This is a genomic window from Candidatus Brocadia sinica JPN1 (assembly GCF_000949635.1).
Lineage (GTDB): Bacteria > Planctomycetota > Brocadiia > Brocadiales > Brocadiaceae > Brocadia > Brocadia sinica.
The window spans coordinates 3,171,274-4,034,580 of record NZ_BAFN01000001.1; the positions used below are offsets into that span (position 1 = coordinate 3,171,274).

At 42.2% G+C, this 863,307-nt stretch carries 814 protein-coding genes, 11 tRNA genes, 3 rRNA genes, 21 pseudogenes and 17 riboswitches (1 of these 866 only partly in view); of the genes and pseudogenes, 476 read left to right on the plus strand and 373 right to left on the minus strand.

Annotated features, from left to right (window positions below; all coding sequences use genetic code 11):
* The 5 genes from BROSI_RS14400 to BROSI_RS14420 all read right to left on the minus strand — a co-directional run.
* On the minus strand, positions 1 to 51 hold the beginning of the coding sequence (locus BROSI_RS14400; protein ID WP_052564492.1) for a hypothetical protein. Its footprint begins 492 nt before the window's first position; only the first 51 of its 543 coding nucleotides appear in the window; the start codon lies at positions 49 to 51; its stop codon lies off the left edge, out of view.
* A 25-nt stretch (positions 52 to 76) separates the two neighbouring features.
* Complete coding sequence (gene ispF / locus BROSI_RS14405; RefSeq protein ID WP_052564493.1) at positions 77 to 553, minus strand: 2-C-methyl-D-erythritol 2,4-cyclodiphosphate synthase; 477 nt, start codon at positions 551 to 553, stop codon at positions 77 to 79.
* An 11-nt stretch (positions 554 to 564) separates the two neighbouring features.
* The gene (locus BROSI_RS14410) at positions 565 to 753 is read right to left on the minus strand and encodes a hypothetical protein (RefSeq protein ID WP_052564494.1); all 189 of its coding nucleotides are present in this window, start codon (positions 751 to 753) and stop codon (positions 565 to 567) included.
* A 10-nt stretch (positions 754 to 763) separates the two neighbouring features.
* On the minus strand, positions 764 to 2,509 hold the full coding sequence (locus BROSI_RS14415) for a dynamin family protein (protein WP_052564495.1): 1,746 nt from the start codon (positions 2,507 to 2,509) through the stop codon (positions 764 to 766).
* A gap of 115 nt (positions 2,510 to 2,624) precedes the next feature.
* On the minus strand, positions 2,625 to 3,008 hold the full coding sequence (locus tag BROSI_RS14420) for a RidA family protein (RefSeq protein WP_052564496.1): 384 nt from the start codon (positions 3,006 to 3,008) through the stop codon (positions 2,625 to 2,627).
* A gap of 352 nt (positions 3,009 to 3,360) precedes the next feature.
* Here BROSI_RS14420 and truA point away from each other — a divergent pair, with 352 nt between their 5' ends.
* The 6 genes from truA to thiC all read left to right on the plus strand — a co-directional run bounded on the left by truA (position 3,361) and on the right by thiC (position 9,357).
* On the plus strand, positions 3,361 to 4,107 hold the full coding sequence (gene truA, locus BROSI_RS14425; protein ID WP_052564497.1) for a tRNA pseudouridine(38-40) synthase TruA: 747 nt from the start codon (positions 3,361 to 3,363) through the stop codon (positions 4,105 to 4,107).
* A 159-nt stretch (positions 4,108 to 4,266) separates the two neighbouring features.
* Positions 4,267 to 4,605: a PilZ domain-containing protein gene (locus BROSI_RS14430; protein WP_052564498.1), complete on the plus strand. Its 339-nt coding sequence runs from the start codon at positions 4,267 to 4,269 to the stop codon at positions 4,603 to 4,605.
* 309 nt (positions 4,606 to 4,914) lie between these two features.
* Positions 4,915 to 5,241, plus strand: a complete 327-nt coding sequence (gene metG / locus BROSI_RS14435) for a methionine--tRNA ligase subunit beta (RefSeq protein WP_052565865.1) — start codon at positions 4,915 to 4,917, stop codon at positions 5,239 to 5,241.
* A gap of 28 nt (positions 5,242 to 5,269) precedes the next feature.
* Positions 5,270 to 6,985 carry a DNA repair protein RecN gene (gene recN / locus BROSI_RS14440; protein WP_052564499.1) on the plus strand — a complete coding sequence of 572 codons (1,716 nt, stop codon included), beginning with the start codon at positions 5,270 to 5,272 and terminating at the stop codon, positions 6,983 to 6,985.
* Between the two features lie 186 nt (positions 6,986 to 7,171).
* On the plus strand, positions 7,172 to 7,978 hold the full coding sequence (locus tag BROSI_RS14445; protein ID WP_052564500.1) for a pseudouridine synthase: 807 nt from the start codon (positions 7,172 to 7,174) through the stop codon (positions 7,976 to 7,978).
* A 104-nt stretch (positions 7,979 to 8,082) separates the two neighbouring features.
* Positions 8,083 to 9,357, plus strand: a complete 1,275-nt coding sequence (gene thiC, locus BROSI_RS14450; protein ID WP_052564501.1) for a phosphomethylpyrimidine synthase ThiC — start codon at positions 8,083 to 8,085, stop codon at positions 9,355 to 9,357.
* 342 nt (positions 9,358 to 9,699) lie between these two features.
* Here thiC and BROSI_RS14455 read toward each other — a convergent pair whose 3' ends face one another.
* Together BROSI_RS14455 and BROSI_RS14460 are read right to left on the minus strand one after the other, a co-directional pair.
* The gene (locus tag BROSI_RS14455; protein ID WP_052564502.1) at positions 9,700 to 9,921 is read right to left on the minus strand and encodes a hypothetical protein; all 222 of its coding nucleotides are present in this window, start codon (positions 9,919 to 9,921) and stop codon (positions 9,700 to 9,702) included.
* 154 nt (positions 9,922 to 10,075) lie between these two features.
* Complete coding sequence (locus tag BROSI_RS14460; RefSeq protein ID WP_052564503.1) at positions 10,076 to 10,753, minus strand: DUF1326 domain-containing protein; 678 nt, start codon at positions 10,751 to 10,753, stop codon at positions 10,076 to 10,078.
* 354 nt (positions 10,754 to 11,107) lie between these two features.
* Here BROSI_RS14460 and BROSI_RS14465 point away from each other — a divergent pair, with 354 nt between their 5' ends.
* The 9 genes from BROSI_RS14465 (at position 11,108) to tatC (ending at position 22,733) form a co-directional block, all read left to right on the plus strand.
* The gene (locus tag BROSI_RS14465) at positions 11,108 to 11,425 is read left to right on the plus strand and encodes a DUF2325 domain-containing protein (RefSeq protein ID WP_052564504.1); all 318 of its coding nucleotides are present in this window, start codon (positions 11,108 to 11,110) and stop codon (positions 11,423 to 11,425) included.
* 247 nt (positions 11,426 to 11,672) lie between these two features.
* Complete coding sequence (locus BROSI_RS14470) at positions 11,673 to 13,976, plus strand: hypothetical protein (RefSeq protein ID WP_052564505.1); 2,304 nt, start codon at positions 11,673 to 11,675, stop codon at positions 13,974 to 13,976.
* A 295-nt stretch (positions 13,977 to 14,271) separates the two neighbouring features.
* Positions 14,272 to 15,405, plus strand: a complete 1,134-nt coding sequence (locus BROSI_RS14475; RefSeq protein WP_052564506.1) for a family 1 encapsulin nanocompartment shell protein — start codon at positions 14,272 to 14,274, stop codon at positions 15,403 to 15,405.
* A gap of 3 nt (positions 15,406 to 15,408) precedes the next feature.
* Positions 15,409 to 18,036 carry a multiheme c-type cytochrome gene (locus BROSI_RS14480; protein WP_052564507.1) on the plus strand — a complete coding sequence of 876 codons (2,628 nt, stop codon included), beginning with the start codon at positions 15,409 to 15,411 and terminating at the stop codon, positions 18,034 to 18,036.
* Between the two features lie 328 nt (positions 18,037 to 18,364).
* Positions 18,365 to 18,595, plus strand: a complete 231-nt coding sequence (locus tag BROSI_RS20225; protein WP_162183246.1) for a hypothetical protein — start codon at positions 18,365 to 18,367, stop codon at positions 18,593 to 18,595.
* 247 nt (positions 18,596 to 18,842) lie between these two features.
* Entirely contained in the window at positions 18,843 to 19,364 is a 522-nt protein-coding gene (locus tag BROSI_RS14490; RefSeq protein WP_052564509.1) for a TonB-dependent receptor plug domain-containing protein, read from the plus strand.
* Positions 19,365 to 19,542: 178 nt separating this feature from the next.
* The gene (locus BROSI_RS21050) at positions 19,543 to 20,331 is read left to right on the plus strand and encodes a TonB-dependent receptor domain-containing protein (protein WP_052564510.1); all 789 of its coding nucleotides are present in this window, start codon (positions 19,543 to 19,545) and stop codon (positions 20,329 to 20,331) included.
* Complete coding sequence (locus BROSI_RS21055; protein WP_261338903.1) at positions 20,297 to 21,082, plus strand: TonB-dependent receptor plug domain-containing protein; 786 nt, start codon at positions 20,297 to 20,299, stop codon at positions 21,080 to 21,082. The genes BROSI_RS21050 and BROSI_RS21055 overlap by 35 nt, the downstream gene beginning before the upstream one ends.
* Positions 21,083 to 21,386: 304 nt before the next feature.
* A complete protein-coding gene (tatC, locus tag BROSI_RS14505; RefSeq protein WP_052564512.1) occupies positions 21,387 to 22,733 on the plus strand; it encodes a twin-arginine translocase subunit TatC in 1,347 nt (448 codons plus the stop codon).
* A gap of 89 nt (positions 22,734 to 22,822) precedes the next feature.
* On the opposite strand, the gene BROSI_RS21060 is transcribed toward tatC, so the two are convergent.
* Entirely contained in the window at positions 22,823 to 22,945 is a 123-nt protein-coding gene (locus BROSI_RS21060; protein ID WP_261338856.1) for a hypothetical protein, read from the minus strand.
* 279 nt (positions 22,946 to 23,224) lie between these two features.
* On the opposite strand from BROSI_RS21060, the gene BROSI_RS14515 reads away from it, so the two are divergent.
* From BROSI_RS14515 to BROSI_RS20855, 3 genes are all read left to right on the plus strand, one after another.
* Positions 23,225 to 23,473: a hypothetical protein gene (locus BROSI_RS14515; protein ID WP_052564514.1), complete on the plus strand. Its 249-nt coding sequence runs from the start codon at positions 23,225 to 23,227 to the stop codon at positions 23,471 to 23,473.
* Positions 23,474 to 23,606: 133 nt separating this feature from the next.
* Positions 23,607 to 24,554 carry a DUF11 domain-containing protein gene (locus BROSI_RS14520; RefSeq protein ID WP_052564515.1) on the plus strand — a complete coding sequence of 316 codons (948 nt, stop codon included), beginning with the start codon at positions 23,607 to 23,609 and terminating at the stop codon, positions 24,552 to 24,554.
* Positions 24,449 to 24,829, plus strand: coding sequence for a DUF11 domain-containing protein (locus tag BROSI_RS20855; protein ID WP_230400696.1), 381 nt, complete (start codon positions 24,449 to 24,451; stop codon positions 24,827 to 24,829). The genes BROSI_RS14520 and BROSI_RS20855 overlap by 106 nt, the downstream gene beginning before the upstream one ends.
* Positions 24,830 to 25,176: 347 nt before the next feature.
* On the opposite strand, the gene BROSI_RS14530 is transcribed toward BROSI_RS20855, so the two are convergent.
* A complete protein-coding gene (locus tag BROSI_RS14530; RefSeq protein WP_052564517.1) occupies positions 25,177 to 26,130 on the minus strand; it encodes a carbohydrate kinase family protein in 954 nt (317 codons plus the stop codon).
* A gap of 511 nt (positions 26,131 to 26,641) precedes the next feature.
* On the opposite strand from BROSI_RS14530, the pseudogene BROSI_RS14540 reads away from it, so the two are divergent.
* A pseudogene (locus tag BROSI_RS14540) lies at positions 26,642 to 27,999 on the plus strand (IS3 family transposase); the annotation flags it as partial.
* Positions 28,000 to 28,247: 248 nt separating this feature from the next.
* Here BROSI_RS14540 and BROSI_RS14545 read toward each other — a convergent pair.
* A tRNA-Leu gene (locus BROSI_RS14545) sits at positions 28,248 to 28,331 on the minus strand.
* A gap of 149 nt (positions 28,332 to 28,480) precedes the next feature.
* Between BROSI_RS14545 and smpB the strand changes: the two genes are divergently transcribed.
* The 4 genes from smpB to BROSI_RS14565 all read left to right on the plus strand — a co-directional run bounded on the left by smpB (position 28,481) and on the right by BROSI_RS14565 (position 31,537).
* Positions 28,481 to 28,918, plus strand: a complete 438-nt coding sequence (gene smpB / locus BROSI_RS14550) for an SsrA-binding protein SmpB (RefSeq protein ID WP_052564518.1) — start codon at positions 28,481 to 28,483, stop codon at positions 28,916 to 28,918.
* A gap of 49 nt (positions 28,919 to 28,967) precedes the next feature.
* Positions 28,968 to 29,387, plus strand: coding sequence for a response regulator (locus BROSI_RS14555; protein ID WP_052564519.1), 420 nt, complete (start codon positions 28,968 to 28,970; stop codon positions 29,385 to 29,387).
* A gap of 82 nt (positions 29,388 to 29,469) precedes the next feature.
* Positions 29,470 to 30,906 carry a D-alanyl-D-alanine carboxypeptidase/D-alanyl-D-alanine endopeptidase gene (dacB, locus tag BROSI_RS14560; RefSeq protein WP_157842550.1) on the plus strand — a complete coding sequence of 479 codons (1,437 nt, stop codon included), beginning with the start codon at positions 29,470 to 29,472 and terminating at the stop codon, positions 30,904 to 30,906.
* 7 nt (positions 30,907 to 30,913) lie between these two features.
* The gene (locus tag BROSI_RS14565; RefSeq protein WP_052564521.1) at positions 30,914 to 31,537 is read left to right on the plus strand and encodes a class I SAM-dependent methyltransferase; all 624 of its coding nucleotides are present in this window, start codon (positions 30,914 to 30,916) and stop codon (positions 31,535 to 31,537) included.
* A gap of 4 nt (positions 31,538 to 31,541) precedes the next feature.
* On the opposite strand, the gene BROSI_RS14570 is transcribed toward BROSI_RS14565, so the two are convergent.
* On the minus strand, positions 31,542 to 32,846 hold the full coding sequence (locus BROSI_RS14570; RefSeq protein WP_052565867.1) for a UDP-glucose dehydrogenase family protein: 1,305 nt from the start codon (positions 32,844 to 32,846) through the stop codon (positions 31,542 to 31,544).
* 110 nt (positions 32,847 to 32,956) lie between these two features.
* Positions 32,957 to 33,685, minus strand: coding sequence for a hypothetical protein (locus BROSI_RS14575; RefSeq protein WP_052564522.1), 729 nt, complete (start codon positions 33,683 to 33,685; stop codon positions 32,957 to 32,959).
* Between the two features lie 281 nt (positions 33,686 to 33,966).
* On the opposite strand from BROSI_RS14575, the gene BROSI_RS14580 reads away from it, so the two are divergent.
* Complete coding sequence (locus BROSI_RS14580) at positions 33,967 to 34,692, plus strand: carboxypeptidase-like regulatory domain-containing protein (protein WP_052564523.1); 726 nt, start codon at positions 33,967 to 33,969, stop codon at positions 34,690 to 34,692.
* Here BROSI_RS14580 and ftsH (BROSI_RS14585) read toward each other — a convergent pair.
* Positions 34,689 to 36,521, minus strand: coding sequence for an ATP-dependent zinc metalloprotease FtsH (ftsH, locus tag BROSI_RS14585; protein WP_052565869.1), 1,833 nt, complete (start codon positions 36,519 to 36,521; stop codon positions 34,689 to 34,691). The two genes, BROSI_RS14580 and ftsH (BROSI_RS14585), sit on opposite strands and share 4 nt — an antisense overlap.
* 295 nt (positions 36,522 to 36,816) lie before the next feature.
* On the opposite strand from ftsH (BROSI_RS14585), the gene BROSI_RS14590 reads away from it, so the two are divergent.
* The 14 genes from BROSI_RS14590 to BROSI_RS14655 all read left to right on the plus strand — a co-directional run bounded on the left by BROSI_RS14590 (position 36,817) and on the right by BROSI_RS14655 (position 49,028).
* Complete coding sequence (locus BROSI_RS14590) at positions 36,817 to 37,722, plus strand: radical SAM protein (protein ID WP_052564524.1); 906 nt, start codon at positions 36,817 to 36,819, stop codon at positions 37,720 to 37,722.
* Between the two features lie 75 nt (positions 37,723 to 37,797).
* Positions 37,798 to 39,033: a BaiN/RdsA family NAD(P)/FAD-dependent oxidoreductase gene (locus BROSI_RS14595; protein WP_052564525.1), complete on the plus strand. Its 1,236-nt coding sequence runs from the start codon at positions 37,798 to 37,800 to the stop codon at positions 39,031 to 39,033.
* 36 nt (positions 39,034 to 39,069) lie between these two features.
* Entirely contained in the window at positions 39,070 to 39,252 is a 183-nt protein-coding gene (locus tag BROSI_RS14600; RefSeq protein ID WP_052564526.1) for a hypothetical protein, read from the plus strand.
* Positions 39,253 to 39,460: 208 nt separating this feature from the next.
* Positions 39,461 to 39,916, plus strand: coding sequence for a YkgJ family cysteine cluster protein (locus tag BROSI_RS14605; RefSeq protein WP_052564527.1), 456 nt, complete (start codon positions 39,461 to 39,463; stop codon positions 39,914 to 39,916).
* A 155-nt stretch (positions 39,917 to 40,071) separates the two neighbouring features.
* Positions 40,072 to 40,533: a hypothetical protein gene (locus tag BROSI_RS14610; RefSeq protein ID WP_157842551.1), complete on the plus strand. Its 462-nt coding sequence runs from the start codon at positions 40,072 to 40,074 to the stop codon at positions 40,531 to 40,533.
* A 239-nt stretch (positions 40,534 to 40,772) separates the two neighbouring features.
* Positions 40,773 to 43,040, plus strand: coding sequence for a ferrous iron transporter B (locus BROSI_RS14615; RefSeq protein ID WP_052564529.1), 2,268 nt, complete (start codon positions 40,773 to 40,775; stop codon positions 43,038 to 43,040).
* Positions 43,041 to 43,043: 3 nt separating this feature from the next.
* The gene (locus BROSI_RS14620; RefSeq protein ID WP_052564530.1) at positions 43,044 to 43,457 is read left to right on the plus strand and encodes a SoxR reducing system RseC family protein; all 414 of its coding nucleotides are present in this window, start codon (positions 43,044 to 43,046) and stop codon (positions 43,455 to 43,457) included.
* Positions 43,454 to 44,104, plus strand: a complete 651-nt coding sequence (locus BROSI_RS14625) for a metal-dependent transcriptional regulator (RefSeq protein WP_052564531.1) — start codon at positions 43,454 to 43,456, stop codon at positions 44,102 to 44,104. Before BROSI_RS14620 ends, BROSI_RS14625 begins: the two co-directional genes overlap by 4 nt.
* A gap of 484 nt (positions 44,105 to 44,588) precedes the next feature.
* A complete protein-coding gene (locus BROSI_RS14630; protein ID WP_052564532.1) occupies positions 44,589 to 45,389 on the plus strand; it encodes a motility protein A in 801 nt (266 codons plus the stop codon).
* Positions 45,389 to 46,075: a flagellar motor protein MotB gene (locus BROSI_RS14635; RefSeq protein ID WP_052564533.1), complete on the plus strand. Its 687-nt coding sequence runs from the start codon at positions 45,389 to 45,391 to the stop codon at positions 46,073 to 46,075. The genes BROSI_RS14630 and BROSI_RS14635 overlap by 1 nt, the downstream gene beginning before the upstream one ends.
* 36 nt (positions 46,076 to 46,111) lie before the next feature.
* Entirely contained in the window at positions 46,112 to 46,798 is a 687-nt protein-coding gene (locus tag BROSI_RS14640) for an OmpA/MotB family protein (protein WP_052564534.1), read from the plus strand.
* Between the two features lie 54 nt (positions 46,799 to 46,852).
* Positions 46,853 to 47,851, plus strand: coding sequence for a L,D-transpeptidase family protein (locus tag BROSI_RS14645; RefSeq protein ID WP_052564535.1), 999 nt, complete (start codon positions 46,853 to 46,855; stop codon positions 47,849 to 47,851).
* Between the two features lie 6 nt (positions 47,852 to 47,857).
* Complete coding sequence (locus tag BROSI_RS14650) at positions 47,858 to 48,487, plus strand: cyclodeaminase/cyclohydrolase family protein (RefSeq protein WP_052564536.1); 630 nt, start codon at positions 47,858 to 47,860, stop codon at positions 48,485 to 48,487.
* Positions 48,488 to 48,509: 22 nt separating this feature from the next.
* On the plus strand, positions 48,510 to 49,028 hold the full coding sequence (locus BROSI_RS14655) for a hypothetical protein (protein ID WP_052564537.1): 519 nt from the start codon (positions 48,510 to 48,512) through the stop codon (positions 49,026 to 49,028).
* Between the two features lie 23 nt (positions 49,029 to 49,051).
* On the opposite strand, the gene BROSI_RS14660 is transcribed toward BROSI_RS14655, so the two are convergent.
* The 5 genes and pseudogenes from BROSI_RS14660 to BROSI_RS14680 form a co-directional block, all read right to left on the minus strand.
* Positions 49,052 to 49,906: a hypothetical protein gene (locus tag BROSI_RS14660; protein ID WP_052564538.1), complete on the minus strand. Its 855-nt coding sequence runs from the start codon at positions 49,904 to 49,906 to the stop codon at positions 49,052 to 49,054.
* 208 nt (positions 49,907 to 50,114) lie between these two features.
* Positions 50,115 to 50,792 (minus strand): annotated as a pseudogene (locus BROSI_RS14665) (transposase); the annotation flags it as partial.
* A gap of 174 nt (positions 50,793 to 50,966) precedes the next feature.
* Positions 50,967 to 51,227, minus strand: coding sequence for a hypothetical protein (locus tag BROSI_RS14670; protein WP_052564540.1), 261 nt, complete (start codon positions 51,225 to 51,227; stop codon positions 50,967 to 50,969).
* Positions 51,228 to 51,249: 22 nt separating this feature from the next.
* On the minus strand, positions 51,250 to 51,990 hold the full coding sequence (gene rnc, locus BROSI_RS14675; protein WP_082059227.1) for a ribonuclease III: 741 nt from the start codon (positions 51,988 to 51,990) through the stop codon (positions 51,250 to 51,252).
* Complete coding sequence (locus BROSI_RS14680) at positions 51,971 to 52,507, minus strand: LabA-like NYN domain-containing protein (RefSeq protein ID WP_052564541.1); 537 nt, start codon at positions 52,505 to 52,507, stop codon at positions 51,971 to 51,973. Before BROSI_RS14680 ends, rnc begins: the two co-directional genes overlap by 20 nt.
* 393 nt (positions 52,508 to 52,900) lie before the next feature.
* On the opposite strand from BROSI_RS14680, the gene pheA reads away from it, so the two are divergent.
* The 10 genes from pheA (at position 52,901) to pgsA (ending at position 62,445) form a co-directional block, all read left to right on the plus strand.
* Positions 52,901 to 53,983 (plus strand): prephenate dehydratase, encoded by a 1,083-nt coding sequence (pheA, locus tag BROSI_RS14685; protein WP_052564542.1) that lies wholly within the window; start codon positions 52,901 to 52,903, stop codon positions 53,981 to 53,983.
* A 24-nt stretch (positions 53,984 to 54,007) separates the two neighbouring features.
* Complete coding sequence (gene tpiA, locus BROSI_RS14690) at positions 54,008 to 54,769, plus strand: triose-phosphate isomerase (RefSeq protein ID WP_052565871.1); 762 nt, start codon at positions 54,008 to 54,010, stop codon at positions 54,767 to 54,769.
* 33 nt (positions 54,770 to 54,802) lie between these two features.
* Complete coding sequence (secG, locus tag BROSI_RS14695; RefSeq protein WP_052564543.1) at positions 54,803 to 55,435, plus strand: preprotein translocase subunit SecG; 633 nt, start codon at positions 54,803 to 54,805, stop codon at positions 55,433 to 55,435.
* A gap of 29 nt (positions 55,436 to 55,464) precedes the next feature.
* The gene (locus BROSI_RS14700; RefSeq protein WP_052564544.1) at positions 55,465 to 56,349 is read left to right on the plus strand and encodes a YicC/YloC family endoribonuclease; all 885 of its coding nucleotides are present in this window, start codon (positions 55,465 to 55,467) and stop codon (positions 56,347 to 56,349) included.
* Positions 56,350 to 56,387: 38 nt separating this feature from the next.
* Complete coding sequence (gene gmk / locus BROSI_RS14705) at positions 56,388 to 56,933, plus strand: guanylate kinase (protein ID WP_052564545.1); 546 nt, start codon at positions 56,388 to 56,390, stop codon at positions 56,931 to 56,933.
* Positions 56,934 to 56,935: 2 nt separating this feature from the next.
* Positions 56,936 to 57,487, plus strand: coding sequence for a flavoprotein (locus BROSI_RS14710; protein WP_052564546.1), 552 nt, complete (start codon positions 56,936 to 56,938; stop codon positions 57,485 to 57,487).
* Positions 57,484 to 57,933, plus strand: a complete 450-nt coding sequence (gene dut / locus BROSI_RS14715; RefSeq protein ID WP_052564547.1) for a dUTP diphosphatase — start codon at positions 57,484 to 57,486, stop codon at positions 57,931 to 57,933. Before BROSI_RS14710 ends, dut begins: the two co-directional genes overlap by 4 nt.
* Before the next feature lie 112 nt (positions 57,934 to 58,045).
* Positions 58,046 to 60,340, plus strand: coding sequence for a DNA translocase FtsK (locus BROSI_RS14720; RefSeq protein WP_052564548.1), 2,295 nt, complete (start codon positions 58,046 to 58,048; stop codon positions 60,338 to 60,340).
* Between the two features lies 1 nt (position 60,341).
* Positions 60,342 to 61,691 (plus strand): 30S ribosomal protein S12 methylthiotransferase RimO, encoded by a 1,350-nt coding sequence (gene rimO, locus BROSI_RS14725; protein WP_052564549.1) that lies wholly within the window; start codon positions 60,342 to 60,344, stop codon positions 61,689 to 61,691.
* A gap of 178 nt (positions 61,692 to 61,869) precedes the next feature.
* A complete protein-coding gene (pgsA, locus tag BROSI_RS14730; protein WP_052564550.1) occupies positions 61,870 to 62,445 on the plus strand; it encodes a CDP-diacylglycerol--glycerol-3-phosphate 3-phosphatidyltransferase in 576 nt (191 codons plus the stop codon).
* Between the two features lie 86 nt (positions 62,446 to 62,531).
* On the opposite strand, the gene lpoB is transcribed toward pgsA, so the two are convergent.
* The 4 genes from lpoB to BROSI_RS14750 all read right to left on the minus strand — a co-directional run bounded on the left by lpoB (position 62,532) and on the right by BROSI_RS14750 (position 66,223).
* Positions 62,532 to 63,125, minus strand: coding sequence for a penicillin-binding protein activator LpoB (gene lpoB / locus BROSI_RS14735; protein ID WP_052564551.1), 594 nt, complete (start codon positions 63,123 to 63,125; stop codon positions 62,532 to 62,534).
* A gap of 82 nt (positions 63,126 to 63,207) precedes the next feature.
* Positions 63,208 to 63,672 (minus strand): YcfL family putative periplasmic lipoprotein, encoded by a 465-nt coding sequence (locus BROSI_RS14740; RefSeq protein WP_052564552.1) that lies wholly within the window; start codon positions 63,670 to 63,672, stop codon positions 63,208 to 63,210.
* A 35-nt stretch (positions 63,673 to 63,707) separates the two neighbouring features.
* The gene (locus tag BROSI_RS14745) at positions 63,708 to 65,045 is read right to left on the minus strand and encodes a COG3014 family protein (protein ID WP_200891759.1); all 1,338 of its coding nucleotides are present in this window, start codon (positions 65,043 to 65,045) and stop codon (positions 63,708 to 63,710) included.
* Between the two features lie 218 nt (positions 65,046 to 65,263).
* Positions 65,264 to 66,223, minus strand: a complete 960-nt coding sequence (locus tag BROSI_RS14750; protein WP_052564554.1) for a CsgG/HfaB family protein — start codon at positions 66,221 to 66,223, stop codon at positions 65,264 to 65,266.
* Between the two features lie 218 nt (positions 66,224 to 66,441).
* Here BROSI_RS14750 and BROSI_RS14755 point away from each other — a divergent pair, with 218 nt between their 5' ends.
* From BROSI_RS14755 to queC, 7 genes are all read left to right on the plus strand, one after another.
* Positions 66,442 to 67,632 carry an efflux RND transporter periplasmic adaptor subunit gene (locus BROSI_RS14755; protein WP_162183248.1) on the plus strand — a complete coding sequence of 397 codons (1,191 nt, stop codon included), beginning with the start codon at positions 66,442 to 66,444 and terminating at the stop codon, positions 67,630 to 67,632.
* A gap of 2 nt (positions 67,633 to 67,634) precedes the next feature.
* Positions 67,635 to 68,354 carry an ABC transporter ATP-binding protein gene (locus BROSI_RS14760; protein ID WP_052564556.1) on the plus strand — a complete coding sequence of 240 codons (720 nt, stop codon included), beginning with the start codon at positions 67,635 to 67,637 and terminating at the stop codon, positions 68,352 to 68,354.
* Positions 68,355 to 68,396: 42 nt separating this feature from the next.
* Entirely contained in the window at positions 68,397 to 69,605 is a 1,209-nt protein-coding gene (locus BROSI_RS14765) for an ABC transporter permease (protein WP_052564557.1), read from the plus strand.
* 150 nt (positions 69,606 to 69,755) lie between these two features.
* Complete coding sequence (locus tag BROSI_RS14770; RefSeq protein WP_052564558.1) at positions 69,756 to 69,944, plus strand: hypothetical protein; 189 nt, start codon at positions 69,756 to 69,758, stop codon at positions 69,942 to 69,944.
* Positions 69,945 to 70,565: 621 nt separating this feature from the next.
* Positions 70,566 to 72,575: an ABC transporter ATP-binding protein gene (locus BROSI_RS14775; RefSeq protein ID WP_052564559.1), complete on the plus strand. Its 2,010-nt coding sequence runs from the start codon at positions 70,566 to 70,568 to the stop codon at positions 72,573 to 72,575.
* Between the two features lie 76 nt (positions 72,576 to 72,651).
* The gene (locus BROSI_RS14780) at positions 72,652 to 73,287 is read left to right on the plus strand and encodes a radical SAM protein (RefSeq protein ID WP_052564560.1); all 636 of its coding nucleotides are present in this window, start codon (positions 72,652 to 72,654) and stop codon (positions 73,285 to 73,287) included.
* 6 nt (positions 73,288 to 73,293) lie between these two features.
* The gene (gene queC, locus BROSI_RS14785; RefSeq protein WP_052564561.1) at positions 73,294 to 73,965 is read left to right on the plus strand and encodes a 7-cyano-7-deazaguanine synthase QueC; all 672 of its coding nucleotides are present in this window, start codon (positions 73,294 to 73,296) and stop codon (positions 73,963 to 73,965) included.
* A gap of 52 nt (positions 73,966 to 74,017) precedes the next feature.
* Here the strand turns inward: queC and BROSI_RS14790 are convergent, their stop codons facing one another.
* The 5 genes from BROSI_RS14790 to BROSI_RS14810 form a co-directional block, all read right to left on the minus strand.
* Entirely contained in the window at positions 74,018 to 75,799 is a 1,782-nt protein-coding gene (locus BROSI_RS14790) for an SLC13 family permease (RefSeq protein ID WP_052564562.1), read from the minus strand.
* A gap of 9 nt (positions 75,800 to 75,808) precedes the next feature.
* Positions 75,809 to 77,821, minus strand: a complete 2,013-nt coding sequence (gene tkt, locus BROSI_RS14795) for a transketolase (RefSeq protein WP_052564563.1) — start codon at positions 77,819 to 77,821, stop codon at positions 75,809 to 75,811.
* A gap of 15 nt (positions 77,822 to 77,836) precedes the next feature.
* On the minus strand, positions 77,837 to 78,652 hold the full coding sequence (gene proC, locus BROSI_RS14800) for a pyrroline-5-carboxylate reductase (RefSeq protein WP_200891760.1): 816 nt from the start codon (positions 78,650 to 78,652) through the stop codon (positions 77,837 to 77,839).
* 543 nt (positions 78,653 to 79,195) lie between these two features.
* Positions 79,196 to 79,411 (minus strand): dodecin, encoded by a 216-nt coding sequence (locus BROSI_RS14805; RefSeq protein ID WP_052564565.1) that lies wholly within the window; start codon positions 79,409 to 79,411, stop codon positions 79,196 to 79,198.
* A gap of 166 nt (positions 79,412 to 79,577) precedes the next feature.
* Positions 79,578 to 82,469, minus strand: a complete 2,892-nt coding sequence (locus tag BROSI_RS14810) for a hypothetical protein (protein WP_052564566.1) — start codon at positions 82,467 to 82,469, stop codon at positions 79,578 to 79,580.
* A gap of 134 nt (positions 82,470 to 82,603) precedes the next feature.
* Positions 82,604 to 82,715: riboswitch (cyclic di-GMP riboswitch) on the minus strand.
* Positions 82,716 to 83,159: 444 nt separating this feature from the next.
* Between BROSI_RS14810 and BROSI_RS14815 the strand changes: the two genes are divergently transcribed.
* Together BROSI_RS14815 and BROSI_RS14820 are read left to right on the plus strand one after the other, a co-directional pair.
* Positions 83,160 to 83,603: an NfeD family protein gene (locus tag BROSI_RS14815; RefSeq protein ID WP_157842552.1), complete on the plus strand. Its 444-nt coding sequence runs from the start codon at positions 83,160 to 83,162 to the stop codon at positions 83,601 to 83,603.
* 1 nt (position 83,604) lies between these two features.
* Positions 83,605 to 84,522: an SPFH domain-containing protein gene (locus tag BROSI_RS14820; RefSeq protein WP_230400697.1), complete on the plus strand. Its 918-nt coding sequence runs from the start codon at positions 83,605 to 83,607 to the stop codon at positions 84,520 to 84,522.
* A 275-nt stretch (positions 84,523 to 84,797) separates the two neighbouring features.
* On the opposite strand, the gene nth is transcribed toward BROSI_RS14820, so the two are convergent.
* From nth to aroF, 15 genes and pseudogenes are all read right to left on the minus strand, one after another.
* A complete protein-coding gene (gene nth, locus BROSI_RS14825; protein WP_052564568.1) occupies positions 84,798 to 85,439 on the minus strand; it encodes an endonuclease III in 642 nt (213 codons plus the stop codon).
* 31 nt (positions 85,440 to 85,470) lie between these two features.
* A complete protein-coding gene (locus BROSI_RS14830; protein WP_200891761.1) occupies positions 85,471 to 85,752 on the minus strand; it encodes a hypothetical protein in 282 nt (93 codons plus the stop codon).
* 87 nt (positions 85,753 to 85,839) lie between these two features.
* Positions 85,840 to 86,061, minus strand: coding sequence for an addiction module protein (locus tag BROSI_RS14835; protein WP_052564569.1), 222 nt, complete (start codon positions 86,059 to 86,061; stop codon positions 85,840 to 85,842).
* A 114-nt stretch (positions 86,062 to 86,175) separates the two neighbouring features.
* Positions 86,176 to 86,799, minus strand: coding sequence for a class I SAM-dependent methyltransferase (locus tag BROSI_RS14840; protein ID WP_200891762.1), 624 nt, complete (start codon positions 86,797 to 86,799; stop codon positions 86,176 to 86,178).
* A gap of 68 nt (positions 86,800 to 86,867) precedes the next feature.
* A complete protein-coding gene (locus BROSI_RS14845) occupies positions 86,868 to 87,164 on the minus strand; it encodes a type II toxin-antitoxin system RelE/ParE family toxin (RefSeq protein WP_052564571.1) in 297 nt (98 codons plus the stop codon).
* Positions 87,149 to 87,337, minus strand: coding sequence for a hypothetical protein (locus tag BROSI_RS14850; RefSeq protein WP_052564572.1), 189 nt, complete (start codon positions 87,335 to 87,337; stop codon positions 87,149 to 87,151). The genes BROSI_RS14845 and BROSI_RS14850 overlap by 16 nt, the downstream gene beginning before the upstream one ends.
* A gap of 111 nt (positions 87,338 to 87,448) precedes the next feature.
* Positions 87,449 to 87,661, minus strand: a complete 213-nt coding sequence (locus BROSI_RS14855; RefSeq protein ID WP_052564573.1) for a hypothetical protein — start codon at positions 87,659 to 87,661, stop codon at positions 87,449 to 87,451.
* A complete protein-coding gene (locus tag BROSI_RS14860) occupies positions 87,658 to 87,948 on the minus strand; it encodes a PIN domain-containing protein (RefSeq protein ID WP_200891763.1) in 291 nt (96 codons plus the stop codon). The genes BROSI_RS14855 and BROSI_RS14860 overlap by 4 nt, the downstream gene beginning before the upstream one ends.
* 371 nt (positions 87,949 to 88,319) lie before the next feature.
* Complete coding sequence (locus BROSI_RS14865) at positions 88,320 to 88,901, minus strand: DUF3786 domain-containing protein (protein ID WP_052564574.1); 582 nt, start codon at positions 88,899 to 88,901, stop codon at positions 88,320 to 88,322.
* Positions 88,902 to 89,156: 255 nt separating this feature from the next.
* Positions 89,157 to 89,614, minus strand: a pseudogene (locus BROSI_RS20860) (tyrosine-type recombinase/integrase); the annotation flags it as partial.
* Positions 89,615 to 89,910: 296 nt separating this feature from the next.
* Positions 89,911 to 91,608: an arginine--tRNA ligase gene (gene argS / locus BROSI_RS14875; RefSeq protein WP_052564576.1), complete on the minus strand. Its 1,698-nt coding sequence runs from the start codon at positions 91,606 to 91,608 to the stop codon at positions 89,911 to 89,913.
* A 105-nt stretch (positions 91,609 to 91,713) separates the two neighbouring features.
* Positions 91,714 to 92,691, minus strand: coding sequence for a tryptophan--tRNA ligase (gene trpS / locus BROSI_RS14880; protein ID WP_052564577.1), 978 nt, complete (start codon positions 92,689 to 92,691; stop codon positions 91,714 to 91,716).
* Positions 92,692 to 92,703: 12 nt separating this feature from the next.
* The gene (locus BROSI_RS14885) at positions 92,704 to 93,891 is read right to left on the minus strand and encodes an aminotransferase class I/II-fold pyridoxal phosphate-dependent enzyme (RefSeq protein WP_052564578.1); all 1,188 of its coding nucleotides are present in this window, start codon (positions 93,889 to 93,891) and stop codon (positions 92,704 to 92,706) included.
* Between the two features lie 42 nt (positions 93,892 to 93,933).
* The gene (locus tag BROSI_RS14890; protein WP_052564579.1) at positions 93,934 to 94,434 is read right to left on the minus strand and encodes a pyridoxamine 5'-phosphate oxidase family protein; all 501 of its coding nucleotides are present in this window, start codon (positions 94,432 to 94,434) and stop codon (positions 93,934 to 93,936) included.
* A gap of 3 nt (positions 94,435 to 94,437) precedes the next feature.
* On the minus strand, positions 94,438 to 95,454 hold the full coding sequence (gene aroF, locus BROSI_RS14895) for a 3-deoxy-7-phosphoheptulonate synthase (RefSeq protein WP_052564580.1): 1,017 nt from the start codon (positions 95,452 to 95,454) through the stop codon (positions 94,438 to 94,440).
* A gap of 384 nt (positions 95,455 to 95,838) precedes the next feature.
* Between aroF and BROSI_RS14900 the strand changes: the two genes are divergently transcribed.
* From BROSI_RS14900 to BROSI_RS14985, 18 genes and pseudogenes are all read left to right on the plus strand, one after another.
* A complete protein-coding gene (locus tag BROSI_RS14900) occupies positions 95,839 to 98,115 on the plus strand; it encodes a tetratricopeptide repeat protein (RefSeq protein WP_052564581.1) in 2,277 nt (758 codons plus the stop codon).
* Between the two features lie 218 nt (positions 98,116 to 98,333).
* Positions 98,334 to 98,603 (plus strand): AbrB/MazE/SpoVT family DNA-binding domain-containing protein, encoded by a 270-nt coding sequence (locus BROSI_RS14905; RefSeq protein WP_052564582.1) that lies wholly within the window; start codon positions 98,334 to 98,336, stop codon positions 98,601 to 98,603.
* Positions 98,600 to 98,863: a hypothetical protein gene (locus tag BROSI_RS14910; protein WP_052564583.1), complete on the plus strand. Its 264-nt coding sequence runs from the start codon at positions 98,600 to 98,602 to the stop codon at positions 98,861 to 98,863. The genes BROSI_RS14905 and BROSI_RS14910 overlap by 4 nt, the downstream gene beginning before the upstream one ends.
* Positions 98,864 to 98,918: 55 nt before the next feature.
* A complete protein-coding gene (locus BROSI_RS14915; RefSeq protein WP_052564584.1) occupies positions 98,919 to 99,122 on the plus strand; it encodes an addiction module protein in 204 nt (67 codons plus the stop codon).
* A complete protein-coding gene (locus tag BROSI_RS14920) occupies positions 99,119 to 99,430 on the plus strand; it encodes a hypothetical protein (protein ID WP_052564585.1) in 312 nt (103 codons plus the stop codon). Before BROSI_RS14915 ends, BROSI_RS14920 begins: the two co-directional genes overlap by 4 nt.
* A 276-nt stretch (positions 99,431 to 99,706) precedes the next feature.
* Positions 99,707 to 100,159, plus strand: a complete 453-nt coding sequence (locus BROSI_RS14925) for a hypothetical protein (protein WP_052564586.1) — start codon at positions 99,707 to 99,709, stop codon at positions 100,157 to 100,159.
* A 105-nt stretch (positions 100,160 to 100,264) separates the two neighbouring features.
* Positions 100,265 to 100,933, plus strand: coding sequence for a hypothetical protein (locus BROSI_RS14930; protein ID WP_052564587.1), 669 nt, complete (start codon positions 100,265 to 100,267; stop codon positions 100,931 to 100,933).
* 50 nt (positions 100,934 to 100,983) lie between these two features.
* Positions 100,984 to 102,757, plus strand: a pseudogene (locus BROSI_RS14935) (IS1634 family transposase).
* A gap of 57 nt (positions 102,758 to 102,814) precedes the next feature.
* Positions 102,815 to 103,120: a hypothetical protein gene (locus BROSI_RS14940; protein WP_052564588.1), complete on the plus strand. Its 306-nt coding sequence runs from the start codon at positions 102,815 to 102,817 to the stop codon at positions 103,118 to 103,120.
* A 103-nt stretch (positions 103,121 to 103,223) separates the two neighbouring features.
* A complete protein-coding gene (locus BROSI_RS14945; RefSeq protein ID WP_157842553.1) occupies positions 103,224 to 103,700 on the plus strand; it encodes a DUF5677 domain-containing protein in 477 nt (158 codons plus the stop codon).
* Between the two features lie 551 nt (positions 103,701 to 104,251).
* Complete coding sequence (locus BROSI_RS14950) at positions 104,252 to 106,699, plus strand: 4Fe-4S binding protein (protein WP_052564590.1); 2,448 nt, start codon at positions 104,252 to 104,254, stop codon at positions 106,697 to 106,699.
* A gap of 269 nt (positions 106,700 to 106,968) precedes the next feature.
* Positions 106,969 to 107,235 carry a 30S ribosomal protein S15 gene (rpsO, locus tag BROSI_RS14955; protein ID WP_052564591.1) on the plus strand — a complete coding sequence of 89 codons (267 nt, stop codon included), beginning with the start codon at positions 106,969 to 106,971 and terminating at the stop codon, positions 107,233 to 107,235.
* 117 nt (positions 107,236 to 107,352) lie between these two features.
* Positions 107,353 to 109,467 carry a polyribonucleotide nucleotidyltransferase gene (pnp, locus tag BROSI_RS14960; RefSeq protein WP_052564592.1) on the plus strand — a complete coding sequence of 705 codons (2,115 nt, stop codon included), beginning with the start codon at positions 107,353 to 107,355 and terminating at the stop codon, positions 109,465 to 109,467.
* Positions 109,468 to 109,697: 230 nt separating this feature from the next.
* Positions 109,698 to 109,904, plus strand: coding sequence for a cold-shock protein (locus BROSI_RS14965; RefSeq protein WP_052564593.1), 207 nt, complete (start codon positions 109,698 to 109,700; stop codon positions 109,902 to 109,904).
* An 81-nt stretch (positions 109,905 to 109,985) separates the two neighbouring features.
* Positions 109,986 to 110,789: a two-component system sensor histidine kinase NtrB gene (locus BROSI_RS14970; protein ID WP_052564594.1), complete on the plus strand. Its 804-nt coding sequence runs from the start codon at positions 109,986 to 109,988 to the stop codon at positions 110,787 to 110,789.
* 3 nt (positions 110,790 to 110,792) lie between these two features.
* Positions 110,793 to 112,151, plus strand: a complete 1,359-nt coding sequence (locus BROSI_RS14975; RefSeq protein ID WP_052564595.1) for a sigma-54-dependent transcriptional regulator — start codon at positions 110,793 to 110,795, stop codon at positions 112,149 to 112,151.
* A 63-nt stretch (positions 112,152 to 112,214) separates the two neighbouring features.
* Positions 112,215 to 112,592 (plus strand): hypothetical protein, encoded by a 378-nt coding sequence (locus BROSI_RS14980; protein ID WP_052564596.1) that lies wholly within the window; start codon positions 112,215 to 112,217, stop codon positions 112,590 to 112,592.
* 104 nt (positions 112,593 to 112,696) lie between these two features.
* Positions 112,697 to 113,218, plus strand: a complete 522-nt coding sequence (locus tag BROSI_RS14985; protein WP_052564597.1) for a peroxiredoxin — start codon at positions 112,697 to 112,699, stop codon at positions 113,216 to 113,218.
* A gap of 228 nt (positions 113,219 to 113,446) precedes the next feature.
* Here BROSI_RS14985 and BROSI_RS14990 read toward each other — a convergent pair whose 3' ends face one another.
* A complete protein-coding gene (locus tag BROSI_RS14990) occupies positions 113,447 to 113,800 on the minus strand; it encodes a hypothetical protein (RefSeq protein WP_052564598.1) in 354 nt (117 codons plus the stop codon).
* Positions 113,801 to 113,974: 174 nt separating this feature from the next.
* Here BROSI_RS14990 and BROSI_RS14995 point away from each other — a divergent pair.
* A pseudogene (locus tag BROSI_RS14995) lies at positions 113,975 to 115,170 on the plus strand (MFS transporter).
* A gap of 73 nt (positions 115,171 to 115,243) precedes the next feature.
* On the opposite strand, the gene BROSI_RS15000 reads toward BROSI_RS14995, so the two are convergent.
* From BROSI_RS15000 to BROSI_RS15015, 4 genes are all read right to left on the minus strand, one after another.
* Positions 115,244 to 116,212 carry a BsuBI/PstI family type II restriction endonuclease gene (locus BROSI_RS15000; protein WP_052564599.1) on the minus strand — a complete coding sequence of 323 codons (969 nt, stop codon included), beginning with the start codon at positions 116,210 to 116,212 and terminating at the stop codon, positions 115,244 to 115,246.
* Complete coding sequence (locus BROSI_RS15005; protein ID WP_082059230.1) at positions 116,205 to 117,725, minus strand: Eco57I restriction-modification methylase domain-containing protein; 1,521 nt, start codon at positions 117,723 to 117,725, stop codon at positions 116,205 to 116,207. Before BROSI_RS15005 ends, BROSI_RS15000 begins: the two co-directional genes overlap by 8 nt.
* An 85-nt stretch (positions 117,726 to 117,810) precedes the next feature.
* Entirely contained in the window at positions 117,811 to 118,677 is an 867-nt protein-coding gene (locus tag BROSI_RS15010; RefSeq protein ID WP_052564601.1) for an SEC-C metal-binding domain-containing protein, read from the minus strand.
* Entirely contained in the window at positions 118,678 to 119,169 is a 492-nt protein-coding gene (locus BROSI_RS15015) for a hypothetical protein (RefSeq protein ID WP_052564602.1), read from the minus strand.
* A 226-nt stretch (positions 119,170 to 119,395) separates the two neighbouring features.
* On the opposite strand from BROSI_RS15015, the gene BROSI_RS15020 reads away from it, so the two are divergent.
* Together BROSI_RS15020 and BROSI_RS15025 are read left to right on the plus strand one after the other, a co-directional pair.
* A complete protein-coding gene (locus BROSI_RS15020) occupies positions 119,396 to 120,445 on the plus strand; it encodes a uroporphyrinogen decarboxylase/cobalamine-independent methonine synthase family protein (RefSeq protein WP_052564603.1) in 1,050 nt (349 codons plus the stop codon).
* 360 nt (positions 120,446 to 120,805) lie between these two features.
* Complete coding sequence (locus BROSI_RS15025) at positions 120,806 to 121,363, plus strand: GNAT family N-acetyltransferase (RefSeq protein WP_052564604.1); 558 nt, start codon at positions 120,806 to 120,808, stop codon at positions 121,361 to 121,363.
* 45 nt (positions 121,364 to 121,408) lie between these two features.
* Here BROSI_RS15025 and BROSI_RS15030 read toward each other — a convergent pair whose 3' ends face one another.
* The 8 genes from BROSI_RS15030 to BROSI_RS15065 form a co-directional block, all read right to left on the minus strand.
* Positions 121,409 to 121,891: a GNAT family N-acetyltransferase gene (locus BROSI_RS15030; RefSeq protein WP_052565877.1), complete on the minus strand. Its 483-nt coding sequence runs from the start codon at positions 121,889 to 121,891 to the stop codon at positions 121,409 to 121,411.
* Positions 121,887 to 123,509 carry a sensor histidine kinase gene (locus BROSI_RS20580; RefSeq protein WP_200891767.1) on the minus strand — a complete coding sequence of 541 codons (1,623 nt, stop codon included), beginning with the start codon at positions 123,507 to 123,509 and terminating at the stop codon, positions 121,887 to 121,889. Before BROSI_RS20580 ends, BROSI_RS15030 begins: the two co-directional genes overlap by 5 nt.
* A 132-nt stretch (positions 123,510 to 123,641) precedes the next feature.
* Positions 123,642 to 124,619, minus strand: coding sequence for a 2-hydroxyacid dehydrogenase (locus tag BROSI_RS15040; protein ID WP_052564605.1), 978 nt, complete (start codon positions 124,617 to 124,619; stop codon positions 123,642 to 123,644).
* A 56-nt stretch (positions 124,620 to 124,675) separates the two neighbouring features.
* Positions 124,676 to 125,296, minus strand: coding sequence for a hypothetical protein (locus tag BROSI_RS15045; RefSeq protein ID WP_052564606.1), 621 nt, complete (start codon positions 125,294 to 125,296; stop codon positions 124,676 to 124,678).
* A 105-nt stretch (positions 125,297 to 125,401) separates the two neighbouring features.
* On the minus strand, positions 125,402 to 125,848 hold the full coding sequence (locus BROSI_RS15050; protein ID WP_157842554.1) for a transposase: 447 nt from the start codon (positions 125,846 to 125,848) through the stop codon (positions 125,402 to 125,404).
* A gap of 37 nt (positions 125,849 to 125,885) precedes the next feature.
* Positions 125,886 to 126,356 carry a hypothetical protein gene (locus BROSI_RS15055; protein WP_052564607.1) on the minus strand — a complete coding sequence of 157 codons (471 nt, stop codon included), beginning with the start codon at positions 126,354 to 126,356 and terminating at the stop codon, positions 125,886 to 125,888.
* 30 nt (positions 126,357 to 126,386) lie between these two features.
* Positions 126,387 to 128,132, minus strand: a complete 1,746-nt coding sequence (locus tag BROSI_RS15060) for an FAD:protein FMN transferase (RefSeq protein WP_082059231.1) — start codon at positions 128,130 to 128,132, stop codon at positions 126,387 to 126,389.
* A 140-nt stretch (positions 128,133 to 128,272) separates the two neighbouring features.
* Positions 128,273 to 128,641: an outer membrane protein assembly factor BamC gene (locus BROSI_RS15065; protein WP_052564609.1), complete on the minus strand. Its 369-nt coding sequence runs from the start codon at positions 128,639 to 128,641 to the stop codon at positions 128,273 to 128,275.
* Positions 128,642 to 128,954: 313 nt separating this feature from the next.
* On the opposite strand from BROSI_RS15065, the gene BROSI_RS15070 reads away from it, so the two are divergent.
* From BROSI_RS15070 to BROSI_RS15125, 12 genes are all read left to right on the plus strand, one after another.
* Positions 128,955 to 129,917, plus strand: coding sequence for an acetyl-CoA carboxylase carboxyltransferase subunit alpha (locus tag BROSI_RS15070; RefSeq protein ID WP_082059232.1), 963 nt, complete (start codon positions 128,955 to 128,957; stop codon positions 129,915 to 129,917).
* 404 nt (positions 129,918 to 130,321) lie between these two features.
* Positions 130,322 to 131,913 (plus strand): 16S ribosomal RNA (locus BROSI_RS15075).
* A gap of 147 nt (positions 131,914 to 132,060) precedes the next feature.
* Positions 132,061 to 132,138, plus strand: a tRNA-Ile gene (locus BROSI_RS15080).
* Between the two features lie 21 nt (positions 132,139 to 132,159).
* Positions 132,160 to 132,235: transfer RNA gene (locus tag BROSI_RS15085), tRNA-Ala, on the plus strand.
* Between the two features lie 122 nt (positions 132,236 to 132,357).
* A 23S ribosomal RNA gene (locus BROSI_RS15090) occupies positions 132,358 to 135,362 on the plus strand.
* A gap of 64 nt (positions 135,363 to 135,426) precedes the next feature.
* Positions 135,427 to 135,536 (plus strand): 5S ribosomal RNA (gene rrf / locus BROSI_RS15095).
* Together the 16S, 23S and 5S rRNA genes with 2 tRNA genes alongside form the textbook arrangement of a ribosomal RNA operon.
* Before the next feature lie 93 nt (positions 135,537 to 135,629).
* Entirely contained in the window at positions 135,630 to 136,085 is a 456-nt protein-coding gene (locus BROSI_RS15100; RefSeq protein ID WP_052564610.1) for a Fur family transcriptional regulator, read from the plus strand.
* Between the two features lie 21 nt (positions 136,086 to 136,106).
* Positions 136,107 to 136,337 carry a 50S ribosomal protein L28 gene (gene rpmB / locus BROSI_RS15105; protein WP_052565883.1) on the plus strand — a complete coding sequence of 77 codons (231 nt, stop codon included), beginning with the start codon at positions 136,107 to 136,109 and terminating at the stop codon, positions 136,335 to 136,337.
* 33 nt (positions 136,338 to 136,370) lie between these two features.
* On the plus strand, positions 136,371 to 136,658 hold the full coding sequence (gene gatC / locus BROSI_RS15110; RefSeq protein ID WP_052564611.1) for an Asp-tRNA(Asn)/Glu-tRNA(Gln) amidotransferase subunit GatC: 288 nt from the start codon (positions 136,371 to 136,373) through the stop codon (positions 136,656 to 136,658).
* 27 nt (positions 136,659 to 136,685) lie between these two features.
* On the plus strand, positions 136,686 to 138,161 hold the full coding sequence (gene gatA, locus BROSI_RS15115) for an Asp-tRNA(Asn)/Glu-tRNA(Gln) amidotransferase subunit GatA (RefSeq protein WP_052564612.1): 1,476 nt from the start codon (positions 136,686 to 136,688) through the stop codon (positions 138,159 to 138,161).
* Positions 138,162 to 138,187: 26 nt separating this feature from the next.
* Positions 138,188 to 139,624, plus strand: a complete 1,437-nt coding sequence (gene gatB, locus BROSI_RS15120; RefSeq protein WP_052564613.1) for an Asp-tRNA(Asn)/Glu-tRNA(Gln) amidotransferase subunit GatB — start codon at positions 138,188 to 138,190, stop codon at positions 139,622 to 139,624.
* Between the two features lie 75 nt (positions 139,625 to 139,699).
* Positions 139,700 to 140,269 (plus strand): Uma2 family endonuclease, encoded by a 570-nt coding sequence (locus tag BROSI_RS15125; RefSeq protein ID WP_052564614.1) that lies wholly within the window; start codon positions 139,700 to 139,702, stop codon positions 140,267 to 140,269.
* A gap of 35 nt (positions 140,270 to 140,304) precedes the next feature.
* On the opposite strand, the gene BROSI_RS15130 is transcribed toward BROSI_RS15125, so the two are convergent.
* Positions 140,305 to 140,841 (minus strand): flavin reductase family protein, encoded by a 537-nt coding sequence (locus BROSI_RS15130; protein WP_052565885.1) that lies wholly within the window; start codon positions 140,839 to 140,841, stop codon positions 140,305 to 140,307.
* A gap of 28 nt (positions 140,842 to 140,869) precedes the next feature.
* Between BROSI_RS15130 and BROSI_RS19985 the strand changes: the two genes are divergently transcribed.
* From BROSI_RS19985 to BROSI_RS15150, 6 genes are all read left to right on the plus strand, one after another.
* Positions 140,870 to 141,058, plus strand: a complete 189-nt coding sequence (locus BROSI_RS19985) for a hypothetical protein (protein ID WP_157842555.1) — start codon at positions 140,870 to 140,872, stop codon at positions 141,056 to 141,058.
* Between the two features lie 9 nt (positions 141,059 to 141,067).
* Positions 141,068 to 141,313, plus strand: coding sequence for a chromate resistance protein ChrB domain-containing protein (locus tag BROSI_RS15135; RefSeq protein WP_052564615.1), 246 nt, complete (start codon positions 141,068 to 141,070; stop codon positions 141,311 to 141,313).
* Between the two features lie 115 nt (positions 141,314 to 141,428).
* The gene (locus BROSI_RS19990) at positions 141,429 to 141,593 is read left to right on the plus strand and encodes a hypothetical protein (RefSeq protein WP_157842556.1); all 165 of its coding nucleotides are present in this window, start codon (positions 141,429 to 141,431) and stop codon (positions 141,591 to 141,593) included.
* Between the two features lie 129 nt (positions 141,594 to 141,722).
* Positions 141,723 to 142,412, plus strand: coding sequence for a 3-keto-alpha-glucoside-1,2-lyase-like domain-containing protein (locus tag BROSI_RS15140; RefSeq protein WP_052564616.1), 690 nt, complete (start codon positions 141,723 to 141,725; stop codon positions 142,410 to 142,412).
* A gap of 286 nt (positions 142,413 to 142,698) precedes the next feature.
* Entirely contained in the window at positions 142,699 to 143,508 is an 810-nt protein-coding gene (locus BROSI_RS15145; RefSeq protein ID WP_157842557.1) for an ABC transporter permease, read from the plus strand.
* A complete protein-coding gene (locus BROSI_RS15150) occupies positions 143,487 to 144,518 on the plus strand; it encodes an ABC transporter ATP-binding protein (protein WP_052564618.1) in 1,032 nt (343 codons plus the stop codon). Before BROSI_RS15145 ends, BROSI_RS15150 begins: the two co-directional genes overlap by 22 nt.
* A gap of 4 nt (positions 144,519 to 144,522) precedes the next feature.
* On the opposite strand, the gene BROSI_RS15155 is transcribed toward BROSI_RS15150, so the two are convergent.
* Positions 144,523 to 145,155: an MBL fold metallo-hydrolase gene (locus BROSI_RS15155; protein WP_082059234.1), complete on the minus strand. Its 633-nt coding sequence runs from the start codon at positions 145,153 to 145,155 to the stop codon at positions 144,523 to 144,525.
* A 928-nt stretch (positions 145,156 to 146,083) separates the two neighbouring features.
* Here BROSI_RS15155 and BROSI_RS15170 point away from each other — a divergent pair.
* The gene (locus tag BROSI_RS15170; RefSeq protein ID WP_052564621.1) at positions 146,084 to 146,995 is read left to right on the plus strand and encodes a hypothetical protein; all 912 of its coding nucleotides are present in this window, start codon (positions 146,084 to 146,086) and stop codon (positions 146,993 to 146,995) included.
* Positions 146,996 to 147,106: 111 nt separating this feature from the next.
* A complete protein-coding gene (locus BROSI_RS15175) occupies positions 147,107 to 147,562 on the plus strand; it encodes a hypothetical protein (RefSeq protein WP_052564622.1) in 456 nt (151 codons plus the stop codon).
* A gap of 161 nt (positions 147,563 to 147,723) precedes the next feature.
* Here BROSI_RS15175 and BROSI_RS20230 read toward each other — a convergent pair whose 3' ends face one another.
* The 4 genes from BROSI_RS20230 to BROSI_RS15190 form a co-directional block, all read right to left on the minus strand.
* Positions 147,724 to 147,927: a hypothetical protein gene (locus BROSI_RS20230; protein WP_052564623.1), complete on the minus strand. Its 204-nt coding sequence runs from the start codon at positions 147,925 to 147,927 to the stop codon at positions 147,724 to 147,726.
* Positions 147,928 to 148,040: 113 nt separating this feature from the next.
* Positions 148,041 to 149,522: an aldehyde dehydrogenase family protein gene (locus tag BROSI_RS15185; RefSeq protein WP_052564624.1), complete on the minus strand. Its 1,482-nt coding sequence runs from the start codon at positions 149,520 to 149,522 to the stop codon at positions 148,041 to 148,043.
* Between the two features lie 96 nt (positions 149,523 to 149,618).
* A complete protein-coding gene (locus BROSI_RS21465; RefSeq protein WP_082059235.1) occupies positions 149,619 to 149,834 on the minus strand; it encodes a type II toxin-antitoxin system RelE family toxin in 216 nt (71 codons plus the stop codon).
* A 3-nt stretch (positions 149,835 to 149,837) separates the two neighbouring features.
* A complete protein-coding gene (locus BROSI_RS15190) occupies positions 149,838 to 150,011 on the minus strand; it encodes a type II toxin-antitoxin system Phd/YefM family antitoxin (protein ID WP_082059236.1) in 174 nt (57 codons plus the stop codon).
* A 661-nt stretch (positions 150,012 to 150,672) separates the two neighbouring features.
* Between BROSI_RS15190 and BROSI_RS15200 the strand changes: the two genes are divergently transcribed.
* Positions 150,673 to 151,044, plus strand: coding sequence for a putative toxin-antitoxin system toxin component, PIN family (locus tag BROSI_RS15200; RefSeq protein ID WP_052564626.1), 372 nt, complete (start codon positions 150,673 to 150,675; stop codon positions 151,042 to 151,044).
* Between the two features lie 244 nt (positions 151,045 to 151,288).
* Here BROSI_RS15200 and BROSI_RS19995 read toward each other — a convergent pair whose 3' ends face one another.
* Entirely contained in the window at positions 151,289 to 151,510 is a 222-nt protein-coding gene (locus tag BROSI_RS19995) for a hypothetical protein (protein WP_157842558.1), read from the minus strand.
* A 305-nt stretch (positions 151,511 to 151,815) separates the two neighbouring features.
* On the minus strand, positions 151,816 to 151,977 hold the full coding sequence (locus BROSI_RS20000; protein WP_157842559.1) for a hypothetical protein: 162 nt from the start codon (positions 151,975 to 151,977) through the stop codon (positions 151,816 to 151,818).
* Positions 151,978 to 152,233: 256 nt separating this feature from the next.
* On the opposite strand from BROSI_RS20000, the gene BROSI_RS19250 reads away from it, so the two are divergent.
* Both BROSI_RS19250 and BROSI_RS15220 read left to right on the plus strand, forming a co-directional pair.
* Positions 152,234 to 153,386, plus strand: a protein-coding gene (locus BROSI_RS19250) for an IS3 family transposase (RefSeq protein WP_420886059.1) whose coding sequence is annotated in 2 segments (ribosomal slippage) — positions 152,234 to 152,502 and positions 152,501 to 153,386 — 1,155 coding nt in all. Because the reading frame shifts where the segments join, the coding sequence is not laid out codon by codon here.
* Positions 153,387 to 153,899: 513 nt separating this feature from the next.
* Positions 153,900 to 154,262, plus strand: coding sequence for a PilZ domain-containing protein (locus tag BROSI_RS15220; protein ID WP_157842560.1), 363 nt, complete (start codon positions 153,900 to 153,902; stop codon positions 154,260 to 154,262).
* Between the two features lie 91 nt (positions 154,263 to 154,353).
* Here the strand turns inward: BROSI_RS15220 and BROSI_RS15225 are convergent, their stop codons facing one another.
* Complete coding sequence (locus BROSI_RS15225) at positions 154,354 to 155,595, minus strand: aspartate kinase (RefSeq protein ID WP_052564629.1); 1,242 nt, start codon at positions 155,593 to 155,595, stop codon at positions 154,354 to 154,356.
* A 440-nt stretch (positions 155,596 to 156,035) separates the two neighbouring features.
* On the opposite strand from BROSI_RS15225, the gene tnpC (BROSI_RS15230) reads away from it, so the two are divergent.
* Together tnpC (BROSI_RS15230) and bfr are read left to right on the plus strand one after the other, a co-directional pair.
* Entirely contained in the window at positions 156,036 to 157,454 is a 1,419-nt protein-coding gene (gene tnpC / locus BROSI_RS15230; protein ID WP_052561421.1) for an IS66 family transposase, read from the plus strand.
* Positions 157,455 to 157,548: 94 nt separating this feature from the next.
* Entirely contained in the window at positions 157,549 to 158,031 is a 483-nt protein-coding gene (bfr, locus tag BROSI_RS15235; protein WP_052564630.1) for a bacterioferritin, read from the plus strand.
* A 298-nt stretch (positions 158,032 to 158,329) separates the two neighbouring features.
* Here the strand turns inward: bfr and BROSI_RS15240 are convergent, their stop codons facing one another.
* From BROSI_RS15240 to rpiB, 5 genes are all read right to left on the minus strand, one after another.
* Positions 158,330 to 160,348, minus strand: coding sequence for a glycoside hydrolase family 15 protein (locus BROSI_RS15240; protein ID WP_052564631.1), 2,019 nt, complete (start codon positions 160,346 to 160,348; stop codon positions 158,330 to 158,332).
* The gene (locus BROSI_RS15245) at positions 160,327 to 160,776 is read right to left on the minus strand and encodes an aldehyde dehydrogenase family protein (protein ID WP_052564632.1); all 450 of its coding nucleotides are present in this window, start codon (positions 160,774 to 160,776) and stop codon (positions 160,327 to 160,329) included. Before BROSI_RS15245 ends, BROSI_RS15240 begins: the two co-directional genes overlap by 22 nt.
* A 107-nt stretch (positions 160,777 to 160,883) precedes the next feature.
* On the minus strand, positions 160,884 to 161,645 hold the full coding sequence (pgl, locus tag BROSI_RS15250) for a 6-phosphogluconolactonase (protein WP_052564633.1): 762 nt from the start codon (positions 161,643 to 161,645) through the stop codon (positions 160,884 to 160,886).
* A gap of 295 nt (positions 161,646 to 161,940) precedes the next feature.
* Positions 161,941 to 163,479, minus strand: coding sequence for a glucose-6-phosphate dehydrogenase (gene zwf / locus BROSI_RS15260; protein ID WP_052564635.1), 1,539 nt, complete (start codon positions 163,477 to 163,479; stop codon positions 161,941 to 161,943).
* Positions 163,480 to 163,526: 47 nt separating this feature from the next.
* Positions 163,527 to 164,006, minus strand: coding sequence for a ribose 5-phosphate isomerase B (gene rpiB, locus BROSI_RS15265; protein WP_052564636.1), 480 nt, complete (start codon positions 164,004 to 164,006; stop codon positions 163,527 to 163,529).
* A gap of 394 nt (positions 164,007 to 164,400) precedes the next feature.
* Positions 164,401 to 164,528, plus strand: a riboswitch (cyclic di-GMP riboswitch).
* Positions 164,529 to 164,690: 162 nt separating this feature from the next.
* Between rpiB and BROSI_RS19255 the strand changes: the two genes are divergently transcribed.
* Positions 164,691 to 167,327, plus strand: a complete 2,637-nt coding sequence (locus BROSI_RS19255) for an RCC1 domain-containing protein (protein ID WP_082059239.1) — start codon at positions 164,691 to 164,693, stop codon at positions 167,325 to 167,327.
* A gap of 98 nt (positions 167,328 to 167,425) precedes the next feature.
* Here the strand turns inward: BROSI_RS19255 and BROSI_RS15275 are convergent, their stop codons facing one another.
* On the minus strand, positions 167,426 to 167,869 hold the full coding sequence (locus tag BROSI_RS15275; RefSeq protein ID WP_052564637.1) for a hypothetical protein: 444 nt from the start codon (positions 167,867 to 167,869) through the stop codon (positions 167,426 to 167,428).
* A gap of 1,292 nt (positions 167,870 to 169,161) precedes the next feature.
* Here BROSI_RS15275 and BROSI_RS15285 point away from each other — a divergent pair.
* On the plus strand, positions 169,162 to 169,566 hold the full coding sequence (locus BROSI_RS15285; protein ID WP_082059240.1) for a HEPN domain-containing protein: 405 nt from the start codon (positions 169,162 to 169,164) through the stop codon (positions 169,564 to 169,566).
* 111 nt (positions 169,567 to 169,677) lie between these two features.
* Here BROSI_RS15285 and BROSI_RS15290 read toward each other — a convergent pair whose 3' ends face one another.
* From BROSI_RS15290 to BROSI_RS15305, 4 genes are all read right to left on the minus strand, one after another.
* Complete coding sequence (locus BROSI_RS15290) at positions 169,678 to 171,768, minus strand: amylo-alpha-1,6-glucosidase (protein ID WP_052564640.1); 2,091 nt, start codon at positions 171,766 to 171,768, stop codon at positions 169,678 to 169,680.
* A 1-nt stretch (position 171,769) separates the two neighbouring features.
* On the minus strand, positions 171,770 to 172,576 hold the full coding sequence (locus BROSI_RS15295) for an enoyl-CoA hydratase/isomerase family protein (RefSeq protein ID WP_052564641.1): 807 nt from the start codon (positions 172,574 to 172,576) through the stop codon (positions 171,770 to 171,772).
* A gap of 47 nt (positions 172,577 to 172,623) precedes the next feature.
* Positions 172,624 to 174,648 carry an oxidoreductase gene (locus BROSI_RS15300; RefSeq protein WP_052564642.1) on the minus strand — a complete coding sequence of 675 codons (2,025 nt, stop codon included), beginning with the start codon at positions 174,646 to 174,648 and terminating at the stop codon, positions 172,624 to 172,626.
* Positions 174,649 to 175,236: 588 nt separating this feature from the next.
* Positions 175,237 to 175,419: a putative motility protein gene (locus BROSI_RS15305; RefSeq protein ID WP_052564643.1), complete on the minus strand. Its 183-nt coding sequence runs from the start codon at positions 175,417 to 175,419 to the stop codon at positions 175,237 to 175,239.
* 231 nt (positions 175,420 to 175,650) lie between these two features.
* Between BROSI_RS15305 and BROSI_RS15310 the strand changes: the two genes are divergently transcribed.
* Complete coding sequence (locus tag BROSI_RS15310) at positions 175,651 to 176,967, plus strand: SPL family radical SAM protein (protein ID WP_052564644.1); 1,317 nt, start codon at positions 175,651 to 175,653, stop codon at positions 176,965 to 176,967.
* 169 nt (positions 176,968 to 177,136) lie between these two features.
* Complete coding sequence (locus BROSI_RS15315; protein ID WP_157842561.1) at positions 177,137 to 178,699, plus strand: cache domain-containing protein; 1,563 nt, start codon at positions 177,137 to 177,139, stop codon at positions 178,697 to 178,699.
* A 67-nt stretch (positions 178,700 to 178,766) separates the two neighbouring features.
* On the opposite strand, the gene BROSI_RS15320 is transcribed toward BROSI_RS15315, so the two are convergent.
* The 4 genes and pseudogenes from BROSI_RS15320 to BROSI_RS19265 form a co-directional block, all read right to left on the minus strand.
* Positions 178,767 to 179,993 (minus strand): multicopper oxidase domain-containing protein, encoded by a 1,227-nt coding sequence (locus BROSI_RS15320; protein WP_052564646.1) that lies wholly within the window; start codon positions 179,991 to 179,993, stop codon positions 178,767 to 178,769.
* Between the two features lie 407 nt (positions 179,994 to 180,400).
* Positions 180,401 to 180,694 (minus strand): group II intron maturase-specific domain-containing protein, encoded by a 294-nt coding sequence (locus BROSI_RS21470; RefSeq protein WP_082059241.1) that lies wholly within the window; start codon positions 180,692 to 180,694, stop codon positions 180,401 to 180,403.
* Entirely contained in the window at positions 180,694 to 181,680 is a 987-nt protein-coding gene (gene ltrA / locus BROSI_RS15325; RefSeq protein ID WP_052564647.1) for a group II intron reverse transcriptase/maturase, read from the minus strand. Before ltrA (BROSI_RS15325) ends, BROSI_RS21470 begins: the two co-directional genes overlap by 1 nt.
* Before the next feature lie 1,216 nt (positions 181,681 to 182,896).
* Positions 182,897 to 183,716, minus strand: a pseudogene (locus BROSI_RS19265) (transposase); the annotation flags it as partial.
* Positions 183,717 to 184,009: 293 nt separating this feature from the next.
* Positions 184,010 to 184,107: riboswitch (cyclic di-GMP riboswitch) on the plus strand.
* A gap of 65 nt (positions 184,108 to 184,172) precedes the next feature.
* On the opposite strand from BROSI_RS19265, the gene BROSI_RS15340 reads away from it, so the two are divergent.
* Positions 184,173 to 187,277 (plus strand): LamG-like jellyroll fold domain-containing protein, encoded by a 3,105-nt coding sequence (locus BROSI_RS15340; RefSeq protein WP_052564650.1) that lies wholly within the window; start codon positions 184,173 to 184,175, stop codon positions 187,275 to 187,277.
* 142 nt (positions 187,278 to 187,419) lie between these two features.
* Positions 187,420 to 187,617, plus strand: a complete 198-nt coding sequence (locus tag BROSI_RS15345) for a hypothetical protein (RefSeq protein WP_052564651.1) — start codon at positions 187,420 to 187,422, stop codon at positions 187,615 to 187,617.
* 193 nt (positions 187,618 to 187,810) lie between these two features.
* On the opposite strand, the gene BROSI_RS15350 is transcribed toward BROSI_RS15345, so the two are convergent.
* The 5 genes and pseudogenes from BROSI_RS15350 to BROSI_RS15370 form a co-directional block, all read right to left on the minus strand.
* A complete protein-coding gene (locus BROSI_RS15350; RefSeq protein ID WP_261338904.1) occupies positions 187,811 to 188,113 on the minus strand; it encodes a transposase in 303 nt (100 codons plus the stop codon).
* Between the two features lie 39 nt (positions 188,114 to 188,152).
* Positions 188,153 to 189,928 (minus strand): annotated as a pseudogene (locus tag BROSI_RS15355) (IS1634 family transposase).
* 150 nt (positions 189,929 to 190,078) lie between these two features.
* On the minus strand, positions 190,079 to 190,954 hold the full coding sequence (locus tag BROSI_RS15360; protein WP_052564653.1) for a DEAD/DEAH box helicase: 876 nt from the start codon (positions 190,952 to 190,954) through the stop codon (positions 190,079 to 190,081).
* Between the two features lie 150 nt (positions 190,955 to 191,104).
* A complete protein-coding gene (locus tag BROSI_RS15365) occupies positions 191,105 to 192,556 on the minus strand; it encodes an Nramp family divalent metal transporter (protein WP_052564654.1) in 1,452 nt (483 codons plus the stop codon).
* Positions 192,557 to 193,717, minus strand: a complete 1,161-nt coding sequence (locus tag BROSI_RS15370; protein ID WP_082059242.1) for a M48 family metallopeptidase — start codon at positions 193,715 to 193,717, stop codon at positions 192,557 to 192,559.
* A 337-nt stretch (positions 193,718 to 194,054) separates the two neighbouring features.
* A riboswitch (cyclic di-GMP riboswitch) is annotated at positions 194,055 to 194,178 on the plus strand.
* Positions 194,179 to 194,383: 205 nt separating this feature from the next.
* On the opposite strand from BROSI_RS15370, the gene BROSI_RS15375 reads away from it, so the two are divergent.
* The 8 genes and pseudogenes from BROSI_RS15375 (at position 194,384) to BROSI_RS15405 (ending at position 199,801) form a co-directional block, all read left to right on the plus strand.
* The gene (locus BROSI_RS15375; RefSeq protein WP_052565889.1) at positions 194,384 to 194,581 is read left to right on the plus strand and encodes a rhodanese-like domain-containing protein; all 198 of its coding nucleotides are present in this window, start codon (positions 194,384 to 194,386) and stop codon (positions 194,579 to 194,581) included.
* 360 nt (positions 194,582 to 194,941) lie between these two features.
* The gene (locus BROSI_RS20865; protein ID WP_230400699.1) at positions 194,942 to 195,043 is read left to right on the plus strand and encodes a thioredoxin family protein; all 102 of its coding nucleotides are present in this window, start codon (positions 194,942 to 194,944) and stop codon (positions 195,041 to 195,043) included.
* A 15-nt stretch (positions 195,044 to 195,058) separates the two neighbouring features.
* Positions 195,059 to 195,511 carry a tetratricopeptide repeat protein gene (locus BROSI_RS15380; protein ID WP_052564656.1) on the plus strand — a complete coding sequence of 151 codons (453 nt, stop codon included), beginning with the start codon at positions 195,059 to 195,061 and terminating at the stop codon, positions 195,509 to 195,511.
* Between the two features lie 88 nt (positions 195,512 to 195,599).
* Entirely contained in the window at positions 195,600 to 196,232 is a 633-nt protein-coding gene (ycaC, locus tag BROSI_RS15385) for an isochorismate family cysteine hydrolase YcaC (RefSeq protein ID WP_052564657.1), read from the plus strand.
* Between the two features lie 349 nt (positions 196,233 to 196,581).
* A pseudogene (locus tag BROSI_RS21475) lies at positions 196,582 to 197,496 on the plus strand (pirin family protein).
* Between the two features lie 75 nt (positions 197,497 to 197,571).
* Positions 197,572 to 198,195 carry an NAD(P)H:quinone oxidoreductase gene (gene wrbA, locus BROSI_RS15395; protein ID WP_052564658.1) on the plus strand — a complete coding sequence of 208 codons (624 nt, stop codon included), beginning with the start codon at positions 197,572 to 197,574 and terminating at the stop codon, positions 198,193 to 198,195.
* A 114-nt stretch (positions 198,196 to 198,309) separates the two neighbouring features.
* The gene (locus BROSI_RS15400; protein ID WP_082059243.1) at positions 198,310 to 199,365 is read left to right on the plus strand and encodes a S1C family serine protease; all 1,056 of its coding nucleotides are present in this window, start codon (positions 198,310 to 198,312) and stop codon (positions 199,363 to 199,365) included.
* A gap of 64 nt (positions 199,366 to 199,429) precedes the next feature.
* Positions 199,430 to 199,801: a cupredoxin domain-containing protein gene (locus BROSI_RS15405; protein WP_157842562.1), complete on the plus strand. Its 372-nt coding sequence runs from the start codon at positions 199,430 to 199,432 to the stop codon at positions 199,799 to 199,801.
* Positions 199,802 to 199,824: 23 nt separating this feature from the next.
* Here BROSI_RS15405 and greA read toward each other — a convergent pair whose 3' ends face one another.
* Positions 199,825 to 202,050 carry a transcription elongation factor GreA gene (gene greA, locus BROSI_RS15410; protein WP_052564660.1) on the minus strand — a complete coding sequence of 742 codons (2,226 nt, stop codon included), beginning with the start codon at positions 202,048 to 202,050 and terminating at the stop codon, positions 199,825 to 199,827.
* Positions 202,051 to 202,310: 260 nt separating this feature from the next.
* Between greA and ppcA the strand changes: the two genes are divergently transcribed.
* The 7 genes from ppcA to BROSI_RS15445 all read left to right on the plus strand — a co-directional run bounded on the left by ppcA (position 202,311) and on the right by BROSI_RS15445 (position 211,198).
* Positions 202,311 to 203,783, plus strand: a complete 1,473-nt coding sequence (gene ppcA / locus BROSI_RS15415; RefSeq protein WP_052564661.1) for a phosphoenolpyruvate carboxylase — start codon at positions 202,311 to 202,313, stop codon at positions 203,781 to 203,783.
* Positions 203,784 to 203,851: 68 nt separating this feature from the next.
* Positions 203,852 to 205,447 carry an LptF/LptG family permease gene (locus BROSI_RS15420; protein ID WP_082059244.1) on the plus strand — a complete coding sequence of 532 codons (1,596 nt, stop codon included), beginning with the start codon at positions 203,852 to 203,854 and terminating at the stop codon, positions 205,445 to 205,447.
* Between the two features lie 95 nt (positions 205,448 to 205,542).
* Complete coding sequence (locus BROSI_RS15425; protein WP_052564663.1) at positions 205,543 to 206,424, plus strand: rhomboid family intramembrane serine protease; 882 nt, start codon at positions 205,543 to 205,545, stop codon at positions 206,422 to 206,424.
* Between the two features lie 27 nt (positions 206,425 to 206,451).
* Positions 206,452 to 207,249 (plus strand): 4-hydroxy-tetrahydrodipicolinate reductase, encoded by a 798-nt coding sequence (dapB, locus tag BROSI_RS15430; protein ID WP_052564664.1) that lies wholly within the window; start codon positions 206,452 to 206,454, stop codon positions 207,247 to 207,249.
* A gap of 116 nt (positions 207,250 to 207,365) precedes the next feature.
* Entirely contained in the window at positions 207,366 to 209,975 is a 2,610-nt protein-coding gene (gene clpB, locus BROSI_RS15435) for an ATP-dependent chaperone ClpB (RefSeq protein WP_052564665.1), read from the plus strand.
* 123 nt (positions 209,976 to 210,098) lie between these two features.
* Positions 210,099 to 210,584 carry a TlpA family protein disulfide reductase gene (locus BROSI_RS15440; protein ID WP_052564666.1) on the plus strand — a complete coding sequence of 162 codons (486 nt, stop codon included), beginning with the start codon at positions 210,099 to 210,101 and terminating at the stop codon, positions 210,582 to 210,584.
* Positions 210,585 to 210,934: 350 nt separating this feature from the next.
* Entirely contained in the window at positions 210,935 to 211,198 is a 264-nt protein-coding gene (locus BROSI_RS15445; RefSeq protein WP_052564667.1) for a hypothetical protein, read from the plus strand.
* A gap of 26 nt (positions 211,199 to 211,224) precedes the next feature.
* Here the strand turns inward: BROSI_RS15445 and BROSI_RS15450 are convergent, their stop codons facing one another.
* From BROSI_RS15450 to BROSI_RS15460, 3 genes are read right to left on the minus strand one after another with little or no spacing between them, the layout of a single operon-like run.
* Positions 211,225 to 212,322 carry a pyridoxal phosphate-dependent aminotransferase gene (locus BROSI_RS15450; protein WP_052564668.1) on the minus strand — a complete coding sequence of 366 codons (1,098 nt, stop codon included), beginning with the start codon at positions 212,320 to 212,322 and terminating at the stop codon, positions 211,225 to 211,227.
* Positions 212,322 to 212,600: a small basic protein gene (locus BROSI_RS15455; RefSeq protein ID WP_052564669.1), complete on the minus strand. Its 279-nt coding sequence runs from the start codon at positions 212,598 to 212,600 to the stop codon at positions 212,322 to 212,324. Before BROSI_RS15455 ends, BROSI_RS15450 begins: the two co-directional genes overlap by 1 nt.
* Positions 212,601 to 212,616: 16 nt before the next feature.
* Entirely contained in the window at positions 212,617 to 213,441 is an 825-nt protein-coding gene (locus tag BROSI_RS15460) for a hypothetical protein (protein ID WP_052564670.1), read from the minus strand.
* Between the two features lie 250 nt (positions 213,442 to 213,691).
* Between BROSI_RS15460 and ligA the strand changes: the two genes are divergently transcribed.
* The 8 genes from ligA to BROSI_RS15505 all read left to right on the plus strand — a co-directional run bounded on the left by ligA (position 213,692) and on the right by BROSI_RS15505 (position 226,304).
* Positions 213,692 to 215,710: an NAD-dependent DNA ligase LigA gene (gene ligA, locus BROSI_RS15465; RefSeq protein WP_052564671.1), complete on the plus strand. Its 2,019-nt coding sequence runs from the start codon at positions 213,692 to 213,694 to the stop codon at positions 215,708 to 215,710.
* A gap of 59 nt (positions 215,711 to 215,769) precedes the next feature.
* A complete protein-coding gene (locus tag BROSI_RS15470; protein ID WP_052564672.1) occupies positions 215,770 to 217,131 on the plus strand; it encodes a TldD/PmbA family protein in 1,362 nt (453 codons plus the stop codon).
* A 775-nt stretch (positions 217,132 to 217,906) separates the two neighbouring features.
* The gene (locus BROSI_RS15480) at positions 217,907 to 218,956 is read left to right on the plus strand and encodes a type IV pilus twitching motility protein PilT (protein WP_052564674.1); all 1,050 of its coding nucleotides are present in this window, start codon (positions 217,907 to 217,909) and stop codon (positions 218,954 to 218,956) included.
* A gap of 191 nt (positions 218,957 to 219,147) precedes the next feature.
* Positions 219,148 to 220,248: a PilT/PilU family type 4a pilus ATPase gene (locus BROSI_RS15485; protein WP_230400700.1), complete on the plus strand. Its 1,101-nt coding sequence runs from the start codon at positions 219,148 to 219,150 to the stop codon at positions 220,246 to 220,248.
* A 140-nt stretch (positions 220,249 to 220,388) separates the two neighbouring features.
* Positions 220,389 to 221,702: a TldD/PmbA family protein gene (locus BROSI_RS15490; RefSeq protein ID WP_052564676.1), complete on the plus strand. Its 1,314-nt coding sequence runs from the start codon at positions 220,389 to 220,391 to the stop codon at positions 221,700 to 221,702.
* A 72-nt stretch (positions 221,703 to 221,774) separates the two neighbouring features.
* Entirely contained in the window at positions 221,775 to 223,610 is a 1,836-nt protein-coding gene (locus tag BROSI_RS15495; protein ID WP_052564677.1) for a hypothetical protein, read from the plus strand.
* A 77-nt stretch (positions 223,611 to 223,687) separates the two neighbouring features.
* Positions 223,688 to 224,566 (plus strand): decaprenyl-phosphate phosphoribosyltransferase, encoded by an 879-nt coding sequence (locus BROSI_RS15500; protein ID WP_157842563.1) that lies wholly within the window; start codon positions 223,688 to 223,690, stop codon positions 224,564 to 224,566.
* A gap of 292 nt (positions 224,567 to 224,858) precedes the next feature.
* Positions 224,859 to 226,304 (plus strand): B12-binding domain-containing radical SAM protein, encoded by a 1,446-nt coding sequence (locus BROSI_RS15505; RefSeq protein ID WP_052564679.1) that lies wholly within the window; start codon positions 224,859 to 224,861, stop codon positions 226,302 to 226,304.
* Between the two features lie 388 nt (positions 226,305 to 226,692).
* Here BROSI_RS15505 and BROSI_RS15510 read toward each other — a convergent pair whose 3' ends face one another.
* Entirely contained in the window at positions 226,693 to 227,667 is a 975-nt protein-coding gene (locus BROSI_RS15510) for a transposase (RefSeq protein ID WP_082059247.1), read from the minus strand.
* Between the two features lie 180 nt (positions 227,668 to 227,847).
* Between BROSI_RS15510 and BROSI_RS15520 the strand changes: the two genes are divergently transcribed.
* The 3 genes from BROSI_RS15520 to BROSI_RS15530 all read left to right on the plus strand — a co-directional run bounded on the left by BROSI_RS15520 (position 227,848) and on the right by BROSI_RS15530 (position 228,832).
* Positions 227,848 to 228,147, plus strand: coding sequence for a PIN domain-containing protein (locus BROSI_RS15520; protein ID WP_082059248.1), 300 nt, complete (start codon positions 227,848 to 227,850; stop codon positions 228,145 to 228,147).
* A gap of 75 nt (positions 228,148 to 228,222) precedes the next feature.
* Positions 228,223 to 228,441, plus strand: a complete 219-nt coding sequence (locus BROSI_RS15525; RefSeq protein WP_052564683.1) for a type II toxin-antitoxin system VapB family antitoxin — start codon at positions 228,223 to 228,225, stop codon at positions 228,439 to 228,441.
* The gene (locus BROSI_RS15530; RefSeq protein ID WP_052564684.1) at positions 228,425 to 228,832 is read left to right on the plus strand and encodes a PIN domain-containing protein; all 408 of its coding nucleotides are present in this window, start codon (positions 228,425 to 228,427) and stop codon (positions 228,830 to 228,832) included. Before BROSI_RS15525 ends, BROSI_RS15530 begins: the two co-directional genes overlap by 17 nt.
* A 380-nt stretch (positions 228,833 to 229,212) precedes the next feature.
* On the opposite strand, the gene BROSI_RS20005 is transcribed toward BROSI_RS15530, so the two are convergent.
* The gene (locus BROSI_RS20005) at positions 229,213 to 229,386 is read right to left on the minus strand and encodes a hypothetical protein (RefSeq protein ID WP_157842564.1); all 174 of its coding nucleotides are present in this window, start codon (positions 229,384 to 229,386) and stop codon (positions 229,213 to 229,215) included.
* On the opposite strand from BROSI_RS20005, the gene tnpC (BROSI_RS15535) reads away from it, so the two are divergent.
* Positions 229,385 to 230,755 (plus strand): IS66 family transposase, encoded by a 1,371-nt coding sequence (tnpC, locus tag BROSI_RS15535; protein WP_052564685.1) that lies wholly within the window; start codon positions 229,385 to 229,387, stop codon positions 230,753 to 230,755. The two genes, BROSI_RS20005 and tnpC (BROSI_RS15535), sit on opposite strands and share 2 nt — an antisense overlap.
* 239 nt (positions 230,756 to 230,994) lie before the next feature.
* Here tnpC (BROSI_RS15535) and BROSI_RS21065 read toward each other — a convergent pair whose 3' ends face one another.
* Positions 230,995 to 231,117 carry a hypothetical protein gene (locus tag BROSI_RS21065; protein WP_261338857.1) on the minus strand — a complete coding sequence of 41 codons (123 nt, stop codon included), beginning with the start codon at positions 231,115 to 231,117 and terminating at the stop codon, positions 230,995 to 230,997.
* 126 nt (positions 231,118 to 231,243) lie between these two features.
* Positions 231,244 to 232,821: a sialidase family protein gene (locus BROSI_RS15540; protein WP_052564686.1), complete on the minus strand. Its 1,578-nt coding sequence runs from the start codon at positions 232,819 to 232,821 to the stop codon at positions 231,244 to 231,246.
* A gap of 905 nt (positions 232,822 to 233,726) precedes the next feature.
* Positions 233,727 to 233,839: riboswitch (cyclic di-GMP riboswitch) on the minus strand.
* A 671-nt stretch (positions 233,840 to 234,510) separates the two neighbouring features.
* Here BROSI_RS15540 and BROSI_RS21565 point away from each other — a divergent pair.
* On the plus strand, positions 234,511 to 234,795 hold the full coding sequence (locus BROSI_RS21565; protein WP_052564689.1) for a hypothetical protein: 285 nt from the start codon (positions 234,511 to 234,513) through the stop codon (positions 234,793 to 234,795).
* A 28-nt stretch (positions 234,796 to 234,823) separates the two neighbouring features.
* Here the strand turns inward: BROSI_RS21565 and BROSI_RS20260 are convergent, their stop codons facing one another.
* Positions 234,824 to 235,204, minus strand: coding sequence for a hypothetical protein (locus BROSI_RS20260; RefSeq protein WP_157842565.1), 381 nt, complete (start codon positions 235,202 to 235,204; stop codon positions 234,824 to 234,826).
* Between the two features lie 141 nt (positions 235,205 to 235,345).
* Positions 235,346 to 235,469: riboswitch (cyclic di-GMP riboswitch) on the minus strand.
* A 405-nt stretch (positions 235,470 to 235,874) separates the two neighbouring features.
* Between BROSI_RS20260 and BROSI_RS15565 the strand changes: the two genes are divergently transcribed.
* The 8 genes from BROSI_RS15565 to BROSI_RS15595 all read left to right on the plus strand — a co-directional run bounded on the left by BROSI_RS15565 (position 235,875) and on the right by BROSI_RS15595 (position 242,907).
* The gene (locus BROSI_RS15565; protein WP_052564691.1) at positions 235,875 to 236,687 is read left to right on the plus strand and encodes a cobalt-precorrin 5A hydrolase; all 813 of its coding nucleotides are present in this window, start codon (positions 235,875 to 235,877) and stop codon (positions 236,685 to 236,687) included.
* The gene (gene cobJ, locus BROSI_RS15570; protein ID WP_052564692.1) at positions 236,681 to 237,397 is read left to right on the plus strand and encodes a precorrin-3B C(17)-methyltransferase; all 717 of its coding nucleotides are present in this window, start codon (positions 236,681 to 236,683) and stop codon (positions 237,395 to 237,397) included. Before BROSI_RS15565 ends, cobJ begins: the two co-directional genes overlap by 7 nt.
* Positions 237,398 to 237,421: 24 nt before the next feature.
* Positions 237,422 to 237,802, plus strand: coding sequence for a carboxymuconolactone decarboxylase family protein (locus tag BROSI_RS15575; RefSeq protein ID WP_052564693.1), 381 nt, complete (start codon positions 237,422 to 237,424; stop codon positions 237,800 to 237,802).
* 25 nt (positions 237,803 to 237,827) lie between these two features.
* Entirely contained in the window at positions 237,828 to 237,929 is a 102-nt protein-coding gene (locus BROSI_RS21485; RefSeq protein WP_082059250.1) for a 2'-5' RNA ligase family protein, read from the plus strand.
* Position 237,930: 1 nt separating this feature from the next.
* Entirely contained in the window at positions 237,931 to 238,278 is a 348-nt protein-coding gene (locus BROSI_RS15580) for a 2'-5' RNA ligase family protein (protein ID WP_082059251.1), read from the plus strand.
* 135 nt (positions 238,279 to 238,413) lie between these two features.
* On the plus strand, positions 238,414 to 240,531 hold the full coding sequence (locus BROSI_RS15585; RefSeq protein ID WP_082059394.1) for a thioredoxin domain-containing protein: 2,118 nt from the start codon (positions 238,414 to 238,416) through the stop codon (positions 240,529 to 240,531).
* A gap of 20 nt (positions 240,532 to 240,551) precedes the next feature.
* Positions 240,552 to 241,706 (plus strand): glycosyltransferase, encoded by a 1,155-nt coding sequence (locus BROSI_RS15590; RefSeq protein ID WP_052564695.1) that lies wholly within the window; start codon positions 240,552 to 240,554, stop codon positions 241,704 to 241,706.
* Positions 241,707 to 241,719: 13 nt separating this feature from the next.
* Positions 241,720 to 242,907: an HD-GYP domain-containing protein gene (locus BROSI_RS15595; protein ID WP_052564696.1), complete on the plus strand. Its 1,188-nt coding sequence runs from the start codon at positions 241,720 to 241,722 to the stop codon at positions 242,905 to 242,907.
* Here the strand turns inward: BROSI_RS15595 and BROSI_RS15600 are convergent.
* Positions 242,904 to 244,316: an NAD-dependent malic enzyme gene (locus BROSI_RS15600; protein WP_052564697.1), complete on the minus strand. Its 1,413-nt coding sequence runs from the start codon at positions 244,314 to 244,316 to the stop codon at positions 242,904 to 242,906. The genes BROSI_RS15595 and BROSI_RS15600 overlap by 4 nt on opposite strands.
* Positions 244,317 to 244,490: 174 nt before the next feature.
* Between BROSI_RS15600 and BROSI_RS15605 the strand changes: the two genes are divergently transcribed.
* The 9 genes from BROSI_RS15605 to BROSI_RS15645 all read left to right on the plus strand — a co-directional run bounded on the left by BROSI_RS15605 (position 244,491) and on the right by BROSI_RS15645 (position 255,162).
* Positions 244,491 to 245,186, plus strand: a complete 696-nt coding sequence (locus BROSI_RS15605) for a metallophosphoesterase family protein (protein ID WP_052564698.1) — start codon at positions 244,491 to 244,493, stop codon at positions 245,184 to 245,186.
* 169 nt (positions 245,187 to 245,355) lie between these two features.
* A complete protein-coding gene (locus tag BROSI_RS15610; protein WP_052564699.1) occupies positions 245,356 to 245,964 on the plus strand; it encodes a nucleotide exchange factor GrpE in 609 nt (202 codons plus the stop codon).
* Positions 245,965 to 245,967: 3 nt separating this feature from the next.
* A complete protein-coding gene (dnaK, locus tag BROSI_RS15615; RefSeq protein ID WP_052564700.1) occupies positions 245,968 to 247,836 on the plus strand; it encodes a molecular chaperone DnaK in 1,869 nt (622 codons plus the stop codon).
* 214 nt (positions 247,837 to 248,050) lie between these two features.
* Positions 248,051 to 249,028 carry a cobalamin biosynthesis protein gene (locus BROSI_RS15620; protein WP_052564701.1) on the plus strand — a complete coding sequence of 326 codons (978 nt, stop codon included), beginning with the start codon at positions 248,051 to 248,053 and terminating at the stop codon, positions 249,026 to 249,028.
* The gene (gene cbiQ / locus BROSI_RS15625; RefSeq protein ID WP_052564702.1) at positions 249,012 to 249,809 is read left to right on the plus strand and encodes a cobalt ECF transporter T component CbiQ; all 798 of its coding nucleotides are present in this window, start codon (positions 249,012 to 249,014) and stop codon (positions 249,807 to 249,809) included. Before BROSI_RS15620 ends, cbiQ begins: the two co-directional genes overlap by 17 nt.
* A complete protein-coding gene (locus BROSI_RS15630; RefSeq protein ID WP_052564703.1) occupies positions 249,794 to 250,582 on the plus strand; it encodes an energy-coupling factor ABC transporter ATP-binding protein in 789 nt (262 codons plus the stop codon). The genes cbiQ and BROSI_RS15630 overlap by 16 nt, the downstream gene beginning before the upstream one ends.
* Complete coding sequence (locus tag BROSI_RS15635) at positions 250,542 to 251,369, plus strand: hypothetical protein (RefSeq protein ID WP_157842566.1); 828 nt, start codon at positions 250,542 to 250,544, stop codon at positions 251,367 to 251,369. Before BROSI_RS15630 ends, BROSI_RS15635 begins: the two co-directional genes overlap by 41 nt.
* A gap of 1,204 nt (positions 251,370 to 252,573) precedes the next feature.
* Positions 252,574 to 253,527 carry a transporter gene (locus tag BROSI_RS15640; protein WP_157842567.1) on the plus strand — a complete coding sequence of 318 codons (954 nt, stop codon included), beginning with the start codon at positions 252,574 to 252,576 and terminating at the stop codon, positions 253,525 to 253,527.
* Between the two features lie 246 nt (positions 253,528 to 253,773).
* Complete coding sequence (locus BROSI_RS15645; RefSeq protein ID WP_082059253.1) at positions 253,774 to 255,162, plus strand: cobyrinic acid a,c-diamide synthase CobB; 1,389 nt, start codon at positions 253,774 to 253,776, stop codon at positions 255,160 to 255,162.
* Positions 255,163 to 255,184: 22 nt separating this feature from the next.
* Here BROSI_RS15645 and BROSI_RS15650 read toward each other — a convergent pair whose 3' ends face one another.
* From BROSI_RS15650 to BROSI_RS15740, 18 genes are all read right to left on the minus strand, one after another.
* Positions 255,185 to 256,246 carry a protein-glutamate methylesterase/protein-glutamine glutaminase gene (locus tag BROSI_RS15650; protein WP_052564707.1) on the minus strand — a complete coding sequence of 354 codons (1,062 nt, stop codon included), beginning with the start codon at positions 256,244 to 256,246 and terminating at the stop codon, positions 255,185 to 255,187.
* 134 nt (positions 256,247 to 256,380) lie between these two features.
* Positions 256,381 to 257,214: a CheR family methyltransferase gene (locus tag BROSI_RS15655; RefSeq protein ID WP_052564708.1), complete on the minus strand. Its 834-nt coding sequence runs from the start codon at positions 257,212 to 257,214 to the stop codon at positions 256,381 to 256,383.
* 140 nt (positions 257,215 to 257,354) lie between these two features.
* The gene (locus BROSI_RS15660) at positions 257,355 to 257,711 is read right to left on the minus strand and encodes a four helix bundle protein (protein ID WP_052564709.1); all 357 of its coding nucleotides are present in this window, start codon (positions 257,709 to 257,711) and stop codon (positions 257,355 to 257,357) included.
* Positions 257,712 to 257,816: 105 nt separating this feature from the next.
* Positions 257,817 to 258,215, minus strand: coding sequence for a response regulator (locus BROSI_RS15665; protein ID WP_052564710.1), 399 nt, complete (start codon positions 258,213 to 258,215; stop codon positions 257,817 to 257,819).
* The gene (locus BROSI_RS15670) at positions 258,212 to 258,817 is read right to left on the minus strand and encodes a hypothetical protein (protein WP_052564711.1); all 606 of its coding nucleotides are present in this window, start codon (positions 258,815 to 258,817) and stop codon (positions 258,212 to 258,214) included. The genes BROSI_RS15665 and BROSI_RS15670 overlap by 4 nt, the downstream gene beginning before the upstream one ends.
* A 61-nt stretch (positions 258,818 to 258,878) precedes the next feature.
* Positions 258,879 to 259,358, minus strand: a complete 480-nt coding sequence (locus BROSI_RS15675) for a chemotaxis protein CheD (protein WP_157842568.1) — start codon at positions 259,356 to 259,358, stop codon at positions 258,879 to 258,881.
* A 157-nt stretch (positions 259,359 to 259,515) separates the two neighbouring features.
* Entirely contained in the window at positions 259,516 to 261,258 is a 1,743-nt protein-coding gene (locus BROSI_RS15680) for a methyl-accepting chemotaxis protein (RefSeq protein ID WP_052564713.1), read from the minus strand.
* 107 nt (positions 261,259 to 261,365) lie between these two features.
* The gene (locus BROSI_RS15685) at positions 261,366 to 261,692 is read right to left on the minus strand and encodes a four helix bundle protein (RefSeq protein WP_052564714.1); all 327 of its coding nucleotides are present in this window, start codon (positions 261,690 to 261,692) and stop codon (positions 261,366 to 261,368) included.
* 88 nt (positions 261,693 to 261,780) lie between these two features.
* Positions 261,781 to 262,293, minus strand: a complete 513-nt coding sequence (locus BROSI_RS15690) for a chemotaxis protein CheW (protein ID WP_052564715.1) — start codon at positions 262,291 to 262,293, stop codon at positions 261,781 to 261,783.
* Positions 262,294 to 262,586: 293 nt separating this feature from the next.
* Positions 262,587 to 262,991, minus strand: a complete 405-nt coding sequence (locus tag BROSI_RS15695; RefSeq protein ID WP_052564716.1) for a bacteriohemerythrin — start codon at positions 262,989 to 262,991, stop codon at positions 262,587 to 262,589.
* 107 nt (positions 262,992 to 263,098) lie between these two features.
* The gene (locus tag BROSI_RS20240) at positions 263,099 to 265,258 is read right to left on the minus strand and encodes a methyl-accepting chemotaxis protein (RefSeq protein WP_052564717.1); all 2,160 of its coding nucleotides are present in this window, start codon (positions 265,256 to 265,258) and stop codon (positions 263,099 to 263,101) included.
* Positions 265,259 to 265,639: 381 nt separating this feature from the next.
* The gene (locus BROSI_RS15705; RefSeq protein ID WP_052564718.1) at positions 265,640 to 267,439 is read right to left on the minus strand and encodes a chemotaxis protein CheA; all 1,800 of its coding nucleotides are present in this window, start codon (positions 267,437 to 267,439) and stop codon (positions 265,640 to 265,642) included.
* A gap of 140 nt (positions 267,440 to 267,579) precedes the next feature.
* Positions 267,580 to 268,584, minus strand: a complete 1,005-nt coding sequence (locus tag BROSI_RS15710; protein ID WP_052564719.1) for a response regulator — start codon at positions 268,582 to 268,584, stop codon at positions 267,580 to 267,582.
* 23 nt (positions 268,585 to 268,607) lie between these two features.
* Positions 268,608 to 269,135 carry a chemotaxis protein CheX gene (locus BROSI_RS15715; RefSeq protein WP_052564720.1) on the minus strand — a complete coding sequence of 176 codons (528 nt, stop codon included), beginning with the start codon at positions 269,133 to 269,135 and terminating at the stop codon, positions 268,608 to 268,610.
* Positions 269,136 to 269,245: 110 nt separating this feature from the next.
* Positions 269,246 to 269,623: a response regulator gene (locus tag BROSI_RS15720; protein WP_052564721.1), complete on the minus strand. Its 378-nt coding sequence runs from the start codon at positions 269,621 to 269,623 to the stop codon at positions 269,246 to 269,248.
* Complete coding sequence (locus BROSI_RS15725; protein ID WP_052564722.1) at positions 269,601 to 269,828, minus strand: helix-turn-helix domain-containing protein; 228 nt, start codon at positions 269,826 to 269,828, stop codon at positions 269,601 to 269,603. The genes BROSI_RS15720 and BROSI_RS15725 overlap by 23 nt, the downstream gene beginning before the upstream one ends.
* 398 nt (positions 269,829 to 270,226) lie before the next feature.
* Positions 270,227 to 271,126, minus strand: a complete 900-nt coding sequence (locus BROSI_RS15735) for an NAD-dependent epimerase/dehydratase family protein (protein ID WP_157842569.1) — start codon at positions 271,124 to 271,126, stop codon at positions 270,227 to 270,229.
* A gap of 46 nt (positions 271,127 to 271,172) precedes the next feature.
* Positions 271,173 to 272,039: a sterol desaturase family protein gene (locus BROSI_RS15740; RefSeq protein WP_052564725.1), complete on the minus strand. Its 867-nt coding sequence runs from the start codon at positions 272,037 to 272,039 to the stop codon at positions 271,173 to 271,175.
* Positions 272,040 to 272,094: 55 nt separating this feature from the next.
* On the opposite strand from BROSI_RS15740, the gene BROSI_RS15745 reads away from it, so the two are divergent.
* Positions 272,095 to 272,478 (plus strand): hypothetical protein, encoded by a 384-nt coding sequence (locus BROSI_RS15745; RefSeq protein WP_052564726.1) that lies wholly within the window; start codon positions 272,095 to 272,097, stop codon positions 272,476 to 272,478.
* Between the two features lie 260 nt (positions 272,479 to 272,738).
* Here BROSI_RS15745 and BROSI_RS15750 read toward each other — a convergent pair whose 3' ends face one another.
* Together BROSI_RS15750 and BROSI_RS15755 are read right to left on the minus strand one after the other, a co-directional pair.
* A complete protein-coding gene (locus tag BROSI_RS15750; protein ID WP_052564727.1) occupies positions 272,739 to 272,939 on the minus strand; it encodes a hypothetical protein in 201 nt (66 codons plus the stop codon).
* A 216-nt stretch (positions 272,940 to 273,155) separates the two neighbouring features.
* On the minus strand, positions 273,156 to 274,487 hold the full coding sequence (locus tag BROSI_RS15755; RefSeq protein ID WP_052564728.1) for an ArsB/NhaD family transporter: 1,332 nt from the start codon (positions 274,485 to 274,487) through the stop codon (positions 273,156 to 273,158).
* 195 nt (positions 274,488 to 274,682) lie between these two features.
* Between BROSI_RS15755 and BROSI_RS15760 the strand changes: the two genes are divergently transcribed.
* Complete coding sequence (locus tag BROSI_RS15760) at positions 274,683 to 275,138, plus strand: CBS domain-containing protein (protein ID WP_052564729.1); 456 nt, start codon at positions 274,683 to 274,685, stop codon at positions 275,136 to 275,138.
* Positions 275,139 to 275,155: 17 nt separating this feature from the next.
* On the opposite strand, the gene BROSI_RS19285 is transcribed toward BROSI_RS15760, so the two are convergent.
* Together BROSI_RS19285 and BROSI_RS20015 are read right to left on the minus strand one after the other, a co-directional pair.
* Complete coding sequence (locus tag BROSI_RS19285) at positions 275,156 to 275,320, minus strand: TrmO family methyltransferase domain-containing protein (protein ID WP_230400702.1); 165 nt, start codon at positions 275,318 to 275,320, stop codon at positions 275,156 to 275,158.
* Positions 275,298 to 275,615, minus strand: a complete 318-nt coding sequence (locus BROSI_RS20015; protein WP_157842570.1) for a hypothetical protein — start codon at positions 275,613 to 275,615, stop codon at positions 275,298 to 275,300. The genes BROSI_RS19285 and BROSI_RS20015 overlap by 23 nt, the downstream gene beginning before the upstream one ends.
* A gap of 314 nt (positions 275,616 to 275,929) precedes the next feature.
* On the opposite strand from BROSI_RS20015, the gene ltrA (BROSI_RS15765) reads away from it, so the two are divergent.
* A complete protein-coding gene (ltrA, locus tag BROSI_RS15765) occupies positions 275,930 to 277,231 on the plus strand; it encodes a group II intron reverse transcriptase/maturase (protein WP_052564730.1) in 1,302 nt (433 codons plus the stop codon).
* A gap of 113 nt (positions 277,232 to 277,344) precedes the next feature.
* On the opposite strand, the gene BROSI_RS15770 is transcribed toward ltrA (BROSI_RS15765), so the two are convergent.
* On the minus strand, positions 277,345 to 277,590 hold the full coding sequence (locus BROSI_RS15770) for an SAM-dependent methyltransferase (protein WP_052564731.1): 246 nt from the start codon (positions 277,588 to 277,590) through the stop codon (positions 277,345 to 277,347).
* Between the two features lie 302 nt (positions 277,591 to 277,892).
* On the opposite strand from BROSI_RS15770, the gene BROSI_RS15775 reads away from it, so the two are divergent.
* The 16 genes from BROSI_RS15775 to BROSI_RS15845 all read left to right on the plus strand — a co-directional run bounded on the left by BROSI_RS15775 (position 277,893) and on the right by BROSI_RS15845 (position 295,207).
* Positions 277,893 to 278,216, plus strand: a complete 324-nt coding sequence (locus BROSI_RS15775) for a PadR family transcriptional regulator (protein WP_200891771.1) — start codon at positions 277,893 to 277,895, stop codon at positions 278,214 to 278,216.
* Positions 278,213 to 279,631 (plus strand): 4Fe-4S binding protein, encoded by a 1,419-nt coding sequence (locus BROSI_RS15780; protein WP_052564733.1) that lies wholly within the window; start codon positions 278,213 to 278,215, stop codon positions 279,629 to 279,631. The genes BROSI_RS15775 and BROSI_RS15780 overlap by 4 nt, the downstream gene beginning before the upstream one ends.
* A 107-nt stretch (positions 279,632 to 279,738) precedes the next feature.
* Complete coding sequence (locus tag BROSI_RS15785) at positions 279,739 to 280,527, plus strand: sulfite exporter TauE/SafE family protein (protein ID WP_052564734.1); 789 nt, start codon at positions 279,739 to 279,741, stop codon at positions 280,525 to 280,527.
* Positions 280,524 to 280,670 (plus strand): hypothetical protein, encoded by a 147-nt coding sequence (locus BROSI_RS20020; protein ID WP_157842571.1) that lies wholly within the window; start codon positions 280,524 to 280,526, stop codon positions 280,668 to 280,670. Before BROSI_RS15785 ends, BROSI_RS20020 begins: the two co-directional genes overlap by 4 nt.
* Positions 280,671 to 280,703: 33 nt before the next feature.
* Positions 280,704 to 283,256: a cation-translocating P-type ATPase gene (locus BROSI_RS15790; protein WP_052564735.1), complete on the plus strand. Its 2,553-nt coding sequence runs from the start codon at positions 280,704 to 280,706 to the stop codon at positions 283,254 to 283,256.
* 162 nt (positions 283,257 to 283,418) lie between these two features.
* The gene (gene macA, locus BROSI_RS15795; protein WP_082059256.1) at positions 283,419 to 284,576 is read left to right on the plus strand and encodes a macrolide transporter subunit MacA; all 1,158 of its coding nucleotides are present in this window, start codon (positions 283,419 to 283,421) and stop codon (positions 284,574 to 284,576) included.
* Complete coding sequence (locus tag BROSI_RS15800; RefSeq protein WP_052564736.1) at positions 284,576 to 286,513, plus strand: MacB family efflux pump subunit; 1,938 nt, start codon at positions 284,576 to 284,578, stop codon at positions 286,511 to 286,513. The genes macA and BROSI_RS15800 overlap by 1 nt, the downstream gene beginning before the upstream one ends.
* 18 nt (positions 286,514 to 286,531) lie before the next feature.
* Positions 286,532 to 287,938, plus strand: coding sequence for an efflux transporter outer membrane subunit (locus tag BROSI_RS15805; protein ID WP_052564737.1), 1,407 nt, complete (start codon positions 286,532 to 286,534; stop codon positions 287,936 to 287,938).
* 125 nt (positions 287,939 to 288,063) lie between these two features.
* Positions 288,064 to 288,372: a PadR family transcriptional regulator gene (locus BROSI_RS15810; protein ID WP_052564738.1), complete on the plus strand. Its 309-nt coding sequence runs from the start codon at positions 288,064 to 288,066 to the stop codon at positions 288,370 to 288,372.
* Positions 288,373 to 288,461: 89 nt separating this feature from the next.
* Positions 288,462 to 288,884 (plus strand): hypothetical protein, encoded by a 423-nt coding sequence (locus tag BROSI_RS15815; protein ID WP_052564739.1) that lies wholly within the window; start codon positions 288,462 to 288,464, stop codon positions 288,882 to 288,884.
* Between the two features lie 167 nt (positions 288,885 to 289,051).
* On the plus strand, positions 289,052 to 290,008 hold the full coding sequence (locus tag BROSI_RS15820) for a transporter (protein WP_052564740.1): 957 nt from the start codon (positions 289,052 to 289,054) through the stop codon (positions 290,006 to 290,008).
* Positions 290,009 to 290,075: 67 nt separating this feature from the next.
* On the plus strand, positions 290,076 to 291,266 hold the full coding sequence (chrA, locus tag BROSI_RS15825; protein ID WP_052564741.1) for a chromate efflux transporter: 1,191 nt from the start codon (positions 290,076 to 290,078) through the stop codon (positions 291,264 to 291,266).
* 267 nt (positions 291,267 to 291,533) lie between these two features.
* Positions 291,534 to 291,653, plus strand: a riboswitch (cyclic di-GMP riboswitch).
* 48 nt (positions 291,654 to 291,701) lie between these two features.
* The gene (locus BROSI_RS15830; protein ID WP_052564742.1) at positions 291,702 to 293,189 is read left to right on the plus strand and encodes a sigma-54 dependent transcriptional regulator; all 1,488 of its coding nucleotides are present in this window, start codon (positions 291,702 to 291,704) and stop codon (positions 293,187 to 293,189) included.
* 560 nt (positions 293,190 to 293,749) lie between these two features.
* Entirely contained in the window at positions 293,750 to 294,094 is a 345-nt protein-coding gene (locus BROSI_RS15835) for a hypothetical protein (RefSeq protein ID WP_052564743.1), read from the plus strand.
* A gap of 180 nt (positions 294,095 to 294,274) precedes the next feature.
* The gene (locus BROSI_RS15840; protein WP_052564744.1) at positions 294,275 to 294,457 is read left to right on the plus strand and encodes a hypothetical protein; all 183 of its coding nucleotides are present in this window, start codon (positions 294,275 to 294,277) and stop codon (positions 294,455 to 294,457) included.
* A gap of 378 nt (positions 294,458 to 294,835) precedes the next feature.
* A complete protein-coding gene (locus BROSI_RS15845; RefSeq protein WP_052564745.1) occupies positions 294,836 to 295,207 on the plus strand; it encodes a response regulator in 372 nt (123 codons plus the stop codon).
* A 56-nt stretch (positions 295,208 to 295,263) separates the two neighbouring features.
* Here the strand turns inward: BROSI_RS15845 and BROSI_RS15850 are convergent, their stop codons facing one another.
* On the minus strand, positions 295,264 to 296,040 hold the full coding sequence (locus BROSI_RS15850) for a hypothetical protein (RefSeq protein ID WP_052564746.1): 777 nt from the start codon (positions 296,038 to 296,040) through the stop codon (positions 295,264 to 295,266).
* Positions 296,041 to 296,102: 62 nt separating this feature from the next.
* Positions 296,103 to 296,195: riboswitch (cyclic di-GMP riboswitch) on the minus strand.
* A 313-nt stretch (positions 296,196 to 296,508) separates the two neighbouring features.
* Between BROSI_RS15850 and BROSI_RS15855 the strand changes: the two genes are divergently transcribed.
* The 6 genes from BROSI_RS15855 to BROSI_RS15880 all read left to right on the plus strand — a co-directional run bounded on the left by BROSI_RS15855 (position 296,509) and on the right by BROSI_RS15880 (position 302,375).
* Positions 296,509 to 298,218: a protein-disulfide reductase DsbD family protein gene (locus BROSI_RS15855; protein WP_261338905.1), complete on the plus strand. Its 1,710-nt coding sequence runs from the start codon at positions 296,509 to 296,511 to the stop codon at positions 298,216 to 298,218.
* A 606-nt stretch (positions 298,219 to 298,824) separates the two neighbouring features.
* Positions 298,825 to 299,607 carry an MlaE family ABC transporter permease gene (locus tag BROSI_RS15860; protein WP_052564748.1) on the plus strand — a complete coding sequence of 261 codons (783 nt, stop codon included), beginning with the start codon at positions 298,825 to 298,827 and terminating at the stop codon, positions 299,605 to 299,607.
* Positions 299,608 to 299,613: 6 nt separating this feature from the next.
* Complete coding sequence (locus tag BROSI_RS15865) at positions 299,614 to 300,360, plus strand: ABC transporter ATP-binding protein (protein ID WP_052564749.1); 747 nt, start codon at positions 299,614 to 299,616, stop codon at positions 300,358 to 300,360.
* 31 nt (positions 300,361 to 300,391) lie between these two features.
* Positions 300,392 to 300,838 carry an outer membrane lipid asymmetry maintenance protein MlaD gene (gene mlaD / locus BROSI_RS15870; protein WP_052564750.1) on the plus strand — a complete coding sequence of 149 codons (447 nt, stop codon included), beginning with the start codon at positions 300,392 to 300,394 and terminating at the stop codon, positions 300,836 to 300,838.
* A gap of 4 nt (positions 300,839 to 300,842) precedes the next feature.
* Positions 300,843 to 301,445, plus strand: a complete 603-nt coding sequence (locus BROSI_RS15875; protein WP_052564751.1) for a Tgt2/MlaC family protein — start codon at positions 300,843 to 300,845, stop codon at positions 301,443 to 301,445.
* 69 nt (positions 301,446 to 301,514) lie between these two features.
* Positions 301,515 to 302,375, plus strand: coding sequence for an MlaA family lipoprotein (locus BROSI_RS15880; protein ID WP_052564752.1), 861 nt, complete (start codon positions 301,515 to 301,517; stop codon positions 302,373 to 302,375).
* A gap of 11 nt (positions 302,376 to 302,386) precedes the next feature.
* Here the strand turns inward: BROSI_RS15880 and plsY are convergent, their stop codons facing one another.
* Positions 302,387 to 303,034 carry a glycerol-3-phosphate 1-O-acyltransferase PlsY gene (plsY, locus tag BROSI_RS15885; RefSeq protein ID WP_052564753.1) on the minus strand — a complete coding sequence of 216 codons (648 nt, stop codon included), beginning with the start codon at positions 303,032 to 303,034 and terminating at the stop codon, positions 302,387 to 302,389.
* 139 nt (positions 303,035 to 303,173) lie between these two features.
* Positions 303,174 to 304,223, minus strand: a complete 1,050-nt coding sequence (locus tag BROSI_RS15890) for a lipopolysaccharide kinase InaA family protein (RefSeq protein WP_052564754.1) — start codon at positions 304,221 to 304,223, stop codon at positions 303,174 to 303,176.
* A 196-nt stretch (positions 304,224 to 304,419) separates the two neighbouring features.
* On the opposite strand from BROSI_RS15890, the gene BROSI_RS15895 reads away from it, so the two are divergent.
* From BROSI_RS15895 to BROSI_RS15905, 3 genes are all read left to right on the plus strand, one after another.
* Positions 304,420 to 305,565 (plus strand): glycosyltransferase family 9 protein, encoded by a 1,146-nt coding sequence (locus BROSI_RS15895; protein WP_157842572.1) that lies wholly within the window; start codon positions 304,420 to 304,422, stop codon positions 305,563 to 305,565.
* An 85-nt stretch (positions 305,566 to 305,650) separates the two neighbouring features.
* Complete coding sequence (locus tag BROSI_RS15900; protein WP_052564756.1) at positions 305,651 to 306,622, plus strand: polyprenyl synthetase family protein; 972 nt, start codon at positions 305,651 to 305,653, stop codon at positions 306,620 to 306,622.
* A gap of 17 nt (positions 306,623 to 306,639) precedes the next feature.
* The gene (locus tag BROSI_RS15905) at positions 306,640 to 306,849 is read left to right on the plus strand and encodes a twin-arginine translocase TatA/TatE family subunit (RefSeq protein WP_082059258.1); all 210 of its coding nucleotides are present in this window, start codon (positions 306,640 to 306,642) and stop codon (positions 306,847 to 306,849) included.
* A 16-nt stretch (positions 306,850 to 306,865) separates the two neighbouring features.
* Here the strand turns inward: BROSI_RS15905 and BROSI_RS15910 are convergent, their stop codons facing one another.
* The 7 genes from BROSI_RS15910 to BROSI_RS15940 form a co-directional block, all read right to left on the minus strand.
* Positions 306,866 to 307,705, minus strand: a complete 840-nt coding sequence (locus BROSI_RS15910) for an MBL fold metallo-hydrolase (RefSeq protein WP_052564758.1) — start codon at positions 307,703 to 307,705, stop codon at positions 306,866 to 306,868.
* Positions 307,706 to 307,732: 27 nt separating this feature from the next.
* Complete coding sequence (locus BROSI_RS15915; protein WP_157842573.1) at positions 307,733 to 308,647, minus strand: hypothetical protein; 915 nt, start codon at positions 308,645 to 308,647, stop codon at positions 307,733 to 307,735.
* 48 nt (positions 308,648 to 308,695) lie between these two features.
* Entirely contained in the window at positions 308,696 to 309,676 is a 981-nt protein-coding gene (locus tag BROSI_RS15920; RefSeq protein ID WP_052564760.1) for a magnesium transporter, read from the minus strand.
* A 65-nt stretch (positions 309,677 to 309,741) separates the two neighbouring features.
* Positions 309,742 to 310,860: a site-2 protease family protein gene (locus BROSI_RS15925; protein ID WP_052564761.1), complete on the minus strand. Its 1,119-nt coding sequence runs from the start codon at positions 310,858 to 310,860 to the stop codon at positions 309,742 to 309,744.
* 315 nt (positions 310,861 to 311,175) lie between these two features.
* Positions 311,176 to 311,625 carry a DUF2141 domain-containing protein gene (locus tag BROSI_RS15930; RefSeq protein ID WP_157842574.1) on the minus strand — a complete coding sequence of 150 codons (450 nt, stop codon included), beginning with the start codon at positions 311,623 to 311,625 and terminating at the stop codon, positions 311,176 to 311,178.
* 295 nt (positions 311,626 to 311,920) lie between these two features.
* Positions 311,921 to 313,141 carry a glycosyltransferase gene (locus BROSI_RS15935; RefSeq protein ID WP_052564763.1) on the minus strand — a complete coding sequence of 407 codons (1,221 nt, stop codon included), beginning with the start codon at positions 313,139 to 313,141 and terminating at the stop codon, positions 311,921 to 311,923.
* Positions 313,142 to 313,168: 27 nt separating this feature from the next.
* A complete protein-coding gene (locus BROSI_RS15940; RefSeq protein ID WP_052564764.1) occupies positions 313,169 to 313,909 on the minus strand; it encodes a PRC-barrel domain-containing protein in 741 nt (246 codons plus the stop codon).
* Between the two features lie 57 nt (positions 313,910 to 313,966).
* Positions 313,967 to 314,087, minus strand: a riboswitch (cyclic di-GMP riboswitch).
* A gap of 421 nt (positions 314,088 to 314,508) precedes the next feature.
* On the opposite strand from BROSI_RS15940, the gene BROSI_RS15945 reads away from it, so the two are divergent.
* The 12 genes from BROSI_RS15945 to BROSI_RS15995 all read left to right on the plus strand — a co-directional run bounded on the left by BROSI_RS15945 (position 314,509) and on the right by BROSI_RS15995 (position 324,855).
* Positions 314,509 to 315,708: an MFS transporter gene (locus BROSI_RS15945; RefSeq protein WP_157842575.1), complete on the plus strand. Its 1,200-nt coding sequence runs from the start codon at positions 314,509 to 314,511 to the stop codon at positions 315,706 to 315,708.
* A 210-nt stretch (positions 315,709 to 315,918) separates the two neighbouring features.
* Complete coding sequence (locus tag BROSI_RS15950; RefSeq protein WP_052565897.1) at positions 315,919 to 316,140, plus strand: addiction module protein; 222 nt, start codon at positions 315,919 to 315,921, stop codon at positions 316,138 to 316,140.
* Positions 316,137 to 316,460, plus strand: coding sequence for a hypothetical protein (locus BROSI_RS15955; protein ID WP_052564766.1), 324 nt, complete (start codon positions 316,137 to 316,139; stop codon positions 316,458 to 316,460). Before BROSI_RS15950 ends, BROSI_RS15955 begins: the two co-directional genes overlap by 4 nt.
* A 295-nt stretch (positions 316,461 to 316,755) precedes the next feature.
* Positions 316,756 to 317,373 carry a DUF3786 domain-containing protein gene (locus BROSI_RS15960; RefSeq protein ID WP_052564767.1) on the plus strand — a complete coding sequence of 206 codons (618 nt, stop codon included), beginning with the start codon at positions 316,756 to 316,758 and terminating at the stop codon, positions 317,371 to 317,373.
* Between the two features lie 107 nt (positions 317,374 to 317,480).
* Complete coding sequence (locus tag BROSI_RS19290; RefSeq protein ID WP_082059260.1) at positions 317,481 to 317,657, plus strand: hypothetical protein; 177 nt, start codon at positions 317,481 to 317,483, stop codon at positions 317,655 to 317,657.
* A 440-nt stretch (positions 317,658 to 318,097) separates the two neighbouring features.
* Positions 318,098 to 318,412, plus strand: a complete 315-nt coding sequence (locus BROSI_RS15965) for a DUF433 domain-containing protein (protein WP_052564768.1) — start codon at positions 318,098 to 318,100, stop codon at positions 318,410 to 318,412.
* Complete coding sequence (locus BROSI_RS15970; RefSeq protein ID WP_052564769.1) at positions 318,412 to 318,759, plus strand: DUF5615 family PIN-like protein; 348 nt, start codon at positions 318,412 to 318,414, stop codon at positions 318,757 to 318,759. Before BROSI_RS15965 ends, BROSI_RS15970 begins: the two co-directional genes overlap by 1 nt.
* Positions 318,760 to 318,931: 172 nt before the next feature.
* Complete coding sequence (locus BROSI_RS19295) at positions 318,932 to 319,189, plus strand: helix-turn-helix domain-containing protein (RefSeq protein WP_261338906.1); 258 nt, start codon at positions 318,932 to 318,934, stop codon at positions 319,187 to 319,189.
* A 359-nt stretch (positions 319,190 to 319,548) separates the two neighbouring features.
* Positions 319,549 to 320,613 carry an HlyD family secretion protein gene (locus tag BROSI_RS15980; protein ID WP_052564771.1) on the plus strand — a complete coding sequence of 355 codons (1,065 nt, stop codon included), beginning with the start codon at positions 319,549 to 319,551 and terminating at the stop codon, positions 320,611 to 320,613.
* Positions 320,614 to 320,672: 59 nt separating this feature from the next.
* Entirely contained in the window at positions 320,673 to 323,468 is a 2,796-nt protein-coding gene (gene rbbA, locus BROSI_RS15985; RefSeq protein WP_052565899.1) for a ribosome-associated ATPase/putative transporter RbbA, read from the plus strand.
* A 3-nt stretch (positions 323,469 to 323,471) separates the two neighbouring features.
* Entirely contained in the window at positions 323,472 to 324,593 is a 1,122-nt protein-coding gene (locus BROSI_RS15990) for an ABC transporter permease (RefSeq protein WP_052564772.1), read from the plus strand.
* A gap of 73 nt (positions 324,594 to 324,666) precedes the next feature.
* The gene (locus BROSI_RS15995; protein ID WP_052564773.1) at positions 324,667 to 324,855 is read left to right on the plus strand and encodes a hypothetical protein; all 189 of its coding nucleotides are present in this window, start codon (positions 324,667 to 324,669) and stop codon (positions 324,853 to 324,855) included.
* A gap of 69 nt (positions 324,856 to 324,924) precedes the next feature.
* Here the strand turns inward: BROSI_RS15995 and BROSI_RS21070 are convergent, their stop codons facing one another.
* The 3 genes from BROSI_RS21070 to BROSI_RS16005 all read right to left on the minus strand — a co-directional run bounded on the left by BROSI_RS21070 (position 324,925) and on the right by BROSI_RS16005 (position 329,820).
* The gene (locus BROSI_RS21070) at positions 324,925 to 325,053 is read right to left on the minus strand and encodes a hypothetical protein (RefSeq protein WP_261338858.1); all 129 of its coding nucleotides are present in this window, start codon (positions 325,051 to 325,053) and stop codon (positions 324,925 to 324,927) included.
* Between the two features lie 144 nt (positions 325,054 to 325,197).
* Positions 325,198 to 327,312: a glycogen debranching protein GlgX gene (gene glgX / locus BROSI_RS16000; RefSeq protein WP_052564774.1), complete on the minus strand. Its 2,115-nt coding sequence runs from the start codon at positions 327,310 to 327,312 to the stop codon at positions 325,198 to 325,200.
* 6 nt (positions 327,313 to 327,318) lie between these two features.
* Positions 327,319 to 329,820 (minus strand): glycogen/starch/alpha-glucan phosphorylase, encoded by a 2,502-nt coding sequence (locus BROSI_RS16005; RefSeq protein WP_052564775.1) that lies wholly within the window; start codon positions 329,818 to 329,820, stop codon positions 327,319 to 327,321.
* A 202-nt stretch (positions 329,821 to 330,022) separates the two neighbouring features.
* Positions 330,023 to 330,128: riboswitch (cyclic di-GMP riboswitch) on the plus strand.
* Positions 330,129 to 330,295: 167 nt separating this feature from the next.
* On the opposite strand from BROSI_RS16005, the gene BROSI_RS16010 reads away from it, so the two are divergent.
* The 11 genes from BROSI_RS16010 (at position 330,296) to BROSI_RS16055 (ending at position 339,118) form a co-directional block, all read left to right on the plus strand.
* Positions 330,296 to 330,628 (plus strand): c-type cytochrome, encoded by a 333-nt coding sequence (locus tag BROSI_RS16010; RefSeq protein WP_052564776.1) that lies wholly within the window; start codon positions 330,296 to 330,298, stop codon positions 330,626 to 330,628.
* A gap of 195 nt (positions 330,629 to 330,823) precedes the next feature.
* Entirely contained in the window at positions 330,824 to 331,516 is a 693-nt protein-coding gene (locus tag BROSI_RS16015; protein WP_157842576.1) for a hypothetical protein, read from the plus strand.
* 32 nt (positions 331,517 to 331,548) lie between these two features.
* Positions 331,549 to 333,093: an FAD-binding oxidoreductase gene (locus BROSI_RS16020; RefSeq protein ID WP_052564778.1), complete on the plus strand. Its 1,545-nt coding sequence runs from the start codon at positions 331,549 to 331,551 to the stop codon at positions 333,091 to 333,093.
* 381 nt (positions 333,094 to 333,474) lie between these two features.
* A complete protein-coding gene (locus BROSI_RS16025; RefSeq protein ID WP_052564779.1) occupies positions 333,475 to 334,524 on the plus strand; it encodes a zinc-dependent alcohol dehydrogenase family protein in 1,050 nt (349 codons plus the stop codon).
* A 62-nt stretch (positions 334,525 to 334,586) separates the two neighbouring features.
* Complete coding sequence (locus tag BROSI_RS16030) at positions 334,587 to 335,159, plus strand: HdeD family acid-resistance protein (RefSeq protein ID WP_052564780.1); 573 nt, start codon at positions 334,587 to 334,589, stop codon at positions 335,157 to 335,159.
* A 405-nt stretch (positions 335,160 to 335,564) separates the two neighbouring features.
* Positions 335,565 to 336,176, plus strand: a complete 612-nt coding sequence (gene wrbA / locus BROSI_RS16035; protein ID WP_052564781.1) for an NAD(P)H:quinone oxidoreductase — start codon at positions 335,565 to 335,567, stop codon at positions 336,174 to 336,176.
* Between the two features lie 24 nt (positions 336,177 to 336,200).
* On the plus strand, positions 336,201 to 337,667 hold the full coding sequence (locus BROSI_RS16040) for a phospholipase D-like domain-containing protein (RefSeq protein ID WP_102046806.1): 1,467 nt from the start codon (positions 336,201 to 336,203) through the stop codon (positions 337,665 to 337,667).
* A complete protein-coding gene (locus tag BROSI_RS20025; protein ID WP_157842577.1) occupies positions 337,639 to 337,797 on the plus strand; it encodes a hypothetical protein in 159 nt (52 codons plus the stop codon). The genes BROSI_RS16040 and BROSI_RS20025 overlap by 29 nt, the downstream gene beginning before the upstream one ends.
* Positions 337,798 to 337,875: 78 nt before the next feature.
* Entirely contained in the window at positions 337,876 to 338,139 is a 264-nt protein-coding gene (locus BROSI_RS16045) for a hypothetical protein (RefSeq protein WP_157842578.1), read from the plus strand.
* A gap of 18 nt (positions 338,140 to 338,157) precedes the next feature.
* Positions 338,158 to 338,586, plus strand: a complete 429-nt coding sequence (locus BROSI_RS16050; RefSeq protein ID WP_052564783.1) for a helix-turn-helix domain-containing protein — start codon at positions 338,158 to 338,160, stop codon at positions 338,584 to 338,586.
* A 64-nt stretch (positions 338,587 to 338,650) separates the two neighbouring features.
* Positions 338,651 to 339,118, plus strand: coding sequence for a CBS domain-containing protein (locus tag BROSI_RS16055; RefSeq protein WP_052564784.1), 468 nt, complete (start codon positions 338,651 to 338,653; stop codon positions 339,116 to 339,118).
* 117 nt (positions 339,119 to 339,235) lie between these two features.
* Here BROSI_RS16055 and BROSI_RS20030 read toward each other — a convergent pair whose 3' ends face one another.
* Both BROSI_RS20030 and BROSI_RS21490 read right to left on the minus strand, forming a co-directional pair.
* The gene (locus BROSI_RS20030) at positions 339,236 to 339,454 is read right to left on the minus strand and encodes a hypothetical protein (RefSeq protein ID WP_157842579.1); all 219 of its coding nucleotides are present in this window, start codon (positions 339,452 to 339,454) and stop codon (positions 339,236 to 339,238) included.
* A gap of 123 nt (positions 339,455 to 339,577) precedes the next feature.
* Positions 339,578 to 339,790 carry a transposase gene (locus BROSI_RS21490; RefSeq protein ID WP_082059262.1) on the minus strand — a complete coding sequence of 71 codons (213 nt, stop codon included), beginning with the start codon at positions 339,788 to 339,790 and terminating at the stop codon, positions 339,578 to 339,580.
* 135 nt (positions 339,791 to 339,925) lie between these two features.
* On the opposite strand from BROSI_RS21490, the gene BROSI_RS16060 reads away from it, so the two are divergent.
* Together BROSI_RS16060 and BROSI_RS16065 are read left to right on the plus strand one after the other, a co-directional pair.
* Positions 339,926 to 340,228, plus strand: coding sequence for a nucleotidyltransferase family protein (locus BROSI_RS16060; protein ID WP_052564785.1), 303 nt, complete (start codon positions 339,926 to 339,928; stop codon positions 340,226 to 340,228).
* On the plus strand, positions 340,218 to 340,556 hold the full coding sequence (locus BROSI_RS16065) for a HepT-like ribonuclease domain-containing protein (protein WP_052564786.1): 339 nt from the start codon (positions 340,218 to 340,220) through the stop codon (positions 340,554 to 340,556). Before BROSI_RS16060 ends, BROSI_RS16065 begins: the two co-directional genes overlap by 11 nt.
* A gap of 38 nt (positions 340,557 to 340,594) precedes the next feature.
* Here BROSI_RS16065 and BROSI_RS16070 read toward each other — a convergent pair whose 3' ends face one another.
* From BROSI_RS16070 to larC, 4 genes are all read right to left on the minus strand, one after another.
* Positions 340,595 to 340,828, minus strand: a complete 234-nt coding sequence (locus tag BROSI_RS16070; RefSeq protein WP_052564787.1) for a DUF433 domain-containing protein — start codon at positions 340,826 to 340,828, stop codon at positions 340,595 to 340,597.
* 337 nt (positions 340,829 to 341,165) lie between these two features.
* Positions 341,166 to 343,769 carry a cation-translocating P-type ATPase gene (locus BROSI_RS16075; protein ID WP_082059263.1) on the minus strand — a complete coding sequence of 868 codons (2,604 nt, stop codon included), beginning with the start codon at positions 343,767 to 343,769 and terminating at the stop codon, positions 341,166 to 341,168.
* Complete coding sequence (locus BROSI_RS16080) at positions 343,756 to 345,690, minus strand: tetratricopeptide repeat protein (protein WP_052564788.1); 1,935 nt, start codon at positions 345,688 to 345,690, stop codon at positions 343,756 to 343,758. The genes BROSI_RS16075 and BROSI_RS16080 overlap by 14 nt, the downstream gene beginning before the upstream one ends.
* Positions 345,691 to 345,784: 94 nt before the next feature.
* Positions 345,785 to 346,990 (minus strand): nickel pincer cofactor biosynthesis protein LarC, encoded by a 1,206-nt coding sequence (gene larC / locus BROSI_RS16085; RefSeq protein WP_052564789.1) that lies wholly within the window; start codon positions 346,988 to 346,990, stop codon positions 345,785 to 345,787.
* A gap of 204 nt (positions 346,991 to 347,194) precedes the next feature.
* Between larC and nadD the strand changes: the two genes are divergently transcribed.
* From nadD to BROSI_RS16100, 3 genes are all read left to right on the plus strand, one after another.
* Complete coding sequence (gene nadD, locus BROSI_RS16090; protein ID WP_052564790.1) at positions 347,195 to 347,836, plus strand: nicotinate-nucleotide adenylyltransferase; 642 nt, start codon at positions 347,195 to 347,197, stop codon at positions 347,834 to 347,836.
* 4 nt (positions 347,837 to 347,840) lie between these two features.
* On the plus strand, positions 347,841 to 348,356 hold the full coding sequence (locus BROSI_RS16095) for a hypothetical protein (protein WP_052564791.1): 516 nt from the start codon (positions 347,841 to 347,843) through the stop codon (positions 348,354 to 348,356).
* A 246-nt stretch (positions 348,357 to 348,602) separates the two neighbouring features.
* Positions 348,603 to 348,977 carry a thiol-disulfide oxidoreductase DCC family protein gene (locus tag BROSI_RS16100; RefSeq protein WP_052564792.1) on the plus strand — a complete coding sequence of 125 codons (375 nt, stop codon included), beginning with the start codon at positions 348,603 to 348,605 and terminating at the stop codon, positions 348,975 to 348,977.
* A 130-nt stretch (positions 348,978 to 349,107) separates the two neighbouring features.
* Here the strand turns inward: BROSI_RS16100 and BROSI_RS16105 are convergent, their stop codons facing one another.
* The 5 genes and pseudogenes from BROSI_RS16105 to BROSI_RS16125 all read right to left on the minus strand — a co-directional run bounded on the left by BROSI_RS16105 (position 349,108) and on the right by BROSI_RS16125 (position 353,441).
* Entirely contained in the window at positions 349,108 to 349,737 is a 630-nt protein-coding gene (locus tag BROSI_RS16105) for a hypothetical protein (RefSeq protein WP_052564793.1), read from the minus strand.
* A gap of 11 nt (positions 349,738 to 349,748) precedes the next feature.
* Positions 349,749 to 350,119, minus strand: a pseudogene (locus BROSI_RS16110) (type I restriction-modification system subunit M N-terminal domain-containing protein); the annotation flags it as partial.
* A 90-nt stretch (positions 350,120 to 350,209) separates the two neighbouring features.
* On the minus strand, positions 350,210 to 351,874 hold the full coding sequence (locus BROSI_RS16115) for an alkaline phosphatase family protein (protein ID WP_052564795.1): 1,665 nt from the start codon (positions 351,872 to 351,874) through the stop codon (positions 350,210 to 350,212).
* Positions 351,875 to 351,877: 3 nt separating this feature from the next.
* A complete protein-coding gene (gene pyrF, locus BROSI_RS16120) occupies positions 351,878 to 352,834 on the minus strand; it encodes an orotidine-5'-phosphate decarboxylase (RefSeq protein ID WP_230400703.1) in 957 nt (318 codons plus the stop codon).
* A gap of 43 nt (positions 352,835 to 352,877) precedes the next feature.
* On the minus strand, positions 352,878 to 353,441 hold the full coding sequence (locus BROSI_RS16125; RefSeq protein WP_052564796.1) for an anthranilate synthase component II: 564 nt from the start codon (positions 353,439 to 353,441) through the stop codon (positions 352,878 to 352,880).
* Positions 353,442 to 353,803: 362 nt separating this feature from the next.
* On the opposite strand from BROSI_RS16125, the gene nusA reads away from it, so the two are divergent.
* The 7 genes from nusA (at position 353,804) to BROSI_RS16160 (ending at position 361,332) form a co-directional block, all read left to right on the plus strand.
* Complete coding sequence (gene nusA / locus BROSI_RS16130; RefSeq protein ID WP_052564797.1) at positions 353,804 to 354,880, plus strand: transcription termination factor NusA; 1,077 nt, start codon at positions 353,804 to 353,806, stop codon at positions 354,878 to 354,880.
* Positions 354,881 to 354,923: 43 nt separating this feature from the next.
* Positions 354,924 to 357,161: a translation initiation factor IF-2 gene (gene infB / locus BROSI_RS16135; protein WP_052564798.1), complete on the plus strand. Its 2,238-nt coding sequence runs from the start codon at positions 354,924 to 354,926 to the stop codon at positions 357,159 to 357,161.
* Positions 357,162 to 357,267: 106 nt separating this feature from the next.
* A complete protein-coding gene (locus BROSI_RS16140; protein ID WP_052564799.1) occupies positions 357,268 to 357,579 on the plus strand; it encodes a DUF503 domain-containing protein in 312 nt (103 codons plus the stop codon).
* Positions 357,580 to 357,668: 89 nt separating this feature from the next.
* Complete coding sequence (rbfA, locus tag BROSI_RS16145) at positions 357,669 to 358,046, plus strand: 30S ribosome-binding factor RbfA (protein WP_052564800.1); 378 nt, start codon at positions 357,669 to 357,671, stop codon at positions 358,044 to 358,046.
* Positions 358,043 to 358,915: an ATP phosphoribosyltransferase gene (hisG, locus tag BROSI_RS16150; RefSeq protein WP_052564801.1), complete on the plus strand. Its 873-nt coding sequence runs from the start codon at positions 358,043 to 358,045 to the stop codon at positions 358,913 to 358,915. Before rbfA ends, hisG begins: the two co-directional genes overlap by 4 nt.
* Before the next feature lie 45 nt (positions 358,916 to 358,960).
* Entirely contained in the window at positions 358,961 to 360,538 is a 1,578-nt protein-coding gene (locus tag BROSI_RS16155) for a tetratricopeptide repeat protein (protein ID WP_052564802.1), read from the plus strand.
* A gap of 38 nt (positions 360,539 to 360,576) precedes the next feature.
* Positions 360,577 to 361,332 carry a YebC/PmpR family DNA-binding transcriptional regulator gene (locus BROSI_RS16160; RefSeq protein WP_052564803.1) on the plus strand — a complete coding sequence of 252 codons (756 nt, stop codon included), beginning with the start codon at positions 360,577 to 360,579 and terminating at the stop codon, positions 361,330 to 361,332.
* A gap of 115 nt (positions 361,333 to 361,447) precedes the next feature.
* Here BROSI_RS16160 and ftsH (BROSI_RS16165) read toward each other — a convergent pair whose 3' ends face one another.
* Positions 361,448 to 363,373 carry an ATP-dependent zinc metalloprotease FtsH gene (gene ftsH / locus BROSI_RS16165; RefSeq protein WP_052564804.1) on the minus strand — a complete coding sequence of 642 codons (1,926 nt, stop codon included), beginning with the start codon at positions 363,371 to 363,373 and terminating at the stop codon, positions 361,448 to 361,450.
* 175 nt (positions 363,374 to 363,548) lie between these two features.
* Here ftsH (BROSI_RS16165) and BROSI_RS16170 point away from each other — a divergent pair.
* Positions 363,549 to 363,626: transfer RNA gene (locus tag BROSI_RS16170), tRNA-Pro, on the plus strand.
* 15 nt (positions 363,627 to 363,641) lie between these two features.
* Here the strand turns inward: BROSI_RS16170 and BROSI_RS16175 are convergent.
* The 12 genes from BROSI_RS16175 to BROSI_RS16230 form a co-directional block, all read right to left on the minus strand.
* The gene (locus BROSI_RS16175) at positions 363,642 to 364,694 is read right to left on the minus strand and encodes a tyrosine-type recombinase/integrase (RefSeq protein WP_052564805.1); all 1,053 of its coding nucleotides are present in this window, start codon (positions 364,692 to 364,694) and stop codon (positions 363,642 to 363,644) included.
* Between the two features lie 44 nt (positions 364,695 to 364,738).
* Positions 364,739 to 364,978, minus strand: coding sequence for a helix-turn-helix transcriptional regulator (locus tag BROSI_RS16180; RefSeq protein WP_052564806.1), 240 nt, complete (start codon positions 364,976 to 364,978; stop codon positions 364,739 to 364,741).
* A 102-nt stretch (positions 364,979 to 365,080) separates the two neighbouring features.
* Positions 365,081 to 365,389: a Mor transcription activator family protein gene (locus tag BROSI_RS16185; protein ID WP_052564807.1), complete on the minus strand. Its 309-nt coding sequence runs from the start codon at positions 365,387 to 365,389 to the stop codon at positions 365,081 to 365,083.
* Complete coding sequence (locus BROSI_RS16190) at positions 365,379 to 365,867, minus strand: hypothetical protein (protein ID WP_052564808.1); 489 nt, start codon at positions 365,865 to 365,867, stop codon at positions 365,379 to 365,381. Before BROSI_RS16190 ends, BROSI_RS16185 begins: the two co-directional genes overlap by 11 nt.
* A 538-nt stretch (positions 365,868 to 366,405) precedes the next feature.
* Entirely contained in the window at positions 366,406 to 367,254 is an 849-nt protein-coding gene (locus BROSI_RS16200) for a sigma-70 family RNA polymerase sigma factor (RefSeq protein WP_052564810.1), read from the minus strand.
* 92 nt (positions 367,255 to 367,346) lie between these two features.
* Entirely contained in the window at positions 367,347 to 368,624 is a 1,278-nt protein-coding gene (locus BROSI_RS16205) for a tyrosine-type recombinase/integrase (RefSeq protein ID WP_052564811.1), read from the minus strand.
* A gap of 1 nt (position 368,625) precedes the next feature.
* Positions 368,626 to 369,090: a phage protein GemA/Gp16 family protein gene (locus BROSI_RS16210; RefSeq protein WP_052564812.1), complete on the minus strand. Its 465-nt coding sequence runs from the start codon at positions 369,088 to 369,090 to the stop codon at positions 368,626 to 368,628.
* A 256-nt stretch (positions 369,091 to 369,346) separates the two neighbouring features.
* Entirely contained in the window at positions 369,347 to 371,977 is a 2,631-nt protein-coding gene (locus tag BROSI_RS16215) for a DUF927 domain-containing protein (protein WP_052564813.1), read from the minus strand.
* A 426-nt stretch (positions 371,978 to 372,403) separates the two neighbouring features.
* Positions 372,404 to 372,577 (minus strand): hypothetical protein, encoded by a 174-nt coding sequence (locus BROSI_RS20035; protein WP_157842580.1) that lies wholly within the window; start codon positions 372,575 to 372,577, stop codon positions 372,404 to 372,406.
* Positions 372,578 to 372,581: 4 nt separating this feature from the next.
* Positions 372,582 to 373,613, minus strand: a complete 1,032-nt coding sequence (locus BROSI_RS16220) for a helix-turn-helix transcriptional regulator (RefSeq protein WP_052564814.1) — start codon at positions 373,611 to 373,613, stop codon at positions 372,582 to 372,584.
* A 120-nt stretch (positions 373,614 to 373,733) separates the two neighbouring features.
* Positions 373,734 to 374,003 carry a hypothetical protein gene (locus tag BROSI_RS16225; protein ID WP_052564815.1) on the minus strand — a complete coding sequence of 90 codons (270 nt, stop codon included), beginning with the start codon at positions 374,001 to 374,003 and terminating at the stop codon, positions 373,734 to 373,736.
* Positions 374,004 to 374,114: 111 nt separating this feature from the next.
* Complete coding sequence (locus BROSI_RS16230) at positions 374,115 to 374,792, minus strand: tyrosine-type recombinase/integrase (protein WP_052564816.1); 678 nt, start codon at positions 374,790 to 374,792, stop codon at positions 374,115 to 374,117.
* 121 nt (positions 374,793 to 374,913) lie between these two features.
* Here BROSI_RS16230 and BROSI_RS16235 point away from each other — a divergent pair, with 121 nt between their 5' ends.
* The 7 genes from BROSI_RS16235 (at position 374,914) to BROSI_RS16260 (ending at position 376,912) form a co-directional block, all read left to right on the plus strand.
* Positions 374,914 to 375,126, plus strand: coding sequence for a hypothetical protein (locus tag BROSI_RS16235; RefSeq protein WP_052564817.1), 213 nt, complete (start codon positions 374,914 to 374,916; stop codon positions 375,124 to 375,126).
* Between the two features lie 188 nt (positions 375,127 to 375,314).
* Entirely contained in the window at positions 375,315 to 375,593 is a 279-nt protein-coding gene (locus BROSI_RS16240) for a hypothetical protein (protein ID WP_052564818.1), read from the plus strand.
* A gap of 11 nt (positions 375,594 to 375,604) precedes the next feature.
* A complete protein-coding gene (locus BROSI_RS19305) occupies positions 375,605 to 375,775 on the plus strand; it encodes a type II toxin-antitoxin system HicB family antitoxin (RefSeq protein ID WP_082059266.1) in 171 nt (56 codons plus the stop codon).
* Positions 375,776 to 375,779: 4 nt separating this feature from the next.
* A complete protein-coding gene (locus BROSI_RS16245; protein ID WP_052564819.1) occupies positions 375,780 to 376,028 on the plus strand; it encodes a hypothetical protein in 249 nt (82 codons plus the stop codon).
* Positions 376,029 to 376,037: 9 nt separating this feature from the next.
* Positions 376,038 to 376,331, plus strand: coding sequence for a hypothetical protein (locus BROSI_RS16250; protein ID WP_052564820.1), 294 nt, complete (start codon positions 376,038 to 376,040; stop codon positions 376,329 to 376,331).
* A 124-nt stretch (positions 376,332 to 376,455) separates the two neighbouring features.
* Positions 376,456 to 376,659 carry a hypothetical protein gene (locus BROSI_RS16255; protein WP_052564821.1) on the plus strand — a complete coding sequence of 68 codons (204 nt, stop codon included), beginning with the start codon at positions 376,456 to 376,458 and terminating at the stop codon, positions 376,657 to 376,659.
* Positions 376,646 to 376,912 carry a type II toxin-antitoxin system RelE family toxin gene (locus tag BROSI_RS16260; RefSeq protein ID WP_052564822.1) on the plus strand — a complete coding sequence of 89 codons (267 nt, stop codon included), beginning with the start codon at positions 376,646 to 376,648 and terminating at the stop codon, positions 376,910 to 376,912. The genes BROSI_RS16255 and BROSI_RS16260 overlap by 14 nt, the downstream gene beginning before the upstream one ends.
* Positions 376,913 to 376,974: 62 nt before the next feature.
* Here BROSI_RS16260 and BROSI_RS20040 read toward each other — a convergent pair whose 3' ends face one another.
* From BROSI_RS20040 to BROSI_RS20045, 3 genes are all read right to left on the minus strand, one after another.
* A complete protein-coding gene (locus BROSI_RS20040; protein WP_157842581.1) occupies positions 376,975 to 377,151 on the minus strand; it encodes a hypothetical protein in 177 nt (58 codons plus the stop codon).
* A 54-nt stretch (positions 377,152 to 377,205) separates the two neighbouring features.
* The gene (locus BROSI_RS16265; RefSeq protein WP_052564823.1) at positions 377,206 to 379,107 is read right to left on the minus strand and encodes a phage tail tape measure protein; all 1,902 of its coding nucleotides are present in this window, start codon (positions 379,105 to 379,107) and stop codon (positions 377,206 to 377,208) included.
* A 259-nt stretch (positions 379,108 to 379,366) separates the two neighbouring features.
* Positions 379,367 to 379,516, minus strand: a complete 150-nt coding sequence (locus BROSI_RS20045) for a hypothetical protein (protein WP_157842582.1) — start codon at positions 379,514 to 379,516, stop codon at positions 379,367 to 379,369.
* 419 nt (positions 379,517 to 379,935) lie between these two features.
* Here BROSI_RS20045 and BROSI_RS16275 point away from each other — a divergent pair, with 419 nt between their 5' ends.
* The 5 genes from BROSI_RS16275 to BROSI_RS16295 all read left to right on the plus strand — a co-directional run bounded on the left by BROSI_RS16275 (position 379,936) and on the right by BROSI_RS16295 (position 386,180).
* The gene (locus tag BROSI_RS16275) at positions 379,936 to 381,846 is read left to right on the plus strand and encodes a TonB-dependent receptor plug domain-containing protein (protein ID WP_052564825.1); all 1,911 of its coding nucleotides are present in this window, start codon (positions 379,936 to 379,938) and stop codon (positions 381,844 to 381,846) included.
* Between the two features lie 20 nt (positions 381,847 to 381,866).
* Positions 381,867 to 382,409, plus strand: a complete 543-nt coding sequence (locus BROSI_RS20050; protein WP_052564826.1) for a type 1 periplasmic-binding domain-containing protein — start codon at positions 381,867 to 381,869, stop codon at positions 382,407 to 382,409.
* Complete coding sequence (locus BROSI_RS16285; protein ID WP_082059268.1) at positions 382,339 to 382,818, plus strand: ABC transporter substrate-binding protein; 480 nt, start codon at positions 382,339 to 382,341, stop codon at positions 382,816 to 382,818. The genes BROSI_RS20050 and BROSI_RS16285 overlap by 71 nt, the downstream gene beginning before the upstream one ends.
* 3 nt (positions 382,819 to 382,821) lie before the next feature.
* On the plus strand, positions 382,822 to 384,990 hold the full coding sequence (locus BROSI_RS16290) for a bifunctional diguanylate cyclase/phosphodiesterase (RefSeq protein WP_052564828.1): 2,169 nt from the start codon (positions 382,822 to 382,824) through the stop codon (positions 384,988 to 384,990).
* Positions 384,991 to 385,061: 71 nt separating this feature from the next.
* The gene (locus BROSI_RS16295) at positions 385,062 to 386,180 is read left to right on the plus strand and encodes a C39 family peptidase (protein ID WP_052564829.1); all 1,119 of its coding nucleotides are present in this window, start codon (positions 385,062 to 385,064) and stop codon (positions 386,178 to 386,180) included.
* A gap of 10 nt (positions 386,181 to 386,190) precedes the next feature.
* Here the strand turns inward: BROSI_RS16295 and BROSI_RS16300 are convergent, their stop codons facing one another.
* Both BROSI_RS16300 and BROSI_RS16305 read right to left on the minus strand, forming a co-directional pair.
* Positions 386,191 to 386,991, minus strand: a complete 801-nt coding sequence (locus BROSI_RS16300) for an ABC transporter permease (RefSeq protein WP_052564830.1) — start codon at positions 386,989 to 386,991, stop codon at positions 386,191 to 386,193.
* Between the two features lie 259 nt (positions 386,992 to 387,250).
* Positions 387,251 to 387,740 (minus strand): annotated as a pseudogene (locus BROSI_RS16305) (ATP-binding cassette domain-containing protein); the annotation flags it as partial.
* A 405-nt stretch (positions 387,741 to 388,145) separates the two neighbouring features.
* Between BROSI_RS16305 and msrA the strand changes: the two are divergent.
* Genes msrA through BROSI_RS16315 form a run of 3 tightly spaced genes read left to right on the plus strand, consistent with a single transcriptional unit; the run spans position 388,146 to position 390,166 of the window.
* A complete protein-coding gene (msrA, locus tag BROSI_RS16310) occupies positions 388,146 to 388,721 on the plus strand; it encodes a peptide-methionine (S)-S-oxide reductase MsrA (protein ID WP_052565906.1) in 576 nt (191 codons plus the stop codon).
* 44 nt (positions 388,722 to 388,765) lie between these two features.
* Complete coding sequence (locus BROSI_RS21495; protein WP_082059270.1) at positions 388,766 to 388,972, plus strand: glycosyltransferase family 39 protein; 207 nt, start codon at positions 388,766 to 388,768, stop codon at positions 388,970 to 388,972.
* A 60-nt stretch (positions 388,973 to 389,032) separates the two neighbouring features.
* Positions 389,033 to 390,166 (plus strand): hypothetical protein, encoded by a 1,134-nt coding sequence (locus BROSI_RS16315; RefSeq protein ID WP_157842584.1) that lies wholly within the window; start codon positions 389,033 to 389,035, stop codon positions 390,164 to 390,166.
* 16 nt (positions 390,167 to 390,182) lie between these two features.
* Here BROSI_RS16315 and BROSI_RS16320 read toward each other — a convergent pair whose 3' ends face one another.
* A complete protein-coding gene (locus BROSI_RS16320; RefSeq protein ID WP_052564833.1) occupies positions 390,183 to 391,082 on the minus strand; it encodes a DUF364 domain-containing protein in 900 nt (299 codons plus the stop codon).
* A 269-nt stretch (positions 391,083 to 391,351) separates the two neighbouring features.
* On the opposite strand from BROSI_RS16320, the gene BROSI_RS16325 reads away from it, so the two are divergent.
* The 4 genes from BROSI_RS16325 (at position 391,352) to BROSI_RS16340 (ending at position 395,676) form a co-directional block, all read left to right on the plus strand.
* On the plus strand, positions 391,352 to 392,527 hold the full coding sequence (locus BROSI_RS16325) for an FprA family A-type flavoprotein (protein WP_052564834.1): 1,176 nt from the start codon (positions 391,352 to 391,354) through the stop codon (positions 392,525 to 392,527).
* A gap of 142 nt (positions 392,528 to 392,669) precedes the next feature.
* Positions 392,670 to 393,440 carry an exodeoxyribonuclease III gene (gene xth / locus BROSI_RS16330; protein ID WP_052565908.1) on the plus strand — a complete coding sequence of 257 codons (771 nt, stop codon included), beginning with the start codon at positions 392,670 to 392,672 and terminating at the stop codon, positions 393,438 to 393,440.
* A 193-nt stretch (positions 393,441 to 393,633) separates the two neighbouring features.
* Positions 393,634 to 394,356 (plus strand): PP2C family protein-serine/threonine phosphatase, encoded by a 723-nt coding sequence (locus BROSI_RS16335; protein ID WP_052564835.1) that lies wholly within the window; start codon positions 393,634 to 393,636, stop codon positions 394,354 to 394,356.
* Positions 394,357 to 394,410: 54 nt separating this feature from the next.
* On the plus strand, positions 394,411 to 395,676 hold the full coding sequence (locus BROSI_RS16340; protein ID WP_052564836.1) for a carboxylesterase family protein: 1,266 nt from the start codon (positions 394,411 to 394,413) through the stop codon (positions 395,674 to 395,676).
* 39 nt (positions 395,677 to 395,715) lie between these two features.
* On the opposite strand, the gene BROSI_RS16345 is transcribed toward BROSI_RS16340, so the two are convergent.
* The 4 genes from BROSI_RS16345 to BROSI_RS16360 form a co-directional block, all read right to left on the minus strand.
* Positions 395,716 to 396,363, minus strand: a complete 648-nt coding sequence (locus BROSI_RS16345) for an aldo/keto reductase (RefSeq protein WP_052564837.1) — start codon at positions 396,361 to 396,363, stop codon at positions 395,716 to 395,718.
* Between the two features lie 54 nt (positions 396,364 to 396,417).
* Positions 396,418 to 397,182 carry a sulfite exporter TauE/SafE family protein gene (locus BROSI_RS16350; protein ID WP_052564838.1) on the minus strand — a complete coding sequence of 255 codons (765 nt, stop codon included), beginning with the start codon at positions 397,180 to 397,182 and terminating at the stop codon, positions 396,418 to 396,420.
* Between the two features lie 78 nt (positions 397,183 to 397,260).
* Complete coding sequence (locus BROSI_RS16355) at positions 397,261 to 398,067, minus strand: serine/threonine protein kinase (protein ID WP_052564839.1); 807 nt, start codon at positions 398,065 to 398,067, stop codon at positions 397,261 to 397,263.
* A 138-nt stretch (positions 398,068 to 398,205) separates the two neighbouring features.
* Positions 398,206 to 400,113, minus strand: coding sequence for a PAS domain S-box protein (locus BROSI_RS16360; protein WP_052564841.1), 1,908 nt, complete (start codon positions 400,111 to 400,113; stop codon positions 398,206 to 398,208).
* Between the two features lie 932 nt (positions 400,114 to 401,045).
* On the opposite strand from BROSI_RS16360, the gene BROSI_RS16370 reads away from it, so the two are divergent.
* The 9 genes from BROSI_RS16370 to BROSI_RS20245 all read left to right on the plus strand — a co-directional run bounded on the left by BROSI_RS16370 (position 401,046) and on the right by BROSI_RS20245 (position 416,545).
* Positions 401,046 to 402,380 (plus strand): TolC family protein, encoded by a 1,335-nt coding sequence (locus tag BROSI_RS16370; protein WP_052564844.1) that lies wholly within the window; start codon positions 401,046 to 401,048, stop codon positions 402,378 to 402,380.
* A gap of 128 nt (positions 402,381 to 402,508) precedes the next feature.
* Positions 402,509 to 403,840, plus strand: coding sequence for an efflux RND transporter periplasmic adaptor subunit (locus tag BROSI_RS16375; RefSeq protein WP_082059271.1), 1,332 nt, complete (start codon positions 402,509 to 402,511; stop codon positions 403,838 to 403,840).
* Positions 403,841 to 403,925: 85 nt separating this feature from the next.
* A complete protein-coding gene (locus BROSI_RS16380) occupies positions 403,926 to 407,018 on the plus strand; it encodes an efflux RND transporter permease subunit (RefSeq protein WP_052564848.1) in 3,093 nt (1,030 codons plus the stop codon).
* Positions 407,019 to 407,174: 156 nt separating this feature from the next.
* Entirely contained in the window at positions 407,175 to 407,513 is a 339-nt protein-coding gene (locus BROSI_RS16385) for a YnfA family protein (RefSeq protein WP_200891773.1), read from the plus strand.
* Positions 407,514 to 407,639: 126 nt separating this feature from the next.
* Positions 407,640 to 408,248, plus strand: coding sequence for a hypothetical protein (locus BROSI_RS16390; RefSeq protein WP_052564850.1), 609 nt, complete (start codon positions 407,640 to 407,642; stop codon positions 408,246 to 408,248).
* Between the two features lie 66 nt (positions 408,249 to 408,314).
* On the plus strand, positions 408,315 to 409,835 hold the full coding sequence (locus BROSI_RS16395) for an efflux RND transporter periplasmic adaptor subunit (RefSeq protein WP_102046836.1): 1,521 nt from the start codon (positions 408,315 to 408,317) through the stop codon (positions 409,833 to 409,835).
* 380 nt (positions 409,836 to 410,215) lie between these two features.
* Positions 410,216 to 413,446 (plus strand): efflux RND transporter permease subunit, encoded by a 3,231-nt coding sequence (locus BROSI_RS16400; protein WP_052564854.1) that lies wholly within the window; start codon positions 410,216 to 410,218, stop codon positions 413,444 to 413,446.
* Positions 413,447 to 414,080: 634 nt separating this feature from the next.
* Positions 414,081 to 414,202, plus strand: a riboswitch (cyclic di-GMP riboswitch).
* A gap of 428 nt (positions 414,203 to 414,630) precedes the next feature.
* Positions 414,631 to 414,981, plus strand: a complete 351-nt coding sequence (locus BROSI_RS20590; RefSeq protein ID WP_052564857.1) for a hypothetical protein — start codon at positions 414,631 to 414,633, stop codon at positions 414,979 to 414,981.
* A gap of 310 nt (positions 414,982 to 415,291) precedes the next feature.
* Positions 415,292 to 416,545, plus strand: coding sequence for a hypothetical protein (locus BROSI_RS20245; RefSeq protein ID WP_162183205.1), 1,254 nt, complete (start codon positions 415,292 to 415,294; stop codon positions 416,543 to 416,545).
* Positions 416,546 to 416,713: 168 nt separating this feature from the next.
* On the opposite strand, the gene BROSI_RS16420 is transcribed toward BROSI_RS20245, so the two are convergent.
* Positions 416,714 to 417,958, minus strand: a complete 1,245-nt coding sequence (locus tag BROSI_RS16420; RefSeq protein ID WP_052564860.1) for an IS1380 family transposase — start codon at positions 417,956 to 417,958, stop codon at positions 416,714 to 416,716.
* A gap of 512 nt (positions 417,959 to 418,470) precedes the next feature.
* Here BROSI_RS16420 and BROSI_RS16425 point away from each other — a divergent pair.
* Positions 418,471 to 419,256, plus strand: a complete 786-nt coding sequence (locus tag BROSI_RS16425) for a DNA adenine methylase (RefSeq protein WP_082059273.1) — start codon at positions 418,471 to 418,473, stop codon at positions 419,254 to 419,256.
* 195 nt (positions 419,257 to 419,451) lie between these two features.
* Here the strand turns inward: BROSI_RS16425 and BROSI_RS21500 are convergent, their stop codons facing one another.
* The gene (locus tag BROSI_RS21500) at positions 419,452 to 419,574 is read right to left on the minus strand and encodes a hypothetical protein (protein WP_420886061.1); all 123 of its coding nucleotides are present in this window, start codon (positions 419,572 to 419,574) and stop codon (positions 419,452 to 419,454) included.
* A 291-nt stretch (positions 419,575 to 419,865) separates the two neighbouring features.
* Between BROSI_RS21500 and BROSI_RS16435 the strand changes: the two genes are divergently transcribed.
* Positions 419,866 to 420,099: a hypothetical protein gene (locus tag BROSI_RS16435; protein WP_052564864.1), complete on the plus strand. Its 234-nt coding sequence runs from the start codon at positions 419,866 to 419,868 to the stop codon at positions 420,097 to 420,099.
* A 50-nt stretch (positions 420,100 to 420,149) separates the two neighbouring features.
* Positions 420,150 to 420,935 carry a tyrosine-type recombinase/integrase gene (locus BROSI_RS16440; RefSeq protein WP_052564866.1) on the plus strand — a complete coding sequence of 262 codons (786 nt, stop codon included), beginning with the start codon at positions 420,150 to 420,152 and terminating at the stop codon, positions 420,933 to 420,935.
* Positions 420,936 to 421,195: 260 nt separating this feature from the next.
* On the opposite strand, the gene BROSI_RS16445 is transcribed toward BROSI_RS16440, so the two are convergent.
* A complete protein-coding gene (locus tag BROSI_RS16445; protein ID WP_052564868.1) occupies positions 421,196 to 421,801 on the minus strand; it encodes a ribonuclease HI family protein in 606 nt (201 codons plus the stop codon).
* A gap of 290 nt (positions 421,802 to 422,091) precedes the next feature.
* On the opposite strand from BROSI_RS16445, the gene BROSI_RS16450 reads away from it, so the two are divergent.
* The 15 genes from BROSI_RS16450 (at position 422,092) to BROSI_RS16520 (ending at position 435,879) form a co-directional block, all read left to right on the plus strand.
* A complete protein-coding gene (locus BROSI_RS16450) occupies positions 422,092 to 422,406 on the plus strand; it encodes a hypothetical protein (protein WP_052564869.1) in 315 nt (104 codons plus the stop codon).
* A gap of 1 nt (position 422,407) precedes the next feature.
* Complete coding sequence (locus BROSI_RS16455) at positions 422,408 to 424,429, plus strand: V-type ATP synthase subunit I (RefSeq protein WP_052564871.1); 2,022 nt, start codon at positions 422,408 to 422,410, stop codon at positions 424,427 to 424,429.
* 18 nt (positions 424,430 to 424,447) lie between these two features.
* Positions 424,448 to 424,975: a V-type ATP synthase subunit K gene (locus tag BROSI_RS16460; RefSeq protein WP_052564874.1), complete on the plus strand. Its 528-nt coding sequence runs from the start codon at positions 424,448 to 424,450 to the stop codon at positions 424,973 to 424,975.
* Positions 424,976 to 425,063: 88 nt separating this feature from the next.
* The gene (locus BROSI_RS16465; protein WP_052564875.1) at positions 425,064 to 425,660 is read left to right on the plus strand and encodes a V-type ATP synthase subunit E; all 597 of its coding nucleotides are present in this window, start codon (positions 425,064 to 425,066) and stop codon (positions 425,658 to 425,660) included.
* Between the two features lie 13 nt (positions 425,661 to 425,673).
* Positions 425,674 to 426,711, plus strand: coding sequence for a V0D/AC39 family V-type ATPase subunit (locus tag BROSI_RS16470; protein WP_052564876.1), 1,038 nt, complete (start codon positions 425,674 to 425,676; stop codon positions 426,709 to 426,711).
* A complete protein-coding gene (locus BROSI_RS16475; RefSeq protein ID WP_052564877.1) occupies positions 426,704 to 427,024 on the plus strand; it encodes a V-type ATP synthase subunit F in 321 nt (106 codons plus the stop codon). The genes BROSI_RS16470 and BROSI_RS16475 overlap by 8 nt, the downstream gene beginning before the upstream one ends.
* A 492-nt stretch (positions 427,025 to 427,516) precedes the next feature.
* The gene (locus BROSI_RS16480) at positions 427,517 to 427,825 is read left to right on the plus strand and encodes a nucleotidyltransferase family protein (protein WP_052564878.1); all 309 of its coding nucleotides are present in this window, start codon (positions 427,517 to 427,519) and stop codon (positions 427,823 to 427,825) included.
* 166 nt (positions 427,826 to 427,991) lie between these two features.
* Positions 427,992 to 428,465, plus strand: coding sequence for an REP-associated tyrosine transposase (locus tag BROSI_RS16485; RefSeq protein WP_052564879.1), 474 nt, complete (start codon positions 427,992 to 427,994; stop codon positions 428,463 to 428,465).
* A gap of 140 nt (positions 428,466 to 428,605) precedes the next feature.
* Complete coding sequence (locus tag BROSI_RS16490) at positions 428,606 to 429,628, plus strand: ParA family protein (RefSeq protein WP_052564880.1); 1,023 nt, start codon at positions 428,606 to 428,608, stop codon at positions 429,626 to 429,628.
* Between the two features lies 1 nt (position 429,629).
* Positions 429,630 to 430,154 carry a hypothetical protein gene (locus BROSI_RS16495; protein ID WP_052564881.1) on the plus strand — a complete coding sequence of 175 codons (525 nt, stop codon included), beginning with the start codon at positions 429,630 to 429,632 and terminating at the stop codon, positions 430,152 to 430,154.
* A 78-nt stretch (positions 430,155 to 430,232) separates the two neighbouring features.
* The gene (locus tag BROSI_RS16500; protein ID WP_052564882.1) at positions 430,233 to 431,993 is read left to right on the plus strand and encodes a V-type ATP synthase subunit A; all 1,761 of its coding nucleotides are present in this window, start codon (positions 430,233 to 430,235) and stop codon (positions 431,991 to 431,993) included.
* A gap of 65 nt (positions 431,994 to 432,058) precedes the next feature.
* The gene (locus BROSI_RS16505) at positions 432,059 to 432,430 is read left to right on the plus strand and encodes a four helix bundle protein (protein ID WP_052564883.1); all 372 of its coding nucleotides are present in this window, start codon (positions 432,059 to 432,061) and stop codon (positions 432,428 to 432,430) included.
* A 145-nt stretch (positions 432,431 to 432,575) separates the two neighbouring features.
* Entirely contained in the window at positions 432,576 to 433,976 is a 1,401-nt protein-coding gene (locus tag BROSI_RS16510; RefSeq protein ID WP_052564884.1) for a V-type ATP synthase subunit B, read from the plus strand.
* A gap of 148 nt (positions 433,977 to 434,124) precedes the next feature.
* Positions 434,125 to 434,748 (plus strand): V-type ATP synthase subunit D, encoded by a 624-nt coding sequence (locus BROSI_RS16515; RefSeq protein ID WP_052564885.1) that lies wholly within the window; start codon positions 434,125 to 434,127, stop codon positions 434,746 to 434,748.
* Between the two features lie 183 nt (positions 434,749 to 434,931).
* A complete protein-coding gene (locus BROSI_RS16520) occupies positions 434,932 to 435,879 on the plus strand; it encodes a YbgA family protein (RefSeq protein ID WP_052564886.1) in 948 nt (315 codons plus the stop codon).
* A 5-nt stretch (positions 435,880 to 435,884) separates the two neighbouring features.
* Here BROSI_RS16520 and BROSI_RS16525 read toward each other — a convergent pair whose 3' ends face one another.
* A complete protein-coding gene (locus BROSI_RS16525) occupies positions 435,885 to 437,027 on the minus strand; it encodes a deoxyribodipyrimidine photo-lyase (protein ID WP_052564887.1) in 1,143 nt (380 codons plus the stop codon).
* A gap of 85 nt (positions 437,028 to 437,112) precedes the next feature.
* On the opposite strand from BROSI_RS16525, the gene BROSI_RS16530 reads away from it, so the two are divergent.
* Positions 437,113 to 438,573, plus strand: coding sequence for a catalase (locus BROSI_RS16530; RefSeq protein WP_052564888.1), 1,461 nt, complete (start codon positions 437,113 to 437,115; stop codon positions 438,571 to 438,573).
* A gap of 279 nt (positions 438,574 to 438,852) precedes the next feature.
* Here BROSI_RS16530 and BROSI_RS16535 read toward each other — a convergent pair whose 3' ends face one another.
* From BROSI_RS16535 to BROSI_RS16545, 3 genes are all read right to left on the minus strand, one after another.
* Complete coding sequence (locus tag BROSI_RS16535) at positions 438,853 to 439,275, minus strand: c-type cytochrome (protein WP_052564889.1); 423 nt, start codon at positions 439,273 to 439,275, stop codon at positions 438,853 to 438,855.
* A 173-nt stretch (positions 439,276 to 439,448) separates the two neighbouring features.
* Complete coding sequence (locus BROSI_RS16540; RefSeq protein WP_052564890.1) at positions 439,449 to 440,744, minus strand: molybdopterin-dependent oxidoreductase; 1,296 nt, start codon at positions 440,742 to 440,744, stop codon at positions 439,449 to 439,451.
* Between the two features lie 108 nt (positions 440,745 to 440,852).
* Entirely contained in the window at positions 440,853 to 441,650 is a 798-nt protein-coding gene (locus BROSI_RS16545; protein WP_230400705.1) for a DUF445 domain-containing protein, read from the minus strand.
* 409 nt (positions 441,651 to 442,059) lie between these two features.
* Between BROSI_RS16545 and BROSI_RS16550 the strand changes: the two genes are divergently transcribed.
* The 10 genes and pseudogenes from BROSI_RS16550 to BROSI_RS16600 all read left to right on the plus strand — a co-directional run bounded on the left by BROSI_RS16550 (position 442,060) and on the right by BROSI_RS16600 (position 456,672).
* The gene (locus tag BROSI_RS16550) at positions 442,060 to 443,916 is read left to right on the plus strand and encodes a serine protease (RefSeq protein WP_052564891.1); all 1,857 of its coding nucleotides are present in this window, start codon (positions 442,060 to 442,062) and stop codon (positions 443,914 to 443,916) included.
* A gap of 290 nt (positions 443,917 to 444,206) precedes the next feature.
* A pseudogene (locus tag BROSI_RS21505) lies at positions 444,207 to 445,391 on the plus strand (IS1634 family transposase); the annotation flags it as partial.
* Between the two features lie 47 nt (positions 445,392 to 445,438).
* Positions 445,439 to 445,864, plus strand: coding sequence for a response regulator (locus BROSI_RS16565; RefSeq protein ID WP_230400743.1), 426 nt, complete (start codon positions 445,439 to 445,441; stop codon positions 445,862 to 445,864).
* A gap of 448 nt (positions 445,865 to 446,312) precedes the next feature.
* A pseudogene (locus tag BROSI_RS20880) lies at positions 446,313 to 449,044 on the plus strand (site-specific DNA-methyltransferase).
* 128 nt (positions 449,045 to 449,172) lie between these two features.
* Positions 449,173 to 449,607 (plus strand): endonuclease domain-containing protein, encoded by a 435-nt coding sequence (locus BROSI_RS16575; RefSeq protein ID WP_082059274.1) that lies wholly within the window; start codon positions 449,173 to 449,175, stop codon positions 449,605 to 449,607.
* The gene (locus tag BROSI_RS16580) at positions 449,604 to 449,828 is read left to right on the plus strand and encodes a hypothetical protein (protein WP_052564895.1); all 225 of its coding nucleotides are present in this window, start codon (positions 449,604 to 449,606) and stop codon (positions 449,826 to 449,828) included. The genes BROSI_RS16575 and BROSI_RS16580 overlap by 4 nt, the downstream gene beginning before the upstream one ends.
* On the plus strand, positions 449,776 to 452,907 hold the full coding sequence (locus tag BROSI_RS16585) for an SIR2 family protein (RefSeq protein WP_052564896.1): 3,132 nt from the start codon (positions 449,776 to 449,778) through the stop codon (positions 452,905 to 452,907). The genes BROSI_RS16580 and BROSI_RS16585 overlap by 53 nt, the downstream gene beginning before the upstream one ends.
* Positions 452,908 to 453,074: 167 nt before the next feature.
* Positions 453,075 to 453,254 carry a hypothetical protein gene (locus BROSI_RS16590; protein WP_157842587.1) on the plus strand — a complete coding sequence of 60 codons (180 nt, stop codon included), beginning with the start codon at positions 453,075 to 453,077 and terminating at the stop codon, positions 453,252 to 453,254.
* A gap of 119 nt (positions 453,255 to 453,373) precedes the next feature.
* Positions 453,374 to 453,832 (plus strand): endonuclease domain-containing protein, encoded by a 459-nt coding sequence (locus BROSI_RS16595; RefSeq protein ID WP_082059275.1) that lies wholly within the window; start codon positions 453,374 to 453,376, stop codon positions 453,830 to 453,832.
* Between the two features lie 2 nt (positions 453,833 to 453,834).
* On the plus strand, positions 453,835 to 456,672 hold the full coding sequence (locus tag BROSI_RS16600) for a BPTD_3080 family restriction endonuclease (RefSeq protein ID WP_052564898.1): 2,838 nt from the start codon (positions 453,835 to 453,837) through the stop codon (positions 456,670 to 456,672).
* A gap of 103 nt (positions 456,673 to 456,775) precedes the next feature.
* On the opposite strand, the gene queA is transcribed toward BROSI_RS16600, so the two are convergent.
* Positions 456,776 to 457,855: a tRNA preQ1(34) S-adenosylmethionine ribosyltransferase-isomerase QueA gene (queA, locus tag BROSI_RS16605; RefSeq protein WP_052564899.1), complete on the minus strand. Its 1,080-nt coding sequence runs from the start codon at positions 457,853 to 457,855 to the stop codon at positions 456,776 to 456,778.
* Positions 457,856 to 458,147: 292 nt separating this feature from the next.
* On the opposite strand from queA, the gene mraZ reads away from it, so the two are divergent.
* The 13 genes from mraZ to BROSI_RS16670 all read left to right on the plus strand — a co-directional run bounded on the left by mraZ (position 458,148) and on the right by BROSI_RS16670 (position 472,538).
* Entirely contained in the window at positions 458,148 to 458,636 is a 489-nt protein-coding gene (gene mraZ, locus BROSI_RS16610; RefSeq protein ID WP_052564900.1) for a division/cell wall cluster transcriptional repressor MraZ, read from the plus strand.
* Positions 458,637 to 458,649: 13 nt separating this feature from the next.
* Positions 458,650 to 459,549 carry a 16S rRNA (cytosine(1402)-N(4))-methyltransferase RsmH gene (gene rsmH, locus BROSI_RS16615; protein ID WP_052564901.1) on the plus strand — a complete coding sequence of 300 codons (900 nt, stop codon included), beginning with the start codon at positions 458,650 to 458,652 and terminating at the stop codon, positions 459,547 to 459,549.
* Position 459,550: 1 nt separating this feature from the next.
* Complete coding sequence (locus BROSI_RS16620) at positions 459,551 to 459,913, plus strand: hypothetical protein (protein ID WP_052564902.1); 363 nt, start codon at positions 459,551 to 459,553, stop codon at positions 459,911 to 459,913.
* Positions 459,914 to 460,161: 248 nt separating this feature from the next.
* Positions 460,162 to 461,877: a peptidoglycan D,D-transpeptidase FtsI family protein gene (locus BROSI_RS16625; RefSeq protein WP_052564903.1), complete on the plus strand. Its 1,716-nt coding sequence runs from the start codon at positions 460,162 to 460,164 to the stop codon at positions 461,875 to 461,877.
* A gap of 298 nt (positions 461,878 to 462,175) precedes the next feature.
* Positions 462,176 to 462,421: a hypothetical protein gene (locus BROSI_RS16630; RefSeq protein ID WP_052564904.1), complete on the plus strand. Its 246-nt coding sequence runs from the start codon at positions 462,176 to 462,178 to the stop codon at positions 462,419 to 462,421.
* A 39-nt stretch (positions 462,422 to 462,460) separates the two neighbouring features.
* Positions 462,461 to 463,930, plus strand: a complete 1,470-nt coding sequence (locus BROSI_RS16635; RefSeq protein ID WP_052564905.1) for a UDP-N-acetylmuramoyl-L-alanyl-D-glutamate--2,6-diaminopimelate ligase — start codon at positions 462,461 to 462,463, stop codon at positions 463,928 to 463,930.
* Positions 463,931 to 463,947: 17 nt separating this feature from the next.
* Positions 463,948 to 465,324, plus strand: a complete 1,377-nt coding sequence (locus tag BROSI_RS16640; RefSeq protein WP_052564906.1) for a UDP-N-acetylmuramoyl-tripeptide--D-alanyl-D-alanine ligase — start codon at positions 463,948 to 463,950, stop codon at positions 465,322 to 465,324.
* 151 nt (positions 465,325 to 465,475) lie between these two features.
* Positions 465,476 to 466,552: a phospho-N-acetylmuramoyl-pentapeptide-transferase gene (mraY, locus tag BROSI_RS16645; RefSeq protein ID WP_052564907.1), complete on the plus strand. Its 1,077-nt coding sequence runs from the start codon at positions 465,476 to 465,478 to the stop codon at positions 466,550 to 466,552.
* Positions 466,553 to 466,564: 12 nt separating this feature from the next.
* Positions 466,565 to 467,767 (plus strand): putative lipid II flippase FtsW, encoded by a 1,203-nt coding sequence (gene ftsW, locus BROSI_RS16650; protein ID WP_052564908.1) that lies wholly within the window; start codon positions 466,565 to 466,567, stop codon positions 467,765 to 467,767.
* Positions 467,768 to 467,889: 122 nt separating this feature from the next.
* Positions 467,890 to 469,014, plus strand: a complete 1,125-nt coding sequence (murG, locus tag BROSI_RS16655; protein ID WP_052564909.1) for an undecaprenyldiphospho-muramoylpentapeptide beta-N-acetylglucosaminyltransferase — start codon at positions 467,890 to 467,892, stop codon at positions 469,012 to 469,014.
* A 142-nt stretch (positions 469,015 to 469,156) separates the two neighbouring features.
* Positions 469,157 to 470,599 (plus strand): UDP-N-acetylmuramate--L-alanine ligase, encoded by a 1,443-nt coding sequence (murC, locus tag BROSI_RS16660; RefSeq protein WP_052564910.1) that lies wholly within the window; start codon positions 469,157 to 469,159, stop codon positions 470,597 to 470,599.
* A 15-nt stretch (positions 470,600 to 470,614) separates the two neighbouring features.
* Positions 470,615 to 471,619 (plus strand): D-alanine--D-alanine ligase, encoded by a 1,005-nt coding sequence (locus BROSI_RS16665; protein ID WP_052564911.1) that lies wholly within the window; start codon positions 470,615 to 470,617, stop codon positions 471,617 to 471,619.
* Positions 471,600 to 472,538, plus strand: coding sequence for a cell division protein FtsQ/DivIB (locus tag BROSI_RS16670; protein WP_052564912.1), 939 nt, complete (start codon positions 471,600 to 471,602; stop codon positions 472,536 to 472,538). Before BROSI_RS16665 ends, BROSI_RS16670 begins: the two co-directional genes overlap by 20 nt.
* A 6-nt stretch (positions 472,539 to 472,544) precedes the next feature.
* Here the strand turns inward: BROSI_RS16670 and BROSI_RS16675 are convergent, their stop codons facing one another.
* Positions 472,545 to 472,775 (minus strand): prepilin-type processing-associated H-X9-DG domain-containing protein, encoded by a 231-nt coding sequence (locus BROSI_RS16675; RefSeq protein ID WP_052564913.1) that lies wholly within the window; start codon positions 472,773 to 472,775, stop codon positions 472,545 to 472,547.
* Positions 472,776 to 473,009: 234 nt separating this feature from the next.
* On the opposite strand from BROSI_RS16675, the gene BROSI_RS16680 reads away from it, so the two are divergent.
* The 10 genes from BROSI_RS16680 (at position 473,010) to BROSI_RS16720 (ending at position 482,014) form a co-directional block, all read left to right on the plus strand.
* Positions 473,010 to 473,099: transfer RNA gene (locus BROSI_RS16680), tRNA-Leu, on the plus strand.
* Positions 473,100 to 473,260: 161 nt separating this feature from the next.
* The gene (gene gspD, locus BROSI_RS16685; protein ID WP_157842590.1) at positions 473,261 to 475,282 is read left to right on the plus strand and encodes a type II secretion system secretin GspD; all 2,022 of its coding nucleotides are present in this window, start codon (positions 473,261 to 473,263) and stop codon (positions 475,280 to 475,282) included.
* Positions 475,269 to 475,766 carry a pilus assembly FimT family protein gene (locus tag BROSI_RS16690; protein WP_052564915.1) on the plus strand — a complete coding sequence of 166 codons (498 nt, stop codon included), beginning with the start codon at positions 475,269 to 475,271 and terminating at the stop codon, positions 475,764 to 475,766. Before gspD ends, BROSI_RS16690 begins: the two co-directional genes overlap by 14 nt.
* Before the next feature lie 18 nt (positions 475,767 to 475,784).
* Positions 475,785 to 476,576 (plus strand): PulJ/GspJ family protein, encoded by a 792-nt coding sequence (locus BROSI_RS20885; RefSeq protein WP_082059278.1) that lies wholly within the window; start codon positions 475,785 to 475,787, stop codon positions 476,574 to 476,576.
* A gap of 242 nt (positions 476,577 to 476,818) precedes the next feature.
* Positions 476,819 to 477,511: a type II secretion system minor pseudopilin gene (locus BROSI_RS16695; RefSeq protein WP_230400744.1), complete on the plus strand. Its 693-nt coding sequence runs from the start codon at positions 476,819 to 476,821 to the stop codon at positions 477,509 to 477,511.
* A 20-nt stretch (positions 477,512 to 477,531) separates the two neighbouring features.
* A complete protein-coding gene (locus BROSI_RS16700) occupies positions 477,532 to 478,797 on the plus strand; it encodes a PilN domain-containing protein (protein ID WP_052564917.1) in 1,266 nt (421 codons plus the stop codon).
* Positions 478,798 to 478,811: 14 nt separating this feature from the next.
* Positions 478,812 to 479,414, plus strand: a complete 603-nt coding sequence (gene gspM / locus BROSI_RS16705; RefSeq protein WP_052564918.1) for a type II secretion system protein GspM — start codon at positions 478,812 to 478,814, stop codon at positions 479,412 to 479,414.
* A gap of 5 nt (positions 479,415 to 479,419) precedes the next feature.
* The gene (locus BROSI_RS16710) at positions 479,420 to 480,043 is read left to right on the plus strand and encodes a hypothetical protein (RefSeq protein WP_052564919.1); all 624 of its coding nucleotides are present in this window, start codon (positions 479,420 to 479,422) and stop codon (positions 480,041 to 480,043) included.
* A gap of 6 nt (positions 480,044 to 480,049) precedes the next feature.
* Positions 480,050 to 481,252 carry a type II secretion system F family protein gene (locus tag BROSI_RS16715; RefSeq protein WP_052564920.1) on the plus strand — a complete coding sequence of 401 codons (1,203 nt, stop codon included), beginning with the start codon at positions 480,050 to 480,052 and terminating at the stop codon, positions 481,250 to 481,252.
* A gap of 33 nt (positions 481,253 to 481,285) precedes the next feature.
* On the plus strand, positions 481,286 to 482,014 hold the full coding sequence (locus tag BROSI_RS16720; RefSeq protein ID WP_052564921.1) for a dolichyl-phosphate beta-glucosyltransferase: 729 nt from the start codon (positions 481,286 to 481,288) through the stop codon (positions 482,012 to 482,014).
* Between the two features lie 2 nt (positions 482,015 to 482,016).
* On the opposite strand, the gene BROSI_RS16725 is transcribed toward BROSI_RS16720, so the two are convergent.
* The 5 genes from BROSI_RS16725 to BROSI_RS21510 form a co-directional block, all read right to left on the minus strand.
* Entirely contained in the window at positions 482,017 to 484,011 is a 1,995-nt protein-coding gene (locus BROSI_RS16725) for a flippase activity-associated protein Agl23 (RefSeq protein WP_082059279.1), read from the minus strand.
* Between the two features lie 95 nt (positions 484,012 to 484,106).
* Positions 484,107 to 484,250: a hypothetical protein gene (locus BROSI_RS20250; RefSeq protein WP_162183206.1), complete on the minus strand. Its 144-nt coding sequence runs from the start codon at positions 484,248 to 484,250 to the stop codon at positions 484,107 to 484,109.
* The gene (locus BROSI_RS16730; RefSeq protein ID WP_052564923.1) at positions 484,247 to 486,667 is read right to left on the minus strand and encodes a PA14 domain-containing protein; all 2,421 of its coding nucleotides are present in this window, start codon (positions 486,665 to 486,667) and stop codon (positions 484,247 to 484,249) included. The genes BROSI_RS20250 and BROSI_RS16730 overlap by 4 nt, the downstream gene beginning before the upstream one ends.
* Positions 486,668 to 486,750: 83 nt before the next feature.
* Positions 486,751 to 488,892 (minus strand): PA14 domain-containing protein, encoded by a 2,142-nt coding sequence (locus BROSI_RS16735; protein ID WP_052564924.1) that lies wholly within the window; start codon positions 488,890 to 488,892, stop codon positions 486,751 to 486,753.
* A 29-nt stretch (positions 488,893 to 488,921) separates the two neighbouring features.
* Positions 488,922 to 489,077 carry a PA14 domain-containing protein gene (locus BROSI_RS21510; protein ID WP_420886062.1) on the minus strand — a complete coding sequence of 52 codons (156 nt, stop codon included), beginning with the start codon at positions 489,075 to 489,077 and terminating at the stop codon, positions 488,922 to 488,924.
* Positions 489,078 to 489,622: 545 nt separating this feature from the next.
* Here BROSI_RS21510 and BROSI_RS16745 point away from each other — a divergent pair.
* Entirely contained in the window at positions 489,623 to 492,091 is a 2,469-nt protein-coding gene (locus BROSI_RS16745) for a PA14 domain-containing protein (protein ID WP_157842591.1), read from the plus strand.
* A 47-nt stretch (positions 492,092 to 492,138) separates the two neighbouring features.
* On the opposite strand, the gene BROSI_RS20060 is transcribed toward BROSI_RS16745, so the two are convergent.
* Positions 492,139 to 492,867: a PA14 domain-containing protein gene (locus tag BROSI_RS20060; protein WP_157842592.1), complete on the minus strand. Its 729-nt coding sequence runs from the start codon at positions 492,865 to 492,867 to the stop codon at positions 492,139 to 492,141.
* A 157-nt stretch (positions 492,868 to 493,024) separates the two neighbouring features.
* Between BROSI_RS20060 and BROSI_RS20065 the strand changes: the two genes are divergently transcribed.
* Positions 493,025 to 493,183: a hypothetical protein gene (locus BROSI_RS20065; RefSeq protein ID WP_157842593.1), complete on the plus strand. Its 159-nt coding sequence runs from the start codon at positions 493,025 to 493,027 to the stop codon at positions 493,181 to 493,183.
* Between the two features lie 1,183 nt (positions 493,184 to 494,366).
* Here the strand turns inward: BROSI_RS20065 and BROSI_RS16755 are convergent.
* From BROSI_RS16755 to BROSI_RS16765, 3 genes are read right to left on the minus strand one after another with little or no spacing between them, the layout of a single operon-like run.
* A complete protein-coding gene (locus BROSI_RS16755; protein ID WP_052564928.1) occupies positions 494,367 to 495,029 on the minus strand; it encodes a class I SAM-dependent methyltransferase in 663 nt (220 codons plus the stop codon).
* Positions 495,026 to 496,444, minus strand: a complete 1,419-nt coding sequence (locus BROSI_RS16760) for a B12-binding domain-containing radical SAM protein (RefSeq protein ID WP_052564929.1) — start codon at positions 496,442 to 496,444, stop codon at positions 495,026 to 495,028. The genes BROSI_RS16755 and BROSI_RS16760 overlap by 4 nt, the downstream gene beginning before the upstream one ends.
* A complete protein-coding gene (locus tag BROSI_RS16765; RefSeq protein WP_200891777.1) occupies positions 496,441 to 497,307 on the minus strand; it encodes a glycosyltransferase family 2 protein in 867 nt (288 codons plus the stop codon). Before BROSI_RS16765 ends, BROSI_RS16760 begins: the two co-directional genes overlap by 4 nt.
* Positions 497,308 to 497,646: 339 nt before the next feature.
* Between BROSI_RS16765 and BROSI_RS16770 the strand changes: the two genes are divergently transcribed.
* Positions 497,647 to 498,135 carry a hypothetical protein gene (locus BROSI_RS16770; protein WP_052564930.1) on the plus strand — a complete coding sequence of 163 codons (489 nt, stop codon included), beginning with the start codon at positions 497,647 to 497,649 and terminating at the stop codon, positions 498,133 to 498,135.
* Between the two features lie 53 nt (positions 498,136 to 498,188).
* Positions 498,189 to 498,485 carry a hypothetical protein gene (locus tag BROSI_RS16775; protein WP_052564931.1) on the plus strand — a complete coding sequence of 99 codons (297 nt, stop codon included), beginning with the start codon at positions 498,189 to 498,191 and terminating at the stop codon, positions 498,483 to 498,485.
* Here BROSI_RS16775 and BROSI_RS16780 read toward each other — a convergent pair.
* Positions 498,466 to 499,017, minus strand: coding sequence for a shikimate kinase (locus BROSI_RS16780; RefSeq protein WP_052564932.1), 552 nt, complete (start codon positions 499,015 to 499,017; stop codon positions 498,466 to 498,468). The two genes, BROSI_RS16775 and BROSI_RS16780, sit on opposite strands and share 20 nt — an antisense overlap.
* A 21-nt stretch (positions 499,018 to 499,038) precedes the next feature.
* Complete coding sequence (locus BROSI_RS16785) at positions 499,039 to 500,535, minus strand: shikimate dehydrogenase (protein WP_052564933.1); 1,497 nt, start codon at positions 500,533 to 500,535, stop codon at positions 499,039 to 499,041.
* A 360-nt stretch (positions 500,536 to 500,895) separates the two neighbouring features.
* Positions 500,896 to 501,003: riboswitch (cyclic di-GMP riboswitch) on the plus strand.
* A 143-nt stretch (positions 501,004 to 501,146) separates the two neighbouring features.
* Here BROSI_RS16785 and BROSI_RS16790 point away from each other — a divergent pair.
* Positions 501,147 to 503,237 carry an alkaline phosphatase family protein gene (locus BROSI_RS16790; RefSeq protein ID WP_052564934.1) on the plus strand — a complete coding sequence of 697 codons (2,091 nt, stop codon included), beginning with the start codon at positions 501,147 to 501,149 and terminating at the stop codon, positions 503,235 to 503,237.
* Between the two features lie 45 nt (positions 503,238 to 503,282).
* On the opposite strand, the gene BROSI_RS16795 is transcribed toward BROSI_RS16790, so the two are convergent.
* A complete protein-coding gene (locus BROSI_RS16795) occupies positions 503,283 to 504,803 on the minus strand; it encodes a 2-isopropylmalate synthase (RefSeq protein ID WP_052564935.1) in 1,521 nt (506 codons plus the stop codon).
* Between the two features lie 345 nt (positions 504,804 to 505,148).
* Between BROSI_RS16795 and BROSI_RS16800 the strand changes: the two genes are divergently transcribed.
* From BROSI_RS16800 to BROSI_RS20070, 3 genes are all read left to right on the plus strand, one after another.
* Positions 505,149 to 506,510 carry a multiheme c-type cytochrome gene (locus tag BROSI_RS16800; RefSeq protein ID WP_052564936.1) on the plus strand — a complete coding sequence of 454 codons (1,362 nt, stop codon included), beginning with the start codon at positions 505,149 to 505,151 and terminating at the stop codon, positions 506,508 to 506,510.
* 191 nt (positions 506,511 to 506,701) lie between these two features.
* Positions 506,702 to 506,971, plus strand: a complete 270-nt coding sequence (locus BROSI_RS16805) for a hypothetical protein (RefSeq protein ID WP_052564937.1) — start codon at positions 506,702 to 506,704, stop codon at positions 506,969 to 506,971.
* Between the two features lie 423 nt (positions 506,972 to 507,394).
* A complete protein-coding gene (locus BROSI_RS20070; RefSeq protein ID WP_157842594.1) occupies positions 507,395 to 507,559 on the plus strand; it encodes a hypothetical protein in 165 nt (54 codons plus the stop codon).
* Between the two features lie 168 nt (positions 507,560 to 507,727).
* Here the strand turns inward: BROSI_RS20070 and BROSI_RS16810 are convergent, their stop codons facing one another.
* On the minus strand, positions 507,728 to 508,828 hold the full coding sequence (locus tag BROSI_RS16810; protein WP_052564938.1) for an IS1380 family transposase: 1,101 nt from the start codon (positions 508,826 to 508,828) through the stop codon (positions 507,728 to 507,730).
* Between the two features lie 155 nt (positions 508,829 to 508,983).
* On the opposite strand from BROSI_RS16810, the gene BROSI_RS16815 reads away from it, so the two are divergent.
* From BROSI_RS16815 to typA, 4 genes are all read left to right on the plus strand, one after another.
* Positions 508,984 to 509,367, plus strand: a complete 384-nt coding sequence (locus BROSI_RS16815; RefSeq protein ID WP_052564939.1) for a tail fiber domain-containing protein — start codon at positions 508,984 to 508,986, stop codon at positions 509,365 to 509,367.
* Between the two features lie 295 nt (positions 509,368 to 509,662).
* Positions 509,663 to 510,337 carry a PKD domain-containing protein gene (locus BROSI_RS16820; RefSeq protein WP_052564940.1) on the plus strand — a complete coding sequence of 225 codons (675 nt, stop codon included), beginning with the start codon at positions 509,663 to 509,665 and terminating at the stop codon, positions 510,335 to 510,337.
* Complete coding sequence (locus BROSI_RS16825; RefSeq protein ID WP_052564941.1) at positions 510,331 to 511,440, plus strand: hypothetical protein; 1,110 nt, start codon at positions 510,331 to 510,333, stop codon at positions 511,438 to 511,440. The genes BROSI_RS16820 and BROSI_RS16825 overlap by 7 nt, the downstream gene beginning before the upstream one ends.
* 462 nt (positions 511,441 to 511,902) lie before the next feature.
* Positions 511,903 to 513,765, plus strand: a complete 1,863-nt coding sequence (gene typA / locus BROSI_RS16830) for a translational GTPase TypA (RefSeq protein WP_052564942.1) — start codon at positions 511,903 to 511,905, stop codon at positions 513,763 to 513,765.
* 134 nt (positions 513,766 to 513,899) lie between these two features.
* Here typA and BROSI_RS16835 read toward each other — a convergent pair whose 3' ends face one another.
* The 3 genes from BROSI_RS16835 to BROSI_RS20610 all read right to left on the minus strand — a co-directional run bounded on the left by BROSI_RS16835 (position 513,900) and on the right by BROSI_RS20610 (position 514,978).
* On the minus strand, positions 513,900 to 514,175 hold the full coding sequence (locus BROSI_RS16835; protein ID WP_052564943.1) for an HU family DNA-binding protein: 276 nt from the start codon (positions 514,173 to 514,175) through the stop codon (positions 513,900 to 513,902).
* Between the two features lie 229 nt (positions 514,176 to 514,404).
* Positions 514,405 to 514,743: a lipid-binding SYLF domain-containing protein gene (locus tag BROSI_RS20605; RefSeq protein ID WP_200891778.1), complete on the minus strand. Its 339-nt coding sequence runs from the start codon at positions 514,741 to 514,743 to the stop codon at positions 514,405 to 514,407.
* A complete protein-coding gene (locus BROSI_RS20610; protein ID WP_200891779.1) occupies positions 514,706 to 514,978 on the minus strand; it encodes a lipid-binding SYLF domain-containing protein in 273 nt (90 codons plus the stop codon). Before BROSI_RS20610 ends, BROSI_RS20605 begins: the two co-directional genes overlap by 38 nt.
* Positions 514,979 to 515,761: 783 nt before the next feature.
* Between BROSI_RS20610 and BROSI_RS16850 the strand changes: the two genes are divergently transcribed.
* From BROSI_RS16850 to BROSI_RS16860, 3 genes are read left to right on the plus strand one after another with little or no spacing between them, the layout of a single operon-like run.
* Positions 515,762 to 516,094: a phage portal protein family protein gene (locus tag BROSI_RS16850; protein WP_157842595.1), complete on the plus strand. Its 333-nt coding sequence runs from the start codon at positions 515,762 to 515,764 to the stop codon at positions 516,092 to 516,094.
* A 50-nt stretch (positions 516,095 to 516,144) separates the two neighbouring features.
* Entirely contained in the window at positions 516,145 to 516,858 is a 714-nt protein-coding gene (locus BROSI_RS16855; protein WP_261338907.1) for a phage head morphogenesis protein, read from the plus strand.
* Positions 516,855 to 517,085, plus strand: coding sequence for a PBECR2 nuclease fold domain-containing protein (locus tag BROSI_RS16860; RefSeq protein WP_052564947.1), 231 nt, complete (start codon positions 516,855 to 516,857; stop codon positions 517,083 to 517,085). Before BROSI_RS16855 ends, BROSI_RS16860 begins: the two co-directional genes overlap by 4 nt.
* Before the next feature lie 172 nt (positions 517,086 to 517,257).
* On the opposite strand, the gene BROSI_RS16865 is transcribed toward BROSI_RS16860, so the two are convergent.
* A tRNA-Ala gene (locus BROSI_RS16865) sits at positions 517,258 to 517,331 on the minus strand.
* Positions 517,332 to 517,635: 304 nt separating this feature from the next.
* Between BROSI_RS16865 and BROSI_RS20075 the strand changes: the two genes are divergently transcribed.
* From BROSI_RS20075 to BROSI_RS16935, 14 genes are all read left to right on the plus strand, one after another.
* Positions 517,636 to 518,397, plus strand: a complete 762-nt coding sequence (locus tag BROSI_RS20075; RefSeq protein ID WP_052564948.1) for a M50 family metallopeptidase — start codon at positions 517,636 to 517,638, stop codon at positions 518,395 to 518,397.
* Positions 518,372 to 518,929, plus strand: coding sequence for a methylated-DNA--[protein]-cysteine S-methyltransferase (locus BROSI_RS16875; RefSeq protein WP_200891780.1), 558 nt, complete (start codon positions 518,372 to 518,374; stop codon positions 518,927 to 518,929). The genes BROSI_RS20075 and BROSI_RS16875 overlap by 26 nt, the downstream gene beginning before the upstream one ends.
* 271 nt (positions 518,930 to 519,200) lie before the next feature.
* On the plus strand, positions 519,201 to 519,473 hold the full coding sequence (locus tag BROSI_RS16880; RefSeq protein WP_052564950.1) for a hypothetical protein: 273 nt from the start codon (positions 519,201 to 519,203) through the stop codon (positions 519,471 to 519,473).
* 495 nt (positions 519,474 to 519,968) lie between these two features.
* Positions 519,969 to 520,160 (plus strand): hypothetical protein, encoded by a 192-nt coding sequence (locus tag BROSI_RS16885; protein ID WP_052564951.1) that lies wholly within the window; start codon positions 519,969 to 519,971, stop codon positions 520,158 to 520,160.
* A gap of 16 nt (positions 520,161 to 520,176) precedes the next feature.
* The gene (locus BROSI_RS16890; protein WP_052564952.1) at positions 520,177 to 521,880 is read left to right on the plus strand and encodes a DNA primase family protein; all 1,704 of its coding nucleotides are present in this window, start codon (positions 520,177 to 520,179) and stop codon (positions 521,878 to 521,880) included.
* Positions 521,881 to 522,015: 135 nt separating this feature from the next.
* A complete protein-coding gene (locus BROSI_RS16895; protein ID WP_052564953.1) occupies positions 522,016 to 522,483 on the plus strand; it encodes an ERCC4 domain-containing protein in 468 nt (155 codons plus the stop codon).
* Positions 522,484 to 522,589: 106 nt separating this feature from the next.
* A complete protein-coding gene (locus tag BROSI_RS16900; protein ID WP_052564170.1) occupies positions 522,590 to 523,147 on the plus strand; it encodes a hypothetical protein in 558 nt (185 codons plus the stop codon).
* Positions 523,148 to 523,237: 90 nt separating this feature from the next.
* On the plus strand, positions 523,238 to 523,744 hold the full coding sequence (locus BROSI_RS16905) for a hypothetical protein (protein WP_052564954.1): 507 nt from the start codon (positions 523,238 to 523,240) through the stop codon (positions 523,742 to 523,744).
* A gap of 211 nt (positions 523,745 to 523,955) precedes the next feature.
* Positions 523,956 to 524,438, plus strand: a complete 483-nt coding sequence (locus BROSI_RS16910; protein WP_052564955.1) for a hypothetical protein — start codon at positions 523,956 to 523,958, stop codon at positions 524,436 to 524,438.
* A gap of 170 nt (positions 524,439 to 524,608) precedes the next feature.
* Positions 524,609 to 524,764, plus strand: coding sequence for a hypothetical protein (locus BROSI_RS20080; protein WP_157842596.1), 156 nt, complete (start codon positions 524,609 to 524,611; stop codon positions 524,762 to 524,764).
* Entirely contained in the window at positions 524,752 to 524,934 is a 183-nt protein-coding gene (locus BROSI_RS16920) for a helix-turn-helix domain-containing protein (protein WP_052564957.1), read from the plus strand. The genes BROSI_RS20080 and BROSI_RS16920 overlap by 13 nt, the downstream gene beginning before the upstream one ends.
* Before the next feature lie 165 nt (positions 524,935 to 525,099).
* The gene (locus BROSI_RS16925; RefSeq protein ID WP_052564958.1) at positions 525,100 to 525,417 is read left to right on the plus strand and encodes a hypothetical protein; all 318 of its coding nucleotides are present in this window, start codon (positions 525,100 to 525,102) and stop codon (positions 525,415 to 525,417) included.
* Positions 525,418 to 525,439: 22 nt separating this feature from the next.
* Positions 525,440 to 525,670, plus strand: coding sequence for a hypothetical protein (locus tag BROSI_RS16930; protein ID WP_052564959.1), 231 nt, complete (start codon positions 525,440 to 525,442; stop codon positions 525,668 to 525,670).
* Complete coding sequence (locus tag BROSI_RS16935; RefSeq protein WP_052564960.1) at positions 525,652 to 526,476, plus strand: DNA adenine methylase; 825 nt, start codon at positions 525,652 to 525,654, stop codon at positions 526,474 to 526,476. The genes BROSI_RS16930 and BROSI_RS16935 overlap by 19 nt, the downstream gene beginning before the upstream one ends.
* 182 nt (positions 526,477 to 526,658) lie before the next feature.
* Here the strand turns inward: BROSI_RS16935 and BROSI_RS16940 are convergent, their stop codons facing one another.
* Positions 526,659 to 526,850, minus strand: a complete 192-nt coding sequence (locus BROSI_RS16940) for a hypothetical protein (protein ID WP_052564961.1) — start codon at positions 526,848 to 526,850, stop codon at positions 526,659 to 526,661.
* A gap of 274 nt (positions 526,851 to 527,124) precedes the next feature.
* Between BROSI_RS16940 and BROSI_RS19335 the strand changes: the two genes are divergently transcribed.
* A complete protein-coding gene (locus tag BROSI_RS19335) occupies positions 527,125 to 528,300 on the plus strand; it encodes a tyrosine-type recombinase/integrase (protein WP_052564962.1) in 1,176 nt (391 codons plus the stop codon).
* A gap of 58 nt (positions 528,301 to 528,358) precedes the next feature.
* Here BROSI_RS19335 and speE read toward each other — a convergent pair whose 3' ends face one another.
* Both speE and speD read right to left on the minus strand, forming a co-directional pair.
* Complete coding sequence (gene speE / locus BROSI_RS16950) at positions 528,359 to 529,306, minus strand: polyamine aminopropyltransferase (protein WP_052564963.1); 948 nt, start codon at positions 529,304 to 529,306, stop codon at positions 528,359 to 528,361.
* Positions 529,307 to 529,323: 17 nt separating this feature from the next.
* On the minus strand, positions 529,324 to 529,752 hold the full coding sequence (gene speD, locus BROSI_RS16955; protein WP_082059283.1) for an adenosylmethionine decarboxylase: 429 nt from the start codon (positions 529,750 to 529,752) through the stop codon (positions 529,324 to 529,326).
* A 366-nt stretch (positions 529,753 to 530,118) separates the two neighbouring features.
* Here speD and murC (BROSI_RS16960) point away from each other — a divergent pair, with 366 nt between their 5' ends.
* A complete protein-coding gene (murC, locus tag BROSI_RS16960; protein ID WP_052564964.1) occupies positions 530,119 to 531,522 on the plus strand; it encodes a UDP-N-acetylmuramate--L-alanine ligase in 1,404 nt (467 codons plus the stop codon).
* A gap of 30 nt (positions 531,523 to 531,552) precedes the next feature.
* Here the strand turns inward: murC (BROSI_RS16960) and BROSI_RS16965 are convergent, their stop codons facing one another.
* The 3 genes from BROSI_RS16965 to BROSI_RS16975 all read right to left on the minus strand — a co-directional run bounded on the left by BROSI_RS16965 (position 531,553) and on the right by BROSI_RS16975 (position 534,193).
* Positions 531,553 to 531,996, minus strand: a complete 444-nt coding sequence (locus BROSI_RS16965; RefSeq protein ID WP_082059284.1) for a rhodanese-like domain-containing protein — start codon at positions 531,994 to 531,996, stop codon at positions 531,553 to 531,555.
* 73 nt (positions 531,997 to 532,069) lie between these two features.
* Positions 532,070 to 532,885 (minus strand): molybdopterin-synthase adenylyltransferase MoeB, encoded by an 816-nt coding sequence (moeB, locus tag BROSI_RS16970; RefSeq protein WP_052564965.1) that lies wholly within the window; start codon positions 532,883 to 532,885, stop codon positions 532,070 to 532,072.
* Positions 532,886 to 533,164: 279 nt separating this feature from the next.
* Positions 533,165 to 534,193: a DUF362 domain-containing protein gene (locus tag BROSI_RS16975; protein ID WP_052564966.1), complete on the minus strand. Its 1,029-nt coding sequence runs from the start codon at positions 534,191 to 534,193 to the stop codon at positions 533,165 to 533,167.
* A 306-nt stretch (positions 534,194 to 534,499) separates the two neighbouring features.
* On the opposite strand from BROSI_RS16975, the gene BROSI_RS16980 reads away from it, so the two are divergent.
* The 5 genes from BROSI_RS16980 to trpC all read left to right on the plus strand — a co-directional run bounded on the left by BROSI_RS16980 (position 534,500) and on the right by trpC (position 539,741).
* Entirely contained in the window at positions 534,500 to 536,146 is a 1,647-nt protein-coding gene (locus BROSI_RS16980; RefSeq protein ID WP_052564967.1) for a cupin domain-containing protein, read from the plus strand.
* 480 nt (positions 536,147 to 536,626) lie between these two features.
* Positions 536,627 to 538,036, plus strand: coding sequence for an ammonium transporter family protein (locus BROSI_RS16985; protein ID WP_102046807.1), 1,410 nt, complete (start codon positions 536,627 to 536,629; stop codon positions 538,034 to 538,036).
* A 214-nt stretch (positions 538,037 to 538,250) separates the two neighbouring features.
* Positions 538,251 to 538,523, plus strand: a complete 273-nt coding sequence (locus BROSI_RS16990) for a TMEM165/GDT1 family protein (RefSeq protein ID WP_052564968.1) — start codon at positions 538,251 to 538,253, stop codon at positions 538,521 to 538,523.
* Position 538,524: 1 nt separating this feature from the next.
* Complete coding sequence (locus BROSI_RS16995) at positions 538,525 to 538,962, plus strand: hypothetical protein (protein ID WP_052564969.1); 438 nt, start codon at positions 538,525 to 538,527, stop codon at positions 538,960 to 538,962.
* Positions 538,959 to 539,741, plus strand: coding sequence for an indole-3-glycerol phosphate synthase TrpC (trpC, locus tag BROSI_RS17000; protein WP_052564971.1), 783 nt, complete (start codon positions 538,959 to 538,961; stop codon positions 539,739 to 539,741). Before BROSI_RS16995 ends, trpC begins: the two co-directional genes overlap by 4 nt.
* Before the next feature lie 3 nt (positions 539,742 to 539,744).
* On the opposite strand, the gene trxA is transcribed toward trpC, so the two are convergent.
* Positions 539,745 to 540,071, minus strand: a complete 327-nt coding sequence (gene trxA / locus BROSI_RS17005; RefSeq protein ID WP_052564973.1) for a thioredoxin — start codon at positions 540,069 to 540,071, stop codon at positions 539,745 to 539,747.
* Positions 540,064 to 540,384, minus strand: a complete 321-nt coding sequence (locus tag BROSI_RS17010) for a ferredoxin-thioredoxin reductase catalytic domain-containing protein (RefSeq protein ID WP_052564975.1) — start codon at positions 540,382 to 540,384, stop codon at positions 540,064 to 540,066. Before BROSI_RS17010 ends, trxA begins: the two co-directional genes overlap by 8 nt.
* A 290-nt stretch (positions 540,385 to 540,674) precedes the next feature.
* On the opposite strand from BROSI_RS17010, the gene nikR reads away from it, so the two are divergent.
* The 14 genes and pseudogenes from nikR (at position 540,675) to BROSI_RS20085 (ending at position 552,689) form a co-directional block, all read left to right on the plus strand.
* Entirely contained in the window at positions 540,675 to 541,091 is a 417-nt protein-coding gene (nikR, locus tag BROSI_RS17015) for a nickel-responsive transcriptional regulator NikR (protein ID WP_052564977.1), read from the plus strand.
* A gap of 88 nt (positions 541,092 to 541,179) precedes the next feature.
* A complete protein-coding gene (gene cbiM, locus BROSI_RS17020; protein WP_052564979.1) occupies positions 541,180 to 541,785 on the plus strand; it encodes a cobalt transporter CbiM in 606 nt (201 codons plus the stop codon).
* Positions 541,782 to 542,192, plus strand: coding sequence for a hypothetical protein (locus BROSI_RS17025; RefSeq protein ID WP_052564980.1), 411 nt, complete (start codon positions 541,782 to 541,784; stop codon positions 542,190 to 542,192). Before cbiM ends, BROSI_RS17025 begins: the two co-directional genes overlap by 4 nt.
* A gap of 100 nt (positions 542,193 to 542,292) precedes the next feature.
* Positions 542,293 to 543,078, plus strand: coding sequence for an energy-coupling factor transporter transmembrane component T family protein (locus tag BROSI_RS17030; protein ID WP_052564981.1), 786 nt, complete (start codon positions 542,293 to 542,295; stop codon positions 543,076 to 543,078).
* Positions 543,075 to 543,692: an energy-coupling factor ABC transporter ATP-binding protein gene (locus BROSI_RS17035; protein WP_052564984.1), complete on the plus strand. Its 618-nt coding sequence runs from the start codon at positions 543,075 to 543,077 to the stop codon at positions 543,690 to 543,692. Before BROSI_RS17030 ends, BROSI_RS17035 begins: the two co-directional genes overlap by 4 nt.
* A gap of 281 nt (positions 543,693 to 543,973) precedes the next feature.
* A complete protein-coding gene (locus tag BROSI_RS17040) occupies positions 543,974 to 544,993 on the plus strand; it encodes a transporter family protein (protein WP_052564986.1) in 1,020 nt (339 codons plus the stop codon).
* Positions 544,994 to 545,164: 171 nt separating this feature from the next.
* Positions 545,165 to 545,710, plus strand: a complete 546-nt coding sequence (locus BROSI_RS17045; RefSeq protein ID WP_052564989.1) for a hypothetical protein — start codon at positions 545,165 to 545,167, stop codon at positions 545,708 to 545,710.
* A gap of 495 nt (positions 545,711 to 546,205) precedes the next feature.
* A pseudogene (locus tag BROSI_RS17050) lies at positions 546,206 to 546,712 on the plus strand (deoxyhypusine synthase family protein); the annotation flags it as partial.
* Between the two features lie 398 nt (positions 546,713 to 547,110).
* Positions 547,111 to 547,545, plus strand: coding sequence for a hypothetical protein (locus BROSI_RS17060; protein WP_052564993.1), 435 nt, complete (start codon positions 547,111 to 547,113; stop codon positions 547,543 to 547,545).
* A gap of 408 nt (positions 547,546 to 547,953) precedes the next feature.
* Positions 547,954 to 548,814, plus strand: coding sequence for a hypothetical protein (locus BROSI_RS17065; RefSeq protein WP_052564995.1), 861 nt, complete (start codon positions 547,954 to 547,956; stop codon positions 548,812 to 548,814).
* A 328-nt stretch (positions 548,815 to 549,142) separates the two neighbouring features.
* Positions 549,143 to 550,189 (plus strand): transporter family protein, encoded by a 1,047-nt coding sequence (locus BROSI_RS17070; RefSeq protein WP_052564997.1) that lies wholly within the window; start codon positions 549,143 to 549,145, stop codon positions 550,187 to 550,189.
* Between the two features lie 14 nt (positions 550,190 to 550,203).
* The gene (locus BROSI_RS17075) at positions 550,204 to 550,938 is read left to right on the plus strand and encodes a carboxypeptidase-like regulatory domain-containing protein (protein ID WP_052564999.1); all 735 of its coding nucleotides are present in this window, start codon (positions 550,204 to 550,206) and stop codon (positions 550,936 to 550,938) included.
* Between the two features lie 247 nt (positions 550,939 to 551,185).
* Positions 551,186 to 552,259 (plus strand): IS630 family transposase, encoded by a 1,074-nt coding sequence (locus tag BROSI_RS17080; RefSeq protein WP_052565001.1) that lies wholly within the window; start codon positions 551,186 to 551,188, stop codon positions 552,257 to 552,259.
* Between the two features lie 136 nt (positions 552,260 to 552,395).
* A complete protein-coding gene (locus BROSI_RS20085; RefSeq protein ID WP_157842598.1) occupies positions 552,396 to 552,689 on the plus strand; it encodes a hypothetical protein in 294 nt (97 codons plus the stop codon).
* 98 nt (positions 552,690 to 552,787) lie between these two features.
* On the opposite strand, the gene argC is transcribed toward BROSI_RS20085, so the two are convergent.
* The 50 genes from argC to thiE form a co-directional block, all read right to left on the minus strand.
* Positions 552,788 to 553,843 (minus strand): N-acetyl-gamma-glutamyl-phosphate reductase, encoded by a 1,056-nt coding sequence (argC, locus tag BROSI_RS17090; protein WP_230400706.1) that lies wholly within the window; start codon positions 553,841 to 553,843, stop codon positions 552,788 to 552,790.
* Positions 553,844 to 553,935: 92 nt separating this feature from the next.
* Positions 553,936 to 556,377 carry an endopeptidase La gene (gene lon, locus BROSI_RS17095; protein ID WP_082059288.1) on the minus strand — a complete coding sequence of 814 codons (2,442 nt, stop codon included), beginning with the start codon at positions 556,375 to 556,377 and terminating at the stop codon, positions 553,936 to 553,938.
* A 38-nt stretch (positions 556,378 to 556,415) separates the two neighbouring features.
* Entirely contained in the window at positions 556,416 to 556,871 is a 456-nt protein-coding gene (locus tag BROSI_RS17100) for an Hsp20/alpha crystallin family protein (protein WP_052565006.1), read from the minus strand.
* A gap of 346 nt (positions 556,872 to 557,217) precedes the next feature.
* Positions 557,218 to 558,855 (minus strand): chaperonin GroEL, encoded by a 1,638-nt coding sequence (gene groL / locus BROSI_RS17105; protein ID WP_052565008.1) that lies wholly within the window; start codon positions 558,853 to 558,855, stop codon positions 557,218 to 557,220.
* Between the two features lie 345 nt (positions 558,856 to 559,200).
* Entirely contained in the window at positions 559,201 to 559,422 is a 222-nt protein-coding gene (locus BROSI_RS20090) for a hypothetical protein (RefSeq protein ID WP_157842599.1), read from the minus strand.
* A gap of 307 nt (positions 559,423 to 559,729) precedes the next feature.
* A complete protein-coding gene (locus BROSI_RS17115; RefSeq protein WP_052565013.1) occupies positions 559,730 to 560,101 on the minus strand; it encodes a flagellar protein FlaG in 372 nt (123 codons plus the stop codon).
* Between the two features lie 152 nt (positions 560,102 to 560,253).
* Entirely contained in the window at positions 560,254 to 560,595 is a 342-nt protein-coding gene (locus tag BROSI_RS17120; protein WP_157842600.1) for a flagellar export chaperone FliS, read from the minus strand.
* A 58-nt stretch (positions 560,596 to 560,653) separates the two neighbouring features.
* A complete protein-coding gene (locus BROSI_RS17125; protein ID WP_052565017.1) occupies positions 560,654 to 561,127 on the minus strand; it encodes a hypothetical protein in 474 nt (157 codons plus the stop codon).
* An 18-nt stretch (positions 561,128 to 561,145) separates the two neighbouring features.
* Positions 561,146 to 562,924 (minus strand): flagellar filament capping protein FliD, encoded by a 1,779-nt coding sequence (fliD, locus tag BROSI_RS17130; RefSeq protein ID WP_052565019.1) that lies wholly within the window; start codon positions 562,922 to 562,924, stop codon positions 561,146 to 561,148.
* A gap of 104 nt (positions 562,925 to 563,028) precedes the next feature.
* A complete protein-coding gene (locus BROSI_RS17135; RefSeq protein ID WP_052565021.1) occupies positions 563,029 to 563,955 on the minus strand; it encodes a flagellin in 927 nt (308 codons plus the stop codon).
* Between the two features lie 164 nt (positions 563,956 to 564,119).
* Positions 564,120 to 565,898: a TPR domain-containing glycosyltransferase gene (locus tag BROSI_RS17140; protein WP_052565023.1), complete on the minus strand. Its 1,779-nt coding sequence runs from the start codon at positions 565,896 to 565,898 to the stop codon at positions 564,120 to 564,122.
* Positions 565,899 to 565,912: 14 nt separating this feature from the next.
* Complete coding sequence (locus tag BROSI_RS17145; protein ID WP_052565025.1) at positions 565,913 to 567,685, minus strand: TPR domain-containing glycosyltransferase; 1,773 nt, start codon at positions 567,683 to 567,685, stop codon at positions 565,913 to 565,915.
* A 294-nt stretch (positions 567,686 to 567,979) separates the two neighbouring features.
* On the minus strand, positions 567,980 to 569,380 hold the full coding sequence (locus BROSI_RS17150; RefSeq protein ID WP_052565027.1) for a tetratricopeptide repeat-containing glycosyltransferase family 2 protein: 1,401 nt from the start codon (positions 569,378 to 569,380) through the stop codon (positions 567,980 to 567,982).
* 376 nt (positions 569,381 to 569,756) lie between these two features.
* Positions 569,757 to 570,920 carry a non-hydrolyzing UDP-N-acetylglucosamine 2-epimerase gene (wecB, locus tag BROSI_RS17155; RefSeq protein ID WP_052565029.1) on the minus strand — a complete coding sequence of 388 codons (1,164 nt, stop codon included), beginning with the start codon at positions 570,918 to 570,920 and terminating at the stop codon, positions 569,757 to 569,759.
* Positions 570,908 to 572,011, minus strand: a complete 1,104-nt coding sequence (locus tag BROSI_RS17160) for a CgeB family protein (RefSeq protein WP_052565031.1) — start codon at positions 572,009 to 572,011, stop codon at positions 570,908 to 570,910. Before BROSI_RS17160 ends, wecB begins: the two co-directional genes overlap by 13 nt.
* A 37-nt stretch (positions 572,012 to 572,048) precedes the next feature.
* Positions 572,049 to 572,960, minus strand: coding sequence for a CgeB family protein (locus BROSI_RS17165; RefSeq protein WP_052565032.1), 912 nt, complete (start codon positions 572,958 to 572,960; stop codon positions 572,049 to 572,051).
* A 215-nt stretch (positions 572,961 to 573,175) separates the two neighbouring features.
* A complete protein-coding gene (locus BROSI_RS17170) occupies positions 573,176 to 574,108 on the minus strand; it encodes a glycosyltransferase (protein ID WP_052565035.1) in 933 nt (310 codons plus the stop codon).
* Between the two features lie 128 nt (positions 574,109 to 574,236).
* Positions 574,237 to 574,671 carry a tetratricopeptide repeat protein gene (locus tag BROSI_RS17175; protein WP_082059292.1) on the minus strand — a complete coding sequence of 145 codons (435 nt, stop codon included), beginning with the start codon at positions 574,669 to 574,671 and terminating at the stop codon, positions 574,237 to 574,239.
* Positions 574,672 to 575,010: 339 nt separating this feature from the next.
* Complete coding sequence (locus BROSI_RS17180) at positions 575,011 to 575,904, minus strand: hypothetical protein (protein WP_052565039.1); 894 nt, start codon at positions 575,902 to 575,904, stop codon at positions 575,011 to 575,013.
* Positions 575,905 to 575,969: 65 nt separating this feature from the next.
* Entirely contained in the window at positions 575,970 to 580,550 is a 4,581-nt protein-coding gene (locus tag BROSI_RS17185) for a glycosyltransferase (protein WP_082059293.1), read from the minus strand.
* A gap of 3 nt (positions 580,551 to 580,553) precedes the next feature.
* On the minus strand, positions 580,554 to 584,171 hold the full coding sequence (locus BROSI_RS17190; RefSeq protein ID WP_162183249.1) for an FkbM family methyltransferase: 3,618 nt from the start codon (positions 584,169 to 584,171) through the stop codon (positions 580,554 to 580,556).
* A gap of 46 nt (positions 584,172 to 584,217) precedes the next feature.
* Positions 584,218 to 584,727 (minus strand): dTDP-4-dehydrorhamnose 3,5-epimerase family protein, encoded by a 510-nt coding sequence (locus BROSI_RS17195; RefSeq protein WP_052565046.1) that lies wholly within the window; start codon positions 584,725 to 584,727, stop codon positions 584,218 to 584,220.
* A gap of 433 nt (positions 584,728 to 585,160) precedes the next feature.
* The gene (locus BROSI_RS17200; protein WP_157842601.1) at positions 585,161 to 586,150 is read right to left on the minus strand and encodes a class I SAM-dependent methyltransferase; all 990 of its coding nucleotides are present in this window, start codon (positions 586,148 to 586,150) and stop codon (positions 585,161 to 585,163) included.
* Positions 586,104 to 587,528, minus strand: a complete 1,425-nt coding sequence (locus BROSI_RS17205) for a B12-binding domain-containing radical SAM protein (protein ID WP_052565050.1) — start codon at positions 587,526 to 587,528, stop codon at positions 586,104 to 586,106. Before BROSI_RS17205 ends, BROSI_RS17200 begins: the two co-directional genes overlap by 47 nt.
* Positions 587,529 to 587,592: 64 nt before the next feature.
* Positions 587,593 to 588,285: a TylF/MycF/NovP-related O-methyltransferase gene (locus BROSI_RS17210; RefSeq protein ID WP_200891781.1), complete on the minus strand. Its 693-nt coding sequence runs from the start codon at positions 588,283 to 588,285 to the stop codon at positions 587,593 to 587,595.
* 78 nt (positions 588,286 to 588,363) lie between these two features.
* A complete protein-coding gene (locus BROSI_RS17215) occupies positions 588,364 to 589,335 on the minus strand; it encodes an aldo/keto reductase (RefSeq protein ID WP_052565053.1) in 972 nt (323 codons plus the stop codon).
* Between the two features lie 27 nt (positions 589,336 to 589,362).
* Positions 589,363 to 590,331, minus strand: coding sequence for an NAD-dependent epimerase/dehydratase family protein (locus BROSI_RS17220; RefSeq protein ID WP_052565054.1), 969 nt, complete (start codon positions 590,329 to 590,331; stop codon positions 589,363 to 589,365).
* Between the two features lie 19 nt (positions 590,332 to 590,350).
* Positions 590,351 to 591,271, minus strand: a complete 921-nt coding sequence (locus tag BROSI_RS17225) for a transketolase family protein (RefSeq protein ID WP_052565056.1) — start codon at positions 591,269 to 591,271, stop codon at positions 590,351 to 590,353.
* Entirely contained in the window at positions 591,268 to 592,143 is an 876-nt protein-coding gene (locus BROSI_RS17230) for a transketolase (RefSeq protein ID WP_052565058.1), read from the minus strand. Before BROSI_RS17230 ends, BROSI_RS17225 begins: the two co-directional genes overlap by 4 nt.
* Positions 592,144 to 592,163: 20 nt before the next feature.
* Positions 592,164 to 593,246 carry a GHMP family kinase ATP-binding protein gene (locus tag BROSI_RS17235; RefSeq protein ID WP_052565060.1) on the minus strand — a complete coding sequence of 361 codons (1,083 nt, stop codon included), beginning with the start codon at positions 593,244 to 593,246 and terminating at the stop codon, positions 592,164 to 592,166.
* A gap of 10 nt (positions 593,247 to 593,256) precedes the next feature.
* Positions 593,257 to 593,988: a nucleotidyltransferase family protein gene (locus BROSI_RS17240; protein WP_200891782.1), complete on the minus strand. Its 732-nt coding sequence runs from the start codon at positions 593,986 to 593,988 to the stop codon at positions 593,257 to 593,259.
* A gap of 50 nt (positions 593,989 to 594,038) precedes the next feature.
* Complete coding sequence (locus tag BROSI_RS17245; RefSeq protein ID WP_052565064.1) at positions 594,039 to 594,977, minus strand: NAD-dependent epimerase/dehydratase family protein; 939 nt, start codon at positions 594,975 to 594,977, stop codon at positions 594,039 to 594,041.
* A 529-nt stretch (positions 594,978 to 595,506) separates the two neighbouring features.
* A complete protein-coding gene (locus tag BROSI_RS17250; RefSeq protein ID WP_052565066.1) occupies positions 595,507 to 596,625 on the minus strand; it encodes a tetratricopeptide repeat protein in 1,119 nt (372 codons plus the stop codon).
* Between the two features lie 23 nt (positions 596,626 to 596,648).
* Complete coding sequence (csrA, locus tag BROSI_RS21075; RefSeq protein ID WP_052565067.1) at positions 596,649 to 596,924, minus strand: carbon storage regulator CsrA; 276 nt, start codon at positions 596,922 to 596,924, stop codon at positions 596,649 to 596,651.
* A 29-nt stretch (positions 596,925 to 596,953) separates the two neighbouring features.
* Positions 596,954 to 597,421, minus strand: a complete 468-nt coding sequence (fliW, locus tag BROSI_RS17260) for a flagellar assembly protein FliW (protein WP_052565069.1) — start codon at positions 597,419 to 597,421, stop codon at positions 596,954 to 596,956.
* 273 nt (positions 597,422 to 597,694) lie between these two features.
* On the minus strand, positions 597,695 to 598,606 hold the full coding sequence (flgL, locus tag BROSI_RS17265) for a flagellar hook-associated protein FlgL (protein WP_052565071.1): 912 nt from the start codon (positions 598,604 to 598,606) through the stop codon (positions 597,695 to 597,697).
* A gap of 21 nt (positions 598,607 to 598,627) precedes the next feature.
* On the minus strand, positions 598,628 to 600,589 hold the full coding sequence (gene flgK / locus BROSI_RS17270) for a flagellar hook-associated protein FlgK (protein ID WP_052565072.1): 1,962 nt from the start codon (positions 600,587 to 600,589) through the stop codon (positions 598,628 to 598,630).
* Between the two features lie 13 nt (positions 600,590 to 600,602).
* Positions 600,603 to 601,103, minus strand: coding sequence for a flagellar export chaperone FlgN (gene flgN, locus BROSI_RS17275; protein WP_052565074.1), 501 nt, complete (start codon positions 601,101 to 601,103; stop codon positions 600,603 to 600,605).
* The gene (locus BROSI_RS17280) at positions 601,100 to 601,501 is read right to left on the minus strand and encodes a rod-binding protein (RefSeq protein ID WP_162183250.1); all 402 of its coding nucleotides are present in this window, start codon (positions 601,499 to 601,501) and stop codon (positions 601,100 to 601,102) included. Before BROSI_RS17280 ends, flgN begins: the two co-directional genes overlap by 4 nt.
* A 118-nt stretch (positions 601,502 to 601,619) precedes the next feature.
* On the minus strand, positions 601,620 to 602,744 hold the full coding sequence (locus BROSI_RS17285; RefSeq protein WP_052565078.1) for a flagellar basal body P-ring protein FlgI: 1,125 nt from the start codon (positions 602,742 to 602,744) through the stop codon (positions 601,620 to 601,622).
* Positions 602,745 to 602,907: 163 nt separating this feature from the next.
* Entirely contained in the window at positions 602,908 to 603,636 is a 729-nt protein-coding gene (locus tag BROSI_RS17290) for a flagellar basal body L-ring protein FlgH (RefSeq protein ID WP_052565080.1), read from the minus strand.
* Positions 603,637 to 603,645: 9 nt separating this feature from the next.
* Positions 603,646 to 604,617: a flagellar basal body P-ring formation chaperone FlgA gene (flgA, locus tag BROSI_RS17295; RefSeq protein WP_157842602.1), complete on the minus strand. Its 972-nt coding sequence runs from the start codon at positions 604,615 to 604,617 to the stop codon at positions 603,646 to 603,648.
* Between the two features lie 109 nt (positions 604,618 to 604,726).
* The gene (gene flgG, locus BROSI_RS17300) at positions 604,727 to 605,506 is read right to left on the minus strand and encodes a flagellar basal-body rod protein FlgG (RefSeq protein ID WP_052565084.1); all 780 of its coding nucleotides are present in this window, start codon (positions 605,504 to 605,506) and stop codon (positions 604,727 to 604,729) included.
* Between the two features lie 144 nt (positions 605,507 to 605,650).
* Complete coding sequence (gene flgF, locus BROSI_RS19525) at positions 605,651 to 606,379, minus strand: flagellar basal-body rod protein FlgF (RefSeq protein WP_052565086.1); 729 nt, start codon at positions 606,377 to 606,379, stop codon at positions 605,651 to 605,653.
* 422 nt (positions 606,380 to 606,801) lie between these two features.
* Positions 606,802 to 608,376, minus strand: a complete 1,575-nt coding sequence (locus BROSI_RS17310; protein WP_052565088.1) for a flagellar hook protein FlgE — start codon at positions 608,374 to 608,376, stop codon at positions 606,802 to 606,804.
* A gap of 17 nt (positions 608,377 to 608,393) precedes the next feature.
* The gene (locus BROSI_RS17315; protein WP_052565090.1) at positions 608,394 to 608,861 is read right to left on the minus strand and encodes a flagellar hook assembly protein FlgD; all 468 of its coding nucleotides are present in this window, start codon (positions 608,859 to 608,861) and stop codon (positions 608,394 to 608,396) included.
* Positions 608,862 to 608,872: 11 nt separating this feature from the next.
* Complete coding sequence (locus tag BROSI_RS17320; RefSeq protein WP_052565092.1) at positions 608,873 to 610,639, minus strand: flagellar hook-length control protein FliK; 1,767 nt, start codon at positions 610,637 to 610,639, stop codon at positions 608,873 to 608,875.
* 364 nt (positions 610,640 to 611,003) lie between these two features.
* Positions 611,004 to 611,627, minus strand: a complete 624-nt coding sequence (locus tag BROSI_RS17325) for a hypothetical protein (RefSeq protein WP_052565095.1) — start codon at positions 611,625 to 611,627, stop codon at positions 611,004 to 611,006.
* A 30-nt stretch (positions 611,628 to 611,657) separates the two neighbouring features.
* Entirely contained in the window at positions 611,658 to 612,215 is a 558-nt protein-coding gene (locus tag BROSI_RS17330; protein WP_052565097.1) for a hypothetical protein, read from the minus strand.
* A gap of 193 nt (positions 612,216 to 612,408) precedes the next feature.
* Positions 612,409 to 613,095, minus strand: coding sequence for a thiamine phosphate synthase (thiE, locus tag BROSI_RS17335; RefSeq protein ID WP_082059410.1), 687 nt, complete (start codon positions 613,093 to 613,095; stop codon positions 612,409 to 612,411).
* Between the two features lie 392 nt (positions 613,096 to 613,487).
* On the opposite strand from thiE, the gene purF reads away from it, so the two are divergent.
* The 9 genes from purF (at position 613,488) to BROSI_RS20095 (ending at position 622,475) form a co-directional block, all read left to right on the plus strand.
* A complete protein-coding gene (gene purF, locus BROSI_RS17340; protein ID WP_200891783.1) occupies positions 613,488 to 614,732 on the plus strand; it encodes an amidophosphoribosyltransferase in 1,245 nt (414 codons plus the stop codon).
* Positions 614,733 to 614,936: 204 nt separating this feature from the next.
* Entirely contained in the window at positions 614,937 to 615,923 is a 987-nt protein-coding gene (locus BROSI_RS17345) for a radical SAM/SPASM domain-containing protein (protein WP_052565100.1), read from the plus strand.
* 46 nt (positions 615,924 to 615,969) lie between these two features.
* Positions 615,970 to 616,167, plus strand: a complete 198-nt coding sequence (locus BROSI_RS17350) for a hypothetical protein (protein ID WP_052565102.1) — start codon at positions 615,970 to 615,972, stop codon at positions 616,165 to 616,167.
* Positions 616,160 to 616,711, plus strand: a complete 552-nt coding sequence (locus BROSI_RS17355; RefSeq protein WP_052565104.1) for a nucleotidyl transferase AbiEii/AbiGii toxin family protein — start codon at positions 616,160 to 616,162, stop codon at positions 616,709 to 616,711. The genes BROSI_RS17350 and BROSI_RS17355 overlap by 8 nt, the downstream gene beginning before the upstream one ends.
* Positions 616,712 to 616,977: 266 nt before the next feature.
* Positions 616,978 to 617,115, plus strand: a riboswitch (cyclic di-GMP riboswitch).
* 266 nt (positions 617,116 to 617,381) lie between these two features.
* Entirely contained in the window at positions 617,382 to 617,882 is a 501-nt protein-coding gene (locus BROSI_RS17360) for a response regulator transcription factor (protein ID WP_052565107.1), read from the plus strand.
* Between the two features lie 421 nt (positions 617,883 to 618,303).
* A riboswitch (cyclic di-GMP riboswitch) is annotated at positions 618,304 to 618,442 on the plus strand.
* Positions 618,443 to 618,511: 69 nt separating this feature from the next.
* Complete coding sequence (locus BROSI_RS17365) at positions 618,512 to 620,125, plus strand: DUF7948 domain-containing protein (protein WP_052565109.1); 1,614 nt, start codon at positions 618,512 to 618,514, stop codon at positions 620,123 to 620,125.
* A 59-nt stretch (positions 620,126 to 620,184) separates the two neighbouring features.
* On the plus strand, positions 620,185 to 621,453 hold the full coding sequence (locus tag BROSI_RS20255) for a PKD domain-containing protein (protein ID WP_162183251.1): 1,269 nt from the start codon (positions 620,185 to 620,187) through the stop codon (positions 621,451 to 621,453).
* Positions 621,446 to 621,889: a hypothetical protein gene (locus tag BROSI_RS17375; RefSeq protein WP_052565113.1), complete on the plus strand. Its 444-nt coding sequence runs from the start codon at positions 621,446 to 621,448 to the stop codon at positions 621,887 to 621,889. The genes BROSI_RS20255 and BROSI_RS17375 overlap by 8 nt, the downstream gene beginning before the upstream one ends.
* A 415-nt stretch (positions 621,890 to 622,304) precedes the next feature.
* Positions 622,305 to 622,475 (plus strand): hypothetical protein, encoded by a 171-nt coding sequence (locus BROSI_RS20095; RefSeq protein ID WP_157842604.1) that lies wholly within the window; start codon positions 622,305 to 622,307, stop codon positions 622,473 to 622,475.
* 264 nt (positions 622,476 to 622,739) lie between these two features.
* Here the strand turns inward: BROSI_RS20095 and BROSI_RS19350 are convergent, their stop codons facing one another.
* Positions 622,740 to 622,910: a DUF433 domain-containing protein gene (locus BROSI_RS19350; RefSeq protein WP_157842605.1), complete on the minus strand. Its 171-nt coding sequence runs from the start codon at positions 622,908 to 622,910 to the stop codon at positions 622,740 to 622,742.
* Here BROSI_RS19350 and BROSI_RS17380 point away from each other — a divergent pair.
* Positions 622,897 to 623,451, plus strand: a complete 555-nt coding sequence (locus BROSI_RS17380) for an SPASM domain-containing protein (protein WP_052565115.1) — start codon at positions 622,897 to 622,899, stop codon at positions 623,449 to 623,451. The two genes, BROSI_RS19350 and BROSI_RS17380, sit on opposite strands and share 14 nt — an antisense overlap.
* 223 nt (positions 623,452 to 623,674) lie before the next feature.
* On the opposite strand, the gene BROSI_RS17385 is transcribed toward BROSI_RS17380, so the two are convergent.
* Complete coding sequence (locus tag BROSI_RS17385; RefSeq protein ID WP_102046808.1) at positions 623,675 to 625,306, minus strand: potassium/proton antiporter; 1,632 nt, start codon at positions 625,304 to 625,306, stop codon at positions 623,675 to 623,677.
* Positions 625,300 to 625,773: a crossover junction endodeoxyribonuclease RuvC gene (ruvC, locus tag BROSI_RS17390; protein ID WP_052565928.1), complete on the minus strand. Its 474-nt coding sequence runs from the start codon at positions 625,771 to 625,773 to the stop codon at positions 625,300 to 625,302. The genes BROSI_RS17385 and ruvC overlap by 7 nt, the downstream gene beginning before the upstream one ends.
* Before the next feature lie 224 nt (positions 625,774 to 625,997).
* Between ruvC and BROSI_RS17395 the strand changes: the two genes are divergently transcribed.
* The 11 genes from BROSI_RS17395 to BROSI_RS17445 all read left to right on the plus strand — a co-directional run bounded on the left by BROSI_RS17395 (position 625,998) and on the right by BROSI_RS17445 (position 636,418).
* Positions 625,998 to 626,918 (plus strand): dihydroorotate dehydrogenase, encoded by a 921-nt coding sequence (locus BROSI_RS17395; RefSeq protein ID WP_052565117.1) that lies wholly within the window; start codon positions 625,998 to 626,000, stop codon positions 626,916 to 626,918.
* Complete coding sequence (locus tag BROSI_RS17400; RefSeq protein ID WP_052565119.1) at positions 626,911 to 627,684, plus strand: dihydroorotate dehydrogenase electron transfer subunit; 774 nt, start codon at positions 626,911 to 626,913, stop codon at positions 627,682 to 627,684. The genes BROSI_RS17395 and BROSI_RS17400 overlap by 8 nt, the downstream gene beginning before the upstream one ends.
* A 208-nt stretch (positions 627,685 to 627,892) precedes the next feature.
* Positions 627,893 to 629,143 (plus strand): class I SAM-dependent methyltransferase, encoded by a 1,251-nt coding sequence (locus BROSI_RS17405; protein WP_052565121.1) that lies wholly within the window; start codon positions 627,893 to 627,895, stop codon positions 629,141 to 629,143.
* A 119-nt stretch (positions 629,144 to 629,262) separates the two neighbouring features.
* Entirely contained in the window at positions 629,263 to 629,508 is a 246-nt protein-coding gene (locus BROSI_RS17410; protein WP_052565123.1) for a ferritin family protein, read from the plus strand.
* Between the two features lie 84 nt (positions 629,509 to 629,592).
* Positions 629,593 to 630,570: a thiamine pyrophosphate-dependent dehydrogenase E1 component subunit alpha gene (locus BROSI_RS17415; protein ID WP_052565125.1), complete on the plus strand. Its 978-nt coding sequence runs from the start codon at positions 629,593 to 629,595 to the stop codon at positions 630,568 to 630,570.
* Positions 630,571 to 630,575: 5 nt separating this feature from the next.
* Positions 630,576 to 631,550 carry an alpha-ketoacid dehydrogenase subunit beta gene (locus BROSI_RS17420; RefSeq protein ID WP_052565127.1) on the plus strand — a complete coding sequence of 325 codons (975 nt, stop codon included), beginning with the start codon at positions 630,576 to 630,578 and terminating at the stop codon, positions 631,548 to 631,550.
* Positions 631,551 to 631,662: 112 nt separating this feature from the next.
* A complete protein-coding gene (locus tag BROSI_RS17425; RefSeq protein ID WP_052565129.1) occupies positions 631,663 to 632,910 on the plus strand; it encodes a dihydrolipoamide acetyltransferase family protein in 1,248 nt (415 codons plus the stop codon).
* A complete protein-coding gene (lipB, locus tag BROSI_RS17430) occupies positions 632,861 to 633,595 on the plus strand; it encodes a lipoyl(octanoyl) transferase LipB (RefSeq protein WP_082059297.1) in 735 nt (244 codons plus the stop codon). Before BROSI_RS17425 ends, lipB begins: the two co-directional genes overlap by 50 nt.
* Positions 633,596 to 633,610: 15 nt before the next feature.
* Positions 633,611 to 634,450: a protein kinase family protein gene (locus BROSI_RS17435; RefSeq protein WP_052565133.1), complete on the plus strand. Its 840-nt coding sequence runs from the start codon at positions 633,611 to 633,613 to the stop codon at positions 634,448 to 634,450.
* Positions 634,451 to 634,531: 81 nt separating this feature from the next.
* Positions 634,532 to 635,383, plus strand: coding sequence for a lipoyl synthase (lipA, locus tag BROSI_RS17440; RefSeq protein ID WP_200891784.1), 852 nt, complete (start codon positions 634,532 to 634,534; stop codon positions 635,381 to 635,383).
* A 138-nt stretch (positions 635,384 to 635,521) separates the two neighbouring features.
* Positions 635,522 to 636,418: a sensor domain-containing diguanylate cyclase gene (locus tag BROSI_RS17445; protein ID WP_052565137.1), complete on the plus strand. Its 897-nt coding sequence runs from the start codon at positions 635,522 to 635,524 to the stop codon at positions 636,416 to 636,418.
* A 44-nt stretch (positions 636,419 to 636,462) separates the two neighbouring features.
* Here the strand turns inward: BROSI_RS17445 and BROSI_RS17450 are convergent, their stop codons facing one another.
* Positions 636,463 to 637,137 carry an NAD(P)H-hydrate epimerase gene (locus BROSI_RS17450; protein WP_052565139.1) on the minus strand — a complete coding sequence of 225 codons (675 nt, stop codon included), beginning with the start codon at positions 637,135 to 637,137 and terminating at the stop codon, positions 636,463 to 636,465.
* 325 nt (positions 637,138 to 637,462) lie between these two features.
* Between BROSI_RS17450 and BROSI_RS17460 the strand changes: the two genes are divergently transcribed.
* The 5 genes from BROSI_RS17460 to BROSI_RS17480 all read left to right on the plus strand — a co-directional run bounded on the left by BROSI_RS17460 (position 637,463) and on the right by BROSI_RS17480 (position 640,764).
* A complete protein-coding gene (locus tag BROSI_RS17460) occupies positions 637,463 to 637,867 on the plus strand; it encodes a surface-adhesin E family protein (RefSeq protein ID WP_052565143.1) in 405 nt (134 codons plus the stop codon).
* A 135-nt stretch (positions 637,868 to 638,002) separates the two neighbouring features.
* Complete coding sequence (locus tag BROSI_RS17465; RefSeq protein WP_052565145.1) at positions 638,003 to 638,188, plus strand: hypothetical protein; 186 nt, start codon at positions 638,003 to 638,005, stop codon at positions 638,186 to 638,188.
* Positions 638,163 to 638,399 carry a hypothetical protein gene (locus BROSI_RS17470; protein WP_157842606.1) on the plus strand — a complete coding sequence of 79 codons (237 nt, stop codon included), beginning with the start codon at positions 638,163 to 638,165 and terminating at the stop codon, positions 638,397 to 638,399. The genes BROSI_RS17465 and BROSI_RS17470 overlap by 26 nt, the downstream gene beginning before the upstream one ends.
* 41 nt (positions 638,400 to 638,440) lie before the next feature.
* Positions 638,441 to 639,970 carry a histidine ammonia-lyase gene (hutH, locus tag BROSI_RS17475; protein ID WP_052565148.1) on the plus strand — a complete coding sequence of 510 codons (1,530 nt, stop codon included), beginning with the start codon at positions 638,441 to 638,443 and terminating at the stop codon, positions 639,968 to 639,970.
* Between the two features lie 131 nt (positions 639,971 to 640,101).
* The gene (locus BROSI_RS17480) at positions 640,102 to 640,764 is read left to right on the plus strand and encodes a metallophosphoesterase (RefSeq protein ID WP_157842607.1); all 663 of its coding nucleotides are present in this window, start codon (positions 640,102 to 640,104) and stop codon (positions 640,762 to 640,764) included.
* Positions 640,765 to 640,829: 65 nt separating this feature from the next.
* On the opposite strand, the gene mqnC is transcribed toward BROSI_RS17480, so the two are convergent.
* Entirely contained in the window at positions 640,830 to 641,906 is a 1,077-nt protein-coding gene (gene mqnC / locus BROSI_RS17485; RefSeq protein ID WP_052565152.1) for a cyclic dehypoxanthinyl futalosine synthase, read from the minus strand.
* Positions 641,907 to 641,948: 42 nt separating this feature from the next.
* Positions 641,949 to 642,743: a menaquinone biosynthetic enzyme MqnA/MqnD family protein gene (locus BROSI_RS17490; RefSeq protein WP_052565154.1), complete on the minus strand. Its 795-nt coding sequence runs from the start codon at positions 642,741 to 642,743 to the stop codon at positions 641,949 to 641,951.
* Between the two features lie 155 nt (positions 642,744 to 642,898).
* Between BROSI_RS17490 and BROSI_RS17495 the strand changes: the two genes are divergently transcribed.
* The 3 genes and pseudogenes from BROSI_RS17495 to BROSI_RS20100 form a co-directional block, all read left to right on the plus strand.
* Positions 642,899 to 643,657 carry a hypothetical protein gene (locus BROSI_RS17495; RefSeq protein WP_052565156.1) on the plus strand — a complete coding sequence of 253 codons (759 nt, stop codon included), beginning with the start codon at positions 642,899 to 642,901 and terminating at the stop codon, positions 643,655 to 643,657.
* A 56-nt stretch (positions 643,658 to 643,713) separates the two neighbouring features.
* A complete protein-coding gene (locus BROSI_RS17500; protein ID WP_052565158.1) occupies positions 643,714 to 643,896 on the plus strand; it encodes a hypothetical protein in 183 nt (60 codons plus the stop codon).
* Positions 643,877 to 644,125 (plus strand): annotated as a pseudogene (locus tag BROSI_RS20100) (hypothetical protein); the annotation flags it as partial. The gene BROSI_RS17500 and the pseudogene BROSI_RS20100, both read left to right, overlap by 20 nt.
* Before the next feature lie 15 nt (positions 644,126 to 644,140).
* On the opposite strand, the gene pyk reads toward BROSI_RS20100, so the two are convergent.
* Together pyk and BROSI_RS17510 are read right to left on the minus strand one after the other, a co-directional pair.
* Complete coding sequence (gene pyk, locus BROSI_RS17505; protein WP_052565160.1) at positions 644,141 to 645,559, minus strand: pyruvate kinase; 1,419 nt, start codon at positions 645,557 to 645,559, stop codon at positions 644,141 to 644,143.
* A gap of 359 nt (positions 645,560 to 645,918) precedes the next feature.
* A complete protein-coding gene (locus BROSI_RS17510; RefSeq protein ID WP_052565162.1) occupies positions 645,919 to 647,082 on the minus strand; it encodes a tyrosine-type recombinase/integrase in 1,164 nt (387 codons plus the stop codon).
* 227 nt (positions 647,083 to 647,309) lie between these two features.
* Here BROSI_RS17510 and BROSI_RS17515 point away from each other — a divergent pair, with 227 nt between their 5' ends.
* Positions 647,310 to 647,513, plus strand: a complete 204-nt coding sequence (locus BROSI_RS17515) for a DUF6722 family protein (RefSeq protein WP_052565164.1) — start codon at positions 647,310 to 647,312, stop codon at positions 647,511 to 647,513.
* Between the two features lie 176 nt (positions 647,514 to 647,689).
* Here the strand turns inward: BROSI_RS17515 and BROSI_RS17520 are convergent, their stop codons facing one another.
* From BROSI_RS17520 to BROSI_RS17575, 11 genes are all read right to left on the minus strand, one after another.
* Positions 647,690 to 648,523: a DNA adenine methylase gene (locus tag BROSI_RS17520; RefSeq protein ID WP_052565165.1), complete on the minus strand. Its 834-nt coding sequence runs from the start codon at positions 648,521 to 648,523 to the stop codon at positions 647,690 to 647,692.
* A 16-nt stretch (positions 648,524 to 648,539) separates the two neighbouring features.
* The gene (locus tag BROSI_RS17525; RefSeq protein WP_052565168.1) at positions 648,540 to 649,442 is read right to left on the minus strand and encodes a hypothetical protein; all 903 of its coding nucleotides are present in this window, start codon (positions 649,440 to 649,442) and stop codon (positions 648,540 to 648,542) included.
* 413 nt (positions 649,443 to 649,855) lie between these two features.
* Positions 649,856 to 650,068, minus strand: coding sequence for a helix-turn-helix domain-containing protein (locus tag BROSI_RS17535; RefSeq protein ID WP_052565171.1), 213 nt, complete (start codon positions 650,066 to 650,068; stop codon positions 649,856 to 649,858).
* Between the two features lie 238 nt (positions 650,069 to 650,306).
* A complete protein-coding gene (locus tag BROSI_RS17545) occupies positions 650,307 to 650,789 on the minus strand; it encodes a phage terminase small subunit P27 family (protein WP_052565175.1) in 483 nt (160 codons plus the stop codon).
* A gap of 221 nt (positions 650,790 to 651,010) precedes the next feature.
* Positions 651,011 to 651,232 carry a transcriptional coactivator p15/PC4 family protein gene (locus tag BROSI_RS17550; RefSeq protein WP_157842609.1) on the minus strand — a complete coding sequence of 74 codons (222 nt, stop codon included), beginning with the start codon at positions 651,230 to 651,232 and terminating at the stop codon, positions 651,011 to 651,013.
* Positions 651,233 to 651,252: 20 nt separating this feature from the next.
* Positions 651,253 to 651,726 carry an ERCC4 domain-containing protein gene (locus tag BROSI_RS17555; RefSeq protein WP_052565179.1) on the minus strand — a complete coding sequence of 158 codons (474 nt, stop codon included), beginning with the start codon at positions 651,724 to 651,726 and terminating at the stop codon, positions 651,253 to 651,255.
* Between the two features lie 29 nt (positions 651,727 to 651,755).
* Positions 651,756 to 652,145 carry a hypothetical protein gene (locus BROSI_RS20895; protein WP_052565181.1) on the minus strand — a complete coding sequence of 130 codons (390 nt, stop codon included), beginning with the start codon at positions 652,143 to 652,145 and terminating at the stop codon, positions 651,756 to 651,758.
* A 211-nt stretch (positions 652,146 to 652,356) separates the two neighbouring features.
* A complete protein-coding gene (locus tag BROSI_RS17565) occupies positions 652,357 to 654,567 on the minus strand; it encodes a phage/plasmid primase, P4 family (RefSeq protein WP_052565183.1) in 2,211 nt (736 codons plus the stop codon).
* Positions 654,568 to 654,695: 128 nt separating this feature from the next.
* On the minus strand, positions 654,696 to 654,860 hold the full coding sequence (locus BROSI_RS20105; RefSeq protein WP_157842610.1) for a hypothetical protein: 165 nt from the start codon (positions 654,858 to 654,860) through the stop codon (positions 654,696 to 654,698).
* A gap of 143 nt (positions 654,861 to 655,003) precedes the next feature.
* Complete coding sequence (locus BROSI_RS17570; protein ID WP_052565185.1) at positions 655,004 to 655,693, minus strand: hypothetical protein; 690 nt, start codon at positions 655,691 to 655,693, stop codon at positions 655,004 to 655,006.
* 213 nt (positions 655,694 to 655,906) lie between these two features.
* On the minus strand, positions 655,907 to 656,104 hold the full coding sequence (locus BROSI_RS17575) for a hypothetical protein (protein ID WP_052565186.1): 198 nt from the start codon (positions 656,102 to 656,104) through the stop codon (positions 655,907 to 655,909).
* A 282-nt stretch (positions 656,105 to 656,386) separates the two neighbouring features.
* Here BROSI_RS17575 and BROSI_RS17580 point away from each other — a divergent pair.
* From BROSI_RS17580 to BROSI_RS17595, 4 genes are all read left to right on the plus strand, one after another.
* Positions 656,387 to 656,459, plus strand: a tRNA-Glu gene (locus tag BROSI_RS17580).
* Between the two features lie 128 nt (positions 656,460 to 656,587).
* Positions 656,588 to 657,121 (plus strand): hypothetical protein, encoded by a 534-nt coding sequence (locus BROSI_RS17585; protein WP_052565188.1) that lies wholly within the window; start codon positions 656,588 to 656,590, stop codon positions 657,119 to 657,121.
* A gap of 50 nt (positions 657,122 to 657,171) precedes the next feature.
* Positions 657,172 to 658,692 carry a tetratricopeptide repeat protein gene (locus BROSI_RS17590; protein ID WP_082059302.1) on the plus strand — a complete coding sequence of 507 codons (1,521 nt, stop codon included), beginning with the start codon at positions 657,172 to 657,174 and terminating at the stop codon, positions 658,690 to 658,692.
* A gap of 15 nt (positions 658,693 to 658,707) precedes the next feature.
* Complete coding sequence (locus BROSI_RS17595) at positions 658,708 to 659,004, plus strand: hypothetical protein (RefSeq protein ID WP_052565191.1); 297 nt, start codon at positions 658,708 to 658,710, stop codon at positions 659,002 to 659,004.
* 142 nt (positions 659,005 to 659,146) lie between these two features.
* Here BROSI_RS17595 and BROSI_RS17600 read toward each other — a convergent pair.
* A tRNA-Pro gene (locus tag BROSI_RS17600) sits at positions 659,147 to 659,224 on the minus strand.
* A 289-nt stretch (positions 659,225 to 659,513) separates the two neighbouring features.
* A riboswitch (cyclic di-GMP riboswitch) is annotated at positions 659,514 to 659,619 on the plus strand.
* Between the two features lie 145 nt (positions 659,620 to 659,764).
* On the opposite strand from BROSI_RS17600, the gene BROSI_RS17605 reads away from it, so the two are divergent.
* The 5 genes and pseudogenes from BROSI_RS17605 (at position 659,765) to BROSI_RS17615 (ending at position 663,083) form a co-directional block, all read left to right on the plus strand.
* A complete protein-coding gene (locus BROSI_RS17605; RefSeq protein WP_157842611.1) occupies positions 659,765 to 660,034 on the plus strand; it encodes a hypothetical protein in 270 nt (89 codons plus the stop codon).
* A gap of 187 nt (positions 660,035 to 660,221) precedes the next feature.
* A pseudogene (locus BROSI_RS17610) lies at positions 660,222 to 660,790 on the plus strand (DUF4147 domain-containing protein).
* 4 nt (positions 660,791 to 660,794) lie between these two features.
* Positions 660,795 to 660,923, plus strand: coding sequence for an MOFRL family protein (locus BROSI_RS19360; RefSeq protein ID WP_157842613.1), 129 nt, complete (start codon positions 660,795 to 660,797; stop codon positions 660,921 to 660,923).
* A gap of 203 nt (positions 660,924 to 661,126) precedes the next feature.
* Positions 661,127 to 661,597: a cytochrome c nitrite reductase small subunit gene (gene nrfH / locus BROSI_RS19365; protein ID WP_082059306.1), complete on the plus strand. Its 471-nt coding sequence runs from the start codon at positions 661,127 to 661,129 to the stop codon at positions 661,595 to 661,597.
* Between the two features lie 19 nt (positions 661,598 to 661,616).
* The gene (locus tag BROSI_RS17615) at positions 661,617 to 663,083 is read left to right on the plus strand and encodes an ammonia-forming cytochrome c nitrite reductase subunit c552 (protein WP_052565197.1); all 1,467 of its coding nucleotides are present in this window, start codon (positions 661,617 to 661,619) and stop codon (positions 663,081 to 663,083) included.
* Positions 663,084 to 663,197: 114 nt separating this feature from the next.
* Here the strand turns inward: BROSI_RS17615 and BROSI_RS17620 are convergent, their stop codons facing one another.
* The 5 genes from BROSI_RS17620 to BROSI_RS17640 form a co-directional block, all read right to left on the minus strand.
* The gene (locus tag BROSI_RS17620; RefSeq protein ID WP_052565198.1) at positions 663,198 to 663,557 is read right to left on the minus strand and encodes a DUF309 domain-containing protein; all 360 of its coding nucleotides are present in this window, start codon (positions 663,555 to 663,557) and stop codon (positions 663,198 to 663,200) included.
* A gap of 74 nt (positions 663,558 to 663,631) precedes the next feature.
* Positions 663,632 to 664,711, minus strand: coding sequence for a phosphoribosylformylglycinamidine cyclo-ligase (gene purM / locus BROSI_RS17625; RefSeq protein ID WP_052565199.1), 1,080 nt, complete (start codon positions 664,709 to 664,711; stop codon positions 663,632 to 663,634).
* 49 nt (positions 664,712 to 664,760) lie between these two features.
* Positions 664,761 to 665,816, minus strand: a complete 1,056-nt coding sequence (locus BROSI_RS17630) for a glycosyltransferase family 2 protein (protein ID WP_052565201.1) — start codon at positions 665,814 to 665,816, stop codon at positions 664,761 to 664,763.
* A gap of 169 nt (positions 665,817 to 665,985) precedes the next feature.
* Positions 665,986 to 667,407, minus strand: coding sequence for a B12-binding domain-containing radical SAM protein (locus tag BROSI_RS17635; RefSeq protein WP_052565202.1), 1,422 nt, complete (start codon positions 667,405 to 667,407; stop codon positions 665,986 to 665,988).
* A 661-nt stretch (positions 667,408 to 668,068) separates the two neighbouring features.
* Entirely contained in the window at positions 668,069 to 668,785 is a 717-nt protein-coding gene (locus BROSI_RS17640) for a hypothetical protein (protein ID WP_082059307.1), read from the minus strand.
* A 371-nt stretch (positions 668,786 to 669,156) separates the two neighbouring features.
* Between BROSI_RS17640 and BROSI_RS17645 the strand changes: the two genes are divergently transcribed.
* Positions 669,157 to 669,750: a CsgG/HfaB family protein gene (locus BROSI_RS17645; protein ID WP_157842614.1), complete on the plus strand. Its 594-nt coding sequence runs from the start codon at positions 669,157 to 669,159 to the stop codon at positions 669,748 to 669,750.
* Between the two features lie 39 nt (positions 669,751 to 669,789).
* On the opposite strand, the gene BROSI_RS20110 is transcribed toward BROSI_RS17645, so the two are convergent.
* From BROSI_RS20110 to BROSI_RS17660, 4 genes are all read right to left on the minus strand, one after another.
* Entirely contained in the window at positions 669,790 to 669,951 is a 162-nt protein-coding gene (locus BROSI_RS20110; protein WP_157842615.1) for a hypothetical protein, read from the minus strand.
* Positions 669,952 to 669,969: 18 nt separating this feature from the next.
* Positions 669,970 to 670,338 (minus strand): response regulator, encoded by a 369-nt coding sequence (locus BROSI_RS17650; RefSeq protein ID WP_052565208.1) that lies wholly within the window; start codon positions 670,336 to 670,338, stop codon positions 669,970 to 669,972.
* A 137-nt stretch (positions 670,339 to 670,475) separates the two neighbouring features.
* On the minus strand, positions 670,476 to 672,086 hold the full coding sequence (locus BROSI_RS17655) for a GAF domain-containing sensor histidine kinase (protein WP_052565211.1): 1,611 nt from the start codon (positions 672,084 to 672,086) through the stop codon (positions 670,476 to 670,478).
* A 5-nt stretch (positions 672,087 to 672,091) separates the two neighbouring features.
* Positions 672,092 to 672,628, minus strand: coding sequence for an O-acetyl-ADP-ribose deacetylase (locus BROSI_RS17660; protein WP_052565212.1), 537 nt, complete (start codon positions 672,626 to 672,628; stop codon positions 672,092 to 672,094).
* A gap of 441 nt (positions 672,629 to 673,069) precedes the next feature.
* Between BROSI_RS17660 and BROSI_RS17665 the strand changes: the two genes are divergently transcribed.
* Complete coding sequence (locus BROSI_RS17665) at positions 673,070 to 673,696, plus strand: nitroreductase family protein (protein WP_052565214.1); 627 nt, start codon at positions 673,070 to 673,072, stop codon at positions 673,694 to 673,696.
* A gap of 960 nt (positions 673,697 to 674,656) precedes the next feature.
* On the opposite strand, the gene amt is transcribed toward BROSI_RS17665, so the two are convergent.
* The 8 genes from amt to BROSI_RS17710 all read right to left on the minus strand — a co-directional run bounded on the left by amt (position 674,657) and on the right by BROSI_RS17710 (position 683,805).
* On the minus strand, positions 674,657 to 676,720 hold the full coding sequence (gene amt / locus BROSI_RS17675) for an ammonium transporter (RefSeq protein WP_052565218.1): 2,064 nt from the start codon (positions 676,718 to 676,720) through the stop codon (positions 674,657 to 674,659).
* Positions 676,721 to 676,752: 32 nt separating this feature from the next.
* The gene (locus BROSI_RS17680) at positions 676,753 to 678,162 is read right to left on the minus strand and encodes a hypothetical protein (protein ID WP_052565221.1); all 1,410 of its coding nucleotides are present in this window, start codon (positions 678,160 to 678,162) and stop codon (positions 676,753 to 676,755) included.
* 769 nt (positions 678,163 to 678,931) lie between these two features.
* Positions 678,932 to 679,603, minus strand: coding sequence for a hypothetical protein (locus BROSI_RS17685; protein WP_157842616.1), 672 nt, complete (start codon positions 679,601 to 679,603; stop codon positions 678,932 to 678,934).
* Between the two features lie 48 nt (positions 679,604 to 679,651).
* Positions 679,652 to 680,680: a tetratricopeptide repeat protein gene (locus BROSI_RS17690; protein ID WP_052565225.1), complete on the minus strand. Its 1,029-nt coding sequence runs from the start codon at positions 680,678 to 680,680 to the stop codon at positions 679,652 to 679,654.
* A 6-nt stretch (positions 680,681 to 680,686) separates the two neighbouring features.
* Entirely contained in the window at positions 680,687 to 680,929 is a 243-nt protein-coding gene (locus BROSI_RS17695; RefSeq protein ID WP_052565227.1) for a PGPGW domain-containing protein, read from the minus strand.
* A complete protein-coding gene (locus tag BROSI_RS17700; protein ID WP_052565229.1) occupies positions 680,926 to 682,164 on the minus strand; it encodes a peptidase U32 family protein in 1,239 nt (412 codons plus the stop codon). The genes BROSI_RS17695 and BROSI_RS17700 overlap by 4 nt, the downstream gene beginning before the upstream one ends.
* Positions 682,165 to 682,200: 36 nt before the next feature.
* Positions 682,201 to 683,538 (minus strand): haloacid dehalogenase-like hydrolase, encoded by a 1,338-nt coding sequence (locus BROSI_RS17705; RefSeq protein ID WP_082059309.1) that lies wholly within the window; start codon positions 683,536 to 683,538, stop codon positions 682,201 to 682,203.
* Positions 683,539 to 683,562: 24 nt separating this feature from the next.
* The gene (locus BROSI_RS17710) at positions 683,563 to 683,805 is read right to left on the minus strand and encodes a YggT family protein (RefSeq protein WP_052565233.1); all 243 of its coding nucleotides are present in this window, start codon (positions 683,803 to 683,805) and stop codon (positions 683,563 to 683,565) included.
* On the opposite strand from BROSI_RS17710, the gene BROSI_RS17715 reads away from it, so the two are divergent.
* The 3 genes from BROSI_RS17715 (at position 683,804) to BROSI_RS17725 (ending at position 685,131) form a co-directional block, all read left to right on the plus strand.
* Complete coding sequence (locus BROSI_RS17715; protein WP_052565235.1) at positions 683,804 to 683,998, plus strand: hypothetical protein; 195 nt, start codon at positions 683,804 to 683,806, stop codon at positions 683,996 to 683,998. The genes BROSI_RS17710 and BROSI_RS17715 overlap by 2 nt on opposite strands.
* Before the next feature lie 178 nt (positions 683,999 to 684,176).
* On the plus strand, positions 684,177 to 684,755 hold the full coding sequence (gene hxlB, locus BROSI_RS17720; RefSeq protein ID WP_052565237.1) for a 6-phospho-3-hexuloisomerase: 579 nt from the start codon (positions 684,177 to 684,179) through the stop codon (positions 684,753 to 684,755).
* 124 nt (positions 684,756 to 684,879) lie between these two features.
* The gene (locus tag BROSI_RS17725; RefSeq protein ID WP_052565239.1) at positions 684,880 to 685,131 is read left to right on the plus strand and encodes a hypothetical protein; all 252 of its coding nucleotides are present in this window, start codon (positions 684,880 to 684,882) and stop codon (positions 685,129 to 685,131) included.
* A gap of 31 nt (positions 685,132 to 685,162) precedes the next feature.
* Here BROSI_RS17725 and BROSI_RS17730 read toward each other — a convergent pair whose 3' ends face one another.
* The 11 genes from BROSI_RS17730 to BROSI_RS17780 all read right to left on the minus strand — a co-directional run bounded on the left by BROSI_RS17730 (position 685,163) and on the right by BROSI_RS17780 (position 696,373).
* The gene (locus tag BROSI_RS17730) at positions 685,163 to 687,862 is read right to left on the minus strand and encodes an NAD(P)/FAD-dependent oxidoreductase (protein WP_052565241.1); all 2,700 of its coding nucleotides are present in this window, start codon (positions 687,860 to 687,862) and stop codon (positions 685,163 to 685,165) included.
* A gap of 81 nt (positions 687,863 to 687,943) precedes the next feature.
* Positions 687,944 to 688,282 (minus strand): P-II family nitrogen regulator, encoded by a 339-nt coding sequence (locus BROSI_RS17735; RefSeq protein WP_052565243.1) that lies wholly within the window; start codon positions 688,280 to 688,282, stop codon positions 687,944 to 687,946.
* A 14-nt stretch (positions 688,283 to 688,296) separates the two neighbouring features.
* Positions 688,297 to 689,331: a phospholipase D-like domain-containing protein gene (locus tag BROSI_RS17740; protein ID WP_052565245.1), complete on the minus strand. Its 1,035-nt coding sequence runs from the start codon at positions 689,329 to 689,331 to the stop codon at positions 688,297 to 688,299.
* Entirely contained in the window at positions 689,328 to 690,206 is an 879-nt protein-coding gene (locus tag BROSI_RS17745; RefSeq protein WP_052565246.1) for an NAD(P)H-hydrate dehydratase, read from the minus strand. Before BROSI_RS17745 ends, BROSI_RS17740 begins: the two co-directional genes overlap by 4 nt.
* Positions 690,207 to 690,370: 164 nt before the next feature.
* The gene (larB, locus tag BROSI_RS17750; protein ID WP_052565248.1) at positions 690,371 to 691,123 is read right to left on the minus strand and encodes a nickel pincer cofactor biosynthesis protein LarB; all 753 of its coding nucleotides are present in this window, start codon (positions 691,121 to 691,123) and stop codon (positions 690,371 to 690,373) included.
* A 216-nt stretch (positions 691,124 to 691,339) separates the two neighbouring features.
* Positions 691,340 to 691,828, minus strand: coding sequence for a hypothetical protein (locus tag BROSI_RS17755; protein WP_052565250.1), 489 nt, complete (start codon positions 691,826 to 691,828; stop codon positions 691,340 to 691,342).
* A 49-nt stretch (positions 691,829 to 691,877) separates the two neighbouring features.
* Positions 691,878 to 692,885: a tRNA (adenosine(37)-N6)-threonylcarbamoyltransferase complex transferase subunit TsaD gene (gene tsaD / locus BROSI_RS17760; protein WP_052565252.1), complete on the minus strand. Its 1,008-nt coding sequence runs from the start codon at positions 692,883 to 692,885 to the stop codon at positions 691,878 to 691,880.
* Positions 692,886 to 692,956: 71 nt separating this feature from the next.
* Positions 692,957 to 694,291, minus strand: a complete 1,335-nt coding sequence (locus tag BROSI_RS17765) for a S41 family peptidase (RefSeq protein WP_052565254.1) — start codon at positions 694,289 to 694,291, stop codon at positions 692,957 to 692,959.
* Positions 694,288 to 695,232 (minus strand): transketolase family protein, encoded by a 945-nt coding sequence (locus tag BROSI_RS17770; protein ID WP_052565257.1) that lies wholly within the window; start codon positions 695,230 to 695,232, stop codon positions 694,288 to 694,290. The genes BROSI_RS17765 and BROSI_RS17770 overlap by 4 nt, the downstream gene beginning before the upstream one ends.
* 18 nt (positions 695,233 to 695,250) lie before the next feature.
* Entirely contained in the window at positions 695,251 to 696,078 is an 828-nt protein-coding gene (locus BROSI_RS17775) for a transketolase (RefSeq protein ID WP_052565259.1), read from the minus strand.
* A 219-nt stretch (positions 696,079 to 696,297) separates the two neighbouring features.
* Positions 696,298 to 696,373, minus strand: a tRNA-Phe gene (locus BROSI_RS17780).
* Positions 696,374 to 696,576: 203 nt separating this feature from the next.
* Between BROSI_RS17780 and BROSI_RS17785 the strand changes: the two genes are divergently transcribed.
* Positions 696,577 to 696,996 carry a carboxypeptidase-like regulatory domain-containing protein gene (locus BROSI_RS17785; protein WP_052565261.1) on the plus strand — a complete coding sequence of 140 codons (420 nt, stop codon included), beginning with the start codon at positions 696,577 to 696,579 and terminating at the stop codon, positions 696,994 to 696,996.
* A 248-nt stretch (positions 696,997 to 697,244) separates the two neighbouring features.
* Here BROSI_RS17785 and BROSI_RS21515 read toward each other — a convergent pair whose 3' ends face one another.
* From BROSI_RS21515 to BROSI_RS17800, 3 genes are read right to left on the minus strand one after another with little or no spacing between them, the layout of a single operon-like run.
* Complete coding sequence (locus BROSI_RS21515; RefSeq protein ID WP_082059310.1) at positions 697,245 to 697,796, minus strand: transposase; 552 nt, start codon at positions 697,794 to 697,796, stop codon at positions 697,245 to 697,247.
* Entirely contained in the window at positions 697,741 to 698,511 is a 771-nt protein-coding gene (gene surE / locus BROSI_RS17795; protein ID WP_052565265.1) for a 5'/3'-nucleotidase SurE, read from the minus strand. The genes BROSI_RS21515 and surE overlap by 56 nt, the downstream gene beginning before the upstream one ends.
* 5 nt (positions 698,512 to 698,516) lie before the next feature.
* A complete protein-coding gene (locus BROSI_RS17800) occupies positions 698,517 to 699,188 on the minus strand; it encodes a TIGR04283 family arsenosugar biosynthesis glycosyltransferase (protein WP_157842617.1) in 672 nt (223 codons plus the stop codon).
* A 417-nt stretch (positions 699,189 to 699,605) separates the two neighbouring features.
* Here BROSI_RS17800 and BROSI_RS17810 point away from each other — a divergent pair, with 417 nt between their 5' ends.
* The 32 genes and pseudogenes from BROSI_RS17810 to BROSI_RS17965 all read left to right on the plus strand — a co-directional run bounded on the left by BROSI_RS17810 (position 699,606) and on the right by BROSI_RS17965 (position 723,545).
* On the plus strand, positions 699,606 to 699,815 hold the full coding sequence (locus BROSI_RS17810; RefSeq protein ID WP_052565271.1) for a DUF4160 domain-containing protein: 210 nt from the start codon (positions 699,606 to 699,608) through the stop codon (positions 699,813 to 699,815).
* A 56-nt stretch (positions 699,816 to 699,871) separates the two neighbouring features.
* Positions 699,872 to 700,156: a DUF2442 domain-containing protein gene (locus BROSI_RS17815; protein ID WP_052565273.1), complete on the plus strand. Its 285-nt coding sequence runs from the start codon at positions 699,872 to 699,874 to the stop codon at positions 700,154 to 700,156.
* A gap of 299 nt (positions 700,157 to 700,455) precedes the next feature.
* Positions 700,456 to 701,453 (plus strand): annotated as a pseudogene (locus tag BROSI_RS20900) (DDE-type integrase/transposase/recombinase); the annotation flags it as partial.
* A 768-nt stretch (positions 701,454 to 702,221) separates the two neighbouring features.
* Complete coding sequence (gene leuB, locus BROSI_RS17835; RefSeq protein ID WP_052565279.1) at positions 702,222 to 703,340, plus strand: 3-isopropylmalate dehydrogenase; 1,119 nt, start codon at positions 702,222 to 702,224, stop codon at positions 703,338 to 703,340.
* Positions 703,341 to 703,486: 146 nt separating this feature from the next.
* On the plus strand, positions 703,487 to 703,762 hold the full coding sequence (locus BROSI_RS17840; protein ID WP_052565281.1) for a hypothetical protein: 276 nt from the start codon (positions 703,487 to 703,489) through the stop codon (positions 703,760 to 703,762).
* 242 nt (positions 703,763 to 704,004) lie between these two features.
* A pseudogene (locus BROSI_RS21520) lies at positions 704,005 to 704,179 on the plus strand (peptide-methionine (R)-S-oxide reductase); the annotation flags it as partial.
* A gap of 156 nt (positions 704,180 to 704,335) precedes the next feature.
* Positions 704,336 to 705,709: an MmgE/PrpD family protein gene (locus BROSI_RS17845; RefSeq protein WP_052565283.1), complete on the plus strand. Its 1,374-nt coding sequence runs from the start codon at positions 704,336 to 704,338 to the stop codon at positions 705,707 to 705,709.
* Positions 705,710 to 706,014: 305 nt separating this feature from the next.
* Complete coding sequence (locus tag BROSI_RS17850; protein WP_052565285.1) at positions 706,015 to 706,857, plus strand: phosphosulfolactate synthase; 843 nt, start codon at positions 706,015 to 706,017, stop codon at positions 706,855 to 706,857.
* Between the two features lie 189 nt (positions 706,858 to 707,046).
* A complete protein-coding gene (locus tag BROSI_RS17855; protein ID WP_157842618.1) occupies positions 707,047 to 707,469 on the plus strand; it encodes a DUF3303 domain-containing protein in 423 nt (140 codons plus the stop codon).
* A gap of 115 nt (positions 707,470 to 707,584) precedes the next feature.
* Complete coding sequence (locus BROSI_RS17860) at positions 707,585 to 707,845, plus strand: DUF2024 family protein (protein ID WP_052565288.1); 261 nt, start codon at positions 707,585 to 707,587, stop codon at positions 707,843 to 707,845.
* 34 nt (positions 707,846 to 707,879) lie between these two features.
* Positions 707,880 to 708,725: an aldo/keto reductase gene (locus BROSI_RS17865; protein WP_052565290.1), complete on the plus strand. Its 846-nt coding sequence runs from the start codon at positions 707,880 to 707,882 to the stop codon at positions 708,723 to 708,725.
* A 45-nt stretch (positions 708,726 to 708,770) separates the two neighbouring features.
* Positions 708,771 to 709,220: a protein tyrosine phosphatase family protein gene (locus tag BROSI_RS17870; RefSeq protein WP_052565292.1), complete on the plus strand. Its 450-nt coding sequence runs from the start codon at positions 708,771 to 708,773 to the stop codon at positions 709,218 to 709,220.
* A 34-nt stretch (positions 709,221 to 709,254) separates the two neighbouring features.
* The gene (locus tag BROSI_RS21080; protein WP_200891786.1) at positions 709,255 to 709,521 is read left to right on the plus strand and encodes a ferritin-like domain-containing protein; all 267 of its coding nucleotides are present in this window, start codon (positions 709,255 to 709,257) and stop codon (positions 709,519 to 709,521) included.
* Complete coding sequence (locus BROSI_RS21085; RefSeq protein ID WP_200891787.1) at positions 709,514 to 709,747, plus strand: ferritin-like domain-containing protein; 234 nt, start codon at positions 709,514 to 709,516, stop codon at positions 709,745 to 709,747. Before BROSI_RS21080 ends, BROSI_RS21085 begins: the two co-directional genes overlap by 8 nt.
* Positions 709,748 to 709,804: 57 nt before the next feature.
* Complete coding sequence (locus BROSI_RS17880) at positions 709,805 to 709,993, plus strand: ferredoxin (protein ID WP_052565294.1); 189 nt, start codon at positions 709,805 to 709,807, stop codon at positions 709,991 to 709,993.
* Positions 709,994 to 710,010: 17 nt separating this feature from the next.
* Complete coding sequence (locus BROSI_RS17885) at positions 710,011 to 710,355, plus strand: DUF488 domain-containing protein (RefSeq protein ID WP_052565296.1); 345 nt, start codon at positions 710,011 to 710,013, stop codon at positions 710,353 to 710,355.
* A gap of 156 nt (positions 710,356 to 710,511) precedes the next feature.
* Positions 710,512 to 710,997 (plus strand): hemerythrin domain-containing protein, encoded by a 486-nt coding sequence (locus BROSI_RS17890; RefSeq protein WP_052565298.1) that lies wholly within the window; start codon positions 710,512 to 710,514, stop codon positions 710,995 to 710,997.
* A gap of 8 nt (positions 710,998 to 711,005) precedes the next feature.
* Positions 711,006 to 711,419, plus strand: coding sequence for a DsrE/DsrF/DrsH-like family protein (locus BROSI_RS17895; RefSeq protein WP_052565300.1), 414 nt, complete (start codon positions 711,006 to 711,008; stop codon positions 711,417 to 711,419).
* Between the two features lie 14 nt (positions 711,420 to 711,433).
* Positions 711,434 to 711,997 carry a hemerythrin domain-containing protein gene (locus tag BROSI_RS17900; RefSeq protein ID WP_052565302.1) on the plus strand — a complete coding sequence of 188 codons (564 nt, stop codon included), beginning with the start codon at positions 711,434 to 711,436 and terminating at the stop codon, positions 711,995 to 711,997.
* Between the two features lie 18 nt (positions 711,998 to 712,015).
* Positions 712,016 to 713,887, plus strand: coding sequence for a chloride channel protein (locus tag BROSI_RS17905; RefSeq protein WP_052565305.1), 1,872 nt, complete (start codon positions 712,016 to 712,018; stop codon positions 713,885 to 713,887).
* Between the two features lie 172 nt (positions 713,888 to 714,059).
* Complete coding sequence (locus tag BROSI_RS17910; RefSeq protein WP_052565307.1) at positions 714,060 to 715,268, plus strand: NAD(P)/FAD-dependent oxidoreductase; 1,209 nt, start codon at positions 714,060 to 714,062, stop codon at positions 715,266 to 715,268.
* A gap of 124 nt (positions 715,269 to 715,392) precedes the next feature.
* Complete coding sequence (locus tag BROSI_RS17915; protein ID WP_052565309.1) at positions 715,393 to 715,776, plus strand: VOC family protein; 384 nt, start codon at positions 715,393 to 715,395, stop codon at positions 715,774 to 715,776.
* A 123-nt stretch (positions 715,777 to 715,899) separates the two neighbouring features.
* Complete coding sequence (locus BROSI_RS17920) at positions 715,900 to 716,271, plus strand: pyridoxamine 5'-phosphate oxidase family protein (RefSeq protein WP_052565311.1); 372 nt, start codon at positions 715,900 to 715,902, stop codon at positions 716,269 to 716,271.
* Between the two features lie 222 nt (positions 716,272 to 716,493).
* Positions 716,494 to 716,652 (plus strand): rubredoxin, encoded by a 159-nt coding sequence (gene rd, locus BROSI_RS17925; protein ID WP_052565933.1) that lies wholly within the window; start codon positions 716,494 to 716,496, stop codon positions 716,650 to 716,652.
* 37 nt (positions 716,653 to 716,689) lie between these two features.
* Entirely contained in the window at positions 716,690 to 717,112 is a 423-nt protein-coding gene (locus tag BROSI_RS17930; RefSeq protein WP_157842619.1) for a DUF3303 domain-containing protein, read from the plus strand.
* A 48-nt stretch (positions 717,113 to 717,160) separates the two neighbouring features.
* Positions 717,161 to 718,351 carry a 4Fe-4S dicluster domain-containing protein gene (locus BROSI_RS17935; protein WP_052565314.1) on the plus strand — a complete coding sequence of 397 codons (1,191 nt, stop codon included), beginning with the start codon at positions 717,161 to 717,163 and terminating at the stop codon, positions 718,349 to 718,351.
* Positions 718,352 to 718,495: 144 nt separating this feature from the next.
* Positions 718,496 to 718,963: a cyclic nucleotide-binding domain-containing protein gene (locus BROSI_RS17940; protein ID WP_052565316.1), complete on the plus strand. Its 468-nt coding sequence runs from the start codon at positions 718,496 to 718,498 to the stop codon at positions 718,961 to 718,963.
* Positions 718,964 to 719,038: 75 nt separating this feature from the next.
* Entirely contained in the window at positions 719,039 to 719,872 is an 834-nt protein-coding gene (locus tag BROSI_RS17945; protein WP_052565318.1) for an FAD/NAD(P)-binding protein, read from the plus strand.
* Between the two features lie 323 nt (positions 719,873 to 720,195).
* A complete protein-coding gene (locus BROSI_RS17950) occupies positions 720,196 to 720,978 on the plus strand; it encodes an NADH-quinone oxidoreductase subunit B family protein (protein WP_052565320.1) in 783 nt (260 codons plus the stop codon).
* Positions 720,975 to 722,264 carry a Ni/Fe hydrogenase subunit alpha gene (locus tag BROSI_RS17955; protein ID WP_052565322.1) on the plus strand — a complete coding sequence of 430 codons (1,290 nt, stop codon included), beginning with the start codon at positions 720,975 to 720,977 and terminating at the stop codon, positions 722,262 to 722,264. The genes BROSI_RS17950 and BROSI_RS17955 overlap by 4 nt, the downstream gene beginning before the upstream one ends.
* Positions 722,265 to 722,787: 523 nt before the next feature.
* A complete protein-coding gene (locus BROSI_RS17960) occupies positions 722,788 to 723,276 on the plus strand; it encodes a hydrogenase maturation protease (protein ID WP_082059313.1) in 489 nt (162 codons plus the stop codon).
* Positions 723,277 to 723,281: 5 nt separating this feature from the next.
* Complete coding sequence (locus tag BROSI_RS17965) at positions 723,282 to 723,545, plus strand: hydrogenase maturation nickel metallochaperone HypA/HybF (RefSeq protein WP_052565937.1); 264 nt, start codon at positions 723,282 to 723,284, stop codon at positions 723,543 to 723,545.
* Between the two features lie 173 nt (positions 723,546 to 723,718).
* On the opposite strand, the gene BROSI_RS17970 is transcribed toward BROSI_RS17965, so the two are convergent.
* The 8 genes from BROSI_RS17970 to BROSI_RS18005 all read right to left on the minus strand — a co-directional run bounded on the left by BROSI_RS17970 (position 723,719) and on the right by BROSI_RS18005 (position 729,837).
* Positions 723,719 to 724,516 (minus strand): hypothetical protein, encoded by a 798-nt coding sequence (locus tag BROSI_RS17970; protein WP_052565324.1) that lies wholly within the window; start codon positions 724,514 to 724,516, stop codon positions 723,719 to 723,721.
* Complete coding sequence (locus tag BROSI_RS17975; RefSeq protein WP_052565327.1) at positions 724,497 to 725,036, minus strand: YqhA family protein; 540 nt, start codon at positions 725,034 to 725,036, stop codon at positions 724,497 to 724,499. The genes BROSI_RS17970 and BROSI_RS17975 overlap by 20 nt, the downstream gene beginning before the upstream one ends.
* Before the next feature lie 12 nt (positions 725,037 to 725,048).
* Positions 725,049 to 726,158, minus strand: coding sequence for a molecular chaperone DnaJ (gene dnaJ, locus BROSI_RS17980; protein WP_052565330.1), 1,110 nt, complete (start codon positions 726,156 to 726,158; stop codon positions 725,049 to 725,051).
* A 150-nt stretch (positions 726,159 to 726,308) separates the two neighbouring features.
* On the minus strand, positions 726,309 to 727,457 hold the full coding sequence (locus BROSI_RS17985; RefSeq protein WP_052565332.1) for an aminotransferase class V-fold PLP-dependent enzyme: 1,149 nt from the start codon (positions 727,455 to 727,457) through the stop codon (positions 726,309 to 726,311).
* A gap of 2 nt (positions 727,458 to 727,459) precedes the next feature.
* Positions 727,460 to 728,485, minus strand: a complete 1,026-nt coding sequence (locus tag BROSI_RS17990) for a ThiF family adenylyltransferase (RefSeq protein WP_052565335.1) — start codon at positions 728,483 to 728,485, stop codon at positions 727,460 to 727,462.
* Position 728,486: 1 nt separating this feature from the next.
* Positions 728,487 to 729,164, minus strand: a complete 678-nt coding sequence (locus BROSI_RS17995; RefSeq protein ID WP_052565338.1) for a hypothetical protein — start codon at positions 729,162 to 729,164, stop codon at positions 728,487 to 728,489.
* Between the two features lie 208 nt (positions 729,165 to 729,372).
* Positions 729,373 to 729,591, minus strand: a complete 219-nt coding sequence (locus tag BROSI_RS18000; RefSeq protein WP_052565340.1) for a NifU family protein — start codon at positions 729,589 to 729,591, stop codon at positions 729,373 to 729,375.
* 18 nt (positions 729,592 to 729,609) lie between these two features.
* Complete coding sequence (locus BROSI_RS18005) at positions 729,610 to 729,837, minus strand: DUF1858 domain-containing protein (RefSeq protein WP_052565341.1); 228 nt, start codon at positions 729,835 to 729,837, stop codon at positions 729,610 to 729,612.
* 413 nt (positions 729,838 to 730,250) lie between these two features.
* Between BROSI_RS18005 and BROSI_RS18010 the strand changes: the two genes are divergently transcribed.
* Positions 730,251 to 730,991 (plus strand): cytochrome C assembly family protein, encoded by a 741-nt coding sequence (locus BROSI_RS18010; protein WP_162183253.1) that lies wholly within the window; start codon positions 730,251 to 730,253, stop codon positions 730,989 to 730,991.
* Between the two features lie 164 nt (positions 730,992 to 731,155).
* A complete protein-coding gene (gene hemA, locus BROSI_RS18015; protein ID WP_052565345.1) occupies positions 731,156 to 732,442 on the plus strand; it encodes a glutamyl-tRNA reductase in 1,287 nt (428 codons plus the stop codon).
* 56 nt (positions 732,443 to 732,498) lie between these two features.
* On the opposite strand, the gene BROSI_RS18020 is transcribed toward hemA, so the two are convergent.
* Positions 732,499 to 734,196, minus strand: coding sequence for a sensor domain-containing diguanylate cyclase (locus BROSI_RS18020; RefSeq protein WP_052565348.1), 1,698 nt, complete (start codon positions 734,194 to 734,196; stop codon positions 732,499 to 732,501).
* Between the two features lie 228 nt (positions 734,197 to 734,424).
* Between BROSI_RS18020 and BROSI_RS21525 the strand changes: the two genes are divergently transcribed.
* Entirely contained in the window at positions 734,425 to 734,559 is a 135-nt protein-coding gene (locus BROSI_RS21525) for a hypothetical protein (RefSeq protein WP_420886086.1), read from the plus strand.
* 17 nt (positions 734,560 to 734,576) lie between these two features.
* Here the strand turns inward: BROSI_RS21525 and cobI are convergent, their stop codons facing one another.
* The 5 genes from cobI to dusB all read right to left on the minus strand — a co-directional run bounded on the left by cobI (position 734,577) and on the right by dusB (position 739,441).
* Entirely contained in the window at positions 734,577 to 735,287 is a 711-nt protein-coding gene (cobI, locus tag BROSI_RS18025) for a precorrin-2 C(20)-methyltransferase (RefSeq protein ID WP_052565350.1), read from the minus strand.
* Between the two features lie 2 nt (positions 735,288 to 735,289).
* The gene (gene cbiE / locus BROSI_RS18030; protein ID WP_052565352.1) at positions 735,290 to 735,934 is read right to left on the minus strand and encodes a precorrin-6y C5,15-methyltransferase (decarboxylating) subunit CbiE; all 645 of its coding nucleotides are present in this window, start codon (positions 735,932 to 735,934) and stop codon (positions 735,290 to 735,292) included.
* Complete coding sequence (gene cbiD, locus BROSI_RS18035; protein WP_157842621.1) at positions 735,898 to 737,136, minus strand: cobalt-precorrin-5B (C(1))-methyltransferase CbiD; 1,239 nt, start codon at positions 737,134 to 737,136, stop codon at positions 735,898 to 735,900. The genes cbiE and cbiD overlap by 37 nt, the downstream gene beginning before the upstream one ends.
* 126 nt (positions 737,137 to 737,262) lie before the next feature.
* Positions 737,263 to 738,273 (minus strand): precorrin-8X methylmutase, encoded by a 1,011-nt coding sequence (locus BROSI_RS18040; protein ID WP_200891788.1) that lies wholly within the window; start codon positions 738,271 to 738,273, stop codon positions 737,263 to 737,265.
* A gap of 199 nt (positions 738,274 to 738,472) precedes the next feature.
* Positions 738,473 to 739,441, minus strand: a complete 969-nt coding sequence (dusB, locus tag BROSI_RS18045) for a tRNA dihydrouridine synthase DusB (RefSeq protein ID WP_052565357.1) — start codon at positions 739,439 to 739,441, stop codon at positions 738,473 to 738,475.
* 160 nt (positions 739,442 to 739,601) lie between these two features.
* Here dusB and BROSI_RS18050 point away from each other — a divergent pair, with 160 nt between their 5' ends.
* The 6 genes from BROSI_RS18050 (at position 739,602) to BROSI_RS18075 (ending at position 747,949) form a co-directional block, all read left to right on the plus strand.
* Entirely contained in the window at positions 739,602 to 741,098 is a 1,497-nt protein-coding gene (locus BROSI_RS18050) for a hypothetical protein (RefSeq protein WP_157842622.1), read from the plus strand.
* 85 nt (positions 741,099 to 741,183) lie between these two features.
* A complete protein-coding gene (locus tag BROSI_RS18055) occupies positions 741,184 to 742,287 on the plus strand; it encodes an ABC transporter substrate-binding protein (protein ID WP_052565361.1) in 1,104 nt (367 codons plus the stop codon).
* Positions 742,288 to 742,329: 42 nt separating this feature from the next.
* Positions 742,330 to 745,044 (plus strand): hybrid sensor histidine kinase/response regulator, encoded by a 2,715-nt coding sequence (locus BROSI_RS18060; protein ID WP_052565363.1) that lies wholly within the window; start codon positions 742,330 to 742,332, stop codon positions 745,042 to 745,044.
* Positions 745,045 to 745,347: 303 nt separating this feature from the next.
* Positions 745,348 to 745,701, plus strand: coding sequence for an Hpt domain-containing protein (locus BROSI_RS18065; RefSeq protein WP_052565366.1), 354 nt, complete (start codon positions 745,348 to 745,350; stop codon positions 745,699 to 745,701).
* The gene (locus BROSI_RS18070; protein ID WP_052565368.1) at positions 745,698 to 747,233 is read left to right on the plus strand and encodes a sensor domain-containing diguanylate cyclase; all 1,536 of its coding nucleotides are present in this window, start codon (positions 745,698 to 745,700) and stop codon (positions 747,231 to 747,233) included. Before BROSI_RS18065 ends, BROSI_RS18070 begins: the two co-directional genes overlap by 4 nt.
* Before the next feature lie 320 nt (positions 747,234 to 747,553).
* Positions 747,554 to 747,949 carry a response regulator gene (locus tag BROSI_RS18075; RefSeq protein WP_052565370.1) on the plus strand — a complete coding sequence of 132 codons (396 nt, stop codon included), beginning with the start codon at positions 747,554 to 747,556 and terminating at the stop codon, positions 747,947 to 747,949.
* Positions 747,950 to 748,069: 120 nt separating this feature from the next.
* On the opposite strand, the gene BROSI_RS18080 is transcribed toward BROSI_RS18075, so the two are convergent.
* Positions 748,070 to 748,408 carry a P-II family nitrogen regulator gene (locus BROSI_RS18080; protein ID WP_052565372.1) on the minus strand — a complete coding sequence of 113 codons (339 nt, stop codon included), beginning with the start codon at positions 748,406 to 748,408 and terminating at the stop codon, positions 748,070 to 748,072.
* Between the two features lie 370 nt (positions 748,409 to 748,778).
* Between BROSI_RS18080 and BROSI_RS18085 the strand changes: the two genes are divergently transcribed.
* The 12 genes from BROSI_RS18085 to BROSI_RS18145 all read left to right on the plus strand — a co-directional run bounded on the left by BROSI_RS18085 (position 748,779) and on the right by BROSI_RS18145 (position 764,493).
* Positions 748,779 to 750,191, plus strand: coding sequence for a cache domain-containing protein (locus BROSI_RS18085; RefSeq protein ID WP_052565373.1), 1,413 nt, complete (start codon positions 748,779 to 748,781; stop codon positions 750,189 to 750,191).
* A gap of 25 nt (positions 750,192 to 750,216) precedes the next feature.
* Positions 750,217 to 750,609 carry a PAS domain-containing protein gene (locus BROSI_RS18090; RefSeq protein WP_052565375.1) on the plus strand — a complete coding sequence of 131 codons (393 nt, stop codon included), beginning with the start codon at positions 750,217 to 750,219 and terminating at the stop codon, positions 750,607 to 750,609.
* Between the two features lie 90 nt (positions 750,610 to 750,699).
* Complete coding sequence (locus BROSI_RS18095) at positions 750,700 to 751,914, plus strand: MFS transporter (RefSeq protein ID WP_052565377.1); 1,215 nt, start codon at positions 750,700 to 750,702, stop codon at positions 751,912 to 751,914.
* A gap of 681 nt (positions 751,915 to 752,595) precedes the next feature.
* A complete protein-coding gene (locus tag BROSI_RS18100; protein WP_082059315.1) occupies positions 752,596 to 753,297 on the plus strand; it encodes an HPP family protein in 702 nt (233 codons plus the stop codon).
* Between the two features lie 56 nt (positions 753,298 to 753,353).
* Entirely contained in the window at positions 753,354 to 755,642 is a 2,289-nt protein-coding gene (locus BROSI_RS18105) for a PAS domain S-box protein (RefSeq protein ID WP_052565381.1), read from the plus strand.
* Between the two features lie 45 nt (positions 755,643 to 755,687).
* Positions 755,688 to 756,221, plus strand: a complete 534-nt coding sequence (locus tag BROSI_RS18110) for a coiled-coil domain-containing protein (RefSeq protein ID WP_052565382.1) — start codon at positions 755,688 to 755,690, stop codon at positions 756,219 to 756,221.
* Between the two features lie 209 nt (positions 756,222 to 756,430).
* A complete protein-coding gene (locus tag BROSI_RS18115) occupies positions 756,431 to 757,318 on the plus strand; it encodes a formate/nitrite transporter family protein (protein ID WP_052565384.1) in 888 nt (295 codons plus the stop codon).
* A 281-nt stretch (positions 757,319 to 757,599) separates the two neighbouring features.
* Complete coding sequence (locus BROSI_RS18125; protein WP_052565387.1) at positions 757,600 to 758,190, plus strand: TetR/AcrR family transcriptional regulator; 591 nt, start codon at positions 757,600 to 757,602, stop codon at positions 758,188 to 758,190.
* Between the two features lie 66 nt (positions 758,191 to 758,256).
* Entirely contained in the window at positions 758,257 to 761,985 is a 3,729-nt protein-coding gene (locus tag BROSI_RS18130) for a mechanosensitive ion channel domain-containing protein (protein WP_052565390.1), read from the plus strand.
* 40 nt (positions 761,986 to 762,025) lie between these two features.
* A complete protein-coding gene (locus BROSI_RS18135; protein ID WP_157842623.1) occupies positions 762,026 to 763,153 on the plus strand; it encodes a DUF481 domain-containing protein in 1,128 nt (375 codons plus the stop codon).
* 17 nt (positions 763,154 to 763,170) lie between these two features.
* Positions 763,171 to 763,902: a metallopeptidase family protein gene (locus tag BROSI_RS18140; protein ID WP_052565394.1), complete on the plus strand. Its 732-nt coding sequence runs from the start codon at positions 763,171 to 763,173 to the stop codon at positions 763,900 to 763,902.
* A 105-nt stretch (positions 763,903 to 764,007) separates the two neighbouring features.
* Complete coding sequence (locus tag BROSI_RS18145; protein ID WP_082059415.1) at positions 764,008 to 764,493, plus strand: YajQ family cyclic di-GMP-binding protein; 486 nt, start codon at positions 764,008 to 764,010, stop codon at positions 764,491 to 764,493.
* Positions 764,494 to 764,639: 146 nt separating this feature from the next.
* Here the strand turns inward: BROSI_RS18145 and BROSI_RS18150 are convergent, their stop codons facing one another.
* The 4 genes from BROSI_RS18150 to galE form a co-directional block, all read right to left on the minus strand.
* Positions 764,640 to 764,936 carry a hypothetical protein gene (locus BROSI_RS18150; RefSeq protein WP_052565398.1) on the minus strand — a complete coding sequence of 99 codons (297 nt, stop codon included), beginning with the start codon at positions 764,934 to 764,936 and terminating at the stop codon, positions 764,640 to 764,642.
* A 72-nt stretch (positions 764,937 to 765,008) separates the two neighbouring features.
* Complete coding sequence (tnpC, locus tag BROSI_RS18155; protein WP_052565400.1) at positions 765,009 to 766,379, minus strand: IS66 family transposase; 1,371 nt, start codon at positions 766,377 to 766,379, stop codon at positions 765,009 to 765,011.
* On the minus strand, positions 766,366 to 767,247 hold the full coding sequence (locus BROSI_RS18160; RefSeq protein ID WP_052565402.1) for a Druantia anti-phage system protein DruA: 882 nt from the start codon (positions 767,245 to 767,247) through the stop codon (positions 766,366 to 766,368). The genes tnpC (BROSI_RS18155) and BROSI_RS18160 overlap by 14 nt, the downstream gene beginning before the upstream one ends.
* 355 nt (positions 767,248 to 767,602) lie before the next feature.
* Positions 767,603 to 768,652: a UDP-glucose 4-epimerase GalE gene (gene galE / locus BROSI_RS18165; protein WP_052565404.1), complete on the minus strand. Its 1,050-nt coding sequence runs from the start codon at positions 768,650 to 768,652 to the stop codon at positions 767,603 to 767,605.
* A 277-nt stretch (positions 768,653 to 768,929) separates the two neighbouring features.
* On the opposite strand from galE, the pseudogene BROSI_RS19385 reads away from it, so the two are divergent.
* Positions 768,930 to 770,029 (plus strand): annotated as a pseudogene (locus BROSI_RS19385) (IS1380 family transposase).
* Between the two features lie 765 nt (positions 770,030 to 770,794).
* Here BROSI_RS19385 and BROSI_RS20115 read toward each other — a convergent pair.
* Positions 770,795 to 770,938: a hypothetical protein gene (locus tag BROSI_RS20115; RefSeq protein ID WP_157842624.1), complete on the minus strand. Its 144-nt coding sequence runs from the start codon at positions 770,936 to 770,938 to the stop codon at positions 770,795 to 770,797.
* A 468-nt stretch (positions 770,939 to 771,406) separates the two neighbouring features.
* Here BROSI_RS20115 and BROSI_RS21530 point away from each other — a divergent pair.
* A pseudogene (locus BROSI_RS21530) lies at positions 771,407 to 771,602 on the plus strand (type I restriction-modification system subunit M N-terminal domain-containing protein); the annotation flags it as partial.
* Positions 771,601 to 772,049 (plus strand): annotated as a pseudogene (locus BROSI_RS18180) (YgjP-like metallopeptidase domain-containing protein). The pseudogenes BROSI_RS21530 and BROSI_RS18180, both read left to right, overlap by 2 nt.
* Before the next feature lie 283 nt (positions 772,050 to 772,332).
* Here the strand turns inward: BROSI_RS18180 and rpsI are convergent.
* The 4 genes from rpsI to BROSI_RS20125 all read right to left on the minus strand — a co-directional run bounded on the left by rpsI (position 772,333) and on the right by BROSI_RS20125 (position 773,662).
* Entirely contained in the window at positions 772,333 to 772,728 is a 396-nt protein-coding gene (gene rpsI / locus BROSI_RS18185; RefSeq protein ID WP_052565411.1) for a 30S ribosomal protein S9, read from the minus strand.
* A 15-nt stretch (positions 772,729 to 772,743) separates the two neighbouring features.
* Positions 772,744 to 773,178, minus strand: a complete 435-nt coding sequence (gene rplM, locus BROSI_RS18190; protein ID WP_052565413.1) for a 50S ribosomal protein L13 — start codon at positions 773,176 to 773,178, stop codon at positions 772,744 to 772,746.
* 97 nt (positions 773,179 to 773,275) lie between these two features.
* Positions 773,276 to 773,437, minus strand: coding sequence for a hypothetical protein (locus BROSI_RS20120; protein WP_157842627.1), 162 nt, complete (start codon positions 773,435 to 773,437; stop codon positions 773,276 to 773,278).
* Between the two features lie 54 nt (positions 773,438 to 773,491).
* On the minus strand, positions 773,492 to 773,662 hold the full coding sequence (locus tag BROSI_RS20125; protein WP_157842628.1) for a hypothetical protein: 171 nt from the start codon (positions 773,660 to 773,662) through the stop codon (positions 773,492 to 773,494).
* Between the two features lie 264 nt (positions 773,663 to 773,926).
* Here BROSI_RS20125 and BROSI_RS18195 point away from each other — a divergent pair, with 264 nt between their 5' ends.
* The gene (locus BROSI_RS18195) at positions 773,927 to 774,400 is read left to right on the plus strand and encodes a 3-hydroxyacyl-ACP dehydratase FabZ family protein (protein WP_052565941.1); all 474 of its coding nucleotides are present in this window, start codon (positions 773,927 to 773,929) and stop codon (positions 774,398 to 774,400) included.
* Between the two features lie 15 nt (positions 774,401 to 774,415).
* Here the strand turns inward: BROSI_RS18195 and BROSI_RS18200 are convergent, their stop codons facing one another.
* From BROSI_RS18200 to BROSI_RS18255, 13 genes are all read right to left on the minus strand, one after another.
* Positions 774,416 to 775,138: an HAD family hydrolase gene (locus BROSI_RS18200; RefSeq protein WP_052565415.1), complete on the minus strand. Its 723-nt coding sequence runs from the start codon at positions 775,136 to 775,138 to the stop codon at positions 774,416 to 774,418.
* Between the two features lie 4 nt (positions 775,139 to 775,142).
* Positions 775,143 to 776,840, minus strand: coding sequence for an alpha-glucan family phosphorylase (gene glgP / locus BROSI_RS18205; RefSeq protein WP_052565417.1), 1,698 nt, complete (start codon positions 776,838 to 776,840; stop codon positions 775,143 to 775,145).
* 29 nt (positions 776,841 to 776,869) lie between these two features.
* On the minus strand, positions 776,870 to 778,303 hold the full coding sequence (gene lpdA, locus BROSI_RS18210; RefSeq protein ID WP_052565419.1) for a dihydrolipoyl dehydrogenase: 1,434 nt from the start codon (positions 778,301 to 778,303) through the stop codon (positions 776,870 to 776,872).
* Positions 778,304 to 778,432 carry a hypothetical protein gene (locus BROSI_RS21090; RefSeq protein ID WP_261338876.1) on the minus strand — a complete coding sequence of 43 codons (129 nt, stop codon included), beginning with the start codon at positions 778,430 to 778,432 and terminating at the stop codon, positions 778,304 to 778,306.
* A 42-nt stretch (positions 778,433 to 778,474) separates the two neighbouring features.
* Complete coding sequence (locus tag BROSI_RS18215; protein WP_052565421.1) at positions 778,475 to 778,900, minus strand: pyridoxamine 5'-phosphate oxidase family protein; 426 nt, start codon at positions 778,898 to 778,900, stop codon at positions 778,475 to 778,477.
* A 95-nt stretch (positions 778,901 to 778,995) separates the two neighbouring features.
* The gene (locus tag BROSI_RS18220; protein ID WP_052565423.1) at positions 778,996 to 780,456 is read right to left on the minus strand and encodes a B12-binding domain-containing radical SAM protein; all 1,461 of its coding nucleotides are present in this window, start codon (positions 780,454 to 780,456) and stop codon (positions 778,996 to 778,998) included.
* Positions 780,457 to 780,460: 4 nt separating this feature from the next.
* Entirely contained in the window at positions 780,461 to 781,921 is a 1,461-nt protein-coding gene (locus BROSI_RS18225; protein ID WP_052565425.1) for a phytoene desaturase family protein, read from the minus strand.
* 3 nt (positions 781,922 to 781,924) lie between these two features.
* Positions 781,925 to 783,166 (minus strand): beta-ketoacyl-[acyl-carrier-protein] synthase family protein, encoded by a 1,242-nt coding sequence (locus BROSI_RS18230; RefSeq protein ID WP_052565428.1) that lies wholly within the window; start codon positions 783,164 to 783,166, stop codon positions 781,925 to 781,927.
* A gap of 54 nt (positions 783,167 to 783,220) precedes the next feature.
* A complete protein-coding gene (locus BROSI_RS18235; protein ID WP_082059317.1) occupies positions 783,221 to 784,447 on the minus strand; it encodes a beta-ketoacyl-[acyl-carrier-protein] synthase family protein in 1,227 nt (408 codons plus the stop codon).
* 12 nt (positions 784,448 to 784,459) lie between these two features.
* Positions 784,460 to 784,864: a 3-hydroxyacyl-ACP dehydratase FabZ gene (gene fabZ / locus BROSI_RS18240; RefSeq protein ID WP_200891789.1), complete on the minus strand. Its 405-nt coding sequence runs from the start codon at positions 784,862 to 784,864 to the stop codon at positions 784,460 to 784,462.
* 128 nt (positions 784,865 to 784,992) lie between these two features.
* Positions 784,993 to 785,262 carry an acyl carrier protein gene (locus BROSI_RS18245; protein WP_200891790.1) on the minus strand — a complete coding sequence of 90 codons (270 nt, stop codon included), beginning with the start codon at positions 785,260 to 785,262 and terminating at the stop codon, positions 784,993 to 784,995.
* 179 nt (positions 785,263 to 785,441) lie between these two features.
* Positions 785,442 to 786,059: a hypothetical protein gene (locus tag BROSI_RS18250; protein WP_052565436.1), complete on the minus strand. Its 618-nt coding sequence runs from the start codon at positions 786,057 to 786,059 to the stop codon at positions 785,442 to 785,444.
* Positions 786,060 to 786,168: 109 nt separating this feature from the next.
* Positions 786,169 to 787,680 (minus strand): hypothetical protein, encoded by a 1,512-nt coding sequence (locus tag BROSI_RS18255; protein WP_052565438.1) that lies wholly within the window; start codon positions 787,678 to 787,680, stop codon positions 786,169 to 786,171.
* A gap of 351 nt (positions 787,681 to 788,031) precedes the next feature.
* Between BROSI_RS18255 and BROSI_RS20130 the strand changes: the two genes are divergently transcribed.
* From BROSI_RS20130 to BROSI_RS18280, 5 genes are all read left to right on the plus strand, one after another.
* Entirely contained in the window at positions 788,032 to 788,325 is a 294-nt protein-coding gene (locus BROSI_RS20130; RefSeq protein ID WP_082059417.1) for a YkgJ family cysteine cluster protein, read from the plus strand.
* A 119-nt stretch (positions 788,326 to 788,444) separates the two neighbouring features.
* Complete coding sequence (locus BROSI_RS18265; RefSeq protein WP_082059318.1) at positions 788,445 to 789,224, plus strand: carbonic anhydrase; 780 nt, start codon at positions 788,445 to 788,447, stop codon at positions 789,222 to 789,224.
* A 220-nt stretch (positions 789,225 to 789,444) separates the two neighbouring features.
* Complete coding sequence (locus BROSI_RS18270; RefSeq protein ID WP_052565442.1) at positions 789,445 to 789,699, plus strand: Smr/MutS family protein; 255 nt, start codon at positions 789,445 to 789,447, stop codon at positions 789,697 to 789,699.
* A 38-nt stretch (positions 789,700 to 789,737) separates the two neighbouring features.
* Positions 789,738 to 790,217, plus strand: a complete 480-nt coding sequence (locus tag BROSI_RS18275; RefSeq protein WP_052565443.1) for a bactofilin family protein — start codon at positions 789,738 to 789,740, stop codon at positions 790,215 to 790,217.
* A gap of 36 nt (positions 790,218 to 790,253) precedes the next feature.
* A complete protein-coding gene (locus BROSI_RS18280; protein WP_052565445.1) occupies positions 790,254 to 790,808 on the plus strand; it encodes a bactofilin family protein in 555 nt (184 codons plus the stop codon).
* Positions 790,809 to 790,879: 71 nt separating this feature from the next.
* Here BROSI_RS18280 and cas1 read toward each other — a convergent pair whose 3' ends face one another.
* The 8 genes from cas1 to BROSI_RS21100 form a co-directional block, all read right to left on the minus strand.
* Entirely contained in the window at positions 790,880 to 791,620 is a 741-nt protein-coding gene (gene cas1 / locus BROSI_RS18285) for a CRISPR-associated endonuclease Cas1 (RefSeq protein WP_082059319.1), read from the minus strand.
* Complete coding sequence (locus BROSI_RS21095; protein ID WP_052565451.1) at positions 791,601 to 792,593, minus strand: reverse transcriptase/maturase family protein; 993 nt, start codon at positions 792,591 to 792,593, stop codon at positions 791,601 to 791,603. The genes cas1 and BROSI_RS21095 overlap by 20 nt, the downstream gene beginning before the upstream one ends.
* A gap of 23 nt (positions 792,594 to 792,616) precedes the next feature.
* A complete protein-coding gene (gene cas6 / locus BROSI_RS18295) occupies positions 792,617 to 793,639 on the minus strand; it encodes a CRISPR system precrRNA processing endoribonuclease RAMP protein Cas6 (protein WP_052565453.1) in 1,023 nt (340 codons plus the stop codon).
* Between the two features lie 509 nt (positions 793,640 to 794,148).
* Positions 794,149 to 794,334 (minus strand): hypothetical protein, encoded by a 186-nt coding sequence (locus tag BROSI_RS18305; RefSeq protein ID WP_052565458.1) that lies wholly within the window; start codon positions 794,332 to 794,334, stop codon positions 794,149 to 794,151.
* 837 nt (positions 794,335 to 795,171) lie between these two features.
* Positions 795,172 to 795,555: a four helix bundle protein gene (locus BROSI_RS18310; RefSeq protein WP_052565459.1), complete on the minus strand. Its 384-nt coding sequence runs from the start codon at positions 795,553 to 795,555 to the stop codon at positions 795,172 to 795,174.
* Between the two features lie 307 nt (positions 795,556 to 795,862).
* The gene (gene cas2 / locus BROSI_RS18315; RefSeq protein WP_052565460.1) at positions 795,863 to 796,147 is read right to left on the minus strand and encodes a CRISPR-associated endonuclease Cas2; all 285 of its coding nucleotides are present in this window, start codon (positions 796,145 to 796,147) and stop codon (positions 795,863 to 795,865) included.
* 259 nt (positions 796,148 to 796,406) lie between these two features.
* Positions 796,407 to 797,069, minus strand: coding sequence for a type III-B CRISPR module RAMP protein Cmr1 (gene cmr1 / locus BROSI_RS18320; RefSeq protein WP_157842629.1), 663 nt, complete (start codon positions 797,067 to 797,069; stop codon positions 796,407 to 796,409).
* Positions 797,070 to 797,187: 118 nt separating this feature from the next.
* A complete protein-coding gene (locus tag BROSI_RS21100) occupies positions 797,188 to 797,319 on the minus strand; it encodes a hypothetical protein (protein WP_261338878.1) in 132 nt (43 codons plus the stop codon).
* Between the two features lie 573 nt (positions 797,320 to 797,892).
* Here BROSI_RS21100 and BROSI_RS18325 point away from each other — a divergent pair.
* From BROSI_RS18325 to BROSI_RS18345, 5 genes are all read left to right on the plus strand, one after another.
* Positions 797,893 to 798,441 carry a DUF5666 domain-containing protein gene (locus BROSI_RS18325; RefSeq protein ID WP_052565462.1) on the plus strand — a complete coding sequence of 183 codons (549 nt, stop codon included), beginning with the start codon at positions 797,893 to 797,895 and terminating at the stop codon, positions 798,439 to 798,441.
* Between the two features lie 23 nt (positions 798,442 to 798,464).
* Positions 798,465 to 798,773, plus strand: coding sequence for a YHS domain-containing protein (locus tag BROSI_RS18330; protein WP_052565464.1), 309 nt, complete (start codon positions 798,465 to 798,467; stop codon positions 798,771 to 798,773).
* Between the two features lie 56 nt (positions 798,774 to 798,829).
* Positions 798,830 to 801,592 (plus strand): cation-translocating P-type ATPase, encoded by a 2,763-nt coding sequence (locus BROSI_RS18335; protein WP_082059320.1) that lies wholly within the window; start codon positions 798,830 to 798,832, stop codon positions 801,590 to 801,592.
* 96 nt (positions 801,593 to 801,688) lie between these two features.
* Entirely contained in the window at positions 801,689 to 803,179 is a 1,491-nt protein-coding gene (locus tag BROSI_RS18340) for a multiheme c-type cytochrome (protein WP_082059321.1), read from the plus strand.
* 178 nt (positions 803,180 to 803,357) lie between these two features.
* Positions 803,358 to 803,894 carry a hypothetical protein gene (locus tag BROSI_RS18345; RefSeq protein WP_052565466.1) on the plus strand — a complete coding sequence of 179 codons (537 nt, stop codon included), beginning with the start codon at positions 803,358 to 803,360 and terminating at the stop codon, positions 803,892 to 803,894.
* A gap of 155 nt (positions 803,895 to 804,049) precedes the next feature.
* Here the strand turns inward: BROSI_RS18345 and BROSI_RS18350 are convergent, their stop codons facing one another.
* The 5 genes from BROSI_RS18350 to BROSI_RS18370 form a co-directional block, all read right to left on the minus strand.
* A complete protein-coding gene (locus tag BROSI_RS18350; protein ID WP_052565468.1) occupies positions 804,050 to 804,787 on the minus strand; it encodes a tetratricopeptide repeat protein in 738 nt (245 codons plus the stop codon).
* A 96-nt stretch (positions 804,788 to 804,883) separates the two neighbouring features.
* Positions 804,884 to 805,867, minus strand: a complete 984-nt coding sequence (locus BROSI_RS18355) for a polyprenyl synthetase family protein (RefSeq protein WP_052565470.1) — start codon at positions 805,865 to 805,867, stop codon at positions 804,884 to 804,886.
* Between the two features lie 89 nt (positions 805,868 to 805,956).
* Entirely contained in the window at positions 805,957 to 806,520 is a 564-nt protein-coding gene (gene efp, locus BROSI_RS18360) for an elongation factor P (protein ID WP_230400709.1), read from the minus strand.
* A gap of 30 nt (positions 806,521 to 806,550) precedes the next feature.
* Positions 806,551 to 807,693, minus strand: coding sequence for a radical SAM family heme chaperone HemW (gene hemW, locus BROSI_RS18365; protein ID WP_052565472.1), 1,143 nt, complete (start codon positions 807,691 to 807,693; stop codon positions 806,551 to 806,553).
* Between the two features lie 18 nt (positions 807,694 to 807,711).
* Positions 807,712 to 808,461, minus strand: a complete 750-nt coding sequence (locus BROSI_RS18370) for a glycosyltransferase family 2 protein (RefSeq protein ID WP_082059322.1) — start codon at positions 808,459 to 808,461, stop codon at positions 807,712 to 807,714.
* 529 nt (positions 808,462 to 808,990) lie between these two features.
* Here BROSI_RS18370 and ispH point away from each other — a divergent pair.
* The 6 genes from ispH to BROSI_RS18400 all read left to right on the plus strand — a co-directional run bounded on the left by ispH (position 808,991) and on the right by BROSI_RS18400 (position 814,285).
* Positions 808,991 to 810,733: a 4-hydroxy-3-methylbut-2-enyl diphosphate reductase gene (ispH, locus tag BROSI_RS18375; RefSeq protein WP_157842630.1), complete on the plus strand. Its 1,743-nt coding sequence runs from the start codon at positions 808,991 to 808,993 to the stop codon at positions 810,731 to 810,733.
* A gap of 20 nt (positions 810,734 to 810,753) precedes the next feature.
* On the plus strand, positions 810,754 to 811,449 hold the full coding sequence (locus BROSI_RS18380) for a DUF502 domain-containing protein (RefSeq protein ID WP_082059323.1): 696 nt from the start codon (positions 810,754 to 810,756) through the stop codon (positions 811,447 to 811,449).
* Between the two features lie 50 nt (positions 811,450 to 811,499).
* Positions 811,500 to 811,596, plus strand: a tRNA-Sec gene (locus BROSI_RS18385).
* Between the two features lie 232 nt (positions 811,597 to 811,828).
* Positions 811,829 to 813,274, plus strand: coding sequence for a menaquinone biosynthesis decarboxylase (locus tag BROSI_RS18390; protein WP_052565482.1), 1,446 nt, complete (start codon positions 811,829 to 811,831; stop codon positions 813,272 to 813,274).
* 4 nt (positions 813,275 to 813,278) lie between these two features.
* Positions 813,279 to 814,013 carry a bifunctional demethylmenaquinone methyltransferase/2-methoxy-6-polyprenyl-1,4-benzoquinol methylase UbiE gene (ubiE, locus tag BROSI_RS18395; RefSeq protein WP_052565485.1) on the plus strand — a complete coding sequence of 245 codons (735 nt, stop codon included), beginning with the start codon at positions 813,279 to 813,281 and terminating at the stop codon, positions 814,011 to 814,013.
* A 198-nt stretch (positions 814,014 to 814,211) separates the two neighbouring features.
* Positions 814,212 to 814,285, plus strand: a tRNA-Gln gene (locus tag BROSI_RS18400).
* A gap of 120 nt (positions 814,286 to 814,405) precedes the next feature.
* On the opposite strand, the gene BROSI_RS18405 is transcribed toward BROSI_RS18400, so the two are convergent.
* Positions 814,406 to 815,695 carry a LamG domain-containing protein gene (locus tag BROSI_RS18405; protein ID WP_162183254.1) on the minus strand — a complete coding sequence of 430 codons (1,290 nt, stop codon included), beginning with the start codon at positions 815,693 to 815,695 and terminating at the stop codon, positions 814,406 to 814,408.
* Positions 815,640 to 816,791, minus strand: coding sequence for an IS4 family transposase (locus tag BROSI_RS18410; protein ID WP_420886087.1), 1,152 nt, complete (start codon positions 816,789 to 816,791; stop codon positions 815,640 to 815,642). The genes BROSI_RS18405 and BROSI_RS18410 overlap by 56 nt, the downstream gene beginning before the upstream one ends.
* Positions 816,792 to 817,245: 454 nt before the next feature.
* On the opposite strand from BROSI_RS18410, the gene BROSI_RS18415 reads away from it, so the two are divergent.
* A complete protein-coding gene (locus BROSI_RS18415) occupies positions 817,246 to 820,695 on the plus strand; it encodes a pyruvate carboxylase (RefSeq protein WP_200891791.1) in 3,450 nt (1,149 codons plus the stop codon).
* 392 nt (positions 820,696 to 821,087) lie between these two features.
* On the opposite strand, the gene BROSI_RS18420 is transcribed toward BROSI_RS18415, so the two are convergent.
* From BROSI_RS18420 to BROSI_RS18430, 3 genes are all read right to left on the minus strand, one after another.
* Entirely contained in the window at positions 821,088 to 821,804 is a 717-nt protein-coding gene (locus BROSI_RS18420; RefSeq protein WP_052565489.1) for an Lcl C-terminal domain-containing protein, read from the minus strand.
* A 28-nt stretch (positions 821,805 to 821,832) separates the two neighbouring features.
* On the minus strand, positions 821,833 to 823,518 hold the full coding sequence (ettA, locus tag BROSI_RS18425) for an energy-dependent translational throttle protein EttA (protein WP_052565492.1): 1,686 nt from the start codon (positions 823,516 to 823,518) through the stop codon (positions 821,833 to 821,835).
* 432 nt (positions 823,519 to 823,950) lie between these two features.
* Positions 823,951 to 825,204, minus strand: coding sequence for an integron integrase (locus BROSI_RS18430; RefSeq protein ID WP_200891792.1), 1,254 nt, complete (start codon positions 825,202 to 825,204; stop codon positions 823,951 to 823,953).
* Between the two features lie 190 nt (positions 825,205 to 825,394).
* Between BROSI_RS18430 and BROSI_RS18435 the strand changes: the two genes are divergently transcribed.
* From BROSI_RS18435 to BROSI_RS18455, 4 genes are all read left to right on the plus strand, one after another.
* Positions 825,395 to 826,126 carry a PaeR7I family type II restriction endonuclease gene (locus BROSI_RS18435; RefSeq protein ID WP_052565494.1) on the plus strand — a complete coding sequence of 244 codons (732 nt, stop codon included), beginning with the start codon at positions 825,395 to 825,397 and terminating at the stop codon, positions 826,124 to 826,126.
* 4 nt (positions 826,127 to 826,130) lie between these two features.
* Entirely contained in the window at positions 826,131 to 827,039 is a 909-nt protein-coding gene (locus tag BROSI_RS18440; RefSeq protein ID WP_052565496.1) for a DNA-methyltransferase, read from the plus strand.
* A gap of 396 nt (positions 827,040 to 827,435) precedes the next feature.
* Entirely contained in the window at positions 827,436 to 828,593 is a 1,158-nt protein-coding gene (dgt, locus tag BROSI_RS18450) for a dGTP triphosphohydrolase (RefSeq protein ID WP_200891793.1), read from the plus strand.
* Between the two features lie 199 nt (positions 828,594 to 828,792).
* Positions 828,793 to 829,344 (plus strand): REP-associated tyrosine transposase, encoded by a 552-nt coding sequence (locus tag BROSI_RS18455; protein ID WP_052565502.1) that lies wholly within the window; start codon positions 828,793 to 828,795, stop codon positions 829,342 to 829,344.
* A 147-nt stretch (positions 829,345 to 829,491) separates the two neighbouring features.
* Here BROSI_RS18455 and BROSI_RS18460 read toward each other — a convergent pair whose 3' ends face one another.
* A complete protein-coding gene (locus tag BROSI_RS18460) occupies positions 829,492 to 831,024 on the minus strand; it encodes a sodium-dependent transporter (RefSeq protein ID WP_052565504.1) in 1,533 nt (510 codons plus the stop codon).
* A 375-nt stretch (positions 831,025 to 831,399) separates the two neighbouring features.
* Complete coding sequence (locus tag BROSI_RS18465; RefSeq protein WP_052565506.1) at positions 831,400 to 834,411, minus strand: M28 family peptidase; 3,012 nt, start codon at positions 834,409 to 834,411, stop codon at positions 831,400 to 831,402.
* Positions 834,412 to 834,792: 381 nt separating this feature from the next.
* Between BROSI_RS18465 and BROSI_RS20135 the strand changes: the two genes are divergently transcribed.
* Positions 834,793 to 834,954: a hypothetical protein gene (locus BROSI_RS20135; protein ID WP_157842633.1), complete on the plus strand. Its 162-nt coding sequence runs from the start codon at positions 834,793 to 834,795 to the stop codon at positions 834,952 to 834,954.
* 94 nt (positions 834,955 to 835,048) lie between these two features.
* Here BROSI_RS20135 and BROSI_RS18470 read toward each other — a convergent pair whose 3' ends face one another.
* The 4 genes from BROSI_RS18470 to BROSI_RS18485 all read right to left on the minus strand — a co-directional run bounded on the left by BROSI_RS18470 (position 835,049) and on the right by BROSI_RS18485 (position 837,542).
* Positions 835,049 to 835,717 carry an exosortase C-terminal domain/associated protein EpsI gene (locus tag BROSI_RS18470; RefSeq protein WP_052561956.1) on the minus strand — a complete coding sequence of 223 codons (669 nt, stop codon included), beginning with the start codon at positions 835,715 to 835,717 and terminating at the stop codon, positions 835,049 to 835,051.
* Complete coding sequence (locus BROSI_RS18475; RefSeq protein ID WP_052561954.1) at positions 835,714 to 836,535, minus strand: exosortase/archaeosortase family protein; 822 nt, start codon at positions 836,533 to 836,535, stop codon at positions 835,714 to 835,716. Before BROSI_RS18475 ends, BROSI_RS18470 begins: the two co-directional genes overlap by 4 nt.
* 164 nt (positions 836,536 to 836,699) lie before the next feature.
* Positions 836,700 to 836,930: a PEP-CTERM sorting domain-containing protein gene (locus BROSI_RS18480; protein ID WP_052561952.1), complete on the minus strand. Its 231-nt coding sequence runs from the start codon at positions 836,928 to 836,930 to the stop codon at positions 836,700 to 836,702.
* A gap of 42 nt (positions 836,931 to 836,972) precedes the next feature.
* Positions 836,973 to 837,542 carry a hypothetical protein gene (locus BROSI_RS18485; RefSeq protein WP_157842326.1) on the minus strand — a complete coding sequence of 190 codons (570 nt, stop codon included), beginning with the start codon at positions 837,540 to 837,542 and terminating at the stop codon, positions 836,973 to 836,975.
* A gap of 182 nt (positions 837,543 to 837,724) precedes the next feature.
* Positions 837,725 to 837,820, minus strand: a riboswitch (cyclic di-GMP riboswitch).
* 716 nt (positions 837,821 to 838,536) lie between these two features.
* On the opposite strand from BROSI_RS18485, the gene BROSI_RS18490 reads away from it, so the two are divergent.
* Complete coding sequence (locus tag BROSI_RS18490) at positions 838,537 to 839,841, plus strand: outer membrane beta-barrel protein (protein WP_052565511.1); 1,305 nt, start codon at positions 838,537 to 838,539, stop codon at positions 839,839 to 839,841.
* A gap of 1 nt (position 839,842) precedes the next feature.
* On the plus strand, positions 839,843 to 841,252 hold the full coding sequence (locus tag BROSI_RS18495) for a sugar transferase (protein ID WP_052565513.1): 1,410 nt from the start codon (positions 839,843 to 839,845) through the stop codon (positions 841,250 to 841,252).
* 98 nt (positions 841,253 to 841,350) lie between these two features.
* Here BROSI_RS18495 and BROSI_RS18500 read toward each other — a convergent pair whose 3' ends face one another.
* From BROSI_RS18500 to BROSI_RS18530, 7 genes are all read right to left on the minus strand, one after another.
* Positions 841,351 to 842,544: a class I SAM-dependent methyltransferase gene (locus tag BROSI_RS18500; protein ID WP_052565515.1), complete on the minus strand. Its 1,194-nt coding sequence runs from the start codon at positions 842,542 to 842,544 to the stop codon at positions 841,351 to 841,353.
* Between the two features lie 34 nt (positions 842,545 to 842,578).
* On the minus strand, positions 842,579 to 843,805 hold the full coding sequence (locus BROSI_RS18505; protein WP_082059324.1) for a class I SAM-dependent methyltransferase: 1,227 nt from the start codon (positions 843,803 to 843,805) through the stop codon (positions 842,579 to 842,581).
* Positions 843,806 to 843,808: 3 nt separating this feature from the next.
* The gene (locus BROSI_RS18510) at positions 843,809 to 845,071 is read right to left on the minus strand and encodes a glycosyltransferase family 4 protein (RefSeq protein ID WP_052565518.1); all 1,263 of its coding nucleotides are present in this window, start codon (positions 845,069 to 845,071) and stop codon (positions 843,809 to 843,811) included.
* Between the two features lie 46 nt (positions 845,072 to 845,117).
* Positions 845,118 to 846,401: a glycosyltransferase family 4 protein gene (locus tag BROSI_RS18515; protein WP_230400711.1), complete on the minus strand. Its 1,284-nt coding sequence runs from the start codon at positions 846,399 to 846,401 to the stop codon at positions 845,118 to 845,120.
* Positions 846,402 to 846,459: 58 nt separating this feature from the next.
* Positions 846,460 to 848,493, minus strand: coding sequence for an HAD family hydrolase (locus BROSI_RS18520; protein WP_157842634.1), 2,034 nt, complete (start codon positions 848,491 to 848,493; stop codon positions 846,460 to 846,462).
* A gap of 46 nt (positions 848,494 to 848,539) precedes the next feature.
* On the minus strand, positions 848,540 to 849,844 hold the full coding sequence (locus BROSI_RS18525; RefSeq protein WP_052565523.1) for an ABC transporter ATP-binding protein: 1,305 nt from the start codon (positions 849,842 to 849,844) through the stop codon (positions 848,540 to 848,542).
* 87 nt (positions 849,845 to 849,931) lie between these two features.
* On the minus strand, positions 849,932 to 850,798 hold the full coding sequence (locus tag BROSI_RS18530; protein WP_052565525.1) for an ABC transporter permease: 867 nt from the start codon (positions 850,796 to 850,798) through the stop codon (positions 849,932 to 849,934).
* Between the two features lie 314 nt (positions 850,799 to 851,112).
* Here BROSI_RS18530 and BROSI_RS18535 point away from each other — a divergent pair, with 314 nt between their 5' ends.
* On the plus strand, positions 851,113 to 852,513 hold the full coding sequence (locus BROSI_RS18535; RefSeq protein ID WP_052565528.1) for a hypothetical protein: 1,401 nt from the start codon (positions 851,113 to 851,115) through the stop codon (positions 852,511 to 852,513).
* Between the two features lie 65 nt (positions 852,514 to 852,578).
* On the opposite strand, the gene BROSI_RS18540 is transcribed toward BROSI_RS18535, so the two are convergent.
* The 7 genes from BROSI_RS18540 to BROSI_RS18570 form a co-directional block, all read right to left on the minus strand.
* Positions 852,579 to 853,808 (minus strand): class I SAM-dependent methyltransferase, encoded by a 1,230-nt coding sequence (locus tag BROSI_RS18540; RefSeq protein WP_052565530.1) that lies wholly within the window; start codon positions 853,806 to 853,808, stop codon positions 852,579 to 852,581.
* On the minus strand, positions 853,805 to 854,875 hold the full coding sequence (locus BROSI_RS18545) for an NAD-dependent epimerase/dehydratase family protein (RefSeq protein WP_052565532.1): 1,071 nt from the start codon (positions 854,873 to 854,875) through the stop codon (positions 853,805 to 853,807). Before BROSI_RS18545 ends, BROSI_RS18540 begins: the two co-directional genes overlap by 4 nt.
* Before the next feature lies 1 nt (position 854,876).
* Positions 854,877 to 855,650: a glucose-1-phosphate cytidylyltransferase gene (gene rfbF / locus BROSI_RS18550; protein WP_052561157.1), complete on the minus strand. Its 774-nt coding sequence runs from the start codon at positions 855,648 to 855,650 to the stop codon at positions 854,877 to 854,879.
* Positions 855,651 to 855,757: 107 nt separating this feature from the next.
* The gene (locus BROSI_RS18555) at positions 855,758 to 856,732 is read right to left on the minus strand and encodes a glycosyltransferase family 2 protein (protein ID WP_200891794.1); all 975 of its coding nucleotides are present in this window, start codon (positions 856,730 to 856,732) and stop codon (positions 855,758 to 855,760) included.
* Positions 856,733 to 856,783: 51 nt separating this feature from the next.
* Complete coding sequence (locus BROSI_RS18560; RefSeq protein WP_052565534.1) at positions 856,784 to 860,470, minus strand: LamG domain-containing protein; 3,687 nt, start codon at positions 860,468 to 860,470, stop codon at positions 856,784 to 856,786.
* A gap of 36 nt (positions 860,471 to 860,506) precedes the next feature.
* A riboswitch (cyclic di-GMP riboswitch) is annotated at positions 860,507 to 860,583 on the minus strand.
* 611 nt (positions 860,584 to 861,194) lie between these two features.
* Positions 861,195 to 861,614, minus strand: a complete 420-nt coding sequence (locus BROSI_RS18565; RefSeq protein ID WP_052565536.1) for a carboxypeptidase-like regulatory domain-containing protein — start codon at positions 861,612 to 861,614, stop codon at positions 861,195 to 861,197.
* A 176-nt stretch (positions 861,615 to 861,790) separates the two neighbouring features.
* The gene (locus BROSI_RS18570) at positions 861,791 to 862,546 is read right to left on the minus strand and encodes a hypothetical protein (RefSeq protein WP_052565538.1); all 756 of its coding nucleotides are present in this window, start codon (positions 862,544 to 862,546) and stop codon (positions 861,791 to 861,793) included.
* Between the two features lie 73 nt (positions 862,547 to 862,619).
* On the opposite strand from BROSI_RS18570, the pseudogene BROSI_RS18575 reads away from it, so the two are divergent.
* Positions 862,620 to 863,307 (plus strand): annotated as a pseudogene (locus tag BROSI_RS18575) (hypothetical protein); the annotation flags it as partial.

An 863,307-nucleotide genomic window follows, 5' to 3' on the forward strand; every position in this document is an offset into this window, starting at 1 on the left:
GAGATTTTCTTCAGATTCCTTTATCTTCTTTTTTCTTTTCCATATCGCCATAGTGAAATTGTTTCATCCTTTACAATTACAGGTACTCACATAAACTTGCAATGGCCTGAGCTGCAATAGCCTCACCACGACCAATGGCATCTACGCCTTCCATCGTTGTTGCCTTGATGTTGACCCTGCTTGCATCCATATGGAGCCATTCCGCAATATTTTTCTTCATCTCTAGTTTTTTGGAACCGATTTTTGGTTTTTGGGCAAGGATCATTACGTCCACATTGTTTACCTTGCATCGTCTCTCTTTCACAAGATCGGCAACCTTAAAAAGGAGAAGCTTGCTGGAAACTCCTCTCCACTTTGGATCGGTATCCGGGAAGTGTTCTCCAATATCACCAAGGGCTGCTGCTCCAAGTAATGCATCACATACGGCATGGAGCACGACATCGGCATCCGAATGACCAAGCAAGCCTAAATGGTAATCAAACTCGACGCCGCCCAGTACCAGTTTGCGATTTTCAACAAACTTATGAATATCATATCCGATTCCAAACAGCATGAATCCTCTTTTCAGTATCCCTCCAGTTTTCTTAGTTCTAATTCTTTCAGCCTTCTTTCGGCACTTTTGCGTATCTTTTCATCATAGCTATATAAAGATGTTTGTTTATAAATTGCCTTAGCCTTATTCACATCAGCCAACATTTTTTCGTAAACTTTTGCAAACAAACCATCATGGAAAGAAATTTTTATTGTTCCCATGATCTTTCTCCTATGTTAAACCACTTTTTCTCATAAGGCTCTTCACATTTTCCAGTAACAAGTTTACTTCAGATACCTGTCGCACCATTTCTTCCCTCTCCGTCCATCGAAGGTCGCGGTATGACGAAATGTTGTTACTAATATCTTCGATCACGCGATCAATGGCTTTGTCGATTTCAAATTTCATGAACTCGACAAATCGTTCACAAATTGCATCCGTACGTTTTATAAATTCATTTCGGAACGACTTCCTTCTCTGAGGGAAAATTGCAAATCCTATAGATGCCAATGTCACGGCAATTCCTATAACGACGGGGGGAGGCACAATCCATGAGAACATCATTGTAACACCAACGCCAATGCCAACGGCAAACGCTTCGGTCAATAGAAAGCCAATAAATCCGCCCTGCACCAAACTGTTCAGTCTCTCCGATTCTCGTTCAATATCTAATTCTCTGAATTCCTTAGAACGTGACTTTAAAGCAACCTCAATTTCGTGCTTTCGGTCGTCGTAGCGCCGCTCTGCGTGTCCATCAAGGATACTTCCCGCCCTGCGGTCATATCCCACTTCTTTTTCTATATGGTCTCTTGCCAAATCCCATAATGACCGGTTATTTCTTGCGACATAATCCACCACATCATCGACAATACGATCTAGATCAGTTTGAGGATTTAAAAGCCCGTAAACTTCCCTCTTAAACCGCTCATCAATCTTTTCCCTTCCCACCTTGGAAAGAATTACGGACTTCATAGTAACATACGAATTCAGGAAATTATCTAATTTTTCTTTTAATCGAGAAAATACAAGCTTAATCTCGTCTCTGTATTTTAATGTATACTCCTGCATGTCCTGCTTTTTATTCTTAAGCCGTGTCTCAAATCGTTCAATACTTTTGATATCGGTATTGCACTTATTAACCCTCTCGCTGAGATCCTGTTGGAGTTCAGTAAATACACTGAACAAATATTTTAAGGGGCTGACCAATTTAAAATCGATCTTTGTATCGAGGTCCATTTTTTCAAATACAAAAGTTTCAACCTCTTTAATCTTGCTTTTTTCAAGGAGAATCGCGTCTCCTTCAACTTTCGCTTTATAAGCCTCCTTCGCGGACATCAATAATATCTTGGGTTCAAAACCAAGCAACCGGTAACAATTCTTTTCCAGAAAACTCAGGATCTCATTGAGTTCTTCAGGAGTTTTCAGGTCTATCTTGTTCAGAATAAATAGCACTTTTCGGCCCCATTTACCCTTCAAAAATTGCAGGAATTGTCGCTCACTCTCCGTAAATGGGTGGTCCGCAGAGGTTACAAAAAGGACAAGTTCTGCTCTATGGACAAAGCTTTCCGTTAGCGCTGCATGTTCTATAATAATTGAATTGGTACCTGGTGTATCAACCAGAGTAACGTCTTTCAATGCTTCCATAGGGTAAGTTGCCTGACACAAATGATCACCCACCTCTTTGACCTCAACTTTATCTCCGTATGTCAACAGGGTGATTCGATTCGTAGTAGGAGTCGGGCCATCCTGTAAGACATGCTCACCGCACATGGCATTAATGAAACTGGATTTACCAGAGTTGTACTCGCCGGCTATCACGAGATAAAAAGGTTCTTCTAACTGGGTGCGCATTTCAACTACTCTTTTCTCCATCTCTGAGATGCCAACCCGTTCAAAAAACTTCTTTGAGTTATCAAGGAGATTCACAACCTCAGGATAAATATCTCTATGTTTTGCTTTTGTGGTTATATTTAACATAAAACTAACTAATATAGAAAATTGATTAATATCTGTTAACGAAAATAGCGCCAGGGATGGTGTTGCGATAAATTAGTATCTTAGCAGTTTTTCAGTGCAAGTCAAACTTTTCTTTTTAACCGCAAAAGGCGATAGCCTCGATCTCCACGCCTGCGTCCCTGGGCAACCTTGCTGCCTGAACTGCCGCTCTGGCTGGCGGTTTATGTGAGAAAAATTCTTTATACACATCATTAATTACCGTGTAATCATTCAAATCTTTTATAAAGATGGTCGTCTTTGCTACCTTATCTATGGAAGAACCTGCAGCCTCCAGGATGTGTTTTATGTTTTCCAGGACCTGTCGTGTCTGAACCTTGATATCTCCTTGTACAATTTCCCCCGTTGCAGGAAGTAAAGGAATCTGTCCTGACACAAAAACAAGATTTCCAATCTTAATTGCCTGGGAATACGGTCCAATTGCCGCAGGGGCTTTATTTGTTGATATAACCAATTTTTCCATCACAGCCTCCCTTCATAATTTAGAAATCTAAAATATTTAAAATAGGGTACAATAACTTCATTGAGAATATTAATTTGGCCAACAAGCACTGGAAAATAACACTGTGCTTGCTGGTATTCGGACAAATCTAATTTGTTCCGCATAAATTTTGTACCATACTAACAAAATTACCTCTTTCCTTTCAACCTTCGAACGGATATTTCAGGTTTTTTATTGATTGTTTCAGTCTTTTTTGCTTCTATTTTTTACCAGGGACAAAGCAGCGCCTGACTTAATTTATGCATTACAAATCTTAAATAAGTTCAAAAATAAAAGATAAAAATTTGGAAATATCTATAAAATCGCAAAGCTTATGCGTAATATACGGCTTTTAATAGAATACGATGGTACTGATTATGCGGGCTGGCAATGGCAAAAGAACGATAAAACCATTCAGGAAACCATCTCGAAGGCAATAGAACAAGTCGTTCATGAACCGATCAAAATTTATGGCGCCAGTCGCACCGATGCAGGTGTTCATGCCCTTGGTCAGGTGGCTAATTTTCACACCGCTTCAGATATTCCATCCGAAAGGCTTCTCCACGCAATAAATTTTCACCTACCTCACGACATCACGATAAAAGACGCAAGAGACGTAGCGGGGTCCTTTCATGCCCAATATGACGCCCAATCGAAGGTGTATCAATACACACTTCTCAATAATTGGATACGCAGTTCACTGAATCGTGATTTTTGTTATGTATCCGGATTCCAATTAGACATGGATAGAATGATTGCTGCAGCGAGACACCTCATAGGCACCCGGGATTTTACCTCTTTTACAACAAAGGCCTGGTGCGAAAAGAACAGGATACGTACTGTAAAGGAGTTGGATATTGAAAAAGAAGGGCAGTATGTCTATTTTACGGTTGAGGCGAATGGGTTTTTATACAATATGGTGAGGACCATTGTAGGCACATTGATAGAAATAGGGAGAGGGAAGATAGCCGTGGAGCATATGAAAGATATTTTAGATGCAAGAAATAGGAATCTGGCAGGTCCTACGGCGCCAGCCATGGGGCTATGCCTCATGAAGGTTCGATACGAAAACGACTATTAACAACTACTCTTTCTAATCTGATGTGAGATACTTTTTTATATTTTTCTAAAAATCCCGGTTATTTCTTGACTCTGAACAGCAACAAGAATAAACTGATATCCAAAAGGCTTTTGTTTCCGGGTTTAGGAAACGCTATACCAGTTAAATCGGAGTAAAATCATGACAGAACGCGAAGCCGGTCAAAATAGAAGGCAGTACCCCCGTCTTAATGCACCTATTTATTGCAGGCCAGCACGCCTCACTTCGCCTCGCAGCCCGCTGATCAACATCGGACTTGGCGGCATCCGGGTATACAGTGACAGGACATTCAAGGTCGGTGAGCGTCTAGAGGTAGAATTGTTTTTGCCAGACAACACAAGCATGACGTGTAACGTAAAAGTCGTGTGGCTGAATCCTTTGGATGGATCAACTGCCAAATACGATGTGGGTCTTCAATTTCTAGAAGTGGAAAGTAACGACTTACGACGCCTGGCGGGTATTCTGAAACAGAACGCATAGTTTCCTTTTTAGAAAATGACAAGATCGCCTGTTTAAAAATTGTTTTGCCAGAGGAAAGTGCCTGCTGGCACTGAAAACGAATTTTTCTGGATACCATAAAGCCGACTATTCTTTCTCCATAATTTTTGGATATTCAATCTTACAATTCCTCGTCACGATTTAATCTCATTTCCCAGGTATTATATACTCCCCCGTATCCCATAGTTCTCTACCAATGGTCTATTATGTTTAATTCATTGACACAATTTTTAAAAATCGTTATATTTATTAAAAAATAAATGAGCCCTGTATTTTATGAAAGGTTTTTCTATGATCTCAATTGAGGACTTTTTGAAGGTAGATCTGCGTGTGGCAGAGATAAAGCACGCAGAGCCGCATCCAAACGCTGATAAGTTGTTAATATTGAAGATTGATGCGGGTGACGGTTTAGAAAATAGGCAGATTGTTGCTGGAATTAGAAACTATTACAAACCAGAAGACCTGATTGGGAAACGGATCGTTATTGTAAACAACCTTGCTCCTGCAACCCTTCGGGGTGTTGAAAGCCAGGGAATGCTGCTGGCCGCAAAGGATGGAAATCAGGTGGTAATCCTCACACCGGAAAAGGATATAAAGCCGGGCTCAAAAATACAATAAAAAATTTGCAGAAAATGGCAAATTAACCATGCTGCAGGAGCTATATATAACGAATTTTGTATTAATTGATAGAGTCACCATTAAACTCTGTGAACGGTTAAATGTATTTAGCGGGGCAACGGGTGTAGGAAAGTCATTAGTGATCGGTGCACTTAATTTTATCCTTGGCGGGCGTGCTACTTCGGATGTTGTACGAAGTGGCAAAGATGAGGCCACAGTAATAGGCAAATTCTCTATCACAGATAGAAATTTTTTACAACAGATTAAAAAAATATCGGATAATAATACTATCGAAGAAGAACTCTTAATTCAAAGAAGTATCGATACGAACGGGCGGAGCAGATGCCGCTTGAACGATGTTCCTATCACGGTATCCATGCTCAAGGAAATTGGAGAGACGTTAGTCAGCATTCATGGTCAGCACGAGCATGAGACCTTGTTACATGGCGCCAACCAACTATATATCCTGGACGATTTTGGAGGAATTTCCCCGTTACGGGAAGATTTTGCCGGGGTCTATCAACAGATTACAGAAAAAACAAGATTGCGGGAGACACTGAAAAACAATCAGCAGGAACGAAGGCAAAAGGTGGATTTATATGCCTTCCAGATCGATGAGATTGATAAGGCACAACTCAAGGCAGGTGAGGGAGAAGAGCTTGAAAAAGAAAGGGGTATCTTAAGTAACGCTGAAAAAATATATAGTACCGTTACCTCATGTTATTCACAGATCTATGAATCTTCCGACGCTGTTGTTGAGAGGTTGAAGTCAGTTATTCGTGAATTACAATCGGTTGTAAAACTTGACGACACCCTGCAAAAGATATCCAACGACTGCAGTCAATCATTGTATCAAATCGAGGATACGGCCTTTTCATTAGGAAAGTATAGAGATGCATTTAATTATGATCCTCAAAGGTTAGAATATATTGAAGAACGTTTAAACATAATCCGAAAATTGAGATCAAAATACGGAAACACTGTAGAAGAAATTCTATCCTATCGTGACGAGATAGCATCAAAATTGAAGCAGCTTTCGGAGGAAGGAAGTACGGTTGAGCATGCAGATGAAGAATTGCGGATATTGTCTGATCTGTTGAAACAGAAAGGCGAAAAGTTAACCCAGAAACGTCTTTCAACCGCTGACAAATTAACTCCCCTGATAAATAAAGAGCTTCACGAGCTGGGTATTCCTCACGGTCGGTTTTGTGTCCAAATCACGTCTCCATTTTTGCATGAGAGCGGGAACACGGATGATTTCCATGCGAATAGTTATGGATTTGATCAGGTTGATTTTTTGATTTCTCCGAATCCTGGTGAGGACTTGAAACCGCTGAGGAAGATTGCCTCAGGCGGTGAGATATCGCGGGTTATGCTGGCCTTGAAGCACCAACTGGCTAAAGTCGATAAGACACCAGTATTGGTTTTTGATGAGATCGACGCCAATATTGGTGGCAGAATGGGAGAGGTTATTGGAGAAAAGCTGAGTAGTATTGCAAGGTCACACCAGGTGATCTGCATCACCCATCTTCCCCAGATCGCCAGCTATGCAGATGAACAGTGGAAGGTAAATAAGCAGGTGAAAAATGGCAAAACGTTTTCGACAATCGAAAACTTATCAGGAGAATCCCGCCTTGAAGAAATTGCCGACATGATCAGAGGAAGTGAAAAAACGGATATTACCAGAAAACAGGCACAGGAGATGTTGCGAGATGCGAAAAGAAAGGCAAAAAGTAAGGACTAGCAAAGCGAAGCCCCGGATTTATAAAATATCTGGAACCACAGATTTCTCAAATTACACAGATTTTAGATTGTTAAATTCCACTAAGTATTGAGATTTTTATCTGTGAAATCTGCGCAATTTGGGTTCCATCAATTCTTTTTAAAACCTGACTCATTTATAAAGATAAACAGCAGATAAAGATTTTTCATGTTAGAACGTTTGCAGAAAATATTGGCAGAGGCAGGAGTCGGTTCACGCCGCGAATGTGAAAAAATCATTACGGCGGGGAGGGTGACTGTTGATGGGAAACGCATTGCATCCCTGGGTACAACTGTTGATGCAGAGAAAAGTGAAATACGTTGTGATGGGTCGTTAATACAAAAACAACGCAAGATTTATTTTTTGCTCAATAAACCAAGAGGCTACGTGTGCACAAACCGTGATGAACTGGATCGGTTAAAGGCAGTTGATATCATAAAAAATGTGACTCAAAGGATATATACCATCGGAAGGCTGGACAAGGAAAGCGAAGGTCTGATTATCCTAACCAACGATGGTGACCTTGCAAACACGTTGTCTCATCCAAAGCATGAAGTAAGGAAAACCTATTTTGTAGAGGTAGATGGATACCTGACAGATGCGGCAATTAAGGCACTGGAGTCCGGGGTTTGGCTTTCCTTCGGCAAAACACGGCCTGTAAGGGTTCAGAATGTACGAAGAGGCAGGCAAAGGAGCAGATTTGAGATGGTGTTGAAGGAAGGCAGAAACAGAGAAATCCGTCGTATGCTTGTTGACTGTAACTATAAGGTACGCATCCTGCGGCGGATAAAAATTGGTAATTTGCATGATCCCGCCTTGAAAATCGGCAAATATCGGAAATTGGCAGATCACGAAGTGGCGCGGCTTTATGCAATAGCGAAAAGAGTTGATGCAAAGGATACAGGTAATAGTTCACCACCAGACGTACAGAGAACGCAAAGAGGGCACCGTGTCGAAACTGGTAAAGATTTATAAGGAAATACCCTTATGAAAAAATCACCTTTTCTCCGCGAGAACATCTGCGACCTCCGTGTTTTCTGTGGTGGGCTAAACTTTTCAGAATAGAAATCGAGGAAAATATGACGCAGCTACAGCTGGCCAGACAAAACATCACCACACAAGAGATGAAACAGGTTGCGAAAGATGAAGGTCTGGATCCTGAATATATCCGGCTACGTATCGCTGAGGGTAAGATTGTCATCCCCGTGAACCGCAAACGCAAGGCATCAAAGGTTTGTGGTATTGGTGTCGGGCTTAAAACCAAGGTTAATGCCAATATAGGAACGTCAGCCGATTATGCTGACGTTGCTAACGAGATGGAAAAGTTACGGACAGTGGAAGAAGCGGGCGCTGATGCTGTAATGGATCTTAGCACCGGCGGCGATTTACGAGCAATACGGAAAAAGATTATCGGATCGGCCTCTATTGCAGTAGGAAGCGTGCCCATTTATGAGGCGGCCGTCAAGACCGTTCAGCACAAGCGCGCGATTGTCGATATGACCGCAACAGACATGCTTGAGGCAGTACGGTTGCATTGTGAGGACGGTGTGGATTTTATTACCGTGCATTGTGGCGCCACAAAAGGGGTGCTCAGGCATCTGAAAGAAAACAAACGCATTTGCGGCGTGGTAAGCCGTGGCGGAACATTTTTGGTAGAATGGATGATCCATAACGGCAGGGAAAATCCACTGTATGAAGAATATGATGAGATATTGGCCATAGCAAAAGAATATGACGTGACCCTGAGTCTGGGCGATGCCATGCGGCCGGGGGCTTTGGCAGATGCGTTTGATCGTGCACAAGTGTACGAGCTAAACGTACTTGCGGAACTTGCGCAAAGGGCGCTGGATGCCGGTGTGCAGGTTATGGTGGAAGGACCCGGACACGTACCGTTAAATCAGGTGATTGCACAGGTTCAACTACAAAAGGAACTCTGTAAAGGGGTACCCTTTTATGTGCTCGGACCAATTGTCACAGACGTTGCTCCCGGATATGACCATATTACATCTGCCATTGGCGGGGCTATCGCCGCTGCTGCTGGGGCAGACTTCCTATGCTATGTAACCCCGACAGAACACCTGAGCCTCCCTAGCCCTTCTGACGTAAGAAGCGGTGTGATGGCCGCGCGGATTGCCGCCCATGCTGCTGATATTGCTAAGGGGATTCAATCGGCGTGGGAATGGGATAAGAAGATGTCGCAATTCAGACGAAAGAGGAATTGGGAAGGACAGTTTAGCACGTGTATTGATCCCACGGTAGCGAGAAATATCCGTGAAAAGGGACGACCCCAAAACGACGAGGTCTGTTCCATGTGCGCTGAATATTGTGTATTTAAACTCAGCGATAAGGTATAAAGTTATAGAATTTACCTCAAAGGAATTGTGTCGACTAATCAATCGAAGTCAGGAACAGAACTCAAGGACGATTCATGAACCTGCCAGGAACAGGTTTCAAAGAAAACACCACACCCTGAAACAATTTCAGGGTTATTGTTGATACTCTATCGCTCTCTTTTATTCTTCCAGCACCGGATAGGAGCGGGTGGTACAAAGCCAGGGTTCAAGAGTCCATGCTGAGGCAGTTGTGCAATCCATTCGCAGTCCTTCATGTCAGTTTTCCGTCCAGGAATCTGTTTGATGTGTCTTGCATTGCCAACGGTACTGTAAATCTCTCTCTCAGGATGTTCCAGATAGGTTTCAATATGCCCCGGTGGACTCCATCGCCACGTGCGTTGTACCTTCCCTAGCCATCCAATCAGACAACGCAGGCAACTCCTTCGTCATGGTCGAAGGAGTCCGTTTTTCATTAAAGACACCATAGGGTTTTTTCTTTTGAATCCCTTTTGTAGTTTTTTTAATCTTTAGTCTCTTCGTGAGATCCTTTATCTCCTGCAAGGCCATGACTGGCAGGGTTTTCATCTCTTTTTCAATTTACGATTTGGAATTTTAGTTTAAAAAAATAAAAAGAGCGTCCGGACAATCTGCGTTGTTTCCAACTACCGCTAAGCAGTTTCTCTGATTTCTTCTGGGTTTTGGCTAACAGTGGCGCATGAAAAATCTTTGATAAAGATTTTTAATTACCGGCAAAGTGGAATGCAGTAGCAAATCCGCTTCGTCCATCGTAATTCCACTCCTGGTTGCCTTCCTGGAATCGATGGGTAACAGCCTTTCCCATATCCAATGTCAGATCAAATTCCTTTGCCCAGATTGAAAAATTCTTGTTCACAATTTGAGTGGGTTTACCAGGATCTCCTGCGCCATGGAGTAACTCAATGTCTAAGGTAAGGTTATTGGCTACAATCGCCTTCTTGCGCCATTGGGAAGACTCCACATGCATAGGCACATATCTTACCGTAATCCTTTCCGGGGGAACTTTTGCAAAGCCGAATACATTGTTTTGAAAAATGTCCAGTAATGCGTTTTTCTGGACGGCTGCGGCCTTTTCATCAAGGTAAAAAACAATCCAATTCTTGTCCGCTCTCGCTGTCAAATCTGTTATGCCGATAACGGTCTGACCATCTAATGTATATTGCCCGTAATTCCCCTTTTTAATATGAAAGACACCGCTAATCTTACACGTTTTATTATGGGTCGGTTCACTTCCAAACAAACACGGACAACCAGGATTACAGGTACATCCCTCAAAATACTCACCTTCGATTGACCAGGCAGGACTGGCAAAAACGGCATTGGAGACACCCAATAACAGAAAAATAGCTACGAATCCTGCCAACACATAACTGATCTTCATCGTCCGTTTCCTCCTCTGAAAATGAAATACAAGATTATTACGTTATGAAACAAAGTCAATGAGATACCTTCTTCCTCCGCAATGCTAATAGCATAATCATGTCATAGGCCTTTGTCAAGATAGAAGGGACGGGAAACATTGAAGTCCGAATCAGACAACAACATGATTCTCAAAAAATGTTTTGATAAGAATTAAAGAAATTTTTTTATTGACATCTCATAATTTTTGTTTATATTAGCTGAGACTGAGTCTCACAATCAAAATATTCTGCAAATTTAAATGTTGAGGTTTTCTGTCACACTTCGACTCCGCTCCAGGCAGAGCCGAGAAACCTTTTTCAAGAGGAGGTAGAAAATGTCTGTACTTATTGTCGGGGGAGACCATTTAGGAAGTATCCCAAAGGAGCTTGATAAAATCGGGGTTACGGAGATTCGACACGTAACGGGCAGAAGCGGGCAGAAGATTCGGGATGGAATTCCGGAAACCATGGATTTTATTATTGTGCTGTACGATTTTGTGAATCATAACCTTGCCCACAAAATAAAGAATCTTGCCGAGAACAGAAGAATTCCCGTTGTTTATGCAAAAAGGTCATGGTCATCTATTTATCAAAAAATGAAGGAGTGTCAGCAACAATTGAGAAAAGTTGGATTGCAAGCTCTCTTGAATTAGGCCTTCGGCGACTTACACGTACACCTTTTTACGGCAAAATTCCACCCCCCTTCCCCCCGCCAGCGGGGGACAGTTGTCTGTCCCCCTCAGTGAAGGGGATTAAGGGGGGGCGAAAAGTTTGAAATTCCTATACTATTGAATTAAGCCGCTTTTGGCAGCGGCTTTTTTATTGCTTGTCTCAAACTCAGTTAGGAAACAAGCAATAAAACCGTTTAAATAAAATGAAATTCCTATGCAAGGAAAACTTATGAAATACTATAAAAAAATACTTATCCTCATTCTTTTTATAATAACCATATCCTTATTCTGTAAAAACTCCTTTGCAGGCGTGTCACACGTCCTCAGCAGAAATGCAGATTACTCAACAGATGATCATGCCTTTCTTACGACTGATACCCTTTACGTCCAGGTAACGCAGAATATTCTTGATTACCGGGAAATAAAAAAATCGTTCTTTACCTTAAAATCTCATCAGACAAAAAATAAAACCAAATATCCATTGATTTGGAACTCTGACCTGACAGCCTTTACCGGCCTTGCACCCCTCGAAAATTACCCCATCGGTGACAAGATAACCATTCACATAACCTTGCGCGGGAAAAACGCAAAGGATGAAATTAAAAGGAAAGACCGCTTTGTTATTGGCAACACTGGAAAGTGGACTTTAACAGGAACCATTTATGAAAAAATATCGGATAAAGGTACAGGAACCCTCACCAACGCACGTGTGCGGATTCAAGGCGTTGCGGATATTAACACAGATGATATCAGTTATTACCCACAAGAAGACGACAAATTTATCCTTTCCGGTGAGAATGGAAATTTTGCCATAGATTATGAAGGTATTTCCGGTCAGGTTATTGTGATCACCGCAGGTAAGGAAGGTTATAAAAATGCAGGCAAAGAAATAACCCTGGGGCACAACAACAGTGTTACCATTACCCTTTCCCTCGTTTCGGCGGAAGATCATCCATCATACGAATACCGATCCTCCAAATCATGCGAAAAGTGTCACAGTACTATTTACAATGACTGGCAAGACAGTGATATGGCATATGCGGCTGTTAATCCCATTAACCAGCTTGTCTTTCTCCTCTACACGGCATGGTATGTCACCGGTGACCGTGCCAATTTTACGGACCCTTCCATCTTTAATGACCCAAACCCTGCATTTGTGGGCGATAAGGGAAAGATATTTGAAGATGCTACAGGGCGATACATGATTCTGGGAGATGCGGGACATATCCACGATTGCGCTGACTGTCATTCGCCATCCTACGCATCGAAGGTACAGGGCGATGGTGTCACTCCGTTATGGGATATGCGGGCAGGGATACTGACTGACGTAGATAAACTCTCCTTTGTAGACAAACAGGGTGTTCACTGCGATTTTTGTCATAAAATGCATTCGGTTCGTGATGAGGAAGAGTATTGGACAGAACCGGGGGTAAATTATAAGGTAAATCTCTTGCGCCCTGACCCATTACTTGAATCATCTCGGGAGGGCAAGGTCATGTTTGGGCCATTTGACGATGTCATCTATAAGAGCATGCAGGCATCCTATGCCGCTCAGTTTAAAAAAAGTGAAATATGCTCACCCTGCCATCAGGATGCCAGGAAACTCTATCTGCAACCCTTAGACGGGAATAACCAGCCGAAGGGCGATGCAATTGAACGCATCCTCTGGAGTGAGGACACTTACCGGGAATGGCGTTTTAGCGGATACAGCGGACTGGAAGAAGATTATCCCGTAAACAATTACGTGGGAAAGGTACTGCAATGCCAGGATTGCCACATGAAGGATCCGCCGCCGGATCCAACCATTGGTAAGTCAATTGCAGATTATAGAGAAATTACCGACCCCTTTTTCATGATTTCGGAAGAGAAAAGAAAGTACGCTACTAAACGTGATCCCAGAACAATCTATCCCCACCGTTTTGAAGGAACCAACCAGAATCTGACAGCGGGGAAGAGGAAAAGGTATCTGGATTGGGCAGTAGATCTTACGGTTACCGACACAAAGGTAGAGGATGGTATCCTGAGTTTTGATGTAAACCTCATAAACTCCCATACAGGGCACACCTATCCTTCGGGAGTGACCCAGAGAAATGTTGTTCTGCTTGTGGAGGCAACTCAATCGGGAACCGTTCTTTCTCAAAGCAACGATCAGGTCATAGACACACCGGGTGGAAATTTTCCTGACGGTTACTATGAAGGTAAAGGGGATTATGCGGGAAAACCAGGGAAGATCTTTATGAAACACAATAGAATGATAGTAGACAACGACGAACTCAGCCCCTTTTTCTATGACATCTTGTATGCCCATGCTGTGGAAGAGTTGTACGATACACGAATTAAGGCAAACCAAACAGACACTACACATTATGAGTTTCAAACAATTGATACCAGCAAAATTACCATAACAGCCAGACTTATCTATCGTTTCCTCCCAAAGGGCACCCTGGAATTTGCAGCAAGAAACGGATATGTGATTCCCCTGGAAGAAAATGATTATGAATCACACAAGGTAGGGGTATCTTTAAACCCGTAAAGAAGTCTTAAAAAGGATGTTGACCTTCAAAGGCTATTCATTTTCGTGTTGGTTTGTAGTTTCTATCCATTGGCATTTCTATTGCAAGTTGGATCAACTTATTAGTGATTATTCTTAACTCGAATGTAAACAAATTATGAATTGATTATCATAAATTGATGTAATTATAGGCAAATCATTCAGTTACACGTCTTAAATAGTGTAAAGTTTGCGATTCAATAAAATTAAAACTAACCTGGGAGCATAACAACTTGTCTAATATCCTGGATAAAAATTCTAAAAAGGAGGAAAGATTATGGGTGCGGCAAATAAATTTAAAACATTTCATGGTTTGACAGGGGTTGTTGCCCTGCTCGCGATGTTTTGCCTTCCACAATTGGATTCGTCTGTTTTTGCAGCGTGTGCGAAAGAAGACGATTGCCTTTCGTGTCACACTTCACAGGAATTGAGAAAGGAACATAAGAATTGTGAATATTTGAAGCAGGGCTGTCTTGTGTGCCATACAACGCCAGTGGCCCCGCCTGATTACAGAAAGATGGGAGAAGCACCTGGTGCGTGTCCGCAAGGAGATATACGCTCCGGGATGAAGGAGCCAGGGTTTGCGGGAATTACTTCAGAAGTGCATCTTGGACATGAAGATTGGGAGAAGATGCAACGTGCGGTCCATGAGACAATTGAGAGTCATCTTGTGGGAAGGAAGTTTCTTGGAGTTTACGGCCCCCTCGGGACAGGTGCCCAATGTGTTCCTCTGGATACCTACGGTATTCCTTCCTGGGCCAGTGTTGATATGCTCGGTGAGGGCAATGAAGCCATTCACTCTTTAAAGAGAGATATTGCCCATATACCTCTTATTTACAAAGACTTTTGGCTCTTCTGGCGGGATATAGAGGCCAGCAAAAAATGCGAGATACCGTTGGATGTAAGTGCGGCGATTGGTGCGGCTGTTGCTGCCGCTGTCAGGGAGGACGATCTTATATTTAATGGTTGCCCAGAGATGAATATGGCAGGACTTTTGAATGCTCCTGGGAGGAATATCCTGAAGCTCGGTGACTGGTCGGTGATAGGAAATGGTTTTCAGGATGTCGTATCGGCTGTGGAGAAACTGAGAAGCGCCGGTTTTCTTCCCCCTTATGCCCTTGTAGTAAACCCAAGGCTTTATGCCCTCCTCCATAAGGTTTATGAGCGTACAGGAAAATTAGAAATAGACGGTGTAAAAGAGCTGGTGAAAGGTGGTGTATATCAAAGTCCTGTACTGAAAAAGGACGTTGCGCTCGTAGTAGCAACGGGGAGGCAGAACCTGGATCTGGCCGTAGGAACAAATTATACAGTAGAGTATTGGGGTCCCCAGGATTTGAATCACCGATTCAGAGTTGTAGGGAGTTCGGCGCTCAGAATTAAATGCCCTCAAGCCATCTGCACAGTGGAGTAAGTCATGTTTGTTAAGTTAGGGACTTACTTAATAGTAGTGTTTGCACTCCTTTCCCTCTGGTTTCGATATGGATACGCTGAGATTCCCTGCCTTGCTGGAAAGGATGGAATCGTTGACCTGGAGATGGAGGCCAGGCCTGTAGCGATAGAACTCAGACCCGGGATATTCTTTGATGGCTGGGGGTATTGTCTGAAGGGAGAAAAACCCACCGTACCGGGTCCCACCATCAAGGTGAGAGAAGGGACAAAGATCAGAATCCATCTCACCAATAAGCTAACCGTTCCTGCCTCCGTGCATCCACATGGAGTAAAATATACCGTAGCCAATGATGGCGCCCATATTGCAGGAAATCCCACGAGTATCGTGGAGCCAGGGAATTCAAGAACCTTTGAATGGGACACCACAGGTACACCGGGTACGTGGTTTTATCATACCCACGCATTTGAAAAAGGAGGAGAAGAGGGATTATATAGGGGATTATGGGGCGCACTCATTGTAGAACCGAAAGGGGGTGACGCTAACCCTCCAGACAAAGAGTTTGTCGTCTTCATGCATACATTTCATGTCAATGGGCAGGAATATGAAACCTTTAATGACAAATCAGGGGATATGGAGTTTATGAAAGGGGACAGTTCCGCCTTCCCTGGTCTGCTCTGGAAGGCAAAGATGGGAGAGAAGGTACGGTTTCATCTCATAAATTCTGCAGAGGAGGAGCATACCTTTCACACCCACGGCCACCGCTGGGTAGATCGGGCCAGTGGGCAGCTTATCGATAACATCGGTCTGGTACCGTTTACTTCCTATGTCCTAGATTTTATTGCCGGTGAAGATGTCGGACCAGGCAACTGGGCGTTTCACTGTCACTTCCATGAGCACATGATGAATGGCATGTTTGGGATTTTCGTGGTGGAAAAGGGAGAGCCAAAAATAACGATGAAGGGAACGTCTTCCCCTTCTGGGGGGGGCAGGAATATCCCCCGGGCTCAAGCGCTCCCTGAGTTCCCCATTCCGCCAGTCGAGGCGGGGAGTGGAATCGCATTTCAAGCGCCTCCTTCTGAAAGTCCCCCTCCTACCCTTGAAACGTTACCGGGGTCTTTGACATACCAGGATCCATTATTGAAAAGCCTGTATGAAGAGTTTGTCGGACTAAGCCAGGGTGACGGCCCCTGGGGCGAATTTTATAAACCGATCCCTTTGTACACCTATTTTAATCCAGCCAGACATTATCTTCCGCCTGATAGCCAGGATTATAAAAGGCTCCTGGAAAAGTACAGACCTGACCAGTGTGTTGAATGCCACGAGGAATCCTCGCCTGGCATTGTGAATGAGTGGAAGGTGTCCAATCATGCCAATCCCAGGAAGAACCCGGAAGTCGCCGCAGAGACCCGGGAAATCGAGGAACTGATCGGTAAGGAACTGAACAACTGGAAGCCGGGGACAAAGGATGGTGTTTACTGCTCCTATTGTCATGGTGATGATCATGAGAATCTTTTTATGCCAACAGTCGATAATTCATGTGGCGCATGCCATCCGAAACAGGCACAGGAGTTTGCAAAAGGGAGGGAGTATGGAAAACCGAGCCATCCTCACAGCTGGGAGGGAAGTGTATCCGTTCCGTGGTATGTTGAACTTTATAGACGTGGTGAAGGGTACTCTATGGTGGGATGTGACCAGTGTCATCAGAATATGTCATCATGCGACGACTGCCACAGCCGGCATCGCTTTTCGGCTGCTGAGGCACGCCGTCCCGAGGCATGTTCAGGCTGTCATATGGGGCCAGACCACCCTGACTGGGAGAGTTACGAACATTCCAAATGGGGTGTGATATATCATACGACCGGAGAACTGTGGGATTGGGAAAAGAATCTCTCTGATGTGATCCCCGGTAAAGATTACCTTGCCCCGACCTGCCAGTACTGCCATATGTATGTGGGTGATGGGCGGTGGGAGATGAATGTAGAAACCAAGGGCATATGGCGCATGGGTGTCATTCCTCCCAAAGAAGTAGAGTTTAAATCCGGACTGAAGGATTTTCCGTATGGCATAAAAATACCACCCATGGATAAGAAACTTGAAATATACTCAGCAGAAAGCAAGGAGAAACGCCGCCAGTGGATAGAAATGTGTGCAAGGTGTCATAGCATCAGGTTTTCTGATATGTGGCTTGATTCTCTGGATCAATACATGTTTGAATCATGGCGGAGGATTGATGAGGCACAGCTCATTGTGGAAGAGCTCTTTGCCAAAGATATGGTTAAACCGTCTCCGGAGGAAAGACCACCGTTTCCCTTAAGTGATTTAATCGTCAAGGTGCTTGGTCCAGAGAAATTAGGTACCGAAGTTTATAGCCTTTTTAAAAAGACCAGTGGCCACTTGCCGGTTCTTGGTCCGGTTCTTGGCGCCTATGCCATATTTACCCGGAACGACGGGAATCCAAGTGGTGTAGAACGGGAGTATGTGGAAATGTGGTTCTGGAACCACCTGCAGGGATACAAGGGCACCGCCCATGCCCAGCAGGACATCAGCTGGTGGTGGGGCACTGCCAAAACGATGGGCAATGTGACCCGTATCCGGGACGAAGCGTTGAAATTACAGCGTTTAAAGAACATTGAAGATGCAGTAAAAAAATAAACCACAGGATCACCCGGTACAGCATAGCTACAACCAAATCCCCCTTGAAAAGGGTAACAACCCCCTGAATTCCCCTTTGCTAAGGGGGACTAACTTGATAGTATAGGAATTTTCATTTTTTTAATGCGGGTTTGTGGAAAGGCGGCCTGTCTGCCCTGCCGGCACAAACAGGGAATGGGAGGGTTGAGCTTTGCTTTCTCTTCGAGTTGTACCTCAACCCAATTTACCAATGTTGAAATTATCCGATGAAGAACCCACCCCTTACCCCTCCCGAGAGGGGATTTCATTTATTCCCCTCTTGGGAGGGGCAGGGGTGGGTAAATAATAAATGAACACAGAGGTACAAATTGTGTCATATCTTGTGGGAGAAAAGAGTCCGCAGCAGGCGATAAGTTCACGTACAAGAAATTTCAAAGTTATACAGGTAGGAGCCGTCTCCTGTTGGCGACTTGTGGCGCTTGCAAGCCGTTGTGAATTACCAATCGCCGTCAGGAGACGGCTCCTACCTTTTTCTCCCAAAAAGTCGCCGAAGATAAGGAATTCAAAGTCGCGATTGTAGTGCGAACTTCAGTTCGCTTATCGATGCGAACTAATTTATTGGGGTTTTTCAAAAACTAAATTGTTACCAAAAGTAAATGCAGTAATTCCTGGTAGCTGCAGAAATTCTGAAATGACAAGGTTTTTCATTGGCAGCATTTTTCATAAAGGATATGATGCGAAAAAAGCGAATTAGCTAACTGGTTTTTTTGTTCATCGTTGGATTAAGCGGAGCGAACCTATCAATAATGTCTTAGGGAGCATGCCCCATGACCAAATGGACAACAAATGGTCTGTTTCCGTTCTTCTTGTCATCAGGCATTTTACTCCTAAGCGTCGTTCCTTTTATTTCACCCAAAATTCTCGCCGAAGGCACAGACACGTCCTCAACTTTGATATTGGGAACAACCCGGTCAGTTGAAACCACCTCCAGCAAAAAGGAGAAACATACACGTGATGTGGAGGCTGCCGTTGCGGAAGAACTCGTAACCGAAGCCATCTGGTTTGGATTTGGGGAGGAAGTAGCAATTGCTACAAGACACGAAAGCCCCATCGGCAAGGCTCCCAGCATTGTTACCGTAATTACCGTCCGGGACATTAAGAATTTGGGGTATCGCACCTTTGTAGAAATTTTAAGGACGGTACCGGGATTTGAAATTTTAAAGGATGATTCCTTTGGGGCTGTAGTCCCCAACGTGCGGGGACTAATAGGTTCAGAGAAAATACGGGTGATGCTTAATGGACATCTCGTAAATAATCCTTTCAGCGGCGGGGGCATTTACTTTATTTGACGATTTCCCCCTGGAAAATATAAAAAAGATAGAAATCATCCGTGGCCCGGGTTCCGCTGTTTATGGTGAAAATGCGTTTTTAGCGGTCGTAAATATTATTACGATAGATGCGAAGGATATTGACGGCGTAAAGCTGAGTAGTGGTTACGGGAGTTTCGATACGTACGAGGAAAATGTTGTGTTTGGTAAGACATGCGGCAAGGTCGAGTTCTCCGGGATGGCCCGTTACAGGCAGACCACCGGTTTTGATGGTATTGTCGAGAGGGATAGACAAACAATAAATGATAACATCAGTTCTTCTTTACCTCCTCCTTTCAATTTCCCGGCAGCCTCCCAGGCTCCGGGAAGGGTGCATGACGGGAGGCAGGAATACGACCTGAACCTAAGAGTTACATACAAAGATTTCTACGTTGAGGGGTTATACATTAATAAAAATAAGGGACCTTTTATCGGTCCTCAATTTGCTCTGAATGACGAGTCTGATGTGGAAACTAACTATGTCTTTGTTGATGCCGGGTACAGGAAAACCTTTGAGGAAAGATTTACCGTAAAACCCAGGGTCTATTATGATCAATTTGATGACAATATTTACATTGAATCATTACCGGAGGGTGGAACTCTGGATAGGAACGGTGACGGATTCCCCGATACTCGTTATCCCGATGGACTTATTGGAAACGGCAAGGTGATTGAGAAGATTGTCGGTACAGAGATTCCCTTTGATTATAAATTGTTCGATGGAAATATCATTACCCTGGGACTGGAATATCGTTTGATCAATCAAACCAATGTCCATTTTTTGAGCAATTTTCATCCAGTAACACTGGAGCCTCTGGATTCTATCCAGAATTTTTCGGATTCTTATCCCTTTTTGGAAGAAGCTACACGAAGGATATGGTTGGTTTATCTGCAGGATACCTGGGACATTACTGATACCTTACACCTCACCCTGGGGGGCAAGGCATGATCAATACAGTGATTTTGGCGGTGCGACCAGTCCACGTTCGGGTTTAACATGGGCATTTATGAAGAACGCATCACTAAAACTGCTTTACGGAGAGGCCTTTCGCCCACCTAATTTTCAAGAGATGTTTACCACCAACCAGCCTGCTATTGAGGGAAATAAGGATTTAGATCCTGAAACGATTCGAACATACGAGGTTGGATTAAGTTACCAGTTTAACAAACATGTTACCAGCAGTGTTAATTATTTCTATAATGACATCGAGGACCTCATTGTCTTACGTACTGCTGAATCTGCTAATGAACCCGCACGTTTTGAAAATTTTGGGGATGCCCATGTCCAGGGTGTTGAGATGGAGACCAGGGTGGATATAACAAAAGATAATTATGTCTTTATGAATTATACCTTCCAAAATCCGGAAGATAATCACGGAAACGATCTGCCATCCGTTGCTCAGCACAAGGGCAATTTTGGTATGAACGTGCATTATTGGAAGTATATCAATACCAACCTGAGCACCTTCGTCAGCGGGACCCGTTCCCGGAAAGATGATAACCCCAGGGACGACTTGCCGGCTTATGCACTGCTTAATCTTTCGATCATTGCAAAAGAGTTCTTTAAGACCATGGAGGTGCAGGGGACGGTGTTTAACCTGCTCGACAAGGACTATAGCGACCCGGGGCCCATGGCTATACCGGACGATCTCCCCAGACCCGGACGAACATTTTTTGTTGGATTGAGCTATCAGTTTTAACACACACGAAAAATCCTCTTTCAATTCTTTATCGAACGTCCTGTATATACCCTGCTTAACTCTCTCATACCTTTGGCTATATTTCCCCTAAAAATTTCAATAATTGCGTGATAGTAATATTTGTAAGGTAGTACAGTTTCTTCATTTTCCTCCGCTGGTTCAATCGTCCCCGATTGAACCGAAACAGCCCGATGAATTGTTTCTTGTAATTTCAAGGAGAGGGCTGTATTATAAAATCTTTATTTTTGTCGCGATTATCAAAGATAATAAGTGTGAAATCGACAAAATCCAATGAGGATCTGGTGTGGAAAAGACAGAGACAGACGAAGTAACAAGTGAAATTGAAAATATCCGGATGTCATTAGGTGCACATCTGGAAGAGTTGCGGCGGCGGGTTGTCTATTCCATTATCGCCATTGTTTTTTGTTTCATATTGTGCTGGTTTTTCAAGGTACAGATACTGGATATGGCGAAAAGACCCCATAAGTTTGCCATGGAAAAGGTCGGTTTGTCAACTGAGTTGCAGGTACTCAGTTACCAGGAGGGTTTCTATGCCTACATGAAGCTGTGTTTTATAACATCAGTTTTCCTGGCCTATCCGTTTGTCATTTATCAGATATGGAAATTTGTGAGCGTAGGACTCTATAAAAGAGAGCAGAGGTATGTGCTTTTATTTCTCCCAGTCTCGTATGTGGCATTTGTGGTGGGGGGGCTTTTCGGGTATTTTTTGCTCATCCCTTTTGGTCTGCAATTCCTGATCGGTATCCTTGGTCCGGGTATTCAACCCATCATCACCATGAAGGATTACGTCTCATTTGTTTTCCTGCTGACCGTGGCGTTGGGATTGGTATTCCAGTTACCGCTCGTTATGCTGCTCCTTTCCAGGATCGGATTTGTTACACCGGATAAGTTTATAAAGTGGCGAAAGTATGCCATTCTGGTAATATTCATTATTGCCGCCATTGTCACGCCACCGGACCCTTTTACGCAGACCATGACAGCCGTTCCCATGATCGTCCTCTATGAGTTGGGAATACTTATTGCCAGACCCACACGAAAGGGATTTGTCTACTTAGGTTCGATTGTTGGGTGTGGATCGTTACTCGTAGTTGCAGTATTTTTTTATTTGACGCATAAGGGCGGAGAAATCAATCTGGTACAAACACATGGTGAAATTCATTTTTTGTATCCGGAAGGTAAGGAATGGAATAAAGTATCAAACCATACCAGTTTCCAGAGTGGTATTACCCTAAAAACCGGTAGCGAGGGAAGGACTGCCTTATCCACAAAGAAAGGTATCGATCTGGGTATGGACTCAAATACCGAAGTGCATTTTATCGACCCGTTGAAAATACAGCTGAAATCCGGGCAAGTCCTCATTTCTGTAAAGGAATCAGAAGTGCCATTAGAAATTGATACCCCGAACGGACGGATTAAAACAAATAAGGGCACTTTGAATATCCAGGCAAGGGATTTTGTTACCATCGTGACGGCTGTAAAGGGTGAGGCTACATTATTATTAGAGGGCGAAGAGAAAAAGTTACTGGAAGGACGGCAACACAAAATGACCATTGGCGGCGAACCCGTTGACATCGGGTCTGTCATTAATTGGTCTGAAGGTGTATTGATCGAACCGAAAGAAATGAAGTAGTGCTTGCCAGCTTTAAAGAAGTACGATTTACGAACTATGATGTGAGATTTCGCCGTGAACGTTCAGCCGAACGATTTTAAAAATCAACATTAAAGTGTCATAAGTATGGTTTTTAGATACTCAATTTTTATTATTCCTTCTTTAATACCGACATTTACTTTTTTATTTTCCTCAATGGGGCAGATACATACCTCTTTACCCTTGACACTCATAACGGAAGACACCTTCGAATAGTCGCTGTATAGTATTGAAAAATCGCAGGAAATCGACCTCCAGGAAATAACCTTTATTGATCCCTATGGTATGGTTGGCCTTCTCGGGTTGGGAGAACTTCTTAAAAAAGGTAATGTTCAAAAAACCCTGCGTCTTCCAAAATCAGAAGAAGTCATCAAATACCTTGAACGGGCGGATTTCTTCAGATTTGCTGGTGATTATTTCGCGCTTAAGCCGTCGAAACCGCAGATAACAGAAAAATATCTGAGGGGTTTTCATTGAAATATGACCTTGGTGCCATTGAAAAGGCCTTGCGTCACGGCGTGTTACGACATGCTGAAAAAGGAAGAGGTCACGGCCTTACCGCCGTAAGGCGTTTTGTCAATCAATGGAACGGCAAACGCTCCATCCGCTCGGGAACTGCAAAACTCTCCATAATTCCTCAATGGGCTTGGGGGAAAGAGAGAGAACTCAATCTCACCCATTTCCCTGGTGTTCAGATCAGCATCCTTCTGCCGGAAATGTAACTGATGATTGACTTTTAGATAAGTAAAACTATAATTCAGGTAATATTAACTATAGAGGCAAGATTATGGCAACGATAACGAAAAAGGAACAAATAACAATACCCAAACCATTCAGATAAAATTGCTCTAAATTATGATTTGCAAAAAATTGGGAAGACATCCAAGTCAACTGCAGATTTTTCTGTTCAAGAAGCTGTTCACATACATTTTATCATTGATAGTGCTGATAATAGTGTTGTCCTCGTCACTTTATGCTCAACACATTGCACGCCGATTGGGTCATCCCACCACACGTTTTGCCGACCCAATCCACACACCGGAGGATCTGCGTAATCGGTTTTCCTCGGAAGAGCTCAGGGCCGATATTGCTGTTATTGTAAGCCTATGCGACGGCTGGCAGGGCGACATTGAGGATTTTTACCTCGCTGCAGCAACCGCGCCGATTACACCATTGCAGATACCCATCGGTGCCCGTTTGCCGGCTATGTCCGCACGCAAGAACGGCGAATTAATTCTGCACCGTGATGTACTTTGGATGGGCAATGAGCCGATCGACGCATATGAATTCTCTTTTTATTCAAAAGGCCGTCGTTACCGTTGTGTAACGCCTAAGCTCTGTTGCAATTTCTGGGTCGAAGACCTTGGCCCGGACCAGCGCGCTCCTGTCCTGATAATCGAGTGCAACGCGCCGGACGCTGTTACTGTTAACCGTCCGGTGAAAGTTTGTCTGACGGTAAAGAATATCGGTGATGCACCGGACGAGTTGGTCACCGTAAAGCTACCGGTCCCCAGAGGTGCGATATTTGTCAGATCAACCGGCGAAACCAACGCAGCTGCGCGTCGCGTGGTCTGGCGCATCTCCAATCTTGTACCCGGGTCAAGCAAACAACTCTGCGCAAACTTCAATGTGCAGCAATCCGGTTCCCTGACGTTTGAATCCTCCGCACGTGGAGTTGTCGCCCAGCCGGTGGAAACATGGTGCGCACCCGCGTCTCAGGCATACCGGCGGTTCTTTTTGAAGTTATTGACCTTGAGGACCCCATTGAAGTTGGCCATCAAGACACCTACGAACTTCGTGTGATCAATCAAGGTTCGACCACGCTCACCAACGTAAAAATCGTTTGCACACTCGAACCCAGCCAGCAGTTCGTGTCGTGCGTCGGCGCAACGAATGGCCAAGCGCAAGGAAATACCATTGTAACGGATCCTCTGGCCACGCTATCCCCGAAGGATACGGCCAAATGGCAAATTGTTGTCAAGTCCATTGCATCCGGAGATGTGCGCTTTACTGCTGAACTTGGGAGCGATCAATTCCAACGCCCCATAAAAGAAACCGAAGCAACCCGGCAATACTAAACTGCTACCGGTTTGCAGGGGGATACGGGTAAATTTGCGTTCATTTTGAAGAAATAGATAAGATATTAAAAGAATTAAAAAAGAATAGAAGTGAAGTTGTCTGGGATGCAATAACGAAAATGGACAATACTTACAGGAGGCAGTAAGCTATAGAAAAGGGCAGAAAAGATTAAAAAGATTCGGCGTGATTTCTGGATAGAAGCCGGGGAGACCGAAGCTCTCTGGTTGGCGAGAAGACTTGATTGTGCAATGGCAGTAGATGACGGACCAACAATAAAGGCGTGTAAGGTTATTGACCAGAGATTCACGACCGCGATTCATTTTTTGTTTTACTGTTTGCTGTCCGTTTAGAAAGCCCTTTCCCCAAAAACGGATCCAAAACGTTTATTAAATGATTCGGGGGTAAAATGAAAATTTTGGGGCCCATATACTTCTACGCAATAGGCAGCACAAACGGCCCCTATTTTCGCGGCATGAACGACATTATTTTTTGATACCATGAGCCCCTTGATTAACCCAGCCCTGTAAGCATCACCGGCCCCGGTAGGGTCATTTATCTGTTCCGCCTTGGCAACGGGAATATCAATGCTTCTGATTTTGTTATTTTCTTTAACCATGATAACGGAACCAAATTCTCCTTTTGTTACGATGAGTGTTTTGGTCTTTTCTAAAATATCGTCGATCGACATGGAGGTTTTTTCCTGAATTAACTGCTGCTCATAGTCATTACAGATCAGGATTTTTGAACCATGTATCATCTCCGTCAAAAGCTCTTGTGTCCAGGCAGGAAGGGATTGCCCGGGATCAAATATGTAATCAATCCCTTTCTTTTTATAGAGAGTTGAAAAATTAACCATGTCGCCCAGATTTCCCGGTGCAACTATCGCAAGGGTCTTTTCGGGTATCACGAAATCAAAATTAACTTCGGAATTGAATTTCATCGCGCCGGGATTAAATGCGGTTATCTGATTGTCTGATTGATCAGTCGTTATATATGCACCGGCAGTGAGTTCCGTATTGATAATTTTAATGTGCTCTGTGGAAATTTTATTCTTTTTTAGCCAGTTTCTGTAAGGTTCAAAGTCGCGTCCTCCGGTGGCTATTATGGTTGGATCTTCACCAAGCAGCGAAAGTGCGTAAGCAATATTGCCGGCTGTGCCTCCAAAATTCTCCATTAAACCGTTTATCATAAAACATACGTTGAGCATGTGAATCTTGTCTGGAAGTATGTGGTCAGAAAATTTTCCCGGAAAGTCCATAATCCTGTCGTAAGCCAATGAGCCGGAAACAAGAATGTTCATTTAGTCCCTCCTTCTTAGACTAATAAATCTTTGATATTAAATTAGGTTTTGTTTTGCTCTGCAAAACAAAACGACATTACCTTTTTCTGTTATTCCTGTGTAAACGGGAATCCAGATAAAAAGCGTCGGGATTCCCACTTTCGTGGGAATGACATGATAAGAACAATCTACTTTAAAATTCCTTAGCATCAAGTCAGTACTACCAGCGTAGCTAGTGGCTCACTAGCCCTAAAAGGGCATTGTTACTGGTGTCCCTTAAGGGATACTCTCCGCTTTATTTTTTAATCTGGAATGCTCTCCATTTGCACGGTTATTAATGTACAATATACCTCTGTGCCAATAATAGTTGGACACTTTCCCATATATAGTTTAGTGTAGGGTGGGAAGGAGAAGATCTATGAAAAATAGTAGTCCAATAAGTCTAAAAACAGATAACCTGTCTGTGGAAACGGGAGGAGCCCGCAGGGCGACTGGAGTTTCCACAGACAGTGCAACCCAACCTGGTCATTTTCCTGATCCTGAGGTAACAGAGAAGGCTGTTCGCCGGAAATTCACCGCAGCATATAAACTCCGCATTCTTCAAGAGGCGGAGACATGTGCTACACAGGGTCAAATTGGGGCGCTTTTACGCCGTGAAGGACTCTACTCGTCCAATCTCACCACATGGCGTTGTCAACAGGAGAAAGGCGCCCTGGAATCGCTTTCCCCAAAACATCGCGGCTCAAAGGCGAAAAATATCGACCCCTCCGATCGTCGTATTGCTGAACTGGAAAAAGAAAACCGTCAACTTAAAGAGAAACTCAAACAGGCAGAAACTATTATTGACGTCCAAAAAAAACTCTCGGAAATACTTCGGAGACCACTGGGTACAACAGGAGAGAAGATATGATGCGCGCCGCCGAATCTCTTGCTCAACATGTGTGCATCAAAAAGGCCTGCAAGGCACTGGGTATCCCAAGAGCGAGTTATTATTACTACCAAAAGTGCAAAAAAGACCTTTCTTGCAAAAGGGTATCTTCGACGCCTCCACTGGCATTGTCAGAGCAGGAACAGCAATCGGTTCTTGATATCTTCCATAGCGAACGCTTTCTTGATAAGGCCCCGCATGAGATGTATGCAACTTTGCTTGATGAAGGAACCTACCTGTGTTCCACGAGAACCATGTACCGTATCCTGAAAAAACATGGTGAAGTACGTGAAAGAAGAAACCAGGCGCTCAGACCCAATTACCAGAAGCCGGAGCTTCTGGCAACGGCTTCTAATCAGGTATGGTCATGGGATATAACAAAACTCAGAGGACCTGCAAAGCGGACATATTTCTATCTCTATGTCATTCTCGACATCTTCAGCCGTTATGTGGTCGGATAGATGGTTGCGCACCGTGAACAGGCCATATTGGCACAACGGCTTATCGCTGATACCTGTAAAAAACAGGCTATCAAGCCTGAACAACTGGTGATCCACGCTGATCGCGGCCCAAGCATGACATCCAAGCCTGTGGCGTTTCTTCTGTCTGATCTGGGAATAACAAAAAGCCATTCTCGTCCTTACGTCAGTAACGACAACCCCCTACTCGGAGTCACATTTAAAACCCTCAATTACGGGCCGGATTTTCCGGATAATTTCGGCTCAATTGAGGATGCCAGGGTCTTTTGTAAGAACTTCTTTACCTGGTACAATAGAGGACATCATCATTCCGGCATCGGACTTTTGAAACCGGAAGACGTCCACTATGGACGTACGGACCAAATTATGAAAGAATGGAGTCTTGTCTTAAAAACCGCCTTTGAAAATCACCCTGAACGATTCAGAGGTATACCGCCATGTATGCCTATGGCTGCCTGGATTAATCAACCAAAACAAGATTAGACTCTGCCTTTAGAGTCTAAATTATTTAAAAAAGTGTCTAATTTTCATTGACATATTCCAAATTGGTTCCATTTTAATGTCTCCTTTCTCTAGAAAGTCTCCAATAAAAAATCGCACAATATTCCACAGAGAATTAAAAAGGAAAATTTAACAGGAAAAGACTATTTACAGAAATTGGTGACACATTGGCGACGGTATTTTCGAATGTTGAAAAGTTGTAAGTATCTGTAAATTAAAATGTTAAAAAATGCCGAAGCAGGGAGTTGAACCCTGACCCCGTTGCCGGGACTAGACCCTGAATCTAGCGCGTCTGCCAATTCCGCCACTTCGGCTGATAAGAAATCGAGAGCAATGATTTTAAAGAATAAAAATAGTCAAGTCAATGGAATTTTAATAAATTGACCTTGCATTACTGTTGACAATCTGTTACGATTCCCCATTATTTTTGGTTATTTGACAATTATTTATTTGGTAGTATAAAATGGAAATTATTGCCAAGAACAGAAAAGCGTATTTCCAATATGAAATTCTGGAAAAGTTTGAGGCGGGCATTGTGCTTACAGGAACAGAAGTCAAATCGATCCGGAATAAGGATGTAAGTATCAATGAAAGCTTTGCTCACATTGATAATGGAGAAGTTTTTATTCACGAAATGCATATTGGACAATATAAACAGGGGAATAGACAAAATCACGAGCCGAAAAGGGTTAGAAAACTGCTTTTACACAAAAGAGAAATCAGTAAGATAATCGGGAAGGTTACACAAAAGGGATATACGATGGTTCCACTATCTTTATATTTTAAGGAAGGTATAGTAAAGGTGGAACTTGCCCTTGTGAGAGGCAAGACGACTATTGATAAACGTGAGGATATTAAAAAACGCACCATAGAGAGGGAAATCCAGAGAGCCATGAGATAATTTTGGAATTCTTTATGGCAGACCCGCAAGAGAAAGTGAAAGGGGGAATATGCCTCCTGTAAGGATATTGATTGTAGAAGATGAACGTCAGACAGTTGATGCGTTAAGGGATTTGTTTGAACAGAATGGCTACGAAACTGAAGTTGCCCTTAATAAACAAGTGGCATTAGCCATACTCCAGGAAAGGAAAATGGATCTTGCAATCATAAGCACCAAGGTCCAGGAGATTTCTGGTTTAGAAATACTGTACGAAATAAAAAAGATAATTCCAAACATACCTATTATTGTGGTCAGTGACCAAAAATCAAAACGAATTGAATCTTCTTTCATGAAAGCAGGCGCAAATGTTTTTCTTGCAAAACCTTTAGAATCATTGTTCGTCTTGCAAACGATAGAAAATTTATTAATAGCTCGATTTGCCATTGCCACACCAAAAAAAACAAAGTCGTACTCAAAAAGCAAGAAATAATTTCTTTCTCGTTCCTGTAAGATTTATGCATTGTTTCAAGTTAAATGTAAGAGTATGTTTTCAGACCTTTGCATTTTTCTTCATGTTTGGCGCAATTTTTACCGCCATTCTCGAAGCAAAAGTAATAAATCCCGGCAATCTCAACAATCGCCTCCAACTTCTTCTGTTAAAAAATCCATCTCTTAAAAATGTGTCGTACGGTATTAGCATTGTTTCCTTAAAAAAGAACTCTTCCCTCTTCAATTACCGAAGCAATGATTTATTCAGTGTTGCTTCCAATATGAAACTTCTTACCACTTCAGCAGCCCTGGACTATCTGGGACCAGATTTTGAGTATAAAACAATTATTAAAACCAATGGTAGAATAGCGACCTCAGGGGAACTGAACGGAGATATTATTATAAAAGGAAGTGGCGATCCGAATATTTCAGGGAGATTTTACGGAGGGAATATCTTAGCCATTCCGGAATCCTGGGCACAGGCTGTCAGAAACCGGGGTATTTGTGCAATTACGGGAGACATCATAGCGGACGACACTATATTCGATCGTATGTATGTTAATCATGATTGGCCGCAAAACCAGTTGTCGGCGTGGTATTGCGCCCCAAGCTGTGGGTTATCTTTTAATGATAATTGTGTCGATATCACGGTCATTCCGGACAAAAAACCGGGGAGAGTTGTAACACTTTTAATAGAACCGGGCACTTCGTATTTTACCATCTTTAATAGCTGTGTTTCTACAACCAACAAAAAGGAACACACGTATTCTATCCATCGGAAACCTGATACGAACCATCTGTTTGTCAAGGGAAAGTTCTGGGTCAATGCATCTCCTGAAAAGACGTGGGTGACGGTACATAATCCGGCGCTTTATCTCGCAACTGTCTTTAAGGAAATTCTCGAAAAGAACGGTATTGCAGTGCATGGGAATGTTCGATTGATTGATGAGAGTGATTCGGTTAAACCCGATTGGGAAATAATTACACAAACCACATCTACAATGGAACAGACCGTTTTCGTAACGAATAAACAGAGCCAAAACTTTTATGCCGAACAGATAATAAAAACCCTGGGAGCACAAATAAAGGGCAGAGGGACTTTAGAGGCTGGGACAGAGGTTATCCAGGAATTTATGACCAAATTAGGTTTTCAGCCTGAGGAATATCAGATTGATGATGGATGCGGTTTGTCGAAAAATAACCGGCTTTCACCCAAAATGATAACTACTCTTCTTGCATATATGAGTAAGCATCCGCACGCAAAGGTGCTGTGGGATTCTTTGCCCGCTTCAGGTACAGACGGAGGGTTACGGAGGCGAATGATTTCTCCGCGATACAAAAATAAAATACATGCAAAAACCGGCTATATTGCAAAGACATCAGCGCTTTCCGGATATATCGATGCCTCGCAGGGAGATATACTTGTCTTTTCAATTCTTGTGAACAATTTCAAAAATCTCAGTAAGGTCATGAAACTACAGGATGATATTTGCCAAACTTTAATAGATTGTTACAATTAAAAATTATATGAGTGAACATATTAAAAAAGTCTATTCTTTCTATTCATGGATTTATGATGCCTTTTTTGGAAAAATTTTCGAGCATGGAAGATACTCCGCTTTTCATATGATGAACGTAAGGCCGGACGAAACCATACTTGAAGTTGGCGTGGGAACCGGATTATCATTGCCTTTGTATCCAAAGGATACCAGGGTGGTTGGAATAGATATCAGTCAGGAGATGCTGGATAAAGCAGAGCGTAAGAAACAGTATTATAATTTATCCCATGTAAATCTCTCTACCATGGATGCGTCGTCCATGTCCTTTGCGGATAATACCTTTGATAAAGTCATTGCCTCTCATGTAATAACGGTAGTGCCTGACCCTTTGCGTACGTTAAAAGAGATAAAAAGGGTGTGCAAAAAGGAGGGGGAGATTTTTATACTGAATTATACAGGTTGCAATAACAAATTTATCTCCCGTTTTGAAAAATTCATTTCTCCATTCCGGGATAAGGTAGGTTTAGGAAAGCACATCAATCTCGATGAATTGTTACGGGATACGCATCTCAGCATACTCTGCGAGCAGCAAGTCAATTTCCTGGGGATGTGCCGGTTGATAAAATGTAAAAGCAGTCCTTTCCTGGCCTAAGTAGCTAATATTTCCTGCCCACACATATATAGTTAAATCCCAGTTTCTCCATTTCGTACGGCTCGTATATATTTCTGCCATCGATTATATTCGGATGCTTTATCAGGCGTTTGACTTTTTTTAAGTCAAGGTCTCTGAATTCATTCCATTCAGTTACGATAACCAAGGCATCGCATCCTTTCACCGCGAAATACGGATCGTCGCAGTATGTTACATCTTGTAAAATCTTTTTCGCAGTTTCCTGCGCCTCAGGATCGAATGCCTTTATCTTCGCGCCCAGCTCTTGCAGTTGTTGGATGATTAAGATGGAGGGCGCTTCCCTCATATCATCTGTCTTTGGCTTAAAAGCGAGTCCCCAAATAGCTATATTTTTGCCCTTCAACACTGGTACGAGTTTCTTGATTTTTTCGATAAGGGACCTCTTTTGCAGTTCGTTTACTTCATCCACAGCAGTTAATATTTTCGCCTCTATGCCGTTTGCTTTCATGATTTCGGCAAGGGCCTTGACATCTTTGGGAAAACACGAGCCGCCATATCCAGCGCCTGCTTGCAGGAATCTGGGGCCGATTCTGGAGTCCAATCCGATTCCTTTTGCAATGGCTTTGATGTCACCTCCCACCTTTTCGCAGAGTTGTGCCATCTCGTTCATAAAGGAAATTCTTGTTGCGAGCATTGCATTACTGGCATATTTGATGAGTTCCGCGCTACGAATGTCAGTAAACATAATGGGTTTGTCTGTCCTCGCAAGACCGCTATAGATGGACGTCATAATACGCTTTGCTTTTTCACTCTGCAACCCGATCACAATCCGGTCGGGATTCGTGAAATCCTTGATGGCTTCTCCCTCTCTCATAAATTCAGGATTAGAAACCAGATCATACTTTATCCGTTTATTCTGGAATGATTTTATCACCTTTCCAATTTTTTCTAACGTTCCTACAGGCGCCGTACTCTTGTTTACAATGACCTTGTATCCGTTCATATACTGTCCAATATTCTCGGCTACGGAAATGATAGCAGAGATGTCAGCACAATTATTAACGTCAGGAGGTGTTCCCACGGCAATAAAAATAACTTCTGAATTTTGAATCCCTTCTTTGATCTTCGTTGAAAAGGCAATCCTTTTTTCTCTGGTATTCCTATCCAGCATATCTTTTAACCCGGGTTCGTAGATAGGTATAATACCCTTTTTCAGATTGTTTATTTTGTTTTTGTCCACATCAATGCAAATTACATCATTACCCATATCTGAAAGGCATGTAGCTGCAACAAGTCCCACGTAACCACAGCCGATGCAACAAATTTTCACACAATCCTCCACAGAGAAAGTTTTCCTGGAAAATAAAAAAGCAGTAAGAAAAATGGATTAACATTAATCATTACTGCTTTTTAAAGACTTACAAAAAAACACTTTTTTGTTTACTGCAAAGGATTTTTCACGAGCTTTGTACCAAAAGCGTGTGCTGTTTTCCCGATACGATATTCACCATCCACTGCGACGGTAACTTCTTTAACCATACTATTGGTTGATACATTTTCAGGTTCACCATCACTAAGTATTACCTTGTAGGATAAAGACCAATCTTTTATGTCCTTGTCCGGATCGACAAACAAGGATCCAATTTTTTTCGACAGATCATTGACCTTTTCCGTTACAAAGATGAGCCTGATGTTATTAAGATTAACCAAACGTTCCTGATAAACCTTGGGACTTTGGTAAGCGGGCTTAAATTCGGGAATAAATTCAGCAACTCTTCCTAAAGGAATGGGAGTATCCAAAAACTTTATTGAATATTCCTTTGCACGGTACGTCTTTTTCCCTTCGGACATATCCTCGCCATAATAGAACCGATACTCGAGGTTGTGGTCGTTTCTTGTGAGATAATAGAAATCATGGATTATAACGTCGTACAAAAAGGTTGCTCTGAGCATACTTTCCTCTTCTGGCTTTACTATCATATACCGCCTGAAGGGTTCTTCTTCGCAATACAAATAGGTTGGTTTACCAAACTTTTCATTGATCTCCGCTTTCGTTGACCAGAGAAGACCGTCATCTAACGTTTCTTTTGCATGTAAAATGCTTGCAGAGAAAAGACCAGCGCTAAACAGACCTAAAAAAGACAGAACAATACTTAATTTCCTCTTCATAAATTCTCGTTCCTTCCCATTATTGCTTAATAGCCGCAAGGTTGTACCTGAATCATTACAAAACAATAAAAATAAAAAAGAAGTATATAAACAAGTAGGGTGTTTGTCAATTAATAAATTGGTGAATGATATTTTGCGTAAACATTATTCCCGAAGTATATCAGTGGTATTTACAATTTTTTAAAGTGTTTGACAATTCTGCCTATAATTGTTACAGATATAAACTACAGCGTTTTTACAAATGTATTTGTTAAACCTTATAGATAACGGGAATTTAAAAAATGTTTAGAAAATTTTGTATTTCAGTAATTGTCATGCTTCTTACCTTAAAAACCTTACACGCTTTTGAATCCGGAACTATCCGCGGAAGGGTCATTGATGGCTTTGGTAAACCTGTCCCATTCGCAAATATCGAGGCACTGTCTGATGGGTCAAAATCGAAAACCAGTTCTGAGCCAACAGGCGCCTTTTCTGTCAGTTATAATCCCGGGAATATTAAGCTTACCTTTAGCAAGGAAGGATATGTTCCGTCATATATACCATTATCGTTTGAAGAAAAAACTGATCTTTCAATAGATGATATTACTTTGTGGAAGATTCCTTCTAAAGGAGGGCTCTTTGTTGTGGGTGATAGTGACTATATAGAAATTAACAACGCTGAATATTATTATGAAAGCAGTAGCAAGGAAAGACGCTTTTATGTAAAAGGTTCACCGGCAATGATTAAAGGCCAAAATCTGAGGATTATTGATTTCCAAATAGACAATCCCCTGGTGATAGGGAAGACGCTGTATCGTGTGGATTCAAACGGTTCGGTTGGAAGTATAGTCTTTTATCCTTCACAAAAATATATACTGAATAAAGAAGAAGATTCCTATACGAAGATTGCTGATAATGTAGGTTTGAGAAAAGTGAATTTACCGCCGGGCCGGTATTTTTACTGTACGGGAGAGATTACTATACGGTCAAAGACCGGATTTGGGTTCTTTTTCGAGATATCCTCTTAAACAGAAGATGTCTTTTTAGGACTAGGGGCGGTTTCCGAAATAATCTTCCTGAGTTCTTCTCCCTCGATAACCTCTTTTTCCAAGAGGAGCTTTGCGAGAATTTCTAAACGGTCTTTATTTTCTTCAAGGATACCCTTTACCCTTTCATGTGTGTCGAAGATGAGCTTCTTAACCTCATTGTCAATATCCTTTGAAACTTCTTCACTCAGTTCCCGGCCCGCGCGAAATCCCAGATCAAGGAATTGTGGCCTTCTGCCGTTTTGAAATGTCATGGGACCCAATTTCTCACTCATACCATATTCCCTGACCATGCTCATGGCTATGTCCGTTGCCCGTTCAAGGTCATTCTGTGCACCCGTAGAGATCTCATTAAAGGTAATTTCTTCTGCTACCCTACCACCCAAAAGAACGGCAAGTCGATCCATTAATTCCGACCTCGTCAATAAATAACGATCCTCTGTGGGCAACTGTAAGGTGTATCCAAGGGCAGAGATTCCACGCGGAATGATGGAAATTCTGTGGACCTTATCGGCGCCCGGAACAGACTCTGCCACCAAGGCGTGACCAGATTCGTGGTAGGCAATAATCTCTTGTTCCCTTTTGCTCATGACCCTTTTTTTCTTCTCTAGTCCGGCAATTACCCTGTTGATGGCTTCTTCAAAACTGTCCATTCCTACAGCCTCCTTACCTACCCGTGCGGCAAGGAGCGCTGCCTCGTTGACTACGTTGGCCAGATCTGCGCCAACAAATCCCGGGGTTCTTGCTGCAATGATTTTGATGTCTACGTCCTTACCAAGCTTTACATTTTTGCAGTGCACCTTTAATATTTCTTCCCGCCCCTTGATATCTGGTCTATCCACCAGAATATGCCTGTCGAACCTTCCGGGCCGCAGCAATGCCGGGTCCAGAATTTCTGGCCTGTTGGTCGCTGCCATGAGGATAACACCTTTTCTTGTGTCAAATCCATCCATCTCGAGGAGAAGTTGATTCAGGGTGTTTTCACGTTCCTCGTGACCACCCGATATAGGCGCTGCTGCCCGTACTTTTCCCAGGGCATCAATTTCATCTATGAATATAATGCATGGGGCTTTTTCTTGTGCCTGTGCAAATAAATCACGTACACGTGCAGCACCGACTCCTACGAACATCTCGACAAATCCCGATCCGCCAATGGAAAAAAAAGGCACCTTTGCTTCTCCTGCAACTGCCTTAGCAAGCAACGTCTTGCCTGTACCAGTGGGACCAACCAGTAATACCCCCTTGGGGATTTTCCCACCTAATCTTTGGTATTTTTGCGGGTTTTGAAGATAGTCGATAACCTCTTTCAATTCTTCCTTGGCCTCGTCCACTCCGGCCACATCATCAAAAGTAACACCTGTATCCTTATCGATGTAAAGATTCGCCCTGCTTTTGCCAATGGACATGAGTCCTGCCCCCGTTGCCCCACGTCTCATGCGCGTCATCAGTATTAAAAATATTATCATGGGAATAAACCAAAGTAAAAAAAGGCTCTGACCCCATCCGCCATTCGTTGTTGCAGAAAATTTTACGTTATGCGCTATCAATTCCTTGATCAGGTCAGGGTCTTCAATCTTAACCGTCGTTACAATTTTTTTCGCCTTTTCTCCTTCTTCAGGTTTTAAAATCCCTTTCATGGTAGCGGAATCTATAATCACTTCTTCCAGCTTATTTGCCTGAATCAGTTTCTTAAAATCACTGTAAGGAATCTTTTCTGTCACTGTGAATGCAGAGAATGCAATACGGGGAACTGTTACTACAGACAGGAGGAGGAAAATTACAAAGAGGCTAGGAAAAAATCTTTTCGTCATTTTACCGGTTTGCATAATTGCACTTTTTGAAAAGTAAGATGTATTCTATCGAACAAACACAGATACTAAACGAAAATATATCAAATTATATACTTTTTTAGCAACTTATAATTTTATCTGATTTAATCCTGCAGGTGTTATCTTGCGATATGCCATTTGTTGTTGACGCACATAATGATAAGCCATACAATAAACTTTTATTATACATAATATTGGAGACAGAAGTTTGAAATGAAAAAGCAAGATTGTAATTTAGGAAAATAAATATTTATAAATTATAAAAATATTAACGTTTATGTTCAAACCAAATTATATAAATTTGTACTGGGCTGGCAAACTTAACGAGAGGATTGAAAAGGCCCGGGAATTATTAAAAGAGTGCCAGATATGTCCAAGGCGATGCAAGGTCAACCGACTTGAAAATAAAATGGGTGTTTGTAAGGTAGGTAAATTGCCGAAGGTTTCAAGTTATAACCCGCATTTTGGCGAAGAATCACCATTAGTTGGCACTCATGGTTCCGGGACGATCTTTATTACATCGTGTAATTTGGGCTGCGTATTCTGTCAAAATTACGATATCAGCCATCTAGGAGAGGGATACGAAGTTTCTTTTGAGCGATTTGCACAAATGATGATCGAATTGCAAAACATGGGCTGTCACAATATTAATTTTGTTACACCCACACATGTTGTACCTCAAATACTCGAAGCGCTTCCCATTGCTATCAGAGATGGATTAAAAATTCCGTTAGTCTATAACACCGGAGGCTATGATTTTGTGGAAACCCTGCAGCTACTGGAGGGAGTTTTTGATATTTACATGCCTGATTTCAAGTTTTTCGATAATGATGTTGCCGCAAAATTGTGCAAGGCCAGGGACTATCCCCAGGTGGTCATGAAAGCTATTAAAGAGATGCATAGGCAGGTAGGTGACCTTGTCTTAAACGAGCATGGTATTGCAGAGAGGGGACTAATCGTCCGGCATCTTATTATGCCCGACGGATTGGCCGGTACACGCAAGGTTGTGGAATTTTTGGCTCGAAAAATCTCACGAAATACTTATGTAAATATCATGGATCAATATCATCCCTGTGGCCTTGCCCACAAATATCCTGAGATCAACCGGCGGATCACCGCTGAAGAATTCGAGATTGCCATCCAAATAGCACATGAAGAAGGTATCGGCAGGTTAGCCAATTAAGCAGGTTAAACGATTTCACTGGCTTACACGGTTTAAACCGTTTTCGATAGTTGAATTTGGAATTTTCAATTTACTATGACTGACAATTATGACTTCATTATTGTCGGCGGAGGCCCTGCGGGCATGATGGCCGCTGGTCGTGCCGGGGAGAGGGGGAAAAAAGTCATCCTTCTTGAAAAGAAGGACCATATAGGCAAAAAACTTCTCATGTGCGCTTCCGGGAGATGCAATGTAACCAACATAGCCCCATTAGAGGTATTCATAACGGTATACGGAAGGGGAGGGTATTTCCTCCGCACGGCATTGGAAACATTTGATAATGAAAAATTACGTTCATTCCTTCTGTTGTATGGAGTGGAAACAATTGTGGAAAATAAGGGGAGGGTCTTTCCAAAGAGCCAGAAGGCAGATTCCATTCTGAAGGCGCTTGAGGACTATATGCATGACCATCAGATAAAAATACAAACCAATGTGCATGTCTTGCGTCTCAATACAGAAAACAATCATGTAATCGGGGTTGAAACCAATCACGGAAATGTTTTGGGGAGAAACGTGCTCATCGCAACAGGGGGGCTTAGTTATCCCGCCACAGGCAGTACAGGAGAGGGTTATAAGCTAGCCTCATCCGCAGGCCACACAATTTGTCCAACATATCCCGCAATCATTGCCTTCGAGACGGCAGAAAACTGGGTAAAATCCCTGCAGGGAACCCCTGTCAAAAATGTAAACATCGTAGCCTATCAGCGAGGTAAAAAAATCACGGGACAGTTTGGGGAGGCCCTTTTTACTCATTACGGTATCTCAGGACCGTGTATCCTGGATATGAGCAAACGACTTGTCGAGTGTTTTCCGGTTGGACCGGTGGAAATACGTATAGACTTTAAACCAGGTTATACGTCTGAAGAACTTGACGACATCCTCCTGGATCAGATTAAGCGGCACGGCAGTAAGGCTATTAAATCTTGTCTTACTTTTTTTGTTCCGGAAAAATTAACCCCGGTTTTATTAAACCTTTGTAATATGGATCATCAAAAAAAGGCGTCTCAAATCACAGCGCCTGAAAGAAAGAAGATACTCAAACAACTCAAAGGGCTTCGTCTCACATTATTATGTCATCGGCCTGTCGAGGAGGCTATTGTTACGGCAGGAGGTGTAAGTCTGGACGAAGTTGATGCGAAGACGATGAAATCAAAACTCCTGGGAGGGCTGTATTTTGCTGGTGAAGTGCTGGATGTAGACGGTCCCACCGGAGGATTTAACCTCCAGGCGGCATTTTCTACAGGATATCTTGCAGGGAATTCCGTTGAATAAAATGGCATTTTGCTTTTTTCTCAGTAAGGCAGAAATATGCTTGACATCTTCAAAGGAAGTGCTATATTCCAACTGGGGTGGATGATCACTGATCCAAATACCAGGAAAGAGGTTAAGAAATTCTGGGGTGTCAGGACAATGGCCACTGATAACCTAGATTATAAGAGGAGGTTGCTCAAAATGATTAAAAAGCAGGATAAGGATGATGCTAAAAGGTAGAAAATCCAATGGGATCTGCCAAGAATTACTGGTCGTTCGAATACCAATATTGTGCCGATCACGAGCAAGAAGTGGTGTCGTTGAAAGAAAGAAGTGCCAAAAAGAGATCAGCAAAACTTCTTGGCCTGGACGATTGGCTAGAGGTTTTGATAAGAATTTGATAAATTTTACCGCTAAACACAGGAGAGAAAGGTAACGAAAAGAGCATATGAATAGCTTTAAAACGAATAAAAATAAGGATATTCAAGAAGACATTCAACCCTGGTATAAAGAAGGGTTGAGATTTGAATGTCAGCGATGCGGCAGATGCTGCCGCGGTGAACCAGGTGTGGTATGGGTGAATAAAAGGGAGATCGGGAAAATATCGGCATTTCTGGGTATTACACAAAATGCATTTGCCAAAAACTATTTGAGGAGCATTAATGACCGATTCAGCCTCCTGGAATATGGCAACGGTGATTGTATTATGTACGATAATGGTTGTAAGATTTATGATGTTAGACCCTGCCAGTGCAGGTCATTTCCATTTTGGACATCAAATTTAGAAAACAGGTCTGAGTGGGAAAAATTAAGGAAGACGTGTCCCGGTATAGGTAAAGGAAAATTACATACTATAAAAGACATTGAGGACAATGTAATAATATACGAAGGGCGTTTTGGCTAATATACGATCATAACAAGTATTTGTCCTTTCATCATGGTTCGACAAGCATTCGATTTGCTGACGCAGAAGGCTCGCCACGAATGGTTTGATGATTATAAAACTTCATTCCGGTCATGCCGAAGGATAATGACATAAAAATTTACAGGAATAAACCTTTGTCAACTCAGTATCTGATAATGGAAAGTCCATCAGAATCAAATCTCTCTTCAGAATTAGAAATAATCTATCACCAGTTAGAAAAAGAGTTAACTCGATTGAATCCAGGTTGTAACAGGTGTGGAACGTGCTGTGATTTCAGCGCCTTTGACCATATTCTTTATGCGAGCAGCATAGAGATCAATTTTATTACCTGGAATGTGGAAGTGCCGGATTTCAACGTTTCAGACAACATTTGCCCTTTTCTCAAGAATAATCAATGCAGTATCAGAGACTTTCGAACGCTTGGATGCCGAGTTTTTTATTGCAATCCTCATTACAAAGAAGTTTTAAATGAGGTATACGAAAAGTATTATCAAATGATCAAAGATTTGAGTAGAAAATATGATACTCAATGGGAATACCTGCCCTTTCTTCATAAACTTGCTGAATTCAAATTAAAAACAGCGGTTGCCGGTTGATAATTTTAACCCATCGTGTTTTTATCCTTCGAATCCCCGGAGAAAAAGTTTGACTTGTTCTGCAAAAGTATTATACTTGCGATAGAGAGACTCAGTATCAACTGCTTTTGCGGTAATCATTTCGTATCATACGAGAATTGAGAAAAGGTTTGTAATTTGTGTAGCTGCCGAAGGTCTGGTTTTATGCATAATTTGAGTTAATACTATTATTTGTTACCTTAAGAATAGGATTGAGCAAAATGTCTGTAGTTGATATGAATACCTATAAGGTTGCCCTTGTGGGAAACCCAAATGTCGGGAAAAGTGTGATATTTGGTTTGTTAACAGGAAAATACGTGACTGTTTCAAACTATCCCGGAACAACGGTGGAGGTTTCCCGCGGTATTTGCAAAGGGTTGGACGGTGGAATTGAGATTGTAGATACGCCGGGGGCAAATAGTCTTATTCCCCTTTCTGAGGATGAGAGTGTCGCAAGGGATATGCTTTTGGAAGAGTACAAAAAGCATATCGTCCAGGTGGCGGACGCAAAGAATCTTCGGCGTGGTCTACTGATTACCTCCCAACTAGCAGAGATGGGACTCCCTGTTGTACTGGTATTAAATATGTGGGATGAACTCTTAGATAGGGGTATGAATGTTGATGTAGACGTACTGCAGGGAATTTTGGGTGTACCGGTCGTGAAAACTATTGCCACACATAGAGTAGGAATAACCGCACTGTTTAATGCTATACCCGTTGCAAAAGTCCCCAATCTTCATATTGATTACGGGAGCTTAATCGAAGAAGGCATTTCAAGGATACACAAAATATTGCAGGGTAACACGACAGTGAATGAACGAGCACTGGCGATAATGCTTTTATCAGGTGATGAAGCCCTTGAAGAAAAGTTACGACATAAACTCGCAGACGGTTCACTTGCTGAAATCAAGCGCATTCGGGATGGTATTCAAAGCCATTTTAGCAACCCGTTGAGTTACGTGATTAACATCAGACGGGCAAATTTTGTGGATACGTTAGTTGACAAGGTGACCCTTACCCTCAGGAAGGAAAAAGAAACTCATCCGGTTGTGAGGGATATATTTTTTTATTTTCTTGTGCCATTGGTCTCTTTTTTCATGGGATATAAGCTTACGGCATTATTGATGTATCTCATTTCATCTCGACTTCCTTCCGGCAGTATTTTGACTTTTATCACGCCTCTTGCCGTCGGCGGTATATCATCTCTATGGTTCTCACTGTATCTCTATTTGAGAGAATTCAAGGCAAAGAGCACGATTGCAGAGGTATTGGGGCGTATTACCATGCATCCGATAGCAGCCTTTCCTCTCTTGATTATTATTTTATGGATTGTTTATAAACTCGTGGGGGAGTTTGGGGCTGGAACGTGCGTTGATTTCTTTGAAGAGAAGGTATTTGGTCGTTCTTTAATACCTTCGGGTGGTTTTGATCTGAGCGTATATATTCCATTTATTAAAAAAACCTATGTATTTACCCATGTAAATTTCCAGGGGTTTAATTATTATTTTGGACTGCTTGCACAGAAAGTGATAAGCAAGGACAACATTATATTTGACTTGTTTTTAAATGAACAATCCGGATTAGTACGAGTGGGGCTTACCTATGCAATTGCTATTGTTTTTCCTATTGTGGGGTTTTTCTTCCTGGCGTTTGGCATTATGGAAGATAGTGGTTATCTCCCGCGTCTTGCCGTTATGGTTGATAAGATATTTAAACGGATAGGGTTGAATGGAAAAGCGGTTCTTCCGATGGTGCTGGGTCTGGGTTGTGATACCATGGCGACCCTAACAACCCGCATCCTGAATACGAAAAAAGAGAGGATTATTGCCACCTTGCTGTTGGCATTAGCCATTCCGTGTTCTGCACAGTTGGGGGTTATTTCGAGTGTGCTGGGTAGGGTGTCGGGTATATATTTTGCTGTATACGTTTTTGTCATTTGCACACAGCTTCTCTTTGTAGGTTATTTGTCTTCCAAGGTCTTGCCAGGGACCCCTTCTGATTTCTTGATGGAGATACCTCCATTTCGGATGCCTAAGTTATCGAATATCTTTATTAAGACGTTTTATAGAGTCCACTGGTTTTTAAAGGAGGCCGTGCCTTTGTTTATGCTCGGTACCCTTGCATTATTTGTGGCAACAAAATTAGGAGCGCTTTCCTTTGCGGAGAGAATAAGTGCGCCAATTGTCAGGAATTTTTTAGGACTACCGGAAGAAACAGCGCAAGGGTTCATCCTGGGATTCTTGAGAAGGGATTATGGCGCCGTGAGTATCTTTAAGACGTTAGAAGAAAAAGGCGGGAGCGCCGGTATCGACCCAAAACAATTACTGGTTTCTTTGGTCGTAATTACATTATTTATTCCCTGCCTTGCCAATTTTTTTGTGATGATTAAAGAACAGGGAGCAAAAAATGCATTTTTCATGTTTGCATTTATCTTGCCATATTCTATACTTATTGGTGGTATTTTACGGTTCATTTTACAACAATTTTAGTGGATGCAAATACGAGGGAAGATACTATCTATTTCAGGCAATATTGCAGAGGTTTGTATTATCAAAGAAAATGTAACATGCGGAAGTTGCTCTGCCTGTCCTAAGAAATTGGGTGTACGTGATATTCTAAAAGTGGCTGCGATAGACGGAATCCAGATTGGGCAGGAGGTTGTGCTCCACGATACAAAAAATTGGCTTATGAAGAATAAAATTGTATTTTCATTGCTTGCCTTTGTGTCAGGAATTATATTGACAGAATTCATATCGAAGATTATATCATTCGGCGCTTACCACAAACAGATTGACCTGCTTGGAGCTGGTATGGCAACGGTGATAGCGTTGGTCGTATTATGGGTCAAGAGACCGAGATATCTTTTTAGAATAGAGTTGATAGGAAGGGGAAAGACTAAATTATGACCGAGCCCAGTCAGGAAGAAATTCTGGAGTTGATATGGACAATGGAAGAGGAAACGAAAAGGGTCGAAAAAGGTCTGTTAATAAAAAAGATACCTCTTCCCGCAGCAGAAGAGAAATTGAATACCCTTGTTAACGAGGACTATATAAAGATAGTGGACAATAGTGTAGAGTTTACCAAAAAAGGCAGGGCAGACGCGCGATTAGTTATCAGAAGACACCGGCTTGCAGAAAGACTGTTGAACGATGTCTTAGACGTAAAAGAAGATGCCATGGATTCCAGTGCATGTAAATTTGAACATATCCTCGATGAGGAAGTCACCACAAGTATATGCACTTTATTGGGACATCCAATAAGTTGTCCTCATGGAAAAACTATACCGCCTGGAGAGTGTTGTGAAAAGGCGAATAAAGAGATAAGACCTGTTGTGATGCCGTTATCAGACCTGAGGTCAGGGGATAAGGCGAAAGTGTCCTACATTGTGACAAAATACCATGGTCGGCTTGATAGGTTATCTTCCATGGGTTTATTGCCCGGCGTTCAAATCCGCCTTCATCAAAGACAACCGACGTATGTTATCCAGATGGGTGAGACTCAAATTGCCCTTGACAGCGCTATTGCACGGGATATATACGTGCGTCTTGTGTGATCCTTGCTACGGTAACGCTTTATAATGTTATAGTTACACACTCTATAACTTTTAATACGTAAATTACCTCCTTGTTACTCATTGATGCCTCTGTATACTTGCCTTGTTGATGGTTATTTCATAACTGTTTGTTGACTAAGACTTATGGAATATTTATATCCCCACCCCATACCTTTGGTAATTTTAGAGACAGATCAGGTTTGTTTAAAATTTCTACAATAGTACAAAAAACACACAATAAATGTGCGCCTTCTTAAGGATGAAAAAAACTGAATAACTCATAAACAGGTAATTGGTATTCAATATATTTTAACTGTATATTTCATAAATTATAGATATTTGTCTTCTGAGTACTATTAAGTTTAACTTTCCTTGAAGGTAACAGGTTCATACGAGGCATATTATTTGCTCATGCTACATTATAAATTTGATGCTAAAATCTTAATCATAAACTCATTTCTCTTTTGTAAGGAGTCTTAAAGTTATGGATCCCGGTGCACTGATTGGTCTGATAATTGGCGGTGGATTGATCATGGTGGGTATTGTTATGAGCGGCGGGGTAACTGCTGTAATGGGATATATCGATATTCCATCGATTATGATTGTAGTGGGGGGTACGGTAGCAGCAACAATTGTCAGATATCCTATTCCCACTGTGATGGGTGCGATTGGAGTAGCCAAAAAAACTGTCTTTGTAAAGATGGGATCGGCAGAGGAAGAGATTAAACGGTTGGTGGAATATTGCAAGGTTAGCCGTCGTGAAGGTCTTCTGGGACTGGAGAAAGAAATCGAAAAAATCAATGATGAGTTTCTGATCAAGGCGGTGAGATTGTTAGTTGACGGTTCAGACTCCGATACACTGAGAGGTATTTTAGGAACGGAAATTGATAATGTCCGCCAAAGACATTCAGCCGGTAAAGGGATTCTTGAGTTTGCAGGGTTGATGGCCCCTGCCTTTGGTATGATAGGAACATTGATCGGGCTTGTTGATATGTTGAAAAAGCTTGATGATCCGTCAAAGATCGGGGCAGGTATGGCCGTGGCGCTTATTACCACATTTTATGGAGTTATCATGGCAAATCTGATGCTGTTGCCACTTGCCGGCAGGCTGGATACCTTAAGCAAAAAGGAGGTTTCATTGAAAGAAATTATCATGGAGGGGGTAGTCTCTATCCAAAAAGGGGATGCCCCCATGATAACGGAAGATAAACTAAAATCATTTCTGCAACCGAAGGCAGCCAGTAAAATATCCTCCGGTCCTGCAAAAGAAGGAAAACAGGCATAATGAGTGATGAAGAAAAGGGGTACGAACCTCCCGGCTGGCTTCTCACCTATGGGGATATGGTAACGTTGCTTGTTACTTTTTTTGTTATGTTGATCAGCCTTTCCACAATTAACATAGACAAGTATAAGAAGACTATGTTGAAGGTTCAAAAAACTTTTGATGCAAGTGGCGGGGAATCTTTATTGGAAGACGGTACAAGTCCTATAGAAAACCTCTTTGAAAGAGACCTGGATCCATTGGAAGGTTCCGAAATGGAAGAACCACTTGAAAATTTCATTGATGATGAAGAGACATACGATTATTTATCAAATTTTCTTAAGGAAAGCAAACTAGCCAAATACATAAGCATTGAAGATATAAAGATAGGATGCAAGATGGAAATTTCCCTGGATTCGTGTTTTGAAAAAGGTGAATCCATGCTAAAAAGGGAGGCACATACCATTCTTGAGGAATTAGGTGTGGCATTACGAAGCATAAGAGGTAAGATTATCATTGATGCCAATATAGGAATGGCCGTAAAGCCAGGTACAGAGGCAACAGATGTATCTATTGATAGAGCGGCCAACATATCTGATTTTCTCATTATCAAAGAAAATATCGAACCGCAAAGGGTTGCTATATCGGGATATTCTGGCGTTTATACAAATGAGAACGATACTATTGGGATTGTTATATTAAAAAAATGACCATGGCGATGCAGCTTATCGGAGGCTTTTAGGAAGATGTCTGCTGGGAATCAAAAGAAAAAAAGGATTTTTGAGACAAAGCCTCCCGATATGTTCATGCTATCATATGCATCGCTTGCTACGTTATTACTGGCTTTTTTTATCGTCCTGAATACCTTTACCGAGGAAAAGAAAAAGGAGTTTATTGAGGGATTTCAAAGATCGATGAAAAGAAGGGAAATAACTTTTGGTATGGGCGGGATACTGTCTGGCTGGGGTGATGATAAAGAAAAAGAGGCTATTCGTAAAATGAAGTATATTTATCCTGACGAGAAAAAGGAGTCAAGAGAAAGCAGTGATAAAGGTGTAAACGAAATCAACCGGGAGGAAGAGCACATACCGGCGGCAGTTGTAGTTTCTTTTGATGAGCATGATGCTGCTATTCCTCTGGAGGGAAGACGTTCTCTGAATAATTTAATCGATTTAATTGGGGAAAGACCCTGCTCCCTTATTATTGAGGGACATACGAGAAGAAATTTCATACCTTCAGGAGAATACCATAACTGCTGGAAACTTTCTCTGGATCGCGCGAAGGTGGTGGCTGATTATCTTCACGAAAAAGGTAATATTTCTTTTAAGCGATTGATTCCTGTAGGATACGGGAATAACAAACCCTTGACAAAAGACATCAGGAGCGACAGACATAACGATCGGGTATCGATAATTATCAATATATTGAAATAGATTGTTTTCTTTTGGCTTGACAATACCATGCAGGTGTGATATTAATTCCCATCCATGAAGACAATTCAAAATTCTTTCATAACGATCTTTGGAGTATGGGTCCTTTCTGTTTTATCCAGCATAGATATTGCCACATATGCCGAAACACCTGGTTTTGAAATAGCTAAAGAAAATAACCAGAAGTCACCCCTCTTATTAGCAAAAAAAGAGGAAGATATAGTTATTTATAAAAAAGATATTATTATTCGTTCTGACGAGCTTAAGGCGGATTCGAAAAAAGATGCAGAAGAGTTCAAACCCATCGAAAAACCGGTATCAAAAAGACAAGAACCGCAAAAGCAAGAAACACCTGCCCTGGATATTGTTGACAAGTATTTAAAAGAGGGGAAAAAATACGAGGCAAGAAATGTGCTGTCTGATTTTTTTATCAATAAAAAAATACCGGAAAAACAAAAAGAGATAAAGGATCTGTTGGATAAATTGAATGAAGAACTGATCTTCTCGCCCCTACCTTCTCCAGATGCCACAATGTATACAGTTCAGGCCGGTGACGCCCTTGCCAGAATTGCAAAACAATTTAACACAACCTACGAGCTGATTATGAGAATTAACGGCAAGACGTCCACACGATTGAACGTTGGCGAGCAATTAAAAATACTGACTGGAAAGACAAAGATACTCATTAGCAAGACTGACTTTACGCTGACATTGATGTTGAATGATCATTACGTAAAGCAATATCGCATTGCAACAGGGAAAAACGATAAAACACCGGTGGGTACGTTTGAAGTAAAAAATAAGATGAAAGAGCCTGTATGGTATTCACCGGAGGGGGGTGTATTCCCCTACGGACACAAAGAAAATATTCTTGGTACCCGGTGGATAGGTTTCAAAGATAAACCAAACCTGGCTGGATACGGAATTCATGGTACGACACAACCCGAAACAATCGGTACGGCTTCGTCAAATGGTTGTATTAGAATGTTAAATAGCGATGTAGAAGAACTCTATGATTTTGTGACGTCGGATACCGAGATTATTATTCAAGGGTGATGGGTTGTGTATAGAAACGAACCGCTCGAAAAGTATTTAAAAGATGCGGCTGCTGGAACACCGGTGCCCGGTGGTGGAAGTGTAGCAGCATTAGTAGGTGCATTAGCAACGTCAATGGCTTCAATGTCGGCAAATCTTACTATTGGCAGGGGAAAATTTAAGCAATACGATTCGCAACTGAAGAAGATACTAGAAGAGTCTGGAAAGAGCAGAGAAACATTATTATCCTTGATGGAGGAGGATATTAAAGTTTATAGCGGGGTCAATAATGCGTATGGATTGCCGAAGTTAACCGAAGCGGAAAAGAATAAACGGTCTGAAGAAATACAAAAAGCAACCATCTTTGCAATGGAAGTTCCTTTAAAAACGATGATGTGTTGCCTTTATGTATTGGAACAGACGCGAGAATTAGTGGACATTGCGAATCCCAATCTCATTTCCGATGTGGGTGTAGCCTGTTTTTTGGCGGAAGCGGCATTTCAATGCGCAAAATTAAATGTGGAAATAAACCTTGCCACTATCAAGAACCAAAGCCTTTTTGAAAAGGTGCAGAATGAAATAAGCCACGCCGAAAAGAAGGCAAAGCTATTTTTCAAAGAGATAAAAGCGTGCATTCAGGAAAAAATGATGAGATAATTTTTCATATTGAGCATTTTCTATGGAATGGGAAATAAAAAAGAGTTCTAACGGATGTCTGTTCTGTAATAAGGAGTTTTCTGAAGACGAAGAATATTATTCTGCCCTTTTTGATGAAAATAACACCTTCCTTCGTAAAGATTTTTGCACACCATGTTGGAACAAAGGCAAGGAAGGAGGGCCTTTTTCATTTTGGAAAACGAAGGTGCCAAAGAAGGATAAGCCCGTTCAAACGTTTATAAACACCGAAGTCTTGCTCGATATGTTTATGAGATTGGAAGGAAACAACGAAACTCACCAAAGAAATCTCCGGTATGTACTTGCACTTTATCTGATCAGAAAAAAGGTGTTTAAATTAAAATCTTTTAAAAGAGAAAACGGAGAAGAGATTATTACACTCTATTATCCGAAAGAAGACCGAGAATTCGATGTATTTAATTCAAATTTAAAAGAAGAAGAAATTGAAGCCATCACATCCGAAATGATCCAACTCCTCAACTATCCATATCTGGAACGTGAAGTCCTAGGCACCGCAGATTAAACACTTGATAAGAAAAAGCTGGTTTATGAAATTGCTGTGCTCCCTGTCGAAAGTCTTATTTTATAAGAATAATATTTGTGATTTCCAATTATTTTGGAAAGGCGTGTTGACCTATATCTGGTTGTAATGCAACCGATGGAGTAAAAGGTAATCAACGGTGTTAAGATATCCAAAAAGGGAACCAGCACGTGTAAATCATACTCGGTCATTAATCCAATGAAATTCATGGCAAAAAAGTTTCTTATAAAAAGGAACAGATAAAGCGAAATGCTGATGCCCTTGCTTGTAGATAGATAATTGCAATAAATGTAAGCAAAAACAAGACAGGAACATAATTTTATTACGTCATTGAAGCTATTTAAAAAGAAGGATATATAATTGTTTTCAATAGATAATATCTCCAACCCTATGGATAATATGTATTTCGAAAAAAGATACAAACCGAATCCCACGAGAATACCCAAGAAGAATACACCTTTTGTCCATCGGATAGAATTTATTATCTGTTTGGAGGATTCCAGATGTACTAATGGAAGAATAGCGACAACACCTGTTTTTTTCATATAATTTTTTAGTTGTCTGATAAGTTGTAGATACCCTTCGCCTGGCTCTTCCTGGAGATTAAAGGACTTACCGGTTGTTGTCCTTTTTGAATCAGCAGAGATAAAGAACAGATATGCTATAGCAAATACAATAACTGTTATCATGTCACCATACATGTCAGGTATGCTGGGTGTATGAATATCATACCGCAGATACGAACTTCCTGACTGCAGGATACGAAAAAAGATGAGTGCATTAATAATATTTTCTGTGGCAAACCTTAGATTAATGCCAATAAATATTAATAATGAGCATATTTTGATTGAATTTGGCATATAGCCTGTATTGTTTGGTGTAAAGAACTATCACAGAAAAATAGTCAAGAAAAACAATTTTCGAAATATCTTATATATCGGAAAATTTTGAGAAAACTTTAAAGAAAAATGCGGAAGTTATGCGAGATGAGTGATGGGTGAATGTGGACGGAATATATCAATGGAAGTTAGATACTTTTTTAAATAATTTAGACTCTAAAGGCAGAGTCTAATCTTGTTTTGGTTGATTAATCCAGGCAGCCACAGGCATACATGGCGGTTTAGGTGAAATACCTCTGAATCGTTCAGGGTGATTTTCAAAGACGGTTTTTAAGACAAAACTTCATTCTTTCATAATTTGGTCCGTACGTCCATAGTGGACGTCTTCCGGTTTCAAAAGTCCGATGCCGGAATGTCGATGTCCTCTATTGTACCAGGTAAAGAAGTTCTTACAAAAGACCCTGGCATCCTCAATTGAGCCGAAATTATCCGGAAAATCCGGCCCGTAATTGAGGGTTTTAAATGTGACTCCGAGTAGGGGGTTGTCGTTACTGACGTAAGGACGAGAATGGCTTTTTGTTATTCCCAGATCAGACAGAAGAAACGCCACAGGCTTAGATGTCATGCTTGAGCCGCGATCAGCGTGGGTCACCAGTTGTTCAGGCTTGATAGCCTGTTTTTTACAGGTATCAGCGATAAGCCGTTGTGCCAATATGGCCTGTTCGTGGTGCGCAACCATCTATCCGACCACATAACGGCTGAAGATGTCGAGAATGACATAGAGATAGAAATATGTCCGCTTTGCAGGTCCTCTGAGTTTTGTTATATCCCATGACCATACCTGATTAGAAGCCGTTGCCAGAAGCTCCGGCTTCTGGTAATTGGGTCTGAGCGCCTGGTTTCTTCTCTAATGCTTATTGAATTGTCTCAGTATCTGGCTATGGTAATGTTACCTAAAGGTTCTCTCTATTACATTTACATTGCCGGAAGCTGAGTTAACTCAATAAGCATGAAAAAATGAGCTATAATGTCCCGTGTAACAAGTACTATTCTTTTTTCATCAGTTAGGTCATTCTCCTAATTATTCGGTAACTGGAGTAGCTGCGTCTTTCGTTGTGTTAAAGCTACAGGTTTCGCAATCTCCGGCAATGCCCCTCTTTTTCTTTTCTTTTAATGCAGACCGAAGCTTTATTACCCGATCGGTGTCAACCTTTTTTTCTCTTTGTAACGTTAATAACCTGACGCGAATTTGCCTTGTCCTCCTGATACTGGGACACTTCGTTTTTATCATGCCTACAGGGCAGATACCTACTATTTTCTTTTTGTTTATTTTTTTTGCCATTAATGAAACTCCTTTCATAACATTAAATGCAGGGTTTATTATCGTTTTCGTGAATTACATCAGGGACAATAATTTTCAATGTTTCTTTTGCAGCGGATTGCTCTGCTTCCTTTTTGCTTTTGCCCCATCCTCTACCATATTCAATACCTTTTATAAGTACGCTTACTTCAAACGACTTTCCATGGTCTGGTCCGATTTGTTGCAGGATCCGATAACTCGGTGTAACGCCGTATTCCTTTTGGCTATACTGTTGAAGGATGGATTTGTAATTTTTCTCATGCTGATCCTTGCAGACTATATCTACCTCTTTTTTTAAATACTTTACCGTAAAATTATAGGCGGGCTCAAGGCCTCCGTCGAGATATATTGCAGCAACAACGGCTTCAAATACATTAGCAAGTAAGGATTTCGGAAGAAAATTCCGATCATTTAAACCCCTTCCCACAGAAAGAAAATCTTTTAGATGCGCCTCCATACTAACTTTGGCAAGCGTCGTTTGACTTACCACTACGGATTTTATCTTTGTTAACTCACCCTCGCTACATTCGGGTAGTGCCTTGTAAAGATAGTCAGAAATGACCATACCCAATATGGCGTCTCCCAGAAATTCCAAACGTTCATTAGAAAAGTTATTTTCTAGTTTACAGGAGGTATGGGTCAATGCCCTTTCAAGCACAATGGTATTGTTAAAGTAATATCCTATTGCCAATTGACACTCGCTGAGCTTTTCCGGGTCTATGTGACTATTCGTTCGGAGTATCATTTTTTTGGAACTTTTTCTCCTTGAACAGCATCGATTCTTCTATAGCCGTGTATTTTGTGGCAGCATCAATAAGCTCGATGGCCGTGCTGCGCCTGAACGAGACAACTTCTACCCGGCAGCCATGTGCCTTCAACATTTCCACAAGTGGAGCAAAATCCCCATCTCCACTTACGAGTACCACCGTATCTAATTTTGGCGCAATTGCGATGGAATCGATAGCAATACCCATGTCCCAGTCCCCCTTTGCCGTCCCGTCAGGTCTCAATCGAAGTTCCTTCGATTTAATTTCATATCCTAAGCGACTTAATGCATCTGTAAAACTGGATTGATCTACATCGGGTTTTTGCACGACATATGCAATTGCACGAATGAGATTTCTATCGCCTACAATTTCTAATAAAAGTTTACTGTAATCGATTTTTGATTGGTGTAGCGCCTTCGCCGAATAGAACATATTTTGGACATCAACGAATATTCCGATCCTTTGTTGTGATCCTTTGATTCGTCCACCTACCATGTATATCTTCCTTTCTAATAAAGACTTAATACAATGAAGATTACATAATAAATATAGATACCTAACTTAAAAAAGTTTGAATATAAAACTACAATTGAGAAAAATTAGGTAGGTTAATTAAAAATACGATATAAGTTCAAAGAACATTCGGGTAGCCATGACAAATTCGTCATAACATACCTTTTTACAAAATATTAGAGCAAATGGAAAAACTCCGCCCAATTATTTTAACAACCTTTTATTGACAGTCAATTAAAAAATGAAATAAGTTAATTTTATTGACTCTTATAGTAAATTCTGATAAATTTGTCGGTGACTATATAAATCTAAATGCTTTGTAGTCAATAACTAAACATAAAATTAATAGAGATCGGGAATTACCTAAAATTTGTCATGGATATAGCCCTTTTAAGAAAGGAAATCGATAGGTTGGATTCAAAGATTGTAGAATTACTGAATGAAAGGGCCAAAATAGTATTGAAAATTGGTGAAATAAAAAAACAAAATGGTGCGCAAGTCTATGCACCGAATAGGGAGCAAGAAGTGTATTCGCGCATTATATCTCAAAATAAAGGTCCCCTGACGAACGATTGTTTAATGGCAATATATCGTGAGTTAATGGCCGGCTCATTAATATTAGAAAAGGCCATAAAGGTGTCATATCTTGGCCCGGAAGGAACCTTTAGTTATTTTGCCGCGAAGCAAAAATTTGGTTCGTCTGTTGAGTACGTTCCGGTGCGGGGTATTGATGATGTTTTTAGGGATGTAGCGGCCGGTAGAAGTGATTACGGAATAGTACCGGCTGAAAATTCCACGGAGGGTGGAATCAGAGAGACGTTAAATATGTTCGTGGAATTCGATGTCAAAGTGTGTGCCGAGATTATTTTGCCGATTCACCATGCTTTAATAGCAAGCTGTATGAAAGAGGAGATTAAAAAGGTATACTCGAAACCCCAGATTTTGTCTCAATGCAAAAATTGGTTGGCAAATAATCTTCCTCGTGTCGAGTTAATCGAAGTCAGCAGCAGCGCTGAGGCTGCTTGCATCGTTGCCGATGCTGCAAAAGCAGGGAAAGAAGGGCGATATTCTGCGGTAATTGCCAATGCGGAAATAGCGCAGCAGCACGGATTGAATATTCTTTGTAAAAACATTGAAGACAACCCAAATAATATAACGAGGTTCTTTATTTTAAGCAAAGAATACGGCGCGCCAAGTGAGAAGGACAGAACGGCAGTTATGTGCTACATAAAAAATCGTGCCGGGGCGTTATTGGAAATGCTGGAACCTTTCAAGACCTTTAATATCAATCTCACAAATATTGAGGCATTACCTACCAGAAAAAAGGCGTGGGAATATTGTTTTTACCTGGATTTCGAAGGGCATGTATCAAATGAAACAATAAAAAATGCCCTCAATGAAGTGTCTAAAAGATGTTCTGACATGAAGATTTTGGGATCATTTCCAAAGTGTGATTGAGGGGATGTAATTCTGCAACTGATGATAAAAAAGCCTTTTATTGTGGGAAATTGGAAGATGAATCTTACACTCAGGGAAGGAGTGGAATTTGCAAAATCGCTCAGAAATAGTTTAAACGACAGAAATGAGGTTATTTGTGGAATTTGTCCATCCTTTGTTTTCCTGAACGATATTTGCAAGGTATTAAAGGGTAGTGGTATCTGCGTAGCAGCGCAGAATATTCATAGTGAAAAAAACGGTGCTTATACCGGTGAGATTTCTGCTATTATGGTTAAGGAGGTCGGCTGTACTCACGTGCTTATAGGACATTCCGAACGCAGACATATTTTTAACGAGGCCGATGCTTTTATCAATGCCAAGATAAAGGTGGCACTGTCCGTTAATTTAAAACCGATTTTTTGTGTTGGAGAAACGTTACATGAAAGAGAGGATGAAAAAACAAGATATGTGATCGAAAATCAGTTAACAGGGGGTTTGCGGGGAATTAGCGCGGATCACATAAGAGATATTGTTATTGCTTATGAGCCTGTATGGGCTATCGGTACGGGAAAAACGGCTTTACCTCAGGATGCAAATGAGGTTCATTCATTTATCAGAAGCTTTATAACGGTTGAATACGGTATCGACACCGCAAACAGCTTATATATCCAATATGGGGGAAGTGTAAAACCGGAGAATGCGGGAGATCTGATGGCGCAGCCAGAGATCGATGGCCTGCTAGTAGGTGGTGCAAGTATTCAATTGGAGTCCTTTTTGGAAATTGTTGAGGTTGCATCAACGCATTAATGTTTTTTGGTATTTTTTTATTGGGAGAGTTACATGGTAAGGGCTGAAAAGGCATTTAAATGGGGAGTTGCGATCGTTGTTATCTTTGGAATATTAAATGCGTTCTACTTTTTAAATTTGGTTATTGCATTAAAGATTACGTTGCCTGTATTATGCGTCTTCTTGATTGGGTCTATCTTATTGCAATCGGGCAAAGGCGGAGGATTGGCAGCTATCGGCGGGTTAGGAGACCAGGCTGCCTTTGGTACAAGAACAAGTACCTTTTTAACCAAAGTTACCTATCTCATAGGCGCTGCGTTTATTGTTGCTACGGTCTTTTTGTTTAAGTTATCCATCCCTACAAGGGGGATAAGTACGATGATTACGCAGGAAGCCCCTGAGTCACAACATACGCATAACCACACTCCGCATGAACACGGTGATGTTCCCCATACGGCGGGAAATGCTGGTGATACCTCTGCGGTTGGCATGCAAAATGTTGCAGAAGAAGCGCCAAACAAATCGTTGCGGGAAGGCCAGCCTCATCAGACAGGAATGAATGGTGGGGTATCAGAGAATCAATCAATGGGTATGAAACCTGTTCAGGAGAAAGAACAACCTTTAGGCCTTTCAGAGAAGGCCATGCCCGAAGGTCAGAAAAAAGCAGATGAAAATTCCAATAAATAACCAGCAAATACAAAGTTTTGGTGACAGTGATGCTCAAAAGTATGACGGGGTTTGGTATAGCTGAGTATAAAGATGATGAACGTACGGTACGGGTGGAATTGCGTTCGATCAATAATCGATACTTGAAGGTAGACCTGCGGTTACCAGACGTATTGCAGTCCTTTGAAAGCGAGATCGAACGCTCAATCAGGGAAAAAATTAATCGTGGTACAGTTCTTTTAAATGTAAACTATCAATCGCTTCGGCAAGAATCTGAGTACGTCTTGAATAGTGAGAGATTAAAAGAATATTATCAATTGTTAAGCGGTATTAAAAAAGAAATAGGTTCCAGGGAGAGGATATCCGTTAATTCTTTGATACAGCTTCCAGGTGTGCTGCAAAAGGGGAAAAACCGCGAGGAGCATGCAGATGCCCTGTTATCTCTATGTGTCTCTCTTGTTGACGAGGCTTTGAAAAAGATGCTGGAAATGCGGGCTGTTGAGGGGAGGCATCTTGGGAAAGATATTGAACGCCGAAAAGAACTTATCCTTTCGATACTCGATAAAATTGAAACAAGGGCGCCTGACGTTGTTAAGGAATATAGCAAGCGTTTGCAGGGCAGGCTCGCCTCATTGTTGACGGGGATTGCTATAGAATTAACCGATAGTAACCTCTGCCGTGAAATTGCCATCTTCGCGGAACGATGTGATATTACCGAGGAAATCAGTCGTCTTAAAAGCCATTTATACCAACTGCAAGAGGCAATGCATTCGGATGAGCCAATAGGGAGGAAGCTTGATTTTATTGTACAAGAAATGTTCCGTGAAACCAATACCATGTGTGCAAAGGCAAACGATAGTGTGATGCTGAAGGATTTGGTGGATATAAAGACAGAAATTGAGAAAATTCGGGAGCAGATCTTTAATATTGAATAGAGTTTGTAACTCTCTCAGTCTTTAATGCAGCGCGCGCGATGGGTAAGATTGTGATTATTTCAGGGCCTTCTGGATCGGGGAAAACAACGGTATGCAAACTACTTGAGAAAGATCCCCGTGTGAAGAAATCAGTATCAGTGACCACACGCCTGCCCCGGCAAAATGAAAAAAATGGCGAGGCCTATCATTTCGCATCGACAGCGAAATTCGAGGAAATGATTCGGAGGGGTGAGCTGGCAGAATATGCGGAGTATTGCGGGTATTATTATGGAACTCTCCTGAGTGCTTTGAAAGAAGCCCTTACAAAAGACATGGTTTATTTACTTGAAATAGAGGTGCAGGGGGCGCTCCAGATTATGGAGAAATTTCCAGAGACGATATCGATATTTTTGATGCCGCCGGATAAAAAAACTCTGGGTCAGCGGTTGGTGCAAAGAAATGCAAATAAAGAGCAGGATATGGCGCTTCGTTTGAAAATTGCTGATAAAGAATTAGAATGTAAGAATAGATATAACTATTGTGTCGTGAATGATGATCTGGAAGTAACGGTAAGTACCATCCGCAAAATACTCAATTTGGCGTGATCATGCCTTATCATATTGTTTTGGGAGTCACAGGAAGTATTGCTGCATACAAAGCCGTTGAGGTTGTATCCAGCTTGGTTAAACAGGGGAACGGTGTTACCGTGATCATGACGTCTACTGCCCAGCGCTTTGTGAATCCCGTGACCTTTCGTTCGATATCACACAATCGGGTCGTAACTGACCTTTTTATTGAGAACGAGAATTACGACCCTAATCACGTATCCTTGGCTGATCATGCGGATTTGCTGGTGGTTGCTCCAGCCACAGCGAATTTCATTGGAAAGGTTGTATCAGGTATAGCTGATGATGCGCTAACGTGTACCATTATGGCAGCGCGCGTTCCTGTGATTATTGCGCCTGCAATGAATGACAGTATGTATTTGAATCCCATTGTGCAGGAAAATATAAAGAGATTAACGAAGCTTGGATATAGAATTATTGAACCTGAAGAAGGCCGGTTATGTACGGGTCGCGTTGGGGTAGGAAGATTGGCCTCCGTTGAGAAGATTGTTGGTGTAATCGAAGAAGAACTCAACAAGAAGAGAAACAAATGAATAAGATAAAAGTAAAGGTGATGAAAAAGCAGGGATGCGCGGATATTCCTTTGCCCCAATACATGAGTGAAGCCGCAAGTGGTATGGATTTGTATGCGGCGGTGGATGGATCTGTCCGGCTTGAGTGCAATGAAATTAGATTGATTCCAACGGGTATCCACATTGAATTACCGCTGGGATATGAGGCACAAGTAAGACCGAGAAGCGGTTTGGCTTTAAAGTACGGGTTGACGCTTGTGAATACGCCAGGCACAATTGACAGCGATTATCGTGGAGAAATTGGAATTATTTTATGCAATCTTGGGAAAGGCATGTTTACCGTAGAACGGGGGATGCGGATTGCACAACTGGTAGTCCAGCCGGTGACCAGGGCGGAATTGATCGAGGTTGAGCGTTTGGAAGAATCTTCGCGTGGCGCGGGTGGTTTTGGCCACACGGGGCATTAAGGGTGCATGGTTATTTGAAAATTCACCGTACCCGACACGGTCCACTGCAAGATATACGGGAATGGAAAGGGTAATTGAAAGTGAATTCTTTTAAATTCTCAGAAGGAATATTATGGGGATTAAACGTTTTGTCCGTTGTATTATTGCGATTATCCTTATTGCCTTCGCATTATTTACCTTCTTAAGTTTTCTCAGCTATTCCTCCAACGATCCTCCTTTCGCAGATTATCCCATCAATAATCCTATAAAAAATTTTTGCGGAATTGCCGGAGCGAAAGTTGCCGGATATGCCATAGCGGGCATGGGAAGAACTTCCTACCTGATTGTTATCATGATAGGCTGGCTGGGAGTACAATATCTTTGTAAGGAGAGAATCGAATATCTCTGGGTAAGAGCGATAGGGGCAGTTTTATTGCTATTTTCGGTTGCTTCCTTACTGACCTTCGGGTGTTATCTGTTTAAAAAGGACTTCCTATCCGCCAATGTTGGTGGGATTTTCGGAATTGTAATTGTTTCAAGGCTGTATGAATATTTTAATTTAACAGGTACTTTTATTATTCTGGGATTAGGATTTGTTATATCAGTTATGCTTTTGTTAAACTCCACCCCCATCTCGCCATTTCTCAAAATACCAAAAGGGAAAAAGGTCAACTCAACTCCGGTACGTGAATCTGTTGCGAAAGGCGCCAATACCCTTCCTCATTCAAAGGTAAATACGCCTGATGATTCAGACATTTTGGTTGATGACCCTATAGAAGACCATGCAAATGCGTATCCTGCGAGTGACATTATGGAAACGGAGGACGAACCTTGCGAATCCGCTGATAAGCTTGAAAAAGTCCGGGAGGAGTACGGTGGTGAACAATATCCGGAAGATGTGGGTAGTTATGACACAGATCCCGGCAAGAAAAACGATGATGCTTATAGGCTACCGCCATCGGATTTACTGGAAAAGCCTGTCTTCAAAGAATATGCAGATGATTGGGATCAGATCACACAGCGTGCCCAGGTTTTGAAAAACACCCTTGAACAGTTTAATGTAAAATCAGAGGTTGTGGAAATCGAACGGGGGCCTGTCATTACTATGTACGAATTAGAATTAGCGCCGGGGACAAAGGTTGGCAAGGTGGTGGGTCTTTCAGACGATCTGGCTATTGCCCTGAAGGCGCCAAGTGTAAGGGTTGTTGCCCCATTGATGGGTAAGTCGTCGATTGGTCTTGAAGTTCCCAATATCCAGAGAAAAATGGTGATGCTGAGGGAATTGCTGGATGCTTCTGAAGAAGTGCGGAAAAAGATGGCCATTCCCCTTTTGATCGGTAAAGATGTGGCGGGAAATCCCGTCATATCGGATTTGGCGTCTATGCCGCATCTGCTCATTGCGGGAACAACGGGTTCCGGGAAATCGGTTTGCCTGAATTCGGTTATTTTGAGCATCCTCTTCCTGCGGCATCCCAGTGATGTTCAGCTCTTGTTAGTAGATCCTAAAATGGTTGAATTTTCGTTATTTCGGGAAATTCCCCACCTGATAAGCCCTGTAGTAACGGACATGAAAAAGGCGGCAGCCGTGCTGGAGTGGGCGGTAAACAAGATGGAGGAACGATACGCCTTGCTGGCCAGCGTGGGTGTAAAACACATCAACGGCTATAACAGGCTGGGAATGTCCGAGATTAAAAGACGCCTGAATCCTGACGGTGACGCTAACCTCGAAGATGTATCCTTTTATCTTCCTCACATTGTTATTGTCGTGGATGAATTAGCCGACTTGATGATGGTGGCATCAAAAGAGGTTGAGGCGTCGGTAATCCGTCTTTCACAAAAGTCGCGTGCTGTAGGTATTCATCTCATCCTGGCAACACAGCGACCCTCGGTCGACGTGATTACGGGATTAATAAAATCAAATTTACCTTCCCGGATATCATTTTACGTCGCTTCAAAAGTGGATTCGAGAACAATTCTGGATCAAAATGGAGCGGAGAAATTACTGGGAAGCGGGGATATGTTGTTCTTGCCGCCGGGAACCTCAAAGCTGGTGCGTGTCCAGGGGGCTTATGTAAGCGATGAGGAGGTGAAGAATGCGGTTGAATATCTGAGAAAATGCGCAGCGCCGAAATTCAGCCCGGAATTAAAGTGCTGGAAAGGGGCTTCGGATAGGGAGAACAACGCCAAGGATAATCTTTACAATGAGGCGGTGAGGATCATACTTGAAACGCAAAGGGGGTCTGTTTCACTTTTACAGAGACGTTTGGAGATCGGATATTCACGCGCTGCTAAATTAATTGACCTGATGGCTGAAGATGGGATTGTGGGAGAATATAAGGGCAGTCAGGCAAGAGAGGTATTCCTGACGCTGGAAGACTGGGATGCACAAATGGCACGAATGAATCAGGAAGAAATGGATAATGCGTAGTATGAAATCTAAAAAAGTTGCTTTAATCAATTTGGGGTGTCCGAAGAACCTGGTAGATGCTGAGGAGATCCTTGGGAGGGTGGCTGACAGTGGAAGTACGATATGTCAATATCCTGAGGATGCAGAGATACTGATTGTAAATACCTGCGGTTTCATCGATGATTCCAAGAAGGAGTCTATCGATGCGATCTTCAAGATGGCAAAACTGAAAGAGGATGCACAATGTAAAAAACTCATTGTGACTGGCTGTCTGGCCCAACGGTATCCAAAAGAATTACAAAAAGAAATTCCTGAAATCGATCACGTGGTGGGGCTGAAGGATTTCGAAAAACTAACCGATCTGTCAGGCTCTGATCGCAAAAGGGAAAAGTCCTCTTCCATACAGTGTAGTGACGATTGGCGCAATCGAATTAGATTGACCCCTAGACATTATGCGTATCTCAGAATTTCTGATGGATGTGATAATCGTTGTAGTTATTGTGCCATTCCCGGCATACGGGGGAAATTCTACAGCCGGACGATAGAAAATATCCTTGAAGAGGCGCGACAGATGGCCCGTGAGGGCGTAAAGGAAATTAATATTATTTCTCAGGATACAACCTCTTACGGTGTAGACTTGTATGGCAAACGGCAATTGCATGTATTATTAGAAAAACTTTCAAACATAGAAGGTATTGAATGGATACGGATCCTCTATACCCATCCACGGCATTTTTATCCGGAGCTTGTTCATACAATAGCCCGCTATGATAAAATCTGCAAATATATCGATCTGCCTATCCAACACATTCATGATTTTATTTTAAAGAAGATGGGACGCGGTGTAACGCACACTTCTGTAAAGAGTTTGATCGATGATTTGCGAGCTCGCATTCCTGAATTATTTTTGAGGACTTCTGTTATTGTGGGATTTCCTGGAGAAACAGAGGAACATTTTACTGAGCTTTTAGAATTTGTAAAAGATATCAAATTTGAAAGATTGGGGGTATTTACGTACTCCAAAGAAGAAGGCACACCTGCCGCGTCCTTCAAAAAACAGGTGCCCAAAGAGGTGAGGGAACAGCGATACAAGGAAGTTATGCTTGCCCAACAAAAAATTATTTTAAAAAAACACAAAAACCTGGTGGGAAATACAATCCCTGTTATTGTCGATGAAAAGGATGAGACGAAGGGAAGATGGTTTGGCAGAACATATGGAGATGCGCCAGACGTGGATAGCAAGGTAATTATCCAGGAAAATCATTTGAAAGTTGGCGATATTACAAATATGATGATTACAGGTATAGCAGGATATGACCTGACAGGAACGCCTGTTCATTTACTACAAAGACACAAAGGCGCAAAGGGGTAAAAGAATATCTAAAATGACAAAGAACAGAATAAAGGAAATTACTAAGAGGGGCATGAGCCAAGCGTGGGACAGACATGCAATACCCTTAGTTCTCTTTCCTCCCTTAGTTTTTAAAGCTTTGCGCTCTTTACGACTCTATGGCGGAATACACTGTTCCAAAAGCAGAGAAGGGGACTAAATGGGATCGTTCGAGTTTTCAAAATGCACGGCATTCAATCTGCCCAACCGGTTAACCTTATTGAGACTCTTGCTTGCTATTGTGTTTTTTATATTCCTGTCGTACCGGTATTATAATAGCGCCCTTGCGGCATTTTTATTAGCCTGGTTAACCGACTGGCTGGATGGATATTTGGCTCGCAAAAAAGGGCTTCTCACAGATTTTGGGCGTATTGCAGACCCATTTGTGGATAAGATCATTGTCTGTGGCGGATTTATTTTACTCATACAACATGCCCATGATATCATATCACCATGGATGGTTGTTGTAATTGTAGCGAGAGAATTTTTGGTCAATAGTCTCAGAAGCTATTCGGAATCAAAGGGGATTGAATTCGGGGCAACCATATGGGGGAAGGCAAAGATGTTTGTTCAGTCGTTTACCATTAGCCTCATCTTGCTGTTCTTCGCGCAACTCAATCATTTTGTAGCCATCAAACAGGGGATTATTATTATGCTCTGGCTTACCGTAATTATTACGTTAGTTTCGGGGATTAAATATATGGTTAAAGCCGGTCCTGCAATCCTGGAAAAATAGTAGACGTAAATGAAAACACGAATTTTTTACCAGACTGTTTTCAAAAAGCGTGTTTTCGTTCAGACACTAAATAGTTACCATTCCTGTCATTTGCCAAATAAGCTACGCTCCGAAATTTTTCGTATTTCTTTTTCGTCTGCCCATTCAATAATACCTGTTTCCAGATGCATCAGATTAAGAGTGAATTTATAATAAATATCGCGAACATCTTCAGCTTTTTTTACGATGCTTGAAAAATTACCATAGAGCATATATTCAGCCCCAATCTGCTGGCCAAAGGTTGCTGCCGTGGCTTTATTAACCATACCACTTTCAGTTTGGAACTCAAACTGTTTCTCGACAGCATCTACCTTTGTCATGTCAACAAACCGGAACTTGCCAGAATGCACAATCTTCGTCCTTATGGAATCAGTAATTGACTCTGTATCGATATGTTCTAACGTTTTATTTTTTATGGTATTTACAAATATGACGGGGCGTCGTTCGTTGGTCACCTGGACAATGGGAGGGAAGGTAAGGAGCGAGTCAACCATTTTGTTAACAATCTGCTGTAAATCGGTTGACCCAAAATCGGTTGTTGTTGTTTCGACCTTTGTGGCATCTTCATACTTGACGCTTGTAGCGCACCCTGTGACAATTACTATACTTAATCCGCATACAAATTGCTTTAAACCGGACATTCTCTGTATCCTCCTTGTTTTAAAATTCTAATACGTTTATCTTAAATGTGAAAAGGGAAAGTCTCGTGCCTTTTTCATCCACCTACTCGTCCTGTAACTCCCGTATTTTTATCTTAAATTCTTTGGCATTGGGATTAGGAGCAACACCTTGCAATGACTTGGATTCGTTTCCATAGAGTATTACCGGAGTCCATGCATCTGTGTCAGGATCAATCTCGCGTCCGTTTTCGTCAAACCAGGAGAACTTGAACTGCAAATTCATGGTATCATTGTCTTTGTTAAGCAAAGAGACATGAGCCCTGAGCAGGTTTCCAACAAAATCAGACTTCATATCCGCTATTTGAATATTCCGGGCTAAACTGGCGTTATTAATGATCACATTTTTTCTGTATACCGTTTGCCCGTTTTGTCCGGTAGCTGCAGACATTGACCCTTCAATACCTGCTGTGGTGGAACAACCAATGAAGGATACTGCCATCAAAATGATTATAAACCCATAATAGTTTAATTTCGTATGCTTCGAGATTATTTTTGTATAGTCAGACATGGTATGTATGCCTACCCTTTCCTAATATCTTCTATTTAAAAAGTTGTTGATGTAATGTAAAGTTCTGATCTTATCTGTATCACCCTTAGTATAGTTTTTTTGTTTTGATTTATTGAAATATCAATATCTGAGGATGCTCCCGATGCTTCATGTGCCAGATGCAAACGATGTGTTCCTTCCGGAAGATGAATACGCATGATCTGAACATCTCGTGGTAAAGTTAACCAGCTTCTCACGTCTGCCCTCTCCGAAACTACATTGTAGATCGAGGAAAATATCTGTCCTAAACTTCCTGCTGAATCTTTTGCCTTTTGTTGAATAGCAGCCTTGGCTGCTGCCCTGAGGATGTGTCTGATGACCATGGCTGGCACCTTTTCCTTTAATGATTTCACAGCCAGTGCCTGTACGTGGCAAATAGACTCCGTCATGCCGAAAGAACTGCCACCCCCTGATTCAGATAGGGAAAGCGGTTCCACTGCAGACCATTTTGTATGATAAATAGGAAATGCAATTGCCAATAAACCATTTGGAGTAGGAATCGGGATTTGAATTTCCCTTTTTTGCGGAACCAAACCATTCTCAAAGAAGACCACCAGATCTCCGGTTTTTCCACCGCCCGTACCCTCCTCACCTTTAACGGAGTACTTGCCAAACCGGGAAGCATAATATTCATATTCCTGGTTCATTTCAAGATCTTTTGCCAGGCGCATTACGTCCCGTTGTAAGTAAGCATTATCAGGAAATATTTGAAGGGCTTTTTTATAGTCAATGTACGCATCGTTCGGTTGATTCAGCAATTCATATACTATTCCGGACATATAAAATGCATAAGCATTTTGAAAAGAGTTCTTTACCTTGCCGGCAACATCATCCATACCCTGATAGGCTGAATTGAGATTGTTGTAGGCCTGTTGTGTATCAATTTGTTTGTCCCTTGCCTTTTCTTCCGCCCTGGCAAGTTCCTTTTCATGCATTTCTAGTGCTAATTTCTGTTCAAGATTTGCACGTCTGACTTCAACACCAGCACCTTCAAGATCTTTTTTTACCAGATAGTTGAATGCCTGGAATTGGTACATAAATACTTTTTCATACCCATCTCCCTTATAAGGAATGGTATTATCATTTGCTAATAAAGATGCGGTCTGTGCTCCAATATCAGAGGCGCTTACGACTGCCTTTTCCTCCATCTGACGAACAGCTGCTATGGCTGCCTCAAAATCTTTCATGCTTGAATCTGTATCATTCTTTATCTGTGCAATACGACCGCGCTCCAGGAGATAGAGAATTTTGTCATTGCTTTTCCGGTACTTATTAAGAATTTTAAGGGATTTGTCGAACTGGCGGGTTGCGAGATCGTCAATCAGCAAATTCATTTTAGATGTATAAGAAGTGAAAACGCTTGTAGTGGAACAACCAATGACAGGTATCACGAAAAAGACTGAAGCGCAAAAAAACAGTCGTCTCAATCGACACGACATAAATCTGTATCTACCGGCCACCTTCTCGTCTCTTTTTAACCATAGGCTGTCTTAAATTATAAAGCATGCTCTCTAAAGCATCAACGTGTGGCATAAACAAAACTACAGCGTGATTACCATGAAATTGGCTTTGAACTGGAACCAGGAGTCTTTGGTTCACTTAATCTGTTTTCAGACGGCTTCTCGCTCAAACGACAAACCGCACCCGCCAATATATGCGCAGCGTCCCCCTCAATTATTTGTGCTATGATATATTTGGGTTGGATTTCGGTAATTTTAATGCGTCCTACCTGAATTTCTTCCATACCAAGGGACTCCAGGGTATCAGGGTCTACCAGTTCATCACCTGCATTGTATACATTCATGATATCGCTGACGTTGACCCGACCCTCAAGTCCGTTGGTTAGAAACACCTTATTATCCGAGACTTTCACGATCCTTGTGGGAAAGATTCCGTCTATTATGCCGCCAACTAATTGTTGAACCGTTTTTTCCTTCAACATGTCGATAAATGCTAATAGCGTTGTATGGCCATGTGCCGGTTCTCTATAAACTTCTCGCGTGTTGACCTTCTTTGCAGCCACGATCTTACCATTTCGGGTATCTATGATCTCCATATTTACCACCATGCGTCCCTGAAACGTGGGTTTTTTAGATTTAGAGTAGAGAGTCTTGGCTTTTTTCTGGCTGACCTCAAATACTTCTATTTTTCCCGTGACAAAATATTCTGCACGAAGTATTTGTCCCATTTTTATGATCTTTTCAGATGGTATTTCTTTTGAACTGTCAAATGCATGTTCTTTGACAAGAGTGGGCAAACGATCGCGTTCAACAACAGTAAATTTGTTTGTGTTCACAAGGGCGGTGATAAGTTCGGCGGTAAACAAATTCGTCTCTTTGTCATCCCGCGTAATGGCAGTCACCTCTTTACTCTTATGTATCTGTTTTATGAGAGGTTTGTTGCCTGTTTTAAAATCAAGCACTGCAATTGTCGGCTTATCTGAAAATGTGTTGGCAAATAAGATTCCCTGATACAAAAGAATCACCGCAATAACGTACCCGGCAATCTTCACTGAGTATCCTCCTCATTCTCTGCTTAAGGTATAACAACGCTAAGAATTTTAAAAATAAAACTGTCCGTCTGATTTTCATGAATTTTCTTTTTCTACAATTGGAATTATATAGTTGAATTATAAGGTGTCAAGGTCATTTACACGAAAGAAGGCGTTTAAAATTGTAATTGCTATCCCTGGTAAATTGTATTATCTTAATTTAACTTATGAAAAAATACGTGATTATTGGTATTCCATGTCTTGTTGCCATTATCGTAGCGTCAATCTATTTCCTTGGCAATTCGGAATCTATTCAATACAAGACAGAGAAAATCGACAGAGGTAGTATTAGCAAATATGTCACCGCAACAGGCACTATAAACCCTGTAAGAACCGTAATAATTGGCAGTCAGGTTACCGGACTTATCTCAAGACTGTACGCAGATTTTAATTCTGCCGTCAAGGTAGGACAAGTCGTGGCTCAGATTGACCCGGTTCCTTTCGAACATCGGGTTAAACAGGCGGAAGCCACCCTTGCCACTGCCATAGCTTCCCTTGAAAAAGCAAAGGTGAATTCTAAAAATAACAGGAGAAATTACCATCGTTCAAAAAAATTGTTTGCTAAAAAAGTAGTCTCCATTGAAGAACTTGATGCTGCCCGGACAACATATGAAGCGGGTTTAGCCGATGTAAAATTGGCAGAGGCACAGGTATTGCAAGCCAAAGCTGCTTTGGGAATTGCGAAAACAGATTTAGAACATACGGTAATTATCTCCCCGTTAAACGGCATTGTGATCTCCAGAAATGTGGATGTAGGACAAACCGTTGTGTCCAGCTTTCAAACCCCCATTCTCTTTAACATTGCCGAAGATCTGGTTCATATGCAGGTCAATACGAATGTCGATGAAGCCGATATCGGTATGGTTCAAGTAGGGCAGGATGCAAAGTTTACGGTAGATGCTTTTCCTGAGGACTTATTTGAGGGTAAGGTCTCCGAGATCCGTATGGCACCTATTATTTTTCAAAATGTTGTGACATACGATACGATAATTAATGTCGATAATACATCCCTGAAACTCAAGCCCGGAATGACGGCAAATACTTCCATTTTAGTGGCCAGAGTAGAGAACGTTTTAAGGGTTCCCAATGTGGCATTACGATATACCCCTTCTGAAATTTTAAAAGGAGAAGGAGATAAAAAGGCGCTTGTTGACAGGAAATTTGCAAGAAAAACCAGCTTGCATATTTGGGTGTTAGAGAGAGGAAAATTGAAACAAGTGGCTGTAAAACCGGGAATAGGCGATGATGGCTTTACCGAAATCCTGGAGGGTGATGTAAAAGAAGGCCAGGAGGTTGTGATTGGTGAGACTCTTCCTAAGACGGCTGAAAAAGGTCAGCAAAGAGTTCCCTGGGGCAGAGCCCGTTATTAAACATGCATGATATCGTATTGTTGAATGACATTTATAAGATATATACGATGGGAGAGTTTAAGGTCACGGCCTTAAAAGGGGTATCTTTATCTATAAAGAAAGGGGAATTTGTGGCTATTATGGGGGCATCAGGGTCAGGCAAGTCCACCTTGATGAATATCCTCGGATGTCTCGATAGTCCCACGCGGGGGAAATATTATTTGGAAGGTGTCGAAGTTTCCCGGTTTTCAAAAAATGAATTGGCCGAAATTCGCAATAAAAAACTAGGATTTGTGTTTCAGAGTTTTAACCTGCTCAGTCGAACTACGGTAGTAGAGAATATTGAACTCCCCTTTATTTATAGTAAGAAAATATCCAAAAACGACATCGATAAGATTCATCAGATAATGCGTATTCTGGGTCTTGATGGGTTTCAAAAACACTATCCCAATCAACTATCCGGTGGACAACAGCAACGAGTTGCTATTGCACGTGCCATCGTCAATGACCCCACCTTGCTCCTTGCCGACGAACCAACGGGAAACCTGGATAGCGCTACCAGCAAAGATGTCATGAAAGTACTCACCGACCTCAACCATAACCTGGGTATTACCATTGTGCTCGTTACCCATGAAACAGATATTGCCGGATATGCCCGCAGGGTTGTTGTTCTCAAAGACGGTACGGTGTTAAGCGACACTCCTTCTCCATCCGCCGCTACGCCTGTGGTTCAGGCACCTTGAGAAGCAACCTTATGGTTTTATAACGAACGAACTTTTTCGCTTATGACGGCGCTTTTTAAAATAGCTTTACGTGCAATTATGAGGAACAAGTTACGTTCCTCCCTGACGATCCTCGGCATCGTTATTGGTGTTGGCGCTGTAATTGTTATGGTAAGTATCGGGCAAGGAGCCAAAGCCTTTGTCGAAAAACAACTGGAGAGTTTGGGTACAAACGTCCTCATTATTATTCCCATCAGTACCACACATGCCGCTGCCAGGGGTACCACAGGAACCATTACCTTAACCGCAGAAGACGCCTTTGCTATGGCAAAGGAATGTAGCGCCGTCAGTTATGTTTCACCCGGTATCAGGACAACCACGCAGGTAGTTTACGGAAATATGAACTGGACAACCGGGGTGTCGGGGGCAGGGCCTGATTATCAGATTATACGGAACTGGCCGTTAAAAGACGGGAGATTTATCACTCAGCAGGACGTAAATATCATGGCAAAGGTTTGCGTCCTGGGGCAGACCGTTGTAACCAACCTTTTTGGAACGTTAGATCCTGTTGACAGGTGGGTTCGTGTAAACAATATACCATTTAAGGTAATCGGTGTACTGAGCGCCAAAGGACAATCACCTACAGGCCAGGATCAGGACGATATGGTTCTCATGCCGTACACGACCGTACAGAGAAAGATTATGGGAGTTACACATATTGGTTATGCCCTTGCTTCATCGACTACCGCAGAGTCACGGTTCGAGGCAATCGATCAAATTACTTCTCTCCTAAGGCAACGCCATCGGCTGAGACCCGATGAAGAGAATGATTTTACGGTTATCAGTCAGGTAGAATTTGCTTCAACAGTAATGGAAACAAGCCATACGATGACCGTTCTCCTTGGTAGTATTGCATTAGTGTCCTTGTTTGTAGGTGGCATTGGCATCATGAATATCATGCTGGTTTCTACGACCGAAAGGACCAGAGAGATTGGCATCAGGATGGCAGTTGGCGCAAAGGAAAAGGATATTCTTTTTCAGTTTCTAATAGAATCTACTGTTCTTAGCTCGATTGGTGGGATAGTTGGAATAATTTTTGGCATTTTCACGTCAAAATTAGTTTCTCACTATGGGGGATGGCCATCGTTACTATCTTCACCATCTATCGCCGTTGCATTTCTCTTTTCAAACATGGTTGGTATCTTCTTTGGCTATTATCCGGCAAGAAAGGCATCGAGGCTTAACCCGATTGAGGCGCTCCGGTATGAATAAAAAAGAGATTTAAGTTAAAAAGAAGATTGAATATGTGACGATTTTCATTTACATTAATGTCTTCTGAAAGATCACGTGTTACGTGTTACTAATATCTATGGTTTACAGAGAATTGTAATGTACCAGACAAAAGTCGAAAGGAGCCATGCCATGAGAATTTCAATTGAAAGCAAAACAAGGATTAAAATGATTCCGGAAACCGAACACGAGAAAGAGAACCTTGAATCACTGTGGAAAATTCTTATCCGCTGCGAAGCGGACAGTAAGGTACTTTGTCCTATCGGCTCATACATGGCTTCCCAGGATGACGGCGCCAACTTTGTGATACAGGATCAGTAATTCCCTTGAACATTGTGACAAAGTCAGACTTAAAAACCAAACGCACCGTATGCCTTATGGTATCTTAAAAAGTATTGTAACATTATTTAGCAAAAATTGTAGCGCCGGTCGTTTGACTGGCACTTATGGTAAAGTCCCTTGAGGTCAGCTTTTGGTTGGGGATAAACCGATAACGCTACACGTTCCGGTTCGTTGGTTTGGGTATTTGGAAAAATCAAACCGACCTGCCTGTGGCGGACAGGTATTTTTAAAGCCCGTGAGGGCAAAATGTTCATAGAAAATGTGACATGTAAAATCGTAGCTCCACAGAAATGATACCCGAAACACAGGAACAACATCTCGCTCCGATGGAGTTTGATTGTGGCATAATGGTTTGTCTATAGATATATCGTTTCTCACGGAACTACTTATGGCATCTTCCAAAATCCTGTCACTTCACGAGGCTAAATAGTTACCTTCCTCTCTGGGAATAACAGCCGCGCCACGTGCGTTTGTCCTGGCAATTTTAGGTAACAAGTCCTTTGGAAGCGTAATATTTTTACTTTGTCCTCCAAATAATACACAACCCTCAGCACATGCTAAAGTTTGTAAAAAGATAATTTTCACTTATTATAGTTACCTATGAAAAAAGACATTTCTTCAAAAAATACCTATATCAGACTGTTAGGTTATCTAAAGCCTTATTGGCATAAATCAGCAATTATTCTCATCCTCTCGGCTGTGAGCGCTTATGTTGCTGTCTTACCGACCCAGATATTGGGTATCGCGGTGGATGAAATCAAGATGGCTGATAAATTTATAAAAACGATGCCCAGCAATCCATCTGAGGAAAAATCATCCGATAAAACTTACCTTCACGAACAAAAGAGCCCTATCCCACTCTCAAAACCGTTACTAGCTGCCTCACACTCTATTCATAAGCATTGGTTTGAAAGTTACAATTCTACCATCGTTACGCTGGCCTTTCTTGCCGTGAGTTTTATCTTTATGCATACCTTTCATAGCGGTATTACGCTGATTCACGGCTTCATTACCTCCGAGTTAGGGCAGAGGCTTATTTATGATATACGGAATCAGCTTTATGACCATATTCAGCGATTCCCCTTGCAATATTTTGAAAATACGAAGACCGGCGATATCATGAGCCGTCTCATGAATGATGTTAATTCCCTGGAACAGGCAGTTGTAGGCCCTGTTATTACCTTTATTACGGATATGTTTAAATTTGGCTGGATACTGTATTTTTGCTTAAAACTCGACTGGCAACTCACCAGTATTGCCTTATTTGTTTGTCCATTTATCTCACTCTGTACTTACAATTTTGGGAAAAGGATCAGAAAGGTCTTTCGCTCCCTGAGGGACAAAACGGCTGAACTGAACTCCCTCATTCAGGACAATATCTCCGGTATCAGGGTCATTGCGGGATTCGCGAAAGAGACCGAAGAAATGGAACGCTTCCGGAATAAAAATTACGAGAACTACAACCTCTACGTCCGGATATTAAAACTCGTTTCAGCATTAAGACCCATTGTAGACCTGATAACCGAGACAGGCGCCGTGGTCGTCATCTGTCTCGGTGGATATAAGGTACTTCAAGGACAACTCTCCGCAGGTACTTTCGTCATATTCTTTCCCTATCTCCAGATGATGTACAGTCCCATTACCGGTCTGACACGTTTTTACAATCAGGTGCAGCGTGCCATTGCATCCACCGAGCGCATCTTCGAGATATTGGATACGCCGTGCGAATTGAAAGATGCCCCCCATGCTATTGATTTGCCACCCGTGCGTGGTGTTGTAGAATTCAAACAAGTTCACTTCACGTATAATCAAGATGGAGAAGTCCTGATAGGCATCAATCTCAGTGCACGTCCGGGCCAGATGATTGCCTTTGTAGGCCCCAGCGGTAGCGGAAAGACCACCCTTACACAACTCATCCCCCGATTCTATGACCCAACAAAGGGAGGGATTTTCATTGACGGTTACAATATCAGGGAAGTCAAACTCCACTCCCTGCGTAAGCAAATGGCCATGGTGCTCCAGGAACCTTTTCTGTTTAATGACACAGTAAAGGCGAATATTGCTTATGCACGATCCGATGTATTAGATAAGGAAATTGAGGAAGCAGCCCGTGCTGCCAATGCACATGATTTTATTGTTGAGTTGCCGAAGGGATATGCTTCCGTAATTGGTGAGCGTGGGGTGAAACTCTCCGGTGGCCAGAAACAACGCATCGCCATTGCCCGTGCCATTCTTGCCAATCCCCGGATACTCATCCTGGATGAAGCTACATCTTCCGTTGATACAGAGACCGAACAACTTATCCAGAATGCCATTTATCGTTTGGTAAAAAATCGCACCACATTCGTTATAGCACACCGGTTATCGACCATATTACATGCCGATTTGATTGTGGTCCTGGAGAAGGGGCGGATTGTGGAAACAGGACTCCACCATGAACTTCTTGCTCATGGAGGACTCTATAAAAAACTCTTCGAGATGCAATTCAATATGCAGGAAAAGGTAAAATTAGAAGAGGCTGAAACAGGGGCAGTAAAGGCAGAAGTAGTTGCAACGCAAGAACCCACGATTGATTTACATGAGACATTCCAACACCCAAAGTGGTCTTAAGAATAAGGTCGAATTTTATGAAAAAAAACGGTAATGCACTTGAGATGCATGAAAAATCCAATAAAATTAGTAATATATGAAAATAAATGAGATATTTAAGAGTATTCAGGGGGAGACGTCCTATGCCGGCTTGCCGTGTACCTTCATACGCATAACAGGATGTAACTTACGGTGTAGTTACTGCGATACCACCTATGCATATGAAGAAGGGATGGAGATGTCGATTGGTTCAATCCTTGAGCGTGTTGCAGGATTCAAAACCAAATTGGTCTGCATAACCGGCGGTGAACCTCTATCGGATAAAGATACACCATTATTGATAGATGAATTGCTCGATAAAAATTATACGGTTTTAGTGGAAACAAACGGTAGTTACGATATTCGTACCATTCCGCAAAAATCCATAAAAATTATGGATATTAAGTGTCCTGATAGCCATATGAGCCATTTGATGTACTGGCAGAATATTCATTATCTGATGAAATCAGACGAGGTGAAATTTGTCTTACATTCCCGGAAAGATTATGATTGGTCAAAAGAAGTAATAGAGAAATATCGTTTATCTGATATTACCAACGTATTGATGGGAACTGTCTTTGATGCCATTGCTCCGAGAATGATCGTTCAGTGGATTTTAGAAGACAATCTTAATGTCCGATTCCAGCTGCAACTCCACAAATATATCTGGGAACCACAAACAAGGGGTGTTTAACGTTACATGAAGGACTTAGCTATTGTACTGGTCAGCGGTGGTATGGACAGCTGCGTAACTGCTGCCATTGCGCACGCGCAATATCAGCTTGCACTCTTACACGTTAATTACGGTCAGCGCACAGAGTCGAGGGAGCTTAAAGCCTTTCACGACATCGCTTCATACTACAACATCCCCAAAGACAGAATTCTTATAGCAAATATCGACTATCTCAGAAAGATCGGGGGATCGAGTCTGACAGACCCGCGTATGAACGTACAGGACGCACAGTCAGATATCAAAGAAATTCCTACCTCGTATGTTCCCTTCAGAAATACACACTTGTTGGCAATTGCCGTCTCCTGGGGTGAAGTTATTGGGGCACGGAAGGTATTTATCGGCGCCGTAGAACAGGACAGCCCCGGCTATCCTGATTGCAGACCCATCTATTATGAGGCCTTCAATAAACTCATCAGGGTTGGTACAAGGCCAACGACCTGTATCGAGGTAGAAACGCCCCTGATACACAAGGGTAAATCAGAGATTGTAAAAACAGGCATTTCTTTAGGGGCGCCCCTTCACCTCAGCTGGTCATGTTACAAAAATACCGACAAGGCATGCGGACAGTGCCATAGTTGTTTCTTACGTTTAAAAGCCTTTAAAGAAGCCGGAGTCAAAGATCCGATCCCTTATGTTTAAGGTGTGATGTGGAGGACTTTTTCAATACCAAATGAAAACGGGAAAAGGGTCATCAAAAATAAAAGTAATAGACTAAAACCATAGTGATTATACCAATGAGGCATTGCAATGGGACGCCGATTTTCAGATAATCTTTAAACCTGTAACCACCCGGTCCGTACACCATTAAATTTGTTTGATAACTGATCGGCGTTGCGAAACTGGCTGAAGCGGCAAAAAGAACAACGAAGGCAAAGGCACGCGTGTCGGCATGAATTGTTGAAGCTGACGAAATAGCTATGGGAAACAGCATTGCCGCGGCTGCATTGTTGGTGATGAAGAGAGTATAAAAACTTGTCATGATATAAATACTTGTTAAAACGCCTATTACCCCAAAATGACAGCCAATTCCGGCTATTCCACTGGCCAATAACTCTGCAAGCCCGGATTCTTTAATTGCCGCTGCAACGCCCAGGGACATAGCGATAATAATGAGTGCCCGCCAGTCTATTGCCTTTCGTGCTTCCGCCATTCGTACCGTTCGGGTTGCCATCAGGATAATTACCCCTAAACCTGCTGCGGATAGTAACGGAAGTACTTCAAGGATGGTCAACAGGATCGTTAAGAAAAATACGCCAAGAGACAAATATCCCCGCCACTGTGGCTTGGAAGGTAACGTTTCGGCTTCTGCAATAAGATAAAAATCGTTTGAATGGTACCATCTTTTGCGGAAATTCTTTCCTGCCAATAGCAACAAGGTATCGCCAGGCCATAAGCTAATGTCGCCAATTTTTTTTTGTATCCGCTCTCCATGACGATGGATGGCAATGATAACCGCTTCGTATTTGGCCCGAAAATCACTTTCCCGAACCGTTTTTCCGACTAAGGGAGAGCCGGGAGATACAACAGCTTCAAAGGTATTTATCACAGCAGAATCATATTGTTTTAAATCAAAATGAGAATCCTGTATCAATTGCAAACCAGGTAACTTTTGTAATTCCAATATCATTTTCGGTATACCTGTAAAAAACAGTCGGTCACCCAACAATATTCTCTCATTTGGTTCTGCCGGGGCAATAATCTGACCTCTTCGTTCTATTTGGAAAAGGAATAAACCCTGTAAATGCCGCAATCCTGCACTTTCAATTGTTTTCCCGATATTTTCATATTCCGGAGTAACTTTCAGTTCGATAACAAATTCTCTGGTATGTTCTCCCAGTTCAACTAAGGGGTCTTTCCGGTTGGGAAGCAATCGGTGACCTAGAAGACTAATGAATAAAATACCCAGAAGAGCAAGCGGTACGCCGACCTTGGAAATTTCAAAAAAAGATATTCCTTTCATTCCTGAATCGATCATTAGTCCGTGAACGATCAAATTGGTGCTTGTGCCAATCAGGGTACACGTCCCCCCCAGGATCGCAGCGTATGAAAGAGGAATCAGGTACTTAGAAGATGCATAATGGTGTTTTTCTGCCCAGGAACGTATAACCGGAATAAACATTGCAACAACCGGAGTATTGTTAATAAATGCGGAAACAAAGGATACGGGAAATAAAAGCCTCAGGAGTTTGCGGGAATCGCCGGTATTTTTTTTACCAAAAATGACGTGAGTAACCTGATTGAGCATGCCGGTATTGCTGAAAGCCCCAACTACCACGTACATCAGCGCAATCGTTAACATCCCTTCGTTGGAGAATCCGACGAACGCCTCTTTCAGGGTAATAACTTTTCCGGTAATAAGGAGCAGTAAAGTCGAAAAAATGACCACTTCTATTTCCAGCACCTCCATGAAAAGGAGAATGCTCATAATGAGCAGTAAGGCAGCTGTATACCAGATTCCAAATCCAATTTCCATATTGGTATTTTAAATGCCCCATTTTTTGTTAATTTCATTCGAGATATTTTTTGCCGTGAAGCCGAAGTGCTCGGCTAATGTTTTTGCCGGCGCAGAGGTGCCGTATCGGTCGAGTCCGATGATAAGGCCATCCAATCCAACAAATTCATACCAATCGCTTGTTGCTGCGGCTTCAATGGCTACCCGTTTTTTACATGCCGGGGGAAGTAAATTGTGCTTGTATTTATCAGGGTTTGATCTGAACAACTCAAAGCAAGGCACACTGATCAGCCTTGCCTGGATACCTTTTCCCTGTAACTGCATGGTGGCCTCAAGGGCAATGGGGATTTCTGATCCTGTTGCCATAAGGATGATCTCGGGGGATTTTGCCGAATCCTTCAGTATATAAGCGCCATGTGCTAATAGATTTTGTGACGGATAGACTGAGCGGTTGATTACCGGAAGATCCTGACGGGTCAGGATCAGCGCCGTGGGGCCATCTTTATGATTGAGCGCCGCTATCCAGGCGGAAGCAGTTTCGGTGGCGTCTGCCGGTCTTATCACGTGCAGGTTAGGGATTGCGCGCAGTGACGGCAGGTGTTCAATGGGTTGGTGGGTGGGTCCGTCTTCTCCGACAAAGATACTATCGTGGGTAAACACATAGACCACCCGGATCTTCATCATGGCGGCGAGTCGGATGGAAGGTCGCATGTAATCCGAGAACATCAGAAAGGTAGAGCCAAAGGGAATAATGCCTCCGTACAGCGCCAATCCGTTTAAAACACCGCCCATGGCGTGTTCCCTGATACCAAAATGAATATTTCTCCCGGCGAATTTACCTTTATCCAGAGAAGGGGCGTTTTTGATGTAGGTCTTGGTGGATGGACAAAGGTCAGCAGAACCACCGATAAAAGAGGGCATCTGTTGTGCAATTACCTGTATCATCTCACCGGAGGCTGAGCGGGTGGCTATCGAATCCTTCCTGATAGTTTTGAGTAATTCAGATTCCAGATTTTCAGGGATTCCTTTTTTAAAGTAGGCATCCCATAATTGGGATAGATTCGGGTCTTCTTTGACAGAGGTATTAAACAGGGATTGCCAGTTTTCATACTCTCCTTTTAGTTCGGCTACACGAGCCTGGCAAAGTTGTTTTACTTCGTTCGGGATATAGAATGCCGGGCTTTTCTGCCAGCCGAGTTTTTCCTTTGTCAATTCGAGTTCTTTAGCGCCCAGTGGTTCGCCATGCACGGAGGCAGTATCCTGTTTGTTGGGGCTTCCCTTGCCAATGTGGGTACTGGCGATGATCAGCGAAGGTTTCTCTTTTTCATTCCGTGCCGCCTCTATGGCCGCAGCAATTTCGTTATGATTATGCCCGTCAATCTTAAAAATCCGCCAGTTATACGCCTCAAACCGTTTTGCAACGTCTTCAGTGAAGGTAATGGACGTGTTTCCCTCAATTGAGATTTGGTTGCTATCGTAAATATAGATAATATTGGAAAGGCCAAGGTGTCCTGCGAACGACGCGGCCTCAGAGGTAATTCCTTCCATCAGGTCACCATCACTTACCACCCCGTAAATGTGGTGATCGAAAACAGGGCTGCCGTCTCTGTTAAATCGTTCTGCCAGTATTTTTTCAGCCAGTGCCATGCCTACTCCGTTTGCAAATCCCTGTCCTAAAGGTCCTGTGGTAACTTCTACTCCCGGAGTATGCCCATACTCAGGATGGCCAGGCGTCTTACTCCCAAATTGCCGGAATTGCTTTATGTCATCTAATGACAAATCATATCCGAAGAGATGGAGTAATGCATATAACAACATGGAGCCGTGACCTGCAGAAAGGATAAACCGGTCCCGATTGGGCCATTGCGGGTCTTTCGGATTAAAATGCAGAAATTGCATCCAGAGGACAAAGGCGATGTCGGCAAATCCCATGGGGAGACCAGGATGGCCTGATTGTGCCTTTTCAATGGCGTCTGCGGCAAGCATTCTTACGGTGTTTACGGCAAGATCAATTTTGTGTTTATCAAGTTTGTGTATCAACATCTATCGCTCCTCTGTTTATAATAATTCACCTAATTTCCTCGATTTTACGGTGGCAGACTCAACGGCGTTTATCATGGCCGATCTGAGGCCGCCATCTTCCAGTTTGCTTATCCCTTCAATGGTTGTCCCGCCTGGTGAGGTCACGGCATCTTTGAGTTGAGCGGGATGTTGTCCTGTTTCTAACACCATCTTTGCCGCCCCCAGTACGGTTTGTGCTGCAAGGATGGTGGCCACATCCCGTGGTAAACCCATCTTGACGCCACCATCAGACAATGCCTCAATAATCATGTAGACGTATGCAGGGCCACTTCCACTCAGCCCTGTTACGGCATCCAGATACTTTTCATCCAGTTGGAATACCCTTCCAACGGCGTTAAACAGATGAAACACCAACTGTCCGTCTGCATTTGTAGCGTATTTTCCTGAAGCGAAGGCTGTAGCCGAGGCGCCTATGAGACATGGGGTGTTGGGCATCACCCGGATGATTCGAATACCCTCCGGTAATCTGGATTCAATAAACCGGATAGGGATACCTGCCGCAATAGACACCACTAAATGCCGGTGGGTGATATCATTCTTTAAATTGCTGAGTACCTCATTCATCATTTGTGGTTTAACGGCTAATATAATAACATCGGCGAAGGAAGCAATATCCTTGTTATTTTGCGTCGTCTTTATGCCAATTTCTTTGGTTAAAAGTTTGCATCGTTCTGTAATCACATCGCTTACCATAATTTTGTCAGGGGTGTTCAATTTGGCATTAATAATGCCCTTGCTTAGCGCCTCGCCCATCTTTCCGCCACCAATAAACCCAATCTTTTCTTTTACCATGATGGATGTTTCCTTATTTACAGAATTTTGTAATTATTGAAACCAATAATTCAATGTTCAAGGAATTTCATGTTGCCACCTTTCCCTGCGCCCCCTCTTCATTGAGGGGTCACAGAGGGAGGAGACAAGATGTTTTTCCGTGACTATGTATCTGGCATAAAAAACTGCCCGAATATCTTAGCATTTTCGTTCCCAGTAATTCTATATTTTTTTACCCGATGCTTCATTTTTTGAATTTTTATACGAGCATATTCGATAATTACTTACTTTATCTGTAAATAATCTTCCCTTAACCGTTAAAGAAATATTTTCATGCAAAGGATACGATAACCTTGACTTCATCCGGAGTGCGGACGGCATGGTCGCACTCTTACACTGACATCCGAAAGAGTATGAGTTACGCCAGAGAGCACAGAAACGGCTCAAGGAAGACCTGAACGAATTAGACGTAGAGATGAATCTTGAGAAGGCGAAAGAGGCAGACCCCCAAAAGGGGGGGGCTGTTTCAGCTTTCAGGGGACCTTTCATTATGATGTTCTTTAACTAAAGGGTATCTTCCAGTACAAATCCTATCTTTAATATAACCTCCCACCGGGCAATCTTCTCATTTTCAATACGTCCCCGGGTCTCAATTACCTGAAACCACCGCATATTGTGCAAGGTCTTCGATGCCCTTGAAATCGCATTTTGAATAGCATCTTCCATCGTTGTTGAAGAAGTACCGGCCAATTCAACCACTTTATATATGTGATTATCCATACAACACCTCCTTGATTTAAATTGACATACCACCGAATAGAATCATACTGCTTAAAACGCTTGTAAAATTAACATCCATCATACTATATTGAGTTTCCAATATTCCCCGAAAACGGAGATTCTTGCCACGAACGTTCCAAACCGAAATTTGGGAGCGAGCCGGCAATTAATTTTGCTGTTTACACTCTGTGCAGCACACGAATGGGACTTCTGTTAATGGAGAGGTTCTTAAGATACGATAATGGCCTAAGTTATTACTTAAAGGTTTAGATTCGCTGAGGTTGACAGATTGCATAGCCTTCTTTCTTATTGCCATTTCTTCTTTTATTATGCCCTCGGAGAGGAAGTTCTCGCTGGTAACAGTGCTTTTCAGGTTCCTTTGTACTTCTTCGCTGTCCAGGCTGTTCACATGGTCATACAGGTTCGTGATCTGGGGTAACATTTCTACGCACAATACACTCAGCGGTGAATCCGGCGGCAGGCCGTACAAGGCCAGCAGTTGATTGATTCCGTTATTGCTCCAGATTACCGTCCCATATTTTGTGGCGTCCTTGTTGACCGTGGTAATATCAGCTAATTGATACACATGCCGGAAATTGCCATAATCAAGTTCGTCTTTCCAGTTCCTGATAGCAACCCGTTTCAGGGTCATACGCTGCTCATCGGTGTAAACAGCAGCCCAGTCCACTCTTTTATCGTGCTCTACCCGCACGTTCCAATCCAGCATTTTATCATCCAGTAAGATATTGCGGAAATCCTGGTTGTCTGCCTGTTTGACCTGAGCATATAACAGACACCAGAGTTCTGTCCTTGGTGGATCGGAGATGATGTTTTTACCTTTGTGTACTGCTACGGCATAAGGAGCAGATACGTATAATTTTTCCTCGTCCCGGTTTACCGTACAGGTGAGTGTGGGCGCCGGGTGCTGGATGCCGGTTGCCCTCAAGACCCTTCCAAACCGTCCCTGTGCCGTTGACCATACATTTTCATCCTTCTTATGATGAGCAGTTGTGTCATTGTACCGGTAATGTCCCACCCTGAATTCATATGTGAAAAAACCGAACATTTCCGGCGATTCGGAATGCAGACCGGGTGGTAACGGCAACAGGTAATGTCTGTCCGAATCGGTTGCCTTTTCCATCGGCTGCATGGCGTCTAGTCCGGCATTATCGTTGGATTGATTAGGAGTAATAACGCGGATGTATTCAGGGTCTACCGGGAAAGCCGGTTCTTCCGATGCAATGAGTAACTCAGGGTGATTGTTACTGATTAATTGATCCGGCGCATACGCCAAAATTCTGGCAAAATACGTGTCTTTCGTGTCTTTCACCGGCTCTTCAAATTCAATCCACAAGAATCTTCTCCGTAGTTCGGTAGCAGAATATTTTTCATTTCGCACGTAGGGGGATAGCGCAATACCTGCAGAAGCATTTTTTGGTATCTGTGCTGGTGGTATGGTAATAGGTAATTCCAGTGGCAGCGCCAAATCAGCGTCTTTTTGTGCAGCATGTTTGGTTTTAAATGTAGCCTGAACAGTGTACTCCAATGCAATCAAATCAGGGAAGCGGGGTTCCTTATCCAGTAAAACAGAGTTTTTGGAATGAATGTCCAATGCCTGACCGGACACCGTGACCGGTCTGTCTAATAATGGGTTGGTGTTTGCAAATGCCAGCAACGCTTCGGTACCATTAGCCAATGCATTGTACAGAAAAGGGAAGGCATTCGTGTATTGCAGCTTCACGGAAGAAGCAAAGGGATTCAGGTCATCTTTCCATAATGCATATTCCTGATTACAGTACAGATTGCCTGCCTGCAAGTCAGTAATGCTAATTCTTCCTGCATCGCACAACACATATGGATTTGAAAGATTGACTTCACCACCCTGCAATCCGTTCCATTTCGCAGTCAGCCCTTTGTTGCATTGAATTGCTATACCGCCAATACCAGCTGCCGGTGGTGGTTTGGTAACATCAACTTGTGCTGCTGGTAATGCCCATGCGCTCCGCTGAATACTGGCAGTTTCTGAAACCGTATTGAAGGGAGACTGGCAATTGTTAACAGCGAGGGAATTTTCAGAACAGATGTATGGAATTAACACCCGGTTCAGTACGGGACCATATGTGGGAGCAAATTGCCTGTTCCAGGTAAAATGGGCAGTGTGTCCGTATACACTCCACTGCAGATTGTCAGCAATTTCATCTATGGCGCCGCCGTTGCCTGAAAAATGAAACGATAATTGTTTCGGTAACTCCAGCGTCGCTTTACGCGCATCGATACCATACGGACTGGCGGGGTCGGCATCCGTTACGGCTGGCTGGTCCAGTTCCAGTTTTACCGTTACGATAGTATTGGGGGAAATGGTCAGCTTGCTGTTGATGATATGGGGGTGAGCACTCAGGGCAATTTCACCGTGTTTTATTTTCAAACCCGTATAAAATCCTGCGGGGGCATTTGGGGCAAATATTTCTGAATTTACCCACACACTGTCTGGTAGCAGTTTGTATTTTGTCAATGGTTCGATAACCGGGGGTAATGTGTGGATGATAAATTTTCTCAGCAATGATACATTGAAGAGAATTGCCGGGTCAGGCCTCCCTTCAAGATAGAGCGCTATCAGCCTTTCAATTCTGAAAAAGTCAAACCATATCTTTCTGCCATCCTTGCTGTGGAATGGCCCGATAGTTTTTTCGAGAGCGGCGCCACCTGCCCATAGGGGGACAGAACCTTTCATTTGGGTACTGCGTACCGGCACTTCCCGGACAAATACCCGAAGGTCTGCACCACCGGCTTCTTTCAGTCCCCTTCCGGCCAGTTCCTGTAGTCGTGTCAATTGATGAGGTGCAATCGTATCGGTAAAGAACAAATCAGAATTTTCAACAGAAAAGAAACTGGTTTTTATTGTGGTGATATCTTCCCCGGGAAGTACCCTGGCTAAAGTTTCCTGGAGTGATTGGATGGAACGCTCATCTTGGGGAGAAGTTACTTCGAAATGACCGGACACGCCGGCCAGCAAGGCAAGCAGGTCTTGTTGATGATGAGAAATGGTATTTTTAGTCATAGGATATTCCTGGCATGAAATGAGAGATTATCAGGATTTTCGGTGAATTGAAAATAGCTAGAGGCTTCACCATAGCACTTTTTTACCCGTAAAAACAAAAAAGCCTTACTGGAAAGATATTCATCAGGAACATCTTCGGCAGTAAGGCTGTCTCATGAGCAGTTTAAATTGTTTAAACCGCTTAAACGGCTAGCAAGACCCTTTCCTTTGCGTCCCCTGATTACTCAGGGTTTGCCTTTATCGCGATGCTTTTGTTTGTTTTGATTGCCAATAATATTTGGCACATATTAAACAGGAACAATCAATTGTGTCAAGAACAAAAAGGCTGGATACTTGTAAAAACGGTATCTCTTTCGTTCCGGCACAAAATGATACTTGCACTCACACACGGTATGTGATAGACTTTTTTTATCTTCGGCTCTTTCACTCTTTATTGCGAATCTCAGGCATTTCCCACAGCAATATTGTGAAAGAGGCTTTTTGTTCTGATACTACACCATAGATTTACTATTCACACCCGGTCAGCGGGTTGTTTACCTCAGGAATTGGCGCGAAAAAAGGGTCAGGTTGGAAGCAACGTTCTGACCTTCATAATTCAATATTAAATACTTGTCTCTCACAATTGGCCTTGAAAAGGTGAATGTCTGACCCTCTATACCCTCTCATTCAGAAAAAACGAGGAAATAAAAAGTGACTCAGATCTGGTGGATATGGATGTCCATTGCTGCTGCTTTCATTATTGGTGAGATATTTACCGCCGGATTTTTTCTTTTATGGTTTGGTGTTGGAGCGGCAGTGGCGGGTATTTTAGCGATCCTGGGATTCGGCATGGCATGGCAATGGGGAGCCTTTCTCCTTATGGCAAGTGTGCTCTTTGCGGTTTCCAGAAGATTTGCGGAACGATTTACCAAAAAGCAACCGCTGGGTATTGGAGCTGACCGGTATATTGGTGAAAAAGGTGTTGTACTGGAAGAGATCGATACTATAAAAAATACCGGTCTTGTACAAATAAGAAATGAGAACTGGAGAGCTGACAGCGATACGGGAGACATAATACCTGCCGGAAAAAAGGTTGAAGTGATAAAGGTGGTTGGAACACACCTTGTCGTCAGAATTTTGAGTGAAGGAGGGTGATATGCCAGAAATGATATCTGCCGAAATATTAGTATTTGCTATTTTAGCCATTGTAGTGTTTGTGGTCGCTGCTACCGGAATTAAAATCGTCAGGCCATGGCAAAAAGGGCTGATAGAAAGAATGGGAAAATATCAACGTACAGCTGATAGCGGGCTCACCGTTATCATACCTTTTCTGGAGAGAATGCTGAAGGTAGATATGCGGGAACAGGTGGTTGATGTCCCTCCACAGGCAGTAATTACCAAGGATAATGTCGTTGTCGAGGTAGATGCAGTAATCTATTATATGGTTACCGACCCGGTACAGGTTACGTATAATGTCGCCAATTATTACATGGCGGCCACCAAACTTGCACAGACGAATTTGAGGAATCTCATCGGTGATTTAGCCTTGGACGAATCGCTTACTTCACGGGAGATAATAAACACGAAATTGCGGGAAATTCTTGATACTGCAACCGACAAATGGGGGACTAAGGTAACGAGGGTCGAACTCCAGAGAATAGAACCCCCCAAGGACGTCACGGAGGCCATGCATCGACAGATGAAGGCAGAACGGGAGAGGCGTGCAATGATTCTTGAGGCGGAGGGACACAAACAATCGGCAATCCTTAAGGCCGAAGGACAAGCGGAGGCAATAAAAAAAGTCGCCGAAGCTGATAAATATCAGAAGCTCACGGTAGCCAAAGGAGAGGCCGAGGCAATCCAGACCGTCTTCGAATCCATTCATAAAGGAAGGCCGACAAATGATTTAATCGCAATAAAATACCTTGAATCCCTCCAAAAAATCGCTGATGGCAAAGCAACGAAGGTCTTTTTGCCTTATGAGTCCACGGCCATTCTGGGAAGCATCGCTGGAATTAGTGAACTCTTGAAAGAAAAGCACGTTTTGGAAAAAGACGAGAATAAAAATACATAGAATTGAAAAGTTCCCGAAGCAGACACCAGATCACCCGCCTTACTGCAACGAAGATCGGGCAAAGTCTTTTTGTGTTTATAGACAAACCATTATTCCACAATCAATCTCCATCGGAGCGGCATGTTGTTTCTGTGTTTCACGTGCCCCTCTGTGGCTATTTTTTAAAAAACTAAAGTGTTGCTGTTTTGTAGGATATTCAGATTGTCTCGCAGAGTTTACACTGAGCAAAGCGAATGTGCCCGCAATGGCGCTCATGATTGGATGATGTGTATGCACTATTTGCTGCTATACGTTTTGTCGGGCGAGTTGCACAGGTTTTCCACTACGCATACATTGCAGAGCGGTTTTCGGGCAATGCAGGTGCGCCTGCCATGGGTGCCCAGGACTAGGCATGACCGTGTCCATTTTTCCTGGGGAATAATCTTACAGAGTTCCTGTTCGACCTTGTCGGGATCGCTGGCTTTGGCAAGTTCTAAACGGTGGGAGACGCGAAAGACATGGGTATCCACGGCTACGGCCTGTTTCCCGAAGACATTGCCGAGAAGCACGCTGGCCGTCTTTCTGCCCACCCCCGGTAAGGCCACGAGGTCTTCCATGGTATCGGGTATCTTCCCATCAAATCTTTCAACGAGTTCTTTCGCACATGCGATGATGTTTTTTGCCTTGTTTTTGTAAAAACCCGTGGAACGGATCTCTTGCTCAAAGACCTCTTGTTCTGCGTCTGCGTAATCCCTTGCTGCCTTGTATTTTTTGAAGAGTGTTTCCGTTACTTTGTTGACCCGTTCATCGGTGCACTGTGCGGCAAGGATAGTGGCAACGAGTAATTCCAGAGGATTTTTGTAATGGAGTACAAGCCTTGCATCTGGGTATGCCTTTTCCAGGAGTGATAATATCTTTTTAACACGGTCTTCTGACATGGTATTATATTGAATTTATGCAGATTGGACATCAAGCGATCTGTATTAACCTGTTTGCATAGTCCTTACCCGCTGTTGGGGGAGGCAGCGGTTTCCCATCTTTTTTGTAAAGCTCAATTGTTTCTTCAACTATTTTACAGAGTTCTGCGAATACCTTTTTTTCATCGTTGCCATGACAACCTCCATAAAACAGGCCAGGACAACTGCCAACATAGCATTGATCCTCGGTGAAAATCTTTATACAATTTCGGGCAGGTATTAGGATTCCTACTAATAAATTCCAATTTGGCGTCAACGCAACGAATAAATTCATCACCTAAACCAGAAGATTGTTCATCATAAAACTTGAAAGCCTCCAATAAATCCGATTCCGATCGAGGCTTGATGAAAATTTCAAGGTTCATTTTTTCTTCAATATCCTAGTCTTTACTTCTTTCCATGCAGAGATCTGTTCTGGATTCGTTTCATGCTCTCTAAGACGTTCGTCCAATATTTTTTTGTGAGAGTCCGGAACTGGTAAAGCATCTTCTTGTAAAGATAAAGACTCCCACAGCTCATTGATAAGCAAAAGCTTCTCGGAATTGGATAATTTTTTTAATTGTGGAATTGTATCTATAATCATAAAAAAATTTTAAATTATTTTAGAAATTTATTCAATATCCTATTTACAGGCTAACGACCAAGCTCACCTGCCGCTATAAAGCACAGCGGAATAGCGGTCAGGTGCAGCGCTTTGTTATGTGGCTATAACCCTCAACATTTCGTTTCCGCCTTTTTGAAACTCATAAGGTACCTTCACTACATTGACCACAAAACCGCATCTTTCAAGTCTATCTACCACTGTCTCGAGATGTCTTGACTTTTTTGCTCCCAGTTCCAACAGTGGGAATATCCTTGCTTCAGATGCAACCCGACAAAGTTCTTCTATTGACCGAACGTGAAAATCTTCTGAAAGGTGCTCGCTGTAAAGAAAGAGAAAATGAGAACATAAGGCAATGTCAAATTCTCCATCTTCGAATGGGAGGGTGGGTAAACTCGCGTCTACATAACGACCTTCCCTTAAGCCTGCTGCGTAATCGGATAAGAAATCGTTCATAGCAGCCATACGAACTTTGCCGAGTTCCTCAACTGATAAAATACGTCCCCACACAAACTCATTTTTGTTCTTTCTGGTCTGTTCCATAACCTCTTCATATGTTTCATCTATTCGGTTTCTTATTTCATCTGCACTGAAACGGTAAATCGGGTCAACAGAAACCACATGGCCTCCACGACGTGTCATCATGCAATTAAAGCTTGCAGGACCATCGCCACATCCCAGTAACCGCCCCCTAAGTTCTTCTTCCGACAAGGCGAACATTGCCAAATATTCGTCGCAGGATCGCCCCCAAGGAACTACTTTCTCCAAAGTGAAAGTCAATTTTCTTTTTAGATTTTTTCTTTATCGAATATACGTTTTCCATGTATTACGGTAAGAATATGAATCTCATTTGCTTTGATTTCATAAACGATACGATATTGGAAAACAAATAATTCTCGAATAGATTCATTGCTAACTTCTGGTACGACTCTGCCTATTTTGGGGTGTTGGATTAGCGACTGAGGGGCTTCAAATATTTTTTGAATTGTAGATTCAGCATAAAATTCAGAATCTCTTGCGATAAACTCACCAATAGCCTCTATATCTTCTAAGACGTCAGGGGACCAAATTATTTTGTAATCCATTTTGAAAGGCGAACTTTGGCTTCTTCGTTGGAAATACCTTTACCGTCTTTTATAGATTTTTGGCCTTTTCTGATCTTTTCTAGCACATAAAGATGGTATTGTATGTCTTCCAGTGTGGAGTCTTCCGGCAAGTTATGAATCATTTTTGCAATGTTGTCTTTTAAAGTGCTCATGTTAGTATTATAGGAAATTTCTCCTATAGGATGAAGTAAAATCTAACGCACAAACTCACCGGCGGCAATGGAGAGCAGCGGAATTGCCGTCCGGTGCAGCACCTTGTTAGGCTATTCTTTTTGTATTTTCGATTTTTTTCTAAGTTTCATAGCTGCCGTACTTAGCTCTGCAACCGACTTATCAATCCAAAGAGTCCTTTGCCATTTAGTATAATCAAATGGTTCTCTCATCACTAACGAAATGAACCTCTCAGCCTCAACCTCACCTAAGGTATTAATAAGGGCTTCAATGCCTTTAATTTTTATTTCTGCATCAGTAATCATTCAGTTACATCCTTTATAAAAGAGATTGGATCAGTTACTTTAATTTCCTCAATACCTGATGCTTTTTTGATCAATTCGTCATCAGTTGTTAGAAAGTATTCGCATTGCATAGAGATAGCACAAGCCAAATGAAGTGAGTCTTTGCTTTTAATTCCCAGTTGATGAAATTTTTCAGCCCTTTCAACGATTTCCTTCGTCTCATCTGTATCACCTAATGCATAGTTTTTCCAGCCTCTGATAGCGAACCTCCTTTGTTCAAATGGGTTTGCTTCATTTTCAAAATCCAATTATGTAAGACCATGCAAGTTCAATTTCTTTTTGAAAAATCCGTTCTTGGATATCTAACTTGGCTTCAGTTTCGAGTTTAATTCGAAGTTGCTTTTGGTCATCAAAAGGGCGATTGAAACAATTGTTGTCGAGATATATCCTCACTTATTATAACCTGAATATCAAAGTTTATTTAAATAGAGCGATATGTTTTGTGTAATAATAGTATAACGCTGTGCGTCACTGACGAGAGGCACTGAATGATAAAAATAAAACAAGAAGACGATTTGCTGACATAAAACTCAAACAAGCTCAAAAAGCGACCTGTGCCTCTCGTTCAAGTGCACGCAGTTGTTATGCCTTTCTTATTGCAGTTAATGTCTTTATACCATTAGTCATACATCCCATAGTTATTCTTACAAGATACGGCCCGCGCAACAACTTCCGCCAATACTACTATGTCCTCAACACAGAATATCTTCGTTATGGTTTTATCAAAAAGTATATTTGCTTCAGGGCCAAACTCTTCATCCGCATCCCAGAGTTCAATTAATATCGGGACACCTTCAAATGCCTCAACCACAATTGCTACGTCTGCGCGGTTTATTTTTTGGGCAGGCAAATTATGCAATACTGATAATATATTGAATATATTATTTCCGTACCTTTTCATTATCACATCAGTAGATCGTTTCTTAAACACTTCGGCAAAGCCGTTTATAACAGAGAGCCCATTAAAACTAAGATATTCTCCACTGACTACTGGTAAGCCTGCTATCTTTTGAGAAAGATAATGAAGGATTAAGACAGTTAGATGGTCCTCTATTGGTGTATTATGGGGTAATGATAATACTTTTCGAAACTTAACATTAACTATGTACTCATTACCAAGAAATTTCACTTTTGTATTATTTGATATACTCGAACCTAAGAGGTTATCCCAAGACCTTGTTATTGCTAACTCTAAACTCATGTCGAACTTATTTTGCCATTTCTATTTGATAACAAATAATATTAAAAAACTACTCAATAATTGCTCTTACAGCTTGTATTTCTTAGGCATAACAATGATTATACAGTCTGTATAAAACGGCAAACACAGACTATTTCAACATGTATAAGAAGTTGCCGTGCCTTCTTATAACGCATTGTAACTTGTTTCTTATAAAGCTTTTGTGTATTTTTCTCCAATCACCTATTCCGGTTTATACAGACTGTATAAACCGACCTACAACCTGTCGACAGGACTCCGGACACCGTGACCGCCTTTGTTCAAGACATGGGTGTAGACCACGTTGTGCTAACGTCTTTGTGTCCAAGAAGTTCCTGTATGGTGCGAATATCATAACCGGCCTCAAGCAAGTGCGTAGCAAAGGAGTGACGGAATGTGTGGCAACCAGCGTGCTTGACAACACCCGCTTTGCGGATTGCTTCCTTGACGGCCCGCTGAAGAATCGTCTCGTGGGTATGATGTCGCCCTTCTTCACCGGCCTTTGTGTTCTTCCATCGGGTTTCCTGTGGGAAGGCCCATTGCCAGCGCCATTCCTTCGGTGCATTGGGATATTTGCGATCGAGCGCGCCAGGCATTTGAACACGCCCCCATCCTTCGGACAGGTCTTTCTCATGGATCGCCTTGACTTTTTCTAGGTGTTCCAGAAGCGGTGCCTTGAGTGACTCCGGCAACATCCGACTTGTCTGATGGACATTTGATGGTTCTGTTCGAACTTGTTGTTGCGGAGCAAGCTTCCTGCATGGTCTTCACTCCTTGGCGAAGTCAAGATGATAGGAAATGCTTTTCCTTTGAAAAGGATGATAATACAAAAATGAAGAAGAATGCAAGCTTTTTTTGGTTTTTCTGAAGAATGAACGGGAGGGAATCTCTCCTTGTTGGCCGATAATAGGTGTTTTAGTAAATTCTTGTATCATAATTTGTGCCCATTTTGAACTACAATCAATCCAAAAGGGATAGAATTAACAGGTAGTTACATCCGTTCCGGTGCTTGCATTCCAAGGACATGAAGACCGTTCTTTATGACCTGACGAGTCGCATCTACCAGTAATATTCTAGCCTTGGTCAGTTCCGCATCATCCGATAAGACACGATGGGCATTATAAAACCTGTTCAGGCTGCCACACACATCAATAAGATAATTGCAGATCAGAGAGGGTTCATAAAACTCGGCTGCTTTCAGGATAACGGAGGGAAATTGCCACAAATTTTTGATCAGGATAAAGGTCTCGTCTTCTTTCAATAATGCAAATTGTATGTCTGTTGTCACAGACTTTCCGTATTTCCTCAGGATGCTGCAGAGCCGGGCGTGGGTGTACTGGACATACGGGCCTGTTTCACCCTCAAAATTCAACACCTCATCCCAGTCAAAGACCACATCCTTGTTGCGTTTCGTGCACAGATCTGCGAAGATGACGGCTCCAATGCCCACATCCCTTGCCACGGCCTCTTTATTTTCTAACGAAGGATTCTTGTCTTCAATAATTTTTCTGATACGTTCAACGGCCTCGATTAACAGGTTTTCCAGGAGAACGACCTTTCCCTTGCGGGTAGACATCTTGCCGTCTTTGAATTTCATGAGACCGAAATCCACATGTACACAACGGTTTGCCCAGTCGTATCCCATCAACTCCAAAACCTTGAAAAACTGATGAAAATGCAGCTTTTGCTCAGAGCCGACCACGTAAATCATCCTGTCAAAGTCGTAAGTCTTCTTCCTGTATTCTGCGGCTGCGATATCGCGGGTGGCGTAGAGTGTGGTATCGTCCTTTTTCCGGAGGAGGCATGGAGGCATATTGTAAGACTCTAAGTCGACAATCAATGCCTGTTCGCTGACTTTGGCTAGCCCCTTATCTTTGATTCTTGTTATGGTATCTTCAACCATCGTATTGTAAAAACTCTCACCGATGAAGGCATCGAAGTGTATCCCAAGCATATCGTAAATCTTCTGAAATTCTTTTAAGCTGATATCCTTAAAGTGTTGCCAGAGTTCTTTTGCCCCAGAGTCTCCGGATTCGAGCTTTTTGAACCATGCCCTTGCTTCGTCTTCCAGGCCCGGATTTTTTTCTGTCTCCTGGTGAAACCTTACGTAAAGGTTATTCAGGTCGGTAACGGTGTAAGACGTATGGGCATTTTCACTTCCCCACTTTTTATAAGCAACGATCAATTGCCCGAATTGCGTACCCCAGTCGCCAAGGTGATTGATACCAACACAGGTATAACCAAGGGTTTTATAGATATTGCAGAGGGCATTTCCGATCAGTGCGGAACGGAGATGGTGAACGGCGAGGTGTTTGGCAATGTTTGGGGAAGAGAAATCGACAACTACCGTCTTTCCTTTGCCTAAGACCTCACAGCCATACCCGTCGCGTTCTTTGGAAATAGCTCTTAACGCTAGCTCTGATAATGTTACTTTGTCCACAAAAAAGTTTATATAAGGGCCAACGGCCTTTATCTCTGCGATGGGGCGAATGACAGGTAATGTGTTCGATAGTTCTGCGGCGATGATGACCGGGGACTTTTTCAAAATTTTTGAGAGGGTGTAGCAGGGGAATGCGTAATCACCCATCCTGAAGTCGGGTGGTATTTCGATAAGTCTTTCTATTTCATCTTCCGGAAGGTTTATTTTTTCTTCCAATAAAGATGCGATGTTTTTGATAAAGTGATCCATAATTCACAGCGCTGGATAGCTGCAACCAGATGTAGAATAACTGAAAAATAACTTAATTCTGGATTTTAACCTTTTCTCTAAGGCCATTGTGGTTAATCTTTTTTATCACATCAACCCCATTTTCTTTTTCACCTCAGCCATGGTGACTTCTGCCATCTCTTTACATTTCTTTGCACCAGCATGTAAGAGGCTTAATAGATATTCCGGGTCATGAATCAATTGCTCGTACCTCATACGGATGGGAGCAAGGGCTTCGATAATATTATCAGACAAGATCTTTTTGCATTCAATACAGCCGATTTCTGCCGAACGGCACACCACGTTGATACGGTCAATCTGGTCTTTTCTGGAAAAATGTTTATGCAGGGTGAAGAGGTTGCAGATGTCAGGGTTGCCGGGGTCGGTGCGTCTCTTTCTGTTCTCGTCGGTTACCGCCGTGGAGAGTTTCTTCCAGATCGATTCAGGGGTTTCCACCAGTGAGATATAATTTCCCAGGCTCTTACTCATCTTGGTTTTGCCATCGAGTCCCATAATCCGCGGGGCTTCTGAGAGGATTTCATTCGGTTCGGGAAATGTTTCTCCGTATCGCATATTAAACTTTCGGGCAATCTCCCTGGCCAGTTCAATGTGCTGTACCTGGTCCTCGCCCACGGGTACGGCTTCACCTTTATAAATCATGATGTCAGCAGCTTGTAAAACAGGGTAGGTAAATAACCCTGCATTGATGTTTTCCCTGTGCTGCTTCGACTTGTCTTTGAATTGGGTCATGCGTTCCAGATGACCCATGGGGGTTACCGTGTTGAGTATCCATGCGAGTTCCGTGTGTTCTGGTACGCAGGACTGGACAAAGATGATGCATCGTTCGGGATCAAGGCCTGCGGCGATGTTGACTGCAGCCGCATTGAGAATGCGCTTTTGCATGTCTTCCGGATTGTATTCAATCGTAATTGCATGATAGTCCACGATGCAGAAGATACAGTCGTACTGGTCAATCATCCGCACCCAGTTCCTGATAGCACCCAGGTAGTTGCCGATGTGGACATCTCCGCTGGGCTGAATCCCGCTAAAGAGCCGCTTTTTCATGAAATCTTCCCTTTATAAAACCTTCGGCAATATCTTTTTAATCCGTCGCGCAGCTTCTCTTGTATCTTTGATACTGGGTACGAGGGCAAACCGTACATAACCTTCGCCTGGGTTTAGTCCGGTTTCTGTCTTGTCGCTAATCCATGCCCCGGGAGTTGTTACAATGGCAATATCGGGAGAAAGGAGTTTCCGGGCAAAATCGACAGATGTCATGCCAGCCGGTACCTTTTGCCAGAGATAAATTGTTGCCTCCGGGGTGCAATCAGGAAGGTTGATATTCCTAAATGCGTCCACTAATAAATCCCTCTTGATCTTGTATTCAGCCCTCATCTTTTCGACATGAGTCTCATCGCTGAGGGCAGCAATTGCTCCATCTTGTATAAAGGTGGCCGTACCCGAATCAATGTTTGTTTTTACCTTTTTAAATATATCAATAATTTGCTTATCGCCCGCAACCCATCCGACCCGGTAGCACGTCATGGCGCTTCTCTTGGAGAAGGAATTGAAGACAATGACCCCTTCTTTTGTAATCTCCAGGATACTATGAGGTGGTTCGTTAAAGTAAATCTCACTATAAGCCTCGTCCGAGGCGATGATGATATTATATTTTTTTCCGAATTCTACGATTTCTTTCAGGTATGATAAGGGCGCTACGGCTCCCGTGGGACTGTTAGGATAGTTAATCCACATAATTTTTGTCTTCTTGCGAACTTCATCCGGGATGGGTATTGGGTCCATCAGGAATTTATTTTCTGCCAAGAGGGGTACATAATACGGAATCCCCTCGGCGAATAACGTACCCCGCGTGTAGGGGGGGTATCCTGGTGAGGGGATGATGACATAATCACCGGGGTTGACGATTCCTTCCGGAAAATTGAATACTGCCTCTTTTGAGCCAATGGTGGACGAAATCTCCGTAGCCGGATCCAATTGTATGCCAAACCTTTGCTGAATCCACCGGGCGATTGACTGCCGGAATTCCGGAGCGCCAATGTAGCTCGGGTAGCCTGAAGACTTTCTGAGTGTTATTCCCTTTTGTGTTGCCTTACGCACAATATCAGGGGTTGGCACTGTAGGGTCACCAACACCAAAATCAATCGGGGTAATCCCCAGTGTTTTTAATTTTTCGACTTCTTTATCTACTTCTGCAAAGGCATATGCGCCAATAGACTGTAATCTCTTTGATGCCGTGATCTCCATAAATTCTATCCAATTCCTTTCGTGTTGTGGTAATGTGCTCCTTCATTTTTTTGACGGGTCTGTAACAGCAGGTTTGACAGGGCTCCTTTTGGCGGTCATTTCTTTAATTTCTATTTCGAGTACATTTGTTTTATTCAGCATTGCATCAGTGAAAGGGGTTCTGGGGTTTTGCGGCGCATACTTTTCAGCTAGTTTCTGAAGGGCGTAGTTCTTTGTATTGAGGTTAGAAAGTATTTTTATACTGCCAAACACAATAACAGAGCGGTAAGCAACTGAAGATGCACAGCTTGGTTGTTTCACAATAACATTTTTGACTTCCTCCACCTCAAAGCATACCGTTGGATTTATTCTGATATTATCAAGTTTTCTTCCTTCATTTGCACAATGGAGAAATATTTTCGATGTCTCCTTGTCATACGTAAAATTCATAGGTGTGATGTAGGGAATCCCATTGGCACAGGTACCCAATCTTCCCACGGTAGAACTTGCAAGGAGGTCTTCGATTTCATTTTTATCTGATATCTCTTTGTCTTTTCGTCTCACGGGTTATATTTTTCTTCCAACCGCTTCTGCTACAGGTTTTAGTTCTTCCATGAGTTCTTCAAATGCCTCAAGGGTAATCGTTTGTGGTCCGTCCACAAAGGACTTCTCAGGATCCGGGTGGGTCTCAATTAACAAGCCGTCTGCACCCACAGCCACAGAACCCTTGGACATTGGATTAACAAGGCTTCTCTTCCCTGTTCCATGGCTGGGGTCTACAATGATGGGCAGATGCGTCATTTCCTTGAGTTGTGGCACAATGCTCAGCGACAACGTAAACCGTGTATAAGTCTCAAAGGTTCGGATACCCCTTTCGCACAGAATGACATTGGGATTATTTTGTGCCAGGATATATTCTGCAGCCAGGAGAAATTCGTCAATAGTGGCAGACATTCCGCGTTTTAAAATTACGGGTTTACCCGATTCGCCCACTGCCCGCAGGAGTAAAAAATTCTGCATATTGCGGGTTCCGACTTGTAATATATCAGAATATTTGCTCACTAATTTTACGTGTTCTGGTGTAAGTACCTCAGTGACGATTGGCAGACCCGATGCCTCACGGGCATGAGCCAGATGAACGAGACCCTCTTCCATAAGACCCTGAAAGGTATATGGGTTACTTCGGGGTTTGAATGCGCCACCCCTTAATGCGGTTGCGCCCGCATCTCTGACCCGTTTAGCGATTTCAATTATCTGTTCTTTACTTTCAATAGCGCATGGCCCTGCAATAACGGCGATTTCTTCACCACCAATTTTTTTCCCGTTGTTCAGATGGATGACCGTTCTGAAATCTTTTCCTTCTTTACTTGCCAGTTTATATGGCGCAAGAATTGGGACTGATTTTTCCACCCCTGGCATCACATCCCAAAAATCAGCGGGTAATACCCGTTCATCCCCAATAACCGCAATTACGTTTCGGTTCGTTCCTTGTAATAGAACCCCCTTTAAGCCGGCCTTTTCTATGCTTCCAAGGACATGATCTATATCCTTTTTTGCCGATCCGGCCTTCATTACAATAATCATTAGCTACAACCTCCACCAAAATTTGTGGGCAAAAAAAAGCCCCAAAACCAGCGGTTTTAGGGCATTATATCAACATCTTCATAATGTAATGTCGAACCCTAAGACCCCCCTTGTTTATAACAATACCTGAAGTAATAAATTACCCAATAAAACCTGCAATGTTTTGGATTATTACTGAAGATATTCATAATTGAATCTTATAAATAAGGAATTAATATAGCTCAAATTTTACATAACACAGTTTTATTGTCAAGTGTAATTTTATTAATGTCTTATCCTTATAAGTTTTACGTTGAAAATACACATACTTTGGTATATTGTTTGATTCGATTCTTTCATACATTCTGCATTGTTTATCCAGGTTCAAAAAAGGATTGAGAAAATTTGAAAAGAAGACTTCGTATTTTTTGCTTATTGTTGCCCTTTTTTATTTCAATTTTTGTTTACCTGAACTGTTTGCAACACTCCTTTGTTTACGATGACGAATCTACGGTCATCAATAATTACTTCATACGGCATTGGGGTAACTTCCCGAATCTTTTTACCAGTAAATACTTCATCCTTTCAGCCGAATTAACGTATCGCCCTGTGGTGACTTTATCGTATTTTATTGATTATACCTTCTGGCATTTGAATCCACTGGGGTATCATCTTACCAATATTCTCCTTCATGCTGTGAATAGCACGCTTTTCTTTGTCTTTGTCTTTCGTGTATTGAAAAAAAGAACGACGGCTTTGATTGCCGCTCTCTTTTTTTCATCCTTTCCTCTTTTTTCTGAGGTGGTCAATGCCGTAGGCTTTCGGGAAGACCTCCTGGCGTTTCTGTTTCTGATCCTGGCATTCATTTTTTATTTGAAGGCAGTGTCTACCCATTTTCGAGGTAGACACAACGTCTTTTTATTTGTTTACAGAGAAGCTAATTCGCAAGGTATTTGTATCACCACCCCTTTGCCCCCTCCTTCTAAAGGAGGGGAAAGAGGGGAGATTATAAAATTCCAAAATGTACAGCGTGATACTGAACAATTGCCGAAAGCAAGACAAACCGGATATGTCTTTTATTATCCTCTATCGCTGCTTTGTTATTTTTTGAGTCTCTTTTCCAAGGAAATGGCAATTACTTTGCCCGTATTAATTGTCTTATACGACTTGATTTTCCAGAGACTTTTATCAAAAAATGATGCTCTCACGGTATCCCCTTTAGGGAAAGGGAGAAACGGGGGGATTCGGTTTACATATCTCAAGGCAAAAATTATCCATTATTACGTGGGATATTTCCTCGTTACCATGTTTTACATCTTGACTCGTTTCTTCTTCCTCCATAATCCTCAGGAATTACATGTCCCATACCCCCGGGACAGTATTTTTATTAATTTTTTGACCATGACCCATGTGCTGGCTTATTACGTAAAACTCCTCTTCCTGCCGTTTAAACTGAATGCCGATTACGTAGTCCCTTTTTCTACATCATTTTTAAAAATCTCATTTTGGTTGTCCAGCTTGCTTTTTATTGCAATAGGGATATGTACATTCCGGCTACGGTCTCAGCACAAGTATATTTTCTTTTTTATTCTCTGGTTATTTGTCACGCTCATCCCGGTAATGAATATTATCCCATTGGGAAATATTATGGCAGAACGTTATTTATATCTACCGGGTGCGGGGTTTTGCATGATTGTTGCTAGTTTACTGTCAAAGAGGAGAAGTAACTATAGCGCTACAAACCTTAAAGAAATTGGTTCTCATCCTTTGCCAGACTTGCTAAGAGGAGGGAAATTGTTAAGTTCCCTTTATCCTTCTCCTCTCCCCGCAGGTGGGGGAGGAATAAGGCGGGGGGGATTTTCGCCTTTTTTTAACGGAACAGGTTCATTATTCGTCTTCATAGTATTTTTTATTTTAATGGGAAATGCCTACCTAACTTTTAAGAGAAACAATGACTGGAAGGACGGCCTGCAGTTATGGTCGAAGGCGGTCTTAACCTCACCAAATAGTTTCAGGGCACACATTAACTTAGGGAACGCTTATGAAAAAAGAGGATTTAATGCCTCTGCCCTGGAAGAATACAATAAGGCATTAATAATTGATCCAAATGATGCAGATGTTTACAATAACATTGGCATTTATTATGACAAGATGAATCTGTTTGAAGGTGCGATTCAATACTACAAAAAATGTCTTAACATAGGCACCAAGCATGCAAAGGCATATAATAATCTTGGCGTTGTTCTGACAAAGCAGAAAAAGTTGGATGATGCCGTTCAGTCATTCAAGCAGGCAATATCCGTTAATCCTCTCTATCCCGATGCGCACAACAACCTGGGGATCGCTTATTACAGAAAAGGCCTTATGGACGAGGCCGAGCGTGAGTTCAAATTAACTATCAGTATAGAACCATACCATGCGGAGGCGCACAACGACCTCGGCATTCTGTACAACGACAAACACCTATATGACGATGCCATTCACGAATTTGAGACAGCTATACGGATAAGGCCTGACTATGCAAATGCCCACATGAATCTGGGGGCTGTTGTTTTAAAATACAGGAAGAACAGGGATACGGCCCTGTTTCACCTGAAAGAAAGCCTGAAACTAGACCCACAGCAGGAACAGGCTGATGGGATAAAGAAGCTCATACAGCAACTGGAAGATACTACCGAGTGAAATTGTCTATAACAAAAAATTTTACAACATGTCAAAATTCCGGCAATTCCATTTCATTCCTTTTACTTCCGCAGGAATCAATCACAATTTGGTCACAGTTATTATAAAATACAAATATGTTGAAATACATGAATGGAGATGATAGTATTTGTAAAATAATTTTACAATTTTACTATTAATAAAAGTTTTTATAATATGAAATGTAGGAATCTAATAAAATGAAGACATTAACAATATCTCAAAAAGGACAGGTTGCCATACCGAAAGAGGTCAGGGAAACATTGCATATAAAGGCAGGAGACCAGTTGGCTTTTAGGGTGGAGAAGGGAAAGATTATATTAGAGCCGGCAGTGAATATTCCACGTTCACAGACATGGTTTTGGACTTCTGAAGTACAAAAAAAGGTGAAAAAGGCTGATAAAAACTTCAAGGAAGGCAATTTTAAAACATATGAGATAGATACATTTGTTAAGGAATTAAAAGATTGAGCAAATATCTTATTGCCGTTGAGCCAGAATTTTTCCTCCAATATGACAACCTGCCAAAACAAATTAAGAAGAAGTTTAAAAAACAATTAATCTATCTGAAAGAGAATCCTAAACACAATTCATTGCAAATACACCGGCTCGAATGGTCTGACTTCTGGGAGTTTTACGTAGATAAAGGGTATCGGTGTGTATTTAAACAAGAAGGAAATGTGTATAAGCTTTATTATGTAGGCACACACGATATAATTGATAAGTTTTGAATGTTATACTGAAACTGTATAATAATTCGTTACCTCAATAAATAAGGGGGTGAGTATGTTTTTAACTGAAATAGAGAAAATGTCTATCATTGAACGCTTACAAGCAATGGAAGAGTTGTGGGACTCATTATGCAAAGAAGAAGAAATTGAATCTCCGGAGTGGCATAAAGACATTCTCAAAGAAAGAAAAAAGAAAATTGAAAAAGGCGATGCTGAATATATTTCTTTGGAGGATTTAAAAGGCATCCGTCATCGATGAAAGTAAGGGAAGTATTTCTTTTAAAAGAAGCTGTCTCGGATATCGAAGAAGGACGAATTTTTTATGATAAAAAAGAAAATGGCGTTGGTGATTATTTTTTTTACAGTCTAATTTCTGACCTTGAATCTCTGAAACTTTATGCTGGAATGCACAATAAGAAATCTGGATTTTATCGAGCATTTTCAAAGAGATTTCCATTCGCCATTTACTATGAAGTAGAAAATGATATCGTAAAAGTAATTGCAGTCTTGGACATGAGACGAAATCCCTCTTGGATTAGAGAAAAATTAAAAAATAGAAAAAGCTAACCATTTAATTCAGGTGCGTGGCTGGTAAAAATTGATTTGAGATGTTGAGCTGTCAAGGTGAAGGTTCGACTCTGACCAGCTTATTTTGAGAATTGGTTAATAGGTTTTAAAAGAAAAGAATTTTAAGATTGCAATCTTAAAGGTTTTTGTTAGAAGTATTGTGATATGAGGAGTAGTCGGTTTATAGAGATTATACAAAATGGCAGAATCTTTCGGGGTAATATTCGAAAAGTAACGTTATCCAGATGCTGTTCAATTACTTGTTAAACATAAAAAATGAATGATGAGGAAATCATAGGAAAACTGCCGGATCCTGATGAAGTAATAGAGAGTTATCGTAAACAATATGCTTCTTATTCCCGTGCCCAGCTTATCAGAGAAATGAACCGATGGCTTCCTCATGCTCATCAACATATTGCAGCCAAGCAATTATTGGATGAAATGGATACGGCATATACTGATAAACAACATAAACAAAATCTTGAACAGTCACGTAAAGCAACCTTTTATGCAAAATGGGCTTTTATCATCGGGTTATTGTCTCTACTGGCTTTCTTGGCTGAAATCGCATATAGGACAATTCTTTCTGTAACAAATACAAATCCAAAGACCGAAAAATTAAAATCAAAATCAGAACAACCACCGTCAGCCACCGAAATCGTTCAGAAGACCACCAATTCCAACCATACCAAGCAAGGCCAAGACCAATTAGGGTTAATAGGAAAATGATTATAGAAATAAAAAAATCATATGTGTGACCATCCAATCCAGCCGACTCGTTACACTCAAGGCTGATTTTTGTGGTAGGCATCGTAATCATCGGATATCAATAACATGGTTGACCAAGAAGTTGCACGGATTGCACGGGATCGCGTGCAGATTGAGATAGCAGAGCAGACTGCAAGGATTAAAGGAGAGATTGAGCGTATTAAATCAGAAATGAGTGCGCGGGGAGGTTTTCGCTCAGGATGGACGCTGAAGCGAATAACGGACATCTGCGCAGACGCTGTAAAAAGCAGAGTACAGCTAGTGTGGCAAACATACTTCCGGTTCCTGACAACATCTGGTATTTCGTACTCCGATACCCTAGCTAATGAGTTAAAAGAACTGGTTTCATACCATCTACCGGAAAAGCTTAGTGACTTGAAGGGATATGTAAAGCAAAATGCTGATCTCATAGGATCGCCAAACCTGTTTGACAAGTTGGCATCCGAACTCGACTCGGCTCGATCCGCGGCTTTGACGAAAGTAGGCACCGAGATTGATCTTTTTGTTCACGCGCTACGGAAGAAACAAGAAATGAAGATTGAGGGAGAAACTTCTACAGTCGTTAACATTTACTCGCCTGTAGGGTCTATCCAGACAGGGGATTATGCGATTTCCAACGTTACCCAGAACCTAGCCCGACTTTCGCAATTCGCACCCCAAAAAAGGTCATTTTTGGGTATTTGTCTCCTGGAAACCATTGATTTTACTGGGGTCGATTTCAAAAACGGCTTGTAGTGCCGACCTACCCTCTTGACGACTTCACGGTGGCGTGAGAAAATGTCCGCATGTTTTTACGAGAAAAGACACGGACAAAAGACGGGAAAACCCACCGGTATTGGAGCGTAGTAGAGAACCGTCGGATCAGCGGAGGCAGAGTGGTACAGCGACAAGTGCTCTACCTGGGAGAACTCAATGACAACCAGCGAGCGGGGTGGGTTCGGACGATAGAGGCGGTCGCGGGTGAAAAGCCCACAGCAAGACAAGTGGCATTATTTCCGGACGACCGGAAAGCCTTGCCCATACCGGATTGTGAGACCGTCCAGGTGAGGTTGGACAAAATAGAATTGCGCTGTCCCCGGCAATGGGGAGCAAGTTGGTTGGGATTATATTTGTGGGATATGTTGGAACTGGACATCTTTTGGAGGAGTCGTCTGCCATCAAGCCGGAAGGGGACAAGCTGGCTGAATATGCTCAAGGCGCTTGTCTGTTACCGGCTGATCGATCCGGGAAGCGAATTTCGTTTTCACCGTGAGTGGTATGTGCGTAGCGCAATGGGAGATTTGTTGGGGGAAGATGATTCGCTGGCACAGAAGGACAAGCCGTATCGTTGTTTGGATTTGCTGCTTGAGCACCGCGACGAGCTGTTTGGTTTTTTAAAAGGGCAATGGGGCAAGCTGTTTGGCGCGAAGGAAGTATGATGTGCTGCTGTATGATTTGACGAGTACGTATTTCGAGAGTGAACCGCCGGCGGCGGATGCTGTGAGTAAAAAACGTTTTGGGTACAGTCGTGACAAACGTTCGGATTGTGTGCAGGTGGTAGTGGCGTTGGTATTGACGCCGGAAGGGTTTCCCGTCGCCTACGAAGTATATCCCGGTAATACAAGAGACACTGCGACATTAGAGGAGTTTCTGGATCGGATAGAAAAGCGGTATGGGAAATTTCGGCGCACCTGGCTCATGGATAGAGGTATTCCAACGGAGGAGGTGTTGGAAAAGATGCGTGAGCGGGGGATTGATTATTTGGTTGGTACTCCGAAGGGGCATTTGACGCGGGTAGAAAAACCGTTGCTTGAACAGACGTGGATGCAGGCGCGGGAAAGCGTCCGTGTGAAAATTCTTCAGCAAGAGTCGGAGTTTTACGTTTACGTGGAAAGCCAGGACCGGGTGGCCAAGGAACGTTCCATGCGTTGGCGCAGACTCAGACGTTTGTGGGCGGGTTTGCGCGAACTTCGCAATCGAAAGGTCCTCACGCGCGATGATCTGCTCATGCATATTGGCGCGTTAAAGAAAGAAGCCGGACGAGACTTCAGATTGGTCAATATTTCCATTCCCAAACCGCAGGAGCCGGTCAATGAAAATACGTTCCGGTTCAGTTTGGATCGGGAACGCCTGAGGCAGGCGTATCGGCGCGAGGGGCGTTATTTGTTTCGTTCCAACATGCAAGCCACCGCACCAGAAACCGTGTGGGAAAATTATTTGCTGTTGACGCGGATTGAACAGGCATTCAAGGATTTAAAGGGATCGCTTTCCATCCGCCCCATATGGCACCAATTGGAAAGGAGGATTGAAGCCCATATTTTTGTCTCCTTTTTGGCATTCTGTCTCCACACGACGCTGCGAAATCTTGCGCGGGGACGAGCCGCAGGGTTGACGTCTGAAGCAATTTTGGAAAAACTATCGAGCATTCAAATGATTGACGTTCATTTACCGACAACGGATGGTCGCCACATTGTCATGAGCCGCTATACACAGCCGGAAAAGGATGTTGTTCTCCTTTTGGCACAATTGGGATTGACGCTTCCTGAACAACCTCTGCCCAAGATTTATGCATCAGGATAGGTCGGTCTGTAGTGCCGACCTTTTTACATGACCCCTTGATTTTCATGGCTTAGCGGTTTGCCTACCCCTCGAATTGCGAAGGTCGGGTTAGACGCGGATGTCAGGACGGCGCTAACAGAAGCACTTAATCAAATTGCCGCGATATTGGTTAATTCGAACATAGCGCTACCTCAACCGAAGGCCGAGATTGTCGAATTGGTCGGCGAGGGACAGCAGGAGTTAAAGAAAAAAAGTCCGAATCTCACAAAGCTGCGTAGCCTCCTTTCCGCGGTCGGCGGTTCGATTCAAACAGTGGCGAGTATGAAGCCAGCTTACGAGACGCTAAAGGAGGCACTGACGTTTCTAGGTATCTCTTTGCCGTGAAAATGATGCCTAACATTCATTTCGGGACAGACAGACCTCAGGGACGCTGTGCGTCCCTCGTCGCTCAAGCGGGGCGTTAGCGGCCAAAAAAGTACGAAATGAAATGGATAATATGAACACGCTCAATTTCTTGGAAAAGGTTCTCGATAAGAGCACAAAATATTCCCGCAAACTAATTTTTGATAAAAAATATCAACTGCATCTTTACTTAATATCCTTGTATTACAGGATCATTGAGCTTACTCATAGTTGCACCATCCTAATGAGAGAGAAAATTATTTCAGGCGTACCAATTATCCTCAGAACGATGCTGGAAACCTTTGCTGATTTAAAAAATCTTAGTGCTGATGAGAACTATATCAACTTTATGCAAGCGAGCTATTTGGAAGAGTGGCTTCGTCTCTTTAAAGAAGCTAAAGACGGCGATAATCCGTATCTCAGAAAAATATCGCAAATAGGAAATCTCAAGCAGATTTACACTGAATTGAAAAAATTAAAAGAAAACCATTATACCCCCTTGAGCCATTATAAGCGCTTCGAGAAAGCCGAAATGGTAGACGAATATCGTTCCATAATATAATTCCTTGTGTTCTCATAGTCATAGCAATGTCCGCTCTCTTTACGATAGATACACGCATATAACTGGCGATGATTTTACGATCATATGCTACAAAGAACCAAAACCACATGATATCACCCTTTATTCAACTACACTATGTGACATACTTATTGATGCAGCTTTTATCATTCATAAGTTTTTTAATAGTGGTTTAATTTCAGAGGTGGTGTCCATCAACGCGGAATGGGAAGAATTAAAATCAAGAGGCATGGGGTCGGCACTTTAATCTTGCTGTTGAGGATGTTTTATATCAATCTACAAGCACCGATAGACTGTAATGAGATGGTTATTTTGAACCGGTAGTTAAAGGTCATTTAAGGAACACATAAATTCCCAACTCTCTCATTTCGCGAAGGATTTTTTGGTGGCAGGTTTACTGAATAATTATGGATAAAAGGATGGATTGTTACTATAATATTTACAAGAATTGATTTGTTTTAAAGGAATGAAATTGTTCCAAATTTTCATGTAATTTATATTAATATCTCATTTCTGATTTCGTTCAATATTTTATGCAAGGCAAACAGAACAAGGGTGAGTGGCCTTACTATGCACGTAAGATTGTTCAATACCTCTCCTTTTCCATTTTTCTTTATCTACTCCTCTTTTTAGACCCCCTTACAGAAAGAGACCTTTCGGCCAATATATTTCTCCGGATGAGTCCCCTTTCTGCCATCGGGGCTATGATGGCCGCAAAGGCATTTATCCTGAAGTATTGGCCTGCCATGGTCGTGCTACTGCTAACGATTCTTTTTGGGCGTTTCTTTTGTGCATGGATTTGTCCCCTTGGAACAACCATAGATATTACCGACCGCCTCTTTACTGGCTTCAGGAGGAGATCTCAGAAGCATATTTATGATGGTCGTAAATTAAAGTACTATCTCCTCGCCTTTCTTCTGATTAGCTTGCTGTTTAGTCAGCAGTATGTTGGATGGTTTGATCCATTATCCATTGCGACCAGTGTATACTCCATAAGTATCCACCCCTACATTATAGATCTTATCGACGGCCTTTTTGGCTATTTTAGCGCTGTTCCTCTTGTCGGGTATCTTTTCGCCTTTATCCATAAATTTATCCAGACCATGCTTTTTGCCCACCATGCGCCTTTTTTCAGGGCACATGGCATTCTTCTCGCTGTATTTGTTTTGTTAATCTCTTTTGGGATGATATTTCGACGCTATTGGTGCAGGAATATATGTCCTATGGGGGGCATTCTTGCACTCTTTTCTGACTGGTCATTTTTCAGGAGGAACGTTTCATCCTCATGCACAAGCTGCGGTCTCTGTGTTGAGAAGTGCGGAATGGGTGCAATCAGCAGTGATGGACATGGAACGAAGGAAGGCGAGTGTATCTTGTGTATGACCTGCCAGAAGGTATGTCCGGAAAACAGCATTACCTTTGGCATGAAACAACCTGCAGAGCAAAGATATGCCATAGATCTTTCGAAGAGGGCATTTCTCGTTACCGGTTTAACCGGCGGTGTGATGGCTCCTTTACTAAAATTAAACTATACAAAGAGTGTTAACAAGGGAAAGGCTTCTATCATCCGTCCGCCGGGTGCTGTAGATGAAGAAGAATTTCTTGCGCTCTGTATACGTTGTGGTGAGTGTATGAAGGTTTGTAAGACCAATGGATTACACCCCACATTATTGGAGTCTGGTATTGAAGGTTTATGGACTCCAAAACTCATTCCCAGGATCGGCTACTGCGATTATGGTTGTGTGCTCTGCACGCGTGTTTGTCCGTCAGGCGCAATCAGGCGTTTAGACTTAGAGGAAAAACGAGAAATCGCGCTGGGGAAGGCACGGATAGATCATAACCGGTGTATTCCATGGGTGGGATACGCACGGCTACCTGAATTGGAAAAAAGATGGCAGGACTTTAATTGTGGAGTATGTGAGGAGGTATGTCCTGTACCGACAAAGGCCATTCATTTTAACACCTATGTGGATGCGCAACAACGGGAGATCCGCAGACCCTTTGTACGGGAGGATATTTGTACCGGCTGTGGTTTTTGTGAGAAGGTCTGTCCTGTCCTGGGCATTTCGGCAATTGTTGTAGAAGGAATACAGCCTCAAACGAAAATAAGGAGTCCGAAGGAAAATTTGATTAGTAATAATTTTCTGTCTGAGGTTATTGGAGAGTGGAAAAGGGTGTCTGGACCAAATACCTATGAAGGGAAGGAGAAACTTTATGAATATATTGATGGAGGCGCGGAGCCCTATCTATCGTATTCTTTTATCCGCGTCTCGAATGCCGAGTATCTAAAAGAAGCAGATAAGAAGGTGCTTGTCGATATCTGGGAGTTTGATTCATCAGACGATGCCTTTGGAGTTTTCACGAAAGATCGGGCTGGTGCTGATATAAATCTGGGCAATGGGAGCGCTCTGTTTCAAAACTATCTCTGTCTCTGGAGCGGAACGTTCTTTATAAAGATTGAGCCAAGAGAGGGCGACATTTTGCCTGAGGAAGTTATTTTTATCGGTAAATCCATTGTTGATTTGATGCCTTATAAAAAGGTATCTTTGCCCACGATAATGAATTATCTTCCTGGTCAATATCTTCTTCGGGAAAGTCCAAGATTCTTCCATAAAAAAATTATCCTTGATAATATATATATTTCTGACAACTTTATTGAGGAGAATGTGTTTTGTTTCAGTGAAAAAACTGATGCTGTTGTTGCTGAATATAGACCAAACATCAATTCAGAGCCCCTGAAGCTCATGATTGTACGGTATCCTGACGGAGATACTGCTAGGCGTGCCTTCGACGGTGTGGTGAAACTATGGAGGTTGTGGGGTGAAAAGGAATTGTCGGAAGGAATGATTCATACCTTTCAGGACAAAGCGTTACGCTATACATCATGTATGCAAAAAACAAATATTCTTGGCATGACATTCCTTTCTCCAGGTAAGGACGATGCAGAAACTCTGCTTAAACTTATAGCAGAAAAATTATAATGAACTCTGCGAATAAAGATAGTGTTCATTAATGATAGGTAACTTCGAGCCAGAATGGGTATGGCGAAGAGAAATTTCAATCGGTTGCCATAATAATTGTAAAGTTACGGAAAGATTTGATAAATTTTTTTGTTGCAAAGAATAGTGAAGCTTTGCTATATTTATTAGCTGATAAAAAATGAGAATGTTAACTATAGATAAAGATAGTTGCGCATGTGTAATTAGTCAGTGTCTTTTTGAATGGCCTATTTTTGTAAGGGATTGGTGTAATGATAAGTAAAGAGGTAAAACAGAAGATTATTCAAGATATCAGAGTTCATGAAAATGATACGGGGTCTCCGGAGGTACAAGTGGCATTACTTACAGAGCGAATCAATCATTTAAGTGACCACTTAAAGGAACACAAAAAAGACCATACTTCCCGCAGGGGACTGTTTCAAATGGTTGGGCATAGGTCTGCATTACTGAAATATTTATCAAACAATGATAACGAAAGATATAAGAATCTCATCAGTAAACTTGGCATAAGGAAGTAAAACAAAATTTTAGGAGGAATCTATAGACCTATCAAAAATGTATAAAAATTTCAAAATGTTCATATCTTTTGCTGGTCAAAAACGAGATATGAGAAACAAACGAGCATGAGGTGTTAAATGGCATATTGTAAAGTAGAAAAGTTGATCGGCAAAAGAATACTCAGTATTGAAACGGGTAAAATTGCAAAGCAGGCCGATGGTGCAGCGTTAGTCAGGTATGGAGATACAATGGTTTTGGCTACCGCAGTATCAGCGCCGGAAGAAAAGGAAGAAGCCGATTTTTTCCCTCTTACGGTTGATTATAGAGAAAAGACGTATGCGGCCGGTAAGTTCCCAGGTGGTTTCTTTAAAAGAGAAGGCAGGCCTACCTTAAAGGAAATATTAACCATGCGGTTAATAGATCGTCCTCTCAGACCCCTCTTTCCTGAAACATATCTTCGAGAAGTTCAGATCATGTCAATGGTTCTTTCGGCAGATAGGGAAAATGATCCCGATATTTTTGCCATGATAGGCGCTTCCACAGCTTTATCTTTGTCGAGCATTCCTTTCTGCGGACCTACAGGTTCTGTAAGAGTTGGTCAGATCGATGGAGAATTTGTTATCAACCCCACCCATTCTGAACTCGTTATGAGTAATATAGATCTTGTCGTCTCAGGAACAGAAGAAGCTGTTACGATGGTTGAGTCATCCAGCAAGGAGGTTCCGGAAGAGCGGATGGTGGATGCTATCATGTTTGGGCACGCCTTTATCAAAGAAATCATTCAACTCCAAAAAGAATTGTTGGCTAAGTGCGGAAAAGAAAAACAATCAATTCCTCCTTTAAAATTAGATAAGGTTCTTTTGGAAGAAATTAAAGAAAAATACTACTCCCAAATATTAGAAAAGAATCAGACGCCAGGGAAGGAAGCAAGAAAACTGGCCTTAAACGAAATACTTAGTCAGATTATCAGTGAATATTGTACAGACAAAGAAGGTGCTCCTGCAAAAAAAACGATCAAGGCGATCTTTGAAAGGATTGAAACAATTGTAGTTCGTGATCAAGTGGTACAAGAGGGCAGGAGACCTGATGGGCGAGGATTAAAAGATATCAGGGCTATTTCCTGCGAAGTGGGAATATTGCCAAGAACCCATGGTTCGGCTTTATTTACCAGGGGTGAAACGCAGGCTATTGTGGTAACAACTCTGGGAACTACCATGGATGAACAAAAAGTAGATACCCTTGAGGAAGAATACTCAAAGAAATTTATGCTGGACTATAACTTTCCGCCTTTCTGTGTTGGTGAGGTGAAACCTTTGCGTGGGCCTGGCAGGCGGGAGATCGGGCATGGAGCTTTGGCAGAACGGGCACTGGAGGCAGTAATCCCACCCTCAGATAAGTTTCCCTATACCATTCGGGTGGTATCTGATATTACGGAATCCAACGGGTCATCCTCGATGGCCACGGTTTGTGGTGGAACCCTTTCCATGATGGATGCCGGTATACCTATAACTGCATCAGTTGCTGGTATTGCTATGGGTTTAGTGAAAGAAGGGGAACATGTGTGCATCCTGTCGGATATCTTAGGGACAGAAGACCACCTGGGGGATATGGATTTTAAAGTTGCAGGGACATCAAAGGGTGTTACCGCACTGCAAATGGACATCAAAATTGCCGGGATTACAGAGAAAATTATGCGCGATGCCTTAGCGCAAGCTAAAGAAGGCAGGTTTCATATACTTCAGGAACTTGCAAAAGTTATCGAAAAACCAAAAACAGAAATTTCTGTATACGCGCCAAAATTGGTTCACATTAAGATTAACCCTGAAAAGATTGGTATGGTTATTGGCCCCGGAGGTAAAAATATTAAAAAAATACAGGAAGAGACTGGCGCAAAGATAGAGATTCAAGATGATGGTACTGTTATTATTTCTTCTATACTTGCCGAATCAGCACAGAAGGCTAGAGAATGGATTGAGCGTATGACAGAAGAAGTCCTGGTAGGTAAAATCTACAAGGGAAAAGTTCTTTCTATAAAAGAATATGGAGCTTTTGTGGAAATTATTCCTGGGCATGATGGCTTAGTGCACATTTCTGAGTTATCTGATGGTTATGTTGAAAAAGTGGAAGATGTTGTGCAGATAGGCCAGGAGATTATGATTAAAGTAATCGGAATAGATGATCAAAAAAGGGTTAAGTTGAGCAGAAAAGCCGCCCTTAAGGAAAAAGGACAACCCCAACCTTCGGGCGTGTAAAGGACTGAAACTTTACAGAACTGTGGAAAACCTTATTTCGTTGATTTGAGATGTAATTTGAAAATATTTATAAAAAGGAGGGGTTGAAGGGAAAAATTATAAAACTTTTGTCACTTATCTTTCGGTTCTTTTGAGGGAGGATAAAGAAGGCATAAAGGATAAAAAACAAGTTCGGTATTCATGTTTTAACTGTTTTAAGTTGTATTTATTCACATAGGAGAGCAATATATATGGCAATAGGTAAAGTGAAGTGGTTTGATGCGAAAAAAGGGTTTGGTTTTATTGAACAAGAAGGTGGGGGGGATGTTTTTGTTCACTATTCAAATATCACAAGTGAAGGATTTAAAACGCTGGAAGATGGAGAAAAGGTGGAGTTTGATATCGTTGAAGGGGCAAAAGGCTTACAAGCTCAGAAAGTAACTCGCGTCAATTCCTAAAACATATATAAAAACATCATTGAGCCAGGGAGAAAGTGAACTAAACCGTCTTCCTGGCTTATTTTTTTGGTCAAGAGAATTGTGATTCAGTATTTGGTTGGTGCGATAACAACGGTTATCGTCCTTGTTCCAATGGTTTTTTTCTCAATACGAAGGGCTATAGATAAGACGAGAGAATTAGAGAAAAGAGCGATGCTCTCTGAAAGGTTAGCTTTTGTCGGGACACTGGCAGGAGGGCTTGCCCATGAAATTAAAAATCCGTTAAGCACACTCAATATCAATCTCCAGCTCCTGATGGAGGATGTTCAGAGTATGACAGGAGAAAACAGTAAAAAGGTGCATGTAAAGATAGAGGCATTGCAAAAAGAAGTACAACGGCTGGATGAGATATTAAATGACTTTCTCAGATTTGCCAGGGGACAAAAGCTGGAGCTGGAAGACCGCAATATCAACGAGGTTGTAGATGAGGTAGTTGATTTTGTTACGCCAGAAATAAAACAGAAGAATATTGTAATACTAAAAAGTTATGATGCCCATCTTCCTCCCTGTCGTATAGACAGTAACCTCATAAAACAGGCGATTTTGAATGTTATCATCAATGCAGAGCAGGCAATGCAGAATGGCGGGGAACTCATGATTCGCACATCCGGAAATAAAAAATATATACAAATAGATATAACAGACACTGGGGCAGGTATTCCAAAAGGTATTATCGATAAGATATTTCAAGTCTATTTTTCTACTAAAAAGACGGGTACCGGTCTCGGACTCCCGACAACAAAACGGATTGTCGAGGAACATAAAGGGATCATTGCTGTTCAGAGCGAAGAGGGTAAAGGTACTAATTTCTCTATAAAATTACCTTTAAATTTAAATATTTATTAAAATATGACAAACCATACCGTTATTCTGGTTATTGACGATAAGGAAGAACATGCAATCGCAACAGCAGAGGCATTACAGAAGGTGGGATATAAGTGTCTTGTTGCTACCAGTGGAAGAGAGGGATTAAAGGCCATAGAAACAGGCGGGGTGGATATTGTTGTAACTGATTTAGTTATGCATGGCATCGATGGACTGCAAATACTCAAAACAACAAAGGAAAGATTGCCTGAAGCCGAGGTCATTTTAATCACAGGGTATGGTACGGTTGAAACGGCGGTAGATGCCATGCAGAAGGGAGCTGCCACGTACCTTTTGAAACCTATTAATATTAATCATTTGCGTGCAGAAGTGGGTAAACTCGTTGAGAAACAAGGGCTTGTAAGAAGCAACAGGGAACTTCATAAACAACTTGACGAGAGGTTCGGACTCTCTGGTATTATTGGCAATAGCCCAAAGATGCAAAAGGTATTAAACATCGTCAAACAAATCTCCGCTACCACTGCTACGGTACTGATAACCGGCGAAAGCGGTACCGGTAAAGAACTTATTGCGAAAACCATTCATAACAACAGCTCCCGGAAGAATCATCCAATGGTTGTTTTAAATTCTGCCGCCATTCCGGAAAATCTTCTTGAAAGCGAACTCTTCGGGCACGAAAAAGGCGCTTTTACAGGAGCCCTGTACCAACGGAAAGGAAAATTCGAATGTGCTCATCAAAGCACGTTATTTTTAGATGAAATTGGCGATATGCCACTCTCTACACAGGTTAAATTGTTACGGGTAATCGAAGACGGTGTGATTACCCGTATTGGTAGCAATGAATCAATCGGGGTTGATGTTCGTTTGATTGCTGCTACGAATCAAGACCTGGAAAAACTTATCAAGGAAGGGAAATTTAGGGAAGACCTGTACTTCAGACTGAATGTCGTTTCTATCAAATTACCACCCCTTCGGGAGAGGCTTGAGGATACCACCTTGCTCATTGATGCATTTCTCCGGGATTATTCACAGATGCACAATAAAAAAATCTTGTATCTCTCACCCGAGGCAAGAAAGATTTTGTATAAATATTCCTGGCCAGGAAATGTACGGGAACTAAAAAATTGCATCGAAAGTATGGTAGTGGTAAGCACGAAAGATATTCTGGGCGTTGAAGACATACCAGACCACATACTCCAGCGAAGTAATGAAGTATCTCATTCTCCAACTTTAGTGGCGGGAATGACTGTGGAAGAGGCAGAAAGGGAGCTTATCAAAAATACCCTTGTTACGGTTGGCGGGAATAGGGAGGAAGCGGCAAAGTTACTTGGTATTGGTGAACGCACCCTCTACCGAAAACTAGACCGGTATGGGCTCAAATAAAAGTTTGTGCTGCATGTGATGTTGCCATTTAGCATTATAAAAATATTCTAGACTTTTATTACTATGTTAGAAATTAAACTCTGCGCCAATTGCAAAAGAAGTCTATCGAAGAATGATATAGACTCCGGACATGCATTATATCAGGAAGATGGAAAGCTTTTTTGCAGAGAATGCTTAACCATAAAAACTAGGAAAGAAAAGGGGTACGAGGAAAAAGATTTTGTTCTGGAGGCTCTGTTAAACGAGGTAAAAAACATAAACCGTACTTTAACCTATGAACCTGCTTCATGGTTAACTATTTTGGCAGCTGTTATTCAGTGTTTTGTTTTCGGCTCACTCGTTTTTGCTTACCTTAATCGCAATAGCGATGTTCATGCGTATCTATTACTCGCTTTAGTTTTTCAGGTAATGGCGTTAACTTTTTTTGTAATAAAAAAATAGACAGAAAAGCAAGCAAAAATAGCTTGACAATAATTATCTTGTAATTATAATGAGCATTGATATTTATTTAACAATCATTACATTTTGAATGAAAGGAGTGTGGCATGAGTGTAAAAGTAGGACAAACAGCGCCAGATTTTACTATGCAAGGTCTTGTAGATGAAAAGTTTCAGGATATAAGTTTAGAGGATTATAGAGGCAAATGGGTTGTTCTTTTCTTCTATCCGCTGGATTTTACGTTTATCTGCCCTACAGAAATCACCGAATTTTCCAAGCGAGATAGTGAATTCAAGGCGCTGAATGCACAAGTAATTGGGGTAAGTGTTGACAGTGTATTTTCGCACAAGGCATGGTTAAAGGAACTTGGAAAGATTAATTTTCCCTGGCTCAGTGATATGACAAAAGAGGTTTCGAGAAAGTATGGTGTTCTCATCGAAGAGAAGGGGATTGCCTTGAGAGGCACCTTCATTATTGACACGGAAGGAAAAGTAAAATACCAATTAGTTCACGATTTAGGCGTTGGTCGAAGTATTGAAGAGGTTCTCAGGGTTTTAAAGGCATTACAGACAGGGGAGCTTTGCCCCGTTGAATGGAAGCCTGGCAAAAAGACCTTAGGCAAGGCATAATGCTATAATTGTTATCCAGGTTCTAACAGTAACCACAGACCCAAGAATTCCCGCAAGTTTTTCATGAAGTCTGCGGTGCAATGTTTTTATGGTTTGAGAACTGCTTCTTTAGAGGTACTTTATCATCTAACTAAATAATTGCTAAAAAAGAGTAGAAGTGACTTACTCTGGAGCTAGTGCTTAATTGCATAAGTTTTCGATAATACCTTTGTGCTGGAAGGCCTATATTCATCGTAAACGTCTTAAATAAGTTGACACAGAGGGTGTCAGTGCGAGTGATAGTGAAGCATCTTTCTCGTTTTTATTTTTTATCCCGCTTGTCTGGTCGCGCAAATTCCGTTGTAGCGCTCTTACAGAGCGCCACGGGACTGGTACTTGCATCGCCGTAAATCTTCCGTCTTTTCCCACTTCTTCTAGAGACGGTGTCGTAATTACAAAAGAAAGGAGGAAGGTATTCTTTTCTCTTATCCAAGAGAAAACGAATGCATCATATGCCCATACCGGGCCATCAGCTCCAACGTAATCCTCGATACCCTTGGGTAACAGTGCCATTTGATAACGATTGCCATATCGATATGCCATTGCCATGCCTCCTTTTCTAAGGTATATTATATCACATCTCTTTTCCCTTGCATTATGACTTTGATATTTTTTTAAAACAAATACCTCTCAATTACGACACAGTCTCCAAAGGGAGTGAAGGGGGGTTGTAAGGAAATTTGCTAAAAAGAGAAGATTTTACAAGATACTACTATAATGAGTAACTATTCACTTTCAGACATAAGCAACAGTACCAGTACAAAAAAAACAGCTGCCCTAAAATTTATCGTTTTACTTGGGGTGGTGAGCCTCTTTGCCGATGTGACTTACGAAGGTGCCAGGAGTATAAATGGCCCGTATCTTGCCTTGCTTGGGGCAAACGCAACGACGGTTGGATTTGTGGCGGGACTTGGGGAGTTGATTGGACATGGCCTGCGGCTTGTCTCAGGCTATGTGAGTGACAAAATAGGAAGATACTGGGCAATCACATTGTTTGGCTATGCCCTGAATATGCTGGCGGTACCGGCCCTGGCTCTGGCAGGGCGCTGGGAGTTTGCCGCTATGCTCATGATCACAGAACGCCTAGGCAAGGCAATCCGGACACCGGCACGTGATGCAATGCTTTCGCACGCAACCAGGGAGATTGGAAGGGGGAAGGGCTTTGGATTACACGAGGCATTAGACCAAATTGGAGCCGTGCTTGGCCCTCTCACCGTTGCGGGAGTCCTTTACTTCAAGAAGGGTTATGAGATAGGCTACGTTGTCCTGCTTGTACCTGCTATCATGGCTATAAGCGTGCTTTTAACGGCCCGGTGGTTATATCCTCAACCCCGTAATCTGGAAGTAGCTCAACCAGAATTAGAGACGAAGGGGTTCCCCAAAAAATTCTGGCTCTATCTCGTTGCAGTTGCGTTGATTGCCGCTGGCTATGCGGACTTCCCGCTGATTGCATATCATTTCAAAAAAGTATCAACCGTTCCCGATACCTGGATACCTCTCTTTTACGCGATTGCAATGGGTGTCGACGCCATTGCGGCGCTTTTCTTTGGATATCTGTTTGACCGCAATGGTATTTCTATACTGATTGTTGCCGCTCTATTCTCAATGCTTTTTGCCCCATTGGTTTTTTTGGGGAACTTCTCTGTAGCCATCATTGGAGTGACGCTCTGGGGATGGGTATGGGGGCACAGGAATCCATAATGAGGGCTGCTATTGCAGAAATGGTTCCCATAACCAGGCGTGGCACGGGATATGGTATCTTCAATACCGGTTATGGCATATTCTGGTTTCTCGGCAGCGCATTGATGGGGGTTCTCTACGACTTCTCCCTCATGTTTCTCATTGCATTCTCAGTTGTGACACAGCTTGCCTCGGTTCCATTGCTCCTGTTGGTCAGAAAAAAACCCGGATAATTATCTATTAATTTATCAAGTCTATGTTCCTGATGGAATATACAGCTAAACTTCCCCCTACCCTGACAGCAGCTTACTCCTCATATGGTCCGAGGAATCGTTCGCCGTTAAAATGGATCAAATGTGTGGGGGTTTCAGCAATCCAGACTTCCGTTTCCCAAGAAATTTCGTCGAGGTATTTTATCATGGCTTTTCGATCAAGAAAAGCCGTCACATACACTATACCAACTTTTGATCCAGCAAACAGCGTCTTTAATTCTTGCCTACGCTTCGGGTTTACGGGACCGTGGCTGGTAACTGCTTCGATCAGAACAAGCCAGTTCTTCTCAACGTGATGCACCACGACGTCCGGCATCTTTCCATGTTCTTCTATCTCAATAGCTAACTCCTTAAGCGCATTGGAATCGAAATATGCCCATTTCGTCTCCGTGTCGCCTACGTATATTATACGTCCCCCTGGGGTAAAAAGCGGACAAAAATCGTCTATGATCTTTTTAATCAATATATTCTGGCCACCCGGCGAAAGACTGACCTCTCGGCCATTTGATAGTTTAACAGGAATCCGCCGCATATCTCGCTCTCGCGCATAGAGATTCTTCAAAGTCTTGACCGCATGCAGATACGAGCGCAAATGGCTACCCCAAGCTGGCCTCCCAAACTCCCGAAACAGCTTCAATACGGAAGGCTCTATCTGGTAGACCGCTTGGGGGCTATTTGTCGGTCTCAAAGGCTTATCAGGATTAGGCACAATCATTCCCGCCTGCATAAATTGATGAACCGTCTGTCGGCGTACCGTCTCCCTGGTATTTGGTGCGTATCGCTTGCCATAATGCACAGCAAAGAACTCCATCATGGGTGTAATGCCAATTAATGGGTCGCTTGCGCTCTCCCACGCATCGTTAGGCTTGAGGTTCAACAGCGAAAGAAGTGTCAATGCTGAACGCTCATTCTGCTGCTGTCGAGGAAAACCAAGCATTTTTAATATCTCCAGTGCTTCCTTGATTTTTCGTTCGGCCTTCTTTGTGTCGATTTTTTTAGCCATTGATACCGCATTCCTTTTCCAATATCTCGTCTACCATTGCCTGATCTGGCATTTGATGTTTTATGTGAGCACCGAGCCTCAGCAGTTGTTCGTGAGAAGGATAACGCATCTTTCTCAGGTCAGTGGCGTTGACCTGTGTATGTCCACTGAAAAGGCGAAAGTACTGATCGAAGAGCGAAGAATTTAGATATAAAGCCAGCCCTCTCGCTAAATTTGCCGATAAGCCTTTACCTTTCGCATGAAAATAATTAAGATGGTTCTCAAAACCGATAAGCGCAGCTTCAACCCTGTTGGGGTCGTATATCGCAGCCACGACACGGCGTGGCTCCTCCTTTGTCGAGAAACGCTTTGTGAGAACATAGTATCCTGCCGGTAACAGTAAATCCATTGTCTGTGGCGAAACTGCAATAGCATTTGGCTTTTTTCCTGATTCATCGGGCCAACTTACGAAGCCAGACACAAAGTGGCAAGGATATATAAGCGGAGATGTCCCCTCTTTCGGTAAATAGCGGAGGTATTCCTGAGCGCGAAAGTCCACAACTCTCCCTGTTGAGACATCCACCCCAAGTATGACGAGCGAAGTCGTAAATGCCTCCATCTTCTCCATCAGGCGGTCGTCGGTATCGTTCAATACAAGATGAATGAAGGCATCGCGGTCGCCTGGTAAAATAACGTGATCGTATGGAACAGAGCGACTCCTTGATTTGTCAAAGTCCGCACCTTCGGACGACGAGACTATTAATCGCTCCGGTTTTCGTCCACCCCGAATCATATGATAGATCACATTTTCCTGAAGCACATCGTCATCCCTGAATGCCTTATTGCGTGACCCAAACACATGAATACGATGTAAGCTCATCATATTCAGCAGATTAATCCTAAACCGGCGGAAGTACGGCCCATTACAGAAACTTCGGGGCGTAATCGCTACCAATTCGCCTCCAGGCTCAAGCAACTTAGCGGATAGCCATACAAACGCAGCATAAAGATTTGACACCCCAAACCCTGCCGCATCGAGCAATTGGCGCGTTGCCGATTCCCCGATGATCTTCTTGTAAGGTGGATTGAGTATTACATGAGTGAAACGCTCCCTATGAACAGCAAACAGGCGTCCTTCTGCCTGCGCTATGGCCGCCGCAATAAAGTCCTCCACCCGTATTTCCCCCTGAAAGGGAATGCCAGCTCTCTGGCAGGTCGATTTGCACCATTCCATTGTTTCTTTCAGGTACGGCAATATCTTCTGATCGTTCTCGTATGCAACCACATGAATCGAAAGCGGACGATAATTCCTCGAAACCATTGTCTCTACACACGCCGCAAACAGAGCCCCCAACCCTGCACCTGCATCCAGGATTCGCACGTGTTCTCTCTCACGCTCAAACAATGATGCCATAAACCGCGCAATCCTGGCAGGTGTCAGGAACTGGCCAATCCTTGAGCGTTCTAGTCGGCAGCTACTGCCGTTCACTGAGTTGCGAACACTATCGAGAATGCTTGTTAATTCAACAGTCATAATAAATGGTTTTATCGTCTATCTTTTTCCTCTGGCCTAATACCCAAAAACAGGGATGCTGTATAGTGTTTGCTGGGTTTTCTTGTTAGTCAATAATTTCCTCTATGTTTGTTAGTTTTGCCACTATGTCCACATGATCACCGTTAACATATTCTTTAGAGATACAACATTTTTTAAATTTCTTTCCACTTCCACAATAACATGGGCTGTTCCTTTCCTTCTTTTGAAACTCATGGTTTTTGACTTTCTTCTTACTAAATTGCAATTCTCCAAAGTCAAATGGTTGTAAATTGTTTGTCGTAATTAATTCTGATAAAAAACGTATCAGCTTAAATTGTTTCCCGTTGTCATCGTATACCACTACACAGCGCTTATCTGCTGGATGTTTAACCATAGCGACATGATCTGTCTCGATAATATTGTGAGCAATTCCATACGCCATCTGACCTTGATATAACTCTCCTCTGGTGTGAGGACAATCGAAAGTGTCTATGTCCCTTCCACAGATGCTACACTCGAACCTCTCCACAGTAATCCCGACACTACAGAAAACATTGTATGGATATAATTTCTCCAATTCTAGTAGTTGGTTCTCAAAAAAACTTATGGTTTGGTTTGTATTTCGACTCGAGAACTTTTTTACCTGCCTTAGTTGATCGAGGGCGTCCTGAAGGAAATTCCAGGAGGAAGAAAATTCCATCTTAATGATTTTCATCCACAGATCGCAGTACGAAGACAGCATATCAACGAATCTGCTCAACACGTAAAATTCATTGAGTACTTCCTCGTGACTCGATTTATATTCCTTTTTTGCGATCGTTAAATTGTTTTTCAGTTGATCAATTTGTTCTCTACACTCTTGAAAACTCAAGTGGTTCAAGAAATACAAGAACTTCTTAATGGATGGTTTTGATTTTCTATACAGAGATTCTACTTCAGATGTGATGAACATTTACTTGTCCATGAACTTGTTCAAATCGAATTGTTTGATGGCTTTTTGCAATCCATCGACATCACCTTCAAAATGGAACTTTTTAACAACGCCTTCTTGTTTATCTTCATACATGGCTTCCAAATGAATCCGTCCTTTCTCTCCTCGTAATGCCCCTTTCATTCGGTCATAAACGTAATTTGTAACGAGATTAAGATAAAAGGGGAGAGCAACGTCTTGGGCAAGAAAAACAAACGGTAGCCAAAAATCGTTAGACTTCAACACTAACCGCTTATCAGCTTTACGCACTTCGACATTTAGTTCTGGTTTGTTTTTCCGCAACCATTTTGAAAAATCGCCAGCATCAGGCTTTAATACCAGACCTTCGCATCCTTGATATTTTTCAGGAACAATCATAATTCCGGACAGGGATGAATTTAGAAAGTCCCTGAATTCTTTGTCGCCATCAATAATGACAATTTCACATGATTCTTTGTCGTCAAAGATGTCCATATTCGTAATACCTATCTGGACTATACTACCTCTATCTAGTCTTTTATTGCGGCAATAATGGAAATTTCTGTTGTAAATGTATAATAAAATAGGCTATTCTGTCAACAAGGTTTTAACGTCCGGGAATTTCAAACTAGCCGGTCAATAAGTTTTTTAATTTGTGTCTTGGGGTCTTTGTGGCGTAAGAAAATTACTGAAGGTCTAATTTAAGGGTAGGTATTAATCTATGTCAATTAATTTTAAAGGTAATTTCTCTGCTACTGCCATTGGCAGTCTTCCGCATACCGATATCGAAGCGGCATGTGAGCTCATGTTTAAATCACTTCCGGAGATTCCCTGTTGGCCTCAGCTACCAAAGCTAAGTGTCAGGGAGGATATGTGCATCCAATACACAGAAGGACTGCCCTGCGCTGTAATAAATGCAGATGGAAAGACGGTCAGTATTGACGTCTCTCAAGATACATCCGGCGCACTGGCAGGCTTCTATGAGGTGTATTTGAAAAATGACCCGGATTTGTTCAAGATAAGCCTTGAATGTGCTGCAGGATTTTATGCAATGCTGGATCGACTCAACAAATCATCCCAAACATCCTTCCGTGCACTCAAAGGGCAGGTGGTTGGCCCAATCACCCTGGCAGGTTCTTTAAAACTTTCAACGGGCATTACGGCCCTGTACAGCGAGGAATTTTTTGACGTGATCATCAAGTTGATGTCGATGAAGGCATACTGGCAGTATACTAAGTTATCCCCGTATGGTCTTCCGGTCATTATCTTTGCAGACGAACCGTATCTTACCAGCTTTGGTTCGGCATTTATGAACATCAGCCGCGAAAGGGCAATCAGTGCCCTCAACGAGGTCTACGAAACAGTTCAAGCCCATGGCGGTTTAACAGGCACTCATTGTTGCGGCAATACGGACTGGACCATGCTTATGGAATCTAAGGTGGACATCGTCAGTTTTGACGCCTATGAATTTATGGATAAGTACCTCATGTACTGGCGAGAAATACGGGCATTTCTTGACAGGGGAGGTTATCTGGCGTGGGGTATTGTCCCAACTTCTCCTAAGGTAATGAACGTCTCGCTCAATGATCTGATAAAAAAACTGGATGAAGGTATCAAATTTCTCGTTAGTAAAGAAATATCAAGAACATTAATTCAAGAAAGATCACTCGTTACTCCCAGTTGTGGGGTAGGGACATTGACTATGGAAGAGGCAGAAAGGGTAATGACATTGACACACGATATTTCCTTAGCCATGAAAAATTCATTATAAAAAATCCTCAAGGATTTCTCAATCGCTCAGATCCTTCGAGATGGCAAGCTTTGGCGCTTATGAATTTCGACAAAGTATCTTATATAATGCCGTGAAATGCAGCATTGTTTAATAGGGGGAGAGTCATCTCCTTCGAAATGACACCTTTCTTTTTAGAAAGCCAAAGACATAACAAAATCAGATAATTATAATAATTCAGTATAACAATAAATTCTCAAATTTTGTAAAGAAGTATAATTGTGTTTTCAACATATTTCTATTCATTCTTGGTTGACATCATACATTTTACATAATAATCTGCTGACAATTGTAGAATAAAGATAAAAATAAATGTTGGCAAGAAGGAGGAATGAGACTTCCATGAACCCTGCCATCATAATCAGAAACGAGACGGACGCCGACGTCAGCACCATAACCGAGGTGACCGTTGCGGCGTTCAGAACTCTAGAGACCAGCAACCACACGGAGCAATTCATCATTGAGGCACTACGTGCCGCGAAAGCTCTGACCCTATCGCTGGTCGCAGAAGTTGATGGTCGTATGGTCGGGCATATTGCATTCTCCCCCGTGACCATATCGGACGGCACCATGCACTGGTACGGACTCGGACCCGTTTCAGTGTTACCGGAGTACCAGCGGAAGGGTATTGGCAAAGCCTTGATACAGGAAGGGCTATCACGGTTAAAAAAACTAAATGCCAAAGGCTGCTGTCTGGTGGGACATCCGCAATACTACAGGAGATTTGGATTTGAGAATGTTACCGGACTTGTCCACGAGGGCGTTCCGCAAGAGGTATTCTTCGCTCTTTCATTTGACGGGCACTTTCCGCAAGGCGATGTCATGTTTCATGAAGGATTCAAAGCAAATGGCCAACACACATTCACCGGACACGGCAGCGCCGGCGGTGCGCACCGTTAGAAATAGACTTACAATCCAAAAATTATTTAAAACAACAAATCGTCTTTACACAAATCTGTGCATCACATAAACGTCAACCAGGCCAAGTTTCTTGTGATTAAATGCCTTTGGCACGGTACCGACGATCTTAAATCCAAGTTTTAACCATAACTGTATTGCAACAATATTTGCACTCACAACAAAATTAAATTGTATTGCTGAAAAACCAAGTTTCCTTGCCTGTCTTATGGAATGATTTCCCATGGCCTTGCCTATTCCCTGGCCACGTGCATCAGGATGCACCATATAAGCCGCATTTGCCACATGGGCACCCAGACCCGGCTGATTCTGTCTCAGAATATATGTCCCGAGAATTCTATTCTGCAATTCAGCAACATACGTATGAACGGAAGGCGACATCCATAAGGTTCTGCAATCCTCTTTACTTGCCTTTGGGTCAAAGGCAAAGGTATCTCCCCTTTTCACTATCTGATGGAAAATATCCCAAACATCTTTAAAATCTGCATCCTTTGTCTTCCGTATCTTAATCATAGTTCTTTCGAGGTTTTATTGGTAACGTAAAGGTAAAGGTACTCCCTTTTTCATATTCACTTTCTACCCATATTTTTCCTCCATGTAATTCCACCAGATGTTTTGTAAGAACCAAACCAAGTCCTGTTCCTTCGTACCGGCGTGAATATGAACTGTCTAATTGAAGAAATGGTTTAAATAATTTGTCAATCTCTTCAGATTTGATACCAATTCCCGTATCGCTTACCCCAATTTGAACAGATTGTTCCGCCAGTTCTGCATCGATAGTAACCCTACCATTTTCAGGCGTAAACTTAACGGCATTGGATAAGAGATTAAACATGATTTGCTTAAATTTTACTTTATCAGCAACTATGGGGGGTATGTCAGCATGAAAATGTGTGTGTATACTGATGCCTTTCTTGCCGGAAAATTCGGAAATCGCATTTAATACCTCATCAATAACCTCTTCTAAAGAAAACTCTTCATATTTGAGCTCAAATTTCCCGGCCTCAATTTTTGAGAAGTCAAGGATGTTATTAATCATGCTGAGCAAGTGTTGTCCGCTACTATGGATATCATCTAAACACTCTTTTTGTTCTTTACTGAGATGACCGATAACTTCATCCCTTAAGACTTCAGCAAAACCAATAATTGCATTCAGTGGAGTGCGTAGCTCGTGTGACATGGTTGCTAAAAATTCTGATTTCAGTTTGTTAGCCTTTTCAAGTTCAATATTTGCCTGACGAAGTTCTTTTGTTCTTTCTTCCACTTTTTTTTCAAGATTCAAATACAAACTTTCCAAATGCTTCGATTGTTCAATCGCAGTTTTTTTGTATACGTCCAATAAATTTGTTTGAGTAGCTATCAATGACCTGAGCCTTTCCTCCTCCTTCATCTCGATTTTATCGCTGACAAAGATCTTTTCTGTTACAAAAGGCAATACCGCCATCCTTACATTTAAGGCGATGTTTTTGAACATATTTGCTGTCTCACGAGGAATTTTCGTTTTAGAAAATATAATCAACGAGAATAAATTTCCCGTAGGCAATATGCTCCCAAATCCTAAAACGGACTTGATTCCGTAAGGAACTACGAATCTATCCTGAGCAGGAATATAAGGACTTCCAAGGGCATTGGGTACGTGGAATACGTTGAAAACCTTGCTCCCTAACTCTATAATTAGTTCTGGGTTTGGATTTAGAACATTGGCGATATCTATTCCTAATTGGTAAATCATTTGGGAAATCATGGGGATTTGTTCCACGGTATGTTCACTCAACAAAGGAATAACCCGGTGTTCTTTGGAAAGCTTTGTCGAATTCCACTCCGGTCGTATTCCTACCGTAGCTAATTGAATTAAACATTTTATTCCTTGCCGGACAGGCTGCCCGTCTAATATTTCGTTGGCCAATTGACGTAATTCCGGGTCAAGACTTGCATAAGGATACGTCATGAAAAAACGGACCAGGACACAAGATTTTTCCCCGGTTTGTTTCTCAGTAAGATTGTCATAAAAATAGTGAACCATCAAATTAGCCAACTCTTCCAGGTTTCTTGCCTTAAGCCCAAATTGCTGTAAGGCATCTCCGCAGCGAGTCATGTCTTCTAAAATAAATTTTGTTAAATCATACATTGTTTTGCAAATCTACCCTATTTAAGGAAGGGAACGGAAGACACTTTTTCCAAGTCGTAAACAGGAAAAAGGTATCTAAAATCATATTCCGGCTGTACCTTTCATGCACATGTTCATAATACTTATCCAAAACTAGGTGAGTACTTCCGGATTTACACAGTTTGGTGGTTTCTGCCTGTTTAACACGGCGATGATATTCTCTGCGGCCATGAGAGACATTTTCGTCCTCGTTTCCACAGTAGCGCTGCCCAGGTGAGGCGCGAGGACGACATTATCCAGTTCTGCAAGTCCCGGCTTTAATTTAGGCTCCGCCTCATAGACGTCTAATCCTGCACCTGCAATCTGTTTATTCCTTAAGGCATTTACCAAAGCTACTTCATCAATTACAGCACCCCGTCCAGTGTTAATAAGATAAGCCGTTCTCTTCATCAGTGAGAATTCGTGAGGTCCAATCAAGTGTCTGGTCTTTTCAGAAAGCGGGGCATGAATAGAGATAAAATCCGACTCCTTTAGTAACGTTTCTAAGTCTACCCTTTTGGCGCCGAACATCTCTTCCAACACGGCATTTCTGCTACTTTGTGTCGTATAAAGAATCCTCATATTCCATCCCCGTGACCGCATGGCCATAGCCGTTCCAATCCTGCCGGCACCAATAATGCCCAGGGTTTTTCCCACGAGGTCACCCCCAAGCAGCATCATAGGTGCCCAACCGGTAAATTTACCGGCACGGGTGAGCCTATCGCCCTCAATAATTCTCCGGGTTATGGAAAAAAGCAGTGCCCAGGCCATATCAGCTGTACTGTCTGTTAACACGCCAGGGGTGTTAGTTACCACAATGACCCTTGCAGTGGCGGCCTTGACATCGATATTGTCATATCCCACGGCATAATTGGCAATAACCTTTAGATTTTTTGCTTCATTTAGTAAACGTACATCGATCCTGTCTGAAAGCATAGTGAGTATGGCATCCCTGCCCTTCACCCGTTCCAGAAGCTCGTTGTAGGTCAATGATCTGTCATGTGGATTCACCTCCACCGTTTGGCAAAATTTCTTTAATAAAGTAATGCCTTCCTCAGGAATTTGTCGTGTAATAAATACGTTCAATGACATCTACTCTCCCTTTTAAATGTAAAACACAAATCTTACAAATCTCATTTGCACACGAATCATTCACAATAATCCTTGTATAAAATCATATAATCTACAATTATTTTTATCGCCTCCGGGCGTAAATCCTGTTTAAGCGCCCTGTTTTCCAGGACTCTTTCAGTAAGTTTCCACACCGCACACCAATCTTCAGTAAGAACTATTTGCGCCTTTGCAAGGGCTAAAATAATTGAAACGGTAAAACTGTTTTCCATTGCCTTCTGAGCTTCTTCAAGTAATGGTATAGCATGCTCCGGATGAAAATAATTGTCCATAACCATGAGATAACCCAGGCAAAATGTTTCATCTGCACTGAGGAAATCAGTGTCTAATTCCAGAATTGATACATGATACAATAACCCCAGGTAGTACATGTACAATTCTGCATTATTCTTACCCTCAAATCTCCATGAAAGGGCATTAATTACCGCCGCCTTAGTATCTATAGGGTTCTTCGGGGAGGATAAAAATTCGGCAATTTCTAGACCCATTACGCCTTCCAGATATGCCCTTTGAACCATTTTTACATCCAGATACGCCTCATAAAATTTGGTAGAAGTAATCGGCGAATCTGCATAGATGACTGCAGGAAATATAAACAGCGATTTTAATAAAATGACCAAAACCAATATCTTTTTCATCTTAATCCTTTTCTCTTATAAGACTGTGTCGTAATTGGGGGTATTTGTTTAAAAAAAGGTCTTCTCTCTAGCGAGTGGGTAAAAATGAGCCATTTTTGTACTGAATTAGATATCAGGCAGCATACAGGTCAATATTTTGAGACGAAGATACTCTTCGTCTCGTAGGCCATAAGACCGGCGTTGAATGACTCTGATTTTGTTATTTAGTCCTTCGACAAATCCGAGCAAAACCTTATTTTCTAGTTTGCAGAAGGCGGCAATGCCATCCCAGTGGCGTTCGACCAGTTTTGCAAACTTCTCATAGGGTTTAAGCCGTTGCCATTTTAACGAGGTCTTCCAGTTATCAAAAAACTTTCTAGCCCAGGCCTCTGAGGTATAGTCCCATAACTGTTTGAGAACGTATGCTGTGTTCAGTCGTTTGTTAACAGTCAGAAGCGTCTTTAATACCTTTCTCCCGTCTATCGTAAGGTTCTCACGATGAGAGATATCCCTTGTATCCGGTTTTGATCGTAGGCTATATTCAATGACATGCAACAGGTGATAGTCAGGCACTGAAACAAGTTGTAAAAAAATATTTCAATCCTTATGACTATGTTGCGCTGTGGTCTATTCTAATCCACATTTCGTAAAGGGGGATAAAGATGTACGCCCCAAAACTCAGAATGAGGAGTATATTGGAGATGGTAAAGGTAATTACAAAGTGAGGGGATGCGTATCTAATAAGCCATGGGGCTGCAAGATTCAATATAATTCCCATAAATGAAACTCCATAGACCGTAATCTTTAATCCTTCGCGTGTATGCGTCATGGCCATAATACGGGAGAGAACAAATATGACGATGGGGATTGAAAAAATATGTGTGTGGGTAACCTCTAATAACTCCCGATAGGATTTTGGGAAAAACAATCCTTCCTCAAGTTTTAATCTGTTTTCTTCAGCCGATGGGGGGGTATCGAGTTCTTCCTCTTTATCACCACAATAGTAACGTATCGTTTTTTGCGAGGAAAAGCCTGTCCTCTCATAATAATTCAGAAAGCCAAGTCCGGTGGCAATGGCCATGATAGAGAGGAAAAAGTAAAAAAAATCTTGTTACTGATTGGAAGCGACCACATGCCACCCGACATTGTCTTCTCCTTCAACATGGGTTTTTTTGAATTTATCTGAGAAACCCCTTGTCATATCAATCATGAGTTTTCCATCCTTTCCCTCATATGCAATCATGGCATTAGCATCAGGCATATTCTTGATAAGCTTCAAGCCTTTTTCGGGACCTAAGACGAAGATACTGGTTGATAGTGCATCAACTTTCGTACCTGTAGGGGCTACTATTGTTACTGCAATTGTACCACTTATCGGTCTTCCTGTCCTAGGATCTATGATGTGGGAGTACCGTTTTCCGTTTATTTCAAAGAAACGTTCGTAATCTCCCGATGTGGCCGTTGCTTCATCTTTCAGTTCCAGATAACCCAGGATCTCATTTTTGTCCCGCGGGTGTTGTATGCCAATCTTCCATGCAGTTTTATCCGCAGGTGTACCGAGTACATAAATATTTCCACCAAGATTAATACAGGCATTGCTTACGCCAAATTTTTTTATGATTTCCAATGCCTTGTCTACGGCATACCCTTTTCCAATTGCTCCTAAATCAATTTGAGTCTTCGTGTTTTTTAAAAAGACAGTGCTTGGTTTTTTAGGGTCGTTATTCTTTTGTATTACAATATTCTTGTAAGAGATTGCCGGTAAAAGCCTTTCTATTTCTTTGTCGGAGGGGATATGCCCTTTTTCGTTAAAAAATCCCCATAAAGCAACGATCGGCGCGATAGTAATATCAAAGGCGCCATCACTTAGTTCGCTGTAATATTGTGATTGTTCAATCACGTCGAGAAGTTCTCTTTGGCAGGGAAAAGGCGATTTTGCCGCCTTTCTGTTTAATTGGGAAAGCTCAGTATTATTTTTATAGTTACTCATAATGCGGTCCATGCGTTCCATTTCATCCAACGCTTCTTCAATGGCCTTACCGGCAGTTTTCTCATCACGTGAATATACTGATACCTCGGCAAAGGTGCCCATGATCATGCGAGTTTGTTTCAATAGTTTTATGTCAGACGATAACTCTTCGGAACTACTGTTCGTTTTTTTATTTTGCTCCTGGTTTTGGCGTGCTTTTTGGGCATTGACCTCTTCGGGTGTCACCGTATATCCGGTTGCTAGTTTAATATTATTTACACTTCTTTTCTCGCTGAGGTAATATTCATTAATGACGGCAAGAACCTTTTTTACTCCGGCGCACATATACTGCACGGACATGGTGGCCCCTGTGACATTGATTATATCCTTATTTATACGGATCGGATTTTTGAGAGATTTGCCGATAAATTGATAAAGAAAACGTTTTCTGGCAATCTCTCCACCACGACTTTCACGGTAAACAAGGACGGCTACATTATTAATTTTTCCATTCGAGGTTACACCAACAATGAAAGTAAATGGGTGAAACTTTCCAATCTCCTCCGTAATAATTGCATATCCCTGGATAACATCTTTCTTTTTTCCAATATAAACCTTGAATCCATCTTCATAAAGTCTTCTGGCAAGAAGTTTTTCTAGGTTGCCTTTTTCTTCTGAAGTCATTACAAATTCATCAGTTACAATTTCATCACATTCAGGAAAGACAAGGGCAATTGCTTGTTCTTCTGTGAGATAAGTCTGTATTTGGAAATTTTCAGACGGTTCTATCTCTGCTTGAGACTTTGCCGTTCTCGGAATGAATGTGACTAGGATAACTGATACAGAAGAAAGTATTGTGAGTATGAAAAATAAACGTTTTGTCATCATAAAAATTTGATTGATTAAGGGGGTTCGTTTTTTATAAATCTAACTTTGATATTTTAGTAAATTTCTGTGATACACATTTGTCACTTATTGGGAAACCGGAAGATAATTCAATTGGAGCTTGCCGCGCTATTGTGCAATTTTCATTGGTTATTGAGGATGTTTTCCAGTTTTTTCAAAAATTCCTGTTCTATAGTACCATCCGATACAATACGATTCCACCGGTACGCCTGACTACCCCCAGGTGCCTTTTCTTCGATCTGGGTATTTATGGAAACATAGGTTTTATGCTGTCCTTCGGTTACTTTCACTAATAGACGATAACGTTCTTGCCATCTCCCCTCCAGGACTAACCCCGAAGCCTTTTTTGTCGACCAACCTTTAACCCATTGGGTCTTTAAAAAACCGTTTTCCTTATCTTTGATCTCAATCGGAATTCCTTCAGCCGACAGGAGTACTGCATCCCATACAGCATTCTTATCGCTATCGAAATATTCGGAAACAGATGCCATATTCCTATGGCTCCAACTTCTCGTAGCACATCCCGTGAAGGAGGCAGTGACTAGAACAATCGATAATAGCAGTATTATAATATTATATCCTGCATTTGATAATCCTTTGTAGTTCATAAAGATAAAAATACTAACAAAAATAACGATCTTTTACAAACACTTTGTTGAACTTCTTTGTAATTTACTTGCAATAGGTTGAAAAATAAATAAAATTTAAAACAAAAAGCCAATGTCTTGAAAAAAGCGACATTTTTTTATTATAAAATAAGATCGCTGAAACATTTTGGAATTATATTATTAGGGGGAATGTTTTTTGTCTGAAAAAACTGTAACAGAGCTAGAAAATTTGATATTAGAGATTGAGCATCGTATCGAAGATTTGGAAAATGCCTCCCTAAAGGATAACTTTGATAGGAGTGCGGAGGTAAAATATCTGAGAGAAAAACGAGAGAGGCTTCAAACGCGGTTGTGCTCTAAATTAACTCCATATGATATTGTCAAAATAGCACGGCATCCCTTGCGCCCCCTCGCGGCTGATTATGTGAATATGATGATGGATGATTTTGTTGAACTTCATGGAGATAAGCGTTTTGGGGATGATAAAGCGATTATTTGTGGATTAGGAAGCATTGGGCGAGAAAGGATCTTGTTTGTTGGACAACAGAAGGGAAAGAGTACAAAAGAGCGTATTGCATGTAATTTTGGGATGCCGAATCCTGAAGGATACAGAAAGGCATTGCAAAAAATGAAACTTGCAGAGAAGTTCCATTTGCCCATTGTAACGTTGATAGATACTCCAGGCGCTAATCCAGACATAGGAGCTGAAGAAAGGGGACAGGCACATGCAATTGCAGAGAATATTTATGAGATGTGTCGATTGAAAACACCAATTATTAACGTGGTCATAGGGGAAGGTGGCAGTGGTGGCGCATTGGGTATAGGTATAGGTGATAAATTTGCAATTTTGGAATATGCATATTACTCAGTCATTTCGCCCGAGGGTTGTGCCGCGATATTGTGGAAAAATGCTGAAAATGCACCAGAGTCTGCCAGGTCTTTGCAGTTAACAGCAAAAGATTTGTTAAATTTTGGAATAGCGGATGAAATTGTTCCAGAACCTCTTGGTGCTGCGCATAAGGGTCCTAAAGAAATGGCTGGCATACTTAAAGCGCGTTTACTTAGTTATTTAGAAGAACTAAAAGGTATTCCTGTTATCAGTCTTGTAGAAAGTAGATATGAAAGATATAGGAAAATGGGCGAATATTTAGAAGAGTAAAGCATGACGGTTTATATATTAATTTTGAATGTGTATAATTTCGGATATTTGAACGCTCTCGTTTTAAACTTAAGGATTTATAATTTTGATAATAATATAGAATAAGTATTTATATTTGCTGTAGTTATAGTCCTAGATTTAAAGAAAAAAGATTTTATGCTTGCATTTGTGGTTTTTGGAAGTATAATCTCTTTAGAAATGTGGGAGTTGATGAAAAAAATAATTTTTTTCTTGACTCTTTTTAAAATGTGTGTAGAATAACGTGTCTGTAGTAAGTAAGAGATGTTCTTTTAAAACTTAGAAGTCAAATGCGTGCGAGTAGTGAGGCTGATGTAAACAATTGGCCTTTGAGTTGAAAAAAGAAGTTGAGATTGCCAGGCATTGCTTGGCGCCTTTATAATATACTTATGAAGGGTATGATCTTGGCTCAGAACGAACGCTGGCGGCGTGGATTAGGCATGCAAGTCGCACGAGGGAGCGTCCCGAAAGGGGCGCAAACCGAGTGGCGTAAGGGTGAGTAATGCATTGATAACCTACCTTTGAGATGGGAACAACAACGTTCCAAGTAATTGGGGCTACCGAAAGGGTTGCTAATTCTCAATAAAAATGCTGACACTTTGGTGTCGGCAGTCAAAGAAATGGATCTGAAAAGGTCCATTTGCTCAGAGAGGGGTCAATGTCCTATCAGCTAGTTGGTAGGGTAATGGCCTACCAAGGCGAAGACGGGTAGCCGGCCTGAGAGGGTGGTCGGCCACACTGGGACTGAGACACTGCCCAGACTCCTACGGGAGGCTGCAGTCGAGAATCTTTCGCAATGCCCGAAAGGGTGACGAAGCGACGCCGCGTGTGGGATGAAGGCCTTCGGGTTGTAAACCACTGTCGGGAGTTAAGAATTGTAGGAATGCTAATAGTATTTCTACTTGACTAAGGCTCCGGAGGAAGCCACGGCTAACTCTGTGCCAGCAGCCGCGGTAATACAGAGGCGGCAAGCGTTGTTCGGAATTATTGGGCGTAAAGAGCATGTAGGCGGCTATGTAAGTCGGTTGTGAAAGCCTTCCGCTTAACGGAAGAATGGCGGTCGAAACTGCATGGCTTGAGTGCGGGAGGGGAGAGTGGAACTTCTGGTGGAGCGGTGAAATGCGTAGATATCAGAAGGAACGTCGGCGGCGAAAGCGACTCTCTAGACCGTAACTGACGCTGAGTGTGCGAAAGCTAGGGGAGCAAACGGGATTAGATACCCCGGTAGTCCTAGCCGTAAACGATGGGCACTAAGTAGAGGGGTTTTGATTATCTCTCTGCCGGAGCTAACGCATTAAGTGCCCCGCCTGGGGAGTACGGCCGCAAGGCTAAAACTCAAAAGAATTGACGGGGGCTCGCACAAGCGGTGGAGCATGTGGCTTAATTCGATGCAACGCGAAGAACCTTACCGGGGCTTGACATGATAGAAGTAGGAACCCGAAAGGGCGACGAACGGTATCCAGCCCGAAACTATCACAGGTGTTGCATGGCTGTCGTCAGCTCGTGTCGTGAGACGTTGGGTTAAGTCCCCTAACGAGCGAAACCCTTGTCTTTAGTTGCCATCAGGTTATGCTGGGCACTCTAAAGAGACTGCTGTCGTCAAGACGGAGGAAGGTGGGGATGACGTCAAGTCATCATGGCCCTTATGTCCCGGGCTGCACACGTGCTACAATGGTTGGTACAAAGGGATGCTAAACTGTAAAGCGGAGCGAAACCCATAAAACCGATCTCAGTTCAGATTGGAGGCTGAAACCCGCCTCCATGAAGTAGGAATCGCTAGTAATCGCGGATCAGCTACGCCGCGGTGAATATGTTCCCGAGCCTTGTACACACCGCCCGTCAAGCCACCCAAGCAAGATGCACCCAAAATCGCTGGCCAAACCCGTAAGGGATGGAAGTGCTTAAGGTGTGTTTTGTGAGGAGGACTAAGTCGTAACAAGGTAGTCGTAGGAGAACCTGCGGCTGGATCACCTCCTTTCTAAGGAATAAAAAAGTTGTGCTACTTTGCACGCAAAGACTTCTATGTTTTTAAAAATGTTGTAGTCTCTTTACGAGGTTCGTGGTAGGGAGAATAGGTGTTGTGCAAGTGAGATTGCGGGCCCAAAAAGGTACGAGCATGAGTTTTGGGCCTATAGCTCAGTTGGTTTAGAGCATTCCCCTGATAAGGGAAAGGTCAGTGGTTCGAATCCACTTAGGCCCACCACCCTCAAAAGATTCTAAAGCAGGGGATGTAGCTCAATTGGGAGAGCGCTGCCCTTGCAAGGCAGAGGTTGGCGGTTCGATCCCGCTCATCTCCACCACTTTAGGTCATAAGATATGATTTAAGGTGCGTTTAGTGAAGAAATTGATCTTTGAAAAGTGAATACTTAACGGGTAGCAATTTGATCCTCTTTGTTTAAAAGAGTAATAAGATAACGTAGAATGTCAAGCTACAAAGGGTACATGGTGGATGTCTAGGCGCTGAGAGACGACGAAGGACGTGGAAGACTGCGATAAGCTTCGGGGAGCTGTCAAACAAGCTGTGAGCCGGAGATTTCCGAATGGGGAAACCTACTATGGGTTAATACCATAGTATTGGTATCTGAATATATAGGGTATCAAAGGAAACGGAGAGAAGTGAAACATCTCAGTAACTCCAGGAAAAGAAAGAAATTTTGATTTCCTAAGTAGCGGCGAGCGAACGGGAAAAAGCCCAAACTGGCTGTGTGTCAAACCCTTGTGTGTTGCACAGTCGGGGTCGTGGGGATTGCATAAGATAGGACAAGGACTGTCTGGGAAGTTATAAATGTAATTTTTAGCTGAATAGTGCAGGAAAGCCTAACCATAGAAGGTGATAGTCCTGTAGGCAAAAAGAATTACACTTCCTTTGCAATTACCCAAGTAACATCCGTCTCGTGAAAGCGGATGTGAATTAGGGGAGTCCACTCTCTAAGGCTAAATACTACTCAGCGACCGATAGCGCACTAGTAGCGCGAGCGAAAGATGAAAAGCACCCCTGTTAGGGGGATGAAATAGAACCTGAAATCGTGTACTTACGAGCGGTGGGAGCACAATGATTCTATATAACATAGAATGGTGTGTGACCGCGTGCCTTTTGCATAATGAACCGGCGACTTACTGTGCATTGCTTGGTTAAGTCTTTATTGGACGGAGCCGCAGCGAAAGCGAGTGTGAAATGCGCGATTATGTAGTGCATAGTAGACCCGAAACCAGGTGATCTACCCTTGGTCAGGATGAAACGAATGTAAAAGTTCGTGGAGGTCCGAACGCACTTGCGTTGAAAAGCGAGGCGATGAACTGAGGGGAGGAGTAAAAGTCTAATCAAACTTGGTGATAGCTGGTTCTCCTCGAAATAGCTTTAGGGCTAGCCTTATGGAATTAAGCAGTGGGGGTAGAGATACTGAATGAGTATTGGGGTCCACCAGACTACCAAATTCAATCAAACTCCGAATACTACTGTTGTCTACCATAAGAGTCAGACTGTGGGGGATAAACTTCATTGTCAAGAGGGAAACAACCCAGACCGACAGCTAAGGTCCCTAAAATAGACTAAGTGATAAAGGAAGTGAGAGTGCTAAGACAGTTAGGATGTTGGCTTAGAAGCAGCAATCATTTAAAAAGTGCGTAATAGCTTACTAACCGAGCATTTTTGCGCCGAAAATATTACGGGACTAAGTCTATTACCGAAGCTTCGGATTTTTGCAATTATTCGTAATTGCAAAAGTGGTAGGGGAGCGTTCTATAAAAGGTTGAAGAGAGACTGAAAAGACTCTTGGACGAAATAGAAGTGATAATGCCGGTATAAGTAGCGATAATATAAGTGAGAATCTTATTCGCCGCAAGCCTAAGGTTTCCTGGGGAAGGTAAATCCGCCCAGGGTTAGCCGGAGCCTAAGTCAAGGCTGAAAGGCGTAGACGATGGACAACAGGTTAATAATCCTGTGCCACCGTAACAGCGTTGAGCATGGGGGGACAGAGGTGTGAAGGTTATCAAGTCCAATAGACACGGCTTGTTCAAGCCGGAGATGTTGTCTCAGGCAAATCCGAGACGTATGGCATCGAAGGTGAGTACGTGGGCGTATGCCCTTAAGTAACTGGAGCATCTTTCAAGAAAAGCCTCGTTTGCGAGCTGTTATGGTGTCCGTACTAAAACTGACACAGGTAGGCGGGGAGAGGATCCTAAGGCGCTCGAGAGAACCCTCGTTAAGGAACTCGGCAAAATCACTCCGTAACTTCGGGAGAAGGAGTGCCTCGAATAAAATCGAGGCCGCAGTGAAAAGGCCCGGGCGACTGTTTACTAAAAACACAAGTCTCTGCCAAGATTTAAAATCAACGTATAGAGACTGACGCGTGCTCGATGCCAGAACGTTAAGGGGATGGGTTAGTGTTCGAAAGAATACGAAGCTCAGAACTGAAGCGCTGGTGAATGGCGGCTCTAACTATGAGAGTCCTAAGGTAGCGAAGTTCCTTGTCAGATAATTACTGACGTGCATGAATCGCGTAACGACTTGGGTACTGTCTCAACGAGGGACTCGGCGAAATTGTAGTCGTGGTGAAGATGCCACGTACCCGCGGCAAGACGGAAAGACCCCGTGAACCTTTACTGTAGCCTATTATTGGGTTTTGGCACAGTATGCGTAGGATAGGTGGGAGACTGAGAAGTTCTGGCCCTGGCCAGGATGGAGTCGACGTTGAAATACCACTCTTACTATGTTAAAATTCTAACCAAATACCGTGAATCCGGTTTTGGGACAGTGATAGGTGGGCAGTTTGACTGGGGCGGTCTCCTCCTAAAGAGTAACGGAGGAGTCCAAAGGCTTTCTCAGTGCGCTTGGCAACCGCACGTAGAGTGTAAGGGCAGAAGAAAGCTTGACTGCGAGACCTATAAGTCGAGCAGATGTGAAAGCAGGGCCTAGTGATCCGGTGGTTGTGTGTGGAAACGCCATCGCTCAACAGATAAAAGGTACTCCGGGGATAACAGGCTGATCGCCCCCGAGCGTCCATAGCGGCGGGGCGGTTTGGCACCTCGATGTCGGCTCATCGCATCCTGGGGCTGGAGAAGGTCCCAAGGGTTCTGGAGTTCACAGATTAAAGCGGTACGCGAGCTGGGTTTAGACCGTCGTGAGACAGGTCGGTCCCTATCTGCCGTGGGTGTATGATATTTGAGGAGATCTGTCCTTAGTACGAGAGGACCGGGATGGACGTACCTCTGGTGCACCAGTTGTCGTGCTAACGGCATAGCTGGGTAGCTACGTACGGAAAGGATAAATGCTGAAAGCATATAAGCATGAAGCCTACTCCAAAACTATATATCATTTTCCTTTATGGATGAGAGACACCTTGAAGACTACGAGGTTGATAGGCCAGAGGTATAAGTATAGTAATATACTAAGCTGACTGGTACTAATTAGTCGAAAAGCTTGACTTTTTGTTATCTTGTTAGTCTGTAATGAAAGTATCGGTTGTTACCGTTAAGTTATTCCTGATTTTTTTCCGGTGGGCATAGTAAGAAGGAAACACCCGTTCCCATTCCGAACACGGTAGTTAAGCTTCTTACGCCGATGGTACTGACGAAAGTTGGGAGAGTAGGTTACTGCCGGGAATTATTTACATGAAACCCGTCCCGTTTTTAGGGATGGGTTTTTTGTTTGATAAACATAGTTTAGCAGACGATTAATGTTGCTTCTCATTTGTTATGCTCTCAGAAGAGGATAAATTTAAAGAATATCTTGAATCAAAAAATTTGAAATTTACACCTGAAAGGCAAGCAATACTTAGCAGGGTGTTTGCAAATCCTAAGCATTTTGAAGCAGATGAATTACTGGTTGATCTCAGGCTAAATAAGTTGCGAATTTCTAAGGCTACGATTTATCGCACGCTATCGTTGCTTGTGAAAAGTGGTTTGTTAAGAGAAGTTATCTTTGGTGAAAGACATGCACACTATGAACAGGTATATGGAAATGAGCATCACGATCATTTGGTTTGTAACAACTGTGGAAAAATCATTGAATTTATTGAATATAGAATAGAAAAACTTCAAGATGAAGTTTGTAGAAAGAACAAATTTGAACCGGAATCTCATCGTTTACAGATACAAGGGCTATGTGAAGATTGTACTAAAAAAGACGATAATAAAATAAAAAAGAAATAACCAATTGTGGGAGCGCTATTTATGTCGCAGGTATGTCTAATATGTGGTAAAAGAACACAGGTTGGAAATCAGATTGAACGAAGAGGGTTGGCTAAGTGGAAGGGTGGAGTTGGGAGAAAGATTACTGGTAAAACCAAAAGAAAATTTAAAATAAATTTGCAACGGGTAAGAGCGAAAATAGGTGGTACCATCAAAAAGATTAGAGTTTGCACCCGATGTATCGGTGCCGGTAAAGTGACAAAAGCCCTTTAAATTAAAACAGGAGTTTGAGATATATCCGCCTTCATGAAAATAGATAAAAAAGACATTGAATATATAGCCTCACTTTCCAGAATAGAACTTTCTGACCTTGAAAAGGGCGTGTTCGTTCACCAACTCAACAATATTCTGTCGTATATAGAAAAGCTTAACGAGTTAAATACTGAAAACGTTAAACCGATGGCCCACCCGATGAATGCTTCTAATGTGTTTAGAGAGGACAGATTAGAGCCCTCAATTCCTTCATCAAACGCATTACTCAATGCCCCTGCAGTAAAAGGTGTTTTTTTTAAAGTACCTAAGGTAATTGAATAAGAATATTAGTATAAAAGAGCCGTGTCATTGAGACTATTTGAACCCACCGCACTTCAAATAAAAACAAAAATCTTATCAAAAGAAGTACGAGCATCTGAGTTTATCGACCAGCTTTTTGGACGGATCAAAAATGTTGAACCAAGCATTCAGGCTTACATAACGATAAACGAAGAAGAAGCCTTTAAAAAAGCAATAGAAATTGATAAAAAAATTGAAAATGCCGAAAAGGTTGGCCTGCTTGCAGGTATCCCGGTAGCCGTTAAAGATAACATCTGCACCAGGAATTTATATACCACCTGTGCCTCAGAAATACTTAAGAAGTTCATTCCACCTTATGACGCCTTTGTTGTTAACCGTCTAAAAAAAGAAGATGCCATAATAATTGGTAAGACAAATTTAGACGAATTTGCAATGGGGTCATCTACAGAAAATTCTCGTTACAAAGTAACACGTAATCCCTGGAATCTTGAATATGTCCCTGGTGGCTCTAGCGGGGGTTCAGCCGCTGCCGTAGCTGCTGACCTTTCATTAATTGCCTTGGGATCTGAAACAGGCGGTTCTGTCAGACAGCCTGCGGCACTTTGTGGTGTCGTTGGTGTAAAGCCAACATATGGCCGGGTATCGCGGTATGGTCTTGTGGCCTTTGGATCTTCTCTCGATCAGGTCGGTACAGTAACAAAAGATGTGGGCGATGCGGCTCTTATATTGCAAGTAATCGCAGGTTATGATTTGCACGACTCTACATCCGCAAATGTACCCGTTCCTGATTATTTAAATGGAATTGATTCTGGTATTAATGGTTTACGCATCGGCATTCCAAAAGAATACTTTGCTGCTGGTTTAAACGCAGACGTCCTTAAAGCACTTAAGGATGCTTTGAAAGTATATGAACATCTTGGTGCAAAAATTATTGATATATCTTTGCCGCATACAGAATATGCCGTTGCAGTTTATTATATTGTCGCAAACGCTGAGGCAAGCTCAAATTTAGCACGTTACGATGGTGTTCGATATGGATACAGAGCGTCCAGATCAAATGGAATTATTGACATGTATTGCCGTACCAGGTCTGAAGGATTTGGCAATGAAGTCAAACGACGTATCATGCTAGGAAACTATGCATTGAGTTCCGGCTATTATGATGCTTATTATTTAAAAGCATCTAAGGTCAGGAATTTAATAAAACAGGATTTCGATGTTGCCTTTGAAAAGGTTGATTGCATCATTTGTCCTACCTCTCCTGCGCCTGCCTTCAAAATAGGGGAGCGTGCTAATAATCCATTAGAAATGTATCTTTCCGATATCTATACCATTCCGGCAAATCTTGCCGGCATTCCAGGTATCTCTATCCCTTGTGGGTTTTCAAAAGAAGTTTTACCTATTGGAATGCAAATTCTTGCAAAACATTTTGAAGAGAAAAAATTATTACAAATCGCATATGCTTTTGAGCAGGAGACTGATTTCCATTTAAAGAAACCCGTATTGAAGGTTTCTTCAGTGTAAGGATAATATTCAAAAGGCTTTGGTGTATGGAATACGAAGTTGTTGTCGGTTTAGAAACTCATGCAGAATTGGCGACCGTAACGAAATTATTTTGTGGATGTAGCACAAAATTTGGTGCTGAGCCAAATACGCAAGTCTGTCCTGTATGCCTTGGCATGCCAGGAGTTTTACCTGTAATGAACAAAAAGGCTTTTGAATATGCATTGAAGGCTGCCATTGCTCTCAATTGTAGGATTGATGAGTTCACGAATTTCGACCGAAAAAGTTATTACTACCCCGATCTACCCAAGAACTACCAGATTTCCCAAAATTATTATAATTTAGGCGTTGAAGGGTATATGGATATCAACGTAAATAGCGTCATAAGCAGGGTTCGTATCCACAACGTTCATCTGGAAGAAGAGGCAGGGAAACTCATCCATCCCGAAGAAGTTGATGCAGATTACAGTCTCGTTGATTTTAACAGGGCGGGTGTCCCACTCCTTGAGATCGTATCGTATCCGGACATGAGAAATGTGGACGAGGTGGAAAGCTACATGCAAACCTTGCGAAAGATACTTTTATATACAGGAATTTCAGATTGTAAGATGCAGGAGGGGTCTCTTCGGTTTGAAGCAAGTATTTCGCTCAGGAAGAAAGGCTCTGATAAACTGGGCAACAGGGTAGAAATAAAGAATCTTAATTCGATGAAGTCTGTTTTGAAGGCTATTGAATATGAGGCAAAGAGACAGTCTGAGGTATTAGACCGGGGAGAGACAGTTGACAGGGAAACGAGGTTGTGGGATGAAGTAAGCGAAAAGAGTGCCCGTATGCGCTCAAAAGAAGAGGCGCAGGATTATCGATATTTTCCTGAACCTGACCTTTTGCCCGTTTTGATTGATGAAAAATGGCTGTCTGCGATAAAGGTCTCAATACCTGAGCTTCCTCTGGAAAGAAAACAACGGTTTATGGAGGTGTTTAAACTTTCTGATTACGATGCCAGTGTCCTTACCGAAGATAAGGTGCTTGCAGATTTTTTTGATGAATGCGTAAAGATAATGGATCGTCCAAAGGCCTTCTGTAATTGGATAATCAATGATCTTTTGAGGGAAGTAAAGGACAGAAAATTAGATATCGATAATTTACCGATCAAAGCCAAACAATTAGCTGGCCTGGTTGAAATAATTGAAAAAGGTGCCATCAGCAGTACCATTGCAAAAGAAGTATTTTCTGAGATGATTCAAACAGGAAAAGGACCTCAAACAATTATTGAAGAGAAAAAATTGGCACAGATCAGTGATGAAGGGTTGATTGAAGCAGTAATAACGAAGGTTATATCAGGCAACCCGGATGCGATAGAGGATTACAAAAAAGGGAAAAAGAATGCCCTCACCTTTTTAGTAGGGCAGGTCATGAAAGAGACGAAAGGCAAGGCCAATCCAAAAATAGTGAATGAGATGTTAGTGAAAAAAGTTGGTATATAAAAAATTAGTTTTGGTATAATCCCATTTTGAACACGATTACTGTAACGATAAACCGTATGTTTGAGGGAAAAGCAAATGGGACTTCCTTCAGTAAAAAAGAGTGATCAGAAATATACATGGGATGACTATCTTACGTGGCCAGAGCATGAAAGATGGGAGATTATTGATGGTGTAGCTTACAATATGACTCCGGCTCCATCGGTAAGGCATCAGATTGTAGCTGGTAAATTTTTCAGCCGACTGGAACAAAAGCTAGCGAACAAAACATGCAAACCATTTATAGTCCCAGTTGATGTAATTCTTTCCGAATATAATATCGTCCAGCCTGATGTATTTGTTGTTTGTGATAAGAATAAGATTGCTGAAGCCAATATAAAGGGATCTCCTGATCTTGTTGTGGAAGTCCTTTCACCTGCAACTGCTCTCATGGATTTGAGAGAAAAGAAACGTCTTTATGAAAAATTTGCTGTAAAGGAATATATTGTCATCGATCCCCTTGAGGAATATGTGGAGAGGTTTTGTTTAGGTGCAGATGGGACTTATAATAAGGGAGAGGTGTTTGGTTCTCAGGAGGTCTTACAGTTCAAGTCGGTTGAGGGAACTGAAGTAAATCTCTGGGAAATTTTCGAAGTTAAGAAAGTGTGAAGGATTATCTTATTGTCAACGCTGAGCAAGGAAAGCTATTTCATTAAGGAAGGCAACTTGATCGTTTCTCCGGCTACCATGAAAGCGCCTCTCCCGCGATGATGGATCGTACGTGGGTCTTTGTTCGCGGGGTCGATCCACGCTTTGAGTACCTCGAGGATGAAGATGTTGTATTTGGCTACCATCTTCCCATCGAAGACCTTGCATTCGAGATTCGCATAGCATTCGTCGATGAGCGGTGCCTTGATGCACGAGGCTGACGTCTGCGTGAGCTCAAAGGTTTTGAACTTGTCGACCTTACGTCCGGAGGTATTCCCGCAGCCCACCACCTTTTCAGCCAACTCCACCGTCGGGATGTTGATTACGCATTCCCTGGTTGCTTTCAGGATGTCGAACGTGTAATTTCGATTGCTAATCACGCAACCTACGATCGGCGGCTCGAAATCTATCATCATGTGCCACGACATGGTCATAATGTTTGCCCGCTCCTTGCTGGTGGTTGTGACCATCACCACTGGTCCAGGTTCGAGCAGACCATAGACCTTGAGTAAGGGAAACGATTTTTTCACTATTTTGGAACCCTTATTTTGGGCGGTTTTCATGATTACCTTTGTCTTTCCGTATGAATGTCGAGGTAAGTTTGATGTTGCTGACGAAGCAATTGACAGGCTCAGAGCTGGTGCCGACTCTACAAACTGGCCATTAGCCATTCCCATGTTTCGCAGATTCTTCAGGTCAGTCCACTGCAACCGTGCCAGGATTCTGTACGAACCAGACGATAACTTTTAGGGTCTCAGCATGTCTTACTCCTTACGACAAAACTCATTGGCGGGCATAGCCCGTCCACAGGAGCGCTTTGAGCGGTACACGCCTGAAATTGTACATGATATCGATTTAAAGGACAGTAAATATGGAAGGAAAGAGATGGAAGGAATAGAGCAAATTATCAGGGGATTGAAACAACGACAAAAAGACGACAACAAATTACTCGAAAAAGGGATGGAAATATTTGACGCACTGTATCAGTATTATACATCTATATAGCCTTACATAAATAAAGTGACATTACAAAGCTCTGGAATGGCTCTGTTAGCTGATTTCGAGAATGTTTCACATCTCGAACTAAAGCAATGCTATATTATGAGAGGGGAAAACGAACATGCCACCTCTTGACATTCATTTTCAAAATAGTAAAGAAAGAACAGGGAAGACGTATGAGGAACTTCATCACTGGATTGATGATAATAAGGCAAAGGCACCGGAAATCCACGACCTTGGGAAAATTCACGAGAACATAGCAAAATTTATTTGTAATTATAAGTAGTTTCTTATTATGCTTTTATTCAAAATGATTAGGTAGTGTTTCGAATCCACTCCTAATATCCGGGGAGTCTTCATATACAAAGACTTTGCCAGCTTTTGTATTCGAATGAACTTTTTTAAGGAGGTTACCATGAAAAAATTATTTGTGACGTTAGTCGTTTGTCTGTCGAGTTCATTAATTTCCGGTTATGCCCATGCGCAGCAGGGGCAAAAGCTTACAACATCTGAAATCCTCGGGGAAAGAAGGGAATATTATTTTGATGATAATAAAGTCGATGAATTGCCCGTAGGGTTTCAAAGCGCCTTTACAGGGAAAGGAGAATCAGAACGCTGGATAGTTAAGAAGATTGAACATGCTCCTTCGGCAGACAATGTGGTTGTACAGACAAAACTGAATGATACGGACTATCGTTTTCCACTCCTGATACTGGACGGGGTGTCGTATAAAGATTTCATGGTATTTGTAAAATTTAGGGCTGTCAGCGGGAAGACCGACCAGGCCGGCGGGCTGGTCTTCAGATATAAAGATAATAATAACTATTACGTGCTCAGGGCCAATGCCTTAGAAAATAATGTTCGGTTATATACCGTAATTAATGGAAACCGGAGACAGATTGCAGAGAAAAATACAAAGGTAACATCAAATGAGTGGCACTTACTCAAGGTCATTTGCAAGGCAGACAAGATTCAATGTTTTTTTAATAATACAAAGGTGTTTGAAGTGTCGGACGATACTTTTGATAGCGGGAGTGTAGGACTTTGGACAAAATCGGATTCTTACACCTTTTTTGATGACATGGTGATGCAGGAAATGAAATAGTGCGTTGCTTAGAGGCGTCTCTATTCGTAAATGGTTTTGAGACTAAAGCACGGATAAATAAGTTTGTCCATGCCACCCAATTATTAAGTTGGCGCTATGATGTTGAATAATTTATTTACCTGTTGTTGCGTTACTGTATATGTGGAAAAACCAATTACACATGGCGTTATTTGTCCTAGCAGGCCTTATTATGCCCAAAGAGGTGCTGGCATTACGACCATTTGTCGCGACAGATGCGGCGTGGTCGAACCAAAAATAATCGAAATAGAATTGGGGGGTGTTTGGATTGCATGAGCAAAAACATCCGGGCCCCGATGAAATAACCCTGGAGGCGCCAAGCATCCGCTTTAATTACGGACTACTGTGGGACAGTGAGATTGTACTGGTGACTGTAGGTGAATTCATTGATAACAAATATACAGGTACGTTGGGCATAAAGGAGAAACAATTTGCCAATACGGCAGGCTTTTATAAGAAAGTCTGGTGGCGCGGAAGTGACTGGATACCCAACCTCGCCACTGAAACGGGTATTGTATTTCCCACAGAAAAAGGTACCTCTGGATTGGACTTTGAAGGTACTGGCATCCTTTCCTGGTACCTGGAAAAGTTCATCCGCCGTCTGACACTGGGTGGAGGCACAGAAAAAGAAGCCTTTGAACACAACACGCGCGGTCTCTTTATTTATGGAGTCATTATCCTGGGATACGGAGTGCGGTTTTTACCGTTATCCAGCCGTATCATGGCGAATTATTTTAAACAGATCCCCAATTCCATGGAGGAGTCAGGTGCAGTAATTGGCGCATCATGGTTTACTGTTTTCAGGAGGATTTTGATACCTTTGCAGGGTTACGGAATAATTGCCACATGGCTGATTTCCTTTATGTTCTGCGTTGGAGAGTTGGGTACGACAATATTGGTCTATCCGCCAGGGCACGAGACCCTTCCCATAGCCCTATTTACTATCATGGTAAATAGCCCGATAAATATTGTTTCAGCACTTTCTGTTGTAATAGTAGCGATGACTTTGTTACCTGTGGGGATATTTCTTGTTATATCAAAATATTTAGTGAAATCATGGCGAATACTCTTGATGTAAAAAATTTAAGAAAGAGTTTTGATAAAAGAGAAATTGTAAAAGGTATTTCTTTTGAGGTTGAGAAAGGGCGGCTCCTGGCATTATTAGGACCCTCAGGATGTGGGAAGACAACGACATTAAGGATGATTGCAGGTCTTGAGGTGCCAGATGACGGAGAAATCAGGATAGAAGGCACACTTGCAAATCAAGGGCGGAAAACCTTAATCCCTCAAAAACAAAGGCACATCGGAATGGTATTTCAGGACCTTGCACTCTGGCCACACATGACGGTATATGAAAATATTGAATTTGGATTAAAGGCAAAGGGATTTGCAAAAGTTGAGCGGCGGACAAAAATTGATACTGTTTTGAGCAAAGTCAACATGCAAAAATATACTAAAGTGTACCCTGCAAGGCTCTCTGGCGGACAGCAGCAATTGATTGCTATCGCACGGGCAATTGTTACTGAACCCAGGCTGCTCCTTATGGACGAACCCTTATCGAATATCGATATAAAATTACGTGAGGATATCAGGCAGGAAATCAGGCGTATTCAGCAAGAGACGCAAATTACAACCGTCTATGTCACTCATGACCAGGAAGAAGCCTTTCTTTTAGCTAATAAGGTAGCAGTGATGAATGCAGGAATACTGGAACAAGTAGGCAGCCCGGAAGAAATTTATTCTTCTCCGGCATCGCTTTTTGTGGCTGGTTTTGTGGGAGAATCAAATGTTATACAGGTAAAAATAGTTGGTAAAGATAAGATATTAACTCCATGGGACGAATTTGTTTGCAATACAAAAGGACAAAACCAAGGAAATGCCTTCCTCTTCTTCAGACCGCATCATGTGAAGATTGAGAAGAGCGGTCATATTGACGGTGTAATTATAAACCGGAACTTTTTAGGGGAAGGGTACAAGTATTATGTTTTAACTTCGGGTAAAGAAATTAAATTGCAAATTCAGGAAATTTATGAGGTAGGCCAATCTATAAGGTTCTCCATTACAAAAATGAAGGTTTTCTTTTTCTGAGGTATTAAAAAAACGGATTGTGTTGTTTCTCCTCTCCAATGGTGGTAAATATCCCATGTCCTGGGTATACAATTACATGGTCTTTTAAGATAAACAGACGGGTTCTTATTGAACTTATTATCTTTTCATAAGAACCGCCATAGAGATCTGTCCTTCCAATCGACCCCGCAAAGAGAGTATCTCCCACAAATACTGCATCATCAATGAGGAAGCATGTGCTGCCCGGAGAATGTCCTGGGGTGTGTATGACCCGTATCGTTTCATTCCCAATAAAAATTTCCTCATTGTCGGTAAGTGGTCTGTCTATCTTTGGAATAGGAATGGACGGCAATCCAAAGGCATCCGTTTGATCATTGAGATAATTCAAAAGTGGAATATCTTCCTGATGAAGCAGGAACTTTGCGCCAGTCAAATCTTGCAAAGGCCTTACTCCGCCCACGTGATCAAAATGGGCATGCGTGTTTATCATGAGTCGTAAGGTGAGATCATGTTTTTTTACTATATTCAGGATTTCTTCATGGTCACCACCGGCATCAATAACTATTGCTGCGTTGTCTTTTTTGGAACCGATAATATAACAGTTCACTGCTAGGGGACCTACTGCTAATGTCTCAAAGATTATGTTGGGTAATTTCATGAGTTGGCAAATCTGATTTTGCAATAGTATTGGAGCGCTCTTTTATTAAACGTCTCATTTTCCATTGATTTTTTTACATCTATAGTTTCTCTCGCAAATGTACTGTGACAATTCTTGCAGCGCCACAACTCATGATTTTCGAATAATCCTTTTTGTTTTTGCAGACCAATAAATATGAAAGTACTGCCGTTACAATGGGGACATACAAACTCATCCTGAATAGTATTTTTGTTTTCTTTAATAACCATAATTACACCTGCCTTCTATGAATGCGTAGTTATTAAAATTCTTACGTTGTCCTATAATATGTATGATTTTATAGAAAAGTCAACAATAGCCGGCCGAAAAAGGTGAGGAGTCGCACAATACATCCTAATTATAGATATTAGAAGGGCTTTTGTGCATTAAGGGACATTCCTGTCTCTACTTAATCAATTATTGTAAATAACATTGCTATTCTTACTGCTGTCCCGTTTCTTATTACGACGGGCTTTTAGATTCATAGATGCCTTTGCATCACTATAACAATCATCACAGCCATAAGGATATTCGTGGCAATGTGAACAATCATTCTTAAAATGCTTTTTCATGACGAATTTTCTCCTTCTTCTCTCCTATCTAACTGTTTCTGTTTGTAATATTCATTTGAATGAGTGTGTTCCAGAAACAGTTTATAATTCGTATATTTTATCCATATCTCAAATTCCTGAAATTCTTTATCCAGACTATGGACATAAATGTGAGTTTGATGTTTAGTAACAGTAATACTTTTCATAACAATAAACAGGAAATAATTGTTTCTTTCATGCTGTTTTACAATAAAATATATTTTAATTTGTGACTTTTATCATAAACTTTTATACTATTAATTCGCTGTTCAGAGTAGTGTTATTATCGGCTCTTTACCTTGGAAATTTAGGATATTTTTATGAACTTTATCCCGAAACAACACCTGGAAATTGGCAACTACCTAAAATACATCGAAGAAATCCTCAACAAGTGCGATAAGGGAATTGAATACTGCAAGATTTGTCCCAATGAGTTCGTATGTTCAGAACTGGAAAAGGACGATTTCGGTTTAGCTGGTTCAACCATATCAGATGTATTAACTGCCATCCAATATGCCCTCAGTAAGGTTCCTGGATATCTAAACCCCAAGAAAAGGAATGAACTCAAGGATCATATAAGAAACTACATTAATGAATCCCCTACTCATGAAAGAGGCATTTGGGAAAACAGCATCATGGATATCTTACTCGATGACAAGCTTGCCAATCAGGCATATAAACCCAGAGTAAAAACAGGTGAGATCAGGACACTTCTCACCTATAACTCCAGGATTAGCTTTTCTACTAGTTTGAAATGTTCATACTCAGAAAACGAAACATCGTTCCGGGATATTTCAGTGACTTTACCTGGGGAAATTTTTTCAAATAGTATTTCGGGTGTGAATCATTTTGTCCAGTCCAAACACATCAACAATATAATTATTCCCCTTACAACTCATATAAAATACGGCATGGAAAAGGGTATGACTGAAATCGTCCAAAGGTGTAGTTTAAACGAAGCGGAGCTTGCAGCCGCTTTATGCTATTACGCCTTACTTACAAATGCCCCTATTCCAGAAAATATTGCAGTGACAGGTGGGTTGGATAGTCAGGGAAAAACGCTTAGTACGGAATCACCGGATGGCAAAATAGAAACGGTTTTGAGGGAATTGCATTTCGTGGACACAATCATCATTGCAAAAGGTGCATCATTGAACATCCCTGTCCCTCAGAATATAAGCATAATCGAGGTCAGCGATCTTGAACAGGCATTTGATAGCGTATTCAAATAACGACGTGGCAATTTACCTTCGAAAACTTTACCCGGAAATCAGAAACGAGGTTTTGAACATTTGAATTTGTAATTTTGAAATTGTGTTGAGTTTTGGCAGGAAGGAGGATGCATGAAGGTTAAAACAGTTTTCACTACTGTACTAATTTTCCTGTTGATCACAAAGCTGGGAGTTGATAGAGTCCGTGCGGATAGAGTAAATACTTCAATCCAAAAAATTCAATACCCGTCAGACTGGGCAATTAACCTGGATCGTCGCACTGATACAGAGGATATAGTAAGAGCTCCATTTGGTAAAATCGAATATTTAACAAGTCAGGTAACCGGTATAGGGCATGGACGTCCAGGCACTGAGGAGTTTCTCAACGCTGAGATTCTGGTTAAACTCAAGGAAGATAGCAATATATACGGATTTAGTTTGGTATATTCCGACGGACGCGGACACGGAACTACTGGAGCAATGTTTGATACGCTTCTAGCAGCGCTTGTTAACGATCTGAGGGTAGAAATCCTCTATTATAAGAAGGACGGAGCAAAACAGATTGTACGAGTTACAGTTAAAAAATAGGCGATGGCATATCAAAACCGGGATCAACAAAATTGTGTTTCAGAGCCAAATAAGGAATTCCAATATAAAAGGATGGCACGAACTTCGCCGTAAGCGTTCAGTTGAACGACGAACTTGTTTGTCCATGCTTTTCTAATTTTGTGACCTGATATCTTAGTGGTTTAGACAGTCAGATTCGGTCTTAATACAAAGGCAATAAAGAGTTCGCCCATCCCGCTGGAAAGCAAATTCATAAAAATATCCCTTACATCAAAAACCCACAAGGGTAAAAAGGCGTAGATTGCCGAAACATACGAAATAACGATCCCCCATTGCCATTCCCGGGAGATTTTTTTCAAAAAGCTGTAATTAATGTTTAGGGACACAATTCACTTATTGTTAAGCTGTTTTACGGAAGGATTCATAGTACATGATAGAAGTAACCAAAAGAGTTAAAATGAAAAATCAAAATGCAAAATGTCACACTAAAATTGCCATACTAAAACTTCACCGTCAATCCCTGGGCCATCTTGATTTCTCTGGCGTGGTTGACCGTCCATGCCGTACGGTGCGTCACCACATCAATCAGTGTACTGGCCGATGGCAATCCCGTCCCGCTCTTTTTTACGCCACCAAAGGGCAAATGCACCTCAGCCCCAATCGTGGGCAAGTTCACATACCCGAGGCCATATTCACAATCATCTCGTATCCTCTTCGCATTCCGAAAGTCTTCAGTAATTACTGCACAAGTGAGACCGTAGTCCGTATCGTTATGCACCTCTATAGCTTCGTCAATATCTTTTACCGGGATAATAGCGACATGGGGGCCAAAGACCTCTTCACGAAGCACCCGGCTCTTTGGATTGTTCTGCATACGATACACGAATGGAGACATAAAATAGCCCTTTTTGTATTCATTACCCGTGAGTCTTCCACCATCCAGCAGCATCTTTGCACCCTCCTTTTTTGCCAGATCATTATATCGTGTAATCTTTTCAGTTGCCGCCTGGTTAATCACAGGACCCATAAACACATTTTCGTCAAGGGGATCACCGATTCTCATCCTTTTGGTTGTCTCAACAAATCTCCTTTCAAATTCAGCCAATACCTTTTCGTGAATAATTAACCGGCTTGCAGAGGTACATCTCTGTCCCGATGTCTTAAAGGCGCTGATAATGGCTGCATTTACCGCGACGTCCAGGTTGGCATCGTCGAGAACGATTAAGGCATTTTTGCCGCCCATCTCGCAGGCGCACATCTTATCGTAAAATCCGGCAACAATTTGCTTTATTTCTGAACCTACGTCATTGGAACCCACAAACAACACTACATGGGTATCCGGATGTTTCACCAGAAAATCCCCACATCCTCCCTGTACCACGTTAATAACACCCGGCGGGAACCCTGCCTTATGTGCATACTCGGCAATCTTATTTGCCGTACATGCCGTCTCCCTCGAAGGTTTGAGAACAACCGTGTTTCCTTCCACTACCGAGGGACAGATGAGCCATAAGGGAATGGCAAAAGGAAAATTCCACGGTGTAATTGCCGCTACAACCCCCTTGGGTTTCCGGCGCAGAAAAGCATCTTTTTCCGGAATTTCAGAATCAATCACATCACCGTGAGGCATCCTCACGGTACCGAATACATACTGGCACATATGAATTCCTTCAGTAACATCGGCGCGTCCTTCGATAATTCCCTTTCCACATTCTTTTGTTACCAGTCGTGATAGTTCTTCACGATCTTTTTTCAGGAGTTGGGTAAATTCGTCCAGATACTCACCGCGTTTAATGCGGGACAAGCGCCTCCACCCATAATAGGCCGCTTTTGCAGCGCTGACGGCATTATTCACATCCTGTTCCGAAGAAAGGGGAAACGTCCCCAATACCTCATTGAAATTAGCAGGATTTCTGCTTTCAAACCGATCGCCGGAAGTGCCATCTACAAATGCCCCATTGACATAATTTTTCCCTTCCATAGTTCTTCTTCCTCCCTCATAGATTTATAGAGGTTTTACCTTGCGAATTGGCAGATACTAAAAGTATACATACTTTCAGTTTGTTTGATATAGTATTTAGCAAATTCCTTCTTTTCCTTTAAGCAACCGGAAAGTATCCTCATATGTGCATTCGCGGGAACCTATTGCAACAATCTTAATTAGCTTTTGGCCTGAAATCCTGCATATTATTCTAAATCTGCTGACTCGAAAACTTCTCAAATCCGCAAGTTTGTTTTTTAGTGCTTTTCCTAAATAAGGATTAGTGATTATCGGTTGTAGGGATGCCTTGATTCTTTAGATGAGGATGCAAGTTATAGTTTCTTTCCAGCGTTCAAATTCATCCGGACTCGCCAAAACAGCGGCAGGTGAACCATTTTTTGTAATTATCACCTCTTCGTCGGTGGTACTAACAGTTTCAACGAGGCTGCTTAGCTTCATCTTTGCTTCTGACAGAGATAAGGTTTTCATAATAAAAAGACCTCCATTAAAATTGACTAGAATTATGGTCATAATAGTGCAGATGGGCAAAATTGTCAATCTCTTTGTTCCCGTTTTCCTTGGGGACTTCGTGAAGTTGGTTAAAGTTGTGCTTGTGATATTCCTTTAGGGCGGTCTTGTTTGTAAGGGTATCGTCCTCTGCACCAATTTTACGCTCAAGTCATTTCAGAAAGCCTTTATTTCCTCGTTCTTCTTTAAACTATTTACATCAATCACTTGCATGACAGGATGGGCAGGAAGCCGTAAATAATGTCAGACTTTCCAAGAAAATATGTTTCAATTTTTATAATAATTATCAGCGTTGTCCGGTTAAGTAATTGCGGATGAGCGGCATTGTTGCTCTTTGAGATTATCGAGACCTGTCTGCTGACAGGTGGGATTTGGTAGATCATTTTTAAGATTGCGGGCTTCATTTTGTATTTTGATACGCAACTCTGTGGACAATGCTGAATAAATTCAAATATAAAGATAAAAAATCCTATAAGTATAACTCTTAAGACAAAAGGGAATGCCGATTTTATAGGTAACCTGAAGTAAACGAGAAAATAGCAATCACTTATTTCATCAAAGTAGGAATGATTGGCCTATGTAGAAGGGATTGAAACAGACAGACAATTAAGGATAATAGTCGTTGATTCGCTTAGGCTTCTGCTTTTGCCATCCCTGTAGCAAGGCAGAGGCGGTAATCTTAAGAATAATTAGAGGCGATGATACCCTCTTAATTTCCGGGGAAATCATCAAAGAGGTCTTAGAAGTGCTATCCACAAAATTCCATCGTGACAGAGAGGCAATCAGTGATGCAGCAGTTTACCTTTCGGGTATTGCTCAGGTGATAAATCCAACAAAAAAATTCGAGTCTTTAAAGACGATCCTGATAACAGAATCCTTGAATGTGTTTTATTTTGGTAAAGCAAATGCGATTGTAACGGGCGATAAAGAAATGTTAAAATTGAGAAAATACAAAGGGATTAAGATTATAAGCTTAAAGGAATATTTGGGCTAGCGTGAGTTTATTATGGCTGAAGGCCAAAAGCAATATAACGTTAATCCAGTCAATGTGTTAGAGAGGGTGTTAGTTGTATACACTAACACCCTGAAATTTCAGACGATTCTTGTGGAAATCCTTAATTCCTAACGCATTCATTAAAAATAATGTGTCGCTTTGAAAGATTGAAAGATTGTATATTTTAAACGTTTTTTTAACTAATTCGCGCTCTATTTTTGCAATGGATTCTACGGGCCGTATCTTAGCCATGAGTGAAAGTATAGCAATACCGATGATGTCCCAAATAGGTATGGCATAAGTACGACATGGATAAATAGAGGTTTTTGTATGTTTTTGCTATGGCAAGGCTTACAAAATACGGGCAAATAATCAAGTGGTTATTTCCAGGCATTTTCAGGCTTTTCTCTGTCTTTTTCCATTTTCTGATTTCTTTTGATCCTATCAATATTTTCAACTCGTTCATGGGAATTGATTTCTTGGTAATTCCAAAGATCTATCTGCTTCTTGCGATCTTCGTAACACAAAAAGACAATTCATACGAATTGCCTTTTTGTGTTGTCTTCAAGAATTTGCCAAATATCTGCATTTGGCTTATTGTTTTAGTGCGTTGATTTATGGCATCAGCAGTTCAATCTTTTTCAGCCTTTGAGAGTAAGTATTCGCATTTATAGCACTTCTTTTTCTCTGCCATAGCTAAGCCTATCTACAGAATATTTTCGCTTATGTAACCGCTTTTACATAAGCATTCATAGTTTTTCAGTCAGGTGCTTATTTCTTTTCTTCTATTTTCTCCTTTACCTCTTCTTTCTTTTCCCCTACCTTCTTCTTTACCTCTTCCTTCTTCTCCTCTGCACTTACAGAAATGACATTACTGCCAGCAAACATCAATGCTCCGATAAAGGCAAGACCAATACTAAACTTCTTAAACATTTTTTTCTCCTCCTCATAATTATTGAAAACTCAAACCAAACCTCCGAGAACGTTCTCGAAATACCCAATTGGCTTTTCTCTAGCACAAGTATGCTATAAATACGCTATATTTGCAATATAATCATCCTTATACAATGAAAAATAGTGTATATAATGTACCCCAAAAACTGGACAGTATGTTAAGATAGAAAATCATGCCTGGCTAAAGGCAGGCATGGAAGAGAAAAAGGTTTGGAAAGGGGGTATAAAATAAGAGGTGGAGAGGAAGCAATATAATGGGGAATTTAAGGCGAGAGTAGCGATAGAAGCGATAAAGGGGGAGAAGACTGCAAACGAGCTAGCAGGGCAATATGGGGTACACCCAACGCAGATAGCACAGTGGAAGAAGCAGGTAATAGAAGAGATACCGAGGATATTTTCGCTGAAGAAGGTGCAAGATGCCAGAAAGGAGGATGAATTGCGTGCGTCGTTGTACCAGCAGATAGGGCAATTGAAGGTTGAACTGGATTGGCTGAAAAAAAAAGTTGGGATCAACGGTTGAGGAAAGGAAGAGGTTAATAGAGCCAGAAAATGAGGAGATAAGTGTAAGTCGGCAGTGTGAGTTACTGGGGATATCCCGTTCAGTCTTTTATTATAAGGCGATTGGTGAGAGTGCATATAATCTTCAATTGATGAACCTGATAGATGAGTATTATACGGGGTATCCGTTTTATGGGGTAAGGCGGTTGACGGCATGGTTAAGAAAGGAAGGGCATGAGGTAAACCCTAAGAGGGTAAAACGGTTAATGAGGAAGATGGGATTATATGCGATCTATCCGAAGCCTTGGCTAAGTAAAGGAGGTGAAGGACACAAGAAATACCCATATTTACTCAGAGGATTGAGTATAGAGTATCCAGATCACGTGTGGTGTGCGGATATAACGTACATACGGCTCAATCAGGGGTATGTATATCTCATGGCAATAATGGACTGGTATAGTCGGTATGTGCTGTCGTGGGAGACATCAATAACCCTGGATGTGGGATTTTGTCTGGAAGCATTAGACAGGGCAATAAGGAAGGGATGCCCTGAGATATTTAACACGGACCAGGGATCGCAGTTTACGAGCAATGCGTTTACTGGGAAATTAGAGGGAGCCGGGGTAAAGATCAGCATGGATGGAAGGGGACGAGTGTTTGATAACATTTTTATAGAGCGTTTGTGGAGGTCGATAAAATACGAGGAGGTGTATTTAAAAGACTATAAGACGGTAAGAGAGGCAGTGGATGGTTTAAGGAGGTATTTTGATTTTTATAACAACGAGAGATTACATCAGTCGCTTGAATACAGAGCGCCAGCAACGCTGTATTGTAGTAACAAAAAGGCACGGAAAGGAGAGATGGTAAATACTCTTGAACTGACCGGGTAAAAATGGCAAGAAAGCAAGAACGGAGAAATGCACAGCGGATGAGCAGAAAAACTCCATTCCGCTCCGCTCCATTCCGTTTTCCTGCTCATCAAATAATTAAAAGATACTTCGCATAAACAATACTAAAATTCTATCTTATTTTTATTAAATAATTGTCTAGACAATGGGGTACACCTTAGTATGTATTTGCATACACTTCAGGTCGCATCTGATAATTGGGATCACTAAATAACGATATTCTATAAACTTTAATAACGAATTTAGCAGAAAAACAGATAGGGTAAGATACGGTGAATTACGTTGAACGAAGAGTGAGATTATGAAATTAATTGACCTGAATAAATGCAACTGCTATTATAATGCCCTGTAGCCGAAAGGAATTTTCTCAGCTTTGGCTTAAATGATTGCCACCCTGTCAAAAGTATATTTTGCAATGGATATGATACTATGCGTGTGGTGTTTGACCCATTGGTAAGAAAAGGCCTATGAAAAATAACTACTTGCGAGGTAGCTGTGTGCGGTAATCGATACTTTAGCCGTATCAAATTTGCGGCTCACGCTCAAATTGAATGTAATAAGGCGATCCATAAATTGGAATTGCTGGATATATCTTTACGAGGTGCATTGTTGCATTCCCCAACGTCTCTTCCTGTAAAAATAGGCACGAGTTGTTTATTAAAAATATACCTTCATGCGTCACATATTACATTGACGTTTCATGCGGAGCTCGTCCATCTCAATAAAAAGAATCTGGGATTGAAATTTCTAGATGCAGACATAGATACCATGACGCATCTGAGAAACCTGCTTGGCTATAATACAGGTAATCCTGACCAAATCACCCATGAACTTCATTTCTGGCTGGATTCTGTATGACAAAAGGGACAAAGTTTTCCTCTTCTCTATAACACAGCTAAGGCATCGTCCGAGACTGAAAAAATATTTAGAACTACAGACTGATGTGTGTTTAAACTTTTACGACTTCTTCCTTTTCTACCTTGTCCAATCCAAAGGCCGTATGAACTGTTCGTAATGCCCGATCAGCGTGGGCCTCGTCAATCACACAAGAAATCTTGATTTCCGAGGTGCTGATCATCTGTATGTTGATCTTCTCATCGGCCAGTACACTAAACATTTTTTCTGCCACACCGCAATGACTCCGCATACCGATGCCAACCACAGAAAGTTTTGCTATCTTGCTGTCATGTAAGACCTCCTTCGCCCCGAGGTCTTTTTTAATCTTTTCCGCGACATTCAATGCCTCTCTCAGATCGCTCCGGGGTACCGTAAACGTTACATCCGCCCGGCCCTCAATACTGGCATTCTGTATAATCATATCTACATTGATGTTTCTCTTTGCAATCTCATGAAAAATCTTGGCCGCCTGCCCCGGAACATCAGGAACAGCCCTGATGGTAATCTTTGCATCATCCTTGCTTACTGCAACACCGCTTACGACAATATTTTCCATCTCTTTAGCCTCCTTACAAATCAACGTCCCCTCTTTGTCATTGAAACTTGACCGGACATAAAGCGGAACGTTATATTTCTTCGCAAATTCAATTGAACGGGAATGCATCACCTGTGCACCTAAACTTGCCAGTTCAAGGATCTCATCGTAAGATATCGTGTTAAGTTTCCGCGCGTGTGGAACTTTCCTTGGATCGGCTGTATAGATACCATCCACATCGGTGAAAATGTCACACCGGTCAGCCTTCATAATTGCAGCCAGGGCAACAGCAGTCGTATCCGAACCCCCACGGCCTAATGTGGTAATGTTTTCATTTGCATCAATACCCTGAAATCCGGCAACAATTACTATCGTGCCATTGTCTAATTCTTTTTTTATACGCTGGGCATTGATATTTCGGATGCGTGCCTTGGTGTGATAGCTGTCAGTAACGATACCGACCTGGCCGCCGGTGAAGGAGACGGCCGGATACCCAAGGGCATGGATAGCCATGGCCACAAGGGCAATGGAGATCTGCTCTCCGGTTGACATGAGCATATCCATTTCACGTGTAGAAGGCTTGTCCGTAATTTCGTAAGCAAGCTCAATCAGCTCGTCAGTCGTCTGGCCCCTTGCCGATACTACCACAATGACCTGATTCCCTGCCTTGTATGTCTCAACAATCCGTTTCGCAGCCGCCCTGATACGCTCTGCATTGGCAACAGAAGTGCCTCCAAATTTCTGTACAATAAGTCCCATATTCCGTCCTTACCTATAGTTTCCATAGTATCGAAATTCAAACAAGTTTATTTAGAGTATTACATATTTTGTTTAAAGTCAATCCTTTTTATGGATCAAAAAGGAAATTATGCTTTACAATTTGCAAGGTATCAAATTATAATGGGAAAATTAAAATAAATTGGAAGAAATTCGTAACTATTCAGTGAAAATATTTTAAAATATGTTTGACAGGATATCCGGGACAGAGAGTCGTTTGGATTAGTTTGTGGCATATATGGCCTGTAGAGGTGGTTAGTACAGCCTACATGAGGAGAGAGCACAGACATGGACAGACTTGGTGTTGGTAAGAGGAATTCGTGCTTTTGTCGTGTCTTATAGCGCCAATAAAAAGGATGAAAAAGCCTGTGATATAATAGCCGCAGTAAATAAATGGGTGGCTCATCATACAGGCGGATTCATTGACGATAGACAATATAGACATAGAGGTAACGCTCCAAAAAGTAGAGAAGCTTCTTTCTGAAGAGAAAGTGCTGTCGCCAGCCATGAGGTCCATGGTAGAGTTATTGGTAGTAGTAATAACGCTGCTGGTTGGTCGTTTAAACCGTAACAGTCGCAACAGCAGTAAGCCTCCCTCAAGTGATCCGAATCGCAAGAGAGAAAGCAAGGCGAAGGGCGAGAGGAAGGCGGGTGGACAAAAGGGTCGTGAGGGGGTGACGCTGAAAAGGGTTGAGAACCCTGATAAGGTGGAAGTGATAAAAGTAGACCAAAGGAAGTTGCCGCGTGGGGAATATACGGTGGTGGGTTACGAAGCGCGCCAGGTGTTTGATATGAAGATTTCACGGGAGGTAACAGAGTATCGTGCAGAGATAGTAGAGGACGCGGAGGGGAACCGATTTATCGCGCCCTTTCCTGAAGGAATAACAAAGGCGGCGCAGTATGGGGCGGATTTGAAGGCGCATGCAGTATATATGTCACAGTATCAACTGATACCCTACAAGAGGATTCAGGAGTATTTTGAAGAGCAGATGTCGATGCCGGTGAGTGAAGGTTCCTTGTACAATTTTAATCAGGAAGCCTACGAATATCTGGAAATCTTTGAGGAGAAAAGCAAAGCAGAACTCACCAAGTCAGAGGTGTTGCATGTGGATGAAACGAGTATTAACAAGAACGGGGATAGATATTGGTTGCATAGCGCATCCAATAGGCAGTGGACATGTTTTTATCCTCACGAAGGGAGAGGGACAGAGGCAATAGATAGCATAGGAATATTGCCCCAATTTCGTGGGATTCTTTGTCACGACCATTTGAAGGCGTATTACACCTATCCCTGTACGCACGCGCTCTGTAATGCGCACCACCTGAGAGAATTAGAGGGTGTGTGGGAAGAGGACAATAAGCAGCAGTGGGCGAAAGAGATGAAGGCCTTGCTTGAAGAGATAAATCGTGCAACATGCGATGCCGGAGGAATGTTGGGCGCCGATGAGTCTGAAAAATATCGGCACAGGTACCGGGTGATATTGCAAAACGCAGAAGCCGAAAGCCCTCCCCCTGATGAAACAAACCGTAAGGGGAAAAGGGGGCGAGTGAAAAGGACAAAAGCCAGAAATCTTCTGGAACGATTACGAAAGTATGAGGATGATGTCCTGAGGTTTATGGACAATAAAAACGTCCCTTTTACGAATAATTTGGCTGAAAACGACATCAGGATGACAAAGGTTCAGCAGAAAATATCGGGCTGCTTTCGTTCTTTGGAGGGAGCCAGGATTTTTTGCCGCATTCGCAGCTACCTCTCAACTTGTCGAAAACAAGGGGTAAATTTGAGACAGGCATTAAAGATGCTATTTCATGGCGAATTGCCTGATTTTGTTCGCTCATAGCAATTATGAGCGAATATACGCTGAATAGTTACAGAAATTCATTAATTTTATTAGATACGCAAAAACTATTTCTTAAATATAGAGGAGACTTTTCATGAAGGGAAGCGCAAAAGTTATTGAAGTGCTGAACGATGTCCTTACAGCTGAGATAACAGCTATTAATCAGTATTTTGTACATGCCAAGATGTGCGAAAATTGGGGGTACATACTCTTATACGATGATACTGAAAAAAGGGCAATGGAAGAGATGAAACATGCGGAAAAACTGATAGAACGCATTTTATATCTGGAAGGCATTCCAATCATTACCAAAATCGAAAAAATCAACGTAGGAAACGCAGTAAAAGAGCAAGCCGAGAACGATTATGGGCTGGAAAAGGTTGCAATTCAAAGACTTCAAAAGGCCATTAAACTCTGCATTGATGAAAGCGATGCAGGTTCACGTGAATTGCTCGAACACATCCTCCTTGATGAAGAAAATCATGCCAATGACTTAGAAGCATACCTGCAAATGATCAAAGACATGGGAATTGAGAATTTTTTAACAACACAGGTTCATAAAAAAGAAAATTCGTAATACTTCACCAGAGGGCATGGAGAACGCTGAGAAATTTAAAGAAAAGGTTGAATTCGCATAATTCTGCCTGTTTATCCTCTAGCAATCTCTGTGACGTTTGACTGATCTCACGCCGAAGACTCACGACGAAGTCTCGGCGTTTTCTGGTTCGAAAATTTCTTATTAAACGACGCTGTGGTGTTTCAGTGTATCCTCTCACCGAAACATCTAAGATATTTTCGCGGTTTCCAGGCGCAAGAACGGCATGATGACAGTGGTGGAATGAACTGTTACAAAATTTGATTCCCCTCTCTAGGCATTACAGGGGTTTTTGAACATGTCGATGCATATAAAACTCCGAGTTACCGCATTCACCGCACAGAGAAATTTTTTCACGTTTCTTCATATATTTTATCAATGTTGTAACGAAGGTTGCATGGCTCCAGGTGAGAGGTGATACGGATAATGGCGCGTTGGTGTAAGGATCGACTTGTTCCGCAAGAACACCCGACGGTAAGGCTCTATCCACTACCCAGTCCAGAATTGGCAGTGCATCGTTCAGTTCTGTCAAATTTTTTGCCCGCATAATGCCATACTCTGCCAGCCACATGGTACAAATAAACCAGGGATTCCCGGGGATACGTCCTGAATCGGTACCGACACGGTGATAGTAATCATTCGTGTACCTTGCAATCCCTCCTACTGAAGTCTTCACCTGCAACTTTTCCTTCACAGCATTCATCGTTGACACGATCATGGATTCTTCCGGGCTAAAAACATCAAACGCTGCTAACCCGAAAAGGCTTGCATCCACTGTCATATCGAGTTCATATCCATTTGCAGTCCTTTTCCCCATTCTCGCAAATCGCCCTTGCTCTTTATGAAAGAAATGCGTTACTAATGCATTTTTCATTTTGTCCGCAATTTCATAATAGTTATTGCCGTACTCATGCTCTCCAAAAGCACGGGCAAAGTTGCCTGCCGCTCGCAACCCTGCGATGACAGCCGATGCCGTAAAGGTATGCACTCCATAGCGCTCTTCCCATAAATCATATGAATTCAGTGGTAAGCCGGTTTCCTCGTCTCTGAATTTAACCATAAATTCCGCTGCGTTGATGATAAAACTCCTATACAGTGGTTTTACAAACTCGATGTCCCTGAATTCATCGTAATGATTCCACAGCGCCCAAATAACCAGGGCAATTCCATCTTCCTGGATGGGAAGACTCTTTTTGTCATCCTTCAACCAGGGATGCCACGAACTGGCGAAAGACCTGTCTGGATTATATTTATGGAGTAAATAACCTTCTTTGGAAATAACATCAGCACAAAATTGAAAGAATCGTTTTGTCGTGTCCATATATCCCGATTTAATGAGGGCATTGGCAACCAGGGCGCCATCCCGTGGCCACATATAAGAATATGTATCCCTGCCTACCTGGACAATATCAGAATCATTTGCCGCAATGATGGCGCCATTGTTGTCAATCTGTGTCCGGATGATCAACAGGCTTCTTTTGAAAAATGAAACAAGCCTCTGAGGGAGATCGTGGAAATTAAATACCTCTTTATTGACCCACAGTTTCCAGTAGTTTTCAGTACGGCGAATCAATTCTTCCGGTGTTTTTTCCCAGATATCCTTATTGAGCTTTGCGACTTCACTGTACTTCATCCCTGCCGCAATCCAATAATGGGCGACGTTCTCACCATGTGCTCTTATCTGAAGATTAATGCCAAGGGTTGAATCAACGGAACCCTGGGCAATGGGATTGCCACTTAACATACCGTCCTCTGCATCCTTCCACGTCCCTTCAGCGCCATGTACTTCCTTGATTCCCGTGGCAAAATGGTCTATACCGCATTTGGCAGGATCACAACAATTAATCAGAAAATACCGCTGGGACTTATAATGAATAATAGACCTTGTATCCGGGTCGTAATACGCTGTATCCCCAACTTCATTTTCATAAATGTGAAAATCATGATTGAAAAACAATCGTACTTCTCGGTCCCTTCCCTCTAAATTTCTTACGACAATTTCCTTCACAAAAATATTTAAATGAAAATCCACGGTATCATACATCTGAAGCTCTATCTTCAACCGATCGTTTCTTGCCTTTACATTCGTTACCAGCGTATCTTCTTTGTATCGTAATGTCTTTTGCCATTCTCCTTCTATCCAGCTAAATTGACCATCAACCCACACCCCCATGCGGCAGGGATGCCCTATCGTATGATTCTCCTTTCCTACATAAGGATAATAGAGGTCACGGATCTGATATTCCCGATCAAAGGTAACCAGCATCGAACCATTTCCTACAGGTATGTCTCTGGGCATATATTTTCCTTCCTTAAATTTTCTGGAATTTTGGGATTTATATGGAAATTGTTATTTGTAATTTGAGATCTCTCACTCTCTATTGAGCAGGTAACAAAAAACGTACCCTTCTTTATGACAGATTCAAAACCAGGAGTTTTGGTTCTGTCATCTCTTCCATGGCATAGCCGACCCTTCACATTCTCTACCTGACTCCTTAACACTCCCGTAGGGTATATTATCGGCTTGGAACGAGGTACATCATTAACAATCACACCACCAACCTCCAGATGCTCATAGGCGTAGGAAACATGTCTTATGTTATTGGTGAACACACTCGCCCGTAATCCATAGATAGAATCATTGATCTGCATCACTGCCTCTTCGAAGGTATCGTGTCCTGAAATCGTTAAAGCTGGTGCAAATAATTCGTTTCTGCTCACTTTCATCTGGGGAGTAGTGCTGGTAATTACTGCCGGCTCATAGAAAGTACCTTTCCGTCACAAAATTGTTTTTGATTTCACCACTATCATTATCGAAGCCGTGCAAACGGATTTTATCTCCGGGCCAGTTTACCAGCAGCCATGCGGTCCACGATGAACAAAAGCCTGCCATTTACTGGCCGTATGATCTGTGACGGAAATCGTTGCGGCTGGTATTCACCCTCTAGCACATCCCTCAACACAGAGGCCTTTGACTCACCAGAAATCAAAAAAATAACATTGGTAGCCTGGTTAATTACAGGAACCGTTAAGGTAAGACGATATGCATTGAGCTTCTCGACATAGTTGGCAGAGACTAAACGATCCGTTTCTTCAAGTGCAGATGTCCATGGAAAGAGTGAAGCGGTATGTCCATCCTCTCCCATGCCGAGTACAATCAGGTCAAAACGAGGCAACTCTCCCTCATTTGGGTGAAAAAATGCCCATATCGTTTGTTCGTATTCCATAGCTGCGTGAACAGGATCTTCTTGTTCTGCGGGCATACGATGAATGTTCTTTTTCGGAATCGGAACCTTGTTAAGCAGCAATTCACGAATCATGCGGTAATTACTATCAGGATGATCCGGTGGAACACAGCGCTCGTCACTCCAGAACAAATGCACCTTTGACCAGGGTACCCGTTCGCGATATTGATCACCGGCCAACACCGTGTAAAGTCCTCTGGGAGTAGAGCCACCGGATAGCGCAACAGTAAAAATCCCCTTTGCCTGCATTTTTTGTCCGGCCTGGCGAACAAACTCATCTGCTGCAAAGCGGCTTAACTCATCGGGGTTAGCTACAACCAGGATTTTGCGATTGACAGATACCTTGGTCATATTTCCTCGTAGCGCTGTATAGTTACAATCATTTTAACACCATCCAAAAAGTCTGCAAACAATACAAAATTTAAGCTTAGGAATTTCAAACTTTTCGCCTCCCCCTTAGTCGCCTTCACGAGGGAAACAATAACTGTCCCCCGCTGGCGGGAGCGAAGGGGGTGGACTGTCATTGCGAAAATAGACATTTTCAGTAGCTGAAGGCCTAGAATGTAAATCCCCCAGGGTTATCAGGTGTCTGTATCACAAATAGAGTAAAAATTGTGTCCGTTGCTGCCGGTGTCTCTCATCAAAGTTATCTATCACATTTCCTCCATTCCCGGCCGTCCCTCGCCATCAAATCATCTGCCTCCTGTGGACCCCAGGTGCCTGCAGCGTAGTTGGGAAACTTTCGATGCGGCAATGCCTTCCATACATCCTGTATTGTCGACACCACGCTCCAGGCGGCTTCGACCATATCGGCGCGCTGAAATAAGGTTGCATCTCCCAGCATGCAATCGTACAATAACCTCTCATGTCCGGTGCTAGGTGTCCTTCCAAAATAATCCTCGTACTTAAACTCCATATCAACCGTTCCCAGGCGCACAAGTGGTCCAGGGATTTTAGCGCCAAAGTTGAGTGAAATGCCTTCATCAGGCTGAATATGGAGCACCAGTAGGTTTGGTTTCAGATGCTCCACACTGGTTTTACGGAATAGCACAAAGGGGGCGCGTTTGAATTGAATGGCGATTTCGGTAACACGACAGGGAAGCCGTTTGCCGGTACGCAGGTAAAATGGCACGTTCGCCCATCGCCAGTTATCGATATACAGCTTCAGCGCTACAAAGGTCTCGATAAAAGAGTCGGGTGGAACACTGGGTTCTGCCCGGTAAGCGGGTACTCTCTGGCCCTTAACAGTCCCTTCTCCATATTGCCCCCTTACGGTATACCTGAGAACTTCTTCAGGGGACATGGACTGGATGGCACGCAAAATCTTTACCTGCTCGTCACGTACAGCATCTGCTTCAAAAGAGATCGGTGGTTCCATTGCTGTGAGGGTAACCAGTTGAAAGATATGATTTGGCACCATGTCTCTCAGCGCTCCCGCTTTGTCATAGTAATCACCACGCTGTCCCACACCAATATCCTCGGCAACCGTTATTTGCACGTAGTCAATGTAGCGGTGATTCCAAATAGGTTCAAAGATGCCGTTGGCAAAACGGAAGACCATAATATTTTGCACAGTTTCCTTACCAAGGTAGTGGTCAATGCGATAAGTCTGACTCTCGCTCAGCACCTTTCTGATTTCATGGTTGAGGGCGCGGGCGGACTCGATATCCCGCCCGAACGGCTTTTCAATGATAACGCGACGCCAGCGGCCATTTTCTTCATGTGCAAGTCCGGCAGCGCCGATTTGTTGAATAATTTGCGAAAACAAATCAGGGGCTGTTGCAAGGTAATAAAGATAGTTCCCCCCGGTGCCATGCTCTTGGTCCAGTTCCGACAGTAGGCCCTGAAGCCGTTGGTAGGCGTTTGGGTCCTGAATATCCCCCGACAAATAATAGAGCCGTTGGATGAACCAATTCCACAGATCAGGATCAACCGAACCCGTAGCGAACTCTTTTATGTCTTTGCTGATCTTCTCCCGGAACTCTTCGTGGCTCATTTCGCTACGGGAAAATCCAACGACAGCAAATTCTCTGGACAATAAACGCTCACTTGCCAGATTGTAAAGCGCTGGAATGAGCTTACGTTTTGCCAGGTCCCCGGAAGCACCAAAGATTACCATGACGCAAGGGTCGCTGGCTTTTCCCAGCGGTTCACTGACAATACTCTTTTCATCTGTGCGATCCATTCTATCCTCTTTTCATTGAAACCTGCGATTATTAAAAAAACTTTTTCCTATTCTCTCTTCTCACATTGTGCTGTCAGGTGGCTGTAACGAGTTTCTAACGCTTTGATCTTTTCCAGCCTTCGGCGGTGGCGCTCTTCTCCGGTAAATTCAGCTCCCACGAACACCCGAACGAGTTCTTTTGCCAGCTCAAGCCCAGCAACACATGAGCCCAGTACCAGAATATTCATATCGTCATGTTCCACACCCTGGTGAGCTGAATACGTATCATGACAAAGCCCTGCACGGATGCCAGGTATCTTGGTCGCTGCCACTGAAGCGCCGACACCGCTGCAGCAAATCAGGACACCTCGATCTGCCTGGCCATTGTGAATCGCTAACCCAACGGCCTCGGCAAAATCGGGATAGTCTACCGGGTCCCTGTTGTATGTGCCCAAATCTACAACGTGATATCCCTGCCGGCGAAGAAAAGCAGTCAGGTACTCCTTCAATTCGAATCCAGCATGATCAGACCCAATAGCAATTCGCATATTCTACCTCCATTTCACCAATAAACATCAAGATAGTTACCAAACAGCGATCTGTCAAGAAAATATAAGGCTAAGTCTGTTGCAAAAGTATATGAGCATATTGTGCGCTTAAAAAAGGAATGTTCATCTACCCCCTTATTTTCTATTGATTTCTTGAAAGTTAATAGCTATATTGAACCGATGTAATTATTCAGCCAAAATGAAACTTTGCAATAAGAATGCACCCTTTAATTGTTTGACTGAGCGTTCACGATGAAGTTGTCTCCCGTAAGAATGGGTGGATGTAATTATATTCTCTTCGGCTAACAAAACTATAATTCCTCAAACTTTTTTAGTTTTGCCTTCATTCAGGCTATATAGTATTATTTTTAAAAAAATAGAGTCACAGAATACATCGCGATAAAGGTAAACCCTGAGCAATCAGGGGACGCAAAGTAAAGGGTCTTAGCTAAAAAATGGTTTAAACGGTCGAACGGTTTAAACCGTTTAAGCGGCTAAAAATAAGACAGCCTTACTGCCGAAGATGTTTTATATGGTATCTTTGCAGTAAGGCTTTATTGTTCTAAAGATATTTATGAAAAAGCATTCGCATACTGTAGCCATATCTTTTATGGAAAACGTGAAGTCGACTAATCATTATTACAAAAACCACCCCCTTAACGTCAGAAAGGAGGCAGAAAGGTTATGAAAAACATATCTTTTGTCCCTATCCAGGTCAAGTTTAGCATTCTTTCGTGCATAGCGATTTTCTTTTCACTGGTATTGACCGCTAGCAATACTTCATTGGCATCTGTAGTCCCCCAACTAGCAGGGGGAGGACATCATAGTCTTGTATTGAAACCAGACGGTACAGTCTGGGCATGGGGACGCAATGATTTTGGCCAATTAGGTAACGGTACCACCAGCGACAGTACAATTCCCATACAGGTAAATACCGTCCCGGGAAAGACAGGTAATTTTAACGGTATCACCGCTATAGCTGGTGGTTGGTCTTACAGTGTAGCCCTAAAATTCGATGGTACGGTCTGGGGATGGGGAAGGAATGATTTTGGCCAATTGGGTAACGGAACTACCAATGATAGCGCTGTTCCCGTACAGGTAAACAATCTTAGCGATGCTGCTGCCCTTGCTGGCGGAGGATTTCACGGTCTTGCCCTGAGGTCGGATGGCACAGTCTGGGGATGGGGAAGGAATGATTTTGGCCAATTGGGTAACGGAACTACCAATGATAGCGCTGCCCCCGTACAGGTAAGCAATCTTAGCGATGTTGCTGCCCTTGCTGGCGGAGGATTTCACAGCCTTGCCCTAAAGTCGGATGGCACAGTCTGGGGATGGGGAAGGAATGATTTTGGCCAATTGGGTAACGGAACTACCAATGATAGCGCTACCCCCGTACAGGTAAGCAATCTTAGCGATGTTGCTGCCCTTGCTGGCGGAAGATTTCACAGCCTTGCCCTAAAGTCGGATGGTACGGTCTGGGCATGGGGACAAAATGATTCCGGTCAATTGGGTAATGGAACCGCCGGTAATAGTACAGTACCTGGACAAGTGAAGAATCTTAGTAATGTCATTGCCATTGAACGTGGGCGTTCTCACAGTCTGGCTGCAAAATCAGACGGTACGGTTTGGGGATGGGGAGATAACTCTTATGGACAACTCGGGAACGGAGCGACTAGTAATAGTACAGTCCCTGTTCAGGTAAAGAATCTGAGTGATGTTGCCGTTATTGGAGGCGGAGGATTTCATAGTCTTGGATTAAAATCTGAAGGTACGGTATGGGCTTGGGGACGAAATAACTCTGGTCAACTGGGAGACGGGACTACCAAAGACAGCGCTATCCCTGTACAAGTTTTTATTGACCTGTCGATTGAAACGGGTAATATTGCTGGTGTTGTGAAAGATGCAACAATTGGGGCAGGCATTAATAATGCGACAGTTACACTTGATGATCAAAGTAATACAACCACTACGAGCAGGATTCGGGGGCAAGATGGAGTGTATAAATTCCGTGATGTATCTGCCGGAAACCATACTCTATCAGTGCAGGCAACTGGTTTTGAGACGGGTACACAATCCATTACGGTAGAGAAAGGGCAGCCAAATCCAAAAACAGGAAGAAATATTTTTAACTTTGCCCTAATCTCCACGGCGTTCCCAACACCTACACCCACACCCGGAACAGGCAATCTCGGAGGGCAGGTAACGGACGTAGGGACAGGGGGAGGCATTGTTGGCGCGACGGTATCGACCGATACGGGGCTTACAACCACTACAGTCAAAAACGGCGCCTACGCATTCCGCAACATTGCCGCCGGAGATTACACACTTACTGCGTCTGCAACAGGCTATACATCTGCATCCCAGTCTGCTACGGTAACAACAGGCAAGAACACCAGGGCTGATTTCGCATTGACATCTGGAGGGACGCCCACACCAACGCCTGGGACAGGTAACCTTGGCGGTCAGGTAACGGACGTGGGAACAGGAGGAGGCATTGTTGGCGCGACGGTATCGACCGATACGGGGCTTACAACCACTACAGTCAAAAACGGCGCCTACGCATTCCGCAACATTGCCACCGGAGATTACACACTTACTGCGTCTGCAACAGGCTATACATCTGCATCCCAGTCTGCTACGGTAACAACAGGCAAGAACACCAGGGCTGATTTTGCATTGATATCTGGAGGGACGCCCACACCTACACCAACGCCTGCACAGACCCCAACACCAGGAACAGGCAATCTCGCGGGACAGGTGACAGACACCGGGACAGGGGCAGGTATTGTTGGCGCAACGGTATCGACCGATACAGGACTCACAACCACAACGGTTAAAAATGGTATTTATACATTTCGTGACATAACCGCAGGTGACTACATTCTTACGGTATTTGCAACGGGTTATGGGCTGGCTTCTCAGTCTGCAACCGTTGTTGCAGGTAAAAACACACGGGCTGATTTTGCTTTGATACCAGAAATACCCACGCCAACACCAGAAGCAACCCCAACACCAACATGCGAAGCTGACCTGTTAGTGGCGTCTTCAAAAAGACTAAGATTACAAACAGAGGAAAGCGCCGAAGAAACAATAACGGTGTTCTGTGAGAACGATATCCCTCTTGCAGGCGAAACGATAACGTGGAAGATTAAGTCTGGTAGAAAACGGATAACGATTACACCTGACAGTGCCGTAACAAACGCTAACGGCGAGGCCAGATTCACGATTACAGCTACAGACAGGATCGGTGATGCAAAGATCAAATTCGAAGGTGAATCAGCCGATCTAAAGACAACAGTAACCGTAAAGGTTATAGAGTAAATCGTCTCCCTGTCACATAACACAGATAACAGTTCACCCTTTCCTCTGTCAAGGGGAAAGGGTGCTAATCTATCAACAATACAGGGAAGGTGAATATATCATAACACAGCACCGCCGCATCCAAATACTATGTAACTTGAAAGCTGCAAACCACAGAGGTCACAGAGATTTTTATTCTCTAAAAAATTTTTTGAAATTGCCTTTCCTACCCACCGATCATCTGTTTTTCCCTTTTCAATCTCCAAAAGCCTTTCCAAAATTTCTTCAATACCTTCTGTCTCCCAATGTGAAAACTTATCGATCATTAGCAGAATTGGACCAAATGCCGGATTGGAAGTATTTAATGCATATTTCCAGCATTCAATTACCTTATTAGGACGAACGTGCATCCATTTTTCCAGAGCAAATAAAAGCGTTACTTTTACTGAATCATTTTCTTTCTTGGTTAGTATAGCCTCCGTCAATGCTGAATGTAAGGTATCGAACCATTCTGGTGAAGTAACCATTTGTAAAAATCGATTAAAGAGATTGGGATAGCTCACATGAATCTTCTTAACAAGATTAAACTCAACATTGGTAATTGGTGATAACTCTGCAAGTCAACAAGCAACCTTTTTAAATGATAAGCTACTTTGTCATTTCCTAAAATCTGTATCATTTTTCTGGAAAAATTCTTGTTATCCATCGAGTGGAGGTAAAATAAAAATGTCCTGATAGAGGGGCGGATAAAAGGCAACTGCGGGTGTTCCATAATAAACACTTGCAGGGTTTTGCCTTCATTAAGGTACGATCAGATCATCAGATAATCCAGCAGCGTCTGATGTGCAAATGAGAGTCTATCACTGAATGAATCTACTATTAAAACACCTTCTGAAGACAAGATTCGTATTGTTTCTTCAGTTTCGTTGAACTGTGATCTTGGCATGAAAAGTCGGCGTTTTTGCACAAGATTATTTGACATAGACTGCAATGATTCTATAGCTTCATGTCCTAACTTTGAATTCTTTTCAACGGACCCCTCAAAGAAGAGTTTTATAATATGAAACTCTGTAGGGATTGATGAAATTGGAGTTTTACTGTAAATTTTCTCATAAAGTTTTAAGTTCTGCGGATGAGGGAGCAACCGTTGCTGATGCGCGCCAATATTCCTGACATTAATCCTCCATGATTTAAGTATTGGTTTGGCGTCTCTTTCAAAACAAAGCGGTGGTAGTGGTATTTTGACCTCCCATGAACGATTCCACAACTGCGGGTCGTATTCAAGATCAAAGTCTCTACAGGCTAGAACGACAGTAACATTTTCTATTGAAATAACTTTATCAATAAAACATCTTTTGTAAATTTATGGGAAACGTTTAAGCGAGCACTTTGTTTCGTAACTAAGTTTTTTACGAAAGAATATGCGTGATTATGTTTGAGAAAGGGTCGTTTTAAATCATTTCTAATAACCTCTTCCCAGTCTTCAAAGGTATGATGATGACCTATTATGATCTGATTCAGGATGTTGAAAGCTTCTTCGCATGAGATATCAAGAATGCGTTTGAAATCATCAAAAATCTCTTTAACAATACCAGAGGCATTTGAATTAAACGTGGAGAAGTTTTCGTATAAATGTACGGCCTCTTTTAGCTTCTGAAGGACTCAAAAAGGGGTTCTTGAATAAAGATGGATATATCCAGTGGGGTCTTTTTTAATTGATTTTTAGCCTTGGAAAGCATATCTTTAAGGTCGGACAATCTCCACGCTTTATGGTCAGTTTGGTTTTCTTTGCCTGGATATAAACCTTATGTTCATTTTTATAATCAACTACAATATCTTCAATTAATATTCGTTCATGAGTTTTTGGAGATGCAATGGCTTCCATTTGCACCACTCAGCAGAGAAATACTTTAAGGCATTTATCGTTGCCCACGATCTCGAGTTTGAGAAGATACACAACTTAATCAGCTTGCTGAAGATTTGCAGTAAAAAAGAACCTGTGCTTTCATCCCTCCTTTCTGGATGTGAGTTTCTTAATACATCATACATTGATACTCGCTATCCTGTTCACTGGCCAACGAACTATACAAAAGAAAAGTCGTTAAAAGCCAGAGAAGTTGCTGTAAAAATCGGAGAAACGATAAAAGAATTACTAAAAAGGCTGGTTATGTTTAACCAACTCTTTTTGAGCGGTATTACCGCGGGTAGTATTTATGCTCTTATCGCCCTCGGTTTCACCATTATTTATAAAACTGTCTGATTCTTCCATTTTGCGCACGGCGTTGTTTACGTGGCTGGCGCTTATTGTGCCTACCGCCTTTCCATATCCCTTGGGATAAATTCGGTCATTTCTTCTTTCCTGTTTTTTACGTCACTTGTTCTCAAACCCATATACGTGTTCAAAATAAACCCGTAATATCTCCGCTACGCTCCATGCCTGTGAGATACACCCCCGGGGTGTATGCGGAGGATCTCCATCAAATATCTCAGAAATAGTCCCCAGCCCCGCTTCAAATAAGTGTGCATAAAATGGCTCGAGTAATCCCTTGATATATTTTGGGGTATCTTTACTGCCTGCGTACACCATGGCGTAGGCTGAAATGTAAGGGCCTATCAGCCATGTCCATACCGTACCCTGATGATATGCCCTGTCCCTCTCATACTGATTTCCATGATATTGATTGATGTAGTCTTTATCTTCCGGTGACAGGCTTCGCAAGCCATACGGTGTTAATAAATGTGTTTTTACTATTTCTATCACGCTCCTCTGCCTTTGTACGGATAGCATCGAATATGGCAGGCTCACGGCAAATATCTGATTCGGACGAATGGCCTTATCCTTCATTTCACCATTGATACAGTCATAGAGATATTGTCCCTTATCAAACCAAAATATGTCATGAAATGATCTACTTACCTTTTGGGCCAACGAATGATACTCATTACCTTCCTCGTTCAAATTCATCTCACGAGCAAAGAAGTCCATGATTTTCAAGGCATTATACCATAAGGCATTGATTTCCACTGCCTTTCCCCTGCGGGGAGTCACAACCCAATCCCCCACCTTTGCATCCATCCACGTTAGTTGTACTCCCTCGGCGCCTGCATGGATTAACCCATCTGAATCCATATGAATGTTATATCGAGTCCCTTTCCTGTAATACTCAATGATCTCCTTTAACACACTATAGAGATCCTTACGAATAGTCTTTAAATCCTTTGCAAAGCGCAGGTACTGGTATACAGCATGAATGTACCACAGCGATGCATCAACGGTATTGTATTCAGGCGTCTCGTCATAATCGGGGAATCGGTTGGGTATCATCCCCTTGTCAACAAACCGGGCATAGGAAAGTAATATCTCTTTGGCTTCTTCAAATCTGCCCCGTATGAGGGTAAGACCGGGTAATGAGATCATCGTATCACGTCCCCAATCTCCAAACCAGTGATATCCGGCAATGATGCTCTTTTTATTATTTCCCCGTTTCACAAGAAAACTGTCGGAGACAGCCAACAATGATTCAACCAATTTGGCAAGGTTATCTAAAGGGGGGTGCTGTCCGGTGTCAGGTCTCCGGTATGTATGTCCCGTCACCCGATTCCTGATCCCTGATCCCTGATCCCTATTTTTTATTCGGCAGCTAACGGGCTCAACTTTGTTTCGACTTCTCCTTCGTTTGATTTCTTTGTTTACTAACTCCGGAACATCTAATGTATCATATTCCTTTGTAGAGGCCACAACATAGCAATCCGTCCCTTTATTCAAATCGAAGTGCAGTGCAAAGGGACTGAAGTGGTCTTCGTGGGCATCCATGCCGCGTTCGATTTCCTTTGGATATTCCATATTTTTATACCAAAATGAAAAATTATCCATTGATTGTGCATTAAAAAAGAGATACAGGGGTGGAAGCGTATTGTAAGGTTGTAAACATATTCCATTTGCCAGAATTTTGTAGTCTGTCTTAAATGACGGATTTTCCTTGGTGAGCCAGTGATAGTCCCGAAACGCTACCATAACTCTCACCTTCAGAGTAAGGGCGGACAACAGTTTGTCTTTGCTGTCCACCTGATAGAGGATTACGGTAGTGTTTTCTCCATGAACCATAAACACGATTTTTTTAACATGTATTCCGTTAAGAAAATAATGGAATGTAGGAAATGGTGTTAAGCTAAACTGGATAAGATTTTTATGTCCAGACGGATAGACTGCATTAGGATAGAGGTTTGTTGACAGTGGAAACTCTTTGTCTTCTATGGAAACAAATTCTTCTACTTTGGAGAGCATTAGGGTACGTCCGAGCGGAGGTCTCGTTGCGGCCATGAGCAGGCCATGATAACGTCTTGTATTGGCACCGATTATCGTAGAGGATGCATAACCGCCAATTCCATTGGTCTCAAGCCATTCCTTTTCAATAGCCGTAGAGACATTATGGCAGTCATCTTCGTTGAATACCATCGTCATTTTATTTATTTTTGTTCACGAGCTTCAGACGCATCATCTCTGCAAAGAGCCCTACCTCATATTCGATGCCTTTGAGAATATCGTTCTCCACAGCAAAGTTAATACACTTCTTCATCTCTTTGAGTGCCCTCGCATCCCTTTCCAGTAAAGTCTTTGCCAGTGCAATGGCATGATCTAAAATTTCTTTGTGAGGTGATATTTGGTTGACAAGACCCCACTCCAGGGCTGTTTCGGCACGAATCATCTTTCCCAGAAACAACATCTCCTTGGCGCGGGCTGCACCTATGTAACGAGGCAAACGCTGTGTACCACCCAGGCCCGGGATAATACTCAATTCAGGCTTTGCCTCCGGTAAACTGAAAAAGGAAAGTTCTGATGCAACGCGCAGGTCACAGAGCATGGCAAGTTCCAGGCCTGCCCCAATTGTAACACCGTTAATAGCGGCGATAACGGGTTTTTTGCAATTTTCAATTTCTACGAACATCTCATGTGCGCGTTTGAATCGTTCATAGTTTTTTTCGGCAACAAGGCCAGAGATCCATGAACCAAAGAGCTCGTCACGATCGGCGCCATCGCTAAAGACCCCCCTGAGTTTACTGGCAATGATAACAGCGCCAATCTTGTCATCTCCCTCGTATTGATCCATTTTGTCGTAAATCGCGTCCACAAGCCATGAACCTATGGAGTTGCGTGGGGGTTTTTTCATGGAGATAATGCCAATGGACTTGCCATTATCTCCGGAAATTTCTTCAAACTCGATGTGGTTATAACCAGAGTTGTCACCCCGGTTCATGCGGATGTCTTTCATCAGTTAAAAACCTTTATTTTAACAATCTATCCGTTATAAAACTCATTTTATATCTTTAATGCCACTTCAAAACCTTCGTGGATGGCCTCCAGGGCAGTACGTACCTTAACGCAGTCACCAATAAAGTATGTTTCTGAAAATTTTCCTTCTATTTGCTTCCGGAGTTCATTATTGGAGCTGTATCCCACAGCAATGATAACGGTATCGGCCTTGATAAAATGTTCTTCCCCGTTCTTCTCATATAGTATTCTGCTCGTACCATGTCCATTTTCACCGGGGTTGGTTACAATTTCTTTTACTTGTACTTCGGTTATTTCTTTGACTCCAGCCTCTTTTAATTCTTTGAGAATAATCCATCGTGTGGAGATGCCAAATCCGCCTCCTATTTTTTTCCTCATTTCCAGAATGGCGACATTTTTGTTTCCCCTTGTTGTGTACTCAATTACATCTTTGGCATCAATCACCTTTTGCCTGAGGAGAAAGCAGGCCACATCTGGCCTCATTGCTCCCTGTTTGGCCACATGCAAAGCTACTTCGCACCCAACCGTTCCGCCACCAATAATGACTACATCCTTTCCCGCAGATACCTTATTGTCCAATACATCGCTGGCAATATATACATTTTCCCCTTTTATTCCAGGGAGATTGAGGGTTATGGGATTCCCGCCTGTAGCCACAATTATCGCATCAGGGCGCTCTTCTTTTATAATCTGGAAATCTGCCTCCGCTCCGGTTTTTATCTTTACCTTAAGCTTTGAAATCTGTCTTTCCAGATACGTTTTAATATTTTGTATTTCTTCACGTCCGGGGGGAATAAAGGCGTATCGTAATTGACCACCCAGCTGGTTATTTCTTTCATAGAGTGTAACTTCATGTCCCCGTAATGCCAGAACGCGGGCTGCCTCCATTCCAGCAGGTCCACCACCCACGACTACAACTTTTTTGGGTTTGTTCGTTTTGGTAATTTTATATTCACCCTCGTGTCCTACCATTGCATTATACATGCAGGAAACGGGCTTAAAATTGAGCAGGGAATCGAAACACCCTTGATTACATGCGATACATGTCCTGATGTCATCAAGTTGCCCATGTTCATATTTATTTGGTAATTCAGGGTCTGCGATGAGCGGTCTTCCAAGAGACACCATATCGGCCTGTTCATTATCTAAAATCTCTTCAGCCAGTTTAAGATCATTTATCCTTACCGAGGCAATAACAGGGACTTTTACACGCGATTTAATCTTCTCTGAAAGAAATGCATAAGCCATCCGCGGAATAACCATCAGCATGATCGGCGTCTTGCTCTCATGCCAGCCAGGAGATACGTTAAAGACGTCTACACCTGCCTGCTCTAATATCCTGGCAATTTCTAAACTCTCGTCTATCTTGAGCCCTTCTTCTACAAAGTCATCCCCTGACATCCTAAAAATGATGGGATAATCCTTCCCGACAGTCTCCCTTATCGCAAGAACCATTTCTCTGGCAAAACGAGCCCTGTTTTCAAGGCTTCCACCGTATTCATCGTCACGTTTGTTGGTAGCTTTTGAGAGGAACTGATTAATGAGGTATCCCATTCCGCCGTGAAGTTCCACAGCATCGAAACCTGCTTTTTTTGCCCTCACGGTAGCGCTGACATAGTTATCAATAATAATTTTGATCTCTGGGACCGTTAAGGCATGAGGTTCCTGCTTAATACTTCTATGTGTTAGCGAGGAGGGTGCAACAGGTTGCATCTTTGTAAAAAAAGACGAGGCGCTTCGGCCACCATGGAGTAATTGTGCTGCCACGCGGACGTTATACACATGAATGGCATCGGTTAGTTTTTTTAAACCCGGGATGAGTTCATCCTTGTCCAGTCCAATAATACTCTTCCAGACCTTACCATTCATTTCCGGATAACAACCACCCACGACAATAAAACCTACACCTCCCTTTGCCCGTTCAACGTAAAAATCGATGATCTGGTCGTTAATGGTACCGTCTGAGGTAAATCCCAGATCCATGGCAGACATGATTAGCCGGTTTTTTAAAGTCATTTGACCAATATTGATTTTGTTAAACAGTTTGCTCATAATTCATTTCTTGGATAAATCAGGACGCTGATTTTCATAAATGGACACAATACGTATTTTGTAAATCACTCTTTAAAATCCTTACTTTATCAATAGCTATACATTTTTGAAAACATTACTCTATTTACTAATGAAAGCTACCTGCGGTATGTAATGAAGTGACCCTTTAATCGTTGAGATAGTCAATGACCACTATTTTACAAAGGGCAAGGGAATAAGCTGAAGGTTTTTTGTAGCAATATATATTATCCTTCTTTGAGAATTTTTATAGAAAGTGTAGCAATAGTTGTAAGTGATAACGTACTCTCATTTTGAAACGCCAAGCACCTTGGGATTATAAGGCTCACATCCACTTTTGTCAAGTGTATCCTTGCAGGAACGCAATATCACATTTCCAATTAAGAAATTTTTATTGTGCCGGTAAGGTGTGGAATACGAGTGAAAAGGGGTAGAAAATAAAGAAGGGGGTAAAATCTATAAACACAGCTACAAACTCAAAGGTATGATTTGCATTCACCTTTCAATGGTGAAACGCCAAAGATAAATTTCCGGATAGTTTTATCACAACAATTTCGGATTTAAACTCATTTATGCGTAAACATCTACATTTTTACCAACCCCTTCGGGATTGATAAAACTCTCATTTGCCTGTTTTTGTTCTTCGATAAGCTTTAATACCGTTTCCCCCTGCATCTTCATTAAGTCCATAGCTTTTTTAACCATCTCTATATTATTATCAATGGACATTTTTGACGTAATGTTGCCGACCATAATGGTTGCCTCCTTAATTTGTGTTGTTGACTATGGTTTATAACAAAAATATCGTATAGTATCTTAAAATATCGGAACATTTCAGAAATTGTTTAGTACTTTTCATAAAAATATTTTGACATTTTGAGGGCACTTCTATCACAATGATAAAAATAAGTAGAGGCAAAAAATGTTTTTGTATAATATTCAAGTACAAGTACGCTGTGCATAATTTTTAAAGTAAAAATTACAGTGATTATCAATCCTGAACAAATCAAGACTTTTGTTAATACAATCTACCCTTACCTTGGTGTAAATAAACAGCAAGAGGTCTCCCGGCTTCTGTTTGAGATTGCCAAGCGTGAACGCATCGATTATACAGAGGTTGTTGGGTGCTTGCCAAAACCACCAAGTCGATTTTCCCTGCTGAAAGATTATCTCTTGAAACGGCGTTACCCATCTCTTGCCGTTAAGGGCAACAAAATCAGGCCATCTTTTTCCGATATTAGCATTAATCCGGCATTGCAAGTGGATGTTACTTTGAAACCACAGATCAAACCCAGAAATCTGTTCATAGAAGAATCTGTTTTGCATACTGAAATGGTTAAAAGGGTAGTGGCTCAATTTCCAACAAGCGATATTGAAATAATCAAGACTTACAAAGAGCATACAGAGAAGAAACAGTTTAGAATCGAAGACTATAACCGAAGGTCAGAGAATTTTTACCTTGTGCGCGAGAACTATGATTTCTATAAACGGTGTCCGTGTTCCAGCAAATCCGCATCGTGTGGTTATTTTATTGTTAATCTGGGAAGTGGATGTGTGTATGAATGCTCCTATTGTGTTTTGCAGGATTATATCAATTCACCCGGCATTATCCTGCCTGTCAATATTGAGGACTTTTTTTTGGCTTTTCAGAATTTGAAGCATGACATCCGTTGCGGCTCGTGCGAGTTAACCGATTCTCTGGTCTTCGACCACATTACAGGATACTCACCGCAGATCGTCGAATTCTTTCGGCGCTATCCCAAAAGCACGTTCGAGTTTAAAACAAAGAGCGATAATATTGGTCTTTTGACTTCGGTGCCAGGGGCAAATAATATAGTCGTCTCCTGGTCGATGAACCCCCAGCATATTGTGGAAACCGTTGAATATTTTACCGCTACGTTACCCCAACGTTTAGCAGCTGCGCAGAAATGCGTTGATTGCGAATACCGGGTCGCCTTCCATTTTGACCCGATTATTTACTACCCAGGATGGGAAGCCGATTATGAAACATTGATTCATGACATCTTTAATGCCATCGATGGAGGAGATATCGCCTGGATAAGTCTTGGAACACTGCGCATGACACCACGACTGAAAAAGATCATTGAAAATCGTTTTCCGGATAATACGATACTCGATGAGGAATTTTTCGTTGGCCACGATGGCAAACTCAGATATCCACGGGATATTAGGGCTTTCATATACAAAAATATGACATCCTGGATTCGCAGGCGCTGTAAAGACGTTCCTGTTTATCTGTGTATGGAAGAAAAGTCAATGCGCTTAGACCAAGGAACTTAGCTAATGAACTTGATTGTATAGAAAGTTTCATTTTATTTCTGCGGATTTGCGGTAGGGTAGATGAAACGAGAGCGAATCCATCAATACTATTTCACGGGAAGGTGAATTCGGCGTATAAACCAACATCAGCACTATGGTTAAGTCTGATATTTTAAATCCGGCATTATACTTGAAATCAATCAATAGTGGAGATACTTTGAAAACCCTGTCGTTGAATATTCTCAGAATAACAAAAAACATTGTTTGTTTTATGGCATGCACTATTCTACTTCTCGTCCTTTTCGGTTGTGCGCAATCACCGCAGCATGATGAGATAGAAGCATATTTCAGAGTGCTTGACAAAATTAAAGTAACAAAGAAAAGACAAATGATCGACTATTTTAGCAAAATAAAACAAACGGTTCATGAGGTGGACAGGGACGAGAAGATATTACATTGTTTCACTGTAATGAGAAACTATTGTAATTCAAATCCAATGAGGACAGATGCCCCATCTCTCTACAAGTTAGAGTACGAAATGGATGTGCATTATGTAGAGAAATACGGAGATTTTTATGATATTCTTTTTATAGACAATAAGGGTTTTGTTTTTCACAGCATCAAACATGAGGCTGATTACCACACAAATCTTTTTACCGGACAATTCTCTGATACGCAACTGGCAAAACACATGAAAAATAATCCGGATAGCGAATTCGTGGATTATGAATTTTATTCTCCGTCAGACGAGCCAGCTGCCTTTTTTCTGAAACCAGTACAGGAAAACAATGAAATGCTTGGGTGGTTGGCGCTCCAATTCCCTATCAATAAAATCAACGCCATACTTTCTGACCATAAAGGTTTGGGAAGGACTGGTGAAGTTTATCTGGTAAACAAAAATAAACTCATGCTGACTGATTCGAGGTTTATTGAAGACAGTACTATTCTAAAACTGAAAATCGATACAGATGCTATCAGATTAGCCCTTACCAGAGAATCCGGGAAAATGATAATAAATGATTACCGGGATGTAAGGGTTCTCAGTTCTTTCGAACAATTTGATATCTTCGGGCATTCATGGATAATCATAGCTGAGATTGACGAAGATGAAGCTGTTTCAAATCATTATCAAAAATATAAAAAATTCTACCTTCCCAGGATAGTAGAGTATTATACCAACATAGCTTCCAAAATGAACACATCTGGAAAAGAAATGAGCAGGAGCATAAAAGGGAAAAGGGTTGATATGAATGAGTTCTGTATGACAAGATCAGGGGAAGTACTTGAAACGCAAGGAGTCGGGCCGTGTACTTCAATAATCATTTATTATCCCAAAAAATTTGGATATCTTGCCCATATTAGTCCAAAAGATGAAATTTATCAAAAATCTTTACTGCTAAAATATTTGCCATGGGGGGAAAAAACGTGCTTTCTGGAAGAGTTAGTAAAGAGAATACAATACTACGATATATATCCATATCAACTGAAAGATCTTCAATTTGTCGTAATTGCTACCCATGATAAGAGCCTTGAAACTATTATTGATCAATTATTTAATATGGGAGTAAATCTTGCTCAAATAAAGTTTTTATATAATCCATTGGCAAATTATGCAAATGTCGCGTTCAATCAGTCAGATGATTCTGTTTATGTTGAATGGCTGGCCGAAAATCGGAAAAATGCCTCCTTTTTTGAAAATACCTCCACTATTGATTCAATTGGAACCATGGTAAAAAAGATAACAGTTCAATGATTCAGGAGTAAATCAGGCATCCAGCAGCCTTTCTGAATCACCAAGACACCTTGTTGCAGGGAAAAAATTATTTATCATTCGATCTCATATTTTTCGGTCTCACATCAAAAATAGTTTGTGGCCCGTGCGGATACATTCCCTGACTTACCATCCCCATCATATTGTGGTCATGGGCTATGCTGATACCAGGTCCGTAATTGCATGACGAGCATCCTCTCATCGAAGAGGAATCAGGAATTTTATAGAAAATGTCATATCGCTCACCCGATCCGATAAGTAAAGTATCTTTTTCATAGGGATAGCTTAACTTTCTCCCATCTGTCCCGATTACCAAGCCATGAAACCCGTGCGGATGCCATGCAAATATATGGTTATACCCCACGGCCATTAATCGAATCAAAACCGTCTCACCTTCGTATGCGACAATCCTTGTCTTAGGGTCATTAATCGTGGACAAAGGATTGGTCAAATTATCCGTGAATATCCTGCCATTGAGCATAAAATAATTTGACTTCCAATCCAATCCACGCCGTATGTTTCCTTCTGTCCTGAGCATCTCCATATATTCACTATCAACTTCGCTCATAATAAGCGTATATTCTCTGTCAAATTTATATCCGTAGATTTCATTTGGCTTTTTTTCCAGTATCAAAGGGAAATACATCCCTGCCATGAGATGATTGGTGGTATCCACATGGCAGTGTCCCAGGTACGACCCTTCAATATCTTCCGGTATTGTTAACAAATACCGGTACTTTTCTCCTGGAAATACAGGAGTATATGGCAGGTTTGGCACACCATCATAAGCTGGGATTAAATCCAATCCATGGAAATGGATGGTGTGAGGAACGCCATGAATCCCGGAATGTTCCTCAATTTCATAAAATCCAGCATTGTGCAACACGACGACGTAGTTCTTACCTGACGTGAGACGTATCTCGTCACCAGGCACTTTTAGTGGCAGTAATTTTCCATCCCTTTCTTCTTTTGTTTTAATTTCTCCGGCATCGGCAAAATCCTTTGCATGTGCAAACCCCCAGAAATAGATAAATTCTCCGTCGGCCATTTCCTGATAACCATCTGTTGCATACAGATGAAATTCCCTTTCTACCTGTCCCTTTTTACTCAATTCCGAGAAAGCCTCTTCCAAATTCTGGTCACCAGGTATGAGTATCTCTTCCGGAGAAGCCGTTACGGTAAAACAAAATACCGTTGCAATGAAGAGATACCACAGTGAGTGCTTTCTCTGCATACACTTTGTAATAAACTCGAAATATTTCCTTTTATGAGACATTGCGCCTTCCTTTGGCAATAATATATAGAAAAAGCCTCTTATCTAAGTGAATTTTCCATTATTATTAAGACAAATACCTGGCGTGGCCGCAACCAAATTAACCTCTCTTTACGCCCTTGTGAATAGGGGATGAAGCAAGGCGAACTTAAGTTCGCTCTACTGCATAGAGTAAAAACTTGCTAAAATTTGTCCTCATGAAAATGGGGAAAAGAAGTTTTTTACCTCCCCTTGCTAAGGAGAAAATCGGAAAAGTTTCAATTCTATAAGCTGGTAGACTGGAGGACTAGCCTCCAGCCCCAATCGTCGCCGGAAGCACTGGACAACGTGCAGTGCTTCCTTTTAACCATACGTCTTTCTCGTAGTTAGCGACCCCACAGCGTTGCTCTCGAATAGAGAAAAGTACCCTATCATGATTTAGCACATACCTTAAGAAATTCTCGTTCAAATGAGAGTAACCCCAATTTGAAGAAACGGTGAGTAGGGAAACGTTTATTGTCTGTTCTCCACTTTCTTGAGAACTTGAAGCATCGAAGCCTCATCCGTACCCAACAGTCTAATGAGCGATAAAGTTTCTTCACATCGCCCAGCCGAAAGTAATTGACATGTCCCCGTATCACAGGGTTTAATCTATCAATGACGGCTGTAAGGTTGACGCCTTGTGTGCGTCTGGTGATGTCTCTGATGGTGTTCCTGATTTTCATCAGGACAGGCTCTTGAGTTTGTCCAGTGATTTCGTGCTTATCCCTTTGTAATTGCCAGAGAAATTGTATCCGAGAAACCTGAAGCCTCGTTTGAAGTTGGTGAGTTTGGTTTTATCCTTGCTCAACTCCAATCCAAGCTTCTCTTCAATGATTTCTTTGACGTAACTCAGGGCGGCAGGGAGTTCTTCTTTGGTTTTTGCCATGACAACGAAATCATTGGCATAACGGACAAACTTATATCCAGCCTTTTCAAGCTCCTTGTCAATGATGTCACCGACAAGGTTGGCAAGTAAGGGGAAAATGACGCCTCTTTGCGGAGTGCCTTCGGTTGTCTTATGCACGATGCCATCTTCCATGACACCTGCCTTAAGCATATTTTCAATACTGTTCAAAACCCATCCATCAGCGATCTTTTCACGCAGCCTATCCATGATAAGCTTATGTGGTATAGTGTCATAGAATGCCTTTATGTCGGCATCAAGGACACTGGTATACCCCTCTTGCTTATACATTTCAAGCCGTTTGATAGCGTCATGACAGCATCGGTTTTGACGGAATCCAAAGCTATTATCCGAGAACTCTTTCTCGAAAATAGGTTCTATGATTTGTCTGAACGCCTGCTGTATTACCCTGTCTTTAACAATAGGTATGCCAAGAGGTCTCTTGTCATGCTTGCCTTTGGGAATATATACCCGCAGTACAGGCGAGGGTTTGTATACGGTGGTTTTTAGCTCCTTGTGAATATTCATGATATTATTTTCAAGGTCACTTTCAAACTGCTTAATACTTACCCTGTCGAGACCGGCTTTCCCTTTGTTCTTCTTTACGTGCCGAAAAGCAGCATAAAGGTTCTTAAGACCGAACACCTTATCTCGTAATGAATGATACTTAAGCATCTCTCGATAGTTTCCTTTTGATTGATTTCCGAAACCATACTTCTCAACCGTGTTTCCTGATTGTTTGGATATCCTTGTCTTACACCCCAAGAGAGGCTCCTGGCGCTATCCATGTATGATTAAAGAATATCCTCATATCATTGAACGTATTCAATCTGTCACGTACATCAACTCCACTATGGTTATGCCCCTTCATCCTGAAACCAGTTCATGACTATTATGAGCAATGCTGACGGCTTTAAAGATAGTCGTTTGAGAGAAACGGTCTATCACCATCTCATACAGATTGGATTTCGGATTGCCCTTATACCGCACTGTTAGGGACTCATGTCCCAAGATGTAAGCGCTCTCCCTCGGTCATATGGATTACCCATCCCCGTTTTCACGAGGACATGTTTTCCCTTCGTGATGTATGTTCTAATGCATTATCCAGAGATGTATTCGCCTAATCTCTTTCGACATCTTCCGCAAGGACATTGCTTGTGCTTCACCAGGGAAGGGAGGTTGGCGCGAATAATACGCCATACTCATACACCCCAAAAGGTCATCTGTACCTCGTAACTCCGTCATATCACCTCACGGTGGGTACGCTATCTTTCTACGCATACGGATTGCTCCATTGTATGTGCATAGGTACAAACTTCTCTACGAGGAATTAGGCTCGCAGAGGTGGTATTTTCAACCACTCAGGTATTCCATACTTCAAGGCACGCCAACCCTATACCGGTTTACTGTCCCATTCTTTAATTTCTTTACATACCTCTGCTTCCCTATTCCTTCATCTCTTTGATCTTGTCCTCCTCTCTTGCAATTTTTCCTTTGCCTTTGCTCCTCACATTACTCCCTCTTTAAACATATCTTTTTTTCGGGTGTTGAATAATCCATGAATGGCTTTTTCAATCTGCTTTTAACCGATTCCTTTAACAGGAAAATCTTTTACCACCTCCCATTACTGATTACTGATAAAAGTATCCTTGCTCCCTTTTCCCTTACTCCTTTCTCTGGTGAGTGGAACAGTTTCCATGTTGTTTTTGGTTTTTATAAACCACTTTGTGTCTCTTTGGTTCCCTGCTCCACCCACCGTTTTATTGAAACCTAAATTCTGCAAATGATTTTCGCGCCGCGAAAATCGCCCTTCAGCAATAGCCTTTCCGGACAAAAATCAATAATAAACCTCAATGTTTAGCGATTTTCTGAGCTACTCAGTTTCATTATGAACAAAAAGAACTGGGAAATAGTCCTGATTTAACCATTCGGAGCGACAAAACCGGCACGGAGGTATACCATCCCCTTTTGCAGTATTCTCAGCACACTGAAATAACGCTGCATTGGTCAAAAATTCACCCGTACGTAAATGACCCGCATTCATCTGACTCTTACACTCTTCTATCCACGTCTCACACGTAGCCCTCTCTCCATACGAACCATGCGCCTCTATCGGACTTAACCGCTCTGTCGTAACGTAACAGAAATACTCGTACAGGGGCAGAGGAAACAACCCCCTCTCGATTTTGACCAACTTCCTTACTGCTTTTGTTTCTCCAACAAATGCCATTAAATACTGATACGCCTTCTGGCCCTTTTTCTTAGGATTGTATCCAACCTCTGCTCCTTCCTGATTCCCATATACTCCATCCACGGTTGAATCAACGTCTATCCACATATCGCTCAGCGCACTTCTCAATCTGTGACCTGAACGCACCGCCCGTTTCCACACCTGTCCCCTGAATCGATGGATTATCCCTGTCAGCTCCACAATATCCCTCTGCGTTACCAGCTTCATCATACGTCCTATTGTCGTATCTACAGGATTCTTTTCCATCCCGCCATCTTCATCAGTACCTCATCTGCCCATACCTTCGTTATCTGCACCATCGAGGTCGCTCCGGCTATCAAACCGATTACTGCCATTTGCATGGCATCAACAATCTGATACTGGGCATTTGCCCCCCCGCTCCTTACGGATTGCCTCTTGTACTCTCTGCCTGAATAACAACTTCCCCATATTCCCCATACATAAAGGTTAGGACTGGTAAGAGTGCTGCGTGTACTGTTAATCCCTTCCCACTCATCTCCGTCTTGATTTTCGGTTGTCTTCTTTCCCCGTTTTGTGCTATAGTCTTCATTGAAAAGGTGAACCTCCTTTTAGGTGTTTTTATTCTTAAAATACCTTCAATTCCCTTGGAGATTCTACCTTTTCTCGTCTAATCCTGCAACAAGGCTTTGCCTTGTTGCAGGATTTAGGTTATTAATAATTATTTTTATTTTTTGTTTGACACAGATGTGATTATGCTGTATTTTACACTAACACACTAACACACTAACACACTAACACACTAACACACTAACACACTAACACACTAACACACTAACACACTAACACACTAACACACTAACACACTAATTATATAGAAATACATTTCGATAAGGGCAAACCCTGAGTAATCAGGGGACGCAAAGTAAAGGGTCTTTAAACATACAGGGAAGTAGTTTAAACAAGATAGCCTTACTGCCGAAGATGTTTTTATGAATATCTTTGCAGTAAGGCTTTTTTATTTGAATGTTAATTGGGGAGTAAGAAAATGGCTATTCGACATAAATTAATATTAGGGGCGATTTCTTTCACCGGCATATTAGGATTTTTATTCATTCTGTCTTTTCCCTCTTTTGCGCAAGAATGGGGAAGTATTAGCATTGGGGCAGATACAGATGGAGCATTGGAAGTATCTCTAGAGAATAGTAAGATAAGACTGAAATATGGACGTTTTTTCGGCGGACACCATTATGAACATGCGATCAAGGATCTGGTGATCAAGAGTGTCAATGAGGATCAGGCAGGGTTTTACCTTGATGCATGCGCTAATCGTGGAACACTTACAACAGCGGTTGTTGTGCAGGATGATGCAAATGTCAAGACCGTTCGACTCGAGTGGGATAATGGAGCCAAGGTGTCAGAGGTATCAATCTATCCAGACAGTCATTATATAAAAACGAAATACCTAAAGTATGGCACAAATATTGTGGACCAGGGATCTCCTGGAGGCGGTGGTAGTAGTAGTGGGGTGTACGAAATATATGGCGCGAGTGAGTGGAAAAGGGGTTACGTAATTTATCCCAATATTTATTTTGATCGGTATCCGGGTGATGTGGGTTACCAAAATATTACCGAAATAGACCAACCTGGGCCTCTGGATTATCACGGGTGGTTTATCATGGGTGTATACAACGAGGCAAATGGGAGAGGATTTGGTAGGGTAGCGCCTGTATCGCAGATAGACATTATAAAGCTTTTGTGGAACAAAGGCTTTGAACTTTGCCCTACTTTTAACAGGACACATTCACCCTACACCGCATATTTATTTGTCGTGACGGGAGGAGGCGCCAATGAAATACTCTCGAGAGGGAAAAATCTTGCTGATGGTTTGGGAGATAATGCATCGCCCACTGTGGCTATTACCAACCCGACTGAGGGGGCGACATTTACAACACCAACGGACATAACGATAACGGCAACGGCCTCGGATATTGATGGTGTCGTGAGCAAGGTTGAGTATTACGCGGGGAGCACAAAACTTGGTGAAACAACTTCCGAACCTCACATTCTCACATGGAACAATGTAACCGCTGGCAGTTATATACTCTCAGCAAAAGCAACAGATAACGATGGAGCAACGACGACTTCTAGCGCAGTGAATATTACCGTTTTTAAAGCCGGTATGGTAGGGTACTATAAATTTGATGAAGGGAACGGTACTATCGCTATTGATTCTTCAATCTACGGAAATAATGGTACCATCAATGGGGCCACATGGACAACCGGCAAGAATGGTGGGGCGTTGAGTTTTGATGGGATTGATGATTTTGTGTCGGTTCCACGTATGAATCATGACGAGATTTCCATTGCTGCATGGTTCTATAAAAATGCAAATGATACAACAAATATTGATGCCATATTCGGTGGATATAAATGGAATTCAGACGTACAACTGCGGGAGGGGTTTGATTTGAGATTTAACAAAACTATTCCCAATAAGCTTCAATTTATTCTCGTGACGCAGGATGGAAATGGGAATAGGATACAGAAAACCGCGATAAAGGATTTAGTCAATTCAGTTGGTAGTTGGTATCATGTAGTTGGCACTTACAACAAGGCTACAGGGGAACAGAAGCTTTATGTAAATGGGCAGCTGGTTAATACCCAATACCATCCGGCGGGAAATACGGTCGTGCCATTGACATATTATTCTGACATGAAAATAGGAAATTCTGGCAATAACGGTTACTTTAATGGCGAGATTGACGACGTCCGCCTTTACAATCAAGCCTTGGCCAACCAGGAAGTACAAGATTTGTATAACACCTTTAGCACGGGTTTGCATGCCCGCTATACATTCGATGAAGGAAGTGGGGTGACTGCAACCGATACATCAGGTAACGGCAACGATGGCGCTATCAATGGGGCCACATGGACAACCGGCAAGAATGGTGGGGCGTTGAGTTTTGATGGGATTGATGATTTCGTGTCGATTCCTCTGATGAATCATGACGAGGTTTCCATTGCTGCATGGTTCTATAAAAATGCAAAGGATACAACGAATATTGATTCAATATTCGGTGGCTACAAATGGAATTCAGATGTGCAACAACAGGAGGGTTTTGATCTGCGATTTTATAAAACCACACCCGATAGGCTTGAATTTGTCCTTGTGACACAGGATGGAAGTGGGAATAGGACGCAGAAGGCTGCTGTGAAGGATTTGGTCAATTCGGTGGGTAGCTGGTATCATGTAGTTGGCACTTACAACAAGGCTACAGGGGAGCAGAAGCTCTATGTAAATGGCCAGTTGGTTAATACACGAAACCATCCCGCAGGAAATACGGTTGTGCCATTGACATTATATTCTGACATGAAAATAGGGCAATCAATGATTAGTAACGGTTACTTTAATGGCAAGATTGACGACTTCCGCCTTTACAATCAAGCCATGACCGACCAGGAAGTACAAGATTTGTATAATGCCTTTAGCACTGGTTTGCAGGCCAGCTATCCGTTCGACGAAGGGAGTGGGACGGTTGCTACTGATGCGTCTGGCAACGGCAACGATGGCGCCATCAGTGGGGCCACATGGACAGAGGGGAAGAGTGGAAATGGGTTAAGCTTTAATGGCGCCAGCGATTATGTATCAATTCCCCGCATGAATAATGAAGAGCTTTCTATTGCCGCATGGTTCTATAAGTATGCAAATGATACAACCGCTGTTGATGCCATATTGGGCGCATGGAAATGGAATTCTGATGTGCAATTTAGGGAAGGTTTTATTGTGCAATTTTCCAAAACAGCGCCTGATAAGCTTCAATTTATCGCCGTGACACAAGATGGAAACGGGAATAAGACGCAAAAGACCGCTGTAAAAGATTTGGTCAATTCGGTGGGTAGCTGGTATCATGTAGCAGGCACTTACAACAAGGCTACAGGGGAGCAGAAGCTCTATGTAAATGGCCAGTTGGTTAATACACGAATCCATCCCGCGGGGAATACGGTTGTGCCATTGACATGGTATTCCGATATGAGAATAGGGCACTCAATGAATGGTAATGGTTACTTTAATGGCAAGATTGATGGCGTTAAAATCTATAATCGTGTCTTGACCGACCAGGAAGTGCAGGATTTGTATAATGCCTTGTGAGGCATTTGGTTTGCAAATGCGACCAAAATGAATCGTCCTTTAGCCCCTCCTTGCTAAGGAAGGGGCTAAAGGATGGTAAAAAAGTGTTTCCCATTGAAATTATTTTGAGAGGAGAATTTGTCTCTATAAGGAGAAAATGGCAATGAAAAAATTCACTTTATTGGCTGTTACATTAATGCTGTCGTTAATTTTTAATTTTATTGTAGAATCGAAGGTCAATGGCGAGGCGCCAGGAACTCCTGCTGACCTTGAGGCGACGGCTGGAAGCGGCATGGTTAACCTCTCATGGGACAGTGTTGCTGGAGCAACCGATTATAATATACCTAAATTCTGCAAATGATTTTCGCTATGCGAAAATCGACCTTCTATAATACCCTTGCTAGACAAAAATCAATACTACACTTCAGTTTATTTGGGTTTTCTGAGTTACCCAGCGCCATTTTGGACAAAAAGAATCGGAAAATAGCCCCGATTCAGCCATTCGGAGCGACAAAAACCGGGATGGAAACATACCATCTCCCGGCACGGTGTTTTCAGCGCTCAAAATACCCCGGCTCAAAGACAACAATCATTTTCTGCCCGAACGCAACACTCAGCGATATGCCTTCCCACGCCCGCCATTCCTCCTGATGGAGAAACTTCTCGGGCAACTTTAAGGTCAACTGTCTGCCTCCCTTTATCAATTTCCCTGCAACACGGATTAACCACAGTCTCATCGTCTTTACTTCCCACTGTTGTATCACCCCTCCCGTGAGCAACGCCATCCACTTCAAGAGATTATATGCTAGCCCGACCTTCGCAATTCGAGGGGTAGGCAAACCGCTAAGCCAGTAAATTCAAGGGGTCATGGAAAAAGGTCGGCACTACAGACCGACCTATCCTGATGCATAAATCTTGGGCGGAGGTTGTTCAGGAAGCGTCAATCCCAATTGTGCCAAAAGGAGAACAACATCCTTTTCCGGCTGTGTATAGCGGCTCATGACAATGTGGCGACCATCCGTTGTCGGTAAATGAACGTCAATCATTTGAATGCTCGATAGTTTTTCCAAAATTGCTTCAGACGTCAACCCTGCGGCTCGTCCCCGCGCAAGATTTCGCAGCGTCGTGTGGAGACAAAAAGCCAAAAAGGAGACAAAAATATGGGCTTCAATCCTCCTTTCCAATTGGTGCCATATGGGGCGGATGGAAAGCGATCCCTTCAAATCCTTAAATGCCTGTTCTATACGGGTCAACAGCAGATACGATTCCCAGACGGTTTCAGGCGAGGCTGCCTGCATATTTGAACGAAGCAGATAGCGCGTCCCTCACGCCGCAACGTTCTCCGCAGGCGTTCACGATCCAGACTGAAATGGAACGTGTGTTCATTTACCGGTTCTTGCGGATTTGGCAGAGAGATGCGAACCAGCCCAAAGTCTCGTCCGGCCTCTTTCTTTAATGCCCCGATATGCATCAGCAGGTCGTCACGAGTGATGCTCTTTCGATTGCGAAGTTCGTGCAGGCTTCTCCACAGACGCTTGAGTCTGCGGCGACGCATGGAACGTGCCTTGGCTACCCGGTCATGGCTTTCCACAGAGACGTAAAACTCCGATTCTTGCAGAAGTATTTTCACGCTGACACTCTCACGCGCCTGCATCCAGGGGCTGTTCGAGCAACGGTTTTTCAACACGGGTCAAATGTCTCTTCGGGGTGCCAACCAAATAATCAATCCCTCGGGAACGCATCTTTTCCAACATATCCTCCGTTGGAATACCGCGATCCATGAGCCAGGTGCGCCGAAATTTCTCACACTGCTTTTCGATCCTATCCAGAAACTCCTCCTCCAGTGTCGCAGTGTCTCTTGTATTGCCGGGATATACTTCGTAGGCCACGGGAAATCCTTCCGGCGTCAATACCAATGCCACTACCACTTGAACACAATCCGAACGTTTGTCCCGGCTGTACCCAAACCGTTTTTTACCCCCAGATCCCGTCGGTGGCGGATCACTTTCAAAATACGCACTCGTCAAATCATACAGCAGCACATCATACTTCGCGCCAAGCAGCTTGCCCCATTGCCCTTTTAAAAAACCAAACAGCTCGTCGCGATGCTCAAGCAGCAAATCCAAACAACGATACGGCTTGTCCTTCTGTGCCAGCGAATCATCTTCCCCCAACAGCTCTCCCATTGCGCTCCGCAAATACCACTCACGGTGAAAACGAAATTCGCTTCCCGGATCTATCAATCGGTAACAGACGAGCGCCTTCAGCATATTCAGCCAGATTGTCCCTTTACGGCTTGACGGCAAACGTCCTCTCCAAAAGGTGTCCAGTTCCAAAAGATCCCACACATACAATCCCAACCAGCTCGCACCCCATTCACACGGACGGCGCAATTCTATTTTGTCCAACCTCACCCGGATGGTTTCACAGCCCAGTATGGGCAATTCTTCCTAGTCATCCGGAAATAACGCCAGTTGTTTTGCTTTGGGTTTTGCACCCCACAGTGCCTCTATTGTCCGAACCCATCCCGCCCGTTGGTTATCATTGAGTTCTCCCAAATAGAGAACTTGCCGCTGCACCACTCTTCTTCCGCTGACCCGGCGGTTCTCTACAACGCTCCAATACCGGTGGGTTTTTCTATCCTTCGTCCGTGATTTTTCTCGGAGAAACATGCAAGCATTTTCGCAGTTTCCCTTGCATGCGTCAATAGGCTAGGTCGGCACTACAAGCCGTTTTGAAAATTCACCCCTTTAATATCAAGGGTTTCCCAGCTATACATGCCCAAAAATAACCGTTTTTAGGTGCGAATTGCGAAAGTCGGGCTAATCCTGCAACAAGGCTTCGCCTTGTTTGCAGGATTTAGGTATTAATTTTGTAACATCAGATGCTACCTCGTGTGCAACTGTCTCTGTTGATTTCCTTGTATTTGCAAAAATGAGGGCTTGTCCGCCATCTTTTATGGTTTCAAGGCTGAGGTTCACGACATCCAGGGCACTTTCCTTTTTTACCTGAATAATACTGCCGTCACGAAAGGTTATGGCATCGTTAAAATAGACCCCCTCCTTTAAAGGAACCGGCCTCCAGTCTGATTCGATGAGGTGTGCGCCGAGCCATTGAGCAATTTCTGGCGCATTCGGTATGGTAGCGCTCAATGCAATAAACCGGAGTCCAGGGTTCATCCACCTCAATCGGGTAAGGACGACCTCAAGGGTTGGTCCCCGGTAGGGATCTCCGAGGAGGTGTATCTCATCGGCCACCACAAGACTTATATCCCTCAACCACGAGGCGCGATGTCTGATGAGGGAGTCCATCTTCTCATTTGTCGTAACGATAAGATCCGCTTTATAAAGCCATGGGTCTGCGGTGTCATAATCTCCCGTGCTCTGTACAACCTTCATTCCTGTGTCTTTGTATTTCTTCAAAAAATCATCATATTTCTCCCTTGCAAGGGTCCGTAAGGGGACAAGGTATGCGACTTTCCCGCGTAGCTCAAGGAATACCCTGAGTGCTGCCATCTCGGCTATGAGGGTCTTCCCTGAGGCAGTAGGCGCTGCCACTACAAAAGAATCCTGACTTTGTAAGAGGCCCTCCTTTATTGCCAGGATCTGAGGCGGATAAAGTTCCTTAGTACCTGCAGCAACCAGGGTCTCTGTTAACCGCTTTGATCCACCGTAAGCATGTAAATCATCCACTATCATAGAAAGATATCGGAAAACTGGCAGTAAAAATTTATGCTCAGTAAACGCTGATACGAAAATTTTTTATTACGCGATTTTCAAATTAACTGCTTCTTGTCGGTCACTCGCCAAAAGATATCATGAAAACCTGTCAAAATAGTAATAGTCTTTTTAGAATATCACCACCCAGAGATAGGCCAGTGCAAGGAATAGGTACGCGAGAAATGAAATGGCAAGGAGCCACTGAGATATCCTTCCTGGGCGTGCCCAAGGCGGAAGATGTGGCGCCAGGATTTTGTAATTCAGGAGATAGAGAGCAACGGGGAATATCACAGTGCCGATAAAACCGATAACCGCACTGGTCATAATCAGAGGGCCTGGTGCATTGAGCAGCATGGTAAGAGAGGTAATCATAGTTAAAATTCCCAGGAAGAAATAATACCAATGACGCAACTCAAAGCGGCGGCTCCGGGGAAAAAGGATATGCACAATGTCTGCCTGCATCCTACTTACTGCGTCTGCGGTGGCCAGCCAGGTGTCTGTCAGAAAGGCCGCGGCCACGATAAGAAATAAGAATCGTCCCACAGAACCCCAGCTTACCTCGAAAAAACTGCTTTGCACAACGGCCAATTCGTATTCCCGGGGCAGGAGTCCTTTGGGAAAGAGCAGGGCATAAGCAAGCAGACAGGTCATAAGGGTAGTAAACAGATTTCCGCAAATGCCGACCATGGTATCAACAGAAAGGTAACGCCGCCAGCGTTTCCATCTTCCAGGATTATCCGGGGAGTCGTCGGGCAGGTTCCCGTCGCTCGTAACTGTTTCAGGTTTTCCTGTGACAGGTCCGGTAATACGGCCCATATGATCCGTCATGGCATTGCCCTTATCACGCATCCAATAAGAATAGAAAAGGATCCAGAAACCACCAAGACCGGCAAAGGTAATTGCGGTTAGCAGCTTGGTAGCATCACTGTTATCCCATGTACGCGGTATTGGACCACAGGGACCGAACAAGCCTTTCATGAACCCCGGTGCCGAGTGTAATACCTGCGGTTGAAGGCATGCCCAGAGCAAGCCGCTGACGGTGATCAATGCCACTACCTTCATGAGTCGTTCAATCAGTGAATATACCACACCGCTCATCAAGATGGCGGCAAGAAAGACCATGATAGAAGTGTAACCCCAGAATAACGTTTGACCTCGCTGGCTCCAGCCTGCAGGAAAATGGGTAAGCGCTGCCATTGCCGTTCCTCCCGCAGAGGCAAATGCGCCGAACCAGAGGAATGAGACTGTCATGAGCAGCCAGAGAAATATCCCAAACCAGCGGTTTAGCCGGATAAAGCCGTGGAAAATACTCTCGCCCGTGAGAAGTGTGTATCGACCAATTTCAACAGTAACAGGGTATTGGAGGAGGCAGGCAGGAATAAGCAGGAATAAAAAAGTCAGGCCGTATTTGGCAATGATGTACGGCCACCAGATCAGTTCTCCACTCCCCTGGGCAAGTGCCATCCAGACGATTCCGGGACCCAGCGCTACCCACCAGCCAGGAAAGCGTGGTACCGGTTTGCGTCCAAGAGAAGCGAATTTATTTTTCACTGTTTTGTTTTGTTCCTGTAGCGAATTCATTCAGTGTGAAAATCCCTTGAGATATCGAATTCTCTCCAGAATAGGTGGGTGCGAATAGTACAAGGTAACATAAAGGGGATGGGGATAAAGATTGGTGAGATTCTCTTTTGAAAGCTTTATGAGGGCACTTGCCATACTTTCAGGATCCTTCGTGAGCTCATAAGAAGCCCTGTCTGCCAGTCTCTCGTGTCTTCTCATAAAATAGCTCACACATGGAGTAAACAGTAATGAGAGAATATCCGTAAGGAATGCAAGGATTATAAATTTTGCATAAAGGGTATTTGAACTGACATGAAAAAGCGTTACAAGAAAGTCGCTTTGTATAATTTTGAACGATAGATAAAGGGCAATGAATGAAAATACTTCAAATGCAATGATCATTTTCAACATATGCTTTTTCTTCCAGTGCCCTATCTCATGCGCCAGCACTGAAAGGATTTCCGTCTGGCTCATGCTTGCAAGCAGGGTGTCATAAAGGACAATCCTTTTTGTTTTCCCAATACCGGTAAAATAGGCGTTGGTGTGTTTGCTTCTCTTTGATGCGTCTATTCTGAGAATCCTGCTTGCATGAATGCCAGCCTTATTTGTTAATTTAAGAATCCTTTCTTTTAGTGATTCATCTTCAATTGGGGTGAATTTATTAAAGAGAGGCTCAATGATGTAGGGAGATATATACAGAATAAAGATGCTGAAAATAAAAAGAAAACCCCATACCCAGAACCACCAGTAATGGGGACTCCACTGAATGAGCCAGAATCCTGCAAATGTCACCAGCGACAACATGACGGTTGAAATCAGGAGCGTTTTTATGAAATCGGATACCCATAGTCGTGAGGTCATGGCGTTGAATCCGTATTTATTTTCTATCTTAAAGGTATGGTAAAGGCTGAAAGGTATGGATAGGAATTCGGAGCCATAGGCTAAAAGTAAGAAGAACAGCCATCCCGATACGATAAATGACAGGTTCAGCGAAGCAATCCATGAATTATAGATATTCAGCAGACCGCCAAAGATGAATATGATGGTAATTATATTACTGAATATTGACGATATAAAGCTGAAACGGGTTTTTTCTGTTTCGTAGTCAATTGTTTTTTTTAGTACCGATTCGTCTATCTTTCCCGCAAATTCAGATGGAACAGTTGCGCCAGCCCTTCTCATGTGTCTGAGATTGAGATACTGAACCCAGTATTCAAAGGTCTCTTTGAAGATGTAAAGGCAAAGGATGAGAACAAGATATGCGTTCAGGATAAGACCTCCTTTTCGTTCACCTGGATTGTGTTCGTATTGTTAGCATAGACATATAAGTAATGATACTATCAAGAGGGATAGTTATGATAAATCAAAATTTTAACTTCTTATTTGACCATACAAAAGTGGAATAGTGCAATAGGAATTTTATTTCTTTTATTTTTTTGCTTGAGATAAGTTACTATGCATGTTATATAAGTATGAAGTTTCAATAATGGTTTTTACGAAGTAGTGCGGTAAAAGAACATTACGATAAAGGCAAATCCTGAGTAATCAGGGGACGCAAAGTAAAGGGTCTTATCAGTTGTTTAAACAGTTTAAGCCGTTTAAACTGTTTAAACGGCTTACGAAGAGACAGCCTTACTGCCGAAGATGTTTAATAAATATCTTTGCAGTAAGGCTTTTTTGTTTGGTTTTTCAGTAATTGAGTTTGATGACTATAGTCTTTTAACCAGGAATATTTACGATTTAGGAGATATATATTTTACAAAGAGAAGTAGGGGCGTATTGCAATACGCCCTAAGAAGCCTTTTTATTCTTACCCCGGCAACTTTTAGAAAGAATGGGAGGTGTATTATGGCAGAACCCGTACGTATTACTCCGAAAGAAGTTTACCAGAAGTTGAAATCCGGCACAACGCTCCTCGTCTGCGCATATGACGACGAGACAACATTCAGGCAAATGAAACTGCAGGGTGCGATTTCGCTGCACGAATTTAAATCAAGGTTACCGTCATTATCAAAAGATCAGGAGATTATCTTTTACTGCGGCTGACCCAAAGAAGCGAGCGCTGCCGGTCAGGCAGCGGAATTCATAAAGAAGGGATATAAGAATACAAAGGCCCTTGATGGAGGCGTTAATAGTTGGAAAAAGGCGGGCTATCCTATCGAACCGTAATAACGTATAAGGTTGGGTGAAGCTGACAGACTAGGTCAAATGAACTTTTTTGCTTCAAAAGTGAGTAAGAACTGCTATAAATTGCCATTTTTTGCGCTTGTTTTGTCGCTTTTTAACCCATAAAGCGGGGAATAAATCTCACGAAATAGGGTGAAATTGCCCATTTGACCCAGTCTGGAAGCGCATCTCGGTCATTACGGATGCCGATCATTAACTTTACTATAAGGAGGGAAGGGTATGGAAAACAAAATTATATGGGAAACAGGAATGGACAATGCCCTATCAAGGGCACGATTGGAGAAAAAGCCAGTGTTACTTGATTTCTTTAACCCAGGCTGAATCGGATGCCAACAGATGGATACAGTTTCGTATCCAAATAAAGACGTTACCGAATTTATCAGAGATTCTGTAATTCCACTGCGCGTGCGCTATGATACGCAGCCCCTTGCTACGGATTTTAGTATAAACTGGACTCCAACCCTTATAATTCTTGATATGGAAGGCAAAGAACATCACAGGGCAGTCGGTTTTCTTTCTCCCGAAGAATTGATGCCTTTGTTATTGCTGGGTATTGCAAAAGTTCATTTTGACCACAATGCATTCAAAGAGGCGTTTTCAAACCTGGAGAAGATTTTATCTGATTTTCCTAAAAGTGACTCAGCACCGGAGGCAATTTATCTGAAAGGTGTATGCTTATACAAAGATACGAAAAATCCAAAAGGACTTAAAGAGGCATACGAACAACTTCAGGCCAGGTATCCTGAGAACGAGTGGACAAAGCGGGCATATCCCTATCGGCTTTTATAGCTGTGTACCTTGCGATCGTGAGTTAGGCCACTCCGGACTGCGCTGAAGAAACTCCAACAACTCTAAACCAAACGTAAAGGAGTTACCTATGAATACAAAATACACTTACCGCCGTCTCTCCAAAGATAACGCCGCAGTCCTTCTCATTGACCATCAATCCGGCCTTGTTAATCTTGTGCGGGACTACTCGCCGGATGAATTCAGGAATAACGTCCTCGCACTAGCCGACCTCGCCAAATACTTTAAGCTGCCGACCATCCTGACGACCAGCTTTGAAGATGGTCCCAATGGTCCAATCGTACCAGAACTTAAGGAAATCCACCCAGAAGCCGTTTACATTCCGCGTCCTGGCCAGATCAATGCCTGGGACAACGAGGACTTTGTGAAGGCGGTCAAGGCCACCGGCCGCAAACAGTTGCTCATCGCTGGTGTTCTGACAGAAGTTTGCGTGGCCTTCCCCGCGCTCTCAGCACTGGAGGAAGGCTTCGAGGTCTTCGTCGTCACCGACGCTTCCGGTACCTTCAACGAGGTCACGCGCCACGCTGCGTGGGCGCGCATGGTGGCTGCAGGCGTGCAATTGATGAACTGGATGGCCGTTGCCAGCGAACTGCATCGTGACTGGCGCAACGACATCAAGGGATTGGGCAAACTGCTATCCAGCCACCTGCCTGCTTACAGAAACTTGATTACGAGCTACTCGGTAAAGAAACCAGTGGCCTAATCTGCGCTCAGCTAAACGATTTCGCACATCACGGCTCCTGTTCCCGTAGACCCAACGCGCAGGAGCCGTGCCGTACTCTGCCGGAAGCTGTTCTTGTTGGGCGAAATTGCGTTCCTGGTGCCGTACGTGTTTTGTTTTTCTGAATGCAGAAAGAGGGAGAGATACCGTTGACCTATTTGAAGTACCTTCAACCATGTGCATGATCTTCAATGAGACAAACAATAAAATGTACCGGTGCTTTCCATGAGCAATTAACGCCCTATAACGCTGTTATGGAATTATTTATATACCTGATAGCTCAGGTGATAATTGAGACATATTTCTGACCAAAAATCGATGGAGGAACGCAATGACTGAAACGAGAAAGATCCGTAAGGTCTTGAAAAGTAAACCTACGATAGAAGGTGCCGGTGTCCACCTCAAACGTGCATTGGGATATAGCCAGGTTCCGATGTTTGACCCTTTTTTACTTCTGGACGATTTCCGCTCAAACAATCCAGAGCATTATATCAAGGGTTTTCCATGACACCCGCATCGTGGAATCGAGACAATCACCTATGTTCTTCAGGGAGATGTTGAGCATGGTGACAGCATGGGGAATAAGGGCATTATATCGTCTGGCGATATACAATGGATGACCGCGGGAAGCGGGATCATACACCAGGAAATGCCGAAAGGCGACCCAAATGGTGTGATGTTTGGATTTCAACTTTGGGCCAATCTCCCCAAATCCCACAAAATGATGGAGCCTCGTTATCGGGACGTGAAAAACAGGCAAATCCCGGAGGTAATGCTTGAGAATGGCACAAAAGTCAGGGTCATATGCGGTAAAGCTGGCGGTAGGCAAGGACCTGTTCGGGATATTATCACCAACCCGGAATATCTTGATGTAACAGTTCCAGCCCGTTCAGAATTCATACATCCGACAAAGCGTGGACACACTGTTTTTGCGTACGTCATCGAAGGTAAGGGATATTTTTGCAAGGAAAAGCTACCGTTTTCTTACGAGATCGAAGGAGTCAACTATTTCGATATTCAAAGAGATCCCTTTGTAAGTAACGAGACTCTTGTTCTCTTTGATGATGGCGATCAGATGATGGTCTCAACGGAAGGCGATGCAGTCAGGTTCCTGCTTATATCGGGCAAACCCATTGGTGAACCGATCGCCTGGTACGGACCTATTGTGATGAATACGGAAGATGAACTACGGGTCGCTTTTGAAGAGTACCATAATGGCACATTTGTCAAACACGGGAGAGTTTAATAGTATGGTAGAACTACAGAGCGTGGAGAAATACCCTGTAGTTTATTTTGAATATTTATAAAAAGGAGGATAGATATGAAAGTACTAATCGTCTACTATAGCACATACGGCAATGTATACAAGATGGCGAAGTTCGTGGCAGAAGGGGTTAAGGAGGTTAAGGGTGCGGAACCAGTTATCCGTACAGTTCCAGAATTGATACCTGCATCTGTCATCGATTCCCGGGAGGATATGAAGGCAGGCAAGACGATGCAGAAAGACGTTCCGATGGTTACAAAAGATGACTTCAAAGAAGCAGGAGCAATAGCTTTTGGCACACCAACAAGGTTTGGAAATGTATCAGCGCAATTAAAAAACCAGGTAGACCAACTCACATCGTTGTGGCTCTCAGGTGAACTTGAAGGCAAACCTGCCGGCGTCTTTGTGTCTACGGCAAGCCTTCATGGAGGGCAGGAGACGACGATACTTACCTTGATGGCCCCTCTCTTGCACCTCGGTATGATACTCGTTGGTGTACCTTACTCGGTTAAAGAGCTTTTTACGACTCAAGCCGGAGGTTCTCCATATGGACCAGGCCATGTTGCAGGACCGGACAGCCAGCGGGAAATTGACCAGCATGAGGCTATAATATGCCGTGCTTTAGGGCGCAGGCTCGCCGAATTCGGGCTTAAACTGCAAGGAAAGAATAACAATCAATAACTCCACCATTGGTCTAAGGAAAGGAGTTTGACAAACAAGACTTTTACAATACAATTTGAATTGAATGTCTTGAGTTTAAACCAATGACCAAAAATTTGAAAGGGAAAAATTGTTGTGGAACCTCTTTTTCAAGTCGTGTCAACCAATGGAATCGGGCCTGATGGTTCTCGGATATCTGAAGCAGTTGCCCCTCCTGATGAAGAACTTCTTGATGCGTATTCGAAGGCCGTCGTTAGCGCTTCAGAGAAAGTTATCCCGGCTGTAGTAAATATTAACGTTCGTCAGTTGTTGAATGGCAGGCAAACAGTCCATCCACGGATGTCACAACAAATGATGGGCAATGGATCGGGGTTCATTTTTACCCCGGATGGTTTTATTCTCACAAACAGTCACGTTGTGCATAATGCCGGTCAAATTGAAGTGGCGCTTGCGGATGGCCGCCGTTTGACAGCAGATATGATCGGCGACGATCCTGATACGGATTTGGCGGTTATCAGAATTCATGCCCCGGACCTGGCATATGCACGTTTAGGGAACTCTCAATCTATTCGTGTAGGCCAACTCGTAATTGCAATTGGTAATCCCTATGGCTTCCAGTGTACAGTAACCGCCGGTGTGGTAAGCGCACTCGGGCGCTCACTCAGATCACGATCGGGAAGGTTGATAGATAGTATCATCCAAACTGATGCTGCACTCAATCCGGGCAATTCAGGAGGCCCGCTCATAAATTCCCACGGAGAAGTAATTGGCGTCAATACAGCGATTATCCAGGGAGCACAGGGACTCTGTTTCGCTATCGCGGTTGACACAGTTAAGTTCGTTGCGACAGGGCTTATGAAAGATGGGAAAATCCGCCGTGGTTACATTGGTGTAGCAGGGCAAAGCGTCTTTCTCCACCGCCGACTTGTGCTATTCCATAACTTACCGATAGAGAGCGGCGTACTGGTCATTTCCGTTGAGAACAACAGTCCTGCCCAAAGAGCTGGCTTGGTTGAAGGGGATGTAATCATAGGTTTCGACGATCAGACGATTGAGAGCGTAGATGATCTGCACAAGCTCCTTACTGAACACTGGATCGGGGTAAAGTCGGAGCTAACCATTATTCGGCGTTCCGAGAAGGTCGTTCTTGAGGTCGTCCCGGAGGAATCTAAAGTCAGATCGGATGAATAGTGTTAAATAACTGCATAATAATTACATTGTCGGGAAATTGTTGATGAAAAAAGGAAATGTGGCTATGAAAAGTATAATAGTGTTGGTTATTGTAATTGCCCTTTCCGGATGTGCCGCTGTAAAGAAAGATAAGGCTCTGGAATCTATGCCTTATGATGCGCCGGTGCAGAAGATATCCATGACTGCAAAGCGGTTTGAATTTACTCCGGAAGTAATTCAGGTTAAGCAGGGCACTCATGTGATTTTGGAAATCGAGAGTCTGGATGTGACGCATGGGTTTAAGATTGAACAGTATGGAATTCTTGTGACCATCCCGGAAAAAGGAAGGGCTACCGTTGAGTTCTATGCTAAAGAACCCGGAACGTATCCTTTTCAATGTTCTCACTTTTGTGGTGCAGGGCATTTTGGAATGAATGGAAAGATCGTTGTAGAGTGAAGATGAAATATCAGGAGTCTTTTTTATAATAAGACCTTTTCAATTTTAATGATTTCGTAAGTAGACTCTCCTTCCGGGAGTTTGATCGTTATCGTTTCACCTGCCGTTCTGTTTAGTAATCCTTTGCCGATGGGTGACAGGTAGGAGATTATGCCTTTTTCAATATCCACATCCCACGGTCCCAATAGGGTATACATCTCTAATTCTGCCTTTCCCTCATGCCTTAAGGTAACCTTTGTGCCCGGAGATGCTGTATCTGCATGAACGGAGTGGGGGTCAATGATCACAACCTTCTGTAATTCAGCCTTCATGCGCTCTGCCTTTTCCACGAGCATTGCTTGCTTTTCCCGTGCTGCCTTATACTCTGCATTTTCACGCAGATCTCCCCGGCTTATGGCCTCTCCGAGATCACGTGCGTTTTCTGGAAATTCCACGTTCATAAGATGGTCAAATTCCTTCTTTTTCTTCTCATAACCTTCTTTCGTGACGTAGATTTTGCTTTCATCGAGTTTGGGGAGACCTGGTTCTTCGAATAGTTCCGGATAACGGTCCTGAATGACACTTTCGATAGAAACTTTGAACCAATCCTCCATGCCCTTGCTGCGGGAGACGACGTTAAAAATGGCTTCTGCGTTGGCATCATTCAGAATACTTATGGCATAATCGGTACCTTTATCCTCCAAGAGATTTTTTATCTTGGTGATGACGGTCTTTAAATCCCCATCGCGCCCTTTCTGGATCTTAAAATAGATATTATCTGATAGCTCGATTAACCGGTTAAACATGAGGGCTGGGTCGATGTTTTTATAAAGTTCAGGGTATCGTCTATGCATGCCATTTTTGCAAAACCAGATATAGTGTTCCGGGTAAGCGTTAAATTGATTGAATAATTTTAAGGCTATCCCTTCAATGGCATGTTGCTTGTTTTCAGTAATAAGTTCCTTGATAATGAATTCCCATAGATTGCCACTGTTCAGAAAAAACAGAGATGTAAATTCATCCTGCCAATGTTCTGGTTTGACCTGTTTGATTAAACCGAGGGTATGTTTTCTGTATTCCAATGTGTTGATGTTATCTATAAATTCCGGAAGATTTTCAGTTGTGCGAATAAGTGTTTCGATAGTGTCTTTATATTTCCTGGTCTCTTCTTTGAGGATGTCTTGTATCTCGTCGAGGAGGAAGAGGCATTCTATGGCAAGGGAGGGGTTTTCCCCCTGCAATGTGGCGGCGTCTTTTATAAAACGAGTTGTAATTTCATTCAAAGTTTCTCTGCATGTTTCAGTGTTTTTCATCGTTGAAATATATTTTTTGACGATTTCGATCTTTTTGCTGATGTCTGCGGTGATGGCCAGTTTTTCGAGTATCTCCTGATGGTGTGTCATTGGGGAGGTACGAAGTTCCAGGAAAGACGTGGTGGGTGTACCGTCGGTCAGTTTTATGTAAGGGTCTTTTTTGAGCAACTTTTTGGTATTTGTCCACCATTTACTCCATGCGCCGGGTGGTATGACACCGGATATGAGCCGGTTCTTTATATGAGAAACCGATGCTTTTCCTTTAAAATATTTCAGGGTTAATTTAATTAAGCCTACGGGGTCTTCTTCAATCATTTTATTCAATGCATCTTTTCGGGCGTAAATCATCACCAGTAAATCATCCTTATCCAGTTTCTGTAATATATCCGGGGCAATATCCATGGAAATGCTGTGATTGTTCTTCTTTTCGAAATTGATGTTTACCTTTTCGCCTTCTGTGTCAACAGAGACTACCTGACCCACCCCCCAGCTTTTATGGGAGACATAGTCGTCCAGATCGAGATAAAAGTACTTTTCTAGTTTTTTCATGGCACTGCGGATGTCGGATGCTGACTCTATACCCGTTTTTTCAACCAAGCCCTTTGCATAGGGTCTGTCTTTATAGATGTTTGAATAACATTCGGCGATTCCTTTTGCCAGCCCTTTTTCCTTCGGATTATATTCTAATACCTTTTTGAGTACTTCCAGGGCGTCTTGATAGAGCCCTTTTTGTTGGTAATGAGGTGCCAGCATTATCAGGAAATCGTGAGCCCGCTTTTTTTCTTCCCGTTTCGCAAGGAGATCGACAATATCGAAAAGCGCCTGTAAATCTTTGCTGTTGGATTCAATAATTCCAAGCCATGCCTCTTCCAGCTTGTCATACTGTTCTGTATTGATAAGGTTTATTAATTCATTTGTATCGAGCTTATCCCCGGTAATAGAACACTCATTGGACATGCTTATTCTCCTAATCTTTTATAACGGGAAAAATAGAGACCCGTTTAAAAATGAAATTATAAACAATAATTATAAAACTATTTGGTGGATAAAGGAAGTAAGAAATTGGATTGTGCGTGAAAACGTAATTTTTAAAATAATTTAATGAAAATACAATATTTTTTACTATAATTCATAGTTTATAATAGTAGGTAAGAAAAACCTGCTCTGTGTATGGTATGTTTTTAAAGAAGCCAGTAGTCAGGAGGTGGAATGCGGGCATGAGAAAAATACCAAGAACGATGAGTACCCAACATCCGGATAATGTCACTATGCCATTCTTTACCGAGGGGACGTGTTTTTTGGGTGAAGATGAAATAAAAGAGGCATATTATGTGTTTTCACATCTGCAATGCGACGAGCAGATGTGGGATTGTGAAGGAAAGGAAGTTGATGAATTTGTCATTAAGAAACTGCTTACCCGGTATGATAATTATTTCAAAAAACACAGGATTGGGCAGGACATCTTTATTACTTTACGTGCACCAAACCCTATGGTAGAAAAAAGTGAAGCAAAGATTCTTCTAGAAACTTTGGAAAGTGCGCCTCGTTCGTACGATACCGCAAGCCAGTTTTACGGAGACGATAACATACCACCCATCTTTGAGGTTATTCTTCCCATGACGACCAATACGGAAACAATTAACCGGGTGTATTATTATTATCGTGATTTTGTCGTCGGGAAGCAACATAGGAAGTGTTTTGAGAATGATATTACCATAAAGGAATGGATTGGTGAGTTCAAGCCAGAGACTCTGGAAGTGATTCCGTTATTCGAGGATATCCCGTATATGCTCTCTGCGGATACTATGGTGCAGAATTATCTGAAGGATAAACAATTCTCATATCAAAGGGTATTCCTTGGCCGTTCAGACCCCGCATTGAACTATGGTATGCTGCCTGCAATACTGGTAGTCAAAATTGCTTTGCAGAGGTTGCATGCGTTGCAGGAAAGAATCAGGATTCCCATCTATCCCATCCTGGGACTTGGTTCAAATCTCTTTCGGGGCAATCTGTCGCCGTTAACTGTGAACGAATGTCTGAAGGAATTTCCCAGTGTTCAGACCTTTACGATACAATCGGCATTCAAATACGATTATGACGAAGGACAAGTCAGAGAGGCCGTTCAAAAGATTAATAACCATGTAAGAACAGGTCCGACTTCAATAAATGAAGAAGTGGCCCTGGATATTGCGGAAAGATTGGCGTCAGCTTACCGGGAACAGATAAAGGAGCTTGCTCCTTTAATCAATGAGATAGCCAGATTTGTTCCTAAACGGCGGATGCGTAAACTTCACATCGGCCTTTTCGGCTATTCGAGAAATATTGAAGGGATTACCCTGCCGCGGGTAATTTCTTATTGTGCCACACTCTACTCGATTGGACTACCACCGGAACTGCTGGGATTACATTATCTGACTGAAAAGGATTTGGTGTTCCTCAAGACCGCGTACCCTGCATTCCTGGACGATCTTTCATCGGTGGCATCGTACTATAATGGGGACGTGATGAAATTAATATCTCCGAAAATTGCAAGGGATGTCGAGAAGGTGTTGGGTATGGTAAAATATAACGAAAACATACTTCACAGCGAGTATACTTCCCAGATCATTCAGGCAATCCTCTCCGGGAAGAAAGAAACCGTTACCGAAAACATGATTGCAGCGGGCAAAGCGAGGAGATTCCTGGGATGATCAATTGCCGGTATTAACAAACATGTTTTTATTGAAAAAAATTTCGGGTGCAAACAAAAATTCATAAAATGTCTAAAATCTTTGCCAATAAGATATTACGACGCTATCTAATGACAGAATGGTTCAGGATGTTTTTACCATCCTTGGCGTGTTTTGAGTTATTGATCTTCCTGGGATTTTCCATTCAATTGTTACATAAAGGACTTGATATCATTACCCTGCGGGCGCTGATTCCTCATCTCTTTATTCAGGCATTTCCTTATTCGATACCTTCGGCATTACTTACTGCTACGTCTATGACGTATGGACGTATGAGTGCCGACCATGAAATTATTGCCATCCAGGCAAGCGGCATCCATATACTGAGAATAATTACACCCGTTTTGGTAATTGGAGTTGTCTTTAGTCTCATAACATTAACCTTATCCGCCGAGATTTTACCACGGTCTTGCTATAAAATAATATTACTTCAGGAACGCGCTATTAATAACATTCTGGCAGGGCGTTTGGCTACCTTTCAGAAAAAAATAGACCTGCATCCGTACCAGATTTATATCGGGAGTGTGGAAGATGGTATAAATAAAGACATAGCAGTAATTGAGTATGCGAATGACTATGTGATGAATGTTATCCTTGCCGAAGAGGGGGCCATTAAAATGGATGAGGCGGAAAATAAGATATTTCTTACGTTGCATCGGGGGGAATTTCTCAAGCCGAATTATAAAAAATTGGAAGAAATTCCTCGTGTGGGTGTGTTTAAGGAAACCACATTCGAGATTTCTCTGAAAGAAAAGAAGAGAGAATCTTCTTCAAAGTATATGACGATATTTCAACTCTGCAGATACAACAGGGAAATTAACAACGAATTGGCAAAAAATCCGAAAACGCCATTAAGCCCAGAAAGGAACAAGGACGATTTGATGAAAGACCTTGGCGCCCATCGGGAGGAACTCAGTAATTTGTCACGGAAACGTGAGAAACTTGCCACAGAATTGAAGCGTTCAAACGAAAACCTGGCACGCCAGGCATCAAAGATCGAAGGACTGGAGAACGAGAGCAAGATAGCAAAAAATTACATCCTGGTTGCTAATGAAAATTTGATTCAGGTGAAAAAAGAAACGAAGGCAGGTACCTTAATGGCCGAAGACAGGGATAAAAAAATCATGCAGATAAAAGAGACCATTGAGAGGGAAAAGCAAAGAATTTATAACATCGAACGAAAAGTTAGTGCGGCCAGGGATGTGCAGAGTGAAGAGACAAAAAAAATTACCTCTCTCTCTCAGGCTATTTCAGAGATAAATATCAGGCGTGATGCCTTGTTGAAAAATGTTGAAGCTATGGAGGAGGAATCAACCGTTGCCGGAAAAGAGGACATACGGCGTAAAAATGATATTTCCATACACAAGAGGCTTTCGCAAGCGCTTTCCTGTATACCTTTTGTCATAATTGGCATTTCACTCGGCATTATGCTGCGAAGCGGGCATCTCATGGTAGGGTTTGGCGCCAGCTTCATGGTGATCCTGTTTATCTATTACCCGCTGGTAGTCACAGGAATGGTGCTGGCAAAGGACACTTTCATACCCGTGGCACCTGCCCTATGGGGTGCAAATAGTATCCTTTTTATTGGTGGCATGTTTGTTTTCAGGAAACTGTTTATCAGGTAAAAGCTCTACCGTATTACGTTCTTGACTTTTAACGGAAAAGAATTAGTATAAATACAGAAATTTTTTAAGTATTCTCCTATAAGACGGTTTAATGCATGCGCAATAATCGGCTCACTTTTGGAATAAATATCGGAAGCAAGTGGACACGCATAATCATGATTTTGATTATTGCCAATGTGGGCGTGTTTATGCTTCAGTTGTTATTTTCTACGGTGAGTTTGCAGTGGTCGCCGCAGATGATAAACATCTTTAGTGATGAGCAATTGGGGCATACAGCGGCACTGCCGTGGTATTACCCTGCTTCTGATAAATTTACAAAGCTGTTCTGGCTTTATCCACCTGACACTTTAGGACATTTGTGGCTGTGGCAGTTTTTCACATACATGTTCTTGCACAGCACAACAGACCCGTGGCACCTGATATTTAACATGCTAGGCCTTTGGATGTTCGGAAGTGAGGTTGAACGGGTACTTGGGTCCAGGCGATTTTTAACCCTCTATTTTACAGCGGGAATTTTCGCCGGGATATGCTGTTGCATATTTACTCCTTGGACTCCTATTCTCGGAGCTTCGGGGGCAATCTTTGCTATTGAAGTAGCCTTTGCCATGTATTTTCCCAACAGTACGGTCATTCTATATTTCTTTCCCATGAAGGCGAAGTATCTGGTTATGATTTTTGCCGGTATTACGATATTTAACTGCATTGTCCCTAAAACCGGCAATATTGCCCACTTTGCGCATTTAGGCGGCCTTGTTTATGGTTTTTTATTTGTTCGATATTCCTACCGGGTGGAAACGTACCTCAAAAAGTGGCAAATACACCAGCATGAAAAAGAGTTGATGAAAGAACAGGAACTCCGTGCGAGGGTGGATGAAATCCTCGATAAGGTGAATCGCGAAGGTCTAAGGAACCTATCCTGGAGGGAACGGAGTTTTCTCAAGAGCGCCAGTAAGAGGTATAAAAAGAATAGAGAATAATGCATAATAATTGCTTCGAGGCAGACAATGATTGAGATTGCTATAAATGGTGCTTGCGGCAGAATGGGATCCAGGATCGCTGCCCTTGTATTTGAAGATTCCGAATTGAAATTAGTGGCTGCCCTGGAAAGGCCGGGTCACCAGTCGCTTGGTAAGGATGTGGGTCTGGTTGCCGGGTGCGGGGATACCGGTATCATAATAACAACGGCATTCAATGCACATGCAGACGTTTTAATTGATTTTTCATCACCCGAATCTGCCATAGCTATCGGCGAGATTTGCGCAAAGAAAAATGTTGCCGTTGTTGTTGGTGCAACAGGATTAAACCCGCAACAACACGAAAAAATGCAGCACTTCTCCAGGCTGATTCCATGCTTAGTATCTCCTAATATGAGTGTGGGGGTTAACGTCCTGTTTAACCTTGTTGCTCAGGTGGCAAAGATGGTGGGAAAGGAATTTGATATTGAAATTATCGAAACTCATCACAGGTTTAAAAAAGATTCGCCCAGTGGCACAGCCTTGCGACTCGCTGAAAAGGTATGTGAAGCAACGGGTCGAAAAATGGATGAGGATGTTGTTTATGGCAGGAGTGGGATTACCGGAGAGCGACCCTTGAATGAGATTGGTATACATGCGGTTCGTAGCGGCGATGTCATAGGTGATCATACGGTTATTTTTGGCAGTTTGGGAGAACGCATAGAGATTACCCATAGGGCACACACCAGAGATACTTTTGTACGGGGCGCCATCCGTGCAGCGAAGTTTATAGCGAAAAAGCCTCCGGGGATGTACAGTATGTCAGACGTCTTGCAGATACAACCATAAATCGACCTTCAGCAACTTTTCCTTCCCATAAAGGCTACAAATGGTTTATTGAGTGTCTTTGAGCATAAAATTTTATTTCACTGTATGCTTGGGAATTTTCATAAAAAAAGAAAACTATGAGATTTGATAAATTTACCATCAAGGCACAAGAGGCTGTGCAGGAAGCACAGGAATTAGCGGAATCCAAGAGGCAGCAGCAAATCCTGGCCGTGCATTTATTGGAAGTCCTTTTAACTCAGGAGCAGGGTATAGTTGTGCCTCTTCTGAAAAAATTAGGAATTAATGCGGATGCCGTTCTCGATAAGACGATGTCGGCTGTTAACAAATTACCACAAGTAAGCGGATCGGGAGCGCCGGGACAGGCCTATGTAAGCGCAGAACTTCGTGATACGTTCAATCTGGCCTGGGAAGAAGCCAGCAAACTGAAGGATGAGTATGTAAGCACAGAACACCTGCTGTTGGCGCTGGCGGGGCAGAGGAACATAGCTGCCGGCAGAATATTACATGAAGCTGGTGTTATCAGAGAAAATATTTATGCGGCATTAAAAGAAATCAGGGGGGGCCAAAGGGTTACAGACCAGAATCCTGAAGAAAAATATCAAGCCCTTGAGCGCTACAGTAAAGACCTTGTCGAACTGGCGCGAAAGGGAAAGCTCGATCCTGTTATCGGACGGGATGATGAGATAAGACGCGTGATACAGGTTTTATCCCGCAGGACAAAGAACAATCCTGTCCTGATCGGTGAACCTGGCGTGGGGAAAACGGCCATTGTAGAGGGTCTGGCGCAACGTATCGTGAGTGGTGATGTGCCCGAAAGTCTGAAAAACAAGCGGGTGATGTCTTTAGATATGGGTGCACTGATCGCAGGTACAAAATACCGGGGTGAATTTGAAGACCGTCTGAAGGCAGTGCTCAAAGAAGTAAGTGAAAAAGAAGGCCAAATCATCCTCTTCATTGACGAGTTGCATACGGTTGTGGGGGCTGGCGCAGCCGAAGGTGCCGTCGATGCATCTAATCTGTTAAAACCAGCGCTTGCCCGTGGCGAGTTGCGTTGTGTGGGTGCTACTACCCTGGATGAATACCGGAAGCATATTGAAAAGGATGCCGCATTGGAAAGACGGTTCCAGCCGGTATATGTTGGAGAGCCGTCCGTAGAGGATACCATTGCAATCCTGAGAGGATTGAAGGAACGGTATGAACTACATCATGGGGTGCGTATTAAAGACTCTGCGATTGTTGCTGCGGCCACGCTTTCACAGCGATACATCTCAGATCGGTTTCTGCCTGACAAGGCTATTGACTTGATTGATGAGGCGGCCTCTAAGCTGAGGATTGAAATCGATAGTGTGCCCGTTGAACTGGACGAGATTGAGCGGAAGATTATGCAACTGGAGATCGAAAAAGAGGCCCTGAAAAAAGAAAAGGATACCGCCTCAAAACAGCGCATGGAGAAAATCGAGAAACAGTTGTCGGATTTGCGGGAGGAATCGAGCGCCCTCCGCGCCCAATGGGAGAACGAGAAAAAGATTATCAAAGAAATACAAGAAATTAATGCCAGGATCGAGCAATCCCGCATCGATGAACAGGCGGCGCAAAGGGAAGGGAACTTAGGGAAGGTCGCCGAGATACGCTACGGACTTATACGGGAAAGCGAACAAAAACTAAAGCAAAAACACCGTGAATTGCAAGAATTACAAAAGAACTCGTCGCTCCTTAATGAAGAGGTTGACGCCGATGACATTGCCATGGTTGTATCCAAGTGGACAGGGATTCCTGTGACACGCATGCTGGAAGGGGAAAAGGAAAAACTCCTGAAGATGGAAGAACGACTCAGAGAGAGGGTTGTTGGTCAGGAAGAGGCTATCAGGGCCGTTTCACATGCGATCCGGCGTGCCCGTGCCGGACTTCATGATCCTAACCGGCCTATAGGTACCTTTTTATTCCTTGGACCTACCGGAGTGGGGAAAACAGAACTTTGCAAGGCCCTTGCTGCCTTTTTATTTGATAGTGAAAATGCCATGGTGCGTATCGATATGTCTGAATTTATGGAACAACACTCCGTGGCACGACTCATTGGCGCCCCTCCCGGGTATGTAGGTTACGAAGAGGGCGGACGTCTTACCGAGGCAATCCGGAGGAGACCGTATTCTGTAATCCTGTTTGACGAGGTTGAAAAGGCACACCGGGATGTATTCAACATATTGCTTCAAGTCTTTGATGACGGGCGGTTAACGGATGGACATGGCAGAACGGTGGATTTTAAGAATACCATTATCGCAATGACTTCTAATATTGCCAGCCAGTGGATACAGGACCTTACGGGTCCTGAGAATGAGGATGAATTGAGGAGTCGGGTGAAACAGGCATTGAAAGAGGCCTTTAGGCCGGAGTTTCTTAATCGTATTGACGAAACGATCATATTCCATGGTTTGTCAAGAGAGATGATTGGACAGATTGCTGAGATACAATTGAAAGAACTCCAAAGGCGTCTGGCTAAAAATAACTATCGATTAAAGGTCTCCGACCGATTAAAGGAAAGGCTGGTGCAGGAGGGTTTTGATCCTCACTTCGGGGCAAGACCTCTAAAGCGTACCATACAGCAAATGATTGAGAATCCGCTGTCCCTGGAGATACTGGAAGGTAAGTTTGCTGAGGGAACAGAGATTCGAGCGGATATGGAAAATGGAAAAGTGGTTTTTACCACAGGTGAATTTGTCGCTGTGTAGAAATCAAATATTTGTTTACCTTGGAGGCACACAAGATAACACAGAAAAATAATAGTCAACAACGATACCTTGAGATTTGAATTATTTTTATAAACTCTTACACATTACTGAATGGAGCAGGTCGTGAATAAGATAATAGTTAAATACGTATGGTTTCCTTTCTTGTTTGCTGCGGTTCTCTCTCTAGCCCCAATAATTACTTACGGCGGGAATTCTGTTACTACGATAAAACTTGCGGAATTAAATGCCATACTTGACCGCAACAAAGGCAAGGTGGTAGTTGTTGATTTGTGGGCAACGTGGTGCCCGCCGTGCAGAAAAGAGATACCCGGTTTTATAAATCTCTACAATAAATATAAGGGAAAGATTGAGATTATTGGTATTGCCTTTGATGAAAATGGGCAAGACGTCGTTCCTTCGTTCATAAAAAAAATGGGCATTAATTATCCCGTTTATCTGGGAGGGGGAGATATTGCCGAGTCACATGATCTCCGGGCATATCCAACGACCGTTGTTTACGGTAAAGATGGAAAAGTGGCCAATACGCACATTGGCTATGTATCTGAGCAGGATTTTGATGACGAAATCAGTATATTGGTGAAGAAGTAGTGAATTACCCGGTCATGACTGAATAACAAGTACTATCGTTGGTTTTTGAGAAATATGAAGGGAGAACTTGCGACCCCTGAAAGAAACGAAAATTCTCCGCATTTTGTATCTTTTGCCTACTGCATGATGTGCCATGTCACACTTGTGTTACGGCACAGATCTGTGTCGTGACACACTTTTCTTGTTTTTCATCTCAATAGATTATCTCGTTCTTTATTGACATAACAATTTGTGTTTGCCATGGTTATTGTCAATAAAATATGGGTAAATTATTTTATTTTCCTGTGGCATCTTTTTTGCTTATTTTCTAATGACCTTAGATTGTATTTTTTCTGGAATGGGTGAAATATATGAACGATAAGTCTGATATTTGTAAAGAATTTATAACTGATGGTACAAGCAGACAGATGTGTAATGCGTATGCGAAGATATTGCTGCCGCTCTATCCCAGCCCCAATAAAATCAGGATGTTTTGTGAGACAGCAAATCATAAAAGATGCCCTATCAGAAACTTTTCCGCCTTGATCAATTCATCCGGGATAAAGACAGCAGAAAGCGATGTCCAGCCTTACTCAAAAGATCAAAAGGAAAAATCTAACCCAACACATTTGTAAAGATACGTGCATAATACATTTTGACGTTATTGTTTGGTGAGATTATTGAGTATGTCTATACCGCGTTTGAGGGTCTCTTCTGAGGCTGCGTAAGAGATACGAAAGTGGGTATGGCGTTCGGAAAAGACACTGCCGGGGATAATGAGAAGGTTCTTTTGGATAGCGGCTGTAACGAATTCTTCATCGGTACCCCATGGAACCTGTGGGAAAAGGTAAAAGGCGCCGCCGGGTTTTACCATTTGATAATTGTCCTTTAGCCCATCATACATCAAGTCCCTTTTCTTGCTGTAGTTTGCAATATAGTTGCTCAGGTTTGTATCTAATGATTTTGCCACGGCATGCTGGGCTGGAGAAGGCGCGCACACAAACGTGTACTGTTGCAGTTTGATCATCTCGCTGATTATATTGGCAGGCCCTGCCGCATAACCCATTCGCCAGCCTGTCATGGCGAAGGATTTGGAAAATCCGTCCAGAATCAACGTTTTTTCATAGTACCTTCCAATACTATCAAACTCGTGATTGTAATCATAGTCATGATATATTTCATCTGAAATCACAAGAAGGTTGTGTTTTCTTGCCAGCCCTGCAATCTCTTTTAGTTCCTGGCTGGTGCACATAGCTCCGGTAGGATTTGCAGGGCTATTGATAACCAGTATTGTTGTCTTTTTTGTAATACGGGATTGGATGCGCGCAGCCGTCAGTTTAAAGTCTGGATAAGTATCAATATATACCGGTTTGCCTCCGCAGAAATTGGCCAAATGTTTATAACTCACAAAGGAGGGGTCGGGTATGAGCACTTCATCTTCGGGATTGATCAAAACCATAAATGCGAGTGTCAATGCCCCTGAGACGCCTGACGTGATCATAATGCTTTCGGCATTAACTTCCCGTTCTTTCTGAAGCCGTTTGAGCAAACCATTCCGAAGTTCGGGTATGCCTTGTGTGACGGTATACTTATTGGTGCCATCCTGAATGGCTTTAATGGCCTCATTTTTAATCTCCTCAGGAACGTCAAAATCCGGCTGGCCAATACTGAGGTTCACCGGATTTTGCATTTTTTGTGCCAGATCAAAGACCTTTCGGATCCCCGAGGAGTCGATCTTCGACATCCTGTGGGCGATCATTATTTTTTGGCCTTTTCTTTAGCGGCAGGCGCTGCAGCACTTGCTTCTTTTGATGTTGCTGTTGGGGCGGCTTCTGCTGTCTCTGCTTTAGCTGCCTTTTTCTCTGACTTCGTCTTTCGTTTCAACTTAACGGTTTTTACCTTGGGAATGCCGAAGACTGACATCGTTGGCTCCCATTTTCCCTCTCCCTTAAGTATTTTGATGCGTTCTACCCTTGTAAATACATTCCTTGGCCTCACTAACTTACCCTTTGTCTTCAAACTTTTATCGATACTCATATTTTCCTCCTAAATTTTATCTCATACGTATGGGATAGCATCCTTCAAATTGTTTTTTATTTTCGTACTTAAATTCAGCAAGTGTCTTTTGTGCATGGATCAAATTGGCATTGTCGCTCGTTTCAAATTCACCCACACAAATAAAAATTTCTTTACCAGTATTTACAATGAATGTGTCGTAACCTAAGGTATTCTGAATTTCTTTGGCTATTTCTTTTGCCTTTTCAACATTTTCTTTGGTATTTTTATATGATATTACGCGCAATGTCCATTTATCTTTAATAATTGGCTTTTGTTGTTCACTTTGTTTCTCCGATTTTACCGATGCAGGTTTGTTTGCAGCCTTTTGTGGGGGAACCTCCGCTGGCTCTGCCTGTCCAAAGGTAGCCTTTTTAGCGTCTTGAGGTTCTATCGTTTCCAACCATTCTTCCGCCTGACTCGATATGCCCTTATTGTATCCAACTTTATGTCCAATAAAAAAACATGCAATGGATAAAAAAGTCGCCGCTATCGCGCCAATAATAAGGGTCTCTTGCCTTAGTATCACCTCGTCCTTTCTTAAACTTCGTTCATTTTTTGAAAGAGGGGGGATGGGCAGGGATTCTCTTGGTTTTTCTTTTACAAGAGCGTTTTCTGAGCTTGTTTTCTTGATCCATCCCAGGGGGTCTGCTGCTGGGATTGGTTTGCCAACCGCTTTATCCTCAGGAATGATAGGTTTGTATTGGGGACTTGTCTCCGGCGCTTCTGTTTGAGATTTAACTTCATCCTTTTGCGTATCCTGTACCTTCTGCGGTGGTTTAAATATCTCAAAAAACTCCCTTGAGTCAGTTCCTTTAGTCATAAATTTTTCACTCCATACTGAGGATAATTTATTGAATTCATAAGAATTTCATATAATGGGAGTTACACCAAGCATCCAATGTTTGTTGAATTTTATAACAGATATATGATAAAGTCAAGCGATTTATATCTTTAAAACACAATACGTTGACAGCAGTTTAAATTGTGATATACTGCATCCATTTAATTCTTAAAATCCTCATCAAAGGCAGTATGATGGATACTTTGGTTACGGCTACGCTGCTCTCCCTATGACGTTAACCATTAAAGAAAAGATTGAACAGCTTCGTGAAATAATACGATACCACGACCGGAAGTATTACGTAGAGAATAATCCCGAGATTACAGACTACGAATACGACCGGCTCGTAAAAGAATTGCAACAGCTTGAAAAGGCACATCCAGAGTTTATTACGCCAGATTCACCTACCCAGCGAGTTGGGGGAGAGCCTCTTACCCAATTTCCCACCGTAGGGCATAAGATTCCCATGCTGAGTATCGATAATACATATTCAGATGAAGAGTTGAAAGAGTTTGATCATCGCATAAAACGTATGACGGGAGTCGATACTCATAAGGATATTGAATATGTTGTCGAATTAAAAATTGATGGGGTCGCTATTACCCTTTGGTACGAAAAAGGTTTGTTCGTGCGAGGCGCTACCAGGGGAGACGGTTTTAAGGGAGATGACGTGACGGTTAATCTTCGGACGATCCGCCAAATTCCTTTGAAATTAGAACTAGAGGATAAAAAACTGAAAATTCCATCTGTCCTGGAGATTAGGGGGGAAATCTACCTGCCGAACAAAGAATTTCAGAGACTTAATGAAGAAAGGGAAGATGAGGGTGAACCTCAGTTTGCCAATCCCAGGAATGCCGCAGCAGGTTCGCTTAAACTGCTTGACCCACGTATTACCGCAAGAAGGAATTTGCGCATTTTTACCTATGCTATTGGCTATTATGAGGAAATAGAACTCAAAACTCACATCCAATGCCTTGAATTTCTTCGGGTTTTGGGTTTACCGGTAAATCCTCATGTCCGGTTATGCAAAAACATTGAGGCGGTAATTCACTATTGTAACGAATGGGACAAACGCCGCAGGGAATTGGATTACATGGTTGACGGGATGGTAATAAAGATTAATTCTCTTGCCCTTCATGGTCAACTGGGGTCAACGAGCAAGGCGCCTCGCTGGGTGATTTCGTATAAATACCAACCTGAACAGGCCGTTACAAAAATTGAAGAGATTGTTATGCAGGTTGGAAAGACTGGCACCATAACACCTGTTGCCAATCTCACTCCGGTATTACTCTCTGGCACTACCGTTAGCCGTGCCACGCTTCATAATTTCGATGAAATACAGAGGAAGGACATACGGGTGGGTGACCATGTTATAGTTCAAAAGGCAGGGGAGATCATTCCACAAGTCGTATCGGTCTTAAAAGAAAAACGGGACGGGACAGAAAGAACCTTTAAAGAACCCACGTCTTGTCCGGAATGCAAAAGTACCTTAGAAAGAGACGGTGTATACTTGCGATGCCATAATCCGCTTTGCATGTCACAGGCGAAAAGACGTATCCAGTATTTTGCCAGCCGTGATGCCATGGATATAGAAGGATTAGGTCCAGCGCTCATTGAACAATTAGTTGACAGGTGTTTGGTAAAAGATTATGCTGACATATATTGTCTCAAACATGATGATCTGACAAATTTGGATCGTATGGGTGAAAAATCTTCTTCAAACCTGGTTCGCGCCATAGAAGAGAGTAAGCATCGGGATTTAGATCGACTGATCTGTGCCATGGGAATAGGAAATGTAGGTTCTCATACGGCAGAAGTTCTGGCAAATCACTTTGATACATTAGATAAATTGGCAAATGCGACGCAGGAAGAACTGGAAGAGATTTACGAAATTGGGCCGGTTGTTGCGCGGAGCATCGTTGGGTTTTTTCAAAACGAATACACACAAGAAATCATCAAAAAACTCAGGGCTGCCGGGGTTAATACAAAAAAAATAATGACTCCAAAACTCGTAAGAAACCCTAAAGTTTTCGGTAAATCCTTTGTCATTACGGGTACGTTACAAAAATACTCTCGTAAAGAAGCAGAAACGCTTATTAAAAATCTGGGCGGGAGGGTACTAGCCAGTGTGAGCAAAAAGACAGAATATCTTGTTGCGGGCGAAGACCCCGGAAGCAAACTCGATAAGGCAAGAGAATTAAACGTCCATGTTCTTGATGAAGATGCCTTTGAGAAAATGATACAATGAACATGTAAAACAAATGGTTGTTTTTAGAATTTGATTTAGAATTCAAAGGAATAATCCAAATGGAAAAATTGATAAAAAATGCCTTGAAATCAGCAAAAGCTGATTATGCGGAAATAAGAATACAGGAGGGGGTCAGTACCGGTATTACCTATGTAGGGAAGGAACTTGAAAGTATTGGTGAAAATAATGCCTTCGGCGGATGTGTCAGGGCATTGATTAAAGGCGGCTGGGGATTTGTTGCCTTTAATGACATTGCGAATCTGCCAAGATATGTGGAAATGGCCTGTGAACAGGCGCGGTTTGTTGGCGCTGCGGAAAGTCAGCTTGCCCCAGTACCTGTAATAAATGACCAGGTAAAAACAAAGGTAGAAATAGACCCGGCTGATATCTCTTTAACCGACAAACAGGCTCTTTGCAATAAATACAACAACATGATCCTTTCTTCTCCTCAGATACAGACCTCCAATGTGCGTTATGTAGATTCCCATGGGACAGTATATTTTGCCAGCACAGAGGGTAGTTTTATTGTGCAGGAGACCATTTTTTGTGGAATTTCACTCCTTGCCATGGCAAGGGACGGGATGAATGTACAACAGGCCTATCATTCTGTGGGTGATTTACGGGGTTTCAGCAATGTTCAGAATATGGAGCACAAATGCGAAGAAGTTACGAAACGTGCGGTAGACCTGCTCTCGGCACAGCCGGTAACGGGGGGTAAATATACCGTTATTGTTGATCCAAAACTTTGCGGTGTCTTTGTCCATGAGGCATTCGGACATCTCAGCGAGGCCGATTTTATTTATGAAAACAAAAAACTTCGGGAAATCATGGTTCTTGGGAAACGCTTTGGGATCGATGCCCTTTCCATTGTAGACGATGGCTCTTTGATTGGAGAGGCAGGATATAATAAATACGATAGTGAGGGTGTTCCGACACAAAAAACCTATCTCATTAAAAATGGTATTTTAACAAGCAGGCTCCATTCGAGGGAAACGGCTGCCAAGATGCGCGAAAAACCAACGGGTAACGCACGGGCTATCGGTTATGCACATGCTCCTATCGTACGGATGACCAGTACCTATATGGAATCCCGTGATTACACCTTTCAGAAAATGCTCTCCGAAGTCGATAACGGCATTTATGCCATTGGCTCCCTGGGAGGACAGACCAACATGGAAATGTTTACCTTCAGCGCCGAAGAGGCTTACATGATACGACACGGGAAAATACAGGAAAAGATACGGGATGTTGTTCTTACAGGGAATGTGTTTGAGACGCTTATGAATATCGATGCCATCGGAAATGATCTTCAAATACATGGAGGTCTGGGAGGATGCGGCAAGGGCGGGCAATCACCGCTGCGTGTCAGTGATGGTGGTCCGCATGTCCGTATACGAAATGTCGTTATCGGAGGCCGATGATATGTTAAAAATGATGGAGCAGTTCATGGGATTGTTTAAAAAGGGTAACATTACGGCAATTTTTTGAAAATGGTAAGTATTTTGCCCTACGAAATACCGGGATGTTAACTTTTATGCCCGAAGGGCAGACAGTGTATAGCAGGGGGTGAAGCCCCCCTGAAAATGAATAATAAATTGGTTAGCCCCGAAAGGGCGAAAGGAATTCGCGTGGGTGGCACATTTACATTTTTGGGGATTCATTTTGTGTTTAGCACAAAAAATAGAGTTCCATTGTTAGATAATACCATCCATGAAAGGCTTTTCTCATATATGATGAAAATTATATTTGGAAATAAGGAGATGTCCTTTCTCCCCTTTGGGGCTTGTTGTTTTGTATTCAAGATCAGGGGGCTTCACCCCCCTGATATATCCTAACGGCCTTTTCAGGCCTAAACTCGAAGCCAGGCTAAGTTTCATTTTGCTGAGAATTTTCAAAAAACCAAAATATTGCGAATTTTTAAAGAATATCTGATTTTAAGTCTTTGTTTTCTTTTATCGGAGGGAAAACTTTGGCGGGTTCAGATTCGTCCCCGAAATCTTAGTTTGGTAGTCTCGGAGGAGGAATAAACCAGACCAACCTCTCTATCATGCTTGCAGAATGCATCGTACTAGCTTTGGTAGTATCCTTTGTCGCACATGGGCAGGACACAAAGAAAAACATACTTATTAAGAAAACAATGAACCATATTATTTGTTCGTGCTCAACGAGGATTTTTTATCTGACAACCATACATCCATGGAAATTTTAGAATTACTCACATTCGCTAAAAAAGAGAACGCCTCAGATATTCATATAAGTTCCGGGGAACCTCCCATGATCCGTATTCATGGTGATATCAGGAAGATCGACGTTCCACCGCTGAATAAGGAAGCCGTGCATAAGATACTCTATGATATTCTCAATGATCAGCAACGGAAAACGTACGAGGAACATCATGAGCTTGATTTTGCCATTGCATTGGGTGATACCGGGCGGTTCAGGGTAAATGCATTCCTGCAAAGCAGGGGAGAATCTGTCGTATTCAGGACGATACCAGCGGCCATTCCGACCCTGGAACAGCTTGATATGCCAAAAATCGTAGGCGAGCTAACGAAAAAAAATAAGGGACTTGTGCTTGTGACAGGGCCTACGGGATGTGGCAAATCAACTACACTGGCGGCGATGGTTGACCTTATCAACCGTGAAGAAAAATGTCATATCCTTACGATTGAGGATCCCATTGAGTTTGTACATCAGTCTAAAAATAGCCTTATTAATCAACGGGAGTTGGGACCGCATACCCACAGTTTCGCTAACGCCTTGAGGTCGGCCTTGCGTGAGGATCCAGATGTTATCCTTGTGGGTGAAATGAGAGATTTGGAAACCATTTCTCTGGCGCTCACAGCAGCCGAGACGGGTCACCTGGTTTTCGGTACTTTACATACATCCAGCGCACCCAAGACGGTTGACAGGATAATTGACGTGTTTCTACCAGAACAACAGGCGCAGGTGCGCACGATGTTTTCTGAGTCTATTCAGGCCGTTCTTACCCAGCAACTTGTAAAGCGAAAAGACGGGAAAGGACGTGTTGCGGCGCTGGAAATTATGATTGGAACATCGGCAGTAAGAAATCTCATCAGAGAAAATAAGATTGCTCAGATACCATCGTCTTTGCAGACGGGGCGTCAATACGGTATGCAGACCATGGATCAGGCCTTGATAGAACTCTGCCAGAAGGATTTGGTTACCAGAGAGGTAATCGAAGGTTTGGTGAGCAGTCATAGTGTTTTGAGCGGTCTTAAATAAAGCGTAAGCTGGCAGGAGACGCTAAAATGCCAGTAGAAGAAGGGTTGACAGATTGAATTTTATTTTTAAAAGTTTCTTATCTTTTCTTTCTCGTTTCACTGATGTCTCGACTCCACTCAGAATCAAGTCGTGTTGATCCAGGAACGGTAGTTTTGATTGCAGCTATGCAGTTCTAGGGAGATTTTATGGAAATGAAAGAACTCCTACAAGAAATGGTTCGTCTTGATGCTTCGGACATCTATATTACTGTTGATCTTCCTCCCATGTTTCGCCGGGAGGGTGTCAACTTCCCTTTTGGAGTAAAAAAACTTACTGCAGAAGATACCCGTTTGCTGGCGGAAAAGTGCATGAATGAGAAACAGAGAAAAGATTTTTATGAAAAGATGGAAATGAACCTTGCCTTGTATTATCCTGAACTGGGCCGTTTTCGTGTAAATATCTTCTTCCAGCAAAGGAATATTGGCATTGTTATGCGCCGGATAAAAATTAATATCCAAACTATTGATGATTTAGTCCTACCTCATATTTTTAAAGATATAGCAATGACGAAAAGAGGGTTGGTGCTTGTCGTAGGTGCAACAGGCTCCGGGAAATCAACTACCCTGGCGGCAATGATTGATTACAGAAATGCCAATAACTCGGGGCATATCATTACAGTTGAAGATCCCATCGAGTTTGTGCACCAGCACAAGAAATCCGTTATTACACAGAGGGAGATTGGTATAGATACCCTGTCTTTTGGTGACGCACTGAAAAATACCCTGCGTCAGGCCCCAGATGTCATCCTCGTTGGTGAGATCCGCGATACGGAAACTATGGAATCGGCCATTACATTTGCCGAGACAGGACATCTCTGCCTGGGAACGCTTCATGCCAACAATGCTAATCAGGCAATAGAGCGGGTTATAAATTTCTTTCCCCCGGAACGCCACGAACAGATCTATTTGCTGCTTTCGCTGAATCTGCGTTCTATTATTTCCCAAAGGTTAGTGCCGGCGAAGGACGGAAAACGAGCCGCATCCTTCGAAATATTGCTGGATACACCCAGGGTCAAAGATCTTATACTCAAGAAACAGGTTGAATTATTAAAAGAAACGATGTCAAGAGGGATACAGGAAGGTATGTTAACCTTTGATCAATCATTATTCAACCTTTATAAAGAAGGCAAGATTAACTACGAAAATGCTATTGCATATGCTGATAGCGCCAATGATCTGCGTTTGCGTATAAAGGCGGAAGGAATAGGCGAAGTGAAAGAAGACAAACCCGCAAGTTTTAAATTAATGCAGTGAATATGAAACCGCAGTCATTACAGTATTGCCTTGTAAAAACTTCTCAGGAGAGGTATTGGCAGTTTGCCTTCAGCCGACTGCTGATCGCTAATAGCTATTAAGTTTTGATGATGCATTTTAGACAAACAGAGGTCAAAAACATGAATAAAATTGAAGAAAAAGTCCTGGAATTGGCTTTAAAACAGACCCCTTCTGCAGAGGTTCTTTACGACGAAGGTGAGTCACGGTCGGTGAGTTTTGAAAATAATAAGTTAAAATACGTAAATACAAAATCTATCCGTGGAATTGGACTTCGTGTAATTAAAGATGGGAGGATTGGATTCTCCAGTACCACCGATCTCAGGAAACCTGAGAAACTGGTTGCCAATGCTATAGAAAGTGCAAAATTTGGCCAGACTGCCGCCTTCGAATTCCCTTCCGGGAATAACTTTCCAAAGATTGCCATGTTTGATCAGCAGGTAGTAGACTATCCTATCCACAAATGTGTGGAGATTGGGAAAGAGGCCATTGAGAGGGCATTATCGGTAAATTCCAGCTATGAATGTAGCGTAAGTATGGGGAAAGGGCACGGGATGCGAAGGCTTATCAATTCAAAGGGGCTGGATATTTCCATTGCCTCCTCATCGTTTGGCATAGGTATAGAGATATTGGAGGTGAAAGGACAAAGTTTACTCTGGGTTGGGGAAGGGGAAAGCTCAAAAGGTCTTGTTACTGACCTCAATAAACACGTTGATAAGGCGTTGAAAGGCTTAAAGCTTACACAAAAGGAACTGAAATTAAAAACAGGTGCTTATCCTGTGGTGGTTACGGCAAAGGCTATGGGAAACTTGCTTGCAACCTTCGAAACCGGTTGCAACGGGAAGCTGGTGCAAAAAGGCGCCTCACCTCTTACCAATAGATTGGGTGAAAAGATTATCGATGAACGGGTCAGTATTTATGATGATGCTACAATCGATATGGCCGATTCCAGCTATCCGTGGGATGGGGAGGGTACACCATCGCAGCGCACCCCATTGTTTGAAAGGGGTGTCTTAAAAAATTACCTCTTTGACTTGCAAACGGCTGGAATAATGAAAACAAAGTCCACCGGGAACGGCAGCAGAGGTTTTTCTTCTCAGCCTTCTCCAGGTAATTCAAATGTTACCGTTGAACCTGGTAATATGTCCTTCGAGGCCATGATAAAGGACGTCAAATATGGTGTGCTGGTTGATCAAGTGCTCGGTGGTGGTCAGAGCAATATCCTTGCTGGAGAATTCTCCGTAAACATCGATCTGGGATATTTGATTGAGAATGGGGAAGTTGCAGGCAGGGTAAAAGACTGTATGATAGCGGGAAATGCCTTTGGGGTGTTTAATAATATTGTAGCGATCGGTGATAGGGCTGAATGGCACGGTTCGACAAAAGTACCGCCCTTTTATTTTAGGGCAATGAATATTGCCGGTAATGCTGACTAATTTTGTGTGTTGAATACGGTGTAATAGATAAAAATAGAGATGTTATGTGATTGGCTCAAATGAGAAAAAGTTATGAAGCAAGCACTTTCTAAAAAGTGGAATTTACTCACAATTGCGCTTTTGTTTTATATTTTTTTCCTCCTTTTAACGCCGCTTGATCGGTTTAATGAAAAAATTCCTGCAAATTTCCATAAAGGTTTTTTTTCAATTATCAGATTTGATATTGCTGCCGATGATGGAGGACATTATGCCTATTTGAGGTCGCTCTTCTTTGATCATGATATTGATTTTTTTAACGAACCATTTTCTTTATTAATGCGACTTAATAAAACAACCGGATACATCAACAATCCATGGCCAATTGGTGCATCTATTTTGTGGTTACCTTTCTTTCTGCTTGGTCATTTAATAACAATTATTCTGAATATTTTTGGTTGTAATCTTAGTGCAGATGGTTATTCTTTCCCGTACATATCAATGATCGCTATAGGATCGATTTTTTATGGATTTTTGGGCATAGTATTCATCTATAAATCCCTATGTCATTTTTTTAAATCAGAAATTGCTTTAATTACAGTAATTTCAGCATTTTTTTCTTCGATTTTAACATATTACGTCTATATAAGACCTTATATGGATATGAGTTTAGATTTCTTTAACTTGTCACTATTTATTTATCTATTCACAATATTCATTGTAAATAAACCTTTTAGTAAAATGTTTTATCTGTTTTTCGGCATCGTATGCGGTATGTTATCCATAACAAGGTTTAATGGAGTAATTTATACAATTAGTTTCTTTTTTTATTTATTTTGTACGTTTCTTTTAAAGGTAAAAAGAAGAGAAAAAATAGAATGGTGGTCAGAGTTTAGGAATTTATTTTTTGTTTTAGTTGGATTTTTTATCACAATAGCGCCACAGTTAATTGTTAATTTCATCTTAAATGGTTCTTTGTTGAATACAGGCCCAGCCTTTGGTATGAATGTTTCCACATTCAAAGTGGATATATTCATTGATAGGGTTGTCAATATTTTAATAGGTAAAACCGGAATACTTTATCAGTGCCCTATCTATATTATAGGTTTTGCAGGTTTTGTAATAATATCATTCTTACGACGTAGCCAAAAAAATGAAAAGTTAAAGCTTTTTTGTATTTCGATTTTTTTAGCGTTTTTTTCTCAAATAATGTTAACTGCAAGACTATCTGGTTTTGGAAGCGAATATGGGATTAAATTTTTATCTTCTTCAATTGTTTTAATAATGCCTGGAATTGCTGTATTTTTGGACTACTTCTGGGGAAAAAGGGTTGTTATAGCTTTTAGTTTCGTGGCAATTTTTCTGGTTATCTGGCAATATATTCAACTAATACAATACAAAATTATCTTTGATTATAATGAGTTTTCTGTTGCAAAAGCGCTTTCAACAATTTTTCTTATCATGAAGAGCAATATAAATCTTCTTTTGAGATCTTCAAATATCTTTGCTTTACTATCTCACGGTCATTTTTATATCGACACCATGGCAGATAGTTACTTTTTAATTTTTATCCCGCTCCTTTTGGCGATATTCATTTCAGTTTCAATAGTGTTAATATGGAAAAATGTGCTTTCTGGCATTGTTAAAAATAAAATATTGATTTTAACTAATGTAATCATATTCCTGCTTTTTTCAATTAGTTTGGGTTATTTCCTAATCAGACAACCAAAAAAAACGCAAGAAGAAATAAAGGAAAGAATCATGCTTTATTCGAAATTGGAACCGATAGAGGGAAATCTTGTAAGCATAGAATTTCTATTACTGGACTATACCCTTGGAATTAAAAAGAAAGATAACAATTATTTTGCTTTAATTAAGTATAAGAATGAAGTTAAAGGCCTTAATCCAGCGACAATTTTAAATTTACCTTGAGGATTCGCTATAAAAGGAGTTGATTTGCATGAGAAAAAATTATTACCCCAGTAGGAGACATTTCATAAGGAAATATAGTGCTATTTAAATACATCCTTTTATCAATGAGACCTGAGCAATGGATAAAAAACTTTTTTGTGTTCACTGCTCTATTATTTTCAAAAAACATGTTCGATCTATCAAAGGATTTCAAGTCCTTTGCCGGGTTTCTGATCTTTTGCGGAATCACGGGTTGTGCCTATATCGTAAACGACCTTATCGATCTGGAAAAAGATAAACTACACCCTGTCAAATCTCAAAGGCCCCTTGCATCCGGAAAGCTAAAAACGAATACCGCGATTGTAATAATTTTCTTTATTTGTTGTGCCGGACTCTTTCTTGCATTTTCCATGGGCCTTTTTTTTGGGATTATTGTTCTTGCCTATTTTTTACTCAATATAGGATACAGTCTCTATTTGAAAAGTATCGTGATTATTGACGTTGTTACTATTGCGGCAGGATTTGTGCTAAGGGTTTTGGGCGGCGCAGTCATTATCTCGGTGGCCGCATCGCAGTGGCTGATCCTCTGTACGATCCTTTTGGCCCTATTTCTTGGTTTTAGTAAGAGGAGACATGAACTTGTCCTCTTGGAGGATAGCGCTACAAATCATAGGAAGGTACTTGAACATTACAGTCCCTATTTTCTGGATCAGATGATAGCCGTTGTTACTGCATCCACCGTAATTTGCTATGCATTATACGCCATGTCAAAAGATACTATTGAAAAACTGGGAACGTCAAAACTCATCTATACGATTCCATTTGTCTTGTATGGCATTTTCCGATATCTTTATTTAGTGCATCAAAAAGAAAAAGGCGGCAGTCCAACGGAGATTATGTTTACCGATAAACCCATGATTATCAATATATGCCTATGGGTTGTTTCTTCTGTTGTATTTATTTACATCATACACTAAAATGAGGACACAAATTACGTAGATTGCGCAGATTTTATGGCATAAATTTCCGCAGATTATGGGTATCTTTTGCCTGTGTAATCTGTAAAATCTGTGCTTTTAAACCCTTTTGGCGGCATAGGGGCATGCCTTGCTATGCGCAGCATTTTAAGTAATTGCGCATAAATGACTGAGTTTTTTCAGGGTTATTAAAAATAAAATACTATATCATGCCCAATTATTTATGTCGTTAGGTATAGCTTCAAATCCGTATAATTCGTGTTTATCTGCGTCCGGAAATAATTCCCGTGCTATGAAATTAGAAAAAGCACTTCTCTTTAATCCCCCCGTCGGCCTTTATCAGCGTGGGGAAGACAGATGTCAGGCCGAGGTTGATGGAGGCAGCGCCACATCGCTCCGTCCGCCCAATGACCTCGGGTACATCGCTTCTATGCTGAGGCAAATAGGGGTTACACCCTTTATCGCTGATTATCCTGCGGAAAAGAAACTGTGGAGTCATTTCGAAGATGACCTCAAAACGATACAGCCCAACTTCCTGATAATGAGCATCACCACCCCCACCATCGAAGATGATATGAAGGCATTTTCCATTGCAAAGACATTGAACTCCGAAATCTTTACTATCGCAAAGGGGGCTCACTTTTATACGTGTAATAGGGAAGACCTTAAAAAAGCGATCTACGAGGTCATGGATGTTGCCATTGTCGGAGAGGCGGAGACAGTTATCAACAACCTGATTCATGCAAAAAAAAACGGGGCGGATTTATCCAATGTCAGGGGGATTTTATGGAGAAACAATCTTAACCAGATCGTCCAAACTGGCCAGGAGCCATTCTTGACGGATCTTGACAAGATACCCTTTCCTGCCAGAGACCTGATGAAAAATCATCTTTACGTCCGTCCTGATACCGGCGAGCCGCAGGCAACGATCCAGACCTCCAGGGGTTGCCCATCCCAATGCATCTTTTGCCTATCGCCCCTCATTTCCGGTATGAAATTGCGGGAACGATCGGTAGGAAATATTATTGCAGAGCTTGAAGAATGCGTGAATGAATATGGTATCAGGAATTTTTTTTTCCGCGCCGACACCTTTACCATGAATAAAAAATCAGTGATTGAATTATGCAAGGAAATTATAAGCCGTAAGCTTGGCATTGCATGGGTGGCAAACAGCCGTGTAAATACCATCGATGAAGAACGTCTGGCATGGATGAAAAAGTCGGGGTGCTGGCTGGTGGCATTTGGGATTGAATCGGGAAATGATGAAATCCAAAAAAGAATCAAAAAAGGCACAACCCGGACACAGGCACGGGAGGCCGTAAACCTGTGCAGAAAGCTGGGGATAAAAACTTATGGTTTTTATTTAATTGGATTTCCCTGGGAAACGAAAGAAATGATTATGGATACCCTGCAGCTTGCAAAAGAGTTACGGTGTGATTTTTCGGAAATCCACATTGCAATTCCCTATGAGGGCACGGAATTTTATAAGATTGCCCAGGATTTGGGGATATTAACGGAAAAAGCCGTTGGACACAATTATTTTTCCAATCCTGCTATTGGCACCTTACATGTATCAAAAGAAGAACTTATTCAAATGCGTAAAAAGGCTTTGAGGTCATTATATCTGAGTCCACGCTATATCGGTCGTACCCTTGTTCACATGAAAAGCTTCCGGGAAGTAAAAAACTACGCCAGATATGGATTACGCTTGCTTATTCAAAACTACCGTAAGGGTTAAACTGATATCAATTCCTGCCAAACGTCTTACACTTCTCACATGAGCAGAGGCCAAATTAGCATACTTCATGTTTCACTCATCTAAATTCATGTCAATAAATAGCTGCATTCCCCTTCATGTTCATGCGCCATCTATTCATTGTGGCATCCATTCCAATTTTGATTTAATTCAAAGCGCCCAGTCAGAAAAAAACCGAGTAAATCTTGTCTTTGAGATTGGAGAAAAAAACATCAAGAAGTAAAAAAATTTTTATTCTGTATTTCAGGGCTCGGGGTTGTCTCTCTTCACCTTGCATTCGTTGAGTTTCGTGCCACGACCCAACCTTACGCCTCTGTCTAGGATTTTCACACCCTGTATGGAAATAAACCCATTTGAAACCATCAAGTCACTATGACAAATCTGCTTCAATTTTCCCGAGGAGCGCTGAAAGATGCTTATCCCTTTTTCGTTTTTCTCGCAATCGTTTCCTCCCTTGACTAACCGTACTATAATCTACCCCTATCATCTCTCCTATCTCTGTCCCTGTCAATCCACCAAGTCGATACAACACGTCCATGGCCATCTGTCGTATCATACCTCTTTCCCTTTTTATCTCATCAAAGCTTTTACCCACCTCTTTACAGAGGACCTTAATAATTTCCTCTTTTGTGCTATACTTTCTCACTCGTTTTACCGCAGGAATCTCACGGGACTTTGCAGGTAAAAATCGATCTCGTACCCACTTTATAAAGCTATCACTCCCCAGGATGCTCCCACCAACTACCTCTTCCTTTATGTCAAGACCTGTTGATACATCATTACAGATGGCCTCCCAATACAACCTTCTTCCTTCTCTAGTTTCACCTCCATACGCCTCAAGGACCTGGGCATAATCAATACAAGCGCCTCTTTTCGTATCATCGATATAACCCAAAAGACTGCTCCAAGGATAATTTCTTAAATATCTCTTCTTTTCTGACAAAGATGCTTTTTCTTTTTGCCTCGTTCTGACGGGGTTCAGGTGGATATATCGGGATAAAACATGCAGATAGCTCGCCTTTTCCACAAGGATACTCTTGTATCTTCCCTGGTACAGATGACCGCTCCTTTTGTATCGCCTGTTATAATGTGAGGTATAGGTAATATTAAACCACCTCATAAACTCGCCCAGATTGCCCAGGGGAGTTTCCAGGAGCAGGTGGAAGTGATTATCCATGAGAACATAGCAATACAGGTTAATGTTATATGTCTTCACACCATCGCTCAATAACTCAAGAAACACGTTCCTATCATGGTCATCCCTAAAGATCGCCTTCCTCTCGTTACCGCGACAGGTCACATGGTACAATGCACCTTCATATTGTATTCGTAATGGTCGTGCCATTACTTCATCATACCAGAGCCAAACGATTTGTCAAATATAAAGATTTGACCCCACCTTTTGCCTCCCATGCGGTGATAGAGCCGCTTCCGGAGAAGCCGGTAGAAGACTTTTGCGGAATCTTTAAAGATGGAACCTCTCTTACCAGGGCATTATTAAGGCAAAGAAGGGAGGATAAAAAGCATGAAGAAAAAGTACCTGTTGGACTCTTTCGTCCTTCTCGCATACCTAAAAGAGGAAAATAATTATGAAAAAGTGAAGAATATTCTTTCATCGCACAATACCCACGTCTTAATGAATGATATCAATATTGGAGAAACCTTTTATATTCTAGCACGAGAACGTGGCATGGAAAAAGCAGACTACTTTTTGTGCGTAATTTTACCTAATTTGCCGATAGCTCATATCGAAAATTCCTTACAGGAAGTAATTGAAGCCTCGAGAATTAAGGCCAAATATCCCATCTCTTACTCATATTCCTAAAACCAATTGACAAGCATATTGCAATGCCATACAATCATGTCATATATTATAAGCATATGAATAAGGAGGCACAACATGCGTACCACGTTAAATATTGACGACCTTTTAATGAAACAGCTTCTTGAGGCTACTCATGAAAAATCAAAAACCAGGGCGATTGCTATTGCCATTAAGGATTACCTCAAAAAGAAACACATTAAAAAAATTCTTTCTTACCAGGGCACCGTAGATATAGAAAACAACTGGCAACAATTGGAGAAAGAAGAAATAATGGAATATGAAGGCAAAAAATAATCCAAAAGTTATTGCTGATACGTGTATCTGGGTCGAATTCTTTCGTACAAAATCAGAAACCTCAAACTGCCTGAGAGACCTTATCGCTAACAATCTTGTTGCTGGCGTTGGGATAATCATTGCTGAACTCCTTCAGGGTATTAAGACACATAGAGAACATGAAATTGTATTAGACGTATTCAATGTCATTGAATATCTCGAAATAACGAAAGATGTCTGGATAGAAGCCGGAATGCTTTCCAGAAGACTTCGGTCACAGGGAAAGACAATTCCACTTTCTGATATCACCATCGCTTGTTGCGCAAAGAAACATCAGTATCAGGTATTTACCATTGACAATCACTTTCATGCTATTCAGGATATAACCAGTATTCCTTTTTTCTCTCGATAAACCAATCAGCATAGCCAAGATCATTTTCAAAAATCAGATAATTTCTAACCCTCCCATCCCGTGGGTTCATGTTTGCCTGCCTGTGCGCACGGCGTACGCAGACAGGCAGCGTGAACCCGAACATTTTGCGACAACACACCACGGTTTGTGCAAGACAAAACCATGGGTTACAAACCTGCTAAGGGAAGTGCACGTAAGAATCAGGGCATGACCCCCCCAGCGGGTTCAAATTTCCCCCTACCGGGTTCAAATTTGTAATTTGAACCCAATAGTTGTCGTGCCCATGCTACTGTAACTTTAGTTTGTGTAGGGTGGACTTCGCCGTGAGCGTTCAGCCGAACGATTAAGGCGTTTGCCTTTTTGCGCCGAATCCACCAATATCATGCTGCTGCCTTCTCTCTTCCCTCGTCTCTCGTTTCTCGTATGACTTCTGTATTCCGTACCCTGACAAGCGACCCCTTCCCTTCAATGCCAGAGCCAAACGATTTGTCAATAATAAAGATTTGACCCCTATTTACTCTCTTCAGAGAAATTTCCGGAGGTTTCTTGTTCATGACCAGGGATGAAGCTATAGCTATTTTAGAGATGGACAGAGAGGATGCGATTCAAGCCATCCTGATACTGGCCGAGAAAGCAGAGAACTATGACAGACTCTGCGATAAACCGAGTCCGACCACCCCGTCCGGCATGACACCACCGTATCTAAAGCCCGCAGGCAAAAGGAAAAGACGGCCTTGTGGCAGGAAACACGGACATAAGGGGATTTCCCGGAAACGGCCGGAAAAAATAACTGCCTATCAGACACATACCCTCAAGAGTTGTCCTGATTGCCACCAGCCACTGCAAAATCCGGTAAGAACGTATAAGCGATACATCGAAGATATCCCACAGATTGATCCGGTCGTGACTGAACATACGGTTCATGGTTCCTGGTGTTCTTGTTGTAGAAAGATTGTCCAGCCTACGGTCACAGACGCGTTGCCAAATGCCCGACTCGGATTGCGCCTCGTTGTCTTTACCGCCTGGCTTCATTACTTAGTCGGCATAAGTATAAACAATATCGTAAAGATGGTTTCCGTATTTTTCAACTTTCACATAAGCGCCGGTGGTTTAACCCAGGCTTGGAAGTCCCTTGCAACACTCCTGGAATCACGGTATAACGATATTGGACAAAAAGTCTCCGCAAGTGCCGTTTTACACGCAGATGAAACAGGGTGGCGGTTGAACGGGAAAACCCATTGGTTGTGGTGTTTTACAACCAAAACCCTCTGCTACTACCTCATAACACGCAATCGGGGGTCGCCTGTCATAGAAAAGTTCTTAGGCAGACTATTCAAGGGCATCCTGATTTGTGACTTCTGGGGCGCTTATAACAAGATAAACGCACTGGCAAAGCAGCGGTGTTTCTATCATCTGTTCACGGAACTGGTAAAAGTCGACACATACAATCGGTCAATTCCATGGAAAGCTTTCCGGAAAAAACTCTCTCGTGTGCTCAAAGACGCATTGCGGTTATCGGAGGAAAAGAACCATTTGAGTCCAGAATGCTTTCTTCGGTTGAAAAAGAGATTACATTATCGGCTTGAACAGTTTTTGATAACACCCTATCAGGATAAAGACGCACAAAGACTGATCAAACGTCTGAATCGCCATAAAGAGGAACTCTTTACGTTCCTGGAACATGAGGGCGTGAGTCCCTATAATAACCATGCTGAGCAACAGATGCGAAAGCCGGTATTGACTCGAAAGGTCTCACAACAAAATCGTTCTGCTCAAGGTGCGAATACCCAGGCTATCCTTATGACATTGCTTCGCTCTGCGGAATTACAAGGTGCTAATCCCGTTGAAAACCTTCTGGCAATTGCCAAAAACGCCCTGACGGTAAAAACGCCTTCTGGGTTGGCCTATAAAATCGCTTGTTAATTTTTCAAAGAACTAAAGTGTTACCTTCTTTATTGTATGCATAATGGTCGTGCCATTACACCATCATCCCAGAACCAAACAGATTGTCGGCGATAAACAGGCTGTCCAAGAATGCAACTGCAATCTTTAACGTATACTACATATCGATTAAATTTTAATTACAAATCAATACATAGTATGGCTTTTGATCTGCAAAACAATTCTCGGACAACCTGTAATGGGTGGCCCTCGCTTCCCCCTTAGAATGTACTATCCCCTTTGATAGTGCCGGTATGTGCAGGTCCCAGCTTCTCAAATATATCTTCGTCAGTGTAGGTAATCACTTCTGGCGCTTCGTATCCGGGTAATTTTTTGCCTTCCATTATATGTTTCCTTTCTCTATAAAAATTTGCGATGTCTGTCTTGTCATTTGGCCATCAGCGGTCAGCCTTCACCCTCTGCCTGATACCTGATCCCCGTATTCTGGCTTCTAACTTCCAACCTTCATCTTATTTACGTTTCTTTGTCCTTAAACTCTTTATTGTGGCATCATCTGACCTTACCTTTACCTTTTCAGGACCGTGCATGGCGCTCACCCCTTTGTAGTCCACGTCCTCCAGCTTGTAATAGTACGTGCCTTTGGCTGGTGGCGTATCTACAAAGCTGTAACCGGCTCCGGACGTGGCATTGCCCTGGGCTGGGATGAGGATGTCGTTGATCTTTTTATAAGCGCCATCCTTGGTTTCTGCGCGGTAGAGATTAAATCCGGCATTGTCCACCTCCGTGGCCGTTTCCCAGGTCAGAATTACACTACCATCATTACCCGACTTGGCGTTAAAAGATAATAGAGTAACAGCACATGGAACAGAGAACAAGAAACGCCTTCCGTCTTCTGTGAAAGCCAGGATCCTACCAGAGGCGTCCGGGAGGTACGCCATAGCGACTACTCGAACAGTGCTGGTAAACCCATCCATCGGAAGTGGCGACCAAGTGACTCCACAATCGTGAGTTATAGAGAAGGTTGTGCCTCCGGTCTGGACAACCCATGTGCAAGGCTCAGTCGGATGAGCCAATAGATTGTAACCATCTGGGAAATCAATGTTCACACCGTTGATTGGTACCGCTGAAGAAACGTCCGGCACACCTCCCGCCGCATAGTAAAGAGTTTGGGTATTCTCGGCGGAATAAATAAACCCACCATCTGCGGTGCATCGTCCCATGAGTCCTCCTGCCCTCTTTTGGAGACCTCTGACTGGAACATCATACGTGATTCCACCAAGTGGTCTTCCCGCAATAACGCCAGGGAAGTTAATCTCAGTTGAGTTGCTTCCGTCCAGATTCATACTCATGGGAGAAAGAAAATCGTGTTTATTGAGGATCAATCCCACCACGAAATCGATCGTAATTACTGCGTAGTTCCATCTATCGTCACCAGTCTTGCTCACGTTGTTGTGACCTTGGAGGATTGTAAAAGTCACACCAGCATCCGTGCTCACAGACACGTTGCCGTAATCATAGCCGCGTCCAATAAATACTTTGCCCTGATCGTCAGGGTCTGGGATAATGCTATTGATCTCGCCACTTTCTCCTGGCTGTCCTGCCATCAGATTTTCAGTCCATGAAGTACCATTGTCATCGGAGCGCCATAGCCCTCCTTTGGGCGCAGGAGAGTACCATGGATGCCCGTTCGCCGCAAACCAGATACGATTGGGGTTGGCTGCCGACCGGGCAACAACGCGGTCCCGCCAATTATCTCCCCAACCCTGTGTCTCGATTTGATCGAAGTTCGGTGAATCATGAACAACCCAAGACACCGCTTGGTTAGTAGACGTGGCTGGACGGCATGCAACATCGTCACGTTCAGCTCCCACTGGACCCACAATCCCAGTCAGCAAATTAGGCTGATCCTTGTCGGCAAATGTGACGGAATAAACGTAACCGGGGTTTCCATTTTTGTCGATGATCGGGTTTCCGATACCGATTTCAGTCCAACAGGTTCCCGAAGCCACTGTTACCAAGCTGCTGAGCATCAGCAGTAGAACCAGACTTCCAATCAACGCCTTCATCATTTTGCTTATGTGCTTCATAGAACGCTCCTTTCTTTCTTTCTTTCTTCATTCTATAAATGTTAAAGTAGTAGAGATGTCCAAAAAGCCGAATCGGCTGGGACGACCCCCAAATTCACAGTATCTATGTAATGTTCATATTTGTTTCCTCCTTTCTTGAAGCTTAGGAATTTTAAAATTTTCTCCTCCCCCTTAGTCCCCCTCGTGAGGGGGACAACAACTAGCTGGTAGACTGGAGGACTAGCCTCCAGCCCCCAATCGTCGCCGGAAGCACTGGACAACGTGCAGTGCATTCTTTTAAACCGTACGTCTTTCTCGTAGTTAGCGACCCCACAGCGTTGCTCTCGAATAGAGAAAAGTACCCTATCATGATTTAGCACATACCTTAAGAAATTCTCGTTCAAATGAGAGTAACCCCAATTTGAAAAAACGGGCCCCCTTTTTTAATGGGGACTTGCAACCCACCCCTTATTTCCCAATTCAAAAAAACAATGCATCGTTTTGTACAAGCGCCCTCTTTTCATGGTAAAATTGAGCCTTCGGTGACTTACACATACACCTTTTACGACAAAATCCCACCCCCTTCACCCCCGTCGGCGGGGGACAGTTATTTGTCCCTCTCATAGAGGGGGATAGGGGGGAGGAACAAGGCATTTCGAATTTCGACATTCATTATTCCTTGTTCAATATTCGATATTGGAATCCCCAGAGTAAAAACGGGGACCGGGGAAAAGAGTTTTCACACCACCATAATCGTATTTCCGCATCCTGCCAAAAAACCTTCAGCAGTTCAGCAATCAGCCTCCAGCCCTTTGTCTGACTGCTGAAAGCCGAGTCAGGGCACGTGGCAACGTGCCCCTACATTGAAATCATTACGGATTAAAATAAAAAAGCCTTACTGCAAAACATGTTCATTGAAAAACATCTTCGGCAGTAAGGCTGTCTTTTTTCGTCAAGGTATCCTTCAACTACATCCGTGTGAATTTAAAGACCCTTTCCTTTGCGTCCCCTGATCACTCAGGGTTTGCCTTTATCGTATGTTTTGTTTCTTTGTAACAACCCTCCCCTAATCCGAACGAGTCGGAAGAGTATTTTTGAGAGGAGATGCTGAAATAAGCATGTCCTGATAAAAATCAGGATTCAGCATGACATTTTGCGTTTTGTCATTCCGAACTTGTTTCGGAATCTCCTGTATTATTATAGGTTTTCTTCCGATTCATTCGGGTTAGTCTTCTAAAAACCTTAAAAGTTCGTTACCTTAAAAATTAGCTTATAAGTCTTGATATTACCTGGTATTCCGGTTTTTGATAAAAATATTTTTGCTGAAAATGTTAAAATATTTTTTGTAAGGAATTAATCCCCCTAATTTTGCTAAGGGAGGACTTCTTCGCCCCGCTTTTAAGGGGATTTGCAACCCACGGTATTCAGGCAGAAATGTGGGCAAAGATACGCTTTGATAATGGGAAATTTATAATCCTTTATTTTTTGATTCAAAATAAAAGGTTCGTCGTTTTAACAACAGCTATCTTCAAGCTTAGGAATTTCAAACTTTTCGCCTCCCCCTTTAGTCCCCCTCACGAGGGGGACAACAACTGTCCCCCGCTGGCGGGGGTAAGGGGGTGGATTTTGTCGTAAAAAAGGTGTACGTGTAAGTCACCGAAGGCCTAATTTATACTAACTGAAGGGTAGTATACGTTTACGGGAGTGCAGATGCAAGAAAACAAAGGTTGGTGTTTTCGGTATCTTTGGTTACTTGAAAAAGCAGACTTAAGTTACCTTGAAATAAGACGGCCAGTGCTCCATGGCATAAAGTGCGAGTTGCAGCCTGTTAGCGACTCCGACCTTTTTATAGATACCGTTCATGTATTTTTTCACGGATGGTTCACTGATGTTGAGACGTGCCATGATATCCTTGTTGCTGTATCCCTTGCAAATGCATTGAATAATCTCCGTCTCACGCCTGGTCTGGGGGGGGGTGTGTCAAATTTCCTTTGACAATTTTTTACACACGTGATGATGTCTTTTAGTTTCTTATGGGTAAACCACAGTTCGCCGGAAGCAGCGCATTGTATCGCCTTCTTGAGCTGTGTTGAATCGGCTCGGGAAACAAGATACCAATGATTCCTTTTGAGATATATTCCAGGAGACGTTGATCTTCTACCTTTGGGAGGCAATCCGTCAACAAGAGGAGGGTCTTCACCTTGTGGTGAAAGAGTGTTTCAGGAGACATCCTGGAAAAGGTATGAAAATCAGCAATGAGCAGGTCTGTTTTTGTTGCAATCTCTTTTTCAGATTCGACGATACCAACACGATAACCCATCTTCCGTGCGTCTCCTGCCACCAAGTGTTTGATACCTTCCGAAAAGAGATAGTTACAGCAACAGATCGATATCTTGAACGGCATTGTTTTTCTCCTCAAAACGATTACCGGCAGCTTATCTTCTGACAGGTTCAGGATGAACGTATTATACCCCTCAAACCGTTCATGCGAACCTTCGTCCTTGAGAAAGAAAAAAACCCTACTGCAGAGTTTACAGTAAACATCTTCGGCAGTAAGGCTGTCTCTTCGTAAGCCGTTTAAACAGTTTAAACGGCTTAAACTGTTTAAACAACTGATAAGACCCTTTCCTTTGCGTCCCCTGATCACTCAGGGTTTGCCTTTATCGTAACGTTTTTGTTGATTGCAGGATACTATAGCATTGGTAATTAACTATGCAAGCGAAAAATACAAGAGGAAGTTTTTCCATGACATATAAGCAGGATATTTTGTTTGCAGCTTCGCTGCGGCAGGGAATGTTTTGGTAAGTTTCAGCGAAGGTAATAGGAAGTACTTTTTTTATTGAATAAAGCCGGTTACGAGCGTAATATATGGAATACGATTACATAGGAATGTTTGTTTCAATTATGCAGGACACATGGTATATGAGGTGTCAAAATCCCCCTTAATAATAGGAGGGCAAAGAGGGTTGTCCGGAACCCGAAAGGAAAAAGACAACCCCCTGAATCGTTCGACTGAGTGTTCGTCTGAGCTCACGCCAAAGTCCTCTTTTTTAGTGGACTGAAAAAGGAATGCTTTGAATATAGCTCTTATTGCCTTGACAGAAGAAGGATTAAAAACTGCACGAAGGATTGGAACAGGTTTTGATCCGCCTCCTTCTACGTATATATTTAATAAAACGGGAGAGGGAAATAATTGTAGTACCGAAGACAAGACGCCCCCATATATTAGGCCTTTTTCTGAACCGCTGCAACAACTGGTTAATCGAATCTTCAAACACTATGACGGCCTTGTCTTTGTTATGGCCATGGGGATTGTGGTGAGGATGATTGCCCAAAATATCCTCGATAAATACACCGATCCGGCTGTGGTTGTGGTTGATGATGTGGGGCGTTTCGTTATCAGCGTGCTCTCGGGTCATGAGGGTGGCGCCAATCTGTTGGCACATCGGATTGCCGCTATCTTGCATACAGATGCCGTGATTACTACCGGCACCGAGGCGCAGAAGGACATTATCGTTGGTATCGGTTGTAAAAAGGGGGTTAGTTCTGAGGCGGTAAAACAATCCATTCTTGATGCCCTTCAGAGGGTGAATCTTACGATGGAACGTGTCCGACTGCTTGCTACTATTGAGATTAAATCTCAAGAGCCGGGATTATTGCTGGCGGCGGATGAATTGGGCATCCCGTTAAGGGCCGTTTCCAGCCGGGAAATTGCGGTATGTGCCAAAGAGCATGGTAGATCAGATTTTGTGAAAGAAAAGATAGGGGTGTGGGGGGTGTGTGAACCCGCGGCGCTTCTTTCGGGGAGGAAGACTCAATTACTACTCAAAAAACAGAAATATCCAGGCGTGACCGTAGCCATCGCCCAGGAAAACTTTACGTGGTAGGCATTGGCCCCGGGGCAAGGAACGAGATTAGCCAGAGGGCATTAGACGCATTGAAAGATTCTGAAACGATCGTTGGCTATAAACTGTATGTGGATCTGGTGAAAGATATTGTAGGAAATAAACAGATCGTTGCCAGCGCCATGCGTAAGGAAATTGAGCGTGTGGAGATGGCGATACAGGAAGCCCTGGCGGGAAAGATCGTGTCTCTCATCAGCAGCGGTGATCCGGGTGTTTACGGCATGGCCGGACTTGTGCTGGAGGTGGTTTCTGAAAAAAATATCGATTTGCCCCTAGAAATTATTTCAGGAATTCCTGCAGCCAATGCCGCTGCAGCCGTGCTCGGCGCGCCGCTCATGCATGATTATGCCGTCATTAGCCTTAGCGACCTGCTCACACCGTGGGAGACCATAGAAAGGCGCGTAAAGTGTGCTGCCGAGGCAGATTTTGTCATTGTACTATACAATCCCAGGAGCTCTCAAAGGGATTGGCAGATTGAGAAAACTGCCCATATCATCCTTCACTATAAATCTCCAGCGACCCCTGTAGGGATCGTCAAAGACGCATCCCGGAAGGATGAATCGGTTATCATCACAACACTTGACAAAATGACTTCTCATCCTATTGACATGACGACCGTTATTATCGTAGGAAATTCGACTACCTTTCAATATCATAATTACCTGGTAACAAAACGGGGTTATCAATTGTAATTGCTTATAGAAAAGGAGGCTGGTATGCCAAAGGAAAAATTACCTCAACAGTATATCCAAATGAAAAAAAGGCATGAGAAGTTATTCAACGCAATTGAGGAGGTTGGTAAGACTGTCAGGCAGGAAGGCCCTCTTGACGAAAATACTGCGCATCTGATTCAACTTGCGGCTGCGGCAACCGTACATTCCGAAGGCGCTGTCCACAGTCACGTAAGAAGGGCTCTTGAAGCAGGCGTAACACCTGATGAGATTTATCACGCAATCATTCTTCTCACAAGCACCATCGGATTTCCAACCGTCGTTGCTGCATTAAGTTGGGCGGAAGATGTCATAAAAAAAAGAAAAAATAGGAACTCTCATCCTGGTAAAACCTTGAAATGTGAAATGAACGGCAATCCGGCGTGAGTATGATAGTCAGAGAAGGCGGTGGATGCCCCACATCACCCTGATTTATCCATTTCGGCCAAGGGAAGAGTTTGAGTTCTTAGCTGAGCAGTTCTCTCGTGTGTGTGTGAAAGCTCGGGACTTTTAAAATTACACTGAAGGAGTTCTTTTTCTTTCGCCATAATCGTGATTGTTGCACACTCTGGCTGGCTCCTGAACCAAAAGATGCTCTGGTTAGATTGCAGAGGATATTGCAGGGTGTGGTGCCAGACTGTGATGATGCGGGAAAATACGAAGGGGGGTTTACACCTCACCTGAGCGTAGGCCAGGCTCTGGGGGTGGAAGCAGCGGCGTTGAAGTTACTCAATCTGTTTCAGACAAGCTGGAAGACAATGTCATTTCCGCTGAACGAGGTTAGTTTCATCTGGAGCGATAATCCTCCTAACGATGTGTTTCGCGTGGTTTGCACAGTACGTCTGGGACATTTGAATTTGTAATTCTGAAGATATTTTTGTCAGGTGAGGTTGATTCTTGTGGCTAAATTTCTCTCTTTCTTTACCTGCAACAGATACTCTCTTCCGATCCGTAGTCTCATCCTGTCATTTTTTATGAAAGGTTGTGTATTTAATGATATGAATGCAAATGAAAATAGCGCCCGGTTGCCATCACAACAGGAAATGAAATCCTCTCACAAGAGAAAACCTAACCGCTTAATTTCTGAAAAAAGTCCTTATCTTCAACAGCATGCATATAATCCTGTCGATTGGTATCCCTGGGGCGAAGAGGCGTTTCAGAAGGCTGTGAAAGAAAATAAGCCCATCTTTCTTTCCATCGGTTATTCAACCTGCCATTGGTGCCACGTTATGGAATATGAATCATTCGAGGATGAAGAGGTTGCGAGGATTTTGAATGAAAATTTTGTCTCCATAAAAGTCGATAGGGAAGAACGCCCTGATTTAGACAATATTTATATGGCGGTGTGTCAGGCTATGACCGGAAGCGGTGGCTGGCCTCTCAACTTATTCCTGACTCCGGAAAAGAAGCCATTTTTTGCCGGAACGTATTTCCCAAAAACTGAACGGTTTGGGAATCCGGGATTCATAGCTATTCTTCAAAAGATATCCAGCTTGTGGCAGACAAATAAAGAGAGCGTTATTGCGTCGAGTGAGCAAATCACAAAGGTCCTGCAATCCATGGCCTTTACAACACCGGGAGAAATCCTGACGAAAGAGACGCTAAAACACGCTTACGAACAATTACGGGATACTTTTGACACTATTTATGGCGGGTTTGGTTCTTCCCCCAAATTTCCCACACCACACAACTATACCTTTCTTCTTCGATGGTGGAAACGGAGCAACGACCCTACGGCCCTGGAGATGGTTGAAAAAACCCTTGAACGAATGGGAAGGGGCGGCATGTATGATCAATTGGGAGGCGGATTTCACCGGTATTCCACCGACGAATATTGGCTCGTTCCCCACTTTGAAAAAATGCTTTACGATCAGGCTTTGACCGCAATAGCTTATACGGAGACCTATCAGGCCACGGGAAAGCCTTACTATGCCGATATAGTGAGAGGTATCTTTATGTATGTTCTGAGGGATATGACTTCTCCGGAAGGTGGTTTCTATTCTGCCGAGGATGCCGATAGTGAAGGTGTGGAAGGTAAGTTTTATGTCTGGACACCTGACGAGGTCATAAAAATTTTGGGTGAAAGGGACGGTAAGATATTTTGTGATTATTATGACGTCTCCAGGGAAGGCAATTTTGAGGAAAAGAACATCCTGCATGTGGACAAGCCATTAGATGCCTTTGCCAAACTGGAAGGTATACAAACAGAAGAACTGCAGGAATTGTTACGCACTGCCCGGGAAAAACTCTTTGCTGAACGGCAGAAACGTATCCATCCTCACAAGGACGACAAGATACTTACCTCATGGAATGGCTTGATGATTGCCGCCCTTGCCAGGGGTGCTCAGGCATTACATGCACCTGAATACGCACAAGCGGCAGTGCGTGCAACCGATTTTATTTTGAATGCGTTGCACAGAAAGGACGGGACGTTATTACGACGCTATCGTTCGGGAGAAGCCGCTATTCCCGGTTATCTGGATGACTATGCCTATTTTGTCTGGGGTTTGATCGATCTTTATGAGGCTACTTTTGAGACAAAATACCTCAAAACTGCTTTGGAACTGAATAAACAAATGATTGAAAATTTCTGGGATGAAAAAGGAGGGGGATTATTTTTTGGTGGCAAGAGAAATGAACAGCTTATAGCACAGACAAAGGAGATCTACGATGGGGCAACTCCTTCAGGAAATTCGGTCGCTTTATTCAATATGTTGCGATTAGGACGTGTGGCGGGGAATCCTGGTTTGGGGAAAATGGCGGACCAAATTATGAAAGCCTTTGGAGAAACGATAAACCAATATCCGTCAGGATATACCCAATTTATGTGTGCCCTGGACTTTGCCCTGGGCCCTACAAAGGAGATTGTCATTGCAGGCGAACCCGATCAAAAGGACACACAGCAGATACTTCAGGAAATAGGAAAACGATTCCTTCCGCGAAAGGTCTTGCTATTGAACTCCCTGAAAGACAAATCTCTTGGGGAAATTGCAGGATTTGTAAAGGAACAAAAGCCCATTGAAAACAAGGCCACTGTCTATATTTGCGAAAATTATGCCTGTAAGGCTCCTGCGAATGAGATAAACAAAATCATACAACTATTAGATGAACCTTAAATCTTTCCGGTATCAGCATTATGTTTGATCTCATCTTGCTCTGTGCCAGCGTTATCTCTGCAATCATTTGGCTTGCACTGTTGTTTATGCCTGTACGCTGGCGGATGTCGGAACGCTGGGAAGTCTCCGATTCTTTACACACAACGATTACCCAATGGCCAAGCTTGTCCGTTATTGTGCCTGCGCGAAACGAGAGCACATCCCTTCCGCTGACATTACCCTCGTGGCTCGGTCAGGGCTATCCAGAATCGGAAATCATCCTGATAGACGATGAATCAAGCGATGGTACGGCAGCATGTGCAAAAGGTATTTCATCGCAGACAGGTCGCAATGTGAAGGTCATCTGCGGCACTCCACCACCAACCGGGTGGACTGGTAAACTGTGGGCGCTTGAACAAGGAGTCAGGGCTTCAACAGGTGAATGGTTATTGTTTACCGATGCCGATATTTTTCATAGCCCAGGCCTGTGGTGTGGACTGGTGGCAAAGGCACTCAATGAACGGCGGGTCATGGTTTCACTGATGGCCTTGTTGGATACGCAGGGGTTATGGGCGCGATTGCTGATTCCAGCCTTTGTTTATTTCTTTCACGGTATGTATCCGTTTAAATCGGTACAGAACTTGCTCTCGAAAGTATCAGCGGCTGCGGGTGGATGTATACTTATTTCACGTCAGGCCCTGGATAAGATAGGTGGTATAACCGGATATTCTAACGCCCTGATAGACGATATTGCGCTCGCCAGGAAAATTAAAGATGCTGAAATGCCTCTCTGTCTTTCACTGACGAAATCGGTCGTAAGTGTTCGTCCTTACCGCCGTCTTGGCGACGTCTGGAATATGGTTGCACGCAATGCCTTTGCACAATTGAAATATTCGTGGTTGGCTTTGGGTGGAACGGTATTGGGATTAGTCGTTTTGTTTCTAGTGCCTGTGGCAGGGATATGCACATTTATGGCCGGAACTATTTCACAAGTGACAATATTGTCCTCAGGACTGTCGATTTTCATGATGGCGCTTATGTACGTGCCGACACTACGCTTTTTTGGCTTGAACGTATGGAGGGCATTTACATTGCCCATTGCCGGGGCATTCTATCTCGCTATGACGGTGTCTTCTGCAATCAATTATCTTTTCGGCCGACATGAGTGGCGAGGTATCCGCATAAAAAGGGATTGATTAAATTTTTACCATGAGAAGAATAAAGATAAATAATGCAGAACCAGGTATGGTTCTTGGTAAGACGATTTATGGATATAACTATGAGGTGCTATTAAACAGGGGAGTGGTGTTAACAAATGCATATATTAAACTGTTGAAAAACAGGGGGTTCATCAGGATTTATATAGATGATGAAGAGACGGAGGATATTGTCCTTGAAGACCCAATATCTGATAAAATCCGTATTATGTCTACAAAAGACATCTTCAGAACATACAAAGTAACGCAGTCTTCCATAGCAAATATAGAAGCAGATACTGCCGAGTCCATTATAAAATGCATCAACACGCCGAAGGTCAAGCAGTCATTTCAGGAAAGCCCTGCCTTTAAACAACTTTGTAACGATATTAACTATTTTCTTGACGAAATCATGAATCAGGATATTTTGTCGGGATTAAATTCGATAAAGAGCTTTGATAACTATACGTATGAACACTCCGTTGATACGGCTGTAATAGCCCTTATCATTGCAAAAAGGTTGCGTCTTGATAAAGAAAAATTAGTCCAGATTGCGATTGGTGAGTTTCTTCACGATATTGGGAAGATATTCGTTGACGAAAAGATTATTAATAAGCCCGGTAAATTAACAGCAGATGAGTTTAAATTGATAAAACTTCATACTATTTATGGATACGAATTACTCAAGGATATTCATACAATTGGGGTAGCTTCTGCACACATCCCTTATCAGCACCATGAGAGACAGGATGGCACAGGCTACCCCCGTGGCCTGAAAGGTACTAATAAACTCGATTCGAAGGGTGTTACTTACACCGAGCACGAGAAGATGATTCTGATTGCAGAGATCGCAGCGCTTGCAGATGTGTATGATGCCTGTAGTTCAGACAGACCTTATCGTCCGGGATTGCCGCCTGATGTGGTATTCGAACTTATAAGAGCCGGGGCTGGATCACAGTTCAATAAAGAATTGGTGGATTGTTTCTTGGGCGTGGTGCCGAAATATCCGTTAGGTTTTGAAGTGAAGATCAAGAATGGCACATATAAGGATTTTACCGGGGTCGTTGCATCCTTAAATTTGTGCCAGCTATCGAAACCAAAAGTGAGGCTACTCCACGATGACAAGAAAAATAAAATTAGCCCTATTGAAATTGATTTAAGTTCTCAGGGCGTTACCATAGAGATGGAATGTGTTTCTTAAAGCATCTGGCGTGTGGCCACACCACTTTTCACAGCTGCGTCTGCTACAGCCATGGCTACCTCGTTATGAACCTTTTCATTGAAGACGCTTGGAATGATGTAGTCCTCTGATAGATGTTCTTCATCAATGGTATTTGCAATGGCATATGCCGCTGCCATGTTCATTTCATCATTGATCGTTGTTGCCCCAATATCTAACGCCCCCCTGAAAAGACCCGGGAAACAAAGCACATTATTAATCTGATTATGATAATCTGAACGACCCGTGGCGATTATCCTTGCAATATCCTCAATTGAATCCGGTTCGATCTCCGGGTTAGGATTTGCCATGGCAAATACGATTGGGTCCTTATGCATGGTTTTTACCATGTCTTTTGTAATGACATTTGGCCCGGAGACACCAATGAAAACGTCCTTTCCCCGCATTGCATCAGCAATTGTCCCTTTTTCATTATCCGGATTTGTAATTTGCGCCAGGTCATTTTTGGCGGGATTCATGTTAATCGCTCTTCCTTTGTAAATAATTCCTGAAGTATCGCAGACCACAATATTCGTCGCTCCTGCGCTGAGGAGTATTTTGGCAATCGACATCCCCGCGGCACCAGCGCCACTGATTGCGACCGAAATATTTTCTATCTTCTTCCCAACCACCTTTAATGCATTAATAAGACCCGCAAGGCAGACCACCGCTGTTCCATGCTGATCATCGTGGAAGACAGGGATGTTTAAGGCTGTCTTTAATCTTTTTTCTATCTCGAAACAGCGGGGGGCTGAGATGTCTTCGAGATTAATACCCCCAAAGGTAGGGGCAATGTTTATAATCGTTTTCACTATTTCATCTACATCCTTGGTGTTTAGTAAAATGGGGAATGCATCGATATTCCCAAATGCCTTGAATAACATCGCCTTACCTTCCATTACGGGCATACCAGCGACAGGGCCAATATCACCTAATCCCAGGATGGCTGTGCCGTCTGTGATAACAGCGACTGTATTCTTGATAATGGTATATTCCATGGCTAGTCCTGGTTTCTCCTGGATGGCCTTGCATACTTTTGCAACGCCAGGTGTATAAACCCGTGAGAGGTCTTCAAAGGTAGTGATGCTGATACGATTGCACAAAAAAATCTTTCCTTTCTCATGGAGTTCGAAGACCTTGTCCTTGACACTGATGACTTCAACAATGTCCTTTCCGATAGCCGAAAGTGCATCCATAATTTCTTTGATCTGTTTGTCCGTACTGACATAAACGGCCAGATCTCTGATCTTAAATTCTTTATCTGCCTTGATGATCTGAATATTGCCCATACTTCCACCCAGTTTACCAATGACAGTAAGCGCCTTGCCTAATGTGCCGGGGATGTTTTTTAGTCTTAAACGAAAGGTCACGAGATTTTCTGCTAGTTTCATTATTTAAACCTCAAATAAGGGAATTTTTAGAAAAAGCATAGGAGAAAATGACAGTTGAAATAACTCAATACATCTGTAAATGTATTGAGTTATACCTTGATTACAAATGTTTCTATCGGTATAATTTGCGATTTTATAATATTTATTTGTTGTAAGGCAAGGGAAATACAGGGTATGAAGATACTTATATTATCAGATATTCATGGCAATATAGCTGCTCTGGATGCCGTGCGTGAAAGGGCTGATATGGTTTTTTGCCTGGGAGATTTGGTGAATTACGGTCCATATCCCAGGGCGTGTATCGAACGAATCAGAGGCTTAACAGACAAAGTGGTTCGCGGAAATCATGATAATGCGGTTGGCAGGGATATGGACTGCGGGTGTTCCATAAGGTACAAAGAGCTGAGCGATGCGGGAAAGATTTTTACCAAGGCCGTCTTAAATCCGGGTGAAAAAGAATTCCTTGGTAATTTACCAACGACGTTAAATTTAGAAATAGAAGGGAAGAAATTTGTGTTGTCACATGGCTCGCCCGGCGGCGATATGTATAAATATCTCAGACCGGATGTCTCTGACGAGCAATTGGAGTCTGAGTTAAAGGATATGAGCGCTGATATTGTCTTTATTGGCCATACCCATCTTCCCATGGTGCGAGAGATAGATGGTACAATCGTTGTAAATCCAGGCAGCGTAGGTCAGCCGCGTGATGGTGTTCCTATGGCATCGTATGCCGTCTGGGAGGATAGTCATATTGAGATAAAACGGGTTCGCTATGATATTGAGGCAACCGTGAAAGGGTTAGAGGCAACAAATATACCGTCCGTTCAGGTTTCGATGCTTGCAAAGATCTTAAGGGATGGTGGGATGTAACTAATCAGCAGTAATCAATTGCCAAAGATCTACGCGAAACAAGTGCAATATCAGAAATGGGGAACTTTAATGGGCTTGCCTTATTTTAATTATTGTATTATAATTACAGCCTTTGTAAAATGATTTACAAAGGCAGTATTTTGTGAAGATTATTTAGGGTAAGATAATAATGTCAAACGAAACTGAAAAAAATATCAACCCGTCTGACAAAGTGGAAGTTGTCCAGGCATCCGAGGTATTATTTGCAGAACAACAGGCGATAATTCAATCCTTGAAGCAGGAATTGGAGATTAATAAGAAAAGGGTTGCTGAACTTCAGGACTCGATGCGAAGACTTGCAGCTGACTTTGACAATTATAAAAAATGGGCTGCAAAAGAGCGCCAAACAATTGAACGTACAGCTTCTGAATCACTGATCAAAAAATTATTGGATATTTACGAGAGTTTGGAAAAGGCGGTCTGCGCGTCAAAGGATATCACAAATAATGAATTGTTTGATGGGATTAAAATGATTTATAAAGAATTTTCACGTATCTTAAAGTCAGAAGGTCTGGAACCCATACCTTCCATTGGTTTGCCTTTGGATGTTTACAGGCATGAGGTCTTAATGCAAAAGATTAATGACGAGGTGCCGGAAGATACGGTATTGGAAGAAATTCAAAGAGGCTATTTATTAAATACATTCGTGTTAAGACCAGCAAAAGTAGTGGTTTCTCAGAAATCAACAAAGGAAAACGTTCAGAATCAAGAAAAGCCAGAAGAGGAAAAAGGAGGTTAGGATATGGCAAAGATTATAGGTATAGATTTGGGGACAAGTAACTCTGCCGCGGCTGCGCTGATAGGCGGCAAACCCACAATTATTCCAAGCGCAGAAGGTGCGACGGTCGGCGGCAAAGCATTTCCTTCTTATGTTGCATTTACGAAGGATGGTGAAAAACTTGTAGGTGAACCTGCAAGGAGGCAGGCTGTTAGTAATCCTGAGGGTACGGTTTATGCAATTAAGAGAAAGATGGGTACCGACTACAAAGTCACTATTCGTGGGAAAACCTTTACTCCTCAACAAATCTCAGCTTTTATTTTACAGAAGATAAAACAGGATGCCGAGGCCTTTCTGGGGGAACGGGTTGAAAAAGCGGTAATCACAGTTCCCGCTTATTTTAATGACAACCAGAGGCAAGCAACCAAGGACGCAGGGACTATTGCCGGACTGGATGTGGTTCGAATTATTAACGAACCTACAGCGGCATCACTGGCTTATGGGTTGGATAAGGTCGAAGAATCTCAAAAGATACTGGTATTCGATTTGGGTGGAGGTACCTTAGATTGTACGATTATGGATTTTGGTCAGGGTGTTTTTGAAGTGGTTTCCACCAGTGGAGATACCCAATTGGGTGGTACAGACATGGATAACGCTATCGTTGATTATCTGGTGTCTGAGTTCAAGAAGGAATACGGGATCGACCTTAAAAATGATAAAATGGCGATGCAGCGCTTAAGGGAGGCTGGGGAGAAGGCTAAAATAGAACTTTCTACAACTTTGACGACTGACATTAACCTTCCATTCCTTACAGCCGATGCCTCTGGACCAAAACACTTTACCCATGCCATAACCAGGGCAAAGCTAGAACAATTAGTGTCTCCTATTGTTAATCGTTGTGGACATTCGGTTGAACAGGCATTAAAAGACGCCAAATTGACGCCAAATGACATTCATAAAATCATCCTTGTGGGCGGTCCAACACGTATGCCTATCGTTCAGAAATTTGTGGAGGATTATGTAGGAAAAAAGATTGAACGTGGGATTGACCCAATGGAATGCGTAGCCATGGGTGCTGCGATTCAGGCAGGCGTTTTATCCGGGGAGGTCAAAGACCTCGTGCTTCTCGACGTAACGCCGCTGTCGCTCGGCATAGAAACCCTGGGTGGCGTGCTTACTCGTCTCATTGAAAGAAATACTACCATTCCGACGAAGAAGAGCCAGGTCTTCACAACGGCAGAGGACAATCAGACCAGCGTAGAAGTTCATGTCCTTCAGGGTGAAAGAGCAATGGCAAGAGATAACGTGACACTGGGAAGATTCCATCTTTCCGGTATTCCACCGGCGCCAAGGGGCGTTCCTCAGATTGAGGTATCTTTTGATATCGACGCCAATGGCATTATTAATGTCCATGCAAAAGACCTTGGTACAGGAAACGAGCAGAAGATTACGATTACGGCTTCGACAAAATTGAATAAGGAAGAAATTGACCGGATGGTCAAACAGGCACAGGAATACTCGGACCAGGATAAACGAACAAAGGAAAGAGCCGAAACAAAGAACAAGGCAGACAGTCTGGCTTATAGCGCTGAAAAGACTTTAAAGGACGTTGCAGGGAAGATAGATGACTCACAAAAACGAAAGATAGAGTCTGCTATTAAAGATTTGAGAGAATCGATAAAATCGGAAGATGAAAAAGATATACAGCAAAAGATGGATGCTTTAACGAGCGCCCTGCACGAAATTAGTGCGAAAGTGTATCAAGAATCTGCTAAGCAGGAAGAACAGCAGCCTCCACCACCTCCAGGCGGTGAAGGTAAGAAAAGAAAAGAAAAAAAGGGTGAAGGGGGAGAGGATGAAATCATCGATGCGGATTATGAAGTAAAAGAATAGTTTGTAAAATCAGCCTTAACTGAGAATGAATACCAGGGGGTAGAGGACTACTTTGTAAAAATTCTTAATTGTACTGTCTTTACAAGGAGTCAGTTGCCAGGATTCAGAATTCAGGATGAAAATGCACTTTAATAGGTAAAGTGGCAGTCCATTCTGACCGCTGAATTCTGAGTTCTGACTCCTTTTTTGAATCTGTATGCAGCTATTCTGCACCATGATTGATCCCACACATACTGTTCTTCTTCAAATAGCAGTTGCCTACGCCCTGGACATTGCCATCGGTGATCCTCAATGGTCATGCCATCCTGTTCGACTTATTGGGAGGTTTATAGGAAGCATAGAAATTGTATTACAAAGATTTCCTATACCAGAACGCATGAGTGGGATACTGTTAACCATCATAATTGTGTTAGGAACGTACCTATTGACCTACGCCGTGATGTCCATAGGGAAACGATGGTGTTCTCCGTATGAAATAATACTTGGCGCTGTTATTGTGTATTCCACAATTTCTATAAAAAGTCTGGCTGATGAAGCAAAAAAGGTAATGATATCTCTCAGGGAAAATGATTTAATAAAGGCCCGGCAGGCATTATCACAGATCGTAGGCAGAGATACAGCGCATCTCGACAAAGAACAAATAGTACGGGCATGTGTTGAAACGGTGGCAGAGGGTAGTGTAGATGGCATTGTGTCGCCATTATTTTATTCCTTTGTAGGGGGGCCTACTGTGGCAATGGCTTATCGGGCTGTAAATACGCTGGATTCCATGGTAGGATACAAGAACGAAAAATATATCCGATTTGGCTGGGCATCTGCACGATTAGATGATGTAGCCAATTATATCCCAGCCAGAATTTGTACGGTATTAATTCCAACGGCTTCTTTTTTGTGTGGTTACGGTTTCCAGAATTCTTTACGGGTTGCCTTTCGGGACGGACGTAAACATGAAAGTCCCAATAGTGGCATTCCAGAGGCTGCAATAGCGGGGGCATTGAAAGTACAATTAGGGGGGCCAAGTATCTATCAGGGTGAAGTTGTTGAAAAACCCTTTATCGGGGACGTTCAGAACCAGTTAACCATAAAGTCGATTGATAGTGCTGTAAGGATAATGTACGTTACGTCCATGTTGTTTTTGATTTGTGGAGTTGGGTCTGTCCTGTGCTTAAAATATTATGAGATTTTCAAATAGTCTGTTGGAATGCCTTGATCCCCGGTCAAAGATCATTTCCTTCCTTTCCATTACTCTCTGCATGATACTGACCCCCATCACGCGTCTGAAAGATTTTGGGCTCTATTTCTTGTTGATACTGGCAATTTCATTCCTTTCAAGGGTTACACCCAGACAGATATTGAGAAGAATGTGCATCTTGATGTTGTTTGTTCTTTTCATTGCGATATTTGTGCCTTTTGTAAAGGAGGGACAGGTATGTTGGTCGTTGAAAATCGGTTATTGGAAAATGGACGTTACTTACGAGGGCGCCTGGACATTTCTTAATATTATTGTTAAGTCAGGTTTATCTATTCTTTTGCTTGTGATTGCTTCTTCAACAACGACCTTTCCTGATTTTTTACATGGGTTGGACTTGTTTCGTCTGCCGAGGTTACTGGTTATACTTATGTCATTTATGTACCGTTACATCTTTGTGCTTTTAGACGAGGCGAAACGACTAATGCGAGCCCGATCTCTGCGTTATTTTGGTTCAAGGTATGTGGAGCAGTTTCGGGTGCTGGGATATATGATTGGTATATTGTTTATCAGGACGTTTGAGCGGGCCGAGAGAATTTATAGCGCAATGATTCTCCGTGGATTCAGTGGAGAAATGCGGAGTGTTAAACGTTTCGGTTTTTCTTATATAGACTTTTTATTTATAGCAGGTATAATCGTTTCGCTGATGTTTATCGTTTCTGGTCTCATCTATAAAATGGAACACGTCAAAATAAGCAACGTTCATCTATGGCAAGGGCTATAATTGTTTCAAACCTGAATTACTGCTACCCGGACGGGACGATGGCGCTAAAGGACGTTAATTTTGATGTGGAAGAAGGGGAAACCCTGGTTATCATCGGTGCCAATGGAACGGGTAAGTCAACACTGTTTATGAATTTGATGGGTATTCTGGAGGGTGACGGACGCATCGAGATTATGGGTTTGACGCTTGACAAGAAGAACATGAAAGAGATCAGACGGAAGATGGGATTGGTATTCCAGAATCCAGACGATCAACTGTTTTGTCCTACCGTTATGGACGATGTCTCGTTCGGTCCTTTAAACCTGGGATGGGATAACAACCAGATAATCGCAGCATCAGAAGAAGCGTTAGTCCTGGTGGGTATGGAAGGTTACGGCTCACGGATATCGCATCATTTAAGTTTTGGAGAAAAGAAGAGAGCGGCTATTGCCACGGTATTGTCTATGAATCCAAAGGTCTTGTTGCTGGATGAACCCACCAGTGGACTGGACCCAAGGAGTTCATCGAAATTTATCAATATACTGTATACCTTAAAATCACAGGGGAAGACGCTTTTGGTTGTAACACATGATATTTTTCTTACCCAGGAGATAGCAGACCGTGTGCTTGTTTTTAGCGAAGAAAAGAGGCCTGTGGCAATTGGTAATTATAAAGAAATATTGAACAATTATGACTTATTATTAAAAAACAATCTGGTTCACCAGCATCGCCACCGCCATGACGAGATGGTACATGAACATGAACACCGGCATGGTCATATCCACAAGCATTAAACTTATGAAAACAGATTCCTACACCAGTGACTGCAATAGGAATATAGAGTTTACCAGCGATATCTGCGCTGATGGGATATGTTGCTTTATGAGCATCCCCCGGCAACAGACCCATCTGGGCATGTGGAGACATTTTTTAAAACGGGGCAATGCTACTGCTGGTATTAAGCTGCTTTACACAGCCCTCCGGGCGAAGGATATTGTATACGATCCATGCCGATGCCTGAATTTCCATTTGAAAGAACTGAATACCCCGGACGGTTTTACCCTTCAGATATTGTTGAGGTGCGGTATATTTGGCAAGAGGTGCCGACCATACACCTGTAAAGAATTCCCGGACAAGGCAGATAGTTTCATGCATGATATTCTTGCACCTTGCGTTTATAATGAATACATTGCTTCAGAAAATTATCTGACGTTGAAGCATAAACAGGTCTTTCGCTTATTTTATGCTATCAAGGATGACCATGGATTGCTTGGAAAGATTTTCCCGGCCCATACGGTCAATGAGACGAGAGAAAAGTTAAGCCAGTATAAAGAGATAACTAAGATTAGTGCGATCTGGAATGAAAAACCTGCCGAATATTTTCTTCTGGAGGTACCCAGGTCTGACTGCGTTTTGTACACTTCCAAGATACATCCAAAGATCGAAAGTGTAAAACAAGCATATAACCTTTGGCAGGGGCATATCGAAAGTTGGTTAGAAAGACATTATGGCAGCAGATGGCAAGATCATTTGGACCGTGCGATTAAACAGGAAAATGAGAAGTTGAAAGAAATGAAATAACCGCAGGCCGCGGAGGAGTGAAGAAAATTCTTGTCTTTTCCCGATCTTTGTGGTAGAAAAAAGTTTCTTGGTTTAAGTATAATGGCAATATAGTCTCCTAAATTATGTTACAAAAAAGGGATTTCAAATGTCCCTTTTTTGATTGGAATTATGGCCTTTTCGGATGAAAAGTCATAAAATACTTACATATATTCAAATTTCAGTCATTGTATGTCTGCTAATATGCAATGGCGGTATAAGTGTAAACTCTGTCAGGGAATCTGATGGATTCCCTTGCAAAGGACATCAATGTGGATGCAAATCGGAATCGGATTGCAGGACTCATTGTTGTTGCGGAGTTTACAAAAATCGAGATAAATTTCAGAGTAATGAGCAGAAAAGCAGTTTTCATGTGTTCATGAGCAGCATAAATTGTACATATGGGAATGACCCGCTCACCGGTGTAACATTTACTGCTAAATACATGGTAGGTGATCAAGTTCAACAAATCAAAGAATCATTTTTGTGTTTTCTTTCTTGTGACATTTCAAATTCTCTTCTTGAAGTATTTGCGTCTCCACCGAAAAAACCACCCAGACATTTCATCTAAAGCCAAATCCAGATTCAACAAAATTTCATAACTTTGGTCTTATTTTCCGGTTTTGCGGCAGACAGACCATTTCGCTCGGAGTGATACTATTGCTATTGCATATCATCCTGACTGAATGAAGCGATCCGTCTGTTCGCTTTCCGCAGAGGTTGACTCAGGGATCTCACAGTTGAAATTCTATCTCTGTAATTTTCAATGGAGGCACATATGAAGAAAAGTCTAACATCAATTAAGCTCTTATCGTGAAAATTCACGGAATGTTAGAGATGTCACGAGGCAGTGGTCACACCCATTGAAAATTTTCTGCGAAAGTATTGAAGGTATTGTTCATGTAAGAATTTGACATTACCGGTTAGAGCAAAAATACTGCACTTCAAGTAAGAAAGGGATAATGACATACACATTATCTCTTTTGCTTGAATGTAATGCAATAATCTGGGGAAAATAGTATTTGTGAAAATTTTTGTCGCGATTTTTTTGTTTTTAATTTTTTTAAACGGCATTATTTATGCTCACGGCGAATGTTGCTTATCAAGATCCCTTGCTGAGGCGACAATCTCGGGTGTAACCATTGCACCGAATTTTGGACTTTCCCTTCAGTATGAATATACGAACATGGAGACCATTAGAGAAGGCAGCCATAGGATAAGCTACAATTCAGTGTTGGATAATATAGCTGCAGAATGGCCGGAAATGCCAGAAGAGGCAAAGAGTTTTTCTATTCCTACACGGATGATTATGCAGAAATACACCCTGTTAGGCGCATATGCTGCTACTGAGAAGCTTCAATTCCTTGCTACAGTCCCCTATGTTATCAATGACATGGATATGAGGATGGTGACAAGGGGTGCAGGAAGCAGCCATCATCATGCACCGCAACTTGCCCCACAGGTGTATTTGAGACCATTGGCAAGTGACGCAGCAGAAAAAGATATGAGGATGGACATGAAGATGGATACGGTTGAGGGACTTGGAGATATGACCCTTATGGGGCTTTATACCCTTTATACCGATAAACCCGATCTACCAACGAAAAAAGTTACCCTTGGTCTGGGAGTAAAAACCCCCACAGGGAAAAATGATGAGGAATTTGACTCCGGCGGTCTTGTGCACGCCGCAATGCAAACTGGGACAGGTTCATGGGACCCGTTGTTTCTCGTTAATTATATGCATGCATTTCAGCCGCTGATATTCCAAACCAATTTATTTTACCAGATGACTACAGAAGGTGATGAGGGTTATGAATTCGGGGACAAAATATCATTAGACCTTATCGCCAGGTACCAGCTAACCAGCTATGTAAATCCTGGTTTAGAGCTAAATCTATTCTATGCAGGACAGGATAGAGATCACGATGGTAGATATTCAAGGCCGGATGAATCCCTTTTGGACAATACCGATAACACAGGCATTACTTCCTTCTCTGTTTCGCCTTCTCTTCAGATAAAGATTCCAAAGACTGGCGGGAGTATTGACCTGAAATTTCAAAAACCCATATACCAGAATGCCCGGGGTACTCAGCAAGTAGTGGACTGGAGGGCGATGGCTTCAATCGTATGGGCTTTTTAGTATGAGGCATATTCCCCAGTATTTGTCCGCATTTGATACTTAAAGATGAAATACTTGACCAATTTTCTGTGACAATATATAATCCAAACCCTCATCAGGATTACGTTGGCATATTGCCGGGTGATTTTTGATGTCCCCTTATTTGCAAAACTGTTGAAACCAGATCTTCGATGATTTTTTTTCAGTGCAAAGCGAAGATTCTCTTTGGTTTTCAGACAAAATTTTGAATTTTCTTAATATCCAGTTATGAAACACACTTCGTCTCATTATCCAAGGATCCTGATAGCGGGTACGCATAGTGGTGTAGGTAAGACGACCATTACCCTTGGCTTAATGTCTGTCCTGATGGAAAAAGGGTGCAGGGTACAGGGGTTTAAGGTCGGACCTGATTATATCGATCCATCGCATCACATGGCCATTACTGGACGGCCGTCTCGTAATCTGGATACATGGTTGATGAGTCGGGATGTGTGTCTGGAATTATTCGAACGTGCCGTTATGGGATCGGATATGGCGGTGATTGAGGGGGTGATGGGGCTCTATGACGGTTGTCTGGATGGGACGGAATTCGGGAGCACAGCTCATCTTGCCAAGATATTGGATGTGCCTGTGATATTGGTAATGGACGCAAAGGGGATGTCCCGCAGTGCAGGTGCGATTGCATTGGGGTTTAAACATTTTGATAAGGATGTGAAAATACAAGGAGTAATTTTAAACAGAGTCCGGAGTGAACGGCACTATACTTCTCTTAAAAAATCTATCGAGGGTAATTGCAATATCCCGGTATTGGGGTACCTGTCTTTCGATGAGGAAATAATACTGCCGGAGCGGCACCTTGGTTTGGTTCCATCGATAGAACAGGAGTTCTCAAAGTCTGCGTACCAAAAAATCGGAAATTTGTTGTCGGCCACCATGGATATTGAGAAATTGATTGGTATGGCTTCCTCCCCAAATAATCTTCCCGCTTTTCAGAAGACGGTATTCTGTGGGACTACTGAACGATTTAATTTCAGGGTTGCCGTTGCCGTTGACGAAGCATTTAATTTTTATTATCATGATAACCTTGATCTCCTTGAATCATTTGGGGTTGAACTAACGTATTTTAGTCCAATGTATGATAAATATCTGCCTGCGGACATTCATGGTTTGTATTTGGGGGGTGGTTTTCCGGAATTACATGCCGCTTTACTCGCATCGAACACCACCATGAAAGAATCCATACGAAAAGCGTACAGGAATGGTTTGGTTATATACGGTGAGTGCGGGGGAATGATGTATTTGCTTGAACAGATGGTGGATTTTAAAAAAAAGATACACGAGATGTGTGGAATACTAAAAGGGATGACGAAGATGGAGAATAAAAGGCAGGGATTAGGCTATATTACAGTTGAAGCGATACACGATAATCTCTTGTGTAAAAAAGGAGATGTATTCAAGGCCCACGAATTTCACTGGTCATCACTGCATGTGTCTGAAGGCACACGATTCGCTTATGCAATTTCGAAATGTGATGACAACCGATCACGGTCTGACGGTCTCTTTGCTGATCGTGTATTGGGTTCTTATACTCACGTTCATTTTGCAACTGAGCCCGGACTCGTAAAGCACTTTTTACGTACTATGGGAAGCGCTTAATTCTCTGTTTGCATGAGATACATTACATTTTAGTTAATAATGATAAAATGGAAGGGGTAATTTTGTTAAGTGGAACGACGGTGTCAACCGCTCCCAATTTGATCGCTTCCTTTGGCATACCAAATACAACACAACTTTCCTCATCCTGTGCCAGTGTTTTAGCGCCAGATTCTTTCATTTTTAAGAGGCCACTTGCACCATCATCGCCCATGCCCGTCATAATCACACCCACGGCATTGGAACCAGCATATTTTGCGACCGATTCAAATAACACCTCGACAGAGGGTCTGTGACGACGGACAGGAGGTTCCTGGTTCGTTGTTATGTAATATCGGGCGCCGTTTCTTCGTAGTTCCATGTGGTAATTCCCAGGCGCAATCAACGCAAGACCTGGAATAACACTATCGCCGTCTTTAGCCTCTCGTATTTCAATAGAACAAAGAGAATTCAAACGGTCAGCAAATGATTTTGTAAATAGCTGTGGCATGTGTTGTACAATCAGTATTCCCGGCGCATTTGGTGGCATTTGCATCAACACCTCTTTGAGCGCTTCTGTTCCACCTGTAGACGCCCCGATTGCAATAATCTTGTGTGTGCTGTTGATGAGTGCATGGCTTGTCTCTGTGTGTCTGGTAATGGTATTTTTTCCGGTACTTTTAAAATATTCTTTCTTCTTTACTTTAACATTCGCTGATTCTTTTATCTTTTCTGCTAATTCTGTTACTATCTCATTCAGCGTATGTGATACGTCCAGTGACGGCTTTGCAACAAAATCCAGTGCACCTACTTCCAAAGCCTTTAAGGTGGTTTCGCAACCTGTCTGTGTCAATGAGCTAACCATAATGACAGGTAATGGGTAGTATGTCATTAGTCTTTGCAGGAAGGAGATGCCATCCATCCTGGGCATTTCTACATCCAGCGTAATTACATCAGGCTTTAAATTTATGATTTTGTCTCTGGCAATAAAGGGGTCTGCTGCGGTTCCTACGACTTCAATCCCATGATCCTTGCTTAAACCAGTAGATAATATTTTCCTGACCACGGCTGAATCATCCACAATCAACACCTTTATTTTTTTTACCATGTCGAGCCTCCTTGTAAATCTCCTGGATCAGAATGCAAACAGCGATGAAAACAAATATCACCCTACGAATAACAGAGTTTCAACAGAAACCAGATATCAAGGGCAAAAAGTCAAAAATACGCATCAATAACATATTATTTCTGATAAATCGTGGGTCGTACATACTGGAATCTGGTTTCAGTGCCGGCAAGGCTTTCAGAATGACCTATGAAAAGATACCCATCGGGTGTAAGATATTGATAAAATTTCGACACCAATTTACTCTGAGTTTGTTTATTAAAATAAATCATTACATTTCTGCAAAATATAAAATCAAATTGCCCTTTGAATGGAAAGGTTTCATCGGTAAGATTAAGCCTCCTGAATGAAATCAGGTTTCTTAAGGACTCTTTTATTTGATAGTGATCTTTAAAATTATGTGTTCCCTTTTCGAAATAGGTGTTTAACATTTGAAGGGGAATACCTTGTAACCGGTCTTTTGCGTATATTCCCTGCATGGCCTTTTTTAGAACCCGGGTCGACAAATCGGTAGCTAATACTTTTATATCCCATTCACTAAGCTGTTCTATACATTCTGCCAGTACCATAGAAATACTGTATGGCTCTTCACCGGTTGAGCAGCCTGCACACCATATCCTGATTCTTTTTTCTCGTTTTTTTCTTTTATTTTCCAATAAGACAGGAAGTACTTTTTTTGACAGGAAATCAAAGTGTGCTGCTTCTCTGAAAAATTCAGTGAGGTTCGTAGAGATGCAATCAAGCATACTGACCAATTCTTCACCCGTTGTATCTTCTTCGGTAACATATTTATAATATTCTTTAAATGAGGACAACGATCTTTCCCGCAAGCGCTTCATTAATCTGGATTTTAACAACTCTTTTTTTGCGGGGGTAAGATTTATTCCACTTTCGTTGTAAATTAAGCGCTGGAAAAGAGAAAATTCTTTATCGCTGATGTCGATGTCCATAGGTATTCCCCTTTAAAACCTTTTTCCAAGTATTTTAGTAACTATTTAGTCGGCTCATATAAGTGGACAGTTGGCATTTTACAGTTGACAGTAGGCAGTAGGCATCCAACTGGTTCTGATACATTATTTGCCATTCGTTGCTATGTATCTATTCCTAAACTGTCAGAAACAGGTTTTATATTCTTTCTTAGATACTTTTCAGGATTTTCAATCATATAATTTAATAGCTTTCCAGCTTCTGTTGATTTGTTCAATAAATCTTTTTGGGTTTGTTCATTTATATATTTGCAGTGAAAGGCAAAATCAATCCAAACCTGCGTTTCACTGTTCTCCATATCTGCATCTGATATCTTGCTTACAAAATGTGCGGGGTATTGGCGTTTTCTGTATCCTTCAGCAATATTTGAGCAAACCGAACGTGACGACTTTCTGATTTGACTTATTAACGAATAAAGTTCATCTTTAGGGAAACTTTTCGCAAGGTGATAAATATCCATTGCCAAACAAAACGCCTTTTGTAAATCATTAAATCTTTAAAATTATTGATAGTCGTTGTATCCATTGTTTATTGTGCCTACTGCCTACAGCTTACTGCTTACCGCCTACTGTTCATGCCCACTGCTTACAGCATCTTTTTGGCTTTCGCCAAATATATTCCGTAGTGACGATACCATACGATCGTCTTCAAACGGTTTTACGACGTAGTCTACTGCACCATATCGAAGGGATTCCATTAATGCGTCTCTCTGGTCAATGGCGGATATCATGACAACCTTTGCCTGTTTATCAAAGGCAATGATCTCTTTGAGCCCCTGAATTCCATCTACTTCAGGCATTACAATGTCCATTGTTACTGCATCAGGTTTCAATTCCTTATATTTTTCTAATGCCTCCTTACCATTACCAGCCTCTCCGGCAATCTCAAATCCATGCCTTGTCAAAATTTGCCTGATTATCATCCTTATGACTTTGGCATCATCCACTACTAAGATCTTTTTCATGTTTTTACTCCTATATTATCTAATAATTTAGCAAACGATGTCATTTCAGGGACCAAAAACAGGTAGCATTCGAGTTCAGTGCCACTGATTTCAAATATTGTTTCCATCAGTAAGAGATTATCATCCACCATGCCCTGTTCTAGCACAAGGTTTGAAAATATGACTCCTGCGTAATCATTATGTACCCGTGGCGGTTGTGGGATTAACGTAGCATTAAAATCAGAAACTAATGCATTGCTGATGTGACTGGCGAGAATATTTCCCAGTTCCTGTATTGAGCTTTCAGCAAAAACGTCGAATTCCTTTGCGGTTCCTATGCGTTGTCGAAGAAACAGATCTGTAAGGATTAACGACCCCTCCAACGGTAACATAAATAAAAACTTACAGCCTTCTTTTCCCTTGAAATTAACCATAACGCTTGTCATTTCTCGTTGATCTTCATTCATCTTCTCTGTGGTTTTACTCAAATCAGCAATGGATACTTTTGATAGCGAAATTCTTGCGCCTGTCCTCAGTGACTTTGATAATGCCCTGGATGCACGGTCAATACTAAGACTCGACATAATTTCCAATATTTTTAAACGTTCTTGAGAAATGTTCATTATATTATCTCTCCGATTCCAATTAAATTTTCCTTATTGGTGTAGTCTTTCCTTGAACATGTTAATAAACTATGACTGCTTCTCCAAAGATACGGCACGTTACTGCACCCGTTTCCGTGTCGAACGAAATATTGTATCCTTTTGTGCCACCGGTTCTCGATGCTACAATCCTAATACCTTCTTCTTTCAATACCCGCCTTACCTCTAATTCATTTGATTCGCCTATATTCAGCAGACCATTAGTTTCAAACATTTTTGCGCCGCCAAAGATCTTTGCAGAAAGAGCTCCTCTGGAAGCGCCTGCATGAGTAACCATCTGATGAATGAAATAGGGGAGTCCAGTATTCGCATATTTGGTGATCTTTACATCATTACCATTTTTTTTCGGTAGCATTATGTGTAAAAGTCCACCGATTTTTTTGACACGGTCGTGCAATACGACTCCAATACAGGAACCCAACAATGTCTTTAATACATGAGGTGCTTGTGTAATCTTTAGATCGCCAACACCAACAGTAATCATACACTGAGTATTGTTCACCAGAAAATTCCTTTCTTGCTGTGATCATTAGGAAGTTGTTTTGTCTCCCCTTCATCCCCTCCTGGTGAAGGCGGGGATGAAGGGATTATCTTGTAGCTGTGGCTATACCACAGTATGTTTTATTCAGCTAACACCGGGTAGTTAAACTTTACAGGTACTAAAAATCCTTGAAATCTTCACTGAGGGGCAGCAATTCTTCCGGCGTCCTGGTTAAAACTCTCTCGCTTTTTTTAGAGCCATTTCCGTTCACTTTATCATCCGGCTTTGAAAAATTGTTGGTTTTTTTGATCTGAATCGTTTGCTTACTTTTCTTATCAGAAGTTCCTTTCTTCGAAAATTGAGATTTCTTTTCGAAATACGGATGAAGTTGTGGTTTTTCAAAGGATTTCAAATCATCATCAATATTCCCAATTTCCACAGCCAGCTCATGGATAATAGCCTTCAGGTTCTCTGCCTGTGCAGATAATTCTTCACTCGATGAAGCTAACTCTTCCGCATTTGCAGCATTCTGTTGTGTAACCGTATCCACGGTCGTAACTGCCTTGGATATTTGACCAATTCCATCTGACTGTTCCTGCGAGGCAGCGGCAATTTCACCAGCTAAGTCCGTTACCTTTTTTGCCTCGGTTACGATTTCTTTAAGATTGGCTGCAAATTTATCGGCAATCTTTGCGGCATTCTCGGTGCTTACTACCCTCGAGTTGATTAAGTCCGCAGTTTCCTTAGACGCCACGGAACACCTTTGCGCAAGGTTGCGTACTTCCTCTGCAACAACAGCAAATCCTTTTCCATGCTCCCCTGCTCTTGCTGCCTCAACCGCTGCATTGAGGGCCAAAAGGTTCGTCTGAAATGCTATTTCATCAATAGATTTGATTATCGATAGGACTTTGTCATTGCCTGAATTTAGGTCCCGCATAGTTGTCTGCAGGGTATCCAGGGCCTCATTTCCACTTTCTGCGGATGTTTTTGTCTTGATTGCAAGTTGATTGGCCTCCCTTGCATTATCAGCGTTTTTCATTGTCATTGAGGCCATTTCTTCAATCGAAGCAGAGGTCTCTTCTATGGAAGAAGCTTGCTGCGATGCCCCGTCAGCAAGAGACTGACTGGAAGACGAGATCTGGTTTGCTGCCGAAGAAACTTCTTCGGCGCCATTTTTTAAATTATAAACCAGTCTCTTAAGCAGGGATATGATATTTCTGGCGATAAAAAAGACTATCATTCCTATCAGAATCACGTAAATTCCATTTCCAATGATGTTGAAATTTCTATTCGAGGCAATTGCTGCATTTACGGCTGCCATCGGTGCAGTTACGCTTATTCCGCCACGAATATCTCCCAGTTTGTAATTCTCCATTTGTCGGCCTGCCAGGTCTTTGCCATCCCCGGTGGAACTCGTTGCAGGGTCACCATGACACTTCAGGCATGCCTCTTCGATTTTCAGGGGCACCATCAATCGAAAAACCTCCGTACCGTTCTCTAATTTTGCTATTTCTGAGATGTCTTTTAAATCCGGGTCTCTCTCAAATCTTTCTAATTGATGAATCTCCCATGCATCAGGCTTGTTCGAGGGGTTTCTGTATTTAATACTCGTCTGTTTCATCTTAAAGATGGTTGTTTGACTAAAGTGTTCAGCAATCTCTCGTCCTAAAACTGCCGGGATTACACCCTTGAATTCAAAATTACCTTTTGAGTCTGTGTTTATTGCCTTTTGCTTCTCTGCAATTATCTTTCTTGTAGAAATTAATTGATCCGCTGCCATTCTCGCTTGCTTTTGTACCTCTGCTAACATCTGTGTCTTTTGTCTTTTCGTATTGATATACGTCAAGATGGTTGTCGAGACCACAATGACAGCAATGATCATAACAATGAGTCTTGTCATCATATTCATTTTACCAATCATTTTTTCCTCCCGTTTTTTTGTTTAAGCTGTGAACAATCAGAATCTGGAAACCATAAATATCAAAAATGAAATGTAAAAAATTAAAAATACAGATCAAAATGCAAAGATTATCTCTTCCCTTTCAAGGTAAGTATACTGGAAGCTAATATATTGGCAATCTCGGTCGTTTCTTTCAAAAGTTTGTTAGCCCTGTTTTTATCGGCTTTGCCTGAATCTCTGAGTAACCCCAACCAAAATTTGGTCTCGTTGGCTGATTTTAGGGCGTAATTAAAAAAATTGGTGTAATCTCTCCTTGAACTTGCAGCGTTTGCTTCTACCATATTAGCTCCAATACTGGTGGCACTCCGAAGGAGTTGATTACCAATGGTCTCACTGGTTTTCTCTTTCGGCAACTCATCAATAAACTTAATTGCTTCAAGGGTATATCGATAAATTCGTCTCTTGAATTCATCTTTGAATTTTGATTTTTAACCTTTACATTTATAAGAAATTTACCCACCTTTCTTACGAAAGGATCCAAAATTAACTTACACTTGTCAAACTCTCAACCATATTGATCTCTTCGGTGCCTAAGACCTTATCGATGTCAAGGAGAATTTTTACCTTGTTCTTTATCTTTGCCATGCCTAAAAAGATTTCAGTATTGATGCCTTCTCCAAGATGAGGTGCAGGCTCCAAATCCTCGCCGCGAACATCAAGTACTTCCGAAACTGTATCTACAAGGACTCCTGTGAGTTTGTTTTTGACTTCCACTACTATAATACATGTTTCTTTTGTATGGTCAGTCTCCTGAAATCCAAATTTTAACCTCAGGTCTACTACAGGGATCACCTTTCCCCGGAGATTAATTACCCCTTTCATGTAACCGGGTGTCTGTGGTACAGGTGTTATATTCATAATGCCTATAATTTCCCTTACCTTGAGTATCTCTATGCCATACTCCTCGCCACACAGCACAAAGGTCAGGTATTTTCCTTCATGCGACAGCGACTCCAAGGCATCTGATTTTTTCCCTTTTTCCATTACTGCTTGCATAAGATTTTCCTTTCGCTTAGTTAAATGTGATAATTTAATATTTAAGGTGCAGATTATTTATGGCGGGCATTGCCCGCCCTATCATCTGGCGCTTCACCCATCCTGTAATCCCCTCATTGATAAGAACATGGCTTGCGTAGGACGCACCCAACTATGGCTTTTTTACCCACCCCTCAATCCCTCCCAGGAGGGGGGTCTCAAATTCCCCTCTTGAGAGGGGCAAGGGGTGTGGTTACTCATAGCTTAACGAGAAAAGATTGAAATTCCTCTTCTTCTCAACAAATGCACGAAGGTCATCCTTTTATTTTCAAAAACGCACCAATTTTTTTATCTTCGTTCCCGATATGATTCGTCAGCCAGTTACATACCTTTTGTTGTATCTGTATTACCAGATGTGGGGTAACACCTCTTGTTTCAAATTCTTTTTTTAAGCCAGAAAAGTCTTTTATAAACTGCGCATGCTCTGCCTTCTGCGATGGAAGGTCATCGTAGTTATTCTTGGCCATAATCGCCTCTTCAGCACTGAAATGCTTTACGACATAATCTGCTAAAAAGGCTATTACTTTACCCACTTCATCCCTTCCCTTACCCTGTGCCATCGCGCTCAGCAGATTGTTTACCCTGCTAAATATTCCTTTATGCTGATTATCAATCATGTCTACGCCCACTGCCAAATTTTCAGTCCATTGAATTGCCATTTAATTCTCCTTTCTTGAGTTAAGAAATTCCAAAGATGTGATTGTAGAGCGACGAGCCTTGTCGCTCTACATTGAGAAAACCGCCGAAGGCCTAATTTACACCTGGACTAAAAATCTTTAAATTCATCATCCGACATGGGGATTATACGATTAGACTTGGTAGTCGACATGGCATATTTCTTGCCGTTCTCTTCTTGCAAAGTTTCGTCCAGTGTATCATGTTTAGATTCTTTGCTATCTTCGTCTTTGTTTGCTCTCGTAATAATGCGGCCTGCCTTTTCCCGGGTGGATAAGGTTCTTCTGATGGAAGGAATAAACACATCTTTCTTTGACGATTGCGCATCCTCCTTCATTGAACCTTCTTTTTTTTCCTTTCCAGCGCCAACCTCTTTTGCGATTCTTTCCACAAGCGCTTTTAAGCTCTCTGCCTGTGCTGAGAGTTCCTCACTGGATGACGCCGTTTCTTCGGCATTTGCGGCGTTTTGTTGCGTAACTTGGTCCATCTGGGTAATGGCCTTGCTGACCTGGTCTATTCCATCTGCCTGTTCATTTGATGCGTTCGTAATCTCATTTACAAGATCGGTAACCTTCTTTGCCTTTATAACGATCTCTTTGAGGATTTCGCTTGATTGTTTGACAAGATCAGTACCTGAGGTAACCTTCTTTGCGCTGTCTTCAATCAATCGGGTAATGTCCTTTGCTGCGCTGGCGCACCTCTGCGCAAGGTTCCGCACCTCTTCGGCAACCACCGCAAAACCTTTTCCATGTTCACCAGCCCTCGCAGCCTCTACAGCTGCATTGAGCGCCAGGAGGTTGGTCTGAAAGGCAATACCGTCGATAACCTTGATAATGCTTACGATATTGTTGCTGCTTTCATTGATTTCCTGCATTGAATCGTTTACCTTCGTGATTGACTCGTTGCCTGTTTGTGCAGAATGGTAGCAAGAGGTTGCCAATTCGGATGCCTTATGGGCATTCTCAGCATTCTGTTTGGTCATTGAAGACATTTCTTCCATGGATGATGAAGTTTCTTCAATGGAGGCGGCCTGTTCTGATGCCCCCTGGGCAAGACTCTGGCTTGATGAGGAGATCTGTTCTGAAGCGGATGCTACCTGTGCAGAACTCTCGGTCAGATCATCCAGAAGGGATCTGAAAAGACTTGATATCTTGCTGGTAATCTTGACGACAAGGATGCCCAGTCCAGCTACAAAGCCTGCCGAAGCTATTCCAACGATAATCATCCATTTTCGTAAGTCGGCAACAGCTTTAAACGCCTCTGCCTTGTCTATCTCGGCTATAATTGCCCAATTCATGCCGAGTACATGAAACGGTGCATAAGCGCTCAAAACAGGTATGCCACGATAATCATTAAGAACCTTACAGTCAGTTTTACCTCCAATGGCCTCTTTTACCGCCTCTGTATCAACCTTATTAACCAAAACTGTTGGTTTTTCTGAGAATCTTGAATTGGAACGCATCAATTTATCCGCTCCTACCAAGTAGGTTTCTCCCGTTTCTCCCATGCCTGAGCGTTCTTGCATGACTGCATCAATTTTATTGATAGGCATCTGAAAGATAAGTATGCCGACCTTCTGGTTACCGTCATAAATTGGGCTGGCAATAAAAGAAGCCGGGTCTCCATTCGAAGGGGCATACGGTTCAAAATCAGCCAGTTTTGCATAGCTACGATCATTGAGAGTATCCGCAGCGTTAACATCCTTATATAACTTTGCGATATTGCTCGTATTATAAGGTCCTGAAACTAAATTCGAGCCAAAATCCAGTTCTTTAAAAACCGTGTAAACGACATTTCCTGTTTCAGCATCAACAAGAAAAATATCGTAATATCCATATTCTTCAAGGTATTGCTTGAAGATAGGGTGAAAACGGGCGTGCAACTTGCTGTAATCGCTGCCGTCCTGCGCATCGAAATATTCCAATTTTTTACCTGTAGGGAATGGATTTTTGATGATATACAAGTCCCGCACTTTTTCCGTCCCCATCTGATGAAATGCCTTTTTGAATTCCTTTACGGCAGTAATGACCATTTCATTTCTTGAAAGAGTTACTGCATCACACTTTCTCTTTGAAAACCAGTCATTAATAAAGGCTTGTTTGACATTTCTCACGGAAACTAACTGGTTAAACGACTGTTTTTCCAACGCCTTACTGGAGCTATAATAACTTAGTACTCCAATCGCAATCAAAGGCACTAAACCACCTATGATAAATAACGAGATAATTTTTGTATTCAAATTCATTTTCATGCAATTATCCTCCGCCTTTTAAAGGATTAATAATGTGGGTCTATACGTAGTTTTTGATCTCATCTGCTTTTGTGTATAGCACCTCCTTCTTAGCGTTTGTATGATGAAGTAGTTTTAAAATAAGTAACTTTTTAGCGATCGGCTATCAGTGTCAGGTGTCAGGGACCGGGGATCAGGGGAAATCAAAAATCAAAGATAAAAAATTAAAAATTCATATCAAAATGAAAGAAATGTTTTCTGTCTTTAAAATCTCGAACTTATCTTTGAATTTTGATTTGTCATTTTGCATTTTGATCTTTAATTTTTAAATTTGAATAAAGTCGTCAGATTCTTATCTCCTATCCTAAAACCCGATCCCTGATCCCTATTACCACAGCCCTTTTAATTCAGAGCCATACTCATAATACCCCCGACATCCAGGATAAGGCCTACGTGTCCATTTCCAAGTATGGCGCTGCCGGAGATTCCCCGAATATTGCAGAACCGCTCTCCCAAACTCTTAATGACTATCTGCTGTTGACCCAGGAGGTCGTCAACGAGGATTCCACACCTTCGCCCCTCACCCTCAACGATCAGGATAAGGGCCTCCCAGGGATTCATTTTTTTGGGTTTAACGTTATACAAGGAGTGTAGTCGTACCATGGGTAACAAATTGCCACGTACATTAATCAATTCTCCGCGTTGTTGTACGGTAGAAACGTCTTCTTTTTTCGGACGGATAGATTCTTCAATAGAGAGCATGGGGACAATATATTTTTCCGGACCTACCTGTACAATCATGCCATCGATGATCGCCATGGTGAGCGGTAGTTTGATGGAAATTTTGGTGCCTTTTCCTTCTGCTGTAGAAATCTCTACCTTCCCCCGCAAGCGTTCAACATTCTTTTTTACTACATCCATGCCCACACCTCGTCCTGAGACATCAGTCACCTTGTCTGCCGTAGAGAATCCAGCGGCAAAGATGAGATTATAGATTTGCTGCTCGGAGAGAGAGGCATCTTTTTCGATCAGTCCTTTTTCAATAGCTTTTTTCAAAATTTTCTCTTTACAGAGACCTTTACCATCATCTTCAATTTCGATAACGATATTACCACCCTGATGGAAGGCATTTAATCGCACAAGACCATCTGCAGGTTTTCCTCTGGCTACTCGTTCCTCTTGAGATTCAATCCCATGGTCAATTGAATTTCTAATGATATGTACAAGCGGGTCACCGATTTCTTCAATCACCGTCTTGTCCAGTTCTGTATCCTCCCCGGAAATTTCCAGCCGTACCTTCTTGCCCACTTTTGCAGAAACATCACGCACGAGTCTGACCATTTTTTGAAATGTTGATTTCAAAGGCACCATCCTCATGCACATGACTTGGTCCTGTATGTCCTTGACGATTTTGTTCAGATGGGAAAGGTTTTTATTTGCACCATTGCTGGTGTTGCCAAATGTTTCACTGATGAGGGCGTTGGCTATTACCAGTTCGCCCACAAGGTTAACGAGATTATCCAACTTTTGGGTATCAACTTTAACCGTTTCAATCGAAGGTTTGCCAATTATCGATTGGACCTTGAGTGCGTTGCTAATTTTCTCAGGTGTGGTTATTCCTTTTTCTACTAATATTTCACCCAGTTTTTTTCTACACCCTTGCTCTTCTAATGCCTGTTCCAGCTGATCTTTGCTGATATCTCCGCTTTCAAGTAATATTTCACCGATATGCATTACTTTTGGAAAATGAGTGTCAGTATCGTTTTGTAAAGACGAATTTTGATTATTTCCTAAAACAGCAAATATTTTCGATAAAAGTGGCTGGTAATTAATTACCTCTGCTGAAGCATTTTTGTTATCTATCTTATTTGCTATAGTATCTCTCAGCTTTTTTAGTATATCCACGCCTTCATACAGGATTTCAATAGTTTCCGGTGTGATTTTTATTTTCGCCTTTCTTGCTTCGTCTAAAAGGGTTTCTAATTCATGGCTTACTTTACCGATATCTTTTAGACCTAGGAAGCCCGCGCTGCCCTTCATACTATGAATTGGACGGAATATGCCGTTGATAATATCCACGTCTTCCGGGTTTTCTTCTAACACCAGTATCTTAGATTCGACATCTTCAAGGTGATCACTGGATTCGACAAGAAATTCTTTAACAATTTCAACATCGTCCATAAAATTTATATTGTCTTCCATAGTTATATCCTCAATAGTCAGGTTTTAAGAGAAAACCACTGATTTCGCAGATTGCACAGATTATAAATATGACTAATAAATCTGTGTCATCTGTGAAATCTGTGGCTTCCGTATTTTCATAGTGTTAAGGTAATCCCTTGCTAAGAATTTAACAGTACGTTGTTTTTTATTAGGTGCTTATTAATCTTTTCAATTAATTTTTGTCTTGTAAAAGGTTTTACAAGAAAATCTACTGCACCAGCGCGAATGGCTTGTATTACATTATTCTGTGTTGGAGAAGAGGAACACATAATGATCGGTATTGTGTTGGACATAGCGTTTCTTTTAATGCGTTCACAGAGTGTTATACCATCAACACCGTTCATGTAAATATCCATCAACACAAGGTCGATATGGTCTTTTTGAAGCTGGGAGAGAGCGCTATTTGGATTATCTGTGACCAATATTTTATATTCACTGCTCAAAAGTTTCCGAATAATTCGTAAATCTGTGTTCGAATCGTCTACGGCCAGTATCGTGCCCTTGAACTGCTTATTGTTCTCTTCGATGACTTCGCAAAAAAACTCTTCGCCGACCAGTTTTGACATGCTTAATATGAATTGACCGTCATCAAAACCCAGAATTCGCATTGTTGCAGTCAGAATAAGACACTCTTCGTTCAAGGTTTCTTCATTGAGCGCGGCGCTTGCATTTTCTTTGTTCATGATAAGCGTACTTGTTAATTTCAAGTGGATGGGTTTGGGTAGTTTCGGTCTTAATTCGTTATCCAGCATACCGCAGACCTGGTTGGTAAATTCTTTAAATGCGTCCGCACAATCGTTGTCTAAAATGCCCTTGCCTGCATTATCGCGGATTACAGCATCTTCAAGGGTTAACAGGAGACTTCCTATGGTAATTGCCTCCTTTATCGCAAAGATTAAATACAATTCTCCTTCGTAAAATTCTTCTATTGCCAGCTTTGCCATTACATAATCTGTATTAATCTTCTTAATGAATGAGTTCAGTGTTGTACTTTGTAATACGGGATTTGTCAGGAAAAACTGTTTATTCGTTAGTTTACCACAATCGGTACAAATTCTCGGGAATGTACTTACAAGAGTTTCCTCTAACTTAGAAGACGTTTTTTTGTTTAGGGGTTTTTCCATTTTCGTTACTATAGGATGAATAACTATTTATTTGATTCTTTAAGCAATAAACCAATGTTAAACTTTTCGTTGCTGGAGATAAAGGGAGTCATGAGCCAGGGATCTTTGCTGAAACAGGAAAGTGTTGTGTCAGCTACAACAGGGTGATTGTTTACAGCGGTGATAGAAAGACCTTCTCCCGCAATTACAATTGGTATGGAGAGATGCATGTCGCCGTATTGAGCCGTCAGCTTTGTCTTTACATTTCCCGCGATCATATTTGACACCTCACCGATAGCATCTTTTACCTCGCTCGTAAATTCGGTCAATTCTGTCATCAACATAGTTGATGCAACCTTTAATGCGAGCCTTTTCGAGCAAAACAGGGCAATAACACCATGATATTTACCGGTGAAACTCACCATACCAATTACATCCGTTTTTATTTGTGTATCATCTACTAATGAGGCTTCGTTATACTTTAAGTCCATCATAATCATTGTTTCAAATAGTGTCTTTGTAGATTCGGTAATATCTAATGCGATAGTTTCCATCATACTTTCTAACGCCATGATTTGTTTTCTCCTTTTCTTTTTAGGTTTTTAAAATATCATTTCTAATTCATATTCCGTGTCGCTGATATTGGGCGATGGATATATTGCTCAGCGGGGGGATATCTTTACTATTTTACAAGCAAAAAATTTCCTAATTTGGACTTTAATTGATCCGGCGTGAATGGTTTTGTCAGATAACCATTAGCACCGCTGTTTTTTGCCTCTTCAACCTTTGCCTCGCTGCCTTCCGTGGTTACCATTACAATTGGAACATTGCTCTTTTGACCTGATCCCCTGAGTGCCTTAACAAAATCTATTCCTGTCATGTTTGGCATGTTCCAGTCACAGAGGATTAAATCGATATTATTGGAAGTGGCTTTTTCAAGACCTTCCCTTCCGTCCCCCGCCTCGACAAATTCATCCACGATCAGGCCGGATTGCTGGATGTTTCTCTGAATAATTTTCCTCATAACTGCTGAATCATCAATTATTAGCACTTTTGGCATGTTCTTTCCCTCCGTTTCCTTTGAAGTTATTAATTTCACTTTTTTCTTGTATCCACTGGTCAATTTTAGACTGTTCAAATCGCCACATATTCATTATTTTAAAGGAAGGAATTGCTCCTTCTTTTACCAATTTGTATACTGTGCGGGGACTTATTTTCAGATATTCTGCGACTTGTTTTATTGTCATGATATTAGGATTTTGCATAGTCGTTTACCTTTTTGCATTTATTGCCTTTTCATTGCATTTGTTACCTCGGATTATCGGAATAATAAAAAATTATTTTAGGGAGAATAGAATATTTTTTACAAAGGTGAAATGGTCTGAAGGAGTGACAGGCACTGCATTCTTTATGATCCAGGCGCGAACTATTCCAGACGCAGTTGCCAGCGGGAATTGGCCTCTGCCATCTACAGATAATGATTTCAGAAAATGTTATTCAAATAATTGGCATGGTATGTCAGGCGGATGTTCAATCTGTACAATAGAGAGTTGCTAAAGACTAAATCAGTGATACCGAACGGGTGTCGGGGCATTCATCTCCGGAAAACAATTTTCTGATTTGGAAAGCAATTTTTCGAGAAAAGGGCGGTGTGTTGATTTTGTCAAATAAGATTAAGTAATTCTCGAATATATCGTTTTAATCCTTCAATCCCGGCGTACCGTACGCCTAATGACTGAGATTGAGTATTATCAATGGTGTGGATGGGTTGTTTGGGTGTGCCACTGATGTTGGATTGAGAAGCGCAAAATTCTTTGGCTATTTGTGCTACTGTCATGTTATCAACATAAAAGTCTACCAGATTGTAGATTTTTCCTGATGCCTCTTTGTTGCTAATTGCTAAGTCTATGGCCTGAATCACATCTTCAACGTTTACTATTTTTCCACCCCCGGAAACTTCTACATTACATCCGTGTTTGATGTCCTTCACGATATTGTACCAGGCAGAGTGGGCAAGATGTGGATTTATACCATAGATGCCTACCGGACGAAAGATGGTTGTGTCAAAGGTCTTAGTCATGCAATATGCATGACAAAATGCTTCCACAGATGCCTTATAGGCGCCATAATTCGAATCGGGTATGAGAGGATGTAATTCATCCAGCTTGATATGAGGAAAGATGTACCCATATACTGCGCAGGAACTGATAAAGATAAATTGTTTGATGCCTGCTTGTTTGGAGGCATCCAGGAGTTCTATACTGCCCAGCAGATTAGCCTCTACAAAACGTTTAATGTCTTTGTTGGCCGCCTCATGGAAGGAAGCCCCATTTCTTTCATAGGCCATGTGAATAACTACATCGGCGCCTTGTACAAATTTCTTCAAGGTCTCTTTGTCTGTCATGTCACCCTGTATAAAAGTGATCTTTTTCTGATAATCCATGAGATGCAAGGTGTTGCTGGTATTTCGTATAAGGGCAAGAATTTGAATATCCCTTTCAAAGAGTTTTTTTACTACATAATGACCCAAAAATCCTGTGATCCCTGTTAATGCAATTTTCATAATATCTTTCTCCAATTTAAGATCATTTTTAGTCAAACAGAGGGGATTAACGGCTTTCAGTGGATTTCCCCCATGTGCGATGCGTGATCGCATAGCCCGTAATCTTGCCGATAAAGGGAATCGCTAGCATGCCACGTAAATTTACGCAATGCTTTGTGTCCCGAAAATCCCTGAGACCGATCGTCATACCTTCATGGCCCATGTAGGGCTGGGCCCGGTAGGTGCCTAACAAGAGGTCCCACCATGGCAGGTTGAAGCCAAAGTTGCTGTTGGCCTCGTAGTCCTCCATCGAGTGGTGCACCCGGTGCATATCTGGCGTCACCATGAACCACCGTAGCACATAGTCTACACTGTGCAGCATGCGCACGTTACCATGGTTGAACATGGACGTTGCATTGAGCACCACCTCAAATGCGACAACCGCCAGCAGGGGTGGTCCCAGCACCAAAATTACTGCAAACTTGATCAGCATGGAAAGCATGATTTCCAAAGGATGAAACCGCACGCCGGTGGTGACATCGAAGTCCAGGTCTGCATGATGCATGCGGTGTATCCTCCAAAAGACTGGAATAGCATGGAACATCACGTGCTGCAGGTAGATGGCGAAGTCCATGATGACCACGGATACTATGATGACAATTCTCTGAGGTATCTGGAAGTAATTGAAAATGCCCCATCCGTGCTTTTGAGCAAATACCGCCATGCCTACCGCTGCCGTGGGAAAGATGATGCGCAACAGGAAGCTGTTCAGGAACACGACTCCCAGATTATTAATCCAGCGAAATACCTTTGAGGCTGTGAGCACCCGCCTGGGTGTAACCAGTTCCCACAAAGCCATAACCGCCAAGATACCGAAAAAGAAACCGAGGCGAATGACAACCTCATGGTTCATGACAAACTCACGAATGTTCATGTTTTTGATTGAACAGTCAAAAGATAGATACAAAGACGTTAGTTACTATAGCTGAATGCAGACCGTTTTTCAATACGAAGCTTTCATTGTCCGATCTTTTGAACCTAATTATATCAACGAACTCGAGGATACATATACCAGAGATATTGATGATGCCTTTGACAAGACTCCAGACCTCGAGAAGCCATTCTTCGTTGCACAAATGGGTTGGCGACGGGCAGAAGCATCTCAACAGAGAGAAGAGTTGGCGAGACAGCACGCATTAGAGGCAGAGGCAAAGGTCAAGCAACTCGAATCTGAAAAAGACAAGGCCTGGAAAACCCGAGAAAAGAAGAGACAGGAACAAGAGGCTGCAAGGCTGCGAAACCTGCAAGATTCTAAACATATTCGTAAGCGTCTGAAACAGGCCAAGAAGCGCAAAAAGAAAAAGAAGAAATAGGATGATGAATTCTGACAGAATGACTGAGGTCGCCTTGATTAGTGATTAATATATTGACAATAAAAGACAATTCCCCATTTTCATGAGGACAAGTTTGCTCCCTGGTCTGCCATAACAAGACAATGGCGCATAGAACCTGTCCTCGTGGAAACGGGGATTTGTCCGAAAAACCTGATGTTGAAATTCCTCCAAAACGGCAAGTTTTAAGAGATACCAGCCCTAAAACCATCCTGAATGGCGAAAAATAGGGTTAAAACCTTTCATCTATCAGAACTTATCACATGAGGGCGTTTTGTTAAAGGAACAGGCCTTTTAAGTTTTGTATTGTATTCTTTTTTGATTTTTTCAGCGCTTTCCTTCATTTCCTTTATTATCTCTTCGGTACTCATTTTAGCCCGCTTATTATGCAAGTCTTCCATGATTTTATGAATTTCTTCCATACTTTTATCTTCTTTAATCATTTTCTATCACCTCCATCGGCGAATATATCTCAATTTCCTTAACTAAGCTAAGAACTACCCGCACAGCGGGGAGAATGAGCGACCCTTTTTATCCTCCAATGGTTGAACGGTATAGGATTCATTTTGTTTGAGCAAGTCTCCCGGTTAGCACAAAGTACCCTTCAAAAGGAGGGCCAGAGGGGGTTGTGACATTGCCGGGAAAGTGCGGCCCTGATATCAGACGAACACATAATATCTGATGATAACATAGATGGTGGACAAGACCAGTGTTTCCAGGGTAATTGGTATTGAATAGACAAGAAATTTTCTGAAGGTTATGGGATACCCCGCCTTTCCGGAAAGACCGATAGTAATAACATTGGCAGAGGCGCCAATCGGGGTGCCGTTTCCTCCAAGGCAAGCGCCTAGCGCCAGAGACCACCAAACGGGCATAAGGGTTGCATGCTGGAGAAGGGGTTTAATATCCCATCCTCCCGGCAATATGGCCTCTGCCGTATCCCTTACCAGGGGTATCATGCTTGCCACAAAAGGGATATTATCCACAATCGATGAGCCTATTGCTGAAAACCACAACAATACCACCGACAGGGTGAACATGCTCTCAGCGTTGGGGTTTGTCAGCGCTATCAGACCTTCGGAAAGCTTTGAAATGAGGCCGACCTTAACAACACCACCTACGATAATAAACAATCCTATAAAAAAGAACAGGGTTGACCATTCTAATTCCCGAAGCACGTGATGCACGTCTTCTTTAGAAATGATGAGCAGCACTGCCGCGCCGACGAGCGCTATGGTCGCCGGCTCATAGTGAAACATTCCATGAAAGACAAAGCCGAGCATAACCAACCCCAAAACACCAAGAGATTTTTTTAACAAACCAATGTCTTTAATCAATGCGTATTCGTCCATAGCAAGTATCTTCTTCCGCACTTCTTCTTTCACATGCATCTTTTTTCCGAAGATGAATTTCATAGTCAGGATAAATCCGGCAAACACGAATAACACGGCGGGTGTTAGATGATAAACAAAGTCCATAAAGGTAAGCTGCACCTTGCTGGCAATCATGATATTGGGGGGATCGCCAATGAGCGTTGCTGTGCCGCCAATATTGCAGGCCATGACCTCGGAAATCATAAAAGGAAATGGGTCCAATTCCAACTCCTCCGCAATGAACAACGCGACAGGAACAAGAAGCAAAACGGTCGTAACATTATCAAGCAGCGCGGATGCAAACGCAGTTATACACGCAAAGAAAACGAGGATCGGGAAAGGCCTGCCTTGTGCAAGTTTTGCCGATTTAATCGCGATAAATTGAAATATTCCCGTTTTCCTGAGGATGTCGACGATAATCATCATGCCTATGAGTAAAAAGATCACATTATAATCTATCGCGTAATGTTCATCATAAAAGGCCTCGTGCTGACTGACGATTTTGAGGATTATCATCAACCCTGCGCCAATTAATGCCACCTTTGTTTTATCAATTTTTTCCGAGACAATTAATCCAAACGACACAAGAAATATCAGTGTGGCAATCCAAAAGACCATAACGTTTGTTTCCTCATTTTTAATGAAAATAATTGATTATCGTATTTGAAAACGTAAAATAGAGTAACATAAAAAACAGTAATTAAAAATTAAAAATAATAAAATTTGCAATTGGGTGCATTTTTTCTATTTCTTGATATGACACGTTAATAAGGATCGAAATATTTTTTCATGGTGGAAGGGGGGGAATAGTTCATGAAGGTTAAGGACATTATGAGTACAGACCCAACGGTAGTTCCTATCTCAGGCACATTTTTGAACCTTATGGAGATGCTCGGAAAGATCAGATTTCATGTCATATTCGTGGTTGACAAGGATGAAAAACTTGCCGGGGTTGTAACCGAAACGGATCTTTTAAAGGTGCTTATGCCGAAGTATTTAAACACGGGTGATGCGTTATTTTCGATTATGGGCGAAGATTATTTTGACAAAAGATGTCATGAGTGCAAAAATTTAAGTATTACTGAAATTATGTCAAAGCCGATTATGGCCGCTACTGCGAGTGAGAACGACACGATAATCAAGGTGGCCGCCGCCTTGCTGAACAAAAAAATACATGCCGTCCCCGTGTTAAGAGACGGCAAGGTTGTGGGAATTGTGTCCAGATTACTCCTTTTACGATACATGACGAAGGTTATCAAAAAGAAATAGGAGGATTTAAAGTAAGATCAATATTCGAGTTTATTTACCCAGTCGGGATATCTCGTTCCTTCAACGGCATCATAGGGAGGGGTATACGGTTTTATGTCTATGAGGGGTGTTCCATCCAATACATCCAACCCTTTGACTTTGAAGGTATTCCCGTTCCTTTCAATCACTTTTACCGTAGTCATGCCAATGGGATTGGACCTCCAGGGACAACGGCAGGCAAATATACCACCTCCGGCACCTCTTTTTCCCCTGGGGTCTCATTTTAAGCTTGAGCGTGCCCAACGAAGGGTAGCGCCTACTAACGGGTGCAAGTCCCGTCATGGCAAAAGCCGGAAGCCATGTAGCTTGGATGGCATGGGGTGATGGAAACGTTACCTTTTGAAGCCCATCGACAAAGTGTCGCAAGGCGGCATGAGCAACTATCCGGGTTGTAACGAGAGTGAACGTAGAAGTAGCCTCGTAAAGATTGATATCCACTGGCCGAACCTCTTCAATTTAGGTGAAGGCAGAACCGATGTATTGATACTGGCGTGACGATACAAAGGCGGTGGCGGGGTAGCAGCGGCGACACGGATGGAAAGAGGAGCTATCAACTGGGGAAACCCTCCTTGTCCCTTGCGGAAACGTAAGGAGCAAATGTATGCCTTATAAGTTAAAAGGCGAAGTGGGCAGAAAGACAAGAGGGTGGCGGATGAGTCCGTAGTAGTGAAGATGGCAAGGACAGCATAACCTTGCCGGAGCGAAGGGCTCTGCTGTATCTAAATCTTTCTTTAGAGGTGAGGCAGGGAAGAATGACAAATGCTTCCATAAGTCTGCAGGAACTGAGGAGGAAGATATACATCAAGGCGAAGACCGACAAGCACGGGAGGTTTTGGGGATTATACTGTCATATCAGCAAGGATGAACTTCTGAGAGAAGCCTATCGACTGGCAAAGGCCAACGATGGAGCACCTGGAATCGATGGGAAGGACTTTGAGGACATCGAGAGGGAAGGACTGGAAGGATTTCTGGAAGGGATAAGGCAGGAACTCCTCGAACGGACGTACCGGCCGTTGCCCAACAGACGGGTAGAGATACCGAAAGGCAACGGCAAGACCCGAACCCTTGGAATACCGACGATAAGAGATCGGGTAGTCCAAGGGGCACTGAAGCTCATACTTGAGCCGATATTTGAGGCAGATTTCAAGGACTGTTCCTATGGGTACAGACCGAAGCGTCATGCACATCAGGCGATAGATCGGGTGACAAAAGGCATACTCCACGGATTGACCAGAGTAGTGGATGTAGACTTGAGCGGATATTTTGACAACATAAGGCATCACAAACTGTTGGAAAAAATAGCCAGGAGGGTGCAGGATGATGACATTCTGCATCTTTTAAAACTCATCCTCAATGCGAACGGGCGGAAGGGAGTGCCGCAGGGTGGAGTGATATCTCCGCTACTATCGAACATCTACCTGAACGAAGTGGATGAGATGATGGAACGGGCACGGGAAGTAACCCGACGTAAAGGATATGATAACCTTGGCTTTATACGGAGTGCGGACGATATGGTCATACTCGTGCACGGGCATCCGAAAGAGGACTGGTTGCTCCAGAAAGTACAGAAACGACTCAAGGAAGAGCTGGACAACTTAGAGGTTGAAATGAATCTGGAGAAGACGAAGGTAGTAGACCTCAAAAAGGGAGGTAGTTTCAGCTTTTTGGGATTTGATATACGCCTGAACCGCAATTGGAAAAGCAAGATCTATGTCAGCAAGACGCCGCGGAAGAAGAAGTGCATTGAAATCGGCAAGAGAATAAGAGCAGTGCTCAAGGCAAACTGGAACAAGCCTTTAAAAGAAGTAATTCAGGCAGTAAATGCAGTAATACGAGGTTGGGTGAATTACTTTCGGATAGGCAATAGCAACAGTACTTTCTGTAAAGTCAGGAATTATACTGAGAAGAAGGTGAGACGGTTTGTCACGAAGAGGAAGAAACGCAAGGGCTTCGGCTGGAAGCGGTGGAGTAGGGAGGTAATATATCAGGAATGGGGATTGTATAATGATTATCGAATACAATACTTACACCCGAAAACAGCTTCATGTCGATAGGTGTATAATGCCTTGCTGAGAAGGGAACAGGAAAGCCGTATGAGGGAAAACCTCACGTACGGTTTGACGAGAAGATGCTGGAAATAGGGTATGGTTGAGATATTGTGACACTCTCAAAGGAAACGGAGAGAAACGGGGAACACTAACTTCAGCCTGTAGCTACTACGCCAGTGTTTTACTCTACCCTTGTCAACCTTGTCTAGCCAATAAAGGATGATAAGGTGGGAATAGTCATCAATCCCTTCCAAACCATCTGCATAGTTGGTGTCAATGACTATTTCTGTAATAGAGTCCTGCCACCCACCAAACTTTGGCTGTTTAATGGGACTTTTAATATAACCAATGGATTTTAATTGCATACTATTTCTCCTTTAAAGTACACCTGTAATTTATTCTTCCAAAGCATCGACAAGGATTCCATCCTTTTTAATCTGTTCTATAAGAATCTCTCTCAGTATATCAAAAGCGTTTAACATCATAGGATTTGTCAACCGGTAATGAACGATATTTCCCTCTTTTGAATTTTAGTCATAAGAGAATGTTAGAATTATAATATTCTCTGTATTTCTAAAATACGATAATACCTCCCGTATTTCAGTAAAAATATTATTACTTTTTGTTTGACAGTAATATCTAATATCGATATTATAAACCGATATCTATGAACAATATTAATGAATCCATGTTACGAGACATCCATCTCGCATTTATAAAAATGCATATCCTTTACCATGCCTCAAAAGAGGAGGTCTTTGGCATTGGTTTGATTGAAGAACTAGGGAGACATGGATACAAGCTTAGTCCGGGTACGTTGTATCCAACGTTGGCAAAGATGCAGGAAGCGGGTCTTTTGACCTGTGAATGCAGGACTGTCCGACACAAACAGCGGAAATATTACAAGATTACTCATGCCGGTCTTGAGCTGCTCGACGAGGTAAAGGTCAAGTTGAAGGAATTATATGACGAGGTTGTGAAAGGAAAATGAAAAACAATTCTGATTATCAAGGATATGATGTACTAAGAATACGGCCAATTCGGTCGATGGTTTTATGGCCAGGATTTCCTTATATTTTCCAGGCAACGATGCTTGCGGTATTTATTTCCCTTGCAGTTATTGGTTGTGGCCATTTTGCACCGGAAGGGGTGAATGATAAACTTTACGCAAAGACGAATATTGTTAATTTAATGGTTTGGGGACTATGGTGGCCTTCCATGGTGTGGCTTGCCGTTTTATTCGGGCGGGTTTGGTGTATGGTGTGTCCTTTAGAGCTTGTTGCCAATGGAACCGAACGAGTTGCACGAAGATTGGGAGTCAAACAACTTGTTCTTGGCAAGTGGTTACGGTCGGGTGCGTTGATCGTTGGAATATACGCCCTTATCCAATTACTTGTCGCCGGTGCACATCTGCACCGCGTTCCGGCTTATACCTCATTGTTTCTATGGGGATTGCTTGGGACGGCTGGACTGGTTGGTTTCTTTATAAAAGACCGTGCCTTTTGCCGTGGATTCTGTCCGGTGGGACTTTTGTTAAGTACCTACGGACGAGGCGGGATGCTGGCGGTACGCGCCGGGTCGGGCCGGATCTGTAATACCTGTACGGGCAAGGATTGCATTATGGCATGCAACCGGACCAAACTTTCTGGACGCAGCTGCCCAAGTCTGCTGAATCCTCCGAAATTGAACAGCAATCGTGATTGTCTTGTCTGCGGTCAGTGCATAAAAGCGTGCAAGCCTGATAATATGCAATTAATCTTGCGCCGTCCCTTTCATCCATCAGACGTTCGCGAACCCGCCGCCTCATGGCCTGTCACCATTTTTGTCATAATAGTTTCCGGATTTGTAACCGGGGAGTTGTGCAGTGAATGGAAAACTGCTCAATCCGTGTTTCTCTGGCTTCCTGATCATTTTACAGAATACTTTAGTCTTTCTTCTGTGGGAGGGTGGATTGAGGGCGTATGGATGATAGGTATATATCCATTACTATTATGGTTTGTGCTTGGTATTTTGGCTGCTTTCAATAGCGATAATGCATTTGTAGTAATAAGGTCATGGCGGTTCCTGGCGCTTCCTTTAGCAGTCATCGTTTCTTCAGGACACATGGCGAAAGGACTGGCAAAGTTTACTTCCTGGATAGGCTTCTTTCCTCATGCATTAAAAGACCCTATGGGCATTATGACCGCTTCAGGGATAAGTTCAAAAGCTATTCAGCAACCGGTGCCTCTTTTATCAATATCTGTTGTTTCTCTTATAGGAATGGCACTCGTTATTACGGGCATTTATTTCTCCATACGTGAAGCTCGTTTGGCCAATCCTGAGACCTACCATCAGCGTTTGGCCCCAAAATTAGTACTGGTTGTTCTCTTTGCTTTTATCATATTTGGGTGGGGTTACATAAAGTAATTTTGGATTTGAGATTTACGATGTTAGATTTGAAACTTAAAAGAAAATCGTAAATCGTAAATCCTCCTTCGAGTCTTATCGTTTCTGAAAATGGAAAGGACATAAAAATGGTTTATCTGATTATCTGTGCTATTGCCCTTATTGTTTCTGCCTTAACGCTCTTTTCGGGTTTTGGGCTGGGAACGCTCCTTATGCCCGCCTTTGCAATCTTTTTCCCCGTAGAAATTGCCATTGCAACAACTGCCATCGTCCATCTGGCAAACAACATCTTTAAGCTGGCACTCGTTGGTAAGATGGCGGATTTTAAAATAGTACTTAAATTTGCTATCCCTGCCTCAATTATGGCCATTGCCGGGGCATTGTTGTTGAACTATTTTGCAAATATTCAACCCGTTGCAGAATACCATCTTGCAGGAAAAACCTTTACCATTACGGCCGTAAAGCTGGTGATTGCTATTCTTTTAGCAATTTTCGCAATCTTAGAACTCAGCCCTCGTTTTGAAAAACTTGAGTTTCATCCGAAGTATGTTCCACTCGGCGGGGCGCTTTCAGGATTCTTCGGAGGACTGTCAGGTCAACAAGGTGCCCTGCGCTCCGCCTTTTTGATCAGGACAGGACTGAAAAAAGAATCCTTTATTGGAACGTCGGTTGTTTCCGTTGTTGTCGTAGATATATCACGTCTGATTGTTTATGGGGTCACCTTCTTTTCAAAAAATCTTGCTGTAATTCAGAATCAGGTTGGGATTGGATTGGTTATCGCTGCTACCTTAACAGCATTTTTGGGATCATTTCTTGGCTCGCGCCTGATCAAAAAAATCACCATGCGTACCATCCAGATTATTGTTGGGATATTATTATTTTTTATATCGATTATGTTGGGGGTTGGATTGATATGATCTATTGGATAATGGGCAAGGTTCAGTTGGGCAAAGGCCTCGGCAAGCCACAACTTGAAGAAATCGTCGCGTTCTTACAATCCATAACAGGCGTGATTCCTGAAGATGCCCTGACAATTCCCCTCATTCCATCAATGGAATAGGACCTTTTATCTATTTTTGGTTCTTGAGATAATATGAATAAATTGACTGAAATCAACACTTTTAACAGCAAGATGCGTTTCTGGTGGAGCGCTTCCAAAGAGTATTTAATTAAGTCGCTTTCGGTTGATACAGAGCGAGGTTTATTGAAGGAGCAGGTTGATAGCCACCGTCGTTCTTTTGGAGCAAATACGCTGGAAGAAATTAAGCTTACAAGGATATGGGAATTAATTCTGGATGGTGTCAAAGAGCCTATGATGATTCTCCTCTTGTCCATTGCCGCTCTTTCACTTCTCTTTGGAAAACCAGCAGAAGCTATCGTTATGGTGTTTGTGGTAGCTGCATATATTTCAGTCGAGTTTATCAATAAATTTAGAACAGATCGCACAATGGCCCGTTTACGAGAGTTGACTCAACCGATGACGAAAGTAATAAGAGAAGGCCGGATCCAGGAAATTCATACAAGCGATGTTGTGGTAGGCGACGTGGCGGTCCTTTCTGAAGGAGTGCGTATCCCTGCGGATATCCGGCTTATTGAATCCTTTGGATTATTGGTAAACGAGGCTCCTCTGACGGGCGAATCCTTTCCTGTTCAAAAAAATGATAAATCAGATAGTGGTCAAGACACTCCTCTTGCAGAAAGGCGAAATTGCGTTTTTTCAGGAACCATAATCCTGGCTGGCGAGGGCAAAGGAATAGTCATGGCAGTTGGAAATAAGAACGAGTTAGGCATCATAGCCCGTCAAGTCCAGGCGCAAAAAAAGGACAAGACCTTTATCCAGGAAGCCATGACCCGTTTGGCCAAGACATTAGCGGTTCTAGCGGTCATTGTCAGCATATTGATTCCTGCTGTTGGCTTCTTACGTGGCTTGAACGTGCAGGAGATGATTCTAACGTGGCTAGCCTTAACTTTTTTGATGATTCCTGGCCAACCGCCCGTCATCATTACTATGTCACTAGCCCTGGCTTCTTTTGCACTGGCTAACAAAAAGCTGGTTGTTAAACGTCTTCGCGGAGTAGAAGTCTTAGGACAAGTTACAGCTATCGTTACAGACAAAACCGGGACAATTACCGAAAATAAAATGAGAGTGGACAGCTTTGTTCTTCCTGATGGAACAGAAGTTAAGCCACAGTCATTGGATGACAAACTGAAACACAGGATAAGCCTTTGCTTGCCAAGGTATTCAAATGATCCCACGGATAAAGCAGTTGAAGCCTCTTTAGGTAGCTTAAATAGTAAAGATTCCTATAACTTTTTAGAGGGTTTTTCTGAAGGACACCCCTGGAGGACACTGATATACAAGGAGAGACAGTCGTCATATTCTGCAATCGCAGGGCAACCCGAAAGCCTCATTAATTTATCTACCATCACTCCCGCACAGAAAGGAACGCTTTTAAAGATTCTTCAGAAAGAAACGGATAAAGGAAGTCGCGTGGTTGCCTTTGCCATTAAGGAAGGTATTGAAGGTAAGGATGTTTCACCAGAAGGCTCAGAATTCTTAGCATTGGCAGTTCTCTCAGATCCGGTAAGGCCCGATGTTAAAGAAGCAGTAGCTTCTCTCCTTAAAGCAGGTATTTCTACTTACATAGTCACGGGTGACCATCCTACAACAGCGAGAATGGTTGCCAGGGCTATTGATATTGATAGCGATGTATTAAGCGGAAACGATATGGAGAAGATGGATGATCGGGCTCTTTCTGATAAACTCTTTTCGGTAAAGGTCTTTGCCCGAATTTCTCCTACTCAAAAACAACGTTTGGTCACACTTTTAAAGCAAAAAGGTGAAACAGTGGCAGTGATAGGTGATGGGGTTAACGATGCGCCTGCTCTTAAGGCATCCAATGTCGGGATTGCAATGGGTGAGATAGGTACCGATTTAGCGAAAGAAGCAGCAGATTTAGTTTTAACGGATGATAACTATGCCCATCTCCCTGAGGCTATATTGTTAGGCCGTAAAGCGCTTGATAACTTTCGCAAAGGGTTAACTTATTATCTCTCAGCAAAAGCAATTTTGTTGTCCATCTTTTTGATCCCATTGGCGCTTGGTATCCCATTCCCCTTTGCACCAATCCATATAATTATGACGGAACTTCTCATGGATCTGGCCTCATCGACAATTTTTGTGACCGAAGCTGCTGAGCCTGATGTAATGAGGAGGAAACCTCAGACAATAACTAATTTCCTTAATAAAACAATCGCATTGCGCATTTTTAGAAATGGTTTTTTTCTTGCAATAGGAATTTTAACTTTATATCTGTGGTTGTACTACCATACCCAAAATGTCATTTTAGCCCAAACCGCGGCTTTTGTAACATGGCTTCTGGGGCACATCATGCTTGCTTTGAATCTAAAGCAAGAGAAGTTATCTCTGCTCAAACAAGGAATCTTCTCTAATCGTTTCGGTTCTCTGTGGCTGGTAGGAATGCTTATTCTATCCTTTATAATCACAACAGTTCCGTTTGTCCGTCCTTATCTTCATACCTCATCCTTGCCTCTAAATGTGTGGCTCGTAATTTTAGTAGTGGTATTCATTTCAACCTGGTGGATAGAACTGTCAAAGGTCATCCATACAAGGTTTCAACAGTAAATCTATGCTTTCATTCAATAGAGAAGGACAAATTTCTTTAGCCGTATCAGGAGGTTGTAAGCGGCAAAATGGGAAAGTATTTTAAGACAACACAAAAAGGCAAAAGAAACTTGAATGATGAATGAATACCTTGTCTGTAAGCAAGATGGATGAGAAAATAACATGAGAATCAGCTCTGCAGCGATACTAATTATTATTTGCATATCGCTGACATCCGGTGTCGTTTCTTGGTTCATTATGAGCAAAAAATCCAGGATCGGCAATTACCTGACGGCAAAAGTTATCCGCGGCAATATAGAAAATACGGTGACTGCCGTTGGGGTATTGCAGCCTTTTTATTATGTGGATGTGGGCGCTCAGGTTACAGGACAGCTCAAAACACTGAAAGTGAAGGCGGGCGACAGTGTCAAAAAGGGACAGTTGCTTGCCGAAATTGACCCGATAATCTTCCAGGCAAAGGTACTGGAGGCATCTGCTACCCTTGAGAATCTGAAGGCGCAGTTGAAAGTCAAGGAGGCGCAGTTCCTTTTCGCCAGGCAACAACATGCCAGAAACAGTGACCTCATCAAGGAGGATGCCGTTGCCGCAAAGGATTTCGAGACAACAGAGGCATCCCTGAAGACATCACAGGCCGAGATCGAGGCAATCAACGCTCAGATAAAGCAGTCAGAGGCCACTCTTAAGTTGGCGGAGGCAAACCTTGGTTATACGAAGATTACCGCTCCGATGTCAGGCGTGGTTGTCTCCGTTATTGCCCGGGAGGGACAGACGCTGAACGCAAACCAACAGACACCGGTTATTCTCCGAATTGCAGACTTGAATACCATGACGGTATGGGCACAGGTCTCTGAAGCAGATGTCTCAAGGTTGAAGCCAGGACAGGAGGTTTATTTTACCACCCTCGGACAACCTGACCGCAGGTGGGTGGGAACGCTCAGGCAGATACTCCCGACTCCTGAGGTTATTAACAATGTTATTCTATACAATGCTGTTTTTGATGTCCCTAATCCTGATGGAGATTTGAAGGTCCAGATGACGATGCAGGTCTTCTTTGTTCTTGAAAAGGCGCAGAATACGCTGATTATCCCTGCACAGGCCCTTCAATTACCTAAAAAGAAAGCACAAAACATGGTATGGGTGTTAAAACCGGACGGAACAGTGGAAAGCAGGGATGTTACCGTAGGGGTTATGAATGCAGTGTCCGTGGAGATACTCTCAGGTCTTCAGGAAGGGGAGACCGTTATTACGGGCACGGTACAACTTCAAAGGGATGGTAAAAAAGGCGGCGGTCTTGGCGGGAAGAAGGGAGGGAAGCTCTGATGCCTCTTATTGAGATGAAGGACATTAAGAAGGTCTTCCGTTCCGGCGAGACTGATGTGCAGATTTTGAAAGGTATATCCATATCCATAGACAGCGGCGAGTTCGTGGCGATCATGGGGCTGTCCGGCTCAGGCAAAAGCACCCTCATGAACCTTATAGGCTGCCTTGACCGTCCCACATCCGGGACTTACCTCCTTGGAGGTGAAGATGTCTCCAGCCTTTCGCCTGACAGGCTCGCCGAACTCAGGAGATACACCTTCGGGTTCATCTTTCAGCGGTACAACCTGATTTCCGTTCTTACTGCCATGGAAAATGTGGAAGTGCCGGCGATTTATGCCGGAATAAAAAGGCAGGAGCGCCATGAAAGGGCTGGGGAGTTGCTTGCGTCTCTCAGATTGGGCGAGAGGTTTAATTACAGGCCTTCCCAACTCTCCGGCGGACAGCAACAACGCGTCAGCGTGGCGCGGGCACTCATGAACGGAGGGACGGTCATCCTGGCTGACGAGCCTACAGGCGCTCTGGACAGCAAAAGCGGTGCAGAGGTGATGGAGATATTGCACAGCCTGCACCGAAAAGGGCATACCATCATCATGGTTACCCACGACCCGGCATTAGCCAGCCATGCCAACCGCACCATACGCATAGCTGACGGCGAGATAGCCGGAGACGAAACGGTGAGAAAACCGGAATTATTAGTCGCGGTCCCCTCTGAAGTGAAGCATAACAGACATACCGCCGGAGCAGCCGACATAACCGAGTCCGTGAAAATGGCGCTCCACTCTCTGCGCATCAGCAAGTTCAGGACATTTCTCACCATGCTTGGCATAACCATCGGGGTTGCATCGGTAGTTGCGATGCTGGCTATCGGAAACGGGGCAAAACAGGAAGTCCTTTCAAGGATTCAGGCCATGGGAACGAACCTTCTGGTTGTAAAGCCTGGCGCACCCGGCGTGCGCGGCGCGGGAGGCATCATAACGACCCTTGTGCCTGAGGATGCCTGGGCCATAAAGGATCTTCAGGGTGTGGTGACGGCGGTTCCGGAAGTGGTCCAGCCGGTTACCGTCCGTTACGGTAGCAAAGACTATGTTACTTCCGTAGACGCAACCAGTGAAGACTTCCCGTCTGCACGGAACTGGACGACAAGTATCGGAGCATTCTTTCAAAGTGAAGATTTAATGCGATATGCACAGGTCGTGGTTTTAGGTCAGACCGTTGCCGATGCCCTTTTCCAGATCGGGGAGGATCCCACCGGCAAATATGTCCTCATGGGGAACGTCCCATTTCAGGTCATAGGTATAATGGCTGTGAAAGGGGCTGATCCACAGGGTAATGACATGGACGATATGGTCTGGGTACCTCTTACCACCGGAATCATCAGGCTTATCGGACAGAGATATCTTAAATCCATTTCTGTGCAGGTGACTGATGAGGCTGTGATGGATGATGTGCAAAAGGCAATCGAAAAACTCCTCATCCAGCGCCATAAGATAGAGGACTTTCAGATAAGGAGTATGGCTGCACTCCTGGAAATTGCGACACAGACACAGAACACCCTCACCTATCTTCTTGGAGCTATAGCAGCCATATCGCTTATTGTGGGAGGCATAGGGGTTATGAATATCATGCTCGTGTCCGTCACGGAACGGACAAGGGAGATCGGCATCCGCATGGCAGTGGGAGCAAGGGGACTCGATGTGCTATTACAGTTTATAACCGAGGCTGTGGTTGTATGTCTCATCAGTGGTGTTATAGGCATAATTGCCGGCATTGGAGGGGGGATTGCCGTATCAAAGGCGATGGGCTGGCTTGTCATATTCTCAGCAATTCCGATTGTTCTCGCTTTCGGCTGCACCTTTGCAACCGGCATAATCTTTGGCTATTTGCCGGCAAAAAAGGCAGCGGGACTTGATCCTGTAACGGCATTGGCTACGGAGTGAAAAGAGGAGAATAACCGCATGACTCTCAACGTTAACGTGAAATTTGTTCTACCCGTCGTAGCAACCGTCCTTTCGGGATGCGCAGTCGGCCCGAACTATGTCCGGCCCGATATAAAAGCTCCAACTTCATGGAAAGCCTCAGAAAAAGACAGAGCGACATTATGGCCGCAGGCTGAATGGTGGAAAAACTTTTCCGATTCCAAGCTGGAAAGGCTTGTGAATGCCGTGCTGAAAAACAATTATGATATCAAGTCGGCAATAAGCAGGATAGATCAGGCAAGGGCACTGGCAAAGATCGCAGGGTCAGGCTTATTCCCTTCAGTTAATGCCAAATCGGGAACCAACCGGGATCAGAGGTCAACGACTATAGCACGGGGTGGCAGGGTGAGAACCTCCAATTTATATACCATGCAGACGACCGCAAGCTATGAGCTTGATATTTGGGGAAAAAACCGTATGACCGCTAAGGCAGCCAAAGCAAGGATAGAGAGTAGCATTTATGACTGGCAGGGTATTCGCCTCGCTCTAACTGCCGAGGCGGCTACAACCTATTTTCAGTTCCTTGTCCTCAATGACCGCCTTGAGATTGCGCACAAAATAACAGAGGCTCAAAGGGGGATCATGGATATTATAGAAAAGAGATACCGCACCGGCATGGTGTCGGGGCTCGACCTTGCACAGGCAAAAGCGAACCTTGCATCCGTAGAGGCAACGATCTCCGCTATAGAGCAGCAGAAGAAGCAGATATTAAACGCGATTGCTGTCCTTGCAGGCGAAAATCCCGGAGACATAGAAATCAAAAACGGCTCTCTTATGCTCGCGGTAATTCCCGTGTCAATTCCGGAAGGGCTGCCTTCCGGACTCCTTGAGCGAAGACCGGATATTAATGAGGCAGAGGCAGAACTCATTGCTGCCAACGCCGATATGCGAGTTGCTAAGGCGGCTTTATTTCCATCCATAACCCTCACTGCACAAGGTGGCTATGCAAGCCAGAATCTTTCAAGCCTGATAAATCCGGCAAGCACACTCTATTCTCTCGGAGCAAATATAGCGGCAACAGTATTTCAGGGCTACCGTCTGAGCGGGGAATATGAAAGGATAAAGGCCCGGTATCAAGAACTCATATATAACTATCAGAAGGCCATGATTTCTGCATTCAGTGATGTGGAAAATGCCCTCATTGCCGTAAAGAAACTTGACGAACAGGAAATACTTTCTACCGAGGCGGTCGACCATGCGCAAAAGGCATACAACATCTCGGGAGTTCAATACAAACACGGGCTTGTGGATTATACAACGGTTTTGCAAACCGAAGCGGCGCTCCTGAACAACCGCAATACTCAAATACTTACAAGGCTCAACAGGCTTATCGCATTAACAGGTCTTTATAAGGCCCTCGGAGGCGGTTTTGAAGGGAAAATATAAGCATAATTAATAGGTTTTGCTGGTTATATTTCATTTGCATGAGAAAAAAGAATTGACAATAGTGTTTTATTAGTTATTATCTAATATCGATAACGTTATACGATAATAAAATAATGGAAAATTTTATGGATCCAGTTGTCCGAAACTTTTTTCTTGGGTTTATTAAAACTCACATCCTGCATCATGCATCTAAAGGGCCCATTTATGGCCTCTGGTTTATCGAAGAACTAAAGAAACATGGATATGATATTAGCCCAGGAACACTTTATCCGATCCTTCATTCAATGGAAAAGGACAAATTTCTTCGATCGTATCAGGAGGTTGTAAACGGAAAAGTACGGAAGTATTATAAAACGACAGCAAAAGGCAAAAAAACCTTGAACGAGGCAAAAGATAAGATTCAGGAATTAATAAATGAAATAATGGAGGTCTAAAAAATGTCAAATTTCTTCTGTAACGTGAAAGATTATCTCAAAAGGGTCTTTTTTATTCTTGATTTAGATAAAGGAAGGAGGTCATTAAGATGAAATATTATAAGAAACCGGTAACAATTGTATTTCTTTTTGTGGCGTCTCTTTTGGGAATTGGGCTATCTTATTGTTTTGCTCAAGCTGAATCAGAAGTGCATGGAGTGGCGATAGTGTCTATGGATGTCCCTTTAAGCGTTAGCATTGGAAAAAAGGTCAATATTGAAATAGTCGTTGGTAATGAACAGAAAACAAAGGTGGCTACAATATTGACAGTAACTTGCCATGAAACAGGGCAGCAAATAGGCAGAGAGGCTTTAAATCTGGATGGTTCATCCTCAAAAAAAATTGTATATACCTGGAATACCGGAGGACTCAAGGAAGGAACTTACCGAATACATGCAGAAGTGGAAAAGATTCCTGGCGAGACTGACGTTGATGATAATGTAAAACATTTAGAAGTTGCTTTGGTACGCTAGATAATTATCAGAGTATTAGCATTTGATAATTAATTGTTGAATTTAAATTGTTTAAATGGAATTTAACAGAACCTATTTTCAGGAATAAAAGGACTCTTTTTGATTGTTGTAAATGTTCCAAGAAAATTTATTTTCCCATGATTTTCATGTGATGGAGAAGAATTCCGATGAAACAGAGAAGAATAAGAAATTGGTTTCCTGGAAATTATGAAGAGATTGTAGTATTTCATGGTAAACACATTATTCTTATGTGTTCTCTATTCCTTTTTGTTCTTTTCACCAGTTCATTTTCTATTCTTCTCCTGGCGGAAGAATTTTCGGGGAAAAAACCAGATCTTACCTTTTCCAACTTCTTCTCTGAAGGTTGGAAATTTGGTCAATGGGAAGAGCCCGAACAGGAACCAGACCAGTCACCACGGTTCAGACTCCTCAAGATTCCAGCTACTGTCTTTGAGCGCGAAATACGTATGAATTACTCGTTTACCAATAACGGTGATAGCGGTAAACTTGACGAGCAAAAGTGGGAGTTTGAATTTGAGATGCCTGTCAGCCGAAGACTTTTAATAGAAGTTGAACCGGCAATTGTAGCGGTATCCCCGGAGAACGATGATGATCACAGTGGCTTGGGTGATACCTCATTCATAACCAGAGTAATGCTTATGGAGACACGCAATACTACACTATTATCTCTCCTGGATATAAAAATTCCTACAGGAAATGAAGATCTTGGATTAGGAAGTGGTATGACGACTATCCGCCCAGGTATCGGTATGTGGAGAGATCTCGGTGGACACTTTGCCCTCCACAGCTTTTTGAAGCTTGATATTCCAGCCGGGGGTAAATCCGATGAGGACCCGGATACTACAATTATCTATGGTTCTGCCTTGACCAAGACTGTTACACCAAAAGATACCCCATTCTTTGGGAATCTTACCTTTTTTGTTGAATTTAATGGGAGTTCAGATATGGGATCTGACGATGATACTACGGTAGTAAGCATTCTTCCTGGTGCCAGATGGAATCTCGGTCGCGACTTTTGGCTCATGCCGGGAGTAGAATTTCCTGTGATCGAAAGAGATGAATTCGATACCAGGATTTGGTTTAGTGTATTAAAGGATTTTTGATGAAAGATTTGAAGAAAGAAATGTTCAGACTTAAAAGGTATGGCAGATAAACACCAGGAGTTATAGCGTGAAGGGGAAGAGAGATCTATTAACACACTTGAAGGAACTAGCCGGCGTTTTTTTTAAACTCGGCATCATTGGATTCGGCGGGCCAGCTGCACATATCGCCATGATGGAGCATGAGGTCGTCAGTAAAAAGAAATGGATGTCCAGAGAACACTTTCTGGATCTCATAGGTGCAACCAACCTGATCCCTGGTCCTAATTCAACCGAGATGGCAATGCACTGTGGATACCACAGGGCAGGATTGCCGGGTATGATTGTTGCAGGCATGGGTTTCATCATCCCGGCGACACTAATAACAGGAGCTATCGCCTGGTTTTACCAGCGATATGGTACTATTCCTGATATCAAGCCATTCTGGTACGGCATAAGACCGGCTGTGCTTGCTATTATCATTAATGCGGTATACAGGTTTGGCAAGAAGGCCTTGAAAAACTGGCAGTTGGGTATAATCGGTGCAGCAGTGATGGTTGCCTCTCTTGCGGGTATGAGTGAGGTGCTCATCCTCCTTGCATTCGGACTCCTTGGAATGTTCTGGCTTTTCCTCGTTCAAAACAAGAGCGGTATGAAAGAATCTCTTTTTCCTTTGCTTCTCTTGTCAGGAAAACCAGGACATTTAAAGACGGCGATTACAGCAACAGCACTTACCACGGGACACGTTGCTGGCAACGTATCGCTTGTTAAACTCTTTTTGGTATTCCTGAAAATCGGATCTGTGCTTTTTGGCAGCGGTTATGTGTTAATTGCTTATCTTCACGATGAACTCATTGACCGGTTAGGGTGGCTTACCCAACAACAACTTGTCGATGCCATTGCTGTCGGGCAATTTACTCCCGGACCGGTTTCAAGTGCAGTTACCTTTGTCGGTTATCAGATTATCGGAATAAAAGGCGCCATACTTGCAACAGTTGGCATGTTTTTACCGTCTTTTTTCTTCGTAGCTATGTTGAATCCGTTCATTCCGAAGATGAGGACTTCAAAGTGGTTGTCATATTTTCTTGATTCAGTCAACATAGGGGCAGTAGCGATCATGGCGGTTGCGGTAATACAACTTGCCCGTGTCAGTCTTATTAACTGGCAGACCTGGTTAATTGCACTCGTGAGTGTTGCGGTTATATTCGTATTGAAAAGAGTGCATTCCTTATGGGTCGTGATTGGGAGTTCGATGGCAGGTTACCTATTGACCCTAATTTAAGAACAATAAACAAGATCAGAATCAATAAAAGGAGGGACATTTAACTAATTGAAGTTTGCTAAACATTAATTATTCGATAAGACCCTTTGGGATTTTTCACTCCGCAACCACTTTATCTAACAAATAAAAAATAAAGTAGTTGACACCGTTCTTTTTTGTGTCTATTTTACAGTTAAGGAATTTCCAATGGTGATGGCGTTTGGTCACATTTCCGAATTGACATATAGATGATGTTGTAATACAATTTGTCCATAATTGATAAAAACAAAGCGATAAAGGCAAACCCTGAGTGATCAGGGGACGCAAAGTAAAGGGTCTTTAGACTTACAGGGAAGTAGGGATAAAGAAGACAGCCTTAATTCAGAAAAAGACAGCCTTACTGCCGGAGATGTTTTTCAGTAAATATCTTTGCAGTAAGGCTTTTTTATTTTAAAGATGAAGAAAAAAACGATCTTTACTAATATTTTGATTTTAGATATTAATCCAATTTCTTCTCCGGAAGGAAATCTTGGGCAATTTTCAAAACTCATTGGGAATATCCTTCCTCACAAAGAAACTTCTATTCAAATCATTTCGCACTTTCCGCCGGGTCCCATAGACCCTTCACCCAGCCTCATTTTTCTTCGGTCCTCTCCCGTTGAATCCTTCATAGAGGTTCTCCTTCATGTAAGAAAACATTGGGAACAGAGTTTAGTCGTCGGTCTTTTCTGTGAGGGGGAAAATACTGCACGGGGTGTTTTCCAATGCCTCGAAAGTGGGCTGGATGACTTTATCTCTTATCCTTTCAAAGAAATAGATCTGGCTCCGCGTATATTGCGGCTTGTCCAGCGGAAGAATGAGACAAGTGCTTTTCCCAGGGCTGAAGTAGTAAAAAAAATGTCCCACCGGGAACACCTGATTGGGCAATCGAAACCCTTCCTTCGCGTGATTGAGAAAATTCCATCCCTTGCCTGGTCTGATGCAACAGTCATAATTTACGGGGAGACAGGAACCGGGAAAGAACTTATTGCCCGGGCAATCCACTACAATAGCCACAGACATGGAAAACCGTTTATTCCGGTTAATTGCGGTGCCCTGCCGGACCACCTTATTGAGAATGAGCTTTTCGGGCATGCAAAGGGCGCTTTTACCGATGCCTCTACCGCAGAGAAAGGGCTTGTAGCGGAAGCGGAAGGAGGCACTCTTTTCCTCGACGAGGTAGATGCCCTTAGCTATTCCGCACAGATTAAACTCCTTCGTTTCCTGCAGGACAAAGAGTATCGGCATCTTGGTTCTTCAAAGAGCAGGGTTGCAAATGTCCGGATCATTGCCGCAACCAACAGCGATCTCAGGTATCTTGTAGAAGCCAAACGCTTTCGGGAGGATCTTTATTATCGTCTGAATGTTCTTTCACTCACACTTCCCCCTCTCCGTGAACGGGTTAGCGATATTCCCCTCCTTGCTAACCACTTTTTTACCCGTTACGCAAGGCAGAATCGCCGGGGTTTACGGCATCTTTCGGAAGGTACAGTACAAAAGCTGATTCACTATCATTGGCCAGGGAATGTGCGTGAGCTGGAAGGGGTAATGCAGCGTGCCGCAGTTTTATGCACTTCTTCTATCCTCAAACCTGACGATATCGACCTTCTTCCGCATGACGAAAGAGAGTTATTGGAAGACTGTTCTTTACGAGAAGAGAAGAAGGGGGCTTTCAGTCCATTCATTACGGCATCTGATCTTCTGGTAACAGATCAGTCCTTACAAAAGGTCAAGATACAGGCCGTCAGTCAGTTCGAACGGTCATATCTAACAAATCTCCTTATTACCCACGAAGGGAACATTACACACGCCGCAAAAGCCGCAAGAAAGGACCGGCGGACTCTTCAAAGGCTTCTCCAAAAATACAACCTGGATGCACGTGCCTTCCGGACCAAATACGAGTAATTTTTGTAACTATTTAGCCAATTGAAGTTTCATCAGACTTAGGACGTGATGCTGAAATAAATTCAGCAAGACAGCGTCTTTCATTTTTCATTCTGAACTTGTTTCAGAATCTCCTCGCAATCACTTCAGTTGACCAAATATTTTTTTTATTAATGCGGCATCTGTGCCGCATTTTCATGCCGCATATTGATTTTGCCTGTATCTCTGCGATCTTCAAGGCGATAGAAAAATATTAATCAGGAACTATTATGCGGCTAGAAACCCACACCTATTTTCAACAAACTGGTAAAACACCTGAAAAATGAGGGTAGAGAGAAATAGCTTTTTTGGCATCTCTATTGCTTTTGTTACACCATAACTATAGTAAACCGTTAATGGATTGACATGTAATAGTCATTGCGAGCGACCGCGAAGCAATCCTGACACAAAGACTTAGTCGCGAGTCTTCGGCGTGAGCTTAGACGAACGCTCAGCCGAACGATCACATCGGGCTAGCGCCCTCGCAATGGACAACTCTCTTTAAGTGTTTGTTATAGAAATATAAGAAAGAAGTGTCCGTCATGGAGGAAAAAATCTTAAACTGTAGCAATCCAGAGGTTTTGAGAGCACTTCTTGCTTACCTCATCAAGCATCAGAACGCAAAAGATACCCTGGAAGGTATTCTCGGATGGTGGTTTCCTAAAGGTTATGTTGTGCAAAAAGACGAGGTTCAACATGCCATTGATTTTTTGATTTCAAAAAATTGGTTGACAAAACACGAGACTACTAATTTTCAAAAAATCTATGGGATTAACAAGAAACAGCTCAAAGAGATCAAATCGTTTCATGCTTCATTTAAGGGAAAAGCGGATGGAAATGACATGCGAGATTATCAGGAAGTATGTGATTCATCTTTGAGAAGATGATAACAACTGGGAAAGAATCATATGAAAAAGGAGAAAAAGATGAAAGATAAAGATCGTTTTTGCAGTTTGTGTTTCTTCTGGAAATGATAACGATAAAGAGATTTTTTATCGATCCCGGTAACTTATCGAGAGTGTTCTTGGTGGTCCGGGATAAACTTCTTTATGTGAGGAGGGGATAAAATGTTAAAGAAGTTTAGTTATAGTCTTGTTGTTGTGGGTGCATTGATGTTCGGTGTAGGTGTTGTGAATGTTGCATTTATGAATTCTGCTACGGCTGCTGAGGAAAAGAAATGCGACAAATGCGGACACCTGCCATCCAAGCCTGAAAAGGATTGCAAGTGTGAATGCCACGCAAAAAAATAAGGGCAAATTGATACCATAATATGGCATGCAATAAACAAGAGGGGGGTTGTCCAAAAAGTCCCAAAAACGATTTTACTATGTAACTAGAGAGCGAAGGGGTCTCTCGTTCTCTACATGGATATATAGTAAATGGTGACTTTTTGGCAATCCCCCCTGCCCATACTGCGGTAGAGTTTAAAGCGGGCAAGGTGAGGTAAATTTTGATTATGTAAATTTCTAAATATGTACAGGAACCCAATAAACCCCAAAGGCAAAATTTGCTACACAAGTACAGCATTATGTGTCCGGGGATGTTTTTCTCCTTTCTCTCGAAGCACGGTGTCTCATCTTTATGGTGAGACACCACCTCCTTTTTTATCTTGATAAAGGATTCGAACGATGAAAACCATTCTTATAGTGGAAAATGATAAAAATCAACTTTTGCTTTACGAGTATGAACTGTCACTGGAAGGGTACAATATTATCACGGCAAAGGATGGTTATGAGGCTTTGAAGAAGGTAAAGGAGCACTTTTCAGACCTGATTGTAATGGATATTATTTTACCCGGGATGGACGGTGTTGAACTGATGGGTAGAATCTTGAGCGAACGTAAAAATATCCCGATTATTATTAACACCGCTTATGGAGGTTATAAGGATAATTTTATGACATGGTCGGCTGATACATATATTATTAAATCTTCTGATCTGAGTGAATTGAAAAACATGGTAAAGGAATTACTAGGGAAAACCGAATGCAGAACACCCTGAAAGTCAAGACAAAATTTGTTAAAAAGTTTTGGTTACATTTGATGAGTAAGGAGGTTCTATTTGAGGAATTCGATGCGCTTAATATAAGCCTCAGCCTTTCCGCCGCCACCAGTTGTGGTAGTGTCAACCTCAAGACATAAACCAGATATTGAGGGAACCTCTTTATCGTAATATGTTTGAAACGCACCAGCCAAATCAAACTCTGAAATTACCGTTTCTTCAAGTTCCGGGTTTCCTACACAAACAAAACGCCCACCCGTTTGATAAAACCTCCCTTTGTAAGGCATGTTAATTTCGTCAGCTTCGCTGAGAAACAGGCTTATGAAATGGGGTAAATCCGGTATCAGAAAATGCCCACTGGGTAATTTTTCTGAACCAAAAAATATATATAAAGCCAAAGCTTGATTCCTGTTTCCGTTCTCAAAGGAAGCATCCTTTGGGTATTTCACAATTCCCCATTCAATGCGCGCTTTAGAAACTTCCGGAAGAGTGATATCCTTACAAACAAGAAAACCTCTGACGGGTTGCTTGGTTTTAGTAAACAACATACTATCCTTAATGAAGAATTCAATTTCCGTAGGATACTTAGCTGCGCCCATATAATAAAGCCCCTTCGATTCCAACCACTTACGGATAGAACCTCCTGTATAATCTGAAAAATCGATTACATGTTTTACCTTCTGAACCTCTTCATTGTCTTGTTTTTTCAGACTGTTGTCCTTAGCAACTTTGGATGGTTCTTGAATCTCAGATAGTTTGTTTTCTTCTGAAAAAGCGTTTCCACTTAAAACAAAGATTACAATTGATATGATACTTGCTATAAAACTTTTCATTTTTTGTGAAATTTTAACCGTAAAATAAAAAAGCCTTACTGCAAAGATATGTTTCTAAAATCTTCGGCAGTAAGGCTATCTTACACTACGCCTTTGTAGTTAAAGACCCTATTACTTTGCGTCTCCCGATCACTCAGGGTTTACCTTTATCGCTCTGTGTAAATTATCATAATGATTCTTTCTCATGTCAAATAAAAATTTATTAACTATTGTAAATTCTCAATCTTATGTTACTAATAAAAACAATGTGATAGATTATTATCAAAAAATAGGTACAATAAATTTAACAATTTGCTTATAAGGTCATTCATGAACAAGGAGGGTGTACTATGAAAAGAGGTTGCCTTATGAAAAGATTTTTTTTTTACATGCATATTACTCTTATTCCCCTTACTTACGTTTGGGGACACTTCTCCATTTACGTTAAAGGTAACTCCATTAAAGGAACACATCCCTGCTGGCGACCTTATCCCTGTCACAGTAACTATCACCATTGCCCCTAACCACCGAGTTTATAAGGATCAGGTCAAGGTAGAAAGCGCAGATCCTTCACGATTCGCGGTGACTTTTACAGAGCTTCCTGCTGGAAAGGTTAAGTACGACTCATTCCTGGAGAAAGAGGTAGAAAATTACGAAGGGCAGGTGGAAGTAAAGTCGTTCGTTCAGGTATCAAAGGACGTTCCCGCTGGCCCTCATAACATAAAGCTCAAGGTACACTATCAAGGGTGTTCAGAGAAAATCTGCTTTATCCCCAAAATTGAGGAGTTTGTATTATCCGTCCAGGTGGAGGCTGTCGATTGGAAAGTACCTGCATCACGAGCAGAAGAAAAACAGTCTCAGCCTGTTTCAAAAGTTGAATCAGTAGCAAAACCCGGGGAAAAAACTGAAGCCACCGGTTTCCAAAAAACTATTGAAAGCCGTGGTATTTTTGTATCCCTGATCCTCGTCTTCCTGGCAGGAGTAGGTTTGAGTTTTACCCCGTGCGTGTATCCCATGATACCTATTACTGTGGCGGTAATCGGGGGACAGGCAATAGGGGATCAGGCTACAACAAGAAAACCGCTGACGGCCTTTTTCCTTTCGCTGATTTATGTCCTGGGTATATCTATTGTGTACTCAGCCATGGGAGTTGCAGCAGCTTCAACTGGTGCATTGTTTGGCACGGCCTTGCAAAGCCCATGGGTTATAGGTTTTGTGGTGACCGTTTTTATTGGCCTTGCCCTGAGTATGTTTGGGGTGTATTACCTGCGGGTTCCATCATTTATCTCTGATCGACTGGGAACAAAGACTGGAAAGGGGTTAATGGGGGTTTTTGTCATGGGGTTGGTATCGGGGATCGTGGCCTCTCCCTGTATTGGTCCTGCCCTGGCTAGTTTGCTGGTCTATATCGCCAGCACGGGAAACAAATTCCTGGGGTTCTGGTTGCTCTTTGTCTTTGCCTGGGGATTGGGAGTGCTACTGATTATATTAGGCACCTTTTCAGGAGCAATAAAGGCCCTTCCCAAATCCGGGATGTGGATGGAGACTGTGGAAAGGATATTTGGGCTCCTTTTAATCGGGGCTGCGCTGTATTATTTAAGGTTCATTATCTCAGAGAGTGCCTTTGTTATTATTCTGGGCCTGTTTTTGATTGTTACAGCCGTATTTTCAGGCGGGTTTGACCGGCTGACTCATGAGAGCACAACCTTTCAACGTGCGAAAAGGGCTTTTGGTATCGTAGCCTTTATCTTCGGGGCTTACTTTCTTGTGGGGCATCTCATGATCAAGGGGTTTATCTTGCCACCGCTTTCGACCACAGTTCCCGGTCAGTCAGTATCAGCGGTAGAAAAGATCGATTGGGTAATGAGCGAGGAGGAGGGACTGAGACAGGCCAGGGAAAGTGGTAGGATAGCGATCATCGATTTTTGGGCAGAGTGGTGCGCAGCGTGTAAGGAATTTGATAAGTTTACGTACGCCGACCCGGAGGTTATCCGTGAATCGCAAAGATTTGTAAATATCAAGATCGACAGCACCAAAAGCGATGACCCAAAGGTTAAGCAGCTTTGGGATAAGTATGGGGTTGTTGGCTTGCCCACGATCGTGTTTATCAGCAAGGACGGAACTGTGCTCAGGGATAAAACTATTACCGGTTTTGTTAATGCCAAAGAGTTTATTCAGGTTTTAAGAGGCTTGGAGTAATGATAAATGAAACATTGGGGGGCAAACTGCGAAATTAAACGGCCTTAGGCAACTTTTTGCGCCACTAAGACACAAAGTCATATTTTTTTATTAAAGGTTATTGAATTTCCTCCGTAAATAGTAGGGTGTTGTATGAAGAGAAAGTACCACTTTCGGAGAAGATTTAATAACCTTTTTTCATTTTTGTTCGAATAAGTCTTGATTATTCATTAATATCGCTATATTATGTTGTTTTTTGGAATCTTACGCAGGAAATTTCTTGTGACGTTTTCTTATGAAATACTAATATGCCGGCAATATAAAGCGCAAAATTGAACATGTAATACAAGGCTGGTGTTGAGGCGAAATTTTTTCGAATCTTTTGTGTAAACATCTCCCATTTATGCAAATTTTTCGCAAAAACTACGCTGGTGTTTTTAACAGATCGTAATTCTCAAAAATAAATTGTCGATAACCCATTAAGAAATAAGTATATAAATGAATTTTTCAAATTATTCAGGGTCTATTGGTACAATTGTTGTTATGGACTGATAGATCCGAAAAAATGCTTTTGGCCGCTGATTTACGGATATTTGCACTGATTTTTGAAGGACGAGAAATTCATTCATGATGTGGATATTTGCTCCGTTTAAATTCCTCGGGGGTATTACCCAGAGATTCATAAAGGAATTGGGAAGGATGGGATGTTTTTTTGCTGAATCCTTATTCTGGATGGTATTCCCGCCGTATTTGATACGAAGAATTATTAAGCAGATCAATTTCATCGGTGTAAAGACTACTCCTGTCATAATCCTGACAGGGTCTTTTACCGGGATGGTATTGGCGTTACAGACTTATTATGCTTTAGCCAAGTTTGGCGCACAATCCAGCCTGGGTCCTGTGGTGGCTTTGTCATTAATACGGGAACTTGGTCCAGTTATTTCCGCTTTAATGGTTACCGGATGCGCGGGTTCTGCATTAACGGCTGAGATTGGCATTATGAGAATAACCGAGCAAATTGATGCCCTTGATGCCATGGCGTTAAATCCCTACAAGTATTTGATTATTCCTAATTTAATAGGGGGTATCATATCGCTCCCTCTCTTAAACGCCATCTTTGTTGTGGTTGGCGTTTTTGGGGGATATGCCGTGGGGGTTGGGCTGATGGGCTTATCAAGTGGGACATATTTCCAGGGAATCAGAGATTTCATTAAAGCCCAGGACGTACTTGAGGGGTTATATAAATCCCTTAGCTTTGGTGTTTTAATAACGTGGATAAGTTGTTACAAGGGTTATTATACCAGCTACGGGGCAGAAGGTGTTAGCAAGGCAACCATCCAATCTGTGGTGCTTTCATCAGTTCTTATCCTGGTGTGGGATTACTTTATGACCTCTGTGATAGTAGCTTAGATATACATGATTGAAGTTATTGATTTACACAAAAGTTTCAAAAGGCACGAGGTGCTCCGGGGTGTTAACCTAAAGGTAAAAGACGGCGAATCCCTGGCCTTGATTGGAGGCAGCGGTCAGGGTAAATCTATATTACTAAAACATATCATTGGTCTCGTAAAACCTGATCAAGGCAGGATATCAATAAATAATCAGGACATCAACAAACTTGGAAGAAAATCACTGAGACAATTAAAAGAACGATTCGGTGTTGTTTTCCAGGGCGGCGCTCTTTTTGATTCCCTTACCGTATTTGAAAATGTTGCATTTCCCCTGAGGGAAAAGACAAGGCTGAAAGCCTCGGAAATTCAGGAAAAGGTACTTAAAGAGTTGGGCAGGGTGGGTCTCTCAGGCTCCGAGAATAAATATCCAGCAGAGATAAGCGGCGGTATGAAAAAACGAGTTGCGCTTGCCCGATGTCTTGTTATGAACCCCGAGATCGTCCTTTTTGATGAACCGACAACCGGCCTCGATCCGTTAATAGGCAAGGCGATACATAAACTGATCAGGGATTGTCAAAGGAGTTTTCATTTTACGGCTATTATAGTTACTCATGAGATTCCAGCGGTTTTTTCTGTTGTGGACCGAGTTGCCATGTTATTTGATGGGAAAATTATTGCTGAAGGTACTCCCGAAGAAATACAGGCGTCTACAGACCCCGTGGTGCACCAGTTTATTCATGGTGAACTGGAGGGGCCTATTACCATACAATAATTATGTTCCAATATTCTAAGAGGTAGCAAATATGAAAAAATTTGATGCTGAAATTGCTGTTGGTATCTTTGTCTTTTTTGGCATACTGTGCCTGGGTTATATCTCTGTAAGACTTGGGAAGATTGACTTGATTGGTAGCCATTATTATCCGGTAAATGCCATCTTTAGCAGTGTCAAAGGACTCAAAAAAAATACCGAGGTAGAAATATCTGGGGTTGAAGTGGGTAAGGTTGCAGATATCAAACTCGTTAATTATGAGGCGGTGGTTACTTTACGAATTCGGGATGATATAAAATTGCAGGATGATGCTATTGCCTCTATACGCACAAAAGGACTTCTGGGAGAAAAGTACGTAGAGATCATGCCCGGGGGATCGGATATATTAATAAAACCTGGAGATACGTTACATGAGACGGAACCACCAATAGATTTAGAAAAATTAATAGGGAATTTTGTTTTTGGGAAAGTAAAGGAATAAAAAAATGAAAAACAGAAAAATTTTATTAGCAGTATTTGCTGGTTTATTTTCCTTGACGTCTATGTCTCCTTTTCTGTGGGCGGATGAACCAGGAAAACTTGTCATGAAGACTATTGACAGCGGTTTAACTGTTCTGAAAGAACCTTCCCTGAAGGGGCCGGAAAAGTCGCAAGAACGCAGACAAAGGTTATGGGAAGAAATTTCATTCATTTTTGATTTTGAAGAGATGTCTAAAAGGGCGCTTGGCCAGCACTGGAAAAAACGCACCCCTGAAGAAAAAACAGAATTTGTGGGATTATTTACCAACATCCTCAAAGATGCTTATATAGGGAAAACTGATACGTATTCTGGTGAAAAAATTGTCTTTCTCAAGGAAAAACAAGAGGATAATAAATACGCGACAGTACAAACAAAGATTATTACGAATACCGGAACAGAAGTATTGGTAGATTATCGCATGCTCAATGATGGCGGGAAATGGGCAATTTATGATGTAATCATTGAAGGGGTAAGTCTTGTGAATAACTACCGTAGCCAATTTAATAATATCTTGTTGAAATCTTCATATGCAGAACTCATTCAAAAAATAAAAGAGAAACACGGTTAAAGAAAGAATATCAGCAAAATGAGAAAAATGTCATTTTGAATCGCTTCTACATTCTAAGAGGGGTAAATAATGAAAAATTTTGTAGTAGTGACGTTCTTTTTAGTTTTTGCAACGTTTTTTTTGTTGACAGCTTCACGGGCAGAGAACTTGTCTGTGCCTGCCCAGGAGGGATCTTCTGGTGAAACGGGGAGCAATGGAAAATTTTCTGATAAGGATACAGCAAATAAAGATGAAGAAGCGGAACAGACAGAGGCAGAGGAAGCAGAAATGGAGCAAGAAATTCCTCCCATTAAAGACGCGTTCCCAACCTTTAACAGAGCCATGTTTACCTTCAATGATAAGGCTTTCCATTATTTCTTTAAACCAGTATATACAGGGTACAATTCAATGATACCTGAAAAAGCACGGGTAAGTGTCAGGAATTTTTACACAAACATCAAGATGCCTGTCCGTTTTTTTAATTGCCTCTTCCAAGCCAATTTTAAAGGCGCTGGTACCGAGATGACGCGTTTTGTTATTAATAGCACTGTGGGAGTGGCAGGGTTTCTTGATCCTGCAAAATCAAAATTTCATATAGAAAAGCAAGACAGAGACTTCGGCCAGACTCTTGGTAAATATAAGATGGAATCCGGTACTTACATTGTGTGGCCTTTTATTGGACCATCAAATACACGTGACACAATAGGACTTTTGGGTGACGGGGCGTTGAATCCATTAACCTGGATTTCATATTTTTTCCTCACACCGATTGAGAGCATGGGAAATTATACCTATGAATCTGTCAACGATGTCTCTATCGATAAAGGAAATACTTATGAGAGTATAACAAAACCAGCTATTGACCCGTATATTGCGCTCCAGGATGCTTATACACAAAATCGAATGAAGAAGATTAAAGAATCCCCGAATTATGATGAGACGATTGATTAATGAAATTATCATCACGAATTAGAATTAGCCGAAACATCTGCCTTAATTTTGCTACCAATTTTACTTTCTGTGCCGTTCAAGAGTCTTTTTATATTCGATTTATGCCGGATAATAAGAAGGGCTGAGATGAATATTGAAAACAAGGTCAGGGGAAACCCCTGACCAAAAGGGTCTTTACCCAATACTATTAAACACGTTACCAATGCAATTGAGCTGAGGATCGACCCCAAAGATATATAACGGGAAATATACACCGTCAATAACCATATACTGGCTGAAATAACAAGTGATAATGGCGCCAACCATAAAAATACCCCACAGCCCGTCGCAGCAGCCTTTCCTCCCTTAAAACCAAGAAAGACAGGGAATGTATGGCCACATATTACGCCAACTCCACATGATATGACGGCTAAACTGTGACTATAATTAGCAAACATTCGATCAAAGATAAAAACAGGGAGAAAACCTTTTAACATGTCTAAAATAAATACCGATATCCCATAAGGTCTACCCAGAATCCTTGAAACGTTTGTTGCCCCAGGGTTACCGCTACCAAGTTGTCGGATATCAACACCTTTTACGATCTTAGCGATTAAAAATCCGAAGGGAATACTACCGATAAAATACGAGATGATTGGACTGATAATTTGTATGAGCACGGTTTCCTTTCCTGTCACAAAATCAAAGTCGGTTATTTAAAAATAAATAGTTGTATGGTTGCTGGGTGCCACTTGCCTCAGTGCGATGACCGCGTTAAACAGTTATTGCAAAAAGTTATTACACACTTCTCAGGAGTATTTAAAAAAGGTCTAATGCACGCCACCAAAGTTTATGCATAGTGTGATGTGAATAGTATTGCCGGATATGCCTTTTCCAGTCTTTGTCAAGGGTATCGTCATATGACGTATACCCTTTTAAAAACCTGACCCTATCCGTCTTGGAAATCAAACGTATTTTTTGTTTCATAGACGCAGATATCATTCGTTCACCAGACCAGTTACTTTGCGGAACGGCTACTTTGTATGAATGGGTTTCAGCAGAAAATTCCTCCCCGGAAAAGGGGAACTGAGGAGGATTTCCACTGGCACTTGTGTCTTTTTGAGTTGTTTTTATTATACCTGAAAACCAGCGTAACTTTTCAAGAGAACGGTCAAGACGCAGCAGGTTCTTAATTCTTTGTTCGATGCTTAGCTCTCTTGAAACGACAGATTTATCGAGATCTATTATATATGCATGAAACTCCCCGTTTGTATCGTCTTTCAAGAGTATATTTTTCAGATGCAAATCTGCATGGTATATACCTGCATCATGCATGTGTCTTATCAGTCTAACCAGTTCAAAAATTATAGATTTCTTAGACTTTTGTATAAAAGTCAGGGGAGATTCTTTCAGGAATTGGACTATGTCAACTGCCCCGGATATTTCCTTTGATATAAAATCAGCCTTGTAGAATAAACCCCATAATTTTCTTTTGGCTACGGCAATTACTTCAGCAGAAGGAATACCTTTCCGTGCCGCAATTTCATTTATCTGTAGTTCGTTTAAAGGACGATTCCCGTCATAAAATATCCCGCCAAAAAGTTTACCCAACAAACCACCGTGTCTATAGTTTCTGATAACAAATCTTTCGCCGCTGTTTTTTGAATCAGGGACGGACAAATATATTCCCCTTCCATATTTTCTATTTGTGTCGGCTCTCTTCCCAATCCGGGAAAAATTTTTATCAAGGGGTATGGACAGTATAGTTTCTTTATATTCTTCTTTTACAAAGAAGGTCGTATCTTCCCTTTTAACAATGGAAAAACCTCTCGGTTCTTTTGTTTCCACGGCATAATTGGCGCTCATCATTGTGTTAGGCCTTCGGTGACTTATAAATACAAATTTTTCTGACAGGAGTCCACCCCCTTCACTCCGCCAGCGGGGGACAATTGGTTCCCCCCCCTCAGTGGGGGATTAAGGGGGAGGATTTTCGTTTGAAATTCCTTAATGGTAAATTATATAGCAGGATACAAGGTAATACAAATGCAAATTGGCCGGATTGTTATTGAAAAATGGATCTCTTAAGAATTATAGTATACAGGTGTTTAGTATAAAAACCATCAATATAACAAACATGGGAAAACGATTCAATAATCTAAAGAATATCTTGGTTGTTCGGTTGGGTGCCATGGGCGATATAGTCCATGTTATGCCGGCAGCAAAAAACTTGCGAATGGCATTTCCATCTGCCCACATTGCATGGCTTGTGGAGGATAAACTTGAGGATTTGGTTGAAGGGCTTCAGGGAATAGACGAGGTTATTGTTTTTCCGAGAAGACAATGGCAGAAGCACCTCAAATCACCACGAAACTATTGTAATATCTTATCATCAATGCGATTGTTTTTGAAAAAATTGCGGAATAGGAAATATGACATTGCACTGGATTTCCATGGTAATTTTAAAAGCGGTTTATTAACGTATCTGAGCGGTGCAAGGACACGGGTTGGCTTCTCGAAAGGATATTGTAAGGAATTTAATTTTCTTTTTACTAATTTGTGGATTGCACCACAGCAGAAGAGAATGCATAGAATCGACAAATATCTCGGTCTTTTACATGGTTTAGGCATAAAGGCATACTATCAAAGACCTGTATTTTCCATTCCAGATACGGATCGCCTTTATATTGACGATTTTCTTTGCCAAAATCATCTCGATCAAAAATCTATCGCAATAATACATCCAGGAACCAGCATGTTCGGGAAATATAAGCGATGGCCGCCTGAAAACTATGCGCATCTTGCGGATATTTTAACAAAAGAATTTAATTACTCAATCGTTTTTACCTGGGGTGCCTCCGAATATAACCTGATAGAAAAAATTCTATCATTAATGCGGTATCAGGCTACGATCGCATGTGAGACATCATCGGTAAAACAGCTGATAGCCTTATTACAACATGCTCACCTTTTTGTCGGTGGCGATACAGGACCCACTCATATAGCTTCAAGTATTGGAATTCCCACAGTAGCGATTTTCGGGCCTAAAGATCCGGTTATTTACGCACCTTATGATAGGAATGCACTGGTTGTGAGAAAAGATATTCCCTGCAGCCCTTGTGAAAAACGGAAATGTGATCACGTTACCTGTATTAATGTTATTACTCCGGGAGATGTCTTTAAAGCAGTTAAAGACATAGGTAAATTAAAGTAGAAAAGAAGTTTGACTTTTTAAATGCCGCTTGCTATTATAACCTCTCTTGAATATTTGCCAAAATTAAAAAAGGAGCCTGTCAATTGTGGAACCCGTGGGTATCTTCGACTCGATAAAGGTTCTTATGGATGAGGTTGAAACCCGATTCCAGAAAGAATTGCAACCAAGAACCAACTCATTAGCCGATCTCATTGTTCACATCAGTAGATATAAAGGGAAAAGATTGCGACCGGCCTTGGTACTATTGTCGGGTAAATGTGTCGGTGGCATAGTCCCCCAGCACATAGATCTTGCCGTAGTAGTGGAAATGGTACATACCGCGACGCTCGTTCACGACGATATTATCGATGAGGCCTCAATGAGGAGGCATGTTGAAAGTATTAATTCAAAATGGGGGAGGGAAATATCCATCCTGTTTGGGGATTACCTGTTTTCCAGGGGATTCACCATACTTTCCTCCCTTGATTCTCAAATCGCGACTCTTTTGCTTTCTCAGACGGTTAACATTATGTCAGAGGGTGAACTCATTCAACTTCAAAGACGTTATGATCTTGGATTGAGCGAAAACGATTATTTTGATATTATCGAGCGAAAAACGGCTTCTTTGTGTGCTGCCAGTTGCCGTTTAGGCGCTGCGTTTGCCGGAGCCAATCGCAAGGTATCAGACATGTTATCCAATTACGGCTTAAAAATCGGTATCGCGTTTCAGATTGTGGATGATTGCCTTGATGTGATGGGTACCGAAGAAGAAATTGGAAAATCATTAAACACGGATATACAGAAGGGGAAGCTCACGCTGCCTCTCATCCGGCTCGTTAATCAGCTTCCCAAAAACAAGCTTGAAACTGCGCGTGGGTTGATATTTCAGCACGATGCAAAAGATACGAAGAACGCTATTATTGAATTGTTGACAGAACATGATGCAGTAGAATATGCCTTTAATACTGCAAAAAATGTTGTAAAACAAGCGCAGGAAGAGATTGCTCCTCTTCCTGATTCTCAATACAAAACGACCCTCATAGAACTTGCGGATTATATCGTTACAAGAAGGACATAAAAATTCGGAGAATATGCATGATTAGTATGCCCGGTGGTTGGGAATGGATTATTATCGGCATCATTGTTTTTATTATATTTGGCAAAAAACTACCAAACACAATGAAAATAATGGGAAAAACTTTTGCAAATTTCAGACACGGTTTAAAAGGTGTTGAGGAAGAAGTAAAAGACGTTAAACAAATCAAGAACGATATCGATATTATTACCAAACTGAAAATAGGTTAAATCTGAGGTGCTTCCTTTATTTTTCAATATCCGCCAAGCTAAATTTCATACCATCCCCGGCAGCAATAATTTTTAATCCTGTTTCCTTTGATAGTCGTTCTGCAACCTTCCGTGGCTGTGCCTTGATCATCGTCATGCCAAAATGATTTAATATCGTTACTTTCGGTTTCAACGCCGTTACGACTTCCTTCACGTCTGCGATACTGAGATGATAAAGCCAGCTTTTGGTACCCTTATCCACGGTATACCGGACCACATTGATAATGAGAACATCTCCCTTGTAATGTTTCAATAACTCCGGAAAGTAACGGGTATCTACTATCAGGGAAATGGTATAGTGAGGGGTAAAAAAGTTTATACCATATGTTTCACTTGGATGATGGTGTTTCAGGGGAGTTTCGAAAGATACTGCATCCGAGAGACTATACCTTCCTCCTTCCTTAATAATTTCTATCTGCGAGATGTAGCTTCTCACATATTTAAATACCACCGGGTCCTCTGTTAATGCATCTTCAGGTGTGTAAAGTATGCCACGTTTTTTGAATCCACCCTCGGTCATTGCCTCAATCATTACATTTACATCGGCGGCGTGATCAAGATGCCTGTGGGTAAGAATGATAGCGTCCAATTTCATAGGGTCCATCTTTGGCCTGCTTGAAATACATCGCACCAAACAGCCGGGGCCAGGATCTACCAATACATTAAAACCTTGCAGGGAATACCACATCCCCCCCGAAGCGCGCAATTGCTTGGATACAACAATCCTCGCGCCAGCAGTACCGAGAAATTTTATAAAATCAGTTTCCGGAATATCCTTCATAAGGGAGATAATACCACGAATGTGTGAAGGGATCAATAATTTGCTTTTTCATTCCTCCTCTTTTTACTTTTCTTCCAGGCGTCTCGCCTTTTCCGCTAAAAATGCGGCATTGAGTTCTGCATTCTTCCATGCCTGCAATGCAATATCATAGCGAATTTTGGACGTTTCCAGTCTCGTCTTAAATATCATAACCCACTGCTCATTTACTGCCTTTTTCCACAGCAAAATCCTATCAATATTTTCCTGCAACTTCCCCAAAAGTTTATCGTTCTCAATACCTTCTTGCACTGATTTTAAATCTTTAGCAAGATTCTGCTCATCAACAAATATTTTATCTCTGATCTCCTTCAACCTGTTCGTAAAAAAGGAAACTACCGACTCCTTTTCTTTGATGCCGTCCTGTATTTCGGCAATGTAATTCTTTGCAATGTCAACCTCTTTATGAATGATAGGGGCAGTATCAGAAGGTGTCATCGAAATGTCTTCTTCCAACTGTGCTATTAATGTTAATAGCACAACCAGATCGGAATAAACTTTCGTTTGGTCATGAAGTACGGTAATCCGATCCTCATATGTCTCTATTTGTTCATTATTTATATCTATCTTTTCTTTCATTACGGTAATTTCTCTATCCAGTAATTCGAAAAATTTTGGGTTTACATTTCTGCTCTGATAATCTTTTTTATCTTGTTGGAGTCTGTCACGATAGATTTCCTTTGCCTTAGTATCTTGTTCTAAACTTCTGATAAAGGACTTTATTTCACGGATGGCATTACCAACACGTGCTTCTACTTCCTCTTCGTTTTTCCTCGCATGTTCAATGTCTTCAGCTTTTACTGTTATGACGGATTCATCAAGCTTTACTTTGCCGGTTTTTTCCTTTTCAGAGAGATGAGTAGGTGTTTTTACAGTTTGTGCATTTGCAGGAAAACACAGACCTGACCACAAAAAGTAAATACTCAGATAGTGGACTAACATAAAAATATTTCTTTTGATCTTTTTCTGCATCGATATCTTTATGAAAATCTATTTAAGCATATACGTTCCAAGAGAAAAATACGAAGTTAATGACACAATATCGGCAATTGCCAGTACCAGGGGGCACGAAGCGTGTGCCGGATTAATACCGATCTTTTTGAAGAAAATCGGCAGGCTGCATCCAAGGAAAGAGGCATTAACAAGGGTCAATAAAATTGTGAGAGACAAGGTGATGGAGAAGCTTTGATTACCAAGCCAAAAAAAGGATACTGCATAGAGCACTCCGCCACATAATAAACCTATTTTAGCCCCAACCAGCACCTCGTAAAGAACAAATCTTTTCAATTTAATGGTCTTTTCAATCTGAGAAAGGGTGACCGCGACGGCCTGAGTTCCAATACTTTCGGCAAGGCCCAATATGATCGTGATAAAGAAGGCTATGAAAATAAATTCATCTATTGTTTTGTCGAACAGTCTTGTGATAAAGGCACAGACAAGACCGCTTGAAATGTTAAAAAGGAGGTAGGGAAACCGCAAAAAGGTGCTTTTGATGACCGTGGGTTTTCTAAATTCCTCCAGCTGAATACCGATTATTTTGAGAAGATCATCACGCATCTTTTCGGCGCTCTGTTCAAAGGCCAATGTGTCTTCTATAAAATCATTTGCCCTTGCAATACCAACAAGCTTTCCTTGTCCATTGACAACGGGAAAGGCTACGAATTTATAAACCAAAAAATACTCCATTGCATCCTCTATAGAAAAATCGATGGTCAGCCGGATCGGGTTGTGTATCATGATGTCAGAAATTTTCAATTCTTTATAAGAGGTAATAAGTTTTCTTAAAGGCACAACACCAACCAATTTTCCTTCTTTGTCAGTGACATAACAGTAAAAGAAATTGCCGGACAGCGTGCTATTCCGAATTGATTCCAGGGCAGTGTGTGTCGTATCGTCAACCAAAACGGCAAATACCTCCGTACTATATTTGAATTTTGCCCTGTTTTTATTTGGTTTTTTAAGAAAAAGCATGGCTGGTTATTTCTTCTTAATCCGATCCCGGTAAACATTTAATATTCTGAAAAAACGGTGTCAAATTATTTACCCTTAATCTGTAAATACCGTGCAATGCCATTTCTTGTAATGAGGCCGACGGCTTTGTCATTTTCCATAACAATAATCCTTCCTTTGTCTTCTTTTATCATTAATTCGAGTGCCCTCATGACATCTGAATCGGGAGTTATTTCCCATTTTTTGCTATGGGGGACAAAAATATCCGATACCTTTACACCACTCCAATCTTTCCGGGGGATATCTTTGATCTCCTTAAGGGTTACAATGCCCAGAAATTTTCCGTCATCCATAACAGGGAATCCTCCATAACCATATCCGTATCTAAGAAAATATTTATCAACTGCCTCGTCAATGGTAAGCGAGGAATTAAGGGTTACAAGATCCCTTGCCATGACATCTTTGACTTTGATACCTGAGAGTACCTCATGAAGGGTTGCCTGTTGATAGCTTGACTGAGCAGCCATGTAAAGGAACCACCCCAGAAGCAGCAGCCACAGTCCTCCGGAAGAACCGGTAAAAACCAGAAACAGGCCAAAAAGAAGGAAAAACAGGGCGATCGTTTGCCCAAAGTTAGATGCCTTCTTAGTAGCATAAAAAAAATCTTTAGTCCTGCTCCATAGCGCTGCCCTGAGCACCCTTCCACCATCCATCGGAAAGCCCGGAATGAGGTTAAATACACCAAGTATGAGATTGATTCGCGCAAGATAAGAAAAAAGCGCGCTTGGTCCACCTGCTGTATTTATTGCAATCAGGAAAAAGATGCCCGACAGGAGAAAACTCGAAATCGGTCCTGCGATTGCAATCCTGAATTCCGCTTTTGGATCTGGCGGTTCATCTTTTAACTGTGCAACACCCCCAAAAATGAACAAGGTAATGCTCGATATAGAAATATGGTATCTTTGGGAAATATACGAATGGGAAAGCTCATGGAAGGCGACTGAGACAAAAAGCAGCAGGGCCGCCAGTGTGCCTTTTATCCAGTAAGCAGCTACTGGGAGCTCCGGTGCGGCCTTCGGAAAATAATGGGTAGACAAAGACCATGTTATCAAACCAAAGACAATAAACCACGAGAAATGCACCCGTATTGGTATCCCCATTATCGTTGCAATTTTCCACGAACCATGTGTCAATGATTTGTTCATGTTATTTCTCCTTTTTCTGTATATTTTCGGTTTCATAATAAATTGGCACTTTTTAGCCTGCTCTATTCATGGCGAGAATCACGTAACCCGGCCCATTCAGTCAAAAAAGAAATTGTATATCTAAGGCTTCTCTCAAGAGAATAAATAACCCACCCCCTCTAGCCCCTCCGAGGAGGGGAATAGAAAAATGTCTCCTCTCTGGAGGAGATTCAGGGGTGGGTAAAACACGTAACACTACCTTCACTTTCTTATGCATAGGCAATTTTCATCTGGACGGTTTTCTTCTTGTGTTTACGTCCTTTGTACATACTCGATTTATAACCCAAATTTATCCACCAGATGTACCGTGACCGATGCATTGTCATCGCTAACGTGAAATTTAACTTCATCCCATTTTGGATGACGTCGTATTTTTTGGACATCGAGCCTTGAAAAGCCAACAGGTTCCCGAGGTATCCCCAAGATGCCGCTACGTTCCAGGTTACCACTGCGGTTAAGATCATGATACGCAGAGAGGGAGTACTCTCCCAATTCTACATTTTTAATCCTGTATTTCCTGAAATTATCAGTACGTTCAATGAGTTCTGCATCAATATCCACATATCCTTTATCTCTTTTCGTGTGGCATTCCTCGCTGTCACAAATAGAAAAACGTACCGGAGCATCATTGTTATGCTTGAATCTATCTACAGTAACAATTACATCTCCGGCAAATACTTGAAAAGAAAATGCAACAAATAGCAAAGGCAACCAAATGAAAATCATACTTTCCTCTCTCGTAAAACAAAAAAATGGGTATTTTATAAATATTTGTCTTTTTAATCCAAAGTATAATAGAAAGTCAAGAAAAACAAAAAATAAAACACCATCCATGAATTTTTTTATAAATGGATAACTACCGTGGAAGAATATAAGGGATGAGGGTATTAAATGCACATACACATTGCAATTTGATCTCGTCCCTGCAAAAAAAGAACTTCTGTATAATCAGAGGGAGGAGTATGATCAGGAAGGCGATAGCGAGACATAATCGTGATTACATTCTGAAGTCAGGATTTAATCAGGTCTTCTTAAGTTTGTAATTGGTCTCAAAAGAATTCAACAAATCGAGATACTGCTCCACAAGACGTGTCATTAAGAATCTTTCCTTCACGGTTTCCTTTGCCTTTTTGCCCATTCTCTCCCTGAGCTTTGGATTCTTAAGGAGCTGGACAATGCGTGCCGCCGCTTCCTCGTTAGAATTTACAAGATAGCCGTTTACCCCATTCCGTATTTGATGGCGGATGCCCCCCACGTTACCGCCGATAACAGGGGTACCCTTCCACATGGCTTCTGCCACTGTGAGACCAAAGCCCTCCCGGATGGACTTCTGAAGGACGATGGCAGCACGCCGCTGGAGAGCATTCACAAGGGCGGTATCTTGTACGCTGAGGATGATTATGCGCTCCTCGCGGTTTTTAAGGAGAGACTCAAAGATCTCCGATCCCTCAGGGTCGTCAGTCGCCACGTTACCAAGGAGCACAAGGGTGGCTTTTACCTCCCTGCGTGCAATCTTGAAAGCCTTGATAACCCCTTCGGGGTCTTTCCATCGATCAAACCGGGATATCTGCACTATGAGGGGAAGGTCAGTGGGAATATCATAGTGCTTCAGGCGTTCCTGCACCTCCGCTTCGGTGAATTCCTTGTTCTTGATGGTAAAGGGGTTAATGGCGGGAAGGAAAAAGACCTGAGGGGCGCCGAATCCTTTCTGCCGGTATTCCTTGAGGCTCAGCACAACGGCATCATATGCCCTGATGAACGGGGTAAGGTATTTAAGCATTTCTCTGTTTGGCTCTGAGAGGTCTATGTGGCAACGCCATATCCAGGGACCGCGCTTCCGGTAATGCTTGACCATCGGGAGCGGCTGTGGGTCGTGGACAACAACGATATCATGGTGAAGGTGGTTACGGATGGCGTTCTCGAAAACAACTTCCTCATAAATTTCCATCTTTAGTTTGGTAAGATTAATATCCGCACCCTGAAGGGCATTATGCATCTTCTTTGTGATGCTAAAGAAGTCAGGGGAACCCTGTATCACCCGCCAGCCGGTCTTGATACCAAGGCTGTTCATGAGCAGGGTCTTCGAAGAGAGCAGTTCTGCTACCCCGCCTCCGTAGTAGGTAGAGTTTATATGGGTAACATGGATATCCTTGAGTTTCGATGCCTTCTTGTATATCCGGTCCACCGCGTGTTCACCGATATAGGGTTCATAATCTTCCACCGTTATCAATTTTTGTTCCATTGAATCTCAGTAGTAAAGTTCACAGAGTCAAACCCAATACTTCGGACGGCAATAATACTCATACAATGCAATTTCGTACTCTCTGTTCACAGGGCTTGAAAGGTCGTATTCCGGGCTGTTTTTAATCATTTCCTTCGGCAAATCCACGTACACTTTTGATTCCTCCCAGCGCACTTTGTCTATCCACAGTGGTGCAATCAGTATCTTCTTACCCGGCAACCAACTTCCCGTATCGACAACGATATATCTGACAACCCATGTTTTATCATCAACGAGGAAATCTGACACATGGCCGATTTCACCACCAATTGCATGAATGTAATAATTTTTTACTTCCCTCATGCTTCTCAGGTGTGAGTCACGTTCATCTTCCCGGTTTGAGGCCGTTTCTAGCTCCGTTTCTGAAATATGGGGAACCGGAGGAATTGTATAAGGCCCACTCGCATGCCAGTAGAGGGGCCACCCGTAATAGTTGTGCAATTCGATTTGATGCTGGCGGGAGATCGGTTTGTGTGTATCGATATCGGGGCTGTTTTTTATCTGTTCCTGGGAGAGTGCAACGGGGAAATATCGTGATTCCCATTCTGGTTGACCAAAGACTTCCGGGGATATGAGGACTTTTCGATCCAGGAGCCAGGTTTCGACATCTGCCACAAGATATCGCACCGTCCATGCCTCGTCGTCAAAAAAGAAATCATATACTTCTCCTATGTTCCCATCTTTTGCCTGGATTTTATATCCAGAGAGATTTTTTATATTCCTCAGCACAAATTACCCCCTTTCAAGAAACAAAAAAGCCTTACCATGAAGTTGTTATAATAACATCCCGGCGGTAAGGCTATCTTTAACTCTAAGGGAGCCTGTCTCTTCTTAACCCACTTCCCTGTAAATTTAAAGACCCTTTACTTTGCGTCTCCTGATTGCTCAGGATTTGCCTTTATCGTATGTTTTTTTATTGGCTGGCTAAAAAGCCATATAACAAAATTTGTCATAAGCTGTCAACAAGAATTTCTCCGATGATGAATTTCTCAATGAACCGCTGGGGTATTTATTCTGGTAAAAGTATTGAAAAATGAATGTTAAAGCAATAACATTGTCCGTAGCAGTTAGTGACAATTATAACTAAGGGTCTTTCATCCGGATTACAGCTACTGCATTCAAAAGACGCCGAAGGTACATAGGTAATGGTTATTTCTTGAGAAACAAAGGCAAACCGATCTTATTTGATTCAACACCCCAAGAGTTCCCCACGATAAAAACCGGCAGAAATTAACCCTGTCAGGGTTTTAAACCCCGACAGGGTTGACACATGAATTTCGTGCTTCGGATTCGTCTTTTCCGGCTTGATTGGGTTAAGGAGTTTAAGTTTGAATTCAGTACGGCGTCTCATGTTTATTGCAGGATTGTACTACTTTTTGCAAGGAATGAGCGGCAATCCTGGCCTTCATCGTCAGTCTCTTAACTTTTATCTTACTCAACATTTGGGCTTCGGGGCCTCAGAGCTTGCGTATTTTACGTTTCTCATAACGATTCCATGGATGGTTAAGCCGGTATATGGAATTATCGCCGACAGCTTACCGCTATTCGGTTATCGTATAAAAAGTTATTTTATTTTAGGAAGTCTTATCGCCTCGTTGTCTTACCTTATTATCTTCTGGGTTGGCTTGAGCACCGTATCGTCGCTCTATCTTTTGTTTATTTTGCCGGCGGTAGGCGTTGCGTCTTCAGATGTCCTGTGCGATAAATGGATGCTTGTCACGGGTAAACCTTTAAACGTAACAGACCGAATGCAGTCTGCTCAATGGTTTTCGATTTCCATCGCTGGAATTATTATTATGGTTGTCGGTGGATATATTGCACAATATATGTCGTTACGTCATGCGGTTCTGCTTTCTTTGCCATTTGCCCTGATGATAATTCCTCTGACCGTTTTTTCGTGGAAAGAAGATCGGGTTGATTCAGTTGGTCATGCCGCTCAAGAGGCAAAAGAGGGTTTGAGACACGCGGCAAAGTCCAAAAAACTCTGGGGGTGTGCGGCATTTCTCTTTCTTTTCAACGCAATGCCTCAGTTGGGCTCACCCGTTCTCTACGTTTATGAGACCAATGCCTTAAACTTCTCTCAGGTATTGATCGGCTATCTTGATATGACGGCCAACGTTGGCTTTATCATCGGAGTTGCATTATATGGTCTTTTTTGTAAAAAACTACCGGAAAAACTGATGCTGCGGCTTATTGTAGTAAGCGCCGTGCTCTCAGCAATCTGCTTCATATTCTTCCGGGGTCCTTTTAGCGCCTTTATCATATTTTTTGGATCGTCCATAATAGGCATCATTGCTTATATGGGTCCGCTTGTCATTGCAGCTAAGGCATGTCCAAAAAATGCCGAAGGCACAGTATTCGCGCTGCTTATGTCAGTCATCAATTTCGGGAAACAGAGCGGCAATATAATCGGCGGCTGGATTTATGAACCATTTGGATTTACCTGGCTCGTAGTTTTTTCGACGGTTTGCGTATCCGCAACATGGTTCCTGCTACCGCTGGTTAGTTTTGATGATAGCAGGAGATAAAAATTATAAAAAGATCATTTTTCTCATCTCCGTCTTCCTATCAAATGCGAGGGCTACGTCTTATAATTATTTTATATGTCAATATGTATGTCAAATATTCCTTGACTTACGCTGTACTATTTGTCAAATTGGAGAAAATTGTTAATAACTTCGTTGGGGATGATACTTAAACAAAACCAAAAGTATTATTATAAAAGAAAGGAGATAAAAGTGAGTGTGAAGGATATTCCAGATATCAAGAAATTAAGTACTGCAGAAAAAATCTTACTGGTAGAGGATCTGTGGGATAGTATCGCTTCAGATGAATCTGTCGTACCTGTTCCGCAAAGCCACATGGAAGAGTTGAAAAGAAGGCTCAAAAGCTATGAATCCGCTCCGGGAAATCTATTATCTCTTGAGGAACTACAAACAAGAATAGAAAAAAGAAAATGATATACATCCTGCGTTTTCTTCCCGAAGTTGAGGAGGATGTCTTTGGTGGTTATGTATGGTATGAGACTAAGTCACCCGGGCTGGGTGAAGAATTCCTTCGGATGTTTTATGCCTGCGCTGGTGAAATTTCACATGATCCCTTACTTTATCCAAAGGTTTATAGCGAATTTCGTCGCCGTCTGCTGAGAAGATTCCCATACGCTATTTACTTTAAAACAGAAGACAACCAGATTATCGTGTTTGGGCTCTTCCATTGTGCACGTGATCCACGTACTATCAGAATGCAATTGCAAAATCGAGATAAACCAAAGAGCCCGTAAGGTTGGGTTAAGGAATGGAAACCTAACTTCTTCCATTAAGTCGCCGAGTAACGATTATGAAATCAAAGATATCTAAAGAAAACGAAAAGAATAAACGATTAGAAGAACTTAAATCACTAATCAAGGTGTGACCCTTTTTATTTTTTTACTATCCTCTTCTGCATCAGAAATCAAGATAGTACCTCAACCACTTCTTATAATTATTTTATATGTCAATTATTCGTTGACTTACGCTGCACTATTTGTCAAACTAAAAAAAACTTGTTAATAACATAGTTATACGTAAGAATAAGTTATGGTATGGCCAGGTGAAATAAAGGCATGGGATGTCCTTTCAGGGCTTGATTCGGAGGATGTAACAGTAAATGCAAAAGTATTATTTACTGCTCATGATTCTACGTACGTGTTGACTTGTTTTGGTCAGGATATCTTTATATCACTGAATGATCGTAATATCTATAGCACTACTGCATTGGGAAAATTGCTGATTAACGAACATTCTGAATACTCAAGGCTTTCTATACTTAAATACTTAATTCATTCGACTGATCTGCCACTTGCAGGACAATTGATACACCCCTCTGATTTACCTGGAGGTGATATATTTATTAGAGGAACACATGTCCTTCCGTTGGATAAGGTAGCTGAATATTTTGAGAATAGTAGTAATGAATTTATAAGCATAGGAAAGAGTCTCGGCGGTACTCAACTTGAATATGGAGATATGTCCATAGAGCTACTCCCATTCCCTAGAGTGCCAGTGGTTATCATAGTATGGTTGGGTGATGAAGAGTTTCCAGCAAGGTCGACTCTTTTAATTGACTCAAGCTGTAAATCACAAATACCAACTGATATTATTTGGTCAACTGCTATGATGTCCATCAAGATGATGCTGACAAATAAGGGCGTATAACAAGTCGTTGGAGATGATCGAGTGCCACAGGCACTTTTTCAGCTTATGGTTAGTTTGAGGAATGGGATATACTGAGAAAAGGGAAGGGAAAAAGGGAAAGGCAAGCAGTGATATATGTATCAAAAATCATGAGTAATGCGAAGAATACAGAAATTGGGAGGTATTTTGGCATACAAGGGTCAACAGTAAGTGAAGCTCTTAAGAGAGTAGAAACCAGGATAAAAAGAGAAGGTAAATTCAGGAAAGAAATCGAAGTATTAAAAAAACAATTCGTTATTGAATAATGAAGGTTTGACCCCGTGCCCCCCCAACATGGTTCCTGCTGCCGTTGGTTAGTTTTGATGATGGCAGGAGATAAGAATTCTAGAAAGATCATTTTTCAATAAAATCGAGGGGATGACTCTCTTGATTCTCTATCCTCTTCTGCATCAGAAATCAAGGTAGTATCTCAACCACTTCTTATAATTATTTTATATGTCAATATTTATGTCAATTATTCCTTGACTAAAGCTGTAATATTTGTCAAATTGAAAAAAACTTGTTAATAACTTTGTTAGCTGCGGGCAATCTTAAAAAATTCAGATAACCTTTCTAGTAAATACTTTCTATTGATACTTGTATAGATTTGATTTAGTTTAATTTATAAATTATAATTCAAGCGGATAAGTCAATCAGTTGAGTAATTTACTCGAATAGCATTTAACACCCTTAGGAGACATTATAAATGCCAATCGTTGAAACGGGATACGAGCATATCATCCTTAACGAAAAAAAGGTGCCGATTATTGCAGGCACAAAAATGAAAGTAATTGAAATTATCCTCGATAAAATTGCCTATGGTTGGAGTCCTGAAGAACTCCAATACCAGCATCCCCATCTCACATTAGGTCAAATATACTCAGCTCTGGCTTATTACTCCGATCATCAGGAAAAGCTTGACCAAGAGATCGAAACGCAATTAAAGCAACTGGATCAAATGAAGAAGGAAGCAAAGCCATCACCACTCATTGTCAGGCTAAAAGCCAAGAAGCTAATATAATGACAATCCAGCTTTATATGGATCATAATGTACCTCGAGCGATAACCGACGGATTGAGAGTGCGTGGAGTAGACATTATCACTGCACTTGAAGATGGCACAGCAGAAGTGGATGATCCAGAATTATTGGATCGTGTAAGCAAATTGGAACGCGTGTTATTTACAAGGGATTATAACCTCTTGCAAGAAGCCACAAAGCGTCAAAGGACTGGCATATTATTCCCTGGAATTATCTATGCTCACCAATTGCGTATTTCAATTGGAGATTGCATTCGTAATTTGGAAATCATTGCAAAAGCTGGTGAGCCAGAAGACTTGCTGAATAGAGTACAATATTTGCCACTTTGATGAGAATGAATAATCAACTCCTTAAAGGTGCTGTGGGGTCACCCATGAGAAGGCTAAGCGAACAAATGAAAACACAAAGAAGATTTAAGAAAGAGACGGATCAGATTTTATATTCTATTTTCAAGGGTGACCCCTACGACCCTCTCGGGAAATAATTCCTATAGAGAAAGTTATCAAGGGTTGTTGTAAGTATTACGGCAAAAAGGAAGAGGAGCTACTGAGAAAAGGGAAGGGAAAAAGGGAAAGACAAGCAGCGATATATGTATCAAAAATCATGAGTAATGCGAAGAATACAGAAATTGGGAGGTATTTTGGCATACAAGGGTCAACAGTAAGTGAAGCTCTTAAGAGAGTAGAGACCAGGATAAAAAGAGAAGGTAAATTCAGGAAAGAAATCGAAGTATTAAAAAAACAATTCGTTATTGAATAATGAAGGTTTGACCCCGTGACCCTTCCTTAGAAAAGTCCCCTCCTGGGAGGGGATTATGGGGGGAAAGTCACCGAAGGCCGAATTAAAGTTAACCAGTAAAATCGGGCATTTCCACCGATTTTACCCCCCTATAAAAAATCACGCTTGGATAAGGACTGGTACGCTATGAAAAGTTTAGCGAAACCTATGAAGCACCTCTCCACTTGGCTGCAGTCATTATTTGCTGAAGAAAAATTGGAGTTATTTACGGATAAGCACTTAATGTTCGGCCGAGAGTTTCCCTTGTCATCACAAGGAACCTTACCGGCAGAGCACGTGAATTATTCCGTGGTTCTGACCGACAAGAACAAGAGCGGAACATGACCACGCGAAAATGGCTATTGTGGACAACAGTGATCGTGGTTGGTGTCCTTTCCTATCTCGGTTGGAAATTCTTCCAGCCCAGGAAGCTGGCAGAGGGATTTGCCAGCAGCAACGGGCGCATTGAGGCGGTGGAGATCGATATTGCCACGAAGACAGAGGGACGCATCATAGATGTTCTGGTGGACGAAGGCGACTTTGTCACCGCCGGTCAAATCCTCGCCCGCATGGATACCGAGGTGCTCATGGCGCAACTCAGAGAAGCCAGGGCACAACTTCGCCAGGCAAGAAGCGCTGTGGAGACTGCTCAGAGCATTGTGGTGCAGCGCGAAAGCGAAAAGGCGGCAGCGCAGTCCGTGGTATTGCAGCGCGCGGCCGAACTCGATGCTGCAAAAAAGCGTTTCGCCCGCACGGAAATCCTAGTTAAAAAACAGGCCGCATCGGTGGAGGATCTCGACAATGACCGTGCCGCCTTCTACAGTGCAGAAGCGGCCGTCAATGCAGCAAAAGCGAACGTGGCGGCAGCGGATGCCGCCATTACCACAGCCAAATCGCAGGTCATCGAATCGAAAGCGTCCGTCGAAGCCTCGAAGGCGCGGATCGAACGACTCAGGGCGGACATCGACGATAGCGCCCTGAAGTCACCGCGTGACGGTCGGGTGCAGTATCGCATCGCCCAGCCCGGCGAGGTACTTGGCGCGGGCGGTAAAGTGCTGAACATGGTTGATCTCGCCGACGTCTATATGACCTTCTTCCTGCCTACGGCTGCGGCTGGTCGGGTCAAAATGGGGGCCGAGGTCCGGCTGGTACTCGATGCCGCTCCGCAGTACGTCATCCCGGCCCGGGTGTCCTTCGTTGCGGACGTTGCCCAGTTTACGCCCAAGACGGTGGAGACTGCCGAGGAGCGGCAGAAGTTGATGTTCCGGATCAAGGCACAAATCGATCCGGAACTGCTTAAGCAGCATATTCGCAGCGTCAAAACCGGTTTGCCGGGAATGGCCTACGTGCGGCTTGACCCTCAGGCAGAATGGCCTGCACATTTGGAGGTAAGACTTACGCAATGACTAACCGTGACTTGGAACCACAGATTTCACAGATTACACAGATTTGCAAAACTTCTGCAATGACCAATCGTAATTCCACTGCCAATGTCGGACAATTCGATCAGTCGCCAGTGGCGCGACTGACTGATGTCAGCCTGCGGTACGGCAAGACGCACGCCCTCAATGCCGTCAGCCTTGATCTGCCGGCCGGTCGCATGGTCGGGTTGATTGGCCCGGACGGTGTTGGCAAGTCCAGTTTGTTGTCGCTGATTGCCGGCGCCCGTCGGGTGCAGGAAGGGCGGATCGAGGTGCTCGGTGGCGATATGAGGGATGCTGGCCATCGCCAAACGGTCCAGCCACGCATCGCCTACATGCCGCAGGGTCTGGGCAAAAATCTCTATCCGACTCTGTCGGTATTCGAGAATGCAGATTTCTTTGGCTGCCTGTTTGGTCACGGCCGTGCCGAACGCGAGCGCCGCATAGTAGAACTGCTAAAAGGTACCGGTCTTGCACCCTTTTCCGGCCGTCCCGCAGGCAAGCTGTCCGGCGGCATGAAGCAGAAACTCGGCCTGTGCTGCGCGCTGATTCACGACCCGGACCTGCTAATCCTCGATGAGCCGACCACCGGTGTCGATCCCCTCTCGCGCCGCCAGTTCTGGGAACTGATTGCCCGTATCCGTGCCAACCGGCTTGGCATAAGCGTCCTGGTGGCGACCGCCTACATGGATGAGGCCGCGAAATTTGACTGGCTGGTTGCGATGGATGCCGGTCACGTGCTTGCCACCGGAACGCCGGGGTACCTGCTCAAGAGCACTAACACGGCATCGCTGGAAGGGGCCTTCATCGCTCTGTTGCCGGAGCAGAAGCGTCAGGGGCATAGAGAGGTAGAGATTCCTCCCCGTGCAGCGGACGGCGGCCAGGTGGCTATTGAAGCGCGGGATTTGACCAAGCGTTTTGGCAATTTTGTTGCAGTCAATCGGGTGAGCTTCCGGATCGAGCGGGGCGAGATCTTCGGATTTCTCGGCTCCAACGGCTGCGGCAAGACGACGACAATGAAGATGCTGACCGGCCTGCTGCCGTCCAGCGAGGGACAGGCCTGGCTGTTCGGCCAGAAGGTCGATGCACAGGATCTCGAAACCCGCCGGCGGGTTGGTTACATGTCCCAGGGCTTCTCGCTCTATTCCGAGTTGACAGTGCGGCAGAATCTGGTATTGCACGCACAACTGTTTCAGGTGCCGAAAGAGGAGATTCCGGAACGGGTTGGAAAAATGGTTGCGCGTTTCGGCCTCGAAAAGGTTGTGGACGCTCTACCCAACGCGCTCCCTCTGGGACAACGTCAGCGTCTGTCTCTTGCGGTGGCGTTGATCCACCAGCCCGAACTGCTGATCCTCGACGAGCCGACTTCGGGCGTTGACCCGGTGGCACGTGATAGCTTCTGGCAGCTCCTGATCGACCTCTCTCGCCGCGACAAGGTCACCATCTTCATCTCCACCCACTTCATCAACGAAGCCCAACGCTGCGACCGCATCTCCCTGATGCATGCCGGCCTGGTGCTGGCCAGCGACACTCCAGACGTTCTGACCGAAAAGCGGGGCGCAGACACACTGGAAGACGCCTTCATCGGCTACCTGGAAGAGGCGGCGGCCGAGGGCCAGACAAACGTTCCAGCGCCAAAGCCGAAAGCAACGGTACCAGGCGCGCCAACGGCGGGACCAGACTCCGATCACCGGGCGGCAGTCAAAAGGTGGTTTTTTAGCGCGCGACGGATGTTGAGCTACACCAGGCGCGAGACCTTGGAACTGAGCCGCGACCCGATCCGCCTGACGCTGGCGTTGCTCGGCAGCGTGATCCTGATGTTCATCATGGGTTACGGCATTACCCTCGACGTGGAAGACCTATCCTTCGCCGTGCTGGACCGAGACCAGACGACCGTCAGCCGCGATTACATTCTCAATATTGCCGGGTCACGTTACTTCACCGAGCAGCCGCCGATCACCGACTACGAAGAACTCGACCTGCGGATGCGGTCTGGAGAACTCAGTCTGGCCGTCGAGATTCCACCAGGCTTCGCGCGCGATCTGGGGCGCGGGACCCCGGTGCAGATCAGCGTCTGGATCGACGGCGCCATGCCGCAGCGCGCCGAAACGATCCGGGGCTACGTGAAGGGCATGCATACCCTCTGGCTCACCGACGTGGCCAGGCGCAACCTCGGCCAGCGCGGCCTGACCAGCCCTGCCGCCATCGAGACGCGGTTCCGCTATAACCCCGATGTCAAGAGCCTGGTGGCGATGGTGCCGGCGGTGATTCCGCTGCTGCTGCTTTTGATCCCGGCCATGCTGGCAGCGCTCTCGGTGGTCCGCGAGAAGGAACTCGGCTCGATCATCAATTTTTATGTCACGCCAACGACGCGGCTGGAATTCCTGCTCGGCAAGCAGCTCCCCTATGTGGCCCTGGGGATGCTCAATTTCCTGCTGCTCCTGGCGCTCGCGCTGATCATATTCGGGGTACCGCTGAAGGGGAGCTTTGCGGCCGAGGCCACGGGTGCGCTGTTCTATATCGTGTGCGCGACCGCGATAGGGCTGTTGATCTCGACCTTTATGCGCAGCCAGATTGCGGCCATTTTCGGCACGGCGGTGCTCACCATGCTACCCACTATGCAGTTTTCCGGTATGATCGACCCGGTCTCCTCGCTGGAGGGCACAGGCGCCCTGATCGGGCAGATTTACCCCACCACCCATTTTCTCACGATCTCCCGCGGCACATTCTCCAAGGCACTGGGTTTTGCCGACCTGTACCGCTCGTTCATACCACTGCTGATAGCCATTCCGGTGCTGACCGGATTGTGCGCGGTACTGCTGAAGAAACAGGAGGCCTGAACCATGCGCGCGGATAACATTTTGCACCTGGGCATCAAGGAACTGTGGAGCCTGGTCCGTGACCCGATGATGTTGGTCTTGATCGTCTACGCCTTCACGGCATCGATTTACACGGCAGCCACAGCGGCGCCGGAGACGCTCCACAAGGCGCCGATCGCCATCGTGGACGAGGACCAGTCGCCGCTGTCGGCGCGCATCGTCGGCGCCTTCTATCCACCGTATTTCCTTCCACCGGCGATGATTACCCATGCCGAAATGGATGCCCGGATGGATGCCGGACTAGACACCTTCGCCCTTAATATTCCTCCCGAATTCCAGCGTGATGTGCTTGCCGGGCGCACGCCGGCGATTCAGCTCAACGTCGACGCCACCCGAGTGAGCCAGGCCTTCACCGGCAGCGGCTACGTCCAGACAATCGTTAGCCAGGAGGTGCAGGCGTTCGTGCGACGCTACCGCGCCGACACGAGACCGCCGGTTGATCTGGCGGGGCGCGTGCGCTTCAACCCCGAGTTGAACAAGTCCTGGTTCAGTGCGGTGATGCAGCTGATCGACCAGGTCACCATGCTGTCGATCGTGCTCACGGGCACAGCGCTGATCCGCGAGCGCGAGCGAGGCACAATTGAGCACCTGCTGGCGATGCCGGTGACACCGATCGAGATCATGACCGGCAAGGTCTGGGCGATGGGGCTGGTGGTGCTCGCTGCCTGCGCCTTCTCCCTGACCGTCGTCGTCCAGGGACTGCTGTCGGTCCCGATTCAGGGCTCGATCCCACTCTTCCTGTGCGGTGCCGCGCTGCACCTGTTCGCTACCACCTCGATGGGCATCTTCATGGGCACGTTCGCACGCTCGATGCCGCAGTTCGGCCTGCTGTTGATGCTGGTACTGCTGCCGCTGCAAATGCTATCCGGCGGCTCGACCCCGCGCGAGAGCATGCCCGAGTGGGTTCAGCGGGTCATGCTGGCGGCGCCAAACACCCACTTCGTGATGCTCGCCCAGGGGATTCTGTATCGCGGGGCAGGACTCACGGTCGTATGGCCGCAATTTCTCGCGATTACCCTAATCGGCGCCATCTTCTTTAATATTGCCCTCGCACGCTTCCGCAAGACCATTGGGACGATGGTATAAGCGTCGCCCCATACTTTATATCGAGTTCTGCGTCGCCTACGGCTCATCTTTAATATGCTGCTGGAGAAGCAAAATGGGAAAATACACAGGGAAGATCTTTGTCTTATGCCGAGGAAGCATCATTGTGTTCTATCTCCTTCCCGTATGGGTTTATGGTTACTATCTGTTCGCCGCATCAGCCGGGGGTGGATTAAGCGAAAGCGAATCCACCTGCCGTTTGAATAATGTCGGTGGATTCGGCGCTAAAAGGCAAGCGCCTTAATCCACCCTACCCAACCCCTGTGATAAAAAGAATGATATCCCTAAAGTCCAATCTGGCAGTGGAGGACCATTATTTCGAGACCCATGATGAAGATTCTTCTTCAATTTGAATATGATGGATTCCTTTACCTTCATCCAATTCTTTTAATGCCATTCGAATTCCAACAACGAACTCTATACGTTCTTTAACGTCTTCCATGTGGCACTATCAGGAAGGCTTTTTATTGTATCTATGGCTATTTCTTTTATGTTCATATACAGTTTTACGCTTACGAAAATCTTTTCTTATTATTTGGCGTTAGACTTTTGCCGGAGGTAAGGTTCTTTTCCTTATTTTTCCTGATTATAGTTTTCCACGGTTTTTCACCCGGCTGACAAGGACCACCAATGATCGCGGTTGGACAGGATATACTGCTTCCCTGACCACAGATGCCTCATCCCAAGAAGAGATGTCATCCGGCGATTCTCGGGCGGTATCGATCCACCGCATCCAGACTTCGCATTCAAACTCAGAGACAGGGGGGACATCGAATTCCAGCCCTTCCCAGTATGCATTTATCATCGTATGGATTATGAATCTGCCTTTTAGGCTTCTCGCAGTCAGGGCGACAGCGTGGGAGTCGGCTCCCCAGTCGGGCTGGTTGAGTTTCACTCCATGCCAGGTTATTTTCGCCTGACTGAGGAGCTGGTTCAAGGTCAACCCAAGGTCCTCCAGAGAAACGTTCCTCCGCAGTCGGGCCGTAATGAGGTATTTGACAAACCTGAGCACGTTGGCATGTTTTTCAACAAGGCCCCAGTCGAACCAGCTGATCTCATTGTCCTGTCCGTAGGCATTGTTATTTCCTCTCTGTGTCCTCCGAACCTCATCCCCCATAAGAAGCATTGGCGCTCCTGCTGCGAGCAGGGTGACTGCAAAGAAGTTCTTCACCTGACGGTTCCTGAGCCGCTCGATTGGAAGGGCGTCCGTCGGTCCCTCGATGCCGCAGTTCCAGCTCATGTTGTCATTACTGCCGTCGCGGTTCTCCTCACCGTTCTCCTCGTTGTGCTTATCATTGTAAGAGACAAGGTCGTTCAGGGTGAACCCGTCGTGGCAGGTGACGAAATTGATGCTCTGCTCGGGTTCCCGCTCCTCATGTCCATAGATATCGGGACTGCCTAACAGACGGGATGCGAATTTTGAAACCGTATTCCTGTCTCCCTTGAGAAAGCTTCGCACATCGTCCCTGAATCTCACATTCCATTCCTTCCAGCTGTCACCGATGAAGCTGCCCACCTGGTAAAGCCCGGCCGCGTCCCATGCCTCGGCAATGAGCTTAACGCCGGACAATACCGGATCGGTCTCGATGTCCCAGAGGACCGGTGGATTCGCGAGTGGCCGGCCCTGTTCGTCCCTGGCGAGGATCGAAGCGAGATCGAAACGGAAACCGTCCACATGCATCTCCTGAACCCAGTAATGAAGGCTGTCGATGATCATGCGGCGGACAAAGGGATTGCTCGCATTGAGCGTATTGCCACATCCCGTGTAGTTGCTATAGTGCCTCTTGTCAGGCCCGAGTATATAATAGGCATCATTTTCGAATCCCCGGAAGGACAGCGTCGGCCCCTCATGGTTGTCTTCGGCTGTATGGTTATATACAACATCGAGGATCACCTCAATCCCCGCGCGGTGTAGGGCCTTTATCATGTCACGGAACTCATCAACCACGCACAGAGGTTCTTTTCGCGAACTGTATGCAGGATGAGGTGTAAAGAACGAGACTGGCGCATATCCCCAGTAGTTCTTGAACTCCGGCGGTGCATCCTGCTCGTCGAAATGATATACCGGCAGCAGCTCAACCGCAGTGATGCCGAGGTCTTTAAGGTAAGGGATCTTTTCGATCAGGCCCGCGTATGTGCCCCGTTTTTCCGGTGCGACGCCCGAATTCGGATGGGCCGTGAATCCGCGAACGTGCATCTCATAAATGATCGTGCGCGTAAAAGGCCGTCTCAGAGGCAGATCACCTTCCCAGTCATACGTGCGCGGGTCTGTCACCACGCTCTTCATTGCAGCACCGCAATTGTCACCAGGCAGACCCGCCGCGGTGCGGCTGTATTTCTCGGGAACGACAACCGCCCTGCCGTAAGGATCGAGTAGTACCTTTCCGGGATCGAAGCGCATGCCGCGCGCCGGCTCATAAGGGCCGTGGACACGATATCCATAGATCTGTCCTGGACCGACATCCGGAACAAAAACATGCCAATAGTGGTATGTCCTATTCTTCCGTGGATCGAGCAGGATAGTGCGGGAAGGACCGGGATCCTCTGCATGGTCAAACAGCAGCAGTTCTACAAAGGTCGCGCTCTTCGAGAAGACACTAAAATTGACGCCACCCTGTAATACAGTTGCACCGAGGGGAAAACTGTTTCCCCTCGTTCTGTCAATAACGGCATTCCCTGTGGTGAATGTCACCGGATCCATGACACTTTACTCCCCTTTAACCGGATTTATCTTCCAGATATTATCGCAGTATTCCCGTATCGACCGGTCAGAAGAAAACTTCCCCATGCGTGCCACGTTCAGGATCGACATGCGCACCCAGCGTTCCTGATCACGATAAACCGAACTAACCCTGTCCTGGCAATCAATATACGCCTGATAATCGGCCAGGAGCATGAATGGGTCATGGTTCAGGAGGTTGTCTACTAGGGGTTCGAAAAGTTCCCCATGCCCACCAGAAAAATGGCCTGACCGGATCTGATCGATAGCCTCCCGGAGGTGCGGGTTTGAGTCATAGTAGCCTCTGGGATTATAGCCCTTCACCTTCTGGTCGTGGACTTCGTCAGCGGTCAGACCGAAGAGGAAGAAGTTCTCATGTCCGACCTCCTCACGGATCTCGACATTCGCGCCGTCAAGGGTACCGATGGTGAGGGCGCCGTTCATCGAAAATTTCATATTTCCTGTGCCCGCGGCCTCTTTACCGGCAGTTGATATCTGCTCAGAGAGGTCTGCGGCTGGATAGATATGGTGCGCATTCTTCACATTAAAGTCCGGAAAAAAGACAACCTTTAACCTTCCTGCCACATCCTGATCTTTGTTTACTACCCCGGCAACTGAATTGATCAGCTTGATGATCAGCTTTGCCATGAAGTAGCCGGGTGCGGCCTTTCCTCCGAAGATAAAGGTGCGGGGGATAATCTCCTGCCCGGGGTCTTTCTTGATGCGATTGTACAACGTGATGATGTTGAGCACGTTCAGGTGCTGGCGTTTGTATTCATGGATCCGCTTCACCTGGATATCGAAAAGCGAATCAGTATCCGTCACAACACCAGTTCGTTCTTTTATGATCGCGGCAAGTCTGGACTTGTTGTTACGCTTGACCTTTCCCCATTCCTCGCGGAACCCTGCATCATCCGCTAAGGGCTCTATCTTCCTGATCTCATCTTCAAAATACCTGATCCATCTGTCACCGATGCTCTTGGTAATCAGAGCCGTGAGTTCCGCGTTGCTCAAGGCTATCCAGCGCCTTGGGGTCACACCGTTCGTCACATTCACGAAACGATCCGGATAGAGATCGTACAGGTCTTTCAGAACGGTCTTTGTAAGAAGATTGCTGTGCAGCGCTGAGACGCCATTGATCCGATGGCTTCCCACAGAGGCAAGATGTGCCATGCGGACATACTTTTCCCCGCTCTCGTCGATAAGCGAAAGACGGGCAACCCGCCCATCATCGCCGGGGTATCTGAGACGGACGCCGTCGAGAAATCTGCGGTTGATCTCATAGATGATCTCAAGATGTCGTGGGAGCGTACGGCCGAACAACGGCAGGGACCATTTTTCGAGTGCCTCGGGCAGCAGCGAATGGTTGGTGTACGACATGGTTTTCTCTGTTATCTGCCAGGCAGTGTCCCAGCCCATCAGATGCTCGTCCACCAGAAGGCGCATGAGTTCTGCTACGGCAATTGAAGGATAGGTATCGTTCAATTGCACGGCAAAGCTCTCGTGGAATGTCTCAATGCCCTTTCCCCGCATGAGATGAATGCTGATCATATCCTGAAGCGAGCAGGTGACTAAGAAATACTGTTGAGCAAGACGGAGTGTCTTTCCAATTTCGGGTTCGTCATTCGGGTAGAGGACCTTGCTCACCGTCTCGGAAATGACCTTCTCGTCCACGGCCTTGTAATAGTCGCCGACATTAAATGCCTGGAAGTCAAAGGATTCGATTGCCTCTGATTTCCATAGCCTGAGCAGGTCCACCATATCGTTCCGGTAGGACGGGACAGGGGTGTCATAGGCAATTCCCTTGACCACACGGTGTGGGATCCAGCGGACTCTGAAACATCCGTTGTCATCAAGATACTGCACCGTATGCCCGCCGAAATTCACTTCATAGGATGTTTCCGGTCTGCATATCTCCCACGGGTTACCCAGGCGAAGCCACTTGTCAGTCTTTTCAATCTGCCATCCATCGCGGATCTCCTGGTCAAAGATGCCGAACTCATACCGGATACCGTATCCGATCGCCGGCACGTTCATGGTTGCAAGGGAATCCATATAGCAGGCAGCAAGCCTCCCGAGGCCACCGTTACCAAGCCCCGGCTCTTCCTCCTGCACGAGCAGCTCATCCAGTTCCAGACCAAGTTCTTTGACCGCCTCCCGCGTCTGGTCGGTGATCCCCAGGTTCAGGAGATTATTGCCTAAGTGCGGCCCCATCAGGAACTCTGCCGAGAGGTAGCTGACAATTTTCACCTTCGGACTCTGCAACCTCTTGAGTGCATGGATAAAATGGTCCAGCATCCTGTCCCGTACCGTACGGGCTACGGCCATGTACCAGTCGTTCGGCATGGCAAGTTCCGGTGTACACCCCTGGATATAATAGAGGTTGTCGAGGATTGCCTGTTTTAATGAGGCAGTGCTTGTCCCAGTCCGGGTATTCTCACCTGTGTCAATAGGTGATGAAATCTGTCTTTTTTGTGATTGTTTGACCATGCTTATCCCCTTTTATCCGTGATAAATTCACATGAAGGCTGCTTGCTATCCGAATTTAGCATATTAATGAGTGCACATCAAGTTTTTTATCTCCAGTTTCAGTTTTTTCTTGACATGGATGTAATTATATTGTATTTAACCCACTAACCCACTAACCCACTAACCCACTAACCCACTAACTAACATTATCAATAAAAATACATCGCGATAAAGGCAAACCCTGAGCAATCAGGGGGACGCAAAGTGAAGGGTCTTTAAAATATTTTCCTGCCCTCGCAGGAAAATATAAAGATAGCCTTACTGCCGAAGATGTTTTAAGAAAACATTTTTGCAGTAAGGCTTTTTTGTTTTTAGGCAAATTATTTGCAAATTTTATTAGCTTTAGTTCAGACAGGTTTGTGTACCTGAAATCAGGCTTTTGGGGACTTTGTCGGAACAGCTAATGGAGTCCAAATCTAGAGAGAGGGGGGGCGATATGAGCCAGTTGAAACCAAAAAGCATGGCGTCAGCGATCATTCTCGGCGCACTGGTTGGAGTCGGGATATGGGCAGGTATCGCATCGGCGATGCCTCAAGAGGGTTCCGATCGTGGGATCGTGTGGAAAGATGGGGCTGAAGTGTACGCCGGTGTTTGTGTCTATTGCCATGAACAGATGCTTCGAGGGGCGGGCGTTGATCCTGCAAAAATTCGGTATGCGGTGCGACACGGAAAAAGGGCCATGCCGGCCTTCCGGTCGACTGAAATTGACGATGCGTCAATGGAAAAGCTTATCGAGTATCTGTCGAAAAAAGAACCGGAAATCAAGTAAAGGAGGTGTTGTATGGAAATCGATCGTCGAAGTCTGCTGAAGACGATATTAGTCGGGGGTGCCTTTCTGGCGGCAGGTGTGCCACTGAGGACGACGGGCGAGTCGACTGAGAAACCGCGAGGTCCTGTCCTTCTGGTTATTGGGGGGAGTCGGCGTGATGCCGCGTTCGCCACGGGGGCCCAGGCAGTAGCACGTATGGCAGGGAAAAAAACCGTACCGGTCTATAAGCTCGACGGGCGCTTTGGTCCTGACTCTGATCTCATCTCAGCCCTGTTTTACCCACGAAGGCAGACGCGTATAATTGGAATTATGGATGACGGCATGTATACCATCTTCCATGAGTTGGTGCGCGCAGCTGATGTGTGTTTGGTGTGCCTGGGGCGACATGGGTATGGTGGGAATATGGCATTTACTCATCGTCATACGATGCTCTCGGCGTTATCCGGTCAGAGTATCGCAGCAGCTGTAGCATCACAGCTTTCATTGATTGACCAGAACTTCCTGGTATCAGAGACAGTACTCGACAACAGGTCTGCTACAAACGTAGCAGGAAACAGCACTCTGCCCGGCTTTACTTCCTACCGCGTAACAGGTGATCGCCCAGTCCGGCTGCATCTATCGGGTCTGTCCCTGAGTGAGGCTTGTGGCGTGTTTGGTCTCAGCCTAGCAAGGGTCACCCACTGTGCAACATCCGTTGTCTACCATCCGCAACGGATCGCTCCGAGCGCGAACTGGTATGAATTGTTAGGCCAAACGGTGATGCAAGCGGGAATCGGAGTGCAGCCAAGTCAGTTAACCAGTGGATCTCAAGTATTCTTGCATCGCGGTTCAGCGGTAGGGCGAATGTCTCCGGCGGAGACATTCGTGACCTTCGTCATGGACGTGTAACTCATCACTTACTATCTATCAAGGAGGAAATCATGGCAAGTAAATACATCACTCTGCCGAAAGGGATATCCGAAGAGGTCTTTGATGCTGCTGTGAAGGATTTCCGCCGTGTGCTCGGTGAGGCCTCCGTACTCACAAACGCCGAACAAATTGCGCCATATACTAAGATTATGATGTCGGTACCGGAGTCGAACCACACACCCTCCGCAGCGATCATTGCACAGTCGGTGGAACAGATTCAGGAAATTCTCGCCATTTGCAATAAGTACAAGGTGCCGATTTGGCCCATCTCGACCGGGAAAAATCTGGGTTATGGCTCTGCGGCTCCGGCTGAGCGCGGTCAGGTTGTGCTCGATCTCAAACGGATGAATCGCATCCTTGAAGTCGATCCGGACCTGTGCTTCGCTCTCGTCGAGCCCGGAGTCACGTACAAGCAGCTCTACGACTACATCCATGAGCACAACTACCCCTTATGGTTGTCCGTGCCGGCTTCGTCTGCGATTGCCGGGCCGATCGGCAATACGCTGGATCGTGGCGTCGGGTACACCCCGTATGGAGAACATTTCCTCTTCGCCTGCGGCATGGAGGTGGTCCTGCCGAACGGCGAGGTGTTACGAACCGGCATGGGATCGATACCGAAGTCCAGTACGTGGCAGGTCTTCAAGTGGGGCTACGGACCTTATCTGGACGGGATCTTTACCCAGTCCAACTACGGCATTGTTACCAAATTAGGCTTCTGGCTCATGCCGGCGCCCCCCGTTTATAAACCTTTTGCCATTCAATATGAGCGTGAGGATGACATCGTGGAGATCGTGGAGACGATCCGTCCGCTACGAATCGGAAACGTGATCCCCAACGCCGTCGTTATCGCCCATGCGCTGTATGATGCGCCGGTGAAGGCCAAACGGAGTGATTATGTGACCGGACCGGGAGCGATCACCGATGAGGCGGTGCAGCGTATTATGAAGGATCACAAGCTTGGAGCGTGGAACGTCTATGCGGCCCTCTACGGCACGTTGGAACAAATCGAGGTGAACTGGAAAATCGTGACGGAGTCCTTCGGGAAATCCGGAAAGGCGAAGATCCTGACGGAAAAAGAGGCGAACGGAGACCCGGCCTTCGAGTACCGTGCTGCCCTAATGCGCGGCGACATGAACCTCACGGAATTCAGACTCTACAACTGGCGGGGAGGGGGCGGATCAATGTGGTTTGCGCCGGTTTCCCAGGCCCGCGGCAGTGAGTCATTGAAGCAGATGGCGATGGCCAAGCGTATTCTGGGCAAGTACGGACTGGATTACTCCGGGGAATTCATTGTCGGTATGCGCGATATGCATCACGTCATCGATGTGTTGTATGACCGGACTGATCCTGATCAGATGAAAGCCGGACACGACTGTTTTAACGAGCTGTTACGTACGTTCGCCGCAGAGGGGTATGCGGTGTATCGGGTCAACACCGCCTTCATGGACACGGTGGCGCACACCTATGGTCCGGTGCAACGACAGGTCCACCAGACGCTCAAAAAGGCTCTGGATCCCAATGGGATTATTGCGCCGGGGAAGTCTGGCATCCGATAGCCTGGCAATTCACTCTAATTGGTGGTTGCGATGACCGCCGCAGAGGGTCATGAGGACAGGTTTTTAATCTTGCTGTTTGAGTCTGGAGGTTTGTTTGATGCTCGAAACTCAACACACTCAGTCAGGTAGGGCAAGCATTGCCTGCCTAAATAAATTTCGCCAAGACCATCCAATCTTCGTGCAAGAACCCTCCCGATCACTCAGTTTTTGGTAGATGGTGCCTACCCTACATGACCGCAAAAGATTCAGGGCAGTCGAATGTGCGGTGTGAGAGAAAAAAACCATGCAGAAAGAATGGATTGATTCCTTCTTGCAAAATGATCTTGATTGGAGTTGAGTCTAAATCGGCCTTTTTTTAAGAAATTGAAAGGAGGTGCAACCATGAAGGCAATAGTCTATCACGGTCCGGGCAAACGGAGCTGGGAGGAAAAACCTAAACCTGCAATCACGGCTTCTTCTGATGCGATCGTCAGAATCCAGAAAACCACGATTTGCGGGACGGATCTGCATATCCTGAAGGGTGACGTACCAACCGTCACGGATGGAAGGATATTAGGGCATGAGGGGATTGGGGTTGTGGATGAAGTGGGAAATGGTGTAATGAATTTCCAGGCAGGCGACAAGGTCTTGATCTCCTGCATAACATCGTGCGGGAAGTGTGAGTACTGCCGAAAGGGAATGTATTCTCATTGCCATAACGGGGGATGGATCCTGGGGAATACGATTGATGGAACCCAGGCAGAGTATGTGAGAATCCCCTTTGCCGACACCAGTCTGTATCCCGTCCCGCCCGGTGCAGATGACGAGGCCCTGCTCATGCTGAGCGACATCCTTCCCACCGGATTTGAGTGCGGCGTGATCAATGGCCAGGTGAGTCCGGGTGACACAGTTGCCGTTGTGGGAGCCGGCCCCGTAGGACTGGCAGTGCTCCTGACGTCCCAGCTTTACTCGCCATCCGAAATCATCATGATTGATGTGGATGACAACCGCCTGGAGGTCGCCAAAAGACTCGGGGCAACAAAGACGATCAACAGCAGCGATGGAAAAGCGACCCGGAGGGTGATGGAGCTCACACTCAACAGGGGCGTGAATGTGGCGATCGAGGCGGTAGGAATCCCGGTCACCTTCGACCTCTGCCAGGAGATCGTGGCGCCGGGTGGACATATCGCCAACGTCGGCGTACACGGAAAGAGCGTGAACCTGAAGCTGGAGAAGCTTTGGGACCATAACATTACGTTGACGACACGTTTGGTTGACACCGTGACCACGCCGATGCTTTTGAAGCTTGTTCAAGCCGGACGGCTGAAAGCCAAGGACTTGATCACGCACCGGTTCCGCATCGAGGAGATCATGAAGGCCTACGACACGTTTGGAAACGCTGCGAAGGAGAAGGCGTTGAAAGTGGTTTTAGACTCAGGAGGAACACGATGAGCCTTAAAACTCATTTTACTATTGCTGGCTCTTAACCATCAACTGAAAGGAGTGGATCAATCATGAACATTGTAGAGAAGCAACTGGCAACAATTCTTGCCCGTAACTGGTGGGTGCTACTGCTGCGTGGCATCATCGCGATCATATTTGGCGTCTTGGTCTGGGTGCTGCCCTGGATCTCGCTCGTGGTGCTGGTGTTGCTCTTCGGCGCCTACGCCTTGGTGGACGGCATCCTCGGGGTCTGGATCGCCATTATGGGACGCAAGGAGCACGAAGACTGGTGGGTGCTACTCCTCTGGGGACTCATCGGCATTGGGGTCGGAATACTGACTTTCCTAGTTCCCGATGTCACCGCGCTGGCACTCCTGTTCTACATCGCAGCCTGGGCAATTGCCACGGGAGTTCTTCAGATCGTGGCCGCGATCCGCCTGCGAAGGCAGATAAAAGGGGAGTGGATGCTCATTCTCGGCGGCCTCGCATCGGTCGTGTTCGGCGTCCTCCTCATGGCGCAGCCGTTCGCGGGCGCTCTCGCCCTGCTTTGGCTGATTGTGATATATGCCGTTCTCTTCGGCGTCCTTCTCGTGATTCTCGCGTTAAGGGTGCGCACCTTCGGTAACCAACTTGCACGCTCATAACCGGACGATAGTGGATTACTCAGGTAGGGCAGGGCATCGCCTGCCAAAATAAAGTTCGCCGAGACCATTTCGGTCCAATCTTCGTGCAAAAACCCTCCCGATACTTGGTTTTTGATAGGCGGCGCCTACCTTACACGACTCGACAAATTTGAGGAAGCACATTTGCATTTAACTTTTGAAGAAATCATACATAACGCAGCATAGCCGCAACCAATTCCTGCTCAATACTTGCAGGAACAAGATTAACCACCCCTCTTTCCCCTCCTTCGCAAGGAGGGGATGGAGGGGAGGTAAAGTATAAAAAAACCTTCCGATTTTTCCATCGTAAGGAGGGGGCAAAGGGGAGGTAAAAAACTCGCTAAAACGAGAAGTTTTTATAGGGTAATACTATAGGGAGAGAGACTTATGAAAGTACTCATTATCTATTACAGCACCTACGGCAACGTATACAAGATGGCGAAACTCGTGGCAGAGGGGGTTAAGGAGGTTAAAGGGGCAGAGCCTGTTATCCGCACAGTTCGCGAATTGATCCCTGAGAATGTCATCGAGTCCCGTGAGGATATGAAGGCTGGTAAGGAGATGCAGAAAGACGTTCCTCTCGTTACGTTAGAAGATTTCAAGGAGGCTGGGGCTATCGCTTTTGGGACACCAACAAGGTTTGGGAATGTATCTGCACAACTAAAAAACCAGATTGACCAACTTACATCGTTGTGGCTTGCAGGGGAATTAGAGGGCAAGCCGGCTGGGATCTTTGTCTCTACAGCGAGTCTTCACGGAGGACAAGAGACGACGATCCTTACCCTGATGGGTCCTTTGCTGCATCTTGGCATGATCCTTGTAGGTGTACCTTACTCAGTCAAAGAGCTTTTTTCGACACAGGGCGGTGGCTCTCCATACGGACCTGGCCATATTGCGGGAGTGGACAGTAAGCGGGAAATTGACCAGCAGGAGGCGACAATTTGTCGTGCCTTAGGGCGTCGGCTTGCTGATGTGGGACTCGGATTACAAAAGAAGTAATAATGTGTCCGTGAGGAAGAAGTCATGATGTCACCGCCAAACACCGTGACGGAGATACGTGCACTCGCCGACCAGGCCTTCTCTCGCGCCGCCGGTGCGCCACTCGTTGAGGGTAATCATGTTCGACTGCTCAAAGACGCGCGAGAGAACTACCCGGCATGGCTCGATGCCATCGGAGCGGCGAAACGTCATATCCACTTCGAGAGCTACAGCATTCATGAAGACGATACGGGGTGCAAATTCGCTGACGCGCTGCTTGGGAAAGCGCGGGAAGGCGTGCGAGTGCGGATCATCTACGATTGGGTGGGCGGCTTTGGAAAGACCTCGCGGCGGTTCTGGAATCGCTTACGTGCAGGCGGCGTCGAAGTGCGTTGCTATAACCCGCCACGCTTGGACTCGCCCTTCGGCTGGCTTAGTCGTGATCACCGTAAGATGCTCTCAGTAGATAGTCAAGTTGGCTTCGTCTCGGGCTTGTGCGTCGGGCGCATGTGGGAGGGGGTTCCTGAAAAGAAGATCGACCCGTGGCGTGACATCGGAATCGAAGTGCGCGGACCCTCAGTGGCAGATATTGAGCAAGCATTCGCACAAGTCTGGGCGATGATCGGCAAGCCAATCCCTGAACATGAGTTGGCGAGTCGAAACGCGCTCGCACAAGCAGGTGAAACGCCGCTTCGCATCGTGGCAAGCGTGCCGGCGACGGCTGGCATGTTCCGCTTAGACCAACTTGTCGCCACGCTTGCAAGAAAGAGATTGTGGCTGACAGATGCCTACTACGCCGGGACGTCAGCCTACGTGCAAGCTCTGAGAGCGTCGGCGAAGGACGGGGTTGACGTGCGCCTCCTTGTACCGAACGCGACAGACATTCCTATCTTAAAACCTTTATCGAGGGCGGGGTATCGTACGCTCCTGGAGGCAGGCGTGCGCGTTTTCGAGTGGAACGGGACGATGCTGCATGCGAAGACCGCGGTCGCTGATGGGCGTTGGGCGCGCGTCGGTTCGACCAATCTCAACATCGCAAGTTGGTTTGGCAACTGCGAGTTGGATGTGGTGGTCGAAGACGAATTATTCGCACGCGAGATGGAGGAGATGTACCTTCAGGATTTAACGAATGCGACGGAGGTCGTCTTGGATGCGAAACAGAGGGTGTACGCACCCGGCGAGCCACCCCACCTGCATTCTGTGATGATAAGTGGCAGCGGAAGCGCGGGCAGAGCGGCATCTGGGGCGGTTCGTATCGGTAACGCCGTTGGTGCGGCTTTCACCGACCGGCGCGTACTTGGACCGGCTGAAGTGCACATGATGATAGGTGGCGGCGCGTTGTTCTTAATTTTGGCCGCTCTCTTTGCATTCTTTCCGCGCGTGCTTGCGTACCCGCTGTTCATTATTTTTGCTTGGCTTGGCATCACGCTGTTTTTTAGAAGCTATAAATTGCATCGTCAGACTAAGCGAAAAAGGGACGCACATGTACGTCATCGTAGAAGCAAAGGATAGAAAGGGGACAGTTGGGATTACCCTTCATATTCCAATTGGCAAACTTCGCGTAATGGATAAAATATTTGATAATAAAGACAGGGAAAAGTTTCTGAAGATATTAAGAAGAACAAAGGCGAGGTATGGCTAGCTCCTCCACGCATAAGTCTTAATGGGAAACCACTATCATCTTTTTCTGGAAACACCAAAGGCTAATATCTCTCAGATCATGCAGAATGTTAACAAAAAGGAAGAGGAGTTACTGAGAAAAGGGAAGGGAAAAAGGGAAAGACAAGCAGCGATATATGTATCAAAAATCATGAGTAATGCTAAGAATACAGAAATTGGGAGGTATTTTGGCATACAAGGGTCAACAGTAAGTGAAGCTCTTAAGAGAATAGAAAACAGGATAAAAAGAGAAGGTAAATTCAGGAAAGAAATCGAAGTATTAAAAAACAATTCGTTATTGAATAATGAAGGTTTGACCCAGTGACCCTCCAAAGAGTTTGTCATGGAAGGCATGGGGGAAAGAAATAATCCCCTGGACGATGTGGTAGCTGGAGTTCTCCTCGGCAGTGAAATGTTCGTAGCACAAATAAGGAGGATGTTACAGAGACGAAAACCCGATGAAGAGATTCCTCAGTTGAAAAAACTCCGGGAAATAATTCCTATAGAGAAAGTTATCAAAGGTTGTTGTAAGTATTACGGCAAAAAGGAAGAGGAGTTACTGAGAAAAGGGAAGGGAAAAAGGGAAAGACAAGCAGCGATATATGTATCAAAAATCATGAGTAATGCGAAGAATACAGAAATTGGGAGGTATTTTGGCATACAAGGGTCAACAGTAAGTGAAGCTCTTAAGAGAGTAGAAACCAGGATAAAAAGAGAAGGTAAATTCAGGAAAGAACTCGAAGTGTTAAAAAAACAATTCGTTATTGAATAATGAAGGTTTGACCCCGTGACCCTCAAGGTTGATAATAGGAAGTGTTTTTGGAAGGAGTTATAAAATGTCTATTGGAAGGATTTGCGTTAGAGATGTCTATTTAGCAGAAGCGGAAGAATCAACATATGTTGCTGCCCAAAGGATGCGGGAGCATAATGTAGGCACCCTTGTGGTTCTCGATAAGGATAAAAAGCCTTTAGGTATCGTCACCGATCGAGATCTTGCTATGAAAGTGATCGCTGAAGGCAAAGATCCGGCCAAAGTTAAAGTCTCGCAAGTTATGACGATCGATCCTCGTTCATTGAGGGAAGATACGCCCATTGAAGAAGGATTGCGCATGATGCGTAGAGGACAGTGTCGCCGTTTGCCAGTGGTAGATGATAAAGGTGCTTTGCAAGGCATAGTGAGCATTGATGATATTCTTGAATTGTTAGCAGAAGAAATGTCCCAGATCGCGAGAATAATTGAATCGCAAGTAGAACGGAGATATCTAAGAGAGCAACTGGGGTCAAACCCAATCTATGGACAATAACATGTTATTTTGGCTTTTTTTCTAAAACGATTATGCATTTAACAGTTTCTAACAGTCTTAATTAAAAGAATGATGTTGGAATTGATTAATAATCATGGAAGAGGGAATGGTCACATCTTAAATATTAAGCAATTGCTTCTTTAAATTTATAATCTTATCACTTAGGTTTTTATTCCGCATGAGTTCCACATTGATCTGGTTATATTTCATGGTAATTGCCGCACCTGATATCCCATCGAAAAACGCACCAAGATCCTTACCTGATACCCCGCTCAGGTCTCGGGCAAGATACATCGCAATTGCTCGTACCTTGTTACTGTTTCCGTAACAAGCCAATCAGGTTCTCGTCTTTTCCGTGCAAATACAGGGTAACTAATCCATGAATACTCAAGGGGATGTGTAGCCATCTTTGCACGAACAGGTTTAAGATGGATGTACCGGGAAAGCAGGACAAGATAATCATTTGCATCTATCAGGATTGCCTTGGAAGAGATGACCTCTTCTTCGGTGTCTTTTGTTGAAATAAACTGAGTAACTCACAGTAGGCCATTGAATTGCCACGCTTAAATTGGCTTGTGGTGTTTCGATTAACACATGATAATGATTGGACATGAGACAATAGGTGTGGATCCTTGTTGTAAATCGTTCTACACTTTTTACAAGATATTCCAGAAATTTTTCCCTGCCTCGTGCCCCATCTGACCGCCATTCCGATCACTTCACGGCGGCAGGTGTGCTTTAGCGTTAGGCATCAAAACAACATTAAAGATATTGAAATAATCTGCAACAATAGGTAATATTCTTTTTATGATTGATTTATTAAAATTAAAATCAAAAATCGAGCGTGTCTGTCGACAATTTCCTATTAAACGACTTGGGATTTTTGGGTCCGCTTTAACTCAGGATTTTGGGTTGGAAAGCGATGTGGACGTATTGGTTGCTTTTGATTCCGATGAAAACATCGATTTGTTTGATAAATACTTTGAATTGAAAGAGCAACTCGAAACAATTTTTGAACGTGAAGTAGATCTCGTTATAGATAAACCTTTTAGAAATCCAGTTTTCAGAGAATCGGTTGAAAAAACGAAGATTATCATTTATGAAAGATGAGATTCGGAAAAACCTTATAGATATTCTTCAGGCTGCAGAAGAAATACAGAGATTTACCCATGGGATGAATTTCAAGGAATATCAAAACAGCCCCGTCACTCAAAGAGCTGTTGAAAGGGATTTTGAAATTATCGGGGAAGCCCTAAACAGGATTAAAAGAATGGATGAGGAATTGCTTGAAAGGATTTCCGAGCATTACCGTATTATAGGCTTTAGGAATATCTTGATACATGGCTATGATATCATTGATGAATTGATTGTCTGGAAGGCTGTTGAGAATCATTTACCTATTCTAATTAAAGAAATACATGAAATATTAAATACCTAACAAGTCGCTGAAGCTGGCCTTTTCATCTGTCAGACAGTTCAAGCTACCTCCTGAATCGGATAAACTACCTCATCCCGTAATGAATCAGCCGCAAATGACAGGGCTGCTTGAATGGCATCGCGGGTAAGGCGGGGATGAGCGTCAAGAATTTGCTCGATAGTTTCACCGGCTGCAAGCTTATCTAAAATAAGCTCTACGGTAATGCGTGTTCCAGCAATAACCGGTTTGCCCATCATCACCGCAGGGTCTGATAGGATTAATTTTTTCTGCATTTTTTCTCCTTTCAAAGGACATATCGTCTTACATTCGAGACTTTGGAAAGTGTCACTAACTACAAGGGTTGTTGTTCCAAACTGTATTTTCCATATTATCAAAAGGAAAAAATACCGTCAAAATATTTTCCAGGCGTTTTTTACTATAATAAAATTCGTAACAATTTAGCTTTTTGAAAAACCTTAATAAAAATCAGGCTTTACCATCTGTGTAGTGCGAACTTCAGTTCGCAGGACAGCGACATAAATGTCGCGCTACATGTTCCGACTCATTCGGGTTAGGATGTTTCTTTCAAAATACTAAATTGTTACTAAAATTCACCATCAGATGCACGTTTTAAATTTTCAAAAGCCACCGCCTCCTTATCCACTTATCAATCTCAACGGCAATTATAATGGTCACTGTTATTGCTCCCACATTCACCCATTCCATTTCTGTTAGCGGCTCGGTTTTAAAAACCCACTGAAGGGCGGGTACGTAAAGCACCGCAAGCTGGGCAAAAAAGGCAGCTATCATGCTGTAGAACAAAAAGAGATTGCTCAAAGGATTGATCCTGAAGACAGACTGAATTTCTGAACGGGAATTCCACGCCTGAAAGAACTGGAAGAAGACCATCGTTGTCATGGCAACAGATCTTGCCTTTTCAATGGAGACACCTTCATTTAAAGCTGAGATAAAGTTATAAACAACTCCACCGCTAATTATAAGGGCAACAAGAAAGGTTCTTTCGATCAGAAGCCGGGACAATATTCCTTCTTTTGGGTCCCTGGGGGGCCTGTTTATTATTCCTTTTTCTCCTGGTTCAAAGGCAAGGGCAACATCCTGCAAACCATTCGTAACGATATTTATCCAAAGAAGCTGTGTGGGCACATATGGCATTGGTACGCCAAGGATAAGGGTAGCAATAATGGAAATTATGGTAGCTATACCGGTTGGTATAAGAAAAAAGACCACCTTGCGTATGTTATCAAATAATATCCGGCCCTCCCTCACCGCATTAAAGATACTTGCAAAATTATCGTCTACAAGGACCATGTCAGATGCCTCCTTTGCAACATCGGTTCCTGTTCTTCCCATAGCGATACCAATATGCGCTTCCTTGAGGGCAGGGGCATCATTAACACCATCACCTGTTACAGCGACAACCTCGCCGTGCCTCTTCAGTTGTTGTACTATCCTCAATTTATGGTGTGGAGAGACCCTGGCATATACAGAAACATCCTTCACCTTATGAAAGAGTTCTTCATCACTCATCACTTCAAGCTCTTTACCTGTGATCACTTCAGTATCTGTTCCACCTAACCCGAGTTTTTTTGCAATTGATACTGCAGTAACGGCATGGTCGCCCGTTATCATGATAGTCCTGATGCCCGCCTGTTTACAGCCATTTATGGCCTCTATGGATTCCGGTCTTGGCGGATCTATCATTCCCTGTAAACCTGCAAAGCTCAACCCTGATCCCACGTTATGGTGGGTAATCTCCTCCATGTCGTGAGGGGCTTCCTTATAAGCAAAGGCAAGTACCCGCATACCCTCTTTTGCAAAGTTATTGGCGATAAGTAAAATCTCTTTTTTCTGAGAACCGTCACCGTCCGCAGACACAGCACACATATCCAGTACCTTCTCAGGCGCACCTTTCACAAATATAAGTTTTTTACCTCCGTGTCTGTGAAGGGTTGCCATGTAGCCATGTTCAGACTCAAAGGGTATGATTGCAATTTGCGTATAGTGCTTCTTTTCCTCCTCCGGCATGAGACCTGCCTTCATTGCAGAAACAATAAGGGCGCCTTCCGTGGGGTCGCCGTCAACTTTATACTGACCATCTTCCTCGTAAATATTTGACTCATTGCAGAGAAGTCCTATGCGCAGCACCTGAAGATGTTTCTTCTTCTCCTCTGCTTTAACAGACATTTGATCATGGAGTATCTCACCCTTTGGTTCATATCCACTCCCAGAAACATCATATATGTGCTCTCCATCATAGATTAGCCTGACAGTCATCTCATTTTTCGTGAGGGTTCCCGTCTTGTCTGAACATATAACAGTGGTGCTTCCGAGGGTTTCTGCAGCCGGAAGTTTTCTCATGATGGCGTTCTGCCTTGCCATCCTGGCCACTCCAATAGCCATGGCTATGGTCACGACAATGGGAAGTCCTTCAGGTATGGCAGCTACCGCAGCCGCCACTGCCGTCATGAACATATCATGTATGCTTTCACCAATTATTATGCCTATACCAAAAAGCACCACAGAGGCTGCCATAACAATGAATCCAATGTATTTTGCGAAATTTTCTATCTTTTTCTGAAGTGGCGCCTTTGTGACTCCTATCTCTTTAACCTCCTGGGCAATGCTACCAAGCACAGTCTTTGACCCCGTCTCTACCACAATACCCTTTGCCCTCCCACTCACCACTACCGTTCCCATAAATGCCATGTTCTTTTGGTCACCCGGGGTCAGATTGTCTTCACTTATTATTGCAACGGACTTTTCAGCGGGGACTGACTCACCGGTAAGCATCGCTTCCTCAATCTTTAATTCATACGTCCTGATCAGCCGCAGGTCAGCCGGCACCTTGGTACCAGATGCCAGGAGTACGATATCTCCGGGTACGAGTTCCTCGCTGTTTATCTCTTTCTCTTTGCCGTTTCTTAAAACCCTTGCCCTTGGTATGAGCATCTTCTTGAGCGCCCTTACGCCCTGTTCTGCCCTGTATTCCTGGATATAGCCAATAATTGCATTAAGGGTCACAACAGCCATGATTACACTGGTATCAATGTATTCTTTGAGAAGGGCAGTTACAACGGCGGCTACAAGAAGGATATAAATGAGCGGGCTTGTGAATTGATGGAGAAGGATTTTAAGCCTGCTAATCTTCCCTTCTTCGACAAGTTTGTTTAAACCGTATTGCTGAAGCCGTTTGCTGACTTCATTTTTGTTCACAAATTAAATTGAATATTTCACGCGCATTCTGATGGTTTGGGTCTATTGATAAAACCATTCTGGATGCTTCGAGCGCTTTGTCGAGTTGTTTCGTGTTAAAGTAGGCAGCGCTTAAGTTGTAATATGCGTCTTTATAACGATCATTATATTTAATGGCCTCTAAACATGCCTGTATCGCCTTTTCATGAAGTCCTTTTCTTATATAGGTGGATCCAAGATTGTTGTAGGCATCAGAATAATCAGGTTTGCTTGAAATAGCATTATTAAATTCAGCGATTGCCAAATCTAAAAGATTGGATTTGGCATACAGGACACCGAGATTATTGTGGGCATAAGGATACCGTGGATTTAACATCAACGCCTTTTGATATTCAATCATAGCCTCATGAAACATACCCTTTTTCCGGTAAGTAACTCCGAGATTATTATGTGCATCTATATAGTCATCATACAATCTTAACGCATGTTTAAATTCGGCTATTGCCTCATCCAATCTACCAGTATCCCGATAAATGTTTCCCAGATTATTGTGAGCTTTAAAACTATCGGGGGCTCTTTTCGCTGTATCTGTCCACAAAACCGTTTGATCCCTCCAGATATTGGTTCTCCTTATTGTCGCAATTGAAAAAAATATCAATATAGGAATCAATATGGTGAAAGTTATGGCGTTCCAGGGGAAAAATCTTTTTTCCCTGGCGAGATTTTTTGTAAAGTTCAGCGGGTATACGCAATCTGTCAGATTGCTCATTCCAGTCCTCAGACCCCAGCCTTGTGCCTGGTTGTAAATATAACACGATCTGTAAGATTTATCAAAAGATACAAATTTATCATCATGAAATGTGAAAAGATTTCCACCTACCATACAAATACCCAGGATAGGCAGATAGAGATATCTCTCTGCCATAATGTTCTCAATGGGTACGATGTTTAATATGGGTAACAAACTGATAAAAAACCATACCGTGGCAAAGAACGCTATTTTTGAGTAAAAAAATATTCTATAGGCAATAATAGCAATGGTTAAAAGGAGTAGGAACGACAGAATGAAGGATGCATCCAAGAGAGAGTAAGAATTGGGTACAACATAATCTGCACAAAGATGAAAAGGGGAGAAAAAGAGCTTAACATAGGAGGCGAGTACCTTGGACATCGTAAGAAAGTTGACAAAAATGCTATTGCCGGGATATGAGACATGTGATTCTGCCGGGTTGTGCAAGGTTACAAATCTTATAATGAGATAGAAAGCAGCAACAAAAATATAGCCTGGGTAATAATGGATAAATTTATAGCGGCGATTGGGGCTTTTCGTGAACAAGATATCATAGAAGAAGAGAAAAAATGGCAGCGTAACTGCCATTTCCTTGGAGAATACACCAAAAAGATAACATGCTACAGAGACAAAGTAAAGGAGGGAAAACCGTCGTTCATCCTTACAACACGCAAGGTACAGCAAGAAAGCTGCTATAAAAAATGTGGCCCCGAGGAGGTCTTCTCGATAACTTACGGCATTAACCGTTTCAGAAAGGACAGGGTGGCATAGGAATAGAAGAACTGATACAAAAGAAGTTGGCCGGTGATTAAAAACCTGCATGAAAAAGAAAAAAAGTAAAACAGTGTTAACGGTATGTAAAAGTAAGTTACTGAGATGGAACCCAAAAGGGTTTAGTTTCCATAACGTAAAATCGATAAAATATGTCAGGGTGACAACCGGACGGTAACTCAATTCTCCGGAAAACTTAAAATATTCCTGGTTAAAAAGCAACGGTAAATTGCTCCACGTTTTTATGAAATGATTATTTACGATGGTAAATTCATCATCGTAAACAAATTTATTTGCTAAAGAGTTTAGATAGATGAGTTGTGACGCAGCTACAAGGATGAAAACAAGAATAGGGAGATTTGGGGTTTTCATTATTTTCATGTTCTAATGCTTTATGACTGTGTGCAGTTTGGGCGGCTGAGTAGTTGACAAAAAATTTACGGTCGATGGACCGGCAGGATCTTGTTTTAAAAAATCAGAGTTTTCCGAATTCTTTTGCAATGATGCTATAAACTTGTTTGAGAGGGACGCCTTTTTCCTCGGCAATTCTCTTACAATCTTCGTATTCAGGAGAAATGCTTTTGATATTACCATCAAATGTTCCGATCTTGATTTTTATTTTTCCTAACGGGCTATCCAACTCTTTAAACTCCCGTGTGAGTACTTTACGGATTACTTTATATTTTCTTATGCCAAAAGTGGTTGTTTGATTGAACAAGGCTGATTCAACGGAGAGCAGATTCAATTCAGACACTATAATGCTAATAATTATTCCAGGCCGTCCCTTTTTCATCTGAATTGATGTGAAATAGACATCCACGGCGCCTGCCTGAAATAATTTATCCATGACATAGCCCAGTATCTCACCCGGCATATTATCTATGTTTGTTTCGACAATCCACATTTCATCAGATTCAGTGCTGGAATCTGTTTCTCCAATGAGTATACGTAACAAATTAGGTATGTTGGGATTATCATTATTGCCTGCGCCATAACCAATCTGAAGGATTTTCATTTCCGGATTTGTGCGCAGACCATTGCCTAACGTTGTTACAATGGCAGCACCTGTTGGTGTGGTTAATTCCTTTTCTATCTTGACAGATTTTAGCAATTGGTTTTTAAGAAGTTCCGCAGTCGCAGGGGCTGGAACCGGGAACGTGCCGTGTTCACATGTGGTGTATCCACATCCTGTGGGAATAGGAGAAAAATATATCTTTTCGATTCCTAAGTGCTTCATGGCGATTACAGAGCCAATGATGTCAATTATTGAGTCGATTGCGCCAACTTCGTGGAAATGGATTTTGTCTATTGAGGTATCATGGATTTTTGCCTCAACCATAGCGAGTCTTTGAAAAACCTTTATACTATCGTTCTTGATGTCATCGTGGAGGGTACTTTTTTCTATTATAGCCTGTATCTCAGAAAGGTTGAAGTGTGAGTTATGGTGGTGACCATGACGGAATCCGGGGGGATGGTTATTCCCCCGGGAGATCATTACATGGACTTTTGTACCACTTATCCCGGTCCGTTTTACCTTTTCTGCGGATATTTCATATCCATGGAGGTGGAGTTGCGCTAACTGATCCCTTAGCAGGTTGATGTCAAGTCCCGCATCTACAAAGGCACCAAGGGTCATGTCGCCGCTAATCCCGGAAAAACAGTCAAAATATGCTATCTTCAATTGAATTCTTTCTGTCTGGAGAGAATACCTGAAATTGCTCTGTAAAGTATATCAGATGCTAGCACACGTTTTCTCATGAGTCAATGAAAAACGATCCCATTTTTATTGACTTATATACATTCATTTATATAATGCAACTTTTAAAAACATGGGTTTTACCGGGTACCTTTGAGTTTTTGTGATTAAAAATGGTAAGAAAATAAAATGGATATTGGTATATTTGGCGGATCATTTAATCCAGTTCATATAGGTCATTTAATTGTTGCTGAAGAAGTCTATCAGCAACGGGCATTAACAAAAGTACTATTTATGCCGACAGGAATATCTCCCCACAAGGAATCCAGCGACTTGATAGCATCATTTCACCGGTATCAAATGGTAAAAGAGGCAATAGATGACAACGAACATTTTGAGGTTTCTGATCTGGAAATAAAACGGGCCGGAAAATCATATACCATAGATACTATCGGTATGTTAAAAGAGATATATGGGGAAAATCACCATTTGTTTTTGATTGTTGGAACTGATATGATTAATGAAATAGGTACTTGGAAAGACATTGACATGCTTTCTACGATGTGTCAGTTTGTTGTTGTTAATCGTTTTCCGGTTTCAGCCAATGGAAATTTCCATAACTCCCTCTTTCAAAAAGGGGAAGTGGGTGGGATGAAGGTGTTTTCAGATGGAAAAAAAACAGAGATCGAACAATTAAAAGTAAAAATTCCACCAATCGGTATATCCTCAACTGAAATAAGGGCAAGATTACAGAGTGGACGCAGCATAAGATACTTGGTTCCACGCTGCGTGGAAAATTATATCAAAGCGCATAATTTATACATGAGGTAGTAAAATGAACTATATTCATCATGCATTGATAATATTTCTTCTTTTCGCAATAAATAAAGTCAGCCTTGCACAGGGAAATATTGTAGATTATTTTTTAAAAAACCCGAAGGCATGGGATGATACAAAGAAAATTATCCACAAGACACCACTAAAGGTTATTATTACCGATGGATTGGAAGGGTTGGGATTCGACCTTATAGAATTAACGGAGGGGGATGAGGTAGCCTTGATTTTTCTAGAGACTCAAAAGGCTGAAAAAATGAAGTGGAAGAGGTTTTGTAATGCAGGAGACAAACTATTGCCGGGGAAAAATAGGGTAGTATCCGTCATTACCCGGAATTCAGGAAACCGCACCCAATTTCAGTATCAATTCATGCTTCAAAGAAATATCAATAATGTACCCATTACCGTTTACAACAATGGCAATGCCGTTCTGGAAAGTAGATATGACGGCAGTCTGCCGGTAAAAGATATCTCCAATCTATCAGGAATTGAACTCTGTGAGGTTGAAATTCGCTAGCTAATTTATGGCTATCAGTTCTCAATCGTTAGCAATCAGCTCAGGCTGGCCGCTGAAGGTTAATTGCTGCCGCTCTCCTTATAGTATTACTGTATAAAAACTTCTTTTTTGTGTAAATTTTTACCTCTCCTTCATCTCCTCCTTGCGAAAGAGGGGAAAAAGAGGAGGTTATTTTGGTTACGGCTTCGCTGCGTTATGATATTTTAAAAATCATTGAAATACTCTATTTCGGCAGATATGAATAAGATGGGAACAGCTATACTTATTTATGATGCCAGGTGCAGTTTGTGTCGCGGATGCATAAGATGGATTGAACTCCACGCTATTCGAAAAGACGCCTTTGAGTTTATTCCATGCCAATCAGATGAGCGCCGGATCCGATTCCAGGATATAACAGATGAAGCCTGTTTACAGTCCCTTCACTTAGTGCTTTCAAACAATCAATTTTTCTTCGGTGAACAGGTATTGCCTGAGATAATCAAGCGGTTGAGGGGGTTTCGGTGGTTGCATCTATTATTCAAAATGCCCATAAGCAGGGTATTTTTGTATACCATTTACCGGTGGGTTGCCAATAACCGGTACATCATTTCGCAGACAATAAAACCTCTCATCGAGGAATAAAAATACAAAAAACGATAAATGTCAAACCTTTATCGCTTAGCGTTCTGCTTCAGGATGAGTGATCTGAACATCGTTCACTGAAGTTTGTCATTCAAGAACATTATACATGTATCCACGCAACTCCTGGCAATTACCTGTTGTCATCAATTCCCCATTCGAAATGATCGCACATAGTCTCAGTATGGGGTCTGCCAATGGATTTAAAGGCAGATGAAGGAATAAAGTTATTTCCATGAACTTTTGCGTCGACATCTATCGTCCACCCGGTAACATCGGTACGATCCCTATACACGCTCTGCTGTATCTTCCCAAAAGCCTTGTTCATTTGAAGAATATGACCAAGAGAAAACCGTCCGCGGAAATCTCCCGCTGTGGTTGGCTCGGGAATATCCTTTCTGCCTATGGCCATCTGTATGGCAACGTCTTCCCTGAGCGCTTCAAGATCGTCAAGATAGTCTCCCCCTGCAAAGGCGTTGGCGGAAAGCGCCAGAATATGCTCAGATTCTGGATACCCATATTCCCTTTCCTTGACACGAATATGGTAATCCACCAGTATTTGAGGTATGGTAAGAGCTTCTGCCATTGCGTAATGAAGCGAAAGTCCTGTGTGGACAGTCAAGGGCTCCTTGGTCACTTCCAATCGTATCGTATGACCTTGTCGAATACTCAGGGGAAGTCCCTTTTTCAGTTTTTTCGAAATCTTCGTTTTCACCTTTTGTATGAATTGGCCTCCTATGGGGTAGTACCTGTCTTTGCCCATAAATATATGCCTTTCATTAGCAGGATCGTAGATTTTTCCATTTCAAACTCAATGGCCTTCATGGCATCATTTATGGCCTTGCCGATATTGCGGCCTTCAGGGAGTTCAGGAGATAGGAATAATGGGCTATATCAGGCAGGTACATAACTCCTTTCGCCTGATAATCCGCCTTGCCTATTTTTTTGCGGCTGCCGGTGGGTTGATACTTCTTTATCTCTTTCTCAACTTCTGTAAACTTGTGATCGGCATAACGGAGAAAGATGAGTCCTAAAACGGGGACGGAATATTCCTGGGATGACAATTCAGAATTTGCCCTGAGCTGGTCGGCTGCTTCCCAGAGATTCTTTTCGGTCTCGTTATTATTTCCTTTTGCCACACTCATCCCTTTATCGCAAACATACTGTTAGATGAAAATCATTTTTTTCTGTGTTTCTGTACTGCATAACGAAGTATTTTCAGTTCTACAGTTTTATCAGCCCATATACCCCAATCCTTTCAACCGTTCAGCGATCTTGGCCTCTTCATCCTCAGAAATTTTTTGGATGGCGCTTGTTCTTTTAACCTGGATGGACTGGTATTCAACTCCTTTTAACTCCTTATTCAATATATCGGTCAATACCTTACCATCCATATACGTGGGGATCTGTTTGTTGAGTAGATAAAGAACTGTGGGGACGATGTCTATGATTTCTGCATTTTGTACTTGATGGTTTTTCTTGATGTCTTTTCCGATGGCAATGAAGATGCCGTGTTGTCTGTGACAGCCGGAACGATAGAGCTTATATTGCATAGCAGGCATGAGCATCTCCGGGGCAAGGCCGACCTGAATGACATACCCCTCTGCCATGTCAATTATCAGGTCGGGGGCATTTGATACGAGGTCTTCAGTGTATATCTCTTCCCTCCTATAGACCTTTTGGATGATATTTTTTGATGTTTTTGGGTCTTTGATGGTGTATAACTTTTCAATTATCTGATCCCTGAGGGCTTCGTATTCCTTTCCCGGTTCAATAATGCCTTCAGGTTGACGACCTTTGAGATTGATCCAGACATTCTGGCCCGACAGGGAGCAGAAATATGCCTTTGTCTGCGACCAGTCAACGCTTCCCAAGCCGGTATCCACGGTGGGAGTAAGTGACTTAAGTCTCAGCCAGTCTGGTATCATACGGTCAACCCATCGTCCAACGCCCATTTTATATGTTAACTTTTTCAGGGTAGTTTTTATAGCCCTCAGGAGTTCGGTATTGATAGATAGTGGCGGTTTTGGTTTTAAACTCAAGATATCCATGTCATAAAAATATTTGTTGATATAAAAATCCTTGTGAAGCCCCCCAAACCCATGGTCGGAGACGATCATGACAGTGGTATCTTCTGGAAGAGTGTCCAAAAATCGCTTCATGGCGATATCGAGATGTTGGTAGTAATCTTCAATGGCATCTTTATATTTTTGAGATTTTTTAGGATCGTGAAGTGGATGGCTTGTCTCCATATGACGCCAGAAAAAATGCTGTATCCTATCCAGTTCATCAAACACTGCCATGAAAAGATCGGGTTGGTATTTATTGTAGAGATAATGGACGGCCTTTTCCTGTATATCGGTGACTTTATAGAGTTCATCAAGGAAGGCATCCTCCCTTCCCCCCATAATCGTTCCCACATCAATACTGAATTGTAATCCATGTAAATAGTTCTTTAACTCTTCTTTGAGGGATGCGGGGTATATGAAATTCGAGTTTGTATCAGGAGTACCAAGACCCGCAACCATAAAGCCATTAACGGCTTCTGGAGGATAGGTCATGGGCATATTAAAGATACCTGATGTCATGCCGTAGGTGTCGAGGATATTCCAGATGGCAGGGGTCTTTCTATCGTTTGAGGTGACATTTCTGAGTTCGTAGTTATCGTTACGAATGGTGAAAAAGTCGAAGATATTATGTTTGCCGGGGTTCACACCGGTAAAGGCAGATGTCCAGGCTGGCGCACTGAGAGGGGGGATAGTACTATTTAAATTTCCATAACTACCGTTTTCAATGAGATATTTAAATGTGGGCAATTGCCCTTTGCGAATCATGGGATGAATAATATCCCATGTGGCGCCGTCCAGTCCAATGATGACAATTTTATTTGGTTTATTCATATTCTATTTAAGAATCTTTCTTATTTCTTCATTCATCTTAATTACTGCCTCCTGTGTTGCGTCTTTCCAAGCACTTATACCATATTTTTTCTCCCAGGGGGAAATATTGTATGCATAAAGGATGGAACGAGAGGCGCTGATGATAGCCCCAAGGCCATCAGGGTTAAAGCAATGTGCGATATCCTTTGCTGTAGCGCCCTGGGCACCATAGCCTGGTACAAGAAAATAAGCAGCAGGCATAATCTTTCGCAATTTCGATATTTCGTGAGAAAATGTAGCTCCCACGACAGCCCCAACTGCGCTGTATCCCTGTTTGCCAATGAAGTCTTTTCCCCAGGCATGTGTCTTTTCTGCGATAATTTCATGGAGTTTTTTTGTCCCACACATGATGTCCTGGAGTTCACCTGAGGATGGATTTGATGTTTTTACGAGGATAAATATACCTTTGTTATGTTTCCTCGCTGTTTGTAAAAAGGGGATCAGGCTGTCGGTTCCTAAAAGGGGGTTAACGGTTATGGCATCAGCGGCGAATGGGATTTCAACGATATTATCTATGTGTACCTCACCGATATGGGCATTGGCATATGCCTCAGCGGTGCTGGGGACATCACCTCTTTTTACATCGCCAATTACTATCAACCCTTTTTGTCTGGCGTATTGAATAGTTTCCGCATATGCCCAAACACCCCACCAGCCATAAAGTTCATAAAATGCAATCTGGGGTTTGACAATGCTCACATATGGTGTGATAAGGTCGATAACCTGTGTATTAAATTCCAGAATAACACGGGATGCATATTCAAGTGCCTGTTTTTGAGAAGCGGAGAACTTCTGCTTAATAGTATCCGGGATGAGTTTAAAAGAGGGGTCTAAACCTACCACTACACAGCTATTTTTTCTGCGGATGGCTGAGACAAGCTGGTCGGCAAAATTTTCTCTGATGTCAGAGACTACAGCCAAAATTGTTTTCCTTAAGTCTCAAGTTTTGATGATAATCAAGTAACTAAAGGGACAAGAAATTTTTAAGAAGTTTTGGACCTTCTGCGGTTAAAAAGGATTCGGGATGAAACTGTACCCCTTCTAAAGGATACTCTTTATGGCGAATACCCATAATCTCATCATCGTCTGCCCTGGCGGTAACTTCAAGACAATCGGGCAATGTATCTTCTTTGACGATAAGAGAATGATAACGAGTGGCTTCAAAAGGATTGGAAAGTCCCCGGTAAATGGTTTTGCAGTCGTGTTTGATCATAGATGTCTTTCCATGCATAAGTCTTCGTGCACGAATAACTTCAGCCCCATATGTATATGCAATGCACTGGTGGCCCAGACAAACCCCGAGAATCGGTATTTTCCCTGAGAACTGTTTTATAATATCATTAGAGATGCCTGCTTCCTTGGGTGTACAGGGTCCCGGAGATATAATGATATGGTCAGGTTTCTTCTCCTCTATTTCCCCAAGGCTGACCTTATCATTTCTAAATACTTCCATTCTTGCGCCAAATGCGCCAATTTGTTGCACTAAATTATAGGTGAAGGAGTCGTAATTATCGATAATGATTATCATAAAAGTATTTCCCTTTTACAAATATTAGCAAAATAAATTTTGAATATCAAAGAGATTTTAAGTGGTAATTAAACAAGTTCTTGCATTCACTGTTAGTAAATGCCATTACCATAAAAACAACTTGACAATATTCGTTTTTTTTGTTAAATTTTGTTAATTGTATTAACTGTTAAGCGACACTGGGATAAGATCGATGTGTTATCCTTAAAGAATTTTGTGTAGTTATATATAGACTGGCCAAAAGGGGGAAAAGTTTGCGAAAGTGGGGATAACCCACTTTTTTATTTTAAGGAGTATATTTTTTCCCTTAGAGTGTTCTTTCTGGTTAGTCTTTGATTAACGACTTAAGTAAAAAGGTATTTATGGATAAAGAAAGTTTACTACGTCTAGTAGATAGTTTACACAGGGATAAAGAAATTGCCAAAGATGTTGTGTTTCAGGGTATAGAGGCCGCTCTAACTACCGCTGCCCGAAAACATTTTAAATCCCAGGAGACGGTTTCTATTCAAATTGATAGAAATACGGGAGAAATTTTGGCGAGGGAGGGTGATCGTAAAATCGATCCTTCCGAATTGGGCAGGATTACGGCGCAAACTGCGAAACAAGTTATCATTCAGAAGATACGGGAAGCTGAGAGGGACGTTATATACGAGGATTTTGTTAGCCGGAAGGGTGCCATTGTCAGTGGAACTGTCCAAAGGTTCGAAGGACCTACGATCATTGTTAACCTTGGGAAAACAGAAGGCATCCTGCACAAATTGGAACAAATTGATGATGAACATTATAATACGAATGAACGGGTCAGGGCGATTGTCTTTGATGTGAAAAAAGTAGGAACTCGGGTGCGGATATTACTTTCAAGGACGCATCCTGATTTTGTCCGGAGGCTTTTTGAATTAGAAGTACCTGAAATTGCGGAAAATACCATTGAAATTAAGGCCCTGGCAAGAGAGCCTGGTCATAGGACCAAGATTGCTGTGGCTTCAAGCGATCAAAATGTGGATTGCGTCGGTGCGTGTGTGGGTGTGCGTGGGTCTCGGATTAAGAATATTGTGGATGAATTAAATGGTGAGAAGATTGATATTATTCGGTGGAGTGATGAACCAGAGGTGTTGTTGCCCAATGCACTGAAACCTGCGGAAGTTTCAGGGATTATTCTGTCGGCAGAGAACCAGGTTGCGACTATTGTGGTACCAAATGATCAACTTTCTCTGGCAATTGGCAAGAGGGGACAAAATGTACGTCTTGCATCCCGGTTAACGTCATGGGATATTGATATTATCACAGAATCGGAATTTGAAGAAAGGCAAAAAGAGGGTGCCGCAGGACTTACAGAGGTTGCAGAGTCGAACAAAAGGCCTTCTGATAATTCAAAGACGACAAATGGGGGGGCGGTGGCTGAGCATATTAAAGCGGGTGGGGAAAAAGAGGGAGTATAATAATAAATATATGGAAATTATTTTGATTATCTTAGGAGTTTAAATGGGAAAAATTCGGATCAGTTTACTTGCAAAAGAGCTGGGGGTTAAGAGTAGCCTGTTGATTGATAAATGTCATGAAAAAGGGTTGACTCACATTACGCACCATGCGAATACACTAGTTTCTGAGCAGGCGGAAATGATAAGACAATTGTTCCAACCGGGTGCAAAGGTGACTCCTACGAAAGAAGAGCCCAAAATAAAAGAGGTTCCCGTTTCACATGCAGTGGTTGAACAGAAAAAGGCTGAGAAAACGACATCGCAAGCCGGTGGTGTAAAAGTTATTCAACCGAGTAAAATTGTTAGAATCCCCAAAAGTGCACCCACTCCGCATCAGCAACAGCGTGTTGTAAAGATGACCCCGGTAAAAACATATTGGAAGAAGAAACAGCCGCCAGGTGTTGTGTCTTTCAGGAAAAAAGAACACGGAGGGGAAGTTGTCGAATCAAAAAAACCAGCAGTTAAGGAGAAAGAAACAAAGGTTGTTATGGAACCACCGATAACGGTAAAAGATCTTTCTTCTAAGTTAGGGATTCGTGCAAATGAGATTATCACCAAGTTACTCCTCGAACACAATGTGCGTTCAACAATCAATCAGATATTAAGCGAAGAGATTGTACAGTTGTTAGGCATTGAATATGGGGTGGAGATTGAAATTAGAAAAAAAGAGGCCGTGGGAGAACGTGATTTCATGGCCGAGCAGGTATCTACAAAAGCCGAGGACATGGTGCATCGTGCACCGATCGTGACTTTTTTGGGGCATGTTGACCATGGAAAAACCTCACTCCTTGATAGTATTCGTCAAACAAATGTTGCCGCGGGAGAAATAGGTGGGATTACGCAGCATATTGGTGCGTATAAGGTGGAAATGCATGGAAAACACGTAGTATTTCTTGATACACCTGGCCATGAAGCATTTACAGCTATGCGGGCAAGGGGAGCAAATATTACCGATGTGGTGGTGCTCGTTGTGGCGGCCGATGATGGAGTGATGCCTCAAACGGAAGAGGCATTAAATCATGCAAAAGCTGCTAATGTGCCGATTGTTGTTGCGGTGAATAAAATTGATAAACCCGGTGCCAATTCGCTGAGAGTTAAACAACAGCTTGCAAGTCTGGATTTAATCCCTGAAGAATGGGGTGGAAAGACGCAGTTTGTTGAGACTTCAGCTGTTACGAAAAAGGGAATCGATACCTTGCTTGAAAGGCTTTTGCTGGAGTCTGAAATTCTGGAACTAAAAGCAAACCCTAAAAATCCGGCACGAGGAGTGGTATTGGAGGCTCGCCTTAGTGAGGGACGAGGAGTTGTTGCTAATGTCTTAATACAAGAAGGCACCTTGCATGAAGGAGATATTATCCTTTGTGGCAGGACTTTCGGTAGGGCGCGTCTCGTTACGAACGAAAGGGGATTGGAGGTACAAGAGGCAGGTCCGTCAACACCGGTATCCGTTTCTGATTTTTCTGAAGTTCCTGAGGCTGGAGACAAATTTTACGTCGTCAGCGATATACAAAGGGCAAGAGAGATTGCTCAGGAAAGACAAAAGAAAGAACGTGAAACCTCTCTGGCAAAACACCAGCATGTTACGCTGGATAGCCTGTATTCCAAAATTGCTGAAGGGAACGTAAAGGAAATCAAAATAATATTAAAGGCTGATTATAAGGGTTCTGTTGAAGTACTCAAAAAGGCATTAGAAGAACTTTCAACTCCTGAAATAAAAGTGAGAATATTACACTGTGGTGTCGGTGGTATTACAGAATCGGACGTGCTTCTGGCTGATGCATCGGATGCCATTGTGATTGGGTTTTATGTGACGACCGAGGATAAGGCACGCATACTGGCAGAAGAAAAAGGGGTGGAAATCAGGCTCTACAAAATTATCTATGATGCAACAAACGAAATAAAAGCTGCCATGGAAGGTATGTTAGAACCAGAATCTAAAGAGGTTGTATTAGGTCAGGTCGAAATACGGCAAGTTTACAATATCTCAAAGTTTGGTAATGTTGCTGGTTGTTATGTAAAAACGGGTAAAATTACAAGAAATGCTTCCATCCGTTTAATTCGGGATAACATTATCATTTATGACGGGAAATTAGAGTCTTTAAAGGTAGTTAAAGATGATGTCAGAGAGGTTAGGGCAGGATTTGAATGTGGGCTGAAAATTGCCAATTATGATGATATTAAAGTGGGGGATGTTGTGGAGGCATACGAAGTCCAAAAGATAGCAAGGGTCCTAACGGTATAGTAATTGCTCTTAGCTTTGCCTGGCATTTTTAGAAAAAGATTTTTAACCCCTTGTTATCCTCCTTCTTGGCAATTGGGACAATTTTAATTGCGACTATGATGCACTTATGAAATTAGAGTTTTACAAGTCTGATGATGCCGTAATTGGAGTTCTCAATATTCGATTGGTAATCCGGAGTGCAAATACCTTAAAGGACAAACGTCGCATCATTAAGAGCCTGAAAGATCGTGTTAAAAATAATTTTAACGTCTCTGTCTCAGAAATTGGAACTTTAGATCATTGCCAATATTCCAGATTAGGGATAGCAATGGTAGGAAATGATAAGGGATATGTGAATAGTGTCTTGTCGAATTTACTTAATATGTTCCGAATCTCAACTTCTGTAGAGCTTGTTGGTTATCACCTCGAATTTGTTTAATTCCATTCGTAAGAGATGTACATCCATATTGTAAATCCCTTTTTAGTGATATGTATACTTTTTTGTTTACAATAAAGAAGGGGGTTGTTATGCCTTCAAGAAGAGTAGAGCGATTGTCTGAATCAGTTAAACAAGAGGTAAGTAAAATCATACTTTACGAACTCAAAGACCCTCGGATAAGTTTTATTACGGTTACCAATGTTGAACTTGCGTCTGATTTAAAAAGAGCAAAGGTGTATATCTCTGTTTTGGGGGATGCTCTTACTCAGAGAAAAACCTTGCAGGCGCTGGAACATGCCAGAGGGTTTATTCAAGCAAAGGTGGGCGCACACCTGCAGATAAGATATACGCCATTGTTGACGTTTTATTTGGATGAATCGTTAAAAAAAAGTCAGCATATTTCAAACCTTATTGACGAGGCAGTTAAGGGGAGTGACATTACAATTGAAGGTGAGTTAGAAGAATGAAAAAATTACATTTAGGTTTACCGAAAGGCAGTCTTCAGGAAGCAACAATTGAAATGATGAAAAAGGCGGGTTATACTGTCCACGTTAGTCCCCGGTCTTATTACCCTTCGATCGATGACGATGAAATTTCCATACGATTAATCAGGCCGCAAGATATGTCCAGATATGTTGAAAAAGGGATTATTGATGCTGGTCTGACCGGCGCAGATTGGGTGAGAGAAGCTGGTTCTGATGTGAAAGTGGTTGTGAGTCTTGTGTACGCTAAACAACAGTTGACGAAGGTAAAATGGGTTTTAGCTGTGCCTGAAAGTTCGACCATCCGCACCGTGGATGATCTGCAGAATAAAAAGATTGCGACGGAGCTTGTGAACGTGACACGGCAGTATCTCGCAGAACGTGGGGTGGTTGCCGATATTGAATTTTCTCATGGTGCTACCGAGGCAAAGGCTCCAGACTTAGTAGATGCGATTGTAGAACTTACCGAAACAGGGAGTAGTCTGAAGGCAAACAAACTTCGTATCATTGAGATCGTTATGGAATCTTCAACTCAGCTTATTGCCAGTCATCATGCGTGGAAAGATGAATGGAAACGTACAAAAATAGAGAATCTTGCAATGCTATTTGAAGGAGCTATTATTGCCCGTGCAAAGGTTGGATTAAAGATGAATGTTCCAAACGGGGCCCTGGATCAGGTGCTAAAAAAATTGCCTGCATTGAGAAAACCAACGGTCTCTACACTGTCTGAAGGGGCTGGTTATGCAATTGAAACTGTGCTGGATGAAACAGTGGCAAGAAGCATCACTCCTGAGTTAAAAAGAGCCGGAGCTGAAGGGATTATTGAATATCCATTAAATAAAGTTATTCTTTAAGATGCGGGAGTTCCGATATGTTAAGGATATACAAAGAAGTATGAAATGTTATTTGTCAAATCTTTTTCTGTTATTTTTGTTTTTATAATACTCTTCTCTATTAGTTTCCAGGGATGTAGTAGTATTGCAGCTAAACATGACAGTCAATCCTTGCCGGTTATTGAGAGCAGCCCTTTGCACGCTCAAGAGAAAGCGCATGCCTATTTTTGTGCCGGATATTTTTCCCTGTTGGATAGGGATTGGGAAAATGCGGCTGCTAATTTTGAAAAAGCGATTCAACTAGATCGTTCTTCGGGAAGAATTATGCAACATTTAGCTACATGCTATTTCCAGTTAGGAAAGAATGAAAAGTCGATCGATTATCTCGAAAAATTAGCCAAAATCAAACCAAATGAATTTAGCGTGCATTATACATTGGCTACACTGTATGAAACTGTTGGAAAATATAGGGAGGCTATTGAGGAATATGAATACGCTCGCCAGTGTAAAACAACAAAGCTGGACCACGTATTTTTGGCGGATACTCTCTACCGACTTGCCAATCTTTATATGCAGGAAGGTATGATGGAAAAGGGGATAGAATGTTATAAGAGCATGTTCGACATGAAACTTGTAAGTGAACCGGCAAAGATATATTATGAGATCGGTCAGAAATATTTCGAAAAAAATGATACAAAAAAGGCCCTGGAATATTTTTTAAAGGTAAAAGAGGCTGATCCAAAGTTGAGTTTTGCAAGTTTTTATCTCACTCTCTGCTATGATGCACTTCATGACTATGACAACGCCATTAAAGAGGCAAAGGTTTTTTTGGAAAAAGAACCTGATAACTGGGTTATGCGCCTAGCCTTGTCCGAGATATACGAGAAAACAAACAATGAGTCCCAACAAAGCGAAGAAATTAAAAAAATCGAGGAAATTCTCAAAAAAAATATAGATGCTGGAAGTAAGAACTCGAAGGAATATTTCTTGCTATGCCAAATTTATAGAAATCAACGTAAAATTGATAAAGCAATCGCAGTTGTTGAGAATATGAAATTGATTCCTTTGGATAAAGAAACAATACGGGATATTCATTTTTTGTTGGCGAATCTTTATTACGAAGATAAAAGATTCGATAGAGTAGAAGAAGAATTGCAGATGGCCTTAAAGCTCGATCCTGATTTTCATGAAGCAAATAACTTTCTTGGTTACCTGTTTGTTGAAAACAATAGAAATTTGGACGAAGCAATTCAGCTTATTAACAAGGCGTTAAAAGCACAACCCCGGAATGGCGCATATCTTGATAGTTTGGGCTGGGCCTATTACAAGAAGGCACAGGTGGAAGGAAGACATGATTATTTAATTAAGGCGCTTCAAAAGTTATTGGAAGCTGTACAATTTCTGGAAGAACCGGATATCTATGATCATATCGGGGATGTTCATTATAGTTTGGGGAATTGGGACGAAGCTGTTAATGCCTGGAGGAAGGCGCAGGACTTATATAAGAAGATGTTTAATCAAGAAGTACAGATAGAGAACATTACGACGAAATTGGAAAAACTAAAGAGGTTAATATCTGTGGAAGAAACAGGCTCAAAGGTTATCAAAAAACGTATAGAGGTTAAAAGTGGCATTCAACCATGAGTTTTTTCTAAAAATATTTTTAGGAGAAATAAAAGAAATTGGCTGGACATTCACATTGGGCAAGTATAAAGCATAAAAAAGGTGCAGCAGATGCGAAAAAGGGCAAAATCTTTTCGAAGATAGCTCGCATGATTACTGTGGCTGCCAGAAGAGGTGGTGGCGACTCGAATATGAATCCAAGGTTACAGCTTGCCATAAGTAAGGCCAGAGCAGTTAATATGCCTAAAGAAAACATAGAGCGAGCCATTCAGAAAGGTACGGGGGGGGGTGAGGCATCAGAGTTGTTTGAATGTTTGTACGAAGGATACGGACCTCATGGCATAGCCTTAATGGTTGAAATCCTGACAGATAATAAAAATAGAACTGCCCCTGAAATACGAAAGATATTTGAGCGATTTGGCGGAAATATGGGGGAATCTGGTTGTGTCTCCTGGATGTTTGAAAAAAAAGGACTTATTATCGTGGGTAGCAATAGTCTCAATGAAGACGATCTCATGATGTTAGTCTTAGATGCCGGGGCCGAAGATTTACAGCAGGTGGGAGATATTTTTCAGATCATATGCCCGCAAGTGAATTTGGATACCGTGAAGAAGGCTATTGAGAATAAAAGCGTTAAGATCGAAAGTGCCGAGGTGTGTTGGATACCCAAAAACAATATTGACCTAGACGATGCGATGGGTCGTAAAGTACTAGGACTTATGGAGGCGCTTGAGGATCACGACGATGTGCAAAACGTCTATTCTAATTTTAATCTTCCACAAACCCTTCTCGCGGAAGCACAAGCAGCTAGATAGTACGGAATAAAATGACTGTTGGGAAGTGTGAACTTAAGTTTGCAGGACGGCGGCATAGATTCCACCGCATACTCTGAGCCGCTCCGCTGTAATGAATAATGGTTAACAATACCACTTATAGCTGCTTTTCCTCTTCTTTTTGAATGTATTGCAGATGCTGTTGAGGTTGTTCTATTGGAGCAACGTCCATTTCTTTATGGGTTTTCGGTTGTTTTTTCTCAATGTTTAACAATTCAAGAACTTGTTCTCCATCTAATACCTCATTCTCTTCGAGTTTCTTTGCTAACAGATTGAGTTTATCCTTATTATCGTTGAGCAATTTTTTGACCCTATCGTAGTTTCCCATGATAAGATTGGTAACCTCTTCATCAATGGCAACGGCTGTTTTTTCACTATATTCTTTTTCTTGAACAAGGTCGTGCCCGAGAAAAATGTTTCCCGATTGCCTGCCAAAAGTCTGGGGTCCTAATTTTCTGCTCATACCAAATCGGCATACATAACTTCTAGCCAACTGTGAGGCCTTTTCCAGGTCGTTTTGGGCGCCGGTTGATATTTTGCGTATTGCCAGTTCTTCTGCAGCTCGTCCTCCCAGTAATACACAAAGGGTATCCAGGATTTCAGGTTCTGTGGTCAAGTATTTATCTTCCAAAGGTAATTGCATAGTATATCCCAGTGCAGCCGTCCCTCTCGGAATTATAGAAACTTTGTGCACGGGATCTGTGTTGGGAAGTAGTGCGGCTACCAAGGTGTGACCTGCTTCATGGATTGCGACTGCCTTCTTTTCCGTATCGCTCATAATTCTGCTCTTTCGTTCCGGACCAGCTAATACTCTGTCTATGGAGGATTCCAATTCTTGCATGCCGACTGAGCTCTTATTGTGCCGTGCGGCAAGAAGTGCCGCTTCATTGACAACATTTGCCAGATCTGCCCCCGAAAAACCTGCGGTGCGTTTTGCGATGACTTTCAAGCTGACATCGGAATCTATCTTTACATTTTTGGCATGAACAGACAGTACAGCCTCTCGGCCAATAAGGTCTGGTCTGTCAACAGTTATTTGACGGTCAAAACGCCCCGGGCGTAACAATGCACTATCCAGGACATCAGGTCGGTTGGTCGCAGCAACGATAATAACCCCTTTCTGTGAATTAAATCCATCCATCTCGGCCAGAAGCTGGTTAAGAGTCTGTTCACGTTCGTCATGACCGCCACCCAGTCCTGTGCCACGTTGACGGCCAACACTGTCAATCTCGTCAATGAAAACAATGCATGGCGCCTTTGCTTTTGCCTGTTCAAACATGTCCCGTACTCGGGCAGCGCCCATTCCAACGAACATTTCGACAAAGTCTGAACCACTAATTGAGAAAAATGGCACACCTGCTTCACCTGCAACGGCTCTTGCAAGGAGCGTTTTGCCGGTTCCGGGTGGACCGATCAGAAGCACGCCCTTGGGGATTTTTCCTCCCAGTTTTTGGAATCGCTCCGGGTAAGAAAGAAAGTCTATAATTTCCTTTAGCTCTTCTTTTGCCTCTTCACATCCTGCAACATCAATGAAAGTTGTCTTCTGTGAACCATTATCTGAATACAACTTAATTTTTGCCTTGCCAAAGGACATAAAAGGAGAACCCATCCCGCCAACCCTTTTAAAGAGGAAAAACCACCCTAACGCCATGATACCGAAGGGAAATATCCACCACATCAGGATGTTTTTTAAGAAATTATTTTCAGATGCGCCTTTAAACCTGACCTTCTGTGATTCCAGTTCATTGACGAGTTCTGCGTCTTGTATTGGTACTGTAACGAATGCAATCTTTTCTTCTTTGTCACCTTCACCCGACAATTTTTTGTAATGGCCTCGGATAAGATTAGCACCTACCGTGCAGTCTGCTATATATCCATTCTTAAGATAGAGCCTGAACTGGCTGTAAGATATTTCTTCGGCCTTAGGGGATAAAAATATCTGCGCTACATACATGATGGCAAGAAAAAGCAGGATATATCCAATAGAAAATCGTGACTTCTTGGTTTTGTTTTTTTTATCCATTCAATTTGGTTAAAAAAGATTAAAAATACCTGAATATGCAGAATATAAGGTTATTAGGTAATATTTTTAACAAAATATCAAACTGAATTATATTAGAAAATAAGATCAATGTCAAAATATTTCAAAAGAGATTTAAGTTGATAATAGATAAAAAGATACTATAATGGATGAAAGTCGGGGTGTAGCGCAGCTTGGCTAGCGCGCTTGAATGGGGTTCAAGAGGTCGTGGGTTCAAATCCCGCCACCCCGACCACTAAAATCAAGGGTTTCAGGCATTTGCCACTTCTCGCTTTTCCTCAAGTGTAGTCAAATTGTAGTCAGCTTCTAAAATCTGAACTCCGTCTCTCAAGCTATCTGGACAATGATGACTGTATCGCTGAGTCATCCGTATGTCATGATGACCTAATAGCTTTGAAATTTTATAAATATCAATTCCTTTTTGCGCTAACCGCGTTGCAAAGGTATGCCGCAGATCGTGGAAGTGAAAATCCCGTAGACCAGCCTTTTCTATTGCGATATTAAAAGCCCTTCTCAGATTATGACGGTCAATCTTGTTACCCACGCCACTGGAAAACACCAAATCATTTTTAATATTCCTTATCTTTGATTTTTCCGTCAGAATATCGAATGCCACCTGGTTCAAAGGAATCGTCCTTGGCTTTCCGCTCTTTGTTTCCTGGATGATTATCGTTCTTCGTAACAGGTTTACCCTATTCCATTGAAGGGAAAGCAGTTCGCCTTGACGTAATCCAGTATGCAAGTCGAAAATGATAATATTCCGAAGCCATGGAGGAGAAACATTAAGCAATCTTTTCTTCTCGTCATCGGCCAACCAACGATCTCTATCATTACCCTCTTTCTCTTTGGGAACTTTAGAAACAGGATTATCCTTAATCCATTCCCACTCTTTGACTGCTAGGTTAAAAGCCTTTGAGAGCATGGCCAATTCCCTATTAACGGTGGCTGGTTTTGCCTCTTCACTTTTCCTTAACACCTTGTACTCAGAAATCATCTTGGGAGATATGGACGATAATTTTGATGTACCAAAGAAGGGGATTAAGTGTTTGAGAGATGCGGAATAACTTCGTTGCATACTGATCGACACACTTGGGGCGTGTTCCTTCATAAACTTTTCCATCATATCAGTGAAGGTCTTACTATTTCCGGTAAGCTTTTCAAAGTATTTTCCCTCAACAATTTCAGTTTTAATCTTTGCCTCTATTGCCTGAGCAAGCTTCTTATCCGCCGTTTCAAGGCTCCTTTGAATTTTCTTGCCTCCATACCTGATGCAAGTCCACCAAACACCGCCACGTTTATACATTTCCTCCCCCTTTCCCGTGACTGATCGTGTCTGTATGACCGCTATCAGGCATTATAATTGTTTTCGAGAATGTCGCCAACAATCTTATTGACCGTTTTATCACATTGTTGTGCATCGCGTTTATGGGCTGCCATTATTTGATCTATGTCCTGTAGATCAAAAAGGACACGTCCCCGAAGTTTGATTGATGGAATCTTTCTTTGACTTGCCCAATCATAGAGCGTCTTAACCGGCAATGAGGTATATTCGGAAACTTCTTTGATATTTACGTATCGTTTTTCCATAATGATTTTTTATTACCCAATTCACTACCCGGTCAGCATCTCGCAAACCCTTAATTTTTCTGGACTGATTTTTTCACTTGGGTAACAAAAGATTCACTTATATTACCCGGCATTTAAAGTACTCACGGTTTGCTTTTTATTTATCATTTCACGTCTGTGTTTTTTGATGATCTCACGTACCCAAAACGAGGTAACTCCATATTTCCTGGCAAGCTCTCCGTAATTACCACCCTTAAACTCTTCGATGATCTTCCGCTTTTTTACCCTGGCTAAGCAAACATCCAATTTAGGCAAATAGAATTGTTCCCCGCCTAATTCTCTCCCAAGCTTTACGACGTTCTCAATACCTATTACCATGGCGATTTGTTGATAAGTGGGAGGCAGATCATCCAGACGGATTTCATTTTCCATCAGTCTTTTCCTCCATTTTCAAATAAGGTTTCGTCTCTTTCACAGAGACGTACTTCAGGATATCTGCTTTTACCTTTTCTGGCGCTTCAATCCCCAGGGCGTGGTCTGATTCCATGAACTTTTTAAAGTCAGGGGTGGCTTTATATTCCGACTTCTTTTCAAAGAACATCTCAAACAACGGTCCCAACGGAACTTTTATATCCTCGACCTCATCCTTAACGATATAGGATTCCCGGAACGTAACAACGGCCCGGGCCGTTATTCCGTCAAGTGTAACGGTTGTTGTTTCCTTCTGCCTGTTCCTGGCAATCTCAATGAGGCGTTCCTGAATGCTGTCAAGTTCTTCATCGAGGTCCTTGATTTTCCTTTTAAGAGATAATCCCCTCTGGAGAAGTTTTTCAATTTCTGCATCCTCGGCCAGTACAAGGTGTTTCTTCCCGCCGACCTGAACCTTTTTAACCTCTTTTACGCCCTTCACTTTTACCTCCTATCTTTCATAAACCACCGAAGATATGCCGTACTTTTTCCCACCTTTTTTACTCTTTTTTGGAATCAAACAGCCCGAAGTATCAAAAGTTTGTGTCCACTCCCCCTTGTGGCTCAAAACAGCCACTTGTTTGCCACGATGCGCATGCAACATTCACGCATGGCAATTTCTTGCATGTTAAAACTCTCAAAAGTTTTAACATTTCCACCTTTGGGAAGTAGTCATAACATATTGTAAATAGATAACTAAGAGTAGATTCAAGAATTATGCTTATCATAAAATATACTTCTCACCGTCATTTTTTCAGGCAAGGTAAAACTGGCAGAAAACCCTTATAAATCAAGGGATTCAAGGTGTTTTGACCTTTATGTATAGGATATAATCTTACTATTATACGAAATCCCTTCAAAAACCCTGTATAATCAAGGCTTCCCAGCCTTGTTAAAACCTTTTCCCTGTTTTTAAAACTCTTCATACTTCCAGCCTGAAAAGCCTGCTATTTCAAGGCCTTCACGTTTTCCTTGCAAAATCAACCAACATTTGATATTTTAATCCCGTGAGATATCGGTTGGGCTACAGCCCCTATAACCGATATCTGACGCCCCCTCCGCTGTGGGGAGGAGAGGTCCTTTACGGGAACGTTCAGGAAAGGGGAGGCCCACTCCGCCGAACTACCTGACCGTATCGGCTTGTGAGCCATTCCGATCGCTGTCCTTTCAATTGCCCACCGTAATTTCCTGAGCGCCTTTACCTCAATCTGCCTTACCCTTTCTTTTCCCAGGTTAATTCTCTGGCCTACTTCATCCAGGGTAAGATCATGCCAGAATCTCAGAGTAATAACCATTCTTTCCCTGGCACTTAAGCGGTTCAGGAAATCGCATACCTGACTATAAAAAGCCGTCTCCTCACTTTGTGGATCCTCCGATATGAGGATATCCCCTTGCGTCATTTCTGATTCATTCCCGTAGATCAGTTCATCAAGGGATTCATACCCATACTGCTTATGGTCCTGAACGGCTTTTTTAACCCCTTGCACTATCGCATATCCAGCATAGGTCAGAAATTTGAACCCCTTATCAGGATCAAAGGTCTCTGCAGCCTTAATAAGCCCCAGGCATCCTTCAGAAATCATATCCATCAAGGGAAGTCCAGGAGACCAGTATTGAAAAACCACCGTAATGACAAATCTCAGGTTCGACCCAACAAGGTGATTCCTTGACGCCTCATCTCCTATCCATGATCTCCTGGCAACACTCATTTCCTCTTCCTGAGTAAGCATCTGCATTCCCCCCACATCCTTTAAAAACATCCGTAACAGCCCTCGTTCCCCGCTTCCCCTGTTTACAGAGGAATCAAGATCAAAATTTTCTTCTTCCATCCATCCTCCTTTCGTGATATAAGATGCCCTTATCGCATAAGGAAAGTGGCATTTCCTCCCCTAAAGCCATGTACTTATCAGGGTGCGTGGCTTTATCTATTTAATGGGTTATGCATACCCGGATGATTGTCATAGCTTTGTGCTGAATGGACGTAAATCATCGTGGTATTTATATCCTGGTGTCCTGCTAGTTTCTGAATATCTTGTATTGGCACACCCTCCTGGGCAAGTACCGTAAAGGCCGTATGCCGTAAGGCATGCGCGCTCAATACCTCACCGTCTCTTTCAATCTTGGCCTTTTTAAGGTACCGCTTCACGATATTCTCCACAGACTTAACGGAAAGCGCCTCTGGTAGCCTATCCCTTCTTATCACTAGTTTGCGATCCACGCGGTCATAGATGAAGGGTAAGAAGATAGGCAGTTCCCCGGTTATCTTTATTCCGTACCCCTTCACAATACCAATCCAGGTATCAAACGACTGCAATGCCTTCCCGTTCAGGATAATGGCCGTCTTTGGTCTGTTCTGAAATCTTCCCTTCCTGTCCGTAATCCAGACCTTTTGTTGACCTTTCACCCTGTCGTGTTCAAGGTGCTTATGCCTGAGGCCAGCTATCTCGTTTGCCCTGAGACCATACACGAGCATGATTACGAGGATTGCATAATCACGCCTCCCGATCTCCGTCTTCCGGTCCGGCTGGCCCAATAGCCGCTGTGCCTCCGATACAGAAAGGACGGTATAGTAACCCTTATCCTTCTTTGGAAAGATAAGGGACAGTTCCTTAAAAAGGATAGGATTCCTGAACTTCCTATTTTCCCGTTCAATGTACTTAAAGAATCGATTGAGGGATATAAACTTATTCCAAATCGTTGTATCCCGGTAGTTTTGCCCTCTGAGGTAGTCCCTGTATGCCAGGAGGTCTATCTTTGAGATATCACAGAGATCCTTATTTACCCAGGTAAAGAACAGTTTGATCAGGTTCTCGTAACTCTTCCGGGTATTCGTGGTATTCTGGATAGCCAGGAATCCGCCAAGATATCGTGTAAAATCTTCGCTCTTGATGCCGGTATGGGTCTTAAACTCCGTTAAGGTGTCAATAGGGTTCTGGAATCCCTTAACCTTCTTTTCCAGGAACTTAAAGAAGCCGTTGAGTATGGAAAACTTCCTCTTAGCAGTCTTTGACGAATGCTCATGGGAAAGCCTTTCCTGGTAGGAGTGGAGAGTCTCTTTACTGATATTTGAGATCTCACAATTCTTGAAGTCAAAGAATTGCTGTATCTCTGACCGGTAAACCCTCTGACTGCTACCGTTCACCTTTTTCAAATATTGGTTGAAAATCTTTTGGCCTGAATCAGTATCAAGAAATGACATGTTAAACCTCTGTAACCAGTTTCTTTTTAGCACGTTTGAGGACTGTAATAACAACCCCAGCCTCATTACCGCCTAATTTATCAAGGATATCCTTGCTAAATCTCTTACGGATAAAGTTCGTAAGATGTTCATCATCCCATCCGGCCTCTTTTTTAAGATTTTCTATAAAAGATAGTTGACCGGGTGTTGCCAGGGGTACAAAACGGCCTATAATCTTCTTATCTTTTTTCGATGTCAGGATAGTCCCCCTTAACAAAGGGGGATTCAGGGGGTTGTTTTCAAAAACAGATCTCTTACCTTCCATAACATCAATAAGCTTTATCCCCTGGCGCTTGGTAAGCTCCCTGGTAGAGTCCTGGCCAGATATCCACCTGACGAGATCCCGGAGCTGTTCCTCCGCCATCCCTATCTCTTGGGCCTTTGTCCAAATCTTCGCCTTTTGTGCCTTCGTTATCCCTTTTGCCATAAAAAATAACTTAGAAATGTAAAATGCTCCTATAGGAAAAATAACAAAAAGGTGTAGTAGGTGTAGTAACCCTTATAAATACTGGTGTTTTTGGTTAAAAAAGGTGTAGTTACAAGGTGTAGTTGACTACACCTTACTACACCTTGACTACACCTCACTACACCACAACTACACCTTGAATAATCTGGAATCCCTTTATTGGTGCGGGTTACTACACCTACTACACCTACTACACCACACTTTTGAAAAGTATACGTCATATATTTAAAAACTCCTTAACCACCTGCCAGGGAATAATGGTAAACCTTCTTTGCTTAATTATCCCGTCTTCTATCCTGGCATTTCTTGAACAAGTAAACTTTCCACCCTCACACTTAATCCAACCTTTTTCAGCCCAGGATTTAAGAATGGCCCTTTCTGAGAATTTCTCATTTCTGAGAACCTCAGCAAGCTTATGAGGGTAAATCCCTATGTATTCCCCCTCTTTCCACTGGCCGTAAGACTCAAAATCGGTATCCTTGAAGTATTGCTCATTTCCGCTTGCCCAGGATAAGACGTGTTGCATTGCCCTGGTACCAATATCTACATCATTCAAAGACTCACTGATTACGTTGTCAAACACCCGGTCAATAAATTCCCTGGCTGCCACAGGATCGCCAATCCCCAAAATTTCATAAACAAGGTCTGCCGCCAGCTTGATCACCGCAAAGTAATGACTGTACCTATCTCCTACCTCTGAATTTGCCTCCAGAGATAACGCCCGTTGGTACATCTTGTAATCGGCCTTTAGCCTGTTCATCTTATCCACGTTGTCCCAAATGGACAGGATACCCTCTACAAACTTGGCCCCGGCGTGCCCGTAATTTTCCCTTAACCCCGTCTTCAGCTCATTGATGAAATCACCTCCTATGTTGGGGAAGGGTGAACCATAAAGCTCAATCGTACGCGCCCGGGCGCCGGCAAAGGTGGTGCATTCGATTAAAGGACGTTCGCCTGTGGAAAAACAGACTGTATGCCACGTTGGATTATGCCTGATGCCAGCGGTAGCACCGCGTCCGCGACCAACGCCGTTGGCAATCTGATAAAGCATACTCGACATGGTACGGTCATCTACCATTTGCGAATCGTCCGGAAAGATGGGAATATCACAAAAAAAGTTAGCAATCCTTTCTAAAAATACCTTCGTGGAATCCCAGCCAAAGACCAGTCCTCCCGCCTCCTTGTGTGGATTTCCCCATACGCTGGCAGCCAGTTCCAAAACGGTTGTCTTGCCAACGGATGTATTGCCCCAAAAGTCGATAATAAAATTCGGCGCTTTGAGCATCCTGAGAAGTGGCGCGGAAAACGAGGCATAAAAGGCAAATGCAGCATAGGGATATTTCAAGGCAGGTTCTATACATTCCCTCCATTTTACATACGTACCCTCTGGCTTAACTGCCTTGACGAACCTCTCGTAGCCGGGTTCCGGCGAAAACTCAACGGATACCTCTTTATTGCCCTGGCCAGCTTTCTTACCTATCATCTTTTCAAGGATAAACACCCGTTTGTTCTCAACAGACTTAAAACCAAAGCCTTTGGAAACGAAGGTCTTTGGGATAAGCTGCATATTGAAGTGCTCAAAGGCTGCCAGGTATTCAATCATCTTTCCGCAGTTCCGGCTATTTACCGGTAAACCGTGACTTGCAAGCTCAATAATCTTTTTCGCATCGGAGATCAACAGTTTGGAGATCCAAATCTTCTTCCACTTATGGTCCCGCTTAAAGGCGATCTCAACGTCTTCAAAACCTGAATCAACGTCTATTGCCCGGCCGGTAATGAAAAGTGGGGTATAAAAGGCAGGCTTTTTGATTGAATCATCTCTGAAGTAGATTATCTGATTTACTCGATCCTCTTTAACCTCAAACCCCTCCGGTTCTATAAGCTTGATACCGTCAATCTCTTTTATTTCAAAAGCGATCTCTTTCGCACTATCAATAAGCCTTTGAAAGTCTTCCTTTGTCTTCCCCAGGGTAACAAAGAAGTCCGTTACGTCCTTCTTGTCTTTGGAATCCATGAAGGACGGCCATTGAATGACCTTCACGCTCCTGGCAGTACCTTTAATGAATTCGGCTACCTTCAAGGCTCCCTGCCTTCCCGGTTCGTCATTGTCATATGCAAGGATCACATTGAGATTGGTAAAGAGTGAGTTCCATTCCCGCTTCCAGGTGTTAGCCCCGCCGGTCCCAGAGACAGCCGGGAAACCCATCTGGTTGAGAAGTAATGCTTTGAATTCGCCCTCGCTAACGAGGATAAAAGGGAGATCCTCTTTGATCACATTGGAAGGATACAAAAGTACCTTTCCACTTTTAAGCTGGTTGCCCTTATGTTCCTTAAAAGTCCACTTACCCGGCTCAATTTCCATCGGGATAACGTAATGTTCATTCTGATAGCCTATGAGGTACTTTTCTATGGTCTCTCTGAACAAACCGTACTTATCCTGGAAGGTCTTTAATGCCGTCTCGTTCTTCAATAATTGGTTATGGATGAGCTTCACCTGATCAAGGGTGAGATGTGAAGGCTTCTTGGTAGTTTTGGATTTTGGATTTCGTCCTGAACTTGATTCAGGATCAGATTTTATTCCCTCTTCCTCCTTAATTTTTTCAAGGGCGCCTTTCTTATCCAGCCCATACCGCAATTGAATAAACTTGACCACGCCTCCTTGCTCACCGCAACCAAAGCATTTAAAAACACCCTTTTCCAGGTTTACCGATAAGGAAGGATCCTTGTCGTTGTGGAAAGGGCAAAGACATTGAACCTCCGTCTTGCCATTCGGGTCAAACCCCGGTATGTGCCTTGTGTAAAAACTTTTATAGTCAATCTTGCTCAGTACGTCTGTAGTCTTATCCATTTTCAACCTCTGTTTAAAAAACTTGTTTTCCCTCTTGAGAGGGGTTAGGGGTGTGTTTCCTTCTCAGCTTGCCATATGGCATAGCAGGATATAGAGGACACGTTTCAACCTCACAATCCCTTCGACCATCAACATAATCACACATACAGTCCTTACGCCTTTGCCCTGATCATTTGCTTATACGACAGGGTGTTTCTCTTTTTCACGCCTTGTACTTCCTTTAAAATCAAAAACCAGGTCTCAAAACACGCTTAATAAGCATATTTTTAACATGCCGATTTGCTTCTGCGACCAAAACCACGCACCTTAAAACAAAAAAGCCGATTAACGGGAATTACTTCCCATCAATCGGCTGGCTTGCTATTTTTAAAATGTGGCTAGCTAATAGCTGGCTTGCCTATTCTTACCTGTCCCGGACAGATAAGTTTATTTCTGCATCATGAATTTATTACTTTTTGTCTTTTTAATTTGGTAATTTCCGACAACCATACCCAAATCATCTATTATCCTGACAGGGATAGGAAATTGCTCTTTCATGGATATCTTAATTTCCCGCTCTTTTGGCGATTCGTTGAATTCGAGAGACGACATATTTCCCATGATTTTAACCTCCTTTTTTTGGTTGTTTGAGTAACGATTTCAAGGCCTTTACTTCGGCCTCTATTTGTTTGATTCTTTTAATGACACCTTCTCTTGCCTCATCCCCAGTAAAAATCTTTTCCCTTAATCCCGTCTCGATTTGTTCCGGGGTAAGTTCATCTATTGCTTTGTCCATCACAAAAAAGCCACATACTGGAAACGAATAAAAATTCATAGTAAAATAACAGAACCCATGAACATATAAAGCGAAGAAAGTTTCACTATCGAAGTATCTATTCGCGTAGCTAACAAGGTCTTCCTGGTGGCTGTCACGACGGGAAATAGGTGCATTCTTGTTCTCTTTCTGCCTATATTCCAGCTTCCCATACTCTAGATAAACAACAATCCTTGTAAACTCAGACAAGATTTCATTTACAAGACTCTCTTTAATGAAACCAATATAAGCCGCTTTCAAGTTTTCTTCGGCATCAGGGTCAGCTATACAGAGGTTCTCTCTCACATTTTCAATCAGCCGTTTCTTTAGTTGTCGAAGATAGCTAATATCCAAATCCAGTTTACCTTTGAAGACTTCCTGTATTGTTAAATAGTTTGTTATGGCGCCGATTTCAGAACCTTCATAAACAGGCGTGTTCTTTTTCATAAGGCGTGGATATACTAATTCTGCGTCTAAGATCTCCTTGGCAGCTTCTAAAACCTCTCCATCAAATTCAAAAGGGAGCCTTTCTTCACGCCAGTAATCCGTTGTAGTGCTTCTCACTTCCTCTAAAAGCACGCTCTCTTTGGTTATTTGGTTGATCCCTGTAGGGTTATCTGATACAAGATAATACCGGTCACCCTTTTTAAGATAGCGCCTTTCTTCCTTTCTTTGCTCCACTATCCAGTTATCAATTTCAGCCTTTTTAAATCTGACTGCTTTCAGACCGATCTTGTGGAAAGGGATTTGTTTATTGTGGATTTTGTTGTAGATGGTCTGCTTCTCAAAGCCAAGATATTGAGCAACCTCGTCAACCGTCATATATTTATCTTCTGCAGCCATGTGACCTCCTACTATTTGTTTACTTTAAGTTACTTTATAATAACTATAGTTACTTTATATAAACACCGATGTCAAGAAAAAAATTAAAATTTTCTTTATATCCCTTTTACCCGCCTTCCTTCACCTTTCGAATTTAATTATCCGATGTTGTTGGTTTTTTTTAAATTCACCAGGCGCATTAATCACATTCCTAATTTCATAGCATGCCTCGATGGTTTTAATGATCGCCTTCCGGCTGCCCTCGTTTTCTCCGCGCAGAATAGCAACTACCATATTGATAAGTTCCTGTTCCATCGGTGGAAGTCCAGCATATTTAACAATTTCCGATGATTCGGAAACTGTTTCAGTCACCAGTTTTATATTTGGCGGTACCCAATTTTTTTTAGACATGACTATTACCCTCCATTATCCTTTCTTTGCCAAAAAAACCAAATAGGGCACGGGCGCCGTGCCCCTACAATTTATTTTCCTTTGCGCCCTCTGCGTCTCTGCGGTGAATAATCATAATGCGAACTGCAACCGCGCAATGGCATCCATCTTCTTTTCATCTGATGTATGCAAATATTTCTCAGTCGTCCTTATGTGGCTATGTCCCAAAAGCTCCTGCACCGTCTTCAGGTCAACCCCCTTATCCAGGAGCGTGGTAGCAAAGGTGTGTCTCGTGGTATGTGGAGTAATCCTCTTGGCAATCAAGGCATCCTTCCTCACCCGCCGTAAAAGACAATCCACCGCCTTATGCGTAAGCGGTCGCACCTCACAATTCCCATGCTCCCCAAGGGTATAAAATAAATACTTTTCCCCTCTATCAAGAGGGGTAAGGGGTGTGTTATCCCCCTTATCAAAGGGGGCAAGGGGGTTGTTTTCCTCTGCGTTCTCTGCGGTGAATCTTTGCTTCATCGCCTTTTGATACTCCAGCACAGCCTCCATCACATCCCTGTTCAGTGCAACACGCCGGTATTTATCACCCTTACCCATCACATCAACCACCGGTTGATTCCGGTACGTGGTAACGTCTGCAACCCTGAGATTGCATACCTCCGCCTTTCTGAGTCCCGTGGAGAACATCAGGAGCAAAAGGGCATAATCCCGCTTGCCCTTCAGCGTCCTCCTGTCCGGTGCCCTGAGGATCACGCTAATTTCATCCTCCGTTAGAAATTCAGATACCCTTTTTGATTTCATAAATTTTTCACCTCCATAAAATTATGTAATTATCAGTGATAATTACATGATATTTAATTAATATATAATTGTCAACTAATTTCTATTGAAGTTTTAAATTTTTTTTGATAGTATCTTCGTCATGAAAAAAGCAACATATAGCATCGTTTTAACTCCTGGAATAAAAGAGGCTTTAGAAAAGGCAGCCCAAAAAGACCGCCGGTCTATGTCGTCATTTCTTGAAAAGCTCATAATTGAGTACTTAGAAAAAGAGGGGATACCTTGGGAAAACGGTTCTGTTGAAGGTAAACCCGTAAAAGCTGGGCGTCCTAAAAAAGAAACTTCAAAGAAATAAGGGACTTGCCTGGGTGGCTACGCATCGGGTCTGCCTATTTGCCTTTTTTACCCTTTATGGTATACTTTTAAAGAAGATATATGGTGCGGGGTTACCAGATCTTTGACGGCCATATATGATGTGACGTACGCCGTCACATCCTTTGTTCCCCGGTATTCTCTAACCTTTAGCCAGTTTCCCTTATCACCATGGAAGCAATCATTGTATTAATCATCATAATTTTGATAGTCTATGCATTCATAAAACATCAGCGCAAAAAGGAAAAAGAACTTACCCCATATGAGCGTCAGAAACAAGTAAAAGAAATGGCGAAAGGGGTTGAAGAGCTTATCAACGAGGTAGTCCAGGAATCAGAGTACGGGAAAAAAACCAACGAAGAGATTGAACAATTGAGAAGCGAAGTTAAGCAATTACGAAAGGAGTTGAGTGAATTAAAAAAGGATGATCATGATAAGCAAAATATTTAGGAGATTTCACCATGCAAATTAAATTGACGGCAGTCTTCCAAAAGGTACCCGAAGGATACATCGGATTTGTAGAAGAACTGCCGGGCGCCAATACACAGGGAGATACATTAGAGGAAGCACGGAGCAACCTGGAAGAGGCAGTACAATTAGTCCTGGATGCCGACCGGGAATTAAAGGAGTAAAAACATGCGTACAACCTTAAAAAAGAAGAAAGACCTTATCAAGGTCAAACAGTTTGTAACCAATAGCGAAGGTCAAAAAGTAGCAGCCATAATCGAAATGGAAGAGCTGAGCAGGATCGAGGGATTGTTAAAGGTCATTCCACCTTCAGAAGCATGGCTTTACCAAAACAAGGAAGCAGTGGAAAGCGTCCAGAAAGGTTTAAAAGAAGCGTCAGAAGGCAAGATATCAAAACTCAATCTTAATAAACTTTAGGATAATACCTTGTTTGAGATATTTCTTACCAACCACGCAAGGGAACAATTAGACCAGCTCAAAACCGACAAGGGGCTGTTTAAAAGATACAAAGCGGTAAAAAAGGCCATTCAATTTTTATCCCAAAATCCAAGACACCCAGGGTTACAAACGCATGAATTTACTACGCTGAAAGGCCCAAAAGGTGAGAAAGTTTTTGAAGCCTATGCCGAACAATCAACCCCGGCAGCTTATAGAATATTCTGGTATTATGGCCCAGACAAAAATCAAATTACCATTATCGCCATAACCCCACACCGGTAATGCAGGATGACAGTAGGAAATTTTCGGCGCTGCCTACGGCGTTTCCGGGCACATACCCGGCAGCGATATGAGGGGGAGAAGTCGGCCCTCCATCCTGCATTTTTAATTATGAGGAGATCTTGTTGTGAAAGTATCAGATTTGACAGTTGAAGAGTTTGAAGAACTGCTCCGCAAGACGATAGAAGATGAAGTAGAAGACCTCTACATCATGTTAGACCCTACCATAAAGACGAAGATTGAGGAGGGGTTAGCGGATATCAGGGAGGGTAAGGTTGTATCCCTGGATGATCTCGTAGCCCGAAGGAAGGCTAAACGTGGGGAGATTTAAGGTTATCTTGTCTGATAAGGCTGGCAAAGATACTGATACCCTATCAGACGATGACTTTAATCGCATCGTAAACAGATGCAAACGGCTCGAAGATAATCCATTCCCTGACGGCAAGCATATCAAGAAGCTCAAAGGTTACGAAGACCTCTATCGCTTAAGAATCGGTGATTACCGGATCGTCTTTGAATGGAAAGGATCACAAATTAACATCGCAAGAATTCTCACCCGGCAGGATTTTGGAAAGAAGTATTAAATCAAACATAATGCAGGATGACAGTAGGAAAATTTCGGCGTTGCCTACGGCGTTTCCGGGTATTAACCATAACCGACACCTGGATTTTCCTTCGTATGACCTTTAATCAATACTTCCACTGTTTCGCGGTTATACTGAGTTTCGTCAAGGGCAATTTGTTTTATCCGTTCCCCCGTTTGATCGTCAATATACTCCAAAAAGCGCTCTTCACCCATTTTGACAGTTCTTTTTGTAATCATGCCTATACTGCCTCCTTTCTAAAAAGTTCCGAATGCCCATTTCGAATTTCTGAATTAACGATTACCCCTCAATTGCGCTGCAAAGGCGCGGCTACGGTCTACGCTATCGCCAACAATCTTCTGTATTACCGGTGAGTGCTTTTGTAAAAAACGTTCACCATCCTGACCATCCACAAAGGACATATTCATAGAGATGGATTGCTGAACGATGACCTGGCCACCTGCAGATCCCGCACCTTGGGCAGACATATTACCAATAGGTGGTGGTGTAAACCATCCGCCTGCCTGTGTAGTGCCAGCGGTACCGCCGATACCCATTGAACGCGCACCGCCAATACCAAATGCGCTGCCAATGCCGGTAAACATTTGGGACATGAGCCATTCGGCGGTCATTCGATTAACAGCATCGATAAATGCATCTGAAAAATCACCGATAAAATCCTTCAGATGTTTGCCAATGTTTTTTGTATCGGTTTCGATACTATGTTCAAACTTCGATAAAGCACTTGCTCCGCCTGATGCGAAGTCCTCCATCATCCCTTTAGCCCCTTTGGCCCAAGTGAATCCTTCCCGCTCTAATTCCGAATAAAAAACCTTAATCCCGCCAACAAAATCGTTGGTTCTCAATATTCTCTCCTCATCCAGTTCCCTGAGACGTGCGTAGAATGCTTCCCAGTCAAGCATTACGTCACCCGTGATGGCAATTTCTTCATTACGTTGCTTTTCAAGAAGATCTCTACGATAATCATAGTAACGGGCGGAATCGAATTTGAGGGCTTCGAACATGTCTGCATAGACTTCTTGTTTCCGTTTTGCCGCTTCCTCTTCCAGCTTCATCGCTTCAGCCGCAAGCCTGCCTTCCTCGCGGAATGCCTCACCAACAGACTTTTCAAATTCTGCCTGATCCTTCAACCATTGTTTTTCATTGAAGATAATTGCGGGCTCGGTTTTCCTGGCTTTTGTAATACCTTGAGTAAGTTCGCCAGGTAATCCAAACGCACCAAAAACCGGGTTAGGTTGTAAACGAATAGATTGTAAATTCATTACTTCTGTTTTTATTCCAGCAAGTTTATCCGTATATTCTTCTGCAAGGTCTACAAGTTTTTTGAACCATTCCCATGATGTAGCAAGTGGTGATTTTCCAATTCGATTCATAAGCCCCCATGGATCAATTAATTTAATCCATGAATTTTCAGGGATTATTCCTTTTTTTATGACATCAAAGAACTCATTAAGATTTGGTATTACAATATTACCAACTACATACCCAAGTTCTTTAAAATTTTCTTTCGTGATGGCAATATTATCATTGAATTGCTTTGCCTGATTAATCTCATCTTCAGAAAAAATAGGCTGTTTGTTTTTAATCTCATCGATATTTTCCGAAAGTTCCTGAAACATGGGTAAAATCGCCCTACTACCTCGGCCAAAGACCTTTTCTGCTAAATCGATTTTTTGAAAACCATCTACCATATTTGCAAATTTTCTCGAAGTATCAATAAAAAGATCCCCAGTATCCCGCAATCTACCTTTCGTATCATATAGCTCTATTCCAAGTGCATGAAATATATCTTGTGAGTCACCCACACCATTAGTCGCATCTGCAAGCCTTTGAGAAAATTGGAAAAGACTGAGCGATAATTCATTTAAATGTACGCCGGATGTTAGTGCAACTTGTTTGAATGCCTGGAGCATATCAGTTCCGACTGAGGTTTGAAAGCTCAATCGTTTCAATTCCTCCGCAGCATTAGCTGTATCAAAGATAAAGAAATCTATGAATTTTTTAGCACTATAAATGGCGCCGGCAAAGCCAAGCCAATGGGATTTGATACGAGATACCAGACTGCCGGTTTCAAGCTCTAGTTTTTTGAATGACTCTCCAACATTCTGAATGCCGGTAATTGCGTCTTTATTGTCTGTGGTGATGATTAATTTTACTTCGTTTTGCTTTGCCATTTTTCTTCCCTTTTTTTAAAAGTTCTGATTGTAGTCAAATTGTAGTCAACTCCAGCGTAATTCTACGGAATTAGTCGGAATCAACAGGAAAAACTTGAAATCTATAACACATTACAATACAATTAGTTGCGGTCATAACAGACACCATGTCAGTCAGTTATGAAAAATACAAAAAACACTATGTTTTTGAATGGGGTTCAAGAGGTCGTGGGTTCAAATCCCGCCACCCCGACCACTAAAATCAAGGGTTTTCAGGATATTAGCCATTGCTCGCCTCTCTCAAATTGTATACTTTTTGTATACTTGGTTGTTCTGTCATGATATTATCCAGCATATCAACTGCTTTAACCTTGTGACTCGGTGCAAGGTGTGCATACCGTAAAGTCATCTTAAAGTTTTTGTGTTCCATAAGCTCTTTCACTGAAGAAAAGTGATTTGGATAACAAGGAACAATTTTGTTCGATTTTTTTACGATTAATCCAATATTTTGCTTGAAATGCACTAGCGGATAGTATTTAATATGCGCAAAATTGTACTTTAGCCAGGAGAAAAACCGAAAAAATGAAAAATTGGACCCAATAAATGTCATACCTTACATTGATGAAAGCTATTTGCCCTAATCTTTAAAATCTCATACACCATTAATTATAACATGTATAATTAAACATGTTACTTCCTTACAGCAGAAAGAAAACTATTTTCTTCTCTAAAGTACATGGGAAATTCCAGAGATTTTTCATCATAAGTTTCTTCATTCTTTGTTTCTCACCTTGTCTGTGCCAGGCAGAATCAGAACTATCCCTGGAATCATCGCCTATAAGTGAAGAAATGATCCTGTTTCAGGAAATCCCCTCAGTTTATAGCGCTTCCAAATATGAGCAAAAGGTAACAGAAGCCCCTTCTTCGGTGACCATTATAACGGCGGATGAGATCAAAAAATATGGTTATTTGAATTTTGCAGAGATTTTGCGGAGCGTACGTGGATTCCATATTACCTATGACAGAAATTATCATTATCTTGGGGTAAGGGGTTTTGGACTGCCTGGAGATTATAATACCCGTATCCTGCTCCTTATCGATGGACACCGAATTAATGACGCTATCTATGAACAGGCGCCTCTGGGCACGGATTTTCCCATCGATATTGATCTCATTGAACGTATCGAGATTATCCGTGGGCCGGGTTCTTCCCTGTACGGCACAAATGCATTTTTTGCGGTTATCAATGTGATTACCAGGCGGGGCAGGGATTTCAAGGGTATCGAGACTTCGGGAGCGGCAGGCCGCTTTGAGACATATAAGACCCGTGTGAGCTACGGTGATAAATTTCCGAATGGTCTGGAGATGTTATTTTCTGGTTCTTACTATAGCAGCGAAGGGGACGACCGGCTGTTTTTCAAAGAATTTGATAATCCGGAAAATAACAACGGTATTGCAGAAGACCTTGATAATGACCGGTTTAAAAATTTTTTTAGCAGCTTTTTCTTCCATGATTTGACTTTGCAATTCAATTATCATCAAAGGGAAAAAGTTGTTCCAACGGCTCCGTTTGATACAAGATTTAACGAGCGTTTTTTTACTGCTGACGAACGAGGTTGGGCCGATCTGAAGTACGAACGCATATCTGATGACCAATTAATTTTTCTGGCTCGGCTCAATTACAATTTTTACAATTATGATGATGATTATTTTTCAAATGGATTGCCTGGAACAGTAAAAACTTCTGATGATATTGACAGCCAATGGTTACAAGGAGAGGTTCAATTAACCAAAATCCTTTTCGAAAAGCATAAAAGCACCCTTGGTTTTGATTATCGATATAGTATACAGCAGGACCAGCGAACCTTTAATCATATAAGAGAGGGCGCATTTCCCGGTATCAGACGTGAAATTCTCGATGACAAACGTGACACGCAGTATTGGGCAGTTTATCTTCAGGATGAATATGCCATTACAGACTATTTGGCTTTAAATGCCGGCGCTCGGTTTGATTATTTTTATACCTTTGGGAGCTCAGTCAGTCCCCGTGCTGCGTTGATTTACAACCCGTATGAGAAGGCAACGTTTAAGTTTGTGTATGGCCGCGCATTCCGTGCGCCAAATGCCTACGAACTTTACTACCATGATGACACTTCGCAGAAGCACAGTCCCCATCTTGACCCTGAAACCATCGATACCTATGAAATCATTTACGAACAGTACTTTGGGAAACACCTTCGGGGGACAATTGTTGGTTTTTACAACTCAATTGATGATCTCATTGCCTTAAAAACTGATCCTGGAGACGATCTCCTCGTGTTTGACAATGTCGATAAGGTTCGTGCAAAAGGTATCGAATCTGAATTGGAAGCAAAATGGGAAAGTGGTTTTGAGGGAAGGACTAGTTATACCATCCAGGAAACCGAGAATGATAGGACAGGGGAAATCCTGGTAAATTCTCCGAAACATTTGGCTAAGTTCAATGTTATTATTCCTTTGATAAAGGAAAAACTCTTTTTCAGCGGAGAAGAACAGTATACGAGCAAAAGAGAAACACTTTCAGACAGATTTGCGGAAGATTATTTTGTCACAAATATAACACTGTATAGCCGTAATATTTTTAAGACGCTGGAAATTTCAGGAGGCGTTTTTAACTTGTTTAACAAGGTATACGAAGATCCCGGAGGAGAAGAACACGCTCAGGACACCATCGAACAGGACGGCAGGATATTTCGAATTAAGGTTACGTATGCATTTTAATTTTCCAGGTAATATTCAACATGCATGGATGCAAGATTTCTACTTTTCTCAAAGCGGCTATAATTATAATCTTTGTTTTCTGGATGACTATACCTGAAATTCCGGCAAATGAGGTGCAAATTGACGTGCTTGTCAGCCACAATGAATCGCCTTACACAGAGGTACTCACGGGTTTTCAGAATTATATTGTTGAACAAAAAATACAGATGAAATGCAGCACCTATATACTGGAAAACAAGAAAGCGCCGATATCACAAATTTCTCTGGAAATCAAAAAGAATAAACCTGGTTTGATATTTACCGTTGGAACTATCCCAACTGTAGAAGCTCTCAAGGTATTTGATGATGTGCCAATTGTCGCTTCCCTTATTCTCGATGAGAATACGATGAAGCGTGCAAGAAACAGCACCGGGGTAATACTCGATTTTCCGATAGAAGCACAGTTTTTTTGGTTAAAGAGTTTCCTCCCGGAGGCAAAAAAAAATCGGCGTCATGTACAACCCGTTGGAAAATCAGGAAAAGATCCGACGTGCTGGGGAAATAGCAAGAAAAATGGGGCTTGAGCTTAATCCTGTGAAGGTTCATACGCCAAAAGATATTCCCAATGCGCTCAAATCTTTAGCAAACAATGCAGATGTTTTGTGGGGGATAAATGACGCCCTTGTATTCAATTCGTTAACAGCCAGACACATCCTGCTTTTTTCATTTAGAAACCGCATACCATTCTGCGGTCTTTCTTCCGCATGGGTAGAGGCAGGAGCTCTTTACGCCTTAGAATATGATTTCTATGATATAGGCGTGCAATGCGGAGAGAAGGCTGTTAAAATAATACGGGGCGCTGGGGTGAATTCTGTTCCGGTGTCTTTACCCCGAAAGTTGCTTTACACCCTGAACCTGAAAACGGCCAGGCATATGAAGATAGATATTCAGGAAGAACACATTCGTAATGCATATAAAATTTTTGAGGAATGAGTTATGTTTGCTTCAAAAGCAAAGAGGCGGATAAGCATAGCAACCAAATTTAATCTTTTAACCATTCTTATTATCCTGGTGACTTCGGCAGGAATCAGCTTTTTTCTTGTGCACAATGTAGTTTCTTACAAATACAATAGTCTTGTAAGACATGGCTTAGTTATTGCCAGCATGGCATCTCAAACGAGTGAATACTACATCTATACAGGAGATACAGAATCTATGATGCAGCTCATTGAGAGCCTGGAAGTGGATGAAGATGTTGCTTATGTATGCCTTTTTAATAAAGAAAAAAAACAACTCATGCACAAAAGCTTTAAATACGGCTTAAAAATTCCCCCTGCTCCTGTAACGCGTTTCATAGATTGCAGCCCACAGGGAAAAATACTGTATAAAGAATTCTTCAATAAAGAAAATGGAAATCGGTATATTGACATTCTGTCCCCTGTGATTATCTTTGCCGACAAAAAACCAACAGATATATTGGTGGACAATCAAAAAGGCATAAATCCGGAGATTGCAGGATATGTTCAAGTGGGATTGTCCCTTGAAAATCTTCACAAAAGAATAAAACAATTCCTGATATCTGCTTTAGCTTTTACCTCTTTCTTTATCATGGTGGGAGTTATTTTAACCTTATTTCTTACGAAAAGAATCACCGCTCCCCTCAAGAAGTTGAATTCAGCAACAAAAAATATTTCTGAAGGAATATTCGAACAGCATGTTAATGTCCACACGAATGATGAAATTTCAGATTTTGCGGGCGCTTTCAACCATATGGTAGAACGCTTACGAGTGTATCGTGATCAACTAAGACACACAGCATTCCACGATCCGTTAACAAACCTGCCCAACAGGAATCTTTTCATGGAGCGTTTGGAGCGATTAATTGAGCATGCAAAAAGAGATAAAAATTGTGCGTTTTCTGTGCTATTTCTTGACCTTGATCGTTTCAAGGTTGTTAATGACAGCCTTGGTCACCTGGCGGGCGATAAATTACTGGTCTTAATTGCACAAAAACTGGAAGAGTGCTTGCGGAAGTCAGATACCGTTGCTCGTTTTGGAGGGGATGAGTTTGCAATCCTTCTTGATAATGTAGATGACGATTTTAATGCAAAATTTGTGGCAGAAAGAATCCTGGAAATCTTGAAGGATCCTTTCGTTCTTGATGGTCATAGAATAGTAGTCTCCGCAAGTATTGGAATTGTCTTAAAAGGCGAATTCTATAATCGTCCTGAGGATATCCTGAGGGACGCTGATACAACAATGTACCGGGCAAAGATGAATGGCAAAGCACGGTATGCGGTATTTAATACGGAAATGCATGCCAGCGCAATGAATTTTTTACAGTTAGAAGCGGATCTCTGGCATGCTATCGAACGCTCAGAATTAGTAATTTATTATCAACCCATTGTGTCATTAACACGTGATGAGATTGTTGGTTTAGAATCACTCATTCGCTGGCAGCATCCTCAACGTGGTTTAATTCTGCCAGATGAGTTCATCCCCCTGGCAGAGGAAACCAGAATGATTGATAAAATCGGTCACTGGGTAATACAAAAGGCCTGTGCTCAAAACAAGGTGTGGCATGATATGGGATTTTCAAACATAACGATTACCGTTAACGTATCAGTCTTACAGCTCCGACACAGGGAATTGCCGGATCAGGTCAGGGCAACAATTAAAAGCACCGGGTTGCCGGCCGGCGCCTTTAAATTGGAAATCACCGAAAGTACGGTCATGGAAAGCAGAGAGCTTGTCCTCGAAATATTTAAAGAATTGAATGATATGAAAATACAGCTCATGATGGATGATTTTGGCATCGGTTTTTCTTCAATACATAGCCTGAAAAATCTTCCGTTCAGCACATTAAAGATCGACCGGTCCTTAATTTCAGATATTGCCATGAATCCAGATGCTTCAGCAATTGTCAAAGCTATCATAGACATGGCTCGCTCTCTTAAAATAAAGGTAATTGCAGAGGGCGTGGAAACGCAAAGACAGTTGGAATTATTGCGGTTGTATCAGTGTGATTATATACAGGGCTACCTGTTCTACAGTCCCATGAAGGCTGAGGAAATTACCAATATATTGAGACAGAGAAATAAACCGGCATCAGACACGAATAGTGACATTACGCGTGAGTTTATTACATTATGGGGTGAAAATTAACTCACTGAAGCGCTGAAGCATTCAAATTTTCTGATCCTCTCACAAAAATATATTGAATGGGAGTGAAAGATATGAGAAGCAAAAACACGGTTATTATATTCTTATTGTTTTGGATGGTCTTTCGTGTCGATAACCTGGCGGATAGCGCGGATGAAACGACAACTTTGCCGGAATCGTATCTTATCTCTGATGTGCCATATCACGAACAAATAACAGGTCTTTCCTGCGGACCAGCCGCCCTTGAAATACTTTACGATTTTTGGGGCGAAGATATTGATCAAAAGGCCATTGCCGATGTTGCCCGATCTTCTTCAATCGGCACCTATACATGGGATATGACGCGTGCTGGTTATTTCAGTCATTTGAGCGCAGCCCAGGGAAGGTTCTTTCCCCGCAATGCGCCTAAAGCAGGCTATCCGGAAAGACCCCTGGGTTATGCCTCTTTTGATTATTCTTCAGATGCCCCGTGGTGGTCAATCCTTAAAGGACTTATTGTTCAAGATATTCCCGTTGTCTTACTCATGAAATTTTCTCCCGATGACGACACCGCACATTATCGGGTAATTGTGGGGTATGATGAAGATTTGGGAGTAGTTTACTTCGTGGATCCCTGGGGAAGGGACTTTGACAGAGTGACAAACCTTGATGGGACTATCACCTGGAGCATGGCAGACTTTGAAGACGCATGGAACTATACCGGCTACGGAACTTCACGCCCTTATTGGGGGGCAGTAATGGTGCCGTGGACAGTTGCCATTCACACGACAGGTGAAACAACCGCAGGTTCCGTACTTGGGGTAACTGCTGAGATTACGTATCCATGTCCTCAGCCATTCGATTGCGCAGCCCATTCTGCCTCCAATGCCAGTGTAGAGATTATCCTACCCACAGGGATGTATGTGTTGGGGGGTTCACCCAAAATCGATATTGGATGTTTTCAGGCCGGAGATACTGTTACCGTTACATGGGATGTTATGCTCAATGCCGATGGGTTCGGCGCCTCAATTACGGTGAAGGCAACAGGAGTTATAGCCGGCGCTGTGCCGGAAATCGACAAGAAGGGTAAGAACAGTAGGAAGGTGGATAAAGATAAGGATAAGGATAAGGATAAGGATAGAAAGAATCATAATTTTTATTCTGCCTATGCTTATACCGATGAAATTGGTGTGGAGACAAGCATAGGACTATAAATTGTTACTTTCATAGATTTTCTGCTGTCAACCGTGCAATAAGCCCTCTTCGCAGGATAACGCGGTAGATATAGAGGAAAAACAGGCATGAAATAATTAAGTATAGAAGCGCAATACTTATGCCAACAACGAGATGTGAAACAGAGAATTTACCTGAAAGCAGAGCGCCTCTCATTCCTTCAAACACGTAAGTGGGTGGAAGAATAGCTGCGATTGGTTGGAGAGCTTTGGGAAGAGCGGAAATAGGATAAAATATCCCTGTAAATGGATCCAAAACAAACGGAATTATCCATGCGACCCACTCTGCCGGAGGGCCAAATCGTAAAACCAATGCTGTGGCAAAAATTCCGAGCGCTAGCCCAAATACCAGGATGATCGATAGAAAAGGCACGAGCAAAACACCAAATTGAAAAATATTGTAGACAAACATTACCCATGCAATAAGAATCATTATACTTAAGCCCGCGATGCTCGTTGCCAGACTTGAAATTACTAAACCAGACAGGTATTCACGAATACGTAGTGGCGAAGCAAAAAGATTGAGCAGGTTACATGACCACATATCTTCAAAAAATGATAACATCAAACCTTGCTGTATACGAATAAGAAAATTCCACAAAACGACAGCTCCTAAAACAGTAGTGGTAAAACTAAATCCCGAGTGGCCTATTCTATCAAGATAACGAGTAATAAATCCCCACAGGATTGTATCGATGCTAATCCACGTAAAAATATTAACAAGCCGGGTCTTATTGTTTTGAATAAGGAAGATTTGTCTTAAAAAGATTGCATAAACTCTTATGAAATTCATAACCTATATGGGTTAATCTCTTAAAAGAAACCCGGTTCGTTTGCGACGGCAATAAAAAGTTCTTCGAGATTTTTCTTTTTGTATTCAATTGGCAGCTTTCTGGGATTTCCTTCAAGCAAAATCTTCCCGTGAGAAAGAAAGAGAACCCGGTCGCATACAGCTTCTACTTCATGCATATTATGCGAAGTCCAGAGAACGCCTGCGCCACTTGACAAAACATAGTCCTTGATTTTTTGTCGGATTGTCTGGGCCGTATTGGGATCAAGCGAGGCAGTTGGTTCATCAAGGAGAAGAAGCTGCGGGGAATTAAGCAGCGCTTTTGCAAGGTGCAGGCGCGTCTGTTCTCCGGCGGAAAGGACGCCTGATTTTGTATGGGCAAGGTCTTCTAAGTGAAACTCCTCAAGGAGGAAATGAATCCTGTTCTTAAGCTTTTTTACTCCATAAAGGAGTCCGAAAATATGAAGATTTTGCCAGACCGTAAGATTTCCTGGCAATTGGGCATATCCAGCGGAAAAACTGACTTGTTTCATGATGCTCTTTCTGTGCTGTTTTAGATCTTCCCCAAAAATAGAGATACATCCGTCATCAGATTCAAGCACACCGAGAATTATATGAATAGTGGTCGTTTTGCCAGCTCCGTTTGGCCCCAGGAGACCAACAATCTCACCACGCCTTACAGAAAACGAGAGGCTGGAAATGCCCTTTGTCTGGTCAAACTTTTTGATAAGATTTTCTATTTTAAGAATCAATGCATCCCCATTTTCTCTGAAAAGTAAATCGAGAAGTCATGAGTTAAGGCAAATCTTCTTAGTCTAAATGAGTTTTCTGTTTGATGCATTATATGCAGTGTATACGGTATATGTGGTGGAAGTATAGCAAAATCGATTTTCTTTGGCAAGTATCATCTGACCACATCAAACAAAAGTCTTAATTATTGACTTTTGCGGTGAAGCATGGCATAAATCAGTCATGACTAGGATATCCTGGGTAGTGTTCCGGCGTATCACATTACAGTACTCAACGTAGGAATTATTGTCGGATGATATTTTTGTGGTAAAAGGTATGAGGTTCGTGTTGCTATGATTACACAAGTATTTTTAGGCTTATTACTGGGCAGCATGGCGCTGTCTGGCGCTTTGAAGGATTCTATAAATATGAACGAATCAAAGGATCAGGTTGTTGCTTTCTCCTGGGAGAAAGAAGTTGTGACGCTTGGGGGTGGCTGTTTCTGGTGCATCGAGTCGATCTTTGAAGAACTGGAAGGGGTGGAGCAGGCGGAGTCCGGGTATTCAGGCGGTTGGGTTGATGATCCTACGTACCAACAGGTCTGCACCGGGAAAACAGGGCATGCCGAGGTGGTACAGGTCACGTTCGATCCGAAGGTTATTTCATTGAAAGAAATTCTAAAAATTTTCTTCACGGTACACGACCCGACCACCCTGAACCGCCAGGGGCCAGATGTCGGTACTCAGTATCGCTCGGTGATTTTCTACCGCAGTAATGAACAAAAGGCCGTAGCCGAGCAGGTGATCCAGGAGATTCAGACAGAGAAATTGTGGAGCGATCCTATCGTGACCGAGATCGTGCCATTTAAGGTCTTTTATAAGGCAGAAGATTTTCATCAGGAGTACTACAAGCTGAATCCCGGACAAGCATATTGCCGCTTCATCATTGCCCCGAAGGTAAAGAAATTCCGGGAACACTATCGGGATAAGCTGAAAAGAAAATAGTAATTCATGACCGGGATGAAGCAGTATTTGGCCTCTTTGCAGAAATGATTCTTGATGGCGCAAGGCCGTTGTATGGTATTTTTAACTATTATACCTCTCCAATTCACGCATATTTGCTTGCCATTGTTATAAAGATTCTGGGGAATTCAATTTGGAGTTTACGGTGTTTAGGTCCGATTTTCACACTCATAACAATTGTTGCGATTTATGACATCGTACGGCAATTTCTGCTATTCGTGCGTTCTGGATAGCCTGCTTCCTTGTAACATTCCCACCGGTTGTTATGCTTTCGCGACTATGCGGCGAGGTGTTTGTCCTTAATCCTTTTCTTTGGGATGATCTGGATATACGTCAGACTTTGCCAAAGTCAAAAACCATACATCAATAAAATAGGCTGGATACTTACCGGTTTTCTTTTGTCACTCGGTGTGTGGAACCATGTAATATTCCTGCCTAGCGCTGTTTCTCTTGTTATTTGTTACGCAATATTCATGTGGCCTGGTTTCCGGCGGTTTTTAATTAATGGAATCTTCTGTTTGCTCGGTTTTCTGATTGGCCTGGTACCACGATTCATTTCAGCATTGGTTTTTGGAAATGTTTTATTTCAAAAAAGGCCGGCAATCCCTCCGGCTTCGCTGAAAACTTCACTTTTAAATCTTTTATATACTTTATCGGGTGATGGACTCTATGCCCGTTTTTCCGGTAAAAGCATTATTCCATTTGCCTGGGGAATCCTGGGAATTGTCATAGTTATTTTGGTTACGTTTTGTTTTTTAAAGGATGGTAAAAAGGAAAAGAAACTATTTTGGGGGATATGGGTTTTTCTCGTTTTTAACTTTATTGGAATCTGGCGGATTACACCATTCGGCTCAATGGGTTCACGTCTGTGGTTGATTCCTGTATGGATTTTTCCGGTTCTGCTCGTGGTATGGATGACGGACCTTCATGCATGGAAGTGGCGTATTATTGGTGGCATCATGATTTTTATAAATCTGATGCTACTTGTAGTGAATTATTATATACCGAACAGCCGTTCGAATGGTGTTATCAGCCCATCTGTCTATGTTGGAGGCAAATATGACAATACGTGGGATTATTATGACCATCGTCAAGTAGTGGAAAAACTGGCTCAGACGGATGCCGAGTCTGTATTTATTTCAAATATCAATGTATTTACGTTCTATTATTTAATGCCAAAAGAGCAGAGGCATCGGATAAAGCTGCTCTGGTCATTAGAGCAAGGCGGCATGGGAAGTACTCCGGAAAAGCAGCAACTCTATAGCAGATTTAGCTATAAAGGCCCGATACCAAAATCGGCGCTGTTTGTTTTTTATGATAATGATAAGGATTATCTCGATCATTTTTCGAAGCAATGGTATTTTCCTTTAACAACTCCAGACAACGATACCAGTCTTACCGGGTTTAAGGTTTTTCGTTTGAAATAAAAAATTCCCCCATTTTTCAGGTACAGGAGGTCATGCGGAAAGAATTCTTTGAGGGGGCTTGTGATGTTCCTCTTCCCGCCTCGTTGCGCATCACGATTTTTTCAGCACATTTTTCAAAGAAGTCATACCCTGAGCCAGCCTCACCAATAAGATGTATCATCTTTGCTGCGTCTGTAATTCTCACGCCACCCAAAACAGTCACTCCTCTTTTATAGAGAGGTTCCGGATAAACGCTTGCAGTGGGTCCGACTACGACAATATCACGGGCTTTTTTTGCAAGCTCCAGGATAGGTTCGAGTGTGTGATTAACGAGCGTAACCCCGGTTATAATCAGGATATCCCCCTGGGGAATTATTTCCTGCAGACGGGCTTCGGGTTCTATTGTAACCATATCATCTTTGCCCATGGCCCTGGGATTCTTCTCAATGACAAAAAGTTTTTTGGTTACTTCCTGGATTCTTTTTATAAACGGTGGAAATGCCCCGACCATAACGACTGTGTCTTCCCCGGAAATCTGTATCAGGTCTAACGCATTCCCATAAGCAGAAGGTTTGTATGGACAATGAGTATCTTCGAGCAATATTGCAGAGAGTGCATTTATTGTTGCAGTGCCAACAGCCGCCTTCAGGACATTATCATCGAGGGCATACTCCATAAGTGCATCGATGGAAAAATTCAGCAAATTCCCAGATTGAGGCATCTTTGCATGAGACCGGGGACAGCACACCGCTTCTGGTATTTCCTGAACTGGGGTATAAGACATGCCTGCATGTCCCGTGCTTACTACAACCCCGGTATAAAACACTCCTATCCGTATATCTTTTGGTGTGATATGAAGCTGGTTTATCACCTGAGATGCTCTCATAATCCCGATTAATTCCTCTGTAATGGACTTCCGTTCATGTGTGTTCTGCATCTATTTTAACCCCTTTTTAAAAAATTCATTCAACGTTCATCATGTTTATATACTATACTATTTAGCTGTATTTATTCAAAGAGAGACTTTCCGACATCATCCAATTCAATGCGCGGAGATAATTAGTTTGGAAATCTGTGTAATACATATATAATTGATGATATGGGCAATATTTGTTCCAGAAGACCTGATGGGGCTGGATTTTTTGCTATCCCCATTCCAAAAATAAAATAAGTTTTACGAAGAGCTAATTTTCAGGAGAAAGAGTAATGAAGCCAATAAAACTGAAAGAAAACATTTATTGGGTCGGAGAAATTGACTGGGATTTGAGGAACTTTCATGGCTATTCGACTCAACGGGGTTCAACGTATAATGCCTATCTGATACTTGATGAGAAAATTACCTTAATTGATACTGTAAGACCTTATCTTTACGAGAAAATGATGAAACGGATATCACATCTCACTGCCCCTTCCAATATTCACTATATTATCTCAAACCATGTGGAAATGGACCATTCGGGCAGCCTGCCGCATCTCATGGAAGCGGCGAAAAATGCTACAATTGTAACATCCCCTAACGGGCAGAAAGGGTTAATAGCCCATTACAAAAACAAGGATTGGAATTTTAGAGTTGTTAAGTCAGATGAGACAATTTCTCTTGGTAATAAAAATATAAAATTTATTCTCACTCCCATGGTTCATTGGCCTGACAATATGATGAGCTACCTGGTGGAAGATAATATTCTTTTTTCCAATGATGCCTTTGGACAGCATATTGCTTCTTCTGAAAGATTTGATGATGAATGTTTCCAGGGTGTCGTTGTTGAAGAAGCAAAAAAGTATTATGCCAATATTGTTTTACCTTATTCCAGCCTGGTTCAAAAAGCTATGGATTTGATTTCTCCTCTTCCCATTGATATGATTGCCCCAAGTCACGGGATTATCTGGCGTTCGTATGTAAATGCTATTACAGATGAATACAGGAAATGGGCTGCCAATCGGACGGAGAAAACAGGGCTGATAATCTATGATACCATGTGGGGATCCACGGAGAAGATTGCTCATACGATACAAGAGGCCTTTGAATCCCGTGGGGTTTGCACAAAGATGCTTAATCTCAGAAAAAATCATATTTCTGATATCATTGCCGATGTATTGACTGCAAGATTTATTTGTGTGGGTTCTCCTACCTTAAATAGCAATATGCTTCCTACGGTGTCAGGGCTTTTAACGTATCTAAAAGGGTTGTCCCCAAAAAACAGGGTTGGACTTGCTTTTGGCTCTTATGGCTGGGGAGGACAGGCGGCCGGCCATGTGGAAAACCTATTAAAAGAGTGTGGTTTTGAGATAATGGAAACCATAAAGATCCAGTATGTTCCTGATGAAATAATACTCCAGGAAGTCTCTGACAGGCTGAAAAAAGAGATAGCAAAATATGTATGAACGCTTTTATCTGAATAAGTCGGAAAAGATAAAATCCGAAGCGCGAATTCGCGAGCCAACCCTGTCAGGGTTTAAAATCCTGACAGGGTTAATTTTATTCATATTTTTGCTAAAAATGTCAAAATTATCTTTGGAAGATACTATGAAAGTTGCCAGCTTTAATGTCAATTCGCTTAGAGCCAGATTAAACATAGTCCTTGACTGGCTACGGAAAGAATCGCCCGATATTCTTTGTCTTCAGGAGACAAAAGTGCCGGACAATGAATTTCCACAAACCGCTTTTGAAGAGATGAATTACCATGCGGTTTCCCGGGGTGAGAAATCATACAACGGAGTAGCTATAATAAGCAAAACCCCTCTGAAAGATGTCCGGGGGGGCTTTGACGAAGATGAATCCGAAGGAACCCGTCTGATTACAGCCACCGTAAATAAAATTTCGGTAGTTAATACCTATGTCCCTCAGGGTGTCCATCCGCTTTTGAAGCAATTCCGGTATAAACTGGATTGGTTTCAAAAATTGTATGAGTACTTTACCAAAAACTTTCGGCCTGACAGGGCATTGCTGTGGATGGGAGATTTCAATGTTGCCCCTGAGCCCATAGATGTTTATAATCCGGATCACCTGCAGGGGAGCATATGCTTCCATCCCGATGAGCACGCGGCACTTCAGAGATTGAAAGAATGGGGTTTCGTTGACGTTTTCCGGTTACATCAGCATGGTCCTGAACAATATACCTTCTGGGATTACCGGGTAAAAGATGCCGTAGCAAGAAAAAAGGGCTGGAGGATTGACCATATCTGGGCAAGCCGGCCTCTGGCAAAGAAATCAACAAAAGCATGGATTGACACCACCCCGAGACTCTTAGAAAAACCGTCGGATCATACCTTTATTGTAGCTGAATTTGAGGTTTAATGGTTTGGCTATTTTACTTGAAGATTGGTGAAAACCATACCATCCGGCGTATTACCTGTCTTAAGATGGGCAAGAACCTTCCAATCGTAGAGATTCTCTGTAAAATAATTTCCTTTTAAGCCCTCCTATTCTATCGTATCATTTTGTAAGATTAGCAACGAATATTTTACAAAGGAAATGAAGCGCTCTTCGTATGAAACTGGTCTACAAAGCAGACATCGGTAAAAAGAGGACGCATAACGAGGATAGTATTCTGGTTGATGAATCTATGAATATTTTCCTCCTTGCCGACGGAATGGGGGGGCATCAGGCGGGTGAAGTGGCAAGTGATTTAGCGGTAAAAGAATGTTATGCCTGGCTCAGAGGAAATTTTGACAAGGCCAAAGGCGAAGCGAATATTTTAAAACTCCTCAGGGAATCTCTCTTGAAGGCACACAGCGCCATAAAGGCAAAGTCAACGACAGACATCAATCTCATGGGTATGGGGACAACCCTCATGCAGATGTTAATCATCGGGAATAATGCACACATATGCCATGTTGGCGATAGCAGGGCATATCTTCTCAGAAAGGGAATAACGCTGCTTACGAAAGACCATACTGCTGAAATGTATGTAGTGAAAAAGGGTATTGTGGCAGGGGGATATCTTCCCTTGCAAAAGATGCGTGTACTTACCCAGGCCGTTGGCGGGCAGGAAACGTTGTCTCCGGAATTACGTCAGGTAAAGCTTCAAGCTGGGGATATTCTCCTCCTTTGTTCCGATGGTCTCACGGATATGCTTTCTGATAACGCAATAGAAGCGATTATTCAAAGATATAAGGATAATCTTACTGCGGTGGCAAATAGCCTGATACAAGAGGCAAACAGTAAAGGTGGAAGAGATAATATTTCTGTAATACTGGTAGAATATGAATAAAAATGAAGATAGCGGTTACCATCCTATTGCTGATAGTCTGAAAAATTATTTATCATGCACAAATATTTGTTAATCATCCTATTTCTTGTCCTGATTGTTTCTTTGCCAATCTGCTTTGGACAGGATAGAAAATCAGATGGCCAATTATTGGTAAGCAGATACCTGGGAAGCGCCAGTGCAGGTGAAAGGGAGGAAGTACTTAAGAAACTGGAGGATTTGGGGGCAAGTTTTGATGAGGTTAGGGAATGGGTTCGTATCCCGGAGAACTATACGTCTCAGCAGTCCGGTATACATAGGGAATTGGCACCGGTTGGTGAAAAGAAGGGGGAGTACTTTGCCTATATACCACCTTCTTACGTGCCTGACAAGTCCTGGCCTGTTGTGCTGGCATTGCACGGGGTCGGCGGCAGTGGTTACGGGCAGGTAATGGCATGGTTAAAGTCATCTGCTCACAAGAATGAATTTATCTTTGTGGCTCCCACCTATGGTTCCGGGCTGTGGTGGGAAGAAGAGCCAGAAAGATTTGTACTTTCAGTACTTGATAAGGTTAAACAGGATTACCATGTTGACACAAATAGGGTCTATCTGACAGGATTTTCAAGCGGCGGCCATGGTGTATGGTATGTGGCTGTTCGTTATCCTTCGCTCTTTGCAGCTATAAATCCTGTCGCCGCTGAATGCCCATTACCTTCCTTATTGGTAAACTTGATGCAGGTGCCTGTATTTATCATACATGGAGCCAGGGATACCGTCATCCCGGTAGAGGCCGCAAGGGACGCAAATTCAAGGTTGGAAAAGCTGGGCTATAACGTTATTTATGAAGAATTGCCTGAGCTAAAGCATCAGTTTCCTGCGAATGAAACAGACCAGATTCTTGTCTGGTTCCGTACCCATAAGAGATCGCTCTACCCGAAGATGGTAAAATTTTCCACGGATTCTCCAAAATACCCCGTTTCTTACTGGACTGAGATAACGGAATTCTCTAAATTAGTAGGACAAGTTTCGGGAGTTTACCGAGATGTTTCTGGACGTTTGGTGAGACCAGAAGGATTTTCAGAGACGGCAACCATTGAGGCGGAAATAAGAAAGGATAATGAGATTTCTCTGACTGTTTATGGGGTCAACGCCCTGCGCCTGTATTTGGGCGAAGAACTCATAGATATGGAAAAACCCGTATGCGTATCAATAAATGGTAAGACAGTATATTCAGGAAAGATGGAAAGAAGTGTGCAGACGATGCTCGATACGGTAAAAAAACGGAATGATCGGGAGGCATTGTTCTCTGCTTATCTGGAACTGAAAGTCCCATCTGATGACTAAAGAACTATTGGGTTTTGCATAAAGAAATATTTTTCTCTACTAAAAAAATTCACCAAGTATCCGCTTGGCCTCGTCTGGTTCTAATTTCGGAACTTTCAGCAGATGAAGATTATCCTGCACATGTTTAACCGTCTTCATGCCCACCAGTGAGGTTGTTACACCACGCAATGAACGAACAACCTGGATTGCACGGCGGGCAGCGCCGTTGCCAAGGTTACTGAGCGCCTGAAATGAGAATAGTTTGCTGTTATCCAGTGCGCGTGTTTGCAGTAAGGTTGCACTGGAACGGATAAATTCAGGCTTCAGAGAGTGGCATCCCTGAACAACGTCTTCCTCAGTGAGAATTCCTTTCTTTAAGAAGCGATTCTGGAAAAATTCGGAAGGTTCTTCTCCGGACTCGATGTCCCCCGGGATAAAGCCGCCTTTGGTTGCTACAATTAGTTTTTCACGAATTTCCGGATGTTTTTTCGTCAGGCTTCGCACAGCTCGTCCAACGACACGCTCGCTCTTCATTTCCCTGTAGTTTATTGCGGTGTCAATGACATTACACCCTTGTTCAACCGCTCTGGTGATTGCGTCAAGGTAAAGCACGTCTGTCCTGTCATCCTCCTTGCCCAGATAAGTACCAATACCTATAGAGGAGGCCTGGAGGGTCATTCTGTCGTGTGAAATACCAGACTTTGGCATAAACGATAAATTCTCCCGGATTTTGTTTTTATTTTTATGTTTTTACTACGATATCTAGGTCAGAAGTCTTGCGGCCATTGCAATGACACAAATAGTAAGTACGAACCGGATAAACCGTTCACCCTTGGTAACTGCCAGATGGCTGCCGATCCAGCCACCAAGACCGTTGCCGGCTGCCAAAGCCAGGCCAATTGGCCAATGTATTTTATTATGAAAAACAAACACAAACAGTGCGAATAGTGCGTTGATACCGACGATGAATACCTTGTGACTGTTGGTTTCCATAAGATTTAATCCACTTATTGTAGTTAGCGCTGCGATGATCATAAAGCCAATGCCCGCCTGAATAAACCCGCCGTAGATCCCAATAAAGAAGAAAATAATCATCAGAACTATATGACGGTTCCGGCTCATATTGGACACGCCTCCCTTATACTGGATAGCGCTATACCGTCTTTGAATGGGATTCCATAAGATAATTCCGAGAACGAATAACATGATGATGGCTAGTATTTTTTTAAACAGGAGATCGGATACATTTACGGCAAGCTGAGCGCCAATAACGGCTCCTACGAGTGTAGGTGCTGACAAGAGAAGACTTGATCGAAAATTTGAAACACCTTTCCTTTTAAAACCAGTAACTGCAAATATACTCTGAACCGTAATTGCCAGGCGGTTGGTGCCATTTGCCACGGCCGTCGGTAGTCCCAGGAAAATAAGTACAGGTAAAGAAAGGAGCGAACCACCACCCGCCAGGGTATTGATAAATCCTGCGATAACACCAACGGTAAAGATAACCGGAATTTGCCATGTATTCATAAGATTGAAAACGCTGCAAAACGGAATTTGCATACTCCTTCTGCCCTGCAGCCGTCCTGTTTTATTTTATTCTAAGGGTTACACTGCCTCCAGTTCCGCTCTTAATACCTCAGCAGACTGAATGCGATTATCGGGGTTTTCCTCAAGGAGTCCCAAGATGACATTGTTCAATTTGTCCGGGATGGCCTTATTGATTTCCTGTGGGATGATATTTGCCTCTTGCCACAGTTTCCCCGTCATTACCCTATAAAAGATCAGGCCAACGGAATAGAGATCGGAGGTGGTGTATATCTTGATCTTTTTCAGGACTGATTTTTCGTCCTCTCCGTTGCGCAATAACCGAATCATCTGCTTTTGCTCTGGTGAGGCATATTCCTTGCTCATACCACAGATAATTTCCCCAATTTTTATCGTGCATTCGAGGTCTATCAGTGCCATCGTACCCGTGGTGGGGTTTACTATGAGGTGGCCAGGTTTGATATCAGAATGAATGTATCCTTTGGAATGCATGTGTTGCAGCGGCAATGTGGCGCTGGAAAAATAGTGAATCACCTGTTCGATTTCGCGTTGATCCGGTAGACCTCTTTTCTTGTAATATTCAACGACATCTTCTCCCTCAAAGTGGGTTATGATCAGATAATTTTGGACGAGCACCGATTTGCCTTCCTTGTACATGACGGCATTTCCTTCTGCATATCGAATGGGGATCTGAGGGTGTGAAAAGAGGGGAAGTATCTTGTATTCTCTTAAATAATTATTGGCAGGGGAGTATTTCATGCCCCACTGGTTCTCCCTGAACTCGGGGTTACAGAGGATGGCATAGTTTGCCCGATGTCCCGGTGCAATCTTGAATTCTTTGAAATAATACTTGTCGATTGAATACATTGTAACTCCCTAACCACAGAACGAGTCGAAAATTGTAGCGTGAGGATTATTTCCCGCCTAATGCTGGCCAACCCCGTCCTAACCGTCCCTTTTTGCGGGGAGGATACAGGAAGGGGGGCAACGCCACATATCAGCTAATTATTTTCCCGTTATGTCCCTGAATACACCGAGGATCTTAATCGGTTTACCGTTGTCGTCACGCACAAGATTGCACGTACTTTCGGAAAGGAACCGTTCTCCATTTTTTTTCTTACAATAAGAAATGAAATCTCTCAATACACCTTTCTTTTCCAGCGTTGCAAGTAATTCTTTCCGATCATCAGGATTTACATAGATGTCCTTCACCCGTGTTCCGATTGCTTCCTCGGGTGAAGTGTAACCAATCATTTCTGCCCCTGCCTGATTGATCCAGGTAAATACCCCGTCTTTAGATGGCTCACATTGATAGATACCCTCTTTTAATGATTTCAGCAACTGTCTGTGCTGTAGTTCCGATTCCAGTAACTCCCCCTCCAGCTTTTTCCGTTCGGAAATATCCCTGAATATTCCGTTTATATGGATGGGACTGCCTGTCTCATCGGTAACCAGATTGGATGTCCGTTCCATGTAAAATAGTTCCCCATTTTTTCTCTTGCATAACGATGTAAAACTCTTCCATACCCCTTCTTTGGTCAGTTTCTCAATGACCTTTCTGCGGTCATCAGGGTCCGCATAAATATCCCTTACCTTCATCCCAATCACCTCTTTAGGGGACTTGTAGCCAAGTATTTCAGCTCCTGCCCGGTTTATGCTTATAAATACCCCATCCTCTGTCGGTTCAGATTGGTATACCCCTTCCTTCACAGAGTTAAATAATTCTCTGTACCGTTTTTCAGAATCAGATAAAGCCCGTGTCTTCTCTTCCAGGGATATTGCCATCGTGTTAAAGGATTTTGCTAATATCCCAATTTCGTCTTTTCTCTGTATGTCTATCCGTTGTGTTAAATCTCCCGATGCAATTTTTTCCGTTACTTCGGTCAGTTGAACGATTGGTGTCGAAGTCTTTTTGCCAATAAAATATGCTATTATCACTATGGGAAACGCAAGTATTATTAATACCGAACTAACAATGTAATTGAGGTTATATGCTGGTCCGTAACCTTCGTCCTTGTCTATTTCCGTAATGAGTCCCCACTTGAACTCAGGTAGCCAGCGCCAGACGCCCAATACCGTTTTCCCCCGATAATCCTTATAGCCTTTTGCATCAAAACCGTTCTTTCCGGTAACACACTGTTTCACACCATTGGTTAATTCGCCGGTCTCACGACTAACTAATTTCAATTCTAATGCGCATCTTCTTTTTATTAGCCCCATATCTTTTAAATCCTGTGCAAACCTTGATTCCGTCAGCATGTATCCGTCTTTACTTACCAGATATGTTTCTTCGGTCTTTCCTAATTTTAGGCTGAGCAGCAGGTCGTTCAGCGCCTTCACATCCATCCGAATGGCAACAATACCAACAACGATCCCATACTTGTTCCTCAACGGTGTTGAAACAAACATGGTAGGCATACCAAGTTCCTTTTCCCCAAATTCATTTGTTAGCGGGATTTCAGATGGAATAATACCCGATACAAATGTATGCCCTTGAACCGCCCGTTTGAAATAGTCCATGTGTGAAATATCGCTTCCTGCGTCTTCTTCTGCTGTTGCAGCGGTTACCAATCCTTTATCATTGCTTACCAAAATACCCGTATAACCATATTTGTTCTTCACGACCTCCAGATAATGGACAATATCAGGATAATCTACGTCTTCTTTGGCAATCTGTGCGCATTTGGTTATAAAGGGATTCTCTGCGATTACGCTGACATTTTTTATCCTCTCATACATCCAATTCGTTACTAATTCCGTCTGCTTATGCCCAATACCATCAAGGTTTCGTATGAGCACTTCCTGAAGATCGGTCTGTACCCTTGGATATGCAATAATTCGCAGTAAAACGAACGGCAGCAACGTAAATACAATGAGTAAAAAAATGAGCCGACTTTTAATCGAAATGTACATTTTTTTCTCCTTAAAGTATGCGAAATTTACGCACCTAGTATACCGGCAGACTTATGGAGAGTAAATCAAAAATAATTTTCTGCTTGCTTTTCTAGTAACCCGATAATTATCATAAAGCAAAACTGTGCTGCAAAATCATAACCAAATAACCCCTCTCTTTCTCCTTCTATGCGGGAGAATACAGGGGGGATATAACTCTTCGGAAAAAATATTACAGGTATGAAAACTCCAATAAAAAGGTAAATCGTTGATTTCTCCGTATGCGTAAAACTATTTTCTTTAAAAAAGGCCTTCAAAGTATTTTGATGATATGGTTTCTTTTGTGCATATTACCAGGCGATTGTTTATTATTGGGGTGTGTGGAAGACGATGTGTTTCATTGTTCAGAAGAGGAATCAGTAATTATCTCCCATAATGATACTCATTCTCCCCTTCCAATAGATGATCACCATTGCTCACATTGTTGTCTCCTGTGTGCTCACAATTTAGTTATGGGTTTACTGCAAAACTCTTTACTGTTTCTCAGTAGTCCATCCAGTTGGTTTCAAAGCCTTCATTCTAATCATTTCAAAAGTATTTTTCAGACGATTATTTATCATCCACCGCGTTTAGCCGCGTAATCCATCTGTAAAATTTCAACATCTCACAGCGCCGTATACAGTTACTGCCGGAAGGCACGGAATATCCGTGAAACAAAAGATATATTCGGGTAGTTGTGGCTTGTAATCTGTGCAACCCTTTGACCCGCTCGGGACAAGTTTTCAAGATTGCAGCTGCCGGTGAGATTCCTTGATTGTATCAGGAATTTTCATTTATTTAGCTGGTTTCAGGGTGGCAGCAGTCAAGAAAACCCCACTTTGCTAAGGAGAACTTCTTAAAAAATCCATGTGAGCTATCATTCATTACTTGGTTTATCGTGAAAGGTTTTTGTTATGGATATGTATTCTGGTTTCAAACCTCATCTTCAGAGATACGGGTTCATTTTTTTTGTCATTCTCGTTTGTGTGTCTGCTTTTTTACCGAGTTTTTGGTTAATAGCCTTCGGGAAGGATTTTCCTATCAAAGCCACGGACAAGAATGATCAATCGTCAAACAAAAAGATTTCACTCGAAGAGGCTATTCGTATTGCCGTTGAAAAGAATCCTCTATTGCAGTCGACCAGGGATCAGGTAGAAGCTGCTTTGGGTTTGCTGAGGCAGTCGAAATTATATCCTAATCCAGTTCTGGAGTTTTTGGCTGAAGAAATTCCTGACAATGAAATCGGATTAAATCAAAGCCAAAATCTCGTGGCCGTAACTCAGCCCATCATCACGGGTGGTAAGAGAGGGCTGGGAATCAAGGTAAGTGAAAAATCAAAGGAAAAAAACGAGTTCGAACGCGATACCGTTTTATTGAATGTCGTCGCTGACACAAAAAAAGCGTTTTATCAGATTATCGGGGATCAGGAGGGGCTGGCTATAGCCAGGGAAACAGAAGAAATTGCGAACGGTATTTACGAGAGTGAGAAACTCAGGTTTGAGGCGGGCGAAGTGGCTATTACGAATATCCTCAGGGCAGAAGTTGAATTGTCGAAAGCGAGGAACCTCGTTTCCAAAGCGGAAGGCAATCTTCAAAATTCGATAAAGGAATTACAAACGGTAATGGGTATTCCGGAGGAAATCATCGGTGGTGTGACGGGAAAACTCTTATCAAGACCCGGTGAGGTTTCACTTCCTGAGCTTGAACTGAAGATGAACAATAATCAACCATTCCTTAAGGCATCAAAGAAGAATATTGAAGTAGCAGATACACAGTTGATGCTGGAAAAAAGGCAGGTTATACCCGATATCAATGTATCTGCGGGTTATAAAAGGCTCTCAATGGAAAACATAGACACCGTACAGTTGGGTGTTGAGATACCGGCCCCCTTCTTTAATCGTAACCAGGGTAATATACAAAAGGGGAAGGCCCTTTCAAAAAAAGCAAAAAGTGAAAATCAGTCAGTTTATAACGAACTGTTATTTCAGTTAAGAAGAAATTTCAATTCATACAATGTGGAACGAAAGCGTGTCATTGAATACAGGGATAAGATTCTGCCAAAGGCGGAAGAATCCCTTACGTTAATTACAAGGGGATACAGAGAAGGTGAGTTTGATTATATTGACCTCCTGGATGCCCAAAGGACATGGGCTGAAACGAGGATTTCCTATATCGAATCCCTAAAAAGTTTAAACCTGTTCATTGCAGACATTGAAAGACTGGCAGTAACGAAGATAAGGGAGCGATAATGGGGATAAGAAGATATTTTCAATTAGGCCTTCGGCGACTTTTATAACAGAGTAGTGGCAAGACGCGCCTTGCCACTACAAGCAGTTTGAAATTACTTAACATTTACTTAAGAGGGAAAAAGAAACTTATGAATTATTTACAATCATGGAACATCCGCATGACTAGTTTCACGATACTTCTTCTATTTATGGGAGTCTTTTCCATTGCAAATGTTGTAGCACATCAAGGTTGTCAGGATACACATAAAGGTGAAATGTGCCCTGAACATGGTGTTCCGGAAAGTGAATGTGTTTTGTGTAATCCTGCCATTAAAAACAGCAGTTACGAAGAATTATTAAAAAAGCACTGTGAGCACAATATCTCCATTATTGAGTGTGACGGATGTCGTTATGAGGTTGGAGCCGTCAAGGTCGATAAATCGATACTCGGAGAGATTGTAACCGTAGAAAACGTTGAGTTGTTTGACATAGAGGTAACTCATAAGGCAACAGGTGAAGTGGGGCCAAACCGGGACCGTTTTGTTATCGTTTCCCCAAGGGTATCCGGGGTCGTTAAAGAGTTATTTGTGGACTGGGGAGATCCTGTGAAGAAGGGACAAAAGCTGGCCGTATTGGATAGTGTAGAACTGGGGGAGGTCAGGGCCAATTATAAGAAAGCGATGGCAATGGTAAGAATGGCAAAAAAGAACTATTCCAGAGAAAAGACTCTCTATAAACAGAAGATTTCTTCCACAAAACATTTTCTGGAAGCTGAGAATGCTTACGAACAAGCGCAGATAGAGTTAAAAGCGTTAAAAGAAAAGTTAATACTCATGGGTCAGCAGGAGGGAGACATCCAGGATATAGCGGAAGACCAGGTATCCTCCCTGTTTATCCTTTCAGCCCCCTTTGATGGTACGGTGGTTGAAAAAAATGTAGCCATTGGTGAACTGAAGGATGCCTTTGCCCCTATTGTCACCATTTCTGACCTCACCAATCTGTGGGTATGGTTTGATATCTACGAAAAAGATATTCCAATAGTCAAGCCAGGAAATAAGGTTATGATATCAGTTGCCTCCTATCCGAACGAACAATTTGAGGGGCTTGTTACCCATATCGGAGTTACCGTTGATGAAAAGACACGAACAGTGAAGGTTCGGGCAGAGGTCGACAATCGTCATGAAAAATTGAAACCGGGTATGTTTGCCAAGGTATTGCTTCTGCATCAATCAGAGAAAACAAATAGTTTGCCCGTTGTGCCTGATGAAGCCGTTCAGACAGACGGGCAAGAACACTTTGTCTTTGTGCCCCTTCATGAGGGACTTTTTGTAAGACGAGATGTGACTCTGGGTACGCGGGTAGATGGCCATGTGAAAGTTATGAGTGGCTTAAACAAGAACGACCGCGTGGTTGTCAAGGGTGGTTTCCTGCTTAAGTCTGGAATCATGAAGGAAAAGTTTGGGGAGGGATGCACACATTAGCGGGATATTCGTGATGTAACATTACAATAACAAACCTTTTGTAATTCTTTGTGGTTGATATTCAATTCGGAGATTTGCTAATACTATGATCAACAGACTTATCGGATACGCCTTAAAACAAGGGTTTCTTGTTATTATCGTGATAGGCGTTATTATAGGACTGGGTTTATACTACATTGTACGCTTGCCGGTTGATGCCGTCCCTGATGTTACGACAAACCAGGTGCAGATCAATACCGAGGTGCCGGGACTAGGCCCTCTCGAAGTGGAAAAACTCATTACATTCCCCATTGAGTTTTCCATGAGTGGTTTGCCTAATGTGGTGGAGACACGTTCCCTTTCAAAGTCAGGACTCTCACAGGTTACGGTAGTTTTTGATGACCACGTAAACATCTATTTTGTCCGTCAATTGGTCTTTGAGCGTTTACAAACAGCAAAAGAGCAACTACCGCAGGTTTTCAATGCCCAGCCTGTTATGGGACCGATTAGCACGGGTTTGGGTGAGATTTATCAATACGTGGTTACCGGAGAAGGTAAGGATAACATGGAACTGCGGACCATCCAGGACTGGATAATCAAACCCAGACTGCTGACTACACCAGGGATCATTGAGATCAACAGTTTCGGTGGCTTCGTAAAGCAGTATCAGGTGCTGGTGGATCCCAAAAAGCTTATCACGTATGATATTACCCTCCGGCAGGTCTTTGATGCCCTGGCGGCCAATAATGCCAATGCTGGTGGACAATACATAGAACATGCCTCTGAACAATATCTCATAAGGGGCATAGGACTTATCAATACCATACAAGACATTGAAAATATCATTGTTCAAGCCACTCCGGAAGGCACGCCCATTTATATAAAAAATATTGCCGATGTGGTAGTGGGTCCTGAGGTACGTTATGGGGCAGTTACCAAAGACGGCAAAGGAGAGGTTGTCGCCGGTATAGCCATGATGCTCAAGGGTGAAAATAGCCGTACCGTGGTGGAAAGGGTAAAACAGAAGGTTGCAGAGATCAGGCAAAACCTGCCAACAGGTGTTGATATCATACCGTTTTATGATCGGGCTGCCCTAGTCAATGGCGTTATTCATACCGTTATTAGCAATGTCATTTTTGGTATCATCCTGATAATCATAGTTCTTACTCTAACGGTAGGCAACTGGCGAGTCTCACTCCTTATTGCTTTCTCCGTTCCTTTAACGGTCGTATTAACCTTTTCAGGCATGTATCATCTGGGAATTGCAGCTACGGTAATGAGTATCAGTTCCCTGGGTTTTGGTAATATCACTGATGGCTCAGTTTGCACCGTTGAAAATATCGTTCAACGTCTTAGCCTCAGAAAAAATACTGCAAGTTACCGGGAAACGATATTGCTCGCATCTCAGGAGGTGGGGCGTCCCATTTTTTTCGCCGTAGGAATTATTATTATCATCTATGTCCCGCTCCTGACATTACAGGGTGTTGAAGGCAAGATGTTCAAACCTGTAGCCCTTACAGTCAGTCTTGCCATGCTGAGTTCCCTTTTTGTTGCTCTTGTCATCATGCCCACCCTTTGCTCCCTTATTTTTAAAAAAGGGGTAAAGACAAAGGCATATACTGAAGAAACGGATAATCGTATAATGCTGTTCTTAAAGAGCAGTTACAGGCCGTTGTTGGAAAAGGCTGTATTCTATCCCAGGATCACCTTTATTATAGCAGCATCGTGCTTCCTTTCCAGCCTTGTCCTTATTCCCTTTTTAGGTTCAGAGTTTATGCCCGAATTGGATGAAGGCGCCATAGCAATCAACGTGAGGCGCCTGCCCAGTGTCTCTTTAAAGGAGTCGGTCGGACTCTCTACGCTCGTAGAGAAAACTCTCATGAAATACCCGGAGGTGGAGACCATTGTATCAAAAACGGGACGGGCCGAAATTGCCACAGACCCCATGGGACAGGAGATCAGCGATGTGTTCGTAATGCTCAAACCGAAGGATACATGGCAGACGACCAGGACAAAGGAGGGTCTCATTGCCCGTATGGAAGAGGATTTGAAAAAGATTCCGGGCATGCAGTATAGTTTTTCACAGCCCATTGAGCTCAGGGTCAGTGAATTGATAGCCGGCGTGCGTTCTGATGTCGCCATTAAGCTTTTTGGCGAGGACTATGAGGTATTAAAATCAAAGGCAGAGGAGATCGAACGAGTTGTAGCTCCTATCCGGGGTGCCGAGGATGTGAAAGGAGAACAAGTGGCGGGGCTGCCTGTGGTACAGATAAAGATTGACCGGAGCGCCATTGCCCGCTATGGAATCAATGTATCGGATATACAGGATGTTATTACCACGGCCATTGGCGGTAGGGCTGCGTCGCAGGTGCTGGAAGAGCAGATGCGATTCGACCTCTTGGTCCGTTTTTCCGAGGAAGCAAGGAACAACATAGAGGAAATCAAAAATATCCTGATTAGCGCCCCGGATGGTGTGCGTGTGCCGCTCACCCAGCTGGCGGATATTTTTGTTGAAGAGGGGCATGCTCAGGTCAACCGTGAGAACGGGCACCGCCGCATCGTAGTGGAGTGTAACGTACGGGATAGAGATATCGGCAGCTTTGTGGCAGAGGCGCAAAAAAAGATTCGGGAGGGTGTGGATATCCCCGCAGGATATTATCTGGATTGGGGCGGGCAGTTTGAGAATATGCAGCGGGCGAGGAATCGGCTTGCAATCGTTATTCCCATTTCCATGGGATTAATTTTTATTCTTCTCTTCATGAGTTTTCATTCCTTTAAAAATGCCGCCCTTATTTATATAAATGTTCCCTTTGCCGCTACCGGAGGGATTGTGGCGCTCTTCTTAAGGAATATGCCCCTGAGTGTCTCTGCAGGGGTAGGATTTATTTCTCTCTTCGGGTTATGCGTGTTAAATGGCACCGTTATGGTATCATCTATTAATGAATATCTTCAAAAAGGGAAAGAAACGAGAGATACGATCGTAGAGGCTGCTACAACACGTCTGAGACCTGTAGCGATAACCGTTATGACAGATATTATTGGGTTATTACCGATGACCATATCGACAGATGTAGGGGCCGAGGTACAGAAACCATTGGCAACGGTAATCGTGGGTGGGGTATGTTTCTCAAGCTTCCTGACCCTTTTTGTGATACCTGCACTCTATCAATGGTTTCCTAAGAGGGTTGAGGCAGTATAAAATAATTTTACCCCAGAGGTCGCAGAGAGCGCGGAGATGAATAAAATAAAAACTGTTGAGGAGCATAAAATATGGTAGCAATTTATTGTAAATGCTAAAAAAGTTTGAAATTCCTTGAAAACATTAAATTATTACAGAAACATGAATGAGATAAAAATGGAAAAAATTGAGATTGCCAGGTCAGTTTTCTTCTTTATCCTTGCCGGACTTTGCGAAATAGGTGGAGGATATCTGGTATGGCTCTGGCTAAGGGAAGGAAAGAGTATTTGGCTTGGTTTATTCGGAGCGATTGTGCTGGTTGTCTATGGAGTTATTCCAACCTTCCAGCCTGCAAATTTTGGCCGCGTCTATGCCGCCTATGGTGGTGTATTTATAGTTCTCTCTATTCTCTGGGGATGGCAGGTTGACAAGATAGCTCCGGACAAATTTGACCTGATCGGTGGTCTTATCGCCCTTATTGGTGTAATTATTATTATGTACTGGCCAAGGGGATGATTTTGGGTAAGTAAGGGTGGCACGGACAAACTCGTTTGTCCGTGCTTTTTTCCAATACCAGAACATAATGAGCAAGGGTATTCAATAAGCGTATTACAAATTACGCTAAATGAAATGCGGAGCGCCATGAAAAAGTGGCTTGTGTGTATATTGCTTGTTTCATTACCATGCGGATGTGCAGAGACCCCTCATGCTGAGCATGGTCAAGAATTGAATCTTTATGAAATAAGGAAGAATCATCCTTACCAGTGGGTTGAAAAGCACCATGTTCAATTAACAGACCAGCAAAAGAATGAGCTTGCTCAGCATGGTATCGAAATTGGTGAAAGTGAAGAAACGATCGTTTATTACTCCATGACTACCAGACGCGGACGAAGTGAGGTAGAAAAGGCATTTCTGGCTCAAGGTGAAGGGGAATGCGGTCATTTTAAACTGATGGTTGACATTGAGCGCTCCATCACAATTGAGGAAATACACATCATTGAAAATCCTGCAGACCAGACTGGAACCCACTGCATAAATAACGACTTTCTTGAACAATTTATTGGGAAAGATCTCAATTCATCTTTTGAGGTCGCAAAAGAACCGGGAGATACACGAACAACACCTGATAGAATCAGACCAATAAAAAATGCGCCAATCACTTCTGAGAAGATTGCAAAAGAGTTGAGAAAATGGTTGGTCATTTCAAAAATACTGAAACGTGATTACCCCGTCTGGAGTATAGAACAATGAAAAAAAATGATAACGATTGGTTTGCTCAGCTTAATCTATTCCCCTTTCTCTTACGGTAACAAAAATATGAAAAACTTGATAATTCGTTTTAAAAAGGTATCAGCAATCGGCATTGCTGTTCTGGTTGGAATTGTTCTGGCAGTAATTATCCTGCAAATGGAAAAAAAAGTGGTTCGTGATTCTCAGGAGGGCACTGAATCGAAGCATGGGGGTAATGTCCAGGCAAAGGGGCCTCATGGAGGCAGATTATTATCAGAGGGTGATTTTCAGGTTGAGATCACCATGTATGAGCGGGGTGTTCCACCCCAATTTAGAATCTATGTATTCGATAGGGGAAAAGCAGTTAACCCTGACGAGGCTAAACTGACTGTAGAATTACATAGGCTTGGTGGCCGGGTGGATATGATTCATTTCCGTACCGAAGGTGAGTACCTTCGCGGTGACAAGGTTATTGAAGAACCGCATTCTTTTGATGTCAGGGTGTTTGCAGAATGGAAAGGCAAGACCTATCGATGGGAATATTCGCAGGTGGAAGGCAGGATCGAGCTCAGTCCTGAGGCGGTACAAAGCGCAGGGATTGGCATTGAGACGGCCGGTCCTGCTCAGATAAAAACCGTCCTTGAGCTTCCCGGTGAGATCGAACTCAATGCAGATAAGGTAGTGCATGTCGTACCGAGGGTCTCAGGGGTCGTAACGGAGGTATATAAAAATCTTGGCGATATGGTCAAACATGGCGAGGTTATTGCCGTTCTTGACAGTCGGGAAGTGGCGGAACAGAAGAGTGAGTACATGGCCTTTCTGAAACGGATAGAACTGGCGCGGGCAACATTTGAAAGGAAAGAGCGTCTCTGGAGACAGAAGATCTCTTCAGAAAAAGACTATCTCGCCAGCCGGCAGGCATTGGCAGAAGAAGAGATAAACCTGCAAACGGCTACACAAAAACTGCTCGCATTGGGGCTTTCTCAAACTGATCTGGATAGTATTCCGGAAACGGCGGGCAGGGGGCTTACCCGATATGAGCTAAAAGCGCAGTTTGATGGTGTCGTTATTAAAAAGGAGATTGCTGTGGGTGAGGCTATTAAGGAAGATGCCGATATCTTTGCCATTGCTGATTTACGTACGGTTTGGGTGGGAGTCACGGTGTATGCCAAAGACCTGAGTGTGGTCAGGGTTGGACAAAACGTTACGGTAAGGTCTAAGATATTAGGTCTGGAAGCAAACGGTACGCTGGCATATTTGGGTCCACTTGTTGGTGAGCAAACACGTACTGCACTGGGGCGAGTTATTGTGCAGAATCCAGAAGGACGTTGGCGTCCCGGCCTCTTTGTTACTGTCGGGATTGTTCAGGAAGAAGTGACAGTACCAGTAGCAGTACCAGTCGGTGCAATACAAACATTCCGTGATTGGTTTGTCGTTTTTGTACAATACGGAGATCTTTTTGAAGTCCGCCCGGTGGAGTTAGGGCGGAATGACGGGCGATGGGTTGAGGTATTGCATGGTCTTTTTCCGGGTGAGCGATATGTTGCCAGCAATAGTTTTATCCTCAAGGCTGATCTCGGTAAGGCAGGGGCAACGCATGATCATTAGCTAAAGATAAATCCGAAGTACAAATTCGAAAATGCAAAAACAGAATTTCGAAATTCGAAATCCGAAATAAACTTCAATGAGCAATAACAAAAATCCTCGACAATATGATTTAGAGGAACGAACATTTTTATTTGCTAAAAGTGTGAGAAGTTTTGTGAGAAAACTACCTAAGATCATTGTCAATATTGAAGATGAGAAGTAACTAATAAATGCATCAGGTTCTGTAGGAGCCAATTACATTGAAGCTAACGAATCGCTGAGTAAGAAAGATTTCTTTTTAGAATAAAGATTTGCAGAAAAGAAGCAAAAGAAAGCAGATATTGGCTAAGATTAGTTTTTGTCACTAATAATGCTGAACTTTTAAGAAAAGAAGGTGAAGTATGCTTGAGCGAATATTAAAATTTTCAATCCGCCAACGATGGGTAGTCCTTATAGCAATCATGGTTATTGCAGTTTTTGGTGGGTATAATTATCAGAAACTTCCCATAGATGCAGTGCCTGACATTACCAATGTTCAGGTTCAGATTAATACAGAGGCCCCGGGATACTCTCCACTTGAGGTCGAACAACGTATTACTTTTCCTGTTGAGACATCAATGGCTGGTATACCTGGCTTAATGGAAACTCGTTCGTTGTCGCGGTATGGGCTCTCACAGGTGACAGTTATTTTTCGAGATGGAACAGATATTTACTTTGCCCGACAATTGATTAACCAGCGTATCCAGGAAATAAAGGGAAAACTGCCGCCTGGTGTTGATCCGCTTATGGGGCCGATTGCAACGGGACTTGGCGAGATCTTTATGTGGACAGTTGAGTCAAAAGCAGGCGCTCTAAAACCGGATGGGACACCGTATACATCCACCGATTTAAGAACCATTCAGGACTGGGTTATCAGACCTCAACTCCGTAACATTCCTGGGGTTACTGAAGTAAACACCATCGGCGGTTACGAGAAACAATATCATGTAACTCCATACCCTGATAAACTGATTGCATATGGATTGTCATTTCATGACGTTCTTCAGGCCCTTGCCAGAAATAATGCCAATATTGGTGCAGGGTATATCGAACACAGCGGAGAACAGTATCTGATCAGAGCCCCCGGCCAGGTGGTCGACATAGAGGATATTCGGCAGATTATTATTGGGAATTACAAAGGGGTACCCATTTATATCAAAGACGTAGCGGAGGTTTTGTTAGGGAAAGAACTCAGAACAGGTGCTGCTATGGAAAACGGGAAAGAGGTTGTCCTGGGTACGGTCTTTATGCTTATGGGCGAAAATAGTCGGACAGTATCAAGAATGGTGGCTGATAAGATGGTTGAAGTGAACCATACACTGCCCGCGGGTGTGGTGGCTAAAACGGTCTATGACCGCACTACCCTTGTAGAAAAAACCATACATACCGTGAAGAAGAATTTGGCTGAAGGCGCCCTTTTGGTCATTGCTATTCTATTTCTCTTTTTGGGGAATATACGGGCGGCCCTCATCACGGCATTTGTTATACCATTATCCATGTTATTTACTGTTACCGGGATGGTAAGCAACAAGGTGAGCGCAAACCTTATGAGCCTCGGGGCATTAGACTTTGGAATCATTGTTGATGGCGCTGTAATTATCGTTGAGAATTGCATTCGCAGGTTGTCAGAGGAACAACACCGGCTTGGACGGTTATTAACACGCCAGGAGCGGTTTGGGGTTGTTTTTGAGGCATCAAAGGAAGTACGGAGAGCAACCATGTTTGGTGAGTTAATCATTATGATCGTTTATTTACCAATCCTGAGCCTGACAGGAGTTGAGGGGAAGATGTTTTATCCCATGGCATTTACTGTGATTGTTGCCTTATTTAGCGCAATGGTTCTTTCCGTGACATTTATTCCTGCCGCTGTGGCGTTGTTCTTTTCCGGAAAACTATCCGAAAAGGAAAACTTTTTTGTGCGATGGGCTAAGAAAACCTATATTCCTGTTTTAAGCCTGGCTATGCAGAATAAGGGATTTGTTATAACAGTCGCAGGCGTGATTGTTGTCCTGAGCGGACTTTTAATGACGCGTATGGGAAGTGAATTCATACCAAGTCTGGATGAAGGAGATATGGCAATCCATGCCCTCCGTATTCCGGGGACAAGCTTATCACAAGCGGTAGAGATGCAACATGTCCTTGAAGAAAAGATAAAAGAATTCCCGGAGGTGGATACTGTTTTTTCCAAAATAGGAACCGCAGAGATTGCTACTGATCCTATGCCTCCAAGTGTAGCCGATACATTTGTTATGCTAAAACCACGGTCAGATTGGCCTGACTCTCATAAGTTAAAAGAAGAGTTGATACATGAACTTGAGGAGTATCTCAAAAAAATTCCCGGCAACAATTATGAATTTACCCAGCCGATCCAGATGCGCTTCAATGAGCTTATCGCTGGAGTGCGAAGCGATGTGGCAGTGAAGGTATTTGGAGACGACATGGAAGTCTTGCTTGAAACCGGGGAAAAAATCGCCAGAGCCTTTGAGAAAATACCGGGGGCCTCGGATGTGAAAGTAGAGCAGGTGACAGGTCTGCCGGTTCTGACCATTCAGATGAATCGCAAAGAAATGGCGCGATACGGTCTTAACATTTCTGATGTGCAGGAGGTAATAGAGGTTGCAATTGGGGGGAAGAGTGCAGGGAATATTTTTGAGGGGGATCGGAGGTTCGAACTCATGGTACGCCTGCCTGATGATATGCGCAGTAATGTGGAGGCGCTCAAGAGATTGCCGATTCCATTGCCGGAGAGTGGGGGTGGATTGGATACGGGCGTATTATTCGCAGCGCATTCTAAGGAAAGCAAACGACCGAGTTATATAACGCTTGGCTCTATTGCGGAATTTAACATTAAACCTGGTCCTAACCAAATCAGCAGGGAGAACGGCAAGCGCCGGGTTGTCGTGACGGCAAATGTGCGTGGTCGTGACATGGGTTCGTTTGTGGAGGAGGCTGAAAGAAAGATCAAAAAGGATGTCACTATCCCGGCGAACTACTGGATTACCTGGGGAGGACAATTTGAGCAGATGATGTCGGCAAAGAAACGTTTGCAAATTGTCACTCCCGTGGCACTTTTATTGATCTTTTTCCTGCTTTTTATCACATTTGGAACCATAAAAGATGCCCTTTTGGTCTTCACAGGTGTTCCTTTTGCCCTGACCGGGGGGATAGTTGCACTCTGGCTCAGGGGAATTCCATTATCGATTTCGGCTGGTGTAGGGTTTATAGCGCTCTCCGGTGTGGCAGTATTAAATGGACTTGTCATGATCTCATTTATCACCAAACTGCGTTCGGAGGGCAATCCCCTCGACCATGCCATTCTTCAGGGTGCAGTTACACGTCTGCGTCCGGTACTGATGACCGCCCTCGTTGCCTCTTTAGGGTTTTTTCCGATGGCGATGGCTACCGGAACGGGGGCAGAAGTGCAGCGTCCACTTGCTACAGTAGTGATCGGCGGAATTATATCATCAACTGTCCTCACCTTGCTGGTACTTCCGGTGCTTTATCGGATATTTCACCGTGCGGATGATATACGTAAGGATGAAATGAATAAGGATGTTTATAGTATTGGTACGAAAATAGAATCAAATGTCTAAAAAAACAAACATTTTCATACCCTTTTGTGAGTCTTCGGTTCATGACGGTTTCCTGTATAAAAACTTCCTTTTTTTATAAGTTTTTTACCTCCCCTCAATCCCCTCTTTGCAAAGGAGGGGATAAAGGGGGTGGTTCATTTTGGTTGCGGTTGTGCTGCGTTATGATGTCTCCTGTAACTATTCAGCGAAACTGACAGAGAATGTTTTCTTAGAATAGTTAGGAACCAACAGGGAAAACGGACAGACAGAATAATCCCGAAGGGATGACATGATTATAGAATATCGTTATACCAGTGTTGTTAACCTCGTAGGGGTGATATAGTATCATTGTTTTCGCAATATTTCACCCCTACGGGGTTGAATATTCTGGTGTGTTTTTTTCTATAATCATGTCATTCCTTTGGGATTATGTAATCAATATTTTATTCACTCGTAGTGGTTGTAGGCAAAAGTCTGCTGAATCGTTATGTTTCATTTTAAAAATCCCTTCAAATTCAAAATCGAAATCGTTCGACTGAGCGCTCACGACGAAGTCCGAAACAAATGCCCACTATTTTCTTGACAGGGAAAATATTATTGGTAGATTACTTGAGTTTTGAGAAATACCAAAATATGTAAAATAGTGAAGAAAATATAGCGACAAAGGCAAACCCTGAGTGATCAGGGGACGCAAAGTAACAGGGTCTCTGGGTTTGCACGACGAAGAAACTCCAGCAGCAGCAGCAGCAGCAGCAGAAAGATAGCCTTACTGCCGAAGATGTTTTTTTACAAACATTTTTTAGCAGTAAGGCTTTTTTGTTTTAAGAAACATTGTAACAATTTTGCTCTTTGAAAAAGGGTAGAGTTGAATCATTGTGTTTAGCCACTGTGGAAGCTTCGTGGTGAGTTTTTGGCGCAAGGTGCGACAAATGGGCTCAACGGTTGGGTTGAGGAACGAAACCCGACGTTTTGGTAAACATAAGGCGGTTTTAAGTTTTGCTCTCGTTTTAACCAGCATACTTAACTGGACCTTAAAAGATTTGTTTTCGTTGAATACATTTTTTAAGAGAGGAGAAATGCCCCAAAGAAACTTTTTCATGGTATTGAGTACATGAAAACATAAGGTATATCCTGTGTTATATGAATGAACTTATTTTTAATGTAATGTTATATCGGCAATGATTGTGGAAAGGAGCAGGAATAAAATGCATAAGTACTGGCTAATAGTTGTTATGGTACTTTTGTCGGGGATAAGTAAGTACGGTTATGCAAAGGATATGGGTTCAGAACTAAAAGACAATAGCGCAGACAGTGGTTTTTCTATAACGGAGAAAACAAACGATAGCACGATCGCCCGTTTCCGTGGAGATGGAAAGGTGGGTATCGGCACAGCTGACCCCAACGCGACACTGGATGTGTGGGGAAACATCGGGATTAACGGTATTTCCATTATTAACAATTCCGGTCAGTGGGTTGGTGATACGACCGGGTTGGTTGGACCGGAAGGGTCTCAGGGGCCTCCAGGTCCGCAGGGGCCACACAGGGTATTCGGGTGAAACAGGAGCACAAGGCCCGCAAGGGGAACAAGGTCCCCAGGGTATGGCAGGGCCGATATGACCCATAGGGCCACAGGGGCCGCAAGGTGAAACTGGCGCGCAGGGGCCTCAATGGCTTCCGGGACCAATTGCAGGCATAACTAAGCAAATCACCTATAATGACAATGGAAATGCTGCTGGTGCTGAGGTTTATTATGATAAAGCCAATGGTTATGTTGGTATTGGAATTGAGAATCCTAGCACCCCCTTGAATGTTGCCGGGTCTGTTTTGATAAGTGGTGCTAATAATAAATTGGTTGTGGATGGCAATGTGACTGGAAACCAGGGCGTTATTTTAGATGCTGCAAACAATATGGGAAGGATTGTATTGTCTGGTGGTGCCGGTGGTTTTATTATTGGGAGAAAAAGCGAGAGCGACGATGTTTACTTTTCTCATAATTATGGTTTAGAGCTTTCAACAGGTAATTTTCGTCCCATTACTTTAAACAGCGTAAATGTTAACGTGGGTCGGACAGAACTACCAACAACAATGCAAGTTATAGGTACCGTTAATGCTATTTCCTTTATGGGCGATGGTTCCGGGCTTACGGGAGTGACTGTGACAGAGACAGATCCTGTTTATAGCGATAGCATTGCATCGGGGATTTCAGTTGCTGATATTGGTAACTGGAATACGGCATTTGGATGGGGGGATCATGCTACCGCAGGATACTTAACCAGCTTTACTGAGACAGACCCCACAATTCCTGCAAGCTTGAAGGACGGAATAAGCTGGGGTGAGATTGGCAGCAGGCCTCCTAGATTGGACGATGGGGATGATGTCGGGATTACTACTGAGAGTGATCCCACAGTTCCCGCAAATTTGAAGGATGGGGTGAGTTGGGGTGAGGTATCAAGCATACCTCCTGATATTGCTGATGGTGACCAGGTTGGTATTGTTTCTGAGGTTGATCCTCAAGTGGGTACAAATACCACGAACTATGTTTCCAAATGGAACGGTTCTCAACTTGTTACGGGAACGATCTTTGACAATGGGAATATTGGTATTGGAGTTCCAGCTCCTAATGCTAAACTTGATGTGTCGGGAGCTTGTAAAATATCTGGTTCAGGTGATGTAGGAAGTGCACATTATGCTATTGTTAATACAACAAAAACAACTCCTGGAAGTGCATATAGATGGATTATTTATAATATGACCGGTGTATATGGTGATAAATTAAGTTTCTGGTCTTATGATTTTACAAATCCATGTTCCGGAGGAATGTGTGATGAAAGGTTTTCCATCTATGATAATGGAGATGTTTATGTTCCCGGCAATGTCGGCATTGGTACAACAAATCCTGCACAGAAACTCCATGTAGTAAGTACTGCACCAGATGCCTCTGCTACCGGTATTGCCCATTTCGAGGCGACATCTTCCAATAACCGATATATTAAAGTCAAAGGAAGTGCTGTGGAAGCGAACTTTGGAATTGGATCATTGACTCCACACGGGTATGCATGGTCTAACCCGCATTTTTCACAGAGGGTAATTTGTAATATCAAAAGGTTTCAAAATACATAATGAGTTTGGTATCCAAGACTGATTTTTCTGCTTTTATGCATCAACATTGAATATCCTCATCGTTTTATTGATAAAAACCCGGGAGATGCTATCAAAAGGCGTATTTGGGGCGTAGCGCTCCCGTCCGGCTTAGCAATCATACTTACAATGGTAAATCTTTTTTGAACTTCAACAGAGCATTGGATACGCTTTACGAATGTTTTGAAAAGCGCGCTGAAAGACTTCTTTATAGGGATAAGCACTGGACAGGCAAACTGCGATTCTCCTTACACTCACCTTTACCTGTGCGCCAATCTTGAGCAGTTTTGTTCGGATCGTGCTGCACTGTGCTTGTGAGAATTCTGTTGAACAAAGCCCTATCCGTCTTAATTCGTTGAGTAACACATAAGCCACTGACGAGAACCACAGCCTCAGTTGATTGGCACGCATCGTCTCTGTACTTGTCCGGTCGGCAAACAAATGTAACTGCTGTTCCTTGATCCTGTTTTCCATCTCCCCCCGTGCACAATACTCTTGCTCGTAAAGACTCCTGGCATCTTTCTCCTCCGATTTTAGTGATGTTACTACAAACCGGGGATTTGGCCCCTTCTCTAAATATTCCACCTTGCCCACTACCCGACGACCCTTGGACCAACTCTTCACCGTTTTATAGAAAAAATCTTTATACACCCTGGATGCTCTTCCTGTCTGCTCATATTGTTTTCTTGCCTCTTCCATTTCGCCTTGTATCTCTTCTTGTAATCGAGAATTCCTTGCAAGCCCAAAAAGATAGTCTACATGGTTTGCTTCACACCAACTCATGATTTCTTCCCTCGCAGACCCCGAATCGCCCCGCACCACAATTTTCACCTCAGGCCACTGGTTCCGAACGTGATTGACGACCCGCTCTATCTCCTCTTTTGCCCCTTCGCTTGCATCCACCCCTGATGTCCTTAATTTCGCACATAACAAATAGTCATCGCAAAATATGTACAAGGGTAAATAACAATACTCCCCGTAATATCCATGGAAAAAACGACCTTCCTGGCTCCCGTGTATCGGATCATCCGTCGCATCCAAATCCAAAACAATCTTGCTTCGCCTATCCTGCCCTGTCGGGTCTTTCTTCTTGCACAAAACTGCCAACAATGGGTCTATCCTCAATTGATCATGATCATTCAAGTCCTCATATCCTAACGCTATCCCATATATCCTCTGTGATAATAATTCTTCTACTGTATGCTCTATTGCGCCCTGATCCCGATAATCGGTAAAACACTTTGAAAACTCTTTCATGAAACCTCTTGCCTGTTCTAATTCTCTCAGTAACAGGCCTCCGGCGTCGGTTGTTATTTGCCCTCCATTAAATTGCGATATTACCTTCCTTCCGCTTAACCCTTGATACTCTATTGCATCTTTACACCCTGTTTTCACCTTCAACCCTCCTCTTGCTATGTATAATCTGTTCTTTACAAACATCTTATACCATAAATATCGAGGGTTGTCTAACATATCGGTGAGAAATCCGGGCTAGAATGCAAATGGTGCATGGGTATGGCAAAAGGCGCAAAGTGTGAGAGCGAGATTTGCAAGTTAAAGGATAAATCTTTGTCATTCTTAAAGAGGATCAAAGCGCATTGCCTTGATTGCGTGGGAACTCGGCAAGAGGTTAAAAGTTGCACAGGGAAATTACTATTTGAGGATCGTCTTTGTTATCTGCATCCTTACCGGTTTGGACACAATCCAAGACAAAGGGGTATTGGCAACCCAAGATTTGCCAAAAAACCCCAAAGAAATGATATGTTTTCAGGGGTAAAAAACGTTTCGGAGTTGACTGGTAGTGGTTTAGGTCGATGAGTTTAACAGGAAGGGCAATTGGAGGGGGGTAGAGTAATGGGTTGCAGAACATTAAAACCGCCGATTAATCGTTTTGGTGGAAAGTTTTTTTGCGTAGTTGGCTATCAGGGTTAATACCAGAACATATTTCGTATGTGGAACCCTTTTGCGGGGCTGGGCATTTGTTGTTTGCCAAAGAACCTTCACAGGTAAAGGTCATAAACGACATTAATAACCACTTGGTAAACTTCTTCAAGGTTATTCAGAATTCTGGGAAATGCCAAATGTTGACTAACCTTTTAAACTATATGCCATACAGTCGAACCCTTTGGCAAGAGATAAGAACAAACTGGAAGAAAGGGAATATCCCAAGTGATCCCGTAGAGGCATCAGCGCAATGGTTTTATCTGAATCGAACATGCTTTTCAGGGGATCAGAATCGTGGCGGTTTTGCAGCGCCTTCGGTGACTGGTCGTAATCCTGTCCAGAGTTTTAGGAATGCTATTGAAGGTCTAACAGACATTGCAGAGAGATTACGGAGCGTTTGCATTGAGTCTTTAGATTATGCGGAATGTATCAAGCGGTATGATTCAGAAGCTACCCTGTTTTATTGCGATCCGCCTTATTGGGACGCGGAGGACTATTACGGCGATTCTTTTAGCCAGGGCGACCACCATATCCTTGCGGAACTGTTGTGCAGGGTAAAAGGCAAGGTGATGCTGACCCACTATGCCAACAAGCTGTATGACAGGTTATATGAGGGTTGGTATCGATATGAGTATCAATCGTTCAAGGGAAGTCATAAATCGACCGGTGAATCAAAGCCAAGAACCGTTGAGGTATTGTACACGAACTTTGAACCTGCAAGAACAGCAAACTTTTTGGAGGCAAACTAATGAGATTATTTCCATATGCGGATTACCTTATTTGGCTGATAGGTTTTGAGGCAATCAGGGCGGTATGCTGGATGATCTGGACGGGGTTGCAATGGCATTAATGCGTATGCTTAGAGTGCTTCTGGCTATATTTCAACCAAGCAAGGAAAATAAGGCAAGACACAATCACTATGGCGTAAATAATTCCAAGTCCTGTCATTTTTCTGCCTCCTGTTTATCAATAACGAGACCAACGAGAACCGGGATTATGGTTGCTATTATCCCAACAATCAATATCCAGTATTTTAAATTAGCAGGATTTGCAAATTGAGCTACCACTAAGGCAGCAAAATCAATCTTGGCTATATCGTAAAAGAATTTGGCAAGATTGGCTTTTGTTTCTCATTCATACGTCTTATAGAATAATACCAATTTTACCAAAACACGTCAACAGGTGAAAAGTACTTGACAATGGTCAAGAGGTGCGGTAGTACGTACGACCATTAATAACGGCGTGGTCAGGACGCTATTTGATATGTGCCTAGGAAACCGGGCAACAAGGGCAATGGGCTGTGGGACCTGACCTCCCGCGGCTTGTTGTCCTTTTTTGTTGCGTTGAAAGAGGGTTGTATGGCAGATAAGGTATTGAGTATTAACCAGCAAGACGAGATTGGCTTGAGGGTCAATTTTCTGAAAGAGGTGTTCCATATTTTGAGTGAAGCAACACCTTTAAAAAACCTAACACTAGGAGATTTTGAGACAATGTTGTGGGATGCAGAGCGCAAACTTATGGAGGTCAAAGACATCCTTAGCGGAAAAGACATTGTCAGGCAAGACGCAGAGGTGATGGTTGGGATAAGCTGACAGACACAGAAGTTAACTTAGGCGCTGGACGGAGCGCAAAACGGCTGGCTATGTTTATTGGCGACCGGGAACGTGGCAAACTGAATCTACCAAAGAAGAAGGTCATTCCGACCTTAGCGGAATATTCTAAGACATACCTTGAATTATACAAAGGTGCTAAAGAAAATACCCTTGGTGCCAGGAAAAGGGCTGTAAGTGTTCTTGTGGAATACCTGGGAAGTTATCACCTTGATAAAATCACGGCATTTGTAATAGAAAAATTCAGGATTGAGCGTAAAGAGAAAGACCAGGTTAAGGACGGCACAATTAACGATGACGTATCTGCCTTAAACCACATCTTTGGCAAGGCAATCAAAGAAGGTATTCTTGATAAAAACCCATGCAAAGACATTAAAAAACTAAAGGTTGCTCAATCCAGAGACCGGGTATTAAGCGCCGAAGAAATAGCCCTACTTCTCAATAAACTGGAAAGCAAAGGACGTTTCATGGTATTGGTAGGTCTCTTTACCGGTATGCGTCTTGGTGAAGTGTTGCGCTTAAAATGGGCGGATATTGACTTTGCCAGAGGCTTGATAATGTTCGTTCAGAGCAAGACCAATAAACAAGTTACTGTCCCACTTTCAAGCTACCTGGCCGATGAATTAACGAAATACAAAGAAGGCCATACAGAAGAAAGGCTGTTTGAAAGCAAAGAAATAACCAATGCTGTAGTGATTCGATACAGTGAATATTTTAGCGGGTTGTTTAAGGAACTTGGTATTGATAATTTCACATTCCATAACCTCAGACATTCATTTGCAAGCTTACAGGGCGACATCGGGACAGGCGCTACGTGACGCAAAACATGCTAGGACATAGCAAGTCGACATGACCTTAAGATATTCCCACATCGGACTAGGCAGCAAGAAAAGAGCGGTACAGGCACTAACAGATCATGTTTTAGGCATGAGTGAAAAGGCTGTTTTACCTTTGGCAGCGCAAGTGTAAGGTTCAGAGAAAGTACGACATGACCAGACACCACAATTTGTATGTTGTTAGCAATCAAAGATTTATGGAATTTCCCAAAGTATTAGTCAATTATTTATTTAACGCTGTGCTACGCCAACAAATCAATGCCTCGGTTGGCCAACGTATCGGCAATGACATTTTCCTCCCTGCGTACATGTTGAATCTTCCACGTGGGTATTTTACATAGGAGTTTCATAAGTTCATTATAGAGAGGCAGGATGTTTGGGCTCTTTACACGATATTCACCGTTAAGTTGTCGAACCAGGAGTTCGCTGTCAGTCTTAAAGATGACTTTTTTAGCAGCATAGGCAATTGCCTTTTGGGCTGCAAATATCATCGCCTGATATTCAGCAACATTATTTGTAGATTCTCCGATAAATCTGCATACATCCTCAACAAGACAATAATCCTTATCGAATATGGCTACACCAATACCTGCCTTACCCGGATTTCCCCTTGATGCTCCATCGGTATGGATGATAAGTTCACGAAAACCTTCCTGTCTGTATTGAGGCATATCGTCATGTGGCAGGCAAATATCAACCCGTTTCTTCCCTTTCTTCGTTTCCAAGATTTCGTGAAAAAGTTCATCGATTACTTCTTTGGTAGCTGCGGGATTTTCCTTTGTCAATTTTTCTATGTCGAGGTATCTCAATATTAATGCCACTAATTCCTGCAAAGATATATTTTTCATATATGACGACTCCTTAATGAAGTATTGAAAACTTATAACACATTTTAAAAATCAATTCTACGAATAGCAAACGTTTTAAACTACGCATTCCTGTTTATAAATAATTGGCTTTTTTCTTGAAACGATGCACATTTCAACGTAACATGAATAGCAATTAACGTTTCAGGAATGACAGGAAACTATCTGGCAACAACCATTGTAAGGAGACGATCATACCCAACTTGCAACACATTGCCTTTCTGCAACTCTTCTGAGCTAAAGGCTCATCAAGTTTTTAGAACAAATTCTCTATGAGCAACCATCTTATCGCAGAAATACTGGAAATCGAGTCAGAAGCGAACACTATTGTGAGGGATGCCAAACAAAAAGCAGAGAAGATTATTGCCGATATTCACCATGAGATTGGATGTATGAAAGCAACCCTTGAAAATGAATACCGTCAAAAGCTAGAGATATTAAAATCAAAGACCCTCGATTTACAAAAATCAGAAGAAGAACGTCTGAGAAATGAATTTGAATTGTATAAAGAGAAACTTTTCCATATGAACAATCAAATCATGGAAGATGCTGTTGATTGGATAGTAAAACACATTTACGAGAGTTAGTATGGCTATTGAAAAGGTTAATAAAGTGACCATTCTACTCCCCGAAAAGGATGCGCATCAGTTTCTCAATCAACTCTATTACTGGAATATCGTTCATATTACAGACACTTTTACCCAACTCCACAATTCGATTATTCCATCCTTTCAAAGATTTCCCACCACTTTTAATGATATAGAGAAGAATATTCAGAAACTTAATACCATCTTTTCCACTCTTAAAACATTCGCCCCAAAAAAGAAAAGCTTTGTTGAAGGTATCTTTCCCATTCCATTGCAAATTACCCGTAAGGAATTGGCTCAAACACTTTCTCGTATAAATATTAATTCTCTCTTTGAGGAATGCCGGAGCCGATACGAAACATACTTAAGCCTTCAAAAAAGACAGAAACAATTAAAGGAAGAATTGGACATACTCACAGATTTTTTACCCTTGTCATTTGAATTTACTCAACTCAGAAGCATTAAGAACGTCTCCTTCTTTTACTGTCAGGCATCTGAGGCTCGATGGAACCGGTTTTTAAGAGATGCAGCAGCCAGTGAATTTCTCACGTGGCAGATTGTTTCAAAGACTAAAAAAAAATTGAAAATCCTTCTTGCATACTTAAATAACGATAAAGATGACGCGCTCAGGATTCTTGCAAAATTCGGTTTTAAGGAGATACCCTTTCCAATCCTATCGGGTAATATAAAAGACCGTAGTGATGAATTAGCACTGGAAATGTCTCATGTGATTCAAGAGCGAGAGCAAATTCGCTGTCGTATCCTTGAGCTATCCGGGGAATGGCGTTCTCTGGAGATACTCCTGGGATACTGGGAAAACGAAAGAAATAAGATCCATACACAGCATAGGTGTGTCATATCAAAAAGGGTCTTTGTGTTAATTGGATACGTCAAAATAACAGATACGCTTAAACTCGACATGTTACTCCACGGCAAATTTCCACAGGCATCGGTTGTTTATGAAGAACCTTCAGCGATCGATAAAGTACCCGTCTCCATTACGTTAAATAGATTCTTCAAACCTGCCCAATTATTGATAAACATGTTTGGATTACCCAATTATTTTACTTTTGACCCAACGCCCTTTGTGATGATATCCTTTCTCATCTTCTTTGGGCTCTGTTTTGGCGATGTATTTTACGGAGTGTTTTTAACGGCTTTTTCCGCATGGATGGCCAGGAAATATAAATCATCTGAAGCATTTTCCAACTTCTTGAAACTCTTCCTTTATGCTGGTATTAGCACGATGATTTTTGGTGCCATTACCGGTGGTTGGGCTGGAGATCTCTATAATCCAATGTATCTAGGCGAGAATAACCCTTTACTAAAAATAAAAGAAAGGCTGACACTATTAGACCCTCTCTCAAAACCTGTTCTTGCACTCTTGTTTGCCATAGGGCTGGGTGTATTGAACCAATTTTACGGCATCACACTCAGGATGTATGGAGAATTGAGAAAAAAGAATATCCTGAATGCAATCTGTGACGGATTATTATGGCTTATTATGCTGCCAGGATTTCTGATCCTGATATCAACCATTTTTCTAAAAATACCTGGTAACATCATCAGTATTGGGAAATACATGGCCATCATTGGCGCGGTTGGATTGATCTCAACACAGGGACGTAACGAAAAGAGTTTGATCGGTAAAATTTTCACGGGGATTGTTAGTTTATACGGCATTGTGGGCACCTATGGGTGTACGAGTTTTATTGGGGATATCCTTTCCTATACGCGCATTCTGGCCATCAGTCTTACAACAACGATTGTTGGTATGGCATTTAATATTGTAGCGACATTGTTCAAAACAGGCACTTTTATTGGTGTTGTATTCTTTATAATCACCTTGATTTTTGGGCATATGTTTAACTTTGCCATGAGTATTCTCGGCGCCTTTATTCATCCTGCACGGTTAATCTTCCTTGAATTTTTTGGACGATTTTATGAAGGAGGCGCCCCAAAGTTTCAGCCTTACGGTTTGGGTAACCAACGGATACATATTATAGAAAACGATTCGGAATGAATATCACAGGAGTGTATCATGACAGAATTACTAAAGTTGTATTTTGTACAAACTGGTTTTGGCTGGGTTATTATTGGCGCCATTATTGTAGTCACCGTAAGTTGTCTGGGTTCTGCAAAAGGCATTTTGATTGCTTCATCTCAAGCTGCAGGTATTTTATCGGAAAAGCCAGAATTATTTGGAAAACTGCTTGTACTCATGGCACTGCCTGGCACCCAGGGTTTTTACGGATTTATCTGTGCCATTATGATTGCCCTGCGTACCGGAATTATTGTAGGAAATTTGAATATCCCTCCTGCCATTGGGGTTGCGATCCTCCTCATCGCTATAGCCACAAGCATTGTAGAATATATCACCGCACTTATTCAAGCTAAGGCTGCAACTGGAGCTATCAATCTTACAGGAAAACAACCGGAAGAAGGGGGCCGCGCCATCCTGATCCCTGCGCTTGTTGAAACGTACGCCGTTATTGCCTTATTGATTTCTATTTTATTGATCACCTGGCTGACCAAGGAAGGGGGATTTTCCTTCACTACACCAATATAAATTTTATCTGTTTTTGAAATATAACCTGATATAAAAATACATGATAGAGGCGAGGTAACCACGTCCCTACAATTACAAATTTTTATTTATGTCCCTCGGACGAATCAAAAATTACATTATAGAGAATGCACAAAAAGAGGCCGAACAAATTATCAAAACGGCTGAAGCACAATTTCGCGCCCAGGTTGAAATAACCAAACTCTCCCTGGAAAAACAACACCAGGAAATGTTGCGCACCGAAGAGGGACGTCTCAACAAGGATGTCAAAGGAACCATCGTTTCATTAAAAAGGTCTTACAAAATGAAACTGCTGGAAATTAAAAATCGTGTGCTTGACGACGTCCTGACACGCGCAACAGAACATATACAATCACTTCCTGATAAAGACTATTTAGCATTGATAGGGAAATGGATGGCAAACATACCCGACCATCTGGAAGGAGAGTTGTTCGTTAATGCAAAGGATTTGAAACGAATAACCGACGCCTTTATCGATACTATTAATAAGAATAGAAAGACAAGGATCTGCCGGAATACAACTGCTATTGATATAAGGGGCGGTTTTGTCTTAAAGACTACTTATTATGAAATTGATTGTACCTTAGATACCCTTGCCAAAAACCTTCGTACCACATTGGCACCCAAGCTAAGCGACATGCTGAAATTGTCTTATGTTGAATTGTAAAATGAAGAGCTATATGCCAAACGGTACATATCATCATGAATGGTGTTATTTATCCGGACGGGTCAATATCCTGGAGTGCTCTTTACTCAGTATGAACTTCTTTGAGAAATTACTATCCAGCAATAATTTAAATGATGTATTAACAAACTTAAATAACACGCCTTTAAAGGCCTATTTTACAGATTCAAAGCATTTGTACGAATTCGAAACGCTGCTTGATGACTATTACCATGATAAGTTATATGAAATACGGTCTTTGTCACCCCACAGTGCCATTTGCGACTTTTTCCTGATAAGGAACGACATCCTCAACTTGAAGAAATTCATAACGTCCAAAACCTTAGGTATAAACAAAAATACATTTCTTAAAGGGACCATGAGCAAGGATACATGGAACAATGAATGGCATGGGAAAGCAACTTCTTTGCCGAAAGTATTCAAAGAATCAATCTCTTTTTTTAAAACTGCCGTGAATAACTTAAAAAAAGAATCATTACCTTTTATAATCGACTTAATATGCGACGGCGCTTATTTGAGATACATCGAAAATTTTTCTAACAAAATCAATGTTGAGATTATCCAGCGATACCTGATGATATACCAATGCGTGAAGGGTCTTAAGGTGATACGGCGTGTAATGGTATTAAAGCTTGATATGAAACTTCTGGAACAATACTTTTTGGAAGGATTTGATAAAGAACATGTTTTTTACAGACTTATGAAAAACACTGCATGGATATCAGAAAAGACACTGCGAGAAGCCTTTATAGGAGCTTATTGCAATACACCCCTGCTAGACCAATATTTTATACAAGTGCTTTCATTGAATTTATTTCCAAATATTTCTTTTCAATACGAAGTAGTAACTGACAATTATTTATTAGATATAATGCAACCCGTGAAGTTCATCCCCTTTGGGACGGAAAGGGTTTTTGGATACCTATGCGGCCTTACTGTTGAGGTATTCAACTTAAAATTAGTGTTGGGCGGAAAGGTGCACAGGATAGAGAGCAATTTTTTACGAGAACGCTTACGAAAAACGTATGCATAAAATTGTTATCATTGGTGAAAAGGACGATATCCTACCCTATCAAAGCATAGGAGTTGAGATTAAACCTGTGAAAACAATATTTGAGACCGTTAATATTCTACGGAAAATTGCCCAGGATTCTTCAGTAGGAATTATCCTGATCACTGAGGATATGGCAGAACAATGTCTTGATACAATTATCGAGTTAAGGACCAAAACTGCCAAGGCGATCACTATTCTTCCTGCACGGCAAGGAAGCAGGCACACTGGTACGATGGAACTCAACAAAGAGATTGGACGGGCGGTGGGAATGAATATTTTGGAAAAGAAATAGCCACTTAATTAAATATGGATATTATCCCATAACTTACAAAGGAGAAGTTATGAACTTAGAAAAATTTGCTTCTAAATACAAAAGAGAACCTCGTCAGAACCTAAGCTAAGTCCAGAATATATTGATGAAAGTATGAGACCTTTTCTTTAACCTGATATACAGGAGATTGTTTCTGCAACCACTTTAGACAGTCCTTTATCGGCATACGCATTATTGGACGAAATCGTAAAGTTAATAATTACAGCCATGGATGATGAAACCAGAAATTGGGTAGAAGGTTGGATAAAGGAATTGGTGATACCTCAAATATCGTTGCAATAGGCGCAGAAGATGAGATGCTAGATGATGCATCTATCGATGCGATTATTAAGCTCAAATTGCGATGACACCATCAAATTAAAATTTTCTGAAAGGCATATCCTCAGTTTGCAGGGGAGATTAAAAGCAAGTATAGAGAAAAATGATTACGAGACGAACTAAGAGGGCGGTGACATGAAAATAAAAAATACCTATACAAAGGAAATGATTAAAGATATTTTAGCGAAAAATTATCCTGTTCTAAAAAAATACAAGGTTAAATCCATAGCGCTTTTTGGGTCTTATGTGCGTGGTAAACAGGTTAAAAAGAGCGATATTGATTTATTAGTCGAATTCGAAGAGCCTACTTTCCGAAATTATATGGGACTCCTTTCAGAATTAGAAAACATATTTCACAAAAAAATCGATTTGGTTTGTAGAGATGCATTAAAGGAAAAGATAAAACCCTATATTTTGAAAGAGGCAGAATGGATAGAAAAGTAAGGCATCACAGACTCTATATTGAAGATACCCTTGAATGTATGGGAAATGTTAATATTGTACCATAAGCTTCATTAGATCAGAAATTAAAGTTAGGATATTAAGGGAAATTGAGCAAATAAGGTGTAGGGCAAGGCTTTAGCCTTGCAGAGGTTTGCCTTTTCGAGATATGTCAAACAATTACAAAAAACGCATACGGTTAAAAGATTTTGATTATAAAGATTGTTATCGATATTTTGTAACCATATGCACATTCAATAAAAAGCCCTTATTTACAAACGATTCTTTAGTAACCTGGCTTATTGAACTTTTAAGGGAACGATCAAAATCGTTTAGTTTCAAAATTTGGGCATACTGCTTCATGCCTGACCATCTTCATCTTTTAATACAAGGGGAACGTGATGACTCTGACATGAGACGATTTATTTCATCGTATAAGCAACAATCAGGTTTTTATTATAAGAAAAAGACCGTCTCGTCTCTCTGGCAAATTAATTATTATGAACATATTTTGGGAAAAGAAGAAGACACGAAAGGCATTGCATATTATATTTTTGCTAACCCTGTAAGAAAAGGTTTAGTTAACGATTTTAAAGAATATAAATTTCTTGGTTCATTTGCGTTTGATATTATGCAATTGTAAGATATTTGTCACAATTATTTAGCTTTTTGCAAAGCTGAAGCTTTGCCCTACAGTAAAAACACGACTCTGAAGGGCGCCTAGTAACATATGTATTGAGAATTTTCATAAAACCTTACTAACAACATAAACAAATCAATAACATGGGAAAAGTCATTTCATTCATCAACTACAAAGGTGGTGTTGGGAAAACAACTACCACCTATCATATCGGATGTGCCCTGGCCCTGTTTCACAATAAGAAGGTATTGCTTGTCGATGTGGATCCGCAAACCAACCTGACCTTTCTCTGCGTTGTACCCGAACGATGGGAAGCATTCAAAAAAGATAACGGCACGATTGCTAAGCTCTTTGAATCGTATTTAAAGGATAGTTTTGATACTTACCAAATTGAAAATATTATATGGAAATCTCCTATCGAATTGTTTACAAAGGGCAAGGTCACAAAGGATGTAGTGAAGAATCTTGACCTGATTCCGTCGGACGTTGATTTGTTGAGCGTTGATATTGAATTGGCGTCAAAGACTTGGCGGAAGATAGAGTCGGGCTTTTATCAAGAACAACTCCAAATCCTCAGGCGAACAATCAAGAGTATAAAAGAATTATTCGGCATTGATACTTCCGATGATATACGGGATGCCCTCTTTTCCATAGAACAGCGCCATATCCTGAAAAATGCCATTCATAAGATAAAAGACAATTATGATTATATCCTCATTGATTGTCCTCCAAACCTCTATCTGGTGACACAAAATGCACTTGCCGCAAGTGATACTTATGTCATAACAACCATACCAGACCATATGTCAACCATAGGGATAAATATACTCATCAAGAAAATCAGGGAATTACATAATAAGATGAATCACAAATGTCGTTTGACAGAGACGAGAACACAAGACATTGCACATAAAGGGATACTATTTACCATGGTGCGCACTGTAGGCCAGAGTATTGTCAATACCCATAAAGATAAAATGAATGAGCTCCGAAAGGACTATAATAATATATGTTTTGCAAATTCTATTTCATGGGGTACTGGCTATACCGAGGCTTCCGCACTTGCAGTTCCTGTTTTTTTGATGGATGATGAAAATACAATGCGTGTGGCAGAACAATATAAAGAGGTAACAAAGGAATTCTTAGAGAAAGTCGGTGGTAATTAACATGGTAAAAAGGACAAAAAAACTCGATCTGATAGATACTTTAACAAAAATAAAAGAATACCTGCCATTGCTCCCGGGGGAGGATGAGAGACAAAGGATGGCGCAAATTATCCCGGAGATAAAACAAGAACTTGAGTTATTGCGGGAAAGCATTGGGCGTTTTCCCGATGAATCTGAGACTCGTCAGGTATCCAATGCCATTCAAACCCTGGTATCATTTTTTGATACCCTGAAAGACAAACCCCTCCTTGCCGAAATGCTCCTTCCAAAAAAAGTTAAACCCAGAAAAACCAAAAGCAGTATCGTTGATGTTGATACTCTGCAAAAACAGTTAGAAAGGCTACCCACTGAGAAGATCCTTGAAGAACTCACAAAACACAAGAAGGATGTCCTTATTGGGTTATCAACGAAGATGAACATAACAGCGAATAAAAAACTGACGAAAAACGCCCTGGCAGATAGGATTTTCAAGCTGGGGTTTGCGAATAAGAGAGGGTATGACCTGTTGAGCGGCAAAACAGGCTGAATATTAAATTACAAAATAAATGGGGTGGCACGGACAAACTTGTTTGTCCGTGTCTGATTTAAGATTTAAATTAATAGAATGGGCAATAACGGAACAATCATCAGGGTTTCTGGTCCCCTTGTCGTAGCCAGGGGATTAGGTGGAACACGCATATACGACATGGTTCGTGTGGGAAATTACAAACTCTTTGGTGAGGTGGTAGAGATACGGGGTGAAGAGTACTCCATACAGGTCTATGAAGAGACAGAGGGCGTAGGTCCGGGAGAACCCGTCTATCCCACCTTTGGCGCCTTTAGTGTAGAACTGGGACCAGGACTTATCGGCGGAATTTATGATGGTGTACAGAGACCACTGGATGCCCTGAATCGTTTATACGGTGATTATATTGTAAGAGGTATTGAACAACCACCGCTGGATAGAACAAAGAGATGGCATTTTTATCCTTTAAAACGTGTAGGTGACGAAATTATTGCTGGTGATATAATTGGTTATGTTCAGGAAACAAAACTTGTACAGCATAAGATTATGGTACCAAGGGATATCAAAGGCAAGCTATCCACGATCGAAGAAAAAGAGGGGACGATAGAGGATATCATTGCAAAGGTTGAGACTGCCACTGGTACAAAAGAGTTGAGCATGCTCCAGAAGTGGCCGGTAAGACAACCGCGGGAAGTAAAGAAAAAACAACATACCACAGTTCCCCTGGTTACAGGCCAACGGGTTATCGATATGTTTTTCCCTGTTACAAAGGGTGGCGTTGCCTGCATACCTGGTCCTTTTGGAAGTGGCAAGACGGTAATCCAGCATCAGCTTGCCCGCTGGGCAGATGCAGATATAATTGTTTATGTGGGGTGTGGTGAACGCGGGAATGAAATGACAGAGGTGTTGATCGATTTCCCCATCTTAAAGGACCCGAAAACGGGCGAACCCCTCATGGAACGAACGGTATTGATTGCCAATACTTCCAATATGCCTGTAGCGGCACGGGAGGCGTCCATATTTACGGGAATTACTATTGCCGAGTATTACCGGGATATGGGGTACAGCGTTGCCCTCATGGCCGATTCCACCTCCCGTTGGGGCGAGGCCATGCGTGAGATGTCCGGCCGACTTGAAGAGATGCCTGGCGAAGAAGGTTTTCCGACATACCTGGGTTCCAGACTTGCCAGTTTTTATGAGCGGGCGGGAAATGTGGTCTGTCTTGGTTCGGATGGAAGGCAGGGAAGTTTAAGTGTGGTTGGGGCTGTCTCACCCCCCGGGGGGGATTTGTCTGAACCGGTAACCCAAAGCACCTTGCGGGTTGTCAAGGCCTTCTGGGGACTCGATGACAGGCTGGCTTCTCAAAGACAATTCCCGGCGATTAATTGGTTGACCAGCTATTCCCTTTACCAGGATGTCGTGGATGAGTTTTCTACTATTCATGTCCATAAGGACTGGAAGGCATATCGAATGAAGGCAATGGAACTATTGCAAAGAGAGGCTGAACTTGAGGAATTAGTACGGTTAGTAGGTGTAGAATCTCTTTCCTCAAGGGATCGGCTTCTCATGGAAGTCGCCCGAATGATCCGCGAAGATTTTCTGTATCAGAATGCCTATGACCTCCGCGATACGTATAGCCCCCTGAAAAAACAATTCCTTATGTTAGCCATAATCCTCAAATTTTATGACACGGCAAATGAATTGTTGAAATCGCAAGTTGAGCTTTCTGCGATAATCTCCGTATCAGCCTTATCAGATATTGCACAAATGCGTTTTATTTCTGAGGAAAATCTGGGTGAGTTTGATCAGCTGGAAGTAAAAATGATAAAGGAGTTAAAGGGCTTGTCAGGAAGTAAATAGTCCATAATAAACATGGTCTGTTAGTAAAAAAGGCCTAGTTCTTAAATAAAAATTTAAAAATCAAAATGCAAAATGACAAATCAAAATTCAAAGATGAGTTCAAGAGACGAATTTATAGATTCGCACTTGAAATAATTAAGTTCATTGACGAGTTGCTAAAAGAAAAGACCAGTGAAACCATTGGCAAGCAACTACTTCGGAGTGCTATCAGTATTGGAGCTAATGTGGCTGAGGCCAATGCAGCCAGTTCCAAGAAGGACTACACAAATTTCTTTAATTATGCTTTAAAATCTGCTAATGAAACCAAATTTTGGTTAGGACTGTTAAGGGACTCAGGTAAAGCTGATAAAACTATGGCTAATAACCTATTGAAAGAAACGACTGAAATCGCCAACATATTAGCATCCAGTATACTGACTTTGAAGGGCAAGAGGTAGTTTTTACATTTTGATATGTATTTTAATTTTTTATATTTGCTTTTTGATTTCATTAAGTACATTTGTAGTTTCCAATTTCAGGTTAGTTTAACTTAAATTCTAAAGAGGGAAACGTAGTAGTTTACAACAATTTCGAGGCAGAGAATTGTTTAAAGAATATCTGAATATTCGGGATATCATTGGCCCACTCATTCTGTTACAGGAGGTAGAAGGGGTTTCTTATGGCGAACTTGCCGAAATAAAATTAACCAGTGGTGAGATGCGTCGTGGCAGGGTTTTGGAAATTGCAGACCGAAATGCCCTTATTCAGGTATTTGAGGGGACACAGGGAATCGCCAGGGGTAATGTTAAGGTAAAATTCCTGGGTAAAGGGATGGAGATTGGTGTATCTCCCGATATTATGGGAAGGATCTTCAACGGCGCTGGCGAAACGATTGACGAAGGCCCCCCTATTATTCCGACTAAATTTTTAAATATCAACGGCAATCCAATCAATCCTTGCGCCAGAGATTATCCAAAAGAATTTATTCAAACGGGCATTTCCTCTCTTGACAGTATGAATTCCCTCGTACGCGGCCAGAAACTACCTATTTTTTCAGGTGCAGGGCTTCCCCATGCAAAGATTGCCGCTCAGATAGCACGTCAGGCCAGGGTGCTTCAAGCCGAGGAAAAATTTGCCGTGGTCTTCGCAGCCATGGGAGTAACCTTTGAGGAGTCTGATTATTTTATAACGGATTTTAAACGGACAGGCGCCATCGAACGGGCAGTACTCTTCATTAATCTGGCTGATGACCCTACCATAGAGCGTATTGCCGTACCACGTATGGCGCTGACCGTAGCCGAATATCTTGCATACGAACAGGACGCGCACATTTTGGTCATACTCACGGATATGACAAACTATTGTGATACCCTTCGTGAAATCTCTGCAGCACGAAAAGAGATGCCAGGACGCCGTGGGTATCCGGGTTATTTATATACCGATCTTGCCACCCTCTATGAACGCGCAGGACGGATAAAAGGTAAAAAAGGTTCTATTACCCAGATACCCATCCTGACCATGCCGGAAGATGACAAGACACATCCTATCCCTGACCTCACAGGCTATATCACAGAAGGACAGATCATCCTCAGCCGTTTACTTCATTCACAAGGCATCTATCCTCCCATTGACGTCTTGCCCTCCCTTTCCCGACTCAAAGATAAGGGCATCGGTAAGGACAAGACACGGGAAGACCACTTTGATGTGGTAAATCAACTCTATGCTGCCCACGCCAGGGGAAAGAATGTCAAGGAACTGGCCATTGTATTGGGCGAATCAGCACTGACCCCTCTGGATGTGCAATATATAAAATTTTCAGAACTCTTTGAAAAGATATTCCTTCAACAGGGCGCGGAAGAGGATAGAACAATCGAAGAAACACTGAACCTTGGGTGGAAGATTTTAGGATTTTTGCCTAAAACAGAATTAAAAAGGATTAAACAAGAATATATTGAAGGATATTACAAACCCTGGGATAATTTATTACAGAAAAATACGGATTGACACAGAAAAAATAGATAAATTGGTAGCCACAGGCTTCAGCCTGCGTAACCTGGTCCTCGTGTAAAGCGTGAATGGCGCAACCTAAAGGTTGCGGCTACCAGTGTAATTCCGTGAGGTTCCGTGGTAAACCACAACAAATAAAAGTACAATGAAATTACAAATTAATGCCACCAAGATGGAGTTTTTTAAATTGCGTCGAAGGCTTTTAATGGCCGTACGGGGGCACAAACTCCTGAAAGATAAAAATGAAGGCCTGATGAAGGAATTTTTGATCCTGGTAAAAGCGTATAAAGAAGCACGTCAAAAGGTGGATACCGATTTGCCCAACCATATGAAAATGTTTCTCCTTGCACAGATTACCTCTTCTTCTCAAAACATATCCACTGCCTTAGAGCAATCGAAGGGAACATTAGAACTCAAGACTCTTGCGAAAAGCATATTGAATATTAAAGTACCTGTATTTGAAGTATCTTTAACCGAAGATAACTCCTATAGTCTTATAGATACGCCCACAGAACTCGATGATGCAATTACACAACTTAAGGAATTTCTTCCTCATATAATTCGGGTCGCTGAATTAGAGCAGTCTATGCGTCTGTTAGCTAAGGAGATAGAAAAGACCCGCAGGAGGGTAAATGCCCTGGAACACGTGCTTATTCCGCAACTACAGGATTCCATAAAATTTATCAAATCAAAATTGGACGAAATGGAACGTTCCAATATAAGCAGGCTCATGAAGATAAAAGAGATGCTGGTCTCAAAAACACGATAGCAAGCACAGAGAGAAAGTTGTAAGGGCAAAATGCTGGCCCAAAGCAACTTAAAGATGAGGTTATTTGTCATGAAAACAGCATCGATCAATATATCACTATCAGAAAAACAGCTTTTCTCGAAGCCGCAAAAATTGCAATTGAAGAAGAAAAGGAACTGAAAGGAACTACCGGGTACTGAAACCATGCACGAAAAAATCAAAATGGGCATCAGCTCCTGTTTGCTTGGGGAAAAGGTGCGTTATGATGGCAGACATAAACTCGACCGCTTTATAACGGATACCCTTGGGCAGTATTTCGAATGGGTGCCTGTTTGCCCTGAATGTGAATACGGGCTTCCCGTACCACGGGAACCTCTACGCCTGGTAGGAAGACCTGAATCTCCGCGACTCATAACCATCAAGACCGGTATTGACCATACGGAAAAGATGCTACAATGGGCAGAGAAAAAACTCGGGGAATTAGAACAGGAAAATCTCTGCGGTTTCATCTTTAAGAGCAAATCCCCAAGTTCTGGCATTGTCGGTGTCAAGATGTATACTCCGTCTGGTATACCCAGTCAACGCGGCGCTGGCATCTTTGGCGGCGCTTTCATGAAACACTTTCCACTCATCCCGGTAATTGATGACGGACGTCTCCACAACCCCCAGTTAAGGGAAAATTTTATTGAGAACGTTTTTGTTTTTCAACGATGGCAGAAGATTCAGAAATCGAAGAGCATTAACGACCTGGTAGAGTTTCATACCAACCACAAACTTCTGATGCTGGCTCATAGTCCCAGGCATTACTCATCCCTGGGTCAACTCGTGGCAAGTGCAAAAAGGGTAAAGCAGGAAGACCTGTTTTCTGCATATATTCAGGGTTTCACGGAAGGAATGAGACTCCTTGCAACTCCAAAGAAAAACGCAAATGTCCTGTTACATATTTCAGGATACTTTAAAAAACTTATATCGGCTGATGAAAAGCAGGAATTACTTGAAATTATTGAAAATTATCGCATGTCTTTTATTCCACTAATTGTTCCCATTACCCTGATAAAACATTACGTCAGAAAATACAACATCGCTTATTTACAAAGACAGCACTATCTCAATCCCCACCCGATGGAACTTATGCTGCGAAACCATGTATAGCAGTGTTATGTGATATGCCATTCTGAAATATTTTCCAATATTTTTTTTGCCCAGTACATCCTCATGTACCCATGCATCTTTCCTCTTTTGACCATCTCTGACTGAGCAGCATTCCATAGTTCATCATGGGTTCCTGCATTTTCAAACTGCTCCGGCGAATACGTATATTGTCTCTCATCATGCCTGTGTTTGTTCAGGGTTTCCTTTGCCCAGGCAGGGAAACCCTGAAAATTGTCATACTGCGGATTATAAAAGCAAAAATTATACGACAGCTCACGCCTTACGATAAGTTCCTCGAGAAACGCATTACCGGATCTGCCCTTGTCAGTCATCTTTAAAATTTCAAGCACTACCCTTTGCGCTGAAATCTGGCCAAAATGAAGATAAGGCGACAGATGAGACTGGGCATCCCTTGCAGGGTCATTCCTTTGTGTGTCGTAATACTGTAATTGATTCTGCAGGAATTTTGCAAGTGCCTTATTAGCGGCTTTTTCCCCTGGTTCAATCCATGAAAAAAGTTGACCTGTATCTGTCGCCTTAACAGACTTCACACACGTATCCCAGTCTACTGTATCCACCTGACCATCCCAGAGTACAGGATGTTTCCTCACCGGTGGGTATTTATCCAAAAATTCTGGTAAGAGGCGATGTATCTTCGGGCGCAATGTATATGCTCCATATTCCTGTTTCAGTGATGCTATCCGGCAAGGCACGATATTATGCGCATCAACCTCGTAGAAAGGAATGTCAATGTTTCCCGCTACAGCATCGTTCCACCCTTGCTTTATTCTGAGGGGATTAAAGTCCGTCACAAGAGTACCAACCCTGTATTTTTTGATAAACCGTGGTATTTCACGGTCAGGAGAACCTGTAAGGAGAAAGAAGGGGATATTCCTTTTCTGTAAGGCTTTTTCCGTCTCCTGTAATCCCCTGAGCATAAAGTGATAATGACTTTTCCCTGCATCAAGAAACCGTGGTACAAGGCAAAATACCACAACCATAGCAACTTTCTGCTGAAGGGCTAACTCCTGGGTAAAAATAAGCGCCCAATTGTCACTGGCACGTTGATCACGGCTTATCCAGTAAACAACAGGAAGCAGAATAATAAATGCCAAGTTCCCTTTTTTCTCATTGACATTTACAATCATTTAGAATTATGCTTGGCGACAAGGGAGAAACAGTATCATAATTTGTTAGCTTGTCCAAATCTCAAAACCCAAAAGGAGAACAACCATGAAAGACGAGAAGAAGAAACTGACCACCAACGCTGGAGCCCCTGTTCCGGACAATCAGAATGTAATGACCGCTGGACCACGTGGTCCGATGCTGCTGCAGGACGTCTGGTTCCTGGAAAAGCTCGCACACTTCGATCGAGAAGTCATCCCCGAGCGGAGAATGCACGCCAAGGGTTCTGGCGCATACGGCACCTTTACTGTCACCCACGACATCAGCCGTTATACAAAAGCAAAGATTTTCTCACAAATCGGGAAAAGGACCGATCTTTTCACCCGTTTTTCAACGGTGGCAGGTGAGCGTGGCTCTGCTGATGCAGAGCGAGACATCCGGGGCTTTGCCGTCAAGTTCTACACGGAGGAGGGTAACTGGGACCTCGTAGGGAACAACACACCCGTCTTTTTTCTGCGGGATCCCCTGAAGTTTCCCGACCTCAACCACGCCGTAAAGCGCGATCCCCGCACAAATCTGCGCAGCGCCCACAACAATTGGGACTTCTGGACTTCGCTTCCCGAGGCACTACACCAGATCACCATTGTCATGAGTGACCGTGGTATACCCGCCACCTACCGTCACATGCACGGATTCGGCAGCCACACATTCAGCCTCATCAACGCCAGGGGTGATCGGCACTGGGTTAAGTTCCATCTGGTCTGCCAGCAGGGCATTAAGAACCTGACAGACGAGCAGGCCGGGGCACTCATCGGGAAGGACCGGGATAGCCACCAGCGCGACCTTTACGAAAGCATTGAGAGGCGGGATTTTCCCCGGTGGAAGCTTTTCATTCAGACAATGACGGAAAAGGAAGCAGCTACCTGCCCTTACAACCCTTTTGACCTCACAAAGGTATGGTTCCACAAGGACTTCCCCCTCATCGAAGTGGGAATAATGGAACTGAACCGCAACCCTGAAAACTACTTCGCCGAAGTGGAGCAGTCGGCCTTCAACCCGGCGAATGTGGCGCCCGGCATCGGCTTCTCGCCGGACAAGATGCTGCAGGGACGTCTTTTCTCTTACGGCGACGCCCAGCGCTACCGTCTCGGTGTGAACCACCATTTGATCCCTGTGAATGCCTCACGTTGTCCTTTCCATAGCTATCACCGAGATGGAGCTATGCGGGTTGACGGCAACCATGGTGGCACTCTCGGTTACGAGCCCAACAGTTACGGCGAGTGGAAGCAACAGCAGGAATTCGCCGAACCTCCCTTCGGCCTGGAGGGATCAGCCGACCACTGGAATCACCGGGCGGATGAGGACTACTTCAGCCAGCCCGGCATGCTGTTCCGTCTCATGAGTTCCGAGCAGCAAGAAGCTCTCTTCAGTAACACTGCACGCGCCTTGGCAGACACACCAAAGGAAATCAAAATTCGCCATATAGGACACTGTCTGAAGGCCGATCCTGCCTATGGCAAAGGTGTGGCTGATGCGATTGGCATATCGATCAGCGAAATACTCAAATAGGAAGCACTATCAGCTAACAAAGGTATACTGCGGACGCACCGCCAAATTCAGGCGTTAGGCTAAAAACATTTTTCATGCCCTGCGTGAGCGGCTAGTTATGATATGAAATAATATCCAATGCACTAATGGATACTATTAAAAAAACCACTTAATTAAAATTGTTAAGCATTACCGGAACACGAGGCGCAGCACGTTCCCAATGTCTGACTCAACTTTCCGGTAGGATAAAGTCATGCAGTCAATGTAAATCTGACTGGTTTGAAAAGATACCCCTGGACTTTATTGGTTACGGGTTTCTGGGGTATAATGCGCTTGAAGGTATGTAATAACTTTCTTTATCTCATCCTCCGGGATAAGGGCCCCGTACGTATTGATCATTTTATAAACCTCATCTTCCCACGTGGCAGCCGGAAGCGGGGGCTGCATGGTAATATACGTAACGCTGTGACACAAGTCGCAGTAACCTTGTATAATCTCGCGGCCTTCACCCGGAGTCAATTCAGGGGTATAAAGGGGATATGGTCCTACATTATAAATTGAATCCAACGATTGTTGGATAAAATCGGGCTGAATAATACTGTGCAAAATTCCTTTACTATACTGACCACTACGAACCAGTCCGGGGAGACCCGTTTTAGCTAAAAGAGGTTTATTCAAGGCGATTACAAGAAGCCCTATCAAAACACATATTATCTTTTTCATCTTAGACCTTTCTGTGGTCAGTAATCAAAATAAATATCGTCTAAATCTTATTTCTCATCCAGCTATGCATGAACACGGACAAACGAAGTTCGTCGTTCGCCTGAGCGCTCACGACGAAGTCCGTGCCACCCAGAAACCAGCATAAATAAAATGAAAATTCCTATACAATTAAACTACTGCGATACATCCACCATCACTTCCTGTCGTTCGATCTTATTCCACAGGTAACCTTTTGGGTTCCAAACGCCTTCGTCAGTTTGGATATTACCTTTTTCGTCAGTTGCCCGCACGGCAAGTACATACTTGCCAGTGTGTTTTGGAACCCAGATTATCTTCCAGGTACGGAAAGAGTACCGTCCATAATCTTCTCCGAGCATGGCATTACTCCATCTGGTGCCATCGTCTGCAGAGAACTCCACTTTGATAACACGCCCATAACCACTGAAGGCAATGCCACGCACAGTTACCGGCATCTCTAACGGAATTTTACCCGATCCGTCCGGTGTGATAATAAACGAACGGACGGGCATTATACCGACAGGAACCATACTGACCCTACCCTCCTTGACGTCCTTTGGGGTAGTGTTACCCCGGGGCGTATCAGGAACACAATATGTCTTCGTCATCCAGAAATTCGTATCTGGTTTGTCCAATACCCGAATCCAGGTTAAGGCCTTGGTCCAATACGTTGAGAATTTGCCAGGAACAACTAAACGAACCGGGAATCCGTTCAACATGGGAAGCGGCTCACCATTCATCTCATAAGCCACAATGGTTTCATTGATAACCGGGTCATTCAAACTCAGGGATTTCAGATACCTGTACGAGACACTCTCCTTCAATCCTCTCCCCTTTTCCAGCCCCTCAAACTGTACCTGCACCGAACCTGTCTTAACCCCTGCAACATCCAGTAAATCCTTGAGGCGCACTCCTGTAAAGAGGGCGTTACCCATAGCCCCATTCCCCCATTGAGCGCCAGGCACACGAGGCTGAAAGCGACTGCGGCTATTGCCGGAACACTGGTTGACTGCTGCAATAGAAACGGATTTGAATCGTTTCATGAGGTCGGACATGGTTAAAGCCAGCGTTTTTTCAACATGCCCTTCCACCAAAAGTCGCCACTCAGAAAGGTTCACGGCATTCGGGATACCTTCCAGGTGCCATCGCACATAAAATGCAGCATTGGGGGTAAACGGAGTAAGGAAGTAATGCCGGGGGGTTTCCAGCTGGACCGGTCGGTCAGTAAGCTGAATCAACGGAAGTTTCTGAGGATAAATAACAAAGGAACCTATCGCTCCCCAGTACGGATTAGCATCCGGTCCGGTAAAGCCGGGCATCGGCTGAATAGCCTGACCAGAGACCTGAGCCAGGGCCGACGGTAACTTGCTCAAACCAAAGAGGGCAGCTCCTCCCCCAATCAACTTGATCAAAAACCTGCGTGATACCACTTTTGCTTTTTCTCCTGACATCTTATCGCCTTTCTCTTTATACCAGAATTATGGGAGACGCCTTTAGCTGGTTCGAGCAAAAAATATTTTTCGTAATTTGCAACGGCTTAAGATATTGACTATTTCATATTAAAGAACCACAGCGCTGATAAAACCGATCAAGGCGCCAAAAACTCCTCCCCAAACAACCAGCCACCCCAAATGTGTACGCATCATTTCCTCAACGATTTCTTTCACCCGCTGTGGTGTAAATTCGTTTACCGTAGCATCCACCATAGAGGCAATTTTGGACCGGAAGATTTCAAAATCAGTCTCTTTCTGTAGAACAGAGGCTACGTCAATATTACGCAAAATTTCAGACGCCTGTCTTTCAAATTCCTTTTTAAATGGTTCACGCATGGGTTCAATGACCTTTTCTCCGCCAAATAAGGTAAACATACCACCGAAAGAAGAATTTTTGATCACCGCCACAAAACCACGAAATACCTTATCAAAATCAATCTTGTCCAACACCAACTCTGGCTGTATAGTGTGAGGCAGCGTATTTTGGGTAACCTTCACAAAATTTTCTCTGGTAAAAAAGTTCTCTATAATAAGAGAACGAATACTCCCTTTAAACTGATCAAACCTCAGGGCAATAATTCCAGAGCCATAAAGTCCTGGTATCCTTTCAAAGAGCATATATACAGCAAGCCAGTTCGTCAATGCACCCGATAAGGCAAAAAGACTGGCCAGCATGAGGGCATTTCGGCCGGTAAATTGAGGGATTACATAAGAAACCCCAAATACAACAGCGGAAATCAAATTGGTCAGGAAACTTTTGTTCCTCAGTATCCTTACTTTATTTAAGTCCAACCATGCAGCTTCATCACCAAGCGCCTGTGGCGGAAGCCTGTACGAAATCGCATCTGACTTTTCTTCAGACATTTTCAACATCTCCTGTTTCGCAAACTCACATTCTCTATGAATTTGATTAGACAACAATACGTTTCAGGTATTAACGGTTAAAATCTTAGGACACAGGCTAAGAAATTCGTAATTCACGTTATACCACATAATACAATGAAAAAACCAAAAACAGTACCAAATCATCTCTGACTATGTCATAGTTTATTATTGACCTAGTCCGTAGTCAAGAGATAAGCACCTTCGTTAAAACTCACCATACTGTTTTATCCGGCTGGATTTCAATCTATTCACCCCAAAACTTCATTTATGACCCAACATGTTTTTGGATAAATAAGAATTGTTTGCTCAACGTTGAAATAATGACCATGATTTTGCTATCATGGATGATAAAGAGGTTTTTACCAATAATTGACCAGGATGTAAAAATATGAAGATACGGCGGCGGCTATTGATTTACTGGATCGTCTATATCCTTTGTGTTGCGATTCCGTCCATATCGTTTTCGCAAGAAGACTTATCAGTGGTAGTCAAATATATTCAGTCATCTGTTGTGGTTGTCTTACCCTATGATAAAAATGGCGAACTCCTCAACCGGGGAAATGGGTTTTTTATCAACAGGGATGGCGATGTTGTTACCAATATCCATGTACTTCAGGGCGCCACCAGCGCCCAAATAAAGACGGCATATGGGAGGGCATACACGATTACCAGAGTTTTGGCTCAGGACAAAGAAGGGGATCTTATCCGGGTATCAGTTGATATCCCTCCGAGAGTGGTACATCCTTTGACGTTGAGCGCCTCTCTTCCTGATGCAGGCGAACAAGTCGTCGTGATCAGCAGTCCGCCAGGTCCTGAGCAAAAGGTCTCTGGTGGTATAGTCTCCGGAATTAGTGAGGTTCCAACATTTGGAACAACTATGAAAATTACCTCTCCATTCTCTTCTGAAGGTAGTTGCAACCCTGTGCTAAATATGAGAGGTGAAATCATTGGGCTTGTGACCTTTCAAATCTCTGAAGGTCAAAATCTGAATTTTGCAATTCATACTAAACGGGTAGAAAAACTTGTCCGGGATAATGACCTGACCCATAACGAATGGGTTGAAGGAGAACCAAACGAATGGTTTTCCAGCGCTGAAGGGTTTTGTAACCGCGGAATTATTTCTATCGCAGGAGAAGACTACCGGAATGCAATATCCTGTTTTGAAAATGCGGTTAGGAAAAATCCACGTTATGCCGCTCCTTATTTCTTCATCGGCTATTGTAATGATGCGCTCGAACGGTACCCAGAAGCGATCGAAGCATACAGGCAGTCAGTCAGGATCGATCCTTATTTTGTCGAAGCACACTCAAATTTGGGCGCAGATTATGACAGGCTGGAGCGCTACGGGGCAGCAGTCGAGTCTTACAAGCAGGTAACACGCATCCATCCTGAAAATGCCGAAGCGCTCTACAAACTGGGCAGGGTTTACTGCATGCTTGGACGTCACACGGAAGCAGTCAAAGCCCTCAACCAGTCAATCCTTCTCGATCCTGACCTTATCGCAGTATACCCCAGTCTTGGTCTCGCCTATTTCAACCTCGGACGTTATCCTGAGGCAATCGATTCCTACAAACAGGCGATCACTATCAAACCTGATGATGCCAATGCACACTCCATGCTGGGTGCAGCCTATGAAAAACAAGGAAATTATACAGAAGCAATTGAGGCATGGAAGAAGGTAATCGTTATGAATCCTGACAACGCAGAGGCATACGACAATCTGGGTGGTGCTTTCAATAAACTCGGACGCTATGCAGAAGCAATTGAGGCTTACAAGCAGGCAACCAGTATGAATCCTGATAATACCAGGGCGCACTTCAATCTGGGTACAATTTATGACAAACTTGAGTGTTTTAGAGAAGCGGTCGATGCCTATAAACAAGCAATCCGCATCAAGCCCGATGATACCGAAGCGCACCTCATGCTGGGCATGTCCTACTTCAAGCTGAAACAATACCAGAAAGCTATCGAAGCTTATAAGCGGGTAATCAGTATCAAGCCTGATGATGCCAATGCTTACTACAATTTAGCCCTGGCTCATGGCATCAACGGACATTACCAGGAAGAGATGGAAGCCTACGAGCAGGCAATCCGCTTAAAACCAGATTTTGCAGAGGCACATCTCGGTTTGGGGATAGTCTACCTGAACCACGGTGATAAGGAACAGGCGCTGGAGGAGTATAAAATTCTGAAAGACCTGGACAAGGATTCAGCCAGCGGGTTGTTTAATCTGATCTTCAAATAATGCGTATTGAAAATATCAAGCATCCTTCCAATACTGGTAATTCCTGAGATAGCTTAAATATCCGCGATTGGTTCCATGCCCTGGATATGGCTTTAGTTTTGATTTAAACCCTTTTGTTTTTTCCATTTTTAATTTTTCTTTTGACATTTAAAGATAATAAATATACTCATGTCATTAATGTAGAGAACCGCCGGATCAGTGGAAGAAGAGTGGTGCAGCGGCAAGTTCTCTATTTGGAAGAATTCAATGATACTCAACGGGCGGGATGGGTTCGGACGATAGAGGCACTTTGGGGTGAGAAGAACAAGGTAAAACAACTGACGGGGGAAGATGATTCGCTGGCACAGAAGGACAAGCCGTATCGTTGTTTGGATTTGCTGCTTGAGCATCGCGACGATCTGTTTGGTTTTTTAAAAGGGCAATGGGGCAAGCTGCTTGGCGCGAAGTATGATGTGCTGCTGTATGATTTGACGAGCACGTATTTTGAAAGTGATCCGCCACCGACGGGATCTGGGGGTAAAAAACGGTTTGGGTACAGCCGGGACAAACGTTCGGATTGCGTTCAAGTGGCATTGGTATTAACGCCGGAAGGATTTCCCGTGGCCTACGAAGTATATCCCGGCAATACAAGAGATACCGCGACACTGGAGGAGTTTCTGGATAGGATCGAAAAGCAGTATGGGAAATTCCGGCGCACCTGGCTTATGGATCGCGGTATTCCAACGGAGGACATGTTGGAAAAGATGCGCTCACGAGGGATTGATTATTTGGTTGGCACGCCCAAGGGACATTTGACCCGTGTTGAAAAAACCGTTGCTCGAACAGCCCCTGGATGCAGGCGCGAGAAAGCGTCAGCGTGAAAAGTCTTCAGCAAGAATCGAAGTTCTACGTCTCTGTGAAAAGCCATGACCGTGTAGCCAAGGATCGCTTTCCATCCGTCCCATATGGCACCAATTGGAAAAGAGAATTGAAGCCCATATTTTTGTCTCCTTTTTGGCTTTTTGTCTCCACACGGCGTTGCGAAATCTTGCGCGGGGACGAGCCGCAGGGCTGACATCCGAAGCCATTTGGGAAAAATGTCGAACATTCAAATGATTGATGTTCATTTACCAACCACGGATGGCCGTCACATTGTCATGAGCCGATATACCCAGCCGGAAAAGGATGTTTCTCTCCTTTTGGCACAATTGGGATTGACGCTTCCTGAACAACCGCCACCCAAGGTTTATGCCTCAGGACAGGTCGGGTCAGCCTTTAATGCCATCCGACATTTTAATAATAAAAAATTTTACCGATCTTCTATAAAGACTTCGGGACTGCTTTATAAAAATCCTCAGAAGAAGATTTATGTTGAAGTAAGGAGGGTATTTGAGTTCCTGACATCTACGGGTGTAAAATATGAGATTGATGTTCAATCTATTGAAAGTGAGAGAGTTATCGAGTTAATTAAAGAGAGGGAGAATATGCCCTCATAAACAAGCAATTGGCCGCGAAGGGTGACGTAAAGATATTAATTGTGTCCATGAAAGAGGCACGATCCAAATATCTGGAAGACTTGTTACGAAAACAGGGATACATTGTTTATGTGGCCAACAAAAAGCAACAGGCCCACCTGAATGTATTGATAGTGAGTGAGAATGAGATTTTTAAAAAAACTTCTGTGCAATGCATCCAAAGAAAAAACTTAAGATTGTTTTTTGTTAATACTGCAGAACATGCAACTGCTGCCTTGAAGAGATATAAAATTGATTTTATTCTTGTGGATACTGAGGTTCCGGGTTTAGATGGATGTCGATTCCTTACGTTCGTAAAAAAGAATTTTCCCAATATTATGACTATTGTGGCTTCTAAAAATCTTCAAGAAAGGTGTGATTTTTTGATAAGCGGTGCAGACAATTTTTTCGCTGAGCAGATTGCCATGAAAGAAGTACTTTCACTCGTAAGTTGATGGTGTCTTTCGCTCTGCACAGCAACAGCATTATTTTGTTAAAAAATACGTGATGAAAAAAACTTTAGGCTATAAGTTGATTTCGATCTGACTGATGACTTATCAATACTTTGCGACACATCTTCCCCTTGCCTTGCCCCTTTACTCCATTTGTTTATTTCACGTGTTCTTCCATAGCACATCGAATTTTGTGCAGTACAGACCAAGCTGAAGAATACGAAACATTAATCTCCTTCATTAATTGCATGGCGGAAAAACCTTGCGCTTACGCATGATAAACGCCTCACAAAGCATGCCGTTTCTCTGAGAATAACGTTGAAATAATCCTTTAAATTCCTTATACTTCGCGCAAGCATTCAAACGTTGGTTGAAATGGCGCTCCCAAGTGGGGGCTTACACGTATGATGCAAAATGAAGAATTAAGTTAAAATAACAAAGCGGGAAATCTATGGCGCGAAAAAGGAAGACAGGATCAAATTCGAAATCTATCGAACAGTACGAACATAAAGACAAACAACGGCCCAACAACCCGCCCGTGGGTTTGGTGGATGCACGCACCGATAATGGCGGGCAAAAGAAGAAAAAATACCAATACGACCCCCACCTTGACCCGCAACTGCAATGGGCAGGCAAGGCTGAACATACCAGCTTTGAAGTGCCTACCGTAAGCCTGCATGTGCACGAACGCATTGACCCGAGGCGAATAATTGAAACCGTAAAAATGTCCCCCGCTGGCGGGGGTATAGGGGGTGGAGGGCGTGCAGGGGGTGGACGGCAACTGAGTTTATTTGAAGAACACAAGAAACCCCTGCGGGAAGCCATTGAATTTTACAAACACAAAGAAGACTGGAGCAATCGCCTCGTAGCGGGCGATAGCCTGCTCGTAATGAACTCACTCTTAGAAAAAGAAGGCATGGGCGGCAAGGTGCAGATGGTCTATTTCGACCCGCCTTACGGCATCAAATACGGCAGCAACTTCCAGCCCTTTGTGAACAAGCGTGATGTGAAAGACGGCAAGGACGAAGACCTGACTGCCGAACCAGAAATGATTAAGGCATTTCGTGATACCTGGGAATTGGGCATACACAGCTACCTCACCTATTTGCGTGACCGTTTGCTTTTAGCCCGCGAACTGCTGCACGAAAGCGGCAGTGTATTTTTGCAGATTGGGGATGAAAATCTTCATTTAGTTCGAAATCTTTTAGATGAGGTATTTGGAAAAGAAAATTTAGTTAGTCAAATAACTTTAAAAAAAGCTGGTACTGCTACTACAATCTATCTTAGTAACATTTCAGATTATTTGCTTTTTTACGCAAAGGACAAAAATAGGCTTAAATACAGACAACTATTTGAGGATAAGGAAGTAGGAATAGGCGAGTCAACCGGAGGCAGATATGACCAACTTGAGTCTCCTGATGGCAAAAAAAGAAGGCCTCTATCTACCGAAGAAAGGAAAAATCCCAATTTAATTCCAAAAGGGTGGAGGCCATATAAATTAAGCAATCCATGTTCAATGCATGATAATCCAAAGCACAGAGAAGAACCTTTAGTATTTGAAAACAAGCCATATTTTCCTCCTAAAGATAGACAGTGGTCAACAGATTTGGAAAGAATGCGAATACTTATAGAGAGAAATAGAATTGTTTCAACAGGAAGTAATCTTGCTTATGTAATGTATTTAGATGATTACCCTGTTATGCCAATAAATAATATTTGGACTGATGTATTGATGAGAAATGAAAAAACATATGTTGTTGAAACAAGTCCAAAATCTATAGAACGCTGTCTCCTTATGACCACAGACCCGGTGACCTTGTTTTGGACATCACCTGTGGTAGCGGTACAACAGCATTCGTGGCCGAAGATTGGGGTAGACGATGGATCACCTGTGATACCTCAAGGGTTGCCATCACCCTTGCCAAACAACGCTTAATGACGGCAAGTTTTGATTACTACGAACTGGCCCATCCGAATGAAGGCGTGGGAAGCGGCTTCAAATACAAGACCGTTCCGCATATTACCTTGAAAAGCATAGCCAACAACGAGCCACATGCACAGGAAACCTTATATGACCAGCCGTTTATTGATAGCAAACGATTACGGGTAACTGGACCCTTCACAGTTGAGGCAGTTCCTGCGCCGGTTGCAAAATCGTTCGAAGAATTCGAGTCCTCCCCCCACCCCCTCCAAAGGGGGACAAATCTTCCGCCAGCGGGGGATACCAATGTCCCCCTCACGGAGGGGGATTCAGGGGGAGGACTTGCTGCCGATACATCCATTGCCCGCAGCGGCGAAACCCTGCGCCAAAGCAATTGGCGTGACGAACTGCTTCGTGCAGGCGTAAGGGCCAAAGGTGGCAAGCTGATTGAATTTACAAGAGTAGAACCACTCAGCGGTACACGGTATTTACAGGCAGAGGCAGAAACGAAACTGTCCCCCTCTGGAGGGGGTGAGGGGGAGGAATTACCCTCTGGAGGGGGTAAGGGGGAGGAACCAAAACGGGTATTAGTCTGCTTTGGCCCCGAGCATGCACCATTGGAGCAACGCATGGTGGAACTGGCATTGGAAGAAGCCATGCACCTGAAACCCAAGCCACATATCGTCTTATTCTGTGCCTTTCAGTTTGACGAAGAAGCCGCAAAAGACATTGACGAAACAAACTGGCCCGGAGTTACCTTGCTCAAAGCCCAAATGAACGCCGATATGCTTACCGACGACCTAAAAAAGAAACGCAGCAGCAACGAAAGTTTCTGGCTCATCGGTCAGCCAGATGTGATACTCCGCAAAGTGTCCCCCTCTGTTGTAAACAAAAAGAAGGAACTGTCCCCCTCTGGAGGGGGCAAGGGGAAGGAACTCTACCAGGTCGAAGTTCATGGCTTCGATTACTACAACCCCAAAACCGGAACCGTTGAAAGCGGCGGCAAGGGCGACATTGCCATGTGGATGCTCGATACCGATTACGATGGGCGCAGTTTGTTCCCTTCGCAGGTATTCTTCCCTATGGCGGGAGACAAAGAAGGTTGGGCAACCTTAGCCAAAAACCTGAAGGCAGAGATTGATAAAGAAAAAATAGAAACGTTCAGAGGAACCGTATCTTTGCCTTTTACCCCAGGCAAGGCAGTGGCAGTAAAGATTATTGATGCAAGGGGAATTGAGAGTCTGAAGATTATGCGTCTATGATGTCCTTCGCTGACAGAGGTTTCATGAAGTGGCGGAAGTGGTATCACTCCGCAGGCGGTAAATGCCAATTTCCCTTATAGTGTGAGGACTTGTATGTCCCCCTCTGGAGGGGGATAAAGGGGGAGGATATGAAAACCGACGAAACCAACAATTACGCTTACAACAAAAAGCTGCAACCTTTTGCAAACAGATTACGCAAAGAAATGACGAAGGCTGAGGCATGTTTATGGAAATATGTATTAAGAGCAAGGCAAATGAAAGGGTATCAATTCAGAAGACAAAGACCCGTTTTAAGCTACATCGCTGATTTTATGTGCAAAGAATTGAAACTGGTAATCGAAGTGGATGGATCAACGCATCAATGGGAAGAAAAGGCTATAAAAGATTTGAAGAAGGAAAGAGATCTGATAGATGCAGGATTTAAGGTGTTACGGTTTAAAGACGAAGAAGTATTAAGGCACATTGAGGGCGTGAGAGAAAGCATTGCACTATTTGTTCAGGAAATAGAGCAATCCACCCCCTTACTCCCCCGCCAGCGGGGGACAGCCAGGCAAGAACCATGAAAAAGATTGACAAGCTCATTATCAATTCCCCTTACGAAGAACCACAGCAGTGCGGTAAGGTTGGGTTAATCACAACGGACCCAACACATATTTTTATTATGATGGAAAAGGGCGAATGGAATACAGAAGGGCTGGGGAGAGAGGGGTTAAGTCAGTATCATTTTTCTTATGAAACGAATAGACATAAAAGAATTTTTACGGAGCTTTACAGTTCGACCTAATGGTGCGCTGAATGTTTTCCTGGGTGCGGGTGCCTCTGTTCAAGCTGGCATTCCGACAGCAGGGATGCTGATTTGGCAATTCAAAAGGATGCTTTATTGCCAGGCCAATAATATCAAAGAAGAAAAATTCAAGGACTTAGAATCAGAGAGAAATCAAAACACCATTCAAAGCTACTTCGATCTTAAAGGAGGGTATCCAGAACGATATTCGCAAGAAGAATATTCAGCCTATTTTGAACATTGCTTTCCAAAATCGATAAATAGAAAATACTTTATGCAAAAAATAGTTGAAGGCCGTAACCCATCCATTGGACACAAGTGTCTTGGGGCATTGTTTGACTGCAAAAAAGTTAATCATATATGGACAACGAACTTTGACGAACTCATTGAGAATGGAATCAAATCCGTAAATAATGCTTCTTCATTTGAGGTCATATCAATTGACAATCAACGTCAACTTGCAAACTTGAACAACTATCCGAGAGTGGTCAAACTTCATGGTGACTATAGGTATGACAAACTTCAAAATACAGTAGATGAATTACAGACCTTAGAAAAAGACTTACACAAATATTTTGCGGACGTTCAAAGTAAAACAGGACTAATAGTTATCGGATACGGCGGGAATGATCAGTCGATTATGTCTGCTTTTGAGAAAACATTAGAAGCCGACAACCCTTTTCCTTTTGGGCTTTATTGGTGCGTCAGAACGGGACAAAAAACCAACAAAAAAGTAATTGAGTTTATAGAGAAAGTCCATCAAAAGAATAAAGAGAAGTTGGCCGCTTTTATTGAGATTGACAGCTTTGACGACTTTCTTTATGAGTTGTATAAAACGAACAACTTAGCAAATGATCACATCGAAAATATTGCAAAATCACGGTTTGAAAAAAGAAAAGCTTTCACGGCACCGCAGATTGGAACTTCGTTTACACCAATTAAACTCAATGCAATAAAGGCAAAGACTTACCCGAAAAGTATTTATAGCTTCAAAACTGACCTGAAAGGTGGCAAGGATGATTGGGACAAGCTTCGTGAGATAATCAAAGACCAGCCTGTTTCTGCCGCCTTAACAAATGAAAATACTGTAGCGTTTGCCAGTGTGAACGATATTAAAAAGTTGTTTTCACATACCTTAAAATCAGAAATCACAACCGTTGACATTGACGATAAATTAATTTACAGGCAGGAATCCTTCTATCTGGGGATGCTTTATGACTTGATCGAACATAATCTGCTTAAGAAATTCAAACTTGAAAAAGTTCCAAATAATCGGCTTAGAAAGTATTACTCCAAGAATTACAAACTAAATACTGAAGAACTTCAGAAGTCGAAAATAAAGACCAGTTTATCGGTTTACGAAGCATTTGAAATACAAATCGAATTTCACAATAAAGAACTTTTTTTGATTATACTTCCATCGATCCATATTGACGACAAGGCGGGGCTGAGCAGATTTGAGAAACAGGAGATTGCTAATAAGATAATTTCAAAAAGGTGGAATCGGATGGTCAATAACCAACTAAGATTTTGGCTTGGCCTTCTTAAAAACGACAACACAAATATCGAGTTTTCGATAGATTCCTTTAAAATTGATCTGGAAGAGAAATTTTCAGGAGTAGGAAGTTTTACGTCTTCATATTACATTTTCAAAGGTGCATTCATATCGAATGAACCTAAACTAAGCTTTCATATATCCGATAGCAATTATAAAACCGTTCATCCTCTAAAAGGTCTTAAAAACTTCGGCCCACTTGATTACTCATTTGAAAGTAAGCAAACCAATCAACAAGCAATTAAACTCGGTATTATCACTCCTATTTCAGGAATGCAAAGGATTTTAAAGCATCTAAATGAATTAAACAATGAAATACGTGCAGCTACTGAGAAGGAATATTTGACTGATTATTATCCCTTTTCAAATATCTACAAAAGATATCTCGACATTCCACAAAATAAAGACAGCAAATTTTTGGAACTTGTGAATGAGGCTGAAGTCAATAAATTAAATCATTTGGAGTTTTATGACTTTTTAAAAAGAAAGATAGATTACTTTTACACGATACGTGGTGAGTTTGATGTGCTGGTTCTTTACTTTCCAAAGGGCTGGACAAAATTCAGAGAACTCAAAAATGATAGTGTGTATTTTGATTTACATGATTCAATTAAATTATATTGCGCCAAAAAAAACATCAAGATCCAGTTTGTTGAGGACAAGTCCATTGACTACTTAGACCCAGCAAAAGTCAAATGGTGGCTATCCTTAGGACTATATGTAAAAGCTAATGGGCTGCCGTGGCGAAATGTGGTTGTAAATGAGTCTACTGCTTTTGTAGGACTTGATTTTGCCGTTCAGAGAATAAATAATTCCAATAAGTATGTTTTAGGCAGTAGCCAAATATTTGATTCAAGTGGCCAAGGATTAAGATTTTTGTTGCAGCCGATTGAACACCCCGTTTTTATTGGTAAAAATCCGTTCATGAGCAAAGAAGATGCAAGACGGATGATACTCAAGCTTAAAGAAGCTTATTTCAGGATTGACGGAAACTCAAAACTGGAAAAGTTGGTAGTCCATAAAGTCTTGCATTATACAAACGATGAAATGACAGGCATTTCAGAGGCATTGGAAGGGATTGAAAACATTGAATTGTTACAGATTCAGAAATATTCTAAATGGAGAGCAATACGAGGAGATATCGACAGATACACAGGAAAGGTAAAGACAGATCCTCACAACTTCCCGATACAAAGAGGAACTGTCATTCAGCTTGATGATTTTAGTTTCTTGCTTTGGACACATGGTTCTGTTCAAGAGGATGATGTTGCAGGTCGTCACATGAACTATTACCAAGGCAAAAGAGGTATCCCTGCACCGTTACTCATAAGGAGATTTAGGGGTACAGACCCAATAGAAATGACAGTTCGAGATATTCTATCTTTAACTAAAATGAATTGGAATGGTGGCGAACTTTACAAGACCCTTCCAGTAACACTTGATTTTTCAAAGAGACTTTCGAAGTATGCTAAACAGGCGGAAACGTTGCAAGCAATACCGTATGACTTTAGGTTCTTTATGTAATAAATACATGAGAAGTGGCTGAGGAAGTCCAGAGTGGACTTGTGGATGCCTGAAGATTTAAGCCGCTATTTCCGCAAGGAGGTAGTAGAGTCGGCAGAGGTGCAATATGTGCAGTAAAGCGGATATTGTGCGAATTAACAAGAGGATGTAGGATAATGGAGGTGATTATGAAGACAAGGACTGAATATGAAAAGATGATCATTAAGGAAGTTCGGGAAATGCCTGGCGAGGTGCTTCCACAGGTTGTGAAGATCATCCACTCGTTAAAGGAGGGTGTGCTTTCTGCGAAAGTACGCCACAAGAAGCGTGAAGCCAAAGGGAGCGGTCTCTGCGGCAGAGATAATTAAGGATATACGTTTGCGCAGTATTCGGCAGTAGAAAGGAGTCATGAAGTGACGGAGGCGGTATCCCCGCCGTCTGGGGACACCAAATGTCCCCCTCTGGAGGGGGATAAAGGGGGAGGAATATGAAAGCAGACGAAACCAACAATTACGCCTACAATAAAAAATTACAACCTTTCGCAAACAGATTACGTAAAGAAATGACAAAGGCTGAGGCTTGTTTGTGGAAATATGTATTAAGAGCAAGGCAAATGAAAGGGTATCAATTCAGAAGACAAAGACCCGTTTTGAACTACATCGCTGATTTTATGTGCAAAGAATTGAAACTGGTAATTGAAGTAGATGGATCAACGCATCAATGGGAAGAAACGGCTGTAAAAGATTTGAAGAAGAAAAAAGATCTGATAGAGGCAGGATTTAAGGTGTTACGGTTTACAGATGAAGAAGTATTAAGGCACATTGAAGGTGTTAGAGATAGCATTGTATTAACTATTCAGGAAATAGAAAAATCCACCCCCTTGATCCCCCGCCAGCGGGGGACAGACAAAGTACTCCCACGCCAGCGGGGAAATGTCGAGCAATAACCATGAAAAAAATTGACAAACTCATCATCAATTCCCCTTACGAAGAACCAAGGCAGTATTGGGAATACATACGTGATACACGGGAATTTATCTTACAGGAAGGTCGCAGACCTGCCGGGTATGTTGTGGCTTCAGAAAACTCAAAATCATTTGATGACCCCGGGACTTTTATTGAGATTGAGTTGGTAAACACCATTCGCCCACGAATAAAAAAATGGAGAGAACAAGGCTATCCGGGTATTACCGGCATTACCAAGAGATTACTGCAACACTGGCAAGACCCAGAAGAACGCAAAGACCGCAGGTTTTTCTTTTGCCAGTTAGAGGCCATTGAGACCTTGATTTGGCTTACCGAAGCTCCAGAGGCCGACCGCATAGGAATTGACATCCCAAGCGATGGTGGAGATTTTTCACGATGGTGCAGCAAAATGGCAACGGGTTCGGGCAAGACCATTGTTATGGGTATGCTTATCGCATGGCAAGTCTTGAATAAAGTAGCCAACAGTAGAGATACACGATTCTCCAAAAATATTCTGGTGGTTGCGCCTGGCTTGACGGTTCGTAACCGATTATTGGTGTTGAATCCCTTCGACAAAGAGAACTACTATGAAGAATTTAACATCGTTCCATCGGGTTTGATGGAATCACTTCGACAGGGGAAGGTAAAGATCATCAACTGGCACGCCCTCGCCTGGGACAGTGCAGAAAGACTGGCAAAGAAGAAGACCGTCGACAAACGGGGCGTAAAAAGTGATGAGGCTTATGTGCGTGAAGTGTTGGGCGATATGGCAAATGCAACAAATCTTGTCGTTATCAACGATGAAGCCCATCATGCCTGGCGTATTCCGGCGGAGAGTAAAATAAAAGGCGTAAAGAAGGAAGACATTGAAGAAAGCACCGTTTGGATCGGCGGACTGGACAGGATTCACAGGGCAAGGGGAATCATTCAATGTTTTGACTTATCGGCCACGCCATTTGCCCCATCAGGCAAAAAAGCAACTGAAGAGGCATTGTTTCCATGGATTGTCAGCGATTTCGGGTTGAATGATGCGATTGAGTCAGGATTGGTAAAAACGCCGAGGGTTGTAATCCGTGATGATGTCAATGTAGATGCTAACCTACGTTCACGGCTGTATCATATTTACATGGATGCCACTGTGAAAGATGACATCAACCGCAAGGCAGAAGAAGGCGAACCACTTCCTGACCTCATCAAAAATGCCTATCTGCTTTTAGGTAAGGACTGGAAGGCCGCTAAAGACGATTGGGAAAAGATGGGATATAAAATTCCGCCCGTGATGATAACCGTAGCAAACACCACATACACATCAGCCCGCATCAAATATGCCTTTGACCACGATGCATTTTTACTATCCGTTGCCGGATTGGGTGATTTATGCGATCAGGAGAAAACATTGCAGATTGACAGCAGGATTCTTGATAAAGCAGAGGCCGAAACAGAGGAAGTAGATATTGAAGCTGAAGAATCAGAAGAAAATGATGATAATCAAACCAAAGAAAAGAAGCCGACCAAAAAACAACAGGCGGAATTATTAAGAAGGACTGTTGATACCGTTGGCAAGATTGGAGAACCTGGTGAACAAAAGCAAAATGTGATTTCCGTAGGTATGCTCAGCGAAGGTTGGGATGCTAAAACAGTTACTCACATTATGGGCTTACGGGCATTTAGCAGCCAGTTATTGTGTGAGCAGGTCGTTGGCCGTGGTCTTAGAAGAACAAGCTATGATGTGAAATCACAAATAGACCCTGTTACAGGTGAAAAAATTGAATTATTTGAACCTGAATATGTAAATATCTTTGGCGTTCCGTTTACATTCCTGCCTCACGAAGGCGGAAGTGATGGCCCACCGCCCCCACCACCTCCACCCAAAACCAGGATAGAGCCAGTTAAAGAAAAAGCGGAACACAAAATTTCATTTCCTAACATTCTGAGGATCGACCATATTTACAAGCCACAACTATCCATAAACCTGGAAAGAGTCAAACCGCTTGAACTTGACCCATTTGAATCAATAACAGAAGCAGAACTGGCCGCCATCATAGCAGGCAAACCAAATCCTGCGGCTCTTACTGAAATTGATTTAAAAGAAATCGGCGAAAAACTTCGTTTACAGTCTATTATTTTTAGAATTGCTTCCACGATTTACAACACCGAAAAGAAACCAGACTGGAAAGGAAGCAAGGAAACATTTCTCATACAGCTTATTGGTATCATTGAACAATTCATCTGCTCTGATAAAATTCAGATAAAAAATCCATTGTTCAATCAGGATGAAGTAAGAAAGAGAATCCTGATTATGCTGAATATGAACAAAGTCATCCAGCATATCTGGAATGAAATACGGGCAGAGAATACGACACAACTCACCCCGATATTTGACAAGGAACATCCCATACGTTCGACTGCTGATGTGCGCACATGGTGGACAAGCAAGCCATGTGAGGACTTCAAAAAAACACATATCAACTTTACTGTTGTTGACAGCAAAATGGAATTCCTTGAGGCAAGAACCATTAACGATTGCGAGTTTGTAGAATCATTCGTGAAGAACGACCATTTAGGGTTCGTTATTCTGTACAACTACCAGGGAGTTATCAGAAGATATTTTCCAGACTTTATTATCAAATTGAAAGGTGGAGAACATCTCATTCTTGAAGCCAAGGGACAGGATAGTGAACAGAATAAAACCAAGAGGGCATTTTTAGATGAGTGGTGCAGGGCAGTGAACCATCATGGTGGTTTTGGCAAATGGATTGGGGCAGTATCATTTGACCCAAATGACCTTAATAAGATCATGGAAGATGCTGCAAGTAAATGAACAAAGGCGAAATGGACAAGGTATTAGCACAGCATGTTATAAAATATGCAAAAATCCTCTTTTTAGAAAGGATAGTCATGAGGCCATAAAATAGATCTTCGAGTTAAATAATCATCATGCAGTCGCCGTAACTAAAAAAACGGTAGCCTTTATTTTTGGCTATTTCGTAAACATTCATGATATTTTCCCTTCCCGCAAAGGCGGAGACCAGCATCAGTAGCGTGGTCTTGGGAAGGTGAAAATTCGTAAGCAGGACATCGACATATTGAAAATTGTAAGGAGGATAGATAAATAAATTTGTCCAACCGGAGAATTGCGTCGTTTTATCACTCATGGCAATTGTCTCCAGAACACGGCAGGAAGTGCTTCCAACGGCGACCACGCGTCGATTTTGTTTTCTGGTCTTTTGTATTTTTTGAATAATGTCTCGCGGGCATTCGTAAAATTCTTTATACATGCGGTGGTCCCGAATATCGTCTGTTTTGATAGGTAAGAATGTACCCATTCCGACATGGAGGGTAACAAATCCTATTTCTACCCCGCTCTGCTTTATCTTCTCAAGGATGTTTTGACTAAAGTGCAAACCTGCTGTAGGGGCGGCAATCGCTCCTTCTTTTTGGGCAAACACAGTCTGATATCGTTCTCTGTCTGAATCTGGCAAGGAAGAATCTTCATGCTTATTGCGTTTTATATAGGGCGGTAAAGGCATTTTCCCGGTTTGATCCAGGAGCTTTTTTACATCATATTTTTTGTTAAATTCGATGAGCCACGAACCGTCTTCGGCTTTACCGAGCAGCTTCGCGGAGAGTAGGTTGTTCTTGCTATAAATTTCCTCCCCTATTCTCAATTTGGCATTTGATTTAATGAGCGCCTTCCATCGGTTTTCCCCTATCTCTTCGGTGAGCAACAATTCAAGAAATGCGCCAGTGATTCTTTTCCCTGGAACCAGTGCAGGTATCACCTTTGTATTGTTCAGGACTAATAAATCTCCGGGATAGAGATATTCGGTAATTTCATGAAATTTACGATGCTCAATCTTGCCGGTATTCCGATGCAATATCAACATCCTTGCATCTTCTCGGTTTTCTAATGGTTGCTGAGCGATTAATTCCCTTGGGAGATGGTAGTTGTAGTCAGATAATTTGGTAGAAATTTTAACGGGTTTAGATACGGTAACATTCATTCGTTTATCCAAAATATCATACCATGTTTAAAAAGTATAATCAAGTTGTATAAATGGTATAAATTGAAAAATATCACTCCAAAATATTTACCTATTTTAGTGATAAGTATCACGGTGACTACAGCACTATATATAGTATTCTTTCTGGTCGAAGTTACAACAGTTTGGATATTAAGGAGACATCATTCATTTACGGTAAAAAGGGCAATAAAAATATTTCTTGACAATTTAATAAAAAAGTTTATTGTCATAGCCGTTAGTGGTATCGAGTGGTGAAAAGTGGGGAGCCAAAATGTTCACCGGTGAGTACCATCATACGATTGATGACAAGAATAGACTGGCCATACCAGCCCCTCTTCGTGATTGCATTGATATGGAGAAGGAAGGAAAGGGGTTTTTCATAACTCGAGGACTCGATACATGCCTGTTCATGTACACACCCAAGGTATGGCAGAGTGTCGTTTTTAGGATTGAACAACTCTCTTTTACGAATAAAAAGGCGCGTCAGTTCCAGCGCCTTTTCTTTTCTAAAGCACAGAAAATTCCCGATTGTGATCAACAAGGGCGTATACTGATCCCACAGTATTTAAAGGATATTGCCAAGATCCAAAAGAATGTGGTGATTGTAGGAGTAAGTAGCCGTATTGAGATTTGGGATGAAAAGGCCTGGAAAGATTTTGAGTCTGAACATAACAAGGGATTCGAAGAGATTGCAGAAGATCTGTTCCAATTGGGTTTTCCTTCCACTGAGATAGGGCAAATACAGCCTCCACCATTATAAAGAGATAGACGAAATGGATACCAGAACACATAACCTTCTTCACGAACCGGTGATGGTTGAAGAAGTATTAGATTATTTATGTCCGCAACCGGGACAAATCATTTTAGACGGTACTGTGGGAAACGGCGGACATGCAAGCAGAATTATGAACAAAATAAGCCCGGGTGGCTTGTTAATTGGCATGGATAAGGACAGGGAAATTTTGCAGATAGCAAAACAATATTTATCGGAAAGAGAATGTCCCTTTAAACTCTACCATGCGGATTATTCCGATGTCGACGAAGTGTTGAGACAGGCAGGGGTTGATATGGTTCATGGTGTGTTACTTGATTTGGGAGCATCTTCTTTGCAGTTTGATCAGGCGGAGCGGGGGTTTAGTTTCTCAAAAGAGGGTCCGCTGGATATGAGAATGGACCGGTCGCGGGCTGGTACTGCTCAAGATTTAATCCAGAGGCTTTCTGAAAAGAAATTGGAAGAATTGTTGAGAAGATATGGGGAAGAGAGGTGGTCAAGAAGGATTGCCAGGGCTATACGAAAAGAAGCAGAGGAGGCTGGTATTACTTCGACGAAACAGTTAGCTGCTGTGATTGAACGCGTTGTTCCGAGAGGGAAAAGCAAAATTCATCCTGCAACAAGGGTGTTCCAGGCGCTGAGGATTGCTGTAAATAAGGAGATGGAAGTTTTGGAGGTTTTTTTGGATAAGATTCATCATTACATGATAATGGGTGCTCGTATTGTAATTATAAGTTTTCATTCTCTTGAGGACAGGATTGTAAAGAATACATTTGTAGAAAGGGCGAACCAGAAGATATTCAAGATACTCACGAAGAAGCCTGTAACGCCGGGTGTGGTTGAGATAGAAAGAAATGTCCGGTGTAGGAGCGCAAAACTAAGATCAGCAGAAAGGATTTAATATGGGTGTGCCGAGAATATTGGTAATGTTTTTCATTGCAATTGCAATGGCCGTGTTTGTGGTGTGGGAAAGAAATAAAATTATAGAAATAGGGTACCAGGTGGCTAAGCTGCAAAGGAATTGTGATGAGTTATCAGAAGCGAATAGAAAACTGAACTATTATGTCGGCCGGTTAAAAACGCCTGAAAATATTGTCTATAAGGTACAGTCATTAAAGCTACCACTTATTCTTCAGGAAGATTCACCGGGAACAATGGTGGCTGGTTACATGAAACTGAAAGAGAATGCGGTGAAGGCGAACCAGAATAAGGATTTATATACCCAAAAGGGGCCGTCATTAAATTGTTGTTCGCTGCATTACTAAAATTTCTAAGAATTCGGGCAGTTAAAAACCGTTTCCTGCTGATGACAATTAGTGAAGAAGTAGGCCCTTAACTGCAATATGAAAGGTTGCTTTGCATGCGTTTAAAGCAATTGTTTTTTACTATTTTGGTAAGCCCTCCTCCCGGATGCTTTCGGGGCAAAGATGTTTTTTGTCTCGAAAGCGTCCGTAAAAATTTGATTGAATGATTACAGGAGTTTCATAAATAATTCTAGGGAATTGTCAACGTGATGCCTTTAAAAAAACACAAATTTTGGGCGAATATAACGGGAATTCTTCTCATTGGGATTTTTATTGCGCTAGCCGTTCATCTGGGGCGTATTCAGCTTGTTGAGCATGATAAATATCTTAAACTTGCGAAAGTTCAACAATGTAAAAAGATCGAATTACCCGCAAGAAGGGGTTCCATCTTAGACAGGAATGGAATCAAGCTTGCCGAGTCTCTGCAAGTCGGTTCTGTTTATGCAGACCCTGCTGAAATTGAAGATGCCTCTTCTGTGGCATATCATTTGAGCAATGTCCTGAAACTGAATGCATCAAAGATAGTCAAGCTATTGGGTAAAGACAAGCGGTTTGTTTGGATTAAACGGAAGGTTGGCGATGAAGAACTCGGTGCGGTTGCAAAATTATCTTTAAAAGGGGTTTACATAAAACACGAGTATCACCGTTTTTATCCCAATGAACAGTTAGGCAGTCATATTCTTGGATTTACCAACATTGACGAGAGGGGACTCGAGGGGATCGAGCGGTCATTTGATAATGTATTGTCCGGGAAACCAGGACATAAATTGATTGTTCGGGATGCATTGCAACGTCAGATTATAACGCCGGATGCAGAAGTGCAATTGCCTCGGCATGGGAATGATGTCGTATTGACGATTGATGCTAAAATTCAGCGTATTACTGAGGAAGAATTGGAAATTGCCTGGAAAAAATGGAAACCCTCCTCCGCAACGGCGATTGTTATGGATCCAATGACAGGTGAAATATTGGCCATGGCCAACTATCCTACGTTTGATCCGAACCATTTCAAAAAATATTCTCCCGATGCCAGAAGAAATCTGGCTATTACTGATTGTTATGAGCCAGGTTCATTAATGAAACCCCTTGTGATTTCAGGTGTGTTTGAGCAGGGTATTGCAAGGCCTGATGATGTATTTTTTTGCGAAAATGGGAGTGGCAAAGTGGAAGGAAGAATGCTGCGTGACACCCATAAGTATGGTAATCTTACTGCTTCTGAAATTATTGCTTATTCAAGTAACATAGGAATGGCAAAGATCGGTACGCTTATGGGGAATGAAAAAATGCACCGATATCTTCAGCAATTCAATTTTGGAGAGAGAACAGGAATAGAGCTGCCAGGGGAAATTGGCGGCATCTTTCGTCCTCTGAAACAGTGGACAAGAAAATATTCCCTGGTATCTATTTCCATGGGACATGAAATAGCAGTTACCCCTCTTCAGTTTATTACGGCTTTTTGTAGTATTCCCAATGGTGGGCAGTTACTCAGACCAAAAATTGTAAAATCAACAATAAAGAACGACAATCAAACAAAAGAAGAACTTCAGTATCCGCAACCAGTGAGACGTGTAATGAGTGCAAACGTCGCACGGAATATCATGAATCCTATACTGATGAAGGTTATAACGGAAGGCACAGGGAAAAATGCAAACCTGTTGGAATACGATGTTGCTGGAAAAACGGGTACATCACAGAAGATTCATGGCGAAGGGGGACGATATTCCCATGAAAAATATGTGGGTTCTTTTATTGCCTATGCTCCTGCTGAGCGTCCCCGTATGTGTGTGTTAGTTATGATTAATGAACCTCGGAATGGTGAATATTATGGTGGCATTGTAGCAGCCCCCGTTGTAGGAGAAATCATGAGACGATCTCTTGTTTATCTTGGTGTGGAACCCTCGGGATTCAAAATGGCAATGCAATAGTTGTGTTTATAGCATCACTCTGTAAAAACTTCTTTTTTAGTAAGTTTTCTAGTGACTATTCCATTTGTTCGCTTAAGTAGGCAGTATGCAATAGGCAGTAGGCAATAAAATTTATCATTTTTTGCTTACTGCCAACTGCTTACTGCCTGTTGCATCTTTTTGGTGCAGCTATGCTGTGCCAGATATCTTCTCTTGGAAGGAGGTGATACGCGATTTTGATGGCTTGAAAAGACAAGAGATTGTGTGATAAAGTATTTTTATGTCCTGCTATGACATGCGAAGAGTTGAGGAGGGAAAGATGACACAAAAAGAGATTGAAAAACAAAATTTTATCCTCTGGTACAGTTTGTATGCTACCGAAAAAGAGATTGAGATTGCCCGCACTCGTAATCGGGAAATCCTGGACAGACTTTTAAAGGAATATGCCCAGGAAGTAGATAAAGTTAACAGGACGAGGCATTTATACGAACGGATTGTTCAATCAAAAGGGAAGAAAACTCAGGGCTTTGATGCAACATTGAAGATAAACTGTTTTTCACGTTAGAGGAACAACGGAATTTTACAGAAAGCAAAGCAGCAGTCTATGAAATTGAGTGAACTTTGTTCTTGTTTGAAAGATCACCAATCCTGTGATTTTGTGGAAAAGGAAGTGTGTGGAATAACACATGATTCGCGTAAAGTAAAGGGGGGTTATGTGTTTGTTGCCATCAAAGGTCATACGGTGGACGGACATGATTTTATTGCCGGCGCAATAGAGAAAGGAGCTATCGCCCTTGTTGTAGGAAAAAAGATCGATATAGCTTTACGAATACCCCAGTTCATTGTATCGAATACACGCTATGCCCTTGCGTCATTGAGTTGCCGTTTTTATGGTGAACCTTCTTCCCAAATGACAGTGGTCGGTATTACAGGAACAAACGGTAAAACAACCACTTCGTATCTCACGAAATCAATCATTGAGGCCTCCGGCAATAAGGCGGGACTGATTGGCACAATTCAATACGAGACAGGGAAAAGGGTCTTACCGGCACAGGAAACAACTCCTGAGTCGGTTGAAATACAGAGTTATCTCTCTGAAATGCTTAAATCCGGTATAAAATACGCAATAGTAGAAGCATCCTCTCACGCCCTCTCTCAGAACCGGTTGGATGAGATTCGTTTTAGTTCTGCGATCTTCACGAATTTATCCATTGAGCATCTCGATTATCATGTAAATATAAGGAATTATAGAACGGAAAAACTGAAATTAGTAAAAGGATTAGGTACACAGGCATTTGCCATCCTGAATGCCGATCACAATGCGAGTAAGCACTTTGCTGAGTGTACAAAATCACAAGTAGTTTGGTATGGTATAAAGAAAGAGAAGGCGGATGTGACCGCTGAAATAATAGATATGAGTGCAGATGTAACAAGATTTTTACTTAATTCTCCCTGGGGAAAAATACTTATTAACGCAAAATTGGTAGGTAAACATAATATTTATAATGCATTGGCAGCTGCTGCCAATGCATTGGCACTGGGTTTTAAAATTGACACGATAAAAACGGGTATTGAATCTTTAGGCGTAGTACCCGGCCGTCTGGAAAAAGTTGATTGTGGACAGGATTTTCATGTCTATATTGACTTTGCACACACACATCAGGCGTTGCAGGTTGTTCTGAGCACCCTGCGGGAGATAACGACAGGACGTATTATACTGGTCTTTGGATGTGGTGGAAACAGAGACAGAAAAAAAAGACCCAAGATGGGACATATTGCAGAAAAATACGCAGATCTTTCCTGGATAACAAGTGATAATCCTCGTTCCGAAGACCCTTATAGTATTATATCTGAAATTCAAAAAGGCGTAAGGAAGCAAGGTTGTTTTCGGGTGCAGGCTGATAGGAAGATTGCCATTGAAGAGGCCGTTTCGGAAGCAAAAAGGGGTGATGTTGTAATTATTGCGGGAAAGGGTCACGAACAATATCAGATATCAAAAGATGCCATACTTCCCTTTGACGATCGTGAGATTGTAAGGCAAATCTTATGTGGCAATATGGTATCGCATATGTAAATGGGTAAAACAACAGAATGGAAGTTTTATCTCTTGATGAAGTGGTAAATGCTGTCTGCGGGCATAGAGTATATTTCGATAAAAATATAAAGGTAAAAGGTATATCCACAGACAGCCGAAATATCCGGAAAGGCGATTTGTTTTTTGCGCTCAAAGGAGAGCGGTTTGATGGTCATCAGTTTGTCACGCAGGCAATGAATGCCGGAGCAGTGGGCGCAGTTATTTCAACTGAAATGAAACCGGATTATGGATATAAGAACTTTTCAACAATTCGGGTAAAGGACGCTGTAACGTCTTTAGGTGACCTGGCAAAGTATTATCGTCAAAAATTGAAAACGAAAATTATCGGTATTACGGGGAGTAATGGCAAGACCACGACGAAAGAGATGACGCATCACTTATTGTCTCGTTTTGGTCCGGCAGTAAAATCACAAAAAAGTTTTAATAATTTTATTGGCGTGCCGGTAACTATATTTGAAATAGAAAACAGGCATCAATATGGCGTGCTTGAAATGGGTACAAATGCCCCCGGTGAAATTCGACGTTTATCTGAAATTGGCGCCCCTGATGTTGCAGTAATTGTTAATGTTTCAAAAACGCATCTTGAAGGTCTTGGAAGTATCGAAGGTGTTGCGTTGGCAAAAGGGGAAATAGTAAAAAATCTCGGTAAAGGCGGGGTCTTTGTGTATAACGCCGATGATCCGTGGTGTAGTAAGATTGCCAGCGGATTTGGGGGAGATACGGTAAGTTTTGGTTTTAGCCCTCATGCATCAGTACGATGCACCGACATAAAGAAAAAAGACAGGGGTTATATTTTCGTAATTAATGGAAGCCTTGAAATTTGCTTTCCAATTCCGGGGTATCACAATATTCATAACTGTTTAGCATCATTTGCGGTGTGCCATGCACTGGGTTATAGCATTTACGATCTAAAGGATGTCTTTTCTTCTTTCTTACTGCCCCAAATGAGGATTGAACAACAACGCATCGGGAATATTACAGTCATTAACGATGCATATAATGCAAATCCTGCGTCTGTGCGCGCGGCTCTGGAATATCTCAATGAAATTGACGCAACGGGAAGAAAGGTGTTTATTTGTGGAGACATGCTGGAGTTAGGAAATGAGTCTTTTCTATTACACAGTGAAATTGGGGAAACAGTGGCTCATTACAATATTGATTTGTTATGGACGGTAGGAGAACGCGCATCCGAAATTGCAAAGGCCGCAAAATTGTCCGGTATGCCTGAAAACCAGGTTGTCAGTTTCAAGGATGTCTCGGACATTACAGTATCCAAAATACATGAACTGAGAGAAAACGATATGGTATTAATCAAAGGTTCCAGAGGTATGCATATGGAAAATATTATTGAGAAGTTCAGGAAATTTTCATAAAGCGTTTGTAAATCCATAGCTGTTTTGAATGGGGAAATAATATAATGGTGGAAAAACAAAGATGCTTCTTGTGGGAAAGAATGAGGTTGCCACGGATGTTCTTGCTGAGAATTTTATAAATTAAAGATCATTAAAAAGAGGTTAAAAAGTTTTGCTTTATAATTTGTTTTCTTCGATACATTCGCTGGAAATATTTAAATACATATCCTCTCGCTCATGTCTGGCTGCTTTTACGGCATTTTTTATCAGTATATTCTTTGGTCACTGGTTTATCAAGAAACTTAGGGTGTTGAAGGTTGGAGAGGATACAACAAAAAAAGACTCCGAAGAACTCAAACGTATGCATTTTGACAAAAAGAATACACCAACAATGGGAGGAATTATTGTAATTATCTCTATCTTAATTTCCACGCTGCTTTGGTGTAATATTTATAATGAATATGTTCTCTTATTAATGTTTACGCTAATATGGTTTGGCGTGCTCGGGTTTATTGATGATTATATCAAACTTACGCAGAAAAATGTACCGGGGTTAACTGATGTGTCGAAGTTGTTGTTTCAATCGGCGTTGGGGCTTATTTTGGGGTTGATATTATACTTCCATTTTACCAAGTTTACATGGGGTACACAACTGGCAATTCCTTTTATTAAGGATTTTAAACCCGATGTAGGGCCTTTCTATATATTGATTGCTGCCTTTTTCGTTGTGGGAATGTCAAATGCCGTTAATCTTACGGATGGCCTTGATGGTTTAGCAATAGGGTGCAGCATTATAGCAGGAATTGCTTTTGCGGTTGTTGCCTATATTTCAGGTAGGGTCGATTTTAGTAACTATTTAAGGATTCCGTACATTCCAGGAAGCGGGGAATTGAGTGTTTTTTGCGCAGCACTTGCGGGAGGGGGTTTGGGATTTTTGTGGTACAATTGTTTTCCCGCGCAGGTTTTTATGGGGGATACAGGATCATTAACATTGGGAGGCATATTAGGACTCATTGCCATTATAGTAAAACAAGAGGTGCTGATGATTATTATAGGGGGCGTCTTTGTCGCAGAGGCAGTTTCTGTCCTTATGCAGGTTTCTTTCTATAAAATAACAAAGAAAAGGATTCTCCGTTGCGCACCCCTGCACCACCACTTCCAGTTTAAGGGATGGCCTGAGGCGAAGATCACCCTCAGATTTTGGATAGTCGCAGCCCTGTTGGCAGTATTCAGTTTCGTCTTATTATAAGGGGGTTTATTTGTGAAACCATGGCATTTTGTCATATATGTCGTCGTTGCTCTATTGGGATTTAGTATTGTTACGGTGTATAGTACAGATATGGCAACTGTAGGATCAGGTGGAAATGGTTATCAATTCATGAAGCATCTTTTGTGGATACTCGTAAGCTCTCTGTTGCTGATGACAATGTCATTGGTAGATTATCATTATCTGCAGAAATTGAGCATTCCCATTCTTGTTATCTCCCTCATCCTTCTTTCGCTCGTGTTATTGCCGGGAATAGGCACGGTTACTAACGGCGCCCGCAGATGGATTCGGTTCAATCACATTTTGGGTATTCAGCCCTCTGAATTTGCAAAGTTGGCGGTTATCATATTTATTTCGGGTTACATTGCAAAAAATCATAGTCGCATGTCTGAATTCAAGTGTGGTTTCATAGTGCCCATTGGTGTCACAGCGTTAACAAGTGCACTTGTGATGAAGGAACCAGATTTTGGGACTGCTGCATTCATTGCAATACTGTCTTTAATTATGCTGATTGTTGGGGGAACCAGAATTATTTTTATCTGTTTTACTTCCATAGCTTTTGTGCCATTTATACACAAAATGTTATTTGAGGTCTCGTACAGAAAAGATAGATTGACGGCCTTTCTCGATCCATGGAAAGACCCCTCTGGAACGGGGTATCATATAATTCAGTCGTGGATTGCCCTTGGTTCTGGTGGTTTGACAGGATTAGGGATTGGGGGCAGTAAACAAAAACTCTTTTTTTTACCGGAAAGCAATAGTGATTTTATATTTACCATTTTGGGTGAAGAGTTTGGTTTTCTCGGAGTAATAGCTGTTATAGCCCTCTTTTTACTATTACTATGGCAGGGACTCAGAATTGTACATAGAACCAGAGATATGTTTGGGTTTTTTTTGGGGCTTGGGATTACCGTAATGTTTGGATTACAGGCAATTATTAACATTGCGGTCGTCTCCGGCATTGTGCCAACGAAAGGTATTCCCTTGCCTTTTGTTAGTTCGGGCGGCTCTTCGTTGCTATTCTCAATGATAGGAATTGGCATATTGGTTAATGTTGCAAGACAGTCTGTAACAGGAGAAACATCGAGTTTGCCAGTTGATGGGGCAGAGACTTCGGAAGATACAATGGATGGACTATCACTTGCGAGAGTTTGGCATAAGATTATGTCGAGTGTAGCCAGTTTTTCCTGGCGATAGAAGTGATAGTTTGAGTAAGTCATGGCGTGTGTGAATCTTAAACACGAGATGATAGCGTAATGTGTCATTTGTGTTTAATTTTTGAACTAGCGTTATTTGTTGATAAAAAAAGGGGTATAAAAATGAAAGTAATTTTTGCAGGAGGTGGTACTGGTGGACATCTAATGGTTGGGCTGAGTACGGCAGAAGAAATTTGTTCCAGATTTCATGAGGCAGAAATTATTTTTTTGGGGACGGGCAAAAAATTTGAAAAGCGATGCGTAGAACAGAAAGGATTTCAGTATCAACAGTTACGTGCGAAAAAATGGGGAAAATCGTACAAATATATCTTTACTTTTATTGGTACAATGCTTGCTAGTATTGTTGAGTCCCTCTTTGTGATGAGAAAATTTAATCCTGATATTGTGGTTGGTTTGGGTGGATATGTATCCGTTGCTCCAATTGTTGCTGCAAAATTACTCGGTATTCCATCCGTGTTACTTGAACAAAATGTAATTCCCGGGAAGGCAAATCGGTTTTTGGCTAGATGGGTTGATGAGGTGTATTGTCATTGGCGTGGACCGATCAAATGGTTTAACAAAGCAAAAGTTGTCAGGGTAACAGGGACGCCAATTCGGAAGGATATCTTATTTAGCAAAAGGAGTCGTTCCGCCGAGAAATTTGGGCTAAGTTCTTCTAAAAAAACAATACTGATCATGGGCGGGAGTCAGGGTGCACAGGCGATCAATGAGGTCATAGTAAAAAGTTTGCCTAAATTAGAGACGTTGTCTGATGACTTACAGATAATCCATTGCACGGGTGATTATGGGTATGAGGCAGCAAAGGCGGCATATGCACAAACGAAGATTGATGCATTTGTTTGTAGTTTCCTGGATGATATGGGTGCCGCTTTCAGTATGACAGACATAATTGTTTGTAGAGCGGGTGCCACGACGATTGCAGAGATTACCGCAATCGGTATTCCCGCCATATTAATACCCTACCCGCACGCTACGGATAATCATCAATACTGGAATGCAATGGAATTGGTAAGCAATGGGGGAGGGTATTTAGTACAACAGCTTGACTTGACACCTGAAAAAATTGCAGAGCTTGTTACCGATCTTTTTTATAATAAAGAGAAGTATGACAGGATGAAGATGTTTAACAGGGGAATGGGGATTCCGAATGCGTCCGTAAATGTTGTTGATAATATATGCAGGGTGATTGGTCTTAAAAGTACTCAATTTGCGCTGATTGTTGGCTAACGTTCCGTTTCACGATGAGACCTGTATGAACTATGAATTTGCTAAAGAATAGGGGAATATAGTGTTGCATACTCGTAGTGATATTGGGCGAGGGATAAATCTCGGGTAATACAGATTTTCAAGCAAAAGAGGGAACAATGCTATGAATTTTTCAGAAGGTATAGACAGGATGCAATCATCCAAGGTATCATTGGAAAAACAGTTTAATTATCGACCTTTACGTGGGCATTGTGTATACTTTATTGGTATTGGTGGTGTTGGAATGAGTGCCGTTGCGCGCATTCTTATAAATGAGGGTTGTATTGTAGCAGGTTCTGATGTACGGACGTCTTCTCTGACTTCTACACTGGAAGAAATGGGGGCCAAGATTAATACAAAGCAAGATGGAAGTCTGATGCCAGCAGAAACAGATATGGTAGTGGTATCCGCTTCGATTTCTGAAGATAATCCTGACCTCAAAACTGCCCGTAAGCTGGGCATAAAGGTCGTAAAATATTCCCAAATACTTGGTTCATTAATGAAAGAAAAACGTGGTATTGCAATCAGTGGGACTCACGGTAAGACGACTACAAGTGCAATGATCTCAACGATATTAAAAACGGCAGGGCTGGATCCGACATTTGTCATAGGGGGAGAGGTGCCTGATATTGGTGGCAATGCACATTTGGGAAAGGGGAATTTATTTGTAGCTGAGGCCTGTGAATATGATCGGTCATTTTTAAATCTCACCCCGCAGGTGGGTGTAATTACCAACATAGAAGAAGATCATTTAGATTATTATGAAAATATTGAAAAAATAATCAATGCCTTTGGTGATTTTGCATCCTCAATTTCAAAAAACGGCTTGTTGGTTATAAATAATCGTGATGATAACACAGCTATTGCAGTAAAAAGGGCACATTGTAAAGTAGAAACATATTCTCTCGACATCTCCTCGGATTGGTGTGGTGAAGTCATTTCTGGAGGCAGTGGCATAAACAGATTCAAAGTTTTTCATAAAGGCAAATTTTTTGATAACTTTCTGTTAAAAATACCAGGGGCGCATAATGTGTTAAATGCACTGGCAGCAACTGCTGTATGTACATTTATAGGAGTGGATAGAGATTCTATCAGAACTGCATTAGCATCCTTTACTGGAGCGAATAGGCGGTTTCAAATCATTGGTGTGAAAAACGACATTACGGTAATCGATGATTATGCGCATCATCCGACAGAGATACGTGTTACATTGAAGGCGGCGCGGGAACTTTATCCCGCAAAGAGGATATGGTGCGTATTTCAACCCCATCAATACAGCAGAACACGTCATTTGTTGAAGGGATTTACAAAATCTTTTCAAAATGCCGACAAAGTAATTCTTGCGGATATCTACGCAGCGCGTGATAATGATTATGAAAAAACTGCAATGCATTCAGTGAAGTTATACGAAGAAATCCGTAATACAGGTGTGGATGTCCAGTATATTCCGCAATTGTGCGATATTGTGCATGTTCTTTCTTCACGTGTGAAACGCGACGATGTTGTTGTGACCATGGGTGCTGGTGATGTGTGGAAAGTCTCTTACGACTTAGTTTCGATACTCTAAAAAGGAGAGTGTGAGGTGAAGCGAAAAAATGTTGTTGTGTTGATGGGCGGAGTATCTCCTGAACGTGAAATTTCATTACGTTCCGGTAACGCAGTGGCAAAGGCATTGGCGGATGCAGGATTCAACGTTTCTTGCATCGATGTGAAAGACGAGAAGATTGAGGAATTGGACCATAAGGAAATAGATGTTGCTTTTGTTGCCTTGCACGGATATTTTGGTGAAGATGGGGGAGTACAACAACTTTTGGAATCAAAGGGGATTCTTTACACTGGTTCTGGGATCAAAGCAAGCAAGCTTGCTATGGATAAATTAGCAACAAAAAAATGTTTTATCGAGGCGGGCCTTAAAACGCCGGAGTATATCACTGTGACAGAATTCCAGGAATTGATTGAGATACAGCATGAAGTAATGAGAATCGGGTTGCCGTTAGTGTTAAAACCCACAAGGAATGGTTCCAGCATAGGCATATCACTAGTGAAGGATATGAACAATCTTCAACTAGCTTTAGAAAAGGCATTCGAGTTTGGGTATGAGGTGATTATAGAGAAATACATAAAAGGAAGGGAATTTACTATTGGTATACTAGATGACAAGGCATTGCCCATTATTGAGATTAAACCAGCAATGGAATTCTTTGATTATGATGCGAAATACAAGGATGATAGAACAGAATACCTGATTGTAAAAACAACCCTGAGAGAGAATGGAGAAGCAGTCGGCGCCCCCCCCCGTAACGTTGGGTTTCTCTCATCTTCCCAGTGCGATGAGGCACAAGAATTGGCTTTAAATGCGCATAGGGTACTTGGTTGTAAAGGATTTTCGAGGGTTGATATGATGCTGGACGATCGGAATGAGTTCTCATTGTTAGAAGTGAATACAATTCCGGGTTTTACCGAAAAAAGCCTGCTGCCCAAGGCGGCGAGAGCGGCAGGTATATCCTTCTCGTCTTTATGTGAAAAAATTGTGGATCTTGCTTTCCAGAGTGTACTGGTAAGTGTCGATGAAACAATACAAAAATAGCGGGAATAGTATATTCTATCTCAAGGCTTTTATGAACTCCTTTTCCACCAAATTAGGGGAATTGAAAAGAGTGCTCTATCCCCTTTTTTTACGATTTGGGATATTTGCCTGTATAATAGTTTTTGCGATATGGGGGATAAAAAGGATATGGTGTTCTCTGACAGATTTAAATATTTTTAAAGTCAGTCCTTCTACGTTTTCTTTTAACACGCCCTCCTGGGTGAATGATAATTTTTCTGAAGATATAAAACATATTGAAACTTTGAATGAACGGTATGACATGTATGAAAATAATTTGACACAAAAAATAGCAGACGTTTATGGAGGAATCGTTGTTGTTAAGAAAGTGGACTCTATCAAGCGGGTTTTTCCTAACAAACTGAATATCAAACTTGTGCTGCGCAAGCCTGTTGCTCTAATTAAAAATGGGAGTAATGCCTATCTCGTAGATGATGAGTGTGTCCTGTTGCCAAAAGAATATTACAAATTACAAAATGTGGAGTACGATAGTCCCTGTATCCAGAGCAATAAACTTGCCAGGTTGCCTCTTTATGGAAGCAAATGGAATGATAAAGGCATTGAAGCAGGAATAGAGTTGGTGAAATTTCTCAGGGCAAATAACATCCATAATCTTTTTAAGGTTGTAGCAGTCGATGTGTCAAATGTATGTAAAAGGCGGTTTACGGGCAAGAGTGATATTGTTTTGTGGACAGAAAGCAATACACAAATACGGTGGGGATGTTCTTCCTTATGTAATGAACCCAATGAACTTTCCGATGAAGAGAAGCTGCAAAATCTCCTCAGTATTGCAAGAATAGAAGGAACGAATTTGAAACAGATGGAATATGTTGATGTCCGTTGGAAGAAACCGTTAGGTAAACGATGGGCAAAGGTGGACGTTTCAACGGAAGAACGTTGAAAATATCTATGGTAAATCGGGATTCTCCGGGCTCCAGATTAACCCTTGTCCTGCCTGCCTGGTGGGCCAGCCTTCATTTGTTGTTCCATCCGAATTGCCATTCCGTATGCATTCTATATGACCGTCTAAAAAAAGAATGTTTGCTGCCTTTGAGTGCCTTTGTGCCACGCTCCCATACGAGCCTTCAAAGTTATCAGCTATTCCAGCGCTATTGATGCGACCACCAAAGAGTAACACGGTCTTTGTGGGATTTCCGATGGTTATGGATTATGACGGATACGATAACAAGCAGGTAACGGAGATTTAGAACAGCAGAAAAATGTGTTTTGCGTACAGAAATGTAAGGAAACTTATAAAAACCGATGGATAAAAAATAATAACGTATTTTTAAAAATGTTTGACTTTTTATGGTGTAATGTTAAAATTAGCAAGTAGTTTACTTTTAATCAGATACGATCAATTCTATTTAATGCGGAAGTGGCGGAATCGGCAGACGCGCTAGTTTGAGGGGCTAGTCCCGCTGATACCGGGGTGGGGGTTCAAATCCCCCCTTCCGCACCACTTTGCATTTGCCTGCCCGGTAGTTTATTAAGATCAAACAGATAACATAATATTGTAAACTGATTTTAGTTGCACTTCCTTGATAATGCGTGACATAAATAATAAAAAATAAGGCTGTATTAATGTAATGAAGAGTTTACCCAGATATGGGAGATTTATTGATGAGCAAATATGCATTCTTAGGTGTGGCAGTTTTTGTATTGTTTGCAACAAGTTGTAAGGAAATGCAGATAAAAAAGTCTGATTTTGCGCCATTTAAAAAGCCAGTCACTCTTTCTACTACTACGGAAGAAGTAGAAAAAAAACCCTGGGAATACGAAATTTCACCTGAAAAAAAGGCTGTAGAAAAAAAAGAAGGGATACCGGATGAATTTGTTTATAAGGAAGAACATAAAAGACCAGAACCTTCCCTCCGTAAACCGGAATATACAGGGGAGAAAATCGACATTGCATTTAACTTCGATAGTGCAGAAATAAAAGACGTTCTCCAGATTATATTGGGTGAGATTCTCAATGTAAATTATATCCTGGATAAACGAGTTGCAGGAACGATTAATCTGCATGCTACCGGACAGGTCTACAAAGAGGAACTTCTTTCGATGCTCAATACGCTGCTTTATGTCTATGATTTTGCTATAATGAAGGATGGTGATTTATACAGAATACTTCCTAAAGCAGAAACCCGTCCGGAGACGGGTATTGTTGTTTATGGGGATAAAATCCCCCCCTGGGATAAAAATATCATGATTCAAATAGTTCCCCTCCAATATGAAAACCCCAAAAACTTAAATGCGACTTTAAGGCCATTTATGACAAGTGTTGGGAATATTGTTACGCATGGTGACTCACCCTATATAATACTTGTTGAAACTGCCTCAAATATGGAAAAACTGCTTACCTTGATAAAGACCTTTGATGTTCCTTTTTTTGCCGGTAAAGCCATAAAATTTTTCGATTTTAAACATGTCGATGGGAAAAACGTGGCGAAAGATCTTACTACCCTTGCACAATCGTTAGGAGCAAAAGCAGGCGCAGAGGGAGAGATCAGCTTTGTGCCATTTTCTGATTCCAATAAAATGTTGGTTGTTACAAAGTTGCCGGAACTTTTGCCAAAAATCGACCTCTGGATAAAAAATATCGATGTTCCTCCGACAGAATTGGAGGAAGATCAAAAGGTATATGTTTATAAAGTACAGCATCAAAAAGCCGAAACGATTGTGCCGGTTCTCACACAAATTTATACTGAAAAGATGGCAGCACAGCCTAAGGTGGTCGGGAAGAAACAGCTAGAGGCAATGAAGATTGTGGCCGATGCAAAGACAAATACCATCGTTATTAAGGCGCTGCCTACTGACTATAAAGCGATAAAAGCGATTGTTGAGGCGATAGACGCCACACCTCAACAAGTATTTATTGAAGCGCTTATTTTAGAGGTTGATCTTGTCAGTAGTTTAGACTACGGGACCGAGTGGACTTTGGATTCAGGAAATTTGAAATTATTTCAGTTGTTTGAATCGGATTCCCTCAAACGGGAGGCCGGTAAACCAACCCTGATGTATACCAAAGGCAACTTTGAACTCCTGATGGATATCCTTGCAACAAGAAGCAATGCAAGGGTATTATCAGCGCCGCATATCCTGATACGCGATGAACAGCCGGCAAGCATACAAGTTGGCAGTGAAGTGCCTATCCTTTCAAGCAAAAGTCAGACAACGGGCACGGATGTTGTATTTGAACAGGTTCAGTATCGTGATACAGGTATCATCCTTACGGTGACCCCGCACATTGCAGAAAATGATTTTATTACATTGGATATAAAACAGGAAGTGAGCAATGTTCAAGAATCGGCAGGTGTTGTTGCTTCACCGATATTTTCTACCCGTCAGGCAGAAACCTCATTAGTAATAAAGAGTGGGCATACAATAACTTTAGGAGGTATAATCGAACAGAAAGATAGCAAAAGTGTAAAGAAAATACCACTTCTGGGGGATATTCCTTATGTGGGTAATTTGTTTAAATCCACAGAAATTGATAATAGTAGGACCGAGTTAATCATGCTAATAACCCCCTACATTGCAAATAATGCAGAAGAAGCAGATTCGTTGACCAATGCCTTCCAGAAAAAATTAAAAGAAATAGAACCGTTAATAACACAAAGTGTAACCGAAAGTGAGAAGTACTAAAATCAAGAGTGGAAATGGTTTTACTATCCTTGAGGTTATGGTTGCATTGGCGATCATGGGGATCTCTATCGGGATTTTTTTTGGTTCGATCGGTAATTCGTCCAGGTTAAGGGGAAAGATCGACGAACACACAAAATCATTACTTCTTGCGAGAACAAAAATGGAAGAGGCTTTTTTGGGTATACTTGGTAAAAAATATGTCAAGTTAAATGAGAAGAAAACTTTTGAAGGTATCACGAAAGATGGTATTCCATGGAAGGTATCAGAAGTGAATAAATATAAAGAAGCAATGGATAAAATTGATATGAATACCACGGCTATTGGGGAAAATTTTATGGAAGAAGTTCCGCCTGAAGGGACTACGTTGCTCAGTACATTCGTGGAAGGAATAAGCATTGAGACGATTTTTTTCACTGAGGAATCCGGGGGAAGTCCCAAAACGGAGGATAGCGAGGAGCAGGAGACAGGATCAGAAGAAGACTAGGTATCAATTCTTTTTATCATGGAAATACGACTGAAACGTGAAGAGGGTTTCACATTATTTGAACTCCTTATAGCTATTTTTATTGGTACAATATTGATAATGGCTGGTGCCTATGCGATTCGGGTCGGTTTGTTTTCTTTGGAAAGGGAGGAGGTTTGGTTTAACGATTCAACCAGGGAAAAGGCCGCTTACGATTTTTTCTGGCAACAGGTCTCGTCATTGTGTATCCAGAAGGTTCCAAATCCAAACAAGGATGTCGTGCAAACCGAGGTGGGCGAAAAGCCCGGAAAAAAGAAAAGTATTTACTTCATAGGAGAGAAAGACTTTCTTTCTTTTGTGTCACCTCTTTCTTTTACAAGACATTACGGTCAGGGATTGGTAATCGCTCATTATAAAGTTAAATTGAATGATAATGGTTTATGGGACCTCGTTTACTCAGAGGTAAGGGTTAGTCCAACGGCATTAATTAAATTATCAGATGAATCGGAAAGCAGACTGAGTGCTGACAAAGACTACACGGTATTTCTCGATGATTGTGATATGATCTCATTTGCCTATCTTGATGCAGCAGATGAGGATGCTGAGAATGAAGGAGACGCTGTCGGAGAAGAACAGGCAAATAAAGCAGCAGGAGCACATACAAGGGTTCAGGATGCGGATGTTATAGAAGGCACTGATTTAAAATGGAAAGAAAAAACGAAGGGGAAAGTTCCCCAGGCAATAAAATTGTTCGTGTTAAAGCACGGAAAGGAACAAGAGCTTATATCTCCAATCATGGTTATGCACTCATTTTCAGCCTCTGGGCAATAGTCGTTTTTGGATTTATTGCAGTAAGTTTTACACGGAATACGAGTATTGCCATTACTACAGAAATTGCTTTTACCGAACGTGTTAAAAATGTTTATGCGGCACGAGGCGCCTGTATTTATGCGACACAGAAGCTGTTATCATCAAAGAAACAAGAAAAAACCGGGACGGATGGTAAGGTTGAAAAATTAAAAAAGAACAGGGGCGCGGATACTCATAAAAAAAACAGAAGCAGCGGTTCCTGGATGCCAAGTAATAGTTCGTATTCAACACGGATAGGTGACAGGAATTGTGAAGTACAAATCAGCGATGAAAGCGGAAAAATAAATGTAAATACGATAACAGACGATACGAGAGCGGGTTTTGTTAAATTCCTTACCGCTTATAAGATGAAAGAGCTTGTTGCTGAAACCATAACGGACTCGATACTGGATTGGCTGGATGAAGATGATTTACATCATATCAATGGCGCTGAAAAAAGCTATTATGCGACATTGCAAGAGCCGTATGAACCAAAAAATGGTCCGTTCGAATCCATTGAGGAATTGACCTTGGTGAAAGGAATTACTCCGCAAATATTTGAATTGTTACGGGATCATCTGACGGTTTACGGGTCGGGTAAGATCAACATTAATTTTGCATCCAGGGAAGTGCTTCTTTCTGTGCCCGCAATGACCCAGGAAATGGCTGAAACAATAGTTCAATTGAGAAAAAAAAAGGGGAAAATTAAAAAGCTCAGTACTTTAAAGGAAATATTCAGGCATTTTGGTATCATTGGCAAGGATTATATGAAGATCCTGGATTATTTAACGATAGATGATTCAAACTATATAACGATCAATTCGGTTGCTTCTTCAGGGAAAATAAAAAATTCATATAAATTTCTTGTTCTCAAAGGCGTGGGGCATTGTAAAGTTATTGCTGCGTATCCTGAATAGCATTGAATAATTCTGGAGTTATGAAAAAAATACCTTTCATCAATATATTTTCCCAGAGTGCGATCGGATTGTCTGTCTGTGGAAATGATCTGATTGTGACGACCATTTATAAAAAACTGGTAAAATATTCGCATGAAACATTCAAGGTCAAAGATTTTATGGTCAAGGATATCCAGCAATTGAAACATGCATTGCTACAGAGAAAAAATTTTATGGGAGAAATTATTCTTTCCTTGCCAAGGGAGCTTGCCATTATCAGAGAAATAGATTATCCCCATGCAAATCTGAAGGAGTTAAGGGAAGCGCTTACGTATCAATTGGACAGTTTTATTCCTTTTAGCAATGAAGATGTTTATTTTGATATTCATTCATTATCTCAGAACAGACACGATACGAAGATACTCATTGTTGCGGTGAAAAAAATAGAATTGGATAATATATTATCCAGGTTGCAGGCCGTCGAAATGACTCCTTCCCGGGTTATTATTTCGCCATTTGCCTTCCTTCCTATCCTGGGAGAAAGAAAGGGTACCATTGTTTACGTCAGTAAAAATGCAAAAAATTATAGCTATAATCTGTTTAAAAACAATAACCTGGTTTTATCTTCAATCATAAAAACAGAGATTGAACTAGCCAGCCAGGTTAAGGCGAATCTTCCCGATGAAATATTGTTGACAAATGTTAGTGACGGGTTCTTATCGGATGAATACAATATTCCTTCCCAGATATTGGATGAATATACAGAATCATATGGCGCTGCACTGTATGGTTTATCAGATTACCCATGCAATCTGAGTCTTGTTAGTTCGGCCAGGAAACGATTAAATTCTCAGACGGTATTTATGTGTTTTTTGATAGGCTTCTTGATAGGTTTTGCATTCCTTATTCCTTATATGCAAAAGATCAATAATCTGGCAATCCTAAAAACGGTAAATGCCCAGATGAAATCAATCAAAAAAGACGTTTCAGTTGTTGAGAAACTGCAAGAGCGTATTGCAATCCTGGAGAAAGCTGTCAATAAGGTCAATGAAATAAAAGGAAACTATATCCCAAGGATCGATGTTATCCTGGAATTAGCAAAGATACTGCCCAATGACGCATGGGTAAAGGCTATTACAATCGTGGATAATTCTTTTGAGGTAGAAGGTGACGCGGTGTCATCCACAAATTTGATACCGATACTGGAAAATTCATCCCTTTTTTCGGGTGTAGGTTTAGCTTCCCCGGTTACAAAGACACAGAGTGGCAGAGAAAAATTCCGAATAAAAGGGAATATCGAAAAATAAAAAAATAATAGAATATGAGAAGACTCTTAGAACGATTTCAAAAATTTAAGGTTAGAGAAAGGGTGTTCTTGATTGTTGCCCTTGCTATTCTCTTTTATATCAGTATTGACAGAGTAGTAATCACTCCCTTTTTTCAATCAATTAATGAAACGAAAGAGAGGTTAGAGACCCAGGAGCGACTCCTGAAAAAATACTATTCGTTTGCTGCTCGTAAAAAATACTATGAAACGAGATTAAACGATTTGGAACAATATTATACCAAATTCCAGGAAAAATTTTTGTCAGAAGAAACGGAAGATCTTGCCTCAGCTAAATTGCAGGAAATAATAAATAATCTGGCTACCAGGAATGGACTCGTTGTGTCCAGAAGTACGGCGTTAAAAAAAGAGATTATTAACAAAAACCCGTATCTCATTGTGCTATCGATCAATTTCGAAATAACCGATTTAGATAATTCTCAGAAATTACAAAAATTTTTATACGATATAGAGTACAATAATGACAAGCTGCTTTTTATCGATAATTTAAGAATAAAAACCCTCGGTTTAAACGTTATAAAAGGTGCAACTGTTTCTTCTACCTTGATGGCCATTGCCTCTATAGAGAAGAAGTCGTGACGTCTATGAAATCTTTTCATGTTAATACAAAATCATTATGGCTTGTTTTAGAAGCCTTTATCAAAAAGGGAAAACAGTGGAAACATTATCTACCTCTCATTAATCTTGTTCTGCTTATAGGGGTTATCGGCCTTACCGTTGTTTGTGTGCTGTTTGTTTATTATCCGCCTGAAAATACCTTTACATTACAAAAATATCGGGAGGAAATTTCTGAGAAGAACAATCCTTTGCCTTCTCTGGATGTGAATACTAAACCGATTGATCAGTATGAACTTATCTTGTCAAATAACCCATTTTCGCCAAATCGTACTGCCTGGAATCCGCAGGAGGTAAAGAGAGATTCCAAACACGAAGAAGAGGTTGTTCAGCTGCAACCTGTGGAAAACCAGCAAAAACCAAGAGGGATACCGAAAAAGATCACGTTGCGGGGAATCCTGATTCTCGGAAATACCAGGAAGGCTTTGATAGAGAATCCGGATCAGAAGACAAACCAAAAACCTTTTATCTTTATTGAAGAAGGGGAAGAGATTGCAGAATACAAAGTAAAAAATATAGAACCGGACCAGATTAGGCTTGATTGGTATGGCGAAGAACAGATAGTGGTAATGAGATCGAATATTAAAAAATAGTTGTTTATGAGCACATTTAAATACAAATTATTAACGACCTCAAGTGGTATTATAGAGGGGGAAAAAGATGCGCTGAGTAAGGCAGACCTCATTAATGATCTGCGCAAATCAGGCCATATCATTTTACATATTCAACAAGCGGATAAGAATAAAAAGTTTGGATTTTTCCTCAATCGAACAAATAAGAAAGCCGTTTTGCCTTTTACCCAGGAACTTGCAACATTGATCGAGGGGGGTATTCCTATCGACAAAAGCCTGTCTATTTTGTTGTCAGGGCAGGATAATAATACCATTAAAGATGTTGTTGAGGATTTACTGAATGGGATTAAATCTGGAAAGTCCTTTGCTGAAGCGCTCGGAAATCATGTCAAACTATTTTCCAACGTCTATATAAATATGATACGTGCAGGCGAAGAAGGGGGGGTATTACCTCAGGTACTTAAGAGGTTGGGGTCATTTCAGGAAAGGCTGCAGAAAGTTAGAAATGAAATTATTTCAGCAATGATTTATCCCCTCTTACTGAGCTGCACCGGTCTTGTGTGTGTGGGGGCGCTTATCGTTTATGTTATTCCCAAATTTTCTCAGATCTTTGAGGGAATGGGGATTTCTCTTCCTTTTTCGACGATGATACTCATGGGCATGAGCCACTATTCTATTCGATATGGTTGGATTTTCATTATTGTTGCCATGGTCGCTTTCTTTTTTTATAAAAGAGCGATGAAAGACAAAAATACATCCATAAAAATAGATCAAAAAAAGCTGAGTTTGCCCCTTCTTGGTAACCTCTTGTGGAAAATGCAGATAGCCAGATTTGCCAGAACACTTGGCACATTGCTGGAAAATGGCGTACCGCTGCTGAAATCAATGGATATTGTTAAAGATGTACTATCCAATCAGTATCTTGCTGACATCCTGGGGCACGTAAAACTTAATGTAAAAGAGGGCGCAGGCCTTACCGTATCGCTTGCCAAAAGGGGCTTTCTGCCTGAAATTGCCGTCCATTTGCTGAAAGTGGGTGAAGAAACCGGGAACTTGGATCAAATGCTTCTTAAAGTTGCAGATAATTTTGATGCCGATGTAGAGCAGCGGATGAAAAGGCTTGTAACGATGGTTGAACCTGTACTTATATTACTTATGGGGGCTGTTATTGGTGTAATTGTAATTTCTATGTTAACGGCAATCCTCAGTGTAAATGATTTAAGGTTTTAATTTGATTTAATTCATTAAGCAATAAATTCATAGATGAAAGAATGTTTCCTGTCCATAATAATTCCTGCTTATAACGAGGAAAAGAGGTTATTGCCTACCCTTAATAAAATTTGTGCATATCTTTCCAATCAAGGCTTTCCTTATGAAATAATTGTCGTGGATGATGGCTCTACGGATGATACCTTGCAAATGGTAAGAAATTTTGCAAGTTCAGAGGAAAATGTTGTTATTTTAGTAAATGGGCAGAATAGTGGTAAGGGGTATTCTGTAAAAAAAGGCATGTTGTCTGCAAGAGGTGAATATGTCTTTTTTACCGATGCAGACCTTTCTACTCCTATAGAGGAAATAGAAAAATGTCTGCCATACCTTAAAAATGGCTACGATGTGGTTATCGGGTCGCGAAGCTTGCCAGAATCTGATATTACTATTCATCAACCCTGGTATAGGGAAAAGATGGGTAAAATCTTTAACTCTATGGTAAATATGGTGTTGGTAAAAGGGATTATTGACACACAATGTGGATTCAAAGGATTTAAAAAGGAAGTTGTTAAAACAGTCTTTAGCAGATGCGGCATCGATGGTTTTTCCTTTGATGTGGAGGCCCTTTATTTATCACGAAAATTTAATTTTAAGATAAAGGAAATTCCGATTCGGTGGGAAAATTCTGCATTGAGTAAGGTGAATCCCGTCAGACATTCCCTTCAGATGTTTCGTGACCTCTTCAGGATAAAAATAAAAGATTTGAAGGGGTGTTATCGGTGACGTTACTTTTTATGAAATAAAACCTGCTCCGGAACGAGAGATTCTTTTCCTCCCGGCGGTGTCCACAGGAAGTTCATAATAGCGCCTCCTCCCCCATCGAAATATTTTATGCGCACATGATGAAATCCCTCATCAAGAGGTATAACACCGGAAATATACCTTATCGCATGAATATCGTCGTTATCGACGACCATATTCCCATCGATATAAACCACAGAACCGTCATCAGAATTTGTCGCAAATTGATAAATACCTTTTTGCGCAATGGACAGGTACCCCTCCCATTCGATACCAAAAGGTGATCTGTAAGGTTTTTTCGTCTCGTCATTATAGGTAAAAGAAATGGGCTCTTTCTCCACCCTTGATAAAAAGGGTGTTCCGATACATTCTATATTATAGAAGTATTTTGCGTTTAATCCCTGCTCCAGTTCCGCCTTCAGAATTTTGGTGACTGGGTGAGTAATTGTCTTTGCAGTTGCTTCTTTATCAAACTCAATTTCATAAAGCCCCTGCTGTAGATATGCTGAGAGCCAAACACCCGGTCGCAGTACAAAACGTTCCTTTTTGTAATCTCCCTTTAATTTTTTCTTTAATTCTGTTTCTCCGTTTTTGTCTACAATAATAACGGGGGCATTGGGATTACTAATAACATTTCCCCAGAATTTTGCATTTTTATATTCCCTGAGGTACCATGGCAGCGGCCAGTATTCTCTTGAAACGATATTGATGGTCATGTTTTTTCCGCATTTGTTCGAGAGGGATTCTAATCTGTCCAATAAATTATAAATGTCTCGCTTGGTTTGAACATAGACAAGTTCGTACCGTTCGTCATCGTAATTTTTAAAATTCAGCATTATGGACTGATAACAAGAGAAACCAAAGATGCAAACGTATATGGGATAAAAGATTGCATAGTGCCATCTCTTTTCTATTATTCTGAATAGATTGTTCATAAAAATCCCTCCCATGATGGAAAGTGGGAGTAAGATATTTAAAATCAACCAGGGCGTTTTGTAAGGTATAAAAGAATAGACTACGTAGATGATAATAGCCCATGCCGCTACAAAAACAGGAAATTTGTTTCCACGCCGAAATGAGTAATAAAATCCAGCAATTCCCAGGACCAGCATGGGAAGTTCAAATTTGTAAAGCAATTTAAAATAGTAAAAGAATGGTTTGGCATGTCCGCCGCTATGCGTACCCGTTTTTGTCCATATCTTGAGGGTAGTTAAAATGCCCTTGATACCACCATAATACGTCAAAAATGACGAATAAAACAAGAAGTTGATAAGGAAAAATATTCCGACGCTAATTCCTATAGCATATTTCTTTTTCCTGCAATCAACTGCAAATGTGGTAAAGACGTCTTTAAGGTATTGGAATTTGGCGCCTTTTGATAGGAAAACCATTTCGTAACAATACGCTATAGTGAGAGACAATGCGTACACGGCAAAAGTCAGTATATAGGTTTCTTTTATGGTAATGACGAAGGCAAGGCTTGCCGCTGCGAAATAGAGGTACCTTGATTTCCTTGTCTCGGAGTAAAGAAAAAAGGAAACCACGACCGCAAGAGAAAAGAAGACTAAATAAATTTCGTGGATGGTGTCCCTTGAAAAAAATGAAATAGCAGGAGAGAGGGCAATAAGTAACCCTGCCGTCAGTAAACCCATTTTACCGAAACTTCTCCGGAACGGATACAACAGGGCGACAACCATAATGCCAAAAAGAGCGGGCATGAATCGAAACGCAAAATCGGTAAGGCCGAAAATATAAAATGGAATTAAACCAATGTAATAGAGGAAAGGGCCATGATAATTGGCGGGGTCATAATGGTAGTAATTCCTATTGAACAAATTCAACAGGAAAAAACTGTTCACACCCTCATCCGAATGAAAAGGCCTGAGATCGAGGTCCCAGAAACGGATTAGAGATGCAATGAAAACTGGCACAAAAAAAGCAATAAGTAGTGTAATTCTTTGACTTCGTTCTTCTTTCATGGTTTGAAGATTAAAGATTAAAGATGGACGATAAGATTACCTGGTTTTTGATGCAATTGAACCTATAATTAGAGATACCTCTTTTGATTCCATAATTAAAGCCCTTCTCTCAAATTAATTTTATAGTTAGCGGTTTTCTCTGATACGATCAATTCTTCCTCTTCAGATTTAGCATTATATTTTATTGGCATTCTCCCATTTCCCCTTTTGTACTTCATCTTTTCTCCTTTCTCCTTCATCTTTCATCTTTCATCTTTAATCTTTCCCCCGGTATCTTCCCTTCCACACCTCCCGGCGGTATCCATGATAGCTTAAAAATAGCCCCGCCGCCCCCATCAAAATATTTGATCATTATCTTGTGTTTGCCTTTTTCCAATGTATGTTTACCTGTCACAGATCTTATTGCATGATAACCACCATTATCTATTATCAATATATCATCTATGGAAAGCCACGAACCGTCATCTGACGTTAATTTGAATGTATACGTACCGGGCGCTGGAATATCGATATAACCTCTCCAGACTATGCTAAAAGGGCTTGATAGGGGTTTTTCTCCCTCATAGTCCCAATGAAATTCAATGCCTGTATCGACTTTTTCTTGCACAGGCTCACCCTTCCAATCCACGTTGCCATAATAGCTGGCATGTAATCCATATCCCTGGCTGATTAACTTCTGTTTATCGTTCGCCTGAGAATCTCTGTCTGATGAAACAAGAGGCTGTTGTTTTTTACCCAGATCGTAAATGGCATAGTTTTTCGTAGTTATTATCTGCGTATAATGTGTATCAAAAAATTCCTTGTTTACGCCGATATGTTTCTCGTGAGGACCTATTGTTACATAGCTGGTTTTATATTTATCTATGAGAGATGCCGCTTCAGGATTACCTTTTAACATCTTTCGAATGTCGTGTTCACGCTTGAATGCATCACTATAGCCGTGACTCCATACATGACCGGGGAAACCCATCAATGACTTTCTGCCGGATAGGAATACAAGGTGGTTGTGTATGGGCGCATTCAGGAAGATTGCATCTGCCGGTGTTTCTGCGGAAATACGTCCGGCAAGTTCCATTTCCTCTGTACTAAATTCCTTCCAGCCATAAACGGGGGCCATGGCATATCTGAAAACGTCGATACTTCCTGCAATGGTGAGAAAAAACATGATAATGAAAAAGCCCACGCGTGAAAGAACTTTGTAATGTGTATTTTCATATAAACGGGCCATTGCAAAGGCTGCAATAGGGGTAGTTCCCAAAAACCAGTAAATGAATATTTTTATATTGTCCCAATTCCAGGGTGCGAAGAGTACCAGATTGGGCACGAGGAAGAGTATCAAAAATAGCAAAGTATATATCCCAAGATGTGTAGGGGCACGGTGCCCCGTGCCCTTACGAAAAACGAAAATTAGTGTGAATCCAGCTATCATCAAAGGCCAGAAAAGACCGGTATTCTTTAACCAGAACCAGAGAAAATTTTCCTTCCCTGCCATCCATCCAAAATTTGGTTTAAAAAAACTTCCTCCACCCACGTGTCCGGACAGATAAAGCACCTGCGGTAGTGACAGGATAAAGGCTGGTATAAAGAACAGAAACCATTTCCGCCAGTCCCAAAACATGAGACCCAGTGGTATGGTAACCATCAGCATGGCCAGAAAACTATGTGAGTGGAAGAATGGCAACGTCCCGCCAAGGATGCCGGCAAAGAGAAATTCTCTCCACTTCTTATATTCAATGCCAGTATAGAGGAGAGAAAAGATTAGCATGGTAATCGGAAAACCGAAGAGAAAAGCCCGTTGCGGTACATTGAGGCATGTCAATGGCGTAATCCACTGGTAGTTCAGGCGTTCAATTTTCGTGTAATCTCGTGGCAGGTGCATAAGAAATGACCAGAAACTATGAGATGTATTTGCCAGATCCTGGAAGAAATAGTAAAAACCGAATCCGCCTGCAAAAAAGAAGATAAATAGAGAAAGAATCGCAGCCAACCTTTTTTTTGTCAGACGATAGGCAAAGTAGTAGAGGACACCATAAAAGGCGATGGTTAATAAGAGACCAGGGACGAACAACATGTCTTGAAAACTTAACCCTAGCTTAAGAAAAATGGCAGATAGAAAATCGGCCAGAAATGGATAGACCAGCTTCTCACCGGCAAAAGACGGGTCCTGGGGCGGGATATTATTCCCCCATACAAAGGAGGTGATATAGGCCATATGGAGCGGCAGATCGCCATAATTGTTTGTTAAGCCAACATACAGCCCGTCCTTTTTCAAAAGAATCGTTCTGGAAAACAAACACCAGAATATGGTTGTAAAGAAGGAAAATACTGCAATATGTATATAATAGGACAACGTATTGAGAAGAAAATCGTTTTTTATCTCTCTTGCCTCATTCCGTATCCTTTCTTTAAGCGATGTCCATTTGATCCAGAGAATGAGTGAACAAAACACGATAAGCAAGCCGGTTGAAAGATAAATGCTTTTGCCAGAAAGTCCCCAGAGTAAGGAAAAGAGGTAAACAAGCCAGGTGTGAAGCCCTAATCCTATGACCACTCCGTAAGCAACTCTTTCAAAGATGGAGTACCTTGCTGACAGAAAATACGTAAGGAAAAACCCGGTAATAACGGAAACAATGATAAATAGCACAACGTATGTCATAAAATATTTTTTAAAAAACAACCTTTCTTTTAGTGAGTTTCATTTATTGTCCTAAACTCTTTCTTCTATTTAATCTTTTATCTTTACTCCTTTACCTTTAATCTTTCCTCATGTATCTTCTCCTCTCCGCCACCCGGTGGTATCCACGACAACTTAAAAACTGCCCCTCCTCCACCATCAAAATATTTAATCATTATTTTGTGTTTGCCTTTTTCCAAGGTAACTGCACCTGTCATAGATTTTATTGCATGAATGCCACCGTTGTCTATCACCAACATGTCATCTATATAAAGCCACGAGCCGTCATCCGAGGTTAATTTGAATGTATAAGCACCCGGTATGGTAATATCCACATAACCTTTCCAAATAGCGCTAAATGGGCTCGATATGGGCTTTTCACCATCAGTATTCCAATGAAATTCAATATCCGTATCGATATCTTCGGTTATCGGCTCACCTTCCCAATTTATATTACCATAATAGCAGACACGTAATCCATACCTTTGATCGGCTAAATCTTGTCCTTGTGTGCCTTGAACAAGGATTTGTTTGCTGTCCATGTGATTAACTTCATAAACACGATACTCTTTATTCTCTAAAATTTTTTTATACCGCGACTTAAAATATTTTTCGTTAGCATGGTAATCGTGTCGTTCTGCGGGACCTATGACAACATAATTTATGGCATATTTCTTGATCAGGTGCTCGGCATCGGCTCTACCGGAAAAGATCGTCATCATATTGCGCGCCATTTGTCCGTAATCAATGCCATATGTCCACATCCAGCCTTTGTAACCCAATAGTATTTGACGACCTGCCTGCGTTGAGACCCAATGATTGTGGGTATCTGCCGTGAGTACCCTGTCTGTCGCCCTGGAAATTCCACGAAACTCCTTTGCTAGCGCAAGGTCTGCGTTGCTCCACATAATATTACTCAGTTTTCCCGTTCGGGTAAGGCGCCAGAGATCAAGAAACCCGGATGCGGTCATTGAAATAAACAATAGCACTACCACTCCTTTTAGCGCTATATTCTTTCGCCAGAGTTCTGCTAAATACGATGCAGCGGGAATGCATAGCACGAGATAACTCCAGCTTAATACTTTTGAATTATCCCAGGCATATGGCTGAAATAATATGAGGTTGCTCAGAAGGAAAATTGCGAGCCCACCGATAATAAAAGGATGTTTATAATACTTTGTTTGCCAGATTGCCCATAGAGAAAACGGAAGGAATAGTCCCCAATTGAGCCACCAAAAATAAAAATAATTCACGTTTTTTGACCGAGCATTTGCAAGCCATCCCGGATACCATGAAAAAAAGCTCGAGGTAATTTCGCCTCCGTAGAACCACCGATATATCAAAATCGACGGGACAGCAGCAGAAAATGCAAACAATATCCATTGTTTCCAGCTTCTCAGTGTGCATACGAAAAACACCATGCAAAATATTGTGAAGGCAATGTACGAGTGGATATGGATCACCAGCATAAAGCTGGAAAATACTCCAAGCAGAACAAGCCATACATTCGGGACGTCACGAAAATGTCTCTGCATCCACTTGAGGAGGATGGTAAGCATTACCAGCATGATGGGCATTCCAAGCAAGAGTGCGCGCTGAGGGACAAGTTGCCCGGAAAAAACATTGATCCATTCAATACAATTTTCGCCGATATGCGTATATTCTTTCGGAGGAAACAGTATCGTTTTCCATGAGGGCTTTTTCGAAAAATCTTGAACGAACCAATAAAATCCCATCCCCCCGCCCGCAAAAAATAATGTCAAGGCAGTTAAAGCCTGCCAACCGGATTTTAAAATAAAACTGTACAAAAGATAAAGTGCAATCAACAAAAATATGGTCGTAATAATTGAGGGGATAATAAAGGCGGGCACCTGATCTACACCAAGGCGAATTAAGAGGCCGGAAATCATATCCGCCACAAACGGATACGTAAACTTCCGTGCGTAATAGAGCGGATGCACCGTGAACCAATCGGTAACTGGGCGATATGCAAAGGCGCTTGCATAAGAAAAATGCGCTGACCAGTCAGCCCAAATGCCAATCCAGCCTGAAGTCAGGCCATCGCGCGTCCAAAACAGCATCCTTGGCCAGAGATAAATGAAATATGTCCCCCAACTCAACAACGCTGCCAGCAAGCCAAAGGGATAATGCAAATACCCTTTTCGCAAAAACAGTTTTACTTTTTCATAAATAGGTAAATCTGACATTTTAAGTAATTTTTATATGATAAACCCTTTTATCTAAAAAGATATTGCCAGAAGAAAACGTATCTTAATGAATGGCGACCCCCATTGTCTACGATAATTCTCTCGTTAAGATAAACCTGTGAACTATCATCAGATCTTGTGGTAAACTTATAAACGCTCTTCTTTAATATTTGAATGTAGCCCACCCATATCTATACTAAATGGCGATTTATAAGGTTTTGATTCTTTATTGAAATTGAAAGAGATCTGATTCGGTTCTACTTCTGTTAAAAATGGTTTACCATCGCATTCTGTCCCACAGAAATAGTTAGTTAGTAGTCCCATCTCAAGTTCTTGACTTGTTATTTGAATCGGAGCAATGGGGTTGTCAGTTTCTATAGAACAGAGGGCATGAGCTATGTCAGGAGAATATATCATCTTAAATGTTTTAATTTTTTAAAGGTTTCAGGCGCTTTTTCATTTCCCAAATTTATACGCTCACATAGAAAGGCACTATTTTAAAAAATATTTTCCATAAAGCATACAAATTGTTTGATTTTTTGAAAAATAGTTCTTATAAATGGAAGTTAATTAACACTAGGAACTTCATGTTACGGACATTCTTTAGAGGAATAGAGTAATCTACACGTCGCCACTCTCAAAATCAAAGGGCCTTTTCATAACCCTCCTCATCATCCTGTTAATAGGTGGTATATATACAGGTATCCGATTGTTGCTTCCTCAGCATGGATTGACTGGGAATTACTTATATCCTTCTGAAGGAGAAAATGCAGTACTCCATCCTATAAATGTGTCTCCACCAGAGATACGGTCTGGCCTGAACAAAAAGGTCTACAAGGGAAACCCGAAGGCACAGCTAATAGAAGAAATAACCGAAGATAAACCCATTTATTTCGAATGGCATTCCGATGCAAAAAAATCTTACAAATCGCCATTTACCATCGAATGGAATGGACTTTTAAAAATAGAAGACCGGTGTGATTATACCTTTCTATTGGGTTCAGACGATGGATCAGAACTGTTTCTCAACGGCAAATGTATCATCAATAATGGGGGTGTTCACGGCCTTGTAGAAAAAAGACAAACGGTATGCCTTGAGCCGGGATTTTACCGAATTCATTTGAAGTATTTTGATCAAGGTGGCAAGTCTATACTGCATCTGAAGTGGAAGTTTTCAAATGGAGAAGAAACGGTAATACCGCCATCTCAATTCTATCAGGAAACAAATATCCGTGATTTACATGCAGTTGACACTACAATACCTTACATCTTAGAAATAGAACCCAATAGTATCATAAAAGAGACAAACGTTGTATTCAAAAAAAATAATCCTACCCTCGTATTTAAAAATCACGGTATACTGAGGACCTATTATGTAAATTATTGGGATAATCACCGTTTTGACCCACCGACAGAAGTTCCTGCTTACAATATCCTATGGAGGGGATCTATTTGGATACCAAAGGACGGCACATATACATTTAAATTCAACACAAATGGTGATGCTTTTTTGTTTATTGATTCAAAGCCTATTATAAAATATCGTACTGGAAGTGATTCAACCGCACAAGTATCTTTGGAGAGGGGTTGGAAATCTATACAAATCAATTATTTTAATCCAAAGAAATATGCTACATTACATCTGCTTTGGCAAAGGCCAGATAATAGCAAACTCACAAGTATTTCCTCACGGTATTTAAAGCCTTCCGAGGATACAGGGTTCTTAAGGGGGGCTAGATTACGGTGTGCGGCAGGATTTATCATTACCTCCGTTTCTATCATCCTTAGTTTCTTCCTGGTATTAAGGGATACAATCGCAAATCGTATTCAAGGATATCTTGCTTATATAAAACAAAATTGGTCTATCGTAGCTTTGATTGTTATTGTTATTCTTGGGGCTATTTTAAGGCTTAACAATTATAGTGTAGTTCCACCTCACGGGGATACGATGGACCCTTATTCAGAGGCATGGAATGGTTATCATATTCTGCATGGTGATGGACCTAAATCATGGGAACCACCCTATTTTTTGTCAGCCTACAAAGCCGAAGATGTAAAATTTATTCGATGGTTTGGGGACAGTTTTAGGATTGTAAAAGGCTATATTGATCACCCACCCTTATTTTCCATTTTTGCAGGTATCCCCCCGACAATTTGTGGCGCTAAGGATTATTTAGATTGTCGGTTTACCACGATCAATTTGGCTCCAATATTTTTCTCAACGCTTACCATTGTTCTCGTATTTCTTGTTTCTTATAATATATACCACTCCAATACACTAGCCATTATTGCAAGCCTGCTTTACGCCACAGTTCCACTCTTTGTTGCTGCTGGAAGAATTGCCAAAGGAGACGGTCTGCTTGCGCTTGTTTTCATTTCCGGAGTATTTTGTGTTTTAAAATATATCGAATCTCAAAAAAAGAGATACATGATTTTTGCCGGGCTCCTGGCAGGGTTGTCGTTCTGGTGTAAGGAGACAGGTATCTGCGCGATTGTAATTTTTCCCATACTATTGGGACGAAAGGGCTTTATAAAGGAAGCTGGCATAATTGCAGGAATTGGTTTTCCGGTAGCAATAGGCTATTTTCTGTATAATTATTTAATTAATCCAGAGGCATTCTTCAAGATGCTGGCTTTACGCAATGAACAGCACGTGACGGTGTTCAATATTGTGCTTAAGTATTTAAAGGAACCTAGACTTGCCCAGGTCACTGCAAATTTTGGTATGGGATATTTCTTGTGGTTTTGGTATGCAATAGTTTATTCGATGGGGAAAAAAGACCAAGTCGTTCCCATAACGACCTTTATTTTTCTCATGTGTCTGTGTGCCGTATCATCGGATATTTATTCATATGGCTGGTATCTTTTTCCTATGTATCCCTTTATGGCAATTGCGGGTGGATTATTTATGAGGGATTTTATCTCAAAGCCAAATACTGCAAAGGCGCTCTTAATACTTTTACTACTAATGGCAGTTCCTTTAAAAGAAATCCTTCCGGGAGATTTATCTAAGGCACCGTGGCTGTTTAGATGTTATCTTGCCATTGGCATCCTTCCTTTCCTGGCAGTTGATTTTCTGAGAAATCGGATTAGTGCCACGATTGCTAAAGCTACCTGTTATACCTATATTTCCCTTTTCATCATGATGAATGTCTATATCGTTTATCACTTACAAGACGTCTATGACCCACTGAAATAAACGAATCCATCAACTCTTTTCTTTGCCTGTGGCTAAACTGTTAAAAATTATTTATTGGTGTTATTTAGTATTGCACAATTCATTATATAATTATAAACGTTATCTTCGCCGAGTAGGCACCTCAGTCCATCTGGTATTTCCCAAAATACCTTAATGTGTCCTTTTCCCATACTATTGTAATATTTAACCTTGATGTCGTAATACCCTTCGGTCAAATACATTGTTCCTTCTTTGGTTCTAATTCCATGGTCTCCTCCATTATCGACAACCAATTTGTCGTTAATGTATAAAAATGACCCGTCATCCGATTCCGTATAAAATTTATAGAGTCCACTTCGTGGGGCATATAATCTGCCACTCCAAATAATGCTATATTGTTTTCCAGAAAAGATCTCGTTAAAGGATGTATCATAAAAAGAAATCCTATTGTCATATCGGACCAATTTTGGTTTGCCATCAAATGACTTGTTTTCATAGTACCAGCCTAAAAAACCTGGCCGTGTAATATAGTTACTTTCTTTATTGAAAGTCGCCTTTTCTCTCCCTAAAATTGCAATGACGATTTGTGTGCTTAATATACTGACAAGAAGAATAAGTAAACTTAGCTTAAAATATCGTGCATTTCTTTTCAATAGAGCAGCTCCCTTATTTATTTTAGAAATAGACCATGAGCTATGAAAGACATCAGTAACCTTTAATTCTGCCGTACGGCTAAAACTCATTATCCCAATTACCATCATCAGATAAAATGGCACCAATGATAAAGCATCTGGCAAATGAAGGACGTTGCCTAAATTGAATGAATTGAATGTGTCCCCCAAAAAATTATTTGTGAAAATAGGCATTTTATTGAGTGACAGATTTGAATCGAAAAAATTCTTGAAATAGAATTCCATTACAGGATTTCGGTATCTGCCAGAAGGAGTTTCTGGTGTGACAGAAACTGCCATGAGCATAGAGAAAAATGATGCCAATGTACTACATATCGATATTTTTGGATATTGCTTTATAAAAAAAGAAGATAAGAGAACCGTAAAAGGTATCATCGCCACAAGATGCCGAGGCCCCAAAGACCACCCACCGTCCCAATGACGGTAAGAGGCATTAAAAACAAAAAAATATAGAGTTATTACGGCTGAAATGAGAAATTCTTTGGAAACAGCCTCTTTCTTTAAGAAAAAGTAAATCCCGGGAAAAAGTAAAAAAAGGAACGGGCAATAAAAGAATATACCCCTGTAAGAATCGAAAGAGATCTTATATAAAGTTGTTATACGAGGAAAGGAAATTGTTTTAACGGTTTCTTTTAAACCAGAATGAATTTCTGCATCTCTAATAAAAAACGAAAAGTAGCTGAAATGGATAGGATTACCATAACACAAGTAATTGTAAAACAACAAGAGTAAGGCTGGAATGGAAGACCCCATTAAGAAATAAATGATGTATTTTCTCTTTTCCGATGTAATAAAAAATACATAAAGGAATAACATCATCCATATGAAAAAACAGGGATATTCAGTGATTACCGAATATCCCGCTAATAAACCGCTGAAAAAAAGGCTCGAAAAATAATGTATCTTTTTGTTTTTTAGAACAAAAAGGATGTAAAAGGCGATAAAGGAACATGCGGCGGCGATTTGATGCGCGTATAAGATTGTTGAGTAAGCAAAAGCTGTTGTTCCAAAGGCATATCCCATAGTTCCAATAAATGCTGCCAAAGTGTGTTGTGTTAAATTGTAAATGAATTTATATAGTACAACACATAAAATAGCAGAAATGAGACCAATCGTTAGCCAACTAATAAAATAGCATACAAATAAGAAATAGGTGTCTTCCTTCATGAAATGAAGGAAGAAATTTTTTGATTGAAACAATACAAAACCGATGGGAACACTAAGGAAGGTCAAGCCAGGGGCTTTATTAGGAAAGACAAAACCTTTATATACACTTATGTCGTGGGTATTGTAAGCAAACCTGTTTATTGAAAGTTCACCATATTCAACAACCGATCTGATTTGATCATAAGTAGCATTTTGGTTGGCGCCGCCACCGTGAAAAAAGTATCCATAAGAAAAAAAGCATAAAAAGAATAAAGTAATCTCTACTTTGTTAATCTTTACCCATTGCCACATTTTCAAATAGAAAGCCATCGGTTGTTAAAATATTTTCCTCTAAATAAAATTGTATTATAGCAAACGCCTTAATTCACAAATATGTACACAAAGAAAGGAAACTTTCATATACCATCCATACAGCACTTAGAAGTAAGCCGGCATACTTATTTTCGCCCAACAATTATTTGATTTAATAATAAAAAGTCCAACCTGCATAATTTTAGCATCTTTTCAACCGGCAATTCAAAGGGCATTCCTATGGGGGAGATCATGAATTGTTCTGCGTTTACTATTTCAAATCCTGCTTTTTTAAATAATGAGATTAGTTTACGTAAAGTAATGAGTTCGTTATGTTCCTCTTCATTTAAATGACCAATATGAGTAGCAATTCTCTCCCAGAATGGATGTGGAGTTGTTATGACAATGATGCCGTTTTTCCGAAGGATTCGAAAGGTTTCATGGACTAATTGGATTGGATCAGAAACGTGTTCAATAATTGCAGTGGCAGTAACAACGTCAAAGACATTATCTTTGAATGGTAATACCAAAGCGTCACCCCTGATCAGATGAACGTTTTCGCTGTCATTGCACGAGATCAAATCACTGGCATATTCAATACCTACACAGGTTGTATCTGGGAATATTTCTTTCATCCTGTTTAACATAAGACCATCAGCGGCGCCAATATCCAAAACTGCTTCAGGTCTTTTTAAGGAGAACGTCTGGATGCTTTTTAGTACCTCAAAGGTCCTTCTTTTCAATCTGTAAATGTGTGACCGCTTTCTTTGACGTGCAATGGCGTATTCTTTATTCAAAACCCCTTTCATGACTGCATCCCAAAGACCTTCAGTCCAGCCCTTGCCATACGTTTAAATTCTCCGATAGAGCGCACGTGTATCAATCGCTTCAAGATATACCTAGGTCTCGTATAAAAACTCTTATAGGCATAAACAATTAATTCTTGAAGTTCCTCTCGTGTAAAATTTTCTTCCCAGCACCGTGGCTGAAAGTCTTTGGTGGGATTTTTGGCAAATTCTCGCCAGAAATCTTCTTTTATGATGCCATCTCTCAACCCCATCTTATATATTTCCGTGGCAGGGAATGGGGTAAATATTGTGATATGTACGAAGTCAGGCTTTAACTCCCTGGCGAATGCAATTGTTTCCATGATTTCTTTCCTCGTTTCTTTTGGACATCCGATCATGAAATATGCCAGTACGGATATACCAGCCTCTTTTGTCTCTTGAAAGGTAGTTCTTACTCTGTCTACGGTAATTCCCTTATTTAATATCCTGAGTATTTCTGGATTGCCCGATTCTACCCCGTAATGGATACGTTCGCAGTTTGCCTCTTTCAGTTTTTTTAATAAGTCTTTGTCAATGTTATTTACCCGTGCCCTTATGTCCCATCCGATATTGAGTTTTCTTCTTACAATCTCATCGCATACTTCTATTACGCGCTGTCTGTCTATGGTAAAGGTGTCATCGTAGATCAGGAATTCCCGTATGCCCAGTTTTACGCACGCTTCCATTTCATCTACCACGTTTAACGCAGACCTTGCGCGAAAGCTTTTGCCCAAATGAGGTCGATCGCAGAAAGTACATCGGTATGGACATCCCCGGCTCGTAAACATCGTGGTGACAGGCGTTCTCTTTGCCATGAGAGAACTATATTTGAGGATAGGGGTCATGTGCCTTGCAGGGAAGGGCAAGCTGTCAAGGTCATCGTTGAGTGGCCGGGCGCCTGTGTTAATAATCCTGCCGTCTTCTTTAAAGACTAATCCGGGAATATTCTTTAATTTAGTCCTATCGCTTATGTTTTCTACAAGTTCTTTAAAGGCAATTTCCCCCTCGCCCAGAACAAGAAAGTCAACCCCGACGATATTTATGGTTTCTTCCGGATAGATGTGCACATGCGGCCCTCCCAAAACAACCTTTATGCTTGGGTGAATGGATTTTGCCAGATTTATAACCTTTATGACGTCTATGAGGGTAAAGGTCATGGCTGTTATACCGATGACATCGGGCAATTTGGTACGAATGATGTCCTTTAAGCGATCGTAACCGATCTCCTCAGCCTGAGTATCCAGGACTTCCACGCCAAAGTCTGTGTGCTTTTCCAGGTAACCAGCAATGTATAATATTCCAAGAGGTGGATTGTAACCTCGTTCCTCTTCGATAATGCTGGGATTGTTTCCCAGCAATTCATTTTCAGAAGGTGGATTGATTAAAAGGATTTTCATGGTTGGCTTCTTTTATCTATAAGATCGGCAATCATGCCGATGGCCAGAATTTGTACCCCGGAGATAAAAAGTATGACGGTGGTAATGTCCATAATCTTAGGGGTAAATAAATAACTCAGTACAAGAACAGCGATACTCGAGATGAAGAAAATTGCGCTCATAGGCAAAAAAATCTTGAGCGGATCGAAATATAAAACCGTCCGGATAATGAGTTGTAGAAAGTTCAGGGTATCCCGGATAGGGCGTATCTTTGACCTTCCCGAGCGTATTTTATATTCGATGGGGATGAATTCAACTGCGTAATCGTTTGTGAGCATAGCAAGTGTGATTGTTGTTGTGAAGGAGAAGCCATCGGGGAGCAAATGAATAAATTTCATTACCACGTCTTTTTTCATTGCACGGAAACCCGAGTTCAGGTCCGGAATCTTTGTTCCGGTCAAATAATTGGCCAGTTTATTGAGCACCCATTTTGCAGGCCGTCTTGCCAATGGAATATTTGAATCGTTGTTTCCTCTGGCCCCAACGACCATCTCACTCTTTGATAATTGAGCAAGCAGCTTGGGGATATCCTGTACAGGATACGTCCCATCGGCATCTGATATAATAAACGTGCTATATTTTGCGTGCCGGATACCGGTTTTAATGGCGGCTCCATAACCTCGATTGAAGGGGTGCCGGATCAATATAATATCCTGAGTGTTCCGTATTATTTCAGATGTACCATCGGTAGAGCCATCGTCTACCATGATAATCTCCCATCGATTGCCATACCGTTTTTTTAATGATTGCAGGGACTCGATTACTTGCAGTATTCCTTCCCTTTCATTATAAACGGGAATGATAATGCTTGTTTCTTCTATCATGTATCACCTTTATTTTGTAATTAGTCAGCCATAAAACCTGGTGGCTGAACTGTAATAAAAATTATTATAATTCATGCATATAACATTCTCAATCTTTTTAATTCTGGGTAAATATAAGGGTTCTGGAGAAGTCAATATTAAAAAATGTTATTGATTTTGACGAAAATTATCTGTATACATATCATATGTTTTTATGTAATACGGCTATAATCAAATTATTTCTCCCTTTATATTGCCGCTTGCAAAGTAGTAATGAAGGGTAATATTGACAAACCTGGTCCCGTATGTTTTGACCAGGGACTGTTTTGTCCGTGTCTAACTTGTTAGAGATCAATAATTATGAAAAAACCGAATGCAAAACAAGTGTCTGATCCGACAAAGGCCGTGGTAGCGATAGATAAAAAATTGAAAGATTTTGATAAGCAATTTAAGGCCTTGACAACGGGTTTTTCCTCTATGATGAAGTCTTTTGGCGCTGTTACAAAAAAGATCGACGCCCTTGGAAAACGTATAGAAATTCTGGAAAAGTTGTCAACTTCTTCAGAAAAAGCCCTGGAGTCTGACAAAAAACAAATGGAGTCTGCTCTAAAAAACTTTATTGATATAGGAAAAAGGATAGAATCCGGAATAAAAGATCTCACGGTAAAAGATGAGGGAATAAAAGATGTGGCAAAAAAGGTAAATAATATTGAAAAGAACCTTGAATTGTTAAGATCCGGTTTTGAGGCGATGGAAAATGATATTGGTGAGATTGAAGACACCAATGAAGAGGTATTAGATATAGCAGAACAGATACAAGATTCTTTAGAAGAAGATGAAATGTATTAAGAAATAATTATTTCACTAAGGGTGTCTTGTTTATATTATGAGGAGTAGAAATTATGAGCGAAGGAAAAAATACCACTGCTGAGGGCCAATCTTCAAAGAGATCTGTATCTAGTCAAAAATCTTCTGCAAAAAAAACCCAAAAAGAAAGAGTAAAACCAGATGTTCAGGCAAAGTCCGTTGAGGAAGTAAAGTCAGCTTTTTCACTTGCAAAAAAAGTTGACGACATGGCGGAAGAAATAGAAGGCAAACCCATAAAATCCTTCGAAAAAAAAGAGCAGGAAAAGCTCCTCCAATCGTATGAAAAATTAATATCTAAAATGGTGCGGGAGATTAACAATTCCAGGCTGTAGTTTTCAAATCCAATACGTGATTATTAATAAAGGCTATTATTTTCTTTGCAGCTTCATTTTTTGACAGGCCGGCAGTGTTTACCACAAAATCTGCTATCCTGTCATACAGTGGCCTCCTGTATGCTAAAAGGTATTCAATTTCCTCATATGCGCCACGATTCGTAAGGCTTGGTCTTCTCTGCTGTGTTTGTGTATCTTCGTGGATTCTTTTGTAGATGGTATCCACGTCAGCATCCAGATAGATTATGATCCCGTTTTTCCTGAGTTTCCTTACATTCTCCTCCCTCAGGATTGCACCTCCGCCCGTGGCAATGACCTTGTTGTCGAGAATACATAACTCCGAAATGATTTGCGCCTCGATTTCCCGAAATAATTTTTCTCCACCAACTGCAAAAATGTTTTTAATGGTCTTTCCTTCTTTCTGTTCCAGGTACTCATCGGCATCGATAAATTCTTTGCCCATCCGTTGAGCGAGTATTTTGCCTACGGTTGTTTTGCCGGTACCGCGAAAACCGATTAAGATAATATTCAATTCTGATACAAGTGATCTTTGTCACTCTCCAACTAATTTTTTATAGGCAATTTCTCTGATTAATTTGAGTGGTGGTTTTATTCCTGTCCACAACTCAAACTGTGCCGCTGCCTGGTTTACAAACATTGGCAAACCACCAATAATTGTACAACCCCGAGATTTGGCTTCACGCAACAATCTTGTTTCTATCGGGTTGTAAATAGTATCAAAAACGACCATGTTGGGTTTTAGTTGATCTTTATCAATCGGGGTTTCATTGACTGCGGGAAACATGCCCACAGGCGTGGCATTAATCAGGATGTCTGTTTGCATGGAAGGCAGATCATCGGGTTTTATGGATAGACAGCCAACATCTCTGGCGAGTGACTGTGCCCGCTCATAATTCCTGTTTACCAGGGATACTTGTGCGCCACATTCCTGTAATCCAAAAGCGATCGCCCGGGCGGCGCCACCGGCGCCTAACAAGGTAACGTGTTTTCCTTTTAGATGCTCGTGCTTTTCGCCCATTCCGGATGCATGATCAGTGTCCCCCAATGCTTGAATGGCTGCCTTACAATCTGTATTATAACCAACCAGTTTGCCGTCCTTGTTTACGATGGTGTTTACTGCACCGATCTTCTTTGCCATAGGGTCTACTGCGTCCAGATGATTTATTGCGGATTCTTTATGCGGAATTGTTACGCTATACCCTTTTACATCCAGTTCCCTAAACGCTCTGATAAAGTCATCGATTTTGTCTACCTTAAAAGGAACGTAAATATTATTCAAATTCATTTCCTTAAAGAGTGTATTATGGATAACTGGACTAATGCTGTGAGAGACGGGGTTTCCAATTAATCCGTAGATTGCCGTTTGTTTATTTTGTATTTGTGCCTGATAGACATGTAAAAGTTCGTGAATGCTGATCTGCCCTGGGGCGGATTCCTTTCCCTTCTGGAGAGACGCAAAAGTCAGATAGCTGCCAAATCTTTTATACAAGATGCGGCTAATGATGCCATAGTCGCCCATACAGAATGAAATTAATGGTGTCTGTGCTTGCTGGAGTAAGCGATATATTTTGATGTTATCTGTAATAGTGTTTGCATAAGTAACTATTTTTATAATATCAGCGCCATACCGGCTCAGTTTTTGATAAGTAACGGTCAGGTCATCGGGTGTTTCACGAAAATTATGGTAGGAAACAATGAGTTTCGTTTTACTCGCAGGGACACGGCGCTCCGTGTCCCCACGCATATTTTGAATGCTGTCATGTTCAACATCGACGAAATCAGCTTGTAACTGGATAGCGAGTTTTAGAAGCGCAATCCTCTCTTCTTCGCTTCCGCCGAACTTGCCACCTTCTCTGACGGGTCTGTTCGTAACAATCACAGGCTTAACTCGCCTTTCCAATATCCGCTTCAGATCTGGATTTTTTATGTAGTCAAGACGTAATTCGACAATGTCCGCAAACTTTGATGCATCTTCCATATCCCGGAGAACATCATCAAGGTTGTTTGCAATGATGGGTATGCAAATCATTTTTTCCCGAGCAAGTGGATAAGAAATAAAATGTAATAGAAACTATTGAATTTCAGGGAAGTTTACTTTTGCCTCTTTGGTGTACCAAGACAGTTCTTTTGCCAAGAATTATACAATTTATTATAAATGCAAAAACGAAAAATCAAAATGTAAATTTCAATAAATGTTCCATGTACTCGTGTGTATTAATTTCTTAGCAGAAATTTTGCGATATTTATTGTCGGTCATGTATTGCCCTGAAAAGGTAATCCGACTCATTCACGTCTTGATAAATTTATTTTTTGACTTGACAAATAATTTTGAATAGAGTAAAACGATTTCCATTTGATCAGGTAAAAATACCCAACAAAGTGGAAGATATCACGAAAAAGGTAAACCCTGAGTGATCAGGGGACGCAAAGTAGTGGGTCTTTAGTAAATAAGCATTTATCCCAGAGATTAGTTTATAAAGACAGCCTTACTGCCGAAGATGTTTACGAAAAATCTTTGCAGTAAGGCTTTTTTGTTTTAGGTCATTGTTGCAGTAAATACATGTGCAACGGAAAAAAACATTCAGGATCATTATCAGCACAATGAAAACCACAATCTCACATGGAAAGGAGCAAAGAAAAATGGAAAAGCAAATACAAAGGGCTATAACTATAGTAACTTTTTTTGCAGTAATTTTATTTTCCTTACCGCTTCTGGCTTATACAACAGAAAACGTTTTTGTGGTTGTTATTGATGGTTTGAGGAATAATGAGGCATTTGAAGATGCCGATCACGATCTCATACCTCACATTTGGAATGATCTCCGGCCTCAGGGTACAATATATACAGAATTCTACAATGATTATTTAACCACTTTTACAACCCCCGGCCATATGGCAATTGTTACTGGTCAGTGGCATGTTGCTCCTAATCTTGCCAATGTCGTATCAGGCGGTATTTACGATGTACGTCCCGAAGCGCCAACCATCTTTGAGTATTTTCGGTACCATACCGGTAAACCGAAGGCGAGTTGTTTGGTTGTAACAGGGAAAAAAAATAATATACAACTGGACTGGTCTCTGGAACCCACCTATGGCCCTAATTATGCAAGTTTATTGTTTGAGGGCGGGAACGATACTGACACCTATGCGCTGTTAAAAACAAAGTTAGAGGCGCATCATTCCAACCTCGTAGTGGTAAACCTTCGGGACGTTGACGAAGCCGGACACACCGGTGACTGGGTTACATACACCGGGGCAATTAAAAAGGCGGATGAATTGGTCTATCAGATTTGGACGCAGTTAATACAGGGGGATGCGTTTTATGCAAATAAGACAACCATGATTGTTACATCAGATCATGGCCGTCATGACGATGAATATGGAGGATTTCAGGAGCATGCCGGGATGTGTCACGGATGCCGTCATGTTCTGTTTTTGGGCATAGGCCCTGATACTCCGGCAGGACTGGAAATCCCTGAGAGACGTTATCTGAGAGATATCGCTCCAACGGTTGGAGAATTCCTTGGCTTTCCCACTCCGTTTGCCCGCGGGCAGATAATGACCGGCATCTTTTCTCAGAATCCTGACCCGAAAATTCATGTTTACTGCCGGAATCCACGGGTGAAAATTTTTAATGGGAAGGTGTTTGTTGTTTGGTCGCAGAATGATCCGACCGATACGGGGAATGAACATGTCTTTCTCATGAAGAAAGATTCGGCAGATATGTTCTTTAGCAATCCCATACCGGTTGATTCACAGAAGGCACGCTGGGCTTTTTTCCCTGCCGTGACTGCCAATAAAGACGGCCTTCATGTTGTCTGGCTAGACGGACGTGCCCTGGACGGGATTCACGATACATGGTCGGTATATTACCGGAAAAGTCCGGATTATGGATCGACCTGGGAAAATGAACAACTCATTGCAACCAGTACGTTTGAGTCTGCCGACCCTCTTTCAATGGAAATAGTAGGAGAACCCGAAATTATCTCCAATGAACTCGGTGAACTCATTATCACCGTCCGTTATAAGAGAGGTTCTGGCCAGAACAGGAGGATTACCAGTTTCCGATCAGCAGATGGAGGGAGAAACTGGGTTGAAATCATGGTTAAGCAGGATAACTTCTCACCCATTCAATATAGTCCTATAACCATGGAAGGGCCAAAAGAGGCCTCGATGGTGTGGATTGATCTGGCGCCGACCCCGAATAAGCCCAACTATTATAATTGGGAGGTCTTTTTTATGCGCACCATGAACTCCGGTACAACGTGGAAAGACCTGAACCGTTTAACGAATGATGCCGGTTACTCATACTTGCCCATGCTTGCCTGGGGTGGGAGAAAACTGATTACCGTGTGGGCGAACCGGGATCCATCCGGAACACCATGGAAATTGTGTATCCGGCCAAGTACTAACAAAGGGTGGTCCTGGGGTAGCGTCCTTACCATCCCACTAGGCGACTCGTCAGCGTGGCAACCGGCAATTGTATGGAATTCTGCCAGGAATGAATTCTTCATGTCCTGGACTGATTATGCATCAGGTGTACCAGATTTACGTTCAAGTACAAGTAAAAACGGAGTGAACTGGTCCATGCCGGTCACAATCAACTCTCAATCAACCAATATTTTCCGTTGCAAACCTCATGTGACGTCAGGAGACGGTTTATTGTACCTGGTATGGGAAGAACAGGTTCCCGGCGCAGGGGATTGGGTAATTGGTACAGCTTCTCTGTGATTGAGAAGTGCATTTGAAATTTATTTGGGTTTCTTGATGGGGTAACTACTTTTGTTTCATTGCAGCCACCTTGTTGATGGCATTTAAATAGGCCTTTGCGCTGGCCTCGATGATATCAGTGCTTACCGCACGGCCCCCGATAGTTTTCCCATCCACTTCGACATTTACATAAACCTCACCCATTGCATCCTTCCCGCTGGTAACAGCGCGGATGTTGTAATCCTGCAGCTTGCCGGGGATACCGGTTGATAAATCGACAGCCTTGAAAAGGGCATCAATGGGACCATCGCCAATGGTGGTGTTATCCACCAAACGGCCATCCTGTAATTTAAGTCTTACCCCGGCTGTTGGAACCGTAGTAGGTCCGCAACTGATACTGAGGCTTTCTAATTGAAAGATATGGGGGACTTCCATCTTTTCTATGCCGATAATGGCTTCAATATCCTCATCAAAGACCTCTTTCTTCTTATCAGCTATGTGCTTAAATTCCTCAAAAGCCCGTTCGAATTCTTTTTCCGATAATTCGTATCCCAGTTCCTTGATGCGTGTTTTAAAGGCATTTCGGCCGGATAATTTCCCGAGCACAAGCTTGGTCTTTAAATACCCGACGTCTTCGGGTTTCATAATCTCATAGGTAGTGCGTTCCTTGATTACCCCGTCCTGATGTACCCCTGACTGGTGTGCGAATGCATTTTCACCGACAATGGCCTTGTTCCTCTGTACCCGCAGTCCTGTAAGGGTGCTTACCAGTCTGCTCGTGGCAATCAATTCCTTTGTGACAATACGGGTAGAACGCTGGTAAAAATCATGACGTGTCTTAATGGCCATCACGATCTCTTCCAGTGCCGCGTTCCCTGCCCGTTCTCCGATGCCGTTGATGGTACACTCGACCTGTTGTGCGCCTGCCTTTATAGCAGCCAGGGAATTAGCCACGGCAAGTCCTAGGTCATTGTGACAATGTACGCTGATTATTGCCTTATCAATGTTTTTAACGTTTTCTTTTAATCCGCGGATAATGGAGGCATATTGATCGGGCGTGGCATAACCTACGGTATCTGGGATATTAACAGTCTTTGCGCCGGCATCAATAACGGCCTCGACAACCTGAATGAGGAAGTCTGGTTCCGTTCTGGATGCGTCTTCTGTGGAAAATTCTACATCATCCACATATTTTAAGGCGTGCGCAACCCCTTTGACAGCCAGGTGAACAATTTCTTCCTTTGCCTTAAGGAGCTTGTATTTTCTGTGAATTTCAGAGGTGGCGAGAAAGACATGTATTCGTGGCTTTTCGGCCTTTTCCAGAGCCCTGGCGGCACTGTCAATATCCTTTTCAACGGCGCGGGCAAGACCTGCCACGGAAATTCCCCGAATTTCCCGGGCAATTCTGCTTACCGATTCAAAGTCACCTGGTGATGAGACGGGAAAACCAGCCTCAATAACGTCCACATTCAGCAGCGCTAATTGCCGCGCAATCTGGACCTTTTCGTTAATATCCAGACTTGCTCCAGGCGACTGTTCTCCGTCTCGCAGTGTGGTGTCAAAAATAATGATGTTATTATTGGTCACAAATAGTTTCCCTTATTTCATAATTTGGATGTGAGTCTGTAAAAATTTTACTACATGTCATAACTACATTCAATAACAATTTGAAGTGTTTGTGTTATCGGGTATAATTCCTGATACTTGTGGCTGCATAATCTAATGTATCGGAATTTCAATTACCCCCCATACTCCGTTTACAGGGGAAACAGAGGGAAAGTAGCCGAAGGCCTAATGAAAGAAAAACAGTATGATAAACTACTACAAACAAATTTTTGTCCTTTACCGGAAGGGAGCTGGCATTTTAAGATTACGTTTGTATAATGCCTCGTGGAGAGAAAAACATCCAGGATTATATCAGGGGGAAAAAAGATGCCTCACTCATTACAATATCCTATAAATAAATCTCTGAAATATCTTACCATTGTGATGCTTTTGGCGGAATTCTGTTGTCTCGCCAGTTGTGCGACCCACAAGAAGACAACTACCCCGCAAACAGTGATTATCCCTCCTGAAGAAATACCAATTATCAAAGCCGCAGAAGCGGTAACAGTTGCAAAAGAGGAAAAAGGAATTACCGACGAATCCTTGAAATGCATAACCTGTCACGAGGAACGCAGGGTGACACATGGCTGGGTCGCGGACTGGCAGGGTAGCAAGCATGCAAGAAAGGGTGTGGGATGCGAGGCATGCCATGTTAGTTCAAATGCAGAACTCGCAACAAAGGAAGCAATAGAGTTGGAATATCTCAGCACTGATGGGAACAGTTGCGATGATAAGAGGGTCCATCGCAAGGTTACTGCCAGCAATTGTGGCAAATGCCACAGAAAAGAATACCAGGAATTTATGAAGAGCCGCCACTCCATTGGCTGGCAAAGGGTGCTGGAGTGCAGGAAACTCATGGAAATTCCCAAAGGCACCCGTTCTGAAAAGTGTGAGCAGTGTCATAATATCCAATTTAAATGTGATTCATGTCACACGCGGCATACCTTTAATACCCTTGAGGCCAAAACTCCCGAGGCATGCAGGACGTGTCACATGGGTTCAGATCACCCCCATCACGATGTATACATCTCTTCCAAGCACGGGACTGTTTATACTGCAAGTCAATCCGGCATATTAAAAGAATCTCAATCTGTCCAGTCCTTGCGGTCGCCGGTATGTGTTACCTGTCATATGCCTCAGGGTACTCATGATATGAGTTTTGGACTTACCTGTGGCCCTGTTGCAGGAAGTAGGCTGTCTTATATTGACAGGAATGGCGCTGCCATAGATGAAATTGAATTAGTAAAAAAACGTGAAGACATGCTGTCCGTTTGTAATAGATGCCATTCCTTGCGCTTTGCAAAGAATGCATTAACGAGGGCTGATGATATCTATAAAAATATTGAGACTGTTATAAAAGAGGCGAAGGATATTGTCTTTGGTTTAGAAAAGGAAAAGCTTTTAATTCCACCAGTTGGTGAAGTGGTGAAAATTCCTTTGCCTGGTCATGCCTTCATCCAGGAAGACCTTCAATCTTATACGAACAGACCCAGGATAGAGCGGCTCTTTATCAAATTAACACACAGCGCTGCTGTTACATGGAAAGGGGCTTACCATAAAAATCCGGGCTATACACACCTGTATGGGTGGGCAAAACTCCAGGAAGATGTGAGTGAGATGAGAGAAGAAGTAAAAAAATTACGGGAAGAAGCAGAACTCAGAAGGAAGATGAAAATGAAGCTGCGATAAAAGTTACTCCAAGTAGTCTAAAAAAGGTCATTTTTAAAAATGGTTATTGAGTTTGCTCAGCAAATATCAATATATTACACTGTCATTCCCTAAAATACCCCTGCTCATGGTGATTTGCTGAGGGAACTTAATAAGCATTTAATTATAAGCTAAAAGGTTATCAAAACCAAATTTGAGAATGGAGAAGTTGCATGGATCAGAATGCTGAAAAAGGTTATACGGAATATCAAAAGAAGATGATTAAGAATTTTTATGAAAACAAAGACCTCCGCCTTATACAAAGGCTGGGGGAATTAGTCTCAGATTTATATTTGGAAACAAGTGAAAAAAAGAAGGAATCCGGATGGAAAAGGATTAAGAAAATGCTTCTCGATTTGAAGGTGCATCCGAATGAGGTAGAGTATCTGACGAAGGATAAGAATCTTTCTGTACTTTCGAAGAAATTGGCAGAGATGTTTTAATATTTCTGGCTATAAGGAACGTAACGAAGGAAAATGTAAAACCGCATGTATTTGGTAATTCCCCAGTCGGGTCTCAAAGCTGGAATCTGGAAGTCAGATTCAGAAGTCAGGAAAAAAGCAGTTTAAACAGCATAAACCGTTCAAACCGCTTTGTTCTGAATGCTGACTCCTGGCTACTGCATTCGGACCTGAATAGTTACCAGGTAAAAAAAATATTTAGGAATAAATATCAAAAGCCTTTTGCTTATTTCTTTATCTGGTTTGACGTGTTTGAATAGGCTTTGATTCTACCAGTATTTTCAAGTCATTCAAGACATTTTCATCATTGCTTTACATAGTAATGTTTGGGTCGGTTTGTGTGTGTAAGTACGGATTAGGTACGAAGGGAGATTTTAACAACTATCAATTCGGAGGTATAATTCTATGAAAAAAGACAATCCAAAACAAGAGGCATACACAATTTTACGGAGCGCCGGGAAGTCAATAGAGGAAGCTTACAAACAGGCTGGCTATGCGGGAAAGCCTGGAACTAACCCGCATTTCTCACAGAGGGTAATTTGTAATATCAAAAGGTTTCAAAATACATAATGAGTTTGGTATCCAAGACTGATTTTTCTGCTTTTATGCATCAACATTGAATATCCTCATCGTTTTATTGATAAAAACCCGGGAGATGCTATCAAAAGGCGTATTTTGGGCGTAGCGCTCCCGTCCGGCTTAGCAATCATACTTACAATGGTAAATCTTTTCTGAACTTCAACAGAGCATTGGATACGCTTTACGAATGTTTTGAAAAGCGCGCTGAAAGACTTCTTTATAGGGATAAGCACTGGACAGGCAAACTGCGATTCTCCTTACACTCACCTTTACCTGTGCGCCAATCTTGAGCAGTTTTGTTCGGATCGTGCTGCACTGTGCTTGTGAGAATTCTGTTGAACAAAGCCCTATCCGTCTTAATTCGTTGAGTAACACATAAGCCACTGACGAGAACCACAGCCTCAGTTGATTGGCACGCATCGTCTCTGTACTTGTCCGGTCGGCAAACAAATGTAACTGCTGTTCCTTGATCCTGTTTTCCATCTCCCCACGTGCACAATACTCTTGCTCGTAAAGACTCCTGGCATCTTTCTCCTCCGATTTTAGTGATGTTACTACAAACCGGGGATTTGGCCCCTTCTCTAAATATTCCACCTTGCCCACTACCCGACGACCCTTGGACCAACTCTTCACCGTTTTATAGAAAAAATCTTTATACACCCTGGATGCTCTTCCTGTCTGCTCATATTGTTTTCTTGCCTCTTCCATTTCGCCTTGTATCTCTTCTTGTAATCGAGAATTCCTTGCAAGCCCAAAGAGATAGTCCACATGGTTTGCTTCACACCAACTCATGATTTCTTCCCTCGCAGACCCCGAATCACCCCGCACTACAATTTTCACCTCAGGCCATTCGTGGAAAAAACGACCTTCCTGGCTCCCGTGTATCGGATCATCCGTCGCATCCAAATCCAAAACACTCTTGCTTCGCCTATCCTGCCCTGTCGGGTCTTTCTTCTTGCACAAAACTGCCAACAATGGGTCTATCCTCAATTGATCATGATCATTCAAGTCCTCATATCCTAACGCTATCCCATATATCCTCTGTGATAATAATTCTTCTACTGTATGCTCTATTGCGTCCTGATCCCGATAATTGGTAAAACACTTTGAAAACTCTTTCATGAAACCTCTTGCCTGTTCTAATCCTCTCAGTAACAGGCCTCCGGCGTCGGTTGTTATTTGCCCTCTATTAAATTGCGATATTACCTTCCTTCCGCTTAACCCTTGATACTCTATTGCATCTTTACACCCTGTTTTCACCTTCAACCCTCCTCTTGCTATGTATAATCTGTTCTTTACAAACATCTTATACCATAAATATCGAGGGTTGTCTAACATATCGGTGAGAAATCCGGGCTAACTCAAACAGTTTTTTTATTGGAAATGATGGAAACCCAACTTTCTTTGTTTCAGGGATGAATGCAGATGTTGGTAAGGTTGGAATTGGTACAACGGCACCAGACCAAAGACTCTCCGTAAATGGCAATGCCTCGAAAACTGGTGGGGGATCATGGCTGGTATTTTCTGATGAAAGATTAAAGAACATTTACGGCTCATTCGATGCTGGCCTCAATGAAGTCTTACAACTACAGCCAATCATTTATCGTTATAAAAAAGGCAATTCACTCAATATCCCTGATGAAGGAGAACATATTGGCTTTAGTGCCCAAGAGGTTCAAAAGGTAATACCAGAGGCTGTCACTGAAAATAGCAAGGGATATCTTATGATGGATAATGATCCCATCTTGTGGGCTATGCTGAATGCCATTAAGGAACTCAAGGCAGAAATGAAGCTTTAAAGATTGAAAAGAATGCAGAAATGGCTGAGTTGAAGGCCTTCGTAAGCAATTTTACCAAACCCTCCACCATGCCCGCTTCTTTTGATGGTATATCAGAGAAAGATTCCAACAGTAACAGGATGTACTAATATGCGTATTCACCAAAAATTTCCAGGATACGAATTGAAATATTCAGGAGAACAGCATGTTTAAAAAGAAGATTCATGCCGCAGCATGATTCATCATCATACTGACTGGCATACTTCATACAACCATTTTACGTGCGGGAGAATTTGTCATACCAGCAGGCTATGAAATGTATGTTGGTGATGGCCATCTATTACTTGATAATGAGGACTTGAATAATGCCGGTATATTAGAGATAGACACGGGAAAGATCAGCGTAGGAGGTAATTGGACAAATATCGGCACATTTAATGCGGGAATTGGTACCGTTGAATTTACCGGCACCACAAACCAGATTATTTCAGGATCAACAAACTTCTACCATTTATTCTGTACTGCCCCGGGCAATCAACTTACCTTTGAGGCAGAAAGCACACAAACAATTCTTGCTCATTGTACACTAACCGGGACTTTGGAAAGTCCACTGATACTAAGAAGCACTGTTGACGGGATACAGTGGAAGATAGACCCCCAGGGGACAAAGAATATCACCTATGTAGACGTAAAAGATTCTCATAACATAAACAGCATTTTAATAACCACTCAGGACTGGATCAATAGTGGTAATAATACGAAGTGGGCCTCTGTTACCAATACAGCGCCAGTGGCTGTTGCAGGGCAAGACACGTCTGTATATTTTACAGATACGGTGACACTTGACGGGAGTGGAAGTTATGATGTAGACGGTAATCCATTGAGTTATAGCTGGTCATTTATATCGATACCGCGAGGCAGTATGGCAATCCTTTTGAATCAAACCGCAGTAAATCCAACCTTTGTTGCAGACAAAGCTGGTACATGGTGAGTCTGATAGTCAATGATGGCACGGTGAATAGCATTCCCGATACCGTAAACATCACAACATTCAATTCGTCACCTGTTGCAGACGCAGGCCCAGACCAGACCGTTGAGCAGACAAACACTTCCGGTGCGCAGGTAACCCTTGACGGCACCGGTTCAAGCGATCCCGATGGTGACACATTAACCTATACGTGGACAGGACCATTTGGTGAGGCAACAGGATCCATACCAACGGTAACCATGCCGCCAGGGGTAAACACCGTATATCCGGTAGTGAATGATGGTACGGTAGATTCAGAACCTGACACGGTAACTATCACTGTGCAGGATACGACGGTACCTGTAGTTTCAAATACCGCGGCGAATCCCAATCCCGTTGCCGTAAACACGTCATGTACCATTACCGCTCAGATCGATGATACAGCGACAGATATCTCCTATGCCGAGTACAGTATTGATGGTGACACTCAATGGTATAGCATAAATCCGATAACCACCGGAACAAATTCGGTGAATGTTTCGGTAACTATGCCGGGTGTTGCAGAATCAAAACTTTTAACAGTATCCGTGCGTGGTACTGACGAAGAAGGCAATACGAGTAAACCGGAAAGCATTTACCTGCCTGTCTATGACCCCAGCGCAGGTTTTGTAACCGGCGGAGGCTGGATCTGGTCACCCAAGGGCGCATATACGCGTGATACCAGTCTGGAAGGCAAGGCGAACTTCGGGTTTGTAGCCAAGTACAAAAAGGGTGCGAATGTACCTGAGGGCAATACCGAGTTCCAGTTCAGCACAGCAGACTTTAATTTCCACTCAAACACGTACGATTGGCTTGTTGTCTCCGGATTTAAAGCTACGTTTAAGGGAACCGGTATCATTGAAGGTGAAGAAGGCAGTCACAAGTTCATGATCTCCTGCGTTGACGGGGATTTAAAAGGCAACGGCGCCAAGGACACGTTCCGCATCCGCATCTGGGATGAAGACGGAAACGGCGGCGAGACCACCATCTATGACAACCAGATGGGCGCCGATATGGATGCAGAGGCCACCACGACGCTTGGCGGTGGATCGATCATCATCCACAGTGATAGTGGTAATAAAAAGTAATTTATCTGAAGAAACGAAGAACTGGGGTGGGCGTAGTTATCAGCTCACCCCGGTTTGGAAGGAACGTGGCTGTAAGGTTGATGAGCAAAAACCAATATTACGTAACGATAAAACGATTATTCATTTGACAGAAAATGTTTTATTTGTAATAATTATTTATTAAATAAAACGTAGTTTTGGGGCTTATGAACTCAATGTATATTTTAAAAGCCGCTACGATTCTTCGTTGCGGCTTTTTTGTTTTGACAATCATTTTTGTAGTATTGTATAAAAACTTCTTTTTTGAGAAAGTTTTTAAACCCCTAAATCCCCTGAGGTAGGTCAACCGTCTCCGGTTGACACATGTTAACATCATCATGACAAGCGGGGACGCTTGTCCTGCCGATAGAAGGGACTTGGTTGCGGCTGTGCCGCACCAGGGTATTGGTTGTATAATATTTTGCAGTATATTTGAGGAGTGATATGACACAAATAGTGAGAGACGATGTACGGAATGTGGCGATTATTGCCCACGTTGATCATGGCAAGACCACCCTTGTGGATCAATTGCTGAAACAAAGCGGTACGTTCCGGTCTAATCAGCAGATTCAGAATGTAGAAAGGATTATGGACTCTAACGATCTGGAACGTGAGAGGGGTATTACGATCCTTGCCAAGAACACGGCTATCAACTATAAGGGCGTGAAGATTAATATTATTGATACACCGGGGCATGCCGATTTTGGTGGAGAAGTGGAACGCGTCCTCAAGATGGCTGACGGTGTCTTGTTGCTGGTGGATGCGGCTGAAGGGACGATGCCCCAGACGCGGTTTGTACTCCGCAAGGCTTTGAGTTATAACCTAAGACCCCTTGTGGTTATCAATAAGATTGATAGACCGGATGCCCGTTGCTCAGAAGTATTGAATGAGGTCTTTGATCTCTTTGTCGAGCTGAATGCAACTGACGAGCAGTTGGATTTTACCGTGATTTATGCCAGCGGACGGGAAGGCTTTGCAAAGCTGTCCCTTGAAGACGATAACAAAGACATCACCCCGCTGCTCGACACGATTTTGCACTACGTTCCAAAACCCAGCGGTGATCCGAATGCACCATTGCAAATGCAAGTAACATCGCTGGATTATAATGATTATGTAGGCCGAATTGGGATCGGTAAGGTGTTTAATGGCACAATTCATGCAGGCCAGCAAGTTACGCGGATTGACAAAAATAACAGGCATACGGTACACAGAGTAACTGAATTATTTACCTTTACGGGATTAGGCAGGCAGGCCGTAAAATCGGCTCAGGCAGGGGATATCGTTGCTTTAACAGGGATAGAGGATATCGATATCAGCGATACCATTGCATCCATCGAGAACCCTCAGGCCATGCCAAAGATCAGTATCGATGAACCCACGCTTTCCATGATATTTTCCGTGAATAATTCGCCTTTCAGCGGCCAGGACGGGAAATATGTTACCAGCCGGAATCTGAGGGAAAGGCTTTACCGGGAACTTCGGTCAAATGTGGCCCTCAAGGTGGAAGACACAGAAACGCCTGACTCCTTTCGTATTTCGGGACGCGGGCTCTTGCATCTCTCTGTGTTAATTGAAAACATGCGTCGTGAAGGATATGAGCTGCAGGTCTCCAAACCCAAGGTGATTTTTAAGCAGATGGATGGGGAAAAAGCGGAACCTGTGGAATATGTTGTAATCGATGTGCCGAAAGAATATGAAGGTCAGGCGATTTCCATGTTGGGTGCCCGGAAAGGGGAAATGCTCAGCATGGATACCGATAAGGACATCACCCACTTTGAGTTTAAAGTGCCTTCCCGGGGTTTGATTGGCTTGAGGAACCGTCTCTTGAGCTCTACCCGTGGAGAAGCGGTGATGTACCATAATTTTTATGACTATGAACCATACAAGGGTGATATTGCCCATCGCATCCAGGGCGTGCTCATTTCCATGGCCGCAGGTGAGGCGACTGCCTATGCCCTTGATGGATTACAGGACAGGGGTATAATGTTTGTAAACCCAGGCGATCGTGTGTATGAAGGGATGATCGTGGGTGAACACTGTGAACAGAATGATATTACGGTGAATGTCATCAGGGCAAAAAAGGCCACGAATATTCGTTGTGCGACGGCCGAAAAAGGGATCAAACTCCCTCCTCCCAGAGAATTTTCGCTGGAGATGGCCCTTGAATATATCGAAGACGATGAATTGGTGGAGATTACTCCAAAAACATTCCGATTGAGAAAGAAACTCCTTACCGAGAACGAACGGAGAATTACCCGCAGACAGCAAACCCTTGAATCTGTTGAGACATCCACAGAGAAGTCATAAGTTGGTTCTTCGGAATTTCTCATAAGATTGAAATTCCTTGTATAAAACAAGTTTTGTCACTACAGGGAAAGAAAAAAACAAAAAAGCAGGCTTTAGGAGCCTGCTTTTTTGTTGTATATCCAATGGGGAATGATTTATTTATTGACGACGTTTTTGAAATCCTGTCCTGCAGTAAATTTTACCGTTTTGCTGGCCTTGATGTTTATCACGGCGCCCGTCTGCGGATTACGCCCTTTCCGTGCCTTTCTGGTCCTTACTGAAAAGGTTCCAAAGCCAATTAAGCGAACCTCCTTGGTCTTCTTAACACCATTTTTTATGCCATTTAGCACGGCATTTACAGCCATTTCCCCGCAAGCTTTTGACAATTCGCACTCTTTTGCCACAATTTCAACCAATTCCTGTTTATTCATCCAACAACCTCCTTTCAAAAAAATGGTTTAATAAAGGGTGTTAAATTCGGAGCTAGAATACATTAAATGGGCTGCTGAATCAAGTATTTTCTGGATTTTTTTGAAAATAATATCTCTCCGATGAAATGCGGGTGTGTCTTTAAAAAAACCCATTGAAAATCTTATACAACCTGGGATTCCTGCAAATCCAGGCAAACAAAGCCATGTGCTTTCAATGGTGTAATTCCTATCAATATTTTTTCAGTTTGGTAAACTTTGAGCCTTCAAGCGTTAGGTTGTACATGAGCCCTTTCTGGCCGAAAACGAACCCGACAATGGGCTCCTTGATTTTCGTTGTGTCGATGGAGGCAGCTGCCCCAAGATTCACCAGGGCTACTGACCCGTCAACTCCTGCCTTCCAGCCGGAGCTTTCACGGAACTTTGTAATGGCCTCGTCTTGCATAAAGGCGAGGATGATGTCTTTCTTTTGGCCCCTGATTTGGAAGCCGTATGAGGCGGCCGCTGCGCTGTAGTAATCAGCGGTCTTTCCATCAATTCTCATCGCTCCCTCGCCGTATTTCGCCGCCAATGACAAATCCCCCTTTGATGACTCCTGGTAATACAAGTACACCCTTTGCGCTCTTAAGAAATTCCTCTGCACCCTTTACTTCCTTACGGAAGCGGTCCAGGGAAGTATCAACACTCACATCGATCTCCTTAGCCGTTTTAGCATAGGAGGCGTTGCCCAAAAGAAATCCTAAGATGGCTGTAATACATACGGTTAACGCAAAGGCCATTATAAAACGTGATTTCATATTTTGCATATTTTTGACTCCTTTCTTATAGTAACTGAAAGAAATTGAGTGGGGTGGACTTCGTCATGAGCGCTCAGTTGAACGATTAAGGTGCTGGTTTTTGCGCCGAATCTACCTACAACTTTACTACCCGAAATATCTTAGCCACGACTAAATTTATGTTATTTTTCATTACAAAATCAATAATTAAGTATGGTGTCCTCAAAATTCTTGGAGCAACCCGTCCCCTTTGGGGTGCCAGTGCGCTAGTGTGTCCATGTTATCTGCACTCAGGATGAACTCAAGGTTATCATACCTTTGCAGTAAAATATTCCTTATCGGATATTGATGTTGGTTGTGCCGGCCCGAGACCAACCGAGGGCATGATTTGCATTGAAAAATTCTTCAACATGCCAGCGACTTGGGTAATGAAGGGTCAGATCATCTACTTCTTGACGGTCTGCAGTCGAGAGAAATGCTTTATATTGATATTGATCGGGTTTTTCTCCGCAGCGTTGGGTAATTTGGTACAAGGGCAACTGAAGATTACCATTTCCTGGGGACAATTACAGAAATTAGTCGATGAAGAAAATTAAATATACCGCCATATTTAATTAGACTCTGGCTGTGAGAACAAGTTGATGTGTTACTTTATTACCATGGGTAGATAATTGGCTGGGGGTATGATGTCAAATTAATACCGCCCAGAAAATCCCTGCCCTGGAGGAGAATGTAGTACACAGCCTTTCATTGAACCTATAAGGAATTGAAACAAGGGGGAGAAATGTCCCCCGCTGGCTGGGGGTGCAGGGGGTGGAGCATTTTGCCGAAAACCCGAAATCGAAATGTTCGCATTGTTTTGCCGAAGAGAAGCCCGATACAGTCGATAATCTTATGGAAAATGCAATGAATCAGGTCAATCTCGATCCATATATAGAGCAAGTTAAAAATCTGGTCAATCAGGTTGATATTCTAGAAGAATTGCGGGATAAACTGTTAGATATCTATGGCGGCATTGATCCTGTTGAGCTTGGCAGTCTCATGCAAAAGGCATTTACCGTAGCGGGTCTTGCAGGCAGGTATGCAGTAGGGACACGGAGCACCGTGTCCCTACAATCTTTCGAAAGACATTTGATGAAACCGTAGCAAGGAATGGCTGGAGCTACAAAGGAGAACGCGGCTGGCGAACAGGAGTAATTTTCAACACGAATATGCGCGTTGCCTATGCGGCAGGGAATTATCAACAGATGATGGCCGTCGGGGGTGAAAGGCCCTACTGGCGGTATGTCGGCGGACTATCGGAAACGCCAAGGCCTTTGCACTTGAAGTGGAGCGGTACGGTATTGCCTGCCGATGACCCTTGGTGGAATACTCATTATCCTCCCAACGATTGGGGTTGCAAATGTGAAGTAGTAAGCCAAACGCAAGAAGAGATTGATAGCCTGAGAAAGGAAGGGATGAAGATATCTACTGAGCGGCCAGATGACGGCGCCTATCAATGGGCGGATAAAAATGGCAATACCCATACAATCCCTAATGGCATAGGCCCCGGCTGGGCATATAATCCCGGCAAGACCGCGTGGGGTGAAACATTGTCAGAAGATGTAATGGACACGTGGAGGACACAGGGTGCAAAGGCATGGGAAAGACTTACCCCTGGGGATTGGGAATCGTATGGTAGTCCTGAAAAAGTTCCCCTTCATGCGCCAGTGGCCTCTCTGGATTATACAATATCAAAAACGATAGAAGGTATGGAATTGGCTACTGAAAAGATATTAGGATGCCCGGAAAAGGTCTTTTCCTTTCAGTCTGGCGAATTCAGGTATGACACCCTGGTTAATGCAAAGACGTTAGCTCGTCACATCGATCCGAACGTGCTCCGTATATCCCATTCATTACAGAAACAATGACTGACCCATACGAAGTATGGCTCTCGTTTGAGCGACACAAAGGGACAGATCAGGTAGTATTAAGACAGAGGATTATTAAGGCAATTCAAACGGGAAAAAAGGAAGGAATCTTAATTGTGGCGAATGTCATTAAAGGCTTTATGGAGTCATGGACATTTGTCCCAATTGAAGAATTGGGTTATTTGGATAAGCAGCGGGTAGGAAAACTGATATGGAAAAAAAATTAATAGGACCTCTCCCCTCCACAGCAGGGGTGGCGTCAGATAATGGCTGTAGGGACTGTGGCCCAACCATTACCCCTTAACAGAGTTAACAGCTTTTTTTAATTCCAGGGACACATTGAGGACGGTTTTTGAGGGTGTCAAAAGTCATAAATGCTTTTATACAAAGAGTTAAAAATGGAGACGAGGGGAATCGAACCCCCGACCTTCTCGTTGCGAACGAGACGCTCTCCCGGACTGAGCTACGTCCCCATAGAAATGAGTATAGTTTGCCACAGACGGCGCTGATGGCAAAGAGAAATTTTAAAGAACAACAAATTAACGATTTTCGGTTCAGCTTTAAATTAGAAATCGCAAGCTGAAAATCACAAGTTCATCTGTTTTCTCTGTGTTCCTTGCGCCCTTTGCGGTGAATTAAGTTTCCATTATATATCCCATATTCCAAATTGCAAACCAATTCTTCGTGTGAAAGTTTAGCTGAATTACAGCTATTTACTGTTAAAATTCCCTTTGGGGTTGACATACAGAAAGACCTCTGCTAATCTAATTCACACATATGATATATTTTTCACTAGCGATTGGTCTTATCATGGTTGTTTTTCTTAGTTTTGCTATTTGTGGATTGTGGACAAAGTATGCAAATCTCAAGACGGTTAAGGGATTTCTCTTCCCTGGCACAATCGTACACGAACTCAGCCATGCGTTTCTATGTCTCATCACAGGGACAACGATTAAAGAACTGAATCTGTTTACATCCAATAACACGGGGATTAAATACGACAAGCCAAAGGTTCCTTTTCTCTTTGACTTCGCCATTGCTTCAGCGCCGATTTTTGGTTGTGCGTTTTTCATCTTTTTTATATCAAAGATACTCTCCAACCCGATCAATCTCAATAGCACATTTCCCCAGGAAATTCACTTTACGGTCAAGGGATTTTTCGACCTGATACGACATTTGCTTGATACCGTATGGGTTACTTTTAACACCTTTAGGGATCACCTCCATCTAAAAAATATACGCCACATCTTCTTCGTATTGACCATTATTATTTTTACGGTTTCCATGGCGCCTCACAAGCAGGATATCAAACATCTTGTCCTTGGATTTGGTATTCTTTCATTGATTTTTTTCTTTCTTGAAAAAGTTGATATACGGTTATTAAAATACCATGGATGGGATTTTTTTATAAAGAAATTATGGGGGATTACTACCCTTTCGATCTCTGTACTTGCAACCCTGCTTTTTTTTACTTTAACGATAATGGGTTTTATCAAAGGATACAGGTTGACATTTGGGCACAAAGGTTCGAGTAAATAATCCAGAAATAATTTATTTTGGCAGTTTTTTTACGGCAATAGGCCACGTGTATATTGCAAAAAACGCAAGAGGGGTTTGCCGGATTTCATTTCCCCACACCACTGAAGAAAATTTTCTCGATTCATTTTTGAAAGGCACATTGGTAAAAATCCAGAAAAACGATTCGCTTCTGAAAGCCGAAATAGATATTTTAAAAGAATATTTTAAAGGTAAACGGGTAAATTTCAATTTTCCTTTGGACTTAAGCGAAGGTACAGCATTCCAACAAAAGGTGTGGAGAAAATTACGGGAAATACCTTATGGAGAACGCCGGTCATATAAATGGGTTGCAGAACAGATTGGACATCCTCTGGCCGCAAGGGCCGTTGGTCTAGCAAACAATAAAAACCCTTTTCCCCCTGTTGTTCCCTGCCATAGGGTTGTCGGTTCAGATGGTTCGTTAACTGGGTATGCCTTCGGGATCCATATCAAAAAATATTTGTTAGAGATGGAATGTAAGGCTGTTTATGACAGTGGTTTTTGCAAACAGTGAGTGTTCTGTAATCAGGGTTGAAAGAAATTGCGGGGGGAGAAGATTGTTAGCTTTACGGCTTATCCACAGAAATACCGGGATAGTGTTTTCTCTGGCTTTTTGATGTGTTTTACTGTATTTTGCTTACTTTAGCTATTCTTTGTTTTTCCCGGCAAATTCAAGGGTTCCCAAGACTTTTTATCTTTGGTTTGTTTTGACCTGTTTTGATAGGCTTTTATCAATAGGTACGGTCAAAAGTACGGCTATTTTTTTATAGCAGAGAGGGCATAATATGCGCATAATCATCGCAATCGAATGCAAAGGTGACGAACCAGAAACAGAGCTTTCCCGTGTGCTGAATGAAGTTGCGGAGAAGATATCCGGGGAAGATTTAACACCAGGGGAATACCTGTTAAAAGAGGACAACGGAGACGTAACCGGCAAGATGTTCATTGAGGATACCGAGGGATTCCTGACGGATGAGGGTTATAAGGCACTTGCAAATACAATAAAAAAGCAGAGACAGCATTACGCATCAGAATTGCCTATCTCAGACGAATTATAACGGCCTGCCATAAAAGTAAATCAGATATCAAGGCATTTAAGGGCTGGATTATCGCATAACAAGCGGTATTCCAGCCTTTTTTGTTTGAATATTCCCAAGTATTTCCGCAACAAAATTCCACACAAACGAAATTTACAAAAACACCACATATCCGCTAAGCCAGTAAATACAGGGGTTTCAAGGCATTTCAAGTTTTGTTTACAACAACGGATTGACATTTTAAAACAACATGATAATCTGTTAATTATTGTAATATCTGTGTTGGCGGATCACAGTATAATAAATGGACGCTTTCTTTTTTGGGAGGAAAATATCTTCAAAATACGATAACGAAATTTTTTAAAATAAAAATTCGATTAACACAGATTTCTTTTGAAAGGGGCGATCTGTGAGAATGAAAATTTTGTGCCGGGAATAACCCCCGCTGCATCTTTTTCCTTCTTGCAGACTGCCCTTTTTTATTTCTATAACCCACATTTTACTGGAGGTAAAAACATGAAAACATATCGGCATTTAAACTTCTTAATTGATGGCAATACTTATGATGCTTTGAGGAGACAAAGCAGGAAGCTTGACATGTCCATAAGCCGAATCGCAAGGGAGGCGATTGCGTCTTTCTTGGAAAACGGGAGATGTTCAAAGTCTTCGAAAGGGCTGGCATTGGGCGGTGAAAACTCTAAGGAGTAGTGCCGGAGGGCGATAAATGGTGACCACAATAGATTACAAGCAAGACTTAGGTTACGACCTCCTAAAGGCGCTGATTCACGGCGGGCTTCAAAACGGTAAGTTAGATGCTATCCTTTCACTCGAACCAGAACGCTTTGATAAGTTTGCACTGCGTGAAATTTTCTTCGAAGCGAAAGATATTTATAAGCAAAATTTACCAATCACTACCGCAACAATTATTCATCGGCTAGGGCAACGATTGCAGGGAAGGCCACTGCTTGGAAATATTATCGATATTCTCTTGCTCATGGAATCGGAGCGGGACGAAGCTTGCCTTTTGGCTGTAAATATCGAAACTTATTTAAAACAATTGAGGGAACCCAAAATTGAAGTTTCTGAAACTGTTCAGGCATTCAATGCGACCGACCTGGGCAACGCAAGACGGCTGGTTTCGCAACATGCCAATAAAATCCGCTTTTGTTTCGCTTGGAAGAAATGGCTTGTTTGGGATGGTAAAATTTGGCGCATAGATAATGATGGTAAAATCCTAAGATTGGCAAAGGATACAATTCGATGTCTTTACGAGGAGGCGGGAGAGATTGCGGATAAATACGAAAGACAAACCCTGGCAAAATGGGCAATAGCGAGCGAAGCAGAAAACAGATTGCGGGCGATGATATCCCTTGCACAAAGTGAACCTAGCGTTCCTATTTCACCCGACCGGTTAGACATAAATCCTTTCTTTTTAAATTGTCTTAACGGCACAATTGACCTGCGGACTGGACAATTAAAGCCACACGATCCCCAGGACTACATAACCAAGATAATCCCGGTTGAATACACCCCCGATTCGCAATGCTCTTTATGGATTGAATTTCTCGAAACTATTTTCAATTGGAATTATGACCTAATCCAGTATGTCCAACGAGCGGTTGGATATTCATTGACCGGGGATGTTACTGAACAATGTCTTTTTCTTTTACATGGAACAGGTAGCAATGGCAAAAGTACCCTCCTGAGTTGTTTGTCCATGTTACTTGGCGATTATGCCCAAACTGCTGATTTTGAAACTTTTCTTATTCGAAAAAGCGAAACTGTTCGTAATGATCTGGCAAGGATGACAGGCAAACGTTTTATTTCTGCTATCGAAGTAGAGGGCGAGCGGCGATTGGCTGAGGTGTTGGTCAAGCAGTTAACTGGTGGCGACACTATCACAGCAAGATTCCTTTTCGGTGAATATTTTGATTTTAAACCCACTTTCAAGATATGGCTGGCGGCGAATCATAAACCTAACATCAAAGGGACGGATTATGCGATCTGGCGGCGTATTAAGTTAATTCCGTTTAATGTCACTATTTCCGAAGACAAAAAGGATCAGAAGCTTTTGGAAAAATTGAAGGCTGAAATGTCCGGGATGCTTACTTGGGCTGTCCAGGGCTGCCTCCAGTGGCAAAAGAATGGACTGCAAACACCGGATGATGTGAGTCGGGCTACAAATAATTACAAAGCTGAAATGGATGCGATAGGGGCATTTCTTTCTGAATGTTGTGTCCTCATACCTGATGCTAAGGTTCCGGCGGGAAAATTATATGAAACATATAAAAGGTGGTGTGAACAATCTGGGGAGTATATTTTAAGCCAAAGAAGTTTTGGAACCCGGTTATCGGAGAGAGGTTTTGAACGAAAACAATCAAGCGGCCATTGGTGGAAGGGAATCGGTATTTGTGAAAGTACCCTTTAGTACCGATAGTACCCTTCTTTCCGGAAACTTTTTTATATTCTATCTCATATAGGACTTTCCAGAATAAAGGGTACTAATCGGTACTTCGGTACTAAATCTTTTTGATATGTTTCGATTTCTTTCGATTTTCTCAAAATGATAAAAAAATCAGATTTGGTCATTATCCAAGATACGAGGGAACAAACCCCTTTGGTGTTTAAAAATGCAACAGTGGAGGTTGTTGGACTATCCACCGGGGACTATAGTTTGAAAAATTTCACGGATAAAGTGACCATAGAACGGAAAAGTCTTTCTGATTTGTTAGGATCGCTTGGGGTTGGCCGTGAACGTTTTATGAATGAGGTACAGCGCATGAGGGCCTTCGATTATGCAGCTATTGTCATTGAGACGTCACTTTCAGACATCTATAAGGGTAAATGGCGAAGCGAAATGACGGTGGCATCGGTTGTCGGAAGCTTACAGGCACTAAGCGCAAAATACGGGGTGCATATACTTTTTGCGGACAATCCGACTATAGCAGCGGATACAGTTGAAGGGCTTTTGTATCATTTTCTACGGAAGCAGCACGAGTATTTAGAACGAATAAAACCTTATTTGGTTTAATTCTTAATTCTTTAGATTTTGAAAACCGAAAAGGCGTATGAAATAGTTTACGAATTTTTTACGGGTTTAACTTTTATCAGTCTTTTTTTTATGGAGGGTTTAAAAAATGAGAAATAATATTGAGGTTGCGGTAGGAGCGTATAGGTCGGCACAGGGGGAGATTGAACAGTCATTAAGAAAACAACGAGAGCTAATCAAACGGCTGGACGATGCCAGGGAAGGCCTCCCCAAGCTGGAGCGGGCTTGCGAATCGGTTAGGCATGAGCGTGAGAAGATTGCAGATAAATTTGTCCTGGGTGAATGTACTGAGCTGGAATTTCAAGAGGCTGGTGAAAAGCTCGAAAAGGCCGAGAAATCCCTTGCAGATGGCCGGGTAATACATGATGCACTAACCAGGCAAGTTAAGGCGCTGGAAACTGATTTGCCTAAAAGATACACAGAACTTGACCTTTTGCAACGTCAATGCTGGGAACAAATTTCTTTGCAATTCGAGAGCAAAATTACCGGTGGGGTCAGGGAGACCATAAGAACCATAGTTGCAATCGGCTGTCAGATCGGACGGACACGACAATTTATCTTGGATTGCCTGTTTCCGAATCCCAGCAGCGGTGAAACCCAGCAAATTCAAGGGGAGTTGCGTGAGGAATACAGTTTGAACGATTAATCGGCTACCTCCAGGCCGATTCCTGGCATGGGGTGTTTCCGTGATAGCATCCCATGCCTTTCTTTAAACATTTTTTACGAAAGGATAGTTATGGAAAACACGAAAAAATGCCCATTAAATTTGGACGGCTTCCGACATTTTTGCCCAGATGATCGGAATGGACACCCGAGCTTAGAGGAAATCAAAACGAATCTTGAGAGGCGATCCGATTTGTACGAGTGCAACGACCTTCCGGCACATTTGCAGCGAGAGAAGGAGTTACTCCAATTTATCAGGACAGGCGAAAGGCCTAAGCGAATTGAAACAAAGTCTGAAGTGGTTACTCAGACTCCGAAAGTTGAACCTGCTCCGGTTCCGGCGATTTCACTTGCACAGCAAAAGGCAATGGACGACCTTGCAAGGCTGAAAGCGGGTGTCCCGTTCAGTAGGAGTTATACTCCACAGGCCACAACCGAAAGGATTGAACCACAGTCTTTGAGTTTCGAGGAAAGCTTAATCGCAAATTGGAAAAATGACACAGCATTGCAAAGAGAATTTACAAGCTTTAACGCTTATGCTGCATATATGCGGGCAGAAGCAGGGTCGTCGGCGGGGTAGCTGTGAAATAGGCCGTGACCTCCTGGCCTGGCCGTTCACGGCTTCGTCACTCATCATATAGCGGCCAGGCTACTTCACATGAAAAAGGAAGTGTGTAATAAGTTGTTGCGGGGCAAAGGTTAAGGTACTCCCAGAAAGCGTTTTTGTACGGGGGCAAGACGACCGCAGAATTTTCGCAGTCTCAGAAAAATTTTCGGGGGTTGTTATAAACATGGGAAAATTAACATCAAATGAAGTTTGTAAGGCTTTTTCGATCAGCAAAACCACTCTTACCAATTGGATAAACCGGGGGTGTCCGCATGAGCAAACCGCAAAAGGTAAGCTTTTTGTTTTGGCCGAGGTTATCAAGTGGCATCAGGAGAAATTTTTAAAAACTGAGAGCAGCGACACGGAAGGCCTTACGAAAGCAAGAGCGATGAAAGAGCACTTCCGGGCATTGTTGGCTGAACTGGAATTTAAGGAAAAAAATGGTGAGCTTGTACCGGTCGAGGCGGTCAGGAAGCAAGCTTTTGAAACGGCACGCATGGTCAGGGATTCGCTCTTGAATATTCCTAATAGAGTTAGTCCAATCCTTGCAGCCGAAAGCGATCACAGGGAGATCAATCAAATTCTTACGAAGGAAATTACGCAGTGCCTTGAATCATTATGCAGCGAATTAAATCAATCGGGGGTGACGAATGGCGAGAAAAATTGACCTGAGCGAGTTATCAGAAAAAATGGGAGTCAGCCGATACTTAATTGAGGACTGGATTCAGTTGGGTTTACCACATAAGAGAACCAGCCGGGGTTATAGATTTGATTTCGACCAAGTGGTCGAATGGCATGATTCTCATGTCAAACGAATAATTGGAACGGAGGGAAAAGATGATAAAACCACCACAAAATGAAACACAGGAATTAATCGACCAATATTTGCGGTATACAAGCTTACTTTTAAAAATCAAGGTATTGCTTATGGATGTTGCCAGGGTGAAAGATGAAATTAATCGAATAGAAGGGGGTGGGCAATGCCAGAATTAAAATTGTTGGGTATGGATGAAGCATCCAGTCTTTTGGGCATCAAGAAGTCAACCCTTTACGATATGGTCATGAGACGGGTAATTCCGGTAGTAAAAATTGGTAAGTTAAATAGGTTTAAATTATCCGACCTGGAAGTATTTATTGATCGGAACCGGCAGGAGGCGGTTTAGTTTTTCTAAAAGGCATGCCACAATCGTATAGTTTCGCCTTCTAAAAACGTTTCGGAATGTCTTCAACGTAGTCTAGGTCGATGAAGGTAATCGGAATGTGAAATTTATTGTTTCTTGATATGTTTTTGGAGCAAGGAATTGAAAATTTTAATATAGGGATATCAAATGAAGAGATTAGTAAATAGAAAATCTTTATTAAGTGAGGAAGAAAAAGATGTTTTTAGTGTAATGATCAGTTACGACCGTAGATTATCCAAAGCCAAAGAATCAAAGTATAAGCCTGTAAAAACACATTCATCGATAATTCAACATGCGAGGATGACAGCATTCAAAGAAGTAGAAGCCAGTCAGTGCGAAGTATGCGGTAAGAGTGATGGCAAGATGCATAGACATCATCATAATTACCTTAAATACAAAGATGTGATAATTTTATGCTCAAGTTGCCATCGTAAAATTCATAGCTTTGATCCTATTGGATGGTAAATTTTAAAGGAAGGGGGTAAGTGTGAATTTGGGATTAAAAACATATCATGAGAAAATTAAAGCTGGATTGATCGAAAGATCATTCAGACAAAAAAGACCTTCCATGAAAAAGGCAATCCTGGCAAAGTGCAAAGACTGTATGTGTGATTATATTGACGGTAGGCTGGATTGTGAAATCGAAGATTGTAGTCTTTATTTTTGGATGCCATACGGTAAGTTGAGAAAAAAAGATAAATGCCTGGAAACTGTCTAAAAAGTCCAATTTGCCGTATAGGTGGTAAAAGTTTTCTGGCGGGCTGGCTATCCGAGAAGATTCCTGAGCATACTTGCTACGTTGAACCTTTTTGCGGGGCTGGACATTTACTCTTTAGCAAGACACCTTCCCGGGTGGAAATAGTCAGCGATATTGACGGCCATTTGATAAACTTTTTTCGTGTTCTTCAGTATCCTGGAAAGAGACGGTATCTCACACAATTGCTTAATGGTATGCTTTATTCCCGTGAGGTATGGTTTATTTTAAGGCAGCGGTGGAAAGCTGGCGATATCCCATCAGGAAGGGCGGAGCGAGCGGCACAGTGGTTTTACCTGAACAGGACATGCTTTTCAGGTGACCAGGTAAGGGGTGGCTTTGCTGTACCTTCTACCACTGGCAGGAATCCAGTAATGAGTTTTAGGAACTCTATCGATGGACTGAACGCTATTGCAGAACGTCTCAGAAACGTTTGTATTGAGTCCTTAGATTATGCCGAATGTATCAAGCGATACGATTCAAAAGACACCTTATTCTATTGCGATCCTCCCTATCTGAATGCAGAACATTATTACAGCAAGGATTCCTTTGGCCATGACGATCATTATAAACTTGCAGAGCTACTTCACGGCATAAAGGGTAAGGCCATGATCTCACATTATCAGAACGGCCTATACGATGAATTGTATAAGGGCTGGTGCCGGCATGAATATTCAAGCTTCAAGGGTAGCCATAAATCAACAGGGGAATCAAAGCCAAAGACTGTGGAATGCCTTTGGACGAATTTTGAACGGGAGTTTAACCGATGAACTATTTCAATGATTTTTTATTTTGGATAATAGGCTTTGAGATAACCAGAGCAATATGCTGGATGATCTGGACGGGGTTACAGTGGCACTAATGTGTATGTTTAGAATGTTTCTGGCTATATAATGTCCACGCAAGACCAATCAGGCCAATAACTGAAATTATTATAAAAAGTATAGCAAGGTTACTCATTTTGTATATTCCTTTCCAGGCTATATGCCCAAAAGAAAACTATTAATGTTGCTATAATGCCAGAGACAATAACAGGGATGTCTAATTTTTCTTTTACAAAATTTCCAACAACAGTAAGAAGGGCAATCCCCTTACTAATATCATACAAATATTTGGCTGTGCTTTCTCTCTGTTTCTTAGTCATGCGTTTTGTAACATAATACCAATTTCACCAAAACACGTCAAAAGAAAAAGGAATAGATAAAAACACTTGACAATATCTTAAAGATACGATAAACGTACTTCTGTTGGTTTAGTTTCGTTGTGTTCGGTTAAGTTAAGTTTTGTTTGTGGCGTTGGTCAGGACGCTTGAATAATTTTGCTCCTGGGGTAGACTTCAGGAGCAAAACGAAGGCAACGGCTGTGGGGCTGACCACCTATGGCTTGTTGCCTTTTTTATTTGAAAAGGACGGTGAATAATGGCGGTAAGGTGGAAAAAGTATTATCCGGACAAGTGCAAAATTCAGGATGCCGAGGGTAAAGAAATTTCCTGTGATGGTAAGCGTGAGGATTATTGTCCAACGGATTTGCCTATAAAGAAAAACGGAGATATTCCGAAGTGTGGGCGGTGGTTGATAGAATTGTTTGATGATAGAAAACGGTGGGTGTCAGTTAGCTTCAGGGACGTTAGAAGTCGGAAGGATGCTATGAAAAGGTTAATGGTGCTTGTCGGTGATAGGGAGCGGGGCAAACTGCAATTGCCAAAAAAAAAGGTCATTCCTGCCCTTGCAGAGTATTCCGGGAGATACCTGGAACTACACAAAGGGGCGAAGGAAAATACCCTATGCGCAAAGAAAGTATGTGTAAATAATCTTTTAAGGTATTTGGGTAATTACCAGCTGGATAAGATTACATCATTCATTGTTGAGAGGTTTAGGATTGAACGCAAAGAGAAAGACCAGGTGAAGGACAGCACAATCAACGATGATGTCAAATTTTTAAGTCATATCTTTACTGTAGCCATGAAAGAGGGCATCGTTGATAAGAACCCATGCAAAGAGGTTAAGCGTTTAAAGGTGGCACAGACCAAAGACAGGGTATTGAGTCCCGAAGAAATTAAGCTGATACTTGAATTACCACAAGACAAAGACCGCATGATGATTCTAACGGCATTGTTCACCGGGATGAGGTTAAACGAGGTATTAGGCTTAAGATGGAACGATGTTGACTTTGCCAGGGACTTGATAACATTTACCCAAAGCAAGACCGGCAAACTCATAGCTGTACCACTGTCAGAATATCTAAGGGGAGAGCTACAGGGTTACAGGGGTAACGATGCTGCGGATAGAATCTTTGAAACCAGAGACATAACAAAGGCCGTTGGTAGGAAGTACAGCGAACACTTTAGCCATTTGTTTAAGGGCTTAGGGATTCATAATTTCACATTCCACAACCTGAGACATACCTTTTCGAGCTTGCAGGCAGAGCTAGGAACCGGGGCTGTAGTCACCAAAGACCTCTTAGGGCACTCTACTTTGGCTATGACCTTGCGTTATTCGCATACTAACCTTGACAGCAAGAAGAAGGCTATTCAGGTATTAACGGACCATGTTCTGAGTATGAATAATAATGCAGATTTGGCCGTAGCACAGTAACAAAGGTACGACAGGAGTACGACATAAGAAAGGCATGTGTTCTGTAACTATGCGTAATTTAAAGGTTTGTGGATTCTGTGGAAATACCGGGATAGTGTTCTTTCAGCGGATCTTTATCCCGTATTACATGCTTTTGTTTTTGGATGTCTGCCCGTAAATACTTTGGCAGATTAAAGAGTGAATGATGTGTAATACTATCGTAAAAACGAAGCTCGCTGGCAATCCTTGAATTGATCCTTGCATCAATTTCTTCACCCGTGATATCAAGATTGGATGGGTTGTGTGTTGCCATGGAAAATCCCCACTGAAGTGCATAAGAAGGAATATAGGTAACGTAGGGGAATACATGCGGAAACACCTTACTTAATGTATTGCAAATGCAAGTAAATGCATCGTTCTCTGAAATAGAAGCTGCACCAGATTGCACGATAAGTATTCCATCCTTTTTCAGCCTTTCTGCAACAAGCTGATAAAATTCCAGGGTAAAAAGCATATATGATGGTCCACTCTCTAACGGGTCATTCACATCTACGATAACCACATCAAATCTATCCTGTATCCGTTCCAGATATTTTCTGCCGTCTTCAATAACGAGTTCCACACGCTTGTCATCAAATGAGCCAGCATGAAATGAGGAAAGAAATTTTTTGGAACAATGTATCATTTCCTTATCAATATCAACCATTACGGCCTTTTTTACCGTTTGATAGCGAAGCGCCTCCCGCAACGTCGCCCCTTCGCCGCCCCCTAAAATGAGTACGGTTTCTGCTCCCGGATGTAAAATAAAAGGAGGGTGTACCAGTGCTTCATGGTAAATAAATTCATCAGTTTCCGCTGATTGAAACTCATTGTCGAGGATGAGACATCTTCCGAAATTATAGGTATCGACTATGATAATTTTTTGGATCTCTGACTGAACCTGGCATACAACATCCCTGAAGGCATGTTTGTGCAATTCGTAACTGTTAAAATAATCATCTATCCAATTTACCGGAGACTTTTCCATACGATTTCTCACCGTTTCTATAAACAGATTGGAGAACGAGAACCAGGGATATTTACATTCATTTCCACCGTTTTGCCACCTTGTATCTTCCTGGATGCAAGGTTTCCTCTTTCCAATTCCAGCAGGGAGGTTTCTTTTGCATGAAATGCCTGTATTATGAAAGAGGCGGCATTTTGCGGGTTGATGGTGTTGCCGCCACAGATGAAGACGTCTGCCGCGGCATACCCATATTCAGGCCATGTATGAACCGAAATATGAGACTCTGCAAGAATAGCGACTCCCGTAACACCGTAGGGACTAAATCGATGACATACGATATCTACCAGTGTCGCCTGTATAGACTTTGTAGCTTTCATGAGAATTTCCTTTACAACATCAACATTGTCAATGATATCGTGACAACATCCCCACATCTCCAGAATGATGTGTCTACCTAATGCATCCATTGTGTTTTCCCCCAAGCTATGTAATAATAAGTAAACACACAACCTTTGTTTCTATTTTGATTTGTACTTTGAATGTATATTTTTTGCTATTGATTTCATTTTTGGTCAAAAACATCGTTTTAGGAATGGCTAAAGATTCATAGCCGTAAACGAGTGTTTGATTCTAGAATGAAGAATGAGACTTGTCAAGAATGAATATATGGATAGAACAGAGAAATATTTTGACAATTAAAATGCCATCCTGTATAGTCCTGAATCTATGAAACATACAGTAATAAAGAATGCATCCCCAATTTTTCTTCATTTTTGTTTATTAATCTCCTCCAAACCCCTGTACTTCCCCTTTAATAAAGAAGGAATAGGGGAATGAAGGAGAATTGTAGAGATTTTAAGAAATTTTCGTATCACTTCGTGGGTGTGGGTGGCATTGGTATGAGTGCAATTGCCCAGGTGCTCAGGGAGAAAGGTCATATTGTCAGCGGCTCTGACAGAAATTATGATAAAAATATTACCGATGACGTATTTTCTAAGCTCTTTACTCAGGGTATTTCACTCCACCCTCAGGATGGTTCAGGTGTTAAAGAAAATACAGACTGTGTAGTCGTTTCCTCCGCTATCGAAGAAGATAACCCCGATATCAAAAAGGCGCGTCTCTTTTACAAAAAGATCACAAAGCGTGCCGACCTCCTTGCTGAAATGTTTAACCCCGGGTATGGCATTGCTATTGGTGGAACGAATGGCAAGACCACGGTAAGTTGTATGGTGGGCTATATACTCGACTATGCCGGCCTGTCTCCTACCATTATCGTGGGTGGCTGTATCAAAAATTTTGCAAATAACTCCCGCTTAGGTAATGCAAAGACAGGCGACTCGGATATTATCTCCATTGAGGCAGACGAGAGTGACGGCAGCATTGCTTTGTATACACCCCGTGTATCCGTCATTACCAATATCTCGAAAGATCACAAAACCATCGAAGAGATATCGAAGATGTTTATTACCCTTTCACAAAATACAGGGGAAAGGCTCATTCTCAATGCAGATTGTCCGTATCTGAAAATGATAGATTTTCAGCATAAGGATATTGTTACCTATGGATTAAACAACAACGCCAGTATCTGTGCAAAAAATATAGCCTATAAATCATTTCAGTCCACGTTCACCGTAGATGATCAGTCCTTTGAGATAAATCTGCCCGGTAGTTACAATGTATCGAATGCGCTTGCAGCTATTGCTGTGGCGAGGAGTTTAGGCATAAGTGATAGCAAAACTGCCGCGGCACTCAGAGAATTCAGGGGTGTACAACGCAGGATGGATATTATCGGAGAGATTAATGGAATAAAGATAATAGACGACTATGCCCATAATCCTGAAAAAGTTAAAGCGGCAATACATGCCGTAAAGCTTGGCTGCAAACGGGTCATAGCCATCTTTCAGCCGCACGGCTACAGTCCAACGAATTTTATGAAAGAAGAATTTATTGACGCATTTACGAAAGTTCTTTCTCCTAACGACATCCTTTTTATGCCGGAAATATTCTACGCTGGCGGCACTGCCAGCAAAAATATCTCTTCTGCCGATATCGTGAAACGGATAAGCAAAGGAGATAAAAATGCCTTCTTCATCGAAAGGAGAGACGATATTATTCCATTCATCGATAAGCAGGTTTCAGCAGGCGACTGTATCCTTGTTATGGGGGCACGAGACAATACGCTTACAGAATTTTGCCAAAAAATTTTCCAATCTCTTGTAAGATTATCAGAATTTTAAAACCATGCCCGATAGCTGATCTTCAAACTATCACGGTTTTTCGACCGGATAGCCTTCTGACTTCCACTGATTAATACCCCCTTCAACATTATACAACTCTTTTAATCCTTCGTCTTTCAGTATCTCACATGCCTTGGCGCTGCGTTTCCCTTTTGCACAGTGCACTATCACTTTCTTATCTTTGGGAATTTTATTGATGTTTTGTTCAAGTTCCTGAATAGGAATAAGGTTGGCCCCCTTAATATGGGCATCGTTATATTCCTCCTGTGTTCGCACATCCAATATGAACACATCCTTTTCCCTGTCGATTAATTCCCTGGCCTGTTTGGCAGAGATATTCTTCACCTCTGTTTGTGTTTTTGTACTGCCTTCCCCAGCATGGAGTTTTTTGAAACTGAGTATGCCACTCACTGTGATTAAGAATAAGATTACACCAACAGAGAATACTATTCTTTTTCCCGGATTTCTCTTCATATTCAATCGCTCCTTATTTATTTGTTCTCTGGGTTCTCCGCGACCTCAGCGGTGAACTATTACGATTTTTTGTTTACGACCCAACGTGGGCGTGGCAAAACTCTTCGTAATCTATGAGTTCCTTAATCGTGGCTTTGTCGCTGCACACCGGACAAGTGGGATTCTTATGTATTTTGACCTTTTTAAAGTCCATATTCAGGGAGTCGTAGATAAGTAATTTTCCTTTTAATATTTGTCCCTTGCCCAGAATAAGTTTTACGACTTCTGTAGCCTGGATAGAACCAACCACGCCGGGCAAGACCCCCAATACCCCGGCTTCCTGACATGACGGCACCAGACCGGGTGGGGGCGGTGTTTCGTACAAGCAGCGGTAACAGGGCCCATCAAACGGTATAATGGTAGTGACCTGCCCTTCGAACCTGAATATGGAACCATGAGACAGCGGTTTTCTGAGGAATACACACGCATCGTTAACAAGGTATCTTGTGGGAAAATTATCAGCCCCATCAAGGATGACATCATAATCCTTGATGATATCCATGATATTGTTTGAATTTAAACGTTCTGTATAAGGAATTACCTCTATATCCGGATTTAATGCCTCCAGGGTTTCCTTGGCGGAGATAGCCTTGGAACGCCCTACATCTTTGGTGGAATGGAGTATCTGCCGCTGCAGGTTTGAATGGTCCACGCAATCACTGTCGGCAATGCCAATCTTCCCTATACCGGCTGCGGCAAGATAAAATGCGGCAGGGGAACCCAGTCCTCCGGCACCTACCAAAAAAACCCTGGCATGTAAAAGTTTTTGCTGTCCCTTTCCACCTACTTCGGGAAGGATAATATGTCGTGAATAACGCTTTATCTGTTCTTCTGTAAATGGTGATGACATCTCGTTTCCTTAGTTATTAAGCATTTTAAAAGTATTAAAAATATAGGGAATCGTGTCTCTTAAACTATTACGTACTTTTGGCATAACAGAAAAAAGGTCATGTCATGATACATGACATGACCTCGGTCTTCGTTTTTGAGAATTAGGTTTTCACCAAGAGTTAAGCGAAGATATTACAAACCAAAAATTGTTACGTATTGTAAAATAGTAACAAACGATAGATTATTATTCAACAGATTTTACTTGTTGATATCCTGATTACAAGCCATATTGCATTCATTATGCGTGAATCACGTTGATTTTGGAAGGTTCATCAATACCTAATCCTAACGCGGCAGCTGTGGAGATATATTTGGGCTCTCGATTTGCTTGTTTCAGAGACGGAAGCTTCATCTCTTTCCGTTTTTCTTCGATAATCGTATGGCATATCCGATCTAAGGCCACAGGATCCCTGCCTACAATAATTCCGTTGTAATTCCATGTCCACTGTGGTTTGTAACCAGGCCCCCCGTGGTACTGTGCAAGAATTGCGTCGCACACAATCAACCTTACCTTGTCTGCAATATATGGGTGCGTGTTCAGTTCAGCGATAAAGGGATTGCAATTGTTCCCATGATATTTATTGGGATTATGGATAACACCAAAAAAATTCTTCATTGCCACGCTTATCCCGGCCAGATCATGATCCTTTAACACAGGAACGTTAATAATAGCTGTACATAAACGTGATATTATCTTGCTAAAACACGTTCCTACACTGCCTGATAATTGTGGCTCGGCTTCATAACCACCGCCAGGGAGTTCGTCTGTGCCGAAACATTGGATCCCATCAGTCATACGGCGGACACGGAATCCTGCAGTTTCAAGCTCCCGGTTAAAACGTTCGAAGACAATAATATTTTTCTCTTTAACGCCCGCCAGCTTTAAACCTTGTATAATAGATTCCACAACCGCAACATGGGGGGACATTGTTTTGCCTGAGAGACAGTTTAACTTTATGCCGACAATATCGTTAGGTTGAAAAAGGGATTGCCAGGCCTTTTCTTGTGACAGGGCATTGGTCAGCTGCATTACTGCTTTGTGTAGTAATCCAGAAACGAACGATTCCTTTAAATTCCCTGTTTCTGTGAACAAGTTGTCATCACGTGCAATTACTACCGTGGCAGGGTTAACTGTGGATATATCTCCTCCCCACGTAATAAGGGAGGTATTCGTCAGGCATTTCCCAATGATTGAGGAAGCATAAATACCGCTTCCCATTTGTAAGGCTTTTTTCAGAAATAATCTTCTTTCCTTGTTTATTTTCATTAATTTTTTGTAAAAAAAGAAGCCGTTTACTTTATTTCAGGTAAATTAAGGTATAAACCATTCGTATATTTTGTAATTTATAATAGAAATAAACTCATAAAATGTCAATCAAGTTATCAAGAAAAACACAAGGGATTTTTCAGTGAAAACTCAGGCAATTTTAAATACTTCCTTGCAATACTCCCTCTATTTTGTTTTAATAAAAAAAATGCAATTAAAAGTCTTCCCGGAAATTACACGTCTGTAATGATGCACCTTGTCAGAAAGATCCTATTGATTCATGCGCTCTACCTTTAATCAAAGATCATGAGTTATATTAAACCATTTATTTGCCTTTCGGTTTCTCTTCTGGTGTTGATATCTACTGGTTGTACAACGGTAAAACATTATCCCGGCAATTTTGTAGAGTCCCTCCAGCATCCCACCAAATTTCCTGTGGTCTTCTCCGCCGATGTCCAAAACATTGAAGAGATTGCAAACAAAAATCCACTTGGTGAAAACGAAGATGTGAAGATTACCGATGTGGGTGAGAATAAGAATTCAAGTATGCATCTCATCCAGATCCGTGAGAATGGAGAACTGCGTCCCCATTACCACAAACGGCATGATGAAGTCATCTACGTTAAAAAGGGGAGTGGAATCGCTACCCTTAATGGTACACGATATCTGATAAAACCGGGATCTATCCTGCAAATTCCCGGTAAAACGATACATAAATTCCTTAATACCGGCGGTGAGCAATTTGTGGCTGTTTCTATTATCTCTCCGCCATTTGACGGAAGAGATGAAAAGGCCATCAAGGAAAAGAAGAAGGCTGGCAGGAGTGTAAAAGAAGAAAAAAGACTTGCCGCAAAAAAACCCGAAAAGACCGAAGAAAAAAGAGCTGTTTCGGATACAAAAAAAAGCGCAGAAGAAATCGAAACACCTGTGGTTAAAGCAGATAAAGTTGCAGTAAAAAAGCCGAATAGACCTGTCCGTGAAGAATGGAATTATGATGACGAAAAGTCGTCTTTTTCCTCCGGAAAGGCATCTCCGCAAAAAGAAAAAAAGAAACAGGAAAATAGAGTGGACGTCACAGAACCCGAAACAAACATTGAAGATGTACATGAAAAACTCACGAAATTAGTGGAACTCAGGGAGGAAGGGACCATCTCTGCTGAAGAATATGAGGAAAAAAAGGATGCGCTTGTGGAAGGTCGGGATATTGGCGACCTTCCGGAATTAAAAGGTCACACAAAAAGGAAAATGCCGGTGGAAGATGAATCTGTTTTGGAACAGGCAGAAGGACGTGTTCCTGTAAACCGTGATATCTCTGATAAAAATAAAGATACGATGCCGGACACACCGGATGTGTTTGATGAAAGCAAACCAGCAGGGCATGATGTTGCATCAGAAGAAAAAGAATCTTTGGAGGATAAACTAAAAACCCTGGAAGAAATGCGGCAAGAAGGTTTAATTACGGAAGAAGATTATGCGGGCAAGAAAAAGGAACTCATGGGTATATCCGGAAGAGAAGAAAGTAGAGCAATGGTAACAGGAACCACACATAGCGATGAACGTATCCAGGAGCTTAAGGAATTATACGAACAGGAACTCATTACAGAAGAAGACTATAAATATAAGTTGAAGGAACTAACCGAAGCGCAGAACTCACTTCAAGAAACTCCCGGAGATGAAGAGCAGACGGTTTCTCTGCCATCCAACAATACCAACGAAGACGAACGAATCAGTGAACTGAAAGCGCTCTACGATGAGGGGCTTATTACAAAAGACGATTATGAATATAAACTCAAGGAACTGACTGGAACAAAGGCACAAAATTCTTCTCCAGGTGTTTTTTCCGGAAAAGAAATTGAAAATGAAAAGTTATCAGAGCTCAATGAATTAAAAGAACAGGGTCTTATTTCCGAAGAGGACTACGAGTTTAAGAAGACACAATTGTTGGGCAATTAAACCAAACCAAACCAAACCAAACCACGCATAGACATTTCATCAATTACTGTTTTTCAAATTTATCGATACCCTGCATCATTCAAAGTTACGCAAGACAGCATTTCTTAAACGTTGTTCTGGCACATATTTTGCCCTTATTTTACAAGGCTTTTAGCCGAAAAAACAAAATTATAGCAAATGGTACTTTTCACTTGATATTTCATCTCAAATGGAATATATATATCCCCTGAAATATCAATATGAAACAACAAACAAAGATATGTACAGTTTTAAAAAAATGGGCGAAACAATGAATACTTGTCATGAAATTCTCCCCGGCATTGTTTCAGAAAAAGTGAAAACAAGCCACTTCAGTGGCTGATATCATGCATTTTAAATTGTTCAGGAAGTTAAAATTTTCATAGAAATTTATTTCGTTACCAGGCAAGTAATGTGTTAATTCTCACAACAATTTAGATACGAGAAAAGGAGGGCAGGTAGATGGCAATGAAAAGGTTTTTAAAGTTGTACGTTGTTTTATGTATCGGTCTTTTATGCATTCCCTTGCTATGGGTACCAAAAGTATCCGGCGGGACTGCAGCTTTAGAAAGTGAAGGAAAAAATCAATCGATAGATCATGCATTGCCCGCAATGTATGACATCCAGAACGATTGGCACGCATGGTCTTCAATAGATCATGGTTCCAATGTGGTTTCTGAAAGCCATAAAATTCTCCTTGCCAGTAACAGCGTGGAATCTCATACACCGGCAAAAATTGAGTCAGTTCCTTCCAAGGTTGAACATACCGGGGAGATCACATCCGCAATGGAGGATTTTCTCGAGTTAACGAAATATGGCAAGGCCATCCATGTTATGGCAATGTTGATGGTCGGTTTCGGATTTTTAATGGTCTTTGTAAAAAGATACGGTTATGGCGCCGTTACTGCTACCTATATTGCAGTAAGCATTGTCATTCCTTATTATATGTTTCTTAAGAAAATGGACATATTTGGAGAACCTGCTGAATTAACAATGGATCGGTTGATCCTTGCCGAGTTTTGCGCGGCAAGTATACTCATTGCCACCGGGGCATTCCTGGGCAGGTTGAAGATGTCCCAATATATTATTATGGCATTGGTATTTGTTCCATCCTATATGCTGAATGAATGGATTATGTTAGAAAACGGTATGGGTCTTATCCCAAAAGGTCAGTTGATAGATACGGGCGGCTCTATCGTTATTCACCAATTTGGCGCCTATTTTGGATTAGGCGTGATTGTCAGGATGACCACGAGCGAGGATTTTAACAAGAAGATCGAATCTGATAAGATCAGTAATCAATTTTCGATGCTGGGGAGTATGGTCTTATGGATCTTCTGGCCATCCTTTTGTTCGGCACCGGCAGAAATATCAAAGATGCCTCTTGCCGCAGTCAACACCGTTCTTGCTCTTTGCGGCGCAACTGTGTCCACGTATCTGACAAGTACAATGATTCGAAAAAAAATTGGTATTGAAGATATGGCCAATGCAGCCCTGGCGGGGGGCGTGGCTATCGGTTCTTCCTGTGCTCACACCACGCCAAAGGCCTCACTGATATTGGGTTTCGTCGCCGGTATTTTGAGTGTCATTGGCTTTGCTCTCATTCAACCACGCCTTCAGAGGGCAATAAAAGGAATTGATACTTGCGGTGTCCACAATCTCCATGGAATGCCTGGCATGTTAGGTGGTTTGGCAGCTATCTTTATAGCACAAAATGTTGTGCCGGGATTGCAAATTAAGGGTGTGTTTATTACCTTCATTATTGCGTGGATCACAGGACTCGCTGCGGGAACAATTGTATCACTGTTCGGTTATCGGAAACAGTCTTATGAGGATGCAGTGGAATTTATCATTGAAGAGGAGCATCACTAAATTTTCCTTCTCAACTCAAAAGATTCTTTACAAAACCTCCTGTATTGTCTTTGAATACGGGAGGTTTTTTATTTAACATTCAATGGTATTTTACGTTGACTCATTGGCTGTATTCTGATATACACATTTACAGAAGCCGTGATACTGAGCAGCGTGAAGTGTCTTGATGGCGGATTTCCGAAAGAACCACGGATAGTAGGAGAGATATGAATTTATGGATTGGAAGATTGTCGTGAGCGTATTCGTCACTATCTTTTTAGCAGAGCTAGGGGATAAGACACAGCTGGCATCTATCCTTATGACCAGTAAGACAAATAAACCCGTACTGGTTTTTATTGGTACTATGCTTGCATTTGCCGTAGTTACCATTATTGGTGTTTCCGTAGGGGGGGTGATAACAAAATTTTTGCCTATCAGTTTCATTAAGGTGGGGGCTGCTATTGCTTTTATTATTATCGGAATCCTTATTCTTGTGGGTAAAATTTAAAATGACAGAAAAACACCTCATAAATTACTCACAACGTGTTGGAAAGGTGGCAAACCTGGTAATCTTCCTTGGCATATTAGGTATCATCCTGAGTATCCTGGCATTAACCGTTAGCCAGGGACTTGCTCAACGCGGATATGGGTTTTACTCTATTACCATAGGGTTATTCATAATTGGACTTGGATACGGCATCCGCTATCGTTATAAATATTGTCTCTATGCCGCGATAGGTCTGTTTATAATTCTTTCGTGTAATTTTCTTTTCAGATTCTTTGTACATCACACCATGTATCTTACCCTGCGGCTGTCCTTATGCAGCTGGGTATCCTTTCGTCTCATCCAGTCTGTTTCTTCTATGCAAATGCTTATTGCAACGAATTCCTTTCCGGATAAAAGCAACCGTTTTATGGAACTTTTGTTAAAGCAAAAACGCTTATGACAATTTTAGATGAAATTTACCGGTATAAATTACTTGAAGTGGCAGAAAATAAAAAGCGGATTTCTGCTGAGGCATTGAAGAAAGATATTCAAAAAGGCCAAAATGTGATACCCTTTGGCAGGGCGTTAAAATCGGGCACCGGTATTAGCATTATTGCAGAGGTCAAAAAGGCTTCTCCGTCCCTCGGTATTATCAAAAATGATTTCGACCCAATCGGAATTGCCCGTCTTTATGAAGCAGGAGGAGCTGCGGCCATCTCTGTCCTTACGGACGAAAAATTCTTCCAGGGCAGATTGTCGTATTTAACTGACGTGAAGAAGTCCGTTGATTTGCCTGTTCTGAGAAAGGATTTCATCATTGATACATATCAAATTTATGAGGCACGTTCTGCCGGGGCCGATGCTTTACTGCTCATTGCCGCGATCCTCTCCAACGAGGAAATCCAGTGCTTTTTAGAACTGGCAAGAGAATTGGGTATGGATTGCCTGGTAGAAGTCCATTCAGAAACGGAATTACAAAAAGTCTTGCAAACAAACGCCATGATTATTGGTATCAATAATCGTGATCTCGCAACATTTAAGACCGATCTGGGTACCACTCTCCGGCTAAGATCGATGATTCCCGATGGAAAAATTGTTGTAAGCGAGAGTGGAATCAGATCACGAGAGGACGTGAGGAGATTGGCCGGCATCGGCGTCCATGCTATTTTAGTCGGAGAAACCCTGATGAAAAGTAATGATATACCAACCAAGCTCCACGAACTTTTGGGGATACCATAGTTATTACAGTTGAGCATCCAGCGCTGTCTTTAGGTCCTTCTTCGATTTCACGCCTATCATTTTGTTCACAACCTGTCCATTCTTAAACAGGATAATCGTGGGTATTGCAGTAATTCCAAACTTGGCAGGGGTGTTATTGTTTTCTTCCGTGTCCATTTTTCCTATCTTGGCCTTTCCTTTGTATTCCTTTGCCAGTTCGTCTATCACAGGGGCCAGCTGCCTGCAGGGACCACACCATGCCGCCCAAAAATCTACTAACACGGGAATACTTGATTTTACTACTTCTGCATCAAAATTTGCATCGGTAATTACGGCGACATCTTCAGACATAGTCTTCTCCTTTCTCCATCTTTACCTGATAATCTGCACTCACAAAAAGATTGCAATGACACTCTCCGTCACGTTCAATTTCTTCAAGGTGATACACACAGGGACAAATGATCTTTTTATCTCTTTCCCTGTCTCCTGTAACCAATCGGCAGGGGCAATACGCATGCCCGAACTTGATTTTACGCATCAGTAACCCGTTAACTACCCTGTCTACAATTTTTGTATCCGGATTTAGCTTGCAAGAACTGGAAGTCACATATTCGGTAAGTATCATACGGATTTTTATTGCTTCATGCTCTTTATTGTTATCCATAGGTATCCACTTAGTGTATTAATCGTTTTGTTCATTCAATTTCATGAACAATTATATTTTATATCTTTGACATATTTCAAGGAAAGTTTCACAATAAACCGTAACTTTTAAATTTGCAAGAACATACAACATCAGGATGATTTCCGCTTTGTACTGAAGTTGTGCCATAAGCCTGTACTGCCAATTGAATCCCCCAGGGAAACGATAGAAAAAAACAGAAATGCATTGACAACAGGAATATTCGTGTTATTATTATAACGTTTGTAACACAACAAAACGAGGGGGATTGTATGTCAAGTTTAGTCAGATTCGGGGTCTCTCTGGAAAAAGAATTACTCCAAAGATTTGATGAGTGTATCAAAGAAAAGAAATACACCAACCGTTCGGAGGCCATACGCGATCTGATTCGGGAGGATCTGGTAAAAAAAGAATGGCAAGAGGGTAAAGAAGTCGCCGGGTCAATCACCCTTGTCTATAATCATCACAAAAGGGAGTTGGTCAATCTTCTTATCGACATCCAGCATGATTACCATGACACAATCCTTTCTACCCAACATATCCATTTGGACGATGACAATTGTCTGGAAATCGTTGTAATAAAAGGCAGGCCGAAAGAGATCGAAGAATTATATGGGAAATTAAAGTCGGCAAAAGGGGTAAAACACGGGGGTTTTTCCATGACGACAACAGGAACAGAGATCATGTAGGAAAGATGTCTTTTTTTTGTCTTCGGCGGTAGCATAAATATTATATTTGTGGCACAACAATCTGGTTTTTTCAGTTGAGAATAATTTCATGCATATCAGTGACGGGGTACTCTCACCCTATGTTGTTGGAATAGGATGGGCAATAGCCCTGCCTGTATTAGGAGTGTCGGTTCGCAGATTACGAACTGACCAAGTTGGTACGTATGGGGTGGTTGCAGCAGCTTTCTTTGCAGGCTCGACAATCCATGTGCCCGTCGGTCCTTTCAGTATGCACCTTGTGCTCAGCGGTATGGCTGGACTCTTGCTTGGCTGGGGTGCTTTAACCATCGTGACGGTTGGTCTTTTCCTGCAGGCGTTATTAATCGGTTTTGGCGGACTGACAGTTTTGGGTGTCAATATTTCTATCATGGCCTTGCCTGGCGCCATTATGGGGGTACTCGGACGTCATTGGATGAAGCATGCCTCTTTAAAAAAGCGACCGTGGATAGGTTCTTTTATTGGTGGGGGAACAATCTTAATTTCGGCTATTTTACTTTATGTAACATTAGCTACGACGAATACGGCGCTGATGCCCCTGGCCAAATTGGTTTTTCTGGGCCACATTCCTATCGCCATCGTAGAAGGTATCATCAGTTTTTGGTTAGTGCATTTTCTCCAAAAGGTTGAACCATCATTACTGGGGGTTTCTCCATGAAAATTTTCTTTTTCTGTATTTTCGGTTCCATCTTTCTGCTACCTTCCCTGTCAAATGCCCATGGACTTTATGTATCCTCTGAAGGCGGAAAGCTGCATGCCAATTTCAGCGATCAGTCACCGGCCGCAGGCGCTGTGGTTACCGTCGTGGATGAGGATGGTATTGTCATTATCAGAAATATCGTGGACGAGAAGGGGATATGGACGTTACCGAAAGATGTAGAGGGAGAGCCGGAATTTGTTATTGTTGAGGCACCAGGGGGGCATCTTACGCGGATTGCATGGCAAGAAGTATTACAAGGAACTTCAAAAGGTTTTTTTGATTACTTAAGTGTCCGTATTGCAATTGGGGTTACAGTTCTCGGTGGCGGTGGTTTTATCATAAGACGACTCATAAATAAATCGTAATCTAAATTTGTGTTATAGTTAGAAATTTATTAATTAAGGGGTGGCACGGACAAACTTGTTTGTCCGTGTCTTATGTAAACCTCAGAAATCTGATATCCTAATGAGAATATCTCCTCCTTCAACACGTTTGGGAACGGTGCTTGTTTTGTTGATTCTGACAGGGCTTGGGTTGCTCGACAATCTTTTTTATCTTTTCTTTTATTTATTGATTATCAATGTATCCGCTGTGCTTGTAGTGAGAAAGACGTTTGTAGCTGCATGGCGTTGTAAAGGGGTGCTGATCTTTTTCATACTAACAGGTGCAACCCTGCTTTGGACAAAGGAGGGGCGTTCTCTTGCCCCTGTCCTGATAGCAAAGATGTTGGTAATGTGGCTGTGGGTCGTGATGTGGATAACCTGGGTTGGTTTCGAACGCATCTTATTAACCTTTGAAAAATTAAGGGTATCGTCGGTTTTGATACACATCGTAGCATTTACTGCACGGTTTTTGCCGATCTTATCAGAACGGTTAAAGATGATGCTTGCCGCTCAGGCCTCCCGTGGGGCGAAAAGAGGCATACATCCTTTACAATTGCGTAACCTTGCAGGCGGGGTTGGTTGTTTACTGTTAGCAAGTTTTGAGCAGGCTGAAAATGTCGAACGTGCCATGCAGTCCCGTGGCTTTAGCGGTATGCTGCCTTTCCTTGTTGACGATAAAGATGTCATTGCAGTTCCCTATGGCAGTTTGACTATTCTATTTTTTTTTTACAAGTATTGTCTGGTTTGGAGTAGTTTGCGATGTCCTGTGTCATTCGTGCGCGGAATGTATCCTTCAGTTATCAAAATGAAGGGCTGGCGTTATCTGATCTGTCATTATCGGTTCATCAGCATGAAAAAGTGGGAGTGATAGGACCAAGCGGGGCTGGCAAAACTACCTTTTTCTGGCATTTAAACGGCTTGTTAAAACCCAATTCGGGATGTGTAGAGGTGTTAGACCGTCCACTTGCTGAACATAAGAATATCAACGAAGTCAGGCGCCACGTGGCGCTGACCTTTCAACAGGTAAATGATCAGATCTTCTGTTCTTCTGTCTGGGAAGAAATTGCCTTTGGCCCAAGGAATTTAGGGTGGCCGAAACAAAGGATACAGGAAACTGTGGAGAAGTGGCTGGCATATTTTGATCTGAACGAGGTGAGCCATCGGCCTCCGCATCATTTATCCGGCGGGCAGAAACGGAGTGTTGCCCTAGCTGCTGCGATGGCCATGGAACCTCAATTGCTGATCCTCGATGAGCCGGCAAACGATCTTGATCACAGGAACCGGCGCAGGTTGATTACCTACCTGAAAGGTTTACCGATAGCCATTATGGTGGCTTCTCATGATTTCTATTTGATTTCAGAAGTTACACAACGCTGTGTGCTCATGAACAAGGGAAGGATCGTGGCAGATATGCCCACTGATGAATTGGTATATGATGAAGATACCTTAAAACAATATGGGATGGAGGCGATGAGAAGATAAATATTTTTTAGATATTGGTAGCACGTATATTATACAAGTGCTATCGGTATGTTGTTACTTGCTGAGATGCCATTGAGCAAGTTTCAGATTTTGATAGTTGTCATTGCGAGCAAATAAGGCAACTCTATACGCCATATAGATTGCACAGACATTTCGCACATGTCGTACACTCGCAATGACAACTTTTGCCTTTGCGGTATTCGTATATTTTATTTATAGATTTCCGGGTGGCATGGACAAACTTTGTTTGTCCATGTTTAACTGAAGGATTTGGAGGTATCATGTCAGCAGGTAAAAGACACAGTCATTGTTTTATATGCATTGTTTTATTCATTTTTATCGTTATCATAAACACAACCAGCAGTTTTGCCCACCACGGCGGAGTTTCCACTGCATTTGGGCCTGGAGCGCCCATTGAAACTGCTTCTCCTTTGGCCCTCGGCAAGGGGAACTTTTTACTCTACGAAAAGTTTGAATACGTGCCTTTTGAACACAAAGACCATGCGGAACCAGAAAACATCGATACCTTTACCTTCCTCAACACCCTTGTAGGGTATGGCTTTACCGACGCCCTCAGTGTCTATGCCATATTACCGGTGGCGATAAAGGAACAGGATAGTCTGGGTACTTCTAGTGGCCTGGGAGATTTGGGGTTTATTTTTCAGTATGGTTTTAAGTATGGCGAAAGGGATGGTATTCGTGGTTTGTATGGTTACGGCCCGGAAGACTCATATGGCGCCGAATACAGCACGGATGACCTGAAAATGGCCTTGCAGTCAGGGTTTACGGTGCCAACCGGTGAAACATCGAATCGTGATAATAAGGGAAATATCTTTGATATGGGTATGCAGCCGGGTTTTGACGCCCCCACGTTTCTGTTTGGCTTTGTCGCATCGAAGATGATCTTTCCTCATTTTACCCTGACGGGGGATACATCGCTTACGACATTTACTGAGCACAACGATGGCAAGCCAGGCAACGAAATTCGCTTCAACGTAGCAGGCGGTTACGAGATATATGAAAAAAAGAACGGGTTTCTCTCCCGGCTTGATATTATTGCAGAATCGAACGTGCTCCATCTTACCAAAGATCAGGATGAAGAGAACGAAACAGATGATGCGACAGGCGGGACAATTCTTTATCTTTCACCGGGTTTAAGGGCGACGTTTGGCAAACACGTCAGCATTGGAATGCTGATAAAATTGACAACGTGGGAAGACCTGAACAACGAATCCGAACAGCAAGGCGCTGAAGGTCTGGAAGAGTATCGGGCAATCGTTACGTGCTCAATTTCCTTTTAAATCTGGCTTTTAAATGATTTTGTCATAGGAGTGGCAAGGCGCGCCTTGCCACTACCAGTTGGTTTGAAATATCTTATTATTGGAATTATTATTTATTTAGTGAGAATGTGGGGCGGTACGGACAAACTTTGCTTGTCCGTGCTTTATTTTATAAAGCGAAAGGAGTTTGTTATGCTGAAAAATAACTGTTTTAAAAAATGTATGGTATTTTTATTAATCTTTTATGCCTCTTATCCCCATGCCGCTTCTGCCCATGAAGGCCACTCCCATGAAGCGGTAATTACCATCGGGAAGAAGACCGTTGTTCATCTTCAAACAATTCTGTCAACGTACCAGGTGGTGTATACTCATTTAGTAAAGAAAGACTTGCATGGCATTGCCGGTTTAGCCAGAAAATTGTCAGAGGCATCCAGTCTGGCTGCTAAAACCGAGCCTGACGGCGCCGGCCGGCATATGATGGAGCATGTTCATGCAGGTGCTGAGGGTCTTGAAAAAGCACAGAACATTCAGGATGCCCAAAAGGCATTTGTGTCAGTGAGTGATGCCCTCTTGCCATTTTTTAAGTCCTGGCCTAATCAGCTTAAACGGAATGAATTGAAAATGTGCCAATGCAAACATGACGGACATTGCTGGCTCCAGCCGCAGAACCATCCTGATGCCTGCCCCTATTCTGCAGATCAGGCGAAGATGTGTTCTGATATTGAAGAGATAAAGTAATTATCCCAATTTTACGATATGTAACGCAGTAATGCCGCAACCAGAATCCCTCTATCGGTAGGGCAAGCGTCCTCGCTTGTCATGTGATACTGTCAACCGGGGACGGTTGACCTACCTTACAGGATTAGATAATTAAGAAAACAAAATTACACGTAATACCTTAGTTTTTTTGAATGTGGCTTTGTGCGCTTGGTTTTTTATGCATTGAAAAGGAGGATATCATCCTTGAGATCATGTAAGTTCTTTGTATGTCCAAATTGTGGCTACGATGAAAAGTTTAAAGTCTATACGAGCAATTTCCAGGTGATTTGTCAATCCCCTGAGGCCGGGATACGCTCATTTGAAAGCAGTATTTTACCAAACCTGCGGAATAGTGATAACTATATCGAGTGTCAGTTGTGTTTTGAAAAATTCAGGGCATGAAATAAAATAAGAATGATATGGCAAAAAGTATTAGTATTTTTTCATTAGGGAGTTATGTTCAAGGTTCTGCTGTGTGGAAAGCTCAAGGAATATTATCAAATCAACCCGCGAGATAGCTGGCTTATGGAAGCAGCGATACGAAATCTGCCCATTTTTGTTCCAGGCTGGGAGGATTCGACACTCGGCAATATGTATGCAGCGCACTGCATTTCCAGCGAAATCAGGAATATTCACACAGTAAAGACCGGAATCGAGTATATGGTTTTACTGGCAGAATGGTACACACAAATCGCCCCGAAGGGACTGGGCTTTTTTCAAATCGGTGGCGGAATTGCTGGAGATTTTCCCATCTGTGTGGTGCCGATGCTTCATCAGGACCTGGGACGCCCCGATGTGCCACTTTGGGCATACTTTTGCCAAATCAGTGATTCGACAACAAGCTACGGATCGTATTCGGGCGCAGTGCCAAATGAAAAGATTACCTGGGGCAAGCTCGGCAAGGACTCCCCGAAGTTCATCATCGAATCTGACACCACCATCGTTGCGCCACTGATTTTTGCTTATGTGCTGGGATGGTAAATGCCGGCCATTCAATACGTGAAAAAGTAAGAATGATAACCAGGGATCATGGATGCCACTTTTTGATATTTGAATTTCTGCCTGATTTATTCCAATATTGCATTGTGTATTTCAATAAAGAAACTTTTAAGACTGGATCTCCCGATATATTTCAGTGCAGATAATTTTTATAGCCCTAATAATATAAATGTCTTACAGGGGAAACGGCAGATTGTTTTGGAAAATGGAATTGATTTTGCAAATTTGCCACAGTATGAGCAAATTATTTTGAGAACGAAGGAAGAGGAACTGTGTTGGTTTAAACGATCACGGTTATTCCGACGAAGTTCGTTGAAAGTTTGTTTCTCAATTTTGCCGGTGTAAAATTTCCGTCTTCAATTTTTTAAGCGTATGCAGCTGTGAGCAAAACGAACAAGATTCTTGCCTGTATTCAAATCCTCATTTTTCTCAGCCTCACATTATGTGGCAGCGGCATCACCTTCACTGTATCGGTGACGTCCGATGAATTTCCCTGTAAAGATCATAACTGTGGTTGCAAGTCGGCAGTTGATTGCAGGACGAATTGCTGTTGTTTGCCGCAGGGAAATCATGAAAAGTCTCACTACGGGGCAAAGAAACAGAAAAACGGCATTCAATCCTTTATCAGCAGCCTGATGTGTAAATCCGGTAGTGATGGAATCAGCGTGATAAACACCGAACTGAAATATGTCCTGGAAGATGATTTTGTAATTCCCCAAATAGCATTTTTGTATTTTCTTGCCAGCGATACCATGGTGCACATCTGTGAACCTATGGTATTACCTCCCGAAAAACCCCCTCGCTGTTCCATATAAAGTCCAACCAGCAGGTAAAGTAAACGCTTAAAGTAGCTGCACCGGGGATATTAGGACGAAAAATCTCCGCTACACTGTAATTTTGCTGTTCCTGGAAATGCTACACCCTGTCGGCTTATTTCATGTATAGAATTTCAATTACCCCCCCATAATCCCCTCCGTAAACGGGGAGAGACAGAGGGAAGTTGCCGAAGGCGTAATTCAAGGCGTTTACTCTCAATCAACTTGCTAAGCAATCCATGTGTTAAGGGAAAAGATAAGGTATGCAAAGAGACGTTTTGTTTATACCCGAGATACTCCATCATTCACAAATGGCTATATCTCCCGTGAGCTACCTTGTAAATTGGTCGTGAAAACATGAGATAAACATCAGGAATCTTATAACTGAAAAATTGGAGAAATAAACTTATGATAAATCTTAAAGGATACCCTGCCATAATTGCAATGTTAGGAACAATGATAATTTCGGGAAATGCTATGGCACATACAACGGTAATGTCGAAAAATACCCCCACTGATTACAGTAGCCGCAATGAGCTTGAAGGAACGACCGGCTTCAATTGGTTCAGTATACCCCATGGATGTTCTGCGTCCCATGGTGGAAAAGCCCAGCCTGTACGGGCACAAAGCGTTGTTTTTCCCAATGGCGCAGACTCCCTTGCTGAGCGTACGGATACGAAAGAATCAGTAAATCTTCAGGATCATATAGAAGGCAATCCCGTGATGGGTGCAAAGCCTGCCGTAAACAGCCTTTTCAAAAAGATCAGGACGTTGAAAGGTCCTGTTCCGGCATTTACCTCACACGGTTCAGTCTTAACAGAAGACGTAAGGGCCTTTGTGTTCACCAACGGCAAACTACAGGACGGTTACCTGGGAGTTATTCCGTGGAGTGCGTCATTTCCTAAATTCAAATCGGATTCGTGTGCAACTGCTTTGACCGTGTACATTGCTATTGCAAACTATTGTACAAATTCCAGGAATGAAACGGACGACGACCGCGCCGATATATGGATAGGCCGCTTAACGGAAAAATTTAGCGACCCCGACGTTGTGTCAGTGGACTTTTGGCCATATCTGAAAGTCGTGAGAGACCTGGAAAAAAATCCCCTTCCGGAGGGTTGTGGTGAAGGATTTGAGATTAGTGTGTATCCTTCCGACGAGGCGATCGATGAATTTTTACCGATTACGGGATATTGGCCCGCAGATGGCAACAGTGGCAATCACGGAGGACACGGAGGTGATGGAGGGCACGGCGGCCATAATCACTAATGCTGTTTCATAGTTCCCATGGTTTATGATAGTTTTGTGTTCATCCTGTGACTTGAATGCAGACAGGAAAAGGATAATCACTTTTGAATATCGATCATACGTTAAGGGAATTTAACCTTGTATGAGCAATTCATGAATTGCCCATACATGCAAATGCAGGAGCGCGGTTACCACGCACTTACAGTTGCCGAATAACGGCAGTAAACGACGATAAATACGTACACAAATCCCCCTAAATCCCCCTTTAACTAGGGGGAAAGGGGGATTGATTTGCTCGCGGGGCTGCCCTTTTCTGTTTATACGCCATTCAATTTTCCGAGGAGTTATCATGAGGATCTTTGGCACAATTTTTTTGTTTATCATTTTTACTTCCGGCGTTGTTTACGCCCACGGCGAGTGTTGTCTCTCAAGATCGCTTTTTGAGGCAACTACCTCAAATGTTACCACGGCATCAAATTTTGGTCTCTCACTTCAATATGAGTATACCAATATGGAGACCATAAGGGATGGTTCTGATCGTGTAGGCCACGATACTCTGCTGGATGATGTAGTCGCAGAATGGCCGAGAATGCCGGAAGATGGAAAAGTTTTTTCTATACCTACACGGATGATTATGCAAAAATATACCCTGCTGGGTACGTACTCTGCAACCAAGAGACTCCAATTCATGGCTACGGTTCCCTATGTTATCAATGATATGGACATGAGGATGGTGATGAGGAGTCCGATGGGCATGGATATGAGGATGGACATGGAGATGGATACCGTGGAAGGGTTTGGAGACATGACCCTTATGGGTCTTTACAAACCCTACATGGATAATCCTGATTTTCCAACAAAGAAGCTCACCGTTGGAATTGGACTAAAACTTCCAACGGGTAAAAACGACGAAGAGACAGATTCTGGCAACCTTGTTCACGCCGTGATGCAGCCTGGGACAGGTTCATGGGATCCCCTTTTTCTTGTTAACTACATGCATACGTTGTCTCCTGTGGTCTTTCAGGCCAATCTTCTGTATCATGTAACAACAGAAGGAGATGAGGGTTATGAATTTGGAGACAAGGTATCATTAGACCTTATCGCCAGGTACCCGATAATCGATTATCTAAACCCTGGACTAGAGCTCAATCTATTCTATGCAGGGCAGGATGCCGATCACGATGACAGATATTCAAGGCCGGATGTATCCCTTCTAGACAACCCAGACAATACAGGTATTACCTCTGTTTCAATTACGCCTTCTCTTCAGATAAGGATACCAAAGACGGGTGGGAGTATTGATCTGAAATTTCAACAACCTCTCTACCAGCATGCCAGAGGTATCCAACAGGTAGTGGACTGGAGGGCGATGGCTTCTATCGCATGGGCTTTTTAAGGGAGTGTCTTATCATGTGCGATTTTTCAGTTCAACGACTCTTGAAATACGTTGTTTGTTTTTTCGTTGCTGCCGTTTTTCTGATAACCGGGGCGCAGGTATCGTTCGCCGGTGGAAGAGATGAGGATGCAGTAAGCCATAACGCCGGGAAAGATTGTCTGACCAGCGGCTGTCATGCTTCCGGAGGATGGAAACGTTTTTCTCTTGGGGGAACGATTTACACGGATTCCGATGGTACTGATGCAAGGGCAGGCGCACACATTAACGTGATGGATGCAAACGGCATCATCGTCACTCTCACGTCAGATCAGTTAGGAAATTTTTACTCAGCTCAGAGTATGACAGCCCCTTTTCTGATATCGGTATCATACCGGGGACGCATGGTAAAGATGCCTGGCGCTGCCTCCGGCGGTGGCTGCAATGCGGACGGCTGTCATGTCGTTGGTTTGGCGGGAAGGGTTTCTATCAGCACGAAAGACCTTGATTTAGCTGGTACAGTAACCGGTGCAGATTACAAAAGCTCTACGGATGGCACAGTACTAGCAAATGCAAAGGTCAGTCTCAGCAGAAAGGGACGTATTAAATACAGGACAACCACCGACTCAGCAGGTGCCTTTACCCTGAAAAGTGTAAAGGCAAATGAATATACCCTGAAGGTCACCCGGAAGGGTTACAAGACATATAAGCAATCCTATGAAATGAAGCAAAAGGACGTTGCATCGCTGGAAGTTATGCTGAACAAGAAGTAATATTTCTGTGTGTTACCAATTACTTCGTAGCAGTTCACCCACCCTAAACCTCCTGCATCATTTGATTGAGTGTTCATCTGACCCTTCGACAATCTCAGGATATAGCGCCGTTCATGGTGAGCCTATTGAACCATCATGCTGAAGACTCACGGCGAAGTCTAGGGGGAGAAAAAATGGCAGTGATTACTTGCAAAAATAATTTAAATATAGTAGGCTCCGATTTATTTCTTTGTGAAGGGGGTCTACAATGCCAAGAAAAGCACCAATACCTTGCTGTTCTGAGAAAGACCGGCAGACTCTTGCCGAATGGGCCAACAGTCGGAGTATAGAGTGGCGGCTTGTTGAACGAGCTAAAATCATTAACATGTTACTTGACGGAGAGCAGGTGAATAAGGTGGCCACTGCTCTTGGGATATCCCAAAATACTGTTATTGAATGGCGTGACCGATTTATCGCAAACGGGATTAAAGGCTTGTATGATCTGCCTCGTTCCGGCAAACCACCGAAATATGATAAGGAGTTTCGCAATCAGGTTTTGAAGACATTGGAGCTTGTGCCGCCAAAAGGACAGGCAAGTTGGGACGGTCCCTCTCTTGCAAAGCATTTGGGAGCATCAGACGATGCTGTCTGGCGTGTTCTCCGAAAGGAAGGCATTTGCCTTGCACGGCAAAGAAGCTGGTGTGTGAGTACTGACCCGGAATTTGCGCCCAAAGCGGTTGATATAGTAGGCCTATACCTGTCCCCACCGGAGAATGCCATAGTGATTTCTGTTGACGAAAAGCCAAGCATTCAAGCTTTGGAGCGGGCCACAGGCTATGTATGTACAAGTAACAGAAAAATCGTGCGTGGCCTCAAAAGCGCCTATAAGCGTCATGGGATACTGAATCTGTTTGCAGCTCTCAATGTGGCAACAGGAACTATTCATGCGCAAACAACGGAATTAAAAAGACGAGTGGAATTTCTGGCATTCATGGATCAACTGCTTTTGGATTTGCCGGATAGCGATAAGAAAGAAATCCATGTCATTCTCGACAACTACTGTATTCACAAGCGAAATGAGAAATGGTTGGCAGTACACCCGAATGTTAAATTCCATTTTACTCCGACTTCTGCAAGTTGGCTCAATCAGGTGGAAATATGGTTTGGCATTCTTTCGAGAAAAGCTTTGAAGAACGCCAGCTTCAAAAGTATTGAGCAGTTGAGGTCTGCAATCGAGGCATTCATTGAAACTTATCAGCCTAATGCCAAACCTTTCGTATGGCGTAAGAGGGAAGTCAAGGGTTCGCAATTTAAAAATACTATAATGAATTTATGCAATTAAGCACTAGGTCGGCACTACAAGCCGTTTTGGAAATTTACCCCTGTAATATCAAGGGTTTCCCAGCTATACATGCCCAAAAATAATCATTTTTGGGTGCGAATTGCGAAAGTCGGGTTAATAGCCATGACTTGGAAGGATGCTATTCTCTATTCTTACAAAAAGACTGTCGGTAGTCGTAAAGGGAGGCTTTCCAGGGTTAAAGAACTGGCAAGCCTTTTGGACGAAAAAAGGGTACAGATGGTCTATATCTCCCAAACAGCCTCCCTTTACCAATGTGCAGGCGGTTGACTATTGGACGGCTACTACCGGTGCCACCTCTACCAGCCGTGTTTGGCTCGTGTACTTTTACATTGGTGGCTTGGGCGAAGGCTATAAGACTGGTACCGGCTATGGGCTATGTATGGAATGTGCGAGGTGGATATGGATATGATGGTTTTTAAATTGGGTATTTGAATATTTGATTATTTAGTTTGATGCAATCTGTGCTTTCAAATATTATTTATCAGTATGAGGCTTTACCTTGATGGTTCACAATAACCCCATCTTTTCATCAAATCCGCACATGACATTCATGTTTTGTACGGCCTGGCCGGAGGCTCCTTTGATAAGGTTGTCAATGGCGGAGAGGACGACGATGCGGCTTTCGGTGACCTTCGTTGCAATATCACAAAAGTTGGTGTAGATTACCTCCTTTGTCTTAGGCATTTCGTTACCCTCTTTGAGGCGAATAAAGGGTTCGTTACCGTAAAATTCCTTGTAGAGTTTGTTTACCTCATTGTCACTGAGAATCATACTAGCCGGCCTCATCTCATGCTTTGGCTTGGCATAGATGGTACACAGGATGCCACGATTCATAGGAACAAGATGGGGGACAAATTGAATAGATACCTTCTGGTTTGTCTTGATAGACAGGATATGTTCGATCTCTGGGCTGTGACGATGCCCTCCAACACTGTATGCCTCGATGTTCTCATTACATTCGCAATAGTGGGTATCTTCCCTGGGTTCACGTCCCCGTCCTGATACACCCGACTTTGCATCCACAATAATATCTTCTGGGAAGACAAGCCCTTTCATAAGTAATGGGGCCAAGGCCAATATCGTTGCGGTGGTATAACAACCCGGATTGCCTATCAGGTTGGTCTTTCTGATTTCCTCCCTGAAAAGCTCCGGAAGTCCATACACGGCTGTTTCTATTCCCTTGCTGTCTGTATGCTGTATTTTATACCATCTTTCATAAAGCGATTTGTCGCGAAAACGGTAATCGGCGCTAAAGTCTATAATCTTTATACCCCTTTGAATAAAGAGAGGGACGTATTGCATAGAAATAGTTGGAGGTAATGTGATAAAAGCAAAGTCAATGTTTTCTGGAACTTCTTTCTGCTCAATAGTGTCGCATCGCAAATCAAGCAGATTCTTTAAGGTGGGGAATATGTCTGATATCCTGGGGCGGTCAGTTCGGCGCACACCAAGATAGGTAATCTTTACCTCCGGATGGCGCAAAAGAATTTTTATAAGCTCAAGGCTTGTATAAGCCGTAGCACCAATGATTCCAACTTTTAACATGTTTAAAAAAGTAACCATAGATTTCACAGATGTCACAGATTTTTAATCATCTGTGTAATCTACGCAATCTGTGGTTTTAAGAGTTTTTTATTTGTCTGAAACTTGTATTATTAAACCTTACTAAAAATCCTTTTCTTTTTCACCGCCGGCTCTTTTGTCCCAAAAACAATAGGCAACATCTCGTCTACCTTTTCTACAAATACAAAATTCATCTCTTTCTTGGCGTTTTCAGGCACCTCGACAAGATCTTTTTCATTTCGTTTTGGCAAGATAACGGTGGTGATCCCTGCCCGCTTGGCCGCAAGCACCTTCTCTTTGATACCTCCTACCGGCAGAACACGACCACGTAACGTAATCTCCCCCGTCATGGCTACGTTGGAGAGAATTGGTGTTTCCTTCAGGAGGGAAATCAGTGCCATTGCCATTGTTACACCAGCAGAAGGCCCATCCTTAGGGATAGCGCCCGCTGGAATGTGGATGTGAAAATCGTATTTATTAAAATCCTTGAAGGTAATTCCTAGTTTCGCTAACTTGGCCCGAATATAACTCATCGCAGCTTGAGCCGATTCCTTCATGACGTCACCCAGTTGCCCTGTCAGCAAGAGTTTTCCCGTGCCAGGCATGAGAGTCGCCTCAATAAAGAGAATGTCCCCGCCGGCCTGTGTCCAGGCAAGACCCGTGGCTACACCTGCTTCCGAGGTCCTTTCCGCGGCTTCTGAGAAAAACTTGATAGGTCCCAACAAATTGTGTAACATATCGGCCGTTACGGTCACAGACTTTTTTTCTCCTGAGGCAATGTCCTTAGCCACCTTACGGCAAATATGGGCAATTTCTCGTTCGAGATTACGGATACCAGCCTCACGGGTATAATCACTGATAATGGTTTTGATGGCATCATCCACAATGGTAATCTGTTCATTCGTAAGTCCATGTTCCTTCAATTGCTTTGGTATCGTAAACTGTTTTGCGATAAATACCTTTTCATCGGCTGTGTATCCGGGAAGTTCCAGTACCTCCATTCGGTCCTTAAGTGCAGGTGGGATGGGATCCAGGAGATTTGCTGTGGTAATGAACATTACCTTTGAAAGATCGAATGGTACATCGAGATAATGGTCTGAGAATGAGTGATTTTGTTCTGGGTCTAAAACCTCAAGCAGTGCTGCCGAAGGGTCGCCTCGAAAATCAGCGCCCAGTTTATCAATCTCATCCAACATGAATACGGGGTTGTTGGAACCCACCTTTCGTAGACCTTGAATAATACGCCCGGGTAATGCGCCAATGTATGTGCGACGATGTCCTCGAATCTCAGCCTCGTCTCGTACTCCTCCAAGTGACATGCGCACGAATTTTCGACCAATGGCACGCGCAATCGACATCCCCACAGAAGTCTTTCCGGTGCCAGGTGGACCTACAAAGCACAAAATAGGGCCTTTCATATCCTGTTTTAATTTTCTGACAGCGAGATATTCCAGAATCCTTTCTTTGACCTTTTCCAGGTCGTAATGGTCTTCATCCAATACCTTACGGGCTGCTTGAATGTCCAGATTATCAGTTGTGGTAATTGCCCATGGGAGAGCGACCAGCAGGTCGAGGTACGTCCTGGAAACGGTATATTCCGCAGAGGCAGAGGGCATTTTGACTAGCCGGCTTAATTCCCGCTCAGCTTCTTTTTTTGCTTCAGGAGGCATTTTCGCCTCTTCGATCTTCTTGGTCAGTTCTTTGACCTCAATGGCACGCTCATCTCCCTCGCCCAATTCTTCCTGAATCGCCTTTAGTTGCTGTCTCAGGTAATATTCCTTCTGTCCCTTTTCCATCTCACTTTTCACCTGCGACTGTATCTTTGTGGCCATTTCCAACACTTCCATTTCACTCGTTATCAGGGCGGTTACCTTCTGTAATCTGGCCTTCACATTGATTGCTTCAAGTACCTGTTGTTTTTCCGGTACGCCAATATTCAGATGGGATGCAATCATGTCTGCCAAACGGCTCGGGCTGTCAATGTTGACAATTGCTATTTTTAGTTCTTCAGGTAGGGATGGTGCCATGGATATCATGCGGATAAACTGATCCGCAGCATTTCTCGCCAGTGCTTCTGTCTCCATATCGTTCTCAATAATATCTTCCAGAATGGCTACCTTAGCCTTAAAATAAGGCTCTGTTTGGATATATTCATCGATCTTGATCCTGCTGACGCCCTGCACCAGCATCTTCGCAGAGTTATCGGGCATACGAAGCATCTGGAGCACAACTGCTGCTGTGGCATAATCATACAGATCCGATTGTTTTACACCCCTAATGTCTTTGTCTTTTTGTGCCACAAGCGCCAGAAAGCGGTTCGCTGCAAGGACATTGTTCAAAAGTTTAATATCTCTTTCCGTAACAACGCTCAGGGCAGCCACCATCCCGGGAAAAACTACCGTGTCCTTAACAGGAAGGACAGGCATTTCCTTTGGTATTTTTAGTTTGTCAGGCTTGCTCTCTTCGGCGGGACTAGCTTCTAGGCTTGACGTGACTTTAGATTCTAATGGGTCTTTGTCTTTGTAATCTGCCATATAATCATACACCGTTTCAGAAAATAATTACCATAAGCTTATTGATGAAAATTAATTTTTATTGAAAATTTTTGGGATGATTGTTGCTGTGCCTTAGGTAAAATGACTTGCAGAAGGCCATCCTTATACGTGGCTTGTATATTGTCCATATCAATGGGTTTCGGAATGAATATACTCCTCTCGAAGTACCCGTAACGAATTTCTACCTGATAAAAGCATATCTTTTCGTGTGGAGCGGTATCCGTTATAAATCCACTGATGGTAAGGACTTCGTCTGAAAAGGAAACACGAATATCCTCCGATTTGGTGCCAGGCAAAGACATCTTTACCACCACTTCATTGGGAGTTTCATAAACGTCAGTAGGAGGTTGCCACGGAGTTGAAGAATTGGTAGGAATATTTTTGTTAAAGGCAAAAAATTCTGCAAAGAGTTTTTCCAGTTTATTTTCTTTTGCATCAGCCTTGTAGTTAATATTATTATAATGCTCCGACATCTTTAACCTGTTCGCCTCCATATTTTTATGAACGTGCAAGTTGGCACAAAAAAGGGTGAAAATATCATGGTAAAAAGAAAGTCATTTTCAATCGAAGGAAAAATCTTAAATATTTAAAACTGCAGAGATTCTTTGCCTCGATCGGAATGACAATACCTTACCTTAATAAAATATTACCAGGTGGAAAAACGAAATTACTATAACAATTTTTGTTTTCAAGTGCAAGAGGTTTAAATATACCAGACTTTTGATATGTGCAAGAAAATATATAAATTATGAAGCTACCAATAAAAAACCCCGCGTATACGCGGGGTTTTTTGAAGAAATGGTATATCCGATTTCATTGTTAATACATATCTCCGTACCCGCCGTATCCACCACCTGGCGGCATGGGGGGCATCTTCTTTTTTTCTGGTATTTTGCCCACGATAGCATCCGTTGTGAGAAGTAAAGTGGATATGCTGGCCGCATTTTGCAGTGCAGTTCTTACTACCTTTGTTGGATCGATAATACCTTCACTGACCATATCACAATATCGATCCGCACTGGCATCATAACCTTCGTTCCCTTTTGCGCTTTCCACTTTTTGTACAACTATGGCAGCGCTTACTCCTGCATTTGTGGCAATCTGTCTTAAGGGCGCCCTTAATGCCCTGCGGACAATATCAACGCCTACGGCTTCATCTCCGGCAAGTTTAAGTGCATCCAGGGCCGGGAGACACCTTAAAAGCGCTACACCTCCCCCCGGGAGGATGCCTTCTTCAACGGCAGCACGGGTCGCATGGAGGGCGTCTTCCACGCGCGCCTTCTTTTCCTTCATCTCGCTTTCAGTAGCAGCGCCCACATTAATTTGCACCACACCACCAGCCATCTTTGCTAATCTTTCCTGAAGCTTTTCTCGGTCATAATCTGAAGTGGTTATCGAAATCTCCTTTTTGATCTGTTCAATGCGGGCTTTTATCTTTTTGCTTTCCCCTGCCCCTTCAATAATGATCGTATTTTCCTTATCGATCTCAACTTTCTTTGCCCGACCGAGATCTTTGAGCTGGATAGACTCCATATTAATACCAAGGTCTTCAAAGACCGCCTGACCACCGGTAAGGATAGCAATATCCTCTAACATAGCCTTGCGTTTGTCTCCAAATCCTGGCGCCTTTACTGCTGAGCATTTTAAAGCTCCACGCAGTTTATTAACAACTAAAAGAGTTAATGCCTCTCCCTCTATATCTTCGGCTATAATCAAAAGAGCTTTTCCCGTTTGAGAAACCTTTTCCAGTATAGGTACCAATACCTTGGCAGTAGTAATTTTTTTCTCATGGATCAAAATGTAAGGGTCTTCCACTACGCATTGCATTGTATTTGGGTTCGTAACAAAATACGGTGATAAATAACCCTTATCAAACTGCAGACCTTCAATCCATTTCGCTTCGGTTTGCAGGCTTTTGCCCTCTTCCACCGTTATAACTCCGTCTTTTCCAACCTTTTCCATGGCATCAGCAATAATCTTTCCAATTTCAGTGTCGTAATTCGAGGCCACTGTGGCTACCTGCTCAATCTCCTTTCGCCCTTTCGTAGGAATACTCATTTCCTTTAACTTTTTTACCACCGCTTCGACTGCCTTATCAACACCTCGTTTGAGCGCCATCGCATTAGCTCCAGCCGTTACATTTTTCAATCCTTCAACAAATATGGCTTCTGCAAGTACGGTAGCAGTTGTGGTACCGTCACCCGCAACGTCGCTGGTTTTGGATGCAACGGATTTTACCATTTGCGCACCTATATTTTGCATATGGTCTGAAAGTTCAATTTCCTTTGCAACGGTAACTCCGTCTTTTGTAATGGTGGGTGAACCAAAGCTTTTTTGGATAACGACATTGCGTCCCCTTGGTCCCAGTGTAATCTTTACCGCATCCGCCAGTTGTTTTACGCCAAGCTTAACGGTTTCCAATGCATCATGATCAAATATAATCTTTTTCGCCGACATATCTCCGTATCCTCCAAAATTTTTCTACCGCTGATAAATGATGTTGTACGGTCAAACGTATTTAGCAAAATAGGTGCCGATACACCAGGATTACATCACCTCATCCAATGTTATTTTCCCAGTACTAACTTCTTATGTATCAAGTAAATAAATTATTCATAAAAGAAAAATGGATAATATTAAAAATCTTTACCATATAGATATGTCATTATGGCAGTACTGTGATTGAAGCAATTATTAGTTGTGTGTCAAATTGACAGGTATTATGTCTCTTGTACACAACATTTTTTTCTTGAATACCAATATTACGTATTTTCAGACCTGACAATACTAGATTGTTACATTTCAAATTTTTTTGCAATGGAATATACCGAAACTTTTCGGGTTTCTGTTGGGGAAGATGATCTCATGGAGATAGAGACTTTTCAGATACTGATTGGTCTGCTTTTTTTCGATTCCACCAAAGCTGATCGAATGGTGAAGCTTGCACCAGAATAAAGCCCATTTTTCGTTCATTGCTTTGGCATTTCCTTGGAGAGATGGCAGGGGGGCGTATTCTTTACCCAAAAAACTCCTCTCCTGCACTATATTTTTTATGGTTCAACAAAATCTTACAAAAATAGACGAGGTATTTTTCCAGATGTGAACAAAAGATCAAGTGAAATACGTATGCAGGATAAAAAATGGCTGGATAACAGGTATCTATCACCATTATTTGGGGATTATTTGCTCCAGGCTTACCTGGATAAAATAATAATTGCGTTTTATGTCTTATTTAAGAAACTAAATCTTATCTTTTCGCATAAAAAGCTGATATTATGGGGTGATGTTTTGGCTTCGTTTTAGAGTTAAAACCGTTTCTCTATCTGATGCTTTATTTTTTAGTTTGTGCGTAGGCTCTATACTTAGATGCAAATTTAGCAGCATTATCAATTGGCTGTTTATAATAGCTATTTAATAATTTTAACCTATCAATAGTTTCTTCGGGGGGTATTTGTCTGATTATCTTATTTGTATTTAGGTCTTTAACACTGGTGACAACGATCTCTAAATCCTTTTCTATTGAAAAGGCAACTTTTGTTCCTACGTTATGGGGCGTGACGGGCGAAGATGTTTTTTTGAGAGGGTCATTTATCGGTGATACTGCAGACGGAAGCCCATTCTTTTTAATGGGTACATCTTTGTTACTGGCTATTGTAATATGATCTTTGCATACGCTGACAGGATGGACATCATGAGTTTCCATACATCCACTCCTACAAATTTATACTCTCAGGATTGTCAAAATATTTTCCCGTTTATATGCTTATATTAAACACACAATATCCGAACACACTGTATTGTATATATAAGGCTATTCTTGAATATTTTGACAATCACAGTGAACAAGACGCTGCCTTATAAGCTGCATGGTTGTAACGTTTCAGTTTGAACGCTGTCTTGAACTTGAATCCATGTTTCTCGTAATTCTTTCAAAATCTTTAAGGTAGACTCAAAATTACCCAGTTTAACTTCCCGCATACAATACTCATACAATCTGAATAAGGAATTGGCGATTTCCGCATAATCAAAGTTGAGGGAATCAATTAATTCAGCAAGTACTGCACATGATTTGGCTTCGTCTTTGCGGTTGCAAGCAGCAATTCCCGCATCATAAGCTTTAATTAATAGTTGAACTGGATTTAACGTCATAATTTCCTGTTCTAGATAGGTATTGCTCATCTTTTTTGTAGCAATCATAAGTTTCTCATCCTCCTTATAAAAGTTTTTTTCTTTGAATTTTATAATTAAAGGTTTTTTACCCACATACATCAACGAAGAAAGGCGTGTTATTGATATGTTTTCCTAAATTACTTATGAAATACTTACCTTCTTTAATCTTTTCAAGATTGAGGGTAATGTCTTTAATACATTGCTTCATTAAAAACACATTTTCAGCGTCAAGGGAAACCGTAGCATCCAATAGCTGCCGGATTTTTTGTAACAGTTCGTTTGTTTGTAATTTCCATTCACTATTATCGACAATATCAGGAAATTCTTTAAGAGAATCGAAATATTTTTTTGATGCAACCAGTTTATCTATGAGTAACCCTCTCTCTTTTATTATGTTCTCCAGGAAATCCTCAGCACAGCCCTTTGTTAACATTGTTTTTAGTTCGTGGGTATAGCGGAAAAGCAAATGATAATCTTCTAGATGAGTTGCCAAGACTTTTATTATATCCTTTATTTCTTTTGATTTTCCAGGGCAGTACGAATTGTTTATATGTACCATGTTCAGCTTCTATGTGCCTTAGAATAATTGTGCGTTATATGTTGATTGTGTAAGTGACGTTATCTGATTACCCTGAAGCACAAGATTATTTAATAGTTCTTGCATTTTGTAAAATTGTTGACGGTACTGATTTTCTCTTATATTCAGCCGTGTTTCCATCCGGTCTATCCTGACATCGATATCTTCTATCTGCTTACTGATAACATCTTTCGTTTCGTCAATAATGGAGTTCCTTGTAGATGAAGAACTCTCCACAAAAGGCTTTAAAAGCGTCTCTATCTTTTTAGCGACACCATTTGTAGAATTAAATAAATCTTCAACCGCCTTGGAATTGGAAGTAATGGCATTGTCAAATTTAGTTGTATCTGATAAACTTACCTTTAAGCTGCTGCTGATGGTAATGCCAATTTCATTAAGGTAGTCAGGATTTCCTGCGGTAAGCCCTGTTATCTGTTCTGTTACCTTTTGAAATAATTGGCTTCTGAGAGAAGTAAAGGCCGCATTTCCTGCAAGTAGTCCCCGTGCTTTTGTGCTTGTATTTACACTCGATTTATCCTTTATATATTCTGTTACTGTATTAAATTTATCCAGGAGGCTGGTAATCTTGGATTGAATCGCACTTGTATCCTGCTTTACCGTTACGGTCGTATACGTAGTATCCGTGTAGCTTGTGACATTGGTATTTTTGAGAGTATAGGTAATACCATTTATTGTAAAGGTATTTGTACTTTTGGTTATTTCATCAGACGCAGCAGAACTATTTATAGTAAAATTTGCATCGGTACCTGCTGTTGCAGTTGCACCAGACAACTTTAGTACACTCATAAGGTTCCCACTTACATCTGATAAGGTAATTGTATCCGTGCTTCCGGTGGCTTTGGATTTAATAATCATTTTGTCAAGGGAGCTATCATAGAATGCGTTTACATTGGCTGTGGAACTGTTTATTCTAGAGATAACATTATCTAATGTGTCCGTATCAGTATTATATGTAATCGTTACGCCATTAATTTTAAAACTACCGCTCGTAGTACTGGTCAGTGTCGTATCGAAATTGGCCTTACTTAATAAGACATCACTCTGAATACCCGTATTGCCGTTACCGGTATACATACCAACGGTTACTTTTGCCTCAGTGAAAAACGGATTTGTTCCTGTCTCTGATATAACCAGATCCGTGCTTCCGCTCTTTTGTTCAATATAGAACTTATCTTCCGTTTTGTTATAATAGATGTTTGCATTTGCCGTGACATCAGTATTAACAGCATCCATAAAAGCCTGTACGGTATCGTAATCGGATAAAGTAAAAGTCTGACCGTTGATGGTTACCGTACCATCTGGAGTGTTTGTAAATCCAGCGTCAGAAAAACTTTTCGATACATCGATAACACCAGAACCTGGAGCTACCTTTGTGGTGCTTTTAGCGGCGGATTTGCTAATTAGTTCACCGGTGCTCTGGATTGAAGCGCCGGTGGCTAATTGTTTAACACGAATCTGAAATGTTCCCACAGCCGCGCCAGAACCTGCGGATGCTGTTAGTTTTGTTTCATCGCTGGAACTGGAGGTTCTTGAATTGTATATAGAACTTGTGCTGGTACTAGACAAATCTCTTGAGGCTGTTAGAAGATCGGAAAGTTTGGATTTTAAATCGTTATAAATATTTAAACTGCTATTAAGGCTGGTTTTTTTTGTATTCAGCGATGTCAATGGTCTCCGTTCCAAAGCCATAAACTGAGTAACCAATAGGTTGATATTGGAATTAGCACCAAACGCTGATGTTATAGATGATATGGCCATATTTTTAAACCTCCTGGGGAGGGTGTTTCCTAAAACATACACATGCTCTGTTCAAAATAAAATTGGGGATGGGTTTTAAAACCCATCCCCAGCAGAAAGCCTTTTTATCTGAAAAGACTTAATATGGACTGCGGCCCTGAATTTGCCTGGGCGAGCATTGAACTGGCAGTCTGTTGTAAGATCTGTAGCTTTGTTGCATTCAACTGCTCATACGCCATGTCAGCATCCTCAATTCGGCTTCTTGCTGCCTCAGTATTTGTCTTTGCCACAGTCAAGCTTGTTTCCTGATAGCTAAGCCTGTTTACAACGGCACCAACATAGCTTAATGCCTCTGATACATCTGCAACAGCGCTATCTATTCTACCCATCAATGTTTGCGCCGATGCTGATGAGCCTACCAATGAACCTGCAAGGGTATTGCCACTAAGCCGTGTGCCACCACTTGCATCAAGCCTTAATTGAGTGGCCTTATAACCTGTATTGCCACTCTCTAAGCTGACATTACCGGTCTTTAACAAATTAAATTGCAATATGTCGTTTGTGGTACTGTTTCCACCACCGATCTGGAATTTAAACAGTGTGCCACCGGCAGTAGCATTGCTCGAACCTGTACCGCTGAATATCGCTTTGGAATTCCATGTGGCTTGCGTTACCTCAAGGTTAATTTGTGTTGCCAATGCGGCAAGTTCCGCTTTGATAGCTGTACGCTCGGATGTACCAAGTGAGTCATCAGCTGCCTGAGTCGCCTTTGTCTTCATCTGCGTCAGGATATCAACGATATTGTTCAGATGTCCTTCTGCAACCGACAAAAGGTTTTTAGCCGATCCAATATTACTTAAGGCCTGACCAAGACCTTCTGCACGTGCATTAAACTTTTTTGCAATAGTATAACCAGCTGCATCATCCCCTGATGTGTTGATCCTTTTACCCGTAGCCAACCTTAATTGAGAAACAGACAAACGACCAGAGATATCAGACAGCGACCTCAGAGCGTTTAACGCATTAAGATTTGTATTAATTCTTGTACTCATCCTTAACCTCCTTGTTTTATTGTTTTTTCCCGCATTCCATAACGGGTAGAAACTAGTTTATCTATCTAAATATACAAACATCATTTGACCGGCCAGTCACTTCTTTAAGCATTTCAAGGTACCTGGTGGAATTATCGGCAGGAGTTTTAAAAAGTTTAAGAAATTTAAAAAAAATTCTTTTTTAAAGCTACAAGATTCTGTAAGGCATAGTTGCATCCTGGGTCTATTTTTAGCGCCGCCTGGAGTCCAATCATTGCAGATTCTAATTTTCCCAATCTGGCGTAACAGGTGGCGATGTTCGTAATGACAGTTGCATCAGTGGGAGAGGTTTTAAGGTGTTTTTCTAACAGTTCGATGGCCTTCTCGTATTCCTCTGTTTCTATGCAGAGATTTCCGAGGTCGTGGTATACGCTACTATGTGATGGGCTGGAGCTTAAAATGTTGTTGATAAACTGAACGACGCTCTTCTTGTCGCCTTTTTTGTATTTAATTCTTTCTGCAATACATTTAAGTCCCAGATGGTCTGGGTGAGACGAATTTATCTTTTTTAACGTCTCTTCTGCCTCGCTCAGGAGATTTGCTTCTATCTGCAAGTTTATCAAAAATATGTGTGCGTGTATATTTTTGCTATCTTTTTGGAGTAATTGTTTAACAGTATGAATGGCTTCATAAGGTTTTTTCCTCATCGCTTGTATCTTTCCCAGCAGGAGGTATATCTGATGGTTATTTGTGCCCAATTTTAGGGCAGCGCTGGCCATATTCTCAGCATCTTCTAAACGATTCTGAGAAACATATAAACTTGCAAGATTTGAGTAATAGAGTGGTTCTCTATTGTTGAGTTCTATTGCCTTTTTGTAAGCCACTTCAGCGTCGTTAATAAGTCCCAGACCCTCGTAGCATACTCCGATATTGTCATATGCCTTGCATTCATAATAATATGCATCAACGATTGACAGATTAAAGATGGGTTTTTTGTTTTCTTTATCTTTTGCAATAAGATATTTTTTGAAATACTGTAAGGCATCGGCAAAGGCCTCCTTTTTTAATAGTATTTCTCCCAGAACAAATAAAATGTCGAGAGAATCAGGATTTTCTTTAATTGCCTCTTTACAGATTTCTTCTGCCCTGTCTATTTGATCCGTATTTAATAGGGCATATGCAAGGTCAAGGTATATTCTTTGCCTTTGACTTTGAGAATTAAAGTCTGTTTGTGACAGAGATATATTTAGTCCCTTTTCCCCTAATTCAATAACCTTCTCAAAGTTATATTCGTTTCTATAATTTCGGATGAGATTTGCTATAACAAAAATGTTATTGGGATTCTCAGCGAGTTGCTGTCGTAACAGGTCGCCTGTCCTTTTATATTTCCTTCGCATTTCAGATTCTGACAAATTGTAACCATAATGATAGAATCTTATTTCCGATTGAAATGCCTTACCCTCGAAGATGAGCTGATTGTGTACAATTCCCTCGAAGTGGGCTTTTCCTCTGCGAAATACCCTTGTATAATAATGTTTTGACCGACCACCGGGAAGATCACTATATATGGCGACAAATATGGCATTGTACGAATCAACTGTTATTAATTTGTGTAAAAGGGAGATGTCGGCCTGTTCCAGCGCCTCGTCCGCGTCGATTTGAAGAATCCAATCTCTTGTTGCGTAGTTCAGGGAGTGATTTCGCGCCTCACTAAAGCTATTCTTCCAGGGATGATAGTATACCCTTGCACCAAAGGATTGTGCGATTTCAACGGTCTTATCCGTCGAGCCCGTGTCAACAATAACAATTTCATCCACGGCATCTTTAATACTCTGTAAGCACTGGGGTAAAAATTTCTCTTCGTTCTTAACGATCATACATGCAGAGAGGGTAGGCCTGCCCCTGGATATCTTAACCAAGGATCTGCCATTCTTTTGTGAAGTATGAAGATCTGTAATTGTCATCGATTGTTTCCCCATTAAGAACCTAATTTGTTTAAAGCCACAAGATTTTGTCTGGCATAAGTACATCCGGGGTCTATTTGTAACGCTGCCTGGAATCCGAATTTAGCAGATTCTAATTTACCTAATCTGGCATAACAGGTGGCAATGTTGGCAACAACGGTCGCATCAGACGGAGAGGTAGCAAGGTATCTTTCAAATAGTTCGATGGCTGTGGTATATTGCTCCATTTCTATACAAAGGTCACCAAGGTCGAGATAGATATCGTTATCTATGACATTGGACTTTAGTATATTCTGAATAAATTTATTGGCGCTCTTCCGGTCACCCTTTTTATATTTGATTCTTTCCGAAAGGCATTTAAGTCGTAGGTTATCCAGGCAAGAAGGAATTATTCCTCTTAGCGTTTCTTCCGCCTCTGTAAGCTGATTTATCTGGATTGATAAGTTGATCAAATATATGTATGCTGTTACGTTGTTACCGTCGATACGAATCGAATGTTTAAAAGCATTGATAGCACTATTGTGTTTTTTTTGTGTGGCATATACCTTTCCCAATAAAAGATATGTCAAATGATTAGCGATACCAAGTCTTACAGCAGTATCAGCTATATTTTCGGCCTCGTCTAAACGATTTTGAGAAATATAGAGTTGGGTAAGGTTTGAGTAGTATAGTGGTTCCTTATTATTGAGTTCTATAGCCTTTTTATAAGCTACTTCAGCTTCATTGATAAGTCCCAGATGTCTGTAACATTCACCAATATTGTTATATGCACCGTGTTCATAATAGTAAAAATCGGCAGAGAGTACTTTGAAAGAAGGCTCCCTGTTTTCTTTTTCCTTCAAAACAAGATACTTCTTAAAATAATTTAGGGCATCGCTGAATGCTCTTTTTTTCAACAATATTTCTCCAAGTACCAGGAGGACGTCAAAGGAATCCGGGTTTTCTTTCAGTGCTTTTTTACAGACTTCTTCAGCCTTGTCCACTTGATTTGTATTTAACAGGGCATGTGCAAGGTCGATGGATATTCTTTGCCTTTGAATTTTAGAAACGAGGTCTGTTTGTGGTATGGATATATTTAGTCCTTTTTCTCCTAATTCAATAACCTTCTCAAAGTCATATTCATTTCTGTAGTTTCGAATGAGATTTGCCATAACAAAAATATTATTGGGATTCTCAGCGAGTTGTTGTCGTAATAAATCACCCGTCCTTTTATATTTCTTTTGCATTTCCGATTCGGATAAATTATACCCATAGTGATATAGCCTTATCTCTGATTGAAACGCCTTACCCTCGAAGATGAGCTGATTGTGTACAATTCCCTCAAAATGGGCTTTTCCCCTGCGAAATATTCTTTGGAAGTAGTGTTTTGCCTGACCACCGGGGAGTTCACTATAAATAGCGACAAATATGACATTGCATGAATCAGTGGTTATTAATTTGTGTAAAAGGGGAATGTCGGCCTGTTCAAGCGCCTCATCTGCATCGATTTGAAGAATCCAATCACCGGTTGCGTAGTTCAGGGAATGATTTCGCGCCTCACTAAAGCTGTTCTTCCAGGGATGATGGTATACTCTTGCACCAAAAGATTGTGCAATTTCAACGGTCTTATCTGTCGAGCCTGTGTCGACAATAATCATTTCATCCACGGCATCTTTAATACTTTTTAAACACTGAGGTAAAAATTTCTCTTCATTTTTAACGATCATACATGCAGAGAGTGTAGGCCTGTTTCTGGATGTCTTAACCAGGGATCTGTCGTTATTTTGTATAAATTGATGTTCTATCATTGTCACTGCTTCTTGCCACGCTGGAGGCTTTGTAACATTACTTGTAACTATTCAGAACAAAATATAAACTATATTCCCGAATTTTTAAATTCAATGGATAATGTATACAGGGAATTTCAATCTTTTAAGTTAAGCAATGAATAAACACACCCCTACCCCTCTCAAGAGGGGAATTTGAGAAATCCCCTCTTGGGAGGGGATTGAGGGATGGGTAAAAATAAATGTCGTTGATTTTGCCTTTCAAAACCCAGCCTAATTTATCTCATGCTAAATTTGACTTCTAATTTTTAATCGTTATTTCCCTAACGCCGATCTATAACCAACAAGAGCTGCCCCTAAATGACCTAACTGCTCATACGATTGTGCAAGTTTTAGTAAGGCACTTCTATCTTCAGGATGTTTCTTTAAATATTCTTCGAGATAGGGAGTAGCTTTTTCATAGGCTTCTTGTTGTATATATAATTCTCCCAATTTTAATATCACATCATCATCTGCAATACCTTCAGAAACGGTTCTCAATAAAGTCTCGGTTGCTTCAACACGGTTATTGACATTGGAATAGCAGGATACCAGGTTCTTGTAAGCAGTAAGGTACTTAGGGTTATACGATATAGCTTTTTGTAAATGCGATATGGCCGTTTCCCATTGCCCTAAATTCCCATAGCAATAACCCATTCCATGATAAGCTGCGTAATCATATCCCAGTGTGTCAATCATAAGAGGATTCGTATGCATATTTTCAAGATACCATTCTCGTAAAGATAAGAACCGATTAAAGTAGTTAATTGCTTTGCGGTAACAACCCTCTTTTAAATATATGCAGGCGAGGGTAAATATAATGTCAATATTTTCCGGAGTAATTCCCAATTCTTCTAATCTTGATAAAGCGGTATGGCATAATTCCTTTGCTTTTGCAAAATCTTCATTGTGGAGATAACAATTTGCCGTCTCATACATAATCATTGCATAATGGTGCAGATTAACACTTGTTCCAGTGGGTTTTAAGCAGGGATCAGGAGTAATTATCGCCAGTGCCTTTTCTCCTGCATTGATGCCATCATAAAACAAGTCTTGTGTACGATAATTGCGCACCAGATTAAACCATGAAAAACTATCGAATTTGTTTTGTTCAATTTGTTTTTTTAGTAAACGGGTAGTCCTTTGCCACTTTATCTGCATCTTTTTTTCGTCGAGATTATATCCGTGATGATAAAGCCTTATTTCCGTTGGTAATCGTACGCCTTCCGTAATGATTTGCTCGTGAATAATATCTTTGTAGAATCCTTTACCACGTCTGAAGACCCGTGTGTTATAAAATTTGTGTACGTTATCTTTTATGATGCTGTGGATGGCTATGATAATTGCATTATATTCTGGATTTTTTATAGCATGTTGTAGTTTTGGGATATCAGCCTGCTCCAGCTCTTCATCTGCATCAATCTGAAGGATCCAATCTCCCGAGGCATAATGTAAACAATGGTTTCTTGCCTCGCTGAAACTGTCATTCCATAGGTGGTTGTAAACCTTTGCCCCAAAATTTTTAGCAATAGTTATAGTATTATCGGTTGACCCCGTATCAACAACAATTATTTCATCAACGGCATTTTTAATACTCTGTAAACAGTTAGGGAGAAGTTCCTCCTCATTTTTTACGATCATGCAGGCTGAGATCTTAGGTATCCTTATATTTTGCATAGATATTAGCTTTTATTCCCAGGAGTTCCTTTATTAATCAGTTTTCCCCGTAATGATGGCCCTCCCAGTGTGATTATCAGATACAAAAGAATGCGCTGGGTTGCCTTTACGAGATCTGGTGAGGTGAAAAAATTCTTTATAAAAATGTGTAAGCCTTACCACGTATTTGCGAAAATCACGCATCTAAAACAAAGCAAACATAATGCCGTAAACTAAGCTTTGTCTGTATAAATAAGTTATGGACTTTAAACATGTAAATCAAGTAAACAGCACATGAGTATTTGGCTATTGAAAAGGCAAGAAAATATATCACCAACACTTTGCCGGTGTGGGAATACACCGAGATGTTATTTTATACAAAATGATCAATTTTTATTCAGTGAGTTGTTATTTTTTCAGAAATACGGGTTTTGGTAATTATTGGTGTTTTGTTATCAATTAGTTTATGTCTGATGAAGTTGACAATACGTTGGGCTGCATGTCCATCGCCGAAAGGATTTAAAAGATGCGTCATTCGATCGTATTCTTTCCTGTCTTCGAGCAAACGAATTGTTTCTGTAATGATAGTTTTGGTATGTACACCTACCAGTTTGGCACTTCCAGCTCTTACAGCCTCCGGGCGTTCTGTTACTTCACGAAGTATCAGGACAGGTTTATTTAAAGAAGGGGCCTCTTCCTGAATACCACCGGAATCAGTTAAAATAATATGGGCGCGTTTCATCAAGTGAACAAAAGGCACGTATTCCAACGGCTCGACAAGTATGATGTTCGATAAATTACCGAGCATGGGATATACAACGTTCCTAACATTTGGATTGAGATGTACCGGATATACAAAAGTAACATCCGGGTATTGTTGGGCTAATGTTAGGATGGCATTGCATATATTGATGAACGGTTTTCCAAAGCTTTCCCGTCTGTGTGCTGTAATTAGTATCATTTTGCCTTTGATGTTGTTTAGCAGTTCATTGTCAAACTCAAAATCCTGTGTTGCAACATCTAGCAGGGCATCTATGACGGTATTGCCCGTTACACAAATATGGTCTTTACTTACTCCTTCATTTAATAAATTACTTTTTGCATCATCAGTCGGCGCAAAGTGAAGATGCGCTATTACACTCGTGAGACATCGATTGACCTCTTCCGGGAAAGGTTGATATTTGTTAAGTGATCGTAATCCTGCCTCGACGTGTCCCACGGGGATTTGCTTGTAATAGGCAGCCAGTGAGGCGGCAAATACAGTGGTTGTATCACCTTGTATTAAAACTAAATCCGGTCGTTCTTTTTCATAAATCGCCTCTATGTTTTTTAATATTTTGCATGTTATGTCGGATAGCCCTTGATTTTCATGCATGATGTTCATATCGTAATCAGGTTTTATGGCGAAGACATTCAGGACGCTATCAAGCATTTGACGATGTTGAGCGGTAACGGTAACGACACTTTTCAGTGTGTCTGCGTGTTTTTGTAATTCTTTAATTACTGGCGCAAGTTTTATGGCCTCTGGACGAGTACCAAAGACACTCATTATTTTGAACATAGTATATGCTGTGTGTGATCCTCTGTACGAAATTCTGAAAGACCTACAACGGAGAGAATGGTTTTAAATCTATTAGTCCAGGTGTGATCAAACAAACATCTGGTTCTTCCTGCTGCTCCAATTTTAAGAGCGATATCCGGGTGTAAAACGTAATATTGTAATTTTGAAATCAATTCCAATTTATTCCGGTAACAATCAACCTCTTCTCCGAGGATAAAACAGTTTTCCAGATCTTGATTGTAGGTTGTCAAATAGAGGCCTCCCATCAGGGGAACCTCAAAATCTCTTCCTTTTAATCCTGTTAGATGAGGAGAATTCCCAATAAGGCCAAACCCCAGGTTTATTAGTGAACGAGAATAGATTGCGTTCATCTCTTGGTGTGATAGCTCTGCTGAAGGCCAGCCTTTGCCAAATGTTTGAACTGAAATCCCACAACTTTTTAACCATTCAATGATATGTGGTCGTATTCCGTAACATTGGCCAACAAAAGAAACAGGAATATCTCTTGGCACTGGCAGGGGAGAAAAGGAGTGAGTATTTCCGCCCGGTGGGAGAAATAAGGCTCGGGCGCCAACTTTGACATATTTATGAATATCTTCCTCTGATTGGCAGGTGATGCAGAGGTCAAACTCAGGCGCAATTTCAGCATTACCAGAAAGACCGCTTGGCTCTTGGTATCCCCAGAATTTTATCTTGTCATCGAGGCTAATATTGACTGTTATCAGGTTCATTTTACCGATAGCTCGAATAGTTTTCGGATAAACCCATCTTCCCGAAAGGTAAGAAAAGAAGAGATCGATCGGCTTTTCACGATGCGCTAATTTAACTTGCCGTATTAATTCCTTGTTAAAATCGGGCTTACCCCTCTGGTGCCAGTCGTGGGCATATTGATTGAAGGAATTTCCCCAATCATAATGAATAACATCAGCAATCTCAGCCCATCCATCTACCAGTCCGTGTTTTTCCCAATTAACGTGATGTACGGCTATGAAGATACGAGGTCTAGGTTTGCAAGTAGATATTTTGCCAATCTTTGCAAGATATGTTTTGATCGTGTCGATCTGTTCTTCGAAAGAAATGTGAAATACCATCTATCACCAGTAATTTGTTTTTCACCATTTTGTAAGGTTACTTTGCGCCAGGTTTATTCTTGTTAAAATTTACAGTTGCCAATAGTTGGTGCAACCTTTTCTCAAAACTATGGTGTTCAACAGCAAAATCATGCCCTGTTTCTGCAATTCTTTCCCTTTCATCCTCATGGATGAGATAATATTGGATTTTTTTTGTAAGATCTTCAACGTCACCTTGACGCCATTGTACTAAGTGTTCTCCATCTATAAAAAGGTCCTGGCAGGAAAGTTCTTCGGTAAGGAGGAACGAACCAGATCCAAGTACCTCGCCTACGCGCGTCTCTATGTTAAGTAAATCAGAGAGATGTATGTTTAAAACGATCTTTGATTCATTAAATATCTCATTTAATTCTTTGTTATCCCATGTATTAGGGATGAAAACGTTGAAATACTTTTCTAGAGCAATAAGAATGCTCTTACGCCGAGGGGTTTGGTTACCAATAAAGGTAATGTCATATTTTTTTTGCATATCAAGCTTTTTATGAATCTTTGTATTTACAGCAGTGCAAGGTAGCCAGTGGACATTTTTGCAACCGATGCTTTTATAAACTGGTATGTTGTTTTTATCATGAGAAAAGACATAATCAAAAGCAGTTGCATTATATTCTAGTTCTTTTCTTCTGAGAAGCGCTGCATAGTCTACTGCATTCTCGCTACCAATCTGCTCACAATACCATAAGGCAGTTGGATAGGGGAGTGACTTGATTAATTCTGGTGGAATGAATTCACCTTTACAAACGAGAATCAGGTCAGTTTGCTGCTGTAAGAGTGTATGAAGATTTTGCCGCTCTTGCCGAAAGTCTGTGCTGATGACCGTGCAATTCATTTTCTCCAATGCCAAAATCAGATGATTTTCAAAACCCCATGGGTAATTTGTTTTTTGAGCACCGACGAGATGTACAGTTGTCATTTCCGATTCCATGGATAGATATTTTTCAACACTTATTCGAATCTTTTTGACTGTGGATGCATCGTTCTATGCAATATTTTATATCTTGCAAAGCCTGGAAGCTGTTTAAATTGTGATAGAGATACGGTCAGACTTTTTTGTACGTATGATTTTTAAAGCGCATCTTTTCGAGGTTTTGTATAGCCTCTTTGTAGTTGGTATCCAAAATGATAGGTTTATTGAACATTGTTTATTACTTCATATACTTTTTTACTAAAGGTATTGTAGTTATTGACACTGTTCCTTGCATTATTTTGCATTTTATAAACTAACTCAGGATTCTTAATAAGGTAATCCATTTTAAAAACCAGGTCATTCATATCAACGATTTCTTCAGGAAAGGCGATGTTGTCTTGTCTGGTGAGTCTTTGAGCAACTTTAACCAGAAGACCATTATAATCATCCTGCACGAATTCATTCATAGGCGGTGCATCTGTGGCGATGGCCGGTAAACCACAAGCCATGCCTTCCAGAAGGGGTAATCCTAAGCCTTCCAGTTTGCTTGGAAAAACCAGTATACTGCCCTTATGGTAGAGACCAGGTGCAGGTACGGTTTCAACATGGTATGTGATTCTGGTATTGTTATGCACTATATTTACGATTTGTGGTGGAAGTTTTTCTGGTTCAGCCTGGGCATGGATGAACAGTGTAACGTCGGGATTATGTCGGGAAATCGCATCAAAGGCAAGGATGACGGCAGGGGTCATCTTCCGGTAGTTAATACCCAACCATCCGGCATTGTGGAAAAAGGTATATTTTTCCTCATCATTATTTAGAGGTTTAAAAAGTTCTGTATCGATTCCCCATCCGACGTAATAGGCATTGCAGAAATCTTTAACTAAATTAAATGTCCTTTTCGTGGAGCAAAGCACGGTATCGTACAAGTACATATAGGGTTTCCAATCATCCTTGTAATAATCAAGATAAGTAATGACTTTAGTACCTTTTTTCTTGCAAAAATCAACGAGACTCCAGTCATATTCTTCATTGAATATCACCGCATCAATTGCGTTGTCATCTATCCACTTTCCAATTACTTCATGCGGGATACTATAATCGTTAAATATCGTTAAATTAGGGACTGCCCATATGCCATCGGTTTGCAACATAGGGCGACCGTATACTCCGCCAGTTCTTGCAAAAACAAAAGTTTCATGTTCTTGAGCGATAACATCCCGCAAGGTTTTAGTTACATATGCTTGCCCACGTTCAAACCAAATACTTACAAAACCAATTTTTAAGTTTTTTTGTTTTTACGAATAGTATTAATAGATTGTTCAATGAAGGGTTGTACTTGTATCTTTTGTTGTAATTTTTGCTGAATTTTTTTCAGGTTATCGCGAGCTTCTTTATAATTTGTTTCAATTAATAATGCCTTTTCAAAATATGTCTTTGCCTCATTGAACATGTCATTAGCAAAGCATATAACACCTAAATTGTTAAATGCTGATGCATCATTTGGGTCTAGTTCTATCACTTTTTTTAGATTGGTTATAGCATTATCGAACTGTTTGATTTGGTGATAAAGTAGAGCAAGTGCATAATATGCACTAATGAAATAAGGGTCGGTTTCTATGGCTTTTTTATAAGATTCAACAGCCTTCTCCATAAGGCCACTTTCCTGGGATGTCTGTGCTTCGTTAAAATATTTTTGAGCCGATGGTGCCGGCATAGTTTAGTGAGTACCTAAAACTAACAAGGTAATAATAAATGTGGTCTTCCGCATAACCAATACCTCAACTCATAGCAATGTTTGTGCCAGCAAAATAAGTATTTATGTTTCAATAACTTATCGAAAAGATACTGAGTTTGTCAGGAAAAATTCTTTCAGTTGTTGAAATGTTGAACATTTGCAGATTGCCGAATGTGAAATATTTAAACGCTATGTCAAAAAATTACGTAAGAAGCAACATGGATCCAACTGTTATAGGCAACAAAAGGAGATTTGAATGTAATGCTGATAGATAGAAGGTAAGATTGGTCTGACGATAAGCCTGCCGCAGTTATCTAATTATACAAATTGTGTCCTTAAGATTTTAAGCGCGTTGTTTTCATTTTCTCTATATAAATAAAAGTTAAACATTGATAGATGTCCCCCAGTATGGTGCATATAGTCGTAAATAGGAAAGTTTTTACAACGAAAATTCTTTATTGAAATATCACGAAACCATCCAACGGCAATGTCGAGTACAGATGTTCCTCTCCCTCCGTCAACCATTGCGCCGAAAGGTAACGCTATTCCTCTTGGAACTGTTAAATCCCTTGCAATTGCAAGATTAATAAGTATACACCACTCATTAACTCTACATTCAGGTAAAGGCCATGGATTATTTTTAAATTGCTCGTGGAATTTCGGAATGTGATACGGTCTTTTTGTATGCCCTGAAGGAGGTTCAACGGTTTCGTAAAGAGCAGATAACTCCACAAAAGAAGGCCTGTAGTTCCAGTAATTATTGGAATTGCACTTTTTTGTCCAGAAAGCAGGGCAGTTCCAGCATTGCCCAATAGAGCCAATAGCAATATTGTCTCCTATGTTTTTGAGAAATGCCCCTATAATATCATCGTGATAGATACAGTCATTATGGGTAATAAAGATAAAATCCTTATTTGATTTTTCCCATCCGTATTGGTACCTTATAGACGATCTGTATTCATCTTCTCCAAGCCTTTTCACGTCTATAGGGTTTGTCCACAACCAGTATTTTGGAATATAATATTCAAGATTGGGAAGCCTATTTTTTATAAGGGCGCTGGAACTTTTCTCAGGATCATTTTGTAAGTTCTCTTCAATGAAGAATATCTTATCTATGTATTTCCCAGAATAGCGATTCAGGGAAAGAAGTGCCAGAGTAGTTTGAAAGGGCTTTTTGCACACATTAATTATACAGTCTACTTTGTCTGGCATGTGTTCATTCTATAAGTAAAGCAGAATTTACTTTATTAATAATACAGCTTGAATACAGTAGCAAGTTACAAGCAGTTTTTCTCCTGAATCCTGGATACCTTTTCAAGATTTTGTTGCGCCTCCTTATAATGAGTATCTATCGATAGCGCTTTTTCAAAACAAATTCTCGCATCGGAGTACATATTCTTTTTAAAGTACAAAACTCCCAGATTATTATGTATAGATGCAGCACCACCATCCAATTCAATCACTTTTTTATAAGCATCAATGGCGCTATCCATTTTTCCACTCATTTGATATGCAAGTCCAATACCACACAAAGCAGCCACATCAATAGGATTGGTTTTCAGTACCTTCAAATAGAGTTCAATGGCCTCACCAATATTTTCCAATTCCAGCGCCTGTTGACCTTGAGTGACGAGGGCAGTATTAGCATCAACCAAACTACTGTGTAATTCAAGCAACTCCTCATAGTTAATATTTGGCCATTTTTCTTTAAACTTAGTCCCATTGACGGATAGACTGTTTCGATAATCAATTTTATTTTCAATGAAGGTCTGGCTTCTGTAATGATGGATGAACACACTTTCATCCACCATAATTGCGTAACCCTTTTCATGGACTTTTAAACATAGGTCATCGTCTTCGTAATTTCCTGTGCCAAAGGATTCATCAAGTCCGCCAACTTCATCATAAAGCGCTTTTTTCATCAGAATCGCAAAACCAGCAATGCGGTATCGTGGGGTCAGCCGCCCGTTGTATGCCTTTCTTACCTTTTGAGCAAAAATATGAAACCCGTTTTCATCGCTATAGGGAATATCCCTTACCATTTGCCTGCCGCTGATAGAATTTGTTATCGGTCCTACCATACCAATTTTTTTATCCCTTTCCAGGTTTTCCACAAGGCTCTCCAGCCAACCATCAGAAACCAGGACATCATTATTGAGCAGCATTACGTAATTTCCACTTGCTGCAGACACTCCCTGGTTATTGCCGGCTGCAAAGCCCTTGTTTTCTTTATTCTCAATAAGTTTGTAGTCTGTTCCTGTATGTTTTGAACAGGAATTTAGATGTTCTTTAACCAATTTGCGGAGGTATGCTGCGGTGCCATCTGTTGACCCATTATCTACAAAAATAATCTCATGTGGATATCCTGTGTGCCTCTGGATTGAACTGATACACTGTTGTGTGTATTTTAAGGCATTGTAAGTGAGGATGATTATAGAGACGAGTTTTTGCGGTTTGCTAGATAGCGATCCGGCAGAAATCATATTGGGTATGTGATAGCGCTGTATTCTGTTATTTTCAGTAATTGTAGTTGAGCCGTCTTCCCTTATAATAATATCCGGTTTAATCTTACCAATCCACTTGCTATGCAATCGCTGAATATTTTCTAAAATTTTTGAAAAACGTTCAGGGCCGCTTTTTGACTCATGATGAATTACAACACCCTCAGGCTGGTAAACAAGTTTCCACCCCTTCTCTTGAAGTTTAAAGCATAAGTCAACATCTTCGTATCCATTCCAGTAACCCTCATCAAAACCACCGACTTCATTGAATGCAGATTTACGCATTAATAAGCAAGCTGCGGTTAAGGCTTGATACCGACGTAATTGGTTCACCTCAGCGATATCCATGGGTTGCCCATAATAAATATGTCTGGCAACCAGAGGATCAGGTAATTTTTGATCATCGAAAATGACAACCCCGGCATGCTGAATTGTTCCGTCCGGGAACAAGAGTTTACCTCCCACTGCTCCTACTGAATTATCTTGTGTAAGTATATTGAGAAGCGGTTCCAGCCAGTCTTTCCTGGGTTCTGTATCGTTGTTTAAAAAGAGGAGATAATCGGTGGAAGCCATCCGTGCCCCCTGATTACAAGCCTTGGAAAAACCAAGGTTCTTATCATTGGTGATAATTTTAACATCGCCATCTAAACACTTAAGAAAATCCCTGGTACCATCCGTGGAGGCATTATCAATAATGATAACTTCGTATAAATCTCTCGGTGTGTTTTTGACTATTGCTTCAAGGCAATTTCGAGTAAATTCAACTTTGTTAAAAACGGGGATAATGATGGAAACCTTCTGAAGGTGTTTAATCCATGCAGTTTGTAAATTTAAAATACGTTGCTTGCCTTTTGTATGTTCTCCGTATCTTTCATAAATAATGTTCAATGTTCTCAGAAAATCAGCCCGCTTTTTACTAGACATGCTGGTGCTATCCGTTCTCCATGCAAACTCACAAGTGATCTTCCTTATGTGAGCGAAATTGTATTTTCGGGACATGCGGATCCATAAATCCCAATCTTCATGGGTGGTGAGTGATTCATCGAAAAGACCTACTTCATCTATACACGATTTATTATGCATAATGCAGAGTACCGGGAAAAGGTTTTGTGCCAAAATGAGGTCTGATTCAAAATCAAAGGAATAAGGAAAGTCTTTTCGTTTTGCTACATACCTTCCATTCTCTTTTTCTTGCCATACACGGTATGCATCTGTATAGGCCACTTTATAATCATTGTTTTCTAAAAAATTAACGAGTGTTTCTACGTGATCTTCGTAAAAAATGTCATCGTCATCGAGGTAAGCAATATATTTACCCGTTGTATGCTTGATGGCAGTATTTCTTGCTGCTGCAAGTCCTTTATTCTCTTTGTGTACGAGATACTTAATAAATAATCTCTCTCGAAAGGCATCAACAATAGTTGATACGTCCTCTCCTGCATCGTTAACCAGAACGGCTTCGATACGTTTGTAGGTCTGTGATGCAATACTTTCCAGTGTTTTTTTCAAGGTATCTGGCCTGTTGTAAGTCGGTACAATAACAGAAACAAGAGGGTCGGGTTTCGATTTTTCAGCTAGACATTGATCTAATATTTTTTTTGCCTCTAAACGGTATTTTTCGTCGTAAAGGTTTGGGTGATTGATAACAATTTGAGCCATTAACTCACTATGATGCTCAAGGGCTTTTGTATACATACTGCTCTCTTTAACGCGATACATAAATAAAGGTTCAGGAATTCTCCTTCCATAATAGCCCTTTTCTCCACAGGATATCCAGAAATCCCAGTCTTCATAACCCCAGGTCATGTTGGGATTATACCCACTTACGGACTCCCAGGCTTTGCATCGATACAGTGAGCAATAGTTGAGATGGTTTTGAAAGCACAATCGTTTAAAATCATACTCTCCTGCACAAATAATTCGATTCGCACTGCCAAAATGCTTTACATCAGTATAGGCAATTGCAATCTCTGGGTGAGTTTCCAAGAGAGAAACCGTCTTCTCTAACATTTCGGAATGTATTAAATCATCCGCATCGAGCGGAAGGATGTATTTCCCCTGAGAAACCTTGATTCCCGCGTTCCGTGCACATGACAATCCCTGGTTAATCTGATTAATGAGTCGGATTTGATTGTCTGGATATTTTTGAATTAACGATTCGGCAACTTGAGTTGTATTGTCGAGGCTGCCATCATTAACAATAATGCACTCCCAGTTTTTATAGTTTTGATTAATCACGCTTTCTACTGCTTCTGGTAAGAAGTGCGCCTGGTTGTAACAAGGAATTATTACCGAAACGAGTGGTTCAGAGGATTGGTCTAATGATATATGATCTGTTTGATTTTTTAGATTCAAAGCGCTTTTTTCGATTATATTTGAGCCAAATCGTTTTATATTTATGTAATAATCAAATATCTCGCCAAAGCGGTGATGCCATGTATGTTCAGCTATGGTTCGCTTGTATCCATTTATTGCTATTTCGTTTCTTTCGTCTTCGTTCTTAAGATAGTATTTTGCCTTATCTATTAATTCTTCTACAGAATTGAATATTACTATCTCTTTCCCATCTACATAATATTCAGTTAAATTTTCAGCATTACTGGTTAATTGGAAACTTCTTGTTCCGGGGATCTCAAAGTTTCTTCCTTTTATCTGTTGACCAATTAAAGTTGACGAATTAGATAAATTGAGGTTGATTTTACACCTGGAAAATAACCTGACCATTTGATGAAAGGGGACACGTGGCCGATTTTCCCATCCAAAACCAAATACTTCTAACTTGAGTCCATTTACAACTAATTTTGACAAGACTTCTACACGGTTACCATGAGGCTGTCCTACAAAACTAATATCTAAATTTTTTTGGATATCATAAGGGATATACAATTCATGATTACATGCCCATTGAGTTTTAATAACTTTATGGGATATCCCAAGTTTTTCATACTTTGGAAGGGCACTATTAGCAGTCGTGCATACATAATCAAAATGAGGGGCAACCACTGAGCTATACTTTTCAAATCTCCAGTGGTCATCACAAAACCAATGGATAGTTGTTGTACCTAATGTGGATATTTGTTTAAATGCCTCGTGGAGGGGATCGCGATGGAAATCGAATAATACTGCAAAAAGATAAGTGGGTCTTTCTTTCCTGGCTAGTTCATACAATTCCTGTGTCATTAAATCGATGCCAATATTCAATCCACGTTCCATGAAATCGTAGTTGACAAAATCCCAATCACGCCTTTTACAATAACATTGTAGTGGGTGGTAAAAATTTCGGTGTTCAAAGGAAAAACCCCTCGATTTATCCCCGTAGTCATATTTCATTCCTACATATAACAATTTTGGTTTCATTGTTTATTGTGATAACTGTTGATATATTTCAAGCAATGTGGGGTTATCATTATCTAACTCTAATGCGTCTTCAATATACATCTTTGCATCCAGGAACTTTCCTTGATTCATCAAAGCATGTGCAGCTTCAATGTAAAGACTTACGTTTTGCGTATTCTTATCGATCATCTTCTGAATGTTATCTATATCCCTAATCTTTACGGCTTCTACATGATAACCAACAGTAAATTGATCAATAAAGTGCTTTTTCTCTAATGCGAACAAATATCGTGGAATCCACTCACCAAATAGATTTTGAATAAACTCTATGTTGTTGCCATGCAAATGCTGGTGTTGTGGTAATGTCCATGCCACCCGGGCACATTCCTGAGCAAGCAGTTTGAAAAAACCGCCATTTGGTATGATTTCTGAAACGTACAGTCCAAACTTTTTACAAAAATGTCTGTACCATTCTGGCGTGTAACCACCGTAGTAGTGATACGGTATTTGATGCAATCCCGCACCGAGCGGAGCGGTAATGAAAAGCCGTCCACCAGGCCGTAATATTCTAGTCATTTCCCGCATTGCTTCAATTGGTTCTGGAGTGTGTTCCAGAACTTCGGTGCAAATAATTACATCAAAGGAGTTGTCGGGAACTGGTATAGCGCTGATGTCTGATTCATAATCAATACTCCCGTACTCCTTCGTCCCTCCAAGCTTTTCACCGGCATATTTTTTGAAATCATGAGTCTTGTAGATACAATGAACAAAGAATGGACGATAAGGACATGTTCCCGCTCCTATGTCCAGGACACGTGATCCAGACGGGACAGTTAATGCCTTTGCGTGTACCCACCTATCCCGACTTCTCTGGTTGAAGTTATGAAGTTCATCTATGGACAGCTCCGGCACAGATTGTTGGAAGACCTTAAGGACATCAGAAATCTGAGAACCTGTGGGATATTGCACATCATGGGATGTTACCTTTTGGTTATCTAAAAGTATAGTGCGCAACTGCCTTTTCCAGATTTCAAAAGTTGGCTGCTCCATTGAAGAAACGGTACTTTCCAATAGCAATTCATCGGCAACTATCAATTGTTTTTCCAGTGGAACATTCTGAGATTTTACTGCAATCGCCGTAACGTTTGATAAAAATGGCTCATGGGGCCAAGAGCTTGCTTGTATCAGGACGGTACCAAATCCCAATCGGTTCAGGGTATGCTCAAACCTTTCAGGAAACCACTGGTCGACGTGGTATGCCCAACCAGAGGACTGATCTCCGGTAATATGACGGACGACCCCCATTTTTGTCTTCCAGGAAGATTCAGTCAATAATGTTTTAGCACTTCCCATAAGATCAGGTGTCTCGATGTGCAGTTTACCACCGATCTTTAACCAGTTATGCCATTTGATCAGCATAGCCAGGGCGGTAACACGATTAAAGTGTTCAAAGACATGGTGTGACCTGACCTCGTCTACAGACCCTGCAGGAAAATCTAATTCCGTAATGTTCGCATAAACGTCCGCATTCACCTGCATGACATTATGCTCACTTGGTGGATAATCAATATTTACATAACCATCGAGGTGCTGTTCTCCGCAACCAAGGTGAAGGCGAAGTGGCTGATTGTCACCACAAAGACCTGTAATATGGAGTTGTTCGAGAACATTGGTATTAACAATTGAAATCGTATTTCTTATATTTGTTATTGCAGCTGATTTATAAGGAAGAATGTGTTTAATTTCATGAGTAAAATTTTTTTTATTATTAAAAGATAACGTATCGTACTTTGCGTAAATGTCACCCCAATATAACTGATCTGTCGAACGTTCCAGTTTTTTAAAAAGAGTTTTTGAGGGAACCCATTCGGAAAGAACCAGTTGAGATATTTCTCCTTCGGAAAAATTAAAGAATTTGTAACCGAGCTTTTCCAAATGAGACACGCACTGCTTTGCACGATCAAGAAATTCAATTGTAAATTCAAATGATAAATATGGAACTGGTTTAGATAAACCACACAGAACTTGATATTCAAATCCTTCTACATCAATCTTGATGTATTGAGGGAATCCATAAGTATGAATAGCGTCATCAAGAGTAATTACTTCTACCTCGTCAGATTTATCCCATGTATAGTCAGCAAATCTTCCCTTTTTCCATTCATCTGAAAAAGTGGAGATTGTGTTAGCCTGCGAGCATACAGAAAGTAGCATTTTCCCATTTTTATCAGCCAACCCTTTTTCAACAATTACTACTCTTTTGTCATTGCCGTACTTCTTCCGCAATATCTTTGTGCAATCAGATTGAGGTTCAAAACAAATTACCTTTGCGCCATTTTCTAAAAACATATAAGTCTTGTCGCCTACATTTGCTCCAATATCAAATACGATATCTCCGGGGCCATAAAAATTTCGCATTAACAGCATCTTGTTGTCCTGTACATGATCTGGCTGTGTTTGATTACCCTGTAAATTATAAGCCGTTAAAGAAGAATTTATTTCTCGATTTTCAACCCAGTCAAGTATCTGGCGAACTAACCTTTCTGTTGTATGAAAACTCTTTATTTTGCTTCTGGCATTTGCTGAAATCCGCCTGGCAAAATTAGGCTCACGCAAAATCCGTTGTATATGTTCAGCCAACTGATAAGGATTATCTCCCTTGTACAATAAAATTTCTTTCCCATCCTCAAAGAGAGCTTTGGTTCTCGGTCGATCGGTGATTTCATAGCTTACAACAGGTCGTCCTGCAGCCATCCCTTCAAGTACACGGCTTGCATAACCCTTACCAAATTGTGGTAAATTCACAATCGCTGCCCCCATACTCAGTCCCCTCAGCCAAAGGGCAAAGCATTCTCTGCGAATGACACGCAAAGAGTCTATATAAGTTGAAAAAAAATCTTCGGTAGCGGCATTCCCTTCCTTTAAAAACGCCTCAGAAGTAGCGTTCAATTTATCAAAAAGACCAGGCAGATTGGTGTTATATTCTGGTGAGGCCACTGGGCGGACAAGTAAACCCTTCAAGGCACTATGTTCCAGCCATTTTTTCCTTTCACCATAGAGAGACCCGTAAAAAACCGCACAATTATTGGGTGCGGGCGTTGACGGAAGTTCCTTGCAGATGAAACGATCAGGCATTATTCCGGCATCCCACAACCATTTGGCTTTTACCAAGTTATGGGTGTTAAAATTTTCCACATCTTTTTCGTCAATAGCAACGACATGCGTTACAAATTTAAAATTCCTTTCGAGATTAGCTCGCCGTCTTTTGACACCTTCGGGATTATTTACAAGTTCATCAGGGTGCATTTCATAGCTTTCCCAGACAAAGCCAATACGAACCGGAGCTATCGCCGCAATCCAATCCAGGAAATCCTCGTCAAACCTGCTATGGACCATCTCCAGCCAAACCTGATTGAAGTTTTTTCCTGCACAGAGTTTACGTGCGTGGTTGAGCCATGATATTTGTTCGGAAGATGTCGTTTCATAAAAGGCTGGAATCGTCAGATATTCCACCCCGTTGGCAGCAAACCCTTCTTCAAAACCATAATTTCCCGAGTAAGGAAAGTGGCTTGCATTTTGCCACGTTTTAAACTCTAAAGGAATATATAAAACTCTCAGGCTGGCACGATTTTTAACAGACACAGACATTACTAAGACTCCTTAATAATGCTTTATTCTAGGAGAGGCGTTAACCAATCCCTAAGTCTCTTTGGGATAAGATTGGATTTTTAATTGGCCACCATATATTAAGTTCTGGGTCATTCCACACTAGGGTAAATTGATTGGCACGATTATAGTAGGTGCTTTGTTTGTAGCTAAATATTGCCTGTTCACTTAAAACCAGATGGCCAATGCCAAAATTTGGAGGCACTAAGACTTGAGTACAATTTTTTTCTGATAAGGTGAAAGATTCCCACTGGCGATACTGTGGGGAATTCTTATCCCAATTAACCACAACTAAATAAAATTTGCCATATAAACAGGAAATTAATTTCCATGTCTCATTATCACCGTGAATACCGCGTAAGACATGCCTTGATGAAATAGAAATATCATCCTGGATAAATTTTACTTTTATTCCGGCATTTATGTAAAGCTGTTCGTTGTACAATTCAACATACGTTCCCCTGAAATCTTCAAAAATAGTAGGAGGTTTAATCGTTAAAACCTCTGCAAGTTTGCTTTGTTTAACTTCCACGTTAATTCTCCGTAAATTATTGAATATCTCAATTCTATGCTTTTGTTGTTCTGATAGCTTTGATAGTAGACACAAGCGCTTTCAATCTATTTATTAATTCATGAGTTCCTTCCTTGGGTGATGCTATTGAAAGACAAGTATTTACAACATCTTCTAATGAAGCTAATGAAGTATCAGTTAAGCCTTGTAAAAAAGGGTATACATTTTCCGTCGTCGTTAATAAATTGTTTAGTATATTTACAATTTCTCGTAATTGATATCTTGCTAAAATTCCTTTATTGAGAACACTACGCACACATTGATTTTTTAACAGTCGATATAATATCTCGATGGCTGTTCAAAGCATCCGCAAGCCAATAGGTGGCTGTTCTGCCGTAAGATGTAACAATAAAATATTTTTTCATAAATCAGAACACCTTAGATGGCATAGCCGTTATTTTTCCTTTGGTATCCATATCACATAAGAATGGGAATCGTCATATATGTTGCCAAATTGTTGATGGTGCATTGCAACTATTTGGATCTTTCCTTCAACCTCCAATTCCTGCAAACGGGTAAGATAGCCATCTAGATAATTTCTTCTCTTGTGGTACTTAAAGGCGAGAAAGTCGAGCAAGCAATCTTGGTTGTAAAGCTCACAAATACATTCCACATTAATGCATAAATCGGGAGATTCTTTCAGCAGGAACTGCAGAAAGGCTTCATGATTCCTTCCTATCTGCTCGAGTGCTCCAAAAGTATACACTGCGCTGTTCTCATTCAGATGCAAATTTGCATCAGGGGCAAAGAAATCAAAATGACGCCCTTCTATCTGCCAGCCAAAATGTTTTGCCAAAAGCCTGATAATTTCCTGTGAAGGTTTTGCCCAGTCAAGTCCATAAAGCTTCTTCTCAGGATAAATACCTGCCAAAAAGGCAAGGTGAGTGGCAGGGCCGCAACCGAATTCGTAGATAGAATCGACATCTTTCAAATATTTATTGAATATCCAGTTACGAAAAACCTTGGTACAGTTAAGGACGAAATCAGGATCAACTGGCATCACATACTCACGATTGAGCCGAACGGGAACATTTTTCTTGAAGTACTTTGGCACGAGTTTGGAGATATCGTATCCAGAATCAACGAAATCATGGAGATTTTCAGTCCAACCTCTTTCCCATTCCGGCTTTCTTTCCTCCCCGGATACACCTAAATTGGTCGAATCAATTCTTTTTAGTATATTGAGTATCAATTTGTCTCGCTCAGTACTAGAAAGTCGTTCATAACGAAAATTCATAGTATTTATAAGTTCCTTACAACTATTAGCAATATCGTCTGCAGTTGTACCGAATAACCGGGCAAAATCCTCTATAGTCACTTCTGCCAAATTTTTCTGGCTATGCACGGCATCGCTCCGATGATCTCTTTCTCTTATTTTCTGCAAGTAAGGTATCGAACTTATCCCTGAATGCTCTCAGTTCTTCCAGGCCAAGCTGATACGGCTTAATGTAAAAACGCTTATTATCAGTGTAATGGAATCCATTCATACGCCAGAGGTTGTTAACGTCAAATTCTTCAATAAAAAGATTATCTCTCAATGCCTGTTCAAATACCGATGTACCTGGAAAAGGTATTAGATTGGTTACATACGTCTCATCGACGTTTATTTCCTTAATCATGTTATATGTTTCCATAAGTGTTTCCTTTGTGTCTTCCGGCATACCGATTATGAAATAGGCTTTAAAATATAGATTCCTATATGATTTGGCCATTTGCGTAACTTCAAATATCTTTTCTCTCTTCAGGCGCTTTCCCATGATCTTGTTTCGGATAAAATCAGAACCACTTTCAATGGCAATTGCCCCTCTTACCCACCCAGCCTGGACCATCATATCCATCACTTCTCTGTCCAGGGCAGACACCATCAACCCATTAGGAGTTTCAAATTGGATGTCAAGATTTCTTTGCATAACTTGTTTACATATTTCCATAATATGCTTTTTATTAATATTGATATTGTCATCCATAAAAGAAAAATGCCTCTGACCATAGGTATCATAAAGTAATTGTATTTCATCAACAACATGGTCAGGCAATCGGGTTCTTATCTTTGGACCCATGACCAAAAACATAGAGCAAAAGTTACATCGCATCGGACAACTCCTGCTGGAAATAATAGGAACTGTCATATGAAAGGATAACCCTTTTGGATTGTGCCAATGAGATGTATCGTGATAGTAATCTTCGAAATTAATCAAATTATAGGCTGGAAATGGGAGGTCGTATGTTTTTTCTATAAAAGTTTTTTTGGGATTAACCATAACTTTTCCGTTATTTCGATATGCAAAACCTTCAAGCTGCTCAAAAGGAAAAGAGTTATTCTTTACAGCACTTGCTAAAGCTACAATCTGCTCCTCACCCTCACCGACCACCACGTAATCAATGGACGGGCAATTCTTAAGAATTTCGGCCGGATAAATGGTTGGATGCATTCCTCCGATCACAATGGGAATGGTGGGAAAGTGGTTCTTGATTGACTCGGAAAGTTTCAGTACTGATGGGAATTGCCCGGAAAAAAGGCATCCTATTCCAATTAAGGAAGGTCTAAAGTCAGAAATCTGCTCAGTAATAATGATATTTAAAAATATATCAGTACTATCAGTAACTATCTCCCATGGTTTATAGGTATTCAAATCCAATATACTAACCGTAAAATCCGCTCTCTGTAAAACTCCAGCCAAATAAAGTAAGGACGGTGGAGGTATAAATTCTTTATTTGGCATATATTCAGGTGTTGGTGGATTGATTAATATAATCCTCATTTGAAATTCCTTCTTATTGAGAGAACGTATGAACTTTTCATCATTTTTTTTGATAATAAGTTGGTTATTCAATTACTGCATATGACATGGTAGAACCAAAAGGAAATCTTTCTATTCTCAGCTTGTTTAAACCTATCTCCTGCATTACTGCAATTGTTTCACCTGGCCAAACCTCGTGGTTTAGCTCGTCAAAAGCTATGATGCCTCCCTTAGGAATCCTCGGTATTAGATGCTTAAGGGCAACGACTGTTGGTTCATATATGTCAAAATCAAGATACAAAAGGCTAACAACAAGATGTGGATTTGTCTTTAGATATGTGGGAAGAGATTCGGCAACATCGCCTTTAACCAATTTAACTTTCTCTATGTGGTTGAGAAAACGATTTTTATTATATAAGGCAATACTATTCAGCAAGTCATCATAAGTATCTATTGCCAATCCTCCATTTTTACCCTGAAATGCGGTGCCTGTTTTATCCATTTCAGAAAAAGATACAAAACCTGCAAAAGTGTCAAAACCGATAATATTTCGAAGATGATTCAAAGGTTCAAAAATTTCACTTAACTGCGCCCACGCCATCAAACCACCACCATAGAGCACACCACATTCGACGATTGAACCATGAACATGCAGAATTTTTCTAAAAAGCTCATACCTGCAAAAGAATTTTCTTAGATCCTGCGTTGGCACATATTTGGTAAAATTCTGCAGTTTCTCAACGTTGCTTCCAATGCTGTTTGAAAAATAATCTTCCAAAATAACCCGAAATTGAACTTCACTAGTTGTTGTCCTTGCTGGCTCTAAAAATCGTGATGGATCTTGAAGAGTCATGGCTTACTTTCTTTGTTTAGCAGAATTGTCATAAAAGCTGTTGTTTTCATATATCAATTTAATTCTTGCCACTTCTTCAGCATTCAATGCTTCCAAACTGCTGACCAGGGCATTTTCTCTGACTTCATTACAATTCATCATACCGGGAATAACTGTTGAAACGCTTTTATGGTCAAGGCAGAACCGCAACGCCAACTGTGCCGGAGTACGGTTCTTCCCTTGGTTCAGGAACGAAAATAAACCGGGTGCCTTAGCCCATCTTTGCCGTTGGTCTACTGGCCAATTCGTTCTGTGATCTATACCTTCAAATTTTTCGTTCCCATGCAACTTGCCTGTTAAATATCCAAAACATAGCGGCGTTCGTGCAATAACCCCTACCTTCTTCTCATAAGCTAAATCAAACAGGCCGTTATTAATTGCTCTCTGATCAATCATGTTAAAATTTACCTGAACTACGTTAATACCAAATTCTTGAATTGCCACAAGCCCATCATCAGGCGATCTTACAGAAATCCCGTATGCATGGATTTTCCCGGCTTCTTTAAGGGTTTGCAGTGTGGCAACAATTTCTCGATCCTCTCTTAGCATTTCAATAGTTGGGCTGTGCAGAAGATAGATATCAACATAGTCTGATCTTAATCGCCTTATGCTGGCATCTAGCTCCTGTCTTATGTATGCAGGAGAAAAGTCGCATGGCATGTCGAAGCCAGTATGCGGAAGCAAACCAACTTTTGTAGAAATAATGATTTTATCTCTAACATCGTGCAATGCGTCACCTAGAACTTCCTCACTGTGGCCGTTACCATACAGGTCGGATGTATCATAGAAAGTTATTCCAGAATCAAAGGCAAAACGTAAGGCAGCTTTAGAGACATTGTCATCGACCGGACCGTATGAATTACCGCCTAGCCCCCAGGTTCCAAAACCGATTTCTGATACTTCTATTCCAGTATTACCAAGTTTTCTGTATTTCATTGATTTTTCCAGTATAATAGTTCCAACTTAGTTGATTCTGCTTTTACCCTTCATTCTTATGCTTTCAGGGGATTTCTGATAGGTATCACAAAACCACCTGATGGTGTTTTCCAAACCGGCCTTAAAAGGTGTATATTGGAATTTTGAGATACTGATAAAGCGGGAATTATCTACGCTCTTTTTGAATATTCCATTTGGTTTTGTTGTGTCAAATTCAATGCGACTGGTATCAATATTCAAGAAGCTGGCGATAAGATATGCTATTTCCTTTACAGAAAGCTCTTCCGTTGTGCCAATATTTAGTATTTGCGCATCATTATAATGGTTCAGGCACCACATGAAAGCCTTAGCGACATCCTTTGCATAAGTATATTCCCGAAGGGGAGTGCCGTCACCCCAGATAACTATTTTTGAATTGCCATGCCTGTTTTCATAAAAGCGTCTGATAAGCGTTGGAACCATGGGTGCATCATCATAATTGAAGTTATCGTTTTCACCAAATATTCCGTTTGGCACCAAACCTATGATATTTAAACCATATTCTGCCCGGTACGCTTTAATGGCAGGATCAACCAGCCTTTTAGCAAACGAAGAACCGTAGTTCGATTCGTGTGGATGACCGTTGTGAATGTACTCTTCTTTGAGGGGGAGTGACGCATCCGCCGGATACATGCCAGTAGTAAGGGTCATAACAATCTTTTTTACGTTGCATAGCCTGCCTGCCTCTAGAATGTTAAAATTCATCAACACGTTATCCCGTAATAGGGTTGCTGGATATTTCATACTCAGACCTATACCACCGCTAATTGCCGCCAGATGAATGATGGCGTCCGGCTGTAATCCGCTTACGTATGCGATGGTTTTATCTCTATCGACCAGATTGCAATCCTTTGAATTTATGAAAAAGAACTTACTTTCCGGATAATCACCGATTATGGATTTTAAGGCACTGCCAGTTACAGCAGAGCCTCCTGTTACTAAAATCTTATGATACACAGCGCCTCCTTAAAGATTTTTATTTCTTTTTCCACAACGAGCGGCAGGTGCTTGCTATCGCATTAGCATCAAAATTGAGACGACGCCTAAGTTCGTCTTGCCGTAAATTCCCAAGGACAAAACTATCAGGGGGGCCAAGCCGAATCATTCGAGGAGTCGTTTTGGCACTTATATGCCATGCGCTTATGGCGGCCCATAGTCCGCCATGTGGGACATGCTCCTCTACCACCACCATGGTGTGTACTTCATTTGCCAACGAATTCAACGTGTTCGTATCCAAGGGCTTTACTGTGTGCATTTGATAGGCAGTTGGAAAAATCTTGTCCGGTTCGAGAAGTTTCATTGCCTTCAGTATTTCGTTGGCAATTTCACCAGTACCAATAATGGCTATTTGCTCTCCCTTACGAAGAAGCCTGGCACGTCCTAAAATTGCTGGTTCAGAGGCTTCATACGACGGCTCACCAAAGCGGCCTACGGTGAAGTATGAAGGCCCTGGTAAATTAAATAGTTGAGGGAAAAGTTGTACTACTTCGTCCGGGTCTCCAGGGGCTACTACCGTCATTCCAGGAAGTACTGACATGAGCGCAAGGTCATCAGCGGCGTGGTGTGAAACACCGCTGGTCGAATAAAGATATCCCCTGCCTGCTCCTATGATAACAACCGGTAAATTTGGGTAACTTACACAATAACGAATTTGCTCGAAAGGTCGAGCTGTTGCAAACGAGGCAATAGAGTAAGCTACAGGACGCCAACCAACTGTTGCAAGCCCTGCAGCTGTGTAAATCATTTGTGCTTCAGCAACACCGACATTTATGTAGCGTGGGCCAAACCTTGCATGAAATTCATCAAAAACCTGGAATCCGAGATCACCGGTAACAAGAACAACACGAGAATTCTGTTCCGCAATCTGTGTAAGTGTATCTGCGAATGCTTTTCTCATGCATTTGACTCCGTATAAAAGGGGACTTCGCTTAACTCTTGCATAGCTTTTCTAAGGTCTTCATCAGATGGCACCCGGTAATGCCAGAGTACCTGATTTTCCATAAAACTGACACCAGCACCCGCTACTGTTTTTGCAATAATTGCTGACGGACGCCCTTTTTCAAAAGGGAATTCCTTTAAAGTTTCAACAATCTCTGTGATATTGTTTCCATTTATCATTCGGGTAGTCCAGCCAAACGCATTGTATTTTTCTTCCAGTGATGTGAAACCCATTAGTTTATCTGATAGACCTACCGACTGAATCCCATTATTGTCTACGATAAGCAACAGATTATCGAGTCGATTTGCCACGGCAAAAGTAGCTGCTTCCCAGGTACTCCCCTCGTTACATTCTCCGTCACTGATAAGAACCGCCACCCTTGCTTGTATTCCATCCATTCGCAAGCCGTAACTCATGCCTGTAGCCATACCAAGCCCGTGTCCCAGGCTTCCTGAAGAGCATTCGAGAATCGGGAGGGCGTGAATACATGGATGACTCGGTAAGGGAGAATCATTTTGTGCATAACTGGAGATCCAGTGTTTGGGGAAAAAGCCACGATCAGCCATTACGGCATAAAGTGATGAACATGCATGTCCTTTACTGAATATGAAACGGTCTCTGTCTTTTCTATTTAAGTCATCGGGTGTAACTTTAAGCCAGGTGTAATATAGTCCGACCAGTAAATCAACGCAACTTAAAGCTCCATTTAAATGTCCCTCTTTACCGTCATGAGCCATTTTAATACAGGTTGCCCTGATACTTCTGGCTTTATTTTCAAGCATTTGAATATCTTTTTGATACAACAATTCTTTATAGAGGTTCTTTTGCATAGTGAAATTCACTTATAAAATTAAATTTTTTGCAATGTCTGGCAGTTATAACTTTCAAGTTCTCGCGATAAGATAATAGATTGATTATTCCGTTCTTTCTCAATTCCTGAATAATCTTCCTCAAAATTATGGTAAATAATCTGGCTCCCGGAGAAATCAAATTTAAAGGGTACATAGATTAAATTATTTAACACCTCCTTTACATCTTTGCGTTTGTCTGGAGGAGTAAAGAGAAGCAAGAATCCTCCGCCCCCTGCCCCAGTTAACTTACCACCAATTGCACCCGCAGTAATAGCTTTTTCATAAATTCCATCGATATGTGGATTAGATACATTGGAACTTAAACTGCGCTTAACCAGCCACGATTCGTGCATCAATTCTCCAAAAGCGGTAATATCATGGTTACTATTAAGGATAGAAATACTTTCTTCCACAATATCCTTCATGACGCGTAACTGTCGTTTGCGCTCTTCTATACCATTAACATAGGAGCTTGCAACATCAGAGGCGGTACGTTTCATACCAGTATAAAACAACATAAGATGTGAATTAAGTTCGTCAAACCGTTCTGATGCCAATACTATCGGACGAACGGATATTTCACCGTTTTTAAGAAAGAGAATCTGATTGAAGCCACCATGGGCTGCGAGTACTTGATCCTGAGAACCAACGGTTTCTTTCAGGAGTTCTTGCTCAATGAAAATGCTTTCTTTTGCTAACTGATGTTTGGTGGGCATGTAGCCTTTCAGTGCATAGAGCGCATGGAGTAACCCAACTGTAAAGGAAGAACTTGAACCCATACCGCTTCTGGCTGGCAGGTCACCCACGTGATGTATCTCGATACCCCGTTCGAGCTTCAAGAAATTTAAGATTTCACGTACAGCAGGATGATTGATTTCCTGAACATCAGCACAATTTTCAATTTTTGACCAAACAATACGAAATTTGTGTTCAAAAAAAGGAGGAAAATATCTGCAGGTAAGATAGCAATACTTATCAATAGTTGTAGCCAGCACAGCCCCACCATGTTTTTCATACCATGCTGGGTAATCGGTTCCACCGCCAAAAAAGGAGATACGGTAAGGTGTTCTGCTTATAATCATTTTTCTCTCCTTAGTTAATGGATGATACCTTAATACTACTCTTTAAAAAACCTCCTGCTGCTGCATAATCTTGTGGTACTCCAATATCAATAAAATTTCCTTTGCTCCGAAAGCCATAAAGTCCCTTGCTAATCCACAAGGGAAATATCTCATGCTCCAGCGAAACATTTGTGTCTTTCGGTATCGATTCTAGAAAGGTATGATTTAAAAGATACACTCCGGCATTGATTAATCCTATCCCGGTTTTCTTGCCTTTTTCTTCAAAAGATATGATTTCACCATCCACCGACAAGTGGACGGAGCCGTAACGACCAATATCTGGTACTTCCGTCAAAAGCAAAGAAGCGGTTGCCTTCCTTGTAATGTGTTGGTTCAGAAAATAAATAAAATCGGTTTGGCAAAATGAGTCACCATTTAAGACCAACACGGGTTCTGATTTTAACAGTGGAAGCGCTATTCTAAGTGCACCTCCGGTTCCAAAAGCTGACTGTTCCTGGGAATATGAAAGTGCAAGACCGTTATAGAACTTGCCGAAAGTTGCTTTTACCTGTTCTCCTAAATAGCCTGTACACAACACAACTTTTTTTACTCCTGCTTGACTTAACTGATCCAGCAGGTAAGCCATAAAAGGACGGCCATTTACTTTTGCCAGGACTTTCGGCTTGCCAGATACTACTGAACGGAGACGTGTTCCAAGCCCTCCTGCAAGAATAGTTGCTGTAATTTTCGATAAGTTATTCAATAGTGTTAGTTGTATCTTGTAATAATATAAGAATATAATTCCGTATTACTTTAAACATTGCCATATTTGCTGTTTGTAATTATTCTATATCCTTTAATGAGTTCCTTTATTCCCATTTCAAGTGAATAAATAGGTTTAAATCCTGTCTTTTCTATTTTTTCGTTTGATACGATGTAGTCTCTCTTATCGGGATCTTCACCTACCGGTGACTCTAAATACACGAAATCGGGAACTTGCTCTTTTATTTTTATACAAAGTTCAAGCTTTGAAAGATTGGCATCTGATAAACCCACATTATAAGGCTCGTTTTTCATGATATTAAAATTGTCTATGGCGTGGATGAACGCCCTTGCCACATCACGAATATGGACATAATTTCTTTTGAAATGGCCTTCAAAAATCACTACAAATCGGTCTTTAACAGCCCTATAGGTAAAATCATTTACCAGTAAGTCGATCCTCATCCGTGGAGACATGCCAAACACTGTAGCTAGTCTAAAACTCATAGCATTTCCTCTATCAAGTGCAATTTTCTCCGCCTCTACTTTTGCTTTGCCATACAAAGAAATCGGCTTCAAAGGGGTTTCTTCAGTGCAATACACCCCTTTTTGCCCAATACCATATCCGCTATTAGTTGTAGGTATGATTATTTTCTGTTCCTTTGATGCAAGCTTTACCAAGGAAGCAGCAGCGTCTCTTATGGTAGTTACAGTTCCTATCTTATCCCTGCTGCAAAGTGGAGCACCTACTAATGCTGCCAAAGGGATAATATAATCGGGTTTTTGCAGAAGAGGCTTTAAAATATCCTCATCTCTTGCATCTCCTTTTACAACATTAAAGTTTTCGTATATACAGCATTCGATTAACGAATTTTGTCCAAACACGAAGTTATCCAATACAGTTACGTTGTGCCCTGATTTTAATAATTCTGGAACCAGTATTGAACCTATATATCCTGCACCACCGGTAACTAAGATGTTATAGCCCATTAGAATACTACTCCTTGTGTAATTTCCCAAAATAATAGATTGAAAATCTAGGAATGTTGCCTGGATGTTGGGCAATCATAATACCAAACGCGGATAAAACTAGTTGGAGAAGCATGAACATGTTTGGTATGAGGTATTATGAGATACGAAATAGGAAGTAGACAATACATAAGTATGCAATAGCAAGAAAAGACTAATGGCTAAAATTGTATCTCTCGGGAGTGTAAAGAAAAAATTTTTTGAAGAGAAATAAGAATAAAAAATGTTTGAAAAATATACATGATGATAAAAATATGAATGTTCAGATACAAATTTCTACGAATATTAATTTCAAGTTTAATAAACAACAGGCATGACGGGAGATCCCAAATATTTGGCTCCGAGGATTTTTATTTTTCATCCCGATTGATGACCAACCCTTCAAACCATTTACTGCCAAGAACCCCAGAAATTTTCTTTTATTGCCCTGATATCAGATGAAACAAGAACTATAGTTACGCAATTGAAAAGAAATCGATGATAAGGGCAGCTAATCAATTACAAGACTAATCCGTTTATGCAATGGTTGTGGCAAATCGGCTAAAAGGGCTTTTATGTCTTGTTGTTGGGGTTGTATGGCTAATGACTTTTCCCAGACAGTCCGTGCTTTAAGGTGGTTTTTAGCCATTTTATAACAATGTCCCAGTAAATTATAAAGTGGTACCATTTCGTCATTTTCTGTATGGGCGTTTTCTGACCAAAGTGAGTTGATACTGTCGGATGCCTCTTTGTTTTTCATAAATTCTTCCAGGGTGGAAACGGCATCTCCATATTTTTCTTGTTTGTAATAAAGATTTCCAAGGTTGTAAAATGCCTCTAGGTATGAATTATCAAGTTTAATAGCCATTGCGAAGAAGGTTTCTGCCTGCTTGTCCATGCCCGAGTCCACGCAGCACTCGCCCAGCAGGTTATACGCCTCTATGTTATTTTTATCTATGAGTAACGTTTTCCTCAGATAGTGCATTGCTCTGGTATATTTTTTTTGAAGGTGATAGATAATGCCCAGCAGAAGATTCACTTCTGGTAGAGATGGATTGCTCATGAGTATATGCAAAAGTATGTTTTTAGCCTTTGTATAATCGTTTTTTCTGATGAGTAGTTTACAAAGGGATATAGCTGATGGTATGGATTCCGGCTTTAATCTGTGAGACTCGGAAAAAAAGGATTCGGCCTCAATTTCCATCTTATTATGGACGCAGCACAATCCCATGAGGTAATAGGTCTCATGGTCATCGGGATTAGCGAGTACAACTTCTTTAAAATGTGAAAGTGCCATATTGTATTCCTTGCGTTCCATATGCAAAACGGCAAGATTGTAATGTGCTTCTGTCAAGGAAAAATCTGCCTGTAATGCTTTTTTGAAGTTGTTAATCGCCTCAGTATATTTTTTCTTTCTGGTGCAAAAAATACCAAGGTGATTGTATCCTTGTGAGTAATCAGGATTTATTTCGATTGCTGTCTTTAGATACGGATAAGCTTCGTCCCAGTTGCCTTTTTCAATGTTTGCATTTGCGAGTGTTACGTTTGCTTCAAAATCGGTGCGATTGTCCTTGAGGTTCTCATTGATGGGTACAGTTTGTAATGAATTTTTTTTCATTAAATTTAACATGGTTATTTTCCTTTCTTTAATATTTATAGAGAAGAAATTGGTTCTCTTTCCTTTGAATCTGTTTGTTTTGAGTTCTTTCGTAACTTTTGAGCAATTTCAGCTATGGCATGTTTAGATACCGTGGCTGCCTTCTTGTTTTCTTCCTGAATCTTTTCAAATATTTCTTCCCGATGAACCTTAACATGTTTCGGTGCAATGATACCCAATTTAACCTGTTTACCCTGACAGTCAACAATGGTAACTTTTATCTCATCACCTATGGTAATGCTTTCTCCTAACTTCCTTGTCAGTATTAACACGATATTTCGCCTTTCTGAAAATTGATGGACTAAGTTCGAATAAGTGGATGATGTAAACTATAATAGTCTTCAGTTACCACAAATTGTTTTCCTTTTTTATTTTTCATATTGATAATTATAGGGCCCTTGAGATTTATGGTAACGTCTGATGGACTATTCCCTAAGGTGACCGTACAAAATGTTTCAACGTTTTTTATATTCTTGATGCCTAGTGATGACAGGTCATCTATGAATTTCACCGGATTATAGTCGATAAAAAAGGGCATTGGGTTAAGGATAGGAAAAGCAACGAGAGGGTCTTTTACTGAAACCAGCCATTCGAAGGGAAGGCATTCTTCAATATCAACGATAACAAATTGCTTTAAATCTTCAAATCCCAGGAGACCACTTTCAAAAGTTATAATGTTTTCTTTTTCGATGCGTAAATTACCAAATTTTTCTGTTGATAAATTTAATGTATTACCGTTTCCTAGCAGTTTGTCTTCCATTTTTAACATGTTTAACTCCTATCTTAAAATTTTAAAGTGGCGTACTTTTATAAAGACAATTAGCAAACATTATACCATCTGAAAATACTTCAATGTGCCGGAGAGTAATAAGGTCCTATAGTCTTTCATGGGTGATAGTTAAAGATTCTTTTGCGCTATGGATTTTTGTAAAAAATGTGATCAGGAGAAAGGAGGGGGGGAAAATTCTTCCGGATTGGTATCTGTCGTTGGGGAAGTGGGTATAATTTCTTTACAATAATGAGTAATTTTTGAACAATATTTTTATCGTAAAAAATCAAGAAGGGTGGGTTGAATAATCCGTGCGCCTGTTTCTAAAGAGGATTGCAGGATGTTTTCCTGATGCTTCAATTCCATAATCAAAGATGCTATATCAGCATCTTCTGTATATGATATCAATTCTTTCAATGCTATTCGGGAGTTTTCAAGGCTGTGTGCAGTCAATTCCAACCTGCTTGCCTTTGCGCCGAACCTGGTAATCTCTGATAATAAAGTGCCTGTTGTGGTATCTAAAGTACTCCTCAAATCTAAAAAAGCGGAAGAATCAAAAGTACTTGACTCGAGCGCGTCTCTTAACGAGATTAAGGTCGAAAAAACGCCGTTATTTTGAAAGAATGTTCCACCGGGTATATTTACTTGTATGTACGTATTTGGACCTAGCTGATATTTAATTTCTTCATTATTGCCTACGTAAGATATTGAGGATATTTTACCGTTGCCATCGCGCGTAGCTGAAAAGGGGATCGTGGAGGTTTTTGTGCCAGAGAATATGTACTGACCGTCGTTATCCGTGTTTGAGAATTGCAGAACAGATTCCAACAATTCATTCAACTCACTGGCGATGACCTTTCTTTCGGGTTGCCCAAGTGTATCGTTCGTAGCTTGCATGGTTAGTTCTTTTATTTGAGCCAGGATCTCCTGAATGCTCTCAAGGGTATTGAATGTATAATTTATTTGCTCTTTTGCTGCCTCCGTATTATCTGAAAATTGCTGGAATTGAATTTCTTCCGTCTTTAACCCGAGGATTTTACGCGTACCTGAAGGATTGTCTGAGGGGCGGTTTATTTGTTTTCCGCTCGATAGCTTTTCCTGTATCTCCTGCATTTTTTTAAAATTGAGGTTTATGTTAGAAAGTATAGTCCGGTTTATACTTTCCTGGGCTATTCTGAATGACATTCTTTATTCCTCCATAATAGTTTAACCAAACGAGCTTAATAATCTCTCTACAAGCCCGTCAACGATGGAGATATATTTTGCAGAGGCTTGATATGCCTGTTGAAACCTTACCAGATTGACTAATTCTTCATCCGTAGAGACACCCGATATCTCATCCCTGCGATTCCCCAGACTTGTTTCTAAGGCAGTAAAACTTTCTTCAGATTTATAGGCATTGCTGGCTTCCTCTCCCAATGACGATGCTATCTGGTGCAAATAATCACCAAATGTTGTATTATCGATAGCGCTAGTGTCATCCTGTAATGCTGCCAAACGCAATGCATTTGTGTTATTTCCTATCTCGCCTGTCGAGGCAGCAATCAATGATACATCTTTATCAATATCCGGATTTATGGCTATATCGGAGGCATCGGATCCACTAAAGAAAGTATTAATTCCCAAGGCTGCCAGTAAATCGGTGGTATCAGAGTCGTTTATAACGTCTAATGAAAGTGTATCGCCTGAGGTAATTGCATCGCCAGAAAAAGAGAGAGATACTCCATTTGCGACGTTGATTATATTACCCGGTGTGTAATCACTGCCTACGTCGAGTGTTGCTATAACTGCTCCGCTGCTGTTTTTCACCTCAATCTGGAGTCCCGCAGTGCTTCCGATTGTGCCGGTACCCAGGGCGGTAAAAGTATACACATCGTTAGATTGTCCTGAGTAAATACCTGAAACGGAAACCGTGGAGGTTCCCAGTGACCCGGGATTTGGGTCTAAGGCATACGAAAAATTGTATTTGTAACCAGAGTCGGCTTTGATGAGAAGTTTATTGTCCACGATGGATGCCGAAATGTTTGCAAGACCGTCTATGGAGGTCTGGAGGTCGGTAAGGGAATCTGTTGTAACATCCACAGAAATTTTGTTCTTTGTTACTTCTCCTGTGCTTGTATTGATTACCGTAATATAAATATCTCCTGAAGTGGGCATAATATCCAGCCCGGTTGAATTTAACGCCGCGGTGGTACTTGATACTGTGTTGGTTGACAGTATACTGGCAAATCCACCCGATAGCCCCACGCCCTCGCTATGAATGCGATTAATGTCCTTTATAAGGCCGGATGCCAATGTGTCTAGTTTATCATCGTAATTTACAATAGTTTCATTATAAAAGCTTTGCAATCCTTTTATTTCACCGGTTTTAAAGACATACTTTGAGTTTTCACTCCTGGAATTTACGACATTGATGTCTCCAGAGGTATCTATTTCAGTAGTGATGCTTGTGGAGTTTGTACCCGATACTAAAGTTCCACCCGATGTTGCGACATTTACTATTCCATTATCCTGGCTAATAACAGTGATGTTGATCAACTTGCTGAGATCGAGCAACAACGCCTCTCTCTTATCCAATAGGTCGTTGGATTCAATGCCTTTAACTTTAAGGGCAGAGATTTGTTTATTTATACTTGCTATGTTTGCTGTCAGATTGTTGACGTCTGATATTTTGCTTTCTATGCTTTGTTTGACAAATATTTTCATCTGGTTCAGTTCATTAATTGTTCTATGGAAGGTATCGGTCAGTGTATTGGCTTTTTCCAAAAGAGTTGCGCGTGAACTTATATTTTGCGCGTTTTGTGAAAGGTCGTTTATGCCTCTGAAAAAAGACGCCAATGCATTATTTAAGCTGGCTTCGGAAGTTTCATTAAAAACGGTTTCCAGTTCTCTGAGATACTGACTTTGTATGGATGCATTGCCAAGGGATGACGAGATATCTCTCAAACGGCTGTTGAGGTAGTCATCTTTATGTCTAATGATCTTTACGATCTCTACACCCTGTCCAATGGTGCCTGCTGTTGTCATTACGGGTAGTTTTGTTGCCATGATGGTTGACTGTCTTGTATAGCCTTTTGTATTTGAGTTTGAAATATTGTGGGCCGTGACCAGCATGGCACGTTGGGCGGCTAATATTCCACTTAAACCAATTTGTAAATCTGAAGACATATTCTTACTCTCCTTATATTTCTGTATCAATTAAAACCATAGGCATCTCATGCTCTTGGATTTTTCCCGTATGGTGGTATACAGAGTATTGAAATGCAGAGGGGCAAAATATTTTTATAATGTCTTCAGTAATATCAAGTGAATAGTGAGTGAGGGTCGTATTGGTCTGGTTTACCTGCTGTAATTGTTTCATTGACAGTGTTAATTTGTTTAGCAGGCTGCCGACTCTCTCCCTGTGCAAATTGTCCATATTATTCATCAAAGATCTCATGGTAACATTTTTCCTCTGCGCATGGTTTTCTTTACAATAGCTGTTTATGATGTTTTGTCTTTTTTCTTCAAGGAGCTGGGCGATTTCGGTTTGGTTCTTCTCCTGATAAAGAAGCATTTCCAGTTCTTCAATATTTCCCGATATCAGGCAACACTGTTTTGTTTTTGCAGTTTCAAGCAGTTCATCGTAAATGATAGATAACCGGTCAATCGTTTCAGTTAATTTGTCTAACAAGGTATTCATGATGGATTAACTCCATTATTGTCTTTTTCATTTTTCCTGTGAACTAACTCTCCTTCAAATGCTCTTTTTAAATCAAAAGTGTTGTTATTATCCTTTAACAGGGGATGTTCGCTAAGCGGTTTTTCAGCCAGTTCTTTATCACGCAGCAGTTGTTCATAAATCACCGATGCAACTCCAAAGCCTCCCTTGGAAACAATATCTTGTGAAAGGGCGGTGTGCATGATTTCGGTGTAGGTTTCCATTCCAGCGGTGTTTTCTTCGAATAAGTCCGATTTTGGTATTGTTTTCCACATGGCATCAATGACAAAATTGACGAGGATTGATTCGAAATCCTGCGATGCCTTCTTAAGGGAAAGCGCATCAGTATTTTTACCCTTCTGCTGACTGAGATTTTTCACTGTTTCAGCCGAAGAAGGTTGGGAAATGAGCAAAGGGTTTATTGCTGAATAATTTTCCATGGATAACTCCATTCTTAAGAAAAGTAATTCAAAAATTTAATATTATAAAAAGAAGTTTTTACATAATTATAAGTTCAGCATGAAGGGCGCCCGCTCTTTTAATTGCCTGGAATATAGAGATCAAATCCCTTGGTGTTACTCCTAACACATTAAGAGCCCGTGCGACGTCAGATATCGTTACCCCCTCCTGAATTACGTTTAATTTCTTCTCCTCTTCGGTCACTTGAATATCTGTTCTGGGCACTACAGCTGTTTGACCGGATGATAATGCGCCAGGTTGTGAAACCTCAGGTCTTTCATTGATGGTAATACTTAAATTTCCATGCGCAATGGCTATCGTCGATATTCGAACATTTTCACCGGCAACGATTGTTCCCGTGCGTTCGTTGATAATGACCCTGGCAATACTGTCCGGTTTAACGTACAACTCTTCGATATTTGCCACAAATCGTATAATGGAATCCTCTGATTGGAAATCTTTCGGGGGTATAATATCCACGACTGCTGCGTCTATTGCTCTTGCTGCATTTGGATAGAGATTATTAATTACTTCCACCAAACGATTTGCTGTTGTAAAATCAGGGTCACGTAAGACAACGCTTAGCGATTTGCCGTATAAAATAGAAGATTGGATCTCTTTTTCAACGATGGCGCCATTTGAGATGTATGCAGTTGTAGATATATTTTTGCGGAGAGATTGAGCTTGCCCTTCCACGTTATAACCGCCAATGGATAAAGGTCCCTGTGCTACTGCATATACTTCATTGTCAGCGCCTTGTAAAGCAGTCTGAAGTAAGACGCCCCCTTCGAGGCTTTTTGCATCTCCAAGAGAAGAAACGACAACGTCGAGTTTGTCGCCTGGTCTTGCAAAGGCCGGAATGTTGACAGTGACCATAACTGCCGCAATGTTTTTTGACAGGAAATCTGATTCAGATATTAACACTCCGAGCTTTTCAAAAATATTTACGGCCAGTTGTCTTGTAACCCTGAATATCTGGCTGTCTCCGCTTCCCTGCAGTCCTATGACAAGGCCGTATCCATAAAGCTGGTTATCACGAACGCCCTGAACGTAGGCAATGTCTTTCATACGGACAGCCGCTTGAGTAAATTTGCAAAGCGATGTCATAAACAAAGGGACTGCAATAATAAAGATTATTGCTCGGTATTTAAAAACAGAATTCATGATGGATATTTTCTCTTAAATATGTTCTTTTGCTAAAAAGGACATTAAATTATGTTGCCTTTGGCAACGACTTCCAACTGCTTGTTCCCAAACTCTGTTTAGGAACGAGCCGGAAATTTGTTCAGCCAGGCATAGGGGGTTATTACTAAGGTTAAAGTAATGATTAGAATGGCCACATGGCTTCATAGATTCGATTCCACCATCCTCGTTTTCCGGCGCGTGTTAAAAATCCTTTGCCTTCAAGTGTTATATTGGCATTTGCGATTGAGGATGATTGAATCACATTGTCTATGCTGATATCAATAGGCCTTACTATTCCGGATACCTTGATGTTATATTTTTCACCATTAATATTGACATCACGATTTCCTTCAATAATCAAATTCCCATTGGCCAGTATTTCCGTAACAACAGCTGTAAGCTCTAAACTAATATTACGGTTGCTCTCATATGCCCCTTTACCATTAAAACTATGATTTGTATCGGCTGAAAAATTTGGTAAATAGCCGCTCGTGTCTCCTAATGGCTTTGTAAAAAAATTTGTAGTATCTACGTTGACACTATGGCTTTTCTTATTTTCCGCACTGGAATCTTCTACTCCTGTAATTTCTGTCGATTCATTGATTTGTACCGTTACAATGTCTCCTATCCCCCTGGCCCTGTTGTCATTGAACAGATTTGTGTTTAGCGTCACTCGTTTTTTCCAGATCGATTCAGCCTGAAGGTTGGTGCTTACGATTAACAGCGCCAGGCTTGTAAAAAGGCATGCTATAGTCTTCCGTTGCAAGAACAAATTTTTTTTGACAAACATTTTTATCTTTTCGCGCAAGAGAGGGGACGCGGAGGAAATAATATGATTGTGACTGTACTGAGTTGTGGCTTTGCTTTTCATAGTTCTTCCTTAAAAGACGACCTTAACCGAGGCCGAATCCTCTACCCTGCCGTATAATTCCTTATTCGAATCAATGTTCTTTATTCTGATGATTTTTCCCAAATAGCCGTCCTCCTTTGCTATACCTTTTGTTACAACATGGAGATTTCCTGCTTGAACAAAAATTTTGATAAAATCACCCTTTTTTATGGCAGGGGGGTTGTCTACAATTTCTGCGGTAATTGGTGTATTTGGTAAGATAGGACGTATGACGCGTTTTCCTATGAGATCTTCTGCATTGTTAAACGTTAATCCTGCAAGCTTTGTAGTTTCCATCCTTTTAATCGTAAGGGTATCCATACTGAGAATGTCGTTTCTGTCTATTTTCCTGTTGGAAGTAACAATATCTTCGTATACACGTATGTTGAAGAATACCGGTATCTTCAGATATTGTTTATCGTTAACAAATATATGAACGATAAGTTGTACGTTACCTCTATCTTTCGTAGCATCAATTTGTGATGCCGCCAAACGGATAGTCCCTTCATTTGCAGGTAATAATTTATCCCTGGGAGGCCTGTCAGATTCAATGATTATTTCACGCTCAGGCTGGAATAATTTAGACTGAAGATATTCCTTTGCTTTCTTTAGAATATATTCTCCCGAAATGGTTATTGATTCAACAGAGATCAACGAAGAAGTTGTGCTGCCGTAAGTGATATCGCTCAGATTAATACCTTCGTCCATGAGACGTGCATTGATGGTATCCCGTTCAATTTTCCTGACGTTGCCAGGCCAGGGGGTGTTTCCGATGAGAATATCGCTGACTCTTTCTGAAAGGGATGGATCATTGCATGAAACGCATGCAATATCTCCCAGGGTAATTTGTTTTTCAGGCAAGATTACCTTGTCCTTGATTTCGATGGTAATTCTTTCACCAATTGCAGTATGGAAGGTGAAGAGGATTATTATGGGTAAAGGTATTAAAAAGTTTAGTTTCATAAGAAATCTCAGCCATCTCTGAAAATGCTTTTGCAAGTTTTTACCTCACTTCATCGCCTTCCTTAGAGGAGAAGGGGAGAAAGAGGGGATGAAGTGAGGTTTTGCAGCGTTATGCCATATTGTTAATGGTTGACAACATCTCATCACTGGCTTTTATTGCCCTGGAATTGATCTCGTACGCACGCTGGGCTGTGATAAGATTAACAAGCTCCGTGACCGTTTCAACATTGGAATTTTCAAGGGCTCCCTGGTAGATTTCACCTGTTCCTTGTTCACCAGGCACTGAGACTATTGGGGCGCCTGATGCGACTGTTTCTGCGTACATATTCCTTCCGAGACTGTCTAAACCTGCCGGGTTAGGAAAATTTGCAAGCATAATTTGTCCCACATTCTGAAGGGTGCTATCGGAGCCTTTTATAAATACTGTTCCATCCGTTCCAATTGAAATTTCTTTGGCATCCTGGATGGTAATACTTGGTGTCAATGGCAAACCCTCAGCAGTGACAATCTCGCCCTTGCTATTTAATTCAAATGCGCCATCCCTTGTATATGCAATAGTACCGTCCGGCCGGCTTATTTGAAAGAAACCGTTTCCTTCAATGGCAAGGTCCAGGGATCGGTTGGTAGCCTGTTGATTCCCCTGGGAAAATACCTTGGAGGTAGAAATGGGTCTTACGCCACCGCCTAGCTGGATACCTGAAGGTATCTCAAAACCTTGTGCAGATTCAGAACCAGCGATATACTTCTTTTCATAGAGAAGGTCCTGGAAATTGACCTGACTTCTTTTGAATCCCGTAGTGTTTATGTTTGCTAAATTATTTGAGACATTATCTAAAAATAGCTGTTGAGCCTTCATGCCTGTGGCGGCAGTATATAACGCCCTTATCATAACAACCTCCTTTTAACGGGTATATGAGTACATGGGTTATGGGTTATTTTTCAAATATTTAATAAAGTTTAATGTCATTTTTCTCAATATTTCAATATCACCAAATAAGTTCACGTCCTTATTCACCCATTTACCCATCCACCATTAGGTTGCAAGTTTAATGAGTTTTTTTAGCGTATCGTCGATGGAGTTGGTGACCTTATAACCAGATTGATAGCCCCTCATATTAGCAATCATATTGACCATCTCATCTACCACATTTACGTTTGATTGTTCCAGGTAACGATGGGCTATTGTAAAATCGGTTGAGACTTCCGGTTCTTGTGCGGTATCAGATAATGTATAGGCACAACACCCTGTGGGTTTGAGAGTAGTTAGGTCAGAAACAGTAACAACTCTAATCTTCCCGATTTCTTTGCCGTCTGCAGAAATACTTCCATTTTCTTTGACGGTAATGCTTTTTGCATTTTGAGGGACTTGAATTTCGCCGCCGTGGCCCATTAGATACCATCCTTCAGGCGTGATAATCTTCATGTCACGTGATAACATAAATTGTCCTTTTCTTGTGTAACGAATTCCAGCCTCCGTGTTGACGGTAAAAAATCCACCTCCTTTTATAGAAAGATCAAGGTCGTTGCCGGTATATTCCAAAGTGCCCTGTGAAAAGTCTGTGGCAACGGTACCTAAACTGCTTCCAATACCACGATTGGCATTTTGATCATTAGTTTGTGCATCAGAGATATAGGACTGAAAGACAGCGATATTTTTTTTATACCCAGCGGTGTTGATATTAGACAAATTCCGTGCGATAACTGCCTGATAGTCTCCCTGACTCACCATACTTGACGCGCCTGTATATAGTCCTACAATCATGGATATCTTCTCCGTATTTTCTATCACATAAAAAATTTAAAATCTTTGTACATCAAAAAGCAATCTTGATACCAAAACCATGAATAAAAAATTTTATCAACTTCATTAGTCGTAAGATATTTTACAACAACGTATTTTGACGGGCATAGAGAAGGTTTTTCGATAGAATACTTTAAGGATCTTCCAGAATGGTTGAGTAAATGTTTCCTGGGGGATTGAATAAATTTTCCCATTCATAAACAAGGGTGTTTAAAAAATTTACATCATGATGTTAAAGATGTAGCGGTTCAGTTACGAATTTACATGAATAGCTACGAATAAGAGGATAGATTTTGAGGAATTTCAAAGCTGTGGTTGTAGAGCGACGAGACTCGTCGCTCTACATTGAGAAAGTAGTCGAAGACCTAATACATTATATTTTGTTATCTCTTCAGGTTGACAACCTCAGCCAGTATTTCATCAGCAGTGGTGATGACCTTTGTGTTAAGCTGAAAGCCCCTCTGCGCCGTAATCAGTGAGGTCAATTCTGTGGCCATGTCCACATTGGATCCTTCCAGATAACCGCTTGAAATAGAACCTGCACGGCCTGAATTAGCGTTAACATAAATGGGCTCGCCGGATATTGAGGTTTGTTCATATAAGTTGTCTCCTATCTTGTTCAAACCGTTGAGGTTGTTAAATAAGGCAAGCTTCAGTGTCGCAATAGTTTGTGTTTTACCATTGGTATACAATGACTTTATGGTACCATCTGAATTGATGGACACGGAATCAAATGTTCCATACTCGTAACCATCCTGTTTTGTGACAGCGGCGCTTGATTCGCCGCCATTTTGTGTAAGGCCATCGTTTTCCCCTGATGTGCCAAGATCGAAAATTACAGACTGTGTGCTACTGATGCCATTGAAATTAAATTGGAGCGTTGTGTCACCGCTTGTGCTGAATGTACCATCGTCATTGAATGTAATACCCGTTATCGTATTATCACTACTTGCAAATGTGCCATCTACACTATCCATGGAGGCGGTAAGGTCCCATTCGTTGTCCATTTGTTTTGTGAATCTGAGAGTAATCGCATGTCTGGTCCCCTGAGAATCAAAAATATCCACAGAAGTTGTATACGTGGAGCCACCGAAGGTGTGATCCGTCCATGTTGTTGCACCGGTATTGGAGCCGCCATCTGCAAGGGTGAGCGATAATTCGTCACTTCCGGCAGTATCTGCTTTGAGGACGATCTTTCCCGATGAATCTAAACTGGCGGTTGCATCACCAGAGAATGCCGTATTTATTGCGTCTATAAGTTCCTGAACCGTATCACTAGCCGCATACGTATAAGTTGCAGAAACGGCAGTCCCATCCGATTTTGTTCCCGTAATGAGAATGGTGTCTCCGGCAATGTAATCTGTAGTGTTAGAGTCCAGGTCGTTTAATTCGGTTGCCGTAGTTGCCGCTGTGCTACTTTCGGTAAGGGCGCTGGACATTATCAATACCTCGGCTGTGGAGCTTAATGCCGATGCATCAAGATTGCCGGTAATGTATGCCTTTGATGTAGCCTTACCGGAAACGGTTGAATCATAAGGTATGGAGATTTCTTTACCGTTTGTATCTAATACCTTATAGCCTGTATTTGAATCAACGAGATAATTGTCTTCATCAGTAGAAAATGCTCCTACCCTTGTAAAAAAATCCTTGCTGCCTCCGTTAACGACAAAAAATCCCTCTCCCTGTATGGCGAGGTCAAATACGTTATTGGTGCTTTCTAATGTTCCCTGACTGAAGTTTGATGTAATGCTGGCGAATTTTACACCCTTTCCTACTTGCATCGGGTTACCGTTAGTTCCAATTGCTATAGTTTGACTTAGCAGGTCAGAAAATAATAACCTTGAGGATTTGTATCCGTAAGTATTGATATTTGCCAGGTTATTTCCTATGATGTCCAACATGTTTTGATGTGCACGAATACCTGACACGCCTGAATATAATGCACCGCCGAGACCCATAATGTCGCTCCTTTCAGTTATTTTTTATCAAGTGATTTAGATTGAATGCTTGATAATGTTGATGTTTTTGTTATTGACGCCTCACTGACTTCTATGAGATTCGAGATGGAGACAGATTCTCCATTAACAATGAAAGACACCGTTCCGTCTTTTTCAAGTTTTACACCTTCTACGACACCCGTTTGTGTTTCATTGCTGTTCCCTTTACTATCACTGCTGTATGTGATAGTTTTGCCAATAAACGTGCTGGCCATGGAGATTTGATCCAGCTGCAGTGATGCCGTATCGATACTGGTCAGACTTGAAAGATATCCTGTCTGCTGTTGTTCTTGTTCCAATGCACTGAATTGTGCTAATTGAGACATGAATTCAGAATTGTCAGTTGGGTCTAATGGATTTTGATGTTGCAATTGAGTTACAAAGAGCGTCAGAAAATTATCCATACTGATTTCTGAACTCAGGCTTGAAGTACTTGATGTGCCCATGTTTTGCCTCCTTAAATAATGTAGTCAACCATTAAATTAGACGTGTTTATACTGACTTCTGTTTTCAGGTTATTGCTTACATTTCTTTCATTATCGGATTGGCCTCCGTTTTGGTCTTCCTGTCTCTTTACCTGATAATGCGGGTCGTTTGATTCAGAATTTTCTGAAGATTTTTGTTTGTGTGCATCGTTATTTTGTATGTATACTTCTAATTTATGGATTTCCACGCCATTGGCTGCCACTGATTCTTTAAGGCGATGAGCATTGTTTTCTATGGCAGCCTTGACTTCTGCATTCTCCACAAAAATCTTTGCCTCGATTTCATCATTTTCTTCGGTAAAGTGGATTTTTACACTGCCCAGTTCTGGCGGGGTCAGGTGCAACTTGATTTCGGATCTATCGCCGTGGTTTATCAGGCTGATTTTTTGAAAGAGTTGGTCCATAATATTGTACGGAAGCTCTGCAGCTGCAGTGGGATTTCCATGAAAGGTGTTACTTACATGATCTTTGTGGCCTTCTAGGGAAGCTGTATTTTGTGAGAAGTTTAATGCGTTTGACGGTATGCCATCGGTTGTTGTTTGCGTATCCAGGGAAAAGCGATACCTGCTATGATTTTTTTGTATTGGTGTATCAAATGTCAAAGGGTAGGAAGCGCTTTGTTTCTGTGCAAAGTTGTCATTTAAGTTCCATTCCTCATTTGCTTGAAGAGTGCCTGGAAGGTCATGGTCAGAAGGTATCTTACTGATTATTGTTGAAAGGCCATTTTCTCTCTTTTTTTTTGTTCCATTGATTTGGCTGTTTATTTCAGGCATGGGAGTATTTAGCTTGTTTTCTGGAGAAACATTTTGAGCTAGTGATTTAAATACAGCAGGTAATTTCTTGATATGAAATGCATTATCTGAGTCTGCAAATTCTGTCTCTTGTATTACAACGGGGATGAATTGATCCAATTTTTGTAAATTCTTAAGATTTATGGATGCATTTAACCCAACATCTTCGATGTTCCGGTTTGTGTTTCTGTCAGTTAGATTTTGCATAATGGGCATTTCTGTTTTGAGCATAAAACCCGAACTATTTAGGTTAATGAGTGGATTGTTTTTTTGCATATCAATTTCCTGCAGTTTCCCTCCGAAAAAGGGGAATGGAGAGAAATTTTGAGGATTGATATCGGGGATGAAAGGATTGTGAATATTTGCATTCACATCAAACTTGACTGCGCCATCTTTCAAAGACGGATTTTGACTAAAATTTTGAAGAGCCGTTTCTGTGTGTTCAATAAATGTCCCTGGCAGAATATCTGCAGAAAGGATAGTGTCTAATATTTGTGTCCCTGAGGGATTCAGTTCAAATCCTTTTTCACCTTTCTTTGTTACAGAGGAGGAATCATCAGTTTCTCCTCCGAAAGGGCTGTGTATATCGGGATTTTTTGCGTTTCTTTGTGGGCTACCATTTACAAGTGTTTCATGGAACAAAGATGAGTTTATCTCATGAATATTCTCTTGTAATAGTTTCTTTGTACCCGATTCTGTGACGGGATGATTTGTCTTTTGTTGGTTAACTGCATCCCGGTCAGTGCGATTGATCATCTGTTGACCAAGTATTTCCTGGAATGGAATACTTTCAGGATGATTCTCAGCATCTTTTTCACCGATTTCTGATTGAACAGAATCTGTGTTCGCTACATAAGAACTGGAATTATTCGTAATTGGGCGAATTCCGGTAAACAAATTCCCGAATAAATCATTTTGGCTGGATAGTTCTATGGCTGTTTCTAACATAGTGATTTCCTCTTCATGAGAATCGTGATGGTTCAATAATTTTGATTTGTAATTGAGCAACGCATATGCCTGTTTATTATGACGGAGAGATGAAATTGATGATGAAGATTTGTCTAACTTTCAATATACTGGCTAGTTATAAATGTCAATAAAGGCGAAATATTTATTGAGAGAATGTTTTGCTGAGTTACCGGAGGCATGATTTCCGAATACTTTTTTCCTTGTGATGTGTAATGTTTTCCGTGTTCTAAATAAATTAAGCCTTTGGCGGTTTTTATAGCAGTAGGGGCAGGGCGCGCTTTGCCACTACAACATTAAAATTCCTATTCTGTTCGTTTCTCAATGGCGATTGCGGGTTGTGGGGTCAGTGTTGGAGTGTTTCTGTTATCTGATTAGCTACAAATTGAGAGTAGCGCCTCATAGAAAGCAAAATAAGTTTCCAGCCGTATAGGGCGTTTTTTTGATGTGTGCTCTCAAAGTAGTGCTTTACAAGTTCTGCAACCTCGTTTTCATTGCTGTCAAAAACGCCGTCAGCGCTCCAGACGACGTCTCCGGTGTCTGTGGAGATCATACCTACTTTGACACCAAGTAACATAGGTTCATAAGGACGATAGTGGGTTATATTTCCAAATACGATGGCATCTGCATCATAGTTCTTCCTCAAGGTCAAAAGGGTGGACAAATGAATACTGCCTTTATCCCATATCCCATGTTCAGCAATCAATGCAGTAGTGTTTTCTGGTGGTACAATGACCTCAAAACTCCCTATTTTTCGTAATTCTACTGCAAACGCCTCCGTTACCTCATCTATGATAGCTTCGCGGTCTACATTGTATTCGAATGGTAAAAGTAATACGCGACGTATAGGTATTTTTTTATATTCATCCGTTTTGTTATAATTAAGGCATGAAGAGTGATATTTCGGTGCACTTGAACAGCCCCCGACTACAAATAAGCATAGAATAAGGATACTCAGTGTGAATTTCATCAGATAACTCCATGTCCTTCAAAAAGAGATTCATTGGGGATTTTGTGGTTTTTGTTTCTTCTTTTCAACCAATTGTTCTATCTTCAGACCAATGAGTTCCTGTTTTGCCTTTGTTTCTTCAATTTGTGCCTTTGTTAATTCCAGGGTTAACTCCCTAATCTTTTTTTCATAGGGTTCTTGACTTTGTTCTAGTTGCTTACCTATTTTTTCGTTTTCTATAATAAGTTGCTGGGTGGCTTCTAATTGTTTTTTCAGTTCTTCTAGTTCTGTCTCAAATGCTGTTTTTATTGTCTTTTCGCTTTCCAGATCTCTTTCAAGTGTGGCAATCTTTTCCTGAGATAACGACAGGGCCTTCCTTGTTTGTTCAAATTGGTCGAGCAAAGAGGTCTTTTTATTTTCCTCACCGGTATCAATATTTACCGTTGCGCCGCTGGCTAAATAACCCTTGCTTTTCGGCGGTGATACGATTTCTCCTGAAAAACTATCAGTTGTACAAGGTTTTTTACTTTCTTTTTTCATAAAAGATTCGCAACCGAGCGTCATCAAAACAAATACAAAGAAAGGAATCAAAGGCACAATTTTTCCCATATCCCACCCTTTCCCCAGTGAATGTTTAAAATTACAACTTGTGATGTGGTGACACATTTTGGATTTATGAAAATACATCGCAATGTTTTTTTCGCTTAGGTATTTGCAAAATATCTACTTGTGCTTGTTTTGAACTGATTCAAAGCTGTTTTATATCAGATTTTATGAAGCAAACATTATACCACTCAAACGATTATAATTGAAGCTGTGTATGCATAGCGAGGAGGTTTTTAAAAGATCTGGTCGTTTGAATAATATTGTCATTGCAAATAATTGCAGAGCAGATTGCCACGCAGTACCCTCCGGCATGTAATATTTCACCAATATTATCAAGGTTGATGGCGCCTATAGCAACAAAGGGGATAGTAATCTCCCTTTTTACCTGTTTTAAATAATCGAGACCTACCGGAGGCTCAAAGCTCTTTGTTGTAGTCGAAAAGATAGGGCCAACGCCGATATAATCAGCGCCTTCTTGTTGAGCTTTTCGAGCCTGAACTATTGTATGAGTAGAGATGCCTAAAATTTTGTCAGAGCCAATGATTTTGCGTGCACGGTGAGTATCCATGTCGGACTGTCCGATATGCAACCCGTCTGCATCAACTTTTTTAGCGATTTCAGCACGGTCATTTACAATGAAAATAGTTTTCGACCGGTGGGTTACTTTTTTAAATTCCCTGGCTAGGATAAGGAATTCACTGTCAGACATCGTCTTTTCCCGTAATTGTACTGCATCTGCACCACCCTGAATAACATCCTCCAGTATTTCCAGCACGGGTTTTTTAGCAAGATTGGAACTTATTATAACGTATAATCTTACGCCTGAAAATTTTGTAAAAAGCCTTGTTTTATTATCTTTACCGTCGACAGTGGGCTCAACCATAAATGTATTGACACTCATTCAATGTTTGATATAATTTTTACTGTTATGTGTTTCCTACCAATAGATGTTATTCGACAAACCGAAACGAACCCTCGGCTCACAAAAGGGCGATAACAATATGACGCAAAAACGCGTGTCCAATCCAGGTTGCCCGTAAATGGAAATATTACCGATAAACCTTTGAGGAGAAACCCTGTGCTACAGGTTATTTTTGAGCCAGTCCTTTTTAAAGATAAGAATTTATATATTTTATTTTAATTTTTTATTAAAGTAAATACAAGTTTTAGAAATAGCTCATCAGGGTAACAACCAAAACTCCTCCTTTCATGAGAATGAAAATGAATGAAAATGAGTGAAAAACTTGTATCAGAAAAGAGATAGGTAGTAAAGAAATGTCGGATGTAAAAGAATACTGTGGGTTGTTTGGAATTTATGGGTGTGAAGATGCGGCAGAGAGGGTTTATTATGGTTTATATTCTTTGCAACATCGGGGGGAAGAAAGCGCCGGAATTGCCTCAACGGATGGGAAGGACATCATCTGTCATAAAGGAATGGGGCTTGTTAGTGAAGTAATAAAGCCGCCGATGCTCAAATCTTTAAAAAACCCAATTGCTATCGGACATGTGCGATATTCGACCATTGGTTCCAGCAATATAGGTAATGCACAACCCTTAGTGGTAGATTATTATAAGGGGAAAGTTGCCGTTGCCCATAACGGACAGCTGACCAATGCAAAAAGATTGCGCGAGGAATTTGAGGCCAACGGTTCGATATTCCATACCACCTCTGACACCGAAGTCATTGTGCATCTCATGGCAAAGCCTTTACACATGATGCAAAAAAATTTGTCTCTCCTACTGCAGCAATTACGAGGGTCCTTTTCATTATTGTTTTTGACTCCGGACGAGATGGTGGGGGTGCGTGACCCCCATGGTTTCAGACCATTGGCGTTGGGAAGGTTGAACGATGGCTATGTAATGGCCTCCGAAACCTGTGCCATGGACCAGGTGGGGGCAGAATATATTCGGGATATCAATCCGGGTGAGGCGGTTTATATTGATAAAGACGGGATTCGAAGCGAATATTATTGCTCCCAGAAATATATTAAACCTGCCTTTTGTGTATTTGAACTGGTATACTTTTCAAGACCCGACAGCAAAATCTATGGCGAAAGCGTGCACCTATTTCGCAAGAAATTGGGGGCCAAACTCGCCGAGGAATCACCTGTCGATGCCGATGTGGTTATTTCTGTTCCTGAAGGGGGGAATTCTGCAGCAATCGGATATTCTCATGCCTCAGGAATACCCTTTGATAGGGGGTTTATCCGTAACCATTACGTGGGTCGGACTTTTATTTTGCCTGAGCAGGACCGGCGACACCGCATCGTGGAGCTTAAACTAAATGCCTTAAAAGAAACGGTGGAAGGGAAACGGGTTATTGTTATCGATGACTCCATTGTAAGAGGGACGACGTCAAAGTCACGGTTTGGGTTATTGCGGAAGGCTGGAGCAAAGGAGATCCATGTCAGGATCAGTTGCCCGCCGCATCGGTATCCCTGTTATTACGGAATCGATTTCCAAAAAAAGGGGAACTTATTGCGGCTAATCGCACATCAGAAGAAATTCGACAATTTTTAAACGTCGAGAGTCTCAGTTATCTTAGTGTTGAGGGGATGATGAGTTGTACGACGCAGCCTCGACAACACTTCTGCAACGCCTGTTTTACCAGTCACTATCCAACCCCCATTGATGAGGATACAAAGAAACTTACAGAAAGAAAACAATAAGAAAAGTGTATTTTTCAGAAAATAAGATGAATTTAATAGAACGTTAAACGAATAAATGCTTATCAACCCCCTTTACCTCATAAAAGGTATTGTAGGTAGAACCTTTTATATCATCCCTCAACGACCGGAACGTATCCAGATCGAAATTACGAACCGCTGCAACTATACGTGTGGTATGTGTCCCCGCGAATCCTTTAACCTACCGGAAAAAGACATCCCACTCGCCCTTTTTCAGAAAATCATCGACAGGATTGAATTCCACTATAACATTACCCTTACCGGATGGGGGGAGCCTCTATTGCATCCGGCATTGATGGATATGATTGTTTATACAAAGGGGAAAGGACATGATGTAGGTGTAACAACCAACGGTTTGTTGTTGGCTTCATTTGTTGAAAAATTTATAGAAACATTAGACAAATTAACTGTTTCATTGGACAGTATAGAGGATGGCAACCAGGTCACAGATGGTCATCCATCCAATAAGGTTGTGCAAAAGAACATTGAATCCCTCATGAAATATCGGGGCGGTAAAACAAGGCCGTCCGTTACCATTCAAATAACCATGCATGACAAACGGCAGTGTCTGGATACCATTAGATTTGCCGGAGAAGTGGGAGCAGATCGCGTATATTTAGTGCGATTAAACAACCCTTTAGGTAATAGTGATTTTAAGAGACCCAGCTTGGAAGAAGAATTGGAGATTTATAAAGAGGCTGAAGAAATAGCAAAAAAATATGGATTACAGGTCGACAACAACTACACGGCCTTTGACAATGGTTTACTTCGGTTATTATACAAAAGACTACGTCCCATTATGTATCGTTTTGATAAATACTGCCCAAAACCCTATGACTATTTGTATATTAACATCGATGGCAAGGCAACCCCATGCTGCGATCTTCCCCGCTATGAGGTGGGTAACATATTAAAGCAAAGTATTGATGAAATCTGGCACGGTGAGAATATGCACTATTTCCGCGAACATCAGAATGATGTTTGTGGTAATTGCGATGCATTAAGGCTGAAGCACTTGAATTAAAAATGAAAATTCCCGAAGAACAAATGATTGCGAATAACGATAAATTATGATTAAAGATAAGATGCTTTTAGAAAAATTTGAGTGGGATTTGATAAAGCGAAACAAGCCCGATTATCAACGAAATATGGAAATCTTTGAGGGAATGTACAAGGAGGCAGTCTATCTTAAAGCACTTCCCGCGAAATATCCGCTGGAAGGGATTCAGGTTGATATTAAAATTGCACGAGTAATCAATAGTGTTTAAGGAACTTATTGAACGAATTGCTATAAGTTTGGAGAAGGAAGAGATTCCTTACATGATCATTGGAGGGCAGGCGGTTCTTTATTATGGTGAGCCGAGATTTACAAAAGATATAGATATAACTCTTGGTGTTGATTCTGACGTCCTCGGGAAAGTTCTGGTTCTTGTAAATACTCTGAACCTTAGCGTTCTGGTGAATGACATTGAGGATTTTGTGAAGAAAACAATGGTTTTACCATCCCAGGATGTTCCTTCAGGTATACGGGTTGATTTTATATTTTCGCATTCAGATTATGAAAGGCAGGCTATAGAAAGGGCAAAGAAGGTAATGTTTGGTGAAACCTTTGTAAGGTTTGCCTCTCTTGAGGATCTTGTTATTCATAAGATTATTGCTGGCAGGCCAAGAGATATAGAAGATGTTAGCTCAATTCTTTTAAAAAACCCTGAATATGATTACCATTATATTGCAGACTGGTTAAAAAAGTTTGATGATTCTCTCAGCGAAAACTTCTTGGAAACATTCAAGAAATTGGTCGCTGGTATGTAATTTAATCTATGGCTTGATGGCTATGGAAAATATTGAAAGGCGTGCGGTAGATGTTGTTATGATCACTTCCGAATTTAACAAGATTTACAGGACAAATAGTGAGGATCGGGTGGCACTGACAAACCCTATTCCTGTATGTTTTTAACAGGGATTGTTTTGTCCGTGTTTGGCAAATAAGTCCATGGATTTCATAAAAAAATAAGATTTTGCTTGACATCGAATTGCAAATAAATAAGGTAAAATGCTCCATCCAGACAGAAGAAGTAGCACGATAAAGGCAAACCTTGGGTGATCAGGGGACGCAAAGTAACAGGGTCTTTATCTGTACAAAGAAGTACGGATAAAAATGAAATTTTCATACGTATACGGAAATAACGTATCCCTAAGACAGCCTTACTACCAAAGATGTTTTACATGGATGTCTTTTGCAGTAAGGCTTTTTTATTTCCCACGGACAGAGGCTCGCATGAATGGTCTGATGAGCATGAATACGTTCATCCTGAGCTTGTCGAAGGATGAGTTGCCGACAATCATTTGAGGGGAAAAACGATGACAGCAAGAATATCGATCTGTTGTTGTAACAATCTTTTTGGAGAGGGCGTTAAACGATTAATACAAAGAAGACGGTCCTGGAATCGATTGCACGATTAACGTCTCTAGTCAGAAAGAAGTGATAAATGCAAAACCAGATATCCTCATTACTGATTTTCATGCCCTCTCAAGCATGTCTCTTGACACCCTCTTCAAACACACGATAGGTATTCTGCTCTTGTGGACGGGTTGTCTTCCCCGGCTGGAAGATGAAAATCTCCTGGGGTTTATCTCACAAGGGCTTATTGGTGTCTTATCTACCGAATCCAACCCCCCAGAGTTAAGGAAGGCAATAAAGAGTGTTGCCTCAGGTGAGCTCTGGTTCAACCGGAAGAAACTCAAAGACATTCTCTCCTGTGTGAAAAATGTCGCAGGGGAAATACACCAGCTTACCGGGAAAGAGAGAGACGTAGTTAAAATGATCTGTAAGGGTCACCGGAACAAGGAAATTATGAAACGCTTGAATATGACCGAACAATCCGTGAAAAAACACCTGAACAATATCTATAAAAAGGCAGGGATTACCGACAGGCTACAACTAGCCCTTTACGCTATCAGACATTGGTCCTCTTCCATATAATATAGCAAACGAAAAATAGTTTACCTTTTTGGTAAACCAAAAACTTTGTAAAGGTAAACCTTTGTTCCTTTGACTTTCCCTTCCCTTAGTAATATCATTCGAATAAACTACACTTGCTTGTTCCCAAACCAAGTGCTGAACTTGTTGAAGCATCCGTTTCCGCTTCCGCTTGTTTCCGCTTGTTCCCAAACTCCAGTTTGGGAACACAATTGCAGAGAAACTGAGTTTCTCGTTCATTACAAAACGTTTCGGTTCAGGCTACAAGCCTGAACCAGCACAGAGCGAGCAGTTAAAAAATTAATTTTGCAATTTGCATTCTTCAATTTTCATCTTACGCTTCCGGCTCGTTCTGGTTAGAAATAACGGATGGGAAATTCCCCCTTATCTAGGGGGTGAGGGGGTTGTTACAAAGAAGCAAAACATACGATAAATGCAAACCCTGGGTGATCAGGGGACGAAAAGAAAAGGGTCTTTAACAAACACGGATTGTATGTAGAGACGCTCCCGATGGGACGTCTCATCCCAAAGACAGCCTTACAAAAGACAGCCTTATTGCCGAAGATTTTTTTGAGAATATCTTTACAGTAAATTTTTTCATTTCATACCACAAGTAAAAGGAGGAAGCAAAAATGAAGAGAAATATGCTGGGATTTTATTTGTTGATGTCGTGTTTGTTTTTAATACTGGGAAATTGTTCCAGCGTGAGACATGGTAATGTAGTTCCGACACAAGGGCACGACGAAGGTATTCGTCAGAATCAGAAACAGATAGATAGTGTAACGGAAGTAAAGGTGCAGAAAAACTATGGCAAGTTGCCTTTGTATTTCATCCAGAATGACGGACAGATGGATGAAAAGGTACAGTTTTATGAGAAGGGCAGTGGGCATGCGACATTTTTTACGAAGCGAGATGTATCTCTGTCCTTAGTTGGCGGTCAGCAGTCATCGGTCAGGAAGGGTGGTAGTGCGGGGCTTCATCCCAAGCAAGATACAGGGTGGCACGGACAAACTGGTTTGTCCGTGTCTCTTGCAAATCCGCAATCCTCAAACCAGAAACCCGAGGTTTCAACTTGCAACTCTCCACTGATACCGCCTCAACTCATAAAACTTATTCCGTTAAGTGCCAACAACAATCCCGAAATAATTGCAGAGGGATTGCAGGAGGGCAAGGTCAATTATTTCATTGGCAACGACCCGAAGAAGTGGAAGTCTAATATCCCCACGTACAAGACAGTTGTCTACAAAGGCATTTATAACAATATCGACATGAAATTTTATGGGAATAACCGGCAGATGGAATATGATATCGTAGTCAAACCCGGTGCAAGTCCATCCCGTGTGCAATTTTCATATCATGGTATAGAGGGATTGCAAGTTACTGAAGACGGAGACCTTGAAATTAGTCTCAAAGATGACAAGATCATCCAGAAAAGACCGTATGTGTATCAGGAAATAGACGGGAAAAGAGTCGAAAGGGACGGAAAGTTTAGGGTTTTGAGTTCAGAGTTAGGAATTCCACCTCAAAATCCAAAGTCTAAATCCAAAGTCCGAAATCGTAAATTCATCTATGGTTTTCAGGTTGCTTCTTATGACAAACGATACCCCCTTGTCATAGATCCTGTCCTTGAATATTCCACGTATCTGGGTGGAAGTGGTAATGATCATGGTATTCACATGGCAATAGACGGCCTTGGCAATGCCTATGTGACAGGATATACTCAGTCTACGGACTTTCCTACGGCCTCCGCATACCGGGGAAGTAATGCAGGAGGCTATGATGCCTTTGTCACGAAGATTAGCGCATCTGGGGATGCCCTGATTTATTCCACGTATTTGGGCGGAAGTTCTTATGATTATGGTCGTGGCATAGCGGTAGACGGCTCTGGTAATGCCTATGTGTCTGGAGAAACTAATTCTTCGAACTTTCCCACGGCATCCGCTTACCAAGCAACTAATGCAGGAGGCTTTGATGCCTTTGTCACGAAAATTAGCGCTTCCGGGGATATCCTGATTTATTCCACATATCTGGGGGGAAGTTCTCAAGATATTCATTATGGAGGCGTAGCTGTGGACGGCCTTGGCAATGCCTATGTGACAGGATATACTCAGTCTACGGACTTTCCTACGGCCTCCGCATACCAGGGAAGTAATGTAGGGGGCTATGATACCTTTGTCACGAAGATTAGCGTATCCGGAGTACCCTGGTTTATTCCACGTATCTGGGCGGAGGTTTTGATGATGTAAGCGAACGTATAGCAGTGGATGGTTCTGGCAATGCCTATGTGTCGGGATATACTTCATCTATGAACTTTCCAACGGCCTCCGCATACCAGGGAAGTAATGCAGGAGGTGATGATGCCTTTGTCACGAAGATTAGCGTATCTGGGGGTGCCCTCGTTTATTCCACGTATTTGGGTGGAAGTGGTAACGATCTAGGTATTGGCATAGCAGTGGATAGCCTTGGTAATGCCTATGTGACAGGATATACTCAGTCTACGGACTTTCCCACGGCCTCCGCTTACCAAGGAAGTAATGCAGGAACCTTTGATGCCTTTGTCACGAAGATTAGTGCTTCCGGGGATAACCTGATTTATTCCACATATCTAGGCGGAGGTGGTAATGATTATGGTTTTGGAATGGTGGTAGACGGCTCTGGTAATGCCTATGTGATGGGACGAACTGATTCCACGGACTTTCCTACTACGGTCTCAGCATACCAGGATACTAATGCAGGAAGCCTTGATGCCTTTGTCACGAAGATACGCCTGAATGCCACACCTACCGCCAATGCCGGTACAGATCAGACAGTGGATGAACTGACTATGGTTACATTGGACGGATCGGGTAGTAATGACCCGGACGGCGATCCCTTGACGTATACCTGGGTACAGCTAGCAGGCACACCGGTTAGCCTGAATCTCAGTAACCCCGTTCATCCCACCTTTACAGCGCCCAATGTGCCCCGTGGAGGTGAAACCCTTACCTTCCAGCTCACCGTCAGCGATGGATGCTTAACCAGCGACGATTCGGTGAATATTACTATTAAGGATGTAAACCATCCTCCCGTCGTCGATGCCGGACTTGACCAGGCTGTGCAGGAAGGAAGCCCAGTGACGCTGGATGGCTCAAACAGCTACGATCCTGACAGCGACAGTCTCACTTACAGTTGGGTACAAACCGCAGGCACAGGGGTGACTCTGTCCGATCCAGTCGGTACACAAACATCATTTACCGCACCTCTTGTTGGCCAGGCAGGGGAGACCCTTACCTTTGAATTAACGGTGAGCGATGGGCTTTCTGACGGAACCGACACGGTGAATGTGATTGTTGAAAACGTCAATCATTGTCCAACTGCGGACGCTGGGGATGATCAAACGAGAGACGAAGGCAGTCAGGTAACGCTAAATGGCATAGAAAGCAGCGACCCGGATAGTGATACGCTCACCTACACCTGGACGCAAGTGAGTGGCATACCTGTTACCCTGTCTGATGCCCATAGCCCCAATCCGACCTTTGTAGCCCCGCCAGTAAGCCAGAGGAGAAGAACTGGTATTCCGGCTCGTTGTGAATGACGGCTTGTGTGTCAGTGCATATGATGAAGTGACCATTACGATATTAGACTTGAACGGTCTACCCGCGTGTGACCTTGCCCAGGCGAGCCCTGGATTGATCTGGCCGCCGAACCACAAGCTCGTAGAGGTGGGGATTACGGGAGTAACTGACCCGGATAACAATCAGGTGACCATTACCATAACCGGGGTGACTCAGGATGAACCGGTCGATGGACTTGGTGATGGCGATACAAGTCCGGACGCGGTAATCCAGGGCGATAAGGTGCTCCTGCGGGCCGAACGATCGGGAAACGGTAATGGAAGGGTCTACCGGATCACCTTCACGGCCGATGACGGCGCTGGTGGAAGTTGTACCGGAACCGTTAACGTATGTGTTCCCCACAGTAGCCAGTCAGAGTGTATAGACGACGGCCAGAATTACAATTCTCTACAATAACGAAGGATTATGATGCCCAGGAGATTGTATGTCCATGTATTCTAATGTTATTGTTGAGGTAGAGAATTCATAATGCAACGCAGCTGCAACCAAAATAACCACCCCTCTTTCCCCTCCTTCGCAAGGAGGGGATAAAGGGGAGGTAAAAAAACTTTCCAAAAAAAGAAATTTTTATACAGTAATACTATAAGAAAATTCGACAATGTATGGCCAAAAGGTTAGAATCTTTCAAAATTGCAAATAGCATCTTTACCTGTCATTTCGAAGGAGCAGAGCGACTGATAAATCCTCAGATTCCTCTTCCTCGGCTTGTGCCCGGAATGACATAAAGGAAGGCAATTGGATTGAGGCACGAAACCCCATGAATATAAGGTGAAGAGAGACAATCCCCTAGCCCCCTTTGAGAAGGGGGATTTTGCCAATCTTTTGGGGGAAGGCCACGCAGGGTATTTCCAGAGAGGATGACTTCTCGCCGAAGAAAGTTACCTCACGCGGGTTTGGACTTCTGCGTGAACGCTCAGCCGAACGGTTTACAACCCGAACCCCTTCGTTTGATGATTGCAAATGGGTTTATTTCCATACATAGAGCGAAAATCCTGGACAGAGGCACAGCTTAGGTTGGGGCACGAAACCAAACAGTTTTTAATGCTATGGGCGTTGGATGTTGGGCTTCGCTTACGTCCTACCCATCCTTATTCTATATCCCAGTTTTGATAATACGACAAGCCTTCCCTTGAAGGTATCGGCATGGTAGTTTTTAAAGAGGTTATCTATGGCAAAAAGGATATCCTCTAACATTTGAGAAGATGCGATATAAGAGAGGGGAATATGTTCTCATCCGCAAGGAATCTCAATGTTGTGCTGCCTCTTTAAATGGGATATATTCTTGATCCTTAATAAGTGAAGCGACATAATGCAAACATTGTTTTATATCGTCTTTTGTTATCTGTGGATAATAATCCCTTATAATGTCATCGGGTGTTAAACCAGATTCAAGAAGTTCGATAATGATATATACCATAATCCTCATGAAATATCGGGGCGGTAAAACAAGGCCGTCCGTTACCATTCAAATAACCATGCATGACAAACGGCAGTGTCTGGATACCATTAGATTTGCCGGAGAAGTGGGAGCAGATCGCGTATATTTAGTGCGATTAAACAACCCTTTAGGTAATAGTGATTTTAAGAGACCCAGCTTGGAAGAAGAATTGGAGATTTATAAAGAGGCTGAAGAAATAGCAAAAAAATATGGATTACAGGTCGACAACAACTACACGGCCTTTGACAATGGTTTACTTCGGTTATTATACAAAAGACTACGTCCCATTATGTATCGTTTTGATAAATACTGCCCAAAACCCTATGACTATTTGTATATTAACATCGATGGCAAGGCAACCCCATGCTGCGATCTTCCCCGCTATGAGGTGGGTAACATATTAAAGCAAAGTATTGATGAAATCTGGCACGGTGAGAATATGCACTATTTCCGCGAACATCAGAATGATGTTTGTGGTAATTGCGATGCATTAAGGTTGAAACATATCAATATTGGTTAAGTGGCTAAAGAGCTAAATGGTTGGATGGTTGTCGCAGGAGAAATATTTTACGGTTAACTGTAATTAATATTTGACAAGAATCACAGGGGAAACAGGGAGGATAGTGTGGCACGGACGAACTTGTTTTGTCCGTGTTTGGCAAAATAAGCACATGGACTTCGTGGAAAGATTTTATTAATTCCCCAATGTCTAGATAAGACTATGGTACTTGTTTATTAACAAATCACGTGCTTAGCTCTGTATTAATACGATTGATTTCTTTGGATGTTGCCAGTACAAATACGATGTCCTGCTTTTTTAGGACAGTATCGCCTTTGGCAGGAATAATACGATTTTCTCGTATTATTGAGATGATCAAGGCAGCGGGTGGCAAGGTTAATTCGCGTATTTTCTTTCCATCGATACGTGACGTATCCGGGATTTGGATTTCAAAGACATCGAAATCACTTTTTCGCATCGTAATTAACTCAATCGAATGCATCGCTTTTGGACGAGCGGGCATGGATAATCTCAATTTCGTCGCCACCCACCTCATGGTAGTCCCTTGTAATAAGCAGGATAAAAATACTGCAAAAAAGACGATGTTAAAGATATGGTGATTCTTATCAATGCCGTAGGCGGCCGGATATGTGGCCAGCACGATGGGCACAGCCCCCTTTATTCCTCCCCATATAATGAATAGTTTTTCCTTGAATCTGAATTTGAAAGGCCATGTACAGACGAATATTACTATTGGACGAGCGGCAAAGATCATGAGCAGCGTAATCAGTAATCCTTCTTTCCAAACAGGTATAAGGCTTTTGGGGAACACCAATACTCCTAATAACAAAAACAGCGCCATATTACTAAAGGTAGAAATACCTTCAATAAAAGAGCCAACGCCACGCCGATAGACAAAATCTGAGTTGCCAAGCCAATATCCTGCGAAAAATACGGCGATAATTCCGTTTGAGTGAATACTATCTGCAAAGCCGAACGCAAGCAGACTCACGGCGATACTCATCACATGGTAGTAACCTCTGTTCTCAACCTCTAATTTATCGAATAATTGACTGCCGATCTTCCCAATAATCCATCCAATCCCGATTCCTCCCCCAAGCTGCCATGCGAGGTTTATTAGGAAGAAGGGCACATTTTTGGTTTGGCCGGTAATTATTTGAATCGTGACTACGGTCAAAAGGATTGCCATGGGATCATTGGTAGCTGATTCGACCTCCAGAGTAGTGGAGACGTGTTTTTTGACTGATTGTTGTCTGAATATCGTGAAAACTGCAGCGGCATCGGTTGAGGAAATGATGCAACCGATCAGGAAGGAGTAGAGCAAGCTGAACGAGGTAACATAATAAATTAATAATCCAAGAGTCGCGGCAGTGAGCACTATGCCGAATGTCGCCAGGGTTAATGCCGGACCAAAAACAAATCGAAGAGCCTCCCTTCGGGTACGAAATCCTCCCTCAAATATAATAAATATCAAGGCAATATTGGTAATTTTTTGGGCCAGGATGGCATCATCAAAATAAATGAGATTGAGTGCGTCACTCCCAATAATCATCCCACTTCCTAAGAAAAGTAGTAGGACTGGAATACCCAATTTTGACGTGAGCTTGGTAGCGTATGTTGCGGCGATTAGTAATAAAGCGATGAGAAAAAACACAAACGCCTCTCCAAAATATAATATCACAATCTGGAATTTACCCGCTCCCTGTGAACGGTAATCAAGTCGGAAATACAATGTCGGACTATAATCTTCCAGCCATATAACAGGTATTTTATCTTTATTCTGTAAATTGTCAGTAAGATAATAATTTAAAGAACAAAAGCAGGAATATTTTACGGTGGAATGAAAATTTAGCACCTGAGATTGTGGCTATGACAAATTGCAATGGCAAGGGCATCTGAGGCATCTCTTGGCTCCGGAATTTCAGGCAAGTTAAGAATAATTTTTACCATTTCCTGTACCTGTTCCTTTTGTGCATTTCCATTCCCTACAACCGCCTTCTTGATAACCGTGGCAGCGTATTCGGCGATAGGAATGTTTGCCGATGCCGCACACAAGAATACAATGCCCCTTCCTTCACCAATTTTTATTGCCGACTTGATATTTTTACTGTAGAAAACCTCTTCGACAGCCATCTCATCAGGTTGATGTTTCGATATAATATCCATAATTTTGCCATGGATTGTCTGCAGTCGTTGTGGAAAGGTTTGGTTTTTGTTGACTTTTATAGAACCATATTCGATGGCGACTATCTTTGATCCTGCTATTTCTATCACACCATAACCAGCGACTTGTGTGCCCGGATCAATTCCAAGGATTTTCATATGTATTTTGTTGTTTTGTAGATGTATTCTGTAAGCCAATACCTGAACGGTTTGGGAATATACCCTATTCCTGCGGACCATTTCAGATATTATAGAAGTTTTTTTGATTGTCAATAAGAAATCTTTATACAATCTTTAATGTTTTTATTTGAATTTTTGCATTTTGATTTTTCATTTTTCCCCTATATAATAGAGTCCTTTATTTTCCAATTTCAATAATTCCGATGCCGAATATAAACCTGTCTGTCAATTTATGCAATATTAAATTAGCCAATCCTACTGTCTTGGCATCAGGTATATTGGGCACTACGAAGGCATTGCTGAAAAGAGTGGCAGAGAATGGCGCAGGCGCCGTAACGATTAAATCTATCAGCTTTGAACCCCGGGAAGGGCATAAAAACCCTACCGTTATCACCTTTGAGGCAGGCATGCTGAATGCGGTGGGCTATTCGAATCCTGGTGTTAATGTGGCTGCCACGGAATTTTCTAACCTTCAGGATATAAACGCACCGGTGATTGCAAGTGTCATCGGCACACGGAAAGAGGATTTTGCACGAGTTGTCGAAGGTCTTTCCGGATCAAAATTTTCAGCCATCGAAATACCCCTCTCCTGCCCGCATACTCCAGGGTTTGGGCTTCTCGCGGGGCAGGGAACCCCTGAGGCTACGTATGCGATAACTTCCGAAGTGAGAAAAGTGACCAAGTTACCCATAATCGTTAAACTATCTCCCAATATTCCGGAGCTCTGTACGATTGCAAAGGCAGCCGAAGATGCCGGTGCAAATGCCATCACGGCAGTAAACTCTATGGGGCCAGGCATGATCATCAATATAGAGGCACAAAAACCTGTTTTGAGTTTTATGGTGGGTGGCGTTACGGGCGATGCCTTACGGCCGATTGCCGTGCGATGCGTGTATGATTTGTACAAGGCTATAAAAATTCCCATTATCGGAGTAGGGGGTATCTCTACCGGAAGGCATGCCATTGAGATGATGATGGCAGGGGCGTCTGCAGTAGGAATCGGAACTGGGGTTTATTATCGTGGTATCGATGTTTTTAAAAAGGTATGCGAAGAAATAATTCAATGGATGCAAGAAAATGGTTTTGACAACATCAATAATATTGTAGGTATTGCCCATGATTGAACAGCCAGGGATGGTAAAAATTTGCGATATTGTAGAGGAATCCCCAAGCGTAAAGACCTTTTTTTTCAAATGCAATCTGCATTTTGATCCAGGGCAATTTATTATGGTCTGGATACCACTTCTTGATGAAAAGCCATTCACCATATCGTATATTCAAAATGGCCTTGCAGGTATCTCTGTTTTAAGATGTGGGGCATTTACCATGTCGCTTCATAAGAGAAAAGTGGGGGATATCATTGGGATACGCGGTCCCTATGGCAAAGGATTTCATTTGCAAACAAACTTGAACTCGTGCGTAGTAGGGGGCGGCATTGGAATGGCATCACTGACAACTCTTGTGGATAGATTAAGTGGCGCAACTATTATACAGGGGGCAAGGACTTCATCAGAAATAATCTATCAAAAACGTTTTCCTCAAATGAAGTTGTGTACCGAAGATGGCACTGCCGGTTTTAAGGGAACAACCGTCGATTTACTATCAGAATTAGTCAAAAAACAACACTTCCATAAGGTCTATTCCTGCGGGCCTGAGAAGATGATGTATAAGGTGGTTGAATTATGTAAAAACCACGGTATCGACTGCGAAGTATCTTTAGATAGGTACATGAAATGCGGTTTTGGCGTATGCGGTCAATGTGACTGCAGTGGTCAGCGGGTATGTATTGACGGCCCTGTTTTTACTTCAACAGAGTTAAGCAAGATGGAAGACTTTGGCAAGATAACCATATTGAAAACGGGGGAAAGGGTTACTGTGCGTAATCGGTAGTGTAGTTGGTCGTTTCTTGTTAGCTCTGTATTTTTGGCAATTTGTATTGATAATCCTGATCCGAACGAGTCGGAGGGGAAATGTAGGCGAGGCTTTATCCTTGCGTTTATTGCAGGAAAACAAACCGAAAGGATTTCCGGCACATGGTACCGGCAAAATATTTTTCTGAAGACACAAAATAAAGCTGAAAACTAAAGATTTAAAGTCTATGCGGCTTAAAAATTTAATTATGGAGGAAATAAAGAAAAAAGGAAAAATCTCCTTTGCAGAGTTTATGCACATGGTATTGTATCATTCGCAGTACGGTTATTATAACTCAGACAAGGAACGAATAGGGAAATTTGGAGATTACTACACAAGTCCAACTGTTCACGCGATGTTTGGAGAACTCATTGCAAAACAACTGGAAGAGATGTGGAAGATCATGGGGAAAGGGGAGTTCACCATTGTTGAGATGGGCGCCAACAGGGGATGGTTGTGTCACGATATTATTCAATGTATTAAGAAAGAATATCCGGGATTTTATGATAATTTTCATTACATCATTGTAGAATCAAATCCTTACGCAAGGGAAAAACAAAAGTGGCTTTTGGGCTCTGTTGATTGCAGATCATCCTTTATTCTGGCTTCCCAAGCAAGGGACAAAGGAGCTTCAAACCAAGAGACTTACCGGACTCTCCCGGATAAAGAAGTAGTAAAAAATCCTTTGTCTGACAGATTGGATGAAAAGGTTTCGTGGCATACATACGGCGAAAATGGATTTTCTTTCGGCAAGATTCAGGGATGTTTTTTATCCAACGAATTTGTTGATGCCTTGCCTGTCCACCGCCTAAAGGTAAAAAATAAGATTTTAAAAGAGGTATATGTGGGTTATAATGCAACAAATTTTTATGAAATAGATGACGAGGTATCCGAACCAGCGTTAAGAGATTATCTGAAAACCAACAGAATATATCTAAAAGAAGGCCAGGAATATGAGATAAATTTAGGCGCTGTAGAGTGGCTAAGGCATGTTTCAGAAAAATTATATAAAGGATTTGTCATAACGATTGATTATGGCGATACAACAGATGGACTATGTTGTGGAAACAATGCCGGAGGCACCGTAAGGTGTTATTATAAACATAATGTCAACCGGGATTACTATGAACGAATGGGGGAACAAGACATTACTGTCCATGTGGATTTTACGAACTTGATGAATGCTGGGCGGCTAGTGGGATTAGAGGTTACAGGTTTTACAAAACAATCCCATTATTTAGTTGCCCTGGGCATTCTGGAAAAATTGAATAATACAAGTAACGATCTTGAGACGAGATTAAAAATGAAAAGTCTTCTCCATCCTGAGGGGATGGGTGAAATCTTCAAGGTATTAATCCAGCATAAAAATATTGAAAATCCTCACTTGACCAGTTTAAGACCGTTACAGTCAATAACAATAACAATGGGTAACAGGTAACCACGGAAAGACACGGAATATCACAAAAAAGGATAGCATAGTCAGAAGCAAATCAGGATCGGTGGAATTCTGGGAGTTCTAGTGGTGAACAATATTTATTTTCAAGGAAAGGGGGATGTATGAAAATAGGTCGCACAGCGGAACCTGCCACCATAATGGAAGTGCTTATGGAGGCGATTAAGCGGGAACAGGAGTCATATGACTATTACTACCGTGCGGCGTTGCAGGCGGCAAAGCCTGCGACACGCAAAATGCTGTTAAACCTGGCGGATTGGGAAAAAGGACACATAGACGAGCTGACCAACCATGTAATGGAGCTAAAGGCCCAGATGGAGATCGACCGGGCAATTACTGGTGGCCTGTAATCACTTGATAACTTAACCGCAGTCTACAGGACGATCCAGGAAGATATTTAGAGTCAAAAATGCAAATTTAAGGCAGACACAACCATGGATATTAAGCGAGAGGATTTACTGCAGTTATACTATTATTTACAATTGACACGAAGACTGGAAGACCGTGTTACATCGCTCTATCATCAGGGAAGGATCTTGGGGGGGGCATGGACGAGTAACGGTACGGAGGCCGTCTCCGTAGGGTATGGTTATGCCCTTGAAAAGAACGATATCGCAGCCCCGTATTTTCGGGATATGGGAGTCTTCCTAATTCGGGGGATTTCGGCAAAACGCATTATGGCCCAGTACATGGGTAAAAAGACGGGTGTTACTGGTGGCAAAGAGGGCAATGTTCACGTTGGGGATTTAAACTTCGGTGTTTTAGGTTTTCCCAGCCATCTGGCAGATAATTATCCCGTGGGAGCGGGTGCTGCCCTTGCCTTTAAAATACGAGGTGAAAAGAGGGTCGTAGCGGCATGTACCGGAGATGGAGGTACGAGTCGTGGTGATTTCCATGAGGGAATGAATTTTGCCTCTGCAAGAAAATTGCCTATCGTTTTTATCTGCAATAACAACCAGTATGCCTATTCTACTCCATTAAAACTACAGATGGCAATTAAGGACATCGCTGAACGTGCCCTGGCTTACGCCATACCAGGTAAGATTGTAGATGGGAATAATGTCGTGGAGGTTTACAAGGCCGCGAAGGAGGCCTATGAGATTGCTAGGAATGGCGGAGGTCCTACCTTTATAGAATGCAAGACTATGAGGATGCATGGTCATTCAGAGCATGACAGCGCCAGATACGTCCCGAGAGAACTTCTGGAGGAATGGAAGAAAAAGGATCCTATCTTACATATGGAAAAATATTTGATGGAAAACGGTATTGCCAAAAAAGAAGAAATGGACAGCATTGAGTCAAGCGTAAAGAAAGAGATAGAAGAGGCCGAGTCATTTGCAGAAGAAAGTCCGTATCCCAGTCCGGAAGATGGTTTAAATGGTGTTTACGCAACACCATTAGGAGAGGAGTAGTGGATATGAAAGAGGTTACCTATCTTGAGGCGATCAAAGAGGCAATGGATGAAGAAATGACACGAGACCCCACGGTATTTATTTTGGGTGAAGATGTGGGGGTTTATGGCGGTGCATTTCGTGCAACTGAAGGCTTTTTTGAAAAGTATGGAGAATGGCGCGTCCTGGATACGCCATTATCCGAATCCGGTTTTACCGGAGCCGCCATTGGCGCAGCGCTTGTGGGTATGCGTCCCATTGTGGAGATGCAGTTTGCCGATTTTATCTCCTGTGCGTTTGATCAACTGGTAAATGTGGCTGCAAAGAATCATTATCGATGGGGGGCAGCGACACCCATTGTTGTGCGGGCGCCCTTTGGTGGAAATATACATGGTGGAGCATTTCATTCACAATGTATTGAGGGATTCTTTTTTAATGTGCCAGGACTAAAAATCGTTGCGCCTTCCACAGCGTACGATGCTAAAGGATTACTAAAGGCTGCTATTCGTGATAATGACCCTGTTATTTATTGTGAGCATAAATATCTTTACAGGCGCATTAAAGATTCCATTCCTGAAGAAGATTATATCGTCCCGATAGGAAAGGCTCGCATTGCTTTGGAAGGCAGAGATATATCGGTTATTACATACGGGGCAATGGTTCACACTGCTCTTGAGGCGGCACAGGTACTGAAAGAAAATGGAGTCTCCTGCGAAATTGTTGACTTAAGAACCATCCTACCATTGGACAAAAAATCAATCTTTAATACCGTAAAAAAGACAAACAAAGTTGTTGTCTTGCATGAACAGACCAAAACGGGTGGTGTCGGGGCTGAGGTCTCTGCCTTAATTAATGAATATTGTTTTGACTATCTGGATGGCCCCATTATCCGGATTGCTGCTCAGGATACCCCGGTACCGTATAGTGCACAGATGGAAGAAGCCTTTATTCCACAGCCGAAGAATGTTATTTCTGCTGTAGAAAAATTGATGCGTTATTAATTCCTGTCTTATCGGTACATATTTAGTAAATAATTTTTTGCTTTATGATTTACGATTTAAAATTATGAAATTTTTGAACTTATAATTTATCCAGGTTTGGAGGCTTTAAAATATGCCTGTTAATGTGATTATGCCACAGATGGGTGAGAGTGTAGCGGAAGGGACTATTTCTAAGTGGCTTGTGCGCGAAGGTGATCGGATTGAAAAGGAACAATCCATTGTGGAAATCAGCACAGATAAAATTGACACCGAGGTGCCATCTCCTGTTACGGGTATTTTGAAAAAGATTCTCTATCCGGAGGGCAAGACACTGCCGGTACAGACAGTGATTGCTCAAATTGAAGCCGCTGAAATAAAGGAAGGTGTGAGTGCCTCTCCGGAGAAGCCGGGAGTTACTGCAAAGGTTGAAAAGGTTGAGGTCGCAAAAGAAATTGAAAAGAGTGAAGAGATAGAAAAAAGGTATTCCCCTCTGGTAAGGAGATTGGCTAAAGAATATAATGTTAATTTAGAATCGATAAAGGGTACTGGTGAAGGGGGGAGGGTTACGAAAAAGGACGTTATGGATTACGTGGCTTCAAAACCAGGTATTGTTACACCCCCGGCAGAGGCTGAAAAGAAGATTTCGGTGAGGGAAGTACTTCTCCCATTTAGTCCAAAAAGAAAAATCACCGCCGATAGGATGGTACAGAGTAAGTTGACAGCCGCCCATGTGACAACCGTATTTGAGGTTGATATGACTAAGGTTGCAAAGTATCGCGAGCGAAATCAAGATACTATGAAGAGAGAGGGTATCCACCTTACCTATCTTCCATTTATAACCCTTGCTGCTGCTCGTTCCCTCAAAGAGTATACTATAGTGAACGCCTCATGGACGGATGAAGGCATTATTCAGAAAAACTATGTTAACATCGGGATTGCAGTATCCCTTGAAGATGGACTGCTCGTCCCTGTAATAAGGGATGCGGACAAAAAAAACTTGTTGCAATTAGCCAAGGATATCCAGGATATTGCCTTGCGTGCACGTACAAAAAAATTAAAACCGGAAGAAGTTCAGGGGGGTACATTTACCATCACAAATTACGGTCTCAATGGTAGCCTATTGGGAACACCCATTATATTATTACCGCAGGTAGCGATATTGGGCATGGGAGCTGTCGTAAAAAGACCGGTTGTAATAGATGATGCAATTGCAATTCGGTACATGATGTATCTTAGCCTTTCATTTGATCATCGGGTTATGGATGGGGCCAATGCCGATATGTTTCTTTGTAAAGTAAAAGAGATTCTGGAAGGATGGGAGGTTTCAACTTATGAGGCGAAGAAGTCTTCTCCTCCAACAGGATATGGTGGAGTATGGTAAGGCCTGGGAATTTCAAAAGGCGCTGCTTGAGGCAAGAATTTCTAACAAGATAGAAGATTGCCTTGTATTGCTTCAGCATCCACCTACCTTTACCTTCGGCCGCAGATACAAAGAGGCCAACTTGATATCGAATAAGGAATATTACGTGGGGAATGGTTTTGCCGTGTACAAAACTGATCGGGGTGGGTTGGCTACTTATCATGGTCCTGGTCAGGTTGTTGGCTATCCGGTCATAAAAATGGATTCCTACACGAAGGATTATTATCAATATCTGCGGATGCTGGAAGATGTAATGATAAGGGCGTTATCTGAATTTGGTATTACTGCCAAACGAAGTGAGGGATACACAGGGGTTTGGATAAATAAGGCAAAGATCGGGTTTATAGGTGTTCGGATTGCATTGGGTTATACTATGCATGGATTTTCTCTTAATGTGAACAATGATTTATCACCTTTCAATTTTATTATTCCTTGTGGAATTCAAGGGGTGAGGATTACTTCTATTCAGGAATTAGTAAACGAGAATATAAAAATTGAAGAGGTCTGTCATAAACTTGCGAATCATTATGCGAATGTATTTCAGGTACAGATGATACCTATCCAGATGAAGGTGATGACACAGAGGATTGGGTTTACGAAAAATTTATGTGAATATATAAATGAAGGCGAAAGTGACAATTCATAAGATATCATTATTGTTATGGTTAAACTAGAAGATACAAATACAAAAAATAACCGAAATGAGATCCTTGAAGAAGGCATAAAAAAGGGTATCTTTGGCAGTATAAAAGGCAGAGAAATAGACCGTGTGGATTATGACCGATGGATGGGAGGGCCCCGCGGACCGGAAAAGATAACTTTTAAAGATGGAAGCGCCGTAATATTTAAGTGCGATATCAGGCATTACTGGATGGCAGACAATCCTGATACTGCAATCCGGGAAGCGATTGTGTATCAGATCGACAAGGTCGTAGGACTTGGATTGGTGCCTAAAACAATGGTAATTGACGATACGGTTGGCAACGTGCGATATGATGGCTCAGTTCAGGAGTGGATTAAGGATGCGAGAGATGGCTATCAGATAGAGAAATTTACGAATGAAGAGAGGAAAGATTTTGAACGACTAAAGGTCTTTGATTTCGTAATTGGGAATAGCGACAGGCACCTGGGAAATGTATTGTTCACCGGCGATGATAAGTTGCATGCTATAGATAACAATGCGTGTCTCATTATCGATAAAAATGAGGATATTTTGTCATTTTCAGATTCGGTAATAATTTTCTTTAGCAGAAATGTTATTCACGATATGCGACATATCGTGGAATTAATAGAAAGGTTTTATGCAAACAAAGATACGATATTAAATTTAATAGATAAGTACATACACGATAATACAGAACTCGCTAAAGTAATGGTGGAATCCAGAATTAATTATTTATATAACATGTTGAAAAGAGACAAACCATTTCCCCGAAAATATAGAGAGTGGAGAAAAGGGTTGGAAGAGGAAGTGCAAAATATATTGAGAAGAAAAAAATAACTCACTATTCAAATGTCAAAATCGGCATTCTTTGGTGGTGTACGTAGTAAGAATCATAAATTATAAATTATAAATTGTACTATGCGTCCAAAGTGGCTAAGGGTAAAGTTACCAGCAGGAAGAAATTACCATGAGATAAAAGGTGTTCTGCGGGAGAAACGACTTCACACTGTATGCGAGGAAGCAATATGTCCAAATATCGGAGAATGTTTTGAAAAACGAACCGCGACATTTTTAATACTTGGTGACACCTGTACCAGACAGTGTGGATTTTGTGCTGTGAAGAAGGGCAGCCCCTCTGGGGTAGATAGGGAGGAACCCCGTCGAATCGCTGAAGCTGTTAAACAGATAGAATTAAAATACATCGTAATTACCTCTGTAACAAGGGACGATCTTTCCGATGGTGGTGCATCAGCCTATGCAGAAACAATCAAATGTATTCGAGAACAAGTGAAAGATTGCAAAATAGAAGTTTTGATACCTGATTTTGGCGGGGTTTCAATAGCATTGGAAACAGTAATCAACGCCAGACCAGACGTATTAAATCACAATATAGAAACGATACCTCGCCTTTATCCACAAGTGAGACCTATGGCCAGTTATGAACGCTCCCTGGAATTATTAAAGAATGCACGCGAGAAAAATCCTTTTTTAACAACAAAATCCGGGCTTATGGTGGGTTTAGGTGAAAAATGGGATGAGATAATCAATGCCATGCATGATATAAGGAATGCAGGGTGTGATATGCTCACCATTGGTCAGTATCTGAGTCCAAAGAGAAACGCCTTACTGATCGAGCGTTATTATACCGCCGATGAATTTGAACTGTTGCAGTTAGAAGGGGAGAGATTAGGATTTCATCACATAGAATCGGGACCACTGGTTCGGAGTTCCTACCATGCAAAGATGCAATCAGATAACATTCTTGCCTGATAAAGGAATTTTGTATATCGGGTACTCATTTTTGATCTCAAATATTTTCATATTTGACCGATAATGTCATGATAAAATAAAACAAATATTTGGGGTGGTTGTTTTTTGATGTGCTGGATTTAATGGGAAATGACAACGATGAAAGAAGGTGATTTATACAGAAGTTTGTTGGATAGTCTCTCTGGTGGAATATATGTTGTCGATCAGAATAGGGTAATTACTTATGGTAATAAAGGTGCAGAAACGCTTACCGGTTATAAGAACTCCGAGATGGTGGGCAAGTGTTGTAGAGGGAATATTCTGATGTATGTGGATGAACAGGGGAGGGACGTTTGTGAGAAAGAATGCATGGCTGCAGAATCAGTCGTTGATGGACGCTCACGGAGTATGGAGGTGTATGTCCGGCATAAAGATGGCTATCGGATGCCTGTGTTAGTGCGCACGTCACCGATCAGGAATTTAAATGGACAGGTTATAGGCGCTGTTGAGGAACTTTGCGATAATTCTTCGACGGTTGAGTTTGTTCATAAGATTGAGGAACTTGAAAAGTGCGTCTTACTTGACCCTCTCACAGGACTAATGAAAAGACGTGGATTGGAAATGAACCTGCGGTCTGTTTTTAGTGTGATGCATAGACATGGTTGGTCATATGGGATTTTTTTCGTGGATATCGATGAATTTAAAAGAATAAATGATGTCTACGGCGATAACATCGGGGATAATGTACTGAAGATGGTGGCAAAGACTCTGCTGAATAGTGTGAGAGCCTCGGATATGGTAGGTCGATGGGGTGGTGAGGAGCTTATGGTAATTGCTGCCAATGTTGGTGAGGATCACCTGTATAAAATTGCAAATAAGATACGTATTTTAATAGGGCAATCAGGTTTTTCCGTTGGAGCTGAGAGCGTTCGTGTTACAGTTTCTGTCTGTGCAACCATGGTACAACCAGATGATTCTGTGGATACGTTGCTTAAAAGAATAAACCGTTTAATGGAGCACTGCAAGGTTTCTGGCAAGAATTGTGTATCGGTATAGCCGGATGAATAAATGAAACCAGAAGATATTGCGAATATTTCATTTTATGGTAACAATTCCTTGGGAATACTAATATCGGTTATGATAATCTTCCCCGTATGAACCGGTCCGTTTCCCAAATAAAAACCCCTTTTACTTGCTGCAAAGGTTACGGTTTTTGTAGCCTTCATGGCGGCACCCAGAATGTTGCCATTATTACAGTCAAGCCCTGAAGGTATATCCACAGATACAATGGGTTTATTCAGGTTATTAACACCCTCGATGAGTGTTTTAAATGGTTGCCGTACCTCTCCCGAAAGTCCTGTTCCAAACAATGCGTCGATGATGATGTCATAACTGCCCAATTCTTTTAGGACACTTGCTATTTCTGTAATACCAAGTATTTCTCTAATGGGAATTTTCATAGGCAGGAGTATTTGTAGGTTTGTGCCGGCATCTCCATCCTTTAAGATGTCCGAGATATTTGCAACGAGAAAGACATCCACGGGAACGTGATGGTTATGAAGATGTCTCGCTACGACATACCCATCGCCACCGTTATTTCCTTTTCCACATAGAATGGCTACTTTTGTCCGCTGAGGATCATCTGTCATTTTTAATACCTCCTCAGCCACATTCCTTCCGGCATTTTCCATGAGGATAAGGCCAGGAATTTTATATTCTTCAATGGCCTTTCTATCTAATTCCCTCATTTCTTCACGAGTTAATGACTCTTTCACGTCAACAAATCCTCAAGATATTAATTATTAAAATCCGATTTCAATACGAGATGTTACCAGCGACAGATATTTTCCCTAAACTTCTGTGGCAACCCTAGGTATATTAATACTGTTTACTCTATATTATGGGGGATATGTGCTACTTTATAATGTATTTTGTTCGATTCGTCTATCATAAATTTCTTTATATTTTTTGTTTGATAGATTATTATAGTATTATCTTGTAAATACTTCTTTTTTGAATCATTTGATTGTTTTTGTTTTTTGACTCGTTTTTCCACTTTGAAAGAGATGTTCATTATAGAGGAGTGAAAATATTTATCTCATGAAAATATCAATCAAGTATTTTGCCTTATCATCTCTACTGCTGGGTATTTTTTTCTTTTCTCTCACTGTTAGTGCCAAAGAGGTGAAATGGAAATATTATGCTACTGGTGAAGACCGTACAAAGCATTATTATGATCCAGAAAGTGTCGTACATATTTCTGGTAATATTGTTAGGGTATGGGAGAGAACAGTTACTTCTGAGGCATCAACTTCTCTAACGAAAGAATTAAAGACTTTTCGGGAAATGGATTGTTCCCGACGAAGGTATCGTGTTCTTGAAATGCATGTAGAGTTTAAAGATGGAAGTGAAAAGGAGCAGTCTTTTTCTAATCCTCGATGGATGGATATTACGCAAAATACGTGGTTAGATACTCTTTATGAGATTTTCTGTAAGGGAAAATAAAAATTTATAATAAGTTCGTTTGTTTATATCAGAAGTTCACCACAACCAAAACACACAAGTATGGAGCATATGAGTGGTTAGCGCTGTTTTGCCGATAAATATGCGGTCACTAATATATTGTTATTGTTTAATTTTATGCTTGATAAAGAAGGCCTCTATGCATTGGGTGTATTGCCAGAATCGGTGGAATTTCAGGAGGGATTGTCAGTGGGAGCGGTCTGGAGTGTGTACCGGATGGCAAAGGAATTAGGGATAGAGGAGGCATTGGGGAAGATTTTGAGGGGTAGCTGGCGTTGTGGCAGATATGGAGAAATACCTTGAGAAGGAGAATTGTTATCTGGGAGAGCATCCGGGGGTATCGGTAACGAAGGCGCTGGATGTGGCAAGGGAAAGGCTCAAGAAACTGAAGCTTGAGACGTGGGTACAGATAAAAGAGGAAGGTCTTAAACAATTGGCGACCATTTGTTCTGTGGAAGTGCAGGTGAAAGGACAAAAGGCACATTGTCAGAAGATATTTTCCAGATGTCAATAATTATACGAAATAAACATGGTATTTAAGAAACAGGATTTCCCATGGAATACATAGTTCTCAACGGTAATGACCTTACCTTCGATCAATTCATGAAAGGGGTGAGGAATGGGTACCAGGTAATGCTGAGCGATGCAGCCGAGGTAAGGGTGATGAAGGCGCGTGAAACTATACAGTGTGCATTAAACTCTAAACGGATTATTTATGGACTGACTACCGGTTTTGGTGCCCTGAGCGATGTGGTTATTTCAAAAGAACAAACAAAACAATTGCAAAAGAATATATTGATGAGTCATGCGGCTGGCGTGGGAAACTTTTTGGACGAAGAAACTACAAAAGCTACTCTGCTTCTCAAAATTAACGATTTTGCGAAGGGTCATGCAGGGATCAAACCAGAGACATTAAGGACGCTTGTAGAGATGTTGAATAAGGGTGTCTATCCTCTGATGCCCGAAAAAGGTTCTGTTGGCGCCAGCGGCGATTTGGCTCCTCTTGCCCACATGGCTTTGGTTTTGGTTGGGCAGGGACAGGCCCTTTTTAAAGGTAGGATTTTCAGTGGAAAGACTGCTATGGAAGAGGCGGGCATTCAGTTAGTTGATCTTGATGCAGGGGAGGGATTGGCCCTCATAAATGGAACACAGGTCATGACGGCCATAGGGGCCATCACGGTCTGTGATGCCGTGAATTTGCTTAAGGCGGCCGATATAGCTGCTGGGATGAGTTTAGAGGTCTTGCTGGCATCTAATGTTGAACTGGACAAGAAGATCCATGATGTAAGACCCCATCCTGGCCAGATTATCAGTGCGGATAATCTTCGGCGCATTATCCAAAACAGTGAGATCGTTTCGTCGCATAAGGATTGTTCTCGCGTGCAGGATGCCTATTCCATACGATGCTCTCCGCAAGTGCATGGAGCCTCTCTAAATGCCCTTCATTATGCAAGGCGGGTTCTGGAAATTGAGATGAATGCGGCGACTGATAACCCTTTGATTTTCTCGGATACAGACCAGATTATATCAGGCGGAAACTTTCACGGTCAGCCAGTGGCGCTGGCGCTGGATTTTCTTGCCATTGGCCTGTCAGAGATAGCCAATATCTCGGAGAGGCGCACCGAACGGCTGGTAAACCCTCAACTGAGCGGCTTGCCTGCATTTCTTATAAAAGACGCCGGCCTCAATTCTGGTTTTATGATAGCACAATACACGGCTGCGGCCCTCGTTTCTGAGAACAAGGTACTTGCCCATCCAGCCAGCGTTGACTCTATTCCTACGTCTGCCAACAAGGAAGACCATGTAAGCATGGGGGCAATTGCCGCGAGGAAATGTCGGGAGGTGCTGAAAAATGCCGAACAGGTGATTTCCATTGAATTGCTGTGTGCTGCCCAGGCTATGGATCTGTTTACCAATCTCAAGGCGGGTGCAGGAACTATGGAGGCATACCGTCTTATTAGAAAGCACATTTCTCACATGGAACAAGACCGCATCTTGTCCGATGATATAAATACGATGTATAAACTGATACACGAGGGCAAAATCCTGAACGCAGTGGAAAGTAAGATCGGCCCGTTAAATTAAAAAATGCAAAGGTGTATGAGAATTGAATGATGGATGATGGAATTTGAGAAAGAGGACATTCCTGCGGTTTCTCAATAATTTTAGGAACTAACTAGCTGTGAAAATTTGTGTCCGAATATAATGCGGGAGGTATGATGAAAATTATTTCTTTTGGCGACATTCATGAAGATACCAGTAATCTTGTAAAGATAAAATCTGATCTGGAAACGGCTGACTTGATTGTGGTTTCGGGAGACTTGACAAATTGTCATGGAAAGGCCGAGACGAAAAAAGTACTTGATGCTGTAAAAAAATATAACAAACATTTGCTTGTACAATATGGAAATATGGACAAGCCGGAGGTGGATGGTTATTTAGCCAAAGAAGGGATAAACCTGCATGGAAATGGCTATATGTTTGGAGATATTGGCATATTTGGCTGTGGTGGTTCAAGTCCAACACCCTTTCATACACCATCAGAAATTAGTGAGGCGGATATCGAAAGGTTCTTAACAAACGGTTATAACAAGATAAAAGATGCAAAGTGGAAGGTCATGGTCTGTCACACACCACCCAGGGATACAGCAACTGATATTGTTCGAAGTGGTATGCATGTAGGGAGTCAAACGGTCAGGGACTTTATCATAAAATATAAGCCCCATGTCTGTATATCGGGCCATATCCATGAATCGAGGGCAAAGGACAAAATCGGTGATACCGTTGTATTAAACGCAGGCATGTTCAGGGATGGGTGGTATATCGAGGTTGTTATTGATAAAGGCAACTTATCTGCGGCGCTGAAATCCGTGGCCTGAGTCAGAAGCTTGGGGATGAGACTGATGAGACGTGTGTTTATTTATGCTAATTCGTGGCCGAATAATTACGGTTCAAGTATCTTGTAGTACAAATCCCTCTGCCTTGCCCTATATCCAACATCGTTGATGAGTGATTCTATTTCCTCTTTATCCATCTGATAGCTTACCCCCGCTGCCCTAACCACATTTTCTTCTATCATTGTACTGCCCATGTCATTAGCGCCAAATTTTAATGAGAGTTGGGCGATTTTTGCCCCTTGTGTGACCCATGATGTTTGAATATTTGGGAAATTATCTAAATAGAGACGTGCAATGGCAAGGGTTCTTAAATAATCATAACTTCCGATTAATGCTGTATCCAATTGGGTATTTTTTTGCTGAAATGTCCAGGCGATAAAGGCGGTAAATCCGTCCGTTTCATCTTGGAGTTTCCGGATTTTATCCAGGTGTTCGATACGCTCCCCTATGGTTTCAACATGGCCAAACATCATAGTTGCTGTGGTTTTCATGTCAAGTTTGTGCGCCTCACGCATGACATCAAGCCACTCCTGTGCTGTACATTTATTTGGACTCAGAAGCCTGCGGCATCGCTCCACCAGAATTTCCGCACCGCCGCCAGGGATCGAATCGAGTCCTGCCGTTTTGAGCTTTTGTATGACGTTGCGGACAGGGGTATCATTTAACTTTGAAAAATGTACAATTTCCGGAGGCGAGAAGGCATGGATGTGGACATCGTATCTTGTCTTAATAGATTGCAACAGGTCTATATAGAAATCCAATTTCAATGACGGATGCAGCCCACCCTGCATAAGGATTTGCTTACCACCCAGGGCTAAGGTTTCTTCGATTTTTTTGAATAATGAATCTTTTGGGATGATATAGCCGTCGCTGTGTTCAATATCTCTATAAAAGGCACAGAATTTACAACCCGATGTGCAGATGTTGGTGTAATTAATATTCCGGTCGATGATATAAGTCCGGTAATTTTCCGGATGCTTTTTCTTACAGACTTCATCAGCCACCATCCCCAGGATGGTAATATCTTTAAGAGAGAACAGCCTTATACACGCCTCAGGAGACAATCTCTCGCTGTTAAGTGATTTTTCAAGGATATCTTTAATCTTACCGGATAGAATGGACATTGTAGTCCCCTAAATAAAAACATGTTGATATTTAAAAAATGGTCAGGAGTCATTGAAAACAATCTCTGCACCTTTGGGGACGAGTCCTGAAGACATCGCATACTGATAAAATGTTTGAAGACCCTTTATTTCTTCTTTGCCCAAATTATAACGAATGGAGTTTGTCAGATAGTTCAAACATCTCTGTTCTGTTAATTGAAGGCGATGCGATTCAGTAACAGCTAGTTTCCTCACGGACCGAATACCGGCCTCCTTTGCATTTTTTAACAGTTTGTTTATGCCCGGTATGCGACGGTCTCTTTTCACAACCCAGACGGCATAGACAAAGGGAAGCCCAGTAAATTCAAACCATGCTTGCCCCAAATCCAGGGTGACGTATTCATTGTCGATGACCTTCATGGCATTATCTCCAATGATGAGGGCTGCATCCGTATCGGTGCGGGAAATATCATATTCCTTGTTCCATTGTGTGTATTGAGGTGAAAGGTGATATTGTTCCTTCAGGATGATTCTGGTAAGTGCGCAAGAGGTTAAAGAACTTTTGTCTAAGGCAGCAACGCGTATATTGTGTATCGGGACTTTTGAAAATATCTTTACGCTCTCAACTGCCCCGCACGAAGATATAGAAATATTAGGAATGATAGCATAATCGCCGCTCCTGAAATATTCTATGGAAGGGATGATGGCCACATCGATCTGATCATTGTTCAGCATTGTGGGAAGAAGAGAGGGTACTTCAAATAATAATTCAACCGCGTTTGTTTGCTGGTTTAATCCATAAATCAATGGCTTGGCGTTCATGTAAGGGACGACACCAAGCCTGAGTTTTTTCGTCATGACACTCTAAATGCTCTTGCCTAAATCAAACTTCTTGTATAGACTATGATTTTATAAAAGTGTAAATAATTAATTTTATATGACTTTTCTTCATTCTTCAATAAAGAATTATGGTAACCTTCACGAATTGCTTTATTATTGAAAGGAATAGAGGTATGAATAATGGAAATGGATTTTATAAGACTGGTTTATTAAAAGGGTTCATTGCATGTGCACTTGTTGCGTTAATCACCTGTGGTATTACAGTACACAAGTATGTCTACGCAGAGGGACAGACAAAATATAGTAAGGATTTTTTTGACAAGGCAGAGCCAATTAAGGTGAAAGATCCCTTAGCCAGTATGCTCGGCGCAATGGAAAAAGGGGAGGTGTTTGTTTATACGTATGCCGATGCGGTGAAATTTGCGGGACACTCCTGTCCAGCCGTTGCCGGTGCCTATAAGTCTACGCAGATTGCATTAAAGGCTTTATACGGTGATGAAATACCGGTAAGGGGAAACATAAGGGTTACCTTTCAAGGAGGTATTGATCACAAGGTAAATGGTCCGATATCACAGATAGTAACTATGATAACGGGTGCCGCTACGGAGGGCGGATTTAAGGGATTTGGGCCTGTTGGAAAATATGAAAGACGTAATTTGATGACCTTTGATAAGGACCATACACCCGATCCTATAGCAACTTGTGCTATAACATTTCAAAGAATTGACAATGGAAAAAAGATAGAGGTAATGTATTGTGTTGAACATGTACCAGGCAGCGAACGCATGGATAAACTGACACCTCTTGTACTTTCTGGCAAGGCATCTGAGGATGAATCGAAGGAATTTGGTAACTTGTGGCAGGAGCGTGTCAAAACAATTCTCCTGAACCCACCCAAAGGGACATTTATCGTAAAAGAGGTCAAGGAGTAATTGCAGAAGCCTTCTGTTGAGAAATTGGAGTGAAATAATAAAGAGGGTGAATTTCTATGCCGTTTTATAACGACGATGGATCAGAGATCAATCCTGACTCAGTGCCAAAACCGAGTCTGTGTGTGTCCTATAAAAAGGATGATGATCCAAGGAAGGTGATCCTCTGTCTCTTGACCAGGGCAGACCAGCAAGATCAGGCTGAATTTAAGTGCTTTGCATATGTCCCCAGGAAAAAGTAGTGAAAATCCGATCCTCAGAACACTTATTGCAGGGTTAGCCGGAGGAGCAGTTTTAAATCTTGCTATGTTGTTAACGTTCTGTTTGATTGGATTTGGCTGGAGCGGAGGCGGAATACTCCTTGATCCGTCAGTACAACGCCAAAAGCTTATTGCGGTATGGACGCAGATTGAACCACTACCCCTCGTGGTTTCTCGTCCGGGTCCAATCATCATCGGACTCATGCTATACTGAGAAGTATCTGATTTAATACACCCTCAAGAGATTGGTAGATCCCGGTTTCCAGACGGGGACGCCACCAGTGATGGCTAATGTTTCTCCCTCGCTAATATAACCGGCCTGCTTGGCGGCTTCGATACCCTTTTTCATCATGTCATCGGTGTTTTGCATAGATTCAGTAAGTATGGGGATGACGCCCCATACCAGTGCAAGTCTTCTGTAGGTATGGGGTGACGGCGTAACGGCAAGGATGAGCTGTTTTGGCCTATATTTGGAAACAAACCGTGCGGTACCTCCTGTTTGAGTGCAGGTAATAATGGCTTTTATATGAAGGTCGTCAGCGATCTGACAGGTCGCGCTGCTTATAGCATCGGGAATTATGACAGGAGCACCAGGAGTCCGTTTTGCTTCAAAATCGGTTTTTCTCACTAATCCCGGCTCTACTTCTCTGGCAATTTTCGATAACATACGTACAGACTCGATGGGATAGCGTCCTTTGGCCGTTTCTTCTGAGAGCATGACTGCATCGCTTCCATCGAAAATGGCGTTGGCTACGTCGGTAACTTCTGCACGGGTAGGTCTGTAATTGCTGATCATGGATTCTAGCATTTGTGTGGCGGTAATGACTGGTTTGCAATGGCTGTTGGCAATGCAAATGATCTTCTTTTGAACAAGAGGGATCCTTTCCAAGGGTATTTCTACTCCTAAGTCTCCCCTGGCGACCATAATGGCGTCTGCGGTTTTTATAATTTCCTCAAGATGATTGAGTGCTTCATGTTTCTCAATCTTGGCGATGACAGGTATATCTTTATTTTTCTCATGGATAAGTTCCTTAAGTTGTGAGATATCGTCCACGTTTTTAACAAAAGACAGTGCTACATAATCCACATCGTGCTCAATTCCAAAGTCGAGGTCTTTCTTGTCTTTTTCTGTAAGGGAAGGTATCGGTAGGCTTCTTGTTGGTATGTTGATTCCCTTTCTGGCACTCAATATGCCTCCAACAATAACCTGACAAAGAATATTAGTTTTATCTTTATGAACGACCTTTAATTCAATCTCTCCATCACAAAGTAAGATAGTATCTCCGGCAAAAACATGATCGGGTAAAAGCGGGTAGCTAACAGATGCTATCCGTTCATTTCCTTCCAAAACCTTATTTGTAAGTGTAAACAAGTCATTGGTTTTTACTGTAATGGATTCTTTATAGAACGTTCCTGTCCTGATTTTTGGGCCTGATAAATCCTGGATAATTGCAACTGGTCTTTTTAACTGTGTAGAAATGAGACGTATATTTTTAATATTATCTTCATGGTCTGATAATGCGCCATGAGAAAAATTTAACCTCGCAACATTCATGCCTGCATGTATCAGTTCCTCAATCATGGATGGGGAATTACAAGCGGGTCCAATAGTGCAAACAATCTTTGTCTTGGAGAGAGTATTCATTATTTAAGTTGTATTTCTAAGGTTTTCTTTTTAACAGTACTCTTTTAGTTTTTCAGTCTTTTCGTAGAAAATTTTTCTGACAGTGCTTAATTTTATGTCGTATCTATATTGTCCCTGAGTATAGAAACATATCAAAATTGGTAAAAATATACAAGAATCAAATTGTCTTGGATACTTCGAAATTATCGATAGAGTTTGGGAAGGCGAAAAAAAAGATAAAACACGCTAATACTTGGTTAAAAAAACCGAATTCAAAAACTTAATTTTATTGACATCATAAAATGGATAATTTCTTAAATAACCGGTAGTAAATGACATACACAAATTAACCTTGCCTCGTGTCGTACCTTCTCTGAACCTTACGCTTGCGCCGCCAAAGGTAAAACGGCCTTTTCACCCATGCCTAAAACATGGTCTGTTAGTGCCTGTACCGCTCTTTTCTTGCTATCAAGACCGGTATGTGAATATCGTTGCAACATACCCAAACTTGAATGCCCTGTCATACCTTGCACCACAACGGCGCCAACTCCAAGTTCACTTTGTAGTAAACTGCTAAAGGTATGTCTCAGGCCGTGAAACGTAAAATCACGGATGCCAATTGACTGAAACAGCAAACTAAATCTGTGGCTATGTGCATTTGCAATACGCTTTGTGACCTCCCTGGTCTCAAATAGCCAGTCTTCCTGGCATCTTTCTTTGTACCGTAGCAACTCGCCAATCAAATAAGCTGAAATCGGTATTGTTAATGCCTTTCCTGTCTTGCTCTGAACAAACGCTATTAGTCCTTTGGTAAAGTCAATATCCGTCCATTTTAAGCGTAATACCTCGTTTATCCTCATGCCTGTAAAGAGTCCCACCAGCACCATGAGACGATCTTTGCCTTGCAGTTTATCAAGCAATAAGCCTATTCCCTCGGAAGATAACACCCGCTCATGTTTTTTTGGTATTTTCAACTTCTTAACCTCGCTGCATGGGTTCCTATCGATAACACCCGCTTTTATGGCCGTGTTAAACAGATGGGAAAATACAGTAATATTATCGTTTATACTGCCATCCGATACTTTATCTTTTTCCCTTCTATCAACCCGGAATTTCTCAATGATAAATGGAGTAATCTTATCAAGCCGATAATCGCCCAGATGTTTTACCAAAATATTTATGTTTGCTCTTTTTGTATCCTGTGTACTTTCTTTAGCCCCTCTATATAATTCAAGGTATGTCTTGGAGTATTCCCCCAGAGTAGGAATGACTTTCTTCTTTGGCAGATTCAGCTTGCCCCGCTCACGGTCACCAATAAACATAGCCAGCCTTCTTTCTGCATCCGCCCTGCTTCGTATATCTTTAAAGGTAAGGCTTTGCCATTTCTTTGTATCGTCAAAAAATTCAATTGCCCAATGACCGCAAACCCGGTATTGACCATTGAGTTTATTAAGCGGCCTATCCCCAGGACAATGCTTTCCCTGTCTACCGTTACAAGGAATAGGCTTGCATTGTGGGAAATATTTACGAAATCGAACAGCCATGTTTCACCGTCCTTTCAAATAAAAAAGGCAGTAGACCAAGTATGGGACAGCATACCCGGCCACTGCCTTTGATTGCCTGATCTCTCAGGCATATACCTATAAGCGTCTGTCCACGCTGGTATAATTTGAGTACGTACTAACGTATCTTTAAATTACTGTCAAGTCTTTTTATCTATTCCTTTTTCTTTTGACCTGTTTTAGTAAAATTGGTATTATCTAGTAAGAATATGACAGAGAAACAAAGGTCTAACCTTGCTAAATTCTTTTATGATATCGCAAAGATTGACTTTGCCGCTCTGGTAGTAGCTCAATTTACGAATCCTTTGAACATAAGACTTTGGACATTATTTTTAGGTATAATTTCAACCGCTATTCCACTTTTAATAGCATATAGCCTGGATAGAAAGGAAAAAGACAATGACAGGTCTTGAAATTGTATATCTTATAGTAATAGCATCGTGTCTGATTTTTTATGCCTGGTTTAAATACACTGAGAAGCATTCTAAGCATACGCATTAGTGCCACTGTAACCCCGTCCAGATCATCCAGCATATTGCTCTGGTTACCTCAAAGCCCATTATCCAAAATAAAAAATCATTGAAATAGTTCATTGGTTAAACTCCCGTTCAAAATTCGTCCAAAGGCATTCCACAGTCTTTGGCTTTGATTCCCCTGTTGATTTATGGCTACCCTTGAAGCTTGAATACTCATGCCGATGCCAGCCCCGGTACAATTCATCGTATAGGCTGTTCTGGTAGTGCGTGATCATTACTTTACCCTTTATGCCGTGAAGTAGCCCTGCAAGGGTACGGTGGTCATCCTGGCCAAAGGAATCCTTGCCGTAATAGTGTTCTGAATTCAGATAGGGGGGATCGCAATAAAACAGGGTAGTTTCTGAATCATACCGCTTGATACATTCGGCATAAGGCAGGTTCTCGATAGTAACGTTCCGTAGCCTTCTGGCTATATCGTCAAAGGTATCAATAGCCGTCCTGAAGCTCTGTGCTGGATTCCTGCCAGTGGTAGAAGGCACAGCAAAGCCACCCCGCTTCTGGTCACCTGAAAAGCATGTCCTGTTAAGATAAAACCACTGTGCGGATGCTTCCACAGGATCGCCAGGGATGCTGCATTGTTTCCACTGAGTCCTTAACTCTTGCCATAGGTTTCGGGAATAAGGCATATAGTCTAAAAGGTTAGTCAACATTTGGCATTTCCCCGGTTCCTGGATAATCTTGAAGAAGTTTACCAGGTGATTATCTATATCGTTGATTACTTCTACCTGGGAAGGTGTCTTGCTAAAGAGTAAATGTCCAGCCCCGCAAAAGGGTTCACAATAAAGTGTATGCTCCGGTATCTTTTCGGACAGCCAGCCAGCTAAAAGACCTTTACCGCCGATCCTGGCTAGTGGTGAACGTAAGTTTTTTGTTGCTGATATTGTCATAGTTTTTTTCGATATGTTATACACTATTTCCTACAAACTCAGATACTCTGTTTTTAAGATTGTTTAACAAGTCTAACTCGCCTTTATATTTTTCCACTTCACTGTTAAAAGCTTCAATATCAAGCTCGCCTTCGATAGCATCTTTAATTTTTGATTCAAGAATGTCTGGCCGTAATGCGTCCAGTTCAACGGCAACCTCTCCGAAGGCCAAAACGTGTTTCTTCGCCCTTGTGTCTGTATATTTCAGAGCGTCTGGATTATGTGGCAGTTTATATGTATGAATGTCCTCTTGAATCAACGCAACCCTTTTAAACTCAATTCCACTAACTCCAAGTTCATCGCTTAAGGTAGTTTTCATCGCATCCAGCATTTCAACGCCCGAAGGGTCGAAGTCGCCAAAATATAAAACTAACGGCTGTTTGTCTTGTTTAACCGACAAACGCTCTCTGAAATCGTTTTGAAAACTAATTGAAGAAAACCCTTTGCAAACTACCACCGGAACACAATACCACCTGGCAACACGGGTAAAAATAGAGCTTAATGCGTCCTTCTCAATCCATAACTCAGGGTATTTCTCTTGCGATTGCAGAAGATTCCGCTTATACCTGCTTAAAAAACAATCAAGCTCCTGAGTTACAAACTGGTCTTTATCACTAAAGCCTGTATTATCGTGAAAAACCCTTGTTCTATCTTCCATATCATCCCAGGAAATATAGCCGTTAATCCTTGCCCATTTCAAGCATTGAGAAAGCATAGTGTATTCACTTACTTTGTTTTCAATATATCCTTTACTTACGAATTGATAGTAAATTTGTCGCAGAGTTAGAGGTTTATAATCTGCAAGCTCGTCAAGAATCTGTATAGCCTTGTTTAACTTGTCAAACTGCTTCTCCGTCCACTTCCATTCACGCCTTGCCATATTTTTATCTTCCCTCCTGAATATTACTAATAGGGGATTTTATCGCTGTTATTGCTGTCATTGCTAAACTAAAGCCTCCGAATCGTTTTTAGATGCCAAAACCATATCGTGAGTTCTTTGTTTTCTGTAAAATTCCAGCCCTTTAAGACTAGGTTTTTGGTTTCCTATACCTTTTCGCTTAAGATTCGTTCCCATACGGTAAGAATGCAAATAATAAAGCCTGTCTTCAAAGAGTAATTTCCCTGTACACTCTTTAACCTCTTGTCGTGTTTCCACACAATCAAGGCAATGTGCTTTAATACGTTTTGGAGGGGATAAGGACACGTCTTTTAACTTGCAAACTTTGCTTATGCAATCTACCGTTTTACAATTACTGCACCATCTACACTCCAACCTTATTGATCTCGCTGGTGTCATGATTGTGCCTCCTGTCGGTTCTGGTTGATAAACGCTTCCAGGTCGGACAGTTTAAACCTGTTCAATCGCCCGATCTTTACCACCGGAATTGCCCTCCTCATAGTCATATCGTAAAGCGTGCTTTTTTGAATTCCTAAAAGCTTAGATGCTTCGTCCATACCCAACAACCGAAGTTCATTTCCCGTGTCCACAATTTTTAATTCTGACATTCTTTGCCCTCCATTGATTCGCTAAAAAGGATTTTTTCTTTATCCGCTTAGACTCCCGCCGTTACCACTAGGACGTTATCACCGTCCGAATAATGTTTTTCAAAGCAATCCTGGCACAGACAAACACATTGATCTTCCGGGATGCAGTAAAGTTTATTTGACGGTTTCAGCTCCTCGCATAGGTAACACACGAAATGGTTTTTGAAAAACACGATTTTACTTAAGTCTTTATCTTGCTTCATTTAGCACCCCCTGGTTTTTGGTTCCTCAATTTAACCCCCTGTAGAAAAAAGTCTAATTCGTCTGGTTCGTTCTTCTTTATCTCAATTCCCATCCTAGCTCGACTCTCAACGGATAGCCCCAATTGTTTTCCAGCTTCAATTAAGGTCTTTTGGAGTTCCCGTAAAGCGTTTACAGTCGGATTGATTTTAGGTAACCCTGAATCACTCATAAGCGTATATCCCTCAGCCCGCAACTTCTCACTGCACTTAATTAAGTGGGAATAACAGTCGCAGAATGCCGATAATAGCTCTACATCAAAGGACAGGTTTGCATCGGCCATAACCGCCGTAACACGCTCCCAGGTCTTTTTGCCGATATCATCCAACCATGAAGGTGGTTCAGGCTTTGCCGTTACTTCGGGTAAATCAACGACCTCTTTTGCCCTGTCTTGACGATACGTCCCTTGCATCGCCTTCAATTTATCCGGTTTCCTACGCATAAATCCTCCTACTAGAAAAAAGTTTGAAAACATTGGCAACGAATGCACACGACTGCAACACGCTACACAAGTCTAACCCTGTGGGGATTTTAGGGGGGTTAGGGGGGTGTCAACATGATGTCCCCTTTTGTCACAAAAAGATATGGTCTGCCAGAAATCTGACAAACCAGGGGTGTCAACATGATGTCCCCTTTTGCCCCACAAAGACTTAGAGCAATTTTTCACTGAGTTTTAACTACTCCCTTTTGGAGTATCTTTATCATAGCTTCGATAAATTTGGGCGAAAAGGTAACGCCTTTTTTCGTTGGCAAATAATTCCCATCGTCGCCCTGGAAGAATGTCCGAATATCGACATATTTACGCCCTTTGTATTCTTTTGCACTGATAACAATTTTGTCCGTTTCGCTTTTGACGATCTCACCAAGCATTACGCCTTCCACCACATTTACCCTCCAAAAAGTTTTTAAGAGTTAACCAAGTAAGGTTTTATTCGTTCCAAATACTCATGCTGTTTTCTCAAAAAATGGTATAGAAGTCCTTCGACCATATCCGCTACTAGTCCCGAATTGTCTGCAAAAAAAACGTGTATCCCATATTTCGAACTCAATGCCTGCAAGCTTCCGACAACCGATGCCGCTGTGATTGCACTTCTCCACCCGCCTTTGTAAATATTCGTAAGTGATGATTCAATAACCAAAGCTGAATACTCATATGCCCGCATACGTTGGATTTCATTCATGAATCTTTCACGGCCAACCCCCAACGATCCTAGCAAGTCTGATAAACTTTTACGCTCAATCGTCACCTTATCCGTAAAATGTTTCAAACTGTAATCCCCGGTTGAGAGTCCCATAACCTCCACTGTTGCGTTTTTAAACACCAAAGGGTTTTGTTCTCGTGTATCTTGGATAATGACCAAATCTGATTTTTTTATCATTTAGAGAAAATCAAAGTGCAAAAATGCTTTCAATTGCAATAGATAGATTTATATTTTTCAATCAGATCACACCTGCCAAGTTCTTTTAAGGTGGTGCATACGGATTGACCGCCCGGCTTCCAATAATGATATTTAGGATCACTATTGAAGGGGATGACCAGCACACCTGAGTAGGTAACATACGGTTTAGTCTGGTCTGGTTCACAATTCTCACCCATAATCGCCATTCGTTCGGATAGTTCATAACCTGTGATTTGTGGTTCTTGTTGCTGTTTAGGTTCACCTATCGGTTTAATCTTGCCCTGCTGAGTTAACTTTGCCGCTTCTTTTTCTGCCTCTGACCTACACATACCGCCATCAAATTGCATAATAGTCGCCCTTTCTTCATGAAAATCACGTTCAATTTCTGAAAAGCCCACCTAGAAATGTTTCTAAACTCGTTTTGTTTTGTGTTCCATTCTTTTTCGTTTTGTTTTTATTTGCTATCATTTGTATTGATTTCTTTAATATTTTGCACCTGAGATTCCGTACCTTTGAGTACCCTTGTACCCTATTTTCCCTAAAATCCCCTATGCGAAGCGTACTATAGAAAAGTTATAGGAAATTGGTCGTTATGGGTACTTATGGGTACTACTTTTCAATTTTGAGGCCGATGCCCTTCCAACAATTTCCACCAGACTTTACTCGTTCCAAGCCTCGCTCTGTCAAACGTAACCCAAAACTGCGTTGACTTAATATGTATTCGCCGCCCGCTTCACACCAATTTTTATATGCTCCGTACAAGTCGCTTGCTTTTGATTTAACTTCAGGCGTCAAAATACAGCATTCAGCCAAGAAAGCTCCAATGACGTCCATTTCTTCACGGTAATGGTTTGTTGCGTTCTGGACTTCTTCAGGCGTCTGCAATCCGCCTCTTCGCCACTCAAGGGAACCCTGAACTGCCCAAGCCAAAATGCCGGGAAATTCCTTTGTGAACATTTCCATGACTTTGGATTTCAGAATTCGTTTTTCCTTTGGGATTTTGACGTTGAAAGGAATTAGTTTGATACGCCTCCAAATAGCATGATCCGTTCCTTTAATATTTGGTTTATGGTTACAGGCCAGCCAAAGCTTAAATTCTGGTTTGAAGTCAAAAAATTCACCGTACAAGAACCGTGCTGTTATCGTATCACCACCAGTTAGTTGCTTGACCAGCACCTCAGCAAGCCGCCGTTCACCTTCAGTCTCGACAGCCGATATAAAACGACGCCCTTGCATCCTCGCAATGTCATTTCTAGTACCGCCGTCATTCTTCTTGGTTAGGAACGTCTCGAAATCCGCTGCTTGTGCATAGTCGCCAAGCAGTGTTGAAATAGCATCAATAAACGAACTTTTCCCATTTTCGCCAAGCCCATATGGTAGGAAAAGGCACTGTTCTGAAGTGTCCCCCGTTAGTGAATAACCTACCGCCCGTTGAATAAACCGAATAAGGTCGTAGTTCCAATTGAATATCATTTCCAGGAATTCAAGCCACTGTGGACATTGTGCCGCCGGATCGTATTCAACCCGGATGATCTTGGTTATGAAGTCTTTAGGATCATGCGGTTTTAAATCCCCCGTTCTCAAATCAATCGTTCCGTTCAGGCAATTTAAAAGATATGGATTTGTGTCAAGCTCGTCAGGCTGAATTGGGATTTCTTCCTCACTTTCGGCAAGTGAAACCATAGCCGTTATCTTATCTTTCCCCTGGCTTTTAGCTCCCCACTTTCCCAGCCTCTTGCTTATATCGGGGTCGCTAGCCAGGTAAGCCTCCTGATAAATATTATGCACGGTCTTTTTCGCTAATCTTAAAATTTGCCCATTGTTATCGATACTCCACGTCTTACCATCCCACGTTAACCACTTTTTCCGGGCATAATAATAACGAATCACGTCGCCATGTTGCGAAACCAGCCGTTTTGCATTACCCAAATCTGTGCAGTTAAAAACTTTTGGTTTATTTGTTTCTGGCTGATTCACCGATGCTGCTTCCCCTTTATCTGGCATCCATTCAGGAGCATTTTGAACGAGTTCAATCAGCTTTTCTTTGTTGTTGCCTGGTATTTTTGACCAGTCAAGCACGTCCTCAGCTTCAGAGAGTCCCGGCAATTCAACAACCCTCAATTCCCCGACCTTGCCGTGTAATACGCTGGCTATCTTTGAAGCATATTCCCGGCCTGGTTTGTCACTATCTGGAAGGATAACCACCTTTTCCAGCTTGGAGAGTATTTCAATATGTTCATTCTTGATAGGTGAATTAGCTCCAGAATCAAGACAGGTAGCAACCAGCCCCCAAGAGTTTAGAAGGTCGGCTTTTGCTTCACCTTCGACAATGAAGCAATATTTCGACTTTGTAATCTGTGGTAAGTTGTAAGGCGCAGGATCACAGCCCCTACCCATTGCCCACCTATCGCCCTCCAAGTGTTTGAAAACGAATTCCTTTCGCTTTCCATTACGCCCAGGTTCCAACCGTTCCTTAAGATAAAGAACATTGCTCGCTTCATCCATGTATTTGAAAGTGGCTACAACTTTTGGCTTAATATCCGATTCGACAATCCCAGCTATTTTCCCGATTTCTCTTAGTGCTGTCGGAAAATCAACATCCTTAAACCTTTGGTAGAATGTGAATATATCCCCTTTAGCGTCACAGGAAAAACACCTGAATAACCCTGATTCAACATTCACGGAGAGAGACGGATTTGTATCATCATGGAAGGGACACAGCCCCAGTGCTTCGGGTTTACCGTTGACCTCCAGGGAAGGGATTAGTTCCTGGTAAAATTTTGACTTGTCCAGCCGATTAAGAATTTCTGTCTTATTCATTTAGCGCCTTAATAATGAAAGTACAAGCATTAACGATCCGTGATCGATTTTTCGTGAAAGGCTTCCCAGCGATCTCGTTTTTGTAACCTGCCAGTAATTTACGCAAGAGTTTTTGGCTTTTCTTCATTTTATCCTTTCGTTGTGGTCGGACTCCCTGCTCTCGTTTTCAACACAAGGTCAATGCCTTGACGGACAATTTCGGAAATCGGTTTACCTTCTTTTATAGAGATATGTTTAAGTTCCCGGTATGTAGAGAACGCCAGTATTAGGTTAAATGTTTTCGTTGGTACCATTTTTAGACTCCTATAAAACAAAAAGCTCCGCGACAAACACTTGTCATCGCGGAGCTAAATATACCCCCAACTGTATTATGATTGCAAAATGGGGAGTTTTTGGGGAGTAAAACTTTTCAGTATTTAAGCGGGTTTCAGGTCAATCATGGGAAGTCTTTTGGGGAGTTTTTGGGGAGTTTGATATTTATGGAAGACGTGTATTTTTTATCGCCAAGACTCACGATTAAATCTTTTTGAAGTGCTTCCTTGCATAGCTTGTTAATTGCGTTTTTCTCTTTTTCAAATGGCTGTCTTTCCTTTTTGGATAAAGTTGTTTTACTCATTGTATCGATACCATAGTGGTAAGTTAAAATGTACTGTAGTTCTAGGAATTTTTCGCTTCCTGTCTCTCTAATCATAAACCTCAAAAGGTCTGCGCGAGACGGTTGAAACCTTATTGTTTCCTCGCCTATGTGCAACGTATTTGCATTATCTAGCAAGTAGCTATTTCCTTGTGTGTCTTCCGTAGTGTTTGTTGTTGTTTCATTAAGGATAATCTTATTCAACTTGTCTTCTCTAGACCTTGCCAGAATTCCCAATTCTCTGTTGTATTCTTCCAGTTGGTCGCAAACGGTAGGAAAGTTTAGAAGTGGTGAGCTCAATTCCTTAAGCTTGCTTAATAGCTTTTCTTCGGTCGCAGAGAGAATAACGTCACTTACGGGTATCTCGTCATATTTGTCTAACGTTTGCTGTAAACTGTGGATTTCATACATAACTTCAAGAGATTTGATTTCCCCTTGAATTCCTTTAATTTCTTCGTCCAATAACCTTACTTCGTCACTTGTATTTCCCATCGGATACCTCCTGAAGTAATCCCCCCTGGAAAGTAGAATTAAGGGCAGGCCGTCCAGGACAACGGCTTTTCGCTGATCAGGCTATCCCTTAGTTGTTAATTTAACCGCTAAAATCACGGTGTTTAATAAGCAAATTGCCACTTGGACACGCTTCATTGACCTTACCCACGTGGAAACCCTTCGGAATCATTTCTAGACGTCTAGAATGCGTTTCTAATAGGCAATTCTACCGTGCTCTTTGGTCTTCCAATCCTTATCATAGATCGTGATATATCCGTTTTCAATAACCACATGCTCTTTGATCTTGCCCTGGGTGTCATAAATATCAATCGTCTTGCGTTCCTGTCTAGACCCGGTGACGGTTCCACATCCGGCTATTAAAAGGCAAAGAATTATTGCGGTTCGCTTCATGGTGAACCCTCAGTTACATGATCATTACATGAAACTTATGTCGTACTTTCTCTGAACCTAATCATAAAAACATATCAAAAATGGTCGAAAGAAACAAGAGATAAAATCGACTTGAAAACCCTGTAAATACTGGTAGAATCAAAGGAAATCAGAAAATATCAAAACACTTAGAAATCTAGCAAAAAAGGTTAATTTTTATTGACATCATAAAATAAATATAGTATTTTCTATAAGCGCAATTTGTAAGAATTTGCATATTCTTATTTTCCTTGCATATATAATGCCCCCATCGTCTAGCGGCCCAGGATGCCAGGTTCTCAGCCTGGAGACAGGGGTTCAAATCCCCTTGGGGGTACTTTAGCGGCAGCTGAAAATGCAATGGAAATCTCCCTGCAATCATGCATAAAGTGTTTCACGCTTTTTATAACATTCAATTTGGAATCCCAAACCCAATGCCACTTTGCGAATCAAAGGAGACGATAGATGTATAAAAGGATTTGGAAAACAAAACGTGCGTCCTTCAAAGTATTTTTGTTATCAATTTCAGTTTTATTTTTGTTTTCACTGCAGTCGGAGGTATTTGGTAAAACAGGTAAAGGATCCCGGTGGAATATTCGAGGATATGCCATAAAAAACGTTGCTATTAGTAAAAATACCAAATCGGACTTTTTGGTAGTGATGGGGGCATTCGCCACATCAGATGAACCTACAGCAGAACCCATACCTCTTAAATATGAATATCCAACGTTCAGCAGATTTTATGTGGGAATTGTTATCGTCAATAATAGCAACAGAGACAAGGATGTGACAGTCACCTTTGAGCTTTCCGGCATCAGGAGCGGAAAAGAAGATGCGGAGTTTACCATTCCCAGAGAAAGCACATTTTTGGCATATATTGATGACACACTTGGCAGGCCAGGTTTTTATACATACAAGGTGGGTGTTAAGAACTCGGGAAGTTCGAAGATCACGTTGATGATGGAAGATAGTGATGATATTAATGATGAGACTGAATAGTCTTATCATCGTTTATAAGTACGGATAATTATGTCGCTCAAGCTGTGACTATGAACGTCAATAAGAAAAGATTCTTAGTCCTGTTTTTGATAAACGTATTAATCGCTGTCCATGTCATTCTATGGTATAAATTTGGCTATCAAAAAGTCGGGACATTTAGTTTGAATGGAATTGTTAGCCTTTTCGGAATGGGCTTGCTAAATTCCGCGGCTGCATTTTTCATTTTTGTAATATTTCTAACGATCTTTTTTGGGAGGCTATTTTGCGGGTGGGGATGTCACTTTGCCTTCTTTCAGGAACTTGCCTTAAAAATTCTTCATAAAGTTGGAATAAATCCGCAAATCATCCACTCCAAAGCAAGTATCATCCAATACGTCTTTCTTCTGAAAACATTAATGGTAATTTTTGAATTTTGGTTTATTTACGGTTATCCCCAGTTTCGCATAGGATTCAATGATACGCAGGTAATGACCGTAGATCTTCCAAGAAATCCTTTCATTATCGTATCCTTTATCGTATTTGATGCCTTTCTGTTTATCTATCTTCTGGGATCGAGGGCATTTTGTAGATACGTGTGCCCTTGGGCACCCATGCTTGCGTTCTTTGATAATTTCAGTTTCTGGCGTATTCGAAAGGTTAATGAGTGCAAGGGCTGTCTGATCTGTACCAGGAGTTGCACTATGGGAATCCCGGTGCATGAGGAGATTGCTCAGCACAATGCTGTCGTAAATACAAATTGTATTCGCTGCCTTGCCTGTAAAAATGCCTGTCCAAATGGTACGTTGAGTTACCGATGGGGGTTAAATGTGATTTCAATTACCCGTCGAATTGAATGGTTGATTCCCAGGCAAGGTAATTATGGCTGGTATTGCGACTTTTTCCTTATCTTCTGTGGATTAATTGTTGCGTATTACACCCAAAAGTGGCTGGGGAGTTTTCAGACATTTCTTGGCGCTGCATGGGGGTTATGCCTGGGTATTTTCATTATGAGATACTTAGAGCGTAAGCACGTACCTATGTCAGAAATTATCCAACAAAAAAGAAAGTTTTTGACCGTGGGTTTGATAACCTTATCAACGCTTGTTTGGTGCTGGGCAACAAATACCCCGCCTGACATCCGTTTCTTATTGAGGGGAAACAGGGCCTTTGATTTAATGGAATATGACAGGGCCATTGCAATTTACAATCAGGCAATTAATGAATATCCCTCCAATTATGAGATTAGAGCCGCTCTTGCGCTGGCGTATAAACAGAAGGGCGATTTTAGTCGTGCAATAACAGAATATAAGATACTCATAAATAGTAATCCCGAAAATGCGGCACTTCACAATAATTTGGGAACAGTTTATTACAGGAATGAAAATTACGATTTAGCTATTGAGCAATACAAGAAGTCTATTCAAATAGATGAACAACTAATGGCCGCGTATGGTAATCTTGGTTTGGTATTTTTAAAAAAAGGGAATGTTAAGGAGGCTATTCCCTTTCTCAGAAAAGTCTTTCAAAATGAAGAAGATGTGGTAAAATGCATTGATATGTTATATAAACCCAATCAGGAACAAACCGGATAGAAAGAGAGGGGCGTTATGGAAAATGTTTATACGTGTGAGACATGTGGTTTGGTAACGACAAATAAAGGTCACCTTTGTAATCCAGTACCCGCCAAGAAGGTTGTTAGTTGCAAATTTTGCGGTACAGTAACTGGTGATCCCCGGCACGTATGTGCACCTCAGATCGTTAATTTAAAGTACATCTGTGATTCATGTGGTCGGCTTGCCTCCAAACGCGACATGCTTTGCCGTCCATCGGCTATACCAAAACAAAAGAAGGCAGTCAAGAAGGCCGTTTCAAAAAAAGTAGGAAAATCTAAAAAATCAAAATAGGTAAGTCGTATTTTATATAGGCGCAGCTTTTTTGCATAGCGTAAAACTGAAATACACGCAGAGACGGCATCGTAGATCTAATCCAAAAATTTATCTATAAGTATAAAGTGAAAGGGGGGGGGCGATCATGCAGCTGCTTTAGTGGTCGGGGCGAGAGGATTTGAACCTCCGACCTCCTGCTCCCAAGGCAGGCGCGCTAGCCAAACTGCGCTACGCCCCGTTGATGAATTTAGTACTGTTCACATCAATTCAAGTTTACGTATTATACGTTTTATATATTGAAATACAAGGAAAAACAATAATTTTTCATGAAAATTCTGGTGTATTATAAAGCGGGAAGAATGGTGAAACATCAGTGTAAATATTTTTGTAAGGGTTAAACTGGTAAGGCCATATTTTCCGGCAGGTTAGGTCGATTTACGGCTTTGTAATATTTTCCTTGACATAGAACGTTATAAGATTAAAATAATTGCTAAATAAAAGCTATTTTCAATAAATCATAGTATACTTTCAGATAAAGGCAAACCCTGGGTAACCAGGGGACGCAAAGTAAAGGATCTTTAAAATATTTTCCTGCTATGACAGGAAAAATATAAAGACAGCCTTACTGCCGAAGATGTTTCATAGAATATCTTTGCAGTAAGGCTGTCTTTGTTTGTGGATTGAATATGTCAAAATATAAATATTTGGAACAATATTGTACAGAGTTTTGTTTTGTAAATCGATTGTAATTTACTTTTCCTAACCTTTTGAGGAGTTCATGATGAGTGTCCAGCATAAAGAAAAATCAAAGCGTAAAACCTTAAAAAAATACAATGAAAAAAACCTTTCTCTAAAAAATGTCTATACTGACAAGGCGGAAAGAAGTTGTCTCATGTGTGGGAAAAAATTTATTAGCAGGGGCCCTCACAACAGGCGATGTCCAAAGTGCAACCAGAAGATAGATCAGGCAGCAGAAAACACGTTCTACATGCCGACAATATATAATAACGATGGCAGTCCTACAGGAGATTTTGCACCAGTCGGTTAAGGGATAGCAGAAGCCTTAATTGCTGTTCGAAAGGGGTTGGGTAATGGATGTTACCTAACCCTTTTTTGTTATCGCCTATTTAGAATTTTACTATTACCTTTTTATGATGAAGCAATTGAATCCTGTACAGACACATGCGCGAGAAATATTTTATGCAGGACTACGAGCGGTAGAGACTGACGTTTGTATGCGCAGGCATATTTGTCTCGCAGGTGGTTTCCTGAAAATGGGGAAAATGGTGTATTATCTTAATACTTATAAGGATATTTATGTCGTTGGATTTGGCAAGGTTAGTGGTTTCATGGCTGTAACGCTTGAAGAATTGCTGGGGGAAAGGATAAAGGCGGGTATTGTTAATGTACGATATGGTTATGATGCTCCATGCAGGATTGTCAAAATTAATATGGCAGGGCATCCGATTCCGGACGAGTCAGGGATAAAAGGCACAATTGAAATCATTCATCTTTTAAGAGATGCAAGGGAAAGCGATCCTGTCATATGTCTGATCTCTGGAGGTGGGTCGGCTTTATTTGAGTTGCCGTACGGAAGCATGTTTCGCAGGTAAAAGGAGGGCGTTTAGTAAAAATGTGTAAGGCTAAGATCGCATCACTAATATTATCAGATGTAGTGGATAATCAACTTGATACCATTGCATCTGGACTGATATCGCCAGACCACAGCACCTTTTTAGATTGTGAAAAGATTTTGAAGAAGTATAAATTGTTTCACAGAATTCCCGTAGCAAATCGAGATTAACGGATTGGAAAATACGGTTGTTCTCAGCGCGGGTACTGATGGTATAGACGGAAACACGGATGCTGCCGGGGCCATTGCAGATGGTGTTACCGTTACGCGTGCAAAGAGATTAGCATCCAGAAGCATATCTTGACGATAATAATTCGTATTCGTTTTTAAAGGGTTGAATGACCAGATCGTTACTGGCCCAACAAAAACAAACGTGATGGATATTATGCTATTGCTTGTCAAATAAATCAGATTATTTTCTTGCGCTTTTACCAAAAAAGTAGTTAATAATCTTTCACAGCACAAAAAATTCAGTGTATTCACACCAACTCAAAAATGTGAGGAACGATGAGAATTCTGTCGGGTTTAAATTTATGCATTATTTTCCTGTGTTGTTGTGTGGGAATATTTATCGGTTTATGCGGATACACATTTTACTATGCAAATGGGGCATCCTATCTATCGAACGATCCGAAGGCTTGCGTTAACTGCCATATCATGCGTGAACAATATGATGGATGGCAAAAAGCGAGTCATCATGCCGTTGCAACATGCAACGATTGCCATATACCACATGAGTTCGTGCCAAAATATATCACAAAACTAAAAAACGGTTTCTGGCATTCGAAGGGTTTTACCTTGCAGGATTTCAGTGAGCCAATTCGGATCCTGTCAAAAAACCGTGCCATTTTACAAAAGAATTGTCTGTATTGCCACGGGGAGTTCGTGAGCGAGATAGCTACTCACCCGGGCAACGATAGGCAAATGTTGGATTGTATCCATTGTCACAGCAGCGTCGGTCACGGTCCGTCGCGCTAGATTGAGGAGAAACAAAGCCATGAATCGTCAATCGCCAGTTCATTTTCGAGCTAGTACGAAGATTTTCTATCTGCTAATAATTGTTGTAGTTGCAGTTGCAACGGTGGGAGTTATTCTTCTGTTAAAAAACGTTACCCGGCGCAAAGAAGAGGCGAAGCAGCATGTATTTCGCGTGGTGGAAGTGACTGAGGATACCGTTGACCCTGTTATCTGGGGTAAAAATTACCCGCGTCAATACGATGGTTATCGCCGGACAGTCGATACAGAACGGACCAGACACGGTGGAAGTGATGCCTTCAATAAGCTTGAAGAAGACCCGCACTGGCGTGAAATCTTTAAAGGCTATGCCTTTGGTGTGGATTATCGTGAGGATCGGGGCCATGCCTACATGCTCTCTGATCAGGATATAACGGAACGGATTAAAATTGTCAAACAACCGGGCGCATGTCTGCATTGTCATTCATCTGTCCTGCCTGCTTACCGGGAGGCTGGCATTCAGGCAGGTATACCTGCGGATAAAGCACATCGGCAAGAGCAAATTATGAAAGGTTTTGAAATAGTCTGTGCCATGCCATATGATGAGGCGCGCAAGATGGTCTCCCATCCTGTCTCCTGTATTGATTGCCATGATCCGGAGACCATGCAATTACGCGTTACCAGGCCTGCCTTTCTCAATGCGATTCGAGAGTTAGCCAGATCGGATTATCCATTACCCCATTTACCCAGCATTGAACGCTGGCGTAAAGAAGGGCGTAAAGCTGAGTATGATGTTAATGTGATGGCGACACGACAGGAGATGCGTTCATTTGCCTGTGGCCAATGCCATGTTGAGTATTACTTTAAAGGCGAAGGGAAACTCTTAACGTATCCCTGGCAAAAAGGTATGAGGGTAGACCAGATCGAAGGCTATTATGATGAAACGGGCTTTAAAGATTGGACTCACAAAGCTACCGGTGCGCCGGTACTCAAAGCCCAGCATCCTGAATTTGAAATGTGGAGTCAGGGGATTCATGCCCGTAGCGGTGTGGCATGTGCGGACTGCCATATGCCTTACAAACGGGACGGAGCAATCAAAATCAGCGACCACAATGTGCGCAGTCCGTTATTGAACGTTTCCAATGCATGTCAAACCTGTCATCATTTTAGCGAATCGGAACTTAAGTCGCGTGTTGAATTGATTCAGGACCGCACAAGAGACTTAATGGTTCGTGCTGAGGTCGCGGTGGTTGCCCTTATTCATGATGTACAACGGGCGCAAGAATCTGGTATACCTGAGGAACAATTGAAAGCGGCGCAAACCTTACACCGTAAGGCGCAGTGGCGACTGGACTTTGTGGCAGCAGAAAATTCAATGGGTTTCCACGCTCCACAAGAAGCCGCACGTATACTGGGTGAAGCAATTGATTATGCGCGGCAAGGGCAGCTTGAGATACTGAAATTACAAACTACGGCAACAGCAAAAGATAAACCTGTAAAGGCCAACTGACAGAGAGATAAAATCCGTCTTGCCAATATTATCAGCCATTGCAGGTATATTTTTAAAACATGAATATAGTTCTTTGCCATTTTACCGTTCCTTAGCGTTAAAATATTAACCATTCTATAGTCTTTTAATTCTTGGGAGTTCCTTATCTGATATGCATTTTTGGGATGACTTAACTTTTCCCTGAAACGTGACTATCTCTTTCAGGAAATCATCCAGATCAATTTTTATTTTTATCCCTTCCAATTTTTTTAAAAGTTTAATGCCTTTTTCGAGAAGTCTTGAAGTTCCGATATAATTTTTCCGTTTGTAGTGATGGAGTGCTACCGCAACCATGATCAATCCTTGAATGAAATATTTTTCGGGTGAGTTTTCAATACCACGCCATTGATCTTCCCATGTTTCATGGGCTTCGAAATAATTCCCTTCATTGAAGAATTTGATGCCTTCCTCAAATTTATCCATGTCTATATTCATAACTGTTACCGTGTTAAAACTTTTTTCCCAATTTTGTTGTGGCTATGCCACGTTAAGGTATTGAGTAAATTCTTTCATACAATGTGTACAATCCTATCTCCTCTCGTAACTTCACCAATAACCATTCCTGGTTCTTTTGCATGTCTAAGATCATCTAAGAGAGTTTCGGCATCTGATTTGGATACCATCAATACCATCCCAATACCCATGTTAAATACACGAAGCATTTCCTGATCATTAACGCCACCTACATTCTGGATGATGTCAAATATCTTCGGAACGTCCCATCTATTTCTTTCCAGCTGAACAGCACAACCTTCCGGTAAGATACGAGGTATATTTTCCAGGAGCCCGCCCCCTGTAATATGAGCCATCCCCTTTACGATCTTCTTAGTCTTATGTTTATTCAACACTTTCAAAATCGATTTCACGTAGATTTTAGTTGGTTTTATCAATTCTGCTCCCAGGGTAGTATTCAATCCGTATTTACTAAGACTCTGGGTTGTTTTCATCTTTGCTTTGTCAAAGAAAACCTTTCTTACAAGAGAAAACCCATTGCTGTGGATACCGCTCGAACTTAAACCTATCACCATATCTCCGGGTTTTATTGTTTTGCCATTGATAATCTTGTCCTTTTCAACGACACCAACCACAAAACCTGCGATGTCATATTCGCTATCATGATAAAACCCTGGCATTTCTGGTGTTTCACCGCCAATGAGGGCGCAACCTGACTGGCGACATCCTTCTGCAATACCATCTATTACTTCGTGCAGGACCTTCGGTACAATCTTGCTACTTGCCAGATAATCCAGGAGAAATAGGGGCTCTGCCCCCAATACAATGATGTCATTTACACACATGGCCACAAGATCGATTCCGATGGTATCGTGTTTATTCATCATAAAGGCAATTTTTAATTTGGTACCCACACCGTCGGTGGAGGAGACGAGTACGGGTTGGCGATATTTCTTAAGTCGAGAATTTAGCGCAAATAGTCCGCCAAATCCATCAGGATTTTCAATTACCCTCGGACTGAAGGTCGTTTTCATTTTTGAGTAAATATCTGTGGTAAATTGACCTTTTGTGTCAATATCAACACCAGCATCTCTGTAAGAAAGTCCCTTTGTTGTTTTCTTGGTTTTTTTTGTCATAAGTTGTCCTTCGTAAAGTAAGGCAGACAGCCGTTCACTCTTATCATAATTAAATTAATATTTTTTTCTCTGTGTCCTCTGTATCTTTGTAGTTTGTTTTTTCCTTCCACGAAGGCTTTATTGAACCCACCCTGCCTTTACAAAAACCCAGACACATGCCAAATACATACGCAAACTCACGTACGAGGGGTAAAACTGCAAGCACAGGTAATGTTTTTAACGATGCACGATCTCTATTTCTAGCCATAACGACGGCACCTAATGGAACGTAAATGAGTGTCAATAAATTTAATAAAAGTAAGAAGATCAAACCTGGCACGAAATACATGCGTATTCCATACGGTATCGTTACCAGAAATGTTAAGAGGCTTAGAAAAAGCGCCATGAATAACATAGGTCGTATCCATAGTTTTATATTAAATGGCATTTGTTCACGAAATTTCAGGCCCATTGCATATCCCCAGTAAAACTTTCTCCTCCAGATACCTGACCATGTATCTGGATATTGGGTACTCACAATATTGTTGGGATCATAAACAACCGTACCTACCCTCCGTAATTTCCATCCTAACTCAGAATCCTCACTCCACCATGAATTTTCGTTAAAACCTCCTAAATCTAATAGTGCATTTCTACGAATAGCTGAATTTACGCCAGACAGCTTATTGGGCACAAGCGACTTCCTAAAGACCCCATTCAATATTTGATCCAGGACACTCGTCGCATTTGCCAATGGTTTATCCTTGTTATGAGACTGATAAGCTCCACCTACTGCAATGACACCTTGTCGTTTAAAATGTGATTTAAACCTTTGTAACCAATCAGCGGGTACAACTGTATCGGCATCCGTTGTGATAATAATGTCACCTGTAGCCTTTTGCAACCCGGAGTTCAGGGCAGCAGCCCTTCCGCCGTTTTTTTTCCGCCTGGCCAAAATTACCCCTTTATCCAAAAATCTCTCTACAGACTGAACAGTACTATCAGTCGAGGCATCGTCAATAACAATGATTTCCTTATCGCCGTAAGTAAGCGAAGTGAGGGAATTGAGACAGGATGAGATGGGTTGTTCTTCATTGTATGCAGGAACGAGGATGGAAAATTTCATCAAAAATCCCCTCACCCTAGCCCTCTCCCCTTGTGGGAGAGGGAATTTTTTCTCTATCTTTGGAACTGTCCAGAAAGCTCAGGATTCCCCTCGTTTGACGTGAGGAGTGCAGGGGAGGATGAAAAATATGTATACTTTTTTGGGAGTTGTTGTACATAAAATCATGTCTCTAAAAGAGCTTTCTGAAGATGGCCTTTAAGGAATCCAGGGAACCTAATCGCCGTATGTTTTTCAGAATAAAACGGGGCGTTAAAAAAAATTCAAAATTGGCACGTCGTACGGCATTTTCTAAGTCAGCCTTGCCAAGATGAGGATAGGCGATATTGGCCTCCTTTGCTACATTGACAGGCTTATAATCTCCATAAACAAAGAGTTTGTTTTCTTTGGCAATTTTATAAAATTCCGTACCGGGGAAAGGGTTGGCGATATTATACATGACCTGGTCAACCTTCAGCCGTTTGACCTCTTCCCTGTTCTTTTTTATGGTGTCCATTGTCTCCAGTGGAGATGCGCCAAACATGATATTGATCTTTGCATTAATACCGTATTTCTTGACCAATTTTATGGCTTCTTCATTCTTCCTGACATCAATGTCTTTCCTGACATAATCCAGTATCTCTTGATTAAATGATTCAACGCCGAGATCGATAAACTTGCAATGTGCCTCCGCCATGGCCTTCACAATAGGCTCATTTAGATGATCTGACCTTGCAGAGCAACCCCACACGATACCCAGGTCTTTGATTCCTTCACATATTTTTACAGTTCGTTCTTCTCCCCATACAAACTGGTCATCCTGAATATTTGCAGCCTTGTAACCTTGAGATTTTAGCAATTTGAATTCTTCGATAATATTTTCAGGTGACCGCTTTCTCACTGGTGGTTTCCTACCAACATGGTGTTTGTATTCAAGTTCCCGCGAGAAGCTTAAAGAAGATGGAACACAATAGATACACCGATACGAGCAACCCCTTGATGTACAAACAGCCGTAAAGGGCCTTTTTCCTAGCTTCGGATTATAATAGGCATCCCTTTCTTCCAGGAGGTGTCTGGTTGGAAAGGGGATCGCATCCAGGTCTTCTATCGGTTCCCTGTTAACATTATGAATGATTTCATCATTGTTTCTAAAAGAGACGCTTTCTATACCTCTAATATTTGATTTTGCCTCTAAGGCCTTCACGAGCTCAAGCATGGTATATTCTGGTTCACCTCTGACAACATAGGTGTCTTCATCTATAACAAATTCTCCAGGTCTGTCGGATGGTGCAGGGCCAAAAAATACGATTGGTACCTTCCCTCTTATCTCGCGAATATCCATGAGTGCCTGCATATCGGTTTTTTGAGAGAGATTAACAGAATAGAAGCAATATACATCACTTAAATCTTCCTTCAAAAATGTGAGAAAGTGTCCCCTATCCCACTTTTTGATTGTCGTTTCAATGTATTTAACTTTATAACCCTCCTTTTCCAGGATGGCGGCAGCACTCAGGAGAAAGATGTTTGGGACATAATAGAGCAAATAGGCACAACCGGCAACCCGTTCAGGAATATTTCCATCAATGGGTGGTGGTACGAGAAAGGTAATTTTCATAAGATATATTTCGTTAAATTTCAGTAATTATTTCTACAGATGCTTTTAATGCTTATACTCAGAGATGGAGTAACTAACAATAATATTCGAAAATTCTTCAATAAGTTTAAGGTTCATTTAAAACCCCAGACACAAGTTGCGTAGCATAAAGAATGTTGGGCTTCACTTTCAGACTGGGCCAAATGGGCAATTTCACCCTATTTCGTGAGATTTATTCCCTACTTTATGAGCTAAAAAGCGACAAAACAAGTGCAAAAAATGGCAATTTATAACAGTTCTTACCCACTTTTGAAGCAAAAAAGTTCATTTGATCCACTCTGTTCGTTTAACCCAACCTTATTAATTATTCGCTTTATCTAAGATCTTTTTCAGACACATTTTAATACTTCTAAAACAATCATCATACTGTATTTAGCAAACATTTCGTACATCAATTCTACATATTTGAGAATTACGTTAGTATTTGCATGGGTAAAGTGGAATTATAAACGCATACGATATGGAGACGAATATTTTTTATTGAACATTTTCGTTTTTTCCTTAAAGGATTTAATTTGAAATATACCACGAAAGGCTTATTTTTACAAGGCAAAATGACTACGAAGTATAGGAAGTGAACTTCGCGCAGAATGCGAAATTATGAGGCCATAAATAAATCTTTTCAAGACCCCTGCGTCTTTACAAGCAGATCAACGATGAGATTGAATTCATCACTGCTGAACCAGTCTTTTTGAAACTTTTGCCTGGCCAGCACACGCATATCTACAACACAATCTTCCCAACCCTTCCTGGATTTTCGCTCTAACAGGATCCTGCCCACTTCATGACATACAAGGCATTTTTCCACCATGATCTGAGCAGCTACATCATCTCGCATCATTTTCCCCCTTTCGGTAAGGTACTCTGTAAGGATCGGAATGTCTTCATCCAGGAATAATTCAGGTGCATTGTCGCGCATCCGCAATATAGTTTCCTGCCACTCTTCTCTTGTCTTGTTTTGCTTCAAAACTCTGTTTACTGTATGACACCTTGTACACCGGTCAATAAAAAGTACTTGGACGTCAGCGTATTTTTTCGTTTGAGATGTTGCAACTATCGTATCCTTTCTTCCATTAACGATTTCATCAATTATCAGTGCGCCCTCCTCTGCTGTAATCCATAACGGGTTTTTTCCCATCATCCGAGTGATACAAATTCTCCATTCATTTTTAGTTTTAGGTTCCGCGAATACTCGCTCAAGTGTATGGCATTTTGAGCATTTTTCTTCATATAAAAATTGTGATGCCTTATATTGAAATTTTTCATGGATTTCCTGCGCTTGGCCATAGCTCAAGGAAGATGCTAGACATACTATTAATAACGACAAAAAATACTTCATTATCAAACCTTTACCGCTCTTAATGGATTTTCAATGGCAATATAGTATAAAAATAATACGCTTTTTTGTTAGCTCAAAGACCTTACCACCATGCGTACCAGATTTTTCAAAGTAATAACTCTTTTTACTGTAAATATAAGCCCTTCAGGGAATATTCGCAAGATAAAACTGAGTTTGTTACTGAATGAACAGTAAATATTTTTATAGTTTTTTATTGACCTCATGAAAATATATTTTTATAAAAGAGTTGTATAGGCTTAATTGTATATATACCGTGATATTGCTGGATGGAGATAAGTGGGTTGTGAGAGATAGCGGGGACAGTACAAATGGAATTGGGGGAAAAAGAATTGGGCTTTTACGGAGGGTTTATGAATAGACTAACGATATCTTTGGCCCTGATGTTATGTATTTTATGTCTTGGATGTAAGACAATTTCCACGAGTGTGATAGACGTAGCCTTAGATATTTCTTCTCGTGATATAAAGACCGTGGCCGTGATGCGCTTTGATGATAAAATTATCCAGGACAAGGCAGTGAATGGTTTTTTCATAAAAACAATGAGTAATCCGGATGCAGGAGAGATACTTGCGGATTTAATGGTTAGTGAGTTATCAGGATGGGATAAATTTGAAATTTTACCGCGCTCAGAGGTCAAGGGTAAGATAAGGAGCGGAGGTGACGTGGAGTCGGAACTGGTCAGGCAGAGGGATTACAAAGCCCTGGGAAAGATATTGAAGGTGGATGCAGTGGTTATTGGTAAGATACATGCCTTTGACTTATCAAGTATGCCGGTCTACGAACGGGGAGTTGTGTCTTTTACGGCAGAATGCATTGATACACAAAATGGGAAGGTTCTGTGGTCTTTAGAAGCGAATGAAACTGCGCCATATAAGGACGAAATTGAAGTAGCAAGCAAGGTCATCAGGGAAGTGGTCGAAAGACTGAAAAAAGAGACAGAATAAGGTAGAGACGTATTGCATACGTCTCTACAGATATGGTATTCATTTTTTTGCACATTTGCAAACGACACCCTCTTTAACTTCTGTATTGCAATTTCCGCATCGGAAACAGTATTTTTCCTCATCCCAATATGTTTTCAGCGTATGGCTTTCATCAAAAAATATTCCTTTTGGGTTCTTACTCCAGTGCCCGACTCTTTTCATTGCATTTCTCCTTTCTCATTATTTGTGGTTTTCCAGTCTTTTTGATATCTCAGCTAAAAGTTTTTCTTTATTAAACGGTTTTTCCAAAAATGAGACATTTCCTAACGCCTGAAAGCACCGGTACGTTTTTTCATCAAGTGCTGAGGCCATAATAATAGGCACTTCTCTGTACCGGCTGTCTTTTCTCAGCATCGCAAAAACTCTGTCACCGGTAATCCCTTCCATCAAAATATCCAGGATTATCAAATCATATTTTTTTTCCTTCGTTTTTTTCAACCCCTCATCCGCATTTGAAGCAAGGGTAACGGCAAATTGTTCCCCTTGCAACATGTCCTGATAAAATTCCTGCATTTCCAGGTCGTCTTCCATGATTAATAACTCTTTCATTCTTCTCCAACTCCTTTGAAAAAATTTTTATACGTGTATGGTGCAAACGAAATTTTCTGCACTGTTTTTATCTCCGGGCAGAAGGGGCGTCGATGCCGGATTTCAATATTCATATTTTTTATCACATCTCTGTTTTCTTATTGTGCAGTCATTCCAGGCTGATTCATAGAACCTGATTTATGTTCTGCAGTTATTGGTAAGGTAAATTTGAACCGCGACCCCTTTCCCTTTCCTTCAGACTCAACCCAAATCCTGCCCTTATGTATCTGTACAATATTTTTGCAGATAGCAAGACCGATTCCTGATCCATATGCTGAAGGTATTTCTTTATAAAATTTTTCGAATACCCGTTTTTTTGTTTCGTCATCCAATCCCTTGCCTGTGTCTTCTACCGTTAATTCTATGGCATCCGGGAGTACCCTTGCTGATATGCTGATTTTCCCATGTTCTGTGAACTTTATGGCGTTATCCACCAGGTGGATTATCAGGCGATACATCTTATCCCGGTCTGCATGAATAACGGGAATATCGGAAGGTAGCCGGTGAATGAGAGCATTCCCTTTTTTACCGGCAGTATCTGCCATTTCGTTAATAATTTGTTTCACCAGGTCAATGAGTGAAACATCGGATAATTTTAATGGCTCCATTCCCGATTCTAATTTGGATATATCAAGGATATTTTTGATGCTGTTTTTCAGACGATTGACATTGTTTCTCAGGATATCTTGAATTTGAAATCCCCTTGCAAACATACTGGTATTTCCTGTCTTCATAGAACGTTCAAACATATCAATAGCCATTTCAATCTTTGCAACAGGGGTCTTTAGCTCGTGTGTGACATCGCGAATCAGAGTATCTTTCAATTCATCCAATTTTTTCCTCTCCGTGATGTCGCGACAAAAACCTTCGATGCCAATGACGTTATCCCCTTCCTTAATGGGAAGCACTTCGATGGATAACCATATCATCTGCCCCTGTTTATGAATAACCCGAAACTCAAGATCCATCAGACTATTTTTTAATCCATGTAATATCTGGAGGATTTCATGCTGTACCCTTTCCTTATCCTCATCATGACATAAGGAGAGTCCATAGCCACGGTTGTTATAAAACTGATCTACGGAGTATCCTGTGATCTTTTCCACCGAGGGACTCATGAGAGAAAACTCTCCGTTCCTTGTACACTCAAAAATAATATCCGGAGAACTCTCGATAACTGTTCTGTATTTTTCCTCTGCTTCTTTAATCTTATTAAATAACCGAGTATTCTCAATTGCCATAGATAACTGAGGGGCAATTTGTGAGAAAAAATTGATATGCTTCTTTGAATAATAGTCCCTTCGTTTGCTCCCAAAATTTACACTGCCTATTACGTTTCCTTTATACTCAAGTGGGTATCCAAGCCTTGAACGGATTCCTTCTTTAAACAATACGGTATCAGTAAGAAAACGGCCTTTCGATGTGTCATCAACGAGCACGGGCTCGCGGAATTGCACGACTCGTTTCATCAGGCTTCCTTCCATGGGATAGAAGACACCTTCCTTGAGTGCTGTATATTCATAATCTTTTGATAGCACAAAGTTCTCGTATAAATTATTATCTTCCGTAATAAGGGTAACACTCAGTCGGTCAAAATCAATTACTTTTGAAAGTTCCCGACTCATTGTCTGGTAAACATCCCGAATATCCAGGCTCGAAAAGATGATTCTGTTGATGTTAAGAATAATCTCTTTTTTATTGATAAACACGTGCTCTATTTTATGAGTTCTTGTAAGGCTTTTTCGTAAGTTTGATATGCCTTTGAACCAAACAGGACAAAGCGCACCAGATGGATTTCAGGATGAATTTTTACATAGTCTACTACAGTTTTCAACGCTATTATTGCCGCTTCATTCATCGGGTAACCATAAGCTCCGGTACTAAGGGAAGGAAATGCCACGCTCCTGAGTTTATGGTGAGAGGCAAGGATTAGACTATTTTTATACGCATTTGCCAGTAATTCCGCCTCATGCTGTTTGCCATCGTGGTAAACGGGTCCGACGGTATGGATTACATACCTCGCCTTCAGATTTCCTCCTGTAGTAATGCGTGCTTCACCAGTCGGACACCCTCCCAATTTTCTGCATTCCTCCAATATTTTAGGGCCACCCGCACTGTGGATTGCGCCATCCACCCCGCCACCACCCAAAAGACTCGTGTTTGCGGCATTAACAATAGCATCCGTATCTTGCCTGGTAATATCGCCTTCAACAAGTTCCAAAACTGATTTGTTAATGTCAATTTTCATCATAATTTATTCCAAATACAACCTGAATCATCTTCTTTGTGATCAAGCCGTTGCAAATAATATTTGCAAGGTTCTCACGGAAATTGAATAGAAAATAAATATATTTTTCTTAGATAACTTGTTTACCGGTAATTGTCAAGCACAAATTGGGCACTGATTGGTTGCCCTGTCTAACTTCCTGGTGGAAAGTCCGGATAAGGCTTTTGACGCTCTGCCATACGGATGGGACAGAAACAGATAGACTAAAAGCCGTTTCATTTCTGGCAACTTGTTTTAATGTGATTGTCACGATAAAATTCTTGCAATTCAGAAAACCTTGTGAAATAATCTGTCAAATTTTATTTCCAAAAGTAGCCATAAAGCCAATGAGTTGCAAAAAGGCTGAAAACTTTATAACTATATTTTTATCTCTTTGATTTTTATGAGGCCGAATAGTTAAGGATCATGGACGTTAGAGATGCTATTAGGAAAAGGCGCAGTATTAGAAGATTCAAGCCAGAGCCCGTATCTGATGAGTTACTATTGCAGCTTTTGGAAAGTGCGCGGCTTGCCCCATCAGGGTCCAACACACAGCCGTGGAGATTTATTGTAGTAAAAGATTCAGAAACAAGACAAAAATTACAGGCGGCGTCATATAACCAACGTCACGTTGGGCAAGCCCCTGCAATCATTGCCTGCTGTGCGGATATCAAGGCTTTTGGTGAATTTCCGGAGCGAATTGACGAACTCATTGCTGCCGGGGCGTTGCCGGTGAAGACCCGTGAGGTCTTTGTCCCAGCATTAAAAAAGGGTGCAATGAGCGCCGATATGAAATGGCATCTGCTCATTGCCGCCACGGGGAATACGGATGTCGCCATTGAACATATGGTACTCCAGGCTGTAGAGTTAGGCTTAGGAACATGTTGGGTAAGGTGGTTTGATGATAATAAGGTTAAAGAAATACTCGAAATTCCCAAAAACGTAGAGATCATTGCGCTCCTTCCCATAGGCTATCCTGCGGAAGACCCACCCCAAAGACCAAGATTTGATCTGAAAAAGATCGTCTATTATGAAAAATATGGGGCTTCTTGATGGCTTTTTGCGTTTTCTTGTAGTTTTTTATTATTACCCGACAATTTGTTTCTTACATCATATAATGTGTCATGACACGCTTATGTGACGTTACATTTGTGTGCCGTGGCACACTTTTCCTAATATCTTTTGGATAAAACACCTTCTCTCATTACCTACCGTTGTAAATTCATAAGTCGTTGAAATTAAATGCATTACGAAATAATTCATACCAATTCTCTCCTGTTGCCAACATTCTAGCGTTCGTTTTGCCGCTTTTCAGGGAAAGTTTAATGTTAAGGAATTTCAAACACAGAAAAAATGTGTGCTGAAAATGCGTTTTGTAACGGTTTTTGGGTCAAGATTTTAAAAAGGAGAAAAGATGAAAAAAATTTTGGAAAAATACCTACGATGCCATTCTCGTCTCAAATTTCTTACATAGTTTTAGCCCTGAAAACAACAAAAAAATACCCAAGAAATGCTGGGACGCTTTAAAAAATGAAGGTCAATTATAATCCATGATTTTGTACTGGATGAGACCAAAACGCATCCCCAGTTTGCAGCCCTCTTTAACCTCAATATGCTTATTGACACAGAGGAAGGCGCATCATACAGTGAGCAGGAATATAGGGCATGGCTTGAGGGCACGGGTTTTAAGCAGATGAAAAAGATTGATCTGGAGTCTAATTTGATGTTTCATCTGAAAAAGCCAGAGAAAGCGTTCTTAATCTCATTCATGAGCTTATTCAAGAGAAATTGGTAAAGGTTGCTGATGGATAATCAGGCAGGGATGGTAAAGAAATTCAGGGCTAATTTTGACTTCTTCGAAGAGATTTGGCTTTTTATCCAAATTTTCCTTTTGGCTACCGTGTTACCGTGTTACCCTTCCTGCTCAAGTTCCAGTCCCTGCCCGGGGTTATGAAAATGCTTGCATCCCTACAAAAATATTTTTATTATGAAAAATATGGGGCAAAAGAAAGGCTAACCATATTCAATACTTATGAAAGATTTTTTTTGTGGTTTTAAGGGCAACGTAAAGGTGAAGGTACTCCCTTTTCCATACTCACTCTTTGCCCAGATCTTTCCCCCGTGTAATTCGACCAGGCGTTTAGTAAGTATCAAACCAAGGCCTGTTCCTTCGTATCGGCGTGCATATGATCCATCTACTTGACGAAACGCCTCAAATAATTTGTTCATATCATCGGATTTAATGCCAATGCCCGTGTCACTTACGGCAATCTGGACATGCTGGTTTGAAAGCCTTGCATTGATTGTTATTCTGCCGTTCTCAGGAGTAAACTTGACGGCATTGGATAACAGATTAAACATGATCTGTTTAAATTTTACTTTATCCGCCATCAGAGAAGGTATGTCCTCATGGACGTGGGTGCGTATGCTAATGCCTTTCTTATGAGAAGATCCCATGATCGTGTTCAATACCTCATTGATGGCATTTTCTACAGAAAACTCTTCGTACTGGAGTTCAAACTTCCCGGCCTCAATCTTTGAAAGATCAAGGATACTGTTAATCATGCTGAGCAGGTGCTGTCCGCTGCTATGGATATCACCTACGTATTCTTTTTGCTCGGTATTGAGGGCGCCGGTTATTTCGTCTCTCAAAACCTCTGCAAAACCAATGATGGCATTCAGGGGGGTGCGAAGTTCGTGAGACATTGTCGCCAAAAACTCTGATTTCAGTCTATTGGCCTTTTCGAGTGCAATATTTGCCTTCTGAAGCTCCTCTGTTCTTTCCTCAACCCTTTTTTCCAGGAGGACGTTCAGGTCTTGAAGTCTTGTAATACGCATAAAATCAAGCCATGAAGCCACGTCTTCATATTCGGCAACATTAAGTCCTCTCTTTTCTTCCTCCGGACTTACGCGAATACCTGCGATCTTCTTAAGGCACCAGAAAAAGAGCATTCCCAGTCCAAATGACCATAGAAAGGCTACGCCTGCTCCCACCGCCTGGATACCGAGCTGGTGCAATCGGTTGCCGTCTACTGCCAGGAGAGTTGATTTTTCAGCAAAGACCGCAACGCAGAGGGTGCCAATAACACCGCCTACTCCGTGAACTGCAATGGCTGCGACAGGGTCATCAACCTTTAATACCTTTTCTATAAAGTCCTGGGCCAGGATTGACACGATACCGGCAATTGAACCAATATAGATTGCGCCATCCGGCCCTACTCTGTTTGATCCTGCCGTTATAGCCACCAGACCAGCCAGTATGGCTGTAAAGAGTTTTCCGGCGTTCAGCTTCCTTTCCACCGAGTAATTCAGTATTAGCGCTGAAACTCCGGAGGCAGCCGGGGCCAGGTTCGTATTGGTAATGACAAGGCCAATATCAGCGCTAGCCCTCAGAAGGCTCCCGCCATTAAAGCCAAACCAACCAAACCAAAGGAAAAAAGTGCCCAGTGTAGCCAGGGGGATGTTATGCAGTCCCATTCGGTTTGAAGAACCATCCGGGTTATACTTGCCAATTCTTGGACCCACAGCCACAGCCCCTGCCAGGGCAAACCATCCCCCAATCGAATGTACCACGGTAGAGCCTGCAAAATCAATAAACCCCAATTTCCCCAGCCAGCCGGACTGTCCGGGACAAAAGAGATTCCCCCATGTCCAATGGCCGAAAACCGGATAGATAATGCCCGTCACAAATACGACGCCTACGACATTAGAAATAAAATTCGAACGCTCTGCTATGGCGCCAGTTAATATGGTAGAGGCAGTAGCGGCAAAGACCAGTTGGAAAAAGAAAAAGCTGAAGGCCAGATTACCCTGATGTGCCATTACTCCCCTCGCAAAGAAATGATCTGATCCAATCCAGCCCCCATAGCTTTTGCCAAACATCAATCCAAATCCAACGGTATAAAACATCAGAGAAGCTATGACGGTAACCATCAGGTTTCTGATAGAAACGCTAATGGCATTCTTGGATTGCGCAAAGCCTGCTTCATAGGAGGTAAAGCCGAGCTGCATGAAGAATACCATGCATGCCGCTGCCATAAGCCAGATGTGATTGATGTTTATTTGAATGCTTTCCATATGGAACACTTACTCCAGGTAATCGTGCTGCGTTAGCCGGAAGAAACGGTTAATACACTGTCAATTTGATTCTGTTCATGATATTTCTCGTTTTCAGAAATTGCCTGCAATCCAATGATCGGTTGATGTCCATCTCCTATTCGCTTGACTACAAATTTTTTTATCTTCAGGAAATGATCTAGTATGAAATTGGCCGCCAACGGTTCCGGTGGAGGTGTGCCTTGTAAAATGACGATTTGTCCTTCGCTCAGTGGAAAAGTACCTTCTATTTTTAAAGAGATGCCTTCGCGGGAATAATCATTTATGGTTGCATCTGCAGTAGTTTTACAGTTCTCCAGATAAACGTTCAGCGACGGCTGCTTCCATTCCCAAGGTTGACGAGGAAATTTTCGGTCAATTGTATAGTGTACAGTCTCCCTTGACGCATGAAGTGTCTCGTACACATGTTGAAACCACGAAAGATGAGAACTGAATATATCGTTAATGAGCCGATTACGGTCTGCTATTCTAGCCTCGATGTGAAACATATCCACGTTGGATGTCAGCCACAATTTCCGGAAATGGTCTTCGAGTATCTCAAAAGGTTTCCCGGTCGTCTGCATCTGAAATTTGAATACCGGCATGTTGGCGCCAACACTCAGATTCAATGAATGCTGGCTTGCGCCTCGCCCAAATGTATATGGTTGAAAATGGGCTATGTTATCTACAATCATCATCCAGCAGGCTGGATTATGCGCATAAAATCTGACCACAGGTGTGACATTTGAATAGTTTCGAAGCCTGTCAAAGGTATGGGTAAAGTCACTGTACAATCGCTGATGGAAGAAGGGGTCTGTTGGCTGTATCCTTGATCTATCGATATTCAGAATCTTTTCAACCTCATGGGGAGCGCTTTCGAGCAATGTTCTAAAGACCGCTGTATCCCGAAATACGTCAAGCAGAAGTATTTTAACATCAAGCCCGCTCGCAATCTTTTTGTTAAGCGTAGAAAGCAATTCGTCGAGATGAACATTCTCTGAGAACGTGACACCGAGAAGCCATACCCGGTTTTCAGCGTTTTCTATAGCATCATAGATATCACCCTTCACATCTTTACGGGAATAATAGATATTTGTTAGCCCGCAGGTTGCTGCCGCACAAATGAGCCGGTTGGAGGTTTGTAAAAATTTTTCCAAAGAACTGCGGTTATTATCAATGAGCTGATGGGTGGCTTGAAGTGTTTCTTTTAAGATGCTTCTTATATGTCCAAAAATTTCCCACCACAGGTATGCATACTCCAGGATATGAACACACATTATTGCGCTGAAGATGAGAAGTAAATGCTTAACGATTTCAGGTATACTGTGCCAATAACGCGGCAATAAAATGTTGAGGGTAACTGCGGCAAGAAAAAAGAAGCCTGCGATTAACATTCGAACAAATGGTCTTGGTCTTTCATTCATGACCGTCACCTCCAAAGGCTTATAGCTTCGGTGTATCAAAGTAAGTTCCTGCCATGTGTTTTCATTACCGGGCACATTCTGTGAGCAACCGATTGTCGATGATCGCAACCTGCAAAGGATATGCAGTAAGAAGCATACCAAAGACAACAACGGATGTGCATGCAAAAAGATGATTTGTATTATTTATAGGCATGCTCTTAAACTGTAACTTTTTTTAATTCGGGATACAGCCTTTAACAAATTTAGCTAAGAAAGAGCTATTGTCTTGTGTTTTGGACAAGCTTTCTAAAGTAGTAACATTACTTTGTTAAAACCGTGCGTAAAAAGCATAAGTTGAGTATTGCTCAACTTATAAAGTTATGCTAACTTACAACAACTTTTATACTTGAATTATTCCATTATTCCTGTTACTCGTAAATTTAGATAGCAAGATAGATGCCTGACGCAGACAAAGAAAAGGTTTTTGATAAATTGTTTTTGCTATACAACGTTTCCTCACTTGAAATTTTAACCATCGACAAACAAAAAGAACAGATATAAAATCAATGAAATTTATTCAAGGTGAAAAAGATATTTTTGTTTTAATTGTACTATAAATTTTTCTTTTTTCAACAGACTATAGATTAAAGGGAGCGGCACGTAAAAAAAGAAGACAGAATAGATCACTAATAGGATAGCTCATACTGTGTCGTAGGGCAAAGGCCTTAAGTTACTATCTAACGATCATCAAATGTGATCTTGAGCAAAAAGAAACGTATCTATTTCTTTATTATTTGGCGGCTTGTTTTTGCTTTTCTTCTCGTGCGGAATTATCTTTTGGGTTTTGTGATGGAAAAAGTTTTGTTGGTTCCGGGACTGGACGTAGGCTCAGATTGTCATACCATCCTGCAACATGCCCGTGCATCCAGTCTTGTCTGGTTTCTGTAAAGACGGTGATTACGTCTTTTGAGGGTATGATCATGAGGGAAAATTCCATCCATGATGAAGTAGTATTACCACCGATATAATTTTTATTTATCGTGGTGAAAGCAAGTGCCGGATTCCACGTACCGTCTAAAATTCCTACGATAGTAAAATCTCCGATATCATCGCCATAAAATGCAAGATGACCAGTTAAAATATAGGGGGTATTTACTATTACCTTAACTTCCTGATAGAGGCCACCCCTTGCAGTCCCGTTGGAGCCAACCTGTTGTGTCAAAGCGAAGAAGCCGCTTGTCGTGGGTGGTATAGGATTCCCAATCGTGCCGGGAATAACGATGGTTACATGGGTGGGTGATTCTACAGGAGATCCATCTCCATCCCACGGAAAGGTTTCCCAATACTTCCAGCCCGTAATATCTCCAGATTCGAAGTCACCGTTTTTAAGCAGTTCTGCGGCAGGCAGCGACCGTAGTATAAATAAACTAAAAATTAATAAGACAAATGCAACGAATCTCATTTCATATTTGTTTGTAATTAGGTGTGTTAGTTCATGATCAAATAACATCTACTTTCGATTTGGTTTTAATCTTTTATATGTTGCGTACTCCTCATCGGCTTTTTCTTTCATACCTTTTTTATCATATACAATGCTAAGGTTGAAATGGGCAATGGCACAATTTGGGTCAGCTTCAATGGCCTTTTTATATTCTTCGATTGCCTCATCATACATTCCCTTTCTCAGGTAGAGATCGCCTATTTCGTTGTGAACCTCAGGGGTGTTTGCGCTAAGTTTATATGGGGAAGATTCTGTTTTTTCATTTGCAGACGACTTTTGTTTTACAGGGGGGGGTGGTTCAGACGGCACAACCAGTCTCTGCCCGGCGGCAGGTGCGGATAGGGTTACCATTTTAATTTCCCCGGCACGAAGCAGGCTGAGTTTCACCTCCCTGCCAGCGGTCCTTTCAATCATTTGTTTGAGAAGTATCTTGTTTTCAATTTTTTCACCATTCCACTCTGCTATAAGGTCTTCTGTCTGAATACCGGCATTTGCTGCAATGCTTCCCGGCATAACGTTAACGACAATCACACCAGTCTGAGCCTTTTTAAATCCAAACCACTCCCTGTTTTCTTTTGTAAGATTACCTAGCAGAAGTCCCAAAGAGTTGTGGGATTCCAAAAATACGATTGCCGTACCCTTGCACCACGATGTGTGCCTTACCCCGTAATCAGTTCCCCCCAGCTCGCCATATCCTGTCCATGATTTCGAAGCCCCCGTGTCATACTGGACATTAATGACTGCCTGTGCGCCAACAGCACGGGCCTTTTCTCTTATTTTAGAAGCCAGAATATCGTGTCCCGAAAAACCGAACTCTCCCAGGCTTACTTCCCCCAATTTTTTATAAGTGACATCAATATCCCCCGCGCATACAAATATTTCTTCATTTTTCTGCGTGCCGGAGGATTGTGTACCCTTTTTTGCCTCAAGGGTTGTTTCATCCTTTTTAAAAGGGGACATTTTTTTTAAATAATCAGTTGAACCGCATCCTGCTATAAAAACAATAGGAGCAATTATGATAAGTGTTTTGATGTTCATTCTTTACTAGATCTTCTTTCTTTTTAATTTTGTTTTTATTTTTGATTCAATCTTAACCACATATCGATGGTAAAATTTTGTCTTCCTCAGCTTTGAAACAAGAAGAGGCTTCCCGGGAAAATTCGTGATATACAATCCTGCCAGGATTGTGAATAGCCCAGGGCCTGGTGTAAAAATCATCATGCAACCCATAAGTATAAGGCAAATACCACCCGTATTCTTCGCAACGTTCTTTACCGTCCTTTTCATCCACATTTCCTGAGCATGAAATATTTATGGACAGGGCGTGACATCTTTATCAGTACCTTTTGCCCCACGTGGGCAGTTTCAATAGACTCATGGTATTCGTTTTTGATGTCCAACAGTACCTGGGTAAAATCCTCACTCAAACGTCTTCCCATTACTTCTATGGAAGTGTTACCCAAAATCCTGTTTTTTACCAGTACCTCAGCAACGTCATCGGAGAGGACATTGTTAATCATGCCAAGATAATCATACTCTTTGATATAGGAATTTCCAGGATGCGTTGTCTGACTCTTATAGCCTTGATTTCCGAAAAAGAATCCTGTTCCATATTCCCTGTGGCTTACCTTTTCAAGCTCAGACAACCATTTTGGATCATACACATATCCATGAGGATCGGCAAAATAGCGATCCAGCGCCTCCCGGTATACCCTTGTCACCGCTGCGACATAATACTGACTTTTCATACGTCCTTCGATTTTCCACGCAGCAACGCCTGCATGTACCAGTTCGGGTATGTGTTGAATCATGCAAAGGTCCTTGGAACTCAGGATAAAAGTACCGCTTTCATCTTCCACAATTGGATATGTTTCGTTTGGTCGTTTTTCCTCTTTCAGGACATATTGCCATCGACACGAATGGGAGCAGTCTCCCAGATTTGCATGCCGGTTTGCCATAAAGCTACTCAGGAGACAGCGTCCGGAATATGACATACACATGGCGCCATGCACAAAAACTTCAGTTTCTGTACAAGAATTGCCGGTGATTTCTTTAATTTCCCCCAGGGTCAGTTCCCTGGCAAGGATTACCCGTTTTACACCCTGTTGATGCCAGAACTCAACAGATTTTAAATTGGTGGTGTTAGCCTGTGTACTGAGGTGTATGGGAATATGTGGTGCAATTTCTCTTACCAGCAGGAAAATACCCGGGTCTGAAACGATTACTGCATCTACTGGAATTTCAGCTAGCTTTTTTAAATAAGGACGTATGCCAGAAACATGATAGTTGCGGGCAAAGATGTTCAGGGCAATATAAATTTTTTTCCTTTGCCCGTGGAGCCAGGTTGTTGCTTCTGTAATTTCCGGTAACGTCAGACCGGGAGCTCCCATGCGCAGGTTAAAACCTTCTCCACCCACATAGACAGCATCAGCGCCATATTCAATCACCGTCCTGAGTTTTTCAAGGTCTCCGGCTGGCGCAATCAGTTCTGGTTTTTTGTATGAAAAGTTGTTTATTTGCATTATTTCTTGAGTTTCAGTTTTATTATCGCAAATGTTTTATGAGTACCCAAGGCATACCAATAAAATTCCCGTGCCAACGGGCATGAGTAAATTATCCAGCGACCTCAGTGGTAATGACTCAATTATACTGGAAAAGAATCCGGCAAGTAAAGCCGGGAAAAGAGGTAAATAAATGGATCCGCAAAGAAAGGCCACCAGCAAGGCGGCCAAAGAGCCTTCGATGCTTTTTTTCATGTTATAAGGAATTCGATGATTGCCGAGACTCCTGCCTATAATTGTAGCAGCTGTATCGGCAAAGGCAACAATCCAAATAACGATATTTGCTATGACCGCAGGAAAAAATAGGAGGGACAGAATGGCGCCCAGAACCAAGGTTACTGGCCCAAACGCAAAACCCCGTTCCTCTAATTTACGAATACTTGATCTTGTTATACCACCGAGCAAAGGAAATGAATATCCATTTACTCTCAGGCACTCAGAAATCATATAAACAACCAATACGGAAAAAAGTACTAAAAGTGTTGTGTGGTAAATGAAGCCTGAAAACAGGGGTACAAATGCAATGAGGATATGCAAGAGTTTTCTCCTGATTTCCTGATACCACGAATGGGTAAGCTGCTTCCTCATACCCGCAAACAGGGTCTTGTAAGTATTGGCATCCTCGATATCCATAATATCAAGTACCTCTGACAGATTTCCGCTGTCAATTAAGTACTGCGCCCGCTGTCGTACGGCATAATGTGCGTTGACACCGATAGTAATACCTGCTTTCTGCATGATATCAAGATTGTTGCGATCATCCACAAGGACAACAGTATCCTGCCATGTAAGATTGTTTTTGCTCAGTATCTCTTCGATGAGATCTCCCTTCCCATCGGGTTCAGAAAGTCTCCCAAACACTTTACCCGTTAATTGATTATTGTTTGTATCGGTCTCCAGGCCGTGTCCGCTATCTGCCAATAGTTTGGCCGCAAGGTCTTTCACAAATAGATCCGGCACACCACTGCTTATGAGAACCACCAGATAACCATGGTTATGAAGTGCCTCAATCGTTTCCTTCGCATATTTTATTATGGGAATATTTTTATAAATCATTCGAGCTTGTTCCAGTGTAACGCCTTTAAAACGTGTGTATACCCGGCTGATCAACTTGCGGATAGATATTTTGTCCATATTAAAAAAAAGGCACAATATTGCCGTTCGTACGTATACCAATATTCCAAGGGAGCGTGCTAAATGTAAAATGAATTGTCCTTTAAACAGGACGCCATCAACATCCATGATGATAAGCTTTTTCACTCCTGCGTGTGAAGGGAGAGAGGCTGGGGGAGGGATCGTGTTATGGCTACTGTGTGCCATAGATATATTTACCATTTGCTTCTTTTGACATGCTGTAAATCAAAATATTCCCCCTACAATCCGTTTGACAATACCTAAACCAATAAATACAATCACGGGGGAAAAATCTATACCTCTCAGGGGTGGAATGAACTTGCGTACAGGATTCAAAACGGGATCAGTGATTTTATAGAGGAATTGTATTGCCTGGTTATAAGGGTTGTGGGGTACCCATGAGAGTACGATTCTAATGAGCAATGCAATTTCGTAAAGGCTAATGAGTTTACCGAGAAGGTCTCCCATGCAAAGACTCCTTTTTATGATGGAATACAAGAATAAATTTTTATTTGCTTATGATACTCAAACGGAAGGAATTTTAACACAGCTCAATAGAGAGAGCAACAAAAATAAATATACGGAAGTGTTGGCAGTCGGAGGAGATGATTACTTGAAATACGGGATACAACATGATAAAATTTTATTGATTTTACCGTGATTTCCAAGGGAGATGCGACGTGTGGCTACCGTCCTTCTCCGCGTGATAACTAAATTTATGTATTTACTTAAATAATCGGTGGAAGACCTCTCCCTCATCCCCTCCTTGCGAAGGAAGGGATGAGGGGGAGGTTATAACTTGATTGTAATATTCTGGCAAGTATTTTAGGGAAAATGAATTGAAGATCGGAAGCAGCTCTATAGGGATTAAGGCAATTACCCAGATTATTTTAGATGAAATCCACTCTGTACTCAAAAAGATTGAGGAGAAAGCCTACGAAGAGTTCGTATCAAACGTCCTTAGTGCAAAAAACGTGTTTGTCACGGGTCAGGGACGATCGGGATTGGTATCTCGTACCTTCGCTATGAGGCTTACGCATATCGGTTTAAATGCTTACTGTGTTGGTGATGCTACAACCCCGAATATCGATAGGGGAGATTTGTTGATAGCCTGCAGCAGTTCTGGCAGCACACACATTACCCGTTATATTGCCGGATTGGCAAGAAAGGCAAATGCGACAGTAGCTGCAGTAACTTCCCACAAGAACTCCCCGCTCGCCGGACAGGCAGACATCGTTATTGAATTGCCCGTACAGGAAGTGAGTACCAATTATAAAAATGATGGGTCGATTCAATTTCGCAGCACGCTCTTTGAACAGGCGTGCCTGGTGTACTTGGATGGGGTTATTCTTTCGCTGGTAAAAAGATTGAATAGTTCTGAGAACGAAATGCATAAAAGGCATTCCAATCTGGAATAAAATCTATGGCAGAAGGTTGCTGTGGTATATTGTGTAAACTATCTATTTTGGCAATTTTTTAAAACACCTCCTTAGCAAAGGAGGGAAACAAGGGAGGGGCTGTGGCTAAGCTGTGCTACGATCTATGAAGATGCGTCTTTTTATTACTTTATTGTTTGTAACATTTTTTACAGCAAAAGTGGTTTTCGGGCAGGAAGCAAATCCTGATATACTATCAATTCCGCAGCGGATAGGGAATTTTCTGGGTGGGGCTAGCCCCTTTATTATCATAGGATTAGGTATATTGCTGATTTTTGTTCAGCAGCTGGCAAAGTTTATCGGTATTATACTCTTGATAATAGGTGTGGTGAGGTTAGTGCTTTTCTTTATCCATTAATTTGAATATTTTTCGCATTGAAGAGAAGCAATTAAGAGAGAAAATATTTGCTGTGAAACGATATCATGCGTCTCCCCATCCACTGAATAATTGCTGTGGATATTCTGAGAACGACCGTTACACTGATCGTATCGAATAATATCTCTCGATAGGGCTTTTTTCCTGATACGCTATCGAATAACGCCTTTTTGCACGCCGGATGATCTGTGGCAATTTGAATAATGGGTGTCAGAAAACCATAATAGGCGCCCCAGATAACAAATCTCCTTACAGCATGCGCATAGGGAAGGTCTTTTATGACCTCGCTAAAGCTGCCTGCATATGTTTGAAATGCCTCTCCGGATATGCCAATATTTATCATAGTTTCTGCTGCTTTGATGCCCATCAGGCATGCAGAATTAACCCCTTTACCCTTAAAAGGACGAATGAGGCCGGCCGCATCGCCGATGGTGACATATCTGTCTCCATACAGGTGTTTGGCCGGTTTTATCGGAAAACAACCCCGGTGGTAGTCCAGACTGTCCAATGATTCACTGAAATTTTTGGGGAGCACTTCTAAAACAGCGGGTAATTGTAAGAATTCGTCCATAGACCTGGCGGAAATCTTTGCCCCGGCGATATTGATGGTATAGTGATCTGCCTTTGGGGTAATTGCGCCAAATTCAATTTCTTTTAACGAAGGCAAAAAGGCATGGATGTATCCATCCGTATCCTCAAGGTTGTGATGCTTTCCTTTAGGATGAAATTTGGTGAGTATGGTCAGTAAAAACCTTGGTGACCTGTAAGGGGTTTCCCTTTCAAATATCCTGTGGGTGCCTTCTTCAAGGCCAAATGCGCCCACGACGACGTCGGCCAGTATGTGTTTTGCCTCGCTATATACCGTAACCATGTCTTTACCAATTTCTACGTCAGTGACCTTGCTCCTGATAACGGTTGCACCGGACTCTTTTGCCTTGTGCAGGAGATAGGCATCAAACTGAATCCTGCGAAGGGCGTATGAAATTTCTCCCTCTCCATCAAGCTTGATGACATGATTATCGGTATGGAGATAGTAGCCTGCTACCTCCCTTTTTACGAGATGCCAGGGAAAAGGGATTTCCAGTTTATCCTCAATAATATGTTCAATGGGTTGAGAAAGAACTCCCGCACATTCATTGTGTTCAATACCACCTTCAAAATCTTTCAGTTCGAAGATAATAACGTCCAGGTTGATGTTCCGTTTTTTTGCAAGGTTCTTAAGGGTTATTGCACAGCTAGCGCCCGCTGGCCCTCCGCCAATTATGGCAACTCTTTGTCCGTCATGCAAGGGACCCAGCCCAAGATTTCTTAATAATTTTAATTTTTTCTCATGTTCCATGCGTGTCCGGTTCTTACAATAATCATGGCATTGCTTTACAGCCGCAGAAAGTATATAGGGGAACATAGCAAAATGCAGACGTACATCAATAATCTTGAAAAAAATCTCCTTATAGCTGGCATTGCCGGTAACCATATTCCATAAGATACTGTTAATCTGGATAGATTCCCAGGCATTCTGACGTTTAACCAGATGATCAATTTGTGCATTTACCAAATGCTTTTGGGACGTGGTATAATCATGAATGCTGAATATAAGATTTCCGAAAAAGTTATCTTGCGCCAGAAGTTTTAAAGCAGGTTTGTAATACCCCTTCTTAAAATCTTCTTCAGAAATACCTCTTTCGAAGATTGTATGCGCAGCTAATTGTGCAGTATCAAAAGCAGATTCAATGCCATTTTTGTAGGTGCGGGAAATGCTAGCATCCCCGATGATTACCAACCTGTTCGCATAGGGATGGTCTGCGTGGGTAATCGGTATTTTAGGAAAGCAGATACAGAGATCTTTGGGTAGTGTCCATCCTGCAGGCAGAAGCGCACGTACCTTTGGATGGTTCATGAATTCTATCAAATGGGCCTTTGTTATGTCTTCTCTTCCGATGAGAGAAACAGTAATGTAGTCTCCCTTTGGGGTAAAGGCGGCAAATTTGATGGGTTTCATCCCCAAGGCAAATACAGAGATGGTATTATGAAAGCGCTCTTGAATAAAGGAACGCCCCAGGTAGAGTTCTGCATTGCATGTCCGTACCGATTTTGGTTCCCGGTAGCCGAATTCCTTGCCCACAATCCGCTTTATCAGGGCTGTATTGAGTCCAAATGCACCAACAATGAGATCGGCAGACATCTTTTTTCTTACACCAGCTTCCTTGTAAACGATGTTTACCAGATCCTGTGGGTGTTCCGGCAATTCTATTTCTTCTACAACTGCCGGAATGACTTTTACTCCTTCAGATGCCACATGCTTCAGGAGAAAATCATCAAAACTAATATTGGTTGTTAATTCTGAAAATCGGGGGCCGTTCCCTCGAAAGACTGTTATTATTTTGGGCGTATGTCCTGGTTTAGGATGGTGTAATTGAATGCCGCGTTCCCGGGTCTGAAAGTAGTAGCCATTTATTTCCTGCTGAACACGTGTTTTGGGGAGAATAATCCTTTGGCTTTCCATTTTTTCTATAAGGGTTTCAGATAAAACCCCGGCGCACATGTTACAACCAACAGGACCCCTTTGAATAAAATCTCTTCCATCGAGAATGGTTGCAATAACCTTAAGACCGTATTTTTTTGCAAGTCTTAAAGCAAAGTGTGCAAAGAAACTGCCTGCTGGTCCTCCGCCTATTACCACAATGTTTGAGAGATCTTTCAGATGCAGATTCATTTTACAAGGTTACATCCGCCCTCTGCAAGTATCTTGACAATCCCAGGATCAAAATATATGCCAGAAAATTTCATCAGTTCTCTAAATGGCTTTTTCTCCCTTTTCCCCTGTACGAATACGAATAACATTTTCAATAGGAGAAATAAAAATCTTTCCATCTCCGATATTGCTTGTTTTGGCTTCCTTTACAATGCATTGTACAATTTTCTCGACATCCTTGTCCATAACCACCATTTCCAGTTGCATTTTCTTTAAAAGATCTGTCCTAAAGGTTCTTCCGCGCCACTGCTCGGTAATGCCCTTTTGATGACCGTGTCCTTTTACCTCGGTTACCGTCATACCAGGATATCCGATGTCTAATAAAGCGTCCTTCACCATTGCAAACCGATCCTCTCTTACAATTGCCGTAATCTTTTTCACACTCTATCCTCCCATTATTCTATGTTTCCGTCATCGAGGCGATAAGGGGCGTTGATCCCGGAGCGGGAGACCAATTTGCCGGTATAGGTAATCGTACTTCCCACGCTAACGTTCATTACCTTTTCAAACATCCTCCAGTCAAACCGGATTTCCACTTCCGCATTCTTGCTCCGTTGACGACTTACTCCGATACGATTCCAGTCTACACGTCCCATCCCTTTATAAGACACGACCCCCTGCCACCGGACATATTTACCCTTGTACTTCTGCCACAATTCATTTTTTTCAGAACGGGAAAACGTACTTTTCTTTCCCAATTGCTTGTCCAACGCGTCAAAAGATATCTCAATAAAATCTTTCGGTATCGCTGCCTCCGGAGTCGGTTCTGAAGATTTCCCGGTAGCCGTTGGCTCTTTATCAGGGCTATGGTCCTGAGTTGCTTGATTAGCATTCAAGGTGTCAGAGGGAATATCAGGGACAAGAGGATCTTTCGTTGCAACCCATTCATTCCGGTTATATAAAAAAGGAGCTGCCTCTCCTTCTGTAAACAGGGTATAAAATATGCTCTTGTAAGCGCGAATTTTTTCCGGGTCGTAATGAAACAAGACATCATTGCAAATAGTTCTTTTCCGGTAGGCAAGCCAGTTGTATGCCCCGCTTACCAATATCCTGTCATCCAATAAAATAAAATCCTGTATCTGGTCATTGCCAATATGGGTCTTAAGGATCCTGGTATCGAATTTTCTGTGAAGTAATGTTTCAACCAGCGGGCCTCTGTTATTGTTAGCACCAGTACCATATTCTAAAATTACGATACGTACCCGAATGCCTTTATCTCTGGCAGCTTCCAGATCTTTTATGATATCCAGGGCCGCAAAGGTGTGAATACAAATATTTATGCACCGATTTGCATATTCAATCCCTTCCTTCAATTGCTCATTGACAGTGCCTTTTGGGGCATGATAGGCGCCACTTTCAGCATATAAGGAATGTAAGGGATTGGAAAACCACCCCAGCAGCACCACCACCACGATTAGCAATCGTTTCATATACTCGTATTTTCTCTATAAGTCAGGAATGCCATGGGTAACTTATTCAATATATCCGTGGCGATCATCGAAATTTCACCCATTTCCTGCGCAGCAAGATCGCCTGCCAAACCATGCAGATACACACCCGCCTGTGCAGCCTCAAAGGGTGAATACGTTTGCCCCAGAAAGGCTGCAATCATACCCGTCAATACATCACCAGCCCCTGCAGTGGCCATTCCTGGATTACCTGTCTTATTTATATAGAACTTCTCTTCATTCATAACAACGGTCTGATGTCCTTTTAATACGAGGGTCACATTATACTTGTCTTTAACAAACGTCCTGGACACATCTAAACGTTTAGACTGGATTTCCTGTGAAGAAGATATTCCGAGAAGACGAGCCATTTCTCCAGGATGTGGTGTAAGTATAATCTGTTTTTTTATCTTATACAGCACTTCAGGATTATCTGCCAAAGCATTAATTCCGTCAGCATCCAGCACAATGGGCCTATCCAGAGATTGTAATAACCATAATACCAGTCTCTTCGTCTCAAGGTACTGGGACAGACCGGGACCTATGGCAATCACATCAAAACTTTGCGAAAAATCGAGGATGTCCTGACGTCCCGATTCAGCCAGGGTTTTTACATGGGTTTCGGGTAAGGGATGCGTCATGACGCAGGTTAGTTTGGATGCCACGATTCCGTGCAGGCTCTCCGGGATGCCCAGAGTTACAAGCCCGGCTCCGGCACGCAGAGCTGCGTTACTACAGAGACATGCGGCGCCAGTCATGCCACGGGAACCAGCCAGCACCAATACCCTCCCGTAGTTTCCTTTGTGAGTATCGGGTTTTCTGGAAGGAATCTTTGGTAATGTCTTTACTTCAAACATAGAATTGCAATAAATTTTTTAATCACGGAGACCACCGCGAGGAAATTCTTTTGTTTCTACCAACAAATCTGACTTTATCAAAATTTATCAACGATGTTAATGAATCCATTCTATCTTTCTCTATGCACTCCGTGTGCTTTGTGGCTGAGATTCTGCAATCACCCTCACTTTTTTGTCTGATTGATCAAAGAGGCAACATAAGCTGCCCCAAAGCCATTGTCAATATTTACAACCGATACACCGGAGGCGCAACTATTCAGCATAGACAAAAGCGCTGCAATTCCATAAAAGCTGGCTCCATAACCAATACTTGTCGGCACGCCAATGACAGGGCAATTTACCAAACCTCCTACGACACTTGCCAGTGCACCTTCCATTCCGGCTACAACAATGATTACGCTGGCCTTTAGTAATTCACTGTGATTTTTCATAAGCCGATGGATACCGGCAACACCAACATCATACAGTACCCGCACAGTATTGCCCATGATCTCTGCCGTTACCCTTGCTTCCTCTGCAACGGGGATATCAGAGGTACCTGCTGTTATGATTAAGATTAATCCTTTGTGTGGCTTCCGGCGGGTCTTTCGTATCGTAATTGTTCTTGCCTGTTCATGGTAAGCAGCCGCTGGGAATTTTCTGGAAACGGCCTCATAAATTTCCATACTCGCGCGGGTTGCAAGCATATCATTCTCGCCTGCAACAATATGTTCTACAATCTTTACAACTTGCTCAGGGGTCTTGCCGAGACAAAAAATAACTTCCGGAAAACCACAGCGAATTTTACGGTGACTATCCACTTTGGCAAAACCAATGTCCTTATAAGGTAACTCCCTGATCTTTCCCAGGACGTCATGTATTGACACTTCCCCGGCCTTATAATCTTCTAATAATTGTTTTATGACATCAATATCCATAATTTAAATATTTAGGAATCTCAATACTAAAGGGTGCCTGATTTAACGTATAGAAATTTCAAAGTTTTTGGTAGGTGACAACTCCCGTTGGCGACCTGTGGCAATTGCAAGCCGTTGTGAATTGCCAATCGCCATCAGGAGATGGCTCCTACCGATGGGCATTTAAACCTTCCAGCCAGAGTAGGGTGCGTCCTGCGCACCATCCGTACTTATTCATTATGGTTGTATCCATTCGCCTTTAAAATCAGCACTTCCATTCGTTTTAAAAGTTATCTTTATAGGGTTTTTAACTTTGATACTGGAATTTATTTTAATTTTTCCTTTTATGGTATTCCCTTTGGAAGTTCCAGAAATATCAACAGTTTTAATGTTTAATGAATAATCCGAAGGAAGCAGTCCTATCAATAATAAATTCACATTAATGATATCCGAGATTTCTTTTTTATCTGCTTTGATTTCGAAGGTATCGTTTCCGGTATTTTCCCATTCACTTTCAATATTTAAGCCTTCACTCTCGAAATTCCCATTTTCTGAAAATACCCATGTATCCTCTCCAATTTCAATCGTGTCCGCGGAGATATTTACCTTATATGTGCCAGGTTTAACTCCTCCAAACAAAGAAGTTTGCTGTAAAACCATCAACAAAACAGGAGCTGCCAATATAAAAGTAAAATATCTTTTAAAGTTTTTTCTGTCCAACGTCATTTACACCCTCCTTTTCCAAAAAAGAGAAAACAGGTATAAAATAAATATGTTATGGAATAGCCTCTATATCAAGCCCTGCAATATCCCCTTCTAAATACTTCTTATAGGCAAGTCCTGCTACCATAGCAGCATTATCCGTACATAATCTGGTAGATGGACAGTATACGGGGATAGATAGCTCCTTCGATTTGTCTTTCAATCTCTGCCGAAGTCTGGAGTTCGCTGCTACGCCACCACCTGTTAGCACACCATGGACATTGTACATTTTCAATGCCAGGACAATCTTATCCACCAGGACATCAACCACCGCTTCCTGAAAGCTTGCGGCAATGTCTGCTCTTTTTTGATCAGATGGTGTTTTTGTATCGGTGTTTTTTGAATCTTGTCCCCGATAGTAATAGAGTACCGCCGTCTTAAGTCCGCTAAAACTGAAATCAAGTGAATCCTTCTCAAGGTAAGCCCTTGGGAAGGTTACTGCAGATGGGTTTCCAAGCCTCGCCAGTTTGTCAATGATGGGTCCACCGGGATAACCAAGACCCAATATCTTTGATACTTTATCGAAAGCCTCGCCAGCTGCGTCATCAATTGTCCAGCCCAACGGTATATGTTTCGTCTCATTTTCTGATAGAAAAAGTATGGTATGACCTCCTGAGACGACAAGGCTGACAACGGGGTACTGTATATCGGCGTATTCAAGATTGTTTGCGTAGATATGGGCATGGAGGTGGTCAATAGCTATTAAAGGTTTGTCCAGCACCATGCACAATGTCTTGGCTGCAGTCACTCCAATAAGCAATGAACCAATCAGCCCCGGGGTATTAACGACTGCAATTGCATCGATTTCAGTGAGTTGTATTTTTGCGTCGGCAAGGGCATTGTGAATGACCCCCATGATAGACTCTAAATGTGCCCGACAGGCAATTTCAGGAACCACACCTCCAAAATTACGATGCAATGTATCCTGTGACAAAATAATGCTTGACAATATCTCCCTGCCATCTTTCACAAGAGAAGCCGATGTCTCATCACAGGATGTTTCAATGCCCAGAATTAGCATAGCGAAAAAAGGCAGGAAAATTTTCTGCCTTCGTTAAAACAATTTACATGTGGACTACAATTTCAATTTTTTTAATGAGTGTGTATACCCTTCGCATAAACCTCTATGCCTTTCAGAATATCAATTGCTCTTTCGAGCTGACTGTCTTCGTATTTCGGCTTTCCTTTTTCCTCAACGGGGCCTTTAGGGGCTGCATCCTTTTCCCTCACTTCATTCATCTTGCTCTCAATGTTTAACGTAGCTAAATGCTCGTGCAGAGCCTTTATTTCTGCAAAAGTGAGGGGCACCGTTATATCGGGTTCAATTCCTTTTTCATGGATACAAACTCCAGATGGGGTATAATACCGCGCCGTTGTCAATTTTAAAGCAGCTTTTCCATCTCCTACGGGAATCAGACTTTGAACAGATCCTTTGCCAAATGTCTTAACACCAAGCAGTAAACCCCGTTTGTGATCCTTCAGTGCGCCCGCAACAATCTCTGAGGCGCTTGCGCTTCCATTATTTACCAATACTACCATGGGGAAATTGGGATAGGTTCCCTTCTTACGGGCGTGGTATATATAATTCTGGGTCTTATCTCTTCCCCGGGTAGAAACAATAATACCTTTTTCCAAGAACTTATCAGCCATATCTACAGCGGCGTTTAATAATCCGCCAGGATTAAATCTCAAATCCAGTATCAAACTTTTCATGCCTTTTTTCAACAAATACTGAATAGCTGTATCCATGTCCTTTGCGGTATTTTCCTGAAAATTTGATACAGCAAGGTAACCAATCTTATACGCATCATCCGCTATTCTGGCACCCCGGATGCTGTTTACATAAATTTTTGCACGTTCGATGGTAATATCTACAGGCGCTGTATCACCTTCGTGAACAACAGTCAGGGTAATCTTTGTCCCTAACTTTCCCCGGAGCTTTTTTATCGCCTCACGAATACTCATGTTTTCTGTGGATTCGCCATCGATTTTAATGATTCGGTCGCCCACCAAAATCCCGGCTTTAAATGCAGGAGAATCGAGCAGGGGAGTGATCACGATTAATAACCCATCTTTAATAATTACTTCGATTCCCAGTCCTTCAAACTCTCCCTCCGTTTCAATTTTAAGGTCTTCTAACTCTTCGGGACTAAAATATTGACTGTAAGGGTCAAGTCCGGAAAGCATCCCACGGTATGCATTTATGAGGATTGTGTTCAGCTGTATTTCATCGACGTACTTGTCTTGTAATTCCTTCACGACTTTGATAAGCTCTTCAAATTCCTCATAAATACTTTCACTGGTCGGCTTAGCTTGTTCTTTTGCCTCAACCTGAGGTTCTTCAGAAGGTTTGTCCTGCCCAAACGAAACTGCTCTCAGCGCTGTGAGTGTTATAAATAATAAAAAGATGGATAGCCTTTTTTTCATTTTTTCTTTCGTCCTACGACCCGTTTTGCTGCCAGAACAATGTCATCCGGCAAGAGATGATATTCCTTAAAGAGGATATCAGGTTCTCCCGATTGACCAAAACGATTGTCAATGCCAATCATCTCGATGGGTATAGGGTAGGTTCGTGCCAATATCGACGCAACCGCGCTGCCCAAACCACCGTCCAGCACATGCTGTTCTGCAGTTACCACCGCATTTGCTTGTCTTGCAACCTTTATCAATAATTCCTGATCTATTGGTTTTAGCGTATGCATATTGACTACCGCTGCCTTAATTCCCTCCTTCGCTAGCATGTCGGCTGCTGTAAGTGAGTGTACCACCAATGCCCCACAAGCGATAATCGCCACATCATCTCCCGTTCTGAGGATATTTGCCCTTCCAATGGTGTATGGGTCTTCCTTTTTTGTTATTACAGGCACAGCAGCCCTGCCCAATCGGATATAGAGCGGACCTTTATAGTCTACCGCAGCCAGAATGGCCTTTCTTGTTTCAACCGCATCACATGGTTCAACAACACCCATAGTTGGAATTGTTCGCATCAGGGAGATGTCTTCTATGCATTGGTGTGATGCGCCATCAGGTCCAACTGAGACACCGCTATGGGTGGCAACAATTTTTACCTGTAGTCCACTGTAACAGATCGTATTTCTGACCTGCTCCCATGCCCTGCCTGTTGCAAAAATACTAAAACTGCTCACAAACGGAATCTTTCCGCACGTTGCCAATCCGGCAGCCGTATTCATCATGTTGGCCTCGGCAACCCCCATATTAAAGAACCTTTCGGGATATTTTTTGCCAAATTTGGCTGTCGTTGTGGACTTTGAGAGGTCAGCATCCAGCACCACGATGTCTTTGTTCTTTTCTCCAAGCTCTAATAGTGCGTCGCCATATGCCTGACGCGTGGCTACCATTTCAGTCATTTTCTATTTCCACCATGATTACTTTAATTCAGCCAGCGCACGTTCTGCCTCTTCTTTTGAAGGGGCCTTCCCATGCCAGTCAACCTGATTTTCCATGAAAGAGACACCCTTTCCTTTCACCGTTTTCGCCACAATGACGGTTGGCCGTCCTTTGATCTTCTCTGCCTCATCATAAGCGGCCAGGATAGACTCGTAATTATGTCCATCAATTTCAATCACATGCCAGCCAAACCCCCGCCATTTATCAGGTATCGGGTATGATGACATAATCTCATGAATAAAGCCGTCAATCTGCAGTCCATTTTGATCGAGAACGGCGCAAAGGTTATCCACCTTATAATGGCTTGCGGCCATCGCAGCTTCCCACACTTGCCCCTCCTCGATTTCTCCGTCGCCCAGCATGACGTAAGTTCGATAATCCTTTTTATCCAAGTTTGCCGCCAAGGCAATCCCAAGTCCAACCGAAAGACCCTGTCCAAGCGACCCACCGGATACTTCAATTCCCGGTGTTGTTTTCATACAGGGGTGCCCCTGGAGTGTGCTGCCGAACTGTCTCAGTGTATCAAGCTTGGCCGTATCGAAATAGCCCGTTTCTGCAAGTATGGCATAGAGTGAAGGGCAGGCGTGACCTTTCGACAAAATAAATCTATCCCTCTCTGGCCATTTAGGGAACTGTGGATTGTGCCGTAATTTGTTATAAAAAAGTGCAACCAACAAATCTACTGTTGATAGTGAACTGCCAGGATGTCCGGAGCCTGCCTTGGTTAGCATCCGTATAATATGCCTCCGAATAACCTTTGCACGTTCTTCTAAAGATTTCGTATCCAGATGCTTTAAATTTACCATAATCGTATTAATACAAGGGAAAAATAAAATATTCCAGGACTATATCATCACTATTAATAAACTAACGTTTGCAACATGGACATCGCGCAAGTTATTTAGTATGCTGGGAAGTGAAATGAATGCAAGGCGGGGAATTGTAATGTATTGGATACTTATTCAATATTTGAGGTAACAAAACTGAGAATACCTTAAATCCGGACACTTAGCTACAAGATTATATGGTGGGCAGAGCCGGGATCGAACCGGCGACACCAGGATTTTCAGTCCTGTGCTCTACCAACTGAGCTATCTGCCCGTTTGTGACAAATGTAACATTAACGAATTAATTATAAAATTGGATCAGAGACAAGTCAAGGTTTTTTATTGACTCTCTTGGTAATATGTATAATATCACATTTATCAGGAATTACTTTAGTGCGCCATAGCTGCGACCAAAAAGAGTTACTCGGTGCTGAATAATAATATTACCGCTTTAACAGTTTTTCACAGGAGGTTACCATGGTTAAAAACATTGCATTATCTTTATGTTTTATCATGGCTAGTGGATATGTATTTTCGTACAATACCATAACAGCCCAAACACCTACCCCTACGTTAGTACCTACACCTATTTCAAAAGGCAGTGTATCCGGTACAGTAACAGCCAAAAAATCAGGCAAGCCAATAAAGCGTGCAAAAGTTTCTTTGAAGAGTAAGGAACCGAATTTCAAGGACAAAACCACCACTGACAATGATGGTAAATATCTATTTTCAGATTTAAGCGCTGGTAATTATACCCTGAGGGTGAAGAAGCAAGGCTTTAAGAACGCAAAAAAGAAAATTGAACTTGCGGAAGGAGAAAATGAGGTAGTCGATTTTCAATTGAAAAAAGAAACTACCGATGATGACAATGGTGGCGGTGATGGTGGTGGATACTGAGAACATTACTTTGTTAAAAATTTAATCGGCACATTTTTTCTTAAGGCGTTTCGATTCAATTTCAAAAGTTATTGTCGTCATCCTTGTTCCATTTGCCAAAAATGACTAAAAACTTGATGGGAACATCACAATCTTTCAGCTTTGCCTCAAACGAATAGGTTTTATGTGAAACTTCAGAGCCATCCGTAGTTTTGAATGTAACGTATTTGATTTTATTCCTGTAATGTTTTTTGATGAGGGTAACGAGATCATCTGGTTTGATGCAGCAGTGTTTTTTTTGCCGGATGGTACATGAAGATGTTTCTGTTGGATTTCATTTCTGAGTAGAAGATTTTGTCTTTTTCATAGAGGTGTTTGAGGAACCTGGCTGTGGCATACCATGAGTCGAAGACTGTGCCTGAGAAACCGAAACTTTCTGCGTAGAGGTCGAAAAGTTCTATAGCGATTTGTATCATGTCTTTAAATTGAGGATTTTTTACTCCTCTGGGAAATTCAGAGGCAGGCAAATAAGGTATTATGTCAAGAGGGAAGCGTTTTGCTTGTGAGACGAAAGCAGCGCCGACTCCGGCATAACAGACTTCCTCTTTTTTGAGTGGGCTGAAATATTGCCACTTTGCTCCCTCGGTTTTCTTTGCAAAGGGTTTAGGGCGGTCTGTGTCATCAATGGCGAAAAGTCTGCCTTTCGTGGGAGCAGTAGTTCTTTGTTTTTGAATGATTTCCTGTCTTAATCCATCCTGGCCAAATTTACGACACGATCCCTTTCCAGTCCCACTCCACGACCCTTTTTTGCATGGCGTAATCTGTCAGGTCGTAACGGAGCGGAGTAATGGAGATATAGCCTTCGTTGACGGCATGAATATCTGTGTCTTCCTCACGATGTCGGGTCTTGTCTGTGCCTATCAACCAATAATAGTCCTTTCCACCAGGATCTATGCGTTTTTCAAAGTTTTCTTTAAAATCATGGGCAAATTGTCGTGTTACCTTTATACCTTTGATTTGATCCGGGGGAATTGAGGGAATATTTACGTTGAGCAACGACCCTTTTGGTAGTTTATGCGATAGAATGCGTTCTATGACGCTCCTGGCAACCTTTGCCGCGCTATGGATATCAGCATATTGGCCAGAAATCTCGAATGAAACGGCAATGGAGGGAAATCCCATAATGGCAGCCTCAACTGCCGCTGCCACTGTCCCGGAATACAGGATATGGATACCCACATTGGAACCCATATTAATTCCCGATATGACTACATCCGGTTTCTGTTTCACAACTTCATAAATGGCCAGTTTTACACAATCTGCCGGAGAGCCGTTTACACTGTAACCGATAAATTCATTATCTAAATGTGCCTCTCTGATTCGTAATGGATGGCTGAAGGTAATGGAGTGTCCCACGCCACTCTGTTCAACATCGGGCGCTACCACGGTAACTTGTCCCAGGTCTTGAATTTTATGCTTTAGGGCAGCAATCCCGGGGGCATAAATGCCATCATCATTTGTCAGCAATATCTGCATAATTTTTACCTCATGTCGTCATAAAAACGTTTAATGGTTTGAATATTCATACCAGCCCAATAGGCAAGCACTACGAACTTATTAATCAACAACTGTCTTATTGCACCTTTTTTGACGAATCGTCTCGCCGAAGAAATCACCGGCATCCGTATAAGGATAACTTTACCCTGGTTACCCAGCCGTTTATAAAAATCATAGTCTTCCATAATGGTTATTTCTTTGTATCCGTGGAGTGTCTGAAAGACATCACGTCGTGCAAAAATACCCTGGTCGCCAAAGTGGAAGAGTCTGAAGTTAAAGCGTGTGATAAATGAAACACCCTTTAGTATAAAGGTATCTGCATCAAATGCAATATAAAATGAACCTCCTGCTACCGTATCATCCTTCATCCTTTTTCTTATCTCACGGAAGGCGTTGCCTGGCAAGAGTGTATCGGCATGCAGGAATAGCAAAATATCGCCATTGCACGCCTTTGCACCGGTGTTCATCTGAATTGCCCGGCCACGCTGGCTGGTTATCACCGTGGTGTATCTTTTTGCGATCGCAACCGTATTATCGCTACTTCCTCCGTCTACCACAAAGAATTCATAATCACCGTCCTGTTTTGTAACGCTCTGAAGTGTTTTTTCAATGTGGGATTCTTCGTTCAGTGCGGGAATAATTACGGATATCTTCAACAAAGCGCCTGCATTGTATATGAGAACATAGCTTCAATATAAGCTTTTGGTGTCTTTTTAATGCCACGAAGACACAAAGGCACAAAGAAAAACCTTAAGGATAGCTCATGCGTTTCCGCCTGACATAATAATGACAAGCGAGACGATTGTCCTGCCTGTCTGGTGATTTTATGGTTTTGAAATTTCTTTAGTAATTTTAGCCATTTTGTATGTAGAATCAACAATAAATAGAAGGGGTAATTTTCTATTTTATTTGTCTGCATGGGTGGTGTATAATCCAGCAAATTTTAAAATAAATCAATCAAAGGGAAGGATTTTGAAATTTACCGAATAAGATTAGATACCAATTTGTGATACTTGTCGAAGGTTTCTAGGGACATTTGGTATCTATTACATCTTAAGGCACAAGAGGTGGCAATGCCTGTAATATCGATGTTCTTTGGGATTATTATCAGAATGTTTTATGATGATCAGAATCCACCACATTTTCATGTAGAATATCAAGGAAGAAAGGCGTTGTTTGATTTTCAAGGGAACATTATAAAAGGTGGTATTCAGTCGAAGACGGCTACAAGGCTGATTAGAGAATGGATTGATTTGCATGAAAAAGAATTATTTGAGGATTAGGAATTGGCTAAACGAGGCAAAGAATTAAAGAAAATTGACCCCTTGGAGTAAGAATTATGTGGGAACTAAATGATATTGTTAGTATTGAATATAAAAAGGATTATATTTACAAAATTATGTTTGATGACGGCCTTTCTGTCTGTGTTGACTTTGCGAAATGGCTAGATAAAGGTCCAGTATTCAAAAAGCTTAAAGATATAAAATTGTTTAAAAAAGCCCAAATTGATGGAGGAACTATTTCGTGGCCAAATGGAGCTGATATTGCTCCTGAAACAATTTATGAAGAAATTGAAAATGTCCAAATACGTCATTCCATCGGACGTGCTAAAGCACGCCGATGAACTCTGTTGTTCGCTAGAATGAATAAACGTATAAGTCATCTGGCATATCAGCATTACATACCATCATATCTTGTCAAGGAAACAGTGGCAATACTGACACGTTGAAAGCATTCCCCCCTCTGTGTCAATAATAGTTGGACACTTTCCCATATATAGTTTAGTGTAGGGTGGGAAGGAGAAGATCTATGAAAAATAGTAGTCCAATAAGTCTAAAAACAGATAACCTGTCTGTGGAAACGGGAGGAGCCCGCAGGGCGACTGGAGTTTCCACAGACAGTGCAACCCAACCTGGTCATTTTCCTGATCCTGAGGTAACAGAGAAGGCAGTTCGCCGGAAATTCACCGCAGCATATAAACTCCGCATCCTTCAAGAGGCGGAGGCATGTACTACACAGGGTCAAATTGGGGCGCTTTTACGGCGTGAAGGACTCTACTCGTCCAATCTCACCACATGGCGTCGTCAACAGAAGAAAGGCGCCCTGGAAGCGCTTTCCCCAAAACATCGCGGCCCAAAGGCGAAAAATATCGACCCCTCCGAACGTCGTATTGCTGAACTGGAAAAGGAAAACCATCGGCTGAAAGAGAAACTCAAACGGGCAGAAATCATTATTGACGTCCAAAAAAAACTCTCGGAAATACTTCAGATACCACTGGGTACAACAGGAGAGAAGATATGATGCGCGCCGCCGAATCTCTTGCTCAACATGTGCGCATCAAAAAAGCCTGCAAGGCACTGGGTATCCCAAGAGCGAGTTATTATTACTACCAAAAGTGCAAAAAAGACCTTTCTTGCAAAAGGGTATCTTCGACGCCTCCACTGGCATTGTCAGAGCAGGAACAGCAATCGGTTCTTGATATCTTCCATAGCGAACGCTTTCTTGATAAGGCCCCGCATGAGATTTATGCAACTTTGCTTGATGAAGGAACCTACCTGTGTTCCACGAGAACCATGTACCGTATCCTGAAAAAACATGGTGAAGTACGTGAAAGAAGAAACCAGGCGCTCAGACCCAATTACCAGAAGCCGGAGCTTCTGGCAACGGCTTCTAATCAGGTATGGTCATGGGATATAACAAAACTCAGAGGACCTGCAAAGCGGACATATTTCTATCTCTATGTCATTCTCGACATCTTCAGCCGTTATGTCGTCGGATGGATGGTTGCGCACCACGAACAGGCCATATTGGCACAACGGCTTATTGCTGATAGCTGTAAAAAACAGGCTATCAAGCCTGAACAACTGGTGATCCACGCTGATCGCGGCCCAAGCATGACATCTAAGCCTGTGGCGTTTCTTCTGTGTGGTCGCAAAGGAATGGAAAACACGCAGTTCATTGCGGCCGGTAGAGCATTCGAAAATCTACCGGGCAGCCATAAGATATATTTACAGAAGATTTGGCGATGTGACAAGCATCACCCCGGTAACTTTTGTTATAGCTATTGGAAATGGGATTAAAAGCCGTGCAACCATAAGGATAATATATCGAGCAAATATCGGGACAAAAGCTTAGAATTAATAGTGTCTGGTTTTAATTTTGCTATCCTTGTTTATACTGTATATCAAATTATTGTTGTTGTGTAATGTAGTAAAAAATAATCTGCCATTTTTCTTTGGTGGTAACCATGTTTCCTATCTCTTTCCTGCTTTTGTGATAAGTAAAGGATAAGATTTTCCAAACCTTCTGTACCACAATAACTACCCCACTTGATGGAACGTGATAAACTGCCTCATCAAAGCTATCCTTAAAATGTCTTGCCACCTACCGTAATCTATCGATTCGTTAATCTATATTCCCAATAATCCAACCATGTCGCGTCTGCCGTTACAACAAACCAGCGAAAATACGAAATAAATAGAAGTAGATTCTTTTCAAAAAGAAAGGTAAAATCATTCCTTATTTTGGACACAGATGAACGCGTACTTCGTCGCGAGCGCTCAGCCGAACGATTGGCAGGTTTGTAGGGGGCATGGTTGCCGTGTCCCAGCAGTATGTATCTGCAAAAATCTGCGTCCTGATTCAAACAATTTGCTTATCAAGATTATGGATTTTACGGAGATTTATACATGAAAAAATGCATTGCTGCACTGGCAGGGGATGGGATTGGGCCGGAAATAATGAAGGAAGGACGAAAGGTGTTGGATGCCGTTGCGAAGAAATTTGGCCATACCTTTGAATATAAAGAGGCATTGGTAGGAGGATGCGCTTACGATAAGTATGATCATCCGTTACCTGATGAAACAAAAAAAATATGTGATAGTGCAGATGCTATCTATTTTGGCGCGGTGGGGGGGCCGAAATGGGAGAACCTCCCTGCAGAATTAACCCCTGAAAGGGGGGCGTTGTTGCCCTTGAGGGGTATTTATGGCTTATTTGCAAATCTGCGCCCGGCAGTAATCTTTGGGCCGCTGGCAGACGCGGCATCCCTAAAATCAGAGCGATTAAAAGGTGGATTGGATATCCTCATTGTCCGGGAATTGACAGGGGGGGTATATTTCGGTAAGAACAAGGTCAAGTCCATTACCTTGAAGGAAGGGGCTGTTCAGGGGGATTATGCCGTGGATTATATGATCTATTCTGTCCCAGAAATTCAGAGGATTACGAAAGTTGCCTGCGAGGCGGCTATGAAACGCAATAAGAAACTGACCTCTGTTGATAAGGCAAATGTCCTGGAAAGCTCAAAACTGTGGCGAAAAGTGGTTGTTGACTATGTTCAGAGGAATTATCCACAAATACAACTTAATCATATGTACGTGGACAATGCCGCCATGCAACTGGCGACGAATCCGAAACAATTCGATGTGATCGTCACGGAAAATATGTTTGGGGATATTCTGTCTGACCTGGCATCAGCCATCACCGGCTCTATTGGCATGCTTCCCAGCGCCAGTCTCTCAGAGACGGGTTTTGGACTTTTCGAGCCAATCCACGGTTCAGCCCCGGATATTGCAGGGCAAGGCAAAGCCAATCCATTAGCCCAGATCCTGTCCGGAGCTATGATGTTGAAATATGCCTTTGGTCTTAACAAAGAATCAGATGCTATTGAACAGGCCATTATGGCCGTACTGGAAGCTGGGTATCGGACGGGTGATATTGCCTCTGCCAGCACACCGAAGGACAAGACACTCTCAACATCAGGCATGGGAGATAAGGTGGCGGAGTATTTACAGAAGCTTAAATTCTAGCGCTTACCTGCGATAGTTAGTATTTTCCAAAAAAAATTTGACATTTTTAGCGAAAATGCAGGGAAAATATTTGCATATCGATCTGTTGCTGTAACTACCTCTTTTCGGAAGGTATCAGGCAATTACTGACAGGAGACGCCCGCAAGATGGGTTATTGTGTTAGTATCGTCGAATCTGAAAAAGAGATTGCAACAAAAACAGACCTGTTCATTGCTGATTTTCATACCTTTTCCGGGATATCTCCTGAAATACTCTTTCAACACAAGGTGAAAATCCTGCTCTTGTTGACGGATTGCCTCCCAAAGATACAAGATCAACGTCTCTTCAAATATATCTCAAAAGGACTCATTGGCAAGGAGATCATGAAACTTCTCAACATCAGTGAACTATTCGTGAAAAAAATACCTGAACGGTATCTATAAAAAGGCCGGAGTCGCTGACAGGCTGCAACTCGCCCTGTATGCCATGGAGCAGTAGTTAGTAGAAATCAGGCCTTCGGCGACTTACACGTGCCCCTTTTTTTACGACAAAATTCCACCCCCTTACCCTCGCCAGCGGGGGACAGCTGTTATCCCCCCTCGTAAGGGGGAGACGAAAAGTTTGAAATTCCTAAGCTTCTGGTTTTTGATAGCTAAACATGAACAGGGGCAGCATGAACATCCATAGGAGAGTTTCTTATGGTATGATAAGGATAGAAACTTCGTGCAACCGGTGTGATGCGCATCTTGGACATGTATTTAACGATGGCCCCACCGCCAACCGGACTTCGATATTGCATCAATTCGGCCTCATTCAATTTCGTTGAGAAAAAAGCAGCCTTACTGCCGAAGTGTTTATGATTTGTATCCTGGGAGACAATTAATTTATTGATAATTCATGGCTTTTGTATTATTTTAAGCTCAACTCATTCGTTGATTACTCAGAAGTATGTTTGTAGGAAATTATTGGTGCTTTATAAAAAAGTGTTGCTCAAAGTATCACAGAGAGGAGGCATTATGACGCTGGCAGAACACCTGGCAACATTTGTCGTAAGGTCGTCGTATGACAACCTCTCAGAAATTGCATGCCAGCAACTCAAAATTCGAGTTTTGGACGCACTTGGTTGCGCAATAGGCGCTCTGGACGGGGAACCTATCCGGTTGATCAGGGCACAGATCGAAGATTCTGGGGATACAGGACGCTGCACCACGATTGGCGGTTGGCAGACGGCCCCGGACCGTGCGGCATTCTACAATAGCGCATTAGTACGCTACCTTGACTTCAACGACAGTTATCTGGCAAAAGGAGAAACTTGTCACCCCAGCGATAATTTTGGCGCGGTGCTTGCCGCTGCCGAGTACGCAAACCGAAGCGGACGGGAATTCCTGACCTCCCTTGCGGTTGCCTATCAAGTACAGTGTCGTTTGAGCGACGTTGCTCCGGTACGGGCCAAAGGCTTTGACCATACCACGCAGGGAGCATATGCAGTAACGGCAGGTGTTTCCAGGGCGCTGGGGTTAGATCTGGCCAAAACTGCCAACGCACTTGCAATCAGCGGAACGGCCTTTAATGCATTGAGGGTAACCCGAACCGGTGCGCTGTCCCATTGGAAAGGTCTGGCCTATCCAAACACCGCGTTCGGCTGCACGCATGCAACTTTTCTGGCCATGCGAGGCATTACTGGCCCATTGGAGGTCTTTGAGGGGAATAAGGGTTTTATGGATACGATTGCCGGTCGATTTGAGATTGATTGGACTCAAGAGGATTTAGGGCGGGTGACGAGCACGATACTGAAGAGGTACAATGCCGAGATTCATTCCCAGTCAGCCATCGAAGGCATCCTGGAACTAAAGCAAGAGTGCGGATTTACAGCCGCTGAGGTAACACAGGTTGAAATAGAGATTTTTGATGTGGCATATCACATCATCGGAGGTGGTGAGGAAGGAAACAAGACCATTGTCAGGACAAAGGAGGAAGCAGACCATAGTCTCCCTTATATGATTGCAGTTGCAATGCTGGATGACCGGGTCATGCCCGAGCAGTACAAACCGGAGCGCATCCAGCGTCAAGATGTTCAAGGATTGCTTAAAAAAATCTTGGTAAGGCCGTCAGAAGCCTATAGTCAACGGTTCCCAAACGAAATGCCATGCCGAATTACCGTCTCACTCTCTGACGACCGGGTGCTGGTCAAAGAAAAGCGGGACTACGAGGGTTTTCATACTCGTCCGATGCGATGGGAAACCGTGGTACAGAAGTTCGAGCGGCTCAGTGGACCATACACAGATGCATCCCTGCGCCTCAAAATTATAGATGCGGTCGCTGATATGGATTCAATACAGATTTCATATATACTGAGATTGCTGGCAAAGGTTCAGGTTCCGGCAACTTGATGTTTAAGAATTTCAAAGTTTTAGCATGGGAGCCAAAGCCATGCCCCTTTCGACAGAGAGGAGGCATAGCTTTTCCCGTTAAAAAGAGGAAATAAAGGGGTAGTTGAAGTGGGAAAGAAGTCCAATCCACCCCCTGCACCTCCGCCAGCGGGGAATATGAAGGATTCAATACAAATAAGAAATTAACAGTGATTATTGATTCCTTAACTTAACACCTATGGGATACAGGGGGAGTAACACTAAGGTTTTCTTTGTGACTTGGCATCTTTGTGGCAAAAAATGAAACAGATTAAGGAGGATCAAAAATGGCTCAATTTAAAACCCACACTGCAGAACGAGCGTTTGCCTTTCTAAAAGTTAATGAGCGCCAGCCAAAGCCTCGTACAAAAGGCGTTACGGAGATCCGAGGCCCTTACTATACACCGATGGGTAAGCATTATTTGCAAGATATTCTGGAAACTATGGGCGCTTATGTGGACACACTCAAGTTTGCTGGCGGATCCTTCAGCCTCATGCCGCGGCAGATAGTCAAGGAACTCATTGATATCTGCCATGCGTATAACGTTCGTGTCTCCACAGGAGGCTTTATAGAATATGTGCTTACCCAAGGAATTGAAGCTGTGGGCCGCTACATTCAAGAGTGCAAGGAACTCAGCTTTGATATCGTAGAGATTTCAAGCGGCTTTATCACCGTGCCAACGGAAGACCTCGTGCGCCTCGTTGAGAAGGTACAAAAGGCTGGATTGATCGCAAAGCCGGAAGTTGGAATTCAATTTGGATCTGGCGGCGCAAGCGCCGTCGCCGAACTGGAGGCCGAAGGAACGCGTGACCCGGAATGGGCCATTTTGCAGGCAAAACGATTTTTAGAGGCCGGGGCGCATATGATTATGATAGAATCTGAGGGGATTACCGAAAATGTAAAGATGTGGCGGACTGATGTTGTGGCCAGGATCATCAATGCGTTGGGGCTGGAAAAAGTGATGTTTGAAGCGGCAGATCCTGACGTCTTTTCGTGGTATATTAAGAATTACGGGCCGGAGGTTAATCTCTTTGTTGATCACAGCCAGATTGTTCAGCTTGAATCTCTGAGGTCAGGCATCTGGGGAACAAAAAGCCTCTGGGGCCGTGTTCTCACATACAGGAGTTAAGTGAAAAAGGAGGTGATAATCAAAAATACCCATTATAGAGAATTTGAAGGAACAGGAAACGAAGTTTACTGCCATTAACAAAGGCTATTGTTATATGGTAATCGGCCAATTTTTTCCCAGAAAACATTGAAAGTTGATTATAAAACAACGTGTTTTCATAAAACTCAGGTAAAAGGAGAAACAGACGACATGAAGCAAAAGAGAACTATACTATTTAATGCTTGTGTCCTATTTGCAACCATGATGTTCATCAGTTCTAACGTTTATGCCAACGAGAATGAGAAGGAGTCTGGATGGAATATCGGTGTTGCCGGCAAAAAAACGGTATACGTCGCTCACTGGACACATACCCCGGAAAACTGTCCTGGCAGGAGTGAAGAAGGAGCAATGATGCTGAGTAAGTTCTGGGAGGGAAGAAAAATAGCCGAAGAGAAGGGTGTAACGATACTGGGAGCTTATGCCACAGTTACAGAACATGATTTTTTTATTATCCTGGAAGCAAATGATTATAGTGCAGTGGTAGAATTTTTTCTTCCACTGGTGCCCAGCCAGACCGGGAAAATTGTACCCGTTCTCACTATAGACGAATGCCTGCAGATGGTGTCACGGTGAAAAAAGAATCTGAAATTCATCTGACTAACAGACAAGCAAAAGATTTCGCACGCATTGCGCAATCAAAATACCGTTTATTGTCTCATCAATACGCTAAAGATCGGAGGGATACTCTATGAAAGTAGCTGTCTACGATACCTACGTCGTAAAGAAGAACGGGGCGACGATGCATTTTGATATTATCGTTCCAAAGGATCAGCCCCATGAAAAGGTCATCCAATATGGTCATGAATATCTAAAGAGAGTCGGACAGGAGGGACAACCGCTCACAACCAAGGAATGCCGCTTCTGTCATACGGAAGAGGCATCAGAGGATGTTGAAAAGGCCATTAATGAGAGCGGTTATTATATTTACGAAATGGAAGGATGTGATTGAGAAACATCCCCTCCGATCTTAATGCGAGGCTACGATGGAATTCAAAAAATTGTCGAATAACATTGAAATACCTGTTATAGGTCTTGGAACATGGACTATTGGCGGAGGAGATGTGGCAGACACTACGTATGACAGTGAAGATATTTCTGCAATTAAAAATGCGATCAAACTTGGAATAACAAACATTGATACCGCGGAAGCGTATGCCCAGGGCCATACAGAAGAACTGGTTGGAAGGGCAATCGGTGGTTTTGATAGAAAAAATCTGTTTATCACTTCGAAAGTTTCATCGGAGCATTTAAGTTATGAGGAGCTCATTGTTTCTGCTAAAGGGAGTCTAGGGAGGTTAAATACGAATTATATTGATTTATATCTGATTCATGCGCCGAACCCGGACATCCCAATACAGGAAACCATGAAGGCAATGGATTTTCTCGTTGAACAAAAACTGGTTAAGTGTATTGGGGTAAGTAATTTTGCGGTTGAACAAATAAAAGAAGCGCAGAAATATACGAAAAATAAAATCGTTGCCAATCAGATTGAATACAACCTGCTTGTAAGGAATGAAGGTAGAGTAACGAATGATATGGAATCAAAAATAATTCCCTATTGCCAGGAAAATAATATTCTCGTTATCGCATGGAGACCTCTTGCAAAGGGCGAACTCGCAAAACCCGGGTTTAAAATCTTAGATGAACTAGCCAAAAAATACAACAAGGCGCAGTCTCAAATTGCAATAAATTGGCTAATTTCTAAAAAAGGAATTGTTACCATAACGAAATCAACAAAGGTTGAACACCTCAGAGAAAACTTAGGCGCCATTGGCTGGAAATTAAAGCAGGAAGATATTGATCGATTGAATAACGAATTTATAAGTTGATCTAAGCCTGAATTATATAGTTTTTTTAAAAAAGAGGAGGTTTCTATGGAGGACAGAATTAAGATTAATGACAATATCACATCAGCAAGCCAGCCGTCCAAAGAAGAAATTGAAAAACTGCCACAACAGGGATTTAAATCGGTTATCAATCTCCGAACTTTCGGGGAAGATGCTCAGCCTCTTTCGCCAAAAGATGAAGGAGTTCTAGTCCGGAAATGCGGGATGAAATATTTACATATCCCAGTTTCAATGAAGGAAGGCATAACGCCTGAATTGGTTGATCAATTTCGTAAAGAAATAGAGCTTCTGCCAACGCCGATATTTGTTCACTGCCGTACAGGAAAACGTGCTGGGGCGTTCTCCATGATGCACACAGCGCTAAAGGAGGGATTGACAGGCGAAGAGGCGCTTCAAAAGGCAATGTCAATAGGATTTGCATGTGATATGCCGCAATTAAAGGATTTTTTTGTAAACTATATTAATCAACATAAATAACATTTAACGGAAAAAGAAAGAAGAAGAAACTACTATGGTCATCAAAGAAAAAATTCAAAAGATAATCAATAAGCAGATAAACTTCGAAATGTGTTCTTCGTATCTCTATCTTTCAATGGCTGCGTATTTCGAATTCACCAATTTACCTGGATTTGCCGGTTGGTTTAAGGTACAGGCAACGGAGGAAAATGGACATGTGATAAAACTCTTTGATTTTATCGTCAAAAGAGGCGGAAGGGTTGTCTTGCAACAGATCGAGGCGCCAAAAAAAAGAATGGGAGTCGCCACTTACGGTGTTTGAGGACTTTGCTGCTCATGAATTAAAAGCAACTGAAAAGATACATAGCCTTATAAAACTGGCTCAGTCGGAGAATGATTATGCCACAGAGATTATGCTGCAGCAATTTGTTCGTGAACAGGTTGAGGAAGAGGCAATCGCTAATATAATAGTGGCAAAACTTAAACTTATTGCAAACTCTGTAAGTGGATTGCTTATACTCGATAAAGAATTAGGAGGGCGTAAGTAAAAAATAAATTTTCGGGGCTGTTTAGAAAAAAATACTCTCTAAAAAAGGAGTTAAATTATGAAGGCAAAGGTAGACCAAGATACGTGTATCGGTTGTGGCTTATGTGTTCAGATCTGTCCTGAGGTTTTTCGGATGGATGGTGATAAGGCAGAGGTAATTGTTGCCATTGTCCCCAAAGAGGTTGAAGATGCCTGTAAAAATGCTGAAGATGAATGCCCTGTAACGGCGATAACAATAGAAGAATAAAGAGGTTTAAATTTACCATGTTTGAAACAAAACGGGTTTACGAAAAACCAGCTAGAAATGATGGCACACGGGTTTTGATTGATCGTCTCTGGCCGCGAGGTCTTAAAAAAGAAGAGGCTGCCATCGATTACTGGATGAAGGAGATTGCCCCCAGCGATACGCTCCGAAAGTGGTTTGCTCATAAAGAGGAACGCTGGCAGGAATTTAAAAGCCGTTATATGAAGGAGTTGAAAGAGAAAAATGAACTCTTGAAGCAATTGATAGATTTAGGGAAAAATAAAAAAGTCACCCTATTATATGCCGCCAAAGATGAAGAAAGAAATAATGCACAAGCGCTTTTGGAGGTATTGAAAAACAAATGAGCTGGACGTGTCCGCATCAGATAAATAATGAATGTATTAGGTTGAGAAAATCATGTCAACCTTTGCAGAAAGGTTGTGTGCTGGATGGGAAAGTTACCTTTATTGATAATCAATTGAACATTGAAACTAAAAAGGATTTAAGAAAGGAGGTTGATCATGATGGTAAAATTAGATCCCATTGCGGAATTCAGAGAAGACCACAGAAAAGTAAGGGACGGATTACTTGAATTAATGGAATCCTTGCAATCAAAGGATGTTGTCAAGGCAAGAAAAATACTTGACAAGATAAACGTAGTTGTCGGTCCACATTTCAGATACGAAGAAGAGGTACTTTATCCAACCTTACGTGTATTTTTGGGTGAGTATGTCGATCAGTTACTCACGGAGCATGATGGTGTAATAGCTACTGCCCGCTCTTGTGCCGAGTTGCTAAAGAAGGATAGTCTAACAGATGAGGAGGCAAAGCTGGCTGTTTCAGCGGCAAGAGCGCTCCTTATTCACGTCTCAAACTGTGACGGTTTGTCGATACTTTCCGAAAGATTGAATAAAAACGAAATAGATACTTTAAGCGAGAAACTTGCTACCGCAAGAAAAGCGGGAGTACCTTTGCTAGATTGGGCAGAAACCATAAGAGGCAAATGAAATAAACCATGGAGACAGATAAGAAAGGTTTATCGATCATATTTCATAGTGGTTCATACGACCGCGTTTATCACGGTTTTTCCATTGCGCTGGTAGCCCTGGCATTAGGTAGAGAAGCAAGGTGCTTTTTTACCTATTGGGCGTTAGAATATCTGGTAAAAGGAAAACCAGTTTTCCAACTTAATGAAGAGAGGCAAATTCATCGGCGCCTATTAGAAGAACATATGAAAAAAGGCCATATTCAGGAAATATCTGAACTTTTAACCCAAGCTAAGGCTATGGGCGCGAAGTTTTATGTCTGCACCAATTCTATGGGCTTGTTAAATATATCCCGGGACGAACTTGTAAATGAGGTTGACAAGAGTATGGGGTTGACCACATTTCTTGCGGAGACTGGCCATGATCAAATTTTATTTATCTAATAAGGAGATCAAAGATGATGAGCAACAACCCAATCCAGATGCTTGAGGACGAACATCTTATTATTGCCAAAGTGATCAGCGCAGTTCCAGTGCTGGCAGACCGGCTGGAAGCGGGCCGGGTAGTGGATATAAAAACGCTTCATGGGGTAATTGAATTCCTGCAAACCTTCGCCGATAAATGTCATCACGACAAAGAAGAGGATTTGCTATTCCCAGCTTTGGTTAATAAGGGTATCTCAAAACAAGGCTGCCCCATAGGAATGCTGACGGCCGAGCACAAGCGCGGCCGGGTGCTCGTCACAGAGTTGGCCGATGCGGCAGACACCTACCAAAGCGGTGATCCCGATGCCAAAAAGGCGGTGGTAAAGAGCCTGAGAGAGCTTGCCGCGCTGTATCCCAATCACATTTGGAAGGAAGATTATCTACTGTTTCCGCTAACCAACAAGGTACTAAGTCTGGAGGAGCAGCAAGCCTTGTATCGGCAATTTGAACAGGTGTGGGAACGGGTGGGCCGGGATGTGCATCACCGCCTGGAACAATTTGCCGAAGGGCTTTCTGAAAGTGCTCAAGTTTGTTAAATATTAAAAAGTAATGTTATGTTACCATATGTCTGGGCAAAAATAAGACTATTTTCTTTCGATAAGATCATACGCTGGCTCAATCGTCAGCAATTCTCCGAATCAGTTGCTCTTGCTGTAATCGCGATACTTGTTGGCCTCACGAGCGGCATAGGAGTATGGCTCTTCAAGCAACTATTTAACGTGATATATCGGTATGCATTCGAAGGGATAGATACACCCATGGGACTTTTTCACAGGAAAGAAATCGCCCTTCGATTTTTCCATGATTTGGCAAATTGGGCCGGATTTGACAAGATAGGAACAGCTTTGGGTTCCATAGGAAATTGGATGATCTTCTTTATACCTGTCATCGGCGGCCTCGCTGTTGGACTGATTTCCCACTTTTTTATTGGTAAGGAACGATATGTGGGTATAGCAGGTATTATGGAATCCGTAGCGTTAGGAGGCGGGCGGCTGCCATATCGGAAAATACCAACCAAAACTGTTGCTGCTGCATTATCTATCGGTTCTGGTGCTTCAGTAGGACCTGCAGACCCTTCAGTGCAGATTGGCGCATACGTAGGATCCATGTTTGGACAACTCCTGCGCCTTTCTGATGAGCGAATTCGCGCCCTCGTTGCATCGGGTGTTGCAGGTGGAATCGCCGCAGCCTTTAATGCGCCTATTACCGGTATATTTTTTGCCTTGGAGATTATTATAGGCGAACTGAGTGTAAACGCCTTTGGGGTCGTTACCTTAGCATCTGTGATCTCATCTGTGTTTACACAGGCCGTATCAGGGCCTCAACCTGCATTTTACATCCCTGCATATGCCTTTAACTCAGTATGGGAACTGCCGCTCTATTTTGGGTTAGGTGTGCTATCAGGACTTAGCGCTGCATTCTATATTCGTTTGCATCATTTTACTCGGGGTATCTTTGATACATGGAATGCCCCGCGCTGGTTTAAACCCGCAGTTGCGGGTCTCGCCGTAGGTCTCGTTGGAATGCATCTGCCACAGGTGTTTGGCATAGGCTATGCTACAATTGAAAATATTTTAGACGGCAAACCGATGACGGTGACTCTCCTGCTTTCGCTGGCATTATCCAGGCTGGTGCTAACGCCGATTTGCATCAGCAGCGGTTTCCAAGGAGGTGTATTTGCGCCTGCCCTTTTTTCCGGCGCTACACTTGGTGGCGCTTACGGACTCGTTGCCAGACAGGTTTTTCCTTCTCTTAATATTTCACCACCCGCCTTTGCGATGGTCGGGATGGCTGCCGTCCTTGCAGGCACAATACATGCGCCAATTACCTCGTTCATCCTGCTCTTTGAAATGACCCATGACTATCGGATTATTTTGCCACTGATAGCAGCAGTAAACGTTAGTCTGTTTCTCTCGTGGCATCTGCAACACGATTCAGTATATACACTGGGACTGGCGCGCAAGGGTATACGTTTACAACGAGGACGCGACGTTGACGTGCTGGAAACAATTACGGTAAATGAGGTTATGGAGACTGAAATCGTTACTTTGCGGGAATCTGATTCGCTTACAGTAGCAACCGATTTACTTACCCAAAGACGACAGCACGGCTTACCAGTGCTTAATAATGTAGGCGAATTGACTGGCATTATCACTGTGCAAGATATTGATCGCGCTCAGGATGACGATTGCGGTAGGGTGTGTATTGTTGGTGAAATTTGCACAAGGGAGCTGCTCCTTGCATATTCCGACGAGACGATTGGCGCCGCATTGCGACGTATCGGGGTGCGCGATGTTGGTCAGTTGCCAGTCGTGGCACGCAAAAATCCGCGTCATTTAGTAGGTTTGCTGCGTAATACTGATATCGCACGCGCCTATGATCTAGCAGTGACCCGCCGAGCGTCAATACGGCATCGTGCTCATTAAGTGCACCTCAGGGCATTTGAGATAGAGAAATTCTTTAAATGTATATAACCGCCATACTAATTACTTTACGCTGGGAACATAAGGAGAAGTAAAAAAATGGATAAATAAGCGGATTAAGGCCGATAGGCCGGATCCGCCAGAATCGTTTTAGATTTATCTGAGAGTATCGATCATGGAAGCCAAAAAGAATATTGTTGTGTTGGGAGCCGGTTATGGAGGAATTACGGCTGCATTGAGGTTGGCAAGATTATTCCATAAGCATCCGGAATATCAAATACATCTCATTGATAGAAACCCTTACCATACGCTCAAGACTCAATTGCATGAGGCAGCTGTTCGAAAAACAGAGATATCCATTCCTATTGGCCGCATTATACAAGGGCGAAATATCATCTTTCATCTTGGAGAAGTAACCAGGATTGATCCCATTGAGCGTATCGTTTATAGAGAAAACGGATCTTTACCATTTAATTACCTGATAATAGCGATTGGAAGTCAGGTAAATTTTTACAATATTCCTGGATTGCAGAAAAACTCCTTCCCGCTTCAGACAATGAGAGACGCACAGATGATCTGTGACTATATTAGTCAACTCTGTACGAGTGCGGTATCAGAACCGGTTGAAGAGCGGCGAAGAGATATGCTTAGGTTTGTCATCGGCGGCGGTGGTTTGTCGGGGGTAGAATTTGCTGCCGAACTTGCTGATCATGCGGCGCAGTGCACCCGTAACTCTCATGTGAATCCTCATGAGGTTGAGATCATCATTGTTGAATCGGGTAGTCACATAGTCCAGAGAATGGATGAATCCTTTGCGGCACGTATTCATAAAAAACTCCTTGGAAAAGGTGTAAAAGTCATACCAAAATCAAAGATCATCGGCCGGACACCGGATACTGCAACCCTTTCATCGGGTGAAGTGCTGAAAACGAAGACTTTGATTTGGACAGGAGGCATTCGTATCAGTGAACTTGCAAGAGAAAGCGGGTTGAAAGTCGGGCAATCAGGGCGTATCATTGTTGATGAATTTCTTCGGGCAGAAGGTTATCCTTTTATTTATGCCATTGGTGATAATGCCCTTGCAATAAATCCCTACACAAAAGAACCTGTTCCTGCTGCCGCCCAGTTTGCATTGCAGCAAGGGCGATTAGTAGCGCACAATATTTATGCAGATATTTTTGAGGGCGTGGGGAAGCCGTATCATCCAAAGGTCCTGGGCGAGGTCGTCAGCCTGGGAAGGCATCTTGCCGTGGGATGGCTGGCCCTTCCCTTCCTGAAGAAAATTACCTTTGTTGGTTTTTTGGGAAGTCTTCTTAAAACTGCCATTCAGGAGAAACACATATTCCTCCTAAGAAAAGAAAGTGGAAAGTGGATAACATCGTAATAATTTTTTATGATGCAGAATTAAGTGAAAGGCCATCGGAAGTCAGGCGATGGTTACGAACAATTGAGATCCTGACACAAACGTGTGCGACGGGGTCTCCTGTCTCAGAAAAGGAGTTAGAACAATGTTCAAGAGGGTCGACCATGTGGAAATTGTACCAAGGAATGCGGAAAAGACCATCGACTTCTATGTAAACGTTCTTGGCTTTAGAATTAGGAGTCGTAAGGAAATGAAAATGCCGCCCATGAAAGAGATTGTTTATATTGAACTTGGCGATACGGTTGTTGAGATTATCTCCGTAAATGATCCCAAGCCAAAATCCGGAAATCCCTGGGAGGTAGGATACAGGGGCATTGCCCTTGAGGTGGACGATATGGCAATGGCGGTGGATTACCTGAAGGGAAAAGGGATAACCATAGCCCAGGAGCCAATAGATTTAGGCAATTCATTCCGTGGAGAGATAAGAGACCCGGATGGGCTTCTTATTGAACTCCGGCAGTGGAAATAACGGAACGATGCCCATGAGCAAACGACCGGCTCCAGCGGACAGAATACCGTTGATGAGCCGGAGCGTTAGGCGCAAGGAAATGCGATTGTGATAAGCTACTAAAAACATGAGGAGGTTTTACAGATGATCCCAGACAAGATGTTAGAGATTCTTAAATACGAAGGTGTAGTCGCAATAGCAACCATGGGCGGCGACGGTCCGCATATGGTGAATACCTGGAATAGCTATATAGTCGTCACCCAAGATGGACATCTTTTGCTTCCTGTTGGCGGTATGATACGGACTGAGGCCAATGTGGGAAAAAACAACAACATTCTTTTAACCCTTGGAAGCAGAGAGGTAGAGGGATTCCACGGTCCTGGCGCTGGGTTCCTGATCAAAGGCACGGCGGTCTTCATAAAATCTGGCGAACAATTTGACATCGTAAAAAAACGATTCTCTTGGGCAAGAGCGGCTATGGAGATAACAATCCTCTCTGCCACGCAGACATTGTAAAAACAGAGTTTGACGTGTGAAATTAAAAAAACGCTATCATTATTGCAAATGATGCGAAAGATGTTTCGTAAGGCATGCCAAGTGCACAGCGATAAAATGCAGTCAGTGTTGGACGAACATGTAAACGTGTAATTTCATTTGGCGTACCCGTATCTCTCGATGGAGGTCTATCTGGAATAGGCCAATATGAGGGACGCGGCCGCCTGGACAGGAGGAATAACTATGGAGAAGTACAAATGCATTGTTTGTGGGTATATCTACGATCCAAAGATTGGGGATACTGATCATGGGGTAAGTCCCGGCACTAGTTTTGGGAATTTGCCAGATGGTTGGGTTTGCCCGGAATGTGGGGCGCCAAAGGAACAATTTGAAAAAATTTAAAATCATCGAAAAAGTATGTAAAACGGAGAAAAATCACATGAAGTATAGAAGAGTTGGAATGTTCGGTACTTTTGTCTTGTTTGTAGTCACTACATTTTTTAGTTCTAACATATATGCCGAAGAGGGCGGAAAGGAATCAGGATGGACCATCGGCGCTGATAACAAAAAAACATTATATGTCGCTCACTGGACACATACCCCGGAAAATTGCCCCGGCAGGAGTGCAGATGGCGCAAAGATGCTAAGCAAGTTCTGGGAAGGAAGAAAATTGGCAGAAGAAAAGGGTATAACGATACTGGGAGCATACGTGACAGTTACAGAACATGATTATTTTATTATCTTTGAAGCAATCGATTACGGCGCAGCCGTAGAATTCTTTCTTCCATTGGTACCCAGTCAAACCGGGAAAATTGTACCCGTGCTTACCATGGATGAATGGTTAAAGATAATGCCAAAGTGAAAAAGAAATGGATGGTTTTTTTGCGTCAGGAAAACGAGGCAGAGTTTTATGATAGAACCGCCATCAGAGAATAGAGATCAGTTTGTTTTGGAGCAAGATCACTTCCAGAAACTCCTTGATGCTCTCATCCAAAAGGGCTATCGGATTGTGGGACCTACCGTAGGTGAAGGGGCTATTGTATATAACGAGTTGAACTCGATTGCAGATTTACCCGTTGGGTGGACAGATGAACAGGATGGCGGTACCTACCGGCTCAAAAAACGTGACGATCAAGCGCTCTTTGGCTACGTTGCTGGCCCACACTCATGGAAAAAATTCCTGCTCCCGTCGGTATTGCGTCTGTGGCAGGCCAAACGTGTAGGCAATAGTTTTCAAATTATAGCAGAAAATGAAAATACCCGAAAGTTTGCCTTTATTGGCGTCCGCTCGTGTGATATGCATGCCATTGCAATTCAGGATAAAGTCTTCATGAACGGACAATACGTTGATCCCCATTATCAATCGCGCCGTACGGATGCCTTTATTCTCGCAGTTAACTGTGGGAAAGCAGGCGGTACCTGTTTCTGCGTATCGATGAATACAGGCCCGAAGGCAACATTCGGTTTCGATCTTGCAATGACCGAAATTCTGGAAGGTGACAGACACTATTTTGTGATTGAAACAGGCACAGAACTGGGAGCAGAGATACTCCACGCGGTTCCGTACAGGAAAGCAAATGAAGAAGAAATATCTTCTGCCGACAGCGTTATAAAGAAAACTGCCGGGCAAATGGGCAGGAGTATGGACACCCGAGACATTAAAGACCTGCTTTACAGAAATTATGAACATCCACGCTGGGATACTGTCGCAGAACGCTGTTTGACCTGCGCTAACTGCACCCTGGTTTGCCCGACGTGTTTTTGCACAACTGTAGAAGATGTTACCGATCTGACAGGCGAGCATGCTGAACGATGGCGGAAGCTGGACTCGTGCTTCACGATGGATTTTTCTTATATCCATGGAGGAAGTGTCCGATCTTCGACAAAGGCCCGCTATCGCCAATGGATGACACACAAAATTGCGACCTGGATTGACCAGTTTGGCACATCGGGTTGCGTCGGCTGTGGACGCTGCATCACCTGGTGCCCTGTTGCGATTGATATCACAGAAGAAGCCCGCGCTATTCGTGAAAACGAGCCTATTTTAAAAAGAGAAACCACAGAGGGCACGGAGAAAAAACCTTACCATCGTAAGGAATGAATTCGCTGTCAAACAGCAAGTAAGTGCTAAAAAATTTGCATTGCGATGATGCATACCCAAAACAATGAAAAGACCTGGTATAACTATATTAATCTTGTGGAATTCTGTGTATATCTGGCGGTAAAATAATCCAGGAGAACAAAAATGCAGCCACATACACTCGAACCTTATCTGGCAGAACATCCATTCTTAAAAGGTCTTGAACCGAAGCACCTTAAAATTATTGTTGGATGCGCATCCAATGTGCGGTTCGATGCCGGGCAGTTTATCTTGCGCGAAGGTGAAGAGGCCAACAATTTTTACATTATTCGACATGGCAAAGTGTCCCTTGAAATATTTACACAGGATCGCGGTCCTATTACCATTCAGACTATCGGAGAGGGCGAGGTGCTGGGTTGGTCATGGCTCATTCCACCGTATCACTGGCATTACGATGCACGGGCTCTTGAGCTCACCCGAGCAATTGCTCTGGATGGAAAATGTTTGCGGGCAAAATGCGAACAAGACCATGACCTGGGTTATGAACTGCTGAAACGGTTTGCATATATCATTACGCAACGGCTAGAGGCGACAAGATTGCAACTTCTGGATATTTATGGTGTTCATGTTTAAGAATTTCAGTATTAAATGGTGGCATGGACGCACTTGTTTGTCCGTGCTAATTTAAAACAAAAGGAATTGAAGACGATGGATACCCAAAGTCCAATGTTCCCAACCCCGTTTCGTATTCAACGGGTGAAGAAGGAAACACACGATACATTCACCATTGAACTTGAACCGATGAACGGTATTGATGAATTTTCATTTGCAGCCGGGCAGTTCAATATGCTCTATGTGTTTGGCATGGGGGAAGTACCAATTTCCATCAGCGGAGACCCGGCCATACCGAAAATACTCAAGCACACGACCCGTGCAGTAGGAACAGTAACGAAAGCCATGCACAAACTAAAACGCGGAGACGTGCTGGGGGTGCGAGGTCCGTTTGGAAGTCATTGGCCTATAAAAGAAGCGATGGGGAAAGATCTTGTTGTTATGGCTGGGGGGATTGGACTTGCACCCTTACGCCCGGCAATGTATCAACTCATTTCAAACCGCAAAAGGTACGGGAAAATCGCGCTCCTTTACGGTGCCAGGACACCACAGGACTTACTTTACGCCCATGAACTCGAACAATGGAGCGGACGCTTTGATGTGGAAGTGAAGGTCGCCGTCGATAGCGCTACAGGGAATTGGCATGGTAATGTTGGTGTCGTAACCACGCTCATCGCCGGGGCCCAATTTGATCCCCCGCAAACAATGGCAATGATTTGTGGCCCTGAAATAATGATGCGTTTCACGGTAATAGAACTGCAAAAAAACGGAGTAAAACCAGAAAACATCTTTATTTCAATGGAACGGAACATGAAATGTGGAATCGGCTTTTGCGGTCACTGCCAGTTCGGGCCTACCTTTGTGTGCAAAGATGGCCCTGTATTTCGCTACGATAGTATCAAAAACATCTTTGGAAAACGAGAAATATAAACAGTTCATCGTCTCATATAAATTAGTCCTTCGGCGACTTAAAATATCTGTTTTCGCAATGACAGTCCATCCCCTTCACCCCCCGCCAGCGGGGGACAGTTGTTTGTCCCCCTCAGTGAGGGGGATTAAGGGTGGAGGAGAAAAGTTTGAAATTCCTTAACGTTAAGTTAGATGCTAAACTCATTCGCTGGCTCAATCATCCTCGATTGAACCGGAACATTTGGTATAATTCCGTCTCATAGCAGCTAAAATATTTTTATGGTTTACAGGGTGCCGCAAAAGCGGCATGATAACTGTGGTAAATTTCATCTTTTCTAAGTACCATGAATAAAAAACGAAAACCTAAACTTGCCGTATGGAAATTTGCCTCCTGCGACGGTTGCCAGTTGAGTCTCTTAGACTGCGAAGACGAATTGCTTACGGTGGCAGGTACGGTTGAGATTGCTTACTTTCCCGAGGCTTCCCGTGCCGTAGTAAAAGGGCCCTACGACCTCTCCCTTGTTGAAGGATCTGTCACCACGCAACACGATGCTGAGCGTATTCAGAAGATTCGCAGGGTATCAAAATTTCTCGTCACCATTGGTGCATGTGCTACGGCCGGCGGCATTCAAACGTTACGCAACTTTAAGGATGTAAATGAGTTTATTTCCATCGTGTATGCATCTCCGAAATACATAAAAACACTCGACAAATCAACGTCTATTGCCAGCCACGTCCATGTTGATTTTGAACTGCAGGGATGCCCTATTAACAAACATCAGCTCCTTGAAGTGCTTGGAGCCTTTCTGTATGGACGTAAACCAAATATTCCGGCGTATAGTGTTTGTATTGAGTGCAAACGTCGCGGAACCGTTTGTGTGATGGTGGCACAGGGTATGCCATGTCTTGGACCGGTAACCCATGCCGGATGCAACGCAATATGCCCTGCGTATAACCGAGGTTGTTATAGTTGCTACGGCCCGATGGAGACGCCGAACACGGCTTCACTAAGCTCATGGTTTAGCCGTCTTGGGGTGAAGGAAGAGAATCTTGTAAGAAGCTTTCGCAGCTTCTATGGTTACTCTGAGCCTTTTCGCAAGGAAAGTGAAGCGCATGAAATAAAATGAAAAGTAAAACGATCAAAGTGGATTACCTTGCCCGTGTTGAAGGCGAAGGCGCCCTGTATGTCAAGATCAAAGATAATAGCGTAGCGGATGTTAAACTGAAGATCTTTGAACCGCCGCGGTTTTTTGAAGCGTTCTTACGAGGACGCAATTACAGCGAAGCCCCTGATATTACAGCGCGCATCTGTGGAATATGCCCAATCGCCTACCAGATGAGTGCCGTACATGCGATGGAAGATGCATTTGGTGTCACTGTCGATGGGCAAATCCGTGCGCTCCGTCGACTCATTTACTGTGGTGAATGGATCGAAAGCCACGCCCTCCATGTGTACATGCTGCATGCACCTGACTTCTTAGGTTACGCCGATGCAATCCAGATGGCAAAAGACCATCCTGCTATTGTACAGCGTGGACTGCAACTGAAAAAGGCAGGGAATGAGGTTGTAGCATTCCTTGGCGGCAGGGAAATCCACCCTATCAATGTGCGTGTCGGAGGATTTTACAAAGTGCCTGCAAAACGTGAACTTGATCCTCTTGCTGAACGTCTGAAATGGGCACGGGATGCAGCCCTTGAAACTGTCCGCTGGACTGCCACACTGGATTTCCCGGACTTTGAGCAAGACTATGAATTTGTCGCCCTTTGTCATCCGGACGAATATCCTTTCAACGAGGGGAGACTTGCTTCGAACAAGGGATTAGACATTTCCGTGAGGGACTATGATGATTCTTTTATTGAAGAACATGTGCAGTATTCCAATGCGTTACATTCTGTCATCAAAGGACGCGGCGCTTATTTCGTTGGTCCTCTGGCCAGGTATAATCTCAATTTTAATCGCCTCTCCCCGTTGGCGCAAGAGAGGGCGCGTTCAGCCGGGCTTTCATCCGTCTGCTATAATCCATTTCAGAGCATTATCATTCGAAGTGTGGAAATCCTGTATGCCTGTGATGAGGCCTTGCGTATCATTGATCAATATGAAAAACCCGAGAAACCGGCAGTACTAGTTCAACCACGAGCCGGCACGGGCTACGGTTGCACTGAAGCGCCGCGCGGTATTCTCTATCATCGTTATAGTACCGATGATAACGGTGTGATCCTTGATGCAAAGATTGTTCCACCCACATCACAAAACCAGAAGACCATTGAAAATGATCTCCGGCAGTTTATCCCGAAATATCTGGACCTCCCTTCCGAAAGGCTTACGTTACAATGTGAGCAGGCAATACGCAACTACGATCCGTGCATCTCATGTGCCACGCATTTTTTGAAGCTTCATGTTGACCGGGAATAAAAAATGAGGTAATAGCTCATCACAGTCATTATGCCGATTTTGCTACACCCTGAAACCATGAAAACATTTTAGATGTTCCGGTGAGTCCTCTCCCCGGGACATCACAGCGTAAATGGGGTAATAGCTCACCGCAGAGATGCAAAGAACGCAAAGGAAAATTCTGAATTCTCTTTTATACCCAAGAGGATCACAATTTGTGATTTATAAACTTGATCCATAGTAACCATAATCTAACGGGGTGGCACGGACAAGCTATGCTTGTCCGTGTTTTTGTGATACTGCATAATGCTTTGTACCTGCAATGGTCAGACTTGTATTGTCTATTCAAATGGTGTGTGGTGTCAGGAGGAAACTCCTGACACCACAAAAATGGATGATTCATACACAGAGTGTTGTGCAAGTTCAACACGGACAAACGGAGTTTGTCCGTGCCACCCTGTTATCAATTTAAAATGCACATTTTATGAGCATCTTGAGTATAGTCTGAGACCTTTGCGCCTTTGCTGTTAGCTTAATCTACAAAATGGTAACCGAACAAGTTGCGCAAAATAAACACGGAATTCTTATAATTGGTATTGGCAATGCATATCGCGGCGATGACGCTGTGGGACTTCATGTTGCTCAATGTCTGAAGAAACAGGCACATGATCATGTCCATGTCATTGAAGAAAGCGGTGAAGGTGCTTCATTAATGGAATGCTGGAAGGATGCCAATAGTGTTATCCTTATTGATGCTGTTTCTTCCGGGGCCAAGCCGGGCACCATTCACCGGCTTGATGCGCACACCCAGCCCATCCCGACAAATTTTTTTCATTACTCCACACACGCCTTCGGTGTTGCCGAAGCCATCGAGCTTTCAAGGGCGCTCAATCAGATGCCTCGTCGCCTCATTGTCTATGGTATTGAGGGGAAATGCTTTGAGGCGGGTGTTGAATTATCTTTTGAAGTCGAAAAGGCGGCACAGGAAGTTGCAAGATGTGTACAACAAGATATCCAGAATTTTGGAATTTAAAACCTATGCACGAATTTTCTCTCGTGAAAGACCTGATACGTAAGATAACATCCCTTGCATATGAGCAACGCGCAAGCAGGGTGACTGGTGTGACAGTGAAACTTGGCGCGCTATCCCATATCTCTCCTGACCACTTCCGTGAGCACTTTATCCATGCCTCGCGTGGAACAGTTGCCGAAGGATCCCGGTTACATCTTGAAGTCCTGACTGATGTGACTGACCCGCAATCCCAGGAAGTTTTGCTCGAAAACATTGAGGTGGTTGCTTAACTGAAGCACAAGACTTACTTCGTACAGTCACAGTAGGTTGGGTTGAGGAACGAAACCCAACATTTCCATGAATGCAACGAATGGTTGGTGTTGGGTTTCGCTCACGCTCTACCCAACCAACACGGCTTATTTCATGCAAAAAACAGTGAACATCAAACAAATTTTACACGCACTTACATCTTCAGGTTATAGGATGCAAGGTATTCATGACGCAGGTATTGAAGTAATTTGATGATAACCTCAAACCCTTCTGACAGGGAATGCAGGGTATCGTCTAACTCATGCCGTCTTGCCATATCGTGTTCCGAAGCCAGACCGAAATAGGTTTTCCCAAAGTCTACATAATACCGGCTGTCTATCAGGGTCTTTTTATATTTAAATTTCTGTTCGATATACTCTGGAAACATGCCAGTGAAGAACAACGTATAGTTGCCAATATGACAATAGATATAAAATCTCCGGGCACTATCGGAACGCTGAATTTCTTCAATCATGTCAATAATATATCGGTATTGTTTTTCATCGTCTTTTCCCATCTTGAATAACCTGGACGTCTGTACAAACATGGCAAGCATATTTGCAAGATAATTTGACACATCAGTGCTATTTAACAATCGTAAAACTTTATTCCTATTCCAGGGATATTGCGGTTCAGTACTATTCAATTCTTCAACGATATCATCGACAAAATCTGCGTCATCTTTTTTTAGTTTAAATACCCTTCTTAGCAATAAAGTAAATAAAAAATAAGGTGATGAATGAAGAATTATATTCCCTTCATGCATCACCTTATCAAAAACACGGTCACTATCGACCATTTGTGAAACAATATCTGTATCCCCCTGAATGAGATTTGCTATATGCTCATAGTCTTGTCTCTTCGTTACATAGTTTTCAATAAGAAACAGCAAATCTTGATCGGAGAGACGGTCAAGGTCATTTGATTTTAATTCATTGTTTTGTCTCTTCATCTTTCTTCTTTCGTGTTTCATCGCCTACCACTAACTTTGAAAAGAGTGTGATTGCCATGATAACGATAGCTATCGAGCCACCAAAATATAGGGTTTCTAAGGGTTTTTCCCATATTACAATATGTTTTAAAAAAGTAATAACAATAACCACAACAACTGCTGCAATCAATTTTTCTTTTAAATCAGTGAGATCATGTATTTTCAGCCAGTGCGGATAGCTTATAGACTGGTCTTTATCTACAAACAATTCGAAGAGTCCAATTCCCATAACAAACATCACTACGGCAACCATAAACAAATCTATGGCAGAAATAAAGTGTACAGAGAGTTCTACACGATGTTCGCTATGATGAAACAAAAAATTCAATATGTCTGGAATACCATTCACAAACTCCCAAACCCCTGAAAAGATCAAAAAACCAGAGGCCAAAATCGTAAGAATAGAGGCTACTGCTACAAAGTACCGCCCTGCGTTAACAAAACCCTTATTTATAATTGTTAAGAAATCCTGGTTCTTCATGTAATTCCTTTACTATTTTTTTATTTCAATCGCCTGAAATTCTTCCAGTAATTCTTTCTGCCTTTTCGTCAAGTTCTTGGGGGTGTATACAATTACGCGCACATATTGGTCGCCGAATCCACGGCCTTTTAAATAGGGCATACCACTACCCCTCAACCGGAACAGGGTTTCAGTCTGTGTTCCCGGTGGAATCTTCATCAAGGCGTTTCCGTCTAAGGTAGGCACTTCAATCTTTGAACCCAGAGCCGCTTCAATTAATGAAATGGTTGTTTCCATATAAATATCGCTTCCTTGCCTGTGAAAAATGGGGTGTGGTTGTACGGAGACAATTACGTAAACATCTTCCTTCAGCCTTCCGGCGGCCTTATCGGCTGTAACCCTTAAAGTTGTCCCATTATCCACCCCTGGAGGTATCTTGACGTTGATCTTGTCCAGTTTTTGTATCTCGCCGCTTCCGTGACAGTTCTGGCACGGATGTTCAATGATGTTTCCCCGGCCCCTGCAAGCGGGACAGGCGCCGATTTTGATAATCCTGCCAAAACCTTGCAGCTGCTCCTGTTGCACTTCTCCCCGCCCCTTACAACTCGTGCAAGTCCTGGGAATCGTACCTTTTGCAGTGCCTGATCCGCCGCAATCTGCGCATTTTTCCATATGCGGGATAGCGACCTCTGTGCTAACGCCCTTATATGCCTGCTCCAGCGCAATTTCAACCCGAACCTGCTTAACCGGTTCCTCTGGTTGCGCGAAACCCCATCTCCGTGTGCCAAAGAAGTCGCTAAAGATACTGCCTCGACCGAAAAAATCTGAAAAAATATCATGTCCGAAAATGTCTTCCAAATCACTAACGTGGCTAAAGTCCCGCCAGGTAAACCCTTCTTTGCTAAAATCTGACGCGACTCCAGCATGTCCATACTGATCATATCTTGCCCTCTTGTCGTCATCAATCAGTACTTCATATGCCTCGGATATTTCCTTGAACTTTTCTTCAGCCAGTTTTGGATTGTCTTTGTTGAGGTCGGGATGAAATTTCTTCGCTAGTGCACGGTATGCTGCTTTGATTTCTTCTTTCGAAGCAGTCCTGCCTACCCCTAATAGCCCATAATAATCTTTTTTGTCTGACATGCCCCATATCTTACGTTCATTTATAACTTTATTCAATAAAAAAGGTATTGCAGGAATGGTTAAACAGGCGATTTCTGCGCTCGATGGCTATTGTGAATCAATACAAGCTCTCATGGTTGCAAAGACTCACAAAGGTTGGGGTCTGATGAATTATATCCTTTCGCTGGCAATTTTATCCAGCGCTCTTATGATTTGATCTACGTCCTCTTCTGTATTAAAAAATCCCGGACTGATTCTCACTGTACCGTCTGGAAATGTTCTCATCATCTGGTGGGCGAACGGCGCACAATGAAGACCAGGACGTACAGCAATATCAAAGGATTGATCGAGAATGGCACCAACCTCTGCAGGTTTAAATCCTTTTACATTTATTGACAGGATACCTACCTTCTGGGATATGTCCGTTGTGCCATACAAAACAAAGCGCTGGTCATCTTTGAAAGCGTGTATGATTTTATTGGTCAATCGTTGTTCGTGTGCCCTGATTGTGTCAATCCCTGTTGATAAGACGTATTCAACCCCGGCCCTAAGACCTGCAATCCCAACCGTATTGGGAGTACCGCTCTCCAGTTTGAAGGGTAATTCTGCTGGCTGAGACAACGAGGCTGGCTCGAAGCCCGTTCCCCCTTCTCTCCAGGGTTCTAAAGTTAACCGTTCTCCTACATAAAGTCCTCCGGTTCCTGTTGGTCCTAAAGGGCCCTTGTGTCCCGTAAATGCAAGCATATCAATAGAGTAATCATCAACGCTAATTTCACATACCCCTGCCGCCTGAGCGGCATCCACCATGAAAATAATATCATTTTTTCTTGCGATTCTGCCAATCTCCCGGATTGGTTGAATCGTACCAAGGACATTCGGGGCATGTGTCATAACAAGTAATCGCGTTTTGGATGTGATGGCATTTTTGACATCATCGGGATCAACAAGGCCTTCCGGAGAATTTCTCACCTTGGTTACCGTAATCATCTTTTTCTTTTCAAGCCCATTGAGGGCGCGAGAGACAGCATTATGTTCAAGAAAGGTTGTGATGGCATGGTCGCCCGGTTTGAGTAACCCTTTAATCCCCATATTTATAGCATCCGTGGCATTAAACGTGAGAATAAGTCTCCTTGAATCTTTGATACCAAATAATCGAGCAACAACATTGCGGGTATCTTCAATCTCCTTTTCTGCTGCTACCGCCATCCTATGCCCTGAACGCCCCGGGTTGGCGCCCAGTGTCCGGTAAAAGGTATCCATTGTTTTGTATACAACCTCTGGTTTTGGAAACGTCGTTGCTGCGTTATCTAAATAGATCATATTTACATCCCTATATATTTTGCGTAAAGCCCCTTTGCAATTGATGCATCATTCGTGCCCGTAATAATTGACCGGCCATCGGTAAATACCGTTAACTCGTATTTATCGATCTTTAAACGTAACAAAAAGCTATTAAAAGATACGTCTCCCACTTTTTCCAGCCGCACTGCAAGCCTCTTTAAGTCGAGTTTTGATCCGTTGGAGTGTAAAATTTGTACGGCGTTTCTGCCACACAAAGAGGTAGCCAGTGAGTACGTATTTTTCAATAAGAATTCATAATTGCGTTGCTTGCATGTTATACAATCGGATTTCTCTTTAATATCTTCTACATACAACCTTTTCATTTCATTGCGCCAGAGGTCGATCTGTAAAAGACCTTTCCTCAATCTCTCAAAATTATCCGTCAGGATTTTTAACGCTTCTGCTACCTGAATGGAGGCAATCATGCTGGCAATGGGTGCAATGATTCCTTCCGTATCGCATGTTTCAATAGTACCAAAAGACGGAATATTTTCAAGTATGCACCGGAAACAGGGGGTTTTTGATGGGACAATGTTCATGGTCAAACCCATACCTCCGATACACGCCCCATAAATCCATGGTATTCCTTTTTTTACGCAATAATCATTCACCAGGAACCGGGTTTCAAAGTTATCGGTTCCATCAATGACAATATCTGCAGTTTCTAGAAGGGTTTCAATATTCGATGGATTGAGGTCTGCAATGAATGATTCAACCCGGACATGAGAATTAACTTTTTGAAGTTTCTTTTGCGCGGCGACAGCTTTTGGAAGGTTTTTACTGATATCTTCTTCGTCAAATAAAGATTGGCGTTGCAGGTTGCTTTCTTCGATATAATCACGGTCTATAATTTTTAGACACTTTACCCCGCTACGGACAAGAAGATTTGCAGAGGTACAGCCTAATGCGCCACAGCCGACAAGCACGGCACTCTTCTGCATAAGTATTTTTTGCCCCTGACTACCTATGCCGTAGAATAGTATCTGCCGTGCATAACGTTCTGACATGTTAAGTATTTATTTTGAAATTACTCAAACACGAAGGGTCGCCTGTCGCAAGGGCTTTTTCTCTTTTATACGCAATATGAGAATTTATTCCTTCACCAAACCCTGCAATCCATTCATTGATAATATTACACATCGTTAAAAAGTCTGCGCCTGCGTTTCTCCAGTATAACTCATGGACGCAGCTTTCATGGTCCCACGATGTGGTTTTTTCAGACTCCGCTACTACCTGTGCTCCCCGATCACAAGGCATCCCATCACAAAGGTAATCTCCCATCACCTCGAAAACCTTTGAAGTACTGTTACACTCTGCTGGCGATAATCCTTTGCTCCGGGCGGCCTCTTTCCCGCAACTAATACCGTGCTTGCGGGCAGCATCAGCAGCCACCTTTGCAGCATCACTACACTTGGCACAAAAGGCAGCAATCGTAGCAGCTTCACGTGTTTCTATCTCTACAATAAGGCTTTGAATTCCCTGATGAATAGGTTTATTGGCTAAGAGTTCTTCTAAGGGTTTATGAACACTCGATTTTGGATATTTTTTGTAAACCTGTTCAAGGATTTTATCCGCTTCTGCACCATATTTCGTTTTAAATTCAGAAACGATAGCGGATTCTCTTGCCTCCGTGGTTTTAATCTTCCCGTACATCCAATGATGGATTGGACCCAATACTAAACTCATTCAGAAACTCCTCGTTGTGAAATTTGAATAAAAATCAACCGCCAAAAACCACTGGGATTGCAGATGTTTTCTGGTAACAAACAGTATCACACTCCACCATAAATTAGACCTTCGGCTACTTTTTCAATGTAGAGCGACGAGGCTCGTCGCTCTACAACCGCAACTTTGAAATTCTGAAACGCCAACGTTATGACTTTCAACACCATGACTAAGCGAGTTCGACTGATTCTACTTCAGGAATCTCTTCTTTGAGGCGCTCCTCTACGCCATATTTTAGCGTCATGAGTGCACTTGGACAAGACCCACATGCGCCTCTTAAGCGCACCTTTACGACCCCTCCCTGAATATCAACCAATTCAATATCTCCACCATCTGCTTGCAACGCAGGTCTGATATGTTTCAGTGCCTCCTCTACTTTCTCTTTCATCTGAATTCTCCTTTTTATTTATTGGTTAACTTTTTTCTTTTCAATAACTTCGTTCAATTCCTTAATAATGACTTCCGGATCAATATTGTGCATAGCTGCACCAAAAGCAATATCTTCCATCTTTGAACCCGGACATGTAAAGCAACCTGCTCCAAAATATTTTTTTACAACAGCCTCAGCTTCCGGGTATTCCTTAATTACCTCTCCTATGCTGGTCTTTTTTGTTATTTTTTTAATTTCTGCCATAATTTATAATTCCTCATCAAAATTTTAGGGATTATTTTAAAAATACCACAAAAAAATATCCCCTATAGAATCAATAAATACAATAAAACAGAAATCATAAATAAAATCTTCACGATGCTACATCACTACATCCACGTGAATCTGTAATCGTCGTTACGGAATTAAGGGTATCGGACAATGGAGTTTTTGTCAATCAAAAAAATCCAAAAACATATCTATTAACGAAGATATGATGTTTTAAAATTTTGATTGATTAATGAATACTTATCTTTTACACTTATTAACCTATGATGCTATCTCATATACCTTTTATCATCTCCATAATCCTGTATTTTGTTTCTTCTGTCTGGTCGGTTGGCTCTATTGTAAAGCCCATTTTTTTCAACAAAAAAGTAGCCAAGTGGTCCATGATAATGGGTTTTTTTATCCACAGCGGTTTTCTGGTATTCCTGGGCCTCGAATCCGGCAATATCCCTATAACAAATGTCTATGAATCCTTCGTATCCCTTCTGTGGTGTGTTTTGTTTGTTTATATCAACCTGGATTATCTTTACAAGCTGCCATCTTTAGATACATTCTTAATGCCCGTCGTTACAGCGCTCTCTATTTGGGCGCTCACATTTGACGGAGGAAACTTATTAATTACCGTGAGCCTTCAGAACTTCTGGCTCGTAGCGCACATCATCCCCATATTCATAGGCTACGCTGCCTTCACGATATCTTTTAGCCTCAGCGTCATGTATCTCACGCAGCAAAGACAACTAAAACATAAACTGTTTGGCCCGCTTTTTAACAAGTTGCCGTCACTGGAGGGTATTGACAAGCTGATGTGGAAGACGATTTCTTTTGGTTTCCCATTACTTACGCTTGGGCTTGTGTTTGGCACCTTTTGGGTCAAGACACAAAATATTTTAGGAGAACTGTGGTACCTGGATTATAAAGTTGTCCTGGGTTTGGCCACATGGCTTATTTATGCGGCGTTGTTACATATGCGACTTGTCGCATCTTTTCACGGCACCAGGATCGCCTTATTGACTATCGCCGGTTTTTGCCTGGTGCTTTTTACTTTTATCGGGACATTCTTTATGGGATCCAAACATGCCTTTCAGAATGTCAGCGAACAAACGCATATTGAGATTTTGAATATGCAGTGAACTTAGCGCAAAATGCCGCAATCAGAAGAGTCACACGGCGCTGAAGAATAGATACTATTGTTCGGATTTAGCAGTTTTTCATGAACAAAAACCTGCAAAAGAAGAAGGTTTGGTTTTATTCGTGCTGAGATTACACATAGAGTAAGTTAGACAAAGGTTTGGATATGAGCATTCTGGTCATTGGACTGAATCATAAGTCAGCCCCGGTAGAGGTCAGGGAAAAATTGGCTTTTAACGCCAATAATATTTCTGCCGCCTTATCACTATTTCTCCACAAGCATCAAACGGCAGAGGCCGTTATTTTATCAACCTGTAACCGTGTAGAGATATATGTGTCATCCATAGAAGGCACTATTAAAGTGGAAGATGTCCTTTCATTCCTTGCCGACTTTCACAAAATTGAGTTAAGCAGCTTTTCTTCCTACATGTACCACTACACAGACGATCGTGCCGTGAACCATCTTTTCTTTGTCACCGCCAGTCTTGATTCTATGGTACTCGGCGAGTCGCAGATCCTCTCGCAGGTCAAGGAAGCATACACGATGGCATCCATGGAAGAGGCCACCGGAAAGGTTATGAACCAATTATTTCAGCAGGCGCTCAATGTTGCAAAAATCATACATACAAAAACATCCATTGGAAAGGGAAAGGTTTCTATTAGTTCTGTCGCCGTGGAATTTGCTGAGAAGATATTTCAGGATTTCACGGGCAAAATGGTTCTTGTGGTGGGTGCCGGTGAAATGTGTGAACTTTTGTTAAAACATCTCTATGAAGAAGGGGCGCGTACCATTGTGGTTGCGAATCGCACCTTTGAACGCGCTCAGGAGATTGCCAATGCCTTTCAGGGACAGGCCATTAAATACGAATTACTGGGTGAATACCTTGCAAAGGCCGATATTATCATTAGCTCAACCTCTGCTCCGCATTATGTAATCCATGTCGACCAGGTAAAAGAAGCCATCAGGCATCGAAGGGGTAATCCCATGTTCCTCATAGACATCGCCGTGCCCAGGGATATTGAACCCGATGTCGCCAACATTGATAATGTCTATCTTTACAATATCGATGACTTACAATCTGTTGTGAACCAGAATATTGACGAACGAACCAGAGAGGTGGAGAAATGCCGTTCTATCGTTGAAGAGGAGGTTGAACATTTTATGGCAAAACTTGAGGAAATGAAGATAGAACCTGCGATAACCCAATTACGCAATCATTTTCATAGCGTTGGGAAAGAAGAGTTAGGGCGTCTAAGGTCCAAACTAAAAAGTATCGACAATGGAGATTGGGAGCAAGTTGTTTACACTATGGAACGCACCATAAATAAACTCCTCCATCATCCTGCAAAAGTTGCTAAACTAGAGGCAAAGAACGGCGGTGGATACCGGTATGTAGAAACCATCAAAAAATTATTTGGTATATTTCACCACGCGGAACACCCACCACATTAGAGCTGGAACGAAAGGTTTTCCCTCTGACCCTCCTCAAAACGATCATTACAGCACTATCATAATACCAAAAAATCCGCAGATTTTGCAGATTTTAAGGATGCATTAAACTCATATTCGCAGACCCTGTTTCCACCTAGCTTTTTTGCCTTATACATTGCTTCATCTGCATTAACAAGCAATGCCTTCGCATTATTATAAGGACCAAGTTCAGCGATACCAATGCTTATTGTCTTTTGAATCGTTTTATTCTCCAGAGGGACTCGGAATTTAATATTCCTGAAATCGTTGAGTATCCGATTGGCAATGGTAATGGCGCTCCGGTTTGTGGTTTCCGGCAATATTATGGTAAACTCTTCCCCACCGTATCGGCATGGTATATCGATTCCCTTCCTGATTTGTTCTGTTACTAAATTTCCCAGGCGTTGTAATACTTTGTCGCCGGCAGCGTGCCCATATGTATCGTTAAAGTGCTTGAATTTGTCAATATCGATAAACAACAGGCTTATATTATGTTGATGGCGCCTTGCCCTCAGTACCTCTTTTTCTAAAATATCATCAAAATACCTTCTATTGTACAAACCTGTCAGTTTGTCCGTAATCGATAACCTTTCAAGTTCATCCTGAAGTTGTTTCCTTTCTGTAATGTCTCTGAGGATTTCCAACTTGGAAATATGCATATCTCCATTTACAAAAGGCACAATAATAGAATCGTAAACCTTTCCCTGAATAGTCCTTTCCATTTTTACTGTCTGCCCCTTCAGTGTTTCCTTTATCCCACATTGATGACAGAGGGTTCCCCGGTTACATATTGCATCGTAACAATACCTTCCTACTGCATACCCGTATTCGTTCGAAGCCGCATTGTTCATATACTCGATTTTGTTTTCTTTATTCATTATAAAAATCATATCCTTTGTGTTTGAAAGGATGGTGTCAAAAAATTCCTTTTGCTCTTTAATGGTTTTATATGTTTGAGCAAGTTTCCTGTTCGACGTATTCAATTTTAAAGATATCGTATTAAAGGCATTGAAAAGTTCTTCTATTTCGGCAGATGATTTTGTCCTGAGTATTATATCGTATGACCCATTGGCAATTTTTTTTGTTGCAGCGCTCAATAAATTCAACGGCTTTGTTACGTACCTTGTTATACGATATGCATAAACAATGCAAAAAATGACTGCTATTGCCACAACGATATACGTAGAAAGCCAGCAGTTTTTTTCTACTTTTTTTGAATAAGCAACAGCCTGCTTATATGCCAAAGTAATCGTTTCATCGAAGACTGCTAACACTTTAGTAAGCCTGGATACGCCTGTTTCATACGTTTTCATTACTTCATCCATTTTTATTGTCTTGAATATATCCTTACCCATCCCAGGGTACCTTTGCATCGTAGTATCTAATTTCCCAAGACGGTGGAAAAGCCGCACAATTTCGTTTAAGAGGTCACCGGCATCCTTCTCGTAGATACCTAACTCTATGTCTTTTATTTTCTTTTCTATAGACGTTTCTAATTGCTCATGATAATCTGCATGCGATATATCTCTTTCTTTTACAATCTCTTTTACTGTTATGAGCCAATATTCTATATGCTCTCGTAACTCTTTGAAGTTCTTTCTGTTAGAGGTATGGACAGCAACTGTTTTTTGTGTTTCGCTAATCCTATGAAGAAAAAAGGAGACACAAAAAACTGTTCCTATTATTAATACCAGGATAATGCCAAAACCCAGTCCCAACCGTTGTCCGACTCGCATCTTTATCCCTTTATTTTAATATAAAGTTGCTCAGTTTTCTGTAACAGAACTCGTTTCGTTCTTTAACTTGAATCACGAGAATAAAGATTTGGATTACTATGTTTTTGTATTTTTATGGTAAAAATGACATATTCAGCATCAATTGACAACACGAATATCGCATTCTTTACATAAGTAATGGAAATATTTAAGGAGAAAAAGCAGGGAAGATGAATAAAAAAAGCGAGAATAGGGCATTCAAGGGTAAATACTGGCTATTTTAACGGTATTATTGATGATGTTCATCTTTATAACCGTTCCCTGAGTGATCAGGAGGTGGAGGATATTTTTAACATTCATGAATTTTTCATGAATACAGTTTGAAAATTGCAACCATTGGATTAATGCCTTATTCCCTTTACAATCAGAACGGACATGTACCCCCTTCCGCTGCCCTTTAACGATATAATATCACAGGTAAGATAGGCGTCTCTTTGTCCGATATAAGAGGCGAATAAGGCATTTTCAGAGAGCTGCATCTCTTCGAGTAATTGAATTACTTCATCCAGTTTCTTGGCTACCTTCATCAGAACAACTGTATCAAATGCTTCTATAATGGAGCGCAATTCCGTAATATCCTTTGGCACAGGAATCACTGCCAGCCGCTCGTCGCCCATTAATAAAGGAAAATTGGCTGCACATGCAGCCGCATTATATGAAGTAATACCGGGTATTGTATGGATGGCGTGTTCTGGCAGCAGGGTATTCAGTTGTCGCAATAAATAGATATAGGTGCTAAAGGTCATGGGATCCCCTAAGGTCAGATAAGCCACATTGTTTCCGTTTATAACCTCAGCACGGATCTCCTCAGCATATTTAAGCCATGCACTCTTGAGCACGGATTTGTCCTTTGTCATAGGGTAGACCTGTTCGGTTACCCTTTTCCCTCTTACATAATCCTGAACGATTTCCAATGCTAAGCTGTCTTCTTTCGTGTTCGACTTTGGGACAAAGATACAATCCGCCCTTTGAATGATATGAATCGCCTTCATTGTAAGAAGTTCCGGATCGCCGGGACCCAAACCAATACCGTAGAAATTACCTGGTTTCATTTTTAATATTTTTTTATAATCACTACAGATGCACCGTTTGTTTTTAAATGTACCGCTGAGACTAAATCTGTCTCACGAACAGATTCTTCCGGAAGAGAAAGATTTTCACACACAAACATCTGCCTCTCCTGGATTCCGCTTTTTAATATCTGACGGGCAATAACAGCAGGTGTATTTTCACGGTCTGTCAGAATTCCGACCTTTTCATAATCCCTGACCTTTTTAATGAGTTGATCATATTCGCCGTTTCTTCCGTGCAAACTAACAAAGCAGGCATCATCCCAGCTTTCCCCAACGGCCGCAAAGGCAAGCTGTATGCTGCTGATTCCCGGAATAATTGTGCATGATTCACGCCCTATCTTCTTTACAATCATTTTTGCATAACTGAAGAAACAAGGATCACCACTCACCAGAACCACAACCTGTCTTTTGGCACGCCAGTCAGCGATCTTTTTTACTAAAATACTATAATTTTTCTCTAAAATTATTTTTTCAGCATCCACGCCGGGAAAAAGCTTTAATAAGCGTCTGCTTCCCACAAGGATATCAGCCTTTTTAATGCTGTAAATGGCCTTGGGAGAAATATAAGCCTTCAGTCCCGGCCCGCAACCTACGATGATGACTTTATTTTTATAAGATTCAGCCATATCCGTGCACTATCAGAAATACCCACTATTGAACCTTTCATATCGAATAAAATTACACCGACCTCTGTAAGGGCAAACTGCTGTTCCCCCTTATAAAATGCCCGTACCTTATTCTCAATCATTTCTGCAACTTTATCCATTATAGATAAAAGTTTATAATCTCTTAATAATTCAACGATTCCTTCTACAGTTGAAACATCCTTTAGACGATTGAGTATTGCATTTGGTATGGGAGTACTTCCAACAATAGTATTGGTACGAAAATACCCCTCACCTTGACCCTCTCCCTCAAGGGGCGAAGGAATCTTCCCTCCTTGCGAAGGAGGGGATTGAGGGGTGGTCAATTGGTTGCGGCAATGTTGTGCTATAATATCTATTAAGATATCGTTCGCTGGCTTAGAAACTGCACTGTGAGTATGAAAATCACCACGCAACAACTTGACCAATTTACCCGGATGCCCTGCAAGGATGATCTTTTTAAAATGTCTTTCCCGGGCCGCATCCAGCATAAAACCAACAAAATTGCTTATCTGAATAATCTGATCTTTGGGGATATTCACCAGATTCAAGAGAGAGCGTTCACCCAGACTACCCGGCACCAGTACAACGGTTTCGTATCCGATTCCCCTCGCGATATTAAGCCCGCATAACAGAGAGGTCTTGAAGGCGTCTTCTGACATGGGTCGCACAATCCCTGTGGTTCCGATAATAGAAATGCCTCCCATGATGCCGAGCTTTGGATTGAATGTCTTCTCGCCTAAAACCCTTCCATTGGGCACAGAGATTATTACCTTCGTCCCAACACCATTACCAATAATTTCTCTGATCGCATTCTCAATCATGCGCCTTGGTACAGGGTTAATCGCTGCATGCCCCACAGGTACCTGCAATCCCGGTTTTGTTACTCGGCCAACGCCTTCACCGCCATCAATCACAATGGTTTCGTTGAAATTTCGTTCAACCCGTGCATACACCATGCATCCATTGGTCACATCGGGGTCGTCCCCGGCATCTTTCTGTACCGCACATCCTGCCGCATTATCAGATAATTGCTTATCGAGTATTTTCAGTCTCAGTTTTATGCCCGCAGGGGTATCAATTTCTACCTCATCAGGAATGCTTCCTCTAAATAACCCGATTGCAGCCGCCTTTGCCGCGGCAGTTGCGCAACTTCCCGTTGTATAGCCGGACCGTAAAGTCATAAATGACCTTAAAAAGAATGATGAGTGAGAAGAAAAGGGGGAAAAAGGCATTACAAATAAAATTTAAGAATCCCTTCTACCCCTTTTTCTCCACTTCTCCATCTTCACCTTTTCACCTTGTTTTCATTAATATTCTTTTGCTAATTTTATAATAGCATTTACGATAGATACAGCCACGGCGCTGCCGCCTTTTCGGTTGGTGTTGGTTATGTAAGGTATGGAAATATCCTTTAACGCATGTTTTGCCTCGACTGCCCCTACAAAGCCCACAGGAATACCCACTACCAGGGCGGGTTGTGCTAATCCCCTTTTTATCAGGTCAATAAGCTCAAATAAGGCAGTGGGGGCATTGCCAATGACCACAATACCGCCTTTCATATCATCTGTGGATTGTTGCATTGCTACGATGGCGCGGGTCTTACCTTGGCGTTTGGCCTCGTCAATAACAGATTTATCCGAAATCTTGCAAACGATCTTACCCCCGAATTTTTCGACAGGCCCACTGGTGATCCCAGCCTTCACCATATTTACATCGGTAATAATATTTTTACCGCTTTTGATTGAGCGGATACCTGCATCAACAGCCTTAGGATGGAAGATTAAATTGTATGCATATTCTGTGTCGCCCGTAGCATGAATGGCGCGCTGAATAATTGGCCTGTGCAGTTCAGGCATTGACTCCAAATCGACCAGTTTATTAATGATTTCAAAACTCTCGTCAACAATAGCTTGCGGTTGTTCAATACGATCCCTGTTTCCATACTGTTTTTCTGTCAAAACCTCGTGAATGCGGTCGGCTGCAATGAGGGCAATCCGCTCATCTGCGCCGATGTTATTGGAATAGATAAACTCGACCTGAGGATGTTTCTTTTTTTCAATTTCCAACATCTCCGGGATGTCTTTATAGACGTGATTCCCTTTAAACAACAGGAGTGGCACTACCACAAGTCGATTTATACCGCTCTCCACGATCTTTTTCACCACTTCTGGGAATCCAGGTTCTGCCAATTGCAGAAAGGCGGCGTCCACGATGTCCCATCGGTTCATCGCACGGAGCATGTCCGCCACCTGAAATAATCCATCGTTGCCACTGCTCAGTTTACTGCCATGCGAAATTAATATGACACCTGTTTTCATTTTTTCCTCTCTGTTATTTAGACAGGATTTACAGGATGTTTTGATTTCATTTTATCTACCCTATTCTGTACAACTTGTTTCATTTTTCATAAATTTAAAACTTTTCTCTTTCTTACTACTATCTTGTTCATCCTGTTAATCCAGTCTAAATGAAAATCCTGATAATCCTTGTTCATCTGCGTCCCCAATGAAATAATAATTATGCAGCAACATGTTTCTGAATACGGTCAAAATGAGAGATAATAAGATCGATAATTTTCTCAGAACTATTGCAGGTTACAAGATGTGGGCGTAGCTCCGTTGCGTTCGGCATGCCCATAATATACTTGATTGCATGTTTGCGGAAAAGGACAATGCCGATATCACTTCCATAGTATTCCAACATGTGCGATAGATGTCGCCGGATGAGTTCTATCTTGTCGGAAGGTATAACCTGATTTCTGTCCTTACGCTGAAAAATCCAGGGATGACCTATTGCAGCCCTACCAATCATTACCCCATCGCATCCTGTATTCTGTTTGATTCGCTCAATATCTGCCGCACACTTCACATCTCCATTTCCAATTATCGGGATCTTTACGGTCTGCCTGACTTCAGCAATTGCATCCCAATTGGCCCTGCCGTTAAAGAATTGCGATCTCGTTCGGCCGTGAACGGCTATGAGAGAGGCGCCGTTGTCTTCAAGAATCCGGGCAACCTCCAGATAATTGCGCGATTTGTCATCCCATCCCAATCGGATTTTACCCGTTACCGGGACCCGGAGGGTTTTTGAGAGTTTATGAAAAATGCGACCAATTTTAGCAGGATTTTTCAGGAGTCCCGCGCCAGCCCCCTTGCCAGCTATATCCGATACAGAGCAACCCATATTAACATCAATAATGTCCGGTCCCAATGCCTCTATTATTTGACAGGCTTCGACGATCCTGTCTTCATCATTACCAAGAATCTGAAAGATGACAGGTCTCTCTCTCGGCCTGAAATCAAGGAGTCTAAAGGTCTTTTTGTTTTTCCAGAGTATCCCATCCATGGAAATTACTTCTGTGTAACTCATTGCCATGCCAAATTCCCGGCAGATAAGCCGAAACGGAACATCTGAAAAACCGGCCATAGGGGAGAGGATCAAGTCTCCATATATAGGGATATTTCGTACAAAGAAGCTAGGAATCATCGTACACCGTACTTTCGCAACAAGAGTATTGCCTGAATAGTTTATTCAATTATTTTTAAAGAGTTATTATAACATAGTAATGACGAATATCATTTGTTTTTTGGAATTAAATTTGATTCATAGTGATTTAGTTATTTTTAAACTATCAAAAACCGCAAAAATGTTTAAATATTATACAATTTGTCTAATTTTTGTATTAGTACCATCCCGCGCCTTCCCGGAAACTTCGTATGATTTATCTCCGGATTTAAAACTTTCTGTAGAAAGCCATTTACGCATATCGGGAAATACCTTAGGTAACAATCTCGATCTGGATAATGATAAGAGCGACGGTGTTATCTACATGGGATATACCTATGATATGAAATTTCATCTGGAATATAAAGATGTTCTCGCGTCTTTTCTTAAATTGGAAAGTAACGGACCCTTTGACTTTGATGCCCCGATTATGTCTGATAATAAAATTGATACTTTTTATGGAGAGATCAATAACTATAGCATTCCAGAGGTGATTCCAAGAGTCGAAGAATACTGGGTAGATTCATTACTGTTTAACCTGCCGTTAAAGTTCAGGATAGGCCAATATCCCTATCAGGTAGGGAATGGATATGCACTTTGTGGATACTATGAGAATTATGGCCTCAGTGTCTACAGCGCTGATGAAGATTTCAAATGGACGGTATATTACGCCAAGCCAGACCTGGTAAATAAAATTATTCTGGGACCTCAGGTTCCGCAGGAAAAGGCATTGGATGTAGAATACGATTCAAACGCCCAGTTTATGAGTTTTGACACCATTATTGCATGGAATGGATATTCGTTTCAGCCGTATATTGGCCTCTTGCATGACACAACGTCCCCCGATCACCGCGTCAATTCTTATCCTAGTCCTGTCAACGAAGATAATCTTGGGACTATTGGCATCGATATTGATAAGAACATTGATAAGCTGAACTTTGGATTCGAAGTAGCGCGGAATTTCGGCAAGGCAAATATCATAGGGGAAAGTTCGGATATAATCCATAAAGGATATATGGGATACGCTGATGTTTCTTATAGTTTTGAAAAAATTACCCCAAGGTCAAAACTGCTCGTAAGTTCGGGTAACAAAATGAATGCAGATGATGTAGTGAATGGCCGTTTTCATTCCCATAGCAATTATGCATTTTCCGTTTATTCTCCCACAAATGCCAATCTTTCTGATACTATTTATCCGGCGGCATACGGTCCTTATCTGGCAACGGGAGGCGGTTATGCTCTGAATTATGGCATCGCAAGGCCAAGTATCTTTGGTGATGCCTATCAATTAAATGATCTCATATTACCCAATATCGGAGTAGACATACAGATAACAGACCAATGGTCTGTATCAGCAGACTATTGGTATCTCAGGAGTTTTGAACACGCCATAGGGACACAGGATGGTCGTGCGATTGCGTTAAGCTCTGATCTCGGCCATGAGTTAGACTTTTACAGCAGCTACGATCTAACGGAACATATCTCTTTTAATCTCCTGACAGGTATATTTTTCCCGGGAAAGTATTATTACGAAAAGCGGGATGATGGGGATATTCTAGGCCTGGCTCCGGCCCCCCGTTTTGACGGGGGGGCAGACATTGCTTACCAAATTGAATTTGCAACGGAGATTACATTTTAAGCAGGAGCAGGGCATTTGTCAACTATGGGATTCAGGCTACGAAATTGAATCAGCCTCCGTGATTAAAAAATAAGGAAAACGAAAAATGAAAAGCATGTATACAATAAAAGGTGTTCCTGTCCTTATTTTTAGTATATGGTTTGGGATCTGCATTGGTAATGTATGCAGTCCGGATACAAACACCATTGAATCAGGTGTCAGGAACTATACTCATGCCGAACAATCTGTGCTTAACGTGTATGCTTGGATAGACTACCTCGACCCAAAGATTATTTCAGACTTTGAAAAAGAATTTCGCGTGAAAGTACATGTAGATTTTTACGAAGACGAGGAAGAAATGTTTTCCGCCGTTCAGTCTGATCACGGGCAATACGATGTTGTTTTTCCTACCGATTACATGGCAGATTTAATGATGAAAACGAATTTATTACTAAAACTCGATCTGGACCAAATTCCTAACATCCAGAATATAGAATCAAGATTTAAGACCCTTATAAATAAGAAATGGAAAGGGTATTTCGTAACCTTGGACTGGGGCGGTGTAGGTATCGCATATAATAGTAAATACGTAAAGGAAACTATTGATAGCTGGCGTATTTTTTTGGATACGAAATACAAGGGACAAATGGCGCTGGTGAATAATGGCAATGAGGTTATGTCAATAGGACAAAAGCTGTTGGGTTACCCATTGAATCCAACCGATCCAAAGGTTATGGATGAGGCCCTGAAGATATTAAAGAAAATAAAACCATTGTTGCAAAATGAAAAATTTATGGCGTATAACAAGATCAGGGAAAGACTGATCAGCGAGGAATTATGGATTGCCCAGTGTTACAATGCTGATGCCTCTATTGCTAATGAAGAAAATCATGCCGTAAAATTTGTAATACCAAAAGAAGGCACAGGTTACTGGGTGGAAGGCATGGCAGTTCCCGTAGGCGTAAAAAACAAGACCCTTGCAGAGGCATTTCTTAATTTTATGCTTCATCCGGAAATAAGCGCCAGGCATACCAATTATTCTCATTATGCCAATTGTAATAACAAGGCGTGGGCATTTGTCGATAAGGGAATTTTAAGAAATCCTTATATTTACATGAAGGTAGCGGGCAAATTTGATATCTATGAAATACTGAAGCCTGACGTTCAACAAAAATTCAACGAGTGCTGGGCAGAACTGATTTCAGATTAGAAAATGGAAAAAATAGGCTTATTTAGACGATTAGGGGTTAAAATGCCCTTACTTTTTTCTGTCGTGGGAATTCTGCCATTATTCTTTGGCATAACTTATTTCTTCAAGAACTCAGAGAAGCAGATAAAAAGTGAGATTGGAAACAATCTTGACGTATCGATTAAAAACGCGAAAAATGAAATACAACGCCTCCTGGAAAGCTGTGTAGCAGACATAAAAATACTGGCTGAGAATAAAAGTATGGGAAACCTGAATTATCCTGCCAACAAAAAGTTGTTAAAAATGAAAAAAATCCAGGAATATTACCGTCATTTTGAAGACATTACCTTAATCGATGTAAGCGGTAAAGTAATTGAATCTACAGCGTACAATTATCGGGGTACATGGAAAACAAAAAAATGGTTTCAGGAGGCAATAAAAGGGAATGTGTATATTTCAGATGCACATATCATCCTTGATCCATATAAGATTGTTATTGCCATTGCCTTTCCTTTAAAAGATGAAAAAGGAATTGTGCAGGCGGCAATTGTTGGACAGCTTAATATGGACCAGATATGGAAGATAACAGACAATGTAGTGACTGATAAGACCGGCTTTGTTGCGCTTATTAACAGCCATAATCAATTTATTGCCCACCCCAGGAAAAAGGATTTGTTCAAGAATACACGTTTTTCTTTAGAAAATCAACCCGGGATCATCGATTATTCTGAATCTGAAGAGTTTGTCTATCGTGCAGAGAATTGCTCATTTCATTTAGGTTACGAATCTCCGAAATGGCACATAATTGTGGCCCAGGCAAAAGAGGAGACCCTGTTCACTATACTAAAATTGAAGTATAGTTTGTTTTCTATTTTAGGCATCGGTCTTGTGCTGATAGTATTCATGAGTATCATTATCTCAAGAGGTATCGTTAAACCTATACATACGTTGATTTTTGGGATGGCCAGGGTATCTGGCGGTGATTTGAATTATGTAATAAACATAAAAAGCAGAGATGAGATTGGATTATTAGGCTTGTCGTTCAACAATATGATACAAAATTTAAGTAAAACGAGGTCTGAAATACAAAGAAAAACAGAAGAATTAAGCGATGCCCTCGTGAAGGTGCAAAACCAGGATACATTAGAAAAGGCAAGAGAGGTGGCAGAGGCTGCCAATCGTGCCAAGAGCGAATTCCTTGCCAACATGAGCCACGAAATTCGAACGCCCATGAATGCCATAGTCGGTATACCGGAATTACTCCTGGATACCCCGCTTACTAAGGAACAACAGGAATATGTTCAGTTATTCAAAACGGCAGGGGAAAATCTCTTAGACCTTATAAATGATATCCTTGATTTTTCAAAGATTGAGGCTGGCAAACTGACTCTTGAAGAGGTTGATTTTGATCTTTGTGAGGTCGTCGAAAAAATAAGTGAAATTATGGCATTGCGCGCCCACAAAAAGGGGCTTGAGCTTGCATGCCATATTATGCCGGATGTACCAGCTTATCTTGTGGGCGACCCGTTTCGGTTGCGGCAGATCATCGTCAATCTCGTTGGGAATGCCATTAAATTTACAGAAAAAGGAGAAATTGTACTGCGTGTAGAAAAAGTACATAAAAATCTGAGTGAATCATCAAATGGAAAACAGATAAACCTGCTGTTTTCTGTTCAGGATACGGGAATCGGTATTCCTCAGGACAAGAAACATCTTTTATTTGAAAGTTTCTCACAGGTCGATGGCTCTACGACAAGAAAATTTGGTGGAACTGGCTTAGGCCTGGCCATATCCCGGCGCCTTGTTGGACTCATGGGTGGACGTATCGGAGTAGAGAGTGAATCAGGACGTGGAAGTACTTTTACTTTTACCGCCCGATTCGGAATTCAAACTGAACATAAAATCCACAATAAATCAAATCAACTGAATATAGCGGGGCTAAAGACGCTTGTGATAGACGATAATACCACAAACCGGAGAATCCTTAAGGAAATTCTCTCTGGATGGGGCGTATTGGTAAACGAGGCTGAAGACGGTATGAAGGGACTTGATGAACTCAGGAAGGCCAAAGGTACAGGCGATCACTACAAATTGGTGTTCCTTGACTGTCATATGCCTGGCATGGATGGATTTACCGTGGTAGAACAGATGAAAAAAGAATTGAACCTTTCGCATGTGACAATTCTGATGCTTACCTCAGACAACAGAAGCGGTGACATCGCCAGGTGTAAAGAGTTAGATATAACAGGGTACATAGTGAAACCAGTGACGCGGTCACATTTGAAAGACGCCATCAGCTTAATCATGAGTCAGGCAAAGGCAACAACTGAGGAGAAGGCATTATCATTAAAAGATACGGTTTTTATTGACAACGTATCATCTGCGCAGGCGGAGCGGGTGCGATCATTGCGCATCCTTCTTGCGGAGGATAATGTCGTAAATCAAAAACTTGCTGTGCGCATGCTGGAAAAACGCGGACATAAAGTTATCTTGGCAAACAATGGCAAGGAAGCGCTTAAAATCATCAAAAAGGAACGTTTTGATCTTATCCTTATGGATGTCCACATGCCAGAGATGGATGGATTCGAAACAACGGCCACTATTCGCGCCAACGAAAATGAAAACGGTGGCCATATTCCGATCATTGCCATGACTGCCCTTGCTGTTCAGGGTGATAAGGAAAGGTGTCTGGCGGCCGGTATGGATAGGTATGTATCCAAACCAATCGAGTCAAAGGAACTTTTTGATGCTATAGAAAGCGTGGTTGCGATATCATGATGGTGAGGAATTTCAATTACCCCCCATAATCCCCGCCGTAAACAGGAGGGAACAGGGAATAGGTGTTAAGTTAAGCGATTTGAGGTGCATGGACAAGCCGTGTTCATCCGTGCCTGCTTGCGACTCACCAGGGTATGAAAACTGCTGGAGATGTTGCAATCCATTGTCCCCCGCCAGCGGGGGACATGAAGGATTCAATGCAAACAGGAAATTAACAGTGATTATTGATTCTTTAACTTAACTTCTACGGGAAACGGGGGAAGTCGTCTAAGACCTGGTTTATAATGACACAGAGGAGGATATATGGAAAAAGAGAACTTTAACATAAACGAGGCATTATCCCGATTGGATGGTGATGCGGGGTTACTGAGGGAGCTCGCTGGATTATTTCTTGAAAACTATCCGGCGCAATTAGAAGGGATACAAAGCGCCGTTGCGCAAAACGACAGCAAAGCATTGGAAAACGCTGCCCACAACATCAAAGGTTCTGCAGGAGTCATTTGCGCGAAACCTGTTTTTGAGGTGGCGCAGAGATTGGAAATTATGGGAAAGGAGAATAATTTGACCTCTGTTAAAGAAATATATGCTACGCTCGAAAAAGAGCTAGGGCGTCTCAGGTCAAAGTTGGAAGCTATTATAGTGGAGAACCCACTATGACAAGGGATGATATCTTAAAAATTGTCCTAGAATCGCCTTCTTTGCCTACCTTGCCTGTAGTTGCATGTAAGCTTCTTTCCATTTCATCGAATGAAAAAACAGGTATGAAGGAGATTGCAGATATGGTTTCAAAAGATGTTTCCCTGTCTGCAAAGGTATTAAAGACGGCTAATTCCGCCTTTTACAATCTTCCCCATAAAGTAAGTACAATACACCAGGCAGCATCAAGACTCGGAATAAATACAATCAGAAGCATGCTCCTTTCTTTTTCTTTTTTATCCATAAGGGCTAAGGATAAAAATGACACCTTTAATTACGAAAAATTCTGGGAGCAATCACTCGCCAACGCAGTAGCGGCAAAGCTTATCATAACAGAGATCGTCAAATCCGATTGGGAAGAGATCTTCGTCTCCGGACTTTTAGAAAATATCGGAGAACTGATTATAGCCCTTTCATTTCCTCAAGAATATGAACAAGTATTATCAGAGGCGTCCGGGAGTGATAAGGATATCATTGAATTGGAACAGCAAATTATAGGAGCAGACCATGCCTTTATCGGATACGAGGTTGCCAAAAACTGGAATTTTCCCGATATATTATTGACTCCCATACACTATCACCATTGTCCGGAAAATTATAAAGGTGACGACAAAAAGCTTAAGGTTATCGTTAACGTTGTCTATCTGTCGGATCTGCTTACCAACATTCTTTACTCAAACAAGCCACTGGAATATCATCAAAAATTTCGAAATGAATCCGAGGCAATACTTGGGTTCGATGATACAATCATTGACAGGATATTGGAACATGTTACTTCAGAAATCAGGAAAACCGCCGATGTATTTGGTTTTCATATTGAAAATCAAAAATCGATAGAACAAATCCTGCAAGAGGCAAATGCAGCCCTGAGTATCATAAACCTGACGTGCGATCAGACGAACAGAAAGCTCGTTGATGCCCTGGTGCAATTGCAAAGACTCACCAAAGATCTGGAAGAAAAGAACAACCGGCTCGATAAACTCGCACAATTGGACAGCTTAACAGAAGTATATAATCATGGTTATTTTCAGGGCTATCTTGAAAATGAGATTAGTCTTTCAGCCCGTAAAGGTACCACCCTCAGTCTCATCCTGGCAGACGTCGACGATTTCAAAATATTCAATGACAAATATGGACATCAAACCGGCGATTTTATTTTGAAAGAACTGTGCAAAGTAATAAGACAATCGCTCAGAAGCCATGACATAATCGCCCGTTATGGCGGAGAGGAATTTGCGATTATCCTTGTTGAAACGACCGGAAAAGATGCTCAAAGCGTGGCAGAAAAACTTCGTCAATCAATCGCCCTGCATAATTTTATCTATAAGGACAAAAACTATCATGTAACAATATGTTGCGGCATTGCTGAAATAAGGCCTGCCGTAGATCCTTTCACGAAAAACGATCTCATTGATTTTGCAGACAAGGCCTTGTTCGAGTCGAAAAAGAAAGGACGTAATTGTGTCACATTGTATACACAAAGAAATAAATAGTTCCTTACAAAAAATATTTTAACATTTCCAGCAAAAATATTTTTATCAAAAACCGGAATACCAGGTAATATCAAGAACGTATGAGCTAATTTTTAAGGTAACGAACTTTTAAGGTTTTTAGAAGACTAACTCGAATGAGTCGGAAGAAAACCTATAATAATACAGGAGATTCCGAAACAAGTTCGGAATGAAAAAACGCAATTCGGAATGACAAAAGCGGAAAATGTCATGCTGAATCCTGATCTTCATCAGGACACGCTTATTTCAGCATCTCCTATCAAAAATACTCTTCTGATTCGTTCGGGAAAGGAGTAAATTTTATGGCAAAAATACTTATTGTCGATGACTCTGCCCTTATGAGACACACCTTGCAACACATTGTTGAGAAAGCGTGCCATGAAGTCGTAGGCTTAACCGGGGATGGAAATGAGGCAGTAAAGCTATACAAGGAACTCAAACCTGACTTGGTAACAATGGATATCCTGATGGGGGAGAGCGATGGAATTCAGACATTAGCGGCTATTAAAAAAGAGGATCCCGGCGCAAACGTAATAATGATTACTGCGCTTGGCTGGGAGAATAAGAAGGAGGATGCCCTCAGGTTAGGCGCCAAAGGATATATCAAAAAACCTTTTGATGCGCAAGAAATCAGGAAGGAAATAGAGAGAGTAGTAGGGAAAAGTCAGATAGAGACGCTTCGAACAATATTAAATTAGTGATCATACAGAAAACAATACATGGAGTAACTTTTTTCAGTGCATTTCATTCTCTCTTTTCGTCGGGCTTCGTATCTTAACCCAACCGTAGCCAACGAAATTCAGGCTCTGCCATTCACTCTAGATTGCGGCTTCACCTGACTCCTTTGTGCGAACACGATAAGCATTTTCTACATGAGAAATGAATATCTTTCCGTCACCAATGCTTCCCGTCTGGGATTCACTAATGATGGTATTTACAATGTTTTCCACATCGGCATCTCTTACCGTTATTTCGATTTTGATCTTTAAGAGCAGATCAATCCGGAATCTCCTTCCACGCCATATCTGACTTATACCCTTTTGATTGCCGTGTCCGTTGACCTGCGTAACAGTCATTCCCGGATAGCCCAACTGTAACAAAGCATCCTTGACAACATCAAACCTTTCTGGCCTTATTATAGCTTCTATTTTTTTCATAATAATGCCTCCATTCATTGAGCAAAATTTCACTCTGTTACTGCCAAAATTATTAACTCATTATTCTCTGTCAAAGGCATAATCGATATTGAAATCCTACAACCAAACATTCCCCCGGGAAATTATTTTCCGGATGCGCGCTCATATTCAGACCATATCAAGCCTCTACTTTGTAAACATTTGTATACTATCTATTGACATATGATACTTTACAGATTATAATATGTCAAGTATATATTCGTATACTTAAAAAGGGCAAATAATCAGCTACAGAGCCATTGATGAAAATGACAGCGGGACACATCTTACTGAATTTACCAATACTGATAATTTCCCGGTGATGTAATTTTTCCTTAGAAAGGGCAAGACTATGATTGGAATATTAAAAAAACGGATTGTCGTGGTCATTATTACATTTGTGTTTTTCGGGCTATTTCCCCTGGTATTGTTCAGGATGCTTGCATTTCCAAAGGCGAGCGCAGAGTTAAAACATGGAGTAAAAAATAATCTTGAGGGTCTGCTCAATAAACAAAAAGATATGCTAACCCTATTGCGGCATGAGAGGGAATCACATGCCAGGGCTATTTCAGATGCCATTCTTAGCACATTATTGATTCATGGTGATGAAAAATTTGTAAACCTTATAAATGGGAAAAACGAGCATGAATACCTCAGGTTAGAAACGCAGTTGGAATGCACAAAGGCTGATTATGGATATAGAGGAATATTTATTTGTGACGGCGCAGGTATCATTCAGGCGACAACAGAAGATGAAATATCTATGATTGGCAAGAATATTATGAAGGAAAAGGCATTCCGCAATATCCAGGAAACCTTATATGATGGAAAAACATATTTTTCCGATGTGATTCATTATTCTTATAGCGACAGTATTAAAGAGGGAAAAGAAGACGAGATACCTTCGTTGTTTCTGTCGTATCCCATTAAAGGTGAAAACCACGATGTGATAGGAGCCGTGGTGCTATGGATGGACACCTCGATGCTGAATCAGGCCATGAAAAATGTTGTATTTGGAAAGACCGGTGAAGCTTATCTGGTAAATAAAGAAGGTATCATGATTACTCAATCAAGATTTTCAGAACACATCAAAAATACCGGTGATACTTGCAAAACATGTCATGTTGTCGCAGACCCTGATAATCAAATGATTACAAAAGGGGTGAAAAGGTGCATTACGGAAAAGGTGAATGGCTATGATCTGAAGGGATACAGGGATTACGGTGGGTTACAAGTCGTGGGCGCATGGAGTTGGCTGAAAGATTTCAACATGGGACTCATTGTTGAAATTGATGCAGATGAAGCTTTCTGCGCCTTAAATAATATTAGCTCGATGACAAAGTCGCTTATGATAGCGATGCTCATTCCTGCATTTGTAATGGCAATATTGACTTACAGAAAGTTAAGCACTGGTTATATGCTCAAATATTTGTCTGTACCTCACAAAGCGTTTCTGGGAGTAACAACCATCATTACCATTGGATTTGTCATAGCAGTCCTGGACGGTTATGAATTAAGGAAAGAGCGCGGGTATCTTCGGGAGCAAAAATACAAAGTACGCAATCCTTTCAATACCCTGGGTTCCCTTGTAGTACAGAGAGATGAAGATTTCATTAAGAGTAAGATTTCCACGTTTAAGAAGAAACTTCCGACCTTCAAATCAGAAAATACTATGAACAAGGAAAATAAGGAGAAAGGGGTTGTCGAAAACAATGCAACACAATTATTGGAAAAGTCCGTTATGGCATGGGAGATAAAACAGTAAAAAATGTTTATGAAGGAGAATTTGTATGGAGAATATACGCGCATCAACGGAGAGCGTATCAAAAACGCTTCCTGATGTAAAGGACGCAAAGGGTTGGTATGAGTATGAGCCCTCTTACGATGGCGTCATTACCCATATCGATGCCAGTGGGGCAAAGCTTTTTGGATTTCATTCAGCCGATGACGTAATCGGTAAGCAGGTCAAAGAATTATATGCGCATCCATTTGATCATGAAAAGACATTATCTATGCTCTTTCGGGATGGGCAGGTATATGGTTATTTTACTTTGATGAAGACAAAAGATGATACCTTGTTTTACATAAAGCAAACAAGTTCTTTAATTACGGAAGGATTATATAAATGTCCTCTAAAGGTAAAGACCGAATTTAAACTGTTTCATTATCTGCACTTAAGTTAACAATCGTTTGAACTATGCTATTTTTATCATCGCTAACAAATCACAATTATTTCCGCATGGCGATACATTTACATTATCAGGAGATTTTTTATGAATATGTCTGCAAATGAATCGATACAAACACCAAACGGCAATACAAGGGTAATGATACTTGCAACAGTGGCATTTGCATTGTGCTTTGCAGGTTGGACGTTGTTTGCTCCTTTGGCAATATATTTTCAGGAAGAATTTAATCTGTCTTCCACATCGGTGGGATTATTGCTTGCAACCCCGGTATTACTTGGTTCCCTCGCAAAAATTCCTATGGGCATTGTGACTGACAAGTACGGCGGAAGACTCGTTTTTACGATTATGCTTCTTTTTGGGTTCGCATCTCTGTTTTTTACTGGTTTTGCGCATAGTTATGGTTTTTTGTTAGTGTGTGGATTCTTTTTCGGTTTAATAGGTTCTTCTTTCGCTGTTGGAATTCCGCACGTCTCGGAATGGTATCCAAAGAAAAAACAGGGATTTGCATTGGGGGTTTATGGCGTGGGAAACGCCGGCACTGCCCTCTCCGCTTTTGGAGCGCCATTTATCGCAGAATCTTTGGGATGGAATAAGGCATTTATCATTTATGCATTCCCATTGCTCCTGATGGCATTTATCTACTGGTTTTTTACTTCCAATGCCCCAAAATCAACGAATGTTAAGGTTTCTACCATAAGCGATAAACTGAAACTCTTTAAATCTTCCAGACTAGCCTGGATTTTTTGCTTATTCTATTTTATGTTTTTTGGATTCTTCGTGTGCTTTTCGATATGGTTGCCATCGTATCTTTGCGATTTTTATACTATTTCACCAGTAAAGGCCGGGGGCTTCACATCGATATTTGTATTTCTTTCGTCATTTACCCGAATTTTGGGGGGGTATCTCGGCGACAGATTCAATGGAAGAAAAATAATGGTACTCCTTACGGTAATTGTACTTGTCATAACGGTATTCCTTAATTTAAACGTATCGCTGACAACCTCACTCATGGTGTTCTACATTATGGGAACCTGTCTTGGCATTGGCAATGGTGTCGTATACAAACTCGTGGCAGAATACTTTCCAAAAGATACAGGAGCTGTAGGGGGGCTGGTAGGAGCGGCAGGAGGTCTTGGCGGCTTCTTTCTCCCAATAATTTTAGGCACAATTAAAGATTATACGAACAATTATTCTCTCGGATATATCTTTGTATCCCTCGTTTGTCTCATGTGTCTTTCATTTATGGAGGAAAAAACCCTGACGGGCACACAACGAAATGTAGCAACTGCAATGCACTGAAGGCAGAGGATGTATAAGACAAAAGACAGAGAATTTTTTTTAAGAACGCATCAAAAGAATGATGAGCTTGAGAGTCAAGACAAAACCTATCGGCTTTTCAAAACAGTACAGTGGCAAGGTACGCCTTGCCACTAGAGCTGGTTTGAAATTCCTTAACATTTAACTAGGCCTTCGGCACTTACACAGATATCTTTTTACGACAAAATTCCACCCCCTTACCCCTGCTGTGAGGGGGATTAAGGGGGTGGAGAAAAGTTTGAAATTCCTCTACGCTTAACTGGCAATTTGTAAAATCATATCCCCTTATTCAGATAAATATCCACACCTGCCTTTTGGATTATTTCCAGACGAAGCGCAAAGGACTGCTTAATGAAGCATCCCTGATCACTCCATCAGCTTGTTACCATATGTTTATTTGTGCCTTCTAAATAACCGTATGTATACATAATATTTAATTGTGCAAATAGCAATACAACACATGAAACAACCCTTCCACAATGAAAGGATCCGTTTGGTCCGATAGTTCTTCACTATTTCTGTTGATTACAATCATCATTTGTGTAATGTGTCACTTTGCTACCTTTTATGTAAAATATGAGCGACATTTTGTTTTGCCAAAAAAATTGGCATGTATTTTGTGTAAATTTTAGTAAACGTTTGATTACATAATGAGGCGCGCGCATGGAAAGGAAATTGTGGATGGTCAAAAAGAGGCAAACAGCAGAGGAAAAGAAGGTCTTGGACGTTGCATTTGAAGTACAAAAGGATACCGAAGAAGACAAAAGAGGTATTTCGGTGTATCTTACTGATTTTATCAGAAAATACTCAAATAAGGAGAGGGATAAAATGCCATTCACAGAAAGGATTAACAAGGTTAGCTCAGTTATAAAAAAATTACCGATGACTCCGCATTCTGCGATTCCTTCAAGAGAAGTATGGCTTTCCTTATGGGGCGCATTTTTGGGCATAGGGTTTACCGCATTGCTTGCCTATCTCTGGAGGTTCCCTATGCTCCTGGGGCCGTTCGGCGCCAGCTCTGTGTTGATTTATGGCGCCTATAAGTCTCCGCTGGCACAACCGAGAAATGTTCTTCTGGGACATTTCGTTTCAGCGTGCATTGGAATAGTCGTTCATGATTTCTTCGGCGCTACGTTTTGGTCTATTGCGCTTGGTGTTGCCCTTGCCCTGGTACTTATGACAGTAACCTATTCAATTCATCCGCCAGCCGGCGCAACGGCATATATAGCCGTTCAAACAGGCGGGTTAGGCGCTGCATATATGTACATCTTCAATCCGGTTACTCTGGGCGCCTTTATTTTGGTATTAATTGGTGTGATTTTCAATAAACTGGGGAAAAGGGAATATCCTACACACTGGTGGTAAAACTTCTCAAGAGGTAGCGCATTACAACCTTTGGTTCAATTTACGGAGAAAAACGAATGTACATATCGATTAAAAATCGACTTATTCTTTTCCTGATACTATTTACCCTGTTACCGTTTGTTTTGCTCAGAATTATAGCCTATCCACGGATACAATCCGATGTTCAGGAGGTGCTCATACGAAATCTCGATGGTATTGGCCACAAGCAAGCGCAATTAGTAACGAATTGGATCAATGAAAGGATGAAGAACGCACGGATAATTGCAAATAATCCATTGATGATCAGGTGCGTAAAAATTACAAAAGAGGATAAAGAGTATCCAGATATTGTTCAATACATAGAGACTGTAAGAAATGAGTGTGGTTATAAGGGTGTATATATCAGCAACGATAAGGGATCGGTCACTGTTTCCACAAGAGCAGAAGAAATAGGAAATGACATTTCAAAAACAGATTATTTTCGCGAAGGGATACAAGGAAATACTTTTGTATCGGGTATTATGCCATCTGAAATTCCGCTGACAAACGAATTTGGCCAGAAAGAACTCGGCATGCCTACCATGTTTGTTTCAACACCGTTGAAAGATACGGATGGAGGTATAATCGGCGTTGTCTCTGTCAGAGTAGATGTAAATAACCTGAATGAACTGATGCTCAGCCTCAATTTAGGGAAGACAGGCGAGACTTATCTGGTAAATAAAGACGGATATATGGTCACGGAATCACGGTTTGCTGCCCACCTCAAAGAAATGGGACTCGTGAAAAAGAGATGCGCTTTAGAACTGAAACTCATTGATCGGGAAACTGGTGAATTAACGAAAGGTGTTCAGATCTGTGTTTCGGGCATCAATGGTTTTGATGCAAAGGGCTACAAAGATTACAGCGGCGTAACGGTGTTAGGCGCATGGCGCTGGCTGCCCGAATATAATTTGGGTGTACTATCAGAAATCGACAGGGATGAAGGCTATGGAGCCGCTTATAATCTGAATTCTATTGTAAGTTTTGTGTTATTAATCCTTGCGTTCCCCTTTGCATTGGCAGCATATTTTATCGGGAGAAAGACTTCGATACCGATTATCAGACTTACTGAAGCAACTGAGAAAATGGCTTCAGGAGATTTAACCCAAAGGGTAGATATCAGGAGAGAAGATGAAATTGGTATGTTGGCAAACTCCTTTAATGCTATGGCAAAGTCTTTAGATGAGAAGACAAAAGAAATAGCAGCATCCGAAAAGCGGTATAGGGAATTGTTTAACTCTCTAAAGGAAGGGGTGTATCAGTCTGAGCCGGGGGTAGAGGGTGTGTTTACTTTTATAAACAATGCAGGTGCAGAAATCCTGGGGTATAGTTCTCCGGAAGAAATAATTGGAACGAGGGTAAAAAACATTTATGGAGACCCGGAAGACAGAAGACGGCTTTGCGAGAAGCTTGAGAAGGATGGGATATGGAGGGAATTTGTATCCCTTTGTAAAAGGAAGAACGGTGAGAGTTTTTATGCAGAACGCACAAGCAATTTGCTCAGAGATGAAAGAGGGAATCCAATTGCTATCCATGGGGTATTCAGGGATATCTCAGTGAGAAAGAAAGCGGAGATGGAAGTTGTTGAGTCCGAGAAGAGATACCGTGTGTTATTCGATTCGCTCAAAGAAGGGGTATATCAGTCTGAACCAACAGAGGACGGGGTATTTACCTGGATCAACCAGGCAGGGGTAGAAATTCTTGGTTATAAGTCTCCAAAGGAAGTGATTGGGACGAAGGTAAAGGATATGTATGTGAATCCTGATGACCGGAGAAAAATAGTTGAGAAGTTAACGCTTGAAGGTGTCTGGAGGAATTTTACCACCTTATGCAAGAGGAAAAATGGTGAGCGTTTTTATATGGAACGCACATCAAACCTGGTTTCAGACGATAAGGGGAAACCGGCGCGCATAGATGGGATATTCAGGGACATTACTGAGCGGAAGAGGTTAGAAGCGGAGTTGCAGGAATCCGAGAGACATTACAGGGAATTGCTGAATTCATTAAGAGAGGGAATATATCAATGTGAGCCAACTGAAGATGGAGTATTTACCTGGATTAATCAGGCAGGAGCAGAGATACTTGGTTACAACTCACCCGAAGAAGTGATTGGAACACGGGTAAAGGATGTGTATGTGAATCCCAATGATCGAAAAGAATTAATTGTGAAGTTGGAAAAGGAAGGGGTCTGGAGGGAATTTACTTCGTATTGTAAGAGGAAAAATGGAGAGCGTTTTATTTCTGAGAGGACATCCACTTTTGAATGGGATGAAAGCGGTAATCCAATCAGAATTACAGGTGTATTTAGAGATATAACAGAAAGATAAAAGCAATTATTTCATGCAAATACCCTGAACGAGGAGTGCAAAATTATGAGAAATCAGGCGGTACATGGTTTGTCCGTTAATGCAAAGACACTTATTGCAATATTGATATTTGTGAATGTTGGCTTTGCGGCAAAAATGCTCAATAAGTATTACACCATGAAGGAAGCAGGGTATGTCAGGGAAAAGACGTTTCAGGAGCAGCTAGCGCAAAGAGTAATGAAGTCCTTTGGTTCCGTGGAAGAGTTAAACAGGATGGTTAATGATATAACGAGACAAAAAGAAGAGGCCGAAAGGATTGCGGCTTCCTTTAAGGAACAAGGTGAACAGTTAAAAGAGGTAAATAACAAAATTGAAGATACAAAGACAAAACTGGAGGCGGAAAAGGCCCTATTACAAAAAGAGATCTGGGGTCTGGAGGATTCATTGTCATTAGCAAGAAAGACGCTCAGTAGTAAGGATTTGTCAATTCAGGAACTTATGAAAAACTTAGAAACAACTGAAAAAGAGAATGTGGCGCTCCGGAAACGTCTCGGAGAACAAGCAAAGACACCGGAAGGATGGAGCCTGCCTCATCAATGAATTCATTCCCTGTAATACGGATGAAAGATTTTACGCAAAAATGCTGAAAAAACTTTTGTAAAGAATTTCTTTATCTGCTGAAAAGAAAGGAGGTGTGCTAAATAAACTATTCCATTGCAATGAGTGATTGTATTGAGATCAAGAAGAGGGGGTAAAGAATTAGCGTTATTTTAAAACGATGTATACAACATTTGAGAGGAGAACAATTAATGTTATATACCGGAAACGTAGATGCAATTGCAGCGATATCTTTAAAGAAAGCTACTGCAATGAAGCACAGTCTAATAGGCTTCCTGACGCTTTCTGTAGTGGCGGGTTTTTATATTGGATTTGGTGTCCTTCTCATGGTTATTTCGGCTGCTCCTGTTGCAGCGCTAAACCCTGGAATAGGGAAAATCGTTGGAGGCGCAGTATTTCCTATCGCTTTGATATTGGTAGTTATTGGCGGGGCTGAGTTGTTTACCGGATATAACTTACTGATATTAAAAGGTACTTTTCGGGGCACAGTATCATTTGGCGATGCAATGTCAGGCTGGTTTTGGACATACTTAGGTAATTTGGGTGGATCCATGATTTTTGCGCTTTTAATTTATATGTCTGGTGTATTCGCCCCTGATCCATGGCATGCCTTCCTGAACAAGGCGGCTACCTATAAGATGAATGCGCCATGGTGGGAATTGTTTTTCAGAGGCATCTTTTGCAACTGGCTTGTATGTTTGGGAATATGGAGCTGCTTTAGGGTTACCAACGACAGCGCCAAGATAATGATGTGCTGGTGGGTTTTGTTCTGTTTTGTTACTACAGGAATGGAACACAGCGTGGCGAATATGACGTTTTTGACAATTGCGAATTTACTGCCCCATGGCCCTGAAATTTCATGGGGTAAGATGTTTGGCCATAACCTTGTTCCTGTTACCCTGGGTAATATCGTGGGTGGCAGTTTCTTCGTTACATTCCTCTACTGGTTTGCAACGGTTATGGACGAAAAAGGGGCAAGGACTTTGGAGGCTGTAAAGGGCGGTTCTGGAAGTGCCGGGTTACCACGAGCAGGCGGGGCTCCTGAAGAGATCAAAGATATTAAGGTGAAGATGAAGTAATACATCAGAAATGAATTCCTGAATAAGACAATAATCAGGAAATAGTTAGCAAAATCTTAGCGCACAAAAGGCTTCCTAGCGCCCCTTTCATCCATGGCATTAGCGTTAGAAAAGTCTCAGTGCATAAAAGGCCAGCGTTGTACTGCTGGCCTTTTTTATTTTTAAGTTTTATTTTCAATATTGCATTTTTTTTGTTTATAATACTTTGTATTTTTTGCATACATTAATAAAGTTCATAAATTCTGTAGCTTGATCATAACTCATACACTCAAGGAGGTACCGTGCAAATCAGAAAATCTACCGAGATTAGGAGACAGCAAATTGTTGATATTATTCGAACGATTATTTCTTCCAGAGGAATAGAACACGTTACCATAAGTGAAATAGCCGGAGAAATAGGAACTACCAAAGGGGCTATTTATCGGCATTTTAAGAGCAAAAGGGATATATTAAGTCTGTTAATAGATAATGTTGAGGAAACCCTCATGGAAGCGCTGGATAAAGCAATGGTGGAAAAAGATCCGGTACAAAATCTAAAAAATATCCTGCTTGCCCAACTTATTCTTGCGAAAACCCGACGCAAAACATCCTTCGTTGTTATCATGGGAGCCATGCAGTTTAGTGATCCCTTCATACGAAGAAAGATTTCGCAGCTAATAGAGAAGTATCTTCGGAGAATAGAAAAGCTGCTTGCAGGCGCTCTAAAATCAGGATTGATAAAAAAAGACATTAATCCAAAGACGTCTGCAATCGTCTTTATGGGACTCATTCAGTCCACAATAACTGTGTGGTCATATAAAAATTTCAAATTTGTGCCTCAAAAAATTCATGCGGATCTGTGGGACGTTTACAAACGTGGAATAGGCGTTTAATTTGTCAGGTGTTTATAACCAATATGCAGAAATGAAAATGAATATAAAGTGCCGGGAGAATCAATTATGTCTTTGAAGTATATGACGGTAAAAAAAAGAACTATTCTCACTCTCATCCCTTTCTCCAAAAACGGTTTAGCGTTGTATCTGGGTATTTGTCTCTTTTGGTTAGGCTTCGGTATCGATATTCAGGCACAAACTATGGGAAAAAAGGATATTGAAATAAATCTCTCGGAAATGGGTGTAACAGTAACAACAGACGACGTTAAAAGGGCTAAAATAAAAGATGAAGAGGTGAAAACGAACGTTACAAAGTCCATGGATGAAATAAATTCCTCTATATCTAATTTAGTAAGAGACAGAAAAGCGATGGATGCTTACCTTGAGAGACTCCGGCAGGAAAAAGCGGATTACCTGGCTAAGGAAGTCAGTCAAAAGTTTTTAGAATTACTGGATAAGGAAATTGCCATAGTTAAGGAAAAAACAGATATCGACAATGAGCAGATAGAGACATATAAGGACCGGATTGAAGTGCTCCATGATCAGTCAAAAGCTTATGACGAAATAGTTGTATTATTAAAATCGATATTAAGGTTGGAAGAAACACTTTTAACTTCCCATGAACAAGTCCCCATAGTGAAAAAAGAGGCAGACATTGCAAAAAGTTACATTACGGCAGTGCAAGCCAGCATCAGAGAGAAGGAATCGGTGATATCCTTTTTTATGAACAGATTGGAAGAGATAAAAGCTAAGGTATCTGAAGATGAAAGGGATCTTGCAAAGTATCTGGAATCTTTAAAAACGGAGATTGGAAACACGGAACTTGCTCATACGATGCAGGAAAAAATTGATAGTATTTTATTATGGAAAAAGGCCATCGGCGCCCAGTGGATTGCCATATTTGAGACCCGGTTGGGAACGTCCAGGATTCGTTATGATAAAGCGCAGCAGGAATTGAAGAATGCAGAATTCAATGCCGCGTTTTTAGCCGAAAAGGCAACACGCTTGGAAGAGAGGCTGAGGGAAGAAGAATTAATAAGAAAACAGGCAGAATTGGAGGCGGCAAAAAGAGCCGAAGAGGAAAGCCGAAAGATTGCAGAAAGGACTAAGGCTGAAGTTGAAAAGGCCTTGCAGGAGGCAGCAAGGAAGAGTGAGGAAATTGTCATGGAGCAAATGACGACGACCTCACCGGAAAAGAAACGATTGTTGGAGTTGGAGGCTGAGGTTCACAAACAAGTTGGGCTTATTGCCAAAAGAAAAGACGAGCTTATTACAGAGGGTGCGCAGATATACAAAGACTTTACCGAATATAAAAAGTTAGAGGCGGATATCGGCCTTTTATTGAGCAAGGGAGGAACAACAAAAGAGATCGACGAATCACTAATAAAGATAGAGACGGAAATGAAGCGGTTCTCTGAGGCAATTACAGCAGTGGAAAGCCTTCTCCCCCTGGTAAAGGAAGAGAAAAAACTCATTTCTGAAAATATTGTCAAGTCCAAAGAAGAAATAGCAAAAATCGAAAATGAAGCGGCCTCTTTCACGGACAAAGAATTGGCGCGTCAGGCAATAGAACATGCAAACCATATCATGAAAATGATAGAAGAACAGTCTGGACTTATATCTACGAGACTGGACAGATTACAGGAACGATTGAAAATCAAAAAAAATGCACTATTACTGCTGGAAGAGACCAAAGAAAAATTGATTACTCTGAAAGCAGCCAACGTTTGGATGAGAGTAGAAAGCACGATTTCTTTCCAGACAATTCAATCGGTGTTTAAGGACTTCGTGGATTGCTATGACCGGCTTGATTCGCTCTATCATATAATTCCGGCCCAGATAAAGAATTTTCTATCGTATACCTCCAATAAAAGACATACAGTTGCTTTTTGGATAAGATTCTGTGGATTAATAGGGATCATTGCCGTGTGGTATTTTTCAAAAAAATACATTCGCCGGTGGAGCATGTTCAAAATACAGGCATTGTATGAAGCGGCAGGCTTATCCTACTATAAATCAAGGCTATTTCCCAGCCTTTTACTCGTGCTTCAGAAGAGTATAAATGCCATATGGCTGGCTATCCTTTCCGCATCTATACCTGGTATTCTGGGTATAAAAGCTCCCGTAATAACAGGGACAATATACGTATTAACCTTTTTTGCGGTATATAGAATCCTAAGACACCTTCTTTTTGAGTCTTTTAGCCCGGAAAAAGGGGATAGAAAGTTAGTTACCCCTTTGGCATATATTTCTCGCACACATCTTTACAAATCATTGAATATTATTGTATTGTTTTCCTTTGTTTCTTTATCACTAATCGTCGTTCTCACTACATTTGGGTACAGGAGTGATGTAGTCGAATTACTCTGGTTTGTATACCGGATGGGGATTTTAATCCTTTTGCTGTGGCTTGCAACTCAGAAAACACTGATATTCAAATTATTGCCGAGCGCCGAAACTCAATTTGGTAAACTTATTCATCGCATAATAACGGTAATCTATCCAATTTTCATTACCTTTGTTGTATTGTTATTTGCGATAAGGACCCTGGGATACCCGGTACTTTCCTATGTGTTATTAAGGACATGTATAAAGAGTTTTATCATCGTGTTTATCTCTTTCTGGGTATGGAAATATTTGTATCATCGTTTGGTTCACATAAGAGAAAAGCGTCTTAAGAGAGAAAATCTCAAAAAAGGCAGCCCTGAGGAAAAAAGATTTCATGCTGTTACGGTAATCTATCATATTTCGCTGAACTATCTCATTTCAATTATTGCGGCAATAATTATTATCCGCGTATTGATCAGGACATTTCGTGATGCGGTAGGTTCTCCGGCTGCTCCTTATCTGGTACAAAAAACCTTTGGGCAGATAGGGATAATTTTAGGGGCGATTGGCAGCGGACTACGGTATCGTTTCTTCCTGGAAGAAGGGAGATATACAACACCGATAAAGATTATCATAGCATTAGTCGTGCTGTTTATATCCTTTTTTGCCGCACGGCATATAAAAAAACTGCTGGAGGAAAAGATATTTTATAAACTTCGTCTAGAACGCGGGCTGAAGCAAACACTCTCTACCCTGATACGATATGTCGTCATAGGCATCTCGGCGCTTATTGGCCTTAATATAGCCGGAATTCCGTTAAGAAGTCTGGCTTTTTTTGCAGGCGCTTTTGGTATCGGCATCGGATTTGGAATGCAGAATATCATCAGCAATTTTGTAAGCGGCATTATCCTTCTCTTTGAGCGCCCCATGCGTGTCGGAGATATTATTACCCTGGAGGACGGCACATTAGGCACAATCGAAAAGATCAGTGCAAGGAGCACGACAATTAACACACCGGATGAGATTACCATAACGGTACCCAATTCAAAGTTTATTGAAAGCAGGATAAACAACTGGACACATCCATCAGCGCGTATGAGGGGTTCCGTAAAAGTGGGCGTAGCATATGGTTCTGATACAGCATTGGTAAAGAAGTGTTTGCTGGAAGTTGCCAGACTGAATCCCAATGTAAGGACATATCCGGAACCCTTTGTGCGGTTCTCCGAATTTGGTGATTGTGCGCTGAAATTTGAATTATATTTCTGGGCAGATGATCCGGGGAAACGTTGGTTTATTATGAGTGAACTCAATTTTGCTATCGATGAAGTATTTAAAAAGAATCATATCAAATTTGCCTTCCCTCAAAGGGATATTCATATACGTTCAGTAGCACCTTTTCATCTTCAGGATATACAGGAACACGTGAAACAAGATGATCATCAGGGTAATGAACAGACAGATGCATAAGTTAAGATTTTTCTTTCTTTTATTAGCATATGTATGTCTTATGGATAGGGCAATTTCTGATGAGATAAAAACGATCGACGGCGATATTATCGAGGGAGAAGTAGTGGATGTCGATGAGGAATATCTTTCTATAAGACACAGTGGAGACAGCATTAGTTTTCTTCAATGGCGCATTATCAGCCTTATTTCGAGAGATAAGGAGGTCATTATTGTAAACCGTGACGAAACTCAGAAAAAATTTTCTATTCTGAAAACTGCGAATAGTTTATCTGCTAAAGACATAAATCTTACGGCAACAGATAAGATATCGGATATTTATCCTAAAGAAATGATGGAGCGTCATCCTTTCTTTGAACGAGGAGTGAAACAATCCGTACAAACAGACGATGCTCGTCCCAATGTTCCAGATACGAAAAAAACAGGGAAATCAGAACAGTCAGGCTCTTCTCCTGGCACTTTCGATACAAAAGTTGCGTCTGCGCAGAGTCCTTCCACACCACCGAAGACGTGGAAAGGGAGTGTTGGCGCTGGTATTAATATTAAAGACGGAAATACAGAATCAACTTCGACACATGTAAAGGGAGGGTACACGAATGAACGAAAACGGGATAATATCTATTTTGATGCGCTCGCCCTTTATGAAGTAGTGACTAACAAGGCTACAGATGTAGATGAAGAAACTGTTAATGAACAACGGGCTACTGCGAAATACGAATATAAGCACACCCTCAGGTTATATTCCTTTTTCAATCAGTACTTTGAGCATGATGAAATCGAGAATTTAAATTACCGCTTCATTTCATCGCCAGGTATGGGTTACCGGTTTGTTCTTAAGGATGCCTTAAAATATAAGGTAGAAGGCGGACCAGCATATGCCCGCGAAAGATTTCGGGGGGGGATTATAGAGGAAACATTGGGTATAAGGATAGGACAATATTTTGATTGGAAAATCCTTCCTACGACTGCGTTTTATGCAAAAACTGAATATGTACAGAGCGCAGAAGAAGCTGCTGATTGGCGATTGGATTCAGGCATGGGAATAAAGCATAATCTTACAAAGTCTTTATCACTGAACCTGGAATTACTTGACCAGTACGACAATACACCAGGTGAGGGTAAAGAAAAGGAGGATAGGGCGGTAATTGGTAGCGTGGGATATAATTTCTGATTATCTCTGCAAAGTGTATGGAAAAAAAATTGGAGTTATTAAAATGCCTTCACTGTGGCAAGACATATCAATTCGATGAATACCATCAGGATAAAGGTATGAAATGTTTTGGCTGCGGTATGGAATTGGTTCCTCTCATTGCTGATAAAATCATCTCCAGGGATACAAAAGAGTCTTGTGTGCTATTGGGATTTTTCACGATTGTTGCCCTTTTGGGAGCGATAGGGGGCGTTATGCTGGCACATGGTTGGAACTTTTGGGTCACGTTTGCCATGGTAGGCGGAATAGTCTTTTTCATCAGTAAAATATTTATGAGTAGATATAAGATTAGTGAAATCGGTGAGTATTTATCGGGTGAAATAGCGCCAGAATATCAAGGCGCACAGCATGCAATAGTTTTCGACCGGTTTGTGGTTGATGCTATTGATGAATTGCCGCAGAAATTGAAGGACCGGCTATCAAATGTATCTATTGTTGTAGAGGATAAACCAGACAGGTATATTTTAGAAAAATTGAGGTTAATGTCGAATACAATATTGCTTGGTTTATTTCAGGGTGTGCCGCTCAGCAAGAAAAGTGTTTGGCAATCCGGTACTATGCCTGAAAGGATTACCCTATTTCAAAAAAATATTGAAAAAATCTGCCGTTCTGATGAAGAGATTAAGCAAAGAATCAAAGAAGTGTTACGACACGAAGTAGCGCATTTTGTTGGTTTTACTGAGGAAGAAGTAAGAAAATTAGGCTATTAATGACGGCATAAAGGCTCAGTTTCAAAATGGTAAAAAACACTTGAAAAACAGAATTTTATATCCCGTTTTGGACATGGATTTTAAGGAGATACCAATATGGCAGAAATGCATTCATTTGACATCGTATGTAAGGTAGAAATGCACGAGGTTAATAATGCAGTTGATCAGGCCAGGAAACAGATAGCGGTACGATATGACTTCAAGGGGAGCAAATCGTCTATTACGTTAAATATCGATAACTCAATAACATTAATTGCTGATGACGATTACAAGATGGGGTGCCTGACAGATATTTTAAAAGAGAAGTTCGAAAAAAGAGGAATCCCCCTGAAAGCGCTTAATTTTAGCAAGGCTGAGAAGGCATTAGGGGGTACCGTCCGACAGGTTCTTACCTTTCAATCGGGCATCCCAATGGAAAAGGCAAAGGAACTCGTCAAATTTATAAAAGGCTTAAAACTCAAAATACAAGCGCAGATTCAGGAAGATAAGGTTCGGGTATCGGGACAAAAAATAGATGATTTACAGACAATAATAAAGACGATTAAAGATCAAAATTATGATTTTGCCATGCAATTTATAAATTTTAAATAACTGAGGAAGCGAGAAAGAGCTAGTGAAATGGATATAACGATAAAAAGCGGAGGGCATTGTTCTACGTGGGGAACAATGCTTTGTCCAGACTTCATCTCCATCCAGACTGAGCTTTATTTTATAACCATCAACTGAACCTGTCAAGCCTAACCAGACTTTCGTAATTCGCACTCAAAAACGGTTATTTTTAGGCATGTATCGCCGTGAACCTTTTGAAGTCTTATCTCCGCCTCCGTAAGTATCGCCCATAATTTTGACCTCGAAAGAGTAACCAATTGGTCTCGCTTTCTCTTGGCTGCCTCATGATGAATATGATTCAATAATAAACTATATGTCCATAATTCGTATGAATACCCAAGTTCCAACGGCTTTTTGCATGCCAAGTTTACTATGGACATCTTGTCCTCATCAGCAATCTTTGCAAGCGCTCCAGGTCTCGGCAAAATCTTTTAACGCCACTTCTATACCCATTGAACTACATTTATCTAAATGTAACACTTTAGTTCTTTGAAAAATTAACAAGCGATTTTATAGGCCAACCCAGAAGGCGTTTTTACCGTCAGGGCGTTTTTGGCAATTGCCAGAAGGTTTTCAACGGGATTAGCACCTTGTAATTCCGCAGAGCGAAGCAATGTCATAAGGATAGCCTGGGTATTCGCACCTTGAGCAGAACGATTTTGTTGTGAGATCTTTCGAGTCAATACCGGCTTTCGCATCTGTTGCTCAGCATGGTTATTATAGGGACTCACGCCCTCATGTTCCAGGAACGTAAAGAGTTCCTCTTTATGGCGATTCAGACGTTTGATCAGTCTTTGTGCGTCTTTATCCTGATAGGGTGTTATCAAAAACTGTTCAAGCCGATAATGTAATCTCTTTTTCAACCGAAGAAAGCATTCTGGACTCAAATGGTTCTTTTCCTCCGATAACCGCAATGCGTCTTTGAGCACACGAGAGAGTTTTTTCCGGAAAGCTTTCCATGGAATTGACCGATTGTATGTGTCGACTTTTACCAGTTCCGTGAACAGATGATAGAAACACCGCTGCTTTGCCAGTGCGTTTATCTTGTTATAAGCGCCCCAGAAGTCACAAATCAGGATGCCCTTGAATAGTCTGCCTAAGAACTTTTTTATGACAGGCGATCCCCGATTGCGTGTTATGAGGTAGTAGCAGAGGGTTTTGGTGGTAAAACACCACAACCAATGGGTTTTCCCGTTCAACCGCCACCCTGTTTCATCTGCGTGTAAAACGGCACTTGCGGAGACTTTTTGTCCAATATCGTTATACCGTGATTCCAGGAGTGTTGCAAGGGACTTCCAAGCCTGGGTTAAACCACCGGCGCTTATGTGAAAGTTGAAAAATACGGAAACCATCTTTACGATATTGTTTATACTTATGCCGACTAAGTAATGAAGCCAGGCGGTAAAGACAACGAGGCGCAATCCGAGTCGGGCATTTGGCAACGCGTCTGTGACCGTAGGCTGGACAATCTTTCTACAACAAGAACACCAGGAACCATGAACCGTATGTTCAGTCACGACCGGATCAATCTGTGGGATATCTTCGATGTATCGCTTATACGTTCTTACCGGATTTTGCAGTGGCTGGTGGCAATCAGGACAACTCTTGAGGGTATGTGTCTGATAGGCTGTTACTGTTTCCGGCCGTTTCCGGGAAATCCCCTTATGTCCGTGTTTCCTGCCACAAGGCCGTTTTTTCCTTTTGCTTGTGGGTTTGAGATACGGCGGTGTCATGCCGGGAGGGGTAGTTGGTCTCGGTTGATCGCAGAGTCGGTCATATTTCTCTGCTTTCTCGGCCAGTATCAGGATAGCTTGAATCGCATCCTCTCTGTCCATCTCCAAAATAGCTATGGCTTCATCCCTGGTCATGAGCAAGAAACCTCCGGAAGTTTCTCTCAAGAGGATAGAGGTAGAGTTCCTTAGGCTGTCCATGATACTGATAGCGATTGCCCCGTTTTGCATTCCCTTGGGTTTTCCCAACACGAATCCAATTGGCTGCCTGGTAGCAGGTGCCTTGAAACCGTGCGGTATCAACAAAGGTTTCAGCCAAATACACGGGATGGCCATAGACGGATTTCCAGTCATGTGACAAACGCCTCAGGGCGAGGGATAATACCTTGGATGCAAGGTGTTTGATCATAACCCAGGGTGGAATGAGAAATCGCACGTTACTTGCAATCAAATGCAAGTGTGTCCGTTTGGTAGACTCATCCCATCCGATGAAACGATCACGGTCTTTGACCTTCCATGCGGCACTTGCCCATCCAAGACAGGCAACGACCTGGTTGCCGATATGTACGATGTGCCTGATGTGTTCGCCAACAAGCCGGGGACATCCGAGGTAGTGGTAGTGATGAAGGAGATAACCCCAGAGGTACCTCTCTTGATGGTCTCTTACCACCTGGACCGTCGGGGTTTCATACTCGGTGATGGCACCTTCCAGTGTTCTTTTGACGAAAAGGGGCATCTGATCAAAGACCTTGGGTTTGAGATTGTTTTTCGGCCGTATTCGTGGCGGAAGCGAAACCAATCCCTGCTCTTCCAATCTCAGAAGGAGGTCTCGTGCTGCGTATTCTTTCAACTTGCCATTGGGCTGCATCCAGTCCCAACTCTTGCAGAGTTCTCGGGAAATATAACTTCGCCCTCTGAGAAAATGACGCTCAGTGAGAGCCTTGATAAAGGCTATATCGTCTGCATGCAGTTCTCGTGAACGGTAGTGGAATAGGATAGGCTTCATAATCAGATTCCTTTTCTCTGAAGCCCTTTATACCACAAATGGCAAACTGACGTCAGCGTTTTTTTGCGTTTTAACGCTCTTACGGTAAAAACGCCTTCTGGGTTGGCCTATAAAATCGCTTGTTAATTTTTCAAAGAACTAAAGTGTTACAGCTTTTTTAATTCATTATATTTATCAGAAGGAAACACGAAAATACATCTAGACTAATGAGGCTTGGTAAGACCCAACAAGGAATGGCAGACAATAGCTAAACAACCCCAGCTATGCTCGAACCATTGTTTGGATGGGATGCCTCGGGGTTGGGATTAGGATACGTCTATATCCCAATAGTTTGTCAGTATCATCAACCGGTAAATTATTTCGCTGTAATTGTTAAGATATTCTGCTGCCATTTCCAGGCCGAAAGCATCATGTCGTCTAATCCGTACTTGGGTTGCCAGCCTAGTTCCTTCCTCGCGAGATCGTTATTGGCATAAATTGCCATAACATCCCCGCTTCTTCTCGGTCCAACCTCGTAATTCAGCTTTTTCCCCGATACTTTTTCAAAGGATTTGATTGCTTCAAAGACCGTAATGCCGTTTCCGGTGCCAAGGTTGAATATACTGCAAGCCTCCGGATTTTTACCCTTCAGCACAAATTCAAGCGCTTTAATGTGTGCATCTGCAATATCGCTGACGTGTATGTAATCCCTGATGCAGGAGCCGTCTCTGGTTTCATAATCACCGCCGTGGACATACATTTTCGGGATAAGTCCTGCAGCGGTTCGGGTAATCACAGGCACCAGGCTTGTAGGAGGCCCTAGCGGCAGTTCACCGATTTTTGCGCTCGGATGAGCGCCGGCAGGATTAAAATAGCGGAGTAAAACAGATTTGAATTCCGGAGTGTATTTCGTGAATGATTTCACCATTTCCTCCCCCATCTGTTTGGTATGAGCGTATGGCGATTCAGCTTCGTGCAGTTCAACTTTTTCTGTAACCGGCAGGGTATTAATGTTGCCGTACACAGAACAGGAGGAAGAAAAAATGAAATTCCTGATTTTTTTCTCCCTGCACAGGTAAAGGATGTTTACAAGGCTTTCCATGTTATTATGGTAGTACAACAATGAATCGGCCACGCTTTCAGGTACAGACTTAAATGCAGCAAAGTGAATAATGCCCTTTACTGTATTTGTTTGTTTGAGGATGTGCATCAGATCCGCTTTGTTGCAGAGGTTAACTTTGAACCACGCCAGGCGGTTTCCCTTGCCTGTTATTTCATTTATCCTTCTGTAGGTGTCTTCGGTGGAGTTGGAATAATTATCAAGGGAAATTACCCGGTAATCCGTTTGTTCAAGAAGTTCAATAACGGTGTGAGAACCGATGTAACCGGCGCCTCCTGTAACAATGATGGTATCAGAATTATTCATTAGTTTCCTTGAATGACTTGAAAATACTTATAGAATCGAAGAAAATCGAAACACAACAGATCAGGAAAAAAAGTCTTTCATATTTTAGCATAAATATTCACTATTTCCATAACTTTTTTATTCTCGCAAAGTTACAGAATTATGCAGTTTTGCAAATCGTACTTGGTTCGTACCCTGTTAACCCGGATTTCTCACCGATATGTTAGACAACCCTCGATATTTATGGTATAAGATGTTTGTAAAGAACAGATTATACATAGCAAGAGGAGGGTTGAAGGTGAAAACAGGGTGTAAAGATGCAATAGAGTATCAAGGGTTAAGCGGAAGGAAGGTAATATCGCAATTTAATAGAGGGCAAATAACAACCGACGCCGGAGGCCTGTTACTGAGAGGATTAGAACAGGCAAGAGGTTTCATGAAAGAGTTTTCAAAGTGTTTTACCAATTATCGGGATCAGGACGCAATAGAGCATACAGTAGAAGAATTATTATCACAGAGGATATATGGGATAGCGTTAGGATATGAGGACTTGAATGATCATGATCAATTGAGGATAGACCCATTGTTGGCGGTTTTGTGCAAGAAGAAAGACCCGACAGGGCAGGATAGGCGAAGCAAGATTGTTTTGGATTTAGATGCGACGGATGATCCGATACACGGGAGCCAGGAAGGTCGTTTTTTCCACGAATGGCCTGAGGTGAAAATTGTAGTGCGGGGTGATTCGGGGTCTGCGAGGGAAGAAATCATGAGTTGGTGTGAAGCAACCATGTGGACTATCTCTTTGGGCTTGCAAGGAATTCTCGACTACAAGAAGAGATACAAGGCGAAATGGAAGAGGCAAGAAAACAATATGAGCAGACAGGAAGAGCATCCAGGGTGTATAAAGATTTTTTCTATAAAACGGTGAAGAGTTGGTCCAAGGGTCGTCGGGTAGTGGGCAAGGTGGAATATTTAGAGAAGGGGCCAAATCCCCGGTTTGTAGTAACATCACTAAAATCGGAGGAGAAAGATGCCAGGAGTCTTTACGAGCAAGAGTATTGTGCACGTGGGGAGATGGAAAACAGGATCAAGGAACAGCAGTTACATTTGTTTGCCGACCGGACAAGTACAGAGACGATGCGTGCCAATCAACTGAGGCTGTGGTTCTCGTCAGTGGCTTATGTGTTACTCAACGAATTAAGACGGATAGGGCTTTGTTCAACAGAATTCTCACAAGCACAGTGCAGCACGATCCGAACAAAACTGCTCAAGATTGGCGCGCAGGTAAAGGTGAGTGTAAGGAGAATCGCAGTTTGCCTGTCCAGTGCTTATCCCTATAAAGAAGTCTTTCAGCGCGCTTTTCAAAACATTCGTAAAGCGTATCCAATGCTCTGTTGAAGTTCAGAAAAGATTTACCATTGTAAGTATGATTGCTAAGCCGGACGGGAGCGCTACGCCCAAAATACGCCTTTTGATAGCATCTCCCGGGTTTTTATCAATAAAACGATGAGGATATTCAATGTTGATGCATAAAAGCAGAAAAATCAGTCTTGGATACCAAACTCATTATGTATTTTGAAACCTTTTGATATTACAAATTACCCTCTGTGAGAAATGCGGGTTAAGAGAGAGTTAGTGAGGTTAAACGTTCCTCAAGATATAAAAAATGAATTTAAAGGTTGTATTGATGTATCTATTCAACCGCTCTTAGTTCCCCTCCTAAAGTTCTTTGAAATTATCAGTAACATTGAAATAAGACCCGTCCAACAAATATCAAAAGTATATAAAGTGCGTCGTAGTCTTTGAAATGTTACTGTTAATATAATGCTTCCTTAACCCGATGGAAAAACAGAAAGGGGTATACGTAATGAGGAAGTCAGAAAGGCAGCCTGATATGTCGGAAACGGCATATCAGGCTATTTTTATTTGTAGTTGTTACAATTTTGTTAATCTGGGTCTTCTCCCTATCATCGAGTGGGTAAAAATGAGGGGAAAAATCATAGAACCCGCTATACGATAGTGTTTTATGCTTGTTTGAGCATCCAAAAATTATGATACCTAAATTCTGCGTCACACGGAAAATATTTATAGGACTATGTTAAAATGTTCAACTGCAAAAGCATATTGCAAATTTCTCTTAAACTGAAGATTGCACAGTTAGTATTATTCATATCGAGCTATTTCTTCAAGTTTATGCAAAATATCTTTAGATGTATAATCCTTATCTCCTTCCATCATACTAGTTAAGGCATCAACAGTATCATAAAGCATTTCTAAGGTGTCTTCATTGTATTCATACGTATTCATGTTGTCACCTCCTAAAAGTTTAGCGATATAAATAAAACACGTATTTTACAGTAGCAAAGTAAATGCCGAATATACAGCTTGGAAATAAACGGCATAGATGCAACATGTAATTCTCTATTTGACATAGGGATTATTTCGCCATTTTCTGCCATTTCTTATGGACTTTTAGAAAACTTCATTAGTTTAGATGTATTTTCATGTAAATGATTTTGTATTGATTTCTTCCTGCAAACTGCTATTATAACCAGCCAGCAACCCTTGAAAAGGGATTTTCCCGTCTCTATTACAAACCTATTGTATAGCATATTCACCGTAATCATGATAAATTGATAATCGAACACGTAAAGATACTTCAGTTAAGCACATTGTGTGTCTTCAGAAATACACGCGTTTTTTTTAGTATTTTTAATTTTCACCAATAAGGTTCTTATGATAAGAGAATAAAAGAATGGCCATAAAAAATCTGAACTGTACAGTTCCCTCTGGGTGAGTTGTGATGAACTCCGCGGAGGTATGGATGCCTCTCATACAAAGACTATGTGCTGGGTTCATCAAATACATCTCTGACAAATATGCCTGAGTTCCCTATGCGCCTATTACTGTGCCCAAAGGCGCCAGCTTTAAAGACATGGTTGCCCTTAAAGGTAAACCCACCATTGGCGATGGACCTGGAAACTATTAGGGTTTTTGCCATATCAAAATTGAGTTGGATAAAAAAGCAGCAGCAAAAACTGCTCAGTCAGGAACGGGAAACCCCAAGAGAACATTTAACACGGGAAAGTCATTACTATCTGGGCAAGCGTACTTGATGAAAGTTATTGAGCATAATGCTACTCCAAAAGTTATATTAAAGCGCAGTGCTATTGCATTGTATGTAAGACCTGATACAAGCAGAGAAAAAAGGGGGGTTGTTTTGGATGAATGGTATCGCCAAAAGCTGAGGGAAATCGTTCCGGAATATATCGCCTATTGGAAGAAAAAGATGAGACTGGAAGAGGTTGAGTATGCCATAAAAAAGATGAAAACGAAATGGGGCATATGCAATAGAGAGGCAAAAAGAATCTGGTTAAATCTTGAACTGGCCAAAAAGCCGAAAGAATGTATTGAATAAATATATAATTGTGCATGAAATGGTGCATCTGTTAGAGCGTCATCAAAAGGTAGGGTTTTGAAGAATAAACCAATAGAGGGAAGTGCAAAAGTCTCCTTTTCCGGTCTGGCGGTAGGGCAAGCGTCCCCACTTGTCATTATGATGTCGACCGAGGATGGTTGGCCTACCGCAGGGCATTTATGGGTGTGTTTGAAACGGGTAAGACGCCTTATCCGTATAAAGGTTGTCAACATTAGCTTTATTGAGATTCTTCAAAAAAATAAACTAATACAGAAAACAAACATTATCGTTTTGTCCACTGGAAGCTCTTTCTTGCTCCCTTTTTGCCATATTTTTTCCGCTCTTTCATTCTGCTGTCTCTTGTTAAGAAACCACCCTCACGCAAATTATCAATAAAGGCAGGGTTCGATTTGGAAAGCGCACGTGCAATGCCGAGGGATATTGCACCTGCCTGTCCGGTTAAACCTCCTCCTTGTACAGTAACCAATACGTCAAATTCCCCCAAGGTTTTTGTGGTTTTCAAAGGAACCTGTACCATACCTCTCTCTCGGTCCACAGGGAAGTAAGTATCCAGGTCCTTATTATTGACCATGATTTTCCCCAATCCCTTTTTTATTCTTACCCTTGCAATAGATGATTTACGCCTACCTGTACCCCATATATATTGTTTTTCTGCCACTTTCTCCTCCTTACATTAATTCCGAATAACCAACTCTTTGGGTTGTTGTGCTTGATGCGGATGCTCTGCACCTGCATAAATCTTTAGTTTTCTCAACATATCCTTTCCCAGCCTCGATCTGGGCAACATTCTTCTTACTGATCGGTTGAGTATCTTTTCAGGCGCAGTTTCCAAGGTTTTCCCAACCATGCGTTTTCTCAGACCACTTTGAAAGCCAGTGACATAATAGTGAACCTTCTCCTGCATCTTTTTCCCAGTAAGCTTTACCTTACTCGCATTGGTAATAATAACGAAATCCCCTACATCAACATGGGGTGTGTACTCAGGTTTGTGCTTACCTTGAAGAACCCTGGAAATGGTGGTTAACATTCTTCCCAAGATCATATCGCTGGCGTCTACTATATACCAGTTTCTTTTTACAGTCTCTTTTTTTGCCATAAAAGTATTCATTGCTTTGTATTCCTTAAACTGTGAAAATCAAAAAGCGCCTTATCACAATAAGGCGCTTTTGAGTTATAAAATCGTTAAATTAAAAAATTTAAGACTATCAATGCTTACAAATACAGGGATCCGTCTTTCCCTTTTCACAACCTTCTTTACACTTTATATCTTTCGGGCAACCACAAGGCGCAGCGTAAATAGTGGTGACACATGCACTGATCATTAATGCACCAACAAAGGCCATCATAATACCAGTCCTTTTTAACATTTTTAATCTCCTTTCGGATCATTAAAGGTAATGAGCTCATGTACGGTACTTAAATTATTTGCAGTTACAATCCCTGCCTTTTCCTGAACAATGACTGCACGGGCAGCCTTCCTGGCACTGGCATGTGCCAGCAATCACTGATTTTACAAGAGTTGATACATTTACTAAACCAATTCCAAGCAGTAGTGCACCAGATACCATAAAGGGAACATACAATTTTCTCATTAACATCACCTCCTTGTTGCAAACATTGTACAAAAAATCTAAATTTTATTCTTAAGCCAACCTTAGATTTTTTCTAAAACGTACAAGATTGAGTTTTTATATCAAAATATATTGTAGTTGTCAATTATATTTTTGTTTGATAATTTTTTTTGCTCAATTAGATTTTCATTGACATGGTAACAAATCATCATTAATAATATGGAATACATAAAACGTTACACTTTATTTACTGGGTTCTACAAAATAAATTTTTCGTGTATCATCATGCCACAGGACATTTTAACTGATTTAAACAATTTAGATTTAAATAAACCGACAGTGGATATCGAGGCTATTCGTACCGTCATACCGCACCGATATGAGATGGAACAATTGAACGGCATTATAAAATTTGATCCTGAAAATAAAATTATAATAGGTTATAAAGATATTTCAAATAGTGAATTTTGGGTGCGGGGACACATTCCTGGTCGTCCCTTGATGCCTGGGGTAATTATGCTTGAAGCGGCTGCACAGTTATGTACCTACTATTACAAAAAAATCACCCAGGACGACCGCTTCCTTGGCTTCGGTGGTATCGACAAAGTCAAATTCCGTGGGAAAGTTATCCCTGGCGACAAACTCATTCTCATTGCAAAAAACAAGGAATTGCGTTCGCGCAGGGCCGTTTTTGACACTCAAGGTGTGGTAGATGGAAAACTCGTATTTGAAGGAGTTATTATTGGTATGGTAGTGTAGTGAAGTATGGGCGTCTTACAATCGGTCGATTGGTAAATAATCCACGATTTTTAATTCTAAAAGGTCTTTAATGTGTTCGATAGAATAATCAGGTTTGATGTATTTGGATGTCTCTTTTCGATATGCTTTATAATGTCTTCCGTGTTTAAACATCACTGTAACCATCCTCAAAGACTTGCTGGCAGTTAATTCATCATCTATCTTGTCTCCCACGCAGATAATTTCTTCAGGATTCAAATTATGGCGTTGCATGATTTCCTGGAAGCAATCCCTTTTTGTATGGCCATTATTCCTATCCGTAATCAGAATCTCATCAAAGTAACTGTTATTTAAACCCAGTAGATCAATTTTCTTTCTTTGAATTTGTTTCTCCCCGGAAGTGACGAGGATTAGTTTGTAACCTTGCGTTTTCAGTTGTTTCAGGGTGTCTGTTACGTCAGAAAAGAGGGTAATATTGGAGATGTCTACATGAATAAATTCTTCTAATAATTCCTTTGCGTATGCATTTGGAAGGTTGTAGAGCGATACAATCTTTTTGTAGACGTTACTTTGTGTTCCATACATTTTCTCCATATTCAATTGTAGGTTATATGCCTCATCTTCAGTGCAGTTGATCATCATGGCAATCGTTTTAGCAACCTGCCTTCGGCCCCGTAATACAAGTGTACCACTGCAGTCATAAAGGGTGTCATCCAGATCAAGGATGATAGCTTTGATTTTTTGGGAATTTTTCCGCATGTATTTATCTTATATAGGCTTCAGTCACATATCGGCGCATCATACGATGGGTATTAAAATAATATGCGATTTTACCAATAGAATTCTTCATAACCTTTATCCAGTGACTTTTATCTTTATAATACATGGGAATAATAATATTTTCCAATTTGTTGTACAAATCCTCAGCATCTGTCATGTCGTTAACATTTACAAGAGAGGATTCTAACGGCTTGGGACCAATAGACCAGCCTGTAATTCCTTCAATATGCCCCTCAATCCACCAACCATCCAGGATACTAAAATTGATTACACCGTTATGTGCTGCTTTCATGCCGCTGGTACCCGATGCCTCTCGGGGGCGCAACGGTGTATTGAGCCAGACATCCACTCCGGAAACCAATTTTAAGGCTTTTTCCATATTGTAATCTTTTAAAAATATAACTTTTATTTTATTGTCGATTGTTTTTGTAAACTCAATAATTTTTTTTATGATGTCTTTGCCAGGGATATCTTTTGGGTGTGCCTTTCCTGCATAAACAATTTGAAACCTTCCCTTTTCACCCACTTTTAAAAGTCGTTCCAGATTGGAAAATACCAAATCGGCCCTTTTGTAGGAAGCAAACCTTCTCGCAAATCCGACGGTTAACACATCTGGATTTAACTCTATGCCGGCAATATTTCTCACAAAATGAACTAGATCGTTTTTTGCGTGAAGATGAGCCGCCCACAATTCCTCATCGGGAATATTTTCGGCACGGACAAGCAACTCGGGTTCATTAGCCCAGCCAGGGATGTATTTGTCGTACAATTGCTTAAAACTTTCACACGTCCAGGTAAACGAATGAACACCGTTTGTAATGGCATTGATCTCGTAACCAGGGAATAAGGTTTTAGAAACCTCGCCGTGCTTTTTGGCAACGCCATTTATATATTTACTCAGGTTCAATGCAAGGAGCGTCATATTCAGATAGTGTTCACCTCCTAGCCTTTTCAGTAACTCCAACGGAACGACCGCACCCAGAATTTTATTTACAAGGTCATAGGAAAATCGATCATGGCCTGCCTCAATGGGGGTATGGGTCGTGAACACACACAAGTCTTTCACCGTGTCTGTGTCCCATATCCATCGTTCATCCCAAACACTTTCAACGTCTTTCTTGTGCATCAGGAGCAGTTCCAGAACCAATAAGCTGGCGTGCCCTTCGTTCATATGATATTTTTTGATATGGAATCCAAGGGCATGAAGCATGCGTACTCCGCCAATACCGAGTACGATCTCCTGCTTTAGCCGGTAATGCACATCGCCTCCATACAAAAAGGCGGTAATCTCCCGGTCTTCTTTTGTGTTTTCCTCAACATCCGTATCGAGATAGAGGACATCCACTTCTCCGCCAGTGATGCTTTGCACCTTATAGCGCCAGGCTTGAATATAAACATTGCGCTCCTCGATTTGAACCTTAACTTTTCTGGATAGACGTACCATAAATTTGGATGGGTCCCAAACCACCGGGTATTCAACTTGTCTCCCATCGCTGTCAATATCTTGACGAAAGTATCCCTTTTTTGAGATCAGCGTAACGGCAATAAGTGGTATCTTAAGATCGGCGCTAGATTTTATGGTGTCCCCAGCAAGGACGCCCAGGCCGCCGCTGTAGGTTGGTATGTCATTGGAGAGACCAATCTCCATGGAAAAATAGGCAATCTTTGCTTCGTTATTCATTAGAGATTTTTATCAAATTCATGGCGAATTTACAAATGTATTGGTTTATCAACGACTGCATGGGCGGCTTCAGAAATGGCCTCAGATAAGGTGGGATGGGGGAATATCGTATTCGACAACTCAAAAGCCGTCCCCTCCAAAATTGCGTTCAGTGACATACCCCACATTAATTCACCCACGTTTGGTCCTATAGCATGCATTCCTAATATCTCACCGTATTTCTCATCAGAAATGATTTTTACAAACCCATCTTCATATTCACCATCAATAATGGCTTTACTATTGGCAATGAGCGGAATTTTTCCTACTCTTGTTTTGTACCCTCTTTTTTCTGCCCCTTCTTGAGTAAGTCCTATACTTGCTGTCTGCGGAAGGCAATACGTCACTCCCGGCATGTTCTGATAATTTATTGGGGTGGTTTCCTTGCCTGTGATGTGAAGGACAGCCAGTACTCCTTCGCGTGAAGACTTATGGGCAAGAAGGGGGGGGCCTGTAATGTCTCCAATGGCAAAGAGTCCATCCTGATTGGTTTCCATAACCTCATTGGTTTGCAGAAATTTTCCTTTAAAATGTAAGGACAATTTTTCTATCCCGATATCTGCTAAGGCTGGTCTTCTGCCTAAAGCGAGAAGCAAACGATCTGCTTTTATAAATTCCCTGTTTTCTGCTGAGGCGGGGGGGGGAGGCGTGTTACTTTTTCGCTGTATCTCCACGTTAACGCCATTATCAATGACAACCTTTTCTAAAGAGGTATTTGTCAAGATATCGATACCTCTTTTGTTGAAAATTTTTCTTAAAGCGGCGCTGATTTCTCCGTCTTCTGCAGGAAGGATGTCATTCAGAAGTTCTATGATGGTTACCTTAGTTCCAAGGACATTAAAAAGATGGGCGAATTCTACTCCCACAGCACCTCCACCGGCAATAATGATAGATTTGGGAATTTCTTCCCACAGCAAAATGTCATCACTGGTAAGCACGTACTTTCTGTCGTGTGGGATCTTATCAGGAATGAGCGGAACAGAACCCGTAGCCAATATAACATTTTTTGTAGTTATTTTGCCAATGTCCGTTCCATTTTTTTTGATTAAAACATTGCTTGATGATGTAAGCTGTCCCTCACCTGGAAAAACTTCTACGCCATTTTTCTTAAGGAGAAATTGCGTCCCCTGAAATAGCCGTTTAACGACTGCCTCTTTTCTCCGATGAAACTGTGGATAATTAATCCCTAATTTATCGACGGTAATTCCAAATTCATTTGCCTTGAGAAATCGCAGGTAGAGATCTGCGGAATGGAGGAGTGCCTTTGTTGGAATGCAACCCCTATGTAAACACGTACCGCCAACCCTGTCTTTTTCTATGAGAGCAGTTTTTATTCCTAACTGAGCAGCTTTTATAGCCGCTACATAACCACCTGGTCCGCCACCGATGATTACAAGCTCAAAGGTAGAGTTTCCTTCAGGCAATTATCCCTCCTTTTTCCAGGTGAATAGGATAACGAATATAAGCGCAATGGCGATAACCATAATCGCTTTTGGACTAATGTCCGGGATGACTGATTTTTCCATAGACAGGGATAATAATTTACCTATCATGATAATTTGCCTCCTTTTCAAATGAAAGATTTTTAGTAAAGATCATGTGCTCAAAAGATACTTATCAGAATGTGTTACTCTATGTAAATCCATAATATTTGTTATCTTTATCGTTAGTTGATACTCTTCTTGCGGATATTCTTTTTCAATCTTCTCTAACTCAGGTGCATAACCATTCAAAACAGCAACGATACTCTTTGAAACTGCCTTACCGATAATCTGATAACCCGTATCAGACTTTGCATCATAAATGGCGATGGATATATTCGGGGCTTTTTGGATATTTTCAATTGTTTTTTTGCAAAACCACGACTTGAAAGCTATATGCTTTGTATCAGGTAAAAAAATCAAGTCTTTCACTACTGCAAGATGTACCTCTCCCTTTTGATCAGAAGTTGCCACATAAAAGAGTTCTACTCTTTCAATAAAATTTTTAATTCGGCACAGAATATCTTCCGCTGATCCCATCGAATATAAAATCCATAACACAAAGGCACATCAAATGCATAACGATTGATGTGCCTTTGTAACCTTCTTATTTAGGAATACATAATTTGTTTATATTATGTAGTGACGGCTTCCATAATGGGTTTTAAAACAGGCGCCGCACTTGATTTGTAACAATCTTTATAATAATCGCCGGAGTCATACAATTCTTTTAAATTCTGCAGGACCTGTTCGAACACTTGTTTCCAGTCAGAGCCTACCCTGAACGCAAACATGGAGTTTCTTGGATTTTTCGTTGTTTTAATAGAATTTCTGAAACGTGTTCTCAAGTTATCACCTGCGTAAACATGATCATAAACATATTGCATGCCTTCAATAAAGTCTTCTAACGTCATATCCACTAACCGATGAACCACATGGGCAGTATCATAGTATTGCCAATCCTCCGGGTAATTTTTCCTGAAGATTCTCTTTTCTGAATCCAGTCTGGCGTAGAGTTGTGTCTTTGGGAACGGACAGTTGATGCCGAAGGTAAGAATATCAATATTATTCTCCAATATGAAATCAGTCATTCTTTTAAAGGAGTCTTTATCATCTCCATCGGCTCCAAACACTACTGATCCCCAAACAACTAAACCAGCGTCGTGTATCTTTTGGATACAATCAAAATAACTATCAGTACCCAACTTAAGATTTACCCGCTTATTCATCTTCTGTAAAACGGCCTCATTGGTAGATTCGATACCGATAAGCATACCAAAATTACCACTCTTGGCCATATAACCCAGAGTTTCTGGATCTTGGGAAATATTCAAGGCTGTGAACCCCAGCCAGTCTTTATGAATGCCGCGCTCTACCATGCCCTTGAAAAGATCCCGCGCCCTCTCGTTTGATTTTTTGCCATGCCCGTAAAAGTTGTCCTCCGCCAACATTAAACCTTTATAATCCGTTGCCGCCATCTCATCAAGAACATCCTCATAAGGTCTTTCCCTGAATTTTCTGCCTTGGAATGTGGGTACACTGCAGAAATCACAGTAGTTTGGACATCCTTTCGTTGTTACAATGGAGGAGAATTTATAATTATATTTTTTCTTCATGAGTTCTCGATTTGGATGTACCTTTTTCATCAGGCTGAGGGGGGGGAGCCCGCCTTGGTATACCTTTTTCAGTTTTCCTTCTTCAAAATCTTTTATGACCTGTGGCCACACCTCTTCTGCTTCACCCACAAAAACAGAATCAACGTAATTTGCTGCTTCTTCGGGCATTACGGATGCGTGTATTCCACCCATGATTACTGTCATCCCCTTTTTCCTACACGCAGCAGCAATCTTATAAGCTCTTGGAGATTGATAGGTAACCGATGTAATGCATACAAGGTCAACAGGTTTAAAGGTGATTTCATCGTTATCATCTATTGCCAATTCGAGATTTTCGTCAATAACGTCAAATTCCCAATCGCCTGGTGTAAGGGCGGCAACGTAGGCAAGATTCAAAGGCATCTGGACGATTACGGTAATACTCTCTTCACCATGCCTACCAGGCTTGTGTGGGTTAATCAACATCATTTTTCTTTTCATAAATTTACCTCCAATTCTCCTTCTCCATAATTAAATTCGCTACACCCCATCCGGAAGAAACAACAGCACAAATTCCAGGGCCAGGCCTTGTCCAATGACCAGCCAGATACAGATTATCAATCGGCGTCTGATGGGGAAGTCTATTATCCCATATTTGATCCACACCGACCTCCCAACCATAAGCGGCCCCATTGGTATTTAACGTGTACCGCTCCAGGGTTTTTGGGGTGGCTGCATCTTTTACTTCGATATATTTTTTTATATCAGGAACATATTCTTCCAGTCGATTTGTTGTCTTTACTATCATGCTTTCTTTAAAAGATTTCCAATCAGTAATATCTTTATATTTCTCTTTTTCCATATAAACAACTACAGAGATTATTTGTTTGCCCGCAGGGGCAAGATTTGGACATATCTTTGTCGGAATTGATACATACATCCACTCGGCATTCCCGTAACTTGCATCTGTGGCAGTATGATAAAATCCCCTTTGTAATTTGCTTAAATCTATGCCTTCACCTATGCCCAAATACAAAAGGAAAAAGGAACAGCTTTCCTTCATTTTTCGAATTCTTTGAAGGAACGGTGTATCTAATTTACATTCTAACAATTCAAAAAAAGTCTGTCGGGCATCAATGTTTGAAACAACCAGGTTTGAGTATATTTCTTTCCCTTCTTGTAACTTGACACCAACAGCAGTTTTGTCGGTACATAAAATTTTTTCGGCTTTGGATGATAACATAATATGCCCGCCAAAATCAATAAATTTCTTAAAAATTGCATTAGCAAACTCTTGTGTACCGCCAGCAGGAAAAAAGGCGCCATCTTTGAGATAATTGACCATCATCTGACACATACCAATAGCAGAAGTCTGAGCAGGGGGGAGCCCTATGTAACCCCATTGACCGGAAAGTATCATCTTGAGCTCGTCATTCTTTAAAAAAGCATTTAGCATCTCACCATATGTCTGGTTTCTGTATTTATCTATAATTTGGCTTTTCTCATTATTAAATGTAGCACGGTAGAGTTTTAGAAAATCCTGAAAGAAATGTTTAATACTATCTTTTTCCGATGGATAGCGACTCTGCAAGCGTACGATATAGTTGTCCAAATCGGCTGGAATTTCTATGGTAAAGTTGGGGAAGATCAAATGGTCCATTGGGTCGAGAGGATAAAAATCCATCTCTATCCCCAAAGTTTTAAGGCAACGCCCTACAATACCCCATTTTCCACAACCCCCAATATGATGAACTGCCGCATCAAAATTGAAACCCTTCCTTTTAAATGAAGTGCAATAACCGCCCGGGATGAAATGCTGCTCCACTACGAGTACTTTTTTCCCGTGTTTGGCAAGGAATGTACCGCAAACCAGACCTGCGATGCCCGCGCCAATCACAATTGCATCATAATAAGGATAGAGCCTATCCTTATTAGTGGATTGAATGCATCGATTGGAAGATATCATGAATTACGGCTTGTATTTGGAGATAATTAAGGATGAGTTGTTTCCCAATCGCGAGAAGGTGTTGATAAGGACATTTTTGACTGGCAAGACTCTTGCGGTATTGGCTACATAATCTAAATCACATTCAGGATCACGTTCCTTATAATTAATTGTGGGTGGAACTGTGTGTGTATTCATGGACATCACTGCGGCTATTGTCTGCAATGCTCCTGAGGCATCATAACATTCACCTGTCATAGACTTTATTGCTGTAACAGGGATGAGATTTGCCCTCATGCCGAAGACTTCTTTAATAACGCTGGTTTCCATTGCATCACCATAAACTCCAGAATAAGCATTGGCAGATATGTAAGAAATATCATTCAACGTCAGGTTTGCGTCATGAATGGCACCCGTGATAGCTCTTTTATTGCCGTCTATTTGATAATCTCTGCTAACAGTCATCTTAGGGTCAAATGCGGTTCCGTAACCCTTGATTTCTGCATAAATATGCGCATTTCTCCTGAGTGCATCTTCTAAGGTTTCAAGAATGACTAAAGCCGATGCTTCGCCAATGATCATCCCATTGCGCCTTTTGTCAAAGGGTGCACAAATTTCCTCAGTCCCATCCTTACTTCCCGATAATATTTTAGAATTATGTGCTCCCCAAAAGATGTCGTGGGTTAATCCGTGCACGCCTCCGGCAACTACAGCCTTTACCCGACCCATCCGAAGGAAATCAGAGGCGTAAATAATTGCATCGATGCTACTTGTTACGCCGTTTGAGATTGTTGTATTCAGTCCTGTTGCCTTGCAAAAAATAGAGGCACGGCTTGCCGGCGCATTCAGGACGGTGTTAGGAAAGTCCATGGGATTAACATAATTAGGGCCTTCACGCAAAGACTGAAAATCGAAAGAACTGATGCTGTCAATACTTCCATACGTAGAACCAACGACAATACCTAATTCGTCACCGTTGTAGGTATTATTTTCCAAGTTAGCATCCTTAATGGCAAGAACCGTTGCAGATGATACAAGAAGGGATGTTCTGTCAATATGACGAATTCCCTTTTGGCCAAGGTAGACCTTTGCGTCAAAATCAGAAATCTCGCCGGCTTGTTTACTGTGAAATTTACTTACGTCAAACAAGGTGATGGGTTTAATGCCCGATACCCCATTGGTTAAATTCTTCCAAAAAATTTCCTTATTACTCCCAATAGATGAGATAACTGAAACACCTGTAACAACAATCCTCGTTTTTTCCATTACAAACCTCTGTTATAAGGTACTAATTCAGTTCCAGAGAACTGTTTGTTTTTTTCACGTTCTACCAGTAAATTTTTTTACAACTAAACAGCTATTATTACCACCAAATGCATGAGCATTATTCAGTGCGATATTTACCGTTTGTTTTCTTGCTACATTAGGTACATAATCCAGATCACATTCCGGATCTGGTGTTTCATAATTAATCGTTGGGGGAATGATATCGTTTTGGACAACCAATGCACAGGTAATGGCTTCTATTGCACTGGCAGCGCCCATTGTATGACCAATCATTGATTTTATTGAACTAATTGCGAGATGCTCAGGTTTATCTCCAAATACCTTTTTAATAGAGATCGTTTCAGCTTTGTCATTGGCAGGGGTTCCTGTTCCATGGGCGCTGACATACTGGACGTCTTCAGGTTTTAGATTTGCGCTTTTTAAGGCTTTTTTCATAGCGGAGACAACGCCTTCCCCGTCGGGATGAGGGATAGTTATATGATAGGCGTCACAGCTAAGGCCGTAGCCAATGATTTCGGCATAAATATTTGCATTTCTCTCCATCGCATGATCAAGTGATTCTAAGAGAAGCATGCCTGCGCCTTCACCAACCATCATGCCTTTCCTGTTTTTGTCAAATGGCTGACATATCTCTGGGGCAATGGCGCCCAATCTGGCAAATCCTGTATAGGCAACCTTCGAAAAAGGGTCTGAACCGCCAGCAACCATCATATCCACACGCCCGAACTTAATCAAATCATAAGCATATCCAATTGCATAATTACCCGCTGCGCATGCTGTGGGGATAATAGTATTGGGGCCTTTGAAACCAAATTCAATGGCAACGTTAGCAGGAATATTATTACACGGATGCATAAGAAACAAATCAGGGTCTACTTTATCTTCACCCTCTTTGTGTCGTATATAATTGACTTTTTCCAGTATTTGTATTTCTCCCGCAGTAGTTCCTACAGAAACTCCAAACCTTTCTAAGTCAACGGTATGGATGTCAAGCCTGGCATCATTCAGAGCAAGCTTTGTTGCCGCAATCGCAAATTGAGAACCTTTGCCAATTTTTTTAAGGACGCCATTTTTTATATAATCGGAATACTTGAAGTTTTTTACTTCGCATCCTTTATGTACCTTATATCCGGAAGTGTCAATGCACGTCACATCATCAACACCAGATACCCCAGTGATTAGGGCACTCCAGAATGTGTCCTTTCCCGATCCGATAGGGGTGATCATACCTACGCCTGTTATAACCACACGTTTATTCATAAGATAATTTTATCAACTCGATATTAATGAGCTTTTATCTGCAATTCCAAAAGTCAGAGTTGCCTTAGCAACCGCTTTTTCATCAACCGCTACTGCTGCCTGAACGATGGCTCCCTTGGAGACAATCTTTTCTACAGTGATTTCTATGAAGATTTGGTCGCCGGGAAAGACGGGTTTTGTAAACCGAGCATTATTTACTGATGCCAATAAAAAAACCGTATCCCTGTTATTTTTGGTGGGGAGGCTCTTCCTGAACAGGATGATAGAAGCCTGTGCCATTGCCTCGATGATCAAAACCCCTGGCATGATGGCAAAGTCTGGGAAATGTCCAACAAAGACTGGTTCATTGCCGGAGACATTTTTTACACAAACAATTCTCTTTCCCTCTTCAAACTCAATAACTTTATCTATAAACAAAAAAGGGTATTTTTGGGGAAGAAGAGACCGGATTTCTTCAAAAAGCATCATTTACTGTAGCCCATCATCTCGTTCATCACAAAATATTAACCAATACAATATACATTCTCACCCTGTCATTTGAAGCTTTAAGATGAAAGTTTTCCGCTTTCTGCCAAGACAGATTTCGTTAGATCAATGGTAGCACTTAGGGATGTAATATCAACAAGCTTTTCTTCGGGGATTTGCACCTTGAATTTTTTCTCAATAAGTGCAAGAATTTCAAGGGCCAAAAGGGAATCAATCTCGAGGTCTTTAAAAAAATTTGCATCTCTTTTGTCCCAAATTTCTTTTTCATCTAGTTCTGTAACCTCAGCGACTATTGCAGTTACACCTTTTTCAATTTCTTCAGCGTTCAAAATCGTCATCCTCCATAATAAACTGCTCAAAACAATAAAGCAACCGCCGTAGCTAAAACTCAGCGGAACATAGTAGCAGACGTAGTTTCTCTTGTCAATAATATTTTGGCAATAAATCCGAAACGTCTGATAATGTATATTATGTTACAATGCAAAACCTCTTCTAGTTACCTTCACGATTATTTACTCCTTCTGAACATCCGCTTCTCTTGCCTTGCTTCTCGCCGTCTGTATTTATCCAATTCTCTCAATGCCTTATAGAGTTGCATTTCTAGTATTGTTTCATATTCAGACAGATCCGCGATTCTGTTTTTATTTTCGATTATTTTTAATGCCTTTAATTGTGTCAGTTCTTTGTCACTCCTTTTTCTGGTTCTAAAAAACCCTTGCTCATATTCCTGAATACATGATGACTCATACTCCATTATCTGGCTTTCAATCCTCAAGCATCGTTTTAACCGCCAGACACTTGAAACGATACGGTCTACAATAATCGATTCTATTTCATCTGAGGGTTTCAATACATTGAGAAGTCTGTTTCTAACCTCATCAAGGTCGGCCTTGCTTTCACCTTCTATCAATATTTCACTGCTAAAGATATGCTGTTTTAAAGCATCTTCCGTCTCCGTGGATTTTATTGATTCTGACGGCACCGCGCCTTCTCTCTTTTCCATTTTCGCAGCATGTGGTGTCTCAATTGACTCAACTATGGTACTCATTATTTTATCTACTTTTTCTTTACCGGAGGTTTCCTTATTTTTCCCCCGCAAAATATCTTCTTTTAATATTGCAGACATTGTTCCTCCTTTTCTTCTCAAAACATCTTTATTGCTTCATTATCATAAAAAACAAGGTATTTACCTTTCTACCTTTTTCTCCGCGAGAAAAAGAATCCCTCAAAAATTACTACGACGGCGTAATCTGTACTTCAGGCGTTGTTACTTCTTCAGGCGTTGCCTCTTCTTTTGGAGTTACAATTTCTTTCGGGGTTGCCTCTTCTTGCGGTGTTATCCCTGCCCTTACCGGTATAACTCTTACACTGAGGTATGCTTTAAGGTCTTCAGTCATAAACCGAATAGTGGCTGGCTCTTTTTGGGTTTCCTTGACACCCGTTACGGTAAAGACCACCTTGCCACTTGCGTCGGTTAATTCTGCGGACGACGAAAGGTCTATCTTACCACTGCCAACCTGGACAATTGCATCTACTTTGGCATCCACAGCGGGGCTACCGTTTTCGCATATCACCTTTACCGTGACCTGCCCACTCTTTCCCTGTTCAAGCACTAACTTCTGATCGGGTTCTATCTTTATTCTTCCAGGTGTACATGCGGTTCTCCGGACTTTTACCGCTAATTTTGCGGCAAGCTTCTCTGCCGTGAATTTAATTTCCGCAAGGTCCTCTTCTGTTTTTCTATTGCCCGTAACGGTAAAAACTGCTTTGCCATCTGCGTCTGTTACAGCAGTTGCGGGAGAAAGTTCTATGGCCTTTTTCCCTTTCAGCGTAACAGCTTCAACGGTAATGCCTGCGGCAGGAATGTTGCCTTTACCTATCACCTTTACAATAACATTGACATCCTTTCCTCTCACAACCACCACCTCCTGCCCTGGAATAGTTTGTATTGCTTTTGGCTCTAACTGTGTTGTTTCTGTGCCTTCCTCTCCTGCAACCGATTTGACTTTTACATCCAGTTTTGCCTTAAGGTCTCCAGTCATAAACCTGATTGAGGCAGGCTCCTTTTTGGTTTCCTGAACACCTGTTACGGTAAATACTGCCTTTCCGCTTGTATCGGTTAATTCTGCCGATGATGAAATGTCCACCTTATCGCTGCCAGCCTGAACAAGTGCATCTACCTTGGCATCCGCAGATGGACTGCCATTTTCACATTTTACCTTTATGGTGACCTGACCACTTTTTCCAGGCTCAAGTACCAATTCCTTCTCTGGTTCCATTTTTATACTTCCTGGCTTGCATTCGGTTCTTCGTACCTTTACCGTTAATTTTGTGGCAAGCTTCTCTGCCGTGAATTTAATTTCCGCAAGGTCCTCTTCTGTTTTTCTATTGCCCGTAACAGTAAAAACTGCTTTGCCATCTTTGTCTGTTACTGCACTTATAGGAGAAAGTTCTATGGTCTTTTTTCCTTTCGGTGTAACAGCATCAACCGTAACGCCTACGGCAGGAATATCACCTTTGCATCTCACCATTACTGTAACATTAACACCCTTCCCTCTTTCGACTACCAACTCCTGCTCTGGAATGGTTGTTATTTTCTTTAACACGCATTCTGCTGTTTCCGTGCTTTTTTTATCCTTGGATTTTTTTTCCTTTGCAATCGCACCATGAGGGGTGACTACTATGGTAAAGCCGCATAAAATTAGGATCGTTAAATAAAACATATGCTTATAATTCAACCTTTTCATAATATCTGTCACTCCTTGTTAAATTTTTTAACTTGTGTATCACTATTAGGTTAGATCAATATTATAAATTTTATATTTCAAAATACAACTCTAAAGTAATTATTATGCCGAAACGGTGTGCTCTGAAATTATGAACCGTTTTAGATGTTTCGCCGGTTTTTTGTAAATAGTTTTTCTTGCATTGAATCCTGGAAATTATTTAGAATACAGACGAACCACGATCAAATAAAATCAGGAAGTACCGGTCTCCCTTTGCCACAACGGTTGCCTGCAATAGCAGGAATCCTGAGAATTTTTTTGTTATTCCGGAAAATTCCTTATTCAATTTCTTTCTCAGCAGGAGGGTATAATGTGAAATGTAGAATAGGATGTGGCGCCTGTTGTATTGTACTATCGATTTCATCTCCCATTCCCGGAATGCCAAATGGCAAACCCGCCGGTGTTCGATGCCAGCAACTCAGTCCGGATAACCGCTGCATCCTCTTCGGCAAACCGGAAAGGCCTGCAGTTTGTTTGAGCCTTCAATCGTCGGAAGAGATGTGCGGACAAACTGCTGAAGAAGCATATGCCTATCTGGAATTTCTCGAACGATGTACTGCTCCCTCCTGCTCTTCTAATCACGAACTTTTAATTTTAAACAGATAATTTCCAAATTGACATGAGTTGTGCTGAAATGCTATAAAGAAGTAAAATATGGATAATATTTGTTATCTTATACCAGAGTAGCTTTATAAACTTAATCAATATTTTTGTAAGGAGGCAAGATGAAGACTTTTCAATATATTCTTTTAATGTCTGCTTTTGTATTCCTTCCCTTTATTGTAACAACATCTTTGTTCGCTGGCGTTGGTGAGCACATTCCTTCTGATCATTGGAATTACGAAGGTGAACAGGGTCCCGATCATTGGGGTGAGCTAAAACGCGAATATTGCAAGTGCAAAACTGGAGACATGCAATCACCAATCGGTATTTCTGTAACTGAAAAGGCCAAAATGGATGACATAATTTTTCATTATTACCCAACCCCGTTAAAAATCATAAATAATGGTCATACCATTCAGGTCAACTATGGAAAAGGAAGCACAATATCCATAGGTCACAAGAAGTTCGAACTTATACAGTTTCATTTTCATACACCGAGTGAACATATCATACACGGAAAACATTACGATATGGAAGCGCATCTTGTGCATAAAGGTGAACATGGAGAACTCGCAGTTATCGCTGTACTCATTGAGGCAGGCAAAGAAAATGCATTCATAAAAACCTTGTGGAGTAATTTTCCAAAAGAAGTGGGTAAAGAGCATATAGTCCCTGATATAAGGATATGTGCAAGCCAACTTCTTCCAAAGAATACGCAAGGATATTATAACTATACCGGTTCGCTTACCACCCCTCCTTGCAGTGAAATTGTGAATTGGTTTATCTTAAAGGCGCCGGTTGAGGTATCAAAAGCAGGGATAGGCAAATTTAGTTCAATATTTAGGTATGACGCAAGGCCGATTCAACCTGTTCATGGTCGGGTTGTCAGGGAAAGTTATTAAACCAGGCAGTCTTAAGTAGTTTTCCGTCATACACCGAGACACTAAAAAAAACTTAGTGTCTCGGTGGTTTTTTCCTTAAATATCTAATACATAAGCAAAGTCAGCCTCTTTCTCACCGCTCCTTAAACTGAGCCTATTAATTTTTTGGGCCAAGTCTTTCATGTATGTGCAAAAAATTATTTCAGTAGATAACCTGTAGAGCCTGGGAAGAAATATCTGTATGGCAAAATTAAAACTCGATCTGCACGACATCTGTAAAAAAGGATATTTAATCGAAAAAGAACTCAATCGTGTTATCTTTGAAGCCGTTGAGAAAAGGATTGCGCTGGTGGAAATCATTCCTGGAAAAGGAAGTGGGCAGTTAAAGAAGACTGTCTTACGTTTCCTTGGTCGTCCTGACATCAAAAAGCTTTATCACCGTATAGATAAAGATAGTGAAAATTTTGGAAGGCTTTTTGTGCATTTCCGGCATTAGCAGCGAATGTAGTTATTAAGAAAAGAAAGGCATAGAGAATGATTAGTATATTCCGAAAAGGTGCAGTATCAGAAGAGACCAGAGGTAAGGCAGAAGCAATGATCGAACCCGGAAAGGAGACCGAAATGAGTGAAGAAAATATAACGAACTTAACATCAGATGTTGAAATCAAAGGCACAATCAAGTTTAGCAGTATCATGAAAATTGACGGAAAGTTTGAGGGGGAGATGATAACAGATGATGGAGAGCTCATTGTTGGCAAAACGGGTAGTGTTAAAGCAAATGTTAAGGTAAAAAATGCCATAATTGAAGGTCATGTGGATGGAAACGTTATTGCGTCGGAAAAAGTTGAACTCAGAAAACTGGCGCAACTCATCGGTGATCTGAAAGCAAGAACCCTGGTTATCGAAGAAGGGGTTGTTTTTGTCGGAAATTGTAATGTAAATCCGGATGGATTCAAAACGGAAAATACAAATTCAAAGGAATGGAAAAGGGAATCGAAAAAGAATCTGGAATAATTTTTTGCTGTGGTTACGTCATAATAGATTTGAGTTATGAATTCTAAAGCAAACGAACTGCATGGAACCAGAGATATTGTATGTCCTTATTGCCATCACAATCTCATCGTATCGGTCCACTGTATTTCAATACCATGCCGTCATTGTAATCGGTATATCGATGTTAAAGCGGTTCTCTCACCACCCGAAGAAAAGAAAAAACTTTCCAGGGGGGACAGAAAGATTCTTTGTTACAAGTGTGGAAAGGAAATTTTTACAAACGCAAAGGCCCAGGCTGTGGTATGTTGTTATTGCTATCACCATAATGACCTGAGTGATTATAAGATAAAAGCCGTTTTGGGGAAAAATATTGAGACACACGGCACATTGTACCTGAAACGAAAAGGTGTAATAGAAATCTCAAGTATTCGGGTTGGGAATGCTATTATAAAAGGCAAAATTCATGGTGACCTTTATGCAATGGGGACTGTTGAGATTTTAAAACCCGGTGAAATCTGCGGTAAAATTACGTGCCGTAAACTAATCGTAAAAAAAGGTGGAATATTTAATGGAAGTGTGCGGATGTTAAATGCAAATACAAATATTTCATAAACTGCACTATACAGTTTTGCACATCTTTTAAAGATGTGGTAATTGAAAAATTCGATCTTTTTTATTTCCGTTTATCTTTTCCATCGGTAGAAGGAAAGCGAATTGTTCTCGATCGCCCATTTTTTCAGCGTTATTGTCTGGATATAGATGTCTTCCTTGAGTGATAAGGTATCTTTCGGGCTTTTTTTCTCCATCTCTGCCTCAAACTGTTCTATAAATTTTCTGACGGCATCTTTTTTCAGAATGAGCCCCCTCTCAGCCTCAACAAAATCATCCCGCGTAACAACCTTCAGATTTATCAGACGGATAATAAACCGGTCAATCCTTGCCCTGAACAGCTCTTCAATATCACATACAAGCGATTCATAATTATCCTGCGGGCTGTGCAAAAAGCCCAGGTAGGGATTCAGGCCAACTGCCCTCACCGTGGCGTTGATGCGGGAGAAGAGGAGGTAATATCCAAAATTTAACAGGGCATTCATGCGGTCGGGGCTCCGCCTATCCCGCTTCAGAATACGAAAGGATTCGTCATCGATAAAGTTGTTCAGCCTCTGGTAAATCTTCTTTGCCGCAGCCCCCTCCAGGCCTCGTACCTGCTCAACATCCCCGGCCTGATACATCTGCTGCATCACCCCTTCGAGTTCATTGATAAACAGATACTGTTCCTTACGAAATCTCTGCTGAAAAAGGGCAAGGTAATTCTGTATCTTGCCGGCGGCAAATTCCTTTGCAATACAGAGCGCCTCGGTATCCGTGAGTGAATAATATTTTTTCCCGTGTTCGTATGCAATGTCATAATATTTTTTTTGAATCGGGCTTCACCGTTGTGATGTAATATCCGGTGCCCAGCGCAATGGTAAGCGGAATATTACCCTCCGTACACTTCCTCAGGAGGGCTGTGGAAAGGACGGTCTTTTCCATGACCATGATCTCACTGATTCTTCGCAGGGGGATGGTCTCCACAATCTTCCTGTTCTTGCAGATGTCAATCGCATCGCCATTCAGCGATAAAAACAGATACGATTCCACAATGTACAATGGTTTTTTCAGCAGCTTGGTATCCTCCTCGCCCTCTACCACAACCGCCGACCGTTCGAACCGTATCCCCAGGAACTGAAACCCATCCTTCATGGACCTGATAGCGGTCTTTTCCTTTTTTATCTTCAACCCCAGCTTCGAGAGATACGCCTCTGTCTCCGACAAAACGTCCTCTGCATCTTTCTTCGTCTTTGTCAGAATAATGAAGTCATCCGCGTAACGCACCAACTTTACGCCACGAGGAGTATGTGCAGGTGCAGCCCTGGATGGGGTATCCTTGCTATCAGAGGCAGTCTCACCGTGCTCATCAGGGGATAGCAAACCCCACTGCTTTATCTGTTCGTCAAAGGAATCCAGATAGAGGTTTGCAAGGATGGGAGACAGCGGACTACCCTGGGCTAACCCCTTTACCCGTTCATGATAAACGCCATTCAAAATATATCCGTTTTTTATGAACTTCAACAGGATCTTTTTCAAACAGCTATCGTTCTGCGGGATATAGGAGTCGAGCAGATGCGCCAAAATATTCAAGTCTACAGAAGGAAAAAAGTCCTCGATATCCGACTCGATCACATACTGGTACCCTTCTGCAATGGCGGCCTGAATTATCTCAATAGACCTCTGTCGCGAAACTCCTCTCCTGAAACCTATGGACTCTGCTTCAAAAAAACGGTCGAAGGGCGCAGAAATGATCTTCAGGAGGTATTGCTGGACAATCAGGTCCCTGAACGGTATCTGTTCGACCATCCGATCAACACCGTTCTTTTTCTTTATCGTAAATGCAAGGAGTTAAAATAACCGGGAGACTCTTTGTGCATCAGATAATATCCCTGGGAATTGGAGAGTTTTGCGCCAATATGCACCTCGCTGCCCAGCAACAAAAATGGCAGGAAGTCTTTGAAATTGCCCTTGATATAGAGTTTCCCCACGCACCCGTTGATATACTGTGTCTGGCCGGGTTGGGACACGGAGGCATGGCGTATCTCGGTATAGTTCCAGTAGTATGGAAGGATGGAAAACCGGTCATCCTGACTGTGGTAAACAATCTCCCTGCCAAACAGCCGTGAAAATCTCCTTTCCAATGACCTGATAAAAGAGGTTTTGGCGATATAGGTGCGGGGCTTGCCTTTCCCCGGTTTAAAGGGAAGCGGGGTCAGGAATTCCAGGCAAATTTCCTCTTCTGTATGCTGAATGTCCATTTCACTAGCAACCTGCCCGATGCTGCGTTCCTCAGCTTCAGCCATTTCGACAATCTCAAAATTCCTGCCCGTTACCGGGTCAGATAGATACGACTGAAAGGCATTCCGCCACTGTCTGACATACTCAATGCCTTTTCTAAAAAAATAGATTTCGAGTGAAATCTTGTCGTACTCACGCATCTTAAAGCTGTGTTTCCTGCCCCTGGCATGAAAAATGATCAGCGGCTCATGGGTATTTCCAGCAGCCAGTCGCGCCGCCTGGAATTTCTCACCAGCCATCTCACTTCGTTCTGTTTCCTCATCCCCTATCGCCTTTTCCCCGGGCACAGGGGAAATATCCGCTGATGAGTTAGCAAATTCCCTTACCATCATCGGGGGAGGATCGGGGTGGACTGGTGCCACCTGTGTTTCAAGGTTGTGTGATGATGCGGCAGAAGGTCTTGATGAAAGGGGCAGAGAGACTCCTTTTATAATAGCCTGGAACACGGAAAAGGGGTGGGCGCACATCGCTGGCAGCGAACGAATATTCATTACGGTCACCGACAGGCGATGCCAGCGCAGCCCGGAAAAGGGATGTGGATAGGGAGAATCCATGGGAGTCTCATGCCTCATACGAGGTAACTATTCAGCGTACTTTCGTCCGCAATCACTACGTGTAAACGAAATAGTAATTCTGTAATCCCAAAGGGATGTCATTATGATAGCACACGGTTATGCAATTATGGTTAACCCCGTAGGGATGGTATGGCATCATTGATTCTTGCGATATTTCACCCCTATGGGGTTGAATATGGTGGTGTGTGTTTTTTCCTATAATCATGTCATCCCTTCGGGATTTTCCCATCCGCCCGTTTCTCCTCTTAGCTCTTACAATGCAGAGAAATTATCCTCTGTCAGTTTTGCCAAATAGTTACCATACGACGGAAGAATTCATGAGGTTACCGACCTGCTGCAAAAAGAATAACAAATAAAATAACAAATCTTTGGAAGTTGTTTTATATGGTTTAGTATTTTGTTTCGAAATGGATTCGCAGCAAGAGGATTATTTTCCGCAATGAAAAGAATGATGTCTCGAAAGTCCAACCTGGCAGTGGGTGACCATTCTATTTCGGGATCCATGATGAAGATTCATCTTCAATTTGACTATGAGGAATTCCTTTCCCTTCATCCAATTCTTTTAATGCCATTCGGATTCCAGCAACAAACTCTATGCGTTCTTTGACGTCTTCCCATGTGGCGTTATCAGGGAAGCTTTTTATGGTATCTATAGCTATTTCCTTTATTTTCATGGAGCGTAGTGTAGCAGATTTATTATCAAAATCAAGTCAAACATTTTTCAGAGCAAGGGTTGTCCTCAGGACATTTTATGCGAACCAACTACCCTTCTGCAGTTATTCAATAGCCGTGGGATGCGGGTTTCAGTCCCCAGTAGTAGGAATGTCCTTTCAGAGCACGCTTATGAGAGGGAAAAGGTCACATAACGAGCATCTTAAAATTTTCGTAACAATTTAGTATTTTGAAAAATCTCAAGAGAAAGCCGTGTTTTGCTGGCTGTATCAGGGCAAATATACAGGGAGAGGCAGATTCAAAACAGGTCTTTGCAATTTCCAAATCCTGAAAGGATGTCATGATTATAGCCAATTGAACCATTTTTGCCCGTTAACCCCGCAGGGGTGACATTGGTTTTTTATGCCGGTGTAATGGTAATTTTATTTCACCCCTTCAGGGTTGTGCATTTTATCTGCCTATAGTTCTATAATCATTTCAGCCCTTCGGGCTTTTTTACCGCAGAACGGATTTTGTTTTTCTTGTGTGTGAATACCTCCAGGTACGCACCTGCAGAGAAAGGTGTTTTTCAAAAAGCTAAAGCCGAACAACGAATTTCGAATGATGCGGTCATCTTGTCCTTCGACATTCATAATTCCTTGTTCGATATTCGTTATTTGACTTCCGGGAAAACATACCAAAAACATCTGATTGCTTGCGAAAGAACATCATTTCTATTGTTTCAGTTCCTACCGGCAGAAATGTCCTTTCAGATCACACTCTCTGAGAGGGAACGCTCCATAAACACTAATGTGAAATGATTGAGAAATTGAACCGTCTGATGAATATCGAATATCGCATTACGAGGTTTTCTTATCCTCCTTTTGCTTCGCGGTTTTTACGCTTGTTACAAAAATCGAAATCAGCTCATTATTCTCATGAATTAAAGGTTCAAGCTTTGACGCCGGCTTTATAAGACTGGCTTTTACAATCATCAATAACCATATTCTTGTTTCACGCAACTCCTTAAGGCAGATTTTCATCTTGTGGATAAAGTCAGAACGAGATTCTGCACTTTGAGCTTCACCATAATTGGGAGCAGGTGATGTACCGCAACGAATGAGTTGTCCGGCAATGTGATTTCCCGCCCTTGTTTTTGGCAAGGATTCCGCTGTACGAATAATCCTGACGGCAAAATCTATTAAGCGTTCCTCAAGATCAAATATTCTCTTATCCTTCGACATTCATTATTCCTTGTTCGATATTCGTTATTTGATTTCCGGGAAAACATACCAAAAACATCTGAACACTTGTGAAAGCACACCTCTTCCAGAGTTTTAGTTCCTACCAGTAGGAATGTCTTTTCAGACCCCCTTCACTTCACAAGCTATTATTTGCCGATATCTTACATCGGCAAGATTTAGAACCTCGCCGCAAAGTAGTGTCAATGGGTCATTTTTCAGGGAGGTTCTAAATGGACGTAGCAGGTTTGCTGCTGTGAGAGGAGTCACTGGAGTCGTTTGAGGGTAAGTACCGATGGAAAAATCCCGTTTATATAATAAATGCATGACCGTCATCAATATCTGCCTTTTTTGTCTGACCGATTACGGTATCCTTTGATGAATATTCTAATCGATACACCTTGATAAATCCAGTCTTTATGTGCAGTTTTTCTAACCGGTCGATCAACTCGTTCCTTCCCCTCTTATTCAGCCGGCATTCAAAGACGCTCTTCTGGATACGAAACCCAAATCCCTTGAGTACCTTGTCCACCTTCCCCCGCTCTGTATCGGAGGTGATGTCATACACCACGGCATAATCAGATACCCCCCTCATTCATGTATCCTTTATTCGTGAGTCAACCCTGTCAGGGTTCAAAACCCTGACAGGGTTAATCGTTTCCAAAACGTGTCCCTTATACAATTATAGGTAACCTCGTAGGGGTGGCATGGTGTCATTATTTTCGCAATATTTCACCCCTGCGGGGTTGAATATTGTGGTGTGTGTGTCCTATAATCATATCATCCCTGCGGGATTTTCCCGCCTGCCCGTTTTTCCTAATCGGCTCTTAACTATTCTGAGAACATATTCTCTGTCAGTTTTGCTGAATAGTTACGTTTGACTTAGGAAACCATTCCTTCAAAACATTCAATCCGTCATTAAATGTTTTCCACCAGTTATCTCCGGATTGAACACCATGGGCAATCCTCAACATGTTACATTCATCCCACTGACAATTTCCCCATGACTGTAAAGCCACAGTCCCAAACCCTCTCCGTGATCGGCTCCCTAATCCGCCAATATGACCAAGCAGCCATAACAATGCCAGGATGGAAACTTTCTCTTTATCTTTTGGCTTATGGTGGAAAGCTAAGGTTATGTGAATATCTGCATTGGGAGGGATATATTTCCTTCTGTTACCACCCATACACATGGAAAAAGAAAGATAACGGACTCCATTTTTGTTTGGATAATCATCATGATTCCACTCTTTATTATCTTTCATAGAGTCATCTTTTAATCTTATGGAAAAACATCCCTGTCCAGTTCCTGCACTTCCAAAAATCTTTTCTTCCCATGTTGGAGAATCAGGCTTTCCCGACTCAACCCTTTCATTGTAATCTGCATCAATCGCTCTATACCAGAATCTCATTGCCCCTTTGATGGAAGAAGCCCGCAACTCTGCTTCTTCATCCGGTTTAGCGCCGCCAAGAAATAACGGCGTAACGGTCTTCAATGTTACGGTGAACTTTTCCATAGACATATGCTATTCCCTGTACAAAATTCTTATAAATAGAGTTTTTGTTTCTATCCGATTGTCGCTGTCGTTTTGCCCATGATAATAATTCCTTTACCACATTCCCATTCCTGTGCTTTCAATGGTTTTTGGGCCTGCCAAGTGGAATCTCTAGGGAAATGGGGACAGCGCTATTTCCCATCCCTGCAACTACGTAATTGGGCAATGGGTTTGTGCCGATGAGAAGAACCAGATCAGTGAAGGTATGCATGGGTGATTCCTTTGTGTAAGGTGGCAGAATGGACGCATACAGTAATTCCCCGAATCCATTTTCAGAATTTTATATCTATTTTGAGGAAAAAACAAAACAAAAATTGATAGATACCCTTCCTTATATCAAATGTAGCTAAATTTTCATGAGTAAGAATTTTCTGGACAAATTACGTTTGACATCTCATTCAAACATGTGATACTTTAAAATCCATATTGTCTAAAGATAGTTGCTTGCCGAGGAAACGATTTATGGGTCTTCATTTGAGGATATGGCTGTCGCGTAACGGGTTTGGGTATTACACGCAACTTCAACTGAGAATTTGTTTCCGGATCTAAAGGAATGGGCATTTCCTGTGAAAGCTGTCACGGCCCTAGTGAACGCCATATCTCTGGAGGTGGTGGAAAGGCACGATATATCGTCTAATACCATTTTCAAGGGGGTTTTGGTAATCGCAAACTTCGGGTTATATTGTTTTCACTGTACAAAGTGGAAGCACAAATTGAAAATGCAAAAATGAATAATCCGTAAATACCATGATAATTTACTATGAAGTTTTGAAAGGAGTGGAGAATGAAGTGTAAAAATATATTCGTTACCGCTGTTCTGTTTCTTTTCTGTTTTAGTGTACCAGCCGGATTTGATTACGCCAGTGCTTATGAGGATCATCGTCATGGCAATCATAATGGCCATGACGATACGCATGGCAGGGGCAAAACCGGAATACGAGGCGTGGTAAGCTCGGTATCCGGGTCAACAATCTCAGTCCTCGGTATGGATATAGATGCAAACGCCGCTGAAATAGGATTAAGGGATTGCGATTCCTCACTGAGCGTTGACGACATTATAGAAGGCGATATGATTGAGGTAAAAGGGAATATGAAGGATGGATCGTTTGTTGCCAGTATAATTAAAATAGAGGGAGCCGGGAAGCTGGAGGGAACCGTGGAGGCTGTAGACAGCGATTCTATCACTCTCCTGGGCAAAGAGATTGATATTACATCCGCCAGATGCATTAAAGGAAAACCCACGGTAGGGAAAAAGGCCAGGGTTTACGTGAGAAATTCGGATCCTGGTTTAACAGCCCTTGCCGTCAAAGCTACAGGGATCATGGGACACTAATTGCAGGAAGGAGATAGTGATTTATGAACAGCATTTTACGTACAGCATTAGTAATAACCTGTGTCGTTGGTTTCCATAACATGTTTATTGGTAAAACCCTATGGGCCTGTGCGGGTTGTAACGAAGTAGGGGAATATCCAGTTCAAAAAAAGACAAACGGGAAGAGTGAAAAGGCCGAGACGGTAAAAGATCCTGTATGCGGCATGGAAGTCAGTGATATCAAAAAGGCTCCCAGGGAAGAGTATAATGGGAAAGTTTACTACTTCTGCGCGGAACATTGTAAAAAGATCTTCAAAAAAGACCCTGGGTCTTATAGAAAAGAGAAACCATGATCTGGTAAAATGAATAGTATGGAAGGTTTTAAAAATTTTCTGGGGACAACGTAATAATGACTGATATATCCTGGCATACGATGCAGGCAAGCGAGATTATGAGGAATCTGGGTACCAATACCGACAGTGGGCTTAGTCATGTTGAGGCAGAAAACAGGCTGAAAAAATACGGATACAACCAACTGGAGGAAAAGGAAGGTATCTCCCCCCTCATGCTCTTTTTGGGGCAGTTTAATGACTTTATCGTCTGGATACTGATTGCTGCGACGATAGTCTCCGGGTTTTTGGGAGAATGGGTCGATGCATTGGCCATTCTTGCCATCGTTATCATCAATGCCATTATTGGATTTATTCAGGAATATCGTGCCGAGAAATCCCTTGAGGCATTACGAAAAATGACAACCCTTTTTTCAAGGGTGTTGCGTAACAGCGAGATCCATTCTATTCCTTCCCGAAACATTGTGCCGGGTGATATCGTACTGCTCGAGGCTGGAGATTATGTCCCTGCGGATGGCAGATTATGCTCTTCTTTTAGCCTGAAAACCCAGGAGGCCTCTCTTACGGGAGAATCAACGCCGGTCGTCAAATCCGCTGAACCGCTCCAAAATCCCTTATTACCTATAGGCGACAGGGAAAATATGGTATTTATGGGCACCTCGGTAACAAGTGGTAAAGGGATGTGTGTTGTGATAACAACCGGAATGCACACTGAGTTGGGAAAGATTGCAGGTCTCATTCAGGAAGCGGGAAAAGAAGATACCCCCCTCCAGCGTAAGCTCGAAGTCTTTGGGAAAAAGTTAGTCTATCTGTGCCTGGGGATTGTAACGCTTGTATTTCTTTTAGAGTTATGGCGGAAAGATCCGTTGTTGGAGGCATTCCTTATGTCGGTAAGCCTTGCCGTTGCCGCTATCCCGGAAGGTTTGCCCGCGATAGTGACTATTGCACTGGCCTTGGGGGTGCAGCGCATGGTGAAACGCCATGTATTGATTCGGAAGTTGCCGGCGGTAGAGGCGCTTGGATGCACTACGGTCATTTGCTCAGATAAGACAGGCACTCTAACCCAGAATGAGATGACAGTGAGAAAGATATTTGCTAATGGTAAGACCGTTGACGTCTCAGGAACGGGTTATGACCCGGAAGGAAATTTTGCTTTCAATAACATGCCTCTTTCAGAGATTGACAGGCGAATGGTAACGTTTGTGCTAGGCATAGGAGTATTATGTAACAATGCCCATCTGAAAAGAGATAATACTACGTGGAAGGTTATTGGTGATCCTACCGAGGGTGCCATTTTAAGCGCTGCTGCCAAAGCAGGCTTATGGAAGGAAGGTTTACAGAAAAAATTTCCCCTTGCTTCAGAGAACCCCTTTGATTCTGACCGGAAAAAGATGTCCACCGTCAGAAAAACACCTTATTCTGTTTTTCTCGTTTGCGAAAAAGGCGCAGCGGATGTCATTGTAAAGGATTGTACAAAGATCTACATCGAAGGAGAACTCAGAGATCTGACGGAGGATGATATTCGAGTTATCGTAAATGAAAACAACAAGATGGCCGATGCTGCATTGCGCGTGATCGGCATAGCATTCAAACCCCTTGACCTTGAAACTCTCAACCCTGACCCTGCTATCACAGAAAGAGATTTGATTTTTGCGGGTTTACTGGCCATGATTGATCCTCCCAGGCCGGAGGTAAAAGATGCAGTTGCTACCTGTCATAAAGCAGGGATAACGACCGTTATGATTACCGGGGACCATAAGAATACTGCTTGGGCGATTGGGGAAGAATTGGGATTCCTTTGTAACGACAGAAAGGTTATCGAAGGGGTTGAACTGGATACGCTCCCTGCTGAAATTTTAGAAAAAGAGGTATCAAAGATAGCTGTATATGCCAGGGTTTCTGCTGAACACAAGCTCAGGATAGTGAAGGCATGGAAGAAACAAGGATCTGTTGTTGCCATGACGGGCGATGGTGTAAATGACGCCCCTGCCGTAAAAGAGGCAAGTATTGGGATATCCATGGGTATTACGGGTACCGATGTCACAAAAGAGGCGTCAGATATGGTCATAACCGATGATAACTTTGCATCCATTGTTGCGGCCGTAGAAGAGGGAAGAGGCATCTACGACAACATAAAGAAATCGATCCACTATCTGCTGTCATGTAATGCCGGTGAGATTTTGACGATGCTCTTTGCCTCGATATGCAACCTTCCCCTGCCACTATTTCCGATACAAATATTATGGATAAATATTGCTACAGACGGATTGCCGGCGCTGGCGCTGGGTGTCGATGCTGTAGATACGGATATTATGAAAAGGCCAGCCCGAAGGTCAGCCGAACAAATTATAGACAAAAATCTTGGCTTATTGATCGTTTTTCAGGGCTTTCTCATAGCTCTGAGCACGCTACTTGCTTATTTGTATGTTTTATACTATACAAGTAGCGTGAAACCCGGTTATTTACATTATTGGTTTCTGAATGAATTGATACCCTGCTGCTTAGGTGGCCCGCTCACTGGCGATCTTGAGAGGGCAAGGACGGCTGCCTTTAGTGTAATGGTTATTTCCCAATTGTTTCACTCTTTTAACTGCAGAAATGCACATCGTTCATTATTTAAGATCGGTATTTTTACTAATAAAAAGCTCTTGCTTGCAACGGGATTCTCATTGGCCATGCAAGTAGCCATTATCTATATCCCTTACTCTGAAAATGTCTTTAAGGTAATGCCTTTAGAATTAAAGGACTGGATTGCTATCTTTGGATTTTCCACCCTCGTTTTTATCATTATGGAAATAATCAAGTGTTTTAAGAAATCTTAGAAAAACAGGAGAGAAAAAGGATGAGAGGTTTGGTGTCCGTGATAGTAATTGGGAGAATATTTGGGGCTAATCATAAATGCAAAGGAGGTATCTTCGATGAAGTTATTGCTCGTTTCCCTGTTTTGCTTAGTTTCAATGGGTATTTTTGTTGCGGAAATACTTGCGGAAGAAGAACAGCCAGGTGCCATGCAGGTGGCCCTCAGCGAGCAAACGCAACTCTGCGTGTTGTGTCATAAAAAATACACTCCTGGAATCGTAGAAGACTGGCTCACAAGCAGACATTCAAAAGTCACTCCGGAAATGGCTCTGGCAAAGCCTGTTCTTGAAAGGAGGATTTCAAGCGATATAATTCCGGAGACCTTCAGGTCTGTTGTAATTGGCTGCTATGAATGCCATGGCCAGAACGCACCTTCCCACAAGGATAACTTCGGCCACTTTGGATTTAAGATCAATGTTGTCGTTTCACCAAACGATTGCAAGACATGTCATCCTGTAGAAGTGGGACAATATTCTGTGAGTAAAAAGGCCAATGCCCTGGACATTTTGCAAAAAAATCCTTTATATCATACCTTTGTCGAAACGGTTCAGGGTTTAAAAGAGATTAAAGATGGCAAAATAATCCGTCTCAATGCATCGGATAATTCAAAATCGGAAACTTGCTATGCCTGCCATGGCACTCTTGTCACGGTGAAAGGAATGAAAAAAATATCAACCGATATTGGAGATATTGACGTTCCTGACCTTTCCAACTGGCCAAATCAGGGGGTAGGAAGGATTAATCCCGATGGAAGCCTTGGCGCCTGCACCCCATGCCATGCAAGGCATAGCTTTTCAATTGAGGTAGCCCGAAAACCTTACACGTGTTCCCAATGCCATCTCGAACCGGATGTGCCGGCATTTGATGTGTACAGAGAAAGTAAACACGGAAACATTTTCTTTTCAAAACAACATGAATGGAACTGGACGAATGTCCCCTGGAGGATTGGTAAGGATTTTCAAGCGCCAACCTGTGCCACCTGCCATAATAGCCTTTTGACTACTCCAGATGGCAAAGTTATTGCGCCAAGAACCCACGATTTCGGTTCAAGATTGTGGGTCAGATTATTTGGGCTCATTTACTCACATCCTCAGCCAAAGGATGCCAGAACATATCTGATCAAAAACAAAGACGACCTCCCACTTCCAACTGCTTTTACCGGAGAGCCGGCTTCTGAGTATCTGATCGACAAGAGTGAACAAATATGGCGTCAAAATGAAATGAAGAAGATATGCCGGGGCTGTCACAACACTGACTGGGTTAATCAGCATTTTGCCAGACTTGATGCTACTATAGCAGAAACAGATAAGATGAGTCTGACCGCTACCCGGCTCATTCTGAAGGCTTGGAATGAAGGATTGGCTGATCCATCAAATCCTTTTGATGAAATGATCGAACACAAGTGGATAAAACAGTGGTTTTTTTATGCCAACTCGGTGCGATACGCATCAGCAATGGGAGGACCCGATTATGCCTCGTTTAAAAATGGTTGGTGGGAATTAATGACAAACCTGTGTACTATGCAGGATTTGATTCAGACCAGGAAATAGTTTTAAGGAGAAAAGGTATCGAATGTGGTATTTTTTAATATTTATTAACAATTTATTTGAAATAAATTCGTTGACAATTATGGTAAAAAAGGTTAAAAGTGTGTTTTACATATGTTAAAAGTTTAGTGGCGAGGGAATTTAATCACTTTTTTCGGTTTTGAAAGGAGGGTAAGAACGTATGCGAAGCAAGAAAATTTTTGGAATAGTTGTATTTGCGATTATGGCCGCTGGCATGACAATCTGGATGGGTAATTTGGCTTATGCTGAAGAAGTACACAAACATAGTGAAAAGGCAATGGCGCCAGAACATCCAAGTGTAGAGGAGTTTGTTTGTCCTTCTTGTAAGGAAGTGCGCGTGAGTCCTGAGAAAGGAAAGGCGCTTGCAGCAATGCCGATGGTCTGTCCGGATTGTAAGAATTCTATAACGGAGCTTGCGGTTCACCATTGTGATAAGTGCGGAGAAGATGTACTCGTATGCACAATGTGCAAGAAAGCTTCTGCCGAGTTGAAAACAGCGACTATGGAAGGAAAGTGTCCCAAATGCAAGCAAGTAAGAAGAAGGCCTGTCAAGGGAAAGGCATTGGCTGGATGGGAAATGAAATGCCCTGATTGTAAGAAAAAGGGAAAAGAAATGCTCATTCAACATTGTGATGAATGTGGAACAGAATTTTTGTCATGTCCAATCTGTTTGAAGGAACAGGAAAAAGCAAAATAATACATCAGGTGGTATCAAAAAAACATCTCTCTTTAAACGAAACTCTCAGCTAAATTTTGTTGGAGAGAATAAATATTGTAGGGGCGAACGATCGTTCGCCCCTACCGGGAAGATTTTGTATTTTTTCTCTCAGAACGTTGTGGTGAGAGAGTTTCTTAATGTGAAGAAGCCGCACCATGTGGTGGGTACATGCTTTTGCCTGCCTCATATTTTTTGAACTGATTGAATTCTTCTTCCGCCTCAGCGCTCATTCCTTTTAACAAATAAACGACCCCGAGATAATTATGTGCTGTTCCCAGGTTGGGATCTAGCTCTAAGGCTGTTTTATGTGCATCTATGGCCTCGTCCAATTTTTTCTGTTTGCAATATGTTAGCCCAAGTTCGTTATAGGCCGTGGCAAGGTTGGGATTTAAAGATAGGGCCTTCGTCTGCATCTTAACCGCATCTTCAAATTGTTCATTCATCCGATAGACAACCCCCAGGCTATAATATATCATTGGGTCATCTGGCTTCAATTCCAGTTCTTTCCGATAGATCTCTCCGGCCTTATCGAATTTGCCTTGTGTGTAATATGCTTTTCCAAGCTTTTCATAAGCATTGATCATCGTTGGTTCGAGTTCCAGCGCTTTTTGCCATGCTGCAATCGCTTCGTCAAAACCACTTTTTTTGATACTTTCCAATCCGTAGTTATAATATTCTGCTGCAGTCATTTTTTCCGGCAGAACGATCTCTTTCTTAGCTTCCGGGGTATCAGCGCTTTCTTCGTGTACGACCTCCCTATTTGCAACTTCGGCGTTTTCAGATGCCTCTTTTTTGCCACAACCACATAAGGATAAACACACCACTGCGCCTGCAATTGTTATTACCGGTAAATTTCTTCCAATTATTCCCATCTTCTTTCATCTTCTCCCAAATAACTATAGGTGCTATAGAATCAACAATGAATACTTAATTTACAGATTACTATCAAAAACATCCGAAAAGCTTTATTAAGACATCCGCTGTGCCATGAAAGACGCAATTTCTTTGAATACCGTTTTGTTTTCTACAGGAATCTCGTCAATTGTCTTATAAGCCTGTTTTACTAAATCTTCCGCATAATCCTGGGCATACTGTATGGCATTATATTTTTTATATGCATCCAGCGCCCATTGTATATCGCTATCGGTTGTTTCATCCCTGGGTTTTAGCATGATTTTGCGCAAATGTTTCCTATCTTCCGCGCATGCAACCTGTAATGTGTATGCATATAAAAAGCTTGCCTTACCTTCTTTCACATCGGAACCAATTACCCCCCCGCGTCCCTTACCGTGTGTCAAATCGATTAAATCATCACGGATCTGAAACGCTGGTCCCATCGTCTTTCCAAGCGTCCATATTTTTTCCACAACCTGTTCCGAGATCCCCGATACAATACCCCCGCCAACCATTCCGCAGGCAAGATAGTATCCTGTTTTCATCTCCACCATCTTCATATAATCATCGACTGAAAAATCTTCAGCAGCCCTTGCGTTGATGTCAAGCGCCTGACCTTCCACGGTTTTTTCGTAGGTTGACGTAAGCACCTGTAATAATCGTATCTTCTTTTCCAGTGATATTGGGCTTGCCAATGTAGTTTTGTAAGCACACGCAAGGAGATAATCTCCTGCATTAATCGCATTCGCGGTACCGTATTTTACCCATACCGTGGGTTGATCACGCCTTACCGTGTCGCCGTCCTCAATGTCGTCATGGATAAGGAACATATTGTGCATGGTCTCCACGGCAAGGGCAAAATGGATAGCCTCATCAGGATTTCCTCCTAACGCCTCACAGGTAATCAGACAGAGCGCCGGCCTCACCCTTTTCCCCCCCGTTTGCAGGTGATGCCATATAGGTTCACTCAAATAATTTTTTCTATAGGGTGGAATGAGTTCTTTTAACAGTTCGTCTATCTTTGCACCGTAGTTCTTAATAGATTCCTCTATGCGCATATCTGTCCCTCTTATAACACGGCATGGCCGCAGTCAAAAAGCAGTAAGCAGAAGGAGATAAATTTCCGCTGTCAACTGCTAACTGATACCTATTCCCTACCCAGAAATTCACCTGTCCTCGTATCTACCTTGATTACCTCGCCATTATTGATGAACAGAGGAACCTTTACAACGAGCCCTGTCTCCATTTTTGCAGGCTTATAAACATTCACTACGGTATCTCCCTTCATGCCGGGGTCTGTTTCGACAATTTTTAAAGTAACTGACGATGGTAATTCTACCGAAATCGCCTTGCCCTCATAAAAGGCTATCTTCACCTGACTGTTTAAGGTCATATAAGGGATGGCATCTTCGACCGCCTCTTTGGGCAATAATACTTGCTCATAATTTTCTGTATCCATAAAGCAATAATTATCTCCCTCCTTATAAAGGTACTCCATCACCCGGTGTTCTAAGAATACATCCTCTAATTTGTCAGTAGACCGAAATCGCTTCTGAACTACACTTCCCTGTTTTAGGCTCTTCAGCTTTGCCTGCACCATGCCCCGCCAGTTTCCCGGTGTCACGTGCTGATAATCAACCACTAAATACAATTCGCCATCCATTTTAATAACGGTACCCCTTTTAATTTCTGTAGCGCTTACCAATTTCATAGCTCCTCAATAAAATGTAAAAAATATATCTTATACAAATTCCGTCATTACCGTGTCTGCAATAAATAAACCTTTTTCTGTAAGCTTCAGCCTCTCATCCTCATAACTAATCAGGCCTTCCTTTACCAATCTGTTTATTTGAGTTCCAAATTGTTCTTCCAGATTGTAACCAAATCGTTTATAAAAATCGGTATTTGATATGCCCTGACGTAACCGCAAAGACATAATTACCGTTTCTGATGCAAACTGTTCAGGTTGTAAACATTCACCAAAAGATTGTACATTTTTATTTTCGTGTATTCCCGCCATGTATTGAAACACGTCTCTTACGTTCGAAGTCCTGCGGCCATCAATAAAGGAAAATGCCCCTGCCCCTGCCCCTGCATAACCCGTGTTTTTCCAATAGACCTGGTTATGGGAACACTCACATCTATCCTTTGCAAAATTTGAGATCTCATAGTGGTTATAACCAGCACTTGTTAAATGACGTATGGCTGTTTTATACATCTCTAATTCAACAGATTCATCCAGTTTATGGACAACCTCATTCTCTAAATCCATCGTGAGTGGCGTCCCTTCTTCATACGTAAGGGAGTACGTTGATATATGTTCCGGGTTCAATTCAACTGCTATCCTCAAATCTTTTTCCCAGTCATGGGAAGACTGGCCCGGACACCCAAATATTAAATCAATATTAATATTTTCAAAACCGCTTGTCCTCAATAAAAGAAAGGCATTTCTGGCATCATCACCGGAATGAATACGTCCAAGAAGTTTTAATTGGCTATCCTGAAACGACTGAACGCCCAAACTGATGCGATTCACAAAATATGCTTTTAGCAATGCAACCTTGTTTCCGGTCAATGTGCCGGGATTTACTTCAACGGTATATTCCTGTATCTCCGAAGCCGGGACATAACGAACAACGCTATGGAGCAGTTTTTCTAACTGAGTTTCAGCCAGTATGCTTGGCGTCCCTCCCCCAATATAAATCGTTTTAAATACATATCGTCCTTGCAGAGCACGTAATTCCTTTTCAAGGGCATGGAGATAGCGGTCAACTATTTTTGTTCCCGATACAATCGAATTGAAATCGCAGTAATTACACTTTTTTACACAAAAAGGGATATGAATATAAAGGGCATGGGGAAGAGCATCTCTTTTTACTGTCATGGTGCAACTTTAAAGATATTAATACCTTACGGTTTTCTTTGTTCCGCACACGGCTATGTTCTTTTGTTCCATATCTGCAAGTTCTTTTCGTATAATATTCTTATAATACTGCAACCTTATATTCGGGTCTTCCAAGGTGCCTTTAAAATGTTTAGTGAGGTCTTTGTATATGAGTTTAACAGGTATTTCCCTTACCCACAATCCCATCTTCCATGCCTGTATCCATAATTGCAGCGGCATTCCATATCCATGTTCCGTCACATGCAATGCCTTCAGTTTTCCGACCTTATACGCCTTAAAACCGCAAAAAGAATCCGTTAAACCAAAACCCGTTATGCGATTTAAAATGCCGGTAATTCTTTTATTAATAAGATACCGTTCTATCGGCACATTTGCGCCTACTTTCAGGGGGAAAAAATACCGGGATCCCGATAAGATGTCACAGTCATGAAAGGGGATTTCTCTTAAAAACAGAGGAATCTCTTCGGGTTCATGCTGTCCGTCTCCATCAATTGTCAATAGATAATCGTATCGATTTTTCATTGCATACGTGAATGCATCTATGATCGCTTTGCCATAGCCAAGATTTCTCGGATGTACGATCATACGAATGTTTTCGACGTTTATTAACTCCTTACGGAGACTATAGGTTGAACCATCGTCTATTACTAGTACATCAAGAGAAAAATTCTTAACCCTTTGAATAATGTTATATACGGCGATTTCATTGAAGACTGGCATGGCAACAAGGATATTATTTCTGTGCATAACGGTTAAATATTGTGTAGCGTAAAGGAAAGTAAAAGAAGTTCTTTGTTTTAAAAAATCTTGTCATACGCATGATGCTAATGAATTTAGTTTTTGGGAGTTCAAAGATCCCAGAAAAAATGACTTATTTGTAGTAAGGTAGACAACCAACCGGGCTTTTATGTTAAGATATTTACCGTTATTACCATGGGCAAAGGATGAAAATGAACAGTCTTTGTCCTTTATTTATAATTCATCCATTATAGAAAAACAGATAATTATATAGCAAGGAAAAACCCCCCTTCGCCTACTATTTTCAGTTGTTATTAAAACATTGACATCACTCATCATAACTGATAAAATTAGCCGCAATTGTCAGGGATTCAAAAGAGATTAACGCAGAGGCACGCCATGAAATCAGGGCATGGCAAGCCATAATCAAGTGGATTTTCACCGTATTGAAGCGGTTAAATTATATCGGGTATTATGGTAAAGAACGATTGCCCGTTCATGGCAGGAGTTTTTCATGATAAAGTTTCCGAGGTAACTATTGAGAGTAAAAGTCGCTAAAACAGCCGGGTTTTGTATGGGTGTGCGGCGTGCTATGGACATTCTTCTGGATGCTGCAAACGAAAAGAACGAGGATGGTAAAGTATTTACCGATGGACCGCTGATTCATAACCCGCAGGTACTTGAATATTTAGAAAAGCGGGGAATCCATGTCGTTAATGGACAAACCGACCTTTCCAAGAGCACCGTCGTTATCAGGGCACACGGCATTACACCTGCCCGTAGAAAAGAAATTGAGAATATGGGTGCAAAGGTCTGTGATGCTACTTGCCCCCACGTAATGAGGGTTCAATCCATTATCAAAAAATATGCCGCGCAAGGATATTCAACCGTTATTGTGGGTGATAAAGGGCATGCAGAGGTTATAGGACTATTAGGGTATGCTGAAGGCAAAGGACACGTTGTGCAGGAATTGGAAGAAATAGAACATCTTCCCCCAATGGACAAAGTTTGTATTGTAGCACAAACAACACAAGATAGACGTCTGTTTAAGGAGGCTATCCAGCGGCTTAAAAAACGGTACTCAAAGTGCGAATCATTTGAAACAATTTGCAGTTCCACTTACAAACGACAGGACGAAGTTATAAGTCTCAGCAAATCCGTGGATGCCATGATCGTTGTTGGTGGGAGAGGAAGTGCCAATACGGCCAGACTGGTTAAGATATGCGAGTCTCAGGGAACGCCGACATTCCATGTTGAAACGGACGCCGAGTTAGACCTCAGTAAACTCAGAGATTATGATACTGTTGGTGTAACCGCAGGCGCTTCTACCCCCAACTGGATGATCAAAAGGGTCGTCGAGAAGGTACATTCCTACAAAGTAAGTAGATATGGAAGGCTTTTTTTTGGTTTAAAAAGCATTGCTAGTTTTTTTATTGGAAGTTGTACATATTCGGGATTAGGGGCAGCGAGTCTCGGTTACGCAAGCGCTGCACTACTTGGGGTTCAGCCCAGATTAAGCTTTTGTTTGATTGCGGCGTTTTTTATATTTTCTATGCAAGTTCTGAATCACTTTGCCAATAAAGAAGCCGTGGCGCTCAATGAGCCGGCAAGGGCTAAATTCTATGAAAAGAGACAAACTCTTTTTATCGGCCTTGGCATTACGGGAGCAGTGGCATCCTTTATCCTGGGGTTTATCCTGAGTAAATCCATTTTTTTCTGCATCTTTCTTGCCAGTCTCTTTGGCATTTTTTATCGATTGGAGATAATACCGAAGAGCTTTTCCCGTGTTATCCGTTATAGAAGTCTTGAACAAATACCTGGCTCAAAGGAGATCTTTTACAGTATTGCATGGGCAGTTAGTACGGCATTAATACCCTTCCTTGGGTCGAAGAAAAGTTTTACGCCGTCACTCGTTATTGCTATTGCTTTTGCATTCAGCCTCGCATTTATCAGGGCGGTAGTCCTTGATATACGGGATATCCAGGGTGACCGTATTTTGGGTAAAGAAACAATCCCCATTGCTATTGGAAAGGAACGGACAAAGACAATTCTTCTTATTATTATAGTATTAGTTGCAGTCTTATTGTCAGTTAGTCCACTCTTTGGATGGACGACTACGCTGGGATATTATTTGCTCCCCTGCGTTGCTTATGCCTCTGGGTATCAGTATCTGCTCCAGAGAAAGATTATATCAGAGGGTCTTTTACCTGAAACTGTTGCTGATTTTAATTTTATTTTCTCCGGTATAATGGCCTTTGTTTGGAAATCAAGTTATTTTTAAACTGTCGATACATTTAATTTATGGAAGAAACCAAACACGGAGTATTCACTCAATTTAAAAAAGACGTCAGAAAAAGGATGTTGACAGGCCTGTTATTAATCCTGCCCGTCTATGTAACCTTTTTTGTTGTAAAGTTTCTCTTCAGCTTCGTCGGCGGCACGCTCGCCCCAGTTATCAAAAAGTTCTTGCAATTTTTGGGTGTTGCCCTGCCAAAGACCTCTCTTGATGAATTTATTATCACCTTTTTGGGGCTTATTCTCACATTCATCGCATTGTACTTTATTGGCATATTTGCAGCCAACTTTGTAGGGAAGGCCATTATTAATTATTTTGAAAACCTCTTAACAAAAACCCCTGTTATTAGAAATATATATTCGTCCGTAAAACAAATTATTCACGCGGTAAGTTTACCTGGAAAACAGTCTTTTAAACGCGTAGTTTTTGTAGATTTTCCAAAAGAAGGTACAAAATCTATCGGATTTGTAACAGGTACGACACAATATAATAATGAACACAAATTTATCAGCGTATTTATCCCAACTACACCAAATCCGACAACAGGGTTTTTAATATTTACCAAGGAAGATGATGTTATCGATACGAATCTTACGGTAGAAGAGGCGTTTAAAACACTCCTTTCAGGTGGCGTCCTGACGCCTAAGGATATTGAATCACCATTCAAGACTGCTGGCACGGAAAACTTTGAATTGAAGTGAACCCCAAAAATATTGTTTTATCTTTGGCCAAAAGTATCACGAAATAGTGTGGGAGTGCATGTCGGCTGGTGTCGGCGACGGACTTCAAATCCGGTCTGTCCCGCTTTTAGCGGGATAGGTGGGTTCGATTCCCACACGCTCCCGCCATGAATTTATATCTCAACGGTATTTTATTATCGTTTTGTGTACACAAGCGGAGATCAAATGATTGATAATTATTCAGTACTGAATCAGGATTCCGTATAAAAGGTAAAACTGTTCTCCTTAAATTCTTTATTCTGACTTCCTGCTTCTGAATTCTATACTGACTATAGCCGAAATGGTTTGCATTTTTCCATTACAGGTCAGGAACTCTAACTTTATTCAAGTGTAAATAAACATGGCATATCAAGAGCTATCGGATTTTGTTAAAAAGCTGGAAGATGCAGGGCAAATAAAACGCGTCAAAACAGAAGTATCTGCTGATTTAGAAATTACCGAGATAACGGATCGCGTCTCTAAGAAACATGGACCAGCCCTCCTCTTTGAAAATGTAAAGGGTTATTCGATACCGGTACTCATTAACGCCTTTGGCTCCTATGAACGCATGGCCATGTCGCTCAATGTAAAAAGTGTGGATGAGATTGCCAAAGAGATTGAGAGTCTCGTTAAACCTGAGATGCCATCAACCTTTATTGACAAGATTAAGTTCATTCCACACCTCTTGATGACATTATCAAAATTTCCCCCCAAAATGGTGAAACATGCACCCTGTCATGAGATCGTATATGAAACCGATCCATCTCTTGCAAGATTGCCCATTATAAAATCTTGGCCGGGAGACGGAGGGAAATTTATTACCCTGCCTCTGGTTTTTACGAGAAATCTAAAAACGGGTAACAGGAATACCGGGATGTACCGTATGCACGTGTATGACAACCGGACAACCGGGATGCACTGGCATATCCATCACGATGGGGCCCGGCACTATCGGGATTATCAGCGAGAAAATAAACGTATGCCGGTGGCTGTTGCGCTGGGCTGTGATCCGGCCATTACCTATGCCGCTACGGCACCCGTTCCCCCGGAGGTAGATGAAATGGTCTTTGCGGGTTTTTTAAGGAAAAAAAACGTAGAGATGGTAGCCTGTAAAACGATTGAAATGGAGGTGCCTGCTGATGCAGAGATCGTGTTAGAGGGCTATGTCGATCCCAAAGAGACACGCATTGAAGGTCCCTTTGGCGACCACACGGGTTATTATTCACTGGCCGATTATTATCCTGTATTTCACATCACCTGCATTACACAGCGCAGAACACCGATCTATCCCACAACGATCGTGGGTAAACCCCCCATGGAGGATTGTTACATGGGAAAGGCTACGGAACGGTTATTTCTGCCCTTATTAAAACTTATGATCCCAGAGATTATCGACATGAACCTGCCGCTCTTTGGTGTCTTTCATAATTTTGCCTTCCTGTCAATTGATAAACGTTACCCATTCCAGGCGAAGAAGGTCATGCACGGGATATGGGGCATGGGGCAGATGATGTTCACAAAAATTATTGTGGTGGTGGATAAGGATGTGAACGTGCATAATGTGGATGAAGTCATGTGGCGAGTTGGGAATAACGTGGACCCGCGCCGGGATATTACCTTCGTTGACGGCCCCATGGACGCCCTGGAACACGCGTCCCAATTGCCCAAGATTGGTTCAAAGATGGGTATTGACGCCACCAAGAAATGGCCGGAGGAGGGTTTTACACGGGAGTGGCCTGACGATATCAGGATGTCACCGGAGATTGTCAACCTGGTGAATAGAAAATGGAACACATACGGAATTTAGATTTATGATTACCCAAACCGAATTATTAACGAAAAAAGGTGTGCATATCCAGCAGATGTTTGGCTCGATTGCCAGGGTATACGACCTTTTAAATACCATCTTAAGTTTTAACTTTGACAAGAGCTGGCGTAAGTTTGCCGTAAAGGTAAGTAACGCCACTGCGGATGCAAGGGTGTTAGACGTTTGTACAGGCACGGGTGATCTGGCGATTGCGTACTCAAAGGTATTAAACGGAAGTGGAAGGGTCATTGGAAGCGACTTCTGTCATGAAATGGTAAGACTGGCAGATCGCAAACTGAAGAAAAAGGATCACGCGGGCAGGATAAAGGTCATCGAGGCCGATACCTTACATCTACCATTTCAGGACAATTCTTTTCAGGTTTCTGCCGTGGCATTTGGAATCAGGAATGTATCTGATCTAAGGGCCGGTATTACCGAGATGGTGCGGATAACCGCTCCGGGTGGGCGTGTGATGATCTTAGAATTCTCGCAACCCACAAATCCCGTCTTTAAGGCGATCTATTATTATTATTTCAAAAAGATACTCCCTTTCATCGGAAAACTCATCTCTCGCAGTAAGTACAATGCATACTCCTATCTCCCGTCATCTGTACTAAACTTTCCCGATAGATATGGACTCCGGGCGCAAATGGAATCCTGTGGCCTTAAAGATGTGACGATATACTCAAGGACACTGGGCATCGTCACCATCCATGTCGGTCAAAAACCTTGTAATTAAATATGCATCAATAGGCTTGACTAGCCTAAAAATATTTTGTATTATGATGTAACTGAATTTTGGACGCTGATAAGCGCAGATTATCAGGATTGCCGTGCATATCTGTGGAAATCCGTGTCCTAATTTCGAAATTCCTCTTTTCATATCAAACACCAGCATACATATGGCGCTAGCCGGATAATGCGTCATTTCAAACACTGGGGAATAGTGTAACGGTAGCACAAATGACTCTGGATCATTTAGTCTAGGTTCGAATCCTAGTTCCCCAGCCAATAAAATCAAGGGTTTATGGCAAATTGGAAAATAAACTTCTTGAAAATTATCACTGGTAAATCACTGATAAGGAATTTAAACAAATGTTCGATAATCTTACACATCTCTATATTAAAAGCTCATTTACTTTGCAAGGCTTTGATTTCTGCTGTCATGGAGCCGATGGTGGCATTTAGCTGCTGAATTTCGAGTTGTTGAATCTCTTGTTTTCTGATTGCTTCTTTCTGAATTGCTAGTAAATAATTCAGAAAGCCAACTCCGGAAAATCCCCCAGGCTGCCCGCTTTCGGTTCTCCAAATAATTTCTTCGGGAATATTCGGGTCGTCAATCATAACACCAACAAAAGTCTGTTTAGGATTTGCTTTTAATCGCCACTGCTTCAAATCAAGCTGTTTCACTGTTTCATATGATAGGGCTGCTAATGTTTCCCCGTCCTCACTGACAACTTCTTTTAACTTAACATCGCATCTAGTGTCCCACGAATCTGCCAGCGTTGTCAATCCAGATACAAGTTCAAATGATCTTCCTGTTTGTACTGTTCGAGTACCAATTACAACCGCAATGTCAGAACTTCCATCCCCTGCAATGTCTGCAAGATTGATTGCATCGATCGTTCTCGGTGGTGGTGTAAAGTTTGTAGTCCATAAGTTTCTTCCAGAGATCACTAAATCATCTACCATCCCATTTAGCTCTTGCCCAACCGCTGAAACGGTTGCTGTGCCTATCTTCAATGCAGCCGCAAGATTATTCATTGCTGTTGCACTTGTAGATGTTGCGCAAGAGACACCGTTTACAAATATCTGATACTGATTATTTGATTTCACCCATGCCAAATGAGTCCATGTATTCTCTGAGATTGCTATCGATCCATAACCACTGGCGTATCCAGAACCTCCTTGCTTAAATTCAAAAAAAGGCTTACCCTGGCTAGCTCCAGCAACGTTATTGTAAATTACCAATCCCCAACTATTGTTAGTATCGACACATTGAGTGACTAATGCGATCCTATCAACCCCTGCATATCCAGACGTAGTTATGTTTACCCATGCTGCAACTGTAGCATTAGTTCCCCATTGCCATCTATCGTTGTCTGCACAACTTAGATAATCTCCAGTTCCATCAAACCATGCCGAACCAGAACCATTTTTGGCGGTAATTGTTCCGATAGTATTACCACCTGCAGTTATTACAGTATTGTAATTCGATGAATCAGTAAATGTAGAAGAACCAGGATTGTTTGCATGGAGTGATAAATATGTATAAGGCTCTGTTTCTGTGTATCCCCAAGCCTCTATCCTCGAACCTTCAATTATACTACCATTGCCAGCTGTAGTTGTTCCCAGCATTGTCCGGTTAAGTTTTTGCGTGGTCATAATTTTTAGCATGTTCTTTGAAATTGTAGTTGCCAAAAGGAGAAAAGTTTAAGTTTCTGGCTTCATTATTTATTTTGATTCTCAACTCTCTGACTCTTTTGATAGAAACTTTTTCTTTGAAATTATTGTGACAGTAAATAGCAAGTAGAAGATAGGTAATTAACCCTGCAAGTATTTGAACCATTAATCCGTGCTGTGATCGTGCGATAAGATGATAGACCTTGAGGTGGCGCTTCCACCAATCAAAGAATATTTCAATATTCCAGCGAAGCTTGTAAAGAGAAGCGATATCTTCAGCAGTAAGGTCATGGCGGTCAGTTGCAACCCAATACTCTTTAGCGTCTATCCAATACCCGATAAGGCGAACAGGTTTTTCTGTCTGATTCACCTGGGGTGTTCCAAGCAGGACAAGGGCATCATAAAAGACTATGCTCCCTGGCTTGAGAGGATTGGTTTTTATAACGGATTTATTTGTATTCTCTTTGATACGGCAGACAAAATGCTTTCCTTCTGTCTGCCATAGGTCAAAGTCTTTATGGCACTGATAATAACGGTCCATGATTCCCGTCTGACCAGGGGAGAGTATTTTGTTTACGAAAGGGCGTTCGTCACCTTTACCATCGGTAAGGTAAATTTTTGATGGAATAGAATGGTTAAGATTAAAACCAAGGTGGGCTTTTGCTTTTTTTGCCCCCTTTCGGTAATCTGCCCAATGCATGGAAAGGACTGCGTCAATGAATGAACCATCAATACTGACGAGTTCCCCCAGATGTTCATATTCCTTGGGGAGCACCTTTGTGGCATCGGCTTGAAGTTTCGTGAAAATAAAGAGGAGTTGCTCGAGGCCTCTGTGGTTGATGGCCTCGAAAAAGCTGCTCTTTTTGATACCGTCGGGAGGCGCTATTTCGGTTCTGGCAAAATCATCCTCTTGGAGTTCCTGAAGGAGATCTCTGCCTGAGGAATGTTCTTCGAGATGGTAATAAATAAGTGCTTTGAGTTGTTGTTCGAAATTCATCTGCAACGGCCTGTTTCCTTTTGATTCAAGAGGTGGCACCGAATGAAAAATATTCTGTACAGGACTAAACAGTTCATGAAACGTGGGAATTTTTTGCTGTTTGCAAAACGGATCAATGGTATATGGCATTTTTATAACTCCTTTATAGTTAAAGTGTTATAAAAATTTTGCCATCGTTGACTATTTCAAAAAGTCAAGCAAAAAATACCTCTTTCTAAAAAAATTTATTGTCTTTTGTTTTACGCAAATTTCTAACCGGACAATGCTGAGTAAAACCATACATACCCTATTTTACCGGCCTTTGCTGGACAGACACCTTCTTCTTGATTTTGCTGCCTTTTGACGGTATTCTTATTTTACTTTTTACCATCTGGGTTACCTCCTCTTAATTATTAGGTTAATCTCACTTACCCTATTATAATGAGGTAATCCTTGATGGTTTCACCTCCTTTTATCTTGCACTTGTGCAAGATTCAGGTTATATAATATTCCAGATAGTAAAGAGGATGTTCACAAATGGCACCTTCGGATAAAATGAATTTTTTCAGTAAACTCTATTTAAAGGTTTTTTATGGAAATCAGGAAATTTAAAAAGCTTCTCGTTGCCAACCGTGGTGAAATAGCGATACGGGTCTGCCGTGCAGCGCATGAAATTGGTATAAGAACCGTGGCAATATATTCTCACGAAGACCGCTTTGCACTTCATAGATTTAAAGCAGACGAAGCCTATCAGATTGGTAAGGGTAAAGATCCAGTCAAGGCTTATCTGGATATCGATGGAATCATTCATCTGGCCAAAGACAAGGAAGTTGACGCTATTCATCCGGGTTACGGGTTTCTCTCAGAGAATGCCAACTTTGCCCGTGCCTGTGAAAAGGCAGACATCACCTTTGTCGGTCCCCGTCCGGAAATCCTTGATACGCTTGGCAATAAAACCTCGGCCAGAGAAATTGCCGAAAAAGTGAATGTTCCCATACTTTCAGGGTGTAATCACCCAATTAAAAACCTGGATGAGGCTAAATCTCTCTGCAGCAAATTGGGATATCCGGTTATCATCAAGGCTGCCCATGGCGGCGGCGGTCGTGGTATGCGTGTGGTTCACAGTGAGTTTGAATTGGGCCATCGCCTGAATGAAGCCAAGCGTGAATCCCTGACGGCCTTTGGTTCTGATGAATGTTTTATAGAAAAATATGTCGAAAAAGCACGCCATATTGAGGTGCAGATTCTCGGTGACAAATACAATAATATGGTACACCTGTTTGAGCGCGACTGTTCTCTTCAAAGGCGCCATCAGAAAGTCGTTGAGATTGCCCCGGCACAGAATCTAGGCAAAAGCATCAGACAGAGCATCTGTGATGCAGCCGTAAAAATAGGTAAATCTGTGAATTATGATAATGCCGGTACCGTAGAATTTCTCCTTGATACAGAGACCGAAAAGTATTATTTCATAGAAGTCAATCCCAGAATTCAGGTTGAGCACACCGTCACCGAAACTATTACCGGTTTCGATCTGGTAAAGAGACAGATCTTAATCAGCGAAGGGTTCCCCCTCAATTCACCGGAAATCCGCATACCGAACCAGGAAGCAATTCATATCAATAGCATTGCCTTCCAGTGCCGGATTACCACAGAAGACCCTTCCAACGGGTTTGTTCCCGACTATGGCCGCATTCAGCATTACCGTTCTGCTGGTGGCATGGGTATCCGTCTTGACGCCGGAACTGCCTTCTCCGGCGCACTGGTAACTCCTTACTATGACTCTATGCTTGTGAAAGTTACGGCTTTTGGAACCTGTTTTGAGGAAACAGCACACCGTATGGATAGGGCGTTGGATGAATTCCGGATCCGTGGTGTAAAAACCAATATTCCGTTTCTCATTAATCTGATTAACCACAAAGATTTTCTGGAAGGTAAATGTACTACGCGCTTCATTGACGAAAATCCGAATCTCTTCCATTTTTCTCGCCGCCGGGATCGTGCTACCCTCATCATGCGTTTCATGGGAGATATTCTGGTCAACGGTCACCCGCTTATTAAGGAAATACCCAAGTCCATATGCCGCCGTAAAGCGCCGGTTCCTGCTGCCGATCGTAAAAACCCCAGACCTAAGGGCAGCCGTGACCTTCTCCTGGAAATGGGACCAAAAAAATTCACCCAGTATATCATCGAGGAGAAAAAACTGCTGTTGACAGATACGTCTTTCCGCGATGCGCATCAGTCCCTGCTGGCTACCCGTATGAGGACTATAGATATGCTGATGATAACTGAGATATACTCTAGGAACCATGCCGATTTCTTTTCACTCGAAATGTGGGGTGGAGCAACCTTTGACACCGCCATGAGATTTCTCATGGAATGTCCTTGGGAACGCTTGCGCTTCATGCGAAAACTGGCGCCCAATATACTCTTCCAGATGTTGCTCAGGGCATCTAATGGCGTTGGTTATACCAACTACCCTGATAATGTCGTCAAGGCATTCATAAAACAGTCAGCAGAAAGCGGCATAGATATATTCCGTGTCTTTGACTCTCTGAACTGGGTCACAAACATGAAAGTGGCAATGGATGCCGTTCTGGAAACCAAGGCCCTCTGTGAAGCCGCCATATGTTACACCGGAGATATTTTGGATTCAAAACGGACTAAATACACGCTGGGCTATTATATAAAAATGGCAAAAGAGCTGGAAGGCCATGGCGCTCATATCCTGGCAATCAAGGATATGGCTGGCCTCTTGAAGCCTTATGCTGCCTATGAACTGGTTAGTGCTCTGAAATCTGAGCTGAAGATCCCCATACATCTTCATACCCACGACACATCAGGCGGTCAGATCGCCACCCTCATCAAGGCTGCAGAGGCTGGTGTAGATATTGTGGACGCCGCAGTGGGGCCTCTTTCCGGACTGACCTCTCAGCCCAATCTGAACACCCTGGTGGAAATGATGCGTTTTCACAAACGTGACACGGGTATGGACTTCAAGGCCCTGGGGTTACTCTCGGACTACTGGGAAGTGGTCAGGGAGTATTATGCGCCATTTGAATCCATTCAAAAGTCAAGCACTGCCGAGGTGTACCATCACGAGATCCCTGGCGGCCAGTTTACCAACCTTTTCCAGCAGGCCCATTCTATGGGTCTGGCACACCGCTGGCATGAAATCACCGATGTTTATGCAGATGTCAACCAGCTTTTCGGAGATATTGTGAAAGTTACTCCATCCTCGAAGGTTGTTGGAGATCTGACACTTTTTCTGGTGACAAATGACCTCAGGGCTCAGGATATCGTTCACAGTAACAAGGAAATTTCTTTTCCCACATCCGTTATAGAATTTTTTGAAGGCCGTCTCGGCCAGCCGACCGGAGGTTTTCCAAAAGATGTACAATATAGAATTTTGCGAGGGGCGCCTGCTTTCACTGAAAGGCCTGGCGCTAATCTGCCGCCTGTGAACCTTGACGAGATCAAAAAAGAAGTTGGGGGTCGGATCTCCAAATCCATCACCAACGAAGAACTCATGTCTTATCTGATGTATCCGGATGTCTTCATTCAGTACGCTGAGCACAGAAAAAAATACGACGACGTTTCTGTTATTCCCACGGATGTATTTTTCTATGGCCTGCCTATGAACGAAGAAGTCGCCCTTGACATCGAAGAAGGAAAGACCCTGATTTTCAAACTGGTGGCCATAAGCCCGGTAAATGCGGAAGGAGACTGTACCGTTTTCTTTGAACTGAACGGTCAGCCGCGTGAGGTAGTTATTGCCAACCGCAAGGTCGCTGCTTCAGTAACCAGGCGTCCTCAGGCAGAAGAAGGAAACAGCAAACACGTCGCTGCACCCATGCCGGGCATGATTGTCAATGTAAAAGTAGGCGTTGGCGATAAGGTTGTTAAAAATGATCCGCTTTTGATAATGGAGGCCATGAAGATGGAAGCGACTATTTATGCTGAACATGACGGTGAAATTGGTCAGATTTTGGTTAAAGCAAGGGAATGTGTCGAGGCGAGAGATTTACTGATCGTCTACAAGTAATTATATATAGGAAGGTGGTCTGGTTTGAAGACAACTACTTGGATTGACGAAGCGCCAGAAATGTCAGCCTCGTTGCAGATATCAGCCAAGGCAGGCACCGCCTACCAAAAATTGAGCAATCGGATGGGCACTGCATGAAGGGTACGTCCTCGTAAAAACGGGGATTGGATCGAAATGGTTTGACAAAAATTGATTATGGCAGGCATTGCCTCCCTACATAAAAATTGTACGACTGGAAAATAGACATATATGACGAATTATCAAAGGATACGGATACCGGGTTAACCTCTTTCTTTACGGTGGTCACCTCCAACGGAAGAAAAACCCGGTGATTCCAAAAAGCAGGCAAATCCTAACGCTGTTTTCAAATATACAAATGAACAAATGTACAATTATCTTCTCCGAAGGGCACGAACTGAGTATTTGATATTGCCATCATTATAGACGTAGTCGCAATAGCCCGAATCAAACCTGACAACCCAGGACATCGAATCTCTTCTGAAATCAGACGTCCAAATCCTCACCTGACATGGGTCAAATATTTGGTCAATATGTAAATCACCATTCTTCTTTGTTGGCTCCATCAAAGACATAGCTTCTTCTAAGGTCGGTAAACGCCAGTCATGATAACCGGCAAATTGTTCATGGTTCAGTTTGGAAATATAGCTCTTTGTTTCTTCATAATTCATCTCTCCTTGGGAACCTGATTGCTGCCACAGTAAACTACTTGCATGATCATAAACAGCCGTTCCTCCATCTTGAACTTGAAACTCATGAGAAAAACCCTGGATGGAAGAATTCCTTCGGGAATCGAAGAGACCCTTATCTTTCAGCACGATCTGTACTATTTCAGGTGATAATCCCTTTTCGGGCTTGTTGCGGAATATTGTTTTGATAATCGTTGAATTTTCAGTATCTGCGGTTCTCTTTAGCCTGAAAATGGTAACTTCATTATTCACTATTATCATTACAACCAAACCAATTATTATAGGAATAAAAATGCTGGAGATCAAATACGGCATCCTTTTCCTGTTTGTTGAATGGTGTTGAGATTTTTCTTTATTTGGGATGTCTTGCTTATACTTTCTTTGCATTATTATTTCTGCCATTTCAGGTTTTTAGTTCCTCCACACAACTTTAAGCCCTAGTCAAATGCCGGTATTTGATGCGGTGGGGCTGGTCTTCTGTAATGCCAAGACGTTTTTTTCTATCCGCTTCATATTCGGAATAGTTTCCTTCAAACCAGAAGGTTTTGCTGTCTCCCTCGAAGGCAAGGATGTGGGTAGCGATCCGATCGAGGAACCAGCGGTCATGGCTGATCGCCAGGACACAACCGGAGAAATTTTCCAGGGCGTCTTCCAAAGCCCGCATGGTGTTTACGTCGAGATCATTCGTGGGTTCGTCTAACAGAAGCAGATTGGCGCCTTCTTTCAGTATACAGGCAAGATGTACCCTGTTCCGTTCTCCACCTGATAGTGTTTTCACTGGCTTTTGCTGGTCTGTCCCGGAAAAATTAAAACGCGCCACATACGCACGGGAATTAACCTCCCTGCTGCCAAGCCGGATAATATCCTTCCCCCCTGAAATTATCTCCCATATGGTTTTGCTGGGATCGAGGGTTTCCCGACTTTGATCAACGTATGCGAGCTTAACCGACTCACCCACCCGGATCGTACCGGTATCCGGTTTTTCTTGGCCGGTAATCATGCGGAATAGGGTGGTTTTTCCGGCGCCGTTGGGGCCAATGATCCCGACAATTCCTCCGCGTGGCAGGGAAAAGGTCATCCCCTCCACCAAAATACGGTCTCCGTATGCCTTGGTTACCTTGTCTGCTTCAACGACCAAATTACCCAGTCTCGGGCCGGGCGGGATATAGATCTCTAAATCCTTTATACGGTTTTCACCTTGTTGTTCAAGGAGCGATTCGTAAGAGTTAATACGTGCCTTCGATTTTGCGTGTCTGCCCTTGGGTGTCATCCTGATCCATTCCAGCTCGCGTTTGAGGGTCTTTTGCCGCTCGGTCTCCTGCTTTTCTTCCTGCTGTAACCTCTTTTGCTTTTGCTCAAGCCATGACGAATAATTCCCCTTCCAGGGAATTCCATACCCCCTGTCCAGTTCTAATATCCAGCCGGCTACATTATCGAGAAAATAGCGATCATGGGTTACTGCGATCACCGTGCCCTCATAATTTTGCAAATGATGCTCCAGCCATGCAACCGATTCGGCGTCAAGATGGTTCGTCGGTTCGTCTAACAGTAAAATGTCCGGTTTTTGCAATAATAACCGGCAAAGCGCCACACGGCGTCGTTCCCCTCCGGATAACACCTTTATCGGCATGTTCCCTTCGGGGCAACGCAAGGCGTCCATTGCCATTTCCAGGCGTGCATCCAGATCCCATGCGCCAAGCGAGTCAATTTTTTCCTGTACCTCCCCCTGCCGTTCTATCAGTTTGTTCATGTCGTCATCCGACATCGGTTCGGCAAATCGTTCATTGATCCGGTTGTACTCATTGTGGAGGTCTACTAGTTCCTGAACCCCTTGTTCCACAATTTCACGTACCGTTTTTGTCTCATCCAGGTGTGGTTCCTGCTCTAAAAATCCAACCGTGTAGCCGGGTGAAAGGGTTGCCTGTCCGTTAAAGTCCGTATCCACTCCGGCAAGAATACGCAGGAGAGAACTCTTTCCTGAACCATTCAAGCCCAGTACGCCAATCTTGGCGCCGTAAAAATACGAAAGGGAAATATCCTTCAACACGGGCTTCTTGTCATAATATTTGCTTACCTTGAGCATGGAATAGATGATCTTATTCGGTTGATTACTCATTTTGATTGTCTCCGAAAAAATGGCTTTGAAATTACCATAGAGGTATCAATTTGGCTTTTTGAAAAACCCCAAAATATTGAGGTTTTTATTAAAAATTTTTGCGCTTTTACCTGTTCTATTGAGCGTGAGAAAATGTAATCCGGCTAATTCATGTCAAGACGTATCGACGACTCTTTTAAAGAGGGTAAAATAAGTAAGACTATCTTTACTTTTTAAGTGTATCTTTTGAATTACTATAAAGATATTTTATTGGTATGGCAAGTCTCAATCAAGAATGTATTTCTGAACTTATAACCATCCCTTTTTCCTCCCCATCGCAAGGCAATGTCATTGAATTAAGGCAGAGAAGTCTTTTCTCTTTAAATTGGGCCTTCGGCAACTTTTTCATGTAGAGCGAAGAGACTCTTCGCTCTACAATCGAAACTTTGAAATTTATGCATCCAGAGGGCTCCGCACGCCTAATATATTTTTTGAGGCAACGTGGGTATAAATCATGGTGGTTTGAAGATTCCTGTGACCAAGCAACTCCTGAATTGTCCTGATGTCATATCCCTTCTCCAGTAGATGCGTGGCGAAACTATGCCGTAACGTATGTACGGATGCCTGTTTCGTAATTCCTGCCTTTGTGACGGCAACCTTGAATGATTTTTGGAGTGATGCAGGGTGCATATGATGACGCCGCACCGTGTGCGTGCGCGGATCAACGGAAAGAGATTTGGAGGGAAAAAGCCAGAACCAACCCCACTCCTTGCCTGCATCGGGATATTCCTTTTCCAGCGCACCAGGAAGATAAACTCCATGAATGCCCTTTTCCCTGTCCTGATCGTATAAGCCCCTTACTTCCGAAATGTGCGCAATGAGATCATCTTTAAGGGACTCAGGGAGAATCGTTCTCCGGTCTTTATTCCCCCTGCCCGATCTCACAATGACAATGTTCTGTTCGAGGTCAATGTCTTTTATTCGCAGACTCAGGCATTCCTGCAACCTGAGTCCGCATCCGTACGTGAGCATTGCCATAATACGTTGGGCTCCTGACAGATGATCAAATATTGCATGCACTTCCTTTAGCGTGAGCACCACCGGGATGCGTCGTTTGTATATCGCTCGCACCGCATCCAGTTCCTTTTCACCTATCTCCTTTTCAAGCACATGCCGGTAAACAAAAAGAAGCGCATTTAAAGCCTGATTCTGAGTGGAAGCAGACACCTTTTGTTCTACTGCAAGGGAACTCAGGAAATCCTGTATATCCCCGTTTGTCAGTTCTGATGGTTTTTTATCATGGACATATCCCCGAAATGAGCGCAGCCAGGAGATATAGGTCTTTTCCGTGCTATGTGACCGATGTCTGAGCCTGAGGGCTTCTCGTGTCTGTGTTTCAAGCAGGTTCCATTCGTTTTCACCCTCTGAAGACTTCATCGATGCATTTTTTTGTAATGAAGTGAGGTAATAGCTATAAAGCCGCAATGCATTTTCGGCCTGCTTGACCTGCCCGTCTTCATGGGTTTTGGCCAAATATTTCTGGAATCGATTCGTTTGCTCCGGATTTAATACCACAGAGTCGGGCGTGTCGAGAAACGAGTAGCAGTCAGAGACCCACTTCAGGTAAAAAGGGACATCTTTTTCTTTCACCAGCGCTTTTTGAGTAAGGTAGTCTTTGAAAGATGAAAGCATAATAAAACCAAACAATTATCAAGATTCCACATACTAATAAATTAGGAGTAATATTATAGAACTATATTCAATATTTCAACATAATTCTATCGATTTTTGTTTGACAACGGATATGGCATGATATACTATGCTGACATTCACAGAATAAAAATAAAATAAATGTTGGCCATAGAAAAATAAACTATACTACTGATAAAATAATTGCATGAATCAACACGAAATCCTCCGACATCTACCCGATCTCAGCTCGAAAGCGGTTGCTCATTACTGGCAGACACGGGCTACACAGCGAAAGAAGCAGGAGCAGGCTGGAAAGGCCGACCAAGGATTGAGAAGTGCGGTGACGGGTGGCGCACAGATGAATGGGTTTATTGACCTGTTCACTAAGCTTGTTACCCAAAGCGGCATACCTGAGAGATATGTATTCCGAAAGAAAGCCATTGAACTTCCAGGTTTCTTCCGCCCCACTAAAGAATGGGACCTCCTTGTTGTTAGGGAGCGGACATTAATTGCCGCTGTCGAAGCCAAATCTCAAGTTGGTCCTTCCTTTGGCAACAATTTCAATAACAGGACGGAAGAAGCAATGGGAAGTGCCCTTGATCTGTGGACAGCCTATCGCGAACATGCCTATCTTGATAGCCCTCAACCCTTTCTTGGATATTTCTTTATGCTGGAAGATTGTACAGCATCAAACCGGCCGGTCAGCATTCAAGAACCCCATTTCAAGGTATTTCCTGAGTTTCGTGGCGCGTCATATATGCGCCGTTACGAATTGTTCTGCCGGAAACTTGTTTTAGAGCGTCATTATACCGCTTCCGCTTTTATAACTTCATCCAGCCACGAAGGCCTTAAGGGTATATTCAAAACACCTGCGGATGACCTGTCGATTGAACGTTTTGCAAAGATACTCATTGCTCATGTGACGACCTTTGTGTGAATCCATGCAGCCTACGTCCCACAGATTGATCAATGCTGATGCAAGAAACCTATCGTTCCTAAAAGATGAATCAGTTCATCTTGTTGTAACATCGCCTCCTTACTGGAATCTTAAGCGTTATAACGAGAACCCACATCAGCTTGGCCATGTTCAAGAGTACGAAGCCTTTCTTGCTGAATTGGAAAAGGTCTGGCGGCAAGTGTTTCGTGTTCTTGTCCCTGGAGGACGTCTGGTTTGCGTTGTTGGGGATGTCTGTGTTGCCCGACGAAACTTCGGACGGCATCTTGTATTTCCGCTTCACGCCGACATCTGCGTTATATGCAGACGCATTGGTTTTGACAATCTCAACCCGATTATCTGGCACAAAATAGCCAACGCGTCATATGAAGTTTCAAATGGATCAAAGTTCCTCGGGAAACCCTATGAGCCTAATGCTATTATCAAGAATGATATGGAGTTCATTCTTATGCAGAGAAAACCTGGTGGTTATAGAAAGCCAACAAACGCGCAGCGTGAAGCAAGCAGATTAACGAAAGATGAGTTTGATTGCTGGTTTCAGCAGATATGGAACATCACGGGAGCATCAACCAAGCACCACCCTGCACCGTTTCCCGTGGAGCTTGCCAAACGTCTGGTACGGATGTTCTCCTTTGTTGGAGATACTGTGCTTGATCCTTTTTGCGGATCGGGGACAACAATGGTTGCAGCACTGCGTTCGGGCCGCAACAGTATTGGTATTGAAATCGACCCTGAATATTGCCGAATGGCAGCCCGCTACCTGAAAGCTGAAACATCAGGCCTTTTCTCAGAAGCAAAGCTTCTTTTTGAAAGAGGCATTGCAGAGCAGGCATATGTTGTTAGTGAAGATCAGGCTTTCTATGAAGTCAGACCGGCAAAAAAGAAATTGGAATAGGCCAACAAATCGCTCCACATGGACGTGGCGATACTGCCGCCACGCCAGTGAGCTTCATCGTTATGCCTCCCTGTTCCGTAGAGATGCTATGGGAATATAATGAACAAGTAGCTTATAGAATCTGCGTTAATCTGTAAAAGAGGGCAAGTAAAGTGAACCAAGACCGGATCGAGCGTTGGAAGAAGTTCCTTTCTGATAAAAGGCTTGGAGAGTCTCCAACAACAACAAAACCACCTGAAGGTCGGTCAAAATTCGACCAAGACTATGACCGTATAGTATTCTCTAGTGCTTTTCGTCGTTTACAGGATAAAACCCAGGTTTTCCCTCTGTCCCAATCCGATTACACTAGAACTCGGCTCACTCATAGCGTTGAGGTTTCCTGTGTAGGCCGTTCACTTGGTCAGATGGCTGGTAAGGATCCTCCAAAAAGAAGGCGTGCTTAAACAGGATGACTTAACTTATGGGGATATTGGAACGATCGTCGCTGCCGCTTGCTTGGCTCATGATATAGGTAATCCGCCATTTGGGCATTCCGGTGAAAAGGCAATCCAGCAATGGGCAAGAACAAAATTCAGGGGTACAACATCTGGTGAATTGAATCTGAATGATTTGATTCCAGATAGATCACAGCAGGGAGATTTTTTATCTTTTGAAGGAAACGCCCAGAGTTTTAGGATTCATTCCAAGCTCCAAGCTAGAGAAAGGCGAGGGGGATTACGACTAACTCTAGCGACAATCGGCGCAATGACAAAATACCCCCGCCCCTCTCTAATAGAAGAAGCCCTTAAAGATAAAGATGTATCCCTCAAAAAATGTGGCTACTTTCAAGATGATGCGCCTCTGGCTGTTGAAGCATTCCGCGGTTTAGGATTAATTGAGAAATCTTCAGGTGTTTTTCAAAGGCACCCTTTGGCTTTTTTAGTGGAAGCAGCAGATGATATTTGTTATGCCATCATTGATATTGAAGATGCTCACCAATTGAGAATTATTCCCTATTCAGATGTCGAAGATGTACTTCTTCCTATAGCCAAAAGAGTTAATGAATCTCCAATTAATTCTTATAACCTTGAAGCTACTAAGATTTCTAGATTGAGGGCTATGGCAATTCATGCACTCACTATGGAATGCATTCAAGTATTCAAGGAGAATTTAAAGCAGATCGAGAATGATAACTTCAAAGTCAGCCTGATCTCCCAAACGTCGCTGTGCAATGAATACGAAAAGCTAAAAACCTTGGCCAATAAAGTTTATATCAACGAGCGGGTACTACAAATTGAATATGCTGGTTTTCAAGCAATTGGTGGACTCATTGAAATGTATTATTCAGCAATCTTAACAGATCAACCAGATCCTAAGGAAAAGAACCTAAGGCAGCTATTCCCAAGACAACACCTACAATTATCTGAACAACAATTTAATACGCACGACGAATATCTAAAAATACTTTCACCTTATCAACGTTTACTTGTGGTCACAGATTATATTTCCGGTATGACAGATACTTACGCCGTTGATTTATACCAGAAACTTTCTGGCATCAAACTACCTTCGTAAGTACGAGGAATAACAAGCCAAGTAGGGTAGGCACCGCCTACCAAAAATTGAGCAATTGGGGTAGGTTTCTGCATAAAGGACATGTCCTCGTGAAACTTGTCCTCATGAAAATGGGGAACGTGAATTGGATCGAAATAGATTGATTATGGCGGGTAATGCCCGCCCTACATAAAAATTACATGGTTGGAAATGGGCACGTATGCCAGATTATCGAAGGATACGGATACCGGGTATAACCTATTTCTTTACGGTTGTTACTTACAAACGACGAAAAATCCTGATAATTCCGCAGAGCAGGCAAATTTTACGTGCCGTGATTAATAAGGTGCGGCAATTACATCCATTTACGATTTGTGGATGGGTGCTGCTGCCTGATCATATCCATTGTATATGGACCCTTCCGGAAAACGACGGCGATTATTCCAAACGCTGGGGCATGATTAAGGCAGGATTTTCAAAAAGGGCTAAAAGCCTGTTTCATCGTAACGAATTGATGACCGATTCAAAACGGAAATACCGCGAAGCAACGATCTGGCAACGGCGTTTTTGGGAACACATGATTCGTGATGAGGATGATTTCAGGAGACACATGGATTATCTCCATTTTAACCCGGTAAAGCATAGATTGGTAAAACGTGTCAAGGACTGGCCGTATTCGACGTTTCACCGGTTTGTGAAAAATGGGAGTTATCCGCCCGATTGGGGTGGAGATGAAATGGATGAGATAACCGATGCGGATTTTGGCGAATGATATTTTTGGCAGGCAATGCCTGCCCTACCTGACTCTTTTATTTTTGTGTTCTTTTTTTAGCCATTTTCAATATTTTTCCATAACAGAAAAATACCAGGGTCAAGATTATTCCCCAGAAAAAGATCAAAAAGAACCACCCCGAAAGGCTCATAAACGCGCCTCTCTTTTCTTCCACGCCTTGTGGATGAGAATCCCGGCTATGGTAAAAGTTACCATCAAATAAATACGGGCAATCCATTTCGTAGAAGATGTTTTAAAAATTTCCTGCCAGCCATGCTGGATCACCCATCCTGTGAAAATGATAATAAGGATCGTTGGCGTTACATACCTGCAAATAAAGAAAAATATCCCGGGAATGGGGATCTCGGCACCTCTCTTTATTTCCTTCCAGGCCTTGTTTGAGCCAAACACCCAGAAAAAGAGGATGATTTCAGTGGCCGCAAGGAAGGTAACGAAAAATGTTCCTGCCCAGAAGTCCAGTTCATCGAGTGTTCCTCTCATAAAGATAGGTATATGACCTGAGATAAAGAGAAAGCCACCCACACACCAGACGGCTTTTTTCTTTTCCATGCAAAACTCTTCCTCCAGGAAGGCAATGGCAGGTTGGGTTAAGGCAACAATAGAAGTAATTCCGGCAAAGAAGAGAAGTGCAAACCAGAGAAATCCAAAAACATTTCCCAGTGGGATAAACGAAAAAACCGCAGGCATTGAGACAAAACCAAGATGGTAAGCGCCTTCCCTGGCGATTATTTCAGTATTGGCAACGCCAAAAAACACCACGGCAGCGGGTATGGCAATGGATGATCCCAGGATAACCTCCGCAAATTCGTTTGTTGTGGCGGTTGTCAAACCAGAAAGTGCAATATCATCATGTTCCCGGAGATAGCTGGCATAGGTGAGCATTGCACCCATACCGAGGCTTAAAGTAAAAAACATCTGTCCTGCCGCGGCAAGCCAGATGTTTAAGTCAAATAGTTTTGAAAACTTTGGTTCCCAGAGAAAGGCGAGTCCTTTTAAGGGATTGCAATCAGGATGCACAGGAGAGCCTAGCGTAAAAACCCTTATTACCAGAAAAATGGCAAAGAGGAATAACAAAGGCATTGCAATTTTTGCCAACAGTTCGATGCCTCTGACAATTCCACGGGCAAGGATAAGCATGCTCAAAAAGAGGGTGAAAACATACATAATATACGCATACATGGACGGAGTGAGAAAAAAATCGCCAGTTCCGGTATATTGTTGAAGAACATGAGAGAATGGTTTTAATGTCTCTTCAAGTGTTCCTATCGTATCAACTTTGGGCAAACTGTTAAATAGTGAGAAGATGGCATATCCAACCGTCCACGAGGTGATGTATGTGTAGTAGACTATGATAACAAGGGGAGATACAATACCAATAATTCCGATATATTTGGCGCTCCTGTTTTTCCAGAGGAGCTGGAATGTACCAGGACTTGTTCCATGACCGCGAATGCCACCATATCTGCCGACAGCCCATTCCACCCACATGAGAGGAATGCCAAGGAGAAAGAATGAAAGGAAATAGGGTATCATGAAGGCACCGCCATCATGTTTTGCAGCCTGAACGGGAAATCTCAGAAAGTTTCCAAGACCAACCGCATTCCCTGACGCTGCAAGGATAAGTCCTATTCGTGTCCCCCACCGCTCTCGTTCAGTCATAAAAATTCAGGAAGAATTAAATTTGACCGTTATCTTGATTGAATAGGAATTTCAAACAAAAGCTCCTCCCCCTTAGTCCCCCTCACTGAGGGGGACAACCATCTGTCCCACGCTGGCGGGGGTGAAGGGGGTGGCCCACTGCCGATGACTCCCGATTCGTTTCGGTGCTGAGGATTAATTCTTGTTTCGGTGAGCCCTCTCACCGAAACATCCAACAATATCAAGTAATTCAAAGGATTATTCATCTGATAATGGTTGATTTCCCCGGCAAAAAGTGTCAAACTGTTAGCCCATCAAAGGAGGGAAAAGCTGCCTTGTCCCCTTGTGGCAGAGGGACGGATGAGGGGTCTTTTCTCGTCAAAGGTACTATCGATACTACTTCCGCGCTACCGGTATAATCGTTAATATCTCTCGTTTCCCATCCCTGAGTACAACGACTTCGACCGGTTTACCGACCCCCGCAGCATCCATCATATAATTGTAATCATAAATATTCGTAATCTTCTTCCCAGCAATTTCGACAATGATATCACCGTCTTTCATTCCGGCTTTATCCGCTGGCCCTTCCAGTTTAACCGTACTGATTTTTACGCCTTCACTGTTTTCGCTGGCAAAATCAGGCACGGTCCCCCAGTAAGTCCTGCGGGAAACTTTTTCTTTCCTCGATTCACCAGATTGCGCAACTTTCACGTAATCGGGGCGCTCTGCATGCCTGATTAAATCGATAACAATTGCCCGTGCAAATTCTGCGATCCTCACCATACCATCATAATTAAGGGTGCCCGGGTCATCCGTGGGTCTATTGTAATCTTCATGTACGCCGGTAAAGAAGTGAATTATGGGAACCTCTTTTGAATAAAAAGCCGTGGCATCTGTTGGCAGATACGGGTCGCGGTGAAGCTTTACGTTGAATCCGGCAGTTACATTGCATTTTTCAATGAGCCGGGCCCAGGTATTGGACGAACCTATCCCCTCAACTATCAAATTGTTTTCACTAAGTCGTCCGACCATATCAAAGTTAACATAGGCAATAACATTTTTTAATGGAATTGTGGGATGCTCAATGAAATAAGAAGATCCAAGGCATCCCAATTCTTCTCCCGACCAGAGGGCAAAAATAATCCCGCGTTTAAATAGTTGTGGATTCGTTTCCCGCTCTGCCGCCAGGGCAGCAGCCAGTTCAAGGACAGTGGAAACACCAGAGGCATTGTCATCAGCCCCGTTGTGTATCATGCCCTCTTCACCTTTGCGTGCCAGCGAGTCGATCCCTCCACGACCGATGTGATCGTAATGAGCACCAATGATAATATACTCAGCATTTTCATTTTCATCACAAGGGGGTAAAAGTCCAAGGACATTCCGGTCCTTTTCCTTAACCTGCTCAACCGCCGTGGATATCCGTATCTTCACGTTCGGTAAATCAAAGCCCGCTTCTGTCTGAGGGTCTTCAACATCTAGTCCTGCCTGAATTGTCTCAAGATTCTTACCGGAACCGGCGAAGAGCGCTTCGGCTATTTTACCACTTACAGATGCCGCAATAATTCCGGAGCTGGCCGATTCCTTATCACTGAAAAGTGGGAATAACTCCCCTCCACTAGGAGTCTTTGGGCCGGTAACAACTAATAACGCCTTAGCCCCGTGCTCGCGTGCTATCATCGTTTTATAACGTAATCCTGCGTACCGGGTAAGCTCTAAATGTCTCTTCATATCCACCTTTTCAGGCACATGGTGAAGAACCACCACAATTTTGTCTTTCACATCAAGTTTTTCGTATGAATCGTAACGATTCCCTTCATTTCCAGGGACGGACAACCCATAACCGGCAAAAACTACCTCCCCCTCTACCTCACCGTTAACCGTAAATGACAGAGGGGCAAAATCTTTGTTTACCACGAATTGAATCGTTTCTTTTTTCGTACCTTCCTTCGTAATTTGAAAGTGGTTTTGTTCCGGGATTATTTTTGTTCCGGCAATAAAGGGAAATTCCTGAAAATAGCCTTTGTTACTGTCAATGGCCTTTAATCCAATTCCTTTGAAATAGTCAGCAATATAATTGGCTGCCAGTTGCGTACCTTTTGTTCCCGTCAACCGTCCTTCCAATTCATCGGAGGCAAGATATTGCACTTCTGCTCGAAGATCGGTAGCAGTAATTTTAGGTGAGAATTGGTGCCCTGTTTTTTCAGGAATCTGGTCTTTGTAAGGCGGACTGTTGAAGACCTTTTGCGGTAAACTCTCAGGATTGCTGAATGTTTGAGCAGGCTGTGATGCGGATCTTACGTTTGCTAACTGTAATGCCTTCAATGCAGCTTCATGATCCCAATCTGCCAGGAATAGCTGAGAATCACCGTTCGCTGTCCTGCCGGAAGTCCACGCAAGACGTTTGCCGTCAGGTGCAAAAACAGGCAACCCATCAAATTTATCATGGAAAGTCACCCGTACCGGTTCTTTTTCACCAAGGGCATCCACGATAAACAACTCACAATTGGTAAATCCAAATTTATTGGAATGAAAGATGACGTAGTCACCGGAAGGATGGAAATAAGGAGCCCATGACATTGATTTGAAGTCAGTCAACCTTCGTACATCAGAACCATCGAGCAGCATGGTATAGACATCGGCCAGCATGCCGTTTTCATTGAAATGCCGCCAGATGATCCTTTTCCCGTCATGACTGAAAAAAGGACCCCCGTCATAACCAGGCCAGTTGGTTAATCGTTTTTGCTCAGAACCGTCGGCATTCATGATATAGATTTCACCAAAATAGGAAGGGCTGGTTTCCATGCGTTTCTGATCCTCGGATGAGAGCTTTTCAACCGGATAGGCATCTCTCAGAGAACAAAAAACAATTTTGTTTCCATCAGGGGAATAGGCGCCTTCTGCATCATAGCCGGGGGCATCTGTTAAGCGCTTTAATGTGGTTCCATCTCGTTTGGTCGAAAAAAATGTCGTAACTTGAGTCATAATCCCACGTAAAACGGCGTTTTTTTCCAGAGGCGCGGAATTCAAATTCTGCTTTTTGTTTTCCTTTGCATCAGGGTCAAGGTGGGTTGAGGCAAAAAGCACTTCTTCTGAGTTGTTTCGGAAAAATGAGCAGGTGGTTTTGCCAATTCCCGGAGAAACCCGATGGGTATCTCCCGTCTCAAGACTCATTATATAAATCTGGTAAAAAGGATTTTCAGGGTCGCGTTCGCTTTGAAATATCAAATATTTTCCATCCTGAGAAAAATATCCCTCACCGGCGCTTTTCCCCTGGATGGTCAACTGCCGGATATTTGCTAAAAATTGCTCTTCACCCTTTTCACTCCCGCTGCTATTTATTACGCCCCAATGAAAGCACATTGCGGTTAACAACACGGTAAAAGTAATGATTGAAATGAATTGCTTCATTGAAAAATCCCCCTCCCCCATTTATCTTAATATTTGTAATAATCGCTAAAAGTAAGTTGTTATTTGAACAAATATTTCCCTGGCAAAATTGAACATCGTTGTATACTCAGATAATAATAGATAGAGTATTAAGCTGTCAATCTCGATGTTAATTTTGTGCTGGCAGTAATAAAAATTTTGATGCGAAAACGAGGATGAAACATCCAAGAGCCTCTGGTTCACAAAGGATAATGAAAAATATCGACCTGAGACTAAGGCAAAGAATCACGCAAAGCAAGATTCTTCGCGGAGTTTACCCTGAGCGGTAAAAGAGATTCTTCACTTTGCTCAGAATGACAAAAAGCGAAGGTCTCAGAATGATAGTGCAGGAGGTATTTTCAGGTGAAAAAGACGATCTTTGTTTGGTCGTACTTACTATTTATCATATTTCCAATTCAAATTTTTGCGGGAGACGTGGTTATTACCGTGGATAGATTTAAGCAGAACAATGACGTCCCTGTACGATTTTCAATTTGTGATCGTGAGGAATGTCATCAGGAATGATTTACAAAATTGGGCTGGCAGCCTTACCTTAAAAGAGGGGATGGTATGATTTTTCAGATAAAGAGTATTTTTTCATTAACGGGGTAGAATTGTCTTACTTTAGAGATAGATCAGCAACTGTTCCTGGATTTCCGAAAATATAGCTTGCCTGATCTGAAGACATTGCCCATCCTAAATCTGCAATAAAATCTTCCGCCAATTTCAAGGCGTCCCCGATAGTATCTTCTTTCGTGGGCACATCAACTCGGATCATGAGACCAGCCCTTTTTTTATTAATCAATGAGAACCATAACTGTTTTATTTTTTGTTCTGTCCAATCAACGACGTTTTTATCGATACAAATCCAATAAATTATCAGAAAACCATCGGCATCCTTTTCGGTATAAAGACTATGAGCTTGAAATGTACGATTTACTACATGAAACTCAAGGTTATTTAATTCAATGACTTTAAAGCCGGAACTATTAGAACATACCTTTGGATTGTGAAAATTGCCTGCATCCAGTACGAGTAAAAAAAGATTTTTACCATCTGCATTGACATATTCACGATCCAATGCCTGGCTAACAAAATTATATTCTTCGCCCTCCATATTCCATTCTTGCTCCACATCCCTTCCCTGCCATCCGTTAATCTCAAGCGGTATTTTCAATTGGGAAAGGATATTCAGGCTTTCATATTTTGCTTTTGGAAAACCGAAGCAATAAATAATAGCGCATAACAACAATGCGATAGGTATCAATCCTTTTTTCTTCTTATTCATCTTGTTATCCTGCATCTTTCAAGCAAATATTCCAATCCAATTAATCCCAGAATGATAAACACGAATATTACAACGCCGCTCATGCTATGAAAAAATCCCTGGCCAGCTTCCTCGCCAAAATAATAGGTGATAAGGCATAAGGTTATAATCCGGATAAGATTGCCCACGAGCGCAAGAGGAATAATGGAAGAGACAAGGACACCTTTTTTGGATATGCTGCCCTTATTTATATATGCATAAATTAAAGCCAAAGAAAACATCGTAACGATAGAACGAAATCCACTACAAGGTTGTCCCATAAACAAATCAGTCTTGCCAATCGTTAATAAAAGCCCTTCCCTTGTGATTGGATAATGAAAAAGTTTTAAGATCGTCTCCGTGGCAACGGAAAGGCCATAACGCATAGGCAGGGTAACGCTATCAATAATTCCGGTGGGAATCGGCGCAAGCAATATCAGATAAAGAATAGGAAAAGATAAGATCTTTGTTACTTTTAATCCGTAAAGATAACTTACCAATCCATACAGAACCGGAAGTAAAGAAAGCGCAGTAAGAAACCGATAGTCCTGCCGCCAACCAAAAGTAAACAGAAAAATTCCCAATAGCAGGATAGAAAGGCCAAAGAAGTTGTTGCCCGGTGTACTCTTTTGAATGGACTCTCTCAGGAGTGCGCGTTTACGCCACACAAGCCAAAAGAATACAGGTATGATAAAATAGGCGTGCGTATAATCAGAAGACTTCCAGCCATGACGATAAAGCACAAAAAAAAGAGGGGTATAAAGTGATGCCGTTAGTATCCAAATGAAATAGTGGATCATCGTAATCTAAATATCCAAAGCCACGGGATGCATATTTGACGGTTTAACGAAGCATTCAAAATCGTAAGAAAGAGTTATACAATTCCTAACAACACTTACTCTCTTCCATGAGAGTGAGTGTGTTGTCAGGTCTGTATGTTACACCAAGTGTTATCGTAAAGTCGCTATTGTACGTTGGCGTCCTGCGAATGTTCATTGAAAACTTTGGAATTCTTTTTACTTCTTAAGCGCCGTAAAGTTACCAAGGTAGCGCCGCCCGCTAGAAAGAGCAGGCAGCTTACAGGTTCTGGCACAGGCACAGGTCTTCCTCCGCCGCCACTCTTTGCAAATACACTGTTTAACGATATCGTAAGCGATATCAATAATGTTAATATTCCAAGAGTCCACTTTTCCATTTTTCTATTCCTCCTCACTTAAAAAGTAATTTTGTAGAAGCTTTATTTTACAATCTGAAATTTACAAGAATCATCTTCCCAATCGTCCTTGCCTGCTATGCTTACCTTTCCAGTAAATGTGTATGAACTACTTACGGTATTAACCGATAACCCAGAGGGATCCAGCTTAAACCACGCAAAGTACCAGTAACCAGGTTTTAAGGTTCCACCATCTATAGGATCCACAAACCCGTCTTCATTGTGAGTAATATGAATTGAACCTGGACCGTCGATAATCCATTTTATATCCGCTGTTGTTGCCTTCGTTACCCGAAAAGCAACATACATGTAAGCGGAATCCTTTTCTAAAACAGGCAAACAAATGGGTAAATCTGCGCCATCAATGGATGATTCCGCATCGCTGGTGAAGGAAGCGTACAAAATAACCTTCTTCCCACTGCTGCTGCCTCCCTGGAAAGTTTTTTTCACCACCTCATCATCATTTGAGATTTTAATGCGACCGATTCCTATCTTCCCGTCATTCTGACCAGCAAGGCATATCTGCCCCACCATAAAAATCATTAATAATAGCGTTAACCCAAATAATCCTTTTTTCATTCTGCCAATTTTCATAATCTCCTTCTCCTCAAAAAATATCTTTAAATTTTTTCTTATACGATGGCATTCCACTTTTGAAATTAATTTCGGTTTCTTCCCTCCTTTCCCAAATAAACGCCGCCCTTTTAAATCATCGCTACTTACGGTTAAACTCTATAAACAAAAAAGCCTTACTGTGAAGATATTTTTAAAACACCTTCGGCAGTAAGGCTATCTTATCATTACATCCTTGTAAACTTAAAGACCCTGTTACTTTGCGCCCCCTGATCACTCAGGGTTTACCTTTATCGCTCTGTATTTTAAATTTACTACTTTACAACTGTGCGGTATATCATCAATGTAATCGCCTAAATATATACAATAACTATCATTCTTCGTCAAGTAAAAAATAAAATATTTTTTATAAGATACTAAAATCGCTACAAGCTGAAGGTTCTTGTTGATTTTTTGTCTGTTAAGGGTATTGCAGAAGGTCGATTTTCGAGTTGCGAAAATCGTTTGCAGAATTTAGGTTAAATTTTACAATTGCAATTTTAATTTCATTTTGTATAATCTCACACGAACGAGTAGGAAGAGCGCCAAAAAGTTGGGCTGTGAAAATCTACCCCAAAGCCTTATACAAGGCTGAATGTTTCAAGGATTTTGCGAGATAGGTATTTTGTTTGATCCAGAAGCACAGAATCGGTTGGTGATGAGAATGTAGCAGGTATTATCGTCCTCCTTGTTCCACTTACCGGGAGCCACTACGAACTTTAAAGGAATATCACAATCTTTACAGTACATATTCAAACCTTTGCTCCTGTTGTTGGTTAACCAAAAAGTTCTCAAGTGCAATTAATAGCGGGAACAAAGGGATAAGTCAAGCACAAAGCGAGTCTCAAGGCATTGATTTGTAGTAACTTAGGTCTAATTTATTTATGACTTAAAAATATTTTTTAATAAAGTAAGCGCCTATTAATATCTTCTTAGGTTTCGACTTCACTGTTTTGCTCTCAGTGAGGAAAAAAATGTGCCAGAGCGATTGCAGAATAATAAACGCTTTGGATATGACAAGAAATTACGAACTTACTATGAGATTAAAGTGAATAATCTGGTAAGATATTACAAAACAATATCAGCCGCATGTCTCTGGATAGTTATTTTTGTTATTACTACATTTCCAACTGCTTATTCTTTCGATGATACCGATAGTGGGTTAGACCTCTCCCCTACACACCTGCTTAATTACCTTTCTTATAACTACAAGGGATTCGATATGCGAATCGCAGATATATCAGTTGGTGAAATGTTCGATGATAATATCACATATGACAAAAAAAATAAAAGAGAAGACTTCGTAACGCTTGCTGGAATTGGGCTAGGTGTAAAATACGAAGGGAAAATGAGGAGGTTAGAACTACTTGGCAATGTAAGCCATCGTGCCTACGCAAAAAACAGCGATTTCGATAATACCACTGAAGACCTAACTTTAAGTTTTGAAAATGAGTTCTCCAGGCATGACCGTGTGAGTTTAAATAATGTCTTCGTCCACTCCACCGAACCCCTTTTTAACAGATTTGATTTTTTCGATGAACAATTTGCCAGAAGAGGGGGCCAATTCGAATATTTCAGAAATAAGTTTGATATAGACTATACAAGGGATGTTACCAGGCAACTTACCATCATTGCAAGATACGGTAATTATGTAGATATTTTTTCAGGAGCGGATGCACAGGATTCTTTTCTCAATAAGGCTGGTTTTGAGGCAGATTATCTATTCAGTTCCACCACTACTTTTTCCTTTTCATACGATTTCGCCAACAGAGAATTTGAAAACAACAAAGATGCCTCAATACAAACCATTGCCGCTGGCATAAGACAATACATAACCCAAAAGCTTTATTTTGATCTTCGGCCGGGGATAGATTTAATAGATTCCTTTGACGATGAAAATCTCGTCAGACCTATCGTTCTGGCCTCACTTGCCTATAAGAAAGATGCTGACACAATTGCACTCCTTTCATTTGAAAAAAGATACAATACAAATCCTTATAACGATGATATTTTTAATATTCGATGGAAAACTACCGCTTCTGTAACAAGACAACTATTGGAAAGGCTCCAGTGCTCCCTTTCAATCTTCTATGGTGATGGCGAATTCATTTCTTCTGATTTTACAAACAAATTTTTAGGGGCAAAATCCAACTTGAACTATGATATTACTAAAATCTTAAAGGGAAACTTTACCTACACCTATTCGGAATCAGACTCCAACGTTGATACTGCAGGATATACAAAAAATACGGTGTTTTTCGGATTATCCGCGGAATTTTGATATGCTAAAAGAACACAATGCATTGTTTAAATGGGTTCTAATATTTTTCGACCTTTGCATAGTCGCCACAACTTTTTTCCTTGGTTTTTTTTTGAGCAACAAAACTGATTTTTTCAGCAAAGAAATTGGTCTTTGCATCGTTCTTTTACCCACGTTGCTGCTTATATGGGGAGTTCTTCTCTACTATTTCGGTATGTATGATTCTTTCAGGACCAAACAAATACTCGATATCTTGTTTATTGTATCTGAGACAGTTCTTGTAGGAGGCAGTCTGTTCGGAAGCTTTATTTTCATTACAAAGATAGAATCGCTCAGCAGATTACAAATATTTTATTCATTTTTACTTGCGGCAATACTCATTAGTGCAGAAAAGGTCGTTCTGCTAGTATATTTTCGATATCAACGCAAGAAAGGCCTTAACACGAGAAACATGTTAATTGTTGGCACAGGCAAGAGGGCTCAGCGTTTTGTAAACTTAATCAATAAACACGCTGAATGGGGTATTAATATTATCGGCCTTGTGGATGAGGATGCTGATAAAATAAATAATATGGTTCATAATCATAAAGTAATAGGTTTTTTTAAAGATGTGCCGGATATAATCAAGAATAATGTAGTAGATGAGGTCATGTTTATTGTCCCACGCTCCTGGCTGAGTAAGATCGAAGAGGTAATGTACAGATGCGAGATCGAGGGATTAAAGGTAAGTGTGGCTTTAGATCTATTCGAACTCAAGCTATCAAAGGCAAAATATAGTTACCTGGACAATTTCCCCATACTTACTTTTGAAAGCACGCCAGACCAGTTAATACGCCTCTTAATAAAACGTTTATTTGATATTATCTTCTCCGGAATGGCGCTCATGTTATTATCGCCAGTTTTTGCGATCATTTCCATACTTATAAAGGCAACATCAAAAGGTAATATATTTTTTAAGCAACAAAGAAGCAGCTTGTACGGCAGAAAATTCTTACTCTACAAATTCAGAACAATGGTCGAGGATGCTGAGTCAAAGCTTAAAGACCTGCTTGTGTATAACGAAATGGATGGACCTGTTTTTAAGATGAAAGACGATCCCAGGATAACAAAGGTGGGGAAATACTTAAGGAAGTTTAGCATTGATGAATTGCCACAGTTATGGAATGTTTTCAAGGGAGACATGAGCCTGGTAGGCCCAAGGCCCCCCATTCCTGCAGAAGTAGAAAGATACAAACCCTGGCAACGGAGAAGACTTAGTATGAGGCCGGGCATAACCTGTCTCTGGCAAGCATGCGGAAGAAATAAAATAACCGATTTCAACGAATGGATGAAACTTGATTTAGAGTATATTGACAATTGGTCGCTCTGGCTTGATTTTAAGATACTACTTAGAACGATTCCTGTTGTATTATTTGGAATAGGAGCAAAATAATTTTTAGAAAAATATCCGCAAAAGAATCATATCTGCAGCATCAGGAGACGAAATCCTGGTATCAAAGCAATTCAAAATTGTACTTAGAGGGATGAGTGTTATACAAGTACCAATTCAGCTGTGAGGTTCATATTGCTCGCAAGCATGCTTATTTCATCCCTATAGAGTGGATTCATTATTAATATGATATCGGGACGATAGTCCTGAAGAAACACTGGCGGCACGATTTGCTGCGCGGTTCCTGCCACAAACATATTTTGCTTCCGCGGGTTTATATCAACAATGTAATGAATTTGATTTTTCGGCTTAATTGCGTTTAAAAATGTGACACCCTTCGAGCCTGCCCCCCATACCACGATTCGTTTACCGCTATATTTAAACCGTTCCAGTTTGTATTTCCATTCATCAATCCTTTTTTGGTGTGTGGAAGAGAATTCCGCCGCGTAGCGCATTATTGTATTCAGGGTGTTTAGACGCTCAAGGGAAAAATGTCCTGCAACCTCTCCTGGCATTGCCTCGATACAGAGGAATTGCCCTTCAAAGGATTCCGCGACATCATTGACGGAGAAGCCGCAAGAAGCAAATAAACGAGCTAATGATAAGGAGTTGAAGTACGAGCAGTGTTCATAGATGATATCCCAAATTGAAAGATCACGCAAAATGAACAAGGCATTTGGCACTTCAAAGAATACAATTGTATTGTGGCGATTACCGATCGCCCTGCGCAGATTGTCTAAAAAATCCCGGGGAAACCGGATGTGTTCCAATACGTGTCTGCAACAGATGATATCCGCCTTATAGGCGGCATACCGTTCTGAATAGAAATCTTGTATGAAAGTAATATTCCCCGTGTCTGCGCCGTTATTTGATTTGTGCACGTAACCTGGATCAAAACCAAACCCACGGTTTCCCCCAAGTTTGCAAAGGAGCGTCAAAAAATCACCATTTCCACACCCGATTTCAATAATCTCTTTGTTGCGCAAATCATATCGATTGATCAAATGGGTAGCCAGGGTGTCGGCATAGCTTTTAAAGCGCGGCGAGAAATACAGGCTGTTCTCATAATCTTTCGTATATTTCATGAGAGAGGGATCAAACGTGAGATTGAATATGTGTCCACAATCTTTGCAACAGCCTATATGAATATCCCCTGTGGGGGCGCGGAGAGCTTCATCACGCGTTGACCATAGCAGATTACAATGGACCGGCACCTGCGGTATCTCAATAATTCCGGAAATATTCTTCGAGACACAGACCGGACACGTACTTTCCGAAACAGATTCTTTGCTCATTTTTTTAAGCTCCGTATACTCTCCCAGCGGGAAATTAAACAGTGACAAGCTCTGCAGACAGTCCCATTCGGTTGAGATCCTGTCGTATTTCTTCACCATAAATTGGATTCATCGCAATAACAATGTCTGGTTTATATGTTTGTAAAAAGTCCGGGCCCACAATTTTTTGTCCCGTCCCTGGCATGTACATATCATGCTTATAAGGATTAATATCTACCGCAAATTCAATCTCGTCTTGAATACAAAGCGTTGTCAAAAAAGCAACACCCTTCGAACCAGATCCCCAAATGACAGTCCGCTGTTTGTTGTGTTTAATCTTTTGGAAGTAATGTTTCCATGTGTCCAGCTTATTCCGGTAGTTTTTTGCAAAATATGCAACGTCATTAGCCAGATCTTTGATATCGTCTTCCCGCGGCAGGGAAGAGGTTTGCTTTCCCTCGCATGGCCGGGCCTCAATCATCAGATATTGTTCCCCATAATCTTTCCAGATATCTGTGACATCAAAACTGCATTTCCTGAAAAGACGGGCTAATGATCCCATGCTGAAGTAAGAACAGTGCTCGTAATAGATATCCCAAAACGCCAGTTCACGCAAAACACGGGTTACGTCCGGAACCTGAAAAAAGACAATTGTATCCAGCCGGTTCCCGATCGAACGCCGTACCGTGTTGACGAAATCTGCCGTACGATGAATATGTTCCAATGTCATTTTGCAGCAGACAAAGTCGGCGTGGTAACCGGTATGTTTCTCCGAATAAAAGTCCTTTATGAAGGTAATCCGATCCTGCGCCAGGCTGGAATTACGTTCGTTTATATAACCGGGGTCAAATCCAACGCCACAGTTCTCACCCATTTCACAAAGCATTGTCAGAAACTCACCCTTCCCGCAGCCTACTTCAATAATAGTTTTATTATATAAATTATATCTTTCAATAAGATAAGCGGCCAGACGCCTGTGAAAAGCGTTAAATGTGGAGGAGAATCCCTGTGTTTCCTCATACCTCGATGAATATTCATGAACATCCGGATCAAAAGAGATGTTGAAAATGAACCCACAATTCTGACAAAACCCCAGCGCTATCTGCCCGGTAGGATAACTCATAGCCACTTCCCGCGTCGGCATAAGCAGCACACTATGAACCGGAACATTCTTCTGTTTGTAAAAGACCGATACCCCTTTTGAGTTACAGCATGGGCAAAATACTTCCTCCAGGACGCTTACTTCCGGCATGGCGCTCTTACTTTGGACTGATTGTTTCATTTTTTAATCCTTTGAATTGTGATTTTTCACGATGTCATGGAAAAGATCCCGGTATCGTTCTGCATAGAGATCAAGGGTAAATTCACGCTCGGCTTTTTCCCGAGCGCACCGAGACAAACGATAGTGGCGATTACTATCTTCTAACACCCAGGTAATCCCTTGAGCTAAATCCTCATATCGGTAAGGTTGCGCAAGATAACCATTCTGCAAATGCTCAATCATGTCAGGCATACCGCCGGCATTGAAGGCGACACAGGGCGTGCCGCAGGCGATAGACTCCAGTACCGTATTGGGCAAGTTATCGTACAGAGAAGGCGCAACGAAAATATCCGCGGCGGAATAAACGAGCGCCATTGAGGTTGCATCGCTCAGCTTGCCCAGGTAATGGGTCTTGATATTTACATCAATTTGGCTGTTTGGGTGAAAAAAGCCAAAAACAACCAACTCCATCTTATCATGCCATCCAGCCTTTGCCAGGCTTTGCAAAGCAGGCAAAAGCAAATGAAATCCTTTGCGGTATTCGTTATTCCATGCCCCGAAAAGGATGATCCGCTTCTCATGAGGTAAGCCAAGTATCTCCCGGGCTACGCGGCGGTCTATGGGCCTGTACTTTTTTATATCAATGCCATAGGGAATTACTTCGACACGCGCATCCTTGAAAAGAGAGCTAGATCTTGCGCATTTTGCCAGCCATGAACTGGGAGTAACAATAGTTAGTTTCAGTTCTTTCCATGCTTTGGCTTTGCGCCGCCATACCCAGCGCGATAGATCACGGTTTTTACTACTGTGAAGCCGGGGGCAGGCGCCGCAGGAAACGGTATAGAGTTCGCATTCTTCACTATAATGACATCCTCCCGTAAAAGCCCACATATCATGAAAAGTCCAAACCAAGGGTCTATTCAGCCTGGGGATAGTTTCTATTCGCATAAAGCCACTGCAAATCCAATGCAGGTTAATAACATCCGGATCGAACTGAGCCACCTTTGAAGGAATAGCATCAGGAAGCCACTGGGGAGAAAATAATGTACGGTCCCGATTGGGATAGAGTTTCAATGGCAAACGATCTAAGTTAGCGCCTCTTGCCAGCCAGCCAAGTTCCCTGACCAACATGGTTTTTGGCGCGACTGTAACTGTGTCATCATAAACGTTTTTCGTTTGCGCCAGGATTTGAGAATCCACGCCAATATCCCGTAAGCTTTGATGCAGCCGGTAAGCAGCGCCACCGGCGCCACCCTCAAGATAAGAACTAAGAATCAAAACCTTCATGCTCTCATTTTATCTATAAAAATACCCTTTGAGTTTTTAACTTCAATTAAGGAGGAAAACCCGCGCAAAGATTTTTGTAATGACGCAGGAAATTTTCAACCATCTGTTCGAAGGAAAAAAATTCTACCACCCGCTTTCTCCCGGACTTCCCCATGGATTGCCTCAAATCTTCATTAGAAAGGAGGCGAAGGATCGCTTCGGCTAAAGCATGCACATCGTTTCGTTCAACCAGGAGACCCGTCTTGCCATTTTCAACAGTTTCAACTATGCCACCTGATCGGGTGGCAACTACAGGAACTTCTACCGACATGGCCTCAAGGGGAGGCATCCCAAACGGCTCTTCCCAAACTGACGGAAAGATAAAAATATCTGCATTTCGATAATAGTGCAACAATTGTAAGTTTGGAACAACGCCGGCAAAGGTTACCTGCCTTGCAATATTTAATGATCCAAGCATATCTTGCAGATGGTGTGCGTAATTGTACGGGGAACTTCCGTCATAAAAGGAGGCTAATTCAGCAACCTTATCATCATTGCTCAAAGCAACGAGATATTCAAAAGGTAATTGTTTTTTTGGTCCAACAATCTCAAGGTGCGCTTGCGGATAACGCTGAACCACTCGTTGAAAGGCATTTAATAACACATGCACACCTTTTTCAGGTGATACCCTGCCAACGAACAACAATCGTTTGGCGTCGCTCTTCTCCGCTTTATTATGGTCATTTCTGGGGACGAAGCGATCACTATCCACGCCATTATGAACAGTCTCACAACAGCCGGAAAACCGGGGGAAATTGTGACGGATCTTTTGTGTAATATAGCCACTACAACCAATGATCAAATCGGCCTTGCTAAGCCGCCGCTCGATTATTGCCCGGTCGAGTTGCGTCAACCATTCACAATGCATGTGTAAGACAATTCTAATTCTGGGATTAAATGCCCTGATGACAGGAACAAACTGAGAAAAATTGATGATATGAACGATGTCGCATTGTTGCACCCTCAGGATGCTTCCTATCCGGGAAATATATCCCCGGTAATAGAGTTTGGATGCATACGGGGGTCGTTTGGCGTTAAAAAATCTTGAAAAACACGCGAGAAGTCTCTGTAGCGCTTTATCGAGGCCCACCGGTATACGCTGATAGCGCACCCCCTGTTCACATGTCTCTTTCTTTCGAAACCACCCCCCTTTTATGTAAACCGTTACTTCACAAGAACGGGCCAAGCGGCGTGCAGACTCATAAATCAAAATCCCTATCGAATTATGATTGGGGGGGAGGACTTCATCGAAAGGCTGAGTTATAAAAGCTATCTTCATTTTTCTTTGCATCTTTTTCTTCCCCTGTTCTCGCGTAACAAACAGCAAGAACTTAGCACAAACGGAACGCTCAGCAGATAATTTGCTTTGCCAGGATCAGAACTTTGCGGCGAATCAAATGCTTCAGAGGTCTGATTGTGCACCGTAATGTATGCGAAACGAAGAGAGCAGTTTTCAATGCTAATCGAACAAGTGGTGGTGTTAGCAGAAGGGCTCCCTCATGCCATATTGCCGGGTGGTCATGCATCGCTTTGCTGGCACGGAAAGAGTTGACAATATGTTTCCAACGGTATCTTTCGGCTAAATGAACCATGTAGCTATCTTTACCAAACCCAATCTCAACAGGAAAATCAGCAAAAGCCTTTACTTCCGGAAGAGAAGGTTTTAAGCAGAAGGCCTTGAGCGCTTCAGCAGTGGCGTTATGGACGTCTGCATCGACATTGATCAGCCTCGAATCGAGCAATAGATTTTCGGTAAAACAGTAAACCGTTTTCTGTATCATCAAAAGACCCCATTCCAGTAACGGTTGATTACCATTTTCTTTTAAAACCGGGCGTACTTCCTTACCTTCTTCCTCGAAGCCAACCACTGTTCCATGATCTGCGGAACAGAACGCTTCCATCCATTTTAACAACCCGTAACGGGGAAAAATGTCAACGAATCCCAGTCCAAGACGTTCATCAAAAAAATACGCCTCCCGTCGGTCAAGTTGGTTACCCAGGGGGTTTTTTCTCAGGCCAAAATAGAAACCGTGGGGTAGCTTTTTGCCCTCGGCGGTTAAAATCCTTTCCAAAGAATCCTGGAGGCTCCCAAGCCAACCTACGTCAACCATTCCCCAGTCAACGGTGTCTAGCAATCCTTCCTGACTCAGATATTTAAGAATTACCGATCGCTTTTGAGACGCTCTCTGTAAAATGAGTTCATGCAGCCTGCGATCCTCCAGCAGTAAGTCACTGATCGCGGAGATTTCTTTGCCAGGTAAATTCACAGACCATCTTTTTTCTGTGATTCCAATAGAGTTCAGGTTCTCTTTAATCTCTTCCGGTTTAATGCAAACGCGGGACAGCACATTCCGCACAGTGGGAAATCCAGTTAGATCCCATATCCAGGCTAACTGTTCTTGATCGATACGGGTTATGGCTGGTAGATTCCATGATTGCCTGCTTCCGTAAAGATACTGTAGTTTACAGGCAATATTCAACTTGTTTATAAGCCTGCGTGCAATTCCAAACAGAATCTGGCCGTCTCTGGATACGAAACAAAGCCTCTTCAAGCGCAGTTGTTGAGCGCGGCGCAGTATCCAGAGGACATAACCAACAAGCAGTGGCGCTATCACACCTGCGGCGACGTCGCGCAGGATCTCTTCTTTCAGGGACTTCGCAGGAACCGTTAACCGCGCCAGCTTCGATGCGCCAGCCATGGCGGAAGATAATCCCTCCGTCTCCCGGATGTGGGAATCGAGGATTAGTTCATAGCGATTCGGGTTGCCATCCAGGAATGGTTCAACATGAAGTCCGATATGTTTTGCAATTTGAACATCGGCGTCGGGATGATTGCCGCAATGGACTATGGACTCAGGAGGAACTCCTTCACGGCATAACAACTCACGGAAGAGTTTACCCGATCTTTTCGATTTTCCATATTCACAGGATACATAACATTCATCGCCATCCATCCATAAGCCATGACGTGACAGTTGTTTTTGAATGAACGCGGAGGATAAATACATATCGGAAAGGAACAACACGCGTCGGCCATGATTGCGGGCGTTCTGTATGCGATCTCTTGCCCCGGGTACCGCTCTAATCACCTTAGCCTCCAGCTCGCACTCAAGATTCATCAACCGGAGAGAATATTCTTCCGTCAGCCCTAAGGAAGTTTGAACTTCTGCATAAATTTGACGCAGAGACACAGCGCCATCCTCTGCATTTTTCGTTGCGCGACGCTCGGCATCAATACGGACACAAGCAAAAGCTTCAGGCGTGCACCCAATCAACGACATGTTTTTCAGTATTCGGCCTAACAAGAGAAAGACAGCGGATGGCGTTCCAACGGCACGAGTTATGACGGTATCAAATACATCAAAAGAGGCTATTCGTTGCATACTTTTTGCTCTGTACGAAATCATCTTGCAGCAACTATCGTTGTCATTATCCTGAACAGGCGCCTGCAATCCTGGTTACCTTCGGTTCTTTGAACCGGATTGATCCCCAACTTGGATACCACTCTGACATTACCCCATCTTCCCCCTCAGACGCCATTACCTCAAAATATAAGACATCATTGATAATATCAAATTCCGTGCGCTTACTCAGGTAATTACCCTTACCTATCGCCAAATTACAATAGTACATACCTCTGGCAAGTCCGAGATCACGTAATTCCATCCTGAATGTGGCCACCTCACCTTTTTTAATTGAGTGAATCTCGGGACCAAGCACATTTCCCACCGGCGTATTGTCTGCGCGATAAATGCTCATACTAAAACGAAACTTATCAACAGATTCGTTGCCTCGCACTATAAGCCGCACTTGTATCTCAGCATCAGCCGGCACAAGCGTTGTTTGATGATTCTCCAATTCTACGGTGAGAAATTCTACCTGGCGGGAAAGGTCCCGGTATCTTCGGGGAGTGTTCTCCACATTATAGACAGTGGTAGAGCAATTTACCAAAGCGCTCATATAGTGTTTGACGACATCAGCAGTTTTCCCCTGAGAGACAAGTTTTCCCTTGTGCAGTAATAAACTTGTGCGAGTAAGTTGTTGCACTGCCGCCATGTTATGACTTACAAATAAAACCGTCCGGCCCTCCTTCACCACGTCACTCATCTTTCCGAGGCATTTTTTTTGAAATGACGCATCTCCTACCGCCAATACCTCATCGACGAGCAATATCTCCGGCTCCAAATGGGCAGCTACAGCAAAGGCAAGACGCAGATACATTCCGCTTGAGTAGTGCTTTACAGGAGTATCAATAAACTTTTCTACTTCAGCAAAGGCGACTATTTCGTCAAACTTATTGTCGATTTCAGTCCGTCGCATGCCCAGGATTGCTCCATTCAGATAGATATTTTCACGGCCGGTCAACTCTGGATGAAATCCTGTCCCCACCTCAAGCAATGACCCCACCCGGCCATGAATCTCAACTTTGCCTTCCGTCGGTTCTGTGATACGGGAGAGGATTTTCAGAAGTGTGCTCTTGCCGGCCCCGTTGCTTCCAATAATGCCAACAACTTCCCCTTGTTTTATCTCAAAAGAGATGTCTTTAAGCGCCCATATTATTTCATCCAATTCTGCCGCGCCTGCAGCCTTGCCCCGCAATAAGTTGCCCGCCCGCCGAAATGGCCCTAAAAAAGCGTCCGATATGGTGTCGCGGAGGGTTTTATACTTCTCCTGCCTCCTGCCGATATGATACAACTTGCCGAGTTGTTCTACAGATATTGAAATATCACTCATTTACGTTATACCTTCAGCAACTTTAATAGCGTCGCGGCAATTCGTAAATTGCCGCTACCAGGTCGGTTTGAAATTCCTTTGCCTGACTTATACCAGATCCGCAAAATATTTTTCCATCCGGCGAAAATAGAAAATCCCACCTGCCAGCAGAGATAATGCGGCGAATGAAGAAACGACGATGATCGGTCCCGGCGCTGTATTTGTGCCCAATAATGCCCAACGGAACCCCTCCACCACACCAACCATGGGATTAATTCCATAAAGAGTTTGCCAGGGTTTCGACAGCAGGCTACTTGGATAAGCAATGGGTGTTGCAAAGAGCCATAGTTGGGTTAAAAAAGGTATTATATAACGCACGTCACGGAACTGTACATTCATTGCAGAAAGCAATAAAGATACACCGAGAGACGTAACGAATGCTAATAGCAACAAGAAAGGGAGCCAAATCAAATTAATCGTGGGCACATATCCATAATAGAACAGCATACCGGTTAACATAAAAAACGCCAGGATAAAGTCAACAACTCCCGATAACACTGTTGCAATCGGTATTGCCAGGCGCGGAAAATATATTTTTTTAATAAGATTGGAGCTGGCTACCACGCTGTTTGATGCCTGACTCAGTCCGTTAGCAAAAAAGGTCCATGGTACCAATGCGGTGTAACTGAAGATTGGATAAGGTATGCCGTCTGACGGCACTTGAGCAAGTCTTCCAAAGAAAAGGCTAAACACCATCATGGTAAAAAAAGGCTGTATAATTGCCCACGCCGCTCCCAATACGGTCTGTTTGTAACGGACCTTAATGTCACGCCAGGCAAGGAAGTAGATTAATTCACGATATTCCCATAATTCATGTAACTTAAGCGAAACCCATCCCCTGGAAGGAGAGATAATGATAGTAGGCACGCTATATTTTTTGCCTTCTTCCCCGATATGATGGTTATCTGTCTTCATCTATTTTTTTATGCGTATGTGATTAATTTTCTCTGGGATTAACGTGACGCAAAAATTTACATAATAAAATATCATAACTCATATCATAATATATAGCAAGGGGTAAACCATCATGAATAAACCGATCAGGAGTAAGTTCTCTAAATCTTTGGAAACTTGTCTTTATTGCAAATATTGTTTCGTTTCCTTATCTCAAACCAGATAAATCTGTTGACAACAACACATCGTCTGTTAATATATCGGCTTTTATGCAAGTTTTTTTAACAAAATAATGGCATTACATTCAATAAAATTGTTTCAAGGAAAAGGCAAACATGAGAAAAGGTTTCTGGAGAATGATGGGTGTTCCTCTCTTTATTCTAGGACTGCTCTATACCACCCAGGTAAAAGCAGACGCCCCCGCTATTCATATCTGGTATGGCCATCATCAAGTTTTTGGGCGTTTTGGCCTCCCACAGCGCTGGGTCAATATCCTTGGCAACGTATCAGACCCGGATGGAATAACCTCGTTAAATTACTCACTAAATGGCCGGCCTGAACAGCCTCTTTCTCTGGGACCCGACAAGCGCCGTCTCGTTTCCCCTGGCGATTTCAATATCGAAATCGCATACGCAGACCTCATAATCGGCCAAAATCAGGTTGTCATTAAAGCCACAAATAGTCTTGGCAATCAGACCATTGAGACGGTAACGGTTGAGTGCACAAAAGGAAACGCCTGGCCTCTGCCATATGCTATAAACTGGAGTTCTGTGGAAAAAATACAAGATGTGGCCCAGATTGTCGACGGGTTGTGGTTTTTAGATAAAAATGGCATCCGTACGCACCCGGATCATGTTGGCTATGACCGCATTGTAGCCATTGGTGATATGCGTTGGACCGACTATGAGGTTACTGTCCCGGTTACGATTCACGCTATTGATGAATCGGCTTTTGACTCGAGCACAAGCGTGGGCCCCGGACTTGGCGTTCTTTTCCGCTGGCAGGGACACACAAATTTACCCGTGGTTTGTCCGCAACCGCACTGCGGTTGGGAGCCAGCGGGAGGTTCAAACTGGTATGAATGGAAAAGGAACCAGCGCAATCTGTTGCATATTCACGCCGGGCCTGGCAATCCACCAGACAGCCCTAGCCCCAGCACCGATACACACCAGTTTGAAACCGGGCATACCTATTGGTTTAAGGCAAGAGTGGAAACAATACAGGCCGGCAGCTTATATAGTCTCAAGGTGTGGGAAAAAGACGTAGAGTATGAGCCCATAACTTGGAACATCCGGAGACTAACTACCTCGGCCAACCTGTCCAGGGGTTCTTTTTTGCTCATTGCACACCACGTAGATGCGGCTTTTGGCAATCTAACGGTTGTACCGCTGAAGCCTCAAACACACTGGATACTGGTTACCAAACTCATCAGTTATTTATCCCATTCGCCCCTTTTTCTTGCTTCTTTTGCTGGAGTAATCCTGTCCTTAATATACAAGAAACGCTTTCCCAAAGTGTCACAATCGACCCTCATTGCAATGGTTATGCTCTTTATCGTGTCACTGGGAGGTACGTACGTAAATTTACAATTGCCCGGTATACTGCACGGACATGGGTGTAGTAGTCGCCGGATATTGATTATCGTGGCGGCAAGCGAATTTATCCAGTCTTTTATCATTGCAACATCATGGGGTCTCCTGTTGATTGCTGCCTTTCGGAGGCGGCGTGAAAAATGAAAAGTGTAAATCGTAACGTGTGATAATTTTAAAGGTGAGAATACCCCGAATACACCCCATGAGTTCTAAACAATGGCGGGATAGGGAATGGGAATGATGAATTTACCGCCACGCCTCCGGTATTCCTCTTGTTGCTGCAAAATTTCTTCCGAAAAATTCCAGGCAAGCAACAATACATAATCCGGCATGTCTTCCAAAAGCTTCGCGGGTGAAAAGATGCGCAAGCGATTGCCCCCCATATAGCGTCCATGCTTGAATTTGTTCATGTCCACCACATAATCCACAAGTTTTTTATCAATTCCGCAATAATTCAACAACGTAGTCGCCTTCGCCGCCGCTCCATAAGCCGCAATTTTCTTCCCTGCCTGTTTCAGATCCCGTAACAGATTACACAAAGAATTCTTTATCTCCTTTACCTGGTCTGCGAAATTGCGATAATACTCAACGCGATGAATTCCCTTCTTCCCCTCTTCATTCAGGAGCAAACGGAAAGATTCACCTGCGGCCGCGCGGTGTCCGATAAACAATCGCAACGATCCTCCATGTATTGGTACGCGCTTTATTTCATTAAGAAAAAGAGAATGCCTTCTCAATAATTTATCCAATGCAGTTACGGAAAAGTAGCAGAGGTGTTGATGGTAAATCGTGTCAAATTCGCAATGTTCAATAAGGTCAACTACGTAAGGCACTTCTATCACCGCTGTGCCTTCCTCTTTCAAGAGAATTCGAATGCCTTCCACAAAGCCATTAAGATCCGGCACGTGAGCCAGGACATTGTTGGCGAGAAAGACATCGGCCATCCGTCCCTCTTCCCGAAATTGCCTGGCCAGATCCTGCCCGAAGAATGTACAAAGCGTTGGGATACCGGCTTGCTGCGCCGCCCCGGCTGGTCCCATGGCCGGATCAATTCCCAGAACAGGAATCCCTTTTTCTACAAAATTTTTCAGCATGTACCCGTCGTTGCTGGCTGCTTCAACAACCAGACTGTCCGAATTCAAATGATGTGACTGTATTATAGCCAGCGCGCTTTCCCTGAAGTGTTGTAGCAGCGCCTTCGACACGGAAGAAAAATACGGGTAATCCCTGCAAAAGAGAATCTCGGGCGAAACCGATTCCGTTATCTGCACCAGGGAGCAATCAGGGCAAAATACCAGATCAAGAGGAGCCGTCAACTCCGGTTCTTTTAATTGTTCTTCCGTTAGCAATGCATCGGCCAGAGGTGTCCGGCCAAAAGACAAAATTGGTTCCAGGTCTTTCCCCCCGCAGGATCTACAAGCTATTTTTGTTTGATTCATGTGTAGCTCTTCTCTTTTCTTGATGTGTTTGCTGTGGCTTCCTCTTTTTTCCACCGGAGTGTCTCATCCAAACTACCCATGCTCAGCAACTTTTTAATGTGGCCAATGCGTTTGTATCTCGGCCCTTCAAAATCTTCCAGGGACAATCCGGTCTTCTTGTACGCCGCATACAATTGAGCCGCGCCCCTGCGCGCGTTCCATTGAGGCTTAAATTCCGGCAGCATACGGGCCAGTTTACTGCAATCAACACGATAGCAGCGCTTATCCGGTCCTGCGTCCTCGGCGTATTCAATATGGCATCCCGGCACTGTTTCTTTGACGATCTCCGCAATCTCCCTAATTTGATAATTCTCCCCATTGATGCCAACATTAAATGCCTGGTTATGCACGAGTTCCCTCGGCGCGCCCAGCGCCGCTATAAAGGCATGGGATATATCTTCGATATGGACAATAGGGCGCCAGGGGGTGCCGTCGCTCTTAATGTATACACGACCGGTAGTAAATGCCCAGGCGACCAGATTGTTGAGCACAAGGTCAAAGCGCAGGCGCGGCGATACCCCATAGGCTGTTGCATTACGGAGAAATGTGGGACTGAAGTCTGCATCCGCCAGCTTTGCCACCTCCCCCTCAACAAGCATTTTCGAGATACCATAGGGAGTAACCGGATGAAATTCTGCTTCTTCAGTCACCATATTCTCGCCCGCAACGCCATAGATGCTGCAAGACGATGAAAAAATAAAGCGCTTAATTCCAGCCTCTTTCGACAATTTAGCCAGGCGCACCGATGCAGTATGATTAATTTCATACGTTAATTCCGGATTCAAATCACCGAGCGGATCATTTGAAAGACCGGCAAGATGCAACACGGCGTCAAACCCATCAAGATCGGACAACTCAACATCCCGGATATCCTTTTTTAACGATGGGATGTTCTGAGTATCATCTCCAAACGTGCATTGTGCATAGAGATCGCTGTCCAGCCCCACCACCTCATGCCCCGCAGCAATAAGCATCGGCGTCATAACGGCGCCGATATAACCGTTGTGTCCTGTTACCAATATACGCATGCTATTCCCTCCAGATTTTCCAGGGCGCATTACCCTCTTGCCAAAGACTTTCCAATAATCTCTTATCACGCAACGTATCCATGCATTGCCAGAAAGATGTATGACGGTATGCCATTAACTGGCCGTCTTTCGCCAGTCTTTCCATCGGTTCTTTCTCCCACTGCGTGTCATTACCGTCGATATAATCAAATACCGTTGGCTCCAAAACAAAAAAAGCCCCATTAATCCACCCTTCGCTCGTCTGTGGCTTTTCGGAGAATTCCACCACACGATTGCCATCCAGCTCAAGATGACCAAACCGCGCAGGCGGCCGAACGGCAGTTAACGTAGCATACTTGCCGTGAGAGCGATGGAAACTGAGCAGATCATGCAAATTTACATCGGAAACCCCATCCCCCCATGTCAGCATAAACGTCTCGTTTCCCATGTATGGAGAAAGTTGCTTGATACGGCCACCCGTTAGCGTCGGTATGCCGGTGTCAACCAGATCGATTGTCCAATCTGTTTTCGCTGCACTATGGACCTTTACCTCCCCGCTACCCAAATGAACAGTCAAATTGCTGTTCAGTGAGCAATAATCCACCATATATTTTTTAATCACCTCCCCCTTATAACCGAGGGCAATCACAAAGTGTTTAAAGCCGTAATGAGAATAGTGCATCATAATATGCCAGAGAATCGGCCGGCCACCAATTTCTACCATCGGCTTCGGCTTTACCTCTGTTTCTTCAACGAGGCGGGTGCCAACGCCTCCAGCAAGAATGGCCACTTTCATAGAATGTCCTCCATCGTTTCTTCCCTCTATTTACCGGTTTTATTCCAGGCGACGGCCATAGGAATAGAATCAACACGAAATTCCGGAGCTTATCAGCGAATCATTGTTCATTTTTGCAAAAACACCCTTTTTGCTTTCCACAGAAAAATCCAAACCGCGGACCTGACGGCCATTATCAAATCTTTCAGCAACCACTGCCAGTTAAATTTCATCCCTAACCATTGCACCATGTGCAGATAACAACGCGCACGCTCATACCGGTTTAATGAGGCGCGTCTGAGCGACCTGAGATACTCTAAAAACCTTTTCCAGTGCGGAAATGCCACCTGTCTCTCTTTTGCCGGGTCAAACCACGCTGCGCGTGAGTAGAAAGAGACGTGCCTTATTGAACGTTGTGGATGGTCTCTTGAAAAGAAGAGCCGCTCAGGAATTTCATAAAATCTATTTATGAGACCAAGTTCTACCAACAAATTTCTGTCCGATCCGGTAAAGTTGCCGATAAGAGACGTCATTTTAAGGGCGCTTGCCCGAATTAACCCGAAAATCTGATAACAACCATGAAAGATACAGATAAGATCATGAAAACGTTCGTTCGGTTTCGACGAATCCGTGTTCAATTTCACATCGTAGTTCCTTAAAAATTTCCCATGTTCATCAATAATCTCCGTCCGGGGATAACACAGGACCACGGAAGCATCATGGTCGAGCACCTCAACGCATCTCAATAAAAAGTCTGGGGTTAACAGGTCATCATGGGCTGCCCATTTAAAATATTCACCCGATGATAACTCAAAGACCCGGTTAAAATTCCTGGCAGCTCCGAGATTCTTTTCATTTCTATAGTAACAAATGCGCCTGTCTCTGGCTTCATAGGCCTTACAAATTTCTTGTGTTTTATCGGTAGAGGCATTGTCAGAGATGATCAGTTCAAAATCTGAATACGTTTGGGAAAGAATTGAATCTATCGCCTCTTCAAGGTGCATCTCGCCATTAAACACGGGTAAGCCTATGCTTACCCGTGTTTTATTTTTACTCGTCATTCCTTTGTTAATTACAACCTTCTCCCTTCCAACCCCTATCAATTCATTTCCGTTAGGCCTTTAAGGAGCATTATACTAAATTTTCCAGGGAATTCAATAACCGATGCTATTGTACAAGTCTTGTACCTCCTGGTCGCTTAAGGGTTTATTGTAAAGGCGGACTTCGTCGATCTTGCCATTAAAATAACCATTATTAACCCTCGAGTACCCTATTCTCATATCAGCATAAGATGTCGATGGCACGATTGTATTACCGGCGGGATGGAATTTTGTATCAACCAGCAGGCCACCCACATAGAGCCTCTGTTCTCCCGTTGTCTTGTTGTATGTCCCTGCAACATGATACCACTTGCCCACTGAATTGCTCAAGTCCTTTACAGCAGTTTTCTGTGTTTTCTTCCCATTCCCATCCTGCGTCACAAGAATAAATTCAAGTCTATCAGGTGTGGTATTGTAAAATCGCACATCAAACCCCTCCTGAAGTTGCACATCAGAATTCCATTTCCATGCGCCCAAAATGGCATCAGCAGCCTTTTTATCATTTACGGTCTTGTAGAACCATGCAGCAATGGAAATTTCGTCCTGATTTGTCCGTGGAACTGACACGAAATCATTAATTCCATCAAAATTCAATGCCTTACCGTTTTTACCCGTTGTCCATGTTGCCCCCGCGATGGCGCCATCGTTACCATTGCCGGATGAATCTGTGGCGACCAATCCGCTTCCTTCATCGAACGTATAGCGGGACTGCATGCCATCGCTAACGGCATTATACAAATCTTGCACTTCCTGGTCGCTCAAAGGTTTATTGTAAAAGTAGACTTCGTCGATCTTGCCATTAAAATAACCATTATTAACCCTCGAGTACCCTATTCTCACATCAGCATAAGATGTCGATGGCACGATTGTATTACCGGCGGGATGGAATTTTGTATCAACCAGCAGGCCACCCACATAGAGCCTCTGTTCTCCCGTTGTCTTGTTGTATGTCCCTGCAACATGATACCACTTGCCCACTGAATTGCTCAAGTCCTTTACAGCAGTTTTCTGTGTTTTCTTCCCGTTCCCGTCTTGCGTCATAAGAATAAATTCAAGTCTATCAGGTGTGGTATTGTAAAATCGCACATCAAACCCCTCGCGAAGTTGAATATCTGAATTCCATTTCCACGCACCCAATATGGCATCAGCATCCGTTGTGTCATTTGCATTTTTATAAAACCATGCAGCAATGGAAATTTCATCATGGTTCAGAAGGGGAATTGATACAGAATTGCTGGCGCCATTAAAACTTAATCCCTTTCCTCTCTTCCCTGCCGCCCATGTAGCACCGTTGATCGCACCGTCGTTACCATTTCCGGACTTATCTGTAGCAATTGTCCCGGTCCCCTCATTGAAAGGATAGCATGCCTGCAGGCCGGTGCCGGTGTTCGTTTCCAACTTCTCAACGGTAATTGTATCTGTCCCTGTGTTGTTTGCCCCATCAGTGACTGTAACGGTAATTACATTATCACCTGTCGATAAACTTATACCGGAGATAGACCAACCGGTCGTTCCGCTGGCCGTGCCGCTTCCCCCCTTGTCGCTACTCCATGCCACCTTGCTTACACCGCTTGCGCTGTCTGAGGCGCTTCCGCCTAGAGTGATCGTGCCACTCGTTGTTGTATGAGTGGTATTGGATGTAGGACTCGTGATTGTTATCAGTGGAATAGTTGTATCTAAAGTGATTGAGTCGCTGGTTGTGTTTGATACATTCCCGGCGGCATCCTTATACCAGGCATATACCGTCTTGCCGCCGTCCCCGGCGCTTAGGTTATACGAAACGCTGGCATGAAAAGCAGTAGTGGATGATACCATAGTCCATTCTGCGGCCGATGCCAGAGGAACCGTTGAATCCATAGAGAGATAATACCCTGTCACCCCCACATCATCAGTAGCCGATAAATCCAGGGTCACGGCAGTGGATGTGGTATAGAAGTCGCCATTGTTGATGTTTACGGAACAATTTGGCGCAAGAGTGTCCGGTGTAATAAGGGACATTTCACTCCCGTATGCGGTCCCTGCGCTGTTCTGCGCCACCAGCCTGTAGTAATACGTCTTCGCTGCCGACAAGCCGTTTATGCCTATGCTTATTGCTGTGTCGCCTGAACTGCTGACACCCTGCGCCGATGACTTGCTGCCATATGTCCCGCTTATTGTGCCATACTCAAACCATGCTGTAGTTGATAAGCCATTGGCATTCACTGTGCCTCCCAACGTAGCGGAATTTGACGTCACATCGGTCGCTGACCCCGTCACAACCTTTGGAGGTATACCGGTTGATGTTGATACTGTAAAAATATATCCCCTCCCCTTCACCTGACCATTGGTTGCATCGACATCAATACTAACCCCACTCTTTAACCTTATTTCATCGCCAACTATTGCAACATCGGCGCTCCCATCCCCGGACTCAATAAAGTATCCATCGGCACGTTGTACCCCGGTGACCGTCTCACCCGCATTGAGTTTTACCACGCCGTTTTTCGTCACAAACACCACAAAGAGTTTTCCTGTCTTCGGCTGACGTGAATACATGACATCGCTGCTGGCATAACTCTTTGTGCTCCGATACACACTGCCATCCCATGAACGATCGGTGAGAGGAACATTATTTAAATTGTCCCAATTCGGCAAACACCGTATGAGTTTAAGTCTGGGATAGACTTCCGTGATGTTCTGAAAGCTCGGCATATTTCCCGTGCCGCCGAACCGCAGGAACCAATTATACCATGCCCTGTTGATACCAGCATTGGCCGCATAAAGACGATTTTCATACTCGTCGACACTGTTGGGCTGACTGATGCCCATCATATCTTTCGTAATAGCCAATCCTGAATTAAAAATAGCGCTATCATCTACAAATTCCGTACTAGAGCTTTCCTGTGAAATCATATCAGGGGTTAATTCATCTTTGTCTGTACGATCTTTTATCTGATTTATCCATCCCCAGTACACATCATATGGCTCTACGATCCATTTAGCATTAGGAAATTCAGCCAGCATTCTTGCCTTCAATTGTTTGAAAAAAGCAGCTTTCCCATCTTGATATGTTGCATATTCATGCGTTATAGTTCCGTGTAGTAAACCAGACTCTGTCCCCGTCCAATTGGATAAGTAAGTTACTTCATTATCTCCATTTATCCAATTAAAAAAATAACCATCAAGAGCAGGCTCATCATACATATGTCCGGCAAAGGTAAATGGCAAGCTTACATCTTCATAGTCATGGCACATAGCTATAACTCCCTCAACAACCATATCGATAACCGCCTGTTGCTGAAAATCCCAAAGTGGATTAAATTCCGTTGATGTGCCCTGAAACCAGCCCGTTGCTATATTGTCCGGAAACGGATCATAGCTCTTCCACGTCATATACTGATTGTAAAAATCTCGTTCTGCTTGTGAATAAGATTTTGTAATGTTTATATTCCTATCATATCCCATACTCCTAATCAGCATTTTATCAGGGTTAATGAAATAAAATTTAAAACCTGAAAAGGCTTGCTTGCCTTTATAGGTATCAGGGGAGGCATAGATACCGGATTTTATGTTTATAGAATCATACCCCATCTGCCTTGCATATTTTGCGCCACTTTCTGCTGATCCATCTACAGTAATACCATACCAACTTTTCCATGTATCATTCGCTGAAACCGTAGATATTAGCCCTGTTTCAAACAAGAAAAACACTTGAGTGAATACTAAAAACACATATCCTAAAAAAGTATTTGTAATTTTCATAAGTACTTCTCCCAACAAAAGATTTACTAAAACAAATATGGCAGCCTGGCATTCTTCATTGAAGACCCATAGCTTTGCGTCCCAATCTCACGATTGGTTTGCCTTTTTCAAATTTGCCACCTCTTTTGTAGGTCTAGCAAATTTGTTAATCCATTCCGATGCTCAATCACCTCGCTTTCTCAATAATTAAGTGTGGATTTAGTATCTTTAGTCGTTAGATGGTAAAATTATCGGCAGATTTGTTAAAATATTTAGTGTTTGAGCGGAAATTCGTCTGATAGGCGGGTGATGTCCTGGATATGAAGCGTGGATTTGACGAGAATAATCCGTACGATAATTTGGCGTGACTATCGGGGAATCAGGAAAAGATAGGGTGAAAGCTGTTTGAGGTAAGACGGCGAGACAAGGAGCCGAGACTGTTTTTGTATGACGTAACGACGGTAACCAAGCCGTAGATAGAGGCGTTGCAGATAAAGCTGCCAGAGGTATTACCGAGCCGGAACATAGGATAGTCACGAGAAAAAAGCTTCTTAATCAACGAAAAGACCAAAAGACTAAGGCTTTTCACTGCCTTTTTATTTTCCACTTCGGAGTGAACATCGTTCTAATGGTTCCCTTGGTCCGAGGATGAAGCGTATCTTGGCTGCAGTGAAGTTGATGGAAGTTATGGGTTAGGTGCGGGGCTAACTACGGGAAGGTCGTATAATTTAAAAATATACATCATCTAACGTATGCGAGTGTCTATGTGAATATCAAGGTGTGTCTCTTTACCTTTGATAATAGTTACTACGGTAGGTAAATCTTTTGTCATTTCTGATGATGAAGGGAGCATTTCAACGCGATAAGTCCCGCCAGGCAAGGTGATACTGTATCTGCCATCATTGTCAGTCGCTACGGTCTCTACAATCTTTCCTGATAAGGTCATGACCACAATTTTTACATCTATAGCCGGTTTTGTTTGAAGGTTCTCATCTTTACTCATAGGTGAAATTGGACCTCGTGTTACGACACCCACTAACTTTCCGCTTAATGTCTCTTTTTTTTCATTATTTCGCAAAGTATTGCCATAGTCTTTAACACAGCTAAAAACAAATGCCATCATTGCCACAGTTATGAATAGCCTGAACTGAACTGAGCTGATCATATCGATTGATTTTCCTGGTTTTACGTTCTGTGCCTTATCGCAGAATGCATATAAGTATCTATTTTATCAGTGTTTATCTAAGTGTATCTGTAAACATTTGGTAAAAATAAAAAAGGGGGGAGACTTGTCACTGCTCCCCCCTTTATGCAACAACGATCTAATCTAGAAATCATCCCTTAGAAACCAATTCTGACTATCCTCGAACCCCATGTAGTGGGATTAATGATTGTTTCATTGACAAGCCAGGCACGGAGTTGATTTACAACGATTGGATCAACAGTAACCGCTGAGTAATCACCCCATCGATAACTAGTATAATATGTAGGACTTGTGAAGGCTGCTACACCGCCGCCTATATTTAGGGGATCAAAATTCCTTCGGCCAGAGAGCCTTACTTGGGCGTTTGTGCCCGTGCTAGGATCATTTGATGTCCACGTTACAAATACATCACCAAAGTCATTTGCTGCAATCGAGGCATTCCAGTCATTGGACAAACCAGCCGCAAAGAAGGAATCGGCTACGGTAAGTGTGCCCATCCACCAATCGATCAGATACCAAACGGGTGTAGGTAATCCGCCCAGATCAACTGTGTGGACTTGATAGAGCTGATGACCCATCTGGGTGCCTGCGTTAACAAAACGGCAATCCAGGGTGTCGAGCACAGCAGCAGTACCGGGTTGGGTGGCGGAAGGTGGTATGAAGAAATCAGGAACATCTACATAATACGGCCCGAGTAAAGTGGTATATGCTGGATTTTCTGCATTTTGCAGGTAATAAAGGTATAATCCCGTATTATCAGTAAATGGATCTGCAACTGCTAAAGTTGCCCACTCATCCTGGTCACGCACTAAGGGTGGCGCAATGGTTCCTAAGAGACCACCCCAAAATGGGATGCCAAGACCTAACCCGTTGTATGCGCGAGCCTTTGACATAGTGAACAAAGCTGATCCAATATAAAAAGGATCAAAAAGGTATTCACGTCAGCCGAAGACAGGAAAACTCTTTGTGGTGTTTGTGACGAAAAACGGCGTGGTAAAACTCAATGCGGGTGAGACGGTCACCGGGGTACAACGTGCCGATGGATACTTTATTGAGTCCGGGGATGGGAGCGCCGATGTTGCAATAGTTGGCGATGAAATAAGGTTAAAGAGTGGGGTTAGTATTGATGTCGATGCAACCAATGGTCAGGTGAAGGGGAGGGGATATATTTTTACAGTATCAACATCAACCGGTATACCTCCAAAGGTTGTGACGGGGTCAGCGACCGATGTGACGTCAAATTCCGCTACGTTGGGAGGCACAGTGAATGCCAATGGCTTATCAACTACAGCATGGTTTGAGTATGGCACAATAAGCGGGACATATGGCAGCAAGTCATCGGCGCAGGGTGTCAGCAGTTCAGGCGACACAGCAATAAGCATAGGCATAAACGGCTTGTCGGCAGCGAAGACGTATTACTACAGGCTGGTGGCAAAAAACAGTTCCGGAACCAAATACGGAGGTGAAAGGTCCTTTACTACTAATTCCACAACAACCAATCTTGCCCCCAATCCTGGCTTTGAAACAGACCCCATGGTAAATTACTTCACTGCTGGCAAAGGAACATTCACCTGGACGACAGATGCCGCACATGGCGGAAGTCGATCCCTTAAAATAGTTTCCGGCCAATCAATCGGAACATTTGCGCGCTGGA

Excerpts from the sequence above, each read along its gene's own strand:
- BROSI_RS17075 (WP_052564999.1), top strand. The coding sequence starts at position 550,204 with ATGTGCGATTTTTCAGTTCAACGACTCTTGAAATACGTTGTTTGTTTT.
- BROSI_RS14430 (WP_052564498.1), top strand. The coding sequence starts at position 4,267 with ATGACAGAACGCGAAGCCGGTCAAAATAGAAGGCAGTACCCCCGTCTT.
- lipA (WP_200891784.1), top strand. The coding sequence starts at position 634,532 with ATGCGTCCAAAGTGGCTAAGGGTAAAGTTACCAGCAGGAAGAAATTAC.
- BROSI_RS16125 (WP_052564796.1), bottom strand. The coding sequence starts at position 353,441 with ATGATAATCATTATCGATAATTACGACTCCTTCACCTATAATTTAGTG.
- BROSI_RS17165 (WP_052565032.1), bottom strand. The coding sequence starts at position 572,960 with ATGACAACTGTACATCTCGTCGGTGCTCAAAAAACAAATTACCCATGG.
- amt (WP_052565218.1), bottom strand. The coding sequence starts at position 676,720 with ATGGAAAGCATTCAAATAAACATCAATCACATCTGGCTTATGGCAGCG.
- BROSI_RS16345 (WP_052564837.1), bottom strand. The coding sequence starts at position 396,363 with ATGCCAAAGTCTGGTATTTCACACGACAGAATGACCCTCCAGGCCTCC.
- BROSI_RS17915 (WP_052565309.1), top strand. The coding sequence starts at position 715,393 with ATGTTCAAGAGGGTCGACCATGTGGAAATTGTACCAAGGAATGCGGAA.
- BROSI_RS14635 (WP_052564533.1), top strand. The coding sequence starts at position 45,389 with ATGAGTGATGAAGAAAAGGGGTACGAACCTCCCGGCTGGCTTCTCACC.
- BROSI_RS17115 (WP_052565013.1), bottom strand. The coding sequence starts at position 560,101 with ATGGAAACTCATGATGTCCATCCTGTCAGCGTATGCAAAGATCATATT.
- BROSI_RS17525 (WP_052565168.1), bottom strand. The coding sequence starts at position 649,442 with ATGGCAAGGCGTGAATGGAAGTGGACGGAGAAGCAGTTTGACAAGTTA.
- BROSI_RS20240 (WP_052564717.1), bottom strand. The coding sequence starts at position 265,258 with ATGAAAATGAATTTGAATACAAAAATTATCTCGTTATTTATCATAGGT.
- BROSI_RS18455 (WP_052565502.1), top strand. The coding sequence starts at position 828,793 with ATGCCAGATTATCGAAGGATACGGATACCGGGTATAACCTATTTCTTT.
- BROSI_RS17425 (WP_052565129.1), top strand. The coding sequence starts at position 631,663 with ATGCCTGTTAATGTGATTATGCCACAGATGGGTGAGAGTGTAGCGGAA.
- queA (WP_052564899.1), bottom strand. The coding sequence starts at position 457,855 with ATGAATGTTACCGTATCTAAACCCGTTAAAATTTCTACCAAATTATCT.
- hutH (WP_052565148.1), top strand. The coding sequence starts at position 638,441 with ATGGAATACATAGTTCTCAACGGTAATGACCTTACCTTCGATCAATTC.
- BROSI_RS17985 (WP_052565332.1), bottom strand. The coding sequence starts at position 727,457 with ATGATCTATTTAGATAACGCAGCAACGACGTTTCCAAAACCAGAGGTT.
- BROSI_RS15520 (WP_082059248.1), top strand. The coding sequence starts at position 227,848 with ATGAAGAAAAAGTACCTGTTGGACTCTTTCGTCCTTCTCGCATACCTA.
- BROSI_RS16245 (WP_052564819.1), top strand. The coding sequence starts at position 375,780 with ATGCGTACAACCTTAAAAAAGAAGAAAGACCTTATCAAGGTCAAACAG.
- BROSI_RS14420 (WP_052564496.1), bottom strand. The coding sequence starts at position 3,008 with ATGGAAAAATTGGTTATATCAACAAATAAAGCCCCTGCGGCAATTGGA.
- rplM (WP_052565413.1), bottom strand. The coding sequence starts at position 773,178 with ATGAATACTTTTATGGCAAAAAAAGAGACTGTAAAAAGAAACTGGTAT.
- BROSI_RS16835 (WP_052564943.1), bottom strand. The coding sequence starts at position 514,175 with ATGAATAAACAGGAATTGGTTGAAATTGTGGCAAAAGAGTGCGAATTG.
- BROSI_RS15810 (WP_052564738.1), top strand. The coding sequence starts at position 288,064 with ATGGATCCAGTTGTCCGAAACTTTTTTCTTGGGTTTATTAAAACTCAC.
- BROSI_RS15450 (WP_052564668.1), bottom strand. The coding sequence starts at position 212,322 with ATGATCGCCCACAGGATGTCGAAGATCGACTCCTCGGGGATCCGAAAG.
- BROSI_RS15150 (WP_052564618.1), top strand. The coding sequence starts at position 143,487 with ATGGCGAATACTCTTGATGTAAAAAATTTAAGAAAGAGTTTTGATAAA.
- BROSI_RS21095 (WP_052565451.1), bottom strand. The coding sequence starts at position 792,593 with ATGGTCGAACAGATACCGTTCAGGGACCTGATTGTCCAGCAATACCTC.
- BROSI_RS17850 (WP_052565285.1), top strand. The coding sequence starts at position 706,015 with ATGGCTCAATTTAAAACCCACACTGCAGAACGAGCGTTTGCCTTTCTA.
- BROSI_RS14555 (WP_052564519.1), top strand. The coding sequence starts at position 28,968 with ATGCCTCCTGTAAGGATATTGATTGTAGAAGATGAACGTCAGACAGTT.
- BROSI_RS15295 (WP_052564641.1), bottom strand. The coding sequence starts at position 172,576 with ATGAAAGACATCCGCATGAACCGGGGTGACAACTCTGGTTATAACCAC.
- BROSI_RS19285 (WP_230400702.1), bottom strand. The coding sequence starts at position 275,320 with ATGACTACGGTAAAAGTGATTGAAAGGAACGGGAATACCTTCAAAGTC.
- BROSI_RS14770 (WP_052564558.1), top strand. The coding sequence starts at position 69,756 with ATGAGAATTTCAATTGAAAGCAAAACAAGGATTAAAATGATTCCGGAA.
- BROSI_RS16815 (WP_052564939.1), top strand. The coding sequence starts at position 508,984 with ATGAATGCAGATGTTGGTAAGGTTGGAATTGGTACAACGGCACCAGAC.
- BROSI_RS18460 (WP_052565504.1), bottom strand. The coding sequence starts at position 831,024 with ATGACTGAACGAGAGCGGTGGGGGACACGAATAGGACTTATCCTTGCA.
- glgP (WP_052565417.1), bottom strand. The coding sequence starts at position 776,840 with ATGAATAACGAAGCAAAGATTGCCTATTTTTCCATGGAGATTGGTCTC.
- BROSI_RS14850 (WP_052564572.1), bottom strand. The coding sequence starts at position 87,337 with ATGAGCACTTTAAAAGACAACATTGCAAAAATGATTCATAACTTGCCG.
- BROSI_RS15645 (WP_082059253.1), top strand. The coding sequence starts at position 253,774 with ATGAAACACACTTCGTCTCATTATCCAAGGATCCTGATAGCGGGTACG.
- BROSI_RS15425 (WP_052564663.1), top strand. The coding sequence starts at position 205,543 with ATGCGCAATAATCGGCTCACTTTTGGAATAAATATCGGAAGCAAGTGG.
- BROSI_RS17290 (WP_052565080.1), bottom strand. The coding sequence starts at position 603,636 with ATGAAAAGCAAAGCCACAACTCAGTACAGTCACAATCATATTATTTCC.
- BROSI_RS20080 (WP_157842596.1), top strand. The coding sequence starts at position 524,609 with ATGATAAAACCACCACAAAATGAAACACAGGAATTAATCGACCAATAT.
- BROSI_RS17690 (WP_052565225.1), bottom strand. The coding sequence starts at position 680,680 with ATGAACATCAAAACACTTATCATAATTGCTCCTATTGTTTTTATAGCA.
- BROSI_RS18505 (WP_082059324.1), bottom strand. The coding sequence starts at position 843,805 with ATGAAACAATCAGTCCAAAGTAAGAGCGCCATGCCGGAAGTAAGCGTC.
- BROSI_RS17900 (WP_052565302.1), top strand. The coding sequence starts at position 711,434 with ATGATGAGCAACAACCCAATCCAGATGCTTGAGGACGAACATCTTATT.
- BROSI_RS18255 (WP_052565438.1), bottom strand. The coding sequence starts at position 787,680 with ATGAAAAGGTTGAATTATAAGCATATGTTTTATTTAACGATCCTAATT.
- BROSI_RS14855 (WP_052564573.1), bottom strand. The coding sequence starts at position 87,661 with ATGATTACTGATGCAGAAATAAAAATTAAAGGCATTGAAGCCCTTATT.
- BROSI_RS18220 (WP_052565423.1), bottom strand. The coding sequence starts at position 780,456 with ATGAAAAGAAAAATGATGTTGATTAACCCACACAAGCCTGGTAGGCAT.
- BROSI_RS18110 (WP_052565382.1), top strand. The coding sequence starts at position 755,688 with ATGAGAAATCAGGCGGTACATGGTTTGTCCGTTAATGCAAAGACACTT.
- flgK (WP_052565072.1), bottom strand. The coding sequence starts at position 600,589 with ATGTCTTCAGATTTACAAATTGGTTTAAGTGGAATATTAGCCGCCCAA.
- BROSI_RS16070 (WP_052564787.1), bottom strand. The coding sequence starts at position 340,828 with ATGCAGAAAAAATTAATCCTATCAGACCCTGCGGTGATGATGGGCAAA.
- BROSI_RS15460 (WP_052564670.1), bottom strand. The coding sequence starts at position 213,441 with ATGACTAAAGGAACTGACTCAAGGGAGTTTTTTGAGATATTTAAACCA.
- BROSI_RS21060 (WP_261338856.1), bottom strand. The coding sequence starts at position 22,945 with ATGAGTGTCAAGGGTAAAGAGGTATGTATCTGCCCCATTGAGGAAAAT.
- BROSI_RS15770 (WP_052564731.1), bottom strand. The coding sequence starts at position 277,590 with ATGCAATTAAAATCCATTGGTTATATTAAAAGTCCCATTAAACAGCCA.
- BROSI_RS17590 (WP_082059302.1), top strand. The coding sequence starts at position 657,172 with ATGAACGTCAATAAGAAAAGATTCTTAGTCCTGTTTTTGATAAACGTA.
- rimO (WP_052564549.1), top strand. The coding sequence starts at position 60,342 with ATGAAATCTAAAAAAGTTGCTTTAATCAATTTGGGGTGTCCGAAGAAC.
- pnp (WP_052564592.1), top strand. The coding sequence starts at position 107,353 with ATGGCATATTGTAAAGTAGAAAAGTTGATCGGCAAAAGAATACTCAGT.
- BROSI_RS17125 (WP_052565017.1), bottom strand. The coding sequence starts at position 561,127 with ATGGTACATATAAACAATTCGTACTGCCCTGGAAAATCAAAAGAAATA.
- BROSI_RS16935 (WP_052564960.1), top strand. The coding sequence starts at position 525,652 with ATGCCTGGAAACTGTCTAAAAAGTCCAATTTGCCGTATAGGTGGTAAA.
- BROSI_RS15300 (WP_052564642.1), bottom strand. The coding sequence starts at position 174,648 with ATGAGCAAACTGTTTAACAAAATCAATATTGGTCAAATGACTTTAAAA.
- proC (WP_200891760.1), bottom strand. The coding sequence starts at position 78,652 with ATGGTAAAAGAAAAGATTGGGTTTATTGGTGGCGGAAAGATGGGCGAG.
- BROSI_RS17325 (WP_052565095.1), bottom strand. The coding sequence starts at position 611,627 with ATGAAATTCACACTGAGTATCCTTATTCTATGCTTATTTGTAGTCGGG.
- BROSI_RS17180 (WP_052565039.1), bottom strand. The coding sequence starts at position 575,904 with ATGCCAGACAAAGTAGACTGTATAATTAATGTGTGCAAAAAGCCCTTT.
- BROSI_RS15660 (WP_052564709.1), bottom strand. The coding sequence starts at position 257,711 with ATGGATATTTATCACCTTGCGAAAAGTTTCCCTAAAGATGAACTTTAT.
- BROSI_RS15725 (WP_052564722.1), bottom strand. The coding sequence starts at position 269,828 with ATGCAAAATCCTAATATCATGACAATAAAACAAGTCGCAGAATATCTG.
- BROSI_RS20110 (WP_157842615.1), bottom strand. The coding sequence starts at position 669,951 with ATGAAAAGAGTCGGGCACTGGAGTAAGAACCCAAAAGGAATATTTTTT.
- BROSI_RS17135 (WP_052565021.1), bottom strand. The coding sequence starts at position 563,955 with ATGAGTACAAGAATTAATACAAATCTTAATGCGTTAAACGCTCTGAGG.
- BROSI_RS14480 (WP_052564507.1), top strand. The coding sequence starts at position 15,409 with ATGTTTGTTAAGTTAGGGACTTACTTAATAGTAGTGTTTGCACTCCTT.
- BROSI_RS17415 (WP_052565125.1), top strand. The coding sequence starts at position 629,593 with ATGGATATTAAGCGAGAGGATTTACTGCAGTTATACTATTATTTACAA.
- BROSI_RS14680 (WP_052564541.1), bottom strand. The coding sequence starts at position 52,507 with ATGGTAGGTGGACGAATCAAAGGATCACAACAAAGGATCGGAATATTC.
- BROSI_RS16095 (WP_052564791.1), top strand. The coding sequence starts at position 347,841 with ATGAACTATATTCATCATGCATTGATAATATTTCTTCTTTTCGCAATA.
- BROSI_RS18340 (WP_082059321.1), top strand. The coding sequence starts at position 801,689 with ATGAAGTTATTGCTCGTTTCCCTGTTTTGCTTAGTTTCAATGGGTATT.
- BROSI_RS17810 (WP_052565271.1), top strand. The coding sequence starts at position 699,606 with ATGCCTGTAATATCGATGTTCTTTGGGATTATTATCAGAATGTTTTAT.
- BROSI_RS16600 (WP_052564898.1), top strand. The coding sequence starts at position 453,835 with ATGAAAAAAATTGACAAACTCATCATCAATTCCCCTTACGAAGAACCA.
- BROSI_RS15065 (WP_052564609.1), bottom strand. The coding sequence starts at position 128,641 with ATGGCATCTGTTTCCGAATATTTCGATAGCGATAAGAATGCTGTATGG.
- BROSI_RS15020 (WP_052564603.1), top strand. The coding sequence starts at position 119,396 with ATGTCAATTAATTTTAAAGGTAATTTCTCTGCTACTGCCATTGGCAGT.
- BROSI_RS21100 (WP_261338878.1), bottom strand. The coding sequence starts at position 797,319 with ATGCATACCTTCACTGATCTGGTTCTTCTCATCGGCACAAACCCATTG.
- gspM (WP_052564918.1), top strand. The coding sequence starts at position 478,812 with ATGAGAAGACTCTTAGAACGATTTCAAAAATTTAAGGTTAGAGAAAGG.
- BROSI_RS17815 (WP_052565273.1), top strand. The coding sequence starts at position 699,872 with ATGTGGGAACTAAATGATATTGTTAGTATTGAATATAAAAAGGATTAT.
- hemW (WP_052565472.1), bottom strand. The coding sequence starts at position 807,693 with ATGACAGTAAAAAGAGATGCTCTTCCCCATGCCCTTTATATTCATATC.
- BROSI_RS14805 (WP_052564565.1), bottom strand. The coding sequence starts at position 79,411 with ATGGATAATCACATATATAAAGTGGTTGAATTGGCCGGTACTTCTTCA.
- BROSI_RS16700 (WP_052564917.1), top strand. The coding sequence starts at position 477,532 with ATGAAAAAAATACCTTTCATCAATATATTTTCCCAGAGTGCGATCGGA.
- BROSI_RS16625 (WP_052564903.1), top strand. The coding sequence starts at position 460,162 with ATGCCTTTAAAAAAACACAAATTTTGGGCGAATATAACGGGAATTCTT.
- BROSI_RS18545 (WP_052565532.1), bottom strand. The coding sequence starts at position 854,875 with ATGCGTATATTGGTAACAGGACACAACGGTTATATCGGCGCCGTTATG.
- BROSI_RS16340 (WP_052564836.1), top strand. The coding sequence starts at position 394,411 with ATGCACAAATATTTGTTAATCATCCTATTTCTTGTCCTGATTGTTTCT.
- BROSI_RS16920 (WP_052564957.1), top strand. The coding sequence starts at position 524,752 with ATGCCAGAATTAAAATTGTTGGGTATGGATGAAGCATCCAGTCTTTTG.
- BROSI_RS15800 (WP_052564736.1), top strand. The coding sequence starts at position 284,576 with ATGCCTCTTATTGAGATGAAGGACATTAAGAAGGTCTTCCGTTCCGGC.
- BROSI_RS17640 (WP_082059307.1), bottom strand. The coding sequence starts at position 668,785 with ATGAAGTATTTTTTGTCGTTATTAATAGTATGTCTAGCATCTTCCTTG.
- BROSI_RS20085 (WP_157842598.1), top strand. The coding sequence starts at position 552,396 with ATGCTATTCTCTATTCTTACAAAAAGACTGTCGGTAGTCGTAAAGGGA.
- BROSI_RS15155 (WP_082059234.1), bottom strand. The coding sequence starts at position 145,155 with ATGAAATTACCCAACATAATCTTTGAGACATTAGCAGTAGGTCCCCTA.
- BROSI_RS17435 (WP_052565133.1), top strand. The coding sequence starts at position 633,611 with ATGGTTAAACTAGAAGATACAAATACAAAAAATAACCGAAATGAGATC.
- BROSI_RS16290 (WP_052564828.1), top strand. The coding sequence starts at position 382,822 with ATGTTTGCTTCAAAAGCAAAGAGGCGGATAAGCATAGCAACCAAATTT.
- pheA (WP_052564542.1), top strand. The coding sequence starts at position 52,901 with ATGGATATAGCCCTTTTAAGAAAGGAAATCGATAGGTTGGATTCAAAG.
- xth (WP_052565908.1), top strand. The coding sequence starts at position 392,670 with ATGAAAGTTGCCAGCTTTAATGTCAATTCGCTTAGAGCCAGATTAAAC.
- BROSI_RS17555 (WP_052565179.1), bottom strand. The coding sequence starts at position 651,726 with ATGATAAAAAAATCAGATTTGGTCATTATCCAAGATACACGAGAACAA.
- ettA (WP_052565492.1), bottom strand. The coding sequence starts at position 823,518 with ATGAGTAATCAACCGAATAAGATCATCTATTCCATGCTCAAGGTAAGC.
- BROSI_RS16825 (WP_052564941.1), top strand. The coding sequence starts at position 510,331 with ATGGTGAGTCTGATAGTCAATGATGGCACGGTGAATAGCATTCCCGAT.
- BROSI_RS18085 (WP_052565373.1), top strand. The coding sequence starts at position 748,779 with ATGATTGGAATATTAAAAAAACGGATTGTCGTGGTCATTATTACATTT.
- BROSI_RS14415 (WP_052564495.1), bottom strand. The coding sequence starts at position 2,509 with ATGTTAAATATAACCACAAAAGCAAAACATAGAGATATTTATCCTGAG.
- flgA (WP_157842602.1), bottom strand. The coding sequence starts at position 604,617 with ATGAAACTAAACTTTTTAATACCTTTACCCATAATAATCCTCTTCACC.
- BROSI_RS15695 (WP_052564716.1), bottom strand. The coding sequence starts at position 262,991 with ATGGCAATTCAATGGACTGAAAATTTGGCAGTGGGCGTAGACATGATT.
- BROSI_RS15745 (WP_052564726.1), top strand. The coding sequence starts at position 272,095 with ATGCAGACCGTTTTTCAATACGAAGCTTTCATTGTCCGATCTTTTGAA.
- flgF (WP_052565086.1), bottom strand. The coding sequence starts at position 606,379 with ATGATTGTAGGACTATATACAGGCGCGTCAAGTATGGTGAGTCAGGGA.
- BROSI_RS17935 (WP_052565314.1), top strand. The coding sequence starts at position 717,161 with ATGATAGAACCGCCATCAGAGAATAGAGATCAGTTTGTTTTGGAGCAA.
- BROSI_RS14720 (WP_052564548.1), top strand. The coding sequence starts at position 58,046 with ATGGGGATTAAACGTTTTGTCCGTTGTATTATTGCGATTATCCTTATT.
- BROSI_RS17510 (WP_052565162.1), bottom strand. The coding sequence starts at position 647,082 with ATGGCTGTTCGATTTCGTAAATATTTCCCACAATGCAAGCCTATTCCT.
- BROSI_RS17970 (WP_052565324.1), bottom strand. The coding sequence starts at position 724,516 with ATGAAGAGACAAAACAATGAATTAAAATCAAATGACCTTGACCGTCTC.
- BROSI_RS16715 (WP_052564920.1), top strand. The coding sequence starts at position 480,050 with ATGAGCACATTTAAATACAAATTATTAACGACCTCAAGTGGTATTATA.
- BROSI_RS21080 (WP_200891786.1), top strand. The coding sequence starts at position 709,255 with ATGGTCATCAAAGAAAAAATTCAAAAGATAATCAATAAGCAGATAAAC.
- BROSI_RS14845 (WP_052564571.1), bottom strand. The coding sequence starts at position 87,164 with ATGGATTACAAAATAATTTGGTCCCCTGACGTCTTAGAAGATATAGAG.
- BROSI_RS14615 (WP_052564529.1), top strand. The coding sequence starts at position 40,773 with ATGTCTGTAGTTGATATGAATACCTATAAGGTTGCCCTTGTGGGAAAC.
- BROSI_RS16105 (WP_052564793.1), bottom strand. The coding sequence starts at position 349,737 with ATGGGCAAAGACAGGTACTACCCCATAGGAGGCCAATTCATACAAAAG.
- BROSI_RS15140 (WP_052564616.1), top strand. The coding sequence starts at position 141,723 with ATGAAAAAATTATTTGTGACGTTAGTCGTTTGTCTGTCGAGTTCATTA.
- BROSI_RS15370 (WP_082059242.1), bottom strand. The coding sequence starts at position 193,717 with ATGAGAAGGGCTGGCGCAACTGTTCCATCTGAATTTGCGGGAAAGATA.
- BROSI_RS17660 (WP_052565212.1), bottom strand. The coding sequence starts at position 672,628 with ATGATGAAAATTGACATTAACAAATCAGTTTTGGAACTTGTTGAAGGC.
- BROSI_RS16535 (WP_052564889.1), bottom strand. The coding sequence starts at position 439,275 with ATGAAAAAGATAATATGTGTTTTGATAGGGCTTCTTGTAATCGCCTTG.
- BROSI_RS18530 (WP_052565525.1), bottom strand. The coding sequence starts at position 850,798 with ATGAAGACAGATAACCATCATATCGGGGAAGAAGGCAAAAAATATAGC.
- BROSI_RS16860 (WP_052564947.1), top strand. The coding sequence starts at position 516,855 with ATGACTGACCCATACGAAGTATGGCTCTCGTTTGAGCGACACAAAGGG.
- BROSI_RS18525 (WP_052565523.1), bottom strand. The coding sequence starts at position 849,844 with ATGAGTGATATTTCAATATCTGTAGAACAACTCGGCAAGTTGTATCAT.
- BROSI_RS18100 (WP_082059315.1), top strand. The coding sequence starts at position 752,596 with ATGGAAAGGAAATTGTGGATGGTCAAAAAGAGGCAAACAGCAGAGGAA.
- BROSI_RS17400 (WP_052565119.1), top strand. The coding sequence starts at position 626,911 with ATGATTGAACAGCCAGGGATGGTAAAAATTTGCGATATTGTAGAGGAA.
- BROSI_RS14930 (WP_052564587.1), top strand. The coding sequence starts at position 100,265 with ATGGTTGACCAAGAAGTTGCACGGATTGCACGGGATCGCGTGCAGATT.
- queC (WP_052564561.1), top strand. The coding sequence starts at position 73,294 with ATGAAGGACTTAGCTATTGTACTGGTCAGCGGTGGTATGGACAGCTGC.
- glgX (WP_052564774.1), bottom strand. The coding sequence starts at position 327,312 with ATGGATCCGGTGACATTCACCACAGGGAATGCCGTTATTGACAGAACG.
- BROSI_RS16880 (WP_052564950.1), top strand. The coding sequence starts at position 519,201 with ATGCGCATAATCATCGCAATCGAATGCAAAGGTGACGAACCAGAAACA.
- BROSI_RS15060 (WP_082059231.1), bottom strand. The coding sequence starts at position 128,132 with ATGATGACAAAACGTTTATTTTTCATACTCACAATACTTTCTTCTGTA.
- BROSI_RS16470 (WP_052564876.1), top strand. The coding sequence starts at position 425,674 with ATGCCAAACGGTACATATCATCATGAATGGTGTTATTTATCCGGACGG.
- ligA (WP_052564671.1), top strand. The coding sequence starts at position 213,692 with ATGACGTTAACCATTAAAGAAAAGATTGAACAGCTTCGTGAAATAATA.
- BROSI_RS17140 (WP_052565023.1), bottom strand. The coding sequence starts at position 565,898 with ATGACAATTACAGATCTTCATACTTCACAAAAGAATGGCAGATCCTTG.
- bfr (WP_052564630.1), top strand. The coding sequence starts at position 157,549 with ATGAAGGGAAGCGCAAAAGTTATTGAAGTGCTGAACGATGTCCTTACA.
- BROSI_RS18090 (WP_052565375.1), top strand. The coding sequence starts at position 750,217 with ATGGAGAATATACGCGCATCAACGGAGAGCGTATCAAAAACGCTTCCT.
- BROSI_RS16465 (WP_052564875.1), top strand. The coding sequence starts at position 425,064 with ATGTCCCTCGGACGAATCAAAAATTACATTATAGAGAATGCACAAAAA.
- BROSI_RS15445 (WP_052564667.1), top strand. The coding sequence starts at position 210,935 with ATGAACGATAAGTCTGATATTTGTAAAGAATTTATAACTGATGGTACA.
- BROSI_RS15380 (WP_052564656.1), top strand. The coding sequence starts at position 195,059 with ATGGATACAGTTTCGTATCCAAATAAAGACGTTACCGAATTTATCAGA.
- larB (WP_052565248.1), bottom strand. The coding sequence starts at position 691,123 with ATGGATATTGATGTCATAAAACAATTATTAGAAGATTATAAGGCCGGG.
- BROSI_RS15025 (WP_052564604.1), top strand. The coding sequence starts at position 120,806 with ATGAACCCTGCCATCATAATCAGAAACGAGACGGACGCCGACGTCAGC.
- BROSI_RS17765 (WP_052565254.1), bottom strand. The coding sequence starts at position 694,291 with ATGAAAAAAAGGCTATCCATCTTTTTATTATTTATAACACTCACAGCG.
- flgN (WP_052565074.1), bottom strand. The coding sequence starts at position 601,103 with ATGAATACCTTGTTAGACAAATTAACTGAAACGATTGACCGGTTATCT.
- BROSI_RS18500 (WP_052565515.1), bottom strand. The coding sequence starts at position 842,544 with ATGAGCAAAGAATCTGTTTCGGAAAGTACGTGTCCGGTCTGTGTCTCG.
- BROSI_RS18305 (WP_052565458.1), bottom strand. The coding sequence starts at position 794,334 with ATGAAAATAAAGGAAATAGCTATAGATACCATAAAAAGCTTCCCTGAT.
- BROSI_RS16670 (WP_052564912.1), top strand. The coding sequence starts at position 471,600 with ATGAAACAATACAAAAATAGCGGGAATAGTATATTCTATCTCAAGGCT.
- BROSI_RS18275 (WP_052565443.1), top strand. The coding sequence starts at position 789,738 with ATGATTAGTATATTCCGAAAAGGTGCAGTATCAGAAGAGACCAGAGGT.
- BROSI_RS16400 (WP_052564854.1), top strand. The coding sequence starts at position 410,216 with ATGCTTGAGCGAATATTAAAATTTTCAATCCGCCAACGATGGGTAGTC.
- BROSI_RS20590 (WP_052564857.1), top strand. The coding sequence starts at position 414,631 with ATGCATAAGTACTGGCTAATAGTTGTTATGGTACTTTTGTCGGGGATA.
- BROSI_RS18370 (WP_082059322.1), bottom strand. The coding sequence starts at position 808,461 with ATGCACAGAAATAATATCCTTGTTGCCATGCCAGTCTTCAATGAAATC.
- rfbF (WP_052561157.1), bottom strand. The coding sequence starts at position 855,650 with ATGAAAGTGGCCATTCTTGCTGGAGGCGTTGGCACCCGCCTCGTTGAA.
- smpB (WP_052564518.1), top strand. The coding sequence starts at position 28,481 with ATGGAAATTATTGCCAAGAACAGAAAAGCGTATTTCCAATATGAAATT.
- BROSI_RS17480 (WP_157842607.1), top strand. The coding sequence starts at position 640,102 with ATGATGAAAATTATTTCTTTTGGCGACATTCATGAAGATACCAGTAAT.
- ycaC (WP_052564657.1), top strand. The coding sequence starts at position 195,600 with ATGAATACAAAATACACTTACCGCCGTCTCTCCAAAGATAACGCCGCA.
- pgsA (WP_052564550.1), top strand. The coding sequence starts at position 61,870 with ATGGGATCGTTCGAGTTTTCAAAATGCACGGCATTCAATCTGCCCAAC.
- BROSI_RS15055 (WP_052564607.1), bottom strand. The coding sequence starts at position 126,356 with ATGGCCATTGCCACCGGACTTGGCTTTCTGAATTATTATGAGAGGACA.
- BROSI_RS17910 (WP_052565307.1), top strand. The coding sequence starts at position 714,060 with ATGGAAGCCAAAAAGAATATTGTTGTGTTGGGAGCCGGTTATGGAGGA.
- BROSI_RS17845 (WP_052565283.1), top strand. The coding sequence starts at position 704,336 with ATGACGCTGGCAGAACACCTGGCAACATTTGTCGTAAGGTCGTCGTAT.
- BROSI_RS15720 (WP_052564721.1), bottom strand. The coding sequence starts at position 269,623 with ATGCCAAAAGTGCTAATAATTGATGATTCAGCAGTTATGAGGAAAATT.
- BROSI_RS20070 (WP_157842594.1), top strand. The coding sequence starts at position 507,395 with ATGAAAAAAGACAATCCAAAACAAGAGGCATACACAATTTTACGGAGC.
- BROSI_RS16225 (WP_052564815.1), bottom strand. The coding sequence starts at position 374,003 with ATGTCTAAAAAAAATTGGGTACCGCCAAATATAAAACTGGTGACTGAA.
- trpC (WP_052564971.1), top strand. The coding sequence starts at position 538,959 with ATGACAATTTTAGATGAAATTTACCGGTATAAATTACTTGAAGTGGCA.
- BROSI_RS20000 (WP_157842559.1), bottom strand. The coding sequence starts at position 151,977 with ATGTTTAAGAAGTTTAGTATTGGTCTTGCCTTTATCGGAGCATTGATG.
- BROSI_RS14950 (WP_052564590.1), top strand. The coding sequence starts at position 104,252 with ATGCAAGGCAAACAGAACAAGGGTGAGTGGCCTTACTATGCACGTAAG.
- BROSI_RS16900 (WP_052564170.1), top strand. The coding sequence starts at position 522,590 with ATGAGAAATAATATTGAGGTTGCGGTAGGAGCGTATAGGTCGGCACAG.
- BROSI_RS15995 (WP_052564773.1), top strand. The coding sequence starts at position 324,667 with ATGGGAAAATACACAGGGAAGATCTTTGTCTTATGCCGAGGAAGCATC.
- BROSI_RS15820 (WP_052564740.1), top strand. The coding sequence starts at position 289,052 with ATGAAACAGAGAAGAATAAGAAATTGGTTTCCTGGAAATTATGAAGAG.
- BROSI_RS15125 (WP_052564614.1), top strand. The coding sequence starts at position 139,700 with ATGGGACTTCCTTCAGTAAAAAAGAGTGATCAGAAATATACATGGGAT.
- BROSI_RS14660 (WP_052564538.1), bottom strand. The coding sequence starts at position 49,906 with ATGCCAAATTCAATCAAAATATGCTCATTATTAATATTTATTGGCATT.
- BROSI_RS16590 (WP_157842587.1), top strand. The coding sequence starts at position 453,075 with ATGAAGACAAGGACTGAATATGAAAAGATGATCATTAAGGAAGTTCGG.
- gatB (WP_052564613.1), top strand. The coding sequence starts at position 138,188 with ATGGAATACGAAGTTGTTGTCGGTTTAGAAACTCATGCAGAATTGGCG.
- BROSI_RS17185 (WP_082059293.1), bottom strand. The coding sequence starts at position 580,550 with ATGAAACCAAAATTGTTATATGTAGGAATGAAATATGACTACGGGGAT.
- BROSI_RS20885 (WP_082059278.1), top strand. The coding sequence starts at position 475,785 with ATGGAAATACGACTGAAACGTGAAGAGGGTTTCACATTATTTGAACTC.
- cbiE (WP_052565352.1), bottom strand. The coding sequence starts at position 735,934 with ATGGCTGAATCTTATAAAAATAAAGTCATCATCGTAGGTTGCGGGCCG.
- BROSI_RS17635 (WP_052565202.1), bottom strand. The coding sequence starts at position 667,407 with ATGAAAATTACCTTTCTCGTACCACCACCCATTGATGGAAATATTCCT.
- BROSI_RS15640 (WP_157842567.1), top strand. The coding sequence starts at position 252,574 with ATGGAGACCATTAGAGAAGGCAGCCATAGGATAAGCTACAATTCAGTG.
- BROSI_RS15005 (WP_082059230.1), bottom strand. The coding sequence starts at position 117,725 with ATGACTGTTGAATTAACAAGCATTCTCGATAGTGTTCGCAACTCAGTG.
- BROSI_RS16580 (WP_052564895.1), top strand. The coding sequence starts at position 449,604 with ATGAAAAAGATTGACAAGCTCATTATCAATTCCCCTTACGAAGAACCA.
- BROSI_RS17885 (WP_052565296.1), top strand. The coding sequence starts at position 710,011 with ATGTTTGAAACAAAACGGGTTTACGAAAAACCAGCTAGAAATGATGGC.
- BROSI_RS18135 (WP_157842623.1), top strand. The coding sequence starts at position 762,026 with ATGGATAGGGCAATTTCTGATGAGATAAAAACGATCGACGGCGATATT.
- rpiB (WP_052564636.1), bottom strand. The coding sequence starts at position 164,006 with ATGCGAATTGCTATTGGGTCTGATCATGCTGGATTCGAATTGAAGGAG.
- BROSI_RS18005 (WP_052565341.1), bottom strand. The coding sequence starts at position 729,837 with ATGGCAGAAATTAAAAAAATAACAAAAAAGACCAGCATAGGAGAGGTA.
- secG (WP_052564543.1), top strand. The coding sequence starts at position 54,803 with ATGGTAAGGGCTGAAAAGGCATTTAAATGGGGAGTTGCGATCGTTGTT.
- BROSI_RS17230 (WP_052565058.1), bottom strand. The coding sequence starts at position 592,143 with ATGCAAAAGAACCTCTATAAAGAATTGTTGTATCAAAAAGATATTCAA.
- hisG (WP_052564801.1), top strand. The coding sequence starts at position 358,043 with ATGAAAAAATTACATTTAGGTTTACCGAAAGGCAGTCTTCAGGAAGCA.
- BROSI_RS15670 (WP_052564711.1), bottom strand. The coding sequence starts at position 258,817 with ATGAACATTTCTCAAGAACGTTTAAAAATATTGGAAATTATGTCGAGT.
- BROSI_RS16505 (WP_052564883.1), top strand. The coding sequence starts at position 432,059 with ATGCAAAATGACAAATCAAAATTCAAAGATGAGTTCAAGAGACGAATT.
- BROSI_RS16460 (WP_052564874.1), top strand. The coding sequence starts at position 424,448 with ATGACAGAATTACTAAAGTTGTATTTTGTACAAACTGGTTTTGGCTGG.
- BROSI_RS17570 (WP_052565185.1), bottom strand. The coding sequence starts at position 655,693 with ATGGGAAATACAAGTGACGAAGTAAGGTTATTGGACGAAGAAATTAAA.
- BROSI_RS15655 (WP_052564708.1), bottom strand. The coding sequence starts at position 257,214 with ATGGACATCGACATCAGCGATAAAGAATTTTCTCTTTTCCAGCGCTTA.
- BROSI_RS19985 (WP_157842555.1), top strand. The coding sequence starts at position 140,870 with ATGATTACCTTTGTCTTTCCGTATGAATGTCGAGGTAAGTTTGATGTT.
- BROSI_RS14835 (WP_052564569.1), bottom strand. The coding sequence starts at position 86,061 with ATGATTATAGATACAATTCCACAATTAAAAAAATTATCCAATTCCGAG.
- BROSI_RS15740 (WP_052564725.1), bottom strand. The coding sequence starts at position 272,039 with ATGAACATTCGTGAGTTTGTCATGAACCATGAGGTTGTCATTCGCCTC.
- BROSI_RS14520 (WP_052564515.1), top strand. The coding sequence starts at position 23,607 with ATGATTTGCAAAAAATTGGGAAGACATCCAAGTCAACTGCAGATTTTT.
- BROSI_RS15735 (WP_157842569.1), bottom strand. The coding sequence starts at position 271,126 with ATGAAAATTGCATTAACAGGGATCACAGGATTTTTGGGTCATTATGTA.
- BROSI_RS16235 (WP_052564817.1), top strand. The coding sequence starts at position 374,914 with ATGAAAAAAGCAACATATAGCATCGTTTTAACTCCTGGAATAAAAGAG.
- BROSI_RS15420 (WP_082059244.1), top strand. The coding sequence starts at position 203,852 with ATGTCTAAAATCTTTGCCAATAAGATATTACGACGCTATCTAATGACA.
- BROSI_RS17620 (WP_052565198.1), bottom strand. The coding sequence starts at position 663,557 with ATGAATATAGACATGGATAAATTTGAGGAAGGCATCAAATTCTTCAAT.
- BROSI_RS15190 (WP_082059236.1), bottom strand. The coding sequence starts at position 150,011 with ATGAAAACCTTATCTCTGTCAGAAGCAAAGATGAAGCTAAGCAGCCTC.
- BROSI_RS18095 (WP_052565377.1), top strand. The coding sequence starts at position 750,700 with ATGAATATGTCTGCAAATGAATCGATACAAACACCAAACGGCAATACA.
- clpB (WP_052564665.1), top strand. The coding sequence starts at position 207,366 with ATGAGATTTGATAAATTTACCATCAAGGCACAAGAGGCTGTGCAGGAA.
- BROSI_RS15510 (WP_082059247.1), bottom strand. The coding sequence starts at position 227,667 with ATGGCACGACCATTACGAATACAATATGAAGGTGCATTGTACCATGTG.
- murC (WP_052564964.1), top strand. The coding sequence starts at position 530,119 with ATGAAGGAGAATTGTAGAGATTTTAAGAAATTTTCGTATCACTTCGTG.
- BROSI_RS17990 (WP_052565335.1), bottom strand. The coding sequence starts at position 728,485 with ATGTCAGAACGTTATGCACGGCAGATACTATTCTACGGCATAGGTAGT.
- BROSI_RS16995 (WP_052564969.1), top strand. The coding sequence starts at position 538,525 with ATGACAGAAAAACACCTCATAAATTACTCACAACGTGTTGGAAAGGTG.
- BROSI_RS18540 (WP_052565530.1), bottom strand. The coding sequence starts at position 853,808 with ATGAATCAAACAAAAATAGCTTGTAGATCCTGCGGGGGGAAAGACCTG.
- BROSI_RS17460 (WP_052565143.1), top strand. The coding sequence starts at position 637,463 with ATGAAAATATCAATCAAGTATTTTGCCTTATCATCTCTACTGCTGGGT.
- BROSI_RS15775 (WP_200891771.1), top strand. The coding sequence starts at position 277,893 with ATGAACAATATTAATGAATCCATGTTACGAGACATCCATCTCGCATTT.
- BROSI_RS15405 (WP_157842562.1), top strand. The coding sequence starts at position 199,430 with ATGAAAAGTATAATAGTGTTGGTTATTGTAATTGCCCTTTCCGGATGT.
- rbbA (WP_052565899.1), top strand. The coding sequence starts at position 320,673 with ATGACCAATCGTAATTCCACTGCCAATGTCGGACAATTCGATCAGTCG.
- leuB (WP_052565279.1), top strand. The coding sequence starts at position 702,222 with ATGAAAAAATGCATTGCTGCACTGGCAGGGGATGGGATTGGGCCGGAA.
- BROSI_RS15000 (WP_052564599.1), bottom strand. The coding sequence starts at position 116,212 with ATGGCTAAAAAAATCGACACAAAGAAGGCCGAACGAAAAATCAAGGAA.
- BROSI_RS18390 (WP_052565482.1), top strand. The coding sequence starts at position 811,829 with ATGGCATATCAAGAGCTATCGGATTTTGTTAAAAAGCTGGAAGATGCA.
- ftsH (WP_052565869.1), bottom strand. The coding sequence starts at position 36,521 with ATGACGAAAAGATTTTTTCCTAGCCTCTTTGTAATTTTCCTCCTCCTG.
- BROSI_RS16760 (WP_052564929.1), bottom strand. The coding sequence starts at position 496,444 with ATGAAAATCCTTTTAATCAATCCACCTTCTGAAAATGAATTGCTGGGA.
- BROSI_RS17940 (WP_052565316.1), top strand. The coding sequence starts at position 718,496 with ATGCAGCCACATACACTCGAACCTTATCTGGCAGAACATCCATTCTTA.
- BROSI_RS16910 (WP_052564955.1), top strand. The coding sequence starts at position 523,956 with ATGGGAAAATTAACATCAAATGAAGTTTGTAAGGCTTTTTCGATCAGC.
- infB (WP_052564798.1), top strand. The coding sequence starts at position 354,924 with ATGGGAAAAATTCGGATCAGTTTACTTGCAAAAGAGCTGGGGGTTAAG.
- BROSI_RS16530 (WP_052564888.1), top strand. The coding sequence starts at position 437,113 with ATGAAAGACGAGAAGAAGAAACTGACCACCAACGCTGGAGCCCCTGTT.
- BROSI_RS16015 (WP_157842576.1), top strand. The coding sequence starts at position 330,824 with ATGGCAGGGAAAAAAACCGTACCGGTCTATAAGCTCGACGGGCGCTTT.
- wrbA (WP_052564658.1), top strand. The coding sequence starts at position 197,572 with ATGAAAGTACTAATCGTCTACTATAGCACATACGGCAATGTATACAAG.
- BROSI_RS14595 (WP_052564525.1), top strand. The coding sequence starts at position 37,798 with ATGACTGACAATTATGACTTCATTATTGTCGGCGGAGGCCCTGCGGGC.
- BROSI_RS16990 (WP_052564968.1), top strand. The coding sequence starts at position 538,251 with ATGGATTGGAAGATTGTCGTGAGCGTATTCGTCACTATCTTTTTAGCA.
- BROSI_RS15630 (WP_052564703.1), top strand. The coding sequence starts at position 249,794 with ATGGCAAGGGCTATAATTGTTTCAAACCTGAATTACTGCTACCCGGAC.
- BROSI_RS14945 (WP_157842553.1), top strand. The coding sequence starts at position 103,224 with ATGGATAATATGAACACGCTCAATTTCTTGGAAAAGGTTCTCGATAAG.
- ruvC (WP_052565928.1), bottom strand. The coding sequence starts at position 625,773 with ATGAAAATCCTTGGAATTGATCCGGGCACACAAGTCGCTGGTTATGGT.
- BROSI_RS15690 (WP_052564715.1), bottom strand. The coding sequence starts at position 262,293 with ATGCAAGCAGTAATGGAAAAAGGGAAAAAATCAGATGCCTTGGAGTCG.
- BROSI_RS18420 (WP_052565489.1), bottom strand. The coding sequence starts at position 821,804 with ATGGCAGAAATAATAATGCAAAGAAAGTATAAGCAAGACATCCCAAAT.
- BROSI_RS14710 (WP_052564546.1), top strand. The coding sequence starts at position 56,936 with ATGCCTTATCATATTGTTTTGGGAGTCACAGGAAGTATTGCTGCATAC.
- zwf (WP_052564635.1), bottom strand. The coding sequence starts at position 163,479 with ATGGATCGCACAGATGAAAAGAGTATTGTCAGTGAACCGCTGGGAAAA.
- speE (WP_052564963.1), bottom strand. The coding sequence starts at position 529,306 with ATGGAAAAGTCTCCGGTAAATTGGATAGATGATTATTTTAACAGTTAC.
- BROSI_RS14475 (WP_052564506.1), top strand. The coding sequence starts at position 14,272 with ATGGGTGCGGCAAATAAATTTAAAACATTTCATGGTTTGACAGGGGTT.
- BROSI_RS14925 (WP_052564586.1), top strand. The coding sequence starts at position 99,707 with ATGAATGATGAGGAAATCATAGGAAAACTGCCGGATCCTGATGAAGTA.
- BROSI_RS17740 (WP_052565245.1), bottom strand. The coding sequence starts at position 689,331 with ATGAAACGATTGCTAATCGTGGTGGTGGTGCTGCTGGGGTGGTTTTCC.
- BROSI_RS17380 (WP_052565115.1), top strand. The coding sequence starts at position 622,897 with ATGATATATACCATAATCCTCATGAAATATCGGGGCGGTAAAACAAGG.
- BROSI_RS17350 (WP_052565102.1), top strand. The coding sequence starts at position 615,970 with ATGATTAAAGATAAGATGCTTTTAGAAAAATTTGAGTGGGATTTGATA.
- BROSI_RS17535 (WP_052565171.1), bottom strand. The coding sequence starts at position 650,068 with ATGTCAGAATTAAAAATTGTGGACACGGGAAATGAACTTCGGTTGTTG.
- BROSI_RS15590 (WP_052564695.1), top strand. The coding sequence starts at position 240,552 with ATGTTTGATCTCATCTTGCTCTGTGCCAGCGTTATCTCTGCAATCATT.
- BROSI_RS17725 (WP_052565239.1), top strand. The coding sequence starts at position 684,880 with ATGAAGATGCGTCTTTTTATTACTTTATTGTTTGTAACATTTTTTACA.
- BROSI_RS16475 (WP_052564877.1), top strand. The coding sequence starts at position 426,704 with ATGCATAAAATTGTTATCATTGGTGAAAAGGACGATATCCTACCCTAT.
- BROSI_RS18250 (WP_052565436.1), bottom strand. The coding sequence starts at position 786,059 with ATGTCTGCAATATTAAAAGAAGATATTTTGCGGGGGAAAAATAAGGAA.
- BROSI_RS16820 (WP_052564940.1), top strand. The coding sequence starts at position 509,663 with ATGTATGTTGGTGATGGCCATCTATTACTTGATAATGAGGACTTGAAT.
- BROSI_RS19255 (WP_082059239.1), top strand. The coding sequence starts at position 164,691 with ATGAAAAACATATCTTTTGTCCCTATCCAGGTCAAGTTTAGCATTCTT.
- BROSI_RS18280 (WP_052565445.1), top strand. The coding sequence starts at position 790,254 with ATGAATTCTAAAGCAAACGAACTGCATGGAACCAGAGATATTGTATGT.
- purM (WP_052565199.1), bottom strand. The coding sequence starts at position 664,711 with ATGACAAAAAAAACCAAGAAAACAACAAAGGGACTTTCTTACAGAGAT.
- BROSI_RS15100 (WP_052564610.1), top strand. The coding sequence starts at position 135,630 with ATGCTCTCAGAAGAGGATAAATTTAAAGAATATCTTGAATCAAAAAAT.
- BROSI_RS15345 (WP_052564651.1), top strand. The coding sequence starts at position 187,420 with ATGAAAAAATTCACTTTATTGGCTGTTACATTAATGCTGTCGTTAATT.
- BROSI_RS20120 (WP_157842627.1), bottom strand. The coding sequence starts at position 773,437 with ATGTTAAAAAGGACTGGTATTATGATGGCCTTTGTTGGTGCATTAATG.
- BROSI_RS17705 (WP_082059309.1), bottom strand. The coding sequence starts at position 683,538 with ATGGTAAATATATCTATGGCACACAGTAGCCATAACACGATCCCTCCC.
- BROSI_RS16595 (WP_082059275.1), top strand. The coding sequence starts at position 453,374 with ATGAAAGCAGACGAAACCAACAATTACGCCTACAATAAAAAATTACAA.
- BROSI_RS16230 (WP_052564816.1), bottom strand. The coding sequence starts at position 374,792 with ATGAAATCAAAAAGGGTATCTGAATTTCTAACGGAGGATGAAATTAGC.
- BROSI_RS17520 (WP_052565165.1), bottom strand. The coding sequence starts at position 648,523 with ATGACAATATCAGCAACAAAAAACTTACGTTCACCACTAGCCAGGATC.
- BROSI_RS17315 (WP_052565090.1), bottom strand. The coding sequence starts at position 608,861 with ATGGGCACATCAAGTACTTCAAGCCTGAGTTCAGAAATCAGTATGGAT.
- BROSI_RS18495 (WP_052565513.1), top strand. The coding sequence starts at position 839,843 with ATGCTAAAAGAACACAATGCATTGTTTAAATGGGTTCTAATATTTTTC.
- moeB (WP_052564965.1), bottom strand. The coding sequence starts at position 532,885 with ATGTCATCACCATTTACAGAAGAACAGATAAAGCGTTATTCACGACAT.
- BROSI_RS18380 (WP_082059323.1), top strand. The coding sequence starts at position 810,754 with ATGGAAGAAACCAAACACGGAGTATTCACTCAATTTAAAAAAGACGTC.
- BROSI_RS18480 (WP_052561952.1), bottom strand. The coding sequence starts at position 836,930 with ATGGAAAAGTGGACTCTTGGAATATTAACATTATTGATATCGCTTACG.
- trpS (WP_052564577.1), bottom strand. The coding sequence starts at position 92,691 with ATGAAAAAGCGGCTCTTTAGCGGGATTCAGCCCAGCGGAGATGTCCAC.
- BROSI_RS16940 (WP_052564961.1), bottom strand. The coding sequence starts at position 526,850 with ATGACTAAGAAACAGAGAGAAAGCACAGCCAAATATTTGTATGATATT.
- cas6 (WP_052565453.1), bottom strand. The coding sequence starts at position 793,639 with ATGGATTCTCCCTATCCACATCCCTTTTCCGGGCTGCGCTGGCATCGC.
- BROSI_RS17365 (WP_052565109.1), top strand. The coding sequence starts at position 618,512 with ATGAAGAGAAATATGCTGGGATTTTATTTGTTGATGTCGTGTTTGTTT.
- BROSI_RS17695 (WP_052565227.1), bottom strand. The coding sequence starts at position 680,929 with ATGAAAAGGACGGTAAAGAACGTTGCGAAGAATACGGGTGGTATTTGC.
- BROSI_RS15240 (WP_052564631.1), bottom strand. The coding sequence starts at position 160,348 with ATGCCCAGAGACATACCTGTAGGAAATGGTTCGATGCTGGTTACCTTT.
- BROSI_RS16495 (WP_052564881.1), top strand. The coding sequence starts at position 429,630 with ATGGTAAAAAGGACAAAAAAACTCGATCTGATAGATACTTTAACAAAA.
- BROSI_RS14465 (WP_052564504.1), top strand. The coding sequence starts at position 11,108 with ATGTCTGTACTTATTGTCGGGGGAGACCATTTAGGAAGTATCCCAAAG.
- efp (WP_230400709.1), bottom strand. The coding sequence starts at position 806,520 with ATGAAATTGGTAAGCGCTACAGAAATTAAAAGGGGTACCGTTATTAAA.
- BROSI_RS15290 (WP_052564640.1), bottom strand. The coding sequence starts at position 171,768 with ATGACGATGGTATTCAACGAAGATGACTGCCATAATGTCTCTACGGCT.
- mlaD (WP_052564750.1), top strand. The coding sequence starts at position 300,392 with ATGAAAAAATTTGATGCTGAAATTGCTGTTGGTATCTTTGTCTTTTTT.
- fliW (WP_052565069.1), bottom strand. The coding sequence starts at position 597,421 with ATGTTAAAAATGGAAGACAAACTGCTAGGAAACGGTAATACATTAAAT.
- thiE (WP_082059410.1), bottom strand. The coding sequence starts at position 613,095 with ATGGTTGAGCCCACTGTCGACGGTAAAGATAATAAAACAAGGCTTTTT.
- BROSI_RS15680 (WP_052564713.1), bottom strand. The coding sequence starts at position 261,258 with ATGATTGGTAAAATGAATATGATGACAAGACTCATTGTTATGATCATT.
- BROSI_RS15840 (WP_052564744.1), top strand. The coding sequence starts at position 294,275 with ATGTTAAAGAAGTTTAGTTATAGTCTTGTTGTTGTGGGTGCATTGATG.
- BROSI_RS16350 (WP_052564838.1), bottom strand. The coding sequence starts at position 397,182 with ATGAATACATGGCAAATTCCGGTTATCTTTACCGTTGGTGTTATCGCA.
- mqnC (WP_052565152.1), bottom strand. The coding sequence starts at position 641,906 with ATGTCCATTCTATCCGGTAAGATTAAAGATATCCTTGAAAAATCACTT.
- BROSI_RS14600 (WP_052564526.1), top strand. The coding sequence starts at position 39,070 with ATGCTTGACATCTTCAAAGGAAGTGCTATATTCCAACTGGGGTGGATG.
- BROSI_RS17515 (WP_052565164.1), top strand. The coding sequence starts at position 647,310 with ATGACAGAGAAACAAAGGTCTAACCTTGCTAAATTCTTTTATGATATC.
- BROSI_RS18040 (WP_200891788.1), bottom strand. The coding sequence starts at position 738,273 with ATGAAAACAGGTGTCATATTAATTTCGCATGGCAGTAAACTGAGCAGT.
- BROSI_RS16895 (WP_052564953.1), top strand. The coding sequence starts at position 522,016 with ATGATAAAAAAATCAGATTTGGTCATTATCCAAGATACGAGGGAACAA.
- BROSI_RS17575 (WP_052565186.1), bottom strand. The coding sequence starts at position 656,104 with ATGAAGCGAACCGCAATAATTCTTTGCCTTTTAATAGCCGGATGTGGA.
- BROSI_RS18325 (WP_052565462.1), top strand. The coding sequence starts at position 797,893 with ATGAAGTGTAAAAATATATTCGTTACCGCTGTTCTGTTTCTTTTCTGT.
- BROSI_RS15705 (WP_052564718.1), bottom strand. The coding sequence starts at position 267,439 with ATGGAAGACAATATAAATTTTATGGACGATGTTGAAATTGTTAAAGAA.
- BROSI_RS16055 (WP_052564784.1), top strand. The coding sequence starts at position 338,651 with ATGTCTATTGGAAGGATTTGCGTTAGAGATGTCTATTTAGCAGAAGCG.
- BROSI_RS18115 (WP_052565384.1), top strand. The coding sequence starts at position 756,431 with ATGTTATATACCGGAAACGTAGATGCAATTGCAGCGATATCTTTAAAG.
- BROSI_RS17730 (WP_052565241.1), bottom strand. The coding sequence starts at position 687,862 with ATGAATCTGCATCTGAAAGATCTCTCAAACATTGTGGTAATAGGCGGA.
- metG (WP_052565865.1), top strand. The coding sequence starts at position 4,915 with ATGATCTCAATTGAGGACTTTTTGAAGGTAGATCTGCGTGTGGCAGAG.
- BROSI_RS15925 (WP_052564761.1), bottom strand. The coding sequence starts at position 310,860 with ATGAACAAATCATTGACACATGGTTCGTGGAAAATTGCAACGATAATG.
- BROSI_RS17950 (WP_052565320.1), top strand. The coding sequence starts at position 720,196 with ATGAATAAAAAACGAAAACCTAAACTTGCCGTATGGAAATTTGCCTCC.
- BROSI_RS16965 (WP_082059284.1), bottom strand. The coding sequence starts at position 531,996 with ATGAAGAGAAATCCGGGAAAAAGAATAGTATTCTCTGTTGGTGTAATC.
- BROSI_RS15815 (WP_052564739.1), top strand. The coding sequence starts at position 288,462 with ATGAAATATTATAAGAAACCGGTAACAATTGTATTTCTTTTTGTGGCG.
- BROSI_RS14975 (WP_052564595.1), top strand. The coding sequence starts at position 110,793 with ATGACAAACCATACCGTTATTCTGGTTATTGACGATAAGGAAGAACAT.
- BROSI_RS15990 (WP_052564772.1), top strand. The coding sequence starts at position 323,472 with ATGCGCGCGGATAACATTTTGCACCTGGGCATCAAGGAACTGTGGAGC.
- BROSI_RS17285 (WP_052565078.1), bottom strand. The coding sequence starts at position 602,744 with ATGAATTCTGTTTTTAAATACCGAGCAATAATCTTTATTATTGCAGTC.
- BROSI_RS20025 (WP_157842577.1), top strand. The coding sequence starts at position 337,639 with ATGTACGTCATCGTAGAAGCAAAGGATAGAAAGGGGACAGTTGGGATT.
- BROSI_RS16210 (WP_052564812.1), bottom strand. The coding sequence starts at position 369,090 with ATGGCAAAAGGGATAACGAAGGCACAAAAGGCGAAGATTTGGACAAAG.
- BROSI_RS18230 (WP_052565428.1), bottom strand. The coding sequence starts at position 783,166 with ATGGAAAAAACGAGGATTGTTGTTACAGGTGTTTCAGTTATCTCATCT.
- BROSI_RS16285 (WP_082059268.1), top strand. The coding sequence starts at position 382,339 with ATGTACAACCCGTTGGAAAATCAGGAAAAGATCCGACGTGCTGGGGAA.
- aroF (WP_052564580.1), bottom strand. The coding sequence starts at position 95,454 with ATGATTATTGTAATGAAGGCCGGATCGGCAAAAAAGGATATAGATCAT.
- BROSI_RS17605 (WP_157842611.1), top strand. The coding sequence starts at position 659,765 with ATGATGAGTGTCCAGCATAAAGAAAAATCAAAGCGTAAAACCTTAAAA.
- BROSI_RS18020 (WP_052565348.1), bottom strand. The coding sequence starts at position 734,196 with ATGCGAGTCGGACAACGGTTGGGACTGGGTTTTGGCATTATCCTGGTA.
- recN (WP_052564499.1), top strand. The coding sequence starts at position 5,270 with ATGCTGCAGGAGCTATATATAACGAATTTTGTATTAATTGATAGAGTC.
- tnpC (WP_052565400.1), bottom strand. The coding sequence starts at position 766,379 with ATGACCAGGGATGAAGCCATAGCTATTTTGGAGATGGACAGAGAGGAT.
- BROSI_RS17585 (WP_052565188.1), top strand. The coding sequence starts at position 656,588 with ATGTATAAAAGGATTTGGAAAACAAAACGTGCGTCCTTCAAAGTATTT.
- BROSI_RS16540 (WP_052564890.1), bottom strand. The coding sequence starts at position 440,744 with ATGTCAGGAGAAAAAGCAAAAGTGGTATCACGCAGGTTTTTGATCAAG.
- BROSI_RS17700 (WP_052565229.1), bottom strand. The coding sequence starts at position 682,164 with ATGCAAATAAACAACTTTTCATACAAAAAACCAGAACTGATTGCGCCA.
- BROSI_RS16585 (WP_052564896.1), top strand. The coding sequence starts at position 449,776 with ATGAAACGAATAGACATAAAAGAATTTTTACGGAGCTTTACAGTTCGA.
- BROSI_RS18310 (WP_052565459.1), bottom strand. The coding sequence starts at position 795,555 with ATGTCGAAGGATAAGAGAATATTTGATCTTGAGGAACGCTTAATAGAT.
- BROSI_RS14760 (WP_052564556.1), top strand. The coding sequence starts at position 67,635 with ATGCATGATATCGTATTGTTGAATGACATTTATAAGATATATACGATG.
- BROSI_RS15980 (WP_052564771.1), top strand. The coding sequence starts at position 319,549 with ATGACCACGCGAAAATGGCTATTGTGGACAACAGTGATCGTGGTTGGT.
- BROSI_RS20045 (WP_157842582.1), bottom strand. The coding sequence starts at position 379,516 with ATGGAACACAAAAACTTTAAGATGACTTTACGGTATGCACACCTTGCA.
- BROSI_RS17500 (WP_052565158.1), top strand. The coding sequence starts at position 643,714 with ATGCCGTTTTATAACGACGATGGATCAGAGATCAATCCTGACTCAGTG.
- BROSI_RS17770 (WP_052565257.1), bottom strand. The coding sequence starts at position 695,232 with ATGACTGAAATGGTAGCCACGCGTCAGGCATATGGCGACGCACTATTA.
- BROSI_RS15040 (WP_052564605.1), bottom strand. The coding sequence starts at position 124,619 with ATGTCATTGAACGTATTTATTACACGACAAATTCCTGAGGAAGGCATT.
- BROSI_RS15860 (WP_052564748.1), top strand. The coding sequence starts at position 298,825 with ATGATGTGGATATTTGCTCCGTTTAAATTCCTCGGGGGTATTACCCAG.
- nrfH (WP_082059306.1), top strand. The coding sequence starts at position 661,127 with ATGAGAATTCTGTCGGGTTTAAATTTATGCATTATTTTCCTGTGTTGT.
- BROSI_RS18520 (WP_157842634.1), bottom strand. The coding sequence starts at position 848,493 with ATGCAACGAATAGCCTCTTTTGATGTATTTGATACCGTCATAACTCGT.
- trxA (WP_052564973.1), bottom strand. The coding sequence starts at position 540,071 with ATGTCTGAAGATGTCGCCGTAATTACCGATGCAAATTTTGATGCAGAA.
- BROSI_RS15595 (WP_052564696.1), top strand. The coding sequence starts at position 241,720 with ATGAGAAGAATAAAGATAAATAATGCAGAACCAGGTATGGTTCTTGGT.
- BROSI_RS14920 (WP_052564585.1), top strand. The coding sequence starts at position 99,119 with ATGAAAGTAAGGGAAGTATTTCTTTTAAAAGAAGCTGTCTCGGATATC.
- BROSI_RS17960 (WP_082059313.1), top strand. The coding sequence starts at position 722,788 with ATGGTAACCGAACAAGTTGCGCAAAATAAACACGGAATTCTTATAATT.
- lon (WP_082059288.1), bottom strand. The coding sequence starts at position 556,377 with ATGGCAGATTACAAAGACAAAGACCCATTAGAATCTAAAGTCACGTCA.
- BROSI_RS18440 (WP_052565496.1), top strand. The coding sequence starts at position 826,131 with ATGCAGCCTACGTCCCACAGATTGATCAATGCTGATGCAAGAAACCTA.
- BROSI_RS18335 (WP_082059320.1), top strand. The coding sequence starts at position 798,830 with ATGACTGATATATCCTGGCATACGATGCAGGCAAGCGAGATTATGAGG.
- BROSI_RS16785 (WP_052564933.1), bottom strand. The coding sequence starts at position 500,535 with ATGATTTGCATACCCATCATTGCAAACAACCTTGATGATGTTCTCCGG.
- BROSI_RS20040 (WP_157842581.1), bottom strand. The coding sequence starts at position 377,151 with ATGATTACAAAAAGAACTGTCAAAATGGGTGAAGAGCGCTTTTTGGAG.
- BROSI_RS17420 (WP_052565127.1), top strand. The coding sequence starts at position 630,576 with ATGAAAGAGGTTACCTATCTTGAGGCGATCAAAGAGGCAATGGATGAA.
- BROSI_RS17065 (WP_052564995.1), top strand. The coding sequence starts at position 547,954 with ATGATAAATCTTAAAGGATACCCTGCCATAATTGCAATGTTAGGAACA.
- BROSI_RS15830 (WP_052564742.1), top strand. The coding sequence starts at position 291,702 with ATGAAGAAAAAAACGATCTTTACTAATATTTTGATTTTAGATATTAAT.
- BROSI_RS21065 (WP_261338857.1), bottom strand. The coding sequence starts at position 231,117 with ATGGAAGGCAAAAAATTACCCGGATACGAAGCGCCAGAAGTGATTACC.
- BROSI_RS17905 (WP_052565305.1), top strand. The coding sequence starts at position 712,016 with ATGTTACCATATGTCTGGGCAAAAATAAGACTATTTTCTTTCGATAAG.
- BROSI_RS15845 (WP_052564745.1), top strand. The coding sequence starts at position 294,836 with ATGAAAACCATTCTTATAGTGGAAAATGATAAAAATCAACTTTTGCTT.
- BROSI_RS17755 (WP_052565250.1), bottom strand. The coding sequence starts at position 691,828 with ATGACGTTGGACAGAAAAAACTTTAAAAGATATTTTACTTTTATATTG.
- BROSI_RS17410 (WP_052565123.1), top strand. The coding sequence starts at position 629,263 with ATGAAAATAGGTCGCACAGCGGAACCTGCCACCATAATGGAAGTGCTT.
- BROSI_RS20250 (WP_162183206.1), bottom strand. The coding sequence starts at position 484,250 with ATGAAGGAGAAAGGAGAAAAGATGAAGTACAAAAGGGGAAATGGGAGA.
- BROSI_RS15530 (WP_052564684.1), top strand. The coding sequence starts at position 228,425 with ATGAAGGCAAAAAATAATCCAAAAGTTATTGCTGATACGTGTATCTGG.
- BROSI_RS16005 (WP_052564775.1), bottom strand. The coding sequence starts at position 329,820 with ATGGTCAAACAATCACAAAAAAGACAGATTTCATCACCTATTGACACA.
- BROSI_RS14410 (WP_052564494.1), bottom strand. The coding sequence starts at position 753 with ATGGGAACAATAAAAATTTCTTTCCATGATGGTTTGTTTGCAAAAGTT.
- BROSI_RS16755 (WP_052564928.1), bottom strand. The coding sequence starts at position 495,029 with ATGAAAGGGGTTTTGAATAAAGAATACGCCATTGCACGTCAAAGAAAG.
- BROSI_RS14780 (WP_052564560.1), top strand. The coding sequence starts at position 72,652 with ATGAAAATAAATGAGATATTTAAGAGTATTCAGGGGGAGACGTCCTAT.
- BROSI_RS14965 (WP_052564593.1), top strand. The coding sequence starts at position 109,698 with ATGGCAATAGGTAAAGTGAAGTGGTTTGATGCGAAAAAAGGGTTTGGT.
- BROSI_RS17895 (WP_052565300.1), top strand. The coding sequence starts at position 711,006 with ATGGAGACAGATAAGAAAGGTTTATCGATCATATTTCATAGTGGTTCA.
- tnpC (WP_052564685.1), top strand. The coding sequence starts at position 229,385 with ATGACCAGGGATGAAGCTATAGCTATTTTAGAGATGGACAGAGAGGAT.
- BROSI_RS18200 (WP_052565415.1), bottom strand. The coding sequence starts at position 775,138 with ATGCGGAAAAATTCCCAAAAAATCAAAGCTATCATCCTTGATCTGGAT.
- BROSI_RS16885 (WP_052564951.1), top strand. The coding sequence starts at position 519,969 with ATGAAAACATATCGGCATTTAAACTTCTTAATTGATGGCAATACTTAT.
- rsmH (WP_052564901.1), top strand. The coding sequence starts at position 458,650 with ATGGATACCAGAACACATAACCTTCTTCACGAACCGGTGATGGTTGAA.
- BROSI_RS17040 (WP_052564986.1), top strand. The coding sequence starts at position 543,974 with ATGTCAGCAGGTAAAAGACACAGTCATTGTTTTATATGCATTGTTTTA.
- BROSI_RS20075 (WP_052564948.1), top strand. The coding sequence starts at position 517,636 with ATGATATATTTTTCACTAGCGATTGGTCTTATCATGGTTGTTTTTCTT.
- BROSI_RS14645 (WP_052564535.1), top strand. The coding sequence starts at position 46,853 with ATGAAGACAATTCAAAATTCTTTCATAACGATCTTTGGAGTATGGGTC.
- BROSI_RS17995 (WP_052565338.1), bottom strand. The coding sequence starts at position 729,164 with ATGAGTTTAGTATTGGGTCCAATCCATCATTGGATGTACGGGAAGATT.
- BROSI_RS17715 (WP_052565235.1), top strand. The coding sequence starts at position 683,804 with ATGCAAAGACTCCTTTTTATGATGGAATACAAGAATAAATTTTTATTT.
- BROSI_RS15620 (WP_052564701.1), top strand. The coding sequence starts at position 248,051 with ATGATTGATCCCACACATACTGTTCTTCTTCAAATAGCAGTTGCCTAC.
- BROSI_RS16220 (WP_052564814.1), bottom strand. The coding sequence starts at position 373,613 with ATGGCTGCAGAAGATAAATATATGACGGTTGACGAGGTTGCTCAATAT.
- BROSI_RS16080 (WP_052564788.1), bottom strand. The coding sequence starts at position 345,690 with ATGAAAATAATGAAAACCCCAAATCTCCCTATTCTTGTTTTCATCCTT.
- BROSI_RS16545 (WP_230400705.1), bottom strand. The coding sequence starts at position 441,650 with ATGTCTGAAGAAAAGTCAGATGCGATTTCGTACAGGCTTCCGCCACAG.
- BROSI_RS14590 (WP_052564524.1), top strand. The coding sequence starts at position 36,817 with ATGTTCAAACCAAATTATATAAATTTGTACTGGGCTGGCAAACTTAAC.
- BROSI_RS17710 (WP_052565233.1), bottom strand. The coding sequence starts at position 683,805 with ATGGGAGACCTTCTCGGTAAACTCATTAGCCTTTACGAAATTGCATTG.
- BROSI_RS15635 (WP_157842566.1), top strand. The coding sequence starts at position 250,542 with ATGAACATGAACACCGGCATGGTCATATCCACAAGCATTAAACTTATG.
- BROSI_RS17975 (WP_052565327.1), bottom strand. The coding sequence starts at position 725,036 with ATGAAGAACCAGGATTTCTTAACAATTATAAATAAGGGTTTTGTTAAC.
- cbiQ (WP_052564702.1), top strand. The coding sequence starts at position 249,012 with ATGAGATTTTCAAATAGTCTGTTGGAATGCCTTGATCCCCGGTCAAAG.
- BROSI_RS14830 (WP_200891761.1), bottom strand. The coding sequence starts at position 85,752 with ATGAATTTATTCGTTGCGTTGACGCCAAATTGGAATTTATTAGTAGGA.
- BROSI_RS16390 (WP_052564850.1), top strand. The coding sequence starts at position 407,640 with ATGAAAAAGTGGCTTGTGTGTATATTGCTTGTTTCATTACCATGCGGA.
- BROSI_RS15880 (WP_052564752.1), top strand. The coding sequence starts at position 301,515 with ATGAAAAATTTTGTAGTAGTGACGTTCTTTTTAGTTTTTGCAACGTTT.
- BROSI_RS14605 (WP_052564527.1), top strand. The coding sequence starts at position 39,461 with ATGAATAGCTTTAAAACGAATAAAAATAAGGATATTCAAGAAGACATT.
- BROSI_RS15525 (WP_052564683.1), top strand. The coding sequence starts at position 228,223 with ATGCGTACCACGTTAAATATTGACGACCTTTTAATGAAACAGCTTCTT.
- BROSI_RS20115 (WP_157842624.1), bottom strand. The coding sequence starts at position 770,938 with ATGAATACGTATGAATACAATGAAGACACCTTAGAAATGCTTTATGAT.
- BROSI_RS16295 (WP_052564829.1), top strand. The coding sequence starts at position 385,062 with ATGAGAAGCAAAAACACGGTTATTATATTCTTATTGTTTTGGATGGTC.
- BROSI_RS16335 (WP_052564835.1), top strand. The coding sequence starts at position 393,634 with ATGAAACTGGTCTACAAAGCAGACATCGGTAAAAAGAGGACGCATAAC.
- BROSI_RS16620 (WP_052564902.1), top strand. The coding sequence starts at position 459,551 with ATGGGTGTGCCGAGAATATTGGTAATGTTTTTCATTGCAATTGCAATG.
- BROSI_RS16890 (WP_052564952.1), top strand. The coding sequence starts at position 520,177 with ATGGTGACCACAATAGATTACAAGCAAGACTTAGGTTACGACCTCCTA.
- BROSI_RS15175 (WP_052564622.1), top strand. The coding sequence starts at position 147,107 with ATGAAGGTTAAAACAGTTTTCACTACTGTACTAATTTTCCTGTTGATC.
- BROSI_RS14980 (WP_052564596.1), top strand. The coding sequence starts at position 112,215 with ATGTTAGAAATTAAACTCTGCGCCAATTGCAAAAGAAGTCTATCGAAG.
- BROSI_RS15760 (WP_052564729.1), top strand. The coding sequence starts at position 274,683 with ATGAAGGTTAAGGACATTATGAGTACAGACCCAACGGTAGTTCCTATC.
- BROSI_RS20865 (WP_230400699.1), top strand. The coding sequence starts at position 194,942 with ATGGAAAACAAAATTATATGGGAAACAGGAATGGACAATGCCCTATCA.
- BROSI_RS14915 (WP_052564584.1), top strand. The coding sequence starts at position 98,919 with ATGTTTTTAACTGAAATAGAGAAAATGTCTATCATTGAACGCTTACAA.
- BROSI_RS18140 (WP_052565394.1), top strand. The coding sequence starts at position 763,171 with ATGGAAAAAAAATTGGAGTTATTAAAATGCCTTCACTGTGGCAAGACA.
- BROSI_RS17495 (WP_052565156.1), top strand. The coding sequence starts at position 642,899 with ATGAATAATGGAAATGGATTTTATAAGACTGGTTTATTAAAAGGGTTC.
- nikR (WP_052564977.1), top strand. The coding sequence starts at position 540,675 with ATGTCAAGTTTAGTCAGATTCGGGGTCTCTCTGGAAAAAGAATTACTC.
- BROSI_RS18145 (WP_082059415.1), top strand. The coding sequence starts at position 764,008 with ATGCATTCATTTGACATCGTATGTAAGGTAGAAATGCACGAGGTTAAT.
- BROSI_RS14990 (WP_052564598.1), bottom strand. The coding sequence starts at position 113,800 with ATGGCATATCGATATGGCAATCGTTATCAAATGGCACTGTTACCCAAG.
- BROSI_RS19990 (WP_157842556.1), top strand. The coding sequence starts at position 141,429 with ATGCCACCTCTTGACATTCATTTTCAAAATAGTAAAGAAAGAACAGGG.
- ppcA (WP_052564661.1), top strand. The coding sequence starts at position 202,311 with ATGAGAAAAATACCAAGAACGATGAGTACCCAACATCCGGATAATGTC.
- BROSI_RS14670 (WP_052564540.1), bottom strand. The coding sequence starts at position 51,227 with ATGGCAAAAAAAATAAACAAAAAGAAAATAGTAGGTATCTGCCCTGTA.
- cobI (WP_052565350.1), bottom strand. The coding sequence starts at position 735,287 with ATGAAACCAGGTAATTTCTACGGTATTGGTTTGGGTCCCGGCGATCCG.
- BROSI_RS15480 (WP_052564674.1), top strand. The coding sequence starts at position 217,907 with ATGGAAATTTTAGAATTACTCACATTCGCTAAAAAAGAGAACGCCTCA.
- purF (WP_200891783.1), top strand. The coding sequence starts at position 613,488 with ATGTCGGATGTAAAAGAATACTGTGGGTTGTTTGGAATTTATGGGTGT.
- BROSI_RS15920 (WP_052564760.1), bottom strand. The coding sequence starts at position 309,676 with ATGCTTTTTCTTAAAAAACCAAATAAAAACAGGGCAAAATTCAAATAT.
- BROSI_RS18415 (WP_200891791.1), top strand. The coding sequence starts at position 817,246 with ATGGAAATCAGGAAATTTAAAAAGCTTCTCGTTGCCAACCGTGGTGAA.
- BROSI_RS20050 (WP_052564826.1), top strand. The coding sequence starts at position 381,867 with ATGCATGGATGCAAGATTTCTACTTTTCTCAAAGCGGCTATAATTATA.
- BROSI_RS15605 (WP_052564698.1), top strand. The coding sequence starts at position 244,491 with ATGAAGATACTTATATTATCAGATATTCATGGCAATATAGCTGCTCTG.
- BROSI_RS16790 (WP_052564934.1), top strand. The coding sequence starts at position 501,147 with ATGGAAAAGCAAATACAAAGGGCTATAACTATAGTAACTTTTTTTGCA.
- BROSI_RS18355 (WP_052565470.1), bottom strand. The coding sequence starts at position 805,867 with ATGCGCATAGAGGAATCTATTAAGAACTACGGTGCAAAGATAGACGAA.
- BROSI_RS18270 (WP_052565442.1), top strand. The coding sequence starts at position 789,445 with ATGGCAAAATTAAAACTCGATCTGCACGACATCTGTAAAAAAGGATAT.
- BROSI_RS14790 (WP_052564562.1), bottom strand. The coding sequence starts at position 75,799 with ATGGAAATTGGATTTGGAATCTGGTATACAGCTGCCTTACTGCTCATT.
- BROSI_RS16025 (WP_052564779.1), top strand. The coding sequence starts at position 333,475 with ATGAAGGCAATAGTCTATCACGGTCCGGGCAAACGGAGCTGGGAGGAA.
- BROSI_RS18000 (WP_052565340.1), bottom strand. The coding sequence starts at position 729,591 with ATGAAAGAGAAAGTAGAGGAGGCACTGAAACATATCAGACCTGCGTTG.
- BROSI_RS16975 (WP_052564966.1), bottom strand. The coding sequence starts at position 534,193 with ATGAAAATAAACAAGGAAAGAAGATTATTTCTGAAAAAAGCCTTACAA.
- BROSI_RS15790 (WP_052564735.1), top strand. The coding sequence starts at position 280,704 with ATGAATAAATTGACTGAAATCAACACTTTTAACAGCAAGATGCGTTTC.
- BROSI_RS18050 (WP_157842622.1), top strand. The coding sequence starts at position 739,602 with ATGTTTAAATATTATACAATTTGTCTAATTTTTGTATTAGTACCATCC.
- BROSI_RS18130 (WP_052565390.1), top strand. The coding sequence starts at position 758,257 with ATGTCTTTGAAGTATATGACGGTAAAAAAAAGAACTATTCTCACTCTC.
- groL (WP_052565008.1), bottom strand. The coding sequence starts at position 558,855 with ATGTCGGCGAAAAAGATTATATTTGATCATGATGCATTGGAAACCGTT.
- BROSI_RS15340 (WP_052564650.1), top strand. The coding sequence starts at position 184,173 with ATGGCTATTCGACATAAATTAATATTAGGGGCGATTTCTTTCACCGGC.
- BROSI_RS16020 (WP_052564778.1), top strand. The coding sequence starts at position 331,549 with ATGGCAAGTAAATACATCACTCTGCCGAAAGGGATATCCGAAGAGGTC.
- BROSI_RS20005 (WP_157842564.1), bottom strand. The coding sequence starts at position 229,386 with ATGAACAAGAAACCTCCGGAAATTTCTCTGAAGAGAGTAAATAGGGGT.
- BROSI_RS18065 (WP_052565366.1), top strand. The coding sequence starts at position 745,348 with ATGGAAAAAGAGAACTTTAACATAAACGAGGCATTATCCCGATTGGAT.
- BROSI_RS17215 (WP_052565053.1), bottom strand. The coding sequence starts at position 589,335 with ATGAAATACAGAAAACTTGGTAATACTGGAATAGAAGTATCAGAAATC.
- BROSI_RS21470 (WP_082059241.1), bottom strand. The coding sequence starts at position 180,694 with ATGAAAATCAGGAACACCATCAGAGACATCACCAGACGCACACAAGGC.
- BROSI_RS17650 (WP_052565208.1), bottom strand. The coding sequence starts at position 670,338 with ATGAAAGAGTTATTAATCATGGAAGACGACCTGGAAATGCAGGAATTT.
- BROSI_RS14985 (WP_052564597.1), top strand. The coding sequence starts at position 112,697 with ATGAGTGTAAAAGTAGGACAAACAGCGCCAGATTTTACTATGCAAGGT.
- typA (WP_052564942.1), top strand. The coding sequence starts at position 511,903 with ATGACACAAATAGTGAGAGACGATGTACGGAATGTGGCGATTATTGCC.
- BROSI_RS16240 (WP_052564818.1), top strand. The coding sequence starts at position 375,315 with ATGGAAGCAATCATTGTATTAATCATCATAATTTTGATAGTCTATGCA.
- BROSI_RS15495 (WP_052564677.1), top strand. The coding sequence starts at position 221,775 with ATGAAGCAAGCACTTTCTAAAAAGTGGAATTTACTCACAATTGCGCTT.
- dacB (WP_157842550.1), top strand. The coding sequence starts at position 29,470 with ATGTTTGGCGCAATTTTTACCGCCATTCTCGAAGCAAAAGTAATAAAT.
- BROSI_RS17100 (WP_052565006.1), bottom strand. The coding sequence starts at position 556,871 with ATGTCGGAGCATTATAATAATATTAACTACAAGGCTGATGCAAAAGAA.
- BROSI_RS14865 (WP_052564574.1), bottom strand. The coding sequence starts at position 88,901 with ATGAGTTTAGAGTTAGCAATAACAAGGTCTTGGGATAACCTCTTAGGT.
- dusB (WP_052565357.1), bottom strand. The coding sequence starts at position 739,441 with ATGATTCCTAGCTTCTTTGTACGAAATATCCCTATATATGGAGACTTG.
- BROSI_RS17145 (WP_052565025.1), bottom strand. The coding sequence starts at position 567,685 with ATGATAGAACATCAATTTATACAAAATAACGACAGATCCCTGGTTAAG.
- BROSI_RS17565 (WP_052565183.1), bottom strand. The coding sequence starts at position 654,567 with ATGAATAAGACAGAAATTCTTAATCGGCTGGACAAGTCAAAATTTTAC.
- BROSI_RS16515 (WP_052564885.1), top strand. The coding sequence starts at position 434,125 with ATGAAATTACAAATTAATGCCACCAAGATGGAGTTTTTTAAATTGCGT.
- BROSI_RS15375 (WP_052565889.1), top strand. The coding sequence starts at position 194,384 with ATGGCAGAACCCGTACGTATTACTCCGAAAGAAGTTTACCAGAAGTTG.
- gspD (WP_157842590.1), top strand. The coding sequence starts at position 473,261 with ATGAGCAAATATGCATTCTTAGGTGTGGCAGTTTTTGTATTGTTTGCA.
- fliD (WP_052565019.1), bottom strand. The coding sequence starts at position 562,924 with ATGGCCATATCATCTATAACATCAGCGTTTGGTGCTAATTCCAATATC.
- BROSI_RS16215 (WP_052564813.1), bottom strand. The coding sequence starts at position 371,977 with ATGGATAAGACTACAGACGTACTGAGCAAGATTGACTATAAAAGTTTT.
- rd (WP_052565933.1), top strand. The coding sequence starts at position 716,494 with ATGGAGAAGTACAAATGCATTGTTTGTGGGTATATCTACGATCCAAAG.
- BROSI_RS17870 (WP_052565292.1), top strand. The coding sequence starts at position 708,771 with ATGGAGGACAGAATTAAGATTAATGACAATATCACATCAGCAAGCCAG.
- BROSI_RS18470 (WP_052561956.1), bottom strand. The coding sequence starts at position 835,717 with ATGAATAAGAAGAAAAAAGGATTGATACCTATCGCATTGTTGTTATGC.
- BROSI_RS15710 (WP_052564719.1), bottom strand. The coding sequence starts at position 268,584 with ATGGAAAAACCCCTAAACAAAAAAACGTCTTCTAAGTTAGAGGAAACT.
- BROSI_RS14445 (WP_052564500.1), top strand. The coding sequence starts at position 7,172 with ATGTTAGAACGTTTGCAGAAAATATTGGCAGAGGCAGGAGTCGGTTCA.
- BROSI_RS15490 (WP_052564676.1), top strand. The coding sequence starts at position 220,389 with ATGAATAAAATTGAAGAAAAAGTCCTGGAATTGGCTTTAAAACAGACC.
- BROSI_RS17955 (WP_052565322.1), top strand. The coding sequence starts at position 720,975 with ATGAAAAGTAAAACGATCAAAGTGGATTACCTTGCCCGTGTTGAAGGC.
- BROSI_RS17595 (WP_052565191.1), top strand. The coding sequence starts at position 658,708 with ATGGAAAATGTTTATACGTGTGAGACATGTGGTTTGGTAACGACAAAT.
- BROSI_RS15015 (WP_052564602.1), bottom strand. The coding sequence starts at position 119,169 with ATGGACATCTTTGACGACAAAGAATCATGTGAAATTGTCATTATTGAT.
- BROSI_RS15470 (WP_052564672.1), top strand. The coding sequence starts at position 215,770 with ATGGAAAAATTGATAAAAAATGCCTTGAAATCAGCAAAAGCTGATTAT.
- BROSI_RS15955 (WP_052564766.1), top strand. The coding sequence starts at position 316,137 with ATGATATACATCCTGCGTTTTCTTCCCGAAGTTGAGGAGGATGTCTTT.
- BROSI_RS15585 (WP_082059394.1), top strand. The coding sequence starts at position 238,414 with ATGAATGCAAATGAAAATAGCGCCCGGTTGCCATCACAACAGGAAATG.
- BROSI_RS19305 (WP_082059266.1), top strand. The coding sequence starts at position 375,605 with ATGCAAATTAAATTGACGGCAGTCTTCCAAAAGGTACCCGAAGGATAC.
- BROSI_RS16040 (WP_102046806.1), top strand. The coding sequence starts at position 336,201 with ATGATGTCACCGCCAAACACCGTGACGGAGATACGTGCACTCGCCGAC.
- BROSI_RS15780 (WP_052564733.1), top strand. The coding sequence starts at position 278,213 with ATGAAAAACAATTCTGATTATCAAGGATATGATGTACTAAGAATACGG.
- BROSI_RS17865 (WP_052565290.1), top strand. The coding sequence starts at position 707,880 with ATGGAATTCAAAAAATTGTCGAATAACATTGAAATACCTGTTATAGGT.
- BROSI_RS18560 (WP_052565534.1), bottom strand. The coding sequence starts at position 860,470 with ATGAAAATTACAAATACTTTTTTAGGATATGTGTTTTTAGTATTCACT.
- BROSI_RS17490 (WP_052565154.1), bottom strand. The coding sequence starts at position 642,743 with ATGACGAAAAAACTCAGGCTTGGTGTCGTCCCTTACATGAACGCCAAG.
- BROSI_RS15970 (WP_052564769.1), top strand. The coding sequence starts at position 318,412 with ATGACAATCCAGCTTTATATGGATCATAATGTACCTCGAGCGATAACC.
- rpsO (WP_052564591.1), top strand. The coding sequence starts at position 106,969 with ATGATAAGTAAAGAGGTAAAACAGAAGATTATTCAAGATATCAGAGTT.
- BROSI_RS17225 (WP_052565056.1), bottom strand. The coding sequence starts at position 591,271 with ATGAGAAAAGCATTCGCAGATACACTTACACAGATTGCGGAACAGAAT.
- BROSI_RS17965 (WP_052565937.1), top strand. The coding sequence starts at position 723,282 with ATGCACGAATTTTCTCTCGTGAAAGACCTGATACGTAAGATAACATCC.
- thiC (WP_052564501.1), top strand. The coding sequence starts at position 8,083 with ATGACGCAGCTACAGCTGGCCAGACAAAACATCACCACACAAGAGATG.
- BROSI_RS17920 (WP_052565311.1), top strand. The coding sequence starts at position 715,900 with ATGATCCCAGACAAGATGTTAGAGATTCTTAAATACGAAGGTGTAGTC.
- BROSI_RS16325 (WP_052564834.1), top strand. The coding sequence starts at position 391,352 with ATGAAGCCAATAAAACTGAAAGAAAACATTTATTGGGTCGGAGAAATT.
- BROSI_RS17880 (WP_052565294.1), top strand. The coding sequence starts at position 709,805 with ATGAAGGCAAAGGTAGACCAAGATACGTGTATCGGTTGTGGCTTATGT.
- BROSI_RS15665 (WP_052564710.1), bottom strand. The coding sequence starts at position 258,215 with ATGAAAAAGATCTTAGTAGTGGATGATGCCAAAGTCATAAGGATGATA.
- BROSI_RS16770 (WP_052564930.1), top strand. The coding sequence starts at position 497,647 with ATGAAAAAACCGAATGCAAAACAAGTGTCTGATCCGACAAAGGCCGTG.
- BROSI_RS18265 (WP_082059318.1), top strand. The coding sequence starts at position 788,445 with ATGAAGACTTTTCAATATATTCTTTTAATGTCTGCTTTTGTATTCCTT.
- BROSI_RS14620 (WP_052564530.1), top strand. The coding sequence starts at position 43,044 with ATGCAAATACGAGGGAAGATACTATCTATTTCAGGCAATATTGCAGAG.
- BROSI_RS20855 (WP_230400696.1), top strand. The coding sequence starts at position 24,449 with ATGGTGCGCACCCGCGTCTCAGGCATACCGGCGGTTCTTTTTGAAGTT.
- BROSI_RS17150 (WP_052565027.1), bottom strand. The coding sequence starts at position 569,380 with ATGCAAAATATAAGGATACCTAAGATCTCAGCCTGCATGATCGTAAAA.
- BROSI_RS18510 (WP_052565518.1), bottom strand. The coding sequence starts at position 845,071 with ATGAAGGTTTTGATTCTTAGTTCTTATCTTGAGGGTGGCGCCGGTGGC.
- BROSI_RS17840 (WP_052565281.1), top strand. The coding sequence starts at position 703,487 with ATGGGTTATTGTGTTAGTATCGTCGAATCTGAAAAAGAGATTGCAACA.
- argS (WP_052564576.1), bottom strand. The coding sequence starts at position 91,608 with ATGGATCACTTTATCAAAAACATCGCATCTTTATTGGAAGAAAAAATA.
- BROSI_RS17330 (WP_052565097.1), bottom strand. The coding sequence starts at position 612,215 with ATGGGAAAAATTGTGCCTTTGATTCCTTTCTTTGTATTTGTTTTGATG.
- BROSI_RS17170 (WP_052565035.1), bottom strand. The coding sequence starts at position 574,108 with ATGTTGCAAACCGATGGCATATGGGCAGTCCCTAATTTAACGATATTT.
- cbiM (WP_052564979.1), top strand. The coding sequence starts at position 541,180 with ATGCATATCAGTGACGGGGTACTCTCACCCTATGTTGTTGGAATAGGA.
- BROSI_RS16710 (WP_052564919.1), top strand. The coding sequence starts at position 479,420 with ATGAAATCTTTTCATGTTAATACAAAATCATTATGGCTTGTTTTAGAA.
- BROSI_RS16905 (WP_052564954.1), top strand. The coding sequence starts at position 523,238 with ATGGAAAACACGAAAAAATGCCCATTAAATTTGGACGGCTTCCGACAT.
- BROSI_RS16175 (WP_052564805.1), bottom strand. The coding sequence starts at position 364,694 with ATGTATAAACGTGGCGGTGTTTGGTGGACTTGCATCAGGTATGGAGGC.
- BROSI_RS16275 (WP_052564825.1), top strand. The coding sequence starts at position 379,936 with ATGATCCTGTTTCAGGAAATCCCCTCAGTTTATAGCGCTTCCAAATAT.
- BROSI_RS16720 (WP_052564921.1), top strand. The coding sequence starts at position 481,286 with ATGAAAGAATGTTTCCTGTCCATAATAATTCCTGCTTATAACGAGGAA.
- BROSI_RS14810 (WP_052564566.1), bottom strand. The coding sequence starts at position 82,469 with ATGACTAAAAATACCATTTCTCATCATCAACAAGACCTGCTTGCCTTG.
- BROSI_RS15965 (WP_052564768.1), top strand. The coding sequence starts at position 318,098 with ATGCCAATCGTTGAAACGGGATACGAGCATATCATCCTTAACGAAAAA.
- pyk (WP_052565160.1), bottom strand. The coding sequence starts at position 645,559 with ATGAATACTCTCTCCAAGACAAAGATTGTTTGCACTATTGGACCCGCT.
- BROSI_RS15360 (WP_052564653.1), bottom strand. The coding sequence starts at position 190,954 with ATGATAGTGGATGATTTACATGCTTACGGTGGATCAAAGCGGTTAACA.
- murG (WP_052564909.1), top strand. The coding sequence starts at position 467,890 with ATGAAAGTAATTTTTGCAGGAGGTGGTACTGGTGGACATCTAATGGTT.
- nadD (WP_052564790.1), top strand. The coding sequence starts at position 347,195 with ATGGATATTGGTATATTTGGCGGATCATTTAATCCAGTTCATATAGGT.
- BROSI_RS16385 (WP_200891773.1), top strand. The coding sequence starts at position 407,175 with ATGGAAAAAATTGAGATTGCCAGGTCAGTTTTCTTCTTTATCCTTGCC.
- BROSI_RS16060 (WP_052564785.1), top strand. The coding sequence starts at position 339,926 with ATGATTGATTTATTAAAATTAAAATCAAAAATCGAGCGTGTCTGTCGA.
- BROSI_RS14470 (WP_052564505.1), top strand. The coding sequence starts at position 11,673 with ATGAAATACTATAAAAAAATACTTATCCTCATTCTTTTTATAATAACC.
- BROSI_RS16065 (WP_052564786.1), top strand. The coding sequence starts at position 340,218 with ATGAAAGATGAGATTCGGAAAAACCTTATAGATATTCTTCAGGCTGCA.
- BROSI_RS18235 (WP_082059317.1), bottom strand. The coding sequence starts at position 784,447 with ATGAATAAACGTGTGGTTATAACAGGCGTAGGTATGATCACCCCTATC.
- BROSI_RS15750 (WP_052564727.1), bottom strand. The coding sequence starts at position 272,939 with ATGATTAAAGAAGATAAAAGTATGGAAGAAATTCATAAAATCATGGAA.
- BROSI_RS17775 (WP_052565259.1), bottom strand. The coding sequence starts at position 696,078 with ATGGTAAATTTAAAGCATCTGGATACGAAATCTTTAGAAGAACGTGCA.
- BROSI_RS17665 (WP_052565214.1), top strand. The coding sequence starts at position 673,070 with ATGGACGTTAGAGATGCTATTAGGAAAAGGCGCAGTATTAGAAGATTC.
- flgG (WP_052565084.1), bottom strand. The coding sequence starts at position 605,506 with ATGATAAGGGCGTTATATACTGCCGCCACAGGCATGAAGGCTCAACAG.
- BROSI_RS20225 (WP_162183246.1), top strand. The coding sequence starts at position 18,365 with ATGAACACAGAGGTACAAATTGTGTCATATCTTGTGGGAGAAAAGAGT.
- BROSI_RS17680 (WP_052565221.1), bottom strand. The coding sequence starts at position 678,162 with ATGAATGAAAGACCAAGACCATTTGTTCGAATGTTAATCGCAGGCTTC.
- BROSI_RS14775 (WP_052564559.1), top strand. The coding sequence starts at position 70,566 with ATGAAAAAAGACATTTCTTCAAAAAATACCTATATCAGACTGTTAGGT.
- BROSI_RS21485 (WP_082059250.1), top strand. The coding sequence starts at position 237,828 with ATGCCCCACATCACCCTGATTTATCCATTTCGGCCAAGGGAAGAGTTT.
- BROSI_RS15785 (WP_052564734.1), top strand. The coding sequence starts at position 279,739 with ATGGTTTATCTGATTATCTGTGCTATTGCCCTTATTGTTTCTGCCTTA.
- BROSI_RS15600 (WP_052564697.1), bottom strand. The coding sequence starts at position 244,316 with ATGAAACTAGCAGAAAATCTCGTGACCTTTCGTTTAAGACTAAAAAAC.
- BROSI_RS17175 (WP_082059292.1), bottom strand. The coding sequence starts at position 574,671 with ATGCCGGCACCATCGGCTCAAAAATATTTTAACGAAGCACAGACATCC.
- BROSI_RS16155 (WP_052564802.1), top strand. The coding sequence starts at position 358,961 with ATGTTATTTGTCAAATCTTTTTCTGTTATTTTTGTTTTTATAATACTC.
- dnaJ (WP_052565330.1), bottom strand. The coding sequence starts at position 726,158 with ATGTCAGACAAAAAAGATTATTATGGGCTATTAGGGGTAGGCAGGACT.
- BROSI_RS20105 (WP_157842610.1), bottom strand. The coding sequence starts at position 654,860 with ATGGTACCAACGAAAACATTTAACCTAATACTGGCGTTCTCTACATAC.
- BROSI_RS20580 (WP_200891767.1), bottom strand. The coding sequence starts at position 123,509 with ATGTATGATTTAACAAAATTTATTTTAGAAGACATGACTCGCTGCGGA.
- BROSI_RS15575 (WP_052564693.1), top strand. The coding sequence starts at position 237,422 with ATGCCAAAGGAAAAATTACCTCAACAGTATATCCAAATGAAAAAAAGG.
- BROSI_RS16045 (WP_157842578.1), top strand. The coding sequence starts at position 337,876 with ATGCAGAATGTTAACAAAAAGGAAGAGGAGTTACTGAGAAAAGGGAAG.
- BROSI_RS16485 (WP_052564879.1), top strand. The coding sequence starts at position 427,992 with ATGTCAAACAATTACAAAAAACGCATACGGTTAAAAGATTTTGATTAT.
- BROSI_RS16765 (WP_200891777.1), bottom strand. The coding sequence starts at position 497,307 with ATGATAGAAGAAACAAGCATTATCATTCCCGTTTATAATGAAAGGGAA.
- BROSI_RS15170 (WP_052564621.1), top strand. The coding sequence starts at position 146,084 with ATGAACTTTATCCCGAAACAACACCTGGAAATTGGCAACTACCTAAAA.
- nusA (WP_052564797.1), top strand. The coding sequence starts at position 353,804 with ATGGATAAAGAAAGTTTACTACGTCTAGTAGATAGTTTACACAGGGAT.
- BROSI_RS16550 (WP_052564891.1), top strand. The coding sequence starts at position 442,060 with ATGAAGATACGGCGGCGGCTATTGATTTACTGGATCGTCTATATCCTT.
- BROSI_RS18535 (WP_052565528.1), top strand. The coding sequence starts at position 851,113 with ATGAGAAAAGGTTTCTGGAGAATGATGGGTGTTCCTCTCTTTATTCTA.
- BROSI_RS18075 (WP_052565370.1), top strand. The coding sequence starts at position 747,554 with ATGGCAAAAATACTTATTGTCGATGACTCTGCCCTTATGAGACACACC.
- tsaD (WP_052565252.1), bottom strand. The coding sequence starts at position 692,885 with ATGCTAATTCTGGGCATTGAAACATCCTGTGATGAGACATCGGCTTCT.
- dut (WP_052564547.1), top strand. The coding sequence starts at position 57,484 with ATGAATAAGATAAAAGTAAAGGTGATGAAAAAGCAGGGATGCGCGGAT.
- BROSI_RS17395 (WP_052565117.1), top strand. The coding sequence starts at position 625,998 with ATGCCGAATATAAACCTGTCTGTCAATTTATGCAATATTAAATTAGCC.
- BROSI_RS14700 (WP_052564544.1), top strand. The coding sequence starts at position 55,465 with ATGCTCAAAAGTATGACGGGGTTTGGTATAGCTGAGTATAAAGATGAT.
- BROSI_RS14490 (WP_052564509.1), top strand. The coding sequence starts at position 18,843 with ATGACCAAATGGACAACAAATGGTCTGTTTCCGTTCTTCTTGTCATCA.
- BROSI_RS15045 (WP_052564606.1), bottom strand. The coding sequence starts at position 125,296 with ATGAAAAAGATATTGGTTTTGGTCATTTTATTAAAATCGCTGTTTATA.
- BROSI_RS17045 (WP_052564989.1), top strand. The coding sequence starts at position 545,165 with ATGCTGAAAAATAACTGTTTTAAAAAATGTATGGTATTTTTATTAATC.
- BROSI_RS16440 (WP_052564866.1), top strand. The coding sequence starts at position 420,150 with ATGTTTATTGGCGACCGGGAACGTGGCAAACTGAATCTACCAAAGAAG.
- BROSI_RS15755 (WP_052564728.1), bottom strand. The coding sequence starts at position 274,487 with ATGGTCTTTTGGATTGCCACACTGATATTTCTTGTGTCGTTTGGATTA.
- lpoB (WP_052564551.1), bottom strand. The coding sequence starts at position 63,125 with ATGTCCGGTTTAAAGCAATTTGTATGCGGATTAAGTATAGTAATTGTC.
- BROSI_RS18070 (WP_052565368.1), top strand. The coding sequence starts at position 745,698 with ATGACAAGGGATGATATCTTAAAAATTGTCCTAGAATCGCCTTCTTTG.
- ispF (WP_052564493.1), bottom strand. The coding sequence starts at position 553 with ATGCTGTTTGGAATCGGATATGATATTCATAAGTTTGTTGAAAATCGC.
- BROSI_RS14580 (WP_052564523.1), top strand. The coding sequence starts at position 33,967 with ATGTTTAGAAAATTTTGTATTTCAGTAATTGTCATGCTTCTTACCTTA.
- rbfA (WP_052564800.1), top strand. The coding sequence starts at position 357,669 with ATGCCTTCAAGAAGAGTAGAGCGATTGTCTGAATCAGTTAAACAAGAG.
- BROSI_RS14885 (WP_052564578.1), bottom strand. The coding sequence starts at position 93,891 with ATGGAGATCACGGCATCAAAGAGATTACAGTCTATTGGCGCATATGCC.
- BROSI_RS17030 (WP_052564981.1), top strand. The coding sequence starts at position 542,293 with ATGAGAATATCTCCTCCTTCAACACGTTTGGGAACGGTGCTTGTTTTG.
- BROSI_RS16380 (WP_052564848.1), top strand. The coding sequence starts at position 403,926 with ATGATCAACAGACTTATCGGATACGCCTTAAAACAAGGGTTTCTTGTT.
- BROSI_RS17310 (WP_052565088.1), bottom strand. The coding sequence starts at position 608,376 with ATGGGTCTCGGCGGTGCATTATATTCAGGCGTGTCAGGTATTCGTGCA.
- BROSI_RS18570 (WP_052565538.1), bottom strand. The coding sequence starts at position 862,546 with ATGTCAAAGGCTCGCGCATACAACGGGTTAGGTCTTGGCATCCCATTT.
- rnc (WP_082059227.1), bottom strand. The coding sequence starts at position 51,990 with ATGATACTCCGAACGAATAGTCACATAGACCCGGAAAAGCTCAGCGAG.
- gmk (WP_052564545.1), top strand. The coding sequence starts at position 56,388 with ATGGGTAAGATTGTGATTATTTCAGGGCCTTCTGGATCGGGGAAAACA.
- BROSI_RS15715 (WP_052564720.1), bottom strand. The coding sequence starts at position 269,135 with ATGGCGTTAGAAAGTATGATGGAAACTATCGCATTAGATATTACCGAA.
- BROSI_RS14625 (WP_052564531.1), top strand. The coding sequence starts at position 43,454 with ATGACCGAGCCCAGTCAGGAAGAAATTCTGGAGTTGATATGGACAATG.
- BROSI_RS15245 (WP_052564632.1), bottom strand. The coding sequence starts at position 160,776 with ATGAAAGTGAGCAGAAACGAATTATTTGCACCAGCTTTAACGATTTCA.
- BROSI_RS16730 (WP_052564923.1), bottom strand. The coding sequence starts at position 486,667 with ATGACATACGTTGTGCTATTTATCATTGTTTCCGTTATTACCGGGTTT.
- BROSI_RS17405 (WP_052565121.1), top strand. The coding sequence starts at position 627,893 with ATGCGGCTTAAAAATTTAATTATGGAGGAAATAAAGAAAAAAGGAAAA.
- BROSI_RS15285 (WP_082059240.1), top strand. The coding sequence starts at position 169,162 with ATGAGTTTTTGGAGATGCAATGGCTTCCATTTGCACCACTCAGCAGAG.
- BROSI_RS21565 (WP_052564689.1), top strand. The coding sequence starts at position 234,511 with ATGCAAGAAAACAAAGGTTGGTGTTTTCGGTATCTTTGGTTACTTGAA.
- BROSI_RS17685 (WP_157842616.1), bottom strand. The coding sequence starts at position 679,603 with ATGAGATTCGTTGCATTTGTCTTATTAATTTTTAGTTTATTTATACTA.
- gatC (WP_052564611.1), top strand. The coding sequence starts at position 136,371 with ATGAAAATAGATAAAAAAGACATTGAATATATAGCCTCACTTTCCAGA.
- BROSI_RS15010 (WP_052564601.1), bottom strand. The coding sequence starts at position 118,677 with ATGTTCATCACATCTGAAGTAGAATCTCTGTATAGAAAATCAAAACCA.
- BROSI_RS14765 (WP_052564557.1), top strand. The coding sequence starts at position 68,397 with ATGACGGCGCTTTTTAAAATAGCTTTACGTGCAATTATGAGGAACAAG.
- BROSI_RS14905 (WP_052564582.1), top strand. The coding sequence starts at position 98,334 with ATGAAGACATTAACAATATCTCAAAAAGGACAGGTTGCCATACCGAAA.
- BROSI_RS18080 (WP_052565372.1), bottom strand. The coding sequence starts at position 748,408 with ATGAAAAAAATAGAAGCTATAATAAGGCCAGAAAGGTTTGATGTTGTC.
- BROSI_RS20255 (WP_162183251.1), top strand. The coding sequence starts at position 620,185 with ATGAACTTTCCAACGGCCTCCGCATACCAGGGAAGTAATGCAGGAGGT.
- BROSI_RS18215 (WP_052565421.1), bottom strand. The coding sequence starts at position 778,900 with ATGGGATCAGCGGAAGATATTCTGTGCCGAATTAAAAATTTTATTGAA.
- BROSI_RS16360 (WP_052564841.1), bottom strand. The coding sequence starts at position 400,113 with ATGTACATTTCGATTAAAAGTCGGCTCATTTTTTTACTCATTGTATTT.
- greA (WP_052564660.1), bottom strand. The coding sequence starts at position 202,050 with ATGTCCAATGAGTGTTCTATTACCGGGGATAAGCTCGATACAAATGAA.
- lipB (WP_082059297.1), top strand. The coding sequence starts at position 632,861 with ATGAGGCGAAGAAGTCTTCTCCTCCAACAGGATATGGTGGAGTATGGT.
- BROSI_RS14640 (WP_052564534.1), top strand. The coding sequence starts at position 46,112 with ATGTCTGCTGGGAATCAAAAGAAAAAAAGGATTTTTGAGACAAAGCCT.
- BROSI_RS18565 (WP_052565536.1), bottom strand. The coding sequence starts at position 861,614 with ATGATCAGCTCAGTTCAGTTCAGGCTATTCATAACTGTGGCAATGATG.
- BROSI_RS16500 (WP_052564882.1), top strand. The coding sequence starts at position 430,233 with ATGGGCAATAACGGAACAATCATCAGGGTTTCTGGTCCCCTTGTCGTA.
- BROSI_RS15915 (WP_157842573.1), bottom strand. The coding sequence starts at position 308,647 with ATGTTAGTCCACTATCTGAGTATTTACTTTTTGTGGTCAGGTCTGTGT.
- BROSI_RS18465 (WP_052565506.1), bottom strand. The coding sequence starts at position 834,411 with ATGAAGCAATTCATTTCAATCATTACTTTTACCGTGTTGTTAACCGCA.
- BROSI_RS17080 (WP_052565001.1), top strand. The coding sequence starts at position 551,186 with ATGCCAAGAAAAGCACCAATACCTTGCTGTTCTGAGAAAGACCGGCAG.
- BROSI_RS21495 (WP_082059270.1), top strand. The coding sequence starts at position 388,766 with ATGATTCTTGATGGCGCAAGGCCGTTGTATGGTATTTTTAACTATTAT.
- BROSI_RS15305 (WP_052564643.1), bottom strand. The coding sequence starts at position 175,419 with ATGGTCGGCAACATTACGTCAAAAATGTCCATTGATAATAATATAGAG.
- galE (WP_052565404.1), bottom strand. The coding sequence starts at position 768,652 with ATGAATAATTCTGATACCATCATTGTTACAGGAGGCGCCGGTTACATC.
- BROSI_RS15935 (WP_052564763.1), bottom strand. The coding sequence starts at position 313,141 with ATGGAACAAAAATTGATAACGGTGGAAGATTATGAACCCTATATCGGT.
- BROSI_RS17320 (WP_052565092.1), bottom strand. The coding sequence starts at position 610,639 with ATGTTAGAAACAGCCATAGAACTATCCAGCCAAAATGATTTATTCGGG.
- BROSI_RS15850 (WP_052564746.1), bottom strand. The coding sequence starts at position 296,040 with ATGAAAAGTTTTATAGCAAGTATCATATCAATTGTAATCTTTGTTTTA.
- BROSI_RS15960 (WP_052564767.1), top strand. The coding sequence starts at position 316,756 with ATGGTATGGCCAGGTGAAATAAAGGCATGGGATGTCCTTTCAGGGCTT.
- BROSI_RS17235 (WP_052565060.1), bottom strand. The coding sequence starts at position 593,246 with ATGATTATAAGCAGAACACCTTACCGTATCTCCTTTTTTGGCGGTGGA.
- BROSI_RS16980 (WP_052564967.1), top strand. The coding sequence starts at position 534,500 with ATGAGTTATATTAAACCATTTATTTGCCTTTCGGTTTCTCTTCTGGTG.
- BROSI_RS16565 (WP_230400743.1), top strand. The coding sequence starts at position 445,439 with ATGAAAGAGGCACGATCCAAATATCTGGAAGACTTGTTACGAAAACAG.
- dapB (WP_052564664.1), top strand. The coding sequence starts at position 206,452 with ATGATTGAGATTGCTATAAATGGTGCTTGCGGCAGAATGGGATCCAGG.
- BROSI_RS15805 (WP_052564737.1), top strand. The coding sequence starts at position 286,532 with ATGACTCTCAACGTTAACGTGAAATTTGTTCTACCCGTCGTAGCAACC.
- BROSI_RS20260 (WP_157842565.1), bottom strand. The coding sequence starts at position 235,204 with ATGCCGTTCAAGATATCGATCTGTTGCTGTAACTATCTCTTTTCGGAA.
- BROSI_RS16635 (WP_052564905.1), top strand. The coding sequence starts at position 462,461 with ATGAAATTGAGTGAACTTTGTTCTTGTTTGAAAGATCACCAATCCTGT.
- BROSI_RS21070 (WP_261338858.1), bottom strand. The coding sequence starts at position 325,053 with ATGGAAGACGTTAAAGAACGTATAGAGTTCGTTGTTGGAATTCGAATG.
- flgL (WP_052565071.1), bottom strand. The coding sequence starts at position 598,606 with ATGTCATTCAGAATAGCCCAGGAAAGTATAAACCGGACTATACTTTCT.
- BROSI_RS17025 (WP_052564980.1), top strand. The coding sequence starts at position 541,782 with ATGAAAATTTTCTTTTTCTGTATTTTCGGTTCCATCTTTCTGCTACCT.
- BROSI_RS15650 (WP_052564707.1), bottom strand. The coding sequence starts at position 256,246 with ATGGTAAAAAAAATAAAGGTGTTGATTGTGGATGATTCAGCCGTGGTC.
- hemA (WP_052565345.1), top strand. The coding sequence starts at position 731,156 with ATGAGCATTCTGGTCATTGGACTGAATCATAAGTCAGCCCCGGTAGAG.
- BROSI_RS16395 (WP_102046836.1), top strand. The coding sequence starts at position 408,315 with ATGAAAAACTTGATAATTCGTTTTAAAAAGGTATCAGCAATCGGCATT.
- BROSI_RS17070 (WP_052564997.1), top strand. The coding sequence starts at position 549,143 with ATGAGGATCTTTGGCACAATTTTTTTGTTTATCATTTTTACTTCCGGC.
- BROSI_RS19350 (WP_157842605.1), bottom strand. The coding sequence starts at position 622,910 with ATGGTATATATCATTATCGAACTTCTTGAATCTGGTTTAACACCCGAT.
- ltrA (WP_052564730.1), top strand. The coding sequence starts at position 275,930 with ATGACAAATGCTTCCATAAGTCTGCAGGAACTGAGGAGGAAGATATAC.
- nth (WP_052564568.1), bottom strand. The coding sequence starts at position 85,439 with ATGTCAGAAGACCGTGTTAAAAAGATATTATCACTCCTGGAAAAGGCA.
- BROSI_RS17930 (WP_157842619.1), top strand. The coding sequence starts at position 716,690 with ATGAAGTATAGAAGAGTTGGAATGTTCGGTACTTTTGTCTTGTTTGTA.
- BROSI_RS15185 (WP_052564624.1), bottom strand. The coding sequence starts at position 149,522 with ATGGAAGGGAAAAATTATGTCAATGGGGCATTTGTAGATGGCACTTCC.
- BROSI_RS17445 (WP_052565137.1), top strand. The coding sequence starts at position 635,522 with ATGAAAGAAGGTGATTTATACAGAAGTTTGTTGGATAGTCTCTCTGGT.
- BROSI_RS17745 (WP_052565246.1), bottom strand. The coding sequence starts at position 690,206 with ATGTTTGAAGTAAAGACATTACCAAAGATTCCTTCCAGAAAACCCGAT.
- BROSI_RS16100 (WP_052564792.1), top strand. The coding sequence starts at position 348,603 with ATGGGAACAGCTATACTTATTTATGATGCCAGGTGCAGTTTGTGTCGC.
- rpmB (WP_052565883.1), top strand. The coding sequence starts at position 136,107 with ATGTCGCAGGTATGTCTAATATGTGGTAAAAGAACACAGGTTGGAAAT.
- dnaK (WP_052564700.1), top strand. The coding sequence starts at position 245,968 with ATGGCAAAGATTATAGGTATAGATTTGGGGACAAGTAACTCTGCCGCG.
- BROSI_RS16525 (WP_052564887.1), bottom strand. The coding sequence starts at position 437,027 with ATGATTGTAAATGTCAATGAGAAAAAAGGGAACTTGGCATTTATTATT.
- BROSI_RS17120 (WP_157842600.1), bottom strand. The coding sequence starts at position 560,595 with ATGATTGCTACAAAAAAGATGAGCAATACCTATCTAGAACAGGAAATT.
- BROSI_RS16050 (WP_052564783.1), top strand. The coding sequence starts at position 338,158 with ATGGAAGGCATGGGGGAAAGAAATAATCCCCTGGACGATGTGGTAGCT.
- BROSI_RS18060 (WP_052565363.1), top strand. The coding sequence starts at position 742,330 with ATGCCCTTACTTTTTTCTGTCGTGGGAATTCTGCCATTATTCTTTGGC.
- BROSI_RS17465 (WP_052565145.1), top strand. The coding sequence starts at position 638,003 with ATGCTTGATAAAGAAGGCCTCTATGCATTGGGTGTATTGCCAGAATCG.
- BROSI_RS16640 (WP_052564906.1), top strand. The coding sequence starts at position 463,948 with ATGGAAGTTTTATCTCTTGATGAAGTGGTAAATGCTGTCTGCGGGCAT.
- BROSI_RS16695 (WP_230400744.1), top strand. The coding sequence starts at position 476,819 with ATGCCAAGTAATAGTTCGTATTCAACACGGATAGGTGACAGGAATTGT.
- BROSI_RS17545 (WP_052565175.1), bottom strand. The coding sequence starts at position 650,789 with ATGCGTAGGAAACCGGATAAATTGAAGGCGATGCAAGGGACGTATCGT.
- BROSI_RS16375 (WP_082059271.1), top strand. The coding sequence starts at position 402,509 with ATGAATTATTTACAATCATGGAACATCCGCATGACTAGTTTCACGATA.
- cbiD (WP_157842621.1), bottom strand. The coding sequence starts at position 737,136 with ATGACTTTACGGTCCGGCTATACAACGGGAAGTTGCGCAACTGCCGCG.
- BROSI_RS14575 (WP_052564522.1), bottom strand. The coding sequence starts at position 33,685 with ATGAAGAGGAAATTAAGTATTGTTCTGTCTTTTTTAGGTCTGTTTAGC.
- BROSI_RS16985 (WP_102046807.1), top strand. The coding sequence starts at position 536,627 with ATGGCAATGAAAAGGTTTTTAAAGTTGTACGTTGTTTTATGTATCGGT.
- pgl (WP_052564633.1), bottom strand. The coding sequence starts at position 161,645 with ATGACCAAGGTATCTGTCAATCGCAAAATCCTGGTTGTAGCTAACCCC.
- BROSI_RS16355 (WP_052564839.1), bottom strand. The coding sequence starts at position 398,067 with ATGTATTCAATCGACAAGTATTATTTCAAAGAATTCAAGATTGCACCG.
- BROSI_RS16320 (WP_052564833.1), bottom strand. The coding sequence starts at position 391,082 with ATGCAGAACACACATGAACGGAAGTCCATTACAGAGGAATTAATCGGG.
- BROSI_RS15455 (WP_052564669.1), bottom strand. The coding sequence starts at position 212,600 with ATGAGTATCGATAAAAGTTTGAAGACAAAGGGTAAGTTAGTGAGGCCA.
- BROSI_RS20020 (WP_157842571.1), top strand. The coding sequence starts at position 280,524 with ATGATCTATTGGATAATGGGCAAGGTTCAGTTGGGCAAAGGCCTCGGC.
- BROSI_RS19995 (WP_157842558.1), bottom strand. The coding sequence starts at position 151,510 with ATGAACGAGTTGAAAATATTGATAGGATCAAAAGAAATCAGAAAATGG.
- BROSI_RS16480 (WP_052564878.1), top strand. The coding sequence starts at position 427,517 with ATGAAAATAAAAAATACCTATACAAAGGAAATGATTAAAGATATTTTA.
- cmr1 (WP_157842629.1), bottom strand. The coding sequence starts at position 797,069 with ATGGAAAAGTTCACCGTAACATTGAAGACCGTTACGCCGTTATTTCTT.
- BROSI_RS16030 (WP_052564780.1), top strand. The coding sequence starts at position 334,587 with ATGAACATTGTAGAGAAGCAACTGGCAACAATTCTTGCCCGTAACTGG.
- wecB (WP_052565029.1), bottom strand. The coding sequence starts at position 570,920 with ATGTTCAAAATAATGAGTGTCTTTGGTACTCGTCCAGAGGCCATAAAA.
- BROSI_RS17345 (WP_052565100.1), top strand. The coding sequence starts at position 614,937 with ATGCTTATCAACCCCCTTTACCTCATAAAAGGTATTGTAGGTAGAACC.
- BROSI_RS18345 (WP_052565466.1), top strand. The coding sequence starts at position 803,358 with ATGCGAAGCAAGAAAATTTTTGGAATAGTTGTATTTGCGATTATGGCC.
- BROSI_RS17615 (WP_052565197.1), top strand. The coding sequence starts at position 661,617 with ATGAATCGTCAATCGCCAGTTCATTTTCGAGCTAGTACGAAGATTTTC.
- BROSI_RS16265 (WP_052564823.1), bottom strand. The coding sequence starts at position 379,107 with ATGGCAAAGCAAAACGAAGTAAAATTAATCATCACCACAGACAATAAA.
- BROSI_RS15365 (WP_052564654.1), bottom strand. The coding sequence starts at position 192,556 with ATGAATTCGCTACAGGAACAAAACAAAACAGTGAAAAATAAATTCGCT.
- mraZ (WP_052564900.1), top strand. The coding sequence starts at position 458,148 with ATGTTCACCGGTGAGTACCATCATACGATTGATGACAAGAATAGACTG.
- BROSI_RS18435 (WP_052565494.1), top strand. The coding sequence starts at position 825,395 with ATGAATCAACACGAAATCCTCCGACATCTACCCGATCTCAGCTCGAAA.
- BROSI_RS18105 (WP_052565381.1), top strand. The coding sequence starts at position 753,354 with ATGTACATATCGATTAAAAATCGACTTATTCTTTTCCTGATACTATTT.
- BROSI_RS17645 (WP_157842614.1), top strand. The coding sequence starts at position 669,157 with ATGAATAGACTAACGATATCTTTGGCCCTGATGTTATGTATTTTATGT.
- BROSI_RS15505 (WP_052564679.1), top strand. The coding sequence starts at position 224,859 with ATGAAATTAGAAAAAGCACTTCTCTTTAATCCCCCCGTCGGCCTTTAT.
- BROSI_RS14565 (WP_052564521.1), top strand. The coding sequence starts at position 30,914 with ATGAGTGAACATATTAAAAAAGTCTATTCTTTCTATTCATGGATTTAT.
- BROSI_RS16445 (WP_052564868.1), bottom strand. The coding sequence starts at position 421,801 with ATGAAAAATATATCTTTGCAGGAATTAGTGGCATTAATATTGAGATAC.
- BROSI_RS15485 (WP_230400700.1), top strand. The coding sequence starts at position 219,148 with ATGAAAGAACTCCTACAAGAAATGGTTCGTCTTGATGCTTCGGACATC.
- BROSI_RS15905 (WP_082059258.1), top strand. The coding sequence starts at position 306,640 with ATGATTAGTATGCCCGGTGGTTGGGAATGGATTATTATCGGCATCATT.
- BROSI_RS16735 (WP_052564924.1), bottom strand. The coding sequence starts at position 488,892 with ATGTCAGATTTACCTATTTATGAAAAAGTAAAACTGTTTTTGCGAAAA.
- BROSI_RS18330 (WP_052565464.1), top strand. The coding sequence starts at position 798,465 with ATGAACAGCATTTTACGTACAGCATTAGTAATAACCTGTGTCGTTGGT.
- BROSI_RS16800 (WP_052564936.1), top strand. The coding sequence starts at position 505,149 with ATGCCTCACTCATTACAATATCCTATAAATAAATCTCTGAAATATCTT.
- BROSI_RS15610 (WP_052564699.1), top strand. The coding sequence starts at position 245,356 with ATGTCAAACGAAACTGAAAAAAATATCAACCCGTCTGACAAAGTGGAA.
- BROSI_RS17245 (WP_052565064.1), bottom strand. The coding sequence starts at position 594,977 with ATGGGCTATAACATCTTAGTTACCGGTGGTGCAGGATATATAGGTTCA.
- BROSI_RS19335 (WP_052564962.1), top strand. The coding sequence starts at position 527,125 with ATGGCGGTAAGGTGGAAAAAGTATTATCCGGACAAGTGCAAAATTCAG.
- BROSI_RS16205 (WP_052564811.1), bottom strand. The coding sequence starts at position 368,624 with ATGTCATTTCTTGATACTGATTCAGGCCAAAAGATTTTCAACCAATAT.
- BROSI_RS17890 (WP_052565298.1), top strand. The coding sequence starts at position 710,512 with ATGATGGTAAAATTAGATCCCATTGCGGAATTCAGAGAAGACCACAGA.
- BROSI_RS14840 (WP_200891762.1), bottom strand. The coding sequence starts at position 86,799 with ATGTTCGCCTTGTCGGAAGAAGAACTTAGGGGGCGGTTACTGGGATGT.
- murC (WP_052564910.1), top strand. The coding sequence starts at position 469,157 with ATGAATTTTTCAGAAGGTATAGACAGGATGCAATCATCCAAGGTATCA.
- BROSI_RS16180 (WP_052564806.1), bottom strand. The coding sequence starts at position 364,978 with ATGGAAAAACGATACGTAAATATCAAAGAAGTTTCCGAATATACCTCA.
- BROSI_RS14455 (WP_052564502.1), bottom strand. The coding sequence starts at position 9,921 with ATGAAAACCCTGCCAGTCATGGCCTTGCAGGAGATAAAGGATCTCACG.
- tkt (WP_052564563.1), bottom strand. The coding sequence starts at position 77,821 with ATGTTGATACACAAACTTGATAAACACAAAATTGATCTTGCCGTAAAC.
- speD (WP_082059283.1), bottom strand. The coding sequence starts at position 529,752 with ATGGATGCATTAGGTAGACACATCATTCTGGAGATGTGGGGATGTTGT.
- BROSI_RS18010 (WP_162183253.1), top strand. The coding sequence starts at position 730,251 with ATGGGTTTTTTTATCCACAGCGGTTTTCTGGTATTCCTGGGCCTCGAA.
- BROSI_RS15135 (WP_052564615.1), top strand. The coding sequence starts at position 141,068 with ATGTCTTACTCCTTACGACAAAACTCATTGGCGGGCATAGCCCGTCCA.
- BROSI_RS14530 (WP_052564517.1), bottom strand. The coding sequence starts at position 26,130 with ATGAACATTCTTGTTTCCGGCTCATTGGCTTACGACAGGATTATGGAC.
- BROSI_RS14460 (WP_052564503.1), bottom strand. The coding sequence starts at position 10,753 with ATGAAGATCAGTTATGTGTTGGCAGGATTCGTAGCTATTTTTCTGTTA.
- BROSI_RS15875 (WP_052564751.1), top strand. The coding sequence starts at position 300,843 with ATGAAAAACAGAAAAATTTTATTAGCAGTATTTGCTGGTTTATTTTCC.
- BROSI_RS18160 (WP_052565402.1), bottom strand. The coding sequence starts at position 767,247 with ATGAAGCCTATCCTATTCCACTACCGTTCACGAGAACTGCATGCAGAC.
- BROSI_RS15865 (WP_052564749.1), top strand. The coding sequence starts at position 299,614 with ATGATTGAAGTTATTGATTTACACAAAAGTTTCAAAAGGCACGAGGTG.
- BROSI_RS16435 (WP_052564864.1), top strand. The coding sequence starts at position 419,866 with ATGGCAGATAAGGTATTGAGTATTAACCAGCAAGACGAGATTGGCTTG.
- BROSI_RS16300 (WP_052564830.1), bottom strand. The coding sequence starts at position 386,991 with ATGAATTTCATAAGAGTTTATGCAATCTTTTTAAGACAAATCTTCCTT.
- ubiE (WP_052565485.1), top strand. The coding sequence starts at position 813,279 with ATGATTACCCAAACCGAATTATTAACGAAAAAAGGTGTGCATATCCAG.
- msrA (WP_052565906.1), top strand. The coding sequence starts at position 388,146 with ATGAACGAATCAAAGGATCAGGTTGTTGCTTTCTCCTGGGAGAAAGAA.
- BROSI_RS15320 (WP_052564646.1), bottom strand. The coding sequence starts at position 179,993 with ATGTCTCATAAAAGGAAATATTTCGAGTTTATTACAAAGTGTATGCAG.
- BROSI_RS17855 (WP_157842618.1), top strand. The coding sequence starts at position 707,047 with ATGAAGCAAAAGAGAACTATACTATTTAATGCTTGTGTCCTATTTGCA.
- cas2 (WP_052565460.1), bottom strand. The coding sequence starts at position 796,147 with ATGAGGGGGGTATCTGATTATGCCGTGGTGTATGACATCACCTCCGAT.
- BROSI_RS16010 (WP_052564776.1), top strand. The coding sequence starts at position 330,296 with ATGAGCCAGTTGAAACCAAAAAGCATGGCGTCAGCGATCATTCTCGGC.
- BROSI_RS16140 (WP_052564799.1), top strand. The coding sequence starts at position 357,268 with ATGAAATTAGAGTTTTACAAGTCTGATGATGCCGTAATTGGAGTTCTC.
- BROSI_RS15225 (WP_052564629.1), bottom strand. The coding sequence starts at position 155,595 with ATGGGACTTATTGTACAGAAATTTGGAGGCACTTCTGTTGCCAATGCA.
- BROSI_RS15540 (WP_052564686.1), bottom strand. The coding sequence starts at position 232,821 with ATGAAGCACATAAGCAAAATGATGAAGGCGTTGATTGGAAGTCTGGTT.
- argC (WP_230400706.1), bottom strand. The coding sequence starts at position 553,843 with ATGGTTACTTTTTTAAACATGTTAAAAGTTGGAATCATTGGTGCTACG.
- BROSI_RS14745 (WP_200891759.1), bottom strand. The coding sequence starts at position 65,045 with ATGAATTTGCTGATTGACGATCTCGCAACCCGCCAGTTCGACAAATCC.
- BROSI_RS16115 (WP_052564795.1), bottom strand. The coding sequence starts at position 351,874 with ATGAATAAACCAAATAAAATTGTCATCATTGGACTGGACGGCGCCACA.
- BROSI_RS16775 (WP_052564931.1), top strand. The coding sequence starts at position 498,189 with ATGAGCGAAGGAAAAAATACCACTGCTGAGGGCCAATCTTCAAAGAGA.
- BROSI_RS18475 (WP_052561954.1), bottom strand. The coding sequence starts at position 836,535 with ATGATCCACTATTTCATTTGGATACTAACGGCATCACTTTATACCCCT.
- BROSI_RS15930 (WP_157842574.1), bottom strand. The coding sequence starts at position 311,625 with ATGATTTTCATTTGGTTGCCTTTGCTATTTGTTGCATTTTCTTTTCAA.
- BROSI_RS17860 (WP_052565288.1), top strand. The coding sequence starts at position 707,585 with ATGAAAGTAGCTGTCTACGATACCTACGTCGTAAAGAAGAACGGGGCG.
- BROSI_RS17010 (WP_052564975.1), bottom strand. The coding sequence starts at position 540,384 with ATGGATAACAATAAAGAGCATGAAGCAATAAAAATCCGTATGATACTT.
- BROSI_RS18055 (WP_052565361.1), top strand. The coding sequence starts at position 741,184 with ATGAAAAGCATGTATACAATAAAAGGTGTTCCTGTCCTTATTTTTAGT.
- BROSI_RS16725 (WP_082059279.1), bottom strand. The coding sequence starts at position 484,011 with ATGAAAGAAGAACGAAGTCAAAGAATTACACTACTTATTGCTTTTTTT.
- BROSI_RS16520 (WP_052564886.1), top strand. The coding sequence starts at position 434,932 with ATGCACGAAAAAATCAAAATGGGCATCAGCTCCTGTTTGCTTGGGGAA.
- BROSI_RS16490 (WP_052564880.1), top strand. The coding sequence starts at position 428,606 with ATGGGAAAAGTCATTTCATTCATCAACTACAAAGGTGGTGTTGGGAAA.
- BROSI_RS16805 (WP_052564937.1), top strand. The coding sequence starts at position 506,702 with ATGGATCAGAATGCTGAAAAAGGTTATACGGAATATCAAAAGAAGATG.
- BROSI_RS18195 (WP_052565941.1), top strand. The coding sequence starts at position 773,927 with ATGCCACAGGACATTTTAACTGATTTAAACAATTTAGATTTAAATAAA.
- BROSI_RS17630 (WP_052565201.1), bottom strand. The coding sequence starts at position 665,816 with ATGAAATTTTCCATCCTCGTTCCTGCATACAATGAAGAACAACCCATC.
- BROSI_RS17250 (WP_052565066.1), bottom strand. The coding sequence starts at position 596,625 with ATGTTAAATTTAATGAAAAAAAATTCATTACAAACTGTACCCATCAAT.
- BROSI_RS16185 (WP_052564807.1), bottom strand. The coding sequence starts at position 365,389 with ATGGAAAATGAAATCCGTCTGGATGATCTGCCTCCCACTTATCAACAA.
- BROSI_RS20610 (WP_200891779.1), bottom strand. The coding sequence starts at position 514,978 with ATGCAAAATATGAAATCACGTTTTATAATGGCCTTTGCGTTAACCGTA.
- BROSI_RS17160 (WP_052565031.1), bottom strand. The coding sequence starts at position 572,011 with ATGGTATTTCACATTTCTTTCGAAGAACAGATCGACACGATCAAAACA.
- ftsH (WP_052564804.1), bottom strand. The coding sequence starts at position 363,373 with ATGGATAAAAAAAACAAAACCAAGAAGTCACGATTTTCTATTGGATAT.
- BROSI_RS18350 (WP_052565468.1), bottom strand. The coding sequence starts at position 804,787 with ATGGGAATAATTGGAAGAAATTTACCGGTAATAACAATTGCAGGCGCA.
- BROSI_RS16200 (WP_052564810.1), bottom strand. The coding sequence starts at position 367,254 with ATGGAAGAAGAAAATTTTGATCTTGATTCCTCTGTAAACAGGGGAAGC.
- BROSI_RS14820 (WP_230400697.1), top strand. The coding sequence starts at position 83,605 with ATGCCAGAAATGATATCTGCCGAAATATTAGTATTTGCTATTTTAGCC.
- macA (WP_082059256.1), top strand. The coding sequence starts at position 283,419 with ATGAGAATCAGCTCTGCAGCGATACTAATTATTATTTGCATATCGCTG.
- BROSI_RS18225 (WP_052565425.1), bottom strand. The coding sequence starts at position 781,921 with ATGATATCTTCCAATCGATGCATTCAATCCACTAATAAGGATAGGCTC.
- BROSI_RS18515 (WP_230400711.1), bottom strand. The coding sequence starts at position 846,401 with ATGCAAAGAAAAATGAAGATAGCTTTTATAACTCAGCCTTTCGATGAA.
- BROSI_RS15835 (WP_052564743.1), top strand. The coding sequence starts at position 293,750 with ATGGAGGAAAAAATCTTAAACTGTAGCAATCCAGAGGTTTTGAGAGCA.
- BROSI_RS15890 (WP_052564754.1), bottom strand. The coding sequence starts at position 304,223 with ATGATGAGCGCCAATTATGCCGTGGAAACAAAAGAACCGAGAGGTTTT.
- BROSI_RS18485 (WP_157842326.1), bottom strand. The coding sequence starts at position 837,542 with ATGAAAATTGGCAGAATGAAAAAAGGATTATTTGGGTTAACGCTATTA.
- BROSI_RS14630 (WP_052564532.1), top strand. The coding sequence starts at position 44,589 with ATGGATCCCGGTGCACTGATTGGTCTGATAATTGGCGGTGGATTGATC.
- surE (WP_052565265.1), bottom strand. The coding sequence starts at position 698,511 with ATGCAGATATTGCTGACAAATGATGATGGCATTTATGCCCCCGGGATT.
- BROSI_RS17785 (WP_052565261.1), top strand. The coding sequence starts at position 696,577 with ATGGTTAAAAACATTGCATTATCTTTATGTTTTATCATGGCTAGTGGA.
- BROSI_RS16925 (WP_052564958.1), top strand. The coding sequence starts at position 525,100 with ATGAAGAGATTAGTAAATAGAAAATCTTTATTAAGTGAGGAAGAAAAA.
- BROSI_RS16455 (WP_052564871.1), top strand. The coding sequence starts at position 422,408 with ATGGCTATTGAAAAGGTTAATAAAGTGACCATTCTACTCCCCGAAAAG.
- BROSI_RS17205 (WP_052565050.1), bottom strand. The coding sequence starts at position 587,528 with ATGAGGATTATATTAATCAATCCACCAACACCTGAATATATGCCAAAT.
- BROSI_RS21090 (WP_261338876.1), bottom strand. The coding sequence starts at position 778,432 with ATGATAGGTAAATTATTATCCCTGTCTATGGAAAAATCAGTCATCCCG.
- wrbA (WP_052564781.1), top strand. The coding sequence starts at position 335,565 with ATGAAAGTACTCATTATCTATTACAGCACCTACGGCAACGTATACAAG.
- BROSI_RS16450 (WP_052564869.1), top strand. The coding sequence starts at position 422,092 with ATGAGCAACCATCTTATCGCAGAAATACTGGAAATCGAGTCAGAAGCG.
- BROSI_RS14655 (WP_052564537.1), top strand. The coding sequence starts at position 48,510 with ATGGAATGGGAAATAAAAAAGAGTTCTAACGGATGTCTGTTCTGTAAT.
- BROSI_RS16575 (WP_082059274.1), top strand. The coding sequence starts at position 449,173 with ATGAAAACCGACGAAACCAACAATTACGCTTACAACAAAAAGCTGCAA.
- BROSI_RS20035 (WP_157842580.1), bottom strand. The coding sequence starts at position 372,577 with ATGGGAAATATGTCGTCTCTCGAATTCAACGAATCGCCAAAAGAGCGG.
- BROSI_RS20125 (WP_157842628.1), bottom strand. The coding sequence starts at position 773,662 with ATGAGAAAATTGTATGTTCCCTTTATGGTATCTGGTGCACTACTGCTT.
- BROSI_RS17945 (WP_052565318.1), top strand. The coding sequence starts at position 719,039 with ATGGATACCCAAAGTCCAATGTTCCCAACCCCGTTTCGTATTCAACGG.
- BROSI_RS16370 (WP_052564844.1), top strand. The coding sequence starts at position 401,046 with ATGGATATGTATTCTGGTTTCAAACCTCATCTTCAGAGATACGGGTTC.
- BROSI_RS16630 (WP_052564904.1), top strand. The coding sequence starts at position 462,176 with ATGACACAAAAAGAGATTGAAAAACAAAATTTTATCCTCTGGTACAGT.
- BROSI_RS14740 (WP_052564552.1), bottom strand. The coding sequence starts at position 63,672 with ATGTCTGACTATACAAAAATAATCTCGAAGCATACGAAATTAAACTAT.
- truA (WP_052564497.1), top strand. The coding sequence starts at position 3,361 with ATGCGTAATATACGGCTTTTAATAGAATACGATGGTACTGATTATGCG.